This window comes from Polaromonas sp. P2_G11 (genome assembly GCF_056403595.1).
Genome location: NZ_JBFUFE010000001.1, coordinates 110,763 through 1,007,410 on the forward strand (window position 1 = coordinate 110,763; position 896,648 = coordinate 1,007,410).

The window sequence follows — 896,648 nt, forward strand, 5'->3', positions numbered from 1 at the left end:
TGGCTTGCACGCGCAGCGCCGGGAAACCCAGGATCAGCCCGACGGCAAAACAGATCAGTGCGGCAGCCGGCAAACCAAGCCAGAAGCTGACACCCGCCTTCATCAGGATGGCGACGGTGTAGGCGCCAATACCGAAGAAGGCCGCGTGGCCCAGCGATTTCTGGCCCGCGTAGCCAATGGTCAGGTTCAGTCCCATGGTGGCAATGATAAAAACCAGCCAGTAGGTCAGCAGGTAGATGCCGTAGCTCTTCAGGAACTGCGGCACCGCCAGTACCAGCAAAGCGGCCAGAACCGTCAATACCAGGGCAAATTTGTTGTTGGCGAGCTTCATACCTTGCGCTCCTCTTTTTTACCCAGCAGGCCTTGTGGCTTGAAGAGAATCACCACCATGAAAATAACCAGCGCCACGGCGTCCTTGTAGGCCGGAGAAATATAGGCAGCGGCCAGGTTCTCGCACACCCCCACAATCAGCCCGCCCAGCAAGGCGCCGCGCGAGTTGTTGAAACCGCCGATGATGGCGGCAAAAAAAGCCTTGGTACCCAGGCCTTCGCCCATGTCGAACTTGGCGAGGTAAGTGGGCGTAACGAGCAGGGCCGCCGCCACCGCCAGCACGGCATTGATGGCGAAGGTGTAGAAAATCATGCGCGGCACATTGATGCCCAGTACCGAAGCGCTTTCGGTGTTTTGTGCCACGGCCTGCATGGCACGGCCCGTGACGGTTTTGGCCAGGAAAGCCTGTGTCGCCATCACGATGATCAGGGCCAGCGCAAAAGTGCCGATGTCCTGAAGCGTTATCGTGACGCCGGCGATGTTGAACAGCTTGTCGGCAAAGAGACTCGGAAAAGGATGGGCTTCGGCGCTGTAGCCGGCGCGCACGCCATTGCGCAGGGCAATGGAAAGCCCGATGGTCGCCACGACGATGGGCATCATGCCGTACTTGAAGAGCGGATCCACCACCCCCCGCTTGAAGACCCAGCCCAGCAGCAACACGGCCAGCAGCACCGCCAGCACAAAGCTCACCAGCATGGGTGCGCCCAGCGAAATGAAGGCCAGCATCATGAAGGCCGGCAGCATGACAAATTCACCCTGCGCAAAGTTGATCGTTCCCGAGGCCTGCCACAGCAAGGTAAAGCCCAGGGCCGCCAGCGCATAAATGCTGCCGGTGGCCAGGCCCGAGAAAAAGAGTTGGAGAAAGTCTGTCATGGGAAGGTCCGATGGAGAAAGTCGGTTGTATTCAGCGGAGTTCTCAATGGGAAGGGCTTGCGCCCTGCCCCATGAGCGGCCGGCCCCGCATGGCCGGCCGAGGTTGCAGTTACTCAGTTACTTCTTCGCGGCTGGCTTGGCCGCAGCAGCAGGTGCCAAAGGAAGGGTCTTGCTCACGTCCCGGGTGGCCAGGCCAAGCGGGGGAACCATGTCAATGACTTCCTGCTTGCCGTTTTTGACTTCCACCATGAAGCTCATGCGGTCGAGGTCGCCCTTGTTGTCGAACTCGGTGTACATCAGCGCGCCGGGATATTTGTCGGTGTTGACCTTCAAGCCCTTCATGGCCGCAGCCACGGCCTTGCGGTCCAGCTTGCCGGCTTTTTCGATGGCGGCCTTGAGCACGTAGACACCGGAGTAGCCCTTCATGCCGTTGTGATCGGAGATGTACTTGTAGTCCTTCTCAAACTTCGCTTTGAAAGCGCGGATGGCGGGCACCGGCGCATCCACCGTCAAGCCCACGTGGGCAATCGCGCCGTTGGCAGCCTCACCGGCCAGCTCAATGACTTTCTGGCCTGTCAGGGTGGTTTCGCCGATGATGGGCTTGTTCCAGCCCTGCTTGCGCAGCTCGCGCAGCAAGCGTGCCGACTCTTCTTCGTTCGAATAGGCGAACACGCCGTCTGCATTGCTTTGCTTGGCACGCAGCACCGCGGCGGAGAAGTCGACCTGGCCCGGTTCGGTGGAGATCTCGCTCAGGATTTTGGTCGGCGAATTGGCGAGGGCTTTTCTGATCGAGTCCATGCCGCCCTTGCCGAAATCGTTGTTCACATAAATGACGGCAATGCTTTTGAGTTTGGCCTGGTCACTGATGTAGCGTGCCACCTTGGGCATGGCAGTGGCTTGCGTGAAACTGGTGCGAAACACGTAAGGGTTGCCCTGCTCGGTGATGCTGGCTGCCTCGCCCCCGGTGAAGTTGGGCACCTCGGCGCGCCGTGATTCGGCCATGCTGACCATGATGGAGCCGGAGAACACCGGACCAAAGATGGCAAACGCGTCGTCATCGATGGCCTTTTGCGTCAGCCCCTTGGCCACGCCCGCATTGCTTTGCGTATCAGCGGTGGTTGTCTGGATTTTCTTCCCCAGGATGCCGCCGTTGGCATTGATTTCCCTGACGGCCAGCTCCACGCCGTTCTTGAAGTTGGTGCCTGCCGTGGCGCCGCCGCCGGACAGCTCGACAATGTTGGCGATCTTGATGACGTCTTGCGCAAAACCAGCGCTGGCACTTACTGCAAGCGCGCAAGCAGCTATCAATTTGAGAGCGAATCGTTTTTTCATGGTTGTCTCCTCTGGGGGGTTAAAAAATCAAGGTGATGCGAGTCGTGCTTCCCCGACTCCTGGGATGGGAACACTGTCAGATGGTGTGGTCTGGAAGGGGCGCCTGATTTCACCGGCCATCGTGGCGGGGTACAAATGCCCACGGATAAAAGTGGCATCGCGGCGAACGGCCTGCGCCGCTGCGGCATGCCCAAAAAAATCCAGGTAGTCCGGCACCTGCTGGATCAGCATCTCAAATCCGGGCTGTGCGGTCAGACCGCGCTCGCGGGCAGCGCGAACCAGCGGCGTCGGCTGGTTCTTCATGAGGATGTCCATGACGGCCGCATGCGGCGCCATGCGGGAGACATCGCACGGCAGGGGATCATCGGCCCTGAGCCCCAGCGGTGAGGCATTCACCACCACGTCATGGCCCGAAGGGTCACCGCTGCTCACAGCCGCGATGCTTGCGTTTGACAGCGGCATAGCGGCGGTAATCTGGTCGGCCAGCACCTGCGCCTTGCCGGGCGCCGGGTCATACAGCGAAATGGCGGCCGGCGACTGGTTTCCCGCCATCGCGAGTGAAGCGGTAATCGCGGCTGCCGCGCCGCCTGCGCCCAGTATCAACACGCGCTTGCCGGCGTAGGCCACACCGAAATAGTCCAGCGACAGGACAAACCCTTTGCCATCAAACAAGGCACCTTCCAGTTCACCGGCTGCGTTACGGCGAATGCCATTCACCGCACCGGCTACCCGGCCCGCGTCATTGCAATGCGAAAGCAGGCTCATCACTTCTGCCTTGTGCGGGATGGTCAGCAACATGCCTTTGACGTTCCTGGCCAGGAAAGCGGCTTTCACAAAAGCCTGGATGTCCCCGGCGGCCACATGCACCGGGACAAGGACAGCATCAATACCCAGCGTCTTGAAGATCAGGTTGAACACCTCCGGCGCACGCACCTGCCCGACCGGATCGCCGGGGATCAGATACACGTCGGTATTGCCCTGAATGGTGGAAAACATGCTGGATTGCCTAAAACGTTCGATAATCGATTGAAACTGCCAGATTTGGTGTGAACTTTAGTAGCTAGCCTCAGGAATCCCAACAGGTTTATCACCAAATTGATCGATGATCGCTCAATAAAGATCGATGATCGAACGAAACAAGGGTTTGACCTATGCCTGCGTTGAAACCCTCTTGTGAATACTTCAGCAAATGACTGCGGCCAAACTCCCCATTTCACCCTCTACATTGCAGGCCCCCAGCCCTTCCACGCTGGACAAGCGCGACTGGATTGCCGGGCTGGAAAAAGGCCTGTCCGTCATCGAATGTTTTGACGACGCCAACCCACGCCTGACCGCCAGCCAGGCCGGCGCGCGCTGCGGCATGACACGCACGGCCGCCCGCCGCTATTTGCTGACGCTGGAGCACCTGGGGTATGTCGCCGGCGACGGCAAGCTCTTCTGGCTGACGCCGCGGGTGCTTCGCCTGGGCCAGTCCTACCTGGAGTCGGCCCGCCTGCCGCGCATCGTGCAACCCTTTTTGCAGCGCGTGACCGCCGGCACCCAGGAGAGCGCGTACGTGAGCGTGATGGACGGAGACGACATCGTCTATATCGCCCGCAACGGCTCCAGCCGCGCCATGAACACCGGCTACGTGCTGGGCTCACGCGTGCAGGCCCAGGTCACGGCAGCGGGCCTTTTAATGCTGTCGATGCGCGACCCCGCCTGGCTGGAAACCTGGCTGGCCAACCACGAGCTCAAGGCCTACACCTCATACACAATCGCCAGCAAGGACCGCCTGCGGATCGAACTGGCGCGCGTGCGGGCACAAGGATGGGCGATTTCCGAGCAGCAGCTGGAACTCAATTACCGCGGTATTGCCGTACCGCTGCGGGACCGGCACGGGGAAGTGGCCGGGGCGCTCAGCGTGACCATGCCCATGGGGCATGAGTCGAGTGAGGATGCGGGGGGACGGGTTTTGTCGGTGTTGCGGGAGACGGCGCAGGCGATGAGAAACCTGATTTGAGTGCATCTGCCAGGGCGGTTCTTGCTCTGGCGATGCGCGCTTTGCTGAGGGTGGCTGGCCGGGGGTTGCCCGGCCAGCCGCTCTCAGTAGAGAACGCCCAAGCCGGAGCAAGATCCAGCCTCAAGATTCGCTATCAATTCAATAGCTGCCCGCGCTTATCCCTATTAGTCAAAAGCCATTTTCACTAATGAATCAAACCACCCCAACACTCCCCGTCAACGGTAAAACAATCCCCGTGACATAACTGGAACAAACAGGAGAAGCCAGAAATACATAAGCAGGCGACAACTCCTCAGGTTGCACCGGCCGCCTCATGTCGGTCTTCCTGCCGAAGTCCTTGATGACGAGTGGCCCGCGCCTGGCGCGGTGTAGGAAAGATTCGCGCCTTCGCCCCAGCCATGCCTTGCGGCCGCTGCAGCGTCGGGCCGAATCTTGCACAATCAAGGCAGCCATCTTTTCCATTGCCGCTTTTGTTGCCGCCCGAGCGGCGTTTGATGCAAACCCGACACTTCCTCCAGCTCATCGCGATGTCCGCCCTCTGGGGCGCATCATTTCCCCTGCTGCGTATCGCCAGCCCTGCCCTGGGGCCGTGGGTGGTAGCGGCCACCCGCTGCGTCCTGGCCGCAATCGTGCTGGGTCTGCTGATGAGCAGGCTGCGCGGCCAATGGCCGCCGCGCGAGGCGTGGCCCCGGCTGGCGCTGCTGAGCATGCTGTCGGTGGTGGTTCCCTTTGTGCTGTACAACTGGGCCGCGCTGGTCATCCCGTCGGGCTATTCGGCGGTGCTCAATGCCACGGTGCCGCTCTTCGGCGTGATGGCCGCCGCGCTGGCCGGCGAGGAAAAACTCACCCGCATCCGCCTGCTCGGCTGCGCGGTCGGCTTTGCCGGCGTCGCGCTGCTGGTGCAACTGGGGCCCGTCGCCGTCACGCCCCGGGTCGTGCTGGCGGCGTTGGCCTGCGTCGCCGCGTCGGCCAGCTACGGCTTCGGCGCCATCCTCATGAAACGTGCCACCATGGCCTATTCGCCGCTGCCTTCGTCAGCGGTGGTGCATGTGGCCGCGGCCCTGATCCTGCTCATACCGGGCGGAATCGCCGCACCCTCGGCTGTTCTGACGCCGGGCGCCGTGGCTGCCGTTACGGTGCTGGGCACGTTTACTTCCGGGTTTATGTACTGGATCAGCATGCGGCTGATGCGCGAGATTCCGGCCAGCGCCACCACGTCGGCGGCCTTCATGATTCCGCTGTTCGGCGTGACCTGGGGCGGGCTGTTTCTGGGGGAGCCGGTGACGATCAGCATGTTGCCCGGTTGCATCCTGGTGTTATCGGCCACCGCGCTGATCACGGGTTTTAACCCGTTTCGGGCTGCGCCACCTGAGCCATAAAGCTTAAGGCACGCACCGGCGCGAAGTCGTAAAGAAATCGTGGCGAGCGGCCCGAGCAGCCCGAGGTCGTGTCGAGGACCGGAGCCGTACACCCACCCGTACGGTGAGGACCGCAGATGCGAGATCGGGCCGCGCAGCAGATTTATTTTCGGTTTCGCATGATGTTGGGCGTGGCGACCACCACATCCGCATTCTGCGCACGCTGGCGCAGCGCATGCTCCATTACCACCAGGGCCAGCATGGCCTCGGCAATCGGCGTGGCGCGAATGCCGACACAAGGGTCGTGCCGGCCCTTCGTCACCACCTCGGCGGGGTTGCCTGCGGTGTCGATCGACTGGCGCGGCGTGATGATCGAGCTCGTCGGCTTGATGGCGATGGACACCTCCAGGTCTTGCCCCGTGCTGATGCCACCCAGTACACCGCCGGCGTTGTTCGACTGAAAGCCCTCAGGCGACAGACCGTCGCCGTGCGCGGTGCCGCGCTGCGTGACGCTGGCAAAGCCGGCGCCAATTTCAACGCCCTTGACGGCGTTGATGCCCATCATGGCGAAAGCGATGTCAGCGTCCAGCTTGTCAAAGAGCGGATCGCCCAGGCCCACCGGCACCTTGGATGCTGTGACACGAATGCGCGCGCCGCAGGAGTCGCCCGCCTTGCGCAGCGCGTCCATGTAGTCTTCCAGTTTCGAGACGTCGGCGACCGGCGCGAAGAACGGGTTGCCCGGCACGTGTTCCCACGATTCAAACGGAATCGCGATGTCGCCGATCTGCGTCATGCAGCCGCGAAAGGTGGTGCCGTATTTTTCAGCCAGCCACTTCTTGGCCACCGCGCCGGCTGCCACCATGGGCGCCGTCAGGCGGGCGGAGGCACGGCCACCGCCGCGCGGGTCGCGCCGGCCGTATTTGTGCAGGTAGGTGTAGTCGGCATGGCCTGGGCGGAAGGTTTCCAGGATGTTGCCGTAGTCCTTGCTGCGCTGGTCGGTGTTCCTGATCAGGAGGCAGATGGGGGTGCCCGTGGTCTTGCCCTCGTACACGCCGGAGAGGATCTCGACAGCGTCGGGCTCATTGCGCTGGGTCACATGCCGGCTGGTGCCTGGCCGGCGGCGGTCCAGGTCGCCCTGGATGTCGGCCTCACTCAAGTCCATGCCGGGCGGGCAGCCGTCAATCACGCAGCCAATGGCCGGGCCGTGGGATTCACCGAAGTTGGTGACTGCGAATAGGGTTCCGAAGGTATTTCCGCTCATGGGGGGATTATCCCAGAGGGGGCTGAGGGGGCACGGACAGCCTGATTCAGGCCCGCCGTTGACAAGCCCGGACAAACCCGGCGTGTGCGTAGCGCTGGTTTCTCGTGGTCATGTCAGACCAATGCCGAAGGGGCCGGCCCTTTCGGCAAGAAGGTAACAGCGGAAAAGTCGCTGCGCCAGAACATTGCCGATGTGATTGGAGCTCCCCAGGATTCAACGCAGGCAAGCACATCGCCTCGCTGCAATCGTTTCCGCTTTAATCGCAACTGATACTTTTCCAGGTTTTCGAAGGACAAAGGATCTCCCTTTTGATAGAAGTCCCAACCTGGGTTGTCACTCATTACACGGACAAAGCGCAACAAAGCGCCTTGGGAATAAGCAGAAAATTCATTCACGGCGTCCTTCCGGCAATCATCAGCGGTACTTCGAATTGAAATTACATCAAAGCGAAACGTCGACTGCGCGTAAGCTGGTACGTAACCATCTCCCGCAGACAGGTGAGGCATAAAAACCGTTAGCCCAGGTGCGTTAGCCGGTGACCACAGAATGAGCGGCGGCGCGCCTTTGTCTTCCGTGTACGGCTGTTCTGGCAAGACAAACGAGGTTGGGCTGCCATGAACCCGCATTGGCGGATAGCGATCAAACGCCTGGGCAACCTCGGCCACCGGTGCCTTGATCACAGACAGATTGAAGAATGGTCGATCCAGAACAGACATGATGCGAACGTTTTGTTGCTTGCCGCACTGCGACTACGCGAACTCACCACGGCGCGGTGCAACTTCGCCCTGCAGAAGAACACGTAATGTGAACTTGAGCGGGAAAACCTGAGACTCTTTCATGCGCAGCGCGGCCGCAACCGCCTTGCGTTCCTTTTTTGCCTGCGGGTACTCGGCCGAGGGAACGAAGATGTGGTCGTTTTCATGCAGCAGCACCCCATGCCCAAACTCGAGATCGCCAGCCGTGGTCACGCCAACAAAGCCGGTGAACATCTGGCCCGAGGAAGCAAGGAAATCAGCAGCAACGGACAGGTCGTAAAGGTCCGGGCCCATCATCTTCGCCGGATGAGGACGAACCCAGGTTTCGTCCTGCTCTTCATCCCCTTCCTCGTCGCTTGCGAACTCCCAGATGGGAAAAGCGATGAGGTCTTCCGGCTTGAGTTGGTCAATGGGCTTTCGGGTCTTCAACGATGGACGCATGGACAGTGTCTTCTAAGGTGAAAGTGTCAACAAAACCGGTCAAGCCCGGCCCTCGCTTGAAGAAAGGGTCAGGTCTCCGCTCCCCCTTGAGGAAACGAATGAGCTTGGGCCACATGTCAAACGCCTTTGAGTCGGATGGGTGGAGGTTTAGACGTTCCTGAACTATAGCTTTGCAAAGGCCCCTCTTTGTCGCCCTGGCTGTGCAGCCAGCGGTGTAGCCCACGCCGCACACACTCTGGAACACTTCATGCTTGCTGCACCGCACCAATCCCGAGTTGGATGTCTTGATTGAACAGGAGCACCCCATGCTGGACCGCACCGCGACCAAGTTTTCCCATGTCAAGCCTGGCGACACGCAGTTTGTCTCCGGTGGTTTGCGCGACTTTTTCCTGTACCGTGACCTCGGCATTGCCGACGCGACCAACGGCAAAGTCATCGCGCACCTTGTGAAGGCCAATATGGCACCAGAAACAGGCACGGGATGGCACCGTCATGAGGCAGATTTCCAGATCGTCATCATGACCAAGGGCTGGGCCCGCTTTATGTACGAAGACAAGGAAACCCTGGTCGAGGCCGGTGACGTGGTGCACCAGCGACCAGGCATCAAGCATTTCCTGTTCGACTACTCACCCGACATGGAATACCTGGAAATCGTCGGGCCAGCGGACTTCAAATCCATAGACGTAGACCCGGTCTGCGAAATTCCGCCACCTACCCCCTGGAAATAGCGCCCCCACGGTCGCTCACTTCGTGTAGCTCCCTGCCCCCCGAGGGGGCCGCCCGCCTGCGGTCTGGCAAAGCCAGTCCCGCGGCTCATGCTGGCTTGAAGATTTCAGGGCGTATGTAGCGGGGGTATTTCACCAGTGGGGGCCGCGGGTCCGGCTTCGCCGGCCCCAGGCGCCGCCCCCTGCAAGGGGGGAACAGGCTACACGCAGTGAGCCTGGACGGGGGTGTTCAAAATTCTGCATCCAACTCATCAATGTCATCCGGCTCCTTCCGAGCCTCAGCCACCCACTCCTTCATAGCCGGCAACTCCATCACCCGCTTGCAATACGCCGTGCAAGCCTTGTCCAGCGGCACGTCGTAAGTGAGAAACCGGGTAACCACCGGCGCATACATGGCATCGGCCACCGACAGCTGCTTGCCGAACAGATAGGGGCCGCCATAGGTGGCCAGGCATTCCTTCCAGATTTCCAGCACGCGGTCGATGTCGGCCTGCGCGCGGGACCAGACCTTGAAGCCCGAAAAATGGGCCTTGATGTTCATCGGCAGCGCAGCGCGCATGGAGGCAAAGCCTGAATGCATCTCACCGCACACCGCACGGCAATGCGCCCGCACCTTGATGTCCGCGGGCAGCAACTGGGCTTTAGGCTTGATTTCATTGAGGTATTCGGCAATCGCCAGGGTGTCCCACACCTTGACGTTGCCGTGCTGCAGCGACGGCACCAGCATGCTGGACGAAAGCAGCAGCATTTCGGCTTTCATCGCCGGGTCATCCGGTGAAATCACTTTTTCGGTGAATTCCAGCCCCGCGAACTTCGCCAGCAGCCAGCCGCGCAGAGCCCACGCTCCGTAGTTCTTGCTGCTGATCGTCAGGATGGCTTTGGCCATGCACATGCTCCTTGAACCGGAAAGGCCCTGCTGGCTAGCAGGATGGGTGCATGAACTCCCGCAAGGCTTATGCCAGCCTGCATTTTTCGGCTCCGACTGGCCCGTAACTTGCCTGCATGGACTGGCAGAGACAAAGAGACAACGAATTCCGATTCATGTCAGGACAACCATGCTTTACCAGGCCTACCAAACCCAGTCCGACCTGCTGTCGCCGTTTCGCCTGTTCGCCCAAGGCGGTAGCGCGGCATTCTGGCTGGGTAAAACCGAAGGCAGCCTGCTCCGCAAGATTTCGGCGTCCATGGAGGTGTTTTCACGCCTGCGGCTGACGCATACCCGGCCGGCCTACGGCATCAGCTCGGTGAAGGTGGGCGAGCGCGAACTTGCCGTGACGGAAGAAACCGTTCTGTCCATGCCCTTTGGCACCCTGCTGCGCTTTCGCAAGGAAACACCCGCAGGCCTGCCCTTCCAGCCGCCGGTGCTGCTGGTAGCGCCGCTGTCGGGTCACTTTGCCACGCTGCTGCGCGAAACCGTGCGCACCCTGCTGCAAGACCACGACGTGTACATCACCGACTGGCACAACGCGCGCGATGTGTCCCTAAGGCACGGCCCGTTTGCGCTGGACGACTACATCGACCACATGATCCGCTTCACCCAGGCTATTGGCCCCGGCACCCATGTGGTGGCGGTGTGCCAGCCCTGCGTGGCGGCACTGGCGGCTACCGCCATCATGGCTGAAGACGACGACCCGGCCCAGCCACGCAGCCTGACCCTGATGGCCGGCCCGGTGGACTGCCGCGTGAACCCGACAGGCGTCAACACACTGGCCACCAGCCAGCCGATTGAGTGGTTCGAGAAAAACCTGATCAGCCATGTGCCGCTTCCGCACGCCGGCTACATGCGCCGCGTGTATCCCGGTTTTGTGCAGCTCAGCGCTTTTCTGAGCATGAACCTGGACCGGCACAAAAAATCCTTCCAGGACATGTACCAGCACCTCGTGGACGGTGATGTGGAAAAGGCCAATATCATCCGCGTGTTTTACGACGAGTACCTGGCCGTGAACGATTTACCAGCCGAGTTCTATCTCGAAACGGTCGAAAAAGTCTTCCAGACCTACGATCTGCCGCTGGGCAAGCTCAGCTATCGCGGCCGTCTCGTCAAACCTGCTGCCATTCGCCGCACGGCACTCATGACGGTTGAAGGGGAACGCGACGACATCTGCGCCGTAGGGCAAACGGTAGCGGCGCAGGATCTGTGCACCGGCATCCGGCCCTACATGAAAACCCACCATGTGCAGACCGGCGTGGGGCACTATGGGGTGTTCAGCGGACGCAAGTGGAATCAGCAAATCTACCCGCGGGTCCGGGAGATGATTCACTCGAGCATGGGCTGAAATTCATACAAAATCGGCCTCCAGTCCAATGGAATCGGGCGCAAGCAGCTCCTGAATTAATAGCACCACGTCGAATCGTGTGCGAGCGCTTGCCGGCAGAGTCCGATGCTCTGCCTAGACGCCATCGTGCCCATTCAACACAACTCTGCGCAGCATCGATCGGTACTTGAGCGCCATGAGCACAGCAAGCGGATAGCCCAGGCATCGCATCGGGTTCAGAAAGTGAAGCCAATACGGACGGGCGTACCAACGCTCCATACGCTTCTTGAGGTACTTCTCTTCATATCCCCAGTCAGGCATGATCATCCACAGCATGAGCGGAAAAATCAGGAAGGTGTCGAAAGCAAACGAGGCGCAGACATCCCTGAAGATGATTCGATCGACGAGCTTGAGGTCATCCGCCGAGATATTGCCTTTCAGCACAAGTTGCCGGCATTCGGTGTCCTCGATTCCGATCTCGGTCCATGCATACGAGATGATTTCCCAGACGTAGTATTTCTTCACCATGTCAACGGCCCCTGACGCTTGAGGAGGCAACTCACCGCACATAGCGATACCTCAGCCATGCAGGGCGCTCGCCCGACTGCAGAAATTCCCTGATGGCCGTGAATGCACGGTCTTTACCCATGCACTCTTCAATGAGGTGAGGCCGTATCTCACCATGGGCGATCTTGGTCCGTACTTCCTCAGACGGCGAAACAGGCGCTACGTGATCCAGAGCGCGGTATTCGCTACCGTTTTCATCGAGAAAGATGAGACTGGCATATTCGCCGTACCACTCCACCGCAAAAAAGATATCTACCCATCGCCGTGCACCCAGAATGCGCTGCCACAGCGGGCGCGGGCCAGCATCCGCGCTGAGCGCCAGGCGCCCTTGCGGCAACCGCTCTGCAAGCGCTAATTGTTCAACGAGCGCTTTCAGCGACGACACTGTGGAATCCACCTCGTTCAACTCGATTTCCCATTCGGTGCAAGAAGTTACGTTCATACAAACCTGATATTTAAGATAAAGGCACAGCCGTGTTCATGCGCGCGTGCCATCGCTCCGCTCCGTCCATGCCACCAGAGCCCCAATCAAACCCATCGCGCCCACCAATCCCAAAATCACTCCACGCCCCTCCATCACCCCTGCAAACACCCCCACCAGCATCCCCGCCAGCGGCTGCGACAAATTGTTGAGCATCACAATCACGCCAGTGGTCTTGCCGAGGTCTCTCGGTGGAATGATCTTCTGACGCAGGCTGCGGATGTAGACGTTGAACATTTTGTCAAAGCCGATCACCAGCAAGAAACCGGCGATGTACATCCAGAAGTTGCCAGCCAGCCCCGTGAGCAGGCCGCCGGCCAACATCACGCTGTATGACACCAGGCCCAGGGTGCGCAAGGGCAGCACGGTGCGGGCGATGAACAGCAGGATGATGACGGTGGCAATAGCGCCGGCCGTTTGCAGCAACGCGTAATCGCCCGCAGAGCGCTGCAGCAGCCCGGTCACCATCGCAGCCGAGGTGGCGAGCGTCACGCCGATAACCAGGTTGACGCCGGCTGCCAGCGCAATCACTTTTTTCAGGCCCGGCAGGTGCAGCACCTGCGAAAACGCGGTGCGGATGGGCAGCAGCCAATGGTCCGGGGCGGTCTCGGGCGCGGCCAGCTCAACCGGGTTCTTCCGGTGCCACAAGGTCACGGCGCCGTCGGCCAGCAGAAAGAGCGCCGCGGTAGCTGCCACCACCGCGGGCCATGGCACCCAGCGCAACAGCACTGACGCCAGCACGGGCCCCAGCACCATGCCGAGCTGGTCGGCAATCTGCGCATGGGCCAGCACTTTTTCAAAGCGGTGCTGCCTGAATATCTGCGGCAGCATGACCTCGCGGGCCATCAGGCCCTGCGTGGTCAACACACCGCAGACCGCCGACAGGGCAATCAGCCAGCCGATGCCGCCCAGCCACTGAAAAGCGGCCGCCCCGCCGATGCACACGAGCGCGCGGTAGAGCTGGCTGATGCGCAAAAGCTTGAGAGGCGAAACCCGGTCGCACAGCGCGCCACACACGGGAAAAGCCAGGAAGCGGGGGAGCGTTTCTACCGTGAAGGCGATACCGGACCAGGCCACGCTGCCCGTGATTTCGAAAACCACCAGAGGAACCAGGAAGAGCAGTATCTGGTCGGCAAGCCTGGAAAGGAAGAGGGAGCTATAAAACAGCTGGCCGTTGGCGTTGTTGGCGTTGTCGCGCACCCCTGCTCCCATCGCCTTGCTCCGCAAAGCAGGCCAGATACCTTGCGTATCTGGCTATTATTTTGATAGCGCCTTGCGCTCCTCCTGATTGGGCTGATTGGGCTGATTGGGCTGGCGGCATCTTTTATGCAAAGAACGCCGTCAAGCCCGTACCCCTCATATTCAGCTGCGGTCGGCGCCGTCTTCCTCCGGCCAGTCGCGGATGTAGGCCTTGAGCATCTTGTTTTCGAAGTTCTGGCTGTCCACCACGGCCTTGGCGACGTCGTAGAGGCTGATGACGCCCATCATGACTTTCTGGTTCATCACGGGCATGTAACGCGCGTGGCGTTCCAGCATCATGCGGCGGACTTCGTCGAGTTCGGTCTCCGACGTGCAGGTGAGCGGGTGGTCGTCCATGGCGGTACGCACCAGCGTGCTGCCGATCTCGCCGCCGTTTTTGACGATGCAGACAATCACTTCGCGAAATGTCAGCATGCCGACCAGGTCACCGTGCTCCATGACGACCAGTGAGCCGATGTCTTTTTCGGCCATGATCTGGGCCGCCTTGGCAAGGGGTTCGTCAGGCTGGACGGTGTAAAGCGTGTTGCCCTTCACGCGCAGTATGTCTAGAACCTTCATGGCCATCTCCTCGGTTGTGCTGCTTGCCGGCCCTCATTGTCCCACCACAGCGCGGCAACAGGGAATTCAGTTTAAATATAGCCCACAATCAAACGGCAGGTTGCAAGAATCTGTTCGGGCTCCTGCGATTGCCCGGCGCACCGCCACTTTTTTCTGACTGGAGACAAACCCATGCCCGGTTACTCAGACCCCGGCTTCGACACCCTGGCGTTGCACGCCGGCGCCGCGCCCGACCCCACCACCGGCGCGCGTGCCGTGCCGATTCACCTGACGACTTCTTTCGTCTTCGAATCCAGCGACCACGCGGCCAGCCTCTTCAACCTCGAACGTGCGGGCCACGTCTATTCGCGCATCAGCAACCCGACCAATGCGGTGCTGGAGCAACGCGTGTCGGCCCTGGAAGGCGGCATAGGCGCGATCGCCACGTCCAGCGGGCAGGCGGCGTTGCACCTGGCGATTGCCACCTTGATGGGCGCCGGTTCGCACATCGTGGCCAGCACCGCGCTGTATGGCGGCAGCCAGAACCTGCTGCACTACACCTTGCGCCGTTTCGGCATCGACACCACCTTCGTCAAGCCCGGCGACCTGGATGGCTGGCGCGCTGCCGTGCGGCCCAACACCAGACTTTTCTTCGGTGAAACCGTGGGCAACCCGGGCCTCGATGTGCTGGACATCGAAGCGGTCTCGAGCATCGCCCATGACGCCGGCGTGCCGCTGCTGGTGGACTCCACCCTCACCTCCCCCTGGCTCATCAAGCCCTTTGACCACGGCGCCGACCTGGTCTACCACTCGGCCACCAAGTTCCTGAGCGGCCACGGCACGGTCATTGGCGGCGTGGTGGTGGACGGCGGCAGTTTCGACTGGGAAAAGTCCGGAAAATTTGCCGAACTGACCGAAGCGTACGAAGGCTTTCACAACATGGTGTTCAGCGAGGAAAGCACCGTGGGCGCCTTCCTGCTGCGCGCGCGGCGTGAGGGCCTGCGAGACTTCGGCGCCTGCATGAGCCCGCACACGGCCTGGCTGATTTTGCAGGGCATTGAAACCCTGCCGTTGCGCATGGCGCGGCACATGGGCAACACCGAGAAGGTGGTGCATTTTCTTGCCAGCCACCCGCTGGTGTCGCGTGTGGGCCACCCCATGCTCGAATCGCACCCCAGCCACGCGCTGGCCAAAAAGCTGCTGCCGCGCGGCGCCGGTTCGGTGTTCAGCTTCGACATCAAGGGCAACCGCGAACAGGGCAAGGCCTTCATCGAGGCGCTGAAAGTCTTTAGCCACCTGGCCAACGTTGGCGACTGCCGCAGCCTGGTGATCCACCCAGCCAGCACCACGCATTTCCGCATGAGCGACGAAGCACTGGCGGCCGGCGGCATCACACAAGGCACGATCCGCCTGTCGATTGGCCTGGAAGACCCGGACGACCTGCTGGACGACCTCAAGCGCGCCCTCAAGGCGGCAGAAAAAGCCGCCGTGAAAGCGGGGGCTTAAAGCATGTACCTCGACGTCAACGGCCACAAAACCTATTGCTACACCGGCGGCAAACCTTTCGATGCGGCCAAACCCACTGTCGTGTTTATCCACGGTGTGCTCAACGACCACAGCATCTGGATACTGCAGACCCGCTACTTCGCGCACCACGGCTTCAACGTGCTGGCACCCGACTTGCCCGGCCATTGCAAAAGCGAAGGTGAGCCGCCGCAGTCGGTCGAAGAAGCGGCGGCCTTCATCATCGCGCTGCTCGGTGCAGCCGGCATCAAGAGCGCCTCACTGGTGGGCCACAGCTTTGGCTCCCTCACGGCGCTGCACGCGGCGTCCACTGCATCGCACAGGGTGACGCACCTGGCGCTGCTGGGAACCGCCGCGCCGATGAAGGTTTCGCCCGCGCTGCTGGACAACGCACTGAACCAGCCGATGAAGGCCATCGAAATGGTCAACACTTTCTCGCATTCCATGCTGGCGCCGCCGCCCTCGTCGCTGGGCCCGGGCACCTGGCTGTATGGGGGGTCGAAGGCGCTCATGAAACGGGTGCTGGCCAGCAATACCAAAGTCAACCTGTTCCACCGCGGCTTCAAGGCCTGCGACGACTACACCGGCGGCGAAGCGGCCATTGAAAAAGTACAGTGCCCGGTGCTGTTCATCCTGGGCAAAAACGATTCCATGACCTTGCCAAAAATGGCGGCGCCGCTGCAGACCAAAGCCAAAAATGCCAGGACGGTGATGCTGCAGGCCGGCCACCAGATGATGACCGAAGCACCCGAAGGAGTCTTGTTTGCGCTGAAGGATTTCATCAAGCCATGAGCGTGCTGACGGCCACGCCGGCGATGACGCAGCAGCGTGCGCAGGAAATCGCCGCCAGCTTCGACCTGCGCGCCTTGCCGCCGGATTTTTACGCCAACCCCTATCCGGTGTATGCGCTGCTGCGCGAAACCGAGCCCGTCAAGCGCATGCCGGACGGTTCCTGGTTCCTCACGCGTTATGCCGACCTGGTGGCGGTGTACCGCGACGCGCAGACCTTCAGCTCGGACAAGAAGGTGGAGTTCGGGCCCAAATACGGAGCGGGCTCGGCCCTGTTTGAACACCACACCACCAGCCTGGTGTTCAACGACCCGCCGCTTCACACGCGCGTTCGCAAACTCATCATGGGCGCCCTCACGCGGCGCGCCATTGCTGATATGGAGCCCGGGCTCATCACGCTGGTCGATAGCTTGCTGAATGCGATCGAGCGCCGGGGCGGTGGTGATTTGATTGAGGATTTTGCTTCGGCGATCCCGGTGGAGATCATCGGCAACCTGCTGGGCGTGCCGCATGCCGACCGGGCGCCGCTTCGCGCCTGGTCGCTGGCCATACTCGGCGCGCTGGAGCCCAAATTGACGCCCGAACAGGAAGCCCTGGGCAATGGCAGCGTGCGGGACTTCACGGGCTACCTCAAGGACCTGGTGGCGGACCGGCGCAAACACCCGGGTGACCCGGAACACGATGTGCTGACACGGCTGATCGGCGAAGAAGTGTCGGGTGAAAGACTCAGCGAAACCGAATTGCTGCAAAACTGCGTGTTCATCCTGAACGCCGGCCACGAAACCACGACCAATCTGATCGGCAATGCCTTGGTACTGCTGCAGGAATGGCCGCAGGCGAAGCAACAGTTGCTATCAAAATCAGAGCTGCTCGCGCACATCGATAAAGGGCTAGAGGCCGATTTAACTGTTGAAATCGATGAATTCCTGCGTTTTGAGCCGTCCAACCAGCTGGGCAACCGCCGCGCGCTCAAGGCCTGCCAGGTGGGCGGTGTGGACTTGCCCGAAGGCGCGTTGCTGACGCTATGCATTGGGGCCGCGAACCGCGACCCGGCACAGTTTTCCAACCCCGAACATCTGGACCTGGCACGCCAGGACAACCGCCACCTGGCCTTCGGCTTCGGCATTCACCAGTGTGCCGGGCTTAGCCTGGCGCGGCTTGAAGGCCGCATTGCCATTGGCCGGTTTCTTCAGCGCTTTCCGCACTACCGCCTGACCACCAGCCCCACACGCGGCGGCCGTGCGCGCTTCAGGGGTTTTCTGAAGGCGCCGTTTTCAACGACGGCTACCTGACCTGGCGTTGCGCGCCCACACGGTGCGGCGCCGCTTCCAGCGCCTGCAACAGCGCCTGTGTGGATGGCAAATGGGGCACGGGCCTGACGTCGGTCTGCTCCAGCGACTCCAGCAGGCGGGAAAGGGTTTGCGCATGCGGCGTCAGGGGACCCAGAAAGCGCGTGCCGCCCGCATCAGCAATCAGCAGCGTGGGAAAGGTCTCCACTTCCAGGTCGCCGACCAACGCGGCTTCATCTTCAATGTCCAGCCAGACAAACCGGCTTTCCGGATAGCGCAAGGCCATTTCCGAGAAGACGGCGCCGTAGTCGCGGCAAAGGCCGCACCAGTCCGCGCAGAGGCAAATCACCCAGCGCGTGGGAGCGGCCATTACCGGTGGTTCGCTGTGGGGAATCTCTGGAAGCAAAGCAGATGGCATGCAGACGCAAGAGTGCATAAAGGATGCAGGGGCCGGGTGGCCATGGATTGACTATTATGGCCAGCGCCGCAAAATAAGGAGCACCACCGGATATCCGGCGCAGGAGACAAACCCATGAATGCCATCAGCCCCGATGCGGCCGAAACCGGCGTCACGACACCCGTTGATCCCCGCAGCTTTGCGTCTTTCGCGGATTTTTACCCCTTCTACCTGGGCGAGCACCGCAACGCGACCTGCCGCCGCCTGCACTTTGCAGGCTCAAGCCTCACGCTGCTCTGCCTGGCAGCGCTGCTGATGACCCGCAATCCGTGGTGGCTGCTGGCCGGCCTGCTGTGCGGCTACGGCTTTGCATGGATCGGGCATTTCGGATTCGAGAAGAACCGGCCCGCCTCGTTCAAGCGGCCACTCTACAGCTTCATGGGAGACTGGGTCATGTACCGCGACATGTGGCTCCAGGCCTTGCGGCGCATCAAAGGCACCTGAGCCCGTTTCCCTGCGTGGCCTTGGCCCCCACAACGGGCTCTAACAGACCTTATCGGGGTTTATCAGGAGTCCAGTGACTGCAAGGGACCGGTTTTTAACGCCTTGAGGCAAGCAGCGCCGGCCTGCAACGCCGCTTCATGCGTGGGGTACGGGTGGTCGGAACCTTCAATGCGCAGGTCCGCCATGTGCTCTTCGGCTGACAGCTGCGTGACCACCCAGTAAAAAAGACCCGCTGACGGCTCCTTCACCCGCACCGCGAGCGGCCCGGGCGCATCGGGAACGGCGGCACTCATAAAGACCGCCCGAGTTCATTGCTCACGTCTTTGGCGGCAGGGCCTACTTCCGCCACGGCAACGCGCAGTTCAAGCTCACTGCAATCGAGTGCGCTGACCCAGTATTTCAGGGAGGCTTCCTCGTTGATGTTGATGGGCTCGTTTGTCAGGGCCGGGTCGGCGATCAGGTTCGATGGTGATGTCACGGTTCTCTCCAGCTTGGTTGTCAATTGAGGGGATTGCAACAGATGAAGAGAATCGTGGCGTAAGCATAAAGATGGTCTTGTAAGAATTCCTCCCGCGCGCCTGAAGGCCTAACGGGCGAAAATTTGTGCGGTGCAGCATAAAAATTCTTACAAGGCTTACGTCACCCGAACGGCTTTTGCAGGATGAGGCAATCAGGCTTGAAAACGGGCTCAAACCTGCCTCCTGGCACGCATTTGGGCTGAAGCGGAGTCTTGCCAAATCGCAAGGAGGCCACGTCAGGAGGGCAAAACGATGCGGGTATGCGCCTGAACCGCCGCGAAGGCGCGACGCAAAAAATTAAAGGCCGGACTCGCCGTCTACCCGGATGCCCAACTGCTTGACCTTGACGCGCTGCTCCACGGCCTGACTCCACATTTCGAAGTCTTTATTGGTGGGCGCCGGGCCCTGGCCGGTCTGGTAGGCCCACATTTTCGCCGTCAGCTCTTCGTAGATCTGTCGGGCTTCCTGGTGCGCCTGCCGTTCATGGGCAATGGCGCCGTCCAATTTTTCCCTGGTTGGTGTTTTTGATGGCATTGTCAGTGCGTGAAAAAATCAAAAGCCTGATTTTGTTACAACACGCAGGCAGTCACAAATATCCCCAAACAGGGACTGGTTTTTAGTCCGGATGGACTAGCTCCGAAACCTGCTGATGTGCGGGGTTGGCGGGTCGGAGTCGGCGGTTTACAGCGCGTCGCGTAGCCGTATGGCCGGCCACCGGGCCTTTTCCCACAGGCCCTGAACCGCTTCGGCCTTGTCCAGCAGCAGTTGCTGTATCAATGGCTCCAGCGGCGTGGTGTCGGGGTCGGCCAGCAGCAGGTAACGGGCTTCCACCTCACCCTCGGCTTCATTGAGCTGGCCTACCCAGTCCAGCGCAACCAGTGTTTCCAGTACCGGCTCCAGCTGCAGCCCGTCCACCTGGAGGAGCTCGGCCAGCTGCGAAGCGCTGACACCCTTGCGCGGGGTGGCCAGTGCCCGGTGCAACTGCTGGAGCACTTCAATGGCCAGCTGGAAATGCCAGCCATGTGCGCTGCCGCGGCGGGCCACTCCGGCCAGGAGACTGGGCAGGTACGCGGCAATCACAGCGCCCATCAGCACGATGACCCAGGACACATAAATCCATACAAGGAGGATGGGCAAGGTAGCGAACGCGCCATACACCAGCGAATAGGTCGGCACGGCGCCCAGATACAGGCTCAGCACGCGTTTGGCCACCTCAATGCCCGCAGCCACAAACAGGCCCCCTACCCAGGCATGCGACCACTTCACGTAGGTATTGGGCACATAGCGGTACATCGCCGCCATGCCCCCCGCCACCAGGAAAAACTGCAGGACGCTGAGCAGAAAACGCAGGCTGACGGGCAAAGCGCCCACCAGGCCGCCCGAGGCCGACAGCACATAAGAAGTGACCGCCAGGCTGGCCGCCAGCAGCAGCGGCCCCAAGGTAATGGCAGCCCAATAAATGAGCACACGCTGCGTCAGTGGCCGCGCCTTTTTGACGCGCCAGATACCGTTGAGCGTTCGGTCAATGGTCAGGATGAGCGCGATGGCCGTGACCAGAAGCACGGCCAGGCCCGCGATGCCCAGCTTATTGGCCTGGCGGCTGAATTGCGTCAGGTAACCCAGCACCTGGCGGGCGATGTTGTCGGGGATCAGGCTCTGAATCAGCCAGGCCTGCAGGGCGCCCTGCAACTTCGAGAACATCGGGAAGGCCGTAAAGATGGCCAGCGCCACCGTAAAAAACGGCACCAGCGCGATCGAGGTGGTGAAGGTCAGGCTGCTGGCGGTCAGGCCCATGTGGTCTTCCCGGAAACGGTCACGCAGCGTGAGCGCTGTGCCGCGCCACGGAAAGCGCGACAGGTCGCTCAAGAGGTCCTCGAGATATTGCTGAAATTTCATCCCCGGTATCATGCCACTGACCTTGAACCTGTTGACGGTCCAGCGGGTTCCCATGACCATGAACAAAACAACGCAAATTGACATCACCCGCCGGCTCGCGCTGGCCAGCCTGCTGGGCCTTATCGTGCTGGGCCTGGCCTGGGAAATGTGGCTGGCGCCCATACGCCCGGGCGGCTCATTACTGGCGCTCAAAGTGCTGCCGCTGTGCATTCCACTGGCCGGCATCATGAAAAACCGCATGTACACCTACCGCTGGGTCAGCCTGCTGGTGTGGCTGTATTTCACCGAAGGCGTGGTGCGGGCCTGGAGCGACCGCGCCCCCGGCAACTACCTGGCCTTCATCGAGGTGCTGCTGTGCCTCACGCTGTTTGCCGCCTGCGCGATGCATGTGCGGGTGCGGCTGAAAAACGCCCCCACTGCTTCCAGCGCCTCAAATCCATCAACCCCTTAACCTGAAGCCGAACATCGTGAGCACACACACCCAACTGATTGAGTCCCTGCGCCAGATCGTCGGCGCACCCAATGTCCTGATTGATGGCGACCTGACGCCCTGGGTACAGGACTGGCGCAGGCGTGAAACCGGCAAGGCCCTGGCCGTGGTGCGTCCTGGCTCCACGCCTGAAGTCGCGGCCGTGGTGAAAGCCTGCGCCGCAGCACGCGTGAGCATCGTGCCGCAAGGCGGCAATACCGGCATGGTGGTAGGGTCGACACCCGACGACACCGGCACGCAGGTCGTGCTCAGCCTGACGCGTATGAACAAGGTGCGCACGCTGGACGCCGGCAACCTGACCATCACGGTCGATGCCGGCTGCGTGTTGCAAAACCTGCAGGAAGCCTGCGAAAAAGCCGGCTTTCTGTTTCCCCTGAGCCTGGCCTCGGAGGGAAGCTGCACCATTGGCGGCAACCTCGGCACCAACGCCGGCGGCACCCAGGTCGTGCGCTACGGCAATACGCGCGACCTCTGCCTGGGGCTGGAAGTCGTGACCGCACAGGGTGAAATCTGGGACGGCCTCTCCGGCCTGCGAAAAGACAACACCGGCTACGACCTGCGCCACCTGTTCATCGGCAGCGAAGGCACGCTGGGCGTGATTACCGGCGCCATCATGAAGCTGTATCCCATGCCGAAATCCCAGCTCACCGCCTTTACGGCCGTGCCGTCGCTTGAGGCTGCCGTACAGCTGCTGGGCCTGGCGCATGAGCACCTGGGCTCCGGCCTGACCGGTTTCGAAGTCATGGGCCAGTTCGCACTGGGCCTGGTGGCCAGGCACTTCCCGCAACAGCGCGTGCCTTTCTGGCAGGAGCACGCCTGGTGCGTGGTTCTGGAGAACTCGGACAACGAATCCGAAGCCCATGCGCGTGAATGCTTCGAGCGACTCCTGGAAGCCGCCATGGAGGCCGGCTGCGTTGCCGACGCCGTGGTCGCCGAGAGCATGGCGCAAGCCCATGCGCTGTGGCACATCCGTGAAAGCATCCCGATGGCGCAGGCCGAAGAGGGCCTGAACATCAAGCACGACATCTCGATCAATGTGTCGCGCATTCCCGAGTTCGTGACTGAAACCAATGCGCTGCTGCTGGAGCGTTTTCCGGGTGCGCGCATGGTCGTCTATGGCCATTTGGGCGACGGCAACCTGCACTACAACGTGCAGGCGCCGGAGAATGAAGACCAGGCGCGTTTCCTGAACGAGCAGGAGACGCCGATGAATGCCCTGGTCTACGAAGCGGTGGACCGCTACCGGGGCTCGATCTCGGCCGAGCACGGCGTCGGCAGCCTCAAGGTCAACACGCTGCCCAAGCACAAATCACCCGTGGCACTGGACATGATGCGCGCCATCAAACAGGGCCTGGACCCTCATAACCTGATGAACCCGGGACGGGTGCTAAAGGCATAATTGAAGTCTTGGCCGCCCGCCGCCATGACGCGCCCCCGGCACCCCCTCTGACCTCTAGCCGACTGGTTTTTAATGACCCGCCCTATCCGCTCCCAATACGAAGATTTCATGCGCCATGTGGACACCCACGGCGCCTTCAAGGCCGACCGCACCGGCACCGGTACGAAAAGCGTCTTTGGCTACCAGATGCGGTTTGACCTCAACGAAGGTTTTCCGCTGGTGACCACGAAGAAGGTCCACCTCAAGTCCATCGTGCATGAGTTGCTGTGGTTTCTGCAGGGCTCGAGCGACAACAACTGGCTAAAGGCGCGCGGCGTCTCCATCTGGGACGAATGGGCGCGTGAAGACGGTGACCTGGGCCCGGTTTATGGCGTGCAATGGCGAAGCTGGCCAACGCCGGATGGCGGCCACATCGATCAGATCAGCGAAGTCATCAAGACGCTGAAGACCAACCCTGATTCGCGCCGCATCATCGTGAGCGCCTGGAACGTGGCCGACCTCTCCAAGATGGCGCTCATGCCCTGCCACGCGTTCTTCCAGTTTTATGTCGCACCTTCTGAAGTGCAAGGCCAGCCGGGCAAGCTCAGCTGCCAGCTCTACCAGCGAAGCGCCGACATCTTCCTGGGCGTGCCCTTCAACATTGCCAGCTATGCCCTCCTCACCCACATGGTGGCGCAGCAATGCGGCCTGGGTGTGGGCGATTTCATCTGGACCGGTGGCGACTGCCACATCTACAGCAACCACCACGAGCAGGTGGCATTGCAACTGAGCCGCAAGCCTTTTGCCTACCCCACGCTGCAGATCAAGCGCAAACCCGAATCGATCTTTGACTACCAGTTTGAAGATTTTGAATTTCTGGACTACCAGCACCATGACGCCATCAAGGCGCCGGTGGCGGTGTGACATCCGTGCAGGCCGGCGCTCCATCCGCAGCGTCGGCTTCCACATTCAATTCGCGGCAACGGTTTTCACTCACACTGCTGGCTCTGGCCTCGGAGCTGATCTTTGTGACGGTGGTCATCTTGCCGATCGCGCCCTTCGTGATGCTTCAGGCCGCCATTTGGGGACCCGGTTTTGCCGCAGTGTTTGGCTTCGCGGCCTTTCTCTTCCTGTGGTGGCTGGTCCAGCCCTCGCCCGGCACGGTTGGCCGGCACACCATTGGCCGTGAAGATGCACCCGCACTCTTTGAGATGGTGGACGGCTTGTGCACCGGCGCCGCGGCGCCGCGCATCCACCGCATCGTGCTGGACAACGAACTGAACGCGGCGGCTTATCAAACCGGCGGTTTCCTGTCGTTGTTTGGCAGCCGCCGCACTCTCATACTGGGTGTCCCCTTGCTGAAGATGCTGAACAAGGACGAAGTGAAAGCCGTCATCGCGCACGAGCTGGGGCACTTTTCCCGCAACCACGGGCGTCTGGGTCACTGGATCTACAGGGTGCGGGCCAAATGGGACCACTACCTTCACATGCAAGGCAACGACAGCTTCGTGGATGGGGGGCTGAAGGCCATCGCGTCCTGGTTTGTTCCCTACTTTGTCTCGCGATCATCCAGCTGGTCCCGTCAGTGTGAATTCGAGGCCGACGCCGTCGCAGCGCGGACTTCCTCAGCGCGCCACCTCACCGACGCTCTTGCCAGGCTGGAATTTATTTCTTTTCTTCTGGCCCGGAAACTGCCCACACAACTGAGCAGCCTGCGCATGCAATCGACGCAAGCGCCCGGCAACTTCTGGGGGCTGACATCCGATCTTGTCGAGGCCCATGGCAGCTTCATGCCGCAGGCGCTCGCGGAGGGAGCCAGCCGCCCACGGCGTGCGCAAGACACCCACCCGCCGCTGCATGAACGTGCGGCGGCGCTGGGCCTGCAGGTCGAGTCGCCTCCGCTTGAAACCTCGCCCTGTGCTGGAGACATGCTTCTGGGCAAAGAGTGGACCCGGTTCCTGACGGCCTGCAATGAGGATTGGCAGAAAACACGCAGGCCAACTGGCGATTCGACCACCTACGGATGCGGTGGCTGGTGGCCGGTGGGGTGCATGTGCTCTTCTCCGAACAAACACCCGCCCAGACCGAACTGGCGACGGCGATTGTGCAAGAGCAGTTGCAGAGCGACGACTCAAGCCTGGCCCTGCTGTCTGCAGCGGCAGCCCGCCATCCCGAAATGGCCATGGCCCGGTTCTACTTCGGCCTGGCGTTGCTCGAAAGAGGCGACAACGCCGGCGTCGAGGAATTGCGGCAATCGATCCGGCTGGACAAACGCATCGCCCTCGGGGCGCAGAACGTTATTTGCGGCTATCTCGCATCGCACGGCGACCCGAAGGCCGCACGTGAAGCCGTCATACGCCGCCGCTACACGCACAGGAGGCTGACGCCGCTGTATGAGCAGTTGTGGGAGGCCCTTCTGTGCCGCCCTGTACGCGCCATCGCACCCGGTGCGGTGCCGCTTCTGGCGGAGGTGCTGGCGGGTGAACCACTGACCGACGGCTGCTGGGCGGTGCAGCTGGACCTGCCCGACGCGGCGAACCTTTCCCACACCGTGAATATCCTCGTGGTGCGGATTGACCATGAGCAAGCCCATAAAACCGGCCTTGGCGAAGACGATCTTCGCGCGCGCTACCAGAACTACCTTCAGGCCGTCACACCGCCCGACCAGCTGGCGATGGTGAACACGGTCTATACCTCCGAGGCGCTCAATCCACGCCTGCTCAAGCAACTGCAGGCCGTTCCCGGCAGCGTCGTCATCGCGCCGGCCAGGCCCCTGAATCTGGATATCATCCGGATTGATTCCATCTGAACACCATGAAAATCCGCATGATCTTCGCCCGCGCCGCCAATGGCGTGATAGGCCGCGACAACACCATCCCCTGGCGCCTGCCGGAAGACATGGCGCGCTTAAAGCGCCTGACCACCGGCTGGCCGGTCATCATGGGCCGCAAGACCTGGGATTCGCTGCCGGTGAAATTCCGGCCGCTGCCGGGCCGCGCCAACATCGTCATCACGCGGCAGCCTGATTGGAAAGACACCGGTGCCTCGACGGCCGCGAGCCTGGCCGACGCGTTGGCGCTGTGTGCCTCGTCGGCCGAAGTTTGGATTCTGGGCGGCGCGCAAATCTACGCGCAGGCGATGCCGCTGGCCGAGCGCATCGAAGTCACCGAGATTGCCGAAGAGATTGAAGGCGACGCCTACGCGCCGACGCTGGGGCCCGAATGGCGGGTGGCCGCGCGTGAAGACCACGTGTCAGCCAACGGAATGAAGTTCAGCTTCATCACCTATCAAAAATAGACCTGTAATAACTCAAGCAACGCATAACAACACACAAAGGAACTGATATGTCAGGAGGCGGATTTCACGTACACGGGCCCCACGACCATGAGCTCGAGCATGCGGCGCAGGGGGGTCATGGCGGCCACGACAACGGCGGCATGATCGCGCAAATCGCGGTCATCACGGCCATCATTGCCACCATAGGCGCCATCTTTGCGTACATGGGCGGTGCCACGCAGGCCAATGCGGGCCTGTATAAAAACAACGCGGCCATCAAGAAGACGGAAGCTTCCAACCAGTGGAATTACTTCCAGTCGAAAAGCACCAAGCAGTCGCTGGCCGAACTCGCCCGCGACCTGGCGCCAGGGGACAAAAAAGCCGGCTACCAGGGCAAGGTAGACCGCTACGAAAAGGAAAAGAACGAGATCAAGGTGGTCGCCGACAAACTGGAAGCCGAGGCCACCACCTGGGACAAATCGTCCGATGAGCAGATGCACCAGCACCACCGCTGGGCGCAGGCTACCACGGTGCTGCAGGTGGCCATTGCCCTGGCGGCCATTGCGCTGCTGACCCGCAAGAAGTGGCTTGAATACGGCATGTTCGTCGTGGCCGGCGTGGGGCTGGTCATCGGCGTATTTGCCTTGCTACATATTTAATAGCTGCTGGCGCAGGTCCTTATTGGGCTGGAGCACTAAATCATGAAAATTTCCACCTGGAACGTCAACTCCCTCACTGCGCGGCTCGCGCATGTGCTGAACTGGCTTGCGGCCAATCCAGTCGATGTGTTGTGCCTGCAAGAGCTCAAGATGACGGACGACAAGTTCCCGCTGGAAGCGCTCAAGGCCGCCGGCTATGAGGCCGCCGCATTCGGCCAGAAAACCTACAACGGCGTGGCGATCCTTTCGCGCACGCCGCTGCGCGACGTGGTGAAAAATATTGTCGGTTTTGAGGACGAGCACTCACGCGTTATTGCCGCCACGGTGGACGGCCCTGCGGGCCCCATCCGGGTGCTGAACGGCTATTTCGTCAATGGGCAGGAGCCCGGCAGCGAAAAGTTCGCCTACAAGATGCGCTGGCTGGGAGGTCTGCAGGCTTATGTGCGCGCGGAGATGGCAGCCCACCCACAACTGGTGTTGCTGGGCGACTTCAACATCACACCGGAAGACCAGGATTCGTTCGACCCGGAGGGCTTGCGCGACACCATTCACCACACGAAGGAAGAGCGTGAGCATTTCCGCCAGCTGGTGGCGCTGGGCCTGACCGACAGTTTCCGCATGTTCGAGCAGCCGCCCAAAAGCTTTTCATGGTGGGACTACCGCATGCTCGGTTACCAGAAGAACCGTGGCCTGCGCATCGACCACATCCTGGTCAGCGACGCCCTGAAGCCGCAAGTCAAAGGCTGCACCATAGACCGCGTACCGCGCAAATGGGAAAAGCCCAGCGACCACGCGCCGGTGACCCTGGAATTGAGCTAACCCCCGTCCAGGCTCACTGCGTGTAGCCCGTTCCCCCCTTTCAGGGGGCGAGGCCAGCGGTCTGGCAAAGCCAGTCCCGCGGCCTCCGCTGGTGAAAATCCCCGCTGGTCACGCCACTGAACTCTTCAAGCCAGCATGAGCCGTGGAACCGGCTTTGCCGGGCCACAGGCGGGCGGCCCCCTCGGGGGGCAGCGACCCACACGCAGTGGGGGAGCGTGGGGGCTCCATCTACTCCAGATTGAGTTCCTGAATCTTGCGCGTGATAGTGTTGCGGCCTATGCCCAACTTTTGAGCCGCCTCAATGCGGCGCCCGCGTGTATTGACCAGTGCGGTCTGGATCAGCTTGGATTCAAAACGCCGGGTCAGCACATCCCACACGTCGCTGCGACCGGTCGCCAGCAACGCCAGAGCTTCTGCTTCAAGACCACTTTCCCAGCTCTGTTCAGGGCCAGAGACCGGCGGAACCGGTACGGCCGCTTCAGCCCCATGGCTGGCAGGAATTTTCTCCGCGGCGCCTGCCGACCACTCCACTTTGGCCACCCCAGCCTTCTCGGCAAAAACCGGGTTTCTGCCCGATTCGGGAACAATGCCCAGCACTTCGGGTGGAAGATCCTTGGGCTCAATCACCTGCGCCGGTGCCATAACGGTGAGCCAGTGGCAAATGTTTTCAAGCTGGCGCACATTGCCGGGGAAACCAAAGTTGCTGAGCTGCTGCAGCGCCGTGTCGGAAATCCGCTTGGGCTCCACACCGAGCTGCTTGGCGCTTTGCTGCAGGAAGTGGCGTGTCAGCATGAAGACATCCTCGCGCCGCTCGCGCAGTGCGGGCAGGCGCAGGCGGATCACGTTGAGGCGGTGGAACAAATCCTCGCGGAAGCCGCCTTCCTTGACGCGCTGCTCCAGGTCCTGGTGGGTAGCGGCGATCACACGCACGTTGGCCTTGACGGCGTTGTGCCCGCCGACGCGGTAGAAATGGCCGTCGCTCAGCACACGCAAAAGGCGCGTCTGCAAGTCAAACGGCATGTCGCCGATTTCATCGAGGAAGAGCGTACCGCCCTCAGCTTGTTCAAAGCGGCCGCGCCGCATGGTCTGCGCGCCGGTGAACGCGCCGCGCTCATGGCCGAACAGTTCGCTCTCCAACAAATCCTTGGGGATGGCCGCGGTATTAATGGCCACAAAGGGCCCGTTGGCGCGGGGCGAATGCTTGTGCAGCGCACGCGCCACCAATTCCTTGCCTGAACCGGACTCACCGGTGATCATCACAGTCACCATGCTCTGGCTCAGCCGTCCGATGGCGCGGAAAACGTCCTGCATGGCCGGCGCCTGGCCAAGCATTTCGGGCGCGGAGGCCATGCGCTCTTCAGCCACCTCTTCGCGCTGGCTTTCTTCCACTGCGCGGCGAATGAGTTCTACCGCCTTTGGCAGGTCAAACGGCTTGGGCAGGTATTCAAAGGCGCCGCCCTGGAAGGCGGACACCGCGCTGTCAAGGTCGGAGAACGCGGTCATGATGATGACTGGCAGGCCGGGGAGCTTTTCCTTGACCTTTTCGAGCAGATCCAGACCAGAGCCGCCCGGCATGCGTATGTCGCTCACAAGAATTTGCGGCCCTTCATCCTCCGTCGCGCTTTCCAGTGCGGCGAGAACTTCGCGGGGATTGGTGAAACTGCGCGTAGGAAGGTCCTCGCGGAGCAGGGCCTTTTCCAGAACAAACCGGATGGACTGGTCATCATCAACGATCCAGATCGGTTTCATGTAGTGCAGTCCCTTTTTTCGTGCTTTCAATGCAGGGCTTTCTGGAACCCTCTGCACGATCGCGTTATGTATCAATCATGGCTGAGAACACATTTCAAGGCAGCGGTATCAGCAGCTTGAAATCTGTACGGCCCGGCACACTGTCGCACTCAATCAAACCGTGGTGTTGCTGGACAAAGGTTTGCGCCAATGTCAGCCCCAGCCCCGAACCACCTTCCCGCCCGGATACCAGCGGATAGAAAATGCGGTCTTTGATGGAGTCCGGCACACCCGGTCCATTGTCGATAACATGCAATTCCAATGCCAAGCGATAGCGCTGCTTGCCAAAAGTTACCTGCCTGGCGATTCTTGTCCTGAAAGTGATGTGCGCATTGCCCGCCGCGACCCGTTCCGCCAAAGCCTGCGCGGCGTTGTGTGCGATGTTCAGCACCGCCTGAATGAGCTGTTCGCGGTCTCCGCGGAAATCAGGAATCGAGATGTCGTAGTCGCGCGTAACCCTCAAACCTTTTGGGAACTCCGCCAGGATCAAGGAGCGGACGCGCTCACACACTTCGTGAATATTGACATCGCCCACCAGATGCGGGCGGCGGTGCGGGGCCAGCAAACGGTCTACCAGCGTCTGCAGCCGGTCTGCCTCATGGATGATGACCTGGGTGTATTCGGTCAGGTCCTTGCCGATTTCCATCTGCAGCAATTGCGCAGCGCCGCGAATACCGCCCAGCGGGTTTTTGATCTCGTGGGCCAGGTTGCGGATCAACTCCTTATTGGCCTGCGCCTGGTCGATCAGGCGTTCTTCGCGCTCCTGCTTGGCTTGCTGCTCCAGCGGCAGCAGCTCCACAATCGCCTCACCCGGGGTGTCGGTTTGCGCCACCACCACATGCACGGGCAGCGGTTCGTGGTTCAGGCGCCTGAGCCACGCGTCGTAACGCAGGGCGGCAAATTCATTGCTGCCCGCACCCTCCAGCGCATTTTGCAAAATGAGCGGCTCGGTAAAGCAATCGGGGAGCTGTGAGCCTTCAATGGTCCGCCGCGAGGTGCCCAGCGCATCTTCCAGCGCGGCATTGGCAAACACCACGGTGCCGTTGGTACGCACCACTGCCACCAGCGTGGCCAGCAGGTCAAACGCCTGAAAGCGCGGGGGAAGTCCTTTGACCGGGACGGACGATAAAGCGACGCGGATGGAGGGCTTGTTCAAGCCGTCCATTTTCCTCCAGAAGCCGGCTTACTGGGACTTGCCGCGCTGGTTTAATTGGCGACGAGCGCAGCAGGCGGGGGGCCAGGCAGGCGGGAAATTTCGCGCTTCAGGCCGGCAATATCACTCTGGTTACGGGTGATGCTGTCCTTGAGCTCGGCCACGCGGTCCAGGTAACGCTGGTAGTTACGGCCTTCAATGCCCTGTTTCTCAGGTTCGCCGTTGTTGAATTCTTTTTGCTGCTCGGCCAGCTTGGCTTCGGCCTTTTTCAGTTCGGCCTCAAGGATGGCGCGCGAATCGTTGTCGCGGGCCCGCTGTTCGGGGCTGCCATCGGTGCGCGGGCCGCTAGAGCCTGCGGCCGCAGCCACGCGAACCGCGGCTTTGGGCACCGGCGTGCTCTGCATCACCGTCACATTGCCGCCGGACAACAGTTTGCAGCTCCGGGTTTGGGCGTCTTTTGTGTTGTTGATGTATTCAGGGGCCGCACCCCCGACTCCTGCACAGCGGTATACCTGCTGCGCCCATGCAGCATTCCCCGCGCCAGCCAGCAGCAACGACAAGGTAGAAAGCAATAAGGTGTGTTTCATAGGTACTCCCGATGCCCAATAAGGGCGAGGACGGTCTATCAGTATGCGGCAAAGGCGCCGAAATACAAAGCCAGCAAACCCACAACCGGCCGGGGCAATAAAAAAGGACGGCATCTGCCGTCCTTTTTTGACCACAAACTGTGTAAATAAACAGTAAGCGGTTGGGCTTTCGCCCCCCTGATTACAGGGAGTAGTACATCTCGAATTCGATGGGGTGGGTCGCCTGGCGCAGGCGGGTCACTTCACCCATCTTCAGTTCAATGTAGGCGTCAATCATGCTGTCGGTGAACACACCGCCCTTGGTCAGGAAGCTGCGGCCCACGTCAAGCGCGTCCAGCGCCTGGTCCAGGCTGTGGCAAACGGTTGGCACTTTTGCATCTTCCTCGGGTGGCAGATGGTACAGATCCTTGGTGGCGGCTTCGCCTGGGTGGATCTTGTTTTCCACGCCGTCCAGGCCGGCCATCATCAGGGCCGAGAAGCCCAGGTAAGGGTTCATCAGTGGATCGGGGAAACGCGCTTCGATACGGCGGCCCTTTGGATTGGCAACGTAAGGAATGCGGATCGATGCCGAACGATTTTTAGCCGAGTAAGCCAGCTTGACCGGCGCCTCATAGCCAGGAACCAGACGCTTGTAGCTGTTGGTGCCTGGGTTGGTGATGGCGTTCAGGGCACGTGCGTGCTTGATGATGCCGCCGATGTAGTACAGGGCGAAATCAGACAGGCCTGCATAGCCGTCACCGGCAAACAGGTTTTTGCCGTCTTTCCAGATGGACTGGTGAACGTGCATGCCGGAGCCGTTGTCGCCGACAACAGGCTTGGGCATGAAGGTGGCGGTTTTGCCGTAGGCGTTGGCCACGTTCTGCACGACGTATTTCAGGACCTGGGTCCAGTCGGCGCGCTGAACCAGCGTGCTGAAACGGGTACCGATTTCGTTCTGGCCGGCGCCGGCCACTTCGTGGTGGAACACTTCGACGGGGATGCCCAGCGATTCGAGGATCAGGGCCATCTCGGCGCGCATGTCTTGCGTGCTGTCGACAGGAGGCACGGGAAAGTAGCCGCCCTTGACGGTAGGACGGTGGCCGCGATTGCCGCCTTCGAGCTTGGCGCCGGAGTTCCAGGGTGCTTCGTATTCTTCGATCTTGAAGAAGGTGCCCGACATGTCAGTGTTCCAGCGCACGTCGTCAAAGATGAAGAACTCTGGCTCAGGGCCGAAGTAAGCGGTGTCGCCCAGGCCGGAAGCCTTGAGGTAAGCCTCTGCGCGCTGCGCGATGGAGCGCGGGTCGCGGTCATAGGCCTTGCCGTCGGCGGGCTCGAGCACGTCACAGCTCATGAACAGAGTGGTTTCTTCAAAGAACGGATCGATGTTGGCCGTCTTTGGGTCAGGCATCAGTTGCATGTCGGAGGCTTCAATGCCCTTCCAGCCGGCAATTGAGGAGCCGTCGAATGCATGGCCCGACGTGAATTTGTCTTCGTCAAAGTGGGACACGGGCACGGTCACGTGCTGTTCTTTGCCCCGGGTATCGGTAAAACGGAAGTCAACAAACTTGACCTCGTTTTCCTTGACCATTTTCATGACGTCTGCGACGGTCTTTGCCATCAAAATCTCCTGTTGCTGGATGGGTGGTTGAAAAATCTATTCGGGCTGTCGAATGCACTTTTTGTGCCACAGACATTGGCGCTTCAGTTTCCCGCCAAGCCCCGGATTGTGCCGTGATCTGGCTTCAGTTCCAGCCTTTGGCAGGCTGAAAATGCAAAAAACACCGGCCGACAACGAATGCACCATGATCGTGCATTAACATGGGCGCACAAGATTGGTGCAAAAAATCAACGCACCAACTCAGGGCCAAACTTCAGGTCAAATTTGTGCAGCCCGGCCAGCATGGCCGGATAGGCCAAATTGACCGCCTCGGGCGCGCCTTTGACGCCCAGTTCAATATGGCGGCCATATTCCGGGTGATCCACGCTGGGCAGGCTAAACACTTTCACTCCCGCATGGGCCGCTTCAATATCGAGCATCAGGGGCGTGAGCATGGCCTCCATGGACCCAAAAATGATCACCGACTTCTCGGTGTAAGGCGATTTTTGGTGCAGGTGGGCGTACTGGTTGTCGAGCACCCATTCAATCATCGGCCAGGCCATCACCGGGAAGCCGGGAACGAAGTGAACCGCCCCCTGCCCCGCCCGGCAGGTAAAGCCCGGAATCTTGTTGTACGGATTCGGAATAATCTCCGCGCCGACCGGAAACACGCCCATGTTCAGGCGGTGGATGTTGTCGTCGCGGTCAGGCTCGTAGGGTGTCCCCTGCTCTTTCGCCACATCCGCCATGCGTTCGAGGATCAGTGTTTTGGCCGTGGGATGCAGCGCAAGGTCAACGCCCAACGCTCTGGCGGCGCACTGCCGGGTGTGGTCGTCAGGTGTGGCCCCTATACCGCCGCAGGAGAACACCACGTCGCCGTTCTCATGCGCCGCTGCGAACGCGCGTGCCAGCGTGGCCGTGATACGCGCCGGATCGTCGCCGACGTAGTCGGCATAGGCCAGCTGCAAGCCGCGCGCACCCAGCAGTTCGATGGCTTTCGGCAGGTGTTTGTCGGCTCGTTTGCCGGAAAGGATTTCGTCGCCGACGATGATGAGGCCGAATTGTGGGGTCATGTTCAGGCTTGCCAGGTAATGGGTTCAGGGTTGTGATTCGGGCTTGCCGCCCAGCGAACCGAAGCTGGGCGCCGGCCCGGGGAGGGCATCGGGGGCCAGCTCATTTGCTATCGATTCAATAGCTGCTTGCGCAAGCGGGTCGGGCGCCAGGGCATTATTTTTCTTGCGAAGTTGTTCCAGGGCCGACAGCGTGTAGTGCGCAAACCAGAGCGAGGAAAACGCAAACACCAGGGTGTAGATCCAGATGGCCACCGGCACCAGGATGGGCGCCATGGCTACAAACATCGCGCCCGAGGCCCACAGCAGGCTGGGTGCCGCGCCCAGGTAGCCGCTGAACACACCGATCGCCAGCAGCGGCAGGCGATGTTCCTTGAATATCTGGCGCCGCTCTTCACTGCTGGCGTGGTCCACCATGGCGTCATAAGACATGACGCGGTAAGTCAGCCAGCCCCAGATCAGCGGGGGCAACACCAGGATCAGCGGGGGAATCAGCCAAAGCGGAATCGAAACGACCAGCGCCACCACGGCCAGCAAGGTCGAGCCCAGCGACCAGAACAAACTGGTGAACAGTGAACCGCCCCGTTTGCGCTCCATCTGGGGAAAGCGCCGTTCAGCCACCAGGGCCACCATGGCCGGTGTCATGAGCAGTGCCACGAAGAGCAACGCCACGATCACAATCACGGGGATCGCCAGGAACAGCAACAACGCCGGAGCCAGCACCGTGCGCAGGTCGCTCAGGCCGAGGCCCTCAAGCCAGCGCACCAGCGTGCCGACAAGCTCATAGCTTCCGATCTGCGACCGGATAGCTTCCACGGCATCGTTCCAGAAAAAAAATCCCAGGCCGAGCGAGATCACCACCATGATGATCAGCGGCAGGACGGACAACGCAATGACCCGCGGGTGCAGGCAATACATCGCGGCGCGCCAGAAGGCGTCTAGGAGTTTGCTCATGACCGACAGGATAACGCAGCCCCATGGCTACCGAAAACACGGCGGATGTCTTCAACCCAGCATGAGCCGCGGGACCGGCTTTGCCAGACCGCAGGCGGGCGGCCCCCTCGGGGGGGCAGCGCATTACACGAAGTGAAAAGCGTGGGGGCTCATGCTTCAGGCCCGGCCAAACAAGCGCTTGAGGCCCATCCATTGCTGCGACCAGAAACCTTTGCCGTAGTCGCGGTTGGCTTCGACCTGGTCGCGAATGCCCGTCGGGTCATAGCGCTGCTCAAAATTGACCGTGCGGAACAGCATGTCCCACCAAGGGAGCAGCACGCCGAAGTTGTGGCCCCCCAGCGTTTTGGGGCCATGGCTTTCGTGGCCAATGCCGATGCTGTGGTGCAAGCGGTGAAAGCGCGGGCTGATCCACAGGCGCTCGCCCACCTGCCCGAACCACATCCGCACATTGGCATGCTGAAAGCTTTCGCTGAGCTGGGTAAAGGCCACGATGGCGATGAACTGCCCCGGCGCCACGCCGATGAGCTGGGCCACCAGCACGACGATGGAGTCGACCAGGATGTCGTCCAGCAGGTGGTTGCGGTTGTCGCTCCACATCGTCATCTGCCGCTGCGCATGGTGCAGCGAATGCAGGCGCCACCACCACTCGATCTGGTGCTGGCCGCGATGCGTCCAGTACGCCACAAAGTCAAACACCACGAGGTAAATCGCGAAGCTGACGAGGGCGTTGTCCGTCACACCCGGCCAGAGCTGGTCTAAATGAAAAGTGCCGTAGCCGGCCGTGCGCAGCGCGCCAAACGCCTCGTCAAACCACGGGTCCAGCGTGAAAAACAGCGCGATGCGAAACAGGCCCAGCCGGTGGATCAGGGTGTAGAGCACATCGGTGCGTATGGTGGCCCGGTCCAGCACGGGCTCTACCGGCCGCCAGCGCTGCAGCGGGCCGACGATGGCCAGCAAGATCAGCACCTGGATCACGCCCACCATGAACCAGGCAGTGGCGTCGTAGCCGTCTTCCAGCAGGTTGCCCATGCCCAGCGCAAACATGGCCGGCTGCACGGCGGACTCAAACAGCCACTGCTGCGCCATTGAAAAGAGATCGCTGAACCAGTCCATGTGGCTTATTTTGAAGGCCTGGCAGGTGCCGGCGTGGCCTGCGACGCAATCCAGTCTTTGTACTGGGGATGTTCAGCCAGGGTCTTGAAGCAAAAGCCCCGCGACTGCAGGCCGGTGATGAGCGGCTCCAGCACGGCAGGCGCCCAGGGGTCCTTGCGCGACCAGATGCCCAGGTGGGCCAGCAGGATGTCGCCGGAGCGGATGTCGCGCAGCGCCTTCTTCAGCAGGAAATCATTGCCGAACCTCTCGCTGGCGAGCTCATCACCCAGGAAACCGGCGGGCGACCAGCCCACATGCTCAAAGCCGCAGGACTTGGCCGCTGCCAGCAGCGCGGGCGAAGTCTTGCCGCCCGGCGCGCGAAAGAGCGGCAGTGTTTTTTTTCCGGTGATTTCTTCGAGGCGCTTGCTGGACTTGCCGATTTCTTCGCAGTACTGCTTCGCCGTCCAGGTGAAGTCCTTGCCTTCCTGCGGGCCCGCAGAAGGCCGCATCCTGAACTGCACCGGTGTATCGGGTGCGCCGGGTACATCGCCCCGCCAGTAAACGTGGTCCCAGGTGTGCGAGGCAAATTCGTGGCCTTCACCCGCCCGCGCCTTCCACCAGCCAGCCCACTGTGTGCCCAGGCTGCCATCGCCGGTTTGCGTGCGCTCATTGGCGGCAAAAAAGGTGACCTTGACCTTGTGCCTGTTCAGCACGTCAGCCATCAGCGGCGCAACAGCCATGTGGCCAGTGTCCAGCGTCAGGTAAACGGGTTTGCAGGCCGCTTCGGCCGGCTGCGGCGCGTTTTGTGCGGATTTTTGTGCATTGTTTTTGCCTGTAGCCCATACAGGATGAGCGCAAGCAGCTACAAAAACGATAGCAAGCATCGTCTGCAACAGACCAGCCGTAGCGGCGGTCGGCGGGGACTTTTCAAGCAAGCCGGGGCCGCGGAACCGGCTTCGCCGGGCCGCAGGCGCAGCGGCCCCCCCGGGGGGCAGCGACCCACACGAAGTGGGGGAGCGTGGGGGCCTATCTAGCGGCGTGGTCAAGCGTCCAGACGCCATGGGGGCTCTTTCCAACATTGACCTGCCGGACGATCTTGTGGCTTGCCACGTCGATCACCGTGAGCTTGCGTGCCCAGCGCGATGTGACCAGTATCTGCTTGCCGTCGCGGCTCACGTCGATACAGTCAGGGCCGCCCGGCGCGGGGTAGTTGTCTACCACTTCCAGGGTCTGCAGGTCGATCTTGCTGATGCTGTTGGCCACGCGGTTGCTGACCAGCACATGGCGTTTGTCGCCGAAGGCGCGGAACGCGTGCGCTCCGGCACCGGTCTTGATGACCTTGGTGCGCTGCGGTTGCGCTCCGCTCACGTCATACACCTCGACGGCGTCGCCGCCGGTCAGGCCCACCAGCAGGTGCTTGTCGTCGGCTGTGCCATACACGTCGGCCGGTATGGATCCGGTCTTGACGCGCCACTTGATGGACTGGCTGGGCAGGTCGATGGCGATCAGCTCGTCACTGTCCTGCATGGTCGAATAAACCGTGGTGCTTTTGGTGTCTATCCACAGATGGCTCGGTGTCCGGCCGGTGGCCACGCGCCTGGCCAGCGTGATGTCCTTGCCGTCCCACTTGTAGATGTCGATGTGGTTGAGGCGGTTGGCGGCCGTGACAAACCATTTCATGTCGGGAGAAAAGCGCAATTGGTAGGGGTCGATGATGCCGCGCACCGTGCGCTGCACTTCAGCGGTTTTCGGGTCGATGAAGGTGAGCGAGTCCGACAGCGCGTTGGCAACAATCACCGACTTTTCATCGGGCGTGAGGTACAGGTGATGCGGCTGCTTGCCGGTGGCAATGCGTCTGGTTTCCGTCCAGGTGGCCGGGTTGATCACGCTGACACTGTCTTCGAGCGAGTTCAGCACAAAAACAGGCGTTGTGATTCCCGAAAGTGCGGCACCAGCGGCGGCCGTCTGGGCAAAGGCGGTGGAGCATGCCAAACCGGCAAGGGCAAGCAGCCAGGCGGCGGCAAAACGGACGAAAACATTCACAAAAACGGTCTTTCTACGTGCAACCGGCTAGTGTACCGGGCGTCAGCGATGGCAAATGCGTAAAGGTGCCCAAAAGTCCTCTGCGGCCCCTTTTCCCAACGCCAGATTCGCCCAATCGTTTACATCCTTTACGATGCAACGATGAATTTGATGGAGATCAACGGCGCGCGCCTGGAGGTCAGGCACATCGCCGGGCGCGTCGACCTCGCTCCGGTGGTTTTCCTGCATGAAGGCCTGGGCTCGGTCAGCCTCTGGACGCAGCGCGGCCTGGACTGGCCCCAGGCGGTGTGCACGGCAACCGGACGGGCGGGTATTGTGTATTCGCGACGCGGCTACGGGCAGTCAGAGCCCGTACCAAACGTACGCGGCGAACCGGCAGAGCAGAACGGCCAATGCACCGGCCGCCTGCTGCCCGACTACATGCACCGCGAGGCCTGGGAGGTGTTGCCCGCGCTGCTGGGTATGCTGCGGGTTGAAAACCCCGTGTTGCTCGGCCATTCCGACGGCGCAAGCATCGCCCTGCTCCACGCCAGCCGCCATCCGGTTTCGGCCTGCATCGCGATGGCGCCACACGTGCTGGTCGAAGACATCGCGGTGCAGGCGATCGCCCAAGCGACTGCTGCATTCGAGTCTGGCGGCCTGCGCGAGCGCCTGGCTCGTTACCACGCTGATGTGGACGTCGCTTTCTGGCAATGGAACGATGTCTGGCTGTCGCCGGCCTTTCGCAGCTTTGACATCCGGCCGGACTGCGCGCGCATTGCGGCCCCGCTGCTGCTCATCCAGGGGCTTGAGGATGAGTACGGCAGCATGCGGCAGCTGGACGAGATTGCACTGGCAGCACCCCATGCCCGGCAACTGAGACTGGCCGCCTGCGGGCACTCACCCCAGCGCGATCAGCCTGAAAAAACGGTTGAAGCGATCGCTGACTTTCTCAAAGACATCGATTGAGCCGTTTGGTAGTCGCTACGTTTTTCATAGCTGCTTGCGCTCGTCCCTATTGGTTTACAGGCCGATTTCATTTAAAAACAAGGCCTGAACCGTCATTTCAACGCGACGCAGGTGCTGCTCAAGCCTCTTTGACTTCGATGTGGTACGTCGCCCAGGGACACCAGGCAAAGCGCGCCGGCAGCGGCTTGGCAGCCATGTCGGGAAAGCGGTCCGCGTCATACACCGCCCAAAGCGGTCCCAGCCCGCCCAGCGCCATGGGTTGGCCGTCCAGATGGGTGGCAACGATGAAGCGGTATTTGCCAGCCTCGGTGGCGGTGACCTGGGCTGCGTAGCCGTCCACGGCGCGCAGGAAAAGCGTCGTCTTGTCGGTCAACTTCACGCCGGCAGCTTTCATGACATCGGCCAGCAAGGGGCCTTTCAGGGTGTGCGGCTTGCTGTCGTATTCCAGCGTCGGCTTGATGGTGACGGCCGGCAGCGCCGTGAGTGCGGCAAAGTCAAAGACATGGGCCTTGTCGAACTGGATTTTCTGCTTGCCCATCATCTGGTCGAGCACCGGGTCGAAGGCGCCGCGGTTGCCCCCACCGATCAGCCCGCTGACGGTCAACAGGATCGGGCCTCGCGACGCCTTGGGCGCGTGTTGCGCCAAGGCCAGCGACGGTGCGGCCACGGCACCGATTGCGGCGGCATTCAGGAATTGACGACGTGGGTTCATGTTTCCTCCGGGTTTGCTTTTTGCGAAGCTGGCAGCGTAACCGCTTGCCGCCGCGTCTGGATCAGGTTTTTTACCGGTTTCAGGGGGTTTTGACCGAAGGCGCTGAAATGCTGGCCATGTCCTGCGCCGTGAGCCAACGCCATTCGCCGGGTTTCAGGTCAGGCGGCAAATCCAGCGAACCAATGCGTGAACGGTGCAGGCCACCCACGTCCTCGACCCGGTTGCCCACCGCGGCAATCATGCGCTTGACCTGGTGGTATTTGCCTTCGGTAAGCGTCAGGCTGAGCTGGTTCTCGCCGGTCTTTTCGCAGCTTGCCGCACGAACGGGCTTGGGGTCGTCGTCCAGCACCACGCCGGCCAGCAGCCTGGCGACCTGCTTGTCGTCGACCGGGTGCTTGGCCCTCACCTCATAAACCTTGGGCACATGGTGCTTGGGCGAGCTCATGCGGTGGATGAACTTGCCGTCGTCCGACAGCAGCAAGAGGCCGGTCGTGTCCTGGTCCAGCCGGCCCACCGCCTGCACGCCGGCCGCTGCGCCACCGCCGCGCTGACGGATCGGCGCCGGTAGCAGGGTGTAGATGCTGGGGTAGGTGCTGGGCTTTTGCGAGCATTCGTAGCCCGCCGGTTTGTGCAGCATCAGGTAGGCTTTCTCGTGGTACTCCCAGGCCACGCCCTGCACCGTAAAGTGCAGCCCCTCTGCTATAAATTCCATAGCTGGTTCCGCACAAGGGACGCCCGCTACAGCCACAAAACCCTGTTGAACCAGCCCCGCGCACACGCGCCGCGTGCCAAAGCCCTGAGAGAAGAGAATTTCTTGAAGTTGCATGCTTGCCATGGGACCTATTGTCGCCGGGAGGCAGCGACGGGCAGGCAGCCGGGGAAACCGCAGGCCGAATGGCCAGAATTGCCACTTTGGCCGTTTCGAGCCACACCGGCCAGCTGTGCGCGCGTTTTCAGCCATGGCCTCCCCAAGTCAAGCCAGATCGCCCTGCCTGTTGACTGCGGTCAAGCGATTCCAGGGGCCGGCGTCCTATGATCTTTTTCGGAAAACGGTCAAAAAACAGACAACGGCAGAGAGACGGCGAAAGAGACTCATGGAATTTGAAATACCGGAATCCCTGGCCAACACCTTGCTGGGGATGATCAACGCGGAGTCGCCGCTGGCCCGGCGCCTGAGCGAGCACGGCATGTCGCGCGGCAAACGCGTGGTACCCAGCCGCCTTTTTGACCTCACCACGCTGAATACGCTGTACGGCCTGTGCCGGGCGGCCAACGAGCGCGAGTTGATGTTTCAAATGCTGGCGCTGGACAACATCCACGCCGCGCCGGCTGCGCGCAAGATCCCGAGCCTGGAGCAGCTGATTCCGGGCCTGATCGCCTGGCTATCGCGCGACATGATCGATGGCTGGCTTTACAAACGCGGCAAAGACGGCGTGCTGCTGCCCTGGTTGGTGCATTCGATGCGCTATGTGCAGCCCACCGACGGCTCGGCCTACGTGGTCATCGGCCTTCTGGCCAACACCGTGCAGGCCGCTGGGCGCGAGCCCATCACCGACCCGCGCATGCGGCGCACCGGTATGACCTACGGCATCAGTTTTTATGCTGACGACATCGAGAACCACACCATCCCCGAACTGATGACCGGCGACGGTTTCTACAAGGAATGTGCCGAGTTCAAGGCCGAATACGAAGCGCACGCCAAACGCTTCATGCAATTGCAGCCGAAGTTCGGCGCGCAGTTCACCATCTCGGGCGCGGCCTGGATGTCGGACGACAGCCCCCGGCCGCAACTGGAATGCCGGCGGCTGCAGGCCGGCACCAACGCGCGCTGCGTGAACGACGAGGAGTTGCTGGAGCGGCAGTTCGACACCACGGCCGACGCGACCTTCTGGCGCAAAAGCGGCATCGCCGAGGGCTTTGAGCGGGTGCCGCTGCACTGCTACCTGCATCTCTTTCACCTGGATTGGCATCGCAATCTGTGGGTGCATGTGCAGAACGTGCGTGAGTACCGCTACAAGCCGCAGCTGCGCGACAAGCTGGTGCTGCCGCAGGCGCACCGCGACCTGATCGACATCCTCACGGCCGACCGCAACTTCCTGATGGAAGACATCGTCGAGGGCAAATCTGGCGGCACCACCATCTTGTGCAAGGGCGCACCGGGCCTGGGCAAAACGCTGACGGCCGAGGTGTACGCCGAGGTGGTGGGCAAGCCGCTGTACCGCGTGCATTCAGGCCAGCTCGGCGTGACGGCCGGCTCGGTTGAAGCCAATCTGTCGAAGATTTTGCAGCGTGCGGCCCGCTGGGATTCGGTGTTGCTGCTGGACGAGGCCGATGTCTACATCCGCCGACGCGACAACGACCTGCAGCACAACGCCATCGTGGCCGAGTTTTTGCGCACGCTCGAGTACTTCAACGGCCTGCTCTTCATGACGACCAATCGCGTGGCCGATATTGACGATGCCATTTTGTCGCGCTGCATTGCCATCATCCAGTTCGAGACGCCGACGAAAGAGAAGGCCGCGCAACTGTGGAAGTCGCTGGGGCAGCAGTTCAACGCCGAGTTGCCCGACGAGTTGGTCGCCAAGCTGACCGTGACCTACGCCGCCGCCAGCGGGCGCGATATCAAGGAGTTGCTCAAGTTGACTTCGAAGTTCTGCAAGGGCAAAAGCGAGCCGCTAAGCGAAGACGCGTTTGCGCAGTGCGCGGCTTTTCGCTGCATCGGTCAGACACCTTAAAGACTAACCATGCTGGACATGTCGCTTCTGGGTGGCGCGCTGTTGGGACGGCTTTCATTTCGCCCCGGCCCACGGCCCCATCAAAACCCCTTGCCTGCGGGCCGGTACAACCTGGGCATTGCCGAAGAGCGCGACGCCGTACTGATCGTGCCCGACGGCCTGAGGCCCGATGCGCCTGCGCCTCTGCTGGTGATGTTCCACGGCGCAGGCGGCAGCGCCGACAAGGTGCTGCCCTTCCTCATCGAGCATGTACAGCAGCGGGGGTTCTTGCTGTTGCTGCCGCAGTCGCAGTTTCCGACCTGGGACATCGTCATAGGCGGCAACGGCCCTGACCTGGAACGGTTGGACAAGGCCCTGGCGGAAGTCGCTTCAAGGTTTGCGATAGACCCGACCCATCTGGCTTTCGCCGGGTTTTCCGACGGCGGAAGTTACGCACTCTCGTCAGGCGTCACCAATGGCGACATCGCCAGCCATGTGATTGTTTTCTCAGGCGGTTTCATGTCGGTTTTCACACAAGAAGGCACGCCCCGCATCTTCATCGCGCATGGTCTGCAAGACGCGCAATTGCCGATAGAGACCAGCGCACACCCCCACGCGGAAAAGCTCAAAGCTGCGGGTTATGACGTCACCACGGTGGACTTCAATGGCCCGCACCGGATTGAGCCTCCTGTGGTGGCGCTGGCGATGGAGTTTTTTTTGGGGCCGCTGACGCCCAAATGAAAAGCCGTCGGCATACCCTGTGCCGCGAATGTGCGCCAGGCCATGAAAAAGGCCGCTTGCTGAAATTCAGCAAGCGGCCTTGGTCGTTATGGCTGGGGTCAATTGAAAGATGCGTTGAAACCCCCGTAAACAGGCGCATTTGTTGTAACAGCGCCGCGAATCTACCCCTGTCTATACCCCCGTCATGAGTTCTGACTACCGAGGAGAGACTGATGTTCCTAAAACCAGAATCCCTTTCAGAGACGGCAATTAGCAAAGGCTGATTGCGTCGAGCTCACGTAAGCAGTGATCGACTAGTGATCAGTAATAGCGCGGCCATTTCTCTGGCTTAGCCTCTATGTAGCCAAGCATGTCGCGTAGCAATTCGCCTTCGCCCGTAGAACCCGGCAAGTACGTCTGAGAGTTGAATTGCTCAGATTCCAGCTGGATAAGATCAAGCAGAGCTTTAATCTCCTCATGATGGATGCTAGAGGTGTCCTCATCAAGCGGCCTTTCTGTAATACGTGCCATCACCTCCGGAAGTAGTCGCATCAGGGCTGCAAAGCCAGTGCCTCGGCCCAAAATCATTCCCTTTCTTCTATCTGCCAACGCTCCCGGCCAGCGAAGATGTACAGCGAGAAAATACTCCCACAGCACGTACGCGATCCGCGCATCGTCATTGGCCAAAAATAAGTTTCTGAAGATGAGTTTCTTCCTGTCTACTTTCACGGCCTTGGAAGGGCTTTTGCCTCTTTTAAGGAGGTCTTTGTCGCTATCAGGATCACGCGATATGAGTTTTAGCAAACGATCAACAAACGCTGACTGAGTTATCGACTCAGAAGCACTTTCACCCGATTTGCCCAAAATTTTTATAAAACCTTCAAGAGGGCTCTTGCTCTTGAAATTCATTATTTTCGCAATGTTGTGAGAAGTTTTCTGTGGGCTTCGAGCGACTGCAAAGTCATACAGGTCATAGGCCAAAGACTTTGTTACCTTCGTCTGCTTTAGATTGATGGTCGCGAACACCATCGCTTGATCCTCCAGCTCCATATCTACAAATATGGTGACATTTAGGAAGAAAGGCTCCCCTTCGTAATCTGCAAATCCAGCAATCCGGTGTTGCCCATCGATAATTTTCGCTACTTTCCCATCATCACTCGACACGGTAATCGTGGCCCTGCCTTCGCTTTCCGCTTCCACCGAGGCGTGCGTCCCGTCAATAGCCAGAATCACGCCGGTTGGGAAACAGGCATCAACAGTAGTTACGTACCGCTTTATCTCGGCTACTCGACCCTCTGACAAATCTCGTTGCGTACCTATGTATCGCTCAATGTCTCGTCCTTCTTTGCGCCTAATATCTGCGTAAGAAATTGCATACAGTTGACGGGCTTCGATCACGCCAATATAAAAACTGCCGATGGGTTGTTTGACCGACAAAGCATTTATTTTTACGGTGCTCATCTTTAACCTCCGCTCAGCAGTTTGTCCAATCCCGTCTCAAGAGCTTTCCGGTCTTTTCGGAGCTTTTCAGGAATGTTGAAACCCGCATTGCCCGCCTCAGCAATAGCAATACCAAAACAGAGAAGGGTAGAGACTGCAAACACTCCATAGCTGATTGTTGTTAGAGCGGTCTGGTCAATCCGAAGCCAACTCGGTTTTTCCCCGATATTGACAACCGAAATCGAGGCAAATACGACTGTCGCGAGCACCACAATGATGACAAGCACCACCTGAATTGATTTTCTGAAAGGAAAAATATCGTGCCTAACCGAATACAACCCACCGGTAACAAAGGACGCCGCATATAAAACGAACTCGCCATTTTTCAGCAGGTCGTACATCTCATATTTTCTGCCTACAAGGAAAAAGATTGCGGCCAAACCCCATAAAGGCAAAAGCCCTACGCCTACCTGAATAAACAGCCAAAGACAACCGTCCCCAACGGACGCACGGTTTAACCAAGCAGGACTTTGCATATCACTGAACTCCCAAATTCAATTTTTATCGAGGGGACAACACAATGATCTCACGCACAAAGTGTTTAGCTTTGGCCGCTGTAATCCATCGGCGAAGTTCGATGCTGATGATCTCCCAACCCCGGTACAACTCGCGAACTTCGGGCGTATCAGCATTTGACACAACTACCCGGCACCCCTTTGAGTGCAAATCTCGGGCTACGCGTGCAACTCTTGATTGCTCATCGCCGGAAAATCTGTCCGCCGTGTAGTGATTGAAAAACGAGGTGTCATTCAACGCCGGATACGGTGGATCAAGGTAAACAAAATCCCCTTTTTCTGCGTGTCCTGCTACTAATTCAAAGTCCGCATTGATTAAGACTGCATCAGCAAGTCGCTCAGACACATTGAGCAGGTTTTCTAATGATGGCAAAGCAAGAGTTTTTCGCTTTCCTTCAGGAACGTTGTAATGGCCCTGTCGATTCACGCGATAAATCCCATTAAACCCCGCCTTGTTCAAGTAAATAAATCTCGCCGCCTGCTCTATAGCGGTCCCGGTTGCTTCATTAAACTGATCTCTGACGGAATAGTAGTGGGCTGAGTCATGTTCATTGCCCAAGATTGCAAGCTTCTTGTGTACAGCCCTCGGATACGCTTTTACGCACCGATAAGCACCTATCAAGGCAGCGTTTTCGTCGCTCAGCACTGCGGCATGGGGTTTCAGGTTGAAAAATACAGAAGCCCCTCCAAGAAAAGGCTCGTAGTAAGTTCCAGCTCCAATTGCACCGAAGTGCTCTGAGATTTTTTCCGCAAGCTTGTACTTCCCTCCCGCCCATTTTAAAAATGGCCTCACTCCACTCATATTTGCCGCATTCTTTTTAATATTTCCCATGCACTGTGATGCAAGGGGAACCCCACCTATTCGGCGCGGAGTCTCTTTTTCAATCGAGCTTCTGCCTCAAGCAACACCGCCGAAGCAGCTATGCCTAATGCAGAGCCTAGTTTATTCATGACATTTAGGCTTGGTGAATTTTTACCAAGCTCAATGAGGGAGATGTAATTTCGGTCAACACCGGCCTCGAATCCCAGTTGCTCCTGCGACCAACCTTTTTTTTGCCGCAGTTGGCGAATCACCTGACCGAAAGCTTCTTCTAGTTCCAAAGCATCTTACCCAATAAATTGGGCAAGGATCGGGTCTACACGCCCTTTAGTCTTCCTAATATATGCGGCAGAATGAAGTCTTAACCAATGGAGTTCGTAATGGTCAAAGCACTTTTAGGTATGCGTAGAGCGAGTCGCGTTCTGCTGAGTTCGACTTGCTGGCTTGCATTGAACGCGCCCAGCGAAGCTGTCGCACAGGTTTTTCGTTGCTCGCTTGCCAACGGGACAGTGGTCTATCAGGAAGTCGCCTGCGGTGCGATTGCTGGCGCAAAAGAGGAAAAAACCGAGTGGACTGCCGAAAGAGAGCGGGCAGCGGCATTAGCAGCAAAGCGTGAGCTGGATCGAAAAGCCAGCATTGAAGCCTCAGAAAAGGAAGCGCGAGCAAAGGGAAGCAGGTCCTCATCAGACCGAATCGACTGCACAGATCTCTACGCCTATGCGAGAGCCCGGGGAAGCGGATGGATGGAGAGTACCGCCATTGTCCAAGAGGCAGAATCTAAGGGCACCTGCGTTCGCAGCAAATGAGGTTAGCCGCCAGCGTCCAATATCTCTTGAAGAATCTTGTCCCAATGGGATTTCTCTTTCTGAGCAAGGAAGTCTGGGGCGTCATTCTCAGGCAGTTTCATCGGATTTTTCGACACAATTAATCCGATTGCCTTAAGAGCAACCGACTGATTTGATGAGGCGACGAGACTCGACAAACGGTCAAATGCTGCAATTCTTGACGCACGAAATGTGTCCATGACATCTCTTTCCCCTTGAGCCAACGCTTTCTCTAATTCCTGTTGAAAGCTCGAAATTCTTCGCCATCTAGACAGGGTTCCGGGGTCTATTGAAAGCTTCATAGATACCTGCTTGCGCGAGAGTCCCTGTGCAATTAATTGCACCGCCAGTCTTTGCTTYGGACTTAGATCATTATTTTGATGTGGCATTCTGTGTCTTTCTGTGGAACGTCATTGCTCTAGCTTCGGATAGCCCTAACCTGCCGGAGTAAACCTTCAAGGCGACCGTACTCTTCGCTCCATCGCAGTTCTGCGTCAACGAGCTCCTTTCTTTGTTCCCGCATTGCTTCATCGCGTATGCAGTCGAAGTCCATCATTTCATCAATGCCTCGAAGCCTAGCCAGAATGGTGTTCGCCAGCTTTTCGCGGTCAGCTCTACTCCATCTTCTGCAGGCCTGAACAGTAGCCTCATACGCCTTCCAACTCTGCGGAGGCCACTTTGAGGTGCCCGGTAAAACGACGAGAGTTTCTCCCGTAATTACCTCGCTATCGCTTAGCCCTTTATCGCGGCGTGCGCGCAGTTCGCGGACCGCCACCCCCGTAAGCTCCGCCCAACGGGTTAGAGGTTTGGTATCCCCGTCGTGGGTCAGATAGATCGTATTTCGGCGATTGCCAGCTTGTTCCTTTTTTGTGGCCCACTGACAGTTGTCCGGTGCGTATCCCTTAGAGTTGTCTATGCGATCAATTGAGAGCTCTTGAGAAGTTCTCGGCCCAACATAAAACAGAAATTTGTAGAACGTAGAAAACTCCGGCGATACCTCAGCATAGTTTTCACGCTTACAACGTGAGTGCATGTTCTCGAACGAACTTCGACTCCACTCAAGAATCGCGCGCCCCCACAAACACTGCAGCTCTTTTGTAAGAGCGATTTTTTTCAAGTGTCCATTGAGATGCTTTTCTATTAGTTCCTTTCCATCTTCCAGAGCTTTCCTATTAGGAGGTTCAGAAGTTGGGAAGGAACTCTCTATTTTTGATTGCTGCCGAGGCGCAACGAGTTTGAGATGTAGTGATTTCTTAAGTGGCCCCTGCTGGACGGCCAGTCTTATGACGGTTGCCATGTGCAGTCCATCGCACTAGAACTATGACAAATAGGAAAGAATGGTTTCGGTGCGCCAGAAATTACGCCCACCATCTTGTCCATCAGGCTTCGGAAAGGTGCCCGCATTCAGGCGGGCATATAGGGTGCTGTGGGATATCGCACACAGAGCTAATACATTCGCAGTGCGAAGTCTTCCCGGTTGCGTAATATCAATTGAGGGAGGTTTAGGCGCGACGTGGCCGCGAGCGCGGTAGTCTTTTTTTGCTGGCAATACGATGCTGGACATAGATTTCCATGGGTCAATTGAAAACGCCGCTGGTAACACTAGAAAGCCAAACGGCTCGATCTAATGCAAACCAACGGCGCTAAGCCATTGCCTGATGAACTACAGGTCCTTTGCGTATTTTGGAGAGGTCAGATACAGACAGCCCAGCGGCGAATCGCTGTCGTATTTGCTTCCGGCTGCGATTCTATATCCGGACAAATACAAGCGCAACTTTACGCAGCTTTTAGCGAAATTATTTTGGCCCCGCGTTTTAGTCCATCCAAATAATCGGCCCATTGCTGCATCATTTGGCTTCGCTGTTTTACATACTGGGTCCGGTTATAGGCGCGACCGTTCGCATCCTTCACCGCGTGCGCGAGCTGCGCCTCAATCACCTGAAGATCGCATTCGAGCCGCTCAGCCAGCATCGTCCGCGCTGTAGCTCTGAATCCATGCCACGTCTGGATTTCGGAGGTGTATCCCAACGCGATCAGTGCGGTTCGAACAGAGTTCTCCGAAATGGGTTTCTCATGATTTCGTTCGCCCGGAAAAACTAACGCCCCATGTCCCGTCCAAACGTGAAGCTCACGCAATATCTCAACTGCTTGCTTGGGCAAGGGGACAAGGTGCGGATCCCCGTTTTCTTTTCCGTCCTTCTCGCGCTTCATACGAGCGGCGGGTATTGTCCACATCCCTTCATCTAAATTGATCTCGCTCCAAGCCGCTGCACGTAGCTCCCCGGGACGCTGAAAAAGCATAGGGGCCAGTTTCAACGCAGCACGAACGACCCGCCCGCCCTTGTAAGCATCGATTGAACGCAGCAATGGAGCCAATGCGTCTGGGTCCGTAATCGCAGCGAAGTGCTTGCCACGGTATGGCGTCAGCGCGCTCTTGAGGCCCACCGATATGTCCCGGTCAACCCGGCCGGTAGATACGCCATATCGCCAGATCTGACCCGCCAGCATCAAGCATCGGTCAGCCGTTTCGAATGCACTGCGCGCCTCCACTTTTCGAACCACAGCAAGCAGCTCAGGAGGCGTAACCGAACTCATCGAGCGATCACCCAACCACGGGAAGACTTCCCGCTCCAATCGACGCAAGGACGTCGCGGCGTGACCGTCGCTCCATTGGGGGATCTGCTTCGCCATCCATTCCAGCGCCACGGCCTTGAAGGTATCGCCTACAGCGCCGGAGCCGGTCAGCTTTTGCAGCTTGCGAGCCGCCATGGGATCCACGCCGGTAGCCTTCAACAGCTTTTCACGGTCCCTAGCGCTCCTAGCAGCCGCGAGGCTTGTCTCGGGGTAACTGCCAAGCGCCATCAGCTTCTCTTGGCTATTAAAGCGGTACTTCCACATCCATCGTTTCGATCCCGCCGGACTGACCTGCAGGTATAGCCCACCCGAATCGGCTACGCGCACGTATTTGCGGTCCTGTGGGCAGGTAGCGTTTTTGCACTTAATGTCATTCAGCATGAAATCGCCTCAGATGGGGGTACGAGAGCTTGGCTCCCCTGAAAACCAGAGGTCGTACCCCGACTCATACCCCCGTTGCAGTCGGGATCGGACTTTATGCCTTTGGATAACTTAAAACAAGTCGCCCAATGAAAAAAGCCACCCGGTGGATACCAACGGATGGCTTTAGATTAGCAAATGGTGGAGCTGGGGGGATTTGAACCCCCGTCCGCAAGCCTTGTTCGGGCAGATCTACATGTTTAGCGGTCTGATTTGAGTCTCGCCACCTGTGTCGCGCAGTCGCACGCTACACAGGACGCCAGCACCCTATTTTCTTGCCCCGGGTTAAGGTACCCAGCCCGGAGCCAGCCGATGAAATTATCTTTACAGCCGGGAGCGTTTAACTTGCGCTAAACACCCCTTGCCCAGCCCATCGGCCTGCTGTTGTAAAGCTCACTGGCAATTAAGCAGCGAGTGCGAAACGTTCGTCGTTTGCAGTTAGTTTGTTTGAATCTGTTTTACGAGCACACTCAGCTCGACATGCACCACACCGCGTCCGAACCCACGTCGAAACCAATGCAGCCCCAGGAGGCCTAGTTTACGCCATTCGCAGCAAATTCAAGAGGGCGCCGGGCGCGGCGATGGTGGCATCGGCTTTCCAGTCCCCGGTATCGGCGGTTTTGCCGAGGTAGCCGTAGGCCGCGGCCACCGTGGGCATGCCCGCAGCCCGTCCTGCGAGGATGTCGCGCTCGTCATCGCCGACATAAATGCAGCGCCCGGGGGCAAGCTCGAGCTGGCGTGCCGCTTCCAGCAAGGGAGCCGGATGGGGTTTGGCATGCGGCGTGGTGTCGCCACTGATGATGGTTTTCGCTGTATTGAACAAAGGCATGGCCTTGGTCAGCGGAATGGTGAAGCGGGCGGACTTGTTGGTCACCACGCCCCATTTGAGGCCCATCTGGTCGATGCGGGCGATCAGATCCACCACACCCTCAAATACGGAGGTGTTTTCGGTCATGCGCGATTCGTAGTTGCTGAAAAACTCCTCCCGGAGCTCACCAAAGCCGGCGTCTTCCGGCGTCAACCCAAAGGCCACGGCAATCATGCCGCGCGCACCCGCTCCGGCCAGGGGACGGTAAAGCGCAAGGGGCAGCGATTCCAGGCCACGGTCGGTGCGCATTTTGTCGGCCGCAGCGCCCAGATCAGGGGCACTGTCAATCAGGGTGCCGTCGAGGTCGAACAGCACGGCATCGGTGTCTTGGAACATGTAGCGGGAATATAGGTAAAAGCGAAACTCAGCTCTTTTGCGTGGCCAGCAGGTAATTCACGCTGGTGTCAGCACTGAGCCAATAGTGACGTGTCAGGGGGTTGTATTCCATGCCCCGGGTTTGCTCAAGCGAAAGACCGGAGGCGCGGCAGTACCCGGCCAGCTCACTGGGTTTGATCAGTTTGGCGTACTCGTGGGTGCCGCGTGGCAGCATATTCAGTACGTATTCCGCCCCAACGATGGCAAACAGAAAGGCCTTGGCATTGCGATTGATGGTCGAAAAAAACACATACCCGCCAGGCTTGACCAGCGCGGCACAGGCCTTGACGATGGAAGACGGGTCGGGCACGTGCTCCAGCATTTCCATGCAGGTGACGACATCAAAACGGCCAGGCTGCTCGGCGGCCAGCGCTTCGGCGCTAATTTCACGGTATTGGACACCTTCGGTCTGGGCCTCCAGTGCGTGAAGCTGGGCGACTTTCAGCGCTTTGGTCGCCAGATCAATGCCCAGGACATCGGCGCCGCGGCGTGCCATCGAGTCGGCCAAAATGCCGCCGCCGCAGCCGACGTCGAGCACACGCAGCCCTTTGAGCGGAACCAGGCTCTCAATCCAGCCCAAACGGAGCGGATTGATCTGGTGCAAGGGGCGAAATTCACTCTCGGTGTCCCACCAGCGGTGGGCCAGGTCCGAGAATTTCGCCAGTTCGGCAGGGTCGAAGTTATCGCTGATAGACATGACGCATTATCGTTGAGGCATAAAAAAACCGCGCCGTAGCGCGGTTTTTAAGCGATCCCAGAGGATTACTTGTTGGCGCGGGTGCCAACCACTTCGATTTCCACGCGGCGATTCTTCGCGCGGCCTTCGGCGGTCTTGTTGTCAGCAACTGGCTGTTTCTCGCCCTTGCCTTCAGTGTAGACGCGGTTTTTCTCGATGCCCTTGGACACGAGATATGCCTTGACGGCTTCCGAACGGCGAACCGACAGCTTCTGGTTGTAAGCATCGCTACCCACGGAGTCGGTGTGACCCACGGCAATGATGACTTCCAGGTTGATGTCCTTGATCTTGCCGACCAGGTCATCCAGCTTGGCTTTGCCTTCTGGCTTGATCACTGACTTGTTGAAGTCAAAGAAAGCGTCAGCAGCGTAGGTAACTTTCGTCGCGGCAGGAGGAGGCGGGGTAGGAGTAGGAGTAGGCGTCGCAGTTTGACCAACAACCGGAGGAGCAGCAGGAGCCATCGCAGGGGCAATTGCGCCGTCGCAACCAGGCGCTGCAGTAGCAGGCGTCCAGTTGGCGTCACGCCAGCACAGTTCGTTGGTACCGTTTTTCCAGACCAGTTCGTTGGAACCGTTTTTCCAGTTGTCGATAGTTTGTGCACCAGCGGCGGTAACAAGCGCTGCGGAAGCAAACAACATTGCCACTTTGTTGAGTTTCTTCATGGTTCTCCTCTAGAGAAAAGCCGCAGACTGGCTGCGATTAGTAATTTACACGCCGTGAGTGACCATCACTCAAAGCGTTACATCGATTGTGCCACACCTGTCTGAACCTTCAAGCACGCTATCGGCTTCGTCTGACACAGACTTAAGATTCTTCAGCATTTGTTGCTGTCCCGCCACAGGCCATCGCTTTAAACTCCGGCCTTAAAATCAGCGGTTTCCTTCAAGAATCTCGAAATCCCAACCAGGCCGCTCATGACCCAGTTCGCAAAAGAAACCCTGCCCATCAGTCTTGAAGAGGAAATGCGGCGAAGCTACCTCGATTACGCAATGAGCGTGATCGTTGGGCGGGCCCTGCCTGATGCAAGGGATGGCCTCAAGCCGGTACACCGGCGCGTGCTTTTTGCCATGCACGAGCTGAACAACGACTGGAACCGCCCTTACAAAAAGTCAGCGCGTATCGTCGGCGATGTGATCGGCAAGTACCATCCGCACGGCGACCAGTCAGTCTACGACACCATTGTGCGGATGGCCCAGGACTTTTCCTTGCGCCACCTGCTGGTTGACGGCCAGGGGAATTTCGGCTCTGTCGACGGCGACAACGCTGCGGCCATGCGGTACACCGAAATCCGCCTGTCAAAAATCGCCCACGAACTGCTGGCCGACCTTGACAAGGAAACCGTCGATTTCGGCCCCAACTACGACGGCAGCGAGCAGGAACCGTTGGTCATGCCTACGCGTTTGCCGAACCTGCTGGTCAACGGATCAGGTGGCATTGCGGTGGGCATGGCAACCAACATTCCACCTCACAACCTCAACGAAGTGGTCGATGCCTGCCTTCACATGCTGAAAAACCCGGGGGCCTCCATTGATGAGTTGATGGAGATCGTGCCCGCACCTGACTTTCCCACGGGCGGCATTATTTACGGCATCAACGGCGTCAAGGACGGCTACCGCACCGGCCGCGGCAAGGTGGTCATGCGTGCCAAGTGCCATTTCGAGGACATCGACAAGGGCCAGCGCCAGTCCATCATCGTCGACGAGCTCCCCTACCAGGTCAATAAAAAGACGCTTCAGGAGCGCATGGCCGAGCTGGTGCATGAGAAGAAAATCGAAGGCATCAGCCATATCCAGGACGAGAGCGACAAGTCGGGCATGCGCCTGGTGATTGAACTCAAGCGCGGCGAAGTGCCCGAAGTAGTGCTGAACAACCTGTACAAGCAGACCCAGCTGCAGGACACCTTCGGCATCAATATGGTGGCACTGGTCAACGGCCAGCCCAAGCTTTGCAACCTGAAGGACCTGATCCAGGTCTTCCTGTCGCACCGCCGTGAAGTCGTGACGCGCCGCACCGTGTTCACGCTGCGCAAGGCGCGCGAACGCGGACACGTGCTGGAAGGCCTGGCAGTGGCCCTGGCCAATATTGACGACTTCATCGCCATCATCCGCAACGCCCCCACGCCTCCCGTCGCCAAGGCAGAGCTGATGCTGCGCCCCTGGGACAGCAGCCTGGTGCGCGAAATGCTGACCCGCACGCGTGCCGATGGCGGCGTGGTCAACGCCGATGACTACCGCCCCGATGGCCTCGAGAAAATGTTTGGCATGGGCAACGACGGGCTGTACCGCCTCTCGGAAACGCAGGCACAGGAAATCCTGCAGATGCGCCTGCAACGCCTGACCGGCCTGGAGCAGGACAAGATCGTGGCTGAGTACAAGGAAGTCATGGCTGAGATCGATGACTTGCTCGACATCCTGGCAAAACCAGAACGGGTTTCCATCATCATTGGCGAGGAACTGTCGGCTATCAAGCTGGAATTCGGCCAGACAAAGCTCGGCGCCCGCCGCAGCCAGATCGAGCACAGCTCGTTTGATCTCAGTACCGAAGACCTGATCACCCCCACCGACATGGTGGTGACGCTTTCCCACACCGGATATATCAAGAGCCAGCCGCTGTCGGAATACCGGGCGCAAAAACGCGGCGGCCGCGGCAAGCTGGCCACCGCCACCAAGGAAGACGACTGGGTCGACCAGCTCTTCATCGCCAACACGCACGATTACATTCTGTGCTTTTCCAATCGCGGCCGGCTCTACTGGCTCAAGGTCTGGGAAGTACCCGCCGGTTCTCGCGGCTCGCGCGGGCGTCCCATCGTCAACATGTTCCCTTTGCAGGAAGGTGAAAAAATCACCGTCGTCCTTCCTCTCACGGGCGAAAAGCGCAGCTTTCCGGCTGATCAGTACGTCTTCATGGCCACCTCGATGGGCACCGTGAAGAAAACCGCTCTGGACGAATTTAACAATCCGCGCAAGGCCGGCATCATCGCGGTCGACCTTGACGCGGGAGACTACCTGATTGGTGCGTCGCTGACTGACGGCAAGCACGACGTGATGCTGTTCAGTGACGGCGGCAAGGCCGTGCGCTTCGACGAAAACGACGTGCGCCCCATGGGCCGCAATGCGCGTGGCGTGCGCGGCATGATGCTCGAAGACGGCCAGGGCGTGATCGCCATGCTGGTCGCCGAAGACGAGCAGCAAAGTGTGCTCACAGCCACCCAGAACGGATATGGCAAACGCACGTCCATCACCGAATACACGCGTCACGGCCGCGGCACCAAGGGCATGATCGCCATCCAGCAGAGCGAGCGCAACGGCAAGGTGGTCGCAGCCACGCTGGTTCACGTGGACGACGAGATCATGCTGATCACCGACAAGGGCGTGCTGGTCCGCACGCGCGTCAGCGAAATCCGCGAAATGGGAAGGGCTACACAGGGTGTTACGCTCATCGGCCTTGACGAAGGTTCACAATTAAGCGGCCTTCAGCGCATCGTTGAAAACGATGCCTCGCTGGACGAACCCGATACTGAAACCGGTACCGGCACAGACACCCCCAACATCGAAAGTACCTGATGAAAATTTTCCTTACCGCTATCACGGTCGCTGCCATGGCCTGCGGCGCCACGGCTGTTCACGCGCAGGCAGCAGATCCAAAAACAGAGCTGGCCAAAAAAGTGGTCGCGCTGCAGCAAGGGCCGGAGCTTGACCGGTTGGTGAACCAGCTTGCGGGCACCACGGCGCAGGAACTCATTGTTAAATGGGCTCCAAAAATGGACGCAAATGTTCCCAAAGCCAAGCAGCCAAAAGCGTCTGAAGAACTTAACGCCGAACTCAAGAAATATGCCGATGATGCGAGCCAGCTGATCAGCAAGCAGGTCAGCAAAGTCAGTGCCGAATCGCTGGTACCCGCGTATTCAGAACGGTTCACACAGGAAGAACTCCAGCAGCTTGCTGCTTTTTTTGAATCACCTGCCGTCAAGAAATACCAGGCTACGGCGCCCGAGCTGGGCAATGTCTTTGTACAAAAGCTGGTAGAAGCATCGCGTGCCGACGTCCTCGCACGTGCCAAGCAGTTCGACGACGTGGCGCTGAAGATCATTGGCACCGGCCCCGCGCCGGGAGCAGGCAAGCCGCCCGCCAAGAAATGACCCGTCCTTTCAATTTTTCCGCTGGCCCGGCGAACCTGCCCGAAGAGGTTTTGCGGCAGGCGGCGGGCGAAATGCTGGACTGGCACGGCAGCGGCATGAGCGTGATGGAGATGAGTCACCGTGGAAAGGAGTTCATTTCCATTTATGAAAACGCGGAGGCCGATTTCCGCGAGCTGATGGCCATTCCGGCCCACTTCAAGATCCTGTTCATGCAGGGCGGCGGACTTGCCGAAAATGCCATTGTTCCCCTCAATGTCTCGCAGGGTCGTTCGGCCGATTTCGTGGTAACAGGCAGCTGGAGTGAAAAATCGCAAAAAGAGGCACGCAAGTATTGCGATGTCCAGCTCGCTGCGAGCAATGCAGACAACGGGCACACACTGCTACCACCTCCGTCCGGCTGGAAGTTGCGGCCGGACGCAAGCTACGTCCACCTGTGCACCAATGAAACCATCCACGGTGTAGAGTTTCAAAGCCTTCCGGACCTTAAGGCCTTGGGAAGCGATGCACCACTGGTCATCGATTTTTCCTCTCATGTAGCATCGCGGCCGGTTGACTGGTCTCTCGTTGGCCTGGCATTTGGAGGTGCACAAAAAAACCTGGGGCCTGCAGGTGTCACGCTGGTGGTCATCCGGGAAGACCTGCTTGGCCGTGCGCTGGCGATTTGCCCCAGCGCTTTTGACTACAAGACCGTAGCGGACAACCAGTCCATGTACAACACGCCCCCCACGTACGCAATCTACATTGCAGGCCTTACCTTCGCGTGGCTCAAGCGCCAGCAAGAAGGCGGCGCTACCGGCATTGCCGCAATGGAGGCGCGCAACAAAACCAAGGCGCAGCTTCTGTATGACGCCATTGACGGCTCGCAGTTTTATCTCAACAAGGTCGACAAAAACTGCCGGTCCCGGATGAACGTTCCATTTTTCTTGCGGGACGAATCACGGAACGACGCATTTCTCTCAGGCGCCAAGGCACGGGGCTTGCTTCAGCTCAAGGGTCACAAGTCAGTGGGAGGGCTGCGCGCCAGCATTTACAACGCCATGCCACTGGCCGGTGTCCAGGCACTGGTGGAGTACATGCGAGAATTCGAACAAAAACACGCCTAGGATGAAATGTTTTTTCGCCCTCATTATGGTTCGCTTTTCCGGCAGATTTGCAGCGCCCGCCGCATGGCCGGGTGGTCTCTGACATGACCACCCATCTTGCAGATTTACGCGTACAGATTGATGCACTGGATCGAGAACTGCTCGCCTTGCTGAATCGCCGCGCCCAAGTCGCGGAGCAGGTCGGCGAAGTCAAGAAGCGCGAGGGTACGCCCTTTTTCCGCCCGGACCGGGTTGCGCAGGTTATTGAGCAGATCCAGCAAGCCAATCAAGGGCCGCTCAAAAACGAACATGTTGCTGCCGTATGGCGCGAAATCATGTCGGCGTGCCTGGCACTGGAGTCTCCCGTACGCGTGGCATATCTCGGCCCTGCCGGCACGTTCAGTGAACAGGCGGCACTGCAGTTTTTTGGCGCCAGCATCGAGCACGTACCCTGTGTCAGCATCGACGAGGTTTTTCGTGCAACGGCTGCCGGCAGCGCCAGCTACGGGGTTGTGCCGGTCGAAAACTCGACCGAGGGCGTCGTGTCCCGCTCTCTCGACCTGTTCCTGAACTCCCCCCTGCACATCGTTGGCGAGATCAGCCTGATGGTGCGCCACAACCTCCTGCGGCTTTCCGAGTCCCTGGAAGGTATCGAAGCCGTGTATGCACACCCCCAGGCCCTGGCCCAATGCCAGGGCTGGTTGACCACGCACCTCCCCAATGTGGAGCGCCGGGCAGCCTCCAGCAATGCTGAAGGTGCACGCCTTGCCTCCACCAACTCCGCATGGGCCGGCATTGCCAGTGACCGGGCCGCCACCCAGTTTGGCCTGTATACGGCCGCCCACGCCATTCAGGACGACGCGTTTAACCGCACGCGCTTTGCCGTGGTGTGCCTGCCGCAAACACTGCCCTCCCCCCCCGTCTCCGGCAAAGACTGTGTCAGCCTGGTGGTCTCCGTACCCAACCGCCCCGGCGCCGTCCATGACATCCTGATGCCGTTGAAAGCCCATGGCGTCTCCATGACCCGCTTTGAATCGCGCCCGGCGCGCTCCGGCCAGTGGGAATATTATTTTTATATCGATTTGCAAGGCCATCCGTCGCAGGACCACGTCAAGGCGGCACTGGCTGACCTGCAACAAATGTGCGCCTTTTACAAGGTTCTCGGAACCTATCCTGTCAGCGATTAATGCACGAACTCACAAAACCCCTGGTACCACGACATGTTTGAACAATTAGGTCTCATTGGATGCGGCCTGATGGGCGGTTCTTTTGCGCTGGCTCTCAAGCGCGCCGGTCTGGTCAAACGCGTGGTGGGCTATAGCAAGTCGCCTTCGACGACCGAGCGCGCACGCCAGATGGGTGTCATCGACGTAGAGGCGCCTTCCGCCTTGCTGGCAGTCTCCGGAGCTGACATTGTCCTGCTGGCGGTGCCGGTTTCTGCAACCGAAGCCACCTTCAAGGCGATTCGGCATCTTGTTGGTCCAAACACCCTGATCATGGATGTCGGCTCCACCAAGCGCGACGTGGTCGATGCCGCACGGCGGGTCCTGCAGGGCAACGTCGGTTCTTTCGTTCCCTGCCATCCCATTACCGGCAAAGAGGTGTCGGGTGTCGAACACGCCGATGTAGATCTCTACAACGGAAAGCAGGTCATCCTGACCCCCATAGAGCGGACTTTCACGGTCCAGCTGCAAAAAGCCACCGACGTATGGACCGCCATGGGCTGTCATGTCCTCAAGATGTCGCCGCAGGCACATGACGCTGCGTACGCCGCAGTCAGCCATCTGCCCCACCTGATCGCCTTTGCACTGATCAACGGCATTACCGGACAGGAGAACGGGAAGGATTACATGTCCCTGGCCGGGCCCGGCTTTCGCGACTTTACACGCATCGCTGCGAGCGATCCGAAAATGTGGCGCGACATCCTGATTGCCAACCGCGAAGAGTTGCTGGCGCAGTCCAAGATCTTTCAGCAGACCCTGCAGTCCCTCGAAGTACTCATTTCGAGCAGCAACGGCGACGGCCTGGAAGCGCTCATTGAGCAAGCCAGCGAGACGCGCGCCAACTGGCGCATCTCTTCTCAAAAATCGCATAAATAAACCTGCGATTCATGTTCGACATCGAGTTCCTGGACATCCCGCCCCTCAGTGGAGCGGGAGGCTCCGTCCGCTTACCCGGATCCAAAAGCATTTCCAATCGCGTCTTGTTGCTGGCTGCCCTGAGCCACGGGGAAACCACAGTTCACGATCTCCTGGCGTCTGACGACACTGCCGTGATGCTGACGGCGCTCAGGCAGCTTGGCTGCGAAGTAAAACAAGAGGGCAGCACCGCGGTGATCATCGGCCTTGGCGGCCGCAACGTTCACACACCGGTCAAGCTGTTTCTGGGCAATGCTGGTACTGCCATGCGTCCATTGACGGCCGCTCTGGCCTTGCTGGGCGGGGAATTTGAGCTGTCGGGCGTGGCCCGCATGCACGAAAGGCCTATCGGCGACCTGGTTGATGCCCTCCGGCAGCTGGGCTGCTCCATCGACTACCTGGGAAATGAAGGTTTTCCACCCCTGCGCCTGCGTTCCGGCCAATTGAACCTGAAAGACCCCATCCGGGTGCGCGGAGATGTTTCCAGCCAGTTCCTGACCGCCCTGCTGATGGCCCTGCCCATTGTGGCTGTCGACGACATCTGCATTGAGGTCGTGGGAGAGCTGATTTCACGGCCTTACATTGAAATCACGCTCAAGCTGCTCAAACGTTTCGGCATTGACGTGCAGCGCAAAGGCTGGGAGCAGTTCGTCATCCCCGCCGGCAGCCGCTACCAGTCGCCCGGAGAAATCCATGTTGAAGGCGATGCTTCCTCTGCTAGCTATTTCATAGCGCTTGGCGCAATAGCATCGGGCGCTGCAGGCCCAAATGGCATAGAAGTTTTGGGGGTCGGGGCAGACTCCATCCAGGGCGACATCCGTTTCGTGGAGGCCGCACGAATGATGGGCGCGCAAATCGACAGCACGCCCAATTCATTGCGCATCTCGCGCGGTGCGTGGCCGCTCAAGGCGATTGATCTGGATTGCAACCATATTCCCGATGCCGCGATGACGCTGGCCGTGATGGCGCTGTATGCCGAGGGGACCACCACCTTGCGCAACATTGCCAGCTGGCGCGTCAAGGAAACCGACCGCATCGCCGCGATGGCCTGCGAGTTGCAAAAACTCGGCGCCACGGTGGAAGAAGGGGTGGACTATCTCAAAATTACCCCGCCCCTGCCCGGCGAATGGAAAACCGCGCCCATTCACACCTACGACGATCACCGCGTAGCCATGTGTTTTTCGCTGGCCGCTTTCAACCCGGCCCGGTTGCCCATCCGGATTCTTGACCCCAAATGTGTCGGCAAAACATTTCCGGACTACTTCGAGGCCCTGTTCATGGTGGCCAAAGCAGATGTCAACCATATTCCGGTGATCTGCGTCGATGGCCCCACCGCCTCGGGCAAAGGTACCCTGGCAGCTTTGACGGCCCAACGGCTCGGCTACCACTATCTTGACTCCGGCGCCCTGTATCGCTTGAGCGCATTTGCCGCCTTGCGTGCCGACGTTTCGCTCGACGACGGGGCGGCTGTTGCGCAAATCGCCCGCACCATGCCGGTTCGCTTTCAGGGCGACCGGATTTTCCTCGGGGCGGAAGATGTGTCAGAAGCCATCCGCTCCGAAGCTGCCGGGATGGCCGCTTCCCGGGTCTCGGCCCATCCCCAGGTTCGCGCAGCGCTGCTGACCCTGCAACACAGTTTCCGGCAGTTGCCCGGGCTGGTAGCAGACGGGCGTGACATGGGAACCGTCATTTTTCCCGATGCGCCGCTCAAAATCTACCTGACGGCCAGCGCCCGGCACCGCGCTGAACGACGGCATAAGCAGTTGATTTCAAAGGGAAATTCAGCTATAATCAGCGAGATTCAGCAAGATTTAGAGGCACGTGACGCCCGCGATTCATCGCGAAAGGCCGCCCCTTTGAAGCCTGCTGATGACGCCCGTCCCCTGGACAATTCCTATCTGTCGATTGAAAAATCGGTTGATCAGGTGATTGACTGGTGGAAAGGCACCCGGCCCTTCTGACCCCCGACGCGCACCCTGCGCTTGGTCAGCAGGTTCATTAACGTAACCCGCAGCCTTATTCAACGTCTGGCCGCAAGCAACCGCCGCAAGCAGCTATAAAAACAATAGCAATTCCGCTATTGGAACCCTGTTGTGTGGATGAGGAAAATCATGTCTGAATCTTTTGCCGATCTATTTAACGAATCGCTCCAGCGCTCTGAAATGCGCACCGGTGAAGTCATCACCGCTGAAGTCGTTCGCATCGACCACAACCACGTCGTCGTCAACGCCGGACTGAAGTCCGAGGCCTATGTGCCGCTCGAAGAATTCAAGAACGACCAGGGCGAACTCGAAGTCCAGGTCGGCGACTTTGTCTCCGTGGCCATCGACTCCGTCGAAAACGGCTATGGCGACACCCTGCTGTCCCGCGACAAGGCCAAGCGCCTGGCTTCGTGGATGAGCCTGGAAAAAGCCCTGGAATCCGGCGAATTCGTCACCGGCCAGACCAGCGGCAAGGTCAAGGGCGGTCTCACCGTCCTCGTCAACGGCATCCGCGCCTTCCTGCCCGGCTCGCTCATCGACACCCGCCCCATCAAGGACTTGTCTCCGTACGAGAACAAGACCATGGAATTCAAGGTCATCAAGCTGGACCGCAAGCGCAACAACGTCGTGTTGTCACGCCGTGCAGTTGTCGAGGCATCCATGGGCGAAGAACGCGCCAAGCTGATGGAAACCCTGAAGGAAGGCTCCTCCGTCAAGGGCGTCGTCAAGAACATCACCGAATACGGCGCGTTCGTTGACCTGGGCGGCATTGACGGCCTGCTGCACATCACCGACATGGCATGGCGCCGCGTGCGTCACCCAAGCGAAGTGGTGACGGCTGGCCAGGAAATCGTGGCCAAGATCCTGAAGTTCGACACCGAGAAAAACCGCGTGTCACTCGGTCTGAAACAGATGGGCGACGACCCATGGATGGGCGTGAACCGCCGTTATCCACAAGGCACGCGCCTGTTCGGCAAGATCACCAACATCGCCGACTACGGCGCATTTGTTGAACTCGAGCCAGGCATCGAAGGCCTGGTCCACGTGTCCGAAATGGACTGGACCAACAAGAATGTGGCACCGAGCAAGCTCGTGGCACTGGGCGACGAAGTCGAAGTCATGGTCCTCGAGATCGACGAAGACAAGCGCCGTATCAGCCTGGGCATGAAGCAGTGCAAGGCCAATCCATGGCAAGAATTTGCACAGGAAACCAAGCGCGGCGACCGCGTCAAGGGCCCCATCAAGTCGATCACCGACTTCGGCGTCTTTGTGGGCCTGGCTGCCGGCATTGACGGCCTCGTGCACCTGTCCGACCTCTCGTGGAACGAACCCGGCGAAGCCGCCGTTCGCAACTACAAAAAGGGCCAGGAAGTCGAAGCGATCGTTCTGGCAGTCGACGTCGACCGCGAGCGCATCTCCCTGGGTATCAAGCAGCTGGATTCCGATCCGTTCACCACGTTCGTGTCGATCAACGACAAGGGCGCGATTGTGACCGGCAAGGTCAAGACTGTTGATGCCAAGGGCGCTGAAATCGATCTCGGCGAAGACATCATCGGCTACCTCCGCGCCAGCGAAATCAGCCGTGACCGCGTCGAAGATGCGCGCAACGTGCTGAAAGAAGGCGACGAAGTGTCCGCAGTTGTGGTGAATGTGGATCGCAAGACCCGCAACATCCAGCTGTCGGTCAAAGCCAAGGACAACGCTGACCAGCAGGAAGCCATGGCAACCCTGAGCCAGCAGTCTTCGCGCGAAAGCGCCGGCCTGACCAACCTTGGCGCCCTGTTGCGCGCCAAGCTGGACAACAACGAAAAGTAAGGCGACCGTGCAGCGGTGTGATGCGTCCCCGGCGGATTGCATCGCTGTACAGCTACTTTATCCATGACCCGAAGCGATCTTGTCGAAGAACTGGCAGCCCGATTCAGCCAGCTGACGCACCGCGACGCCGAATATGCCGTCAAGACGATTCTTGATGCCATGAGCGACGCGTTGGTGCGCGGCCACCGGATCGAAATCAGGGGATTTGGCAGTTTTTCCATCAACCGCCGCCCGCCTCGCATGGGCCGTAATCCGCGTTCCGGTGAAAGCGTGGCCATCCCTGAAAAACGGGTGCCCCATTTCAAGCCGGGCAAGGCGTTGCGGGAAACGGTGGATGCCCGTACCCAGGAGCTCCTGGCGGTCACGGATCCGAAGTAAGGTCTTGCTGTTTTCCCCCGGTGGTCTGGCTACAATCGCGAGACCACCACGGGGGACGACCAAGTGAAATACCTCATGTGGCTGCTCAAGGCAGCCATTTTTTTTACGCTGTTTGCTTTTGCACTGAATAACCAGCAAACGGTTTCGGTGAATTTTTTCTTTGGCACGATGTGGCGAGCACCTCTGGTGCTGGTTGTCCTGAGTGTCTTCGCCTGTGGGCTGGCGCTCGGTATTCTTGTCATGATGCCGCGCTGGTGGAAAAAGCGCAGATCGGCCAAATATGCCTCCTCCACCATGGGCCCCCATACCGTGACCGAAGACCCCTCCACCCTCCACCATGGAATTTGATTTCACCTGGGTCCTGCTCGGGTTTCCGATCGCCTTTACCTTGGGCTGGCTGGCCTCGCGACTGGATTTGCGGCAACTGCGCATCGAAAACCGCCAGGCACCCAAAGCCTACTTCAAGGGTTTGAATTTTCTGCTCAATGAGCAGCAGGACCAGGCCATTGACGCCTTTATCGAAGCCGTACAGAACGACCCCGACACCTCCGAGCTTCACTTCGCCCTGGGTAACCTGTTCCGCCGCCGCGGCGAATACGAACGCGCCGTGCGCGTACACGAACACCTGATGTCGCGCGGCGACCTGACGCAACCGGAACGCGACCGCGCCCAGCATGCACTGGCCCTGGATTTCCTCAAAGCCGGCCTGCTGGACCGTGCCGAGATCGCGCTGCGCAAACTGGAGGGTACACCCTTCGAAGAAGAGGCCCGGCTTGCGTTGCTGTCCATTTATGAACGCTCGCGGGATTGGCCTAACGCAACCGAAATCGCCGCCAGGCTGGGTACCTCCAGCCATGGCAGCTTCAGTGCCCGGCAGGCGCATTACCTCTGCGAGCAGGCCATTGCGTCCGCAGCGGCAGGCGACACAAGCCAGGCCCTGGAGACATTGCAGCAGGCTGTGGCCATGGCCCCGGTGTCGGCCCGCCCACTGATTGACCTGGCCAAACTGCAGCATCAGCTCGGCAAGTCCCAGGATGCCTTGCGCACATTGCAGAAGCTGGAAGACCTGGCACCGCAAGGCCTGCCACTTGCCGCCGGCCTGCTTGCCAATATCGCCCAGGCAAGCGGCCAGGAAGCCGCCGCACTGGAGTTGCTGAAGACCAGTTACGCCAACGCACCGTCCATCGACGTGGTTGAAGCCATCGTCAAACTGGAAAAAGACCCTGCGTCGGCACGCCAGTGGTATGCCAGGCACATGGAACGCCAGGCGTCCCTCGTCGCCGCCGGCAAATGGATAGAAGGGGAACAACTCCAGGATGCGCACCATCACGCACTGGTGCAGCGCTCGCTGGGTCAGGCAACCAAGCCGTTGATGCGCTATCGTTGTGCCGCGTGCGGCTTTGAAGCCACGCAGCACTTCTGGCACTGCCCCGGCTGCCAGGCCTGGGACAGCTACCCGACCCGCCGGATAGAAGAACTATGAACACCCCCGTGGCTGCGCTTCGCTCCGCCTCCCCCCTTGCAGGGGGCGACACTGGCGGCCCGGCAAAGCCGGTTCCGCGGTGTCCGCTTGGCAAGAAAAGCAGCCTTTGAGCGGTGAGCCGTTTTAGAACAGACATACATGACAGTTCCAACCCTATCCCCTGAAAAGATCGCCAAAGCCCGTGTCCTCGTGGTGGGCGATGCCATGCTCGACCGGTACTGGTACGGCGCGGTAGACCGCATCTCGCCTGAGGCCCCGGTGCCCGTGGTACGTGTCACGCGCACCGAGGAACGCATAGGCGCCGCTGCCAACGTGGCCTACAACATCGTCACGCTGGGCGCGCAAGCCTCGCTGCTGACCGTGGTGGGCGACGACGAGGCCAGCCACCAATTGGAGGCATTGGTCGAAAAAACCGGCATCGCCCCTTACTTCGGCCGCGATGCACGGCTCAAAACAACGGTCAAACTGCGCGTCATCGGCCGCCAGCAGCAGCTGATCCGGCTCGACTTCGAAAACACACCGGAAAACGAGGTGCTCGCCTCCCAGTCCGCCACATTTGAAAAACTGCACACGCAGCACGACGCCGTGCTTTTTTCCGACTACGGCAAGGGCGGCCTCGCGCATATCGTGCTGATGATCGCCCAGGCGCGCGCTGCCGGCAAGGTAGTGCTGGTCGATCCCAAGGGGGCGGACTACGCGCGCTACAAAAACGCCAGCATCATTACGCCGAATCGCGCCGAACTCGAGCACGTGATCGGCACCTGGAGCGACGAAGCCGAGCTGCGCACCAAAGCCCACAACCTGCGCACAACCCTCAATCTTGATGCCCTGCTGCTGACCCGCAGCGAGGAAGGCATGACCCTGTTTGACGCCCAGGGTGAGCTGAATGTACCGGCCGTGGCGCGTGAAGTGTTCGACGTCACTGGCGCTGGCGATACGGTGATCGCCACACTGGCGGCCATGGCGGCCACGGGCATGAACCTTCGTGATGCTGTGCCCATCGCCAACCGTGCCGGTGGCATCGTGGTTGGCAAGTTCGGTACCGCAACGGTCAGTTACGACGAACTGTTTGCCGCGGATTAAATTGCGGCTCAGGTTAAAGGAATCCTCATGAAAGTAGTAGTCACGGGTGCTGCGGGTTTTATCGGCAGCAATATCATCAAGGGCCTCAATGCCCGCGGCATCGACGACATCATCGCGGTCGACGACCTGACTGAAGGCGACAAGTTTCGGAACCTGGCCGGCCTGCAGATCGCCGACTACGTGGATGCCGACGACTTCTATGACCTCTTTGCCGAAGGCGCTTATGGCCAGGTTGAGGCCGTGTTCCACGAAGGCGCCTGCAGCGACACGATGGAGCCCGATGGCAAGTACATGATGGACAACAACTACACGCTGTCGTGCGAGTTGTTCCATGCCTGCCAGGACCAGGGAACACGCCTGCTGTATGCCTCGTCGGCCGCCACCTACGGCGGATCCGACACGTTCAGGGAATCGCCCGAATTCGAACGACCACTCAACGTCTATGGCTACTCCAAGCTGCTCTTTGACCAGCGCCTGCGGCGTGAACTCGGCAACCGGTTTGAAGGCGCAGCCACCCAGGTTGCGGGCTTTCGCTACTTCAATGTCTACGGCCCCCACGAACAGCACAAGGGCCGCATGGCCAGCGTGGCTTTTCACCAGTTCAACCAGTTCCAGGCCGAAGGCAAGGTCAAGCTGTTTGGTGAATACGGCGGCTACGGCGCCGGCGGCCAGATGCGCGACTTCGTCTTCATTGACGACGTGGTGGCCGTGAACCTCTGGTTCTTTGACCATCCCGAACAATCCGGCATCTTCAACCTCGGCACCGGAAGGGCCCAGCCCTTCAACGACGTCGCCCTCGCGGTCGTAAACACCTTGCGCAAAGGACAGGATGCTGCCGCACTGAGCCTGGAAGATGCAGTGCGTGGCGGACTCATCGACTACATCACCTTCCCGCCGGCCTTGGTGGGCAAGTACCAAAGCTACACCCAGGCCGACCTGGGCGCCCTGCGCGCCACCGGATGTGGCCATGTTTTTGCCGATGTGCAAGCGGGTGTAACTGCCTACATGCAGTGGCTGGGCAAGAACAGCTGAGGCCTAGGGTTTCCCTAAGCCCAAATCACGCCAGGCGGGTCAACGCTGCCTGAGACCAGCCCGTTATAAAAGCAGCACCTTTATTCACAAGGGTGCATAACGCACCTCGCCCATCCATCATTGAGGAGATTTCCATGTTCAAGAAAGTACTGGCGTTTTTCGCCGCCATGTCTCTCGTTGCGGCCTTTGCTGCGGTCGACGTCAACAAAGCCACTGAGGCCGAACTCGACGGCATCAAACACATCGGCCCCGTCACCTCCAAGCTGATCATCTCCGAGCGCAAAAAAAGCGAGTTCAAAAACTGGGATGACTTCATCACCCGCGTCAAAGGTGTTGGAGAAAAACGCGCAGCCGAGTTCTCGGCCGCAGGGCTGACCGTTGGGGGTGCCGCCTATACCGGCCCGGCCGCCGCAGATGCGAAGGCAAAAACCAAGGCCGAAGCCAAAGCGGATGCCAAAGCCAGCAAGAAGGCCGACAAGCCAGTCACCGAAAAGGCCAAAGACGCAGCCATCGCCACAAAGGATGCAGTCAAGGGCGCGGCTATCGCGACCAAAGATGCCGTGGTGGAATCGGCCAAAGATGCCAAAGAGGCGGTAACGTCCAAAAAAGACGCCAAGAAAGACACCAAAAAAGAAACCAAGACCGAAGTCAAGGTTGAGGCGGCCAAGCCTGCCGCAAGCGCTGCCAAGAAGTAATTGGCCCGCACCCATAAAAAACCCGCTCATAGCGGGTTTTTTTATGTTAATTTTGGCTTCCAACCCTTTAGGGTCGGGCGCAAGCAGCTATCTATTTCATAGCACTTCAAAGGCCTCTACACCAGCGCAATCAGGTCCGTCACGCCCACCGCGGCGCCGGCCTGCGTGACCAGTGTCGTGGCCTGCCCCCGGTGGTGTGTCTGGTGATTGAAAAAATGCGTGAGGGCCTTCCAGACCACGTGTTCGCGCTGCACCCCTTTCGAGTTGGCGTAGCGCATGGTCATGGCCGGGTAAGCCTCAGGCATGTCGGCAGCCCACTGCTCGATGGCACCGTCGAGCTGCTGCCGTTTGGCTTTCAGCCCGGCCCAGTCTTCGTACAGCACCATGTCCAGCGTGTAGGCCTGCGGCATGTCGACAACTTCAGAGTTCAGCGATGTAAAACGGATGCCGTTGTCTGCCCCACATTGCGCAAAGCGCCTGAGCCAGACCTGGTCGGCCAGAACCAGATGGCCGAGCGTGTGATGGATCGAGCCGAAGAAAGCGCCACGGGCCCGCTGGCGCTCCTCATCGGTCAGGGTTTCACAGGCGTCATACAGCCGTTCATTCATCCAGCGGTTGTACTGAGCCAGAAGCCGGTAGTTGTCGATAAACGAAGCGGTCATATTTGCTCCTGAATTGATAGCTGCTTGCGCTTGCCAGGATTGCGCCAGAGCCGGATTTCATCCAAAAAGACCCGACGGGAATTGCGGCCCACCACCTGCTTGATTGCCCCAAAGCCAGGGCACATCAGCAGGCGCGTTTTCCACCCTTAGATTTTCACCTGAAAGAGGTACTGGTGAATGGCTCCGGCCAGGAAGATCAAACGCAGCCTGTCAAGTGCTTTGGCTCAATAACCAATGGTGACGTGTCTGCGTTTGCTGCGACTCAGGCCGGCACCAACCGGCCTGTCTGCATTGCGTCAAGCTTTTCCGAAGCCGCCGCCGCCCGGCGTATGGATTTCAAAAATATCACCAGGCTGCATCTCGGCCTGGCCGATATGGCCCAGTGTTTCGATCTGGCCTTGCGCCCGGACCACAACGTTTTGCCCGACCTGCCCGGCTTGACCTCCGGCCATGCCGAAGGCGCCGTGTTTGCGCCCGTTCGACAGGATGCTGGCCGTCATGGCCTCCAGGAAGCGGACACGGCGCACACCGCCATTGCCGCCGTGCCAGCGGCCTGCACCGCCGGAGCCCTGGCGAATCTCGTAGCTTTCCAGCCGCACCGGGAAGCGGAATTCCAGTACCTCCGGGTCGGTCAGCCGCGAATTGGTCATATGTGCCTGAACTACAGAGGTGCCGTCAAAACCCGACACCAGCTTGCCCGCATCATCCAGCTTTCCGCCGGCACCCGAACCACCCGAAATGGTTTCGTAGTACTGGTGGCGGGCATTGCCGAACGTGAAGTTGTTCATCGTGCACTGGCCGGCTGCCATCACACCCAGCGCGCCGTAAAGCGCATTGGTGATGCAGGTGGACGTTTCCACATTACCTGCCACCACCGAAGCCGGCGGGTTCGGGTTGAGCATGGAGCCCGGCGGGATGATGACCTTGAGCGGCTTCAGGCAGCCCGCGTTCAACGGGATATCGTCGTCAACCAGTGTGCGGAACACATACAACACTGCGGCCATGCACACCGCCGTTGGCGCGTTGAAGTTATTGGTCTGCTGCGGCGATGTGCCGGCGAAGTCGATCTCGGCGCTGCGTCCTTTGACGTCAACGCGGATGGACACCTTGATCTGGGCGCCGTTGTCCAGCGGCAAGGTGAACTCGCCATTTTTGAGGCGCGTGATCACGCGGCGCACCGACTCCTCGGCGTTGTCCTGCACATGGCGCATATAAGCCAGCACCACCTCCAGGCTGAAGGTGTCCACCATCTTGCGCAGCTCCTGCACGCCCTTTTCATTGGCGGCGATCTGCGCTTTCAGGTCGGCCATATTCTGCTGCGGGTTACGGCTGGGGTATTTGCCGCTTTTGAGCAGCGCAATCATTTCGGCCTCGCGCAGCACGCCGCGTTCCACCAGCTTGACATTGTTGATCTGCACACCTTCTTCTTCAATCAATGTCGAGAACGGCGGCATGGAGCCCGGCGTGGTGCCGCCGATGTCGGCATGGTGTCCGCGCGAACCGACATAAAACGTCGGCTGTGTGGCCGCACCAAGGTAGACCGGCGTAATGACGGTGATGTCGGGCAGGTGCGTGCCGCCATGGTAGGGGTCGTTCAGCACATACACATCACCAGGCTGCATCTTGCCGGCGTTCTCGCGAATCACCGTCTTGATGCTTTCGCCCATGGAACCCAGATGCACCGGCATATGCGGCGCATTGGCGATCAGGTTGCCTTCGGTGTCAAACAGTGCACAGCTGAAGTCCAGGCGCTCCTTGATGTTGACCGAGTAAGCGGTGTTCTGCAGCTGCAGGCCCATCTGCTCGGCAATGTTCATGAAGAGGTTGTTGAAGACCTCCAGCAGCACCGGGTCTACCGTCGTGCCCGCCGCAAATTTCACGGCTCGTTCAGCCCGGCGGTCCAGCACCAGATGGTCCAGCGCCGTCAGCGCGGCTTCCCAACCCGGTTCCACGACCGTGGTGGCGTTCTTCTCGGCAATGATGGCCGGCCCCGAGATGATGTCGCCCGGCCGCAGATCTTCACGCACCACCAGCGCGGCGTCATGCCACTGGCCGCCGGAGTACATGCGCACGGTTTCGCGGCGAGGTACTTCACGCGGCTCATGCGTGGTGTGGCGCGGCTCGGCAGGCGCGTCGCCTGCCACCACGGACTCTACCGACACGGCCTCAACCACCAGGCCCTTGCCCTGCATCAGGAAGGCAAAGCGCTGGCGGTAAGCGGCTTCGAACCCGGACTCGATCTCGTCCAGCGTACCGAAGGGCACGATGAGCGCGGAGTCACTGCCTTCATAACGCACATGCACGCGGTGATGCGTGGTGATGCTGCCGGTGCTGACCTGCTGGCGCTGCAGCTCGGCCTCTGCCGTTGCAGCGAGCGAGTTGAGCTTGTCGGCAATTTCCGGAAGCACGGCGGCCGAGAGCTTGAGCTCCACCGCCTGCTCACGAATCACATTCTGGTCGGCCAGGCCCATGCCATAGGCGCTCAGCACACCCGCCAGCGGATGCACAAACACCTTGGTCATGCCCAGCGCATCGGCCACCAGGCAGGCGTGCTGCCCGCCCGCACCGCCAAAGCATTGCAGCGTGTAGCGTGTCACGTCATAGCCGCGCGCCACCGAAATTTTCTTGATGGCGTTGGCCATCTGCTGGACCGCGATGTTGATGAAGCCCTCGGCCACCACCTCGGCACTGCGGCCGGTCTGTCCCGCCAGTTCGTTGAACTGGGCCTCTACCGCCTCGTAACTCAAGGGCTCATCGGCATTGGGACCAAATACTTTCGGAAAGTAGCGCGGCTGCACCTTGCCGACCATCACGTTGGCATCGGTCACCGCCAGGCGGCCACCGCGCCGGTAACTGGCGGGGCCTGGGTTCGCGCCTGCACTCTGTGGACCAACCCGGAAGCGCTCGCCGTCAAATTTGAGGATGGAGCCGCCGCCCGCCGCCACGGTGTGGATACTCATCATGGGTGCCCGCATGCGCACGCCGGCGACCTGGGTTTCGAATTCGCGCTCGAACTCCCCGGCGTAATGCGACACGTCCGTTGAGGTGCCGCCCATGTCAAAGCCTATGACCTTGGCATGGCCGGCGATTGCGGCCGTGCGGGCCATGCCCACAATGCCGCCCGCCGGGCCGCTCAGGATGGCGTCTTTGCCCTGAAATACATGCGCATCGGTCAATCCACCGGAAGACTGCATGAAAAAGAGCCGTACCCCCGGCATCTCACTGGCGACCTGTTCCACATAACGGCGCAGGATGGGGGAGAGGTAGGCGTCCACCACCGTGGTGTCGCCGCGGCTCACAAACTTCATCATCGGGCTGGTTTCATGCGAGGTGCTGATCTGGGTAAAACCCACCTCGGTCGCGATGCGCTTGGCGGCCTTTTCATGCTCCGTGAACCGGTATCCATGCATAAAAACAATCGCAAGGCTTCGCAGCCCTTTCTGGTACTGCGCAAGCAGCTCCTTTTTTAATAGCACTTCGTCGAGCGCCTGAAGCACCTCGCCTTGCGCGCCCACACGCTCCTGGGCCTCCACCACCGCGCTGTAAAGCAATTCGGGCAGCACGATGTGGCGGTCAAACAGACGGGGGCGGTTTTGGTAGGCAATGCGCAGCGCATCCCGAAAGCCGCGCGTGGTCACCAGCAATGTCGGTTCACCCTTGCGCTCCAGCAGTGCATTGGTGGCCACGGTCGTTCCCATCTTCACGCAGTCCACCACGTCGGCGCGTATCGGCTCGCCCGCTTTCAGACCCAACAGGTGGCGGATGCCGGCCACCGCTGCATCGCGGTACTGCTCCGGGTTTTCCGACAGCAGCTTGTGGGTCACGAGCGAACCGTCAGGCTTTTTGGCGACGATATCGGTGAAAGTGCCGCCGCGGTCTATCCAGAATTGCCAACGGTCGCCGCCCGGTTTTGAAGTGGTGTCTTGCATGGTTTTTGATTTCAGAGTTAACGTGTTCTTTGCTGATCTCTATGGATCTTTATTGATCTTGTGTGCCGTCAGGCCTGGCTCGACGCAACGCTGTGCGGCGATGTTGGCCGGGGCCTCTTGTCCGGAAAATTGGCGATCTGTGACCTGCCAATGTACCCAAGTACCGGCGCCAGGTGCTGGATGTCCGGCACGCCCCGCAGGGCCGTGGAAGCCGGGCACCAGGGATAGGGAAGACCGGCTACCCAATCCATGACCTCGTCTGTGTGCGAGGCCGGCAGGGTCTGCATGCTCGCGATGGTGATTGAAAGGCTTTCCGCCAGATATGAGGGCGGCGAAAAACACCAATCGTAGCGGCCGCACCCGACCCGCACGGCGCGACTGTCCTTTTCCGTCATGGCAACCAGCCAGTCACAGCAAAACACTTGCGCGTCGGCCTCCGGCGGCGAGCCCAGGCAGAAGGTGTAGACATTTTCGTAGGACTGGCCAAAACGGCGCACCAGCACCTCGCCAATGGCGTCCCGCCCCCGGGACACCGGCGGAAAAGAAATCGCACCGGTGTGGACGGTGACCTGCAGCAGGGCATCGTCCGTAAAGGCTTGCGCCAGCAGGTGAGGCCGGTTGCCATCCTTGGCATGAAGGTAGGCGGCGATGGATGCGGAAGGAGTTTTCATGCGATTCGAAGCCTGTGCTTATTGCGGCATGTAGTACGGCACGAAAATATCATTGGCTTCATTGCCCACCGATCGTATCCACTCGCGCGAGAACTTCTCGCCCATGCGCTTGATCTCAGTGTCCAGCTCGGGGGGAATGCGTTCTATCTTCACGCCGTTGGCGCGCAATTCCTCGGTCGCGCTGGTCGCCAGCGCCTGGCTGGCCTGCCAGCCGCGGACTTCCGCCTCGCCCGCCGCTTTGAGCACGGCAGCGCGCGCCTCGGGCTTCAGTGCATCAAAGACCTTGCTGTTCACAAACACCGCATTTTTGGGGAACCACGCATTGATCTCGTAGTAATACTTGATCGGGCCCCACACCTTGTTCTCCACACCAGTCAGCGCCGACGTGATCATGTTGTCCATCCGGCCTTCGGCCAATGCCTTGCCTACATCGACCATGGCCACATCCACCGGCTTGGCGCCCAGCATTTCAGCGATACGCATGGTGGTCTGGTTGTAGGTGCGCATCTGGGTACCGCGAAAGTCCGTCGGGCCCCGCACCGGCTTGTTCGAATGCAGGCCTTGCGGCGGCCAAGGCACGGCGTAGAGGAGCTTCATGCCATGCTCGGTGAAATGCTTTTCAAGGCCGGGGCGCTGCAGCTTCCAGAGGCGCTGCGCGTCCTTGTACGAGGCCACGACGAAGGGAATGGAGTCCGCGCCAGCCAGCGGAATTTCCTTGACCATGCTCGCCATGATGGTCTCGCCCGCTTCGGCCTTTCCCTGCTGCACGGCCGCGCTGATGTCCGCCAGCTTGGCCAGGGTGTTGTTGGGGTACACCTGTATGACCAGCTGTCCACGCGTGGCCAGATCCACATCGCGCCCAAATTGCAGGAGGTTCTGCGTATGGAAGGACTCTGCCCGGTAGCCCGTGGCCAGCTTCCAGGTTGTCTGGGCGTGCGCTGCCCCCGCCGTGACGAGCACGGCTATTAAAACTGCTTTCATGGGAACTCCTTGGGAGTTGAGAATTAGCCCGGCGGCGGGTGCATGGAACTCACCCTTTCAGGTCTGTCACAAACATCTTGCCCGGCGCATGGGTGATGCACATCGACAGTCGGCTCTTCTGGGCAACCCATTGCGGCGTGACGCCGCAACCCCAGAACACCGGGATTTCATCATCCTTGATGTCGACCGCATCGCCGTAATCCGGTCGCGACAGGTCGGTGATGCCGATCGCCTCCGGATTGCCGATGTGAACGGGCGCACCATGCGCAACGTCAAACCGGCCAGAAATCTCCACCACCTTTGCCACATCGCGGCTCTTGATGGGCCGCATGGTGACGACCATTTCGCCGCTGAACACACCAGCGGGCTGGCACTGGAGACTGGTACGGAACATCGAGACATTGCGGCCCTGCTCGACATGCCTCAACGGAATGCCGGCCTGGGTGACCGCGGCCTCGAAAGAAAAGCTGCAGCCGATCAGGAAGGCTACATAGTCGTCCTTCCAGATCGAACGGATCTCGCCCCGCTCTTCGACAAACTCGCCGTCGCGGTAAACGCGGTAGCCCGGAATGTCGGTCGTGATGTCCGCCCCCGGTGCGCACAAAGGCTCCGTGGCGCCCGGCTTCAGAACCTCCACCAGCGGGCAGGGCTTGGGGTTGCGCTGGCAAAACAACAGGAAGTCAAAGGCCTGTGCCTGCGGCACGATCATGAGGTTGGCCTGGATATGGCCGTTCGCGTGTCCCGCGGTGGGCAGGGCAAACTCGCCGCAGCGGCTGGCCATCCGGAGGTCTGCAGGACGATCAAAAATCTTGTTCATGGCTGGGTAAAGCTTGATTGGAAAAAAATAGGGTGGTACAGCGGCTTTTCCGTCAAAGGCCCAGGTAGGCCTTTTTGATCCGGTCATCGTTGAGGAGCTCATGCCCCTTGCCCTGCATCACGATACGGCCGGTCTGGATGACATAGCCGTAATGCGCGATTCCCAGGGCCTTTTGCAGGTTCTGTTCCACCAGCAATATCGACACACCGGTGGCATTGACCTGCTGGATAACCTCCAGCACCTTGGTCACAAACTTGGGCGCGATGCCCCACGACGGCTCATCCAGCATCAGCAGCTTGGGGCGTGCCATCAGCCCACGGGCGATGGCCAGCATCTGCTGCTCACCGCCGCTCATGGTGCCGGCCAGTTGTGTGGCGCGTTCCTTGAGGATTGGGAACAGTTGCAGCATCTCTTCAATGCCCTGCGCCACCTCGTGCTTGTCCATGCGTGTGAAAGCACCGAGCTCCAGGTTGCGAAGCACTGTCAGCCGGGGAAACAGGCGCCGGCCTTCCGGCACCAGCGACAGGCCCAGCGGAACGCGTTTGTGCGCCGGCATGCGGTGAACCGGCTCACCGTTGAAGGTAATACTGCCCGCTGCGGCGGCATTGAGGCCTGCCACGGCGCGCAAGGTGGTGGACTTGCCGTTTCCGTTGCCGCCCACCAGCGCCACGATCTTGCCGGGTTCGACCTGGAGGCTGACGTCGGAGATGGCCAGTACGTCGTCGTAGCAGACCTTGAGATTTTTGATTTCAAGCATGGTGCTGCCCTTCGATCCGCGCCACGTGGCGGGGAATGCAATAAGCGTGAGGGAAAGTCACTTTCAGTCTCCCAGGTAAGCAGTGATCACGGCGGCATCATTCGACACCTCCTGCGGCGTGCCTTCGGCGATCTTCACGCCGCGGTCCAGCACGACGATCTTGTCGGCGATCGGCATGATGCCTTCCAGCACATGTTCGACGATCAGGCACGCAATGCCCTTGTCCCGGATCTTGAGAACGACGTCCACCGCTTCGCGAACTTCCGACGGATTGAGCCCCGCCATCACTTCATCCATCAGCAGGATGCGCGGCTGTATGGCCAGCGCACGCGCCACGGCCAGGCGCCGCTGCTCGCTGATGGTCATGCTGGCGGCAGGCCGGTCGGCAAAGCGTTCAAGCCCGGCAAAAGCCAGCCAGTCCATGGCAGCCCGACGTGCCTTCGCAACGTTGTGCTGCAGCAGCATGGCCGCGGTCATCACGTTCTCGCAGGCCGTCATGCTGGTGAAGGTGCGCGCAATCTGAAAAGTCCGCGCCACACCGGCGCGGGCGCATGTTTCGGGCGGCAGGCCTGCGATGTCGCGGCCGCCCAGCATGATGCTACCGGCCGTGGGGGCAAAATACCCCGCCACGCAATTAAACATCGTGGTCTTTCCGGCTCCGTTGGGGCCGATCAGGCCCACCACCTGCCCGGTGTCCACGCTGAAGGAAACATCCTGGTTGGCGACCAGCCCGCCGAAACGCTTGCTGACCTGTTTGACTTCCAGCAACTTCATACGGCCTCCTCGCCGGCGTTCTGCACGGCGGCGGTGGGCACCGCCATCTGCCGCGATGCATCGGCGCGTGCCTCGCGGCGCTCCCGGAAGCTGCGCAGCCAGCCAATGAGGCCCGTGGGATAAAAGACTGCGATCACGATGATGAGGCTCGCATAAATAATGACATCGGTGCCACGGCCTGTGCCGCCGAAAGCGATGCGGGTGAACTCTTCGATGCTGGTCAGCACCACCGCGCCTACGACCGGCCCAAACAGGGTACCCACGCCCCCCAGGATGGACACCAGCGCCATCTTGATGGAGAGCGCCGTCGAGAGCACCGAATTCGGATCGATGTAAAGCTCTTTCTGCGCATACAGGCTTCCACCAACTGCCGTGAGGAAAGCGCTGACCGACAGCGCGACCTGCTTGTAGCGGGCGATGTTCACGCCAATGCTGCGGGCCGCGTCGGGTTCATCTTTGATGGCCCTGAAGTAGTAGCCGAGGTAGCTGCGCTCTATCCACCAGTTCGCGCCCAAGGTGATGATCAGCAGCCCCAGTGCCAACCAGTAGTACGGCAATTTGGTGGCGAAGTTCAGCCAGAGCCAGCCTTGTTTGTCCATCGGCACGTAAAGCCCGACCGCCGCACCGCCGTAATCCCATTCGGTGAAGAAGATCTGCACCAGCTCGGCCACGGCGATGGTGGCCATCGCAAAGTAGTGGCCCTTGAGCCGGAAGCAGGACCAGCCAAAACCCAGGCTGAGCAAGGCTGCCACCAAACCGCCGGCTAGCACGCCTATCCAGGGATTGATACCGAACTTGACCAGCAGCAGTGTCGAGACATAGGCGCCCAGTCCGTAGAAAGCCGCATGGCCGAGGGACACCTGTCCCGCATAGCCGCCCACGATGTTCCAGGCTACACCCACCTGGGCCGCCATGAGGATAAGGATTGCCATGTTCAGGTGCGAGGCATCCGTGACAGCGGGAACAGCCAGGGCAAGCGCCAGCGCTGCGATGGCAAAAATGAGTTGCTTCATGATCATGCCTTGCCCATCAAGCCCTGCGGGCGGAACATCAGCACGCCGAGGAACAACACCAGCACGATGGCCGTCTTGTACTGCGGCCCAAGCAGCAGGCCGCCCATGACCTCGATCACGCCGACCAGGATGCCGGCCCAGAAAGCGCCAGAGACGCTGCCGAAACCGCCCAGGTTGACCACCACAAAAGCCAGCAGGATGAAACTCGCGCCAACGTCCGGAAAAATCGGGAAGAAGGTTGACAACAGCACCCCGGCTGCGCCGGCGCAGGCCGCGCCTATGCCCCAGGCCAGCGAGAACATCTTGTGCGAATCAATGCCCATGAGGCGGGCCGCTTCCTTGTCGGAGGCGGTGGCTTCCAGCGCCGCACCGAGCCGGGTTTTGTTCAGGAAGAAGTAAATCAGGCCGGTGACCACGACGGCCCCTACACCGGCGACCAGCTGCGGCTTGCCCAGTTGCACGCCCAGCAGCTTGACCGTTCCGCTGACCGCCGAATTCTCGATGGAGCGGAAATCCGGTTTCCAGAGGAACTGGGCCACACCGCGCAACAGGATCATGATGCCGAAAGTCGTGAAGATCTGCGACAGCATGGGCGCGTTGATGATGCGCACGATCACCAGTTTGTACAGCAGCACGCCGAAGCCGAACAGCATGATCACTGTCAGCGGCAAGGTAAGCATGGGGTCCAGCGCATACAGGGAAAACAGCCAGAAGGCCGAGTACATGCCCAGCATGAGGAATTCCCCGTGCGCAAAGTTCACGATGTCCATGACGCCGAAAATCATGGTCAGGCCGATAGCCACCAGCGCGTAAATCAGCCCAATCAGCACGCCGGAGGCCAGCGTCTGAAGCAATATTTCCGTAGTCATGGTTGTCTCTTGGCTTTTTAGGTCAAAACTCGCGGCTTATTTGCGCTGGTCCCACTTGGGCATGGGCCAGGTCACTTCACGCGAGGCCATGTCGAACGGCCAGACCGTGTTGTATTTGCCGCCGATGATCTGCACCAGGATGCCCTGGCCCAGGGTGTTCTGGCCGGTCGCATCGAACTTCACACCCTTCCACGGCATGATCAGCTTGCTGCCGGGCATGTCGGTGGCGGCCAATGCCTTGCGGATAGCTTCGGGCTCGGTGGAGCCAGCACGGTTGATAGCGTCCGCCATCACCATCAGGCCGGTGAAAGTGCGCGAGGAATTGCCGGTGAAGTTGATCTTGTAGCGGCTGTTGAACAGGTCGTTGACCTGCTTGATCAGAGGATTGCGGTTGGCCAGGTCCAGCGCCCAGACTTCACGCGTGATGATGTAGTCGGCGTCCTTGCCGAGTGTCCTGATGAAATCGGTATCGGTGAAGCCCGCGTTGTTCGCCAGGATCATGTCCGGCGAAAAGCCGAGTTCCTTGTAGGTCTTGATCGACAGGATGGCATCGGCCGTGTAGGACGACTGCAGCACCAGGTTGGGGTTCGCCGCCTTGAGCGTCTGCACTTCCGAAGTCAGCTGCGTGGTTTTGGCCGGGTACATCACCTGCTTGACCAGGTTCTGCTTGAACTCGGGCGCGAGTTTGGTCTGCAGCTTGGTGGTTTCCGTGCCCCACAAGCCGTTTTCGTTGAGGCTGGCGACCACGCCCGCCTTGATGCCCTTTTTGGCTTCGAGTTCTTTCAGGAAATCAAAGGCGTTGTGCACAAACAGGTCGTCGTGCGGCGTGGTGCGAAAGAACCACTTGAAGTTGCGCTGCGTGAGCGATGCCGACGACGATTCAGGGTTCAGGAAAGGGATACCGGCGCGCTCGGCGATCTGGCTGGCCGTGGCGGTGACGGCGCTGTTATACGCACCCACGAGTGCCACGACTTTTTCCTGTGTGATCAGGCGCTCGGCTTCCGTAGCGCCAGTCTGCGGGTTGGCCTGGTGGTCGGCAAACACCAGCTTGATTTTTGCGCCCTTGAGGTTGGGCAAGCCTTTGCCGGCAGACAGCGGCAGCTCGGAAACACCGGGCGCACCGTTATTGATGATGTCGGCGGCGAGTTCCAGCGCGCTGCGCAGCTCGGCACCCACGGAGGCGGCCGGCCCGGTGAGCGGATAAAGCACACCGATTTTTATCTCTTGCTGTGCATGCACGCCAAAGGCCATGCCGGTTGATAGCAACACTGCGGCCACTTTGGCCCACCAAGATTTCTTCATGACGCACTCCTCGTAAAAACATGACGGTTGGATGACATGTGACGAAGTGTGCGATTAGCAAATGACGAAATCAAACAAGTAATTTTTTGCTTACGTCATCGATTTTTTCGATGATTGGTATTTACCCTGATGCACCTTTTTTGCCTGTTTTTGCAACCCTGGCCGCCGGCTTGCGACCCGTTTTGGTGCCGGCTCCCGTGCTCTCCGCGGCAAACTGCACGGCCGACCTGACCACCGTCTCAACCACCGATGAAGTCGGGTCGGTGCGGTAGCTCGCGTGGATCGGCAACGACTTCACACGGGTGTCGCAGGTGAGCAATTTCAGGCTGGCGAACCCCGTCAGGCGCTGGACCGCGATGCGCGGCAGCAGGGCCACGCCAAAGCCGCCCTGCACCAGCTGGACCATCGCGGAAATGGATGAAATGGCATGCACCTTTTTGGGTTCCATGCGGTGCTGCTTGAAGAGGTCGACCAGCGTGACGTGCGGCTGCGAGCCTTTCTGGAACGTCAGCAATTCCATTTCCGCAAGTTCATCCAGCCGGTAATTTCTTTTTTTATGCAGCGCCGGATTTCCCACAAACGCCATGTCCATGGGCGGCAAGGCCTGGTTGCGTACCCCGTCCGCCGACGCGGGCAATGCGGCAAACACCAGGTCCAGAGTGCCGCGTTGCACCTGGTCCATCAGGATGGGGGTGGTTTCCACCGTCAGCTCCAGCTCCAGGCCCGGATGGTCTACCCGGAGTTTTTCAAGCCAGGGAATCAGCCAGGAGTGCAGCACCGATTCGATGGCACCTATGCGCATCGATACCGCCATGGCCGCACCGGAACCCATCTCGTGTTTGACCTCGCGCTGCAGCTCCAGCAGCTTTTGCGCATAGACCAGGAAACGCGCGCCCGCGACGGTGAGCTTGAACTGCTTGTCGCGCCGGTCCAGCAGCAGGATGCCCAGCTCTTCTTCCAGTGTGGCGATCCGGCTGGACATGGCAGACTGCGTCAGGTAGAGCTTCTCCGCGGCGCGCGAGATACTTTTGAGCGAGGCAACCCAATAGAAAGCTTCAACAAAACGCAGGTTCATGGCGGGGCCTCAAGGTCGCAAAACAGGTAGGCGCCGGCTTTTCGGGGTATGCCCGGTGAACTGGCGCGGGATTTGCGTCTATCCTATTACTACTTACTAATTCCTTGTCCTGGAGCTTTTCATGAAATTCAAAGTCACTCTGGTGGCCGCCGCTCTCGCCTTCGGCGCCAACGCTTTCGCCCAGACCAAGTGGGATCTGCCCGCGGCCTACCCAGCCAGCAACTTCCACACAGAAACGCTGACGCAGTTCGCGGCAGACGTCGACAAGGCCAGCGGCGGCAAACTCAAGATCACGGTGCACGCCAACGCCTCGCTCTTCAAGGCCAACGAAATCAAGCGTGCGGTGCAAGGCGGCCAGGCCCAGATCGGTGAAGTGCTGCTGGTCAATTTCGAAAACGAGAATCCGATTTACGGCGTCGATGGCATTCCTTTTTTGGCCACCTCTTACGCTGATTCCAAAAAACTCTACGAAGCCCAAAAGCCCGTACTTGATAAATTGCTGGGCACACAGGGCATGAAGCTGCTCTATACCGTGGCGTGGCCACCGCAAGGCATTTACAGCAAGAAAGAGCTCGCCTCGGTTGCCGACCTGCGCGGCATCAAATGGCGCGCCTACAGCCCCGCCACCGCCAAGATTGCCGAGTTGATCGGCGCGCAGCCGGTCACCATCCAGGCGGCTGAACTCTCGCAGGCGCTGGCCACTGGCGTGGTGGAAAGCTACATGAGCTCGGGCTCGACCGGCTATGACTCCAAGACCTATGAAAGCATCAAGTACTGGTACGACACCCAGGCCTGGCTGCCCAAGAATGCCGTCATCGTGAACAAAAAAGCCTTTGATGCGCTCGACCCCGCCACACAGGCGGCCCTCACCAAGGCCGCGGCGGACGCCGAAGTGCGCGGCTGGAAGCTCAGCGAGGAAAAGAACGAGTGGTACAAAAAGGCCCTGGCCGACAAAGGCATGAAGATCGTCACGCCGCCGGCCAAGCTGGTCTCCGACATGAAGCAGGTCGGCACCATCATGCAGGCCGACTGGGTGAAAAAGGCCGGCCCTGACGGCGAAGCCATCATCGCCAACTTCAACAAGCTCAGGGCCGCGAAGAAGTAAGGCATACAACAAGGCAGGCCGTGCGCAAATTCCTCGACAAACTTTATCTGGCAGGCGGGGCCTTGGGCGCCGCCTTCATCGCCCTCATCGCGGTGCTGATGATCGCTCAAAGCATCCTGCGCGAATTCCGCGTTAACACCGGCGCCGTGAACGACGTGGTGGCCTGGTTTTGCGCGGCCGCCGCCTTCTTTGCCATGGCCCACGCATTCAAGCATGGCGACTTTGTGCGGGTGACCTTGCTGCTCGATTCAGTGAATGCAAAGACCCGCCGCGTGCTCGAGCTGGCCTCGCTTTTTATCGGCAGCGTGGCGGTGGCCTACCTGGCATGGTCGGCATGCCTCTTCACCTATGAAAGCTGGGAGTTCAACGACATCTCGCAAGGCCTCTTGCCCATGCCGATGTGGATTCCGCAGTTGAGCTTTGCGCTGGGCTCCATCCTGCTGCTGGTCGCCGTGGTCGATGAATTCATCATCGTGATACGCGGCGGCGTGCCGACCTTTGTGCGCGAAGTCGAAGAACGCCATGCGCGCGGCGACTTCTCTTCGGAAGTTTGAGCCTCAGCCTGCGTCTCTTTCATTTCCGTTTATTTTCCAGACTACAAAGACAACAACATGGATATCCTGATGGTGGGCGGCATCTTGCTGCTGCTCATGATGCTGCTGCTCTCGGGCGGCGTGTGGATTGCGATGACCCTGGCCATCTGCGGCTGGGTCGGGCAGGCCTTTTTCACAACAACCCAACCGGGCAAGAATCTCTTCAGTGCTTTCTGGGAAAGCAATGCCAGTTGGGAACTGGCAGCCCTGCCCCTCTTTATCTGGATGGGCGAGATTTTGTTTCGCACCAAGCTCAGCGAAGAGATGTTTGAGGGCCTGCGCCCCTGGCTCAACCGCGTGCCCGGCCGCCTCATGCATACCACCATCCTGGGCTGCGGGATCTTCGGCTCGGTCTCGGGTTCGTCGGCCGCCACTTGCGCCACGATTTCCAAGGTTGCGCTGCCTGAGCTGCTCAAGCGCGGCTACGACGAGAAGATCGCCCTGGGCTCCCTCGCCACCGCCGGCACGCTGGGTATTTTGATTCCCCCGTCCATCACCATGGTGGTGTATGCCGTCGCGGCCGACGCGTCCATCATCCGCATCTTCCTGGCGGGTTTTTTCCCGGGCTTTCTGCTGATGGCGCTGTTCTCGGGCTACATCATCTGGTGGAGCCTGCGCCATCCCGACAAGGTGCCCGCCGCCGACCCGCCTTCCACGTTCATGCAGAAGATCAGGCAGTCGGGCAACCTGCTGCCCTGCGCCGCGCTGATCGTTTTCATCTGCTGGGTGCTGATCAGCGGCTATGCCACGGCCACCGAATGCGCGGCTTACGGTGTGGCCGGTTCGCTGGGCCTGGCGCTGTGGAGCCGGTCACTGACATGGCAAAACTTCAAAGAGGGCCTGATGGGCACGACGCGCACCAGCTGCATGATCATGTTCATCCTGGCTGGCGCGGCATTCCTGACCAAAACCATGGCCTTCACCGGTATCCCGCGTGAGCTGGCCGAGTGGGTCAACAGCATGAACCTCTCGCCGTTTGCGCTGATCGGTGTGCTGACCATCGTCTACCTGATCCTGGGTACCGCGCTCGACGGCATCTCCATGATCGTGCTGACCAGCGCCGTGGTGCTGCCGATGATCCAGAAGGCCGGTTTCGATCTCATCTGGTTCGGCATCTTCATCATCCTGCTGGTCGAGATTGCCGAGGTCACGCCGCCGGTGGGCTTCAATCTTTTTGTGCTGCAAAACATGACCGGCAAGGACAGCAACACGATTGCACGCGCCGCCATTCCCTTCTTTGGCTGCCTGGTGGTGTGCATTGTGCTGATCACGGTATTCCCGCAGATCGTGACCAGCTTGCCTGATCTCGTCATGGGCAAAGATAAATAGATAGCGGCTCAGCGGACGCGCCAGGGCGACAGAAGTCTCTCATCGTCAGTCAGCGCCCAGGTCTCAAAGCCGGTGGCCTCTTCAATTGCGTGGCGGTACGGCGGCAAGTTGGTGCATTCAAGCACCACTGCCTGTAATGAAGGCTCTCGCTGCCTCAGGGCCACCGCAGCCGCCACTACATCGCCGCACGCCTTCTCCCTGTCCATGGTCGGGCGGTTACCCAGAATGGCAGTAGCAAATTCACTTTCAGGATCCACCCCCTGCACCACCACATCCGCCAGACGCTCATGCGCCACACCTGCGGCACGCAAGTGTTCCTCACCCAGCGCCGCTGAACTGATGGTCAGCACGCCCACCCTGGCGTGGCGTGCAAGCAGTACCGGCAGCTGAAGCAGGCTTGAAGTGACAACAGGAACCTCCACGGCCGCCTGCAATTCGTCCTGCAACAGCACGAGAAAACCGCAGCTGGTGGTGATGGCCAACGCGCCCTCGCTCGCCAAGGCCTGCACCGCCTGCACAAAAGCCGGCAGCACGCCCGCAGCACGCAGGCCGGCGGCGGTCTGCACAATCTTGCCGGGCCCGGCTCCCGACACCACCCGCTGGCGAACGGGCACGCCAAACGCGTCTGGGTGGCCGATGTCACCCGGCCACCGGTGAAAGCGCGTATCAAGCATCACCACCCCCAGAAAGCCCGAAGGCTCGCTGAAAGCGGGTGCTGAGGTTAAAGTCATGGCTCCATTCTCCCGCCAAACAAACCACCCGCCACCGCCATGTTGAACGTCATCGCCATTTCTCTTGGAGCTTCAATCGGTGCGCTGGCGCGCTGGGGCCTCGGCCTGTGGCTGACGCCGGGCGGCCTCATTCCCTGGGGCACCCTTGCGGCGAACCTGATTGGCGGCTACCTGATTGGCATCTGCATCGCGGGCTTCCAGTCCATGCCCCAGCTGGACCCGGTGTGGCGGCTGGCGCTGGTGACGGGGTTCCTGGGCGGTCTCACCACGTTTTCCTCGTTTTCGGCCGAAGTAGTGATTTTCCTGATGGAAGCGCGCTACGGGCTGGCCGCGCTTACGGCCACCGTGCACGTGCTGGGATCCCTGTTGATGACCGTGGCCGGCCTCAAAACTGCTATGTTTTTTATAGCTGCTGGCGCACGCTGAATATGGGCTGGAGGTTAAAAAAATGATATCAATGTTAATTCGCAGGGAATCTGGCGCCGTTGAAATGGAATGGGATGTCGAAAACGTTCAGGGCATGTCTCATGCTCTGAGTGAAAGCCCGGACGGTTTTTTGATTTCAATGTGGAATTTGAAGGCACGTGGTGCTTCCGCCCAATTGGAAACCGGTGTCCTGTATTCGCTGTGGAAGGTGTACGCCGGTGTTGAGTTTCGGATTTCCCTTTTTTACGTCGCAAATAATTTAGCGACCGTGGGGGAGCGCACTTACCTCTTGGCCTTGTTTGGCGAGTACGACGGGTTCAAATCGATGCTGCTGGATGCGTGGGCAGACGGTCTTTCTATTAACTGGTCTGACTTGAGCGTGCAGTATGGCGACTCATGGTTGTCCATGTGTCAGGCATTAACTTCGAAAACCAACTGGATTCAGGCAAAGGTGGATGAAAGTCCCATCGTCCTTGACGCAGCAGGCTTGCGTTCAAAGCAGGATTTGTATTGCCGGCTTGGCGAAGCTTTTTTTGGGTACAAAGGCTATGCAGGCACCAATCTCGATGCTCTTTACGATGTGTTGAGGGAGAACAGATTGGATTGCAAAATAGCTTTCAAAGATAAAAAACAGTTTTCAACTGTCTGTGAAACCCTCACGAACGATGTCAGCTATTTCGATAGATTGACTGAGGTATTTTCGGGTGCTGGATTGCGCATTCAGGAATAAAGCTATCCAGTCGAAAATTGCTATTTTTTTATAGCTACTTGCGCAAACTGAGTCTGGGCTGGAGCCACTTTTCTTATAAATTTCCCAGTCTGTAAGCCGGCCGGCTTTTGCAGCCCGCACGCGCTTGTCATACCGGCGCAGTCAACCAAAGCCGCCACCACCCGCGAACGGCCTGAATTGGCCACAATGCGTCATGGCCTCCATGACAACCCCCATGACATCGGTGTATCCGGCTCTCTCAAGCGGCGGGCCGGACCGGCTGGCCAACATAGGCCGCGCACGGCAAGCGGTTCTGTACGGTGAGTACACGCCCGGAGGTGTCAGCCCGGTGGTTGAAAGCTGGATAGAGCGCTCCTGGCAGCGCTGCCTGGCCGGCGGCCAGCGGCCCGAGCGGGCGCCTTCTTTCGATATCGTTCCGGCCGCCGCGCTGCGCCGCACGCTGGAGGCCAACCACCAGCTGGTGCAAGCTGCGGCACCTGTACTGGAAAAGCTGGGCCAGGCCATTGCCGACACGCGCTACTTCGCCATCCTGACCAACCAGGCCGGCGTGGTCATCAATGTGAATGGCCCGATAGACCGGCGCGACCGCCGTGCCGACATGATCACACGCATCGGTACGGACCTTTCGGAACAACAAGTGGGCACTACCGCCATCGGCGCAGCGCTGACCGAACTGCAACCGGTGTGGCTGCATCGGGGTGAGCATTTTTTTGATGCCACCTCGGTCTACAGCTGCGCCGGCGCGCCCTTGTTCGGCCCCGACGGCCGCTGCGCCGGCATGCTGGACCTGACGGGCATCGAAGTGGTCGAGAGACCCGAGCTCAAACACCTCGTTGCGCAATCCGCGCGCAGCATAGAGAACGCACTCACTTTGGGCAAACCCCATGCATTGCTGATCCGGCTGAATTGGCCGGGCCGCACGCTGGGGGATGAGACCGATGGGCTGGTGTGCGTGGATACCGATGGTTGCGTCACTGGCGCCAACCAGGCGGCGCGGCAGATGATTTCACAGCTGGGCTTCACCGCAGGCATGACGCCGCATTGCAACGATCTCTTTGCCATGCCCTTCGAAATGCTGTTTGACGCGGCGCAGCGCCAGGCGCCGGTGAATGGCGGCATCCTGGAGGTGCCGCTCTGGACAGGCCTGCGCCTGCACGCGCTGCCGCAGTTGCCCGGCCGGGACTCGCCGGCCCCGGCAACCAGCCTGCCGCCTTCAGGCGCCGCGTCACGAACGCTGAAAGAACTCGAAACCGCCTTGATCCGCAAGGCGGTGACCGATTCACGCGGCAATGTGCTGCAGGCCGCAAAAGCGCTCGGCGTCAGCCGGGCCACGGTTTACCGCCGCCTGGGCTCGGGCAAACGCAACTAGCACCCGGCAAACACAAATCAGTGCTTGTGCTCGGCCGCGGCACCGGCTGCTCCCGGAGCTGCAGTGGCAACCGGCAGCTTCAGCTCGAGCTTGCTTTCCACACCTTTGGCGTCCTTGAACAGCAGGGTCACGGGGATTGTGCTGTCTTTGGCCAGCGGTGCTTTGAGGTCCATCAGCATGACGTGGTAACCCCCTGGCTTGAGTTCGACCTTTTTGCCGGCAGGCAAATCAAGTGACGGCACGGCGCGCATTTTCATGACGTCGCCGTCCATTTTCATTTCATGCACTTCAGCCACGCCCGCCACCGGCGACGACACGCCGATCAGCTGGGCCCCATCTTTGGCGGTGAGGCTCATAAAAGCCCCCGTGCCTTTTTGCCCTTGCACAGTGGCGCGCGCCCACGCCCCATCGACCTTGACTGCGGCCGTCTGGGCCGGGGCAGCCATGCTGGCCAGTACCAGCGAAAACGCCAACACGGTTTTTGAGAATTTTGCGGATGTCATGTGTAAATGCTCCTTGAAGCAGTAAATTGAATCTGAAATAAAGCCGCCGGGGCTCGCTCAGTGATTGTGTTCACCACCGCCTGCAGGCATCAGCTCAAGCGCGGCAGCAGGGTTTTTGAGGTCGGACATCTTTTGGCCTGGCTTGGGCACTTCGGCCCAGTCAACCTTGCCGTTCTCGCAAACCTGGCTTACCGGCCAATACAACATGCCCGCCTGTGCGGGCAGTTTGGCCTGCAGCACAAATTCGTCGTACCAGTCGTTCTGCAGATAGTCAGCGGGGGTTTTAGCCGTCCAGCTGATTCGCGACACGTCTTCGGTAACGGTTTTTCCGTGGTCCAGCAGCGGCTGCGCCAGCTTCTCACGTGTGACCTCCAGCGTCCAGCCTGCTTTGGGCATGGGCTTGGCACCCTGCACACCCGCGGGGATGGTGACCACGATCTGTTTGACGGGTGAATTCCCGCAGCCATGCCCGACCTTGAATGTGCCCTTGTAATAACTGCCCGCATTCGCGACCTGGTATTCCAGGGTGACGTGTGCGGCGGCAGGCAGCGATACGGCAATAAAGATAGCTCCAGCCCAATAGGGACGAGCGCAAGCAGCTATGGTTTTAATAGCATTTGGGTATTTCATGATTGATTCTTACAGGATTGAAAATTAAAGGCAGCAGGATTTGCGGCTGAAATTAGGGCCAGCCAGCGCAGCGAGCGCCATGCCGAACGGAGCGCACGGGTGCGCAGAAAAGGCTCGTGAAAGTGCACGCTGAAATGAACGATGGCACGGCGCCGGCCGCAAGGCCCGTGCGCGGGATGCCTGAGGCCTCCAGCGAGAGGCGGTTCAGTTCAAAGTGCGGGAGGTGCGCGGCTGAAAGGCAGCCCGGAGATGGCAGTGCCGGTGGTTGCCGGAATATCCGCCACCGCAACCGTGGTACCGGTGACACAGGAAACGGTTGCTACCGGTAGAGGTGGCAGCACCAGCCCTGCTGAGCCGCACAGGTCGCAGCGCTGGCCTGGGGAGGCTGCATTGCCATCGGTGGAGTCCACGCCGGCATCAGACGAAGCGGTGTTGACAGTACAAATGCCGCTCAGCTTGCCGCTGCGCACGTCCTGGGCGAGCATGGACACCGGTGCCCACAACGCCGCCGCCACGGCCAGGAAAGCCAGCCAGGCGGCAAGGCGTTCCCATACGGGAAGGGTCGAGCGGGATACGGGGTGGTGGGGCACGGGGTGATTATATGTAGCCCCCACGCTCCCCCACTTCGTGTGGGTCGCTGCCCCCCGAGGGGGCCGCCCGCCTGCGGCCCGGCAAAGCCGGTTCCGCGGCTCATGCTGGGTTGAAGAATTCTTTGGACACTACCAGCGGGGGCCGCGGGACTGGCTTTGCCAGACCGCAGGCGCCGCCCCCTCGAGGGGGGAACAGGCTACACGCAGTGAGACTGGACGGGGGTGGGTGTCTTGCTAGGGCGCCCCAAAACCAAACCGCCGAAACACCTCCTGCGCTTCCGGCGTCAACAAGTAGGCAGCAAACTGCGCAGCCGCAGCATCCCCGCTTCGCGCAGTCAAACCGTAGGCCGCACTCACCTGCAAGGCAGCCGGCATCTGCACCACGTTCATGCGCGGCACTTCTTTGCGAACCGCCACGGCGTTGGTGCAATAGGTCAGGAACAGGTCGGCGCGGCCCTCCGTGATCAGCCACTCATACGTACTCCGGCCCGGCGGAGGCTGGGGCGCTTCGGGTGAGCCGGTGAGCTTGAGTGCCTTGCTGTCCAGTGCCGTGTAAGCACCGGGCTTGAGTGCTTCCGCCTTGCGGAACACTGCCCACGCATAGTCGCCCGACGGGTCCGCCCTGGGCGTGGAGGTGCCGAGCTTGACGGCGGGATCCAGCATCAGGTCGAGCAACTTTCCCGAATCGGCATTGAGCTGCGGCACGGCCAGAGCACACAGCTGGTTGCGCACAAACAGCGTGGGTTGCACCCATGCACTGCCCGCTGCGGAATAGAGGCGCTGGGGATGCTGCGTATCGGCCGATGCAAACACCTGCGCAGGCTCGCCCTTTTCAATGCGTTCGCGCAGCAGTCCGGAGGCGCCAAACGTCAGCTGGGTTTTCACGCCCGTGCGGGATTCGTACGCGCGGGCCACTTCGGTGAGCGCTTCGCGCAGGCTGCCCGCCGCATACACGCGCAGCGGCGCGGCGCCTTCAGCAGATGCTGCGGGCGATTGGGCATGCGCCATAGTCAGGCCTCCTGAAAAAACAACCGCAGCAGCAATCCATACCAGCAGGCGCCGCGGGACTGGCTTTGCCAGACCGCAAGCGCCGCCCCCTCGAGGGGGGAACAAGCTACACGCAGTGAGCTTGGACGGGGGTGTGCCAATTTCACCGTCCCCTGTAGGGGAGGACAGGCTACACGCAGTGAGCCTGGGCAGGGGGGAACTCATTTAGCGTTTGGGAAGAACAATTGCTCACCACCAATTTTGTAACCGGCGATCACGTTCTGGCCCATGGGCGAGATGATCCAGTCCACAAACTTCTGCGCTTCCACCACTTTGGTCTGCGGATGCTTGGCGGGGTTCACCACCATCACGCCGTACTGGTTAAACAGCTTGGTATCGCCTTCGACCAGCACGGCCAGGTCGCCGCGGTTTTTGAAGGACAGCCAGGTGCCGCGGTCGGCCAACACATAGCCGCCGCTGCTGGCCGCGATGTTGAGCGCCGGGCCCATGCCGCAGCCGCAAGCCTTGTAGTTGGCAAACGCGGGCTTGTCGCCCGGCGTCTCAACGCCCGCGGCTTTCCAGTAGCGAAGCTCGGCGGCATGCGTGCCGCTCTTGTCACCGCGAGAGATAAAACCGGCATTGGCGGCGCTGAGTTTTTTCAGCGCTTCGACAATGTCCCTGCCCCTGGTTTTGGCCGGATCAGCTGCGGGGCCGATCAGCACGAAATCGTTGTACATGACAGGAAAGCGCTTGATGGCAAAACCTTCGGCTACGACTTTTTCTTCCGCCACCTGGTCGTGCACAAACAGCACGTCGGCGTCCCCCCGGCGGCCCATGTCGATAGCCTGGCCGGTGCCGACAGCGACTACTTTCACGTCAATGCCCGTGGCTTTTTTGAACTCGGGCAGCAGGTAGGGAAAGAGGCCCGACTGCTCGGTCGAGGTGGTTGACGCCATCACGATAGTGTTGGTTTGTGCTATCGAAACAGTAGCTGCCAGCGCAAGCGGGACAAGCACCAAGGCCCTGATCGACCCGAAAATTCCCGATACCATGCTCAAGCTGTTCATGCAAGTTCTCCTTTTAAAAATGCTTCTGCCGCTGCGGGGACAGGACCGGTGAAAAAGGCCGCAGTCGGCAAGTCGGCTACCAGCCGGCCATGCTCAAGGTAAATCACCCGGGTGGCCAGCCGCTTGACCTGCCCCAGGTTGTGGCTGCTGAAAATAAGCGTCATGCCGGCATCGGCAAACTCCGCCATCAGGCGCTCGACCTCGCGCTTGGCCGTGGGGTCCAGGCTGGCCGTGGGCTCGTCGAGCAGCAGAACCTGCGGCTTGAGCGCCCAGGCGCGCGCCAGCGCCACGCGCTGCTGCTGCCCTCCGGACAAAGCCTTGGCATTGCGTGTGGCCAGGTCTTCCAGCCCCACGCGCTCCAGCGCGGCCAGTGCCTGGACTTTGGCCTCTTTCCAGCGCACACCACCCAGCCACAGTCCGAGCGCTACGTTGTTCAGCACGCTGGCGCGCAGCATGTAGGGCCGCTGGAACAGCATGGCCTGCCGCAATTGCACGTCGTGCTGAAAGCTGCCGCTGGAAGGCCGGACCAGGCCGTTGAGGGTTCGCAGCAGCGTGCTCTTTCCGCTGCCGTTGGCGCCCACCAGCGCCAGTCTTTCGCCGGCCTTGATACGCAGGCTGCAGCCGCTGAGCGCCTGCACCTGGCCGAACTGCACACCGATGGCATGCAGGTTGAAAACCTGCGTCATGGCTGCGCACCCCCGGTGGCCAGGGCCACATCCGGCAGGCGGTCGTCGAACTGCTCACGCCAGCGCCGCACCAGGGCGATCAGGATGTTCAGCAGCAGCACCACCCCGAGCAATACGATGCCCAGCGCCAGCGCCAGCGGCAAATCGCCCTTGCTGGTCTCCAGCGCAATCGAAGTCGTCATCACGCGCGTGAAGCCGTCGATATTGCCGCCCACCACCATCACCGCGCCGACCTCCGAGATCGCCCGGCCGAACGCGGCGATCAGCACCGTCAGCAACGCATAACGCTCGTCCCACAAAAGAATGAGGCCGCGCACAAAGCGGCCCGCACCCAGCGACCGGAATTGCTCGCCATGAGAACGGTCGGCATCTTCAATCGCCTGGCGGACCAGCGCGGTGACGACCGGCAGCACCAGCACGGCCTGCGCCAGCACCATGGCCTTGAAGGAAAACAGCCAGCCCAGAAAACCGAGGGGGCCGGTTCGCGAGAGCAACAGGTACACCACCAGCCCGACCACCACCGACGGAAGGGCCAGTGCCGTGTTGAGCAGGGCCAGAACCGCACCGCGGCCGCGAAAGCGCGACACGCCCAGCCACGCACCGAGCAGCAAGCCGCCGCTGCAGGCAATGAGGCAGGCACAAGCACTCACGGCCAATGAACGGGCCACGATGCTGGCCAGCATGGGATCGAGCGAGGTGATGAGCGTGAATGCCGTGGCGGCGCTGTCTGAGAAGGTGTTCATGTCAAAGCTGTGCGGCACTCTAGCCTAGGGCCTAAGTCCTTGATTTGCATCGGGAATCATCGCTATGAATTCATTTGCATAGGTCGGCAAACCCAAGCTGTCCACCGCGTCCCCGACCCGTTCCCGCCGACCGATGCACTCATAATCTGTGCACTTACCGTTTGCCATGCATAAAGTCGAACTCTCTTACCTGCTCACACCCCAGCGCGGCAAAAACGCCCTGATACGCAATCCGCTGATGGACATGCTCCATGCGGTGCGTGAGCAGGGCTCCATCTCCAAAGCCGCCAAGGCGCTCGACCTGTCGTACCGCCACGTGTGGGGTGCACTCAAAGACCGGGAGCAGACCCTGGGCCGAACGCTGATCGTCTGGGACAAAGGCCAGCGGGCACGGCTCACGGAATTCGGCGAGAAACTGCTTTGGGCCGAGCGGCAGGCACAGGCTCGGCTGGCGCCACAGATCGAAGCGTTGCGAGGCGACATCGAACGGGCCTTTTCCACCGCCTTTGACGACAACGCCCATGTGCTCACGCTGTATGCAAGCCACGACGCAGCGCTTTCTGCGTTGCGCGAGCAGGCGAGCCCGCGCGGGCTGCACCTGGACATCCGGTTCATGGGCAGCGTGGACGCCATTGCCGCCCTGAACGCGGGACGCTGCATGATGGCCGGATTTCACACGCTGGACCAGCCTGGCAGTCAGTCCGTGACCGCACAAACCTACCGCAACCTGCTCAAACCCGGACTGCACAAGCTGATCGGCTTCGCCCATCGCATGCAGGGCCTGATCGTGGCCAAAAACAACCCGCTGCAGATCGCCGGCATCACCGACCTTGCAAGGCCGGGCGTGCGTTACGTGAACCGGGCGGAAGGCACCGGCACGCGCGTGTTGCTGGACGAACTGCTGGGCAAAGCCGGTGTGGCGACTTCAGATATCGAGGGCTACCAGAGCCAGGAGCCATCCCATACGGCCGTAGCCCAGGCGATTGCCAGCAATGTCGCCGATGCCGGCCTTGGCATTGAAACGGCAGCGCGCGAGAAAGGCCTGGGCTTCATCCCGCTGGCGCAAGAGCGCTACCACCTGGTGTGCCTGAAGTCCGAACTGCCCACGCCGCAGGTGCAGGCACTGCTCAAGGAGCTCCAGAGCCGCGACTGGCAGGCCACGCTGGAAGAGTTGCCCGGCTACAGCGGCGAAACGGCCCAGAGCGGCAAGGTGCTGTCCCTGCGCGCCACTTTGCCCTGGTGGACATACCGCAAGGAAAAATTGGCGAAAAGTGCCTGAAATCCTTTATAGAAGAGCGCAGGCAGCTATTCTTTTTATAGCGCGCAAGACCTGAAGCCACAGAAAATATCATCCCGTCCGGGCAGGCAGAAGTTGCGGAAACGGGGATGCTTCAGGCGCGCACGTGTGGCGAACGAGCCGCCACGCAGCACCTTGTGGCTGCCGAACCAGGGTTCGGAATAGGCGGCGAAAGGACCGGGCACAAAACCCGGGTAAGCGCGAAAGGTGGTGCCCGTCCACTCCCACACGTCACCCCAGCGAAAGCCCCTGCGGGCGGCCGTGCACGCAGCGGTTTCCCATTCCACTTCTGCGGGCAGGCGGCGGCCAGCCCAGCGGCACCAGGCGTCAGCTTCCCACCAGCTCATATGCATGGCCGGCTGGTTGCCGAGCATACGCATGGCCTTGCCAAAGCGCGTCAGCATCACGGCGCCGCTGGCCACACCGATCTGTTCAACGTAACGCGGACCGCGCCTGCCCTCGCTTTTGACGGTGGCCTGCAACCACGCCCATCCCTCGGGCTGCCAGAACTCGGGCCGGTCATAGCCGCCGTCATCGACAAACTCCACGAACTGCGCCCAGCTCACCGGCTGCGCGTCGATCTCAAACTCGGGCACGCTGATGTCGTGCAGCGCCAGTTCGTTGTCGAAGGCAAAGCCTGCAGTGTCCGATGGTGCGGCAGAGCCCATTTTCCAGACGGTAGCCGGGACCAGCAGCGCGCCCCTCAGTGCCATGGACGGGGGCGTGAAGGCTTGCAATAAATCCTTTTCCATGGGCACACCCAGCATTTGCGCTGCGTGGGTCAAGGCTTCGGCCTGCATGTCCTCATAAAAGAGGCACAGGCGGTAGAAGTAGAGTGCATCGCTGTCTTCACCGGCTTTTCCCAGCAGTTCCAGTGTGCTTTCCAGCGTGTCGAGCAGATAGGCACGGCAAACGTCCACATCGGGCAGGTCAATCGCCCAGCGCTGGCTGTACGGAACACTCGCAGGGTCCCACCAGCGGTCGGCGTTGAGTTCCATCGAAGCGAGGCGGGTGTGCCCCGGTGCGCAGCGTATTCCCTGCGCGCGCTGCACATTGCGGCCGATCCACCATTCCTGGAACCAGCCGACGTGGCCGAGCATCCACAGCGGGGGGCTCAGCGGCGGGGAGGCCGGCACGGCAAAACCAACGGATTCCAGCGCCTGCTGGTACTGGCCAAAAATCCGCAAGGTGTGATTGCGGGCATCCATCAGCGCCAGCGACAGGACGTCACGGCCGGCGCTGCGCATGAGGGGCGAATCGATCTGGCGGTCCATCGCGAAAAAAATGATTGCTGGCGGGAGTAATGAAAAGGTGTAGCGTCTTGAACCCGCACAAAGTCTGGCAAGCACCGACACGAATGGACACAAACAAGACACCATCAAAGCCGCGCGCCGATTGAGGCCAGAATAGCAGACGGACGACCGGCTGGCGCGCATAAGTGTTTAGGTTGCATACTGGGCTCGAGGACAAACAAGGGGGCCTGCCAACCCGACGAAATATTGATGGCAAGGTGTCGCGCCACGGCGACTTACCCCCTTTTGTAACAACAAGTACACGGATAGACTCCCGCCAGTCGCCCCGTATCTTGAGAATGCCTGCAGGTGTCTGGAGGACGCATCGACTGCCCCTTGACCCCGCCCCTTGACTCACTCACCAGCACGCCACTTATGCAACCACACGATCTGAACTCATCGCCCGCCGAGCTCGACATGACGCTCCTGGACCTCGGGCCCCTGGCGTGGGTGCTGGAAGAACTGCGCAAGTCGCTGGAAGGCTCCAACAAAGCCCTGAAACGCTTTTTGCGGGAGGCTGAAGGCGTCAGCAACTCCGATCTTGCAGCACTCGATGCCGGCCAGTTACGCACTGCCCGCCAGCAGTTGCACCAGGCGGTCGGCGCGCTCGAGATGGTCGGCATGAGCGCGCCTGCGCTGGTCCTGCGGGCCATGGAAACGGCGGTGCAAAAGTTCATCCAGACACCGGGGCAATGCACGCAGGACGCTGCGACCAAAATCGAGCTGGCCGGTTTTTCCCTGGCGCATTACCTCGAAGACGTGCTGGCCGGCAAACCGGTGTCTGCGGTGTCGCTTTTTCCCCAGTACCGCGACATCCAGGGCCTGGTTGGCGCCGACCGCGTCCATCCGGCGGATCTCTGGGTGTTCCAATGGCGCTGGATAGAGCCGGTCCTTAATATCACCGTCGATGCCAGGGCGTACGGCGGGGAATCCAGGCAGCTGCTGGACCGGCTGATGCTGACCCTCATCCGTACAGGCGATGCAGAAGCCGCACAGAGCCTCAGCGATGTGTGCCTGGGCTTCGCCCAGGCTCAAACCGGCATCGAACCCAGGACCTTCTGGAAAATAGCAGCGGCGTATTTCGAAGCACTGGCAAAAGGGCTGCTGAAAATCGATCTCTATGTAAAGCGTGCAACCCTGCGCATCCTGCTGCAGTATGTCTGGCTGGCCAAGGGTACGGAGGCGTCGGCCCGGCTTGCGGAAGATCTGCTTTTCCTGTGTTCCCAGGCGAAAGTCCCGCGCTCCAGCGACGCACCGGTGCTGTCGGCGGTTCGTTCAAGTTATGGCTTGACGCGGTTCAAGCCGGTGGACTATGAGTCGGTCCAGTTCGGCCGCTTCGCCCCGGCCCTGATCGCACAGGCCCGCAAGCGCATCAGCTCGGCAAAGGAAACATGGTCTGCAGCCACCGCTGGAGACCTGAGCAAGTTCAAATCCCTGAACGACCAGTTCAGCCTGGTGACGGATTCACTGGTCAAACTGCATCCGCCGAGCGAGCCGATGGCGCGGTCGCTGACGCGCGTGATCGCCTCGACGGTCAGCTCGGGTCAGGCCCCCAGCCCCGAACTGGCGCTGGAGGTGGCAACCGCCGTGCTGTACCTGGAAGCCGTGTTTGACGATTTCGACCCCAACGACCCGCGCCTGTGGGCCCGGACAGCCCGGCTGGCGGAGCGGCTTGAAAGCGCCAGGACGGGCGGACAGCCACAACCCCTGGAGTCGTGGATGGAGGAGCTGTACCAGCGCGTCAACGACAAACAGACCATGGGAAGCGTGGTGGGTGAACTGCGCGTGGCCCTGGGTGTGCTGGAAAAATCCCTCGACAGCTTTTTCCGCACGCCGGAGGACAAAAAACCCCTGGCCGTGGTACCAGGGCAACTCGCGCAGATGCAGGGCGTGCTGTCCATGCTGGGGGTAGACCAGGCAGCCCTGGCGGTAATGCACATGCGTGAACTCGTGGAACAGATGCTCAAACCTGGTGCCAATGAGCAGCAGGCCCACATGGCAGGATCGGTCGATCGCCTCGGCAACAATCTCGGAGCCTTGAGTTTCCTGATTGACATGCTCAACTACCAGCCCGGCCTGGCCAAAAAGCTGTTTGTGTATGACGCGGTGAAAGGCGAACTGAAGGCCGACAAGGACAACTGAACCGCCAGGAGCGCGGCCGGGGTTGCGCCTGAAGGCAGCTGGTGAAATGCCCGAGAAAACACCCTTGTTTTAAACTGGCCGCCCCCGCGCACCGCCGGTACTGCGGGAACGCCATTGAAAGCACGCCATGAACGCCCCTGAAACACTTCCGGGCACCCCACCCCGGCTCACCAGCCTGTCGCATGGCGGCGGTTGCGGCTGCAAGATTGCGCCTGGCGTGCTGAGTGAAATTCTCAAAAACTCCAGCAACCTCCCGATTCCGCCGCAGCTGCTGGTGGGCATTGAAACTGCCGACGACGCGGCTGTTTACCTGCTCAATGACGAGCAGGCGCTGATCGCGACGACCGATTTCTTCATGCCCATCGTCGATGATCCCTACGACTTCGGCCGCATCGCCGCCACCAATGCAATCAGTGACGTCTATGCCATGGGCGGCACGCCCATCATGGCGCTGGGGCTGGTGGGCATGCCCATCAATGTGCTGCCGCTGGAGACCATAGGCGCCATCTTGCGCGGCGGGCAGGACGTTTGCCGCGATGCGGGCATTCCGATTGCGGGAGGCCACACCATCGACTCGGTCGAGCCGATTTATGGCCTGGTGGTGCTGGGCCTGGTGCATCCATCGCGGGTCAAGAAAAATTCCGGAGCCCGGACTGGCGATGTGCTGGTGCTGGGCAAGCCGCTGGGCATCGGCATCCTGTCAGCGGCGCTGAAAAAAGAACAGCTGGATGCCGCAGGCTATGCCCGCATGATCGCGCTCACCACACAGCTCAACAAGCCGGGTATCGAGCTGGCACGTATGGAAGGCGTGCATGCACTCACCGACATCACCGGCTTTGGCCTGGCAGGCCACGGCCTGGAACTGGCCCGCGGGGCCGACGTCCAGCTGCGTATCGACTGGCATCGCGTGCCGCTGGTCAGTGGCGCGCGCGAACTCGCGGCACAAGGCTGTGTGACGGGCGCCTCGGGGCGCAACTGGGCCAGCTATGGAAATGAAGTGAGTTTGCCCGCCGCCTTTGCCGACGTAGACAAAGCCCTGCTCAGCGACCCGCAAACCTCGGGAGGCCTGCTGGTGTCCTGCAGCGCCGGCAGCGCTGCTGAGGTTCTGGAAGTTTTCCGTGCCCAGGGCTTTGCCGAGGCAGCGGTCATCGGGGACGTCACCGCCGGCCACGGGCTGGCCGTACGCTGAAAAAATGCGCGAGAGTCTGGCACAAGCCGTAAAACCCTAGGGTAAACCCGGAAATTTTTTGTCAGTCTTTATTCAGTGCGGGAGCGGGCATCCGTCGTACCATTCATGCCTCGACGTACCCGGGTGGGTACTTTCTCATTCAAAAGAACTTATCGGAGACATCCCGTGTCCGCACTCCTCAAACTCGCACTGGCCTACGACTGGCTGACCACGCGACTTGGCAAGATCGCCGCCTGGACGGTGTTGCTCGCCGCGATGATTTCCGCCGGCAACGCCTTTGTGCGCTACGGCCTGGACATCAGTTCCAACGGCTGGCTTGAAATCCAGTGGTACCTGTTCGCCGCCACCGTGATGCTGGGCGCACCTGTGGTCCTCAAGCTCAACGAGCACGTGCGGGTCGACATCATTTACGGCAAGCTCAAGGGCAACGGGCCGGTGTATGTAGACATCTTCGGTCTGGCCATCTTTCTGCTGCCGGTGATGGGGCTGATGGCCTACCTGAGCTGGCCGCTGTTCATGAGCATGCTGCGCTCAGGTGAAGTCTCAGGCAATGCCGGTGGACTGATCCGCTGGCCGGCGATGCTGCTGCTGCCGCTGGGCTTCGGTCTGATGTTCGTACAGGGCCTCTCGGAAATCATCAAGCGCATCTGCTATCTCCAGGGCAAATTCGAGATGGATACGCACTACGAAAAACCGGTTCAGTGATCCGTTTGCATCGCTCGTTCCCATAAAAATACTTTCAGGACTACCCCATGCAGATGGAAAATTTCGCCCCGATCATGTTCGCGGGCCTCGTGCTGATCATGCTGATCGGCTTTCCCGTCGCCTTCTCGCTGGCCGCCCTCGGGCTGGCCTCGGGCTTCCTTGCCATCGAGATGGGCTGGTTTCCCGCCAGCTTCATGTCCAACCTGCCGCTCAACATGTTCGGCATTTTGTCGAACGAGTTGCTGCTGGCGATTCCCTTCTTCACTTTCATGGGCGCCATCCTTGAAAAGTGCGGCCTGGCCGAAGACATGCTCGACTCCATGGGCCAGCTGTTCGGCCCGGCCAAGGGCGGCCTGGGCTACTCGGTCATCATCGTCGGCTTCATCCTGGGTGCCATTACCGGCACCGTAGCCGGCCAGGTGATCGCCATGGCGCTGATCTCGCTGCCCGTGATGATCCGCTACGGCTACAACATGCGCTACGCCACGGGTGTGCTGGCGGCCTCGGGCACCATTACGCAGCTGGTGCCGCCGTCACTCGTACTGATCGTGATGGCCGACCAGCTGGGCCGCTCCGTCGGTGACATGTACAAGGGCGCCTGGGGCCCCTCCATCCTGCAGGTGCTGATCTTCGCGGGCTACACCTTCATGCTCGGCGTGTTCAAGCCGCACCATGTTCCCGGTGTGCCCAAAACCGCACGCACGCTCAACGGCTGGGCGTTGTGGGCCAAATGCCTGCGCGGCATCATTCCCTCGGCCATCCTGATCTTCGCGGTGCTCGGCTCCATGGGCGGCCTGCCCGGTATCGACACCGCCATCGCCACGCCGACGGAAGCCGGCGCCATGGGTGTGGTGGGCGCACTGGTGCTGGCCGCCATGCACAAGCGACTGACCCCCGCGCTGATCTGGGAGGCCATGAGCGGCACGATGCGACTGACGGCCATGGTCGTCTTCATCCTGATCGGCGCGCGCGTCTTCTCGATGGTGTTCCAGGGCGTGGACGGTGCCAAGTGGGTCGAGCACATGCTCAGCGGCCTGCCGGGTGGCCAGACCGGCTTCCTGATCGCCGTCAACCTGTTCATCTTCTTCCTGGCCTTCTTCCTCGACTTCTTCGAGATCGCTTTCATCATCCTGCCGATGCTGGGCCCCGTCGCCGACAAGCTGGGCATCGACCTGATCTGGTTCGGCGTGCTGCTGTGCGTGAACATGCAGACCAGCTTCATGCACCCGCCCTTCGGCTTCGCACTGTTCTATTTGCGCGGCATCGCCGACACGCTGTTCAAGGAAGGGCGCATCCCCAAGCCGATCAAGTCCAATGACATCTACCTGGGCGCGATTCCCTGGGTGGCGATGCAGCTGATCCTTGTGGCGATCGTGATCTTCGTGCCGCAGACGGTAACGATCTTCCTCGACAAACCCGCGGTGATCGACCTGGACAAAGTCAAGATCGAAATCCCGGCCGACGAAAGCGCGACCCCACCCGCGGGCGCGGCCAGCGGTGCGACAGGCAGCGATCCACTGGCACCGCCGGCAGAACCGAATTCCGACGACGAACAGAAAAAGGTCGACGAACTGTTCAAGACCAAATAACCGATCGCAGCCTTCCAGGCCAGCGTCCAACGCCCCTTTCGCGAGGGGCGTTTTTATTGGCAGCCCATACTGTCAGTTTTTCCTTTCCAGACCGCGAGCACTCCATGGACCCCGTACCCGCCCCCAGCACCTATTTTGGCCCGCCACCCTTCAAGTTCACCCCAACAGGTGGGAGCATCTCGGGGCAGGCGTTTTCCGTGCCCTTCAAGGTGTTGGCGACCGCCATCGTGCTGGCGCTGGCCGCGGCTTTTGCCCAGGCCTGGCTGGCTGGGAGGGCCTCAGGCGCGGCTGCAGGCGGGGGGTGGTTTATCGCCGGGCTGCTGATGGTGGGCTACACCTGGTGGCACATCCTGCGCAGCGTCACGCGCCTCGACGAGCAAGGACTCTACCAGAGCTGGGTCTGGGACAAGCACATGGAGCTGCGCGAACTCGCCTACGGCAAGCTGATCCGCGTGCGCGGACTCGAATGGCTGATCGCGCCGCGTCTGTATGTGCGTACCTTGATGGGGAAGTTCGCGGTGTTCTACGCCGCCTCGCCCGAAATGGTCGCAGAATTCGAACGGCTGGTAAGCGAGTTGAAGACCTTTCGCAGCCAACGCTGAGGGCACGGCTCACTGCCGCCGGAAAGGCAGGCAAAAAAAAAAAGCGACATGTCGCGGTTTTTTTTCCCGGGAAAACGGGGAACCACTGATTTCCCTTTCAAGCAGGGGCCGCGGAACCGGCTTCGCCGGGCCGCAGGCGCAGCGGCCCCCTCGGGGGGCAGCGCATTACACGAAGTCGAAGACGCAGTGAAAAGCGTGGGGGCTCATAAGGTGACACCCTGCATGTAAGTGTCGAAGCGCGACTCGGCGAAACGGAACCAGAGGATCTGGTCCTTCTGGAAAGCACGGTAATCGCTGTAGATCTTCTTCCAGTCAGGGTTCTTCTCGGCCAGCTCGGCATACAGATCCATTGAAGCCTTGAACGAGGCATCAAGCACGGGCTTGGGAAAGGGCAAGACCTTGGTCTTGGCGCCCACCAGCTGTTTCAGCGCGGTCGGGTTGCGCGCATCGTACTTGGCCTGCATGTCGATATGGGCGTGCGAAGCCGCGGCTTCAATGATGGCGCGGTATTCCGCGGGCAGGGCTTCCAGCGCCTTGTTGTTGATGAAGAAATCAACCTCAGGGCCGCCTTCCCACCAGCCGGGGTAGTAGTAAAACGGTGCCACCTTGTTGAAGCCCAGTTTCTGGTCGTCGTAAGGACCGACCCACTCGGCAGCATCCAGCGTGCCCTTTTCGAGGGCCTGGTAGATTTCGCCGCCGGGAAGGTTTTGCGGCACCACGCCGAGACGCTCCACCACCTTGCCTGCAAAGCCGCCGATACGGAACTTCAGGCCTTTCAGGTCGGCCACGGTCTTGATTTCCTTGCGGAACCAGCCGCCCATCTGGGTGCCGGTGTTGCCGCCAGGAAAGCTCACCAGGTTGTATTTGGCATAGAACTCATTCATGAGCTTGCGGCCGTTGCCTTCGTACATCCAGGCCGACATCTGGCGTGAGTTCATGCCGAATGGAATTGCTGCACCGATCGCAAAGGCTTCGTTCTTGCCGAAGTAGTAATACGGGACGGTGTGGCACATTTCCACGGAGCCTTGGCCAACGCCGTCGACCACACCAAAAGCAGGCATCAGTTCGCCGGCGGCATGGACGCTGATCTGGAATTTGCCGCCAGTCATTTCGCTGACCTTCTTGGCGAAAACTTCGGCACCGCCGTAAATGGTGTCAAGCGGCTTGGGGAAACTGGAAGCCAGGCGCCAGCGGATGGCGGCCTGGGCGTGAACAGCGGGTGCCACACCGGCGGCCAGTACACCGGCAATACCGGCGTTTTTGATAAGTGAACGACGATCCATTAAATGCTATCTCCTGAAGGGTGGTCGGGTTTGCGGTCCGAATGGACCTGCGGGCGCCCAGCTGGCAATCGACGGCCATGCAAGCCGCGCTTTTGAGCAAGAGGGCAGAGATCTATTTTGTCAGCATTTCACACCGCCTGCCCAACCCGTTTTTACAGATCGGGACAGACGTAAAAAAGCCGCCTGCAAAAGGCGGCTTTCGGGATGACGGATGGGCCGGGTTCAGAGTTTCTGGGCTTGCATGAAGCGGTCAAACGTGGCTTCCGTGAAACGGAACCACAGGTTCTGTTCGGCACGGAACTTGGAGTAGTCGGCGTAGATCTTCTTCCAGTTTTCGTTCCTTGTGCCGATCTCTTCGTAGAGCGCCATCGACTCCTTGAAAGCCGCGTTCATCACGTCCGCCGGGAAAGGCCGGAGCTTGGTACCCGCACCCACGAGCTGCTTGAGCGCACCTGGGTTCTTCGCGTCGTATTTGGCCTGCATGTCGCCGTGGGCCTGGGCCGCAGCCGCTTCCACAATCGCCTTGTTCTCGGGCGTGAGGGCGTCGAATGCCTTGTTGTTGATGAAGAAGTCCAGCTCGGGACCACCTTCCCACCAGCCGGGGTAGTAGTAAAAGGGGGCAACTTTGTTAAAGCCCAGCTTCAGGTCGTCGTAAGGTCCCACCCATTCGGCGGCATCAATCGTGCCTTTTTCGAGGGCCTGGTAAATCTCGCCGCCGGGAATGTTCTGCGGCACGCCACCTATGCGCTCAAGCACCTTGCCGGCGAAGCCGCCTATGCGCATCTTCAGGCCCTTGATGTCCTTGACGGACTTGATTTCCTTGCGGTACCAGCCACCCATCTGGGCGCCGGTATTGCCGCCCGGGAAGTTCACGATGTTGAACTTGGAATAGAACTCGCGCATCAGCTTCATGCCGTTGCCTTCGTACATCCAGGCACTCATCTGCCGGCTGTTCAGGCCGAAGGGAATGGCGCAACCCAGCGCAAAGCATTCGTCCTTGCCGAAGAAATAGTAGGGCGCCGTGTGGCAGGCCTCGATGGAGCCTTGTTGCACACCGTCGACCACACCGAAGGCCGGCATCAACTCACCGGCCGCATGCACCGAGATTTCGAACTTGCCGCCGGACATGGCCTTGACGGCCTTGGCAAATACTTCGGCGGCACCAAAAATCGTGTCAAGGGATTTGGGGAAGCTGGAGGCCAGGCGCCAACGAACGGCAGCCTGCGCATGAACAGCAGGTGCGACACCTGCGGCCAGCACACCGGCAATACCGGCATTTTTGATAAGTGAGCGACGATCCATAAAACTCTCTCCTGAAGTTATCGAATTTTGCGTTGATCTGCCAGATCGGTTCGGCCTGCTATAACAGTTGAATTGCATTGCCTTGATTGAATCGGCGGAGCATGGATACTTTGTCACTCTTTTGCATAAAAACACCCCGTTTTTACCCGTAGATCGCGCACAAAAAAGCCGCCTGGGCAGGCGGCTTTTTGACGAAAACGTTTCAGCGAGCGGCTTGCCAGTTGCAAGCCGCTCGCCCCTATCTGATCAAGATGATGGCTTTACAGCTTCTGGCTCTGCATGAAGCGGTCGAAGGTCGCCTCAGTAAAACGGAACCACAAGTTCTGGTCACCGCGGAATTTCGAATAGTCCGCATAGACCTTGCGCCAGTTTTCATTTTTGGCCGACAGCTCTTCATACAGCTTCATCGACTCCTTGAAAGCGGCGTTCATGACATCGGCAGGGAAAGGCCGGAGCTTGGCGCCAGCACCCACCAGCTGCTTCAGGGCCGTCGGATTCTTGGTGTCGTATTTGGCCTGCATGTCGACGTGTGCGGCGGCGCTGGCCGCTTCCACAATCGCCTTGTATTCGGGCGACAAAGCATCGTAGGCTTTCTGGTTGATGTACAGGTCCAGCTGCAGGCCGCCTTCCCACCAGCCGGGGTAGTAGTAGTTGGGTGCCACCTTGTTGAAGCCCAGCTTCTGGTCATCGTAGGGACCGATCCATTCGGCGGCATCGATGGTGCCTTTTTCCAGCGCCTGGTAAATCTCGCCGCCGGGAATGTTCTGCGGCACGCCGCCCAGGCGCTCGATGACCTTGCCGGCAAAACCGCCGACGCGGAATTTGAGGCCCTTCATGTCGGCAATGGACTTGATTTCCTTGCGGAACCAGCCACCCATTTGCGCGCCGGTATTGCCGCACGGAAAGCTGATCATGTTGTATTTGGCGTAGAACTCGCGCATCAGTTTCAAGCCGTTGCCCTCAAAGGTCCAGGCGCTCATCTGGCGGCTGTTCAGGCCAAAAGGAATGGCGCCGCCGATGGCAAAGGTTTCGTCCTTGCCGAAGAAATAGTAAGGCGCCGTATGGGCTGCCTCGATGGAGCCTTGCTGCACGCCGTCGACCACACCAAACGCAGGCATCAGTTCGCCCGCAGCATGGACGGAGATTTCAAACTTGCCGCCTGAAATCGCCTTGACATGCTTGGCAAACGTTTCAGCACCTCCATAGATCGTGTCCAGCGATTTGGGGAAGCTGGATGCCAGGCGCCAGCGAACAGCGGCCTGTGCGTGAACAGCCGGCGCAACGCCTGCTGCCAAAACACCGGCAACGCCGGCGTGTTTGATGAGTGAACGACGATCCATCAGGTTGACTCCGAAAGGTAAAAATGAAAATTCCACTGGGCTCAGGCACCAGTCAGACCGTTTTGCAGGTCTTTGGGAATTCTAAAAATGAGGGGGTCTCGACCCGGCCGGGTTTACCCTTGAAGAGCTGACGGGAAGCTGTCGACGTGGCCCCCACGGTCGCGCACTTCGTGTCGCTCCCTGCCCCCCGAGGGGGCCGCTGCGCCTGCGGCCCCTGCTTGAATGAAGAGCCTTCAGGGCTTAGCAGAATCAGTGGTCAGGCGACGGACTTGAGTGCCGGTTTGCCGGGCTTGCCGGATCCGAGCAATGCGGCAAAACGTGCCGTGATGGACGCTTCGATGCCGGTGGCGTCCAGGCCTTGGAGGGCGAGCAGTTTTGCGGGATCGCCGTGTTCGATGAACTCGTCTTTCAGGCCCAAATGCAGCACCTGTTTCGCGATGCCTGCGGCCTGCAGGGCTTCACTGACTGCGCTGCCGGCACCGCCCATGATGGCTCCCTCTTCCACCGTCACCAGGGCTTGGTGGTTGGCTGCCACCTTGAGCAGCAGCTCGGTGTCCAGCGGTTTTGCCCAGCGCATGTTGACCACTGTGGCGCCTAGTTTTTCTGCGGCTTGCAGGGCCGGGTATAGCAAGGTGCCGAAAGCCAGGATGGCAACACCTGCGCCTTCGCGGCGGACTTCGCCCTTGCCAAAGGGCAGCGCTTCCAGTCCGGTTCCCGGCTTGATGCCGGCGCCGGCGCCGCGCGGGTAGCGTACAGCCACCGGATGGTTTTGCTCGAAAGCCGAGCTCAGCAGCATGCGGCATTCATTTTCATCGGCGGGGCATGCCACACTCATGTTGGGAATGCAGCGCAGGTAAGGAATGTCATAGGCGCCCGCATGCGTGGCGCCGTCGGCGCCGACCAGGCCGGCGCGGTCCAGCGCGAACACGACAGGCAGGTTTTGCAGGGCCACATCGTGGATCAGCTGGTCGTAGCCGCGCTGTAGAAAGGTGGAGTAAATCGCGACCACGGGCTTGAGCCCTTCGCAGGCCATGCCCGCGGCAAACGTCACCGCATGCTGCTCGGCGATACCGACGTCATGGTAGCGTTCAGGAAAGCGCCTGTGGAACTCAACCATGCCCGAGCCCTCTCGCATGGCCGGCGTGATGCCGACGAGCCGGCTGTCGTGCTCGGCCATGTCGCACAGCCACTGGCCGAACACCTGGGTGAAGGTCTGCTTGGCCGGTGCGGTGGACTTTTGCAGCCCCATGGCCGGATCGAACTTGCCGGGGCCGTGGTAGGCGATGGGGTCGGCTTCGGCGAGCTTGTAGCCTTGGCCTTTTTTGGTGACCACATGCAGGAACTGCGGGCCGCCCTTGGTGTCCATGAGGTGTTTGATGTTCTCCAGCGTGGGGACCAGCGACTCGAGATCGTGGCCGTCGATGGGGCCGATGTAATTGAAGCCGAAGTTTTCAAACAGCGTGGCAGGCACGACCATGCCCTTGGCGTGCGACTCCAGGCGTTTGGCCAGTTCCAGCAGCGGCGGTGCCACGCGCAGCACCTGCTTGCCCATGTGCCTGGCGGATGCATAAAAACGCCCGCTCATCAGCTGGGCCAGGTAACGGTTCAGCGCGCCCACCGGCGGGCTGATGCTCATGTCGTTGTCGTTGAGCACCACCAGCAGCTTGCAATGGTCATGCACGCCCGCATTGTTCAGGGCCTCGAAGGCCATGCCGGCGCTCATGGCACCGTCGCCAATGATGGCCACCGCATGGCGGTCTTCGCCTTTTTGCTGGGCGGCCAGCGCCATGCCCAGTGCGGCGGAAATCGAGGTCGATGAGTGGGCCGTGCCGAAGGTGTCGTAGGGGCTTTCGTCGCGGCGCGGAAAGCCCGACAGGCCGCCAAACTGCCGCAGGCTGTCCATGCGCTCGCGCCGGCCCGTGAGGATTTTGTGCGGATAGGTCTGGTGGCCCACGTCCCACACCAGGCGGTCTTCGGGGGTGTTAAAGACGTAATGCAGGGCCACCGTCAGCTCCACCGTGCCCAGGTTCGAGCTCAGGTGGCCGCCGGTTTTTGAAACGCTGTCAAGCACGTAGGCACGCAGTTCGTCGGCCAAGGGTTTCAGGTCAACGCGGGGCAGGCTCCGCAGGTCGGCGGGGCTGTTGATGGTTTCAAGCAATGGGTACATCGTGGTGTCGCTGTTTATGGCAAGGCCGGTTTCCCGGTCCGCGGTATTCAATCCTGATGACGGCTTCAATGATGACGGTTCACAAGCATGTCCGCCAGTGCGCGCAGGGCATCGGTGTGGCCCAGCCCGCTGGCATCCAGGCTGCGCAGTGCCTTGCCCAGCAGCTGCTGCGCATAGGCTTTGGAGTCTTCCAGCCCCATCAGCGATACAAAGGTGGGTTTGTCCTGGGCGGCGTCCTTGCCGGCCGTCTTGCCCAGTGTGGCGGAGTCAGCGGTGACGTCGAGGATGTCGTCAACGACCTGGAAAGCCAGGCCGACGGCGGCGCCGTAATCGCGCAAGGCGTCTTGAGCGGCCGGTGTCGCAGCACCACAGGCCGCGCCCATCATCACGCTGGCCTGCAGCAGCGCACCGGTTTTGAGCCGGTGCATTTCATGCAGCTGGACGGACGTCAGCGGCATGCCCACGCTGGCAAGGTCAATGGCCTGGCCGCCGGCCATGCCCTGAAAACCGGCCGCCTGAGCCAGCATGCGGCACAGGCGCGCCTGTGTGGCCGCATCAACTGAATCGTCGGGCGGCGTGAGGAATTCAAATGCCAGCGCCTGCAGGGCGTCGCCGGCAAGCAGTGCCTGAGCCTGGCCGAACTTGACATGCACCGTGGGCTTGCCGCGGCGCAGCACATCGTTGTCCATGCAGGGCATGTCGTCGTGCACCAGCGAATAGGCGTGGATCAGCTCTACCGCGCAGGCAGCCCGCAGGGCGGCTTGCGCATTGCCCTGCACGGCCTCACAGGCCGCCATGACCAGCAAGGGCCGCAGGCGTTTTCCACCGTCGAGCACGGCATAACGCATGGCGTCGCCCAAGCCCGCAGGCGCAGGCGCGTCGCTGGGGCAGGCAACCCAGCGCGACAAGGCGCTCTCGACATTGGCAAGCTGCCCGGCACTCCAGGCGCTCAAGGTAAACAAAGGCAGTTTTTCAGGGGCGTTCAATCGTGGGTCTCTTTTTTAGGGGGTGAAGGAATGTTCTGCCTGCAATGCGCCGGTTATTCCTGCACCCACGGCTTGAGTTCCGTGCCTTCCAGCACCTTGATCTGGGTTTCCACGGCCTCAAGCTTGTCCCTGCAGAACTTCAGCAGCTGCGCACCGCGCTGGTAGCCGGTAAGCAGTTGGTCCAGCGGCAGCTGCCCGGATTCCAGGCTGTCAACCAGCCCTTCAAGTTCCTGCAATGCGGCCTCATAGCTGGCGGGCAATGCCGGAACAACGGAAGCGGAGGCAGCAGCGGTGGACGAAGGACTTTTGGCCATGGTCATTTGGATGAAGGCTGATTTTAGGCCGTTGCAGGCAGGTTGCGGCCCCGGCGCCCGGGACTACGAATCCATACATCTCTATTATCCGGCGGCGGCGTGCGAAGACCCGCAAAAAGGCCTGCGCGGGTACAATTGATAACAGTTCTCGACAACAGCAGTGCCCCTGCTGCGGGATATCCGGCCTTGTTTTCTCCGTGGGCTGTCGCTCAGCCTGCCTACCCGCTTGTCAACAGCCTCCACCGCCTTGGCGCGGAGGCATGTTCACCGAAATTTGCATGTCTGATCTCAGCCTCCGTCTCCTGCAGGCCACCAGCCAGCTCCCCATTTCCAGCTACTTCGATGCGGGCTTGTACCAGCGGGAGCAGCAAAAGCTGTTTGCCCGCGGGCCGCGCTACCTGGGCCATGAACTGGCCGTGCCCCACCTGGGCGACTATTACGCCCTGCCGCATGAGGGCGAAGGGCGGGCGCTGGTGCGCAACGCCTCAGGCATCGAGCTGATCTCCAACGTCTGCCGGCATCGCCAATCCACCATGTTGCAGGGCCGCGGCAATACCGGCAGCAACATCGTCTGCCCGCTGCACCGCTGGACCTACAACACCTCGGGCGAACTCATAGGCGCGCCGCACTTCGAGATCGACCCCTGCCTGAACCTGAACCGCTACAAGACCACGACCTGGAATGGCCTGGTGTTCGAGGACACCGGCCGCGACGTGGCGGCCGAGATGTCGCAGCTGGCCACCTACGCCGACCTCGACTTTTCAGGCTACCAGCTCGACAAGGTGCACCTGCACGAGTGCAACTACAACTGGAAGACCTTCATCGAGGTCTACCTGGAGGACTACCACGTCGGCCCCTTCCACCCCGGCCTGGGCGGCTTCGTCACCACCGACGACCTGCGCTGGCAACTTGAGCCTGACTACTCCGTGCAGACCGTGGGCGTGTCGGACAAGCTGGGCAAGCCTGGCACCGACACCTACAAGAAATGGCATGACGTGGTGCTGCAGTACCGCAAGGGAGTGCCGCCCAAATACGGCGCCATCTGGCTCACCTACTACCCGCACGTGATGGTTGAGTGGTACCCGCATGTGCTGGTGGTCAGCACGCTGCATCCACAGGGCCCCGACAAGACGCTCAACGTGGTCGAGTTTTTTTACCCCGAAGAAATCTGCGCCTTCGAGCGTGAATTCATCGAAGCTCAGCAAGCCGCCTACATGGAAACCTGCGTGGAAGACGATGAGATCGCCCTGCGCATGGACGCCGGCCGCAAGGCCTTGATGGTTCGCGGTGACAACGAGTTCGGGCCTTACCAAAGCCCCATGGAAGACGGCATGCAGCACTTTCACGAGTGGTACCGCCGCGAAATGGGCGCCAGCAAAACCACGCAGATGATCTGACGGCACCGGAACTGCTATTTATTTGATAGCTGTTTGCGCACAGCCATTGCGGATCCCAGCCTCTTTTACCACTCATAACTCCTTCCCCTGAAAATCGATGCAAGCCGTCTGGATGATTCTTTCCTCCTTCCTGTTTGCCACGATGGGGGTCTGCGTCAAGTACGCGTCAGAACACTTCAACAGCGCCGAACTGGTGTTCTACCGCGGCACCCTGGGCATCGTCTTCATGGCCGCCTACGCCCGCGCGCGCGGCATCACCCTGGCCACCCGCTACCCGTCCATGCATGCCTGGCGCAGCGTGATTGGCGTGATGTCGCTGTCAGCCTGGTTTTATGCGATTGCCCATCTGCCGCTGGCGACCGCCATGACGCTCAACTACATGAGCAGCGTGTGGATTGCGGCCTTCCTGGTCGGCGGTGCGCTGATGCTGGGCAAGGCCGGCCAGAAAGGGCCCAGCCAGGGGCCTCTGGTCATGGCCATCCTGGCAAGCTTTGCCGGCGTCGTCATGCTGCTGCGCCCCGCCATCGACCAGAACCAGACCTTTGCCGGGCTGGTGGGCCTGATGTCCGGCCTGGGTGCTGCCTTTGCCTACATGCAGGTGATGGCGATTTCGCGCATGGGCGAGCCCGAAACGCGCACCGTGTTTTATTTTGCCGTGGGCACGGCGGTTGCCGGCGCGCTCGGCATGTGCGTCATGGGCATCACACCCTGGAACTGGGAACACGCGCTGTGGCTGCCGCCTATCGGCATCCTGGCTTCACTGGGCCAGCTGTCCATGACCAAGGCTTATTCCATGTCTGAAAACCATGGCGGCACGCTGATGGTGGCCAACCTGCAGTACTCGGGCATTGTGTTCGCGGCTATCTACAGCCTGATCCTGTTTGGCGACAATATCCCCCTGATCGGCTGGGCCGGCATGGGCCTCATCATCGTCAGCGCGATTGCCGCAACTGTTTTGCGCGCCCGCGCTGCGCCGAATGCCCCGGCTGAAGAGCATTAAGGAGTTTTCCATGAGCTACACCACCCTGATTTCCGCCGAACAACTGCAAGCCCTGATCGCATCGGCCAAGCCCCTGCGTATCTTCGACTGCACCTTCGACCTGATGAAGCCCAACGCCGGCCAGGAGCAGTACCTCGCCTCGCACCTTCCCGGCGCCGTGTATGCCAACCTGGACACCGCATTGAGTGCCAAGCACGGCGTGGCGGGCGCCCATGGCGTGATCACGGCCAGCGGCGCTGATACACCCGCGTCGGGCGGACGCCACCCACTGCCCAACCGCGAGAAGTTCGCCACCTGGCTTTCCAGCGTCGGCTTTGCCAACAACATGCAGGCGGTGGTGTATGACCGCAACGGCGCCAACTACTGCGGGCGCCTGTGGTGGATGCTCAAATGGGCCGGTCATGAAAACGTGGCGGTGCTCGACGGTGGGCTGCAAGCATGGCAGGCCGCCAGCGGCGCCGTCAACAGCGGCGAAGAACCTGCGCATTTCCAGGCCAGCTTCCTCCTGGCGCCGGAAAAAGCCACATTGGTATCGGCCCAGACCGTGGCGAGCCAGTTGGGCCGCCCGGCACAAACACTGGTTGATGCACGCGCCACGCCACGCTTCAAGGGCGAGGTGGAGCCGCTGGATCCGGTGGCCGGCCACATCCCCGGCGCATTGAACCGCCCCTTCGGCCAGAACCTGGGGCCCGACGGAAAGTTCAAGCCGGCAGTCCAGCTCAAGGCCGAGTTTGAAACCTTGCTGGCCGGCCGCGACCCGGCCACCGTGGTACACCATTGCGGCAGCGGCGTCAGCGCCGTTCCCAACATCATTGCCATGGAGTTGGCCGGCCTCGGAAGAAGCGGGCTCTACGCCGGCAGCTGGAGCGACTGGTGCAGCGACCCAGCGCATCCGGTCGCACAGGGCTGAGGCCGCCCCGCTTCGCGGCGCCGCCAGAAACACAAAAACCTGCATGCTTTCCGGCATGCAGGTTTTTCTTCTTGTTGAGGCGGCCGCGCAGGACCCGCTCAAAAAGTGCCGGTCAATGCCGGATTTTCAGGTCCGATTACTTGGCCGGAGCGCTGGCTGCCGTACCAGGCGTCGCTGCGTCACCTGTCATCGGAGACGTGCTGGTTCCCATTGGGGTGCTACCGGTTGTGGACGTACCCATCGAAGAGCTGCTGCCTGTTGGGGATGGCGTGGTCGACGGCGAAGGTGTGGTCGAGGGTGAAGCGGCAGGTGTCGAAGGCGACGCGCCGGTGTCTTCCACCTTTTTGCCACAGGCTCCCAGTGCCAGCAAAGCGGCCAGGGCAACGGCGGTAAGGGCAGCAGGTTTGAATTTGGATGCGTGCATGTCGGTTTCCTTTTTTGAAGATGAAATGGCTGAACGGTGAGTGGCTGAACGTCAGCCGGAATTCAATTTAGCCCGCTACATCGGGCTTACCCCATGAGACGGTGTCCCACAGGGCTGTAAGCGTTTTTCGCCTGATGCGCACACAGAGGCGCCTGCATCAGCAGGCGCGCGCGTGGCCGGACAGGCGGGTGCGCTTGTGCGGATTGTCCAGGCGTGACCCCGACGAAGGGCCGGCACCGCGACTGCTCCGCGAGCCGTTGTCCGGCCGGTCACCCAGGCGTCCTTTCGAAGGGCTGGGTTCGGGCCTGTGGGAGTGAAGTGTCTCTGCGGCGGTTTTCATGACGGTCTCCTTGAAGGTCACCTTTGCTTGCGGCAGAAAGCAGCAGCGAGGTGCAGACTGTTGAGTGGGATTGGGGGGTGGTTTGCGGCGCTTGCACACCTGCTACGCACCTGTGCCTGCCTTATTCACTGTAGGCATCGTTGCGGCCGGGGAATGTAGGCAATGCCTGTGGATTGCGTAGGAACAAGCCTACAAACCCTCTTTTTTTGTCTTTTTGCCCTTCCTGCGGACGCCAGTGTTCAAGTCCTCCCGCTGGAAAAGAAGGCGGATGCAGCTCAGGACCGCCCCCCGAAAATCTTCAAGGACTCAAGAAAAAATGGCCTTCCAGCCTTATTGAACAAGCGCAAACAGCTATCAAATCAATAGCAACTACGACCATTCAGCCGGTATCGGCAGTCACCAGCTGGACAGGCGAGCGCACGTGCTCAGGCCGCACGCCCACGCCGACCGCATAGGCCGGCAGCGCCTGCAGCAAGGGCCAGCGCCGCATCAGCTTCAGCGGCCAGGGCAGCGCCATGGGCGGGCCGTCGCGCCCCCGCGCCGCCAGTACCGGGCTGAGCAGGCGGTTCTGGATGGCGACCTGCACCGCCTGCGTGACGCGTGTGGGAAACAACCGGCGTTTTTGTACCTGCGCCAGCAAGGGCGTCAGCGCGGCCCGGTCCACCTGCGGACTTGCGAGGGGAGCAGCCAGAATGTTGGCCGCCGCCACGGCATCCTGTACCGCCAGGTTGATGCCCACGCCGCCCACAGGCGACATGGCATGTGCAGCGTCGCCGATGCACAGCAGGCCGGGCTTGTACCAGTGCTCCAGCCGGTCGACCGTGACACTCAGCAGCTTGATGTCGTCCCAACTGGCCAGGGTGGCGATACGGTCGGCAAAGAGCGGCGCCACCTTCACCACGTCTGTGCGGAAAGCCTCCAGCCCCTCTGAGCGAACAGCCTCGATGCCGCCCTTGGGAATCACATAGGCGCACTGCCAATAAGTACGGCGGTCAATCATGGCCAGGAAAATGCCGTTGGTAATGCGCCCGCCCGTCGTGGAAGGATCGCCCGGCATCTTGGGCAGGCGCATCCACAGCACATCGATAGGCGCGCCCAGATCGCGCACGACCAGCCCGGCCGAACTGCGCACCGTGGACCGCCTGCCATCGGCCCCGATCACGAGGTCCGCCATCACCTGCAGGGCGCCCTCGGGTGTGGCGACCTCCACGCCCGTCACCACGCCATCTTGCTGGATCACGCCGGTCACTCCGGCGTTCTGGATCAGGCGAAAACCGGGATACAGCTCCGCCTCATCGCGCACAAAATCCAGAAACTCCCATTGGGGCATCATCGCGATGAATTTGCAGCGCAGGCGCAAATGCCTGAAGCTGGCCAGCACGAGTTCGGTGTTGCCGACCACGGCGCGCAACTCACTCACTTCATCGTGCGGGCGCGCCAGGAACTTCTCCAGCAGGCCCAGTTCGTGAATCACTTCGAGAGTGGATGGATGCACGGTGTCGCCGCGAAAGTCACGCAGGAAATCGGCGTGCTTTTCCAGCACAAGCACCTGCACCCCGGCGCGTGCCAGCAAAAGGCCCAGCATCATGCCGGCCGGGCCGCCGCCGGCGATGCAGCAGCGGACATTCATTACGTCGGCCATGGTGTCTCCCCGGGGATGAAAATCCTCCGACCATATCCAGGCTTGATGGCCCTTGCAAGCTCCAGGCGGGGCAACCACCGCCCAGACCCGTCAACATCTCTTGCGGAGCTGTTTTCGCCTATTTCAGCGTCATTGGCATGGGAGTGGTCTGTACTTCGCCCGGGTCCGGCGGGGTGTCCAGGGGCGGCAGGGGCTCGGGTGGCGGAACGTTCGGGTTGGTGGCCATGGCTACTTCCTGCTTCCCTTTTCCGGCGCCGTTGGGCCCCTGCCAGGCGACTGCAGAGACTGCGGCGGCTCCACCCGTCTGGGCAAGTCGCGGATCATCGCTTCACCTTTTTCGTCCCGGCCGTCGGACGGCAGGTCCGCTTCCAACGTCGGTTCGGGCTCTTCATTGCCTGGCCGCTTGCGCGTTCCGCCCATCACAGACCCACCACCATCAAAGGCATGTCATGGATTGCCAGCGCAGCGGCGGCGGCCATGCTGGCGAAAACGGTGATGAAAAAAGCGATGTACGCGGCTGCGCGCGGGCGGTGAAAACTCCGCGGCTTGCGCGGCGGCGCGTCTTGAGCCAACTCGCCGCTGACATCGTAGGCCGACGGGCGGAAGGCGCTGGAAACCGTGGTGGAGTCTGAATGGAAGTTCATGGCGGGCCTGCCTTTTGCACAGTGTTTGCACAACGCAACGGAGCATCAAAAGGATGCTTGCCCTTATCTTCCCGCTCCGCCCGAAACCCGCCTATAGGTCGCCAGGCCTTGTACTTGTCAGGCGCCGTCTGACAGCAGCCGCAACCGCAGCTGCGCCTTGCCGCTCAGTGGTGGTGCGCCATCCCGCTGATCAGCGTGACCAGCCCGATGCCGATACCCAGCCAGGCAATTTGCGCCATGGTTTCCCGGGCGGTGACGCGTTTTTGCAACTGGGGAATCAGGTCGGCCAGCGCGACATAGATAAAACTGCTGGACGCCATGATCAGGAAAAACGGCAGGTAGTCATATAGCTGGTCAACCAGCGCATAGCCGACCACGCCGCCCAGCGCGGTGACGGCACCGGCCAGCGACACCTTGATGAAGGCGGCGCGGCGGTTGTTGGAGGTCTGGCGCAGGACCACCAGGTCGCCCATGTGGTGAGGCACCTCATGCACCAGCACCGCCAGCGCGGCGACCACGCCCAGCCGCAAATCGGCCATGAAGGCCGACGCAATCAGGATGCCGTCGCCGAAAGCGTGCACGCTGTCGCCGGCCAGCACAGCCCAGCTGCCGCTTTTGGCTTCGCCATGCGTATGGCCGTGGTGGCCGTGGTGGCTGTGCGCGGCATGGACGTGCTCCGTATGGTCATGGTGTGCATGCGCCGCAGCCTCGGGGCCATGGTGCTCGCCGCCATGGTGCTCATGGCCGTGATGCCAGAGTTCGGCCTTGTCGAGCAGGAAAAAGAACACCAGCCCGACCAGCAAGGTGGCAAACAGTTCCTTGGCCCCGGCCTGGCTTTCAAAAGCCTCGGGCAGCAAATGCATGAAGGCCGTGGCCAATAGCGCGCCGGCCGCCAGGCTGAGCATGTGCTGGGTGTAGCGGGCCAGCACACCAAAGCTGAGCAGAGCCGCCAGCCACACGCTGCCAATGCCTGCAGCCAGGGTCCCCACCAGGATTGCTATCAAAGTCATAGCTGCTTGCGCTCGTATTTATTGGGCTAAGGCCCGAAATCACTCAAAATTATCCGCAGAGGTTACACCACAGACGACAAACCCCGGGCGCGGCATCCAATGCCTGCGGCCGGGGTTGTTTCAATCTTATCAAGCCTGTCAAGTGGTTAGCCCCCACGGTCGCTCACTGCGTGTAGCTCCCGAGGCCTTGCAGGCCGCGGCTCGCGAGACGCTTCGCCTCTGTCGCCCGTCCAAGCCTGCGCAGGCAGGCTTGGAGCCGCGGGCTCCAGCCCCTCGGGGGCCGCCCGCCTGCGGTCTGGCAAAGCCAGTCCCGCGCCTCATGCTGGCTTGAAGAGTTCAGGGCGCAATCAGTGTGGGGTATTTCACCAGCAGGGGCCGCGGAACCGGCTTTGCCGGGCCGCTGGCGCCGCCCCCTCGAGGGGGGAACAAGCTACATGTAGTGAGCTTGGACAGGGGTGCATCACTTTTGGGGGAACAGGCTACACGCAGTGAGCCTGGACGGGGGTGCTTTAACCCACGCCGTGGGATTTAAACCATTCCAGGGCACGCTTGAATCCGTCATCTGCCGCATCCTTGCGGTAGCTCGGGCGATAGTCGGCATGGAAGGCGTGGGGCGCTTGCGGGTAGACCACAAACTCAGAGGCGGCTGCCGCCTTGTTGCCCTTGGCGCCGGCTTCAGTCAGTGCGTCTTTCATCTGGTTGACGGTGGTCAGCGGGATGCCGCCGTCTTGCCCGCCGTACAGGCCCAGCACCGGCGCCTTGAGGTTGGCGGCCAGGTCCAGCGGGTGCTTGGGCGTCAGCGCTGATGGCTGGCCGACCAGGCGGCCATACCAGGCCACACCGGCCTTCACGTTCTTGCTTTGCTCGGCATACAGCCAGGTGATGCGGCCGCCCCAGCAAAAACCGGTGATGCCCACCTTTTTCGCATTGCCACCGTTAGCGGCTGCCCACTTCACGGCGCCGTCCAGGTCGGCCATGACCTGTTCGTCAGGCACCTTGGACACCACTTCGGCCATGAGCTTGGCCATTTCGTTGTATTTGCTCGGGTCACCCTGGCGCGCATAGAGCTCTGGGGCAATCGCCAGATAGCCGGCTTTGGCAAAGCGCCGGGCCGTGTCGGCGATGTATTCGTGCACGCCAAAAATTTCCTGGATCACCAGCACCACCGGCAGGTTGGTCTTGCCGGCGGGCGCCGCAAAGAAAGCGGGCACCTTGAAGCCATTGACTTCATAGGTGGTTTCGCCGGTCTTCAGGCCTTCTGAAGAAGTTTTGATGGCTGTCTGCGCCATGATGGGCATGGCGGTGGCCGCGTACCCGACCCCCAGGGCCGTTTTGAGCGCGGTGCGGCGACTGGCGCCGGCTTCGGTGGACCGCCCGGGCAGCAGGGCGTCGAAGTCTTTCTTCTGGTCGTGTTCAAGCATGGCGGTTCCTCAGTAGATTGTGGGAGGTTCTCAAAAGGCAAACAGTCGGAGTCTATGCGGCCCCGGAAGTTCTTGCCACCGCAAGGCAATGACGCTGGTGTTTTCCCTTGCCCACCGCCCCGCCCCGCCCCGCCCCGCACCCAAACTCAAACGATCTTGACGCTCAACTCTGGCAAACCGTCAATATGGCATTCGATGACGTCGCCCTTGACCACCGGGCCGACGTTTTCAGGCGTGCCCGAGTAAATGATGTCGCCGGGAAAGAGCTCAAACGCTTCGGACAGTTTGGAGATCTGCTCGGCCACCGACCAGATCATGTGGTTCAGCGTGGCCTGCTGCTTGACCTGGCCGTTGACCTTGAGCCAGATTGCGCCCTTGGTGTAGTGGCCGGTCTGCGCAACCTTGTGGATGGGACCGATGGGAGCCGACATGTCAAAGCTCTTGCCGATTTCCCAGGGCTTTTTCTGGTCGCCCATGCCGCGCTGCAGGTCGCGGCGCGTCATGTCCAGGCCCAGCGCGTAACCGTAAACACGATCCAGCGCCTCGCTCATCGGGATGTTGCGCCCACCTTTGGCCAGCGCCGCCACGAGTTCGACTTCGTAGTGGTAGTTTTTGGTCAGTGTGGGGTACGGGTGGTCTGCAACCTTGCCGGGCGGCACCACCTGAATGGCGTCCGTCGGCTTCTGGAAGAAGAACGGCGGTTCACGGCTCGGATCCGAACCCATCTCGATTGCATGTGCTGCGTAGTTGCGACCTATGCAGTAAATGCGGCGCACCGGAAACATTTCGGCGCTGCCCGCGATGGGGATGTAGGTCTCAGCCACCGTGAAAGGCGTGGCCGGCGCATTTGCCGCCGTGCCCGGCGTGGCGCAGCCGACGACGGCGCCTGTCGCCATCAGGGCGCCTGTTTGCAGAATTCCGCGTTTGCTCATGTCTGGTGTTGTCATGTGTGTCTCCTGGGATTGATAAAAAGCCGGGTGAAGCTGGAGCTTGTTGTCCGTGTTTTTCTCCAACTGTCGAGCTTATGGCGAACACGCCCGGCGCAGGCAGACGCAATTACGCATTAACCGGACGATTCAATGCAACGCTGCTGCGCTGCAGCAGCAACGGCTTCAGGTTGAACCGGAAATTTTGGCGCGTACAGAGTCGCGAAAAGCCTTGGGCGTCTGGCCAAAACGCTGCCTGAAGCGCCGCGCGAAGTAGGCCTCATCGGCAAAGCCCGAGGCATGGGCGATGCTGGCGATGCGCTGGCTGCTGTGCGCCAGTTGTTCCTGCGCAAACTCCAGGCGCCGTTCGGTCACCAGGTCGGTGAAAGTCTTGCCGGTTTCTTTCTTCAGCAGATGCGCAAGGTAGTTGGGCGAGAGGAAAGCGGCCGCTGCCGCGTCGGCCAGCGTGACCTCGCCGGCCAGGTGCTCGCGGATGTAGCGCACCGCGCGCTGCAGGCTGGCACGCCGACTGCCCTGCTGCGCCTGGCTGGCCGAAAAACGCAGCAGGTCGGCTTCGTACTTGCGGCAGACCAAACCTATCAGCTGCAGCATCAGGCCGCGGATCATCTCGATGGAGCCGAAACGGCGATGCGCGTTTTCCAACGCGAGTTTTTCCAGCAGTACTTCGATCTCCGGAAACTCATCTTCGGAAAAATAGAAGTCAGCGTATTCCTGGAACAGGAAGGGCGCGAGTTCAGGCGCGCGGCTCAAGGGCACGTCTTCCAGGTCCAGCGGATCCACATCGAGGCCGGGGCGCAGGAACTGCTGCGACATATTGATGATGACGTAGCGCGAACCCTCGGGATGCGGGATCACATGCACACGGTAAGGCAGGATAAAACTCAGATAGCCACGCCGGAAAGGCCGTACCGTGCCGGCCACGTTCTGTTCGGTGTCGCCCTGCAGGCTGATCTGGACCTGGAAATACTCATGCCGGTGCGGGCGCACCAGCGGCGGCCGCACCAGCTGGGACCGGATGTCGAAGTCGAGATGGTCGGCCCGCTCGGACATGCCGTAGGTCTTGATGTCTGTCATACGCCGTATTTTCGGGCTTGGGCCTTTGCTGTTGTTTCTTTTCGGAATCTTTTATTTCTGTCTTGACAGAAATTTCAGACAGCGTATATTCAGGGCTATGGAACTCAGCCCCGTCGCCCGCAAATTCGTCGTCCACTGGGGAGAAATGGGCACAGCCTGGGGCGTGAACCGCACCGTTTCACAAATCCACGCCCTGCTTTTCTTCCACGGCCGCCCGCTGCATGCCGAAGACATCGCCGATACGCTGGAGGTAGCGCGCTCCAATGTCAGCACCAGCCTCAAGGAACTGCTCAACTGGAACCTGATCCGTGCCACCCATGTATTGGGCGACAGGCGCGACTATTACGAAACCTCGCTCGACGTCTGGGAACTCTTTCGCACCGTGGTGCGCGAGCGCAAGGAGCGCGAGTTCGACCCGACCGTGCGCATGCTGCGCGAGCTGGTGAAGGAAGACGGCTTTGAGGCCGAGTCCGCCGATGCCCAGGACCGGGTACGGGAAACGCTGCGCCTGATGGAATCCCTGGGCTTGTGGGCCGACGAGATGCTGCGGCTGTCACCCACCACGCTGGAGAAAGTGCTGCGCATGGGCGCCAGCGTGCAGAAATTCGTGCGGGGCGACAGCGACGCGAAACTCATGGATCCTTCTGAACTTTTGCCGCCTACTTTTTGATTGAAAAACCCGGCCAGCTTTGGCCCTTTTTTTGACTATTGATTTCTGTTTGTACTGAAATTTCTAAAGGAGAGAAATATGACAGGCGCCCGCATAACCACCTGCAGTGTTCCCGACCTGGGCAACACCCGTTACGACAGCTTCAAGGCCGGGCTGGATCCCACGATTTATCCGCTGACCCTGTTCTACGAATCCGCCTGCCCGCTCTGCAATGCAGAAATGAGCAACCTCATGCTGCGTGACACCCAAGGGCATCTGCGCTTTGCCGATGTCTCGGCCCCCGACTTCACCGACGTGCCCGCCGGCGCCACGATGCAAGACCTGCTGGACCTCATCCATGCACGCACTGCGGACGGCCGCGTGCTCAAGGGCGTCGAGGTGTTCCGGCTGGCTTACGAAGCCGTCGGCCTGGGCTGGGTCAGCTCTGCCATGCGCATGCCCGTGCTGCGCCCGCTGGCCGAATGGGGCTACCCGGTGCTGGCACGCAACCGCCACCGCATCCCGCGCGGCTTTGTGCGCCTGCTGTTTGAAGGCGCGGTGCGGCGCGCGGCCGAGCGCTCGGTCCTGGCGCGCTGCGACGCCGAAAGCTGCTCACGCTAAGCCGTTCCATCACCACTCACCCAACCATCCGAGCAAACGAAAGGAAATCATCATGAGTGCCAACCTGTTTTTTGTCTCCCTGCTGATCGCGCTGGTCGGCCCGGTCGTTGCGATCACTTACCTCAAGCCCATCCTCTACAAGGTGCTGCGCATGCTGTGCGACGCCGACGGCGGGGCCGAGTTCTGGATACGCTGCGCCTACCTGCTGGCGGTGTCCGGCACGCTGTTGCTGATGCTGACCTTTGGTGAATTCAATGACAGGAACGACGTCATTGACGCGGTGCGGCGATCGCTCTGGCTGGTAATGGCCGGGGTGTTTGTCACCGTCGCCATCATCGCGCGCAATGTCTGGACGCAGGTCCGGCAGTGGATAGCCGCGCAGGAGCTGGCCGCCCATGTGTCGGCTGCCGGCAGCGCCGCGCCGGCCGTACCTGCGGCTGTAGACGCACGCTAAAAAAAGTCGAAAGTATTCACGGGTCGAAGCAGCACAGAAGGAGAAGAAGAATGCTCACCACAACACCTGTTGCGCGCCGCGCCGATATGCCAAAGGGCAAGGGCCAGGAAGCAAGGCTGGCGGATATCCGGTCCTACTACAACGCCGTGGCCGATGACTACCGTGCCTGGAGCCCCGGCATGAACATGCACTTCGGCTACTGGTCGTGGCAGGTCAACCCTCTGGCCCGCGAAGCGATGCTCGAACGCATGAACCTGGAAGTGCTGAAGCGGCTGGCGCTGCCGTCCACCGGCGCCGTACTGCTTGCCGACCTTGGCTGCGGTGCCGGCGCCACGGCCAGATCGATCGTGAAAAATCGCAAGCACAGCACCGTGGACGCCGTCACGCTGGTGGCGCGGCAAATCATCCAGGGCGCCGGGCTCAACCAGGCCGCCGCCTTACCCAACCAGGTTCGTTTTCATCTGGCCGATTACGTGGACACAGGCTTGCGTTCAGGCGCGTACGACGGCGTTTACGCCCTGGAAAGCGCTTGCCACGCGCCGGGAGCCGACAAGCGGGCACTGGTACGGGAAGCTGCACGCCTGCTGCGGCCTGGCGGCACGCTGGTGATCGCCGATGCCTTGCGGCGCAACAACAAGCCCCTGCCGGGGTTCATGGAGCGCATCTATGGGCTTTGGTGCCGTCACTGGGCGGTCAACGAACTGGCCGAGAAACAGGCGCTGCACACAGCGCTTGCAAGCCAGGGCTTCACCGACATCCGGTTCCAGGACATCAGCCTGCGGCTGGCGCCCAGCGCATTGCAGATACCTCTGTTTGCCACCCGCTTTGCCTTGCGTGAACTCTGGCGGGCCCGCTTTCGCCTGTCGCCGCTGCGCCGCGGCCATATAGTGGCTTCCTACGCGGCCTTCCTGCTGGGCATGTGGCTGCCGGGTTTTGGCTACTACATGGTCACCGCGCGCAAACCAGCGGATAAGCAGGCATCGAACTAAACCTGTCAATACACCCATGACCGCAGAACAAAACAAGCCAACAGTTGATCTCGCTGCGCACGATCGCATACCCGCGCCGAAAGAGGGATTTGCGTCTTCGGACGGCTTGCCGTTTTCAGGCTGGACGCCTTTTCTTGCCGGAGCGCTGAGCGGGCTGGTCCTGCGCCTGGTGTTTTCCGGAAAACCGGGGAGTGCACTGTCGGCCATGGCGGCCGGTTTTGTCTGGTTTGCACCATTTGCCGTAGGAGCCATCACGGTGTACGTGGCCGAGCGGCACAAGCGCAGGGGCTTTTCCTATTACCTTTTTGCACCGGCGCTGGCAACCTTCGTGTTTGTGCTCGGCAGCCTGGCCATCCTGATAGAGGGGGTGATTTGCGCCATCGTCATCCTTCCGCTCTTCACCGCCGTCGGCATGCTCGGCGGTGTGGTCATGGGCCTGGTTTGCCGCATGACCAATTGGCCCAGGCAAGCGGTCTATAGCATCGCCGCGTTGCCACTGCTGGTGGCGATGGCATTTCCACAAAACCAGGTAGAGCGCATCGGCAGCGTGGAGCGCAGTGTGCTCATACAGGCAACTTCTGCTGAAGTTTGGCAGCAGATCAACAACGCACGCGATATCGCGCCTGCAGAGGTTCAGCATGCCTGGGCCTATCGCATAGGCGTTCCGCTTCCGGTTAGCGGCATCACGACCGACACGGCTGAAGGCCCCATACGAAAAAGCACCTGGGGCAAAGGCGTTCATTTTGACGAGGTGATACGACAGTGGGAGCCGCAGCGGCATGTGCGCTGGACCTACCGTTTCGCAGAAGATTCATTTCCCGCAGGCGCGCTGGACGACCACGTGAAAGTGGGCGGCGCTTATTTTGATCTGCGCGACACCTCCTACACATTGACGCCCGAAGAAGGCGGTACACGCCTGCACATTCGCGTGAGCTATCGCATCAGCACGGATTTCGACGCGTATGCGAACTGGGTGGCCCAACGCCTGCTTGGCAATTTTTCAGAAGTGATCCTGGACATGTACAAGGCACGCAGTGAACATGCCGGGAACGCAGCGCTGTCTTGACTGCTACCGTACCGGCCCGGCCACTACGGCGTGCTGCATGACCACCGCACGCACACCATCGACGACCTTTGCCATGCGGCGGTAGTCCAGCCTGTCTGCGGTGTCCTGCGGCGTGTGATAGGCCTTGTTCCGGTAGAAAGCCGTATCGGTGACCATCATTCCCACATAGCCTTCGTTCCAGTAATTGAGATGGTCTGAAAAATCGACCCCCACCACGAAACCCGGCGCGTTGATGGAATACACCGGCAGGTCGGAGGCCGACTTCATCGCCGCCTTGACCTGGCGCGCGATGTCGCCGTCCTGGTAGAAACCCACCAGTGAAATGAAATTTCCGGTAGTGGGGTAGATCGCATTGAGAAGCCGCACAGGATGGTCCTGGCTTCCCGGCTCATCACTGAAGTAGCCGATGCACTCGAGCGACAACATGAGGGATGCGCGCTTGCCGGACTCTGCGAGAGACCGGGCGTGAATGGCGCTGCCCATGTAAGGTGTGCGGAAAAAAGGAGGCTCTTCATTCGTGTAGATCACCAGTTCCACCCGCTGGCGGAAAGTTTGCCCCTTGAGCAAGCGCACCAGCTCAACGAGGCCCGCCACGCCGCTGGCATTGTCGTCCGCGCCGGGCTGCTCACCAGCCACGTCATAGTGCGCGCCCACCACCATCACCTCAGGTGTATCAGGACCCAGCTTCACAACCAGGTTGCGGTAGGACCTGCCTCTGGCCCTGAAGCGCTGGCTCTCCACCTGAAGGCCCAATCCGGAAAGCTGTGACTCCAGATAAACGGCAGCACCTTCAAGCCGGGTTCCGTTATCGAACGTGCGGTTCGGAAAATCGGTGGAGAGTTTGTAGACCAGTTGCTTCAGTCTCGCGGCGGATGCCGTTTGCGAAGCAGGCGCTGGCGTCTCGCCAGCCGGCACAAACGGCTGGGTCAACCGGTACCAGGCATAGCCTGCCGCGGCGCCAGCCATCAGCAAGGGCAGGACGACACCAGCGACGAGGATTTTCCAGCCCCGCCTCACACACAGCCCCATCGCAGGGAAAATGGAGCCGGCTTAATGTGCCTTGTCCCAGTTGAGCCCAACGCCAATCTCCGCCAGCAACGGCACTTTCAGCTCAGCGACGCTGGCCATCAGGCGCGGGATCTCGGTACGCAGCCACTCGACCTCTGCCTCCGGCACTTCAAACACCAGTTCGTCGTGCACCTGCATGATCATTTTGGTGGCGCGCTTTTCTTCGTCAAGCACCTGCTGCACCTTGTTCATGCTGAGCTTGATCAGGTCGGCCGCCGTGCCCTGCATGGGCGCGTTGATGGCCTGCCTTTCCGCGGCCTTCTTGCGTGGCCCGTTGCCGCCGGTGATTTCCGCCAGGTACAGCTGCCGGCCAAATACGGTTTCGACGTAGTGGTGTTCCCGGGCAAACGCCACGGTCTGGTCCATGTAGTTCTTGACGCCGGGATAGCGCTGGAAATACTTGTCGATGTAGGCCGCCGCGGCCTTGGTTTCGATGCCGAGGTTGCGCGCCAGCCCGAAACTGCTCATGCCGTAAATCAGGCCGAAGTTAATGACCTTGGCGTAGCGGCGCTGCTCGCTGCTGACCTGGTCGACCGCCACCCCGAACACCTCGGCGGCCGTGGCACGGTGCACGTCCAGGCCGTCGGTGAAGGCGCGCAGCAGCGCTTCATCGCCGCTCAGATGCGCCATGATGCGCAGCTCGATCTGCGAATAGTCAGCGCTGGCGATCACGCTGCCTGCAGGCGCGATAAAGGCCTCACGTACGCGCCGGCCTTCTGCCGTGCGAATGGGAATGTTCTGCAGGTTGGGGTCGTTGCTGGAAAGCCGCCCCGTGACCGCGACGGCCTGCGCGTAATGCGTGTGCACGCGGCCGGTACGGGGCAACGCCAGCTGCGCGAGCTTGTCGGTGTAGGTACCCTTGAGTTTGCTCAGCGAGCGGTGCTCCAGCAGCTTGGCAGGTAGCGGGTAGTCTTCGGCCAGCTTTTCCAGCACCTCCTCGTCGGTGCTGCGTGCGCCACTGGGGGTTTTCTTGATGACCGGCATGCCGAGCTTGTCGAAAAAAATCTCGCCGAGCTGCTTGGGACTGCCCAGGTTGAAGGGCTGACCGGCGATCTCATAGGCCTCGGCTTCCAGCTGAATGATGCGCTGGCCCAGCTCGTGGCTCTGCGCGGCCAGCGTGGGCGCATCGATCATCACGCCGTTGCGCTCAATGCGGTACAGCGTTTCGCTGCTCTGCATCTCCAGCTCATAGATAAAGCGCAGTTTCTCGTTGGCCTCCAGCCGCGGCCACAGCACACGGTGCACGTCCAGCGTCTGGTCGGAGTCTTCACAGGAGTATTCGGCGGCCTTGGCGATGTCGACCTGGTTGAACTTGATCTGGTGCGCGCCCTTGCCGCAAAGGTCTTCATAGTTGATACCGCTGCGGCCCACATGCCGCTCGGCCAGGCTGGCCAGGCCGTGCGGCTTGGTCACTTCCAGCACATAGCTTTGCAGCATGGTGTCGTGCGCATAGCCCTGCACTTCCACACCGTGGTTGGCAAACACATGGCGGTCATATTTGACGTGCTGGCCCAGCTTGGCTTTGCTCGGGTTTTCCAGCCAGGGTTTCAGGCGCGCCAGCACATCGTCGCGCGGCAGCTGGGCGGGTGCATCAGGGTAATCGTGTGTGAGCGGAATGTAGGCTGCCTCGCCGGGCGTGACGCTGAAACTCAGGCCGACGATTTCCGCCAGCATTTCGTCGAGCGAGGTGGTTTCGGTGTCCAGCGCTACCAATTCGGCCGCTTCGATCTTTGCCAGCCAGCGGTCAAACGCTTCCCAGGTCAGCACCGTGTCGTAGTTCAGGTTGCTGGCACGTTCAGCCGGTGGCGTATCGGTCAGGGGCGCTTCGTCAAACAGGCCCGGCGAATCCGAACGGCCGCCTGGACCGCCGGCGGGTGCGGGCTTGTGCCTGCCTTCAGGTCCGCCAATCAATTCCGGCGGTGTGCTTTCGATTTCGATCTGCTTGACCAGGCCTTTGAAGCCGTACTTTTCATAAAAGGCTTTCAGGGGTTCCGTCTGCTGGCCGCCGATGGTGATGGCATCCAGGGCGGGCAGGCCGGGGATGTAGCCGTCCAGTTCGCAGTCCTTCTTGATGGTCAGCAGCTCACGGCCTTTGGGCAGCCAATCGAGTGACTGGCGCAGGTTCTCACCCACCACGCCCTTGATCTCGCCGGCGCGTGCCACCAGCGCATCGAGCGAGCCGTATTCGAGAAGCCACTTCACGGCCGTCTTGGGGCCGACCTTGGGCACGCCGGGCACGTTGTCGACCGCGTCGCCGACCAGTGCCTGGTAATCGACCATGAGCCGCGGCGGTACGCCGAATTCAGCCTCCACCCCGGCCAGGTCGCGCCGGCGGTCGTTCATGGTGTCGATGACGGTGATGTTTTCGTCGACCAGCTGGCTCAAGTCCTTGTCGCCGCTGGAGATGATGACTTCGATCCCCTGAGTTGAAGCCATGCAGGCGAGCGTTCCGATCACGTCGTCGGCCTCCACGCCGGGGACGTCCAGCACTTTCCAGCCCAGCAGGCGCACTACTTCGTGGATGGGTTCGACCTGGCTACGCAGGTCGTCGGGCATGGGTGAGCGCTGGGCCTTGTATTCAGGGTACAGCGCGTCGCGAAATGTCGGCCCTTTGGCATCGAACACGCAGGCAGCGAAGTCAGCGCGCACGTCCTTGCGCAGCTTTTGCATCATGTTGACCATGCCGCGTATGGCACCGGTCGCCGGACTGGCCGGGTCGCCCGGGTTGGCGCGCAGGTCGGGCATGGCATGAAAGGCGCGGTACAGGTAGCTGGAGCCGTCCACCAGCAGCAGTGTTTTTTTGTCGGTACTCATGAAGCCGATTGTCGGGGATATCGGCCCGCCGCTGCCCGCGGCGCCGATAGCGCCCGGCGCTGGCCTGTGGGGAAGCTTTCCGCCTACAGCCGCAGCCCCCTTATTACGACATATCGGGCTTTCTCGGCTGGGCTCCGCAGCCTACAATGCAGGCATGAACCACGCTTTCCGCCCTCTTCTTGCCGCCGCGTTTGCGGTGCTGCCGCTGGCTGCGGCCATGGCTCAAGCGCCTGCACAAAACGCAGTGCCGCCCGTGACCGCGGAGGCCCCGGCGCCTGCAGGCCGGCCGGACAAGGCAATCCAGCGCATTCGCACTGAAGACGCGGGCAGCCGGATCGACGAACTCCGTGTGGGCGGCGAAACGCAGCAAATCCTGGTCCAGCCCAAAGTCGGCGGTGCGGCTTACGAAATCAAGCCCGCAGAAGGCGCCCGGGGCACCGCCCCCGCGTCGACCAACAACGACACCAACGGCTCACGCGTCTGGAACGTGCTGAAGTTCTGATTTTCGCAGCTCCACGTACTCCAAGAACTCCAGGATCCAGTTTCAGGCATGGCCGTATATACCGAAGTCTCGTTTGACGAGGCTGCAGCGTTCTTGAACGCCCTGAATCTGGGGCAGCTGCAAAATATCAAAGGTGCCGCAGGCGGCATCGAAAACACCAACTACTTTGTGGATACCGACCAGGGCCAGTATGTGCTGACCCTGTTCGAGCGCCTGACATTCGAGCAGCTGCCGTTTTACCTGCACCTGATGAAGCACCTGGCGGCGCACGGTATTCCGGTGCCTGATCCGGCTGCCGACACCAAAGGGAACATTCTTCACCGCCTGAAGGACAAACCGGCCTCCGTCGTCAACAAGCTGCGCGGCCACAGTGAGCTGGCGCCCACATCCGGCCACTGCGCCGGTGTCGGGGAAACGCTGGCACGCATGCACCTGGCAGGCCTCGAATACCCGCGGCGCCAGCCCAACCTGCGGGGCCTGGCCTGGTGGAACGAGACTGTTCCGGTCGTGCTGCCTTACATCACGCCGGCGCAAACCAGCCTCATCCTGGGGGAGCTGGCTTACCAGAACCATATTGCGGCTTCATCCGCTTTTGGCAGCCTGCCCCGCGGTGCCATACACGCCGACCTCTTTCGCGACAACGTGATGTTCGAAGACGGCCGGCTCACCGGTTTTTTTGATTTTTACTTCGCCGGCTGCGACACCTTCCTGTTTGACATTGGTGTGTGCCTCAACGATTGGTGTATAGACCTGGAAACCGGCGTACAAGACGAAGCCCGTTCGGCGGCCTTCGTGAGGGCTTACGAAAGCGTGCGGCGCCTGACGGCGCAGGAGCGCAGGCTCCTGCCTGCCATGCAGCGCGCCGGAGCCCTGCGCTTTTGGCTGTCGCGGCTGTGGGACTTGCATTTGCCCCGTGAAGCTGCAGTGCTCAAGCCCCACGACCCCAGCCATTTCGAGCGTGTCCTGCGCGAGCGGCTCACACACCCTTACGTCCTCTAGCCCAAGCCACCCGCGGGCCTGATGACCCTTCGGCCAAGGCCTGTTTGAGGGCCTGCGCCAAGCGTCGCTGCTTTCAGGCAAACTGCCCTCCTGCAATATCCCGGTCTCGTCCGGCCCCATTTCCCGCTGAAGACCATGAAACTTAATATTGTTCCCGCAAGCACCGGCATAACCTGGGTCAGGTTGGGCATCAAGACTTTCATGCAGCAGCCCCTGGCCATGTCGGGCCTGTTTTTCCTGTACCTGGCCGCAGTCACGGTGCTTTCCTTGCTGCCGTTTTTCGGACTGATCCTGGCACTGATGATTGTTCCCGCTGCCATGCTGGGCCTGATGGCCGCCACACAGGAAGCCGTGAAGGGAAAATTTCCCATGCCCACGGTGCTTCTCAGCGCTTTTCGCGCGGGACGCGAGCGTTTGGGCGCGATGCTTGTCCTTGGTGCGATCTATACGGCGTTCTGCGTGCTGATCAACTGGATCGTACCGATGCTGGTGGACCCCCCCGTTGCCGCCGACGCGAGCCGCGAGGCGATGATGACGCCGCAGTTCCAGCTGGCCATGGCCAAGAACATGTCGGTGTCCCTGCTGCTGTACCTGCCCGTGCTGCTGCTGTTCTGGCATGCACCCGCCCTGGTTCACTGGCACGGCATTTCTCCGGTCAAAAGCCTCTTTTTCAGCGTTGTCGCCTGCGTTCGCAACGCGGGGGCCTTCCTGATGTTCGGGCTGGGCTGGCTCGGCGTATCCATGGGCCTGGTCATCGTGCTGAGCGTGCTTGCCGGCCTGACAGGCAGCGCTGAATTCGCGGCCGCGGCAATGATGCCCCTGGGCTTGCTCATCGCAGCCATGTTTTCCACCTCGATTTACTTCACGTTTCGTGATAGCTTCGTGGCCACGCTACCCGGTGACTCGCCGGATGGCGCCAATAACCCGGAAAACACCAATAACGACCCCGCTACCCCAGGAGATTCTTCATGACCCAGCACCAGCTGCAAGGCCGTACCGAACAGGACATTTTGTGGTTTCAACGGCGTGACACGCTCAAGGCAGCAGCCGCCTGGGTAGCGATGGGGGGATTGCCGGCCGCCATGGCCCAGCAGCGAAGCAATATCGTCGAGCTGAGGGGCGATGCCCTGCTCAACGGCAATCGGCTGCAGACCGGCGAAACCATCCTCACCGGCGACCAGATCCAGACCGGTCCGGGCTCCAACCTGATGTTTGTCATCGGCAACTCGGCATTCCAGGTGCGTGAGAACTCCATGATGAAAGTGGAGCGCGGCAACTCGCTCAATACCGTGAGCCTGCTGCGCCTGCTCACGGGCGCCGTGGTCAGCGTCTGGGGCAAGGGCAGCAGCCGCTCCATTGTCCTGCCCACGCTGACGGCGGGTATACGTGGCACGGGCGTCTATGCCGAGGTCTTCGCCGACCAGGGGAACCGCAGCTATTTCTGCAACTGCTACGGTACGGTTGACATGGAGTCGAACGGGGAAAAGACCGTGTCACAGTCAAGTTACCACCAGTCATTCTGGGGCGAAGTGGAGCCCAAAAACGGCCGCCGTCTCACCCCTGCCAACGCGATCAATCACAGTGACGAGGAACTGGAATTCCTAGCCGGCCTGATCGATCAGCGTACCTCCTGGCAAATTGCAGGCAGGAAAGGGATCAAGGACGGCAGCGGAAAAATGACCTACTGACCCGGCCTCACCGGCGCTGCCTATAAGGCATCGCCGGATGCGTTTTGCAGCCGCCTGACCAATGCCACCAGTTGCGGCTGCACCTGCGTCATCAGGAAATGCGGCGAAAGATTGAACCCCGGGCCGCCGCAGCTCACCACCATGACGGAGCGTCTACCCGGTGGCCGGAATGCAGCAGCAATAGCGTTAACGTCCTTCTGCCAATCACCAAAAGACGCGCAGCAGCCGTGATCGCGGTAATGCGCCAGCGCCAGCGCCATCACCTCGCGGGTTTTAGGCCACGCTTCCTCGTCCTGGACCCGAATACGCTCAAGCAGGGTCTCACGCTCCTTATCCGAACAGCCGCACAGGTAGGCTCGCCCCATCGCAGTGCTGGCCAGTGGAATGCGCGAACCTACGTCCAGGCTGAGCGTGAGCGCAGATTCGCTGCGGCAGTTTTCCACATAAATCATGCTCAGGCGATCGCGTATCCCCAGCGATACCATGGCCTGCGAACTGTCGGCGAGATCCTGCATCAACGGCCTGGCGAGCTGCCGCATGTCCATGCGCGCCAGCATGGCGCTGCCCAGCGCCAGTACCGCACTCCCCAGCCGATACCCCGCGCGACCGCTGGCGTCCTGCGCATGCTCGAGGTAGCCATGCTTGGTCAGCGTATAGGTCAAACGCGAAATCGTTGACTTGGGCAGGCCGCAACGGCGTGCCAGTTCCGTGTTGCCCAAGGACCGGTCTCGCGAGCGAAAAGCACTGAGCACATCCAGGCCGCGTGCCAATGCCGTCACAAAGTGCCGATCCTCCTTGGCATGGACGGGGCTGACCGTTCCGGGGGCCGACCTGGTGGGAACAGGAGATTGGGACATTACCAGTTCTGCATTGCGGAATAAAAAGTCCAGCGATTGTGGCACCCAGACGTCATTGCACTCATCACTCAAGGGAAATCCACTAGTGAAAATGTATCCTAATGTTTCACAATTTGAACAATGATCAGGAAAATAGTTCTGCAATGCAGAACAAGTAAGTAATCTTAATTAACCAGGAAGACTGATGGAACACAAAAAAATTCATCTCATGGCCAAAGCCCTGAGCTTTGCCGCCCTGCTGTCGGTTGTCCTTTCCGGGCAGGCGGCGCCGGCACGCGAAGATCTGGTGATCGGTCAGGTGGCGCCGCTGACAGGCACCATCGCCGGAACCGGTAACGAATACGTGGCCGGCGGCGCTGCGTATTTCGCCTATGTCAACGACAACGGCGGAATTTATGGTCGCAAGATACGCGTCGCACTGAAAGACGACAGCTACAAGCCGGAGCAGACCCTTGCCCTGACGCGCCAGCTGCTGGCCGAGGAAAAGCCTTTGGCACTGTTCGGTTTTGTCGGAACCGGCAACGTGCTGGCCCTGAACAAGAACAAGGTGCTTGAGGAAGCGGGCATCGCCCTGCTGGCACCTTACACGGGCGCCCAGGATTTGCGTGACCCGGTGAACCCCCTGATTTTCCACATCCGGGCCAGCTACGCCGACGAAACTGCCCGCATGGTGGAACACCTGCACACCATTGGCCTGCGCCGCTTCGCGGTGATGTACCAGGACGACCCCTTCGGCAAAAGCGGCCTGGCAGGTGCGGAAAGCGCGCTGAAAAAACTGGGCATGACGGCCGTGGCCACGGGCAACTACGACCGCACCAAGCCTGAGGAAGTCGATGGAGCGGTCGCGGCCATCACCCCGGCCAATCCTGACGCCATCATCATGGTTTCAGTCAACCGCGCCTCCGCCGCTTTCATCAAGAAGATGCGGGCACAAGGCAGCAAGGCTCGCCTGTTCAGTATCTCGGTGGTGAATTTCAAGGAACTGCTCAAAAATGCCGGGGAGGACAACGCCCGCGGCATCGGTATTTCCCAGGTCATGCCCTACCCTTATTCCACCCTGGCGCCGGTGGCCCGCGAGTTCCAGACCCTGATGGCCAAATACCAGCCGGACAAGGTGGTCTCCTACGCCAGCATGGAGTCCTTCATTGCAGCCAAGATTCTTGTTGAAGCCATGCGCCGCAGCGGTGCCGATCCAACGCGCCAGAAAATCATCACCCAGCTGGAGAAGATGAACAACTACGACGCAGGAGGCTTCAAGGTCAGCTTTTCGCCGGAGAACCGTGTCGGCTCGAAGTTTGTTGAAGTGACCGTGATCGGCCGCGACGGCAGGTTGCTCAAGTAGCGCGGCGCACTTCCAGGATCTCGTACTCCATCGCTTCCTCGTAGGTCTTGGCGTCGTTCAGCGCTAGGTGCAGCAGAATCCTGGGCGCATGGGCCTTGATAACCCTGTGCATCAACACGCCGACGACGACCATCGGCAGGCCCACCCAGAGGTAGCCGTACATGGAAAGCACCACACCGATGCCCAGGAGGGGCAAGGAAATGCCGACAACAAACAGGCGGTGCTTGACGTATTTTTGCGCACGCTCCGGATTCACGATCACGCGGAACCGGCCGTGCGGCAGGCCGGTGCGGAATTCCTGGTGCGGAACATAAATCGCTGACGGGCTTTCAGGGGGTTCAGTGCCTTCACTTTTTCCGGTCTCGATTCCGGTTTCGGAATTTGTCTCTGTCATTTTTTTTCCCGTCAGTTTGAATTCAACAAAATGCCGCAAGCGGCGCGGCAACTACACCACCGTCAGCTTGGCCACGCTCAGGGCCAGCCACTTCACGCCATGGCGTGTGAAGTTGATCTGTGCGCGCGCATCGTCGCCGCTGCCCTCCAGCATCAGCACTTTTCCTTCGCCGAACTTGGCATGGAACACTTCCATGCCGCTTTTGAGTCCATGCGAAGGCGCATTCTTCTGAGGCGGCACCGGTGGGTTGGCAAAACGCTCTGCGCTGCCGGATTTTGAAGAAAAAACGCCGCTAGCCCAATCTCCACGTGCGCCACCAGCTCCTGAATTGCTAGCACCAGGCCATCCGCCGGAACCCATTCCCGACGCAAAACCGGGATTCTTCGGCGTGATCCACTTGAGGGCGGCTTCCGGCAACTCGTCAAAAAACCGGCTCTTGAGGTTGTAGCGCGTCTGACCATGCAGCATGCGGGTTTGCGAATGACTGAGGTACAGGCGCTTGCGCGCGCGCGTGATCGCGACATACATCAGGCGGCGTTCTTCCTCCAGACCGTCACGGTCGCTCATGGAGTTCTCGTGCGGGAAGATGCCGTCTTCCAGGCCGGTGATGAACACGCAGTCAAACTCCAGCCCTTTGGACGAATGCACGGTCATGAGCTGCACCGCATCCTGTCCGGCCTGGGCCTGGTTGTCGCCCGACTCCAGCGCGGCGTGCGTGAGAAAGGCCGCCAGCGGAGACAGCGTTTCACCGGTTTCCGTGTCGGGCGCCAGGGCCTCGGGCAAAGGCTCGCTGACGAGCGGCGCGGACGCATCCAGCCCCTGGCTGGCCGGCGACTGCGTGAGCCGCCCGCCCAGTTCATCGACCGGCAGCGCAACGGCATCACGGCCAAAGCCTTCCTGGCTGACGAAAGACTCGGCGGCATTGACCAGTTCGGCCAGATTCTCCAGCCGGTCCTGGCCTTCCTTTTCGGTCTTGTAGTGTTCTTCCAGGCCGCTGTGCTGCAGCACCAGCTCGATAATCTCCCGCAGCGTCAGCCCCGTGGTCTGCTCGCTCAGCACCTGGATCTTGGCGGCAAAGGCGCCGAGGTTCGCGCCTGCCTTGCCCGGCACGGCACTCACGCCGTCGTACAGCGAACAGCCGGCCGCGCGCGAAATATCCTGCAGCTGCTCAATGCTGCGCGCGCCAATCCCGCGCGGCGGAAAATTGACGACACGCATGAAGCTGGTGTCGTCGTGCGGGTTCTCCAGCAAGCGCAGGTAAGCCAGCGCATGCTTGATTTCAGCGCGCTCGAAAAAGCGCAGGCCGCCATAGACGCGGTAAGGCACCCCGGCATTGAAAAGCGCGGTTTCCATCACCCGGCTTTGCGCATTGCTGCGGTAAAGCAGCGCGATCTCCTTGCGCTCGGTGCCGTCACGCACCAGTTGCTTCACTTCATCTACAAACCACTGGGCCTCGGCAAAATCGCTGGTGGATTCATACACACGCACCGGTTCGCCCGGCCCCGCTTCGGTGCGCAGGTTCTTGCCCAGGCGCTTGCTGTTGTGGCTGATCAGCTCGTTGGCTGAATCCAGAATATTGCCGAAGCTGCGGTAGTTGCGCTCGAGCTTGATCTGGTGCTTGACATCGAACTCGCGCACAAAGTCAGCCATGTTGCCCACGCGTGCGCCACGAAAAGCGTAAATGCTCTGGTCGTCGTCGCCCACGGCCACCACCGAGCCACCGGGCATGGCGTCCGTGCCCTGGGCCGCATCGGGCCCTTGCCCTGCCAGCATCTTGATCCAGGCGTACTGCAGCTTGTTGGTGTCCTGGAATTCGTCGATCAGAATGTGGCGAAAACGCCGCTGATAGTGCTCACGCACGGGGACGTTGTCACGCAGCAGTTCGTAGCTGCGCAGCATGAGCTCGCCGAAATCGACCACGCCTTCGCGCTGGCACTGCTCTTCATACAGCGCATAAATTTCGACCTTCTTGCGGCCTTCTTCGTCGCGCACCTGCACGTCTTTGGCGCGCAGGCCGTCTTCTTTGTTGCCGGCAATAAACCACATCAGCTGTTTGGGCGGAAAACGTTCGTCGTCAACGTTGTGCTGCTTGCACAGGCGCTTGATGGCCGAGAGCTGGTCCTGCGTATCGAGAATCTGAAAACTCTGCGGCAAGTTGGCCAGCTTGTAGTGGGCGCGCAAAAAGCGGTTGCACAAACCGTGGAAGGTGCCTATCCACATGCCGCGCACATTCACCGGCAGCATGGCCGACAGGCGCGCCATCATTTCCTTGGCGGCTTTATTGGTGAAGGTGACAGCCAGAATGCCGCCGGGCGACACCTGGCTGGTTTGCAGCAGCCAGGCGATGCGTGTCGTCAGCACCCGGGTCTTGCCGGACCCGGCGCCGGCCAGAATCAGCGCATGCGTATTGGGCAGCGTGACCGCTGCGAGTTGCTCCGGATTGAGGTTTTGCAGGAGAGGGGAGCTGGGGACTTCTGGGAACATCCCCCATTGTAGAAAGATCAACGGTACCAGCACGGTGCCGGGATACTCCCCGTACGCCGGAGGCAGATTTCTCTTCACCAGCCGGGGCCGCGGCCTGCAAGGCCTCGGGGCTACACGCAGTGAGCGACCGTGGGGGCTCTAGCTCGCGTCCGTCTTCAGGATGGTCTCACCCTTGAGCGCTCCCACGTCGCGGATGGCCATGCGGTGGCGCTTCCAGCCGTCCCAGGTACGGCGGAAATTCGCCAGCGAAATACCGTAATAGATCGCCTTGAACATGCGCAGCCGGCCCCAGAAAGGCGTCTTGCCGAAAATGTCGCCGGCCAGCAGCGACAGCAGGGCTTCCTTGACGCGCAGCGGATTGGCCGGGTGCATGAACATGTGCCGGATGGTCGGGTTGGTCACGCGGTAGATGAACCACGAATACTCCCTGGGGCCCTTGCGCATCATGGCTTCGAAGCTTTTGCGCACAGCGGGCAGGTCGGCCGGTTGGTCAAGCGCAGTGGCCACCAGCTCGGCGCCGTCAAAAGCGCTGTGCATTGCGAGGTAAACGCCTGAAGAGAACATCGGGTCGATGAAGGTGAATGCATCGCCCAGCATCAGGTAGCGGTCGCCGGTGGCATGGGTGCTGCTGTACGAAAAATTACCGGTGGCGTGCACCGCGTCATCGACCAGCGTGGCATTGGCAAGGCGCCGTTTCAGCTCCGGGGCCAGGGCGATGGTGTCCATGAAGAACTCGCGCAGCGGCTTTTCGCGCGACTTCAGGTAATACGGCCAGCACACCGCGCCAACGCTGGTGGTGCCGTCGGCCAGCGGAATAAACCAGAACCAGCCGTGGGGAAACCAGCAGATGCTGATGTTGCCTTCGCGCTTGCCTTGCAGCCGCTCGACATTCGTGAAATGGCCAAACAGCGCCGTGCTGTTGTGTTCCTTGCTCTTGGCTTTGGAGCGCAGCTTGTTCGCCAGCAGCGTGTCGCGTCCGGAAGCGTCCACCACAAAACGGGCCCGCCAGCTGCGCTTCGCGCCGTCGTCCAGCTCCGCCTGCACGGTGGCGCCTTCCGCGTCAAACACCACATCGCGCACGGTGCAGCCTTCGAGCGTTTTTGCCCCACGCGTCGCCGCGTTGCGAAACAGCAGTTCGTCCAGTTCAGAGCGCCGCACCTGCCAGGCCGAAGGCATGGACTTGTCCCAGGCATCGGCGAATTCGATGTAGCTGCAGTGCGCGTGTTCGGGCGAAACAAACTCAATGCCCCATTTGGGCATGCCGATGCGGTCAACCTGGTCGCGCACCCCCAGGCGTTCGAAAAGCTCGACATTGGCCGGAAGCAGCGATTCACCGATGTGGAACCGCGGGTGGTGCGCTTTTTCGAGCAGCACCACGTCGCGCCCCTGGGCGGCCAGCAAGGCTGCAATGGTGGAGCCGGCCGGACCGCCGCCCACAATCAGTACGTCACAGGTGGAGGTAGAAGTGGGGATTTCGTTCATGGCAGGCATTGGCTATGGGTTCGCGCAACGGTATGCCAGGCATGCCGCTGCAATTGTGAAAGACTGCGCGCAGGGTAACACCGCTCGCGCCGCGGGTTCAACTTTGCTTCTTTTGAAATTGTATGGTTCAGTTTCTTCTGCACCCGCCAGACTGTGACCGGGAAACCCGTAAATCCCCGCCCGGCCGCAGCTTCTGCGAACATAGCCGTATTTGGGGTTTTCATGACTACAGGTTTGGGCCCATCAGGGCCTGCTTGGCTGGCTGGCTGCCTTTTGGCGGCGGGTCTCGGTTTTGCCGGCATGGCGCGCGCACAGTCGTCCTGCTCCAGCGACGGCCAGGGCCGGCCAGTGACGCTGCTTGAGCGTTTTATCAACGCCAACTGCGACACCTGCTGGGCCGACCCGGCCACTCCCAAGGCCACGGCCGGCCAGGTTGCGCTGGATTGGGTGGTTCCTGGCGACAAGGGCAGCGACGCCCCGCTGTCCGCCGTCGCCGCAAGCGAAGGATTGCAACGGCTGGAGGCGCTGCGCCAAGCCGTCCCCGCACAAAGCCTGGCCAACACCTCGCCCGTCAAAGCCATCAAGGGCGCCACCCTGCGTGTCGCGCATGGCCTGCCGCTGAGCGGTTATCTTGGCGCCTCCATCGAGCTCAAGCCCGTCCCGGCAGCCGCCAAGGGCCGCCAATGGATAGCCTGGCTTGCCCTGGTCGAAACCTTGCCGGCCGGCACCGAGGGTTCCCCGGTTGAGCGGAATTTGATTCGAAACGTGCTCCAGACCAATTGGGACGGGCGCAAGCAGCTATCAAAAACAGAGCAAAACAGGTTCTTTGATGCACGCTCCATGAGCATTGCGGAGGGCGCCAACCCCGACCGGATGCGCGTGGTGGGCTGGGTAGAAAACGAAAAAGGCCTGGTGGTGGCCGCGGCGCAGTCGCGCTGCGCGCCCTGAAAAATATTTGAGGCCGTTTAACCCCTTTGTATTGCGCGCGCCGTTTAACGGTGCATCGCCAACAACAAAAGGGGTTTTCATGCCAAACGGCTTTCACGTCTTTCGCGGGTTCACCCGGCTGACTGCCGCCCGCCTCCTTCAGGCCACCGCCGCAGCCTGCTTCAGCCTGCAAGCACTGGCGCTCAGCCCGATGCCGCAGCCTTTCCCCAACGGAAAATTCGCCCCGCCGCCCGACTGGCGGCCGCCGGTCATCGCCGTGAACCATGCGGGCCAGCCCATCCAGCTGCGGGCCGTTTCCATCGAAGTCGACCTCTTCGGCGACCAGGCCCGTACCAGCGTTGAGCTGAGCCTTTTCAACCCCAACCCCCGCGTGCTCGAAGGCGAGCTGCAGTTCCCGCTGCAGGAGGGCCAGGTCGTGACCGGCTTCGCGCTGGATATCAACGGCCAATTGCGCGACGCAGTGCCCGTGCCCAAGGCCAAAGGCCAGGAGATCTTTGAAGACATACGCCGCAGGCGCGTAGACCCGGGACTGCTGGAAGCCGCCGCCGGCAACCAGTACAAGCTGCGCGTTTATCCCATCCCGGCCCAGGGGGAGCGCCGCGTGCTCATCACGTTCAACGAAACCCTGCCGCGCCAGCGTGATGCGGGCGTGCTGAGGGTGCCGCTGGTGTTCGCGTCAAGCGTGGGCCAATTGCAGGTGAAAGTGCGCGCCCACGGCGCCGCCCACCGGGATGTGGAACTGCTGCAGGCGCCCGCCGGCACCGAGCTGAACGCCAGCGCCACCGGCACGGAACTGGCCCTGCAAAAAAACCACTGGCAGGCCCCCCAGGGCCCTGCGGGCTGGCTTCAGCTGGCGCTGCGCCGCACCGGCAAGCCGCAGGTCATGGTCGGTGAATCTGCCGGCAAGCCGTTCTTTGCCGGGCAACTCGATGTGCGCGATGAGCTGGTGAGACGGCCCGCCCCTGCCCACATCGCACTGGTGTGGGACGCATCGGCTTCGGCCGCCGCGCAGGCCCGGGTGCTGCCGGTGCTGGAGGCCTACTTCCGCAAGCTGGGCAAGCCCGTCAAGCTCAGCCTGCTCGTGGTGCGTAACAAGGCCGAGGCTGTGCGCAGCTTCACCGTCACGCCGGGCCGCTTCGGTGAACTGGCCGATGCATTGCGCGCAGAGCCCTTCGACGGCTCCAGCAATTTTGACGACCTGCCCATTCCCGCCGACGTGGACACCACCCTGATGGTGACGGACGGCCTGATGACGGACGGCAAAAAACTCATTCGCTACACCCACACGGCACCGGTGATGGTGATCAATGGCGCAGCCTCCGCCGACATGGCGCGGCTGGCCAGGCTGGCCGACCGCACCGGCGGAGCGCTGGTCGATGCCGCGCTGCAATCGCCCGACGAGGGCGCGCAAGCCATGCTGATGCACGGCTGGCGTATTGAGAAGCTGGACAGCCTGTCCGCGCGGCAACTCGTGACGCCGACAACGCGGATCAACCAGGGCCGCATTTCAGTGGCCGGTGAGCTGCAAGACAGTACCGCCCGCATCGACATCACGCTGGCGCACCCGGACGGCCGCAAGCGCACACTGGCGCTGCAGGTCAGCGCCAAGCCGGTCAGCGGCCACTGGCCCGGCCAGCAGTGGGCCCAATGGCGCAGCGCCGAGCTGGCTGAAAATGCCGGCCTGCACAGCGCAGAACTTCAGCGCATCGCGGCGGCGCACGGTGTCGTGGGGCTCAACAGTTCGCTGATCGTGCTGGAGCTGGCCACCGACTATGCCCGCTACAACCTCCCTGCCCCGCCCGAGCTGGCGGATGAAGTGGCGCGGCTGGGCCAGCAGCAACTCGCACAGGCTACGCAGACACGGCAGGCGCACATCGAGGCCATGGTGAGGCAGTTTGAGGAGAAGCAGCGCTGGTGGGGCAGGGACTTTCCCAAGGAAGCACCCAAACATGCGGAGCCCAAGGCCGAGAAGCACATCAGCCAGGGTGGCCTGGGCAGTCTGGCCGGCACAGCGCGGTCGCGCGAGCAAGCCCAGGGCGCACCCGCAGCACCACTTTCCTTCGCCCCTGCTGCCCCTGCCGCTGCAGCCCCCGCAGCCGCACCCGCCATGATGGCCGAAGCACGCTCCGACGCCATGGACAAACGCAGCGCCAAGGCGGTTACAGCAGCGCCCGTAGCCACCATCGCGCTGCAGGCCTGGCTGCCCGACGCGCCCTACATGAAGCGCCTGCAGAATGCCGGCAAGGACGAGCTGTACCGCGTCTACCTGGATGAGCGCGCCGCCTACTTGAGCAGCAGCTCTTTCTACATGGATGCAGCCGGCGTGTTCTTTGACCGCGGCCTGCCCGAGCTGGGGCTGCGCGTGCTCTCCAATCTGGCCGAGATGAACCTGGAAAACCGCCAGCTGCTGCGCCTGTACGCCTACCGCCTGGTGCAGGCGCACCGCAACGACCTGGCCGTGCCGGTGTTCGAACGCATCAGCGAACTGGCGCCCAACGAGCCGCAATCCTGGCGCGACCTGGGCCTGGCGCTGGCCGAGAGCGGCCAGCCGCAGCGCGCCGTCAACGCCTTGTGGGAAGTCGTGTCGCAGCCCTGGAACGGCCGCTTCGCCGGCATCAACATGATTGCGCTGGCTGAACTCAACGCGATTGCCGCCCAGCCCGCCGCCAGCGGCCAGCCGGCGCTGGACATGAGCCGTGTGGACACGCGCCTGCGCCGCAACCTGCCGCTGGCCTTGCGTGTGGTGATGGCCTGGGACAGCGACGACACCGACATCGACATGTGGGTGAGCGACCCGAACGGCGAAAGGGCCAGCTATGCGAACCGTCTGACCCACCAGGGCGGCGCCATGAGCCCCGACGCCACGGGCGGCTATGGTCCCGAGGAGTTTTCGCTGAAAACCGCCAAAGCCGGCAAGTACAGCGTAGAGGCGCAGTTCTATGGCCACCGCCAGCAGGTGCTGTCGGCCGGCACCACCGTGATGGTGCGCGTTACCACCGGGTTCGGCACGCCGCAGGCGCGTGACGAGTGGACGACCTTGCGGCTGGCGCGCGGGCGGGAGACCGTGCGCGTGGCCGAGGTCGAGGTGCGCTGAGGCTGGCGCCTCAAGCCCGGGTTATCAAGATGCCACTATGCATATAAAGGCTATACCGCTTTGCGGGGTAGCGCCCGCTTGAGAGGCGCATAGAATCAATCACCGGGCCCAAGCAATTGCGCCCGGTTTTTTGTTTCTGCCTTGTCTACTTGCCAAGCGCCCGCAAACAAAACCGGTCCAGTCCAAGCGCCTTCTGTTTCTTCAACAGTTTTTTCAAAGGCTTGGGAATCATGGAAATCTTCGACTACGACAACATCCTGCTGCTGCCGCGCAAATGCCGCGTGGAAAGCCGTTCGGAATGCGACGCCAGCGCGACGCTGGGCGGGCGCAGCTTTCGCATCCCGGTGGTGCCGGCCAACATGAAGACGGTCGTCAATGAGGAGATCTGCGCCTGGATGGCGAAGAACGGCTACTTCTACGTGATGCACCGCTTCGACCTGGACAACGTCCAGTTCGTGAAAGACATGAAAGCCCGCGGCGCCTACGCCTCGATCTCCCTGGGCGTGAAGAAACCCGACTACGACACGGTGGACCGCCTGGCCGCCGAGGGCCTGGTGCCCGACTACATCACCATCGACATTGCACACGGCCATGCCGACACGGTGCAGAAGATGATCGCCTACCTCAAGCAGAAGCTGCCGGCGTCCTTCGTGATCGCCGGCAACGTGGGCACGCCCGAAGCGGTGATCGACCTCGAAAACTGGGGTGCCGACGCGACCAAGGTCGGCATCGGCCCCGGCAAGGTCTGCATCACCAAGATGAAAACCGGTTTCGGCACCGGCGGCTGGCAGCTGTCGGCGCTCAAGTGGTGCGCGCGCGTGGCGACCAAACCCATCATTGCCGACGGCGGCATTCGCGAACACGGCGACATCGCCAAGTCGGTGCGCTTTGGCGCGACCATGGTGATGATCGGCTCCATGCTCGCAGGCCTGGAAGAAAGCCCGGGCAAGACCGTCGAGGTGGACGGCAAGCTCTTCAAGGAATACTACGGCAGCGCCTCGGACTTCAACAAGGGCGAGTACAAGCACGTCGAAGGCAAGCGCATCCTGGAGCCGGTCAAGGGCACGCTGGCCGATACCTTGCGCGAGATGGAAGAAGACATCCAGAGCTCCATCAGCTACGCCGGCGGCACGAAGCTGCTGGACATTCGCAAGGTCAACTATGTGACCCTGGGCGGCGACAACGCCGGTGAACACCTGCTGATGTAGGCCGGCGGTAACAAATAGTAGCAAGGCCGGCTCCGGCGACAATAGGCCTTGTTCCTGAAGAGACTCACTCCCCTTGCCCACCGCAGCCATTGAAGTACGCCGGCCCTATTCCGGCGAAGAAGAAGCAGCCCTCATGGACGCCGTCCAGGAGGCGTTGACCTCTGCGCTGAAGGTACCGCTCTGGACGACCTCCGTCCGGCTTGTTATCCATGAGCCGCAGCGCTTTCGTGCGCCGGCAGACAAAGGGGACCGCTACACGCTGGTGACGATCGACTGCTTTGTCGGGCGATCCCTGGAAACCAAACGCGCCCTGTACCAGGTCATCGTGCAAAAGCTCGGGCTGTGCGGCATTCCCGCAGATCACGTGAAAGTGCTGCTGCGTGAGGCGTCACGCGAAAACTGGGCGATCCGGGGTGGCCTGCCGGCGTCCGACGTGGTGCTGGAGTACGACGTCGATATCTAGGCTGGTTAGCTAACGCTGGCCAGCCGCCAGCAGTTGCAATGCAAGCCGGTGCAGGCGGTGAGACGGCTCCGTCAGCGCCTCCAGGATGCTGAAGTGGTTGCGCCCCAGATGGGATTCGCAGACCGGCACCACCCCGGAGCCCCAGGCCTGCTGGATCAACACGTTCTGTCGCAGGAACTCCGCGCTTTCGTCGGCACCTGCCACGCTGTACAGGGTGCCGCGGCCCGGCGCCGGCAGCAGGGCCGGGCTGGCCTTGAGCACCTGTTCAGGTGTGAGTTTCAGCGAATCCTTCAGGAAAGGCGTGTGGCGCATGGGTTCAAGGTCGTACAGGCCGGAAATCGACAAGGCATTTTTCAGCAGGTCTGCAGGCAGGTCGCCGGCATAGGCCTTCCAGTCGCACGCCATCAGCATGGCAGCCAGGTGCCCACCGGCTGAATGGCCCACCACCGTGATGCGGGATGGGTCCCCGCCGTAATGGGCAATGTGGCGCCATGCCCAGGCCAGCGCCGCCACCATCTGCATGGTGATCTGGGGAATGGTCACCGCGGGGCAAAGCGCATAGTTCGGCACCACGACACAGGCGCCCGTCTGCGTAAAAGCCGGCGCCACAAAGGAATGGTCGGCCTTGTCGAGAGACCGCCAGTACCCGCCGTGAATGAACACCAGCACCGGCGCACCGGCCAGGCCCTGGGTGCCGCCCTGTGTGGCGAAATCACCCGCCGGAAACACGTCGAGCATTTCACCCGCATGGTTGCCATAGGGAATATCGATCTGGCAGGGCACGCGCTTGCGAATGGCCTGCGAGCTGTCAGCCCAGCGAGCGAAATACACCCCGTGGTCCGGTACCAAAGCCCGGTTGTTGTACATGCGGTCAAGCCAGGCGGGATCGGGCTGGGTCATTGTTCTTCTCCTGAAAGTATCAAAACAGCTTCAACGGGTGCCATCTTGGCACAGCCCGGCCGCCCGCAACCATTTACGGGTAAACCCGAAACTTCAGGTCTTCAGTCGCAATGTATTCTGTATACAGAGTACTAACATGCCACAACAACTGATCAAAATCGAATCCACGCCCGACCTCGTCGACCAGGTCTACCGCAGCCTGCTGGACGCCATCAGCGAAGGCTCGCTGGCGCCGGGTGCGCGCATCATGCAGGAAGACATTGCCGAGCAACTCGCGGTGTCGCGACAACCGGTACTGCAGGCTTTGCGCCTTTTGAAGAAGGACGGCTTTGTACTGGACGCCCCGGGGCGCGGCGTGCTGGTGGCGCCACTGGACGTGGCCTGGCTCGTGCAGATCTACCAGGTACGCAGCGCACTCGATGCACTGGCCGCCCGGCTGGCCGCGCAAGGCCGCTGCCGGCTCGACCCGCAACTGATCAGCCGGGGCCGAAAGGCCGCGCGGGGCGGTGACGTCAAGGCCATGATGGCGACCGACGCGCAATTTCACGCGGCCATTTACACCGCCTCGGGCAACCCGCTGATCGCCCAGAGCGCCCAGCTGCACTGGCACCACATCCGCCGCGCCATGGGTGCTGTGCTGCAGGTATCAACCATGCGCGAATCGATCTGGGATGAGCACGAAGCCATTGCCGAGGCCATCGCGGCCGGTGATGAAACCCAGGCCGAAGCGCTGATCCGCGAGCATGGCGAGGAAGCGGGCCACAACCTGGCAAACCTGCTGTCCAGCGCACTCGGCCAAACCGGCGCCCGCGCGGCGCCCTGAACACCCGACAACACGCAACAGGAGACATGCGATGAAACTGACCCCGGAACAACTTGCGCAATTCGACCGCGACGGCTACCTGTTTTTCCCCGGCCTCTTCACGCCTGAAGAAACCCGGGCGCTCAACGATGCCGTGCCCGAGCTCTACAGCCGGCGCGAAGACTACAACGTGCGTGAAAAAGGCAAGGACGCGGTGCGTACCAACTTCGCCGCGCACATGTACAGCGAGCCGTTTGCCCGGCTCGCGCGGCACCCGCGCATGATCGAGCCGGTGGAAGACCTGCTAGGCGAAAAGCTCTACATGCACCAGTTCAAGATCAACGGCAAGATGGCGTTTGAAGGCGACGTGTGGCAATGGCACCAGGACTATGGCACCTGGCTGAACGACGACATGATGCCCACCGAACGCGCGATGAACGTGGCCATTTTCATGGACGACGTGACCGAGCACAACGGCCCGCTGATGTTCATCCCCGGCAGCCACAAAAAGGGCGTGGTCGATGCCAAACACGACCTCACCACCACCAGCTACCCGCTCTGGACGGTGGACAACGATTTGATCCGCCAGCTGGTGCAGCGCGCCGGTGGAAAGCAAGGCGGCATCGTCAGCCCCAAGGGCCCGGCCGGCTCGATGATCCTCTTTCACTCCTGCCTGGTGCACGCCTCGGGCAGCAACCTTTCGCCCTTCAACCGGGTAAGCGTTTACCTGAGCCTGTGCGCGGTGAGCAACCACATCCGCCGCCACAAACGCCCTGAATACATCGCCCACCGCGACTTCACGCCGATTGAATGCCTGCCCGACGACTGCCTGCTCAAAGACTACCCGGTGGACTTGCCGTGGAAAGACGGCGTGCCGGCGAGCGCGCTGCAAACGTCGATGGAAGAACTGAAATTGGCTGCGTAACCATTGGGAGAACTGATGATGAATATGAATCGCCTGGCTTGTATCGCTTTCGGAATTGGCCAATTTATTGCACCACTCGCAATTGCCGAGGAACTCGGTGGTCCAGGCACTCATTGCGAAACGCACGAGCTGGTCGTGTTGTCGTGCCCAATCGCGGGGAAAAGCGATAAACACATGTCGATTTGCCGCACATCTGCCCAGACATCAGCGAATGCCTACATGCAATACCGTTTTGGCAAACTAGGTCAGACTCCCGAGCTGACATATCCGGCTACGACTCAAATGCACGCCAGGGAAGCGTTTCAGTTTTCCGTACGTAGCCCGAATGGTTGGACAGGTGCAGGTAATCTTCATTTCAAAATCGGCCAAGCGTCGTACACCGTGTACCAATTTTCCTCAGCGCGTTTCCCTGAAGAAGAAGCGGGCGTCGTAGTACGCGTGGGAGAAAAAAAAACCATGTACATCGAATGCGCGGAATCAAGAACGAGTCAATACAAAGACCTTATCGAACTGCGCAAATTGGAATTACCTGAGATGACAACCCCCTTCATCTTCGGTCCAAAAGCAAACAAGATCTATCGAAATTAATCAGCAAGACCCCTCATCCATGAACCTTTACACCAAACTCCAGCAGCGCGCGGCCGAAGGCAAACCGGTGCGCATAGGCCTCATAGGCGCCGGCAAATTCGGCTCCATGTACCTGGCGCAAGTGCCGCGGACACCGGGCGTGCACCTGGTGGCGATTGCCGACCTGTCGCCCGACGCGGCGCGCGCCAACCTTGCCCGTGTAGGGTGGAATCCGGCTCTAACCCAGGCAGAATCTGCGCAAGCAGCTATAAAAACAGGAGCAACCTGGATCACTGACGACTGGCAGGCGGTGGTCACGCATCCGCAGATCGACATCATTGTGGAATGCACCGGCAACCCGATCGCGGCGGTAGAGCATTGCCTGAAAGCCTTCGCACACGGCAAGCATGTGGTCAATGTCACGGTGGAAGCCGACGCTTTCTGCGGCCCGCTGCTGGCGCGCAAGGCCGCAGAGGCCGGCGTGGTGTATTCGCTGGCTTTCGGTGACCAGCCGGCGCTGATCTGCGACCTCGTGGACTGGGCGCGCACTTGCGGCTTCCCGGTGGTGGCGGCGGGCCGTGGCCACAAGTGGTTGCCGCATTTTTGCGAATCCACGCCCGAGACGGTGTGGGGAAACTATGGCCTGACGCCCGAGCAGGCCGCGCGCGGCGGGCTCAACCCGAAGATGTTCAACAGCTTTCTCGACGGATCCAAGCCTTCCATCGAATCGACTGCCGTGGCCAACGCCACGGGCCTGACCGTGCCCAGCAACGGCCTGCTCTACCCGCCGGCCAGCGTGGAAGACATTCCGTACGTGACACGGCCCATCAGTGAAGGTGGCGTTCTCGAACGCAAGGGCATGGTCGAAGTTATCTCGTCGCTGGAAGCCAACGGCCGCAAGATTCCCTACGACATCCGCATGGGCGTCTGGGTCACCGTTGAAGCCGAGACCGACTACATCAAGAACTGCTTTGAGGAATACAACGCCCACACCGACCCGAGCGGGCGCTACTTCACCTTGTACAAACGCTGGCACCTGATCGGGTTGGAAGTCGGCGTGTCCGTGGCCAGCGTGGCGTTGCGCGGTGAACCCACCGGTGTGGCGACCTGCTGGAACGCCGATGTGGTGGCCACTGCCAAACGTGACCTGAAACCCGGCGACATGCTGGACGGCGAAGGCGGCTATACCGTGTGGGGCAAGCTGCTGCCGGCCGATACTTCCATGAAGATGGGCGGGCTGCCCCTGGGCCTGGCGCATAACGTGAAGGTCGTGCGCGCAGTCAAAAAGGGGCAGAGCCTGAGCTGGGCCGATGTGGCGATGGACACATCGACCCACGCCTGGAAAGTGCGCCAGGAGATGGAAAGCATGTTTGCGCCGGCGCTGAAAAAAGCGGCCTAGAAAGCTGCCTGACAGCCTTCTTCCCGCCGGTTCCTTCATGATGACTCAAAGCCATTCTGAGGACACGAATTGACCATCACCAGCGACACGCCCCTGCCCCGCATCGCATTTTTGGGTACGGGCATCATGGGCCTGCCCATGGCCAGGCGCCTGTGCGAAGCGGGCTACACGCTGCAGGCATGGAACCGCACGCCGGGCAAGGCCGGCCCGCTGGCGGCGCTAGGCGCCACGCAACATACGCAAGCCAGTGCCGCGGTGGCCGCTGCCGACATCGTCATCAGCATGCTCGAAAGCGGCCCGGTCGTGGAAGACGTGCTGTTCACGCAGGGCGTGGCCGCCGCGATGAAACAGGGCGCGCTCTTTCTGGACATGGCCTCCATCCAGCCGCGCGAAGCGCGCGACCATGCAGCTCGCCTGGGCGCATTGGGCATCGCCCATGTGGATGCGCCGGTTTCAGGCGGCCCGGGCGGCGCGCAAAGCGGCACGCTGGCCATCATGGCCGGCGGCAAGGCGGAAGACTTCGCGCGGGCCCTGCCTGTGCTCAAGCACTTTGGCCACGCCGTTCACGTGGGCCCGCACGGCAGCGGCCAGCTCACCAAGCTGGCCAACCAGATGATTGTGGGCATCACCATAGGCGCGGTGGCCGAGGCCCTGCTGTTCACCGCGCGCGGCGGGGCCGACATGGCCAAAGTCAAGGAAGCGATTACCGGCGGCTTTGCCGACAGCCGCGTGCTGCAGCTGCACGGCCAGCGCATGCTGGAGCGCGACTTCGCGCCGCGCGCCCGCATGGACATCCAGCTCAAGGACATGCGCAATGCGCTGGCCACCGCACAGGAGATCGGCTTTGAAGCACCGGTCACGGCACTCTTTGAACGGCTCTATGCCGAAGGTGTTGAAAACGGCCTGACGGACCTGGACCAGTCGGCGTTGTTTGTCGAACTGGCCAGCCGCAACGGCATGAGCTGAAGCGCTCAGCGAGTCAACAAGGCGCGCACCAGATAACCCGCGATGCGCGGATTTTCCTTGATGCGCCGCATGCTGTAACCGTACCAGTCCTTGCCGCAAGGCACATAGATGCGGACCGCGTAGCCTTCGGCCAACAGCCGGTCCCGCAGGCCTTCACACACGCCGAGCAGCATCTGGAACTCGAACGCCGAGTTGGCCACACGTCGGCTACGCGCCAGTGTGATCACCTGGTCCACAAGCTCCTCGTCATGCGTCGCGACGCCGACAAAGGTGCCGCTGTCAAAGCAACGCGCGATCTGGCGCAGGAAGTGCGGGTTGATCGCGCGCCGGTCGTGCCAGGCGCCCTCCACGAGATGCTCGCGCGCCTCGACATAGATGCCTTTGCAGACGCGCAGGTTTTCACTCGCGCCGAGCAGCGGGCCAATATCGTCATCGGTGCGGTTGAGGTAGGCCTGCAGCACCAGGCCGACATTGGCATATCCACGCTTTTTCAGGCGCAGCAACAAGTCGATCTCGCGCTGCGTGCAGCTGGCGTCCTCCATATCGATGCGCACAAAAATTGAGTGCGCCTTCGCTGCGTCGAGCAGGCGTTCCATATTGCGCTCGCAATGGGCCGCGTCGAGCAGCAGGCCGAGCGCTGTCGGTTTGACCGAGATGTTCGCGCGCAGTCCCTCACGCGCGATCGCTTCAAGCACCTTGAGGTATTCGCGCGTCGTGTCGTCGGCTTGAGACAAGGATTTGACGGTTTCGCCCAGGACGTCGACGGTCGCGGAAAAACCATCGATATTGAGCGCCACGATGCGGTTGATCGCATCGGCCACGGTGTCACCGGCGATATAACGGCGCGAGACTTTGCGGATCAGCGCGTGCGGCGCCAGCGGGATGGCAGAGGCCACCAGGGTATTGAACAGGGACATGACGATTTCCAAAAAAGAGAGATGAACGTGATCGCGGACGATGCGGGATCGTCACAAATGAAAAAGGCGGTCGGGATCAGGCACCCCGCCTGGGGCGATCCGGCGGGTGCGGGCAGTGCTTCAGCCTTGCAACAGGACGGACGTCCGGGTGCGCAGGAAGCAAAGAGTCAGTTCTTTGAAAGAGGAGGCCAGGCGGCTGCGTGCATGTGGATGTGTTTTTTGGCAAGCGCCGGACTGCCGGCGCGGCCATCGCATCATAACTTCAGCGGGCGTTGCAGGTGTCCGCGGGTGCGGCCCCCAGTCCGCACGGGGCCATAAAAAAAGCCGCCCCAGACATTGTCCGGGGCGGCTTTTTTATTTGCCCTTGCTGGCGATGCTTAATTAAGCATCAATCGCGAAAGGGCTTGGAGAACTTGCCGGGTTTCTTGGCCGCATCGCGGGGCACAAACACCTTGCCGGCAGGCTTGGCAAAACCAGGCTTGCGGTTGGCAAAGTCAGGGCGCGGTGCGAAACCTTCATTGCGGGAAGCAAAGCCTTCGTTGCGCGGAGCGAAGTTGCGGTCTTCACGCGGCGCAAAGCCGGTGTTGTTGCCGCCACCAAAACCACGGTCATCCTGACGGCGCGGGCCGCGGTCATTGAAACCGGAACGGTCGCCATAGCCACCCTGTGGTCCAGGAGCGCGGCCCTGGAAGGGAGCACGATCGTCACGGTCGTTGTGACGAGGTGCGCCGAAGCCGCCACCGCCAGCACCACCGCCAAAGCCACCTGCAGGCTTGCGGCCGGCATAGCCGCCACGATCACCACCACCGCCGAAGCTGCGGCCACCGCGGTCGCCGCGGTCACCGCCGAAGTTGCCGCGTGGGCGATCGGAGGTCGGGGCAAAGCGCTGCTGTGGCTCCAGACCGGCGATCACGCTGGGCTTGAGGTTCTGCTGCATGTAGTGCTCGATGTCCTGGATCTTGCGGCGATCGCGGAACTCGGCAATCGTGATCGCCTGGCCTTCGCGGCCGGCGCGGCCGGTACGGCCAATGCGGTGCACGTAGTCTTCGGCTTTCATCGGCAGGCCGTAGTTGATCACGTGGGTGATCGACGGAACGTCCAGGCCGCGGGCAGCCACATCGGTAGCGACCAGGATCTGGACACGGCCGTCGCGGAAAGCCATCAGGCGGCGGTTGCGCAGGCCCTGGCCCAGTGCGCCATGCAGCGCCACAGCGCTGAAGCCTTCCTGCACCAGGTCATTGGCCAGGCCGTCGCATTCAACCTGGGTGCAGGCAAACACGATCGACTGGTTCATGGTGGTGTCGCGCAGCGAATGATCCAGCAGCTTGCGCTTGTGGGTCATGTTGTCGGCCCACAGCAGAGACTGGGTGATCGACGCATGTTTTTCATGCGGCGAGTCGATCTCGACGCGCTGCGGCTGGCGCATCACACGCGTGGCCAGTTGCATGATGCGCGGCGCAAACGTGGCGCTGAACATCATGGTCTGCTTGCGCTCGATCGTGAGCTGGTTGACTTCGGTCAGGTCGTCGGCAAAGCCGAGGTCCAGCATGCGGTCGGCTTCGTCGACGACCAGGAACTGCACCTGGTCCAGCTTGATCTGCATGCTGCGCTGCAGGTCGAGCAGGCGGCCGGGGGTGGCCACCACGAGGTCGGCATTTTGCAGCTTGGCAATTTGCAGCTGGTAAGGAATACCGCCCACCACGTTGGCAATGCGCAGGCCGCGGCAATGGCGAACCAGGTCGATTGCGTCGGCGCAAACCTGCTGGGCCAATTCACGCGTCGGGCACAGGATCAGTGCACCGGGCGTGGCAGCCTTGAAGTTGCGCGGGCTGGTCGGGTCCTTGCGCTTGGGTTTTTTCAGGGGTGCTTCGCCGCGGGCGACGGCTTCGGCGCTCAGGCGTTCAAATTCGGAACGCTCAAAACGCTCGGCTTCTTCCTGCTGTTTCAGCAGGGTGTGCAGCACAGGCAGCAGGAAGGCTGCGGTCTTGCCGCTACCGGTCTGGCTGGAAACCAGCAGGTCGGTGAATTTGGCTTTGGGGTCGTTCTTGGCGTCGTGGTCCAGGGCCTGCATGGCCTTGGGGATGGTGGCCATCTGCACGGACGTCGGCTGGGTAAAACCCATGTCGGCGACAGCTTGCAGGAGTTCCTTGGCCAGGCCCAGCTTCACGAAACCGTTGGGTTCGGCTGCAACAGCTTCCAGGGAGGTTGCGGCTGCCGAAGGCTCGTCCGAAGAGAAGTCCGGAATCACGTGGATCACGGCTTCAGCGGTGGTATCAATATTTGTGTCGGGCAAAACGTCGCCACGAGCCTCAAAAGAGTCAGTCATGTTTTTTCTCACTAATCACCTGTGCGCAACGCTTTTGGCGAAGGAACAGGAAACTTCACCCCCGCGATGCGGAGGATTCGTTCATGGTTAATAAAACATCAACCATCAAACGAATATGCGGTCCAGGCAGCAGAAATGTGCCCGAAGCGGTGACTCCGTTATTGGAGTCAAAAGTGTGAGGTAGATGTACAAATGCAGGGCACCCAGTGCACTGCAAGCCCACGATTATAGCGTGCTTTACGGGTTTCTACCAATCCCCTGCTCAACCGGGGGCATCGCGGCTTCCTGCCGTCAGCCTGTACCGTGCGCACCCGCTATCATTTCAATAGCTGCTTGCGCTTGTCCTGTCTGGCTAAAACCCCGAAATGACTTACGCAGAATTCACTTCAGGAAGTGTTGCCGATAGTGCTCAAGTTCGTCAATCGACTCGTGCACATCGGCCAGGGCGGTGTGGCTCTGGCGCTTTTTGAAGGCGCTGTAAACCTCGGGACTCCAGCGCTTGGCCAGTTCCTTGAAGGTGCTGACGTCAACGTTGCGGTAGTGCAGGAAGGCTTCGAGTTTGGGCATGTACTTGACCAGGAAGCGCCTGTCCTGGCTGATGGTGTTGCCGCACAGCGGTGAAACACCCTTGGGAACGTATCGGGCCAAAAAAGCCAGAATCTGCGCTTCGGCATCTGCCTCGTCCACGGTGCTGGCCTTGACCTTGTCGATCAGGCCGCTGCGCCCATGGGTGCCCTTGTTCCAGTTGTCCATCTGGTCCAGCAACTCGTCGGTCTGGTGGATCGCCAGAACCGGGCCCTCAATGCGCGGCGTGAGTTGCGGGCCTGTGACGATGACGGCGATCTCGATCAGGCGCTCTTTTTCCGGGTCGAGGCCGGTCATTTCGCAGTCCAGCCAGACGAGGTTCTGGTCTGATTTTTTAAGTAGGGGTTCAGTTTCAGGCATCTTGCGATTCTCGCTGATCGCCTAAACTGCCAGCCATGACCGACTATTCGCTTGTTTTCACCGGGGTGTTTTCCGCCTTTCTGGTGTTGGGGCTGCTCACGAAGTTCTACCTGGCTTCGCGGCAGATCCGCCATGTGGCACGGAACCGGAACGCGGTGCCCGCCGCCTTCTCGGCCACCATTTCGCTGCAGGCGCACCAGAAGGCAGCCGACTACACAATCGCCAAGGCACGCTTCGGCATGCTGGAGATGGCTTTCGCCGCCGCCGTGCTGCTGGGCTGGACGCTGCTGGGCGGCATCGACACGCTGAACCAGGCAATCGCCGGTTCCGGCCTGGCCGCCTGGGGCGCGCTGGTGCCGCAACTGGCCCTGCTGGCCGCTTTTGGCCTCATCAGCGGTTTGCTCGACCTGCCCTTCACCCTGTACAGCACCTTCCGCATCGAAGAGCGTTTCGGCTTCAACAAGATGACCTTGAAACTCTGGCTGGCCGACCTGGTGAAGTCGACGCTGGTCGGCATCGTCATCGGCCTGCCCATCGTGGCGCTCATCCTGTGGCTGATGGGCAGCGCGGGAAGCCTGTGGTGGCTGTGGGCCTGGGGTGCCTGGATGGGTTTTAACCTGCTGGTGCTGGTGCTCTACCCCACCGTCGTCGCGCCGATGTTCAACAAGTTCAAACCGCTCGAAGACGAGACACTGAAGGCGCGCGTGACAGCCCTGATGCAGCGCTGCGGCTTTGCGGCCAAAGGCCTCTTCGTGATGGACGGCAGCAAACGCTCGGCCCACGCCAATGCCTATTTCACCGGCTTCGGCGCGGCCAAGCGCGTGGTGTTTTACGACACCCTGCTCAAACAGCTCAACCCCGGTGAAGTTGACGCCGTGCTCGCGCATGAGCTGGGCCATTTCAAGCACAAGCACATCATCAAACGCATCGTCTTGATGTTTGCCATGAGCCTGGCCGGTTTCGCCTTGCTGGGCTGGCTGTCGTCACAGGTCTGGTTCTATACCGGCCTGGGCGTGCGGCCCAACCTCACCGGCGCCAATGACGCCCTGGCGCTGCTGCTCTTTTTGCTGGTGGTGCCGCTCTTCAGCTTCTTCATCTCGCCGGTGTTTGCGCAGTTCTCGCGTAAACACGAGTTCGAGGCCGACGCCTATGCCGTGGCGCAAACCGACGGCAAAGACCTGCAGAGCGCCCTGCTCAAGCTCTACCAGGACAATGCCAGCACCCTCACGCCCGACCCGGTATTTGTGAAGTTTTACTATTCGCATCCGCCCGCCTCCGAACGGCTGGGCCGCATGATTCCTTCTGTTGAAAGCACCGCGACATGAGCAACCCGATCCACCAAAACCGCCGCGCCCTGAGCGCCACGGAAATCGTCACCCAGTTGAGCAAGCTCAATGGCGAGCAGGCCCTGGGCTGGCGCCTGATCGACGGTTCGCTGGAAAAAACCTACAGCTTCAAGAACTACTACGAGACCATCGCCTTCGTCAACGCATTGGCTTTCATTGCCAATGCCGAAGACCATCACCCCGACCTGGCCGTGAGCTACGGCAAATGCACCGTGCGTTTCAACACGCATGACGTCGATGGTGTTTCAGTCAGTGACTTTTTCTGTGCGTCGAAGGTTGACGCCTTGCTGGCTTGAGCAAACCGGCACGCCCTGCCGCCGCGCCCGTCGCAGGCACGCGGCCCGGGCTGGTGGTGGCGGGTTTTGGCCGCCATGTGCTGGTAGAAACCGACACCGGCGAACGCCTCATCTGCCACCCGCGCGGCAAGAAAAGCCAGGCCGTGGTGGGAGACCGCATTCGCTGGCTGCCTTCCGAAGACGAAGGCACCATCGAGAAAATTGAAGAGCGCCGCAACCTGTTTTACCGGCAGGACGAGATGCGCACCAAGTCCTTCGCCGCCAACCTCGACCAGGTGCTGATCCTCATCGCAGCCGAGCCCGAGTTTTCGGAAAGCCAGCTGACCCGCGCGTTGATTGCCGCTGAAGCAGAGGGTATCACCCCCATCATCGCCCTTAACAAAAGCGACCTCACCGAGCCTTTCGGGCGCGCCTGGGCCAAGCTGGCGCCCTACCGGGCCATGGGCTACAGAATGCTCTCGCTGGCCATCAAGCCCAAAACAGCGACAAGCGGGCCGGCCGATGCCCCGCACCCGGAACTGCAGGAACTGACGGACTTGCTGCGGGACAAAAAGACGCTGGTGCTGGGACCTTCAGGCGCGGGCAAAAGCAGCCTGACCAACCTGCTGGTGCCCGATGCACGGGTGCTGACGGCGGAAATATCGCAGGCCCTCAATTCAGGCAAACACACCACCACAAGTACCACGCTGTACTGGGTGAATACCGGGACGGACGGTCAGAGGAGCACCGCGCTGATTGATTCGCCGGGCTTTCAGGAGTTCGGGCTGCACCACATTGACCCAGTGCAGCTGGCCAACTACATGCCCGACCTCAAGGCGCACGCCCAGGACTGCAAGTTCTACAACTGCACCCACCTGCATGAGCCGGGTTGCGGGGTGATTTCAAAGGTCAAATCGGGGCCCAGCCCAGACGGAATCAGCGCAAGCCGCTATCGTTTGTATAGCGAACTATTTGCCGAGCTGTCGCAACCCCGATATTGACGGGAACTGACGGGCAGCGCCCGTCCGGGCAATAGCGTCAGGCCTTGAGCAGCTCGCGGCAGGCCTGCACCAGCGCCTCACACTGCGCCGGCGTGCCCACGCTGATGCGCAAATGCTGGTCGATGCGCGGCTGCCTGAAATGGCGCACCAGGATGTTTTTTTCGCGCAAGCCGGCCGCGAAGGCCGCTGCGTCGTGGCCAGGATGGCGAGCCAGCAGGAAGTTGGCCTGCGATGGCAAGACGTCAAAGCCGAGGCCTTGCAGCTGCCGGCTTAACAGATCACGGCTCTGGATCACGGCCGTGCGAGTCGCTTCAAAATAAGCACGATCCTCGTAAGCCGCCACGGCACCGGCGATGGCCAGGCGGTCCAGCGGATAGGAATTGAAGCTGTCTTTCACCCGCTCAAGGGCTTCAATCAGGTGGCGCTGGCCGGCGGCAAAACCAACGCGCAATCCGGCCAGCGAGCGCGACTTGGACAGCGTGTGCACCACCAGCAGGTTGGGATAACGCGCAATCAGTTCAATGGCGGTTTCGCCGCCGAAATCCACATAGGCTTCGTCTACCAGCACAACCCGCTCGGGCTGTTGCTGCAACAGTTGCTCGATCTGCGCCAGCGGCAGGCCGGTGCCGGTGGGCGCGTTCGGGTTGGCAATCACCACGCCCGCGCATGGCGCGGTGTAATCCGCCACATGGATGCGCAGGGACGCATCCAGCGGCACGAGCCCGGCCTCAATGCCATAGAGCCCGCAGTACACCCTGTAAAAGCTGTAGCTGACATCCGGCATCAACAGCGGCTGGCCGTGGCGGAAAAATGCGCAGAAAGCGTGCGCCAGCACTTCATCCGAACCATTCCCAGCAAACACCTGGCCGGTGTCTATGCCGTGGTAGCCGGCAATCGCCCGCCTGAGTGCATTGGCCTGCGGGTCGGGATAAAGCTGCAGGCCGTTTTGCGCCGCGGCCGTGATGGCGGCAACGACACGGGGCGATGGCGGGTATGGGTTCTCGTTGGTGTTGAGCTTGACCAGGTCCGCAACACCGGGCTGCTCCCCCGGCACATACGGCACAAGACCGCGCACCGCAGGGCTCCAGAAGGATTGCCCGGAAGGCAGGCTGCCGCTCATCCGAGCAGGCGTGCCAGGGTCAGCAGCGCCAGCAAGACCATCCACAGCACCACGGAACGCCACACCAGCCCCACGATGCTTCGCAGGTGCGCCACTTCGGGCTCCCGGCCAGGCGTGGCTTCTGTGGCGATGCCGTCTTCCGCATCCAGGCCACCCGCCTGGAAACTTTGCGAGGTGTCCGCCGAAAACGTGGTCTTGAGCGCTTCGCCGCCCAGGCGCACGTTCACGGCACCGGACGTGGCAGCCAGGATGATCCCGTCGTTGCGGTTTTCAGAGGCCGAAGGAGTGCCAACCGGAAACCGGTGCGTGTAGTTGCGCCAGGCATCAATGGCGTCTTCAAAACTGCCGACCACCGCGAAACCCAGCGAGGTGACACGGGCGGGCACAAAATCAATCACGCCCCAGGCACGGCTTGCGGCAAGCTGCAACGCCGTGCTGGCGCCCTCGCCTGCTGCAGCGGCGGTCCTTCTTTTATAGGCCCAGTAGCGTGAAACGAACTCACTCATGCGGTAGAGCACGGCGCCTGCGGGCCCCAGCCCCAGCGCAGCGAGCACCGAAAACCAGCCCAGCACGCCGAACACATGGCGGTGCGCGGCCAGCACCGAATATTCAATCACGTGGCGGACAATTTCGCTGCGCGGAAGCTCGCTCGCATCGACCTGGCGCCACTGCGCCAGCAATTCGCGCGCTGTCGTTTCGTCGCCGTCATCCAGCGCGTCGCGTATGTCCGTGAAGTAGTGGCTGAACTGCCGAAAGCCCAGCGTGACATAGAGGATTGCCACGTTCCATGCAAAAGCCAGCACGGGGTTGATGGTCCACAGCAGCCAGTGAATCAGGAAGGTGACCAGCGCCGGCACCAGCACGGCGACCGTCCATGCGATCCAGCCGTGGTGCGGTTTGCCGGCATCCAGGCTGCGGTTGGTCCAGCGGGCCCAGCCCCGAAATCCCGCATGAATCCAGTTGCCGCGGGCCAGCGGACGGGCCTGTTCGATGATGAGTGCAAACAAAACGGCAAAAAAGCTCATGAGGAATCATAACTTGGCCCCCACGCTTTTCACTTCGTGTAATGCGCTGCCCCCCGAGGGGGCCGCCCGCCTGCGGTCTGGCATAGCCAGCCCCGCGGCTCATGCTGGGTTTAAGAGTTCAGTTAGCACAACCCAGCGGGGCCCGTGCGAGCAGGGGCCGCGGAACTGGCTCTGCCAGGCCGTAGGCGCCGTCCCCTGCAAGGGGAAAAGGGCTACACGAAGTGAGCCCGATAGGGGTGTGCTAATTTTTCGGCTTCGCCGGCCCCAGGCGCCGCCCCCTGGAAGGGGGGAACAGGCTACACGAAGTGAGCCTGGACGGTGGTGGGCTAAGCCACCAGAAAACGATAGAGATTACGCAGCATGCCGGCCGTCGCGCCCCAGATATAACGCTCCCTGGCCTCGTTGCCATCACCTTCCACGGAGGGGTCTGAGTACGGCATGGAAAGCCATTGGCGCAGGGCGCCGTCGAACTCCATCTCGTGGCGGCGATGATTGGCCGGGTTCATCAGGTAGCCCAGCGGCACCTCGAAGACATCTGCGACTTCACCCGGATTGGGCTGCAGCACGAACCCGGGCCTCACCAGCGCCACCACCGGCGTGATGATGAAAGCGGTACCGGTGACGTAGGTCGGCAAGGTGCCCAGCACCTCCACATGGTCGCGCGGCAAGCCCACCTCCTCGTGCGCTTCCCGCAGCGCGGTGTCTACCGCATCGCGGTCGGTTTCATCCGTACGGCCGCCGGGCAAGGCGACCTGGCCTGAGTGCGTGGACAGGTTGGTGGTCCGCTCCGTCAGCAGCAGTGTCAGCTCGTCCCGCATGACCAGCGGAATCAGCACCGCAGCCAGCGCAGGCGTGCGGTCGGTGAATGTCTTTTCAACGCTGTGTTCGGGAGTCCACACAGGCGGATGCCGAAAACGCTGGCGCAGGGCCTCCGGTGAAAGGTGCGCCGAAGGGACCCCCGCCAGATGGTCATCAATACCCAGCACCGGGATGCTGCGCGGGTCAAACTTCGGCAGGGGCCGGGTGTTGTTCATGGAGTGAGAGGTTAGCAGGCAAAAAAAAGCCGCTCGACAGAGCGGCTTTTCAGGGCGGAGGTGCTTTTAGGCAGCCTTGGCGCCCAGCTTTTCCTTGATACGTGCGGATTTGCCGCTGCGGCTACGCAGGTAGTACAGCTTGGCACGGCGCACATCACCACGGCGCTTGACTTCAATCTTCGCGATCAGCGGGCTGTAAACCTGGAACGTACGTTCCACGCCTTCGCCGTTAGAGATCTTGCGAACGATGAAGCTGGAATTGAGGCCGCGATTGCGCTTGGCAATCACCACACCTTCAAAAGCCTGCACGCGTTTACGCGTACCTTCCACCACATTGACGCTCACGATCACGGTGTCGCCGGGAGCGTAAACGGGAATGGTCTTGTTCAAGCGGGCGATTTCTTCCTGCTCAAGGGTCTGGATCAGATTCATGGTTTATTCCATCTAACTTCTTCGCTCATACACGCGCTACGCTAAAGACCGCAAATCCATGGAACACCCGCGGGTGTTCAGATGGTTGCAGTGGCCGCCAGAGGATCGAAAAGCCTTTGATTATAGCAAGTCAGTGCTTTTTCAAGCGTCTTTGTCCGGGTTTTCGACCAAATCGGCCAAAAAAGCCTCGTCACTTTCGCTCAAATTCCCACTCTGCCGTGCCATTTGCACCAATTCCGGGCGTTGGCGCTGCGTCAGCGCCAGGCGTTGTTCACGCCGCCAGCGCTCAATATGGGCGTGGTTTCCAGACATCAGGGTGGTCGGAACGGGCTGGCCGCGCCAGCTTTCGGGCCGCGTGTAATGGGGGCAATCCAGCAAGCCGTCGAGTGCAGGATTAAAGCTGTCCAGCTGATGACTGCCCTCGTCATTGAGCACGCCGGGCTGGAGCCGGGCCACCGCATCGAGCAAGGCCATGGCGGCAATTTCCCCGCCCGACAGCACAAAATCGCCCAGGCTGATCTGCAGGTCAACATGGGCCTGGATGAAGCGCTGGTCCAGCCCTTCGTAGCGCCCACAAATCAATACCGCACCGGCGCTGGCCGACCAGCCTTCAACGCCGGCATGGTCCAGCGCCTTGCCCACGGGAGAAAAAAGCACCGTGGGAACCTTGGGCGCACCATTCGCAGCACGGTCAGCCTGTATTTTTTCAAGGCACAGCGCCAGCGGCTCAGCCATCATCACCATGCCGGGGCCGCCGCCGAAAGGCCGGTCGTCCACGCGGCGGTAGTTGCCGTCGGCAAAGTCCCGCAGGTTCCAGAGCTTCACCTCAACAAGGCCCGATTCGTAGGCGCGGCGGGTCACGCCGCTGACCAGGAAGGGCGCAAAAAGCTCGGGGAAAAGTGTGATGATGTCGAAGCGCATGGGGCTATTGTGTGCGAGCCCGGCGCTTCAGGGCAACAGCCCCTTCGGGCTACAAAAATCAGTAGTCCGGCTGCCAGTCAACCGTGATGCATTTGCCGGCGATATCCACCGCGTCGACATACACGGAGACAAACGGGATCATGCGTTCGGCGGTCAGGCTCGTGCCGTCCTCCTGCTGGACGGTGTACTCCACACACAGGACCGAGTGCGGGCCGGTGGCCATCAGGTCACGCACCAGGCCTAATGGCACCCCTTCGCGATTGACCACGTTCAGGCCGATCAGGTCGACCCAGTAGTACTCATCCTTGGAGGCCGCAGGAAAACTGCTGCGGGGCAGGAAGATGCGTGCGCCACGCAAGGCCTCGGCCGCATTGCGGTCATCAAGGCCCAAAAACTTGGCGACGACGGTATCGGAATGAACTTTGGCCTCGTCCACGCTCAGTGAAACGGTGCCAGAAAACACGGTGAACCCCGGGCGGAATTTGGCGTCAGGCGCCTGCAAAAACCAGGATTTGGCCGCGAAAAGTGCTTCTGGATCGGTGCTGTGCGGCAGGATTTTCACCCAGCCCTTGACGCCCCATGCATCCAGGATGCGCCCGACTTCGATGGCGTCGTGCGGAAGGCTTGAGGGCGTCAAGCCTGCCGACGATTGAAGGCCGGGCTGCATCAATCTCTAAATCAGACCGAGTTCTTCAGGCCGTTTTGACAGCAGCCGTAGCACCTTGCTTGACCAGGCGCAGAACGGTAGGAGACGGCTGGGCGCCCACACCGATCCAGTGGGTCAGGCGGTCTTGCGCAATGCGCAGGCCTTCTTCGCCACCTTTGGCAATCGGGTTGTAAAAACCGATGCGCTCGATGAAACGGCCGTCGCGGCGAACGCGTTTGTCAGCCACAACAATATTGAAAAAAGGACGGTGCTTGGAACCGCCGCGTGCAAGTCGAATGACGACCATGATTTATCCTTCGGGTGGTGGGGCTTACCGGTAAGGTAGATACCCCAATGTTCTGCAGCGCTTGAGACACACGACATGGCCACCCGGCCAGCGAATTGCTGCAAAGCCTGAGATTATAGCCTGTGGAACGGTTTTGGCCCAAATTCACCTCCCCGCCCTTCTCCTATCCCCGAAACCACGACAGACATGCCCCTCATACGCCCCAGCCGCGAAGAAGACATTCCCGCCATCACGGCCATTTACGGTCACCACGTCCTGCACAGCACAGGAACGTTCGAAACCGAGCCTCCCAGTGTGGCCGACATGACGACCCGCCGGGCTGACGTACTGTCCAAAGGCCTGCCCTACCTGATCGCCGAGGAGGAAGGAAAAATTGTGGGCTTCGCCTACGGTAACTGGTTCAAGCCGCGACCGGCCTACCGGTTTTCGGTGGAGGACACGATTTACCTCGCGCCTGAACTGCACCGCAAGGGCCTGGGCCGTGCGTTGCTGGCCGAGCTGCTGGCACGGCTTGAAGCGGTGGGCGTACGCAAGGCCATGGCCGTGATCGGTGATTCGGCCAACGCCGGCTCGGTGGGCGTGCACCGCTCGCTCGGCTTCACCGAAGTCGGCACCATTGCATCGTGCGGCTGGAAGTTCGGCGCCTGGCGCGACATCGTGATCATGGAAAAGACCTTGGGCGCAGGCGACACGCAGCCGCCGGTGGATGCACCCGCCGCATAATCGCAGCATGCAAGCAACTGCCTCCCCAGCCCCTAAAGCGCCCAAAAACAAAACCCTCGCCGCCTGGCTCGCTTTTATCGGCGGTCAACTCGGCGTGCACCGTCTTTACCTGTTCGGCCTTGGCGACGTGTGGGCCTGGCTGCACCCCATCGCAGCGGCGCTGGGCTGGTGGGGAGTCGAGCGCGTACGGCTTTATGGGCAAGATGACCACCTCGCCTGGGTGCTGATTCCGCTACTGGGCTTTACGCTGGCCGGCACGGCATTGACCGCCATTTACTACGGCCTGATGCCAACGGAAAAATGGAATGCGCTGCACAACACGGGCACGCCGGCCACCCAGGCGGGCAACACCAACTGGCTGACCATAGGCGCCGTGGTGTTTGCGCTGCTGTTTGGCACTATCTCACTGATGTCCAGCATAGTCTTCAGCTTCCAACGCTACTTCGAGTACCAGGTCGAAGAGGCCAAGAAAATCAGCCAGTAGATAGAGCCCCCACGGTCGCTCACTTCGTGTAGCTTCCTGCCCCCCGAGAGGGCCGCCCGCCTGCGGTCTGGCAAAGCCAGTCCCGCGGCTCATGCTGGCTTTAAGAGTTCTTTAAGCGCTACCAGCGGGCAGCCGCGGAGCCGGCTTTGCCGGGCCGCAGGCGCCGTCCCCTGCAAGGGGAAAAGGGCTACACGAAGTGAGCCCGATAGGGGTGAACCTATTTCTGCAGTGAGCCCGGACAGGGGTGTTCAAAAAACTTGCAGGCTGACCCAGTACGCGATCGCGGCCACGAAGGCCGAAGCGGGAATGGTGAAAATCCAGGCCCAGACGATGTTGCCAGCCACGCCCCAGCGCACGGCTGAAGCGCGCTGCGTGGAACCCACGCCCACGATGGCGCCGGTGATGGTGTGCGTGGTGGAAACAGGAATACCCAGCCCGGTCGCCAGGAAGAGCGTCAGCGCCCCGCCTGTCTCGGCGCAGAAGCCGCCCACGGGCTTTAGCTTGGTGATCTTCTGGCCCATGGTTTTCACGATGCGCCAGCCGCCGAACATGGTGCCAAAGCCGATGGCGATGTAGCAGACGATGACCACCCAGATCGGCAGGTGTTCCGTGGTCGCCATCATCCACACGGGCAAGCCCTGCACATTGCTGGTGGTCGCGGCGATCAACAGCAGCCAGATGATGCCGGCCGTCTTTTGCGCGTCGTTGCCGCCGTGCCCCAGGCTGTAGGCGCCGGCGGACACCAGCTGAAGCCGGCGAAACCACCGGTCGGCCTTCGACGGGGTCGTCCTGCGACACACCCAGGCCACCGCCACCATCATCAGCGAGCCCAGCAAGAATCCGAGCAGCGGCGACACGAAAATGAAGGCCACCACCTTGAAAACGCCCGACGCGATCAAGGCACTCGCGCCGGCCTTGGCAATCACAGCCCCTACGATGCCGCCGATCAGCGCATGCGAAGAGCTGCTGGGAATGCCGTAAAACCAGGTCACGATGTTCCAGGTGATGGCGCCCATCAGCGCGCCAAACACCACATGCGTGTCCACCACGCCCGGCATCACGATGCCCTTGCCGATGGTCGCCGCCACGCTCAGGTGAAAGATGAAATACGCCAGGAAGTTGAAGAAGGCGGCGAACAGCACCGCCTGCCCCGGCTTGAGCACACCCGTCGACACCACGGTGGCGATCGAGTTGGCCGCGTCATGAAAGCCGTTCATGAAGTCGAACGCAATGGCCAGGAAGACCAGCAGGAACACCACCCACAGGGCAGCCTGTACGGTTTGCATGGTTCAGGCGCCCGTGATCAGGAGTTCTCGAGGACGATGCCCTCGATCAGGTTGGCCACGTCCTCGCACTTGTCGGTGATGGTCTCTAACAGTTCGTACACCGCCTTGAGCTTGATCACTTCCCGTACATCGGGCTCTTCGCGGAACAGCCGGCTCATGGCAGAGCGCATGACGCGGTCGGCGTCGGACTCGAGCTTGTCGATTTCCTCGCAGGTCTTGAGCGCCGCTTCAGCCGTCGCGGCATCGCTGACTTTTTCGATCAGCGCCACGGCATCCTGCAGGCGTTCGCAGCACTTGACGCTCAGGTCGGTCAACCGCACGATGTCTTCGGTCATGTGGCGCACGTCGTACAGCGCCATGGTTTCCGCCGAATCCTGGATCAGGTCGGCCACGTCGTCCATGGTGTTGATCAGCTTGTGGATCTGCTCGCGGTCGATGGGTGTGATGAAAGTCTTGTGCAGCGCCCGGTTGACTTCATGCGTGATGCGGTCGGCGGCGCGCTCGGCGTGGTCGACTTCGCGGTTGAAAGCTTCGCGCTTTTGCACGTCAGCGTAGTTCGCGACCAGGTTCGAGAACGCGTGGGCGGCCTCGACGATGCGTTCGGCATGCTGGTTGAACATCTCGAAAAAATTGCCTTCGCGCGGCAGCAATTTGCCAAACAGCATGTCAGTTCCTCAGGGAGTAAGTCAAAAATATGACGTTTTTGTAACAGCTAGAAGTTTAACCGCCCGGGATTTTAGGTAGCTTGGGTGTCTGACGGTGGGTTTACTGCTTAGGCTGCTGGCCGGGGGTTGCCCGGCATGCAACTCACTTTCTTTTGCTTCGCCAAAAGAAAGTAAGCAAAGGTCACGTAGTGGGGATTCGCTCACTTCGCGAAGCGAAGTTACGCGAATACCAAAAGGCGACCGTGGTTCCTGCGTCCCTTCGCTACGCTACGGGCAACCTGCGGTGCTCGGGCCAGCCGGGGTCAAAAACAACTCGCCTGCGGCTCAAACAAGTTTTTGCCCTGATCCGTCTGAACCTCCGCTCCTCGGCGCATCCACAAGGGCCAATCAGGGGCGGGGACAAATACCGGGTACTCAGGCGGAACGGAAGATGAAATACACCGCGCCCACCATGCACAGCGCGGCCCACAGGTAATCGAGTTTCAACGGCTCATTCAGGTAAAACACCGCAAAAGGCACGAACACGCTGAGCGTGATCACCTCCTGCATGATCTTGAGTTGCCCGACGCTGAACTGGGTAAAGCCGATGCGGTTGCCGGGCACCTGCAGCAGGTATTCAAACAGTGCGATGCCCCAGCTGATCAGCGCTGCGATATACCAGGGCGAGGTGGCCAGGTTTTTCAGGTGTCCGTACCAGGCAAAGGTCATGAACACGTTGGACAGCAGGAGCAGACCGATGGTTTGTGCCGATACCGGGAGGGACTGTAGGAACTGCATCAATGGCTCCGTGAATGAAATTTAGACAAACCGCCCGACCAGCAGCAGCACAATGGTCAGCGTCACCAGGGCCAGTGCGGTGGACACCACCACACTGGCAGTAATCAGGTCTTCCGCGACCTTGTAGCGCTGGGAAAACAAAAACACATTGGCACCGATCGGAAGGGCCGATGCCACCACCATCACCGCCATCGGCACGCCACCCACACCCAGCAGGCGGCACAAGCCGAACACCAGCAAGGGATGCAGCAGGTTTTTCACGCCAGCCAAAGCCAGCGCCTGGCGCCAGTGCTCCCCCACACGCGTGTTGGCCAGCGTCACGCCCACCAGCACCAGCGCCAGCGGACCGAAGGCATTGGCCAGCAATTCCAGTGGCTTGTCGACCACCGCGGGAATCGTGAGGCCGGTCTGCGCAAACAGCAGGCCCGCCATGATGGGCAGCGGCACCGGGTGCAGCAGCGCGTTTTTCACGGCCATCAACACCGTGGCCACCGGGTGGCGTGGTGCGGTGGTGACTTCATCGGCCGTGCCCAGCTTCTGTTCGTGCGCCACCGCCAGTTCCAGCACCACCGTGGCGCTGGTCAGCAACACCAGCGAATGCACCGAGACCAGCGTAAACAGCGTCACCAACCCTTCGGGGCCATACATCAACCCGACCAGCGCGATGCCGATCATGACGGTGTTGGAGAAGGTGTTGGCCAGTGCCAGTACGGCGGCGCGGCGGTTAAAGCCCTGCAGCAGCAGGGTGCCACCAAACAACACGACCACGGCCAGAAAGTAAGCCAGCACGGGCTTGAAGTCCAGCTGCTCAATACGCACCTTGCTCATGGTGCGAAACAGCAGCGCTGGCGTGAGCAGCAGAAAGACCAGGTTTGAAAGGTCTTTTATCGCTCCGGGCCTTACCCACTGTGCGCGACCAGCTATGAAACCTGTAGCAATCAACAACACGACGGGAAGCAGGGACACGAAGACAAGCTGGTTCATTGCGCAATCTTAGCGTGCGGGTTGCCAGGCCGTCGCGGTGCCGTCTCCGTATTTTGCGGGACGGCTCCGCTTAAAAAGCGTCAGCCACGGCAGTTTTGTGCGCGGCTCTTACCTGACGCTGGTTGCATCCGTAATGCGGTAGTAAAGACCGTAAGAGTCGTCGTTCAGGACCAGGAAGCGCCCCTCCACCACCACCGGCTCCATGCTGTATTTCACCGGCGTTTTGGTTTTGACTTCGACCATGCTCTCGGGCCCGCCGGGCAGGCAGAAGGCGCAGGTCAGCGGCACCGACGAGAGCAAAAAATGCTTTTGCTTTTCACCCGGGTCCAGCGGCATCATGAAGCCCTGGATGCGCTGGGTTTTCTGGTTCAGCGCCATCTGGTCGAGGGTGAAGACCGGCAGGATCCGGTTTTTCTCGTTTTTGGTTTTCACCGCCGTCAGCACCGACCAGGGCACAACGTCCGTGCGGGCCGCCAGCGGTGGGAACGGGCTGTTGGCGCCATGCACGCCCGCACCCTGCCCGACCGGTATGTCAAACGCCGGCCCTGCCGCGGCAGGTTTGCCGCCATTCGCCAGCGGTGAAGACAGCGTTTGCGCCGAAAGGCCTGCAGCGGCCAGCAGCGTGCTGCAGGCCAATGCCCACCTCAGTCCGTAAAGGCTTGGTGTGCGAGGGCGAAAAGAGGCAGTCATGCAGTACTCCAGAAAATCCAGAAAAAAGGTGAGGCCACTTCAGGGGTGTCCCGGTGACGTCAGTGGACGTCAATGAACGTGTTTCATCCCGCAGTATTTGCCGACGGCCAGGCCTTTGCAAGCGGCCTGCAGCTCTTTTTCACAAACTTCGTCTTTCTTGCCCGATTCCAGGCATTTGGCGGCGTTTTCATGGGCGGCGGCCATGGCGCGGTGGCGCTGGATGTCTTCCTTGGTTTCCTTGTCGTTGTGCTGCGCATGGGCCAGCGAGAACGTGGCGCTCAGGGCCACCGCCGCAAACGCGGCCGCAACAGGAGACAGGGTGAGGAATTTTTTGATGGAAGAGAGGTTTGTCATAAGAAGTTACCTTGATTGGAGAAGTTCAAACACACTGATCCGGTAGGCTTCCCAGGCAGGCAGCAACGCAGACGCCAGCGCCACACCCAAAGCCAGCACCGGCACACTGACCAGCTCGACCGGCCATGACAGCGCACCGATCAGGACCGATTTTTCAAGTTGCAGCGCCCAGGCCAGCAGCGCCGTCAGCCCCTGCCCCGCCAGCACCCCCAGCACGGTGGCCAGCAGCGCCAGCCATAGCGCTTCGCACAGCAGCAGGCCGGCCACGCGGGCCGGTGGCGCACCCAGCATGCGCAGCAGCGCCAGGTCGGCCCGGCGCTCACGCACGGCGCCCCACAGCGCGATGAAGACACTCAGGCCCGCCGTCAGCAGCAGCACGCCGGCCAGCGCACGCAGCACGTCGGTGCCCACACCCACCATGCTCAAGAGGCGCGTGATCTCCAGCGCCGGCGCCGCAGCCTGCATCTCGGTGCTGCTGTTGATGTAGCGCGGAAAGGTCACGGCCGCCAGCGGCGTCTTGTACTGGATCAGCGCCAGCGTGATTTCGCGTTCCTCTTCCAGCACCTTGCGGTCGTCGTCGTCCAGCGCGGTGTCGGTTTCATGCACCTGCCAGACGGACTCGGTGGCCGTCAGCACCAGGCGGTCCAGCACGGTGTGGCTGCCGGCCAGGATGCCCGACACCACATAGGGGCTCAGCTTGTGCTCTTCACCGCCGCCGCCCAGGCCGTGTGTGCCGGTAAAGCTGTCGCCCACTTTCAGGCCGGTCTGCTGCGCCACCTGCGCGCCAATGACGGCCTGCATGGGCCTGGACCACAGCGCGCCCTGTGCCAGCTGCGCGTCGTAATGGTGGATGTAGTCGGGCGTGGTGCCCACAATGCGAAAGCCACGAAAACTGTCGCCCAGGCTGATCGGAATGATCCTGGCGACCTGCGGATGTCTTTCCAGTTCCTTCACCGCCGCCAGCGGCACGTTGCCCGTCGGTACGTCAAGGTGAAACACACCTGACAGGATCAGCTGCATCGGGCTGCCCTTGGCGCCCACCACCACATCGATGCCGGCCACGTCACGGTCAAACGCCTGGCTGATCTGGTGGCTGACGAGCAGCAGAAAGGTAATGGAGGCCAGCCCCAGGGTGAGCAGCAGCAAATTCAGCGCCGCCGCCAGCGGCCGCGACCACAGGTAGCGCCATGAAAAAACAACGGTCTTGAATGCTATCGTTTTCATAGCTGCTCGCGCTCGACCAATAAGGACTGCAGGCCCTTTTTATCCTTAAAAAAGGCCAAAACACGTGCATCGTGCGTGGCAATCACCAGCGTGGCGGCCTGCTGCTGCGCCGCGCTTTGCAGCAAGGCCAGCGACGCCGCAGCCGCGTCGTCGTCCAGGCTGGCCGTGGGTTCATCGGCCAGGATCACGCGCGGCTTGAGCAACACCGCACGCGCCAGCGCTACACGCTGTGCCTGCCCGCCTGATAGTTGGGCCGGCTTGCGATCAGCCAACGCGCGCACGTCCAGCGCGTCCAACGCTTCGGCAATTCGGCCTTCATCATCCGGCTGGCCGGCGGCCCACTGCGCCATGGCCAGGTTGCCGTGCACCGTCAGCGCCGTGCTCAGGTGAAGTTTCTGCGGCAAAAAACCAATGGTTTTTGCCCGCCACGCGTCACCTGCACGTCCACCCAGCGCCTTGATGGACTGGCCGGCCACCGTGATGTCGCCCTCACTGGGCGCCAGCAAACCCGCCGCCAGCGCCAGCCAGGTGGATTTGCCCGAGCCCGACGCACCGCGCAGCAGCAAGGTGCCACCCTGCGCGACGTCCACGTCCGCAAAGCGCAGCTCGGGACCATTGGTGTAGCGGTAAGCCAGCTGGCGGGTACTGATCATGAAGAAGCCGCGCCGGTGGCGCAGTCGGCGCACACGCCCCGCACGGCAAAGTCCATGCTCATGCCCTGGTAGCCCAGCGCCTTCAGTGCCTCCAGCGCGGTCTGCGCGGCGCGCTCCAGGTCTTTGGTGCTGGCCTTGAGGGCGCCCGAACGCTTTCCCGACAGCGCACCCGACAAGGGGCTGTCGCGGTGGCAGCTCTGGCATTCAAAGTGGGGAATGGCATGCACGCTGCTCGGCATGGCCTGGTAACGGCGCACGCGATTGGCGTCCACGCGGCACAGCAGCAAGCCCACCTGCGTGAGCCGGTCGATCAGCCGGTACAGCGTGACGCGGTCCAGTGTCACGCCTTCGCCGGCATCATCGTCGCCGCCCAGCGCGGCCTGCAGCTGCGCGTGCGTGTAGCTGGTGTCCGGGTGGGCCAGCAGCCAGCCCAGCACCAGGCGCGCCGCGCTGGTGCGGCGCAGGCCGTGGGCCGACAGCAGCACATCAATCGGGTCTGCGTCGGCGGTGATGCCGGGGCCGGTTCTGGAGCGCCTGACAGGTTGGACGGATGCCATGGGATGAAGCCGTTCAGAAAGAGTTTGGCAAAAGAGCGCGCGGCGTATTTTCACAACGCACGCACATAACGCAACAATGTTGCATTAGACTATACAGCAATTCAGTTGCATTATTACCGCAACCGAGTGGCTTTTGATGACTTCCCGGCCCGCCTGTTTGTAAAGACGACTTCCCTTGCCAGCTTCACCTCCTCCCTTCCCCCCACAGCCTCCGCGCCGCCGCAGCATCCTCGCCTGGCCGGCCTGGCGCCGGGTGCTCGCGGTGTTGCCGGCCGTGGCGCTGCTGTGGCTGGCAGTCGCCTGGGCTTCGGCGGAAATCGCACCATGGTGAGCGCCATGGTCGCGCTGGACAACCTCACCGTCAGCTACCGGCAGCATCCGGCGCTGCACCACGTCAGCGGTCACTTCGCGGCGGGTTCGCTGACCGCTGTGGTCGGCCCCAACGGCGCCGGCAAAAGCACGCTGTGCAAAAGCATCATGGGGTTGCTGCCCCGCTCGGGCGGCCAGGTCACCACGGCAACGCCACGCACGCGCATCGCCTACCTGCCGCAACAGGCTGAGCTGGACCGCAGCTTTCCGATGGACGTGTGCGATGCCGTGCTGCTCGGCTGCTGGCCTTCACAGGGCGCGTGGGGCGGAGTCAGTGAAGCGCAGTGGGCGGCTGTCGGCACGGCCTTGCGCACCGTCGGCCTAGAAGGTTTTGAAGCGCGGCCCATTGACACGCTCTCCAGCGGGCAGTTCCAGCGCGTGCTGTTTGCCCGCCTGCTGGTGCAGGACGCCCGCCTGATCCTGCTGGACGAGCCCTTTAACGCAATAGACAGCAAGACCACCGCCGCGCTGCTGGCATTGATTCGCCAGTGGCATGGCCAGGGACGCACCGTGATTGCCGTGCTGCATGACGACGCCCAGGTGCGGGCACATTTTCCGCAAACGCTGCTGCTGGCGCGCGAAGCCGTCGCCTGGGGCCCCACAGCACACGTCATGACAGAAGACAACCTGGCACGCGCCCGCGCGATGGCCGAGGCATGGGACGAAAGCGCCGAAGCCTGCCGCATTGACGACAAGGCACTGGCCGCCCCAACGGCATTGCACGCGCCCGCGCTGCACAAGGCTGCTGCGTGATGGAAGCCGCACTGCACGCCTTTCACGGCGCCTGGGCCGTTTTGTTTGCGCCGTTCGCCGAATACGCCTTCATGCGCCGCGCGCTGGTGGCCACGCTGGCGCTATCGCTCAGCGCCGCACCACTGGGCGTTTTCCTGACCTTGCGGCGCATGAGCCTGCTGGGCGACGCGCTCAGCCACGCCATATTGCCGGGTGTCGCTATCGGTTTCATGCTGTGCGGCCTGTCGCTCACGGCCATGGCCGCAGGCGGCGTACTCGCTGGCATGCTGGTGGCCGCGCTGGCCGGCTTCATCAGCCGCGCCACCACGCTGAAAGAGGACGCCAGCCTGGCTGCCGTTTACCTGGTGGCGCTGGCGCTGGGCGTGACGCTCATTTCCGGCCACGGCACGCAGCTTGACCTGCTGCACATCCTGTTCGGCAGCGCGCTGGGCGTCGACACGCCGGGCCTGCTGCTGGTGGCCGGCGTGGCCAGCATCAGCCTGGTCGCGCTGGCGGCTGCCTACCGCGGCCTGGTGCTCGAAAGTTTTGACCCGGTGTTCCTGGCTGCAACGGGCCGCAGCGCCTCTTTCAAATGGTCCTGGCAGCAAGGCTTTTTGATGCTGGTCGTCATCAACCTCGTGGCCGGCTTCCAGACGCTGGGCACGCTGATGGCCGTCGGCCTGATGATGCTGCCCGCGGTGTCGGCGCGCTTGTGGCACGACACCCTGCCCGCGCAGCTCGCCAACGCCGGCGCGCAGGCCATGGCGGCAGGCTACGCCGGGCTGCTGCTGTCTTACCACTTCGATACACCCTCGGGCCCGACCATCATCGGCTGCGCCGGCGCGCTGTACTTTGCCTCGCTGCTGCTGGCACCCGGCGGCTGGCTGCCGCGCACGTTCGCGCGCACGCACCGCACCGCCTGAAGCTGCGCATCTTTCCTTTCTTTACCAACCCGGAGCCCTTCCATGACTTTCATGAAACACCTGGCGCGCAAACTGCTGACACCCCTGGTCGGAGCCGCACTGCTGGCCACCGCCACCGCCGGCATGGCCGCCGACAAAATCCCTGTGGTCGCCAGCTTCAGCATCCTCGGCGACCTCGTCCGTGTGGTCGGCGGTGACCGCGTCGCCGTCACCACGCTGGTCGGCTCCGACGAAGACGCGCACGTATTCGAACCCAAACCCGTGGATGCCAAAAACCTGTTGCAAAGCAAGCTGCTGGTCAGCAACGGCCTGGGCTTTGAACCGTGGGCGCAAAAACTCGTCAAGTCCGCCGGCTACAAGGGCCAGGCGGTGGTGGCTTCACAAGGCGTGAAGGCACGCACCATGCCCGGTGAAAAAGGCGGGAAAGAAACCGACCCGCACGCCTGGCAGGACCCAACCAACGTCGTGATCTACGTGCGCAATATCGCGGCGGCGCTATCACGGCACGACCCCAGCGGCGCAGCCACCTACAAAGACAACAGCGAAGCCTACGTGAAGGAATTGCAGGCACTCGACACCTGGGCCAAAGAGCAGCTCAGCGCCGTCCCCGCCGCCAAACGCAAGGTCATCACCTCACACGACGCCTTCGGTTATTTCGGCGCGCACTACCAGGTCAGCTTCCTGGCGCCACAAGGAATTTCCACCGAAGCCGAACCCAGCGCCAAAGAAGTCGCCCAACTGATCCGGCAGATCCAGCGCGAAAAGATCAAGGCCGTGTTTTTTGAAAACATGAGCAACCCCAAGCTGCTCGCCCAACTGAGCAAGGACGCGGGTGTGACACCCGGCCCCGCGCTGTATGTCGACGCCCTGTCAAAAGCTGGTGGCCCAGCTGACACCTACCTCAAGCTGATGCGGCACAACGTGATGCAGCTGGTGGCGGGAATCAGGCTGAACTGAGCAGGAAATAAAACGGCTGAATCAGGAAAACCGCGCTGACATCAAACATTGCGAAACGCTGACAACATCAAGCGCACCACCGTCAAAACCGCCAGCTGGGCAAAAAGCCAGACCGCAAACAACAGACCTGTTGCACCCCATTTGATGTTGCAGTTTTCGCCCTGGACTGAATAATTTGCAGATACGCCGCGGGCCACATAAGCACAGAACTCTTCCTGCGGGTTGTGATCAAGCGCTCCGTAGCACATGAAAAAAGCCAGAGGCAGGGCCACTAAAAGCGGGATCAGCACCCATGACACCAAACGATCAACGGTGAAGTTCATTGCCAATCTCACTCATTTTTTGCTCTCGAAAATCTGGCCGTTTGCAGCGCGCCACGAATACGCGGATATCGACAGTCAAATGTGTTCAGTCGCGATAGGGTTCATTACTTCGCGGCGCATCCGGCAACTGTTCATCCAGCGACTGGCGGTAGCGGATGCAGCCGCGAAAGAACTGCGGCCAGTCAGGTACGACGGGCACAGGGTCGGTTCTCTCCGGCAGCAGCGCCCACAGCGCCGGATGATGCCAGCACAACTCGTGGCCCGTGCTGTCGCGGTGCTCGCGAATACCCTGGCGGAGTTTTTTGACTTCCACAATGAGTTGTTCACGCGACAAGCCTTCAAGATCGGTGTCCATGCTGCCTCCGTATTGAACATGAGATGTTCAGAGTGTGCGAACACCGACATCATAGGCACGACGGACCAACCGCACTCTGCCACCGGACGCCGATTGGGATCAGTCGTCGCGTCGCCCCGCAAGTCTTGCATAGGCAATGGCATCCGCCAGTTTTTCATAACGGTACTCACGAAACCCATACAGGCGTCCATCGAATGTGATGCCTAGCTCATGCATCAACGCTTCAGCACTCACTGGTGCTTGCACCGCATCGGGCAGTGGCGAAGGTTCTACCCCCACCTTGCTTGCAGCTGGCGATCTGCGCCGGCCGCGCATCAGATTAATGCCAATGGATGCCGCCACGCCAACTGCTCCCCAAACCATGAATGGCACGATCAGCTCCAGCAGTTGCGGCATCACCAGGATGAAGCTGCAACCTGCGTGGGGGCACGCGCGTTGCAGCCACGCGGACCAGGCAGCGTATCCCAATGCGATCCATCCAATCCAGAAAACTATGTGCATCACGGTCTTTCCAGCGCTTTTATTAGAAGTTAAGCCGCAAACCGAAGCTTGCCGCATGCTTGCGATTCCAACAAGGTTGAAGACAGGTGCATGGTTGCCAACTGCCCACGATCATAGGTTCGAAGCCAAACAACACCATCCCCCAAACGCATGAGGGACTCGCGCGAACAACGTTCTTGCCTCCGCCGAAACCGCTGTATAACCAAGCCATCAACGCCATCCACGTTTATCACCCCCAGAGGTGCACACCCCATGACTTCCACCCCTAGCCCCCACCCTACCCACCTGCGCAGCCACACCTTCCACGGCCTCGCCCCCGGTCCGCGCCTGCTGGTCACCGGCGCCGTACACGGCAATGAAACCTGCGGCACGCGCGCCATCACACAGCTGATGGAAGAAATCGACAACGGCAAGCTGGGCATTGAGCGCGGCACCGTGACTTTTGTGCCCGTGACCAACCCGCTAGCCTACCGGCTCAAGCAGCGCATGGGTGAGCGCAACCTCAACCGCAACATGGCGCCGAGTGCAATTCCGCAGGACTTTGAGGACCGCATCGCGAACGTGCTGTGCCCGCTGCTGGATGCGCATGACGTGTTGCTGGACCTGCACTCTTTTCACACGGGCGGTGCGCCGTTTGTGATGATCGGCCCGCAGAACAACACGGGGGCGCTGGAGCCCTTTGACCATGCCGCGGAAGAAATGCAACTGGCGCTGCACACCGGGCCGCACCGAATCGTGGAAGGCTGGCTGGAGACGTACGCCCGGGGCGTGCAGCGGCGCGCGGCAACGGCTGCGGGCGCTGCGGGGGGCGCCCGCGCGCAGACATTGGTGACGGACCCGAACTACGGCGTAGGCACGACCGAATACATGCGCTCACGCGGCGGCTACGGCGTGACGCTGGAGTGCGGCCAGCATGACGACCCGCAGGCGGTGCAGGTGGCGCGGCATGCAATTCAGCAGACGCTGGGCCTGCTGGGGCTGATTACGCAGAAACCCGCGCCGGTGCCGATGGCGCGCGAAATCCTGCGGCTCGTTGACGTGGTGGACCGCGAGCATGCCGGCGACACCTTCACGCGCGAGTGGCGCAGCTTCGACGCCGTGAAAGCCGGCGAGGCCATTGGCACGCGCAATGGCGGCGCACCTATTGCCGCGCCGGCGGACGGCTTTGTGGTGTTTCCGAATCCGCGGGGGGAAGTGGGCCAGGAGTGGTTTTATTTCGCGCAGCGGCGGGCTTGAGCCCGGATGGGCCGGGCCAGCGCCGTTGCGGGGTGGCTACGGCTTGCCGCAAGGCGCCGACATTGCTATCTATTTAATAGCCGCTTGCGCTCGCCCCTATTGGCTTGCAGGCCAATTTGATGGCTAAACGAAGGGCTTTTTTGCTTCAAAACGGGCTAAAACCCGTTTGAAAACCCGAAAAAATGATTTCAAACAGCCCCAACGGCCGGAAAACATGGTTTTTCAGCATTAAAAACGGCATCAGACCAATACTGACAAGCGCAATCAGCTATCTATTTGATAGCAAACTAATAGCACTCACGCTCCAACCCATTCAGTCCTTCACACGCGACGCAAAGGTCTTGCGGAATTTGTCGACCTTGGGGCCGACCACGAACGCGCAGTAACCCTGGTTGGGGTTGTTCTCAAAATAGTCCTGGTGGTAGGACTCGGCGGGCCAGTAGTTTTCGAGCGGCAGCACTTCGGTGACGATGGGTTTGCCAAAGGTTTTGTCCTGGCTGACCTGACGGATGAAGTCGTCGATCTCCGCTTTCTGCTCAGGCGTTGAGTAATAGATGCCGCTGCGGTATTGCGTGCCGGCGTCGTTGCCCTGGCGGTTCAGGCTCGTCGGGTCGTGGATGACGAAGAAAATTTCGAGGATCTCGCGCAGCGTGATGTCGGCCGGGTCGTAGGTAAGTTTGACGACCTCGTTGCTGCCGGTGCGGCCCGTGCAGACCTCTTCGTAGCTGGGCCGTGCGGCCTGGCCGTTGCTGTAACCCGACTCCACGTCGGTAACACCGCGCACCTTGACATACACCGCCTCGGTGCACCAGAAGCAGCCGCCGCCGAGCGTGATGGTTTGGGGGGAAGAAGGCATGGAAATCTCCGCTGAAATCCGTTGGTCGTACGGGGAGCGGCAATCTTACGCCGGGGCCCGCGGACCCGCGGAGAGGCCCACACATTGCCCCTGAAGCGAACTGGAAAGCGTCCGGTTCAGTCGCGCCGGCGCGGGCCTTTGGTGACGTGCTGGGGACCGACTGCACGGCGCATCAACCGCAGCAGGGCCAGCGCCAGAAGGCCGCCGGCCACGGCCAGGCCGAGCGAGCCCATGCTGAAGACCTTGTCGTTGGTGGCGCCCTTGCTGAGCAGGGCGGCCACGAAGTCGCCGCCGATGAAAGCGCCGAACATGCCGACGCCGAGGCTTTCGAGGATGAGGATTTTTTCGCGGGTGCCCGCGAGCAGGCAGGCGGCCCCGCCGAGAAGGGCACCCACCAAACACCAGATATACGGGTTGATGCCGTTCTCCTGAAGACTATGAACTGCCCCATGGTGACAGCTTTACGCCCCCAGCGGTGGACATATTTTTACCAAGGTCATTCGCCAGGGCACCTGGGCGGGACGGAATCTTCATGCCTTCGCCGCCGGGGCGATTGCGCGCACCGCCTTCACAAAAGCGGCCAGCGCCTGGTGGTCGCGTGCGGTTTTCCAGAGGCAGTGCGTTTCATAAGGTGTGGTGGCGGCATCCAGCGGCACAAAGGCCGCCCCCGCCATGGCCGACTGCCTGAGCGCAGCCGGCACCAGCGCCACACCCATGCCCTGCGACACCAGCGACACCACACTGAGCCAATGCCGCAGTTCGTAGCGGATCTCCGGGTAAAAACCGGCTTCAGTACAGATCATCAGGATGCGTTCGTGGTAGTCGGGCGAGACGGTGCGCGACACCACGGCAAAGGGTTCGCCCTGTAACTGCTGCAGCGATATCGAACGCTTTCGCGCCAGCGCGTGCCCCGCGGGCAGGCAACCGACAAAGGCCTGGCTGGACACCAGCACCTGCGACAACTCGGGCGGCACGCGTGTGGTGTGCACAAAGCCGAGGTCCAGCCGGTCATGCGCCAGCTCGATCAGCTGTTCGCTGGAGTTGAGTTCCTTCAGCGTGAGGCGCAGCAACGGGTGTTCGGCCTGGAAGCGCTCCAGGATCCTGGGTAGGCCGCTGTACAGCATGGTTCCTGAAAAGCCGATGGCCAGACTGCCGGCCATGCCCTGCCCCACGTCACGTGCATGGCCAGCCGCCTGCGCGGCCTGATCCAGCAAGGCGCGCGCCGCCGGCACAAAGGCCTGCCCGGCGGCGGTGAGTTGCACCGATTTGCTGTTGCGCGTGAGCAGCTTGGCGCCGACCGAGGCTTCAAGCTGCTGGATGTTCAGCGACAGCGGCGGCTGGGAAATCGACAGGCGCCGGGCCGCCCGGCCGAAATGCAGCTCTTCGGCCAGGACAAGGAAATAGCGGAGGTGACGAAATTCCATAAGCCATCCATGAATATGTTTTTTATATCGTTGGATCGATATTTGATATTAGACAACTATTCATGCTTGTCAAACAATCGAGCTGCCCGCGGGCATCCCAGCCACGCGCCCTACACTGCAAACCAAGCCACCTTTTTCGGAGACAACCCATGAAAAACCAATTCAACTGGCAAGACCCGTTTTTCTTTATGGAGCAGCTGAGCGAAGACGAGCGCGCCATAGCCGACGCCGCCCACGCTTTCTGCCAGGAAAAACTGCAGCCCCGCGTGCTGATGGCCGCACGCCACGAAAAATTCGACCGCGAGATCATGAATGAAGCCGGCGCCATGGGTTTCCTGGGCTCCACCATCGAAGGCTATGGCTGCGCCGGCCTCAATTACGTGAGTTACGGCCTGGTCGCGCGTGAGGTGGAACGCGTCGACAGCGGCTACCGCAGCGCCATCAGCGTGCAAAGCTCGCTGGTCATGCACCCCATCAACGCCTACGGCAGCGAAGCGCAAAAGCAAAAATACCTGCCCAAGCTGGCCACCGGCGAATGGGTGGGCTGCTTCGGCCTGACCGAGCCCAACCATGGCTCCGACCCCGCCAGCATGCTGACGCGCGCCAAGCCGGTGGACGGCGGCTTCATCGTCAAGGGCGCCAAGATGTGGATCACCAACAGCCCGATCGCCGACGTGTTCATCGTCTGGGCCAAGCTGGAAGACCCCGACGGCAAGGTCGGCGGCCAGGAAAGCATTCGCGGCTTCGTGCTTGAGAAGGGCATGAAGGGCCTCAGCGCCCCCAAGATCGAAGGCAAGATGAGCTTGCGCGCGTCGATCACCGGCGAGATCGTGATGGACGACGTGTTTGTGCCTGAAGCCAACCTGCTGCCCAACGTGAGCGGCCTCAAGGGCCCCTTCGGCTGCCTGAACAAGGCGCGCTACGGCATCGCCTGGGGTGCGCTCGGTGCGGCTGAAGACTGCTGGTTCCGCGCCCGCCAGTACACCATGGACCGCCAGCAGTTCGGCCGCCCGCTGGCACAAAACCAGCTCATCCAGAAGAAGCTGGCCGACATGCAAACCGAGATCACGCTGGGCCTGCAAGGCTGCCTGCGCGTGGGCCGGCTGATGGACGAAGACAAGTCCGTGCCGGAAATGATTTCGCTGATCAAACGCAACAGCTGCGGCAAGGCGCTGGACATCGCCCGCCTGGCGCGCGACATGCACGGCGGCAACGGCATCCATGACGAATACCATGTGATCCGCCACATGATCAACCTCGAAACGGTGAACACCTACGAAGGCACGCATGACGTGCATGCACTGATCCTGGGCCGCGCCCAGACCGGCCTGCAAGCCTTTTATTGATGGCCTTTCAGGGCTCCGGACCAATCAGGACGAGCGCGAGCAGCTATATTTTTCATAGCAATCAATACAACGCATGGAATTCGGCGCGCTCAAGCCTTTGCTAACCAGCCTGGCGCTCCCGCCGGCCTTGCTGCTGTTGCTGGCCCTGCTGGGCCTCGTGCTGGCCTGGCGAAATAAAAAGGCCGGGCTGGCGCTGGCAACCTGTTCAGTACTGCTGCTGGCGCTGCTCAGCTGCCACGGCACGGCCGTATGGCTGGCGCGCACCGTGCTGCCGCAGTTTGCCGCCATGCCGGTGGCCAGCCTCAAGGCCCAAAAGGTGCAGGCCATCGTGGTGCTGGGCGGCGGCGTGCTGCCTGAAGCAGCTGAATACGGCAGCAGCCAGCCGGGCGCGCACACGGCGGCGCGGTTGCGCTACGGTGTTTGGCTGGCCCGGCAGTCGGGCTTGCCGCTGGCCTTTACCGGCGGCATGGGCTGGGCGGCCAGCAGCGCACAGACCGATTCCGAAGCCGTGGTGGCCGCACGCACGGTGCAGCAGGACTATGGCATGACACTGCGCTGGAACGAAGCCCAGTCGCGCGATACATGGGGCAATGCCCGCCTGCTGGCGCCTGTGCTGCAGCAAAGCGGTGTGCAGCGCATCGCGCTGGTCACCGACGCCTGGCACATGCCGCGCGCTGTCCGGGCTTTTGAGCGTGCCGGCCTGACGGTGACGCCCGCCCCCATGGGCCAGGTGCAGCCGGCGCAGCACGACCTGATGGAATGGGTGCCTTCCGCCTCTGGCCTGGTGGTTTCACAGCAGGTACTGCGTGAGTGGCTGGCGCTGATGGTTGGCCGGTTCACACCCGTTTAGACAGCCGGCCTCTCGCGGGGCCCTTTCGCCTGGGCCCGCGGCAGACCCGGCTGCTTTACCGCGGGTTTACCTTTCAGGGCACTACCGGCTCCCCCGCCTCGGTGTAGCCTAGGCGGTTTTGGTTGACGGTCGGAAAGTAAGCAGATATATTACTAACCAGTCAGTCAGTAACTATGTCACTTTCCAAATTATTTTGCGACAAAACCTCCGCGGTCGCCGCCAAACGCGAGCGCCGCAAGGAAGCACGCCCCGGCGAACTGCTGGACGCGGCGCTAGACCTGTTCGTGGAAAAAGGCTTTGCCGCCACCCGCGCCGAAGAAGTGGCGGCGCGCGCCGGGGTCTCGAAAGGCACACTGTTCCTTTACTTCCAGAGCAAGGAAGAACTGTTCAAGGCCGTGGTGCGCGAAAACATTTCGGGCCGCTTCACGGAATGGCGCACCGAGCTGGACACCTTTGAAGGCACCACCCCTGAATTGCTGGCTTACTGCATGAACAGCTGGTGGGAGCGCGTGGGCCTGACGCGCGCGTCGGGCCTGACCAAGCTGATGATGAGCGAGGCCAAGAACTTCCCCGACATCGCGGCCTTCTACCAGCAGGAAGTCATCATGCCGGGCCACGGGCTGATCCGCAGCATCCTGCAGCGCGGCATGGACCGCGGCGAGTTCCGCCCCATGGACCTGGACTATGCGGTCTACCTGGTGGTCGCTCCCATGATTTTCCTGATCCTGTCCAGGCACACCGCCGGCATCTGCATCAGCAGCGACGCGGACCTGGATGCCCAAAAATACATCGCCTTCCAGGTGGAAACCATCCTGAACGGCATCTCCGCGCCAGCCGGCGTCGCCGCACAGGCCAACAGGAAAGCCGCAACATGAAACGATGGGTCAAGTGGGCGGTCGCCGGGCTTATCGTGCTGCTCATCGCGGGCGGCGTACTGCGTGCACTGTCCGCACGCAAGGCCCAGCAACAGGCGCTTGCCGCAAGCACCGCTGTCAAGGACATGGGGCAGGTCGAGCTGGCCGCCACCGATGTGGTCAAGGCCCAGACACGCGACGTGGTTCAGGGACTGCCGGTGTCGGGCTCGCTCAAGGCCGTCAACTCCGCCGTCATCAAGGCGCGCGTGGCCGGCGAGCTGCAGGGTCTCACGGTTCGCGAAGGCGACGTGGTCAAGGCCGGCCAGGTGATTGCGCGCATCGACGCCACCGAATACCAGTCACGCGTGCGCCAGGCCCGCGAGCAGGCCGAGTCGGCCAAGGCACAGGTCGACGTGGTGCAGCGCCAGTACGACAACAACAAAGCGCTGGTTGACCAGGGCTTCATCTCGAAGACCGCGCTCGACACCTCCCTGGCCAATCTCAATGCCGCGCAGTCCACCTACAAGGCAGCCCTGGCCGCCACCGAGGTCGCGGCCAAATCGGTGGACGACACGATCCTGAAAGCCCCCATCTCCGGCCAGGTGTCGCAGCGCCTGGCGCAACCCGGTGAACGCGTGGGCATCGACACCAAAATCGTCGAGGTGGTGGACCTGAGCCGGCTCGAGCTGGAAGCCACCTTGAGCGCCACCGACTCCATGGACGTGCGCGTGGGCCAGACCGCGCAGCTGCAGATCGAAGGCAGCCGCCAGCCCGTCACGGCCAAAGTGGTGCGCATCAATCCCACAGCGCAGGCCGGCAGCCGCAGTGTGATGGCTTACCTCAGCATCGACAACCCGGGCGCAGCAGGCGACGCCGGCGCGCCGCCCTTGCGCCAGGGGCTGTTTGCGCAGGGCACGCTGGGCACGGCCAGCGCTTCGCTGCTGTCGGTGCCGGTCAGCGCCGTGCGCACCGACAAACCCACACCTTATGTGCAGGCGGTTGAAAACGACCTGGTGGTACACAAGAGCGTCGAGCTGGGTGCGCGCGGCACCGCCGGCAAAGACAGCGTGGTAGCCGTCAAGGGCCTGGCCGACGGCGCGGTGGTGATACGCGGCGAGATCGGCCCATTGCGTGAGGGCACCAAAGTGCGCTTCACACAGCTTCCGGCTGCGGCGCAAGCGGCCAGTGCACCCGCCAAGCCGGCGCCCTGAGGACTCACGCGCATGTGGTTCACGCAGGTCAGCCTCAGGAATCCCGTGTTCGCCACCATGGTCATGCTGGCCATCGTGGTGCTGGGACTGTTCTCCTACCAGCGCATGCAGGTCGACCAGTTCCCGAACATCGACTTTCCGGTGGTCGTCATTACCGCCGAATACCCGGGCGCTTCGCCCGAAATCGTTGAAAGCGAAGTCACCAAAAAAATTGAAGAAGGCGTCAACTCGATCGCCGGCATCAACGCGCTGACCTCGCGCAGCTACGAAGGCCAGTCGGTCGTCATCATGGAGTTCCAGCTCTACGTCGACGGGCGCCGCGCTGCCGAGGACGTGCGCGAAAAGATCGCCGCCATCCGGCCCACCCTCCGAGATGAAGTGAAAGAGCCGCGCGTGCTGCGCTTCGACCCGGCAAGCCGGGCGATCTGGTCCGTTGCAGTGTTGCCCAATGCCCAAAGCGGCAATGCCATGTCGGCCGTGGAGCTCACCAACTGGGCCGACCAGGTCTTGAAAAAGCGCCTGGAGAACGTACGCGGTGCGGGCTCCGTCACGCTCGTGGGCGGCACCAAGCGCGAAATCAATGTCTACCTGAATCCGCAGGCCATGGAGTCGCTGGGCATCACGGCCGACCAGGTGGTCAATGCCGTGCGCAACGAGAACCAGGATTTGCCGGTGGGTGCCATCCGCTCGCTGCAGCAGGAGCGCGTCGTCAAGATCGATGCGCGCATGAAGCGCCCCGAAGATTTCGGAAAAATCATTGTGGCGCGCAAGGGCGCTGCGCCGGTCACGGTGGACCAGGTGGCACGCGTTGCCGACGGCGCACAGGAAATCGACAGCCTGGCGCTGTACAACGGCCAGCGCACACTGCTGCTGTCGGTGCAAAAAGCGCAGGACGAAAACACTATTGCCGTGGTCGATGGCTTGAACCAGGCCATCAAGGACATCCAGCCGCAATTGCCGACCGGTGCGCGACTGGAGCTCATCACCGATGGCTCGCGGCCGATTCGTGTGGCCGTTGAAAACGTGCGCCGCACGCTGATTGAAGGCGCACTGCTGACGGTGCTGATTGTTTTCCTGTTCCTGAATTCGTGGCGCTCCACGGTGATCACCGGGCTCACGCTGCCGATCTCCATCATCGGCACCTTCCTGTTCATGAACCTGTTCGGCTTCACCATCAACATGATCACGCTGATGGCGCTGTCGCTGTGCGTGGGCCTGTTGATTGACGACGCCATCGTGGTGCGCGAGAACATCGTGCGCCATGTGCAGATGGGCAAGGGACCCTACCAGGCCTCGCTGGACGGCACGCAGGAGATCGGCCTGGCCGTGCTGGCCACCACGTTTTCCATCGTGGCGGTGTTCCTGCCGATCGGCTTCATGGGCGGCATCATCGGCAAGTTCTTCCACGAGTTCGGCGTGACCATCGTGGCGGCGGTGCTGATCTCGATGTTCGTGAGCTTCACGCTGGACCCGATGCTCTCCAGCATCTGGCACGACCCTTCGATAGAAGCGCACGGAAAACGCCATGCGCCCGTCACTTTCTACGACAAGACCATAGGCCGCGTCACCGGCTGGTTTGACCACGCCACCGACTCGCTGAGCAACAGCTACCAGGGCATCCTGCGCTGGTCGCTGGGCCACAAGCTGGCCACCCTGGCCCTGGCCGTGATGATTTTTGTCACCAGCATTTTCATGGTGCCGCTGCTGGGCACCGAGTTTGTGCCCAAGGCCGACTTCTCGGAAACCTCACTCAACTTCTACACGCCGGTAGGCTCCTCGCTGGAAACCACCGAAGCCAAGGCGCAGCAGGTGGAAGCCATCATCCGCGAATTCCCCGAGGTGAAATACACGCTGGCCACCCTGAATACAGGCAATGCCCAAGGCAAGATGTACGCCAGCATTTATGTGCGCCTGGTGGACCGCAAGGCACGCACCCGCAGCGTCGACCAAATGTCGGGCGTGCTGCGCGAGCGCCTCAAGCAGGTGCCCGGCATCACCGTGACGCACGTCGGGCTGCTCGACGCGGTGGGCGGCAACAAGCAGGTGGAGTTTTCCCTGCAGGGAACGGATTTGAAAGAGCTGGAGCGCCTCACGCGCGCCATCAACGACAAGATCCGCGGCATCCCCGGCCTGGTAGACCTGGACTCCAGCGTCAAGGCCGACAAGCCGGTGATTGAAATTGATGTGCGGCGCGACGCAGCCTCCGACCTGGGCCTGTCGGTGTCGCAGATCGCTGCCTCATTGCGCACATTGGTGGCCGGGCAGACGGTGGGCAACTGGCGCGCGCCCGACGACCAGACCTACGACGTGAACGTGCGTCTGGCACCCGATGCGCGCAATGCGCCGCAGGACCTGGAGCGTCTGCCCTTCATGAGCACCCCTGGCAGCAGCGCCGACGGCGCCGCGCATATAGTCCGGCTCAACCAGGTAGCCACCGTGAAGGAATCCACCGGGCCCAACCAGATCAACCGGCGCGACATGGCGCGCGAAGTCGCCATCAACGCCAACGTCTACAACCGCTCGGCCGGCGAGGTGTCGAACGACATCAAGGCAGCGCTGGAGAACTTCAGCTTTCCGCCCGGTTACCGCTACCAGTTCAGCGGCTCCACCAAGAACATGGCTGAATCCTTTGGCTACGCCGTGTCGGCACTGGTGATGGCCATTTTGTTCATCTACATGATCCTGGCCAGCCAGTTCAAGAGCTTTTTGCAGCCGATGGCGCTGATGACCTCGTTGCCGCTGACGCTGATCGGTGTGGTGCTGGCCCTGCTGCTGTTTCGCTCCACGCTCTCTATGTTTTCCATCATCGGCGTGGTGATGCTGATGGGGCTGGTCACCAAGAACGCCATCTTGCTGGTGGACTTTGCCATTCGCATGCGTGCCGACCAGGTGGACGTGGATGGCCACCGCGTTCCGGGCATGAACCGCAGCGATGCGCTGCTGCATGCCGCCAAGGTGCGGCTGCGCCCCATCCTGATGACCACGCTGGCGATGATTTTCGGCATGGTGCCGCTGGCTTTTGCCCTGACCGAGGGCTCGGAACAGCGCGCGCCCATGGGCCAGGCCGTGATCGGCGGTGTCATTACCTCTTCGCTGCTGACCTTGGTGGTGGTGCCGGTGACGTATTGCTACCTGGACGACCTGGGCCAGTGGTTCAAGCGCAAATTCGGCCCCAGAACACCGCCGCAAGACCCCGCAGACATGCCTGCCGCAACGCCGGCCACCGTCATGGGCGACCGCTAAAATCAAAGGTTTATCTCGTGTACAGCTCACCCTCCCCCATTTCGCCAACCTACAGGTCCGCCATGAACTACGAACAAGCCCGATTCAACATGATTGAGCAGCAAATCCGCCCCTGGGAAGTGCTGGACAACCAGGTCCTTTCCCTGCTGGCCGTGGTCAAGCGCGAAGACTTTGTGCCGGCCGCCCAGAAGGCACTGGCCTTTGTCGACATGGAAATCCCGCTGGGCACCGGGCCCGGCCAGTGCATGCTGGCGCCCAAGGTGGAGGCCCGCATCCTGCAGGAACTGGCCGTGCAAAAGCATGAAAAGGTGCTGGAAATCGGCGCTGGCTCCGGCTACATGGCCGCACTGCTGGCGCACCGTGCGCAGCAAGTGATCACGCTGGAGATCGACCCCAAGCTCGCACAGACCGCACGCGACAACCTGCAAAGGGCAGGCCTTTACAACGCCGAAGTGCGCACCGGCGACGGCGCCGCAAAAATCGCCCAGGCCGTTTCCAGCAACGACCCGCTTCGTGGACCGTTTGACGTGATCGTGCTCAGTGGCTCGGTCGCCGAAGTGCCGGCTTCGCTGCTGTCCCTGCTCAAGGTGGGTGGCCGCCTGAGCGCCATCGTGGGTTTTGAGCCGGTGATGCGCGCGACCCTGGTCACACGCGTAGCCGAAGACGCCTGGCGTACCACCCAGGCCTGGGACACCGTGGCGCCGCGCCTGCTGAATTTCCCTGAGCCCTCGAAATTCAGCTTCTGAGCCTGGCCGCCGTACACAACTTCACCAACGCCAAGCACGCATTCCAACGCAGGACAGCCGACCATGATTCCCCAACTGAGCCCCGTCAACTTCGCCGAGTGGCGCAACAACGCCGGGGAAGGCGCGCCCGCCCTGCCTGTGGTGCTGGACGTGCGCGAGCCCTGGGAACTGCAGACGGCCTCGGTCAAGGAGGACGGCTTCAGGCTGGTGCACATCCCGATGCGGGAAATACCCACGCGCCTGGCTGAGCTGCAGGAAATCGGAGCCGGCACCGGCCAGCCGATCGCCTGCCTCTGCCACCACGGCATGCGCAGCCTGCAGGTGGCCAACTATCTGACACAAAGCGGCTTCACCGAGGTCGTCAACCTGCAGGGCGGCATTGACGCGTGGTCGCAGCAGGTGGACCCGTCGGTCCCTGTGTACTGACCTTTGCCGCCGCTGCGCACCGTACTCACTCCATCCACCCATTCCTCAGGACCTTTATGACCACGCCCAAGAAACCGCCGGCGCTACGCCTGTCGATGTTGCCCCTGTCGATTGCCGTCACCGCAGCGCTGATGATGGCGGCGCCGGCCGCGCAGGCCCAGAGCCTGGTGGAACTGTATGAGTCGGCCCGCGCCTTCGACGCTGCCTACCAGTCGGCCAAGCTGCAGTACGACGCCAACCTCGCCAGGGCCGACCAGGCCAAGGCCGGCATCTTGCCGACGGCAGGCATTTCGGCGGGTGTGTCGCGCACCGGCTTTGAAAACACCGCACCGGTGATAGACCGCAGCTTCAACACACAAAACGCCACGCTCAACCTTTCGCAGCCGCTGTACCGACCGGCCAACTGGGCCACCTACCAGCAGGCCTCCAGGCAGGTCGAGCAGTCCCAGGCGCAACTCGAAACCGCCAACCAGGACCTGATCGTGCGCACCAGCCAGGCGTACTTTGACGTGCTGGCCGCACAGGACACGCTGACGTTTGTCCGGGCGCAAAAAGCCGCAGTGGCCGAGCAGCTGGCGTCGGCCAAGCGCAACTTTGAAGTGGGTACATCCACCATCACCGACACCCGCGAAGCGCAGGCGCGCTACGACCTGGTCATCGCCCAGGAAATCGCCGCCGAAAACGATTTGCGCGTCAAAAAAATCGCGCTGGACACGCTGGTCGGGAAAACCGAAACGCAACCCAAACCCCTGCTGGCGCCCGTCAATTTGCCGGCCGTGGTACCTGCCGATGTGAACATCTGGGTGCAGCAATCAGAAGCAGTGCACCCGAATATCCGTCTGGCGCAAAGCGGGCTGGAGATCGCCGACCTGGAAGTCAAAAAAGCCGAAGCCGGCCACAAGCCGACGCTGGACGCGACGGCCAGCTACAACGTGACGCGCAACCCGTCGGGCACGGCCACCACCATCCCGCCGTTTGCCTTTCGCACCAACACAACCACCATCGGTGTGGTGCTGAACGTGCCGCTGTTCGCCGGTTTTGCGACGCAAAACCGCGTGCGCGAAACCCTCTCGCTGAAAGACAAGGCGCAAAGCGACCTTGAAGGTGCGCGCCGCACCGTGGCCCAGGCCACGCGCACGGCCTATTTCGGCGTGCTGTCGGGCCAGGGCCAGGTCAAGGCGCTGGAAGCCGCCGAGCTGTCAAGCCAGAGCGCACTGGATGCCAACAAGCTGGGTTACCAGGTCGGCGTCCGCATCAACATCGATGTCCTCAACTCGCAGAGCCAGCTGTTCCAGACCAAACGCGACCTGGCCAAGGCGCGCTACGACGTGCTGTTGGGCGACCTGAAACTGCGCCAGGCCAATGGCACGCTGACACCGGAAGACCTGCAAAAAATCAACGCACTGCTGGCCAGGTAAATCGCGGTACGCTTCACAACACTCCAACAAAGGCCCGGCCCGGGGCCAGAATTTCCATGTTGATGCCCGCACACAATCCCCTGCCCTTGCCGATAGAGGCTGAACGCGTGACCGATGCGCCGGTACACATCCCCAAAGGCCCCAGCTTCGAGCTGATCGAGGAAACCACCTGGGAAGAACTCAAGCGCGCGGGACGCCAGCAACCGTTTGACAAACCCGTGCTGGTCAAGGGCGGCATCCATCACTGGCCGGCCTGGAAAAAATGGTCGTTTGAATTCCTCGCCGACGTCTGTGCCGGCAAGGGCGCCGAGGTGCCGGTCAAGTTTACCGATGGCCTGGTCGAACAGGGCGTGACCAAGGGCCGCCCCTTCCTTCCGGTTGCGCCCTACCTGCGGGAACTCGGCAAGGCGGCGCAACGCACGCCGGACCCCATGGCAGGTCTGCTGCCCAAGCCGGTGCGGGACAGCTACAAACCCGGCGAGCGCTTTCACCTGAACTGGGCCCACATGCAGTCGTTCAAGCCGACGACCTTGTACCTGGCGCAGTGGGACATCCTCGAAAAATACCCCGAGCTGCGGCGCGACCTGCTCATCAAGAGCCTGTGGCCCGGCCGCATGACCTGGGAATACGTGTTCATGGGCCCGGCCAATACCGTGACCGGCCTGCACAACGATTTCCCGCACAACTGGTTTGTGCAACTCCAGGGCGTCAAGGAGTTCATCCTTTTCTCACCCGACCAGCGCCAGCACATGTGCCCGGCCGCCAAATACGACTGGGGTGCCACGCTGAGTGACATCAACGTCTCGCGCCTGCCCGAGCAAGTCCGCGAACTCGCCTCCTTCGAAAAAGCCCATGGCTACCACGCCCGCGTTGAAGCCGGCGATGCCCTGTTCATCCCCAAGCGAACCTGGCATTCAGTGGTGTCAGTGGAGCCCTCCATCAGCCTGGGCATGTTTGGCCTGACGCCTTATGAAGTGGCGACCGGCGGCGCCTGGGCCACGCTGCGCGACTGGGCGCATCACCTGCGCCTTTATGCCTGGGGCAACTGCACTTGTCATCAGGTACTGAAGTAGCCCCCAAGCTCCCACTTCGTGTGGCTACCCCCCCCCCGAGGGGCCGCTGCGCCTGCGGTCTGGCAAAGCCAGTCCCGCGGCCCCGGCCTGAAAGGGGAAATCCGTGCTCGCTAGATACTAGATGAGTGTCAGGATGACGTAGGTGCCGAAACCGAAGAGGCACGCGGCCATGAAGAGCAGCATCCAGAACCAGATCGGTACCCGTAGTTTGGTTTTGGATGGTTCGGTCATGGTGTGGCCTTACTTCGCTGGGGCTGCCAAAAAGCTCTCGAGCGCACTCACCGTCTTCACCGTGGCGCCCCGATTGCGGTCGGCGAAGGCCAACCCGGCCGCCACGGAGGCTGCGCGTGCTTCGGGTTTGTCCATCAGCTTTCGGGCGGCACGCACGCCCTGCTCCATGTCGACCACACGCCGGGCTGCACCGGCCTCGATGGCCAGCTCGGCGGCTTCGGTGAAGTTGAAGGTATGGGGGCCCATCACGACCGGGCAGCCACAGGCAGCCGCCTCGATCAGGTTTTGCCCGCCCAGCGGCGCGAAGCTGCCGCCCAGCAAGGCGACATCGCTCATCGCGTAATACAGCGCCATTTCACCCAGCGAGTCGCCCAGCCACACATCCGCATGCAGCGCATCGTCGTTCACGGCCGGACCGCCCGCCGTATCGGGCCAGTGCGAGCGGCGCGAGACGCGCAGGCCGTGCTGCTGCACCAGAGCCTCCACCTCATTGACGCGTTGCGGGTGGCGCGGCACCAGCAACACCCTGAACTGGCTTCCCGGCCCCTCCTTGTGTGCTTCTGCCTGCAATTCATTTGCTACAAAATTGATAGCTTGTTGCGCCCGCTCAGATTGGGCTGTGGCACTTAATTGCTTTAAAAATTCCTGCTCTTCGCCTTCACGTGAGCTGGCAAACATAAGCACCGGAAGCCCGAGCGTCCGGCGCCAGACCTTGCCTTTTTCCAGCTGGGCGTCGTCGGGCGAAGCGTCAAATTTGAGGTTGCCGAACACGCCGCTCACCGCAGCACCCGCCTGGCGAAAGCGCCGGGCGTCGTCATCGGTCTGGGCATACACCGCAGACAACGCCGCGTAAGCCGGAAACGACAGCGGCGACATTTTCAGCGCCTGCTGCAGGGATTTTTCAGACAACCTGCCGTTCACCAGCACCAGCGGCATGGCACGCGCCTGGGCTGCGGCCACCATGTTGGGCCAGATCTCGGTTTCCATCAGCAGGCCCAGGCGTGGCTTGAAGTGGCCAAAAAACCGCGCCACTGCGCCCGGGCTGTCCCAGGGCTGCCATACCTGCACGTCGCCGGGCTGCAGCAGGGCCACGCCCTCGGCACGTCCGGTGGCCGTGCCATGCGTCAGCAAAATACGCAAGCCGGGGTGTTGCGCGCGCAGCGCCTTGAGCAGCATGGCCGCCGTGCGCGTTTCGCCGAGCGAAACGGCATGCAGCCAAACCAGCTCAGAGGCGGTTTCCACCGGCTGGGTGTAGTGGCCAAAGCGTTCCTGCACCGCCTGAAGGTAGCCGGGCTCCTGCCTGCCGCGGCGCGCCAATTTGCGGCGCAGCAGCGGCTGACCCAGCCACATCAGAAGCGAATAAAGTTTCAGGGCCAGCGCACTCATTTCGCCCCGCCGGCACGGGTGGGGCTGCTCACCGCCCAGCAAGCCAGCCAGGCCTGCCAGACGGTTTCCACCGTGGGTGCCGGGCGCGCAAACACGCTGACCTGCCGCCCCCCGTGGCCAAGGGTGCCGGGGCCGGTGCGCCACGCCGTGTCGAAGTTGTAGATCTGCACATGCGGCAAATCCAGCGCCACGGCAATATGGCTGACACCGCTGTCGACACCAATGACACCGGCGCACTGCGCCAGCGCTTCAGTGAGCGCGTCGAGCGGCAGCAGAGGCAGCACCAGGGCGCTGTCCGCGGCGGTTTTGGTCAGCGCCTGCGCAATGGCCTGGCTGGTGGCCAGCTCGTGTGCGTTGCCGTGCGCCAGTGCCACCGGGTAGCCGGCCGCATGGAGGCGCCGCCCCAAGGTGATCCAGTGGTCCAGCGGCCACTCCTTGTCGGCGCGCGAGGTGCCGTGGACCAGTACCACCCGGCCTTTCGACGCTGCAGGTGCTATCTTTTCAGTAGCTGCTTGCGCCCGTCCCTCAAGGGCTGCAGGTATTTTTAATCCAAAATCCGGCGCGCCTTTCAGGGTGTAGCCCAGCGCGCGCGCCGCCAGCTCGCGCGAGCGCTGCACCGCGTGAATATGCGGTGGGAGGGTGATGGCCATGTCGGCCACCCAGCGGGTAGGCGCTTCATAGCCCGAGCCCTCGGTCTGGTTGGCCAGCGCGTAGCGTTTGCCGCCCGGCGCCAGCGCGGCAAGCCGCGCCACCAGCGCCGACTTGGTCAAGCCCTGCAGGTCGATGACGGCGTCATAGGCCTCACGTTGAAGTTCGCGCTGGAAGGCACGCCATTCGTTTCGCGTTGCCAGCGTCCAGAATGATTTGCGCCAGCGCCGGATCTCACAGGGAATCACGCGGTGCAGACCTTTGTGGCGCGCCAGCAAGGGGGCAAAGGCCTTTTCCACTACCCAGTCAATCTGCGCGTCCGGGAGCGCGGCGTGGATGTCCTGCACTACCGGCAGGGTGTGCACCACGTCGCCCAGGGAGGACAGCTTGACCAGGAGAATTTTCATGAGGTATTTTAGGCCCCCACGGTCGTTCGCTTCGCGTAACTCCCTGCCCCCCGAGGGGGCCGCCCGCCTGTGGCCCGGCAAAGCCGAAAAACTGGCACACCCCTATCGGGCTCACTGCGTGTAGCCCTTTTCCCCTTGCAGGGGACGGTGCCTGCGGCCCGGCAAAGCCGGTTCCGCTGCACCCGCTGGCTTGAAGAGTTCAATGGGCGTAACTAACGGAGGTATTTCACCAGTGGGGGCCGAGGGTCCGGCTTTGCCGGCCCCAGGCGCCGCCCCCTCGAGGGGGGAACAGACTACACGCAGTGAGTCTGGAAGGGGGTGAGCTTAATGTGAGGCGGCAGCGAAGCTGGCGCCGGGCTTGACGCTCCGCAACAAGGTCAGCATGTCGGTCTCGATGCGCTCCAGTGCCTTTTGGGTGTGGCCCTCAAAGCGCAGCACCAGCACCGGCGTGGTGTTGGATGCACGGATCAATCCAAAGCCGTCGGGCCAGTCAACGCGCACGCCATCAATCGTCGAGATCCTGGCAGGCGCCGCGAATTTCGCGGATTTGATCAAGGCCTCCACCACCGTGTGCGGCTCGCCTTCCTTGCAGGCCACGTTCAGTTCGGGCGTGCTGAAGCTGGTAGGCAGGGCATTGAGCACGATGCCGGCGTCGGGCACGCGGCTCAGGATTTCCAGCAAGCGCGCGCCGGCGTAAGTGCCGTCGTCAAAGCCGTACCAGCGCTCCTTGAAGAAGATATGGCCGCTCATTTCGCCGCCCAGCGGCGAATCGACTTCTTTCATCTTCGCCTTGATGAGTGAGTGGCCGGTCTTGTACATCAACGGCACACCACCAGCGGCCTCGATCTCGGGCGCCAGGCGCTGCGAGCATTTCACGTCGAACAAGATGGTGCCGCCCGGCACGCGTGAGAGCACGTCGCGGGCAAACAGCATCATCTGCCGGTCGGGGTAAATGTTCTGGCCGTCTTTGGTGACGATGCCGAGGCGGTCGCCGTCGCCGTCAAAGGCCAGGCCCAGTTCGGCCTTGCCGCTTTGCAGGGCCTTGATCAAATCCTGCAGATTTTCGGGCTTGCTGGGGTCGGGGTGGTGGTTGGGGAAATTGCCGTCCACTTCACTGAAGAGTTCGGTCACCTCGCAGCCGAGCGCGCGAAAGATCGCAGGCGCCGAAGCGCCGGCTATGCCGTTGCCAGAGTCGATAACGATTTTGAGCGGACGCTCGAGCTTGATGCCGGACACGATGCGGTCGCGGTAGGCCGTTTCAACATCGACCTGGCGAATGGCGCCGGCCTGGGACGGCAACACCCATGTCTCGCCTTCCATCGCGCGGCGCAGCGCCTGGATTTCTTCGCCATAAATGGCGCGGCCTGCCAGCACCATCTTGAAGCCGTTGTAGTCCTTGGGGTTGTGACTGCCTGTGACCTGGATACCGGAAGCCGTGAGGGTGCTGGCCGCAAAGTACAGCATGGGGGTGGTCACCATGCCGACGTCGATCACTTCCATCCCCACCGCGGCCAGGCCGCGCATCAGCGCTGCACTGAGCGATGGCCCGCTGAGGCGCCCGTCACGGCCTACCGCCACGGATTTCTCACCTTCGGCCAGCGCCGCCATGCCAAAAGCCTTGCCCAGCGCCTCGGCCATTTCCTCATGGATGGTGGAGGGCACGACACCGCGGATGTCGTAGGCCTTGAAGATGGACGGGTTGATTTGCATCGGCGAGATCCTTCAATTTGATGGGTTTGATTGTAGGGGGCGGTCCTTTCGCGAACTGTAGGCCGCCACCGTTTCCAGGGGGCCCGTTCAGACTATGGAAAGCTTCGCCAAAGTGGTATCTAACCGGTCTCCAACGAGGCAAAAAACAGCTAGCCTGGACAGGAATTTTGAAGGCTTTTTCGACCAAAGGGACATGTCCGAAAACGGCTAGTCAACAGCCTGCTGCGGCGTATCATTTCCCTCATGAACCGCGAAACCACCCCTCTTGCCGACAACGACTGCTACCTTGCCCTGAAGGCGCGGGACGCCCGGTTTGACGGCAGCTTTTTCACCGGTGTGACCTCCACCGGCATCTATTGCCGCCCGGTCTGCAGCGTGAAAACCCCCAAGCGCGAAAACTGCCGCTTCTTTCACCACGCTGCCCAGGCCGAGAGCGCGGGCTTTCGTCCCTGCCTGCGCTGCCGGCCCGAGCTGGCGCCGCATTCAGTGGTGTGGTCAATACAGGATGCGTCCTACATCCTGGCGCACCAGGCGGCGCGCCTGCTGGATGAGCCCGAGGTGTGGACCGAGGAAGCACCTTCTGTAGAAAAGCTGGCCGCCAGGCTGGGCGTGAGCGATCGCCACGTGCGACGGATTTTCGAGGCACAGTTCGGCGTCTCGCCCATGCAATACCTGCAGACGCACAGGCTGCACACGGCCAAACAATTGCTGGCCGACACCAATCTGCCCATCACGCAGATTGCGCTGATCAGCGGTTTTGCCAGCGTGCGGCGCTTTAATGCTGCCTTTGTGGAGCACTACAAACTCAACCCCACGCAGCTTCGGCGCCAGGGCCCGGCCCGGGTCGGCGAGGTGGGCGAAGGCGTCATCGTGCGGCTGGGCTACCGCCCGCCCTATGACGTGCAGGCGATGCTGGCCTTCTTCAGCAAGCGCTGCATCAGTGCCATTGAATTCATTGACGCGGACGCTGCGCAGCCCGCTCTGGGCCGGACTTTCAGCATCGAGTCGGGCGGCAAGCTGCATGCCGGCTGGCTGCTCGCAAGCTTTGATGAAAGCCGTTCGCAGTTGGTGCTGCGCGTCAGCGATTCGCTGCGCGAAGTGTTGCCGCTGGTGATACGCCGCGTGCGCACCACCTTTGACCTGGACGCTGATCCGGCCACCATCAACAGCGTACTGCACGACAGTTTTCCCGAAGGCGACGGCCTGCGAGTGCCAGGCGCGCTGGATGGCTACGAGCTGGCGGTGCGCGCCGTGCTGGGCCAGCAGATCACCGTGGCCGCCGCGCGCACGCTGGCGCAGCGCATGGTGGACCGTTTTGGCGAACCCGTGGAAACACCGTGGCCACAGCTGACGCGCCTCTTTCCCGCCCCGGCCGTACTGGCCGCAGCCAGTGGCGATGCGCTCGGGCAACTGGGCATCGTCAGGCAGCGCCAGGCCGCCATCGTGGGAATCGCGCAGGCAGTGGCAGAAAAACGCCTTCAATTGCACAGTGGCGCCGACATCAACACGACGGTGGCTACGCTTAAAGGGTTGCCCGGCATCGGTGACTGGACGGCGCAATACATAGCCATGCGGACATTGCGCTGGCCCGATGCGTTTCCTTCAGGCGATGTGGCGCTACACAAGGCGCTGGGTGTGCAGGAAAAAAAGAACCCGGCACGGGAGGCTGAGCTGGCCTCGGATGCATGGAAACCCTGGCGCAGCTACGCGGTGATACGCGCCTGGAGCGGCACGCTCGAGCGCCCCGGCTGACGGCGCAATAGCGACAACATGCCGATTCATGCGTTCGGGGAATGAATGCAGCGCTTCGATTTCATTGGACGGTCCAGCGCCTTGGCGCGAACATCGCCGGTGAATGATCGAGCCAGTCTTTGCCCGTAAAAGAGACAAGTCAGCTTAAGCCGCCTATTCAGGCCCGAAAAAGACCTGATAAGGCAGAAACTCGAAACCATTCAAAGGTGAACAAGATGAAATTCGACAACTCCGTCGTCCAGACGACCTTCCACAGCCCCCTGGGGGAAATGATCATTGCCGCGACTGACAAAGGCCTGGCCGGCACCTGGTTTGCCGGCCAGCGTCACCTGCCGCCGCAACTCGTGAAACCTTATGTGTGGCGCGAAGACCCGGACCACCCGGTGCTCAGGCAGACCATCAAGCAACTCACGGAATACTATGCCGGCACACGCACCGAATTCGACCTGCCGCTGGACCTGGGTCACGGAACGGCCTTCCAGCAGTCGGTATGGCAGGCGCTGCTGGCCATTCCGCAGGGCGGCACCCTCAGCTACGGCCAGGTGAGCCAGCGTATCGGCAAGCCGCAAGCCGTGCGCGCCGTGGGCGCAGCAGTCGGGCGCAACCCGGTCAGCGTGATCGTGCCCTGCCACCGGGTGCTGGGCTCCGATGGCTCACTCACAGGCTACGCAGGCGGCCTGCACCGCAAAACCGCCTTGCTTAAACTCGAAGGCGCACTTCAGGAGAACACGCTGTGAGTTCCAGTCCCTCCGGTATCGCTGCGCCGGTGGGTGCGGCCCTCACCAAGCCCAAAAACTGGGCTGCCGATTTTGTGATGCTGGCCGCCATCTGGGGCTCGTCCTTCCTCTTCATGCGCATCAGCACGGTGGAGTTCGGTCCCCTGCCCACCGCCGCAGTGCGCGTGGGCATTGCGGCGTTGTTTTTGTTGCCCATCGTGTGGCTGCGCGGCCTGTTGCCTCACCTGAAGAAAAACTGGAAACGGATTTTTTTCATCGGCGTGCTCAATTCAGGCATTCCGTTTGCATGTTTTTCGTTTGCACTGCTGTCCATCACCACGGGCCTGTCGGCCATCCTCAACGCCACCGTCCCCATGTTCGGCGCACTGATCGCCTGGCTGTGGCTCAAGGACAAACCCAATGCCTCGCGCATCCTGGGCCTCTTCGTGGGTTTTGCCGGCGTCGCCATGCTGGCCTGGGACAAAGCCACCTTCAAGCCCGATGCCTCGGGTGTAGCACCGGGCTGGGCCGTGCTGGCCTGCCTGTTTGCCTGCCTCTGCTACGGCATATCCGCCAGTTACACCAAACGTTATCTGTCAGGCATGCCGCCGCTGGTCACTGCGGCGGGCAGCCAGATTGGCGCCACACTGGGCCTGGCCCTGCCGGCCGCCTGGCTGTGGCCGGCGCAGATGCCGGGCGCGCATGCCTGGCTGGCGCTGCTGGCCGTAGGTGTGGTCTGCACTGGGCTGGCCTATATTTTGTTTTTCCGCCTGATCGAAAACGCCGGCCCGCCGCGCGCGCTGTCGGTCACCTTCCTGGTGCCGGTGTTTGCCGTGATCTATGGCGTGATCTTCCTCGGTGAGCATGTGACGGCCTGGATGGTGATCTGCGCCGTGGTGATTGTGTGCGGCACGGCGCTGTCGACCGGCCTGCTCAAGCTGGGCCGCAAAGGCCCGACGCAAGGATGACTTCGGCCCGCAAGACCAAGCTCAAGCTGACCGCGCCCAAGCCTCGCAACCCTCTGGTGGCGCCGGCGTCGCAGCGCAAGGCCGGCTCGCACCGCAAATCCGAAGCGAGCCTGCGCAAGAAGGAAAAGATGGCGCTCAAAAAGCAGCTGTTTCAGCTGTAAATATGCGCGTCTCCCGGGTTGGGTGAGAATCGTGGCTCCAACCATCCGATTCAAACAACCAGATCGACTCGCATGCAGCAGTTCGACGTTCATGGCCAGTCGACCTGGCGCCGCACCACTTGATCGACTTCAACAACGTGAATCCAGCGAAACTGATGCCCAATCCCTGTTTCGAGCGAACGCCCAGCCGACAGCTTCGTTGTCCGTCAACGACACGCCCATGCTAAACGTCAGGCCGCACAATCTGCCACCCACCTCATGTCAAGTTCCCACCCTGAAGAGTCGCAGCAACCAAAGCGCGCTACCTGGCGCGGCCTCCTGATAGGCGCTTTTTTGCTCACGATCACCTGGCTCGGCGCTGTAATGCTGGAACCGGATCTTGTGGATGCCTCAGTCCAATCCGCAGATCCTTCCGTCATACGTGTCAACACGCCTATGTATTCTTCGGGCAGTTTCCGGCAACCTCGGCCGCCTGGCGCATTGCCTTATGGTCGTTGGGGCTGCCGGTTTCTTTTTTTTTCGGGGCATGGCTAGGCGCGCGGTGGCAAAGTGCGGCCTAAACCTTACCCAATCCGTACCTGACTCGAACTCCAGGCCTATACAAAATATGAACTATCAATACCTGCTCATTGCGATATCCACGGCATCACTGATGGCATGTGCAATTCCACCGACAACAACGGCTCAACAGAAGGCAGTGATAGCAGGACCCAATGATGCCAATGCGAAAAGCTTCCTCCTTACACAGGTGGTCACGCAAGTTCCACTTGGCAGCCGGGTTCTGAATATCCAGTACGGCTGGAGCTGCTTCACGGGCAACTCGGTCGACTGGCGCGGCGGAAGAATCAACCTGACAGATGACGAATTCAAGGATGCCTTTCGCAAAGAGTTCACTCAGTCCAACTACAAGGTTGCGGGCGACCCAAAAGCCCTGTTTGTTGACAAGACCGTTGCGAATGCGGAGTTGCTTGTCGCTGGAGCCATTGAAAAATACGAGTCCAATCTCTGCTTTCCTTTCTCCGGCAGCCCAAATGCAGATATCGGCATTACCGGCAAGCTAAAGGGTTCCACTTACCTGCAGGTTCGCTGGCAAGTCTTTAGCACAGCCTCCGGAAAAGTTGTTTTTGAAACCACGACAGATGGGTCTTTCAACGCTCCGGAAATTACTTCCGGCAGCGTGCCTGAGTTCCTTAAAAAGGCATTTGAGGCAAATGTCAGAAATCTGCTGGCGGAGCAGCGCCTGTATGAACTTGCAAAACCGGGCAAAGATGCCGCAAAGGCCAGCCCCATATGATCCATTAGGGACTTCGCGACGTCTGGCTGGCCCTACTGCAACGCGCCCGCCACCACATTGATGCTAAGCGCCAGGATCAGCATATTGAAGCCGAACGACAGCACGCTGTGCACCAGCGTGAGACGGCGCATCTCGCGCGAGGTGACCTGCACGTCGGAGACCTGCGAGGTCATGCCGACCACGTGGGCGTAGTACAAAAAATCGAAATAGTCCGGATCCAGCCCTCCGGGAAAACACAGGCCAGGCCCATCGGGCTCTCCGAGTTTTTCCTCGTGGTAATAGCGGTGCGCGTAGCGAAACGCATAAATGGTCTGCATGAACAGCCAGGAGGCGGCCAGTGCCGCGACTGACAACACGATGCGCAGCGTGCGCTCCATCCCTGACAGATTTTTGGACTGCTGCATCATGACCGTGATGGCCGCGACGCAGGCCATGGTAGCCAGCAGCATCAGCAAAAACAGGACCACGCTGGGCTCATCTTGTGCCTGCGCGCGCTCGCGCGTGCGTTTGGCGTCGAAACGCACGCACAGCCACCAGGCCAGCCACAGGTAAACGCCGACTCCGGCACACCAGCCCAGCAGGCCGCAAAACTGCCAGCCCAGGGGCAACGGTAAGGCCGCCACCACCAGCCCGGCCACCAGACCCAGGGTGAGACGCTGCGGTCCCGTGGTTTCGGAGAAATGTTTGCGCATGGGTGCATTGTGGGGCCGGTGGCGCCCCAGCTTCAAGCCCGCAGCCTCAAGGCAGGCTTGAAGAACCGACGGTGCGTGCCGGTACCACTCGTGGCAATGCGCGTTGTCCATGGTCGGGTGCGCTTCAACCTTCATCGGGATTGTCAACACCCTGAACACTACATAACAGGCAATTCCGTCGTTGAGAGCACCTGCTTCAGCACGACGAAGGTGCGGATCTGCCGCACCCCCGGGAGGTAGAGCAGCTCCGCGGCATGCAGGCGGTTAAACGATTCGTTGTCCTGCGTGCGGACGGTGACGAAATAGTCGAACTCGCCCGTCACCACCACGCATTCCAGGCAGCCCGGCACCTTCTGCACCGCTTTTTCGAAGTCGGCGAAGGACTGCGGTGTGGACCGGTCCAACACCACGCCGATCACGACCAGCATGCCAAGGTTCAGCGAAGCAGGATTGAGCAACGCGACGATGCGCTGTACCAGGCCCATCGACTTCAGGCGCTCCACCCGGCGCAAGCAGGCTGCGGGGCTCAGGTGCACCTTGGCTGCCAGTGCCACATTGGAGATCGATGCATCGCGCTGGAGCAAGCGCAGGATCACTCGATCAACCCGGTCCAGGTCAGGTCGCGGGGTAGTTGTTTCATTCTGTAAACGCACTTTTATTTCTCTTTTTTCTTTAATCACACACTTCTCCAAATTTCTGAATTCAATTATTCAAATAATTGATCTCAAAAGTCAATCATGTTGCAACCCTGTTGCGTGGCCTCGGCGATAGACTTTCCTTGACTCCTCAAGCGGATTTCCGACATGCCCTCCAACTTTGCCGCTTGGGAATTCTGGATATCCCGAAACGCAATGCCTGCAGTTTCCTGTTTCGCAATGGTTGATCAACGCGGCCCATGCCGTATCAAAGAGGAGCAATACGATGATGAACCCAAGGTATGAGAAGCGCTTCTTCCTGGCCATGGCGCTGGTCTTGCTGGCCCCATGGGCCAGCGTTCACGCGCAGGGCTATCCGTCCAAGCCGGTCCAACTGGTCATTCCTTTTCCGCCGGGCGGTGCCACCGACATCGCCGGGCGGCTGGTCGCCAAGAAACTGGCTGAACGACTGGGCCAGCCGGTGGTCATCGACAACCGCCCGGGCGCCGGCACCGTCGTCGGCGCCGCTTTTGTTGCCAAGGCGGCGCCGGACGGCTACACGCTGCTGATCAGCTCTGGTTCCACCTTCACGGTGAATCCAGCGCTCATGCCCAAGCTGCCTTACGACCCGATCAAGAGTTTCGAGCCTGTCGGGATGGTGGCGCGCGTTCCCCTTGTTTTGCTGGCCAACGCCGATGTCCCGATCAACGACCTGAAGCAACTCATAACAGCAGTGCGCGCCGCGCCGGACAAGTACGTGTACGGGTCGTTCGGCAACGGCACCACAGGGCACTTCGCCGGCGAAATGCTGTGGAGCGCCGCTGGCATCAAGCTGCAGCACATCGCTTACAAAGGCAGCGCACCGGCGATGAACGACTTGATGGCCGGCCAAATCCCCTTCTCGATTGACACCGTCGCGGCGGCGCTGCCGCAGCTGAAGGCGGCCAAGCCGAGGATCAAGGCCATCGCCGTCACTGGCGAGAGCCGCGCGACGCAAATGCCCACGGTGGCGACTGTGGCGGAGAGCGGTTTCAAAGGTTTCTCGGCCGATTCCTGGCTGGCCATTGCCACGCCCAAGGGGGTGCCGGCGGATGTAAAAGCCAAGCTGCAGAAGGCGCTGGCTGAAACCATGAAAGATCCGGAGCTTCGCGAAAAACTCGTTGCGAACGGACTCGAATATGCCTGGGAGCCCGCTGCCACGGTTGCGGCGCGCATCGAAAACGAGCTGCCCCGCATGCGCGTGATTGCCCTGCGTTCCAACATCCGGATCGATTGAACGTGGCGGCCGGCAAGGACCTCGTGGCCTTCTCCGATTGTTACCCGTGGGGCTGGATTCACTATCTACAGCCTCAGGCTTGACAGGTGAAAGCGTTGCACGTGCGAGTTGGACCGCGTTAAGGAAACTGGAAATGAGAACTGGTCAGTTGATTGCCCGCTTGGCGGGCCTGGTTATCGCAAGCGGTATAGCGTCGTCCATACTGGCCGCGCAGCTTGTAGTCGGTCAGGTGGCGCCGTTGACCGGTATTGACGCGAGCCAGGGCCGCGCCTATGCAGCTGGAATGCAGTTGCATTTCAACGCCGTGAACAAGGCGGGCGGGGTCAACGGAAACACCTTCATCCTGGCGCGCCGCGACGACGCTGGACGTCCCGATGAAACACTCACCCAAACGCGCGCGCTTCTGGCCGAGGACAAGCCCGTGGTGCTTGCCGGCTATTTTGGAAGCCGCAATATCGCCCAGCTGGTTAGCGCGGGCGTATTTGAGCGCGAGCACATCGTGCTGGTCGGCTTCCGCGCGACCGAACTGAATCTGGACGTTCCGCAACTTTATGGCGTGCGTGCCACATTGCGGGACGAACTTGCAAGAATCACGGCGCATCTGGCGACAGTCGGAATCACCAGGCTTGGCTTGTTTTACGAAAACGGCCCCGGTGCTGCGCCACTCATCGCCGCCGCACAGGAAGCAGCGGCGAATGCCAAGGCCAGGATCGTGCAAACGGCGGGTTATGACGCTGGGACCAGCCGCGTGACTGCCGCCGCTGACGCCATGCTGCAAGCCTCGCCGCAGGCGATCATCATGATTGCAAGTGGAGGCGCAGCTTCCGGTTTTATTGAGAAATACCGCTCGGCCGGAGGAACGGCTCAGCTGTTTGCACACTCGGGTGCGGACATTGAGCAGATGGCGAAACGGCTTTCTGACGAGCAAATGCAAGGCATCGCGATCGCCCAGGTTACGCCCAGCCCCTACAAACTGACAAATCGGCTTTCCAAGGAGTTCAACGACATCGCGGCAACGGCCGGCGCGCAGGATGTTCCGATCAGCTACGCAATGATGGAAGGCTTCATCGCGGCCAAGGTGATTGTTGAAGCGGCCCGGCGGCAAGGCTCGCGTGTGACCCGTGAAGGTTTTGCTTCCGCTCTGGATGGACTGGACAGCTTTGACCTGGGAGGATATGTCATCGGATTTCGTCCGGGGATGCGCAATGGTTCGCGCTTCGTGGAGATGACGATCGTCAGCGGGAATGGAAGAATCCGGCAATAGAAAAGCAAGGCCGATACCGCTGCTTTGCGCCACTCACCCAATCTTGAGGACGCAGTCAAAGAACAAGGGCCGGAAAAGAGAAAAGGGTTAGCAGATACTTACCTGCTAACCCTTATCAATATTGGCGGAGTGGACGGGACTCGAACCCGCGACCCCCGGCGTGACAGGCCGGTATTCTAACCAACTGAACTACCACTCCTGGTAGTGACAACATTCGCTCTTTCGAGCCAAGTCGCTTGGCCCTTGCGGGCCGGCGGTTGTCAACTTGCGCCTTGGGCACCACACACAAGGTGCGATGAATGCTGGCGACCCTAAGGGGATTCGAACCCCTGTAGCCACCGTGAAAGGGTGGTGTCCTAGGCCTCTAGACGATAGGGTCAAAACCTTGGAACTTCCGGATGAGCCCCTGCTTTCACATGGGCCCACAAAACTTCAAATTCTTCCCGACTAACTTTTAACTTTTGGTGGAGGTAAGCGGGATCGAACCGCTGACCTCTTGCATGCCATGCAAGCGCTCTCCCAGCTGAGCTATACCCCCGTCAAGTTATTGAGGTTTCCCTGCAATTGTCGAGCCTTGAATTATAGCCCGAAAAATTGGCCTATTTCAAATCCTCAAACAAGCTTGAGCCGGGAGACCACATCTTCGCGCTTCATGAGCTCCAGAATCGCGTCGAGGGACGGGGTTTGCGGCGTGCCCATGACCAGCACGCGTACGGGCATTGCCAGCTGCGGCATCTTCAGGCCGGTGTCGGCCAGCACCTGTTTGATGGCGGCCGAGATCGCGGCCTTGCTCCACTCGCAGGCCACCAGGGAACTGCTCAGTTTTGCAATGGCCGGGCGCACTGCCTCCGTGACGTGCGTGCTGATGTCCTCAGCACTGGGCTTGCCCCCGGTCACCAGCAGTTGCAGCCAGCCGGCCAGCTCTACGAGTGTGCTGCAGCGGTCTTTAAAAAGCCCGCAACCGCGCGTCACCCATACCGGGTCCACGCCGGTAATGCCCTGGGCAGCCAGGAAGGGCTGCACCAGCGTTGCCAGTGTGTCATCAGGAGTGGCCTTCAGGTGTTGGGCATTGACCCAGCGCAGCTTGGCTTCGTCGAACTGCGCGGCGCTCTTGCCCAGGTGATCAAGGTTGAACCATTCAATGAATTGCTCGCGGCTGAAGATTTCGTCGTCGCCGTGGCTCCAGCCCAGGCGCGCCAGGTAATTGACCATGGCGTCGGGCAAATAACCTTCGGCGGCGTACTGCGTCACCGGCTTGGCGCCGTTGCGCTTGCTGAGTTTTTCGCCCTGCTCGTTGAGCACGGTCGGCAGGTGGGCGTACACCGGAGGCTCTTTACCCAGGGCCTTGAAGATGTTGATCTGGCGCGGCGTGTTGTTCACGTGGTCGTCGCCGCGGATCACGTGGGTCATGGCCATGTCGATGTCGTCGACCACCACGCAAAAGTTGTAGGTCGGCGTACCGTCGGGTCGCGCGATCACCAGGTCGTCGAGTTCGTCGTTGCTGATTTCGATGCGGCCCTTGACCTTGTCGTCCCAGACCACGCTGCCGCCTTGCGGGTTCATGAAGCGCAGCACCGGCTGCACGCCATCGGGCACGGGCGGCAAGGTCTTGCCGGGCGCCGGGCGCCAGGTGCCGTCATAACGCGGCTTCTCCTTGGCGGCCATTTGCTTTTCACGCAGGGCGTCGAGCTCGGCCATGCTCATGTAGCAGGGATAGACCAGGCCATCTTTCTGCATCTGCGCAAGCACAGCCTTGTAGCGGTCCATGCGCTGCATCTGGAAGAACGGGCCTTCATCGTGGTTCAGGCCCAGCCAGCGCATGCCTTCGATGATCACGTCGACGGCTTCCTGGCTGGAGCGCTCGACATCAGTGTCTTCGATGCGAAGAACGAAGTCACCGCCGGTGGCGCGCGCAAAAGCCCAAGGGTAAAGCGCTGAGCGAATATTGCCGAGGTGGATGAATCCGGTCGGGGAAGGAGCGAAGCGGGTTCTTGTCTTTTGGGTCATTGAGGCAGTCATGCAGTCATACGATAAGGCTCAGGCCGCGGGACAGGTCGGCCTTGATGTCGTCTACGTGGTCGAGCCCGACGGCCACGCGAACCAGGCCCTGGCCTATGCCGGCGGCCTGGCGCTGCTCTTCGCTGAGGCGCCCGTGCGACGTGGTGGCGGAATGGCTGATGATGGTCTTGGTGTCGCCCAGGTTGGTCGCAATGCTGAGCACCTGCGTGCTGTTGATCACCTTGAAGGCATTGGCGCGTGCCGCTTCCGGCGTGTCGCCAAGCACGTCAAACGACAGCACCGCGCCACCCAGTCCCGATTGCTGGCGCATGGCCAGCTCATGCTGGGGATGCGATTCAAGACCAGGGTAATAAACGCGCGCAACCGCGGGCTGCGTTTCGAGCCACTTTGCGACAGCCAGCGCATTTGCGCTCTGTGCCTGCATGCGGATGTTCAATGTCTCCAGGCCCTTGAGCACGACCCAGGCGTTGAAGGGCGCGAGCGTCATGCCGGCGGTGCGCACGATCGGGCCGAACACGTCGACGATGAGTTTGGACGAGCCGCAGAGCGCACCCGCCATCACACGGCCTTGGCCGTCGAGGTACTTGGTGCCCGAATGCATGATGAGGTCAGCGCCGAATTCCACCGGCCGCTGCAGGGCCGGTGAGCAAAAGCAGTTGTCCACCGCGAGCAAGGCGCCCACGCTGTGCGCAAGATCAGCCAGCGCCCGGATGTCGCAGACTTCGGTCAGCGGATTGGTCGGTGTTTCAGCAAACAGCAGCTTGGTGCCGGGTCGCAATGCGGCCTTCCACTCGCTCACGTCGGTCTGCGACACAAACGTGGTTTCAACGCCGAACTTCCCGAACTCGCGGCCTATCAGGGCGATCGTCGAGCCAAACATGGAACGCGAGCAGATGACGTGGTCGCCGGATTTCAACAAGCCCATGCACATCATCAGGATGGCGCCCATACCGGTCGAGGCGCCGATGGCGGCTTCGGTGCCCTCCATCGCGGCCAGGCGGCGCTCAAAGCTGGTGACCGTCGGGTTGGACGTGCGGCCGTAGGTATAGCCCTCCGTAGGGTCGGCAAAGCGCCGCGCCGAGGTCTCGGCATCGGGTTGCACAAAGCCGCTGGTCAGGTACAGCGCTTCGGAGTTTTCACCGTGCTGGCTGGGCTCCAGCGCGACGCGCACGGCCAGCGTATCGCGGTGCAGGTTGCCGGGCAATTGTTTTTTCGTCATGGGCTCAGGCTTCTTGCGGATTGGGCAGCGCCAGGCGGGACACATCCACATCGCTGTCTTCACCGATTTTCTCGGCGGTGTCGCCACGCTGCGAATTCATCGCCGCGATGGTCTCTGCGGTCACGTCGCCCGTGATGTAAACGCCGTCAAAGCAGGAGGCGTCAAAGCCGTCGAGCTTGCTGTTGAGTGAGCCGATGGCGCGCTTCATGCCTTCCACGTCCTGGTAGATCAGCGCGTCGCAACCAATGACTTCACGGATTTCTTCAATCGTGCGGCCATGGGCCACCAGCTCATCTGGCGTAGGCATGTCGATGCCGTATACGTTGGGATAGCGTACCGGCGGCGCCGCGCTGGCCAAATACACCTTGCGCGCGCCGGCGTCACGCGCCATCTGCACGATCTCACGGCTGGTGGTGCCGCGCACGATGGAGTCATCCACCAGCAACACGTTGCGGCCCTTGAATTCGCTGGCAATCACATTGAGCTTCTGGCGCACGGACTTCTTGCGCACGCCCTGCCCCGGCATGATGAAGGTACGGCCGACGTAGCGGTTCTTGACGAAACCTTCGCGATACGGAATGCCCAGCAGGTGTGCCAGCTGCGTGGCGCTGGGGCGGCTGGATTCGGGGATCGGAATGATCACATCGATCTCGCTGGGTGGCACGGTGGAGACCACGCGCTTGGCCAGCGTCTCGCCCAGGTTCAGGCGGGCCTGGTAGACCGAGATGCCGTCCAGAACCGAGTCGGGGCGCGCCAGGTAGACGAATTCAAAGATGCAGGGATTGAGCTTGGCATTGGGTGCGCATTGCTCGGCATGCACCACACCTTCCATGTCCACATACACGGCTTCGCCGGGCGCGATGTCGCGCTCGAACTGGTGCGAGGTGCCTTCCAGGGCCACCGACTCGCTGGCCACCATGACGGTGGTGCCGTTTTCATTCTCGCCGCGGCCAATGCACAGCGGGCGGATGCCGAACGGGTCGCGAAACGCCAGCAGGCCGTGGCCTGCGATCAGCGCGACGACGGCATAAGAGCCCTTCACACGCTTGTGCACGCCGCGCACTGCGGCAAACACATCAACCGGCTTGAGCGGCAGGCCGCGTGTGGTTTTTTCAAGCTCATGCGCCAGCACGTTGAGCAGCACTTCAGAGTCGCTGTCGGTGTTGATGTGGCGGTGGTCGGTATTGAAGAGCTCGGCCTTGAGCTCGGCCGCATTGGTCAGGTTGCCGTTATGCGACAGCACCAGGCCGAAGGGCGCGTTGACGTAGAACGGCTGGGCTTCGTCTTCGCTGTAGGCGTTGCCTGCCGTGGGGTAGCGCACCTGGCCCAGGCCCACCGTGCCCGGTAGCGCGCGCATGTTGCGGGTGCGAAAGACGTCGCGCACCATGCCCTTGGCCTTGTGCATGTAGAACTTGCGCCCCTGCTGTGTGACGATGCCCGCGGCATCCTGGCCGCGATGCTGCAAAAGCAGCAGGCCGTCATAAATCAGTTGATTGACCGGGGCTTTGCTGACGACGCCGACTATCCCGCACATGGTGTTCCGATCATGATGAGTTGACTCTTCAAAGTTAAATTAAATACTTGGCAAACTGTTCGGGCAATACCGGCTTCAGGGCTTTGAGCGTGGCCGTCAACACCGGCGCGCCCTTTGATTCCCGCCACCAACTGCTGGACTTCAGCGCCGTCATATCGATCACAACGGTCGCGGCCAGCAGCAAAACAATTCCGCGCAACGCACCAAAAGCGGCTCCGAATACTCTGTCCACAGGCGCCAGGCCGACGGCAGCCACCAGCTTCTTCACCACAAAGGCCAGCAACCCTGCCGCGAACACGGCGGCGATAAAGATCAGCACAAACGCCGCCGCATAACGTACCGGGTCAGAAGCAGACTGCACCGGCAAGCGGGTGGCCAGGTCGGGCGCAAACCATTGCGCCACAAAAAACGACACCACCCAGCCCAGCACCGACAACACCTCATACACCAGCCCGCGCCATGCGCCCAACAGCATGGAAAAAACCAGCACTCCCAGCAAAATCCAGTCAACAGCCGTCACGAAACTACTAATTACAAGGTCAGGATGGCAGCGGGTAAATCAAGGCCCTTGATCTTGGTCGCCGCCTTGTCGGCCTCGGCCTTGGTGGCAAATGGGCCCACGCGGACCCGGATGCGCTTGCCGTCTTTGGTTTCCGCCACTTGTGTATAGGTTTTGAGGCCCGCCTTTTCCACCTTCAGGCGCGCTTCGCGGGCCTTGGCCACGTCGGCAAACGCACCGACCTGAACCACAAAACGGCCGTCCGCCTCGCTGGCAGACGGTTTGGCGGCCGGCACAGCGGTGCCGTTCAGCAGTGCGGCGGCACGTGTGGCGTCATCGTTCGCAGCGGGCTTGGCCGGCTTGGTTTCTGACTTGGCTTCCGGTTTGACCGGAGGTTTCACCTCGGGTTTGGCTTCCGGCTTTGCTTCATTTTTGATAGCTGGTGGCGCAGATGCAGCAAGGGCTGGAGCCGGTTTTGATGAAAGAATTTCTTCCTTGGGCGCCAGGCTGGCGTCAGCGGTTACTTTTTCGGCGGGCTTGTCGGCCACCTTGGGGGCAGATGCGGAAGTGGCTGCCGGGGCACCGGGCCCGGGAATCACCAGGGGCTTGACCGTGCCTTTGCCGGGAATTTCAATCGGGATATCGACCGGAATGGGCCTGGGCTGGGTGTCAAACAACAGCGGGAAACCCAACACGCCGATCAGCACCAGCACGGCAGAACCGATCAGCCGGTGTTTGGCACGCTTGCGGATCACTTCCACGCTTTCCGTTTGAGCGGCTGACCCGGCATTGGAGGCAGCGTTGGAGCCGCCCCGGCGGAAATTGAAAAACGGCATGGTGTGGCTTGGATCCGATAAGGGGTGACGTTAACGGTGAACGCGGGCTGACGGCCCTTGGAATGCTTGACGGACCGGCTTGTCCGGTCTCAGGCGGCCAGGTGCGGGGCCGAAAGACGCGGCACACCGTCCTTCAAAATGCCGCCCACCGTATGGAAGGAGCCGAACACGACAATTCTATCAGCGGGGGTTGCGGCCCTGACCGCCGCCTGCAGCGCCGCTTCGGGTGATTTGTAAGTGCCGGCGCTTGCATCAGGGCGGGTATTGGCCGCCGTCCACCTGGCCTGCAAATCCTCGGCAGAAGCGGCCCGCGGCGTCGGCAAATCGGTGAAATACCACTTGTCGATGAGCGGCGCCACGCGCGCCAGCATGGGAGCCAGGTCTTTGTCGGCCATGGCACCGAACACCGCGTGTGTGCAGGGGTAAAAGCCCATGGCATCAAGGTTTTCAGCCAGCGCAGCCACCGAATGGGGGTTGTGCGCCACGTCCAGCACCAGCGTGGGCTGGCCGGGCACGATCTGGAAACGCCCCGGCAACTCGACCATCGACAAGCCGTTGCGCACCGCCTGGGCGGTGACCGGCAGGCGGTCACGCAAGGCCGTCAGCGCCGCCAGCACGCCCGAGGCGTTGACAAGCTGGTTGGCGCCGCGCAAGGCCGGGTACGCCAGGCCGGCATACCGGCGCCCGCGCCCTGCCCAGCCCCATTGCTGTTTGTCGCCCGAAAAATTGAAGTCCGTACCAAAGCGCCACAAGTCAGCGCCTACTCCGGCCGCGTAATCAATGATGCTTTGCGGCGGCACCGGGTCACTCACGATGACCGGCTTGCCGGCGCGCATGATGCCGGCCTTTTCGCGGCCAATGCTTTCGCGGTCGGGGCCCAGGTATTCCATGTGGTCCAGGTCGATGCTGGTGATCACCGCGCAGTCGGCGTCCAGCATGTTGACGGCGTCCAGCCGGCCACCCAGGCCGACTTCGAGGATGACGACGTCCAGCTTGGCGTCGGCCAGCAGCTGCAGGATGGCCAGGGTGGTGAATTCAAAGTAGGTCAGCGAGATCGCGTCGCCGCCCTGCGTGCGCGCCGCCTCGACGCGCGCGAACTGCGCAACCAGCTCGTCAGCCTTCACGATGTCGCCGCGCACCCGGCAGCGCTCTTCAAAATGCACCAGGTGCGGCGAGGTGAAGACGCCGGTGCGGTAGCCGGCCTGCAGCAAGATCGCTTCGAGCATCGCGCAGGTCGAGCCTTTGCCGTTGGTGCCGGCCACCGTGATGATGGGGCAGTCAAAAGCCAGGCCCATGCGCTTGGCCACAGCGCTGATGCGCGTCAGGCCCATGTCGATGCCGACGGGGTGCAGGTGCTCGCAGTAAGCCAGCCAATCGTCGAGGGTTTTGAGTTGTTCCATAGAGCCCACCATTGTCGCGTAGCTCGAATACCCCCGTTGGCGCTCACTGGCGTGTAGCGCCTTCCCCCTTGCAGGGGGCGGCGCCTGCGGCCTAGCAAAGCCAGTTCCGCGGCACCTGCTGGCAAAGAAGCAGGAGGTCAGCCTGCGAAACGGTCGGTGGCCGCTATGAGTTGGCGCAGGATGCCGGGCTCGTTGAAGGCGTGGCCGGCGTTGTCAATCATGTGGAATTCGGCCTCGGGCCAGGCGCGGTGCAGGTCCCACGCGGTTTTGGCTGGTGTGGCCACGTCGTAGCGGCCTTGCACGATGACACCGGGAATCCCAGCCAGCTTGTGCGCGTCGCGAATGAGCTGACCCTCTTCGAGCCAGCCGGCGTGCACAAAATAATGGTTTTCTATGCGCGCGAATGCCAGGGCGAAAGCGTCGTTACCATGCTGGGCGGTAAAAGACGGGTCGGGCAACAAGGTAATCGTCTGGCCTTCCCACAGGCTCCACGCACGGGCAGCCGCCAGTTGCGCAGCACGGTCGGCGCCCACCAGGCGTTTGCGGTAGGCGGCAATCAGGTCGCCGCGCTCCGCCGGGGGAATGGGTTTGACGAACTCTTCCCACAAATCAGGGAACAACCAGGACGCCCCCTCCTGGTAGTACCAGAGCAGCTCGGCGCGGCGCAGCGCAAAAATGCCCCGCACAATGAGCGCCGACACGCGGGCCGGATGAGCCTGGGCATACGCCAGCGCCAGTGCGCTGCCCCAGGAGCCGCCGAACACCAGCCAGCGCTCCACGCCCAGCAGGGTGCGCAAGCGCTCGATGTCGGCTACCAGGTGCCAGGTCGTGTTGTTTTCCAGTGAGGCACTGGGTCGGGAGCGGCCGCAGCCGCGCTGGTCGAACAGCAGCACGCAATAGCGCTCCGGGTCGAACAGGCGGCGGTGTTCGGGCGAGCAGCCCGCACCCGGGCCACCATGCAAAAACACCGCCGGCTTTCCTTGGGGGTTGCCGCATAACTCCCAGTACACCGAATGGCCGTCACCCGTTTCAAGAATGCCCGTGCGGAAAGGTTCGAGAGGCGGGTAAAGAACGGCGGGGGCAGTGCGCGTGGCTGAAGCAGCGGTCATGAGGCAAGGCATCCATACAAAAAAAGGTTGAGCCGGTCGGCGTTCTTCATTATTCCAGCCTTGCCAAAGGCCTGCCCACGCGTCCACGCCCTTGCCTGCCTTCGCAACAACGCTACTAATTTGATAGCTGCTCGCGCTCGTCCCGCTTGGCCGGAAGGCCTGTTTCTCTTAAATCTGCGAAAATCCGGCCATGATCATTCTTTACGGCATCCCCAATTGCGACACCGTCAAAAAGGCCCGTGCATGGCTAGTCGAACAAGGTGTTGACTACCAGTTTCACGATTTCAAGAAGCAGGGCGTGCCGCCCGACCAGCTGGCGCGATGGGCCCAGGCGGCAGGCTGGGAAAAGCTGCTCAACCGCCAGGGCACCACCTGGCGAAAGCTGGACCCGGCGCTGCAGGCCGGCGTGCATGACAGCGCCAGCGCGCAAACACTGATGCTGGCCAACCCCAGCGTCATCAAGCGGCCCGTGGTGGACTGGGGCAAGGACATCACCGTCGGTTTTGACGCCCCGGGCTGGGCTGCGAGGGTTTGAACGCACGGCGGGCCGACCGGTTACGTTTTGCAGCCTGTTTTGCCTTCAGAGGGCTTTAAAAGGCAGCTTTACCGTCGATTTACCGAACTCTGCACCCCAAAATGACTCTGACTTACTAAAATTACGTTTGCCACCCGAGCCATCACCCGACCAGGGTGAGCCCTTTGGCGGTGCAACTTCAGCCACGTGCTGAAAAGGGTTGAATCATGAAAAAAGCGCTTGTTCTCTCCGCTCTTGCTGCCGCCTCCGGGTTGGCTGCTGTACCCGCCTCCGCCATGGACATCCTGGCCCGGGTGATTTCAAGCACGCCGGTGGTGCAGCAAGTGGCTGTACCGCGCCAGGTCTGCAGCAACCAGCCCGTCGTTGTCCAGCAACCGAACTCGGGCGCAGGTGCGCTGATGGGCGCGCTGGCAGGCGGCGCAGCCGGTAACGCCATCGGCAATGGCGGTGGCCGTGCCGTCGCCACCATGATCGGGCTGGTGGGCGGTGCCATCGTTGGCGACCGCATCGAAGGCTCAAACAACCAGGTTCAAAACGTGCAGCAGTGCGCGACGCAAACCTATTACGAAAACCGCCCCAGCCACTACAACGTGGTGTACGAATACCAGGGCACGCAGTACAGCACGCAGATGGCCACCGACCCTGGCCAGTATGTGCGCCTGCAGGTCACACCGGTCGGCGCCATGGCACCGGCGCCGCAGACCTTCCAGTCTGCGCCCCAGCAGCCCCAGACCTATGTGCAGCCGGCACCCCAACCGGTGTACGTCCAGCCTGCTGTGACTTATGTGGAGCAGCCGGTGGTTTACCCGGCTTACTACCCCCGTCCCTATTACCAGCCCTACTACGCGCCCATCGGCCTTTCGCTGAACTTCGGTTACAGCCGGGGCTATGGCCACCACCACTGGCGCTAAGACCAACTGGCGGGCTGAACAAAAAAGGGGCGTTGTCAACGCCCCTTTTTGCTGTCCGCGAATATTCGACTGTTGCTATTTGGGCGTTTCAATCAGGGCACCCTTGAACAGCACCGGCCCGGTCGGCCCGCTGCCCGGCGGCACGCCACCCTTGGGCTCCAGCGTGATCGCCAGCGTCGGCACCTGGCGCATGTAGGTACCCGCGGCAGTCAAGCGAACCACGGGGTCTGCGCTCATCACACCCAGCGATTTGGGCGCCGCGCCGGGCGGCAAAGCCCAAAGCTCCAGGGACTTGTCGGGCTGCTCCCTGAAGCTGCCCACGCGCTTGAGCGACAGTGTCTTGTTCTTCGGATCAAACGTCACCAGCAGCGAGGCCGAAGCCTTGTCATCGGTCAGCACGGCCACGTATTCGATCTCGGGCGTGGCTGTCAGTTTGGCGGTCAGTTCGCTCACCTGCCCGCTCAGCCGGCCGTTCACGTTCAGCCCCACGACAACCGCCGCCGCAGTCGCGAGTGCGCCCGCCACAGCCCCGCCGCGCCACAGGCCCAGGCTGGACCACCAACCCATGACACCCGGAGCGACCCGCGCCGCCTGCATGGCGCGCGCCTCCTTGTCGGCCCGCACCAGGTTTTCAATGCGTTTCCAAACCACCGGGCTAGGCGCCTCTTGCGGCTGCAATTCGGCCACCGACGACAGGCGGCTTTGCCAGACCAGCGCCGCCGCGCGCAAAGTGGCGTTGTCGCGTGCCAACGTCTCAAACCGACGACGCGCACCGCCGCGCAAAGTGCCCAGCGCATAGCTGGCCGCGAGTTGCTCCATCAGGGCGGGATTACTTTGTAAATTCATCAGGCAAACCTCGCCATGCAGCCGCGAAGCTGCTCAAGTCCGCGCCGGATCCATGTTTTGACCGTACCCAAGGGCAGCTTCAGCTGCTCAGCCAGCTCGCCATGGCTCAAATCCCGCAAATACGCCAGGCTCACCACTTCACGTTGCTTGTGCTCCAGCTGGCCCAGGCACTGGTGCAAAGCCCAGGCCTGTTCGCTGGCCTGGGTCGTGTCCATCGGGTTGGGCGAATCGCCGGCCACCGTGTCGGAAATCACATCGTCGAGTTCCTGCATCAGGTCGGCCCGGTCCGAAGCCCGGCGCCGCAAAAAATCCAGGCCGCGGCTGCGCACCACCAGCGCCATCCAGGCCATGGGCGGTGACAGGGTCGCCTTGTAGTCGCCTGCGATGCGCCAGATGTTGAAGAAGGCCTCCTGCAACACGTCCTCAGCCCATTCACGGTTGGTCACCACACGAATCGCGACACCGTAGAGCTTGGACGAAGTCAGCTCATACAGCTCCCGCAGGGCCGACTCATCGGCCTGGGCCACGCGGTCAATCAGCGCGATCAATTGTCTGTCCGGGCTTTCTGGCTTCATGAAGAACATTGTCAGGTATTGGTGGCTATTGGGAAACACCGGCAGGCGGCTGGCATTGGGGATACGCCACAAAGGGCCAACCGGATTCACTGCGGGCCCGGCGAAGGGCTCCGGGTGACCTAAAATCAACGGTTTGGGCGCCACGCGGTGCTTTCCCGCAGCCCGGAACAGCCCCTTTCGTCTTTTTCTGTCTCTTCCCGCCTCTTCAGTCTCTTTCAGTCTCTTTTCAGCACCTTCCCATGCCTACCGAAAAAATCGACAACATCAGCGTGACCACCAAGGCCAACGTCTACTTTGACGGCAAATGCGTGAGCCACGGCATCACGCTGGCCGACGGCACCAAAAAATCGGTCGGCGTAATCCTTCCGGCCACCCTGACCTTTAATACCGGCGCGCCCGAGATCATGGAATGCGTGGCCGGTGCCTGTGAATACAAGCTGGCCGGCAGCGACAGCTGGGTCAGGTCTTCAGCCGGCGAAAAATTCAGCGTGCCGGGCAACGCCACGTTCGAAATCCGCGTCGCTGCCGGCGAAGCCGCCTATCACTACATCTGCTATTTCGGCTGACCCTTACATCACGTCTACGCATTCATCCCCAGGAACCCATTTCATGGCCACCATCCTCCAGAACCTTCCCGCCGGCCAGAAAGTCGGCATCGCCTTTTCGGGCGGCCTCGACACCAGCGCCGCACTGCACTGGATGAAGCTCAAGGGCGCGATCCCTTACGCCTATACCGCCAACCTCGGCCAGCCCGACGAGCCCGACTACGACGAAATCCCGCGCAAGGCGATGCAGTACGGCGCTGAAAAAGCCCGCCTGATCGACTGCCGTGCCCAGCTGGCCGCCGAAGGCATCGCCGCGCTGCAAAGCGGCGCCTTCCATATCACCACTGCGGGCGTGACCTACTTCAACACCACGCCGCTGGGCCGTGCCGTGACCGGCACCATGCTGGTGTCGGCGATGAAGGAAGACGACGTCAACATCTGGGGCGACGGCAGCACTTTCAAAGGCAACGACATCGAGCGCTTTTACCGCTACGGCCTGCTGACCAACCCGGGCCTGAAGATCTACAAACCCTGGCTGGACCAGCTCTTCATTGACGAGCTGGGCGGCCGCGCCGAGATGTCGGCCTTCATGACCAAGGCCGGCTTCGGCTACAAGATGTCGGCCGAAAAAGCCTACTCGACCGACTCCAACATGCTGGGCGCCACGCACGAAGCCAAAGACCTGGAAGAGCTCGCCACCGGCATGAAGATCGTCAACCCCATCATGGGCGTGGCCTTCTGGAAGGACGAAGTCGAAGTCAAGCGCGAAGAAGTGACCGTGCGCTTTGAAGAGGGCCGGCCCGTAGCGCTGAACGGCAAGACCTTCAGCAGCATGGTCGAGCTGATCCTGGAAGCCAACCGCATCGGCGGCCGCCACGGCCTGGGCATGAGCGACCAGATCGAAAACCGAATCATCGAAGCCAAGAGCCGCGGCATCTACGAAGCCCCCGGCCTCGCGCTGCTGTTCATCGCCTATGAGCGCCTGGTCACCGGCATCCACAACGAAGACACCATCGAACAATACCGCGACAACGGCCGCAAGCTCGGCCGCCTGCTGTACCAGGGCCGCTGGTTCGACCCGCAGGCCATCATGCTGCGCGAAACCGCCCAGCGCTGGGTGGCCAGCGCCATCACCGGCGAGGTCACGGTCGAACTGCGCCGCGGCAACGATTACTCCATCCTCAACACCGTCTCGGCCAACCTGACCTACAAGCCCGAACGCCTGAGCATGGAAAAGGTGGAAGACGCGCCTTTCTCGCCGGCAGACCGCATCGGCCAGCTGACTATGCGCAACCTGGACATCGTCGATACCCGCGACAAGCTGGGCATCTACACGCGCTCCGGGTTGCTGTCGCTGGAGCCCGGGGCTGCGATCCCACAGCTGGGCAAGACAGGCGAATAAAATCCGCGCTGAGAGCTTTCGGAAAAAACGGATGAAACCCTTTAGGGATAAGCGCAAGCAGCTATTAAAAACATAGCAAACGTCAAAAAGCCGCCTTCAGGCGGCTTTTTCGTTGGCCTTTCAACCCTCGGCCACGTGCTAATCCCCACCTCCGCCGCAACCTCCGCCGCATCCACCACCGTCGCTACCGCCATCACTGCCTCCGTCACCGTCACTACTGCCCTCGGATCCGCCGAACCCGTCCGCGTCGCCGCTGTAGCTGCCGTCGGAAAAGCTTTCGCCGCAATAAGCGCCCGCTGAACCGCCTGTTCCATCGTCACGCTGAGGCTGGCTGCAGTCGGGCAGGTAATGAAAGCCGTTGGGGATCGCCAGCTTCGCGTCCAGGGCAAAGAGCAGCGGCAGGCGGCTGGGCGAGCGCGGCTTGATGGCTTCGTCGCGGCAGGCCCAGTACCACGCGCGCCGCAGGCCGTCGTTGCTGGAAGCGCGGCGGCCCAGCACTTCAGCCGGTACATGGTCCATGAAACGGCCCAGCACGAGGTCGCACCACTCGCGGTAGGCGCGCGTGTGCAGGATGAATTCGTGCCACATGCTGTCGACCACGCGTGAGGGCATGGCCACAAACTTGCCCTTGCTGCGCACGCAGGCCAGGAAAAACTGCCGCAGCCCGCGCTCGACCAGCTCGGTGTCTTTGGCGCTCAGGTGCGGATAGGTGTCACGCAGCTTGCGCTTGAGGAACTGCGGCAGCGGCGCCTCGCGCACCAGGCGCTCGCGTTCGCGGCCTGCCCACACGGCCAGCACCACCATGGCCGCGACCAGCCCGAACATTCCGGTTGCCAGCCCCGTCGGTTTGCGCCATCCGGCCTCGCCGGCCATCATCAGCACCACCCAGAGGACGGTCAGCACGATCGCAAGCTGCCGCGCATGGCGCAGCACCAGGCGGCGCCAGAGCGCGATGTCTGGCCCGGTGTAGACCTTTGCGGCGGTCGCCATCAGACGACCACCGGTTCAGGCTCCAGCAGGATGCCAAAGCGTTCGTACACACTGGTCTGGATGGCCTTGGCCAGCGTCATGACCTCGCCGCCCGTGACCGGGTCGGCTGTGCCGCCGCGGTTGACCAGCACGAGTGCCTGTTTTTCATAGACACCGGCATTGCCGATGGTCTTGCCCTTCCAGCCGCAGGCGTCAATGAGCCATCCGGCGGCCAGTTTGACCGTGCCATCGGCGAGGTGGTAGTGAACGATTTTGGGCTCCCGCTGGATGATGTCGGCGCACTGCTCGGGCGAGACGGTCGGGTTCTTGAAAAAGCTGCCGGCGTTGCCGATCACCTGCGGATCAGGCAGCTTGGCTTTGCGGATTTCGCAGATCCAGTCGTAAATTTGCTGGGCGTCGGGCGTCTGGATGCCGGATTGCGCCATTTTTTTGTCGATGTCGGCATAGCCCAGCACCGGTTTCCACGCCTTGGGAAGGGCAAACCGCACGCGCGTGATGAACGCCTTGCCTTCCAGCCCAAAACCATGGGCGGCCGACTCCGGTGCCGAACTGCTGTGCTTGAACACAGAATCACGGTAGCCAAACGCGCATTGCGCGGCATTCAGGGTAAATGGCTGGCCTGTCGTCAAGTCGATGGCGTCGAGCGACTCAAAGCGGTCTTGCAGCTCCACGCCATAGGCGCCGATGTTCTGTACTGGTGATGCACCGACCGTTCCGGGAATTAATGCCAGGTTTTCAAGGCCCGGGTAGCCGTTTTGCAGCGTCCAGGTGACGAGGTCGTGCCAGTTTTCACCGGCACCGGCCTCAATAATCCAGGCCTTGGCGTCTTCCCTGAGCAACCGTTTACCCATGATTTCGACCTTGAGCACCAGCGGCTTGACGTCTCCGGTCAGCACGATATTGCTTCCGCCGCCCAGCACAAACTTGGGGGAGGCCTTCAGGGCCGGATCCTGCAAAGCTGCGGCAATATCGGCCTCCTTTGTCACCCGCACCAGGCTGAGTGCCTTCGCGACGATGCCAAAGGTGTTGGAATGCTGGAGTGGAACGTTTTTCTCGACTAACATCCGGGTGATTGTCTCACTCCAACCCCCGTAAAAAAGACTTGCACCATGCCCTCTTTCGACACCGTTCTTGAAGCCGATCTGGTCAAGGTCAAAAACGCCGTGGAAAACACCGGCAAGGAAGTCGGCAATCGCTTTGACTTCAAGGGCACCTCGGCCTCCATCGAGCTGAAGGACAAGGACATCATCCTCGTCGGCGACGGCGACTTCCAGATCGACCAGATCAATGACATCCTGCGCTCCAAGCTCGCCAAGGCAGGCGTTGACGTACGCTTTCTGGACACCGGCAAGATTGAGAAAATCGGCGGCGACAAGGTCAAGCAGACCAACAAGGTCCGCAATGGCATCGACACCGAAACCGCCAAGAAGATCCAGGCCGCCATCAAGGCCAGCAAACTCAAGGTGCAGGCCGCCATCCAGGAAGAAAAAGTCCGCGTCACGGGCGCCAAGCGCGACGACCTGCAGGCCGCCATGGCGCTGATCCTGTCCGAGATGAAGGACTTTCCGCTTACTTTTGACAACCGCCGCGACTAGGTCTGCCATGAACCTTCTGCCTGCCCTCACCCAAGCAGCATTTTTGCTGTCCGCGTCTTTGCTGCTGCACGGCGCCGCACAGGCGCAGAGCGAAGGCCAATCCGTGGCGCTGGCCGGCATGATGGGCACCAAGGCCCTGCTGGTGGTCAACGGCGGTTCACCCAAGAGCGTCGCGCCCGGTGAAACACACCAGGGCGTAAAGATTATTTCCACCACCAGCGATCAGGCTGTCATCGAGCAGTCCGGCAAGCGGCACACACTGCGGGTGGGCGATGCGCCGGTGAACTCGGGCGGTAGCACTGCCTCAGCCGGTCGGGGCACGCGCATCACCATCACTGAAAGCGGCGGCGGTCATTTCATGACGGCCGGGCAGATCAACGGAAAGGCCGTGCAGTTCATGGTTGACACCGGTGCGACCAGCATTGCCATGAGCGCGTCGGATGCGGAGCGCTCTGGCATTAACTACAAAGACGGGCAGCCTGTGCGCATGTCCACAGCCAACGGCACCACGCAAGGCTACCGGGTCAAGCTCAACTCGGTACGTGTGGGTGACGTGGAGGTCTTTGACGTGGATGCCGTCGTCATACCGCAACCGATGCCTTTTCTGCTGCTGGGCAACAGTTTTTTATCGCGTTTTCAGATGAAGCGCGACAACAACCTCATGACGCTGGACAAGCGTTATTAGCCCTTCGCGGTGCGTTGCCGGCCGGGCTATTTGGTGGCCTGTTTTGAACCACCCAGCTTCGACTCGGTTCCCTTGATCAGCTTGTTGATGTTCTCGCGGTGGCGATAGATCAGGAGCGCACTGACAACGACCATCATGGCCAGCAGGTTCTTGTCGACATACCAGGCGGCCCGGTCGCCAAACAGGTAATACAGCGGCGAAAAAACGGCCGCCACCAGTGATGCCAGTGAGGAATAGCGCGAAAAGAAGGCGACGATCACCCAGGTTGCCAGCGTGGCAACACCCAACACCCAGCTGACGCCCAGCAACACGCCCGCCGCCGTCGCGACACCCTTGCCGCCCTTGAACTGAAAAAACACCGGATAGAGGTGCCCCAGGAAAGCCGCCAGCCCGACGGCAGCCATTGTTCCTTCGCCGAGGCCATAGTCACCGCCAAACCACTTGACAAGCACCACAGGCACCCAACCCTTGAGGCCGTCCAGCAGCAGCGTGATGGCCGCCGCGGCCTTGCTGCCGGAACGCAGCACGTTGGTGGCGCCGGGGTTCTTGCTGCCGTAGCTGCGGGGGTCGCTCAAACCCATCACCCGGCTGACGATGACGGCAAACGACAGCGAGCCGATCAGGTAGGCCAGCAAAGTCGCGCCGGCAGAATACACGTAGTCCAAATTCATCTCCCTTGTTATGTGGTGGCCACCGGCATTTCAGCCGTGGCCCGCTGCGTTGTCGATGCTGAGAACCTGTTCAATGTCTTTTTGGAGTCGCACAAGTACCTTTTCGGGATGGGATGCAAGGCGCGGTGTGCAGCCCATAGCCCAGCTATGGGCAAGCGCCGCAACGCCGCAGATCGCCCGAAAAGGCACTTGCCCGAAGGGTTGGCGTGAAATCGGGCGATTGGACGCCCCGGCAGCTTGCATAGGCTCCAGCCTATGCGGCGCATCCGAAGCATCCACTCATCCCGATTGCACGCCAATGCGATCTCCAAAAAGGCATTAAACAGGTTCCAATGCACAGTTGACTGATTTTGCACCCAGCAAGGTGACACAAACCTGCGGGTCAATACCAATCAGGTAGCCGCGCCGCCCGCCGTTGATGGCGATTTTGGGCAGGGCCAGGATGCTTTCCTCGATATACACAGGCATCGCCTTGCGCGTGCCGAAAGGCGATGTGCCACCGACCAGGTAGCCGCTGTGGCGGTTGGCGACTTCAGGCTTGCACGGTTCGACCGACTTGGCGCCGATCTGCCGCGCCAGGTTTTTGGTGGAAACCTTGCGGTTGCCATGCATCAGCACCAGCAAGGGTTTGGCGTCCTGGTCCTGCATGACCAGTGTCTTGACGACAGTAAAGGGATCAAAGCCCAGCACCTCGGCGCTATGCTGAGCGCCGCCGTGCTCAAGATATTCGTAAGGGTGCTCAGTGAAGCCGACCTTGTTGGCCTTGAGCAGAGCGGTAGCCGGCGTCTCACTGACGTGGCCCTTCTTGCTCACTGCGGTACCTCTGTTCGCAGGCCAGCGCGGAACCGGCTTTGCCGGGCCGCAGATGGCGCCCCCTGGGGGGAGGCGCCGAAGGCGCTTCGGGGGAGAGTCATTTCTAGAGCGCGGGGTCCCGCAGCTCCCATCGGATTTTGTCAATTTCGGCAAGCACTTCAGCGGACAACTTGGTGCCCCAGGCATCCAAATCTTCATCCAACTGCGCAACCGAGGTCACGCCGATGATGGTGCTGGCCACATGCCACTTGGTGTAGCAGAACGCCAGCGCCAGCTGGGTCGGGGTCAGCTTGTTGTCACGCGCCAGCGCGTTGTAGCGCCGGGCGGCGGCCAGTGCCTCGGGGCGGCCCCAACGCTGTTTGCGCACCGACTCGAATTTGGCAATGCGCGCATCCTTGGGTGCGGCCGGGCCTTCAGTGCCGGACTGGTCGTATTTGCCTGTGAGCAACCCGAAGCCCAGGGGCGAATAGGCCAGCAGCGAGACACCCAGGCGGTGCATGGTTTCGTCCAGGCCGTTTTCCACCGTACGGTTGACGAGGCAATAAGGGTTCTGCACGGTGGCCACACGCGGCAGGCCATGCTGCTCGGCCAGGCGCACAAACTCGTGCACGCCATACGGGGTTTCGTTGGAAAGCCCGATAAAACGCACCTTCCCGGCTTTCACCAAAGCACCGAGTGCCTCGAGCTGCTCATGGATCGGCGTGGCCGAGCGCTCTTGCGCAGGGTTGTAATACAGCGCGCCAAACGCCGGCACGTGGCGTTCGGGCCAGTGAATCTGGTAGAGGTCGATCACGTCGGTCTTCAGCCGCTTCAGGCTGGCATCGCACGAAGCCAGAATGTCTTGGGCCGTCATGCCGCTACCTTCACGCACCCAGGGCATGCCGCGCGAAGGTCCGGCTACCTTGGTAGCAAGCACCAGCTTGTTGCGTGCCGAAGGATTTTTGGCGAACCAGTTGCCGATGATGGTTTCGGTCGAACCACAGGTCTCGGCGCGCGCCGGCACTGAATACATTTCGGCGGTGTCGAGAAAGTTGACGCCGCGCTCCAGCGAGCGGTCCAGGATGGCATGGGACGTGGGCTCATCCACCTGCTCACCGAATGTCATGGTGCCCAGGCAAATGGGGGTCACGTGAAGGTCGCTGGAGCCGAGTTGAACTTTATTCATGGAGGAGCCACATGTGAGATGGAAGAGGCCGTACGACAGCAAAAACGCTGTGACGGAATTCACGAAATTGACAAAACGGCTAGTTTAAGGTCTCCGCAAACGGCGTGCAGGCTCGCCTATATCGCGCCCTTGTCTTACAACTGCTCACTTTTTGCATGCCTAGTATTCACACACCCGCGCTTTAATGCGCTGCTGATTGAAGTGAGACCGACAACCGCTCTCCTTCACTCCCATACCTAGATTACCTACATTAACTTTCCGAGGAGCATTTCATGAACAAACTGACCATCACATCCATTACCTGTGCGGCGCTGGCCGCGCTGGCCATCTCCGGCTGCGCCAACATGAGCGAAACACAGCAGGGCACCGCCAAGGGCGCCGGTATTGGCGCCGTAGCAGGCGCGGTGCTGGGCGCAGCGACCGGCGGATCCAAAGGCGCAGCCACCGGTGCTGTTCTGGGCGGTGCTGTGGGTGCCGGCGGTGGTTATATCTGGTCCAAGAAAATGCAGGACCAGAAAGCTGCGATGGAAAAGGCGACTGTTGGTACCGGCGTAGCCGTCAGCCAGACCACCGACAACCGCCTGAAGCTCGACATCCCCAGCGACGTTTCTTTTGACGTGGGCCGTTCCGCCATCAAGCCGAACTTCGCACCTATCCTGAACCAGTTCGCCACCAGCCTGAACCAGAACCCGGTGACGACAGTGACCATCATCGGCCACACCGACAACACCGGCTCTGACGCCATCAACAACCCGCTGTCCATTGACCGTGCCGATTCGGCCCGCGACTATCTGGTCAGCCGCGGCGTGGCACGCACCCGCATCGTGACGGACGGCCGCGGTTCGCGTGAGCCGGTGGCCGACAACAACACGCAGCAAGGCCGCGACAAGAACCGCCGCGTTGAAATCTACGTGGCCGAACAAGTCGCAGCTAGGTAACTGAACACCCCTGCCGGCGCTCACTTCGTGTAGCGCCACCTCCCCTTGCAGGGGACAGGCGCCTTGGGACTGGCAAAGCCAGATCCCGGCCCCTGCTGGCAGCGCAACAAAAAGCACCCTCGGGTGCTTTTTTCATGGGTGCTTCTTTGTCAGCCTGCTGAGTTTTTGAAGCGCTCTTCCTCTTGCAACCGCAGCACGCGCCTTTGCACCTTACCCGTCGTGGTCATGGGCAACGCCTCTATGAACTCAATCTCCTTGGGGTACTCATACGGTGCCAGCATGGTCTTGACGTGGGCTTGCAGCTGCAGCGTTAGTTCATCATCAAATCGGGCTGTACCGCCCAAGTGGCTTGCGCGAGCAGCTATCAAATCAGGAGCGAGCACCACATAGGCTTTCACGACTGCACCGCGCTCGCGGTCGGGTTTTGGCACCACGGCGGCGTTGGCGACAGCTGCGTGCTTGACCAGGCAGTTCTCGATCTCACCGGGGCCGATGCGGTAGCCGGCGGCCTTGAAGACGTCGTCGGCACGGCCTTCGTACCAGAGGTAGCCATCGGCATCGCGCCTTGCCAGGTCGCCTGTGCGGCACCAGTCGCCGGTGAACTTGCCGCGGGTGGCCTCGTCTTTCTTCCAGTACCCGAGAAAGAAAATCGGATCGGGGTCGCCGTGGATGTCGTAGCGGTTGACCGACACATCGCCCGGCACGCCCACCGCGCATTCATTGCCTTCGTCATCAATCACCGCCACGCGGTGGCCCGGGTAGCCTTTGCCCATGCTGCCCGGCCGCGCAGGCCAACCTGCAAACGCCCCCACGCTTTTCACTTCGTGTAATGCGCTGCCCCCCGAGGGGGCTGAGCTTGCTTGGGGCGGCCCGGCGCTGCGCTCGCCATGAACCCTGTTCATGCTGCAGTTGCCCACCACGTAATTGATTTCAGTCTGGCCAAACATCTCGTTGACGATCACACCGAGCTGATCCTTGCAGTACGCAAACACCGCATCGCCCACGGCTTCGCCGGCACTCATCATGGCCTGCAGTTTCAGCTTGAAATGCTGCGCGGGCCTGGGGTAGGCCTTCATCATGGCCTTGAGCGCCGTCGGGAACAAAAAGGTGTGTGTGACGCCCTGTTCCGCCATCAGGCTGAAGGCCAGCTCGGGGCTGAAGCGGCCGTTGAAGGCAACGATGGGCCGGCCGAAGTAAAGGCTGGGCAGCAAGGCGTCCATTAGGCCGCCTGTCCACGCCCAGTCTGCCGGGGACCAGAAAACAGCGTCCGACTTTTTATTGGTTTTGCCGTCAAAGCCAAACCAGTTCTGGCTGCAGATGAAGCCAGGCAGGTTGCCAATCAAGGCGCGATGCGGCAGCAGCGCACCCTTGGGCGGGCCGGTGGTCCCGCTGGTGTAGATCAGGATCGCGCCTTCGTCGGCCTTGGTCTTGACGGCGGTGAAGGCGCTCCTATGTGTCGCTAACGCGGTTTCGTAGTCCACGTCACCCTTGCCCTGCGCCGTACCTGCTGCCACCACCGTGCGCAATGCCGGGCAGTTGCCACGGATGGCATTCAGGCTGTCAATCGAACTTTCATCGCAAATGGCCAGCACGGCATCGCTGTCCTGCAGCCGGTATTCGAGCGCGTCAGGGCCGAACAGCATGGACAGCGGCATGGCGACCGCCCCCATCTGGAAGACCGCCATGTAAGCCACAGCGGTTTCAAAACGTTGCGGCATCACGATGGCAACGCGGTCGCCGCGCTGTACACCGAGGCCGGTCAGCACATGGCTCAGCGCATCGGCGGCATCCTGCAATTCTGCATAGGTATAAAAAATGGCTGCAGCGCCCGGCTGGTGAGCGCGAACAGCTATTCTTTTAGTAGCACCCGCCGTTGCACCTTCACCCCTGGCCCAGCGGCTGCAACACACTTCGGCGATGTTGAAGTGCTCGTCAACCTGCCAGCGGAAGCCGGCGTGCAGCGCTGCGTACAGGTCAACCGGTCCACTTTCCGGGGAATTCCTGCCGCCACCGGTCTTGTCGCTGCCTTGACTGCGTTTCGATTCGTGTCTCTTTATCATGGGAACCAATGTACAAAGAAAAACGATCATCACGCAGCGAGTTTGTCCCTATACGTGGCTTGAGTTACCACGTGTGGCTCTGGGAAAGCGCAGCAGGCGCGAACCCCGCATTGCCGCCGCTGGTTCTGGTGCATGGCTGGATGGACGTGGCGGCCTCTTACCAGTTCATGGTGGACGCACTGTCGGAGGCCTTCGTCAGCGGCCGGACCATCATCGCGCCCGACTGGCGCGGTTTCGGGTTGACCGGCTCCGGCCCCGCAGGCAGCCCTGCTGACAATTATTGGTTTCCCGATTACCTGGCGGACCTGGACTTTCTGCTCGACCACTACGCGGGTGACAAACCCGTTGATCTGGTAGGCCACAGCATGGGCGGCAATGTCGCCATGCTGTACGCGGGCGTACGGCCGGCGCGCATCCGCAGGCTGGTCAATCTGGAAGGCTTTGGCCTGCCGTCCACCCAGGCCGGGCAAGCCCCCGGCCGCTATGCCCAATGGATGAACGAACTCAAAAGCCTGCATAGGGGTGAGCTGGAACTCAAAGCCTATGCCGACGTGGCCGGTGTGGCGCGCCGCCTGATGAGAACCAACCCGCGCCTGTCCGCCGACAAGGCCGGCTGGCTGGCCAGCCATTGGTCCCGGCCAAATGCCGCAGGGAAATGGGAGATTCTGGGAGAAGCCGCCCACAAGATCACCAGCGCGCAGCTCTACCGCGTCGATGAAGCCCTCGAGGTCTACCGCTGCATCAGTGCTCCGGTGCTGGCCGTCGAAGCGTCCGACGACTCCCTGGCTCTGTGGTGGAAGGAAAAATACACCCTGACCGAGTACCACGAACGGCTCAAACAGGTGCGCGAAGCCCGTGTCGCCGTGATCCAGGATGCCGGCCACATGCTGCACCACGACCAACCGGAACAGCTGGCAACACTGATTGAGGGCTTTCTGAGCTGAAACGCGCCGCATCGTGAGAAAATGGGCGGTTCAGCCGCCAATGCGGCAATCACACATCTCAGGACAGAAAAATCATGGAAGCAGAACGCATCAACCTCATCGGCAACCAGCTCATCGACCTCAGCAACCGGGTCAACGAACTTCGGGGGTATCTTTGACTACCCTGCCAAAGAACGAAAACTGAACGAAGTCAACGCCGCACTGGAAGACCCGAAGGTCTGGGACAACCCCAAGCGCGCGCAAGAGCTCGGCAGGGAAAAGAAATCGCTGGAAGACGTGGTCCATGTGATCGACCGCCTGAGCTCCGAGCTGGCCGACAACACCGAACTCTTCGAGATGTCCAAGGCCGAAGGCGATGACGCCGGCATGCAGACGATTGAAGCAGAAGCCGCCAAGGTGGCTACGGAAGTCGAAAAGATGGAATTCCGCCGGATGTTCAACAACCCGGCCGACCCCCTGCCCTGCTTCCTGGACATCCAGGCCGGCGCCGGCGGCACCGAAGCCTGCGACTGGGCCAGCATGCTGCTGCGCCAGTACCTCAAGTACGCCGAGCGCAAGGGTTTCAAGACCACCGTCGAAGACGAATCCCCGGGCGACACGGCAGGTATCAAGGGTGCGACCATCAAGATCGAGGGCGAGTACGCTTTCGGCCTGCTGCGCACGGAAACCGGCGTGCACCGCCTGGTGCGCAAGTCGCCGTTTGACTCCTCCGGCGGGCGCCACACCTCGTTCGCTTCGGTGTTTGTCTACCCCGAGATCGATGACTCGATTGAAATCGAGATCAACCCGTCGGACGTGCGCACCGACACCTTCCGCGCCAGCGGCGCCGGCGGCCAGCACATCAACAAGACCGACTCGGCCGTGCGCCTGACGCACATCCCGACCGGCATTGTGGTGCAGTGCCAGGACGGCCGAAGCCAGCACAGCAACCGCGACGTCGCCTGGAAACGCCTGCGCTCGCGCCTGTATGACTTCGAATTGCGCAAGCAGCAGGAAGCCCAGCAAAAACTCGAAGACACAAAAACCGACGTGGGCTGGGGCCACCAGATCCGCAGCTATGTGCTGGACAACAGCCGCATCAAGGACCTGCGCACCAATGTGGAAGTCTCGGCCACGCAGAAAGTGCTGGACGGCGACCTGGACGTGTTTATTGAAGCCTCACTCAAACAAGGTGTGTGAGGGCGTGTGAGCGTGTGACTTTCGACGCGCTCCGGAAGTTGTGAAATTTTGATTTTCAGGAATTAACCATGCTGCATATGCTTGACGGAGCGAGCCCCGGCGCCGCGGTGGTCATCAACCGCGCCGACTACGTCGCGCCCGCCTACTGGATCGACACGGTCGATCTGTGCTTTGACCTGGACCCGCAGAAAACGCGCGTGCTCAACAAAATGAGCCTGCGCCGCAACCCGGACGTACCGGCACAAGCCCTGAAGCTGGACGGCGAAGAGCTCAATCTCTCCCGTGTTCTGGTCAACGGCCAGGGCACCTCATTCAAGATGGAAGGCAACCAGCTGGTGCTGGAAAACCTGCCAGAGGGCACCGAGCCCTTCGAGCTGGAAATCTTCACCACCACCTGCCCCGCCAAAAACACCAAGCTGATGGGCCTGTACGTCAGCAACAACTCCTTCTTCACGCAGTGTGAGGCTGAGGGTTTCAGGCGTATCACCTACTTCCTGGACCGCCCCGACGTGATGGCCAGCTACACCGTGACCCTGCGCGCCGACAAGGCGCAGTACCCGGTGCTGCTGTCCAACGGCAACCTGGTCAGCCAGGGCCCGCTGGAGCCCGGCCCCAACGGCGCGCGGCATTTCGCCAAGTGGGTAGACCCGCACAAAAAGCCGAGCTACCTCTTTGCCCTGGTAGCCGGCCAGCTGGTGGCCCGCGAGCAGCGCATCACCTCCCGCGCAGGCAAGGAACACGTGCTACAGGTCTATGTGCGCCCCGGTGACCTGGACAAAACCGAGCACGCCATGACTTCGCTGATGCATTCGGTCGCCTGGGACGAGGCCCGCTTCGGCCTGCCGCTGGACCTGGAACGCTTCATGATCGTCGCCACCAGCGACTTCAACATGGGTGCGATGGAAAACAAGGGCCTGAACATCTTCAACACCAAGTACGTGCTGGCCAACCAGGCCACCGCCACCGATGTTGATTTCTCCAACATCGAAAGCGTGGTCGGCCACGAGTACTTCCACAACTGGACCGGCAACCGCGTGACCTGCCGCGACTGGTTCCAGCTCAGCCTGAAGGAAGGCTTGACGGTCTTCCGCGACCAGGAGTTTTCACAAGACCTGTGCGGCGAAGCCTCGGCCCGCGCCGTCAAGCGCATTGAGGACGTGCGTGTGCTGCGCACCGCCCAGTTCCCCGAAGACGCCGGCCCCATGGCCCACCCGGTGCGGCCCGACAGCTACGTCGAGATCAGCAACTTCTACACCGTCACGATTTATGAAAAGGGCGCCGAAGTCGTGCGCATGATGCAGACGCTGGTGGGCCGCGATGGCTTTGCCCGCGGCATGACGCTTTACTTTGAACGGCACGACGGCCACGCCGTAACCTGCGACGACTTTGCGCAGGCGATTGCCGACGCCAACCCGATGTCGGACCTGGCGCGCCTGCTGCCGCAGTTCAAGCGCTGGTACAGCCAGGCCGGCACGCCGCGTGTGCACGCGCAGGGTGCTTATGACGCGGCGGCGCGCACCTACACCCTGACCTTGTCGCAAAGCTGCATGCCCACGGCAGGGCAAGCCGTGAAGGAGCCGTTTGTCATACCGGTCGGCCTGGGCCTGCTGGGCGCAGATGGCCAGGACTTGCCGCTGCAGCTGGCCGGTGAGAGCCAGGCACCTGCCCGCACCCGTACCGTAGTGCTGACGCAGGCCAGCGAAACGCTGACCTTCGTCAACATCGATGCCGAGCCGGTGCCCTCCATCCTGCGCGGCTTCACCGCCCCGGTGGTGCTGGAGTTTGACTACACCGACGCCCAGCTGCTGCACCTGCTGGCGCATGACAGCGACCCTTTCAACCGCTGGGAGGCCGGGCAACGCCTGGCCGTCAACCGCGCTATCAAATCCATAGCTGGTGGCGCAGACCCCGTAACGGCTGCAGTGCTCGATGATGCTTATCTTGATGCGATGCGCCAGGTGCTGCGCCACCCCGCGCTGGACTCGGCCTTCAAGGAACTGGTGCTGACGCTGCCGTCTGAGACCTACCTGGCCGAGCAGCTTGACGTGGTGGACCCGCAGCGCATTCATGCAGTGCGCGAAGCCATGCGCCTGCAGCTGGCCACGGCACTGGCAGCCGACTGGCAAGCCGTGTACGAGGCCAACCACGACACCGGCGCCTACACGCCAGACCCGGCCTCCTCGGGCCGCCGCGCGCTCGCGGGTATGGCGCTCACGCACCTGTGCCTGGCAGCGCAGGCTTCTGGCGATACCCTCTGGCCGGGCAAGACCCTGCAGCGCTTCAAGGACGCCGGCAACATGACCGACCGCTTCAACGCGCTGGCGGCCCTGGTCTCCAGCGGCCACGCACTGGCGGCCGAGGCGTTGCCGCTATTCCACGCCATGTTCAAGGACGAAGCCCTGGTCATCGACAAATGGTTTGGCCTGCAGGCCGGCGCGCCGGATCGCGGCGGCAACATCCTGCCGGCGGTCAAACAACTCATGAAGCATTCCGACTTCAGCCTGCGCAACCCCAATCGCGCGCGCAGCGTGGTCAGCACCTACTGCCAGGGCAACCCGGCCGCCTTCCACCGCGCGGACGCCGCGGGTTATGTGTTCTGGAGCGACCGCGTGATGGAGCTCGACGCCATCAACCCGCAGGTGGCAGCCCGCCTGGCGCGCGCGCTGGACCGCTGGAGCAAGCTGGCCGAGCCCTACCGCAGCGCGGCGCGTGAGGCGATTGCACGCGTAGCGGCCAAGACTGATTTGAGCAAAGACACACACGAAGTCGTCTCTCGCGCACTGGCTGACTGAACGCGGACGGCACCCGCCATGGCATTCTTCACATTCAACACCCCCGCACAGCGGTTTGCGAAGAAGTTCAACCCGCTGCGCGACACGGTGTACGACGCCAGCGGCATGTTCAGCGGTTCACGCATGTCAGCCGACCTGGCCGCACTGGAGCCCCTGGCCGAGGCCCTGGGCGCCGACTCCGCCGAGCTGGCTGACTTGCTGTGGTTGCAGTTCGTGGTGTTCCGCAAACGCCAGCTGGATGCCGAGGGCCTGCCCCTGGGCCTGCGCGCCCTGGCCATCCGCGCTGCCAAAGGCAGCCTCACGCCCACCGAGCGCTACGAACAGCATTACGCCATCGGCGAGTCGGCCCTGGAAGCCGAGGAGTACAACACCGCCGTCGAGCACCTTCAGCAGTCGGTCCACTGGGCCGCGCACGAAGGCGCCATCCTGAACACCGACCAGAAGCTGGGTATTCGCGAAGAGACAGGCTACGCCCTGCACGAGGCCGGCCGCTTCGCCGAGGCACTGGCGCACAACCAGCAACTGCTGGCCGATGCACAAAGCGCCTTCGGCTCCGGAACGGACAAGCGCCTCTCTGGCCTCATCAACAACCTGGCGCAAAATGCCTACGAGTTGGGCGAACATGCCCAAGCGCAGGCCTGGCTGCAACAGCGCCTGGCGCTGGGCCAGGCCTTGCAGGACACCGATATCTTGCTGGACACCTTGTTCCAGCTCGGCGTGCTCGCGCACGAAACGGACCAGCCCACCGAAGCGCGTGCCCTCTTCCAGCAACGTGTGGACATTGCCCGCGCGAAGGACGACGAGGACCTGCTGGACGACGCCCTGGCCACGCTCGCCGAATTTGAAGAACGCGAACAGCAAGGCGAGCCCGGCTAAGCGCCCCGCCCAGCCATACGCTGCCCAAACGAACTATCCCTCAATCGAACGGAGCCCCCTATGTCCCAAAAAATCTCCCTGACCCGCTACCTGATCGAGCAGCAGCGCATCGACGGTCACATTCCCTCGCAGCTTCGCCTGCTGCTGGAAGTGGTCGCCCGCGCCTGCAAGAGCATCAGCCAGGCCGTCAACAAGGGTGCACTCGGCAGCGGCATGGGCAGCGCCGAAAGCGAGAACGTGCAGGGTGAGATCCAGAAGAAGCTGGACATCATTGCCAACGAAGTGCTGATTGAGGCCAATGAATGGGGCGGCCACCTGGCCGGCATGGCCAGCGAGGAAATGGAAGGCATTTACGTGGTGCCGAATCGCTACCCCCAAGGTGAATATCTGCTGCTGTTCGACCCGCTCGACGGCTCCAGCAACATCGACATCAACGTCAGCATTGGCACCATCTTCAGCGTGCTGAAAATGCCCGAGGGCGACCGCGCTGTGGATGAAGGCGACTTCCTTCAGGCCGGCCACAAACAGGTGGCGGCGGGTTACTGCATCTACGGCCCGCAGACCACGCTGGTGCTGACGGTGGGCGACGGCGTCGCCATGTTCACGCTGGACCGTGAGCAAGGCTCCTTTGTGCTGATCGAGGAAAACGTGCAGATCCCTGAAGACACCAAAGAGTTCGCCATCAACATGAGCAACATGCGCCACTGGGACGCCCCGGTCAAGCGCTACGTGGACGAGTTGCTGGCCGGCAAGGACGGTCCGCGCGGCAAGGACTTCAACATGCGCTGGATCGCCGCCATGGTGGCCGACGTGCACCGCATCCTGTGCCGCGGCGGCATCTTCCTCTACCCCTGGGACAAACGCGAGCCCGAAAAGGCCGGAAAACTGCGCCTGATGTACGAAGCCAACCCCATGAGCTGGCTCATCGAGCAGGCCGGCGGCGCCGCCACCAACGGCAAACAACGCATCCTGGACTTGCAACCCACCAAGCTGCACGAGCGCGTCAGCGTCATACTCGGCTCCAAAAATGAGGTCGAACGGGTGACCTCCTATCACTCCGGGCTATAATTGAAGGCTGTATTTCATAAAAAGCCGGTGTAGCTCAGTCGGTAGAGCAGCTCATTCGTAATGAGAAGGTCGGGTGTTCGATTCATCTCTCCGGCACCAATTCAGGCGGAAATAGCGATAGTGGTCACTTACCGGTGATCGCTGAGGTCACTTCTGGTGACAGTCGATTTTCCGCATTAAAAATGCCTCCTTTGTGGAGGCTTTTTCTTTTCGGTAGGCAAGCATTTACCGCCGACTCAACCCAAACCTTGTTGATTTCTGCTGCCCTCTCATCAGCAAGACACAAAACCTGTTCTCGCAGCAGCTCTCGCAGCGGTACACACTACAGTGAGGGTTCCAAAATCGTAAAACGCTGAATGACCGATGTCACCGCTGGGCTCAGGAACGCCTATGGGAACAAAGAAGGTTGCTCTATATTCGTTTACCAAACCAGAAGGGTAAGTGAACTTGTCAAGCACCACATAGGCACGCGATAAGTCCGTTTCGGCTACAGAAAGAGCATCTTCTGTCACTGGCACTAGGAGGTTTTTCCTGGTGTAGTTTTTGTCAATGTATGCATCCCGAAATTTTCTTACATCTTCTGCCGTTGCTTTACGAATAATTCCATCTCGAATGGCTTTATCAAGAGCAGGTTGGGGGTCGGGCTCCGCAGACTTGGTGTCTTGTAGCTCGAAGCAAGTTCCTTCCTTGCACTTCAAGATTTCAGCAAGCTCTTTCTCGCGCCTATCCGTCATCTCTTGCCAACACATGGCGATCGCTACACGGCGGAAGCTTCCTCCTTCCCAGTCCCCCGTGGAGAACATGCAATCCGAGTCGCGGAACTCAAGCCATGCCTTCTGCGATTTGCGCAGAGCATTTTTCAAGTCGGTACTCACCAAGCGTCGCATCAATAGCCGATAGGTATCGTTCAGAGCGACGTCCTTCGTGTAGTAGCCATACCAAGTGCAAAGAGCCATGTCTCCAGTGCCATCGCAGCCTTTTGAGATTTCTTCACGAATCTCTTTTTCTGTATAGCCTTTTTGCCCCTGTGCCATAGCTCGGATAGCTCTGTCGTTGCCCAAAGAATAGGTCGTTGTGAGCAAGAGAAGTGCGAGAACTGCAGTGAACTTCATGGTGAGAACTAACGTTGGATTAAATCGATGTCCTGTGTGACTCTATTGTCCGGGGTTTCAGGCATATACAAGGGATGTGATTAGCACCATTTTTGGATCTCCCCCCGTGGGTGTCGAATTTCCGCACTGAGCTGCCCTTAAAAATTGACAGCTTAAAGGCTCCTGTTAGATATATGAAAGCATCTCTTCGGAACCAATTGAAAGTCCGACTCGACTACAGCGCCCCTAAGTTGCACACCCGTCTTTTTCAATAGTGAGGTAAGGACGCCCTCGTCTGGCAATTGCGTGAACGTCCAAAAAAGGGGGTTAGCCCCAGCCTTGGCCCCAGCCTTGGCCTCAGTCGCGCCTGTTTGCGCGTGAAGGGCATGCGAAGATATAACCTCCCGGAAACCAAAAAATCAAAATGCTGGAGCAGCTTCTTTCCAACTACATCGGCAATGCCGGCGCCGCCAACGCTCGCGGTGAATACGCCGCCGCCGCTGAGTGGTGCCAACGTAGTCTTCAACTCGCCCCTGACCTGCCTGAAGCCTGGTATCACCTGGGAACCGCATTCGGTGGGATGGGCAGAAAACCTGAGGCGGTAGACGCCCTTGAAAAGGCCCGGGTTCGGACACTCAATTCTGCGGACGCACAAAACAGCATCGGCCTGCAGCTGACCGAATTGGGGGCATACCTTAAGGCGGAGCAATGTCTGAATCAGGCGCTGGCATTGGCGCCGGACTATGCTTTTGCCCACTCCAACCTGGGCAAACTCCGGAGCAAACAGAAACGGCTGGACGATGCCGAAACGGCTTTCAGGAAGGCAATTGCACTGAGTCCGGATCTGGCTCCCGCTTATGTCAATCTTGGTGGCGTATTGAGTGACCAGAAAAATTACGAGGCCGCCGAAGCCGCCTGCCGCAAGGCAACCGAGCTGGCGCCGGATTCAGCCGAGGCCTGGCTCAACCTGGGGATCGCGTTGAACGGACTGAAGCAGCATGAGGCAGCCGAATCCTCTTACGCGAAAGCGATGGCGCTTGCACCGCATTGGCCCGACGTGTGGATCAACCGGGGAGTCGCTCTCGATGAGATGAAACGGCATGACGCGGCTGCCGACTGTTACAAGCGGAGCATGGAGCTGGATGCAAACGTCGAATTCGTGTTTGGTTCGCTGTTGCACGCAAAAATGAAGGTTTGCGACTGGCATTCACTTGCCTCCGATCTGCCAAAGATTTTCCAGGAAATCGAGCGTGGGAGGAATGTGGCAATACCGTTCGAAATCCTGGGACTCACTACGGATTTGGCGTTGCAGGCGCAAGCGGCCGCTATATGGGTCAAAGACAGATGCCCAAACTCAGCCACCGTCAGCCCCATCCCCAAACGCCAGCGACACGAAAAAATTCGGATCGGGTATTTTTCCGCTGACTTTCACAACCATGCAACCATGCATTTGATGGCTGAGTTGTTTGAGAGACATGACCGGTCCAGGTTCGAGCTATACGCCTTCTCGTTTGGGCCCGACAAGAAAGACACGATGAGGGACAGGGTTTCGGCGATTTTTGACAAGTTTTTTGATGTACGCCTTCAATCCGACAAAGCCGTCGTACAACTTTCAAGAGATCTGGAGGTAGACATTGCCATCGATCTGAATGGCTACACGCTAGGAAGCCGGCCAGGAATTTTTAATCTCAGAGCTGCGCCTGTTCAGGTGAACTATCTCGCCTATCCGGGAACGATGAGCGCCGATTTCATGGACTATCTCATTGCAGACAAAACGGTCGTTCCAGAAGCCAGTCAACAGCAGTACACCGAAAAGATCGTCTACCTTCCCAATAGCTACCAACCAAACGACAGCAAGCGCTTAATTTCCGACAAGGTATTGAGCCGCAGAGAAGCTGGCTTGCCTGAGACAGGTTTTGTCTTCTGCTGCTTCAACAACAGTTTCAAAATTACACCCGAAGTTTTTGGTTGCTGGATGCGGATATTGAAGGCTGTGGAAGGAAGCGTCCTCTGGCTTCTTCAGGACAACCCAAAAGCAGCCATCAACTTGTCTGAAGAAGCATTGCGAAGAGGCATTGCCTCGGAGCGGCTGATTTTTGCGCAGCGGGTGCCCCCCGCCGACCACCTTGCAAGGCATCGCCTGGCCGACCTGTTTTTGGATACGCTGCCTTACAACGCGCACACAACGGCCAATGATGCACTGTTGACGGGGCTGCCCATATTGACGTGCATGGGTGAATCTTTCGCCAGCCGGGTGGCCGCAAGCCTGCTGAATACGGTTGACTTGACCGAGCTGGTTACCTCGAACGTGACGGACTATGAGGCCTCTGCGATTGAGTTGGCGACCGTCCCCCGGCGCCTGGCACAGATCAAGGAAAAGCTGGCTCGAAACAGGCTGGCAACACCGCTGTTTGATACGCCCTTGTTCGTCAGTCACATCGAGGCGGCTTACACGGCAATGTATGAGCGCTATCAAAGCGATCTGCCGCCTGCATGCATTTACGTTCAACAATAGTTCTGCAGCGGTCATTGCCGAACTGAAGGTATCCTGAAAATCAACGGCTGGTGCGATCCTGGGCTTTTTTCATTCATAGCCGCCGATGATTGCAACACAATGAGTACCTTGGTCGTACCGGGAAAGTCATCCCCCCGCATTGTTTGCGTGCCTGGGCCTTTTACATAAGAATCAAACCCAGCAACAGGGGGATTCGTATGGGGATAATTCCGCTTCGTCCTTTTCGACAACGGCTGTTTCCGGCCGTCCTGGCTATAGCGGCGATTGCCGTACCGCAGTGGGCTCAAGCGCAGGCCACACTGGAGAAAATCAAGAGCCGTGGGCAGATCAATGTCGGCTACCGCGCAAACTCCGCGCCTTTCTCGTTTCACCAGACTGCAGAAAAGCCGCTGGGTTATAGCATCGAATTCTGCAAACCCATCATCGAACGGCTCCGCCAGGCTGTCGGCAAGCCGAACCTGCCGGTACGGTATATCGAAACGTATGTGGACGCCCGCACACGCTTGCTGTCTGAAGGCAGTGTCGATTTGCTGTGCGAGAACGTGACCGACACACCGGAGCGCCGGACGCGGATGGATTTCTCGACACCGATTTTTATCGAAGCTGTCCAGGTGGCGGTGCGGACCAAAGACAAACTCAGCGCACTCGACCAACTGCAAGGCAAAAGCATTGTGGGCATTGCCGGCACCACCGTGGTTCCCGCGCTGGATCTTTACGCGCAGCAGCATTCATTGAAGTGGCAACACGCCAAAGCAGTCAACGCGGATGCCGCCCTCGGACAGTTGCAACTGGGCTGGGCGGCAGGGTACGCCCGCGACGGTGTTGCGCTCGCCGCGCAATTGGCGAGCCTGCCCAATGCAGGCGATTACCTGATCCTGCCCGAACGCCTGTCCGTAGAACCTATTGCCATCGCCTACCGCAAGGGGGATGCAGTCATGGGTGACCTGGTGAACGCCTCTATCAAGGAATCCATGCGCAGCGGCGCAGCGCAGGGCTGGTATGAACAATGGTTTTTAAAACCCATGAAACCGGGCGGCAAACCGCTGACAACCGTGATGCCGGCGGAAACGAAGGCATTGTTTGACACCGCGAAAGCAAATTGAGTAGAGCCTGAAGGCCGCAACACCGCTACGGCTTTAAACGTTCAGGCGTTGGTGCCGTTCGGCGTATCCGGCTCTTCCGGTGTGATGAAAGAGTCTTCCCACTGCACAGCAAAATTGTGGTCGGCATTGTCATGAACAATGCCTGAACCGGTACTGAGCGGGTCGAAATTGGTGAACCGTATCCTGCGGTTGCGTTCCAGCTTGGCTTGCAGGCTGCTTCGGGCTGCCGCGATGTCCATGCTGGCGACTTTTGGCGCGTCCTCCAGGAGGGTTCCGTTGGCTGCACGCATGGTATCGGGCACGGTGGCCATGGCATCGGCGTCGGCATCCACCTCAACTGGCAAGGCCAAGGGAGGCTCGCCCAGCACGGCGGGTTCGTCGTCCGACAGGTCGATTTCTCCGAGGAACGCCGCGCGAACATCTTCCAGGGAGGGAAGGTTGCTCGCACGCACGACGGCGTAGGCAATCCCGCATTCTTCAAACAGCTTGCGCTTGAGGTCGCGGTTACTGGCCTTGAGCCCACGGGGACCGGGAACATCCAGGCAACCAATGACGGTTCCATCCGCGGCGCATACAGTGAAAGTGCAGTAAACGGTTTTCAGCAATTCAAAGGAACGCTGCCCTTCGGCTTCGGTTCGCGGCGAGACAAAGCGGATGACAGGGACTTTGATCAGGACATGGTGGTCAAAAAAGGCCCGCTGAAGCCAATGCCACACGTCCTGTTCGGCCTCCAGTAGCAGTGGCCTTGGCTGCAGGTGCCAATGCGCGGGAAGGCGCCGTTTTTTGCGCGCGGAACGCGCCAGCCAGCCATGGTGGCAGGCTGCTCCCGTCGCCATTGCAGACACCGCCGTCGCAGTGAGCGCCAACACAAAAACATCAAACATGAGTGCCTTAACTTTTTTTCAGTTTAAACACAGCCCCGTTAAGTTACAACTATTTACGTATGAAGGTGTTGTGAACGCGACTCATATTGAATCCAATCTACCTAAAAGCGGCCTTTTTTCACATATATGTTCCGCCAATACAACCCAAGTGGTCTACTGGTAGAAACAGATATTTACATATTGGGATCGACCGGGATGGGGCTGGCCAGGATCTTGTCGATCCGCTTGCCATCAAGGTCAAGAACTTCGAAGCGCCAGCCCGCGCATTCCACCCGCTCGGCGGTTTTCAGCAACCGCCCCGAAACGCTTTGAAGCAGGCCAGCCACCGTGTTGTAACGCCCCCGGCCTTCCTCTGGCAGTTCCCTGATATCCAGACGGGCCTTGAGTTCGGAGACAGGCATGACACCGTCAATGAGCCAGCTGCCGTCCTCCCTTTCGGTCGCCCACGCGTCCATCTGCGCGCCGGGCTGCAATTCACCGGTGATGGCTTCCAGCATGTCCATGGGCGTCATGAGACCCTGCACAACCCCGTATTCATCGACCACAAACACAATGCGGGTGGAGCGGGCCCGGAACTGCTCCAGCAATTCCATGCCCGTGAGCGTTTCCGGCACGAAGACCGCCGGCACTGCATAAGCGCCGATACGGTCGGTCACTGAAGGCACTGCGCCTGCGCCCTGGGTTGATGGCACAGGCTGGATCTGGCCGCGCAGCGCGAGCAACTTGGCCACATTGACCACGCCCACCACGTCATCGAGGCTGCCGCGGCACACGGGATACCAGGAGTGGCCGGTGGCGCCGGCCTTGTCGATGGCTTGGGCAATGGTGTCGGAAGCATCGAGCCACTCGATGTCGGAACGCGGCAGCATCAGTGAAGTGAGCAGGCGGTCATCCAGCAAAAACACGTTTTGCACCATCTGGTGTTCATGTTCCTCAATCAGGCCGGCGTCCACGCCCTCCTCCAGGCTGGCTGCGATTTCTTCTTCAGTGACGGCCCGGCCGGCGCTGTTGTCGATACGCAGCAGCTTGAGTACCGCCTGCGTGCTGATGGACAGCAGCCTGACGAAGGGCTTGAAGCCCGTCGCCACCCACATCATGGGCCTTGAAACCAGGCGTGCGACGGTTTCCGGGTAGAGCTGCCCGATGCGTTTGGGCACCAGCTCGCCAAAGACGATGGTGATGAAGGTGATGACTGTCACTACCAGCGCGGTGGCAGTAATCTCGGACGCGCGCGGCCGCACGCCGAAGGTCTGGATCCACGCTGCCAGGCCGCTGCTGAAAGCCGCCTCGCCAATAATGCCGTTGAGCATGCCGATGGAGGTGATGCCGACCTGCACCGACGAAAGGAACTGCGTGGGATTGTCCAGCAGTCCCAGCGCTGCCAGCGCCCCCTTGTCGCCGGATTCGCCCATGGCCGAGAGCCGGGCTTTGCGGCTCGAAGCCAGTGCCATCTCCGACATGGCAAACACACCGTTGAGCAAGGTCAGAAAAGCAATCAGGAAAAAGTCCATGGGGCCTGGCGCAAAATAAACACATGTCACTTTACTGTATCGGCGACCTGCAGGGTTGCCACGCACCTTTTCAGCGATTGCTGGACAGGATCGATTTCTCCCCCAGCCGCGACACTCTCTACATCCTTGGCGACCTGGTCAACCGCGGCCCCGGCTCCCTTCAGGTGCTGCGCAGCCTCTCGGCATTGGGCGACGCTGCGCAATGCCTGCTCGGCAACCACGACCTGCACCTGCTGGCTGTGTGGCAAGGCGTGCGCAAGCCGGGCCGCAGCGACACCGTACAGGACATCCTCGAGGCCAAGGACAGCCACGCGCTGCTCGACTGGCTGCGCCACCGCGCCATGGCCATCCATCGCTACGGGTGGCTGATGGTGCATGCGGGCGTGCTGCCGCAATGGACTGCGGCGCAAACCGTGGCGCTGGGCTCAGAGGTGGAGCAGGTGCTGCGCGGCAGCCATCTCAAGGACTTTCTGCAGGCCATGTACGGCAACACGCCTGATCACTGGAGCGACAGCCTGCAGGGCGCCGACAGGCTGCGGGTCATCGTGAACGCGCTCACGCGCCTGCGTTTTTGCACACCCGAAGGCGTGATGGACTTCAGCAGTACCGACGGCCCCGGCAGCGCGCCAGAAGGCCACCTGCCCTGGTTTGATGTTCCCGGCCGGGCCACAGCAGATACGCCGGTGGCGTTTGGCCACTGGTCTACGCTGGCCAGCAGCAAGAACAGCACACCCACCCTGCGCAACAACACCTTGCCACTCGACACCGGCTGCGTGTGGGGCGGCTGCCTGACGGCGGCCAGATTGGGGGCGGCGCCCGGCGAGTTTGAACTGGTCAGTGTGCAATGCGAAGAAGCGCAAAAACCTGGCAAGGCCGGCAAGTCGGCTTAAACCGGTTGCCGCGCGGCACTTGCCTCATCCGCCCAGGCCCGGGCCATGCTTGCAGCCAGCAACAGCACAGCCGACGAAAAGTAAATCCACATCAGGATCACCACCAGTGAGCCCGCCGCGCCATAGGCCGACACAATCGCAGCGGTCGAAAGATAAAAAGCCATCAGGTGCTTGCCGACCGCAAACAGGATGGCCCCCGCGGCGGACCCCATCACCAGATAGCGTAAAGCGGGCTTGGGGCCCACGCTCATTTTCATGAGCGCCACAAAGAGCACCACGCAAAAGCAGAAAGACACGACCTCATTGAGGACCCAGGCGATCTTCTCAATCGGCAAATAACTGCCCGCCCAGCCTGAGAGAAGACTCAGAAAAGTCGAGATCGCCAGCGAAACCAGCAAGAGAAAACCGAAGGCCAGGATGTAGGCCACACCCCGCAACCGCAAAGAAGCGCTGTGCCACCATTTCTGCTGCGGGAGCTCGCCACTGCCTTGCCGCCACAAGCGCTCAAACGCATCCTGCAGTTCGGCAAAAACGCCGGTCGCACCCGACAACAGCAGCGCAAAAGCAAACAGCGAAGCCGTGATGCCCTCTGAAGGAGCCTGGGCACTTGAAAGTGCCTGCTGTACCACCTGTGCGCCCTGCGCGCCGATAACGCTGCGGATTTGATCCACCAGACTGGTTTCGATATACCGGCGGTCCAGCCACCAGCCAAGCACTGCCACCATCAGCACCAGCAACGGCGCCAGGCTGAGGATGCCGTAGAACGACATGGCCGCGCTCATGCGCATGCCGCCTGCATCAATCCAGTGGCCGATGGCCTGCCACAGGGGCCGGTAAAGAGGCCTGAAAATCTTCTGAAGGGAAGAAAGCGCGAAGGCCGGCGAGGCCTGAACATGCGGATCGGGTTTCTCCATCATCCCGGAAGCTTAGGAAACCCGCAGCAAAGACCCAACCGGACAGCAGCTCCCCGCACCGTAGGCGTGAACCGACGGGAATATGGAAACTGGTAGAGAAAATCGGGTAGAGGCGCTGCTCAGCGCCCCGCAATGAACCGGTGCTGGACCGGCTCACCCTGGCCGGTTGTCTTAACCGGCTGTCTTGAACAGCGCTGCGACTTTTTTCTTCGGCTTGATATTGGCCGACACACTGCTGCGCGCGGGGGCAGCTTTGGCGGCGGCTTCCCAGGCGGGCGTGGCATCGGGCGCAGCGGTTGGTTCGTAGGGCTGGTCAAAAAACGGGTCACGCGGCGCCGCCGGCTGGCGATGCGGCGTGTATTCGCGCCGCTCCCGCGGCTGGCGCGCTTCACGCGCATGGCCGCCCTCTTCACCTTCACGGTACATGCGGCGGCCGTCATTGATACGGCCCTGCTCGCTGATACGGGGCTGGTCTTCCTCGAACTCGATGGGCTCCAGTTCGATCTTGGTCTTGATCAGTTTTTCAATATCAGCCACCAGGCGCTGGTCGCTGCTGGCAACAAAACTCACTGCCAGGCCCGATGCGCCAGCCCGGCCGGTACGGCCGATGCGGTGCACGTAATCTTCGGCATTGAAGGGAACATCGAAGTTGAACACTGCGGGCACATCCTTGATGTCCAGGCCGCGCGCCGCCACGTCGGTACACACCAGCAGGTCGACTTCGCCCTTCTTGAAGGCTTCCAGCGCTTTCAGGCGCTCGTCCTGGCTCTTGTCGCCGTGCAGCGCCGTGGTCTTGAGGCCTTCACGTTCCAGGGAACGCGCCAGCCGTGCGCAACCGAGTTTGCTGTTGACGAACACAAAAGCCTGCTTCATGCCGCGCTGTTTCAGGATCTGGTGCAGGGCGCGGCGTTTGTCGTCGGCGCCCACGCTGTAGAAATGCTGCTCGACGGTGGAAGCTGTAGCGTTGGAACGGGCGACCTCGATCGTGACCGGATCCTGCAAATAGCTGGAAGCCAGGCGCTTGATTTCAGGCGAAAAAGTCGCCGAGAACAGCAAGGTGATGCGCTGCTTGGGCAGGTAGCTCAGGATGCGCTGCAGATCGGGCAAAAAGCCGATGTCCAGCATACGGTCGGCTTCGTCGAGCACCACGTATTCGACCTGATTGAGTACGGCGTTCTTGGCTTCAATGTGGTCAAGCAGCCGGCCCGGCGTGGCCACCAGCACTTCAACGCCTTTTTTGAGCTCGGCCGTCTGCGGCTTCATGTCCATGCCGCCAAACACCACGGTGCTGCGCAGATTGGTGTATTTGGCGTACAGCTCGACTTGCTGGGCCACCTGCACGGCGAGTTCGCGCGTGGGCAGCAGCACCAGCGCACGCACCGGGTGGCGGGCTGGCGACGTCGAGGCGTTCTCGTGCTTCATCATGCGCTGCAGCAGGGGCAACGCGAAAGCCGCAGTCTTGCCGGTGCCGGTTTGCGCGGCGCCCATGACGTCTTTACCCTGCAGGACGACCGGGATGGCCTGTTCCTGGATGGGGGTCATGGTTTCGTAGCCCATTTCGGCTACGGCGCGGGCCAGCGGTTCTGCCAGCGAAAGATTGGAAAAAGAGGATGTCATAAAAGGCTCGGCGGTACTCTGCGGGTTGTCTTGCGAAGGGCGCGCGGACCGGCGCGCTGGCAGCCAACGGCACCGCTGCACCATTGACAAGAAAGGGAGCGCGGCAGGCCGCCCGGCGTGGCACGGTCACCGACCGTGATGGGGCTGTTGCAGCGCTTCCTCAGCCTTCTATTGTCGCACTTTAGGCCCCGATGCCGGTTTTGCCGGCCCACTGCGCTTTCAGGGCCATTTGGGCCAGGGCAGCCACTGGGGCAACACCCCTTTATTGCTATCTATTTTATAGCTGTTTGCGCGCGTCAGTAAAGGGCTACAGCCCGATTTCACTCTTAATTGTTGGCTGCCGGCTAAATACTGCGGGCGCTAAAGGTGTCGCAGGCCTTCACGCTGCCGGTTTTCAGGCCCGTGTCGAACCAGCGCTGGCGCTGGGCGCTGGTGCCGTGGGTGAAGCTTTCGGGCACCACCGCGCCGCCGCCGGCCCGCTGCAGGGCGTCGTCGCCGATTTTGGCGGCGGCGTTCATGGCCTCCTCCACGTCGCCCTGCTCCAGTATCTGGCGCGCGTTCTGCGCGTTATGCGCCCACACACCGGCAAAACAGTCGGCCTGCAACTCCAGGCGAACGCTCAGGGCGTTGTATTCGGCTTTGCTGACGCGGCCACGCATCTGGTCCATCTTGCCGCTAATGCCCAGCAGATTCTGCACATGGTGGCCCACCTCATGCGCGATCACATACGCCTGGGCGAAGTCGCCGGGTGCTCCCAAACGGTTACGGAGGGTTTCGTAAAAGCCCAGGTCGATGTAGACCTTCTGGTCGCCCGGACAGTAAAACGGCCCCATGGCGGCCTGGCCCTGGCCGCAGGCAGTTTGCGTGGCGCCACGAAAGAGCACCAGCCGCGGCTTCTGGTAAGTGCCGCCGCCCTTGGCAAACACGTCGGTCCAGACATCTTCGGTGTCCGCCAGCACGGTCGAGACGAATTTCGCCATGCGGTCATCGGCCGGCGGCTTGGGGGCCGGGCCCTGCTGCACCTGTGCGGGGGATCCGCCGCCGCTGAGCAGGCTCAGGATGGTCATCGGGTTGATGCCGAAGATCCAGCCGCCCACCAGCGCAACCACGATGGTGCCGATGCCGACGCTGCGGCCCCCAAAGCCGAAGCCGCCTCCCCCGCCACCGCCGTCGCGCCGGTCTTCAACATTGTCGGATTCGCGATTGCCTTCCCACTTCATGGTGTCTCCCTGTCTGTCATCCGTGCATACTGGCCTTTCCGGCCCGCTGCGGCACCTGCCCCAAAGCCCGGTCCGCTGTCAGCGCATGCGCCGACTTTACTTGAGCGGCCCCCCGCCGTGGAACAAAATTGAACCTTGGTGTATCCATTCGTCATGACTACTTTTGCCCACCCAACGCCCGCGGGCCCCGGCACCCAGGGCGGCGCCATTTCCGTGTTTTTCCCGCTGCGCCTGGCGCTTGCGTTGCTGCTGGCCGCGCTGCTGACGGCCTGCGCCAGCCCCATCACCACCCGCGTGACCAGCTTCAACCAGTGGCCGGGCGATACGGCGGGCGCCACTTTCAGCTACATCACGCCGGTGGACACGACACGGCAGCTGGAACAAGCCACCTATGAGGGCTATGTGCAGGCCGAACTGGAGAAACGCGGCCTCAGGCGCGCGCCGGAAGGCCAGGCAGGGCGGCTGCAGGTTGACGTAGCGGCCAGCAGCCGCAGCGAAGAGAAAACCTTTCTGCAGCCGGTTTACCAGGACAACTTTGTCTTCCTGCCGCCTTACCGCGACGCCGCGGGCCGCGTATACGCGGGCGGCTGGGTGCCCGACCCTTTCGGGCCGCGCTATGTCGGCGACAGGCCGCTCAACATGACGATTTACACCAACAGCCTGCGCGTGCGGTTACTTGACACCCAGGGCACGCCACCCGGCAAGCCGCCGCGCACGGTGTTTGAATCGCGCGCTGTGTACGAAGGCGGCAGCGGCGACCTTCCGCTGGTCGTGCCTTACCTGGTTCGCGCGGTGTTTGACAACTTTCCCGGCCAGAACGGCCAGGTGCGTGTCGTGAAGTTCGACAGCGAAACCGGCGCGGTGATCAAAAAATAGGCCCGGCGCGCGGCGCTTATTCGAACCGGACCGTCAAGCCCTTGAGCGAGCCGGCCACCGGGCCGGACGCTTGCAGTTCGGTATGCCAGGTCTGCCCCGCCTGCACCGGCCAGGCGTCAGTCAGCGTGCCGGTGGTGATGACGTCGCCGGCCCGCAAAGCCGGTGTGCCGGGCGTGGCGCGCAATTCCTGTACGAAATGCAGCAGCGCCTCTACAGGACCGTCCAGCACATTGGCGCCCTCACCTTCATCTTTGAGCACCCCATCGCCGTAGAGCTTGAGCCGCAGGCCCGCCAGGGCTTGCATGAGTGCCGCGGGCGCCAACCCGTCGGGCAGCTTCACGGCATGGCCCACCAATAACCGGCCGTGCAGCCCGCCGTCGGCTACCGCCTGCGCAGCCGTGAACTTCCATCCCGGGAAATGCGTGTGCACGATCTCATAGCCGTGCGCGACCCAGTCTATGGACGCAATCAGTTCTGCCGCCGAACAATCGGTCGGCGGCGCTTCGCGCAGGCCGAACACCACCTCGGGCTCAATGCGCGGTTCACACAGGCCTTTGAGCGACAACACTCCCTCGTTGGGCCCGGAGGCATCGACACGCGCCAGGCTGCTATGCCACACCGTGCCCCAGATGGGGCCATAGACTTCATAACGCGGCCAGATGGTGCGGTTGGTAAAGCCAACCTTGTAGCCTACCGGGCTGTCGCCCTGCGCGCTTCGCGCGGCGCGCACGGCCAGCGCGGTGGCATAGGCCAGCGGCACGTCAGTTGGCACGGTGGCGGGCCAAGGCAACGGGCTGGCTTCAAGACGGGCGCGGGTGAGGTCGGTGGCCAGCGCGGAAATGTCCGGATGGGTTGGGGTATTCATGGAGCCATGGTAGCCAAAACACCGCCGTCCTTCACAATGGTGGCATGCGCACAGCCCTTTCCGCTTCTTCGCTACCCCGTGTCCTGCTCACCGGCTTCGACCCCTTTGGCGACACCGGGCACAGCGGCTTGCCCCTCAACCCCAGCTGGCTGGCGGTACAGGCGCTGGGTGGCAAGCGCGTAGGCGGCCACCTCCTGGTGGCGGCGCAATTGCCCACCGTGTTTCAGGCCTCCATCGCAGAACTCATCCGGCTGCTCGCGCTGCATAAGCCGGTACTGGTGATCTGCGTCGGCCAGGCGGGCGGGCGCAGCGCGATTTCGCTGGAGCGCATTGCCATCAACGTCAACGATGCCCGTATTCCCGACAATACCGGCGGCCAGCCCGTCGACACGCCGGTCGTGGCGGGCGGGCCGGCAGCCTATTTCAGCAGCCTGCCCATCAAGGCCATGCTGCAGGCGCTGCAGGAGGCGGGCGTGGCTGCCGAGGTTTCGCAAACCGCCGGCACCTTTGTCTGCAACCACGTGTTTTATGCGCTCATGCATGCCCTGACCACAAAGCGCGGCTTCAGGCGCACGCGTGGCGGTTTTATCCATGTGCCCTATGTGCCCGAACAGGGTGCGCCCAGCTTGCCGCTCGATGAGATCGTGCGCGGGTTGCGGCTGGCCATAGCGGCGGCGCTGGCCACACCGCACGACATCGTCAAAGGCGCCGGGGCCGTCAATTAACGTCAGGGTTAGCGTCTTGCGCGCCGGCATTCTGCGCGGGCATGGCAGGCTCATTGCGCAGCAATCGCCACAGCAGGAATGTGCCAATCACGGCGTTACCCAGCGCAAAACAGGTGACCAGCACCGTGGCCCAGGCATTCAAGGGACGGTTATGTACCACCCAGGCCAGCAAAGGAGACAGCCCGTTGAGCACGAGCATCAGCCAGAACAGGGGGTTTCGCGGCTGGTAAAGACGCAACAGGCGTGACATGTCCATCGCGGCCATACTAACCGCACCGGCCGTAAGACCTTCCGATGATTGCTGAATCAGCGGATGGCGAAGGACGCCGGCATAAAGCCCTGTGCAGGCTGCATTGGCAGCATGCTGCTGACAGTGGCGCCTGCTGCGTTGCTGGCCATCACACCGCCGGACTCCCCCGATGAATCGGCCACAGCCTGACCCTTTTGCGCGCTGGTGATGACGGGCGGCAAGGCTGAGGCGGCCGCGACGCGGGCCTGCTGGATACAACCCTGGCGGGCGGCACCGGCGGTGTTTTCGATGCACTGCGCAATCGCCTGCACTTCAGCCTGGCGCTGATAGTCGCGGATCCTGGCTTTGGCGACTTGCCCGTCCGCCACAAACGCGAAGGCTGCCAGCTGGCAAACAAACACCAGCCCAGCCGCTACCCAGAGCAGCGTCTTGTAAGGCATTTTGTCGAATTTTTGCAAGTGGTCAGAAAACATGGCAGGCCTCCCTGTGAACCTGTTTTCATCCTAGGGAAGCGTTTGCGGTTTCCATCCAGCACTTTTCCCGGGAATATGTAGGATAAAAACCTTTCATTTTTTTACGCGACGTAACGCGGGGCACCGACACCCCCTCGTCTCGCCCTCCCACTTCCTTCCCCGCTTTACCATCGCCCCATGACGCCCACCCTGCTAAACCCCGCCCAGACCGCCGCCCGCCTGCCTTACCCGTTGCTGGTCAGCGAGCTGACGCACCTGCTCAAGGACAGTTCCGTCCAGGTGCCGCCGCGCGTGGTGCAGCCCCTGACTGGGGGCGGCAGCCTGTTTGTGATGCCGGCGCTGGACGCCCGCACCGCGATCACCAAACTGATCACCTTCACGCCTGGCAATGCCGGCACCGGCCGACCCACTATCCAGGGCGACGTTGTGGTGTTTGACGTGGCCACCGGCAGTCGCCGGCTGATGCTCGACGGGCCCACCGTCACCGCCCGGCGCACGGCAGCCGTCTCACTGCTGGCCGCGCAGCGGCTGGCGCCCAACACGCACGGCCCCATGCTCATCGTCGGTGCCGGTGTCCAGGGACTTGCGCACCTGGAGGCTTATGCCGAAGGCCTGGGCGTACACGAATTTCGCATCGCTTCGCGCAGCTACGCCAGCGCCCAGGCCCTGGTGCAGCATGCAGAGGCGCTGGGCCTGATCGCCCGCGTGGTGCACGACGCCGATGCCGCGCTGGCCGACTGCCCGCTGGCCGTTACCTGCACGCCGGCTGCCGCCGTAGTCCTCAGCGCGCTGCCCCGGCCTGACGGCTTCATCAGCGCCGTTGGGGCTTTCACCCCGGCCATGATGGAACTGAGCGCCGCGTTATGCCAATACTTCGCGGCGAAGGGTTCGGTGTTTGTCGACGCGGCTGATGCCATCCACGAGGCAGGGGACCTGCTGCAGGCCGGACTGGACGTGGGCCGCTTCGCCACACTGGCCGATGTGATCCGCCAGGACCTCAAAAAACCCGCCGGGCCAGTGCTGTTTAAAAGCTGCGGCTGGGCGGGCTGGGACTTGGCCGCGGCACGGACAGCGCTGGCTTGAACGGCGCCAAGTCGGCACCTGGATCCAAGCCATTTTCCCCGGACTGCAAGACGAAAACAGGCGCTCACCTACAGCGGCACGAGGGCGCTGGTGTTACGCTGATCCGATCACACCGGAGAAAAACCATGAAGATTCTGTTCGCCGCCGATGGCAGCAAGTACACCAAAAAGGCCCTGGCCTTTCTGGTGAACCACGATGAACTCGCCGGTGCCGAAGGCGAAGTGGTGGTGATCAATGTGCAGGCTCCCGTGCCGGGGCGCGTCAAGACCATGCTGGGTTCGGCCAACGTCACCGCCTACCACACCGAAGAATCGCAGAAGGTGCTGGCGCCGATCGAGCGCTTCCTCCAGCGCCACAAGATGGCGTTTAAAACCCTCGCCGTGGTCGGCTCGCCCACCGCCGAAATACTGCGTGCCGCCAAGCGCGAAAAAGCGCACCTTATCGTGATGGGCACACACGGCCAGGGCCTGCTCAGCCGCGCGCTGATCGGCAGCGTGGCCCAGCGCGTGGTCGCCGAGTGCGAGATTCCGGTGTTGCTGGTCAAGTAACAAGGTTCACCGAGGCCCAGTCCCGCCCCCGGCATCCGTTGAGCCGCTGCGTGAGAGCGCTTTCACGCGTCCGGGATTTACCGGATACTTGCCCTCACACAACAAGGAGCTCAAGATGGAGACAGGCATGGGGTTCAAGTCGATTCGCAAACTGCTGGGCTGGTTTTTACTGGCACTTGTTGCGGCTGGCGCACCGCTGTCGTTTGCCAGCGAGGTCACCGTCAGGTCCTTCAACTCAAAGGCCTTGAACACAGACTACCGCTACACCATTTACCTGCCGGACGGCTATGAGAGCGGCCGGCTGCGCTACCCGGTGCTGTTTCTGCTGCACGGCAACGGCGGCGACCACAATGACTGGCTGGTTAAAGGCCAGGTCCAGGCGACCATGGACACGCTGGTCAGGGAAGGCCGCGTCCAGCCGGCCATCATCGTGATGCCGGGCGGCGGCTCCACCTGGTGGGTGGACGGCAACAAGGACAAGGCCGAAACCGCGCTCATCAAGGAGCTCATCCCGCACATCGACACCAACTTCAGGACCATCACCACGCGTGAAGGCCGCATGATCGCAGGGCTGTCCGCCGGCGGTTTCGGCACGGTGAACGCCGTTTTCAAGTACCCGGAACTGTTTGTTTCCGCCGCGGCGTTGAGCCCGGCGATCTATTCACCGACACCCCCGGGCCACTCTTCGGCCATGCAGGTGGCACCGTTCCAGGCAGGCGGCAAATTTGACCAGGCCTCATGGGACCGCCTGAACTACACCGCCAGCTGGGAAGCCTACAAAAGCAAAAAAATCGTGGTGCCCCTGTACATCAACAGCGGCGACCACGACACCTTTTCCATTGCCTACCACTCGGCCGGCCTGTTCCAGAAATTGTTTGAATACCAGCCCAAGCTGGTGGAGTACCGCGTCGTCGATGGCGATCATGAATGGCCGGTGTGGCGCGACACCATTGGCGACGCCATCAAGTACATGAGCGGCTTTGCCAGCCGCCCCCAGGTCGCCAAGCCCTGAGGCTGTAGAGGGCAGAAACGAAAACGGACGCCCTTTGCAGGCGTCCGTCCAAATCAGTCGTGTAGATGTCCGTTACGCCTTCGGCAAGGTCACCCCAACCTGCCCCTGATACTTGCCGCCGCGGTCCTTGTAGCTGACCTCGCAGACGTCGTCCTTGTCGCTCTCGAAGAACAGCACCTGCGCGCAGCCCTCGCCCGCGTAAATCTTGGCTGGCAGCGGCGTGGTGTTGGAGAACTCCAGCGTTACATAGCCTTCCCATTCGGGCTCAAACGGCGTGACGTTGACAATGATGCCGCAGCGCGCATAGGTGCTTTTGCCCAGGCAGATGGTCAGCACATTGCGCGGGATGCGGAAGTACTCCATGGTGCGGGCCAGCGCAAAGCTGTTGGGCGGGATGATGCAGCTGTCGCCGTGGAAGTCGACAAAACTTTTCTCGTCGAAGTTCTTTGGGTCCACCACCGTGCTATGGATGTTGGTGAAGACCTTGAACTCGGGCGCGCAGCGGATGTCGTAGCCGTAACTGCTGGTGCCATAGCTGATGATTTTCTGGCCGTCCCGCTGGCGGATCTGGCCGGGTTCAAAAGGTTCGATCATGCCGTGCTGCTCGGACATGCGGCGTATCCATTTATCGCTCTTGATGCTCATGGGATGGGGCTCCTGTTGTGGCTGTGATTGTAAGTTGGGGTTGGAGCGCCACCCCCACTGACCGCCAGTCCGGAGACAGCCGGCCCTTCCTCACCAAGGGGCCTGTTGGCAAAAGCACGGGCTGAGGGCTATCGCTGCCCCACAATCCGATAAAAACGCCAGGGACGCATGGACGGGGAAAGTGCCGCTGGTCAAGACATCACATTCCGCGTAACGTTGCCCCTACGACGGGCACAGGTGCAAGCTGAAGTGCCGTTGTCCCCTATCTGAAGCCGGTTCATGCGAGGCGCCCCCACTATGAAAACAAGATCTACCCAGAACAAGGACCGTATTCTTGTCGTGGACGGCAGCCCCGGCATTCACGATGCCTTCCACAACATGCTTGTTGAAAATGAGAATGCGGGAGGGATATTCGAACTGGATGGTGCCCGCGACACACGCGAGGCGCTGGCCCTGGTACAACAGTCGCTTCTGGCTTCGCGTCCCTACTTCCTGGCATTTATCGGTGTTTCTGGTACGGCGGGAGGAATTTCGCTCGAAATGGCACCTCAAATATGGGCGCTTGATCCGGGAGTCCAGATAGTGCTGTGCGCGGAGCGGCTGGATCTTTCTTCTGATGCGCTGCGCGCAGCCATGGGAGCCACGAATAGCAGGTGGCTGGTGCTCAAGACGCCGCTTGATCCTGTAGAAGTCATCCAATTGGCGTACTCCCTGGCAGAGAAGTGGCATTTGCAACAACTCGCCGGGTCTCATCCAGGCGGGCACCCTGCGGCGGATGTTACGGAGAAGGGGAGCGCGGCGGCTGACTCCCAGATCAACGAGCAGGATTTGTTGCGCACGCTTCTGGACAACGCTCCCGATCACATTTATTTCAAGGATGCGCAGTCCCGCTTTCTCAAATGCAGCAAGGCACAGGCGCTACAGTTTGGGGCATCACCGGAGGAGCTGGTGGGCAAGACGGATCACGATTTTTTTTCCGAAGAGCATGCGCGCCCCGCATACGAGGATGAACAGGAAATCCTGCGCACAGGTCAGCCGATCATCGGCAAAGTGGAGAAGGAAACCTGGAAAGACGGGCGCGGTGAATCCTGGAAGCTGAGTACAAAGATGCCGCTGCGCAACAACGCCGGAGCCATCATTGGTACCTTCGGTATTTCCAAGGACATTACTGCCCTGAAGCAGACTGAAGCAGCGCTGGCGCACCACCATGATTTGCTGGCTACGCTGATGGAGAGCTCACCAGATTCCATCTTCTTCAAGGATCTGAAATCACGTTTGGTAAAAGTCAGCCGCTCGGAAGTTCACAACCTCCTGCGGCTATCGATCAGCCGCTATCGCGCAGCACATCCGGACATGGGTGAGGAGACACTTCCACCGCATTTGGCCAGTGTGGAGGAGTTTGAAAAGTATGTGATTGGTAAAACCGATGCAGACATTTACGGCCAGGACAGGGCGAGTGAATTTAGTCACGACGAAGAAGAGATTATCCGGACGGGGAAACCGATCCTCGAAAAGAGCGAAAAAACCGTTCATCCTGATGGGCGTGTCGTCTGGTACCTCACTACCAAAGGCCCCTGGAGAGACAGGAACGGCACACTGATCGGAACCTTCGGGACTTCGAAAAACATATCCGAATTGAAGGAAGCGGAACGAAAAATTGAAGAGGTTCAAGCCCAGCTGCTCACCACGGCGCGTCTGGCGGGCATGGCAGAGATCGCAACCAACGTGCTGCACAACGTGGGGAATGTTCTCAACAGCGTTAACGTGTCGGCCGAACTGATTGGCAGCCAGTTGCGGACGTCCAAGCTCAAGGGGCTCGCCCGCTCTGTGGGTTTGATGGACGCTCATACCGGAGATTTGGGGGAGTTTTTGACGCGGGACAGCAAGGGCAAGCTGTTACCCGCCTATCTGCGCGAGTTGGCGCGGACACTGGAGGCAGAGCATGAATCGATCGCGAAAGAACTCGACGCACTTTGCAGCAGTGTGGACCACATCAAACAGGTCATCGCGACCCAGCAATCATACGCAGGCACCCCGCGTGTCGTCGAATCCGCAAAGGTGGATGAGTTGCTGGACGACGCGCTGCGCATGAATGCGGATGCACTGACGCGCCACAAAGTGGATGTTGAAAAAAAATACGCAACGTTGCCCACCCTTTTGCTGGATCGGCAACGCGTTTTGCAGGTGCTGGTGAACCTGATCAGCAACGCCAAGCAGGCTTTTGGCACGATTGCAGACAGGCGCCCGTTCATTACGCTCCATGCTGTTTTGCTGGAAGGGCCCGTGCTGCGCATCACGGTGACAGACAACGGGGAAGGCATTGCACCGGAGAACCTGACACGCGTTTTCTCTCACGGCTTCACCACACGCAAAAACGGGCATGGCTTTGGCCTGCACAGCTGCGTTCTGGCCGCGCAGGAAATGGGGGGTAGCTTGCAGGTCCACAGCGACGGTACTGGAAAAGGCGCATCGTTCATCCTGGAGGTCCCCGTCGCTACCGCGGAGATTCATTGAACGCGGCAAAAAAAGCCGTTTTTTCCGCCCAGGCAGGGCTTGGGCCGGCCTAAAAGACATGCCCAGTCGCCAGTGCCGCGGCTGCCGCCCGTGTTTCCACGCCCAGCTTTTCAAAATGTGCTCCAGGTGCTTGTTCACGGCGGCGGCTTTTTGACCGACCATTTCCCCGAAGCGTAGAAATCGATCTGGGACTTCAAAGTCATGTTTACGAGTTCGCGCCACGTGCCGGGCGTGAACTTCGTCGGCCTGATTCACCCCGGCCTGATAGGCCGGAAGTCTGCCTGCCCACAGTCCCGAAAACCCGAAATCCTGGCCAAAGCGGGCCGTGGACCCACTCTGGCGGTGTGCTTAAATGGCGCATCACTACATGACAGGGGGAGTCGGCAATGAACTGCAAAACCTGGATGGGGATCGCCGCAGGGACCGTGCTGATGCTGCTTGGCGCCGGGGCACAGGCGCAGAAGATGCATCGCTGCGGCAACGTCTACCAGGACCGCCCCTGCGACACGGTGCAGCCGGGCACGGAAGTGCGCAATTTCGACAATGTCCCCCGACCCGTCGCCAGCGCGGGCACGGACACACAGTGCCGGCAACGCGGCATCGACTCCCAGAAAATTGTCTGGTCGCGCGAAGCGGGAGCGCTGGCGGAAAAACTCAGGGCCGCCGCCTATTCGGAAGAAGAGAAAACCCTGATCACCGAGGTCTACGGCAAACGCGGCACCGCGCCGGAAGTTCGTGCCAGCATCGAAGCCGACTGCATCGCAGCCAAGAAACATGCCCAGGAGGTTGCGGCGGCGCTGGCCGCCGTGGGAAAACTGCCCGGCAGTCCGGCGCCAGGCGTCGCGCCTGCGCGGCCTCAGGCCCTGGAATCCAGGGCCGTCGAGGCTGCGCAGGGCGGCGATGCCTCCTCGCTGCGATCCGCCGAATCGCAAAAGAAGCGTTGCAGCAGCATCAACACCAAAATTGAGGGCATCCAGAAGAGCCAGCGCAGCGGCGGCAGTGTGGCTGCCATGGAAAGCCTGAACCAACGCCGGCGCGACGCGGAAGCCGAACGCGACCGGGCCGGCTGCTAGGCTGTGCCGCCCGCCTGAGAAATCACGGCCTTTTCAATCACCCGGTCGTCACCCAGCACAATCAGTGCGAACAACAACTCGTCCAGGCTGGCGGCTTGCGCCGTCTTGCGCGCCAGCAGCGGCGTGGCCTGGAGGTTGAGCACGACGAAGTCGGCTTCGCAACCGGGCTGCAGGTTACCGACAACGCCTTCCAGGCCCAGTGCACGCGCCGCACCCGCCGTGTGCTGCCACCACAGGTGCTGCGGCTTGAGCGACAGGCCGGTTTTGGTCTGCCCTTCCCTTCCCACGTAGTAGGCGGCCAGCATGGTGTGGAAGGGGCTGAACGAGGTGCCGCCACCCACGTCGCTGGCCAGGCCATAGGGGAAACCGATGCGGTCTGCGCGTTCGTAGTCAAAAAAGCCGCTGCCCAGAAACAGGTTGCTGGTCGGGCTCACGGCTGCCGCCGTGCCGGTGCCGCGCATCAGGGCGCGGTCTTCGTCGTCGATGTGGATGCAATGCGCATATACGGCGCGCGGGCGCAGCAGTCCGAACTGTTCATAGACGCTGAGGTAGCTGCGCGCCTTCGGATAGAGCTGGCGCACCCAGGCGATCTCGTCCTTGTTCTCCGCCACGTGCGACTGGATCCACACGTCCGGGTATTTCGCGGCCAGCTCTCCGGCGCCGCGCAACTGCGCTTCGCTGCAGCTGGGCACAAAACGCGGCGTGATGGCGTAGCCCAGCCGGTCTACGCCATGCCAGCGCTGGATCAGCGCCTCGGTGTCCTGCAAGCTTTGCACCGTTTCGTCGCGCACGCCGTCCGGGGCATTCTGGTCCATCAGGCATTTTCCGGTCATGAGGCGCAGCTGGTTTTTCTGTGCCTCGGCGAACAGCGCGTTGACGGATTCCACATGCGAGGTCGCGAAGGCCAGTGCCGTGGTGACCCCGTTGCGAAGCAGTTCTGCTATGAAAAACGTAGCTGCTTGCGCACAGTGGTCCTTGCTTGCGAAGCGTTTTTCTTCTGGAAAAGTATAGTTTTCAAGCCAGGGCAGCAGCCCTTCGGCAGGCGAGCCGATCGCGTCCAGCTGCGGATAGTGAACGTGCATGTCGACAAAACCCGGCGCGATGAGGCGGCCCGGCAGGTATTCGGTGGGCACCTCGGCGAACTGTGAAACCAGCGCGTGGTAGCTGCCGACGGCTTGCACCACCTGGCGGCCTTCGGCATCGGGCCCGGTTACCAGCAGGCCATCAGCCTCATAAACGGCCTGCGCAGGCGCGGCAAAGTACAGGAGGGCGGCGCGATAGGCTTTCATGGCTGCAAGATTAACCCAGTCACCGGCGGGCTGAATACTCAGAACCCGATAAGGCCTATAGGGCTTATCAGGCTTTTTGAGCTTGCTGCCAGCCGGACGGCCGGGTTCAGCGGCTCACGCGGCAGCCGTCGCCCAGCGAAGCGCGCCAGACACGTACCGAAGTCAAGCCCGGCAGACGTGCGTCCAGCTTGCGGAAGATGAACTGGCACAGATTTTCGAGTGTAGGCGGGCCCAGATCTTTCACGTCGTCGAGCAGGTGGTGGTCCAATTCTTCGCGCAGCACCTCGATCTCGCGCCGCACCAGGCCGAGGTCCATCACCATACCGGTGGCCGCATCGGGCTCGCCAGCGACAAAAACCTCGGCGTTGTAGGTATGGCCGTGCACGCGCTTGCTGCTGTCGGCCTCGATGACGCGCTTCAGGGTGTGCGCCGCGTCAAAGTAGAAAGTCTGGCTGATCTCGCAACGCATGGGTTCTGGCGTGGGGAGCTTTTTCATCGGATGCCCGTGATTTTGTGGGTCTGCAGGCTCAGGCGCCAGGCCGGGCGTGCCATGCACAGCTGGATGCAGGTTTCGGTGTTCTGCTGCCGCTGCAGGTTGTCCATAGGCTGCAGGTAACGGTGCGTGAAGTCGGCAGCCTCAAGTTCGGCCAGGTCGAAACTTGGCTGTGGCCAGACGACCTTGAGCTCCTGGCCCGCGCGTTGCACCCAAGGTGCGCCGGCCTTGGGACTCACGCAGATCCAGTCAATGCCCTGGGGCGCGGCAATGGTGCCGTTGGTTTCCACCGCAATCTGGAAGCCGCGCGCATGCAACGCGGCGATCAGTTCGGCATCGACCTGCAGCAAGGGCTCGCCGCCTGTCATCACCACAAAGCGGTGGGCGCTATCGCCGACAGGCCACTGTGCTTCAATTTTTTGCGCCAGCGCATCGGCATCGGCAAACTTGCCGCCCAGCGTGCCGTTGGTGCCGACAAAATCGGTGTCGCAAAACTGGCAGACCGCCGTGGCGCGGTCCTGCTCGCGGCCCGTCCACAGGTTGCAGCCCGCAAAACGGCAGAACACCGCAGGCCGTCCGGCATTGGCGCCCTCGCCTTGCAGTGTGTAGAAAATTTCCTTGACCTGGTAGCTCATGGCGCGGCTTTCGCGCGGCCACAGCCGCAGCCCGCCACAGGCAGCAGCAGGGGCGAAACACAGGAGGGAGCGGGAGAAATAAAGCAGGAAAAACAGGCGCCCACACAAGCCGAAAGACCGGGGGTCGCGAGGTTTTTATACATGGTAGTCCTCTACATGGCCCCGGAAACAAAGCAAATGCCGGCGCGCCGAGGCAGCACGCAAGCCCTGATTTTAACGGTTCAGGGCCGATGGCGGGTTTTCAGGGGATTTGCGGGCAGATCAGGGCCGCTCAAGGCACAGGCATCTCATGCGCCTGCTGCTCCAGCCAGCCGCAAAAGGTGTCGAGCTTCGCATCGGCCTCTTCGCGCCGCCGGGCCACGTACTGGTAGGCGCTTTCGCCAAAGCCCAGCGGCGCCACCAGGCGGCCGGCGCGCACGTCGTCCATCACCAGGTGCCAGGGCGCTATCGCCACGCCCAAGCCGGCCACGGCCGCCTCTAGCGTGAAGTAGTAGTGCTCAAACTCCGGACCGTCCTGAATGGGGAGGGCAAGGCCACGCGACTCGCACCACATCTGCCAGGCATCCCGCCGCGTCTGGGTGTGCAGCAGCGGCAAGCGGGCCAGGTCGATCGCTTCGCGCACGTTCGCCCGATTGGCGAGGCCAGGCGCCATGACAGGGCCCAGGCGCTCCACAAACAGCGGCAGCAGCGTGGCGGACTTTTCGCTGCCCCGCCCGTCTACCGTGATGACGAGGTCGTAGCGGTCACGGTCCACACCGGTCACACGCTCGGCGGCGCTGAGCCGGACGTCGATATCGGGATGGCGCGCATTGAAATCAAAAAGACGCGGAATCAGCCACTTGACGGTAAAGGTGCTGAAGCAGGAGACGTCCAGCGTTCCGGCCTCGCTGCTGCGCACTTCACGCACTGCGGCTTCCATCTGGTCCAGCGCAGCGGCAAGCGCCGGCCACAGCCCAGCGCCGGCAGCGGTCAGTTGTGGCTTGTTTTTGGCACCCTCGAAGAGCGGCACGCCCAGGGACTGCTCCAGCTGGCGCACCTGCCGGCTGATGGCCCCGGGGGTCACCGACAACTCCTCGGCCGCAGCCGTCATGCGGCCCAGCCGGGCAGCGGCTTCAAAGGCACGCAGGGCATTCAAAGGTGGGAGATGGCGCTTCATCATTATGTGAGTTTATGGCACATATGACTTGCGAACAAATCGCTTTTCCTGACGGTCATTGATTGCCAGAATTCGAGACACCTCGGTGAAAGCTTCAATTCACTGCCATCTATTTAAATTGAGGAAAAATCACATGCCTTTTGTCCGCACCAGCGTCCACCACAGCACCAGCCCCCAGCAACGGCAAGGCATCGTCGACGGGATTCACCAAGCGCTGGTCGACAGCATTGGCATGCCTGAAGACGAGCTTTTTAATTCGGTCAGCAGCTACGATGCGCAGCAGTTCTTCTTCAACCGAAGCTTCAACGGCATGGCACGTTCAGAGCAACCGGTGGTCGTCGAGATCACGATGCGGCGCGGCCGCAGCGATGCGATGAAGCGCGCACTCTATGCGGGCATCGCGCGCAATTTAAAGACCAACGCCGGTGTTGCCGCCGATGACGTTTTCATCTTCATGCATGAAAACGACTATTCGGACTGGTCGGTGGGCGGCGGCAAGTTTGCCATGGCGCTGGTGCAACAGCCCGGTCCTAACTGATGAGCGAAGCGCTTACTTCTGCGCCGCTACGCCGCCAGACGGTAAAGCCGGCAGTACCGGATAAGCCTTCGCCATCCACCCATACACCACAGCGCCCACCAGCAGCGAGGCCGCCGCAATTTCCAGCGACATCGTGAAACCCGCGCCCGCGTTGGGTGTACGCCGGAGCAGCACGGCCACCAGCGGCGGGCCGAGGATCTGGCCGACACCGTATGTGGCTGTCAGAAGGCCCATGAAACTGGCGGCCGTGGCGGGTTTGAGGCGCCGCACTTCCTGCATCGCAAAAAAGGTGATGGCGGTAAACGGGATTCCCAGCATCAGGCTGCCCAGCGCAAAACCGGCGAGGCTGGGGCTCCAGAGGCTGGCCCCAATGCCCAGCGCCTGCAAAAAGTAGCAGCCGGCCAGCAGCAGGCGGAAGTCCTTGCCCGGCGGCAGGCGTGTGGCCAGCAGCGCACCCACCATGACGCCCAGGCCGAAGATGGGCCAGAACATGTCCAGCCAGGCTGATCCCGGCAAAGCCGCGCGCGCAATCACCGGCAAAAACGTGGCGGTGATGATGTAGCCGAAGCCCGCCAAGCCATAGGCCAGCGTGAGCAGGGTCATTTCGGCATGGCCGTGGTGCTGGGTCGCCGCAACGGGCGAGCCAGCGGCGCGCGGCGCCAGCGCGATGAGGCGCTCGTCGCCGCCGCGCAAGACATGCCACACCGAGGCTGTCAGCGCAAACGCCAGCACGCCGAAAATCATCCAGCCGGTGGCGGCTGTCCAGTGCCAAGCCACCATGCCAGTGGCAAACAGGCCGCTCACCACGATACCGGCGCCCGGGCCAACATAGATGATGCCGCCCATCGCGGGCACGCCGCGCCTGGCCAGCTGGGACAGGCACCAGCCCGACGTGAAGACGAACACCACCGCGCTGGTCACGCCCGCAGCAAACCGCAGCAGCGGCCATGCAGCCGGAAAATGCCAGCCCATGGCCAGCGTCAGCACGCCGGTGGCAACCAGACCGGCGCGCACCAAGGACGAATACGCCAGGTGCGGCAGCCACTTGAAGCGCGCCCACAGCCAGGGCTGCAGCGTGCAAAGAATCGCACCCAGCATGTAGCCGAAGTAGTTGGCGCTGGCCAGCCAGCTGGCCGTCGGCAAATCGACCACGCCATCGTTGAGCATCATCGGCAGCAGCGGCGTGAAGGCAAAGCGCCCGAGACCCATGGCTACGGCCAGTGCCACCAACCCAGCCAGTGCAATGGGCCAGGGGCTGTGCGGCGCGGGAGATGGCTCTTGGTGTTGCTGCGGCGTTACGGCCATGCCGGGATCCTTGCTTGATGGTTCAGTGGGGATCATACGTTTGCGCCTCTGCCCAGCCAGGCACCCACCGAATAACCCCCGCGCAAGACTGGGCAGCACCCTCAGCGGCGAACAGCGGCCGCGCGCTTTGCCCGCGGCGCGGACGGCGCCACCGGCTGCTGCTGCACCGCTTGCCGCAGCAGCGCCGCGAGTTGCGCCACCGGCGCTTCGGGCTCGGCCATCGCGCGGTACAGCGACAGCGTGATGCGCGGCAGCCTGGGCAGCCCGTGCGCCGCCGGCGCCAGCGCGTGCAAGGTGGCAGGCAAGCCGAGGGAAGTGCGCAGCGTGAGCCCCAGGCCGGCGGCAGCCGCGGCCCAGAGCGCCGCCAGGCTGGCGCTGGTGAAAGCATGCCGCCACGGGATGCCGGCCTGCTCCAGCGCGCCGGTGGCGATGTCGCGCAGCGGGCATGGCGCATCGAGCAGCACCAGCGGCAAGGCATCGCCGCGCCAGGCACCGCTCTGGCCGTTGGCTTGAAGCGCGCGGGCCCAGGCGGGAAGGTCCTCACCTTGCGCCGCGGCGCCCAGCCATTGCAAGGGCAGGTTCAGCAGCGTCTCGCCATGCGGCAATGATGAGGGCTCGCCGGCGTCCCATACCAGGGCCAAGTCCAGCTGGCGCAAGGCCAGCCGTTCGCGCAGTTCGGCACAGCGCGTCATGCAGGCTTCGATGCGGACCTTGGGATGGGCGCGCGCGAAGCGGCCCAGCACGCCGGGCAGCAAGGTCTCGCCGAAATCTTCCTGCAGGCCCAGGCGCACCCAGCCCTGCAGATCCGCGCCGCGCAGGGCCGCCGCGGCTTCCTCGTTGAGGTCCAGCAGGCGATGCGCGTAGGCCAGCAGGGTTTCGCCCGCGTCGGTCAGCGCCAGACCGCGGCCGGCCTTGCGGAACAGCGGCGTGTCGGCCTGCGCTTCAAGCTTCTTGAGCTGTGCGCTCACGGCGGACGTTGAGCGTCCCAGCCGGTCGGCGGCCTTGGCATAGCTGCCCAGTGCCATGCCGGTGGCAAAGGTGCGCAACACGTCGGGGTCAAACAGGGGCCGGGTCATCTAATCATCCTTTTTATTGGAACTATTCATCCAATATTTTCTGATTTTCAGAATGATTCTAACTTTCTACACTGGCTCCGTCTTCTCGTTTTTTCATCCTCCACGCCCAGGAAATCCCTCCATGCCCAGCTCCCCACATCCCCTTCCCGGCCCGCAGCATCGCTGGAAGGTGTTGGGCGTCGGCGTAGCCGCCAACGCCAGCTTTTCAGTGGCTTTCAGCGGCCTGCCCATGACCGCCATCTTCATGCGTTCGGGCTACCAGCTCGACAACACCTCGCTGGGCCTGGTGCTGGGCCTCATGGGCCTGGGCATCGCGGTCAGCGAACTGCCCTGGGGCCTCTTGGCCGACCGCTGGGGCGACCGGCCCGTGCTGCTGCTGGGCCTGAGCGCGACGGCGGCGGCGCTGGCGGCGATGGCACTGTTCGCGGCGCCCACACCCGGCCACATACCAGGCCTGCCACTGCTGGCTGCCGGCCTCTTGCTGGTGGGCCTTTTGGGCGGCAGCGTCAACGGCGCAAGCGGGCGCGCCATCATGTCGTGGTTCCAGAGCGGCGAGCGCGGCCTGGCCATGAGCATCCGCCAGACCGCCGTGCCGCTGGGCGGTGGCCTGGGCGCGCTGCTGCTGCCGGCGCTGGCGCTGCATGCGGGCTTCGCGGTGATCTACGGCTTGCTGGCGCTGCTGTGTGCGGCCACGGCCGCCCTCGCCTGGCTATGGCTGCATGAGCCGCCTCCCGCTGCCGCACAGCAGACCATCGCCTCGGTACCCGGAGCGGATGATGCTACCGGCGGCCCGCTGCGCGACCCACGTGTCTGGCGCATCGTGGCGGGCATAGGCATTCTGTGCGCGCCGCAGTTCGCGGTGCTGTCCTTTGGCACGGTGTTCCTGCATGACTTCGCGCACTGGGGCGTGGCCGCGATCACCACCGCCATGGTCAGCGTGCAGGTCGGCGCGATGGGCATGCGCGTCTGGAGCGGCCACTGGACCGACAGGCACCAGAACCGCCGCGCCTATTTACGCACCTGCACCGTGTTGAGCATTGCATTGTTCGGCGCGCTCGCGGCGCTGGTGACCTGGGCGGGGATGCGGCCCGTGGTGCCGGCCGCCATGGGCATCGCGTTGCTGGCGCTACTGGCGGCCTGCGGGATATGCGTATCGGCCTGGCACGGCGTGGCCTTTACCGAACTCGCGACGCTGGCCGGCGCGCGGCGTGCCGGCACCGCCCTGGGCATGGCCAACACCAGCGTGTTCGCGGTGTGTTTTGTCACGCCCTTGAGCCTTCCTTACCTGCTGGCCTGGCAAGGCTGGGCCATGGTTTGGGGTGTGGCCGGCCTGTGCGCGTTGGTGGCGCTGCCGCTGCTTGCGGCCGGTGCGCCGAAACCGGTGCGCGGCACTCAGTTGAAGGCTTCGAAGCTTTCGTTAAGGCGGTCCACATAATGCGCCTTCGCCGAAGCGTCGATGAAGCTCGCCTCAAAGCTGTTGCGTGCCAGCACGTAAGCGTGCTGTGCATTCAGTCCCGTCGCGGCAAAAGTCTGCGTGAAGTTCTCATTCATGTAGCCGCCGAAATAGGCCGGGTCGTCTGAATTGACCGTGGCTACCAGCCCGGCATCAAGCAGCTCACGCAGGTTGTGGCTGGCAAGGTCCGGGAACACACAGAGCTTGAGGTTGGAGAGCGGGCAGACCGTGAGCGGAATGCGGTCTTGCGCCAGGCGCTGCATCAGCGATGCATCACGGCTGGAACGCACGCCGTGGTCTACACGCTCCACCTTGAGCACGTCAAGCGCCGTCCAGACGTATTCGGGCGGGCCTTCCTCGCCGGCGTGGGCCACCAGGTGAAAACCCAGCTCACGGCAGCGCGCAAACACGCGGGCAAACTTCTCGGGCGGGTTGCCGACCTCGCCTGAGTCAAGCCCGATGCCAATGAATTTGTCACGGAAGGGCAAGGCCTGCTCCAGCGTTTCAAACGCGTCTTCCTCACTGAGATGGCGCAGAAAGCACAGGATCAGCGAGGCGCTGACGCCCAGCCCGGCCTGCGCGTCCACACAGGCACGGTGCAGGCCGTTGATGACCGTTTCCATGCTGACGCCGCGTGCCGTGTGCGTTTGCGGGTCAAAAAACATTTCGGTGTGCACCACGTTGTCAGCGGCAGCTTTGCGCAAGTAGGCATCGGCCATATCGTAAAAATCCTGCTCGGTGATGAGCACACTGGCGCCTGCGTAGTAGATGTCGAGAAAGCTCTGCAGGTTGGTAAAGGCATAAGCGCTGCGCAATTCTTCAACGCTGGCATAGGGAATGTTCACGCCGTTGCGGCGGGCCAGCGCGAAGATCAGTTCGGGCTCAAGCGAGCCTTCGATATGCATATGCAGCTCGGCTTTGGGCATGCTTTTGAGCAGTTCGGGCAGGCGGTCTGCGGACACGGGTTTTACATTGAATGGTGCGGGTGTCATGTCAACTCCAGAAACAAAAAAGCTGCCCGAAGGCAGCTTTGAAACTACGTTGCGAGCGCTCCGGCCCGGGAACTGTTGCCCAGGCACGGCGCTCTGTCCATTATCCTCAGTTGCCGGGAACCTTGCCTTCGACACCCTTGACGTACGTCTTCAGGCCGCCGAGAAATTTGTCGTCCGCCACCACATCCTTGGCCAGCAGTTCCTTGCCGGTGTTGTCGGTGATCGGGCCTTTCCAGATCGAGAAGCTACCGTCCTTCAGGCCGGCCTTGACTTCTTCGACGCGTTTTTTGGTGTCGTCCGGCACATCGGCTGCAATCGACACGATGTCGATGGCGCCTTCCTTGACGCCCCACCAGGCAGCGGTGTTGCCCGTCCATTTGCCCTCAAGCGCCTCACCCACGGACTTCACATAGTACGGGCCCCAGTTGATGATGGCCGATGCCAGGTGGGCCTTGGGGCCGTAGGCGGTCATGTCCGAATCCCAGCCGAAGGCGCGTTTGCCCATTTTTTCGGCGGTCTGCAGCACGGCGGACGAATCAGTGTTCTGGAACAGCACGTCGGCCCCGCCATTGATGAGCGCCGTGGCGGCTTCGGTTTCCTTGGGCGGGTTGAACCATTCGTTGACCCACACCACCTTGGTCTTGACCTTGGGGTTGACCGACTGCGCGCCCAGCGTGAAGCTGTTGATGTTGCGCACCACTTCAGGAATCGGCACCGAGCCGACCACGCCCAGCGTGCCGGTCTTGCTCATCTTCCCCGCGATCACGCCGGCCATGTAGGCACCTTCGTAGGTGCGGCTGTCATAGGTGCGCATGTTCTCGGCCTGCTTGTAGCCGGTGGCGTGTTCGAACTTCACACCCTTGGTATCGGCCGCAACCTTGAGCATGGGCTCCATGTAGCCGAACGTGGTACCAAAGATCAGCTTGGCGCCGTTATTGGCCATGTCGCGGATTACGCGCTCGGCGTCGGCCGACTCGGGTACTTTCTCGACGAAGCTGGTGACGACCTTGTCGCCATAGGCTTTCTCCACAGCCTTGCGGCCATTGTCGTGCGCAAAGGTCCAGCCGCCGTCGCCCACAGGGCCTACATAGGCAAATGCGATTTTCAGGGGCTCGACCTTGGCAGGCGCTGCCGCCGCTGGCGCGGGTGCGGCAGGCGCCGCTGCCGGCTCTTCCTTCTTGCCGCAGCCCATCAGGGCTGCCCCAGCCACAGCCGACAAGGCCGCCAGCTTCAGCAGGGAACGTTTTTGCAGGTCAGTCATGTGAACTCGCTTTCGTTTTTAGGAAATGACATTGAAATGAAAAGTGGAACGGTAAGGCGAAAAAAAGCAATTATGCGGCGGATCGACCTTAAAACACCATCAGGCCCCCGGGTAAAAGGGCTTGCCGATGGAGCTGGGCATGTTGACGCGAATCCACAGCGGGTTGCGCGAGATCAGGACCAGCACCACGATGGTGGACAGGTAGGGCAGCATGCTCAGGAACTGCGTAGGCATGTTCACGCCCAGGCTTTGCAGGTGAAACTGCAACATGGTCACGCCGCCGAACAGGTAAGCACCCAGCAAAACCCGTGCCGGTCGCCAGGTGGCAAAGGTGGTGAGCGCCAGCGCGATCCAGCCCTTGCCCGCGATCATGCCCTCGACCCACAGCGGTGTATAGACCACCGACACATAGGCGCCGGCCAGCCCACACAGTGCGCCGCCGGCCACGACCGCCGCCAGGCGTATTCGTCGCACCGGGTAGCCCAACGCATGCGCCGACTCAGGGCTCTCACCGACCGAGCGCAGCACCAGGCCGGCGCGCGTGCGGTACAAGAACCAGATCAACCCGGCCGTCAGCGCCATGGCGATGTAAACCATGGGATGCTGACGGAACAGCGCTGGGCCCACGAGCGGAATGTCAGCCAGAAAGGGAATTGGGTACTGCGACTGCTCGGGCAACTTCTCTTGCACATACTTGATGCCGGCAAAGGCCGAGAAACCCGCACCGAAGAGGCTGAGTGCCAGCCCCGTGGCGTACTGGTTGGTATTGAGCCAGATCACCAGCACGCCGAAAACCGCGGCCAGGAAAGCGCCTGCCGCCATGCCGGCCACAAAGCCCAGCCAGGTGTTGCCGGTGTGTACCACCGTGGCAAAGCCTGCAATGGCCGCGCACAGCATCATGCCCTCGGCGCCGAGGTTGACGATGCCGGCTTTCTCATTGATGAGCAGGCCTAGCGCGGCGATGGCCAGCACGGTGCCGGCGCTGAGTGTGGCCGCGATGAGCAATGCGGTGGAGTCCATCAGCCGGCTCCTTTCACAAGGTCGGTCGAAGCAGGCGCTGCTACCGGCGTGGGGATGGGCCTGGTCAGCTTGAGGCGGTACGCGATAAGCGTATCGCAGGCCAGCAGGCTGAAGAGCAGCAGGCCCTGGAACACGCCGGTGATCGACTTGGGCAGCCCCAGGCGCGACTGCGCTAGCTCGCCGCCTATATAAAACATGCTCATCAGGATGGCGGAGAACACCACGCCGACCGGATGCAACCGCCCGACGAAGGCGACGATGATCGCGGCAAAACCATACCCCGCCGGCACATAAGGCGTGAGCTGGCCAATGGGGCCGGCCACTTCGAGCGCGCCTGCCAGGCCCGCCGCGGCGCCCGATGTCAGCAGCGCCAGCCACAACGCACGACGCGATGAAAACCCGGCATAGCGCGCGGCCGCAGGTGCGAGGCCACTGACCTCATGCCGAAAACCCGCGTGTGTGCGGAACATGAACAGCCACAGCCCGGCCACGCCCACCAGTGCGAGCACGATGCCGATGTTCACACGCGAGCCCTGCATCAGCCGCGGAATCTGCGTCACGGCCTCGAAGGTTTTGGTTTGCGGAAAGTTGTAGCCGTTGGGGTCTTTCCAGGGGCCGAAGACAAGGTAGTTCAGCACCATCTCCGCCACATAGACCAGCATCAGGCTGACCAGGATTTCATTGGCGTTGAAACGGTCGCGCAGCAAGGCGGTGATGCCGGCCCACACCATGCCGCCCGCAAGGCCTGCCAGCAATATGGCCGGAACGATCCAGGGACCCGTGGTTTTTTCAGCCAACAGCGCCACGCCGCCTGCGGCGATCGCACCCATGACGAACTGGCCTTCGGCGCCGATGTTCCAGACATTGGAGCGAAAACACACCGCCAGCCCCAGCGCGATGATGAGCAGCGGCGTGGCCTTGACCAGCAGTTCCCCGATCGCGTAGGGCGACTTGATAGGTTCCCAGAAAAACACCTGCATGCCCTTGACGGGGTCTTTGCCCAGCGCCACAAACAGCGCCACGCCGATCAGCACGGTAATCAGCAGAGCCAGCACCGGAGAGGCATAGCTCCAGAAGGAAGACGGCTGGGGACGAATCTCGAGCCTCATGCCGAGGCCTCCGCCGTGGTTTGTGTTGTCTCTGCCTGGTGCGTGCCGGCCGCCCAGAGCCCGCTCATCCACTGCCCCACCAGTTCCACCGTGGCGTCGGCGCGCGGCAGCGAGGGCGAGAGCTGACCCTTGGCCATCACATAGAGCCGGTCGCAGATGTCAAACAGTTCTTCGAGCTCTTCACTCACCACCAGCACCGCGCAGCCGGCATCGCGCAGCTTGAGCAACTCGCCACGTATTTGCGTGGCCGCCCCCACATCAACACCCCAGGTGGGTTGCGAAACGATCAGCAGCTCAGGCTGCGCGTCAATCTCGCGACCCATGATGAACTTCTGCAGGTTGCCGCCCGACAGCGACTTGGCCACCGCCTGCGGCCCGCCGGACTTGACCTTGTAGTCGGCAATGATGCGGGCTGCCTGCGCCTGCAGGGCGCCGCGGTCAAGCCAGCCGCTTTTGCCAACAGCCTCCTTGCGCGTGAGCAACAGGTTGCGTGCCAGCGAAAGCGATGGCACGGCGCCACGCCCCAGGCGCTCTTCAGGCACAAAGTGCAGGCCCAGCGCGCGCCGGCCGCCAGGGCCGAACTTGCCCACCGGCTGGCCTTTGACTTTGATCGCATCGCTGGCGGCGCGGGTGTCTTCGCCCGACAGTGCATAAAGCAACTCTTTCTGGCCATTGCCCGACACACCGGCAATGCCGACCACCTCGCCGGACCGCACCTGCAACGCGATCTGGTGCAGGTCGACGCCGAACTGGTCTTCCTTTTGCACGTCGAGTTGCTTCACGTCGAGCACCACGGCGCCGGCGCGCACCTCGCGGTGCTCCAGCGCGGGCGGCTCAGCGCCAATCATCAAACGGCTCAGCGAGGCATTGGACTCCTGCCGCGGATCACAGAAACCGGAAACCTTCCCGCCACGCAACACCGTGCAGGCAGTGCACAGCGCGCGGATTTCATGCAGCTTGTGGCTGATGTACAAAATACTGCAGCCCTGTGCAGCCAGCGTTCTCAGCGTGACAAACAGGTTCTCGACCGCCTGGGGCGTCAGCACCGAGGTGGGCTCGTCCAGGATCAGCAGCCGCGGATGCGTGAGCAGCGCCCTGACAATTTCCACCCGCTGCCGCTCGCCCACGCTCAGGGTGTGCACGGGACGTGTCGGGTCCAGCTGCAGGCCATAGGCTTGTGTCGTCTGCAGGATGCGCTGCGAGACTTCGGCCAGCGTGAGGTGTTTGTCCAGCCCCAGCCAGACGTTCTCGGCCACCGTCAGCGTGTCAAACAGGCTGAAGTGTTGAAACACCATGCTGATGCCCAGCGCCCGCGCCTCGTGCGGGTTGCGCACAGCCACCGGTTTGCCGTCCATCGCCACGCTGCCGGCGTCGGGCTTGACCGAGCCGTAAATGATCTTCATCAGTGTCGATTTGCCCGCGCCGTTTTCACCGAGCACGGCGTGGATTTCACCGGGCTGCACTGTCAGCGAAATGCCGCTGTTGGCCACCACGCCGGGGTAGCTTTTGGTGATGCCGGAAAGCTGCAGCCGCGGCGGCTGGCCGGGCGGGCTGTCAGTCTGGGGCGAGGCTACGGTCATTGTCTCTGGGTATCCGGTTTTGTCGTCGGTTTATAGGTAATTCTGGCTGCAGCCCTTACGGGACGAGCGCAAGCAGCTATTCTTTTCGTAGCGTTGAGGCCACAGACTTGACACGCTCGCGCAGCCACCGGGCCGAGTTGGAGGCGTGTGTGCGTTCGTGCCAGAGCTGGTAATACATCATTCGGGGAAAGGCGATCGGGCTGGGCAGTATTTTCACCGGTAGCAGGCCGGCAAAGCGTTCGCAATACTGGCGCCCGGTGGTCATCACCAGCAAGCTTGATGCCACCATGGACGGCATCAGGCTGAAGTGCGGGCAGCGCACCGTGATGTTGCGCACCATGCCCAAGGTGTCGAGATGCTCGTCGATCACGCCCTTGGCGCCGGGGTGCGTGGCGGTGGGCGCGATGTGTTCGGCTTCCAGCCAGGTCGCGGCATCCCAGCCGCGGCGCACGGCCGGGTGCTCCTTGGCGACCAGGCAGACCACCTCGTCGCCGAAAAGACGTGCCATGTGCAGGTCGTCGGGCGGCGCGGCCCAGTTGCCTATGACGATGTCGGCCTGGCCTTGCGCCAGGTGCGTGCGGTAGTCGGATTCAGCGGACAGCGGGTGGATTTCGATATGGCAGAGCGGCGCCTGGGATTTGATCTGCGCCACCAGCTGCGGCAGGAAAGACGGGTCCAGGTAGTCGCTGGCCGCCAGGCGAAAGGTGGTCTGAGCGGTAGCCGGGTCAAACCCGCGCGCGTCACTGAACAACATGCCGGCCGCGCGCAAAATGCTGGCCGAGGGCTCGATCATGCGCAGGCCCGCATCCGTAGGCACCATGCCGGAGCCGGACCGCACCAGGATAGGGTCACCCGCCAGCGTGCGCAGGCGCTTGAGCGCCGCGCTGACGGCGGGCTGGTACATGCCCAGGCGGAGGGCGGCGCGTGATACGCTGCGTTCAGTAAGCACGGTGTTCAAGACCCTGATGAGATGGAGGTCTATCTTGTCGAAAAGCGCCTGGTCTTTCATACCTTTTCACCCATGCGGTTGATATGCACTTTTGTATGCTGGCCGCGGCGCGACTGTTTTAACCTGAAGCATGGCTGTCCCATCTTTTTCCAGACCCATCCGCTTCGTCAGGCGGGGTGAAGTTGTTTCCGTCAGCAATGTACCACCCAGCCGCACCCTGCTGGAGCTGCTGCGCGAGGACCTGGCCTGCACCGGCACCAAGGAGGGCTGCGGCGAAGGCGACTGCGGCGCCTGCACCGTGGTGCTGGGCGAGGCGACGGGCGGCAAGGTCGAATACCGTGCCATCAACAGCTGCATCCGGCTCGCGCATTCGGTGGACGGCATGGCGCTGTGGACGGTGGAAGACATTGCAGCGCAGGACGGCGCCTTGCACCCCGCCCAGCAAGCCATGGTGGACAAACACGGCTCCCAATGCGGCTTCTGCACCCCGGGCTTCGTGATGAGCCTGTTCGGCATGTACCAAAACCACGTCTGCCAAGGCGAGCCCATCACGCGGGAGCTGGCCCAGGAAGAACTCTCCGGCAATCTTTGCCGCTGCACCGGCTACCGGCCCATTCTGGAGGCCGCGCAGACCATGGGCGACCTGCCTCCGGTGCAGGTCGACGAAGCCAGTTTGCTACAAAAACTGGAGCTGCTCGCGCCCGCCCCTGTTGGGCTGGAGGCCGATTTGGCTTACAAATCACCCACCACGCTGATAGCCTTGCTGCAGGCCCGCGCCTCCCACCCCGGCGCCCAACTGGTGGCCGGCTGCACCGACGTGGGCTTGTGGGTGACCAAGCAGCACATGCAATTTGGCAAGGTGCTGGATGTCACCAAAGTGCGTGAACTGCGCCGCATTGAAGACTACCCGCATCACATCGCCATAGGCGCCGCCGTGACACTGGCCGACGCCTATGCGGCGCTGGTGAAAGACCGGCCGCAACTGCAAAACTTCGGGGCCCGCTTTGCCGGGCTGCCGGTGCGCAATTCCGGCACGCTGGGCGGCAACATCGCCAATGGCTCGCCGATTGGCGACTCCATGCCCTTGCTGATTGCACTAGGCGCAAACATCGTCCTGATGAGCGTGCGCGGCCACCGCGAAATGCCGCTGGAAGCGCTTTACACCGGCTACCGCAAGAACGTGATGGCGCCCGACGAAGTGCTGGCCTGGATCAAGGTGCCCAAACCGCAGCCCCGGGAGGCGATGAAGGTCTACAAAATCTCCAAGCGCTATGACGACGATATTTCCGCCGTCTGCCTGGCGATCAACCTGCAGATTGAAAATGGCATTGTCGTCAGCGCGTCGATAGGCGCAGGCGGCGTCGCCGCCACGCCGGTGCGAGCCACTCAGACTGAGGCAGTGCTGACGGAGAAACCCTGGACGCAGGCCACAGTCCAAAGCGCCATCACCACGCTGCGTGCCGAGTTCTCACCGATTTCAGACATGCGTGCCTCCGCGGCCTACCGCAGCCAGGTGCTGGGCAACCTGCTCCAGCGCTACTGGCTCGAAAGCCAGGGACTGCAGCAGATCAACCTAGCCAGCTTCCGGCTGGAGGAAGCCGCATGAACGCCGCGAAAGACATCTCCGTCAGCCGCGATGCGATGGCCGACCCGGACGTGCGCGCAGCCAACGCCCGCGCTGGCGATGTGCCCCCCGCAGACCTTGCGGAAAAAACGTCGCTGGCCCAAAAACCCGCAAGCACGCAGGCGGCGGGCCGCTCCACACCCCATGAAAGCGCCCGCGCGCAAGTCGCCGGCGCCGCCACCTATGTCGACGACATTCCGGAAGTGCGCGGCACGCTGCATGCCGCGCCCATTTTGTCGACCGTGGCACATGGCAGGCTGCTGGGCGTCGACACCACCGCGGCGCTGGCCATGCCGGGCGTGCGCGACGTGATCCTGGCGCGCGACATTCCGGGCGACCCGGTGCTGGGCAATTTCTCTCACGACGAGCCGGTGTTTGCACAAAACACGGTGCAGCACATCGGCCAGGTGATCGGCGTGGCGGTGGCCGACACCGTCATGCAGGCCCGCCGCGCCGCACGCAAGGTGGTGTGCAACATCGAGCCCCTTCCCGCCCTGCTGACCGTGCACGACGCGCTCAAGGCAGAAAGTTATGTGCTGCCGCCGGTCTTCGTGAAACGCGGCGACGCGGCAGCAGCACTCAAAAATGCGCCCCATGCACTGCACGGCACGCTGGAAGTCGGCGGCCAGGAACATTTCTACCTCGAAGGCCAGGTTGCCTACGTGGTGCCGCAGGAACAACACCAGTGGCTGGTCTATTCGAGCACCCAGCACCCCGGCGAGATCCAGCACTGGGTGTCGCACGCACTGGGCATTGCCAACCATGCGGTGCGCGTTGAATGCCGGCGCATGGGCGGCGGCTTTGGCGGCAAGGAAACGCAGTCGGGCCAGATGGCCGTTTGGGCCGCCATTGCCGCTCACAAGCTGCATTGCCCCGTCAAGCTGCGGCTGGACCGCGACGACGACTTCCTAGTTACCGGCAAGCGCCACCCCTTTGCGTATGAATACGACGTGGGCTTTGACGACACCGGCCGGCTCAGCGGCCTCAAGCTCATGATGGCGGTGAACTGCGGCTTCAGCGCCGACCTGTCGGGCCCGGTGGCCGACCGCGCGGTTTTCCACGCCGACAACGCTTACTTTCTGGAGGACGTGGAGATAGCGTCCTACCGCTGCAAGACCAACACGCAAAGCAACACCGCCTTCCGCGGCTTTGGCGGTCCGCAGGGCATGATCGTGATTGAAGCCATCATGGGCGACATCGCGCGCGCGCTGGGCCTGGACCCGCTGGCCGTGCGCAAACGCAACCTCTACGGCATCGGCGAGCGTGACGTCACCCACTACCAGATGAAGGTCGAGGACAACATTCTTGAGCCGCTGCTATCAAAACTGGAGCTGTCCGCGCTTTATTCACAACGCCGTCAGAAAATTTCTGCCTGGAACACTCAAAGCCCGGTCATCAAGCGCGGCATCGCCATCACACCCGTGAAGTTCGGCATTTCGTTTACCGCCACCCTCTTCAACCAGGCCGGGGCGCTGGTGCATGTGTACACCGACGGCAGCGTACAAGTGAACCACGGCGGCACCGAAATGGGCCAGGGACTGAACACCAAGGTCGCCCAGATCGTGGCCGATGAACTGGGCGTGCCGTTCGACCAGGTGCTGGCCACCGCCAGCGACACCAGCAAGATTCCGAACGCGTCAGCCACCGCGGCCTCAGCCGGCACCGACCTGAACGCGCGCGCCGCGCAATACGCCGCCCGCAATGTGCGCGACAACCTGGCGCAATTTGTGGCCGGCCTGGACCGGTGCGGCGCGGGCGCGGTGCAGTTTGAAGGGGGCGAGGTTGTCACACCCGCAGGCGCGCGGCCTTTCACCGAAGTCGTGAAGCTGGCCTATGCCAACCGCATCCAGCTCTGGAGCGACGGCTTTTACCGCACACCCAAAATCCACTACGACAAGGCCACACTGACCGGCCGGCCGTTCTACTACTTCGCTTATGGCGCGGCCTGCACCGAAGTCGCCATCGACACCCTGACGGGCGAAAGCCGCGTGCTGAAAGTCGACATCCTGCATGACGTGGGCACCAGCATCAACCCGGCCATCGACATCGGCCAGATCGAAGGCGGTTTTGTGCAGGGCATGGGCTGGCTCACCACCGAGCAGCTGGTGTGGAACGACAAGGGCCTTTTGACCACGCACGCGCCCAGCACCTACAAGATTCCTGCGACCGGCGATGTACCCGAGCATTTCAAGATCGATCTGTGGCCCGAGCCCAACCGCGAAGACAACGTCTTCGGCAGCAAGGCCGTGGGCGAACCGCCGCTGATGCTGGCGATCAGTGTGTATGAGGCTTTGCGCGATGCGGTGGGCGCGGTGAAGGCCGGGGATGAACGCGTGGTGCTGACCGCTCCGGCGACGGCTGAGAATGTGCTGAGCGCTCTTGGGCGCCGGTAATCGGCAGGTCGGATTGGGGCGGGTGCAGAGAGCCTGACCCTTCCCGGCCGCCTGCATCGCGCCTAGCTGAAGACCTTCACAACCAGGCTGATTGCCGAGGCAGCGAACAACCAGAGGACCAGCAACATGCTGCCGCCCGATACCAGACTCGTGGGAATGATAAACAGCATGGCAACGATGCTGCCCGCCGAGAAAACCAGATAGGTCATCCATAGCCCTGCTCCAGCAAGGAAAAACAGAAAAACAATTTTGGGGATGACGTCGAGGCTGCACCCGCCCCAGCACCCGGCCACGCCTGATGCCAACATAAATATCTCCAGGACGATCAGGAGAAAGCCGGCAAAGACAAGGGCGATGGCCGGTGGGCCCTCTTCTTCCGACGGTTGGCTGTTTTCGTTCTGCATGCTTATGGCCCCGATATTTGTAGTCGCGCTGATGGCGACAACAGCCATCCTATCGGAGATTAACAGGGGTACGCGGTAAGCGCGATACCCGATAGCGGCGTTCACAGGCCTACCGGCCCTCGATCTCCAGGTTGCCGCAGTATTCCATTTACGGCAGAACCCGGCCTGACGCTCAAGCCTCCCGGTACATCCCCGAGTCGCCGCGCACGCCCAGCTTCTTCCTGAAGGCCTGAATATCAAAGCCCTCGCTGGCGAGCTGCTTTTGCATGACGGTCTGGGCGGCGGCCACCGCATCGGCATTGGCCCACTCGACCACGGTCACCACATCGAACTCGCTGCTGTCGCCCGTCTGGGTCAGCACATGTTTTTGCAGGCAGCCGGGCTGCTCGCCCAGCATGCGCTGGACCTGGTGAATGCGCTCGACAAAAGCGGAGATCGATTGCGAGGGCACGACGAATTTGTCGACGCGGAACACGGAGGCGGAAGCGGGGGCTTGATAAATCGCTGGACATGAAAACAACTCCTTTGAAATAAGCGGGCCGGATTGGCCTGAAAATGAGGAGTCTGAAACCTCAAGTAAAGTTTAGGTCAAGCATTTTTTCAAGGAAATCCATAGGCACGGAACTGGAACAGGCCGGCATCTTTCCCACACTCTCGGTCGGCGACATGGCACGCCGCAGCGGCGTGGCGGTGTCCACCCTGCACTTTTATGAGAAAAAAGGGCTGATCAGCAGCACCCGCACCGAAGGCAACCAGCGTCGCTACGCACGCGAGATGCTGCGACGCGTGGCTTTTGTGCGTGTGGCGCAGCGGGTGGGCATTGCGCTGGCCGACATCGAGGCAGCCCTGGCCACCCTGCCCGCGAAGGCGGCCCCCAGCCGCGCGGACTGGGCCCGACTGTCGGCAGCCTGGCGCGCCGACCTGGACGAGCGCATGGCCCAGCTCAAAAAACTGCGCGACACCCTGGACGACTGCATAGGCTGCGGCTGCCTGTCGATTGACAAATGCCGGCTGCGCAACCCGTATGACCAGCTCGCCGGGCAGGGCGCGGGGCCGCAGCGTTTGTGGGTTCGTCGCCGGGAAGCCTAGAACAAGGGGCGGATCAGATCCAGCAACATCATCGCCACCGCAAAGCCCATCACCACCACACCGCCCCAGCCGAACCACGTGGTCTTCAGGCCCGAGGTGAAATTGCCCATGACCGATTTCCGGCCGGCCAGCAGCATCAGGCCGGCCATGATGGGCACGGCCACCACGCCGTTGATCACGGCACTCCAGTAAAGCGCTTTCATCGGGTCTATGCTGGTGAAGTCCATGCCCGTGCCTACGATGGTGGCGATGACAATGATGGCGTAAAAGCGTTTGGCCTCGTACCAGTGGCGCTCCAGGCCTTCGGGCCAGCCGAAGGCCTCGGCCACGGCGTAGGCGGCCGACGAGGCCAGCACCGGCACGGCCAGCAGGCCGGTGGCGATGATGCCGCCGGCGAACAGCGCAAAGGCAAAATCGCCGGCCAGTGGCCGCAAAGCCTGCGCCGCCTGCGCGGCTGATGTCACATCATGGATACCGGCCGCATACAGCACCGCACCGCCCAACACCATGATGAAAAAGGCGATGGCATTAGAGAAAAACATGCCGATGTAGGTGTCGCGCTTGACGCGGCGAAGGTCGCGGCGGATCTTCTTTTCAGCGCCCAGTACCCCGCCCTTCAGGCGCAGCTCTTCCACCTCCTGCGAGGCCTGCCAGAAAAACAGGTAAGGCGAAATCGTGGTGCCCAGCAGCGCGACGATCATCATCCAGTAGCCCGAGGTCCACTGCAGTTTGGGTACGACCAGGTCATGCAGCACCTGGGCCCACTGCACCTGCACCAGGAACACGGCGATGACATAGGCAAAGAGAAAGAGCGTGAGCCATTTCAAAATGGGTGCGAGCTTGCGGTAAGGCACAAACACCTGTAGCAGCACGGTGATGATGCCGAAGGCCACTGCATGAAAGTGGTCGCCGCCGCCCACCGCCAGCTGCAGCGCCTCGCCCATCGCGGCAATGTCGGCGGCAATGTTGATGGTGTTGGCAATGACCAGCAAAAACACCATGCTCATCAGGAACGCGCGGGGCGTGTGCTCGCGCAGGTTGGCCGCCACACCCTTGCCGGTGACGCGTCCGATACGCGCGCTCACCAGCTGGATGGCGATCATGAAAGGCAGCGACAAAAACACCGTCCAGAGCAGGCCGGTGCCGAACTGCGCCCCCGCCTGCGTGTAGGTGGCGATGCCGGAAGGGTCGTCGTCGGCAGCGCCGGTGACTACACCTGGGCCGACATGGCGCAGGAAAGAGGGGATGCGGTTCAACATGGCCGCGAGGCTAACACGGCTTGATGAGGCCTGGCTTAAGCTATATCAATACATTGATTCAGGCTACAGACCAATGCAGGCGAGCGCAAGCAGCTATAAAAACAGTAGCAGATGACTGGAATACAGCCTGGCGTCCAGGCTGGCAGCCATCAAAGGCGTAGTATGGAACACCTGCGGCAAGTTCTCGCGGCCCCACCCGACCGGCGCCACGCAGCAAATGGCGTCTGCGGGTTTTCACACCGGAGAAATCATGACAGTTGCACCATGCACAAGCGGCGGACCGACGCAGCCTTCCAGACGGCCGACACCGCTCTTTCTGAAAACCCGGAGCGCGGGCAATGAGATCCCGGATATCCCGACGATGCGACGGGCGTTGCCTGAAGGAGCTGCATGATGGACAGCGCCGCCCTCAGCCTTCTCGGTGCTTTCCTGTTGTCCATCATCGGACTCTTTGTCTTTATCTGGTCGCTGCGCAAAGGACTACTGGTAGAAAACCCTGTCGCGGCTTCCGTCATCTTCGCGCACGGCGAGATCGGCCAGGTCGACGACCCCGCGCTACAGGACGTGGCACAGGCGTCGATGCAGAAGGCCGTGAAGGAAGGCGGCATCAAGACCCACGCCGCCGATGCCGCCGAGCTGCTGGACCGCATCACGTCCGACCGCTCTACCGCGTTTCCGGTGTTCATGTTCATCACCTTTGCCTGCCTGTGGCTCATCGTGGGCTCGATGGCGGGGCTGGTGTCGTCCATCAAGCTGCATGAGCCCGACTGGCTTACCGACTATGCCTGGTTGACCTTCGGCCGCATACGCACGGTGCACCTGACCGGCGTGCTCTACGGCTGGATCACCAATGCCGCGCTGGGAATGATCGTGTGGCTGCTGCCGCGGCTGCTGCGCACCCGGCTCTACGGCGCCATCTGGGTCATGCTGGGCGGGGCGCTCATCAACATGGGCATCGCAGGGGGCATAGGCGCCATCGCGACCGGCTGGAACGACGGCATGGAATACCTGGAAATTCCGTGGCAGATCGCGATCTTCATGTTCGCCGGCTTTGCCCTCGTCATCCTGCCGGTGCTGTTCACGCTGGTCAACCGCAAGGTCTCGCACCTGTACGTCAGCGTCTGGTACATGACGGCGGCGCTGCTGTGGATTGCCCTGCTTTTCCTGGTCGGCAAGATGCCCGGCGTGCACACCGGCGTGCAGCAGGCCACCACCAACTGGTGGTACGGGCACAACGTGCTGGGCCTGTGGTTCACGCCCGTGAGCGTGGGCGCCATCTATTACTTCCTGCCCAAAATCATCGGCCGGCCGATACGCTCCTACAACCTCTCGCTGCTGGGCTTCTGGACGCTGGCATTTTTCTACGGGCAGGTCGGCGGCCACCATCTCATCGGCGGCCCGGTGCCCGGCTGGCTCATCACGCTGTCGATCGTGCAGAGCGTCATGATGGTGATCCCCGTGATCGCCTTCAGCATCAACATGGGCGCCACGCTGCAGGGGCGTATGCACCTGGCGCGTTATTCGCCGACGCTGCGCTTCATGATGTTCGGCGGGCTGATGTACCTGGCCTCGTCGCTGCAGGGCTCTCTGGAGGCGCTGCGCAGCGTCAACCAGATCACCCACTTCACCCATTTCACGGTGGCCCATGCGCACCTGGGCGCCTATGCCTTCGTCACCATGGTGCTGTTCGGCGCCATCTATTTCATGATGCCCCGGGTGCTGAACTGGGAGTGGCCGTACCCGAAACTGATCACCCTGCATTTCTGGCTGGCGGCTGTCGGGGTGACGATATATTTTGTCGGGCTCACCATCGGCGGCTGGCTTCAAGGTGTGGCCATGCTGGATGCCGCCCAGCCCTTCATGGCTTCCGTCGAGCTGACCCTGCCCTACCTGAAATGGCGATCCGTGGGTGGCGGCCTGATGGTGCTCAGCCACCTGGTGTTCGTCGGCCATTTCCTGGCCATGGCGCTTCGTTTCGGGCCGGGCCGTGCGGGCGCCGCCCTCTTCTGGCCCAACGACGCACGCAGCGTTGAAATGGGAGCCGCTCATGGAAAATGAAGTCAAGCTGGCATCGGGCGCCATGGTGGCCCTGGGCATCGCCACGGCAGCCCTGGTGGTGATGCCCTACATGCAGGTGCGCGACATCAAACCGCCGCCGGAGCTGAAAAACTACACCAGCGCCCAGCTGCGCGGGCGCGAGGTCTACATCGCCAATGGCTGCGTGTATTGCCACAGCCAGCAGCCGCGTGACCGGAACTTCGGCCCCGACGCGGAGCGCGGCTGGGGCCGGGCCTCGGTGCCGGGCGATTATTTCTATGACAAGCCGCATTTGCTGGGCAGCATGCGCACCGGGCCGGACCTCTTCAACATCGGGGCGCGCCAACCGAGCAAGGACTGGCACCTGGGCCACCTGTACCAGCCGCGCGCCTATGTGCCCGGCTCCATCATGCCGTCCTACCCATATCTCTTCACGGTAAAGGACGCGAAAGACGCCGAAAGCGAGGGTGAGCAACCGCTGGCGCTGCCACCCGCCTATGGGCCGAACATCGGCCAGGTGGTCGTGCCTTCGCCCCAGGCGCTGGACCTGGTCAAGTACCTGCAGGGCTTGAACCACACCTACCCGGTGCTGCCACCCGCCCCCAAGCCCTGAGCCACACAAGGTCATCCCATGTTGAACGACAAGACATCTGAAAGCCGGGCCCAGGAGCGGGAACAGGCGGAGCCCTCTGAAAAAAGCCAGCCCATTCCGCTGATCTTCCTGGTCGGGGCATTGGCCCTGGTGCTGTGGGGCGCGGGCTACATCGTGCTGTCCGGCTCCTTCGGCCGCGCCGACCTGGGGGACAAGCGCACCCTGGCGGACCTCTCGGGCCCCGCACCGGGCGCTGCGGCCAACGGCAAACAGCTGTTCACCGCCAACTGCGTGGCCTGTCATCAAGCCACCGGCAAAGGGCTGCCCGGCGTGTTTCCACCGCTGGACGGCTCCGAATGGGTCACCGGCGACGAGCGCACCGTGGCCAACATCCTGCTGCACGGCGTCACGGGCGAGATCACCGTCATGGGCAACACTTTCAAGGGTGCCATGCCGGCGTTCGGGCAGCTCAGCGATGCCGAACTGGCCGCGGTGGCAAGCTACATCCGCGCCGAATGGTCCAACAAGGCGGGTGCGATCAAGCCCGAGCTGTTTGAAGCCGAACGCAAGGCCGGCACGCGCACCACACCGTTCAACGGCGCCGCCGAACTCAAGGCGCTGGCGGCCAAAAGCTCCTGAGCTGAAGGGGGTAGCAAGCGTGGTGGGCCAGCCCTGATGCTTCGCACCGCGTTGCTCAGCGCCATGCTGGCCCTGGCGGGCTATGCCGCCGCCGCGTGGCTGACGCACGACTTCCAGGTCTGGACCGCCGAGGGCGCCCGCCGGCTCGAAGTCGCGCTGCGACCTGTCGCAACTCCCGCAGTCAGCGTCGAAGGACCCGGCATCGCCCCTCAGGCGCTGTCGCAGCGGCTCGCCGACGGACAGTCCGTCACGCTGGTGGATTTCGTCTATACACGTTGCCAGACCGTCTGCCTGGCGATGGGCAGCAGCTTCCAGCAAATGCAGCAGATATTGCAGGCGAGGCAGGAGCGCGGCGGCAGGGTCAAGCTGCTGTCGATCAGCTTCGATGGGCGTCACGACAGCCCCGCCGTGCTGCAGGCCTATGCAGCGCGATTGAGCGCCGACCCGGCGCTATGGCGCTTTGTGCGTGTGCAGGACCCGCGGGACACCCAGCGCCTGCTGGCCGATTTCCAGGTCGTGGTGGTCCCTGACGGCCGCGGCGATTTTGAACACAACGCGGCGCTGCTGGTCATCGACCAGAAAGGCCGGCTGGTTCGCATTTTTGACTACGCGGAACAGCAGCTCGCGCTCGACTATGCGCAGCACCTTGCGCAGGCGGCCTCACCATGACGAGGCTGGCGCATCCCTCGCGCGGCACCCTGGCGGTTATGGCCGTCGCCCTGCTGTGCCTGCTGGCCTTGCCCGGCCTGCGGCATGGGCTGGAAGCCAGCATGACCCTTCACATGCTGGTGCAGTATCCCCTGCTGGCGCTCGCCGGCTATCTGCTCGCCGCAGCACTGCCGGGGCACTGGCTGGCTCGCCTGGGGCTCTGGAATGCCCACGGCATCAGCGGTTTGTTCGCGGCCGCGATGATGCTCGCGATCATGATGATTCCCCGCGTACTGGACCTGGCGCTGGTGGACAGCCGCATCGAAATCCTGAAAAGCCTGGCCCTGCTGGCCTGCGGCGCCGCCGTGCGCTTGTCCTGGCACGCGGCGGGGCTGCTGGTGCAGGGTTTCTTTCTGGGCAATGTGCTGCCGATGATGGCAGTCGTGGGCAACCTGTATGAAACTTCGCCGGTACGCGTCTGCAACGCCTACCTGCTGGACGACCAGGCCCGGCTGGGGCAGATGCTGGTCTGGATTGCAGCAGCGATTGCCGCTGCATGGTTTACCTGGCTGGTCCGTGCCTTGATGCAAAGAGACGCTGCCATGCTGCCTGACGATGCAGCAACGAAACCCACGGCACGCTGACACCACTCATGCCGCCGGGGTGCCACTCACATGGCAAGGTTCAGATCCACCTCCAGGCCTGCCCGCTTCATCTCACGTGCCAGCAGCAGCCGCCACAGGCCTGCCTCGTCGACCGAAATGCTTGTGGCACCCTTCAGGACATCCGGCAAGGCGTCGTCTTCGGACAGCAGGCAGGCAATGCGGTTGCGGCCGAGCGCGGCCAGCATGAATCCAATGGCCAGCATGGCCGCGGGCGCATCGGATTTGTTGCCCGGCAGGAGCAGCAAAAACGCCACATTGCGCAGCCCCTCCAGTTGATCGATGGAGACGGCGTCGAGTATCGCCGCCTCCAGCCCCAGCTGCTCCATGAACTGGCACGCGTCGCCCACGGCATCTCCGCCCAAGCCCAGGATAGCCACGCGAGAACCGGACACGGCTTGCGGTTCCGTGGCAGAAGAGGAAGGGAGATCTGTCTTGGACATGGGCATCCTCGTTGGAATGGAAGGTGAAGGTGTGGAGATCGGCTCCGGCTCCGGCTCCGGCTCCGGCTCCGGCTCCGGCTCCGGCTCCGGTTCCGGTGCTGCTGCTGCTGCTGCTGCTGGTGCTGCTGCTGGTGCTGGTGCTGGTGCTGGTGGGGGCGGTGACACCGGTTTCGCCTCCACAACCGGGTCCACCATCGGCGCTGCAGTGCCATCGAGGTAGTCGCTCAGCAGCTTCTTGGCCGCATTCACGCGCATGATGGCCAGATCGATCCCTTGCCTGACTTTTTGCTGGCGTTCGTCGTCCGTGAAGCGGTCGCCGAAAGTCTTGTCCAGCAGAAAATCCTGTATCGCGACGGCAAACTGCCGGTATTCGGGCGTGCCCACGCCAAAGCTGTCGGCCAGGGTGGTGTTGACTTTCTTTTGCAGGGACTCCACGCTCGAATCCCAGCCGGTTTGCGTCACCGATATTTTGAAGGCCCGCAGAATCTTGATCTGCCGATTGACCTTTTCGATCGCGTTCTCGATCTGGGCTTTATCGGGGGCGCCGGATGGTAGTGTATTTTTGCCGTTGGACATGCAGGTTCCTCATGCGACCAGCCCATACTGTAAGGCTTCTCTGGCCCCGGACTCAACACCAGCAATGCACGGCACCTTTTCACATCGGCATGCATCGGCCAGGAATGACCCGGCCATTCATTACACCTGCAGCGAAATCACCGTTCCGCCACCGCATGGCTCGCACGAGAACTTCACAGGCAGGAAGACTTCGATGGTCCGCGCATTGGTGCGGGTGTGCTCGGTCAGCTCCGTCGCCCAATAGTGACCCATCCGACCCTGCAGGCCCGCCAGTGCCATGGGAATCATCAGCTGGTCTGCCAGGTGCGGGCCTACCGGCGCCTCGTGGGCCTGGTAGGCCTTCACCTCCTGCAGCACGCGGCGGGCGACCTGCTCGGCACTCACGCTCTTTTCGCCATAGGCCGCAAAGACCTCGGTGATGTGCTCATAGCGCAGGACGGCCAACAGCGCGTTGCCCGGCCCTTCGTTGCTGCGCAGCCCGCGGTCGCGCAGGCAGCCTTCTTCCCAACCCAGCCCCTTGCGCAGCACGTCCAGCTCACGTTCCGCCACGCCTCTGGGCAGGCCAGCGTGCAGGCATTCGGCATAAGCCTCCAGCAACGCGCCGCGCTCCATGAGGTGAATGGCCGAAAAGCCCTGCGTGGGCGGATTCAGGCGCACGCGCGCCTCCCCGCCTCCCGCCGGGTAAAAACCGTGGCGGCGCAACTCAATGTCAAACAGGGCCTCTCCATTGCCGGCGAAACAAGGTGCCAGCAGCGACAGGAAGGAACACGACGGCGCCATCGGGTTGTGCGTCCCACCGCTGAGATGCAGCGTGGAGGCGGCCCTGGCCTGGAGCAGCGGCCACAGCACGGTTTGCAGCACCAGCATGCAGCTGCCGGCCGAGCCGACCGCAAATTCGTAGTCGCCCGCGCGCACCTCACCTGGCGTGAACAGCAACGTGGTTTCGCCAATCTGCACCGCCTGACCGGTGGCATTGACGGCGGAAGTCTGATCGACGCCGCCGCCCACAGACACGGCCGCGTTCACGCAGGCCAGGTGCTGGCGCATCAAGCCGGGCTTGGGCCGCTTCGCACGGATGTTGTCCATGCGAAACGGCTTGCCCGTCACCAGGCTGAGCGCCAGCGCGGTGCGCAAGATCTGCCCGCCACCTTCGCCTTGCGAGCCATCCAGTTCAATTATGTTTTTTACTTCAATTTTCATTGTTCTTCTTTTCTATCTTCAAAGCCAAGCCCGCCTGGCTCACGCGCCGCGCCTCTTCCACTCGCGCACGCTCCAACAGACGGCAAGGACGGCAGCGCACCGCGCAGCTTTCAATACGACCCTTGGCGATTTCATACCACCACTTCTGCTGCTTTGCCGTCCACACCTCGTGCGCACCGCAGTCCTTGCAGACAAAGGGCGTGTCGATGTAGAACGAGGGCAACAAACTCCAGGTGGTGTTATGCGCCAGTTGCGCGTGGTCCGCCGCCACAGCGCCCAAAGGCACTGACCTGGTTGAAATAAAGGGGTTGGGTGCCCGCGCCGCGCTCAGGCGTGCCAGGCGCTTGGCCTTGATCTCCTCCCGCCTTTGCTTTCCGCTCTTCATCACACGTCCTTTTGCGGGGCTCACCCCATTTCAATCTGTTTGACTCGCCACAAGGACGGAAATGGTGTTGCGAGCCGGGTTCCAGATTGTGAGACACCAAATTCCCCACCACTCCTTGCCGGAATCAAAGTAGGTACTCCACCCACTGCGCCCTGGATTCTGATCAGGGTCACCAACCCAATCCAAAACGCATAGGTTATTTGTCCGATCCGCCCCCAGAAGCTTCAGCCACTTCACGAAATTCTCTTGAGCGTCGGAATCTGTCCAACTGGTGCCGTAAGGTGGATCACGAAAGGCGTGAAACAACGGGGGGTGGATCTCAGGCAACCCCCGCGTTGTTACAAGCGCGTCAAACTCACCGGGCAGCAGGGTCTTGCTTTTTGCACTCTGGATGTCAGCCTTTATGTCAATTTCTTGAAAGGCCATCGCCAGTGCTGCTTTGTGCAAATCCTCCGAATACCGATAGGGCTCCACCTGAAAGACGTTGAACTGAAATGCGCAACGCGCTCGGATTAGCTCGGTCCGCAATTCAGCTATCGCGGGGCTCACCAATTCCACCAGATAGCTACTCGATGTTTGACTCATATTCCTTACCCCTTCACACACACCACCTGCTTCAACGTGTACACCACTTCCACCAGATCGCTCTGGGCCAGCATCACGGCGTCGATGTCCTTGTAGGCCATCGGAATCTCGTCGATCACCTCCGCGTCCTTACGGCATTCCACGCCTTGGGTAGCCTTGATCTGGTCTTCGACCGTAAACAGCTTTTTGGCCTGCGTACGGCTCATGGTGCGGCCGGCCCCGTGGCTGCAGCTCATAAAGCTGTCGGGGTTGCCCTTGCCGCGCACGATGAAACTTTTGGCGCCCATGCTGCCGGGAATGATCCCGAGCTCTCCCGCCTTCGCGCTCACGGCGCCCTTGCGGGTCACAAACACCTCTTGCCCAAAGTGCGTTTCCTTCTGCACATAGTTGTGGTGGCAGTTCACCGCCTCCACGTGCGTCTCAAACGGCTTGCTGATCACCTTGCGCAACGCGCCAATGGCGGCCTGCATCATCACCTCGCGGTTCAGGCGCGCAAATTTTTGCGCCCATCCCACACCGCGCACATAGTCGCCAAAGTACTGCGAACCTTCTTCAAGATAGGCCAGGTCTTTGTCCGGCAGGTTGCGCTGGTGCAGCTCGGCGTCTTTCTTCGCGAGCTCGATGAAGTGCGTGCCGATGGCGTTACCCACCCCGCGCGAACCACTGTGCAGCATGATCCAGACCCCGCCGCTTTCGTCGAGGCACACCTCGACAAAGTGGTTGCCGCCGCCCAGGGTTCCCATGTGGCGGTGGTTGTTGGTGTTCTTCAGGCGCGGGTAGTCCAGGCAGATAGCCTCGAACTCATCGACCAGCTGGCCCCAGGCCGCATCTGCCGCGCTGGGCGGGTTCGTCCAGGCGCCGACCTCGCGCACCGAACCATTCCTGCGGTAGGTCTTGGGCGCCGAGCCGTGCGGTACGGCTTTTTCGATCTCCGTGCGTAGCGGGCCCAGGTTGTCAGGCAGGTCTTCGGCGCGCAGCGTGGTCTTGCAGGCCATCATGCCGCAGCCGATATCCACACCGACGGCCGCCGGAATGATTGCCTTGAAGGTCGGGATCACGCTGCCGATGGTTGCGCCCAGGCCGTAGTGCACGTCGGGCATCACGGCCACGTGCTTGAACACGATGGGCAGGCGCGCGGAGTTCTCCAGCTGCTTCAGGGCCTGGGCTTCCACCGGCACGCCGTTGGTCCACATCTTTACCGGCACACCGCCGGGAACTTCATGTTGTTGGTAGTTCATTGTTGTTCTTCCTTTTTCAATAAAACGGATGACTAGAGCTTGTGAAATGAAATTTCGCCACTTGTTGCCAAGCTGGGGTTTGAACCCAGACCCCGCGCCTTTCAGCAAGAGAGCGTTTGCACGCCGCGTCTACCTGTAATTTCACGGGCATTCATCCAAAACCTTTTTGATCACCAGCAGCAACAAAATTGTTGAAATGGATACGTGCTCTACCAGACTGAGCTACGGTGCTGCAATGGGCTCGGGCACAAGCCCATTGCAGCACCGGCGGGATTCGAACCCGCGACCTCGGCATTAACAGTGCTGTAATTCCAATCGCATTTGCCGCTGGCAATCAAAACTTTTTGCTCTCTCTTCAAGAGCTTTCAAAAACACGACAAGATCGGTGAGATTTTCATGTGCATTCAGTTTCCTGTGATGCACATGGCCAGAGTCGAACCGGCTATATCCAATGTAATCCCGCCAGCATTCGTGCTTTTGAAAACCCTCTTGTCCATCTTTAAAAAAGGCCCCGCCTGAGGACTAACAGTTGGTGTGATAAAAACAGTTTGGATGTAATCACACCGGCATTCCTCAGGCGACGACGCTCAACACATCGAGTCATGGCTTACAAAGCCAGCTCGTCTATCAATCCGACCCAGTGGTCGGCTCCCAACGCTCCCGCGGCAAACAAGGCCAGTACCTTGAACACCTCATCGGTAAAACCGCCGATGTTCAGGATGTCAGGCCGTTCGAGCGCCTGCGTGTGGGCGTAAGGCTGGATGTCGATACACACCAACCTGGCTTGCGGGTTGCGTTGCTTGAACACTTCCCACTCACGCAAGGTTTGCGTCGCACCGGCACGCTTGCTATCCACCCACGACTCGTTGTCCGACACCAGCACCACCAGGTCTGCCTTGGCCTTACCGGCGTTCAACAGGGCCAACGGCGCCGAGCAGTTGGTTCCGCCACCGCCCACGGCAGCCAGTTTCTCCGCATTGGTCATCACCGAGTCACGCGGGTTCAACGACAAGTTGACGACTTTCTGCTCAAACGGCAGCGCCATGGTTGCCGGGTTCTTGCGCAGCAGAGCCGCAGCCACCAGGGCCGCCACGTCAATACAACGCACCGCACTGGTTGCAGAACCACGGTGTCCGGACACCGCCGAGCTCATGGAGCCCGACACATCAGGACACACCACCACCTTACCCACCAAAGCCGGCACGTTCTTCAACGCGATTTCCATCGCGTCTTGCAATGCTTCACGTACCTGCAGAGGAACGGTTTCATCCGTCGCTTTGTAGGCAGCCATCAACTGGTAGGGCAACACGCGGGCCTTCTCAATACTCTGCGCGTCACGCAGTTTGGCGGCAATGGCCTTTTCAGCCTTGGTTGTACCAAACACGCCGTGGCGCGCAAAGGTGTTGAGATTCTGTCGCACCATCTGCCACGAGCCATTCTTTGCAATCTGCGTCCACTGGTTGGTGGTCAGGTTCAAGGCCGTCAACATTTGAAACGGCACATCGGGCGCCACACCGCTGCGGTCCTTCTTGTAGGCTTCAAAAGCACGCGTCGCCTCGGGCAACTGGCTCACGTCAAAGTCACGGCCAATCAACCAGGCAAACCACGCGGCGCGCCAGGCCTCAGCCGGTTTGGGGTGAACCATCTTCACGACGTCGGCCAACGACGGGCTGTTACCCACGCTGGCGTTCAGCAGCTGCTTCTCGCTTGCATTGCACAACCAGGCCTGCACCAACTTCTTGGGACGCGAACCCATTGACTTACGGCCCACACGGCCGCTACGCAGAATTTGCACCACGTTACGCAGCATCTTGCCGTTGTCTACCACGCGAGGAAACGCCTTGGCAAACAGTGCCACATCGCGGGTCGCCAGCGAGGCCAACAGCAGCGCCGGCATGTCTTTCATATGGCCACGCTCGCGGGCATAGATGGCAGTTTTGGCCACGAAGCCCGCATCAACCTGCGCAGCCAGTTCCAGCACTTTGTCCAATTGCTCGGCAGCGCCTGCGTAGTAAACATTGTTCAGGCAACCGGTGACGGCCAATTGCACCAAAGCATGCCGGGGTGCCAAGGCATAAGCGACACCACCAGCCTCGTTGGCGATGGTGGCAGCTGGCAGGAAACTGCCTTTGCTGCTTTGAAATAGTTGTGTGTTTGCCATGTTCCTAGTCCTTGTTTGCATTCACCGTTGTGGTGACGGGATATACATTGCAGGTGGCGTGCCAACTCTTTAAAAGAGATCACCAATTTCTCTAAGCAATTGATTTCATTTGATAATTTTTCAATTAATCAAAAATTCACCAGTTTTTTTAAACTTATACTTCTTGAGTTCTTAGCTTTAAAGCTAGTACATTAGAAATATGAAGAAGAAAGTGGTGATGGGGTTCCTGGGTACCCAGCTGGATTCGGGCCTGAGTGCTTCGCGTTGGGAGAAATGGCGGCCGACAGTTTCAATCGCACAGCATGAAGACCTGATCGTCGACCGGCTGGAGCTGATGCACGACGTGCGCAACAAAGCGCTGGCCGAAAGGGTGCGCGAAGACGTGGTTCAGCTCTCGCCCGGCACCGAGGTTCGCCTGGTCGAGATGAACCTGGCCAATCCCTGGGATTTCGGCGAGGTCTACGGCGCGCTGTATGACTGGATGCGCGCCTACGCTTTCGACACTGAGCGCGAAGAGTACTGGGCGCACATCACCACCGGCACCCATGTGGCGCAGATCTGCCTGTTCCTGCTGGTCGAGGCGCGCTTCATTCCCGGCGTTCTGTTGCAGACGGCGCCGCCCAGGGGCCGGCAAGGCCAGGGCGTGGGCAGTTATGAACTGATTGACCTGGACCTTTCGCGGTATGACGCGATCAACACGCGGCTTGCGGTGGCGCAACAAGATGCAGTGTCCTTTCTCAAAAGCGGCATCGCCACACGCAACCCCCGCTTCAACAAGTTGATTGAGGAAATCGAACACATCGCCGTCCAGAGCAAGGCGCCCATCCTGCTGACGGGGCCCACGGGTGCGGGCAAGTCGATGCTGGCGCGGCGAATCTTCGAGCTCAAAAAGTCGCGCCACCAGGTCAGCGGCAGCTTTGTCGACGTGAACTGCGCGACGCTGCACGGCGACGGTGCGGGCTCCACGCTGTTCGGCCACAAGAAGGGGGCGTTCACCGGTGCGGCCAATGACCGTCCCGGCTTGCTGCGCACCGCCGACAAGGGCGTGCTGTTTCTCGACGAGATTGGCGAGCTGGGCCTGGACGAGCAGGCCATGCTGCTCAAGGCCGTGGAAGAAAAACGCTTCCTGCCCGTAGGTGCCGACAAAGAAGTCGAAAGCAGCTTCCAGCTGATCGCCGGTACCAACAAGGACTTGCGTCTGGAAGTCGCCCGCGGGCGCTTCCGCGAGGACCTTTTTGCGCGTATCAATCTGTGGACTTACACCCTGCCCGGCCTCAGCCAGCGCCGGGAGGATATCGAGCCCAACATGGACCACCAGCTCACGCTCGCATCCGAGGATCTGGGCAGGAAAACCCGCATGACCGCTGAAGCCCGCGCAGCCTACCTGCGATTTGCACAATCGGGCGAGGCCATCTGGGCTGGCAATTTTCGCGACTTGAGCGCATCCATCACCCGCCTTGCCACGCTGGGTGACAACGGCCGCATCGGCGCAAGCCTGGTGGAGGCCGAGATCGCGCGGCTACGCTGGCAATGGCAGGCCACAGAACGGGAAGCTAGCGGCGGCGCTGCCTCACTCGCCGAATTAATGGGAGGCGCCGCGGACACACTCGATTATTTTGAACAGCTACAGCTTCAGGCCGTGATTGAGGTCTGCCGCAAAAGCGCCTCCCTCAGCGACGCCGGGCGGGCGCTCTTCAATGTATCGCGCACCCAGCGCAGCGTAGTGAATGATGCGGACAGGCTGCGCAAATATCTGCTGAAATTTGACCTGACCTGGGAGAAGCTGTCGACCTGAACCCGGGTACAAACCCGAAACACAAGGCCACGCAGCCCTATTCGCTCATCACCACCAGCACCTGCGCGTCGCTGCGGCCCAGCGAAAGGTAGATGTGGCCCACGCCGCTGTCGAAATAGGCCGACTCATGGCGCGCCACTTCGATGATTTCGCCGGTCTCGAACTCGATGCGCACCCGGCCCGACAGAACGATCACGAACTCCTGCCCTGCGTGGCGGATAAAGTCGGGGAACTGGCTGCGGCTGCGCGCCACGATGCGGCCGTGCATCGGCGTCATGCGCTTGCCCGGAAAGCCGGCGGCCAGCGCGCCGTAGTCATAGTTGCCCGAGCTGTAGGCCGGCGCACCGCCTGCTTCGGACCAGACCACCACCGGCTTTGCAGCGCCAGGGGCCGGCGCCGCGGCTCGCGCGTCCAGCAGCTGCCCCACGTCCAGCGATAGCGCCCGCGCTACGGCGGCCAGCTTTTCATAGCTGACCGAAATCTGGCCCAGCTCCATCTTGGACAGCGTGGACAGTGCCACGCCGGAACGGCCGGACAGGTCCTTGAGCGTCAGCCGCCGCGCCTTGCGGTGCCCGCGCAGGCTCAGGCCGAGCCGCACCCGGTCCGCCTCGGGGGCGGCGGCAGGGTTGCGGGCGGGGCGTGCAGGCATGGTGTTTTCCCTTTTTTCGAAAAATCCCGGTAAATGGGCTGGACAGGCATGATTCTCGCATGTGAGAATTCTCAAATGAGAGAATTTGACATCCTTATCTTCGGCGCCGGCATTGCGGGCGCATCTTTGGCCTGGCGCCTGGCCGGGCAACGCAGCGTTGCGCTCGTCGAACGTGAATCCCAGCCGGGGTTTCACTCCACCGGCCGGTCGGCGGCCATGTTCATGGAAACCTACGGCCCGCCCACGGTGCGGGCGCTGACGCGTGCGAGCCGCGGGTTTTACGAACGGCCGCCGGAAGGGTTTCACCCGGCGCTGATACAGCCCCGGGGCGTGCTTTACCTCGCCACGCACGGCCAGGAAGAAGAACTGGCGCACACGCGCCAGGAACTGTCCGCAAGCTGCCCCGGCCTGGTGACGCTGGACGCCGGCACCACGCTGGCCCATGTGCCCTGCCTGCGGCCCGATGTGGTGCACGGCGCGCTGTACGACGCAGGTGCGCAGGACATGGATGTGCATGCATTGCACCAGGGCTTTCTGCGCGGCTTTCGCCAGAAGGCCGGTGCCGACGGGGAGCTGCGCACCGCCGCCACCCTGACACAGGCCACCCACGACGGCCAGCGCTGGACCCTGCAATTCAGCGATGGCGAGACGCTGCGCGCCAAAACCGTGGTGAATGCCGCAGGCGCCTGGGCTGACGAGCTGGCCGCCATGTTTGGCGCGCAGCCCATCGGCCTGGTGCCGCACCGGCGCAGCGCCTTTACCTTCAAGGCGCCCGAGGGCATGGACGCCTCACACTGGCCCGCCGTGGTGGGTGTGGATGAAAGCTACTACTTCAAGCCCGATGCCGGGCAGCTGCTGGGCTCACCCGCCAATGCGGATCCGACGGTTCCGCACGACGTGGTTCCTGAAGAGCTGGACATTGCCATGGGTATCCACCAGATCGAAAGTGTGTCGACACTGACGATCCGCCGCCCTTCCAGTACATGGGCCGGCCTGCGCTCTTTTGTACCCGACGGGGAAATGGTGATTGGCCATGACAACGCCTGCCCCGGCTTTTTCTGGCTCGCGGCGCAGGGCGGCTACGGCATCCAGAGCGCGGCAGGTGCAAGTGCGCTGGCCGATGCACTGATCCGCCAGGCTGCGCTGCCTGAAGAATTGGCCCTGCAAGGCGTTGATGCGTCCAGGCTGTCTCCTGCCCGGTTGCGTTAAACCTTGAGCCAACCCCCTTCGAATCACTCCTTTCCGATTGATCAAATTTTCAACGAGGCCTACCATGCACCACATGTCTTTCAAAGCAATGCGCCGCACGCTGATCGCCAGCGCCTTCTTTTCCTGCGGGCTTGCCGCCATGGTTGGACCCGCCCATGCGGCCGATTTTCCTGACCGCCCGGTGACGCTGGTCGCGCCCTTCCCTGCCGGCGGTGCGGCCGACGTGCTGGCGCGTATCCTGGGCAAGGCCCTGGGTGACCAATTGGGCCAACCCGTGGTGGTTGAAAACAAGCCGGGCGCCGGCACCGCCATAGGCGCCGCCGCAGTGGCCAACGCCAAGCCCGACGGCTATACCCTGCTCGTGAGCTCCAACTCCACCTTCACGCTGAACCCCGCGCTGCAACCCAAGCTGTCTTATGACCCGGCCAGGGGCTTTGACGCGATAGGCATGGTGGGCTCGGTGGCGCTGGCCATGCTGGTGAATCCGTCGGTCACGGCCACCGACGTGCACCAGTTCGTCGCGGCGGCCAAGGCCAATCCGGACAAATACCTGTACGGCAGCTTCGGCAATGGCACCAGCTCCAACTTCGCCGGCGCGATGTTCAATACGGCCACGGGCCTGAAGATGACGCATGTGCCCTACAAGGGCTCCGGCCCCCTGATGACCGATCTGATCGGCGGCCAGATCCCGGTGTCTTTCGACACCGTGGTCGCTGCATCGCAGCAACTCAAGTCCGGCAAGATCCGCGTGCTGGCCGTGGCCATGAACAAGCGCTCGGCCCTGCTGCCCAATGTGCCGACCATGGCCGAGGCCGGCTACCCGGCCGTCGACATGAACGCCTGGCTGGCCGTGGTGGCGCCCAAGGGCTTGCCGGTGCCCGTCAAGGCACGGCTGGAAAAAGCTTTGGCGACGGTGATGGCCAATCCCGAAACACTGGACAAGCTCAAGGCCGCTGGCTTCGAACCCGGCTATACCGCGGTTCCCGACTGGTCCGGCTTGGTGACGGCCGAGATCGCGCGCATGAAGGCGCTGGCCGAACGCTCTCAAATAAAAACCGACTGAACAAGACACTCATATGCGATCCACTCTTCCAGACATCTCCGCCGTCGAACTCCGCAGCCTGATCGCCAGCCGCGAGGTATCGCCGGTGGAGCTGATGGACGCCTGCATAGACCGCATCGAACGCCTCAACCCCGCCATCAACGCGATCTGCGCGACCGACTTCACGCGTGCGCGCGAGGGTGCACGCGAAGCCGAAGCGCAAGTGATGCGCGGCGCACCGCTGGGCCCTTTGCACGGACTGCCGCTGGGGGTGAAGGATCTGCAGGACACCGCGGGCCTGCTCACCACCTACGGCAACATAGGACTTCGCGGCAACGTGCCGGCCAAAGACAACGCGCTGGTGGCCAAACTGCGCGCGGCGGGCGCCATCGTCACGGCCAAGACCAACGTGCCCGACATGGGTGCCGGCGCCAACTCACGCAACCCGGTGTGGGGCGCGACGGGCAACCCGTTCAACCCCACGCTCAACGCCGGCGGTTCTTCCGGCGGCTCGGCGGCGGCGCTGGCAGCCGGCATGCTGCCGATCTGCACCGGCTCCGACACCGGCGGCTCGCTGCGTATCCCGGCTTCGCTCTGCGGCGTGGTCGGCCTGCGGCCTTCGCCCGGACTGGTGGCCAACGATGCCCGGCCACTGGGCTGGTCCGTCATCTCCGTACTCGGCCCCATGGGGCGCAACGTGGCCGATACGGCGCTGCTGTTTGCCGCCAGCGTAGGCGCGAACCCACGCGACCCGCTTTCCTACCCGGTGGATGCCTCCACATTCTGGCCCTTGAAGCAGGTGGACCTTTCCACCTTGCGTGTGGGCACCACGGAAGACTTTGGCATGTGCATCGTGGACCCGGAAATCCGGCGCGTGTTCCGCCAGCGCGTGGAAGCCATCCGGCCGCTGGTAGCGAGCTGCGAGCCGATAGACCTTGAGCTGGGCGATGCCGACCGCGCCTTTGACACGCTGCGCGCAGAAAGTTTTGTCGCGGCATTCGCTGACACCTACCGCAACGCGCCCGAAACGCTGGGCCCGAATGTACGCGCCAACATGGAAATCGCAGCCGCCATCACCCTGGCGGACCGCGCCTGGGCGCACCTGGAACAAACACGCATTTCGCGCCGCTTTGCCAAAGCTTTCGAGCAGTACGACATCATCCTGGCGCCCGTCACGCCGGTCACGCCCTTCCCCTGGACAGAGCTGTATGCCGGCAACATCGACGGCCAGGCCATGCGCAACTACTACCACTGGCTGGGCCTGACCTATGTGGTGACCCTGGCCACCAACCCGGCGCTGGCGTTGCCCTGCGGCAAGGACGAACACGGCATGCCTTTCGGGCTGCAGGTGATTGGACGGCTGCACGCCGATGCGCAACTGCTGGCCGCATGCCAGGCGCTGGAACAGGTCTTTGAAGCCAGCGATACCTTGCGCAGGCCGCAACCCGATTTGCAAACTTTGCAGACGGCACGGCCGGAACTCAAATCCATCGTCACGCATCCGCCCGAGATCAGCGCGGCGCCCGGCACGGGTGGTTTGACGGCCGTGTGAGGTTTTTTCCCTGTTTTATTTACCAAACAGGCCCGAAACGCAGGCAGAACCTGCGCAAGTAGCTACAAAATCAATAGCGCCCGGAAGTCATTGACGTTGGTATGTGTGGGCCCGGGAATGACCAGGCCACCCAGCGGCTCGAAGTAGCCGTAGGCGTCGTTGCGGTCCAGGTACTGGTCCAGCTTCATGCCTTTGGCCAGTGCGCACTGCAGCGTGTCGGGCGCCACATAGGCACCCGCGTTGTCCTCCACGCCATCAATGCCGTCGGTGTCAGCTGCCAGCGCATACACACCCGGCTGGCCCTGCAGGGCCAAGGCCAGGCCCATGCAGAATTCGCCGGCACGGCCTCCGCGGCCGCGGGGTGTGCCTTCTGCTTGCTTGCGGACGGTCACTGTGGTTTCCCCGCCGCTCAGGATCACGCAGGGCTTGCTGAAGGGCTGCCCCTTCAATGCCACGGCACGGGCAAGCGCCGCATGCACCTTGCCGACCTCGCGGGATTCACCTTCCATCTCGTCGCTCAGGATGTGCGCCTGCAAGCCGGCTGCGCGCGCCACAGCGGCGGCAGCCTCCAGGCTTTGCTGCGGCGTGGCAATCATATGCACCTCATGGCCTTTGAAGACCGCATCGCCCGGCTTGGGCGTTTCGAGTGCGCCCTGCTCCAGCAGGCTCATGATGGCGCCGGGCACTTCAATGCCGTAGCGCTGCAGGATGGCCACCGCCTCGGCGCAACTGGTGGCGTCAGGCACAGTAGGGCCGCTGGCGATGATGGACGGATCGTCTCCCGGCACGTCGCTGATGGTCAGCGTCACCACACGCGCCGGCGCGCAGGCTGCGGCCAGGCGGCCGCCCTTGATGCGCGAGAGATGTTTGCGCACGCAGTTCATCTCGGAAATATTGGCGCCGCTGTTGAGCAGCGCCTTGTTGATACGCTGCTTGTCTTCCAGCGTCAAGCCTTCGGCCGGCAAGGTCAGCAACGCCGAGCCGCCCCCCGAGATCAGGCACAGCACCAGGTCGTTTTTGCCCAGCCCCTGCACCATGGCCAGGATGCGCTGTGCAGCTTCCAGCCCTGCCGCGTCCGGCACCGGGTGCGCGGCTTCGACAACCTCGATGCGCTGTTTCAGTCCCTCGGGGCGCGGCGGAATGTGGTGGTAGCGGGTCACAACCAGGCCTTCAAGCGGCGCGTCGGCGGGCCACAGTGCCTCCACCGCCTGCGCCATGGAACCGCCGGCCTTGCCCGCACCGATCACGATGGTGCGGCCGCCGCTTTCGGGGGTGGGCGGTTTGGGCAGGTAGCGTGCGGTGTTCTCAAGCGGCAGCGCGCGCGCAACGGCGGCGGCGTACAGGTGCTCGAGGAACTGGCGCGGCTGGGTGGCGGCGTCCGGGATGGGCGTGCCGGGGGTAGGTGTCTTGGCTGCAGTCATTGAAATGTCTCCACCCCGGATTGTGCCGTGGTAACCGGGCAGTAACCCGGAAACGCGGGATGGTTTGGGATTTCGCCGGAAAGGCAGTTTCCTAGAATGAGCCATCATCCACCGAAGCAGAAAGAAGAGTCTCATGAACGCCTACCTGGCCCTGGGCATCGCCATCGTTGCCGAAGTCATTGCCACCACGGCACTCAAGTCCAGCGACAGTTTCACGCGCCTGGTGCCCTCGTTGATCAGCATCGCGGGTTATGGCACCGCGCTGTATCTCCTCACGGTGACGATGAAGTCCATCCCCACCGGCGTGACCTACGCCATATGGTCGGGCCTGGGCATTGTGCTGATCAGCATCACCAGTTTCTTCGTTCACCAGCAGAAGATTGACCTCTGGGGCATGGTGGGGATGGCGCTCATCATTGCCGGCGTGGTGGTGTTGAACCTTCTTTCCAACACCACCAGCCTCCACTGAGGCCCCGGTCTTGAGGCCCCAACAGGACTTTCATCTCACGGTAAAGATCCGGCATTGGAGTTGAAGCCATAACCGACCGGCGCCGGGAGCTACTTTTTCCCCAGGCCCAGGCGCTTCGCACCTTCGGTGTAGATACGGATGCGCTCCTTCATGAAGCCGTCCATCTGCTCCTGGCCCACGTTGACGAGCTCAAAGCCGTTTTTGGCGGCAAGCTCCTTCATCTCGGGATCGTTGTTCAGCACGGCCCACATGTCGGACAGCCGCTTGCGCGCTTCCAGCGGGGTGGATTTGGGCACGCCAATGCCGCGGTAGGCGCCGTCCACCCAGTCCACACCAAGCTCCCTGAAGGTAGGCACGTCGGGCATCATCGGGTGGCGCTTTTCCATGGCGACTGCCAGCGGGCGCACCCTGCCCTTGTTGCCGATGGCAAACGGCGTGTAGGTCATCGCACCGTCGACCTGCGAGCCGATCACGGCCATCGTCATGTCCCCGGTGCCCTTGTAGGGCACATAGGTGCTCTTGACGCCGAAAGCCGCGTTGAGCCGCTCATGCGCCGCATGGTTGGCGGAGTTCAGCCCTGAGCCTCCCAGGTTCAGCTTGCCGGGGTCTTTTTTGGCTGCGGCGATGAAGTCCGCAAACGTTTTGATAGGGCTTTTCTCGGGCACCACCAGCACGTCGGGGGTGTAGTGGAACCAGAACACCGGCACGATGTCGGCAGTTTTGTACTGCACCTCGCCCTCGATGGGCTGGAACACGATGTGCGGCAGGTTGATGCCCACTACATTGAGGCCGTCGCCCGGCAGGTTGTTCATCTGGCCCCACATCAGGCCGCCGCCGGCGCCCGCCTTGTACTGGATGATGGTGTCGACGGCCGGGCATTTTTTCTTGAGCACGACCTGCTGGTGGCGCGCCGACAGGTCCGACTCACCACCCGGTGGAAAGGCCTGCCAGTACAGCACGTTCCTGTCGGGGCACACCACACCCGCTGCGGGCGCGGCAGTCTGCGCCATGGCGGCGGGCACTGCGGCCATGCAGAAAATGCCCATCCACTTTTTCACTTCAACTTTCATGGTGTGTCTCCTGAATGTTTCTGAAGCGGAAAACTCGCCGGCATGCGTAGCCTGGTTGCACCGGCTTTCACTGAAAGGCTCAAGCGGCCTGCAGTAGTCGCTGCCTGCCGACCTCTGCACAGACGGCCTGGGTGACCTGCGCCGTTGTGGCGCTGCCGCCCAGGTCGCGCGTGTGCAGCGCAGCGCTGGCGGTCGCCTTTTCGATTGCGGCCATCAACACCGCGGCCGCACCGGTTTCGCCCAGGTGCTCCAGCAGCATGACACAACTCCAGAAAGTGCCAATAGGGTTCGCCAGACCTTTTCCCATGATGTCAAAGGCCGAGCCGTGAATCGGCTCGAACATGCTCGGGTAGCGGCGCTCGGGGTCGATATTGCCCGTCGGTGCAATGCCCAGGCTGCCGGCCAGCGCGGCCGCCAGGTCGCTCAGGATATCGGCATGCAGGTTGGTGGCGACCACGGTATCGAGCGAAGCGGGGCGGTTGACCATGCGGGCCGTGCAGGCGTCGACCAGTTCCTTGTCCCAGGTCACGTCCGGAAACTCCCGGCTGATCTGCAGCGCGATCTCGTCCCACATCACCATGGCATGGCGCTGGGCGTTGGACTTGGTGACCACGGTCAGCAGCTTGCGCGGGCGGGACTGGGCGAGCCTGAAGGCAAAGCGCATGATGCGCTCGACGCCGGCGCGGGTCATCATCGACACATCGGTGGCCACTTCGATCGGGTGGCCCTGGTGGGCGCGCCCGCCCACACCTGAATACTCGCCTTCGGAGTTCTCGCGCACGATCACCCAGTTGAGCTGCTCCGGTGTGCAGCGCTTGAGCGGCGCGTCGATGCCGGGCAGGATGCGCGTGGGCCGCACATTGGCGTACTGGTCGAAGCCCTGGCAAATTTTGAGGCGCAAGCCCCAAAGCGTGATGTGGTCGGGAATGTGCGGGTCGCCGGCCGAGCCAAACAGGATGGCGTCTTTGTCGCGCAGCGCGTCCAGGCCATCCTCCGGCATCATCATGCCGTGCCGGCGATAGTAGTCGCCGCCCCAATCAAAAGCACTGAAGCTGAAGTCGAAATTCTTTTGCGCGGCGGCCAGGGCCTGCAGCACCTGCTGGCCGGCCGGTATGACTTCCTTGCCAATGCCGTCGCCGGGGATGCAGGCGATCTTGTAGGTCTTCATGTCGGTTCCTCTGTTTTCTCGGTTGTGATCTGCTCACTGTAACGATTGGCACAGACAATAAAACCCCCTAAAGTAAGATTACTGTTAACCACAGGTTACGAATGATTCCAGTCAACGCAGCCCCCTCGGAGATGGCTTTTTTCAGCCTGCTGGCGCGCTACGGCAGCTTGTCGGCCACGGCGCGCGAGCTCGGCGTCAGCACGGCAGCCATCAGCAAGCGGCTCGCGCAGATGGAGGCCAGGCTGGGGGTGCAGTTGCTGAGCCGCACCACGCGGCGCGCCAGCCTCACGCAGGAAGGCGAGATTTACCTCACGCACGCGCGCCGCATCCTGGCCGACATTGACGACATGGAGCAGCAGGTGTCCAGTGCCGTGGCGGCGCCCAAGGGCCTGCTGCGCGTGAACGCCACCGTGGGCTTCGGCCGCAGCCATGTGGCGCCGCTGATCTCGCGTTTCGTGAAAGCCCATCCCGGGGTAGAAGTGCAGTTGCAGCTCACGGTCAATCCGCCGCCGCTGACTGAAGACGCCTTCGATGTTTGTGTCCGTTTCGGTGAACCGCCGGACGCCCGCGTGATTGCGCGGCTGATCGCACCGAATCGCCGCCTGCTCTGCGCTTCACCGGCCTATCTGGCCCGCCACGGCACGCCCAGGGTGCCGCATGACCTGGCGCAGCACAACTGCATCGGCATACGCCAGGGCGACGAGGCCTACGGCATGTGGCGCCTGGCTTCCGGCAAGCACACGCAGGCCATCAAGGTGCACGGCAACCTCAGCACCAGCGACGGCGAGATTGCGGTGAACTGGGCCCTCGACGGTCACGGCATTTTGATGCGCGCCGAATGGGACATCGCCAAATACCTGCGCAGCGGCAGGCTGGTGCAGGTGCTCGAGAACTACCGCACACCGGCAGCCGACATCCATGCGGTGTACCCGGCCCGGCATCAGCATTCGGTGCGGGTCAGGGCTTTTGTGGATTTCCTGGCCCAGCATTTCAGCAAGCCGTCCACACGCGCCGCGGGGCTGGCCGGCAACTGGTAAGGCTTGCCCGGCTTACTCGGTTTACTCGGCTTACTCCGTTTTGGCGCCCGCATCGAACCACTGCCTGATCACCTGCCGCTCGGCCTCGGTGATGCCCGTGGCATTGTTCATGGGCATCAGCCGTGTGACCACCGCCTGCTGGTAGACCTGCGTCGCATGGCGCTTCAATGCTTCGGGCGAATCAAGCCGCACGTTTTTCATCTGCACCTGCGCGCCGTGGCACAGGTAGCAGCGCTGGGCCATGATGGCCTGCACTTGTTGAAAGCTATTTTGGCCAGAGGCGCCCACTGGATGTGCGCCACCAGCTACTGAATTGATAGTGACCACAGCGGCAGGAGGTTTCATCCAGACGATCACGGCAGCGATGACAGCCACGCCCACCAGCGCATACGGCAACGGGTGGCGGTTGCGGCCCAGTTTGTAGCCGTGGCGCAGCACAAAAAACTGGCGTATGGCGGCGCCGGCCAGCATCATCAGGATCAGCACCAGCCAGTTTTGCGGATGGCTCCAGGTGAAGCTGTAGTGGTTGCTGAGCATGGCGAAGAGCACCGGCAGCGTGAAGTAAGTGTTGTGCACGCTGCGCTGTTTGCCGCGCTGGCCGTGCACCGCATCGACCGGCTCGCCGGCCTTGATGGCGGCCACGACCTTGCGCTGACCGGGGATGATCCAGAAGAACACATTGGCACTCATGGCGGTGGCCATCATGGCGCCTACCAGCAAGAAGGCCGCGCGCCCGGCAAACCAGTGGCAGGCCAGCCAGGAGGCTGCGCACACCAGCACCGCCACCAGCGCGCCGACGATGGCGTCGCCGTTTTTCCATTTTCCGAAAATCTGGCAGATGCCGTCGTACAGCATCCAGAAAATTACAAAGAAGGACAGCGCTACCGCACCGGCCGCGCCGGACGACCAGTTCATCAGCGATTTGTCGACAAGGTAGGTGCCGGCGTTCCACAAATAGGAGATCGTGAACAGCGCAAAGCCCGACAGCCAGGTGCTGTAGCTTTCCCAGTAAAACCAGTGCAGGTGCGCCGGCAGTTGCGGCGGCTTGACAGCGAATTTGACGGGGTGGTAAAAACCGCCGCCGTGCACGGCCCAGAGCTCGCCGCTCACGCCCTGCTTTTTGAGGTCTTCGTCCTCGGGCGGCGTGAGGCTGCTGTCGAGAAAGACAAAATAAAACGAGGAACCCACCCAGGCGATGGCGGTGATGACATGGACCCAGCGCAGCAGCAGGTTGGCCCAGTCGAGAAGGTAGTTTTCCATATCTCTCAACCTATGCAGCACGCGAGGGCGCTGCCTTGTGCAACCTGCTCACCACTGCGGGCGCTGTAAGCAGAAACAAGGCCGCGAACAAAAGAAGCTGGCGCTAACTTGAAGTTAGCTCCGGCTTCCCGGCTCCGCTGCGGCCTGACGCACCAAGTTTATAGAGTTTGGCTTCAGCTCCGAAAAATTTCTGCGCCGCGCTCAACCCGCGTTGATGGTTTGCAACAGCTGGGCCGCTACCGCCACGGCGATGACTTCCGGCTCCTTGCCAGTAATGCCGGGCACGCCGATGGGGCACGTCACTTGCGCCAGCTCGCTCGCGGCGAAGCCCCGGGCTTCCAGGCGGTGGCGGAATGCCGCCCATTTGGTCTTGCTGCCGATCAAGCCGATGTAGGGTAAATCGGATTTCTCGCGCTGGCGCAGCAGGCAGGCAGCCACGATGTCGAGGTCTTCCGCATGGCTGAAGCTCATGATGAGCACGCGGGACTGCGGCGCCAGGCCAGGCACGGCGGCTTGTACGGGATCGGAATGTTCGGCCACCACGCGCGGCGGCACGCTGGCGGGGAACACGCCGTCGCGGCTGTCTATCCAGCTGAGTGAAAACGGCAAGGGGGCGAGCACCCGCACCAGCGCGTGGCCGACGTGGCCGCCGCCGAACAGCGCCACCGGCGTCAACTCGGCCTGGCCCAATCGCACGGCTAGCGCCGGTGTGTCGCCCGCGCTGACGCATTCAAAGCGCAACGCCACCACGCCGCCGCAGCACTGGCCCAGCGACGGGCCCAGCGCTACGCGCAGTGTTGTCGCCTGACGCCCGGCGGCGTCACCCGCGAGCAGCGCACGCGCCCTGGTGATGGCATCGTATTCCAGGTGGCCGCCGCCTATGGTGCCCACCAGCGCATCGGGAAAGACCGCCATCCAGGTTCCCGCCTCGCGAGGCACCGAGCCGTGCGCCTCTGCCACCTCCACCAGCACCGCCGGCGCCGAGGCCAGGCGGGTCAGGAAGTCTTCAAGTTGCAGACTGGAGACACTGGAAACCATTGGTGACGACTTGGCGGTTGGAGGGTTGAAATATTGGGCAAAATGCCTTGACTGCCACCTTAGCACTACCTTGGCGCCGGGCAGTTCCCGGGCATGATGGCAGGTATATCAGGAATCCAATGAGCCGGCCGTTCAAAAAGCCGGCAAAGGCAAGCACGATGAGACAAGACATGCCCCACTCCACACCGCGCCGCTTCTGGCTGGTGGCCCTGCTTTCAGCAGCAGCTGCCGCCGTCGTCAGTGCCTGCAAGACCGCGCCGGAACCTGCGCCCGCCACACCCAAAGCCCCAGACCCCTCTCCAGTGATCGGGCCGATCGCCGGCCCGCAAGGTTCGGCCAGAAGCTCAGGGGCGACCACGCCGCGTGCCTATCGGGAAGACGGTGCCACGCATATCTACGGCCTCAATTCCGACCGTATCTACAAAGGCCGCATGCCACCGCTGCTGTATGCCGTGGGCGTGCTGAATGTGGAAATCGACCGGGTCGGCCGCGTCACCCGTCTGGACTGGATGCGCGCACCGCGCCATGCACCCGAAGTGATGGCGGAGATCGAACGCACCATCCAGCAGGCGTCCCCCTTCCCGGCGCCTACGCGCATGGGCAAGGTGGTCTACACCGATACCTGGCTTTGGCACAAGAGCGGCAAATTCCAGCTCGACACGCTCACAGAAGGACAAGACTAGCCCCCACGGTCGCTCACTTCGTGTAGCTCCCTGCCCCCCGAGGGGGCCGCCCGCCTGCAGTCCGGCAAAGCCGGTCCTACGGCTCGTGCTGGCCTTGGTTGGCTCGCTTCGCATCGCGCTTTGAGCGCTGCCGTCAAGAGCGACTAGCGGTCACTCTATTTTCAGATTTTGGGTTTTAACGACGTTGCGCCAGGCGCGGTAGTCGGCTTCGATGAAGTGGCCGAGCAATGCGGGCGAGCCGGGTGCGGCTTCCACGGCGTCGGCCTTGAACCGCGCCACCACCTCGGGCAAAGCCACGACCTTGTTGATGGCAGCGTTCAGTGCGTTGACGATGGCGGGCGGTGTGCCGGTGGGGGCCATCAACGCAAAGTAGTTGACCACATCAATGCCTGCCAGGCCGGCTTCCGTCATGCTGGGCACGTCGGGCAAGGCACTTGAGCGTTTGGCACTCGTTACGGCCAAAGGCTTGATGCTGCCGTTTTTGATGAAAGGCAGCAGGGCCGGGATGGTGCCCGTGATCAGCTGGATCTGGCCGCCGATCATGTCCATGGTGGCAGGCGCCACACCGCGGTAAGGAATGTGCGTGATGAAAGTACCGGTACGGGCCTTCAGCAACTCAAGCACGAGGTGGTTGACACCGCCCGCCCCGGCCGAGCCGTAGTTCAGCGCACCGGGCTTTTGCCGGGCCAGCGTGACCAGCTCTTTCATGGTGTTCGCCGGCAGCTTGGTGTTGGCAGCCCAGACCAGTGGGCCGCTGGCGATCATGCCCACCGGCGTGAACTGGCGCAGCGGGTCGTAATTGGCGCTGGGCAAAGAGGCCGCCACGGTGGTGAAGGGCGAGGCCACCAGCAGCAGCGTGTAGCCGTCGGCCGGGGACTGCGCCACGTACTGCGTGCCGATGGCGCCCGAGGCGCCCGCACGGTTGTCCACTACAAAGGTGGCGTTCATGGTTTCGCCGAGTTTTTGCGCAATCAGTCGTGCCATGGCGTCGGTGCCGGCGCCGGGGGCAAAAGGCACGACGATCTTGACGGCGCGCTCAGGATAGATGCCGGCGGGAACGGATGCGGCCGAGGCCGGTGAGCCGGCAGAACCCGCTGAAGGGCCTTGTGCCAATACGGCTGGAGCCACGAGGCTGGCGGCGGTGCCTGCGGACAGCAGCAGGGCCTGGCGGCGGCTCAGGGTCATGGGCTTGACGTTCATGGAGGAGGGGGAAGAAAGTTGCACAAACCGCTGATTGTCGCCGCCCCGGATGACGGCGCCATGACACGGTCTGGCTTGCCGCCGCTCAGCTACCGCGGTAGGTGGAATAACTCCAGGGGCTGACCAGCAGGGGCACGTGATAATGCAAGCCCGGATCAGCCACACCGAAGTCCAGCGTCACCTGGTCCAGGAAAGCCGGCTCGGGCAATTTCACGCCGCGCGCCTTGAAGTAGGCCGCCACCTCGAACACGAGCCGGTAGGTGCCGGCTTTCAGATTAGCGCTGTCGTATAGCAGTCCATCGGGATTGCGCCCATCTTCATTGAGGATGAAGTGCTTCACCAGCGTCGCCTGACCCGCATGCGTGGTGTAGAGCGACGCCTTCATGCCGCCTGCCGGCGTGCCGTGCATGGTGTCCAGTACATGTGTGCTCAAGCCCATGGCAGTCCCTGAAGATTGTTTTTCAATTTCGGTTTACCAAAAGTGTATACACTTTTCGACATTCCGGCTATTATCGACTGATGGAATCGTCAACCACGCACACCATCGTCGAAGCCCTGACCAAGGCCATTGTGGAGCACAGGCTGCACCCGGGCACCAAGCTGGCCGAACAAAAACTGGCCGACCATTTCGGCGTCTCGCGCACGCTGGTGCGGCAGGCATTGTTCCAGCTCTCGCAAAACCGCCTGATCCGCCTGGAGCCGGCGCGCGGTGCTTTCGTGGCTGCACCGTCCGTGATGGAAGCGCGCCAGGTGTTTGCCGTGCGCCGCATGCTCGAAGCCGAGATGACGCGGGCCTTTGTGCGCGAAGTCACCCCTGCCAAAATCAAGGCGCTGAAAGAACACGTCGCGCGGGAAAAGTCGGCGGTCGACCTCGGGGACGTTTCGGGCCGGACGGAGTTGCTGGGCGACTTTCATGTGCGCATAGCCGAGCTCATGGGCAATGAAGTGCTGGCCCAGATGCTTGGCGAGCTGACCTCGCGTTGCGCCCTCATCACCCTGATGTACCAGACCGCCACCGCCGCCGAACACTCCAACGACGAGCACGCCGAAATCGTCAAGGCGCTGGCCGCCAGGAACGAAGCGCTGGCCATACGCCTCATGAATGACCATCTGCTGCATGTCGAGAAGAGCCTCTCCTTTGACCGCAAGGTACCGACGAACGATATTTCCATGGCACTGTCATGAGTACGGATATGAACACTGGCTACCCTAGAGATTTGATCGGCTACGGCCGCAACCCGCCACAAGCCAACTGGCCAGGGCGGGCACGCATCGCCGTGCAGTTCGTCCTCAACTATGAGGAAGGCGGCGAAAACTCGGTGCTGCACGGCGACGCCGGCTCCGAACAGTTTTTGTCCGAGATGGCCAATCCACCCAGCTTTGCCGACCGGCACCTGAGCATGGAAGGCATTTACGAATACGGCTCACGCGTGGGCGTATGGCGCATCCTGCGCGAGTTTGAAAAGCGCAAACTACCGCTCACGGTGTTCGGCGTGGGCATGGCGCTGCAGCGCCACCCCGAAGTCGCCGCGGCCTTCACTGAACTCGGCCACGAGATCGCCTGCCACGGCTGGCGCTGGATCAACTACCAGCAGATCGACGAAGCCACCGAACGCGAACACATGCGCCTGGGCCTGGACGCGATCGAAAAGCTCACCGGCACACGTCCGCTGGGCTGGTACACCGGCCGCGACAGCCCCAACACGCGCCGGCTGGTGGCCGACGACGGCCGGCTCGAATACGACAGCGACTACTACGGCGACGACCTGCCCTTCTGGACCGAGGTGAAACGCACCGACGGAAAAGTCGTGCCGCGCCTGGTCGTGCCTTACACGCTGGACACCAACGACATGCGCTTTTCCCTGCCGCAGGGCTTCTCGCAGGCCGATGATTTTTTCATCTACCTGCGCGACAGTTTTGATGCGCTGTATGCCGAAGGCAGTGCGTCGCCCAAGATGCTGAGCATCGGCATGCATTGCCGCCTGCTGGGCCGGCCGGGCCGCATCGTGGCGCTGCAGCGTTTTCTTGACCACGTGCAAAAGCATGAGCGCGTCTGGGTCTGCCGCCGCATCGATATAGCGCGCCACTGGCAGGCCAACCATCCTTACATGCCCCGGCAGGAAAGCTGAACATGGCCATCACGCTGGAACAAGTCAATGCCGTACCGCGCGCAGAAGCGCTGCAACTGCTCGACGGCCTCTATGAGCATTCCCCCTGGATTGCCGAAAAGGCGCTGGACGCCCGCCCTTTCCAGTCACTCGCCCACCTGAAGCACACCATGGCGCAAGTACTGCGCGAGGCCGGCAAGGACGCGCAGGTCAAGCTCATCCAGGCCCACCCCGAACTGGCCGGCAAAGCCATGGTCAGTAAAAGCCTGACGGCGGAATCGGCCAACGAGCAAGGCAAGGCCGGCCTCACGGACTGCACGTCCGAAGAGTTCGCCACCCTGCAAAAACTCAATGCCGACTACAACGCAAAGTTCGGCTTTCCTTTCATACTGGCGGTGCGCGGCCCGCGCGGTGACGGTTTGAGCAAGCAGCAGATCATCGAGACCTTCGCGCGGCGCCTGCAAAACCACCCTGACTTTGAGCTGCAGGAAAACCTGCGCAACATCCACCGCGTGGTAGAACTGCGGCTCAACGACAAGTTCTCCGCCACGCCTGCGCTGGGCAACGACGTGTGGGACTGGCAGGAAACCCTTTCGCAGTACAGCGATCCGGGCTATCTTGAAAAGGGCCAGCTCACGGTGACCTACCTCACTGATGCGCACCGTGCCTGCGCGGCTTTCATCAGCAACACCATGCGGGACTGCGGCTTTGACGAGGTGAAGATCGACGCGGTCGGCAACGTGGTGGGTATCTACAACGCCGCCACGCCCAACGCCAAGACCCTGCTCACTGGCAGCCACTACGACACCGTGCGCAACGGCGGCAAATATGACGGCCGGCTCGGGATTTTTGTGCCCATGGCCTGCGTGCGCGAGCTGCACCGCCAGGGCAAGCGCCTGCCCTTTAATTTTGAGGTGGTCGGCTTTGCCGAAGAAGAAGGCCAGCGCTACAAAGCCACCTTTTTGGGTTCAGGCGCGCTGATCGGTGACTTCAAGCCCGAGTGGCTGGAGCAGAAAGACGCTGACGGCATCACCATGCGCGAGGCCATGCACAACGCTGGCCTCAAGCCCGAAGACATCACGAAGATCAAACGTGACGCGGACAACTACCTCGGCTTTATCGAGGTGCATATCGAGCAAGGCCCGGTACTCAACGAGCTCGACCTGCCGCTGGGCATCGTGACCTCCATCAACGGCAATGTCCGCTATCTGTGCGAGATCACCGGCATGGCCAGCCACGCCGGCACCACGCCCATGACCCGCCGCCGTGACGCCGCAGCGGCCGCGGCCGAACTACTGCTGTATGTGGAACGGCGCGCGGCGCAAGACGGAAATTCCGTCGGCACGGTCGGCATGCTGCAGGTGCCCAGCGGCTCCATCAATGTGGTGCCCGGGCGCTGCCTCTTTTCGCTCGACCTGCGCGCGCCCATCGATGCGCAGCGCGACGCGCTGGTGGCCGACGTGCTGGCCGAACTCAAAAGCATTTGCGAGCGCCGCGGTATGCACTTCACGACCGAATTGACCGAGCGCGCCGCCGCTGCACCCAGCGCACCTGCCTGGCAACAGCGCTGGGAAGCCGCTGTGCAAGGCCTGGGCGTGCCTCTGTACCGCATGCCTAGCGGTGCCGGCCATGACGCGATGAAACTGCACAAGGTGATGCCGCAGGCCATGCTTTTTGTACGGGGCCAGAACTCCGGCATCAGCCACAACCCGCTGGAAAGCACCACCAGCGACGACATCGAACTTGCGATCCAGGCCCTGGCGCATCTGCTCACTAATCTCTCTCCTGAACAACAATGACCCTCACTACAGATTACGCCCGGCTTGACAGCTGGATCGATGCCCATTTCGACGAAGAAACGGCATTCCTGCAGCAGCTCATCCGCGTGCCCACCGACACGCCACCGGGCAACAACGCGCCACATGCCGAGCGCACGGCAGAGCTCATCAAGGCCTTCGGTTTTGACGCTGAGAAACACCCCGTGCCCGAAGCCGACGTGCGCGGCTACGGCATGGAGTCCATCACCAACCTGATCGTGCGCCGCCACTATGGCGGCAAGGGCGAAGAAATGGAAAAAGGAAGGACCATTGCCCTCAACGCCCACGGCGACGTGGTGCCGCCCGGCGAAGGCTGGACCAAAGATCCCTATGGCGGCGAGATTGAAGGCGGCAAAATTTACGGCCGCGCCTCAGCTGTCAGCAAATGCGATTTCGCAAGCTTCACCTTTGCGGTGCGCGCGCTCGAATCACTGGACGCACCACTCAAAGGCAGCGTTGAGTTGCACTTCACCTACGACGAGGAATTCGGCGGCGAAATGGGCCCGGGCTGGCTGCTCAAGAAAGGCCTTACCAAGCCTGACCTGTTGATCGCGGCAGGCTTTTCTTACGAGGTCGTCACCGCGCACAACGGCTGCCTGCAGATGGAAGTCACGGTGCACGGCAAGATGGCGCATGCCGCCATTCCCGACACCGGCATCGACGCCTTGCAGGGCGCGGTGCACATCCTCAATGCACTCTATGCACAGAACGCGCTCTACCAGCAGGTGACGTCAAAGGTCGAAGGCATCCAGCACCCTTACCTGAACGTGGGGCGCATCGAAGGCGGCACCAACACCAACGTCGTGCCCGGCAAGGTGATGTTCAAGCTGGACCGCCGCATGATCCCCGAGGAGAACCCCGCCGAGGTCGAAGCCAACATCCGCAAAGTGATTGGCGACGCGGCGGCTGGCTGCAAGGGCATCACAGTCGACATCAAGCGCCTGCTGCTGGCCAACTCGATGCGGCCGCTGGCGGGCAACAAGCCCCTGGTGGAGGCCATCCAGAAGCATGGCGAGGCGCTCTTTGGCCAGGCCATTCCGGCCATGGGCACGCCGCTGTACACCGATGTGCGGCTGTACGCCGAGGCCGGCATTCCCGGCGTCATTTACGGCGCCGGGCCGCGCACCGTGCTGGAGTCCCATGCCAAGCGGGCCGACGAACGTCTGGACCTCGAAGACCTGCGCCGCGCCACCAAGGTGATTGCGCGGACCCTGCGGGACCTGCTGGCCTGACCACGCCGCCCCCATCCCCTGAAAACTCCCGCCACGGCGGGAGTTTTGCTTTTGCGGCCCTTCGCAGCGCACCTCGCACTTCGGGTGCATCAGCTTTAACCGAATAAGCAGGAATCGCCCCGGGATAACCCTGTGACAGCAGGCAAAAATCTTGCCTACATTGCTTGTATGCAAGATTTGCGTGCAAAACACAGCGACGTCCTGCTGCCTATAACTACTCTTTCGGAGACTGACATGCCCAAGTTTTTCCGCTCCCTGTTCGGCCAGGTGCTCCTGGCCCTCCTTGTCGGCGTGATCGTCGGCTTTTTGTGGCCCGAAACGGCCGTCAAGCTCAAGCCCCTTGGCGACGGCTTCATCAAGCTGATCAAGATGCTGATTCCCCTGATCGTCTTTTGCGTGGTCGTTCACGGCATTGCAGGCGCGGGCGACTTGAAGCGGGTCGGGCGCGTCGGCGTCAAGGCGCTGATCTACTTCGAAGTGGTCACCACCATCGCCCTGGTGATCGGCCTGGTGCTGGCTTTTGTGTTTCAGCCCGGCGCGGGCATGAACATCGACCCGAAACTGCTGGACGCCAAGGCTATGGCCGCCTATGCCGAAAACGCCGGCAAGCTCACCGGCGGCGGTACGGTGGAGTTCCTGATGAAGCTGATTCCCAATACGGCCATCAGCGCCTTCGTCAACGGCGACGTGCTGCAGGTGTTGCTGTTCTCGGTGCTGTTCGGCTGCGCGCTGGCCCTGCTGGGCAGCAAGGGCGAGAAAGTGGTCGGCCTCATCGACGACCTGGCCCACGTACTCTTCAAGACCATGGGCATCATCATCAAGCTGGCGCCCCTGGGCGTGCTGGGCGCCATCGCCTTCACCGTCGGCAAATACGGCATCGGCTCGCTCAAGCAGCTGGGCATGCTGGTCGTGCTGTTCTACGCTGCAGTGATCATTTTCGTGACGGTCGTGCTGGGCGGCATCATGCGTTTTTCGGGCTTCAGCCTCTTCAAGCTGCTCAAATACCTGCGCGAAGAACTCATGGTGGTGTTTGCCACCACTTCGTCCGACAGCGTGCTGCCGCAAATCATGGCCAAGCTCAAGCGCATGGGCATCCGCGATTCGACTGTTGGCCTGGTCATCCCGACCGGCTACTCCTTCAACCTCGACGCGTTCTCGATCTACATCACGCTGGCCGCCGTCTTCATCGCCCAGGCCACCAACACGCCGATCTCGATGACCGACCTGCTGACCATCCTGGCGATCTCGCTGGTCACCTCCAAAGGCGCGCACGGCGTGCCCGGCTCGGCCATCGTGGTGCTGGCCGCCACGCTGCAGGCGATTCCCGCCATCCCTGTGATCGGCCTGGTGCTGGTGCTGTCGGTGGACTGGTTCATGGGCATCGCCCGCGCCCTGGGCAACCTGATCGGCAACTGCGTGGCCACCGTGGCGGTGGCGGCCTGGGAGGGCGACATCGACCGCGAGCGGGCTCATGCGGTACTCGACGACCGCTATGTGCCGCCGGCCGAAGACGACATGGACATCGAAGTGAGCGCCGTTCCGGCCAAAGCCTGAGGTCTCGCTCCAGAAAACGCATCATCTTGCCGTCGATTTTCTTCAAACGCTCCGCCTGCTGAATCACCCCGGGGTCGCTACACTTCCCAGCACATATGAGCATCAGCCAGGTCCAGATCGCCCAGCAAGTCGTCGAATCCATCCTCGCGCAAAAACTTGCGCCCGGTGAACGCCTCGGCGAGCAGGAGCTGGCAGAGCTCTTCGGTGTCAGCCGCACCCTGGTGCGCGAAGCGCTGATGCAGTTGCAGGCACGCGGCTTTGTCGAGGTGCGCACCCGCAAGGGCTGGTATGTGGTGGAGCCTTCCGTCGAAGAAGCGCGGGACGCTTTTTCAGCCCGGCGCATCATCGAAACCGGCATCCTGCGCGAGGCCGGGCGTCCGCTGCAGTCGGTCCTGCGCAAACTGCGCCAGCACATCGCCCAGGAGGAGCAGGCCATCGAAGAAGCCGACGCCGCCACCCGGGCCTTTTTACTGGCCGACTTCCATGTTTGCCTGGCTGAATGCCTCGGCCAGCGGCTGCTGTGCGACGTGCTGCGCGACCTGACCGCGCGCACTACGCTGGCGGCGTCTCTCTACCAGTCCAAGCACGACGCCGGCCAATCCTGCGCGGAGCATGCCGGCATTGTGGCCGCGCTCGAAAAAGGCCAGCTGGACCTGGCCCGCGAACGCATGCTCGCGCACATCGGCAGCGTCGAAGCCGCCTTGGGCTCATCGGCGCCGGGCACCTCACCCGGTAACGAACGGCTGCGTATCGCGCTGTCGCAGCTGGTACAGCCGCCTCTGCGCAAAGCTGTCCGGCACAAAACGCTCCCGATTTGATAGCTGGCTGCGCCCGTCCTTCAATGGCTACAGCCGGATAACCAAAACAAATCAGGCTCCGGACACCAAGCCTGGGCAGCCTCCGCAAGGAGTACCCAGGCCTGCCGTTTCCCTTACTCGTGGGTGTAGTCCAGCAACGCAAGGTATTCCTTGCGCTCGGCCTTGACCCACTGCTTGACGCCGATCTCGGACATGATGCTGGCCGACTGGCTGTTCATGGCCAGCAGGGAGTCCTGCAGGCGGCTGATCATGTCCGCTGGCACGCCGGGGGCGGCCAGCACCGACCAGTTCACCACGGGCTGGGTTTCACCAATGACACGGCCTCCGCCCTCTTGCCATTTCCTGGCGATGGTCGGATTCACCGCACCCACTTCGGCAAGGCCTGCCGCCACCTGTGCCGACACGGAATCCTGATAGCGTGTGTAGGAAATATAGGGTTCGCGCACATTCAGGCGGCGCATCTCGGCACGCGCGACCGCCACCGTGGCGGACGATTCGTCGGGCATCAGGATCTTCTTGCCGCTCAGTTGCCCGATGTTGTTGATGGGCGAGCTGTTCTTCACGATAAAGGCAGCCTGGTAGGGCTCGGGCCTGCGCACCAGGGGTTGATAACCTCCATCGCGAACCAGCTTGGACAGCTGGTTGACGGATTTTCCGAACACCATGAGGGGCTTTTGCTCTGACGATGCCTGGCGCACGAAGTTCTGGATGTCGATGACCGGATCAACCACCACCTGCTTGTTGCGGATCTGCCCTCCCAGGTAGTCGGCCAGCCCCCGGTAGCGCAGGGCCAGCATCGAAATACTGAGGTCTGCCGTAACCGCCTCATTGATCAGCAGCCTCCAGCGGTCTACGCCCGCCAGCTGGCCCGCCGCCTGCTGGCTCCAGCTGACCATGGGAAAGCCCTGCCAGGCCACGGCAACCGCGGTGCCCACCACACCGCGAAGAACCGCGCGGCGACCGGTAACTTGTGACAGCAACGGAGTATTCATTTGATCACCTTCAAAGGGTTAATTGCAGATTGCACGGTCTTCTTCGCTGCCTCGTCTTCCCATTGCCTGGCAGCTGTCAAGGTTGCCTTGAATGCCAGTGCACTCTCAAGCAGCCATTTCTTGTTGTCTTCCGAGAGCGCGTAGCTCAACCTGAACTCGTCCATCGGCATGCGGTCCTCGCGCACGGCCTTGATCAACCGGTCCACCTCTGCAGCGGCGTGCGCGGGCGTCGACAGCAGCACCAGGCGGCTCATCTTGTCGGGGTTGTTGGGTACATGGCAGTTCACACACTGCGACTCGCGCATTTGCAGCGCCAGGTCACGGTAGCGTTTGTCGACGTTACCCAGATACGGGTTTTCCGGCCGGTACAACCCGTCGAACAGCGTCACCGCCGGTTGCGTGTGGCCTTTGTCGTCGGTCCAGAGCCATGGGCCCTGGTATTTTTCATGCTGCACCGTCTGCACAGGTTGCAACAGCGGCGTGGGTGCCACGTCGGTGAACTGCGCCACCTTGATGACGCCTGTTTCGGGGCTGATCCATAGCATCATGCTGCGGGCGTTTTCGTACATCGCCCATTTGGCCTCGTCGTGCCAGAACGGATAAGGAAACTGGCCCGGCGGCAGGCGGTTGCGAAAGGCCGCCTCAAGCCGCACCAGGAACATCTTCTCGTCGGCCACCCACTCCACGGTATGCCGGCCGTTGAACATGAAGAGCGGCGCATACATGCCGGTCCAGGCGTCAGGGGCGAACTGGGTCAGGTTGGTCTGGCGCAGCGTGGCGTTGTCTTTTTTGTTTTGCCGGCCCCATAGCACGATGGGCGCCACGTGTGCACGCAGCTGGCTCGGCCCGAACAGTGTTTGCCGGCACTGGGTGTAAGCGTTGACGTCACCGGCCGGCGCCAGCGGGCAACTGCTGGCGAGCTCTGCGGAAATTTCGGCCGCAGCCTGCGCGATGTTGGGCGGTATCGCCCTTTTTTCCTGGGCTTGTACGCCGCAGGAAAATGCCAATATGGCGGCCAGCAGTCCGGCCCGCCATGGCGAAAGTGAAAACAGACGTGCTTGAATCAACGTACCCATTTTTTACTCCCTCGTGTAGTCCAACAAATCCAGGTAGTCCTTCCGTTCAGCTCTGGCCCATGCCTTCACGCCCATCGAAGCCATCACTGCTGCGCTTTCTGAATTGGTGGCCAGCAGCGCGTCGCGCAGCTGCTGCACCATGTCCGCGGCCAGGCTGGGACTGGCAAGCACCGACCAGTTCACCACCGGCTGGGTTTCAGCCACCACGCGCCCGCCCTCTTCCACCCACTTTTTGGCAATGGTGGGATTGACCACGCCGATCTGGCCCATTCCGGACTTCACAAACTGCGCGACTTCTTCCTGGAAGCGAACGTGTGTCACGCGGACCTGCCCAAGTTTTTGCCGCCGCAGTTCCGCCAGGGCCACCGCACTGGTGGCGGCAGACTCGTCGGGCATGATGACTTTTGCATCAGCCGCATCCGCCAGGGTTTTAATGGGCGAATCCTTGGCCACGATGAAGGCCGCCTTGTAGGGGTCGGCGCGCCGCACCACCGGCTGGTAGCCGTTGTCACGCACCAGCTTGGCCAGCTGGTTGACGGATTTTCCGAAGACAAACTCCGGCTTGCTGGCGCCTTGCGCCACCGCCATGAAGCGCTTGATATCCACCATGGGCTCCACGACGATAGGCCGCCCCTTGAGCTGGGCGCTGATGAAGTCGGCGGCAGGGCGATAACGGTTGGTCAGCAAAAATGAGTTGGTATCTCCCCCCACCGCTTCATTGACCAGCAACCGCCAGTTCGCGCCACCTGCGGGTTTTTTAGCAGCAGAGGCAGCGGCAGCAGCAGCAGCCTGGGCCCAGGCGCTACCCGGCCCACCCATACCCCCTGCGAGGGCGCCCAGGCCCAGGATTGACAACATCTGACGGCGAAGCTGCGAGGAAGGTGTTTTCATGAAAACCTTGTTTTGGAAAGCCCACTGACCCAGTACATCGTTGCTGGATGACTTCGGCTACTGCCCCAAGGCTTTGTCAAGGCTTCGGAACTGCACGGCCTTGCGGCTTAATCCTTGTCACCTACGCAAATACACTCTATGGACCGGCTGCAAAAATAGTCAAAGGCAGTTCATGGCACCCGCCCTGTCAGGGCTGACAGGTAAACCCCGGCAAAGGCACCTGCGCGGCGAGCCCCGGCTTCAAGCAATGGCAACGGTCCGGGTCAAACGTAAACAGCTGTAACGCCTTTAACCCAGCCCAAAGACTTGTTGATGGCCGGGACTACGGCGTGCAATACGCCACCTTTTAATAACCGCCTCTGGGCATCTTCCCGGTCAGGCCGGCCAATATGCGGAAGACCGGCAAGGCCGTGCGCCCAAAAAATACGGATGCCAAAACATCACAAAATGCATCCTGTGAGTAATCCCAGTGTGCGAAAACTGACAGCGCCTGAACGCGGCAGTTGTTGCTCTTAGGCCAATCCGCATCGTCCGGCGGCAAGACCCACCAGCCGCCTGAACTGCCGGGGCAATGCCAAAGTTCTACTTCACAGCGTGGCAGGCACTGTTTTTGCTGTATCGTTTTGAGGTTCGCTTCGATTTCACGGCCACCGCGTTCTTATGCTGATTGCTGGCCTGCCGGTCTCCCCTTTTTGCAACCCCTTCAAGAAAATCCCGCCATGAAAAATCGTGCACCTGCCGCATCTGCCCTTCCCAGCCTTGTCGCCAGGATGACCGGGGCGGTGATCGCCCTGGCGGCCCTGAACGCCCATGCGCAAAACACGCCGATCAAGTTCCAGCTCGACTGGCGCTTCGAAGGCCCGTCCGCCCTCTTCCTCACGCCGGTGGCCAAGGGTTACTTCAAGGCCAACAAGCTCGACGTGACGGTGGACGCCGGCAATGGCTCGGGCGGGGCGGTGACCCGTGTCGCCTCGGGCACCTACGACATGGGTTTTGCCGACATGGCCTCCGTGATGGAGTTTCACGCCAACAACCCGGACGCACCCAACAAGCCGGTAGGCGTGATGATGGTCTACAACAACACGCCGGCCTCGGTCATGGCACTCAAAAAATCAGGCATCAAGACGCCCGCCGACCTGAACGGCAAAAAAATGGGCGCGCCGGTGTTTGACGCCGGCCGCCGCGCCTTCCCGATTTTTGCCAAGGCCAACAACATCACCGGCTTCCAGTGGACAGCCATGGACCCGCCGCTGCGCGAAACCATGCTGGCCCGCGGCGACGTGGACGCCATCACCGGCTTTACCTTCACCTCGTTGCTCAACCTGGAAGCGCGCGGCGTGAAGGCAGAAGACGTGGTGGTGCTGCCCTATGCCGACTTCGGCGTAAAGCACTACGGCAACGTGGTGATCGTCTCACCCAAGCTCATCAAGGAAAACCCGGCCGCCATCAAGGCGTTTTTGCAGGCCTTTACCAAGGGCGTGAAAGACGTGGTGGCCGACCCGGCCGCCGCCATCGAATTCGTGAAAGCGCGCGACGGCATCATCAATGTGCCGCTGGAAGTGCGCCGCCTGCGCCTGGCCATCGACACCGTCGTCAACAGCCCCGACGCACGCGCCGAGGGCTTCGGCCAGGTCAAGGCGCCGCGCCTCTCGCTGATGGCCTCCCAGGTGTCGGACGCTTTCGGCACCAAGACCCGTGTCAACCCCGACGCGGTGTGGAACGGCTCCTTCCTGCCCACGGCAGCCGAGCTGAATGTGCTGCCGAAGAAATAAGTCCTGGCTTCAGGCCCCGTGCCTGGCACCATGCCCGCCCGGATTGCTACACTTTTCATAGCTGCTTGCGCACGTCCCTATTGGGCCAACAGCCGTTTTCATACCTAAAACATGCCCCTCGCCACCGCTGACAGCCCTTTTGTTGACTTCCGCGACGTCTGGCTTGCCTACAACGACGAATTGCTTGCGCGCAAGCAATTCTCCGTTGAGGCCATAGACCTGCAGGTGCGGCAGGGCGAGTTCATCGCCATCGTCGGGCCGTCGGGTTGCGGCAAGTCCACTTTCATGAAGCTGGCCACCGGCCTGAAGATGCCGTCGGCCGGGAGCATCCTGATTGACGGACGGCCCGTGACCGGTCCGCTGAAAATTTCCGGTATGGCCTTCCAGGCGCCATCGCTGCTGCCCTGGCGCACCACCGTCGGCAATGTGCTGCTGCCGCTCGAAATCGTCGAGCCTTACCGCAGCCAGTTCAAGGCCAGGCGCAAGGAGTTCGAAGAGCGGGCGCGCAAGCTGCTGCAGAAGGTTGGCCTGGCGGGTTATGAGGACAAATTTCCGTGGCAGCTGTCAGGCGGCATGCAACAGCGTGCCAGCATTTGCCGCGCGCTGATTCATGAGCCAAAAATGCTGCTGCTCGACGAGCCCTTCGGCGCGCTCGACGCCTTCACGCGCGAAGAGCTCTGGTGCATCCTGCGCGACCTCTGGACCGAGCAGCGCTTCAACGTGATCCTGGTCACGCATGATTTGCGCGAGTCGGTCTTTTTGGCCGACACCGTCTATGTGATGAGCAAAAGCCCCGGCCGCTTTGTCGTGCGGCGCGAGATTGAACTGCCGCGTCCGCGCGACCTGGAAGTGACCTACACCCGCGAGTTCAGCGACATCGTGCATGAGCTGCGCGGCCACATCGGCGCGGTGCGCGGCGGAGCCGCCGTATGAACATGAACAACAAACAGCTCGAACGCTGGGCGCCATGGGCGTTACTGGCAGCCGTGGTGGCACTGTGGCAGGCGGTGTGCGCCGGGTTTTCAATAGCGGAGTTCATCTTTCCCGCGCCGCTGGCCATTGCCCAGGCCATGGCTGAATTTGCCGGCCCGATCGCCGAGGCCGCCTGGAAAACCTTCTGGGTCACGATGGTGGGTTTCGGTCTGTCCATCGTGGTCGGCGTATTGCTGGGCTTTCTGGTGGGCTCGTCACGGCTGGCCTATGCCGCGGTCTATCCGCTGTTGGTGGCATTCAACGCAGTGCCCAAGGCCGCGATTGTTCCCATCCTCATCGTCTGGTTCGGCATCGGCGTGGGCCCCGGCATCCTCACGGCTTTTCTGATTTCGTTTTTCCCCATCACCGTGAACATGGCCACGGGCCTGGCCACGCTGGAACCCGAGCTCGAAGACGTGCTGCGCGTGCTGGGCGCCAAACGCTGGGACGTGCTGGTCAAGGTCGGCCTGCCGCGTTCCATGCCCTACTTCTTCGCCTCGCTCAAGGTCGCGATCACGCTGGCTTTTGTCGGCACCGTGCTGGCTGAAATGACGGCGGGTGATTCAGGCATTGGCTACCTCATGCAAAGTGCCGGGTCGCAACAACGGCTGGCGTTGGCTTTTGCCGGGCTGGTGGTGATTGGGGCGATGGCTATGGCGATGTATGAATTGTTTAGCTATGTTGAGAAGCACACTACCGGGTGGGCGCATCGGGGGTCGCAGGGGGACTGAGGTATTCAGCCGGGTCTTGCTCCGGCGTGGCGCTTTTTGCTGAGGCTTGCTGGCCGGGGGTTGCCCGGCGGCAACTCACTTTTCTTTTGGGTCGCCAAAAGAAAAGTAAGCAAAAGAAAAGGCGACCCTGCTGTCTGCGTCCCTTCGCTGCGCTACGGGCAACCTGCGGTGCTCGGTTCAGGCGGGGTCTCGCTCGAACTCGCTACGTTGCACTTCGCTCAGACAATCGCGATCCCTGATCCGCCTGAACCTGCGCTCCTCGGCGCAGACAGAAGGGCCAATCGGGAGCGGGGACCGAATACCGAAATACCAGGAAACCAATACCAACAAGGACACGCCATGGCGTGTCCTTGTTTCTTCTGGTATTCGGGGTTCTGCCTTTGGCTGTTGGGAGTTCGGCTGTTCGGTATTCCGCCCCCCACCCCTTGTGGATGCGCCGAGGAGCGCAGGGCCAGACGGATCAGGGCAAAAACTTGTTTGAGCGAAGCGAGTTGTTTTTGACCCCGGCTGGACCGAGCACCGCAGGTTGCCCGTAGCGCAGCGAAGGGACGCAGGAACCAGGGTCGCCTTTTCTTTGCTTACTTTCTTTTGGCGAAGCAAAAGAAAGTGAGTTGCATGCCGGGCAACCCCCGGCCAGCAACCATCAGCTAAGAGCACGTAGCTGGGGCAAGACCCGGCCTAAAGAAACCGTTCCAACAACCGCCGCGACCCCCGGTCCAGAGCCGTCATATCCTTCACGCTGTACTGCACCCCCTGGCTGCCGGCAATCAGCAGCCCCGTGCGCCCCAGGCGGCGAATATCTTCTTCGCCCTTGAGCACAAAAGACGTCTCACCCCGGTCGGTCTCCACCGTCCACACGCTGGGGGTGGCAAAGGTCGAAACGCTTTTGAGCCGCGTGATTTCAGGCGCAAAGTCGCGCAGGGCCAGTTCTTCCTCCAGCAAGGTACGCGCTTGCACCGGCAATGCCTGCAGGTCTTCCACCCAGGCCACCTCGTGCCCTTCGGTGTTAATCAGTGAAATCCCTTCATCGGGCGCAGCCAGGGGAAAGGCCCGCACCGGCACCACGCCCACATGCTGCAGGCCACCGGCATCGACGAACACCAGCCGGCCCGACGCCGTGCGTTCCAAGGGAAAGGACAAAGAGGACAAAGAGGAAGAGGAGTTGGTCATGTGCAGTCCTTGGCTTATCGGTTGCCAGTGTGCTGCGCGGTGTGGGCCAGCTGCGAAGTGGCCACTGCGATAAGGCTTTGCGCTGCTTCCTCGCCGCCCTCTTCGCTGTCGACCTGCCGCGCCTGGGCTTCGTACAGCCGCCAGTAGGCGCCTTGCTGCGCCATCAGTTCGTCGTGCGGGCCCACTTCCACCACCTGGCCGCGGTCCATCACCACCAGGCGGTCGGCCTTGCGCAGCGTTGAAAGGCGGTGGGCAATGGCAATCGTGGTGCGGCCCTGCACCAGGTTGTCGAGCGCACGCTGGATTTCTTTTTCCGTTTCGGTGTCCACCGACGAGGTCGCTTCGTCGAGGATCAGGATGCGCGGGTTGATCAGCAAGGCCCGCGCAATCGAGATGCGCTGGCGCTCACCACCCGACAGCCCCTGTCCGCGCTCACCCACCAGCGAGTCATAGCCCTGCGCCAGCCGCAAAATGAATTCATGCGCATGGGCGGCACGCGCGGCCGCGACGATTTCAGCGCGCGTGGCGCCCGGCTTGCCGTAGGCGATGTTTTCGGCAATCGTGCCGAAGAAAAGAAACGGTTCCTGCAGCACCAGGCCGATGTTGCGGCGGTAGTCAGCCACACCGAAGCGGCGGATGTCGGTGCCGTCCACGCTGATGGAGCCGTCGCTCACGTCGTAAAACCGGCAGATCAGGTTGACCAGCGTGCTTTTGCCTGAACCGCTGTGGCCCACCAGTCCGATCATTTCGCCGGGGCGGATCTGCAGATCGAGCCCGCGAATGACCGAGCGGTTGCCGTAACGGAACCCGAGGTTCTTCATGTCGATGCGGCCTTCGAGCGCACCAATCTTCACCGGGTTGGCCGTTTCGGGCACGTTGGAGACGTGATCGAGGATGTCGAAGATGCGCTTGGCGCCGGCGGCGGCCTTTTGCGTGACGGAAACGATGCGGCTCATCGAATCAAGCCGGCCGTAAAAGCGGCCGATGTAGGCAATGAAGGCCGTCAGTACGCCGACGGTGATCTGCTGGCGCGACACCAGCCAGATGCCGAAAGCCCAGACCACCAGCAGGCCGACTTCTGTGAGCAATGAGACGGTGGGCGTGAACAGCGACCAGGTCTTGTTGAGCTTGTCATTGACTGCCAGGTTGTGCTGGTTGACCTCACGAAAACGCTGGGCTTCGCGCTTTTCCTGGGCAAAGGCCTTGACCACGCGAATGCCAGGAATCGTATCGGCCAGCACATTGGTCACGTCCGACCAGACGCGGTCGATTTTTTCAAATCCGGTGCGCAGCTTGTCGCGCACCACATGGATCATCCAGCCGATAAACGGCAGCGGCAGCAACGTCACCACGGCCAGCCAGGGGTTGATGGAAATCAGGATCACCGCGGTCATCACGATCATCAGCACATCGGTTGCGAAATCCAGCGCATGCAGCGACAAAAACACGCAGATGCGGTCAGTTTCCGAGCCGATGCGGGACATCAGGTCACCGGTGCGCTTGCCGCCAAAGTAGTCCAGCGAGAGCTCCAGCAGGTGGTCGAAGGTGGCTGTGCGCAGGTCGGCGCCGATGCGCTCGGACACCAGTGCCAGCAAATAGGTGCGCGCCCAGTTCAGCGCCCAGCCCAGCACGGCCGCGCCCAGCAGGCCACCCAGCAGCAACCCTACCTTCCAGGGCTCGATCCGCTGGCCGTTCTGGAACGGGATCAGGATGTCGTCCATCAACGGAATCGTGAGGTAGGGCGGCACCAGTGTGGCGGCGGTGGAAGCCAAAGTCAGCAAAAATCCGGCCAGCAGCTGGTAGCGGTACGGATCGGCAAACCGCCACAGGCGCAGCAGCACCCAGGTGGAAGGCGGCGTGTGCAGCTCGCGCGCGCAGGCCGGGCATTCCTCGCTGTCGGGCGGCAGCGGCAGGTCGCACTCGGGGCACAGGGCCGTGTCCTCAGCCAGCGCCGCGGCATCGCCTGCCGCCGGGGCCTGCTGCTGGGCAAACAGGCGCACCAGGCGCAGGGCCTGCACATTGGCACCCAGGGTAAACCGCCAGCTGGCCAGCCGCCGGCCCGCTTCATGCAGCTCCAGCGTGCCCACGCCGGCATGGTCGAAATGGCGCAGTGAAAGCCCGTGCAATACGGTGCCGTCGGCGTCCGCCGTGGGCCAGCTGGCCCATACGCCTTCAGGGCTGCAGGCCAGCAGCCGGCGGTCCGTCAGGGCCAGCAGGCCCCGGGCGAAATGAAGTTGGTTATCCAGGTCAACCACCAGCGTGCACAAAACGTTCTCTTGGGTTGCAAGTTGTGAGCGAAGCCCTGCCAGAACAGGGTCGGTAGGGCTGGAGTCGTCTGCCGGGTGGTTGTGTTGCATTGTGTTGTGGAAAATCTTGGCGTCCCGCATCTGGCGCGGCAGGGTATTCGCAGGTTCTTCGTAGTTGCGCGAATAGGCCCGAAACAGGGATTTTCGCCGAATGCGGCCTGAAGCGACCGGTTTGACCATATCAACCCCCTGAAAATGACGGAACCATCAAAATCGACCCCTGGCGGCCATCGCCGCGACAAAAACAACAACATAACGAGACACAGGGACCCACCGAGACCTTGACCGGCCTCACACTGAAATCCATCGGCCAGGGCCGAGCCTTGCTCCCCGGGGTGGCAAGGCCCAACCCTGCCGACAATTTTGCGAAAAATGAGCCCACAGGACGACATCAAGCTGCTGCGCATCAACTACCTGCGCGGTCCCAACATCTGGACCTATCGGCCCGTGCTGGAAGTCTGGCTGGACCTCGGCAGCCTCGAAGACTTCCCCTCCAACCTGTTGCCGGGCTTCAATGACCGCCTGGTCGCCCTGTTGCCGGCCCTCGTCGAACACCACTGCGGCGTGGGCGAGCGCGGCGGCTTCATCCAGCGCCTGCTGGAAGGCACCTGGTCCGGCCATGTGCTGGAGCATGTGGTCATCGAGCTGCTGAACCTTTCCGACATGCCGACCGGCTTCGGCCAGACGCGCAGCACCTCCCAGCGCGGCGTTTACCGCATGGTGTTCCGTGCCCGCGACGAGCAGGTGGCCCGCACCGCGCTGGCCGAAGGCCACCGCCTGTTGATGGCCGCCATCAACGGCACAGACTACGGCCAGGCCGGCGTGCAGTCTGCCGTCGAGAAAATCCGGACCAAGGTGGACGACTGCTATCTCGGCCCCAGCACGGCCTCCATCGTGGCCGCGGCCACCGACCGCCGCATTCCCCATATCCGGCTGAACGACGGCAACCTGGTGCAACTGGGTTACGGCGCCAGCCAGCGCCGCATCTGGACGGCCGAAACCGACCTCACCAGCGCCATCGCCGAAGGCATCGCCCACGACAAGGACCTCACCAAAAGCCTGCTGGCCACCTGCGGCGTGCCGGTACCTGAAGGCCAGATCGTCGCCACAGCCGAAGAAGCCTGGGAAGCGGCCGAAGACATCGGCCTGCCGGTCGTCGTCAAGCCGTCCGACGGCAACCATGGCCGTGGCGTGTCGCTGGACCTCAAAACACGGGCAGAAGTCGAAGGCGCGTTTGAAGTTGCGGCACGGCATGGCAGCGAAGTCATGGTCGAGCGTTTTGTGCGCGGCAACGAGCACCGCCTGCTGGTGGTCGGCGGCCGTGTGGTCGCCGCCGCGCGCGGCGAAGCCGCCTGGGTCACCGGCGACGGCACCTCCACCGTCTCACAGTTGGTAGACGCACAGCTCAACACCGACCCGCGCCGCGGCGTCGGTGAAGACTTCCCGCTGGGCCGCATCAACACCGCCAGCGACGGCGCCATCATTCTTGATCTGCAGCGCCAGGGCCTGAGCCCCGAAGCCATACCGGCCGTTGGCCGCGAGGTGCTGATCCAGCGCAACGGCAATGTGGCCATCGACTGCACCGACCAGGTTCATCCTGACGTTGATCACATCGTGTCGCTGGCCGCGCGCGTGGTGGGCCTGGACATCGCCGGGGTCGATGTGGTGGCGCAAGACATCTCGCGCCCGTTGCACGAGCAAGGCGGCGCCATCGTTGAAGTGAACGCCGGCCCAGGCCTCCTCATGCACCTCAAACCGGCCGAAGGCGCGCCGCGCCCGGTGGGCCGTGCCATCTGCGACCACCTTTTCCCCGCCACCGACTCCGACAGCCCTGACGGCCGCATTCCCATCGTCGGCATTGCCGGCTCCAGCGACAACCAGCGCGTGGCGCGTCTGGTGGCCTGGCTGCTGCACCTGTCGGGCCGGCACACCGGCCTGGCCTGCCAGGGTGGGTTGTTCCTGGACCAGCGCTGTGTGGACGCATCCAACTGCGCCAACTGGGAAGCCGGCCAGCGCCTGCTGATCAACCGCGCCGTGCAGGCAGCGGTGTTTGAAAACGGCGCCGGCACCATCCTGCTCACCGGCCTGCCCTATGACAAATGCCAGGTGGGTGTCGTCACGGACCTGGGCGGCGCCGAAGGCCTGGCTGAATTCGACATCACCGAAGCCGACCAGATGTACAAGGTGATGCGCTCGCAGGTCGATGTGGTGCTGCCCGGCGGCGCCGCCGTGCTCAATGCCGCAGATCACCGCATCGCCGAAATGCAGGAGCTTTGCGACGGCGAAGTCATTTTCTACAGCACCGACCCCGAGACCCCGGCCATTGCGGCGCATTGCGCCAAAGGCGGCCGTGCGCTCTACCTGCGCCAGGACCAGGTCGTGCTGGCCACCGGCGCCAGCGAGGCTTTTTTGCCGGGCCTCGGCAAGCTTGCCGCCTGGCGCGAACGCCGTGGACTGTCCGAGGGTGGACTGCTGGCCGCCGTGGGCGCCGCCTGGGCGCTGGGCATCCCCCTCAATTTGATAGGCGCCGGCATGGAAGCCTTTGAAACCACCCCTAAAACCGCCGGGAGTGCCGAGTAATGGAAGTGTCCCGTATCCGGGCCCTGCGCGGGCCCAACCTCTGGAGCCGCCACACAGCGCTCGAAGCCATCGTTGCCTGCACTGCGGTGGAGTGCAATATCACGGGTCTGCCAGGCTTTGAGCCGCGCGTGCGCTCGCTGTTCCCCGAGATGGGCGCCTTCCGGCAGACCGGCCACGCAGGCCCCGTCTCACTGGCCCATGTGCTTGAAGCCGCCGCGCTGGCGCTGCAGACGGCTGCCGGTTGCCCCCTCACCTTCAGCCATACCGCCTCTACTGTTGAAGCCGGCACCTACCAGGTCGTGGTCGAGTACAGCGAAGAAACCGTCGGCCGGCTGGCGTTTGAGCTGGCGCAAGCATTGATCCACGCCGCCCTGCGCGACACCGCGTTTGACCTGGACGCCGCGATTGCCCAACTGCGCGCGCTCGACGAAGACGAACGCCTCGGTCCCAGCACCGGCGCGATTGTCGACGCCGCCGTGGCACGCGGCATTCCCTACCGGCGCCTCACCAAAGGCAGCATGGTGCAATTCGGCTGGGGCTCCAAACAGCGGCGCATCCAGGCCGCGGAAATCGACGCCACCAGCGCCGTGGCCGAATCCATCGCGCAAGACAAGGACCTCACCAAAAAACTGCTGCGCGCGGCCGGCGTGCCCGTGCCGCTGGGCCGCCCGGTCACCGATACGGACGATGCCTGGGCCGCGGCCCTGGAAGTGGGTTTGCCGGTAGTCGTGAAACCGCTGGACGGCAACCAGGGCAAGGGCGTCACCGTCAACATCACCACGCGTGAACACCTCGACACCGCCTGGAAGGCAGCCGCCGAATACGGCGAAGTCATGGTCGAAAAATTCCTTCCCGGCAGCGACTTCCGCCTGCTGGTGGTGGGCAACAAGCTGGTGGCTGCCTCGCGGCGCGAGCCGCCGCAGGTCGTGGGCGACGGCCTGCACACCGTGCGTGAGCTGGTCGACATCGTCAACCAGGACCCCAAACGCGGCGAAGGCCATTCCACCTCGCTCACCAAAATCCGTTTTGACGACATCGCGGTGGCCCGCCTGGAAGCCCAGGAGCTCACGCCCGAATCCATTCCCGCCAAGGGCCGGCGCGTCATCCTGCGCAACAACGCCAACCTGAGCACCGGCGGCACGGCGACCGACGTGACCGATGACGTACACCCGGCTGTGGCCGCGCGCGCCGTGGCGGCCGCGCAAATGGTCGGCCTGCACATCTGCGGCGTCGACGTGGTGTGCGAAAGCATGCTGCGCCCGCTCGAATCGCAAAACGGCGGCGTCGTGGAAGTCAATGCCGCGCCGGGCCTGCGCATGCACCTGTCGCCCTCCTACGGCAAGGGCCGCGCCGTGGGCGTCGCCATGATCGACGAACTTTTTTCCCCCGGTGACAACGGCCGCGTGCCGGTGATTGCCGTCACCGGCACCAACGGCAAGACCACCACCACACGCCTGATTGCCCACCTGCTGGCCGCCGACGGTCTGCGCACCGGCATGACGAATACCGACGGCGTCTACATCAACGGGCGGCAAACCGACAGCGGCGACTGCAGCGGCCCCAAGAGCGCGCGCAATGTGCTCATGCACCCTGACGTCGACGCGGCCGTGTTCGAAATCGCCCGTGGCGGCGTGCTGCGCGAAGGCCTGGGTTTTGACCGCTGCGAAGTCGCCGTTGTCACCAACATCGGCAGCGGCGACCACCTGGGCCTGAACTACATCACCACGGTGGAAGACCTGGCCGTGCTCAAGCGCGTGATCGTGCAGAACGTCTCGACCACCGGCTACGCGGTGCTCAATGCCGCCGACCCCATCGTCGCCGACATGGCGGCCACCTGCCCCGGCAAGGTGATCTTTTTCGCCGCCGACCGGCACCACCCGCTCATGGCCACGCACCGCGCACAAGGCAAGCGCACCGTGTATGTCGACGGCCCCATGCTGGTAGCCGCCGAAGGCGCCTGGGTCGAGCGCATCGCGCTGCAGGGCGTTCCCGTCACACGCGGCGGCACCATCAGTTTCCAGGTCGAGAACGTCATGGCCGCCGTCGCGGCCGCCTGGGGCGCCGGCATCAACTGGGACACCATCAAGCGCGGCCTCTCCAGCTTTGTGACCGATGCGCACAACGCGCCCGGCCGTTTCAACGTGATGGACTACAAGGGCGCCACCGTGATCGCCGACTACGGCCACAACCCCGACGCCATGCGCGCCCTGGTGGCCGCGGTCGACGCCATGCCGGCCACGCCAAGGCAGCGTCGCAGTGTCGTGATCAGCGGCGCAGGCGATCGCCGCGACAGCGACATCCGCGACCAGACCATCATCCTGGGCGGCGCGTTTGACGACGTCATCCTCTACCAGGACGCCGCCCAGCGCGGCCGCGCTGACGGTGAAGTCATGGGCCTGCTGCGCCAGGGCCTGGAAGGCGCCCACAAGGCGCAACGTACCAAGAAAATCGACGAGATCCGTGGTGAGTTCCTGGCCATCGACACCGCGCTCGCGCGCCTGTCACCTGGTGACCTCTGCCTGATCCTGGTCGACCAGGTGCAGGAGGCGCTGGACCACCTGGCCGCGCGCGTGAAAGAAGCCAAAGAGACAGTTGCGCACTAGCGTGTCAGGGTTGCCGGGCAAAACGGAGAGCGGCGCGGATGAGCTGCACCGCTTTTCGCAGCCCGGCAAGCCAGCAGTGAATACGCAGGACCCTGAATTTCAATCAAAAAGAGGCTACAACCCAATCAGGACGAGCGCAAGCAGCTCCTGAATTAATAGCAAAGCCAGGCACCCTGCCCGCGTTAAACTTGCCCCATGACCTGGAACGCGACCCTCGCTCTCGACTACACCCACCAGGCCGGCAAGACCCTTGCCCACTTTCGCCATAGCGGACCCCTGCGCATCCTGCAAAGTCTTTACCCCGAAGGCGACGCGATTTGCCATAACGTCATCGTGCACCCACCCGGCGGCCTGGTCGGCGGCGACACGCTGGACCTGGCCTTCAGCGCAGCACCCGGCACACACGGCCTCATCACCACGCCCGGTGCCACCCGCTTTTACCGATCCGCCGGCGAGCCCGCCCTGCAGCGCACCCGCCTCGACCTGCAGGCCGGCGCCCGCATGGAATGGCTGCCGCTAGAAGCCATTTGCTACAACGGCTGCCTTGCCGAAAACCGCCTGACCATGACATTGGCGCCCGGCGCCGAACTGATCGGCTGGGACGTCACCGCCCTGGGCCTGCCCGCCGCCAGCCTGCCGTTCGAGAGCGGCAGCTTTCGCCAGCACATCGAAGTGCCCGGTGTCTGGCTCGAGCGCGCACGCATGGATGCCGCAGACACCTTGCTGATGAACAGCCCGCTCGGCATGGCCGGCAACCGCTGCCTCGCGTCACTCTTTTTTGTGGCCGGCAGCAAGCTCGAGCGCCATCGCCGCCAGCTGGCGCTGGACTGCGCACGTGACGTGATGCAGGCCCACCCGCTTGCCGCGTACGCCGGCGCGACCAGCCCCGACGGGCAGGTCGTCGTCATCCGTGTGCTGTCACCGGTGGTTGAACCTGCCATGGCCTTGCTCAAGCAGGTCTGGCAAGCCTGGCGCACACAGCTCTGGCAGCTGGCGCCGTCCACCCCGCGCATCTGGTCAATGTAGTGCTGTAACTGCCCCTGCAGGCTGTACAAGAAACCATCTTCAGAAAATTCGTTACGCCTGCCCCTCAGCTCAACGGGTTTTGTAGTCTTTAGTTAGCCGTTACCCGCGCGAACCCCGGCCCATCAAAAGCCGCTGAAAGACCTGTCCTACAGGCGAATGGGCTTAGGGCACGGCTTACCCGGACCTTTTCCTTTCATGGCCGTTTCAGGTAGCGGCCCAGACTCCCTTTATCGATATCCATCGAGTTTCGAACAAGGAGTTTGACCATGACCTCATCCCTGAATTTCCGCCTTGCGCGCATTACCGCCTGTTTCGGCGCCGCCGCCCTGCTTTCCCTGGGCGCTGCTGCCCAGATTGCTTCCGGCACCACCGGGATCGACGCCACGGGTGACGCCAGGAGCGAAATGGCCGCGTGTAACAACGGCAAGACCCAACAAGACCGGGCAACCTGTATCACTGAAGTGAAGAACGCCAATGCCGCCAAACGTGCCGGCAAGGTCGACAACGCCAATGGACAGTTTGCCGCCAATGCATTGAAGCGCTGTGATGTCTTCAAGGGTGAAGACCAGGTCGCCTGCCAGGCCCGTATCGTGGGCTATGGCAAGGCCGAAGGCAGCGTCGCCGGCGGCGGTGTGGTTCGCGAAGTTGAAACCGTTGTGGTGCCCCCAGGCGCCACCAACGTGCGCGTGCAGCCGCAGACCTCGACAGACATTGTGGTGATCCCGGCGCCCGTCGCCTCACCGCCGCAATAACCAGTTGCCACTCGCTCCGCCGGGGTTTGATGAATTCACCGGATGGAGCAGAAGCAAAGGTGGGCCGCTTGCGGCCCACTTCTTTTTTGTGCGCGTTTTGTGGGCAGGTTTTCCATGTCACCGGTTTCTCCAGGCGACGAATCTTTCATGCGCCGCCAACGCAGGTAATCTCCCCGTAAAGTCCACCCCGGCAATGCATTTCGGGTGCATGATGGGGAGTACCGTCGCGCGTCCACTGCGGGACGCCAGCCCCTTGTCCCCCGGCCATCACCCGCCACGAAAGCATCCATGCAAAAACCCTCGAACACCTCGCCCGAGAAGCCACAACTGGCGCGCGCGCTCGAAAAAAACGATGCCGTGCAGGACACGGTGGAAAGATCGGCACAAGAGCTACTGCTGATCAACAAGGTCCTCGAAAAAGAAATTCCACCCGCGGTCAAAACGGGTGACGTTGCGATGGCGCTGGTAAAAACCGCGGAACTGGAAGACAAAATCCAGAGCTCCGCGGAAGAGCTGGCGCACGTCAACGACCTGCTGGAACGGGAGATTGCGGAGCGTGCCGAACTGGAGAAAAAACTGCTGGCAGCCACAACCGGTATCGCAGGAAAAGGCACACCCAACGCCACCGACAGTTGAAGAAAACAGCGCCGACACCTTTGGTGCCGGTATGGAGTCATGTCAAAGTGGGCCGCTTGCGGCCCACTTTTTTTATCCTTCCTGCTTATCGGTCTGTGCGGATTTCAGCACGCCATCCGCCTTGAACATGGCCTTGATGCCGCGCACCGCCTGGCGGATGCGGGCTTCGTTTTCGATCAAGGCAAAGCGCACATGGTCGTCACCGTGGTCACCAAAGCCGATTCCCGGTGACACGCACACCTTGGCTTTTTCCAGCAGCTGCTTGGCGAATTCCAGCGAGCCCAGCTTGCGGTAAGCCTCGGGAATGCGCGCCCAGATGTACATCGACGCCTTGGGGCAGTCAACCGGCCAGCCCGCTTCGGTCAGGCCCTTGTAGAGCACGTCGCGCCGCGCCTGGTATTGCGCGGTAATGTCCCTCACGCATTGCTGGTCGCCTTCCAGCGCGGCAATCGCGGCCACCTGCAGCGGGGTGAAGGTGCCGTAGTCGTGATAGCTCTTGATGCGCGCCAGCGCGGCCACCAGGTCGGGGTTGCCCACCATGAAGCCGACACGCCAGCCTGCCATGTTGTAGCTTTTGGAGAGCGTAAAAAATTCCACCGCGATGTCTTTGGCGCCCGGCACCTGCATGATGGAAGGCGCCTTCCAGCCGTCGAACACGATGTCAGCATAGGCCAGGTCGTGCACCACAAAAATGTCGTGCTTGCGCGCCAGTGCAATCACCTTCTCGAAAAACTCCAGCTCCACGCACTGCGCGGTGGGGTTGGACGGAAACCCCAGCACCATCATCTTGGGCTTGGGGTAGCTGCCGCGAATGGCTTTTTCCAGCTCGGCAAAAAAATCCGTGTCGGGTGTCAGCGGCACCGAGCGAATATCGGCCCCCGCGATCACCGCGCCGTAAATGTGAATGGGGTAACTTGGGTCCGGCACCAGCACGGTGTCGCCGCGGTCCAGCGTGGCCAGCATCAGGTGGGCCAACCCCTCTTTGGAGCCGATGGTGACGATGGCCTCGGTGTCGGGGTCAATCGCCACCTGGTAGCGGCTCTGGTACCAATGCGCAATGGCGCGCCGCAGCCGCGGTATGCCCTTGCTGGCCGAATAGCCGTGCGTGTCGGGCCGCTGCGCGACCTCGGTGAGCTTGGCCACGATGTGCGCGGGCGTGGCCCCATCGGGGTTGCCCATGCTCATGTCGATGATGTCCTCGCCGCGCCGGCGCGCCGCGATTCTCAGCTCGGCCGTGATGTTGAAGACGTAGGGGGGAAGCCGGTCAATGCGCGCAAAGCGGCGCTTGCCTGAAGAAGAGGCGGACATAAGAAACTTTCACGTAAGCGCCCGGAACCGTCCGAGCGACGTGGCTGGCAATGGGGCCAGCCGACGCCATGGTAACCGACAGGCAGGCCGCTTACAACCGGCGCCACCGCCATGGTCTACCATGCGGGGCTTGGCCGCCGGCACGGAGCCGGAAGGCATAAAAACAAAGGGAACCATGGACTCCGCAATGACCACCACCGAAACCTACTTGATCGCCATGGCGCTCATCTTCGCGGTGCCCTACCTGATCTGGCGGGTTCTCGGAACCGACTACTACGCGCCGCTGGTGGTGGTGCAGATGATCGCCGGCATTTTGCTGGGCCCGGGCATCCTGGGCAAGGTCTACCCTGACTACTACGCCTTTGTCTTCAGCGCGCCGGTGGTGCAGTCGCTCAACGGCATTGCCTGGTGGGCCGTCATGGTGTTTGTCTGGATCGCCGGCATCGAGCTGGACCTCAAAAAGACCTGGGAACACCGGCGCGAAAGCGGCATCACCGCCGGCCTGGCGCTAAGCACACCGCTGGTGTTGGGTTGCGTCGTGGCCGCAGGCATGCTGATGTACCCGGGGTGGCTGGGCGCGCAAGGCATGCCCTGGCAGTTTGTGGTGGGCGTCGGCATGGCCTGCGCCGTCACGGCGCTGCCCGTGCTGATCCTGCTGATGGACAAGCTCGCCATCCTGCGTCAGCCCGTGGGCCAGCGCCTGATCCGTTACGCCAGCCTCGACGACATCGCGATCTGGGGCGTGCTGGCACTGATCCTGATGGACTGGAAACGGGTGGGCACCCAGGTCGGTTTTCTCGTGGCGTTCGGCGTTGTGAGCTATGCCTTTCGCAAGCTCATGGTGTGGCTGCCCGAGCGTGACCGCTGGTACGTCGGGTTGATCTGGTTGATCGTCTGCGCCTTCGGTGCGGAATGGGCCGGGCTGGACTACATGATCGGGGCTTTCCTGGCCGGCGCCGTCATCGACGGTGAGTGGTTCAACCAGGAACACATGGACCTGCTGCGCCATCACGTGCTGCTGGTGATGATGCCGGTGTTCTTCCTCAGTGCGGGGCTGCGCACCAATTGGTCCGTCGGCGGAGAGGCTGTTTTTATCGCCGCGGCGGTGCTGTTGGTGGCTTCAGTCGGCGGCAAGTTGATGGGCACTTACATCGCAGGCAAAGTGCTGAAATGGGCGCCCGGCGAAGGCTCCTTCATCGGCTGGCTGCTGCAGACCAAAGGGCTGATCATGATCATCTTTGTCAACATCCTGCTGAGCAAGAAAATCATCTCCAATGAGACCTTCACCGCCCTGCTGCTGATGGCCATTGCCAGCACCATGCTGACGGTGCCGATGACGGCACCCCGGCTTCAGCGCATGAAGGAGATCATCTTTCGCTCGAAGTAACCGGAGTAATCGGCCTCCTGGCGGCCTTCCAGCGGGCCAGCAGGAACTCCAGCGCCAAAATCAGCAGGAATCCGCAGGCATAGGCGAGCACGTCCATCCAGTCAGCCACCGAACCCAGCAGAATCTTCAGCACCCGGTTCTGCACGTGCCAGCCGTTGACGCTGGCCACATACTGGGCCAGCTCCACGAGGCAACCCACCGCAAACGCCACCAGCGCCAGGCCCTGGGTGTTGGCCTTGATCACGGTCTTGAGCAAAAGGTACACCCACACCACCGCCAGCACGTCGCCCACAAAACCCCGCAGCCAGCGGTGGTGCGACCACACGGTCGCGATCAGCACTTCAATGATGAAAATGAAGAGTGCCCATAGCGCCGCCTCGCGGTCAAAGCGCAGCTTCACGCGGGGAGTGCCCGTCTCAGTCGGGTACATGGATGCGCGCCTTCACATGCTTCAGGTTGGCCACGATGGTGAAGGTCATGACCACCAGCAGCGACCAGGAACTCCATTTGCCCACATGGACAAGGGACCAGGCGCCCAGCTGGTTGGGGTAATGCCACAGACTGAAGAACGTGCTGATGTTTTCAGCCACCCAGATAAAGAAGCCGATCAGCAGAAAAGCCAGCAACAGCGGCATGCTCCGGTCCCGGTCATAGGGCCGGAAGATCACTGTGGACCTGGCGTACAAGCCGGCCAGGCAGGCGGCGATGTACCAGCGGTAGTCGCCCCAATAGTGGTGCGTGAAAAAATTGCCGTAGATCAGCAATGCAATCACCACACCCATCCAGTAAGGCGGGTGATGCCGGATGCGCAGGTCAAACAGCCGCCACGCCTGGATGATGTAGCTGCCCACCGCCGCATACATGAAGCCGGAAAACAGCGGCACGCCAAACACTTTCGTATAGGCAAAGTCCGGGTAGCTCCATGACTGTATGGACCCGGAAGTCTTGAAGACCTCCAGCGCAAACCCCACCACGTGAAAGAGGCAGATGGCTTTCAGCTCATCCAGGGTTTCCAGCTTGGCCAGCACCATCCAGCCTTGAATCAGCAGCGCAATCAAAAGCAGCAGGTCGTAGCGCGGAACACCGGCCACACCGGCCCGCGGCACAAGGAACACCGCTGCAAAGAACAGCCCGGCAAAGAGGCACGCCCTGGCTTCCTTGAGGCCGAAACAGCCAAACTCCACCAGAAAGCGGCGAAAGCCCGACAGGCCCGCATGAGATTTCGCCTGGATCAGCCAGTTGTCCAACGCAAGCAACGCCATCGGCATCTACCTTTTTTTGATTGTTTTTAGCCGGTTTGTTTCGGCGACCGCTGCGATTCTACGTTCGCGGAACTGATACGAATATCGGCATGCCTGCAGGCACAAAAAAGCCCGGACAAACCGGGCTTTGAGGCAAAGCGACGACAGGCAGCCTGCTTAAATCGCCACCAGCTGCCGCACGCCGTTGGCTTCCATGTCCTTACCCTGGCCGCGCGCAATGAATTCGCCGCGTTCCATCACCAGGTAGTCGTCCGCCAGTTCCTGCGCGAAGTCGTAGTACTGCTCCACCAGCAAGATGGCCATGTCACCGCGGTCGGCCAGCATGCGGATCACGCGGCCGATGTCCTTGATGATGCTGGGCTGTATGCCTTCGGTGGGCTCGTCAAGAATCAACAGCTTGGGCTTGGCCGCCAGCGCGCGTGCAATGGCCAGCTGCTGCTGCTGCCCACCCGACAAGTCACCGCCGCGACGGTTCAGCATCTGCTTGAGCACCGGAAACAGCTCATACAGCTCGGCAGGAATCGGCGTGCTGGCGCTTTTGTAGGCCAGGCCCATGCGCAGGTTTTCTTCCACCGTCAGGCGCGCGAAGATCTCGCGGCCCTGCGGCACAAAGCCGATGCCTGCGCGGGCGCGCTCATACGGCGTGTTGCCCTGGATGGGTTTGCCGTCGAATTCAATCGTGCCGGTCTTGATGGGGATCAGGCCCATCAGTGATTTGAGCAGCGTGGTTTTTCCTACGCCGTTGCGACCCAGCAGAACTGTGACCTTGCCCAGGTGAGCGTCCAGGCTCACGTCCCGCAGGATGTGGGAGCCGCCGTAGTATTGGTTGATGTTTTTTACTTGGAGCATGAGGAGTCTCCGTAGGGAAGTGCATTTCGAGGGTTGGTTCTTGCTTCGGTCCCTGCGCTCATTGCTGTGAACTGCTGGCCGGGGGTTGCCCGGCATGCAAGTAACTTTCTTTTGCTTCGCCAAAAGAAAGTCACCAAAGAAAAGGCGACCCTGGTTCCTGCGTCCCTTCGCTTCGCTGCGGGCAACCTGCGGTGCTCGGTCCAGCCGGGGTCAAAAACAACTCGCCTTCGGCTCAAACAAGTTTTTGCCCTGATCCGTCTGGCCCTGCGCTCCTCGGCGCATCCACAAGGGCCAATCGGGAGCGGGGACTGAAGGCCGAAAACAAAAGACAAATACCAACAAGGACTCGCCACGGCGAGTCCTTGTTTCTTGCGGTCTTCGGGGTTCTGTCTTTGGCAGTTTGGGTATTCGGTTTTGGTATTCCTCTCCCCACCCCCTTCTGTATGCGCCGAGGAGCGCAGGTTCAGGCGGATCAGGGATCGCGATTGTCTGAGCGAAGCGAGTTCGAGCGAGACCCCGTCTGGTCCGAGCACCGCAGGTTGCCCGTAGCGAAGCGAAGGGACGCAGACAGCAGGGTCGCCTTTTCTTTTGCTTACTTTGCTTTTGGCGAAGCAAAAGAAAAGTGAGTTGCCGCCGGGCAACCCCCGGCCAACTACCCTCAGCAAAGAGCACGTAGCCGGAGCAAGAACCGGTGAAGAAAAAACCTCACCGGCCAAGATACACCTCAATAACCCGCTCATCCGCCTGAACCTGATCAAGCGTCCCCTGCGCCAACACAGACCCATCACACAGCACGGTCACGATCTCCGAAATCGTCTTGATAAAGCTCATGTCATGCTCCACCACCATCAGCGAATGCTTGCCCTTGAGTGTCAAGAACAGCTCTGCCGTGCGTGCCGTTTCTTCATCGGTCATGCCAGCCACCGGCTCGTCGAGCAGCAGCAGCTTCGGGTCCTGCATCAACAGCATGCCGATCTCCAGCCACTGCTTTTGCCCATGGCTCAGGTTGCCGGCCATACGGCCCACACTGTCTGCCAGGTGAATCGTCACCAGGATCTCGGCCAGCCTGTCGCTTTGTGTTGAATCGAGCTTGAAGAACATCGAATGCTTCACGCCCTTGTTGGTCTTGAGCGCGAGCTCCAGGTTTTCAAACACGGTGAGCTGCTCAAACACCGTGGGCTTCTGGAACTTGCGGCCTATCCCCAGCTGGGCGATTTCGGCTTCCTTGTGGCGCAGCAGGTCAATCGTGCTGCCGAAAAACACCGTGCCTTCATCGGGCCGGGTCTTGCCGGTGATGATATCCATCATGGTTGTCTTGCCGGCGCCATTGGGGCCGATGATGCAGCGCAGCTCGCCGGGCGCAATGTCCAGGCTCAGCTTGTTGATGGCCTTGAAGCCGTCGAAGCTGACGCTCACATCTTCCAGGTACAGGATACGACCGTGGGTAACGTCTACCTCGCCGGTGGCATGAGCAATACGGCGGCCGCTGGCACTGCGACCACCGGATTCGGTATTGGCTTTGCCGGCATCCAGTGCGGCCAGGCGTTCTTCAATGCGGCGTGCGCCTTGTTCGAGCAGATCGGGAGTCATTTGCCACCCCCTTTACGAAGCTTCTTGACCAGGCCCACCACGCCGTCAGGCAGGAACAGCGTGACGCTGATGAAAAGTGCCCCCAGAAAGTACAGCCAGAATTCGGGATACGCCACCGTGAGCCAGCTCTTGGCGCCGTTGACGATAAAGGCACCCACAATCGGCCCGATCAAACTGGCGCGCCCGCCCACTGCGGCCCAGATGGCAATTTCAATCGAGTTGGCCGGGCTCATTTCGCTCGGGTTGATGATGCCGACCTGCGGCACATACAAGGCACCGGCCACACCGCACATGATGGCCGAAATCACCCAGATCGTGAGCTTGTAGCCCAGCGGGCTGTAGCCGGAGAACATCACACGCGTTTCGGCGTCACGAATGGCCTGCAGCACACGGCCAAATTTGCTGCCCACCAGCCATTTGGCAAACAAAAAGAAGCCGAGCAGCGTAAGGCCCGTCATGATGAACAGCGTCATGCGCATCGACGGCGTGGCGATCGGGATGTTGAGAATGCGTTTGAAGTCGGTAAAGCCGTTGTTGCCGCCAAAACCGGTTTCATTGCGAAAGAACAGCAGCATGGCCGCAAACGTCATGGCCTGGGTGATGATGGAAAAGTAAACGCCCTTGATGCGCGAGCGGAAGGCAAAGAAGCCAAACACAAAGGCAATGATGCCCGGCACCGCCACAATCAAAAACAGGGTGGCGGCAAAGCTGTCGCTGAAAGTCCAGTGCCAGGGCAAGGTCTTCCAGTCAAGGAACACCATGAAGTCGGGCAGGTCGCTTTTGTAATTGCCGTCGCGGCCAATCTGGCGCATGAGGTACATGCCCATGGCGTAGCCGCCCAGTGCAAAGAACACGCCATGCCCCAGCGAGAGGATGCCGGTGTAGCCCCAGATCAAGTCCATGGCCAACGCGCAGATGGCGTAGCACATGATCTTGCCGAGCAGCGCCACGGCGTAGGTGCTCATGTGGAACACGCTGCCCTCGGGCACCCACAGGTTGAGGATGGGCGCAATGGCGCAGACGGCGATCAGTGCCATCATGAAGGCGCTCCAGCCGCCGCGCGTAAGCAGTGGGCCCTTGGCCGGAAGGTGCACGATAGTTGGCATCGGGGTCATGGTGGCCGTCATCTCAGGCCTCCGCACTGCGGCCCTTCATCGCGAAGATGCCCTGCGGCCGCTTCTGGATGAAGATGATGATGAACACCAGCACGGCAATCTTGGCCAGCACGGCGCCCGTCCAGCCTTCGAGGAATTTGTTGAGAATGCCCAGGCCCATCGCGGCATACACCGTGCCCGCCAGCTGGCCCACGCCGCCCAGCACCACCACCATGAACGAATCCACGATGTAGCCCTGGCCCAGGTCCGGCCCCACGTTGCCCACCTGGCTCAGCGCGCAGCCCGCCAGGCCGGCAATGCCCGAGCCCAGCGCGAAGGCGTAAGTATCAACGCGGGCCGTGTTCACACCCATGCAAGAGGCAATCGGCCGGTTCTGCGTGACGCCGCGCACAAACAGGCCCAGCCGCGTGCGGCTGATCAGCCAGGCCACGCCCAGCAGCACCGCCACGGCAAACACAATGATGACCAGCCGGTTGTAAGGCAGCGAAAGATTGCCCAGCACCTGCACGCCGCCGCTCATCCACACCGGGTTTTCAACCCCGACGTTTTGCGCGCCAAAAATCGAGCGCACCAGTTGCTGCAGCATCAGGCTGATACCCCAGGTGGCCAGCAGTGTCTCCAGCGGGCGGCCATAGAGGAAGCGAATCACGCTGCGTTCCAGCGCCGCACCCATCAGCGCCGAGGCCATGAAAGCCACCGGCACCGCGGCCAGCAAATACCAGTCAAACGCGCCGGGAAAGTATTTCTGGAACACGCCCTGCACCACGTAGGTGGCATAGGCGCCAATCATCATCAGCTCGCCGTGCGCCATATTGATGACGCCCATCAACCCGTAAGTGATGGCCAACCCCAGCGCCACCAGCAGCAAGATGCTGCCCAGGCTGATGCCGCTGAAAATCGCGCCCAGCTTGTTGCCCCACTCCAGTGAGGCCTCAACCTTGGCCAGCGCGGCTTGAAGGGCCACCTTCACGTCGGCATCGGCCTCGGTGCCTAGGCGTTCTATCAGCACCGTTTTGGTATTGGGGTTCTTGCTGCCGGCCAGCTGCGCGGCGGCTTCCAGGCGCTTGGCCTTGTCGGTGCTGCCCAGCATGATGGCGGCGCGCATCAGCTCAAGCTGGTTCTTCAGCTCGGGCACGGTTTCAGCCGCGTAGGCTTTTTCAATCAACGGAAGCCGCGCTTCGTCGTTGTCACCGCCCAGCGTCTTGATCGCATCGCGCCGCTGCTTCTCGTCTTTGGAAAACAGCTTCAACGCGGCCAGCGCGTTGTCGATCTCGCTGCGCATCAGGTTGGGGTTGATCACGTCTTCAGCATCAGCCGGCAGCGGCACCTCGGCGCCGGTGATCGGGTCAAAGGCTTTGTCGTCTTTCACAACAAAAACCTTGTCGCCCTTGGTTTTCACCGCATCGTCAGACAGCGCCTGTATGAACGCGGCCGTCTTCTCGTCGGCCTTGGCAGCGGCCTTTCCCAAGGCCTCCACACGCGCCTCCGTTTCGCCAATTGACATGCCTTTTACCTCCTCAGGACTTAAGGCATAAGCGCGAGCAGCTATCAAAAGCGTAGCAAGAAAGAGTAGGCGGAGAAGTGGGTAACGGAGCATAGGGGAAAGAACCTGTAGGTTGGGCACAGCACGCAACCGTGTTGCGCCCAGACTGCAACTTCCTTGGGGGCACCGGTCTTACTCACCAAGAGCAAGAACCGGACCGTAGACGCCCAAAGGCGTCAAGACAGGAAGAAGCGTAGCGAGCGGACCGAGGTGGGGTTCGAGGAGCGGAACCGTACACCAGTACGGTGAGCACCACAGAGCCCCAGATCGGTTCGCGCAGTAGCTTCTTACTTCTTGACAGGCTCGTCGGGTTTCTTGTCGTTCCCTTCAATGTATGGGCTCCATGGCTTGGCCTTCACAGGGCCAGGCGTCTTCCACACCACATTGAACTGGCCGTCGGCCTTGATTTCGCCGATGAAGACCGACTTGTGCAGGTGATGGTTCTTCTCATCCATCTTGCTGACGATGCCGGAAGGCGCGTTGAAGGTCTGGCCGGCCATGGCGGCGATGACCTTGTCGGTGTCGGTGGACTTGGCTTTTTCAACAGCCTGCTTCCACATGTTGATACCGATGTAGGTGGCTTCCATCGGGTCGTTGGTCAAAGGCTTGTCAGAGCCAGGGAGCTTCTTGGCTTTGGCATAGGCAGACCACTTCTTGATGAACTCTGTATTGGCCGGGCTCTTGATCGACTGGAAATAGTTCCACGCAGCCAGGTGGCCGACCAGGGGCTTCGTGTCCACGCCGCGCAGTTCTTCTTCACCCACGCTGAACGCAACCACTGGCACGTCTTTGGCCTTCAGGCCGGCATTGCCCAGCTCTTTGTAGAAAGGCACGTTGGAGTCACCATTGATGGTGGACACCACAGCCGTCTTGCCGCCTTGCGAGAATTTCTTCACGTCAGCCACGATGGTCTGGTAGTCGCTGTGGCCGAAGGGGGTGTATTTCTCGTCGATGTCGGTGTCTTTGACACCCTTGCTCTTGAGGTAGGCGCGCAGAATCTTGTTGGTGGTGCGTGGGTACACATAGTCAGTGCCCAGCAGAACCCAACGCTTGGCGCCGCCGCCGGCCTTGCTCATCAGGTAGTCAACCGCAGGAATAGCCTGCTGGTTAGGTGCCGCACCCGTGTAGAACACGTTCTTGGAAAGTTCTTCACCTTCATACTGCACGGGGTAGAACAGCAGGCCGTTCATTTCTTCAACAACCGGCAGCACCGACTTGCGGGAAACAGACGTCCAGCAACCGAAGATGACGGAAACCTTGTCTTGACCCAGCAGTTGCTTGGTTTTTTCAGCAAACAGGGGCCAGTTGGAAGCGGGGTCAACCACCACGGGCTCGAGCTTCTTGCCCATCACGCCGCCCTTGGCATTGATCTCTTCGATCGCCATCAGCACGGTGTCTTTCAACGTGGTTTCAGAAATTGCCATGGTGCCCGACAGGCTGTGCAAGATGCCAACCTTGATGGTGCCGCCCGCCTGGGCAAAAGCGGCAGGCATGGCGCCAAGGCCTGCCAGTGCGACTGCGGCGGTCATCGCCTTGAGGGTAAATCGACGTTGTTGCATGTGAATCCTCGCTCCGGTAGATAGGTGTGTGAATCGCGTTTCGCTGCGCCAAAACCCGGGGAAACCAGGGCTTTTACACAGCGATGAACCGATTCTGGGGACCGGAGGGGGATTGGGGAATACGCCGGGTGGCGTATGCGGGGTGGCCGGTATGCTGTGGGTTGCCGGTGAGGGCCGGCATTACAGGGAGGCCGCTGCGCCCGCTGACCTCTCTCCTATATCAAACTAAAAAACGAGGACTCTCTTATATGAACGCGCTGGTTTCCCGCTCTTCACACCTGGTCATCCTTGCCTTGACCGCCACAATCCTCGCAGGGTGCCAGACCACCAAGCCCAGCCCAGGCGCAAGCAACCCCGAGCCCAGGATTCTTTCCGTCACCCGCGTAGGAGGAAAAGGCATCCCCAACGGCCGATCAGATTCAACGGCGCCCTATCTGCGCGTCATCAAGTTGCAAACCGCCACCGACCCTGGCTACGGCTACTCTGCTGCAAACGCCATCAGAACAGGCCCTTACGACACCCGGCTTCATCTTCTATACCTCAACTCATTGCGCGGACCAAAAGGCGAACCCATCACATACGAGCGCCGGGGCGCCTGCTGCGAGTACGAAGACAAGTCGCTCCCCAGAGGTGGCGGGCTGCTGGATGTGTACGACATTCAGGTCGACGGAGGCAGCAAGACCATCACGATTTACGTGGATATGTACCGGACGGGGCCGCCGTTGTTGCCGGTTGGGTTTACGGCTCGACTCCCCGGTGGGTAGGAGTGTGAATCGCGTCTCGCTATGCCAAAAACCTTGAGAACCAGGGGCTTTTTCGTAGCGTCGAACCGACCCGTTGGGTCAAGTCCAAACAGCCAAAATCCTACTAGAAGAGCTCGTCCAACGCCACGAGCGCCGCATCCACACCTCGCCCGACCACGCGGCATTGGTACTTGGAGTCGAGTTGCAATACATTGGTCACCTGATGCGCCAGGCGCCTTTCTGTGAGGAAAAGATCGCAGTACGGCAGGGCTACTGACGCATGCTGCCAATCTTGCCAGTCATTGTTGGAAAGTGTGTGGGATGGATCACACTCGTATGTTGAATAGAGTTCATTGCGAATGACAAACCCTGGCAGATGGCGGCCAAGTGCACCAGCCTGATAGTCGGCCACTGCGTGTCGCGCTAAGCTCTGCGCAGCCAAAGATGACTTCGTATCCAAAGCTGCAGCACCGCTCGACCCCAGAAGTTTCACTAGCTCCGCTTCAAAAAGTCCGACGTGCTGTATCAGCACAGCCTCGAATTCGGCTTCACACGTTCTCCGGAAATCTCCGTTGTGAGGTCTCGTCTTCTTTCGCTCCTCGACCTTGATCAGCGTTTCTGCATCTAAATCAGACTTCAGGTGATGCTTAGTATTCCAGTCAAAGGCCTCGAATATCTCGGAGAACCCTTGGTTCCAAAAAGCATCGGCAGCACTTTTGAGAATGGCTTGACCTGCATTACCGATATTCGGAGGCAAGACATTACCACCCGAGAGGTCTGATTTGACAATCTGGCCCAAACAAGTCCACTGCAGCGGTGGGCTTCGCCCCACAACGCCCGACTTATAGCGAACATAATTCCCGACCTCTAGTGCATCCAACTCCGCTGTCGGTGAAAGTGCGACGCGTTCCGTCAGTTCGTCTACCAGCGCGGTGGTGGCTCTAGCGCTATCTTCAAGCTGTTTGGCGATTTCCAGCATAGAAGTGAGATGACTTACGCAGACGATCTTACGAGTCGCAACTAGCGATCGCAGACGGCCCAGCAGAGCAACACTTTCAACAGTTCCCCTTCCAAGCTCTGCATCTCGCAGCCATATCCAGTAATTCGTATCAAGGTAAACGGCTTTGGTGGACGCCATTCCGCGCTCCATCTGCAGCTTGTATTTGAGGATGTACTCCTCAACACTGGTATCGACGCCAAACAATCGGTGCCAGTGAAGCAGGGCCGGTCCACCTAGACGATCAAGAATCTTGTCGTGTGTTTCCGTCATAGTAGTTGTGAGTCTATCGGCATTGACCGCACGCAACCATAGCTCAAGGAGTACCCGAATAAGTAACTACTGAGGGAGTCACCCCTGGCTTGTCTTTTCTCGTAGCCATTTCCCGTCCCCCTACAAATAGATGAGATAACCACCAGCAAGCGCTGTCATTTCAGAGCAAGAAGTAGCTGAGGATCTGGGGGTGACTGGTTCCATTTACATCGCTACCATCGCGCTATAGCAACGGAGGATGACATGCATCAAAAACCAGGATTGATGGCAGGGCTAACTCTTACGAGGTTTGGTCCCCAGGAAATCGAAATAACAAACAACTTAGCCGCAGTATGGTTCGTAGCGTACGCGGGGGAGCAGGTACATGGCAAATCCAGTCTGCCCTACGTATTTCTGAAGCCATGCGATTCCTTCAAAGAGCGGTTCAATTTTTTCAATGACATTCTTTGTATTTTTCATCCCTTCCCCGAGATTGACTCTCGTGTTTTCGAGGCGATGGACCGCATTTTATTTGCGCATCAGCATCGACTTGATCGTCTTTGTGTCGTCTTGATCACCAATGCAGAGACAATCTCTGAGGCCCTTCGGAAGAATGATCTGGACTCTGATCCTCGGGTTGTCGTTCCTTTTAAATATCAAGAATTGCGAGGAGGAGTTGGCGGTAAGGAACGGTTAATGCTGGACCAATTCGAGAAAAATCTTTTCACAAAAGATCTTTTTGCAATGTCCTCCGCGCTTAAGACCGACAGATTTTTCTTTGGAAGAAGAGACGAAATCCAAAAGTTAGTCGGCCACTACCAGAACGGAGAGAACAGCACAGTATTTGGACTACGGCGAATAGGGAAAACTTCGATCCTTTGGGCCGTCGTTCGAACCGTAAAAGACACCAATGCGCCTGTTGTTTTTGTAGATTGCAATGACACCCGATTTCATAAAACCACTTGGAATAAGGCCCTCTTCCGCATCAAGGAAGCCCTCTATTTATCCAATGGCTTAGCGAAGTCAGGATCTTCCGAAAACGCATACACCGAAGCAGACGCGTCCACATGCTTTACCGAAGATTTGCTTCTAGTCAAAAAGAAATTCGGAAAGCCTAGTTTGTTGATATTTGATGAAATTCAAAATATTTGCTTCGATTTGTCTTCTAGCGAAAGATGGTCTTCTGGAGACGAATTCCTACCTTTTTGGCAAGCAATCCGATCGGCATACCAACAAACGCCCAACCTCTTCAGTTTCATTCTTTGCGGAACCAATGCCCACATCATCGAAGCAGGCCGACTTCCAAGCGGTCTAGATAATCCTCTGTTTGGCTACGTAAAACCCTACTATCTAGGTTTCTTTGACGACAACGACGTCAAAAATATGCTTTCACAAATCGGCTCCTATATGGGAACGTCATTCGAGCCACAGATATTCACCTATTTGACGGATGATTTCGGCGGACATCCCTTTCTAATTCGTCAGGCCTGTAGTTACCTATGGAACTTACAAGTAACAAAAAATGTCCCTAGGATTGTGCTTGTCAGAAAGACTTTTTATCAGACTCACAAAGACAACTTGATCAGCAGTACACGAAACTACATCAACCTAATTCTGCAGGTTCTCACTGAAAGATACCCGAGAGAATTCGAGCTTCTACGACTACTCGCTGCTGGGGATCATGAAAAGTTTCAAGCCTATGCACAAGATCGCCACCAAGACATCGAACATTTAATCGGCTATGGTTTGATCGAAAAAATGGATGGCAAGTATCACTTCAGAATAAGCGCCGTTGAATCAGCAGTTAAAGAGAACGCACGAGATCTTCGTTGCCCTGAATCGGTGGATGAGCGATGGGCACTAATAAGCAAAGAGCGCAATCAATTTGAGTTCCGTTTCCGCGAATTTGCAAGGACATCCCTCAGAGCCTCCCTTGGAAAAGTCGAAGCTAAAGCCGCTGTTATCAGCGTAATGAATAAGCCTTCTCAAATATCAAATGCAGAAAAATTAGACTACGACGAGATTTTCCACAAAGAGTTTTACTTCTCAAATCTGAAAGATCTTGTTGTAAAAAATTGGGGGAATTTCAGATTTATTTTCAATGATGACAAGCAACGATTTATGGAAGCAATGGATGCCGGTAACAAATTACGAGCAGACGCACATGCCAAATCAATCACACCAGAACAGTTCAAGCACGTTATGCCTAGATTAGTTTGGCTTTCGAAATCGTTCCAAGACGCAGCTTAAACGTCGAGGGGCCGATCCTCTCCCAAAATTCGGGCCCATCGCCGAACCAAGAGAAAGTAGCCCCTGCCGCTATCGACCTCGGTATTGAAGGGCTTCACCACCTTGCCCAAAGCCATCAGGCCAGTGAAGGGGGCGGCGATCACAGCGCCCACGCGCTCGGCGTTCATCATTCAAGATTTTCACCAGTACGCACAACCCATGAATAAAAAGGTACACGTTCCGTCCGTGTAACCACCGCACAAAGACAACCAAAGACGACTCGCCCAACGCCGCCAACACTGGCAAGATCAGCACAAGGCCAGCGGGGCAACAAAAACCAGACTTCCACGCCCCGGCTGCCGTGAAGCCAATGGAATACGGCGCACCGCCAAACGGCCGCGCCGCAATCCCCGCTACCTCGCAAAGAAGGTCTTCACGAAGACCTCCCCAAAGCGAATGCGGGGCAGATTCCACAAGCCAAATAATAGGTAGAAGCCCCCAATCCCGCCCTCTTCTTCCACCCGGTACCCAAGGGAAAATCACTGATATTGTTGTTGCCCGCACCCCGCCCCGCCCCGCTCACAGAAGAATCCGCTCTCAATGACGCCCACCACGCCAGCAGCCCCTGAAGGCTCCGTTCGATGACCCCACGCGAGACCTGGATCAGCGTGCAGCTGGCCCGCACGTTTATGCAAAATGCGCGGCCTACGCTGCATGCGGCCGTGCTGATCATTCTGGTGGTGGTGGCAATGCTGCATGGGCGTGTGGCGCCATGGGACTTGTGGGTATGGACCCTGACCACCGGCTCCATGACGCTGCTGCGTTATGCCATCCTGCATGCTTACCGCCACCGCCTGGCGGAGGCCGACGGGGTGGCGCTGCGGGAGTTCATGTCGCTCCTTGGATGGGCCTGGCCCTTGAGCGCGGTGGTCTGGGGCTCGCTGATGTTTGTGGTGTACCGCCAGGCCCCTATTGAAGACCAACTGGTGTGCATCATGATCCTTGGGGGCATCGCGGTGGTCGCGGTGGCTTCGGGCCCGCCGAGCTTGCGTACCGTCTCGGCGTACTGCAACGGCTTGAGTGCCTCGGTGCTGGCGGCCCTGGCCTGGCGAATAGACCTGACGGGAGGTGTTCCTTCGGTGCTCGACACCGGCGCCGAGATGGGGGTGGTGCTGGTCTTCCTGTGGGTGGCCCATGTGACGGGCCGGCGCATGTACCGGGCCCAGCGCATCAGCCTGGAGCGGCAGTTCGACCGCCAGGAACTGATCAAGGCCCTGGAGGAGCGCAAACAGGCCCTGGCGGAGGCGGAGGCCGTGCGGAGCAGCTTTATTGCCAGCGCCGCGCATGAGCTGCGCCACCCCGTGCATGCGCTGGGCCCGTATGCCGAATGGTTGACGGCGGAGCCGGAGTTTGCGGCGCAGATTGCGCGCAAGATTGGCGATTCGACACGCAAGATTGACGAGTTGTTTGAATCGCTGTTCAGCCTGGCAGGGCTGGAACCGGCTTCGCTGAGCGTGCACCTGCAGCCGGTAGACCTGGCCGCGCTGGTCCACACGCTGGCCGAAGAGCACACGCCGCAGGCGCGCGAAAAAGGCCTGCGCCTGCGCACCCGAACCGCCGCGGGACGGGCGGTGTCAGACCCGGTGCTGCTCACGCGGCTGGTGGGCTGCCTGCTGTCGAACGCCTTGCGCAACACGCATGGCGGCGGTGTGTTGCTGGCCGCGCGGCCGCGCCGGGGCAAGTGGCGCATAGAGCTGTGGGACACAGGCACGGGCGTTGCGCGTGAACGCCAGCAGACTTTCTCTGAAGGCATCCCGCAGCAGGGCATGGCCGAGGGCTTTGGGCTGGAGCTGGCGGTCGTCTACCGCCTGAGCCAGCTGCTGGGGCACCCGGTGGGCATGACGGAACGCCAGGGACGCGGCAGCGTCTTCTGGGTGGAGCTGCCCCGATACGAAGAGGTTGAGAAAAGCGCAAATGCCCCCCGCGGGCCTGTACCTGGGCCTGTAATTGAGCCTACACCTCCACCGCAGGCAACGCCTTCCGCAGCCGCCCGGGTGAAACACCATACAGCTGTTGAAAGTGCCGGATGAAGTGCGAGGCATCGGCAAAGCCGCATTCGTAGGCGATGGTGCTCACCGGTGAATCGGTTGAGGTCAGCAGCCACCGGCCGTATTTCAGCCGCGAGTTGCGGTAAAACCCTGAAGGGGAAGCGCCCGTTTCTGCCAGAAAAACCCTTTCAAGTTGCCGGCTGCTGGAATCCACAATTTTGGCGATGACGGAAATTTCAAGCGGCGTGGTGATGTTCTTTTCCATCAGCACAATGGCCTGGCGGAGCTTGTCGTTGTCGGCACAGGCATAGCCCAGCGCGCGCCGGCGCGCGACATGCGAGATGGCGGATTTGCGGGTTACCGTCATCTGGTGCACGACCTTGGCGGCGCGGTCCGGCCCGCAATGCAGGCGAATCAGCTCTGTGGCCAGCTCGATGATCGAGATGCCGCCCGCGCAGGTGATCCGGTCACCATCAAAGATGTAGTCACAGTTGGTGGTGAAGGGCAGTTCGGGAAAGGCTTCCTTCCAGTCATTGACATGGAAGGGATGAACACAGGCCATGCGGCCTTGCATGAACCCATGCCGCGCGAGCGCAAAGCTGCCGGTGCAAATGCCGATCAACGGCACACCGGCTTTTGCGGCGTGGTTCAGAAACTTCACACCTCGAGGGTCGGCCGTTTTCATGAAGGGCAGCAAGCCCCCGATCACAGCCACGTAATCAAAGTTGCAGTCTGACGAAGCCGCGGGCAGCGTGGCCACTTCGACGCCGCAGCTGGAGGCCACAGTCTCGCCGGCGGCGCTGAGCACCGCCCACGTGCAGCGAAGCTGCCGGCTCTGGTCGCCCAGGTCTGCGGCGTGGCGCAGCGCATCGCACAGCCCCGCCAGCGACAACAGGGGAAAACGCGGGCACAGAAAAATACCGACCCGCAGTTCCACACCGGTTTTGGGAGGCGTTTTGGCCTTGGCCGTGTCAAGCCGGTCCACCAGCTGGTTGCCCTCATCCTGTGCGCCGGCCGCCCTGTTGGCCTTCGCGGGTGCACGCTTTGCGCGCTTTGCCGCCGCAGCTTTGGGCGCAGAAGCGGCCTTTGTCGGTAATTTTCCTGAATGTCGCATACGTTCAATTTACACGCCAAAGCTTCCTATGACAAGTTGACGGTGCTTCATACCATCCACCCCGTCAGTGAGAGTTTCGTTAAACCACCATCAGGAGTTTTCATGAAAAAAACATTCGCCGCACGCCTCTTGTGCATGCTTCTCGCCGCGGGGGCGGTACTGCCGGCTGCCAACGCCCAGGCCTTGCAAACCGTTGAAAAAGACGCGTTGACGATCGCCTTCACCGGTGACATGCCGGGCACCGGCTACCAGGACGGCGCCATGATTGGCTACGACGGCGAGATCCTCCAGCGCGTGGCCGAGGCCGTCAAGCTCAAGGTCAAGCCCGCGCTTATGGAATGGTCGGGCACCATTGCTTCGGTGCAGGCCAAACGCGTCGACGTGATGGCCGGCACCATGGGCTGGACCGAGCAGCGCTCGAAGATCATGACCTTGAGCGACCCGATCCATTATTTCAAGAACGGCATCACCCAGTCGAGCAAGACCAACTGGTCGCACCTGAAGGACCTGGAAGGCAAAAAGGTCGGCACGATCACCGGTTTTTCGTTCATTCCGGAGCTTCGCAAAATCACCGGCCTGCAATTGACGATGTATGACACATCCGACGCGGCGGTGCGCGACCTGCTGGCCGGCCGTATTGACGCCGTCATCGGCGACCCGCCCGTGATGCAGTACGCCATTTCGCGTAACCCGCAGTGGAAGCTCAAGTTCAACGCCTTTGTTGACAACAACCCGGACTACCCCCTGCTCACCGGGCTGGGCCAGGTGGTGTTTGGCCTGAACAAGGACAACCCGGAACTCGCCAAGGCCGTGAACGCGGAAATCGCCAAGCTCTGGCAGAGCTGTGAGCTCAAAAAGATCGGCGGCAAATACGGCCTGGTGCAAGACGTCTGGTACGTGCCCGTGGGCCAGAACTTCCGCGCCGGCGTAGACCGCCCTGCCGACTGGAAATTGCCGTCCTGCAAGTAAGCCCTTCGAAGCATGGATACAGGCGAACGCGTGTTTTTCTCATGCGTTCGTCTGCGTCAAAAAACTGAACCCAATGAACAACACACTGTTAAAAGTCGACGGGCTGAAAAAAAGCTACGGCCCGCTCGAAGTGCTCAAGGGAATTTCCTTTGACCTGCGTAAAGGCGAAACCCTTTCGCTGATCGGGCCCAGCGGCTCCGGAAAGTCGACCTGCCTGCGCTGCCTGAATTTTCTGGAGCAGCCGGGCGAAGGCGCCATCGTGCTTGACGGTGAACGGATAGGCCAGGTGCCAACCCGGCACGGCGGGTTCCGCTTCATGAATGACCGCGAACTCGCGCCGCAGCGCCGCGAGATCGGCATGGTGTTCCAGTTGTTTTACTTGTGGCCGCACCTGAACGTTCGCGACAACGTGGCCCTGGGCTCCATCAAGGCCGGTGGCATGTCGAAACCCGAAGCGTATGAGCTTGCCGACGCCATGCTGGAGAAGGTTCACCTTTCCAGCAAGGCAGATGAATACCCGGAACGATTGTCCGGAGGGCAACAGCAGCGCGTGGCCATTGCCAGGGCCCTGGCCCAGCAGCCCAAGCTCATTCTTTTTGACGAGCCAACCTCTGCGCTTGACCCGGAGCTGGTCGGCGAGGTGCTCACCGTGATTCGTGAGCTGGCCGAAGAGGGCCGCTCGATGATTCTGGTTACGCACGAAATCCGCTTTGCCAGGGACGTGGCAGACCGCGTGATCTTTATGGACGGCGGCCACATTGTTGAGCAGGGCCCCGCTGTCGATGTCATCAACAACCCGCAGCTGGAACGCACCCGCAGCTTTCTCGGCCAGGTGGCGGACAACCCGGGGCTGGCCAGGTGATGGAACAGCTTGGAATTTTCGGGGGCATCCTCGCCGTGCTGGTGGGTGGCGCGGTCACTGCCGCGGTGGTGGCCCTGGGTGCTTTCGTCATTGCGCTGGCGGGCGGAATGCTGCTGGCGGTGACGGTCACTTTCGCACGTTTTCGTTTGCTGAAGCTGGCCATTGCCACCTACATCGAATGGATGCGCAACGTTCCGGCATTGGCCCACCTCTTCGTAATCTATTTCGGGCTGGCGGCCGTCGGCATACGGCTCTCGCCGCTGGTGGCGGCAATTTTGGGCCTGGGGCTGGTTGGGGCGGCGGTGTTGTGCGACGTGTTTGTCGCCGGGCTCAAGTGCCTGCACGCCGGCCAGCGCGAGGCCGCCCTTTCCGTCGGAATGACACCGCGGCAGGCGCTGATTCACATCCTTCTTCCACAAATGCTGCGGGTGACGTGGCCATCCCTCGGCAACTACACCAGCCAGCTGCTCAAAGACACGTCCATCGCTTCTGCGATTGCCGCGCCGGAAATCATGTTTTTTGCCAGGAACCTGGTGACCTCCACTTTTGAAACCACTTTGATCTATCTTGCCGCCATGCTGTTGTATGCGGCCATGGTGCTGCCGGTCAGCTGGGGATTTGCCAAGGCCGAAAGCCGCATGGAGAACAAGCGATGAACAGTTTTTTTGCGGTCTTCCTGCAATACTGGCCCGACTGGGCTCCCCGCCTTGCAGAGGCGGCCAAAGTAACGGCAAAGCTGTCATCTGCGGGCTTTGTGATGGCCCTGCTTCTGGGCGCGGCCCTGGCGGCCATGATCCGCAGCGGCCGGCCGGCCCTGCGCTTTGCCGCCAACTTCTTCATTCAGTTCGTGCGCACCGTGCCCTTGCTCGCGCTGCTGCTGGCACTCTACTTTGCGTTGCCGCCGCTCGGGCTTACGCTGCCGGGCTTCTGGGCCGGGGTGATCGGGTTGGGCCTGCACGGCGCGGCGTATGTTGCCGAGATTTTGCGCGGAGGCCTGCAGTCGATTCACCGCGGGCAGCGCGAAGCAGCCCTGGCCGTTGGCCTGGCGCCGCACCAGGTGTTTATGCATGTGGTGTTTCCCCAGGCGCTGCGCGTCATGCTGCCACCCTTGCTGAACACCTATGTGGCGCTGTTAAAAGACAGCTCGCTGTGCGCACTGATCGCCACGGACGAGCTGATGCTGACGGCGCGGGCCATGTCCAGCGAGTTCTTCCTGCCCCTGCACATATTCCTGCTGGTGGGCGCCTTTTACTTTGCCATTGCCTTTCCCTTGTCAATGCTTTCGCGCGCGCTGGAAAAGCGCCTCTCGCGCGGCCGGCGGGTCATGGGTGCTGCATGACCTCCATCGCCAATTCCTCTCTCAACACATCGCTTGCCTACGCCTCCATGGAGCAGACGCTCGAAGCGCTTGCCAGCGGAGAGACCAACAGCGAAACACTGGTCGAAAACCAGCTCTCGCGCATAGACGCCTTTGACGCCAAGCTGCACGCCTATGTAGACCTCTATGCAGATGAAGCCTTGCAGGCCGCCCGCGGCCTGGACAAGCTCAGGCAGGCCGGCTTCACGGTGGGCCCGCTGCATGGTGTGACCATTGCCGTCAAAGACCTTTTTGAAATTAAAGGCCACGCCATCACCGCGGGTTCCAGATCGCTCCCGCCGCGCACCTCCACCGTCACAGCGACGGTGGTCGACCGGTTGAGGGCAGCCGGCGCCATCGTGCTGGGGAAAACACACACGGTGGAATTTGCCTTTGGCGGCTGGGGAACCAATACTTCCATGGGCACACCCTGGAACCCCTGGGACCTTGAAACCCACCGTGTGCCCGGCGGCTCCAGCAGCGGCTCGGCCGTGGCGGTTTCGGCGGGCATGGCCAGCGCAGCGCTGGGCACGGACACCGGCGGCTCCGTTCGCATTCCGGCCGGGCTCTGCGGGCTGGTGGGGCTGAAAACGACACATGGTCTGATCAGCCGCTACGGCCTGATTGACCTGTGCCCCACGCATGACACGGTGGGGCCCATCACGCGGACCGTGAAGGATTGCGCAACGCTGCTGGACGTGCTGGCGGGGCCCGACCCGCAGGACGCGGCATCCCGCTTTTCGCCCTCGCGTTCGGTTTCAAAAGAGATTGAAAAAGATGTCAGGGGAATGCGGGTCTGGACCCTGCCCAGAGCTGAACGCGAAGACGTGGACCCGGAAGTGCTGAAGGCTTATGACAGGTCTCTTTCCGTGTTCACCGGGCTTGGCATGACCCTGGTGGACAAGCCGCTTCCGCAAAGCCTGGCGCAATCCATGCGCATTGCAGGCAGCCTGATGAGCGCCGAAGGCTATGCCAATCTCGGCACGCTTTTCGAGCGCAATGAGCTGGAGTTTGACCCGAACATCAAGCGGCGGATCATGCTGGGCCGGGACATCGGGGCCGCCCAGTACATCACCCTGCTGCGCGACCGTGAGTCTGCGAAAGCCGCGATGCTGGACGCCATGGACGGCGTCGACGTTTGTGTATTTCCGACCAATGCCATTACCGCCATTCCCGTCAGCGAGGTCGACGAACTGGCCACGCCGCTGTCAAGGTTCGGGCGCTTTGTGAACCTGCTTGATTTGTGTTCGGTTGCCGTTCCTGCGGGGCTTTCTGACGGCGGGCTTCCGGTTTCGATTCAAGTGATCGGGCGGCCCTTCGCCGAGCCCACGATATTGCGCGCAGCGTTTGCGTTTGAGAAGGCAACGCCATGGAACCGCCTGCATCCCGCAGGCCTTGAGCTGGAGCGCTGAAGGGGCGGCGCTGCAGCGTGGTGGGCCACCGTCGGTTTTCGCCTACAAAAATCAGCGCCAGCCTCGCTGGAGTTCGCTTTGTGCCTTGCTGAAAATGCACTGATCATGCCCAGCACTGCGGCTCACCTTCCCGACAGCACGTCCCCGGCAGCCGCAACGTCGCTGTGGCCGCGCATCCGCCGCTGGGTGTTTCCTGCGCTGGGCATCGTCGTCCTGGGTTTGCTGGTTTCCCATGCCCACAAGGTGGACTGGGAAGGCGCCTGGCAAACGCTGCGGCGCTACTCGCCTCTTTTGCTGCTTGCGGTGCTGGGCCTGGCCACGGCCAGCCATGCGCTGTATGGGTGCTTTGACCTGATAGGTCGGCAGCACACGCGCCACAAGCTGCCGCGCCTGCAGACCTGGGCCATTGCGGTCACCAGCTATGCCTTTAACCTGAACCTGGGCTCGCTGGTCGGCGGGGTGGCGCTGCGGGCGCGGCTGTATGCGCGGGCCGGGTTGGACGAAGCCGCCATTGCGCAGATCGTGGGCTTGAGCCTTGCAACCAACTGGCTGGGCTATGGGTTGGTGGCGGGGAGCCTCTTTGCTGCTGGCGCCATTGCACCGCCCAGCCAGGCACACATTGGCGCCGCGGCGCTGCGCCTGCTGGGCGTGGTGATGGTGCTGATTGCACTGGGCTACGTGGTGGCGTGCGCGTTGGCGCGCGGGCACGTGTGGCGGGTGCGCGGGCGGCGGCTGAAGCTGCCTTCCGCGCAGCTGGCCCTGGTGCAGCTCGGCATTTCGGCCAGCAACTGGGCACTGATGGGCGCGGCCATGTATTTGCTGCTGGGCCAGCAAGTGCCTTACACCACGGTGCTGGGCGTGCTGATGGCGGCGTCCATCGTGGGGGTGATCATGCCGATCCCCGGCGGGCTGGGTGTGCTGGAGGCGGTCTACCTGGCGCTGCTGTCGGGGAGCGTGCGCCAGGGGGCACTGATGGGCGCGGTGCTGGCCTACCGCGCGCTTTACTACCTGTTGCCGCTGGCGGGCGGGCTGGTGCTGTATGCGCTGCTGGAGCGGTATGCGTCAACCCACGCTGAAGCCCATTAGCCGAGGTACCGCCTGGTGATCGACATGGCGAGCATGACGGTTGTTGCCTTCCCCTCGATTGCTATCAATAACGTAGCTGCTTGCGCCCGTTCATAAAGGGCTGCAGGCCAAAATGATGCCAAATCGGCCCGGCCAGGCACCACACGCACTACCTGAATATGCGGGAGCCGATCAGCACGCCCAGCTTCCGGTAGCTTTCCCACTGCGCTTCGTCAAAGAACTGGTCAAACGTGGTTTGCTGCGGGAACGACGGCTTTTTGGTCTGGTATTCAAACAGGTCAAGGGGGGCGCCCTTGATCAAACGCGGCTTGAGCACCAGCAAAATACTTTCGGAGGGCTTGCCCGGCTGGCTGCTGGCATAGCGCACGCGGTAGAGCAGCGCACACTTTTCGTCGAGCGGCGCCAGCGGATCGGTTGCCGGTCGCAGTTCAGATTCGTCGCGGGCGAAATAAGGCGCCAGTGTGGCGGCATTGGGTGCAAGCCGTGGCACCGCGCTCGGCCCGACACATTCAAACTCGGCACCGAAATCGATGCGTGCCAGGCGCATGAGATTGGCAAGGTCTTCAAAGCTGTAGTTCGGGTCTGCGCCGCAATCGCAGCAGACGATGAAGTCCACCCGCCTGCGCAACAGCTCGAAGACGCCGGTGTTTTCAAAGTGCCCGCCGTCGCTCAGGTACCAGTGCGAGCCGTCCGTGCCCAGGAAGCGGGCGCGCAATTCGCGCTGCAGATAAGTCTGGTTGCGCCAGAGCGGGAACGGCGTTCGGGGGTCGGATTTTCCGGAGTTCCACCACCAGCCCAGGCGTATGTTGATGATGGTGAACAGCATGGCCTGCCCCAGCGCCGTACCCCGCCCCAGCCCGGTCGAAAATGCCGCGCCCGACACGCCCACCCATTGGCCGATGGACAGCTCGGGCGGCGCCCGCCTGGCGGCTTTGGCCTCAATGCCTGCGAAATTGCCGGTCTTTGCATTCCAGAGCCTGCCGTCCACGGTGATGCCCGCGGGCGTGACAGCCAGCGGCAGGCCCTGCCTGTCCCGCTGGGTGAGCTGGTCGCCGGTGCCCGTGGTGGCATTGATGGTCACGTTGATGAGGTGGGCCGGACCCAGGTGGTCGTTGCGGTAGTAGGCCTCGCGCGTGAAGTCATCGCTTGCATCGGCTTCGGTCACGTCCATCTTCGGGCGTTCCGATTCAAACCGCGCCTTGTTGGACGCCCCCAGGTAGGCACGCGTGAGGCGCGCACCGTACATCACCTGCAGGCTCGACAAATTGATGAACCCCAGAAAGTAGCCAGCCACCGCCACAGCCAGGAGGCAAAAAACAATGGAAATGACCGGGTAGAAGTATTGCCAGACCCATGATGAGTCCGCGCCAAAACGGACCGTGGTGAACATGGATTCGATCATCAGCTGCCCGAGCCCCGGCAGCGGCGGCTGCATGCCAAACAGCAGGGCCGCGGCCGCGCAGTTCCAGGCCACGGCCAGCAGCAGGGCCAGCGCCAGCCCGACCGCGCCAAGCAGGGTGTTGAGCGGAAGCCTGCTGAGCAGGCCGTCTTTTCCGGGCTGGGCCAGCACCGGCGCAAACTGCTTCACGGCCGCCACCAGGGCTGCGACCACGCCGGCCACGCTGAAAACAGTGAGCGGTGTTGACTGGCTTGTCGCCAGCCAGAGATACAGCGTTTGCCCCGCGGTTTCAATCAGCGCCAGCACGGCAATGATGAATGAGTACGTCAATACCCGCGAAAGCCACCGTGTGATGCGGTTGCGAAACAGCCCGGGTGATTGCTGCGGAAGGTACTTCGCCACAAAGAACACGCCCAAAGAAAAAGCCAGGATGACATCGATCAGCACCAGCAGCAAAACGGGCACCGGAACAGCCTCAAGCAGTGACCCGGCGCCGGCGGCCGGCGGCGCTACCCGGCTCCAGAAGACACAGGCAGCCAGCACACCCGCGGCCAGCAAGCCGGCGGCCGCAAGCGCTGGGGCGGGGATGGCCGGCAGCGGCGCTTTCCTTGCGCCGGCTGTACCGGCGCCGGAAGGCGAGGTGTCCTGGTCGAGCCAGTAGGCCGCGCCGCACGGTATGACCGCAAGCACGAGCCAGATGCCCAGCACCCCAAACCACGGGCTGAACCAGATGTCTCCACCCTTCAGCGGAGGCCTGGGCTGCATCATGGATTCCAGCGTAAGCCCCAGCGCATGAAACCCCTCCCAGGGAATCTGCAGGCTGCCGTAACGCAGGGCAAACATCAAAAGGAAGATGGTCAGCAAGGTCACGCCGATCACGTAATGCACCGCGCACAGGTTGCGGATGGCAATGGCGATGTCGTAGAGAAAGTCACCGGTGTTGTTCGGTGCCAGGTAACGCCCGTTTTCACGCAGCCAGCGCAAGGGGCGGTCGGGCATCTGGGTGAGCGCGGTCTGGACCTTGCTCAGCCTGCCGGGTGGGTCGGTCGCGAGTGCTTCGTAGGCTTCGGTGGCCAGCACTTCGGGTGCGGGCGGCGCAGGAGGTGTTTGCGGCGAGTGGGGAGCGGGAGGCGTGAGGGGTTCCCGGGCGCGAAACAGGGCCGAGAAAAAACTGCCGGTGTACCCGCCTCCGCTGACGGTGGAAAGGAAATCAAACCGGGCCAGCAGCGGCCAGGGCTTTTGCCTGTCGTTAGCGCCTCTTCCCGGGCCGCTTCCCGGGCCACTTTCTCCCGGCAGGTTGAACCCGGCTTTTGCCAGCGCCTGCAACACGCCAAGGCAAAAGGTGGCGCTGCGAATGCCGCCGCCCGACAGGGCCAGGCCCCACAACTCCCGGGGCGCCGTGCCGCCGGCGTAAATAAAACCTCGCCGGAAATCAATGGCCTTGCGCTCTTCTTCTTGCGCCCCCTTCTGCGCCTGTTCCTGCGCTTGTTCCTGCGACTGCTCCGGTGTGAGTGGGTTTCCAGTGCCTGGCTCGGTCATATCTCGCCTCCTTGGGCAAACAACACAGCTACCGCATGGGCTTTGAAGACGGCTCCGGCGTTGCCATGAAACGCGACGCCCTGCAAAGACTCAGGCCAGCTTAGGCAGGCGGTGCGGGAAAGACAAGGCCCTTATTCCCACAAATCGTATCGAAGCAACGCGCAGGCGGCGGCGTCATCTGGCAGACGGGCAGGCGTAGAGCCGGTGACACCTGACAGTTTCATCACCCGAACTGCTATCAATAACATAGCTGATCGCGCCCAAACATAAAGGGCTGCAGGCCAAAATGATGCGTAAATAATTGCTGTGGAGGCCGCTGGAATGCGTGGGCGCCCCTGCCCCGCGCAGCTTCATGTCCAATACAGGCATGGAACCGACGAACGACACACCCCAAACCGACCAGCGCCTGACGGCGCTGGAGATCAAGGCCAGCTTTACCGAAGACCTGCTGGACCAGCTCGACAAGGTCATCGTGCGGCAGCAGCAGCAAATTGATGCGTTGGTGCGCGAGGTGGCAGAACTGAAAGCCGGCCCGGTGCGCGACGGCGATGTGACAGTGGGCCGCAGCCTGCGCGACGAGCTGCCGCCGCACTTCTAGGCCTGCCCGCAGCTCAGACACCGAGATGCGCGGCGAGCTGGTCGAGGGTGCCGCCGTAGCCTTGCGTGAGCGACGGCTTGAGCTCTTCGAAATACTGGCGTTCAGCCGCAAGCTCACCAAAGGGTCGCGCGCGCAATGACACGACGGTGCTTCCGTTTTTCTCGGCGAAGGTCACGGTGTTCTCAATTTCCAGGGGGCAGGCTTCGCTGAATGGCGCGCGCGCAATGCCGCAGTGTTCGTTGGCAAACGAGTTCAGCCACACGATGCGTTCACCCTCGGCGATTTCACGGTAATTGAACCGGCCCCACATCGTGGGTGCGCCCGGAAACTTCATGGCGTAGTGAAAAAACCCGCCGGGCCTGAACTCGAAACGCAGCAGGTCGATGGAGCAGCCCTTGGGCCCCCACCACTGCTGGATGTTGCCGGCCTCGCTCCACGCTTTCCATACGCGCTCACGCGGGGCCTTGAACACGCGGTCGATCAGGAACGGGGAAGCCATGGCTGCCTTGCTGTCATTTGCGGGCATGTTTCTTTCCTTTTTTGGGGGTTGATTGAGTTGACTGGGCTGATGACGTGGATGTGTCCGGCTGCAAAAACGCGTCGAGCCTGTCGAAGCTGTCTTCCCAGACATTGCGGTACAGCGCCATCCAGCTGGCGACTTCTTTCAGGGGCGCGGCCTCCAGGCGGCACGGCCTGGTTTGCGCCGCACGTCCGCGCGAAATCAGGCCCGCCCGTTCGAGCACCTTCAGGTGTTTCGAAATGGAAGGCTGCGTCATGTCGAAGGGGGCTGCGAGTTCATTGACCGTCGCTTCGCCGGAAGCAAGCCGGGCGACGATGGCGCGGCGGGTCGGGTCCGCGAGGGCGGCGAACGCCTTGTTGAGGGTGTCTGGGGTCATTACATGGCCAATCGTTTATATAGCTGTTTGGCTATATTAAGGCAGTCAAAACAGGATGTCAACCGCTTGCCTTGGGCCTAACTACCAGAGGTTCTTGCCGTCGATCACCGTCACAGGTGCTTCGGCCGCGTCGAACCCGTCAAAGAGGCGGGCATTGACGCCGATGCGGCGGGTGGTGCCGTCCCAGCTGCCGTCCATCTCGAATGCGGGGCTGTCTGAATAGGTGGACACGCCGCATTCGGCGCAGAAGTGGTGGTCTACCAGCTTGGTCTGCCAGCGGTAGATGGCGTCGCCATCCGTGGGCGTGGTGACATGGAACTGCCCGGGTGTGTAGTACGCCAGCAGCGCACCGCGCCTGGCGCAAAACGAGCAGGTGCAGCGCGTCAGCTGCGCGGGGATTTCGCCGTCAATGCGAAAGGCGTTTTTGCCGCAATGGCAGCTTCCTGTGATCGTCATGCGCCACCTCCTCGGACTGTTGCATCGCCGTCTTCACCTTCCCCGTATTCGTCGTCTTCTTCATCCGTTTCATCTTCTTCATCTTCATCGGCCACGACGCCGGCAATTTCCTCTGCTCCGCCTGCGGCCAAGATGCCTTCGCCCTCTTCATCTTCTGCTTCCGGGTCTTCATCGCCGACGACTTCCCCTTCTTCCAGGAAGTCGGCCTCGTCCATTGTCCGGTCAGGCAGGATGTCGGCATCAGGCCGCTCATCGCCGATGACACCGGCACGCTCGCCGGTGCCGGCAGCGTCGCTGTCGCTGGCCAGCTCTTCGTCGCTGTAGGCACCTAGCGTGTCGCTGCCGGTGTCTGAACTGTCGCCCGGGCCGAGCGACTGTGTGTCTTTTCCGCGCATCCACTGTTCGGGCGGAATGCTGCCACCCGCAATGCTGCTTTTTGCCATGCTGTGCCTTCTTTCATGCTTGTACCGGCGCGAACCACGCGCAATGACGATGGGAAAGGCGCCAACCGCCGCCCCTTGAGATGGCGCTATTTTTTACCCAGGTACTGGCGCACGGCGGAGGCTGAATTGCCGACAGCCTTGACGGCGTCGCGCAGTTGCTGCTCGGTGCAACCCAGGGTTTTGGTCCAGTCGCGAACCTCATAGTCCTGCCCCAGGGCGATGAACCTGCGGTCCACAGCGGTTTCAGTTGTATCGTCAGCCATGACGCATCTCCTAGGGAAAAAACGAATGCTAGGACGAAATGTCTGGGGTAACCTGTAGGACAAAACCCGTCACGCAGGCAGTCCGTCTTCCGCTGCCGGCTGACATCTCCAGGTGCATGCCATGTCACTTCCACCGGATTTCAAGCCTTCAGACTTTTCCATCGGCTCCATCAGCGACCGCCAGCTCGTGAACCTGGCCAAGCTGGCCGGTGCCATGACGGAAGGCGACGCGCTGACGCCGGAGCTGCAGGAATTCACCCTGCTGATCATGGAAAAGTGCGCCGACATCGGCGACAAGTACAAAAGCCAGAAACACGGGCGCACCGCCGGCGACGAGATTCGCGCCCTGTTCGGGGTTTACTGACCACCCTGTGGGCGGCAGACCCACGCCGCCGTCCCTGTCAATTTGCTACCAAATTAATAGCTGCTTGCGCTTATCCCTATTGGGCTGAAGGCCAGTTTGATGCATAAACCAGCCGTGGCTAGCCGCCGGCTTCCGTCGCCGGGTGCGCACCCGGCACTGCAGCGCCCGTGCGAAGCAGCACGGCAGCCAGCAAGGCTGCACATGCCGCAAACACCGCACCGATGACAAACGCCAGCTGGTAGCCGCCATTGAGCGCCACCACGGCATCGGCACCCGCACCGGCCAGCGAACCGGTGCGCGCCGCCGCCAGGCTGGCCAGCACCGCCAACCCCAACGCGCCGCCCATCATGAAGGAGGTATTGACCACGCCCGAGGCAATACCGGACTCGGCTGGGTCCACGTCGCTCATGGCGGCCAGCAACACCGGGTTGAAGGCCATGCCGGCCCCCAGCCCCAGCAGCAGCATGCCGGGCAACACGTCGAGCACAAAGCCGCCGCCCACCGGCGCACGCGCGAACAAGGCCAGGCCCAGGGCGGCCAGCAGCAGGCCGGCAGACAGCGGTGCGCGTATGCCGAAACGCATGACGATTTTGGCCGACAGGCCGAGCGAGAACGCGGCCATGATCAGGTTGGCGGGCAAAAAGCCCAGGCCGACCTGCAGGGCGCTGTAGCCCAGCACCAGTTGCATATACAACGCCGAAATAAAGAACCAGGCAAACATGGCCGCGGCCCACAGTACGCCGACCACGTTGGCGGTAGCGACGTTGCGCAGGCGGAAAAGGCCCAGCGGGACCAGCGGTGTCGTGACCTTGGCTTCGATGGCCAGGAAGATCGCCATCAGCACTGCGGCAACACCCAGCAAACCGAGTGTCTGGCCTGACAGCCAACCGGCTTCGTTGCCGTTGACGATGCCGTAGACCGCCAGCATCAGCGCGGTGGTGACGGTGACGGCGCCCCACACGTCAAGCCGCGCGCCGGTGGCCTGCCCCTTGCCGCCGGGCAGCAGGAACAGGCACAGCGCAAACACGGCGCCGCCTATGGGCAGGTTGACCAAAAAGATCCAGTGCCAGTTGAGCGAATCGGTCAGCACGCCGCCCAGCAGCACACCGATGCTGCCGCCGCCGGCACAGACAAAGCCGTAGACACCCATGGCTTTGGCGCGCTCGGCCGGTTCGGTGAAGAGGTTCATGATGAGCGACAGCGAAATCGCCGACACCACCGCGCCGCCCAGGCCCTGCACCGCACGGGCCACCACCAGCAGCACCTGCGAATTGGCCAGGCCGCAGGCCAGCGAGGCCACGGTGAACAGCGTGAGCCCCGCCAGGAACAACCTGCGCTGGCCATACAGATCGCCCAGCCGGCCGCCCAGCAGCAAAAAACCGCCGAAGGTCAGCATATAGGCGTTCACCACCCAGACGAGCGAGGTCTCGGTAAAGCCGAGGTCTGTGCGGATGGATGGCAGCGCCACATTCACGATGGTGGTGTCGAGCACGATCATCAGCACGCCCAGGCAGAGCACCACCAGTGCCCACCAGCGCTTTCGGGTTTCCATGTTGTGTGTCATCTGCAGTTTCTCCCCGGTTCAATGAAGGTCGATCGGCGTCATCAGCGGAATCAATTCATGAGGCTCGTCTGGTTCGCAAACCCGGATGCTATCAAATCAATAGCTGGTTGCGCGCGTTCATATTGCTCTGGAGATCATTTTTATGATGAACACGCCGCAGGAGCGGTGCGGGGTGCCTGTGTCCTACAAGCGCAGCCGGATTTGGCGGATAGAAGCCGGGCATCCGGCTGGCTAATTTAGCGGTCAGGAAACGGGAGCACCGTGGCCCTCCCGGCACCCTGGCATAGCCCCGGCATGGCGGAAAGCAGGCGCCGGCTGGATCAGCGGTTGAGAATATGCAGGATGTTGCCGTCCGGGTCCTTGAACCAGGCGCCTTTGAAGTCGCCCGCGACATGCGCATCGCCTTGCAGCGTCATGCCGGGCATGTCGTAGTGTTCAAACACCACGCCTTTGGCCTTGAGCGCCTTCAGGATGTTGTCGAATTCGTCGCCCACGCCCCACGTGGCGGATGTGGCCTTGTTGGTGCCGGCGAAAGACGAGACATACACCACCACGGTGGCGGTGCCGCTCTGGTAGGTGAGCACGCCCTCTTCGGCGGTGTCCAGCGGCGTGAGGCCGAGCGTGCTTCCATAAAATTTCTTCGCCGCCGCAAGGTCCCTGACGGCGATGGTGGCCATGGCGTTTCGGTTGGCAAGCATGATTGGATGATGGCTCCTTTCAGCTCCCATGTTTGTGGCCGCGCCGGGGCATGTCAACCCTGGCCCAGCGGGAAAAATGTGTCCTTGTGTACGTGCACCGGACTCCGCATGCAAAGAAATGTATCCACGCTCCGCCGGCAGGTAAACCGGCGCAACACCCTGCAAGAACACTGGTATTGGGTACGGGGATAGCATCCAATGGTGACTGACCACACTCCCTTAGGAAGCCCATGCACGCGACAACCAACACCCCCACCAATACGCCTTCCAGCCTGAACCACCACCGCATCTGGATGCCGGTCTCCTTGCTGGCCCTGGCCACCGCGGCAGCCTTGCTGGCCGCGCAGGCACAAGCCCAGACCGCTGAGCCGGCCATGGCAGCGCCCGCTCCCGCCGCCGCGCCCGCTTCCACGCCGGCGCCGACAACAGTCACCTATTACGAGCCCAAAGACCTGGAGCGCGCCTTCAAGTTCATGGACAAAACCGGCGATGGGAAGGTCAGCCGCGACGAGGCATCGAACTTTCGAGGCGTCTCCAGGCATTTTGACGAGGCCGACGTCAACAAGGACGGTTTTCTCTCGCGTGAGGAATTCGACAACGCAATGAACCGCAGCAAGGCGCGTTGAACCAGTTGAACATGCACATCGAAGTGTGATGCAAAGGCAGCGAGCCGTCTTCCTGGAGAAGATCAGGCCGACTCATCGGCATGATGAGTGACGTTCCTGGCCCAAAGCGAGAGCGGCCTGAACTTCGAGAAAAGCCAGAGGCCGAAAACACAGGCGGTACCAAGAGCGACCGTGAGAAACCCCGTCATCAGAATGCCTACGACGGGCCCAAGCACGAAGCCCATCACTCCGTATACCTGTCGGCCGTTCCACTGCACCGTGTTGAAACCGAATCCAGCGAGAACGCCAAACACCACACAGAGGGGCAACAAGGAGAAAACCAGGCCGATGAAGACCAATTTGTAGACGGAGCCCACATACAGACGGGTTAGCGAAATTCGTGTGAACAAGGGAGCTCCTTTTTTTTAAAGCGCAGCGTTTGACAAAGATGAAGACCGGCAACCGGCGAGGCCCACCATGGGGTCAGCCGCCTCACAGGGAGCATCGGACGCCCACCACGATATTGACGCGGCCGGGCTCCCAATCCGTCTCGCGCCAGCGGTACACACCGGGCGCCACGACCGTGAGTTCCCACTCGAGTGGCCGGCCGGATTCCTTGAGACGCTTCTCCCCCTCGTATTGAATCACCAGGGTAGTTGGGCCCGCAGACAATACTGTGGCGCGTGAGCCTTCGGTTTCCCCGAGCGCTGTCTTCCATTTGCGATCGTATGTGATGTCCAGAACCGTTCCATCCCGGCTGAGCTGCATGCGCATTTTGAGGTTGCCGGGCGCGCACGCGGGCTCGGTGTTGTAGCTCTCGGCCCAAAGGCCCGCGAGCTGGTTCGAATCAAAGGGAAAAGACGCGGGGTTGGCCGCGGCGTGTGTCACGCTCGACAACAGCAAGGCAAGGACAGAAACAAAAATTTTGAACATGGGTAACACGCAAAGGGTTGGATTTAGTGGATGAGCGACCGTTGCAAATATCGCACATTCTCATAAAAAGCCGCGCCCGCCCGGCGGATTCCACCAACGAGATGACCCATGAACGCTATTTCTTCCGGTAAACATACCAGGCCGCGAAGGCGGTGAAAACGCCAATGATCCCCACGATCACCATGAAGCCGTGAGGATGTTCGGCCAGGGGGATGCCGCCCACATTCATTCCCAGCAGGCCGGCAACAATATTGATGGGGAGCGCCAGTACCGTGACCATCGTCAGGATGAAGACGCTGCGGTTGGTTTCCTCGCTGACCTGTGCTGCAATTTCTTCTTGCAGGAGCTTGATGCGCTCTTTCAGTTCGGACATGTCCCTGATGGTCAATGAGAATTCTTCCGTCGCCTGGCGGAGCTCCTCCAGGTCGTGCTCGCTGACCCATGGCGGCGGCAACCGCAGCAGGCGGAAAAGCGCACCGGGCTCCGGCGCGAGCAGCCTCTGCAGCCGCACCAGCACCCGACGCAACTTGCCCAGGTCAGCCCGGCGGTTATGCAGCCGGCCGACCAGGAATTTGTCTTCCACCACATCCACCTGGACAGTGGCGTCACGCACGATGCGCACCAGCACATCGCCCTGTTCGCGCAGCAGCTGGTTCAGAAATGACACCGATGACGCCAGCGGCTTGCCGTTCTTGATGGCGTCACGCATGCGGTCGATGGAACGCAGGGGATGGGAGCGCGCGCTCAGTGCCATATGGGGCGCCACGTTCAGCCACAGGCTGGACATCTCAGCCGGGTCAAACGCGAATTCATACGCCACGTCGTTGACGACAGCAATCAGTGTGTCGTGCGCATCTTCTATGCGGGTGGATCTTGAACCCGCATGCAGGGCCTCGAAAAACTCGGGTACGGCGTGCAAATGCTTGCGGATGCTCGCCTCCGCCGCGGCGTCACTCAGGTTGAAGTGCAGCCAGACGAAATCTGATTTTCCCTTGGGTCTTTCGTCCTGCAGCCAGGCGGCCGCCTCCAAAAGATCTACCGGTATGCCGGGTGCGCCGTTTTCAAACCTGTAGCCGCAGAGCAGGCCGGTTCTGTCGGCGCCGTAAGTGATGTCCATTCAGAAGTGGCGTGAAGTAGTCAAAATTGGAGTGAATCGGACACGGCAGGCGCAGGGCAGCCGGTATCGGGCGACCTGCCCCGGACAGTGGCGGTCATACAGTGTGTTGCCTTTGCATGACGGTTCGGTGACAGTGCCGTGACCGCGTTCTTCAGGCGCCTGGCCGGGCGGTGCATGCCCACTGCATACCGGGTTGTCACTGAGCTCCAATGCGCCTCATAATTTCAGGCCAGGCCGGCAGCACCTCAGGCCTCGCCTGGTTCCTTCACATCACCGACGGAGACGATATGGCCACCCACGAATTGTTTGCCTACCTTCATGTCAAAAATGCTGCAAAGGCCATGGCGTTTTACACCTCGGTTTTTGGCGCTACGGAAAAATTCCGGCTCACAGAACCCGATGGCCGCATCGGCCATGCCGAACTGGACTTTGACGGCGCCACGCTGATGGTGTCGGAAGAATTCCCGGAGTACGGCACCCGGGCGCCCGATGCCGGCGCGCCGGCCACCGTCACGCTGCACCTGCATGTGGACAACTGCGATGAGGTGATTGCACGTGCGCTGAAAGCCGGCGCCACGCTGGAAATGGCGGCGCAAGACCAGTTTTACGGTGAGCGCTCAGGCAGCTTTCGCGACCCGGCAGGCTACCGGTGGAGTGTGGGGCACAGCATTGAAACCGTGTCGCCGGAGGAAATGCAGCGCCGTTATACCGCGCTGATGACCACGCCTTCCGCGTGAATTTGCTATGAAAAATATAGCTGCTCGCGCAAGCCAGTAAAGGCTAAATCCCGGATTTATTCACTAGCGCGCTAGAAACCCCGTAGCCTGCCGCGGGCCCGGTACAGGTTCAGGCTTCGTCCGTAGGCGATTCCGCAGAATTGCTTTGCCCGAGCACGCGCCGCAAGGTTTCGAGGAGCTCGGTGTTGGAAGTCTTGGCCTTGACCAGCACGGCGGCCGCCCGCGTGGCTTGAAGCCTGTCCACCTCCAGTGCCGAGAAAATCACCACCGGCGGCGGGCCGTCCATCGCCTCAACGTCCTTGAGCAAGTCCCAGCCCGAACCGCCCGGCAGGCTGAGGTCCAGCAGGACCAGGTCAAAGCGCTGTTCCTTCAGCCGGTCACGTGCTTCCTGCACCGTGTCGGCAAAGACGAAGGTTGCAAACCCCTGGGCAATGGTCGCTGCGATGCGCTGGATGTCCGGATCGTCTTCAACATGCAGGATGACGGCGCGGGCTTCGACCGAACCGGCAATGGCGCGCCGCACGCCCAGCACGAGCATGTTCTCATCGATGGGTTTTTCCAGCCAGTCCGATACGGTCAGGGACTGTTCGTTGAACTGGATCCGCCCCTCGGCCGCCGAGGCCGACACCACCACGATGGGCACGTCGCGTGTATGCAGCTGGGCGCGCAGCGCCCTGATCAGCGCAATGCCGTCCTGGTCGGGCAGCTTCAGGTCTATCGTGACGGCGGCGTACCGCCTTTTTGCCAGCTCCGCGACGGCCTGTCTGGCTGTGTACACCATTTCGGTATCAAAACCACCCTTGTCGAGCATCATGCTGATCAGGCGGGAGATGTCCGGGTCGTCCTCGCAAACCAGGACGCGCGGCCGCTGTTCGACCAGTGCCGAGAAACCTGAAGTACGCTCCGGCGAATCCACCCATTCGGGCAGTTCAAAGAAGAAGGTGGTGCCGACCCCGGGGTCGGTATGAAAACCGATGCTGCCGCCCAGGCGCTCGATGATGGCCCGTGAAATATTGAGGCCCAGGCCCGTGCCGCCCTTTTGCCGTGTATCGGAGGAGTCGGCCTGGGAGAATTTCTGGAAGATGCGGTTGCGGAATTCCTCCGGAATGCCGGGCCCGTGGTCCCGCACCTCGACGCGTATGCCCGTTTCGCTGCGAGCCACGTGAATATCCACCGTGCCGCCTTCGGGCGAGAACTTCATCGCATTGGACAGCAGGTTGGTCACCACCTGCGTCAGCCGGTCGCTGTCGACCCTGACCTGCAGGTCCTCGTCGGGAAACTCGAGCTGCAGGTGCACATTCTTCGCCGCGCCGTAGCCTTCGTTGGCGGCCAGCGCCTGCTCCAGCAAAGGCCTGAGTTCGATGGCCTGAAAATCCAGGGTCATCTTGCCGGACTCGATCTTCTCGATGTCCAGGATGTCATTGATCAGCCGGATCAGGCGCTCACAGTTGGTTTTCGCGATGCCCACCAGCGTCTTGACGGCGTCGGGCAGCTGGCCGGCAACACCGCCGGAGATCAGGCCCAGCGAGCCCCGGATCGAGGTGAGCGGCGTGCGCAGCTCATGGCTGACCGTCGAGACGAATTCACTCTTCATGCGGTCAATGCGCTTGAGTTCGGTGACGTCATTGGCCAGCGTGTAGAAGCCGATCACCTTGCCTTCGTCGGCGCCGTCGCCGTAGCGCGGGAAATAATTGACCACGTAGTCGCGCATGCCGCCGCGGGCGGTTTTCTGCGATCGCTCGTAGACCACCGGGTAGCCCTGCAGCACCTCTTCCACCCTGGGCTTGACCAGCGCGTACATCTCGTCGCCCAGGATTTCCCGGATGGTCTTGCCTTCGAGCTGCGCTTGCGTCATGCCGAAGACTTCCTCGTAGGCCCGGTTATGAAAGCACAGACGCTGGTTGGCGTCAGCGTAAGTGATCCAGGCCGGCACGGTATCGGTGATTTCGCGCAGCTGCGCTTCGCTGGTGCGCAGGGCCTCGGTGACACGGCGGATTTCGGTGGTGTCGCGTCCCGTGCCGCGGTAGCCGGTGAATTTTCCGTTGGCGTCGAATTTCGGCACGCCGCTGATGCTGAAGTAGCGCGGCCGCCCCTTGGAGTCGCGCCGTGTACTTTCAAGGTCGCGGAAAACCTCGTGCCGGGCTATTTTGGCCTTGTACTCGGCCAACGCACCGGCTTCGATGTTGATGTAGTCGAGCTCCCAGGCAGTCTTGCCATGGGCCGATTTCGGGATGCCGGAGGCGCTTGGGGCTTCGCCGGGAACCTCGACGAAGCGGAAGTTTTCGTCCTGCTCCCAGAACCAGTCGGAGGCCAGCGCCGTGAGTGCGCGAAAGCGTTCTTCGCTTTCACGCAGAACCTGCTCGGTCTGCTTGCGCTCGGTGATGTCCTGGATCTGCGCGATAAATTGAAGCGGCTTTCTGTCTGCATCGCGCACAAGGGAGCAGCTCATGTAGCCCCATACAGTACGGCCGGACTTGTGGATGTAGCGCTTTTCGACGTGGAACGATTCGATTTCGCCAGCCAATGCCCTGCGGCGCTGCTCCAGGTCCCAGGCAATATCGTCGGGATGGGTCAGGTCATGGATGGTGCGCGACAGCATTTCCGCCTCTGAATACCCCAGCATCTGGCAAAAAGCGGCGTTGACCTTCAGCCGGCGCGAGTCGATGCCGATCAGCGTCATCCCGATGGCCGCATGTTCAAACGCATTGCTGAACTGCTGGTCACTGACCGTGAAGACATCGTTGTCCGTGCTGATGGGGCCAGCCCCCTTGGGACTTACTTCTCCGGCGTCCTCGAACGTACTTGCGCTGTCTGTCAGCGCAACGCCTGAATCGTCAAACACGTCCCCCTCAGCCGGCATGGCACCGGCCTGCTCGCCTCCGAGCGTGAAATAAAAGGTACTGCCCTCACCCACTGCCGACTTGGCCCAGATTTTTCCGCCGTGGCGGGTGATGATGCGTTTGACCGTGGCCAGCCCGATGCCGCTGCCGGCGAACTCTTCCGGTGAATGCAGCCGCTCGAAAGTGCCGAAGAGCTTGTCGGCATACGCCATGTCGAAGCCGGCACCGTTGTCCCGCACAAAATACACCACCTGGTCCTCGGCCCCTGCTTCTTTTCCGACCAGGATTTCGGTGTGCGGTTTTTTCGAGGTGAACTTCCATGCATTGGCGATCAGGTTCTCCAGCACCTGACGCAGCAATGCAACGTCCGCCCGGCCCCACAGGTTGGGCTCGACGGTGATCCGCACCCGGCGGTCAGGATCGTTTTCCGTCCACTGCTTGATGATCTTGGCCGCCTCGGTACTGATGTCGACAGACTCCCAGTTCAGGCTGGTCCGCGACAACTGGGCCAGGGACAGCAAGCCATCGGTCAGCTCACCCATGCGGCGCACACTGCTGCGTATGCGGCCCATGAAATGATGTGCGCGCTCACCCGATTCAGGTGGAACCGCTTTTTCAAGCAGCGCACAAAATCCGTCGATGGTGCTCAACGGTGTCCGCAAGTCATGCGCCACGGAATAAGAGAAGGCCTCGATCTCCCGGGTGGCGACTTCCAGCTGGGCGGTCCTGCGCAGCACGCGCTTTTCCAGGTTGACGTTCAGCCGGACGATTTCCTGCTCCGCCTGCCGGCGCTTGCTGATGTCGGTAATGGTGCTGACATACCCCGACGGGGCGCCGTTCCCGTCCACCAGGGGCTGCACGTTGATCAGTGCCCAGAACTCACTGCCGTCGGGCCTGCGATGGCACACCACACGGTTCAGCTGTGGCTGGCCGGTACGCACGGCGACAACACTGGGCCACTCTTCCCTGGGCATTGGCGTGCCGTCTTCGCGGAATCTTTGCCATTCCGGCTCGACCGAAGTCTGGCCTTTGAGCTGGGCCAGGGCCAGGCCGAGGATGCGCTCTGCACTGGCATTGCAATCAACAATATGCCCCTGGGCGTCCCGCAGGATCACGCCTTCGGCCAGCGCACCCACAACCGCCCGGAAGCGGGCCTCGCCGACCCGCAGCGCGATCTCCACTTCCTTGCGTGACGTGATGTCGGCACCCACACCCCGATAACCCGCAAAGGTTCCATCGTCGCCAAACACCGGTTCCCCGCTGACGCTTCGGTAAATGACGCTCCCATCCTCCTTGGTCAGCCGGTATTCAAAATTGCGGAACGGCAAATGCGCCTGTAACACCGCCTTGTGCTCTTCCCATGTGCCGACAAGCGGTGTGGAGTTGGGGAGGTCCCATCGGCATTGCCCCTCTCCAATGACCTGGGTTCCCAGGGCGAAGCGTTGCGGATCATTGGAGACAAAAACGTTGCGGAAGTTTGTGTCCTGTTCCCAGTACCAGTCGGACGAAAGACCGGTGAGGCTGCGAAAGCGCTCTTCGCTGCGGCGCAGTTTGGCCTCGGCCTCCAGCCGCGCGGTGATGTCGCTGCCCACGCCCCGATAGCCGGTGAAGCGGCCTTTGGCGTCCACCATCGGCTCTCCGCTGATGGACAAGGTCACGCGCTTGCCGTCTTTTTCTACGCGTTCGTATTCAAAGTTGCGGAAGACTTCGTGGCGCTCCAGCAGAGCGCGATGGCGGGCCCACATCTCCTGGTTGGCCTGGCTGTGGTCGATCTCCCAGCGTGTTTTACCGATGTGCTCACTGATGGCGCGCCTGGCTTCTTCCGTCTGGCCGCCGGACAGCTTGGTGAAGCGGAAATTGGCATCGGTTTCCCAGTACCAGTCGGACGAAAGACTGGTCAGGCTGCGGAACTGCTGTTCGCTGCTGCGCAAGCGCTCTTCGTCCGCCAGCTGCTGGGTGATGTCCTCCGCCGTAACAAGGACGTGTGTCACCACACCACTGGAATCTTTCAGCGGAACCTTGCGCATGTGCACACGGATGACGCCCTTGTGCTTGGTCTGGACAAGGCGGTCGGGGAATTCCTGCATCTTTCCGGCAGCGATCAGGGCGAGATCCGAGGCATGCATGTTGTGGGCATGGGCCTTGGGCCACAGATCATGGACGGTATGGCCCAGCGCTTCCGCCCGAGTGAAACCATAAAGCTCTTCCGCCGCGCGATTCCATGCGACATAACGGTGGTCCGTGACGGCTTTCAGGTTCATGGCGATCGGAATGTTTTCAACGATGTCGTCGAGCAGGCGGGCGACTTTGCGTTCTTTTTCCTCCGCGCGCCTGCTGGCCGTGACATCGCGCGTAATACCCCGATAACCCATGAACTCCTGATGCTTGTTGAACACCGGCACGCCGCTGATGGAAAAATAATGCGCGACGCCATCCTCCAGCACGCGTATGTATTCGAAATCGCGAAAGGGCTTGCGTTCCGCCAGCACGGCGCGGTGGTCTTCCCATGACATGGTGACCGGCAGGGCGCCAGGCAGTTCCCAGCGGCATTTGCCGACGGAACTGTCGAGATCCTTATCTTGTGACTTGCTGCTGTACTCGGCCGTGAAGTCAGTAAAACGGTACTCCGCGTCCTGCTCCCAGTACCAGTCTGCCGAGACGGTGGCGAGGCTGCGCAAGCTGCTGATGTCGTCCCTGAGCGATTCGACCAGTCGCTGCTGCTCAACGATCTCAAGCTTCAACGCATCATTGGCGGCTGCCAGCGCAAGCGCTTCAGCCTGCATGCGCTGCTGGGATTGCTCTGCCGTCTCGTCGCGTTTCATCGCGGCACCTGACGGGTAACCGTGCCGGGCCGATGCGGCAGGGGCATGGGCGCACCCATCAGGCCAGGCTCACGGTGGACTGCGGTGAATGCGCTTGGCAAACTGGGGTTCATCCGCCGGTGGTGACTTTCTTTGCAAAGGTGCGCGGCTCCATCGAGGCCCCGCTTTCTGTAGCTGCCGCACTGCAAGTGTGTAATGCTGCATTTAATTGCGCTATAGGACAACACCCTGATTTCTTTTGACCGTGCCTTCCATTAGATTGGCCTGGTTTTTGCATACTTAAGACCTCCTCTTATAGCAATCAATAGGTCCTCGGAATTACACGAATTGCCGTTCGGTATTTGGCAATTATTACCATCACTCCATTCAGGCAGTCTGGGGGTATTCCAGTGCCAGCCCGGCCGCTTGCCAGGCGTCGATGCCGCCATGCAACGGCCTGACATTGCTGAACCCGGCCGCCATCAGGCGCTTGGCCACCAGGGCTGCAGAAGCATCGTTGGGGCAAGCGCAATAAACGACCACGGCGACATCGTGCGGGATATCAAGCGATGCACGGGTACGGTCCAGGTCCGACCAGACCAGCGCTCCCGGAATAATGCCGCCACCGGCACGCGCCAGCTCCGTGCGCACGTCCAGGATAACGGCAGGCTTGTTCTGCTGCGTGAGCTGCAGCAGCTCCTGCGGTGAAATGCGGGCCATGCGCAGCTGCCGATAAAAGCGCTGCCGCTGCCACCATTTGTGCAACAGAAAGAGCGCAAATGCAGCCAGCAGCACCATCAGCCCGATGCGTCCCATCTGCTCGAAAATGGCCAGCACGTCGGCCACCGCGTCATGAAAAATCATGCCGATCCCCACGCCGGCACCGGCGTAAAGCGTTGCGCCCAGCGCATCAAAAACCAGAAAGCGGCCGAAGGGAATGCCGGTGCGTCCGGCCAGCGCTGTGGCGAGCGAAGCAAACCCGGGAATGAACTTCGCCAGGATGAGCGACTTGACACCCCAGCGCGTGAAGATGGATTCGGTTTGCCGCACGCAGGAGTCGGGCGACAGGGAAATGCGGCAAAGCGTTTTGAGCACGCGGCTGCCGTAGCGGTGACCGGCCCAGTACCAGACGCTGTCCGCGGCCAGGCAAGCCAGTACGGCGGTGAAAATGAGGCCTGCTGCGGAGTATTGGCCGTTAAAGCTCAATGCGCCGGTGAGGATCAATACCGGATAGGCCGGGATCGGCAAGCCGAGCTGTTCCAGCCCGACATTCAGGAAAACGGCGGCGAGCCCGTAGTGCTCGAGCCACACAATGATCTGTTCCATGGAGTCGCGTTACTTTCTGCGAGGGTCGTTGCGGGCTGCAAAGCCGTTCAGCCCCGCTTTTGTTGCCCGTTCATGCAATGTAGACGGCTACAGCGCAGCAGTAAATGGTGGCCCGGGGAATGTTCTTTTTCCATGGGAAGAACAATTCGGACAATTCGGGTTATTTGGGCTGATTTTGGGAGGCGGCGCCCGGCGCCTGCGCTACCATGAACCCTTCCCCTGTTCACGTGACTCAGAGAGCGACTACCGATTGAAATACCTTGTGGCTGTCCGGGCCCTGTGCGAGTTCACGGCCAAGCATGGCGACCTGGACCTGCGCTTTACGCCGTCACCCTCCGCACCGGAAGGCATGGCCGGGCACGCCATGGTGGCATCGCGCCGTGCAGAGTCTTCAGAGTCCTATCAGGCCGAAGTCAGCCTGGAGGGCGAGTACAAGACCCTGAAGGTGCGCGGCCGTGCCGACGGCTACGACCCTGAACGCAACCAGCTTGAAGAGGTCAAAACTTTCCGGGGCGACCTGCACGCCATGGCCGACAACCGCCGGCACCTGCACTGGGCACAGCTGAAGATTTACGGCTGGCTGCTTTGCGAAGCCAAAAAGCTGCAGGACGTCAACCTGACACTGGTGTACTTTGACGTGGCCAGCACACAGGAAACACCGCTGACCGAACATTTCTCCGCCGCGTCGCTCAAGGAGTACTTTGAAACGCAGTGCGAGCGCTTCCTGGCCTGGGCCAACCAGGAGCTAGCACACCGCCAGGCGCGTGATGCTGCGCTCGCCACGCTGGCATTTCCGCACCCTGCATTCAGGCCGGGTCAGCGTGAACTGGCCGAAGCGGTTTACAAAACAGCCCAGGCCGGCACCTGCCTGATGGCACAGGCGCCCACAGGCATCGGCAAAACCATTGGCACGGTGTTCCCGCTGCTCAAGGCTGTGCCGAAAAAGCAACTCGACAAGCTGTTTTTTCTGGCGGCCAAAACGCCGGGCCGCAGGCTGGCGCTCGACGCGCTGGACCGCATCAAAGACAGCACGGCGGCCCTGCCGCTGCGCGTGCTGGAGCTGGTGGCGCGTGACAAGGCCTGTGAACACCCGGACAAGGCCTGCCACGGCGACGCCTGCCCGTTGGCCAAGGGCTTTTACGACCGGCTGCCCCAGGCGCGCAGCGCTGCAGTGCAGCATGCCGCCGCACAAGGCCCGCTCGATAAAGCAGCGCTGCGTGAACTGGCGCTGGCCCATCATGTGTGCCCTTACTACCTGAGCCAGGAACTGGTCACCTGGTCGGATGTGGTGGTGGGCGACTACAACTATTACTTCGACACCAGCGCGCTGCTGCACGGCCAGGCCGTGGGCAACCAGTGGCGCGTAGGCGTGCTGGTGGACGAAGCGCACAACCTGGTGGAACGTGCGCGCAAGATGTACTCAGCCACGCTGAGCCAGGCGCAGCTCCAACAGGTGCACGCCACCGCGCCCCGCGCCGTTCGCGGCGCACTGGAGCGGCTCAACCGCAGCCTGCTGGAATTGCAGGAGGCGCAGCAGGCGCGGGGCGAGGCCTACCAGGTCCATCCCGAGCTGCCCGTACCTTTTCTGAAAACTCTGGCGCAGGCGCTGACCCAGATCACCGACTTCCTGCTGGCCAACCCGACCCGCATGGACGGCGAACTGCAGGATTTTTATTTCGAGGCACTGCACTTTTCGCGCATGGCTGAAGACTTTGGCGAACACTCGCTGTTTGACGTGACGCTGCAGCAGGAAGCCGGCCGCGACGCGCTGGGCCAGGTACTCGGCCAGCAGCTCGCGGTGCTCAACATCCGCAATGTGGTGCCTGCGCCCTTCCTGGCGCCGCGTTTTGCCGCCGCGCAGTCGACGGCACTCTTCTCTGCCACGCTAAGCCCGCAAAACTACTACGCCGACACGCTCGGCCTGCCGGCCGGCACGGTCTGGACAGAGGTGGAATCGCCCTTCCTGGCTGAGCAGCTGCAGGTCTCGGTGGTGAGCGACGTCTCCACGCGCTTTCAACACCGTGACGATTCGCTTTCGCCCATCGTCGACCTGATGGCCCGGCAGTATGAAAGCCGGCCCGGTAATTACCTGGCGTTCCTGAGCAGCTACGACTACCTGCAAAAACTGGTCACGCTGTTCCGGCGGCGCTACCCGCATATTCCCGTGTGGGAACAGACGCGCGGCATGGAAGAAGCCGCGCGCGACGCCTTCCTGGCGCGCTTCACGCAGGCCTCGCAAGGCATCGGCTTTGCGGTGCTGGGCGGCTCGTTCGCCGAAGGCATAGACCTGCCGGGCGACCGGCTGATAGGCGCGTTCATCGCCACACTCGGTTTGCCGCAGGTCAATGCTGTGAACGAGCAAATCCGCGAGCGCATGGGTGTCAACTTCGGCGCGGCCCAGAGCTACGACTACACCTACCTTTATCCCGGTCTGCAGAAAGTCGTGCAGGCGGCCGGACGGGTCATACGCACCACCTCGGATCGCGGCGTGGTCTATCTCATGGACGACCGCTTCACACGGCCCGAAGTACAAAGCCTGCTGCCGGGATGGTGGAAGGTGGCGCGGCTGCGCGCCAGGCGGCGGGAACCGGCCGCGGCGTTGTCGGCGCCCCACTCACTGAATCACTAAAGCAAAAGCCCGCGTCCGCGGGCTTTTGCCTGCACGACCGTGAAGGCCGCTCACCATGCGGGGCCTAGAACACGCCCAGCAGCATGAGGATAAGAACCACACTAAGGGGAACACCCAGTAACCAGGCAATGAGAGGCATTTGATTCTCCTGAAAGTTGTCAAATTGAAGACAACTTCAATGTAGATTGCGTCCGGGGGCGGCCATGCCAGCCTGAAGGCTTGCTGCAAGTAAGGAATCGCTGACGCGCGTGTAGTTGTGGACCCTGGCCGCTTGCAGTCCAGCAGGGAAACACCCGGAATTCAAGGAAAATTGACCTGCAGGTCAATCGGCACAGGCGCCAGCAGCTCCTAAAATGATAGCAATCTTGCCATCTCAATCAGCAAGGAATACTGTTTGCCGTTCTGACAGTTGCCATAAACCACAGGCCAGGGGGCCGGCAGCGTCAAGGCGCGCAGAGGCCGCAGAGGCGTTAGCGAAGCTGTTATGGGAATTTAGTTAGCGCTGGCTGAATTGCAGCGCGCCCAGCATGCGCTGCACGGGCTGGGTTTCAGGCAGGACGTACACCACGCCATGGCTTTTCCCCAGCACGGGATTCACGACGGCTTCGTAAAAATTGACGGGCACTACGACACACCCCAGCGAGATGCGGTTGTCGTCAGGTGTTTCAGAAGCCAGCCGCTCTGCGCGGCGTTCTGCCGGAGCTGCAGGACGAAGGCGGTGGATTGCCAGCTTGGCCGTGTAGTCGATCCACACAATAGCCTCGCCGTGAAGATTGTGGCCGGGCTCCGAAACGTAACGGCCCGCCGGCGTGGTGCGTTCGTCTGCGCGCAGGCTGGCGACGTTGCGCTGCTCCATGCCCGGTACCGTGTGGTCGCCGGGTGTCAGGCCGGTCAATGCCGGCGATGCGCCGCGCAATTGCCCCGTGGCGTCAAACACAAAAATGCGCCCGCCCTTTTTATCAACCACCACAAATGGCAGGCCCTGGTTATCGCGTGCGTTCATGATCCAGCGCAGGGCGTAGCGTGCATCGGCCGATGCCGCCACCAGTGTCATGTCAGCGGAATTGCCGGCACCCGGCACCGGCATCACGGCATCGGGGCTGCGCACCGGTTGCAGGTCTGTGGGAGTGGCGGACACCCATGCGGGAATCGCAGCGAGAAAGGCAATGGCCGCCGTGCAGACGGTTTTTGCGCGCAGTGCCTTTCCTTTGAACAACATCCTGATCCCGTGGGTTGAATTCATTGCCTTGTGCGGAGCACATGAAAAAGCCGGCCTCGAACCTTTTGGGTAGGAGCCCGGCTGTGGTTGCACCATGTTAGCGATGCAAGAAAATGTTCACAACGGAAAAACCCTGAAATCCTCCGGATTTTTGCTATGCTTTTAATAGCAACAAATCGTTTACTGCATTGCCATGCATGCTTTTTTTGCAGCCAAATTTAGCTACTCAGGAATTTGGTAACAGCGACCACATGTGGGCATTTTCCGCATTGAAGATGCGAGCGCGCAACAATACGTCAGGGGTTGTTACAACTCGCTCTTCGCGCGAGGTGATCGAAAGAGCGAGCAGGCGGTGTCAGGCGGCGGGGCGAAGCCCCTGTTTTGCGGCAAGCGCATGGGCGGCAGGAAAAACCTCAGCCAGTGGTTTGATTTCCGGCAAAACGTAAATCACGCCATAGCTCGCATTGAACGCGGGCTTGAGTACATCTTCGAAAAATGCCACCGGCATGTTGATGCACCCGTAGGAAATACGGTTGTCCTCGGTACCGGGAGACGCAAGCCTTTCCAGCCGGCGCTCTTTGGGCTCCAGTGTTCGCACGCGGTGCATGGAAACAGCCGCCTCGTAATCCACCCAGACAACATCTTCGCCCAAGGTGTTGCGGCCAGGCTCCCCCATAAACCGGCCCGCCGGTGTGGTGCGTTCGTGGGGCTGCACCTGCGCAATGGGCCGCCCGCCGATACCGGTCACGGAATCATCGCCGACCGCCGCACCGATCAGCACGGGCGTGGCGCTGCGCAACTTGCCGGAGGGTTCGAAAACAAAAACCTTGGTATTTATCTTGTCGAGGATGACAAAGAAAAGCCTGCGGTTGTCCCCGGAAGCAACCACCCAATTGGCGACCTGCCGCGCCTCATCCGACGCGGGCTCTTCACCAAAATCGGCGAAGCGCAAAGACGGCGCCAACTGCAAGGCGCTGGAAGGGACGGGGTTCAGGGCCGGAGAGGAAACCGGACGGGCATGAAAAAGCGGCAATGTGAGGACAAGCAGTGCGGAGCCCAGCAAGATGCCTTGCTTGATGCCGTCAAGAACGTCTGCGCGGCTGGTGCCGGGCTCATCGCCGGCCGGGGGCCTTCCGCCAGTTGAAGGGGAAGACCCGCGCGCGGGCGACACAAACATGTCCATGAAAATACGACGCATGGCCTGCGCTAAAACAATGACGATCCGGCAGCCATGTGAAAACGCTCCGGAAGCCGCGCCTTAAAAGACACGGCAAGCCGGAGCGGCGTCACACCAAGGCGCATGACGGTCTGGGTTTAGTTGCGGTCAGCTTGTGCTGGGCGCTCGGTCTGGAAGCCAGCCGTGTTGCTTTCAGTCGTGGTGGCAGGTGCCGCACTGCTAGGGGTGGTGGTGTCCTGATTTTGCATGGTCTGGCCGGACGATTCTGCAGGCGCAGCCGGTGCCGTCGGGGTTTCGGTCTGGGCGTATGCCAGGCCAATGGTGCTCACAACAGCGGCGGCGGCTACGGCAGAGGCCAGGGATTTGGAAAACTTCATGTCTTGCTCCTTAAGTCATGCCCATCACAGGCAATCAGGGTTGGTAAATGGCTGGCCGTATTGCCAGCTAATTCCAATTTACGAGGGGAGAGTGGGACGCGGCGTCGGTCCGGTACGGCCTGTCATGTAGGACAAGCGAGGTCACAAAATGCTACGCACCGAACCAATATAAACACCCGGGCCTGATCAGGATCGCCATGTTTCCTGCGCGTTCTGCGCTGAGTGGGGCCGCACTTGCGACACGCTGCGGTGCCGCTGTGCCTGCATATTTATCCGGCGGACTATTCGTTGGGATTGTTGCCCTTGAGGCCGTGCTCGGCCTTGATGGCCAGCTGAATTTTCTCAAGCGCATCGATGAGCTGATCAATGCGTCGAAAATCTTTTACCGGCGCCGCCTCCAGGGCCTCAAGCTGTGCGCGGAGCCGCACGTACTCTGCTTGCAGATCGGGTTTCACGCAGGCACCGCACCCGGTTTGATGCCGGTGTCCCTTGCAGGGCGGATTTCCGGGCTACCGACCGCCATATTTTTCTTCGCAGAACTGGCAGCACCAAAAAGATCGACCTGCTGCGGCTCGTCGCTGCGCGGGCCGTATTGCAGGTCGGGGCCGATCAGGCGCTGCAACTCGCCGTAACCGGTGGCCAATGCAGTGTCATATGCGGCAAAACTGATCTCGGAGCAGGACACCGATTCAAACACCAGGGGATCTGCGTGGCTCTCGAGGATGCGCCAGCAAAATTCGCCCGGGGCGGGCTCTTCGACTGTCAGGGCAAGGGAACGCAAGGGGGCATTGAGCTGCGCATTGACCAGCGTGGATTGACTCATAAATATCCTAGAAAAAGGCCGTGATGGCCGGGCATGACGTTGTTGCGCAGTTGATAGCGCAGCCGAAAAATATCAAGGGAATGAAAGGTAACTTTCAGCATCGGCGCTTGCTCAGGTGCAAGCACGATGTGAGCGGGAAGAAGACCTGGGTCGGGGTTCATGTCAGCGCTGGGCTTGAGACTGTGGGGTTGATTGATTTCTTTGGGAAGCAGCAATGGGCAGTGGCATCACTGCGACAGTAGTTTAAGCACGAGACAGTGACATATCGCAGTGATTAGTACCGCAAAAATGTAGGAGAAGACCGACAACCCTCGGCGAGGCGCGTCATGCGAAATGGTTATATTGCAGGCTAGCCAGAAAAATGCACCATGCGCAACGCGCCTTAACGAAAAAGCCAACGAAAAGCCCATGAAAAGCCTCTATAAATATTTCTTTCGTGGCCTCATCACCATCCTGCCGGTGGCACTGACGGTATACCTTCTTTATATCTTCCTGGCGTGGATGGAAACTGCCGCCCTGTGGATCCTGCGCCCTCTTATCGGCAGTTTTTACCTGCCCGGCATGGGTCTGGCGTTCGGCATCCTGACCATCCTGGCGATTGGCTTCCTGGTATCCCAGCAAAGTGTGCGCAAAGTGCTGTCTTTCGCGGAATTGCCGTTTACCAATTTGCCGGTGGTCAAAAGCATCTACTCGTCGCTCAAGAGTTTTGCCGACTACTTTTCGCCTTCGGGCAAGCAGGGCGAGCAAAGCGTGGTGATATTGCGCATGCCTGGGCACGCGATGGAAATCGTGGGCCTGATCACACGTCGCAGCTTTGCCGACCTGCCTTCCGGATTCCTTCCGGGTGAGCGTGTTGCGGTTTATTTGCCCATGGGCTACATGATCGGCGGCTACACGGTGTTTGTGCCGACGGAGTGGGTACAGCCCATCGACATGTCGGTGGAGGAAGCCATGCGCTCGTCACTGATTGCGTGGATGGCCCGCCCGCCGGCCTCAGGTACTGGCAGCGGCAGCCCGGCCGGCTGAGCTTGCGCCGGAGCGGCGTAAAGATTTGTTATCTGTGGTTTCCCACATGGACAAATCGCGTGGCGGGGCTATATTGAACCCGTCCCCCACAACCCGCGCATTCGCTGATGCGACCCGGCCATGACAAGCACAACGACAACGAAGACAAGCCGCAAGCCACCCCTTTACAAATCGCTTTACTTCCAGGTGATCTGCGCCGTGATCGCCGGTGTGCTGCTGGGGCATTTTTACCCTGAGGCCGGAAAGCTCATGAAGCCGCTGGGCGACGGCTTCATCAAGCTCATCAAGATGATGATCGCACCCATCATCTTCTGCACCGTCGTGATCGGCATCGCCGGCATGGAGGACATGAAGAAGGTCGGCAAGACCGGCGGCCTGGCGCTGCTGTACTTTGAAGTCGTCAGCACCTTCGCGCTGATCATCGGGCTGGTCCTGGTCAACGTATTCAAGCCGGGCGAAGGCATGAATGTCGACGTGTCCACGCTGGACACCAAAGCCATCGCGGCTTATACCGGCCCCGGGAAGATGGTCGGCACGACCGACTTCATCATGAACATCATTCCGTCCACCGTGGTGGATGCCTTCGCCAAGGGTGAAATTCTGCAGGTGCTGCTGATCGCGGTGATGTTCGGCTTCGCGTTGCACCGTTTCGGCGGGCGCGGCACGCTGGTGTTCGACTTCGTCGAGAAAGCCTCGCATGTACTGTTCACCATTGTCGGCTTCATCATGAAGGTGGCGCCCATAGGCGCTTTCGGCGCAATGGCCTTCACCATAGGCGCTTATGGCGTGGACAGCCTGGTGTCGCTCGGCAAGCTGATGGCCGCTTTCTATGCGACCTGCCTGATCTTCATCTTCGTGGTGTTGGGCACCATTGCGCGCCTGCACGGGTTCAGCATCTGGAAGTTCATCAAGTACATCAAGGAAGAGCTGCTGATCGTGCTGGGCACCTCGTCGTCCGAGTCCGTGCTGCCGCGCATGATGGAAAAGATGGAGAACCTGGGCGCAAAGAAAACCACCGTCGGCCTGGTGATCCCGACCGGTTATTCGTTCAACCTGGACGGCACCTCGATCTATCTCACGATGGCGGCGGTGTTCATCGCGCAGGCCACCAACACGCCCATGACCCTCACGCAGGAACTCACGCTGCTGGCGGTGCTGTTGCTGACTTCGAAAGGCGCGGCAGGCATCACCGGCAGCGGATTCATTGTGCTGGCCGCCACGCTGTCGGCGGTGGGTACCGTGCCTGTGGCCGGGCTGGCGCTGATTCTGGGGATTGACCGCTTTATGTCGGAAGCGCGGGCGCTGACCAACCTGATCGGCAATGGCGTGGCCACGATAGTGGTCGCCAAATGGACGAATGATCTGGACACGGATCGGCTAAAGGCCGGACTCAACAACGAGAGCTGGGTCGAGGCCCAGGAGCCCGAAGTGCTGATCAACAAGAAGACCGAGCACATGGCGACCGGCCGGCGCTAGGGCCTGTTCACAGTTCAGGGAAAAACGACAAAGCCCGGCAAACGGAGGATTCTCCGCCTGCCGGGCTTTGTGCTTTTTTGGGGCGCGACGAGCCGCCGGTTTAGCGAGCCTGGCGCGGTGCCGGGCCGGGGCCGCGGCCAGCGATATGGCGGAAGGTGATGCGGCCCTTGCTCAGGTCGTAGGGCGAGAGCTCCAGCGACACCTGGTCGCCGGCAAGGATACGAATATGGTTTTTCCGCATCTTGCCGGAGGTATAGGCCACCAGTTTATGGCCGTTGTCGAGCGTGACGCGAAAGCGCGAATCAGGCAACACTTCGTCTACCAGCCCATGCATTTCAATCAGTTCTTCTTTGGCCATGATGTAACTCCTAGGGAATTGGAAAAATTGTCAGTGATGTCTGTTGTAAGGGCTGGCAAGGCTTATGCGCAGGCCGGCGTCGAACGCTCGTGGATCCAGCCGAGGGCATGTTCCGTCGCGTAATGCACGGCCGCGGCCGCACTGTCGAAAAGGCCGCTGAAGCGCATCACACGGTCATGCGTGGCGCTGCCGCTGCCTGAGCGGATGGAGACCGATGCAGCGTAGCGTTCGCCTTGCTGCTTGGCCAGTGGTGAGACAAGGTACTTGCCCACCGCGATTTTGGTGTGATCTACGTTCATAAAAAGTCCGTGCCGGGTATGTGTCCCGGCTTGATAAATAAGGAGTAATCGGCTTGCGAGCAAGCCGGCGGGTGTTCGGTGTCCACCCACCTGGCCCTTGTCAGGGGCTGGGCTGGTTGAGCCATGCGTGGCACTGTCGGGAATAGTGCTCGCCGGAAAAACGGAACAGTGTTGAGAGGGTTCAGGGCTGTATGGGCACTGAAAACACTGTGGATTCGGGCTCTGGGAAGCGCCGCAATTGAGAAGGAAACCTGTTGGGAAAAGGCCTCGATGAAAAAAGCTGATGCTTTACCGAAGCTCTTATTGTAACCGCCCAGCGGAAATCACGCTTTTTACCTGATACGGCCATCACAAACCGCTCTTTCTTAGCAAGCAGGGCCGCGGAACCGGCTTTGCCGGGCCGCAGGCGCAGCGGCCCCCTCGGGGGGCAGGAAGCTACACGCAGTGAGCGACCGTGGGGGCCATATTCACCCCTCAAACTGCGGGTGCAGTTGCCGGATCCGGTTCATGGCCATACCTGCGGCGGCGGTGCGGGTTTCGACGCCCAGCTTGGCATACACCCGTTCCAGGTGCTTTTTGACCGTGGCTGGGCTGGAACCCAGGATGTCTCCAATGTCGCGATTGGTTTTTCCCTTGACCACCCAATACAGCACTTCAGCTTCTCGGGCGGTGAGCTTGAAGCTCAGGCTCATGGCTTCCACCACGGCGTCGTCGGAAATTTCGCGCATGACGATCAGCCAGTCACCGCCGCGGTCGCCGTCGCCGGTCTGCTGGTGCAGCCGGAAGGTCAGGCGCCGCGGACCAAGCTCCACCGCCAGGCGCGGCGGCTCAACCTGGCGCTCTGCCTCCGCCATGTGGCGGCGCAGCCAGTTGAGTACAGGTTCGGGCGTTTGCGGCGCGGACGTGCCGTAGTAGCGCATGAGCAGGTCGCGCGCCAGCGGCGTTTGCCAGATCAATTTCCCGTCGGCCTCGCCGCCCATGCGCACCGTGATGCTGGCGTAGCCGAAAGCGTCCAGCGCGTTGCGTGCTTGCCCTGCCTGCCGCGCTTCCTGCCTGGCACGGCGGGCGCCCTGCAAATGCACGCCCATGCGTGCCATCACTTCCTTGGGCTTGATCGGTTTGGTAACGTAGTCCACCCCTCCGGCTTCCAGGGCCGCCACGAGGTACTCGGTTTCCGTGAGACCGGTCATGAAAATAATGGGGATGTGCGCCGTTTCAGCCATGGCCTTCAGGCGCTTGGCAACCTCAAAGCCATCCATCCCGGGCATCATGGCGTCTAGCAAAACGATGTCGGGCAAAGCCTGCAACGCACGCTGCAGCGCAGCCTCGCCACTGGTGGCCACAAGGACGGTATAGCCCGATTCATCGAGCGCATCGTGCAGGACCGACAGGTTGTCGGGCACGTCGTCCACAATCAGCACGATATCGCTGTTGGCCCGGTCCAGTGTGCGGTCCAGCTTTCGATCCAGCGTTGGTCCGTCGTCAAGCACGCTGCTCATGGCCCGTCTCCTTGTTGGCTAGCTGGCGGCCCATGGCTTCAAACTGAAATTGCCGCGCCAGCACGCGCATTTCGTCCACAAAGGCCGCGGCCTCCGGCCGCTGCCTTTCAATCTCTGCCAGGTTGTTCATGATGCCCCGGTAAAACCCGAGATTGACGACCTCGAGCAGGGCCGCGAGTTGGGACGCATCGGGCAGTACACGCGGTGGCACGGCCTGGACAACAGAGTCGCCGTCATCCGCAGCAAGGTCATAGCGCCACTTGATGGCCAGCCGCCGTTCAAGCCAGTCGATCAGTTCGGTATGGCGCACCGGTTTGAGGATGAAGTCCTCGGGAAGGATGCCGGCATCGTTCTCGGCGCCCTTGTCGAATGCGTTGGCGGAAACAATGGCGAGATGAATGTCCTCGTGCCCTGACGCACGCACACGGCGCAGGGTTTCCCAGCCATCGATCCCCGGCATGGCCAGGTCCATGAAGATCACGTCGGGCCGGTACCCGCTGGCCAGCAGGTCCATGCAATCGTGACCGCTGGCGGCGGTACGCAATTCAAATCCCATGGGCTCAAGCAGTTGTACCAGCAGTTCACGGTCAGGCTCTTCGTTGTCGACCACCAGCAGCTTGCGGCGAACCCCGTCATAGCCGCGCGGCTGGCGCCTGGCTGGTTTGGTGGCGGCATCCTTGACGGCTCCTGCAGCCACGTGCACTTCGGGCAAAAACAGCCGGATGCGGAAAATCGAGCCTTCGCCCGGGGTGCTGACCACCGTCATCTCGCCACCCATCAGGTCGGTCAGCATCTTGGCAATCGTCAAACCCAAACCGGCGCCCGGTGTGCCTTCCGCGCTTTGGCCGGCTGTAGCCCCGCGTGCAAAGGGCTCAAAAATCTGCGCCAACTCCGCCTCACCCATGCCCGGGCCGGTATCTTCGATGTCGATGTAGGCCATCTCGCGCGCATGGCGCAACCTGAAAATTACCTGGCCCTGCGCCGTGAACTTGATGGCGTTGCCCAGCAAATTGATGAGAATCTGCCGAACGCGTTTCTCATCGGCCCGCACCAGCTCCGGCAGATGACCGCTGGTCTCAAAGCGGAACCCGAGACCCTTGGCGGCGGCCTGCAGCTCGAACATGCCGGCCATCTCGTGCACACAGTCGGCGAAATGCATGGGCTTGACATTCAGCGTGAGCTTGCCCGCCTCGATGCGGGCAATATCGAGCGTTCCCTCGATCAGCGAGAGCAGGTGTTCGCCCCCGCGCTTGATGACGCTGACCGCCTGTTTGCGGTGCGGCGGTATGGCGTTGTCTTCACCCATCAGCTGCGCGTAACCCAGGATGCTGTTGAGCGGCGTGCGCAATTCGTGGCTGATGGCGCTGATATAGCGGCTTTTCGCCTGGTTGGCCTGGTCGGCATGGCGGCGGGCCTCTTCGGCCACCAGCTTGGCCTGTTGCAGCGCTTCGTCTGTTTGCCGGTGCGACTCGATCTCGCGCATCAGCAAATGGGTCTGGCGGTTCGATTCTTCCTGGGCCACCTGGCGGCTTTTGTGCGCCAGCACCAGCCACCAGGCAACAAGGCCGGCAATGACCAGCAAGGCCATGTACGCCTTCATGAAACCTGAACGCAAAGCCGGCTCAGAGGGTTCGATGTCCGCCAGCGCGCTGATTTCCTGGTGGTAAAGCAGGCCGAACACGCTGGCCAGCAGCGGCACGATGATGAGCATGAGCAGCAGGAAATGGCCCAGGCCCGTATCCAGGTAAGGCCAGATGCGGCGCGGCAGCAGCCAGCGCAGCGCACCGGACCACTGCGCCGACAGGCTGGCGTGCGGCTTGCACAGGTCGCCGCAGCGCGCGTCCAGCGTGCAGCACAGCGAGCAGATGGGCCCCTGGTAGGCGGGGCAGTGTGCCATGTCCGGGCCTTCGTAGGCGCGTTCACAAATCACACACTGCTGCGTTGCATAGCGCTTGTAGGAACCGTCGGAAGAAGTCGCTCCGGAGCTGCGCGCAATGTAGTAACGGCCCCGGGTCGCCCAGGCGATCAGGGGCGCGGCCACAAATGCGGTGCCCATGGCGATCACCGCGGAAAAAGCCCGCGCCGTTTCGCCGTAAAGCCCCAGATGCGCTGTAACCGACAACAGCGAAGCCAGCGCCATGGCGCCCACACCGACCGGGTTGATGTCGTACAGGTGGGCCCGTTTGAATTCAATGCCTTTGGGAGAAAGGCCCAATGGTTTGTTGACGACCAGGTCGGCGACGACAGCCATCACCCAGGCGATGGCGATGTTCGAATACAGCCCCAACACGTCGCCCAGCGCCTGGAACACATTCATCTCCATCAGCATGAAGGCAATGAGCGTGTTGAACACCACCCAGACCACCCGCCCGGGGTGGCTGTGCGTGATGCGCGAGAAAAAATTCGACCACGCCAGCGAACCGGCGTACGCGTTGGTCACATTGATCTTGAGCTGAGACACCACCACGAACAGCGCCGTGGCCGCCACCGCCATGCCGTAATTCGGAAAGACATACTCGTAGGCCGCAAGGTACATCTGGTTGGGGTCTACCGCCCGGTCCAGCGGGACCATGTTGGAGATGGCCAGATAGGCTAGCAAAGCGCCGCCCAGCATTTTCACCACGCCGAGTAGCACCCAGCCTGGTCCCCCCACCAGCACGCCCCCCCACCATCGCCAGCGGTTGGCCTCTGTCTGCACCGGCATGAAGCGCAAATAGTCGGCTTGCTCGCCCATCTGGGTGATCAGTGCGATTCCGACCGTTAAAGCAGCACCAAACAGGTGCAAATTGAATTCACCGTTTGTTCCAGTTTCCCCTCCGTAGTGCAGAACACCCGAAAACGCACCGGGATCGCGCAGGAAGACATAAACAAAAGGCACCACCAGCATGACCAGCCATAAAGGCTGCGTCCAGACCTGCAGGCGGGAGATCGCGGAGACGCCATGGGTTACCAGCGGAATGACCACCAGCGCGCAGATCAGGTAGCCCCAACTGGGCGGGATACCCAGGGCGAGGTCCAGCGCGTAAGCCATGACCGCCGCTTCCAGCGCGAAAAAGATAAAGGTAAACGAGGCGTAGATCAGCGAGGTCAGCGTGGAGCCGATATAGCCAAAACCGGCGCCGCGCGTCAGCAGGTCCATGTCGACGCCATAGCGCGCCGCGTAAATGCTGATGGGCAGGCCCGCCATGAAAATGATGAGCCCGGTGGCCATGATCGCCCAGAAGGCGTTGGTAAACCCGTACTTCACCAGCAGCGTGGCGCCCACGGCTTCAAGGATCAGGAAAGAAGCCGCGCCGAACGCGGTGTTGGCAACCCGCCACTCGGACCACTTGCGAAAGCGCTGCGGCGTGAAACGCAGCGCGTAGTCTTCCATGGTTTCGCTGGCCACCCAGCTGTTGTAGTCGCGCCTGACCTTGATGATGCGCTGCAGCGGCGGCGCTTCTGCCGCCAAAGGCGCGGCCCCGGCCGCTTCGGGCGGCAGTGGCGGCAGCTGGGGCGTGAGCGGGGCGTCCATAGGGTGGGCAGATGCGCCGGGCGCGGAGTGATTGACCGTCTTCAGGTGCATGTTCTGTGCCATGCATCCTGCCCGGGGCGGCCTTGGTGGCTCACGTTTCTTATGGCACCATTCTTGCACCCCGGCAAGCATCCCCAAGCCGGCAGCCTGCCCTGAGAGAGCCCCATGGAATTGACGCCCCGAGAAAAAGACAAGCTCCTTATTTTTACCGCTGCCCTGCTCGCCGAAAGGCGCCGCGCCCGCGGCCTCAAGCTCAACTACCCCGAGTCCGTAGCCCTCATCAGCGCCGCCGTCATGGAAGGTGCGCGCGACGGCAAATCCGTCGCCCAGCTGATGAGCGAGGGCCGCACGGTGCTGACCCGCGCCGATGTGATGGACGGCATCCCCGAGCTGATCCCCGACATCCAGGTCGAAGCGACTTTTCCCGACGGTACCAAGCTGGTCACCGTGCACCAGCCCATTGTTTAAGCATTACCCGAGATCGCCACCATGCAAATCAAAACCAAAAACGCTCTTTTTTTGATAGCTGCTTGCGCAATATCGGCGGGCGCCAGCGCCCATATTGATCATCAATCCGGCGCTGCGGTGCACGACCACGCCAGTGCTTTCTTCAGCGGCTTCATCCACCCGCTGACAGGCATGGACCACCTTGCGGCCATGGTGGCCGTGGGCCTGTGGAGCGCCCTGGTCGCTCGACGCGCCGGCCCCGAATTGCTGTGGGGTCCGCTGGGCTTTGCCGGCATGCTGCTGGCAGGCGCCCTGCTGGGCCTGCAGGGTCTGGAGATTCCCGCCGTCGAGCCCATGATCGCGGCTTCGCTGCTGGTCACCGGCCTGCTGGTCGTGACGCGCTGGCATGTGCCCGGCATTGCGGCGGCGCTCGTCGTTGGTGTGTTCGCCGTCTTCCACGGTCTTGCCCATGGTTATGAACTCGCCGGGGCACCCAGCGCCTGGGCCACGCTGTCGGGCATGCTGGCCGCGACGCTGCTGCTGCACCTGGCGGGCCTGGGTGCGGGCTGGGCGCTGCGCAGTGCCAGCGTCTGGCTGCCGCGCGCGGCTGGCGCCGCCGTCGCCCTCTTCGGCGTGACCCTGCTCGCCCAACTGGCCTGAGGCGCACCATGATTCCCGGCGAACTCATCACCGACGGCCCCGACCACGTACTCAATGCAGGCCGGCGCACGCTGACCGTCGTTGTGCAGAACACGGCCGACCGGCCCATACAGGTCGGCTCGCACTACCACTTTGCCGAAACCAACGGCGCGCTTGGCTTTGACCGCGACGCCGCGCGCGGCATGCGGCTGAACATCGCGTCGGGCACGGCCGTGCGCTTCGAGCCGGGGCAGCAGCGCACGGTGGAACTGGTGGAATTCGCAGGCGACCGCAAGGTTTACGGATTCCGAGGACTCGTGCAGGGAGCACTTTGATGGCAACAATTGGACGCCGCGCCTACGCGGAAATGTTCGGCCCCACCGTCGGTGACCGGCTGCGGCTGGCCGATACGGATTTGGTGGTCGAAGTCGAAGCCGACTACACGCTGCGCGCCGGCAGCTACGGCGAGGAAGTCAAATTCGGCGGCGGCAAGACGATTCGCGACGGCATGGCCCAGTCGCAAAAAACCCGGGCCGAAGGCGCGATGGACTGCGTGATGACAAACGCGCTCATCATCGACCACTGGGGCATCGTGAAGGCCGACATCGGCCTGAAGGGCGGGCGCATCGCCGCCATCGGCAAGGCCGGCAACCCCGACACCCAACCCGGCGTCGACATGATCATCGGCCCCGGCACCGAGATCATCAGCTGCGAGGGCATGATCGTCACGGCTGGCGGCATCGACTCGCACATCCACTTCATCTGCCCGCAGCAGATCGAGGAAGCGCTGACTGCCGGCATCACCACCATGCTGGGCGGCGGCACAGGCCCGGCCACCGGCACCTTTGCCACCACCTGCACGCCCGGCCCCTGGAACATCGAGCGCATGCTGCAGGCAGCCGACGCCTTCCCGATGAACCTGGGCTTCCTGGGCAAGGGCAATGCCAGCCTGCCCGCCGCGCTGCACGAGCAGATCAACGCCGGTGTCATCGGCCTGAAACTGCACGAAGACTGGGGTACCACGCCCGCGGCCATCAGCAACTGCCTGGATGTTGCGGAAGAAACCGACACACAGGTCGCTATCCACAGCGACACGCTTAACGAATCCGGCTTTGTCGAAAACACGATTGCCGCCACCAAAGGCCGCAGCCTCTGCGCCTTTCACACCGAAGGCGCGGGCGGCGGCCATGCCCCCGACATCCTGCGCGTGGTCGGCGAAGAGAACTTCCTGCCCTCCTCCACCAACCCCACCATGCCCTATACCGTCAACACGCTCGACGAACACGTCGACATGCTGATGGTGTGCCACCACCTGGACGCCGGCATCGCCGAAGACCTGGCCTTTGCGGAAAGCCGCATCCGCAAGGAAACCATCGCAGCCGAAGACGTGCTGCACGACCTGGGCGCCATTAGCATGATGAGCAGTGACAGTCAGGCCATGGGCCGCGTCGGCGAGGTCATCATCCGCACCTGGCAGACCGCGCACAAGATGAAGCTGCAGCGCGGCAAGCTGCCCGGTGACAGCGACCGCCACGACAACTTCCGCGCCAAGCGCTACATCAGCAAATACACCATCAACCCAGCGATTGCCCATGGCATCTCGCACGAGGTTGGCTCAGTCGAGTTGGGCAAGTGGGCCGACCTGGTGGTGTGGAAACCGGCTTTCTTCGGCATCAAGCCCTCGGTCATCCTCAAAGGCGGCTTTATCGCCATGGCGGCCATGGGCGACCCGAACGCCTCCATCCCCACGCCGCAGCCGGTGCATTACCGCCCCATGTTCGGCGGCTTCGGCGGCGCGATTGCCAAGGGTTCGCTGACCTTTGTCTCGCAAGCGGGGCTGAACGCTGGCGTCAAGGAACGCTTCGGCCTGGCCAAGACCGTGAGCGCCGTGAAAAACGTGCGCGGCGTGCGCAAGCAGCACATGGTCCACAATGCCTATCTGCCCAGGATGGAAGTCGACGCACAGACCTACCTGGTACGCGCAGACGGTCAGCTGCTGACCTGCGAGCCAGCCACCAGCCTGCCGATGACGCAACGGTATTTTCTTTTCTAACCGGCGACGCAGAGGCGCTGCGACAATCGGGAATCTCGCTCACTCACCTTCCGCTATGAACCCCACCACACCGTTCGAGTCCGCCGCGCGCCTTGCCTTGATCGCTACCGCATTGGCCTGCGCCGCCGCCGCAAGTCACGCCCAGGAACTATGGCCCGGCACGCAAGTGGGCATGTCGCCGGCTGATGTGTCCAAGCGCTTTCCCTCCGCCAAACCCATTGCGGCGGCACCGAGCGGCAAGCCCTGGGGCACCTGCCTACGAGAAGCGAGTCTGGCCCTCGCCGGCGTGAAGTTCAACACCTGCTTCCGCTTCATCGACGACAAGCTCGTCAACGTGCTGGCCCGGCAGGAAGACGAATACGTGCAGAACGCATCGACCAAGATCAACTTCGAGAAGATTGCCGCTGAGCTCCGCAAAAAATACGGCGCGCCCAAGTCCATGACCCTGGAATCGCGCCACGCCGGTCTGTTCGGCGGCGCCATTTGGGAAAGCGAGGGGGTGTCCCTCGAGGTAAGCAGTTCACCCTCCACACAAATCACCTCTCATTTGGTGGTCGTGTTCAAGAAGGCGCAATGAGCTGCGAAAAAAACGGGCTTCACGGGTGCCTTCAAAGCAACATAAATCCCGCAACAACGCTTTGCCGACAATGACCCCCTCCGTGTTGCAGTGCTCCAAAGTCCTCCCGCAAGGCAAGGGCCTCGCGCCCGTGCTTCTTAAACGCGCCGCCATCGTCGAGCTCGACTGGGATGTGCGCCAAAAAAGCCGATTTGACGCGACCGACTCGCTCGGCCGCCACCTTGGTGTGTTCCTGCCGCGCGGCACGCTGGTGCGTGGCGGCGACGTGCTGGTGGCGGAAGACGGCTCCATGGTCAAGGTGATTGCCGCGCCTCAAGCCGTGCTCCGCATCACCGCTTGCCCGTCGCATGGCTCCCCTTTCGACCTGACGCGCGCCGCTTACCACCTGGGCAACCGGCATGTGCCGATTGAACTCAAGCCGGACCACCTGAAAATTGAACCCGACCATGTGCTGGCCGACATGCTGCGTGCCATGCACCTGATCGTGAACGAAGTTGAAGAAGCGTTCGAACCTGAAGGCGGCGCCTACAGCGCTGGCGGACACAGCCATGGGCATGACCATTCCCATGACCACGCGCAGCCCGCCGCCGCGCCACACGTGCATGGCCCCGACTGCAATCATGGTCATGACGACCACACCCACGAAGCCCTGCCGGTCGCCATCCAGATTCACAGGCACAAGCCGCACCAGGCGCGTTGATGGACATGTCCGCCGCGCCTGCAGGGCAGCTACCGGCCGCCAGCCTGCTCCAGCTCATCTGGCTGGCCTCCCCGGCCTTGCCTGTAGGCGGATTTTCATACTCGGAAGGGCTTGAAACCGCCATGGATCGTGCGCAACCAGCTACAGAAATGATAGCAAGCGACTGGCTGACCGACCAGCTCCAGATCAGCCTGGCGCGCGGTGACCTGGCGGTCATTGCCCAGGCTATTCCTGCCTGGCGCTCGGGTGACCTGCTACGCGTGCAGCAACTCAATGCCTGGGTGCTGCAAACCCGGGAAACCAGCGAACTGCGTGCCCAGGCCGAGCAAATGGGCAGATCCCTGCTGGACTGGCTGCGCAACCATGACGACGCCAACACAGCGCATATTGAGGCCTGCGCGCAGATGCAGCCGACCTTCCCCGTCGCCTTTGCGCTGGCCGTTTCACAGACCGAGGCAGGCGTGCGCGACTGCCTGCTGGCTTACGCTTTCGGCTGGGCGGAAAACATGACACAAGCCGCCATCAAATCAGTGCCTTTAGGGCAAAGCGCCGGCCAGCGCATGCTGGCGCGCCTTGCTGGCGGCATACCTGCAGCGGTCGAGGCCGCCATGCAGCTGTCGGATGACGAACGCCAGGCCTTTTCACCCATGCTGGCCATTCTTTCTTCACAGCATGAAACCCAGTATTCGCGGCTGTTCCGCTCCTGAAACCTCATTGCAAATCTGACCGCAATTCCAAAAAAGCCCCCCATGAGCCTGCATCACATCGCCAACCGCACCAAAAAGCTCCCCCCCTTGCGCGTCGGCATAGGGGGCCCCGTCGGTTCCGGCAAAACCACATTGCTTGAAATGCTGTGCAAAGGCATGAAGGCCAAATACGACCTGGTCGCCATCACCAACGACATTTACACCAAGGAAGACCAGCGCATCCTGACCGTCAGCGGCGCGCTGGACGCCGAACGCATCATGGGCGTGGAAACCGGCGGCTGCCCGCACACCGCCATACGCGAAGACGCCTCGATCAACCTCGAAGCCATAGACCGCATGCTGGTGGACTTCCCCAACGCCGACATCGTGTTCGTCGAGTCCGGCGGCGACAACCTGGCCGCCACCTTCAGTCCCGAGCTGAGCGACCTCACCATCTATGTGATCGACGTGGCCGCCGGCGAGAAGATCCCGCGCAAAGGCGGGCCGGGCATCACCAAAAGCGATCTGTTCGTCATCAACAAAACCGACCTGGCGCCCCATGTCGGCGCCGACCTGGGCGTGATGGAGGCGGACACCATCCGCATGCGCACCACGGCCAAGGGCCTGAAGCCTTTTGTCATGACCAATCTCAAGACCAATGCCGGCCTTGCGGAGGTCATTGCGTTTATCGAGACAAAAGGGATGCTGCTGGCCCAGCCCGAAGCCGCGTAGGGCGAGCAGGCAAAAAAAAGCCCGGAGGACCGGGCAGTAAAACTGGCTTCGCCAGTGGAGGGAGGTGCGACCCAGGACGGGCCGCAAGGAAAGTTTAGCCAGCGGCTGGCTGGCGGTGTGTAGGACAAGGTCGTGAATGCCGCCTGCGGACAGCGTTTCGGCGACAGGCCCTGGCCACGACGGGCGGCTGACTCATATATATATAGCAGGCAGATAGCAGGCCACTCTGGCGTCCTTACACCTCAAACTCGCTGGGGTGAACAGTTTCGAACATCCTGCCGTCCCGGAAGAAAACGACCATCCAGTTACCGAACCGTTGCGTAGGGTGCGCCGGAATGACCTGGTTCAGGGCATGCGCAATGGATTTCTTGACGGATAACCCAATTTCCTGGATTTCTGGGGAAAGTGAGTCCACGCTAATCAACATGAAGGTTCCGCGGTCCTGGACTTCGACCCGCGGAAACGACCAGCGGGCGCCGGTGGCATGCACAAATGCCGTAGTAACCTTCTCTGCCGACTCGGGGGTGAATGCTGGAGCAGTCATATTTGTGTCCTCTTAAAGTGCTGTAACTGAATGTTTCAATCATGGCTGTACCAGCGCCTTTAGTCACCGTTCCCAAAAACGTTTGGGAAGCGGAGAGGAAATAGTTCCAGGAAATAAGTCCGTTTTTTTGGCTCTATTTGCTTGACAGTCACAAAGTGACCAATGACGAACCAAAAGAGGTGGACTTCAGCCCTCTATTTTTGGCAGCACCCTGCCCTCGTGAGTAATTCAATGTGTGGAAGGCAGCCGATGCGCCAGGCGCGCCTGTTGTCCAGGCTGCGAAACCGCATTTATCGACAGTGGCTCATCAACGAGCCAGATGAGCGCCGACTAGCGGTTAAACTATGCGGCTCGGAAGCGTGGCAGAGCGGTTGAATGCAGCAGTCTTGAAAACTGCCGAGGATGCAAGTCCTCCGTGAGTTCGAATCTCACCGCTTCCGCCACTTGTTGGCACTGGCCTTTAGCTGGTCTAAAAGTGTGCTCTCCGGTTCAGCCTCAAGCGCTGCAACCGCAATCCAGTGCTCTGGATTTTCTCCTAATTTGATAGCAAAGTTACCAGCAAGCGTAGGGCTTAGCCGGCCACGCTTCTTTGCTTGAGAGATTGTCGACAGATCCAAATTCAGCTCATCACACCAATGCGCAGCGCGCTTCATCTCAAGTGCTTTGGTGAGTAATTCCATGGTGTTGGTCATAGCTGATCTCCTGGGTTCCAAATATTTTATGACTGGCTGTCAATTTATTTGTTGACAGATTGTCATTCTCTGAACTGTAATTCAAATATTGACATTCGGTCACTATTTTTTACAAGAGCAGCTAGCACCTTTGCCTAGCTACCTTCATGAGGAGGAATCCAGTGGGCTTTCAGGGAGCAGTTGCGAAGTCGGCTAGAAGTTTTGCCGCGTCAGGTATCTGCGGATACCGGACAACCCGATACCCGACATCCTTTAGCCAGGCATCGCGGTCTCCATCCGCCTCTTCCCTGCCTTTGTGGCTGCTGTCGTCGAGTTCGATGACAGCCAGGACATCAAACGACTTGGTGCAAAGCACGAAGTCCGCAACTTTCCGGTTGTACCCGTTGCGCGTTGCCTGTTGCTTGCTTACCAGCAAGGCAGAAAACGCAACTTGCGACAGGACCACATGCTGCGGAAAAGTGGTGCAGAGCCGAAGAAACATACTTTGCTCACGCTCAGTGAGCGGCCGTTTCTTTCGTAAATCCCGACTTCCTGCGGGCTCTGATTCCCCTCGCTTCGCTTTCAAGATGGTGATGACCACCATGATGATGACGAACAGCGCTGCCATCCAGATCAAGCTTTTCATTCAACTCCCTCCTTGTGTTGGAGGTCATTTTGGCTGAAAGCACCCGCTCTAGCCTCCTTCAATCTGGGGGTGATTCAACTGCTCAAACGGTAAACCGCACGACTCTGTATCAACTCGAATACACCGACAGCCTCGGCACGGGGGATGTGGTCATTGAGTCCGGCTACAGCGCCGCAGACGCCGCCGTCTACCTCCGCAGCATCTTGGCCCTCGGCATGTCCCCCGTCACCGTTCGCGTGATCGCATGACGCTCACAGTCATGGACCCCTACACCCACGAGGCCCACGCGGCTCGCTGCGGCCAAGCCGCCCGCGATCGCCAGGTCCTCGTGCAGCACGTCGTCGCCCGCAAGGGAAAGATCGTTTACTGCGCCATCATCCGTGCGCCCTGGACCACACCGAGTGGCAAAGACTGCTGGACCCTAGAGACCCTGTGGCCGGAGCGCACCAGGGTCACCGTACCTTGTGGAAACGTCGCGGTGTGTGGCGGACCCACCTGCAGCTGCGCACCAGCCGACAGCGCTGGAGGGGCCCCGCTTGCGGGGATACCAGCGCTGCCGGATGGCTGCCGCAGCGAGGCTTTCCCCGACCCCGCTTTTAGTCAGGCGGGCGTGGTAGCACCGCCTGACAGTCTCACGCATGAGACTCGGCCTGTTTCCAGCCCAGCGGAATTCTGATGGCCTACGACACCATCAAAATCAAGTCCCCCCCGATCGACCGCACCATCATGCGGCGCATCGAGCAACAGTGCATTCTGCGGTCTGGGTGCGACCTTTCCAGCGGCGAAGTCCTGTACGAACTCTTCAGCGGCCAGCTGCTCGGCTCTTGGGACTCCCGCATTTCCGTGATGCCCAAATACGAGGACTACGTCCTGGACAAGCTTGGCCGCCCTCGCCTGCACGCCTGCGAGCCTTACCTCCTGATCGAAGCCAGCGTGCACAAGGTCATGCTGGGCCACAACGTCTACGGTGGCCCTTCTGACTTCAAGGAAGCGGCACGCTACCTTGTGGCTTTGGTCGAGAAGCTGCTGGAGACAGACATGCCGCCAGCGGACTGCTGGACCGTGCACCGGGTAGATGTGGCACACGTCTACAACCTTAGCAAACCCGCCTGCAAAGAGTTCTTTGACAGCATTCAGCTGCGCAACTTCCCCCGCCGCCAGAAGAAAGCGGCCAAGTACGACATGGCCGTCTACTTCGCCGGCAAAACCACCACCGTCAAGTTCTATCACAAGGGTGACGAATTCAAGCTTCACGACTACTCACGCCTGCGCAGTTTTTTCCGCATCCTCTTCGATCACATCCACGGCACCAACGAGAAAAATCCCGGCCGCGTCGAGCGCAAATTGAAAGCCCTGCAACGCCTGGCCGACAACCGGCTGCGCGTCGAGGTCGAGATTCACAGCGACAAATTCCAGTACGACTTCGGCAAGAACCCCACCGTGGCCGAAGTCACCGATGACTACCTGGAAGGCATTCACGACACAGAGATTGAGCGACTGCTCAGAGAAGGGAAGCAAGCGATGGAAACAGTACGCAGCACCACAGCCGTGATCACACGGCTGCAAAACACCTACGGCGACACGCGCGGCGGCCAGCTCTACGGCTTCTGGTCCGCGCTCTGCACGCTCAACGAGAACGTGGTCCGGGCCAAGTACAGCCGCGCCACCTTCTTTCGCAATCGCAAGTTGCTGGAAGACGCCGGCGTGAGCTGGCGCGCTTCCAACATCGTCGTCACAGCCAACGACTCCCTCATTCACGATTTCACGCCGCAACGCGTGGACCGGCGGTTTTGTTTTTCTCCGGCTCGGAACCGCCCCGAATACCACGTCAGCCGGGATTTGATGCGGCTTGCCGCGTAAGGAGTATTTGATGTCAGCACAACCGAACAACATCCAGCCCATGCAAGGCAAGCGCTTCATGGAAGTCACCATCAAAGGCAAGATCGAAGCCGCCCGCCGCCATGAGAAAAAACACTACACCCGCCTGATCACCCCAGCGGCCGACGCCTACACCCGCCCCCAGGTGGTCGAAGTGCGCAGCAACCAGCGCCTGGGCCAGCAGGGTGACGAAATCACGGTGGACTGCAAGCTCGGCGGCTACACCCGCAAGGCGTTCCGTTCGACCGACAAGGACACCGGCGAGATCTCCATGGTCACACCGGTGGACATGACACTCGACGCCAACGACTGAGACGTTTCGCATGCGAAACCCCATCCGCACCCACAACCGTTTCAGCGCGGCGTGGGTCTATATCCACCAGGCGCTCATCACCTGCATCGAGGTCCTGCGCCTCGGTGTGCGTGATGCCCGCGCCACCCTGCGCCACCGGGCGCGCTGAAAGGAAACGCCATGGCGCAATTCAGCTGCAGCGCCTGCGGCTACGCAGGCCACTATGTGGAGTTCAAGGTCGAGCCCGAAGCCGACCCCGACGACGCTGAGCTGGAATGCCCCGAATGCGGCTCCGAGAAAGTTTCGGAGGACTGAAATGCGGTTTCTGATCTGCACCCAAGACATCGACCCGTGTCCCCCGGCCAACGTCTCGTCTCTCAGCCTGGCCGAGACGCTGGACCCCGCCCTCCTGGGCATCACCCCCCAGGCTGTTCTTAAAACCTACACAGGAGGATTTGCCGCCGTGCTGGCCATGTGGCTCATCGGCTACGGCATTGGAATCGCGACCGGCTTGATCCGCAAGGTTTGACTCCAGCCGGGAGGCTGCCAGCGTTGTGAAACGTCGTGGCCTCTCGGGTGTAGTTCCGGATGTTCCGGAAAGCACCATTTGAAAAAGGAATTCAAATGAAGCTCTTCAACGTCGCCAAAAAATACGGCAGCACCGCTGTCGGCAAAGCCGCCGCCGCAGGCACCAGCCTGATGCTGCTGGCCAACCGCGCCATGGCCCAGACCGCCGACCCCAGCGTGCTGGACCAATTCCTCGACGCCATCGGCCTGGGCACGGTCACCGGCAAGGTCGTGGCCATTGGTCTCCTGATCGTCGGCATCGCGCTGGCCTTCAAAGGCCCGGACATCGCCAAGCGCGTGATCCGCAAGGTCTAAGGGGGTTGCCATGCTCACCGGTGCCCTCATCGCCCTGTTCTGGGCCATCATCGCCCTGATCGGTGCTCTGAGCGGCATCGGTTTGTGTCTCGCACTCGGGAGGGGCCGCTAAATGATTAGCCAACGCCTCCTCAGTGGTTTATTTCTGCTGCTGATGTGCCTGGGCACAGCCCACGCCCAGACCGGCACTTACGACATCTTCCGCACCACTGGCGGCACGGTGGTCTTCACCGGCCCCGGTCCCGTCACCACCATTCCCCCGGCCAGCGCCGGCCAGATCATCTGGGACAACGCCGTCAAAACCGACGGCGGCCTGCCCAAGGTCGAAGGCGGCACCACTGCCAAAAATCCCTCCGGCAACCCGGTAGCCGTCAAAGGCTTCGGCCGCATCCCCGCCGCCAAGGTCGCCGTCGCCCTCGGCAACCTGTTCGGCCGCGTCGCCGGTCCCATCGTCGTCGCCTCAGCGCTCTGGAACTTCTGCAAGGAACTGGACTTCGGCTGCAACCGCGCCGGCAATTCCGGCACCATCACCATCACGAAATTCGACCCGAACGTCTGTACGGTGGCGCCGTGCTACCAGTACAACACCTCGGTGCTTGCGACCTTCTACCCGAGCAAGTCGCAGGCTTGCACGGCCAGCGCCGAAAGCCGCAGCAACGTCCGGTTTCTGTACAAGGGCACCGTGAGCGGCAATGTCTGCCATGCCGAGGCGACGGAGCGAAGTGATGGGTCTTATGCCGGCTATGCGGACTGGCCCATCGGCCAGGTCTCCGCACCACCTGTGACTGACAACCCCGGCACCCCCTCCAGCCTGCAGGAGCTGCAGGACGCCATTGCCTCCAAAAGCGGCTGGCCCACCAGCTCCACCATCGGCCCCCTGCTGGAGCAGGCCATTGCCCAATCCCCCAAAGCCATCGAGATCGGACCGATCTCCCTGAGCGGCCCCGCCAGCACCCCTGGCACCCAGAAGGTCACCAACCTGCCCAACGGCAACGTGAAGACGGAAACCGTGACCCATAACCACACCTACGAAGGCAACAAGATCACGACCACCAACGTGACCAACATCACCAACTACAACCCGGTCACCAACATCACCGAAACGGAAACTAGCACCGAAACCACCCCGGAGAAAGACCCGGAGGAGCCCCCGGTGGACACGGCATTGCCCGAGGTGCCCAAGCTCTACGAACGCAAATACCCCGAGGGCCTGGTCGGCGTCTGGCGGGAACAAAAGGCGGCTCTCACGGCCACCCCCGTCGCCAACCTGATGGGCAAGCTCATGCCCAGCGTGGGCACGGGCGGCAGCTGCCCGGCCTGGAACCTGGACTTCGGCTTTGCCGTCTGGGCGGACTTCGGAGTCCGGGATGTGGCGCCGCCTTGTTATGTCTGGGACTGGGGCCGTCTGATCATCCTGGTCAGCGCCTTGCTGCTGGCCCGGGCTTTGATCTTTGGAGGTTGAGCATGAGTGCGGCCTTCTCGATGCTGTTTGCCAAGATCACGGCGGTCCTGCAGTGGTTTGCGGCGCTCAATGTCGCCATCTTCGTGGCGCTCTGGGCCATGGGTCAGGATGTCTTTGCCTGGCTGTTTGAGCAGGTGCTCAAGGTGTCCATCTCGGCCATTGGCGAGATCGACACCAGTGCGGTGGATGGCTACGCCAGTCAGGTAGGGCCGCTGCCCGGCGAAATCCTCAACATCCTGGGCCTGCTCGGGGTGGGAACGGCCATCAGCATCATCACGGCGGCGATTGTGATTCGCCTGGTACTGCAGCTGATTCCTTTCGTCAGGCTCGGATCATGAGGGGCGCATCATGATCAATGGCCTGGAAGGCATCCCGGGCTCGGGCAAGAGCTATGAAGCTGTTGTCTATCACGTGTTGCCGGCGCTGCAGCGCGGGCGACTGGTCATCACGAACCTGCCGCTGCTGGTGGAAATGTTCGCCGCGGTGAACCCGGACTATCGAAACCTGATCCAGCTGCGCACCCGGACCCAGCCGATTCGCGGCACCTGGGACGCGGAAGCGGTGGACGACCAGGGCAATGGAGAAGCCTTCAAACTCTTTGAAGACGGCCACTCAGAAAAGCCCGATCCCTCGGTGTCGGTGTTCGGCGGAGTCTGGGAGTACTACAGCGAGTGGAAGCATCCCCAGACAGGGCAAGGTCCGCTCTTCATCATTGACGAGTGTCATGTGGCCATGCCCAGCATTGGCACGGATCCGCAGGTGGTGGAGTGGTACAAGCTGCACCGGCACTTCAATGCCGATGTGTTGCTGGGCACCCAGTCGTTCCGGGACATGAACCAGCCGATTGCCAGGCTGATGGCGATCCTGATCAAGGTCCGCAAGGCGGACATCCTGGGCAAGGCGGATCACTACATCCGCAAGACGCATGGCGGTTACCGGGGTGGGGTGGTCTCGACGGAAGAACGCAAGTACAAGCCGGAGTTCTTCAAGTTCTACAAAAGCCACACGCAGGGCAACAGCGTGGCCGAGGCGGGGGCGCAGGATGTGGCGCCGTTCATTGTGAAGTTCAACCGGTTGAAGTGGGGAGTACTGGCGCTGTCAGCGGTCGCTATCGTCTGGGCCTTCTGGCCGGAGGCGGAGAAGCCTAAGTCAACCGTCAAACGGACGACGACGGTCCAGGCGGCGCCCTCAGTCGTGAAAGCGGTGGCGCAGCCGGTGCAGGCGGTGACGGAGGTGATTGGCAAGCATGCGACGGACCAGCCGACAGGGACCAACGAGATGCCGGAGCCTTATGGGCTCAAGGGCTTGCATGTGGTGGGACGGATGACGATGCAGGGCAGGACCGTCTACGTGATCACCGTGAGTCAGAACGGGATGCCGGTGACGACGGTGACCAGTCTGGAACTGGAAGAGGTGGGCTACAAGTGGAAGGCTCTGACGGACTGTGCGGCTTCGATCCAGTGGAAGGACAAGGTGCGGGCGCTAACCTGCGACAGTCCGCAGATCACGATGGGGTTGCAGAGGACGGCTACCACGGCCAATCAAGTTTCGACTCGATAACGAGGGCGGAGGGGGCTTCGTTATGGTTTCGCATGCGAAATCATCCTCTAATTGCGGGATGTATTCCTGCCATGAAATAGTAGAGTGCTCGAGTAAATACCGCACGTCAAACCGGGGAGTGATCGTTATGACAACGTGGGATCTTCAGGAGACGAGAAAAACTGTGGAACGCATTTATGGGCGGGATCAGCTTCAGCTCATAGCTCCGTGTTTACGTTCGGTGGCTGACCGACAAGGGTATGCGTATGTTCACTATCAAGATTTCCGAAAACTATTAGAAGACTATCTAAAGTCGAACGCTGAACATTTGCCAGAGACATTTCTATATTGGACGAGTCTCGACGGGGGTCAGGAAGAGTTCGACGAGTTTATTTTGCGGGTTGGTGCTCAAGTCACCGCTTGTGTTCAAAGCTTACATTCAATACCTGACATATTGGCGCATGTCATTTACTTTGCCATTGGACTCAATCTAGACAACAGCATTGACGCTCATAAAGTCAACGTCGGCTCTGTTTCTCAGAAGCTTCAGCTTATACCTGGTGCAGTTGAGCTTCGGCGAATATTGAACTCCTTTAAGGATGGGGGAGCTCATCTATCGGCACTTGCCAATCGAGCCAAGCACAGAAGCGTTGTATTGCCATCCTTCAGCGAGGATTGGACGGGGCAGCGTGCGGAGCGTCACACGATCCTGATACAGCGCTTTGAGCACGATGGGGTAGCGTATCCAGAGGTTATGGCAAAGAGTTTTTTGCAGAACGAATTCGACCGAACTACCAAGCTGTTTGTTCAGGCCGGAATACAGCTCAATATGCTTCTTTGCGATCGGCTTAACAAGATCCAAACCGATCCAGGGGCTCCTTCCGCGTTGTTATGAGGCGTCGCGTTTCATCGAAAAGGTGAGTGGCACTTCGATGATTGGTTCCATGACATCCACTTTGCTAGTGAGATAGTGGGGGAGCCATGAATACCGTTTAGTCGTTTTGATGGCCGGGTTATTGCTGGATTGCGCGTCGGCTCTGTACTCGCGCAATGTCCCCGGCTCCACCAATTAGGGGTGTTCATGCCCCTTGCCAGCGGCTAGACTGCCGATATGAAACTCGTGGCATTTCTGATTTTGACATTCCCATTCGCGGCTTCGGCAGACACGATTTATCACTGCAAGGCCTTTGCCGGCGGTACGTTTTGGAGCAACAAGCATTGCAATACACAGAACGCACATGTTGACCGCATCGCGAACGTGCCAGCCGGTATGCCTTGGGAGCAGCAGGTTCAGATTGCGGAGGCGCAGCGTGGGGCAGCAAATGCGCAGGCTACCCAAGATGTGACACAGAGCGATAAGGCGACTAGATGTGCTGCTTTGAAACTTGAACGTGACAAGATTTGGAGTCGATACTCCAACTGGCAGTACCAGGCACCTGAAGTTGTCGGACCGGATCGGCAGAGGACGCTCGCAATTCAATCAGAGCAGCAGCGGCTTGGTTGCCCTCAACAATAGTAGGTGGCTATGAAAAATAAATCCACTTGCCGCTATCCGCACTGTAATGAGATTTGGCACCTTGGTGGCTTGTGTAGTAAGCACTACGAGGAGGGTCGAGCTAAAGAAGAGTTGCGGGGTGAAGCTGTCCGTTCACTGCACTGGGGCGTTATCGATGGTGTGCGCCCATCAAATGAGGTCGCGCGAAGTGAATTGGTGAAAATTCAACGCTGGTGGAATGAGGTTTGCAATGCATTGAATTTCGGGCACAAGCATTCGGTGCTGCGAGACGAGGTTGAATTTGCGAAGGAATGGTGCATTGCCCTCGCAGAGCAAATCGTCAATATCGAACGGGCGTTCAGAGCTGGAACTCTTCGTGAGACGGATGACATGTTCGTTGCTACACAATTATGGGTGTGGGAACGATTTGAAAATTTAGAAAAGGGGCTAAAGAGTAATGGCGCGATTCGACAGAAAATCCGGTGACATTTCGCATGCGAAACATCAACACAGGGGGTTTTCTGAAAACTGCGATGAAATAGGCGTCAGCCAGAAACTCGCGGCCTCAGCCGGCTCCATAACACGGTATTCGGTGTTCCTCCACAAATCCATTGCCACTTCTTCAAGCATCGCTTGATCGATGGTAGTCCAGCGCTCATGAAGTCTTTCCGCACACTTGACAATCCACTGGGTTGGTAAAAGCGGTTCCATGGAGGAAATTTTAGCATTCATGCTGTATGCATGTACAGTATTGGCAACTTTTCCCCCGGCGCTCCAGAAAAACGCGGAAAATCTATCCGCCTATCATTTTGATAGGTTTCCTGTACACTCATAAATAATCAATGTCTTCCTCGCCGCTGTCAGACGCTCAGATTGCTGCTGAGGTTAAGTCCCTGACGATCGCTAATAGGATTGCCTGGACGATGCACGTTAGTCAGCGCATGGTGGAGAGGTCTTTGAGTAAGGCCGACATTAAGGATTGTTTGAAGCAGGGCTACTTTACTGAGCGACCAACCATCGCCAATAAACCAGGTGATTTGCAATATCGTTTTCGGATGGAAGCCACCGTTGACGGCGTACGCATAGCGGTGGGAGCCGCTTTAATTCCGTCCACAAGAGTAGTTGTTATTACAGTTTTTGATCCGACCAAACCATAGCCAATGATCTCTTATCCTCATTTCGCGTTTCCGAATTTGTTTTTAGTGGATGGATATTCACTAGAGCAGACGGAATACGGTGAAGTTGTTTCTTATGAAGACGAAGGCGCTCTAGAGGCTTGCGTTGGGCGACTTCGCGTTCGAGCCCCTCGAAGGCTCAATGGTCCTGAATTACGATTTCTACGAAGAACTCTTGGACTAACCCAGGATGATTTCGGTGCCTTAATTGATCGAAACGAACAAACCGTCGCGAGGATGGAGAAATCAGATGCACCAATAGACCGCTCTGTTGATTTGGTTGTTCGTTCTAGGTATCTTGGGCAATACGAACCGTGTACGCAAGTCGGGGAAATTCTTTCTATCGTTGATGGCGTTGCCAAGACTCCCTCTGAGAGAGTTTTGTTGTCCCATGCCAATGGGGTTTGGACATATCGTCATGATGTACCAAGTTTCCAAGTGGTTTTCTCTGACTCGTACGCTCTTGCTAATGAGAGCGCCATAAAGGAGAGCCTTGAACAGGGGTTTCTTACGCAAAGGACACTTACTGTAAGTATGACTTTGCAAGATACGTCCCCTATCAACGAGCCAATGTACGTCGACAGGATCGCTGTAACCAAGCAACTTACGAAACACAGCTATGGCACGAAATAAAAGCCAAACAGTGAGTGCTGCTTATATTGTGGGGATCATTAAAGAGGCGCGAGTCATAGAGGAACGCCTCACCGTCCAGGATCCCTCAGAGGTGCGGTTAAGTGGAATGAGCAGGCAAATCCGAACACAGACGACCTCAACCTTTGAACTGGGCGTGGCTGAAGACCTGCCGGTAAAGGCATTTCAGGTTAGTCTCAGTTTCTCGGCGATCTTGTCGTTAGATGGGACCTCGGAGTTTTCGTCCTATGCCTGCAAATTTGTTGCGACGTTTGGTATAGAGGAAAGAGGGGGCTTTGAGGATTGGGGAAACATCCCTCCCTCCGCAGTCACTCCATATTTTGCGATTACTCACTTCTTAGCGAGGCAACGAGCTGAAGAGCGATTCTTATCTGCAGGATTCCGAGGTGTCGTTTTACCTCCTTTGGATATAAGCAAGGGCTTGTCGATGCAGAATACGGACCAACCTGGCCGCTCCTCGGAAACTCGCTGAATTGCGTTCAGCGCTCAGGTGAGTTATGTAGGAGCATTGGAGGCCTCAAACCAGAATGACGAGCGGGCTGGTCATGAAGGTCCGACCCTCTTCGTGATTCGAGGGTCTCAATGATCAAACCTCCCCATGCATTAGTGCATGCACTTCATCGGCCAGGTTGATCAGCGTCAGCTTGAGGCTGGCGCTGCCCAGAATAAACGCCGCCGTCTTCCAGTCGTCCGCGTCGAAGTTCTCATCAATCAGCTTGTGCAGGCCGCGCAGCTTGAGCGTGTCCGTAGCTTTCGAAAGCGCCTTGCCGGCCGCGTGTTCTTGTTTGTAGTGGCCCACGATCTCCGCCTGCTGCGCCTTGGTCAAACCTTGTATCAGTTCAGCGATCGGTGCGTGTCCGGCTTCGGCCAGCAGGTCGTTCAAGTCCCGCTCGGCATCCCATGCATTCCACTTCGGCGGCTCCGGCTCCTGGATTTCACCGTCTAGCGCCAGGTTCCCTTGCTTCCCGGCCTTCTTGTCCGCCTTCTTCTGCGCAACCTCCGCAGCCAGTTCCTCCTTGAGCGTCGCCAGCAACGCCCGCGCTTCCTCCCGACCCGCCTTGCCGGCCTCGATCCGGTCCACCAGCTGGGTGCCCCGCGGATACCACTTGCCGGTTTTCTCGATCTGGTTCATGACCAGGACCAGCTCCAGATCCTCCGTCGTTTCACTCTCCAGGAACTGCCGGGTGTTCCAGCCCAGGTTTTGCACCGACGCTGCCAGGTGCTTGGACACCCAGGACTTGGACTTCTTCACCAGCTGGCAAATCTCCGTCAGCGTCTTGCCCTGATCCGCCAGGCTGCGCAAACCCGCTGCCAGCTCCAGCAGCGACAAATCCTCCCGCTGCACGTTTTCCACCAGCTGCAGGGTCGCCGCCCGCAGGTCGTCCGCCTCCCCAATCAGCGCAGGCACATGGCTAAACTCCGCCAGGTGCGCCGCCCGGCAACGACGCTCCCCCGCAATCAGCACAAACCGCTCTCCCCAGGGCCGCAGCAACACCGGCTGCAGCATGCCCTGGGCTTTCAGCGATTCGGCCAGCTCCAGCAAATCGTCCTCAGCCAGGCCGGATACCGTGCGCACCTGCGGCTGAAAGTCGATCATGTTCAGGGACACAAACTCCAGGGCCGGTTTCGCATGCGAAACGCCTGCATCAGCCACGGAAACGGTTTCGGTAATCACAGCAGTCATGGGAATCTCCAAAAGGAAGTTGATGAACGAGGGAAGTTAAAAAAACATCCTCTCGCTCGGGCTTCCTCGTTCCCCCGAGTAGGGGGCGGAGGGGGGTGCTGGTCGATCAACAAGAAAAAACCGGGATGACCCGGTTGCCGCTGTATTAAAAATCCCCCCACAAGTGCCCCTCACACCGGGACGGGGTCTTGTGGGGGGATTCAGCGGCGACCGGGGCAGCGCGGTTTTTTCACAGGGGCAGGCCTGGCGCCCGCAGCCGACGTGACACAAAGCGCAGCGACTGGCACCCAAGGGTGCAGCCGGGCCGGTTACGGGGAGCGATGGTCAAACACAATGGAATCGGCTGTTTAAGCTGTACTCGTCCATATTGAGGAGGCGATCACCGCGCTGCCCGGCTAGAATCGATTTGCGGGGTTTGGTCCTTTTACTATCGACCTGAACAAAACTCAAAATGGGCGAAAAGTCTTTTAATAATAAGCACTTGGTTGGGTTTTTAGCGACCAGGTTATACCGCAGGCGCGATGTTATACCGCAGACCTTGCGGTATACATTACGTTAGGTTGCAGAATGCTCGCTCGTGCACTCCGTCTGCTTCTGGTCGTTCTCGGCGTTGCTGGTACCAATACGGCAATGGCATGCTCGTGCGCATCAGGTGCGGACTACGAGGGGCAGTTTCTTGCCGATATCTTCGCTCGGGCGGAGATCATCGTTCATGCACGGATTGTCGAACTCGACAGTCCCTATGAAGCGCGCATCGAAATTGCCGAATCGTTCAAAGGCCGTCCCGTCAAGCTCGTGGCGAATAGCGCCCCGAGCAACATCTGCGGAACGAGATTCCAGTTGGGTGAAGAGGCTGTCTTCTTTGTGTACCACGGTCTCGTTAGCTACTGCGGGCGCCTACCGGTTACCTCGGAGCTCCTGCAGCGTCTGCGCGCATATGGAAAATAGCGCGCTGCAACCTAACAAGCTAGTCGACACGGACGCCTTGCGGCGTACGGTCGCTGCGCTCCCTCCTGGCGCAAGTCGCCGGTCACACGCACGTTAGAGCGCACTGGTGTCCGAGTCACTATCAATCGCCGCGGCAATCGCATACGTCCCGATCAAGATGCTGGCCTACGCGTTTGTCGCACGCCTCGGAATCGAGACCTTTCAGCCATCGGTGTCGAAGGCGTGGTGGCGCTCCATTGCTGTAGCCGTTGCGCGTGGGTTGATTGGCGTTGCGATGGCGGTTCCCTTGCTATGGGCAGGCGAGTGGCTCCAGAGCCAGCACTGGGAAAGTCAACCCGCATTTGTCTTGGTTGCCTACCTGGCCTTCTATCTCCCCTTGCGCTGGGTGGCTTGGTCGCTGGTCGCGCCCCTCGTCAACCCCAAAGCTCGAAGTCTGCGTGCGGTTGCCCTCTGCGCAAGTGGCCTCGATGCCCTGTGGCGAGGAGTTGGCGTCTTTGCATCATGCATGATTGACCTCATACTAGTACTGGTTACCGGCACGGTTCCAATCGGGAAATTCTTTTGTTAAAGAGCGAGCGCTTTAACATGTCAATCGACACGGACCCACAACAGCAGGAGGCGGCTCCGCCGCTCATGTTGGTGGTCCGGTCATTTCTACGTTAGGCACCTCATATGAAACACTACGTCGCAACACTCCTTCTAGCCACGAGCTGCGCAATCTGCCTGGCGCAGTCCGAAGTACCGCTTGAGGAGTCGCGGGGCGCAGCGCAAGCTCTCGGATATGCGAGCGTTTCCCAGGCGCTTGAGTCCCTCAAGGCGAAGCCTGGTGTCAGCATCAACATCACCAAACCCGACGGCTGGGTCATCATCAACGAGCCCAACCCGGCATTTGCCGTGTGGTCGTTCACTCCAGAAGGTCACTATGCGCATCCGGCCGTCGTGCGCCGCATCATCCAGCAGCGGCCAAACGGAGAGGTCTACGTTGAAATGGCCGCTCTTTGCCAGGCCACGAAAGAGCCATGCGACAAGCTCATTCGAGAGTTTCAACAACTCAACGAACGCATGCGCGAGCAAGTACGTGCTCGTATGCAGCAAGGCAAGGCGCAGCAGTGAATACACCGGTGCCTAACCCTTCCATCGAGCGGACGTCTTCCAGCAAGCTTCGCTTGCTTCCAGCCGCCGCTCATGTCAAACGTTAGGCCTCACAGCATGCTCGCCATACCTGCCAACGCAATACAAGCATCGCTGTTGGAGTTCATGCAGGAGTTCTGGGGCATAGATCACCCCAACGCTCTTGACTTAGCAGGGCGTCCGCTGAAAGTCAAAGCTGATGAAGTTTTGGCCGAGATTCGGAGGTCGGCAATAACAATCCACCCTCTCTACCACGTCCTGCTATACGTACTCCGCGATATTGCAGATCACTGTGCAGCCATCGATGCTGTAGGGAAGAGCCGCGCTGCGCTGCTGCATGTACGTCACATTGAAGAGTTGTATACGGTTTCAAAGTACCTTCTGGCAACGCCAGGGCGGTACGAGGAGTTCGCATGGCGATGGGAAAACTTCCACACTCTTCATGCAATCCGGAACCGGATTCTGAACCTCAAACAACCTCTCGATCCGCTGATGACAACATGGCTCGAAGCCAACATCGAGACGATGCAAAAGTTGTTCAGCAAAAAATTCGATCTCGACCCAACCAAATGCACAGATCAGTGGGAAAAGCTTTCAAACTGGCTTCACAAGATACCGCTGAGCGAAATATTTGAAAAGGCAGGGCGCCTAGCCTCGTACACCTCTACGGCTTATGACTGGAACAGTCAGGCAGTGCATTTGTCTCCGCTTGGCGATAGATATATGGGCTACCAACTCGATCACCAGGACTATGGCGACTTCGCACTCGACAGCGCATGTACACACCTGCACAAGATGTGTCACGAGTGTTCCAGCATAGTCACTGATCAGGCTGGCCTCCGAAAGTATTACCTGAGGCAGGTGCTGTTAGAGACGTATGAAATGCTATGCAATCGCCCGGCCCAGTACCTGGAATTAGCGAACAAGCTTGATGGATACAAGGCCCTAACGCAGTTGCTCCTTCAGAAGCCATTCGACTTCAACGCTGTCATGAATGCTTCACTAAGCCCACCCCCGAAGGATCCACTCATTCTCGACTTTCCCAGTGGAGGCCCGTCATGACTCAATGCACCAGTCCTGCAGCGTCAGGAGTGTGGCTTAACCCTTCCATCGAGAGGACGTCACAAGGGCTACGCCCTTGCGTCGCCCCTCATGGCAAACGTTATACGGCGGCAAGATGATCATCTATCGCGTGAAGGTCAAGACCTCCGAAACTGGTGGCATGTTCATGGATGGCACGAGATCGCTCGCTCTCGCTATTAGCGAGGCGGAGCAAATTCAGGCCGAAAATCCTCAGTACAAGGTTTCGGTCGAGGCGGAAGAATGGCCTACGCTAACGAACATGAAATACCGCTGGCACCAACTGACGGGAGGCGCCGAAGGGTTTGGAGTTCAGTTTCAGAAAAAGTCTGGTCACAAACACGCCGCAGTCACACCAGTATGGCCGAAGCTGTAGTCGCAACGTGTGGACCGTCGACGTATAACTGGTCGGCCCAGAGGCAATGTCCTTCGGCATTGCCGGGCGTCCAACATAATACGAGCGCATGATCGCCTCTTTCCCCAGTCGCACACGGCTCTTCGAGATGGGGGCCATTACAGTTTATCTTTCCGGCTGGATACTGGGCGGTAGAAATTTCTGGTTGGCACTTTTTGCATTCGCTCTTGCCGGAGGCTTGTTTATTGCGGCCTTCATGCGTAGCGAAAATGAGAAAAAGGGAGTGCTAAGTGCTGCTTTGGTCTCCGCAGCGTTTGTCATTCCAGCTTTGGTTGTCCTGTGGCAGTCTAAGGCCGATCTCCTCGAGATCGAGCGGTTCCGTGCGTACCTTGCGGACCATCGTTGTGAGTATGCTGGAGAAACGGTCGTGGGTGTGTCGCGAGGCGGGTGTAAATTTGAAAATTGTGCCGGGCCTGAGCCCATCGAGGACCAGCAATTTCTTTGCGCGACTACCGGAAAATACATAACACTCACTGGCTTTAAGGAGGGGAACTATGGGCAGTAGACAGCGGAGAACGTATAACTGGTCGGCCAACACGGACGCCTCACGGCCTCCTGTCGCGAGGCGCCGGTTACACGCACGTTAGGCCGCAGAAGATGCCACGCGCCACCGTCCATCTCGAATCGAATCTAGCGCTGCACCACTTCTCCGACGATCTTGTCTGGAGCTGCCGGCACCATGCTCGCATTGCTGAAACAGCGCAGATTCCTTATGAGGTATACGTGTCGAATATGGCCTGCGTCTTCAGCGCAGCATCGTTTCTTGAGGCACGCCTCAACGAACTCACAGCGCAGTGCACCGGACCTCTTGCAAAGCCACGTAGGCTTACCCCAGAACTTTGGCAAACCATGCATGACATGCGGAAGTCGCTTTCGCATGTTCAAAAGTGGGACCTAATCGCATCTGCCGCCGGCGGCACGGTCTGGCGCAGTGACAAAGATCCGTTTCAGAGTTACGACCTCCTCGTCTCTTTCAGAAACGAGATGGTTCACTACAAGGGTGAGTTCGGTGACGGCATTGATCCACCGATAAAGAAGATTCGCAGCCTGCAGAAGCGCCTGAAGGTTCCAGTGGAAGCCCTTCATAAAGAAGCTCCAAGAACAAGCTGGTTCGCATCACTTCTCTACAGCCCGCGTCTCGGGCGATGGACAAGCGAACTGGTTGACGACTTCGACATGCGATTCGATCACTTGCTTGCCGGAGAGCCGTTCTCAGATGAGAAAAGAAGTCTTTACGAGCTTCGCGCACTTGGCACAAACCCCTTTCGCGATGCTGCGGCCTAACCCTTCCATTGAGAGGACGTCCCAAGGGCTATGCCCTTGTGCCGCCTCTCATGTCGAACGTTGGGCGCTCAGAGTTGCCTAGATTGCCTAACGCAAACTCGAGTGCCCTGGTTTAACGACTCTATAAATTGACCGCTTCACACTCGAAGGATGGGCGTTGAAAATCGCGGCGAGCGAATCCATCGTGTAGCGGTTCGATTGCCACAGTCGCACCAGTTCTTTTTCGTCGTCCTCCGAAATTGAGCGAGGCCGCCCGCATTTGATACCTCGCATCATGGCAGCCGTTTGGCCTGCAATAGATCGCTCTCGAATGATGCCGCGCTCAAACTCCGCGAAAGCTCCCAGCATGTGGGTCATCATCCGGCCAGCTGAAGTGCTGGTGTCCACCGGCTCGGTGAGACTTTGAAACGCCGCCCCCGCCTTCTGAATTCGATCAAGTATGGACAGCAGGTCAATTAGCGAGCGAGCCAAACGGTCTATTTTGTAGACTTTAACCATGTCGCCGTCCTTCAGTGATTCCAGCAGCGTCATGAGCTGCGGTCGACTCCCTACTGAGCTGCGCTTTTCCTGGTAAATCTTTTCAACTCCTGACCGCTGCAGCGCATCCAGCTGCAGCGTGGTGTCCTGCTCGGTCGTTGAGACCCGAGCGTATCCGTATATCAAACCAACCCCCTCACTCTTCGATTAGCTACGTTTTTTATAGCAACTCTAGCGAAGGAATGGATTTCTTGCTGGGCACTCCCTGTTAGAACTAACAGGCTACTAAGTGCTTTGACGTAAAAAAACCGGCTGGGGCCGGTCAAAAAAGTGTTGTTCGAAAGCCACCGCTTCCGCCACTTGTTGGCACTGGCTTTTAGCTGGTCTAAAAGTGTGCTCTCCGGTTCAGCCTCAAGCGCTGCAACCGCAATCCAGTGCTCTGGATTTTCTCCTAATTTGATAGCAGGATTTCGAGCAAGCGCGAGGGATGGACGATGAGGGTTAACAATTCCATCGAGAGCGGATCGCCTTCGGCGCTCGCTCACGTCAAACATTAGCCGCCATGCTAGTGAGTGTCAGGCTACAGTACACAGAGGCCGTTATTCGAGATGCGGCGCTTGCAAGCTGGCATCGTGCGTTTGGCCTTCGCTTTGTCGTGGCTCTGCTACTCGTCGCGACAAGCCTTGCTTATCTAGTGTGGCATGGAGACCGTTCCTGGTTCGTTGGAGTCATGGGCACCCTGCTAATCCTCTGCGCAACTTTCGCAGTAGGCTTCTACCTGGTATCCCTGCGAAGCTCTCTCCGCAAGTTCCGGAAAATGCATTCTCCGGAGGCTAGTTTGCAAGGTGACGCCTCGGGTTTCAGCGTTTCATCCGAACTGGGCGCTTTTACCCTTCCTTGGTCCGCCGTCAGACAGGTACGGCGTTATCCCGATTTCTGGCTCTTAGTCCTTTCACGCACCAGTCAAGTCACCATTCCGCTTGCCGGCGTTGCACCCGATGCGCAATCATTCCTATTGCAGAAAATTGAGGGCGCTGGCGGGAGTGTGAATGGTTAACTTCACGGTATGCCGCACAGTAGCACTGTCCCTACCCAAGGTGCAGTCGGGCCGGGCTGCGGCAGCGATGATCAAACATAACGGAATGGGCTGTTTGGGCTGCGCTCGTCCTTATTGAGGAGGCGGTTGCCAGACTGTCCACCTAAAATTGGTTTGCGAGGTTTGCTCCCTTTTTATCGACCTGAATGAAACTCAAAATGGGCAATAAGTCTTTTAATAACAAGCACTTGGCTGAGTTTTCGGCGGCTAGGTTATACCGCAGGGGCGATGTTATACCGCAGACCTTGCGGTATACATTACGTTAGAGCGTGAAGTAGTGCTGTTTCAATGACCGTTGTTTGGAATTCCGTAGCACTGCTTCAAACCAAAAATACAAACTCAGCATCCGGTTCGACATGACACCAGACAATCAATTGAAACTGGCCCGACGCATGCTGGCTAGGCCCCCCGCAAGCTGTAGCTGGGATGACATGCTCAATCATGAAGACGACCTGATCTGGCACACCCAGTCGAGGCAACCGCATGTTGGGGAGCTTCGTTGTTGCGTCGACTCCATCGGGCTGACCTTAGCCTTCCTCGCATTGCCCCCCGCCGGATGGCAACAGCTTGAGGACGAGTTCGGCAAGGCAGCGGTGGCGTTTCGCTTCATGATCCTGCCGGGCGACATTCATGTCTTTATCAAATCCTCGACTGCAGCTCACCCGGTCCGTCAATATGACGATGGACCAGTAGTTCCTCCGGCGCCTCCGGCCGATCCGTTCGAGTCCGTGATGAAGCTCATAGATGCTGCTGTGACAAAGGTGGCGGCTTCTGTTGATAGCGAGACGCGGGTGCGTCCGTTGATGAACAAGAGAGGTGTGCTTCAGCTGTTGGTCATAACCAGCACCATCGTGACTCGCGATCAATTGCATCAGCTTCCAGCGTTCCGCAAGGCGCTGGAGCGCCTGCGCGCCCAGCTGCGTACCGAGAAAATCAATTTGCACAGTGTGTCGATCGAAGCGCAGGAGGTCATCGATCGGGTCAATCACTTGATTACAGCGGAGGACATACTAAAAAAGGGGGAGGCGCCGCATTTGCGCTTCACTCAAGGACCATGGGATGCCATTCACCAGCTGTGGCCATTTGGCAAACGCTGATTCCTGGTCCGGGACTTGCACTCGCGCCATTTCCTGGCTGGCGCGGCCTTGTTCTCGCAGAAGTCCGACGCATACTCGGCCAGAATGCGGTCTAACCATTCGGTCAAGCGGACAGCCCCCCGTGGCACCGGGTTCTGCCGCTTACCTCCAACGTTAAACATCATTCATGCGCGAGAGGTTTCCTTTCACGCACCTGTCCGGATACTGGCTTCGGTCTACCTATGGGATCGCCTATAGATCGGGTTCGGAGGCCATAGTGGCCTCTAACGGAACCTTGAATGTCCGGGCTTAATGACTCGATTATTTAGAAACCTGCGAATCACCAAGCAGACCAACGTTACAGCACCCAGCAGCACGCTAGCTTGAACAAGTGGCCAAAAACCATTGACGTCATAACGCACGCCTCTGTTCACAAAATCTGCGTCGGAATAAATTGCTGCCGCACCAAGTAAAGTAGCGAAGCCCATCATCCACAAGAATTCAATCGACGTTTTCACAAATTCGTCTTTTGTCGATTCGAATACTGAAAATACAAGATGGGCTGCGGTCAAGAGAACCGGCAAGCTCAAGGCCAAATACAGTGACAGGGGATATGAATCTTCTCGGTATATGCGAAACATAACGAGGCAGAGTCCCCAGCTAATCCACCTAATGTTAAAAAGATTACTGATATTCATCTAATTCCCCCAGGCCAGAGCGGCCATTAAAACTGCTCGATCAGTTCGCTCATCGCGACCATGCTGACGGTTAAGCCGCCAAAAGCGAATAGCCTGAGTGCCGCGATGAAGCCGTCTTTGCGCCAGGCGGAGATCGGCCAGTACATTTGCAAAATGCAGAGCACGAGCGCGACGATGAGCAGGTATAGCTTTGTCATCGCGGCATCGTAGCAATAAAAAGCCCCCTCAGGACCTCTCCTTGTTTCGCTTGCGAGGCGGCCCTCTGCTCGGAGCCTTAAAGGCTCAAGGGTCTGCATGTGGTTGGGCGGATGACGATGCAGGCAGAACCGTGTATGTGATCACGGTGAGTCAGACCAGGATGCCGGTGAAGACTGTCGCCAGTCTGGAGCTGTAGGAGGTTGGCTATAAGTGAAAAGCTCTCAAGGATTGCGCGGCGTCAGTGCAATGGAAAGAGAAAGTTAGAGCGCTGACGTGTGACAGCCTGCAGATCACGATGGCATTGCAGAACACTGCAACGTCGAACCAGCCGCGAGCACTGTAAAAAGTATCCCCTGGGGTTTGTTTTCGTTTCGCATGCGAAACCAATGACCTTAAACTCCATCCAACAAAACGGGAGGAATTTATGAGAACCTGGATTCGAACTCTTGGTGTGATTCTGTTGGCAATTTTCACGAACACATACACCAATGCGGAAAATTTTTACGGGCCCAACGAGTTAAACGAAATCGTTACCAAGGCTTATAAGGCAGATGATTTTGTTGCGCTTGATAAGTTGGCTACCAAGCTTCGTACAGAAAGAAGTCGAACCCCCAGTGGAGTTTGGAATCTCACCGTTTTCTATGGCAACCTAGGCTACGCTATTGTTGGGGAAAAGGAAAAGAACTCGGAGGCGCAATGGGCGGCCATAGAAAGCAAACTGAATCGTTGGGTCGCAGCTTTTCCTCAATCGGCTATGGCGCCAATAGCACTGGCTACCGCACAGAAGCAGCATGCCTGGGCTCTTCGCGGTTCTGGCTATGCAAGTACCGTCACCCCTGAAGGCTGGAATGGCTTCGCGAGCTACATGGCGATTGCTCGCAACACCCTCGATGTGAACAAAAAAATCAGCAGTGATGATCCGCAGTGGTATATCGTGATGCTGGATGTGGCGCTTGCGCAGAACTGGACAAGAGACCAACATTGGGCGTTGTACGAAGAAGCAGTGTCGAAAGAGCCTCTTCATTACCAGACATATTTTGTGGCGGCAGAGCGTTTTCTCCCAATGTGGGGAGGGAGCATGCGGCAAATCCAGGATTTTGCTGCGGATGCCGTGAGACGAACGACCTCAACAGAAGGCCAGGGAATGTATGCACGTATCTATTGGGTCGCAGCAGGCCGCATGGGAGGGGAAGCTTTCTTTGCAGAGTCGCATCGGAGCGCAGTTTGGTCGCAGATGAAAGCCGGCTTTGAAGACGTGCTCAAAAAATACCCAGCCGATTGGAATAGGAATGCGTACGCGAAATTCGCATGCCAAGCCGGTGATGTGGATACGTTTATAGCCATGACCCGCAGCTTTAATGGCACGCCCATGAAAGACGCATGGCCCGGCGACTACTTCCAGAAATGCAAAGAATACGCCGGAAAGCTGCGACCAAATAGCCTACTTTGAGTCTTTCCCAGCGTTTCCGGCACATTAAGTCGCATCAGCCAGCATGTATCTCGACAGAGTACTCGCCCCCAGCTTCCAATGACTATTTCATCTCTTCGCCAATTCTTTATGTCTTTGCTCCTGCTCGCACTTGTGGGCTGCAATCAAGCGGACATGATTCAAAAATTTGCTTCGCCTGCCGATCAGACGCTGGCTAAAAGTTACATTGATCTTCTGCGACAGCAGCGCTTTGAGGATATTGAGAAGGCAGCTGATCCAAGCATAGCTGGGCCGGCACTTCATGACGCGCTTGTTCAAATGGCGGCATTTATCCCTGCTGGAGAGCCCTCAACAATTATGCTGGTTGGCGCTCACCGGATGAATAGGGATGACTCTTCGACCGTCAATCTCACGTTTGAATATGGCTTTTCAGGCAAATGGATTTTGACGAGCGTCGCCGTAAGGAATCATGGTGGTAAGGCCACCATAGTTGGCTTTAGCGTCGTTCCCCAGCCAGCTTCACTTAAACAACAGAATCGGTTCACGTTAACAAAAAAAACGCCAATTCAATACCTTGTTTTTGCGTTGGCCATAGTCTTTCCGTTGCTTACCCTCTGGGCGCTTGTTGTTTGCGGCAGGTCTAAACTCAAAGGCCGAAAGTGGCCGTGGGTACTGTTCGTTATGCTTGGGTTTGGAAAGTTTGCAGTGAACTGGACAACTGGCGAATGGAGTTTCGCGCCCTTGTCCTTACAGCTATTTAGTGCGGGAGCGTTTGCCCCCTTGTACGGGCAATGGACCGTTGCGATTGCTCTTCCGATCGGCGCAATTACTTTTTTGATACTCAGGAAAAAGCTAAGTGTTGCAGCAATTGCAACCTAGCTGGTCGGCCCACTCGGACACACAGCAGCAGATTCCTGCTGCGCGGCGCTTGCTACGTGCCGGTGGTCTCAAACGATAGACCCCGAGGAAACACAATGCGAGTGCTCCGTGAGAAGTCCGCTTTGTGAATGGGTGGGCGCATCGCCGTTGCCACCTGTAGCCGGTTCAAAAGTAGGCATCGCGTTGTCGACGATCGGAACTGAACCAATCCACGGCCTTCGCCACAAGCCCACGACAAGTACTAACGGTTGGTACTTCTGGTCCGGAGGTGAACCGTCAGAAGCCAGCGACTTCTTTGCCCTCCTGCATGTGGAGAATCTGGCAGAGAACCTACCATGGGTTGTCGAGTATCTTGAGTTGCCGCCAGGGTATCGCTTGCTGATAGATGGCTCCAACCATGAAGATGTGTGGTTCGATAAACGCGGCTTGTGGCCCAACCCCTCAGTCAATGAGACGTCTTGCGCATCGCACAAGCCGCCCCTTACCTCCACCGTTAGACCTCTTTTGACACCATGAACGTCCTCTTGTATCCCTTCATGCTGCTATCGGCAGTTGGTCTGCTTCTCAGCGTAGGAAGTCACCTGGCAGCCCTGATTGGCCTGCCAATTCCAGGTGGACATCTGGTTTGGGGTTTGCACGCCGGCATCTTCGTAGTGTGGCTTCCGACGGTCTTGGTCGCCAATCGTATGTCACGCCACGGAAGACGCTCTGATTTTTGGAAGCTGGCCCTATCGGGCTGCCCAACTTGGGCACGCTATGCGATCTACGGGCTCTTCGGATACGCGATGCTCAATTTCGTTCTAGGTATGAGCAACGTACCCAGCCATAGAGACGGGAGCAATGCTGCCAATTCCGGCGCCGAAGTGCGTCTCTTCTCTGGGCATTGGATGGTTTTCTACGGCGCGGCGTTTGCAACGCTGTACTCCGCAATCAAAAACTCCAGGTTGCTGAAAAACCGAAAATGCATTCGAGGCCATGAGGTCGCACCACTCGATAAGTTCTGTCCCGAATGTGGGGCAGCTATAGAGCATGGGCACATCTAACCCGTCACTCCAGCGGACTAATTCTGAGGGGCTTCGGCCGCCGCCATCCGTTGAGCTCAAACGTTGGGCGTCATGACCAATCCGCGTTTATGGAAGACCTGGGGTATTGCTGAAGCAAACCTGAAAGATGCTCGTCGCTACCTTGTTGAGGCGGCTACAGACGCGGACTCAGAGAAGTATTCATTGGTTCAGTTCGATGAATACCTTGCCCACAATGAACTTGGCCTGGCACTGCAAGAGATTGCCAGCATTGCGGAAGATTTCACATGCAAGGCGGCATTCTGGAAGCGGCTCGAAGCGGCTGCAGAGGTCATGGAATTGCCAGAGTCTGCCTCGGCGTATAGGGATAAGTTCTTTGCGGAAACCCGCCGTCACTAAGACGCCCGACCCGTCATTGCAGCCGACCCTGGCGAGCTGCGCTGGTCGGTCGGCTGAATTCAAACGCAGGTTGCTCCATGGCTAACAAAAACCAGGCTTCAGTCGCACCCTTGCTCTAGCGTGTTGAATCCGTCGAAATCTGATCTAGTTATGGAGTGAACCCCTCGGGCTGGACCAAGGAGTTCACTCCAACACCGGGACGGGGTCTTGTTGGGGGGATTCAGCGGCGACCGGGGCAGCGCGTTTTTTTCACCGGTTTATGGGCGAGGATGACCAAACACAACGGAATCGGCTGTTTAGGCTTAGCTCGTCCATATTGAGGAGGCGGTAGCCACACTGCCCGCCTAGAATCGGTTTGCGGGGTTTGGTGTTCTTTTTATCGATCTGAACGAAACTCAAAATGAGCAATAAGTCTTTTAATAACAAGCACTTGGCTGGGTTTTCAGTGGCCTGGTTATACCGCAGGCGCGATGTTATACCGCAGACCTTGCGGTATACATTGCGTTAAGAACTCCAAATGCGTGTTCGCCTAGTACTACTGCTAGTCGCAGCTCTTCCTCTATGCAATGCATTTGGGCAGGAACGAGAAGGCCTACGAATTCATGCCCCACCCGCTTGGGCGGGATGGAAGAAGGCAGCGGAACAAAAGAAGGACGGACTCGAATTTACGGCTTGGGCCCCTCTGGACCAGGAGGGGTCTGCATGGAAAGAATCAATCACTCTAGCCATTCTGGAGCCGTCTCCCCCGGAAGATGCTGTAACGAACGCCATCCGCCTCACTCTTGGTGTGACGGCCAAGGCCTGTCCCAACTCCAATGTTGTGCCACCTAAGCCGCGTAGTGAAGGCATCTTTACTCTTGCTTATGCACAGTTCTACTGCTCTAGATTCCAGGACAAGAACGTGGGGGAACTTACCTTCGTCAAAGCCATTTCTTCTGCTCGGCGCACATATGTCATATCAATGATCAAGAGGGTAAGGCCATTTGACATCCGTGCACCCGGGGCGTTTGTGTTCTCTGCAGAGGAAGAGGACCCGGTTAGCTGGCTTTCAGCGGCAGCAAATTACCTAGGTACCGTGAAAGTCTGTGTCAGTCGGCAAGAAAAGGAAGACGTATGTTCGCCCTAGAGTTCCTAACACGGCAGTCCACACTGACGCCGTGCGGCAAAGCCGCGCAGCGCCGGTGACTTCTACGTTAGATACCATGGAAACACTGCTCGTTATGGTGCTCGCGCTTTTTGGGGTTGGCTTCGCGGTTGGTGCATTCTTGAATCATCCAGACGAACTCCCGCCGCACCGACTTCGTAGGTTTCTGTGGTCCGGGTGGATTGGATGGACCATCCTCTGCGGTGCACTGCTGCACCTTGCGAACGAAAAGCTTTGTCCCCCCGGCAGTTGCATCGGAGTGGCCTTAGGGCTTGCGTGGTTCGGACTGACGCTAGCGTGGTTAGTTGGCGGGCTGTGCGCGACGGCTGGTATCTATACTGCCCGGAACTATCTGAGGAACCACTAGTGGCAATGGCATCAAACAAGCCGTTCGACACTGACGCCCGAGTGCTTCAATGCGCTCCGTGCACACGCCTCCCGCTCGCCGATCAACTCCAACGTTAGGCCGCACCATGCGAGTCATTGCGATTGTTTCGCTTCTCGTTCTGCCTGGTCCGATATTCCTGGCCTACTCACAATTCATTGGCAACACGGGCTTTGAGTGGAAACACCTTCTAGCGAACTACGCTTGGTGTTCCGCAGTCTTGTATTGCTCCGCGTTGATTTTGATGGGAGCCCGCGCGAGCGTTACGCTATGGCTTGCTACTCTCGCCGCGGGGAATGCAGCTCTTATTGCATTCTGTTTTTGGATGGCCAGTCTCTTGGCGAGAGGCTACAGGGACACCGAAATCGCATGGGTGCTGCTTTTTCCAGCTCAGGCACTGGTCATTACCCTCGCGGTGTTGGCCTATTGGATTGCGCACCGGAACAAAGAACGGCCTGGCCATGTTGCCTAACAGGCCGATCGAGACCGGCACACAACGCCGCGGCTCCGCGAGGCGCATGATTTTCGGCGCGACTTATAGCGCCAAGCTTCTGAGTGCGGCTCACTTTCAACGTTGAGTGTCTTGACCATGCGTCTTTTTTATATCTCAATTGTCATTGCACTATTTCAGGTCACATCCAGCCATGCCGCGTGCTCTGACAAAGAAAGTTGGATGGCGGCAAAATCATTGCGCCTAATCTCATCCAATGGACAAAACCCGAAAGAATCTTTTGAGGTAGAGGTACGCCACTTGGGTAACGCACAAATGTTTTCGCGCGTCATCCAGGGTGTTGCGGTCGCCGAGTCTTACCGGCTTTCTGGCGGGCGACACCTGTTTCACGGCCTTGATGAAAAAGCGTTCATTCACCCTGTTGGCTTTGACCCCAGGCAGTCATTTTTTCTGCCAACCATGATTCTGGAAAAATTTGGATTTGCCGGATTGTGTGAGGTTTCAGGCGAGCAACACTTTCATGGTTCCATCGACCTGGGCGATTACTCGCCTCCTGGTATGCGCAGGCTGAAGGTTGAGGGAACGGTGGCCCGTTCCTCTGCTTCAGTTGTGACATTTTCACTTCGCCTGCTTGGTGACGCTGCTACGACCATCGACGGGTCGTTCGATTTTGTTGCTCCACCATTTCCAGCGGAGGCCCCGGTTCTCAATTGGTATTACCTCCTTCCTGGCGATCGTATGCTTTCCGCTAAACGTACGAATACCACTATGCCCACGCTGAGTGCTTTCGTTCAAGGTACGGAACAATAACTGTGCGCACAAAAAGGTGCCTAATTCTGGCGGGCGTAGCCGTGACCGAGAACGACAAGCATGTGCCCACCGCCAGACGCATCGTCGGCACCGTCAGGTTTGAAGGTCGATAGAAATGCTTAACCCGTCAATCAACACAGACTCACAACAGCAAAAGGCCGCTCCACCGCTACTATCGTGGTTCGGTCATCTCTAACATTAGGCGTCTCATGGCACTACTTTTAAAAATCATCACCGTATTGTTTGGCCTCGCATCGATCGCAGCGGGCGTGAAGAGCGTTCTGCGGCGAGAAGCCAAATTCACATGGAATGGAGATAGCGATGAGAAGCGTGTCGTTGAAGGGCTTCCGGCAATCCTCATCGGCTTGGGCGAGATCGCTGTAGGCCTTTACATCATCTTCGCTCTGCGCTTTCCCTTTGCGAGCTGAGATATTTACATCGGAACGATTCATCATCGCCAATGTCGCCTAACCCCTCCTTCAAACTGACGCCTTGCGGCGCCGCTTATTTCAAAGGTTAAATTTCATGGACTGGGCACGCGTCAACCTTCGAGCTTTCATACGCGGCCCACTAGTGGGTACGCCGGAAGGACTGTTGGTCTTGATCGGCACGTCGTTGTCGCTTTTGTTCGCTGGCTTGAGTTGGTATGCCCCTGGGTTGGTCGGGCTTAGGCCACAGCTCGCAACAGGCAACGCCCTTATTTTTGCAATTTGGCCAGTGCCGCTTTTTGTAGGCTACGTTGCGTTCTGCAGCCCCGATTTCAGGCCAACTGTCTTTTCAATTGCCATGGTTTTCTGTATGGCCGCATTTCCCTTTTGGTTGGTGTACAAGTGAAAGGCTTTTTAACTGGTTGTTCCATCGGATCGCCTTCGGCGCCCGCTGAGTGCCAACGTTAAAGCTCAGTAGTGATGCGTATTTACATCGCACTCCTGTTGAACCTGGCACTTGCTGGGGCGGCCACCGCGGCGCCAGCTTGCAAGGCAAAGACCGAAAACTCTTCCGGCTACTTGCGGGCGACAGAAGTGGTTGGAAGCCTTCCGGAATTGAAAGTTTGGTCACGGTCACACGAATTTCCAGTGACCTACGGCATGTCGTGGGACAAGCAGGTGCTCTTGCGCGGTCGGTGTTATTGGTCTGTCTCGGTGTACGCGAATCGCCCAGAACGTTTTGAGATGTGGCACATCTTCTATGTTGATGCGGCGCGCAACTCGGTGATGGTCATGGATCCAGTGAGTGGTGAGCCAATTTCCTTGCGTACCTGGCGTTCGAGGAAGGAGAGTTGATGAAAACCGTGGGCGTGGGCCTTACATGTCGCTCGACACGGAAACATAACTGCAGGTTGCGGCTGCGCCGCGCGGGTTGTGCGCCGGGTCAGCGCGGACGTTAGGCAACGCAAAATCATGGCAGCCTCAGTCGGCCTGAAGCGTTTTACTATCATGTGGTTTTTAGGCAGCCTCGGAACCGTCGCATTTCTTGCCGCATTCACCGCAGCCATGCTCAATAACAATGGCTGGTTAGGATATTTACGCCTGGTTCGAGGTGGCGCGTACGCTACTGGCATCGTCATTCGCACCGACCCTCGAAACCATTGCCTTACTGAGTACACCTTTTCTGCCGGAGGCCAACGCTTCACCGGGGCTGGATCGGCTTGTGGCGCGAGTGCCGGTCAGAGGGTCGCCATTACATATCTCGTCACAGATCCAGCGCGCTCTTGCCTCGGGCCAGCGCTCGCCAAGCTTGAAAATGAACTGGCCACATTCGTGTTGGGAGGCATTATCTTCCCACCGTTCATAATCTTTGCGTTCCGTAGCAGAAGGAAAAGACCATGACCCAATCCCACGGGCATTCATGTTTTTTTTGCCATGTGGCTGCTGCCCTGGTTGTATGTGATCACTGCATTGAGGAAAAGAAGACTGTCCGCCTAGAATTCGTTTGCGGGGTTTGGCCTTTTTTTATCGACCTGAACGAAGCTCAAAATGAACAATAAGTCTTTGAACAACAAGCACCTGGCTGGATTTTCAGTAGCCAGGTTATACCGCAGACCTTGCGGTATACATTACGTTAAACAGTAGAAATGAAGCACGATCCATCACGCCAGGAAGCGCTCGAGAAAGCACGCGAGTTGGAGGAGCTTTCTCGCAATCTCAATGCCAATTTCGAGCATGCAAGCTTGCATCGGGAGATTCCGTGGTGGCAGCGCTTTGCTTCCAGAGACCGAAAAAACTTCTGGCGCATGCCGGTTTGGCTATGGGCTCCCGCTGTTGCTGTTCTAGTCGCACTCTTTGTTTTGGCTCTTCTCAGAGTGGGAGGGCATCTTGCTACCTAACATGTCAATCGACACGGACCCACAACAGCAGGAGGCGGCTCCGCCCCTCATGTTGGTGGTCTGGTCATCTTTTCGTTAGGCCTCACGATGAACACCGAACAAAAGGCGCGGTTTGCCAAACGAATGCAGATCTTCCTAGGTCTTTTCTGGCTAGGCTCTCTTGTACTCATTGCAGCCCTCGTCGGCATATTCACGCTCAGGCCACTGGGCGAACACATCAATGTTCTTACCGCTGTTGCTTGCACCGGTTTCGGTGTAATTGCCATTGGAGGCCTGGGGCGTGCGACCAGCCGTTGTCCTCAGTGCAGCAAGCTTTTCTGTGGGCATTTTGAAAACACTGAGGGAGGTTCTGCAAGTGTTTTCGCCTCGTCCTGTCGTCACTGCGGCTTCCGCACAAATCGAGCTCAATGACATGGCGCCACAATCCATCAAAGTTGAAGGGCGAGCACACGTCGCGCGGTCTAACCCTTCCATCGAGAGGACGTACCCCGGCAAGCCGGGTCACGCCTCTCATCTCAAACGTTAAGGCTCATCAAGGCATCTCACCGGCACTTCGCTCAATCCGACCCAAGCTCCTTGTCGCTTGCTTGCTGGTGGTCGCGACACCCTCCTTCGCCGCGTGGGAACCTGTCGAGGGTGTGATCGAGGGCAGGTTGTTAATGGGAGGTCGCCCTCTCATGGGTGCACAAATTACAGGGTGCGCCGACCGCGGCTATTTCTTCGGTCGCCGACCCTGTTTGAGTCCCTTCGAAACGCGCACTGACGCCGAAGGCCGTTTCACCTTCAAGCAGTTCACAGGTGTCACACCGCCCACGCGTCAGGAGATTAAGGCCAATCCCGGCTATGCGGTTGCTGACCCCGGCTGGGGCTATGGTTTTCGGGTTGACTATGAAGGAATGGCTGCAGAAGCCTTTTCTACCGGCATGGGCTATGGTCGAACTCATGTGCGGGTTGAATGCGACTTTGGCGCCTTTTTGGAGGCGATGAAGAAGACGGGTGTTCGGCCGGTAGCCATCCCAGACAATATGCCGTTCATTGAGTGCGAATACCACGAAAAGCTCATCGAGCTTCCACGCCAATGAGCCTTAACAAGTCAATCGACATGGACCCACAACAGCAGGAGGCAGCTTCGCCGCAAGTGTTGGTGGCCCGGTCATTTTTACGTTAGAGCGCATATGATGACTGATCGCAACTCCACCAAGCTGACCGCTTTATCCGTGCTGCTCCGAGTCGTGATTGCAGCAATCGGAGTTTTTATTGGTCTACTTTTCCTTGTAGTCATTGGGCTTACAGGCAGTAGCATCTACGCGCCGCGCCTTGCCATCGAAATATCCAAAGTGGCCATTCTGGTCGCAACAGCTTCCATCGTTGTTTGCTGCATGACACCCCCCAGGATTCTTCGCGGGAGATCTACCCAAGTGAGAGTCTTTAAGTACTTGCTGGTGTTTTTTGCTGCTCAGCCACTAATAGTCATACCAATTGCATACAAGTTCTTTCGACATGCCCTCTAACAATTTGTGATGTTAAGCAAACCCTCCCCTAATTGGGCGTCCGCCCGCTTCGTGGGCTCCTGGCGCAAGTAGCCGGTTACCTCTACGCTACCCGTCATGAAGGTCATAATCACGCGGAATCCCGGCTGGTATGGCAAGTTTGTACCGATGGATATCCTTTGCAACGGCCGGCGCCTCGCGTACATTCGAGAGAAGGAAACCGTGCACGTTCAACTTGAGCAAGCTGATATACCAGCGAAGTTGGAACTGCGGATGCAGCAAATGGTTGGCAGCCCAACGATCGAGATATCTCGTGTGTCTTCCGATTTACACCTTGAATGCGGCGCGAACAACTGGACTCTATTGGACTTTTTTGATCTCTCCCTCCTGTCAGGCCTCAAGAACGAGGTCTTCTACTTCAGGAAGGTGGTGCCCGAGTGAACGCGTGCCACCGTCAATGAGACTTACCTTGCGGCGAATCGTCATTTCTCAGGCGTCACGTCGGGACATTCACACGATGACAGCCAACCCTTCCTTCAAGCGGACGTGCCTATGGCACGCCGCCAAAGTCAAAACGTTAGGCCTCACAATGCACTCTGGTCAAATTTATCCTTCTCTTGCTAGCGTGCTTGAAGAGTGGGGGGGCGCGACCGCTGCATGTGTTGGCTGCGCGTATCGGAGCACCGGCAGAGATCAGCGACCTTGAAGTTGATGGAGAGCTTGTTCGAATCGAGACTTCCGTGACTTGGGCTGAGGCTAAGCACAAGGCCGTCATGATTGAAGCCGTGGCGTACGGTCCGGCCACTTGGCTCACAGAACGTGTCGCTGAAAGGCTGCGCGTTGGGTGGAAGCCGGATGCGGGAGGTGGTGATGCTTAACCCGTCAGCCAACACGGCCCCGCCTGCAGAAGGTGGCTTCGCGTCGAAAGGCGTGGTCCGGTCATTTTTACGTTATGTCTCACAATGACGGTTTGGAAGAGTTGTCGGCCACCTTGCGCTCGGCGGGTGTCGAGCACGCCCTGTACCACGACTGCATCTGGATCACCCTGCCGCAAATCCAAGGCCACGTTGAAATCAAGTCTTGGGGCCAGCAGGGTCGAACGGCCCAGCTTGCCATGAATCGCCAGTGGTTCTCATTGAGTGAGGTTGAAGGCGACTTTGACGGCCCGGCGGAAGCGGTAATTGCCCGGGTTGCTGAAAAGCTTGCAGAGCGCGGACTGTCACTTCTGCAAGGAGCTCCGGAGTGAGACATAACTCGCCGGTCCGGATGGACGTCCGAGTGCGTACGCGCTTCGCGCGCACCTGTTCTTGATCGTCACTCACCTTCACGTTAGACCTCATGCTCACAGCCGCTGCCGGATTGCACCGCACCCCACGGGTACTCCTTGGATGGCTCGCCGTTCCCGTCATTGCTGGCGCCGCTCTCCTCGCCTGGCCATTGCTTGAGTCCTGCAAAAACTCCCGACTTCGGGAGATCCCGTCACCTGATCAGTTGTGGAAGTTGGTGGTGTTCGAGCGCAGTTGTTCTGCAACGGTCGCGTGAACGACTCATGTATCCCTTGTAGGCGCGAGTGAAATGCTGCCGAACGCGCCCGGAAACTTGCTGGTTTCCTTCGAGCGTCACGGCTCATTGGTCGGCGCCTCCGTGCGCGAGCCGGAAGTGGTTGTCCGGTGGCAACGACCGGACGCAATCGAGCTGGCCTACAGTTCGGCTGCGCCCATCCACTCCACCGTGTCCGAGTTTGGGAGCTTCCGGGTGATCCACACGCGCGCGCCATGAGGTCTAACAGGTCGTGAACGCCTCCATCCAAAGCGAGACAGGTTGGTTGCAGTCGCTAAGCCCGGCTGAGCGAGCTCGATTCCTCTCTTCGCTGAGCCACAACCTCACCATCGCCATTCGAGTTCTTTGTCACAGTCAGGGAGCTCCCGAGCAAACCGTTGAATTAGTACGCCGGCTGAACGAGGCGCACCACCGGGTATCCAGCTATCTCGCCCATTACCACATCGGTGATGAAAACGTCGGTTGGATCGGTGCGGTCGTCGAGTATGTTCTCGACGCGAAGGACCCTGTTGTGCTGCAGCAAGCCGAGCAGGCGTGGTCATATGCGAGGAAGGTTGTGTCCGGTGGCACGGCCTAACCCCTCCATCGAGCGGACGTTCCAAAGGCCGCTTCGCGCCCTGTGGGGCCCCGCTCGTTCTAACGGCTCACTCAACTCCGATCCACAACGGGATACGGCGGTCTCGCCGCGGGTGTTGGTGGCCCATTCATTTTCACTATCAAGCTCATGAGTGCACTAGAGTTACAACAACAAATCCTGGCCGCGTTTGCATCGGTACTCCGCCCTGCGCGTGACGAAATTGCGCCTCACATTTACCAGGAATGCGCCGAACTTGCCGATGATCTCGCGCCGTTTTCTGCGACTGAAGTGCCGGAGAAGTTATTTCAAAGCCACGTGTGGGATATGCCGCTTCTTTCAGCGGAAGCCATGCACTACTACTTTCCCGCCTGGCTCATTCGAGGCCTCGACGACGGTGGACCCTGGCTATGCGACGCAGCTAGTGCTGTGTTGGGTGCATTGGAGAATTCAGAGCACCGCTGGGACCCTGCCCAGCCGTACTCATGCGAGCAATGGCTGGCGTTTCAAGCCTGGCTGTCCTACGTGGAGCAGATAGCTGACGATATTGATCGAGAGGGAATCGAAACGGCTCGGAGAAGAATCGAGAAAGAGCTTTAGCATGGCAACGAGCACGGACAAGTAGTCCAGCACTTTCCCGGCGAAGACTCACGTTTGAATACCGACCGGAATATCGCGTGCGATACCATGCCCTAAATGAAGGGGACGAGCGTTATGCGAATTGTCGGAATCGTGTTGGCGATTGGTATTGGACTCGTGAGTTGGCCGGCAGCATTAGCACTGGGTGGATGGGGTTCTCCCCTGCGCGCTCTTGATTCACTTTTACTCTGGACTCCCATTGTTGGCGCGGCAGTACCAATCGCTTTACTCCTATTTATGAAAGGGGCAAAGGTGTCCGGGGCATGGGTGGTGGCGCTGGCTCCGCTCCTCGGTGTGCTGAACGTGCTTTGGAGTGTCGATTTCTATACGGCTTACCTTGGACCCAGTCTTCTTTCGTCTGACCCAATCCCACGGGCATTCATGGTTTATTCTGCAATGTGGCTGCTGCCCTGGTTGTATATGATCAATGCATTGAGGAAAAGAAGTCCTTGCTGATGGTGAAGAGGTCAGATCGGGCCGGTCTTCATTTTTCGTGCACCGGTTTCACATGCGACACGCCTGCACCCACAACAACAGCAACGGCCTCGGCAATAGCGGCACTCATGTGAATCTCCAAAAGGAAGTAATGAACGAGGGAGGTTAAAAACCTCCTCTTGCTCGGGCATCCTCGCTTCTCTGAGCGGGGGCTGAAGAGTGCTGGTCAATCAACAAGGGAAAACCGGGATGACCCGGTTGTCGCTGTATTGAAAACCCTCCCACAAGTGCCTCTCAAACCGGGGCAGACCCGGCACTCGCAGGCGACGTGACACCAAGCGCAGCGAAGCCGCTGCTTCGCCTCTTGGCAAAAGACTCCTGAGGCGCGTCTATAGTTTCAGATCTTTCGGCGTGTGAAGGTCGAGTCCTTCGAGAGTTTCCACCTACGCAAACCTTAACCTAGTGGCTTGACGCCGCACCTATCGCAGCCCACATCAACACCTTGGCTTGTGTGGGAGCCGTCGGTACCAACTGGCGTACGGCCTTTCCCTCGAACACTTTTTCGCGTAAATCTTTGAGAACATCTTGCGCACCGCCGAACGGCGTAAATACATCGATCAACCAGATCTGATCACCTGAGTTCCAGTCCGTCAAGGCGAGTTGATGAGGAGCACCCATGTAACGTTGTGCCACCACTTCGCTAAGCCGTGCCCAGGACGCAAACGCCACGGGCGCTTCATCTTTCATATAGAGCTTGGCCTGATCAAGGATGAGCGCCGGCATAACACGCCACTCCAACTCACTGAGCAGCGTGTGTCGGCTGGCAGACTGCTGCATCATGAGCCATGTCACAGGACCCAATAGCGGAATCTTCGCAAGCACCTTATGAGCCTGGTTCTTAGCAAGCTGGGCGATCTCAGCCAATTCTTCCGGTGCGATAGGGGTCTCAGTCATGGTTCTGTCTCCAGCAAATCATTAATAGCTTGCAAATCCGTTTCACCCAGCGTAGCGTTGGAGGCTTTCAAACGCAGCCCTTGCATCAAGGTTTCCGCACGCGCCTTGTGCCAGTCACGTTGGGCGGCATAAAGCTGCTGCTCGGCGTTTAACACATCGATATTGATACGCGTACCAATACGATATCCAACCTTGTTGGCATCAAGCGAGCTTTTACTGGAAGAAATGGCCGATTCCAATGCGTCGACCTGCGCCGCACCGTTGACGACACCGGTAAACGCCTGCCGTGCTTGGGTAATTGCCTGCCGACGGGCCACCTCCAGGTCTTCGCTTGCTTTCTCTTTCAAGGCAATGGCTTCCCGCACGCGTGCCTGCACTCCGCCACCGGCAAAGAGCGGGATGGTCAAGTTCAAACCAACCTGACCTGAGTGGGTACGGGTTGCAATATCTGCCGGAGAAGAGATGCTCCCCGAAGCGTAGTTGTTGCCATAACCGGCTGTCAGATCGAGTGTGGGTGAATGGGCTGCCCGGCTTTTATCGATCTCACGGTCAGCCACCTCCAAGGTAGTCAAAGCGACTCGGACTTGCAGTGATTGTTCACGGGCACTGTCTACCCAGGACTGAACTGTCACTGGTTGTATACCCGGCAACCGACCACCATCACGCAGGCGCGCCAGACGGACTTCAGAGTCGCCCAGGATACGCGCGAGTTCAGCACGTCTGTTTTCCATATCGCTGGCAGCGGCAACTGCTTGGGCCCTTGACAGATCTAACCGGGACTTGGCCTCATGCACGTCTGTCACCGTTGCCGTACCTACCTCAAAGTTACGGCGCGCCAAACCCAGCTGCAGCTCGACAGCGCTGATTTGCAGACGCGCCACGCGCTCGGCCTCCTGCGCAACCAATACATCCAGGTAAGCTTGAGCCGTTCGCACAATCAGCTCTTGCTCGGTTTGTCGAAACTGCGCCTCGGCCAATATCTCCTGCTGTTCTGCTTGGCTCAAGGCCATCCAGCTGGTTGCGCGCCATAACGGTTGCGTCAGTTGCAGATTCCAGCTCCGGTTGCGCACATTGCGATCTATATAAGGAGCCTCACTGAAAGCAGCCTGTCCCGACTGCTTGCTGGTGGAGCCGATCAAATTCACTGCGGGAAGCAGCCCAGCACGCGCCTGGGGTACGCGCTCACGCGCCGCTTGCAGGGCATGGGCCGCTCCCCGGTAGGTCGGGTCGCGCTCCTGCGCTTTGCGATAAACCGCCAACAAATTGGCGGCCTGAACATTAAACGACGATAGAAGAAAAAATGTGGCGAACACAGGTCTAATAAGAAAAGTAGCAATACTCAACCAATGACGCGTTAGACAGGTTGGCATGCACAGGAGCACATCACCTTTCACGCAAAGACTCCTGCTTATAGCGCAGCATGGGTGAGATGAAATACTCAATCATGCGACGCTCGCCAGTACGAATATCCGATGTCACGCTCATGCCAGCGGTAACGGCTCCGTGCAAACCATTCACAACACTCGGTGTCTCCATCGTGTTCAACTTGATACGCACCGGATATATCGGGCCAAGCTTGGGGTCAGCCATCGCATCGGTGCCAACCCACAGCACGGTGCCTTCTATATATCCAAAGCGGGTGAAGTCAAAGGTCTCTACCTTATGGATCACACGCTGGCCGACTTTGACATGACCGATGTCGCGGTTCATGACCTGAGCTTCGACCTCCAGGAGGGCGTCGTGGGGCACGATGGTCATGAGCGCCTGCGCTTGAGTAACCACGCCACCGACCGTCGTGACTGCCAGCTGCTGTACCACACCGTCAATCGGGCTGCGCAGCGTTTGCAGGTCGCGCCGCTGCGTGGCCTTGATCAACTCCTGGCGAGCCGCATCATGCTTGCGAATGGCGTCCACCAATTCAGCGCTGGCCCGGGCACGAAACTCGGCCTGTGCCTGTTTGCGCTGTTGGACAGATGCATTAAGGCTCGCTGCTGATTCATTCAACCTCTTGCCCATCACGGAGATATCCTTTTCCATGTTGAGGAGTTCAAGCCGGGTTTCAATCAAGCCCGTCTGCGCAATATGACCCGTGCTGGCCAGCTCTTCGCGCATTTCGTGCTTTCTCCGTACCAGCGGCAGGCTATTCTGCAACTGCGCGATATTCGCCGAAATGGCCTCGCGATCCGCCGTACGCCTTGCAACGTCAGCATCCAATGCGGCCACACGTGAATCCTGCTCACTGCGCCGATTAGCCAGTACTGCCTGCTGATTGGCAAGCATCGGAGCCGGCAAATCGCGTGTTTCGGCCCAAGTGTCCTTGCCCGACAGCAAGGCATTGAGTCGCGCCACGTCCGCCTGGGTCTCCCAGAATTCGCGCTGCAACCGATCACGGTCAGCCAGGGTTGCGGTGGCGTCCAGCTCCAGGAGCAAGTCTCCAGCTTTGACGAGCTGTCCATCCTTGACCGCAATCACCTTAACCACACCGGCTTCCAACGGCTGTATGACCTTGCTCTTGCCCGACGCACTGATGCGCCCCTGTGCCGTAACCACAATATCCATCGAGACCAGGCAGGCATAAGCCAGCGTCGCAGCCGCCATGGTGCAAATGGCCAGAGTGATCATACGTGCCACTTTGGCAGGAGGCTGTTGCCGCATCGCAATGGCTGCCGTGCTGAACATGACATGTCCAGCTGTGCTTTTGTTCTTCATGCAGCCTCCAGCACCTGATGCGCTTGATACAGCGAGGCGTAGCGACCATTGACGTTCATGAGCTCGCGATGGTTGCCAGTCTCCATAAGACGACCTCGGTCCAGCACCAGAATCCGGTGGGCCATCCGCAAGGTGGACAAGCGGTGCGCAACAATAAATACCGTGCGGCCCTCACAAATACGAGCCATGTTGTCGTGAATAACTCGCTCGCTTTCGTAATCCAGAGCCGCAGTGGCTTCATCGAACAACAGGATTTGCGGGTTACCCACCAACGCACGCGCAATAGCGATACGCGAGCGCTGACCACCCGAGATCTTGCTTCCTCGCTCGCCGATCACCGTGTCATAGCCCTCGGGCAGCTGCAGAATGAATTCATGCGCGCCGGCCAGTCGGGCGCTTTCCATCACAGCGTCCATGGCAATAGCCGGATTACCTAGCGCAATGTTTTCGCGCACGGAACGATTGAACAAGGCCGTATCCTGCCCGACTACGCCGATCTGCCGACGTAGCCAGGCGGTGTCCACTACGCTTAGATCCATGCCATCAAGCAAGACCCGGCCCTTCTCGGGGAGATATAGGCGCTGCACTAACCGCATGAAGGTGGTCTTGCCCGCGCCAGAAATGCCCGTAATTCCAACGATCTCACCAGGACGGATATCCACGCTCACGTCGCCCAGCACCTCCGGAGCATTTTGGGTATAGCGAAACGAAACATTTTCGAATGTCACCCTACCCTCCAATGCTGGCGGAGTACTACGGCCTGGCTGAAACACGGGTTCGGGGGTGGCATTCATGATGTCGGCCAGGCGCTTGATACTGACCTTCATTTGGGTAAAGTCCTGCCACAATGAAGCGAGCTTCAGGATGGGCGCATTGACACGGCCCGACAACATATTGAAAGCGATCAGGCCACCCACCGTCATGTCACCGTCAATCACCAGCCTGGCACCAAAGTACAACAGCACTACCGTCAATACTTTGCTGGCCAGGCCGATAAACTGGTTGGTGGCATTGCCCAAATGGCCCGCTTCAAAAGCGGCCGTCACATAGTCACACAGTCGCCGCTCCCAATCCCGCTGCCATGCACCTTCCACGGCATGGCTCTTGAGTGTTTCCATGGAAGTGACGGTTTCCACAAGAAATGTCTGATTTTCGGCACCCAGCGCGAACTTGTCTTCCAGCTTCTTGCGCATAAGCGGCGTGATCAGCCAAGACGCGACAAAAAACACCGGCAAAGAGCAAATCACGATCAGAGTGAGCGCCACACTGTAATAAAACATGACGCCCAAGAACACCATCGCAAAGAACAGGTCCAGCCAACTGGTCAACGCGCTGCCTGTCATGAAATTGCGCGCGTTCTCCAGTTCCCGCACCCTTGCCACTGTATCGCCGCTACGACGTGACTCGAAATAAGACAGCGGCAGATGCAGCAGGTGACGAAATAGCTTGGCTCCCAGTTCCACATCAACTCGGTTCGTTGTATGGGTAAAGAGGTAATGCCGCATGGCACTGAGCACCACCTCGAAGAGCCCCACCCCCAACAGGGCAACCACCATTACATCCAGCGTGGTCATCGAACGATGCGTAAGCACCTTATCAATCACCACCTGGAATATCAAGGGGGTGAGGAGTGCGAATATCTGGATAAAGAAAGATGCAAGCAAAACCTCGCCGAGCACCTGCTTGTACTGACTCAGCGATGTCCAGAACCAGCCGACTCCAAAACCCAAGCCGGCACCATGACTGCCAGGCACCATTCCCGCTGCCTGTGAACGCGCCGTGATCCATTCAATCTGAGCAGCCTTTGCGGCCTGTTGAGTCATCCGCTGGCCAAACTCGATCCATGTCAACTTTTGTGGCTGCGCAGCACCGCTGGCTTGAACCACCACGTTATGCGCATCGGCATGGCCTATCAGCAGCCAACCTCCATCAATATCATGCGTCAGCGCGGGAAGCGGGCCGCGAACCAACTTGCCGATGGAGGTTCGGTGATGGATGACCTCCAGTGACAAGCCTTGCAAGGCTTGAACCAATGCAGCACTATCCGGACCGTCCACGGGCCAAGCATGATGTTGCGCCAGCCGCGCTACATCGGCGTTAACACCTACAAGGTGCAAGAACGATGCAATCAGGTTATGCAACGCCTTCGTCGTATCTTGCGATTTTGTGAAATCTACGGAGTCCACCTGGGCCGACTCTGCCGGGTTGGAGACGATGGTGTAAGTGTTGGGTGTCACGCAGTGTTTCGAGAAAGGAGGAAGACGATCGAGGCAAAGCTATAGAAAGAAAATTTCAAAGACGCTACTTGGGCCTAGCGGATTTAGAGGACTGCAGGCGTCCCCGTTTCGCTGGATTTCGCAGGCAGCCATGCTGAGTAGTTACCGCCGCTGAGCTCTAACCCAAGTTTGGACAAAAAGCGACCAGTTCTCTGCATTGCTACACCGCTGGCTATGCCAACATACATTTCCGCAGCAGTCCGGGCATGTGCCCAGGCGCGGAAGGCCATCACCATCTTGATGGCAGCCAAGCCCCCTCTATGCTGAGGGTGCACCAACAAAAAAATTGACGAAGCGATTCGCTCGTGGGAAAAAAAATACTCGTCGATGCTGCCAATCATCAAGCCGTGCATCCCGCCAGAGCTATGACGCGCACCCACAAAGAACGTGGTGGACAACGGTTTCTCAACCATGTGGGCAAATCTCTGCGCCACACGCTCATCTTCGTAACACAAGCGCGAAAACCGGCTTTCCACATGGCAAAGCCGCCCAAGCTCCACCAATTGCGGAATGTCGCCCAATGTAGGTGGTGCGATTTTCACGCGGCAGATCCATGCAATTGAACAACCGGCGATTGCGCAGCCTGCTCCCACTGCACCTGAGCAGCCAGCAGGGCGTCATGCGAATCTTGACCGTCAATCGCTTCAATGCTGATCAACGGTGTTGTGTCTTGGGCTCCAGTAACAGTGTTTATCATTTGCACCATCAGCAAGGCCATATGCTCTGGCGTGAGCGGCACAGCCACTACAGAGGTCGCAACAGGTTCGACCAGCGCAACCGAAATAGCATCACCATTGGGCTGTGCGATAGCGGCCGCCGTCGAAGCGCGACCAGCCTCAGAAGCATTCATAGCCGCTAACGTACCTGGCAAGCGAGCGGTTTCATCAACCGCAAACGCCACATCACCCACAGCACCCGTGCGACCATCCGACCACGTAAAGCGAGATTGCCCCAGCTCAGTGACACCGTCCAACTGCCGGATTTGATGGTCGCTTGTGAGACCAATTTGAGTGATGCCGATTTCGTCCAAGGTATGAAACTCGCCCAGAGAGCTCACGCCATTGCCATCAGCATCTTGCCAAACCCCGAATTCCCGCCAACGTGCATCCAACCGGCTCAGCAAGGCGTCGCCATTGCTGTCAAAAGTGGCAAGGCCTTCCAGGTCAGTACGCGAACCGGCGAGGTAGCTTGTAAAAGATATTTCATCAAAACGATCAATCACCCGGTCGGCGCCTATGTCACGCACCAACAAACCGTCGTCGGTCGACACCCACGCCAAGTGCTCTCGCCAGCCGTCGCTATTAACATCGAAATAGGCTTTGGAATCGTCCAGGCCCACGTATTGCAAGCCATTACCATTCAGGTCCAGCGTGACAGGCTTTTTACCGCCGCCTCCACCACTTGCGTTAGAACCCATATGCACGGTATTGATGGCAACGGTGGTACCGGCACCGCCGCTGTCAGTCACATTGATGCTGAAGGGATCAGCACCGCTGTAGCCATCGCCTCGCTGGCTGTAATACTGCCACGCGCCCGTCTCACTGACCCAATAGGAGCCAGCCTGGGTGTGATCGATCGAGTCCGGCGCGTTTGCCGCTGTGTACAGGTTGGCCCAGGCATGGCCATGCTGTGCCGATGCACTCAGTCCAAAACTAAGTTGATCTGAATTTCCGTCCGGGTCAAAAGCCACCACACCGCCGTTTTGACGATACGGATCATCGTCCAGATAGCCCGATTCGCCACTCGTAAACGTTGCATCCTGATTATCAAAACCGACTGGGCGCAGGTGACCGTTGAGGTAGGTGCTACCGCCAGATCCAATAAGCAGGCCACTGCCCAACAGTGAGCGTGCCTGACTTTCTGAGTAAACCAGCACCGTCGCCTGACCGATTACCACGGTGGCGCCGCTTTCATCCACGCCGTAAACGTTTTGCACCGTGGCTCCGTAAATTGGTCGGCCATACCATATGTCTTCGATGACGGGTGCATCGTTAACCGATTGCACATTCAGATAAGCAGTTGCCCAAGTCTGACCACCTTCTCCATCATTGCTTCTGTACTCAAAAGTGGCTGTGCCAAAAAAGTTGGAACTGGACTGAAACCGCACACTGCCGTCTGCCTGCAAAGTGACTGTGCCATGGCTGGCGTTACGCACGGCATCCACCGTCAAGTTGGCCAAGCCACTCGCATCCGGATCTGAGTCGTTGGCCACGAGTTGGCCGCGCTGGATAACAAACACAACATCTTCAAATCCGATAAAACTGTCGTCTACCGCCAAAGGATTCACATTGATTGCCGAAAAGTCAATCTCCGTTGTACCCACGCTTTGCCCGCCGTCCGCATCCTGCACTACGTACTGAAACTGCCCCCGCCCCGCATAACCCGGCGTCGGCGCAAAGGTCACCGACCCATTTGCATTGAGAACCGCACTGCCATGGATCATCCCTTGTACTGCCACGATACTCAAGCCGGTCGGAGTCTCCCGATCCGTGTCGTTGGCCAGCAGCGCTGCCTGGCTCAGGGTGTAGGTCGCGTCGCGCTTGCCCATCAGCAATTCGTTGTTGACCACGGGGACATCGTTGACCGATGCCAGATTCACCATCGCTGTGCCTTGTACCTGCCCACCGTTGCCGTCATCGACTACGTACACAAAACTGGCCGGGCCAAAATAGTCCTGTTCTGGCGTGAACTGAATCGTTCCATCGGCCAGCAAGGCCACCGCGCCATGCTGCGCACCACTTACCGCGCTGATGTTCAGCACCTGCCCGTTGGTGGCCATGTCCACGTCAGTGTCATTGGCTAGCAACAAGGCAGGGTTGATATTGAGAACCACGTCTTCGTCACTTGCAATGCTCTCACCCGCGACCACGGGCAGATCATTGACGGGCAACACCGTCAGACACATGGTCGCCTGGGATTCAAGGCCCTGACCTGCAGCGATCAGAGCATCGCTGCGGTCACCCACCCAGTAGCTGAACTGGGCCGGGCCGTTGTAATTGAGATCGGGAACGAAGCGCACCATGCCATCGGCTTGAAGAAAGGCCTGGCCATGCTCAGCCAAACCGACACGCGTGACGTGCAACACATCACCATCCCGAGCTGTGTCCACATCAAAGTCATTAGCCAGCAGGTCTGCAACGTTGAACATCAGTGTGTTGTCTTCGTTACCGACGGCGGTGTCATCCCGCGCAGTAGGGGCATCATTGACACTGACGATCTCCAGCGTAGCGTTGGCCACCGTGCTCAAGCCGTACTGGTCTGTCACCGTGTAGGAAAAGCTAGCCCTTCCGTAGTAGTTGGTCTCCGGAATAAAGACCACTTCGATGCCGCCAGTCTCGTTGATACGCAACGCAACCTGACCATGACTTGGGTTACCCACAGCGCTAATGCTGAGCATGGGCCTGTTCAAGAAACTTGCCGCGTTCAAAGTGCTGTCGTTGGCAAGCAAGGTTTCGGCAGTGAGGCGCAGTCCGATGTCTTCGGTGCCGGCGATTAGCTCACCTTTGACTTCGGGATAGGCCAGTAGCACATCGGCACCCATCACAGTGGCGATCAATCCCGCAGTATGTGCAGCTGAGGATGTCCAGTTCGATTCAGCAGAACTCGCTATTGAATTGATAGCTGCTTGCGCCTGTATTTCTTGGGCTAGAGCCTGATTTAACGCATAAATATCGCCCGTCAACTGCCCTTCCTCGCTATTTTTGAGGTGCACGTCTGAAATGACGCGACCGAGCTGCAATGACGACAAATCGACGTGCGCCGGGTCTGCCGGAACAGTCGGACCTGAGCCCGACGGCGTGTTGCCTGACACAGAGGCGGACGGCACATTCGGGTCCAAGCCAGTCAATGCCGCTTCGATGGCCGTGCCAGCCAAACTGCTGTCTATTGGCAACGACTCCGCAGAAACCACCGTTGGCCATTGCACCGCACTTGCACCCAGTGCCAAGGCGACCAAAGGCGTGATACCGGTCGCCGTACTAAACATGCTGCCGTCTGCACTGCGAATCATCGCTGCCGTGGCTTCCCGCTGGGCTTGCAACGTAGTGACCGCTCCAAAAGGTACGAATCCAAGCGGGTTACCTGTTCGGTTGGCCAGTGTACGAGCCGTCGTGGTAGACAAACGGCTGTCCTGGGCGTCAACCAGCACCGTTTGGCGGTCATTCGTGCCATCAGTATCTATATCCCCGCCATGCGTGTGCGCCGCATCGCCATCAAAGGTTCGGGTGTTGACCGCATGCAATGTGGCAATAGCCGGGGCATTCGCCTGTTCGTCCAGCTGCAATACGCCACCCGTGACGGACTGGTATGCCACGCCCAAAATGTCGCCGGTCAAGGTCTGCGCTGTAAGAGCGACGCGGCTACCATCAACCTTGATGATCCGGGGTGAACTGCCGCTGAAGTCGATAGCAGCGATACCTGCTTGCGTCAAAGTCTGTGTTTCGCCCTCGCTGCTTGCGTCGGCGTTAACGTCTATCCATAAGCGCAATGCAGCGAATGCCGGATCTCTCACATCAAGAAACTTGTCGCTATTCGTATCCAGCCAGTTCAAGCTGCTCAGGGCCGAGCCGCTCAGATTCAGGAGCTCACCCGCACCAATGACACCATCTCCGTTGACATCTATCGCCAACGCGCTTTGGTTGGTGGCCAACCACTGGCTGCGCTCCAGATAGCCGTCGCCATCGATATCTATCAGGGCGTTTTGAAGGGCGGGCTCAACCGGCAGCGCGAGTGTGAGAGCTTGCAGTGTCTGGTGGACGCCGTCGGCCAGCTCTTGTGGCAAGCCTGCCTGCGCAGCAGGCAAGTGGATGCCCTGACTTTGCTGGTAATGTGCCAGCACGGTCTGGACCTGCCACGTCGGAGCAATCGCGCCCTGAGCATGCTGCATGAAGTCCCCGGCCAGGGTTTCGCTCGTACCATCGCCCCGGCTACCTTCGCCATCGTAGTAACGAATCTGAGATTGGCCATTCTCATCGGTCCACTTCAGGTACACAAATCCCTTGGCACCGTTGGCCAGATTGAAGCCATCGGGGTCGTACTGATAGCCTATAGCGGGCAGCAGATTGGGAATTAGAGCGCAGCTGTTGCCTGCCTGGTCACGGGTGTTGGCCAATTGAGCTTGCAGGCCATCGACCAGGTTTTGCATCCAGCTTGTGGCAGTAGCGCCGCCGCCTTCCGTGTCCTGATCAGTGACGACGAGGATATTGCCTGCTCCGTCCCATTCGGCATGGGCCAGGCCTTCGCGCATGGGGATATCGGGTTCGTCGGCAAACAGGCCGCCCAAGAGGGTGAGGACAACAGCAGCCACCGCGCCCCAAGGCCCTATCATGCCCAAGCTGCTCATGAGGCTCAGTCCGCTGGAAGCGATACTGACTCGATCGCCCGAATCCAGCGCAAGCACAAAGCCCAGAGCAGGCAGGAAGTTACCGCCCAAATTTTGGCTAATCAACCCGCTGTTGGCTATGCCTGCGGTGGACGTCAGGCTCTCTACAAGGCTGAGCCCGCTGTACAAGGCACCACCGGCATTGCCTTGGTCCAAGGCACTGAGCAAACCCAGCACGCCAGCAGCCGTTCCCAAGTCGCCGGGCAAGGCACCGCCGCCGCTCATCTTGTCTAGTGCGTTGTAAATGCTGCTTACCGCGGCAAGCCGCTGCAAGTCGCCCATGTCGTCCCAATGCTGCAAGCCGATGATGCTGTTCATCAGGCCGATGGCGCTGGCTGCCTGGCTAACTTCGGCCTGCTCTTGTGCGTCTTGGTATTGCTGGGCGCTTACGATGGCATTTGGGTCACCGGATGCCGCCCGGGGGTTGAGGTAAACGCTCGCCCCTCCAATGTCTTTAACCTGTACCCAACCGTTCGACAATCGGGTGACTTCGCCCACCATGTCACCATCGGCGTTGACGAGGAAGCTGCTAGTGTCGTTGAAGGGCAGCACGTCCAGCCCGGCTAACTGACCCTCGCCGTATGCTCCGCCACTGTGACCGCCGGCAAAGTGGCTGGCTAAGTGGGAGGCCGGAATATCGACGACGTTGAGTGGTTCGTCTACACCGTGACCACCATCAGTAACCACAGCGTTGTCGGTGTGAGTCCCAGCATCAGCGTACACCGAACCGGGCTCTGCTGTAGCGGCCTGATTCAGGCCGGTTTCAATGGCTCTAAGCTCGTCGACGCTCAAAGCACGAAAACTGGTGATTTCCGCTGCGCTGGCACCTGGGTGCAAATTGAATAGACGCTGCGCTTCCTGATCAAAGCTTTGCTGGAGACGCTCCTCTGTATTCAAGCCGTTTGGGTCAGGCCATTGGGTCTGTCCTTCTGGACCGATGCTACGCGTGTAGGTAGTGCCACCCACCGTATAACGGTCACCCACACGATTTCCCGCTAGATCCCACTGCCCTTGGAATTGCAAAGTGTTGCCGACCCAGTGACTAAATGTGGTCGCAACTTCACCATCGGCAGGGTTGAGGACGCTTTCCATCACCGTGGTTTCACCCCGTTCGGTGTGGCTCACACTGAAATAGCCGAGTTTGCCTTTAGGATCAAAAACCTCGCTAACAATGTCACCTTTTTTGATGCTGCCGTTGGCGCTGTCCGCTTTCGCAATGAAGCCAAGTGTGATTGAACCATCTTCGTGATGTATGACGTCACGATTTAGGACCAGGGCTAACGCATTGGCCGCAACTGGCGAAGATGTCGAGGTGGCTGGTGCTGCAATCGTTGAGGCGTTGATTGAATCCGTGATCCAGACATTGCTTTCTGGGCCAACAGGCAAACCAGTCATCAAGTCATAAACCGTACGGTCTTCCCAATCGCCCCCGGCTTGCTGCGCCAACGGATGCACTCCACTCGTGGGGGAACTGTCTCGCCCCGCCGTGTCGCCGGGCAACGACGACTGTGCGAATCGATCCAAGCGAAACATGATATTGATGTCGGCATTCGCGTTAGTGGAATCGCCGCTAAAGAACTTTAGGACGGCACCCGCCCCCTCTTTCCATCCAGCCGCTATCAGTCCGGCCTCCGTGACAATGTGTCCTTCTACAGTTTGCCCAATCATTTCCCACGAACCGTTGGCCTTTAGCTCGCTTTTGAGCTTGCCCATGTATTCGACTCGCGCGGCCTCCTGCGCTGTTGGGTTGTCACGAAAACTCTCTGGGTTGCTCACCCCGTTGGAGCGGGCCTTGTCGGTCCAATTGCCATCAGTGTCCATCCAGCCGATAGCCTTGAGACTAGTGGCGCGAAATCCGTAGCGGCCAATAGCGCCTATGCCTTGGCCGTCCTGCGCCCAACCGCCATAGCCGTTGTTAGGTTGACCGCTGGATTCGAGCGCAGCTAGGGTAGTGGCAAATGCCGTATTCGCATTGGGCAGATCGATAGGGAGTGGTGGCGTAATACCACTGCTGGCCGCTGCGACGTCAACACGGGCACTGAGATCGGCGGCGCCTTTTACTATTGGAAAACCACCGTTCCCGGGTAAAGTGATGAAGCCAGCGTTGCCGGCTTCGGGAATATTGAATACTGGCGCATTGGGATTTGCACCGTTGAGGTGCTGATCGAGGGTTCGGTCGTATAGCTCGGGTTTAACTTCAGCGAAACCTTTAAAGGTAGTGGAACCACCCCAGTGGATGCCTGGGTTGATCTTTTCATCGGTGGTGAACGGCTCAGTTGGCTTCAGCTTTCCTATGTTGTTGCCGCCAGCCATCGACAGAAATTCTCCGGTCTTCGTCACAGGGTCATATGACTGAACAATGCCAACGTGTCCACTAAAGTAGACTAAGGTTCCGGGCTTGACGGTAGCGGTCTCGGGATTGACGACGCTTGCCCAACTACCATCGAAAGTTGCTGGATTAGTCATCACCGCGGAGGTCGCGTAAGGAACGTTGTACCCGGATTCGCGTAAGACGTGATAGACCAGACCGGAGCAATCAAAACCTATTGCCGTGCCGGTGCTGTTGCGCACATTACCACGGGTACTTCCTGTGCTGTCGCTACGAAAGGTATTGCCGGTGTTATAGCGATTCGCGTTGGTAATGATGTCGCTCATCTACTCAAACCTTATTTGATTTTTCGAAGAACTTCTAAGTCCGCGTCAAAGCGACGGGCTATGTCGAGGTCGCGCTGCCCAATTGAACGAATGGCACAGGCGGGATGCTGAAAATCCACTTGCCGAGGTTTCTTCCCAGTGGCACGTTCAATTTCGTTTGTGCAATATCCACGCGCAAGACTTTGATGATTTTCAATTGACTTCACAATTCGCGTAATTGCAGCCCCCAAGTAAACTGCTCGCGGTGGAAACGGATCCTGAATCAACCATCTCGGTTCCACTGCATCCACATACTTACGTTGCTCATGGTCATAGTGGCGATATTGACCGTTGCCGCTTCTGGGAAGAAACAGACTGATGCCATAGCTCCACTGCCGGCGATGTGGATCGATCACCACATATTCGCCCTGTACGGTGCCAAACTGTTTCATCATCTTCAGCAATGCATCACCGTCATCTGCGTTGTCCAGATACGCTTCGCGTTTTCCTGTTTGCGTATTCTTGACCTCGAGACCTAACCATGAACAACGCCTGTCGGCTGGAACTTTGTCAGAATTGAAAAGCCGCAAAGCCAGCACTTCAGCCTCAACAGTTACATACACCTCATAAGGCAAGGCCTTGGGTTGATTAACGGGAGGGGTCGGGTCTTGTGCATATTGCACTTTGGTGACTTTGATGTCTTTGACCAGCATTTCCTGCGTGCACTTGCCGAAGGTCGGCGTCACCTCCCGCGTGGTGGTCTTACCGGCTGGCACTTTTAACTGTTCAATGCCGTAGGGCGGATAGGACTCGAAGAGAGGCCTGTATTCAATGAGATCGCTGCCGCTGGTGTAGCGAAACATGCCCTTGAAATCACGTCCAATTAAGGCCTCAATAATCGCTTTCGGCTCGTTGACTGGGCTATCGTTGGCCTGAGGGGCCGCGCTGACTGCCGCATGAAATGTGATTGCAGCAATAGCGATGCCAAGCCATGCACGATAGCCAGGAGGTGGCGGGTTGGGAACAAGGCTGTTGTCGCGGGCGTCACTTGCGCTAGCGCATTCGGCCTGAGCCAACCGTTCGCGCACGAAAATGCAAGGCCCGTCGGCAAGCAGACGGTCAGAAAAGATCTGAGCGTATCCTTCTGCGCTTTGACATGGCTTTACGCGGCCACTATTTTTGTAGCTCTCCCTCATCTCACCCCCTTGCATTTCTCTTATTTTTTACGCTCACCAGCGTTGGCTCGATTTGATGAGCTCATTTTTTCTTAGGCGTGCAATCCTACGATGCATTTCTTCGCGCACCCCTGTCAGAACTAACAGGTACGTTGTCATCGCACTACATGTACAGCGTCAGAAAGTATGAGATGTCTAACATTAATACAAAAAGGGGTCGAGGCTTGTCAAACAGCGACCGGTCAATGTCAATTGATCCCGCACCTAACTGCGTTTTCTGGTGCGGACTTTCGCTTCACCTCCACATGTAGCAGAGTATCGCGAGGTAAGCTCCAAACACTTCGACGAAAGGACCTTGCCATGCGCACGCATTTTCTCAACGCTCTTGCACTAGCGCTGCCGATAGCCCTCTCCGCGTGCGGAGGCCCCGCGGCATCAACGCCAGCATCTGCGCCGCCAAGCGGTGCTTGCAACGCCGCACCAGCCCAATTCGCCGTGGGCCGCAATGTGAGCGCAGCGCTTCAAGAAGAAGCCCGCACACGCGCCGGCACCAAAACCGTCCGGGTGCTGAAGCCCGGGCAGGTTGTGACGATGGAGTTCAATGCTGATCGGCTAAGCCTGACTGTGGATGATGCCGGGCGCGTGACGCACGTGAGCTGCGGTTAAACAAACCGCTGTGGAGGCCAGTCAGCGCTTGCGGCTTTTGGCTTCTTCTTTTTCCAGCTGCTGAAGCTGGCGCTTGCGCTTGGCCTTGTTGAGGGACTCGGGTTCTGGGGGGCGGTTGCGCAATGCTTCGGCTTCGCGGGCCTGTGATTTTTCTTTGCGCTTTTTGTCGCGGAAGTGCACAAACAGCCGGCCCAGCGCGAAGCTGACGGCGCAACTGATAACCAGAAAAATAACGGCTGGTGTTTCCATAGATTTTGTAGACGGGATGTTGCGTTGACGTTGACGTTGGCGTTGGGCGTTGACGTGGGCGCTAGTCGGCCAGAAACAATGTCTGCAGGTCGTTCAAAAAATCAAAGCCGCGCTCGGTGGGCTTGACGCGTACGAAGTCTCGTTCGATCAGGCCCTTGCGTTCGGCTTCTTCAAGGCCGCGCTGAATGGCGGTGACGGGCAGGCCGGTTTTTTCGGTGAAGTCTTGCAGCTTGAAGCCGTCGCGCAGGCGCAAGGCGTTGAGCATGAATTCGAAAGGCAGGTCGGCGCGGCTGACTTCTGTTTCTTGCGTGACGGCTTCGCCGGTCAGGGCCTTTTCCATATAGAGCTTGGGCTCGCGAAAGCGTACCTGCCGGACGACGCGGTGCGCAAAGCTGAGCTTGCTGTGGGCGCCGGCGCCTATGCCGAGGTAGTCGCCAAACTGCCAGTAGTTGAGGTTGTGAAAGCAGCGGTGGCCGGGCCTGGCGTAGGCCGACACTTCATAGCGCTGCAACCCGGCGGCCTGCGTGATCTCGGTGATTTTGTCGAGCATGGCGTAGGCGGTGTCTTCTTCAGGCACCACGGGCGGGAATTTGGCGAAGTAGGTGTTGGGCTCGATGGTCAGGTGGTAAATCGAGATGTGCGGGGGCTGCAGCGCCAGCGCCTGCCGCATGTCCTGCTCCAGGCTTTCCATGGTCTGGCCTGGCAGCGCGTACATGATGTCGAGGTTGAAGGTGTCGAAGGCTTGTGCGGCTTCTTCTACCGCGGCGATGGCCTGGGCGCGGTCGTGCACGCGGCCGAGGGCTTTGAGGTGTTTGTCGTCAAAGCTCTGCACGCCGACGGACAGGCGTGTGACGCCGGCGCTGCGAAAGGCCTTGAAGCGGTCTTTTTCAAAGGTGCCGGGGTTGGCTTCGAGCGTGATTTCGCAGTCGGCTTCAAGCCTGAGGCGTGCGCGGATGTCGGCAAGCAAGCGGTCTATGGCCTGCGGCGAAAACAGGCTGGGTGTGCCGCCGCCAATAAAAATGCTGTGGACCATGCGGCCCCAGATCAGGGGCAGCGCGGCCTCCAGATCGGCCACTACGGCGTCGATGTAGCGCTGCTCTGGCATTTCGCCCGCGACCTCGTGCGAATTGAAGTCGCAATAAGGGCATTTCTTGAGGCACCAGGGCAGGTGCACGTACAGCGACAGCGGCGGCAACGCGGCCAGCTGCAGCGTGCCGCTGCGCATGTAGTGCTGGATGTCTTGCTGGGCCATAAAAGGAAGAGTGGTTACAGCCAGCGCTCACGCATGAGTTCGATCATTTGCCGTGCGGCCTTGCCGCGGTGGCTGTTGGCGTTTTTTACCTCAACGGGCAACTGTGCAAAGGTTTGGCCGAACTCGGGGATGTACATCACGGGGTCGAAACCGAAGCCGTTGCTGCCGACGGGCGCGGGTGCGATTTCTCCGGCCACGCGGCCTGAGGCAATCAGTGGCTCCGGGTCTTCTGCAGACCGGACCGCCACCAGGGTGCTAACCAGCGCCGCGCGACGCTGGGCGGGCTGCGTCAGGCCGGCCATTTGCTCCAGCAAGGCTTTGACGTTGTTGTCGTCGCCCTTGGCATAGCCAAACTGCGTGGCGTAAAACGCGGTGTCCACGCCGGGCAGGCCGCCAAAGGCATCCACGCACAAACCGGCGTCGTCGGCCAGCGCGGGCAGGCCACTGAGGCGCGACGCCTGGCGGGCTTTGGCAAGTGCGTTTTCCACAAAGGTGCGAAAGGGCTCGTCAGCCTCCGGCAGGCCCAGCTCGGCCTGGCTGACCAGCGTCAGGCCCAGGGGAAGGAGCATGGCCTTGAGCTCGGCGAGTTTGCCCTGGTTGTTCGACGCAAGTACGATTTTCATAAGCAAAAAATGGCTCCAGGCCAATAGGGGTCTGCGCGAGCAGCTATTAATTTGATAGCGACTGTTTCTGCATGCCGACCAGTTCGACGATGCCTTTTTCGGCCAGAACCAGCAGCGCGTCCATTTCCTTGCGCGAGAACGCCGCACCTTCGGCGGTGCCCTGCACTTCCACGTAGTTGCCGGCGCCGGTCATGACGACATTCATGTCGGTGTCGCAGGCGGAGTCTTCGGTGTATTCCAGGTCCAGCAGGGGCGTACCCCGCACGATGCCGACCGAAATTGCCGCGACGTGGTCGATGATGGGGGTTTGCTGGAGCTTGCCGCTGGCCAGCAGGGTATTAACGGCGTCCTGCGCAGCCACAAAAGCGCCGGTGATGCTGGCGGTGCGGGTGCCGCCGTCAGCCTGAATCACGTCGCAATCAAGATGGATGGTGCGCTCGCCGAGTTTCTTCAAGTCAAACACCGCCCGCATCGACCGGCCGATGAGGCGCTGGATTTCCTGGGTGCGGCCGCTTTGCTTGCCGCGGGCGGCTTCGCGGTCTCCGCGGGTGTGCGTGGCGCGGGGCAGCATGCCGTATTCGGCGGTGACCCAGCCTTCGCCGCTGCCCTTTTTGTGGCCGGGCACTTTTTCTTCAACGGAGGCGGTGCAGAGCACCTTGGTGCCGCCGAACTCGATGAGCACCGAGCCTTCGGCGTAGGCCGTGTAGTGGCGGGTGATGCGCACGGGGCGCAGGGCGTCGGCCGCACGCGCGCCGCTTCGTTCAAACTGACTCATGGTGGATGGCTTTCTGGCAAGGCGCCGGATTGAATGGCGGAATTGAGGGGGAACGGAATTGGAATGGAGCGGAAACGGGAGAGGCAAGCGGCGCCGAAGGCGCAGCCACCGAAACGGCTAACCCGGGGTATCAGGCTTTTCTTGCGGCTGAGCGGCGAATGGCTTCGTTGATTTCAGCGATGGAGCGTTCAATGGTCGCTTCGTCAAGGTCGTCCACCACGGTATCCAGCACGCCGGCCTGGATGGTCGAGGCGAAAACGCCGTCCATGATGCTGTCGGTAGACACCCCCCGGGTGGATTCGAAGGCGTCAGGCGTTTCCCACTCCATGGCCAGCACGGTGACGTTGTCGCTGTGTTCGCCGCCGGTACGCAAGGCATTTTCAACCAGGTCGGGGACGGCATCCGAAACCCCTTTGCCGGCCAGCTGGCGGACAATTTCCTCGTCACTCAGGCTGCCCCAGAGACCGTCGGAGCAGAGCAGCAGCTTGTCGCCCTGCTGCAGGGTCACGGGCCCGGCAACGTCAAAAACAGGTTTTGTAGGAGAACCGAGGCAGGTGAACAGGATGTTGCGGTTGATGCGTTCGAGCTTGATGACGCCGGCGCTCTGCTGCTCCAGGTAGGAGTGGTCGCGGGTACGTGTCAGCAGTTCGCCGTCTCGCACCACATACAGGCGTGAATCGCCGCAATGGACCCAAGTGGCTCCGGTGCCCTGCAAAATCGCCGCGACCAGCGTGGTGCGGGGCGTGTCGAGCATGCCTTTTTCGCTGGCGTAGCGAATGATCTGGTGGTGCGCCGCCATCAGCGCGGTGGAAAGAAATTCGGTGGTGTCTTCAATGACAGGGCGCGCTTCTTTCTGGTACAGCGCGGAAATGGTCTGCAGCGCAAGCTGCGCCGCCACTTCGCCTTCAGGATGGCCGCCCATGCCGTCTGCCAGCACAAACAGGCCCGACTCTCGCGTGTAGCAATAGCCCATCCGGTCTTCATTCTTCTCGCGCCCGCCTTTTCGGCTTACCTGAAAGACTGAGAATTTCATTTGAATTTAGTCGCGTAGCCAGTGGCCTTGCGCGCTGTTTTTTTCGTGTCAGACACCATATTGTCAAACTGAAGGCGAACCTTTTCGCTGACGGTGAGTTTGGTGTAACGACGCTCACCTTCCCTGCTCAATTCTTTTTGCAATGCAAATACCGACTGCGGCCGTGACAAGGGGTCAAGGGACATGCACCACTCTACAACTTCAATCAGGTTGTCGGAATACACGCCACGCAAACGGGACAGGGCTAGCGACAAACGGTCTTTTTCAAGGCGCTGCGGCGCGTCATTGGGGGGGTAGCCCTGCATGGTGGCGTAAATGCAGGCACCGATCGCATAGATATCGGTCCAGGGACCCATGGAGGAGTCCCTGCGGTACATCTCGGGGGCAGCAAAGCCCGGGGTGTACATGGGGCGGATGAAGTTGCCTTCCTTGCTCAGCACCTCTCGGGCTGCGCCGAAGTCGATCATGACGGCACGGTTATCGTCGGTAATGAAGATGTTGGCGGGCTTGATGTCCAGGTGGAGCATCTTGTGCTGGTGCACGATGCGCAATCCCCGAAGGATTTCGTCGAAAAGCGAACGGATGGTCGACTCGCGGAAAACCTTCTGCTTTTTCAGCTCACGGGCCGTGATGATGAAATCCTGCAGGGTTCCGCCCTCCAGGTAATTCATGACCATGTAAACGGTCTCGTTTTCACGGAAGAAATTCAGCACACTGACCACGGAGCCGTGTGAAATCTGGGCCAGCGAACGGCCTTCTTCGAAGAAACTTTTGAGTCCCAGACGATACAGCGAGAGCTTTTCAGCCTGGACCTGCGGAAGCAATTCCCCCGGGGCCCGGCCAGCCAGGGACGACGGCAGGTACTCCTTGATGGCGACCTGCTGGCCCTCGTTGTCGACGGCCAAGTAAACTACGCCAAAGCCACCGGCTGAAAGCTTTCGCACAACACGATAGCCACCAATCACGGTGTCGGGCGGCAATGGTGCGGGCTTGACCTTTGACATAATTTGGGATGAGCCAGAATGACTTGGTCAGTCTGGGTCTTGTTCTCTCTCTAGTAAAGCGTATTTTTAAATGTCAGTTTACAGCATGACGGGTTATGCAGCCGTGCAATCGAGCATGGCGCAATCCGCCCCGGAAACTGAATCGGGCGCGGATGCCAGCTCCCGTCTGGGCGTCGAAATACGCTCCGTCAACAGCCGGTTTCTTGATTTGGCGTTTCGCCTGCCCGACGAATTGAGGCAGGCCGAGCCCGCATTGCGCGAATTGCTCACCGGCAAGCTCAAGCGCGGCAAGGTAGAAGTGCGGGTTTCGCTGGAAAGTACCTCGGCCGGCACCCTGCGCGCGCCATCTTCGGCAACCTTGCAACGGCTCGGATCGCTGGAGGACAGCATCAAATCCTGGCTGCCGCAGGCACCCGCACTCAGCGTGGCAGATATTCTGCGGATCGCCACCAATGAGGACAAAAAACCACATGACTACAGCGATGAGCTGCTCAAGCTGGCCAAAAAGGCCTTGAAAGAGCTGATGGCGGCCCGCGAACGCGAAGGCGCCCGGCTGGCCGACATGCTGCTTGACCGCACGGGACAGCTGCGTGCGCTAGCAGCGCTGGCGGTACCCATGGTGCCCAAACTGGTTGAGCAACAGAAAACCCGCTTCCTGGAACGCTGGAAAGAAGCCATGGCGCTGTCGGACGGCGCCACGCTGCCGGAAGTTGCACAGGACCGGGCGCTGACAGAGGCCACAGCCTTTGCCATCCGCATTGACGTCGCGGAAGAAATCACCCGCCTCTCCTCGCACCTGGATGAAATTGACCGCCTTCTGGCAAACGGCGGGGAACTGGGCAAGCGCCTGGATTTCCTGATCCAGGAGCTGCACCGCGAAGCCAATACACTGGGCTCCAAATCGGCGTCCCTCGAGCTGACACGCATTTCTGTCGACATGAAAGTGCTGATAGAGCAGATCCGTGAGCAGGTCCAGAACGTCGAATAGCCCCGCCCCTAGCCTAAAACACCGAAATCACCGCCCAGGACGCATGGACTACCCCGGAAACCTCTTTGTTGTAGCCGCCCCCAGCGGGGCCGGCAAATCCAGCCTGGTCAAAGCCCTTCTTGAACTGGATTCACGCATCCAGCCCGCAGTGTCACACACCACACGCCCTCCGCGCGGCCAGGAAAAGCACGGCAGGGAGTACTTTTTTCTCTCGCCCGAGGACTTTGACGGCATGGTGCTGCGCGACTCCTTCCTGGAATGGGCACATGTACACGGCCACCGCTACGGCACCTCGCGGCAGACCATTGAGGAGCGAATCGCCACCGGCGCCGACGTGATTCTGGAAATAGACTTTCAGGGCGCGATCAACATCAAACGGATTTTTGCCAATGCGGTGCTGATTTTCATACTCCCGCCAAGCTGGGAAGAGTTGCGCTCGCGCCTGCAGCGGCGTGGCGAAGACAGTGCCGAAGTCATCGAATTGCGGCTCAAAAACGCGGCCACCGAGATGGCCCAGGCCCGGGAATTCGACTTCGTTATAATTAACGAGTTATTTGAGCGGGCAGTTTTCGACCTGAAAACCATTGTGCATGCCCAACGGCTCAAGTTTTCGGCCCAGCGGCGAGCCCGCGCCGAAACCTTCCAGGCCCTTCAAATTCCCTGATTTCACCCGCTTTCCCCGTTATCGATCACACCGGAGATCACCATGGCCCGCATTACCGTTGAAGACTGCCTCGAAAAAATCCCGAACCGCTTCCAGCTGGTTCTGGCTGCCACCTACCGTGCACGCATGCTCAGCCAGGGGCATGCCGCCAAGATTGAAAGCAAGAACAAGCCTGGCGTCACCGCCCTGCGCGAGATCGCAGAAGGCAAGATTGGCCTCGAAATGCTGAAAAAAGTGCCCTCCTGAGTCAAATCCGGCACCGAAAAAAAGCACCGCAATGCGGTGCTTTTTGCATTTATGGCCTCATAAAGTCCATTTTTTTCATGATTTATTCATGCCGCGATACATTTAAGGCATGAGCGCCATGCTTTCGCCTGTTGTTTCGAGCAAGTCGACCCCCGCCGCCGCGAACGCAGCAGCGGCAAGCTTTGCTGCGCTCACGGCGAAACTCGACTACATGAGCGCTGCCGACATTGACAATGTCCGCCGCGCCTATCGCTTTGCCGATGAGGCCCATCTGGGCCAGCTGCGCAACAGCGGCGAACCCTATATCACCCACCCTATCGCCGTCGCGCAACAATGCGCCGAGTGGAAGCTGGATGCACAGGCGCTCATGGCCGCCCTGCTGCATGACGCCATTGAAGACTGCGGCGTCACCAAGCCCGAGCTGATCGAGCGTTTCGGCGCGCCGGTGGCTGAACTGGTGGACGGGCTGACCAAACTCGAAAAGCTGGAATTCAACACCCGGGAAGAAAACCAGGCTGAGTCTTTCCGCAAGATGCTGCTGGCCATGGCACGCGACGTGCGGGTCATCCTGATCAAGCTGGCTGACCGGACGCACAACATGCGCACGCTGGGCGATGTCCCGCGCGCCAAATGGACCCGAATCTCGCGCGAAACCCTGGACATTTACGCGCCCATCGCCCACCGCCTGGGCCTGAACACGACCTACCGGGAATTGCAGGACCTTTCCTTCCAGCACCTGCACCCCTGGCGCTACGCCACCTTGACCAAGGCGTTGCAGAAGGCCCGCGGCCGCCGGCGCGACGTGATCAAGCGGGTGCAGGGAGAGGTCGAATCGGCCTTTACCGGCGCCCATGTGCCGGTGATGATCTCGGGACGAGAAAAGACGCTGTATTCCATCTACCGCAAGATGGATGAAAAGCACCTTTCGTTTGCCCAGGTGACCGATCTCTATGGGTTTCGAGTGATCGTGAAAGACCTGACGGCCTGCTACACAGCCATGGGGGTGTTGCACCAGCTCTACAAGCCCCTGCCCGGAAAGTTCAAGGACTACATCGCAATCCCGAAGATCAACGGTTACCAGTCTCTGCACACCACGCTGGTTGGCCCCTTCGGTACCAACATCGAGTTCCAGATGCGCACCGAAGCCATGCATGTGGTGGCGGAATCCGGGGTCGCGGCGCACTGGCTCTACAAGGCCACCGACCCGGATGGCGACGCTTCGCAGCGGCTGGGGACACAGTGGCTGCAATCGCTGCTCGACATCCAGCAGGAAACACGCGATGCGGCCGAGTTCTGGGATCACGTCAAGATTGACCTGTTTCCCGAGGCGGTCTATGTGTTCACGCCGAAAAGCCAGATCATGGCCATGCCGCGCGGCGCGACCATCGTGGACTTTGCTTACGCCATTCACAGTGACGTGGGGCACCGGGCCGTGGCGGCCAAAGTCAACGGCGAGCAGGTGCCACTTCGCTCAGAGCTGCATAACGGCGACGTGATCGAAATCATCACGGCGTCGGTCTCCAGCCCCAACCCCGGCTGGCTGGGATTTGTACGCACGGGGAAAGCCCGCTCCAAAATACGCCACCACCTGAAAACCATGGCGCTGTCCGAGTCGCAAGACCTGGGCGAAAAAATGCTCGCGCAGGCGCTGCGTGCCGAGGGCATCGAACGCGAACGCCTCCCCGACGACGATGAAGCCCACCACGCCACCTGGGAAAAGATCCTGCGTTTTACCGGCAACCGGTCACGTGCCGATCTGCTAACCGACATCGGGCTGGGCAAACGGATCGCCAGCATGGTGGCCAAGCGCATCGTCACCCTGCTTGCCGAAACCGGTGAAAAACCCAATGCCCTGCTCATGAGCCGTGAGCGCTACACCGCCCATGAGTCTGTGTCGCAAGGCGCGCTGGTGATCGATGGGAGTGAAGGCGCCTCCGTGCAGTTTGCCCCCTGTTGCCGCCCGATTCCTGGCGACGGCATCGTGGGCTACCTGGGCCGCGGTGAAGGTCTGGTGATACATACTGATGACTGCGCTGTCGCCAAGCGACTGCAGCACCGTGACAGCGAGCGTTTTATCGCCGTGGACTGGTCCGACGAGCCTGTGCGGACGTTTGAAACAAACCTCTTGGTCACCGTCTCCAATGGGAAAGGGGTCCTGGCGCGAGTGGCGGCTGCATTGGCCAGTGCCGAGGCGGACATTACCCATGTCGACATGGGCCAGGAGCCTTCGCATGACGCCACGGACCTGCGCTTCGGCGTGGCCGTGCGCGACCGCATCCACCTGGCTTCCGCCTTGCGCAGCGTGAAGCGCACACCTTCCGTACTGCGGGTGCAACGCGCCAAATCGTCCGGCTAATCCGCTGTCGATTTGTCCGGTGCGGGATAGTCCACTTTCAGTACCTCGAGCGCCTGTACACCCTGCGGAGTCATGAGACTTACTTCATCGCCAACACGCGATTTGAGCAGCGCTCTGGCGACAGGTGATATCCAGCTGATTTGTCCTTGGGCGCTGTTGGCTTCGTCAATGCCGAGAATGGTCACGACTCGCTCGACTCCTTCGCCATCGGCGTAGGCAACTGTCGCGCCGAAAAAAACCTGGTCGCTACCGTGGTGCACCGACGGGTTGCTGATTTCCGCAATTTCCAGTCTCTGCGTCAAAAACCGGATTCGCCGGTCGATTTCCCGCAGCCGCTTTTTGCCGTAGTGGTAGTCGCCGTTCTCGGAGCGGTCTCCATTGCTGGCAGCCCAATGAACGATTTCCACCATTTTGGGACGTTCGCTGTCGATCAGGTCCAGAAGTTCGCTGCGCAGGTGTTCATAGCCCTGTGGTGTGATGTAGTTTTTGCCGCCTGCAGGCAGGGGTGCGAGCGTCGGCTCGTCGTCCTCCGGCTCGGTTTCTTTGGTAAAGGCTTTGTTCATGCTCCGGCCACCATAGCATTCATGGCTGCCGGCCGTGAATGCACCTAAAAATCTTCCATTTTCAGCACGAGGGGATTTTCAGGCGTGTAGCTCACACCCGCCACGACCAGATCAGCGGCCCGGGCGTGAATCATTTCAGCATCCTGTTCATACGCTTTTTTCAGGGAGTCCGGCCCAGGCACGGCGCCGAAGAACTCCTCCATCGCCTCGCGCGAAATCCTGACGGGAATGGTGCTGCCCGCGTACGACAAGCCAAAACTGAGCCACTCGCCGTGGTCCTCGACATTCAGTGATCCCATGTTTCTCCTCCGGAATTAGGCTTCCAGAATAGCGGAGCTCTTGTTGGACGTACAGCCCGTCCGGCGCCGCCCAGTCCCAGGAAAACCACTATCGCGATGGCAACGGTATGAAAAAGGACCCCAAAAGCGGCCCCCCGGAAAGAAAAATAGCCTAGAGGGATGAGCCTCTAAGCTATTGAAATCACTTAAGAAAGTGGTGCGGCTGGCAGGAATTGAACCCACGACCCCTTGGTTCGTAGCCAAGTACTCTATCCAACTGAGCTACAGCCGCTAAGCCTCAAATTATAGCTTATTTAAATGGTAGGGCGTGAGTGACTTGAACACTCGACCAAAGGATTATGAGTCCTCTGCTCTAACCAACTGAGCTAACGCCCCACTCAAGGGATCGATTGTAAGGGCCTACTTGCTATGGCTAAGCGCGGTGCTCACCAGCTTGGAGGTGATGTCGACAATTTGGATCATTTTTTCGTAAGGCATACGCATGGGCCCTATCACGCCCAGGGTTCCCACGACCTGTCCGTCGACTTCATAAGGGGCTGTCACCACAGACAGTTCCTGATACGGAATCACCTGGCTTTCGCCGCCGATGTAAATCCGGACTCCCTCGGCGCGGCTCGAAACATCGAGGAGCCGCATAAGTTGCGCCTTTTGCTCGAAGAGATCAAAAAGCTTGCGCAGGTTACCCATGTCACCGGAAAAGTCGCTGACGGCCAGCAGATTGCGTTCGCCGGAAATAACCACCTCGTCGCGCGACTCGATGGCCTCCGAGCTGACCTTGACCGCCGCCTGCATCAACGTGGCGATTTCACCGCGAAGGGCTTCCACCTCGTTCTTCAGGCGCTCTCTTACCTCTTCAATCGCCATGCCAGCGTAATGTGAATTGAGGAAATTGGCCGCTTCAACCAATTGGGACTGCGTGTAGTCCGCTTCGGTGAAGATGACCCGGTTTTGCACATCGCCGTCAGGCGAGACGATGATCACAAGAAAGCGTTTTTCGGACAGGCGCAGGAACTCGATATGGCGAAATACCGACGTCCGGCGTGGCGCCATGACGACACCCACGAATTGCGACAGGCTCGACAGCATGTGCGCCGCATTGCTGAGCACTTTTTGGGGTTGATCAGGTGCCAGTCGCGGCGCACCGATATGGCCCGACGACGACAAGGGGTCGCGCTGGGTGGTCAACATCGTGTCCACAAAGAGCCGGTAACCCCGCGCGGTAGGAATGCGCCCTGCCGAGGTGTGCGGGCTGACAATCAGGCCAAGCTCCTCGAGGTCGCTCATCACATTGCGTATGGTGGCCGGAGACAGTTCAAGGCCGGAAGCTTTCGAGAGCGTGCGCGAACCTACCGGCTGTCCATCGGCAATGTAGCGTTCAACGAGTGCTTTCAGCAGCAATCGGGCACGATCATCAAGCATGGTGCCATTCTACGAAGCTTCGGTTGCCATGTTGTGATGTAATTTGCCGATGAAGTCGCAATTTCGCCATGTCGCATTGATCGGCAAGTACCACGCACAAGGTTCCCGGTCAGCACTGGAGGAGATCGCACACTTCCTGGGCACCCAGGGTTGCGAGGTGGCGATCGAGCAGGACACCGCCAGCAACACCGGCCTGACCCGGTTCCCCACCCTTGACGCAGCCGGCATCGGCGCCCAATGCGACCTCGCCCTCGTCGTGGGGGGGGACGGCACCATGCTGGGTATAGGCCGGCTGCTGGCCCAATTCGGCATCCCCCTGGTGGGCATCAATCAGGGCAGGCTGGGGTTCATCACTGACATCGCCTTTGAGGACTACCAGAACACACTCATTCCCATGTTGCGTGGCGAGTATGAAGAAGATCGACGCTGGATGATGCAGGCCGAGGTCGTGCGTGACGGCAGGTGCGTCTTCAGCGCCACCGCCATGAACGACGTTGTCGTGAACCGCGGAGCGACCGCCGGCATGGTGGAACTCCGTGTGGAGGTGGATGGCCGCTTTGTGGCAAACCAGCGCGCAGATGGCCTGATCATCGCCTCGCCGACCGGCTCCACGGCCTATGCTCTTTCAGCGGGCGGGCCCTTGCTGCACCCATCGATTGCCGGCTGGGTGTTGGCGCCGATTGCACCGCATACCTTGTCCAACAGGCCCATTGTGCTGTCGGACTCGGGCGAAATTACCATTGAAATCGTCTCTGGCCGCGACGCCAGCGCCAACTTCGACATGCAGTCGCTGGCAAGTCTGTTGCATGGCGACCGCATCACCGTCAGGCGCTCCGAACACCAAATGCGTTTCCTGCACCCCAAAGGCTGGAGCTATTTCGACACGCTTCGGAGAAAGCTGCACTGGAACGAAGGCGTGGCCTGACCGGCCAGGATTCAAGTTATGAGCCTCAAAACCATATCGCTTCGCGACTTCGTCATCGTCCACAGGCTTGAGCTGGATTTGTCCGGCGGCTTTTCGGTGCTCACCGGTGAAACCGGTGCGGGCAAATCCATCCTGATTGACGCACTGCAGCTTGCTTTGGGCGCCCGAGCCGATGCCGGCGTAGTTCGCGAAGGCGCCGCACGCTGCGAAATCAGCGCAGAGTTTGACAGCCCCGCCGGCCTGGCCCCCTGGCTGGAACAAGCCGGCTTCGACAGCAGCGAAACCCTGCTGCTCAGGCGCACGATAGACGCGCAAGGTAAAAGCCGCGCCTGGATCAATGGCAGCGCGGCAACAGCCACCCAGCTCAAGGACATCGCCGACCAGCTGGTGGACATCCACGGCCAGCATGCGTGGCAAAGCCTGACCCGCCCCGACGCGGTACGCGGCTTGCTCGACTCCTATGCGGAAGTCTCTACCGGCGAGTTGTCACGCCTCTGGCAGCAATGGCGGCTCTCCCAGAAAACATTGAACGACGCGCACGAAGCGCAAGACAGCCTGCAGCGCGAACGCGAGCGGCTGGCGTGGCAAATCGGTGAACTCGACAAGCTGGCGCCCGGGGCCGCCGAATGGGACGAACTGAATGCTCAACATGGGCGGTTATCCAATGCGCAGGCACTGCGCGATGCCGTACAGGCCGCCGTCGACGCATTGCAGGAGTCCGACGAGAACGCCACCGCACTGCTGGGACGAGCCATTGCATCGTTGCAAGGCCAGGAACACATCGAACCCGAGTTCAAGGGCATCCTTGAGGTGTTAAATGGCGCTCTGGCCCAGATGGAAGATGCGGTGCATTCGCTCAACGGCTACGCACGGCACGCCGAGCTGGAACCCCAACGGCTGGCCGAACTCGACGAACGTCTTTCGCTGTGGGTCAGCCTGGCACGGCGTTACAAACGCACCCCGGTCGAACTGCCTGAATTGCTGGCCTCCTGGCGGGCTGAGCTGCACAAACTCGACGAAGCCGCCGATCTGGTTCAATTGGAAAAAAATGAAAACCAGGCACGGTCAGCCTACCTGGATGAAGCCAGCCAGGTGTCGAAGGCGCGCAGCAAAGCTGCCCCAAAACTCGCCAAAGCCATTACCCAGGCCATGCAGGGCCTCGGCATGCAGGGCGGAAAATTCGACGTGGCGCTCAACAAACTGGAGCAACCGGCCCAGCACGGGCTGGAGCAAGCCGAGTTCCTGGTAGCGGGCCATGCCGGCAGCACACCTCGCCCCGTGGGCAAGGTCGCCTCCGGCGGCGAGTTGTCGCGCATCGCGCTGGCCATCGCCGTCACCACCAGCCAGTTGGGGCAGGCGCAAACACTCATATTTGACGAGGTTGATTCGGGCGTGGGGGGGGCCGTGGCCGAAACCGTCGGACGGCTGATGAAACAGCTGGGCAAGGACCGACAGGTCATGGCTGTCACCCATCTGCCGCAGGTGGCAGCCTGTGCCGATCAGCACCTTGTAGTTGCCAAGCGAGCCGAAAACGGCACCACCCTCAGCACCGTAGACCATGTCAACGGGGAACAGCGCGTAGCTGAGATTGCCCGCATGCTGGGCGGCGAGCGGCTTTCCGGCACCACGCTGGCCCACGCCAAGGAAATGCTGGGACAGTGATGGCAGCACTGGAAATGGTTCTTATCACCGGCATGTCGGGTTCCGGAAAATCGGTTGCCCTGCATGCACTGGAAGACGCCGGTTATTACTGCGTGGACAACCTTCCACCGGAATTGCTGACGCCCTTCGTCGCACTGGAGCAGCAGCACGGCGCCCAAAAAGTTGCCATTGCCATGGACGTGCGAAGCGCAGTCTCGCTTCCCCTGGTACCCCAGCAATTGCGGCAGTTGCGCGCTTCCGGCGTGGCGGTGCAATCCCTCTTCCTGGATGCAAACACGGAAACTCTCGTGCGCCGCTTTTCCGAAACGCGCAGGCTTCACCCTCTGTCGCGCATTGACGCCTCCGACCAGCACCGGGCGTTGGTAGACGCCATAGAGCTGGAGCGGGAGTTGCTGGGTGAGATGCGCGAGCAGGCCCACGTGCTCGACACCAGCATGATCCGCTCATCACAGCTGCAAGGCTATGTGAAGTCGCTGATCTCCGCTCCCAGCACCCAGCTCACGCTGGTGTTCGAGTCCTTTGCCTTCAAGCGGGGCGTGCCGCTGGACGCGGATTACGTGTTTGACGTTCGCATGCTGCCCAACCCACACTATGAATCGGGCCTGCGCCACCTGACCGGGCTTGATGAGGCCGTGGCGAGCTATCTCAAGGCCCACACGGAAGTGGGCGACATGTTCCGTCATATCGAGCAGTTTCTCGGTCATTGGCTGCATGCGCTGGTACGTGACCACCGGAGTTATGTGACCGTGGCCATCGGCTGCACCGGCGGCCAACACCGATCCGTCTACCTTGTCGAGGAATTGGCCGCAGCTTTTGGCCAGCAGTGGCGAACGCTGAAGCGGCATCGCGAGCTCGACGCCGTTTGAGTCCAGATAAGGCTGGGCACGGCCTCATCTTCCAGTACAGCGGGCAGGCCTAAGCGTCCCGTTCCAGCAGTTTGCGTATGGGCGCGGGCAGCCCCAGTGCAGGCCATTCGGCGGGGCCGAACCACGCACCGGGCCGTTCATCTGAAACCAAAGACCTGGGCATGGTTTGCCCGGCCCGAAAACCTGCGATCCATGGCGACAGGTGCAAGTCCTTGTGTGTCAGCACGTGGACAAAACCTGGCAGTGGATCGAGCCTTTCCCGCAAGGAAGACGGCAAATCCGCAGTCAGCGCCTCATCACTCTCAAAAACTGGCAGGCAATAAAGCCCACCCCAGATTCCCCGGCCGGGGCGCTTTTCAAGCCAGACCGAGCCATCAGGCTTCTGCGCCCACAGCAAACTCAGCGCCTGCGCACTGCGCTTGAGCTTTCGTGTCTTCACGGGATACCTGCCGGGATCGCCGGCGGCAAAACCGCGGCACAGGTTTTGTACGGGGCATAACAGGCACTGGGGCTGGCGGCCCACGCAAATCGTGGCACCAAGATCCATCAGTCCCTGCGTATAGCGCGGCATGGTTTCGGGCAGGTCCTGCTCAGGCAGCAGCTCTGCAGCCGTGTCCCAAAGCGCCCGTTCATTGGCACTTTGAGCCAGATCAGCAGAAAAACCCAGCACCCGCGTTAGCACCCGTTTGACGTTGCCATCCAGAATCGCAACACGTTCGCCAAAACAAAACGAGGCGATGGCCGCGGCGGTTGAACGGCCTATGCCTGGCAGAGTCTGGAGCTGCTCGGCCGTCTCCGGGAATCGCCCGGCATGCAATGCCATGACGTCCTGAGCGCAGCGGTGCAGATTGCGCGCGCGACTGTAATAACCCAGCCCGCTCCACAAGCCCAGCACCTCGTCTTCGCCAGCCACAGCCAGCTCCTTGACCGTCGGGAAGCGCAGGAGAAATCGCGCGTAATAGTCCAGAACCGTTGCGACCTGGGTTTGCTGCAACATGATTTCAGACAGCCAAACGCGGTAAGGATCACGCGTGTTCTGCCAGGGAAGGCTGTTGCGTCCGTGGGAAGCCTGCCAGCGCACAATTTCCCCGGCAAATCCGGGCAACTGGCATGAGGCCGTTTGCTTCACAGCAACCGCTTTCCGCCCCGCAGGTGTCTTGGTGGATTGCGACCGCGTCAACGCTCAGGCAGCCTCGGGCACCGCGGCATTTTCTGCGGCAGCGGCGCCATCCGGCGTCCTGGACTGCGCTGAAGAGCCCATCAGATGGGAAGTCAGCTCCGTGAGCTTGTTGTCCAGCTCATCGAGCACACGCTCCTGGATGTCGATTTCAGCGATCCGCTCATCCAGACCAGACGCCGCTTGCTGGATGCGCTCGATAGCTTCAAGCCTGCGGCCGAAATTGCGCCGCCGCTCGCGCAACTGCGCATCAAGCTGCGATGCCGCTGACTTGTTCCAGAGCTCAACTTCGCCAAGGGCGGATTCGTAGACCACCCGCAAGCGCGTGGCCAGGGCACGTACCAGCCGCTCGGAAAATTCCGGCTGGGAAAGTTTCAGAACATTGCCCACACCCAGATATTGCAAATGGCTGCGCTCAATTTGCTCCAGGTCGTGCTCATAGCGGATCAGCTCCGGCTCTTTTGGCGCCTGCAGCGAAAAACTGAACTCGGCATTGAGCTGGCGAAAGGATGCAGTCAACATGGACTGGATTTCACTGCTCATGATCTGTGACTTCTGCAGTCCCTCGCGAAGGCGGGAAAAAGTCTGGCCATAAGCCTTCTTGACGCCCAGCTTGATGCCCGGCTGCTTCAGCGCATGCGTCAGCTCGGCCAGTTCTGCCTTGAGCGTCGGCGTGCTGAGCAGATTGAATACGTCACGGAGCAATTTGAGGTGGACGGAACGTACCGCGTGAATTTTCGAGCCGCTGGTGTCGAACTCAGCCTGCTCCTGCTCGATGCGGCTGCGCATGTGCTTGATGACCGAGACGTTCTTTCCTCTCAGGCCACGCAACTCAATCATCTGTTCGGCCAGATCGCGCCGGCGGATGTGCATGGCCCGCCCCGCTTCGGTCCGGAGTTCGCTGATACCGCCCGACACCGCTGTACGCAGAATTTTTTGGCGCTGTCCCATCACGCCCTGCCCCAGCGCCAGCTCGAGGGCAGGCAGGTGGCTGGCCTCCAGCAAGGCCTTGTCTCGCGTGACCTTGGCCACCAGCCCTTTTTGGGCCGATACGGGAATGACCTGGGATTCAGGCAGGCCCAGGATTTCGGCAGATGTTGCACGCTGCTTGTCGATCTGTGCCTGTACTTGTTCGGGCGTGCTTAACGCGTCCCAAAGGGTGTCGATCTTGTTGAGCACCACCAGGCGTGCATCGGTGCCATCACCGTCGGTGATCAAATGCTCGCGCCATATGGCGAGGTCGGACTTGGTGACACCGGTATCGGCGGCCAGTATGAACACCACGGCATGGGCCTGGGGGATCAGGCTCACCGTCAGTTCGGGTTCTGCGCCAATGGCATTGAGACCCGGCGTATCCAGGATGACCAGGCCCTGTTTGAGAAGCGGGTGCGCAATATTGATCAGCGCGTGGCGCCACTTGGGCACCTCTATCAGGCCGTCTGCGCCTACACGCGGGTTGTCCTCCGGGCTGCTGTCATGCCAGAAACCAAGAGAGCGGGCTTCGTCCTGGGTGACATGGCGGACTTCGGCCACTTTTTCGAGCGCCTGCGCCAATTGCGCCGGGTCATTCACGTCGAGGTCGATCCGTGTCCATTTTTCAGGTACCGCGCGCCACTCCATGAGGGCTTGCTTCTGCAGGCGCGTCTCGATGGGAAGCAGGCGCAGGCAGGGCGGCACATCCGCGTCGTAGCCCAGCTCGGTCGGGCACATGGTGGTGCGGCCAGCGCTTGCCGGCATGATGCGGCGGCCATAACCGGCAAAAAAGATCGCATTGATCAGCTCGGACTTGCCGCGCGAGAATTCGGCCACAAAGGCGACCATGACCTTGTCGGAACGTACCTGTGACTCGAGCCGCTGCAGGCGCTCCTCAACCGCTGCATCCAGCAGGTCATGGTCCTTCATCCACTCTGCAAGCAGTTTCAGGCGCAACGCGAATTCGCGCCGCCACGTGCCGTGCTGGTCAAATTGTTCGTTAAAAGACATCGGTCTACCGTAAAGTGTGTCGGTCAATATAGCATCGCAAACCCGAAAGAACCATTGGCGCGTCTACGGACTCAAGGTTTCTGGCAATTCGCACAGTAAAAAGTGGACCTTTGCCCCTGCCGGAGGGTCTTCACGGGTGCTGCGCACACCCGGCAGGGCAAGCCGGCGCGGTCATAAACCATGGCTTCCAGCTGGAAATAGCCCGATTCACCCTGTGCATTCGAAAAGTCCCTCAGGGTGCTCCCCCCCTTTGTAACAGCTTGGGCCAGTACCTGGCGGATCGCCCCGTGAAGCAAGGCCGCGCGGGGCTTGCTGATCCGGTTTGCCCGGGTGGTCGGCCGGATTCCGGCCAGGAACAGGGCTTCCGACGCATAAATATTGCCGACACCAACCACGGCCTCCCCGCCCAGCAATACCTGCTTGATCGCCGTTTGCCGCAGTTTTAGCGCCCGGTGAAAGCTTTCCGAGTCAAAAGCGTCCGTCAGCGGCTCGACGCCGAGCCGGCCAAGCAGCTTTTGGGCGGCAGGCGCGCCTTCATCGCTGGCATACACCACAGCCCCAAACCGGCGCGGGTCGTTCAGACGCAAAGTGCCCCGGCTGGTGGCCATTTCAAAGTGGTCGTGCTTGCCCAAGGCGGGGAAACCGTCGCCGAAAGCCACGCTACCGGACATTCCGAGGTGGATCAGCAGCAGCCCGTTGCTCAGATCCACCAAAAGGTACTTGCCGCGGCGGCGAACCGCCAGCACCTTCTGGCCGGCAAGCTTGTGGGGCGCGCAGCCCAGCGGCCAGCGCAGGGGCTTGCCCATCTGGACGCGCTCAATGACGGCGCCGGCGATACGGTCCGCAAAGCTCAACCGGGTGACTTCAACTTCTGGCAGCTCAGGCATGGTTTTGTAAATAAGGGCGCTACTGCATGGCGCAAGAAGACAGCGGTGGGCCAGCCGAAGATCAGGGCCGCGGCGTAAAGCGGCAGCGCAGCCGGGAAGCTTCAATTATCATGGTTCGATGAAGAAAAAAATTGGCCTTGCCATCAGCGGCCTGTGGCTGGCTGTTCCCCTGGTCCTGGCGCAGACCGAAGAACCGCTCCTGGCTGCGCCCTCAACGCTTGTCGAGGCCAAGGCCGCACAGGAAGCGACTCCATCATCGCAGCTGGATGGTGCCCTTTTTTACCAGCTGCTGGTGGGTGAAATGACCCTGCAGGAAGGCGAGCCCGCCGCAGGATTTGCGCTCATGCTGGACGCCGCCCGCAAAACCGGCGATGCGCAGCTCTACCAGCGCGCTACGGACATCGCACTGCAGTCGCGCTCTGGCGATGCCGCACTGCAGGCAGCCCAGGCCTGGAAGGCAGAGCAGCCCGCCTCGCGCGAGGCAAACCGTTATGTCCTGCAGATCCTGGTGGCATTGAACCGAATTGCCGACACGACCGAACCGCTGCAAACCGAAATCCGGCTTGCTCCGGAAATGGAACGCGCTGCGGCATTGACTGCGGTACCCCGGATTTACGCGCGTGTGCCCGACAAAAAGCTGGCCAGCACGGTGGCCGAAGAAGCGTTGGCCACCTACCTGAACAGCCCCGCCACCGCCAGCGCCGCCTGGACCACGGTGGGGCGCATGCGGCTGGCCTCCGGCGACAGCAACGGCGCGCTTGCGGCAGCCAGGCGCGCGCAGGCTGCAGGCCCGCTCTCCGAAGGCCCGGCCCTGGTCGGGCTGGAACTGATGGACCCGAAACAGCCTGAAGCAGAAAATCTGGTCCGCAAATACTTTGAAGGCAACGCCAAAGCCCTGCCTGAAGTGCGGATGGCCTATGCGCGCGCGCTGCTGGATGCCCAGCGCTACGCCGAAGCCGCCGCCCAGCTGCAAGTGGTGACCCGCGAAAAACCCGAGCTTCCCGAAGGCTGGCTGGTGCTGGGCTCCCTGCAATTGCAGGACAACCAGCTGGCACAGGCACAAACCTCGCTGGAGCGCTACGTCACCCTGGCCCAGCAGCAGACCGCCGAGGGCGAGCGCAACCGCGGCCTGGCCCAGGCCTACCTCTCGTTGTCCCAACTGGCCGAAAAACGCAAGGACTATGCGGCGGCAGAAGGCTGGCTGGCCAGGATTGAAGATTCCGCTGACCTGACCCAGGCCCAAACCCGGCGCGCCTCCATCCTTGCCAGCCAGGGCAAACTGGAAGAAGGACGCCAGCTGATCCGCAAGCTCCCCGAACGCAACGCTGCGGACGCAAGGCTGAAATTGAACGCAGAAGTAGGCCTGCTCCGTGAGTTCAAGCAGTACCAGCTGGCCCATGATGTGCTGGCGCAAGCCCTGGCAAAAAACCCCGACGAAACCGAACTGCTGTACGACCAGGCCATGATGGCTGAAAAGCTGGGTTCGATGGATGAAATGGAACGTCTGCTGCGGCGCGCCATCCAGCTCAAGCCCGACTACCACCACGCTTACAACGCCCTGGGCTATTCATTTGCGGATCGCAGCGTGCGCCTGCCGGAAGCGCGTGATCTGATTCGCAAAGCGCTCGAATATGCGCCCGCCGATCCATTCATCAAGGACAGCCTGGGCTGGGTCGAATTCCGAATGGGCAACACCTCGGAAGCCATCAAGATCTTTGAAGCCGCTTACAAAGCCAAACCCGACGCCGAAATCGCGGCCCACTTCGGCGAAGTACTCTGGACCACAGGCCAGCGTGACCGCGCCGTGGCCATCTGGAAAGAAGGCCGGCTGCTGAGTCCCGAAAACGAGACCCTGCTCGAGACGCTCAAGCGCCTGCGCGTGAAGCTGTGACGGGAATTCGCGTCCTGCCGCCTGCACTGCGTGTCCACCTGATCCGTCTGGGCCTGGTATGCGCCTGCGCTATTGCTCCTTTTTTGATAGCTGGTTGCGCTCAACCGCAAAGGCTTTCCGGCACAAATGTCTCAAAAAATGAGCTTCGGACAGGCCGTATCAGCCTGCAGGTCCAAAGCGAACCCGTGCAGTCCTTTTCGGCCAGCTTCGAGCTCAAGGGCCAACCCGAGCGCGGCGAACTCTCGCTGATCAGTCCTTTGGGCAGCGTGCTGGGGGTGCTCCGCTGGTCGCCCGGTGAAGCCGTACTCGACTCAGGCAATGGCAAGATCCAGCGGTTTTCCTCGGTGGATGAGCTGATGGCCCAGGCGACAGGTGCGGCCGTCCCGGTGACCGCGCTCTTTGCCTGGCTGCAGGGCGACAATGCCAGCGTCAGCGGCTGGTCTGCAGACCTTTCCCGTTACGCCGAAGGCCGCATCACGGCCAGCCGGGTGCAGCCGGCACCCCCAGCCGACCTGCGTGTGGTCCTTGACCAATAATTCCGGGACGGATGTCCCGGCTTCTCCGCAAGGCCTCCTGTACCTTCACCCTCCTGGCTCCTGTTGCTTTGGCACTCCCAGTTCATGACGACCCATACCGCCCCCGTCCGATACGCCGCGCAGCCGCTCCAGGCCCTGTATGACGTGCCGGCGCCTGCCAAACTGAACCTTTTCCTGCACATCACCGGACGCAGGCCCGATGGCTACCACCTGTTGCAATCCGCCTTCATGCTGATCGACTGGTGCGACACCCTTCACTTTGAGCTGCGCCCCGATGGCCGGATCACCCGGGAAGACCTTGGCCAACTCAACGAGGGCAACCCCGGCGAATCCCAGGCCTTGCCCGCCGAGGACTTGTGTGTACGGGCGGCCAGGGCGCTGCAGGCGGCTTGCGGCACGCCTTTGGGCGTCCACATTGGTCTGCAAAAAAACGTCCCTTCGCAAGCCGGCATGGGTGGGGGTTCATCCGACGCCGCCAGCTGCCTGCTGGCGCTGCAGCGGCTTTGGGGTGTGCGCCTGCCGATCCCAAAACTGCACGCCATCGCCCTGTCGCTGGGCGCCGATGTCCCCTTTTTCCTGTCCGGCGGCCACGCCTGGGTGGAAGGCATTGGTGAAAAAATCACGCCGCTCGCCTTGCCGCCAGCCCGTTTTGTGGTGGTCAAGCCTCCTGCCGGCGTCTCCACGCCACGAATTTTCAGCGCGCCGGGGCTCAAACGCGACACAGAAACTGCTACAATCCAAGGCTTTGCTGCAAATGCTGAAGGCCCTTTGAGATCGGTTGATTTCGGATTCGGCCGCAACGACTTGCAGCCGGTAGCGCAGGAGATGTGCCCGCAGATTGGCCAGTCGATCGACTGGCTGAAAACGAAACATCTTCAAGGACGCATGACCGGCTCCGGAAGTGCTGTATTTGCGCAACTGCCGCATGGCACGGATTTGACGGATCTTTCAGGTTTGCCTGATGACTGGATAGTCCGGACATGCAGCAATTTGGAGGCGCATCCTCTGGCTGGTTGGTAAAATAACCGCTCTTTGAAATGCGCTTTCAAGCGACCTAAATGGAAAAGTTTATAGGTCTGTTGTTGGCAACAACAACTGTCCTGTGTAGGGGTGTCGCCAAGCTGGTTAAGGCACCGGATTTTGATTCCGGCATTCGCAGGTTCGAATCCTTCCACCCCTGCCAAATTATTCGCCGTGGGCCGTAGCCCCGGTGTTGCGGTCCCGCCCGGAGCGGGCCCGTGTGACTCCTGACAGACCCGCGTGATGTGTATCAGCGGGTCTGTGTGTTTTTGGAAACAGGCAAGCGGCGCTCACTGCCAAGCCCCGTTGCAGCGTGTTGTCCCCGTGCGTATTTTGCTCCGATAAAAATTTCAGCCACGTTCAAGTCCTTGTAGCAGCTGGGCCCCACATGCAACCGCACCATCCCGACTTCATGGTTTTCACCGGCAATGCCAATCCGAGCATGGCCTCCGATATCGCCCAGCACCTGGGCATTTCACTGGGTGCAGCCCATGTCGGCCGCTTTTCGGATGGCGAAGTCACCGTCGAGATCCAGCAGAACGTTCGGGCCCGTGATGTGTTTGTGGTGCAGTCGACCTGCGCACCGACCAACGACAACCTGATGGAACTGCTGATCATGGTTGATGCGTTGAAACGGGCTTCGGCCGAGCGCATCGCCGCGGTGATTCCGTATTTCGGCTATGCCCGGCAAGACCGCCGCCCACGTTCGGCGCGGGTGCCGATCACAGCCAAGGTGGTGGCCAACATGCTGCAGGCAGTGGGCGTGTCGCGTGTTTTGACGATGGATCTGCATGCCGACCAGATCCAGGGCTTTTTTGATATTCCGGTCGACAACATTTATGCGTCGCCGGTGTTGCTGGGCGACCTGCGCCAGAAGAATTACACCGACCTGATGGTCGTGTCGCCCGATGTGGGCGGCGTGGTGCGCGCCCGGGCGCTGGCCAAGCAGCTGGGCTGCGACATGGCCATCATCGACAAGCGCCGCCCCAAGGCGAACGTGTCCGAAGTGATGCACGTGATCGGCGACATTGAAGGCCGCAACTGCGTGATCATGGACGACATGATCGACACGGCCGGCACGCTGGTGAAGGCGGCTGAAGTGCTGAAAGAGCGCGGCGCCAAGAAGGTTTACGCATATTGCACGCACCCGATTTTTTCGGGCCCGGCCATTGACCGCATCGCCAAGGGCGACGCACTTGATGAGGTGGTGATTACCAACACCATTCCGTTGAGCCCCAATGCCGTGGGTTGCACAAAGATTCGCCAGCTCTCCGTGGCGCCGCTGATCGCTGAAACCATTCAGCGCATCGCCAAGGGAGAGTCGGTCATGAGTTTGTTTTCGGACCAGGACAACCTGTTCTGATCTGAAGCAAAAAGTAGCTGCCCTCGCTCCATGATGTTTGTCATGAGGCAAAAGCAGCTTTTTAAACCAGAACGAGACTGGTCGCGGTCCGTTCTTTATTGGAGTTGATTATGAAATTCGTCGCTTTTGAGCGCGCAAAGCAGGGCACGGGTGCGAGCCGCCGTCTCCGCATCACCGGCCGTACGCCCGGTATTGTTTACGGTGGCACCGGTGAACCCACGCTGATCGAGCTCGATCACAACGCGTTGTTCCACGCCATCAAGAAAGAAGCGTTCCATGCTTCCATCCTCCAGATGGAACTGGCAGGCAAAGAACACAAGGTTCTGCTGCGTGACCTGCAAATGCACCCGTACAAACAGCAGATCCTGCACATCGACTTCCAGCGCGTGGAAGCCAAGACCAAGATGACCGTGAAAGTGCCCGTGCACTACAGCGGTGAAGAAGAGTCTCCAGCCGTCAAGACGGAGAACTGCCTGGTCAACCACGTGATCACCGAGTTGACCGTGTCCTGCTTCCCTGCAGACATCCCCGAATTCATCGCCGTCGACCTGAAGGGCCTGAAGAAGGGCTCGCCGCTGCACATCAAGGACATCACCCTGCCAAAGGGCGTGAAGTTCGTGGCCAAGGGCCAGGACAACCCGGTTCTGGTGTCGGTGTCTGCCGTTTCCGAAGAAGCCGAGGCCGATGCCGCAGCAGCCGCTGCAGCAGCCGCACCGGTGGATCCGAAAGCCGCTAAAGCTGCTGCCGCCAAGGAAGCCAAAGCCGGCGCCAAGGCCGACGCTGCCAAGCCTGCCGCCAAGAAGTAATTCAGCTTCCCGCACAGGCCTGAAAAGGCTCACGGCCCTTGTCCTCTTGCAGGACAAGGGCCGTTTTTCTTGGTTAGCGCTTCAATCAGAACCGCCCGCTTGCAAAGACACAAGGCCACGCACCCTAAAATTGGACAGATGGAAATCTCCAAATGATCAAATTGTTTGTCGGCCTGGGAAACCCCGGCCCCGAATACGAAGCCACCCGCCACAACGCCGGTTTCTGGTTTATTGATGCTCTCTCGCAAGAGCTGAAAGCCCCGCTAAGCCTGGACAAGAGCTACCACGGCCAGGTGGCGCGCATCACCCTCAACGGCCAGAACGTCTGGCTGCTCAAGCCGCTGACCTTCATGAATGTCTCGGGCAAATCCGTGGCGGCCCTGGCGCGCTTCTTCAAGGTCGCGCCTGAAGAGGTGTTGGTGGCGCACGACGAGATGGACATCGTGCCCGGCCAGGTCAAGCTCAAGTTCAGCGGCAGCCACGCCGGCCACAACGGCCTGCGCGATATCCATGCGCAACTGGGCACGGCCGACTATTGGCGCTTGCGCATCGGTGTGGGCCATCCGGGCGTGAAGGCCGAGGTGGTCAACTGGGTGCTGAAAAAACCTTCACAGGAGCACCGCGTGGCGATTGAAGACTGCATTGCCCGCTGCATCAAGGCCGTGCCTGAACTGCTCAAGGGCGAGATGGAAAAAGCCACGATGATGATCCACACCAGCACGCCACCGCGGCCGAAACCGCCGCGCAAAGTGGATATTGAAGATTAAGAGTCTACCGTTCCGGGTCTGCCGCGCGCAAGTTTGACGCTATGATTTTTATAGCTGCTCGCGCAGGATCCTGTTGGACTGCACCGCTATTTGTGCGCTAAATCGGCGCTTCCAAGGCCATGTCAGGCCACAAACCCTCCAACCAGGTCAATTAGCGAGCCGTGACCACCGGAATAATGGTTTGCAGCCGCTGGTATTTTTCAAACAGGGTTTCCCGCGTTTCAATGTGCTGCGGGTTGATGGGAATGCAGGCGACGGGGCAGACCTGCACGCACTGGGGCTCGTCGAAATGGCCCACGCATTCGGTGCATTTGTGCGGATCGATCTCGTAGATCTCCTTGCCCAGGTAAATCGCCTGGTTGGGGCATTCGGGTTCGCACACGTCGCAGTTGATGCACTCATCAGTGATCATCAGGGCCATGTCAGTTCCCCTTACCTGCTTTGGCCGCCTGGTGCGCCGCCGCCAGGGCAGTTGCCACGGCCGGGCTCACCATCTGGCCGACATCGCCGCCCAGCTTGCTGATCTCGCGCACCAGCGTGCTGCTGATGCATTGCAGCGGTGCGTCGGGCAGCAGAAACACGGTTTCCACCTCGGGGCGCAGTTTGCGGTTCATGGCCGCCATTTGCGCTTCGTAGTCAAAGTCGGTGATATTGCGGATTCCGCGCACCACGGCTGAAGCCTTTTGCGCTGCGCAAAAATCCATGATCAGGCCGTCAAACGGCAGCACCTTGACGCCGGCGATACCTTGAGTGGCGGCCTGCACCTGCGCCACGCGCTCGTTCAGCGTGAACAGGGTTTTCTTGTGATGGGCCGTCGCCACCGCGATGACGACCTGGTCAAAGAGCCCGGCAGCGCGGCGCACCACGTCGTCATGGCCCAGCGTAAACGGGTCAAACGTGCCGGAATAAACAGCGGTGCGGGAGGTGGCCATAGGAGGAATTATGCCCGCCCCACCCTTTTACCCGCCAATTGCCGCCCTGTAACCACGAGACAGGCAAGGCCTGGCCGGCGATTCAGCCCGCTGGCGTACCCAGAGCAGCCAGCAGGTGGAAATGCACGGCGCCGGCCTTGCCACTGCGGTGCACCTGCAAACCCAGCGGCAGCAGTTCCTCATCCGTCCAGGGTTTGGGCGCCTCCAGATAAACCACGCCGGTCGGGCCGATGGCCTGCGCTGCGGCCTTGAGCGTGGATTCGTACAGGGTGGACTCAAAAGGCGGATCAAGCAGCACCAGTTGCAGGCTGCCCGGCGCAACGCGTTTCAAGGCGCTCAGCCCGTCGCCACGCTCGATGCGGCACATGTCGGCCTTGAGCCTGGCCTGCACCGTCTTGAGCTGTTGCGCCAGCGCCGGATCCTGCTCGCACAGCAGCACGTCGGCCGCGCCGCGCGACGCGGCCTCAAAGCCCAGCGCGCCGGTGCCGGCAAACACGTCGATACAGCGCCAGCCCGTCAGGTCCTGGCCCAGCCAGTTGAAAAGGGTTTCACGCACGCGATCGGGCGTGGGACGCAGGCCCGGCTTGCTGGGCACCGGCAATTTGGTGCGTTTGTACAAGCCGCCGATGATGCGGATCTCACCCGGCGGCACGGTTTTGCGGCCCACAACCTTGCCGCTTTTGGCGCGCGGGTTCTTGGGGGTGGCGGGAGTTTGGGTAGGAACGGGCGTGTACTTCATGGTGCGGCGCCAAGGATAACAGTGACCATTTTTTCGGGCTGCAGCTTGCGTGCAAAAGCCGCCTTGACATCGGCCACCGTGACCTTGTCGACCTGCTGCGTCCAGGTATCGAGGTAGTTCAGGGGCAGATCGTTCCAGGCAATGCTCGACACGTTGTCAAGGAGCTTGCGGTTGCTGTCAATGCGCAAGGCAAAGCCGCCGACCAGGTTGTCTTTCGCCGCCTTCAGTTCGGCCTCCAGCGGGCCGTTGGCCACAAAGTCAGCCACCACTTTGCGCACCAGGTCCACGGCTTGCGCAGCCTGGTCGGGCCGGGTCTGCATGCTGATGGTGAAGGCGCCCGCGTGCAGGGCGGGGGAGAAATAACTCGATACGCCATACGTCAAGCCGCGCTTTTCACGCACTTCGCTCGTCAGGCGCGACACAAAACCGCCGCCGCCCAGGATGTAATTGCCCACCGTCAGGGCAAAGTAGTCCGGGTCCGAGCGCTTGTAGCCCGGCTGGCCAATCAGCACCTGCGTCTGCGCCGAGGCAAACGGAATGCGTTTTTCAACCGGCGCAGCCAGCGGCTCGACCTCGGCAACGGCCGGCAACGGCGGCAGGCTGGCGCAAGCCACCTGCGGCAGACGTGACAGCAATTTGGCGGCGATGGCATCAGCCTGCGCGCGCGTCACCGCGCCCACCATGCTGATGCGCGCGCGGCAAGCCGTCACGCCGGCGGCATGCGCGGCGCGCATGTCGCTCACGCTGATGCGCGCCAAGCTTTCTTCCGTGACTTCGTACCCGTAGGGATGTGTGCCGTACACAGCTGGCGTGTAGGCGCGGCCGGCAACACTGGCCGGGCGGGTATAGGACTCGCGGATCGAGGCCTGCAGGCGTGCGCGTTCGCGTTGCCACACAACTTCGGGAAAAGCCGGCTCGGCGATCTCACGCGCGGCCAGCGCAGCCGCCTTGTCCAGCAGCGCCGGGTCGGTCAGGGTGCGCAGTGAAAAGCTCAGGCGGTCGGACGTGGTGCCGGCGCCGAACTGCGCGCCCAGGTCCGCCCAGGCTTCGCTGAGGGCGTTTTCGTCAAGCGCCGGCTCGGGAACGCACAGCCCTCCACAAATAACTTCAGGCCCCAAGCCATTGCTGGCACGCACCCCTTTTTCCAGCAGGCCGGCCATCATGCTGGCCAGGCCTGCCTTATCGGCAGGGTCACGCCGGTTGCCGGCGTCCAGATCGATCTGCACGTCCAGCATCGCAATCGCCGGGCTTTCGACCAGGTAAACCTTGGCGCCATTGGGTTGCGTCCAGTGCTGGATCGGCAGTCCGGCCAGCGCCAGCGAGTGAAAAAACAAGCTAAAAAGACCTGCAACCCATACACACCTTGCGCGAGCCGCTATTGTTTTTATAGCAATCATCATGTTGTCAGCAATTCTGGATGAGTAGGGCAGTTCAACGCTGCAGGTCACCGGCGGGCGCAGTGCCCTGGCGCGGCTTGCGGTTCGGGTCCAGCGGCTGCGGCAACAGCGTTGCCATCGTCATCTGGTCGTCACCAAAATATTTCGCGGCCACGGCCTGCACCTCGGCGCCCGTGATGCTACGCAGGGCGGCAATGATGCGTTCGCTGGCATCCAGCGGCAGGCCTTGCACCCAGTGCGAGCCGAGCTCGCGCGCCTGGTTGAAGACCGAGTCGAGCTTGTAGGTCTCGCTGGCCACCCACTGCGTCTTGACGCGGTTCAGCTCGGCCTCGCTCACGCCCTCGCGTGCCACCTTGGCCACCTGCTCGCGCAGCGCGTCAGCCACCTGCTGGGCGGTTTTACCGGCAGCGGGCACGCCGTCGAGCGAAAAAACCTGCGGCCCCCGGCCCATCAGGCCATTGGACGCACCGGCGCTGTCGGCCACACGGGACTGCTGCACCAGCGCGCGGTCGAGCCGGGCGCCGGTGTAGCCGTCCAGCACGGCGGCCAGCACCGTCAGCGCCAGCGCGTCGCGGCTGGCGCCGGCGGCCGGCGCGGCCAGGTCTGCCGGCTCCAGCTTGGGCACCTTGAAAACCATGCTGACATAGGCCTGGCTGGCCGGCGCCTTGAAGTCCATACGGCGCACGCCGGCCTGCAGGGGTTCAGCGCGTGGCTTGCGCACCGGGACGGCGCGCGCGGGGATGCCGCCGTAGTATTTTTCGGTCAGCTTTTTGACCTGCGCGACATCCACATCACCGGCAATGACCACGGCGGCATTGGCAGGCACATACCAGCGGCGGTAAAAATCGCGCGCATCGTCGGGCGTCATGGCCGCAATGTCGCTCATCCAGCCGACCACCGGGCGCCGGTAAGGCGAGGCGGTAAATGTCATGGCAGTCATCTGCTCATACAGCATGGCGCGCGGCGAATCTTCGGTGCGCAGGCGCCGCTCTTCCTTGACGACCTCGATCTCGCGCTTGAACTCGTCGTCTGCCCACTGGTTACCCGTGAAGCGGTCGGCCTCCAGGCGCATGACGTCCTCCAGCTTGCCGGCCGGAATTTGCTGGTGGTAGGCCGTGTTGTCGCGGGCGGTAAACGCGTTGTCGCGTCCGCCCAGGGCGGCTATGCGTTTTGAAAACTCACCCGGCTTGACCTTCGCCGTTCCCTTGAACATCATGTGCTCCAGCACATGGGCCACGCCCGACGTGCCGTCAACCTCGTCCATGGAGCCCACGCGCACCCACAGCATGTGGGCCACGGTGGGCGCGCGGTGGTCGGGCTTGACGATGACCGTGAGGCCGTTGGCCAGCGTGAACTGCTCCACCGGGGCCGGCACGGGCGTCTGCGCAAGGGCGGCCGTGCCCAGGCACAGTGCCAGCACCAGCGCGGGCAGGTGCCGCACGGCCGACGGGCGAAGTATGGAAGATAGGGGTACTGGGGGTGTCAAAAGGGCTGGCCTGGGGTGTTTCATAGAATAGCTGTGTGGCGCTGTACGTTGCCCCGCAACGGTGCAACAGCCCACTAGGACTCCGCAAGCATACCCAATGTTCAGTTTTTTCAAGAAAAAATCCCCCCCTCCTGCCGCACCGGCGTCTTCTGCGCCCGATGCAGCCGTCCCGGCCGGACCGGCCCCTGAACCGGCGACACCCGTACCCTCGCCGGCCTCTGCGGGCAGTGGCCTGATCGGCAGCGCGCTGGTCACCCCGATCACCATTCCGGTTCCCGGCGCCGTAGCCCCGGAGCGGGAGCGCTGGCTCAGCAAGCTGCAAGCCGGGCTGCGCAAGACCGGCTCCAGCATCTCGACCGTGTTCACCGGCAGCCGCATCGACGATGCGCTCTATGAAGACTTGGAAACCGCACTGCTGATGGCGGACGCCGGCAGCAAGGCCACCGAACACCTGTTGGCCGATGTCAAGCGACGCGTCAAGGAAGGCGGCATGACGCACCCGGTGGCCGTCAAGAACGCACTGGTGGACTCGATCGCGCAGCTGCTCAAGCCGCTGGAGCAACCCCTTGTGATCGGTCAATACCAGCCCACCGTGATCATGGTGACCGGCGTCAACGGCGCCGGCAAGACCACGTCCATCGGCAAGCTCACGCGCCATTTGGCCACCGAGGGCGCATCGGTGCTGTTGGCAGCGGCCGACACCTTTCGCGCCGCGGCGCGCGAGCAGCTCAGCGTCTGGGCCGACCGCAACACCGTCGAGATCGTCAGCCAGGAAGGCGGCGATCCGGCCGCCGTGAGTTTTGACGCCGTGAGCGCAGGCAAAGCGCGCGGCAAGGACGTGGTACTGGTCGACACGGCCGGCCGCCTGCCGACGCAGTTGCACCTGATGGAAGAGCTACGCAAGATCAAACGCGTGGTGCAGAAAGCGGATGCCACCGCGCCACATGAAGTTTTGTTGGTCATCGACGGCAACACCGGGCAAAACGCCCTCGCCCAGGTCAAGGCCTTCGATGACACGCTGCAGCTGACCGGTCTCATCGTGACCAAGCTGGACGGCACAGCCAAGGGCGGCGTTCTGGCTGCGATTGCGCTGTGGGCCCGTGAACGTGCCCTGGCCTCACCCGCGCTGCGCCCGGTGTCGGTGTATTTCATCGGCGTGGGCGAGCAGCTGGAAGACCTGGAAACCTTTAATGCGCGTGAGTTCGCGCAGGCATTGCTGGGCTGAACCAGCAGATTCGCCGCTTGCCGCTCAGGGCACCCCGAGCTTCAGCAGCAGCACCGAGATCACCACAAAGGCCACGATAAAAACGGTCTCAGCCAGCAGCAGGGCCACAGGCTTCCAGCCCAGCTTGAGCAAGTCTTCAAAACTGGTCTTCACACCCGCAGCGGCAATGGCCGTTACCAGCATCCAGCGCGATGTATCACTGGCCAGCTGAACCACGGGTGCTGCGATCAGCCCTGCACTGGCCAGCATGACCAGCACGACAAAAGCAATCAGGAAGCCCGGCACCAGCGGCACCTCTGTTTCCGGCACCTTGACGGCCGGATGGTTGCGGTACAGCACCGCAATGAACAGCACGATGGGCATCAGCATCATGACGCGAAACAGCTTGACCACGGTGGCCGTGTCACCCGCCTGCGGGCCGAGCATCATGCCGGCCGCCACCACCTGCGCGACATCGTGAATCGAGCCTCCCAGCACAATACCGGCCTGCCCCGGCAAGAGCCCGATGGCCTGCAGGCTGAAAGGGTAGACCACCATCGCCAGCGTTGACAGCACCGTGACACCGACAACAGCCAGAAGTGTGAAGCGTTCGTTTTCTTTCGTCTGGGGCAGCACGGAAGACACGGCCAGCGCCGCCGACGCACCGCAGATGGCCACCGCGCTGCCCGACAGCAGGCCTTCATCACGCGAACACTTCAGCCAGCGCGCCAGCAGCACGCCCAGCAAAATCGTCAATACAACCGCCAGCACGATGACCACGGCGGTTCCGGCGCCCAGTTGGGCCACTTGCGCAAACGTGATGCGGGCGCCCAGCAGCGCGACCCCCACGCGCAGCACCACGCGGCCGCAAAAACCAATGCCCTTGGCCGCCTTGGGGTGGCTGTTGAGAAAGTGGAACGCCAGGCCGATCAGCAAGGCATAGAGCAGTTGGGGGCCGCCATAGTGCTCGGAGATGAAAGTCGCGGCCAGTGCAATCACCATGCACACCAGCACGCCTGGAAAGTGGGACGCCAGCGCCATGCGCCATTTAAAAATCATGGGATATCAGACAGACTTGTTGGATGAATGGGACGGAGGATTTGGACCACCGGGGTAATGCGTGAGAACTTTTTCCAGTAGCGCCGCACCGGTAGGGCTTCCCGCCACCAGCATCCGGCTTTGCAGCAAGGGCAAGCCGTCCAGGGATCGCATCGTGGCGCCGGCCTCGCGCAGCAGCACCAACCCGGCCGCAGCGTCCCACGCGCCCATGCCGCGTTCCCAGAAGGCATCGGCCCGCCCGGCCGCCACATAAGCCAGTTCCAGCGCCATGGAGCCGCTTCGCCGAACCTGCCCAAACGTTCTCAGTACATCACCAAATTCACGCAGGTAGTCGTCCATGAAAGGCGCACCCGGTTTGGGAAACACCGTCGAAACCAGGCATTGCGCAGCAGGGCGCGCGGCAGCACAGGCCAGGCGCTCCCCATTCAGGTATGCACCCAGACCCGATGCCGCAGTAAAAATTTCGTGGCGGGACGGATCCACGATCACGCCCAGCACCGGCTGCCGGTCCAAACACAGTGCAATCGATACCGCGTACTGGGGGTAGCCGCGGGCAAAGTTTGCCGTGCCATCAATCGGGTCAACCAGCCAGGTGGGCTGCTCCGTCAATTCGCCGCCGCTTTCTTCACCGACAAAGCCGCTCTGCGGCAAGACCTTCAGCAGCGCGCTGCGCAAGCCCTCTTCCACTTCGCGGTCAAAGCGCGTGACCCAGTCACCGGGGGCCTTCTGGCGGACATCCACCGGTTGCAGTTCTACATGCGCCTTCCGGATGCGGACGGCAGCCTCCATGCCCGCGAGCCGGGCTTTCTCCAGCACCACAACAAGGTCCATGTTCATGCTTTCTTGGACAGCACACTGACATAGTCATGCGCCTGGGTATTGATGGTGGAGACCCGGTATTCCACGGGCTTGTCGCCGAACGTCAGGGCCAGCCGGTGCACCTCCATCACCGGAGAGCCCACCGCCAGCCCCAGCAGGCGCGCCTGGGTCCGGTCGGCCGCCGCGGCGCGTGCACGTTCCTGTGCCCGCAGCACGGTGATGCCGAAGTCTGTCTGGTACAGGGCATAGATCGTGCCGGGCCTTTCGACAAAACGTTTTTCAGTGAGGTTGCGGAACAGCGCCGCCGCAATGGTCAGCCGGTCATGCATGACCACCCTGCCCTGCAGGGCGAGGCGGTTTTCCGCCCTGAACACGGGCTCACCCATCTTGATGCGCAATGCAGCGGCCTCCTGCTCCGTGGCCCGCTCGCGCCCAAAAGCGATGCAGTCAATTTCCGGGTAGTCGCGGTCCCGCGCCGCATCGTCGTCACCGAAGTTCCAGTGCGGCTCCACGTGAAAAAACTGGAACATGAAGCGGGCATTGTTGTGCGGCGCCACAAAAGTTCCCTTGCCCTGCCGGCGCACCAGCACATGCTCGTGTACCAGTTCGTCAACGGCATGACGCAGGGTGCCAATGCTCACCTGCAGGCTCGCGGCAATATTCGCCTCGCTGGGCAAGGGTTTACCCGGGCCGTAATGCCCGGCCTCGATGAGTTTTTGCAGCTCGCGCTTCACCTGGCGGTAGAGCGGCATGGCCTCTTCGCTCATCAACGGACGCAATGGAGCCGATGTGTTTTTGACATTCACGGCCGCCATTGAAACACCAACGGGCGAGTCGTACAAGTCATATATATGAGTAAATTGACAAGCGGTTGCCGGCCCATAAAACTGGCAACTCGATTCAACTCAGGCCATTCGGAGACCCCATGATTCATTTTGTATTGCATGACGCCAAAGACACCGTGGCCGTTGTGGTGGTGGAAGGTGTGAAGGCAGGAACTGCCATGACCGGCTGGATCATGGACGAAGACCGCATGATCAATGTGCAGGCCCAGCAGGACATCCCGATCGGGCACAAAGTGGCCCTCAAGGACATGGCTGTCGGCGACACCGTGCTGAAGTACGGCATCGACATGGGCAAGGTTGTTGCCAACATCAAGGCCGGCCAGCACGCCCATGTCCATAACATCAAAACAAAGAGGTGGTAACCCCCCGAAGCAGCCTGCGGCCGCCTCCCCCCGAGGGGGCATCGCCTGTGGCCTGGCGAAGCCAGATCCACGTCGATTGCTGGAACAAACAACTCATCTAGGAACATAGCAATGTCAGTCATCGATAAAAACACCACATTTCTGGGCTACCGCCGCGAAAACGGCCGCGTTGGCGTGCGCAACCACGTCATCATCCTGCCGCTGGACGATCTTTCCAATGCAGCCGCCGAGGCGGTGGCACACAACATCAAGGGCTGCATGGCGATTCCGCACCCCTATGGGCGGCTGCAATTCGGTGCCGACCTGGAGCTGCACTTTCGCACCCTGATCGGTGCCGGCTGCAACCCCAATGTCGCCGCCGTCGTGGTGATCGGCATTGAAGACAGCTGGACCAAAAAAGTGGTGGACGGCATCGCCAAAACCGGCAAACCGGTGGTGGGCTTCGGCATTGAAGGCCACGGCGACCATGAGACCATCATGAAGGCCTCCAAAGCGGCGCGTGAGTATGTGCAATGGGCCAGTGAAAAACAGCGCGAGATCTGCGGCATCTCCGAACTCTGGGTCTCCACCAAGTGCGGCGAGTCCGACACCACGTCCGGCTGCGGCGCCAATCCCACCGTCGGCAACGCCTTCGACAAGCTGCACCCGCTCGGCAACTACCTGTGCTTCGGTGAAACCTCCGAGATCACCGGCGGTGAAAAAATCGTCGCCGACCGTTGTGCCACCGATGCCGTGCGCGACCAGTTCATGTTCATGTTCAACCGCTACCAGGACATGATCAACCGCCACAAGACCAGCGACCTGTCGGACTCGCAGCCCACCAAAGGCAACATCGCCGGCGGCCTCACGACCATCGAGGAAAAAGCGCTGGGCAATATCCAGAAGATCGGCAAGGTCTGCACGGTCGACGGCGTCATCGACAAGGCCGAGATGCCCACGCACCCGGGCCTGTGGTTCATGGACTCGTCCAGTGCTGCGGCCGAAATGGTGACCCTGTGCGCCGCCTCGGGTTACGCCGTGCACTTCTTCCCCACCGGCCAGGGCAACGTGATCGGCAATGCGATTGTCCCCGTGATCAAGATCTGCTCGAACCCGCGCACCGTGCGCCTGATGAGCGAACACATCGACGTGGACACCTCCGGGCTGCTGCAGCGCGAGATCACGCTCGACCAGGCCGGCGACAAGCTGCTGGAGAACATGCTGCGCACCGCCAACGGCCGCCTGACCGCCGCAGAAGCGCTGGGCCACCGCGAGTTCGTCTTGACGCGCCTGTTCGAATCCGCTTGAGGTAAGGCAAGCATGGCGCGCATTGTCATCTGTGAATTCATGGACGAGCGCGCAGTGGCGCAGCTTGAAGCGGCACACGACGTGCTCTATGACCCGCAGCTGGTGGGCGACGCCACCCGCCTGCGGGCCGAGGCGGGCAAAGCCGATGCGTTGATCGTGCGCAACCTGACGCAGGTGCGTGGCGAGCTGCTCGCCGCGATGGCCCGCTGCAAGGTGGTGGGCCGGCTCGGCGTGGGGCTGGACAACATTGACGTGCCGGCCTGCGAAGCCCGGGGCATCAAGGTCATTCCCGCCTCGGGCGCCAATGCGCTCAGCGTGGCGGAATACGTCGTGGCCAGCACCATGCTGCTGCTGCGCGGTGCGTTTGCTTCCACCGAAGCCGTGGCAGCCGGCCAGTGGCCGCGCGCTGCGTTGAGCAACGGCCGTGAAGCTGCCGGACAAACGTTGGGCATCATCGGTTTTGGCTCCATAGGCCAGACCACCGCGCGCCTGGCACGTGGCCTGGGCATGCACGTGATTGCCTATGACCCCGCGCTTGCCCCCGATGCCCCGGTTTTCGCGCAGACCGGTGTGCAGTACGCCGGCCTTGACGACCTCATCAGCAGCGCGGATGCCGTCACATTGCATGTGCCCCTGGTGGATGCGACGCGCGGGCTGTTCAGCGCGGCACGCATTGGCCAGATGAAAAAAGGCGCCGTGCTGATCAATACCTCGCGGGGCCACATCGTGGACATCACGGCAGTCAGTGCGGCGCTGCGGTCGGGGCAACTGGGCGGTGCGGCCATCGATGTATTCGACGTGGAGCCCCTGCCGGCGAGCGCGGGGTTGCAAGCCTGCCCCAACCTGTTGCTTACACCACACATTTCAGGTCTCAGCATGCAGTCAAATGAACGCGTATCGTTCATGATCGCTGACAAGGTGCTGGAGAGCCTGAAGTAATGATCCAACTGTCTATTGAAGAAGCAACACGTCTTGCCACGCAGGCGCTGCGCAAGGCGGGCGCGGCAGAGGCCATGGCGGCCACCACCGCGAGAGCACTGGTTCGCGCCGAAGCGCAAGGGCTCGCTTCGCATGGCTTGAGCCGCGTGCCGCAATATGCCACCCATCTTCGCAACGGCCGGGCCGATGGCCATGCCGTCGCCGTCGTGGCGCACAAAAAAGGTGCGGCAGTGCTGGTGGATGCAAAACAGGGCCTGGCCTTCCCCGCCTGCGACCTGGCGATCTCCACAGCGATTGCAACTGCTCGGGAACTGGGCGTGTGTTTTGTCGGCGTGATCAACAGCCACCATTGCGGGGTATTGGTGGATCATCTGCGCCCCGCAACCGATGCGGGCCTGGTAGGCCTTGGTTTTGCGAACGCACCGGCGGCCATGCCCGCGGCAGGCGGCAAGCACCCGATCTTTGGAACCAACCCGATTGCTGCCGCGTTTCCCCGCAGAAACGCCGATCCACTGTTGATTGACCTGTCTTTGAGCGAAGTTGCGCGCGGCAAAGTGATGGTTGCAGCCAAGGAAGGCAAATCCATTCCGCTGGGCTGGGCGCTGGACACGCAAGGCCGGCCCACAACGGACGCACAGGCGGCTCTGGAGGGCTCCATGCTGCCGCTGGGTGCCGTGAGCAGCCCCAAAGGTTCCATGCTGGCATTGATGGTTGAGCTGCTGGTGACAGCCGTGATTGGCGCGCAGTTTGCTTTTGAGGCATCATCGTTTTTTGTGGATGAAGGAAATCAGCCGCGAATTGGCCAGGCTTTCATCCTGATCGACCCGGGCGCGCTTGCAGGCACAGACACTTACTTTGAACGCATGGAAACCGTGATCGCCGAAATGCTGCTGGACGAAGGTGTACGTCTGGCAGGTGCGCGGCGCATCGCACTCGAAACGAAAGCACTACAAGCGGGACTCAGTATTCCCGACGCACTCAAATCGCAGTTGGATCAGTTAGTGGGTTAACAGTTATTCAATCAAGAGGAGTAGGCATGAAACGTCGTGACATCGTATTGGCATCAACAGGTGCAGCCCTGACGGGCATTCCGGGTCTGGGGCTGGCCCAGCAGACCTTTCCCAAACCAGGCAGCACCATCAAATATGTGGTCCCGTTCACGCCCGGCGGCCTGACCGACATGATGGCCCGCACGGTCGCCCAAAAGCTGTCCGAGGCGTGGAAGACTCCCGTGATTGTCGAAAACAAGGCTGGCGGGAACGCGCAGATCGGCGCCGAGCAGGTCGCCAAATCGGCGCCCGACGGCAATACGCTGCTGGCCATCACGTTGACACATGCCGCAAACGTATCCCTGTATCCGAATGCGGCTTACAGCTTCACCAAAGACCTGCGCCCGGTCGCCCTGATGGCCAATTCGCCGATGCTGGTCGTGGTTCCCGCCGCCAGTCCCATCAAGGACTTCAAGGACCTGATGGCCGTGTCCAAAACCAAGCAGCTGAGCGCGGGCTCGAGCGGCAACGGTACTCCGGCACACCTGACCATGGCTTTGTTCTGCGAGTTGAACAAAACGAAGATGATCCATGTGCCCTACCGCGGCGGCGCGCCCTCGATGGTCGACCTGATCGGTGGCCAGCTGGACGTGATTTTTTCCAACTATCCGGAATCGATCGCTCACGTCAAAGGTGGAAAACTGCGCGCGATCGCGATCTGCAGCCTGGGCCGGCACCCGGGGGTGCCTGATGTCCCGACTGCTTTCGAGGCCGGTATGACTGGCCTCTTTGTCGAGAACTGGACAGGGGCCATGCTCCCGGCCAAGACGCCGGATGACATTGTCGACAGATACTCGCGCGAGATCATCAAGATCATGTACAGCGCTGACGTGGAAGAGCGCGCCAAGCAGCAAGGTTTTCGTGTCTCACAAAAGGGTTCAGAAGAGTTCGGCCGCTTCCTGAAAAGCGAAATAGACCGCTGGAGCCGGATTATCAAGACCGCGAAAATCACACCGACCTGATCGGCAAGCACACCCGGTTAAGCACAAAGTCCGCAGGCCGCTCGCGGTCTGCGTTACGTTTTGTAAAACACCACTCCGGTTCTGGTGGCCTGGCGGAAAATCCGCCCAGAGGCGATCCCCGCCACTGGAGACATACATGAACGACATAGCGGATATTCCCGTTACCGTTACCGGGCCACGCAAGGTTGACCAGCTGCTGGTGCACTACGGCGAAAGCCACCAGAACCCGCGCAACGAACTGATCCATTTCATTGCCATCCCGCTCATCATGCTGAGCCTGGTCGGCATGCTGTTTGCGCTTCACCCCTATGTCGCGTATGTGTTTGTCGCGGCCAGCATGGTCTACTACGCGCGCTTGTCGGCGATGTTCTTTATGACCATGGCGGTCTGGTCGGTGCTGTTTCTGGGCCTGGTGTTCGCCATGGGACCATTGGTATTGCCGATCTGTGTCGGCATTTTTGTGGGCGCCTGGATCCTGCAATTCATCGGCCACAAGATCGAGGGGAAAAAGCCTTCTTTCTTTGAAGACATCCAGTACCTCTGGGTCGGGCCGCTGTTTGTGCTGAGCAAGCTGTTTGGCAAGCTGGGTATACGCTGGTGATTCATCCAGCTTGAAAACACCCGGGCGGCCTCCATCTTGAAGGTTTAAACCTTTTCACGGGTACCTCGCTTGATCAGCAAAATTCTGCGTTTCTTCCTCAAGCTCCTGTTTGGCATCTTCGCCGCGGTGTTTGCCGTCAGCCTGCTGGTCGCGGCCCTGATCGTCGTGGCGCTGAGCCTCCTGAAGTCGCTCGTCACCGGCCGCAAGCCGGCGCCGGCGATGGTGTTTGGCCGCTTCCAGCGCTATTCGCCCCAAGGCATGTGGCCGGGCGGGGCCGCCCAGGGCAACCCGGCCAGCCCCCGTGCCGGCGACGTGGTGGACGTGGAAGTCCGCGAAGTGCGTGACGACAAGCGCCTGCCGTAATACCTGCGAGTTCCGATTTGGGCGGGCTGGCGGCTGAAAACCATGGATTTGCTACCAAATTCATAGCTGCTTACGCCCGTCCAGCTTGGATGAAAGGCCATATTCACTCTCCGAAATTGGCAAAAAACTGACGTGCACCCCGTTTGAATTCATTATCAAATATGGCTTCAGCCCAATACACACGGGCGCAAGGAGCTATCAAATAGATAGCGACCGTACCCACTTTGGGATAACGGCGGCATCCATACAAATCGATACCGCGCATTTACAAGGCAGAAACCAATCCCCCTGAACCAATGGCCCACAATGCGGCTCATACCAAGGGTTTTCACTTATTAGCCTTGCGCTATCCGAGTCATTGAACCTATTGCTTAGCACTCTCTCCAACAGAGTGCTAGTATTTAGCACCAGACGAAAGGAGTCTTGCTGTGTCTTATGCTCTTTCCCCCGCTTCCCTGACCGCTGTCGTGCCGAAATCGGGCGCGTCCACAGCCGTCAACCCCTGGTCGCTGGTGCCCCCGCTGGGCAACCTGGACGCTTATATTTCCGCCGTAAACCGTCTCCCCATGCTCACCCTGGAGCAGGAGCAGGAATTTGCCAAAAATCTCAAGGAAAACAACGATCTCGACGCTGCCGGTAAGTTAGTGCTCTCTCACTTGCGCCTGGTGGTCTCGATTTCGCGCAAATACCTGGGTTATGGGCTGCCGCACGGCGACCTGATCCAGGAAGGCAACATCGGCCTGATGAAGGCAGTCAAACGCTTCGACCCGGACCAGAACGTGCGCCTGGTGAGCTATGCCATGCACTGGATCAAGGCCGAGATCCATGAGTACATCCTGAAAAACTGGCGCATGGTCAAGGTCGCGACGACCAAGGCCCAGCGCAAGCTGTTTTTCAACCTGCGCTCGATGAAGCAGGGTTTCAAGGACGACGCCGACGTGGCGACACACCGCGACACGCTGACCGAAGGCCAGATCGATTCGATGGCCAAGACGCTGAACGTCAAGCGTGAGGAAGTCATCGAGATGGAGCAGCGTATGTCGGGCGGCGACGTGCTGCTGGACCCAAGCCCGAGCGACGACGGCGAAGACGCCTTTGGCCCGATCGCCTACCTGGCCGACGCGACCCAGGAACCGACGGCACTGATGGAGTCGCGCCAGCGTGACAACCTGGCTTCAGACGGCATCACCGCAGCGCTGGAAGATCTCGACCCACGGTCGCGCCGCATTGTAGAAGAGCGCTGGCTCAAGGTGAACGACGACGGGTCAGGCGGCATGACGCTGCACGACCTGGCCGACGAGTACAAGGTAAGCGCCGAACGGATTCGCCAGATCGAAGTGGCAGCCATGAAGAAAATGAAGAAGGTGCTGGCCGCCTACGCTTAATACCTGCAGGTACGCGTTTTAAAAGAAAGCCCGCACAGCAATGTGCGGGCTTCTTTCTTTTCCGGTCGCAACGCTGCGGGACGGATCGACTCAGGATTTGAGCAGCAGGCGAATGTCGGACGCCAGCGCCTCAGCGCCGCTACCGTAGCGGTTGTACAGGCGGATGCGCCCCTGGCCGTCGAAGATATAGCTGCCGGCGGAATGGTCCATGGTGTAGCTGCCGGGTGTCTTGCCATCGACCTTTTTGTAATACACCTTGAAGTCCTTGGCGACCTGGGGCAGCTGGTCCAGTGTGGGCCGCAGCGCCACAAAGGTCGGGTCGAAATTGCCCATGTAGGCCTTGAGCAGTTCGGGCGTATCGCGCTCCGGGTCGACCGTGATGAAGATTGCCTGCAGCTTGTCGCCATCAGCGCCCAGCAGCTTCTTGACCTGCGCCAACTCGGCCATGGAGGTCGGGCAAACGTCGGGGCATTGCGTGAAGCCGAAGAACACCACGACCACCTTGCCGGCAAAGTCTTTCAGCGTGCGCGCTTGGCCATTGTGGTCGGCCAGCGTGAAGCCCTGCGCGTAGTCGGCGCCGGTGAGGTCAATGCTCTTGAACTGCGGTTTGTCCGGTGCGCATGCAGTAAAAATGCCTGCAGCGCCCACTGCAAGTGCGCAAGCAGCTATTGTTTTAATAGCAGATCGTCGAACGGGTGAGGCAGCCTGCGGCGTGCGGTGGGACTTCATGGTGGGAGCCTAAAGATAGTGGTCAAGCAGCAGCGCTGCGAACAGCACCGAGAGATGAATCAGTGAAAACCGGAATGTCTTGCGTGCCAGCGCGTCGGAGTAGTTGCGCCACAGGCGAAAGCCATACCAGCTGAAGCCGATGCTGAGCGCGACAGCGACAACGAGGTAGGGCCAGCCGCTCATCTTGAAAATGAAGGGCATCAGGCAGGCGGGGAACAACACCAGCGTGTAGAGAAACACCTGCAGCCGAGTGAACTCATTGCCGTGGGTAACGGGCAGCATGGGCAGGCCGGACTTGCGGTAGTCTTCCACGCGGTAGAGTGCCAGCGCCCAAAAGTGCGGCGGTGTCCAGAGAAAAATAATGAGAAAAAGAATCAGCGCCTCCGGGCCGACCGACCCCGTCATGGCAGCCCAGCCCAGCACCGGCGGCATGGCGCCTGAAGCACCGCCAATCACGATGTTCTGCGGCGTCATCGGTTTGAGGATGACGGTGTAGACCACCGCGTAGCCGATGAAGGTGGCAAAAGTCAGCCACATGGTGAGCGGGTTCACCCATGCATAAAGAATCCACGAACCAAGCGCGCACAATGCGGCCGAAAAAGACAGCGTGAGCGAATTGCTGAGCTCGCCCTTGGCGGTGGGCCGCCAGGCGGTGCGCCGCATGCGCGAGTCGATTTGCTGCTCGACCAGGCAGTTGAAGGCGGCGGCAGCCCCTGCAACCAGCCAGATGCCGGCGCAGGCGATCAGCGCGAGCCGGACATCCGGCCACGACGGAATACCGGGAACGGCCAGCACCATGCCGATCAATGCGCAAAACACAATGAGCTGCACAACGCGCGGCTTGGTCAGCGCATAGAACTGCGCGAACCTGGAAGAGGCGCGGGGCGAGGCAGAAGCCGGAGCGGCGGAGGGAGTACTGGGGTTCATGGGAAGTCGCTAGGCATTCAATTTTGACGCATGTGCTGCGAAGGTCCCGCTGCGGCTGGAAAAGACCACGCCGCTGAGCACAATGACGAGGGCTGCCGCACCGCCGGTATGCATGACCGCAGCGAACAGGGGCCAGCCCAGTACGGCGTTGCTGATGCCCGTGACAGCCTGCAGCAGGATGAGCCCGGCCAACCATCGCGCGGACAAGCGATACGCGGACATGCGGTGCAGGCAAAAGGCGAGGACGAGGAATACGGCAAACACGAGATAGGCCACCAGGCGGTGCACATAGTGAATGGCGGTGAGCGCCTCAAAGCTGATATTGGCGCCGTCATGGCCCGCACCGAGTTCGCGCCACAGCGTGAAGCCCTGGCGAAAGTCCATGGCCGGCCAGAGTGAACCTTGGCAACCCGGAAAATCTGTGCAGGCCAGCACGGCATAGTTGGTGCTGACCCAGCCACCCAGGGCAATTTGCACCCAGAACAAGGCGAAGGCAGCGATCACGGCAAGGCGCAAGCCGGCAGAAAGCGTCGTAGCGTTGGCGCCGTGCACCTGCGCATACCGCACAGCCTGCGCACGCAACAAGGCCAACAACACCAAGCCCCCCAGCAAGTGCAGCGTGACGATGGCCGGAAACAACTTCATGGTCACGGTGAGCGCGCCGAACGCGCCCTGCAGGCACACCCAGATCAGTGTGACAGCAGGCCACCAAAATGAGACAGGTGTGCGCTTGCGCTCCAGCCAGCTTGTCACCGCGAGCGTAAGAATAAGCACGCCAACGCCGGTCGCCAGATAGCGGTGGATCATCTCGATCCAGGCCTTGGAATGCGTGACTGGGCCGGTCGGCATCGCAGTCCGCGCAGCTTCGATGTGCATCTGCGCGCCAACCGGACTCGCGCTGCCGTAACAACCAGGCCAGTCGGGGCATCCCAGACCGGAGTCAGTGAGCCGCGTGAACGCGCCGAAGATCACCAGATCAAACGTGAGGAACAGTGTCACCAGCGTCAGCACCCGCAAACGCTGCGCCACCGGCGCATTCTTGTTGTGCACCCAAACCCAGGCCAGAGGCCCCAGCGCCACCACCAGCCCCATGATCATCAGGCGCAGGGCGGGACTCAGGTCGTAAAGATTTTGCGCAGCCATGATTGATTAATGAAAACTGGAGCCCGCAACGCCCTGGAGGTATCCAACCAAGCAGGGGCCACGGGACTGGCTTTGCCAGACCGCAGGCGCAGCGGCCCCCTCGGGGGGCAGCGCATTACACGAAGTGAAAAGCGTGGGGGCCATATTCACCGGCCTTCTTTGTCCCAGCTGCTCGAGGCACGCAGCAGGCGTTCCAGATCGCGCTTGGCCTTGGCGGCGGCGGCGACGTCCATGTCGGCCGGGAAACGCATCATCCAGTTGCCGATGGGGTCGACCAGATAGAGATGATCCTCCAGCCGCTGGCCCGCAGCGGGCTCCAGCCACTTCGCGAGTTCAGCTGGCGCCACACGCAGCACCGCCGACGAAGCCAGCGCGGGGAGCAAGGCATCACGCACCGGCGCTTCGTCCACCACCAGCCAGACGCGGTCCAGGCGCTCTTTTTCCTTGCCGAGGGACTCGCGCAGCTGGCGCTGGAAATACAGGTTCTGCTCGCACCGCGCACCGCAGGCGCCGCCGGCCACACTGATGAGCAGCCACTGGTCCTTCAGTGCCGTCAGCGTGCCGGCGCGGCCGTCCAGCGAGCGAGTGGCCAGCGGCGGCAAGGGTCGCTGCGGGTCAATCAACTCACCAAAGTTGCGGCGGCCTTCGGGCCGGATCAGGTAGTAGGTGACGTAAGACGCGATGACCGGCGCCGCGCACACCAACAGCACGGCCAGCATTTTCCAGCGGCCTGCCACGGTGCTGGGCGCGCGCGTACTGGACTGATCCAGCACAGGCATGGCATGCACGGTCAGACCCAGGGGCTGGTCTTGCAGTCCGGCTGCAGCAGCGTGGACGGGAGGAGTATCAGGGGTATGAGGGGTAGCAGGCGTATCGTTTGTCACGGCAATTGATCGCGGCGTTTGCCGCGCATGTGGGTACGAAAAGGAAGGACCAGCTGAAACCAGCCATACAAAAGAACCACCAGACCGCAAAGGCCGAACCACTGGAAGGCATAACCGTAGTGCTTGTCCACGCCCAGGTTGGGCGCGGCCCACTCACGCAGCAGGCCTTCGCTGGGCGCACCGGTCTGCAGCAGTGAGACATCCAGCAGCGGCAGGCCGGTTTGCGCCCGGAAAGCAGGCAAGTCGAGATTTTGCCGTATGCGCCCACCCTCGGCACCCTGGAACTCATAGAGCCTGGAAGGCGGCGGGGCCATACGGCCCTCAACTGTCACGATGCCTGGCGGGGTGGTGACCTCCGGAAGGCGTGTACGGTCGGCAAAGTTGCGCGGTACCCAGCCACGCTGCACCAGGATGGCCTGCGGGCTGCCCTCCAGCACCAGCGGCGTCACCACCAAAAAACCCGTCTTGCCGCTCATGGGCCTGTTGTCGAGATACACCGTGTGCTCGGCGCGCCAGCTTCCCTTGAGGATGGCTGGCCGGTGAATGTCATCAGCGAGGCGCTGGCTGGCAAGCAGCGAACGCACATCCAGCGCGGGAAGCCCACCTTTGGAATCGACAGCTGCCTGCAATGCTTCCTTTTGCGCGGCGCGGCGCAGCTGCCATTGGCCCAGCGAAAAGGTTGTGCCGGCCACCACCAGTGCGGCCACCGTGAGAATCCAGAAGCGAGGGGAGTGCAAAGCACTTGTCATGAGCCGATAATCCTGTTCATGACTTACCTGATCGCACTGGCGTTTATCGCCATTTTTGCCAGCCTGGCCTCCGCACTGTTTTTCATGCTCAGGGGCGGCAAGGGCAGTGAAGGCGCCGAAAGCAGCAAACGCAAAAACAGCAACATGGCGCGCGCACTGGCGTTCCGTATCGGGTTTTCTGTGTTGCTGTTTGTTTGCATTCTGATTGCGTGGAAGCTTGGTTATATCCAGCCCACCGGCATCCCTGCTGGTAAATAACAGCCACTCTGAGTGGCGGAATAAAGAACAAAGGCCGCATCAAGCGGCCTTTGGTTGAGCGGCCTGAGCCGCTGTTGGTTCCCTTACAACCAGTACACCAGGATGTAGAGGCCCAGCCACACCACATCCACAAAGTGCCAGTACCAGGCAGCGCCTTCAAAGCCGAAATGCTTTTCAGGGGTGAAATGGCCTTTGTGCAGGCGCAGCGTGATGAACAGCAGCATCAGCATGCCGACAAACACGTGAAAGCCATGAAAGCCCGTGAGCAGGAAGAAGGTCGAGCCGTAGACGCCCGAAGACAGCTTCAGGTTCATCTCGTGGTACGCATGAAAGTACTCATAGCCCTGCACGAACAGGAAGACCACGCCGAGCGCAACCGTCGCCCACATGAAGGCGATGGTGCGGGCACGCTTGCCTTCAATCAGCGCGTGGTGGGCGATGGTGATGGTGACACCGGAGCTCAGCAGCAGTGCCGTATTGACCGTTGGCAGGGAGCCCATGATGCTAGCCCAGATGCCGCCGCCAATTGCCAGCGGCTTCATGGCCGTGAATGCTTCGACGATGTCGGCGGGCGATGTCGTGGCGCCGGGCACGATAGACGGCCATGCCGCCTTGAAATCAGGCCAGAGCAACGCGTTTTCCAGGCTACCCAGTGCGGGCAAGGAGTGCGAGCGGGCCCACCACAGCGCGGTGAAGAAGGCACCGAAGAACATCACTTCCGAGAAAATAAACCAGCTCATGCTCCAGCGGAAGGACATGTCGATCTTGCGGCCGTACATGCCGCCTTCGCTTTCGGCGATGGACTGGCTGAACCAGCGGAACAACGTGACCAACCACCACACCATACCGAAGGCCAACGACCATTTGCCCCAGTCGGCGCCATTGATCCACTGGCCGGCGCCCAAGATGACAAAAAACAGGCCGATAGATGCCATCACCGGATGGCTCGATGGGCTGGGGACGAAGTAGTGGGGGGTTGACCCGTGGGTTGCTGATGACATCGCTCGACTCCTGTTTTTCTCTCGAATTTCCAAATAATCTTTTAACTTGTACCGTGGGGCATTGTGAGGATGCCGCGCTTTAGCGCGCGACCATCCACTTCGCCAGCAGCACCAGGACTGCGACAAACACGACCACGGCAATCAGCCCGACCACAATGATGTGGAGAGGGCTCAAATTCCTCACGTCTTCTTCGTAGTCGCCGCGTGCACGCAGGCCTACAAAGGACCAGGCCACAGCCTTGACCGTGCGCCAAAAAGAGGGTTTGCGGGGGGTTGCGGCCATGCTCATGCGCCTGCCTGTTTTTCAGGTGGTACGGCGGCAGTCGTTGCCTTGGGCGTGACGGGCGCAGCCGGCGTCTTGCCGCCCACTTCAAAGAAGGTGTAGGACAGCGTGATCGTGCTCACGTCTTTCGACAGTTTCGGGTCGATCACGAAGGCCACAGGCCACTGCTTTTTCTCACCGGGCGCCAGGGTGTACTGGCTGAAGCAGAAGCACTCAAGCTTGTTGAAATGCGCACCGGCCTGCGCGGGAGCGTAGCTGGGGATGGCCTGGGCGGACATGGTTCGGTCCTGCACATTCTGGAATTCGTACATCACAGTGGTCAGCTCGCCCGGGTGAACCTGCAGCGTGTTCTGCGCGGGCTTGAAATGCCAGGGGCCGCGCGTGTTCGCATCAAACTCAACCGTGATGGTGCGCGTGCGGTCTACCTGCGTATTGGCCGGCAAATTGGGCGTCGCACCAGGGATCTGGCGGTCGGACAGGGCCAGCACGTTGATGCCGGTCATCTCGCAAATCGCCTTGTAGATGGGCACCAGCGCATAACCGAAGCCGAACATGCCGAGCACGATCACGGCCAGCTTGCCCATCATGTTGAAGTTTTCGCGCTTGAGCCGCATCACATCGGTACTGGTTTGAGACTGAGGTCGACCTGGCTGCTCAATGGCTCAGGAAAATCATCTTGGCCATGAAGCCGGCAAAAAAGACCAGCGCGACCGAAGCCAGGATCAGCGCCAGCTTCAGGTTGCTCTTCTTTTGTTCGGGTGTCGTCATGGCGATTACCGTTGAGTTCAATCAGCCGATCACGCGGGTTGCCGAGGCATCCAGCTTGGGCGGTGTTTCATAGGTGTGGAAAGGTGCAGGCGATGGGACTTCCCACTCGAGACCTTCGGCGCCCTTGCCGCCTTCGTCCACCCAGGGATTCTGCCTGGCAGGTGCGCCCTTGCCGCGCATCGTGGGAACCACAATGAACAGGAAGAAGTACAGCTGGGCAAATCCGAAGAAGAACGCGCCCACGCTGGCCACGGCATTGAAATCCGCGAACTGCATGGGGTAGTCGGCATAGCGGCGCGGCATGCCGGCCAGGCCCAGGAAGTGCATCGGGAAGAAGGTCACGTTGAAGGAAATCAGCGACCACCAGAAGTGGATCTTGCCGCGGGTTTCGTTGTACATGACGCCGGTCCATTTGGGCGACCAGTAGTAGTAGCCGGCAAACAGGGCGTAGAGCGAACCAGCCACCAGCACGTAGTGGAAGTGAGCCACCACGTAGTAAGTGTCCTGCAATTGCGTGTCGATCGGTGCGACCGAAAGGATCACACCCGTCAGACCGCCGATGGTGAACACGAAGATGAAGCCCACTGCAAATAGCATGGGGGTTTCAAAGGTCATGGAGCCGCGCCACATCGTGGCGATCCAGTTGAACACCTTCACGCCCGTGGGCACGGCGATCAGCATGGTGGAGTACATGAAGAACAGCTGGCCCGTGACTGGCATGCCGGTGGTGAACATGTGGTGCGCCCACACAACGAAGCTCAGGATGGCGATGGAGCCAGTGGCGTACACCATGGAGGCGTAGCCAAACAGGCGCTTGCGCGAGAAAGCCGGGATGATCTGGCTGATGATGCCGAAGGCCGGCAAGATCATGATGTAAACCTCGGGGTGGCCGAAGAACCAGAAGATGTGCTGGTACATCACCGGGTCGCCACCGCCGGCGGGGTTGAAGAAGCTGGTGCCGAAGTGGCGGTCAGTCAGCGTCATGGTGATGGCGCCTGCGAGCACCGGCATCACGGCGATCAGCAGGTAGGCGGTGATCAGCCAGGTCCAGCAGAACATCGGCATCTTCATCAGCGTCATGCCGGGAGCGCGCATGTTGAGGATGGTGACGATGATATTGATCGAACCCATGATGGACGAAGCACCCAGGATGTGCATCGCAAAAATACCGGCGTCCATGGACGGGCCCATTTGCAACGTGAGCGGCGCGTAGAGCGTCCAGCCCGCGGCGGGTGCGCCACCAGGCATGAAGAACGACCCCACCAGCATGATGCCCGCCGGGATCAACAGCCAGAAGCTGAAGTTGTTCATACGGGCAAAAGCCATGTCAGCCGCGCCGATCTGCAGCGGGATCATCCAGTTGGCGAAACCCACGAAGGCCGGCATGATGGCGCCGAACACCATGATCAGGCCGTGCATGGTGGTGAGCTGGTTGAACAGTTCGGGGTTGACCAGTTGCAGGCCGGGCTGGAACAGCTCCGCGCGGATCAGCAGGGCCAGCACGCCACCGAACATCAGCATGAAGAAGCTGAACAACAGGTACAGCGTGCCAATATCCTTGTGGTTGGTCGCAAACACCCAGCGACGCCAGCCCGTCGGGGCATGGTGATCGTGGTCATCATGTGCGTGATCGTGATGGTCTAGAACTGCACTCATCTTGGCTTCCTTTGGTGGCTTGTGCCTGTAGCTTGTCTTTTGCGGCCGGCAAGGTCACGCCGGCGAAATGATGGAATCTGCGGGTAACGCCTGAGGCTTACTTGCGAGCCGCCTGGATTTCAGCAGGCTGGACGATCTGGCCGGTCTGGTTGGACCAGTTGTTCTTGGAGTAGCTGATCACGGCGGCGAGGTCGGTGTCGCTCAGCGCCTTCCAGGAAGGCATGGCGCCACCGGCGGCCCCATTGAGCACGGTCTGGATCTGCTTCTTGTGGTCTGCGTCGAGAACAATCGGCGAGCCGTCCAGCGGCTTGATCGGGCCAGCGCCCTTGCCGTTGGCCTGGTGGCAGGCGGCGCAATTGGCAGCGTACACTTTTTCACCGCGCGCCTTCAGGTCAACCAGCGTCCAGACTTTGGAAGGATCATCCGCCTTGGCTGCGGCTTCCTTGGCCTTGATCGCGACCCATGCACTGTAATCGGCTGCAGACACAACCCTCACATGGATGGGCATGTAGGCGTGTTCCTTGCCGCAGAGTTCCTGGCATTGGCCGTAGAAGTCGCCGACTTGCTCGGCACGGAACCAGGTGTCACGCACAAAACCGGGGATCGCATCCTGCTTGATGCCGAAGGCCGGCACCGCGAAGGCGTGGATCACGTCGCTGGCGGTGGTGATGATGCGGATTTTCTTGTTGACGGGAACAACCAGCGGGTTGTCGACCTTGAGCAGGTAGTTGTCGGGAGCTTCGCCGGCCTTGGGGCCGCCGTTGTCGGACATTTCGCGGTGCGTGTTGTCGAGTGTGGAGACAAAGCCGATGCCTTCGCCTTCGCCCTTGATGTAGTCGTAGCCCCATTTCCACTGGATGCCGGTGGCCTTGATGGTGAGGTCGGCGGCGGTGGTGTCCTTCTGGGCGACCAGCACCTTGGTGGCCGGAAGGGCCATGGCGATCACGATGATGAAGGGGACGATGGTCCAGGCAATTTCAACAGCAGTAGATTCGTGGAAATTGGCCGATTTGTGGCCGACCGACTTGCGGTGCTTGAGGATGGAATAAAACATCACCCCGAAAACAGCCACAAAAATCACGAGGCAGATGGCCATCATGAACCAGTGCAGCCATTGCTGCTCGGCGGCGATTTTGGTGGCAGCCGGATGCAGGTTCAGCTGATTGACGGCCGGGCCGCCCTTCAGGTCGTTGACGGCGTAAGCGGCGGTGCTGACCCAGGCGACCGCAGATGCCAGAATTGCGCCTGCATGCTGCATGCCAAGCCGTGTCATTTTGCTCATGGTGTTGCTTACGTTCATCGTGATCACTTTTTCTGCTTCAATTACCGACCAAATTAACCGGCTGATTATAAAGTTAGCGGCAAGCCCTCCTGCCGCACCTGAACTGACACAAGTCTTTCAGGAACTGTCAAACACTCCGCAACGCCATGCGAATCTCGCGGGCCAGCGCGGGCCGCAGCTCTGGCCGTACATGCCGCCCGACCTGGACAGACCGCCCCTGCCCGGACACCTCAATCAGCGACCCATCCCCATCCTTGGGCTCGATCCGGACCCATTCGCGGTTGAATTCAGCCCGCTCCGTGCGCCCTGCCGTTTCCAGCTCCACCACCAGCCGCTCGCCCTGAAGGACGATTTTTTCACCGTCGCCCGCATGCCTGGCATACGCCACAAAAGCAGCCCCCACCGCTATCAGCTCGATCCAGGCAAAAGGCATCACCATGGTGGCGCCCTTCAGCCAGAAAAATCCGGCAATACCCAGTGAAACACCGCACAAAGACACATACAGCCAGCCCAATTGGGCCGGTGTGAGTGAACAGTGACGCTTGAGAAGCCACAGCACAGCATCGTGGCTGTGGGCGCCCTGTGCGGGCAAGGTGGCAAAACGAAACGCTGGTGTTGGCTGCAGCATGTGGCAACCCTCAAAAAAACTGCGGTTAACGCTGGGCATTGACCGCATGAGGCTTGGGAACATACCCAAAAATTCAGCTTTGAATTGTAGCCGGGTTTACCTTGCCGCCCCTTCTGAAAACCCATCCACACCGGGGATTGGGCGCGGCTGCGCAACACCTGCCGGGCACCTAGCCGCCGGAGCGCTGGCCCTGCAGCATGCTGCGCATATCGGCGACCGACACCGCGCTGAGCGGACTGACCTTGATCCGCGGCGGCGCCTTGAGCGCGTGGCCATAAATGATTTCAAAGGTGAGGGACAACCGCCCGTCTTCGCCCCTGACGAGATGGCGGGACAGCGCGCTTTCAAGCTGCGCCTTCCAGGCCCGGCTCCGCAGGGCAGGAAACCGCGCCGGGTGAAAATTGCGGCCCAGCTCCCTGATGTCTTCCAGCAGCCTCGCGGGGGTCGCATAGGTGAGCGTGATGCGCTCCATGTCCATCACCGGCTCCGCAAACCCCGTCTGCACCAGCATGTCGCCCCAGTCATGCATGTCGGTCAGTTCATGCCCGGCCGGCGGCCAGCCCAGCTGCGCATATACCTCGCGCAACTCCTTCGCGGTATCCGGGCCCAGGCAGGAAAACATCAGAAAACCGTCCACCTTCAGCGCCTGGTGCCAGCGCGCCAGCAGGGCCTGCGGATCGGCCGATTCGTGCAGCGCCATGTTGGCCCAGAGCATGTCGGCAGTTCCTGCCGGTGGCGCCTCAAAGCGTATGGGGGCCGCCAGCCAACGGCGCGGATTCCACCACGGTTTTGCTATATTTTTGATAGCTTCTTGCGCACGTCCAGAGCTGCTTTCAACCACAAAACACCTTGATTTTGGGTATGCCCCGGCCAGTTTTTCCTGCGCCTGGATCCCTCCACGCAATGCTCCCCAGTGCACCCACGCACGCGGCTGCAGCTTGATCCATTGCAACCGGTCCATCATGCGCCGCGCCACTTCTTCATGAAGCCACGGCGAGGCCAGTGGAGCGGTGCGGTCCCAGCGGCTGACGGCGATCGGGTCGAGCGTGGGTGGGCGCTGTGTAGGGGTCATGAAAGGGAGCAAAAAGGGCAAAGGAAGCGCGGGGCCCGCCGAGGCAAGCGGGGAAGGTACGCGAGTATATTGACACGGTGTTCACACGCCTGCTTGCTCCCGCCACATTCCTGTCCCGGCCGACCGGCCGCTTTGGCGCCTTCCCCGGCTTGGCCAGCCAGTGCGCTGTGTGCCGCAGCTGGCCGGCGCGCCAGGTGTGCGGCGCCTGCGTGGCCCGGTTTGCCTTGGCCGGCCCGCGCTGCCCACGCTGCGCTCTCGCCTTGCCCGGTGACCTTTCCATGGGCCTTCGGGTTGGGCCGCAGCCCTGCGGCGCCTGTGTCAGCCACCCGCCACCGCTGGACGGCGCCTTTGCCGCGGTGCACTATGCCTACCCTTGGTCAGCCCTGATTGCGGGCTACAAATTCGGCGAGCAGCACGGCTGGGCCGCTTTTTTTGCCAAGCTGCTGGCCCGGTCGCCGGGCGTAGCCGGGCTCATGGCAGAACTGACCCCCGGCGACTGGATCGTTCCGGTGCCGCTGTCGGCGGAGCGCCTGCAGGTGCGCGGTTTCAACCAGGCCTGGGAGTTGTGTGTGGCACTGGCCCGGCAAACACGCACAGAGGGCCAAACCGATGCCAGCCTGCTGCTGCGGGTGAAGCACACGCGCCCGCAAAGCCAGCTCAAACGCAAGGACCGGCTGGCCAACGTCAAAGGGGCTTTCCAGGTGGATCCGCTGCGCACGGGGGAACTGCAGGGACGGCGCGTGGTGCTGGTTGACGACGTGATGACCAGCGGCGCCTCGCTGTATACGGCCGCACAGTCCTTGCGGGATGCGGGCGCCGCACATGTTGGCGCCGTTGTCCTTGCGCGGACCGAATAAAAGCCCCCACGCTTTTCACTTCGTGTAATACGCTGCCCCCCGAGGGGGCGCTGCACCTGCGGTCTGGCAAAGCCAGTCCCGCGGCCCCTGCTGGCAAAACCCCCCGATCAAACTCTCGATCACTGGAAGATAACTACGAGCGGGGGCAACATGGCGGGAACAGCCCCTTACCAACGCACCTGTGCCCGCCGCACGACAATCCAGCCATGTTCAATATTGTTCTGGTCGAGCCTGAGATCCCCCCCAACACCGGCAATGTCATCCGCCTGGCGGCCAATACGGGCTGCCGCCTGCACCTGGTGGAACCGCTGGGGTTTTCGATGGACGACAAACACATGCGCCGGGCGGGGCTCGATTACCACGAGTACGCCCAGGTGCTGCGGCATGCCAGCTGGCATGCCTTCCTTGAAAGTGAGCAACCACCCTCAGCCCGACTCTTTGCCATGACCACACACGGCTCCGCCAGCGTCTACGACGCGCGCTTCCTGCCCGGCGACTGGCTGGTTTTCGGCGCCGAAACCCGCGGCCTGGCGCCAGAGTTACGCGAATCCTTTGCGCCACCGCAGCGCCTCAAAGTGCCCATGCTACCGGGCCAGCGCAGCCTGAACCTCTCCAATACCGTGGCCGTTACCGTGTTTGAGGCCTGGCGGCAAAACGGGTTTTCAGGGTCGCCCGGCATGCGCGGATGAGACATAAGTCCGCTTTTGCCAACCTTTGAACTGGCGCCCCCTTGCCAGGATCTAGGTAAAAACCCTAAACTTCAATCCTTCAAGCCTAAAGTTCTCGCTGCAGGCCCGAACGTGCGGATTGCCACTACCCGGCCCTTCCTGCGTTATCCCTTCCCACCGCCCAGTCCACAAGACTGGAAGGAAAAACACAGTGAATATGGTCATCCAGCGTATTTTCGGCAACAGCACGTCCCGTCTTTCCAGCACCGCCAAAACAGCCAACCGGCTCTCGGTCGAGCAGATCCAGGAAAGCCTGCGCACCCTTTTGCAGGATTGCGAAGATCCGCGCACCTCACGGGTGATCTACAAGATCAGCCTGGCCAAAACCCCTTCCGACCTGTGGCTGCTGCGCAGCGACCTGCACCAATGCATCGCACATGCGCATTCCCAGACGGAAGCGGCCGAACGCATCAACGGCCTGATCGGTGTTTTTGAGGGCTGGCTGCCGGCCAGTCAGCTGACGCGCATCTAGCGCCAGCGGCACATTCAGGGGTATCGCCGCACCAGCGATTCCGCCACGCATACCGGCTTGGGCGAACCTTCGCGCTCCACAGTCACTTCCCAGGTCATTTGCATGCCGGCGTTGTCAATCGCCTCGGCCGCCAGCAGTTTCATGCGTGCCCGCAGACGGCTGCCGACGGGCACCGGCGCGGTAAATCGCACCTTGTTGAGCCCGTAATTCACGCCCATGCGCGAGCCGGCAATCTCAAACGACGACTCGAAAAACCGCGGCAGCAGTGACAAGGTCAGGAACCCATGGGCAATCGGCCCGCCGAACGGGCCGGCCGCCGCCTTTTCAGGGTCCACATGAATCCACTGGTGGTCGCCCGTCGCTTCGGCAAACAGGTTGACCTGTTGCTGCGTGATGGTGATCCAGTCGCTGACGGCGACTTCCTGGCCGGTGCAGGCGGCCAGGTCGGCCAGGGTTTCAAAGGTTTTCATGCCGCCACTGTAGCGACACATAGGGGCACGGCATGTCGGCTCAGCGACAAACCGGCGCGATGCTCAGAGGTTCAACGGTCAAGCCACCGGCAGATGCCCTGCCACTGTTCCATGTCTTTTTCAACACGGCTGGGTGCCACGTCAAACACCGTCAGCCCCCGAGCGGCCAGGTGAATGTAGTTCTGCGTGTCGCGCAGGTAACCCAGCACCGGCAAACCCAGCCCTTCGACGAAGCTGCGCAGCTTGTCGGCGGCAATCGTGCGTGAATCCACGCGCATGCCGACAATGCCCACCTGCATCTTGCCGGCGTGCTTGTGTTCCGCCAGTTGGTCCAGGAAGGTGCGCGTGGCAAAGATGTCGAAGACGCTGGGCTGCAGCGGCACGATGACCTTGTCGGCCAGCTTCAAGACATCGTTAAAGCGCGAGCCATGCAACCCGCCGGGCGTGTCGAGCACCACATGCGTCGTGCCCTTGGGGGGTTTGACGATCAGGTCTGCATTCACATCCCAGGTGGCAATCGGCCGGGCGGCGGGCGGCCGCAGCCCCAGCCACAACCGTGAAGACTGCTGCCGGTCGGCGTCTCCCAGCATGACCGCATGGCCCTGGCTGGCAAAGTATCCGGCAACGTTGGTGGCCAGCGTCGTTTTGCCGACGCCCCCCTTCGGATTGGCGATCACAACCACGGGCATGCGAATCTCCTCGGTTTGGAACTTGTCGTTCCTGGGAACTCTTGGTCTTGCTTTTCCGCTATGGTAACGGCATGGACACAGTTCTCACAACCACTGATAAATCGGCGGGCAACACGGCAAATCCTGATATTTATGTCATTGCAGCCCATCCCGCCTGGCGCGAATCACGGGTCAACCGCCCGCTGATGGAGGCCGCGAAGGCCCTGCCCCGTGTCCGGGTGCAAGACCTGTACTCGAGCTATCCCGACTACGCCATCGACGTGCCCAAAGAGCAGGCCGCCCTGGAAAGCGCGCAACTGGTGGTGCTGCTCCACCCCATGCATTGGTACTCGATGCCCGCGCTGCAAAAGCTCTGGCTGGACGACGTGCTCACCTACGGCTGGGCCTACGGCGAAGGTGAGGAGGAAGGCGCAAAAGGCCGGGCACTGCAGGGTAAAGACCTGTGGCTGGTTGCCACCACAGGCGGCCCCGAAACGTCCTATCACCCACAAGGCTACAACCGCTACTTTTTTGATGCCTTCCTGCCGCCGTACGAGCAAAGCGCCGTGCTGTGCGGCATGCGTTTTTTGCCGCCTCTGGTGTTGCACGGCGCCCACAGCGTTGACAGGCAAACCGTTACCGATCACATCGCAACCTTCCGCCAGCGCCTGCAAAGCTACCCCGACTGGCCTGAACTGGAAGACCTGGAGCAATGTGCCGCCTGCGTGGTTCCGATGAAGGATCGGCCTGCGCCAGAAGCTGCGGCCGACTTGCCGAACGGACACGCTGCGCGGCTGGCCGTCGGGCCGCCCCAAGGCCAGGCAGCCCCTATTGAAAGTGAAAGGGGCAGCGTAACGCCGAAGGCACACGAAGTGAAAAGCGTGGGGGCTCGATAACTATGGAGCATGCACCCGCCTGGCTGACCAACAGCTTTATTTACCTGGCCGCCGCCGTCATTGCCGTGCCGCTGGCCAAAAAACTCGGCCTCGGTTCCATCATCGGCTACCTGGCCGCCGGCATCGCCATAGGCCCCTGGGGCCTGGGCCTGGTTACCAATGTGCAGGACATCCTCCACTTCGCCGAGTTTGGCGTGGTGTTGATGCTGTTCCTGGTGGGGCTGGAGCTGGAGCCCAAACGCCTGTGGAATCTGCGCCGGCCCATCTTCGGCTGGGGCAGTGCCCAGGTGCTGGGGTGCGCCGCCCTGCTCACAGGCGTCGCGATGGCATTTGGCGTGAGCTGGCAAATAGCGCTGGTGGCCGGCCTCGGGCTGGCGCTGTCGTCCACCGCCATCGCGCTGCAGGCCATCGGCGAGCGCCACCTGATGCCGACATCGAGCGGCCAGGCCGGGTTTTCCATCCTGCTGTTCCAGGACGTGGCGGCCATCCCGATTCTCGCGCTGTTGCCCCTGCTGGGCGCAATCGGTGGAGAAAATGAGGCTGTAGCGCATACCAGTCGTGCGCTGGAAGCTATCAAAATCGTAGCGGCCATCGTCGGCATCATCCTGGGCGGCCGCCTGCTGCTGCGGCCCCTGCTGCGCTGGATCGCCAACAGCGGTACACCTGAAATTTTTACCGCAGCCTCGCTGCTGCTGGTGGTGGGCATTGCGGCGCTGATGCAGTTCGTCGGCCTGTCGATGGCCCTGGGCGCTTTTCTGGCGGGTGTGCTGCTGGCGGAAAGTGAATACCGCCGCGAACTCGAAACCGATATCGAGCCTTTCAAGGGCCTGCTGCTGGGCCTCTTCTTCATTGCCGTCGGCATGAGCATCGACTTTGGCGTGCTCTGGAAATCGCCCGGGCTGATGGCCGCCATCCTGGTGGGCTTCCTCGGTTTGAAACTGGTGGTGATTTACGGCCTGGCGCGCCTCATGAAGCTGCCTTTCCAGGAACGCCCGGTGTTCGCGGTACTGCTGGCGCAGGGCGGCGAGTTCGCCTTCGTCGTGTTCCAGGCAGCAGCCGGGGCGCATGTGTTTTCCGCTGAGATCGCCTCACTGCTGATAGGCGCGGTGGCACTGTCCATGCTGCTGAGCCCGCTGCTGCTGGTGGCCGTCGACAAGTTGTTGCTGCCGCGCTGGGCCGGCTGCGACACGCCGCAACTCGAAGAAATCTCCGAGCAGCAGGAGGCGCCCATCATCATTGCCGGTTTCGGCCGCTACGGCCAGATCGTCGGCCGCATGCTGCTGGCCCAGGGCATTCCGGCCACCGTGCTGGACCACGACGCGGAAATGGTCGAAACCGTGCGGGCTTTCGGCTACCGGGTGTTTTACGGCGATGCGACGCGGCTGGACCTGTTGCGCACGGCCGGCGCGGCCACAGCCAAAATCCTGGTGCTGTCGGTCGACGACATGGAGCAATCGCTCAAGATCGTCGACCTGGCGCGCGAGCATTTTCCGCAGATGCAGATCGTCGCCCGCGCGCGTGACGTGACGCACTGGAACGCGCTGCGTGACCGCGGCGTGATGCAGGTGGAACGTGAGGTGTTCGAGTCCAGCCTGCGCAGCGCGCGCACGGTGCTGGAACTGCTGGGCCAGCCGCCGCACGAAGCGCGCCAGGCGGCGATGCGCTTTCGCCGGCACAACCTCGAGCTGTTTGAACGCATGTACCCGCACCGCAAGGACCGTACCAAGGTCATCGCCGTGGCCACCCAGGGGCGTTTACAACTGGAAGAGCAGCTGGCCCAGGAACGCCAGCAACAGGCGCAGCGCCGGCCTGCTGCCTGGCATGCCCAGGAATCCGAATAAAAACAGCTCCAGGCCTTTAGTAGCGGGCGCGAGCAGCTATTGATTTTATAGCACCCGCCTGTCCAGGGATATTGAACGGCAATTACCGGTTCGACTGCTGCTCGGCGTCACGCCGCCGCTGCTCCATGGCACGTCGCTCCACACAAACCGGGTGCTGGGCGAAGCCCGGCTTGGCACACTGCTCAGACATGCAGATCTGGAAACCGAGGAGGATGCGCCCTTCACAGGCCTGCCGCGGATTGCCGGTAGCCGCCTGCGGCGCCGGTGTGGCAGCTTGGTCGGTCACCGAAGGGGAAGGGGTAGCAGCGGATTTGGGCTGAACCTGTTTGGCCTGCCGTTCTTTTTCCAATGCAGCTTTTCGGGTAGCGGCCGCAGCCGCAAGCGCTGCCCTAGAGGCTGCAGACAGGGGTGCCTTCGCCACAGAAGAGGAAGCAGCCGAGGCCGCAAGCTGGGCCTGCGCAGCTGGCACTGCGGGTGCAGCTGCAGCAGGCGCCGCAGACACCACGGGCGAAGTGGAAGCTGCCGGCGTGGCCACCGCCGCGCCGGGCGCTGCCTTGGCCGCTATATTGGCCGGTATGGCAGACGGGGCGGCAGGGGCAGCGCGACCGGAAAGGGATTTCCATCCAAGGCCAATCACGGCCAGCGCCACCAGGCCCGCCAGACCCCACACCAGGTAGCGGTAGGGTGCAGGTGAAGCTGCCTTTGCGGGTGTCGTTGCGACCCCGGGCGACGCCAGGGGACTGCGCCGCCGTGCCGATTTTGACTTTATCGGCGGCCGTGCGGCGTCGTTGGTATTCGCGGCTGGGCCCATGGCGGGAATTGCGGCTGCACCTTGCGTTGGCCGCCCGCTGGCAGGCTCAGGTGCTGCCGGGCTCACGGGTGCCTCGCTGAACACGGTCTCCGGCCAGTCGGTGGATGCATCATGCTCTTCCTGGTCCGGCTGAGCCGCCGCAGCGACCACCGGTGTCCCCAGGCGCGTGGCATCCGGGTCATCGGCGGCGGGCTTCACCGGCACATGAGGCGGCAAAGGCGCCTTGGCTGCCGCCTCTTCAAGGGCCTTCCAGGCCATATCGGTGTCGGTCCCGGAGGCGGATACGCTGGCCGGCGCTGGAGGGGCTGGTTGTGTATCGGGACGCGGAACAATCAGCGTTCCGGTACCCAGGCGCCGGCCGATGTCCGAGTCGTCTGCGCCAGGCACGCCGAGTTTTTTGAGGCGGCGGCGCGCCAGGTCGGCATAGATACCCGACGGGAACTTGGCCAGAAAGCCCTGGATGTCTTCCACATCCATGGACTCCTTGATGTCTTTCCAGTAGACGAGCTCGAGCTCCTGCGTCACGACCGAGATGTTGGCGCTGGTGCCTGACGGCTGGTCAACCAGCGCTTCGCCGGACAGCATGGTGGAAGTCCAGGTTGAACTGCTGCCGGGCCCGGGCGGCACGGCGGTCGGAACCACCGAGATATCGGGCGCCTCGCGTGCCGCGGCCTGCAGCGCAGCAAGGAACTCCTGCGCGCTGGCATAACGCTGGTCGCGCGATTTGGCCAGGGCCTTGGCCACCACGGCATCCAGCGCAGCGGGCAATCGGGCATTGAACGCACCCGGCATGACCGGGGTATGCCCGACGATCTGCTGGATGGTGGCGAAGTCGGTGTCACCGTCAAACGGCCGCTTCCCGGTGAGCAGTTGATACAGCACGATGCCAGCGGCAAACAGGTCTGCGCGGGCGTCAATCGGCCGGCCCTGCACCTGCTCGGGCGACATGTATTTCAGCGTTCCGACCATGGAACCCTGCGTACGGGTGGCTTCGCCGGAATCCTGGATGCGTGCCACACCAAAGTCGGTGAGCTTGACACGCCCGCTCGTCTCGATCAGCAGGTTGGCCGGTTTGATGTCGCGGTGGACGATGCTTTGCCTGTGCGCGTAATCCAGCGCCGAAAGCAGGTCACCCATGATGCCCAGGGTCTGCTCCAGGGTGTAGAGGTTGCCCTTGTCCAGGTGGTGCTTGAGGTCGTCGCCGTCGACGAATTCCATGACCAGGAAGGCAATGTCGCCGTCACGGTCGGAGTCATAGACGCTGACAATATGCGGATGCTGCAGGCGCGCCGCAGACCGGGCCTCGGTGCGAAAACGCACTTCGTACTCTGCGGCGGCTTCTTCCGACAGATTTTCGACCTTGATGGTCTTGATCGCCACCCGGCGGTCAAGATTGGGATCCCGCCCCTCATACACCAGCCCCATCGCCCCCTTGCCGAGGACGCGGATGAGATCGTAACGGCCAAGTTTCTTGAGACTCATGAGGGAATGGAAATGGACGTAACTGGCGGAAACCGTGCTGCGGGCCTGTGGGGGACGCCTACGTCTTGAAACAAAAAACGATTCTAGCCTGCATCATGCAGCGAAAAAGGTCCGGAATCCGCCCTCTTCCGCGGATCAGGTCCTGATGGAAAACGTGACAAGCGGGGCATTTTCGTCGGTACGCTCGCAGCCCGGCACGATCTGGCCGCTGCCAACCAGGTAGCACTCGGTGCGCCGCAGCACCACCGCCTCACTCTGGTTGCCCAGGTACACCCAGGTGCCGTAGCTGGAAGCGTCTGTCAATACAAAATGCCCGCCGCGCCATTCGAGGGTGGCATGCATGCGCGAAACACGGGGGTCGTTCAAGGTCAGCGCCGCATCGGCGGCCCGGCCCAGCGCCAGCTTGCTGCTTTTCGAATCCAGCCTGACGGTTTGTTCCGCAAAGCTGAGTTCGAGGAAGGCCTGGCTGGGTGAAGAGAACATCGAACGCCCGGCCATCGTGGCATCCTCGTCGCGGCCAGCCTGCCATTCGACCCGGTAGACATGGCTGGCTTCAGCCCTGCCGCGCAGGTACATGGGGCCCATGCTGCGCAGGGATGCCCTCTGGGCGGGCAACAGGGCGGTCCAGACGTTTTCGGTCGTGAGGATCTGGGCGGCACCCGCAAGGTCTGCGAGCCGGGCGGCGGAATTGACGGTGTCACCGAAACAGTCGCCGTCGATTTCAACCACTTCACCCGACTCGATACCCATCTGCATCTGTACCGGGGTGCCGCTGCCGCCCGGCTTGATCGGTTTTTCCTGAAGGCGTTTCTGGATGCTGATGCAGGCCGACAGCGCGTCACCTTCGTTGGGAAACACCACAAAGAGGCCGTCACCCAGCAACTTGACCACCCGCCCCTGGTGTTGCTGGAAAACCTGGCTCAGCACGCCGATGAGCTGGGTCACGAAGTGCGATGCCGTTTCATCGCCCAGCCGTTCGAACATGCTGGTGCTGCCCACAAGATCCGCAAAAACGACTGTGGTCATGAGGGGCGTTAGCCGCGGTGCGCGCTTCTTGTTCTCATGCCAGCGATTCTCACAGAAATTTGCAGTGAAGAGGCCGGTGAAATTCCCGGGCTCTCCGCAACAACCCAGCGGATGCGCCGGGTTTCACAGGCCGCAGTAGACGGGAAAGGGAAATACCGGTAAAGCAATTGCAGGGCGGTATCAAAACCTGCGCTACCTGCTTCATGCGTTTTTAACGGAAAGCATCCCAAAGCAGCTTGCACCCGGTCAGCAGCATGCCGACATACAGCAGACGGTAGAAAAGCACCGGGCTGATGCTCCGGGCCATGCGCACGCCTATCCACACGCCCAGTGGCGCCAGCGGCAGCAAAACCAGCGAAGTCGCCATGTTGCGCAGGTCAAGCAGGCCCAGCCAGGCATACGGAATCCACTTGGAAAGGTTGATGACAAAAAAGAAGGCGGCCATGGTGGCCGTGAACTTCACAGGGCTCAGGCGCATGGGAATCACATAGGCGCTCAGGGGCGGCCCGCCTGCGTGAGACACAAAGCTCGTGAAGCCCGAGGTCACCGTCAGAATGGCGCCCAGCCACTTGGGTGGTGGCGGGCTGTCGGGCCGGGGCGGGAACAACAGTCGCTGCGCCAAAAACAACAAGGTGAATATTCCCACCACCCCAGCCACGACCCTGGCGTCCAGCACCTTGAACAACAGCGCCCCCACCACGGTTCCCACCAAACCAAAAGGGATCAGGAATTTCAGAAACTTCACATCGAAGTCCCGGCGAAAAGCCGCCAGCCCCAGCAAGTCCATCAGCAGCAGGACAGGCATCAGGATGGCGGCGGCCTGGGGCACCGTGACGGCCAGCGCCATGACGGGAACCGCAAGAGAACCGAAGCCGGCCCCAAAACCACTTTTGCTGATGCCCAGCATCAGCACGGCAGGAATCGCCACCGCATAGAAAAAGGGGTCGGTGATCAGCGGGAAATCCATGGATTCAAGCGAAAAACATCAGTTACCCAGAAGGGACGGGCGCAAGCAGCTATTAAAACAATAGCAGACCGGAACCGAGGATGTATTTCACCACAGGCCGTCCATGCAATGGCGATCGCCTCAGACGCCCCCGTGCGCGAGGGGATGCCCAGTCACGGTCTGGGCTAGACACGCTCCAGAATCACCGCGATGCCCTGCCCTACTCCGATGCACATGGTGGCCAGCGCATAACGGCCGCCTCCCTTGTGCAACTGGTTGACGGCCGTGGTGGCCAGGCGCGCGCCCGAGGCGCCCAGCGGGTGACCCAGCGCGATGGCGCCGCCGTTGGGGTTGACGCGCGGATCGTCGTCCCGCACACCCAACATGCGCAGCACAGCCAGACCTTGAGCTGCAAAGGCTTCGTTGAGTTCGATCACGTCCATCTGCGCCATCGTGAGACCGGTGAGCGCCAGCACTTTTTGTGTGGCCGGGGCAGGGCCGATGCCCATGATGCGCGGCGCCACACCGGCAGTGGCCATGCCGACCACGCGCGCCTTGGGTGTAAGGCCGTTCTTTGCGGCAGTGGCTTCGTCGGCCAGCAGCAACGCGCAAGCGCCGTCATTCACGCCGCTGGCGTTGCCGGCGGTCACTGTGCCGTCGGGCCGCACCACGCCCTTGAGCCTGGCCAGCGCTTCGAGCGAGGTTTCACGTGGGTGTTCGTCTTTGCTCACCACGATGGGGTCGCCCTTTTTCTGGGCAATCGTCACCGGCGTGATCTCAGCGTCGAAGTAGCCGGCCTTTTGTGCGGCCACGGCTTTGAGCTGGCTGGCCAGCGCCATTTTGTCCTGGTCTTCGCGGCTGATCTTGTAGTCGGTAGCGACGTTCTCGGCCGTCTCGGGCATGGCATCAACGCCGTATTTTTCTTTCATCAGCTTGTTGATGAAACGCCAGCCGATGGTGGTGTCATACACCGCGTTTGCGCGGCTGAAGGCGCTCTCGGCCTTGGGCATCACAAAGGGCGCGCGGCTCATGCTCTCGACACCGCCGGCGATCATCAGGGTGGCCTCGCCCGACTTGATGGCACGTGCGGCGCTGCCCAAGGCATCCAGGCCCGAGCCGCACAGGCGGTTGATGGTGGAGCCCGGCACGTCCATGGGCAGGCCCGCCAGCAAGGCGGCCATGCGCGCCACATTGCGATTGTCTTCCCCGGCCTGGTTGGCGCAGCCGTAGAGCACATCTGTGACGGCCTGCCAATCCACGTTCGGGTTGCGCGCCATCAGCGCCTTGATCGGGATCGCACCCAGGTCGTCGGTGCGCACGCTGCTGAGGGCGCCGCCGTAGCGGCCGAAGGGGGTGCGGATGGCGTCGCAAATGAAAGCTTGGGTCATGGTGTGTGTGCGTTGAGAGAAGTGAGATCAGGCGGCCGCAATCGGCAGGCCCACCAGTTTTTCAAGTTCGGTGTGTGTGAGGCCTTCGACGGTGTCGATCAGCTTCAGACCCTGCGGTGTGCATTCCAGCGTGGCGATGTCGGAGTACACACGCTTGACGCAGGCGATGCCGGTCAGCGGATAAGTGCATTGCTGCACCAGCTTGCTGGCGCCCTGCTTGGTCAGCAAATCCATCATCACCCAGGTTTGCCGCGCGCCTATGGCGAGGTCCATGGCGCCACCCACTGCGGGAATCGCGCCTGGCTCGCCGGTGCTCCAGTTGGCCAGGTCGCCCGTGGCCGAGACCTGAAACGCGCCCAGTACGCAGATGTCGAGGTGGCCCCCGCGCATCATCGCGAAACTGTCGGCATGGTGGAAGAAGGAGCCACCCTTGAGCAGCGTTACCGGCTGCTTGCCGGCGTTGATCAGGTCATAGTCTTCCTCGCCTTCGGCAGGCGCAGGTCCCATGCCGAGAATGCCGTTTTCGCTTTGGAGAATAACCTCGCGCCCGGCCGGCAAATGGTTGGCTACCAGCGTGGGCTGTCCGATGCCGAGGTTGACGACGGCCCCGTCAAAAATGTCTTGCGCGACGCGGGCTGCGAGCTGGTCTTTGGTACGGCGTTGGTAGGTCATGGTCATGCCGCCTTTTTAAAACCGCCTGCTTGCGTGGCGGTGCGTTGAATCTTCACGATGTGATGGACAAAGATGCCCGGGGTCACAACGGCTTCGGGGTCCAGCGCGCCGAGCTCGACGATCTCGTGCACGGTGGCAATCGTCTTTTCCGACGCGGTCGCCATTACCGGGCCAAAGTTGCGTGCGGCCATGCGGTAGGTGAGGTTGCCCCAACGGTCGCCGCGCTCAGCCTTGATAAGGGCCACGTCACCGCGGATAGGCATCTCAAGCACGTATTGCTTGCCGTTGATTTCGCGGGTTTCCTTGGCGCTGCCGTCGGCGTTGCGCGCCAGCTCGGTGCCATAACCCGTGGGGCAGAAGAAGGCGCCTATGCCGGCGCCCGCGGCGCGTATGCGCTCGGCCAGGTTGCCTTGCGGCACGAGTTCGAGCTCGAGCTTGCCGCTGCGGTACAGGCCGTCAAACACCTGGCTGTCAGCCTGGCGCGGAAAGCTGCAGATGATCTTGCGCACGCGCCCGGCCTTGAGCAGCGCCGCCAGGCCCGTTTCGGCATTGCCGGCGTTGTTGTTCACTACCGTCAGGTCTTTGGCGCCCTGCTCTATCAGGCCGTCGATCAGCTCATTGGGGATGCCGGCAGTGCCGAAGCCGCCAATCAGCACGGTTGAGCCGTCTTTCACATCCGCCAGCGCGTCGGCGACGGAGGCGGCAATTTTGTTGATCATTCCAAAGTCTCCAGCTGCGGGCGGCTTGCAGAAATCATTGAGCCACCGCTTAAATATTGTTCGACATAAGAACAAGAGTTCGTATAATGAATTCTAGGAGATTTTGATCACCATGGCAAACGCTGCATCCACGTCCAGTACCGGCCCGAAGCCCGGAGACGCCTACGTCCAGTCGTTTGCGCGCGGGCTGGAGGTTATACGCTCGTTCAGCACTGAAGCACCGCGGCAAACACTGACTGAAGTGGCCGGTCGCAGTGGCTTGAGCCGTGCGGGCGCGCGCCGCATTTTGCTGACGCTGGAGACGCTAGGCTACGTGCACAACGACGGCAAGCTGTTCAGCCTCACGCCGCGCATCCTGGATCTGGGCTTTGCCTATCTGTCCTCCATGCCGATCTGGAACCTGGCTGAGCCGGTGATGGAAGCGCTGGTCGCGGAGGTCAAGGAGTCGTGTTCGGCCGCGGCTCTGGACGGCACGGACATCGTCTACGTGCTGCGTGTGCCGACGCACAAGATCATGAGCATCAGCCTGGGCGTGGGCTCGCGCCTGCCGGCTTACTGCACGTCGATGGGGCGGATGCTGCTGTCGGCCCTGCCTGAGGCCGAAATCATGAAATGCCTGCAGGCCTCAGAGCTGACGGCACGCACCAAGTACACCGTGACCGATGTGAAGGAGCTCATGGCCAGGATCGCGCAGGCCCGCAAGCAGGGGTGGTCGCTGGTGAATCAGGAGCTGGAGGAAGGACTGGTGTCGATGGCCGCACCGATCACCAACCGCGCCGGCCAGACAGTGGCAGCGCTCAACATCAGTGGCCAGGCCAACCGCACCAGCGCCAAAGCCATGCAGGAAACGATGCTGCCGCAACTGCTGGCGGCGGCGCGGGCAATCTCGCGCATGCTTATATAGACCCACCCCTGTCCAAGCTCACTTCGTGTAGCTTGTTCTCCCCTCAAGGGGACGGCGCCTGCGGTCTGGCAAAGCCAGTCCCGCGGCCCCCGCTGGGGTGGGACAGAGCGTGGGACTATGACTTTTTAAAGCCAACGACCAGGACTACTGCGCCCAGCACGATGGCGCCCAGGCTGAGCCACTGGGGAATGTTGACGGACTCTTTTTCTTTCACGGTCAGCTGGATGGGGCCGAGCTTGGCGGCGGTCGTGTCTTTGGTGAAGCTGAAGCCGCCGGTGAAGAAACCGGCCAGGCCCAAAACGATCAGGATAATGCCTGTGATGCGTGCTGCGTTCATGTGAAATCTCCTCGCCGGGCTTGTGGGTCGTTATGAAGTAGCCTTGCCCCGGAACTGCGCCACTGTGATTCGTAATGTAGGCAGAGGTGCAAAAACTGTCTGTAGGACAGGGCCGGTGAGCCCCGTGGCCCGAACACTGATAAGCAAACCACCACGCCGGCGTTGGAAAACCTCTGCGTGATAACCTTTCACCATGTTCACTCCCTCGCAAGCCGACGTACGCCGGTTTTTCTGCTCTGTTTATGCCAAAGCCCTCGCCGGACAACCGATGGAGGCTATCGAAACCATAGCAAGTCAATGGATTGAAGAGCATCCCGAATACCATGCGGACTTTGCCGACGCCGACAGTGCGCTCGAAAAAATGTACGACGTGGAAGCGGGCAAGACCAACCCCTTTTTGCACCTGTCCATGCATTTGTCGATCAGCGAGCAATGCTCCATCGACCAGCCGCGCGGAATTCGCCAGGCCGTCGAGCTGCTGACGGCCAAACGCAACTCGCTGCACGATGCGCACCACGAAACCATGGACTGCCTGGGGCAGATGGTCTGGGAGAGCCAGCGCGCCGGACGCCCGCCCGATGGCGCGGCCTACATCGACTGCGTGCAGCGCAGGGCAACCAGAGATTGAGCCCCCACGCTTTTCACTTCGTGTAATGCGCAGCGGCCCCTGCTGGTGAAAACGCATACAGACCGGGCCCATAAAAAAAGCCGCTGATACAGCGGCTTTTTTGTTGAGCGAAAGATTCCGGTTCAGCGGAATTTTTTCTGCGGAATGGTCTTCAGGTCGCCGTCTACCGACGACAGGTAGTTGGCCAATTGCTTCAGCTCAACATTGGTGTACTGCTTGGCCATGCCGGACATGATGGCATTGCCGCGGCCAACCTTGGGGTTGTTTTCTGTCTTGTAGGCCTTGAGCGCCACGAACAGGTAGTCAGCATGCTGACCACCAATCTTGGGATAGGCCGGATCAATCGGTTTGCTGAAGTTGGCGCCGTGGCAAGACGCGCAGTTGGCCTTGTTCAACAGGGCCTGGACTTCCGCGCTTGGCTCTTTGGCCGGCTTGGCCGGCAGCTCTGCGGCGCCGGCCACCACACCGTCAGCACTGTAGTGCGCGGCGAGGTCGGCGATGTCCTGGTCGGTCAGCGAATCGGCAATGGCGCGCATGGTGGGATGTTTGCGGTCGCCTTTTTTGTATTCATTGAGCGCGGCGACGATGTATTTGGCGCCCTGGCCTGAAATCATCGGGACCTTGTAAACCTCGGGGAAAGAGGCTTGGTAGCCCTTGATGCCGTGGCAGCCGATGCACATGGCATTCTTGGTTTCGCCGGCTTTGGCATCGCCCTTGATCTCCTGGGCAAGGCTTGCAACCGTCACGCAAGAGACAGTTACGGCGAATATCGTGGTGAACAGCTTATTCATTTTGCGCGCACAATCAGGTGGGAATTCATCGTATAAAACAACCTTGGATTATATCTGGGCCTGCCGAGACCGGGCACCCCTTGCCGGCAACCCGCGCAAACGCCCTTTCAATTTTCACTTCCTCCCCCCAAGAACATGAAATTTCTAGGTTCCAAGAACTACGTCGCCACCCAGGATCTGATGCTGGCCGTGAATGCCGCCGCCGCCCTGAAAAAACCGCTGCTCGTCAAGGGCGAGCCGGGTACCGGCAAGACCATGCTGGCCGAGGAAGTGGCCGAAGCGCTCAACTTGCCGCTGTTGCAATGGCACATCAAGTCCACCACCAAGGCGCAGCAGGGCCTGTATGAATACGACGCGGTGTCGCGTCTGCGCGACTCGCAATTGTCGACCGTGGACGGTGGCGAAAAGGTCAAGGACATCCACAACTACATCGTCAAGGGTGTGCTGTGGCAGGCCTTTACCTCGGAAACGCCGGTCGCGCTGCTGATCGACGAGATCGACAAGGCCGACATCGAGTTCCCGAACGACCTGCTGCGTGAAATTGACCGCATGGAGTTCTATGTGTATGAAACGCGTGAGCTCATCAAGGCCAAGCACCGGCCGCTGGTGTTCATCACCTCCAACAACGAAAAAGAGCTGCCCGACGCGTTTTTGCGCCGCTGCTTCTTCCACTACATCAAATTCCCCGACGCCGACACCATGAAGCAGATCGTGGACGTGCACTTCCCCGACCTGAAGAAAGAGTTGCTGACCGCAGCCATGAAGACCTTCTACGACGTGCGCAACCTGCCTGGCCTGAAGAAGAAACCGTCGACCTCAGAGTTGCTGGACTGGCTCAAACTGCTGGTCGCCGAAGACATCCCGCTGGACGCCCTGCAAAGCAAGGACGACAAGGTCGCCGTGCCGCCGCTGGTGGGCGCATTGCTCAAGAACGAGCAGGACGTGACCCTGTTCGAGAAGCTGGTTTTCATGCAGCGCAACAATCGCTGAACAACATGTACATCACAGAACCTATTGCGGAATTGCAGCTGATCAAGGTGCAGTACGGTGACATACAGGTAACTGTGAAAAATCAACAATCTTTTCGGCTAGCCCTCACAGTCCTTGATGAACTAGATCCGCAGACCCTGCAGCCAATCCGCAAAATTATTGTCGCCAGTTAGAGCTAACTCATATGAACCAAAAATCACTGCTGATCGAAGGCCTGTCGGACGCGGTCGGCTTTGTCGGCGGCGCGCTTCTCGGCTTTTGGGCCGGCCATCTGCTCGGCTTCGACATTTTTGAAGCCGGCTACGGCAACGGCGCCATCGCGGGCATCGTGCTGGTGGGCCTGGGCGGCGGCCTGGGGCTGCAAGTGGCCCGACGCTGGAGGAACCGGCAAAAACCCGAAGGAGAGAAGTAAGCATGGCGTTTGTCGAACCCGTGACCCTGGAATCGCGCGGCGTGCGCCTCGTACCGCTGACGCTGGCGCACGAAGCAGGCCTCAAGGCCGCGGCCGCCGATGGCGAACTCTGGAAGCTGCGCATCACCTCGGTGCCCGAGCCTCACGAAACGCGCGGCTATATTGAAACCGCGCTGGCCACCAACAATCGCCTGGCCTTTGCAGTCACGGACGCCGCCTCTGGCGAAGTACAGGGCTCCACCAGTTACCACGACATCGTGCCCAACCTCAAACGCGTCGAGATTGGTTACACCTGGTACGCCGCGCGCTGCCAGCGCACCCATGTCAACACCACCTGCAAGCTGCTGATGCTGAGCCACGCCTTCGACACGCTGGGCTGCAATATCGTGGGCTGGCGCACCGACAACTTCAACCACGCTTCGCAGCGCGCCATCGAGCGCCTGGGCGCCCGCAAAGACGGCGTGCTGCGCGGCCATGCATTGCGCCGCGACGGCACGATCCGCGACACCGTGATGTATAGCCTGGCCGCAGGCGAATGGCCCGAAGTGAAAGCACAGTTGCTCTATCTTCTGGATAAGCCACGAGCCTGAAGCGCTTGCCGCCAAGGAGTTTCCATGCTGATCGATTTCTTCTACACCCTGCGCTCGGCCAAGCTGCCGGTCTCCGTCAAGGAATACCTGATGCTGCTCGAAGCACTGCAGGCAGGCGTCGTCGGCCCAAACAGCGACAAGCTCGAAGCGCACGAGGGCGAAGGCGCCTGGAAGATCGATGACTTCTATTACCTCAGCCGCACGGTGCTGGTGAAAGACGAAAAAAACTACGACAAATTCGACCGCGCCTTTGCCGCCTACTTCAAAGGCGTGGAAATGCTGGCCGACTTCACCAAAGACATCCCGCTCGAATGGCTGCGCAAAAACCTCGAGCTGGAACTCAGCCCCGAAGAAAAAGCCAAGATTGAGAAGATGGGCTGGGACGAACTCATGGAAACGCTCAAAAAGCGTTTTGAAGAGCAGAAAGAGCGCCACGAAGGCGGCAGCAAATGGATAGGCACGGGCGGCACATCGCCCTTTGGCGCGAACGGCTTCAACCCGCAAGGCATACGCATTGGCCAGGAGAAAAGCCGCAACAAAAGCGCCGTGAAAGTCTGGGACCAGCGCGCCTACAAGGACTACGACGACACCCAGGAGCTCGGCACGCGCAACATCAAGGTCGCGCTGCGCCGCTTGCGCAAGTTCGCACGCCAAGGCAATGTCGAAGAACTGGACCTGGACGACACCATACGTTCCACGGCGGCCAATGCCGGCTGGCTGGACATCAAGATGGTGCCCGAGCGTCACAACAATGTGAAGGTGCTGCTGCTGATGGACGTGGGCGGCACCATGGACGAGCACATCCATCGCGTCGAGGAAATGTTCTCTGCCGTGAAGGCCGAGTTCAAGCACCTCGAGTTTTATTACTTCCACAACTGCGTCTACGACTTCATGTGGAAGAACAACCGCCGCCGCTTCAGCGAGAAATTCCCGACCTGGGACATCATCCGCAAGTACAACAAGGATTACAAACTCATCTTCGTCGGCGATGCGACCATGAGCCCCTACGAAATCCTGCAGCCGGGTGGCAGCGTGGAATACAACAACGAAGAAGCCGGCGCCGAATGGATGCAGCGCCTGACCAACGCCTTCCCCAAATTCGCCTGGATCAACCCCGAACCGCAGGGTGTCTGGCAATACCGTCAGAGCATCAGCGTGATCCAGCAACTGGTTAACCAGCGCATGTACCCGCTGACCATCAAGGGCCTGGAAGAAGCCATGCGAATGCTCTCGAAGTAGCGTTCGCCTCCTACGCCTGAGCGCTGGGGCGCTCAAGTAAACTGCCTTCGTGACCCATCCAAGTACCCACAGTACCCACTGCGCACGGACGGCCACCCCGGCAGGATTGCCGACCAGCGCCGGCTTCATCCCTGCTTTCGCCCTCTCTGCGATATTTTTGGCGCCTTTGGCCGCCGCGCAAACGGCTGCGCCTGCGCAGTCCGGCAACACAGCGACACTGCCTTCCGGCGTCACACAAACCGCGCCAGCCCCACCTCCGCCCCCTCAGAAAGTCACGCCTGAGCCCACACCGCAGGGCTCTACCGGCCCAACCAGCGCTCAGCCTGAAGTTACGGCCTTTGACATCGCGGTGCGCGCGCCGCAGCCCATCAAGGAGCTGCTCGAAAGACACCTTGAGTTGCAACGCTACCGCGCTGTGACCGACCTGGACGAGGCCGAACTGGCCCGCCTGATCGTGCTGGCCGAGCGCAATGTGCGCAACCTGGTGGGCACGCTGGGTTATTTCAGCCCGACCATCGCCATTACGCGAGAAGGCGGCACCGCCGCGGGGTCAGGCCAGCGGCCGACCATTGTGGTCGCGGTGGAGCCGGGTCAGGCTACAACGGTCGGGCCGGTGGCAATCGACTTTGCAGGCGATATTGCCGAATCCCCCGACCCGGATGCGCAGGCCCAGCGCGCGGAAATCCAGCGCGACTGGCGTCTGCCCACGGGCCAACGCTTTACGCAGGACGCCTGGGACAGCGCCAAGACACAGGCCCTGCGCGACCTGGTTGCCCGCCGCTACCCGGCCGGCAAGCTGGCAGGCAGCCTGGCCGATGTGGACGCACCGGAGCACAGCGCAGCCCTGAGCCTCAAGCTCGACTCCGGCCCCCTCTACCGCCTGGGCCCCATGCAGGTCACAGGTGTCGAGCGCTACGACCCGGTGCTGGTGCCGCGCCTGGCACGCCTCAATGCCGGCGCCATGTACGACCAGAAGCAGCTGACCGAAGCGCAGCAGCGGCTGGCTTCCAGCGGTTATTTCGATTCGGCTTATATCTTTGTCGATCCCGAAAGCGATCCGCAGGCAGCGCCCGTCCAGGTACAGGTGCGCGAAGCCAAACTGCAGAAGGTCATTCTGGGCGTGGGCGTTACCACCGACAGCGGGCCGCGCGCCTCGATTGAGCACACACACCTGCGCGTGCCGGGCACCAATTGGCGCGCCGTCACCAAACTGCAACTCGAAAAGAAATCACCTTTCGCCCAGACCGAATGGACCTCGATTCCCGATGAGGCCAGCTGGCGCTGGGTGGCCCTGGCGCGCACCGAACGTGTCGACGACAACGAGCTCGTCACCCGCTCCGGGCGCCTGCGCTTTGGCCGCACGCAGGCCGGCGAACGCATAGACCGCAACATCTATTTGCAATACGACAGGGCGAGCGTGAGCGGCAGCGGCCAGATCAACAGCTCCGCCGCCGATATCGGCGACGGCTCGGCCCTGACCGCCAACTATGTCTGGACGGGTCGCTACTTCGACAGCCTGCCATTCCCGAGCAAGGGCTACGGCCTGGGCTTTGAACTCGGCGCCGGCAGCACCATGGGGTCGCAGCACCTGCCTCTCACCCGCGCCGTGGGCCGCTGGCTCGGCATTGTGCCGCTGGAGCGGGGCCGCATCGCCATGCGCGCCGAGGGCGGCGCCGTGCTGGCCAAAGACTCGGCGCGCATTCCCGGCACCTTGCTGTTCCGAACGGGCGGCGACACCACCGTCCGCGGCTACGGCTATCGTGACATCGGCATCAAACTGGACAACGGTGTGACTGGGCCGGGCCGCTACATGGCGGTGGGCAGCGTGGAATACCAGCGCCCGATGCTGCGCGACGGCCGGCCCAGCGAATGGGAGAACACTTTCTTCATCGATGCAGGCGCCGTGGCAGACAACCCCAAAGACATGAAACCTTCCGTCGGCATCGGCACCGGCGTGCGCTGGAAAAGCCCTATCGGGCCGCTGCAGATTGACCTGGCCTATGGTGTGAAAGTCAAACAGCTGCGCCTGCACGTCAGCGTGGGATTTGTTTTCTGATGGACACGCCGAAGACCTCGATTCCTCCAGCCGCACCGGGGCCTGCACGCCCACCACGGCGCTGGCTGCGCGTCACAGCCTGGACCGCAGGCAGCGTGGTGGTGCTGGCTATCGGCGTCACTGCAGGCGCCTGGTGGTGGGCCGGCACCGACGGCTCACTGGCCACCGCATTGAACTGGATCGCTCGAACCCAGCCGCTGAGCGCCGAACGCGTGACAGGCTCGTTACGCGCGGGCGGGCATGTTGACCAACTGGTGTGGCAGCAAGATGGCTTGCGTGTGGATGTGAGAGATGTCACCCTCGCCTGGCAACCGTGGTCGCTGCTGCACGGCACGCTGGAGGTCAACCGGCTGGCTGCAGCCAGCGTGCAGGTCAACGATCAACGCTCGCCCTCGACCACGCCGTCGGTGCCGCCTTCAGCGCTGGGCTTGCCGCTGCCGGTGGTGCTTGACGGGTTTTCCATCGGGCAGTTTCAATGGACGGGCGGCGCGGCGTTTTCAGCCTCCGCCATCACTGGAAACTATGCGTTCAAGGGCATAGACCACCAGCTGGAATTGCTCAGCGCGCAGGTAGCGCACGGCCGCTACAACGGGCGCGCGACCTTATCGTCACACAGCCCGTTGAAGCTTGATGCCAGTCTGGCAGGCGCACTGGACACGCAGATTCCCGGCACAAAAGCGCCCGTGCCGCTGGCTTTCAAAGCCACGGCCCACGGCCCCCTCACCGAACTGCTGGTGAAGGCCGAGCTGCAAGTGAGCGCTCAGCCTTCCGCCACATCACCCCGCAAAAACCAGCGGCAACCACAGGCAACTGCAACAGCACGCGTGATGCCCTGGGCTCCACAACCCCTGCCGCAAGCTGATGCGGATTTTCGTGACCTGGATGTAGCAGCCTTCTGGCCCGAAGGCCCACAAACCTTGCTGACGGGCAGCGCCAACGTGCGGCCTGCAGCCTCTGCAAGTTCACCGGCAAGCGCTTCATCGACATCCGCCTGGCAGTTGCAACTGCAACTGGCCAATTCCCTGCCTGGCCCCTGGGACCAGCACAAGCTGCCCCTGGATCGGCTGGAAATCCAAGGCGAGTGGCGTAGCGGCATGGCCATGGTGCGCACGCTCAAGGCTCAGTTGGGCGGCGGCGAGCTGCTGGCCAGCGGCGAGTGGGCTGATGCGCCCACCACATCCCTTGCAGCACCCGCGTGGAAGCTGCGGGCAACGCTCCAACACGTCAACCCGGCCCTCTTGCACAGCCAACTGGCGCCGCTGCCGCTGGACGGCAAAGCCGACATCCGCAGCCAGGGCCCGGTCATAAGCTTTGACGCAAACGTGCAGGCAGCACGCAATGACGCCAGCGCCAGGAACAATCCGCTGGGCCAGCTGCGCCTGCGCGATGCCAGTGCCACCGGCAGCTGGAATGCCGAACAGGCCGGCGGCACGCTGGTGCTGTCGGCTCTGCGCGTACGCACCGACGACGCCGAGCTGGCAGGTCAGCTTGAGGCCCAACCCAGCGCAAAAGGCGGCAAGGGAAAACTCACACTGACAGCCCCCGGACTGGACGCTCAACTGCAAGGGGAACTGCGGCAAACCAGCGGCAAAGGCGACGTGAGCCTGCGCGGCCGCGACATGGCGCAAGCCCTGCGCTGGCTGCAAAAACTCCCGGGCCTGCCCGCATCATTGAAGAGCGCATCGGCGAGCGGCAGCGCCGAACTGCAAGCCAGCTGGCAAGGTGGCTGGCAAGATCCGGCCTTGCAGGCACGGCTGGACCTGCCTTCACTTGACTGGCGCATGGCAACGCCTGCGCCCGCCGCTGCGACAACTTCCAGCACAGCAGGAACAGCACCAGTCGCTACCGCAGAGGCCCTGAAAATCCGCGCCTTCCAGGCCACGCTTTCCGGCCGCCTGAGCCAGGCACAGCTGGCCACGCAAGGCCGCATGGAAGCAGGCCAGCGCCGCTACACCCTGCAGCTGGCGGCAGAAGGCGGGCGACTCAACAACGGCGCCGCACGCAACGCCCCGCTCGCTGAATCCGCGTGGCAAGGCCTGGTCAAGCAGCTCAGTGTGAGTGTGGAAGACCCCACGCTGGGCAAGGGGGCCTGGCAGCTCAAGACCCGCAGCACCGTGCCGCTCAAGTGGACGCCCGCGCGCAATGGTGACCTGTTTGAAAGCGGCGCGGGAGAAGCCCTTCTGGTCGCGCCGCCTTCGGGCGCATCCACCAGTGCCCCTTCGCAGGCCACGCTGGCGTGGCAACCGGTTCGCTGGCGGCCGGGCCGTGAACTCGTCACCGCCGGCAAGCTCAGCGGCCTGCCGCTGGCCTGGATAGAACTGCTGGCCGGCCCGCAAATGGCCGGCGCAGGCCTGGGCGGCACCCTGCTGCTGGATGGCGACTGGGACGCCACGCTGGGTGACACGCTGCGCCTGAAAGTCAGCCTCGCACGCAGCAGCGGCGACATCACCGTGCAAGCCGAAACCGTGCAAGGCATGGCGGCGCGCGTGGCGGCCGGCGTGAAGGAAGCGCGCCTCTCGCTGCAAAGCGAAGGCGAGGCCGTCACGCTGGCGCTGCGCTGGGACAGCGAACGCGCGGGCACGGCAGACGGCCAGCTCAGGACCCGTTTGGCCCGCGCGCCAGCCACCGCCGGCGGCGGCTGGCTCTGGCCGGCCGATGCACCGCTGGCCGGCCAGCTGCGCGCCCAGCTGCCGCGCATCGGCGTGTGGTCAGTGCTGGCGCCGCCGGGCTGGCGGCTGCGCGGCTCGCTGGGCGCTGACGTCGCGATCAGCGGCACCCGCGCCGCGCCGCAACTGGCCGGCGACCTGCAGGCCAACGACCTCGCCCTGCGCTCGGTGGTAGACGGCATCGAATTCGGCAACGGCCGCCTGCGCGCCAAACTCGACGGCACGCGCATGCGCATCAACGAGTTCACGCTGCAGGGCGCGGGCGACAAGGGCACGGGCGGCGTTCTCACGGCCCAGGGCGAAGCCGGCTGGGTGGAGGGCAAGCCGCAGGTGCAGCTCACGGCCAGGCTCGAAAGCTTGCGGGCCAGCATCCGTACCGACCGGCAACTGACGGTATCGGGCGAGGTGCAGGCCGGCCTCAAGGGACAACAAACTGAACTCACCGGCAAGCTGGTGATCGACCAGGCCCGCATCATCCTGCCCGACGAAGGTACGCCGCAACTCGGCGACGACGTGGTGGTGCGCACCACCCGCGGCGCGGCGGCGGGCCAAAAGGCACCCGCGCAGACCAGCGACGAAATCGCCGACCGCGACGCGCGCCCCGTCAAACTGGCGGTGGAGCTTGACCTGGGCCGCGACTTCCGCATCCAGGGCAAGGGCATAGACACGCGTGTGCGCGGCACGCTGGCCCTGAGCGGTGAAACGCTGCGCGAGCCCCGGCTCAACGGCACCATCAACACGGCAGGCGGCCAGTACCGCGCCTACGGCCAGCGCCTGGATGTGGAGCAAGGCATGCTGCGCTTTACCGGCGCCATCGACAACCCTTCGCTCGATATCCTGGCGATTCGCCCCAACCTCACGCAGCGCGTGGGCGTGCAAATTACCGGCACCGCCCTGCTGCCGCGCGTGCGCCTGTACGCGCAACCCGAGCTGCCCGACGCCGAAAAACTCTCGTGGCTGGTGGTGGGCCGCTCGTCGGCTTCAGGCGGAGCCGAAGCCGCGCTACTGCAGCAGGCCGCCCTGGCCCTGCTGGGTAGCAAAGGCGGCGGCATGTCGGGCGGCCTGGCTGCCTCGCTGGGACTGGACGAGCTGTCCTACCGCGGCGCATCCAGCAACACGGACGGCACCACGACAGAAGGCGCCGTCACGCTGGGCAAGCGCTTTTCGCGCAATTTCTACGCCGCCTATGAGCGCACCGTGACCGGCGCACTGGGCACGCTCTACGTGTTTTACGACCTCTCGCAACGCTTCACCGTGCGCGCCCAGGCCGGCCAGCAAAGCGCGGTGGACCTGATCTTCACCGTGCCTTACGACTGAGGTGATTCCTGAGGGCGAGGCCGGCTTTCGCCACCGAATACAATTGCAGCTTCTCCAAGAGAAGTGCCGCCATAGTTCAATGGATAGAACGAGTGCCTCCTAAGCGCTAGATACAGGTTCGATTCCTGTTGGTGGTACCACATACTCCTGTTTTAATAGCTGCTTGCGCCCGTCACTATTGGCCCGGAACGCTATTTCGCACATAAAAGTGCAACTGGCGACCTTTGACCTTTCAACGCCATAGTTCGCGCATGGCCTGGCTGAAGTTTTCTGCGAGCTGCCGCCTTTTCTCTGCACCTGGCCCGCTGGCCAGTACACGCTCCCCGGCTACAAATACCTCGCCAACCACTCCGCCTGGGCTCGAAAACACCAGCGCATCCAGCAGATGGTGAACCGGCACACCCAGCAACGCGGGCGAACCGGGATCCAGCGTCATGAAGTCCGCCCGATGCCCGGGCGCGAAACCACCCTGCATCCGGCCAGTTGCGGGGAAACCGCCCACCAGTGCGGATTCGAACAAGCCAGCCGCGCTGCTCTCGTGGCCCAGGATGCGGGCGGCGATGTTGCGCTGACGCAGCGTGAGGCGTTGCGAATATTCCAGCAGGCGCAGCTCTTCAGGCCAGCTGCGGGTGACGTGGCTGTCGGAGCCTATGGACCACTTGCCGCCTGCGGCTGCGTAGGCCGGCAAATCAAACACGCCGTCGCCCAGATTTGCTTCAGTTGCGGGGCAAATCACAATGGAGGCGCCTTTGCCCTGCACGCCTTGCAACTCGGCCGGTGTCGAGTGAGTGGCGTGCACCAGGTTCCAGCGGGCATCGACATCGGCGTTGTTGAGTAGCCATTCAATCGGGCGCTGGCCGGTGTGCGCCAGGCAGTCATCGACTTCCTGCGTCTGCTCAGCGATGTGGATGTGTACCGGCAGGCCGGCTGCTTTGGCTGCGCCTGTGAGCTCATGCAGCGCAGCCGGGCTGGCCGCGCGTAATGAATGCACGGCCACACCAGTATTGATGCGCGCGTCGCCCTTTGTCTGGCGCTGGATGTCTTCGACCATGCGCATGACGCTCTCGGGCGTCGATGAAAAACGGCGCTGGTCTTCCCGCAAACCCGTTGCCTTGAAGCCCGAGCGCATGTAGAGCGTGGGCAGCAAGGTGAGGCCAATACCCGTGCGCTGCGCGGCGCGCACAAGCGCCAGCGACATTTCTATCGGGTTGGCATAGGGCGCGCCGCTGATGTCGTTATGCAGGTAGTGGAAGTCACAGACCTGGGTATAGCCGCCGGCCAGCAGCTCGGCATAGAGCTGGCTTGCAATCGCTTCGAGCTGTTCGGGCGTGATGCGGTTGGCCGCGGTGTACATGCGGTCGCGCCAGCTCCAGAAATCGTCGGATGCATGGGCGCCCTCGCTGCGCCGCTCCGTCAGGCCCGCCATCGCGCGCTGAAAGGCATGGCTGTGCGCATTGACCAAACCAGGCAGGATCGGGCCAGGCAGACGCGTGGCGCCTTCTTGCTGCTGCGCCGTGGCGCCGGGCTCCACACTTTGCCAGGTGCCGTTGCCGGCGACCGTCAGCAGTACGTCTTTGGCCCATGCACCCTGCACCCAGGCCGCTTCGGTGAAAAACCGGCTTGCTTCACTTTTCATAGCAGCACACGCAAGCCAGCAGGGCGCTGAAGACCATTTTCTCTAACAAAGGCTGAACTTTCGATGCCAGCATTTCGTCGTACGCGTAGGGAGGCGCTTCCTGCATATAGAGGCTCTGGCACATCTCAAGCTGCACGGCATGCACATCGCTGTCCGGCTGGCCGTAGTGGCGCGTGATGTAGCCCCCCTTGAAGCGGCCGTTAACGGCGGTGGTGATATGGGGCGCGGCGGCGCAGGCCTGTACCACTGCAGCGGTGATGGTTTCATTCGCACTCGCACCGCTGGCCGTGCCGATGTTGAGATCGGGCAGCTTGCCTTCAAAGAGCCAGGGAATTTGCGAACGGATGCTGTGCGCATCCCACAACAAGGCAAAGCCGTGCTGGGCTTTCAGCCGCGCCAGCTCACCGGCCAGTGCCGAATGGTAGGGCTGCCAGTAGGCCTCGCGACGGCGCGCGCGTTCTTCGGGTGCGGGCTCGTGGCCTGCTTTGTAAAGCGGCGCGCCACTGAAAAAGTGCGTGGGGCACAGCTCGGTGTTGGATGCACCGGGGTACATGGGCACATCGTCGGGCGGGCGGTTCAGGTCAATCACATAACGCGAATAGTGCGGCCGCAATACGCTGGCGCCCAGCGCCGGCAAAAAGTTGTAGAGCAGATGCAAATGCCAGTCGGTGTCCTCGACCCGGAGGGCTTCATCGGTGTAGCCGCCCTTGAGTTCGGCCGGTATCTCGGTGCCGATGTGCGGCATGCTGACCAGCAGCGGAACCGTACCCTGGTGCAATGTAAAAACTTCGCTCGAGCGTTCGTTCATAAGACCTGGCCCTTGAAAACTGTTTGAAAGCGCGGGTTCGCGCCAAAGGCGTAGCTCAGCTCCGCCGGCCGCTCAACACCCCACAGCACAAAATCAGCCCGCATGCCGGCGGCCAGCACGCCCCGGTCGCGCAGACCTAGCGCAGCGGCGGCATGGCGCGTGACGCCGGCCAGCGCTTCTTCAGGCGTCAGGCGGAACAGCGTGCACGCCATGTTGAGCATCAGCAGCAAAGAGGTGCAGGGCGAGCTGCCCGGGTTGCAGTCGGTAGAAATCGCCATCGCCACGCCGTGCTCGCGCAGCAAGGCCATAGGCGGCAACTTCGTTTCACGCAAGAAATAAAACGCACCGGGCAACAGCACCGCCACGGAACCGGCGGCCGCCATCGCCTGCGCGCCCTCAGCCGACAACCACTCCAGGTGGTCGCAGCTGAGCGCGCCATAGCGCGCCGCGAGCTGCGCGCCACCACTGTCGCTGAGCTGCTCGGCATGCAGCTTGACAGGAACGCCCAGGGCCTTGGCCGCGGCAAAAACCCGCTCGGTCTGCGCGGGGCTGAAAGCAATGCGCTCGCAAAACGCGTCGACCGCATCAACCAGTCCTTCGGCGTGCAGCGCCGGCAGCATTTCCAGTACGGCATCAACATAGGCGTCAGTGCGCCCGGCGAATTCAGCCGGCACCGCATGGGCACCCAAAAAAGTGGTGCGAATATCCACCGCATGGGTTTTCCCCAGCGCGCGCGCCACCGACAGCGTCTTGCGTTCATGCTCCAGCGCCAGGCCATAGCCGGACTTGATCTCGAGTGTGGTCACGCCTTCGGCAATCAATCGTTGAAGCCTGGCCGCACTCTGCGCTTGAAGTTGCTGCGTGCTGGCGGAGCGAGTCGCCTTCACGGTCGAGGCGACGCCGCCACCGGCAAGGGCAATCTCTTCATAGGTCGCGCCGTTCAAGCGCAACTCGAATTCGTGGGCGCGGTCGCCACCGTAGACAAGATGGGTGTGGCAATCGATGAGACCGGGAGTGACCAATGCACCGCCGGCGTCATGCTGCGTTGTGCAGCGAGCGAAAAGGTCTGCAGGCACATCAGCACGTGGGCCCACCCACACGATGGATTCGCCCTCCACCACCAGCGCAGCATCTTCAATCAACCCATAAGGCTGTGCGGCGCCGGCTTGCAGCGTGGCCGCGCGGCAGTTGGTCCAGAGTTGCAGGCTCATGCGGGTATCTCCATCCAGAGGGCTTGCTCTGCAGCGATGCGAACCGCAGCGCTACCCGTTACCGTGCGCCAGGCCAGCGCCGCTGGTTCCAGCTGCAAAACTTCTTCATCAAATAACACTGTAGCGCTTGATCCGTATGCGTACACAGCTATCGTTTTCATAGCATGCAGGGTTTCTGAAAAACGTCCTGCCACGCGAACCATGCGGGAAGGCGCGTTGCCCCGGCGCACCATCAGGTTGAAATCGCGCGTCTTGCCGTCAATCAAGCCGCAACCGGTTTCCGCAGCGCCATCAAAAAAGAGCGGCGCGTCGCTGGCTGTTACGCGGTGCGGCACACCCGCTACGTCCAGGTGAACCCCCGCGCCTTCAAGCACCGCGAACCAGCGCTCGATGCCTTCGAACTTCGAAAACGGTCCGCTCTTGTCCACATCCGCCACCGACATGCGCCACGCCCAGTCACCCGCATCTGGCCACATGGCCAGCTCACGCGTGACGCCACCGCCATTGCGCCACGGCGTCGCGGGGATGTCGACCAGCCGCACGATGTTCCAGCTCATTGAGGAAACCTCCGCGCCACAGCGCTGGGGTATGAGCCCATGGGACAGCCCGGCGGGCTCATGCCTGAAACTTCCCGGCAAAACTGTAACGAGAGCCTGGGTACACCAGGCGCGCCACACTGGCGATGTTGCTGCCGCTCACGGTGCGCCGCATCATGGCGAGGCACGCCTCTGCGGGCTTGATGTCCAGGTGTTTGGCCTCCAACGCCGAGGGCAGGCAGGCCTCAATGGAATAGCTGGCCTCGGTGAGCGGCGCCTGCTCGAGCAAATGGTGGGTGGGTGTGGTCTGGGTGAAGTCGGTCTTTAAATAATCAGGTGCCGCCGCCGGGTTCACATATCGGTCTTCATACTGAATCGGCACGCCGTTCTCCAGGTGAATCAATATCGTGTGAAACACCCGCCCGCCCGGCCGCAAGCCCAGGGTGCGCGCCAGGTCGGCGCTGGCTTTTTCAGATTCAGCGAGCAGCACGCGCGAAGTGTGTACGTGCCCCCGTTCCACCACTTCCTCATGAATGTCACGAATGGTCAGTGTGGAGGAAATGCGGTGCAGCTCCGCCACAAAAGTGCCGGAGCCCTGGATGCGCGTAACCATGCCCTCGCCCATCAACTCGCGCAGCGCCCGGTTGACCGTCATGCGGCTCACGCCGAACTGCTCCATGAGCACGGCTTCGCTGGGCACCGGGTCGCCGGGCTTCCAGGTGCCGGCACTGATGCGTTTTTTGATGAATGCCTTGACCTGACCGTAGGCAGGCAGTGGTGTGGTGGCCATGGTTCAGCGGAGTGCTCGCGTGTGTAAAAAATCATTGTCACCGCAAAAGTCCCGACCTTTCATCGGCCGGTCAGGGTTGCCGGCCCGGCTTTTGCGCACAAACCATAGATTACCGCAGTTGACACAAGTTGTATAGACAACTACGATTTATCCTGTCGCCGGTTGATTCCTTTTTTCTGGTGCTGTGAAATTCCCCTGTTATCCCGTCTTCTCCGGAGCAGTCTCATGTCCGATCTTTCCCAAACCCCTTTTCTGGATAGCAAGGCCCGCCCCGTGCGCGCGCCCCGCGGCAGCACCCTTACCTGCGCCAACTGGCAAATCGAGGCGGCCTACCGCATGATCCAGAACAACCTGGACCCGGAAGTCGCCGAAAACCCTGACGAGCTCGTGGTGTACGGCGGCATTGGCAAGGCAGCCCGCAACTGGCCGGCCTTTGACGCCATCCTTGATTCCCTGCGCAAACTCAAAGCCGACGAAACCCTGCTGGTGCAGTCGGGCAAGCCGGTCGGCGTGTTCCGCACCCACACGGGCGCGCCGCGCGTGCTGATCGCCAATTCCAACCTGGTACCCAAGTGGGCGACCTGGGAGCATTTCAACGAACTGGACCGCGCGGGCCTGATGATGTACGGCCAGATGACGGCCGGCAGCTGGATCTACATCGGCACCCAGGGCATCGTTCAGGGCACGTATGAAACTTTTGTGGAAGCCGGCCGCCAGCATTTCAACGGCGATCTCGCAGGCCGCTGGGTGCTGACCGCCGGCCTGGGCGGCATGGGCGGCGCGCAGCCGCTGGCCGCTACCTTTGCCGGCGCCTGCTCGCTCAACATCGAGTGCCAGCAGTCCAGCATCGACTTCCGGCTGCGCACGCGCTATGTCGACAAGCAGGCCAAAGACCTTGACGAAGCGCTGGAGATGATCAAGCACCACACCTCGCGCAAAGAAGCCGTCTCCATCGCCCTGTGCGGCAACGCGGCGGAGATCGTTCCGGAGCTGGTCAAGCGCGCCAAAGCCGGCGGCATACGCCCCGACATCGTCACTGACCAGACCTCTGCCCACGACATCATCAATGGCTACCTGCCCGCAGGCTGGTCGGTCGCGCAATGGCGCGCCGCGCAAAAAGACCCTGCCCAGCACGCCGCACTGACAAAAGCCGCTGGCGAATCCTGCGTGGCGCACGTCAAAGCCATGCTGGCCTTCCACGAAATGGGCATTCCCACGGTGGACTATGGCAACAACCTGCGTCAGGTCGCCAAGGATTTCGGCGTCGAAAACGCCTTTGACTACCCCGGCTTTGTGCCCGCCTACATTCGCCCGCTCTTTTGCCGCGGCGTCGGCCCCTTCCGCTGGGTGGCACTCTCAGGCGACCCGGAAGACATCCAAAAAACCGACGCGAAGATGAAAGAACTCTTTCCCAACAACAAGCACCTGCACCGCTGGCTGGACATGGCCGAAGAGCGCATCGCCTTCCAGGGCCTGCCGGCGCGCATCTGCTGGATAGGACTGGGCGAGCGTCACCTGGCAGGCCTGGCCTTTAACGAGATGGTGAAAAACGGTGAGCTCAAAGGCCCCATCGTGATCGGCCGCGACCACTTGGACAGCGGCTCCGTCGCCTCGCCCAACCGCGAGACCGAGGCCATGAAAGACGGCAGCGATGCCGTGAGCGACTGGCCGTTGCTGAACGCGCTGCTCAACACCGCCAGCGGCGCAACCTGGGTCAGCCTGCACCATGGCGGCGGCGTCGGCATGGGCTATTCGCAGCACTCGGGCGTGGTCATCGTGTGCGACGGCACTGCCGAGGCGTCGGAAAAGCTCGCGCGTGTGCTATTCAACGACCCGGCGACCGGCGTGATGCGCCATGCCGACGCGGGTTATGACATCGCGAAACAAAGCGCCACAGACAACGGGCTGAACCTGCCCATGATGGGACGCTGAAGCGTGGCGTTCCGCTCGAACCACGCGCCAGTATGGCCGGCGGCGCATAGCCGCCCCCTTTGACGAAACCCGGACATCTCCCTCATGAACATCCAACCTGGCTATCTCACGCTGTCCCAGCTTCGGCAAATCCACACCAGGCGTGAAACACTCGCCATTGACCTGTCTGCTGTAGCGGGCATTCGCGCCAGTGCAGCCCTGGTACAGCAGGCGGCACAGGGTGGTGCCGCCGTCTACGGCGTCAACACCGGCTTTGGCAAGCTGGCCAATCAGCGCATAGCGCAGGCCGACCTCGAAATCCTGCAACTTAACCTGCTACGGTCTCACGCCGTGGGTGTGGGCGAGCCCATGCCCGAGCGCGTGGTGCGACTGGTGCTGCTGCTCAAGGCCGCGAGCCTGGCACGCGGTTATTCCGGTGTGCGAGAAGTCGTGATCGATACACTGATAGCGCTCTACAACAAAGGCCTGACGCCGGTGATCCCCTGCCAGGGCTCGGTAGGCGCTTCGGGCGACCTGGCCCCCTTGGCCCACCTGTGCCTGCCACTCATTGGCGAAGGCGAAGTCTTCTACCAAGGTGAGCGCATGGCCGCGGGTGATGCGCTCAAACAGGTATCCATCACGCCGGTGAAGTTGTCGGCCAAGGAAGGCCTGGCGCTGATCAACGGCACTCAGGTCTCGACCGCGCTGGCGCTGGATGCACTGCTCGCCACCGACCGCCTGTTTGAAGCCGCTGTGATCTCGGGCGCCGTCACGCTGGACGCTGCGCGCGGCAGCGACGGCCCGTTTGACCCACGCATCCACGCCGTGCGCGGCCAACCGGGCCAGATCGACTGCGCTGCGGCCTACCGCGCCATCATGGTGGGCAGCGAGATTCGCCGCTCGCACCTCGAAGGCGACGACCGCGTGCAAGACCCTTACTGCCTGCGCTGCCAGCCACAGGTGATGGGTGCCTGCCTGGACCAGATGCGTTACGCCACGCAGGTGCTAATGCGCGAAGCCAATGCCGTGACCGACAACCCGCTGGTGTTTGCTGACGATGCAACGCTGCTCTCCGGGGGGAATTTCCATGCGGAGCCGGTCGCATTGGCTTGCGACGCGCTGGCAGTCGCCATCGCCGAAATCGGAGCCATCACAGAGCGCCGCATCGCCATGCTGGTCGACACCGTAGCCTCGCGCCTGCCGGCCTTTCTGACACCCGAGCCGGGCCTCAATTCCGGCTTCATGATCGTGCATGTCACTGCCGCAGCACTGGCGTCAGAGAACAAATCACTCGCCCACCCGGCCAGCGTGGACAGCCTGCCAACATCGGCCAATCAGGAAGACCATGTGAGTATGGCCACATTCGCGGCGCGCCGGTTGCAACCCATGCTGCGCAACACCGAATACATCGTGGCGATCGAACTGCTGGCTGCCGCACAAGGTATTGAATTTCTGCGACCGCTCAAGAGTTCCACCGTGCTGGAGGGTGTGCTGCAACTGGTGCGCCAGGTCTCGCCGGCCATGATGCATGACCGCAGCCTTGCGCCCGACATGGAGAAGGTGCACCAATTGGTGGCGGGCGGGCTGATTGGTCTGGCCGGTGAAGCGCAAATCACCGAGCTAACGGCCTTGCGGCTGGCATGAAGCCTGCATACAGTAGCGATATCCCAACCCGTTCCCTACAGGAGAAATCTTTCATGAAGAAGCACCTTGCCTTTTCACTGCTGGCCGCTTCGGCCGCACTGGCCACGATGAATGCCCAGGCGCAGGAAACCAAAGTCGCCGTCGGCATCTCGGGGTGGACGGGCTTCGCCCCGTTGACACTGGCCAAGGAAGCCAACATCTTCAAGAAAAACGGGCTCGACGTCTCCATCAAAAAGATTCCGCAAAAAGACCGCCACCTGGCCATTGCCTCGGGTGATGTGCAGTGCGCCGCCACCACGGTAGAAACCTGGGTGGTGTGGAATGCCAACGGCGTGGCTACCACGCAGATCTTCCAGCTCGACAAGAGCTATGGCGCCGACGGCATGGTGGTCAAACCCGCCATCACCAAGATCACCGACCTCAAAGGCAAGACCGTGGCCGCCAGCGCGCCCGGCACCTCGCCTTACTTCGCCCTGGCCTGGATGCTGAAGAAAAACGGCATGAGCACCAAGGATGTGAAGATCGTCAACCTCGAGCCGCAGGCCGCGGCCAACGCCATGATTGCCGGCACCGACGGTGTGGATGCCGCCATGACCTACGAGCCTTACCTGGGTGCGGTGCGCGCCAAGCCAGAGGCTGGCAAGATCCTCGCCACCACGCTGGACTACCCCATGGTGATGGACACATTTGGCTGCACGCCCAAATTCCTGGCAGAAAACCCCAAAGCCGCCAAGGCTCTGGCCGACAGCTACTTTGAGGCTGTCGAGATGATCCAGAAGGAACCCAAGAAGAGCTTCGAGATCATGGGCGCTGACGTGAAGCAGACCGGCGATGCCTTTGAAGCCTCCTCCAAATACCTGCGCTGGCAAGACCGCGCGGCGAATCAGAAATTCTTTGCCGGTGAGCATGCTGCCTTCAGCAAGGAAGCGGCTGACCTGCTGCTCGAAGCCGGCATCATCAAGTCGCTGCCAGACATGACCAAGCTGGCTGACACCCGGTTCATCAAATGAGCTCCCCCCCGAAGCGGCCTTCGGCCGCTCCGCACCGCCGCCAGAGGCGGCGGCTCTTCCGAGCCGTCCAAGCCTGCGCGGGCAGGCTTGGAGCCGCGGCTCTCAGCCCCTCAAGGGGGCGCCACCAGCGGCCCGGCAAAGCCGGTTCCGCGCTGGCCCTGGCGAAGGCAAGCGCCGCTACCAGGTTACGCGCATGAGACCACTCCAACCTGTCACTCCCGGCGCGCGCATCGCGCTGGGTGTGAGCTTCTTCATCCTGTTCTTTGTCGTGTGGGCCATCTTCACGCTGGGGGGCTATGTCTCCAAGACATTCCTGGCGGACCCCATCACCATGGTGAAATCAGGTTACGACCTGCTGGCCAACCAGGGTTTCGCCAAGGACATCGGCATGACGGTCTGGCGGGTGTTGGGCGGCTTTGCGATTGCGGCCTTGCTGGCAGTGCCGCTCGGCGTGATGATGGGCGCCTACAAACCGGTCGAAGCGTTCTTTGAACCCTTTGTGAGCTTCGCACGCTATCTGCCGGCCTCGGCTTTTATTCCGCTACTGATTTTGTGGGCCGGGATTGGTGAGGCACAGAAGCTCGCCGTGATTTTTATCGGCTCCTTCTTTCAACTGGTGTTGATGATTGCCGTGAGTGTCGGCAACACGCGGCGCGACCTGGTCGAGGCGGCCTACACGTTGGGCGCGGCCGACCGCGGCATCGTGGTGCGCGTGCTGCTGCCCAGTGCAGCGCCCGAGATTGCCGAGACCTTGCGCATGGTACTGGGCTGGGCCTGGACCTATGTGATCGTCGCGGAGCTGATAGGCGCGTCCAGCGGCATCGGCCACATGATCACCGACAGCCAGGCACTGCTGGCGACAGACCAGATCATCTTCGGCATCATCGTCATTGGTGTATTCGGCCTGGTCACCGACCTGGCGTTTAAAGCGCTCAATAGAAAACTTTTCCCGTGGGCTCAGTTAGGCCGATGACTTCTTCTTCCTCCACACCGATCCTGACCGTCACCCAGTTGTCGAAAACCTTTGCCGCCAACAAGGGCCCCGGCACCGTCGCGCTGCAAGCCACCGACCTCGCGGTTGCCGAGAACGACTTCATCACCATCCTCGGTCCTTCAGGCTGCGGCAAGTCCACCCTGCTGCGCATGGTCGCCGGGCTGGACATTCCCACAAGCGGCACCATCGTGCTGGACGGCAAACCCATAGCGGGCCCAGGCGCGGACCGCGGCATGGTGTTCCAGAGCTACACGCTCTTTCCGTGGCTCACGATTTTGCAAAACGTCTGCTTTGGCCTGCGGGAAAAAGGCATGCCACTGGAAAAGCAGCACGATATCGCGCACCAATTCATCAAGAAGGTCGGACTGCAGGGATTTGAGAACCATTTCCCCAAACAGCTTTCAGGCGGCATGCAACAACGCACAGCACTCGCTCGTGCCCTTGCCAACAACCCGCGCATCCTGCTGATGGACGAGCCCTTCGGCGCACTGGACCATCAGACGCGTGAGCTGATGCAGGAGCTGCTGCAAGGTATCTGGGAGGCCGAGCAGAAAACCGTGCTGTTCGTGACGCATGACATCGATGAGGCCATCTTTATGGGCAGCCGCGTGGTCGTCATGAGCGCAAGACCAGGCCGCATCAAGTGCGACATTGCGGTGCCCCTGGAGCATCCACGGCATTACTTGGTAAAGACGACACCGGTTTTCACGGATCTCAAGGCAAAACTTACCGAAGAAATCCGCGTCGAAGTGCACCGGGCGGCGGGCCTGCAGGCGCCCGCCGTTTAATCCGTCTGAGTTTTGGGTCGTGCTGCCTGCGTCATGCGCAGGGCGCTGCAAACACCGGCCGTGGCGGCAAAGGCAGCGGCCAGCCAAAGGGCGATCAAGGGACCCTGACCGCCTTCACCGGGACTGGACACGGCAAAAATCATCGCCAGTAAAACCGCGCCCAATGTCTGTCCCGTCAAACGTGCCGTGCCCAGCATGCCGCTGGCGCCGCCGCTGCGGTGTGCGGGCGCCGAGGTGATGATGGTGTGGTTGTTGGGTGACTGAAAGAGGCCGTAGCCGATGCCGCACAGCGCCATTCGCCAGACGATGTCGGCCTGCGCCGGATGCGCGGGCAACACGGCCAGCAACACCAGCCCCAGGCAGAGCATGGCCATGCCAACGCCGCCCAGCAGGCCGCCTGGATAGCGCCCTATAAGCCGGCCCACCAGCGGCGAAGTCACCACAATCGCCAGCGGCCAGGCGGTGAGCAGCAAGCCCGCCTCGAGGTGACTGAAGCCGTAGCTGCCCAGCAGCAAAAAGGGCAGGCAGATATAGGCCAGCGTCTGCGCGCAGAAGGCGCCTATCGACGTGCCCATGGACAGCGCGAACACGGGAATGCGCAGCAAATCAAGCGGAAATAGCGGCACGGGCATGGCCAGCTGGCGGCGCACGTAGATCACGCCGATGACGATTCCGGCGGCCAGCTCGGCCAGCGGCAGCCACAAGGATGATGCCGCACCCGGCACAGCTTCCACGCGTACACCCAGGCCGTCTACGCCCAGGAACACCAGGCCGAACATCAGGGCGTTGAGCACCACATCGACCGGCGAGAGCTTGAGGCTCTCTGCCTTGGCGGTGTTCTCGGGCAGCGCCTTTCGACCCCACCACAACGACATCAGGCCGAACGGCACATTGAGCGCAAACAGCCACGGCCACGAACCGACGGAAAGAATGCCGGCCGCAATCGACGGGCCGGCCACCGAGGCGGTGGCCACCACCAGCGAGTTGATGGCGATGCCGCGGCCGAGCAGGTGTTTTGGGTAGATGAGCCGAACCAGCGCGGTGTTGACGCTCATGAGGCCAGCCGCGCCCAAGCCCTGCAGCACGCGGGCCAGCGCCAGTGTGGTCAATGAATCAGCCAGCGCACAGAGCAGCGAGGCCAGCGTGAACACGGCCATGCCTGCCAGGTAAACGCGACGGTAACCGATGATGTCGCCTAATGTGGCCAGCGGCAGCAAGAGCGCCAGCGTGGCGACCTGGTAGGCGTTGATGACCCAGATGGACTGGGCGGGCGCGGCGTTCAGTTCACGGGCGATGTCCGGCAGCGCCAGGTTAACGATGGTCCCGTCAAGCACCGCCATGACAATACCGAGAACGATGACCAGCAACGCACGCAAGCGTTCGCGAGCGGGCAAACCATCCTGAACAAGCATTGAGACCTTTGGTTGTGGCGGGCGGCAAACAGCTGAATCTCTGGCCGCCGCGAAGCTCTCATTTTAAGAGCGCGACCCCGATGCACGCCGGAGCCGGCGCCCTGTCCCAGTGTGCTCCTTGGATTCTGGGGAACCGACGACGCCAGCCGCATCCCCGTGGCGCAGCCGGCTGCGGCTCTACAAGCGCCGTCACGCCCGCACCACCAGCAGGCTGATTTCTTATGAAAAAAGTAGCCGAAGCCCTTATGTATATTGCGCAAGCAGCTCCTGAATTAATAGCAAATGAGGAACCGGGCGAACAAGCGGGGTGAAGCAAGAGAGGCGCAACAGGAGGGCAAAACGAAAAAACCCGGTGATGCCTCGGCATCCCGGGTGATTCCGGCGGTTTCACGCGCCGTTCTGGAGGAAGGCCTGCCACCCTCGGGTAGCAGGCTCCGCCGCTTACTTCATGCCGAACTTGGCCTTGGCGTCGTTCTGGCAGGTGTCCTTCGGGGCGCCGGTAAGCGCATCGCAACGCTCCTTGGCGGCTTTGTAGTCGGCTTCACGCTTTTCGGCGCTGGCGTCCTTCTTGGCTTCGGTCACTTTTTCAGTCTTGTTCTTGCTGGTGTCGGCTGAGGTCTTGGCGACCTTGGCGTCTTCCTTGGCTTTGACGTGGGCCGCTTTGGCATCTTTCACGCAAACGTCCTTCTCATTGCCTTTCAGGTCGTCGCACTTTTCCTTGGCGGCGTCGTAGGCGGCATCGCCTTTGGCCAGGGCCACCTTTTCGGTGTTGCGCGGGCTGGGCTTGTACTGGGCTTCCAGTTCGGCCTTGGCGACTTTTTCAGCGCCTTTGGCTTCGGCCACGCAGATGTCTTTGGCATTGTCTTTCAAGGTGGCGCACTTGTCGCGGCCGGCTTTGTAGTCGGCCGAGATGCGGTTGCTCTCGGCTTTATGTTCCTCTTTGGTCATAGCCAGGGCCTGGCCGGCAAAAGCACAGGACATCACAGCGGTCAGCATCAGTAATTTGGTTTTCATGGATTTTCCTTTGGATGAGTTGGAGTTATGGATTGGTTATGGATGGACGCTGGAACGCTCAACGGCGGATCAATAGCGCTCAAAAAAATCGGTCGGGTTGCGGTCTTTCCAGGCGGCGACCTGCTTCTCAGCCTCATCCTTGCTGAGGCCGTGGCGCTCCTGGATGCGGCCCAGCAACTGGTCGCGTTTGCCGGCGACTACATCGAGGTCGTCGTCAGTGAGCTTGCCCCACTGTTCTTTGACTTTGCCTTTGAATTGAAGCCAGTTGCCTTCCACGCGGTCCTTGTTCATGGTGTTCTCCTGAACGTCAGTTGATAAATTCGCCCGTCGCACTTATGTCCCATGTCGTCCGGGCGGCATGTTCACACCGTACGCTCGTTCTTTTTCTCCCACCGTAGGCCCCCGTATTTGATGAGCGTAGGCTCATGCTTACAGGCTCGGCGCCGCGCTGCGAGAACGTGCCATTGCGCGAAGAAAAGCAACAAAATTCGCAACGGCTTCCTGGCCGGAACGTAACTGCATGGCACGCCGGCCAGGGCAAGAACTGTTTTTATTTCGACATCAAGGTGGTGGACGGCAGCGACACCAAAGATGAAAAATCGCAGCCCGTGGCGAAGCCTGCGGCTCTGGCGGCCTGATGCAGGAATACCGCTACATCAAGGCCAAGGCCTGAGTGCGGCTGACGGGAAGTGCCTGGTTGCGTTTACTTTGACCGCAGCGTGCGGCTGAGCAGCGCGACGGGCAGCAAACCCACCAGCACCAGCGCCAGCGCGGGCAAGGCGGCCTCACCAAGCCGCTCGTCGCGCGCGAGCTGGTAGGTGATCACGGCCAGGGTGTCGCTGTTGAAGGGCCGCAGCACCAGCGTGGCGGGCAGCTCTTTCATCACATCGACAAACACCAGCAGGCCCGCTGCCGCCACCGAGCGCTTGAGCAGCGGCCAATGAACGCGGCTGAGGATGCCCAGGCCGCTGGTGCCCAGCATGCGCGCGCTGTCGTCAAAGCTGGCCGGGATGCGCGAGTAGCCGCTTTGCAGGCTTTGCAGTGCCACGGCGCTGAAGCGCACCAGGTAAGCCCAGACCACACCGAGGATGGTGGCGGTGACCCAATAGCCCGCGCTGGTCTGCGGCGCAGCGGCCTGCAACCAGCCCACGGGCAGCAGGAGGCCCACCACAATCACCGCGCCGGGCACGGCATAACCCAGACCCGCCAGGTGCACGGCAGCGCGGGTAAGCAGGCCCGGCTGCCGGCGCACCGCAAAGGCCAGGCCCAAGGCAAGCGCGGTGGCCAACAGTGCGCTCAAGCCTGCAAGGCCAATGCTGCTGAGCGTCCAGCCAATGAATTTGTCCCAAAGCAGGTTGTCCCACCCCAGCACCAGCGGGCGCAGCATAAAGAGCACCGGCAACACAAAGCCCAGCGCGATGGGCACGGCGCACACGAGCCAGGCCGAAACGGCGCGCAGGCCGCGCAACTGCACGGGGGCCGCGTCTTGCGCGCCGGCGCGCGCGCCGCGGCCGGTGGCAAAGCGCATGCGCTTTTGCGCGCTGTGCTCTATCCACAGCAGCAGCGCGACGAAGAACAGCAGCACGGTCGCCAGCTGCGCCGCGGCGATGCGGTTGTCCATCGAGAGCCACGCCTTGTAGATGCCGGCGGTGAAGGTCTGGATGCCGAAATAACTGGAGACGCCGAAGTCGGCCAAAGTTTCCATCAGGGCCAGCGCCACGCCGGCGGCCACGGCGGGGCGCGCCAGCGGCAGCGCCACACCACGGATGCGGCGCGACAGCGGTGCGCCCAGCAGGCGTGCGGCTTCCATCAGGTGCACGGCGCGCTCAGACAGCGCCGTGCGCGCAAGCAGGTACACATAGGGGTAGAGCGCGACGGTGAAGACCAGTACGGCACCACCCAGGCTGCGCACCTCGGGCAGCAGCCGGCCCTGCAGGCCGAAGCTGGCGCGCAGCCAGGTCTGCAGCGGACCGGCGTATTGGAGAAAGTCGGTATACGCATAGGCCAACACATAGGCCGGCATGGCCAGCGGCAGCAGCAGGGCCCACTCAAACACCCGGCGCCCCGGGAAGTCAAACAAGGTGACCGTGCTGGCGGTCGCCATGCCTACCACCGCCACACCGAACGCCACACACAGGCACAGCGTCAGCGATGTCCGGGTGTAGTCGGGCAGCACGGTCTGCAGCATCTGCAGCAGGATGGATTGCGCTTCGCCGTTGAACTGCAGCCAGGACAGAGCCACGGCCAACACCGGCAGCGTCAGCAGCCCGACCAGCAAAAACAGCACAACAGAAGGGAAATATCGGCGAAACATGGAGCCCCGGAAAGCCTCAGCAAAAAGGCCTCTCGCGGGAAGGAGCCCTGCCCCCGCCTGCGTTCGCCACGCTTTTGCAGTCAGTCACTGCAAATGAGAATTGTAAGCATCTACAATTACCTGCATGTTTCTGGATATCTCCCAGCTGGGCGTGCATTACGCCGGTCGCACAAAGCCCGCCGTGGACGGCGTGTCGTTCAGCCTTCAGGCCGGGGAAATCGGGGTTCTGATCGGGCCTTCAGGTTGCGGCAAAACCACCTTGCTGCGCGCAGTGGCTGGCCTTGAACGGGCCAATGCTGGCAGCATTACGCTGGCAAAGGATGTGGTGAGCACCGCCGCCTTGCATGTGCCGGCCGAATCCCGCCGCATCGGCATGGTGTTTCAGGACTACGCGCTGTTTCCGCACCTTGATGCTGCGCACAACGTCGCCTTCGGGCTCACTCATCTGACGCCCGCTCAGCGCAAGCAGCGCGTCGGAGACGTGCTGGAGCTGGTCGGCCTGGGCAATGTGCATAAGCGCTTTCCGCATGAGCTTTCGGGCGGCCAGCAGCAACGTGTGGCACTGGCCCGCGCGCTGGCGCCGCAGCCGCGCCTGCTGTTGCTGGACGAGCCGTTTTCCAACCTGGACGTGGACCTGCGCGAGCGCCTGGCGCACGAGGTGCGCGGCATCCTGAAGGCGGCCGGCGCGACGGCGCTGTTCGTCACGCATGATCAGCTCGAAGCTTTTGCCATCGGGGACCGCATCGGCGTGATGCACCAGGGCAAACTGCACCAGTGGGATGAGGCTTATGCGCTGTACCACCGCCCTGCCACCCGATTTGTGGCTGACTTCATCGGCCACGGGGTATTCGCACAAGCGCATATCGAGCAGCGCGGCGACGACGTGGTGGTGCACACCGCGCTGGGTGACCTGACGGACATGCTGGAGTGTCCGCTGCCCGGGGCGTACGCCGGCGGCTTGTGCGATGTGCTGCTGCGTGCCGACGACATCGTGCATGACGACAACGCACCAGTGAAAGCGCAGATCGTGCGCAAGGCGTTTCGCGGCTCGGAGTTTTTGTACACGCTCAAATTGCAGACGGGCGAGACGGTGATGGCGCATGTGCCGTCGCACCACAACCATGCGCTGGGCGAGTGGATAGGCATACGTGCCGAGGTCGACCATGTGGTGACCTTTCCCCGTGAAACCGTTGCTGCGCCCTAGCCGCGCTTAGCTCCGCCGGCCACTTTACCCTTGCGTCTGCCTCAGACGCTCAATATCTTCCCGCAGCGCCTGCGCCCACACCCGGCGGGTCTGGCCTTGCGGGGCCTGCACCTCGCCAAAGGTAACGACCGCCTTGAGCGGCGGCGCAGTCAGGGTGCGCCAAATCGATCCGACCAGGGTTTCGTCATCCACATAACTGGGGGCGAAGCTGGTCGCGCCGCTGGCGGCGTCGATGAACTTCAGTGCCACCGGCTGCACCGGCACAGACGCTTCAATGGCCGCCTGGATAAGGTTGGCGTGAAAGTGCTTGAGGGTGATGCCGTCGCCCGTCGTGCCTTCAGGGAACACCGCCAGGATGTCGCCCGCGCGGAGGCGGTCCGCCATTTGCGTGACGACGCGGTGAGCATCGCGCCGCGACTCGCGCTCGATGTAGAGGGAACCCGCGCCGTCTGACAGCGTGCGCACAAAGGGCCAGTCCCGCACATCCGCCTTGGAGACAAAGCGGCAATGGCGCGAGGCATGCATCACCAGGATGTCCAGCCACGAAATATGGTTGGCCACCAGCAACACCGGGCCGGTGGCCGGCGGCGTGCCATTGACCACCAGTTCAATGCCCACGATGCACAGCATGGCCCCGGCCCATGCCTGTACGCGGGCCTCCTGCTCAGCCTGGGGAAGTTTGGGGAAAGCAGTCTTGATCGTCCAGAAACCCTGGACGGCATGCACGATGGCGCGCAACAAGGTCCCACAAAAGTGAAGCCATTTCATACGGAAGCAGCGCCTCAGTGTGAAGCGTCAGGAGCTTCATAAGCGAGCTGTCCGCCCACGATCGTCCAGCGCACGCGCGCAGGCATCTGGTGGCCCGAGAACGGTGTGTGCTTGCCCTGGCTGCGCAAGGCGGCGGGCTCGACTGTCCATTCACCGGCGGGGTCAAATATGCAGATATCGGCCACGCCGCCTTTAACGAGCTGCCCCGCGCTGGCCTGCAGCGTGCCAAGCGCATTGCCCAGCACCCGCGCGGGTTCACTCGTAAGCACCGCCAGTGCGCGCTGCAGACCAGCATCGCTGTCAGTACCCCATTTGCAGGCCAGGCCCAGCAGCAACTCAAGCCCTGTGGCGCCCGGCTCGGCTTCGGCAAAGGGCAAAGTCTTGGCGTCTTCGTCAACAGGCGTGTGGTCAGACACCAGCGCGTCGATGGTGCCGTCGGCCAGGCCCTGGCGGATGGCGTCGCGGTCGCGCTGCTGGCGCAGTGGCGGGTCCAGCCGCATTCGGCTGTCGAAGTAACCGATGTCCACATCGGTCAGGTGCAGGCTGTTGATGCTGACATCGCAAGTCACGGCCAGGCCTTCTGCCTTGGCCTTGGCCACGAGTGCCACGCCTGCGGCGCTGCTGATGCGGCACAGGTGCACGCGCGCGCCGGTGGCACGCACCAGCTCGAAGATGGTGTGAAGCGCGATGGTTTCGGCGGCGACGGACACGCCGCTCAACCCCAGGCGTGTAGCCAGCGGGCCGCTGGCAGCGACGCCGCTGCCCAGGTACATCTCTTGCGGGCGCAGCCAGACGGTGTAGCCGAAGGTCGAGGCGTATTGCAGGGCGCGCATCATGACTTGCGTGTTGGCCAGCGGCACCTCTGCCTGGCTGAAGCCTACGCAGCCCGACTCCGTCAGCTCGACCATCTCGGTCAGCGTCTCACCCTTGAGCGCACGCGTGAGCGCACCCAGCGGGAACACGCGCGACTGGTGCAGCTTCTCGGCGCGGAACTTGAGCATTTCAACGAGGCCGGGCTCGTCGAGTACCGGGTCGGTGTCGGGCGGGCAGACCAGGCTTGTGACGCCGCCGGCCACAGCCGCGGCGAGTTCGCTTTCGAGCATGCCTTCGTGCTCGTGGCCGGGCTCACGCAGACGGGCCGACAGGTCGATCAGGCCAGGAGCCACGACGCAGCCAGTGGCGTCAATGGTTTTGTTGGGTGCGAAATCGGCGGGGTTGCTTTTGAGCGAAACAATGCGGCCCGCGGCAATTGCCACGTCGCAGATTTCGTCGAACTTGGAAGCCGGGTCGATGACGCGGCCGTTCTTGATGAGTATTTTCATTCTTTTTTCTCCGCGTTCAGGCTTCATTCCCAGCAACGATGCTCATCACCGCCATTCGGACTGCGATGCCAAAAGTCACTTGCGGCAGGATCACACTCTGCGTGCCGTCGACAACGGCGGAATCAATTTCCACACCGCGGTTGATGGGCCCCGGGTGCATGACGATGGCGTCGGGCTTGGCCAGTTTTAATTTTTCGGTGGTGAGGCCGAAGCTCTTGAAGAACTCCTGGCTGCTGGGCAATAACGCGCCGGACATGCGTTCGTTCTGCAGCCGGAGCATGATGATTACGTCGGCATCCTTGATACCTTCTTCAAGCGTATTGCAGACACGCACGCCCATCTGCGCCATGTCGGCGGGCACCAGGGTCTTGGGGCCGACCACGCGCACTTCGGGGCAGCCCAGCGTAGTGAGTGCGTGGATGTCGGAACGCGCCACGCGCGAGTGCAGCACGTCACCGACGATGGCGACCGTGAGCTTGCTGAAATCTTTCTTGTAGTGCCGGATGGTGTACATGTCGAGCAGGCCCTGCGTGGGGTGCGCGTGGCGGCCGTCGCCGGCATTAATGACGTGCACATGCGGTGCGACGTGCTGGGCAATCAGGTAGGGTGCGCCCGATTCGCTGTGACGCACCACAAAAAGATCGGCGGCCATGGCGCTCAGGTTGGCGATGGTGTCGAGCAGCGACTCGCCCTTGGAGGCCGATGAGCGCGCGATGTCCAGGTTGATGACATCGGCCGACAGCCGCGTGGCGGCGATTTCGAAGGTGGTGCGGGTGCGGGTGGAGTTTTCAAAGAAAAGATTGAAGACACTCTTGCCGCGCAGCAGCGGGACTTTTTTGACTTCGCGGTTGTTGACGCTGACGAAGTTGGCGGCGGTGTCGAGGATCTGCGTCAAGGTAGCCTTGGGCAGGCCTTCAATCGACAGCAGGTGGATCAGCTCGCCGTTTTTGTTGAGTTGCGGATTTCGTCGATACAGCATGTGATGGACTCCTTGGGGTCTCTTGGTTTTTTGGGGGTGGCCTGGCAGTAATAGTGATGGTGACGATCAGCCCTGAACCTGGAAGCTGAACTTGCCGTCCTCTGCGCGGGCCAGCTCAAGCGACTGCGAGGCGGGCAAGGCCACGCGCGCCACCGCCAGGTCGGGCTGCACCGGCAGCTCGCGCCCGCCGCGGTCTACCAGTACGACCAGCTTGACGCTGGCGGGCCGGCCGTAGTCAAACAATTCGTTGAGAACGGCGCGTATGGTGCGTCCGGTGTAGAGCACGTCGTCGACCACGACGAGGTGAGCGCCGTTCACGTCAAAGGGCAGCAAAGTCTGCCCACTGGAGGCCAGTCCCCGCTGCGAGAAATCGTCGCGGTGCATGGAGGAAGACAGCACACCGGCCTCGCCCTCCAGGCCCAGGTCTTTTTGCAGGCGCTGCGCCAGCCAGGCGCCGCCGGAGGCCACGCCGACCAGCTTGGGCGGCAAGGGATAGGACGCCAGTTGCTGGCGCATGCTGCGCAGCAGGTCGCTGTATAGCGCCTCGGCGTCAAGGGTCAGGCTGCTCATGGGAAACTCCTTAAAAACTGCTCGAGGATGATGCAGGCCGAGGCCGCATCGGCATCCGCTGCGCCGCCGGCGAGTGCCTCGGTGGTGCTGTAGCGCTCATCCACCTCAAAGACCTGGAGGCCGAAGCGCCCGCGAAGCTGACGGGCGAACTTCTGCGCCCGCGCGGTATTGTCGTGGCTGGCACCGTCGGGGTGAAAGGGCACGCCGACGACGAGGGCGTCGGGCTGCCACTCCTTGATGCGCGTCTCGACGGCCTTGAGGCGGGCGTCGCTGCCTTCAGCGTTGATGGTGGGCTGGGGGGTGGCGGTACGGGTCAGCACGTTGCCGGTGGCAACGCCGGTGCGCTTGAGACCGAAGTCGAAAGCCAGAAAGGTTTGGAGGCCAGTGGCCCGAGGGGAAGGCATGGCCGCAAGGCTCATGCGTGACCGGCCTCGGGAGAGAGCATCCAGCTTTGCAGGCCCAGCAGCATGAGCGCCTTGTCGTAGCGTTGCTCTACCGGTGTGTCGAAAATCACACCGACGTCGGCTGCGACCGTGAGCCAGCTGTTGTCCGAGATTTCCGATTCCAGCTGGCCTTCACCCCAGGCCGAATATCCAAGGGAGACAAACACCCTGCGCGGGCCGGCGCCCGTGGAGAGCGCTTCCAGCACGTCTTTGGAGGTGGTCATTTCGAGGCCGCCGGGGATCGTCATCGTCGAGGCATAGACCGATTCGTTGCCCGGCATCATGGATTCGTGGAGAACAAAGCCCCGTTCGGTCTGGACCGGGCCGCCCTGGAATACCGGGGACTGGGTCAGGTCGTCGCGCCGCAGAGGCAACTCGACCTTGTCGAACAGGTTCTTGAGATTGATATCGCTGGGCTTGTTGATGACCAGCCCCAGCGCACCCCGGTCGCTGTGTTCGCACATGTACACCACGCTCTTGGCAAAAGCTTCATCATCCATCCCCGGCATGGCAATGAGGAAGTGGTGCGTGAGGTTGATCGATGCAGAATCCGTGGCCATGGCGGGATTTTACGCCGGACGGGACGGCGCGGGGAGCCCACCCTGCCGGCCACCCGCCAATTCGCGGGGGATCTACGGCCGGATAGCTGCTTTTCGCTACGATGGCCGGATGCACAAGAAGTATGAAACGGGGTTGATGTGGTTCAGGCGCGACCTGCGGGTTCAGGACAACGCTGCTCTGTACCACGCGCTAAAGGCATGTAAGCAGGTGTATTGCGCATTTGTTTTTGACAAAACCATTCTGGAGGTTTTGCCCCGAACTGACCGCCGCGTGGAATTCATACAGGAATCGGTACTGAGCCTGGATGGCCAACTGCAGAGGCTGGGCGCAGCGGCTGGCAGCCTCGGCGCCGGCCTGTTGACGGCCCATCACGGTGCCGTGGACGCGGTGGTGCGGCTGGCGGCAGAGCTGGGCGCCGATGCCGTCTTTGCCAATCACGATGATGAGCCGCAGTCGCTGGCGCGCGACGCTGCAGTACAGGCGGCGCTCGAGGCCGGGGGCAAGGCCTTTTACAGCTTCAAGGACCACGTTATTTTTGAGCGCCAGGAGGTGCTGACCTTGGCGGGCAAGCCTTACACCGTGTTCACGCCTTACAAAAATGCCTGGCTGAAGAAGGTGGACGATTTTTACCTCAAAGCTTATCCCGTCGAAAAGTACGGTACGGCCTTGGCACCGGTATCGGCAAGCAGGCGCCCTGTCCCATCGCTGGGCGAGCTGGGGTTTCAGGCCAGCAACCTGTCGGCACTGAAAATCCCCACGGGCAGTGAAGGCGGTGCCCGGCTTTTGGGGGATTTCGTTGGCCGCATGGCGCAATACAAGGAGGTACGAGACTTCCCTGCCGTCAAGGGCCCGAGTTACCTGGGTGTGCACCTTCGGTTCGGCACGGTGTCGATACGGCACATGGCTGCGTTGGCTTTGAACGCTGCAAATCGAGGGAATGAAGGTGCCGCCACCTGGCTCAGCGAATTGATCTGGCGTGATTTTTATGCGCAGATCCTTGCCAATTTTCCGCACGCCGTCGGGAGCGCGTTCAAGCCGGACTATGACGCGATACAGTGGGAGAGCGGGGACAAAGCCCAAGTGCTTTTCCAGGCCTGGTGCGAAGGCCGGACGGGCTACCCGCTGGTGGACGCGGCAATGGCCCAGATTAATCAGACGGGCTATATGCACAACCGCCTGCGCATGGTGACTGCCAGTTTTCTGGTGAAAGACCTCGGCATCGACTGGCGTTGGGGCGAACGCTACTTTGCCGAAAAGCTCAACGACTTTGACCTGTCAGCCAACAACGGGGGCTGGCAGTGGGCGGCAAGCACGGGTTGTGACGCGCAGCCTTATTTCCGCATCTTCAACCCGGTCAGCCAGAGCGAGAGGTTCGACTCTGACGGGAAATTTATCCGCAAATACCTCCCAGTGCTGGCACAGCTGCCAGACAAGGCGCTACACAGCCCCTGGCTTGCGAAACCGCTGGAGCTGGCCGCCGCGGGCGTGGTGTTGGGCCAAAACTACCCGATGCCCATCGTGCAGCACGACGAAGCGCGGGCGCTGACCCTGCAGCGCTATGCGGTCGTAAAAAAGGCCTGAGAGAAACTCTCAGGCCTTGCTATTATTTTAGGAGCTGCTTGCGCACGTCCTACCTAGGCTACAGGCTTTTTTCTGCTTTTTTACCTCAGGCGGTCGCGGTGGTCTCGGCAGCGCAATAGTGGCGCACCAGGCTCATCAACTCTTCTTCAGAGAACGGTTTGCCCAGATAGTGGTCGACGCCCAGCTCCTTGGCATGTTCACGGTGCTTCTCGGCGATGCGGGACGTGATCATGATGATGGGCAGGTTACTGAGGCGCACGTCAGCCCTGATGTTGCGCGCCAGGTCAAAGCCATCCATGCGCGGCATTTCGATATCTGACAGCACCACGGCCGGCCGCTCTTCCTGCAGGCGTTCAAGCGCTTGCAGACCGTCGGCCGCCATGGAGACACGGTAGCCTTCACGCTGAAGCAGACGTTGCGTAACCCGGCGAACCGTAATGGAGTCATCGACCACAAGAATCAACGGAATCTGCGGGGCGACAGGTGCCGCCATCGTCCTTTTCGCGACGCTGCCGCTGCCGCCGTCGGTGGTTGCCGCGGTAGCGCCGGAGCCTTCAAGCATGTGCGGCTCGGCCCGGTCTGAACTCCATGCGCGCGCCTGCTGGCCATACACGGAAGCCAGCGCAACCGGGTTGTAAATCAGCACGACCGCACCGGAAGCCAGCACTGACATACCGGCCAGGCCGGGCAAACGGGACAACTGCGGGCCCAGGTTCTTGACCACAACCTCCTGGTTGCCCAACACTTCATCGACGTGCAGGGCAATGCGCTGTGCGGCGCTTCGGAAAATCACGACCGGTGTGGTCTTGCCCTGGGCTTCGGCGCTGTGGTGCGAGGCCTGCAGCAATGCACCGGACCAGAAGAAGGGCATCGACTCGCCGGCAATCTCCAGTGTGCCGGTGTTATAGGCCTGCTGCAGCTCTTTGGCCGAAGCGCGCCTGACGGTTTCCACAACGTTGGCAGGTACGCCGATTGAGAGATTGCCCGAGCGGATCATCACCACCTGCGTCACAGCAGTAGTCAGCGGGAGTACCAGCTTGAAGTGCGTTCCCTGACCGGCGACGGTGGAAGTTTCGATCCGGCCACCGAGCGCGTTGACTTCAGAGCGGACTACATCCATACCGATGCCGCGTCCTGCCAGCTCGGTCACCTGCGCGGCCGTAGAGAAGCCGGGCATGAAAATCAGGTTAGCGGCGTCGCCGTCTTCCAGCGGTTGATCAGCGGTGATCATCCCGAGGCTGATGGCCTTTTCGCGGATACGTGCCAGGTTCAAGCCGGCGCCGTCATCGCTGAAGTCAACAGAAACGTCGTTACCTTCCTGGCGCAAGTGAACGGTGATCAGGCCGACCGGGTCCTTGCCGGCATCGGTGCGAACCTGCGTACTTTCAATACCGTGGGCCACGCAGTTACGCAGCAAGTGCTCAAAGGCCGGCGTCATACGGTCCAGCATGCCGCGGTCCATTTCCATGGTACCGCCCAGCAAGTCCAGGCGGACCTGCTTGCCGGTTTCCTTGGACGCTTGGCGCACTACGCGGTACAGGCGCTCGGAGATGCCTTCGAATTCCACCATGCGGGTACGGAGCAAGTCGCGTTGCAGCTCTCGGGTTTGGCGAGCCTGGGCGATCAAGTCGTCTTCGGTGGCTTCCACCGTGCGCTGCAAGGTGCGCTGCACGGTTGCCACGTCATTCACCGACTCGGCCATCATTCGCGTCAGTTCCTGTACGCGGGTAAAGCGGTCGAACTCCAGCGGATCAAACCCAGCCTGGGCTTCCTTGGCCTGAGCCAATCGCGACTGCATCTGGGTTTCAGCCTGCAACTCAATGTCCCGCAGCTGCTGGCGCAAGCGGTTCAAGTTACCGCTCATGTCGTTCAGCGAGCCCCGGAGCTGGCTGAGTTCGGCTTCCAGCCGGGAGCGCGTGATCATGACCTCACCAGCCTGGTTCACCATGCGGTCAAGCAACTGGGAGCGCACGCGGATCGAGGCGTTGGCCGCCTGTCGCAACGGCTGCATGGCCATGGTCTGCGGCGCCGGCACCGTGAGCTTGCGGCCCGCACCGGCGGCAACCGGAGCGGCGCTCTCGGCTGGAGTTTCCTGCGCATCCACAATTGGAGCGGGCTTGTCCTGCGTGGTCGACTTCAGTATGGGCTCAACGGTCGCGATAGGCGCAATAGGTGCAATAGGTGCAAGCGTGACGGGTGCAGCCGCAGCAGCCGCATCAGCACGGCGCAAGGCCTCAAATGTAGCTTCCATGGCGTCAAAACGCGTCATCAGGGGTTCGAATTCCTGGGTTGAAGCCGCATCAGAGCCGAGATGTTCGATTTCGGACTCAATCCGGTGAGCCATTTCGCCTAACCGCAATGCACCTGCCAGCCGGGCGCTGCCTTTGAGCGTGTGAAGTGCACGGAGGACTTCCATGCGTGCGCCCTGGTTATCAGGACGTGAAGACCACTGCCGCAGTGCGCCCCCCAGCTGGGGCATGAGTTCTGCAGCTTCTTCTTCAAAAATCGGAAACAGGTCGGGATCAATCGCATCGACCGCATCGATTTCGTCGTCCTCGTCTTCCTCGAAGTTCGAGTTCACTGGTGCAGCCACGGTCGCTACCAGCCGGGCAGGCGGAGAGACGACAGCAGCAGGTGGAGGCACCGGCGTGACCTGAGCGGGGACAGGCATTTCAATTACCTGAGCCGGCGTCACTTCTGGCTCTGGTTCCAGTGAGCGCACCGGCTCTACAGAGACCGTTTCCACCTCCACCGATTCGGGGGAGAAGTCGAAGTCGGAAAAATCGTTACCCGGTGGCAAAACCGAATCAGAGAAATCGAGTTGCTTCAGCCTGTCAAGGATGGTTGCATCCGCCTCCTTGAGAAAACCCGCGGCAAACTGGTGCAGAAGCCGGCGGATGTCTTCCGCTGCATCAACAAATACCTGCCCATACCTGGCGGCGCCATTGCTGTGGTGAACGCTGGATTGCTGCAAAGCCTGTTCAAGCGCCCGAGCCATTCCGGACAGGGCATGGAACCCGACAGTCGCGGAACTTCCCGCGAGGGAATGGGCCAGGGCGACGGTAGAGTCACTGACCGGTTGGTTCAGCTCGAGCGCCCATTCGGCCACCTCAGTCACAAGCCGGCGTGACCATTCATCTGCTTCATTCAGGTAGACGTTGTAAAGCGGAATTCCAATGCGCAAGGCACCGATGACCTTGACCTGTTCGTCACCATTGCCATCCAATGGCAGCACACTGTCAGCTGCATCGACCGCATCATCCGTCTTCAGAACTTCGGCAGCCTGCAAGTGTTGCGGTTGCCCGGCCAGACCGGCGCCTTCGGCCGCTGCCGGCAATTGTTTGTGCCCCTCAGGGGTGAAATCAAAGACCACAGGCGTTGGCTGTTCAGCCGCCACGGCCTCGGTTTGAAAGTGCTTGTCGAAATCCGCGTCCGACAGTTCGATCGGTTCTGTTGCATTTATTTCCAGGGATGCGAACGGCTCCGCCGAAGCGGGCGGCGTTGACGCTGGTGTTGTATCAGCCGTCGCAGAAACTGCGGACAAACTGCCGAAATCAATGCCTTCAATTTCTGCCACAGACGGACCTGCAGGCTCCGCAGGGCTCGCGGTCGCAGCTGCACCTTCCGACTCAAACATGAGGTCAAAATCCAGATCCGTCACGACGGCCGGGTCGGCAACAGGTTCAGCACCCACGGTTTCGGGAACACCTGAATCCAGCTCCAGCTCAGGTGCCAGCGCTGTTGGCATTGCTGCCGCCACGGCGGCCACAGGAACCTCGGCAGCATCGACTACGGCAGTCACCAGGGGGCTGTAACGGCCCTCCGTGCGCATCGCATCGGCACTGGCTCGGAAGGTAGACGCCGACCACGATCCATCGCGATTTCCCGCAATGTCTTCAATCCACTTTGCAAAACCGCCCATGGCTTCCAGCGATAAAGCCCGGAACTCATCCGTGGCAACCTTCTGGTCGGCCAGCCAGCTATTGAGCATCTGCTCAAGCGACCACGCCGCCTCGCCGAACTCGTTGAGTCCCACCATGCGGGAGCTGCCCTTGAGCGTATGAAAAGCACGCCGCAAAACCGTGAGTTGAGATACATCGGCCGGATCATTGACCAGTGCAGCCAAAGCTTGCTGGCCGTTGCCGACAACTTCGCGTGCCTCCTCAAGAAAGATGTCACGGAGGTCGTCTTCTTCAAAATCATCCGACGCGGCCGGGCTCTCAGGCGCCGCCTGCACCGGCGTTACGGCAAATGCCAAGGTCGTCAGCGCCTCCGCAGCAACACTCGCGTTGCTTCCGGAAACTGCGACGGCGGCTTCGCGCGCACTTTGCGCAAGCGCAGGTTGTTCGGCCAGCGCCGCATGCGTGGCCAGCGTGTCAAGTTTGAGCGTGAGGTTGTGGTCCGTTTCGCCAAGACCCGCATCCTGCACAACAGAAATCACTTCCTGTGACAGCACATCATTGTTGACCGTGACAGAGGTCGCCGCACTACCGGCGTTCTGGGTCCGGCCCATCAAAGGCTTGAGCTCGCCTTTTTCCGCGTCAAACACAAACAGTTTTTTCGCCAGCGCCGGCTGGTAATTCAACATATCGATGAGGAAACTCAAGGCGCCAAGGTTGTTCCCGAGGTGCTCGAATGTTCCCGCTGCACGCGCGCGCTGTTCATCAATTTCAGTGACCAGCATCTGCTCAACGCTGTCCCGCATGCGCAGCACGGCGTGCGAGGCCTGATCAAGCCCTAGTACCGACAGCACGCCACGCATTTGTGAAAGCTGGCCGGGCACGGATTGAAGCGCGACTTTGTCCTGCGGGTTGCGGAAAAACACATCAAGTGATTTTTCAAGCTCACCCAGCGACACACGCAACTCACCGACTACGCTGCCCATGGTCTGCTTGTCGCTGACCCGGCGGTACAGCTCTTCCATCCAGCCTTCCAGAGGCTGTGGCTCGCCGCCTGCACGGACGCCTTCCAGCCGTTCAGCAAGATTGGCGGTTCTCACAGCCAGCTGGGGATCGTTGGGATCCAGGTCATCAAAAGCGGCTTCAAGGTAAAGCACCGAGGTGGCCACTTCCATGGCCAGTTCTATTCCAGGGGCCTGACCAGACCGGACCGTCGTATCCACGGCGCGAGTCAGCGCCTGCGCGAGTGGTTCGCTGGGCGGATGAAGCTTGAGCAGAGAATCCGTGACGAGGCTGAACTGGTCCGTCACGGACTTGAATTTATTGGCGTCCCCGGCGGAAAGCGACGACCAGGTTTCTTTCGCAGACGTGATGCGCTTGCGGGCCTGGGCGAGCAGAGCCGGATCAAAACGCCCGAATTGAACGAGCTCATAGTCCACCGGTTTGAATCGGTTGAGACCGTAGGCTGACCGGATTGCCGAAAGTGCAGGCGTGTCGCTGGCGCGAGGAGAAACAGCCTGTGAACAGAAGAAGAGCAAATCCTGCGCCAGCCGATCCGATACCCCCGTATCACCCTTGGCAAGCGAGGCATACTGCATCAGGATTCGCGATGCAGCTCGCCGTACATAGATGTCCGACCCGAGCAACTCATGCGCGACCGCTTCGAAATAGGCCGCCGCGATCTTCCAGAATATCCTGGGTTGGCGGTCCGCCTGTCTGGCCGCAAATCCGAGGCTGAGCTCCTTCATTTTTTTGGCTGCCTGCGGTGCCTTACCCTTCATGATTTGAAGCACCGATTGATCCATGACAGCGCGAGCACCATCATCGTAATTGCGGGGCTCCGCTGTCGTCGCCAGTTCCGGCTCCAGCCAGCGCCACTCAAGCGGCCACAAGTCAGCCGGATGAATGCGGTCGGCCCGCACCAATTCCTGCACATCACGGTATTGGGGGAAAAGCGAAACGGGTGACACGGGCTTGTCGGCCAGCACACCTTCAAGATACTCGGTCAGCGCAAAACTGGCGCGTTCGATTTTTCCGGCAGCGTCCTGGCTGCATTGCTCAGGTTGCTGCACAAATTTCTGTACCGCAGCTTCCATCGCCCGCAACACCAAGGCTGGCCCCGCAAGGCCCACCATTTCAAGCGCGCCCACGGCCTGATGCAGTTGCTGCCGTGCGATGCGCAACTGGCTGGCGTCAAGCGCCGCAAGATCGGACCCACGCGCGGCTTCTGCGTCCCGCACAAAACGCTTCAGCGCTTTGGCAGCACCGTCCAGCGACTTGCGAAGTTCGTCAAGTACCCAGGCCAGGGGGCCCAGGTCATTGACAGCGAGGTCGAGCTCGGCAGCTGTTGAGTTCGGGACGTTGGATTGCATAGATAACGGGCCGGTTCAGGAATCGGTGTCAAGGGCGAAAGCTGCGTTCAGCGCACGACAAGCTGGCATCAGGCGATCTTGAATCGGGACACCGACTGGCGAAGCTCTTCGGCCATGCGGGAAAGGTCTCGCACCTGCTGTGCCGTGGAACGGGTACCTTCTCCCGTTTGCTCCGTCACCGCGAAAATGTGCTGAATATTGCCGGCCACCACGTTCGCCGATGCGGCTTCGCGGGAGGCGGAGTTTGAAATTTGCTCAATCAGGTCAGCAAGCCGGCGTGACACCTGGTCAATCTCGGTCAGCGCGGTACCCGCGTTATCGGACAGCTTGGCCCCTTCAACCACACCCTGCGTGGAGCGTTCCATAGCGGCCACGGCATCCTGCGTGTCGGTCTGAATTGCTTTCACCAGGGCCGAAATCTGGCGCGTAGCATCTGCGGAACGTTCAGCCAGTCGCTGCACCTCTTCCGCAACCACGGAGAAGCCTCGTCCGGCTTCACCGGCCGACGCGGCTTGAATGGCGGCGTTCAGTGCCAGCACGTTGGTCTGTTCGGTAATGTCTGAAATCAGTTCGGTAATTTCACCAATCTCCTGCGAGGACTCACCAAGTCGCTTGATCCGCTTGGAGGTTTCCTGAATCTGGTCGCGGATGGAGTTCATACCGCCGATGGCGTTCTGCACAGCCTGCAGGCCGGATTCGGCGGCGGTCAGCGATTGGCGCGCCACCTGGGAAGATTCCTGCGCCTGTGTGGACACCTCGTTAATTCGGGATGCCATGTCAAGCACTGACTGGCCGGTTTCACGAATCTCGCGCAGCTGCTCAGTGGACGCTGCCAGCAGTTCGGTAGAGGTACTTTCCACCTGGGCCGTCGTTTGCGCAACGCGGGTCGCCGTGTTCTGTACGTTACCCACCAGCTGCCGCAACTCTTCCACCGTGTAGTTCACCGAGTCGGCGATAGCGCCGGTAATGTCCTCGGTCACAGTCGCTTCCTGCGTCAAGTCACCTTCAGCCACTGTCTGCAACTCGTTCATCAACCGCAAAATGGCGGCCTGGTTGGCGTCGTTGACGCGCTTGGCGTCCTGCTCTTGCCCTTTCGCTTCCTGTCGCTGGGTTTCAGCAACAGCCTGACGCTGCTTACTGTCTTCCACCTGCAGCTTGGCCAGGCCAGCTGCGCACAATAGGGCAAAGGTAGCAGCACCCGCGAGGATGGCCAGCGACAAAACGCTCAGACCGGTTTGCAGCGACAACTTGCCCTGCAAATCCTCAAGGCCACGGCGGAGGGGCTCACTGTCCGCAATAATCGAAGATTGCGCTTCACGGGCAGACACCAGGCCCTGCAAGTTACCCAAAATGGCACCAGCTTGCACACGGGTTTGCTCATAGAGCGCCATCAGGGCTTCCAGCCGCTCGCGCGTTTGCGGATCTTTGGAGCCGGCCAGGCGCAACTCGGGGCTGCCTTCCTGCAAACCCTGCGCAATTTCCTTGAACGAGTTCAAATCCTTGCCCAGCAGGAACACGGCTTCAGGGCTCACGCCCTCCATGGTCAGGAACTCATTGGCAGACTTACCAATCCGCTGGGTCAACATCACCAGCTGACCGGATGCCGAAATTTCAGCCGGCGCCGCATTCTGCTGGAGTTTGAGTGACGAAACAGTTTCTGCAATTTCCAGCAAATCCGAAGACTGGCGGTTAATGGTGCGCAGGGCGTTGCCCACCTGGGTCAGAATATTTTGCTGACCCATCACGGTTTTCGCGTTCTTTTCAGCGCGCTCCATGAAAGGCGTGACCTTTTCCACGTCAGATTGCAGGTCATCACTCACTGGCGCCAGACGCAGACTTTCTTCACCGGATTTCAGTCCGCGCACGGTTTTTGCCAGTACGTCAGAACTCTCACGCACGTCAGGGAAGGCCTGGGCACTGCCCACCAGCGCCTGAGACACCGATTTCGCCAGACGCTGCGACTGCATCAAAGACTGCCCGGTGGCCGCCACCTGTTGAGCCACTTTATCCGCCTGGCTCAGCGCCAGGAAAGTCACCGTACCCAGGACAGCCACCGCGACGGCGAGGAAAAACACCAGCACCCGCTGATGCTGACCGATGGTCCTGCGGCCCAATAAAGGCAGACGCAGCAGCTCTTGATTTACCGCAGGTGCGCCGTCCTCGGCGGTCGCCATGCGGCTGGGCGCGAAAGCATCGTCATTTCCACCCGGCTGCCGAATCGCTGCGGTCTGAAGCGCAGCCTGATCCATGGCTCCGGTCGCAAGAGGATCTGGCGTACCGACGGAAGCCATGTCCATGCTGTCCTCGGGCTGATCGGGCTTGGTTTTAAATAGCTTCTGGATATTTTCAATAACAGACATGGTGAGCCTTCCGGGAGAGAAACAGTGTGCGCTATGCGCCTATCGTCAAAAAATGCGCTTGCTGGGCAAGCAACTGAAGGTTGATTTCCTGCCAGGTCGCACCATTAAGGTCAACGTACTGGTTGCCAAAGAAATCGGGCGCGTCGGGCGCTTTTTCGGAAAAATCACTGAACGCCTCCTGATTGCGCAGCCCGGACAGCTTGTCGATCAGCAATGCGCAGTTAACTTCCAGGGCACTGTTGAGTGCAACAAGCCTGGAATCCGTGCGTGCAAGCTCGTTTTTGGGAGGGGGTGCTTTGCCGCTGACGTAACTCGCCAGATCCACGACACCAAACAGGCCGCCGCGCAAATTGGCAACACCGGCGAACCAGGCTTGCGTATACGGAACAGGCTGCGTACTGACCCACGGGAAAATTTCACCGGATTGGCTCAGGGGAAACAGGTATTTCTTCCCGCCAGCCTCCACGGCCAGCCAGGACGCGGCAACGCCTTGCGTCCGCGCAATCTGCAACCTGTCGGCCAGCCGGGTTTGTAGCTCTCTAAGTGCTTGTCTGTTCGCCATGCTTTGGTTTTACGCCGTAAATCAGCCAAGGGCCTTGATTTTGGCCATCAGCTCATCAGCATCCACAGGCTTGGTGATGTAGTCGCGGGCGCCCTGCCGCATGCCCCAGACACGGTCAGTTTCCTGGTTCTTGCTGGTGCACATCATGATGGGGATATCCGAGTACAACGGGTCGCGCGTGATGGCGCGCGTCAGCTGGAACCCGTTTTGCCCCGGCATCACCACATCCATCAGGATCAGTTCGGGCTTGTCTTCCGCCAGGCGGCGAAATGCATCCTCTGCATTTTCAGCAGTTTTGACGGTGAAACCATTTTTGACCAGCAGATCGGTCAAGAACATCAATTCGGTTTTGGAGTCGTCAACTACCAGTATTTTCTTGATTGCCATCACACTACTCCTTGTTTAGCGCTGCCGAGATCCTGTACGGTCTGCAGCAGCTGATCTTTTGTAAAAGGTTTGGTCAGGTAGTCTTGCGAACCCACCATACGACCCCGCGCCTTGTCGAAAACGCCGTCTTTTGAGGACAGCATGACGATCGGGACGCCAGCAAACTTTGCGTTGCGCTTGATAATCGCACAGGTTTGATAGCCATCCAGGCGGGGCATCAAAATGTCGCAGAAAATCAGGTTGGGTTCGTAGTCGTTGACCTTGGACAGGGCATCAAACCCGTCTTCGGCCAACAATACCTCATGCCCCCCCTGCTTCAGGAATATCTCGGCGCTGCGCCGAATGGTATTGCTGTCATCGATGACCAAAACCTTCAGTCCGGAACTGGGAATACTCACTGCCTATGCTCCTCATGTTGCAGGCCCTCGGCAAATGCCGGCCTGCGATTGTCCAGGCAAGTGCCTAAGACGCTTAAATCTGAACCATTTCAAAGTCTTCCTTGCGGGCTCCGCATTCGGGACAGGTCCAGTTCATGGGCACTTGCGCCCACGGCGTCCCGGCGGCAATCCCGTGTTCGGGCGCACCGGCAGCTTCGTCGTAAATCCACCCACAAATTAAACACATCCACGTCATTGATTGAGTCACAGCTTAAGTTGCCTTCGAATAGAATGCAACAATTGTATCGAGGCGGCGTTGCTTATTCGCGTACAAGGCAAAATCGCAGCCTATGGCAAACCCCAAAAATCCTCAACTGGACAGCCGACAACTCCAAATCGAGGATACCGACGCATCGCCGGCTTGCGTCATGACATTCAACGCCAACGACCCCAGCGGAGCGGGCGGATTGACTGCTGATATTGCATCGATCACTTCTGCCGGAGCCCACGCGCTGGCAGTTGTAACAGGCGCTTATGTGCGCGACACGGCCGAAATTTTCGACCATTTTTCATTCGACGAAGAGGCCGTAACCGACCAGGCCCGCTCGGCGCTGGAAGACATGGCGGTATCCGCCATCAAGGTCGGGTTTGTCGGCAGCCCCGAGAACATCAGCACCATTGCCGAGATCGCCTCGGACTATGCCGATGTGCCGCTGATCGCCTATATGCCCAACCTGTCGTGGTGGGAAGAAAGCGAAATCGACAGCTATCTGGACGCCTTTCGCGAGCTGATGCTGCCGCAAACCACAGTGTTGGTCGGCAACCACAGCAGCCTGTGGCGCTGGCTGCTGCCGGACTGGTCCGGGGAGCGCAATCCCTCGGCTCGGGATATTGCCAAGGCCGCCGCCGACCTGGGTGTTCCCTACACGCTGGTCACCGGAATCCCCATGCCCGACCAATTCATCGACAACGTGCTGGCCACGCCGCAAGCCGTGCTTTACAGCGAGAAATTCGAACGTTTCGAGGCGGTCTTTGCCGGTGCAGGTGATACGCTGTCTGCGGCCCTTTGCGCATTGCTGGCCAACGGCCATGACCTGCAGGCGGCCACCTCCGAGGCACTGACTTACCTGGACCACAGCCTGGATGCCGGCTTTCATCCCGGCATGGGCAATATCGTGCCGGACCGCCTGTTCTGGGCACAGGCTGATGTCGATGAATCCGAAGACGAAACGGCTGATGCCGAGCCTGGCGATGATGCCGCCCTGGTTTTGAAGACTGAAATTGACCTGCCCCCCAATGGAACAACCAAACACTAAGCCCCCTGCCAAGCCCCTTTCCGCCGAACTCTCCCGCAACAACGCGCTGTTTGAGCGTGCCAAAAAGCTGATCCCCGGTGGCGTCAACTCCCCGGTTCGGGCCTTCAAGGCGGTAGGCGGCACACCCCGTTTTATCCAGCGCGCACAGGGCGCCTACTTCTGGGATGTGGACGGCCAGCGTTATATCGACTACATCGGTTCCTGGGGTCCCATGATCCTGGGCCACGGCCATCCGGCGGTCGTTGAAGCCGTGCAAAAAGCCGTGCTGGAAGGCTTTTCCTACGGCGCACCGACCGAGCGTGAAGTGGAGCTCGCCGAGGAAATCGTGCGCCTTGTGCCTTCGCTCGAGATGGTGCGCCTGGTCAGCTCAGGCACCGAGGCAGCCATGAGCGCGATCCGCCTGGCGCGCGGCGCCACGGGCCGCAGCAAGATCATCAAATTCGAAGGCTGCTACCACGGTCATGCCGACGCCCTGCTGGTCAAGGCCGGTTCAGGCCTGGCCACTTTCGGCAACCCGACCAGCGCCGGCGTGCCGCCCGAAGTGGTGCAGCACACCCTGGTGCTCGAATACAACCACCTCACCCAGCTCGAAGAAGCCTTCGCGCTGCACGGCAAGGACATCGCCTGCCTGATGATCGAGCCGATCGCCGGCAACATGAACTTTGTGCGTGCCAGCGTGCCCTTCATGAAGCGCTGCCGCGAACTGTGTACGCAGCACGGTGCCCTGCTCGTGTTCGACGAGGTCATGACCGGCTTTCGCGTGGCGCTGGGTGGCGCCCAGAGCGTTTACGCCCGCAGCATTCCCGGCTTCAAGCCCGACATGACGGTCATGGGCAAGGTGATAGGCGGCGGCATGCCGCTGGCCGCCTTTGGTGGCACGCGCGCCGTGATGGAGCAACTGGCACCGCTGGGCCCGGTCTACCAGGCCGGCACGCTATCAGGCAATCCTGTGGCCACCGCCTGTGGTCTGGCAACCTTGCGCGAGATCGCCAAACCCGGCTTTTACGAAGCACTGGGCGCCCGAACCCGCAGCCTGGTCACCGGCCTCACGCAGGCTGCCGGCAAGGCCGGTGTGCCGTTTTGCGGTGACAGCGAAGGCGGCATGTTCGGCTTTTTCCTGCTCGGCCAATTACCGCAGAACTACGCCACGGTCATGATGACCGACAGCCCTGCGTTCAATCGCTTCTTTCATGCGATGCTGGACAGCGGGGTGTATTACGCGCCGGCGCTATATGAAGCAGGCTTTTTGAGTTCGGCGCATACGGACGCGGACATCGAAGCGACGGTGGCGGCTGCGGCCAGGTTCTTCGCCGCCGGCTAAGGCAGCGCCCTGACCATATATTGCAGTATTCGGGCTTCAGCCCAATCAGGGCGGGCGCGAGCAGCTATTAAATCAATAGCGGCCGTACATTGATGCAGGGTTCAAGGTGCGGAAGTGTTCTTGCGCCGCCTCTGGCCTGTTCACCCAAAAGGGAAAAGGGACGCGTTATGCTATCAATTTGATAGCTGTTCGCGCCCATTCCCATTGGGCTATCGATCAAAAACCCTTAAAACGTGACTTAATGCCGGAAGTGCCGGACCCCGGTCAGCACCATCACCACTTCGCGCTCGTCGGCTGCCGCGATAACCTCGTCGTCCCGCATGCTGCCACCGGGCTGGATCACGCAGGTCGCGCCGGCGTCCACCACCACGTCGAGGCCGTCGCGGAAAGGGAAAAAAGCGTCGCTCGCCACTGCTGAGCCCTGCAGCGTCAGCCCGCCGTTGGCGGCCTTGATGGAGGCGATGCGAGCCGAATCGATGCGGCTCATCTGGCCGGCGCCGACGCCCAGTGTCATGCCGTCCTTGCAAAAGATGATGGCGTTGGACTTGACGTACTTCGCAACCTTCCAGGCAAACAGCATGTCATGCAGCTGCTCCTGCGTCGGCTGCAGCTTGCTGACGACTTTCAGGTCGCCGATGGCCAATTCGTGGTTGTCTGCGGTCTGCATCAACAGGCCCGAGCCAACGCGCTTGACGTCCATCAGGTTGCGGCCCTGCTTCCAGGCCGTGTCGCCGCCGGGCGGCAGGTCAATCTGCAAAATCCGCACGTTGACCTTGGTCTTGAACACTTCCAGCGCTTCGGGTGTGAAGGCAGGCGCCATCAGCACTTCGACAAACTGCTTGGAAATCTGCTGTGCGGCGCGCTCGTCGAGCGGGCAATTGAGGGCGATGATGCCGCCGAAGGCCGAAGTCGGGTCGGTCTTGAAGGCCTTGCTGTAGGCTTCAAGGCCGTCCTTGCCCACCGCCACGCCGCAAGGGTTGGCGTGCTTGACGATCACGCAGGCGGCGCCGTCCTTGATGAGGTCAAAACTCTTGACGCATTCCCAGGCGGCGTCGGCGTCGGCGATGTTGTTGTATGAGAGCTCTTTGCCCTGCAATTGTTTGGCCGTTACCAGCGAGCCGGGTGCGGGATACAGATCGCGGTACAGCGCAGCTTGCTGGTGCGAGTTTTCGCCGTAACGCAGGTCCTGCACTTTCACGAAACGCCCGTTGGCCTGGCCGGGGAACATACCGTGACTGCCGTCGGCCTGGATGCCTGAGAGATAGTCGCTGATCGCGCCGTCGTACTGGCTGATGCGGTTGAATGCCGCTACCGACAAGGCGAACTTGGTCTTGTCGGTCAGTTTGCCGCCGGTTTTCAATTCGGCCAGCACACCTTCATACTGCGAGGCATCGGTCAGCACGCCGACATCCTTCCAGTTCTTGGCCGCCGACCGCACCATCGCGGGGCCGCCGATGTCGATGTTTTCAATCGCGTCTTCCAGCGTGCAGCCGGGCTTGGCGACCGTCGACTCAAACGGATAAAGATTGACCACGAGCAAGTCGATGGTGTCAATGCCGTGGGTTGTCAGCGCCGCCATGTGCTCCGGCACATCGCGGCGGGCCAAAAGGCCGCCGTGAATCTTCGGGTGCAAGGTCTTGACGCGACCGTCGAGCATTTCCGGAAACCCGGTGTGATCGGCGACTTCGGTCACCGGGAGCCCGGCGTCAGCCAGCAGCTTGGCCGTGCCGCCCGTGGACAGCAGCTTGATGCCCAGGGCATGCAGCGCCTGCGCGAATTCGAGGATGCCGGTTTTGTCCGAAACGGAAATCAGTGCGTTCATTTTTGTCTTCTCTAAAGAGGATGGCCGGCGAAAGGGCCGGACCATGGGAGCGTGTTTTTTTATTTGATGAGCTTGTGCTCAACCAGCTTCTTGCGCAGGGTGTTGCGGTTCAGGCCCAGCCATTCGGCGGCGCGCGACTGGTTTTGCTCGGCATGCTGCATGACAACTTCCAGCAGCGGTTTTTCCACCACCTTGACCATCATTTCGTACATGCCGTCGGGCTCGGTGCCACGCAGGTCCTTGAAATAGCCTTCCAGGCTGGTGCGTACGCACTCTTCGATATGTTTTTTGCTCATGCAGCAGCTTCTTCCTGATTTTCCTGATTTTTATCTTTGTTCGCCCGTGCCTGCACAGGCACGCCCTCGTCATCAACCTCGACGGCAGCAGCCGGAATCCGGTCCATCTGCGCCCCCAGCCCTTCAAAAAAAGCACTCACCGCCTTCAGTTGCGCTTCGCAGTCTTCCAGCAGGTTCATCTGCGCGCGAAACGCCTCACCACCGGGCAAGGTCTTCACATACCAGCCGATGTGTTTGCGCGCCGTCCGCACGCCGGTGTATTCACCGTACAAATCGTAGTGGTCACGCAAATGGTCCAGCAGCAGGCGTTCAACTTCCGCCACCAGCGGTGGCGCAAGATGCGTGCCGCTTGAAAGGAAATGTGAAATCTCGCGAAAAATCCACGGACGCCCCTGCGCAGCGCGGCCAATCATCACGGCATCGACACCGGTATACGCCAGCACATCACGCGCTTTTTCAGGGCTGGTGATATCGCCGTTGGCTACCACCGGAATGCGCAGCGCGGCTTTCACGGCGGCAATTGTGTCGTACTCGGCATGGCCTTTGTAGCCCTGCTCGCGCGTGCGGCCGTGCACGGTGATCATCTGCACGCCGGCACTTTCGGCGGCACGGGCAATCGCCAGGGCGTTCTTTTCAGCCTGGCACCAGCCCGTGCGCATCTTGAGCGTGACCGGCACATTGCGCGGTGCGCAGGCGGCCACCACCGCATCCACGATCTGCAGCGCCAGGGGTTCGTCCTGCATCAGCGCCGAGCCCGCCCACTTGTTGCAGACCTTCTTGGCCGGGCAGCCCATGTTGATGTCGATGATCTGCGCGCCGCGGTCGATGTTGTAGGCGGCGGCCTCGGCCATCATCTGCGCGTCGGTACCGGCAATCTGCACGGCGATCGGTGCGGCCTCACCTTCGTGGTTCGCACGGCGCGAAGTCTTCAGCGTATCCCACAGGTCGCGGCGAGAGGTCACCATTTCGCTGACCGCATAGCCCGCACCGAGCTTCTTGCTGAGCTGGCGGAACGGCCTGTCCGTGACACCAGCCATGGGCGCGACAAACAGGTTGTTCGCCAAAGCGTAAGGGCCGATGTTCATGGGAAGTGAGCGCTGCGAGGTTGCTGAAAAAGGAGGCACGATTGTACCTGCCCAAAATTTCAGCAATTGAAATTTGCACACGGAGTTGTAAGCGTCTTCCTGACAGGGTGGCTGGCCCGTCATGCCTATACTCAAATAGATATATGGAAGCCTGGATTCACCGCCTGATAGAACTTTTGGCCCTGCCCGAATACGGCTTGAGCACGGTGTTTGTGGTTTCCTTCATCTCGGCCACGCTGTTGCCGCTGGGCTCGGAGCCGGTGGTCTTCGGCCTGGTCAAGCTCAACCCCGCCATGTTCTGGCCCGCTGTGCTGGTAGCAACTGCGGGCAACACGCTGGGCGGTGCGCTCGACTGGTGGATGGGTTACGGCGCCCACAAGGTGGTGGACAAATACCAGCATTCATCGCATCACGGCCGTGCGGTCCGATGGCTGGAGAAACTCGGCCCCAAGGCCTGCCTGCTGGCCTGGTTGCCGGTGGTCGGAGACCCGCTGTGCGCGGTCGCGGGTTGGCTCAAGTTTCCGTTCTGGCCCTGCCTGGCTTACATGGCGGTCGGCAAATTTTTGCGCTACTTTTTGATGACCGGCAGCCTGATCTGGGCCTTTCCCGGCGTGGTGACCGGATAGGCACCAGAAGAAGAATCAGAAGAAGGATCAGAAGCGTTCGTGTGGCAGCAGGTAGCGCCACTGACCGGGTTGCAGCTGGCTCATCGCCACACGGCCGATACGCAGCCGTTTCATGCCTAGCACCTGCAGGCCGACGCTCTCGCACATGTAGGCAATCTGCCCCGGGACTTCACCCTTGAGGGCAAAGCGCAAGCGCTTTTCGCTTTGCCAGCTCACCTTGGCCGGCGGCAACAAAACACCCTTGAAGGTAAACCCGTGGTCCACCCGGTTCAGCCGGTCCAGCCCGCCGGGTTTGATGTCACCGCTGACATCGACGATCACTTCGTGTTCCATCACGCGGGCATCTTCACGCAGCTTGCGCACCACGCGCCAGTCCTGCGTCAGCACGACCAATCCGCTGGCAGGTGTTGCCAGCGGCGTCACCAGTTCCACCGTGGAGAAATGCTTCTTGAGCGGCCGGATGCCAGAGCGGTCGTCAGGCGATTGTGTGGCGGCCGACAGCAACCGGGCCACCTGCGCCGCGCCGCCATCGGAACTCGCGTCCTGGCCAGCCGGCTTGTGCAGCAGCAAAGTCACCGGTGTCATCGCCAGCAGGCTCGCATCCTTGTCCAGCACGATGGCCTGGCCCGACACCCGGAACTGGGGCTCTTCGACAGTCACCCCGTCAACAGTGACCCAGCCGCCTTCGATGTACTGCTCGGCTTCGCGGCGTGAACAGGACAGCATTTCAGCCAGGCGTTTGGCAAGGCGAACGGGTTCTGTCATCGCGGCGTGGCCTTCATGGCGGGTCAAGCGTGGATGAGAAATCAGCCTTGGGCCGCCACCACACCGATTTCCACGTGGTACTGCGGCGCCGCCAGGCGCGGGCTCATGACCGTGGCACGTGCGGGCGTGGCGCCGGGCACCACCCAGGTTTCCCAGGCACGGTTCATTTCACCGAAGCTGTCCATATCGGTCAACCAGATGGTGGCGCTGAGCAGAAGCGACTTGTCGCTGCCGGCTGCTGCCAACAGGCGGTCGATATTGGCCAGGATGCTGAGGGTCTGTTCGTATACGCCGGAGCCGGCGTCGTTGCCGGCCACCTGGCCTGCCAGGTAAACGGTTTTGTTATGGATAACGGCCTGGGACATGCGTGGGCCGGTTTCGATGCGCTGGATGGACATGGTGTTCTCTTTCTTTCTCAAAGCGAGGGTTTCGGGGGGGATGGCCTGCTCTGGCAAGCCGGTAACGGGGCCGCCACCCGATGGTGCGGATCGTTCGTGAGGTATTGTGGCGCGACTTCTTCCATGATGCCGCCACCGTGATGTCCAGGCCTCGCAGTAAATCGGCCCCAGGTTACCCGGGGGCCCTGGCAACTCAGCTGCTGAACAGGAAGTTCATCACGTCGCCATCCTTGACGACGTATTCCTTGCCTTCACTGCGCATCTTGCCGGCATCTTTGGCGCCCTGCTCGCCTTTGTAGGCGATGAAATCGGCAAACGCAATCGTCTGGGCGCGGATGTAGCCCTTTTCAAAATCGGTGTGAATGACGCCCGCGGCTTGCGGACCGGTGTCGCCCACGTGGATGGTCCAGGCGCGCACTTCCTTCACGCCCGCGGTGAAATAGGTCTGCAGGCCCAGCAGCTTGTATGCCGCCAGGATGAGGCGGTTGAGCCCCGGCTCATCCTGGCCGATCTCCGCGAGGAACATCTTTTTGTCCTCTTCCTCCATGTCGGCCATCTCGGCTTCCATCTTGGCGCAGATCGCCACGACCGGCGCCTTTTGCTCTGCCGCGTAAGCCTTGAGGCGGTCCAGGAAGGGGTTGTTCTCAAAACCGTCCTCGGCCACGTTGGCCACAAACATGGCCGGCTTGGCGGTGATCAGGAAAAACTGGCCGAGCAGCGGCAGTTCCTCCTTGCTGAAGTCCACAGTGCGCACCGGTTTGCCTTCATTGAGCGCGGCCTGGCATTTCTCCAGGATGGCAACCAGCTTGACAGACTCCTTGTCGCCCGAGCGGGCCGTCTTGGTCACGCGGTGCAGGGCTTTTTCAACTGCTGCCAGGTCGGCCAGACAAAGCTCCGTCTGGATGACTTCGATGTCGGAAATCGGGTCCACCTTGCCGGCAACGTGGATCACGTTGTCATCTTCAAAGCAACGCACCACATTGACTGTGGCGTCGGTTTCGCGGATATGGGCCAGGAACTTGTTGCCCAGTCCCTCGCCCGTACTGGCGCCCGCCACCAGGCCTGCAATGTCCACAAACTCGACGATCGCCGGAACAATGCGTTCAGGCTTGACGATTTCAGCCAATTGCGCCAACCTCGGGTCGGGCACTTCCACGATGCCAACATTGGGCTCAATGGTGCAAAAGGGGTAGTTTTCAGCCGCGATCCCCGCTTTGGTCAACGCATTGAAAAGGGTGGATTTACCGACGTTAGGCAAGCCTACAATGCCGCACTTCAAACTCATGAGAAACCTTCAAAAACAGGCTGAGAAGTGTATTCGATGCGCGCCCGGCCGGGGTTGGAGCGCTTTGTGGCAGGCATTCGCCATCTTTGTGGTGGCCGGTTTTTTGGGTGCTCTGGCGCATCCTGCGCAGGCCCAGCCCATCGTGGCTTTAAACGACGCCAAGCCGACCCTGGACGTGGCAGCGGCGAGTTTGACATGGATTGACAGCGACGGCCAGGCCGGCATCGACCAATTGGCCGGCGGCCATCCAGGGGCCTTGTTCGTCTCCTCGGTTGCCGATACGGTGCATTCGCTTGGCCCGCACGCGGCGCTCTGGCTGCATTACCGTTTTGCCAGGTCATCCGGCTCGCGCCAGGACTGGTTGCTTGAGTTTCCCCTGCCCCTGCTGGACCTGGCGACGGTGTACCAGCGTGCACCGTCGGGAGGGTGGATTGCCGAAACTGCCGGGGACACCGTGCCTGTCTCCAGCTGGCCGGAACCCGGCCGTTACGGGCATTTCCGCCTGAACCTGCCGGACAACGGCGTGCATGACGTGTATGTGCGCATACAGCACCAGACGGAGGTCAGCATTCCGGTTCGGGTCAGCACGCGAGGCAACCTGACGCAGCGACTTCAGCTGGAATACCTCGCGATTGGCGTGGTATTCGGCGCACTGGTGCTGTTGATCATTGCCTGCGTTGTCCAGAGCTGGGTTTACAGCGACCGGGCCTATGGGTGGTATTCCGTGTACGCCGTCATCATGGCCCTCGTCGTAGCGGCGTGGACGGGAGTGGCAGGCCATTTTCTCTGGGGCAACTTCAGCACCTGGAACAACATGGCGCAGGGCTTCCTCGCCATCCTGGGCGGCGGCTCGGCGCTGCTGGTCGTGCATCACCTGTGCGGCACCGGTTCACGCCACAAGTGGTTTGAGCGGCTGGCCTACTGGACAGGCATGGCCGGAGCGCCGCTGGCGCTGGCCTATCTCGTGCTGGAGCGCGGCTTGGGCATAGGCCTCCTCGGGACTTACCTGGTTGCCGTTGTTGCACTGGGAACAAGCCGGGCCTACATGACGTGGCGACGCCACGATGTCGTGGGTTTCTGGGTACTGGCGGCTTTTTCCCCGCTGGGGCTGGTCACGCTCCTCACCGTCACCAGCATCCTGGGCCTGTTTTCCCTGTCGTGGCTGTCTCATTACGGCCTGATGGCAGCGCTGACCATTGAGGTGCCCCTGCTGCTGGTGGCGCTGAACACGCGCTCACATGAGCGCCACGCAGTGGAAGCGCGCGAGCAGGCCATGTCCAGCCAGGACGCCCTCACCGGCCTGCTCGCCGCACATCTTTTCCACGACCGCTTCAAGCAGGTGGTCAGCCGGGCGCAGCGCCACAAAGAGCCGGCGGCTGTGGTGTACATCGAGCTGGTCAACTACCGGTATATCAAGAAAACCTGGGGCACAGCGGTGGCCGAGCAAAGCCTGCTGCGAAGCGTGATCAAGTTGCGCCGGCTTCTGCGCGATGTCAACACCGTGGGGCGCATCGACGAGGCGCGCTTCGGCCTCATTCTTGAAGGCGTTGAATCACGCCCGCCAGTCACCGACCTGGCGGCACGCCTGATCGCGGCCGGCCTCATGCCGCTCAAGGGCCTGAAACCGGAGGTCGTTCTGCAATTTCATGTCGCGGGCGTGCTGCTGAGCGAGCGCCTTGGCAGCCACGAGGAAATTTCCACGGCCCTGGCCGACCTGCTGCACAGCATGGCGGCTCGCACCCGCCGCCCCATCCGCTTTCTCGAGCCGGAGTTGACACACCCCATGCCGCTGGACGCCGAATCAACGCTGGACAGCCTCTCAAGCGGTCCGCAGGCGCCAGAGGCGCTCCCTGCGTCCACGGCCGCCCACGCCCCGCCGCCCCTGCGGGCGGTCAAGAGTCATTCAAACTGATAACTCGCACCCACCGGCTGGCCCACCTTGAGCTGGTGGTCAATGCCCGCCAGCACAATGGCATTCATGCCGAACGTCAGCGCGCCGTTCACCCGCGCATCCTGGCGATAGGTTTGCAGCATGTCGCCCACTTCCGGGCTGCTGACAGCCGTCGCGGGATCGATATTCGGAATCGGGCAACGCGGACAGGGCTTGACCGGCTTGAGCTGGACCACGCCTTGCGCCGTGGCAACCTGCAGCACCTCAATGCGGTCCTCATCGTGCGGCGCCAGACTGTCGGCACCAGCGGCATCGCCCAGCACGATGTTTGGACGAAAGCGCTCCATGCCCACCGCAGGGGTGCCGGCAGCCACCAGCTTTTCGTTGAAATGCACCAATGAGGCTTCGCTGAGTACCAGCAACGGGTAACCGTCGCTGAACTGGTTAAGCGCTTCCACATCGCCGGTCCACTGCGGACTGCAAACCCGCTTGTGTTCGGGGTCAAACCGCACCAGGCGTGCAGCCTGGCCCAGGAAGTCGGTGAACCATTGCGCCGCGATGGCACCCATGTCATACGCCTGGACTTCGTCTTTCCAGACCTGCACGCGAACGGGCTCTTCCACCTGGTCCAGCGCAATGTGAAGGGCCAGCATGCCGGGCGCACGCAGCACCATGTCGTGGTGCCTCAGCTGGGGCCTGATCAATGCCATGCGCGGCAATTCACGCTGGGTCAGGAATTCGCCCTTGCTGTCCACCACCATCCAGGCACGGTCAAATTCCAGCCCGGTTTCAGTCAGCAGGGCTTCCTGCACCTGCACGCCGGCACAGGATTTCACCGGATACACATAAAGGCGCGAAATCACGGCCCTGAGGTCAGTAGGTGCGTCGGCCGGTAATGTTTCGTTCAATGGATCGCTCACTTTTCAAGCCTTTAGGTTCAGATGCACGGCCAGAAACCGCGCAGTAATTGTTTGCCCAAAGCACCAATTTTGCCCTGCCTCCTAAAATGGGCCATGTCCAAGACCTTTGATGTCTGTATTCGCGGCGATGGTGTGGTAGGCCGCACACTGGCCCTGCTGCTGGCGCGCGAGCGCCTGCGCGTAGCTTTGGTCACCAGGCCTGAAAGGCCGCCGGGGATGCACACCATGCCCGACGTGCGTGCTTACGCCCTCAACAGCGCGTCTCGCAGCGTGCTGGAAACCCTGCGCGCCTGGCCCGACACGGCCTTTGCCACGCCGGTGGTCGAAATGCAGGTTTGGGGAGACAACGGCGGCAAGCTGGATTTCACGGCGCGCAGTGTCGGCCAGGAAGCGCTGGCCTGGATTGTGGATGTCCCGGCGCTGGAGCAGCAATTGAGCCAGGCAGTTCGCTACCAGCCGCAAATCGAGACGGTGGACGCGCCTGCCAAGGCCGCGCTCAACGTGATCTGCGAAGGCCAGAAAAGCGCCAGCCGTGATGAGTTCGCCCAGATCCGGCCGGTCAACTGGACCATCAAGCCCTATCCGCAAAAGGCCGTCGCAGCACGGCTTGAGCTGGACAAGCCCCATGGCGGCATTGCCCGCCAGTGGTTTACCCACGGCGACATACTGGCTCTTTTGCCTTTATCGGGTGCCAACGGGAACTTGGCGGCGCTGGTGTGGTCTGTCCCTGTACAGCGGGCCGCCCTGCTCGAAAAAATGCCCGCGGAAGAATTTTGCAACACCCTCAAGGCCGTGTGCGGCGAAGAGACCGGTAACCTGCGCCTGACAAGCGAGCGGGCAAGCTGGCAGCTTTCCCTGTCCAGCGCCGGGCACTGGGTCGGCCCCGGCTGGGCTTTGGCGGGCGATGCGGCGCACACGGTGCACCCGCTGGCCGGTCAAGGCTTGAACCTGGGCCTGGCCGATGCGGCTTGCCTGGCCGGGGTGATTTCACAGCGTGAGTATTGGCGCGGATTGGGTGATGAAAAACTGCTGCGGCGCTACGAAAGGGCCCGCAAGGCCGACGTAGCGGCAATGGGCGCGGTCACCGACGGTTTGCATGGCATTTTTGCGCAAACCGATGGGCGCTGGCAGGCCCTGCGCAATTGGGGCATGAAGGGGTTTGAGCGAAGCGGTTTGCTCAAGGCCTGGCTGACGCGGCAAGCCGCGGGTTTATGAATGACTGAGAAACAGACTGGAACTTAAATGAAAATAGTGAAATTGATCGGTCTGCTCAGTCTGGCGGCGTTCAGCCTGGTTCCTGTTTTTGCGCAGGAAGCCGTCATCCGCAAAAACCTGTCAGAGAAATTTCCGGCTTTTGCAAAAATCGATGAAGTCACCAAAACACCGATGGGCGGCCTCTATGAGGTACGTATTGGCTTCGAAATTTTCTATACCGACGAGCAAGGTAACTACCTGTTGCAGGGTCAACTTCTCGATGTAAAAAACAAAAAAAACCTGACCGAGGAACGCATCGGGAAACTCAGTGCAGTCGATTTCGACAAACTCCCTTTGAAGGACGCTTTCAAGATTGTTCGCGGTGAGGGGAAACGCAGGCTGGCGGTGTTTGAAGACCCAAATTGCGGCTACTGCAAACACTTCGAACGGGACCTGACCACCGTCGACAACGTCACCGTTTATCTCTTCCTGTACCCCGTGCTCGGACCGGACTCCGTCGCCAAGTCGCGCCACATCTGGTGTGCCAAGGACAAGGCGAAGTCATGGAACGACTGGATGCTGCGCAACACCGTGCCTGCGGCTGCCGAATGCGACATCTCGGCCATCAAGCGAAACCGCGAGTTTGGCCAAAAATACAATATCACCGGCACGCCCACCCTGATTTTTGCTGACGGATCCCGCGCGCCAGGCGCGGTCAGCGCCCAGGAAGTCGAAAAAATGCTGCTCAGTGCAAAAACTCCCTGAAAATGGGCCAGAAGGCCCTGTTTAGATACAAAATCGACCTCCAGCCCGCACACCACCTGCGCGAGCAGCTCCTTTTTTGATAGCATTTACAGCCCGATCGACTTGATCCGTCGGGCGCCCCCATGCAGCTGGCGGCAGACGTGGGGTATTCTTTGCGCAAGATGCCAGGCACCCCTAAAAACACTTCCTCCCCCCTTCACTACCGCGTCGAAACAGACGTTCTGCACGCCCACCTCTTTCGCGTGACCCTCACGATCGCACAGCCTGACGCTTTGCAAAGGGTCTCGCTGCCTGTGTGGATCCCCGGCAGTTACCTGGTGCGGGAATTCTCCAAAAACCTGCAGAACCTGGAGGCTCGCCAAACGGTACGAACACCGCTTCGTGCCGAACAGCTCGATAAATGCACCTGGCAGATTCAGTGCTCGCCTGCCAAACCGCTGGTGCTGCGCTATGAGGTGTATGCCTGCGACAACTCCGTGCGCAGCGCCTGGCTGGATTCCCATCGCGGCTTTTTCAACGGCACCAGCCTGTGCCTGAAAGTGCAGGGCCAGGAAAAAGCCGCGCATGTGCTGGAGATCCTCACACCGAAAGCCGCCAAGGGCTGGTCACTGGCCACAGGGCTCAGGCCGCAGGCAGTCAACAAGCATGGGTTTGGTACCTACCTGGCGGCCGATTACGACGAACTGGTGGACTGCCCCGTGGAAATGGGCGCTTTCTGGAGCGGTACTTTTACGGCGCGCGGCGTGCCGCACCGCATGGTGGTCGCGGGCGCGGCCCCGAGCTTCGACGGCGCAAGGCTGCTGGCGGACACCCAGAAGATTTGCGAAACGGAGATCCGTTTCTGGCATGGTGCGAAAAAGCCTCCCTTCAAGAGTTACCTCTTCATGCTGAACGCGGTGGACGAAGGCTACGGCGGACTCGAGCACCGCAACTCGACTGCACTGATCTGCAACCGGAAGGACTTGCCGCGCCTGGGTGAATCCCGCACGGCAGAAGGCTACACCACGCTGCGCGGCCTCATCAGCCACGAATATTTCCATACATGGAATGTCAAGCGGCTGCGTCCCGCGGAGTTTGAACACTACGACTACGGCGCCGAGAATTACACCGGGCTGTTGTGGTTTTTCGAGGGCTTCACCAGTTACTACGACGACCTGTTGCTGCGCCGCGCCGGCCTGCTGGACAACGCCGGCTACCTCAAGCTGCTCAACAAGACCATCAACCAGGTCATGCAGACCCCGGGCCGGCTGGTTCAATCCGTCGCCCAGGCGAGCTTCGATGCCTGGGTGAAGTATTACCGGCAGGATGAAAATACGCCCAACGCCACCGTGAGCTACTACACCAAGGGAGCGCTGGTGGCGCTGTGTTTTGATCTGACGCTTCGGGCAGAAGGCGGAGCTGCCGGGGGCGCGACACTGGACAACGTGATGCGCGCACTCTGGCAACGCTGCAAAGCCGGCCCCCTGCGCGAGACAGATTTTGCAGAGGAGCTTGCAGCCGCAGGACACCGCCCGTTTGCCACCGAGCTGGCCCAATGGGTGCACGGACGCGAAGAACTTCCGCTCAAGGCCTTGCTGGAACAGCATGGCGTGACAGTCGCCGAAGAACCTGCGCAACTGGCTCAGCGGCTGGGATTACGCGCCAGCGAAAACCAGGGCGTGGTGCAGGTCAAGACCGTGCTGCGCGGCGGCGTTGCCGAGCATGCCGGGTTTGCGGCGGGAGATGAATGGCTGGCGGTGGAACCCATTGCCACAGGCGCACGGGAGCCGGAGGGCGGTTGGCGCATGAACCGGCTCGATGACCTGCTGCACTACGCAGGCACGGCCAAAAAAGTCATTGCCCTGGTCGCACGCGACAAACGCCTGCTGCGGCTGGAGCTGCCCATGCCGCCCGCGCTGACCACCTGGCGCCTGGCGGTGCGGGATGCCGCGCTGATGGACCAATGGCTCGGCCAGAAAACCTGACCCGGCCTGGCGCGACTCACCTCTTCGGAAGGTCATTCGCCCTTGAATACCGCGGGATGCTTTTCAAGAAAAGCCGTCACGCCTTCCATGTAATCGTGGCTGCGTCCCAGGGCCGCCTGCATGTCGCGTTCCGCATCGAGTTGCTGATGCAGCGTGCGCGTGGCGCCTTCGCGCATCTGCCGGGTAAAGCTGTTCAGGGCCTGGGGGCGGTTGAGCGTGAGGATGCCCACAGCACCATCGATGGCATACAGAACGGTGGGATCGGCAGCGGAGCCGGTATGGGAAGCAGTCATGGCAGCAGTCTCCTGTTCCCGAATCTAGCATTGCGGCAAGCCATTGGCAGCCATGAGCCCGTGGCATCATTGCCGGACGCATTTTCAGCCAAAGGACCTATTTCATGTCTTCCACGACCTACGAAACCATTGAAACCCGCACCGAAGGCCCGGACAGCCGCAAGGTGGGTATCGTCACGCTGAACCGGCCCAAGCAACTCAATGCCCTGAACGACCAGCTCATGGACGAACTGGGCCGGGCGCTCAAGGCGTTTGATGCTGATGACACCGTCGGCTGCATCATCCTGACCGGCAGCGAAAAGGCCTTTGCCGCAGGCGCCGACATCGGCGCCATGGCCACCTACAGTTTTGCCGACGTTTACAACAACGATTACATCACCCGCAACTGGGAGCAAATCCACAGCATCCGCAAGCCGGTGATTGCTGCCGTCAGCGGCTTTGCGCTGGGCGGCGGCTGCGAGCTCGCAATGATGTGCGACTTCATCATTGCTGCCGACAACGCAAAGTTCGGCCAGCCTGAAATCAAGCTGGGCATCATTCCCGGTGCTGGCGGCACGCAGCGCCTGCCCCGTGCCGTGGGCAAGGCCAAAGCCATGGACATGACCCTGACGGGCCGCATGATGGATGCCCAGGAGGCAGAGCGTTCAGGCCTGGTCAGCCGTGTGGTGCCGCTGGAAAAGCTCATGGACGAAGCCCTGGGCGCCGCGCTGATGATCTGCAGCTACGGCCAGACCAGCGTCATGGCCGCCAAGGAAGCCCTCAACCGGGCATTTGAAAGCGGCCTCAGCGACGGCGTGATGTTCGAAAGGCGCCTGTTCCATTCGCTGTTTTCCACCGAAGACCAAAAAGAAGGCATGGACGCCTTCGTCAACAAACGAAAACCGGTTTTTAAACACAGGTGAGCCCCACCAGTAGGGGCCGCGGGTCCGGCTTCGCCGGCCCCAGGCGCCGCCCCCTTGAGGGGGGGAGCAGGCTACACGCAGTGAGCCTGGACGGGGGTGTTTTTATAGTTATAATCTTGGGTTCGGTCGTATAGCTCAGTTGGTTAGAGCGCAGCATTCATAATGCTGATGTCGGTGGTTCAAGTCCACCTACGACCACCAGGAATGCGTCAAAGCCTCAGAGGGTCCTTCCCCCTGAGGCTTTGTTCTTTGTTATTCTCCTATTTATTAACAGCCTCTGGACACATACCATGAACCGCTGCACTTCCCGCCTGGCCGCACTCCTGATGATGCTGGCTGCTTCTGCCGGCCTGATGAGCCTGCCAGCCCTGGCCCAGACCGATCCCGCCGAGGCTGTCAAACCCAACATCCGGAAATTCCCTCCCAAGGCCGTCCGCGGCGAAATGGTGGTGGTGACGCCGCCGGTGATCTCCATGGACGGCAAGCAGGACAGGCTGTCTGTGGGCGCACGCATACGCGACATCAACAACAATTTCGTGTTGTCCGGCGCACTCCTGAACCAGAAGCTGGTGGTGAACTACCTGCGCAGCAACACCGGCGAGGTCCATGAGGTCTGGATCCTCAACGCGGAAGAGGCCAAGGAAAAGCGGGCGGGCGGCACCGACACGGTGTTCAATTTCAACAGCGGCACCCCTGCCAAGACAGTGGACAACGGCAAGACGCCGTACGACCAGTTACCTGCCTACAAGCAGTAACGCCCACAGCCTCAAGCGAAATCAGCCTGACGCCCTTTAAACATGGGCGCAAGCAGCTATTAATTTAATAGCAATCGCCATCAGCCCGCGGACAAACCGCAAATCAGCCAGCATCATGAGCAAAAAAGTCTTCATTAAAACCTTCGGCTGCCAAATGAACGAGTACGACTCGGACAAGATGTCCGACGTGCTCCATGCTGCCGAAGGCTACGAGCCTACCCAGGACATGGAACAGGCCGACCTGATCCTGTTCAATACCTGCTCCGTGCGCGAAAAAGCCCAGGAGAAAGTCTTCAGCGACCTGGGCCGCGTCAAGCACCTGAAAGAAAAAGGCGTGCTGATCGGCGTCGGCGGCTGTGTAGCCAGCCAGGAAGGCGCGGCCATCATCCAGCGCGCACCTTATGTCGACGTGGTCTTCGGCCCGCAAACCCTGCACCGCCTGCCGCAGCTGCTGGCCAACCGGACCCGGCTGGGCAAGCCGCAGGTCGACATCAGCTTTCCCGAGATCGAAAAATTCGACCACCTGCCGCCGGCGCGCGTCGAGGGCGCCAGCGCCTTCGTGAGCATCATGGAAGGCTGCTCCAAGTACTGCAGCTACTGCGTGGTGCCCTACACCCGTGGCGAAGAGGTCTCTCGGCCCTTCGAAGACGTGCTGGTCGAAGTCGCCGGCCTGGCCGACCAGGGCGTCAAGGAAGTCACGCTGCTCGGGCAAAACGTCAACGCTTACCGTGGCCCCATGGGTGGCACGGCCGAGATCGCCGACTTCGCAACCTTGCTCGAATACGTGTCCGACATCCCGGGCATTGAGCGCATCCGCTACGTCACCAGCCACCCCAATGAGTTCACGCAGCGCCTGATCGACGCCTACGCCAAGCTGCCCAAACTGGTCAACCACCTGCATTTGCCGGTTCAGCACGGCTCCGACCGCATCCTCATGGCGATGAAGCGCGGCTACACCGCCATGGAATACAAGAGCACCATCCGCAAGCTGCGCGCCATCCGCCCGGATCTGGCCATGAGCAGCGATTTCATCGTGGGCTTCCCCGGCGAGACCGAAGACGACTTCGGCAAGATGATGAAGCTGATCGACGAGATCGGCTACGACACCTCGTTCAGCTTCATTTACAGCCCACGCCCCGGCACCCCCGCCGCCGCGCTGCAGGACGACACACCGCACGAGGTCAAGCTCAAGCGTCTGCAACATTTGCAGGCCGCGATTGACGACAGCGTGCGCGCCATCAGCGCCAGCCGCCAGGGCACGGTGCAGCGCATTCTGGTGGAAGGCGCCTCGCGCAAGGATCCGACCGAACTCATGGGCCGCACGGAGTGCAACCGCGTGGTCAACTTCAAGGGCCAGCCGCGCCTCATCGGCCAGATGCTGGACATCACCATCACCCAGGCCACGCAGCGTTCGCTGCGCGGCGAAGTCCTGACGCGGGACGTCGCCGTGGCGGCCTGAGACCGCCCGCGCGTTGCTCAAGCACTCGACACGCATGCTGCAACGATTTTCGTTCCGGCAACTTCTGGTGATCGCCTTCCTGCTGATTGCTGCCCTGCTGGGCGCCGCCTCGCTGCGGGCGCTGTTTACCCTGGAAGACCTTTCGCTGCAAAGCCGCAGCAATGCCGCACGTGCCCTCGAACTCAGCAGCGCGGCGCAGTCCCTGGCCGAGCGCAGCGTATCGATGGAGCGTACATCCCGCCAGTCGGTCGTCCTCGACGACCGGGTATTGCGTGAGCGCTTCGGTGACGAGGCCCGTGAAGCTGCGAGTATCCTGACCAGTCTGGCGCGAGAAGACGTACCGGTGGCCAAAGCCCGGCAATGGCGCGCGCACATGCAGAGCATCGGCGATCTGCTGACCGGCCCGACCGGTACCGCGCTGGACCGGGAACGCCAGCTGGCGCAAGAATTCCGCGAACTGGAAAGTGTCAACGCCGCCATCGCCGTGCAGGTGCAACAGGCGATTCAGCAACGCAACAAGTCGCTGGAGGGCAAGCTCGAGGCCAGCCGCCAGCGGCTGACCCAGCAGGTAACCTGGGCCATCGTGCTGGCCATCGCCATGGCGCTGGCATTCGGCGTGTGGTTCACGTTGCCGCTCAGGCGCCTGGAGAACGCCATCGTGGGCCTGGGGGAAAACCGGCTCGACCAGGTCATCACCATCCAGGGGCCGGCCGACCTGGCCCTGGTGGGGCAGCGCCTGAATTGGCTGCGCCTGCGGCTGGTGGAGCTGGACGCCGATAAATCGCGTTTCCTGCGCCATATTTCGCACGAACTCAAAACACCGCTGGCATCGCTGCGCGAAGGGGTGTCGCTGCTGGAAGACGGTGTAGCCGGCACGCTGAGCAATGACCAGCGCGAAATAGCGCAAATCCTCAGGCACAACACCGGCGTGCTGCAAAGCCAGATTGAAGACCTGCTGCGCTTTAATACGGCCGCGTTCGAGGCGCGCCAGTTGAACCGCCAGAATGTCGACTTGTTGCAACTCCTCGAGGAGCAGGTGTACGCGCAGCGCCTGCAGTGGCGCGCACGGGACCTGACGGTCAGCGTCGTCGGCGAGCCCGTTGTGATGGAAATCGACCCCGAAAAAATCGGCACTGCGCTGGCCAACCTGCTGTCCAACGCCATCCGCTATTCACCACCCAAAGGGCAGATCCGGCTGGAACTGAGTCCGCTGCGGGGTTTCGTCCGCATCGACATCCACGATCAGGGCGTCGGCGTGGCGCAGGCCGACCGCGAGCGGATTTTCGAGCCCTTTTACCGCGGTGAACGCCAGCCGGTCGACGTGGTTCGGGGCAGCGGTATCGGTCTGTCCATCGTTCACGAATACATTGCCGCACATGGTGGAAGCATCGTCCTGATGCCCGATCAACCTGGTGCACACTTCAGAATAGAGCTTCCTCATGTTTCCAAGTACTGATTTTCCCCCTCCTCCGCCTGCGGCCCGCTTCTCCGGGCGCGGCCTGTTGCCGGCCCTGGTGACGTCGGCCTTGCTGGCAGCCTGCAGCAGCGGCCCCGCCAACGAGCGCGGCCCTGACACCGCAGCCGTCCTGGCAGCCCGGGCCGCAGCCTCTGCCGCCGAAGCGGCGCGGGCCAGCACCAGCCAGCCCGCGCCGCTCCCGGAATCCGTCGTTTTTGCCAGCGGCATGACCTTGCGCATGCTGGCTTACGCCGAGCGCGTGCGCCTCATGCAGCCGCCGGAGCTCACCCAGGAAACCGGGCGGCTCGGAGACGCCGCCAGCCCCGAGGCCCAACTCCAGCTCTCGCTGGTGCTGGCCCAACTGCGGCAGCTGCCCGAACTGATACGCGCGCAGGAGCTGCTGGCCCGCGTATTGGGCAATGCCGATGCCCAGCCGCTGCATCCGCTGGCAAGGCTGCTGGCGTCACGCTACGCCGAACAGCGCCGCCTGGAAGAGCAGCTTGACAAACAAGGCCAGCAACTGCGCGATGCGCAGCGCAGGCTGGACCAGACCAACGAGCGGCTGGAGGCGCTGAAGGCCATTGAGCGCAGCCTCACCAGCCGGCAGCCGGCGGCAACAGCCTCGGCGCCCATACCCCCTGCCAGCCGGGCCCGCCCCACCGCACCATGAGCGACTCAGCCCTGACAGCACCCCACCTGCTCGTGGTTGATGATGACGCCGACATGCTGCGCCTGCTCACCATGCGGCTGACCGCAGCGGGCTATCGCGTCACGGCGGTCACGTCGGCCGAAGCGGCGCTGACGCAGCTTCATATTGAACGGCCGCAGCTGGTACTCAGCGATGTGCGGCTTCCCGGCCGGGACGGCCTGGCGCTGTTCGACGACATACGCCAGCAGCATCCTTCGCTGCCGGTGATTTTGCTGACCGCGCATGGCACCATTCCTGATGCCGTGGAAGCCACCGAACGCGGCGTGTTCACCTATCTCACCAAGCCCTTTGACGGCAAAAGCCTGCTCGACAAGATTGCCCAGGCGCTGGCGCTGAGTGCCCCCGCCAACCCGGCCAAACAGGGCAGCCCCGAAGCCTGGCAGAACCAGATCATCAGCCGCTCAAGCCGCATGGCCGAAGCCCTGGCTGAAGCGCGCATGGTGGCGCAGTCGGACGCCAGCGTGCTGCTGCGCGGTGAAAGCGGCACCGGCAAGGAACTACTCGCACAAGCCATCCACCAGGCAGGCGCACGGGCCAGCAAGCCCTTTATTGCCGTGAACTGTGGCGCCATCCCCGAGGCCTTGCTGGAATCCGAGCTGTTTGGCCACGTCAAGGGCGCCTTCACCGATGCGGTGGCCAATCACAAAGGCCTTTTCCAGGCTGCAGACGGCGGCACTTTGCTGCTCGATGAAATCGGTGACATGCCGCCCGCGCTCCAGGTCAAGCTGCTGCGCGTGTTGCAGGAGCGGGTGGTGCGGCCGCTGGGCTCCAGCCAGTCGATTCCGGTGGATGTGCGCATCATCTCGGCCACGCATCGCGACCTTGACGCTGCCATGGCTGAGGGCCAGTTCCGCGCCGACCTTTATTACCGGCTCAATGTCGTCACGCTGACCTTGCCCCCGCTGTCGGAGCGCCGCGAAGACATCCCGTTGCTGGCCAACCACTTTCTCCTCAAACTGGCGGCCAAGTACGACAAGCGCCTGAGCGGTTTCGCACCCGAGGCCCTCAAGGCCCTGACCACGGCCGCCTGGCCAGGCAACGTGCGCCAGCTTTACAACGTGGTGGAGCAGGTTTGTGCCCTGTCCACCACCCCGCTGGTGCCGCTGGCGTTGGTGCAGCGGGCCTTGCGCTCACCCAGCGTGCAAGTGCTCACCTATGCGGAAGCCAGGCAACACTTCGAGCGGGATTACCTGGTCGGGCTGCTCAAATTGACAGACGGCAACGTGGCCGATGCGGCCCGACTGGCCGACCGGAACCGCACGGAGTTTTACCGCCTGATGCAAAAGCACGGGCTCACGCCAGGACACTTCAAGGTTTAGACCGTAAACAGGCTCCAGGAGCTCCGGTTCGACCTGGGTTTGTCGCTGTGCCGCCGTGGGCCGTCGCTGGTTGGCGACAGGTTTAAGCCTTTGATTTAAAACGATTTAATCGAGCCATCTGCGGAAGTTGTCGCTCACCGGCGACAAAACCCGCGATTCTGGGCGCTTTTGAGCTGGATTACATTTGGTTAAATCAAGTATCACGCCCAACTTGTTGATTTAAAACAATTTTTCGAAGCTGGCACAGGGTTTGCCCTAGTCATGGCATGCCAGCTTTTTTCCTGCCTTTTTTGGCATCCTCCGGCGACCCCAAGCGCCGCTTCAATTTTCCCCTGCAGGCCCGTATCGCGGCCTGCGCGAGCCTTGCGGCACTGACGCTCGCGGCCGGCCAGGCACGTGCCTTCGATCTGGACGATGTGGCCGCTATCGCACGCCAGCGCTCGCAAGCGCCCTGGCGCGAAGCGTCCCACGCGGTGCCCACCGAGCTCGCCAGGATGGCGTACGACGACTACCGCGACATCCGGTTCAACGCCGCCAGCACGCTGTGGCGCGCCGACAAACTTCCCTTTGAAGCGAATTTTTTCCACGTCGGCCGGCACGGTGATTCGGTTCGCATTCACGAAATCACGACAGCGGGCGTGAAGCGCCTGTCCTACGACCCCGCCACATTCAATTTCGGAAAAAACAAACTGTCACCCGAGACCTGGGGTGACCTGGGCCACGGCGGCGCGCGCTTTTTCAGCAACCTCAACTCGCCCACCTACAAGGATGAGCTGGTGGTGTTCACCGGCGCCACCTACTTCCGGGCGCTGGGATCGGGCCAGCGTTATGGCCTTTCGGCACGCGGCCTGGCGGTGGACACCGCAGGCGGTGCGGGCGGAGCCAAGGAAGAGTTTCCCCGTTTCACGGATTTCTGGCTTCAAAAACCTGCAGTCGACAGCAAGCAGCTGACCGTCTTCGCTGTGATGGATTCGGAGCGCATGACAGGCGCCTACCGGTTCGACATCCAGGCCGGCGAGCAAACCACCACGAATGTACAGGCGCGCATCTTCATGCGCCCGGCCACAACCTCCGGCAACAGCGCGCCCGTGACCTCGCTGGGCATCGCGCCCCTGACCAGCATGTTTTTCTTTGGCGAAAACCAGCCCCGCCCCGGCGATTTCCGGCCCGAAGTGCACGACTCCGATGGCCTGATGATGGCTACGGGTGCCGGTGAATGGCTCTGGCGGCCCCTGCAAAATCCGTCCTCCCCGCTGGTGACGTCTTTCGCCATGAAGTCGCTCAAGGGCTTTGGCCTGATGCAACGCGACCGCGCCTTTGCCAACTACGAAGACACCGAAGCCCGCTATGAGACGCGGCCCAGCGCCTGGGTCACGCCCGTGGGCGACTGGGGCGCCGGCCGGGTCGAGCTGTTTCAATTTGCCACGCCGGACGAGACCCATGACAACGTGGTGGCCTATTGGGTACCCGAAAAAATGCCAGCACCTGGCCAGTCGCTGGACATCGCCTGGCAAATCAGCTGGCAGGGCAAGAACCAGCAACTACCGCCCAACAGCTGGGTCACGCAATCACGCCGCGGCACCGGGTACTCGAAGGCCGGAACCGATCTCACGGGCCAGGTCCAGTACGTCATCGACTTTGCCGGCCCGGCGCTGGACGCGCTGCCCGAGGACGCCAGGGTCGAAGCCATCTCCAGCGCCAACGCCAATGGCCGTGTGCTCGAAAGCATGGCCTACAAGAATCCCGCCACCGGCGCATGGCGCATGACGCTGCGCGTGCTGCGGCTGAACCCGGCCCAGCCTGTTGAGCTGCGCGCCTTCCTCAAACATGACAACCACACTGTGAGCGAAACATGGACCAACCTGATCACACTCTGATTCCATCCGCTGCACGCAGCGCCCTGCGCGAGGAACGCCACCCCAATTCGGTGACGGCGCCACCGCTGAACCGCGGCTCCATGGTGCCCCGGCCCTGGCGTGGCTTCTGGAACAGCATGGCCACCGCGCTGCTGCTGCCCATGCTGTCGATATTCCGGGCTGCCGCACCGGCACCATCCCATCGCCTGCCTGCCCCCCGGCTTGAGCGCTGGCAGCAGGCTGCCCGGCGCCGGCGCACGGTATTCCTGCTGCTGACTGTCATCAGCACCGTGCTGGCAACCAGCATCTTTGCGGACATGCAGCCCGACTATGACAATGCCTGGCTGCAGTACGGCCAGATCAGCCTGTTTGCCCTTCTGTCAGCCTGGGTAGTGACCGGCTTCATGACGGCGATGATGGGCTTTTACGTCACGATCTTTGGTGACAAACACGCGCTGTCCGCGAAAAAGGTTCAGCACTACCCGCTGGATGCGTCCACACGCACCGCGATCATCATGCCGATCTGCAATGAAGACGTACGCACCGTGTTCGCCGGCCTGCGCGCCACCTGCGAGTCGGTCGCGATGACCGGCCATGTACAGAGCTTTGATGTCTTCGTACTGTCGGACAGCAGCAACCCGGCCATCATCCAGGCCGAGCGCGCCGCCTGGGAAGACCTGCGCACCCAGCTGGCCGGACACCCCGACCAGCCGCAAATCGAGGTCTATTACCGCCTGCGCAAACGCCGCACCGACCGCAAGGCCGGCAATGTGGCCGACTTCTGCCGCCGCTGGGGCAAGGATTACCGCTACATGGTGGTGCTGGACGCCGACAGTGTGATGAGCGGCGACTGCCTGGTTTCCATGGTCAAGCTGATGGAAGCCAATCCCAGGGCCGGCATCATCCAGACCGCAACCCAGGCCATCGGCCACGTCACGCTGCACGCACGGGCGCAGCAGTTCGCCTCACGCGTGACCGGGCGTCTGTTCACGCTGGGGATGCAGTTCTGGCAGATGGGCGAGTCCCACTACTGGGGCCACAACGCCATCATCCGTATTAAGCCCTTCATGAAGCATTGCGCGCTGGCGCACATCAAGGGCACGGGCGGCATGGCCGGCAGCATCATGTCGCACGATTTTGTCGAGGCCGCGCTAATGCGCCGCGCCGGCTACCACGTCTGGCTGGTGGGTGACCTGGTGGGCAGCTACGAGCAGCAGCCGCCGGATTTGCTGGCCGAGCTGCAGCGCGATCGCCGCTGGTGCCAGGGCAACCTGCAAAACTCGCGCCTGATCGCCGAGCCGGGCATTCACCCGGTACACCGCTCCATGTTCGGCACGGGCGCGATGGCGTATCTGTCGGCGCCGCTATGGCTGTGCTTTCTCACGCTGGGTACAGCGCTGTGGCTGTCCGGCTCGCCCATGATTGCCGACTGGACGCTGCTTCCCGGCGAGCTGATGTCGCTTTGGGCCTGGACGCTGTGCATGCTGTTTTTGCCGCGCATCCTGGGCATCGTGGCCGTGCTGGTCAACCGCCAGCAGCAATCCTATGGCGGCACCGTCGCCCTGCTGCGCAGCGCTTTGCTTGAAACCCTGATCGCGCTGTTGCAGGCCCCCATCCGCATGCTCGCGCATTCGCTGTTTGTGGTGGTGGCCCTCACCGGCCTGAAGCTTGAATGGAAATCGCCCCCGCGCGAAGCGGCCGCTGTGCCCTGGCGCCATGCGCTGGCGCAGCTGGCGCCTATGTCCGGCGTGATTGCGCTGCTGGCTGTCGGCATTGCAGTGATCGATGCACGGGCTTTGATCTGGCTGATCCCGGTCGGCCTGCCGCTGCTGCTGGCGATCCCGATGACGGTGCTCACCAGCAAGGTCGGCGTGGGCACGGCCCTGCGTGCGCAGAACTACCTGCTGATCCCGGAAGAAACCCGTTCGCCGGCGGTACTGCGACGCGCCTGGCTGCATGCAAGCCGGCTGGCCAAGCCACGGCTGAAGGCGGCCTGAAAATAGCCTGACTTCAGGGCAACCCATGAAAAAAGCCGCTTGAAGCGGCTTTTTTCATGACAGGTAAACGCTATTAATTCAGGAGCTGGTTGCGCCCGTCTTTATTGGGCTGCAGCCATTTTTCCCTTAAACAGCGAATTGATCAAAACTTGGGCATGCCTTTCATGCCGCCCATGCGTTTCATCATTTTCATCATCCCGCTGCCCTTCATCTTTCTCATCATGCCCTGCATCTGCTCGAACTCATTGAGCAGGCGGTTGACTTCCTGAACATGCACGCCGGAACCGGCAGCAATGCGGCGCTTGCGGGTGGCCTTGATGAGTTCGGGCTTGCGGCGCTCCAGCGGCGTCATGCTCTGGATGATGCCTTCCTTGCGCTTGATGTCTTTCTCGGCTTTGTCCATATCGACCTGGCCGGCCTTGGCCGCCATTTGCGCGGGCAGCTTTTCCAGAAGGCTTGAGAGCCCGCCCATGTTCTTCATTTGCTGCAACTGGCTGAGGAAGTCGTTGAGGTCAAAGCCGTCGCCGGACTTGATCTTGGCGGCGAGCTTCTGGGCAGAGGCCATGTCCACCCCGGCGGCCACCTGCTCGACCAGCGCAAGAATGTCACCCATGCCAAGGATGCGGCCGGCGTGTCGCTCGGCGTCGAACACCTCCAGGCCGTCGATTTTCTCGCTGGTACCGGAGAATTTGATGGGGGCGCCGGTGATCTGGCGCACGCTGAGCGCCGCACCGCCGCGTGAATCGCCGTCGGTCTTGGTCAGGATGATGCCGGTGAGCGGCAAGGCTTCCTTGAAGGCCTTGGCAGTGTTGACCGCATCCTGGCCCTGCATCGCATCGACCACGAAAAGCGTTTCAACCGGGTTCAGGATCGCATGCAACTCCTTGATTTCGGCCATCAGGGCCTCATCGATGGCCAGGCGGCCAGCCGTGTCGACCAGCAACACGTCAAAGAAATGCTTGCGGGCGTAGTCAATGGCGGCTCGCGCGATGTCGGCCGGCTTCTGGTCAGGCGTGCTGGGAAACCATTCGGCGCCGGCCTGTTTGGTGACCGTCTTGAGCTGTTCAATGGCGGCAGGGCGATAGACGTCGCCTGAAACGGTCAGCACCTTTTTCTTGCGCTTTTCGATCAGGTGCTTGGCCAGCTTGGCGGTAGTGGTGGTTTTACCCGCGCCCTGCAGGCCGGCCATCAGGATGACCGCCGGCGGCTGGGCTGCCAGGTTGATATCGCTCACCCCCTCGCCCATGGTAGCGGCGAGTTCCTTGTTGACAATACCCACCAGCGCCTGGCCCGGCGAGAGAGAACCCATCACTTCCTGGCCCAGCGCTTTTTCCTTGACCCGGGCAATGAAGTCGCGCACCACCGGCAGCGCAACGTCGGCCTCGAGCAAGGCCATGCGTACCTCGCGCAACATGTCCTGCACGTTGGATTCGGTGATGCGGGCCTGGCCTCGCATTTCCTTGACGAGACGGGATAACTTGTCGGTAAGAGCTGAGGCCATGGGAAGGCGCCACGAACGCGGCGCAGTTAGGTGGAAAAGAAAGGCTGCAGCGGAAGGCTGCCAGAAAGGGGGAAAAGAGGCAGTAAAGGCTAAACTCTAGCCATGATTTTAGCTTTGAGCGACTGGTGGGGTCTTGCAGCGGCAGCCGGTGCTGCCGTCGCCTACGCTGCATTGGCTCTAGCCTCCCCGCGCCTCGGCCCCGCCGCCATCCGCGGCCTGCTGCTGGCGGCCTGGCTGCTGCACGCGCTGGCGCTGGCCGATGGCCTGCTGGGCGAGCCCCCGCGTTTCGGCTTTGCACCGGCGCTGTCCATGACGGTCTGGCTGGTGCTGACCGTTTACGCCATCGAAAGCCGCCTGTTTCCACAACTCCAGGCCCACTGGGCGTTGGCAGGGCTGGGCAGCGCAGCTGTCATCCTGACGGTCATTTTCCCCGGTACCACCTATCACGCCATCGCGTCCCCCTGGCTGCCGTTGCACTGGGCCCTGGGCATCGCGTCTTATGGGCTGTTTGCCGCCGCAGTGGTGCACGGCTGGCTGATGACGCGCTCCGAGCGCTCCATCCGGCTGGCCGCACAAACCGATGCGGGCGTGCCGCTGTTGACGCTGGAGCGGCTCACCTTCCGCTTCGTGGAGGCCGGCTTTGTATTGCTGTCGGCCACGCTATTTGTAGGCTGGCTGTTCGCCGAAACACTCTACGGGCCCGGCCTGGCCTGGAAATGGAACCATAAAACCGTGTTTTCGGTCCTGGCCTGGCTGACGTTTGCCGGCCTGCTGATCGGCCGGGCGCGCCTCGGATGGCGTGGCCGCAAGGCCGTCCGTGTGCTGTACCTGGGCTCCGGCCTGCTGCTGCTGGGCTACGCCGGTTCGCGCTTTGTACTTGAAGTCATTCTGAGGCGGGCATGAAATACCTTCTGGTCATGGGATTCGTGCTGGTGGTTTTCTGGCTCTGGCGCCACAACCGCGATGCGGAAAGAAACGATGCGGCGGCTGCCCGCCCCCGCCAGGCACCGGGCCGCGAAACGGCCGTTGCGGAGATGATCGCATGCGATGTCTGCCACGTGCATTTGCCGAAGTCCGACGCCCTGACAGGCGGCAAGGGGATTTATTGCAGTGACGCGCATCGCCGCCAGGCAGGAGACTAGGGCCTGCTAACACTATGTTTACAAATGCGAATGGGGTGAAAACGGTGCCAATCAAGGCGCGCGACGAATCCCAGACCGGGAGTCTGGGTGAGGAGCGCAACGCCGAGTGGCGCCGTTTTCGCCCCATTCCCTCCGGGTTGCGCTCAAAAAGGCCTTGCGCGGCGTTGCAAAGCCTTGACGGGGTCTACCCCGCCTGCGTTTTGCGCCTTGCTCAAGGCCTTTTTGAGCGCAACGCATCTTGCAAACATAGTGTTAGCAGGCCCCTATGAGCACGCCATCCCACTGGTTTGAAACGGGAGGCAAGGCATCAGGCGCGTGGGAGACCGTGCCCGAACTGGGCTCCTTCGGCCGTTTGTGGCGTGTCTTCATGACGGCACGCGTTGCCATCGCCACGGTGCTCGTCATCCTTCAGGCGGTTATCTACGCGCTGGGCAACATCACCAACCGCTGGTCGATTGCGGTATGCATCGCCTATCTGTGCGCCACACTGGCCGTGCGCCTGTGGGCCAAACCGCGGCCACCACGAAGCACCTTTGACGCACAGTGGTTACTGACCATCGGCGTGGACGTCATCACGTTCTCCACACTCAATTTCCTGCAATCGAGCGGCATCAACTACACGCCGCTGTTTGCCCTGCCGGTGCTCCTTGCCTCCATCCTTGGACCGATTTTGCTGGCCTTCGGAACCGCAGCCAGCGTGACCTTGCTGCTTCTGGCCGACGCCTGGTGGAGCTCACTTCAGGTATTGGGCGACTTCAATGCCCGATTCCTCCAGTCGGGCTTGAGTGGTTCCGGTTTTTTCCTGGTCGCACTGCTTGCGAACCACCTCGCCTTGCGGCTGGCCCGTGAAGAACAGCTGGCAAAACGCAGCCAGTCCGCCGCGCGCATGCAGACGCAGGTGAACGAACTGGTCATTGAAACCTTGGCCGACGGCGTGCTGGTGGTCGACATCAACGGCATCGTCCGGTCGGCCAATCCGGCATCCAGGCGCCTGCTGGGAGCCCGGGATTCAGTTCGCAGCGCGCCTTTCATCCTCGTCATGGAGGCGGCCTGGTTGCCCCTGGCGGAACTGATGCACAGCACGTTCAGCACGCAGACCCCCCAGGAAGCGGACATCAGCCTTGAATACCCGGGCAGCAATACCCGGCGGCTTCATGTACGCACTCGTCTTGCCGCCTCGAAAAATGGCACCCACGAAAGCCTTTGTGTAATGTTCCTGGAAGACCTGCGTGAAATGGAAGCCCGCGTGAGGACCGAGAAGATGGCAGCCATGGGACGCATGTCGGCCGCAGTGGCACACGAAATCAGGAATCCGCTGGCGGCGATCTCTCAAGCCAATGCCTTGCTGGAAGAAGACCTGCAAGACGAGCCGCACCGCCAGCTCACAGGCATGATCCGGCAAAATGCGCAACGTCTCGCCAGAATCGTCGATGAGGTATTGAACATTTCACGTGCCCAGGCGCACCTGCCCTCGCCACAAACCACCACCCTGGCGCTGGACGAAACCGCTCACAAGATTACCGCGGACTGGGCGGGGCAGACTGAAGCGTCCCGACGCATGAAGATCACGGCAGATTCGGGTAATGCCGTTGTGTGCTTTGAGCCCGAGCATTTGCGCCGCCTCATGGTCAATCTGCTGGACAACGCCCTGCGCTATGCCAGCACATCTTCTCAGGCCATTGAAGTCTCCACCCAGCTCGTTACGCCCGGGCAGGCCCGTCTGTCCGTATGGAGCGATGGCCAACCCATGGAGCAAACCGTGCAGACACACCTGTTCGAACCATTTTTCTCCTCTGAAAGCCGCTCCAGCGGGCTGGGCCTGTACATTTGCCGTGAATTATGCGAACGCTATGGTGCCCTGATCGGCTACCAGCGCGTGCAGCGCAGCGGCATTGAAGGAAACGAATTTTTTGTCATATTCGCACCCTCCAGTCCGTCTATGACCTTGCCCGCGGCTTCTTTTGCCACAATGCCAACCTGAAAACCATGAGCACCCCCATTCCCGTTCCCCAGCAGGCACGTATCCTCGTCATTGACGATGAACCGGATTTGCGCACCCTGTATGAACTGACGCTGCTCAGGGAAGGGTATCGGGTGGAGGCAGCCGGTGACCTGCTGCAGGCCCGGGAGCAGCTCAAGGCGCATCACTTCGATGCTGTGATCACCGATATGCGCCTGCCAGATGGCCTTGGCCTCGAATTACTGCGAGACATGATAGACCAGCAAAGGCCCGAACGATGCGTGGTGATTACAGCCCACGGCTCGGCCGAAAATGCGGTGGAAGCACTCAAGGCCGGCGCGTTTGACTACCTCACGAAACCGGTCGACCTCAAACAATTCCGCAGTGTCGTGGCATCCGCCGTGCAGGGTGCCAAGCATCCTGCACTACAGGCCAAAAGCGATCGAAGCGCACCGGAACACGGCCCCGCCCCCTCCGCCCAGAAAAAAAGCGGGGACGGCACCCAGATTCTGCAAAAACTGGTGGGTGAGTCTGCCGTCATGCGCGCCGTCAAGTCGCGCATCGTCAAAGTGGCGGGAAGCATGGCGCCGGTCCTCATTCAGGGGGAATCGGGCACCGGCAAGGAACTGGTTGCACGCGCCGTACACGGCTGCAGCCACCGCGCGACAGGGCCTTTTGTAGCCGTCAATTGCAGCGCCATACCCGAAAACCTCCTCGAAGCGGAGTTCTTCGGTGCACGAAAGGGCGCTTACACCGGATCAGCGCAGGACCGGCAAGGCTACTTCCAGGCAGCCAAGGGCGGCACCTTGTTTCTCGATGAAATTGGCGACCTGCCGCTGGCCATGCAATCCAAACTTCTGCGCGCCATCCAGGAGCGCACCGTCAGGCCGCTGGGTTCGCCGCAGGAGGACACCGTTGACGTGCGCATCGTCAGCGCAACGCACAAAAACCTGGCGGCGGAAGCCCAGGAAGGGACATTCCGCCAGGATCTTTATTACCGGCTCAATGTGATTGAAATTGCCGTGCCGGCCTTGCGCGAACGCAGGGAGGATTTGCCGGCACTCTGCACTGCCCTGCTGTCAAGAATCTGCCAGGAGTCCGGCTTCAAGATGCCCGAGTTGACAGATGCCGTGATGGAGCAGCTGCAGTCCAGGCCCTTTAACGGCAATGTCAGGGAGCTGGAAAACATCCTGCACCGGGCCGTGGCGCTCGGCGAAGGAAGTATGCTGCATTTTGATGCGCCGGTCGAAGAGCACGTCGCCGTCCCGGAAAACCTGCAGGATTATCTGGACGGGCAGGAGCGAAACATCCTGACCAAGGTTTTGCTGGAGACCGGCTTCAATCGTACCGCCGCCGCCGCGAGGCTGGGTTTGAGCCTGCGGCAGATCCGCTACCGCATTGCACGCCTGAATATCGCCACGCCGGGCAATGACGACCTGGCCGATGGACTTGACCCTGCTGATGACCCCGCCTGAAAGCCCCAATGCCCTTCCCCGGCCTTTGTGGCAAAACGGCTGGTACCGCTACGCACGCGCACTGGCTTCGCCCAACTTTGGTCCACGCCCTCCCGGCGCGCAAATCGACCTGATCGTCATCCACTCCATCAGCCTGCCGCCAGGTGAGTTCGGCAATGACAACGTCCAGCGCCTTTTCACCAACCAGCTCGACTGGGAGGCACACGCTTACTTTCAGGGCATTCGCGGCCTGCAGGTTTCATCGCACTTTTTCATCGCCCGAACCGGCGCTCTGTGGCAGTTTGTGAGCTGTGACGACCGCGCCTGGCATGCCGGGGAATCCAGCTACCGCGGACGCACCAACTGCAACGACGATTCCATCGGCATCGAACTGGAAGGCCTTGAGGGAGATACCTTTGAAGCATCCCAGTATGAAACCCTGACCGGGCTGTGCGCCTCGCTTCTGCAGCGCTATCCCATTGAGCACATCGCCGGGCACGAGCACATTGCACCCGGCCGCAAGCAGGACCCGGGCCTTGGCTTCAACTGGCCTCTGCTGCAAAACTCGCTGTCGTCACCGGCTAGGTGTTTTCCCGAAATCATGTGACTGGTGCACCTGCACGCACTCACCATTGCGGTGCGTCTTGCTGTGGAAATTTCCGGTTATTTTTACCGCGCCAGCAGTGACCGGCGCTCTCAATCCAAGCCCGCGAAAAGCCGCGCCACAACGCTGCATCAGCTTCGCAAGCCTGATGGCATCAGGCTTTCAGCGAAGTTGAACGAGCCACCATCAAGCCCTGATCGAGGCGTCTGGAATGGGGCCTAAAAAGCCACAAAACGTAACGGTGCATTTAGTCAGCGATACACTACCTGTAGTGGCTTGTATTCCCTCCATACCCTAGGTATAGTGTCTAAGCCCTAATTCAGTTTGATGTAATTCGGGTCAGGAAATGAAGGAGCAGGTTGATAGGCCTGTGCAATACCTCAATATATCCAGAGACCCCGAACAGCACATCAAACCACCCATAAAACAAAGCAAAGAGGAAGTCATGCAAACTGCACAACACGCGGTGCCCGTCACGTCGAGCGTTCTGGCAAGCAACCCAGCAACCGGCGATACCAACGCGCAAAGCAACCCGCTCGCCCATTACCAGATCATCCGCCGCAATGGCGGCGTGGTGCCGTTCGAACCCAACAAGATCGCCGTGGCCATGATGAAGGCTTTCCTGGCCGTGCATGGCACGCAGGGTGCGGCTTCGGCCAGCGTCCGCGAAACCGTTGACGGCCTGACCCAGGCGGTCATCCGCGCCCTGATGCGTTCGCGCCCAGGCGGCGGAACCTTTCATATAGAAGACGTTCAGGATCAGGTCGAGCTGGGCCTGATGCGCGGCGGCCACCATGAAATCGCCCGCGCTTACGTGCTGTACCGCGAGAAGCGCACGCAAGAGCGTGCACGCCAGCCGCAAACCCAGGCACCTGCGGCGCCCCTGATCCATGTGACCGACCGCGGCAACCGCGTCGCGCTGGACATCCGCAACCTGCAGGCTCTGATTGAAGCGTCTTGCGCCAACCTGGGCGCAGATATCAAGCCCGACCCCATCGTTGCCGAGACCATGCGCAACCTCTATGACGGTGTGCCCATTGATGAAGTCTACAAGGCGTCCATCCTGGCAGCGCGCACCCTGATCGAGAAAGACCCTGACTACACCTACGCCACCGCACGCCTGCTGATGCACACCATCCGCCGCGAGGTGCTGGGTGAAGAAGTCAGTCAGGAAGACATGGCGATTCGCTACGCCGAGTATTTCCCGCAGTTCATCGCCAAGGGCGTACAAAACGAGCTGCTCGACGAAAAGCTCCAGCAGTTCGACCTGGCCCGCCTGGGCGCCGCGCTCAAGCCCGAACGCGACCTGAAATTTGACTACCTCGGCCTGCAAACCCTGTTTGACCGCTACTTCCTGCACGTGCGCAAACAGCGCATCGAGCTACCACAGGCTTTCTTCATGCGCGTGGCCATGGGCCTGTCGCTCAACGAGATCAACCGCGAAGAACGCGCGATCGAGTTCTACGAAATCCTGTCGTCCTTCGACTTCATGTCGAGCACGCCCACCCTGTTCAATGCCGGCACGCTGCGCTCGCAGCTGTCGTCGTGCTATCTGACGACCGTCGCCGACGACTTGGGAGGCATCTACGACGCCATCAAGGAAAACGCGCTGCTGTCCAAATTTGCCGGCGGCTTGGGCAATGACTGGACGCCTGTGCGCGCCCTGGGCGCCCATATCAAGGGCACCAACGGCGAATCGCAAGGCGTCGTGCCTTTCCTCAAAGTCGTCAACGACACCGCCGTGGCGGTCAACCAGGGCGGCAAGCGCAAAGGCGCCGTCTGCGCCTACCTGGAAACCTGGCACCTGGATATTGAAGAGTTCCTGGAACTGCGCAAGAACACCGGTGACGATCGCCGCCGTACGCACGACATGAACACCGCCAACTGGATTCCCGACCTCTTCATGCGCCGCGTGATGGAAAAAGGCACCTGGACGCTGTTCTCACCGTCGGACACACCCGACCTGCACGACAAGTTCGGCAAGGACTTCGAGAAAATCTACACCGCCTACGAAGCCAAGGCCGAGCGCGGCGAAATCAAGCCATCCCGCAAGCTGCAGGCCACTGACATGTGGCGCAAGATGCTGTCGATGCTGTTTGAAACCGGCCACCCCTGGATCACGTTCAAGGATGCCTGCAATGTGCGCTCGCCGCAGCAACACACCGGCGTCGTTCACTCGTCCAACCTGTGCACCGAAATTACACTCAACACCAGCGACACCGAAACCGCTGTCTGCAACCTCGGCTCGGTCAACCTCGTCCAGCATCTGAAGGACGGCGCAGTCGACCACGAGAAGCTTAAAAAGACCATCACCACGGCCATGCGCATGCTGGACAACGTGATCGACATCAACTATTACGCCGTCAAGAAGGCCCGCGATTCCAATATGCGCCACCGCCCTGTGGGCCTGGGCATCATGGGTTTCCAGGACTGCCTGTACGAGCTGCGCGTGCCTTACGCTTCCCAGGAAGCTGTCGAGTTCGCCGACAAATCCATGGAGGCTGTCTGCTACCACGCTTACTGGGCATCGACCGAACTGGCCAAAGAGCGCGGTAAATATGCCACGTACAAAGGCTCGCTATGGGACAAGGGCATCCTGCCGCTGGATACGCTGGACATGCTGGCCGAGCAGCGCGGCGGCTATGTGGAAGTCGACCGCTCCGCCAGCCTTGACTGGGACGCTTTGCGCAAGAAGATTGCCAAAGACGGCATGCGCAATTCCAACTGCGTGGCCATTGCGCCCACAGCCACCATCTCCAACATCATTGGGGTGGATGCTTGTATCGAACCCTGCTTTGGCAACCTGTCGGTCAAGTCCAACCTGTCGGGTGAATTCACCGTCATCAACCATTACCTGGTCCGAGACCTGAAGCGCTTGGGCCTGTGGGATGACGTGATGGTGGTGGATCTGAAGCACTTCGACGGCTCCCTGCGCCCCATCGACCGCGTCCCGCAAGACGTCAAAGCCCTCTACGCCACGGCGTTTGAGATCGAGACCTCCTGGATTGTGGAAGCCGCAGCGCGCCGCCAGAAATGGATTGACCAGGCGCAGTCGCTCAATATCTACATGGCAGGCGCCTCGGGCAAAAAACTCGACGACACCTACAAGCTGGCCTGGCTGCGCGGCCTCAAGACGACTTACTACCTGCGCACGCAAAGCGCGACGCACGCCGAGAAGTCGACCGTGACCGCAGGCAAGATGAACTCGGTGTCATCGGGTACCGCGACGGCAGGCGGCGGCATGAGCGCGCTCGAAGCGGCAGCCGCCGCAGCGCAGGCGCAGATGAGTGCATCGCCCGCGACCGACATCAAATTCTGTGCAATCGATGACCCAGGTTGCGAGGCCTGCCAATAAAAAACCGAATCGTGCGCTGAGCTTCATCGCACGATTCGATGTAATTGAGCAACACAATTTTGTAGCGATGTGAATGAACACTTTTCATTTTGTATCGCTGCTTTCATAATCCCAAAGTATTGGAAACCTCTATGTTGACCTGGGACGAAGAAGTCAAACCATCTTTGCAAACATCTCACAACAGCGGCTTGCCTGAAGGCCGCTCGATGGAACTTCCGCCTCTTTCTTTGAACACTGCCGAGCAGCCCCAGGCGCAAGTGCGCATGCTCAACGACGGCGCGTTCGCACCTGTGCAAGCTGCAGCACCTTCTACGTCTGCCGCCGCACCCGCCAAGGCACAACGCGTCAAGGCCTCCGACAAACGCATCATCAATGGCCAGACCGACGTCAACCAGCTGGTGCCGTTCAAATACAAGTGGGCCTGGGAAAAATATCTCGCCACCTGCGCCAACCACTGGATGCCGCAGGAAGTAAATATGACGCGCGACATCGCGCTCTGGAAAGACCCGAACGGCCTGACCGAAGACGAACGCCGTCTGGTCAAGCGCAACCTGGGTTTCTTCGTGACCGCCGACTCGCTGGCTGCCAACAACATCGTGCTGGGCACTTACCGCCATATCACGGCACCCGAATGCCGCCAGTTCCTGCTGCGCCAGGCTTTTGAAGAGGCCATCCACACCCATGCCTACCAGTACATCACTGAATCGCTGGGCCTGGACGAAGCCGAAATCTTCAACGCCTATAACGAAGTGCAATCGATCAAGGACAAGGACCAGTTCCTGATTCCTTTCATTGAAGTGATTTCCGACCCTCACTTCAAGACCGGCACTACCGAAGCTGACCAGACCCTGCTCAAGTCGCTGATCGTGTTTGCCTGCCTGATGGAAGGCCTGTTCTTCTACGTGGGCTTCACGCAGATTCTTGCCCTGGGTCGCCAGAACAAGATGACCGGCGCCGCCGAGCAGTACCAGTACATCCTGCGCGACGAGTCCATGCACTGCAACTTCGGCATCGACCTGATCAACCAGCTCAAGCTGGAAAACCCCCATCTCTGGACCGCAGAGTTCAAGGCCGAGATCAAGGCATTGTTCATGAAAGCCGTCGAACTGGAGTACCGCTACGCCGAAGACACCATGCCGCGCGGCGTGCTCGGCCTCAATGCGTCCATGTTCAAAGGCTACCTCCGCTACATTGCCAATCGCCGTGCCACGCAGATCGGACTTGAAACTCTCTTCCCCAACGAGGAGAATCCGTTCCCATGGATGAGCGAAATGATCGACCTGAAAAAAGAGCGTAACTTCTTTGAAACCCGTGTGATCGAGTACCAGTCCGGTGGTGCCCTTTCCTGGGATTGATTGACCAGAAAAATACGCGAGACAAGCGAACAATGATTTCAAGAATTGCAATGACCAGTGACAGCACCGAAGAGTGCGCGTTGGGCTTTGCTCCTGTGTTCGCGGCGCTGGGACCGGTTTATCCGGGGCCCAACGCCGTGAATCGCTTTACGTACTCCAACCGTGAAGTGCTCTTTGCAACGTGATCAAGGAGAAAACTATGGCAACTGCGAAAAAAACTGCGGCTAAAAAAGCTGCTCCAAAGAAAGCCCCTGCGAAAAAAGTAGCGGCTAAGAAGGCTCCTGCGAAAAAAGCAGCAGCGAAAAAAGCTCCGGCTAAAAAAGCTCCAGCGAAAAAAGTAGCGGCCAAAAAGCCAGCTGCGAAAAAATCGCCAGCGAAAAAGCCAGCAGCCAAGAAGGTAGCGGCCAAGAAGCCAGCAGCCAAGAAAGCTGCAGCGAAAAAGCCAGCAGCCAAGAAGGCCGCGAAAAAGGTAGCGAAGAAACCAGCGGCGAAGAAAGCCGCTGCGAAAAAGCCTGCCGCCAAGAAAGCAGCGAAAAAGCCCGCTGCGAAGAAAGCCGCGAAAAAACCTGCTGCCAAAGCTGCGAAAGCACCCGCTGCAGCGGCTGCCCCTGCGGCTCAGACTACTCTGAACCCGCAAGCTGCCTGGCCGTTTCCGACAGCCAGCAAGCCGTAAGCAGTAAGGTAATTCTGCTTAGAGCCCGATATCGAAAGATGTCGGGCTTTTTTCATGGCTGGACCGTTCCTGAGGCCATCCACAATTGACACCCCTGTTTACCGCCGCCGGACCACTCCAGCCATGAAACCGTTCCCCGCGCTGCCCGAACTTCCTTTTCTGCGACGGGAAAAGAATGGGGACGTTCTGATCGGCATCCATGTGGTGCCCAACGCCGCCAAAACCGAGATGATGGGCCTGCATGGAGAGGCCGGGCAGCAGGCGCTGCGCCTGCGATTGCAGGCACCGCCCGTGGACGGCAAAGCCAATCAGGCGCTGGTGAAATGGCTGGCCGGTTGCCTTGGCGTTCCGCAGCAGGCGGTCACGCTGGCCCGCGGAGAAGCCTCAAGGCGCAAGCAGTTGCGCGTCAGCGCTGAAGCGGCAAGCCAGGCTGCATGGAATGAATGGCTAAAAGCATTGGACCACCGCGAGCCATAGCCGCGCCGCCTACGACAAGGGAACGATCGCATGCTATTAATTTAATAGCTGGCGGCGCCCATTCTGTCTTGCTCAAGCACTGATTTGTTCGGAATTCAACGTGTAGTTCTGGCCACCGCGCGTGGCGATCTTGAGCGCACCCACCCGGTTCCCCAAGGCGGCGCAGCGGTCCAGCGTCCAGCCTTTTTCGAGGCCAAACAGCAAAGCCCCGCGAAAAGCGTCGCCGCACCCTGTCGGGTCGACCACTGATCCGGCCTTTACCGGTGGCACCAGGGTTTTCTCGCCGCCAATCCAGACCTCGCAACCTTCCGCGCCCAGCGTCACCACCAGGCCCTGCACCCGGCGGGACAATTCGGCGCATGACAGGCCCGTGCGGTCGCACAGCATTTTGGCCTCGTAATCGTTGACGGTCACCCAGGTGGAGAGTTCCACAAAGTGGGAAAGCTCCTTGCCGTCAAACATGGGAAGGCCCTGGCCTGGATCAAAAACGAAGGGGATACCGGCCAGCTTGAACTGCTCGGCATGCTGCAGCATGGCATCGCGCCCGTCAGGCGAAATAATGCCCAGCTTGATGTCATCGCGTGCGTCAATGCGGGTGATATGGGCCTGCATCATGGCACCCGGATGAAAAGCCGTGATCTGGTTGTTGTCCCGGTCGGTCATGATCATCGCCTGGGCGGTATAGGTGTCGCCCACCTGCCGCACAAATTCCGTGCTGATGCCCAGCGTCTTCATGCGCTCCACGTACTCGGCGCCGTCACTGCCGACCGTGGCCATGGGCAGCGGCTTGCCGCCAAGCTGCTGCAGGCTGTAGGCGATGTTGCCGGCGCAGCCACCGAACTCGCGGCGCAGCGCCGGCACCAGAAACGACACATTCAGGATATGCAACTGGTCGGGTAGTATCTGCTCCGAAAAGCGCCCCTCAAAGGTCATGATGGTGTCAAACGCCAGGGAGCCACAAATAACAGCAGACATTCAGTTCTCTCGTTTCAATCAGGGGTAAAAAACCAGGACACGATAGCCAGCCACTCGCAAGGGAGCCGCCGGCGCAGAAGACGGCGGCGACGCTGCAGCTGCAGTGTCCGCATCACCGGATATTTTCATGATGACCAGGCCGGGCATTTCGGAGCGGGGGGCCAGGGTCGGCGATTTGGCGCCAAACTGTGCCGGCGTCAGGATGCGGCGCACCACGGCCTGGTCCTGCGAATCGGTCAGGGTCACTTCCAGGGACGGCATTTCCAGCAGCGTCACACCCGTGTTTTTGAGCGTAAAACTGAGGCGATAGGCATCAGGGCCGATGCGGTTGAAGGTGGAGCTGTCTATGACCAGCGACTCGATATGCCGCGGCGCACGAATGTCACAGTGCAACTGGCCGCAAATACCCTGAAGCGCCGGCACGAGCCGGGGCTCCAGGGCGGCCAGCGTGTCCCTTTGCTGGACAGCCCACTGCAAGACCAGCACGGCCAGCAGCAGCAGGGATAACAAGGCCATGGTCCACCGGGTCAGCGGCCGTTTCCAGAACGCCTTGCGCCTGGCCTCCCGCACAAAAGACACATCGTGCTCCACGCGCGAATCCGGCATGCCGGAGTCCACGTCCGAAAAGGCAAAACTGGAATCATCGTCGACCGCCGGGCGCACCATCACCGGCCGGCGGGCTGGCGGCTCATCCGGCAACACGCTATCAGGCAGTTCCAGCGGATCCTGCTGGCGTTCCTGTTGGGCCCGCTTCCAGCGTACAGGGTCAAAATCAGCCGCACTGTCCTGCGCATCGGCAGGGCCAGTGCCGGAAGGCCTTAGCGGCACCCGGTCGGCAAATGACCTGGCCGGCGCCCATTCCTGTGATTCCGCAGCAGCGGCAACAGCCACGACTGGCGGCGCCGGCGCAGAAGGGACAAATTCCGGCAGCGGCATGGGTTCGGTGTCCCCGACCGCAAACGGTACGGCGGGCACGGGCGATGCCATGTCACGCGGCAGCAGATGCGCGGACGCATCAAAGACTTCAGCGCAATGCCCGCATCGCACCCAGCCCTGTGAGACTTTGAGTTGGTCGGTCACGACTTTGAACATCGTGCCGCATGCGGGGCAGCGCGTAATCAGGCTCATTTAGCGCTGTATTGTAGGGGGCTCACCCCCGCTGACGGCCTGAAAACCGCCATGCGCGGGATTGGGCCGGCTCAGAAGCCGGCGGTCATCAAGATCCAGCCTTCTTGCGCATCGTGCACAGTGAGCTGGCAATAGGGAGCGTAGGCTTCCTTGAGTTCCTCCGCCTGGCGATCCAGAATGCCGGCCAACACGAGATGGCCGCCCTTTTCGACATGCGCGCACAGCAGCGGCGCCAGCACCTTGAGCGGCGTGGCGAGGATGTTGGCCAGCACGATCTGGTATTTGCCAGACGCCTTCTCCGGAAGCCCAGCATTGAGCACCACATGGTTGGCTTCGGCATTGGCGCGCGTCGACTCCACGGCAGCCGGGTCGATGTCGACGGCATCGATTTCGGTCGCGCCGAACTTCGCCGCACCAATGGCCAGGATGCCGGAACCGCAGCCGTAATCCAGGACACGGCCGAGGTTGTTGCCTGCAGCGCCCTGACCAGCCACCCATCGAAGGCACATGCGCGTGGTCGGATGGGTGCCGGTGCCGAAGGCCAAGCCTGGATCCAGGCGAATCACCTGTTTGGCCTCGGCAGGCGGCTCATGCCAGGTCGGCACGATCCAGAATTCGGGGGTGATATCGACCGGCGCGAACTGCGACTGCGTGAGCCGCACCCAGTCTTGTTCCGGCACAGGCTGAACAGCCACCACGCTGCAGGCTGCAAAGAAGTCCTGGGCAGCCAGCACGCCCGCCGCATCGCGCGCCAGAGTTTCAGTGGCAAACAGCGAGACGATTCGCGAACGCTCCCAGCCAGCCCTGGGCGGTGGCATATCGGGTTCACCGAACAAAGCCTGCTCAGCCGGCGTCTGCGCATCGGCGTCTTCCACCGACACACTGAGCGCGTCGAGCGCGTCGAGCGCCTCGCTAAGGGTTTCGACTTCGTCGACAGGAGCCAGCAGGATCAGTTCAAACATCGTTCATCACCAGTTGTACGCCGAGGCGACAGGTATTCAATTCAAGCCGGGGCCGCGGGACTGGCTTTGCCAGACCGCAGGCGCGGCGGCCCCCTCGGGGGGCAGGAAGCTACACGAAGTGAGCGATCGTGGGGGCCACATCCACCGTGGGGGCTTTATCTCTCTCGTTTGGAGAGCCACTCTTCAAGGTAGTGGATATTGGTACCGCCGTCCATGAACTTGGCGTCCACCATCAGTTCGCGGTGCAACGGGATGTTGGTGTTGATGCCTTCCACCACGGTTTCGGCCAGCGCCGTGCTCATGCGGGCCAGCGCCTGCTCACGCGTATCACCGTGAACAATGATCTTGCCGATCATCGAGTCATAGTTGGGCGGCACAAAGTAGTTGGCATAAATATGCGAGTCCACCCGCACGCCCGGTCCGCCCGGCGTGTGCCAGGTCGTGATACGGCCCGGCGAAGGGACAAACTTGTAGGGATCTTCCGCGTTGATGCGGCATTCAATCGAATGGCCTTTGAGCTGGATGTCGCGCTGGGCAAAAGGCAGCTTTTCACCGGCCGCCACCATGATCTGGGTGCGCACGATGTCCACGCCGGTGATCCATTCGGTGACCGGATGCTCGACCTGGACACGCGTGTTCATCTCGATGAAGTAGAACTCGCCGTTTTCGTAGAGAAACTCAAAGGTGCCCGCGCCACGGTAGCCGATCTTTTTGACGGCGGCGACGCAGCGCTCACCAATGCGCTCGATCAGCTTGCGCGGAATCCCGGGCGCCGGCGCTTCTTCGATGACTTTCTGGTGGCGGCGCTGCATGGAACAGTCGCGTTCACCCAGCCAGACCGCATTCTTGTGCTGGTCCGCCAGAATCTGGATTTCGATGTGCCGCGGGTTCTGCAGGAATTTCTCCATGTAGACCTCGGGGTTGCCGAAAGCCGCGCCGGCTTCGGCCTTGGTGGTCTGCACCGCGTGCAGCAGGGCTGCCTCGGTATGCACCACGCGCATGCCGCGCCCGCCGCCACCGCCGGCCGCCTTGATGATGACGGGATAGCCGACCTGCTTGGCAGTGCGCTTGATGACGACCGGGTCATCGGGCAAGGCGCCTTCGGAGCCAGGTACACAGGGCACACCGGCCTTGATCATGGTCTGCTTGGCCGAGACCTTGTCGCCCATGATGCGGATTGATTCCGGCGTGGGGCCAATGAACTTGAAGCCGCTTTTTTCCACGCGCTCGGCGAAGTCGGCGTTTTCGCTCAGGAAACCATATCCGGGGTGGATGGCTTCAGCATCCGTCACCTCGGCTGCCGAGATGATGGCGGGCATGTTGAGGTAGCTGTCTTTGGAAGGCGCCGGGCCGATGCAGACCGACTCGTCGGCCAGCTTGATGTATTTGGCCTCGCGGTCGGCTTCGGAATAGACCATCACGGCCTTCACGCCGAGTTCGCGGCAGGCGCGCTGGATGCGCAGGGCAATCTCACCCCTGTTGGCGATCAGTATTTTCTTGAACATGCGTCGGTAAGCCTGGTTTGGAAAGGAGGCAAGGCGCCCGCTTACTCAATGATGAAGAGGGGTTGGCCGTATTCGACAGCCTGGCCGTTTTCCGAAAGAATCTTGGTGACAGTGCCCGATTTGTCGGCTTCGATCTCGTTGAGGATCTTCATGGCCTCAATGATGCAGATGGTTTCGCCTTCCTTGATGACGCTGCCCACTTCGACAAAAGGCTTGGCGCCGGGGCTGGCAGAGCGGTAGAAAGTGCCCACCATGGGCGACTTGACGGCATGCCCGGCGGGGGCTGCGGGCGCCGCCTCGGCGATCGGTGCGGCAGGCGCGCCGGCCGCAGGCGCCGCTGCGGGAGCTGCTACCATGGCAACCGGCTGCTGCATCACCAGGGGGGCGCCGCTGGATTTGACAATACGCACCTTGCCTTCGGCTTCAGTGATCTCCAGCTCGGAGACGTTGGACTCTGAGACGAGGTCGATCAGGGTCTTGAGTTTTCTTAAATCCATAGGTTCTCTCCAACGACGGTAGATGCTGGCGCGGGATCTCGGCGCAGCTTTTTTGACTGAAAGGCTGGAAACGGCAGGCACTTGACGCGGCCACCGATCTTCCTTCTTTTTTCACTTACTTTCTGCTTTTACGCTTTAAAGCGCTTATCAGTTAATTACTGCGGGGACGAGCCAGGCGGCTTACCCCGGGAAAGCGCAGAGTGTACATCAAGCCGGAGGCCATTCCCAACCGTCTGGCGGCTGGCTGCTCCGCCTCAAAAACCCCGCGGAAGATACCGTTAGAGGCTGTTCCCGGCTGTTACCGAAGGTTTCGATGCAGCACGGCCCATCAGCAATGCCTTGCGCCTAATTGAGCTTGGCCCAGAGCGCCAGGTCTTCCGGCAGGACCTTGCCGATCTTGCGGTGAAGCAGTTCACCCGAGGCGCTGAACACCGCGGTAAAAGGCAAACTGCCGGCGATATTGCCCAGTGACTTGCTGAGCTCCGTTCCACCCAGGCCGGCCATGCCGACCGGGAAATGCAGCGGTCTGGTTTGCAGCCAGGTTCGCACCGCGCTGGGCTGATCGACAGCCAAACCCAGCACTTGCAGGTTTTTATCGCGATTTTCCTGATAGAAGTAATCCAATAAAGGCAATTCCTCTACGCAGGGCGGGCACCAGGTGGCCCAGAAATTCACCAACAGCAGCTTCCCGCGAAAGCTGCTCAAGGACAGGTTCTTGCCGTCGGGCGTGTCGAAGTTCAGGCTCCAGAATGCGTCGGTCGCACTGCCAGATGGGCTGCCGGGAGTAGGCGCCACCACCTTTTCATCCACTGCATGGGGCTGGAATTTCCACCAGGCGACGCCTGCACCCGCCAGGCCGGCCAAGGCGGCGGCGCCGCCATAAAGCATGTTTCTGCGATTCACGTGTTTGAAGTTCCGGTTTGGGGGGAGAGCAATTTTTGCACGGCAGCCAGGTCGCCCCGCGGGGTCCGGCCTTTGACGTCGGGCCGCAGGGCACCGCGCAGGTCGTCGTGGTCATAGACCATCAGGTGCACGCCCACCGTCTCATTCAAAGGTTTGCACACACTTCGCAGGCTGAGCGCTTCCACGCTGTCGCCGGTAAAGCCGGTCACGGTACGCGGCTCGTAGTCCACATTGTGCTCAATCAGGGCAATCTCGGCTGATTTGGGGTCATCGCAGAACAGCTGGATGTAAATGTCGGACAGCCGGGTGGCCGTGCCGTGCCAGACGGCGCCGCCCAGGTAGGGCCGAAATTGCACCAGCCGCTCCATCCAGACCAGCGCCAGTTCACGCAGGGCCGCCAGCTCGGCGGGCTGGGTGTCGGCACAGAAAAGTGCGATGTATTCGCGGACGGCGTCTTCCAGCTCGTCATTGCCCGGCAGCTCGGTACGGGCCGGCAAGGCCATCTGTTTGACGGCGCGGCGTTTGGCCGGACCATATTCCAGCCCTTCTTCCACCACCAGCGCTGCGGCCGTGGCGGCGATTTCGGATTTAAGGGTATGAGGTGTCAAGATCGGCTGGCTTCGGCCAGGAAAGGCCAAAATCGAAGGTCAATGGGTGATGCGGATCAATGATGCGGGTGTGGGCGAAGCGATTGTGCCTTGGGTTGGGTTCCCGCCAGACGCTAAAGTTCACCCCAGCCCACGGCACACCCGACCGCTATGAAATCAATAGCTGGTTGCGCTTATCCATATTGGCCGGGAGGCACTTTTTCCTTGAATTTTCGCCTGGCCACCGGATCCAGGCGTGTGAGGCCCGCGGATAGCCCTGCCTAGAATACAGGCCATGCACATACATATTCTGGGAATCTGCGGCACCTTCATGGGAGGCCTGGCCGCCCTGGCGCGGGAAGCAGGGCACAAAGTGACAGGCTGCGACACCGGCGTCTACCCGCCCATGAGCGACCAGCTGCGCGGTTTGGGGATTGAGCTGATCGAGGGCTACGGCGCCGACCAGATGGCCTTTGAGCCCGACGTGTTCGTGGTCGGCAACGTGGTGTCCCGTGCCCGGCTTGCCGATGGCAGCGCCAAATACCCGCTCATGGAAGCCATCCTGAACAGCGGCAAGCCTTATACCAGCGGCCCGCAATGGCTCTCGGGCCATGTGCTCCACCACCCGACCCACCACCCGACCGGGCCACGCCATGTGCTGGCAGTGGCTGGCACGCATGGCAAAACCACCACCACGGCCATGCTGGCCTGGATTCTCGAAGCTGCCGGGCTGAAGCCGGGTTTCCTGGTCGGCGGCGTGCCGCTGAACTTCGGCGTGTCGGCCCGGCTGGGCGAAGGCAATACCTTTGTCATCGAGGCCGACGAATACGACACCGCCTTTTTCGACAAGCGCAGCAAGTTCGTGCACTACCGCCCGCGCACGGCCATCCTGAACAACCTCGAGTTCGACCACGCCGACATTTTTGACGATCTGGCGGCCATCGAACGGCAGTTTCACCATCTGGTGCGCACCATCCCTTCGCAAGGCCGCGTGGTCGTCAATGCCGCCGAAGCCAGCCTGCAGCGCGTGCTGGCCCAGGGCTGCTGGAGTGAGCAACTGCTCTTCGGCAGCGGCCTGCTGAACAAGAGCGGCTTCATGGCCCACGGCGAACCGCACGACTTTCATGTGCTCAAGGCCGGCGAGGCCGTGGCCCATGTGCAGTGGGGCATCAGCGGCGTGCACAACCAGCTCAATGCGCTGGCCGCCATCGCGGCGGCTGAGCACGTCGGTGTGGCGCCCGAAGCCGCGGCCCGGGCGCTGGCGGAGTTCCAGAACGTCAAGCGCCGCATGGAAGTACGCGGCGTGATCCCGCGCAAAGACGGCGACATCACCGTGTATGACGACTTCGCCCACCACCCCACCGCCATCCATACCACGGTGGACGGCCTGCGCCGCCAGCTGCAAAGCGCAGGCCGGGGCAGCGAACGCATCCTTGCCATCTTCGAGCCGCGCAGCAACACCATGAAGCTGGGCGCCATGACGGCCCAGTTGCCCTGGAGCCTGGAGCAGGCCGATCTGGCGTTTTGCCACGCCGGCGGACTGGACTGGGATGCGCGCGCCGCGCTCGCGCCCATGGGGGATCGCGCGCAGGTGGCCGGCACCATTGACCAGCTGATCGAGCAGGTGCTGGCCGCAGCGCGGCCGGGCGACCACTTGCTGTGCATGAGCAACGGCGGGTTTGGCGGGATTCACGCGAAACTGCTGCAGGCGCTGAAAGCGTGACGGCGAGAATGCCGTGAGCTGAAATCTGTCTTGCTATCAATTTAGCAGCAATCAGCGCATGATTGGCACTGGCTAGAGGCCTGAATTGCTTAAGAAAATCGAGGCGTGGGGACCTAGAAGCTGATGCTTAATGTTGTGACATCTACATGCACAACCGGCTTGCCCAGCGCCGCGCTCGACGCCCGGGCAAATTCCTGAGCCCACTTGGCTTCGGCAAACTTCACCGGCCCAGCCGCCTGGGCCACCACCACCACCTTGTCGGCGGTCAGCAATTTGCCCGTGGGCCGCAGCGGCTCACAGCCCATTTGCGTGAACTGGTCGTCCAGCCACCAACGCGCCACATCGTGCGGCATGGGCTGCACTTCGTTGAGGTCCAGCCGCACCGGCGGGCTGTCCTTGAAGGTCACACTGACTTCGCTGCGCATGATGGGCTCCTGATCGGGGGTTCATGGTCGGCGACTTGCGGGCCTGGTGGCTATTCGCACAAACCCGCGTGGCAGACCTTACTTCTTGGCCCGGCGTGCCTGCACAGCGGTCGAAAGGATTTCCAGCACGTCCAGCGAGTCGTTCCAGCCCAGGCAGGCGTCGGTGATGCTTTTGCCGTATTCCAGCGCTTTGGAGTCGTCCTTGCCAGGGGTGAATTTTTGCGCGCCGGCAGTGAGGTGGCTTTCCACCATCAGGCCGAACACATGGCGCGAGCCGCCTGCCACCTGGCCTGCAATGTCGCGCGCCACTTCGACCTGCTTTTCATGCTGCTTGGAGCTGTTGGCGTGGCTGCAATCCACCATCAGCGTGGCCGGCAGCTTGGAGGCTTCGAGCTCCTTGCAGGCCGCCGCGACGCTGGCCGCGTCGTAGTTGGGCGCCTTGCCGCCGCGCAAAATCACGTGGCAGTCTTTGTTGCCGTTGGTCTGCACAATGGCGACCTGGCCGTTTTTGTGCACCGACAGGAAATGGTGGCCGCGCGCCGCCGCCTGGATGGCGTCGGTCGCGATGCGGATGTTGCCGTCAGTGCCGTTCTTGAAGCCGATGGGCGCCGAGAGGCCCGAAGCCAGTTCACGGTGCACCTGGCTTTCGGTGGTGCGCGCACCGATGGCGCCCCAGGAGATCAGGTCGCCGATGTACTGCGGTGAGATCACGTCGAGGAACTCGCTGCCGGCAGGAAGGCCCAGGCGGTTGATGTCGATCAGCAGCTGGCGCGCGATGCGCAGGCCTTCGTCGATGCGGAAGGTTTCGTCCAGGTACGGGTCGTTGATCAGGCCCTTCCAGCCGACGGTAGTACGCGGTTTTTCGAAGTAGACGCGCATCACGATTTCCAGCGTGCCTTCGTACTTCTTGCGCTGTTCGACGAGTTTGCGGGCATAGTCCAGCGCAGCCATCGGGTCGTGGATGGAGCACGGCCCGACGACGACAAGCAGGCGGTCATCCTTGCCCTGGATGATGTTGTGGATGCTTTTGCGGGTTTTGCTGATCAGCGTCTCGACGGCGGTGCCGCGGATCGGGAAAAAGCGGATGAGATGCTCGGGAGGGGGTAACACGGTGATGTCCTTGATGCGTTCGTCGTCGGTCTGGCTGGTCTTTTCGACGCTCGCATACCAGCTGTCGCTGGCGGAGGTGGCTTTGGCATTCATCGCAGGTTTCCTTTTCTAGATGTCGGTCAATTCGGGGCAGTACACACAATTAAAACGGGCAAAAAAAAACCGCCGGAGGTCCGGCGGTTTTTGGAGAATCGGTGCGTTTTATCGGGTCACGCGTTGATCTCTCTACCGCCGGAAGCGCTTGAGAACCAAAAGTAACCAAAATAAAACTTGGCGGAATTCATAAGCTGAAATGTAGCACAGCTCAAGTTGAGCTATCAACTCACGACAATTTTTGAAGGATTTGCCAGGGAATATCCACGTTGGGGTTAATTGGTTTTCTCTTGGGGTCGGAGGCCAACACATCCCTGAATACTTTATAGCCGGTGGCATAGGGCACAAAAATCCAGAAGTCTTTCTGTCCTCCTACGCTCAATGGCGTGCCATAGCCGGGCATCTCTGAGCCATCCATCACAAGCTGTGCTACATATTTGCGCTCGCCTATCGCAAGAGTGCCGCGATCAAAACACCAACGCGCTCCTTTCGCGTCCTGAAAACATTGCTTCCCAAATATCCGTCCCAGCAATGCATCACTTAAAACAGTCTCACCTATATCGCCAATCCGAATGTATTGAAGCCTCTGGCGCTTGGGATCGTCTTTGGAATAAGCCCAGAGTTTGTCCCCCGAAGCGTTCAAGCAAGCGTTTGAAGCCGCTTCGTGCCATGAAGAAAGCGTCGGCTCACCGGTTTTATCAATCCATAGCGTGGGATAACCATTCATGGGACTGTTTTTACTGGTCACCTCGCTCCAATTTTTTTTGAGGACAAGCTCGTCCCAAAGCTGCTTGGCAACATAGGAGCCGCTGATTTTTTTCAACCTGCCACCGCTATCGCAAGCAGGCTCAGCCCGCACCAACGGCATGCCGCAATAAGTTGCTACGACCCAAACCCCCAAAAAAAAAGCGCACCTGCCCACGATTTCCACCTACAGACTCAGGCCGTCCCGCCCACGGTCAGGCCGTCGATGCGCAGCGTCGGCTGGCCCACGCCCACTGGCACGCTCTGGCCTTCCTTGCCGCAGGTGCCCACGCCGCTGTCGAGCTGCATGTCGTTGCCCATCATGGTGACGCGGGTCAAGGCGTCGGGGCCGTTGCCGACAATCGTCGCCCCCTTGACGGGGTAAAGAATCTTGCCGTTTTCGACCCAGAAGGCTTCGCTGGCCGAAAACACGAACTTGCCCGAAGTGATGTCGACCTGGCCGCCGCCGAAGTTGGTGGCGTATAGACCCTTCTTGATGCTGGCCACGATTTCTTCGGGCTGCTTGTCGCCGCCCAGCATGTAGGTGTTGGTCATGCGGGGCATGGGCACATGGGCATAGCTCTCACGCCGGCCGTTGCCGGTGGGCTTGACCTTCATCAGGCGCGCGTTGAGCGAGTCCTGGATGTAGCCCTTCAAGATGCCGTCTTCAATCAGCACGTTGCGCTGGCTGGCGTTGCCTTCGTCGTCCACGTTGAGCGAGCCGCGGCGGTCGGCAATCGTGCCGTCGTCCAGCACCGTTACGCCCTTGGCTGCCACGCGCTGGCCGATCTTGCCGGAAAACGCGCTGGAGCCCTTGCGGTTGAAGTCGCCTTCCAGGCCGTGGCCGATGGCCTCATGCAGCAAAATGCCGGGCCAACCCGAGCCCAGCACCACTGTCATTTCGCCGGCCGGCGCGGGGCGCGCATCGAGATTGGTCAGTGCGGCTTTCACCGCGTCGTTCACGTATTCGGCGATCTGCGCATCGTCAAAATAAGCCAGGCCAAAACGCCCGCCACCGCCGCCCGAGCCGACTTCACGACGGCCTTTCTGCTCGGCAATGACCGTCACGCTCAGACGCACCAGCGGTCGCACGTCGGCGGCGAGCGTGCCGTCGGCGCGCGCGACCATCACCACGTCGTATTCACTGGCCAGGCCCGCCATCACCTGCACGATGCGCGGATCCTTGGCTTTGGCGAGTTTTTCGACTTTCTCGAGCAACTGGACCTTGGCGGTGCTGTCCAGCGTGGCGATCGGGTCCAGGCCCTGGTAGAGCGAACGGCTGCCGGCCACCTTCCGGGCGGGCGTCTTGACGCGGGCAGCCTTGCCGCCCGCAGAAATGCTGCGCACCGTGCGCGCCGCATCCAGCAGCGACGCCTCGGAAATGTCATCGGAGTAGGCAAAGGCGGTCTTTTCGCCACTGACAGCGCGCACGCCCACGCCCTGATCGATGCTGAAAGAGCCGGTCTTCACGATGCCCTCTTCCAGGCTCCAGCCTTCGCTGCGGGTGTACTGGAAGTAGAGATCGGCATCATCGGCGCCGTGGGAGGTAATTTCGCCCAGCGCGCGGCTCAGATGCGCCTGCGTGAGGCCGAAAGGCGCCAGCAGCAGCTTTTCGGCAATCGCCAGCCGTCCGGATGTGGACTCCGTGGTCGGCCGCGCAGCGGACGAGACAGTGGATTTGTTGGCGGTGGAAGCGGGCGTGGAGCGAAGGAAGGTCATGCGGCCATTGTAGGCAGTCTGCCCTGCCCCGTCAGGGCCTGTGCACAGGCCGGTACGAGGCCCAGGGCTTTGCCCGCCGAGTTCCGGCCGTCGCAAGGCAAGTCGCGGTCATGATGCCTTGCGCGGGCCCTCGGTGAACTCAGGCAATTAGCGGCTGGTAACGCATTGACAGCGCTTCGCGCACCTGCTCCAGGGGTTGACGCCAGTCCCCAGCCTCGGCCTGGCGAAATATCCTTGCGCTCGGATACCAGGGGCTATCGCTCCTCTCCAGCAACCAACGCCAGTCGGGAATGTAGGGAACCAGAATCCAAACCGGTTTACCCATGGCACCCGCAAGGTGTGCCACGCTGGTATCCGACGTAACAACCAGGTCCAGTGAGTCGATCACAGCTGCCGTATCGGCGAAAGTCTTCAGCGCCTCGCCCGGACAGAGGATGTGAGGTTGCGTCTTCATGACAGGAATGTCCACTTCACGAAGCATGGGTTGAAGGCATATTGCCGGCATTCCGTCGGGCAGGGCTTGCAGAAATTCCGCAAGTCGCAGAGAGCGTAGCCGGTCGCGCTTCTGTTTGGCGTTGCCGGACCAAACAATGCCCACCCGGGGGGTAGCAGATCCAGCCAAGGCAGCGAGCCGCTGTTGCCAGGCCGCCTTTTTATCGGGATCGGCTTTCAAATAAGACAAGCTCGCCGGCACAAACCCGGTCCGATGATGCCCCAGGGCCAATGGAAGGCTCATCAAGGGACAATAGCAATCAAACGGCGGCAAGGGCTCATGCTCCTCCAGAACGCGGGTCACCCCTGGAAGAGTCCCCATCAGCTCTTTAAGTCCCGCCTGCACCTGAAGCACCACGCGCGCACCGAGTGCGGCCACTTCCGTGGCGTATCTGGAAAACTGGATGGTGTCCCCAAATCCCTGTTCACACGAGAGCAGGATCGTTTGACCGGCGATAGCCTCCCCACCGAGCCAGAGAGGCTTTGCAAAGACCTTGCGCTCTTTCACGTCTTTTTCTTTCGCGCTTCTGAGCCGCCACTCGTATTCCGTCCAGCCCGTTGCATAGTCGCCATTCAGCAGGGCGCTAAACCCGAGATTGAAATGGGCAGCAAAATGCCCGGAGTCCAGCTCAAGGGCCGTCCGGTAACTTTTGATGGCGTCATCATGGAAGCCCTGTTCACCCAAGGAAATACCGAGGTGAACCAGCGTATTTGCGTCCCCTGGATTGAGATCCAGTGCCCGCCGCATCAACGGAATCGCCCGTGCGAAATCTCCCGCGGCCTCGCACGCGGCCCCCAGGTTGCTCATGAATTGGGCGTTCTCCGGCTCCAGCGCAAGGGCTTTTTCGTAGGGCGCTATCGCCTTGAGCGGCAAATTCTGGGCGCTGTACAGGTTTCCCAGATTGCAGAGAAGCCCGACTGATTCGGGAAATCGGCGAATGCCTTCCTGCATGATCTCTTCCGCCTCCGTCATCTGCTCATGTTGAAAGAGTTCATAGCCCAATTCACGATAGGCCGGTTCAAACTCTGGCGCAAGCAGCACAACCTTCTTGAATCGGTGAATGGCCTGAGATACGTTTGCCTCCCGCTGTGCGAGCGTTCCCAACATGAAATGCGCGTCATGCTGTGTGGGATCCAGACTTGCGGCCTGTTCAAGTGCCGCCTTGGCTTCCAGAAGGTGGCCCTGCTCACTTAATACATATCCGAGATTGATCAGTGCGAAGACATCTTCTGGATCGGCCTTCGTTGCCTCGCCGTAGCACAAAGCCGCCTCATAAAGCTTGCCTTCTGCCAACAAGGCATTGCCATTCTTTTTGAGTTCAGCGCAACGATCCTTGTCAGGCGCACCGACGCTGGCTGCAGCGCTCGACGAAGCCGGCAGGATTTTTCTTAGAAGTCCGAACATGCTGCTCCAGAAAAACGGTAAGAACTACAGCTGCAAAGAAAGCCACTGCGTCAATTCATCGGCATAGGCATCATTAACGCCGCGGTCTTTCAATGTCCACAAAAAGGCATTACCCAGCTTGGCTTTTTTGTAGGTATTGAGTTTGTTGGCCCGTTTAAAGGCAGCGAGTTCATGCGACATCTTTATCAGCGTTTTTTCTGCTTTTTCCGCAAATTTCTTTTCTTTCACCGACTCTTTGGCCGGCAGCTCGCGGATCACGAGTTCCGCCAGCGAAATGCCGCACTGACTTGCGGCCCGCGTATCAAACCAGTCAAAAAACCCCATATGAACCTCCTTGTTTAGCTCTGCACCAAGCGCTTGGCCTTGGCGATCGACATCAGCATGCCGATGGCCAGTCCCAGCGTCACCATGGCCGTGCCGCCATAGCTGATGAAAGGCAGCGGCACGCCCACCACGGGCAGGATGCCGCTGACCATGCCCATGTTGACGAAAGCATAGGTGAAAAAAATCATGGTCAGCGCACCGGCCAGCAGGCGCGAAAACAGGGTCGATGCCTCCAGCGCAATGGCCAGTCCGCGCAAAATCAGGAAGATGAACGCCGCAATCAACAACAGATTGCCCAACAGACCGAACTCTTCGGAGTACGCCGCGAAGATGAAGTCGGTGGTGCGCTCGGGAATGAACTCCAGGTGCGTCTGGGTGCCGGCCATAAAGCCCTTGCCCGTGATGCCGCCCGAGCCAATGGCGATCATGCCCTGGATGATGTGAAAGCCCTTGCCCAGCGGGTCGCGCGAGGGGTCGAGCAGCGTGCAGATGCGCTGCTGCTGGTAGTCGTGCAGGATGGGCCAGCGCACGCCGTCGGCACAGATTTGCGGCTCGAACCACACCACGAGGAACACGCCGATGAGGCCCAGCAGCACTGGCGGCAGGATCAGCTTCCAGCTCAGCCCGGCAAAAAAAATCACCGCGAGCCCCGCGGCCAGCACCAGCAGGGAGGTTCCCAGATCAGGCTGCTTCATGATGAGCCCGACCGGAACGAGCAGCAACAACCCGGCGGCCAGGAAGTCCAGCGGGCGTAGCTGGCCTTCGCGTTTCTGAAACCACCAGGCCAGCATCAGCGGCATGGCAATTTTCAGGATTTCGCTGGGCTGGATCACCACGCCCACATTGAGCCAGCGCCGAGCGCCTTTTTTGGTGACGCCGAAGATCGCCACCGCCACCAGCAAGGCCACGCCGGCGATGTACAGCGGCACGGCAAACGCCATCAAGCGCTGGGGCGGCACCTGGGCCACCACAAACATGATGGCGCCGGCAATCAGCATGTTGCGGCCATGGTCAACAAACCGGGTGCCGTGGTCATACCCTGACGAATACATGATCAGGAGGCCTGCACAGGCCAGCAAAAACACCGCAAACGCCAGCAGGCCGTCAAAGCCCTGGAGCAAAGGCAAGGTTCGCTGATAAAGGGAGGGTTTGTCGAAAACGGCGGCCATGCGCGGATTATCCGTCAGCCTTGAAGCCGGGAACGCGTGGCCGGGCATCCCGCGAAAGCGGGCATCGCTATCAATTACATAGCTGCTCGCGCTGGCCCTGATTGGCTTGAAACCCTGTTTCACTTAAAACCGGCATCAAACACCGCGAAACCCGGGAAATCGGCTCCGGCAAAACCTGTGGTGGCCAGCCCGTCTAACATGCGGCATGCGCACCACCCACCTGCTCTATCTCCACGGATTTCGCTCCTCCCCCCAATCCGTGAAAGCAAAAAAAATGGCCGCTGCCGTGCAGCAGCGCCATCCCACCGTTCACTGGTGGTGCCCGCAGCTGCCACCTTCGCCGCACGCCGCGCTGCAGATGGTGAAGGACGAAATTGCCGGCTGGCCCGGCAAGCCGGGCTACCAAAGCATGGGCGTGATCGGCTCTTCGCTGGGCGGCTTTTACGCCACTGCGGTGGCCGAACAGGCCGCTTGCAAGGCCGTGCTACTCAACCCGGCCGTGGAGCCGGCGCGCGACCTCACCCGCTACATCGGCGAGCAAACGGCCTGGCACAACCCGGAAGAACACTTTTTCTTCGAACCCCGCTTTGTGGATGAGCTGAAAGCACAGCACGCCGGGCCGCTGAAATCGCCGCAAAACTACCTCGCCATCGTTGCCAAGGGTGACGAAGTGCTGGACTGGCGTGAAATGACGGCCCGTTATGCGGGCGCTCACATCCGGCTGCTGGAAGGCGGCGACCATGCACTGAGCGACTTTGACCGGCATTTGCCGACCATCCTCGACTTCCTGGCATTGGCCTGAAATCTCTCTGAAGCAGCCCTGATTACACTAGTCTCAAGTCATCAAAGACACCAAAGGGATCCCGTTTTGTTTGTATTGTTTGAAGAAGCCGGCAAGTTCCTGGCCGGCCGCATTTTGTCCGAGAGCGATGCCTCGCTGCAGGTCGAGCTCGACTCGGGCAAGCGTGTGAAGGTCAAGGGCGTTAATGCCCTGCTGAAGTTTGAAAAGCCATCCCCTGCCGAGATGGTGGCCGCCGGCCAAAAGCTGAGCCACGATATTGAGCTGGACCTGGCTTGGGAATTCGCCAGCGAAGACGAATTCGGCTTTGCCGACCTGGCGCGCGATTACTTCAGCGCCGACGGCAAAGCCGCCTCGCTGGAGCAACAGGCCGCCGCGCTCTTTCGCCTGTATGACGCGCCGCACTACTTTCGCCGTGCCGGCAAGGGCCGCTTCAAGAAGGCACCGGCGGAAATCCTGCAGCAGGCGTTGGCCGCCATCGAAAAGAAAAAGCAGGTCGCAGCGCAAATCACCGCCTGGGCCGAAGAACTGGGCCGCGGCGAATGCCCGGCGCCGGTGCGCGATCAGCTTTACAAAATCCTCTTCAAGCCCGACAAGAACAGCGCCGAATACAAGGCAGTCGTCGAAGCCTCGCGCGCCACGCACACCGCGCCGCTCGATTTGCTGCAAAAGGCCGGCGCCATCGCTTCGCCTTACCAGTTTCACTGGAAGCGCTTTTTGTTTGAGAACTTCCCCAAGGGCACGGGCTTTCCGGCGCTGCAAGCGCCTGAAGTCAAGGACGAGCTGCCGCTGGCCGATGTGAAGGCTTTCTCCATCGACGACTCAGCCACCACCGAGATCGACGATGCGCTGTCCGTGCAGGGCCTGGGCAGCGGCACTGTCACGCTTGGCATCCACATCGCCGCGCCGGGCCTGGCCGTATTGCCCGGCAGCCCGATCGACACCGTGGGCCGCGCGCGGCTTTCCACCGTGTACATGCCCGGCTACAAGCTGACCATGCTGCCGGATGAAATCGTCAAAAGCTACACGCTGCAGGAAGGCCGCAACTGCCCTGCGCTGTCGCTGTACCTCACGCTGGATGAGGCCACACTCGAAATCAAGGAAAGCGCCACCCGACTGGAGCTGGTGCCCATCGTCAGCAACCTGCGCCACGACGTGCTGGACAGCACCTTCACCGAGGCTTTTTTTGAAACCGCGCAAAGCAATCCGCCTACCGGCGTGCAATGGGGTGTGGAGCTGACCTTTCTGCACCGGTTGGCCAAACATCTGAAGGCGCAGCGCGAAATCGTGCGCGGCAAGCCAGAAAACTTCAACCGGCCAGACTACAACTTCAGGCTGGACAACCCCACAGGCGGCGAGCCCCAGGGCAACGAGACGGTCAGCATCAGTACGCGCCAGCGCGGCGCACCGCTGGACTTGATCGTGGCCGAGGCCATGATCCTGGCGAACAGCACCTGGGGCGAGTGGCTGGCCGAGCACGGCGTGCCCGGCATTTACCGCAGCCAGGCCAGCCTCTTGCCCGGCGTGAAAGTGCGCATGGGCACCAAGGCCCTGCCGCATGCGGGCATCGGCGTCAAAAGCTATGCCTGGAGCACCTCGCCGCTGCGCCGCTACACCGACCTGGTCAACCAGTGGCAAATCATTGCCTGCGCACGCCATGGCCGCACGGCGGCACTGGCTGCGCCGTTCAAGCCCAAGGACGCCGAGCTGTTTTCCATCATCTCGGGCTTTGATGCCGCCTACAGCGCCTACAACGGGTTCCAGGCCGGCATCGAGCGCTACTGGACACTCAAATACCTGCAGCAGAACAACATCACCGAGCTGACCGCCACCGCCTTCAAGGACAATCTGGTGCGCGCCGACGAGTTGCCGCTGGTGCTGCCGGCCGCCGGCGCGCAGGGCCTGCCGCGTGGCGCGAAAGTGCGTATAAAGCTGGGCGAGATCGACGAGATCACGCTGGATATTTCCGGCACAGTGGTCGAGCGGCTGGACGTGGAGATGGATGAGTCTCCTGATCCGCTGGGCGAGGAGGATGGCGAGTCCGAGATGGCCGCCGGCCCGATCTCGATTGCAGTCGATGTCAATGAGCCACAAACCGATGCCGCTGTGGCGGCTCCGGTCGCCGGTTAACACCGCAATACGCTCATAAACACCGATAATCTCTTCCTGTGAAGTCACCAAGCACACTGCAAATCGCCCTGGGCGCCTCCATCGCCTTTCATGCGGTGTTGCTGACGGCGCGTTTTGTTGATCCGGACCGCTTCAACCGCGTCTTTCAGGACACGCCGCTGGAAGTGATCCTGGTCAACGCCAAGTCCAACGAAAAGCCTGACTTTGCCAAAGCCATCGCGCAGGCCTCGCTGGCCGGTGGTGGCGACATGGAAAAAGGCCGCGCCACTTCTCCCCTGCCGCCTTCGGCCCTGATGGAGCTGGGCGACGCCACCGAAGACGCCCAGCGCAAGGTCGATTCCCTGCAGGAGCAGCAAACCCAGTTGCTCGCCCAAATCAAAAAACAGCTGGCATCGATGCCGCCGCCCGACCCCACACAGCCCGCCAACAACCCGGCGCAGGCCGAGCGCGAGGAAAAACGCAAGCAGCTCGTCAAGATCCTGGCGGAAATCGAGCGGCGCATCAACGAAGAAAACGCACGGCCGAAAAAGCGCTACATCAGCCCGGCCACACGTGAAGAGGTCTACGCCGTTTATTACGACGAACTGCGCCGCAAGATTGAAGACAAGGGGACGGTGAACTTCCCCGAGCTGGCCGGCAAAAAACTGTACGGTGAACTCACGATGATTGTGACGGTGAATTTTGACGGCAGCGTGATCGACACGGAAGTCGTGCAGACCTCGGGCAACCTGACGCTGGACCGGCGGGCGCAAAGCATCGTGCGCGGCACGGGGCCTTTCGGCAAGTTCAGCGATGCGATGCGCAGCAAGGCGGACCAGATCGTGGTGGTGTCGCGCTTCAAGTTCACGCGCGATGACACGCTTGAAACCAAACTCACCAGCCGCTAGCCCCGACTGCTGCTTTCAGCCCCACGCACATGAACACCCGGCCCCGCCATGGATAAGTATTACGTCCTGGGCAATCCGATCGCGCACAGCAAATCCCCGCTGATTCACGCACGATTTGCCGAGCTCACGGGGCAATCCCTGCAATACGAACGCCTGCTGGTGCCGCTGGAGGCGTTCGGCGCCACACTGGCTGAACTGGTACAGGGCGGCGTAAAAGGCTGCAACGTCACCGTGCCTTTCAAGCTGCAAGCTTTTGAAGCCGCAAGCACACGGACCGACAGGGCGCAATTGGCCCAGGCCGCCAACACGTTGGTGCTGCAAGGCGGCGCCATCCACGCCGACAACACCGACGGCGTGGGCCTGGTGAACGACATCCAGAACAACGCCGGTGTTTCGCTGGCCGGGCGCGATGTGCTGCTGATCGGCGCAGGCGGTGCCGGCGCCGGCGCGCTGGCCACCCTGCTGGCGGCCGGGCCACGCCGTCTGGTGCTGGTCAACCGCACGCGGGCGAAAGCCGACGCGCTGGTGGCACGGCACCGGGCACACTCGTCCATGCAGGGTTTGCTACAAAAAACGGAGCTACTCGCGCACGACCTGCAAGGTCTGCAGGGCTATTTCGATGTAATTGTCAATGCCAGCGCAAGCAGCCTGACTGGCGCGGGGGTGCCGGTTCCGGCGCGGGTGCTCAAGCCCGGCGCGCTGGCCTGCGACATGATGTACGGCCCCGCCGCGGCGGGCTTCATGGCCTGGGCCCGGGAAAACGGCGCAACGCCGCGCGACGGGCTGGGCATGCTGGTGGAGCAAGCCGCCGAGGCCTTCGCCCTGTGGCGCGGGGTTCGTCCGCCCTCTGCCCAGGTATTGCGGGAAATGCGGGCGCAGCTGGCATGAAGGCATGCACGCCATGAAAGCACTCTTCAGGCTCATCGGCCTCGGGCTGCTGGCAGGCCTGGCGCTGCAACTGTTTTTTGTGACGCGCATCGCCATGATGGCCGTGGTGGACCCGGAATCCACCGCTTTTCAGCGCTCGGAAGCCTACCTGGTAGTGCGCAACACCGGATCCCTCAAATGGCAGCAGCAATGGGTGCCTTACGACGACCTGCCGGACAACCTCAAGCGCGCGGTAATCGCATCGGAAGACGCCAGCTTCGCCGAGCATGACGGCGTGGACATGGAGGCACTTGAGAAGGCCTGGGACAAAAACGCCAAGGCCGAGCAGCGCGCCGCACAATCCGCCAGCCGCCTGGCTCCCGCCAAGGCAGCGGCAACACCCGCCAGACCGGTGAAAATCATTGGCGGCTCCACCATCACCCAGCAGCTCGCCAAAAATCTTTTCCTGTCGGGTGAGCGTACGCTTTTGCGCAAAGGCCAGGAGCTGGTGCTGACGCTGCTGCTCGAAGCCCTGCTCGGCAAGGAGCGCATTCTGGAGATTTACCTCAACAGCGTGGAGTGGGGCGAAGGTATTTTTGGCGCCGAGGCCGCAGCGCAGCATTACTACCGCAAGCCTGCGTCAAAACTGAGCGCCTATGAATCCGCGCGGCTGGCCGTCATGCTGCCGCGCCCCAAATACTTTGAAACGCGGCCCGGCTCGGGCTACCTGGCTTCGCGCGCCAGCACCATCACGGCCCGTATGGGCGGTGTGGAACTGCCCTGAATGCTGAGCAGCAAAAAGGGCCGAATCCCATGAGCGACAAATTTTCTCCCATCCTGGCCAAGCTGATGGGGCTTTTCCTGCTGGGACTGATCCGCACGCTGACCGGTGCACAGGCCCGCTGGCAAGGCTGCCCGCCCAAGGCGGAACAGCGTATTTATTTTGCCAACCACCAGAGCCATGCCGACCTCGTGCTGATGTGGGCGGCGCTGCCGGAAGAGCTTCGCAGCATCACGCGGCCGATTGCCGCGAAAGACTACTGGACCAAAACTCCTTTCAAGAAATGGATCACCACGGCGGTCTTCAACGCGATTTACGTGGACCGTGCCAAGACCGGCGACCAGGACCCGCTGGAGCCGCTGATCGAGGCCCTGACCAGCGGTGACTCGATCATCCTCTTTCCGGAAGGCACACGCGGCAACCACGAAGAGCCGCAAAAATTCAAGGCGGGCCTGTACAACCTGGCGCTCAAATTCCCCCAGGTGGTGCTGGTGCCGGCCTGGATCAACAATGTGCAGCGCGTCATGCCCAAGGGGGAAGTCGTACCGGTGCCTATCCTCTGTTCCGTCACCTTCGGCGCACCGATTGCACTGGGCGAGGGCGAAGACCGGGGCGAATTTCTGGCGCGTGCACGCCAGGCCGTCATGGATCTCAGGGAAACCTGACACAAGTCCCGGAATCCCGATGAACACTTTTTTGCGCAACCTTTCTCCCTCACACCAGGTCGGCCTGCTGTTCGTGCTGGTGTTCGGCATCCTGACCGTGATCAGCGTAGCCGCCTTCGTGATGGCCCTCAAGGACACGCACGAAGACGACCTGCACACCCAGAAACTCAAGGAATTCAGCGGCCTGCTGCGCACCTCGTGGTTCATGTCCACGGTGTTCTGGATCGGCTGGACGCTGGGCGAAACCGTGGCAACCGTGCTGTTCGGCATGGTGGCTTTTTTTGCGCTGCGCGAATTCATCACGCTCTCACCCACCCGGCAGGGCGACCACCGCAGCCTGGTGCTGGCCTTTTTTGTGGTGCTGCCGGTGCAGTTTGCCCTGGTCATCACGCGGCACTTTGACCTAGTGACCGTGTTCATTCCGGTCTACGTGTTCCTGGCGATTCCGGTGGTCAGCGCGCTGGCCGACGATCCTCACCGTTTCCTCGAACGCAACGCCAAGCTGCAATGGGGCATCATGGTCTGCGTCTATGGCATCAGCCATGTGCCCGCCCTGCTGCTGCTGAAGTTTCCCAACTACCAGGGAAAAAACGCCTTTCTGGTGTTCTTCCTGGTGTTTGTGGTGCAAAGCTGCATGATCGTCCAGCACCTGGTGGGTCGCAAACTGCAACGACCGGGCAGCGCGCCCAATGTCAGCAAGAGCTTTAACTGGACCAGCTGGTTGATCGCCGTCGTTGGGGCCAGCCTGCTGGGCGGACTGTTGGCGGGCCTCACACCCTTCAAGCCGGCGCAGGCGGTGGCCATGGCCTTTATTGCCTGCGTATCGGGCTCGCTCGGGCACCTGGTGATGAAAGCCCTCAAGCGTGATCGCGGCATTCCCAACTGGGGAAATCGCGGCGTGGGCGTCACCGGTGCCAGCGGCCTGTTGGACCGCGTGGATGCGCTGTGCTTTGGCGCACCCATATTTTTTCATTCAGTTAGATGGTATTTTGGCCTCTAACTCAATGAACACGCGCGCGATCAGCTATCAAATACATAGCATATGAGAATCCTCGGCATCGACCCCGGCCTGCAGGTCGCAGGTTTTGGCGTGATCGACATGGACGGCCAGCACCTGCGTTATGTGGCCAGCGGCACCATCAAGACCACACATATGGAACGCAGCGATTTGCCGGGCCGGCTGAAAGTGCTGTTTGAGGGCGTGTGCGAAGTGGTGGAGCGCTACCAGCCCGATGCGGCCTCTGTCGAAATCATCTTTGTCAACGTCAACCCGCAGGCGACGCTGCTGCTGGGCCAGGCGCGCGGGGCCTGCATCACGGCCCTGGTCTCGCGCCAGCTGACAGTGGCCGAATACACGGCGCTACAGCTCAAAAAGGCGGTTGCGGGCTATGGCAAGGCGGGCAAGGCCGAGGTGCAGGAGATGGTGATGCGCCTGCTGAAGCTGCCCTCCCTGCCTGGCAAAGACGCGGCCGATGCGCTGGGGCTGGCGATTACCCACGCCCACGTGGGCAGCGCCATGGCGCGGCTGGCTCAGGCCAGTGGCATAGACACAGCAATGGCGGGGAACTATCGAGGTGGGCGCAGCCGCTAACGCGGCAGGAGCGTCAAGGCAGCCCGGTTGACTCGCTACGCGACGCGCTCGAGTATCAGTACCGCAAAAAATCCGAACGCGGCGATCAGCGTCCACTTGAGAATGGTGAGCCCGAACTGCTTGAACCGTGGCTGCCCAGTACCGGCGTAAAACATGAACGACACCACCGCGGCCAGCAAAAACAGCAGGATGAGCCAGCGAAACAGCAGCATGGCGTGTTCCGCCGGCCCTACCAGGCACGTGCCAGCGTGGCGAAGCCTTGCGGTGCTTTTTTCTCGTCCTCGAAGGTGACGACTTCGTAGGCATCCTTATGCGACAGCAGCTCGCGCAGCAGCTTGTTGTTCATCGCGTGGCCGGAGCGGAACGCGCTGTAGGCGGCCAGCAGCGGTTTGCCCAGCAAATAGAGGTCGCCCATGGCATCGAGGATCTTGTGCTTCACGAACTCGTCGTTGTAACGCAGCCCGTCGCTGTTGAGCACCTTGTAGTCGTCCATGACGATGGCGTTGTCCAGCCCGCCGCCCAAGGCCAGGCCATTGGCGCGCATCATTTCCACATCCTTGGTGAAACCGAAGGTGCGGGCCCGCGCGATGTCGCGTGTGTAGGCGCCCGAACCCATGTCGAACTCAACGCGCTGGCCGGTGGAGTCCACCGCAGGGTGGTCGAAATCAATTTCAAAACTGAGCTTGTAGCCTTCATAGGGGCTCAGGCGCGCCCACTTGGTGTTGGCGCCCTCGCCTTCGCGCACTTCCACAGGCTTGATCACCCGGATAAAGCGCTTGGGTGCGGCCTGCAGCGCAATGCCGGCCGATTGCAGCAAAAATACAAACGAAGAAGCCGAGCCGTCAAGAATGGGGACCTCTTCCGCCGTGATATCGACATACAGGTTGTCAATACCCAGGCCGGCGCACGCCGACATCAGGTGCTCTACCGTATGCACTTTGGCGTTGCCGCTGGAAATGGTGGAAGCCAGCCGTGTGTCCGTCACGGCCTGCGCAGAGATGGCGATGTCCACCGGCTGCGGCAAATCCACACGGCGAAACACGATCCCGGTATCGGGCGCCGCCGGCCGCAAGGTCAGTTCCACCCGCTGGCCGCTGTGCAGGCCCACGCCCACGGCTCTGGTCAGGGATTTAAGGGTACGTTGCTGAAGCATATGGGTGATTTTAAGTGTTGCAGCCGATTGCCGCAGTTGGAGTGTTTGATGGCCACCATAGCCAAAGTGCTACAGGTTTTGCCTTGTTACAGGTGCTGCCTGAAGAATGCCGTCCAGTGCGGCACCGCGACGAAGCGATTCTTCCAGTAGCCCGTGTGGAAAACCTTGCTGACACATCGGGCCATCATGGCGTTGACGTCGTCGCCGGGCATGGTGATGCCGCTGTTAAGTTCGGTCACGCCCGATTCGTCAACCAGAACATCGCATTTGGCATAGTGCGGCCCAAAGACATTGCGTTGCCGTTTGTAAGGCGCGTCGAAACTGTGGCCCTCGCCTTCCAGTACCACGATCTTCGCGTTGCCGCCGCGCCCGTTCATCCAGCCCACGTGGCGTTCACAGTACCGGCTCGGGGTTTCGTCGTCCACTTCACCCGTGATGAAAAGAAATGGGGAATTCACGTAGGCGTCACGCCGGGCATTGCGGTAACCGCAGTAGCCATACAAACCCACCACCGCATCGACGGGTTTGAGGTTGAAGTCGTCGGCGTACAAGCGCCGCATGTTGCGCTCAATCAGTGCGTGGGCGAATTTCTGCTGCATCATGACTGCGGCACCGCCACCCTGCGACTCACCGATGCTGCCGACCTTCTCGAAACCGCGGCCGCGCAGCCAGCCGGCAGCTGCGAGGCTGTCAATGGCCATATTGAATTCGTTACCGCCTTTGCGCGATGCCGCCGGATAGTCGTTGTGCGTCACGTCGATGCCTCGAGGCTTCCAGTGATCGATCACCAGCGCTGCGAAACCCTCCTTCTGAAGGCTGTCCACATAGTCAAACATCCGGCTGTCGATGCCCTGAGATCCGTGCGAGATCAGCACAATCTTCGTCTGCCCGGGCTGGCTGAACAGGTAGCCCTGCGCATCGAGCTTGTTGCAGACAAAGGGAGTACCCGCACACACCATGCTGGGCCAACTCACTTTTTCGGCCGCCTCGGGCCTGGCGGTCTGGGCGGGCGCAGACTGCGCGGACAAAACAACCAGCGCGGCGCAAAACCCTCGTATATCCATGGCGACCTCTTTGTTCTGGAGACGCTCTGCGTTGCAAGGCCAAAAAAAAGGGCGGACTACCAGCCCGCCCCTTTCGCCCTGCTTTGCGGGAACCTTAGTCAGCCTGCTTGCGCAGGAAGGCCGGAATCTCGAAGTCGTCCATCCCGCCGGAGGCCAGGGCATCGACTTTTGCGGCCGCCTGGGTCCGGTTGGTACGCCACACGCTGGGCACCGACATGTTGCCGTAGTCGGGCTGGGCCGATCCCATGGCCGTCTGCGCCGCACCGGCGCCATTGGCCGTTGTGTTCAGCGTCGGGACGTTGAACGGCACGTTGTCAGTACCCGTGCGCAGCACCTGCAGCGGCGGCGCATGGCGGCGCACGCCCTGGCGGGACAAGCCCGTTGCGACCACGGTCACACGGATATCGTCGCCCAGTTCATCGTCGTAGGCCGTGCCGTAGATCACATGCGCATCGGGGGAGGCGTATGCGCGGATGGTGTTCATCGCCAGCTTGGATTCGCTCAGCTTGAGCGAGCCCTTTGCCGCGGTGATCAGCACCAGCACGCCTTTGGCGCCCGACAGGTCAATGCCTTCCAGAAGCGGGCAAGCTACAGCCTGTTCGGCGGCGATGCGCGCACGATCAGGACCGTTGGCCTTGGCCGTTCCCATCATGGCCTTGCCGGGTTCACCCATCACGGTGCGCACGTCTTCAAAGTCGACGTTGACGTGGCCGGGCACGTTGATGATTTCGGCAATGCCGCCCACGGCGTTTTTCAGCACGTCGTTGGCATGCGCAAAAGCCTCATCCTGCGTGACGTCGTCGCCCAGCACTTCGAGCAGCTTTTCATTGAGCACCACGATCAGTGAGTCAACGTTGGCTTCAAGTTCTGCCAGGCCGAGGTCGGCGTTGGTCATGCGGCGACCGCCTTCAAAATCAAACGGCTTGGTCACCACGCCGACGGTCAGGATGCCCATCTCCTTGGCCACGCGTGCGATCACGGGGGCGGCACCGGTACCGGTGCCGCCGCCCATGCCCGCGGTGATGAACAACATGTGCGCGCCGGCAATGGCGCTGCGGATGTCGTCCACAGCCAGCTCTGCCGCATCGCGCCCCTTGTCGGGCTTGCTGCCCGCACCCAGGCCGCTGGCACCCAGCTGGATGGTCTTGTGCGCACTGCCGCGGCTGAGTGCCTGCGCGTCGGTATTGGCGCAGATGAATTCGACGCCTTGCACGCCGCATTCGATCATGTGCCCAACGGCGTTGCCACCACCGCCGCCCACACCGATCACCTTGATCTGTGTGCCCTGGTTGAATTCTTCGATTTCAATCATTTCGATGCTCATTGGGAGCCTCCTAATCAATAAACTGCAGTTGCCAAAATTTTCAGAACGTTGTATTTATGTTTGACATGACCGGCTTACGCAGGGGGATCCGCCCCGCCTGAATGCATACAACGTGAGGGCCTGCCGATAAAAGTGGAATAGGTATTCATCAGAAATTCCCCACAAACCAGTCTTTGACCCGGCCGAATGCGTTGTGCACACTGCCTGCCTTTTGCGACACCTTGTAGCCCCGCATGCGCGCCAGCCGGGCTTCTTCGAGCAAGCCCATGACCGTGGCGGCCCGGGCCTGGGCCACCATGTCTGACAGCGCACTGTTGTAGCGCGGTATGCCCCGGCGAACCGGTTTGAGGAAGATGTCCTCCCCGAGTTCCACCATGCCGGGCATGACGGCACTGCCACCGGTAATGACGATGCCCGAAGACAACACCTCTTCGTAGCCCGACTCGCGGATCACCTGCTGGACCAGCGAAAAAATTTCCTCGATGCGCGGCTCGATCACGCCCGCCAGGGCCTGCTTGCTCAGCATGCGCGGTCCCCGGTCTCCCAGCCCCGGCACTTCCACCTGCGTGTCGGGGTCGGCCAGCAGCTGCTTGGCGTAACCGCTTTCCACCTTGATGTCTTCAGCGTCCTTGGTGGGCGTGCGCAGCGCCATCGCGATGTCGCTGGTGATCAGGTCACCGGCGATCGGGATCACCGCGGTGTGCCGGATGGCGCCACCGGTGAAGATGGCGACGTCGGTGGTGCCGGCACCGATATCGACCATGGCCACACCCAGCTCCTGCTCGTCCTGTGTCAATACCGCCAGACTCGAAGCCAGCGGGTTGAGCATGAGCTGATCGACTTCAAGCCCACAGCGCCGCACACATTTGATGATGTTTTCAGCCGCGCTCTGGGCGCCCGTCACGATGTGCACCTTGGCTTCCAGGCGTATGCCGCTCATGCCGATGGGTTCGCGCACGTCCTGGCCGTCAATCACGAACTCCTGCGGCTCCACCAGCAGCAGGCGCTGGTCGGTCGAGATGTTGATGGCCTTGGCCGTCTCGATCACGCGCGCTACGTCGGCCTGCGTGACTTCCTTGTCCTTGACCGCCACCATGCCGCTGGAGTTGATGCCGCGGATGTGGCTGCCGGTAATGCCGGTGTAGACGCGGGCGATCTTGCAGTCGGCCATCAGTTCAGCCTCTTTCAGGGCCTGCTGGATGCTTTGCACCGTGGCGTCAATATTGACGACCACCCCGCGTTTGAGCCCGTTGCTCGCCGCGATGCCCAGGCCGGCAAGCTTGAGCTCCCCGCCCGGCATGACCTCGGCCACCACCGCCATGACCTTGCTGGTTCCGATGTCCAGCCCGACCACCAGATCTTTGTATTCCTTGGCCATATATTTACCTTTTTTTCTTTCCGTCGTCTTTGTCAGCGGGGCTTCCCGTGGTGACACCCCTGAGCCTGATCGCATAACCATTGCCGTAACGCAGGTCGGCGGATTCCAGGTCCCGCCCGTACCGGGATGACACCTGCGTCACCGTGGCAATAAAGCGGCGGGTACGTGCCTGTATTTCGTCCAGCGACCCGTGCCCCAGTTCGATCACGGCGCCGCTGTCCAATTGGGCACGCCAGCCACCCTGGCCGGTCATCTGCAATTGCTCCAGCGTGGCATCTGTTTCGTCGAACATCGGCGCCAACGCCTGGTAGGCCTGCAGTACCTGCGCCGCCTGACCCGGCGGCCCATTGAGCACCGGCAGGTCTTCCGCCTCGACGTCGCCCTGGTTGGCCTCAAACACCTCACCGAAGCTGTTGACGAGCCGGGCGTCGCCCTCGGCCCCCCAGAACGCCACCGGTTTGTGTTCCTGCAGCACCACCTTCAACCGGTTCGGAAATTCGCGCTGCACCAGCGCCCTGCGCACCCAGGGAACGGACTCGAACACCGCGCGCGTGGCACCCAGGTTCACCGTGAAAAAATTGCCGGACAACCTGGGCGCCACATTGGCCCGCAGCGTGACGGCGTTGTTGTGCGCAAGGTCGCCCTCCACACGGATTGCGTTCAGGCTGAACAGGGACTGGCGCATGAGCCACGCCACAGCCAGTGACGCAACCATGGCGGCAAACGCCAGGCCCAGAACCACCGAGAAGGTATTCATGAGCTTGACGTCCAGCGGCAAGGAAGGCGGCAGTGGCAGGGTTCTGCTCAAGTGGCGGATCCTCCGTGTTTTTGGTGGTCGAGCGAAGCAGTCTTCAGCACTTCGATGCAAAGGTCTTCATACGAGATTCCGGCTGCTCGGGCGGACATGGGCACCAGCGAATGCCCGGTCATGCCCGGCGACGTGTTGATCTCCAGCAGGTAGGGCTTGCGCGTGGCCCTGTCTATCATCACGTCGGCGCGGGCCCAGCCACGGCAATTGAGAATGCGAAAGGTGTCCAGCACAAGCTGCTGGATGACAGCCTCTTCGCCCTCGGGCAGCCCGCAGGGAACCAGGTACTGGGTGCTGTCGGTGAAGTATTTGTTCTGGTAGTCGTAGTTGCCGTCGGGCGCCACGATGCGGATGACCGGCAGTGCGCGTGCCCCCGCACCGGTACCCAGCACCGGGCAGGTCACCTCGTCACCGCTGATGAATTGCTCGCACAGGACATCGGCATCGAGTTTTTCGGCCTGTGCCACAGCGCTGGCCATGGCGGAGCGTTCCGTCACCTTGGTCAGCCCGATCGACGAACCTTCGCGTGCCGGCTTGACGATCAACGGCAGGCCGAGCGCATCCGGCAAGGCAGCGATGTCTGCAGCGCCGTAAGTGCCACGGCGCAGCAGACGGTATTGAGGGGTTGGCAATCCTTCGGAGATCATCACGCGCTTGGTCATGACCTTGTCGATGGCCATGCTGGAAGCCATGACGCCGGAGCCGGTGTAGGGAATGCCCAGCAATTCGAGCGCACCTTGCACCGTGCCATCTTCCCCAAAGCGTCCATGCAATGCGATGAAGCAACGCTCGAACCCGTCCTTCTTCAGCTCGCTCAGGTCGCGCTCGGCAGGATCAAAGGCGAGGGCATCCACGCCGCGCGAGCGAAGCGCTTTCAGTACCCCGTTACCTGACATCAGCGAAACCTCGCGCTCGGCCGACAGCCCGCCCATCAGGACGGCGACTTTTCCAAAATTCAACGCGCCTGCTTTCATGCCCGGACCTCCCTGGTACCGCCATGCCCTGCCGGCTCCAGCATTTCTGCAACCCTTGCGGGCACCATGCCGATGGATCCGGCCCCCATGCACATCACGACGTCGCCATCCAGCGTGTTGTCGAGGATGGCCTGCGGCATGGCATCGATCTCATCCACAAAGACAGGTTCTACCTTGCCGGCCACGCGTAAAGCCCGCGCCAGCGAGCGTCCGTCTGCGGCCACGATGGGCGCTTCACCGGCGGCATACACCTCGGACAGCAGCACCGCATCGGCGTTGCCGATGACCTTGACGAAATCTTCAAAACAGTCACGCGTGCGGGTGTAGCGGTGCGGCTGGAAAGCCAGCACCAGCCGCCGGCCGGGGAAGGCGCCGCGCGCGGCAGCCAGCGTCGCGGCCATTTCCACCGGGTGATGGCCATAGTCTTCGATCACGGTGAAATGTCCGCCGCCCTTGGCCGGCATGTCCCCGTAACTCTGGAAGCGCCGCCCGACGCCCCGGAATTCAGCCAGCGCTTTCTGTACTGCCGCGTCGGGCACGTTGAGCTCAACGGCAATGGCAATAGCCGACAGGGCATTGAGCACGTTGTGCTCGCCGGCCAGGTTGAGCACCACGTCCATGTCGGGCAAGGTCACGCCATTGCGGCGCTGTGCCGTGAAATGCATTTGTGCGCCCACCGGCCGCACATTGACGGCGCGCACCTGCGCATCTTCGCCGAAACCATAGCTGGTAATGGGGCAGGAAACCTGCGGCAGGATGTCGCGCACAGCCGGGTCGTCGGTGCACAAGATCGCCGTTCCGTAAAAAGGCATGCGGTGCAGGAAGTCGACAAAAGCTTTCTTGAGGTTGCCGAAATCGTGACCGTAAGTCTCCATGTGGTCAGCGTCGATGTTGGTGACGACAGCCATTACGGGCAGCAGGTTCAGGAACGAAGCATCCGATTCGTCAGCTTCGACCACGATGTAGTCGCCCGAGCCGAGCTTGGCGTTGGCACCGGCGCTGTTGAGGCGCCCGCCGATCACAAAGGTCGGGTCCAGGCCGCCCTCGGCCAGCACGCTGGCGACCAGGCTGGTGGTGGTGGTTTTGCCGTGCGTCCCGGCAATCGCGATGCCCTGCTTCAGGCGCATCAGTTCGGCCAGCATCAGCGCGCGCGGCACCACGGGAATGCGTTTTTCACGCGCCGCCAGCACCTCGGGGTTGTCGGCCTGTACGGCGGTGGATGTCACCACGGCGTCAACCATCTCAAGGTTGCCGGCGGTGTGGCCGACGAAGGTCTTGATGCCGAGCTTGCCCAGGCGTCGCAGCGTTGGGCTGTCTGACAGGTCAGACCCCGAAATGACGTATCCCAGGTTGTGCAGCACCTCTGCAATGCCAGACATGCCGGCGCCGCCCAGACCGATGAAGTGAATGTTTTTGATGGCGTGTTTCATGTCGCCAGCTCCTCACAAGCGGCCACCACACGGGCCGTGGCTTCAGTTTTTTGCATGGTTTTGGCCTGTAAGGCTTTCTGGACAAGCGCAAGCCGCTCTGTTTTTTGTAGCATTTCTGCCAGCATTCCGGCGCTGAGGTCGCGCTGCTGGATCAGCCATCCGCCTCCCTGGTCGACCAGGAACTTCGCGTTGACTGTCTGGTGGTCGTCGACCGCAGCGGGAAAAGGCACGAACACTGCCGCAGCGCCCACCGCAGCGATTTCCGTGACCGTACTGGCGCCAGCGCGGCAAATGATCAGGTCGGCATCGGCGAAGGCCTTCGCGGTGTCTTCAATGAAAGGCGTGAGCTCGGCCGATACGCCAGCCGCCGCATAGTTGGCGCGCAATTCTTCAATCTGCAGCGCGCCGCTTTGGTGGAGGACCTGTGGTCGTTCTGCTTCAGGGATCAGTGCGAGGGCTTTGGGTACCAGCTCGTTCAACCCCCGGGCGCCCAGGCTCCCGCCGATCACCAGCAGTTTCAGGGGACCGCTGCGTCCGGCAAAACGCTCTTGCGGGTCGGGCTGCCGGGTAAATGCTGGCCGCAGTGGGTTGCCCACCCATTCGGCTTTGGGCAACACACCCGGAAATGCGGTGAAGACGCGGTCAGCCACACTCGCCAGCACCTTGTTGACCATACCCGCCACCGAATTCTGCTCGTGCAGAACCAGGGGCTTACCCAACAGCACACTCATCATCCCGGCCGGAAAACTGATGTAGCCGCCCAGGCCGACCACCACATCGGGCTTGACGCGGCGTACCACCTGGATGCTTTGCCAAAACGCCTTGAGCAGGCGCAGGGGCAGGAATGCCAGCGTGACCGGCCCTTTGCCCCGCACACCGGAAAAATCAATCGATTCGAAAGGGAAGCCGCGGGGCGGCACCAGCTGGCTTTCCATGCTGGGGCGAACTGCGCTGCCACGCCCGCCCAGCCAGTGCACCCGCCAGCCGCGCTCCCGCAGGGCCTCAGCCACGGCCAGGCCCGGGAAAATGTGCCCGCCCGTTCCTCCGGCCATCACCAAAGCACAGTGTTGCTTGCTCATGCGCGGCCTCCTCTCATGAGCAGGCGATTCTCATAGTCAATCCTCAGCACCACGGCCAAAGAAATCAGGTTCATCAGAATCGCCGAACCACCGTAACTCATCAACGGCAGCGTGAGGCCCTTGGTCGGCAGCGCACCGAGGTTCACGCCAATGTTGATGAAGGTCTGGAAACCTATCCAGATGCCAACGCCTTGCGCCACCAGACCGGCAAACAGGCGGTCCAGGGCAATCGACTGGCGACCGATGTGCATGATGCGGCGGGTCATCCACATGAACATGCCGATCACAGCCAGCACACCCAACAGGCCAAACTCTTCGCCAATCACGGCCATCAGGAAGTCGGTGTGCGCTTCGGGCAGCCAATGCAGCTTCTCAATGCTGCCGCCCAGACCCACACCGAAAATCTCGCCGCGGCCGAAGGCAATCAGGGAGTGGGAGAGCTGGTAGCCCTTGCCCATGGAGTATTTATCGCTCCACGGGTCGAGGTAGGCAAAGATACGCTCACGCCGCCATTCGCTGAGCATCACCATCAGGCTGAAGGCAACCACCACCACAGCCGCGATGACAAAGAACATGCGGGCATTGACACCGCCCAGGAAGAGAATACCCATCGCAATGACCGAGATCACCATGAACGCGCCCATGTCGGGTTCGGCCAGCAATAGCAATCCGACAATTGCTATGGCCACAGCCATGGGCATCACCGCGCGGAAGAAGCGCTCTTTCACTTCCATCTTGCGGACCATGTAATCGGCCGCATAGAGAAGCACCGCGAATTTCGCGAGCTCTGAAGGCTGAAAGTTCATGATGCCCAGCGAAATCCAGCGGCGGGCGCCGTTCACGCCTTTTCCGATAAACGGCACCAGGACCAGTATCAGCAGCAACAGGGAGAGGACAAACAGCCAGGGCGCCAGTTTTTCCCATGTGGCCAGCGGCACCTGGAATGCCAGGACGGCGACGATGAGAGCGACCACCAGCGACAACACATGGCGCAGCAGGAAATGGGTATGCGCATAGCGCGCGAATTTGGGGTTGTCGGGCATGGCCACGGAAGCTGAATACACCATCACAAGGCCCCACATCAGCAAGGCCACGGTGACCCACAGCAGCGCCTGGTCAAAACCGGCCATGCGAACAGGAGGTGCGGCCAGCGTCTGTGGCCGGCTGTGTCCGCCAAGCCGCACGGGAAGGACTTCCGACGCGGCCTTGCCGACACCGGAGAACCAGCCGAAAAAGCGCACGACAGCCGTCACAGCACATGCCCCTGTTCTTGCGCCAGCGCCTGCACGGCGTCGCAAAAGACCTTGGCCCGGTGCTCGTAGTTGTCGAACATGTCGAAGCTTGCACAGGCCGGCGACATCAGGACGGCTTCACCGGTCTGTGCCTGCTGCGCGGCCAGGGTGACCGCTTCCTCCATGGATGCGGCGTCGAACACTGGAATATTGCGGGGCAAGACCTCCTTGATGAGAGGCGCATCGCGCCCTATCAGCACCACGGCCCGGACGTGGCGTTGCACCGGGTCGGCCAACGGTGAGAAGTCCTGCCCCTTGCCTTCGCCGCCCAGAATGAGCACCAGCTTGCGCTCCAGTCCCAACCCTGTCAGAGCCGCCACGGTGGCGCCCACGTTGGTGCCCTTGCTGTCGTCGAAGTATTCAACGTCATTAACGACAGCCACCGACTCCACGCGATGGGGCTCACCGCGGTATTCGCGCAGGCCGTGCAGCATGGGGGCGAGGTTGCAGCCCGCAGCCACAGCCAGGCCCAGCGCGGCCAGGGCGTTGGTGGCGTTATGCCGCCCGCGTATGCGAAGGGCTTCGATAGGCATCAGGCGCTGCACGTGCAGCTCTACCTCTTCGTCCTTGCGGCGCTTGATGGTTTCGTCGGCCTCGGCCGCGCGCACCAACCAGGTCATGCCATTGACGGTTTCGATGCCGTAGTCGCCGGGGCGCTGCGGCTCGCCGGCGCCGAAGGTCGCATGGGGGCGCACCTGGGGCGGCTTCAGGCGCACCTTGACGGGCGGCGGCAGCATGGCCATCACGCGAGCGTCATCGCGATTGAGCAGCATGAAGGTGCTGGCACCGAAGACCCTGGCTTTCGCCGCGACGTAGGCGTCCATGTCGCCGTGCCAGTCCAGATGGTCCTGCGTGATGTTGAGCACCACGGCGGCCGTTGGCTCAAAGCCGTGCACATCGGCGAGCTGGAAACTGGACAGCTCCAGCACCCAGACTTGCGGCAGGGTTTGCGCATCCATATGGGCCGACAGCGTGTCGAGCAGCGTCGGGCCGATGTTGCCTGCCACGGCCACCGTTTTCCCGGCGCGCTGCACCAGTTGGCCCAACAGCGAGGTCACCGTGGTTTTGCCGTTGGTTCCCGTGATGGCCAACACTTCGGGCCGGTAGCCGGTGGGCTTTTCCGGCGGCACAAGACCCAGTAATTCAGGGGTTGCAACCCTTTCGCTCGCTTCTTCAAGGGCGACTGACCCGCCCTCTGGTGTGCTGTCTGCCGCATCTGGCAGAACCTCTGTGTCGTCGGAGGCACCGGCTGGCACAGAGGTTTCGCCCGCGAGCGAATCAGCTACAGCCATCGCATCGGGCACGTCCGTTCCATCTGATGATTCGGATGACAGCGACTCAGGCACCGGCTCCGGGAGTGCGGGAGGTGCCTCAGTTTCAGGCTCGTCTTCCACCGCCTCTGCGGCAGGGACATCGCGGAGATCGGCAAGAGCCAGGGAGAACAGATCAAGCTCACCCCCAACCGGCAAACCGATCTCGCGCGCAGCCTCCACCACAGGGGCGATCACTGCAGGCGCCAGCCCCGGCGAACGGTAGACAGCACGCACGGCAGTACCTTGCACCAGCGCTGGCGTAAAAGCACCGCCGATGAACGTGACGCCCGGCAATTCCTGTCGCAACGTTGCGAGCAAGGAAGGCGCCTCGCGCGTATCGGCGACCGTGACCGAAGCGCCATGGCGCACGCACCAGCGCGCCATGGCGAGGCCGGACGCGCCCAGGCCCAGAATCAACACGGTTTGGTCTTGCAAATGCCGCATGCCTGTTACCTGAGCTTCAAGGTGGAAAGACCGATGAGGCACAACAGCATGGTGATGATCCAGAAACGGACAACCACTTGGGTTTCTTTCCAGCCGCTTTTCTCGAAGTGATGGTGCAGCGGCGCCATCTTGAGGATGCGGCGGCCTTCACCGTAGCGCTTCTTCGTGTACTTGAACCAGGTCACCTGCATCATCACGGAGAGCGCCTCGACAACGAAGATGCCGCCCATGATGGCCAGCACGATTTCCTGGCGCACGATGACCGCGATGGTGCCCAGCGCGGCGCCCAGCGCCAGCGCGCCCACGTCGCCCATGAAGACCTGAGCCGGGTGCGTGTTGAACCACAGAAAGGCCAGGCCGGCGCCGGCCATGGCCGAGCAGAAAATCAGCAGCTCACCCGAGCCGGGGATGTGCGGGAAGAACAGGTATTTGGAGTAGACCGAGCTGCCGGTGACGTAGGCAAACACACCGAGCGCCGAGCCCACCATGACGACCGGCATGATGGCAAGGCCGTCCAGCCCGTCAGTCAGATTGACGGCATTGCTGGAGCCCACGATCACGAGGTAAGTCAGGATCACGAAGCCGAACACGCCCAGCGGGTAGCTGATTTCCTTGACAAAGGGCACCAGCAGGCCAGCTTTGGGCGGCAGGTTCACGTCAAAGCCCGACTGCACCCAGCTGAAGAACAGTTCGAGCACGCGCATGTTGGAGCTCTCGGAGATGCTGAACACCAGGTACAGCGCCGCAATGAGGCCGATGATGGATTGCCACAGATATTTCTCGCGTGAACGCATGCCTTCCGGGTCCTTGAGTACGACCTTGCGCCAGTCGTCTGCCCAGCCTATGGCGCCAAAGCCCAACGTGACGATGAGGACGATCCAGACGAAACGGTTGGACAAATCGAACCACAGCAATGTGGAAATTCCGATGGACAGCAGAATCAGCACACCGCCCATGGTGGGCGTGCCACTCTTGCTCAAATGGGTCTGCATTGCGTATTCCCGGATCGGCTGCCCGATCTTCAGCGAGATCAGCCGCCGGATCACAAAGGGGCCAGCCAGCAGACCGATCAGCAGTGCTGTGAGCGCGGCCATGACTGCACGGAACGTCAGGTACTGGAACACCCTGAAAGACCCGAATTCGGGGGAGATTGACTGGAGCCACTGGGCCAGACTAAGCAGCATGGGGCTCTTCCTTCTGATGTTGTTGATGTTGTGTTTGATCTTGCGCATTGGCCGTGATGGCCTGGACCACACGTTCCATCTTCATGAAGCGCGAACCCTTGACCAGCATGCTGCCGGTGTGGGGCAGCTCGGCCAGCACGGCGGCGGCGAGTTCGTCCATGCCGCCAAAAATCTGCGCACCGCCAAAACCGGCCGCGGCCTGCTTTGACTGCTCGCCCAATGTGAACAATTTTTCAATGCCCAGCGCGCGCGCATGGCGCCCGGCTTCATCGTGGAACTGCGGCCCCTGGTTGCCGACCTCGCCCATGTCACCCATCACCATCAGGCGCGGGCCGGGCAGTTCGGCGAGGACCTCCAGCGCGGCGCGCATGGAGTCGGGATTGGCGTTGTAGCTGTCGTCGACCAGCGTCAACACCCGGCCTGGCAGGGCGACGGCGATGGCACGGGAACGGCCCTTGACCGGCACAAAAGCCGTGAGGCCCACGGAGATGGATGCCAGGGGAACGCCCGCCGCCAGCGCGCAGGCCGCGGCAGCCAAGGCGTTCTTGACGTTGTGCCGGCCGGCGATGTGCAGAGAGAAATCGGTGTTGCCCGCCGGGGTCGTAGCCACCACCTTCCAGCAGCCGCCCTCCCATTGCGCGGTGCCTGTGATGTCGGCGGCGCCCGAGAGCGCGAAGGTCAGTGCCTTGCGCGTGCCGACCAGTTCACGCCACAGCGAGGTGTAGTCGTCGTCGGCCGGAAAGACCGCCGTGCCGCCCGCATCCAGCGACGCGAACACCGAGCCGTTTTCGCGCGCCACCGCTTCCACCGTGGCCATGAATTCGAGATGCTCACGCTGTGCGTTATTGACCAACGCGACGGTGGGCTTGGTGAGTTCGGCCAGGTAGGCGATCTCGCCGGGGTGGTTCATGCCGAGTTCGACCACACCCACTTCATGCGCGGCCGACAGTCGCAGCAGCGTGAGCGGCACGCCGATGTCATTATTGAGATTGCCTTCGGTCGCGAAGGCCTTATCGGCCTTCCAGGCGCGCAAGATGGTCGCGATCATTTGCGTGACGGTGGTTTTCCCGTTGCTGCCCGTCACCGCCACCAGCGGGAGGCGGAACTGCGAGCGCCAACCGGCGGCCAATTGACCCAGCGCCAGGCGCGTGTCGGACACCTCCAGTCCCGGCAGGCCGGCTTGTGCCAGGCCATGATGGGCAATGGCCGCGACTGCGCCCTGCGCTTTGGCTTGTGCGAGGAAATCGTGGGCGTCGAACCGCTCGCCCTTGAGCGCCACAAAGAGGTCGCCTTCCTGCAGGCTGCGCGTGTCGGTGTTGACCCGCAAAGCCTGCACGCCGCCGTCACCCACGAGGCGAGCGGCGGGTAACCAGCCCAGGGCTTGCTGCAGGCGCATCATGGCCGGCCCTCCTGCTTGGGCGAAGCCAAGGCATCGAGCGCCGCCTGCGCATGCTCGCGGTCGGAGAAAGGGAGCTTTACACCGCCCACTTCCTGAAAACTTTCGTGGCCCTTGCCGGCCAGCAGCACCACGTCGTCGGAGCCGGCGAGGCTAAGGGCGTGCGTGATGGCAGCTGCGCGGTCGGCCTGCACATGCACGGCATCGCGATGGCTCAGGCCCAGCAGCACCTGGCAGATGATGGCCAGCGGATTTTCGCTGCGCGGATTGTCGCTGGTCACCACCACCTGGTCGGCATTTTTTTCGGCTACGGCTGCCATTAGCGGTCGCTTGGTGGTGTCGCGGTCCCCACCGCAACCGAACACGCACCAGAGCTGACCATTGCGGTGTGCCGCTGCCGGTCGCAGCGCGAGCAATACCTTTTCAAGTGCGTCGGGCGTGTGGGCGTAATCGATCACCACCAGCGGCCGACCGGGCATGGCCAACGTCTCGGTGCGGCCGGGCACGGGTAGCAGGCCGGCACAGGCCTTGACCGCATCGGCCAGCGGCACACCCATGGCGCGCAGGGCCGCGAGTACACCGAGCAGGTTGGACACGTTGTACTGGCCCACCAGTCGGGCAGCCAGCGTATGGCTTTCGGCACCCTCCGTCACCTCAAAGCTCAAGGCATCAGTGCCGTGCTCGAGCTTGCGCGCCTGCAAACGCGCCGGCTCCGCACAGGACACCGTCCAGAGGTCCAGGCCGCTCCCCGCGAGCGACTCCTTCAGTTCTGCACCCTTGGCATCGTCGATATTGATGACCGCCGCCTTCAGGCCCGGCCAGCCGAACAGCGCGGCCTTGGCCTCCCAGTAGGCTTGCATGGAAGTGTGGTAGTCGAGGTGGTCCTGCGTGAAATTGGTAAAAATTGCGACCTCAATGACGGTCGCGTCCAGGCGGTGTTCGACCACGCCGATGGAGGAGGCCTCCAGCGCACAGGCGACAAAGCCCTGGTCGGCGAAGCGCCGAAGTTCCTGTTGCAGCAGCACCGGGTCGGGCGTCGTCAGGCCGTTGGAAACCATGGCACCAGGCTCACCTATGCCCAGCGTGCCAATGACGCCGCATTTGTGACCCAGCCGGCCCAGAGCCTGCGCCAGCCACCAGGCGGTGGAGGTCTTGCCGTTGGTGCCGGTCACAGCGGAAACCCGCAACTGCCGGCTCGGTTGGTCGAAGTAGACGGCGGCGATAGGCCCGGTCGCAGCCTTGAGACCGGCGTATTCGGCGATCTTTTCGTCCTGGAAACCGAAGGCGGCCGCGCCTTCCTGTTCGACCAGACAGGCAGTGGCGCCCGCATTCAACGCGCTGCCCACGAACTTGCGCCCATCGGTCGCGGTGCCGGGCCATGCGATAAAGCCGTCGCCCGGGGTCAGTCTGCGGCTGTCCGTGCACAGGCTGCCGCTCACGCGTTCGCGCAACCAGCCGGCGGCTTGTTCAGGGGTGTGGAGTTGCATGCTCAAAACGACTCCTCCACGGCCTGCGTGGTGATTTGCGGCTTGACGCTCATGTCGGGCTGCACGCCCATCATGCGCAGGGTCTGCTGCACCACCTCACTGAACACAGGCGCGGCGGCCACGCCGCCGAAGTAGTTGCCATCGCTGGGCTCGTCGATCATCACACCGACGACGATGCGGGGCGCTTCAATGGGGGCCATGCCGGTGAACCAGGCCCGGTACTTGTTGGTGGCATAACCTTTTCCAACCTGCTTGTGCGCCGTTCCCGATTTGCCGCCTACCGAATAACCCACCGTTTGCGCCAACGGACCAGTACCCCCGGGTGCGGCGGCCATTTGCAGCATCCGGCGGACGGCGTGCGCGTTCGCTGCGGAAAAGACCTGTACGCCTACCGCGGGCTCACTGCTCCTGAGCATGGTGACGGGAATGATCTGGCCGTCATGTGCGAACGCAGTGTAGGAGTGCGCCATCTGGAACAGCGAAGCCGACAGCCCGTAACCATAGGCCATGGTCGCCTGCTCGACAGGGCGCCAGGTCTTCCAGGGTCGCACACGTCCGGTGACCGCGCCTGGGAACTGGATCTGCGGCTTTTGCCCATAACCCAGAGCCATGTAGGTCTCCCACATTTCCTGCGGACTCATCTTTTGTGCGATCTTCAGCGCGCCGACGTTGCTGGATTTCTGGATGACGCCTTCCACTGTCAGCGTGCCGTAGTTGTGGGTGTCACTGATGGTGAAGCCGCCGATGCTGTAACGGCCGGGTCCGGTTTCGATGACGGTTTGCGGCTTGATGCGACCGGCCTCCAGCGCCATGGCCACCGTGATCGGCTTCATCGTGGAACCCGGCTCGAAGGTATCCGTGAGGGCCCGATTGCGCAACTGCTCGCCGGTCAGATTTTTCCGCCTGTCGGGCACGTAGCTGGGATAGTTCGCCAGTGCCAGTACCTCGCCGGTGGTGGAGTCCAGCACCACGACGCTGCCGGCCCGGGCTTTGCGCGCAATGACCGCGTCGCGCAGCTTCTGGTAGGCGAAGAACTGCACCTTGCTGTCTATGCTCAGCTGGATGTCCTTGCCTTCGACGGGCGGCATCTGTTCGCCGACATCCTCGACGACACGGCCCAGGCGGTCCTTGATCACGCGGCGCGAACCGGCCTTGCCGGCCAGGTCCTTGTTGAAGGCCAGCTCAATGCCCTCCTGGCCGCGATCCTCAACGTTGGTGAAGCCCACCACGTGGGCCACGGTTTCGCCCTCGGGATATTGACGCTTGTATTCCTTGCGCTGGTAGATGCCCTTGATGCCCATGGCATGGATTTTTTTTGCCACCGGCTCGTCGACCTGACGCTTGAGCCAGACAAAGGTCTTGTCCTCTTCGCCCAGCTTCCTGTTGAGCTCGACCAACGGCATTTCCAGCAGCACGGCCAGCTCGGCCAGTTGCGACTTGCTGGCTTCGACGTCTTCGGGAATGGCCCAGATGCTGGATGCCGGTACGCTGGATGCGAGGATCAGCCCATTGCGGTCCAGGATGCGGCCGCGGTTGGCGGGCAACTCCAGTGTGCGGGCAAAGCGCACCTCACCCTGGCGCTGGAAAAATTCATTGCCAAAAATCTGGATATAGGCCGCACGGCCCGCTAGCCCGGCAAAAGCCAACGCGATACCAGCCACGATGAATTTGCTGCGCCAGACGGGAGTCTTGCTGGCCAGCAGGGGGCTGGACGAATAAAGCACGCTGCGACTCATGGCCTGGGCCCTTCCGGTGCCGAAGCCGCCGTTACCGGAGCGTCCTTGTAGCTCACATATTGCGTGATGGCAGGTGTCACCGTGCGCATCTGCAGCTTGTCCTTCGCAAGCTTCTCGACCTTCAGCGGCGTCGCCTGGGCGCGCTTTTCCACCTGCAAACGCTCGTTGTCCATTTCGATTTTGCGGGCTTCGGCCGTCGCTTTTTCCAGCTCGACATAGAGACGTCGCGACTCGTACTGGGTGCGCACGAGGTAAAGCGCGCTGGTCAACACGGCGAGAAGCAACACGAGGTTCAGCCTGGCCATGAGATAGCCCCCACGCTTGTCGCTTCGCGTACTGCGCTGCCCCTCGAAGGGGCCGCTGCGCCTGCGGCCCGGCAAAGCCGGTTCCGCGGCCCCGGCTGGCATGAAATGCCTGTCGCCCTTTGTAGGCCCCTCACGTTTGTCGCTTCGCGTACTACGGGGTTCATGCCGCCACCCCCGTGCGTTCGGCGACGCGCATCACGGCGCTGCGCGAGCGCGGATTGCCTTCGACCTCTTCTGCGCTGGGCTTGGTGCGGCCAAGCGCCTTGAGCTGCATGGCCTTGGGTTCGGCGAAAGGCGCGCGACGGTCGAAAACCTCGCGCGAATGTGCGGCGATGAACTGCTTGACGATGCGGTCTTCGAGCGAATGAAAACTGATCACCACCAGACGGCCTCCCGGTTGGAGAACTTTCAGCGACGCAGCTAGCGCCTGTTGCAGCTCTTCAAGCTCGGCGTTGATGAAAATCCGAAGAGCCTGAAATGTGCGCGTTGCAGGGTCCTTGCCCGGCTCGCGGGTTTTGACCGCGCCAGCCACGACTTCGGCCAGCTCAGCGGTGGTTCGAAGAGGGCCCCGTTCCTGTCGGCGACGATCAATCGCCTTTGCAATCTGTTGAGCAAACCGTTCTTCGCCATATTCACGAATCACCTCCGCCATGGTTTCTATGGATGCATCCACCAGCCACTCGGCCACGCTCTGGCCACGCGTGGTGTCCATGCGCATGTCCAAAGGCCCCTCTTGCCGAAAAGAAAAACCGCGCACCGGGTTGTCGATCTGGGGTGAACTCACACCCAGATCCATCAGCACGCCGGCCGCACTGGCGACGGGCAACTGACCCAAATGCATGAAGCCCTCGTGACGGATGGAAAATCGCGAGTCGGTGATGGTGTGCGCGTCGGCAATGGCGTCGAGATCCTTGTCGAAGGCGGTAAGCCGTCCTTGGGGTGAGAGCTGCGACAGCAACAACCGCGAATGCCCGCCGCGCCCGAAGGTCGCGTCGACGTAGTGGCCGTCCGGGTTGACAAGAAGCGCCGCTATGGCTTCGTTCAACAAGACGGTGCGGTGTGTCCATGTGCCGTTCACCGTCTTCTTTCAGAACGAGAAGTCTTTGAAGACATCGGGCATCTCGCCCTTCATTTGCTCGGCCTCCTGGGCTGCGTAGGTGGCGGCGTCCCAAAGCTCAAAATAACCACCCATGCCCAGCAGCACCGTGTCTTTGCTGATGCCGGCAGCCGCGCGCAATTCGGGCGACACCAGCACACGGCCGGTGGCGTCCATGTCGACGTCCATTGCGTTGCCAAGGAAGATGCGCTTCCACCACTGCGCCTGCATCGGCAACGAAGCAATGCGGTCACGGAATTTTTCCCATTCGTTGCGGGGAAAAATCATGAGACAACCGTGCGGATGTTTGGTGATGGTGAGTTGGCCGGAAGCGGTGGCACTCAGCACGTCACGATGCCTGGTAGGCACGGAGAGCCTACCCTTGGTATCGAGAACTAACGATGAAGCGCCTTGAAACACTGCTACAAACCCTTGAAAAACACTTTTCACCACTAAATTGCACTTTTCCCCACTTTAGCAGGAAACCATTTGCAAACAAGGGATTTGAAACAAATTTTTTCAATGAAATCAAGGACTTAGGAGTATCTTCGGATCCAGGGCTTATATTAAAAAGTGTTCTAAATTAAGCACTTAGCCGATGCAATGAAAGTATTGCTTTAAGCGCCAGCAACTGGGCGCCCGCCAAAATGGAAAAAAGAGGGACTATTTCCATCCATTCAAACGCTCAGCGACCTGTTTTTGGACAGTGCAAGCATGGCATAGCTATGAAAAATATAGCAGATAACGGCCGCCGCACAACAAGATGAGCGCAGTCGCAGGAATGGCGTGCTTTTTTGAGGGGGAAGGTGCAGAAAGCACAGGGCGCCGGAAGACCTGGCGGGCCAATCCCGACTAGACGGCGAATGGCATGACAACACTACCCAAATCGGCCAGTAGAAAGGCCGCAAAGGTTAGTCGATGCGGACTGTGACCCTTGCGTGCTCAGTGATGCCGATCACATTGAAGAACGCTGCAACGAGGCGGTTGACTTCCGTGAATTGCACTGAGCGGTTTTCCTCTTCGCGGGCTGAGACCCAGTTCAGCAGCGTTCCCGCAGCCGAAAAATCCACGCGAATGAGCTTGGCACAGGAGATCAGCATCATGTCCGCACCCATCAGCTTGACTTCCAGCTTGTCCAGCACTGCTATCGCATCACCCTGGATCTGGCCCGACAGTTCGACCGACAGCACATTGCTCATCTGCGAACTCGGTGCATCCATCTGGGTGTCTCCATCAATAGCGCTGAGACTGGAGGACACGGAATCACGGTACACGTCGCCAATGATGGCCTGCCCACTCGTGACATCGCCCTGCGCATCGATCGGCTTGTATTCGCAACGTGCACTGTCCCAGGCTGGCGGGGAGACCTCGTAGGTAACGCAGAAGTCGAGTGCGGCCAATTCGAAGTCGTCGGGCCGATGCGTTACACGCAGCGCCTCCATACGCAAAAGCCACCATTGCTGGGCGGTGTCGCGGCTGCCCGAAGGGGTGGCGTTCTGCAGTACCTTCTGCAACTGGGTATCACCCATGAAACGCAGCTGAACGGGCTGAGTCGCCCACCCGCTGAAGACCTTGTACAAAGGCTCGACAGCATCAGGATCGATGGTTTTGAGATTGTTCCAGTTCAGGCGCCATGGCATGGGCGCCTTGGCGGTGGCAGCCTTGAGGGCTGCCACGGTCTGTATACCCAGCACAGAGGGACAGACCCAATCAACAGCGGGACCATTGGCATTGGTGGCAGCCTTGCCCGCCGCCGGCACGCTGAGCATTTTCACCATGTCAGGCATGGAGAACCACTGCGGTGCCGAACGGTCAAACCGCTCGACAAACTGGATGGCTGCCGTTTCAAACTTGTCCTGTTGGGCCGTGGCCCGGTACAGGTCAAACAAGGTCAGCCAGGTATCCGGGTGGCCCGCGCGTACGGCACCGGGGGCAAGAATCTCCAGCAGGCCGGCTTCGGCACCTGCATCGTCGCCATTGGCAAACCGGATAGCGGCCTCCTCCAGCTCTGCGTCATGGGCAACCACTTCCTCCACGTCCACCGCAGTGAGCTTGGAAGGAGAAAAACCGGATGAACCGCCGCCGCTGTCGTAACTGCCGCCGATACCCGCCAGGCCGCCAATGGCGGGAGGTTTGGCAGGAGGCTGGGGAGGCGGCGTAGACCGGGCTGCAGCCAGCGCAACAGACAGGGAATCGGGCTGGGTCTGGGAGGGCTCGTGAGCGGCTTCCCGGGCCGCCTGCTGCTCGGCGGCCAACCTGGCTGCGTTCAGCTGCTGCAAACCTGCCGGCGCCGTGGCCCTGTATGCAGTGGGCAAGGCATTGTCCAGCATGGGGAGCGCCTGCGTCGATGGGCTATGCAAGGGCGCGTGCACCGAGTTGTCCGGCATGCCGCCATTCTTGGTTTTCCACCACTGCATGGACATCTGCGCTTCGATCTCGTCGATCTTCTTGAGCGTGGTGGCCCTGTCGTCGGGCTTGGACGGCATGCTGCTCTGGAAGAACGAAGGCCGGCCGCCTGGGTCCTGGCCCACACCTACCATGGCTTCACGCTTGCGCATCTTGCGCAGCATGTCGAATTCGCGCTTGCGCACGAAGTCGTTTTGCCGCTTGCGCTCAATCATTTCCTTGAGCAATTGCTTGCTCATGGCTTCGTCGCGGTCTGTTTGCGCGCCGTCCAGATCGGACCAGTTCGTGGCCGGATTCCGGACGAACTTCACCATCTTGGAGAGCAAGCCTGAAGCGGTATCTTCTTTGGACATGGCAGGACGATTAAATAAACTTCAACCGGTAATCTGGGGTCAATCGCCGAACATCTTCTGTTTGAGTTCCCGGCGTTGCTGCGCTTCCAGGGACAAATTGGCCGTGGGGCGGGCGATCAGCCGGCCTACGCCGATGGGTTCGCCGGTTTCATCGCAATAACCGTAGTCGCCGGAGTCGATGCGGGCAATCGACTGTTCGATCTTCTTGAGCAGCTTGCGTTCCCGGTCACGGGTGCGCAATTCAAGGGCATGTTCTTCTTCAATCGTAGCGCGGTCCGCCGGGTCGGGCACCACAACGGTGTCTTCCCGCAGATGCTCGGTGGTTTCGCCGGCGCTGTTGTGGATGTCCTGCTTGAGCACCGACAGCTTGTGGCGAAAGAAAGCCAGCTGCTTTTCGTTCATGTACTCGGAGTCCGGCATCGCCTTGACTTCGTCGTCGGTCAGCTGCTCGGCGGATTTGGTCTTCCAGTTGTTGGCGAGCTTGGGGTCTTTTTTGGCCGCCGCCTGGGGTGGCGGCGCGATCACGCGTTCGGTCATTGTGGAGTAACTGGCTTTGGCTGCGTCAGGCGCATGGGTTGGCACCATGGGTGCGGGAGGGGGTGACTGGGTGGCTACACGGGCGGAGCTGCGCCTGCCGGGTTTCAGTGGAGGCGGGGCCATCAGCCCGGCCCTGACCGGTGCCGGGGCGGGTACCACCACGGCGGCGGGGACCGGCTTGGTGCTGCTTGCAGGTTTTACGGCCGGTTTTGCAACGGGCTTGGCAGCTGATTTTGCAACAGGCTTTGCCGCAGGTTTTGGGGGAGATTTGAGCACGGGCTTGACGGGTTTGGCGACGGCCTTTGCTTTGGGCAAGGGCTTGGCAGCGGTTTTCTTGACAGCTGCGGTGGCAGGCTTTTTCGTGGAAGCAGCCTTGACAGCCGGCTTGGCGGCTTTTTTGGCAACGGGTTTGGGTGCCGGCTTGGCTTTGGCAACAGGTTTGACCGCTTTCTTTACAGCTTTGGCGGCGGGCTTTGGCGCCGGCTTGGCTTTCGATGCAGGCTTGACGGCCGGTTTGGCAGGTGTCTTGGTCTTTTTTGCTTGGGCTTTCACAATGTGTCTCCTCTGGGAAGCAGCCCCGGAATGGCCCATGGCCCCCCGCGGCGGCTTCCTGGCCAAACCGCTGCAACGCAGTTCAACCCTACCTGTTGCCAGATTTCCTGGTTTGTCTGCCGCCTGCCAGCCTCGAAAACCTCACCTGGGTGGGTTTCAATCCGCTTTGTAGCCGATTTTGTGCCTGGCTGGCCTCCCGAATTGATTTTCCGGGTATTTTGGTCGGCGCGCGATTGTAGCGGCTGCGCAGCCTGCCGTAGCACCCTTGGAACAAATCGTTGGAGAATCGAGACAAACATGAAGCCCTCCGCCTTTTACAGGCCACAGGCGGACAGCCTACCTCAAACCAGGCATTGCTCCAGGCCCTGCAGAAAAATATCTTTGGGCAAATCGATGCCGATAAAGACCATCTTGCTGTTTTTCTTCTCACCCTCGGCCCAGGCGGGTCCAAGGTCGCTGCCCATGAGCTGGTGCACCCCCTGGAAAATCACCTTGCGGTCGGTGCCTTCCATATTCAACACGCCCTTGTAGCGCAGCATGCGCGGGCCGTAAATGTTGACGACCGCGCCCAGGAAATCCTCCAGCTTGGCGGGGCTGAAAGCCTTGTCCGACCGGAACACAAAGCTCTTGACGTCATCGTCGTGGTGGTGATGGTGGCCATGGCCCTCATGCCCGTCCTTGGCGTCGTGCGCATGTGAAGGGTGATCGCAGTGCTCCCCGTGCGCATGGTCATGATCGCGGTCATGCCCGGCATGGTCGTCTTCCTTGAGGAAATCGGGGTCGATGTCCAGCTTGGCATTGAGGTTGAATCCGCGCAGGTCGAACACATCCTTGATGGCGACTTCACCGAAATGCACCGCCTTCTGGGGCGCACGCGGGTTCATGTGCTTCAGGCGGTGCATCAGCGCGTCAACTTCGTCCTTGGCCACCAGGTCCGTTTTGCTGATGAATATCTGGTCGGCAAACCCGACCTGGCGGCGCGCCTCCTGGCGGTCGTTGAGCTGGGTCGCGGCATGTTTGGCGTCGACCAGGGTCAGGATCGAATCGAGCAGGTACTGCTCGGCAATTTCTTCGTCCATGAAAAACGTCTGCGCCACCGGCCCCGGGTCGGCCAGCCCGGTGGTTTCAATGACCACGCGCTCAAAGTCCAGCAGGCCCTTGCGCTTTTTGGCGGCCAGCAACTGCAGTGTTTCGCGCAGGTCTTCGCGGATCGAGCAGCAGATGCAGCCGTTGTTCATCTGGATGATGTTTTCTTCGGTGTCATTGACCAGGATTTCGTTGTCGATGTTTTCTTCACCAAACTCGTTCTCGATAACAGCGATTTTCTGGCCGTGCGCCTCGGTCAGCACGCGCTTGAGCAACGTGGTTTTGCCGGAGCCCAGGAAGCCGGTGAGGATGGTGACGGGAATCAAGCTCATGGTGTTACCTAAAAACAGGAATTGCAGGGGTAGCGCGAAGGGCGAAGCAGGTCGCAGCCACACAGGTGGGGGAGTTTAGCGGCGGGTTCAAGCCCGTCGCGCAGCCCCGGTGAATACCACCTTGACCAGCAGTTACTTTACAGGTCGTGTCAAGCGCAGGGTCCCCAAAAACAGCGCAAGGCGGTAATTTCCGCCCCGTATCCGCTATATTTTTAATAGCTGCTTGCACCCGTCTTTATTAACCTGCAACCACTATTTATATAAAAATCAGCCGCCCACCCGCTTCACCAGCACCAGGCCCTTCAGGTATTCGCCTTCCGGGAAGGCTACTGTCATAGGATGGTCGGGTGCGCCGCCCATGCGCTCGGAGATGAAAGCGTCCACCCCCGCATCGATACCGGCCGAGGCCACGATTTTGTGGAACAGGTCGGCGCTGACCCCGCCCGAGCAGGAATAGGTAAACAGCACGCCGCCGGGCGCCAGAATCGACAACGCCAGCCGGTTAATGTCCTTGTAGGCACGGGCGGCACGCTCGGCATGCGTCACCGTGGGCGCGAATTTGGGCGGGTCCAGCACGATGGCGTCGAACATCCGGCCTTCCTTCTGGTACTGGCGCAGCGAGGCGTTGACGTCGGCATCCAGCAAAGTGGTGCGGCTGGCGTCAAAGCCGTTCAGCGCCACATTGGCCCGGGCCCGCTCGATCGCCGGGCCGGACGAATCAATCGACGTGACGTGCCCGGCGCCGCCGACCAGCGCGGCCACAGTGAAGCCGCCGGTATAGCAATAACAGTTGAGCACCTGGCCGAACTGTAAACGACGCGTGTAGGCGGCAAACTTCTGCCGGCTGTCGCGCTGGTCCAGGTAAAAGCCGGTCTTATGGCCTTCGGCCACGTCCAGGCTGAGCTTCCAGTCGTGTTCGGTGATGGTGATGCCGGTTTCGCCCGAGCCGGCCAGCCAGCCGGTCACTTCGGGCAGGCCTTCCAGGGCACGTGAACTGGCGTCGGAGCGTTCGTACAGGCGCGTCAGGCCGGTCTGGGCAAGCAGGGCTTCGACAATCACACTTTTCCATTTTTCTGCGCCGCAGCTGGAAAACTGCGCCACCAGCGTGTCCGCATAGCGGTCCACCACCAGGCCCGGCAGGCCGTCGGATTCGCCGTGAATGAGCCGCCGCCCGTCGCTCTGGATGTCAAACAGCTCCCGTGCTTTCAGGGCCTGGGCGATGCGCGCTGAAAAGAAGGCCGCGTCGATGCGTTGGGCTTCGTCAAAGCTCCAGACCCGGGCCCGGATCCTGGAGGCCGGGCTGAAAGCGGCCCAGCCCAAAAAAACGCCGGCGTGGCTTTCAACCCGCACGGTCTCGCCCGCGTCACCGCCCCCCTTGGCAATGGCGCCGTCAAAAATCCAGGGATGGCGCCGCAGCAATGAGCGCTCCTTGCCGTCCCGCAGTCGAATTATTTTCATGCCGCTATTGTCGCGGCTGATAGCGTCACCCCCTCTTGGGCACGGAGTGTCCACCCTGACAAATGAGCCGGCCGACAGCGGTTTGACAGCTCGGTGTAATTTTCGTGAAAGTTTTGCGACAATCGCAGGTTAATGTTTTTGACCTCATTTTCGCGGCAATGGAAGAAACACGGGCCGCTGGCAAGCCCGGCCATGCGCACGCCCGCACCCGTCCGCACTCTGTTGCTGGGGCTGGTTATCAGCCTGTTCATGGGCTCGCTGCTGGCGCTGACCAGCCTGGATGCACGATCGCGCACCATACTGGACCTGGACACCCAGACAGAACCTGTCGCACTGCAGGACTGGGGCGACTACTGGATAGACACGACCGGCCAGTTCACCCCCGAGCAGGTTGCCGCGACCCCCGACATCCCCTGGAAGCCGACACACGGCAACGCGATCTACCCGGTGACCAGCGGCCAGGCCATGTGGGTGCGCTTTAACGTGCCACCGGCGCCCGACGCAGAGCGCTGGTACCTTGAGGTTCCCTACCCGTCCATCGACCGGGCTTCGCTGTATACCCTGGACGGTGTCGGCCGCTGGAACGAGCAGCGTGCCGGCGACCTGGTGGCGGTAGACAAATGGCCGGTGCCGCACCGCCATCCCCTGCTGCCCATCGCGCTGTCGGCCGAGGTACCCACCCATTACCTTTTGCGCCTGGAGAACGGCCATGCGTTCAGCGCGCCGCTGCAGTTCATCAGCGAGGGGCACCTGAGCCACTCAGAGCAGCGTGTTTCCCTGATCCTGGGCATCTTCTTCGGGCTGACGGGGCTGGCGGCACTGATCTCGGCGCTGGGCGCTATTTCACTGCGCGACACCGCCTACGGTTACTACGCCCTCTGCGTGACCCTGATGGGCCTGACGCAGGCGACCGTCACCGGCATCGCGGGGCTGCACCTGTGGCCGGCGTGGCCGGGGTGGAACGACATTTCGACATCCGTACTGCCCATGCTGGCGGTGTCGGCCACCCTGCTGTTCATTTCCGCGGTGGTGGCCTTGCCCGAACGCTCATTGCGCCTGCACTGGCTGACGGTGGGCCAGGCCGCGCTGGGCGTGCTGGCGGCTGTGGCGCTGGCGCTGGTTCCCTCCGCGTCGCGGATGGACCTGTTCATTCCCATCGTGCTGCTGCTGGAGTTCAGCTGCATGCTGGTCATGGGTTGGGCCTGGCGCCGTGGCGACCGGTTTGCACCATGGCTGATGCTGTCATATGTGCCGGTTCTGGCCGCCGCCGGATGGACCATGGCCCGCAATGCCGAGCTGGTGCCCATCGGCTTTCTGACGCAGCACGGCATGCAGCTGGGTGTGGCGCTGCATCTGCCCATCGCCATGCTGGTATTGATGCTGCGCAGCCAGCACCGGCGCGAAAACATCCGCCGCATCCAGGGCCTGGACCGGGTGGATCCGGCCACGGGTCTCATCAACGGCCACGTGTTTGCCGAGCGCCTGATCCGCATGATTGCGCGTTCCGAACGGCTGCGCCACCAAAGCGCGGTGATGATCATCGACCTGGTCAACTCCGAGCAGATCCAGCGCGATTTCGGGCGCAAGGCCGCCGAAGAATTGCCGCTGCATGTGGCCGAACGCCTTTTGTCCACCGCACGCGAGATCGACAGCGCAGCGCGGCTGTCGGAGCGGCGCTTCGGCATGCTGGTCGAAGGCCCCTTCAATGCCGAGGACGCCGGCACGCTCGGGCCGCGCATCGTGGCGCGCTGCCTCATGCCCTACAAAGGCCTGCACGTGGACTGCGTCGCACAGGTGCATGTCGCGTACGCCCTGGTGCCCTACCAGGGCTCGAATGCCCAGGCCCTGCTGACCCAGCTTGAAGAGCGCCTGGCAGCCGCCCCGGCCGACAGCAAGCGGGCGGTGTTCATGCTCGGGGACGTGCCGCCGGCACGGCCGGCAAGGCGCGACCGTCCCAGTCCAGCCTGAGCACCGCCTGGCACCAGTGCTGGTGCCAGGCTCAGGCTTTGTCTTTAGCGTCTTTGTCCGCCTTCGCCAGGCTTCCTGGTGATGCCGGCGCGCCCGCGCCGGCCTTTCCGGCTTTCGACAGGGCCCGCGGGTGCGCCGCGTCATACACCTTGGCCAGGTGCTGGAAATCCAGCCGGGTGTAGACCTGCGTGGTCGTGATGTTTGCATGGCCCAGTAACTCCTGGACCGCACGCAAATCACCGCTCGACTGCAGCACATGGCTGGCAAAAGAGTGACGCAGCATGTGCGGGTGCACCGGCGTTGCCAGCCCCGCCTTCAGCGAGCGCTGCTTCAGCCGCACCCGGATGTGCTGTGGCGTCAGTCGGGTGCCGCGCTGGTTGATAAAAAGCGCATGGTCTTCACGCGCCCAGCTGGCCCGGGCGGCAAGCCACTGCTGCAGTGATTGCAGCGCAGCCCGACCGACCGGCACGCTGCGCCTTTTGGACCCCTTGCCCAGCACATAAGCTTCGGCTGCATCCGTGTCGATCCAGCCGCGCGCCTGCGCACTGGCCTTCACATCCAGCCCCACCAGCTCGCCGATACGCAGCCCGCAGCCATACAGCAGTTCGGTGATGCATTGGTCGCGCAGCTCCAGCTGCGGGTCGCCATCCGAAGCGTCGGCCTGGTAGCCCGCGAGCTGCACGGCTTCGTCCACACTCAGGGCTTTGGGCAAGGGCTTGGCGGCTTTGGGCGCCCGCACGTCCTGCACGGGGTTGCCGCTGATCAGGCCTTCGCGGCCCAGCCAGGTGTAAAAGCCGCGCCAGCCTGAAAGGATGAGCGCAATGCCTCGGCCGCTGCGCCCCGCACCATGCATTTGCGCCACCCAGCGCCGCATGTGCACGTTTTGCACCGCCACCAGCGCCACCCTGGCCTGGTGTGCATTGGCTTCGAGCTTTTGCAGGTCGAGCGCGTAGAGCTCCACGGTGCGCTGGGCCAGGCGCTTTTCCACACGCACATGTTCCAGGTAACGCTCGACCAGCGGATCGGACGGCGGCAACACTGGCTGCCCGCCGCCGAATTCAGAGGTCGAAGGCGGCGTTTGCATCATGGCCGTGGTGCATGGCCCCGGTGCCTATTCGGCAGTGACCGGCTGGGGCCGCAGCCGCGTCAGCGCCGCGCCGGCCAGTTCGCCCAGGCGCTCCAGGAAATCCGTGCCCATACCGCTGTGAAAACGTTCCGGGTCGGGTGAAGCCAGCACAAGCAGGCCCGAGACCTCCGCGCCCGCTGCGGCGCGCAGCGGTATCAGCGCGATCGACAAGGCCACCGCGGGCTCGGGCAGCCAGTTGACCGCTTCGAAGCCCGAATTGACGCCGCAGTAAGGTGCGCTCAATGAAGAGGCAAAGGTTTTGGCGTCCTCGCTCACATCGGTCGCAAAACTCTCATCCGAAAAAATCCCGTTCACATCCCAGACCTTGATGGCGGCCTGTGGGATCAGGAATTCGCCGGTGATGCCTTCGACAATGGCGCCCGGCAGGTCGCGCGCCTGCGTCGCCTGCAGCAGCTTGCGTGTCCAGCGCTGCATCTTGTCGGCAATGGCCACGTTGTCCTGCCCGTGGCGGATCATGTCGACCATCCGCGTTTCCAGACCCTTGATCTTTTCTCGCAGCATGAGCGCCTGGCGTTCCTGCAGGCTGACGGCACGGTTGCCGTGTCCGCTGGACAGTTGCACCGAAGCCAGCAGTTCGGCGTGGCGCTCGAAGAAGTCGGGCGTGTTGGCCAGGAAGTTGGCGATGTCGTCTTCGGTGATGGGGTGTTCGGTTGGATTCATCCGGGCATTGTAGGGAAATGAGCCGGAAATGGGCCCCCACGGTCGTTCACTTCGTGTAACTTCCTGCCCCCCGAGGGGGCCGCCCGCCTGCGGCCCGGCAAAGCCGAAAAATAGCACACCCCTATCGGGCTCACTGCGTGTAGCCCTTTTCCCCTTGCAGGGGACGGTGCCTGCGGCCCGGCAAAGCCGGTTCCACGGCACCCCTGGCTTGAAGAGGCCGACGGCCGTAACTAACGAGGCATTCCACCAGCGGGGGCCGAGGGTCCGGCTTTGCCGGCCCCAGGCGCCGCCCCTGGAAGGGGGTGAACTTAGATCCCGTCCGGGATTTCGATTTCGGACTTAAACACCGTCGTAGCCGGCCCGGTCATCATGACGGGTGCATCCAGCTGGCCCGGCCATTCGATGGTGAGCTGGCCGCCCCGCGTCATCACGTCCACCCGCGCATCCAGCAGGCCCCAGCGTATGCCCGCCACCACCGCCGCGCAGGCGCCCGTGCCGCAGGCCAGCGTCTCGCCCGCGCCGCGCTCAAAGACCCGCAGGCGGATCTGGCTGCGCGAAACCACCTGCATGAAGCCAGCGTTCACACGACGCGGAAAGCGCACGTGGTTTTCAATCAGCGGGCCGGTTTGCAACACCGGCGCAGCGTCCACGTCGTCCACCAGTTGCACCGCATGCGGGTTGCCCATCGACAACGCCGCTATCAAAAGAGGAGCTGCTTGCGCTGACCCATCAAGGGCCAGCGGCCATTTTTGCCATGAACCTTGGGTCACAGGCGTGAGGCCCGACGTGTCAAAAGGAATTCGCACCGGATCAAACACCGGCGCGCCCATGTCGACCGTGACACGCCCGTCAGCCTGCATGCGCGGCTCGATGATGCCGCTCAGGGTCTTGACCCTCACGACGTCCTTTGTCGTCAGCCCCTGCTCGCGCACAAAGCGCACAAAGCAGCGCGCGCCGTTGCCGCACTGCTCAACTTCGCCGCCGTCGGCGTTGTGGATCACGTACTCGAAGTCGATGCCTTCGCCAGCATCCTTGGGCGGCGGCCGCACCGAGAGAATCTGGTCGGCGCCCACGCCGAAGTGGCGATCGGCCAGGAAGCGGTATTGCGCGGTGGAGAGGCCCAGCGGGGCGCGGGTTTCGTCGAGCATGACAAAGTCATTGCCCGCGCCCTGCATTTTGGTGAATCGGATTCGCATGGGGGAATTATCTGCGGTGCGAAGGCGGCACTTAAAGAGGTGAATCGGCCATTTCGCATCCACCGGCCGTTGTTTTGAAGGAATTCGGGGCGATACGCATGGTTTGCCACGGTTTTGCAGGGCAGAAAAATACGCCAAAACCCGCCGTCAACGCCCGCGCAGCCCCGAAGCCATAATTTGCGGATGCCACGTCCTTCCCAACTGCTCCATCCTTCGCGCGAACCCGCGCCTGTACGCCCGGCGGCCACCGTGCTGTTGCTGCGCGACACCCCGCACGGTGTCGAAGTCCTGATGACGCGGCGATCCACGAGCGCCAGTTTCGCCCCGGGGGCCTATGTCTTTCCCGGCGGCGGCATCGACGCGGCGGATGCCGCGGCGCATGCACAGTCCACCCGGCGGGCCACGCAAAGCGATCTGCACCTGACCCAGGCCATCGCGGCCATCCGCGAAAGCTTTGAAGAACTCGGCGTGCTGCTGGCGCGCCACGCGGATGGCAGCCATGCGACGACGGCCGACATCGCTTCGCTGGACCGCAAGGCGCCCTTCGCCGCGCAATGCCGCGAGCGCGGCCTCACGCTGGCGGGCGACGAGGTGTTTGTGCTAGCGCACTGGGTCACCGACCGCGACCTGCCGCGCCGCTTTGATGTGCCTTTTCTTGTTGCGCGCATGCCCGAAGGGCAAAGCCCGGTGGCCGACGAGGCCGAGCAGTTTGAGCCGGTCTGGGTGCGGCCGGCCGAGGCGCTGGCGCGGCACGCGGCGGGAGGATTTTTCATCATCTTCCCCACCATACGCACACTGGAAAGGCTGCAGCACTATCCCGACGTGGCCTCGGTGCTGGCGGCCTGCGCGTCCGAAGTCCCGCTCTGGACCTCCTGCCCGCGCGCCGGGCTGCTGGCCGGCAAGGAGGCGCGCTATATGGAACACGAAGCGCCCTATGGCGAGCTGGCGCTGACCTGCCCGGACGGGCAGATCGTGCATGCGCTTGACTGGCAGACATCACAGCCCGTGGCGTTGCTTCACAACGTGATGCGCCTGACGGCGCCCAACCCCGGCGTGATGACCGGGCCGGGCACCAACAGCTACCTGGTCGGCGACCCTGGCAGCGGCTACATCGCCATCGACCCCGGTCCGGCCGATCATGAGCACCTGCAGCGTCTCTGGCGGGCGGCCGGCGGCGACATTCGCATGATTGTGTGCACCCACTCGCACCCCGACCATTCACCCGGCGCCAAACCGCTGCAGACCATGTGCAGCGTTGCGCCGCCGATTCTGGGCCTGCCCTCGGCACCCACCGCGCGCGCCGCCAGCGCCTTCTCGCCAGATCGAACGCTATCAAATCAGGAGCTGCTTGCGCTCACCAGCAAAGGGCCGGAAGGCGAAATCACCCATACCCTGAAGGTGCTGCACACGCCCGGCCATGCCGCCAACCATGTGTGCCTGGTGCTGGTGGAAGACGGCCTGCTGTTCAGCGGCGACCACATCCTCAACGGCAGCACCACGGTCATTGACCCGCCCGACGGCGACATGAGCGCCTACCTGGATTCCCTGGATGCGCTGAGCGCGGCCTGCGACGAACACCAGATCGGGTTCATTGCCCCGGCGCATGGCTACGTACTGGCGGACGCAAAGAATGCGATTGCCCGGCTCAAGGCGCATCGCCTGCAACGCGAAGCCAAGATCATGCGCGTGATGCAGGCCCACCCGGAAGGCACGATCGACGACTGGGTCGCAGGCGCGTACGACGACGTGGACCCGCGTATCTGGCCGGTGGCCAAACGCTCGCTGCTGGCGCACGTGGACCGCGTGCGTGAGCTGGGCCTTGTCCATTAACGATTTCTGCACACGCGCCAGGCATCGCTATTGATTTGCAAGCCACCACCGAGTACCCGCGCTACTGTGGCGTGAAAGTTGCTAAACCTTGCACCGTACGTAAGGGTATATACCGGCGTTAAGGCCTTGAACAGTCACCAAGGCTACTGAAAGGGGCTGTTTGACCCCAGGGCTGCGGTTTATACTTTTTGTTCGTATGCCGGAGGCCACGCCTGACCGCATGGCTTGACGGGCATCACCATCATTTCAACCTTTTTTGAGGGACTTCATGTCTTCCTACTCCATTTCAACGCGACGTTTCCTGCAAACCGCCGGCACCCTGGTCGCCGGTATCGTTCTGGCCGCCTGCAGCAAGACCGAGCCGCCGGCACCCGCAGCCAGTGCACCCGCTCCTGCCGCCTCGGCACCCGCACCTGCGGCCAAGGTGTACGTCGTCGGCACGGACGCCGCGTATGTACCTTTTGAGTCCCAGAACGACAAAGGCGAGATCGTCGGTTTCGACATCGAAGTCGTCAAGGCCGTGGCGCAGAAAGCCGGCATCGAAGTCAAGTTCCTGAATACGCCATGGGAAGGCATCTTCAACTCCCTGAACCAGGGCGACCGCGACCTGCTGGTCTCGGCCATCACGATCACGGCCGAGCGCAAGCAGACCATGGATTTTTCGTCGCCTTACTTTGACGCGCAGCAACTGATCGCCGTGAAGAAGGATTCGAAGATCGCCAAGTTCAACGACCTCAAGAAACTCAAAGTCGGCGTGCAGAACGGCACCACGGGTGACGAAGTCATCACCAAGCTGCAGGGCAAGGAAAGCGCCAACATCAAGCGCTTTGAAGCGACGCCACTGGCGCTGAAGGAACTGGAAGCCGGCGGCGTGGACGCCGTGGTCGCCGACAACGGCGTGGTGGAGCACTACGTCAACAACAACACCGGCTCGAAGTTCAAGACCATCGCCGATGCCAGCTTTGCACCCGAGCAATACGGCCTGGCCGTGAAAAAGGGCAACGCCGAGCTGCTCGCAAAACTGAACAAGGGCCTGGCCGACATCAAGGCCGACGGCACCTACGACAAGATTTTCGCTCAGTACTTCGGTAAAGCGCCAGCCGCCACCGCCGCTGCAGGCACCGCATCGGCACCAGCTGCCGCCGCCTCTCCCGCCAAATAAGACGCCGCAGGCAGGGCCGGCAAGGCCCAAAGACAAAGCCCCGTTCATTGCTGAACGGGGCTTTTTTATTAGTGTGAAGCCCGCCGATAAGCCGGATTCTGTGCACCGGGCCCCCTTGGAGAAAGCCCGGCGTGACCGCCATTAATCTGGGCCGGGGGTCGCCCCCACGGCTCAATGCTACCTACCCGCCAACTCTGCGGAACCACATCAACGTTGGCCTACTTGGTATTGCTGCGCGTAGAGATTGCCCGTTTCACCCGGCCCCAGGTTGCCCCAAGGCCGACTCGTCTCTGTTGCTCTGATCCTCACCTCACGGTGGAGAGGTGTTACCTCCTACGCTGTCCTGTGCAGTCCGGACGTTCCTCCAGTGCCTGGTTTCCCAGATTGCACCAGCGGCGGTCTGGCGTGCTTCACGAGGCCCATTATCCGCCAGGCCTTTAAAATGCGGGTTGCTTGATCAACACGAGCCCCTTTTCATGATTCGCCTGACCGAACTCAAACTTCCGCTGGACCACGCGGAAAGCGCCCTGCCCGCCATGGTGGCCCAGACACTGGGCGTTGCCGCAGCCGCCCTGCAGAACGTCCACATCCACAAACGCAGCTTTGATGCCCGCAAGGCAGACCTGCTCAAGGTCTATATCGTCGATGTCACGCTCGCCGATGCCGCCCAGGAAGGCGCGCTGCTGGCGAAATTTTCCGGCAACCCGCACATCTTTACCACGCCCGACATGGCCTACCGCACCGTGGGCCAGGCGCCAGCCGGCTTGCCGTTGCGACCGGTCGTCGTCGGCTTCGGCCCCTGCGGCATGTTCGCAGCCCTGCTGCTGGCGCAAATGGGCTTCAAGCCCATCGTGCTGGAGCGCGGCAAGACGGTGCGCCAGCGCACCCGCGACACCTGGGGCCTGTGGCGCAAGAACGTGCTCAACCCGGAATCGAACGTGCAGTTCGGCGAAGGCGGCGCCGGCACCTTTTCCGACGGCAAGCTCTACAGCCAGATCAAGGACCCGCGCCACCTGGGCCGCAAGGTGATGAACGAATTCGTGAAAGCCGGCGCGCCCGCCGACATCCTGTTCGAGGCGCATCCGCACATCGGCACCTTCAAGCTGGTGAAGGTGGTCGAGAACATGCGCGCACAGATCGTCGCGCTGGGCGGCGAGATCCGTTTTGAGCAGCGCGTGACCGACGTGCTGATCGAGGACGGCCCGCAAGGCAAACAGCTGCGCGGCCTCACGGTACTGGACCAGGCCACAGGCCAAAGCCACGAGATGCGCGCCGACCAGGTGGTGATGGCGCTGGGCCACAGCTCGCGCGACACCTTCGCCATGCTGTACGAGCGCGGCGTATACATCGAGGCCAAGCCTTTTTCCATCGGCTTTCGGGTCGAGCACCCACAGGGCATCATCGACCGCGCGCGCTGGGGCCGCCATGCCGGTCACCCCTCACTGGGCGCGGCGGAATACAAGCTGGTGCACCACGCCAGCAACGGCCGCTCGGTCTACAGTTTTTGCATGTGCCCAGGCGGCACGGTGGTGGCCGCCACCTCGGAGCCCGGCCGCGTGGTGACCAACGGCATGAGCCAGTACTCGCGCAACGAGCGCAACGCCAATGCCGGCATCGTGGTGGGCATAGACCCGCGCGACTACCCCGGCTTCGAGGCGGGCGACGCGCTGGCCGGCATCGCACTACAGCGCCAGCTCGAATCACACGCGTTTGTATTGGGCGGCAGCAACTACCAGGCGCCGGCGCAGCTGGTGGGTGACTTCGTGGCGGGCCGCCCCTCGACCGCGCTGGGCAGCATCACTCCGTCCTACAAGCCGGGCGTGACCATCGGCGACCTGTCGTCTGCCCTGCCTGCGTATGCGATCGAGGCCATGCGCGAAGCCTTTCCCGTGTTCGGCAAAAAAATCAAGGGCTTTGACACCCACGACGCGGTGCTGACCGGCGTGGAAACGCGCACTTCCTCGCCGATCCGCATCAGCCGCGGCGAAGACCTGCAAAGCGTCAACGTGCGCGGCCTCTACCCGGCCGGCGAAGGCGCCAGCTACGCCGGCGGCATTTTGTCGGCCGGCGTGGATGGCATCAAGGTTGCGGAGGCCCTGGCGCGCAGCGTGCTGCAGGATGCCGAACAACAACGGATGGCCGCGTGATGGGCCAGGACTTTCACTACTACGAGCCCTCGAAAGGCCACGGCCTGCCGCACGATCCCTTCAATGCCATGGTGGGGCCACGCCCCATTGGCTGGATTTCGTCGCAGGACGCCAGGGGCCAGCTCAACCTGGCACCCTACAGCTTTTTCAATGCCTTCAACTACACGCCGCCCATCATCGGTTTCGCCAGCATTGGCGCCAAAGACAGCCTGCACAACATCCGCGAAACCGGCGAGTTCGGCTGGAACCTGGCAACGCGGGCGCTGGCCGAGGCCATGAACCGCTCCTGCGCGATGGTGCCGCCCGAGGTCAACGAGTTCGAGCTCGCCGGCCTCACGCCCGTGGCCTCGCAACGCATTGCCGTGCCGCGCGTACAGGAAAGCCCGGTTTCTTTTGAGTGCAAGTTAACCCAAATCCTGCAGTTGCAGGGCGCCAACGGCGTGCCGGTTCCCACCTGGCTGGTCCTGGGTGAAGTCGTCGGCGTGTACATTGCAAGGCATCTGCTCAAAGACGGCATTTACGACACGGCGGCTGCCGAGCCGATTCTTCGCGGCGGTGGCCCGGCCGATTATTTCGCCGTCACCCCCGACAACCTCTTTCGCATGTTCAGGCCCCGCTGAGCTTTCTGAACACCCCGCCACACCATCTTTTCACCCCATACACATGACCGAAACCACCACACCCTCCCCACGTGCCAAACGCCCCCGGCCGGCCAACCCGCAGCAGCAACAGCAGCGCCCACGCGAAGTCCACCCCGTGCTGGAAAAGCTGTTCGAGCTCTACCCAAAAATGTTCGGCGCACAGTTCCTGCCGCTCAAGCTGGGCGCTTTCCAGGACCTGCTGGCGGAAAACCCCGAAGCGTTCAAGCGCGACGAACTGAAAGTGGCGCTGGGCCTGCATGCCCGTTCCACGCGTTACCTCGAATGCGTGGCGGCCGGCCACCCGCGCCACAACCTGCAGGGCGAGCCCGTCGAGCCGGTGGCGCCCGAGCATGTGCACCACGCGATCATGGAGGTGTTCCGGCGGCGCCAGGCGCGTTCAAAGGAAGACCTGCGTCCCAAAGTGCGTATGCGCCTCATCGAGGCCATTGAAGCATCCGGCTTGAGCCGCGAAGAGTACGCGGAATGCACCCGCACGCAGGATGAGGTGTCGAACACCTTGCAGGAGGAGGCTTTTGCGGAGATGGCCGAGCAAACCGCCAAACGCGAAGCACTGATGCGCGCCTTTGAGGCCAGTGGGAAAACGGCGGCGGAATTTGCCGAGATGTACGGTCTGGACCTGGCGGAAGTGGCACAAGCCATAGAGCGGGTACAGCGAAGCCGCCAGGCCTGAGGCTCCCACTGCAGCCTCAGTCAATCAGCAAATCAATAGAGCGAGCGGCCGAAACGCTCAAAGCGGGGTTGCCACTTCTCCAGGATGTCCGCCGACACCAGGATCCGCTCAGCACGCCCGATCAGCAGGTTACGCGGCACCAGGCCTATGTAGCGCGAATCTGCGCTGTTGTCGCGGTTATCACCCAGCATCAGGTACTGATCAGCGGGAATCGTGATCGGTCCCCAGCTGTCCTTGGCCTTCACACCGGCCAGCCACTGGATTTCATGTTGCTCCTGGGCTGTGGCTTCCTTCACGTGCGTGGCCACCAGCACGCCAACCGGCCCGGCCGGCTCCAGTACCGTGTCCAGCGCCTCATAGCGGGCTGACAGTCCGTTGATGATGAGCACCTTGTCGCGCATTTCCACGACGTCGCCCGGCACAGCCACCAGCCGCTTGATCAGACGGACACCATCCACCGGCGAGGAAAAAGTGACGACGTCGCCGCGCTGCGGATCGGTGGTGCGCGCCAGCACGGTATCGGTCAGCGGAATCTTGACGTTGTAGGCCAGGCGGTTGACGAAGACGACGTCGCCTTCAAGCAGGTTGGGCCGCATGGAGCCCGAGGGAATGGGGTTCCAGTCCGCGATTGCGGTACGGAACAGCCCGAACAACAACAGCAACACCAGAAAACTGCGGTTCTGCCTGATCCAGCTTTTCATGTTCGCGCTCCTTGAAATTTCATGAAAAAAAAAGGCGCCCTGTGCGGGGCGCCCTTTGGTGCTTAGGCCTGGCCGTTCTGCAAGGCCGCGATGCGCTCTTCAATCGGCGGGTGCGTGGCAAACAGCTTGCCGATGCTGCCGGTAATGCCCATGGCTTCCACGGCCTTGGGCAGTTCGCCGGGCTGCATGCCGCCCAGACGTGCCAGCGCGTTCATCATGGGCTGGCGGCGGCCCATCAGCTGCGCGGCGCCGGCGTCGGCACGGAACTCGCGCTGGCGCGAGAACCAGGCCACGACGATGGCGGCGGCAAAACCGAGCACGATGTCCAGCACGATGGTGCTGACGTAGTAGCCGATACCGGGGCCGGAATTGCTGTCGCTGCCGCGGCGCAAAAAGCTGTCGACGGCGTAGCCGATCACACGCGAGAGGAAAACCACAAAGGTGTTCATCACGCCCTGGATCAGCGTCATGGTGACCATGTCGCCGTTGGCCACGTGGGCGATCTCATGGCCCAGCACGGCTTCGATTTCTTCCTTGGTCATGCCTTGCAGCAGGCCGGTGGACACGGCCACCAGAGACGAGTTCTTGAATGCGCCGGTGGCAAAGGCATTGGGCGCGCCTTCAAAAATGCCGACTTCGGGCATGCCGATCTGGGCCTTGTCGGCCAGCTTGCGCACGGTCTCAACAATCCAGGCCTCGTCGGCATTTTGGGGCGACTCGATCACCCGCACCCCGGCGCTCCATTTGGCGACGGGTTTGCTGATCAGCAGCGAGATAAAGGCACCGCCGAAGCCCATGATCAGCGCAAAGCCGAGCAGCGCGGTCAGGTTCAGCCCGTTGGCCGTGAGGAAGCGGTTGACGCCAAGCAGGCTGGCGACAATGCCCAGCACCACCACGACAGCAAGGTTGGTCAGGACAAACAGAAAAATACGTTTCATGGGTTCTCCGTGGGGTCGGTAAAAAAAGCCCGCCTTGCGCAGGATATGAGGGCTTGCCAGCGCAGTTCAAGCTGTGCCGCAAGCCCGTGGCTGATTTCTATCTGTTGTTTTGCAGCCGTGGCGGTCGGAATACAAGGGAGTCATCATAAAAGGAAAAGTTCTCGTTCCCGGGCCACCAGCCGGGCACGCCCAGCACCGGCAAAGGGGAAAAAGGCTTGCCGGCCAGCTTGTCAGCGCTCAGATCCGCGGCAATCCAGTGGTCCAGATCTGCTATTGAATTGATAGCTGCTTGCGCCCGGTACACATGGGCTGTGATCGGTTTTCGTGGATAAATCAGTTTCTCCAGCAGCGCATGGCCAAACAGCACCAGCCGGGCTTGCTGCCAGAGTGGGCGCAAACCCACAAAGAGCAGCTGCCAGTCCCGCGCCGCCAGCGCGTCCCACAAGGGTTGCGGCGCCGACAGGAAAGCAGCGTTCTCGTCAAAGAGCGTCAGCGCGTCGCGGACTGGGCCGCGCACCTGTTGCACGCCGGCCTGCGCGATTTCCGCAGCCTGCAACTGGTTGAGCTTCTTTTTGGTTTCGGGGAACTGCATCCAGCACAGGCCATTGAAAAAATCATGCGGCCCTTCGCGGGTCGGGCATTCACCTGTCCTGAAAATAAAGCTCTCGTAGGCCTCGCCGGCGGGCAATGCGCTTTGGGGAACAAAGCGCATCGGGGCACGCTTCTCGGCATTCAGGGCCTCGTGCAGCGCAGTGCCCGCCGCTACGGCCTGGGCCACACGTTCGCCGGGCTCCTGCCAGGGTTGCAGCCAAGGCTGGTTCCATGCCGGCATCGGCAGGGCCGGCGCTGGCTGCAGGGCTGCAGCGACTCGCACCTGCAGGCCCCCTAGGCCCGGGCCGACTTGTTCAGTCGCTTGTCGCGCACTGCGACGGTGGACTTGCCTTCGTCGGCGATGTCAAACAGCTGGGTGGCCACCAGCAGCTTGGTCAGCGTGGCATAGCCGTAGTTGCGATGGTCAAACGAGGCCTGGTTGGCGATTTGCGTCCCTACAGCACCCACGCGCGCCCAACCCTCGTCGTCGGCTGCGGCCTGGACGGCGTTGCGCAGCAGCATGACCAGCTTGGCGTCCTGCTTGAGCTGGGCGGGTGTTGCCCTGAGGGGCGCGGCGGCAACCGCCTCGCCATCGTCACGGCTGTCTCCGTGAGCACTGCCCGCCGCATCACTGACGGCGATGGGGCGCAGCTTGTCAAGGAACAGGAATCTCGAACACGCATTGACAAATGGCTCCGGCGTTTTCTGCGCGCCAAAGCCGTAGACCGCCGCGCCCTTGGCGCGCAGGTGCATGACCAGCGGCGTGAAGTCTGCGTCCGACGAAACGATGCCAAAGGCATCGGGCCGGTCGGTATAGAGCAGCTCCAGCGCGTCGATCACCATGGCCATGTCGCTGGCGTTCTTGCCTTTGGTGTAGTCGAACTGCTGCATGGGGCGGATGGCATGCTCGTGCAACACCTCTTCCCAGCCCTTGAGTTCATTCTTTTTCCAGTTGCCGTAAGCGCGGCGGATGTTCGTTTCGCCGAAGGTCGACAACTCGTTGAGGATCAGGTCGATCTTGGACGCCGGCGAGTTGTCGGCGTCAATGAGCAGGGCAACGCGCGGCTTGTGGTCCATCAGGGGCTTTCTGAAGTGTGCAGTTTCCAGGGCAGGTTTTCACCTGAGCGCAAAGGCTTGAGCTCAGCCTCGCCGAAAGCAAAGCTCTCGGGCGGGTGCCAGCTTTCCTTTTTCAGCGTGATGCGGCCGGTATTGCGCGGCAGGCCGTAAAAATCGGCACCGTTGAAGCTGGCAAATGCCTCAAGCTTGTCCAGTGCGCCGGCCGCATCAAAGGCTTCGGCGTAGAGCTCCATGGCGGCGTGGGCGGTGTAGCAGCCTGCGCAGCCCGTTGCGTGCTCCTTGAGGTGCGCGGGGTGCGGTGCGCTGTCAGTACCCAGGAAAAAGCGGTTGTTGCCGCTGGTGACGGCTTCTACCAATGCCAGGCGATGCGTCTCGCGCTTGAGCACCGGCAGGCAGTAGTAGTGCGGCCGAATGCCGCCCGTGAAAATGGCATTGCGGTTGTAGAGCAGGTGGTGCGCGGTGACGGTCGCCCCCGTGAACTGGCCGGCATCACGCACGTAATGGGCGGCTTCGCGGGTGGTGATGTGCTCAAACACGATCTTCAGCTCAGGGAAATCGCGGCGCAGCGGAATGAGTTGCGTATCGATAAACACGGCTTCACGGTCGAACAAGTCAATGTCGGATGACGTGACCTCGCCGTGCACCAGCAGCAGCACGCCTTCTTTTTGCATGGCCTCCAGCGTTTTGTAGGTCTTGCGCAGGTCGGTCACCCCGGCATCGCTGTTGGTGGTGGCGCCGGCCGGGTATAGCTTGAGCGCCACAACACCGGCGTCTTTCGCGCGCTTGATCTCATCGGGTGGCAGGTTGTCGGTGAGGTAGAGCGTCATCAATGGCTCGAACTGCACGCCGGCCGGCACAGCGGCCTGGATGCGCTCCCGATACGCCGCCGCCTGGGCGGCCGTGGTCACCGGCGGGCGCAGGTTGGGCATGATGATGGCGCGGCCAAACTGTGCGGCCGTGTGCGGCACCACGGTGTGCAGGGCCTCGCCGTCGCGCACATGCAGGTGCCAATCGTCGGGCCGGGTAATGGTCAGAGCGGAGGTCAGGATGGAGGCGGGTGTGCGGGTGGCTGAAGTCATGGCCTGAATTGTCGCATTGGTCGCACCACCCGCCCATCATGAGCCGCCATGAAAAAAGCCCCGGAATTCGGGGCTTTTTTTGGAGCGCAGGGCTTTCAGTGCGCCAGGATCTTGTTGAGGAAATCCTTGGTGCGCGCCTGGCGGTTTTCCGGGTGGCTGAAAAACTCGTCCTTCGAGCAGTCTTCCAGAATCTTGCCGCCGACATCCATGAAAATCACGCGGCTGCCCACTTTTTTGGCAAAGCCCATTTCGTGGGTCACCACCATCATGGTCATGCCCTCGACGGCCAGGCCCATCATGCAGTCCAGCACCTCGCCGACCATTTCCGGGTCCAGCGCGGAAGTGGGTTCGTCAAACAGCATGGCGATCGGGTCCATGCTGAGCGCGCGGGCGATCGCCACACGCTGCTGCTGGCCACCGGAGAGCTGGCCGGGGAATTTATCCTTGTGCGCCATCAGGCCCACGCGATCCAGGTATTTGAGGCCGTGCTTTTTGGCTTCGTCGGGCTTGCGGCCCAGTACCTTGACCTGCGCCAGCGTCAGGTTCTCGGTCACGCTCAGGTGCGGGAACAGCTCGAAATTCTGGAACACCATGCCGACGCGGCTGCGCAGCTTGGGCAGGTCGGTCTTGGGGTCATGCACAGCCTTGCCGTCGACAAAGATCTGGCCCTTCTGGAAAGGCTCCAGCGCGTTGATGGTCTTGATGAGGGTGGATTTGCCCGAGCCCGATGGGCCGCAGACCACAACAACTTCACCCTTCTTGATGCTGGTGGTGCAGTTATTGAGAACCTGCACTTCACCGTACCATTTGGAAACTTCTTTCAACTCAATCATCTTCTTCTCCAGTGTGCTCTTTGAGAGATAGGGGGTGTTTTAAGAAACAGCGATCTCAGCGAATGATGGCGATTCTGCTGTTCAGGCGTTTGACCATGAAGGACAGCCCGAAGCAGATCACGAAATAAACCACGGCGGCCAGCAGGTAGGCCTCTTCAGGACGGCCGAAGATCTTGCCGGCGGTGCTGAAGCCCTTGAGCAGGTCGTAGGCGCCGATGGCGTAAACCAGCGAAGTATCCTGGAACAGGATGATGGTCTGGGTCAGCAGGATGGGCACCATGTTGCGGAAAGCCTGCGGCAGGATGATCAGCTTCATGTTCTGCGAATAGGTCATGCCCAGGGCACGGCCCGCATTGACCTGCCCACGCGAGATGGACTGGATGCCCGCACGCATGATTTCGCTGAAGTACGCAGCCTCAAAGGCCACGAAGGTGATGATGGCCGAAATCTCGGCGCGGTAGTTGGCCCCCCAGGCGCCGAAGGTCGTGTAGAACGACGCAGGTACCAGCAGGAAGAACCACAGGATCACCATGACCAGCGGAACGGAACGCATGCCGTTGACGTAGATGGTCGCGGGAACCGTCAGGAATTTTTTGCCCGACAGACGCATCAGCGCAAGCACGGTGCCGAAAATAATGCCGCCTATGGTGGCGATGACGGTCAGCTCGATGCTGAAAATAAAACCCTTGACGACGAACTGGGAAATCATCTCCCAGTTCAGGAAGCTCATGTCGAGTCCAAGCATGTCAGTGCCCTCCGCCCGTTGAGCCGGCTACAACGAAGCCGGGGATCTGGACCTTCTTTTCAACAAAGGCCATGACCCGATTGACCGCGAAGGCAGAGATTGCATAAAGGGCCGTCACCGCCAGGTAGATCTCAATGCCGCGCGAAGTTTCTTCCTGCGCCTGCATGGCGAACATGGTGAGCTCGGCGATCGACACCGCGAAAGCCACGGAGGAATTTTTCAAGAGGTTCATCGACTCGCTGGTGAGCGGCGGAATGATGATGCGAAAGGCCATGGGCAGGATCACGTAGCGGTACGTCTGCACGGTGGTAAAGCCCATGGCCATGCCGGCATAGCGCTGGCCGCGCGGCAAGGCCTGCACGCCGGCCCTGACCTGCTCGGCAATACGCGCCGAGGTGAAAAATCCGAGAGCGAACACCACCAGGATGAAGCTGGGCAGCTCCTTCATGGCGGGGAAAATTTTGGGAACCACAAAGTACCAGATGAAAATCTGGACCAGCAAGGGAACGTTGCGAAACAGCTCGACCCAGGCATTGGCAAAGCGGACAAGCCACGGGCTGTTGGGCAAGGTGCGCAGCGTGCCGACCAGTGCGCCAAACAGCATGGCGATCACCCAGGATGCACCGGCGACGGACAGCGTCCAGCCCCATGCGTCAAACATCCATTGCAAGTAGGTTCGGCCACTACCGTCGTCATTTAGAAATACCTGCCAATCCCAAGTCATCACGGCTCCAGCAAAGGGTTGTTGTGTTGTTTTTCCATGCCACGGTAAACGAGAAACCCCGCCAGAGCATGATGTCAGGCGGGGTTCTTCAATTTACCTGACCCGAATTACTTCTGGGCGTACTCTTCCATGGGCTTGTCGTTCGGATTGTCCCAGGCTGCCTTGGTGCTGGCGCTCAGTGCCAGGCCCACCTTGGTGTTCTTCGGAGGAATCGGCGACAGGAACCATTTGGTCCACAGCTTGTTCATCTCGCCCGACTTGATCATGCCCTTGACCGTGTCGTCGGCCAGGCGCTTGAGCAGCGGGTCATCCTTGCGGATCATGATGGCGATGGGCTCGACGCTCAACACTTCACCAACGATCTTGAAGTCCGAAGGCTTCTTGGCGGTGGCGATGTTGCCGGCCAGGATGGAACCGTCCATGACGAACGCATCGGCGCGGCCCGATTCGAGCAGCAGGAAGCTGTCGGAGTGGTCCTTGCCGAAGATTTCCTTGAACTCGACGCCGGTGGCGCGCTTGTTCTTGCGCAGCGTCTGCACGGAAGTGGTACCCGTGGTGGTGGCCACGGTCTTGCCGCTGAGCTGGGCAACGGAGGTGATGCCGGAGGTGGCTTTCACCGCGATGCGGACTTCTTCGACGAAGGTGGTCACGACGAAGGCCACGTCTTTTTGACGGGTCGCGTTGTTGGTGGTGGAGCCGCACTCGATGTCGACTGTGCCGTTTTGCACGAGGGGAATGCGGTTTTGCGAGGTCACGGGCTGGTATTTGACTTCCAGCTTGCGCTCGGCGGCTTTTTCGAGGCCGGCCAGGATGCGCTGGCAGATTTCGACGTGGTAGCCGGTGTATTTGCCGTCACCGAGGGTATAGGACAGTGCACCGGAGGAGTCACGCACGCCCATGGTCACAACGCCTGAAGCCTTGACTTTGGAAAGGGTGTCGGCAAACGCACCGCCGGTGGCGAGCAATGCAACAGACAGAGCGACTAGCTTGAGTTTCATGGAATCTCCTGTAATGAATGAAACGATTAGCGAACTATTCTAGAGAGTTGGTTCCCGGGACATGCCTAGGTTTACCCGGCCTCTAAAAATGGAGGAACGCGGACGGCGTGAAAGGGTTGATGGTTTTGCAAACCCGCAGCATTGACAGCAATTTCTGGGGTTTTCCAAAATGGTGCGCGCATTAAAAGTCCGGAACTATACGGCAGATGTAAGCAGTCTTTGTGCCAGCAGACCGTCAGGCCGCCTGCACACGCGGCCGTACAGGCTGGGCGATCACCCGAATGGCGCGGTGCCTGGCGCAGACCGATGCCGCACAAAGGGCGGTAAGGAAGGCAACGCAGACAGCAAATGAATCAACAAGCACGGGCAAGCACCAAAATTTGAACGTCACGAACTGTAAATTTGGAGGTGTCAAAACACCAATGCTGTTTCGACGATCTTCCATGCATTTTTCTTATAACCACCTAGGGTTACTACTAGTCGTCAGTCTGATGCCAGCATTTGCCCCCAAGGCCACCAGCCCGCTTCGGCAAAGGCCGGTCGGCTAGCGCGATGCCTGTGTCCCCGCGCTACGGCCACCCACCTTTTCCTTGCCGCCGGTTTGTGCCTGCAGGTAAGTCCACAAGGCCTGGGCGTGGGTTTTGGCAGACTCCTTGGAGGTGGGCCGCTCACGGTACACGCGCACGTCCATGGTCATTTCCAGGTTGCCACCAGCGCTGACCAGTTTTTTGGCCCGTAATTCCTTCTTGACGGCGCTGAGCGGCAAAAACGCGATGCCGTGGCCTTCCAGGGCCATGGCCTTGAGGCCCTCGGCCATGTCGGTTTCGTACACCCGGTCCAGGTGGATGGCCGTGCTGGACTGCTTGAGGATCATGTCGACCATGCGGCCCAGGTAGGCGCCCGGCGCATAGCCCAGATAAGGCAAGGGCTGGCCGGCGCGGCCCGGCAGGCTGAACTCGGGCTCGCCCGCGGAATTGGCCCTGACAAAAGGTGCCAGCACTTCCTGGCCCAGCGACACCATTTCATAGCGGTCCGGATCCAGCTGGAAGGGCTGGGAGTCGTGGTGATAGGCGATCAGCAGGTCGCAACTGCCCTCGACAAGGCGCAGTACCGCATCGTGCACGTTCAGGGCAATCAGCCGGCTCTTGATGGGGCCGAACTTCTCGCGCAGGCTGCTGACCCAGGCGGGAAAGAAGGTGAAAGCCAATGTGTGCGGCACCGCAAACTCGATGACATCCTGCCCGGCCGAGGTGTGGCCGCGCAGCATGGCGCGGGTCGACTGCAAGCCCTGCAGCATCTCCAGCGACTGGCTGTACAGGGTTTCTCCGGCCGGCGTCAGCCGCGTGGGATAGGAGCTGCGGTCCACCAGGTCGGTACCGGCCCAGGCTTCCAGCGCCTGGATACGCCGTGAAAACGCGGGCTGGGTGACATGACGCAATTGGGCGGAGCGGCTGAAACTGCGGGTTTCAGCCAGGCTCACAAAATCTTCCAGCCATTTGGTTTCCATGGGCCAATTATGCGAGCCTGTGTAGAAGTTTGACCTACGGGGATTCCATAGCCGGGGAGTCGCAAGACGCGCGGGATGATGCTGCTGATCCGTTCCCGCCGGCAGCCGTTCGCCCGTTGCTATCTATTTAGTAGCTGCTTGCGCTCACCAATAAAGGGCTGGAGCGCGATTTGGCACGCAATCCCTACGCCTCTGCCGAACTCTGCTGCAACGCCCACATCCGCGCATACGCGCCTTCCAGCGCCAACAGCTGCGCGTGCGTGCCGCGCTCCACAATGCGCCCAGCGTCCATCACCAGGATCTCATGCGCGTCCACCACGGTAGACAGCCGGTGCGCAATCACCAGCGTGGTCTTGTTTTGCGCGGCGGTGCGCAGCTCGGCCTGGATGGCGCGCTCGTTGGCCGAATCCAGCGCCGAAGTGGCTTCGTCAAAAATCACCACCGGCGGGTTTTTCAGCAGCGTGCGGGCAATGGCCACGCGCTGCTTTTCACCGCCCGACAGCTTCAGGCCGCGCTCACCCACCATGGTCTGGTAGCCCAGCGGCGTCGAGGCAATAAAACCATGGATGCGGGCCGCGCGCGCGGCTTCTTCGACCTCGGCATGGCTGGCGCCCGGCTTGCCGTAGGCGATGTTGTATTCCACCGTGTCGTTGAACAGCACGGTGTCCTGCGGCACAATGCCGATGGACTGGCGCACGCTGGACTGCGTGACCTGCTTGATGTCCTGCCCGGCAATGGTGATGCGGCCCTGCTGGACATCGTAAAAGCGGTAGAGCAGGCGCGCCAGCGTGGACTTGCCGGCGCCCGAAGAGCCCACCACCGCGACGGTCTTGCCCGGCGGAATTTCAAAGCTCACGTTGTGCAGGATGGGCCGCGCCGGGTCGTAGGCGAAGTTCACATTCTCAAAACGCACGGCCGGGGTGCCGTCTATGACGATGGGCTGGGCGCCCGGCACGTCGGCGATTTCACGCTCGCGCTCCATCAGCACAAACATCTTGTCCAGGTCGGTCAGGCTTTGCTTGATCTCGCGGTAAATCACACCCAGGAAACCCAGCGGAATGTAGAGCTGGATCATGAAGGCATTGACCATCACCAGGTCGCCCAGGGTCATGCGACCGTCCACCACCCCCTGGGTCGCGCGCCAGAGCATGGCCACCAGCCCGATGGCGATGATGAGCTGCTGCCCGGTGTTGAGCAGGCTCAGCGTGTTCTGGCTCTTGATGGCGGCACGCCGGTAGCGCTGCAGGTTTTCGTCGTAGCGTGCGGCTTCAAACTCTTCGTTGTTGAAGTACTTGACGGTTTCGTAGTTCAGCAGCGAATCGATGGCGCGGCTGTGGGCCGACGAATCGAGCTCATTCATGGCCTTGCGAAACTGTGTGCGCCACTCTGTCACCGTGACAGTGAAGAAAATGTAGAACACGAGCGCGATGCCCGTGATGCCGGCAAACCAGACGTCGAACTTGACGGCCAGCAGCGTCAGCACCAGCGTCACTTCAATCAGCGTCGGGATGATGCTGTAGAGCGAGTACGAGATCAGCGAATGCACGCCGCGCGTGCCGCGCTCGATGTCGCGCGTCATGCCGCCGGTTTGCCGCTCCAGGTGAAAGCGCAGGCTGAGCGCATGCAGGTGCCTGAACACTTCCAGCGAAATCCGCCGCGCCGCGCCTTCAGTGGCTTTGGCAAACACCAGTTCGCGCAGTTCGGTAAAAAGCGTCGTCGACAGGCGCAGCAAGCCGTAGGCCAGCAGCAGCGCCACCGGCACCACCAGCACCGCCTGTGCGTCGCCCGGCTTGAAGTTCATGGCGTCGACCAGGTTCTTCAGCAAGAGCGGCACGCCCACGTTGGCCATCTTGGCGCCCACCATGAAGCTCAGGGCCGCCAGCACGCGCCATTTGTAATCCCACAGGTAAGGGAAAAGGCGTTTGAGGGTGCCAAGGTCCGAGCGCTGGAACGCGAGCGCCTTGCCGGCGCCCGGCGCTGACGCGGCGGCAGGCACAGCCAGGGAAGAATCAACAGCGGAAGCTCGGGAGCGCATGAGGGACAATCGTGTAGGTTGTTGTAATAACTTTTTCAGATTGTGCCTATGTCTACCGAATCAAGCACCCATACGGACATTCACGCCGAGGACGCCCTGAACGTCCAGTTGCCCACCGACAAGGAACTGGTGCTCAAGGTCATTCCCATGCCGGCCGACTGCAATGCCAACGGCGACATCTTCGGCGGCTGGGTCATGGCGCAGGTCGACCTGGCCGGCTCGGTGGTACCGGCCCGCCACGTGGACGGGCGCATGGCGACCGTGGCCGTCAACCAGTTCATTTTCAAGCAGCCCGTGCGGGTCGGCGACATCCTGTCGTTTTTCTCCTGCGTGACCCGTATCGGCACCACGTCCATCACGGTCCAGGTTGAGGTCTATGCCGAGCGCTTTCGCGCCCAGGGCCGCTACATCAAGGTCACCGAAGCCAGCCTGACTTACGTGGCCATTGACGATTTCGGCAAGCCCCGCAAGATTCCCAAAGCCTGACGCCCGGGTTCCAGGTGCCTTCACCTGCCACCCGGATGCTATTTATTTGATAGCTGCTTGCGCCAGATACAAAAGGCCTACAGGCCTTTTTTGCTTAAATTTTCCCGCAATCCCCGTCAGGCACCCCACCAGCCCACGCGAGGGGCAGCCTGGGCTTCTTCCAGCTCCGTCTCGCTGACTTCGATCTCCATGCGCAGCAGCGCTGCCGCCATGGCCTTGCCCAGGCTGTCCAGGCGCAGGTTGCGCGCGCCGCCGCCTTGCAGCGCGCCTTGCAATACCAGCTTGAGGGCCAGGATATTGGGCAAGCGCCAGCATTGCACCGCGCCCGGCAGCCAGGGCGCAAAGTGCGCCTGCACGCGTTCGGCCGTCACCTCGCGCTCGATGAGCCGGTAACCCGTTTCGTTCCAGGCAAAGAGGCCAAAGTCCACCCAGTCGGCCTTGTCGCCGCTGCGCGCATGCGCGAGCTTCACCAATTGCACCCTCATGACTGCAACACCTCCACACGCACCGCCGCCTCAACCGCTTGCCGGTCAATCAGCGCAGGCCAGATGCCCAACAACTCGCTACTGTTGTTCAGGCCGTGAAAGCCGCAGGTATAGGCCGGCCCGCTCAAAGCCATCCACGGAAAGAGCCGGCCAAAACCTTCAGCAACCGCTTTGTCCTGCGTCCTGATCGCCATACGAACCCAGACCTCGTTGAGCTCCGCCAGCACTGCAGGCGCAGGCAGTGGCGCCAGTGGGCCATGTGCCGAGTTGAGCCCCGGGAATTCGACAAAGAGTTCGTCATGTGCCAGGCGCTTGTCCCTCAGCTGGACTTTCACCATCTCCACGGCTGCCACTGCCTTGTCGTAGGCATCAGGCCAGCTAAAGCCCCAGGTGACCTCGGCCTTGTAGCCGTCGCGAAACCCGCCCACCACCTTGAGCTGCGCGGGCCGCGTGTGGCCGCGCACGCCCGTCATGCGCACGGCATCGTTGCCCAGGTCTTCCAGCCGCACCACCGATAAATCCATCACCACATCGGGCGAGGCATAGTGTCCCGGGTCATGCACCTCATACAGCAGCTGCTGGCGCACCGTATCGAAATTGATGCGGCCGCCCGTGTCCGGTGCCTTGGTGATCAGCGCCGTGCCGTCTTCACTGACCTCGGCGATGGGATAGCCGATATGGGCGAGATCGGGAATGGCCTTCCACGCCTGCTGGCTGCCAAAGTTGCCGCCGCTGCCCTGGCCCGAGCATTCGAGCAAGTGCCCCACCGCGAGACCCTGCGCCAGCCGGTCGAGATCCACTTGCGCCTCTGCGTCCTCCAGCTTCCAGTTGAATTCATGCACAAGCGGCGCCAGGAACAGCGCCGCATCGGCGACGCGCCCTGTCACCACAATATCGGCGCTTTGCTGCAACGCCGACACGATGGGCCGCGCGCCCAGATAGGCATTGGCAAACACCATGCGCTCGCGCACGGACTCAAAGCCCTGGCCGTTGAACATGTGCGGCGGTGCGATCGCCCCCAGCTGCGGCAGGACTTCATCACCCGTGACCACCGCGATGCGCGCCTTCCAGCCTTTGGCCGCAAAGGCTGCACGCAATGCAGCAGCCGCGCCCGCAGGATTGAGCCCACCCGCGTTGCAGATGAACTTTACGCTGCGCGCCTGCATCAGCGGCCACAGCTTCATCAGCATGGGGACCACATCCCGTGCATAGCCCAGTGCAGGGTCGCGCTGCCGGTCTTTTTGCAGGATGGCCAGCGTCAGCTCGGCGAGGTGGTCACTCGCGATGTAGTGCACACCACCGCGCTCGATGCTCGCGGCCACAGGCTCCCATGCGTCACCGTAGAAACCCAAGCCTGCGCCTATACGAACATTTCCTCTCATGTAAGGGATTACGCTTGATCGCGTATGCGACACGTATTCGGAACAACCCCTAGCGACAGACCTTTAAGCGACAGCTATAACCAAAGTTCATCAAAGGGGAGACTGCTTCGTGCAATTCCTGCAGTTGCTCATCAGCGGCGTCGCCCAGGGCTGTATCTACGGCCTTATCGCGCTGGGCTTTGTACTGATTTACAAGGCCACCGAGACGGTCAGCTTCGCGCAGGGCGAACTGATGATGCTGGGCGCTTTCGGAGGCCTGGCCTGCATGACCTTGCTGGGGTTTCCCTTCTGGTTGGCGGTGATCAGCGCGATTGCGGGCATGGCGCTCTTCGGCATGGTGCTGGAGCGCCTCGTGATACGCCCCATCCTCGGCCAGCCCGCGTTTTCCATCGTGATGCTGACCATAGGTGTCGGCTACACGGCGCGCGGCCTCATCACCATGATCCCCGGCATAGGCACCGAAACCTATGTGCTGCCCGTGCCCTACAAAGACCAGATATGGAGCCTGGGCGCGCTGGTCATCAATGTCGAGCAGGTTGCCATCATCGTCACTACCGCAGCGCTGTGCCTCGTCTTGTTTGCGATGTTCAAGTACAGCAAGCTGGGCATCGCCATGCAGGCGTCGTCGCAAAACCAGCTGGCCGCGTACTACATGGGCATCCCCGTGAAACGCCTTAACGGCCTCGTGTGGGCGCTGGCCTCGGCCGTCGCCGCGATTGCCGGCCTCTTGCTCGCACCCATCACCTTTGTGCACGCCAACATGGGTTTTATCGGGCTCAAGGCTTTCCCGGCCGCGGTGGTAGGCGGTTTCGGCAGCCTGCCAGGCGCAATTGTGGGCGGCCTTGTCATCGGCCTGGTCGAATCGTTCTCGGGCTTTTATCTGCCCGACGGCTTCAAGGACATTGCTGCCTATGTGGTGGTGCTCATCATGCTGATGGTCAAGCCCAGCGGCCTGTTCGGCGAAAAGCTGAGAAAAAAGGTCTGACCCGTCATGCGTTTTATTTTCAAAACCGATTACGGGCAAGACATCAAGCTTGCGAAGCACACCGGCCATGTGTTCTGGTATGGCGCGCTGATGCTGTTGTTGCTCGCCGCGCCCTGGCTGTTTCCCGAGTACTGGCTCGCACAACTCACCTTCGTGATGATCTACGCCATCGCCGGGCTGGGCCTGATGTTGCTGGCGGGTTTCACCGGCCTCTTCTCTTTGGGGCACGCGGCCTTTCTGGGCGTCGGCGCTTACACGCAGGCGGTGATGACCAATGCAGGCCTGCCCTTTCCCATCGCACTGGTTTGCGCCGCCGGCTTGTCGGCCGCGGTAGGCCTGGTCGTGGGCCTGCCCGCGCTGCGCGTGAAGGGCATTTACCTCGGTATGGCCACGCTGTCTTTTGGTTTCATTGTTGAAGAAGTGTTTGCACGCTGGGAAAGCGTCACCGGCGGCAATGCCGGCATCCACATCAAGGTGCCCGACATGTTCGGCTGGAAGCTGGCCAGCGGCGAGTCGTTTTATTTCCTCTGCCTCGTCATCACCGTTGCCGCCACACTGGGCATCCTCAACCTCCTGCGCTCGCCCACGGGCCGGGCTTTTGTGGCGATTCGCGACTCAGAGATTTCCGCGCAGAGCATGGGCATCCATCTGGCGCGCTACAAGACGCTGTCGTTTGCGCTGTCGGCCGCGCTGGCCGGCGTGGCCGGCGCGCTCTATGCGCACAAGCTGCAGTTCATCTCGCCCGACCAGTTCAACATCCTGCAGTCCATCGACCTGTTGCTGATGATCGTGATCGGCGGCGTGGGGTCGGTACACGGTGCTTTTCTGGGCGCCATCTTTTTGATCTCCATGCCGCAGGTGATCGGCCTCACCAAAGACTATTTGCCCGCCACTATAGGCCAGGCGCCCGGCCTGCAGGCGGCGGTCTACGGCATTGTGCTGATTGCCTTTGTGCTGTTTGAGCCGATGGGGCTGTATGGCCGCTGGCTGAAGGTTCGCACCTATTTGCAGCTCTTTCCGTTCTACCGCAAGGGCCTGTTCAAACGGCAAAAAACTTTCCAGAAGTCGGACCGTCTGAAATGAGCAAAACACTCCTTTCCGCCAAAAATCTTAGCGTGCGCTTCGGCGGCGTGCTGGCCGTCAACAACGTGAGCTTTGACGTCAAGCAGGGCGAAGTCTTCACGCTCATCGGCCCCAACGGCGCCGGCAAGACCACGGTGTTCAACCTGATCAGCCGCATCTACACGCCCACCACGGGCGAGATTGAATACCGCGGCGAAAAGCTCACCCATCAGCCACCACACAAGATCGCCTCGCTGGGCATTGCGCGCACCTTCCAGAACATCGAACTGTTTGAACACGCCACCGTGCTGCACAACCTGTTGATTGGCCGGCACACGCACCGGCAAACCGGCTTGCTGCACGACCTGTTTTTTACCGCCAGGGCGCGAGATGCCGAACTGCTGGCACGCGAAAAAGCCGAGCAGGTCATTGACTTCCTCGACCTGCAACATCACCGCGATTCGATGGTCGCAGGTCTTCCCTACGGCGTGCGCAAGGTGGTCGAGCTGGCGCGGGCGCTGTGCACCGAGCCGCAGTTGCTGCTGCTTGACGAGCCCTCTTCCGGCCTCAATGTGGAGGAAACCGGCGACATGGCCTTCTGGATCCAGGACATCCAGCACGAGCTGGGCATCACGGTACTGATGGTCGAGCACGATATGTCGCTGGTCTCACGCGTGTCTGACCGGGTTCTCGCCATGAACCAGGGCGAAGTCCTGGCCATGGGCACGCCGCGCGAAGTACAGCGCGATCCCGGTGTGATTGAGGCTTATCTTGGTTCGGTGGATGAGGTCACGTCTTTAAGGAGAACGGCATGAGCGCGGTTCCCCCACCGGTGAGTGACCAACCCGTCCTGAAACTCCTCAACGTCGAGAGTTCGTATGGCCCCATCAAGGCCATACGCGGCATCAGCCTGCAGGTGCGCCGCAGCGAAATTGCCACGGTGCTGGGCTCCAACGGTGCAGGCAAATCCACCATCCTCAAGACCATCTCGGGCATCCTCGATCCGCGCAAAGGCTCCATCGACTTCAAGGGCGAGGACATCACGGCACAGGATCCGGCCCATATCGTGCAGCAAGGCTTGTCGCATGTGCCAGAGGGACGCGAGGTATTCCCTTTGCTGAGCGTGCGCGACAACCTGCTGATGGGCGCCTACACCCGCAAAGACAGCGACGGTGTGGCGCTCGACATGGAGGCGGTGTACGGCTACTTCCCGATCCTGAAAGAGCGCGCCCTGCAAGACGCCGGGCTGCTGTCGGGCGGGCAGCAGCAAATGCTGGCGATCTCGCGCGCGCTCATGGCCTCGCCCGACCTCATCTTGCTCGACGAACCCAGCCTGGGCCTGTCGCCCAAACTCACCAAGGAAATTTTTGAGATTGTGGTGCGCATCAACCGCGAGCGCGGCACCACCATCCTGTTGGTCGAGCAAAACGCCAACATGGCGCTCAACGCGTCGGACTATGGCTATGTGCTGGAGAACGGTCGCATCGTGATGGAAGACACCTGCGCCCGCCTGCGCGAGAAGGACGACATCAAGGAGTTCTACCTCGGCATGAAGGAAGACGGTGTGCGGGGCGAGCGGCGCTGGAAGAAAAAGAAGACGTGGCGGTGACTGAATGAGCAACCTTTGGGACCTTAGCCATATCCAGCCCGAGCATGCCATCGTCATGCCGGGCGAAACCATTCCCGCCGTATTCTGGAACGCGGTGGAGCAGCGCAGCCACAAGACCTGGATGCGGCAGAAAAAGCTGGGCATCTGGCGCAGCTGGACGTGGACACAAACCGGTGACGCGGTACGCGAAGTCGCCGCCGGCCTGCTCAGCCTGGGCTTTGCGCGCGACGAATGCGCCTCCATCCTTTCCAACACCGTGATCGAATGGGTGCTGGCCGACCTGGCGGTACTGAGCTGCGGCGGTGTGTGCAGCGGCATCTACCCTACCGATGCCGCATCGCAGGTGCACTACCTCTGCGATGACTCGCGCACCACCGTGCTGTTTGTCGAAGACGACGAGCAGCTCGACAAGGCACTGGAAGTGCGGCCGCAATTACCGCTGCTGCGCAAGATCATCGTGTTTGACACCGAAGGCCTGCGTGACCTGGATGACCCGGGCGTCATGGGCCTGGCCGAACTTCGCGCGCTGGGCCGCAGTTACCTGGCGGATCACCCCAACGCGGTGAAAGACAGCGCTGCTGCCTGCAGACCCGAGGACCTGGCCATCCTGGTCTACACCTCGGGCACCACCGGCAAACCCAAGGGCGCCATGCACAGCCAGCGCGGGCTGGTGTTTACCGCGCGCGGCTACAACACGCTGGTGGCACAGAACGAAGACGACGAGCGCATGTGCTTTTTGCCGCTGTGCCATATCGCCGAGCGCATGGGCGGCGAATATTTCGCGATGTATGCGGGCGCCAAGCTCAATTTTGTCGAGAACCCCGAAACCATTCCCGAGAACGTGCGCGAGATCGCGCCCACAGTGTTCACCGCCGTGCCGCGTGTGTGGGAAAAGTTTTATTCAGGCGTGATGATCGCGTTGAAGGAAGCCAGCTGGCTGCAACAGGCCGCCTATGCCTGGAGCATCGGCGTGGGCATGCGCATCGCCGACACCGTGCTGGCCGGCCAGCCGGTCAGCGCATCGCTCAAGGCCCGCTTCACGCTGGCGCGCTGGTTGGCGCTCAACAACACGCGCAAGCTCATTGGCATTCACAAGGCGCGGTTTTGCGTCACGGGTGCGGCGCCCATTTCGCCCGACCTGGTGAAGTGGTACATGGCGCTGGGCGTTCCCATGCTGGAGGTCTGGGGCATGACGGAGACCTGCGGCGCCGCCAGCGGCGTGCCGGCCAGCTGCATGAGGCCCGGCTCCATCGGCCCGGCCGCCGGCTACAACGAAATGCGGCTGGATGCAGCCACCGGCGAGATTCTGGTGCGGGGCACCAATGTCTTCATGGGCTACCTGAACCAGCCACAAAAAACCGCCGAGACGCTGGATGCCCAGGGCTGGCTGCACACCGGCGACGTGGGCGTGATGGACGAGCAAGGGTTTTTCCGTATCACCGACCGGATGAAGGACATCATCATCACCGCCGGCGGCAAGAACGTGACGCCCAGCGAGCTGGAAAACGAACTCAAGTTCTCCCCCTACATCACCGACGCCGTGGTCATCGGCGACAAGCGCGCCTACCTCACCGTCATCATCATGATCGACCAGGAAAACGTCGAGAAATTCGCCCAGGATGCGGACATACCCTTCAGTAATTACGCCAGCTTGACGCGGGCAACTGAAGTGCAAGAATTGATTCAGTCGGAAATCGACCGGGTCAACAAGAAGTTTGCGCGGGTCGAGCAGATCAAGAAATTCTTCCTGCTCGACACGCAGCTCACGGCGGAGGACGAAGAACTCACGCCGACCATGAAGCTCAAGCGCAAACTCGTAGAACAAAAATACGCCCCGCAAATAGAGGCCATGTACTGATTCCGTGCACCGGGTGAACAAGAGCCAAGAACCTTTACAGGAGACAAAACCATGAAACTGAAATCAACCGCCGTCCTTTCCGCGCTGGCCTGCGTAGCCGCCTTGTCGGCCGCTACTGCACAGGCGCAAAGCCAGGGCGTCAGCAAAACCGAAATCACGCTGGGCTCCATCCAGGATTTGTCGGGCCCGCTCGCGGGCTTCGGCAAGCAAATCCGCAACGGCATGACGCTGCGCGTCAACGAGCTGAATGAACAAGGCGGCATCAACGGCCGCAAGGTCAAGCTGATCGTCGAGGACTCGGGCTACGACCCCAAGAAGGCGGTGCTGGCGGCGCAAAAGCTGGTGAACCAGGACAAGATCTTCGCCATGGTGGGCCACCTGGGTACTGCGCAAAACCTGGCCGCCATGCCGGTGCAGTTCGAAAAAAATGTCATCAACTTCTTCCCGGTGACGGCCGCGCGCGAGATGTACGAGCCCTTTCACAAGCTCAAGTACTCGTTTGCCGCCACCTATTACGACCAGATGAAGGCGGCCGTACCCAAGCTGGTGAAAGAAAAGAACGCCAAAAAGGTCTGCTCGATGTACCAGGACGACGAGTTTGGCCTCGAAGTGCAGCGCGGCGCCGATGACGGCCTCAAAGCCATCGGCATGACCATGGTCGAGAAGACCTCCTTCAAGCGCGGCGCGACCGATTTCTCGTCGCAGATCGCCAAGCTCAAGGCCTCTGAATGCGACCTGGTGGTGCTGGGCACCATCATCCGCGAAACCATTGGCGGCATCGGCACCGCGCGCAAGCTGGGCTACAACCCGGTCTTCCTGGGCTCCAGCGCCGCCTACACCGATCTGATCCACAAGCTGGGCGGCAAAGCCATGGACGGCCTCTACGCCACCATGACGGTGCAAAACCCCTACCTGGACGAAGCCTCGCAGCCCATCCGCTTCTGGGCCAACAAGTACAAGACCGCCTTCAATGAAGACCCGACGGTGTTCTCGGTCTACGGCTATACGGTGGTCGACAGCTTTATCCGTGCATCGCAGAAAGCCGGCGCCAGCCTGACGACCGAGAGCTTCATCAAGGCCATGGACACCATGGTGATCCCGGCCGACATCTTCGGCAGCTCCGAAGGCAAGTTCGGCCCGCAAAAGCGCTTGGGCAACAACCAGTCGCGCCTGTCGATGTTGCAGGACGCGCGCTGGAAAGTGGTGTCGGACTACATCACGCAGTGAAGTCAGCCGCGACTGCCAGCCGCGACTCCGAAAAACCACCTCCGGGTGGTTTTTTTATGCAGAAAGTGACTGAAGCCTTTTAAATATCTGCGCAGAATGCTCCTGAATTAATAGCACTCGCCCTCCACCGATCGCCCCCATGGCTTGCCGTGAACCCCGCGTGTCACGCAAAATGCGTCATGCCCACCTCCGCCAAACCCGCTTCCAAAACGCCTGCCAAGACTCCCGCCGCCCCGCTTGCCACCGTGCGCTGCAAAGACACCCAGGCCTTTACCCAATGGCTGGCCAAACACCACGCAAGCAGCGCCGGTGTCTGGCTGCAAATCGCCAGGAAGGATTCAGGCATAGCCTCCATCACCCACGCCGAAGCGCTGGAAGCGGCGCTCTGCCACGGCTGGATAGACGGCCAGAGGAATTCCATGGACGCGCAGTATTTTTTGCAAAAATTCACTCCGCGCCGCGCACGCAGCACCTGGTCCAAGGTCAACTGCGCCAAGGCCCTGGCACTGATTGAATCCGGCGCCATGCAGCCGGCGGGCCTGGCCGAGGTCGAACGCGCCAAGGCCGACGGCCGCTGGGACGCGGCTTATGACGCGCAGAGCAAGATGGCGGTTCCTGACGACCTAGCGGCGTTGCTCGCGAAGAGCGCCAAAGCCAAGGCCTTCTTCGAAACACTGGACTCACGCAACCGCTTCGCCATTTTGTTCAGGCTGCAAACCGCCAAGAAAGCCGAGACACGCGAGCGCCGGCTGGTGAAGTTCGCCGACATGCTCAAGCGGGGCGAAAAAATCCATCCCTGACGGTGGACAGGGCTTTTCGGTGACGCCGTACGGCAGACGCGCTACAGTCAATCGGGCGAGCCCATCCCTCAACCGAACACGTAAGAACCTGTTTACGATCTAAAGGAGTCCGCATGGCGTCCACCTGGTGGCAGCAAGTCGGTGACACCATCGGCTCGGAGTTTTCAGATTTGCCCGATGCCGAGCAGGCCACGCGCGTCATGGTTCGCCTCACGCTGGCGGCGTTGCTGGGCGGCTTGCTGGGCATAGAGCGCGAGCAAAAAGGCAAGGCCGCCGGCGTGCGCACGCACATGCTGGTGGCCATGGGTTCCGCGATGTTCGTGCTGGTGTCGCAGCAGTCCGGCATGATCACCGCCGACTTGAGCCGGGTGATTCAGGGCGTGATTGCCGGCATCGGCTTTCTGGGCGCGGGCACCATCCTCAAGGGGCACATCAAGGGCAACCCCGACGAAGAGCAGGTCAAGGGCCTGACCACCGCCGCCGGCATCTGGCTGACGGCGGCCATTGGCGTGGCGGCCGGCATGGGACGTGAAAGCACTGCGGTCCTCAGCACCCTGCTGGCGCTCGGCATCCTGGCGCTGGTGCCGCGCCTGGTGCGTTTTCTGGAAAAGCCCGAACCGCTGCTCAAGCCTGACGGCGACAAGCGCGGGGACGGTTCATAAGCTCGTCCAGGGGCGCCGTGGTGGTTTAATTTTTCGTGCGCTGCGAGACGAACTCGCCTTCATAGCCCTTGGCCAGCGACAGCTTTTCGGCTTCGCTCAGCACCTTTCCCGCCAGCTGGAACACACCCTGCTCCTCGTCTTCAAGGTGGTGATAAATCTTGTGGTGCAGCTCTTTGGCCGTGGCCAGCCAGGCGGGCGAGCTGAAATCGGTTTCTTCCAGCGTTTCCACCAGCTTGTCCATCTGGTGGTGCTCGGCAATGCCGTGGCGTGAGGGTTCCTGTGTCATGTCGTGCGCAATCAGCGGCACATAAAAAAAGCGCTCTTCCGCCGCGGCATGCGCCGCCAGTTCAAGCTTGAGCTCCTTGAACAGCGTGGCTCTTTCCTTGCTGTCGCCCTGCGTTTTGATGAGGTTGTCCGCCAGGGCGCGCTGGGTGACATGGCTTGTTCGCAGTGCTTCAAAAATGTTCATTCAACCATTATGGGGACGGCGCAGGCCCTGGCGTGTAGGCCAAGGGCGGATCCTGCAAGGCCAAAAATCGCTATTAATTTGATAGCTGCTTGCGACCATCCAGCATGGCCTGGAGGCCTGAATGGCCAAAGAATGGGCCAACAGGGCGCAAGGCACGGTAAAAGCGCTAAATTAGGGGTTATGAAAAAAATCCTTCTTCTTGGCGGCACCGGCTTTGTCGGCGCGCACGTCTGCGAAAAACTGGCGCGGCTGCAATGCCGCGTCACCGTGGTCACTCGCCGGCAGGCCAATGCCCGCCACCTGCAAATGCTGCCGCTGGTGGATGTGATTGAGGCCGACGCCCACGATGCTTCCTCGCTGGCACCGCTGCTGGCCGGCCACGACGCCGTGGTCAACCTGATTGCCATCCTTCACGGCACAGAGGCCGCATTCGACAAGGCGCATGTGCAACTGCCGCTGGAGCTGGCCCGGGCCTGTGAAGCCAGCGGCCTCAGGCGCATCGTTCACATCAGCGCCCTGGGTGCTTCGCCCGGTTCGGCATCGATGTACCAGCGCAGCAAGGCGCGCGGTGAAGCCGTGCTGCTCAGCACCGGGCTGGATGTGACCGTGCTGCGGCCCAGCGTGATTTTTGGCGCTGAAGACAAATTCCTCAACACCTTTGCCCGGCTCCAGCAGATCTTTCCGGTGGTTCCGCTTGCAGCCGCGGATGCGCGCTTTCAGCCCGTCTGGGTGGAAGACGTCGCCGACGCCATCGTGCACTGCCTGCAAGACCCCGACACCGCCGGCCAGATCTATGAAGTTTGCGGGCCCGACGTGTTCACGCTGCGCCAGCTGGTCAGGCTGGCCGGTCGCTACGCCGGTATCAACGGCGGCAAGGGCCGCCCGGTGATCAGCCTGCCGGATTCCCTGGGGCGCCTGCAGGCGCGCCTCATGGAGCTCGCGCCCGGAGAGCCGCTGCTGAGCCGCGACAACCTCGACGCCATGGCCACCGACAACGTGGCCACCGGCAAGCTGCCCGGCCTGCAGGCACTGGGTGTTCATCCTGCCGCGCTGGATGCGGTGGGGCCTTCTTATCTGGGAGCGCAGGGCTTGCGCAGCGGACTGACGGCCAAGCGTAAAACCGCCGGCCGTTTTTAGGCCCCCACGCTTCCCCACTTCGTGTGGGTCGCTGCCCCCCGAGGGGGCGCTGCGCCTGCGGCCCGGCAAAGCCGGTTCCGCGGCCCCGGTTGGCCTGAAGAGGAAATCCGCCCTTCTTACTCGCCGTGGATGTAGCATTAATTTCAAAGATTTTTTGCATCAATCGTGATTTCGCACGGCGGTAGCATCGCAAGTCGTTTTTCCATTTGACTTCTTTCCTTCATCATCAGCAGAACAGGGACACCATGCTCAAGCTCTACATCGGCAATAAAAACTACTCGTCCTGGTCCATGCGCCCCTGGGTGCTGCTCAAGCAGGCCGGCATTCCTTTTGAAGAAATCAAACTGCGCTTTGACTCGTTCGATGCCAACTCGACCTTCAAGGAAAAAATCAGCGGCGTGAACCCGACCGGCCGGGTGCCGGCGCTGGACGACGGCGGTTTTGTCGTGTGGGACACGCTGGCGATTGCCGAATACCTCGCGGAACGCTTTCCCGAGAAAAAGCTCTGGCCGCAGGATGTGAAAGCGCGCGCCCGGGCGCGCAGCGTATGCGCTGAAATGCACAGCGGCTTTGGCGCGCTGCGTTCGGCCTGCCCCATGAACATCGAAGCCGACCTGTCGGACATGGGCCAGCTGATCTGGCGCGACAAATCGGCCGTGCGTGCCGACGTGCAGCGCATTGTCGAGATGTGGACCGAGTTGCTGCAGCAATACAAGGACCCTCGTACCGCCGGGCCGCCCCAAGGTGCGAGCGCCCCCTCGGGGGGCAGGGAGACGCAGTCGACCGTGGGGGCCAATTTCTTGTTTGGAGAGTTCGGCATTGCCGATGCCTTCTTTGCGCCTGTGTGCATGCGCCTGAGCCGGTACGCCCTGCCGGTACCGGCGGAAATCGGCGCCTACATTCAGCGCGTCAGCGCGCTGCCCGGTGTCAAAGCCTGGATCGACGACGCGCTGGCCGAAAACGATTTCCGCGAATTCGAAGAGCCCTACCGCGTCAGGCGCTGAACGGGAGACATCATGGTCACGATCTATCTGCGTTACGTGCTGAACACCGCCAAACTCAAGGAGTTCGAGCACTACGGCAAGCTGTGGATTCCGCTGGTCGAGAAATTCGGCGGCACGCACCATGGCTACTTCATGCCCAGCGAAGGCGCCAACAATATTGCATTGGCCTTGTTCACCTTTGAGAGTCTGGCGGCCTACGAGATTTACCGCCAGAACTCCTTTTCCGACCAGGAATGCCTGGCGGCTTTCAAATACGCCGAAACGACCGGCTGCATCATCAGCTACGAGCGCAGTTTCTTCCGGCCTGTTTTTTCCTGAACCGAAAGTCCGGCGCCGACCGGGCTGTTGGGGCTGGCGCGAACCGCTAAACTGACCTGATGGAAATATTCATGGTTGGTGGCGCGGTGCGCGATACCTTGTTGGGCCTGCCCGTGCAGGACCACGATTGGGTCGTCGTGGGCGCCACCCCTGAAGCGCTGGTGGCACAAGGCTACCTGCCGGTCGGCAAGGATTTCCCGGTGTTCCTGCACCCGGACACCCGTGAGGAATACGCCCTGGCCCGCACCGAACGCAAAACCGCGCCGGGCTACCGCGGGTTTGTGGTGCACGCCGAGCCCGACGTCACGCTGGAGCAGGACCTGGCGCGGCGCGACCTCACTATCAATTCAATAGCTGCTCCCGCCCGTCCAGAAACAGCTTCAGCCAGTTTTAACCCCAATTTTTCGGCGCTGATCGACCCGTTCGGCGGGCAGCAGGACATCCGGGACAAGGTATTGCGCCACGTGACGGATGCCTTCCGCGAGGACCCCGTCCGCATCCTTCGCCTGGCGCGCTTTGCCGCGCGCTTTCCGGATTTCTCCGTGGCGCCCGAAACCATGGCGCTGATGCGGGACATGGTGGCCGAAGGCGAAGCCGATGCGCTGGTACCCGAACGGGTGTGGCAGGAGTTCGCACGCGGGCTGATGGAGGGCAAGCCTTCACGCATGTTCGAGGTGCTGCGCGAATGCGGCGCGCTGCAAAAGTTGCTGCCCGAGGTAGCGCGCCTCTGGGGTGTACCCCAGCCCGCCAGCCACCACCCCGAGGTCGACACCGGCGTTCACCTGATGATGGTGCTGGACATGTCGGCGCAGCTTGAGGGCTCGCTGGCCGTGCGCTTTGCCTGCCTGTGCCACGACCTCGGCAAGGGCACGACACCGGCCGATGTTTTGCCGCGGCACATCGGTCACGAAGAACGCAGCGCCCAACTGCTGAAAGACGTCTGCGAGCGCCTGCGCGTGCCGGTCGACTGCCGCGAGATTGCCGACGTGGTGGCCCGCGAGCACGGCAACGTGCACCGCAGCGAAAGCCTGGGCGCCGCGGCCCTGGTGCGGCTGCTGGAGCGCTGCGATGCGTTTCGCAAGCCCCAGCGTTTCGGCGATATTTTGCTGGCCTGCGAATGCGACGCCCGCGGGCGCCTGGGCCTGCAGGATTCGCCCTACCCGCAACGCCCGCGCCTGCTGGATGCCCTGGCCGCGGCCCAGGCGGTGCAAACGCAGCCGCTGGCGCTGCAGGCCCAGGCGGCGGGACGCGGCGGCAAACAGATTGGCGAGTCCATCCACAGAGCACGCGTCAAAGCGGTGCAGGACAGCCTCCCCGGCACCGCTACAGAGTAGCCGCCATTGGCTGAAATGTGGAAAAAGGCGAAACCGGCCTACAGTGATTCAGCAGGGGCTCTGCTAAGGTGAATGGCGATGCATTTATCACCTTCTTCATCGCCGCCCCGACCCTCTTCACACGCACTTCCTCCCGGGCCTTTCGGGTCATTGCCGGTCATCAACGCGCAGACCGCCCTTTTTCTGGACTTTGACGGAACATTGGCCGACCTGGCGCCAGAACCCGACGCAGTCCAGCTGGTTTCAGGCGTGATTCCAGCCCTGGCGAGGCTTTCAGCGCAGTTGGGCGGCGCGCTGGCGATTGTGTCGGGCCGCAGGCTGGCCGACCTCGATGGCTTTCTCGCGCCTTTGCGGCTACCCCTGGCCACCGAACATGGCGCGCAGCGCCGCGATACGCAGGGCCGCGTCGTCAGCCTGGCAGAGCCGGACCTGCGGGAGCTCACCCGACGCGCCACCGACCTGGCCGCGCATCATGACGGGTTGCGCGTGGAAATCAAGCTGGCGGCCGTTGCCCTGCACTATCGCCACGCACCCGAGCTGGAAGCACTGTGCCTGCAGGTCATGCAGGAGGCGGCCGACCGCACGCCCGGTGTCGAGCTGCTGCATGGCAAGTGTGTTTTTGAAGTCAAACCGGCCAACGTCAGCAAAGGCTCGGCCATCAAGGCTTTTATGGCCGAACCGCCATTTGCGGGCCGCCTGCCCCTGTTTGCCGGCGACGACACCACCGACGAAGCCGGCTTTGCGGCCGTGCAATCCCTGGGCGGTGAAGGCATCAAGGTCGGCGAAGGCGCCACCCAGGCGCGCCATCGCTGCGCGTCACCCGAGGCGCTGCACCAATGGCTGCATGCGGCCTTCGGCGGCATGGCGCGGGAGACCGACGAAACACCGGCCGCCGCGCCAGAAAGCCGCCCATGAACGTCGCCGCCGACTCCCTGAACTTCGCGCCGCCCGCCCAACCCTCGCTGGCCATGGGCGTCATCGGCAACTGCGCCTTCAGTGCGCTGATTGATGTGCGCGGCCGCATCGTCTGGTGCTGCCTGCCGCGGTTTGACGGCGACCCTGTATTCAATGCGCTTCTCGAGCCGCAGCCCGCGCAGGACGACGCGACCGCCCCGGGCATCCAGGACTCGCAGTCCAGCGCCTTCGCCATCGAGATCGAGGATTTCGCCGAAGCCAAGCAGTGGTATGAGCCCAATACGGCGGTGCTGCGCACCCAGTTGTTCGACACACGCGGCCAGGGCATCGAGATCACCGATTTCGCGCCGCGCTTTTTCAGCCGATCACGCTTTTTCAGGCCCATGACGCTGGTGCGCCGCGTCAAACCCATCCACGGCGCGCCGCGCATCCGCGTATCGCTGGACATCCGCTTCGACTGGGGCCGGCGCAAGCCGCTGATCACCCAGGGCAGCAACCACCTGCGCTATGTGGGCGACGAGCTGACGCTGCGCCTGAACACCGACGTGTCGATTTCACACCTGCTGTCAAAGCAGCCTTTTGTGCTGACACGCGAGCATAATTTTCTGCTCGGCGCCGACGAGTCGCTGCCCGACGGCATTGCCGACACGGCGCGCCTGTTTGAGCAGGAAACCATTTCCTACTGGAAAAAATGGAGCCAGCGCCTGCACATTCCGCTGGAATGGCAGGAGGCCGTGATACGCGCAGCCATCACGCTCAAGCTTTCGCTCTTTGAAGACACCGGCGCCATCGTCGCCGCCATGACTACCAGCATTCCCGAGGCACCCGGCAGCCAGCGCAACTGGGACTACCGTTATTGCTGGCTGCGCGACGCCTTTTTTGTGGTGCGCGCACTCAACAGCCTCTCGGAAGTCGGCACCATGGAAGACTACCTGCGCTGGCTCGCCAACGTGGTGGTGCAGTCCAAGGGCGGGCACATCCAGCCGCTCTACGGCATAGGCCTGGAGCGCGAGCTGCCCGAATCCACCATGTTGCATCTGGGCGGCTACCGCGGCATGGGACCGGTGCGCGTGGGCAACCAGGCGCAGGAGCATTTCCAGCACGACGTCTACGGCAATGTGGTGCTGGGCGCGGCCCAGGCTTTTCACGACCATCGCCTGCTGCACCGTGCCGGCATTGCCGAGTTCAAGCGGCTCGAGGAAGTTGGCGAGCAGGCCGTGCACAGTTACGACAAGCCAGATGCCGGCATGTGGGAGCTGCGCACGCGCGCGCGCATCCACACGTCGTCGGCCCTGATGTGCTGGGCCGCCTGCGACCGGCTGGCCAAGATCGCGCTGGTGCTCAAGCTGCAGGATCGGGCCGACTACTGGCGCGGCCATGCGGCAGTGATGCAGGAACGCATCCTGCGCGAATCCTGGAGTGAAGAACGCCAGGCCTTTGCCGAAAGCTTTGGCGGGCGCGACCTCGACGCCAGCGTGCTGCTGATGATTGAAGTGGGCTTTATCGATCCCAAAGACCCGCGCTTTGTCGCCACGGTAGACGCACTGGAAACCCATTTGTGCGACGGCCCCTACATGCGCCGCTATGAGGCGCCGGACGATTTCGGCAAGCCCGAAACCGCCTTCAACATCTGCACCTTCTGGCGCATCGACGCGCTGGCACGCATAGGCCGCAAGGAGCAGGCCCGCGAGATTTTCAACACCATGCTGGCCGCGCGCAACCATGTGGGCCTGCTCTCGGAAGACACGCATCCCGTGACCGGCGAGATGTGGGGGAATTTTCCGCAGACGTATTCGATGGTGGGGATCATCAATGCTGCCGTCCGCTTGTCCACCCCGTGGGAATCTCAAGTATGAACTTGAACACCCCCGCCGGATGCTCACTTCGTGTAGCACCTCCCCCCCTCGCAGGGGGCCGGCGCCTGCGGCCCGGCAAAGCCAGTTCCGCGGCCCCCGCTGGTAAAGAGGGGCGTTTGCCATGAGCCGGCTAGTTGTTGTATCCAACCGCGTAGCGGATCCACGCAAGGCTGCGGCTGGCGGACTGGCCGTAGCGCTGGGCGATGCACTCAATGCTACCGGTGGGCTGTGGTTCGGCTGGAGCGGCACGGTCGTTGAGGGCGGCGCCGCCGGAGAAGGCGAGCTGCATGTGCAGCAGGCGGGCAACATCAAGCTGGCCACGGTGGACCTGTCGGCCGAAGACCATGCGGGCTACTATCTGGGTTACAGCAACGGCGTGCTCTGGCCGGTGTTTCATTACCGGCTGGACCTGGCGCGTTTTGACACAGGCTTTATCGAGGCCTACCGCCGCGTGAACCGGCTGTTTGCGCACAAGCTCATGAGCCTGCTGCAGCCCGACGACATCATCTGGATCCACGACTACCACCTGATCCCCATGGCGGCCGAATTGCGCGCCATGGGCTGCAACAACCGCATCGGATTTTTCCTGCACATTCCGCTGCCGCCGCAGCAGGTGCTGGCGGCCATTCCCCAGCACGAATGGCTGATGCGTGCGCTGTTCGCCTACGACCTGGTCGGCTTCCAGAGCGAGAACGACCTGCTGCACTTCTCGCGCTATGTGCAGGCCGAAGCCGGCGCGGTGGCGCTGGGCGACAACCGCTTCAGGGCCTTTCACCGCACTGTGCGGGCGGGCGCTTTTCCCATCGGCATAGACGTGGACGAGTTCGCGGCGCTCACGCACGCGCAGGATGCGCGCGACATGTACGAACGCATGAAGGAAGAGTATTCACGCCGCAAGCTGCTGCTGGGTGTCGAGCGGCTCGACTATTCCAAAGGCTTGCCGCAGCGGCTGCGGACGTTTGAAACCTTGCTCAAAAAGTACCCGGAAAATCTCCGCAGCGCCACGCTGATCCAGATCGCCTCGCCCAGCCGTGAGGACATGGGCACCTACACCGATCTGCTGCAGGAACTGGAAAGCCTGTGCGGCGCCATCAACGGCAATTTCGGCGAGCTCGACTGGATGCCCGTTCGCTACATCCACCGCAACGTGGCGCGCAAGCGCCTGCCGGGTTTGTACCGCGTGGCGCGGGTGGCGCTGGTCACGCCGCTGCGCGACGGCATGAACCTTGTGGCCAAGGAATTCATCGCCGCACAAGACCCGGCCGACCCCGGGGTGCTGGTGCTGTCCCGCTTTGCGGGGGCTGCGGAGCAACTGGAAGACGCGTTGCTGGTCAATCCCTACGATACCGACGGCACCGCGGACACCGTACAGCGTGCGCTTCAAATGCCGCTGGAGGAGCGGCAGGCGCGGCATCAGAAGCTGCTCAAGACCATCCGGGAACGCGATGTGCATTGGTGGCGGAGGGAGTTTCTTAACGCCCTCGGCTACGAGGGACCGGCTTAGTTGCCGGTTCTTGCTCCGGCCTTAGCTCTCTCTGCTGAGGGTTGTTGGCCGGGGTTGCCCGGCATGCAAGTAACTTTCTTTTGCTTCGCCAAAAGAAAGTCACCAAAGAAAAGGCGACCCTGCTGTCTGCGACCCCTGCGCTTCGCTCCGGGGCAACCTGCGGTGCTCGGCTCAGGCGGGGTCTCGCTCGAACTCGCCTTCGGCTCAGACAATCGCGATCCCTGATCCGCCTGAACCTGCGCTCCTCGGCGCAGACAGAAGGGGTAATCGGGAGCGGGGACCAAAGATAAATACCCAACTCCAATACCAACAAGGACACGCCGCAGCGTGTCCTTGTTTCTTCTGGTATTCGGGGTCCTGTCTTCGGCTGGTATTCCTGCCTCTACCCCCTTGTGGATGCGCCGAGGAGCAGAGGGCCAGACGGATCAGGGCAAAAACTTGTTTGAGCGAAGCGAGTTGTTTTTGACCCCGGCTGGACCGAGCACCACAGGTTGCCCGCAGCGAAGCGTAGGGACGCAGGAGCCAGGGTCGCCTTTCTTTTGCTTACTTTTCTTTGGCGAAGCAAAGAAAAGTGAGTCGCTGCCGGGCGACCCCGGCCAGCAACCCTCAGCAGAGAGAGCTAAGGCCGGAGCAAGAGCCGGCCAAGAAAACTTAAGAAACGATATAAGCCCCAGCCCCAGTAGAAAACAACTTACCGTCAGCCCCCAGAAACTCCATCCTCGTACTCGCCACCCGAGACCCCAGCCGCATCACCTCAGCCCGCAACTCAAAAAATTCACTGATGCCAGGCCGCAAATAATCCACCCGCAGATCGATGGTGCCCAGCTTGGCAAAGCGGTGCAGCCGCTGCATCGGCGATTCGTCCATGTGGCGCGCGCCTATGGCCGCCATCACGGCGAGCCCGCCCATGGCGTCCAGACCGGCGCTGATCACGCCGCCGTGGATGCGGTTGTGGGCGTAGTGGCCTATCAGCTCGTTGCGCATGTCAATGCGGGCGGTGACCCGTTCCGCCGTCACCGAGGTGATCTTGAGCCCCAGCAACTTGTTGAAAACGATTTTTTCCTCGAACAGCTCTTTGAGGCTGGCGACAAATTCCGGCTCGAACTCAATCGCGCCGGCGGGGGTGGGCTGTGCTTTGGTCATGGCGTCAATTGTCGTGCAGCGAAATCTTTCCTGATTTTCCGGGTTCTCATGCTTTGGCCTCATCGAACCTCAGCAACACCTGCCCGGTACTTGTTTGCTGACCCACCTCTGCCATCACAGCCGCCAGCACGGCATCGTGCGGGGCATTGACCGCGTGCTCCAGCTTCATGGATTCAATCACCAGCAGCGTGTCGCCGCGCTTCACGGCCTGGCCTGGCGCCGCATGGACAGCAATCACCTTGCCGTTGAAGGGCGCCCGCAACTCCCGCGCGGTTGCAACACCGCCGGATGCCGGCGGCGCAAAGGTGGAATCTTCCAGGAACAGGTCCACAGAGCCCGTCTGCACATGCCAGCGTGCACCGGGTTGCCCGGAAGATTCCTTCAGGCGAACCGCCGATATGCGCTGCCCGGTCTGGCCTGTGCCTACCGTCAGAGCACCATCGGGTCCCCGAGTGATCACCGCCTGCAACACCTCGCCGCCCGCTTCGATTTCCAGCACACCCCCGCCCAGCTCACGTATGCGCAGATCGAGCAGCTGCCCACGGTGGCGCAGCCGAACCGGTCGGGGAAACGGGCACGGCAGGCTGTTTGCGGCGCTGTTTGAGTCAATATCTTGAGAGAAAATGGCCGCCAGTCCATACGGAACAAGCGCAAGCAGCTCCTCTTTTTGTAGCACTCCGCGTATCGCATCGCCCTGCTCCGCCAGAAAAGGAATCAGCGCATGCCCGGCGCGGAACACCGGATGGGCCAGGCAAGCCGACAAAAACTTCCGGTTGGTGGGCAGGCCCAGTACTTCGGTACGGCCCAGCGCCGCCACCAGTTGGTCTATGGCTTGCTCACGTGTGGCAGCATGCACCACCAGCTTGCCCAGCATCGAATCGTAATGAGGCGACACCACCTGGCCTTCAAACAGCGCATGGTCAAAGCGCACTTCGCCGGGTTCACGAAAGCGCCGCACCGTGCCTGTGTGCGGCGTGAAATTCTCGTCTTCGGCACACAGGCGCACCTCAATCGCATGACCGCTAAACGCCACCTGATCCTGCGCAAGAGGCAGTGGCTCGCCTTGCGCTACGCGCAGCTGCCATTCGACGAGATCAAGGCCTGTGACAGCTTCAGTCACCGGATGCTCGACCTGCAAGCGAGTGTTCATTTCCATAAGGAAGAAACTAGCCCCCACGCTTGCCACTTCGTGTGCTGCGCTGCCCCCCAAGGGGGCCTTCGCGCCTTGGGGCGGCCCGGCGGCGCTCACGTCGCCACCATCAACCAGAAACTCCACCGTCCCTGCACCCACATAACCCGCGGCTTGCGCCAGCGCTACCGCCGCCCCACACATGCGCGCACGCAGCGCAGCATCCACCGCCGGGCAGGGCGTTTCTTCAATGATCTTCTGGTGGCGGCGTTGCACCGAGCAGTCGCGCTCGCCCAGATGAATGCAATGGCCGTGGGCGTCGGCAAACACCTGCACCTCGACATGGCGTGGATTTAACAAAGCCCGCTCCATCAGCAGCTCCCCGCTGCCAAAGGCCGAGAGCGCTTCAGAGCGGGCGCTTTGGAGCGCCGCCGAAAGGTGCGCGGCCTCCCGCACCAGCCGCATGCCGCGCCCACCGCCGCCCGCCACGGCCTTGACCATCAGCGGGTAACCGATGCGCGCGGCTTCGGCTTCAAAGCGCGCGTCGGACTGGTCATGACCCTGGTAGCCCGGCAGGCAGGGTACGCCTTGCGCCGCGGCGAGTTGCTTGGCAGCCGACTTGCTGCCGAGCTGCCGGATCGCGGCCGGCGGTGGCCCCACCCAGGTCAGCCCCGCAGCAATCACCGCGTCGGCAAAGGCGGCGTTCTCGCTGAGGAAACCGTAGCCCGGATGCACCGCATCGGCGCCGCTGGCCTTGGCCGCAGCAACCAGTTTGTCGATGCGCAGATAGGAATCGGCAGAAGTGGCACCTCCCAGCACACAGGCGATGTCCGCCTCCTGCACATGCAGCGCACCGGCGTCGGCGTCTGAATACACCGCCACCGTCTGCATGCCCATGGTTCGCGCGGTGCGCATGATGCGGCGCGCAATCTCCCCACGATTGGCCACCAGCAAGCAGCGGATATTTTTCATGCAGACGCCCCGCTCCGTATGCCAGGCACGGTCATGAACTCAGCCACCCTTCTTGCCGGACTTGGCCACGCCCATCATTTTGGCGATGATCCCCATCATGACTTCGTCGGCCCCACCGCCTATGGAAGCGAGCCGGCCGTCGCGGAACATGCGCGCCACCTTGTTCTCCCAGGTGTAGCCCATGCCGCCCCAGAACTGCAGGCAGGTGTCGGGCACCAGGCGGTTGAGCCGCCCGGCCTTGAGCTTGGCCATGGACGCGAGCTCGGTCACGTCCTGGCCCTGCACATAGAGCTCGCAGGCACGGTAGGTCATGGCGCGCAGGCTCTCGACTTCGGTCTTCATCTCGGCAAGCTTGAACTGCACCCATTGCTGGTCAGCCAGAGTGGCGCCGAAAAGCTTGCGCTCATGCGCCCACTCGACCGTCCATTCAATGCAGTTGGACAGCGACTGGATGCAGCTGGCTGCGCACCACAGGCGCTCTTCCTGGAACTGCATCATCTGGTAGACAAAGCCCGAGCCTTCGCTGCCGATCAGGTAACGCTGCGGCACACGCACTTCGTCAAAGTAGATCAGGCCGGTGTCGGACGAGTTCATGCCGATTTTTTTGATTTTTTTGGCCGCTTCAATGCCTTTGCGCAGCTTGCCCTTGTCGCGCATGGGCACCATGACCAGGCTCTTGTTTTTGTGCACAGGGCCCTCACCGGTGTTGACCAGCATGCACATCCAGTCGGCCTGCAGGCTGTTGGTGATCCACATCTTCTGGCCGCTGACGATGTAGTCGCCGCCGTCCTTGCGGGCATGGCTCTTGATGGAGGCGACATCGCTGCCCGCACCCGGCTCGCTCACACCGACGCAGCCGACGGCATCGCCGGCAATCGCTGGAGCGAGGAATTCGCGCTTGAGTTCGTCGCTGCCGAAGCGCGCGAGTGCCGGCGTGCACATGTCGGTCTGCACGCCAATGGCCATGGGCACGCCGCCGCAATCAATGTGGCCCAGCGCTTCGGCCATGGCCATGGCGTAGGAGTAGTCCAGGCCCGCGCCGCCGTATTCCTCAGACTTGGTCAGGCCCAGCATGCCCAGGTTGCCGAGCTTCTTGAACACTTCATGCGCGGGAAAGATTTCAGCGGCTTCCCATTCATCGACGTGCGGATTGATCTCGGCGTCAATGAACCGCTTCAGGGTTTTCTGGATTTCAAGGTGTTCGTGCGTGTATTGCATTTCGTTGTCTCCGGTTCTTTTTTGCAGGCGGTCTACATGCGCGCCACGCCAAACTGCATGGGCCTCAGCTGCCGCGCATCGGCCTCGGCGCACATTGCCAGGCACTGTGCCAGCACCGCGCGCGTGTCGCGCGGGTCGATGACGCCGTCGTCCAGCACCAGGCCCGAGGTGTAGAACACATCGGCCTGCGCCTCGAACATGGCGACGATCTTGTCGTACTGGGTTTGCGACTGAGCCGGGTCCGGCGTGATGCCTTTTCGCGCCAGGGCCGCCTCGCCTACGATCTGCATGGTGCGCGCGGCCTGTTCGCCCCCCATCACCGCCGTTTTGGCGCCGGGCCAGGTGAAAAGAAAGCGCGGCGCGTAGCCGCGGCCGCACATGCCGTAGTTGCCCGCGCCAAATGAAGCGCCGCACTGGATGGTGATTTGCGGGACGGCGGCATTGGTCACCGCCTGGATCATCTTGGAGCCGTGCTTGATCATGCCGGCCTGCTCGCTCTCCTTGCCCACCATATAGCCGGTGGTGTTCTGCAGGTAGATGAGGGGGTGGCCCAGCTGGCACATCAGCTGGATGAAGTGCGTGGCCTTGTTGGCGCCGGCCACGTCAATCGGGCCATTGTTGCTGATGATGCCGACCGCATGGCCGTCAATCGATGCCTGCACGCACACCGTGGCCGCACCATAAAGCGCCTTGAACGGCAAAAAGTCTGAGCCATCCACCAGCCGAGCGATGACCTCGTACATGTCCAGCGGCTGGCGCAGGTCGTCGGGAACCAGGCCCAGCAGCTCGTCAGGCGGGTAAATCGGCTCACAGGGGAGATCGGTGTTTGCTATTGAATTAGTAGCTGCTTGCGCCCGCCCTGCTTTGCTTGCTGCCCGATTTGACCATGAAGTACGGGCCACCACCTGGCGCGCCAGCCCCAGCGCATGGCGATCGTCATCAGCCAGATGCTCACCCAGGCCCGACACGCCGGTGTGCATTTCAGCGCCACCCAGTTCTTCTTCGGTCGCCACCTCGCCGGTAGCGGCCATCAGCAGTGGCGGGCCGGCAAGGAAAGCGCGGGAACGCTTGCGCACCATGATGACGACGTCGCTCAGGCCCGGCATGTAGGCGCCGCCAGCCGTGCCCGAACCGTGCTGCACGGTGATGACGGGAATGCCCGCCGCCGACAGCCGCGCCAGATTGCGGAAAAGGCTTCCACCGTGCACAAAGCCTTCGACCCGGTAGCGCATGAGGTTGGCGCCCGCACTTTCCACCAGGTGGATAAAGGGCAGCTTGTTTTGCAGCGCAATCTCCTGCACGCGCAGGATCTTTTCCAGTCCCATGGCCTGGACGGCGCCGGCCTCTATGCCTGAATCACTGGCCACCACCATGCAGCGCACGCCACTCACAAAGCCGATACCCGCCACCACGCCGCCGCCCGGCACCGACTGGGCCGCGTCCTTGTTGTCCTGCAGGTAACCCGCGAGGGAACACAGGCCCAGCCAGGGCGCACCCGCATCCAGCAGCAGCGCCACCCGCTCGCGCGGCAGCAGCTGGCCGCGCTTGTCGAAGGCGGGCCGTGATTTGGCGGAGGCGGCGGCGCTGCGCTCTTCCAGCGCGCGCAATGCGGCGATGCGCGACAGCATGGCCTCACGCCGCTGCATGGCTTGTGGCGATTGCGCATTCCACGCAGACTGGAACAGCGTCATGACTGGAAGACCTTGGGGGTCTCAGCCAGGTGAAAACCATCGAAAGGTTTGATCGCATCACGCTGCAGCGCGTCAGTATCGGGCCGCTGCATGGGCCAGCCCATGCGCATCTGGGGCCTGGCGCCGTCGACGCGCAAGGTGCTGCCGCTGATGAAGTTGGCGGCCTTGCTGAGCAGGAAGACGACGGCCGCCGAGGTTTCGCTTTCGGTGCCGAAGCGGCCCAGTGGCACCGTGTGGCGCATCTCGCGCAGCATGGGGCCGGCCTCGGGCGGGTAGTGGTCCATGCCGCTGGAGGCGATGTAGCCGGGCGCGACCGCGTTCACCCGCACGCCGCTATGGGCCCATTCGGCCGCCGCGGTTTCGGTGAAGCTCACCATGCCGGCGCGCGCCGCGCCGCTGTGGCCCATGCTGGGCATGGAACCCCACATGTCGGCCACTATGTTGACGATGCTGCCGCCCTTTTCCTGCATGGCTTGCAGGTAGCATTCGCGCGCCATCAGGAAGCCGCCGGTCAGGTTGGTGTTGATGACGGCCTCCCAGCCCTTGGCGCTGATGGATTCCAGCGGCGTGATGTACTGGCCGCCCGCGTTGTTGACAAGCCCATCGATACGGCCCTGCGCCACCACGATGGCGGCGATGGTGGTCTTGACGGCCTCTTCCAGGCGGATGTCACAGGGGTGAAAACTCACGCGCCCGCCCTGCGCCACGATTTCGCCGGCCACGCTGTGAAGTTTCTCGATATTCCTGCCTATCAGCACCATATGCGCGCCCAGCGCAGCGAGTTCATGCGCGATGCAGCGGCCAATGCCGGAGCCGCCGCCGGTGACAACAATGACCTGACCGGCAAAAAGACTGGGTTGGAACACGGATTGGTAACTCATGCGCGGATCTTTCTTGCCGGAGATTTCGGAGTCTTTTCTCCAATGAACAGCGCCATGGCCGCATCCGCCAGATCGTCCAGTGACGCATCTTTTTTTGCATCAAACCACTGCACCGACCAGTTGAGTGCCCCAAAGATCAGAAGGCGCGAAAGCTTCACCGGTCCCTTGAGTTGCCCTGCCGCGGCCAACGCCTTCAGCACAGGCTCCCAGACAGCTTCGTAATTGCTTTGCAGTCTGGCCAGCAGGTTGCGCTGCCGGGCTGTGATCGAACGCGACTCGTAAAGCATCACAGGGATGAAGTCGCTGCCGGGGCCCAGCAGCACGTCAAAGTGATTGCGGATCAGCACGTGCAGCAGCGCTGGCGCCTCAGCGGTAGAGAGCCCCGCCGCCTGCAGGGCCGCGGCCTGGCGTTGAATCGCCGAGCGCATGCCCTCTTCCATCACGGCATTGAGGAGTGCCGCCTTGCTTTTGAAGTGGTAGAAGGGCGAACCGCTGTGCATGCCGACGGCCGCTGCGATGTCGCGCGTGCTGGTGGCGTCAAAGCCTTTTTTTCGGAACAACCGGGCGGCCGCATTGACGAGTTCGACCCGCCGGTTGCCGTCGTCGCGTTCGTCCAGGGTTTTGCGCGGCCGGCCGCGCGGACGCTTTTCAGCGCTGCCGGTTGCGGTTTTCGAAGGGGTATGAGCGCGTGCGGCAGGTCGCGAACGCGCGGCAGGTTTGTCCATAAGGACGGACCTTAGCAAAACCCGATATTTTTAGCAAGCAAGTGCTTTGTAAAAATACCGGGCCGCGTTTTGTCACTTGCGCTCGGCAGCCGCCTTGCCGGTAGCGGTCTTTTGGCGGCCCTCTTCTTTGGCGGGCACACCGACCTGCGGGTGCGCGCCGTGGATATGCGCATGGCCGCGCCCGGCGGGGGTACGGTTCTGGCTTTGCCGCAGTGCAGCTTTTTCCAGGCCGCTGAGGATGCCGCAGTCGCCCCCGGCCTGGCCTCTGGCACACTGCTCACGCAGAGCCTTGAGGTCTTTTTCCAGCGCCTTGAGTTCGCGGATGCGGGTGGCGACGTGGCTGATGTGCTCGTCCAGCAGGCTGTTGACGTCGTCACAGCTGCCGGCCGGCGCATCCTTGAAGTTCAGCAGTGCGCGAATTTCCGCCAGCGTCATGTCCAGCGACCGGCAGTGGCGTATGAAGGCCAGGCGCTGCACATGGCTTTCGTCATAGATGCGGTAATTGGCGTCGGTGCGCGCCGCTTCGGGCAACAGACCCTCACGTTCGTAGTAACGGATGGTTTCCGTCTGGGTCTGTGCGGTTTTGGCCAGTTCTCCGATTTTCATGGCGACTCCTTGAACATCGTCCCCACATTGCTGTAGGGTCACTTCAGCAGCCAGCTTGACTCTAAGGCCGCTACAGGGTTTCCAATTAGGCCATGAAATCTGAAAAAACCCTTGTTTCCGGCGTGGATGCCCCTACCGGCGACTGCTGTGGCGGCGCCCACGCCGCACACGCACCTGTATCCAATGCCGCGGGTACCGCGGGGCGGATTTTCCGCATCGCCACCATGGACTGCAGCGCCGAAGAGTCTGACATCCGGCGCGCGCTGGAGCCGATCGCCGGTATCCGGTCGCTGGGCTTCCAGCTGGGCGCACGCACGCTGCGAATAGACGCCAGCGAAGAAGCCTGTGCGACTGCCCTGGACGCGATCCGCAAGGCCGGGTTTGACCCTCAGCCTGCCCAGGGTGCCAGCACGCATACAGGCGGCCACGACCATGAGGGGCATGGGCACGACCACAGCCATGATGGCGGTTTTGACGGTTTTGGCAGCGGTGTCACCCGCCTGGCCGCGGCGCTGGTGCTGGCCGTGGGCGCCGAGGCTGTGTCGTTTTTTGCGCCCGAGCTGCTGGCCTGGAAAATCGCCGGCATGGCGGTGGCGGCGCTGGCCATTGGCCTGGCCGGCCTGGACACCTATAAAAAGGGCATGGCCGCCCTGCTGCGCGGCAAGCTCAACATCAACGCGCTGATGTCGGTCGCCGTCACCGGCGCTTTCCTGATCGGCCAGTGGCCGGAAGCCGCGATGGTGATGGCGCTCTATGCCATTGCCGAGCTGATCGAAGCCAAAGCCGTGGACCGCGCGCGCAACGCCATCAAGGGCCTGCTGGACATGGCACCAGAGCAGGCCTTGATGCAGGGCGAAGACGGCGCGTGGGCCAACACGCCGGTGGCCGCCGTGCCGCTGCAGGCCCTGGTGCGCATACGCCCCGGCGAGCGCGTACCGCTGGACGGCCTGGTGACCCTGGGCAGCAGCGCGGTCAACCAGGCGCCCATCACCGGCGAAAGCATTCCGGTCGACAAGGAGCCGGGCGACACCGTCTTTGCAGGCACCATCAACGAAACAGGTGAGATGGAAATCCGCGTCACGGCGGCGGCCGGCAACACCACGCTGGCACGCATCATCCATGCCGTCGAGCAGGCCCAGGGCAGCCGCGCGCCCACGCAACGTTTTGTCGACCGCTTTGCCGCCGTCTACACGCCGGCAGTGTTCGCCATCGCCGTTGCCGTCGCCGTGCTGATGCCGCTGCTGGCGGGCCTGAGCTGGCAAGAGTCGGCATACAAGGCGCTGGTGCTGCTGGTCATCGCCTGTCCCTGCGCGCTGGTGATTTCCACGCCCGTCACGGTGGTAAGCGGGCTTTCGGCCGCCGCGCGCCAGGGCATCCTCATCAAGGGCGGCACCTACCTCGAGCAGGCGCGCCTGCTCAAAGCCATCGCACTCGACAAGACCGGTACCATCACGGAGGGCAAGCCCCAGTTGGTGGATTGGCGTACCTGGGGCAATGCCGACGCAGCGATGGCCGCGCAGCTGGCCGCCGGCATGGCCTCACGATCTGATCATCCGGTGTCCAAAGCGATTGCGGCGGGACTGAACACCGATGCCGCCGAGGTACAAGCCTTCAAGGCCCTGCCGGGCCGTGGCGTTGAGGGAACGGCCCAGGGCCAACGCCTCGTGTTGGGCAATCACCGCCTCATCCATGAGTTGGGCCTGTGCAGTGTGGAACTGGAAACCGAACTCGCCCGGCATGAACAGCAAGGCCGCACTGTGACGCTGCTGGCCGACGGGACGCGCGTGCTGGCCCTGTCCGCAGTGGCCGACACCATCAAGCCAACGTCCCGGCGGGCGATTGCCGAACTGCAGGCCCTGGGCGTCACGCCCGTGATGCTGACCGGTGACAATGCTGCCACCGCGCAAGCCATCGCTTCGCAGGCCGGCATCAGCGACGCGCGCGGCGACCTGCTACCCGAGGCCAAGCTCGAAGCCATCAGGGAAATGCAGCGGCACTACGGCGCCACCGGCATGACAGGCGACGGCATCAACGACGCGCCCGCGCTGGCGCAGGCCGACATCGGCTTCGCCATGGGCGGCGCCGGCGCCGACACGGCCATGGAAGCGGCCGACGTGGTGATCATGAACGACAACCTGGAGCGTGTGGCCGAAACGGTGCGGCTGTCACAACGCACGCATGCCATCCTGTGGCAGAACATCAGCCTGGCCCTGGGCATCAAGGGCATCTTCCTGCTCCTGGCCATCTTCGGCACGGCAACGATGTGGATGGCGGTGTTTGCCGACATGGGCGCCAGCCTGCTGGTGGTGGGCAATGGCTTGCGTTTGCTGCGCGGCCGGCGGAACTAGATTGTTATAGATTTAATAGCTGCTCGCGCTCATCCCTACTGCGCTGGAGGCCTAAAAATGCATAAAACCCGAAGTGGCCCGGAAAGGCCCGCTTCGGGTTTTTGCATGCGGCGCCTGCGAAAGGTGCAGGCAATAGATGATCAGCGCTCGACCGTCTTGTTCCAGCGCGCATTCCAGGCTGGGCGGTTCTCGTTGATGGCATCCCAGTCCACCGTGGTCGCCGTCTTCATGTAGGTGTTCATCTGGGTCACAAGCGCGGCGGCCTTGCCGCTGGCCTTGGTTTTGGGGTTGGACGGTATCTGGTCGCCAAACTCCAGCGCCGCGGCCTGCGCCTCAGGCGACAGCAGGTACTGGGCCAGCTTGTGAGCCAGCGCAGGTTCACTGTTCTTCGCGATCACGCATTCACCCACCGTCAGCACGGCCGAACCTTCCTTGGGCTGCACGTATTCCACGGGCAGGCCTTTTTCCTTGAGCACGCCGACGGCGGTGGGCGTGAGCGGGAACATCGCGGCCTCGCCGGTCTGCACCATTTCAGCGATCTTGGCCGAGCTCGGGATGTACTCGAGCACATTGGGGCCTATGGTGGTGGGCCAGGCCTTGAAGCCGGGCTCCACATTTTTGTCATTGCCGCCCTGGATGCGGTTGAACAGCAGGAAGCCGTGCAGGCCGAAGGTCGACGACGACAGCGACTGGAACACCACCTTGCCCTTGTACTTCGGGTTGGCCATGTCCATCCAGGAAGTCGGCGGTGTCCAGCCTTTTTCGGCGAACATCTTCTTGTTGTAGGCAATGCCGGTCATGCCGATGTTGACGCCGGCGGCCATGTCGCCCTTGAAGCGCGCCGTGGGAAACAGGTCATTCAACGCAGGGGTGGCCTGCATCTTCTCGCACAGGCCCATACCGATGGCGCGGTACATGATGCCGTCGTCCAGGAACATCACGTGCATCTGCGGGTTGTCCTTGTTGGCCTGCGCCTTGGCCAGGATGTCTGACGAGGTGCCGGGCACGACCACGACCTTGACGTTGTTGGCCTTCTCAAACGCGCCGAAGACGTTCTCGGTGTAGGTTTTTTCCATGGTGCCGCCGTTCATGCCGATGTACAGCGTCTTGGTCTGGGCCATGGCGTTTCCGCCGGCCAGGCCGGCGGCTGCAACGGCAAGCGACACCGCTGTAGCGCGGGCGGTCAGGAATCGTAGGGAGATGTTCATGGAAAGCTCCTGGTGGCGTTGGTGAAGTGAAGGCAGTGAAATTGAGGAGGACTGTGAAGAGGACTAGACAACGGAGAAAGAAACGGGCCCGGCGGTTGTCGCACGCGGGTTTGCGGAAAAGCGTTCAATCGAAAAAGCGTCAATTGGCGTGGCGCTGCGGCCCTCACACACCAGGTCGGCCAGCACCGCACCCACGCCCGGCCCCAGCTGGAAGCCGCCCCCGGCGAATCCGAATGCATGAATCAGGCCCGGTGTGGTGGCGCTCGGCCCTATCACCGGCTGGCGGTCGGGCAGGTAGCCTTCGGTGCCGCTCCAGGTGCGGATGATGTGCGCGTGTTTCAGCGCCGGCAGCAGCTCGACGGTTTGCTGCATCAGGCCGGCCAGGCCGCTGCGCTGTGCGCGGGCACGCTGGTCGTCCAGCGCGTAACCCCGGCCGCCACCGATGACGCAGTTGCCGCGGGCCACCTGGCGGGCATAGATGCCACCGCCTTCCACGCCAAGGCTGAGGTTCATGAACGCCGGCAACGGCTCGGTCACCGACATCTCAGGGTGCCCGGCCTCCATCGGCACAGGTTCGCCAAATTGCGCCGCGAGGGCGCCGGCCCATGCGCCCGCGCAATTGAGCAGGTGTTTGGCGCGAACCTCCAGCGCATCGCCAGAACGCAGCACAAACACCGACCCATCGCGCGCCACCTCATCCACGCGAGCCTGTTCGCGCACGTCGGCACCGAGCTTGCGCGCGGCTAGCGCAAAGGCCGGCGACACGAGGCGCGGGTTGGCCTGCCCGTCACCAGGGCACAGTGAAGCGCCTATCGCAGCTTTTCCCAGCCATGGACAACGCTCGCGCAAGGCGCGCACGGAGAGCATCTGCAAATCCATGCCAAAGCCCAACGTGCGCTCGCGGTAGCTTTCGAGCGAGACCAGGTCGGCTTCGCTGCGCGCGATCTTGAGGTGACCCGAAGGGAGGTATTCGCCGTCGATGCCGATCAGCGCAGGCAATTGCGCCCACAAGCCTTGCGCGCGCTGCGACAGCGGCAACTGGCTGAGCGGCCGGCCCTGGCGACGCACGCCGCCGTAGTTGACACCGCTGGAACGGGAGCCGCAGAGGTCGCGCTCCAGCAGCACCACCGAAAAGCCCATGCGACGCAGGAACAGGGCCGCAGACGAGCCCATGATGCCGCCGCCCACAATCGCAACGTCGGCCGTGACGCGTTCCACTACACGCCCTCCTGCTTCATTGCCTGGGCGGCCACGGCCGAAAATGGCAGGGGCTTGATGGGTGACTGGCCGCGTAGCCGGCCTACGGCATCAGGCGATACAGCGCAGGCCTGTGCGAGGATTTCCGCCGCCGCCACGCCGCAGGTACGCCCCTGGCAGCGCCCCATGCCCACCCGCGTCAGCGCCTTGAGGCGGTTCATCTCGCGCGCGCCGGTGTCGGCCACGCACTGGCGCAACTCGCCCGCGGTGATTTCTTCACAGCGGCAGACCACCAGTTCATCAGGGGCGGCTGCAGCCCAGTCAACGGGAAACGGAAAGGCGCGCTCCAACCCTTCCCGAAAGGCCGCCGTACGCGAAAGCTGGTTTTCGAGCGAGGCCGCGCGTGCCACATCGATCCTGTGCCCGGTGTCCGCCAGCAGCGCCAGCGCGGCACGCTCGCCAGCCCATTCCGCGGCATCAGCGCCCATGATGCCGGCACCATCGCCAGCCAGGTAAACACCTGCCACGCTGGAGCGGCCCATGGCGTCGCGCTCGGGCAATGCGCCGCGCTGCAGGTTGTCATAGCGAAAACGGCAGCCCAGCAAATCGGCCAGCTGCGTTTCGGGCCGCAGCGCGTAGCCAAAACCCACGCCGTCGCAGGCGATCTCGTGCGCGCGGCCGCCCTTGCGCCAGTGCATCGCCTGCACGCGTTCATCGCCTGTGGCGCCTGCCAGTTCCACGCCCTGGTGCACCGCGACGCCATGCATGCGCAACCAGCCCAGGTAATAAAGGCCCTTGGCCAATAGCGCCGGCTGGCGCAGCATGGCGGGCACGGCGGCGGCCTTGCCTGCAAAACTGGCCGTATCGAGCACCGCCACAACTTTGGCGCCGGCCCTGGCGTACTGGTAAGCAATCAAATACAGCAGCGGCCCGGTGCCGGCAAACACCACGCGCGAGCCAATTGCGCAGCCCTGGAATTTCAGGGCCACCTGCGCGGCGCCCAGCGTATAGACGCCGGGCAAAGTCCAGCCGGGAAAAGGCAGGACACGGTCTGTCGCGCCGGTGGCAACAATGAGATGGCTGTAGGGCAGCGTGCTCATCAGCCCGTGATGAAGCAAGTCGAGCTTGCCGCCTTCAGCGCTCCAGACCAGGGTGTCGGGGCGGTAATCAACCTTGTCCAGGATGCCGGCCAGGGCCTCATGCACCGCATCGGCGCGCCCGGCCTCAAAACCATAGAGAGCCTCTTTAGGCCGCGAGAAACCCGCGGGCGGCTGGCGGTAGATCTGCCCGCCCCAGCGCGGCGCTTCGTCCACCACCACGGGACGCAGGCCGTGCGCCACCAGCGCCTCGGCCGCGCGCACGCCGGCCGGGCCGGCGCCCACAATCACCGCCTGCGTGCTCATACCGGTCCCTCCGCGCCAGTCACCAGCCGCATGCCTTCTTCAATGAAGGTGCTGCAGGCACGCAGTCGCCGGCCCGATTCGGTGGCGACCCAGCAGTCCTGGCAGGCACCCATCAGGCAAAAGCCGGCGCGCGGCTCGCCGCTGAATTCGCTGAAGCGCAGCTGCGCGCTGTGCGTCAGCACCGCCGTCAGCACGGTGTCGCCGGCCAGTGCCGTCAGTGCCAGCCCATTGAGCACAAAGCCCACGGGTTTGCGGCCGCCTTCGGCCACGCGGTGAAGCAGGGCTGCAGGCTTGAGGCTTACCCCGGCGATTTCAATGGTTGATTTCATTTGTGTCCGACCAGAATCTTGTCGAGGCCGTAGATGCGGTCCAGCACCAGCATGGCCACAGCCGTGAGCGCCACCATGAGGGCCGAGACGGCCGCCATCAAGGGGTCTATCGACTCGGTCGCATACATGTACATCCGCACCGGCAAGGTCACGGTGGAAGGCGCGGTGACAAAGATCGACATGGTGACCTCATCAAAGCTGTTGATGAAAGCGAGCAGCCAGCCGCCGGTGACGCCGGGCAGGATCATCGGCAGCGTCACGCGCACAAACACCGTCGCCTGGCTTGCGCCCAGCGAGAGGGCCGCCTGCTCGGCGCTGCGGTCGCTGCCTTCGACCGAAGCCAGCACCAGCCGCAGCACATAGGGCGTGATGATGACCACATGCGCCAGCGCCAGCCAGAAAAAGCTGCCGGTCGCACCGATCAGCGAGAAGGTACGCAGCAGCGCCACGCCCAACACCAGGTGCGGAATGATGAGCGGCGAGAGAAACAGGCCATTGAGGAAATCACGGCCCGGAAAACTGTGCCGCGCAATCGCCAGCCCGGCAGGTACCGCCAGCAAAGTCGCCAACGTGGCAGAGATGGCCGCCAGCCAGAGGCTGTTCTTGAAGGATTGCACAAAGTCCGAATGCGCAAACACCGCGCGGAACCAGCGCAATGAAAACTCCGTGGTCGGAATCGCCAGCGTGTTGCCGGGCGTGAAGGCCACCACGCACACGATGACCAGAGGCGCCAGCATGAAGGTGATGACGAGTGCGTTGAAGAGCAGCGCGAGGGGACCGTTCCTGGACATGGCGCGCTCCTTATCCCAAAGACTTTTTATAAGAGCGCTCAAGGACGCGGTTGTAGCTCAGCATGATGGCCAGGTTGGCCAGCAGCAGCGTGAGCGCAATCGCCGCGCCCAGCGGCCAGTTGAGCTCATGCAGGTACTCGTCGTACACCACGGTGGCGACCATCTTCAGGCGCCGCCCGCCAAGCAGGCCTGGGATGGCGAAGGCGCTGGCGGAGAGGCCGAACACAATCAGGCTGCCCGAGAGGATGCCGGGCAGCACCTGCGGAAAAATGATGCGGCGCAAGGTGGTGAAGTGCGAGGCCTGCAGCGACAGCGCAGCGTCTTCCACGCCCGGATCCAATTTTTGCAGCGAAGTCCACACCGGGATCACCATGAAGGGCAGCATGACGTGCACCAGGGCGATGACCACGGCCGCTTCGGTATAGAGGATGCGCATGGACGGCAGGCCCACGGCGCGCATGGCCTGGTTGACCACGCCTTCGGGGCCGAGCAGCATGCTCCACCCAAACGCCCGCACCACCACCGACACCAGCAGCGGCGCCAACACCACCAGCAACAAAATCGAGCGCCAGGGGCTGCGCATGCGGCTGAGCACATAGGCTTCGGGCGCGCCGACAACGATGCAGATCAGCGTGGTGAGTGCCGAAATCCATAGCGTGCGCCAGAAGATGCCGTGGTAGTAGTCGTCCGTCAGCACGGCGGCGTAATGCGCCAGGGTGAAACTGTTCTTCACGCCGGTGGCGTGGTCAAACACCTGAAAGGACAGCACTGCGGTGAGCGCCAGCGGCACCAGCAGCAGGCAGGCAAACAGCGTGAAGGCCGGCGCCGACAGCAGCCACGGCGTGCGCGATGCACTGGCCCGGGCCGATGTCATCGGTGCAGCCACGGTCGTACTGTTCACGCCGGCACCCCTTGTGCGCCGGGCAGCAGGCGCACTTGCTGGGCGGTCCAGTCCAGGCCTACGTTGGCGCCTTCTTCGGCGGGCGCCGTGCCGTCATTGGGGCAGACCACCGCGAGCTGCCCGGCGGCGGTCGACACCTGGTAGAGCCACTGGCTGCCGAGGAAGAAGCGCTCGTGTACCGTGCCGCCTATGCGACCCTGGGCTTCAGGCACCAGGCGGATTTTTTCGGGACGCAGGCTCAGCACCACGGCATCGCCCTCTGACACACCGGGCGCCTGCACCTCCAGCGGTACATTGCCGCCCACATGCACGGTGGCCCACGGGCCGGCGGCCATCACGCGGCCTTCGAGCAAATTGGCCTTGCCGACAAAGCTGGAGATGAAACGGGTCTGCGGATGTTCGTACAACCGGTGCGGTTCGTCGATCTGCGTGACGCGGCCGGCTTCCATCACCACCACGCGGTCGCTGATAGACATCGCTTCGGTCTGGTCGTGCGTGACCATCACGGTGGTGGTGCCAACCTTGCGCTGGATTTGCCGCAGCTCGAACTGCATTTCCTCGCGCAGTTTGGCGTCCAGGTTGGAGAGTGGCTCATCCAGCAGCAGCACGGGCGGCGAGATGACCAGGGCACGGGCCAGGGCCACACGCTGGCGCTGGCCGCCCGACAATTCACGCGGGTAGCGGGTTGCGTGCGCTTCCAGGTGCACCAAGGCCAGCGCGGCTTTCACTCGCTCGGCGCGTTCTTCCCTGGGCACGCGGCGCATCTCCAGGCCGAAACTGACGTTGTCGTACACGCTCATGTGCGGGAAAAGCGCGTAGCTCTGGAACACGATGCCCAGGCCACGCGAATTGGGCTTGGCGTGGGTGATGTCGCGGCCGTCCAGCGTGACCTGGCCGGAGGTCACCTCACAAAAGCCCGCAATCATTTGCAAGGTGGTGGTCTTGCCGCAACCCGAAGGGCCGAGCAGCGAGACGAATTCGCCCTTTTCCACCGACAGGTTCATGTCGGCCACGGCGCGGGTGGCGCCATAAGACTTGTTCACATTCGCCAGGGTCAAAAAAGACATGGGGGGCACCTCTGCAACAAGGGGGTGGCCAGCGCCGCAACATCCGGACGACGTGCAAGACGATGACACCTTGATGACTTCATGCTATGGCATCCCATGAAAAATCGTCAATAGGTTATTCCGTATAGAGATATCTTTATTTGATTTATTCCGTTGAATGGAATTTATATACACTTGATGCCATACTGATTCCGCCAACGGAGACACCATGAAAGACGAAGACAATAGCTCCAGCAGCGTGCAACGCGCCTTTTCCATCATCCGGGCGCTGGCCGCCACGCAGGCCAGGGGCGGGCGCATCACACACATCGCCAAGGCCACAGGCCTCACGCAGGCGACCACCCACCGCATCCTGCAAAGCCTGGTGGCCGAGCGCGTGGTCGAGCAGGAAACCGGCTCCAAGCTGTATCGGCTGAGCATTGATTTTTTTGCACTGGCCGCGCAGGCCGGCAACACGATGGACCTGCGCAGCCTGTGCCGGCCTTCAATGCTGCGGCTGTGCGCCAGCCTGGGTGACACCATCTTTTTGCTGGTGCGCAGCGGCTTTGACGCTGTCTGCCTGGACCGCAGCGAAGGGCCGTTTCCCATCCGCTCCTTCACCGGCGACATCGGCGGGCGCGTGGCGCTGGGAATGGGCCAGGGCGGTCTGGCCATCCTGGCCTTTTTGCCCGAGACAGAGCGCGAAGAAGTGATCCGCTACAACCTGCCACGCGTGCGAGAGTTTGGTGTGTACGACGAGGTTTACCTGCGCACCGAGATCGAGCGTGTGCGCGAGCTCGGCTACGCCGGGCGCAACACCAACCTGCTCGACGGCATGGCCGGTGTCGGCGTGCCGGTGCTGGACCGCGAAGGCCGCGCCGTCGCCGCGCTCAGCGTGGGCACCATCTCTTCACGCCTGAGCCCTGACCGCTTGCCTACGGTGGTGGAGTTGCTCAAGCGTGAAGCGACGGCCATCAGTGCGCAGATCAATCCGTTTGACAGTACGCTGAGGCGGCCAGCGCAGAGTCTGGCGCCAGCCGACAAAGCCTGAGACACTCTCCAGGTTGCAATCCTCCTCCACGCCCCCAAGAACGGAAAGACCTCATGGATAACGAACTCGCCAAAAAGCATCTTGTGAGTTTTTCGGCCAAAGAGCGCGCGATTGCAAAATTAGGACTCGCATTCGCCGCTTTTTGCCTGGCCTGGTCAGAATGGCTCACGCCTTCCGTTCCGCCCTTTACCGGCAAGTGGGCCTGGACACAAGTTTGGGCCTTCGAGGCGATGGGGCCGCGTGGACTCATCGGCATATGGCTGGCCCTGGGAACGCTGCTCCTGGCGTTCGGCCTTGTGCAGTTGTGGGATTCGGGAAAACGCGTCGACTGACAGCAGAGCCAAGTCATGCGGCGACTTCATCGCCCCCATTTACGCCAAAGAACTCGCCTGCTCGCGTAGCCAGCCGCGCAGCTGCACCAGCGGCCGCCAGCTGGTTTTCTGCGAAGGCCAGACCAGGTAGTAAGCGAAGTCCGAGCTCAGCGAAAGATCAAAGGGCACGGCCAGTGTGCCGTCAGCGATATCGTCGGCCACCAGAAAGCGCGGCAATACTGCAAGACCCAGCCCGGCCTTGACGGCCTGCGCGATCATGGAAAAGAGTTCGTACTTGGGGCCCGTGCCGGCGCCCTGCGCATCATCAATGCCGGCCAGCTGAAACCAGTCGCGCCAGGCGTGCGGGCGTGTGCTCTGATGGATCAGCGTGAACTTCAAGACATCGGCCGGCCGGCGCAGCTGGCGCTTTTTCATGAGCACCGGGCTGCACACCACCACGCTGTCTTCACCCATCAAATATTCCGACTCGGTGCCCGGCCAGTCGGGCCGGCCGTAGTGGATGGCGGCGTCCAGCCCCGTCAATGAAAAGTCAAAGGGCTGCAGGCGTGTGGCCAAGTTCAGCGTCACATGGGGGTGCGCTTTCAAAAACGATGGCATGCGCGGGATCAGCCACTTGGTGGCAAAGGTGGGCACCACGCCCAGCTCCAGCGTGCCGCCCTCGCCTTTGGACGACACCAGGTCCAGCATGGCGGCCTCCAGCGAATCCAGCGCCGGGCTGACCCGCGCCAGCAGCGAGCGGCCGGCGTCGGTCAGTTCCAGCTGGCGCGGCAGGCGCAGGAAAAGACTCACATCCAGGTCCTGCTCCAGCCCGAGGATCTGGTGGCTGACCGCGCTCTGGCTCACCGACAGGTCTTGCGCCGCCAGTGTGAAACTGCCGCGGTGGGCCGCCGCTTCAAAGGCGAGCAGGGCCTGGGTGGAGGGGATCTTTCGGCGCATCGCATGAATATATCTCATGCGTCCATCGAAATACATCCTTTGTGCATGACGCTGAAACTGCCGAAAATCCGGCTTTCACCTGCCGACAATACGCCTGAAAATGACCCACCTCCAGAAGCTCCTCGCCTGCTGCCTGCCCGCCGAAGCCGTCAAAGACATCCATGAACAGATGTACGTTCATCCGTCGCTGCAGCAGCCGGCCTCGGGCACCGTCACCCGGGCCGAACTGGCCCAGGCGCTGAACATGGCGCTGTTCCACGGCCTGGTGCAGCGCGTGCCGGCGGGGCAGGACTACATCGCCAGCGACGTGGTCGCACAAAAACGGCAAGTGGTGTTTGACCACGGCGCGCTGCGCACGGTGCGCTGGCCCAGCGGCGCCTTGCCAGCGGGCGAAGCCGCCTTCACTCGCGTGCTGCGCCCATTGGGTTTTGAACTGCAGGGCACCTACCCGCTGCCGCGCCTGAAGATGACAGGCCGCGCCTACAGCCACCGCGATTTTCCCGAAGACATTGCGCAGTTCTTTGTCTCCGAGCTGCACCCCGAGCAGTTCTCCGCGCCCTTCCAGTCGGCCGTCACGCGCGTGCTGTCGACCTCACGCGACCCGCTGGGCCCGCAGGATGTGGCGGACCTCGAGCAACTCACGCGTGACGGCGTGCTGCCCCTGGTGCAGGCGCTGCGTTTACTGCCGCAACTGCTGCAGTGCTTTGACCGCCAGCACGGCGTGTTTGGCATGGACGACTACGAATTGCTGCTGGCCGAATCCGCCGAGATGGCCTGGATTGCCACCGAAGGCAATGCCTTTAACCATGCCACCGACCGCGTGAGTGACGTGGACGCGGTCGCCGAACGCCAGCGCACGCTGGGCCGGCCCATCAAGTACAAGGTTGAAGTCTCTGCCAGCGGCCGTGTGCGCCAGACCGCCTTTCGTGCCGCAACGGTGCAGCGCGAGTTCATCACCCCGCAAGGCCGCGTCACGCGCGATGTGCCCGGCTCTTTCTACGAATTCATCACGCGCGATGCACTGACACCCATTGCGGCAAATGACCCCGTGCAGGTGCCTAGGCTGGACCTGGCTTTTGACGCTGGCAACGCCACCGGCATTTTCGGCATGACGGCCGCACGCGCATGAGTGCTGTGCGCGCACTTTACGCGCAAGCCAGCGGTTCACCCATACGCGCCATGCTGGCGCTCGCCGGCCAGGAGGGCATGATTTCGCTGGCAGGCGGCCACCCCGATCCGGCGCTGCTGCCGGCCGACTGGCTGCGCGAATCGCTGCAGGACGTGACCGGCAAGCTGCAAGGCCGCAGCTTGCAATACGGCGCTACCGAGGGCCTGCCAGAGCTGCGTGAAGCCAGCGCCGCCCTGCTCACACAACGCGGCCTGGCGGCCAAGGCGAGCGAGCTGCTCATCACCACCGGCTCGCAGCAAGCCATCGATTTGCTGGCGCGTGTGCTCATCGAGCCGGGCGAAGGTATCGCGGTGGAGTCGTTCAACTACCCGGCCGCGCTGCAGGCTTTCCGTTTTGCAGGTGCGCGGCTGATTGAAGTTCCAACAGACGCACAGGGCATGGATATCGACCGGCTCGAATCTATCCTGCTGGCTGAGCGCCCGCGCGTGCTGTATGTCGTACCAAACTTTGCCAACCCGACCGGCGCCGTGCTGCCGTTGGCGCGGCGGCTTCGTCTGCTGGAATTGGCCGCGCAGTACGGCGTGATCCTGATCGAAGACGACCCATATGGTGAGCTGTGGTTTGGCGAGGCGCCGCCGCCGCCGCTGGCGCAACTCAACCAGCAGGCCGGCTCGCCCGCCCAGGTCGCCTACATGACCAGCTATTCCAAAGTGGTGGCCCCGGCCCTTCGGCTCGGTGTGCTGCTCGCGCCTGCGGACATCCTGCGCGCAGTGGTGCTGGCCAAGCAGGCGGCCGATGTGCACAGCGGTTCGCTGGAGCAACTCACGCTGGCGACCATGCTGGGTTCCTACCGCCTCGCGCCGCACCTGGCCTCGCTGCGCGCAGCCTACGCGGCCAAAGGCGCCGCGCTGGCCAACGCCTTGCGCGCGCATGCCAGCGGGCTGCTCGAATTCGGTGCGCCGCAAGGCGGCATGTTTGTCTGGGCACGGCTGCGCAGCGACCTGCCCCTGTTGCCGGCACAAGATTGGGTGGACTTCGGGCTTCGGCATCGAGTGCTGGTAGTACCAGGCGCCGCCTTCAGCATCAGCAACGCCGCACAACCCTGGTTGCGTTTGAGTTTTGCCAACCCATCACCGGCAGCGTTGCAGCAAGGCGCAGAGCGCCTGGGCCGCGGGCTGCAAAGCGTCGCCATCCACACCGCTTCCGATTTCAGGACAACCCACGAAAGGACTTCCGCATGAGTCACTCCAGCGACGTTTCATCCCTCTTTAAAGCCCTGGGCGTCAACGCCGACCTCGGCAGCAAGGCTTCCGCGGCCATCGAAGTGGTCACCCCCATCGACGGCAGCCTTCTGGCACGCGTGGCCATTCGCAGCGCCGCCGACGTCGACAGCGCATTGAACGGCGCATACAAGCGCTTTATCGACTGGCGCAATGTGCCCGCCCCCAAACGCGGCGAACTGGTGCGTGCTTTTGGTGAAACCGTGCGCCGCCACAAGGCCGAGCTGGGCCAGCTGATCTCGCTGGAGACCGGCAAGATCTTGCAGGAAGGCCTGGGCGAGGTGCAGGAAGTCATCGACATCTGCGAGTTCGCGGTCGGCCTGTCGCGCCAGCTCTACGGCCTGACGATTGCCAGCGAACGCCCCGACCATAAGCTGCTGGAAACCTGGCACCCCGTGGGCGTGGTCGGCATCATCTCGGCCTTCAACTTCCCGATGGCGGTGTTCGCCTGGAACGCCGCGCTGGCGCTGGTGTGCGGCAACACACTGGCCTGGAAGCCGTCGGAAAAAACACCGCTGTCGGCCATCGCCCTCAACGGCCTGCTGCTGCAAACGGCGAAAGACCTGGACCTGGCCACTGAAGGCCTGAGCGAACTGCTGATCGGCGAGCGCGCCACCGGCGAGGCCCTGGTCAAGCACCCGCATGTGAAACTGGTAAGCGCCACCGGCTCCACCGCCATGGGCAAGAACGTGGCCATTGCCTGCGCCGGCCTCTTCAAGCGCTCGCTGCTGGAGCTGGGCGGCAACAACGCCGCTATCGTCTGCCCGTCGGCCAACCTGGAACTGGTGGTGCGCGGTGCGGCTTTCGCAGCTGCCGGCACTGCCGGCCAGCGCTGCACCAGCCTGCGCCGCCTGATCGTTCACCGCTCGATCTACCCGGAACTGGTCAAACGCCTGGTCGCTGTGTTTGAACGCCTGCCCATCGGCAACCCGCTCAAAGACGGCACGCTGGTCGGCCCGCTGATCGACGGCCGTGCGTTTGAGGCCATGCAGTCGGCCCTGGGCGAAGCGAAGAAGCTGGGCACCACTGTGCATTTCGGTGACCGCCAACCGGGGGATGGATCAGCCCACTATGTGCGCCCCGCCATCGTGGAGTTGAAGGAGCAAGCCGGCCCCATGCTGCACGAAACCTTCGCGCCGATTTTGTATGTCGTGCCCTACGACAACTTTGACGAAGCCATCGCGCTGAACAACGCCGTGGTGCACGGCCTGTCGTCGGCTGTCTTCACGCAAGACCTGCGCGAAGCCGAGCAGTTCACCTCGGCGCGCGGCTCCGACTGCGGGATTGCCAACGTCAACATCGGCACCAGCGGTGCGGAGATCGGCGGCGCCTTTGGCGGTGAAAAAGAAACCGGCGGCGGGCGCGAGTCGGGATCGGATTCGTGGAAGGCCTATATGCGCCGCGCCACCAACACGGTCAACTACGGATCCAGCCTGCCGCTGGCGCAGGGCATCCGCTTTGACATCTAGGGATGCCAGCAAACTGGAAGACCCGTGCAGGCGCTATGGTTTTGATAGCTGCTTGCGCTTGATCAGCGCGCGCAAGAGCCCGTTTCGCCATGAAAGCTGCGGGCTTGGAAAATCACCTGTTTCGCCTGGCCGGGATCAGTAGGCGGCGCCAGGCGCTGCTGCCTGCGCGCCACCCGATGGCACAAGATCTGACGCCAGGCGCCTGACGGCGTTGGCATAGACCAGGACGTCAACGCCGGTGGCCACAAAGGTGCAGCCCAGCGCCAGGTAACGCCTGGCGAGCGCCGGGTCGGAAGTCAGCGTACCGGCTGCCTTGCCCGAAGCGATGATGGTTTTCATGGCCTGCTCGATCGCCGCCTGCACCTCGGGGTGGCCGGGCTTGCCGCGAAAACCCATGGAAGCGGCCAGGTCGGCGGGGCCGATGAAAACGCCGTCCACGCCGTCCACGGCGCAAATGGCCTGCAGGTTGCCCAGGGCAGTGACGGTTTCCACCTGCACCAGCAGGCAGACCTCGCCGTCGGCCTTGTCAAGGTAGTCGGTGCGCGCGCTCCAGCGTGAGGCGCGCCCTACAGCACTGCCGACACCGCGAATGCCCAAGGGCGGATACCGTGTAGCGCTGACGATGGCCTGCGCCTGTTCAGCGGTATCGACCATGGGGATCAGCAGGTTCTGTGCGCCGATATCCAGCAACTGCTTGATCAGCGGCACATCGCCTGCTACCGCACGCACCACAGGCTGCGAGCGGTAGGGCGCTACAGCCTGGAGCGCGGCGAGCGTGCTGCGCAAATCATTGGGCGCATGTTCGCCATCAATCAGCAGCCAGTCGAATCCGGCGGTGGCGCTGACCTCAGCAAGGTAGGGGTCGGCCATGGAAAGCCACAAACCGATTTGCTGCTGGCCGCGAGCAAGCGCTGCCTTGAACGGATTGCCTGGAGTCATGAACTCATCCTTGAAAGAGTTGAAGGTCGAGAAGGCGCAGTGTTGCATACCCCGGCCTGTTAAGTTGGCAGGCCCTAGCTCACGATGCCCAGATGCCAGGGCACGAATTCGTGGTCGCCCAGGCCCAGCGCCTCGCTTTTGGTGGGCTCGCCCGAAGCGTGGCGCAGGATCTGTTCGAAAATCCGTTGCCCCATCTGCGCAACGTCAAGTTCGCCGTCGAGGATGGCGCCGCAATTGATGTCCATGTCTTCTTCAAGGCGCTTGAACATCGGCGTGTTGCTGGCCAGCTTGATGGTGGGCGCGGGCTTGGAGCCGAACATCGAGCCCCGGCCGGTGGTGAAGCAGATCAGGTTGGCGCCGCTGGCGATCTGGCCGGTGGATGCCACCGGGTCATAGCCGGGGGAGTCCATGAAGACAAAGCCGTTCTGGGTGATCGGTTCGGCATATTCGTAGACGGCCTGCAGCGGCGTGGTACCGCCTTTCATGGCCGAACCCAGCGACTTCTCGAAAATGTTGGCAAGTCCTCCCGCCTGGTTGCCATGCCCGACCACGCCGTTGAACTGCGCGTTCTGGCCCGCCGTGTACTTTTCCCACCAGGCCAGCCGGTCCAGCAGCTTCTGCCCCACTTCGGGCGTGACGGCGCGGCGGGTCAGCATGTATTCGACGCCGTGAATTTCAGGCGTCTCGGACAGGATGGCGGTACCGCCGTGGCGTACCAGCACATCCATGGCCGCGCCGAGGGCCGGGTTGGCCGTGATACCCGAAAAGCCGTCCGAGCCGCCGCACTCAAGCCCGATCTTCAAATGACTGGCGGGAACTGCCTGACGCCGGGCGGCATCCGCTTCTGGCAGCATTTCATAAATAGCGGCGATACCAGCCTCTATCGTGGCACGGGTGCCGCCGATCTCCTGCATCACCATCGTGCGCATGAGCTTGCTGGTCTCCAGGCCTTGCGACTCCACCAGCGACGAGACCTGGTTGCGCTCGCAGCCCAGGCCGACGATCAACACACCGGCCAGATTGGGATGGCGCGCGTAGCCGGCCAGAGTGCGGCGCAGCACATCAAAATGCTCGCTGGGGGAAGACATGCCGCAACCGCTGGTTTGCGCAAAGGCGGCCACGCCGTCCACATGGGGAAAAGCTGCCAGCCGTTCGGGGGTGAAGTGGGCGGCAATATTTTTGATGACAGTGGCAGAACAGTTGACCGAAGACAGGATGCCAATGAAATTGCGGGTGCCCACGCGGCCGTCCGGGCGCACAAAGCCCATGAAAGTGGCGCGCTCGGCTTGCGGCACATAGTCCACCGGCCGAACGTCCCGGCCGAAAGCCGGGTCGCGTTCAAAGTCCACCAGTGCCATGTTGTGCGAATGCACGTAGTCACCCGCCTCGATGTCGCGCGCAGCCACGCCGATCACCGTGTCGTACTTCAGGATGCGCTCGCCCTCCGCAATGCGGCGGGCCGCGATCTTGTGCCCGGCGGGCACCTGCGCGCGCGCGCGTGCGCTGATTTCGGGCAACTCCTGGCCCAGCGACAGCACGGTTTTGGCGACCAGCACGTTGTCGTTGGCATGCAGGCGGATCAAGGGGCTGACGGCAAGGGAAGTGATGAAAGGGGCGGTAACGGTCATGGTTCAGTTCAGCGTTCGGGCCAAGGTTCTAGCTCTTCATCAGCTCCCTGAGCTTGAGCTTGTCGATCAGGGCTGTTTCTTTCTGGTACATGCCAGCGACGTACTTCTCGTAGTCAGGCCCGTCCAGGTAAAGCACCGGCGCATCGATCCTGTCGGCCACCTGCTTGAACTCGGGGCTGGCCACGGCCACACGGAAGGCCTCGCGCAGCTTCATCGCGATGGCCGGCTCCAGGCCCTTGGGCGCACCAATGCCGTTGGGTGCATCCACCACGACGTTGTAGCCCAGTTCCTTGAGCGTAGGCGCGTCCTTGAACCGCGAGGCGCGGCGTTCGCCCCAGGTGGCCAGCAGCCTGAGCTTGCCCGCCTCGACATGTGGCGCCCAGGAACTGGAATCAGCCAGCAGGTCCACATGCCCGCCGAGCACGGCCTGTAATGCCTCGGCGCCGCCCTTGTAGGGAACATGATTGAACTGGATGCCGGCGGCAAGCGCGAACTCTTCCATGCCCACATGCGTGGCGCCGCCGACGCCCGCATGGGCATAGGTCACCTTGCCGGGATTGGCCTTGGCAAAAGCCACCAGTTCCTGCAGCGACTTGAAGCGCGATTCAGCGGGGGCAGCAATACCGAAAGTCTGGCCAGAGGTGCGGGCCAGATAGGTCAGGTCCTTGAGCGGGTCCAGCTGTAGTGTGCCCAGTTGCGAAAAACGTGTGACGGAAATAGGGATCTGGCCGATGGTGTAGCCGTCGGGCTTGGCGGAGGCCATGGACTTGGTACCGATCATGCCGGACGCACCCACCTTGTTCTCCATCGCAATGGCCTGGCCCAGCACGCGCGAGGCGACCTGGCACAGGGCGCGCATGGACTGATCGGCAGTGCCGCCGGCAGGCCACGGGCAGATAAAGGTAATGGGCCGCTCGGGGTAGCCCTGGGCCAAGGCGCACAAAGGTTTTACCAACGCTGCAGCAGCGGCCACGGCGCTGCCGATCAGCAGGCTGCGGCGCCTGGCGTTAAACGAAAAAGGGGAAACCTGGGGGGAAGTCTTCATGGGGTTTGTCTGCCTCTGGGTGAATGTGTTGCTGCTGCATTGGTGGCAACCGTGGCGGCTGCGTGACTGCATTTCTTGTTGCCCCGATTCTTGCCATGTTCTTCATAACAATCCAATCGAATAATGGAATTGCTTCATAGCCTTTGGGTTAACATGATTCATGACCCAGATTGACCGTGTCCTGCGTTCCAACATCAAGCTGCGCCACCTGCAACTGGTAGTGGCGCTGGACCAGTTCCGCCACCTGGGCCGAACCGCCGAGTTCCTGTCGGTCAGCCAGCCCGCCGTGTCGAAAATGCTGGCCGAAGTCGAAAGCATGCTTGGGCTGGCCCTCTTTGACCGCTCCACCCGCGGCACCGAACCGACCTCCAGCGGCGAGGCCATCGTCCGGTTTGCCCGTTCGGTGCTGGCCGAGTACGAGCGCACGCGCGATGAAATCTCCGCCGTGGCCAGCGGCGCGGCGGGACGCACCCGCGTGGGTTCGATGGTGGTGGCGATGCCGGTGCTGCTGGCCGGCGCCGTCAAACTGCTCAAGCAGCGCTCGACCCTTGCGACGGTGCTGGTGGAAGAAGGCGACCTGACGCGGCTTTTACCCCGGCTTCGCATGGGCGAACTGGACCTGTTCGTCGGCCGCCTGGAGCCCGGTTATGCCGCCCCCGATCTGGTGACGGAGGCCTTGTTCGACGAGCCCATGGTGGTGGTGGTCAAGCGTGGCCACGCACTCGCGCGCAAGAAAAATCCAGGCTGGAGCGATCTGGCCGGCATACCCTGCGTGCTGCCCCCGCCCTGGGCATCGCTGCGCGTGAAGATCGAACAGACCTTCTTTCGCCATAGTCTGAATCCGCCCACCGACATCATCGAAACATCGTCTTTCCTGGCGCTTAGCACCTTTGCGCAACAGCGTGACGCGGCCGGCTTCCTGGCGCGCTCGGTCGGCTTGCACTTCCAGCGGGAAGGCCTGCTGGATGTCCTGCCTATCGAGGTTCCGATTGAACTCCCGCCTGTCGGACTCATCACCGTGCGGGGACGGCGGCTGACACCCAGCAGTGAGCAATTGATGGACTGTCTGCGCCTGACGGCGGAGTCCGCCCGGCAGCCTGCTCTGCGACCCAAGGGCCGCAAACCCGCGGCACACAAGCGGTGAAGCGCGGCGTAAGCCGGAGCTGAGTGCTCTTCTTCCGGTCCCGGAAAAAACCGGGCGGCGCTTTTAGCGAAAGCTGCCGGCCCGCTACGCGGCCCCGTCCTTCGGACGCAGACTTCAGACTGCGCTGAAGTCTGGCCGGCGCTTTTAGCGAAAGCTGCCGGCCCGCTACGCGGCCCCGTCCTTCGGACGCAGACTTCAGACTGCGCTGAAGTCTGGCCGGCGCTTTTCCATAAAGGCGGTGAAGGCTTCGCGCGCAGCGGGTTCGCCCAGCATGCGGCCAAAGCTCGCACCCTCTTCGGCCATCCGCTCGGCCACCACGGTGGCGTTGCCTTTTTTCATGAGGCGCTTGGTTTCCATCAGCGCGCTGAGCGGTTTGGCGACCAGCTTTTGCGCCTGCCGCTGGGCCAGCGCATTGGCTTCGGCGGGCGGCACGATGCGGTTGATCAGCCCGATTTCCAGTGCGGTCTCGGCCATGAAGGGTTCGCCTAGCAGCAGTGCCTCGGCGGCGCGCGGGTAACCCATGAGCTGCGGCACCAGAAAGCTCGACGCAGCTTCAGGACACAGGCCCAGGTTGACGAAAGGCATGGAAAATGCGGCGTTGTCGCCCGCATAGACCAGGTCGCAATGCAGCAGCAGCGTGGTGCCTATGCCGACTGCGGGTCCGCACACAGCGGCTATCAGCGGTTTGGGAAAGCTGCTGATGCCGCGCAGGAAACGGAAGACCGGCGAATCGGGCGTTGAAGGCGGCTTGTTCAGGAAATCGCCGATATCGTTACCGGCGGAAAAAATCGTTTCATGCCCCTGGATCACCACCACACGCACGGCTGCATCGTGGTGGGCCGACTCCAGTGCGTCGGCCATGGCGCCATACATGGCGGAGGTGATGGAATTTTTTTTGTCCACACGGTTGAGCGTGATGGTCATCACGCCCGCGTCGACGTGGCTCAGGATTTCGGGAATGCTGCCGGTGGAAATAGGGGTGGGAGTGTTCATGTGTTTTCCGTTAAGACGCAAGTGTAGGGGCCAGCCATGCATGCTGCCCCCGCGGGCCTATTCTTTGTAATAAACAACCTGCGTACTGGTAGCCAGCAGTACGCCCGCTTCGCTCCACAGCTGCGCGGTCTGGTCAAAGAAACCATTGCGAAAGGCCTGGGCCCTGGCTTGCCCCAGCAAATAGCCTTCACCGCATTCAGCCAATTGCCGGCCGTCGGCGTGGAAGTACGTGGTGATCGACACCGTACCGGCGGGTACACGCGTGGCACGGCGCAGCCAGACCCGCGGATAGAACACGTCTGACATGGCCGCCAGTGCCGGGAAGTCGAGCGGCCGCGGCGGGTCGTCGCGCACCCACAGCTGCGTGAGGCTGTCTACGCCGCTGCCGTCCCAAACCTGCGGTATGGCGCCGCGCACCGGCCGCATGTCGTAGCGATTCGTCCATGCGGAGGTCGAAAACCGCAGCCTGCCTGAAGCGTCGGCCAGCGTGACCGCGGGCATGGGTGTGTCGTTGGCACTCCAGGTCTCGCGGCGCGCAGCCGTAACGGCTGTGGCGGTCATCACAGCGCCTCCGGCATCGCCGTCCTGCGACAACTCCACCAGCCAATGCTGGGTGGAACGGTTGGTGCGAGCCGGCCTGGCCGTGACGGTGAACGGGCCTTCTGCCATGGCCGCTGCGTAGTTCACAGTCAGCGCCACCGGCTCGCCCAGCAGGGCCGGGTGCAACAGGATGGCACGCAAGGCTGTGGCCGCTGTGGTTCCGCCGAACGGCCCCACCATGTTCCAGTATGCGGGGCTGCTGTGACCCAGCCAGGTGTGGGGCCTGTCGCTGCCGGCGGCTTCCAGCCTGAGCGCGTCGTCAAAAGAATGCGTGCTTGTCATGTCGGCAGGTGTGATGGAGCTTTCCGGTTCAAACCGGGGCTTTGGCGGCACCGGTCATGCCGTCGATGATCTGCTGGGCACGGGGCCACAAGGTCTGGTTGAACTGTTCCCGGAAGAAGCCAAAATGCCCGATGCGCCTGACCTTGAGATCTGCCGGCGCGATGCGTTCAAAGCTGCGCGGTGCATTGCTGTACAGGTTGATGAGGTTTTGCGTGCCGCGCCAGGTCATCAGCTCGTCATCTGTCATGGACAGCGCGGTCACCGGAAAACTGACCCGCCCATAACTCAGCCGCGCGCTTTCTCCCTCGGCCCCCACGCTGTAGTGCGGATCCAGGCACCACTTGCGCCACTGCAGCATCACGCCGGCTGGCAGGTCGCCAACTTTCTTTAACCTGCGCCCGGGGAAATAACCACAAAGGCGCGTGGCCAATGGCACCAGCACATACCAGAAGTACAAAATCAGGCGCCTGAGCTGCGGTGCGTTGTCGCGCCAGTACCCGCTTCCTGCCGCGATGCTGACGAGGCCATCGATCTTGTCCTGATTCTTCAGGAAACCCGGCAGCTGCGCGCCTAGGCTGTGACCCAGCAGGTAAAGCGGTGCATCCGGCAAGGCTGCCTTGGCGGCATCCACCACAGCCTCATAGTCGGCGGCCCAGTCGAGCAGGTCGGCCTTGAAACCACGCAGGCTGCCGCTGGCGGTGTTGGGCAAGGACTCGCCCGAACCCCGGTAGTCAAAAGTGGTGACGCAAAAGCCCTGGGAAGAAAGCCACTGCGCAAACGGTGCGTAATAGTCTTGCCGCACCCCCATGGCGCCACCGATGACCACGCTGGCACGCGCAGGCGAAGAAGGCGCATAAACGCGAGTGGACAGTTGCGCCGTGCCTGAACTGAGGATCTGCATCTGCATCACATGCTCCTGGAAATGGATGAACTGAACTCGGGCACGCGCATCACGCGTGAAGGTGTTGCACCAGTTGGGGCCAGAAGCTGGCACGCAGCTTGTCGCGAAAGTAGCCGAAGTGGCCTATATGCCTGACACCCAGATTTCCCGGGTCAAGGGTCATGCATTGCACCGGTTCACGTCGCGCACCGAACAAGGCCACAAACCGGTCTGACGACCACTGTGAAAAGACCTCGTCATCGCTTGAGTTGAAGTAGGTGATGGGCGTCTGCACGCGTTCAAAACGTTCACGCTGATGGGCATCACGCGCCAGGTAGTCCGGATGGCGGCACCAGCGCGTCCATTGCCGCATCACACCTGCGGGAATGTTGCCAACCTTGCGCAGTTTCCGGCCCGGGAAATAACCGAACAACGGTACCAGCAAGGGCGCCCAGATCTGCGTGGCGGCAAACAGGCCCCAACGCGGCACCGCTTTGCGCAGGCGCGGCCAGTAACCGCTGCCACTGGCAACCAGCACGGCACGCTGAAAGAAGTGCGTAGTTTCGGAGCTGGCAAACAATTGCCCGCCCAGGCTGTGCCCCAGGTAGTAAAGCGGAAGGTCCGGCACACGTTGCCGCAGGAACCGGGCAGCGGCGCTCACGTCCTGCTGTCCCCAGGTGTCGAAGGTGGCATCGGTGGACGCCACGCGCTCACCGCCGGAGGCAAAAGTGCCGCGGTAATCGAGTGTTAGCACGGTAAAGCCTTGCGTGGCCAGCCAGCGGGCGAAGGGCTCGTAATGTTGCTGGGGCGTGGCCATTGCACCGGCCAGCAGTACACCGCCGCGGGCCTCGCCTCCCGCGAGATCCGCTGCAAACACCGTCGCTGCCAGCGCCCAGGAGTCCTGGGTCAGAACCGTGATTCGCTCCATCTTCTGTCTCCAGTCAGGAAAAGCCCAGTCTGCCCCGCAGCTGCCATAACCGCTGCCGCAAGCGCGACAGTGGGGCCGCCGCCGACGGCCTTACACGCGCTCGAAAATACCCGCAGCGCCCTGACCCATCCCCACGCACATCGTGACCATGCCGTACTTGAGCTGGTGGCGATGCAACGCATGGATCACCGTCGCGGCGCGGATCGCACCGGTCGCGCCCAGGGGATGGCCCAGCGCGATCGCGCCGCCCATGCGGTTGACCTTGCTGGCATCGAGCTTGAGCGTGTTGATGACGGCCAGCGACTGCGCAGCAAAAGCTTCATTCAGTTCGAACCAGTCGATGTCTTCCTGCTTGAGGCCGGCGTAGCGCAAGGCGGCAGGAATGGCTTCGATGGGGCCTATGCCCATGATCTCGGGCGGCACACCCTTGGCGGCGTAGCTCACAAAGCGGGCCAGCGGCTTCAGGCCGAAGTCCTTGACCGCCTTTTCGCTGGCCAGCACCAGCGCACCCGCGCCGTCCGACGTTTGCGAACTGTTGCCGGCGGTGACCGAGCCGCGCGCGGCAAACACCGTCTTGAGTTTGGCCAGGCCTTCGAGCGAGGTGTCGGGGCGCGGGCCTTCGTCCAGGCTCACCGTGCGGGTCTTGGCGACGACTTCACCGGTTTCCAGGTTGGCGGTGCGGTCGGTCACTTCGACGGGCGTGATCTCGTTGGCGAATTCGCCAGCCTGCTGCGCCTTGATGGCCTTGAGGTGCGACTCGAGTGCGAACTGGTCCTGCGCTTCGCGCGAGACTTTCCATTGCTGGGCGACCTTCTCGGCCGTCAGGCCCATGCCATAGGCGATGCCGACGTTCTCGTCGTTCATGAACATACTGGGCGAGAGCGAGGGCGAGTTGCCCGACATGGGCACCATGCTCATACTCTCGGTGCCGGCGGCGATCATCACGTCGGCTTCGCCCACGCGGATGCGGTCGGCCGCCATCTGGATGGCCGACAGGCCGGAGGCGCAAAAACGGTTGACGGTGATGCCGCCCACGCTGGTGGGCAGGCCCGCCAGCACCGCGCCAATGCGTGCCACGTTCAGGCCTTGCGGGCCTTCCGGGATAGCGCAGCCGCAGATGATGTCTTCAATCGCCTTCGGATCCAGCGAAGGCACTTGCGCCAGCGCCGCCTGCAGCGCCTTGACCAGCAGGTCGTCGGGCCGCATGTTGCGGAAATAGCCGCGGCCCGAGCGCCCGATGGGCGTGCGGGTGGCGGCGACGATGTAGGCTTCCTGGACTTGTTTGGCCATGATGGTTTCCTTCAATTTCTCAGTTAACTTTTCCGTGGGCCGGAGGGAATCCAGGCCCAGACAAATTCGCATTCGACCGGGTTGATACCGGCTTCATCGGTCACGATGACCGGCACGGTGACTTCACCCTTGTCGCTCGCCTGCATGGCCGCGCGCTGCTCGTCGCTCAACGTGGCCACGGCGCGCAGAGCGCCAGTGGCGCGCTTCTTGAACGCCATCTTCAGCTCCTTGGCCAGCGGAATGCAGTCGTCGCGCACATTCATGCCCACCACCATGCCGGTGGCGGTTTCGGCCAGCAAGTTCATGGCCGAGGCATGCACGCCGCCTATGTGGTTCTGCACCTTCTTCTCGTTCCTGATGCCGATCTCGACCCGGCCCGTGCCCATTTCGATGAAGTCCAGGCCGGCGGTGCCGGTGAATGGCACAGCGCGGCGCAGCACCACGCTGCGGAACCAGCCCCGGGCAAACGCCGGTACTTCCTCAAGCCGCTGCAGTTGCCGCGCCAGGCGGTTGGGTTGTTGGTCGTTCATGAACTTCTCCCGGCCAGCAAACGCCGCGGAACCGGCTTTGCCGGGCCGCAGGCGTTGCCCCCTGCAAGGGGGAAAGGCGCTACACGCAGTGAGTGTCCGATGGGGGTGTTCATCAGTTTCTGACGGGCTTGCCCGTACTCATCATGCCCATGATCCGCTCTTGCGTTTTCGGGTGTTCGAGCAGCGAGCAGAAGGCCTTACGCTCCAGCGTCATCAAATACTCTTCCGTCACCAGCGTGCCGGCATCGACATCACCGCCGCAGACCACACCCGCGATCAGGCTGGCGATATGGAAGTCATGCGCGCTGATGAAGCCGCCGTCGCGCATATTGACCAGCTGGCCCTTGATGGTGGCCAGGCCGCTGCGGCCCACCACCGGGAACTGGCGCTTGTGCGGCGCGCGGTAGCCCGAATTGAACAGTGCGCGCGCCTCGTTGAGCGCCACGAACAGCAGCTCGTCCTTGTTCGGCACGATCACGTCGCTGTCGAGCAGGTACCCGATCTTGCGGCTTTCGATGGCACTGGTGCCCACCTTGGCCATCGCGGCGGCCGTGAAGCCTTCGGTGAGGAAGGGCAGGATGTCCTTGTTGGTTGAAGTGCTCGCGTTCTCGGCGGCACGGCGGGCAATGTAGGCCAGGCCACCGGCGCCGGGCACCAGGCCCACGCCGACTTCGACGAGGCCGATATAGCTTTCCATCGCAGCCACGCGTTTGGCCGAATACACTGCCATTTCGCAACCGCCGCCCAGCGCCAGGCCGCGGATCGCCGACACCACGGGAACCGCCGCGTAGCGCAGCTTGAGCATCACGTTCTGCAGTTCGGCCTCGGCCCCTTCAATCGCCTTGGCGCCGCCCATCATGAAGGCGGGCAGCATGGCCTGCAGGTCGGCGCCGGCCGAGAACATCTCGTCGTTGGACCAGATCACCATGCCCTTGTAGCTTTTCTCGGCCAGGTCCACACCCATCGCCAGACCTTCGGCCACGTCCGGGCTGATGGCGTGCATCTTGGTCTTGATGCTGGCGATCAGTACGTCGCCTACTTCACCATTGACGCCGTCCAGCGTCCAGAGGCGGATCGCGTCGTCTTCATGCAGCGTGGTACCTGCCGTCTCAAAAGCAGGCGCCTTGGCGCCGAGCACGTCTTCGGGGAAGAACTGGCGCTCATAGACCGGCAGCTTGCGGCGCGGGATGAATTTTTGGGCCGAGGCGCTCCACGAGCCTTCGGCCGTGTGCACGCCACCGGCGTCGGCCACCGGGCCCTTGAACACCCAATCCGGCAGCGGCGCTTTGGACAGCGCCTTGCCGGCGTCAATGTCTTCCTGGATCCAGGTGGCGACCTGCTTCCAGCCGGCCTGTTGCCACAACTCGAAGGGGCCTTGCTTGGAACCAAAACCCCAGCGCATGGCGAAGTCGATGTCGCGCGCGGTTTCGGCAATGGTTTCAAGGTGCACGGCAGCGTAGTGGAACTGGTCGCGCAGGATGGCCCAGAGGAAACGCGCTTCCGCGCCTTCGGCTTCGCGCAAGAGTTTGAGGCGCTCGCCCGCAGGTTTTTTCAGCATGCGGCCGACGACTTCATTGGCCTTGGCGCCGGCGGGCACGTATTCCATGCTCTCGGGGTCCAGGCGCAGGATGTCGCGGCCCTGTTTTTTGTAGAAGCCGGCGCCGGTCTTCTGGCCCAGGCTTTTCGACTCGAGCAGCTTGGCCAGCACAGGCGGCGTGCCGTAGACGTCGGAGAACGGATCTTCCACCTTGCCGGGGCCAAGGTTGTCTTGCAGCGTCTTGATGACGTGGGCCATGGTGTCCAGGCCCACCACGTCGGCGGTGCGGAAGGTGCCGGAGCTCGCGCGGCCCAGCTTCTTGCCGGTCAGGTCGTCGACCACGTCGTAGCTGAGCTTGAAGGTCTCGGCTTCCTTGATGGTGGCCAGCATGCTGGCAATGCCCACGCGGTTGGCGATGAAGTTGGGCGTGTCGTGGGCACGGATCACGCCCTTTCCCAGCGCGCTGGTGACAAACGCTTCCAGGTCGTCCAGCACCTTGGGTTCGGTGGTCGGCGTGTTGATCAGCTCCACCAGCGTCATGTAGCGCGGCGGGTTGAAGAAGTGAATGCCGCAAAAGCGCGGCTTGATGGATTCAGGCAGCGCCTCGCTGAGCTTGGTGATCGACAGGCCCGAGGTGTTGCTGGCCACGATGGCGCCTTCGGCAATGAAGGGCGCGATCTTGTGGTACAGGTCGGTCTTCCAGTCCATGCGCTCGGCAATCGCCTCGATGATGAGGTCGCACTCCCTGAGCAGCTCCATGTTCTCTTCGTAGTTGGCCTGCTGGATCAGCGCCGCGTCTTCGGGCACACCCAGCGGCGCTGGCTTGAGCTTCTTGAGGCCTTCGACCGCCTTGATGACGATACCGTTCTTCGGGCCGTCCTTGGCCGCAAGGTCGAACAGTACCACCGGCACCTTGACGTTGACCAGATGGGCGGCAATCTGCGCGCCCATGACACCGGCACCGAGGACGGCGACTTTTTTGACTTGGAATCGGGACATGGTTAAGACCTGGTTGAGGGAATCTGGTTGAAAAATTCAAGCACGGCGCTCCAGTAGCGCTGTGGCTCGTCGCGCATGCCGTGGGTGTGGTCGGCGCGTTCGAGGATCAGGCGCTGGATGCGTTCAGGCCGTGAAGCAGCCTGCTGCAAGGCATCGCCGAAATGCACCGGCGTCCAGCGGTCGCCCCGGCTGTGGATCAGCAGCACGTCCACGTCGCGCATGTTGGCAAGGTGGTGTACGGGCCGCAGGCGCAACTCGCCTTGCGGGTTAATGCGCCGGCTGATGTTGAGCACGGCATGGGCAAAAGGATAAGCTTTCCAGAAATCGGGCAGCGAGGGCGCGCAAGCTTCAGCCACCACCTTGTCGTAAGGAAAATCCGCTTCGTCAATCGCACTCAGCGTGTTGATCGCGCCGAAAGACGCCGTCAGCGCATGCACCGGCAGCCCGGCAAAAGCGCCACGTGCCCAGGAGCCCACCGATATCACGTCACCGGGGTAATCGAAGTTGGTCGACGGGCTTTCACCAAAGCCGTTGAAGTCGAAAGCCACCACATGAAAGCCCGCATCGAGCAGCGCCTGGGCATGGCCGTGGCGCAGCCAAAAACCCTTGCAGGCAAAACCCATGGGATGGGCGCACACCACCACGCCGCGCGCCGGAAACGGCGTGCGCGCGACGATGGCCTCCAGCCGGCTCGTGCTGCGGCTCGCAATCTGTATCCGCTCCCAGCCTTCTTGCGGCACTTCCGCGGGCCAGCGCCAGGGTTTCATGAAGCGGCCGAAAAACGGCTTCTTGAGCAGGTGATGCCCCCACCAGCGGCGCGCGGCCGGCGGAGTGCTGCCACCGGCACCGAAAGGCAGTGACCGCAAGCGGGAAATCGCTTCACCCATGGCTTGCCCTGACTTTCTGCATGCTCATTGCACCCGAACCCAGGTTTGGGTGCGGCCAAAAGGCCCGATAGAGCCGCGGACTTCCATCTTCTTGCCGCCTTCAATCGGGGTCATCTTGAGCGAATAGCTCTTGCCGTTGTCCGGGTCGAGGATCTTGCCGCCTTCCCAGACGTCGCTGTCCGGCGATTTTTTGGCGCCACGAATGATTTCAAGGCCCAGCCGGGGCTTGTCCTTGCGGTCATCCGAGCATTCGGTGCAAACGTCGTCAGGTTTGACGCCGGGAGACAGGCGCTTTTCGACTTTGCCGTTGAGCACACCGCCGGCTTCAGCGATGCGGATTTCGACTTTGGGGTCGCCAGTTTTTTCGTCGAAGCCGCGCCACAAACCGACCGGCGTGTTCTGTGCCAGCGCCGGGATGGCAACCAGGCCCAGAACGATCATCAGCAATTTTCTTTTCATGGTGTCTCCCGTTGATCTGTGAAAAAAGCTCAGGCCAGCGCTTCGTCGGTCTCCATCAGCGACTTGCTGCCCGTGCGTGCCGTGCGCATCAGCGTCGCGGTTTCGGGGAAGAGCTTGGCGAAGTAAAAGCGCGCAGTTTGCAGCTTGGCCACATAGAACTTGTCGGTGTTGCCGACGGCGATTTCGCGCAGCGCGGTTTGCGCCATCAGGGCCCAGAAGTAGCCGAACACCAGGTGGCCGGCCACGCGCAGGTAGTCGACGGCGGCGGCGCCCACTTCGTCGGGGTTCTGGAAGCCCTTGAAGCCCAGCTCGGTGGTGAACTTGGTCATCTGGTCAGCCAGGTAAGCCAGCGGGTTGATGAACTCGGCCATCTTCTCGTTGACGCCTTCTTCGGCAATGAGCGCACCAATCACCTTGCCGAATTTCTTCAGCGTCGCGCCGTTGTTGCCCAGCACCTTGCGGCCCAGCAGGTCCAGCGACTGGACGGTGTTGGTGCCTTCGTAAATCATGTTGATGCGGTTGTCGCGCACAAACTGTTCCATGCCCCACTCTTTGATGAAGCCGTGACCGCCGAAGACCTGCATGCAGGCGTTGGTGGAGATGTGGCCGTTGTCGGTCAGGAAGGCCTTGACGATGGGCGTGAGCAGTGCGACGATTTCGCCGGAATCCTTGCGCACTTTTTCGTCGGGGTGGTGCAGTTCCTTGTCGAGCAGCAGCGTGCAGTAAATCGCCAGCGCGCGGCCGCCCTCGGCATAGGCCTTGGCCGTCAGCAGCATCTTGCGCACGTCAGGGTGCACGATGATCGGGTCGGCCGGTTTGTCTTTGGCTTTGACGCCGGACAGTGAACGCATCTGGATGCGGTCTTTGGCGTAAGCCAGTGCATTCTGGAAGGCTACTTCGGTCAGGCCCAGCGACTGGTTGCCCACGCCCAGGCGGGCGGCGTTCATCATGACGAACATCGCGGCCAGGCCCTTGTTGGGCGCGCCCACCATGGTGCCGACAGCGTCTTCGAGCACCATCTGCGCGGTGGCGTTGCCGTGGATGCCCATCTTGTGCTCCAGGCCGCCACAGTAAATGCCATTGCGCGAACCAAGAGCGCCATCTTTGCCGATGTTGAACTTGGGCACGGCGAAGAGACTGATGCCTTTGCTGCCCTGGGGTGCGTCAGGCAGGCGGGCCAGCACCAGGTGCACGATGTTGGCGGCCATGTCGTGTTCACCGGCACTGATGAAGATCTTGTTGCCGGTGAGGCGGTAGGTGCCGTCAGGCTGCGGCTCGGCCTTGGTGCGCAACAGGCCCAGGTCGGTGCCGCAATGCGGCTCGGTCAGGCACATGGTGCCTGTCCATTCGCCGCTGGTGAGCTTGGGCAGGTAGAGTTTTTTCTGCTCGTCAGTGCCGTGGGCATGCAGGGCTTCATACGCGCCGTGCGACAGGCCGGGGTACATGGTCCAGGCCTGGTTGGCCGAGTTGAGCATTTCGTAGAGGCACTGGTTCAGCACAAACGGCAGGCCTTGGCCGCCATATTCCGGGTCGCAGCTCAGCGCGGCCCAGCCGCCTTCGACGTACTGCGCGTAGGCTTCCTTGAAGCCCTTGGGCGGCGTGACTTCGTGCGTGGTCTTGTCGAGCTTGCAGCCCTCTTCGTCGCCGCTGATGTTCAGCGGAAAGGTCACCTCGGCGGCGAATTTGCCGGCTTCTTCGAGTACCGCGTTGATGGTGTCGACGTCGACGTCCGCGTGCTTGGGAATGGCCTTGAATTCATCGGTGACCTTGAGCACCTCGTGCATGACGAATTGCATGTCGCGCAGGGGCGGGCTGTACTGGGGCATGGTGGATTCCTTTTGCTTAAACTGGTTTGGAAGGGGAAGCCTTGCCGGAAGCTTTCTTCGGCAAGGTGGAAAGGGGGGCGTCGCTGCCATAGCGCGCCAGAATGTTGGCAAAGCCGGTATTGGCGCGGTCCATGGAACCCGGTGTCTTGAGAAAGCGGGCTTCGTAATGCAGCGCCAGGATCAGGCCGTGGATTTCAAACGCCATCTGGTGCTCGTCAGCGTCAGCATGCAGGTGACCGGCCTCTTTGGCCTGCACCACGGCGCGGTACATGGCCGCCAGCCAGGTGCGCACCGAACCCGCCAGCGCGTCGCGCACCGGTCCGGGCCTGTCGTCAAATTCAACGGCGCCGCTGATGTACAGGCAGCCCGAATCGATTTCAAGCGAGGTGCGTTTCATCCAGTTATGAAACAGCGCCGCCAGACGAGGCAAGCCGCGCGGCTGCTGCAGGGCAGGGAAGAAAACCTCTTCTTCAAAGCGCACGTGGTATTCACGGATGACGGAGATCTGCAGCTCTTCGCGCGAGCCAAAATGGGCGAACACGCCCGACTTGCTCATGCGCATGACCTCAGCCAGCGCGCCTATGCTCAGGCCTTCCAGCCCGATCTGTGTGGCCAGGCCCAGGGCGGCGTCCACAATGGCGGCCTTGGTCTGCTGGCCTTTTTGCTGGCTTTTGGCCACGGCGCTGCCCGTTGCCGGGGCGCGGGAGGCTTTAGCGGGAAGTTCTGTGATGGCCATGAGGTGCTACAAAATAAAACGAACGGTCGTTCTATTTTGCAACACTTTGATGACCATCAGCAAGCAGGGGTTGTTTAGCCCCTGCTTATAGGGACCCAGTTCTAACGCCAGGGAGGGTAACTACCTAGCCCTTCAGTGACGTAACCCAATGAAGGTATTTCACCAGTGGGGGCCGCGGGTCCGGCTTCGCCGGCCCCAGGCACCGCCCCCTGGAAGGGGGGAGCAGGCTACACGAAGTGAGCCTGAACGGGGGTTACTTTTTATACGCCACCACCACCTGGTGCTGCTCACCCAGGCCTTCGATGCCCAGGGAGATTTTGTCGCCCTTCTTCAGGTACACAGGCGGCTTCATGCCCAGGCCCACGCCGGGCGGTGTGCCTGTGGTGATGACGTCGCCGGGCTCCAGCGTCATGAACTGGCTGACGTAGCTGACGATCTTGGCGACGCTGAAGATCATGGTCTTGGTGTTGCCTTTTTGAACGCGCTTGCCGTTCACCTCCAGCCACAGGCCCAGTTTTTGCGGGTTGGGCACTTCGTCACGCGTGACCAGCCAGGGGCCGAGCGGGCCGAAGGTGTCGCAACCTTTGCCCTTGTCCCAGGTGCCGCCGCGCTCAATCTGGAACTCGCGCTCGCTCACGTCGTTGATGGTGCAGTAGCCGGCCACGTAGTCGAGCGCCTCCTTTTGCGACACGTAACGCGCGGTCTTGCCGATGATCACGCCAAGCTCGACTTCCCAGTCGGTCTTGACCGAGCCCTTGGGCAGCATGATGGGATCGTTCGGGCCCTGGATGCAGCTGGTGGCCTTCATGAAAACCACCGGCTCGGCGGGAATCGGCAAGCCCGATTCGGCCGCATGGTCGGCGTAGTTCAGGCCGATGGCGATGAACTTGGGCACGCCATTGACCGGGCTGCCGTAGCGCGGCGAGCCTTTGACCAGCGGCAGCTTGTCGGCCTTGAGCTTGCGCAGTTTGGCAATCGCCGCATCGCCAAGCTGATCCGGGCCGATGTCCTTGATGACAGCGCTCAGGTCGCGCAGCTTGCCATTGGCATCAATAAGGCCGGGCTTTTCCTTGCCGGGGTTGCCATAGCGAACGAGTTTCATGGTTTTTCCTTCTGGTTAATGATTCAGTATGTAGAACGTCCGCCCGACAGATCGAAAACGGCGCCGGTTGAGAACGAGCAATCTTCAGTGCACAGCCAGCCAACCATGGCGGCTACCTCATCAGGCGTTCCGAAGCGGCCCATGGGGATTTTAGAAAGCATGAACTGTATGAACTCGGGCGTCATCTGCTCAAAAATCGGCGTTTTCACCGCGGCCGGTGTGATGCAATTGACGCGTACACCGGTATCGGCGAGTTCCTTGCCGAGGGATTTTGTCAGGGCGATCACCGCGGCCTTGCTCGCGCTGTAGGCGCTGGCATTCGGGTTGCCCTCCTTGCCGGCCACCGAGGCAATATTGACGATGCGGCCATAGTTGCGCGCACGCATGTGCGGCACGAGTTCACGGCAGCAGAAGAACAGGCCGTTGAGGTTGACCTGCTGCACCTGCATCCATTGCTCGGGCGGGTAGTCCCACAGCTTGACGTTGGGGCCGGTGATGCCGGCCGAGTTGACAAGCGCATCGATGGCCGGGTTATGCGCAACGGTTTGCTGGACCGCGTCCACCACGCTGGCATGGCTGGCCACATCGACGGCCACGGTATGCACCCCGGCGCCCAGCGCGCCCCTGGCCGCGGCCAGTGCCTCGGGGTTGATGTCCCACAGCGTCACCGTGCCGCCCGACGCCAGCATGCGCTGAGCCACGGCAAAACCCAGGCCGACCGCACCACCGGTGATGACCGCATGGCGCCCTTTCAGGTCCAGCTGGTTCATATGGTGATGCCGCCGTCCACGTTGTAGGCCTGGCCGGTCACGAAAGCAGCCTCGTCGCTGGCCAGAAAGACCACCAGCGGCGCAATTTCATGTGCCTGGGCCAGGCGCCCGAGCGGCTGGCGTGCGATGAAGGCCTTGCGGGCCGCCACGGGATCCTCGTTGGCATTGATACGGTCCTGCAGCGAAGGCGTGTCTACCGTACCAGGGCAAATTGCATTGCAGCGCACGCCATCGGCCACAAAGTCGGCCGCGACGCTTTTGGTGAGGCCAATCACGGCCGCCTTGGTGGTGCCATACACAAACCGGTTGGGCAGGCCTTTGATGCTGCTGCAGACGCTGGCCATGTTGACAATGCTGCCGCCCTTTTTTGCCTGCATGCCGGGCAGCACGGCCTGGATCATCCAGAACTGGGCCCGCACGTTGAGGTTGAAGGCGAACTCAAGGTCGGCATCGGTGGCCTGCAGGGCTGTGCCCCCGTGGACAAAACCGGCGCAGTTAAAAAGAATGTCCATGGGCGGCAGGCCACCTACCAGTTTCTGGATCGCCGCCTTGTCCAGCACGTCCAGGGGCAGCGCCGTGATGTTGGCCGCCCCTTTGTAGCTTTCCAGCAGCTCGGGCTTCAGGTCGGTGGCCCAGACCTGCGCGCCTTCGGCCGCCAGCGCCAGCGCAGTGGCATGGCCGATTCCCTGGCCGGCTGCGGTCACCAGCGCTTTTTTTCCTTCAAGTCTCATCTTCACTCCTACAGGGTTTTGCCGGATGTTGTCCCGGGGGTTTCATGGGATTATCAATTGGTCTTACCACTTGTCCAATTCTGGCTAACCCTTAAAGCCCCCACCTTTTCATCCTTTTCCCCCATGCCCCTGCAAACTGTCGAACCGCAACGCCTTTACCGCCAGATCGCCGAGCAGTTGCGCACGCTGATCTCGGCCGGCGAATGGGCCGTGGGCGCACGTCTCCCCGCCGAGCGCGACCTGGCACGGCAGTTGGGCGTGAGCCGGCCTTCGGTGCGCGAAGCGCTGATCGCGATGGAGGTCGAAGGCTGGGTCGAAGTACGCACCGGCTCGGGTGTCTATGTTCTGGACCGAAGCAAGCCCGCCAGCCACGACGGCAATGGAAGTGGCCGGGCCGCGCAGATCTCGCCGGACGAATGGGGTCCTCTTGAATTGATACGCGCCCGCCGCGTGGTGGAAGGCGAAGTCGCCGCCATGGCCGCGACCCAGGCCAAGCGCAAACACATAGACGCGATGGACAAGGCCATCGCCAGCATGCAGTTTGACGCTGACCGCGGCGTGCTGCCGCTGGAAGGCGACCGCGCTTTTCATACCGCCGTCGTCGAGTCTTGCGGCAACGTGGTGCTGATTGAAACCATCCAGCGCTTCTGGGACTCGCGCCGCGGCCCGTTGTTCGAGCGGCTGGGCGGGCATTTTGAAACCGTTGAATCGTGGCGCTCGGCGATTGCCGAGCATCAGGCCATTTTTGATGCGGTGCGCAACCATGAACCGGATGCCGCGCGTGCAGCCATGCATGCACACATGGACCAGTCGCACAAGCGTTTCAGCGTGAGCTGGAGCCGGACCAAAAACCAGGAGGTGCAGAAGAAATGACTCGTCACGATTTCTTTCAGCACCCACCTCACCCCGGATTTCCCTTCCAACTAAAAACGAAAGCGAGACAAGCATGAAGTTTCTGACACCGCGCAAATTGCTGGCGACAGCCCTCCTGGCGCTCACCAGCCTCTGCGGCAACAGCTGGGCGCAGGCCTACCCGAACAAGCCCATTGAAGTGATGGTGGCCTTCCAGCCTGGCGGCGGCACGGACTCGCTGGCGCGCGCCTATGCCGAAGCCGCCAAAAAATACACCACGCAATCGCTGGTGGTCTACAACAAACCCGGCGCCAGCGGCGCTATTGGCCTGGCCGACGTGGTCAACGCCAAGCCCGACGGCTACAAGATTGCCATGCTGTTTGTGGAGGTAACCATCCTGCCGCACATGGGCATCACCAAGATCACGCAGGACGACTTCATCCCGATTGCCCGCCTGAATGCCGACCCGGCTGCCATCACCGTGAAAGCGGACTCGCCCTACAACACGATTGAAGAGTTCCTCGCCGCCGCCAAAAAGACCGGCAGCGACGTGAAGGTCGGCAACGCCGGCAATGGCTCGATCTGGCACCTGGCGGCCGCCTCGCTGGAAGAAAAAACCGGCGCCAGGTTCAACCACATCCCCTACCAGGGCGCCGGCCCCGCCGTGCTGGCCCTGCTGGGTGGTCATGTGGACGCGGTAGGTGTGAGCCCGGCTGAGGTTGCCGTGCATGTGGCGGCCGGCAAGCTGAAGATTTTGGGTGTGATGGCCGACCAGCGCGTCAAGGGTTTTGAGAACGTGCCCACCCTCAAGGAACGCAACATCGACCTGTCCATCGGCACCTGGCGCGGCCTGGGCGTGGCCAAAGGCACACCGCCTGAAGTCGTGGAAACCATCCGGACTTTCAGCAAGAAGGCGGCCGAAGAGCCCATCATGCGCGAAGTGATGGACAAGCTGAACCTGGGCTACGCCTATGCCGACGGCCCCGCCTTCAAGGCGCAAATGGTGCGCGACAACGACAACTTCAAACAACTCGTGACCAAGCTCAACCTGAAGAACTGAGCAATGAGCCTGTTCAATGTCTAAACGAGGCCGCGCAAGCACCTTCTCGGGATGGGATGCAAGGCGCGGTGCGACGCCCATAGCCCGGCTATGGGCTAGCGCCGCAACGACGCAGACCGCCCGAGAAGGCATTTGCCCAACGCGGCCTCGTTTAGACATTGAACGGGCTCTTAGACCCCAGGCTTCACGACGGTGCGCGCTGGCGCGCATCGTCGATTTCCTTTCTGCCAGCAACCACCCTTCGAGGAGACAACATGAACGCATTCAATACAAAAAGATTCGCTATCAAAACCATAGCTGCTTGCGCCCTACTGGCAGGCACTGTGGGCTTTTCCGGCATCGCATCGGCGCAGACCAAGCTGAAATGGGCGCACGTCTACGAAACCTCCGAGGCCTACCACAAGTGGTCGGTCTGGGCAGCCGACGAAATCAAGAAACGCACCAGCGGCCGCTACGAGATTCAGGTGTTCCCGGCTTCCACGCTGGGCAAGGAAAGCGACATCAACCAGGGCCTGCAGCTGGGCACCGTCGACATCATCATCTCGGGCGCATCGTTTGCGGCCCGAAGCTTTCCGCGGATCGGCGTGGCCTACTACCCCTACACCTTCCGCGACCCGGAGCACCTGCTGAAATACGCGAAGAGCGATGTCTTCAAGGAACTGACCGAAGGCTACAAACAGAAGACCGGCGTGCAAACCGTCGCCGTCACCTACTACGGCGCGCGCCACTCCACCAGCAACAAGCCCTTCAAGACCTGTGAAGAGATGAAGGGCCTGAAAATGCGGGTGCCCGACGTGCCGGCCTACATGGCCCTGCCTCGCGCCTGCGGCGCCAACCCGACGCCGATCGCCTTTGCCGAGGTTTACCTGGCGCTGCAAAACGGCACGGTCGATGCACAGGAGAACCCGCTGCCCACCATCGAGGCCAAGAAGTTCTATGAGGTCCAGAAGAACATCATCCTGACCGGCCACATCCTCGATTCGCTGGTCACGCAGATCGGCCCCCACGTCTGGACCAAGCTCAGCGATGCCGACAAGAAAGTCTTCACGGATGTGATGCAGGAAGCGGCCGCCAAAGCCACGGCCGACATCCAGAAGCGGGAAGGCGAGCTGGTGGATGAGTTCAAGAAAAAAGGCATCAACCTGATCACGGTCAACAAGGACGAGTTCCGCGATCACATCGTCAAGGCCGTGGACATGGCGTCAATGGGCTACGACAAGAAGGATTGGGACCGCATCCAGGCCATCAAGTAAGTCTTGCCCATCCGGCCAAGGCTTCCCGCCCTTTCCTCCGTCGGAGGGAAGGGCCTCATTACCCACTACTCCACCATCATGACTTCCATTCCCGACATTGACGCCTTGCCCAAGGTCATGGGCGACGACGGCGAGTTCCACGCCACGGATGAAGCAGTTGACCTGTCCGGCACGCCCGTTGAAGCCTGGGCGGCGCTGTTTTTCTTCTGGGCACTGGGCCTGACGGTTTTCTACCAGTTCTTCACGCGTTATGTAATGAACGATTCCGCCGCCTGGACGGAAGAAATCGCACGCTACCTGCTGATTGCCACGGTATTCGTCGGCGCCGCCATCGGCGTGGCCAAGAACAACCATATCCAGGTCGACTTCTTCTACCGCTTCATGCCCACCTGGCTGGCCCGGGCCATGGCCCTGCTGACCGATGTGCTGCGCATCGCCTTCCTGGGCGCCATGGTCGTGCTGACCTGGCAAATGATGGACAAGATGGGCAACTACAAGATGACCATCATCGACCTGCCGATGAACCTTGTGTACGGCGTCTGCCTGGTGGGGTTTGCGGCCATGGCCGTGCGCTCGATCTGGGTCATGCGCATCCACCTGCAGCGCGGCTACAGCGTGCTGGAACGCCCTGAATCCACGATGGAGGACCGCTGAATGTTGAAGGTTATTTTTCTCTTCCTGATGAGCGGTGGCCTGCCGGTGGCCATGGCCATGGCCGGGGCGTCGCTGGTCTACATCCTGTTCACCAACAGCTCGCCGCCCTTTGTGGTGGTTCACCGCATGGTCAGCGGCATCGACAGCTTTCCGCTGCTGGCCGTGCCGTTCTTCATCCTGGCCGGCAACCTGATGAACAACGCAGGTATCACCAACCGCATCTACAACTACGCACTGGCGCTGGTCGGCTGGATGAAGGGCGGGCTGGGCCACGTCAACGTCGTCGGCTCAGTGGTGTTTGCCGGCATGAGCGGCACCGCCATTGCCGACGCCGCCGGCCTCGGCACCATCGAGATCAAGGCCATGAAGGACCACGGCTACAGCACCGAGTTTGCCGTGGGCGTGACGGCGGCCTCGGCCACGCTGGGCCCCATCATTCCGCCCAGCCTGCCCTTTGTGATCTACGGCATGATGGCCAATGTCAGCGTCGGCGCGCTATTCCTGGCGGGCATCCTGCCGGGGGTCATGATGGCCATCCTGATGATGCTGACAGTGGCCTACTTCGCACACAAGAACGGCTGGGGCGCCGATGTTCCCTTCGCATGGAGCCGCCTGAACAAGGCGCTGGTGGAGACCGCCGTGGTCGTCGGCTGGCCGCTGCTGCTGTGGCTGCTGATCGGCAAACTGAACTTTCCGCCGCAGATCACGGTGGCCGTCGCACTGGCGGCATTGTTTGCGGCCGACAAGGCCTTCAATTTTCAGGCCGTGTTGCCCATCATGACGCCCGTGCTGCTGATAGGTGGCATGACCACCGGCATCTTCACCCCCACGGAAGGCGCGATTGCCGCCTGCGTCTGGGCGCTGATCCTCGGGTTTGCCTGGTACCGCACGCTGACCTTCAAGAGCTTTGTGAAGGTCTGCCTTGATACGGTCGAGACCACCTCCACCGTGCTGTTCATTGTGGCCGCGGCATCGATCTTCGGCTGGATGCTCACCGCCACCGGCGTGACCACCGACATTGCCAAATGGGTGCTGGACTTCACCAAGGAGGCCTGGGTCTTCCTGCTGCTGGCCAATTTGCTGATGCTGTTTGTGGGCTGCTTCCTGGAGCCGACCGCAGCCATCACGATTCTGGTGCCAATCCTGGTGCCGATTGCCACGCAGCTGGGTGTGGACCCGATCCACTTCGGGCTGGTGATGGTGCTCAATTTGATGATCGGCCTGCTGCATCCGCCCATGGGCATGGTGCTGTTTGTGCTGGCCCGCGTGGCCAAACTTTCCGTGGAACGGACCACCATCGCCATCCTGCCCTGGCTGTTCCCGCTGCTGGGCAGCCTGGTCATCATCACCTATTTCCCCAAATTGGTACTCTGGTTGCCGAAGATGTTTTACTGAAAGTGAAACAATCACCCTGAGACGCCTTCGAGGGGGCACCAACTGCGGCCCGGCGAAGCCGGTTCCGCGATGGCCCCCCGATAAACACAGAAGTATTAAATGGCTTTCGTAACAGAACTGATTTCTGTAGAGGATCAACAACTAATTGGGCACGATCAGATGCGAGACCCGATTGGGCGTCCCCTGCGGCCATATAAGTGGACCATTGATCGCGGTCGAGAGATGTTTTTTCTGCAGACTTATCGCGGTGGCGAAGATACTCATCATTTGATGTGGTTCATCTTCGGTGTGAAGGGGGTCAGGTTGTCACTACAACTTAGCTGTAAAACCCACATCAAAGATGGGAAAGAGTTTTACCCTTGGGAATTAGCCCACCCTGTTGATTTCCCGAATGACCTTCAAATGTCCCGTGAAAAAGTGATTGAGGCTATCAAAGAAGCCATAGCCTCCTTCACTAACTGGGGGTCTCCAATTAACCAAGTGACGTTCAGCTTCTAACTTCAAACCAATGACACCGTTTATTCGCCTTCACCCCTCCGATGATGTCCTGATTGCCCGAGCCCAGCTGGTGGGCGGCACCGAGGTCGAAAACATCACCGTACGCGGCCTGATTCCTGCCGGCCACAAGATCGCCACGCGCGCGCTGGCCCTGGGTGAGCCCGTGCGGCGCTACAACCAGATCATCGGTTTTGCCAGCAAACCCATCGCGCCCGGCGAGCACGTGCACACGCACAACCTCAACATGGGCCCCGACAAGGGCGACTTTACGCGCGACTACGCATTCGGCGCCGACGTGAAGCCGGCACCAGCCAGGCGCGAGGCGACTTTCATGGGCATCAAGCGGCCGGACGGCCGTGTCGCCACCCGCAATTACATCGGGATTCTCTCGAGCGTCAACTGCTCAGCCACCGCCGCGCGGGCGATTGCCGACCATTTCTCGCGGCAGAACAACCCTGCAGCGCTGAAAGACTTTCCCAACGTCGACGGCGTGGTGGCGTTGACGCATGGCACCGGCTGCGGCATGGACAGCGACGGCCTGGGCCTGCAGATCCTGCAACGCACGCTGACAGGTTACGCCACGCACCCCAACTTCGCGGGCGTGCTGGTGGTGGGCCTGGGCTGCGAGTCAAACCAGATCAATGCCTGGCTGGCCCACGGCAGCCTGCGCGAAGGTGAAACCCTGCGCGTCTTCAGCATCCAGGACACGGGCGGCACGGCCAAGACGGTGGCCAAGGGCATCGCCATGATCAAGGAAATGCTGCCGCAGGCCAATGCCGTCAAGCGCGAACCGTGCAGCGCCGCGCACATCACCATCGGCCTGCAGTGCGGCGGCTCCGACGGCTATTCGGGCATCAGCGCCAACCCGGCGCTCGGCGCGGCGGTGGACTTGCTGGTGGCCCATGGCGGCACAGCCATCCTCAGCGAAACGCCCGAAATTTACGGCGCCGAACATTTGCTCACGCGGCGCGCCGTTCGCCCCGACATCGCCGAAAAGCTGATCTCGCGCATCAAGTGGTGGGAGCACTACACCCAGATCAACGAGGGGGAGATGAACAACAACCCGTCGCCCGGCAACAAGGCCGGCGGCCTGACCACCATCCTGGAAAAGTCGCTGGGTGCGGTGGCCAAGGGCGGCACCTCCAACCTGGAGGCTGTCTATGAATACGCCGAACCCGTGAAGGACCACGGCTTTGTCTACATGGACACGCCGGGCTACGACCCGGTCAGCGCCACCGGCCAGGTGGCTGGCGGCGCCAACATCATCTGCTTTACCACCGGCCGCGGTTCGGCTTACGGCTGCGCGCCCTCGCCTTCGCTCAAGCTCGCCACCAATTCGGCGCTGTGGCATCGGCAGGAAGAGGACATGGACATCAACTGCGGCGAGATTATCGACAGCGGCGTGACGGTGCAGGAGATGGGACAGCGCATTTTCGAGATGGTGCTGGCCACCGCATCGGGCGAACCGAGCAAGAGCGAAAAGCACGGCTACGGGCAAAACGAATTTGTGCCCTGGCAAGTCGGCGCGGTGATGTAAGGGCTTTTCACATGCAAAAAGTGCTTCAAGCCCAATATCTACGGGCGCAAGCAGCTACTATTTTTATAGCAGCCGGCAGCACGGCCGCCGAAGCGGAAAAAATCGCCGCCAACCTGGTCATGGCCAACCTGAGCGGCCATGACTCGCACGGCATCGGCATGCTTCCGCGCTACGTCGATGCCGTACTCGAAGGTGGCCTGACGCCCAACGCCCAGGTCAAAACCCTGCTCGATACCGGCTCGCTGCTCAGCCTGAACGGCCAGCGCGGTTACGGCCAGTCGATCGGCGAGCAGGCGATGGCGCTCGGCATGGTACGTGCCAAAACCCATGGCAGCTGCATCATGGCGCTGGCCGAGTCCCACCATCTGGGGCGCATCGGCCATTTCGCCGAGATGGCCGTGGCCCAGGGGCTGGTGTCGCTGCACTTCGTGAACGTGATGACGCGGCCGGTCGTCGCTGCCTGGGGCGGCGCGGACGGACGCTACGGCACCAATCCCTGCTGTATTGGCATACCGCTGAAGGACCAGCCGCCCTTCATTCTCGATTTCGCGACCAGCCGCGTGGCCCAAGGCAAGATGCGCGTGGCGCACAACCAGGGCAAATCCGTCCAGCCGGGCCTGCTGATCGACGAACACGGCCAGCCCACCACCAACCCCGGCGTGGTGGTGGTGCCGCAGCCGAACGGTTTTTTTGGCGCGCTCATGCCGTTCGGCGAGCACAAGGGCTACGGCCTGGCGGTGGCGTGCGAGCTGCTGGGCGGCGCGCTTACTGGCGGCGGCACCTGGCACCACCCCACAAGCAGCGCACGTGCGGTCTACAACAGCATGCTCACGATCCTGATTGACCCGGGCAAGCTGGGCACCCAATCGGCCCTGGAAATGGAAGCGCTGGCTTTCGTCGAATGGCTGCGCAAAAGCCCGCCGGCCGACGGTGTGGACGCCGTGCAGATTGCCGGTGAACCGGAACGCCGCGCGCGGCTTGAACGCGAACAGGGTGGCATTGAAATGGACGGCGAAACCTGGCGCGAAATCGTCGCAGCCGGCCAGAAGGTCGGCGTAAATGTGCCGGATTGAACGCTGGACGCTATCAAATCAGTAGCTGCTCGCGCAGTCTCTATAAGGTCCAGCGGCCAAAATGATCCTCAATTTCACCGAAAAACCATGACGCCACCGATTCAAGACCAGGTTGCGCTTGTCACTGGCGCCAACGCCGGCATGGGCCTGGCCACGGCGCGTGCCCTGCTGGCCGCCGGCTACAAAGTAGCGGCCACTGACCTCGGCACCGAACGTGTGGCCGCCGAGCTTGCCGCGTATGGTGACCGTTTGGCCTGCTTCACCATGGACGTGAGCGAGCAGGCCCAGGTGCACGCCGCCTGCGACGCCATTGAAGCGCATTTTGGCCGCATCGACGTCTGCGTCAACAACGCCGGCTTCCTGCAATACGCCAACTGCGAACAGACCACGCCGGAGCTCTGGCACAAGACCCTGCGCATCAACCTCGACGGTGTCTTCTACGTCAGCCAGCGTGTGGCGCCCGGGATGAAGGCACGTGGTTTTGGCCGCATCGTGAACGTATCGTCCTATGGCGCCAAAACCGGGGGGCTGTCGCCGCTGCCAGCCTATGCTGCCAGCAAGGGCGGCGTAATCTCGCTGACCTTCAGCTTTGCCCGCGAATACGCCGCGTTCGGCGTGACCTGCAACGCGCTCGCCCCGACCTTTGTGAAGACCCAGATGCTGACCGGGCAGGTCAGTGCCGAGCGGCAAGCCGAGCTGCGCCAGAAGATACCGGTGGGCCGCTTCTGCGAGCTCGAAGAGTTCGCCCACTGCGTGCTGTTCCTGGCCCACCCGATGAGCGGCTTCATCACCGGCGAGGTGCTGGACCTCAACGGCGGCCTGCAGTTTGACTGAGCGCGCGATGCTGAACACCCGCGCTTTGCCGGAAATCGCCACGCGAGGCATCGGCGTCCCCACTTACTCACGCCGCGGCACTGTGGGCGTAGTGCACCTGGGCCTGGGCGCTTTTCACCGTGCGCACCAGGCACTGGTATTCGATTCCCTGCTGCAGCGTGGTGATGCGCGCTGGGGTGTGCTGGGCGTCGCCATGCGCAGCACCGGGCTGGCCGACGCCATGGCCGCGCAGGACGGCCTGTATGCCGTGCAGGTTGCCAGCAGCACCGGCGTGCAGTGGCAGGTCGGCGGCGCCATCTGGCAAACCTGCGTGGCCGCCCGCGAGCCGGCGCAGGTGGTGCAGGCGCTGGCCGCGCCGTCTACCCGCTGGGTCACGTTGACGGTCACTGAAAAAGGCTACGCCCCGGAACTGGCCCAACTGCTGGTGCAGGGCCTGGCAGCCCGCCATACGGCGGGGCTGCCGGGGTTGACGCTGGCTTCCTGCGACAACCTGGCAAACAACGGCCGCAAGTTGCAGGCTTTGTGCGTCGATGCCGCACAAAAGGAAAATCCGGCGCTGGCGCAGTGGATCGGCACCGCCTGCGCCTTCCCGAACAGCATGGTGGACCGCATCGTGCCGGCCGCAACCGGCGAGCGCCTGGCCGCTGCCGGGCAGGCGCTCGGCGTGGCTGACCAGGCCGCACTGGGCACCGAAGCTTTCTGGGAATGGGTGATTGAACGCCGCTTTGCCGCCCCTGCGGACGGCGACGTGCTGGCGGCTGCCGGCGTCACGGTGGTGGATGATGTGGCGCCGTTTGAGGAAGCCAAATTGCGCATGCTCAACGGCAGCCACACGGCCATGGCCTGCATGGGCGCGGTAGCGGGCTGGCCTGTCGTCAGCGACTGCATCGCGCGGCCTGCAGTGCATCGCTTCATCCACGGCCTGATGACGCAGGAGATCGGCCCGCAGCTCAACCGCCCGGACTGGCCCGCCTACCGCGACGCGCTGCTGGCACGTTTTGCCAACCCCGAGCTGCAGCACAAGGTGCACCAGATCGCCACTGACAGTTCGCAGAAGATCCCGCAGCGCTGGGTGCCTTCGGTGGTCGATGCCCTGCATGCGGGCCAGCCCGTGGAACGGCTGGCTTTTGCAGGAGCAGCCTGGATGCGCTACCTGCGCGGCAGCGACGAGCAGGGGCAGCCCTACGCCATGAGCGACCCGATGGCCGAAACGCTGAAAGCCCTCGCGCTCGCCCATAGCGGTGACGCTGCAGCGACAGTGCAAGCCCTGGGTACGCTGCCGGCCATCTGGGGCGAGGCCCTGCCGCAGCAAGCGCGCTGGCTGGCCCGCATGACCCACTGGCTGGCCCAGATCAACCAGCGCGGCATGCTGGCCGCCCTGGACCAGCTTCACTCCCACCCCATCCGAACACCATGAAAATCACCAACGCCCGCGTCATCGTCTGCAGCCCCGGCCGCAATTTCGTCACCCTGAAAATAGAAACCGACGAAGGCCTGACCGGCATCGGCGACGCCACGCTCAACGGGCGCGAGCTGTCTGTCGTGAGCTACCTGACCGAGCATGTCATCCCCTGCCTGATCGGACGCGATGCGCACCAGATCGAGGACATCTGGCAGTACCTGTACAAGGGCGCTTACTGGCGGCGCGGCCCGGTCACCATGAGCGCGATCGCCGCAGTCGACACCGCCCTCTGGGACATCAAGGCCAAGGCCGCCAACATGCCGCTGTACCAGCTGCTGGGCGGAAAGAGCCGCACCGGCGTGATGGTCTACGGGCATGCCAATGGGAAAGACATTGCGCAGACCGTGGAAGAGGTGTTGCGCTACAAGGAGATGGGCTATCAGGCCATACGCGCGCAGAGCGGTGTGCCGGGCCTGGACAAGGTGTATGGCGTCGGCAAGGGCACGCTGTTTTACGAACCGGCTGATGCGGACCTGCCCAGCGAACACGACTGGAGCAGCGAAAAATACCTGCTGCACACCCCGAAGCTGTTCGACGCGGTGCGTACCGCCGTCGGGCCGGACATTCATTTGCTGCACGATGTGCATCACCGCCTGACACCGATCGAGGCGGGCCGGCTGGGCAAATCACTGGAGCCCTATCACCTGTTCTGGATCGAGGACGCGACGCCGGCCGAAAACCAGGAGGCTTTTCGCCTGATCCGCCAGCACACGACTACACCGCTGGCCGTAGGCGAGATTTTCAACACCATCTGGGACTGCAAGGACTTGATCCAGAACCAGCTGATCGACTACATCCGCGCGACGGTGGTGCATGCCGGCGGCATCACCCACCTGCGGCGCATTGCCGACTTTGCGGCGATGTACCAGGTACGCACGGGCTGCCACGGCGCGACCGATTTGTCACCGGTCTGCATGGGCGCAGCGCTGCACTTCGACACCTGGGTGCCCAATTTCGGCGTGCAGGAATACATGCGCCACACCGAGCAGACCGATGAGGTGTTTCCGCACAGCTATCGTTTTGACAAGGGCTTTATGCACTGCGGTGAAACGCCGGGGCATGGCGTGGAGATCGACGAGAAGCTCGCCGCGAAATACCCGTACCAGCGCGCCTACCTGCCGGTGAACCGCCTGCAGCACGACGGGACCCTCTGGAATTGGTAGATTGGTTCACCCCTATCGGACGCGCACTTCGTGTCGCGCCTTTTCCCCTTCCAGGGGACGGGCACCTGCGGCCGGGCAAAGCCCGTTCCGCGGCCCCCGCTTGAAGAAGAATTAGGCCCCTCTCTTGAGGCGGCGTTAGGCCAGGATCGTCGCGAGGCTGGCTTCGAGGTGTTCCGAGGGTAGGCGCTTGAAGCCGGAGCGGGCAAAGCGCTGCAGGCGGCCGACCATGAAGGCAACGATCACGGAGGCGCGAACTTGAGCGTCTACCGTGGGGGTCGCCGCGCCGCTGGCGGCCGCTGCGTCGCGCAGGCTTTGCTTGAGGCTGGACTCGAGCTTGTCGAAGAACTGGTTCATGCGCTCTTGCAGGCGGTCGTTTTCAAACACCAGCGCATCGCCCACCATCACGCGCGTCATGCCGGGGTTCTTTTCGGCAAACTGCAGAATCATGACCACCAGCTTGCGGGTGCGGGCTGAATGGTCGGGCTCACGTTCCCCAATCTGGTTGATCAGTGTGAAGACGCTTTGCTCGATGAATTCGATCAGGCCTTCGAACATCTGCGCCTTGCTGGCGAAATGGCGGTAAAGGGCGGCTTCGCTCACATCCAGCTTGGCTGCCAGGGCGGACGTCGTGATGCGCTCAGCGCCCGGCTGCTCCAGCATGGTGGCCAGCGCCTGAAGGATCTGGACCCGGCGCTCACCCGGTTTGGGGCGCTTGCGCACCGCAGGCTCGGCTGGCGTGACGTGCGGGCTCAATTCGGATTCAGACGCTAAGTCGGACATAGGCGATGAAGTAGGAAATGTTTCAAAAAACCGGGAATCGTTGCAATTGATTCTCGCACAGCCAGGTGACAGTTCGTCTCTCACCAGGCCCGGGTTTTCGCCCATGAGGCGAAGGCGCAACGTTCTGTTCCGTAACAGCAAGCGCTTACTGTGGTGGGCGAGCTACAAACTCAACCGAACCCGTAATCCGTACGGTCCGGCGGGGCCAGTCCCGGTGTGGTCCAGCTCCAGCTGCGAATGGTGAACCCGCGCGATTTCGCTGGCAATGGCCAGACCCAGGCCATTGCCCTCGCCCGCCGTCCCCTGCACCCGGTAAAAGCGCTGCAGCGCCATGCTGCGCTCGTCCGGGGCTATGCCAGGGCCGTCGTCTTCCACTTCCAGGAAGACGCCCCATCCCCGGTGCTCGGCGGCGGCGCCACCAGGACCCGGCTGTTTTGGCGTATCTGGCGCAGCGAAGCCGGCCGTCGGGCCACAGCGGATCGTGACCGTGCCGCCGGGCGGCGTGTATTTGACGGCGTTGTCCACCAGATTACCCAGCAGCTCGCGCAGCAGCCACTCGTAACCACTGACCTGTGCAGGCTGGGTTTCCAGCCCCAGGTCAATGCCCTTGCGCATGGCGGCATCCAGATGCAGCGGCAGAATGGATTCGCAGAGGTCTTTCAGGTCTACCCGCTGCATCGGCTGGGCGCCGGCGGCCGACGCATCGGCACGCGACAGCGCCAGCAGCTGGTTGGCCAGCTGCGACGTCCGGCGTGTGGCATTGCGCAGCTTGATGATTTTTTCGGCCGACAAGGTCACCGCCCCGTCCGAGCCCGCGGCCTCAGCCACTTTGGCCGCTTGCGCCCAGGCCTCGACCTGGGCCTGCAGCCCGGCCAGAGGCGTGCGCAGCTGGTGCGCGGCATCAGCCACAAACCGCCGCTGCCCCTCCGCCTGGTCGTTCACCAGGCCAAAAAGGCGGTTCAAGGCACTCACCAGCGGCTGGACCTCGGCTGGCGTAGCCAGCGGGTCGATGGCGCTCAAGTCGCGCGGGTTGCGGCGCTCCACCGCGTCCTTGAGCTCAATCAATGGCTTGAGTGCCCGCGTGACGGCCCAGTTGACGGCAAAACCTGCCGCCACGACCAGGATCAGGTTCGGCAGCAGCACCTTGAACAGCACGGAGCGCACCCATTGCTGGCGCGGGTCGGATCCATCCGCCAGCTGGACGATCAGCTCACCCACTGCAGTCTTCATGCGCTGCGCGGCAATCCGGTAGGTCACGCCGTTGTATTCGATGCTGTGGAATTCCGGCTCGTGCGTGGCCGGCAGCAGTTCGGGAATCCAGGGCTCACCGGCCAGAAAGTCGCCTTCGGCATCGGCGAGGCGAAAGCCGGCAAAGCCAGGCCGGCCCTTGAGGAAATCATCCACGGCGGGGGCCATCAGCAGCACCGGCGCACTTTCCGGGGTGGCGCCCGGCGCCACAACCGAATCGGCCAGCAGGGGAATCAGCCGGAGCAACTGCTGATCTTTTTGCAGGGCGACATCGCCGGCCGTCTGGTAGTCAAAGTAAATGCTCACCAGCGCAAAAGTCCCCAGCGGGAAAAGCAGCAGCAGCAGCAGCCGGCGCTGCAGGCCGGACTTCATGGCGGCAGGCACGAACGCGTTGCCGCCCGTGCGCGCAGCCAACGTACGCAGGCGGTTTTTCAGGCGAACGGCCCAGGACTGGCCGAAAGGGTTCATGCCTGCGCTGCCTATTCAGCGCCAGCGCTGGACGGCATCCCCGGGGAAACTTCCACCAGCTCCAGCCGGTAGCCAAAGCCGCGAATGGAGCGTACGGCTATGCCGTGCGGCTCCAGCTTGCCGCGCAAACGCGAGATATACACCTCAATGGCATTGGGCGTGATTTCCTTGTCCCAGCCCGTCATGGCCTGCAGCAGCTTGTCTTTGCTGGCCGGCTTGGGCGCGTGGATCAGCAAATACTCCATCACCGTCCATTCGCGCGGTCCGAGCTCAATCAGCTGGCCGTTGGCGCGGGCCTCGCGGTTGGCCGTGTCCAGCTCCAGCGCCCCAAAACTCAGTGTGGCGCTGGTGGCGGCCTGGGAGCGGCGCAGCAGCGCGCGCAGGCGCGCCAGCAACTCGGGCAGCTCAAACGGCTTGACCATGTAGTCATCTGCTCCCAGGTCCAGCCCCTGGACACGGTCCTGCAGCGCGTCGCGGGCCGTCAGGATGAGCACCGGCATGGCCATTCCGCCGCGGCGCAGGCGGCGCGTCAGTTCCAGCCCGTCAATGCGCGGCAGCCCGATGTCGATGATCGCCGCATCAAAGGTCTCGCCCTGCAGTACTTCCTCCGCGCGCTCGGCACTGCCGACCCAGTCAACGGCGTAGCCGGCGTCACTGAGCCCCAGCTTGATGCCGCTGGCCACCATCACGTCGTCTTCAACCAACAGGAGTCGCATAACGAATTGTCCGTTTCGTCATCAATGCCAATTGACCCCGCCTGAGGAGCGTCAATTCAGGAAAAAGCCGGTGCCGCTGCCTGATTTGGTTTTTGGTCTTGTTTTGGCCCGGTATCGGCTGCCAGTCTGCCAGACCGGCACTGTCGCCACCCTGACGGCAAAGGAAATACCCATATTTGCTATATTTTTTATAGCTGCTTACGCACACCCCATATGCCCTGGCGACCAATTTCATCAAAATCAGGGCGCCGCCCATCCGGACAGCCTTGGGCAGCCAGGAACGCCTGGATCAGTGCGAGCGGATCATGGTCCCGTAGGCCTGATCGGTCAGGATTTCCAGCAGCATGGCATGCGGCACCCGCCCATCGATGATGTGGACGGAATTCACGCCGCTTTTGGCCGCGTCCAGCGCGCCTTCGATTTTGGGCAGCATGCCGCCGGAAATCGTTCCGTCGGCAAACAGCTCGTCGATTTCGCGGGCGCTCAGGTCAGTCAGCAGCTCCCCGGCCTTGTTCAGTACGCCGGGGGTATTGGTGAGCAGCACCAGTTTCTCGGCCTTCAGCACGGTGGCCAGCTTGCCCGCCACCACGTCTGCATTGATGTTGTAGCTCTCGTTTTCCTCGCCAAACCCGATCGGGCTGATCACCGGAATGAAAGCGTCGTCCTGCAGCGCCTTGACCACGCTCGGGTCAATACTGACGATGTCGCCCACAAAGCCGATGTCGTGCTCCTTCGTCGGGTCATCCTTGTCGACCATCTTGAGCTTTTGCGCACGGATCAGGCCGCCATCGCGGCCCGTCAGGCCTACGGCCTTGCCGCCGGCCTGGTTGATCAGCCCGACGATGTCCTGCTGCACCTGGCCGGCCAGCACCCATTCCACGACTTCCATGGTCTCTTCATCAGTGACGCGCATGCCCTGGATGAAATGCCCCTTTTTGCCCAGGCGGTTCAGCGCCGCCTCAATTTGCGGGCCGCCGCCGTGCACCACCACCGGATTCATGCCCACCAGCTTGAGCAGCACCACGTCCTCCGCAAAATCAGCCTGCAGGGCCGGGTCCGTCATGGCGTTGCCGCCATATTTGATGACCAAGGTCTTGCCGTGAAACTTGCGGATGTAGGGCAGCGCCTGGGCCAGGATCTCGGCCTTGTCGCGTGGGCCTACATGGGAGAGGTCTGGGTCGTTGGCGGTATGGGTGGTCATTCGCGGGGCCTTGTCAGGGTGAAACAGGGAACAGGAACACAGGGAGCAGGTATTGCCGGGAAATATTGCCCGAATTGTGCCGCATCGCTGCGGCCAGCGTGCCGGCCTCAGCGACGCAGCCAGCGCGGAACCTTGAAACGGATGATCGCGATATAAAAACCGACATACGTCAACACAAACAGCGCGCAAAACATCATGAGGATCGAAGTCTCACGCCAGAACAGCACTGCCGGCACCACAGTCAGCAAGGTAAAGCTCCAGAGATAAGGTGACGTCCGGTTGTTGCGCATCAACATGCGCCGCGACTCGTCATCGTGGAACACACCACGCACCAGGCGGCGGTAGATCAGCTGATGGAAATGCAGCGCATCAGCCACCCCGGGCGATCCGCCGCGCGCCAGCTTTCGGTAGATCGAAAAAACAGTCTCCCAGACCGGATAAATGATCAACAGCATCGGAAACCACGGCGAAACCATCTGGTGGCGCTGCACCAGCAGTATGCAGGCGAGCGCGATCACAACACCCCAGAGATAGGCACCCCCATCCCCCGCAAAAATCAGGCCACGGGGGTAATTCCACATGAGAAAACCCATGGTCGCACCTGCCAGGCAGACAACGATGGCAGCCAGCTGACGGTCACCAAGCTGAAGCGCGACATAGGCGATTGCCAGGCAGATGAGCGACGCGACGGTACCCGCCAGGCCGTTGTAGCCATCAATGATATTGAACGCGTGCGGCAAGCCGCAGAACGCGAAAAAAGCCAAGGCAACGCCGACCCAGGGAAATGACAGCAGCAGCATGTCGATTCCTGGCACACCGAGCCGCGGTAACGCCAGCCCGAACAGGCTGCACGCCAGCGCTGCGGACAGGCCCGTCAGCAACAGGCGGTAACGCACCGTCAGCCGCTGCGTGAGATCTTCATAAACGCCGCCCAGCACGGCTGGCAGCAGGACCACCACCAATTGCAGGGCGGTATGCCAGCTCATGGGCACATTTACCCGGCTGGCGGTTGTTTCAGCTATCACGCCGGCAAGCAAGCCAGCCAATAAGCCCAGCAGTATCCCGATGCCGCCGACGCGCGGTATGTTTCCCGCATGGAACCGCTGCGGTTTGCTCACGTCGTATCGGCTGGCATGCTCACGCGCCATGCGGATAACCAGCATGGAGGCGATTAGCGACACCGTGAAACTCAGACAAACCAGAAATACCATGGGGCCCCCGCTTTATTTGCCGCAATTATCAGCGCATACCCCGGCCCGCCTCCTTGCAGTTTCCTCACAGTCCTGCCAGGACCTGCCGCAACGGTGTAAATAATCCCTCACGCCGGTGTTCTACCCATGCGGCAGCAGTGGTAATATCCTGTTCACTCATTGAACAGCTGAATCATCCATTTGCTGAATTCTTCACTTCAGGAAGAAAACCACCTGCGGGTACTGCGCCTGCTGGAGGCCAATCCTCATATGAACCAGCGCGATCTCGCCAATGCGCTGGGCGTTAGCTTGGGCAAAACCAACTATTGCCTGAAAGCGCTGCTCGACAAGGGCTTCATCAAGATGCAAAGCTTCAGCCGCAGCGAAAAAAAGCTGGCTTACGCCTATCTGTTGACGCCGAACGGCATTTCCGAGAAGGCCGGCCTGACCTTGCGCTTTCTCGAACGCAAGTTGGCGGAGTACGAAAACCTCAAGGTTGAAATCGAAAACCTCAAAGTCGAAGTCACCCAGGCAAAAACCAGCACTGATCACAACCATGACTGAAACCGTCACCATCACGCCTGTCATCCTCTGCGGCGGCGCAGGCACACGGCTTTGGCCGCTGTCGCGGAAAAGCTTCCCGAAACAGTTCGTCCCGCTGATCGGCGGTAAAAGCCTGCTGCAGCTGACCCTGGAGCGGGTGGCACACGTCAACGGAGACAGCGCAACCGCGCCCGATGTGATCTGCGTCGCCTCGGAAGAACACCGATTCCTCGTCAGCGAAGCCATGCAGGCAGCTCGCGTCAAGGGCCGGATTGTGCTGGAGCCCACCGGGCGCAACACAGCGCCTGCGATGGCGCTCGCGGCGCTGCTCGCCAAACCCGGTCAAGTCCTGCTGTTTTGCCCTTCGGATCACCATATCCCCGATGTTGGGGCCTTTTCCGCCATGGTGGGCCGGGGCCTGGCGGCGGCGCTGAGCGGTGAGATCGTGACTTTTGGCGTGGTGCCGGCTTTTCCGGCAACGGCCTACGGTTATATCCAGCAAGGCGCGGAGCGCGGCGACGGTAGCGCCAAAGTCGCGCGTTTTATTGAAAAACCCGACGCAGAAAAAGCCCAGGCACTGATATTGCAGGGTGACACGCTCTGGAACGCCGGTATCTTCCTGACGCGCGCCGACACACTGATCGCGGCCCTGGAACAACATGCGCCCGACATTCTGCAAGGCTGCCGGCTGGCTGTGTCAGCGGTCGGAGAGGACCAGCAGTTCGTGCGGCCCGACGCAGCAGCATTCGGTGCTGTGCGCGCCGAAAGTATCGACTACGCAGTGCTCGAGCGCCACGATGCCGTCGCTGTCGTGCCATTTGCGGGTGCGTGGAGTGACGTCGGCAGCTGGAATGCCGTCGCCGGGCTCACGGCGCCGGACGACGACGGCAACCGCATCGACGGCAACGGCATGGCGCTGCACAGCAAACGCACCTATATTCACGCGCCGCATCGCACCGTGGTGACACTTGGCACCGAGGACCTTCTGGTGATTGACACGCCCGACGCGTTGCTTGTCGCCGCGAGCAGCCACGTGGAGCAGGTCAAGAGCGTGGTTTCCCAGCTTGAAACGCGCCAAAGCCCGGAAGCAAACCTGCACCGCAAGGTAGCGAGGCCTTGGGGCTGGTATGACAGCATTGACCGCGGCGCCCGATTCCAGGTCAAACGCATCATGGTCAAGCCCGGCGCGTCGTTGAGCCTGCAAAAACACCATCATCGGGCCGAACACTGGATCGTGGTTTCCGGCACCGCGCTGGTCACCAAAGGCGAGGCCACCTTTCTCCTCACAGAAAACCAGTCCACTTACATTCCGATCGGCGAAACTCACCGCCTGGAAAATCCAGGAAAAACCGATCTGGAAATGATCGAAGTCCAGTCCGGCAGCTATCTGGGCGAGGACGATATCGTGCGATTTACCGACAACTATGGCAGGGCATAAACAATGAAAACAGCACTCATCACCGGCATCACCGGCCAGGACGGCTCCTACCTGGCGGAGTTTCTGCTGAACAAGGGCTATATCGTGCACGGCATCAAGCGCCGCACGTCGCTCTTCAATACGGATCGTATCGACCACTTGTTCCAGGACCCGCACGAAGCCAACCAGCGCTTTGTGCTGCACCACGGCGACATGACCGACTCGTCGAGCCTGACCCGCATCATCCAGCAAACCCAGCCGGACGAAATCTACAACCTGGCTGCGCAAAGCCATGTCGCCGTGAGTTTTGAAGAGCCGGAGTACACAGCCAACAGCGACGGCCTGGGCGCCTTGCGGGTCCTTGAAGCAATGCGCATTCTCGGACTTGAGAAGACCACACGCTTCTACCAGGCTTCGACTTCCGAACTCTATGGCTTGGTGCAGGAAATCCCGCAAAAAGAAACTACACCGTTCTACCCCCGCAGCCCTTATGCGGTTGCCAAGCTCTACGCCTACTGGATCACGATCAACTACCGGGAAGCCTACGGCATCTATGCCTGCAACGGCATTCTGTTCAACCACGAAAGCCCGGTCCGCGGCGAAACCTTTGTGACACGCAAGATCACGCGCGCACTCGCCCGCATCAAGCTGGGCATCCAGGACTGCCTCTATCTGGGCAACATGGATGCCAAGCGAGACTGGGGCCACGCCAAGGACTATGTCGAAATGCAATGGCTCATGCTTCAGCAGGACAAACCCGAAGACTTCGTGATTGCTACCGGTGTGCAATACAGCGTGCGTGATTTCGTCGAGGCGACTGCCCGGGAATACGGCATGCAGATCCGCTGGGAAGGCCACGACGAGAACGAGAAGGGCTATGACGCTGCCACCGGCAAATGCATCGTGTCGGTCGATCCGCGTTACTTCCGTCCGACCGAGGTTGAAACGCTGCTCGGTGATGCGACCAAGGCACGCGAAAAACTCGGCTGGGTTCCGAAAATCAGCTTCGCAGAACTGGTCGCCGAAATGGCCAGAGTCGACATGACACAGGCCGAGTTCGATTTGCAGGTCAAGGCGCACGGCCACAAGGCCTTGCGCAACCAGGGCTAAACGTGGCCAAACCCCGTGTTTTCCTGACCGGCGGCGGCGGCATGGTCGGCCGCAATATCCTTGAGCACCCGCTCGCGGGCAACTGGGATTTTGTCGCGCCGAGCAGCCGGGAACTGAACCTGGCCGACTTCGAGGCGACGCGCCGCTTCGTCGCAGATGTCCGGCCCGATGCGGTAATTCACTGCGCCGGACTGGTCGGCGGCATTCAGGCGAATATCGCGCACCCTGTCGATTTTCTCGTGGTGAACGTAGACCTCGGTCGCAATGTGATCATGGCAGCGCGCGAGGCCGGTGTTACCAGACTGCTGAACCTCGCGAGCTCCTGCATGTACCCACGCGAAGCGCAGAACCCGCTCGGCGAGGAATTGATTCTGCGCGGCGAACTAGAGCCGACCAACGAGGGCTATGCGATCGCCAAGATCTTCGCAACCCGGCTGTGCGAATACATCACCCGCGAAACACCGGTCAATCAGTACAAGACGCTGATTCCGTGCAACCTGTACGGCCGGCACGACAAATTCGACCCGAAGCACTCCCACCTGATCCCTGCGATCATCCACAAGGTCCATCAGGCCAAGGCTGGCGGCCTGCCGAGCGTCGAGATATGGGGTGACGGCACGGCACGCCGCGAGTTCATGTATGCAGGTGATCTGGCCGACGCCGTGCTGCATGCGCTGTCCGATTTCGACAAGCTACCGGGGCTGCTCAATGTCGGCCTCGGCCACGACCACAGCATCAACGACTACTACCGTGCTGCCGCCGAAGTCGTTGGCTGGAGCGGCGAGTTTGTGCATGACACAAGCAAGCCGGTCGGCATGAAACAAAAACTTGTCGACATCGACAGGCAGCGCGCCTGGGGTTGGGCACCGCAAAGGACGCTGCGCGAAGGTATTGAGCTTGCCTATAGCTTCTATCTTGAGACGGCGGGCGCATCATGAATCCTGCTGTTTTGTCCACTGGCACGTCGCCCGCTTCGATGCAGCATTTTGACTACATCGACCTGTTGCGCGGCTTGGCAATTTTCGGCGTGGTCGCCGCGCATTCCATGATGGGCATGGCCGCGATAGGCCTAACTCAGCTTCCCTTTCATATCGACTGGCTGCTGTCGGCCGGCAGGCATGGCGTATCCCTTTTCTTTGTTGTTTCGGCCTTTACGCTGATCCGCTCGCTGAACAGCCGCCGCGGCGATCCGATGTTTTTCGCCTATTTTGTTCGACGCTTCTTTCGCATTGTCCCGGCTTACTACCTGGTACTCCTGCTGGTTTTTTTCGCATACGGCAAGGGGTTCGAGAGCTACACCCCGCCGGGTGAACCGAACCTGACATGGCCCGACCTTGCCGCCCACCTGCTCTTCGTGAATGGACTCTTCCCCTACTACATCAATGATTTCCTGGGCGTGGAATGGTCAATTGCGGCCGAGTTTCCTTTCTATGCGATGCTGCCTTTCATCTTCCTGTGGTTACGCAATACCGAGGCAGGACTGCCTCTCAGCATCAAGGCGGCGCTGCTGTACGGCGGTTCACTAGCGTTGCTGTGGATGATGTACTGGAAAGCCGGTCCATTGATCCAGTTGCTTGGCATTCACCTTTATCCGCGGGAAATTTTTGTCCCATGGACCTACTTTTTTATCCTCACCCACATGCATGAATTTGCAGCGGGCATCGCGGTGTGGACGCTCATGCGGCGACTCGAACACAAGCCGGGCCTTGACAAAGCGTGGGCTGGGTGGTCATTGGGGCTATTGATCGCTGCAGGCATCGCGCTGGCCTGCCTTGAGTCGTGGAGGTACGACTCAGTCCTGTTGACGATCTGGGCGCCGGTGGCCTGGGGCTTGATGGCCGCCTGCCTAATCTATTTACTGTCGGTACTCAACCCACCGCCGCTGTTCGCGCTGTCCTATCTTGGAAAGATCAGTTTTTCGCTGTACCTGGTACATATGCCTATCGTGTATGGCCTGAGCCGATCCAGCACAGCCTGGCGCGTGACCGATAGCGTCGCCATCAATTTTGGTCTTTATCAAGTTGTCGCCTGGAGCCTGTCTTTAACCACAGCGGCTCTGCTCTTCCACTTCGTCGAGAAGCCAGGGATGCGTATGGGCAAGGCCTTGCTGAACCGATTCCCCAAACCCGCATTTGCCACTTGAGACAATCATGAACCATAAATATCCACTCGCCACTGCCACCTGGGACCAAGCCGAATACGCTGCACTGCAAGAGGTCATCACCTCAGGCATGTTCACCATGGGACCCAAGGTGTTCGAATTCGAAAAACAATTCGCAAGCTACCTCGGTGTCAAACATTGCGTGATGGTGAATTCCGGTTCGTCGGCCAACCTGTTAATGGTCGCGGCGCTTTTTTATTCCAAGAACGACGCGATTGCACTCAAGCCGGGCGACGAAGTGATCGTTCCCGCCGTGTCCTGGAGCACAACCTATTACCCGCTATACCAGTACGGCCTGAAGATCAAATTCGTTGATATCGATCTCGAAACCTTGAACTACGACCTCGATGCACTGGAAAAGGCCGTCACCGGCAACACCCGCCTGATCATGGCCGTCAACCTGCTCGGCAATCCGAACAACTTCGCGCGCATCAAATCCATCATCGGCGACAAGAAGATCTCGCTGATCGAAGACAACTGCGAGTCGCTCGGCGCAACCTTCGAAGGCAAGCAAGCCGGCACTTTCGGCCTGATGGGCAGCTACAGCTCGTTCTTTTCACATCACATCTCGACGATGGAAGGTGGCCTGATCAGCACCGACGACGAGGAGTTGCACCACATTTTGCTGTCGCTGCGCGCGCACGGCTGGACCCGGAACCTTCCGAAGTTCAACCGTGTCTGTGGCGAAAAAAGCGACGATCCGTTCAAAGAGTCGTTCCGGTTCGTCCTGCCCGGCTACAACGTACGGCCACTCGAAATGTCAGGTGCACTTGGCATCGAGCAGGTCAAAAAATTGCCAATGCTCGTCGCGGAACGGCGAAAAAATGCGGCGCTACTGCAATCGGTCATGCGCGATCATCCTACAGTGCTGATCCAAAAGGAGATTGGCAATAGCAGCTGGTTCGGTTTCAGCCTCGTTATCCGGCCTGGTGTGAACCTCACGCGCGAAGCACTGGTCGCCAAACTCAATGGCCTTGGGTTCGAAGTACGACCTATCGTTGCCGGCAATTTTGCCAAGAATGAAGTCGTCAAATATTTCGACTCGGAAGTCTCCGGTGAGCTGAAGAACGCCGAGCATATCGACAGTAACGGCTTGTTTGTTGGCAACCATCACTACTCGATTGCCGACGCAGTCACAACGCTCAAAAACCTCTAACGCATGAGAACACCAATGTCATTGGTTTCCAAAATCAAAACCCGCCTGGGGCTGATGTACCGCCGCCACATCAAACGGGAGCCATTCTTGATTGAAGTTGAACGTTGGTTCAGCGACCGGGGGGATGAGACCTTGCGCCTGAACTACCCACTGAATGCGCAAAGTATCGTTTTCGATATTGGAGGATACCTGGGCGATTTCGCCGCCGAAATCCACAAACGCTACGGCTGCACCGTCTATATTTTTGAGCCCGTTGCGGAGTTTCATCAGCAGTGCGTAGCACGCTTTCTGGGTAATCCAAAAATCGTCTGTTTGAACTATGGACTGTCTTCCAGCGACGGATTCTTCAATATTGGCCTGGCCGACAACGCATCAAGCTTCGATTCACCGCATGCGACCGGCGCCGTTCAGCGGGTGGAAGTCAGGTCGGTGGTCAATTGCATCAAAGAACTGGAAATTGCGCAAATCGATTTGATGAAGATCAATATCGAGGGCGGCGAGTTTGATGTGATTCCTGCGTTGATCACCTCTGGAGACATTAGTCGGATTCGCCACCTGCAAGTCCAGTTCCACAATTTCATAGACAAAGCCGTATCCCGTCGTGAGCTCATTCGCAACGATCTGGCACAAACCCACGACGAAGCCTGGAACTACGAGTTCGTCTGGGAAAGCTGGAGCCGAAAGGATTGAACCTTGCGTGATCTTCAAATCTTGTGCCACTCAGAGTGGCCGTCCCTGCAAGCTGGAGACCCTTCGCACGGTCCGTCTGTCTTGAGCGTTTTTTTCGCAAACGACGTCACTTCCACGACAGCGCCTTTGGATAACCGAACTCAAGGAAAAACATGAAAGCAGTCATTCTTGCCGGCGGTCTGGGAACGCGCATTTCCGAGGAAACATCTTCGCGGCCGAAACCCATGATCGAGATCGGCGGCAAACCCATCCTCTGGCACATCCTGAAGATTTATTCCGCCCATGGCGTGAACGATTTCGTGATTTGCTGCGGCTACAAGGGCTACATGATCAAGGAGTACTTCGCGAATTACTTCCTGCACATGTCCGACGTGACATTTGACATGAGCAAGAACAGCATGGAAGTGCATCAGCGCAGCGCTGAACCCTGGCGCGTTACCCTGATCGACACCGGCGAAGACACCATGACCGGTGGTCGGCTCGGCCGGGTCGCATCGTATGTCAAGGACGAAGAAGCCTTCTGCTTCACCTACGGCGACGGTGTCGGCGATGTCGACATTACCGCGCTGCTCGCGTTTCATAAGGCGCAAGGCGTCAAGGCGACCCTGACCGCAACCTTGCCGCCAGGACGGTTCGGCGCGCTTGACTTCGAGGGCGACAAGGTGCGCAGCTTCAAGGAAAAGCCCAAGGGCGACGGTGGCATGATTAACGGCGGCTTTTTTGTGCTGTCGCCAGCCGTTCTCGACTACCTCGACGGCGACAATTGCACCTGGGAGCGGCAGCCGCTCGAGTCGCTTGCTGACGAAGGGCAACTCGCAGCGTTCCAGCATGGCGGCTTCTGGCAGCCAATGGACACTCTTCGAGACAAGAATTACCTTGAGGAACTCTGGGCCTCAGGCAAGGCTCCCTGGAAGGTGTGGAAATGACGCCCGAATTCTGGCGCGGCAAGCGTGTCTTTCTGACCGGTCATACCGGCTTCAAGGGGAGCTGGCTGTCCTTGTGGCTACAGCGCCTGGGCGCCGAAGTCACTGGCTATTCACTGGCGCCGCCGACCGAGCCAAGCCTGTTTGATGCGGCTCGCGTTGCCGACGGCATGACATCGTTGCACGGTGACGTGCGCGACCTCGTCGCGCTACGCGAGGCAATGCGTCTGGCCGCCCCGCAGATCGTGATCCACATGGCGGCACAGTCGCTGGTGCGTCACTCGTACGTTGAACCCGTCGAAACCTACGCGGTCAATGTGATGGGAACCGTGAACCTGCTTGAAGCCGTGCGCCACACGCCTGGCGTCAAGGCCGTCGTCAACATAACGACCGACAAATGCTACGAGAACAGGGAATGGCTCTGGGGCTACCGTGAGAACGAGCCGATGGGTGGGCATGACCCCTATAGCAACAGCAAGGGTTGCGCTGAACTTGTCAGCGCGTCCTATCGGGCATCGTTCTTCAGCGCTCAGACCCATGCCCAGCATGGCGTTGCGCTGGCCACAGCGCGCGCCGGCAATGTCATTGGCGGCGGTGACTGGGCCAAGGATCGCCTGATTCCCGACATTCTTGCTGCGTTCGAACAGGGCCGGGTCGTCGATATCCGCAACCCGAACGCCATACGTCCCTGGCAGCACGTGCTTGAACCGCTGCGCGGCTACCTGACGCTCGCCGAACGTCTTTACGACAACGGTCCCGCCTGCGCCGAGGCCTGGAATTTTGGCCCGAAAGATGAAGACGCGCGGCCGGTCGGCGTGATCGTAAGCTGCATGGCCGAACTCTGGGGCGGCAACGCACGTTGGAAGATTGATGCAACCGAGCAGCCTCACGAAGCCAATTACCTCAAGCTCGACATTTCCAAAGCAGTCGGTCGGCTGAGCTGGCGTCCATTGCTCAATCTCGAGACGGCCCTGAACATGATTGTCGTCTGGGCCCGGCGGCGCGGTGAAGGCGCGGACATCCGCGAAACCACTCTGGCGCAAATCGACCATTATCAAACAATGATCCGGCACTGATCGAACGATGCGAAATCTCAAAACCAACATGCGATGTCAGGAAGCGAAAATCCGATGATTTTTATCCTGGGAGCCCGGGGTCGCCTTGGCCACGCTATACACGCCTCGCAAGACCCGGCCCGCGTCGAAGCGCCCGATCATTCCATTTACTCGGAGTGGTGGCGCGACGACGGCGCTGACGAGGTCGCGCGCTTTTTCGAAAGCCGGCACGCCGCCGAAGACAGCGTGGTCTACGTTGCCACAGGCATCATTGATCCTGGTCGCCCACATGACGAGCACGAACGCATCAATTTTTCACTGGCGAAAAATGTGGTTCAGGGTGCAACACGAACCGGGGCGCGAGTCATTACCTTCGGTACGGTCATGGAAAAAGTGGTCGACGACAAAGGGCTTAATCCCTACTATTGGAGTAAAACGAAACTAGGTCGTTTTGTCGAGGAATTTTGCGCGACGAGCCGGCTCGGCTTGCACATACGCCTGCATACCTTGTTTGGGGGGCGGGCGCCGGACCCCTTCATGTTTCTCGGTCAAATCCTGCAGGCTATCGACAGGAACGCCGAATTCAGGATGACGCCCGGCATGCAGTTACGGGAGTACCATCATATTGATGACGAAGTTGCGGCAATCTTCCGGCTCGCAGATTCGCACGCCAGCGGCTCGGTCGAGCTAAGCCATGGCATGCCGGTCATGCTGAAAAACCTGGCCACCTACATTTTTGAGGCGCAAGATCGTCTCGATCTGCTGAAAATCGGCGCCTTGCCCGGACCAGTCAACGACAACTATGAATTTTTGTTCGAGCGTACGCCGGCGCTGGACGGCCTGAATTTCCGCGACACGCTACCAGCGGTTGCAGATTACCTCGCGCAAGTCAAAGAAAGTGCTCGCTGACGTCGGCTCGATTGACCCGCGAACGTTGATCAGCCCCGCTTTATACAACATCAGAATCGGCAGATTTCAAGTTATGCAAAACGCCAAAACCCAAGCTCTTCGCGAGCAAATCTCTGCGCTGGTAGAACAGTACGCCGCAGTCGCATTGGCTCCCGAACCCTTCTTGCCCGGTGTGAGCGTGGTGCCGCCGTCCGGCAAACTACTCGATGCCGCTGAACTCAAGAACATGGTTGAGGCGTCTCTCGACGGCTGGCTCACGACCGGACGCTTCAACGCCGCATTTGAGAAAAAACTCGCTGCATTCATTGGCGTCAAGCACCTCATCACAGTCAACTCGGGCTCGTCGGCGAACCTCGTGGCATTCAGCACCTTGACCTCGCCGAAGCTCGGCGAGCGTGCGATCAAGCGTGGCGATGAAGTCATTGGCGTGGCCGCGGGTTTTCCGACTACCGTCAACCCCATCATCCAGTTCGGCGCGGTGCCTGTGTTTGTTGATGTTGACCGCCTCACACACAACATTGATGCGAGCAAGATAGAGGCCGCTATCGGTCCCAAGACCAAGGCCATCATGCTGGCGCATTCGCTTGGTAACGCCTTCAACCTCGACGCTGTGACCGCACTATGCAAGAAGTACAAGCTCTGGCTGGTAGAAGACTGCTGCGATGCACTCGGTACCACCTACCGGGGCCAGATGGTAGGCACCTTCGGCGACATTGCCACGTTGAGCTTTTATCCGGCCCACCACATCACAATGGGCGAAGGCGGCGCGGTCTTCACCAACAATGACGAACTCAAAGTCATCGCCGAAAGCTTCCGCGATTGGGGCCGCGACTGCTATTGCCCGCCCGGCAAGGACAACACCTGCGGTAAACGTTTCTGCTGGAAGCTCGGTGAACTGCCCGAAGGTTACGACCATAAATACACCTACAGCCACCTCGGCTACAACCTCAAGATCACCGATATGCAGGCGGCCTGCGGTTTGGCGCAACTCGACAAGGCTCCGCAGTTCATCCAGGCGCGCAAGGACAACTTCGCGTTTCTCAAGGAGCGCCTGAAGGCCTGCGAGGAATTCGTCAACCTGCCCGAGCCGACTGAGCACTCTGATCCGTCATGGTTTGGCTTCCCGATCACGCTGAAAGAAAATTGCCCGGTCACCCGGCTCGATCTGCTGACCTACCTCGACCAGAACAAGGTCGGCACGCGGCTGCTGTTCGCCGGCAACCTGACGCGCCAGCCCTACATGAGCGACTGCAACTACCGCATCAGCGGTGATCTGACCAACACCGACAACGTGATGAACAACACATTCTGGATCGGCGTACAGCCCTCGCTGACGCCGGCGATGCTTGAATTCGCCGCACGCAAGATTGAGACCTATCTCGGCGTGAATTTCTAAAAACCATCATGCAAGCTGCCTTCCCTGCCGATGATCTGGATCTGGTGTTGTCTCTGACACCGGAGTTCTGGTCACGCTTTGGCGGGGCCAGGCTGTTCATGACAGGTGGCACCGGTTTCATCGGCAGCTGGCTGCTGCAGTCGCTGCAGCGGGCGAACGACACGCTCGGCAGCCGTCTTGAACTCATTGTGCTGAGCCGAGATCCCGAACGTGCACAGAAAGAGTCACCGCACATGTTCAATCGCCGCGACACCCGGCTGGTCGCGGGGGATATGCTCGACTTCACCGTGCCGGCCGGCAAGCTTGACCTGATGGTTCACGCAGCCGCTGATGTCGGCGATCCGCACCGGGCGGCCGACCCGCTGGCGGTATTTGATTCGATCGTGCAGGGAACGCGGCGCGCGCTCGACCTCGCCGACGCAAGCGGTGCATCGCGCTTTTTGTTGACGTCCAGCGGCGCGATTTATGGTGCCCAACCTGCTTCAATCGAACGAATGCCGGAGACCTATGCATGCGCGCCCGATCTGCTGCAACCGGCTGCTGCGTACGGCAACGGTAAACGCGCGGCCGAATGGCTCGCATGCACCTATGCCGCGCAGTTCGGGCTTGGTGCCTGCATCGCACGCATTTATGCGCTGATCGGCCCAGGCCTGCCGCTGAACGGGCCATTCGCAGCCGGGAATTTCATCCGCGACGCGCTCGCTGGACGGCCCATTGAAGTCAGGGGTGACGGCCGGCCTCTGCGATCATTTTTGTACATGGCGGACCTCTGCGTCTGGCTATTACGCATTCTCGGCACCGGCAAGCCGGGCCAAGCCTATAACGTGGGCTCGGAAAGCGCGGTAAGTATCGCCGAGCTCGCGCAGCATATCGTTCGAGCCTCGGGGGCCGGGCTTGAAGTGAAGATCGAAGCATTGCCTACCGCCGAACCTGCGCCACGCTACCTGCCCGACACGCGCAAGGCGCGGGAGGAACTCGGCCTTGCGGAATTCACGGGGATCGAGGCCGCGCTGCTCAAAACATTCAACTGGAGTCGTTCATCGATCACATCATGAACAAATTCAACGCCACTCGCATCCGAAGAACTGTCCTGGATATGGCCTATTCCGGCGCGACCGTGCATATCGGCTGCGCATTTTCGATCGTCGAACTGCTCGCCGTGCTTTACCGGAGTCATCTCAGGTTCGATCCTGCGAATCCCGAATCACCCGATCGGGACTACATGGTGCTCAGCAAAGGCCACGGCGTGATGGCGCAGTACGCCTGCCTGCACGAAATCGGATGGCTTGACGACGGCGACATCAGCCAATACTTCAAGGACGGCAGCCGGCTCAAGGGGTTGGCCGATGCCCATATTCCCGGCGTCGAAGCAACGGCCGGCTCTTTGGGGCACGGGCTTTCGGTAGCAACAGGCCTGGCCATGGGTGCAAAGCTCAGCCAGACAGATCAGATCTGCTATGCGCTGGTCGGGGATGGTGAACTCAACGAAGGCGCGATCTGGGAGGCAGCGCTGTTCGCCACGCATTTCAAGCTCGACAACCTCGTCGTGATCGTCGACAAAAACGGCTTCCAGGCAATGGGCACCACCGACGAGGTCATTGCACTCGGCAACATCGAGGAGAAATTCCGCGCCTTCGGTTTCGACGCAGTCACCATTGACGGCCATGATGAAGCCGCTATTGACGCGGCCTACCGCGACGCGCGCGCCGGCCGCAACGGAAAGCCGAAAGCAATCGTCGCGACCAGCATCAAGGGCAAGGGCGTCTCGTTCATGGAGCACAACAACGTCTGGCACTACACACGGCTGACCGCCGAGACCCACGCGGCCGCGATCGCCGAGCTCGGAGGCACAGCATGAGAAACGCATTCTCCGACGCGCTGGTCGCTGCCGCGCTGGCCGACCCTAAAGTGCTGCTTCTCACGGGCGACCATGGCTATGCCCTGTTCGACGCTTTTCGCAAGGCCAGGCCGAACCAATACATCAATTGCGGCATTGCTGAGCAAAATATGGTGGGGGTGGCGGCGGGTCTGGCTAAAGCCGGTTTCAAACCCATCGTTTATGGCCTCGCGGCATTTGTACCGATGCGTGTGCTTGAGCAGATCAAGATCGACGTCTGCTACGAAAACCTGCCTGTGATCCTGATAGGTGACGGCGCCGGGCTCGTTTACAGCCATCTCGGCAGCAGCCACCAGTGCACCGAGGACATCGCCTGCACGCGCGCGGTACCGGCATTGACCGTGTTGTCTCCAGCTGACCGCTTTGAAATGACCGCGACCATGCAGCTTGCACTGCGGCTCGAATCACCGGTCTATATGCGCGTCGGCAAAAGTGATCGCGGTGACGTGCACGACGGTCCAGTCAAACTGCAAGCTGGCGGCATGCTACCGGTGAGTCCGAGAGGGAAGCGCATCGCCCTGCTCGCAACCGGATCCATGGTGAAGACCGCACTCGAACTCATCAAGCAGGGCCTCGACGCAGAAGCCTGGAGCGTGCCGTCGATCAAACCGCTGGATCGCGAGTGCCTGCATTCGATTATCGACCGGGTCGACGCCATCGTGACCTTGGAGGAACATTCGGTCATGGGCGGACTAGGTGCCTGCATCACCGAAGAAGTTACCGCCTACCGGCCGCTGCCGGTCTGCCGCATTGGCATCAAGGACCGCTTCTCGTCGCTCTGCGGCACCTGGGATTACCTGCTGCATGAGCATGGGCTCGACCTTCCGAGCGTGCGACAAAGCGTCGAGGCCTTTCTCGCTGGCAAGCCGTCCAAACACTGAGTTATGACCTTGAAGCAGGAACTCCCACAACTGTTGCGTCGGCTCTGGCTGCATTTGAGCCTGCGGCGTCGGCGCCAGTTCGCGGGTTTGCTGGCCCTGACGCTGGTCAGTGCGTTCGCCGAGGTGATGAGTTTGGGCGCCGTACTGCCTTTTCTCGCGGTCCTGACCGCACCGGAGCGGCTGTTCGCCTACCCACTCGTCACCCAGGTCGCACAGGCATGGGGTATCGCTTCAGCACAAGGATTAATCCTGCCGCTGACGATTATTTTTGCGGCAGCAGCGCTTCTGGCCGGGGCCTTGCGCATGTTGCTACTCTGGGCTGGCATGCGCCTGGGCCTGACCAGCGGTTCCGATCTCAGCACCGAACTCTATCGGCGCACCCTCTACCAGCCCTATCAGGTACATGTCTCGCGCAACAGCAGTGAGGTCATCGCCGGCATCACGCAAAAGGTCAACAGCATAGCTTTCGGGGTGCTGCAACCGGTACTTGTGCTGCTGAGCTCGGTCGTCCTGCTCGCGTCCGTTGTTGCCGTTCTTGTCGTCATCGACCCATTTGCCGCAACCGTCGCCGCGCTGGGCTTTGGCGCCAGCTACACCATCATTGCCGCCATAACCAGGCGCCGGCTCCGGCAAAACAGCGAGCTGGTGGCACGCGAGCAGACGCAGGTCGTCAAGGCGCTGCAAGAAGGCCTCGGTGGCATCCGCGATGTGCTGTTAGACAATGCGCAACCGCTGTATTGCGAGATCTACCGCAAGGCCGATCATCCGCTGCGCCGCGCCCAAAGCGACAGCCAATTCATCAATATCAGCCCGCGCTACGCGATGGAAGCGGTTGGCATGGTGCTGATCGCGGCGCTGGCTTATGCACTCAGTCAGCAAAACGGCGGCGTTGCGGGCGCATTACCGGTGCTCGGCGCACTCGCACTCGGCGCGCAGCGCCTGCTCCCGGCCTTGCAACAAAGTTTCGGGGCCTGGGCCACGATCGTGAGCTGTCAGGCCTCGCTCGCCGAAACGCTGGCGCTGCTCGACCAGCCGCTCCCACCCGAAGCATTCCAGCCACCGGCTGCACCGCTGGATTTCAAAAACCATATTCATTTTGACCAGGTGCGCTTTCGCTATTCGGACACAACGCCGTGGGTGCTTGATGGTCTCGATCTGACAATCACTAAGGGAACTCGCGTCGGTTTTGTCGGTAGCACGGGTAGCGGGAAAAGTACAACACTCGACCTCATGATGGGCTTGTTGCTTCCAACCGAGGGACAACTGCTGGTGGATGGCAAACCGGTCAGTGGCGACCATCTGCGTGCCTGGCAGCGCACCATCGCCCATGTACCGCAGAGCATCTATCTGGCCGACACCAGTCTCGCTGAAAACATCGCCTTTGGCGTGCCAAGGCAGTTGATCGATATGTCGCGTGTACGCGAAGCCGCGCAACAGGCACAGATTGCCGAATTTATCGAAAGCCGTACCGGCGGCTACAACGCGCATGTCGGTGAACGCGGCATCCAGTTATCAGGCGGTCAACGCCAGCGCATCGGCATCGCGCGAGCCCTCTACAAAAAGGCCAGCGTGCTGATATTCGACGAAGCGACAAGTGCCCTCGACAACGCGACCGAGCAATCGGTCATGACTGCGATTGACGGGCTGGATCGCGGCCTCACGATCCTTCTTATCGCACACCGCCTGACGACCGTCATGAATTGTGACGTCATCATTGAACTCGAACACGGAAAGGTCGCTTCGCAAGGCAGCTACGACGAGCTGCTGACACACAGCGCGAGCTTCCGACAACTCGCGCAGGCTTCTCCATGAGCACGATGACCATCCACAACACCACCCTGCCTGATGTGCTGGTGGTTGAAACCACACGATTCTCGGACCTGCGGGGCGCCTTCAGCCGCCTCTTCTGCGAGCGTGAGCTTGCCGAGGTAACCGGAGAGCGTCGCATCTTGCAGATCAATCACTCGCGCACACTGTCAAAAGGTGCGATTCGCGGTTTGCACTACCAGCGCCCACCACACGCCGAAATGAAGCTCATACGCTGCATCCGGGGCAAGGTGTGGGATGTCGCGGTCGATCTAAGGCAAGGCTCACCGACTTTTTTACACTGGCATGCCGAGGAACTCACACCTGAAAATGGCCGCATGCTGGTCGTTCCCGAGGGCTGTGCACACGGCTTTCAGGTGCTCGAGGAAAACAGCGAGATGTTGTATCTGCATACCGCCTTTTACAAACCTGAAGCCGAAGGCGGCCTTGCCTATAACGACCCTAAACTGGCTATCACCTGGCCGCTTCCCGCGACCGATGTCTCGGAAGGTGATCGTGGCCGCCAGCACATTAATCACGATTTCACAGGACTTGCCGCATGAACTGCCGCCATTGCAACACTCCCCTGCAGCATGTATTCCTCGATTTGGGGTTTGCGCCGCCCTCCAATGCATATCTGACCAAGGCGCAGCTTACGCAGCCCGAGGTTCACCTCCCGCTGAAACTGTTTGTCTGTGACCACTGCTGGCTGGTGCAAACCGAGGACTTCACGCAAGCCAACGAGCTGTTCCGCTATGACTATGCGTACTACTCGTCGACCTCGATCAGTTGGCTCGATCACGCCGCACGCTACACCACAGCGATCACCAAACGCTTCGGACTCGGTTCCGAGAGTTTCGTGATTGAAGTTGCCTCCAATGACGGTTATCTGCTTCGCAACTTTCTGCCGCCGGGAATCCCCTGCCTCGGCATCGAACCCACAGAAGGTACAGCCAAGGCCGCAGAGAATCTCGGCATTCCGGTACTACGCGAGTTTTTCGGTGATACGTTGGCCAAACGCCTGGCAGCTGAAGGCAAACAGGCCGATCTCATCATCGGTAACAACGTCTATGCGCACGTACCGGACATCAACGACTTCACACGTGGCCTCAAGTCGGTGCTCAAGCCGACTGGTGTGATCACGCTCGAATTCCCGCACCTTATGCAACTGATCGAGCACAACCAGTTCGATACGGTCTACCACGAACATTTTTCCTACTTGTCACTGCAAAGCGTCAGCCGTATCTTCGACCAGGCCGGCCTGCGTGTGTGGGACGTCGAAGAACTCAGCACCCATGGCGGCAGCCTGCGCGTCTACGGTTGCCACCGCGAGGACACACGCGAGAGTACCGGCGCGGTCGCGCGTATTCTCGAAGACGAACGGCGCCACGGCCTCCGTGACTTGAACACGTATCTGAATTTTCAGCCGAAGGCCGATCGGGTCAAAAACAAGTTACTTACCTTTCTGATCGAGCAAAAGAACGCCGGCAAAAAGGTCGCGGCCTACGGCGCGGCTGCCAAGGGAAATACCCTGTTGAACTATGCGGGTGTCAAGCCAGACCTGCTGGCATATGTTTGCGACGCCGCTCCATCCAAGCAGGGCAAATACCTGCCTGGCAATCACATTCCAATCCTCCCACCATCGGCAATGGCCGAACACCGCCCGGACGTGGTGGTTATCCTGCCTTGGAATATCGCTGCCGAAGTCATGCAACAGCAAGCCCACGTGCGAACTTGGGGCGGCAATTTTGTGGTTGCGGTTCCCGAACTGAAAATCATGGCGTGAATTAAGCATGCTTCAACCACTCGATCCAGTTCGCAATTCACACTGAAAATTAGTACCTTAATGCGTGCGTAGCGCGTCAACACCGATTCGGCTTTTGCCAAAATCTTTCGTCTCTGGAGAAAACAATGTCAAACGACCCTCGTGACCTAAACGGTCAAAAATTACAACGAGCACTTTCGACGCTTGGACGCGATGCCTTGTTGCGCAGACGTCTGATTGACTGGTTGAAGGAAGCAGAAAAAACCTTCGACTATCAAGGTTCGGTTCGCGATGACATTACGGGCCCGATTATCGATGCGCTTCACACCGAAGATGACCGATATGAAAAGACACTGCAGGATGGAACACGCTTTGAGTTTCTCTACCGAACAAAAATTGCGAGGGATTTCATGCTTTCGGAGCGGGAAAATCCTACTCATGTCTGGGAACCTCAAACGACAAGATTACTGCAACACCTGTCCGCCCACAGCGACGGCGATGTTCTGATAGGTGGCGCATATTTTGGCGATCATGCCATTTTATTGGCTCGCCAACTGCAGAAAGAAGACCGTCAGGTTCATTGTTTTGAGCCCAGTCCCGAGCAATCAGAAATGCTCGCAAGAAATGTTGCGCTAAATGATCTGAACAACTTGGTCATTAATCGCAAGGGACTGTGGGATGTCAGCAGCCAGCGGCTTCGTCTTGAAGGCTTCGACTCGTTCGCCAATTCGGTCGTTGCGGACACTGCCGAAGATAGTTTTGAAACGGTACGAATTGACGACTATTGCGCCGCAATGCAACGCCGACTCGGCGTCATCATGCTCGATATTGAGGGCGCGGAGTTTCGTGCGCTGCTAGGAGCTGAAAAAACACTCCTGAATAACCACCCAAGCATCGTTTTTGAAGTTCACCGGGACTATGTGGACTGGTCAAACGGCTTACTAAATGCACCAGTTTGTAAATTGTTGAGCGCAGCGGGCTATCAGCTTTTTGCGGTGCGCGATTTCCACAATAACCACGAAGTCGGGGAGCTTTGTATCGAACTCATTCCGGCCGAGGCCGTTTACCTCGAGGGCCCACCGCATGGCTTCAACATGCTGGCCGTAGCAAATACGCAACTCATATCTGGCCCCCTTTTCAAGCAGGTAAAGAACGTGAGCCCCAAGTTACTCCGTCATAAATCACCTGAACTACATCATCCCTTGGATGGGTTTCCTGGCGAATGAAATTCACAGTGTTTGGTGGCGCCGGGTTTGTCGGCCGTCACTTGGTCACTCATCTGCGTGAGCGCGGTTACGAAGTAACCGCGCCGGTGCGCGGCGCGCTAGTCCATAGCGAGGAGAACCTCGGCCACGTGATTTATGCGATCGGCCTGACAGCCAACTTTCGCAGTCGACCACATGACACCGTCGAAGCGCATGTTGGTTTACTCTCAACATTGCTCCAGTCGAGCCGCTTCGATTCGTGGCTATACCTCTCAAGCACTCGGGTCTACGCGAGCTTGGCGCCAACTGACAGCGCGAAAGAAGATGCGAAAATCTCGATCGCACCGTCGGCCGACAGCCTGTATGACCTCAGTAAGCTTCTCGGTGAAGCCCTGTGTCTTACGCAGGCTTCGCCGGCCGTGCGGGTGGCAAGGCTATCCAATGTCTATGGCCCTGGGCAAGGTAAAGCTACATTCCTGGCGTCGGTGATCCGTGAACTGCGCGAGACCAATAGCGTCACGATCCATGAAAGTCCGACCTCCTGCAAAGATTACGTCGACATCGACGATGTCGTACCGTTGCTCGAAAATATCGCGATTAGCGGCCGGCAGCGCCTCTACAACGTAGCTAGCGGGCAATCCGTATGTCACGCCGAACTGGCACGCGAGCTGGCGGCGCTGACGGGCGCACATATCTCCTTCGCACCAGGCGCGCCCGAGCGCATTTTCCCGACCGTCGACATAGCGGCGGTAACTACCGAGTTCCACTACCTGCCCATGAAGCTGAAAGATCGGCTCTCAGGCTTGTTGTCCACCTATCCCATCCAACACGGAGTACCACTGTGAGCGCCACACCCAACGATCCAATCGCGGCTTTCGAAGCTGAGAAATTCAGCACCATCGCCAGCTATCCCGCCAACAAATCATGGCAATCACTGTCGTCGCAATGGATGGCGGAAGCTTTCCGCGGCCGCTATATGTATAACTTTTCATGGCAGGGCCGACCCATTATCCAGACCCCGGTCGATATGGTCGCGACGCAAGAACTGATCTGGCAGGTCAAGCCGGATCTGATTATCGAAACAGGCATCGCGCATGGCGGCTCATTGCTCATGAGCGCCGCAATGCTGGCGTTGATTGATTACTGCGAAGCCGTCGAAAGCGGCTCCACGCTCGACCCGAAAGCCACATCGCGCCACGTGCTCGGACTCGACATCGATATCCGCAAGCACAATCGCGATGCAATAGAAGCACACCCGATGGCGCACCGCATCCAGATGCTCGAGGGCTCATCGACTGATGAAAAAATCATCGAACAGGTGCACGCGATCGCGAAAAAGCACCGAAAAGTCATGGTATTTCTCGATTCAAACCATACGCACGAGCACGTATTGGCAGAACTCGAAGCCTACGCACCTTTGACAAGTGCGGGCAGTTATTGCTGCGTGTTCGACACGATTGTCGAGGATCTGCCGAACGATATGTTCCCTGATCGCCCCTGGGCACATGGCAACAACCCGAAGACCGCGGTATGGGAATACCTCAAGCGACTGAAAGAACAAGGCCGCCAAGCCGTCGATGGTGGAAAGCTCGTATTTGAAATCGACAAGGCCATCGAGAACAAATTGCTTTTGACGGTGGCTCCAGACGGCTATCTCAAGCGCATCTGATGCCTTTTTTCGGAGAAATTCGTTTCCAGACGTTTGAAAACCATGGCCAATCCCACTCTCGATAGCTGGTTTGCCCACTCGCTGCGAAAAAGCGCTAACGAAGAAAACCCTTCTTTTGCCACGCTTTCGCTGCTGACAGTGGTCATACCTTGCTATGCAAGACAGGATTTCCTGTTGCGACAGTGTGTGTATTGGCACGGCAGTGGTGCGAGCGTGGTGATCGTCGACGGCTCACCGCAACCACTGGATGGCATCTCGCGGCAGACGCTGGATGGCCTTAGCGATGTAATTTATCTACATGCTGCAATCAGCATGTCTGACCGTCTAAAAATGGCGTCCAAACATATCCGCACGCCGTACGCGACCTTGCTCGGGGACGACGAATTTTTTCTGTTCAGCGGACTTTGCAGCGCAATTCTTGCACTTGAACGCGACGCTTCACTGAGCGCCTGCATAGCGCAGTCGCTGGCGTTTCATACCATGCAGGACGGGACTGCCTGCAGTTACGGCCACGGTTACCCGCATTGGCGTTACACGGTCCGGCAGGACGAGATTGAACAGCGGCTGCAGACTGCAATGTCGGACTATACGGCCGCGACCTGCTACGCCGTCTTGCGCGCGCCAGTCTGGTGCAAATCCTGGGGGCAGCTTGAAAACTGGTCGTCACCCTATGTGAGCGAGATGCAGCAAGGAATCACTACCTATATCTGGGGAAAACTTACGACGGTCGACGAGGTGTACTGGATGCGCTCCAGCGAAAACCGGTCTATCACGAGCACAGACTTCAATCGCGGTCTGTCGTTTCGCGACTGGTGGTCGTCTGCTCAATTTGAGACGGAGCACGAGCGGTTTTTCGCGATACTCACCCGTGAGCTCAAAAGCGCCATTACCGTTGACGACGCGCGCGCGCGTGCCGTAGTGCGCGAGGCGGTCGAGACATTTATCAGGCATCTCGATGATCTCGACCGTGATACCAGGCAGGCGCTGACAGGTCCAGGCGCGGTATTGAATACCTTCCGCAAGAGCACCGCTGCTATCGCCAAACGGCTGCTGCCGCGCAGATGGCTGGAGTACCTCAAGTCAGCCATGTTCGGTGCTGTCCCGGCACCGACGCCCGGCAACTATGGCCAATTGCAAGATCTGCAAAAACTTACTCCTCCCGTTGAATTTCTGATTGATGACCGGTTGATCGCCGAACTGTCGGCCATGGAGAATTTGATCAGCGGTTTCTACCGGGCAAGAAAAGGGCACGTAGCATGACCCACAGCGTCCTCATCTCCGGTGCAGGCCAACTCGGCTCGCGCTACCTGCAAGGCCTTGTGAACTGTGCCAGCCCGCTTTGCATTCACGTTCAAGACGTCGATCCGGTGTCGCTCGCGAGAGCGCAACAACGCTGGGACGAGGTCGCGAAAGCGAACAGCCCGCATCAGGTCCAGTTGCATACCTCGCTCGCAACGATGCCGGCAGCCATCGACGTCGCGATTGTTGCAACTACCGCACGCTGGCGACCTGAGGTGGTGCGAGAAATTGCCGCGCGGACGACGGTAGGCGCCTGGATCCTCGAAAAGGTGCTGGCACAGAGTGAGACAGGGCTCGACGAGATTGAGCATCACGTTGGCCACGCCAGAGCCTGGGTGAACACGCCGCGAAGAATGCTCGACTGGCATCAACAGATCAAAGCGCAGCTAACGCCCGGTAAACCAATGCATCTGAAGGTCAGTGGAGGTGCATGGGGACTGGCCTGCAACTCAATCCACTTTCTGGACATGTTCGCCTGGTGGACCGGTGAAACGCCCACAACATTTGATACCAGTGAACTCGCACCTGGCTGGATCGAATCCAAGCGCCCCGGCAACTGGGAGGTCATGGGCACGCTTAAAGTCGACTTCTCGGGCGGATCAACTGCGACCCTGGAAGCCGGCGACGGAGATGTCTTCTACCGCTTTGAACTCGATGACGGCATACACCGCTGGGCCATCGACGAAGCGGCCGGCACCGCAAAACGATCCGACGGACTCGATTTGCCGGGGCGCCTCCCCTTCCAGAGCGAAGTAAGCGGCGCACTCATCGAGTCGATTCTTGTCGGCAACGATTGCGCGTTGCCGACTTTGGAGCAGTCGCTCGAGATCCATCGTCCTTATATTCGAGCCCTGCTTGATCATTGGTGCGTCGCCGTCAATGCCGAAGCCGGCGCTGTCCCCATCACCTGAAACCGAGGAACATAGACGTGAACATCTGGTTGATCGGCGCGGGGCCGCATGCCCGCGAATACGCCAAAGTCTTGCAACATCTGGGCCTGGACTTCGAGGTGATCGGGCGTGGCGAATCATCTGCACTGGCCTTTGAGGCCGCCACCGGCCACGCCGTACGGCGTGGCGGCTTGGTGCAAGCGCTCGCTGAGTCAGGAGCGCCAGCACGAGCGATCGTGGCAGCGAGTTTCGAGGAGCTTGCGCCGGTTGCACTCCATTTACTGGAGGCCGGCACCCGGCGCATCCTGCTTGAAAAGCCCGGTGGCCTGAATCTGGCTGAACTCGGCGCGGTCGCGGCGGCAGCCGAGCAGCACCAGGCCAATGTGCTGATCGCTTACAGCCGGCGCTTCTACGCCGCGACCCGGCAGGCACGAAAAATGATTGAGGAAGACGGCGGCGCACTCAGTTGCAGCTTCGAATTTACCGAATGGGCTCACACGATCGTACCGATGCCCCTACCCGATTCGGTCAAGCAGTCCTGGGTCATCGCCAACTCGTCGCACGTGCCCGACCTTGCGTTCCATCTCTGCGGCTTCCCGAAGGACTGGAAAAGCTGGCGTGCTGGCGCGCTTGACTGGCATTCGGCTGCCGCGCGGTTTTGCGGCGCCGGCGTAACCGAACGCGGTGTGCTATTTAGCTATCACGCTGACTGGGAAGCTCCTGGCCGCTGGGCCGTAGAGGTGCTGACCCGCAAGCGCAGGCTTATCTTCAAACCAATGGAACAGTTGCAGGTCACCCACCTGGCATCAGTCAAAGTCGAACCCGTCGTCATCGATGATGTAATCGACAAAGAGTTCAAGCCGGGATTGCATGCTGAGACCCGCGCTTTCATTGAAGGCGACGACACGCTGTTCTGCACGATCACCGAGCAGCTTGAACACGGCGCTATCTACAGCGAGATGGCCGGTTACACAGCGACGCCCGAGACAGGCAGCAAGGCGGCCTGAAAAGATGACCTCGCAACTGATCGTTTTCGACAGGGACGGCACCCTGATAAGGCATGTGCCTTATCTCTGCGATCCGGCGCAGGTGGTCTTGTTGCCGGGCGTGCGCGAGGGCTTGACGCGGCTACGGGCCGCCGGTCACCTATTGTTTTTGCACACCAATCAGTCGGGGGTCGGTCGCGGCTATTTCCCGTTGGAGATGGCGGTTCGCTGCAACAACGAAATGCTGCGTCAGCTCGACCTCGGTCCGGCGCCGTTCGAAGAGATTTGCATCTGCCCGGAAGTGCCCGAGGCGCCCGCACTGTATCGCAAGCCATCACCCAGGTTCGGCCTCGAACTGCTCTCGAGATATTCGAAACAGGCCGCCGATATCTGCTATATCGGCGACAACCTGAGCGATCTCATGACGGCTGCCAACCTCGGCTGCCGCGGCATTGGCGTAAACACCGGCGTGCACAACCTGCACCAAGAGCTCGCGGCTCGTTCACTTGAGGCACATTTCGAGGTATGCGACAACTTCGGCGAGGCCGTTGACATGCTGTTGGCCTGGAGCAGTGAACATCATGGCTGAACCTCGCCTGCTGGTGCTCGCAGGTGGCTTCGGCACGCGCCTGCGCAGTGCCGTCTCGGACGTCCCCAAACCGCTGGCACCGGTCGCAGGCGAGCCCTACCTCGGCTATCTGGTCGACAACTGGATCGCCCAGGGGGTACGTTCGATGACCTTTCTGCTGCATCACCAATCCGAACTGATCGAAGAATTCGTTGGCGGGCTTGCGCAAACAGGTCGGCTTCACGGCTGCGAAGTCGACTTCCTGGTCGAACCCGAACCGCTGGGAACGGGTGGTGCCGTAGCCTACGCGGTACGGCAACATGCCCTCGCGGGTTCCTTCCTTGTCAGCAACGCCGATACCTGGCTCGGCAGCGGTATCAGTGCGGTATTTGCGGCCGAATCGCCTTCAATGGCCGTAATTTGCGTAGAAAATACGGAACGCTATGGCAGCGTACGGACGTCGGCCAATAAAATAGCCCTTTTTGAGGAAAAGCAAAGCAGCCGCGGTAAGGGCCTGATTAATGCGGGTCTGTACCATCTCGATGCGGACCTGTTTAGGCATTGGGATGGCAAGCCCTTTTCCCTGGAGCGGGATGTCTTCCCGGATTTGGCGGCCGACAACCGGCTGACAGCTGTTTCACTGAATACCGACTTTATCGATATCGGCGTGCCGGAAGACTATTTCCGGTTTTGCCGATGGATAGCGTCAAACAAGGCGGGAACCCTGTGAGCTTCGAATTATTCTTGATTTCAGAAAATGCGTCGTTGCGCGATGCATTGACGCAACTCGAAGCCAACCACCATGGCATCGTGCTGACGACCAATGCCGAAGGCATGGCGACCGGATTGGCGACCGACGGGGACGTGCGTCGCAAGCTGCTTGAAGGCGCGCAGCTCGAGGACGCCATCAAGTCCTGCGCCAACCCTGACTTCGTCTGGGCCGACAAGGCAAGTTCGCGCGAACTGCTGCTCAAACAGCTCGACCACCATATCAAAGTCATACCGCTGCTCGACGAAAACCGGCGCCTGGCCGGAATCGTAAGCCGCGACCACATGCCGCGTCAGATCGAAGAGCCTGTCTATGCGCGAGCGCGCTCGCCGGTGCGGATCAGCTTTGGCGGTGGCGGTTCAGACCTCACGCATTTCTTCGCCGGTGAAGGCGGAGCCGTGATCAACACAACGATCTCGCTCTACAGCCACGCCACTTTGCGCAAGCGCGACGACACGCGCATCGAGATCCATTCACGCGACCTCGGTGAATCGCTGCATGCCAACGACCTGCAGCACGCGCTGTCACAAAAGGGCCGTTTCGGGCTGATCCTGGCATTGATCAAGGCAGTACACCCAGACTTTGGTTTTGAGCTCTACCTGCATTCCGATTTTCCGATGAATTCCGGGCTAGGTGGCTCGGCCGTACTCGCGGCAGCCGTGCTTGGCTGCTTCAATCAGTTCCGCCAGGACCGCTGGGACTCGCACGAAATCGCGGAACTTGCATTTCAGGCCGAGCGGCTCTATCTGGGTATTGCGGGGGGCTGGCAGGACCAGTACGCGACGGTGTTTGGCGGCTTCAATTTCATGGAATTCCGGATGGACCAGAACATCGTTCATCCGCTGCGGATACCGGCCGATGTTCAGCTCGAACTCGAGGAAAGCCTGGTACTTTGCGATACCGGCTCACCACACGACTCCGGCGACATCCACCAGGACCAGCGCCAGCAGATGCAGCAGGATGACATCAGGCAGAAAGTGCAGACCAATGTCGAGCTCACCTACCGCATTCGCAACCATCTGTTGCGCGGCAGGCTGCTGCAGTTCGGCCAGGCGTTGCATGAGTCGTGGCTGCTCAAACGCCAATTCAGCAGCAAGATATCGAACGACCGGCTCGACCAAATCTATGAGGACGCGCGCGCGCACGGAGCCCTTGGCGGCAAGCTGCTTGGCGCCGGCGGCGGCGGTTTCTTTCTTTTTTATGTCACGCCGTTCCGTAAACACGAGCTCATTGGAAAGCTCGAAAGCCTGGGCCTGAATGTGCGTCCATTCCGTTTCGAGCAGGAAGGGCTGCGCGCCTGGTCCGCGCGCGAAGGCAAGAATCAACCCCACCCGGAAAAGACATGAGCATCAGCATTGGCAATTTTGAAATCGGAGCCGGCAGGGCATTTGTGATCGCCGAGATCGGGAACAACCACAACGGCAGCTTTGAGCGTGCCAAGCAGATGGTCGACCTGGCCGTCGAGATGGGAGCGGACTGCGCCAAGTTCCAGTTGCGCAAACTCGACGAGGTCTATCGCCAGCGCACCCTGCGCAAGGACGGCGAGGACCTCGGCACCGAATACGTGCTCGACCTGCTGCGCCGCTTCGAACTCTCAATTGAACAGCACCGCGAACTCGCAGCCTATTGCGGGAGCAAGGGCATTCTCTACCTCTGCACGCCGTGGGATCAACACAGCGTCGACGTGCTCGAGCAGTTGCACGTGCCGGCCTACAAGGTCGCCTCGGCCGATCTGACCAACCTGCCGCTGCTCGAGAAGCTCTGCGCGACCGGCAAACCGCTGATCCTGTCTACCGGCATGAGCCTGCGCGAGGAAGTGCAGGTTACCGTCGACTTCCTCAACAAGCGCAACGCTTCGTTTGTGCTGCTGCACTGCAACAGTACCTATCCGGCGCCGCTGCATGACATCCACCTGCGCTGGATGGAAAAACTCAAACTGATCCATCCGCTGGTTGGTTATTCAGGCCATGAACGAGGTATCGCCGTTACCCTGGCGGCGACCGGCCTCGGTGCCTGCGTGATCGAACGCCACTTCACGCTGGACCGCGGCATGGAAGGCCCCGACCACGCGGCCAGCCTCGAGCATGCGGAATTCAAGCGCCTGATCGAGGGTATCCGCGAGATTGAGCAGGCGCTCGGTGACGGCCGTGAGCGCCGCATCTCGCAAGGCGAGATGATCAACCGTGAGAACCTCGGAAAAAGCCTGGTCGCCGCGAAAGCCCTCAAGAAGGGCTCGATCGTCCGGCCTGAGGATGTGCAGGTGCGCAGCCCTGGCCAGGGCCTGTCGCCGCAGCACTACGAAAAACTGCTGGGCCGCACCTTGCAGCACGACATGGCGGCAGAGGACTTCTTCTATCCGTCGGACCTCAAGGACGAACGGATCGAGCCGCGGCCCTACCGCTTCAAGCGTCCCTGGGGAGTACCCGTCCGCTATCACGACTTCGGTGAATACAACTCGCGCATCAAACCCGATCTGTTCGAATTTCACCTGTCGTATTCGGACATGGAGCTCAAGCTGGACGATTTCCTGAGTGGCACCTATTCCTGTGATTTTGTAGTCCATGCGCCCGAGCTGTTCGCCAACAGCCGGCTGATGGATCTGGCCTCGCCCGACGAAGACTACCGCCGCCAGTCGATCGCTGAAACCCAGCGCGTCATCGATATCACGCGCGGCCTCAAACGCTTCTTTCCGAAGACCATCCGACCGCCGATCGTCGCGAATATCGGCGGCTTCACGATGGACGCGCCGCTGCCGCCCGACGTCATCACGGCCTATTACGAACGCTTCGCAAAAAGCCTCGGCGAACTCGACATGGAAGGCGTCGAACTGATCCCGCAGACCATGGCGCCGTTCCCCTGGCATTTCGGCGGTCAGCGCTTCCAGAACATCTTCGTCCGCATCGAGGAAATCGTCGACTGGTGCCAACGCCTGAACTTGCGCATGTGTTTCGACATCTCGCACACGCGCCTGACCTGCAACCATTTCGGCATCGACTTCTATGACTTCGCCGAAAAGATCGCGCCGATCTCGGCGCACCTGCATCTCGGCGACGCCCAGGGTCTTAACGGCGAGGGCCTGCAGATCGGCGAAGGCGACATCGACTTCACGCGACTCGGCAGAATCCTGGAAAAAGGCTGCCCGACCGCTTCGTTCATCCCCGAGATCTGGCAGGGCCACAAGAACGGCGGCGAGGGTTTCTGGATCGCGCTCGAAAAGCTGGAAGGTACCCTGTGAGCATGGAGCAGATCAAGACGCAGGTCGAGGCGTCCATCGCAGTCAAGCAGGCGCTGCTGGCTGACGGCGCGTTGCTGCAGCAGATCGAGAAACTCGCGCAGGCTTGCCTGGCCTCGCTGAAGGCCGGCGGCAAGATCATTTTTGCAGGCAACGGCGGCAGCTTTGCCGATGCACAGCATCTGTCAGCGGAGTTCACTTCGCGTTTCCTGTTCGACCGCGCGCCGCTCGCGTCGGTGGTACTGGCAGCCAACAATTCAGCGATCAGCGCGATCGGCAACGACTACGGCTATGAGTTCGTGTTTGCGCGCGAGCTCGAGGCACTGGCGAAACCGGAGGACGTCTTCATCGCAATCTCGACCAGCGGCAACAGTGCCAATATCCTGATGGCCGTCAAGGTCGCCCGCGAGCGCGGTGTGAGCACATTCGCCTGGACCGGCGCGAGCGGTGGCAAGCTCAATGAAGCTTGCGAATGCCTGCGTATTCCGTCGAATGAAACCGCGCGCATCCAGGAGTGCCACATTCTGGTCGGGCATATTCTGTGCGGCCTGGTCGAGGCCTGGTATTTTCCAAAGGGAGCCGAAAAGAAATGACAAAAATCGTGGCGCTGATTCCGGCGCGAGCGGGCTCCAAGGGAGTTCCCCACAAAAATATCAAACCCCTTGGCGGCCACGCGCTGTTGGCCTGGTCGATCGCCGCCTGCCTGCGGTCGGCAACCATCGACCGCGTCATCGTTTCAACCGACTCGGCCGAATACGCAGCGCTGTCACGGAAACTCGGCGCCGAAGCGCCGTTCCTGCGCCCTGAAGCGATCTCGGGCGACCGTTCGACCGACTATGACTTCATTGTCCACGCGCTCGACTGGCTGGCAGCCGAAAGCGGCGAGCCCGAATACATCGTGCATATCAGGCCAACCACGCCACTGCGCGACCCGCAGTTAATCGATGACGCAGTGAAAGCTTTCATCGCAGCGCCGCAAGCAACCGCGCTGCGATCGGTACACGAGATGTCCGAGTCGGCCTACAAGACCTTCGAGATGGCGGAGGGAGGTCAACTCAAGCGCCTTGGTGCGGACAATACCGAGCTTGACGCGGCGAACAACGCGCGCCAGCAATTTCCGAACACCTACCAGGCCAATGGCTATGTCGATGTGCTGTCGAGCGCGTTCATCCGGAAGTCGGGTCTGATGCACGGCAACCATGTGCTGCCCTTCATCACGCCATCGGTGGTCGAGGTCGACACGCTTGACGATTTCGAACACCTGGAATTCCAGATCACCCGGATGCCGGGTGTGTCACAAAAACTTTTCAACTGAAGACAATCATGGCCGCACATTCCTTTTCCCGCCTGCCCCAATCCGTTCCACCGGTCTCGACCGCCAACCGCCTGATCCAGACCGCGATCCCGACGCCGGGCACGCGCGAAGTGCTCGAACGGCTTGAGGCCTGCGAATCGCGTTCCATGCACGGGCAGTTGCCGCTGGTCTGGGATCGGGCCGAGGACTACAGCATTTACGACGCCGCCGGGAATCGGTGGATCGACTTCACCTCGACCATTTTTGTCGCGAACGTCGGACATTCAAATCCGCGCGTGACCGCCGCCATGAAAGAAACGCTGGACCGCCCGCTCTATGGTTGTTATGCCTATGCGAACGAAAACCGCGCGCGCTATCTCGAAAAACTGGTCGCGTTCGCCGGTGCGCCGTTCGAAAAGGCTTTCCTGCTTTCGGCCGGCACCGAGGCGACCGAAGGCGCACTCAAGCTCATGCGCATGAACGGCCAGAAGGAAGGCAAACGCCGCCGCGGCGTGATCTGCATCGAAGGCAACTGGCACGGCCGCACGATGGGCGCGCAAATGCTCAGCAGTAATCTGGCCCAGCGCGAATGGATAGGCTACCAGGATGTCGACATTCACCACATCCCGTTCCCCTATCCATGGGCCCTGGCCGGGCGCACGCCGGAAGCGTTTCTGGACGAAAGCCTGGCCAGGCTCGAGAAGGCCGGCATCGACATTGCGCAAGACGTTTGCGGCTTCATGCTCGAAACCTTCCAGGGATGGGGCGCAGTGTTCTACCCGCCAGAATATGTACAGGCCATCGAGCGCGTCTGCCGCAAGCATGGCATCCTGCTGACCTTTGACGAAATGCAGGCGGGCTTTGGCCGCACCGGCAAGGCCTTCGGCTTCCAGCACTACGGCGTGACACCCGACCTGATCTGCTGCGGCAAGGGCATGGGCGGAGGCGTACCGCTGTCCGGCGTGATCGGCCGCGCCGCGATCATGGACCTGCCCGATGTCGGCAACATGAGCAGCACGCACTCAGCCAACCCCCTGGTCTGCGCCGCTGGCCTAGCCGTCATCGAGGAGATGGAAGATCGCAATCTTGTCGCCGAAACCGCGCGCAAGGGCGAGCTGCTGTTTGCCGCACTGCACAAACTGCAGGCGCGTTTTCCCGACCGCATCTCACACCTGTTGGGTCGAGGCCTGATCGCGGCGGTACTGTTCAAGCACCCCAAGACCGGTGCGGCCGACGGCCCGTTCACGAGCCAGGTCGCCGAACTCTGCATGCAGAAGGGGTTGCTGGTCGTGCATACCGGACGCGAATCGATCAAGATCGGCCCGCCATTGACGATTACCGACGAAGCCCTGCTCGAAGGTGTGGATGTGCTCGGCGAGGCTATCGCCGAGATCGCGGCCAAATGATCACGCAGATTCGCCATACCGGCCTGGTCGTCGCCGACCTCGATGCGGCGCTGCGCTTCTGGCGGGACCTGCTGGGGTTCACCGTGGCACGGCAGATGGACGAGTCCGGGCCGCACATCGACGCAATGATGGGCCTGAAAAACGTACGCCTGACAACGTCGAAACTTACCGCACCTGAAGGCGGCATGATCGAGTTGCTTTATTTCCATTCGCACCCAGACAGGCCAGCCTGGACCGGAACACCTTATTCCACCGGCTTTACGCATGTTGCAATGACCGTGAAAGATATTGACGCCTTCTGCAAAAAGCTCGCAGGTGCGGGCGTCACTTTTTTTGCACCACCACAGCATTCCCCAGACGGCAAGGTCAAGGTCACCTACTGCCGGGGGCTCGAAGGCGTATTGCTGGAACTGGTCGAAATATTGCAGGAATGATCCCACAATGATCTTCACCCAACACTCTCACCAAGCCAGTTGCCCGCTCTGCAGGCAAGCAACCGCCAGCGTGCTGTCTACTACTTTGCGACGAGGCACAGGTATCGTTTTTTATTGTGAGTCCTGCCGACACGGTTTTCTTTCGGAGAATCAGGCACCGGACGCCAAAGCCTACTACGCAGAGAATTACCGCCAGGAGTATTCGCACAATGCCGAAGCCGCGGCGACCAACGCGCGCGAGATTTTCGACGTTTACAAAAATTACCAGCATGATCGGCTCAAGGCCATCAGGCCATACCTGTCGGCCGAAACCCGCCTGCTGGAAGTCGGCGCCTCATCGGGGCAGTTCCTGGTCAATGTCAAGGATCGCGTGGCGCTCGTCAACGCGATTGAGCTCGACAAGGCCTGCTGTGACTTCATGTCATCGGAGCTGGACATAGAGGCGGACTCAGAATTTCTGCGCGAGTCCCGCTTTGCGGACCAGCGATACGATGTGGTCTGTGCATTCCAGGTGCTCGAACACGTCGAGGATCCCGTTGTGTTTCTGCGCGACCTGCAACAGTCGACCCAAAAAGGTGCGACGCTGTTTATTGAAGTGCCCAACCTCAACGACCCGTTACTGTCGGTCTGGAATGTCAAGGCATACCAGAAGTTCTTCTACCATTCAGCGCATCTGCACTACTTCACCGAAGACTCACTAAGGAAAACCGCGCAGCTCGCGGGTTTCGGCAACGCGCAGATCGATATCTCATTCACTCAGGACTACAACCTGTTGAATCACCTGAACTGGATCATGAACAACGGACCCCAGGCGACCTGCAATGTTGGCCTCAGCGAAATCGACCTGGCCGGCACGGACACCGATATGTCGGCCTGGCTCACCGCGAAGATGAAAGCACTCAACGATGAATACGTCGCGCGACTCGTAAAGAACAAGGCAACCGCCAACATGATGATGGTGATCAAAAATGTCTGAGCGTATCGGTTTCATGCAGGGACGGCTGTCGCCGCTCGTCAACGGCCGCATCCAGGCTTTTCCATGGGACTGCTGGCAAGGTGAGTTTCCCACGGCCGCGGCTCATGGCTTCGGCCTCATGGAGTGGACGCTCGATCAGGACCTGCTCTACAGCAACCCGCTGCTGACCGGGGCCGGCCGCGCGGAAATCACGGCGCTGCGGGCAGCGCATGGAATACGCATCGGTTCGCTGACCGGTGACTGCTTCATGCAGAGTCCGTTCTGGAAGGCCGATACGGCGCAAGCCGAGCAGTTGCAAGAAGACTTTCGGGCCGTGGCCAAGGCTTGTTCCGCGGTCGGCATCGTCATGATGGTCCTGCCACTGGTCGACAACGGCAGCCTGGCGACACGCGCTCAGGAAGACCGACTGGTCTCCGTGCTGCAGGCTCACGCCCCGCTGCTGGCCGAACTTGGCGTGCAGGTGGTCTTTGAGTCGGATTTCGGGCCGTCCGAGCTCGCACGTTTCATCGAACGGCTGGATCCAGCATTGTTTGGCGTGAACTACGACATTGGCAACAGCGCTGGGCTCGGCATGCGGCCTGCCGACGAAATCGCGGCCTACGGCCATCGCATCGTCAACGTGCATATCAAAGATCGCGTGCTCGGCGGTACCACGGTGCCACTTGGCACAGGCAGCGCTGATTTCGAAACTGTTTTTTCGGCACTCGCAAAAGTTGACTACAAAGGCAATTACATCCTGCAAACCGCCCGGGCACATGACGGCGACCATGCAGGCGCGCTTTGCCGCTACCGCGACATGGCTGTCAACTGGATAGCACGCCATGGAGCTTGAACTCACCGGCAAAACAGCCCTGGTCACCGGTTCCTCACGCGGAATCGGCCGGGCCATTGCCGAGGCGCTGCAAGCCGAGGGCTGTAGGGTCGCGATAAACGGACGCGACGCCGATGCCTTGAAGTTGGCATCTATGACCCTGAAATCCGCGGCGGCTGTCGCGGGCGATGTCTCCGACGCAGGCCAGGCACGACAGGTTGTCGATGAAGCGACTCGGGCGCTCGGCAGGCTCGACATTCTGGTTTGCAATGTCGGTAGCGGCCGTTCGGTGGCACCAGGCCTGGAGACTCCCGAGGAATGGCAACGCGTGTTCGCACTAAACCTCTGGAGCGTCACCCATACGGTCGAGGCAGCGCGTACCGCGCTCGCCGCTTCGCGCGGCGCTGTGATCTGCATCTCGTCGATCTGCGGGCTCGAGGTCATTCCGGGTGCACCGGTTACCTATTCTGCTGCCAAAGCCGCATTGCACGCCTACGTGCGCGGCATTGCCCGACCACTCGGCGCCCAGGGTGTGCGCATCAATGCGATAGCACCCGGCAACATTCTGTTTGACGGCTCCGTGTGGGACAGAAAACTGGCAGCCGATGCAAATGGCGTGCAGTCAATGCTGGCCGCCAACGTCGCACTGGCGCGCCTCGGTACGCCGCAGGACATCGGTCAACTGGCGGCGTACCTCGCCTCACCACGCTCGGGTTTTGCAACCGGTGCAGTCTGGACACTCGACGGCGGCCAGGTCCGCGCATAGCGGCAACTCGAAGGAACACCCATGACTACCGCATTCAAAAAGTTCGATCTCACGGGAAAAACCGCGCTGATCACGGGTGCCGCAGGCTTGCTCGGCCGGCAACACGCTGCGGCCCTGCTCGAAAGCGGCGCGAGCGTGGTGCTTACCGACATCGGCGAGGACGCACTCGCGTCGGCCAGGGAATTTCTCGCGGGCACAGCGGAAATCGACCGCATCCACACGGCGATCCTCGATGTTTCGAACCCGGAAGCGGTCGCCGCGCTATCCGCGCGACTCGCGGCTGCCGGACAACGGATAGACATTTTGGTCAACAACGCGGCGATTGACCCCAAGGTTACGGCCGGCGCCGGCATGGTCGAAAGCTCTCGTCTCGAGAACTTTCCGATCGATCAATGGAATCTGCAAGTCGCGGTCGGGCTGACCGGCGCGTTCCTGTGCAGCCAGGTCTTCGGCACTGCGATGGCCGCCGACGACAAGGGCGGCGTAATCCTGAACATCGCATCAGACCTTTCGGTGTTCTCGCCGGACCAACGCCTGTATCGCAAACCGGGACTGCCCGAGCATCTGCAGCCCGTCAAACCGGTTACTTACTCCGTCATCAAGGCTGGCCTGATCGGCTTGACGCGTTACCTCGCAACCTACTGGCCAGAACAGGGCGTGCGCGCCAATGCAATTTCTCCGGGCGGTGTGTTCAATGGCCAGGGCGAAGAGTTCGTGACCCGGCTCAGCGCATTGATCCCGTTGGGCCGCATGGCGGCTGGCGACGAGTACCGTGCCGCCGTGCAATTCCTCTGTTCGGACGCCTCTTCGTATATGAATGGCCAAAATATCGTGATGGACGGAGGAAGGTCGGTCTGGTAGCAGCGTCCCACGGGCCGTTCAGCGCTGCGATGGCATCAACCACCAACCCCCATCACCACTCTCACCGGCTTTGCACACGTATGGTTTATTTCTCAATCGACAACGACCATCACACCAACCTGGCGTTGTCGATCATAGAAGAGAATCGGCTTCCCAAGTCCGGCGTGACGTTCATTTCACACCGGTCACCGCGCAACCAGTTGGCAGGGTCGCTAGGCTTCGCTCTTGAGCCGGTGGACGTCCATCCGCTATGTTCCGGCCTCAGCTTCAAGAATCCAATAAGTTACTTGAAGGCATATTTTCACCAGATACGGCTAAAGCACCGCTTTCAGTTCCGGTCGGGAGACTTGCTTGTCATCACAACGGAATATGAAATCAACAACGCATTTCTAGCCACGCAGATGCGGCACGCTGGTGGACAGGTTTATCTCTACGACGAAGGCATTGGGTTTTATTTCAACAACAGCAGCTTCCACGACCGGCATCTTTCGTGGACCGACCGGTTATTCCTGGTCCTTTACAACTTTGCCTTCAAGGCATTGGGTATACCGGCCTATGCCAAAAAAGGATTCGAAGGCCGGATGTATGTCCGAATACGCGAGAAATACCTCAATGCCATCTATTCGAGAATGCGCCTGCCTATCGATCGGCCCGTGGAGATTCGCGGTTATCGGCATTTTTTGGTGTCCGAACAGTCGTTTTTGCCAAAGAATGATCAGGTTGCGATCTTCTTCGCCAACAATCTCGACGCTTTTGGCCTGAAAACCGAAGAGCTTGCAATCTCCGCAGAAGCCCTGCGCGTGTTGGCCGCAGCTTTTTCGGAGGTTCACCTGAAAATTCACCCGGGAGATTGGGCCGCTCAAAACGAAGTGTGCAGCTTCTACACTGCGCTGGCTGCTCAGCATTCCAATATTCATCTCATCGATAACGCGATCTCCAGCAACACTGCCATGGAGCAAATAAGGCCTGGGGTTGTCGTTGGAACCATGGGCGCGGCGATGTTCGATGCTTTCTTTTTCGGCTGTCAGCCGATTTTCCTATTTCATCTGCTGCCATCCGTCAGAGAATTCGGCGTCTGCAACTTCACCTTGGATGGCTTGGGCTACCGCTACATCGCGAATCTGCGGGAAATTGACCCGGGATACAAGTCCGGCGTGAACATTTCCTCGTTACTCTACGACGGCCCGCAGACCTGGAATTCGAACGTGGAAACGCCGGCTTCGCAGACTTAGCCAGTCATGAGACACCCATGCTCAAACATCTGATCAAACAAATTCTGCCGCCCATTCTTTTCGTATTGGCGCGCGGAGCCTTGCAGCGGCTGAAGCCGGAACGACCGATTTATGACGGCCTCTATCGGGATGCAGCGGAGCTACAGCCGTCAAATGACAATCCATTCGAGCACCCGAACTGGATTTCTTATGTTTCCGAAAGGGCTCACTCCCGCGTCGACGGTGTCAGTCACCAAGACATGAACGAGATGTGCCTTTCGCTGATCGCATCGATCGCGCCCGCCGGTGATCACGCAGCCTCTTGTCGCATCGTCGATTTCGGTGGCGGCGTGGGTATGTATTGGCCGGCCCTGAAAACGCAAAATAAAGGGGGCAGGCAGCTTGATTTCACGGTCGTCGACAGCTCCGCCAACTGCGCACTCGGAACCAGGTTGTTCGGCGCAGATGGCGTGTCTTTTTCAACTGATTTTGAATCGCTGTTGACACACAGCGCCAAGATAGACGTACTTAACGTTTCAAGTACGCTCCAGTATTGTCTAGATTACGAAGCAACGCTGGCACTGCTGTGTCGCAGCCAGGCCAGGTTCATCATCGTATCCCGCCATCCGGCCCCCGGGGGCAATCAGCCTGTGGCCTACACCATGCAAAACGTCACGACCGTCAAAGGTTTTTGCGGGCGGATCCCGGTTGTATTGCTCAGCGTCGAACGGCTGGCTCAACTGATGCGCGGCCAGGGCTATGAGATGATTGCGGACTACTACAGTAACGCCGATTCCGGCAAATACTGGAAGAACGGCAAGAAGGCGATTCCAGAAGAATTCTCCCAAATTGTCGATCACGCCCTGGTTTTTCAGAAGCAACCGGGGCCACCTGCCGGCGATGCATCTGCGACTTCCGTCGTTGCTCTATGACCGGGAATAGAACGTGCTTGTAATCATCTTCGGGCGTGCCGCCCAATTCATCCTGCTCCTTTTGGTCATGCGGGTGGCTACGACTTATTTGCCACCTAGCGAAATGGGCCGTCTCTCGCTGATCACCGCCGCCACAGCCTTTTTTGCGCTTTTCCTCGTCAACCCGATTGGTATGTTCATCAATCGGAGGTTTCACGCCTGGGATGAACTCGGCCGCGCCAAACACTACCTCAAGCTGCACTGGATCTATCTTCTTGGTGTCTGCCTGTTCGCGGCGCTGACGCTCGGCGTGCTCAACAAAATCCACGCCTTCGGCTTCCAGTTCAATACCGCGTGGCTGCTGGTGCTGGTCTGTGGCTCGCTGTTGTTCAACACGATCAACCAGACCGCAATCCCATCGCTGAACCTGCTGGAGTTGCGCGGGCGTTTTATCGTCCTCACGCTCGCAACAATCGGCGTGGGCCTGGCGAGCGCCTATGCGCTGGTCGAATCCTTCGCACCGACAGCTGAATACTGGTTGCTCGGCTTGCTGATCGGCCAGACGGTGTTCGCGATCATTGGCGTCAAGTTGTTTTTCGACAAACTCAGCCCGGAGCAGCCCGCAGACAAACTGTCGCGCTCGCACCTCAAGCTGCTGTTCGACTTCGCCTGGCCGGTTGCAATCTCGGTCGGGTTTAATTGGCTGCAGACGCAAGGCTACCGCTTTTTCGTCGCCGACTCGCTGGGCTTGGCCGCACTCGGCCTGTTTGTCGCAGGCTACGGAATCAGCGCAGGGCTGATGGCCGCGTTCGAATCGGTGCTGACAACCTACTTCCAGCCGCGTTTCTACAAGCGGGTCAGCACCAGCACGATCGAGGAACAGTCCGCCGCCTGGAATAAATATGCTGGCGCGATCCTGCCCTCGCTGATGCTCGTAACCTTTTTGTTGATCAGTCTGGCGCCGGAGTTGACGCGATTCATGGTGGGCCCGGCATACCAATCGGCATCGCAGTTCGTGATCTGGGGCGTCCTGGCAGAAGGTGCACGCGTTGTTGCTGGCGTCTACAGCATGTCGGCCCACGCCAAGATGAAGACCCGTCTGCTGCTGCTGCCGAACCTGCTCGGCGCGGTCATCTGCATCGTGCTGATCAAGTTTCTGGCGCCTGGCATGGGTGCGCATGGCGTGGGTCTGGCGCGCTCGCTGGCCGGCGTCGGCATGTTGGTCGCCATGCACTACCTGATGATCGTCGCGCTCGACATGCGGCTGCCATTGCGTATGCTGTTCAAAGGCACCGCAATGGGCGCTGGCCTGATGCTGCTTGCGACGGCCGGCCGGTGGGCCATGAACAGCCAGGGCATCATTGCGGCGGGTGTACTGATCGTTGTCACCGGGCTGGCCTTTCTGCCGATGTTCTACTGGCTGCTTTATCCATATTTGCCAAGGCACGACAAAGTTTCATGAAAATCCTCCTTGTTTGCATGTCGTATGACTATGGAGACCCGACGCGCGGTCATTCGTACGAGTACTACAATTTTTACCAGAGCCTGCTGGCGCTCGGACACGAGGTCGTGTTGTTTGACTACATGACCGAGATTCAGCACCTGGGCAAGCCAGCCATGAACCGCAAGCTGCTCGAGGTCGCGGCGGCGTCCAGGCCTGACTTCGCGATGTTCTCGCTTTACACCGATCAGTTCGAGCCGGACACGATCAAGGCGATGAAACAGCTCACATGCACACTGTGCTTTTTTCACGACGACACCTGGCGCGTCGAATTTTCCCGCTACTGGGCGCCACAGTTCGATTTCTTCACAACACCCGACGTATATGGTGAGCGGAAATACCGAGCATTGGGCCTGGAAAATGTGATCTATTTCCCGTTCGGCTGCAACAACAGCATTTACCGAAAAGCGTCTGTCGAAAAAATATACGACGTGTCGTTTGTAGGTGCCTGGCACCCCTATCGCGAATGGCTCATCAATCGCCTGCGCAGAGCGGGGTTCAATGTCAAAGTTGCCGGGTACCGCTGGCCAGGCGGCATCGTGTCGCACGAGGAGATGGTCCAGCTGTTCAATGAAAGCCGCATCAACCTGAATATGTCGAACTCGACCTCCTGGGACGCGCGTTACCTGCTGTCGTCCCCGCGCGGTCTGGTCAATCGCATCCGCTCGCCGAAGTCCGTCGAACAGATCAAGGCCCGTCATTTCGAGATTAACGGCACTGGCGGGTTTCAGCTCTCGTACTACGTTGAGGGACTGGAACGGCACTACGGTATAGGCACAGAGATCGCCATCTACCTGGACCCCGACGACCTTCAGCAAAAGGTTGCGCTTTATCTTGCAGAGACTGCACTGCGAGAAAGCATCGCCGATGCCGGTTATGCCCGGACTCTTGCGGAGCACACCTTCGGCCACCGCTTTCGACACGCGTTCGCCAGGATGGGACTCATCGATGCCTGACAATACACTGCCACTGGTCTGCATCTGCATCCCGACTTATAACGCGGAAAAAACCGTCGCAGCCACTTTGCATTCGGTGCTAAACCAGAGTTACGGGAACCTCAAAATTCACGTGGTCGACAATCATTCGACCGACAGCACGATCGCAGTTGTCGAAGGATTTTCTGACAGCCGCATCACGCTCTACCGCAACGCGGTCAATATCGGTGGCGAAGGCAATTTCAATCGTTGCATCGAACTGGCAACGGGGAAATACACCGCGATTTACCATGCGGACGATATCTACGAATCAGATATGGTCGCGTCACAGGTCGCATTTCTCGAGGCGCACCCACAAGCCGGAGCAGCGTTTACACAAGCACTGCTGATCGATGAGGACAACCGCCTCATCGGTGCGATCCAACAGCCCCCCGAATTGGCGGCCACTGGCCCGCTGCATCATTTTCCTGAGGTCTTCAGGGCGATTCTCAAGCACTCCAATTTCCTGATCTGTCCCAGCGTGATGGCGCGCACCAACGTTTATCAGCAGAACATCAAGAGCTGGCGTGGGGAACTGTTCGGCCCGAGCGGCGACCTTGACGTCTGGCTCAGGATGCTGCAGCTTGGGCCCGTCGGAATACTGCCGGGAGCGACCATGCGATACCGCATCAGCAGCAGCCAGTGGTCGGCAAATGTGCGCCTTGATACGCGCCGTGCGGCTTTTTTCACAGTGATGGACTACTATCTCGCACAACCCGACGTGCGCAAGCTGGTTACCGCCGAGGATATGGTCAACTACGGACGCCTCGAACGTCGTGACCAGGTCATGCGCGCCGCCAACGCCCTGTTGCGCGGTGAACCGCAGCAGGCTCGGGAACTTTTCCCCAATGTATTTTCACCGGACGCCCTAAAGGCAGCTCTACAGACCAGACGGGGGCTCGGCGTTTTTCTGCTGGGCCTGTATCTCAAGGTCATGCTCAGTTTGCGGCTCGATGGTCTGGCCAGGACTTCGCTGGTTCATCTCAAGAGGATAAGCAAGAAGTGATTCCCGCCCCAGTGTCCGACGAAATTTACATCGACACGCCGCCTGCCTACCGGCAGGACCGGATGTTCGATTTGTCGAATCTCGCGCTCAATCGCGACGGGACATTGGTGCCCTACGCGCGCGTGCGCGAAGTGCACGCCAGTGCCGGCAGAGCCGTACGCACCGCCGACTACCTGATGTCCTTGCCGGCAAACAACGCCCCCAAGGACTACTACTCGCTCGGCGTCCTCGACAACTTCAAGATGCTGGCTGCACGTCCTGATGTACACCTTCGAGCCTTTCTGGTGCTTGAGCCACCCGTCGTCGACCCGAGCATCTACAAGGCATTACCGGAGCTGACCGCAGCTTTCGAGCGGGTCTATGTCCACAACGTGAACGGTGACGGCTATTCGCTCGCAGGTGTTGACAGCTCGCGGTTGCGCCAACTCTATTGGCCGCAGCCTCGCGAAGATGTTATGGAGCCGTACTGGTCTCGGTGTGAGCGCCTCAACCGCATCGTGGTGATCAACGGAAATCATGTGCCACGCAAAGTACCGAACGAGCTCTACAGCCGCCGCATCGAGGCGATGACCGAACTGGCGGAATCCGGTGTTGTCGATCTTTACGGCCGCGGCTGGGCCAAATTGAAGGCTCGTACGTCTCTCTGGTGGCCCTATATAAGCCGGCGCAAAACGCTGCTGTCGATTTACAAAGGCTCGTGCGAATCGAAATACGAGGTACTGAGTCAATACAACTTCTGCCTCTGTCTCGAAAACATGGCGATGCAGGGCTACGTAACCGAGAAAATTTTCGACTGCTTCTATGCGGGAACGATTCCCCTGTATTTGGGCGCTCCCGATATCAAGCAGTTGATCCCTGAGGAGGCCTATATCGATTGCCGTGAATTTTCATCATGGCAGGCCGCCTACCAGGCAGTCGCGGCGATGTCGCCCGAAGCGATCCAGCAGATGCGCGAACACGGCCGGCGTTTTGTTCGCAGCGAGCAGGGCCGGCGATACACCGACTCATTGCTGAAAATAGTCGGAGACGCGTCATGAAAACCCCGCGCTCCGTCGAATCCGATTCGCAGCGCGCTCGAGGCCGGCCAAGATGATCAGAAATCCATTTTTTGAGCTTCCATGGAGCAAAGACTCTCAGGTATTGCTGATCTTTCTCACGGTATTTTCGTGGTCGCTCTTCCCGGTGATGCTGAAGCAATTCAACGTCACGCTGTTCCAGGCCGGTTTCGCGATCTGCCTGCTCGTGATCTGTCTGTTCGTCGCTCTCACAGCGCAGCGCAACCAAGTGATGCTGACGCCCCTGCATAAACTCATGCTGATTTGCGGGGCGGGCTATCTATGCATGCTATTGATTGCTTCTGTCCATGCGACGTCGAGGACCAGCATCGTGCAATGGTGCATCCTCTTCACCAAGTTCCTGTTTTTCCTGTTTCTGCTTTTCCACATCAATCGAAAATTTGTCTACGCAAGCATGCGCATCTATGCGAACCTGATGGGCGCGACAGTTGTTTTTTCGCTTGCCGCCATAGCTGCGGTGTTGCTCAGCATCCATCCCTTCAGCACGATGGAAGTCGGCGGACGTGCGGCGGACGTTTTCTTCGGTGCCTACTACATCACCAACACGCCTATATGCCCGCCCACGCCGGTGTTCCGCATTCAGGGACTCAGCGAGGAGCCGGGAACCTACGCGTTCGCATTGATGCCCGCGCTGTTCTGGTTCCTCATCGCGGAGAAGGCTTATCTTCGGTCCACCGTTATCGTGCTCGGATTGATGCTTAGCATGTCCCTCGGTGCCGGGCTTTTTCTCTGCATGGTGCTGGTGCTGATTTTGCTTCTGATGGTCATCAAAAGGTCTGTCGGCAATCATAAATTGGTGATCTTCCTGGCGGGTGCAATAGGCGCCATCGCGCTGATGTACGGCCTGGCCGGCGCCTGCACCAAACAGTATCTTGAGAACTTGAGCGACAAATCCGCCATGACACTGGTCGAAGGATGCATGAAAGAACATTCTTCCGACCGTGAGACCTGCGTGCGTCGAACTGCGCATGCGATGAGTACCACACCAACCGGCAAATCATTGTCCCTTCATGACCGAAAAGAGGGGCTGCGTATCGTCATCGATTACTTGAAGGCGCATCCGGTCGGAACCGGCGCCGCGCTCGGCATGCAAACCGTGCAGAACTCGATTGCCGTAGGTTATGCGGTCGCGACGCTGGAATCCGGCATCGTGGGTGGGGTCTTTTACATCGGCCTTTTTGCGGCGATGGGCTGGCTCGCCTTGCGAACCATCGCCAAGGCCGACAACAAATCATTCGACGGACGCGTCAACGTGGTGGTGTCACTAAGCATCGGCGCGGTTCTCGTAATGGGCGCTCAGCGAATTCAGCCCGATCTGAGCTTCTGGCATATGTGGCTCTACGCAATATGGTTTCACCTCCTGCAGTCAACGGTATCGGGCGTCAGCACCGACTCACGAACTCTTTGAAACCAACATCCACAGAGCACAACTTGTGACCTGCGACCTTCAAACACCCCAGACCACGACAAACATGATTTCGCGACTCCTGAAAACCATCGATATGCCACCGGGGGAAAACCTGTGGGCCAGGAGCATCATGATCGCGGGCGTCGGCATCTGGCTCATATTTTTCACGCTGGGACTGTCTGGCTACGCCGGCGCGAAGGAGTCTTATCTGCTTTTTTCGGCCGCGACCGGAGCCATGCTGATCACCGGATGCCGTCAGAAACACAGTTACGGCTATTTGTTCCTGACGGTATTTCTGTGGCTCGGGCTCTGGCTCAAACTGACGATTCACACAATTTTCAATTACCCATATGTCGAGCCCATCGGATTGTTCGAGGGTGCGCCAGCAGCGTGGGACGAAGTACTGCTGGTGGCAAGCGTGGCCAGCTTGGGTGTCATTGCTGGCGGCATAGCCTATGCAGGCCTGGCAAGGCGTATCAGCCCCACGCGTGAGGAAAAGAAACTCATTGTGCCCTCATGGTACGAACCAAATCGGAAATGGCTATGGCTTGCGCTGGCGCTCGCGACGGCAGGCGTGCTGGTTGTCAATCTGGCATACGGAATACATCGAATCGGCCTTGCGCCAAAAGCGTCTCTGATGTGGCCGCTGAACTCGGTAGTAGCCTGGCTGCTCAACATCGGCCTGGCTACTTTCGTTGCCCTTTTTGCCTGGTGGGACATCACGCTCGGGAAGAATCCCGCCTTGGCAGCTTATGGCATTTTGATTGAAGCTTTTCTCTCGAGCACGTCGATCCTGAGCCGGGCAGCCTATATCTTTCACGCCGTTCCACAACTTTTCGTTTTACACCAATTCAGGCACAAGCTGGCGGGCTGGTCGCGCCTGAAAACAATCATGCTTGCCGCTGCCTTTTGCGGGCTGCTGGTGATATCCATATCGGCCGTCACGACATTCCGGAACTATTTCTACCAGACCGGTCTGTATACAAGCACGGCCTATCACGAGGCCTACTACCGTTGGGAAATTGTCAGCGGCCATCTCGGTACGCTGGAGGCCCAACTCAAAATTGCGCCGGCAGAGGAACGTCCGCCCATCATTGAATTAATGCGAAAACTGAATATCGAGAAAATACAGCTGGAAGCGATCATGGCCGCCGAAAAGAAGAAATGGGCGGAAGCCATGGGCACGGATTCAGCGCAATCCCGGCTGTTACTCAATGAGTTTGGTTATCAGCTGACCGACGGTTTTTCGGCCCGCCTCTTGCAGCTAAGCGTTGACAGATGGATAGGCCTGGAGGGCCTGATGGCCGTGCAGGCCTATCCAGGCAAGGACCCGGCGCTCTTGCGTCGCGGTTTTCTGGAGAAGCCGGCGATAGGAAAACCCGATATCTACCAAAGCATCTCGAAGTCTGTGTACCTCAAGTCCGACGGTACAAAATTCAGATTTGCAAGCCTGCCTGGCGGGCCGGCCTTCCTCTATTACAGCAATTCGCTCTGGATTGTCGCGCTCGGAATGGTTATTTTTACGTTCCTGGTGCTGCTTGTCGAGCTTTTGATACGAACCTTGACCCGCAACCCCATTCTCTGTTCGCTTTACGGCGTCGTGATGGCCAGCACCGCTGTTCAATTCGGCGTGGCTCCGCAGCAAAGCATTCCTTATTTTCTGGTTCTCGGCTGCGGTATCCTGCTGGTATGGACGGTCCATACGCATGGTTTTGCGTTCGCTCTGTACAAGTTGAAACTGGCAAAAGCCCCGCCACCACGTGACAACTAAAACGGCAACAACCCTTTTTGTCCACGCCACCAATGTGCACTCCGGCGGAGGGCAGTCGTTGCTGCGCGCGCTGCTTGAGGCTCTGCCGGCTGGTCGTGACACAACTGCGTTGCTCGATAGCCGCATGCCAGTGCCGAAGACTCATCTTCCGCATCTGAAAGTCATTACTGTTGCGCCGACCGTGTGGCGTCGTTTCTGGGCTGAATGGTGGCTTTCCAAATCCGTGGGGGCGGCTGACCTCGTGCTGTGCTTCGGCAATTTGCCACCGCTCTTCAGGCTGAAAGGGCGCACCGTGGTGTTCGTGCAGAACCGTTATCTCGTCGACCCGGTGACGCTCGCCAGCTTCCCTCTCAGGACACGCCTGCGGCTGTTGATCGAAAGGGCATGGTTCGCCCACAAGGCCCAAAACGCGCAAGCCTTCGTCGTGCAAACTCCTTCAATGCGCGACCTGCTGAATGCCTCTGGTCTGGCAAAGGGCAAACCGGTTTCGGTACTGCCCTTTGTGAGCACCAGCGCCGGCTATGAGAGAAACAGCACCCCGAAGGCATGCGATAGCGCATGCGGCTTCATCTATGTAGCTTCAGGTGAGCCTCACAAAAATCACAAGCGGCTCATGGAAGCCTGGATTTTGTTGGCGGATGACGGCATGCATCCTTGGCTTTGGCTGACTGTCGACGCCAATGCCCACCCTGAACTCTGCGCATGGATCGATGAAAAGAAGGCCCGTTACGGTCTGAATGTTGAAAACCTCGGCGCGAGGCCACACGACGAAATCCTGCGCCTCTACGCCCAGGCGAAGGTACTGGTTTATCCGTCACTGTTCGAGTCGTTCGGCCTGCCACTGATCGAAGCGCGCCAGGCGGGCCTGGCAATCCTGGCGTCAGAACTCGATTACGTACGCGACGTGGTCGACCCCGAGCAGGTATTCGACCCCCATTCACCGGTCTCCATTGCCAGGGCAGTGAAGCGCTTTCTCGGCCAAAGCGAGCAGCCCCTTCCGCTCATGAACGCCGGCGAATTCCTCGCCCATGTTTTCCCCGAAGAGTGACCCAATTGCGTATCCTGATCGTCAGCCAGTATTTCTGGCCAGAAAGCTTTCGCATCAACGATGTCGCGAAAACGCTCGTTGAAAAGGGCTTCGAGGTCGATGTATTGACCGGCAAGCCCAATTATCCCGAAGGTTCGGTTTTTCCCGGCTACCGGGCCTGGGGCTGCCAGCGTGAATCATGGGCCGGCCTCTCGATATACCGGGTACCCCTTGCGCCGCGCCGGAAAAAGGGCGCGTTGAACCTGGTCTTCAACTATCTGTCGTTTGTCGCCTCAGGCACTCTTTTTGGTGCGTGGCAGCTGCGCGGCAAACGCTACGACGTCATTTTTGCCTACGGTACTTCGCCAATCCTCCAGGCGATCCCGGCGTTGTTCCTCGGTTGGCTGAAAAACTGCAAGGTTGCCGTCTGGGTCCAGGATCTCTGGCCGGAAAGTCTGGAGGCCACGGGTTATGTGCGTAATCGGCGTGCACTGGCATTGGTGAGGTCCGTCGTTCAGAGCATTTACGCAGGTACCGACCTGCTTCTGGTGCAATCACAGGCATTTGTACCCAAGGTTCGCGAACTGGCCGGCGGCACACCGATCGCCTATTACCCGAATTCGGTCGACCCGCTATTTGCCGCGCCCGGCGACGCACCAGCGCCACCGATACCGGTTATGGACAGCGGCGCGTTTTGCGTCGTATTCGCCGGCAATATCGGCGCCGGGCAGGCCGTCGAGGCCATTGTCGAGGCCGCTACCCTGCTCCGCGAGCGTCCGGATGTCCAGTTTGTGGTCGTCGGCCAGGGCAGCCGCCAGGCCTGGATGGCCGAAGAAGCTGCGGCACGCGGGCTCACCAACCTGCACCTGCCCGGCCGTTTCCCGGTCGAATTGATGCCCGGCCTCATGCAAAAGGCCTCAGCGTTACTCGTAACCCTGACCGATCAACCGATTTTCGCGGCGACCATTCCCAACAAGATCCAGGCCTATATGGCCGCTGGACGACCGATAATTGCCTGTTTGAACGGGGAAGGTGCCCGCGTCGTCGAGGAAGCTGGGGCTGGCCTTTCGGTTCCGGCCGAGAATGCGCCGGCCCTGGCCGCCGCGGTGATTCGGCTGGCTGAGATGAGTGCACCAGAACGCGCCACTCTTGGCGCCAACGGCCAACGGTATTTCAAAGAGCATTTCGACCATGACATGCTGACACTTCAGCTCATGGACCATTTCCGCGCACTGGCGGAATCTTCTTGAGGTTTTTCGATGAGAGTTCTTGTATTGGGTGCCAGCGGCATGATCGGCAGCGCCATGATCCGCGTCTTGAGCCAGAAAAAGGATTGGCAGGTCTTCGGCAGCATGCGAAATGCCGCGGCGCTGCGCTTTTTTGAGCCCGCCATCGCCGAGCGCATGCTGACCTTTGTCGATATCAACGACCGCGACAGCGTCATCCGCGCATTTGCCCACGCCCGGCCTGACGTGGTCGTTAACTGTATCGGCCTGACCAAGCACCATACCGAAGCTGATGATCCGTTGCTCGCGATTCCCATCAATGCGTTGCTGCCACACCAGCTCGCCGGGCTGTGCCTGGCGGCGTCGGCACGTTTGATCCATATCAGCACCGACTGCGTCTTCTCGGGCGCCAAGGGACACTACATCGAAGCCGACGCGGCCGATGCAAAAGATGTCTATGGCAAGTCCAAGCTCCTGGGCGAGGTGCTGGGCCAGGGCGCGATCACTTTGCGCACCTCGACAATAGGCCACGAATTGCAAAGCGCTTACGGGTTGCTGGAATGGTTCCTTGCACAACAGGGTTCCTGCAAAGGCTTCAACAAGGCCATTTTTTCGGGTCTGCCGAATGTCGTGTTCGCCGAAATCGTCCGCGACATCGTGATTCCACGGCCTGAGCTGTCCGGCCTGTACCACGTTGGCGCTGCCCCGATCGGCAAATACGACCTGCTCAAGCTGATCGCCGCAGCCTACGGCAAGGCCATTGATATTCAGATGGACAATACGTTTACGATGGACCGATCGCTCGATTCCAGCCGTTTCCGCGAGGCGACAGGCTACACCGCACCGGCCTGGCCCGAGCTTATCGACACCATGCATTCCTCCAAACTGTAAGAATCAGCCATGTTTGACAACAAAATACTGATGATCACCGGCGGCACCGGTTCGTTCGGCAACGCCGTCCTCAAACGCTTTCTCTCAACGGAAGTGCGCGAAATCCGCATTTTCAGCCGCGACGAAAAAAAGCAGGAAGAGATGCGGATCGCGCTGAACAACGACAAGCTCAAGTTTTACATCGGTGACATCCGCGACTACGACAGCATTCACCAGGCGATGAAGGGTGTTGACTATGTGTTTCACGCGGCAGCACTCAAGCAGGTCCCGTCCTGCGAGTTCTATCCGATGGAGGCGGTGCGTACCAATGTACTGGGCGCGGAGAACGTCATGAACGCAGCGATCGCCCATAACGTCAAGCGCGTCGTCGTCCTGAGCACCGACAAGGCGGTCTATCCGATCAATGCCATGGGTGTGTCCAAGGCAATGATGGAAAAACTCATGGTCGCCAAGGCACGCATGCAAAACGATGGCGAGACCGTGCTTTGCGCCACGCGTTATGGCAACGTGATGGCGTCGCGCGGCTCGGTGATCCCGTTGTTCGTCTCGCAGCTCAAGAGCGGCGCGCCGCTGACCGTGACCGACGCCAGCATGACCCGCTTCCTGATGTCACTCGACGATTCGGTCGACCTGGTGCTGCACGCGTTCGAGCACGGCCAGCAGGGCGACATCTTTGTGCAGAAGGCGCCGGCCTCGACTGTCGCCGACCTCGCGCAAGCGCTCAAGGACATCTTTGGCGGCAACGACCAACCCACCAAGATCATTGGCACGCGCCATGGCGAAAAGCTCTACGAAACGCTGGTGTCGCGCGAGGAAATGGCCCGGATCGACGACATGGGCGCGTACTACCGCATTCCCGCAGACAACCGCGATCTCAATTACGCCAAGTATTTCAGCGATGGCGAAGAGCGGATTTCGCAACTGGACGACTACACATCGCACAACACCGAGCGGCTCAATGTCGCCCAGGTCAAGGCGCTTTTGGGGAAACTGGATTTTATTGAGGAGGCACTTCGTGTTTAAAGTGATGACGGTAGTCGGGACCCGGCCCGAATTGATCAAGATGAGCCGCGTGATTGCGGCGCTCGACAAGCACACCCAGCACATTCTTGTGCACACGGGCCAGAATTTCGACTACGAGCTGAACCAGATTTTTTTCGAAGACCTGCAGATTCGCAAGCCCGACCACTTTCTCAATGCAGTCGGCGAAAATGCGGCCCAGACCATCGGCCAGATCATCATGAAGGCCGATGAAGTGTTCCAGGCTGAGAAGCCCGACGCCGTCCTGCTCTATGGCGACACCAACTCATGCCTGGCAGTGATCGCGGCCAAACGGCGGAAAATCCCGGTATTCCACATGGAGGCAGGCAACCGCTGCTTCGACCAGCGCGTTCCCGAAGAACTCAACCGGAAGGTGCTCGATCACCTGTCGGACATCAACATGGTCCTGACGGAACATGCACGGCGCTATCTCATCGCCGAAGGCGTGCGGCCCGAAACCATCATCAAGACCGGCTCGCACATGCGTGAGGTCGTCGACCACTACCGCCCGCAAATCGACAAGTCCGACATCATTTCGCGCCTGTCCCTCAAGCCCAATGAATTTTTCCTGGTCAGCGCGCATCGCGAGGAAAACGTTGACTCGCCCGACGCGCTGAAGGACCTGCTCGAGACCTTGACCGAGCTTGTCAAAAAGTATGGCTTCCCGGTGATCGTTTCCACCCATCCACGCACGCGAAAACGGCTGGAGGAGGCTGGTTACGAAGGCCTGGACAAGCGCATCGTGTTCGGCAAGCCGCTCGGGTTTTTCGACTACATGAAACTGCAGGTCGAAGCCAAATGCGTGCTGTCCGACAGCGGCACCATCACGGAGGAGACTTCGCTGCTCAACCTCTGCTCCATCACCCTGCGCAATGCCCACGAGCGCCCCGAAGGCATGGACGTCGGCACCCTCATCATGAGCGGCCTCAAGAAGGACCGCGTGATAGACGCCATCGAGATCGTGACGTCGCAATATGACCGCAACCGGCGCCCGGTGCTGCCCATTGCCGACTACGAAAATCCGTTCGTCTCGACGCAAATTGTGCGTGTCGTGACGAGCTACATCGACTACATCAACCGGGTCGTCTGGTCGAAGAAATAATACGCGCGGCGGCTATGGCGGCAGCTCGGCTTGCGCCATCGTCGCGCCGTCACAATCCCTGGCTGAAAGCAGAGGTACAGTGCCAGCCAGGGGCCAGGAAATCGCCAGATCCGGGTCGTCCCAACGGATGCAGCGTTCATGTTCGGCGGCGTAGTAGTCGGTGGTCTTGTACAGCACGTCGGCAAATTCGCTAAGCACCAAAAAGCCGTGCGCAAAGCCCGGCGGCACCCAAAGCTGCCGATGCTCCTGGGCCGACAACTCGAACGCGACCGAACGCATGAAATTCGGCGAGGAGCGCCGGACATCGACCGCCACATCCCAGATGCTGCCGCTGACCACCCTCACGAGCTTGCCTTGGGGTTGCCTGAGCTGGTAATGCAGGCCGCGCAGCACATGGCGAACCGAGCGCGAATGATTGTCCTGTACAAAACCGCCGTCAAGCCCGGTTGCCCGCTCAAAATCGCGCCTGTTGAAGCTTTCGAGAAACAGGCCCCGCGCGTCGGCATGAACTTCAGGCTGAATCAGCAGCACTTCGGGCAGGGCCGTCGGGGTGACTTTCATGAGAGCTCCTCAACCATTTTGGCGACACCGGTTTGCCAATCGGGAATGTCGACCCCGAAAGTCCGCCGCAGCTTCGAAGTATCAAGTCGTGAGTTCAATGGACGGCGGGCTGCCTGCACGTAGGCAGTTGACGCCACGGGCTGGACTGCATCTATGGGCACACTGGGCAACAGGCCGGTCTTTTGTGCCTGCTCAACGACAAAACACGCATAGCCATGCCAGGAAGTTTCACCGGCGGCAGCCGCGTGATAAAGCCCGGCCAATTGCTCATCCGCGAGAACGCGCGTCAACGCCAACACAGTCAGGTCGGCCAGCCAGGCCGCTGCGGTGGGCGCACCGAACTGGTCGTTAACCACCGCCAGCCGGCCGTCCCTGCGCAACTTGTGCAGGATTTTCTTTGCAAAGTTTTCACCATGCGCCGCATAAAGCCAGCTTGTGCGGAAGATCAGGTGTCGTGCGCAATTTTTCGCGACCAACTGGTCGCCGAGCAGCTTGCCAAGGCCATAGGCGTTCAGCGGCAAGGCGGTGTCGTCCTCGGTCCACGGCCGCGTTCCTCCGCTGCCATCAAAGACATAGTCGCTCGAATAGTGAACAAACCAGGCGCCGGTCTCTTCACACGACCGGGCCAGCACGGCCGGTGCATCGGCATTGATCGCGTTGACCATATCAGGCTGGCCCTCGGCCGCATCAACGTCGGTGAAAGCCGCCGCATTGACGACGATATCGGGCCTGGCTCCGAGTACGGCGTTCCGGATACCAACGCTGTCGGCAAGGTCGCCGCCAGGCTGGCTCCGATCAGGTGCAATCACCTCGCCCAACGCGGCCAGGCTGCGCAAGAGCTCCGCGCCCAATTGCCCGCTCTTGCCGAACAGCAGGATCTTCAGCATGGACTCACCCGGTATGGCCGCGCTCACGCACCGCTTGCAGCCAACCTGGGTTGTCCAGGTACCAGCGCACGGTGTGGCGCAGGCCGGCTTCGAAGCTCTGGTCAGCATGCCAGCCCAGCTCATGGCGGATCTTGCTCGAATCGATGGCGTAACGGGCATCATGGCCGCGGCGATCGGCTACATGGGTGATCAAGCCGGCATAGCCGGCCGGCACCGGCCGCAATTCATCGAGCAGGCGGCAAATCGTGCGCACGACATCCAGATTGGTTTTTTCTCCCTGGCAACCGATGTTGTAGGTCTCACCGGGCCGGCCGGCCTCCAGCACCATGCGGATCGCCTTGCAATGGTCCTTGACATACAGCCAGTCGCGCACCTGCAGGCCATCACCGTAGACCGGCAGGGGCCGCCCTTCGAGCGCTGCAACAATCATGTGGGGGATCAGTTTTTCCGGAAACTGGTAGGGCCCATAGTTGTTGGCGCAGTTGGTGGTAAGCACCGGCAGGCCATAGGTGCGATGGCTGGCACGCACCAGGTGGTCGGCGGCCGCCTTGCTTGCGGCATAAGGGCTGTTGGGTTCATAGCGGTCAACTTCGCGGAAAGCCGCCGCCGCCGACGTCAGCGAGCCATAGACTTCATCCGTCGACACCTGCAAAAACCGAAAGTTCGTGCCGCTTGATCCTTCCAGCCCCGACCAGTAGGCGCGCGCGGCCTCCAGCAGGCGGAAAGTGCCTACGATATTGGTCTGGACGAACTCTTCGGCCGCGTCGATGGAGCGGTCGACATGCGACTCCGCCGCGAAGTTGATGATGGCGCGCGGCCGGTGCAGCGCGAGCAGGCCGGCCACCCACCGGCTGTCAGCGATATCGCCGTGCGCAAAGACATGGCGGCTGTCACCCTCAAGCCCACGAAGGTTGTCGCGGTTGCCCGCGTAGGTGAGCTTGTCGATATTGAGGATCGGCTCATCGTGCAACGCGAGCCAGTCCAGAATGAAGTTGGCTCCGATAAAACCGGCTCCGCCAGTGACCAGAATCATGGATAGCCTTTGTTGACGGCACACGTGCGGCAACGGCGCCTGGACCGGGATTATCCCCCAGCCGCGGCGCCGCCAACGAAAAACGGGCCTGGAGAACCAGGCCCGTTTGGCATCAAGCCTGAAACAGGCTCAGAAATGAATCCCGCGCATCATCTGCTGCATCGCCACCGCTTCGGCCGACAGCGTCGGTTTGGCGCTCTTGTCGCCCTTGGCGGCCGATGAGTCGGGGAACATGCGAAAGCTGGTGTTCATGGCGATCTGGGCGATGCGCGGCACCAGCGCATGCATGAGCTGGCCGGTGATGCCCAGGCGGGTGGCCACGCGTACCGGCTTGAAGATGCAGGCCTGCGCAATCATGTCGGCGGCCTCTTCAGGGGACAGCGTGGGCACGTTGTTGTACAGGTTGGTCGGCGCGATCATGGGCGTGCGCACCAGCGGCATGTTGATGGTGGTAAAGCTGATGCCGACGTCGGCAAACTCACTGGATGCGCAGCGCGTCCAGGCGTCCAGCGCGGCCTTGGAGGCCACATAGGCCGAGAAGCGCGGTGCATTGGTCAGCACACCGATGGAGCTGATGTTGACCACATGGCCCTTGCGCTTGGCAGCCATGCCGGGCAACAGCCCCATGGTCACGCGCAGGCAGCCAAAGTAATTGAGCTGCATGGTGCGCTCGTAATCGTGAAAGCGGTCGTAGCTGGCCTCAATGGCGCGGCGGATGGAGCGGCCCGCGTTGTTGATGAGGAAGTCGACGCCGCCATGGTTGGCGATCAGCTCCTTGATGAAACGGTCGCAATCCACCATGTCGGCGATGTCGGCCGGGTAAGCCACGAAGTTATAGCCTTTGGCCTTGGCTTCCTTGCAGGCTTCGTCGAGCTTGTCCTGGTCGCGCCCGCAGATGATGGTGATGGCACCCGCATCGGCAAACTTGTGCGCCGCCGCCAGGCCGATGCCTGACGAACCACCGGTGACCAATACCACCTTGCCGTTGACGGTGCCGCGCAGCGACCGGTCGATATGCAGATCGGGATCCAGGTGGCGTTCCCAGTGATCCCAGAGGCGCCAGGCGTAGTCTTTCAGGTTGGGGCAATCGATGTTCGAGCCCTTGAGCGCGGCCAGGGTGTCGCGGCAGTCAAAGCGGGTCGGGTAGTTGACAAACGTCAGCATGTCTTCCGGCAGGCCCAGGTCGGCCAGCACCGCATTGCGCACACGGCGCACCGGCGCCAGCGCCATCAGGCTCTTTTTGACGCCGCGCGGGATAAAGCCCAGCAGGGCGGCATTCACGAACAGGTTCATCTTGGGCGCATGGGCTGCGCGGCTGAAGATGTCCAGCACATCGCCGACGCGGTAGCCCACCGGGTCCACCAGGTGAAAGCATTTTTTGGCAATACCGGTTTTGTGGCTGAGGTGGTCCAGCGCATCGACGACAAAGTCGACCGGAACGATGTTGACCCGCCCGCCCTCCAGCCCCACTGCCGGCATCCAGGGCGGCAGCAGCTGCCGCATGCGCTGGATCAGCTTGAAGAAGTAGTACGGCCCGTCGATCTTGTCCATTTCGCCGGTGGTGCTGTCGCCGACCACCATGGCAGGGCGAAACACCGTCCACGGCACCTTGCATTCCTTGCGCACGATTTTTTCGCTCTCGTGCTTGGTCATGAAATACGGGTGCTCGTAGTTTTCGGCTTCCTCGAACATGTCCTCGCGGAACACGCCTTCATAGAGGCCGGCAGCGGCGATGGAGCTCACATGGTGAAAGTGGCCGGCGTCAATCGCCTTGGCAAATTCCACCGTGTTGCGGGTGCCGTCAATGTTGACGGCCACCTGGCTTTCCTCGTCGGCGCTCAGGTCATACACCGCAGCGAGGTGGTAAAAATGCCCGACCTGCCCCTTGAGTTTCTTGATGTCTTCACTGCTGACACCGAGCTTTTTGCTGGTCAGGTCGCCGTGCACGGCAACGGCGCGGGCGGCGGGTACACCCCAGTATTCCCTCAGCGCCGCCACTTTGCCGGCGCTTTCCTTGCGGATCAGGAAATGAACGGTCGTTCCTTTTCGTTCCAGAAGTTTTTTTACCAGGCGCTTGCCAATGAAGCCTGTGGCCCCTGTAACGAAATAATGCATTTGTGTTTCCTCCGCTGAACGGCCAAGTCAAAAAGTGATTCTTGCTTAAACGGCATGACTCTCTATTCAGCAGAAACCCGCGCTCAGCCTGACTGCACGTACTTTTCCGTAGAGCCGCATGCCTAGAACCTGTTCACGGTTCTAGAACGCAACACCTAAACGCCGTCACAGGGAGGGCTTATATTTTCCCCGTGCGTGCGGCATACTGCCCGCGAAGTTCCATAACCACAAACTGTCTGGAGTAAACCATGGTCAAGAAACTGCAAAAAATGAGCGCCGACAAGAAGTCCGGCCCACAGCTGTCCGGTGCCGTCAAGGAATCCGCCCAGCAAATCTGGCTGGCCGGCCTGGGCGCCTTCTCCAAGGCGCAGGAAGAAGGCGGCAAAGTGTTTGAGACCCTGGTCAAGGAAGGCCTGTCCATCCAGCGCAAGACCCAGGCCGTGGCCGAAGGCAAAATTTCTGAAGCCACCAACAAGATGGCCAGCATGGCCACCGACATCCAGTCCAAGGCCGGCCACCAGTGGGACAAGCTGGAAAACATCTTCGAAGACCGCGTGGCCAAGGCCCTGAACAAACTCGGCGTGCCTTCCGCCAAAGACGTGGACGCCCTGATCGCACGCATTGACGAGCTCAACCGCAATGTGCAAAAAATGGGCGGCAAGCCAGCAGCCAAAACCGCAGCGGCAAAACCCGCCGCCAAAAAGGCGGCACGCCCCGCGGCCAAACGCCCAGCTGCACGCAAATCGGCCTGAGCACACGGTGCTCTGGAAAAAAGGGACATGCCGTCCCTTTTTTTACGCCCGCGCCCAATCGCCCCACAGCTCACCCAGCACCCTGACTTTGCTGCAGAGCAGCAAATAGTTCCAGGAGCGCCGTCTACACTTTCCTGCCATGACCCAAGCCAAGCCTGCAAAAAATAAACGCCCTGCCAAGCCGCGCATTGCTTTGGCGTTGTCAGGCGGCGGTCCGTTGGGCGCCATCTACGAAATCGGTGCGCTGTGCGCGCTCGACGAATCCCTGCAGGGGCTTTCATTCACCGAACTGGACCACTATGTCGGCGTGTCCGCCGGCGGTTTCATCGCGGCGGGCCTGGCCAACGGCATGACGCCGCGCGAGCTGTGCGCCGCCTTCATTGAAAACGGCGACCAGGCATCGGAGGTGTTTGACCCGGCCTGGCTGATGGTGCCGGCATACGGCGAATTTTTGCGGCGCGGCATCATGTTGCCCGGCTTGCTGGCGTCGGCGGCCTGGCGCGCCACTTTCGGGCGCAAGTCGCTGGTCAATGCGCTGGAGGCGCTGGGCCCGGCCTTGCCCACCGGTGTTTTCTCCAATGACGAAATCGACAAGCGCCTGGCCGCGCTGTTTTCCAAACCCGGCCGCACCAACGACTTTCGCCAGCTTCGCACACGGCTGACACTGGTCGCGACGAATCTGGACAGCGGGGACGCCGCGCCCTTTGGCCGCCCCGGCTGGGACCACGTGCCCATCTCCAAAGCCGTGCAGGCCAGCTCGGCCCTGCCGGGCCTGTTTCCGCCGGTGGAGATCGACAGCCACTACTACGTGGACGGCGCGCTGAAAAAGACCATGCACGCCGGCGTGGCGCTGGACGATGGCGTTGACCTGATGTTTTGCCTGAACCCGCTGGTGCCCTTCAACGCCACCCGCGCACCCGCGCTGGCCATGAACCAGCGCGTCATGCGCCGGGGCCTGCCGGCCGAAAAGCAGGCCATTCCGCGCATCGTGCAAGGCGGCCTGCCCGCCGTGATGAGCCAGACCTTCCGCTCGATGATCCACTCGCGGCTGGAGCTCGGCATGAAGCACTACGCGCATGCCTATCCCGGCACCGACATCGTGCTGCTGGAGCCTGACGCCCGCGACACCGAGATGTTCCTGGCCAATACCTTCAGTTACCGGCAACGCCGCGAGCTGGCCGAGCACGCCTACCAGAACACCCGTCAGATGCTGCGCTCGCGCAAGACCACGCTGTCTGCCACGCTGGCGCGGCACGGTGTGTCGCTGAACCTGGACGTTCTGGAAGACCCCAGGCGCCACCTGGTGACTGAAAGGCCTGCAGCCACGCGCGTGGGCCGCGCCATTGCTTCGCTCGAAGACGTGATGGAAGATCTGAGCCACGCGCTGCGGCCCGCCGCGCACAAGCTGCCCGCGTCGGCCCGGGCTTAACCCAAAGGTTTGCCAAAGGTGCGTGCCATCCCGTTCACCTTGTTGCAAACCGCCGTGCGGATTGATGGACTTCCCTAGTGTCGCCCGGGGAAACGCTGGGTTAGAGTAAAGAACAACACGAGGTAGACAACTTATGGCGAAAAAAGCGCCGCGCCGTACAGCAGAACGGATCCTGGAGGTCACCCTGGACCTGTTCAACCGCTTTGGCGAGCCCAATGTGTCGACCACGCTGATCTCCGCCGAGCTCAGCATCAGCCCCGGCAACCTGTACTACCACTACCCGGCCAAAGACGAGCTCATCAACTCGCTGTTTGACCGCTACGAAAAATCCCTGAGCGAGCTGCTCAATGCCAGCGACGGCGTGCGCGATGTGGAAGATGCCTGGTTTTTCATGCACACGCTGTTCGAGCTGATCTGGCAGTACCGCTTTTTGTACCGCGACCTCAATGACCTGCTGAGCAAGAACCGCCGCCTCGAAACCCACTTCCAGTGGGTGCTCAAAAACAAGACCCGCGCAGTGAAAGCCCTGCTGGACGGCATGAGCCGCTCCGGCGCTGTGACGATTGATTCGCGCGAGGTCGAGGCCACGGCCACCAGCATGGTGGTGGTGCTCACTTACTGGCTGAGCTTTGAGTACGTGCGCGACCCGCGCAACGCGCTGGAACCTGCCAACGCACAGGCCGCCCTGCTGCGCGGCGCGCACCACGTGCTCAACCTGCTGATTCCCTATCTTGAGCAAGGCCAGCGCGCCCACCTGCAGGCGCTGGTCGGGGCTTACAGCAACCCGGCTTGAATTCCGTCAAACTGCCGTCATTCATAACACCAACAATTTTTACCAAGGAGACAACACACATGGCCAAATGGACTGCCTTTCCCCACGCCGGCGACTACACATTTGATGCCGCCAGCCTGAAAAAGAGTTGGACCCGCCTGCACCAGGGCGACTGCGAGCCCCTGCCCAAGGATGCCGATGTGCTGCAGGCCTGGGTACTGTTTCATAACGGCGACTTCCAGAAAGCGGCGGAAGCCGGCGCCAAGGCCGGCGGCGACGGCATCACCGTGGCCAACAAGGCCACCAGCATGTACGCCACCTACCTCGAAACCAAGGAAAAGGCCAAGCTGGACATGTTCATGGAAGTGGCCGCACGCGCCGAAGCCCAGCAAAAAGCCGACCCGAAGAACGCCAACGCCTGGTACTGGCAGGCCTATGCGCTGGGCCGCTACAGCCAGGGCATCAGCGTGGCCAAGGCGCTGGCCCAGGGCCTGGGGACCAAGGTGAAGAATTCGCTGGAGCAGGCCATCAAGCTCTCACCCAGGCACGCAGACGCGCACATTGCGCTGGCGGCCTTTCATGCCGAGGTGATCGACAAGGTGGGCTCGCTGATCGGCGGGATGACCTACGGCGCCAAAAAAGACATCGGCCTGGCGCTCTACAAGGACGCGCTGAAGCTGCACCCGGGCTCGGCCATCGGCATGATCGAATACGCCAACGGCCTCGTCATGCTGGAAGGCGACAAAAAAATGAAGGAAGCCACCAAGCTGTACGAGCAGGCCGCAGCCAGCAAACCGCTGGACGCCACCGAACGGCTGGACGTGGAGATGGCCAAGGCCGAACTCGAAGACTGAGCGGTACCGAAGCCTTACTCAGCACTCCCGGCAGGGCCCGCGCGTCGCAAGGCGCACGGGCCCTGCCTGTTTTTCGCTATGATTTTGATAGCTGCTTGTGCAATTCAGCATTGGCCTGGAGGTCAAATTGATGCTCAAAAACAGGCCGAAATGGCCTTCAAACTGGTGTTTTGGGGCCGGTTTTGGCGATTTCCAGCGCCGCAAAGCAGGTTTTGAGGCACTTTTTGAGTGCCAAACAGGGCTGAAAGGCATAAGGATCTTGCGCAAGCAGCTATCAAAACCATAGCATCAGCAACGTGGGCCCGCCTGCGTCAGGCGCCGGGCCAGGCCGGCTCAAGCCCTCACACCGGCCGTGCCGCATCCACCCAAGGCTTGCCCCGGTACCACGCATGCCGGGCCAGCCGCAGCATGGGCTTGTCGCCGGAGGTATCGCCATAGGCATACAGGGTGACGCCGGCCAGCGCTGTTTCCCCATAGCGCTCCAGCGCCCAGGCCTGCAGTCGCAGCACCTTCTGCTCGCCATGGCAGTTGGGGGTGCTCATGCGACCAGTGAGGCGGCCGGTGAGATGCCCGTCCTCACCCTCGCCCACCACTTCCATTTCCGTGCAGAGCAGCGCGTCAAACCCCAGCTGCCGCGCCACCACCTGCAGGTAGATGTCGGGCGACGCGCTGACCATGACGCAGCAATGCCCGGCCTCGCGGTGCCAGGCCAGGCGCGCCATGGCGTCCTCGCGCAGCTGGCCGGGAAAATCGTGGGCCAGCCAGCGGGCCGTCCAGCCCTGCATCTCGGCCAGGCTGCGGCCGGCCAGCGTGGCCTGCATCAGCTTGCCTTTGGCGACGTGGTTGGGCACCAGGCGCAGCGCATAGCCGGCCAGCCACGGGAAGCAGCGGAGCAAGGCCCCCAGGAACCGTGGCCAGCCCAGGCCGCGCGCCAGGAAAGGAATGAAGGTGTCGCGCCGGGTCAGCGTGCCGTCGAAGTCAAAGGCGGCAACGACGGGACCGGTCTCGGCGGCGCTCACCTCGGGCATCGCACCTGCCCGCAGTAGCGCACGCAGAAGGGGCAGCCCGTCATCGGCAGCCACGAAGGAATGTTGAAGTAGCGTTTGAAAATCGTGCCCAGCACGCCTTCGCGGTAGGCCTGGTATTTGAAGCCCGTGCCTTCGACCGCGTAAAAGGGCACGCCGTCCTGCTCGAAGCTGAGCACACGCACCGACTCGAAGTAAGGCGCAAACTCTTCCAGCTTCGGCTTGTCGGCGACGATGACACGCACCGTTTTGCCCTGGTAGAGCGAAAAGTCGACCTGCATGTCGTCCTGGCGCGCATGGAACTTGCCGACGCCGAACACCGGCATGTATTCGCGGCGCTCAAAACCGAAAATCGACGCGGGCGTGTAGGCCTCGCCCATCAACACCACGCCGGGCACGGTGACCTGCTGCAGCATTTCGGCCGTCTTGTAGCTGCGGATGATCTGCGGATACAGCTTGGTAGTTTTCCAGGTATCCAGCGACGTCATGTACAGCCCGGCCACCACCAGCACATGCAGGCCGGCAAACACGGCCAGCCCCTTGGCGCAGGCCTTGAGCCTGTCAGCCGGCAAGGCAACCGCCAAAAAGGCGAAGCCAAAAGGGTAAAACGACAGCACCCAATGCAGGCCAATCACCTTCTTGCCTGACAGCAGCGCAAAAAACAGCAGCGGCACCACCACCAGGCAGGCCAGCAGGCGCTGGTTCCGTGCGGCGGCCATCAGCGCATCACGGTAGCGCACAGCCATCCATACCGCCACGGGCGTGATCAGGTAGACCATCATGCCGATGTAGGTCAGCGGCTTGCGCCATTCGAACACCGCGTCTTCGTTGCGGTTGTAGACGTTGAACATGATGTTCGACCAGCCGTGCGACATGTTGTAGGCGATGTTGATGGCCGGGCCGGGCAATGCACACAACACCAGCAGCGCAAAACCCGCGAGCCGTTCACGCCGGTACAACACGAAGTAGACGAGATAACTGAAGCCGAGTACTACCGAGAAGTATTTCGACAGAAAAGCGCAGCCCAGGAAAAGCCCCGACAGGGCGTAGAGGCCGTAAGCGGCGCGGTCCAGCGCCGCCCGGCGCTCGGCGCGCATCAGCGCGGCAACGGACAGCGCCGACCAGAAAATCAGCGGTGTGTCGGTGGTGATCAGGACGTTGAGCCAGTTCAGCGGCGCCAGCCAGAAGAACAGCACAGCCCAGGCGGCGCGCACCTTGCCCGCGGGCTTGAGCGCCCACCACAACGCCGCACCCAGCGCCAGCGGCAGCAACACGATGGGCAGGCGAATCGACCAGAGGCTGTCGCCCAGCGTGGCGCGCATCAGCGCAATCAGCCAGCCCACCATGGGCGGGTGGTCTGAATAGCCCCAGGCGGGGTACACCCCCCACCAATAGAAAAAGGCCTCGTCGCCGGTGACCGGAAAGGTGACGGCGATCCAGAACCGCAGCAGCAGTGACAGGAGGCCCGCACCCAGCAGCCAGCGGCTCAGCGAAACGGGAAAGGCGGCGGTGTCGTGGTTCTGGGGCATGGAAACTGGGAGGACGGGTAGGCCTGGCGGCTTTGCATGGTGCGGGAAAAGCCAGGAATGAAGGCCCGCAGTGGCTAGCGAAAACTGATTTCCTTGCGGATGGCCGCACTATAAAGCAAGGCCACCACGCCAATGGCGACGGCCAGCCACAGGGTCAGCAGCCGCACCAGCACCGTGATGGAAAGGGCTGCGGCCGGTGTGGCGCCCTGCGCCACCAGCAGGCCGGTCAGCACGGCTTCGGTGCCGCCCAGGCCGGCCGGCAGGGCAGACAACGCACCGGCCACCATGGCGACCGCGTAAAAACCGGTGGCCGTCAGCAGGCCGAGGGGGACATTCATCTCGCGGCATACCAGCCAGACCGCGACGCCCTGGGCTGCCCAGGCCGTGAGCGTCAGGCCAAACCAGAGCAGCGGCCGCACCGCCAGGCACAACCAGGCCTCCTGCAGCCAGGCAAAGCGCTGGAACAGCCGCGCGCGATGTTTGAACAGCAGGCCCATCACCAGTGCCAGCAGCAGGGCCGCAGCGGCCAGCAGCCCGGCTAGCCAGCCGGGCGACGCCGGCATCGCACCATGGTTCAGGCCCCACCACACGGCGGGAAAACACAGCAGCAACAGGCACAGCAGGTCGGCCAGCCGTTCGGCGCCGAAGATGGCCAGGCTTTGCGCCGTGCCCAGCGGGCGCTGCGCCAGCATCAAGCCGCGCACCGCTTCACCCACATTGCCCGGCGTGGGCGTGAAGGCATAACCAGCCAGGTACAGCCGCAGCCCCTGCAGCCAGCCGAAATGGCGCCCAAAGTGGGCCATCCACAGCCGCCAGCGCAGGCCGCGCAGCAGATAGTTAAGCAGGCAAAGGCCTGCTGCCTGGGCGCCCGTCCACGACCACAGCAGCGCGAGCGAGGCCCTGGGGCTGTCACCCCAGATCAGCAGCACGGCCGCATAAGCCGTGGCCACCACGCCGAGCACCAGCAACAGCTGCTTGAACGGCAAGGTGCCGCGCGCGGGCGGCGGAGCGCCCTCGGGAATCACAGGCGGCGGCTCAGGAAGATGGCCAGCCAGAGCGTGCCGGCCGCCAGGATCCACGGGTCCCGCAGCATGTCGCGCGCCACGTCTTCACCGCGGCCGCGGTGCACCTGGTAGGTGTAGCGCAGCATGCCGAAAATGACCACCGGCACGGTGTAGAGCAGGCGCTCGCCGTGCTGCAGCTGCGCCTCGGGGCTGGTGGCAAACAGGCTGTAGGTGGTCAGCGTGGCCGTCATGGTCGCGGCCATGAAGGTGTCGAGCAGGGCCGCCGGGTAGTGCGCCAGCACGGCGCGCTGACTGGCTTCTTCATGAAAAGTTTCGGCCTTGCGTTTGGAAAAACCGAGGAACAGGGCCACAAAAATGCCGGTGAGCAACAGCCAGCGCGAAGGCGGAATGCCGACGGCCACGGTGCCGGCCAGCAGGCGCAGCATGAAGCCCGAGGCAATGATGGACACGTCGACCACCGGTACCTGCTTGAGCCGCCACGAATACGCCAGGTTGAGCACCGTGTACAGGCCCAGCAACACCAGCAGCGTGCGGTTGCCCGCGGCCAGCAGCAGGCCCGCCATCAGCAACAGGACCGCCAGCACCAGCGCCACCGGCACAGCCACTGCGCCACTGGCCAGCGGCCGGTGGCGCTTGGTGGGGTGCAGGGCGTCGCTCGCGCGGTCATGCCAGTCGTTGATGATGTAGACCATGCTGGAGAGGCAGCAGAACGCCGCAAAGGCGTAGAAGACGCGCAGGTCCAGCGCGGTGTCCTGCCAGTTCTGGCTGAACACCAGGCCGGCAAACACAAAGGCGTTTTTGAGCCACTGGTGCGGCCGCATGAGCCGTATCAATGCAAGCGGGGAAGAGAACAAGGAAGGGGGCAAGGAAGACATCAGGATGGGCAAAAACGCCCCGGAGGAAAGCGACGTTGAAGCATACCTGACGGGACCGGCTTCACATATCAGGGAATGCGGCCAAAATAGGCCATGGATTCCGCACCTTTCTCCCCCATCCTCACGGCTCCCACCTTGACCCCCTCGCCCTCGGTTCCTTCGGTGTCCCCCCACGCCCTGCAGTTGGTCCAGACCCTGGTCCGCATGAACACGGTCAGCCACAACTCGAACCTGGCGCTGATTCATTTCGTGCGCGACGAGCTGCGAAAACTCGGCGTGGCCAGCCGCATCACCACCAATTCCGACAAAACCAAGGCCAACCTCTTTGCCACGCTGGGCGAAGGCAAACCGGCCGGCATCATCCTGTCGGGCCACACCGACACGGTGCCCTGGGATGGCCAGGACTGGACGCTGGACCCGCTGTCGGCCACGGTCAGTGACGGCCGGCTGTATGGCCGCGGCAGCTGCGACATGAAGGGTTTTATCGGCCTGGCGCTGGCCCACGCCGGGGATTTTTTGAACAGTCAGGCGCCATTTGCGGTGCATCTGGCGCTGAGCTACGACGAGGAAGTCGGCTGCATGGGCGTGAAGGAGCTGATTGCCGACATGAAGGACGCGGGCATCAAGCCGCTCGCCTGCATCGTGGGCGAACCGACGAGCATGGTGCCGGCCACCGCGCACAAGGGCGTGTACCGCTACAAATGCTGCGTGCGCGGCAAGGAGGCGCACTCCTCGCTCACGCCGCAATCCGTCAACGCCATCGAGATGGCGGCGCGTGTCGTCGGCAAGCTGCGCGACATGGCCGACGGCTTTGAGGCCAACGAGCCGCGCTATGAAGGCTTCGACGTGCCCTTCAGCACCGCCAGCGTCGGCCAGTTCCACGGCGGCATTGCCGACAACGTGGTGCCGCGCGACGCGGAGTTTCGCTACGAATTCCGCAACCTGCCCACGGCGGATGCGGCTTTAATGCAAAAAGAGCTTGTAGCCTATGCGGAACGTGCGCAACCAGCTATGAAAAAGATAGCGCCCGACGCCGGCTTCAGCTTTGAGACGATTTGTGAAGTACCGGCCTTCCTCGGCTCCGCCGGCGACGCGGTGACCCAACTGGCCCAGCGCCTGGCAGGCACGAAAGAAACCACGCTGGTCGCTTTCGGCACCGAAGCAGGCCTGTTCAAAAACGCCGGCATTCCCACAGTGGTGTGCGGACCCGGCAGCATCAACCAGGCGCACCAGCCCGACGAATTTGTGAGTCTGGAGCAGCTCGCGCGCTGCGAGGACTTCATGCAAGGCTTGGCGAACACCGGCGAGCTTCGCTAGAGGCGGGCTTTCGCGCAGGCCATCGCGGAACCGGCTTTGCCGGGCCGCAGGTGGCGCCCCCTTAGGGGGAGGCGGCCGCAGGCCGCTTCGGGGGGTTACGTCCGTATTCGGCCGTCGCCCGTCAGCATCGACAGTTCCACGAAGTGGGACGCCACATGGTCGGTCGGCGAGAACGTCACGGAAAATCCGCCCACCGACTGGGTGCCGATGGCTTCCATGCCCGAAATCAGCGACTCGCGGGTCATCTTGGCGCCGCCGCGCTTGAGGCCGTCCACCAGAATCCTGGCGGCCACATAGCCTTCCATGCTGGAGAAATTGACCTTCGCGTCCTTGCCGGCCGCCTTCACCGCTTCAGTAAACTCGCGCACAATCGGCCGCGCTCCGTTGTAGGGCGAAGGCATGACCTGTGACACCACCACGCCTGCTCCATCCTTGCCCAGCTCATCGGCCAGCGCCTGCGTTCCGACAAACGACACGTTGTAGAACGTGCCGCCGTAGCCGGCCTTGCGGGCTTCGCGGATGAAGGCGGCGCAGGCCTTGTAAGCACCGATCTGCACGACCGCATCGGGGCCCGCGGCCACCAGCGTGGTGACGGCCTTGGCCACGTCCACCGTGTTGCGTTCAACAGTCGCCTGCGCCACGGGCTTCAGGTTCTGCGCACCCAGGGCCAGCGTGACGCCGTCCAGCCCGGCCTTGCCGTAGGCGTCGTTCTGGTAGAACACGGCGATTTTCTTCAGCCCCAGGGCGGTCAGCTGTTTGACGATAAGGCCGGTTTCGTCGTTATACGAAGCGCGCACGTGGAAGGCATATTTGTTGAAGGGGTCACGCAAGGCCATGGCACCGGTAAACGGCGCGATGAACGGGACTTTGTCTTTGGTGGCCAGCGGCAGGGCGACGATGCTGGTGGGGGTGCCGATGTAGCCGAACAGCGCAAACACCTCGTCGTCGATCAGCTTGCGGGTATTTTCGGCGCAGCGGGCGGGCTCATAGCCGTCATCCAGGTTGCGGATTTCAATCAGGCGCTTGTTGACGCCGCCCTGTTCGTTGACCTGGTCGAAGTACACCTTCGCGCCCTGGTAGAACTGGATGCCCAGCTGCGCAGCCGGGCCAGTGAAAGGCGCCGACTGGCCCAGGATGATCTTGTCGGTCTGGGCATGCGCGATGTTGAAACCCGCCAGCACGGAAGCGCCGACAGCGGTGGAAAAGGTTCTGCGAGTAATGTTCATGACGCTATCTTCGCAACAAAAATTTACAAACGGCTTGATTTGTAAAAACTAAGTTACAAATACGTGAGATAGGTCACTACTTTAGCGGAAGCCAGCAACGCAACAGCCGGTAATTTGTCACCTTTTGCATCATCCAGCCCACAACACTCGCCAATTTCCGCTATCTCACCCTTCCTATTCCCGCACCCGCCCGGTGGCATCAATCAGGCTGAGCTCCACCAGTTTGGAGCCCACGCGGTCCCCGTCAAAGTGAACCCGAAAGCCGCCCAGGCTCAGCTCCTGCATGGTGTCCAGTGCCTTGCGCAATTTGACGCGGGTCGGGTCCTTTCCGGCCTTGCGCAGCGCTTCGACATAGGTCCAGGCGGCGATGTAGCCTTCGAGCATGTACACATTGGGTTTGCCCAGTTTGGCCGCTGTAGCGTCGGCCTGCAGTTCACGGACCAGGACGCTCTTGGCGTTGTCCGACTTGGGTGTGACGCGCACCACCACCACACCGGCACCGGCTGCACCCAGCTGCTCGGCCAGCAGGCTTTCGCCAGTGCTGGAAAAGCCGTAGATGGGCCCCCGAAAGCCTTTGGCACGCAAATCGCGTATCGCGCTGGCGGCGCCGGAAGCGTCGCTGATGACCAGTACGGATTCAGGCTTCTTGCCCAGAATCTGTTCAACGCTCGTGGCCACACTGCCGCCCGAGAGGGCCGACTTGGCCACCAGGTTGGCGCCCAGCCCGCCCATGGTGCGCTCGGCCGAATCCAGCGCCGCCATTGACTCGGCATCCTTGCCGTGCAGGATGGCCAGCTTGCGCATGCCCAGGGTTTCGGCATGCCGCGTGATCATGGCGGCTTCTTCCGAATAACCGGGCCGGACCGAATACACGTTGGGATAGAGCGAGCCGCGCAGCTCGTCGGCGCCGGCCATGGGGGCGAACAGCAAAATGTCGGTGTCTTTCAACAGCGGATTGACGGCCGTGACCTGTGGTGAGCCGTAGTAACCGAAGAGCGAAAACACCTTCTGGTCCAGCAGCTTGCGGGTGTTGGCCGCGGCGGTATCGGGGTTGCCCGCATCGTCCAGCGTGGTCAGTTCGATCTTGCGGCCGTTGACACCGCCGCCGGCATTGACGTGGTCGAAATAAAGGCGCGCGCCTTGGGCAAACGGCACAGCCAGCGTGCTGCCGGGCCCGGTCATGGCCAGGGATTGCCCCAGCGTGACAGCGGTTTTACTGATGCCATCTTCGGCATACACCCCCGGCGCCATCAGGGCGGCCAGTGCCGCTACCATGGTGATCCTGGCCAGCACGCGGAATGAATGCATTCCTGTTTTTGTTGTCATGTCGTCTCCTCATCCCCGGGGGCCGGTATGCCTGCCAATATAAAGTTGAACCATGAGCAATACCATCAGCATCTCCCCTATGGCCAAGGCCGAACCTGACACCGGGCTGAAGCCTGCGGCCCTGCAGGTGCTGGGCGCCTGCCCGCACGACTGCCCGGACACCTGCTCGCTGCTGACCACGGTGGAAGATGGCGTGGCCATTCGTGTGCAGGGCAACCCGGACCACCCCCACACCGGCGGCGTGCTGTGCAACAAAGTCTCTCGCTACACCGAACGCACCTACCACCCTGAGCGCCTTTTGCATCCACTCAAACGCAGCGGGCCCAAGGGCAGCGGGCAGTTTGAACCCGTGAGCTGGGAAGCGGCGCTGGCCGACATTGCGGCCCGCCTCAAAGCCATCGCAGCGCGCAACCCCGAGGCCATCGTGCCTTACAGCTATGCCGGCACCATGGGCCAGGTGCAGGGTGAAAGCATGGCGGGCCGGTTTTTCAACCAGCTCGGCGCGTCACTCCTGGACCGCACCATCTGCTCATCAGCCGGCGGCGAGGCCCTCACGCAAACACTGGGCGGCAAGGTCGGCATGCGGGTGGAGTTTTTCGCCGAATCGAAACTCATCATCATCTGGGGCAGCAACTCCATCGGCAGCAACCTGCACTTCTGGCGTTATGCACAGCAGGCCAAACGCGACGGCGCCAAGCTGGTATGCATCGACCCGCGCAAAAGCGAAACCGCCGAGAAATGCCATGAGCACATCGCCCTGCTGCCGGGCACCGACGCGGCGCTGGCACTGGCGCTGATGCACGAACTGATCACCCACGACTGGCTCGACCATGACTACATCGCGCAGCACACCCTGGGCTGGCAAGACCCCGACGGCGGACTGCGCGAACGTGCGCTGCAGTGGCCTCCCGAACGCGCGGCACAGGTCTGCGGCGTGCCGGCGGAACAGATCCGATCGCTGGCCCGCGACTATGGCGAATGCTTCGTCAACCGGCAGCCTGCAGCGATCCGCCTGAACTACGGCATGCAGCGCGTGCGCGGCGGCGGCAATGCGGCGCGCGCCATTGCCTGCCTGCCCGCGCTGACGGGTGCGTGGCGGCACCGGGCCGGCGGCGTGCTGCTCAGCAGCTCGGGCCTGTTCCCGGTCGACAAAGCTGCCCTGCAGCGGCCCGACCTGCTGCAGGACCGCCAGCCGCGCACCATCAACATGAGCACCATCGGCAACGCCCTGCTGGAACCCACGTCGGTGCAGTTCGGCCCGAAGATCGAGGCGCTGATCGCCTACAACAGCAACCCGGTGGCAGTGGCGCCGGAATCCGGAAAAGTGGTTCAGGGCTTCGCGCGTGAAGACCTCTTCACTGTGGTGCTTGAGCACTTCCAGACCGATACGGCCGACTACGCCGACTACATCCTGCCGGCCACCACGCAGCTGGAGCACTGGGATGTGCATGCCTCCTACGGCCACACCGACGTGCTGCTGAATCGCCCGGCCATCGCGCCCATGGGCCAGGCCAAACCCAACACGCAGATCTTTCGCGAGCTGGCCGCCCACATGGGCTTTACCGGGCCCTGCTTTGCCGACAGCGACGAGCAGCTGTGCCGCGCGACGTTTGGCGACAAGGTGGACTTCCAGCAGCTGCTGGACATGGGCTTTGCCACGCTGACGCTGCCCGATGCGCCGTTTGCCGAAGGCAACTTCCCCACGTCGTCGGGCCGCTGCGAATTCTTCAGTGCCCGGCTGGCAGCCACAGGCGCCGACGGCTTGCCTGGCCACGTGCCCAATTACGAAGCAGCCGACACGTCCGACCTGTTCCCGCTGGCCATGATCTCGCCGCCCGCGCGCAACTTCCTCAACTCCACCTTCGTCAACGTGAAAAGCCTGCGCGACATGGAAACCGAACCGGTGCTGGAGATTCATGCAGACGATGCCGCCGCGCGCGGCATCACCACGGGCGCGGTCGTCAAGGTGTTCAACCAGCGCGGCGAGTACCGCGTCAAGGCCGAAGTCTCCGCGCGGGCGCGCCCCGGCGTGGTCAACGGCCTGGGTATCTGGTGGCGCAAGCTGGGCCTGGACGGCACCAATGTGAACCAGCTCACCAGCCAGCACCTGACCGACATGGGCCGCGGCCCCGTTTTTTACGATTGCCTGGTGCAGGTGCAGCGCGACGCTGAAACAGCTTGAGGCACGGTGAGCCGAACGCGCGCCAAGACACTGACCGGCCTGGCTGCTGCGCTGGCCGCAGCCGCACTGTGCCTCACGGGGTGTGCTGACCTGGGTTACTACTGGCAGTCCGTCAGCGGCCACATGCAGATGCTCAACGCGGCCCGGCCGGTGGACGACTGGCTCGGTGATGCGCAAACATCGGCCTCGTTGAAAAGCCGGCTGGAACTGTCGCAGCGCATCCGCAGCTTTGCGGTGGCCGAGCTGAAACTGCCCGACAACGCCAGCTACCGGCGCTATGCCGACCTGCGCCGCAGCGCCGTGGTCTGGAACGTGGTGGCAGCGCCGGCGTTTTCGCTCACGCTCAAAACCTGGTGCTTCCCGGTCACGGGCTGTGTAGGCTACCGCGGTTACTTCAATGAGGCCGACGCGCGCGCCGAAGCGGCGCGGCTCAAGGCCGAAGGCCTGGAAGCCAGCGTTTACGGCGTGCCCGCGTATTCCACGCTGGGCTGGATGAACTGGGCCGGCGGCGACCCTTTGCTCAACACCTTCATCGGCTACCCTGAGGGGGAACTGGCCCGGCTGATCTTTCACGAACTGTCGCACCAGGTGGTGTTTGCGCCGGGTGACACGATGTTCAATGAATCGTTTGCCACTGCCGTCGAACGCCTGGGTATCGAGCGCTGGCTGGCCACGCAGGCTGGCGATGACGCACGCAAGGCCTACGCGGTATTCGATGGCCGGCGCCGGCAGTTCCGCGCGCTGGCACTGGCCACGCGCCGCGAACTGACCGCAATTTATGATCAAAATGATGCCGCAGCCCAATCAGAACCTGCGCAAGCAGCTAGCAAAATGATAGCGTACCAGCGCTTTCGCGACGCCTATGCTGAACTCAAGGCATCATGGGGCGGCTTTGCCGGTTACGACCTGTGGGTGGCGAACGCCAACAATGCCTCGTTTGGCGCACAGGCCGCGTACGACGAACTGGTGCCGGGCTTTGAAGCCTTGTTCGAACACGAGGGCCGTGACTGGCAACGGTTTTATGATGCGGTCAAAAAGCTGGCCCGGCTACCCAAGGACGAACGGCGCAAGGCACTTGAACACAACATGGTGAACCTTGCGCAGGCACACAGTCACCAACGCAAGGCCGGACAGCCCAAAGAGTAGTTCAACCTGGGCAGCGTCCCGGCACATGCGGCGAGGGGCGTATCTATAGGCTTACACGCACATGATCGTGAGGCTGTGTCCCTGATATTCCGTATGTTCGACGACTTTCCAGCCGAGCCGGGCATACAGGGCTTCGCTGTTCGGTGTAAACAGGTAGACCTTGTCTTTGCCCATGCCGGCGGCCTCCCGAACCACATGCCGGACCAGCGCCGACCCAATCCCCTTGTTCCTGTGCTCGAGCGCTACATAAACACTGGACAGCCAGGGAGACAAGTGGGAATGGGTAATCGTTTGTGGCAGCAAGCTCGCCGACCCCAAAAGCCGGCCTTCGCAAACCGCCACAAAGGTCATCGGCAACGCGCCCTTCTGCGCGGATGCCTTCAGCCTTTGTGTGCGCTGCTCAACCGTAACCGATGTATTGAGATAGCCGAATTGCGCCTGGTGCCACGCGGCCAGCGCCGCAAGGTGCTGCGGGTGGTCGGCAAGATGGCCAATGCACACAGGAGATGCTGCGTGCCTCATGCCAGTTGAACCCAGGCAGCAACAGACATGGGCGGCACGGTCACAGTGTGCTCGTCGCGGCCCGCCAATTCCCGAGCCAGCAACGCGTCGACATCGTGATGATCCGCATCAGCACGCCCGAGCTTTCGGGCCATGGGTGTCACCGACCTGACCGCCTCCAGAGGCAGTTCGATTGAACGTGCACCATACTGAAGAGGTGCTGATGTCTGCACCTGCACACTGCCGTAGCGCGTCAAAATACTTGGGAGCCTTGCTGCCATGTACGGATTGATGCCTGCGTCCAGCATGACATCGCCTATGAACACAATCGCCTCATGTGTTTCTGGCGATGCAGGCGGCCAGATGCTGCTGTGTACGCCGCGGAAAAAATCCATCTCCAGAAACGCCATCGTTCCACCCGGCCGGACCCAATTCGCCACGCGCGCAACAGCAGCCTCGGGACTTGCGACGTACAGCAGGAAGTACCGGCCAACTATGGCGTCAAACGTCCGGGCCGGCTCAAAATCGTCCATATCTGCCAAAACAAACTTCACGTTCCGGAAACCCGAATCAGCGATGCGCAAAGCGGCGGCGTCAAGCTGGGCCGGGTCCCGGTCCACCGCCGTCACTTCGCCGCCGGGCCCCACACGGCTTGCCAGCAACAAGGTCATATCACCGCTTCCGCAGCCCAGTTCCAGGACCTGGGACCCAGGCTGTACGTCGGCCCCTGTCAGCAGGTTCTCGGTAAGCGGCAGTATTGCCAGCCCCTGCATTTTCAACCGGTCGCGCTCTTTTTCACTGCTGTGCAACGGGTAGATTTTCATCCTTCATGGATCCTTTTTCCTGGTTGTCATGTCGTTCCAGAGCGGCGGCAAAGTACCCGCACCAGATGCCCGAATCGGGCAGGCATACATCGGCGATGTGACGCCAGCAACGTGATTCTCGAAAGAGCAGTATCCAGCCCCTGCAAAGCTCTGCACAGTGTGTGAACTACGGTATCCAGAGATCTCAGCCCGGTAGGCAATACCGTAGCCAAGCCGGCTCTGACCACGACCGGGCTAGAAAATCCCGTATTGCGCGGCCCGGTGCGCAGCTTCAGCCCGCGTTTTGCTACCCAGGGCTTTCAAGGCAGCGCTCACATGCATTTCAACCGTACGAGGACTCAGGGATAGTGTGCGTGCGATCTGTTTGTCGGTCTGTCCTTGCGCTACCTGCCTCAGCACCTCGGCTTGGCGCACTGTCAGCCGGAAAGCAGGTGCCGCAGCGCCCTCGTTGCCGGCGAGAAATTCAAGCACGGTATCGCGCACCCCGGGCCATGCCGGCTCCTCCTCCAAAGGGATGTTGTTGTGCGAGTCAACCGGAACGAAGCGTGCGGCAGGAATGAGTGTGGCCAGCCTTTGCCCTTCGTCTATCGGATACAAAATGTCTTGGCGGGCATGCAGAACCAGGCAAGCGGTGTCAATCCGCTGCGCACTTGCGCTGAGGTCCAGGTCATAAAACGCGCGGACGCTCTGTGCAGCGATGGCGCCGTTCATGCGCTGGCTGACGATTCGATCATGGGCCTCAAGTTGCCCGGCCGAGGCGTCCGGGAGAAATTGCGCCGTGAATATGCGCCGAAAAGATACCGCAAACTCGCTTCTCCCATCCAGCCCGGATTCGTACACCTGCAACGCCGCCATGGCATCGTCCCGTTGCGCGGGAGTCAATTCACGCCGCAAACGCCCGCGAACGGCCCCTCCATAGATAACCAGGCGCGTCAACCGGGCAGGATGGCGGGCGGCATACTCGATTGCTGCATACGACCCCGTACACACCGCCATCATGGCAAAGCGCGTCAGACCCGCTGCATTGACGACCGCCTCAATGTCTTCCACCCAGGCATCCAGGGACATGCGCGCAGGCTTGCGCTCCGAAAGCCCACAGCCCCGCATATCGAGCCTGATCACGGTGTGACGGGCGGCCAGCGCGTCCATCCAGTGCCTGCTCGCGGGTCCAGGCGATGTCAGGTCGTTGTCGGTGTACTGCAGGGTGACCCATACAACTGGCGGCCCGCAGCCAGTTGCAGTGAAAGCGATGGCCGTTCCATCGGCGCTTTTGCAAAAATGAATGGAATTTGGATTCTTCAAAAGAGGGGGCTGTTGCAAATTTGTCTGACAACGCACGGGTAGATGGGGGTGCGTCAACAGTGCTCAGTATCACATCACAACGCAGTGTCTTGAACAGGGCCGAAAGCGTAGCCCGCTTTGAAATACTGCCTGAACGAAACGTCGGCACCGGTAAGCGTTTTATGATGCAGTCAAACGGCTGGCCCGGCTGCCAAAGACGAACGGCACAAGGCGCTTCAAATCAACAACACGGAGACCACGAATGGCTGACATCCAGATCCAGCGCGAACACACCCTGGGCCTTGCGGAGGCGCGCAAGATAGCCTTCAAATGGGCCGAGCAGGCCGAAGAAAAATTCGACATGGAATGCACTTACGAAGAGGGCAAGGACGAAGACCTGGTCAGCTTTACCCGCTCGGGTGTCAGCGGCACGCTGACCGTCACCAAGGACCGCTTCGATCTCCAGGCCAAGCTGGGTTTCCTGCTCGGCGCCTTCAAAGACAGGATCGAGGACGAGATCGTGAAAAACCTGGACGCCCTGATCGCGAAAAAGCCTGCGGCCAAAAAAGCCACCACCAAAAAGAAGGCGGCCTGAGTTTTCAGGCTCATTTCCCCGTGAGCTACAACCTCGCCCGGTTTGACCTGGTGTCGGTGCGCCTGGCGGTGGCCTGCGCCCAGACAGGCAGCCTGACGGCCGCGGCACGCGACTCGCACCTGGCGCTGGCTGCCGCCAGCCGGCGCATCCGGGAGCTTGAGGACGCCCTGGGCGACGCGCTGTTCGAACGCCACCCACGCGGCCTGCTCCCCACGGCGGCGGGCCGCGTCTTCGTCAAGCACGGCCTCACCCTGCTGCAGACCATGGAACAGTTGGGCGGCGAACTGGCCGACCTGCGGCGCGGCATCGCGCGCCACATCCGGTTGTGTGCCAGCAGCGCTGCCATCAGCCAGTTTTTGCCGCCGCTGCTGGCACGCTATGGTGAGCTGCACCCGCAGGTGCATATCGACCTGGAAGAGCAGGTGTCGGAAGCGGTGGCGGCTACCCTGCGTGAAGGCCGGGCCGACGTGGCGGTGTTCGTGGAAGGCCCGGACACCACCGGGCTGGACACCCGGTTGTTCCGCGAAGACGAGCTGGTACTGATCCTGCCCGCCGGCCACACGCTGGCAGGCAGCAAGACACCGCTGGCCTTTGTCGATGCGCTCGACGAGGAATGGATCAGCCTGACCGCTGGCGCCGCCATGCTGCAAAAGCAGCAACAGGCCGCGCTGGCCGCCAACCGGCCGCTGAAATTACGCATGCAGGTGCGCAGCTTTGACGCGGTATGCCATATGGTGGCCTCAGGCTTGGGTGTGGCCATCTTGCCCAAAGCCGCCACGCTGCCCATGGTCAAAAGCATGAAACTCAGCTGGCGGCCGCTGGCCGACGCCTGGGCCCAGCGCCGCCTGCTGACAGCCACCATCACGGGCCAGCCCGATGCGGGTATTGCCTCGCTGGCGGACTTCCTCAGCCCGAAAGAGGTCCCGCCTTCGCAAAACGCGAAACCCAAGGCCCCAAAGCGCAAATAGACGGGACCAGCTGGCGGCGGCACACTGCCCGCCATGCCCTCTCCTGAAAAATCCCCTCCAGCTTCCGGTGTCTCCACCGCGCAAGGCCCGCTCGCCGGGCTGAAAGTGCTGGAGCTCGGCCAGCTGATCGCCGGCCCCTTCGCCGCCAAGACACTGGCGGACTTCGGCGCCGACATCATCAAGATCGAAACGCCGGGCGCGGGCGACCCGCTGCGCAAATGGCGCTTGCTCAAAGACGGCACTTCGGTGTGGTGGCAGGTGCAGTCGCGCAACAAGCGCTCGGTCGCGCTGGATCTGAAGAGCCCCGAGGCACAGGCCATCGTGCGCCAGCTCGCGCTTGACGCCGATGTGTTGATCGAGAACTTCCGTCCCGGCGCCATGGAAGGCTGGGGCCTGGGCCCCGACGAGTTACTGGCGCTGAACCCTCGACTCATCATGCTGCGCATCAGCGGTTACGGCCAGACCGGCCCCTACCGCGACAAGCCGGGCTTCGGCGTGGTGGCCGAGGCCATGAGTGGCCTGCGCCACCTGACGGCCGAGCCGGGCCGTGTGCCGGTGCGTGTGGGGGTGAGCATCGGTGACACGCTGGCCGCACTGCACGGCGTCATTGGCATCCTGCTGGCGATGCAGGAACGCCAGCGCTCCGGCAAAGGCCAGGTGATCGATGTGGCGCTTTATGAAGCGGTGTTCAACTGCATGGAAAGCCTGCTGCCTGAATACAGCTCCTTTGGCGCGGTTCGCGGCGCGGCCGGCAGCGCCCTGCCCGGCATTGCGCCCAGCAACGCTTATCTGTGCAAGGACGGCGGCTATGCGCTGGTGGCCGGCAACGGCGACAGCATCTTTAAACGGCTGATGGCCACCATAGGCCGCAGCGATCTCGGCAACGACCCGGCGCTGGCTGATAACGCCGGCCGCGTGGCGCGCGTGGAAGAAATCGACGCAGCCATCGGCCAGTGGACCCTGGGCCTCACGGTCGATGAAGTGCTGGCGGCGCTCGACAAGGTCTCGGTGCCCGCGGGCCGCATTTACACCGTGGCCGATATCGCGGCCGACCCGCACTACCAGGCGCGCGGCATGCTCGACGAAGTTCAGATGGACGACGGAAGCACGCTGGCAGTACCCGGCATCGTGCCCAAACTCTCGCGCACACCGGGCGGGCACCGTCGCAATGCGCCGCAGGTGGGGCAGGACACCGTTGCGGTGCTGCGCGAGATCGGACTTTCAACCGAACAGATTCAGGCGCTAAAGGACAAGGGCATCGTGGCCGGGAAGGACGTCAGCGCATGAACACCGCAAAACGGATTTACTTTAATGAGGTCGCTACGCGCGACGGCTTCCAGATCGAACCCGCTTTCATTTCCACCGATGACAAGGTCGCGCTCGTCGATGCCCTCAGCGAATGCGGCTACGCCAAGATTGAAGTGACATCGTTTACCTCGCCCAAGGCCATTCCCATGCTGCGTGACGCCGAAGAGGTGATGGGCCGCATACGCCGCGTGCCCGGCGTGGAATACACCGTGCTGGTGCCCAACCTGCGCGGGGCGGAGCGAGCGCTGGAGTCGCGGGCCGACGAACTCAACCTGGTGATGTCGGTGTCGGAAACCCACAACCTGGCCAACCTGCGCATGCCCCGCGAGAAAAGCTTTGCCGCGCTCTCTGATGTCATTCGCCATGTCGACGGCCGCACGCCCATCAACATTTCGCTGTCGTGCTGCTTCGGCTGCCCGATGGAAGGCGAAGTGATCGAGGACGAAGTGCTGCGCTGGAGCGATCGCTTCGCCGCCTTCGGCGCAGACCGCGTGCGCGGCGTCACGATCTGCGACACCACCGGCATGGCCCACCCGGCGCAAGTCAGCCGCATGGTGAAAGTTTTGCAGCAACGTTTTGAAGGCCTACAACTGACCCTGCACTTTCATAACACGCGCGGCATGGGCCTGGCCAATGTGCTGGCGGCCGTGCAGGGCGGCATCACGCGCTTTGACGGCTCGCTGGGTGGCCTGGGTGGCTGCCCTTATGCGCCCGGCGCCAGCGGCAACATCAGCAGCGAAGATGCGGTGCACATGCTGGATGCCATGGGCTACGACACCGGCATGGACCTTGAAAAGCTGCTGGCCGTGGCGCGGCAAATGCCCGGCATTGTCGGCCATGACGTGCCCGGACAAGTGGCCAAGGCGGGCCGCATCACCGACTTGCATGCGCCGCCGCCTTATGTGGCTGAACTGAGGGCGGCATCGGCATGATTCGGCAGCTGGACCATTTGGTGCTGACCACGGCGGACGAAAAAGCCTGCGTGGATTTCTACACCCGCGTGCTGGGTATGACGCTGGAAACTTTTATCGGCGGCACACCACCGGTAGAGCGCAAGGCCTTCAAGTTCGGCCAGCAAAAAATCAACCTGCACGTCAAAGGCAATGAGTTCGAACCCAAGGCCCACCTGCCAGTGCCGGGCGCCCTGGACCTGTGCTTTCTGGCCAACATTCCCCTTGCCGAAGTGATCATCCGCCTCGAGCGGGAGCGTTGTCCAATCATTGAAGGCCCCGTGCTGCGTACCGGCGCCACACAAAAAATCCGCTCGGTCTATGTGCGCGACCCCGACCGGAATTTGATAGAGATTTGCGAACCCGCCTGAAACAGCATCCCAAAACTACAACCGGAGACAACGACATGAGAAAACGTAATTTCTTCCACCATCTCGCCATCCTGGCAGGGGCGATGACCGGTCTGGCAGTGCTGCCTGCCGCGGCGCAGCAGGCCTATCCCGGCCGCCCGGTCACCGTCATCGTGCCGCAGGCGGCGGGCGGAGCCAACGATGCCATTGCGCGCATCGTGTCCCAAAAGCTCGGCGAAATCATGGGCCAGACCTTTCTGGTTGATAACCGGCCCGGCGCGGGCGGTAATGTCGGCACCGCCCAGGTGGCCAAAGCCAGGCCCGATGGCTACACCCTGCTGCTGACGACCAACAGCGCGCACGTCATCAATCCCGCCATCTACAAAAGCACCGGTTTCGACCCCGTGAAGGATTTCGAGCCGGTCGGCCTGGTGGCCAACGCCGGCTATGTGCTGGTTGCCAACTCGGCCTTTCCCGCCAATTCGGTGGTCGAGCTGATTGCCCAGGCAAAAGCCAGCCCCGGTCAGATCAGCTATGCCTCGGCCGGCAACGGCACGCTGAACCACCTGATCGGCGAAATGTTCAAGCGGGCGGCCGGCGTGGACATGCTGCACGTTCCCTACAAGGCTTCGGCTGCCGCAGCCACCGATGTTGCCGGCGGACAGATTCCGGTGTCGGTACAGAGCCTGCCGTCGGCGCTGCCCTTCCTGCAGTCCGGAAAAATCAAGGTGCTTGGCGTAGTGAACGAAAAGCGTCTGGCCTCCTTGCCAAATGCGCCGACGATTGGCGAAACCCTGCCAGGCTTCGGCTCGACACCATGGTATGGGCTGTTGGCGCCCGCCGGTACGCCCAGGGAAGTCATCGTCAAGCTGCAGGCCGCCCTTGAAAAAACCCTGGCCAGCAGGGACGTGGCAGACAAGCTCGCGGTACAAGGCTGCGACGTAATGACCGCCAGCCCAGCGCAGTTTGCTGCGTTGATCCAGGGCGACCTGCCGCGCTGGAACAAGATCGTCAAGGACTCTGGCGCCCGCATCGACTGATCCACCGCCCTTCAGCCAAAACCTGGTCGGGCATTGTCCGGCCTGAGTCACCCTTCCCCGAAAAAAACTATCCGGAGACAACCATGACCCTTATTTCCCGCAGAACCCTCATGGCCGTCGCCAGCCTGAGCACGGCCGCCTGGCTCAACCCGGTGCGTGCACAGCTCGCCGGCAAACCCATCACACTCATTGTTCCCACGGCGGCCGGTGGCACCACCGACATTGCGGCGCGCATGCTGGCCGAGCCCTTGGGCAGGATTCTGCAAACCTCGGTGGTCGTGGACAACCGCGGCGGCGGCAACGGCAACATCGCCGGCCAGATGGTCGCGCGAGGCCCGGCCGATGGCACCAGCCTGCTGGTGCAGTACTCGGGCTACCAATGCATCACGCCGCTGATCCAGCCGGTGCCCGGCTTTGACCCGGCGACCAACCTCAAGCCGCTGGGCCATTTGATTGACGCGCCGCAGCTGCTGGTGGTACGCGGCAACTTTCCCGCCGACAACTTTGTGGACTTCATCAAGTACGTCAAGGCCAACCCCGGCAAGGTCAACTATGCATCCAGTGGCAACGGCTCGCTGCAGCATGTGACGACCGAGCTGCTCAAGGACCTGACCAAGACTTTCATGGTGCACATCCCTTATCGCGGTACGGGCCCGGCGCTGAACGACCTGCTGGCCGGCACGGTGGACTTCACCATCACCACACCGCCGCCGCTGCTGCCGCACATCCGCGCAGGTAAACTCAAGGCGCTGATGGTGACCGGCCGCACGCGCCTGGCCGCGCAACCCAATGTGCCGACCGCCATCGAGACCGGCGTGCCGCTGGTGGCATCGTCGTGGTTCGCGGTCTACGGGCCGACAGGACTGTCCGCCGACCTGCAAGGCCGACTCTCGCTGGCCATCAAGCAGGTGGTGGAGTCGGAAGGCTTCAGGAAGCGCGCCGAAGAGCAAGGCGCGAAAGCGGTTGTGATGAGCGGCGCCGAGCTGGCTACCCTGGGTGACAACGAGCGCAAGATGTGGGGCCGGATCGTGAAACTGGCGAACATTAAAGCCGACTGAAGTCTTTAACAGCCCGCAAAAAGCGGCACAGCCCCGGTGCAAATCGCGCCGGGACTGTGCCGCTTTTTTTGTGGAGGAGAGTCTTAGCTCAGATCGGCGATCAAATCGATGTACTGCTGCATTGCATCGTCCTGCGAGGTGCCCTTGAGGCTGTTCCAGGCGTCCCACTTGGCGCGGGCCACCATGTCACCGAAGCCGGGCTTCTTGTCGGCGTTGTCACCGCTGCTGCCCTGCTTGTAGAGCGCGTAAATCTTCAGCAGCGTCGCGTTGTCGGGGCGCTCGCTGAGGTTTTTCGAATCGGCCATGGCTTTGTCGAAGGCAGCTTTCAGGTCTGACATGAGAAATCTCCGTTTTTAGAAGTGGGTCACCAATGAGGTGGCTTGGGGTAACTGCCCGGTATCTTAGCGAGGCCGTTACCGCCAAAATAGAGGATTACCCCCACGCTTTTCACTACGTGTAATGCGCTGCCCCCCGAGGGGGTTAATTTTCCTTGGGGGCGGCCCGGCGGAAAATTCTTTCCGACAGGTAATTTAGTTGGTTTTAGGGAGTGCTCATGGTTACACGCGTTACCGCTCAGGCCGCAGGCCGAAAAGTGGCAAAAAACGTCCAGAAGAACGTCAAGCGGGCCGTCTCGGGAACCCTGGGCATTTCAGGGGAGCGCATGAGCAAGGTCGACACGGCCTGGCTGCGCATGGACAACGATGCCAACCTCATGATGATCGTGGGCGTGTGGCAGCTTGCGCCGGGCGTCAGGTACGCAGCCGTCTGCGAACGCATCGAAAACAGCCTGCTGAAGTACGACCGCTTCAAGCAGCGCGTGATGGAAGACGCCGCCGGCGCCACCTGGGTGATGGACCGCAACTTCGACCTGGCCAACCATGTCGTGCAGGAGAAATTGGCCAAATCAGCCAACCAGGAGCAGGCCCTGCAGGACCGCGTGGCCGTGCTTGCCACCCAGCGCCTGGACCCGAAACGCCCGCTGTGGCAAATTCACCTGATCGAGGATTACACCGGGCCCGATGGCGTCAAGGGCAGCGCGATGATCGTGCGCATCCACCACTGCATCGCGGACGGTATTGCGCTGATCTCCGTGACCATGTCGCTGGTCGATGGCGGCACGCCGCCGCCTGAGCGGCGCAAGAAGGCTGCGGCGGCTACCGGCACGGAAGACTGGATTGCCGACACCCTGCTCAAGCCCTTCACCGACATCACCGTCAAGGCACTGGGTGCCGTCGGTGAAGGTGCAGCGCGCTCGCTGGGCATGCTGGGTGACCCCAAAAAGGGCATGGAAGACGGCATGCACGGCTCCATGGACATGGCCAAGGTCTTGATGCAGGTGCTCAAGGACGGCGCCGCGCTGGCCCTGATGCCCGACGACTCCAAGACCCGGCTCAAAGGCAAGCCCGGCGGCGCAAAAAAAGTGGCCTGGTGCCAGCCGATTCCGCTGGACGAGGTCAAAGCCGTGGGCAAGGCACTCAACTGCTCGATCAACGACGTGCTGCTCAGCTGCGTGGCCGGCGCCCTGGGCGAATATTTGAAAACCTTCGGTGACGATGTGGCGGGCCAGGAGATTCGCGCCATGGTGCCGGTCAACCTGCGGCCGCTGGACCAGGCGCACAAGCTGGGCAACCGGTTCGGCCTGGTGCCGCTGGTGCTTCCCATCGGGGTGGAGAATCCGATCGAGCGCGTCTACGAGGTGCGCCGGCGCATGGCTGCGCTCAAGGGCAGCTACCAGCCGTTGCTGGCTTTCAGCCTGCTGGCGGTGGCGGGCCTTTTGATCAAGCCGGCGCAGGACGTGATGCTCAACCTCTTTGCCAAGAAAACCACGGCTGTGATGACCAACGTGCCTGGCCCGCGCGAAAAGCTCAAGTTCTGCGGCTCGACACTGGAGCAGAGCATGTTCTGGGTACCGCAGTCGGGCGACGTGGGGCTGGGCGTGTCTATCTTGAGCTACGGCGGCGGCGTGCAGTTCGGCGTGATCACCGACAGCACCCTGTGCCCGGAGCCGCAGCGCATCATCGATGAGTTTGTGCCGGAGTTCGCCAAGCTGTCCATCGTGACGCTGATGTTGCCTTGGGGAGAGTGAGCCCTCGCTGTGCGTCGCAGTTGCCAGGAAGCTCCGGTTAATTTTTTTGAGATTTTTATGGCCTTAGCCCAATAACGACGGGCGCAAGCAGCTACTTTTTTGATAGCACATCCCGCAGCAACTCCACCGCGCGGAAAAGGCGTCAGGCTGCAAAACGCTGTGAGGCGATGGCCAACAGTCCGTCGAAGATGAGGCTGTCCACCAGCTCAAACTTCACCGACATGCTGGGCGCCATCTTCCAGCCAGCGCCGCCGGTCATGATGCATTCGGGTGTTTCGCCGCAGTGGCGGGCGACGTTTTCCACCATGCGGTGTATCGCACCGGCAATGGCGAAAGTGCCGCCGCTGGTCAGCGCATCGCTGGTATTGGTGGGAAAGTCGCGCACCTCGCCGGTAGGAACGTGCAGACCGGCCGTGCCGGACTCGAGCGCGCGCAGCATGATGCCGTGGCCTGGAAGAATGAAGCCGCCCAGGAATTTGCCGGAAGCGTCGATCGCCTCGACCGTCACGGCGGTACCCACCATGACAACCACGCAAGGCTTGTTGATGCCGCGCGCCAGCAGCCGGTGGCGCGCACCGATCATGGCCACCCAACGGTCAGCGCCCAACCTGGCCGGATGGTCATAGCCATTGGTGACACCAGCCTCATGCGGGCTGGAAACGACCCAGTGCGGCGCCACGTCCCAGAGTTCCATCTGCTCGACCACACGCCGCTTGATGGCGTCGCCGGCAACGATGCAGCCGAGGATACGCGACGGAGGTTGCATGCCGCCCCACTCTTCTTCGGACAGCTTGTCGATGTTTTCCAGAAACACCGCGCCCTGCGCCAGCAGCTTGGCCTTGGGCACAGGGGCTTCGTACTGGGCCCATTTCAGGCGGGTGTTACCCACGTCAAGCGCTAGGAAGGTCATTTGGCGGATTATGAACAGGTTTGAAGCGCACCTGCAGGCGCAGGCCTACAGGTTTTCCAGTAGACGCGGCAAAGAACGCTCAGATCAATCCGAACCAGCACGCGCGCTGGATGGCGGCCAGCTTGTTGTCGACCTTGAGTTTGGTCATGGCATTGGAGAGGTGAAAGTTCACCGTGCGTTCGCTGCAGGCCAGCAACTCGCCGGTCTCGCGTGCCGTCATCCCCTGGAAGGCCAGGCTCAGGCATTCGAGTTCGCGCGGGCTCAGCGGGCTGCGCGCTTCGGCCAGCGCGCGCTTGAGCAGCGGCCAGATGTTGAGGGCCGACCAGGCCAGCAAGGCCGCCTCGCTGCGGTCATGCCACTGGCGCGGGCTGAAGAGGTAGCATTCAAAGGCCCGCCCCACCGTCAACGGAAAGGCGATGCGCACCACGCTTTGGTAACCGTGAGCCAGCCACAGCCGGCGCCAGCGGCCCAGGCTTTCGAAAGCGGTTTTGGAAATATCCTGCCAGGCGACAAGAGGTGCGTCGGAGTCGCGCCACGGGGCGCCGAAGTCCCGGCTCTCGGCCAGGGCCTCGGCGGCATCCAGCAGGCGCGGAGGGTGAATGGCCAGCACCAGCCGGTCTTCCTGCCCCCCGAACGGGTCGGGGCCCAGTACCATGAGCGCTTCGACCGAGAACTCGCGAAGGGCGCACAGCCAGTCGCTGATGACGCCGTCCAGGCTGACGCTGTCAAAGTTGGCAGGTAACAGCATTAGCTTGACGAGATAAGAACCGGGACAATACAGTCAAATGTCAAATGCATCATCAGTCAGGTTCCCGGTTGTGCTGGAGAAGTTCTTAACGTGAGGAGCGCCCGCTTTCACGCGTGGCTTGCGCGGCGTCCCCTGCTTCAGTGGCTGCGCGAGGAACTGATCCTTGCGCCCCTGGAGCCCATTTTGCATCCATCCCCGCGGCGGCTGTGGTGGCTGGGTCTTTCTTTTTTTTCGGGCAACGCCCTGTTCGCCTGGATCTGGTCGGTCTGGCTGCCGCAGCCCTATGAAAACCTTCCGCTGCGCGTCGTGGCCAGCGTGCTGGGCTACAGCCTGATGACCAAACGCGTCAACCATGACCCGGGAAGCCGGCTGGCGCAACGGGTATTTGGTGTGGTGTTCTGGCTCGAACTGCCGGTCCTGTTCAGCTGGATGTACCTGTGCAACGGCAGCAATACCGTGTGGCTGGCCACCCTGGCGGCCATGGTGCTGATCTACTACCATGTCACTGACTGGCGCCTGGCGACCCTGGGCACCATCACTGGGGGGGGGCTGGCCTGGGTCATGTTCCTGTACGTGGGGCCGGCGGTTCCCGCCCTGCCGGAAGACCAGCGCACCGTGCATGCCGTGGTATTTGCGTTTGCCTGGTCGATCGCGCTGGTGCTGAACCTTTCCTCGGCCAACCTGCGGCGGGAACAGCTTTCCAGCACGCTCACTACCATCGGCATCATGGCGCACGAGCTGCGCACGCCGCTGTCGACGGCAGCCCTGCTGGGCGATGCGATCCAGCTGGAGGTACAGCGCCAGCCCGACAACCCGCGCGCGCTGCAGCTGGACAAACTGGCGCTGCGCCTTCACGCACTGGTTCGAAACATGAACCACCAAATCGACACACAGATCGCGAATGCCAAGCTGCTGCAGCTGCCACGGCATACCCAACAGGTCGCGGCCGGCAAATTGGTCCAGGATGTCGTGGCGGCGTATCCCTACCAGTCGAGTCGCCAGAGGGAATGCGTGCGGGTGCTTGTTCACGATGACTTCACCTTCCGTTCTTCCGCCACACAGTTTTCCCAGGTGCTGGACAACCTCATCAAGAACGCGCTGCATTCCCTGATGGCGGCTGACTCGAAATACCCGCACGGCGCCCTGCGCATTGAAGTCGGCAGGACGCAGGCGCGCGGCCGCATCATGGTGGCCGATGAGGGCATGGGTATCGACGCTGCCTTGCTGCCGCAGATTTTCAAGCCGTTCTTCTCGAGCAACCGCGGCACGGGGCATGGCCTGGGCCTGGCCTTTTGCCAGCAAGTGGTACAAAGCGCAGGTGGCACCATTCATGTGAAATCAGAGTTCGCCGTGGGAGCTGCTTTTACCATCGAGCTGCCGATTACGGCCTGATACCTTGCACATGATTTGCTTTTGACAACCCGCGCTAGACTGACAACATGTCCTTTGCACTTTACCGCCGTCCCGGAGGCGTGGTTTTCCTGGACGACGACCCGGATTATCTCGAAATGCTCGCGGAAGTCATGCCGCTGGACTGGCATGTACGCCTGTTCCTGCGCCCGGTGGCGTGTATAGACCTGCTGCTCCAGGAGCCGGTGCGCTGGGAAGCGGATGCCTGGCGCCAGCAGGAAATCATCAATCGATGGCGCGAGGGGTCGGCCCTGATCCCGCAAATCCTGCAGTACTGGCGGGAAGACGGCACGGCGCGATTTGCGCTCACGCAGGTCTGCGTGGTGGACTATTCCATGCCGGCCATGAGCGGGCTGAGGGTGTTGAGCGAGCTGACCGGGTGGTCGGGTTCGCGCGTTTTGCTGACAGGCAGGGCCGACGAGCAACTTGCCGTGTCGGCCTTCAACCGCGGGCTGATCGAACAATTCATTCCCAAGCAATCTCCGGAGATCCGGCTGCGCCTGACCGATGCGGTGCAGGCGCTGCTGCGACAGCCCGATCCCCGGCACCAGCAGACCTGGCGGGCGACGCTGTCCCGCGCGCAGCATGCGCTGCTGTGCGAAACATCCGTCGCGCAGGAGCTGGAAAACCTGGCGCTGCGGCAAGGCTGGATCGAGCATGTGGTGATCGGTGCACCCTTCGGTGTGCTGGCCCTTGACCGCAAAGGCAGCGTCAGCTGGTTGCAGCTGGAACCCGCCGGGAACCTGCCAGAGCTTGCCGAAATGGCGGCATCGCAAGGCTGGGATGCCTCGACCGTGAAGGACGTGGCAGCGGGCAGGAAACTCATCGATCTGGAACTGCAGCTGGCACTGGGCGCCGGCCACAAACCCCAGCCGCGCCAGGCCTTCGCCATCGCTTCCGGTCCGACCGTACTCCATGCGGCGCTTTTTACCGTCGGCGAGCCTTTTAACCCCGGCTTCATGAGCAGCCACGAGCGATTTATTGCCACCTCGGGTGAGAGACACCTTCAGGACTGACGCCGGCATCATGCCTCCTGGCCGGCCCGGGCGCGCCGTGCAATCGGCCAGTCCCATGGTTTCACGATCGGCGCGATCTCGCGTGCGACCGCTTCCACATGGTCCAGTTCGGAATCCATCAGCCCGGCATTCAGAGTTAACCTCATCATCGCGCGTTTGCTGCTGGTGGCCGGCGCGCAGAACATCGACGAAAACACGTTGCGCTCCTCCAGCCGGTCCCGCAACACCATGGTGTCGGATTCCAGTCCAACCTCCAGCGCAATGATCTGCTGGCTGCCCTGATGGATGGGATAGCCCAGCTCGCTCAAGGCAGACCGCAACCTGCGCGTGTGGGCGTGAAGCCTTGCACGCGCATCGTCGCTGTTGCGGATCACCTCCAGCGTGGCTGCAAGGCCGGCAATCTCGTGCGGCAGCAGGCTGGAGCTGAAGATATTGGGAAAGCTTGAACAGAGAATGTAATAGCGCATGTGCGCCGGCGCGGTAAAAAAGCCGGCCCGGCCGGCAAAAGCCTTGGCAAGGCTGGCGGTGATGAAGTGCACGCGGCTGGTGAGGCCCAACTCGGCGCACAGCCCCGCACCTTCCGGGCCGTGTGTGCCCAGCGAGTGCGATTCATCCACCAGGATCATGCAGCCGTGCTGCTCGGCCACATCGACAATTTCCCCCAGGGGACAGATGGCACCCGTGGTGCTGTACACGGAATCGACCACCACGATGCCAGGGCCGTTCCTGGCGATCATCCGGGCGAGATGAACCGGATCATTGTGGCGAAAAGCGAAAGCCGGGGCGCGCGCCGCATGGGCGCCTTCCCACAACGATGCATGGGCCAGCGTATCAAGGTATACAGGGGTCTGCGCATCGGCAATCGCCTGCAGCACGCCGACATTGGCCGCATAACCCGATTGGCAAATGAAGCCGTCGTCCTTGCCGACCCAGGATGCCAGTGCCAGCTCCAGCGTGTGTGTGGGATGCTGGTTCAGGTGGAAGACACCGGACTGCACCACAAACTCCCGCTCCTTACGCAAGGCTTCCACCTGCGCGTGAACGATGTGCGGATGGCCAGTGACGCTGAGGTAGTCGTTGCCGTCCAGCCGGATGGCATTGGAGTCCGGTGTTTTGCCATGAAGCATGAACTTTCCGCTCCACTGCTGATTCCAGCGCGGCGTGAAGTCACGGGATATTCGCTGGCATAACTGGGCACCAAGGGCAGGGTTGGAAAACTGCGCGGCGTCAGGGGAAAGTTTGCGTTCGAGTACTTGCATGAGGGAGCTCCGTTAAAAAGGGGAACCCCATTGAAAGCGCTCAAACAAATTGATACTTCTTACCCCCTGTCAGAATTAACAGGGGGTACATCGATACACCAAATTTGCGACATCGTGGTGTGAACTATTCACCTCATTTTTAGGAAGTCCAACCGTCATTTAATTACATATTCAAGTTACAAAAAGTAGATGTACCGGCCACCGAAGGTGGCAGTCATCTCAACCCTGCTTCCACGGCAAGCCCCAAAAACGCCAGCCACCCTTGCGGCCGCGCTGCCCCTGCTCATCAGCATCGCCTTCAAAACCTTCGAGGATGTTGTAAGCCTGGACACCCAGCTCGGTCGCGCGTTTGGCCGCTGCGACCGAACGTACGCCGCTGCGGCACAACAGCACTGCCTTCTTGCCGGCAGGCACGGCGTCCTTCAGTCCTTCCTCAAAACCAGCATTGATCGCCATGCCCGGCCATTGCTTCCAGGCCAGAGGTACTGCGCCGGGCACATAGCCCACCCATTCACGTTCGGCGTCGGTCCGCACATCCACCAGCACGGCTTCACCCGACTGCATCCACTCAAAAGCCAGCTGTGGAGAAATATCGCCGGCATAACCGGAAGCAGGCTGGACACCAGGCCGCGCGGAAGCATTTGCAGAAGTGTTTTTTTCCATGACAGGGCCTCTCAGTTCAAATGTTGACCAACAGGTATATGGGCGTGTATGCATCTCATGGCAACGGCCCAAACCAGCAGATCAAGTTTATCCACCTGAAACCACCCATCAGACGGTGAGGGGCATAGGCTGGCCGCGCGCCCTCCTCACGTGGGCTGGGCATGCACAATCATCCTACCGATGAACTGCAGGAGACCCGGATGCCCCGCAACAACGCCGACACACCTTCTCCACAAGAGGTACAGCCTGGCAAGGCAAGCTTCAAGGCGCTGGCCAAAACCGTAGCCCCCTGGCAACCCTCCCCGACGAAGCCCAAGGGGTTTTCCCTCGCCAGCCTTGACCCGGCAGCCAAGCCGTTCTCGACGGGCGACAAGCTACGTGATAAAGCTGCCGTCGAAGCACTGGCCACGGAGATTGACGGATTGCAAAACCTGTTTTACGCGGACAAACGCTACAAACTTCTTGTGGTCCTGCAGGGAACGGACACCTCAGGCAAGGACGGGACATTGCGCGGTGTCTTTGGGCGCATCAGCCCGCTGGGCGTACGGACGGTCAGCTGGAAGGCTCCGACGGAAGATGAGCGGGCGCATGACTACCTGTGGCGAATCCATCAGCAGTTGCCGGGCACGGGGGAGATCGTGATTTTCAACCGCAGCCATTACGAAGATGTGTTGGTGCCGCCCGTCAACGGATGGATCACATCGGCACAAACAGCACAGCGGTTCCGGCACATCAACGACTTCGAACGCATGCTCTCGGAAACCGGTACGGTGATCCTCAAGTTCATGTTGCATATCAGTCCCGATGAGCAAAAGCAACGGCTGCAGGAGCGACTGGATGACCCCGCCAAACACTGGAAATTCAGCGCGGGCGACCTGGAGGTCCGCAAGCAGTGGAAGCAGTACCAGAAGGCTTACGAAACGCTGCTCCAGGCCACTTGCACTCCTTGGGCACCCTGGACCGTGGTGCCAGCGGACTCCAAGACGCATCGCAACCTGATGATCGCCACCCTCGTCCGGGCCAGGTTGCAGGAACTGAAGCTACGCTTTCCGCCGGGCGATCCGGCCCTCAGGGGGCTGAAAGTCACCTGAGCTCCTCGCGGGCTCCTGTCGGTCACGCACAAACAGTTTCACCCTGAGAAGGGGCAACAACCTGTAGCGTTGGTGGAAACCCTCTTTGTAAGGAATGGGCAAGACGGAATGATGAGTCCTCTTATCTTTTTCGAAACAACAGGAGACAAGTCATGACCGAGAGCAAAAGCCCCCGCAGGCGCGGCCTGCTGAAAGGCGCCGCGATTGCCGCCGGCGCCCTGTCCGCCCCCATGGTCGCCATGGCGCAGACAACGTCCTTTCGCTTCCAGAGCACCTGGCCGGCCAAGGACATCTTCCATGAATACGCCAACGATTTCGCGAAGAAGGTCAATGACATGGCCGGCGGCCGACTGAAGATCGAGGTGCTCCCCTCCGGCGCGGTCGTGCCGGCATTCCAGCTGCTCGAAGCTGTGAACAAGGGCACGCTGGACGGCGGCCACGGTGTGGTGGCCTACCACTACGGCAAGAACAACGCCCTGGCCCTGTGGGGCTCCGGCCCGGCCTTCGGCATGGACCCGAACATGGTCCTGTCCTGGCACAACTACGGCGGCGGCAAAGCACTGCTGGAAGAAATCTACAAGTCGATCAGCATGGATGTGGTGTCATACCTCTACGGCCCCATGCCTACGCAGCCGCTGGGCTGGTTCAAGAAGCCGATCGCCAAAGTGGGTGACATGAAGGGCCTGAAGTTCCGCACGGTCGGACTGTCGGTCGACATCTTCACAGCGATGGGCACCTCCGTCAATCCGCTGCCCGGCGGTGAGATCGTACCTGCGCTGGACCGCGGCTTGATCGACGCAGCCGAGTTCAACAACGCCAGTTCGGACCGTGTTCTGGGTTTTCCGGATGTGGTCAAAAACTGCATGCTTCAGAGCTTTCACCAGAGCGGAGAGCAGTTCGAGATTCTGTTTAACAAAGCCAAGTACAACGCGCTACCCGCCGAGCTCAAGGCAATCATCGACTACGGCGTGCAGGCTGCCAGCGCCGACATGAGCTGGAAGGCCATAGATCGCAATTCCACCGACTACGCTGAAATGAAAAAACAGGGCATCAAGTTCTACAAGACGCCCGACGCCGTGCTCAAGGCACAGCTGGAAGCCTGGGACAAGATCATCGAGGACAAAGCCAAGGCCAATCCGCTGTTCAAGAAGGTGATCGACTCGCAGAAGGCCTACGCCGCGCGCACCATCCCCTGGCAGAACGACTACATGGTCGATTTCAAGATGGCCTACAACCATTCCTTCGGCAAGAAGAAGGCCTGAGCCTGCGAGCCCCGGCGAAGCCGGCCAGCCGTCCAACCCTGGATGGCTGGCCTTTTTGATGGGAACACCGGTTCAAAATGAATACACAAAAAATCCTTCACACGGCTGATCACATCAGCACCTGGGTCGGGAAGGCCGCCGCCTGGCTCATCGTGATCCTCATGGTGGTCGTTTGCGCTGAAGTTTTCAAGCGTTACGCGCTCAACGCGCCCACCGCATGGATCTTCGACGTCAATAACATGCTGTATGGCACGCTGTTCATGCTGGGGGGCGCCTACACGCTGGCGCATGACGGCCATGTGCGCGGCGACTTCTTCTACGGCAACTTGAAGCCCCGCACGCAGGCCTGGCTGGACCTGGTCCTGTACATCGTCTTCTTCCTGCCCGGGATTATGGCGCTGACCTGGGCCGGCTGGACATACTTCAATGAGTCACTGGCGATGCGCGAACAAACCTTCAACGCCACCCCTATCCCGCTGTATCCGTTCAAGTTTGTCATCCCGGTGGCTGGCACCATTGTGCTGATGCAGGGGCTGTCCGAGATCCTGCGCTGCGTCGTTTGTATCCGCACCGGCATCTGGACACCGCGGCTCAAGGACGCCCAGGAATCCGATGTGGTCGCGCAGCAGCTGGCCGGCAGCGAGTTTGTCGATGAAGAAGCCAAGCTGCTGGCCATCGAAAAATCCGCCGGCCTGAAAGGTTGAACATGAATCGCCCGGCCGTTCCGAAGATTCATGGCACCGCAGCCCACAGGGCGGAGGTCTCCAAATGAGCAACGCAGTCCTCGGCATGACCATGCTCGGCCTGATCGTGGTCGTCATCATGATGGGCTTTCCCACCGCATTCACACTGATGGGCCTGGGCATGGCGTTCGGCTTCGTGGCCTTCTACGATCCGTCCACCCATTTTTGGGAAAACAGGATCTTCGACCTGATGGTCCAGCGCGCTTTTGGAGCGATGACCAACGAGACCCTGTTATCGATTCCGCTGTTTGTGCTGATGGGCTATGTGATGGAGCGCGGCGCGCTGGTGGACAAGATGTTCCATAGCGTGCAGCTGGCGTTCCGCAGCGTGCCCGGCTCGCTGGCGGTCACCACCCTGATCATCTGCACGTTCTGGGGCATCGCCAGTGGCCTGGTGGGCGCTGTGGTGGTGCTGATGGGCGTGATCGCCATGCGGCCCATGCTCAACGCCGGCTACGACACGCGGCTGGCGGCCGGCGTGATCACCGCCGGCGGCACGCTGGGCATCCTGATCCCGCCCTCGGTGATGATCATCGTCTACGCCGCCGTCGCCGGCCAGTCCGTGGTCAAGCTCTACGCGGCGGCCATGTTCCCCGGCTTCTTCCTGGCCCTGCTCTACCTGGTCTACATCGTCGGCTGGGTCATGCTCAACCCCAAGATCGCGCCCAAGCTGCCGCCGGAGCAGAACCGCGCGCCGGTGCCGCTCTGGCTGCAGCAGGTGACCGCCGCCTATTCGCGCAGGACGCTGCCGGCGTTGGCCATGGCCGTCGCGGCTCCGGGCAAGGCGCTGCAGGCGGGCGCCCAAGTCAGCCGCGGCTTCCTGTTGCGCAGCTTGGGCACAGCCCTGGTGCCGGTGGTGCTCGCGCTGGCGACTCTGGGCGGCACCTGGTGGTATGTGGTCATCCATTCGCAGGCCGACAACATCGCCCAGGTGGCGGCGGCACGCACCGCCAAGGCCGCAGCGCCGGCGGGCGGAGGCCTGCAAGGGCCCGCAGTCAGCGGCGAAGTCCAGGAACCACCGGCGGAGAGCGGCGTGAAGGAGCCGCCGGCCGCCGAAGGCGGCCTCCAGGAACCACCTGCGGAAGAAGGGCTGAAAGAACCCGGCGACACGGTCAAGGAGCCGGCCGAAGCCGGCGGCTTGCAGGCGCCGCCGGGATCGGAAGATGCGAAGCCATCGACAGCGACAACCACCGCCGACGCACCACTGCAGGAAATAGGCGAGCCCTCGGGTTCGGGGCCACAGACCGCACCCGTGCCCGAGTCCTTCTACACGGGCTTTGCCATCGCCTGCGTGCTGATGGCGGGACTGCTGCTGTGGTACTACCGACGCTTCGACGCCGAGCAGTTCGAGATCCTGCGGATGCTGGTGAGCTCGGTCATGCCGCTCGCGCTGCTAACCATCGTCGTGCTGGGGGTCATCCTGTTCGGCATCACAACCGCCACCGAATCGGCGGCCGTCGGCGCGGCCGGCGCCTTTCTCATGGCTTGGCATGCCGGCACGCTGGACTTTCAGAAAATCAAGGAGGCGGTGTTCCTGACCTGCAAGACGACCTCCATGGTGTGCTGGCTGTTTGTGGGTTCAGCACTCTTCTCCGCGGTTTTCGCTCTGCTGGGCGGCCAGCGCGTCGTCGAGGAATGGGTAATGTCGATGAATCTGACACCACTGCAGTTCCTGCTGCTGTCGCAGGCCATCATCTTCGTCCTGGGATGGCCACTGGAGTGGACCGAGATCATCGTGATCTTCGTGCCCATCTTCCTGCCACTGCTGCAGCATTTCCAGATCGATCCGATTCTTTGGGGCGTGCTGGTTTTCGTGAACCTGCAAGCGGCCTTCCTGTCGCCGCCCGTGGCGATGTCGGCTTTCTACCTGAAGGGGGTGTCGCCACCCCATGTGACCATCAACCAGATCTTCGCCGGCATGATGCCCTACATGCTGATCGTGATCCTGTGCATGGTGTTCATGTACGTCTGGCCCGGGTTGACGCTCTGGCTGCCTAAATACCTGTACGGGTAAACAGCCCGGAAGCCATTGGGCCCCAGGCTTTGGCAAAGAGGGGCGCTCCGCGTCCCTTTTTTTGCTCGCACCGCTACAGGGCGCACACTTGATCGGCGCCGGCTTACCGGCTAAGATTGACGTTTACGTAAACGTCAATCAAACAGATCACAGATCGACGGCCCAACCGCCGCCCGGAGACAACCATGACCGACATGTCCGCTGAATACAAAGCGCTCGCCAGCTACCGCCCTACTCACAAAGTGCGCTTCATCACGGCGGCTAGCCTGTTTGACGGTCATGATGCCGCCATCAACATCATGCGGCGCATCCTGCAGAGCATGGGCGCGGAGGTCATCCACCTGGGCCACAACCGCAGCGTGGACGAAGTGGTCACAGCCACCCTGCAGGAGGACGCGCAAGGCATCGCTATCAGCTCCTACCAGGGCGGGCATGTCGAGTACTTCAAGTACATGGTCGACCTGCTCAAAAGCCGCGGCGGCGAACACATCCAGGTGTTCGGCGGGGGCGGCGGCGTCATCGTGCCGCCCGAAATCCGCGAGCTGCATGCTTACGGCGTCACCCGCATCTACAGCCCTGAAGACGGCCAGAAGATGGGCCTGGCCGGCATGATCGGCGAGATGGTCATGCGCTGCGACAAAGACCTGACCAGTTTCGCGCCCAAGAACGTCACGGCCATTGAAGGCCACGGAGAGATGAACTGGCGGGCGCTGGCGCAGTTGATCACGGCGCTGGAGAATGGCAAGGCCGACGCGGCGCTGGTGGACAAAGTCCGCACGCAGGCCTCCACCTGCAAGATCCCTGTGCTGGGGATTACGGGCACTGGCGGCGCCGGCAAGTCTTCATTGACCGACGAGTTGATACGCCGCCTGCGCCTGGACCAGAACGACAAATTGCGCGTGGCAGTCATCAGTATCGACCCGTCTCGCCGCAAGAGTGGTGGCGCGCTGCTCGGCGACCGCATCCGCATGAACGCGATCAACCCCTGGACTGTCCCCCTGGCAGGACAGAAGGACGCCGACAGCGGTCAACGCGTCTTCATGCGCTCACTGGCCACGCGCGACTTCGGCTCCGAAATCAGTCAGGCCCTGCCCGACGTGATCGCCGCCTGCAAATGCGCAGGGTTTGACCTGATCGTGGTCGAGACCTCCGGCATAGGCCAGGGCGATGCCGCCATCGTGCCGCATGTGGACGTGCCCATGTACGTGATGACGCCCGAATTCGGCGCCGCCAGCCAGCTCGAGAAAATCGACATGCTGGACTTCGCCGAGTTCATCGCCATCAACAAGTTCGACCGAAAGGGTTCGCTCGACGCCCTGCGCGATGTCTCAAAGCAAGTGCAACGCAACAAGGAAGCCTGGGGCACGCCGGCCGACAAGATGCCGGTCTTCGGCACCATGGCTGCGCGCTTTAACGACGACGGCGTGACGGCCCTCTACCAGGCGCTCAAGCCGCGCCTGGCCGCGTTGGGCCTGGCGCTTGAGGGCGGTGTGCTACCCGCGGCCGAAGTGCGCCACAGTACCAACCAGACGCCGGTGGTGCCGGCCGCGCGAACGCGCTACCTGGCCGAAATCAGCGACACGGTGCGCGGCTACAAAAAACGTGCCCGCGCGCAAGCCCAACTGGCGCGCGAGGTGCAGCAGCTCAAGGCCGCGGCCTCCATGCTCAAGATCGACAAGCCCGACCGCGCGCCAGCCGCCGAAGCCGCGCTGGACCTGGCCGGTCACCGCAAGACGCGCATGGACGCCGATGCCCGCGCCCTGCTCGCCCAGTGGCCCGACATGCAGGCCGCCTACGCCGGTGACGAATACGTGGTCAAAATCCGCGACAAGGAAATCCGCACGGCGCTGACCACCAAATCGCTCTCGGGCACCACCATCCGCAAGGTGGCGCTGCCGCAGTACGAAGACCACGGCGAAATTCTCAAATGGCTGATGCTTGACAACGTGCCCGGCAGCTACCCTTACACTGCCGGCACCTTTGCCTTCAAGCGCGAGGGTGAAGACCCGACCCGCATGTTCGCCGGCGAAGGCGACCCCTTCCGCACCAACACCCGCTTCAAGCTGCTCAGCGAAGGCATGGCGGCCAAGCGGCTGTCCACCGCGTTTGACTCTGTCACGCTCTATGGCAACGACCCGGCACTGCGCCCTGACATCTATGGCAAGGTCGGAAACTCGGGCGTTTCCATCGCCACGCTGGACGACATGAAGGTGCTGTACGACGGCTTTGACCTGTGCAACCCATCGACGTCTGTTTCCATGACCATCAACGGCCCGGCGCCGACCATCCTCGCGATGTTCATGAACACGGCGATCGACCAGAATCTGGAAAAATTCAAAAAGGACAATGGCCGCAACCCCACGGCAACCGAAGCCGCGAAGATTCGCGAGTGGGTGCTGGAAAACGTTCGCGGCACCGTGCAGGCCGACATCCTGAAAGAAGACCAGGGACAGAACACCTGCATCTTCTCGACCGAGTTCAGCCTCAAAGTCATGGGCGACATCGCCCAGTACTTTGTGCACAACCGGGTGCGCAACTTTTACAGCGTCTCCATCAGCGGTTACCACATCGCCGAAGCTGGTGCCAACCCGATCAGCCAGCTGGCCTTCACGCTGTCAAACGGTTTTACCTTTGTCGAAGCGTATCTCGCGCGCGGCATGCACATCGACGACTTCGCGCCCAATCTGAGTTTCTTCTTCTCTAACGGCATGGACCCGGAATACACGGTGATGGGCCGCGTGGCGCGCCGCATCTGGGCCGTGGCCATGAAAGAGAAATACGGCGCCAACGAGCGCAGCCAGAAGCTGAAATACCACATCCAGACCTCGGGCCGCAGCCTGCATGCGCAGGAAATCCAGTTCAACGACATCCGCACCACGCTGCAGGCGCTGATCGCGATTTACGACAACTGCAACTCGCTGCACACCAACGCGTTTGACGAGGCCATCACCACGCCCACCGAAGAATCGGTGCGCCGCGCCATGGCAATCCAGCTCATCATCAACCGCGAATGGGGCCTGGCCAAGAACGAGAACCCCTCACAGGGCGCCTTCATCATCGAGGAGCTCACCGAGCTGCTAGAAGAAGCCGTGCTGCTGGAGTTTGAACGCATCGCTGAGCGCGGCGGCGTGCTGGGCGCCATGGAAACTGGCTACCAGCGTGGCCGCATCCAGGACGAGTCCATGCACTACGAGATGCTCAAGCACACCGGCGAGCTGCCCATCATCGGCGTCAACACCTTCCGCAACCCGCACGGCGATGCGGTACAAGACAAGCTTGAACTGGCCCGCTCCACCGAGGAAGAAAAGCAAAGCCAACTCAAGCGCCTGGACGACTTCCACCGCCTCCACGCCGCCGAGTCACCGGCCATGCTCAAACGCCTGCAGCAGGCCGTGATCGAAAACCTCAATGTGTTCGAAGTGCTGATGGAGGCTGTGCGCGTATGCTCGCTGGGGCAGATCACCAATGCGCTGTTTGAGGTGGGTGGGCAGTACCGGCGGAATATGTAAATCGCCGGGGGCTGCTATTACCCAACTGATCAATGGCAAATTATTTGAGCTATTGACGAATCCTGCCAGCGCTGGTGACGATGGATAACTCGACGAAGCTGGAGCCAGAGTGCTGTCCAGGTTTAAAGCTGATCAAGTAACCACCAAAGTCAAAATTACTCATGCTGTCCAAGGCTAGAACGCTCCCCTCGCGGCTGGGCCTGCTGCCTTGGCGGCGTATCGCTTCAGAAATGACGCGAGCGGCAATATAGCCCTCCATCATGGCGTAGCTCACAGGCACTTCCAGGTTGGGTGTCTTGGCAGCGGTCTCAGTAAATTCCTTGACTAGCTGACTGGAGACCTTGTACGGACTTGGCGTCACTTGGGCGATAGCCACACCTTGCATCTGCTCCGGAGACAGTCGTTTCGAGAGTTGCTCGATGTCGGCGCCCGAATGCGAAAGCAGTTGAGCCGCGCCACCTGCAATACGGTACTTCTCAATGAAGCCAGCCGCAGCAGACCCGCTGGAAACCATGATGATCGCTTGCGGCTGCATGTTCATGAAAGTGTTCACGGCGTCGGTGACGTTGACCGTGTTGGCGACGTAGGAGGCGCGTCCTTCGATCGTCGCTCTGACTTTCCTAGCTGACTCCTCGGCCGCGGCGATTACCGCAGTTGAGCCCGGCCCAGCCTCATGGAAAAGCCCCAGGCGCTTAATCCCGATGGTGGCCAAATGCTCGATGAGTTTGGAAATCTCGTCGCGCAGGCCTGCCCGCACGCTATACAGGTAGGGGGTGTCCGGCTGAATCTCCGAAGTACGGTAGCCCACCAGAGCGATCTTTTCTTTTGCCAAAATTCCCGCAGACACCAAGTCTGCAACATTCTTGCCGCCAAAGTAGCCGGCCAGGACCAGCGGCTTATCTTCAGCAATCATCTGCTTGGTCAAAGTGACCGTGTCGTCGGGCCTCCCGCCATCATCCTTGCGCAAGAGTGTGAACTTATGACCGTTGATGCCGCCGGCCTTGTTCATGGCGTTGAAATGCAATTGCATGCCGGCGGCGTAAGCGCGGCCCTGACCGGCCTCCGGCCCTGACATGGGGCCGACCTGGCCCACTATGATCTCTGCGGCGAGTACCGGACCGGCTCCCGTCACAAGGGCCCCCACGGCCAGTGCCATCAGGGCCTTGGCGAAAGCCGACGATAAACAACGGTTGTGCATGATGATGAGAGCTTCCTTTTGTGCCGCGAATCTGACGGACTTGGGTATCGATCAGTTGTCAACCTGCTGCAACACGGTCATTTCCAAACGCGGACTCTCCGTTGCCAGCGCCGCTTCGACTGTGATCCGGACGGGGGAACCGTCGGGTTCGGGCCCGCCTGAGCAGGGCTGGATTCCATGGATCAGGGAAGGGGGCTCGACCCGCCTCCTCGTGGACGGCCGAAACGCGTGCCGTCATCGACCCGGGCTTCGAACTGCAGCAGCGCCAGCAGTTGGCGAACCTTGACGCCTTGCGGTCGAGCCAGGTTGTCGCGAAGCGGTGCCAAACGCTCTTCCGGAAGGATGCCCGTGGTGCATTGCTCGAATTTGATTTGCCGCTCCAACGGCGAAAACGGATTCAGGAATGACCCTTTGGCGTGGTGAACCACACGCTCCAGGCGTCGTCCGTCCTTCAAGATCACGGCCGTGGTGTGGGGAAGCAGCTGCGTTGCGGTTTCTACGCGTGTCGAGTCCAGGTGCATTGCGACGCGTGGCATGAGGCGCCGGGTCATATCGTCATGCACCGCTTGCGGCGTGAAGTCGGCCAACGTGACCGTGCCGTAACGGAGCATCGTTGCCACCGCGTAGGGCATGGAGAACATGGCCTCGCGGGGACCCTGGGGCTCTGGGTATTTGAGGTTCACCAGGTTGACGCGCCCGACCAGGGTTTCAACACGCTCCACCGCTTCCGGGCCAAAACCATGTTCGGTTGCGAGGGCATGCAATGCGTCCAGGCAGCGGTGCGTGGACGCGCAGTTGGGATACAGCTTGAACGCCAGGCCATGGCTGTCGATCGCCAGCGGGCCGTCACTGACCGCAGCCACGGACTGCCAGTCGGCCGCAGAGCCACCGGCGTAGAGTGCGCCAAACCCGTGCGGGCCTTCCAGGGCTGTATCGCTACCGGTGACGCCCGATGCCGCCAGCGATGCGGCCAACACACCACCTTGCGCCGCCAGTCCGGCATGCACGGGTTTCGTGTCGGTGCCGAACTGGACCTTGGGTCCAGCTGCCATGGAAACGGCCAAGCTGAGGGCGTGTGTCATCCCGCCGACTCCCAGCCCAAGCAGTCTGGCGCAAGCGGCTGCGGCAGCAATTACACCAATGGTTTGGGTGCCATGCCAGCCTTTTTCGGCATGGGACCGGTCCATCGCCATCCCGACGCGGGCCATCACCTCACTTCCGACGATCAGTGCATCCAGAACCGCATCGAGCGTGGCATCAATCTCGTGGGCTTGCGCCAGGATGGCTGGGATCACGGCGCAGCCAAAATGACCGCCAGCGACGAGAAACATCTCATCCAGCTCCCGCGCATGGGCGGCCGTGCCGTTGGCCAGCGCACTGAAGGCGGCACAAGTTCCGGTGCTGCTGCCCACCACCGGGACTGGGCCCGTGGCAGGCAATCCCGCCCGTACCGAGGCGCAAACCGGGTCCCCAGCACCTGCCACCATGGCAGCAATGGTGTCCTCCAGGGAGTGCTCCGCCGTGCGCAGGGTGGATTCACCCCATTGATTGGGAACCGTGGCAGCCCAGTGCGCGAGAACCTGGGTAGCGGGGACGGGGGAACTGAGCATGCTTGTCCTTGGGGTCTGTTTTGGTATGTGGTTGCGCCTATCAGCGCAGCCGGGTATGGAACGAACGGCAGACACGCAGCAGCAGGTCTACGCGAGAAGGCAAGCTCAGTCGAGCTTTACTCCGGCGTTGCGGATTACGTCACCCCATTTTTTGGCTTCGCTGTCGATATGCGTCTTGAAAAACTCGGGGGTTCCCCCGAGCGCGACCTGCCCCACTTGCGCGAATTCGGCTTTGGTCGCAGGTGCCTGCAACCAGTTGTTGATCTCACGGTTCAGGCGCAGGATCACGGGCCGAGGCGTGCCCGTCGGTGCCACAATGCCGCCCCATGCCACCACCTCGAAGCCTGCAATGCCCGCCTCTTCCATGGTCGGCACATTGGGCAGCAGCGCCGAGCGACGTTTACTGGTAACCGCGAGCGGACGCACCTTGCCCGACTGGATCGCGCCCACCATGGACGGCAGGTTGTCAAACATGAAGTCGATCTGCCCGCCGATCAGGTCGGTCTGCGCCTGCGGGGCCCCGCGGTAGGGAATGTGGCTGAAGCTGATGCCGGCTTTTTCCTTGAGGATTTCGCCGCTGAGGTGACTGGTGGTGCCGTTGCCGCCGGAACCCATGGTCAGATTGCCCGGGTGGCTCTTGGCATAGATGACCAGTTCACGCACCGAGGCGATGGGCAGGCCATGGCGGACCACCAGCACATTGGGCACCTGCGAGAGCACGGCCACCGGCGCCAGGTCTTTATCGGGGTTGTAGGGCATCTTGGAAATCAGGCTGCGGTTGATGGCCATGGTCACGATATTGCCGAAGCCCAGCGTATAGCCGTCGGGCTTGGCGGTGGCCACCGCCTGCATGGCAATGGTGCCTGCCGCGCCGGGGCGGTTCTCGACGATCACCGCTTGTTTGAGTTTGTCCTGAAGGTAGTAGGCCAGTTTTCGGCTGGTCTGGTCGGGCGTGCCGCCGGCGGCCGAGGGCACGATCAGTTTGATAGGCTGGGTGGCGGGCCAATCCGCCGCCAGGGCGGTGCCAGCCAGCGTGGCCGCCGCCAGCAGCAGTACAAGGCGCGCTTGAAATTTCGACATCTGTGACTCCAACTTCTGTTCTTGAGGGGCCGCCCACTGCGGCGCCCTGAATATCTGACATGCGCGCCGGCCTGTCCAACGGAATAAACGCATACCCCCCTGCATTTATTTCATGCCTGCATAGCCTTTTTCATTGCGGGCGAACGGATGCCATGCCAATAATGGCCGTAACCGCCATGAAATATCCAACGCAGCGCCACCTGCCCTCCATCGTCAACCTCAACACCTTCGAGGTGATTGCACGGCGCTTGAGCATCACTGCCGCAGCCGATGAACTGGGTCTGACGCAAAGCGCGGTGAGCCGCCAGCTATCGGACCTGGAGGGCTTTGTCGGCGTTGCACTGTGCCGGCGCACAACTAGCGGGATGGAGCTGACGGTTGACGGTGCCAGCTACCTGCGGCGGGTGCGAACTCTGCTGGACGAGCTGGAGTCAGCGACCATCGCCGCGTCCATGGGCTCCATGCCAGGCAAGATACTGCGGCTGTCCGTGCCCACCACCTTTGGCACGCTGTGGGCCATGCCACGGCTGTGCGCCTTCGCCATCGCGCACCGGCAGATCCAGCTGGACGTGGCCACGCATACCGGGCCCATCAGCATGCGCGACTCGGGGCTGGACGCGGCCATCGTCTACTGCGAAGGGCCGGAGCCCGGCTGCGTGGCCGACCTGCTACACCCCCTGCACTCCTTTCCTCTTGCGGCGCCCACGCTGAGCCGGCTGGCGGCGCCGCTGACGGGCACACAAATGGCAGCGCTGCCCTTGCTGCACCAGAGCATGGTGCCCAACTCATGGCCGGCCTACCTGCGGCAGCTGGGCGCGTCTGTAGAAGTCCCGATGCCGGGTGCCCACTACGGTCTGCTGTCGCTTGCATTGACGGCAGCGGAGGCCGGTCTGGGTGTCGCATTGGCGCCGGACTATGTGAGCGCATCGGCGCTGCAGACCGGGCGCCTGGTCAAGCTGAATGACAAGCCCTTTATTTCGCCGCGCAGTTACTTTCTGGTGACGACGAACGAGCGCGCCAAGGCGCCCGTAATCCAATCACTGCGCCAGTGGTTGACGAGCCAGTCGCCGCCTGCCCCTTGAGGCTCCGGCGGTGGCCAGCTGAATGAGGCGGAGGCGGCGTGGGCCAGGAGACTGATCAACGCGCAAAGTTGCCGCTCCAGGCCAATCACACCAGAGACGCCGGAGAGTGCGATGGGCCAAGTTACAAATTCCGTCGAAGTCCACCTCAATGGTGAGGACCCCAGGGGCCTTCCCAAAGTGGCATCGCCGGGTTCGTACCCAGCGTGCGTTTTGCCTCGGCCCTGGTTTTGGCCGCGTTAACCGGTTTGACATTGTGGTCCGGCACACGCAGGGTTTGCGTTTGGCTGACTGGACTGACCGGGCGGTCGGCGGCAGCGTCTGAGGCATGTAGGCCGGTTGTGGTGAAAGCGGCCGCCAAGCCGACAGATGCAAGGGGTCGCATGATAAGGGCCAACATTTGAAGCCTTCCGTAGTGAATTGTCGTCACTGCAGGACAGCATGCAAAGGACGTGCCAGAACTCCGGCCATCGTGTTTCACCGTCACGGCATACCGCCAAGGCTGGTGATCCGCTGCCCGGGATCGCAGCGGCCCAGGACACATTTCCCTCGTATAGGGTCAAAGCTTCAGCGTCAGCCGCCTCCAGGCGCCTTCGAGCTGATCCTGCACCAGCGCCCCGCCGTCAAAGCTAAGCGGGCGTTGCTCTGTTGCCGGCAACAGCAAGACCAGGTTGTCTTGCACAGGCGGCTGTGCGCCCTCACGGAACACCGCGATGCGCAGGCCTTGCTCGGTGCAATCAACACGCAGGCGCCACTGCCCATAAGCACCGCTACGCCAGGCCTGGCTATGGCCGTCGTCTTCAAAACAGCTTGCTTCGAAACTTCCCGCACCCTGATGGGGAAAGACCTGGAAGCCGCGCAGATCTTCGACCGCTGCGAAATGGATTTCTCCCAGATTCAGCGGTATGGCGCAGCCTTCGCGTGCCAGCAATGGGGGCGGACCATCCAGCGGCGCATTCAGCGTGATCCGCTGGCCGGCTTTCACGTACCGCGCGGTGTGCGCCTCGTACCAACCGCCGGTGCCGGGCAGCCACACGCGGCGCTCGGTCTGGCCGGGCTCGACCACCGAGGCCACCAGCAAATGTGCGCCCAGCAGCATGTCGTCGTTTTCTTCCAGGCAGTGCGTGTCTTCCGGGAAGTCGTGGTACGTCGGCCGGATGATGGGTTCGTAGGCGCGGTGGTAACGCCACACCAGGTCATACAGGTAAGGCATGAGCCGGTAGCGCAGGCGGATCAACTCGCGCACCTGGGGCGTGACCTCGGGGTACATCCAGGGCTCATTGACGGTTCCGTCGTCGTTCCATGAGTGGATGCTGAAGCGCGGCAGGAAGATGCCGTGCTGCACCCAGCGCAGCAGCAACTCGGGCCCCGGCGCAGGACCGGAAAAACCGCCTATGTCGTGCCCGGTGTTGGACACGCCCGACATCGCCAGGCCCAGGCCCATGCGGATGTTGTAGCGCAGCGTTTCCCAGGCCGTGTAGTTGTCGCCCGACCAGGTCTGCACATAGCGCTGCATGCCGGCGGCGCCTGAGCGCGACACCAGGTAGGGCCGCTCCGCGGGCGCGAACTCGGACTGCGCGGCGTGCGATGCCTGCATCATCAGCAGGGTCTGCAGCGGGCGCACCTCGCGCGCGGGACGCGGCGCGCCGAAACCGTGGGCCAGCGCCTTGTCGCTCCAGATCTCGTATTCGTTGTTGTCATTCCAGGTGGCGGGGATGCCGTATTCGAGCAGCTGCTCAGTCACCTGCTTCTTCCACCAAGCGATGGTCTTGGGGTTGGTGAAGTCAAGGTAGGCGCCTGTGCCGTCCCAGAACTGTATGGCGGTGGGCTGGCCATCCGGGTCGTTGACAAGAAGGCCAGCCTGGCGGGCTTCCTCGAAACGCGGATGGTCGCGCAACAGCGCGGGCTTGATGTTCGGCACCAGGCGCACGCCGCGGTCGAGGTAGCTCTGCACGAAGACCGCAGGGTCGGGAAACTTCTCGCGGTTCCAGTTGAAGACGTAGCGGCCCGGGCCAATGGAGGTGTAGCCCGACGACAGGTGGAACGAGTCGCAGGGAATGTCGTGCTCTTCACAGCGTTCAAGGAACTCGCCCATGCGCTCCTGGGCATTGGGCGCGTCGGTGTAGCTCATGGTCGAGCCTGAATAACCCAGCGCGTAGCGCGGCGGGAAGATGGGCCGGCCGGTGAGCCAGGTGTAGCGGCGCGTGATGGCGGCCGGGTCGTCACCGGCGATGTAATACAGATCCAGGTCACCGTGGTCGGCCACAAAGTAACGGTAGTGGCCGTGGTAGTTGTCCATCTCGCGGCCCATGTCGAAGCTGCAATCGGACAAGGTGTCGTAGAACAAACCGAAACACAGGCCGGCGTCTTTTTCACCACCTTTGCGCGTGATGTAGAACGGGATGTGCTTGTACAGCGGGTCGGTGCTGCGTGCGCTGTAGCCCATGGGGTCGAGGTTGCACATGCGGTAGCGCTGGCCGGCACGGTTGGCGTCGCCGGCGCGCTCGCCCAGGCCGAAGTAGGCTTCGCCGCGTTCGCGCTGCAGGTAGTGGTAGACCTTTTCGTCCCACCAGCCGAAGTTGTAGCTCTGCGTGGAACGGTCGGCGGCGGTGGCCTGCCAGCGGCCCTGTTGCCGGCTTTCCCAGCGGCAAAAGAAGCCTTCGAGCGCGATGGTCAGGCGCACGGCGCCTGTGGTGATCTGTAGTTGTGAGCCCTCTTCCTTGAGTTCGAATGCGGGCAGCGAAAAGCCGCTCACGTCGAAGCGGTCGCGGCCTTCAACGGGCAAGTTTTCAAGTCCAGGCGCCACGGTCCAGCTGCGCGGCATCTGCAGCCGTCCTTGCGGCAGCACCAGCACACGAACGATGTCTTCTTCGAGCACCCAGATGTGGGCCGTGGCGCCACTGGTGCTGTTCAGGACGAGGTGGTTGCCGCTGCGCGATTGCAGGGCGAAAGTGGGAGCTTGGTCAAGGCGCATGGTCGGCTGGTCAATGTTTCGTGTGGCGCAGGTTCAAAGACGCAAGCCGTTCTGGTCGAAGAAATGCAGGTGCTCCGAAGGTGCGGTCACCTTGACGGTGTCGCCGCGCTGGATGTTGGTCTGCCCGCTCAGGATGATTTCAAAAGGCGCGTCAGGCACCACGTGGCCATGCAGAATGCTGGTACTTCCCAGTTGCTCGACCTGCGACACCTTCATCTGCAGCGGGCCGTCGTTGGACAGTTGCGCATGTTCGGGCCGGATGCCCACGGTGTGGGCTCCGGGCCTGGCGCCAGGCATCTGCGCCACCGGCACGAAATTCATGCGCGGGCTGCCGATGAAGCCGGCCACGAACTGGTTGCAGGGCTGGTTATACAGCTCCAGCGGCGAGCCAACCTGCTCGATGCGGCCGGCGCGCAGCACCACGATCTTGTCGGCCATGGTCATGGCCTCGACCTGGTCGTGGGTGACGTAAATCATGGTCGCGCCCAAGCGGGCGTGCAGGTCACGGATCTCGGCGCGCATGGAAACGCGCAGTTCAGCATCGAGGTTGGACAGCGGCTCGTCGAACAGGAAAAGCTTGGGTTCGCGCACGATGGAGCGACCTATGGCTACGCGCTGGCGCTGGCCGCCGGAGAGCTGGGTGGGTTTGCGCTGCAGCAGCGGCGTGAGCTGCAGCATGGCGGCGGCGGCGTTGACCTTGCTTTCGATGACCGGCCTGGCCACACCCAGGTTCTCCAGGCCGAAGGCCATGTTGTCGTAGACGCTCATGTGCGGGTACAGCGCATACGACTGGAACACCATGGAGCAGCCGCGGTGCGCAGCGCTCACGTCATTGACACGCTTGCCGTCGATGCAGATGTCGCCGCTGCTGGCGGGCTCCAGCCCCGAGATGATTCGCAGCAACGTGGATTTTCCGCAGCCCGAGGGGCCGACGAAGACCACAAATTCACCGTCGGAAACGGTCAGGTCTACGCCATGGATGATGGTGATTTTGTCAAAGGTTTTGACGACACTGGCAAGTTCAAGAGTGGCCACGGAGAGTCCTCGGTTTATTTGACGCCGGCGCTGGCAATGCCGGTGGCGATGTATTTCTGCAGAAAGGCAAAGACCAGGGTGATCGGAATCAGGGTGATCACGGTCATCGCCAGCAGGTAGTGCCACTGCGTGTTGAGTTCGCCCTGGAAGGCGTTGAGCGCGAGCTGCAAGGTGAAGTGCTCCGACTTGGACAACACGATCAGCGGCCAGAGAAAATCGTTCCAGCGCCACATGAACGAGAAAATGGCCAGCACCGCCATGGCCGGCGCAGCCAGGGGCAGGATGATCTTCCAGTAGATACGCCACTCGCTGGCGTTGTCCATGCGGGCGGCCTCGAGCAGCTCGTCAGGAATGGTCAGCATGTATTGGCGCAGCAGGAACACGCCCGTGGGCGTGGCCACCGCGGGCAGGATCACGCCCCAGAGGTTGTTCAAGAGGTTCAGTTCCGAGATCACCAGAAAAGCCGGCACCAAAATGATGGTGGGCGGAATCATCAGCGTGGCGATGATCAGCACAAACACCGTCTTTTGCCCGGTGAACTGGTACTTGGACAGCGCGAAGGCCGCCATCGAATTGAACAGCAGCGTGAGGATGGTCGCTACCACGGTGATGAACACGCTGTTCCAAAGGTAAGTGCCGAAGGCGAACTTGCCGAACAGCTCGGTGTAGTTGCCGCCGGCAAACTTGAGTTCATTCACCGGTTTGCGGTCGTTGATGTTCACGCGCAGTTCGGTCTGCGGCGCCGCGGGGTCGACCATGGTGGCGACCAGGCCGATGCGGCGCACCTGGGCCAGTTCGCGGATGTTGCCCTGCTCATCCTTGGCGCGGAACAGCGGCAGGGGCTTGTCGTAACCGGTCACCACGGCTTCTTTCTGGCTGTAGGGCAGAAAGGTCGGCGGGAACTGGCTCAGCGCGCTTTCGGTCTTGAACGACGACATCACGAGCCACAGCACAGGGCCGAACATCACGATGAGGCCTGCCAGCAGGTAGGCGTAGGAGACCCAGTCGGTCCAATGCAGGCGGGTGCCGCCGTGCTTGTGACCCTGGGTACGGGTAAAGAAATTGGCCATCGCTTTTTCCTTACTTCCTGATTTTTCCGGCCTCGCCGGCTTTGGACAGCCGCAGCTGCGCGAGCGTCAGGGCCATCAGGCCGGCGGCCAGGATCAGCGAGGCCGCGGCAGCCAGGCCATACAGGTGGATCTGTTCGGCAAAACCGGTCTGGTAGATGTACTGCACGATGAAGGTGGTGGCCGAGCCCGGGCCGCCGCCGGTGAGCACAAACACCTCGTCAAAGCTCTGCACCGCGCGGATCATCACCAGCACCAGCACCACGATCAGGTTGGGCATGAGCAGCGGCAGCGTGATGCGCCTGAGCACACGCCACGGCGGCGCGGCGTCCATCTCGGCGGCTTCGTAAACGTCTTTCGGGATGGCCTGCAGGCCGGCCAGCAGAATGAGTGTGTAAAAGCCCATGTGGGCCCAGATGGATACCACCACCACCCAGAAAAATGCCCAGTGCCGGTCCAGCAACCAGTCCATCGGTGAGGCGCCCATGGCCACTAGGCCGGCATTGAACACGCCCTGGCTTTGCAGCAGCCATTTCCAGATCAGCGCCACCACCACCGGCGACAGCAGCACCGGGTAGAAAAACACGCCACGCCAAAAGCCGCGGCCTATGATTTTCCGGTTCAGCACCAGGGCCGTGACCAGCGAGAAGAACACCATCAAGGCCACCTGGATCAGGCTGAACTTCACCGTGTTGGCGATGGAGCGCCAGAAGATGTCGGTGCGGCAGGTCTGCAGGTCGGTGTAGTCGCGGCATTCAAGCAGGATGGCGAAGTTCTCCAGCCCGGTGAAAGGCCGTTGCGTGGGCAGAAGGTTCACCCCGCCGGTCACCGCATACACCAGGTTCACCACGATGGGCAAAAAGGTGAAGAGGCTGATCACCACCAGGTTGGGCCCGACAAAGAGCCAGCCTATGCGCGAAGCACCCAGCCATCTCTGGCCCAGCCGGAAAACCGGCTCGAACAGGTTGAACAAAAAGCCCAGGAAAGCTGAGAAAACCGACATACCGACTCCGATCTATGTATGACGCCACCAGCACATTGCCTTACGCCAGGTACACCGCGGAACTGGCTCCGCCAGGCCGCAGGTGTCGCCCCCTGCAAGGGGGGAGGCGCGCACGAAGTGCGCGCCACGGGGGTGTGCCTATTTTTCGGCTTGTTTTACCGCTTCGGCCATGTCGGTGCCGATCTTGGTCACGGCCTCGTCCACGCTGATTTCTCCCACGATGGCCTGAGTGACCCGGGTCACGGTCGGCAGCATCAGGGCGCGGTTGTACTTGTAGCCTTGCAGCGCGTAGGCCGGCGGCGCGATGGTGGCGGTGCCGCTGCTGAACACACCCAGCGCGGCCTGTGCCGCAGGGCCGGCAGTCGGATAGCTCACGCCTTTTTTGGCCACGCCGGCATGGGCCGGGATGTTGTTGGTGCGTGAGGCGAATTCAGCGACGTTGGCTTCCTGCGCCATGAAATCCAGGAAGCGGCCCACTTCCTTCGGGGACTTGGTGGTCTTCAGCGCCACCCAGGCCGCGCCGCCGGGCATGCCCGAGCAGGCGGCGGGACCGCAGGGGTTGGGCACGGCGACCCAGTCGAAGGCGTTGCCGATTTCTTTTTGCATGCGGTTGATCTGCCATGAACCCGACAGGATCATCACCACGCGGCCGTTCTTGAACTCGCCCACCGCGTCGGCATAGCTGGAGCCGCCCGAGCCGCCCCAGACGTCTTTGAGCATGGTGCCGTCCTTGTGCCAGGCAACGAACTTGCCCACGGCGGTCTTGTAGCCGGCATCCACCGTGAGGTTTCCCTTGACGTCGAAAATCTTCGCGCCATAGCTGACGGCGGGGCCGGCGAAGCGGTGGCCCGAACGGTCCCAGGCCATGGCGGCCGGGGTCTGCGTGGCCTTGGCCACCTTGCGCGCCGCGTCGGCCCACTCTTCCCAGGTGGCCTTGGGGCCGGGCATGGGCACCTTGGCCTGCTCGAACAAGGTCTTGTTGACGAAGGGGCCGGTCATGGTCATCTGCGACAGGAAACCATAAATGCCCTTGTCGCCCGCCTTGTTGCGCATCCAGGGCAAGGTGCTGCCGAAGTTGTCTTCCCAGTACTTGCGGTCCTTCACATGGGCGCTGATGTCGATGTAGTTCTTCGACAGGCCGCCAATTTCGGCGACACGCGCGATGTCGGGTCCCTGCCCCGCCGCGAGCTGCACGGGCAGCTGCTCTACCACCGTCTTGTAGGGCACCACGTCAAGGATCACCTTGGCGCCAGCGTTCTGGGCTTCATAACGCTTGATGAGGTCGGCCGTGACATCGCATTCATTGCCGTCCTGGTAGCACATGACGCGAATGTCGGCGAAGGCGCTGGTGGCCAGCGTGGCGACGGCGGCACCCAGGAGGCCGGCGCGCGTGGCACGCCTGGCGAGAAAACGAAGCTGGAAGTTCATGGTTGTCTCTTTCTGGAAAAAGGAAGGATGGGGCCGATCGGTCGTCGGCTTCAGGAATGCGCGCCGGCCGCCGGCGCAGGGAACGCCCAGGCCGCATGGCTGGGATGGGTGACCGCGGCGCTGGGATCGCCGCGATCAACTCGAGCGAGCAGCGTCGGCAGGGGCTTGCCGCGGCTGTGCGTGCTGCTGGAGGTGAAAACCATGTCGTCCTGTGCCGTTGTGTTGCGATCGTTGGCGGTTTTGGCTATTATGGCAAACGTTTGCCAACCATTGGCAATCGTTTGCCATACTTGTCAGTCGCGGCTTTCTCGGTTATATGTTTTGTCTTGGCACGCACTGATCGCGCCGCCGGTCGGCCACCTGCCCTCGCCTCTTGGCCCCTTGTTTTCCCAAAATACGACCCATCGATGCTTCGCTTTCCACTCGCCGGACTCCCGCCTCGCCATTCGCGTGTCCCGCCTTCGCGCCAACCCAACATTCGCTGCGGCGTCCAGACCCGGCAGGCCTGCCGCCCGCACCGATGACCGACGACACCCCGCGCAGGCGCAAGGGCGTCGGCCCGGTTTCGCTGAGCGAAGTCGCCGTGCAGGCCGGCGTCTCAATCTCCACCGTCTCGCGCATCGTGAACGGCGAGACCCGGCGGGCTTCGCCGGAAACGCTGGCGCGCGTGCGCGAGGCGATCAAGACCGTGGGCTACCACCCCAACCAGCTTGGACGCGCGCTACGCAACCGTGAGAGCCGCCTGGTCGCGATGCTGGCCGCCAACCTCGACAACCCGGTGATGGCCACGCTGGCCGCCTCCACCGAGGCCGCGCTGCGCGAGGCCGGCTACACGATGATCCTGTGTGACACGCACGACCGGCCGGAGCTGCAGGACGACTATCTCAACGCCATGCGTTCGCAGGTCGTGCAAGGCTACGTGATGGTCGCGGCTCAGCCCAGTGCCGGCCTGCGCGACTTCGTGGAGCGCGGTGCGCCTATGGTCTTCGTGAGCCGGCGCAGCCCGTTCGGCACATGTTCCTTCGTGGGGCCGGACAACCTGGCGGCCGGCGCCGCCGCCGCAGACTACCTGCTCGACCGCGGCGTCGACGCGCCGGCCGTGGTATTTCCGTCGCGCGGATCGTCCACGACCAGGGAACGCGTGCAGGGCTTCTGCGAGCGGGCCGGCACCAGAGGCTTGTCAACCGACCGGATCCGACGGGTAGAGGCCCCGGGCATCTCGCACCTGGAAATCGGCTACGCCGCCGGGGCCCAGTTCGCGGCGCCCGGCGCCTGGCCGCGTGGCGCGATGTGCATCAGCGACCAGGTCGCCTATGGCCTGCACCGCATGGCCCGCGAGAGCGGGATCCGGGTGCCCGGCGACTGCGAGCTGGTCGGCATCGACGGCAACCCGATCAATGCCTGGCTTGCCCCGTGGCTCACCTCGGTCGAAATTCCGCATCAGGATTTCGGACCGGTCATCGTGGACCTGATGCTGAGCCTGTGGGGCGGCGAAGCACCACGCGAACGCCTCATGCCGCACCGCATGGCGGCTGCGCTCGAGACCTGAAACCGGCCAGGCCTGCGCCGGATGCGTCACGCGCCGGGTTTAGGTCTTTTCCAGATCACGCCGTCCACCAGGTAGTGATGGAAATTCACGGTGAAATGCAAAATGAATACGGTGGGCAGGCCCAGCCAGATCAGTTGCCGGCCGGCCACCGACAGCGCTTCGTACATCACCGCGCCCAGCACCAGGCATACGGCGAGGTATTTGGCCGCATTTTTGAACGGCTTCACCGGGCGCTGAATGTCCTGGCTGCCGATGGATCGTTGGCCGTCCGCGCCCGGCAACTGCGCATCACGGCGCACATTCTGCAGCCATACAAACTGCAGGTATTGCAGGTTGTGCCAGATATTGACGACCAGCCAACCCGACGTGATGTCCGTGACCCACAGGTAGGCGACTGCGGTGACAAGCAGGTGCGACGCTACAAACAGGCTGTGCCCCGCGTTGAGCCGCCCGGCCAGCGCAAGGCGCACCTGCCGGTACGCCCACCATGCGCATACCAGCACAGCGGCGATGCCTGTTGCGCCAGTCAACGCGGCGTCGACAGGCGGCAGGTAGATGGGATAACCATAAAAAGAGTCGGGTGCCGTTGTACACCGGTGCATCAGGCCCCAAAGCGGAAAGAGGTAGATCAGGCTTTCCGACAAACGATCCGGGCCCGCTGCTTGCGGGTCGGCCCTTCTGTACGCCCTTGAAATGCCGAAGGACTGCCGGGTGACATGGTAGGTCTGGGCTATGAAGTACAAGGTGAACAGGCCACCCAGCTCATAGGCTAGTGCCACCATCGTGACCCCGGCAAGCACGATGAGCGGCAAACCAAAAATCAGGAACCAGTGCTTTTTAACGCGGGCTTTATCAAACCCGACCCGGGTGTAGGTTGCAATGACATGGGGGTTGGCAAACAACCAGATATCCACCAGCACCACCGCCACAAACATCGCCGGCGAGATCGTCGCCAAAGCGCCCAGAGCAAACGCGATACCCACTGTGCCAAAGAGAAACAGCCTGTCAAACCACGGCCCATGGAGAAACGGGCCATGAGTACCTGCGCCAACAGACAGGCGCAGGCTCATGTCACAACCATAGGAAGCGGAGGCGGGCGGGGTGAGCCCAATGGGGCGGATTTTGGCGGCCGGATGAACTGGGTTCTTGGCCGAAGATACCGTTCCGTGGCCGCCTTCGTTTGATCGTAGGCGCTGTTGAGGCCGGCTTCAAACCGCGCAGCCAGTGTCAACCTGCCGGACACGGCGGACAAACCCGCGGGCGGCAATGCCTGATAGGGGTCATACACCGACCTTGTCTCGCACGGGTAACAAAAGCCGTCGCTGTCAAACTGGCTCGCGATTTGAATCGAATAAACCACACCGGCGGGTTTATCGCCGTCAACCGGAAAAGAAAATGCCAGAACGGAATCAGCCGCATCGGCGGCAGGATTGCTGTCGCGCAACAGAATGAACCCGGAATCCGTGAAGGCACGGACCACCTCCCGCTTCAGATCCGGCAATTTGACCTTGGCGTAAGAGTTGTCGTAACCCGGACGGTTACGCTCCCCGCTCCACATGTTTTTGTAATCAAACCCGTGCTGGGGATCCAGGTAATCCCGGGATTTGCTTTTGATTGACGCATACGCTTGGTCGATATCAGAATAGAGCCGGCTGCTGAGATCGTATTGAGCCATCCATGGCAGTTTCCCCATGTCCCTCTCGTTCAGTATTCGCCCCCTTCGCAAGAAGCAATTCATGCATTTGTTCTTGACAATGGTGCCGTCAACCTTGAATTCAAAAATCATGGTTCCGGATTTGCCGTTCTTATCCATGGGATAAGAGAACTGAAAGACCGTGCTGTCATCCGCATCTTTTCTTTTAGCAAGCAGGGAAAAATTGAATTCCGAAAATGAATCAACCAGCATTTGATTCAAATGATCCGCCCTGATATTGCGGTAGATCGCCACGGGAAATGCGTGCGGCACCCAAGGATCTATTGTTACGACGGGTTTTGCAACTGGCTGGCTGCTTGAAATGGAAAAACATCCAAGTCCCAGGATCAATGCCAAAAAAACTGCAATTCTGGACAACATTTTCAGTACTCCCCCGTTGGCGTTATCCATGGATTAAACATCATGGCCGTCTTCCATCAAGAGGAGTTTTATCTCGATTGGATGCCACATTGAATCCAATTCACCGAACGCCAGCAATTTTGGCCATGAAAAAAGCGCCTGAAGAGGCGCTTTTTTATGGATGCGGCCGGGAGCCGCATCAGCAAAACCAGCTCAACCCTGGTGGGGGCGCTTGCCTGGGTTCTTTTTGCTGCGGGTGTGCGAACCGCGCTCCAGGCTGATCTTCTGGCCGCGGCCGGTCGTGATGGTGTAGCCCTTGGGAGGGACTGGCTTGGGGGCGCAGATGTCGGCTTCGACTCTGATTTTCTTGGGCATGGAAGACTCCGGGTTAAAAATGGCGTAGCCCGTGATTTTAAGCCACTCCGGGGCTGCAGGCCTCCGCCGGGCTTATCAGGCGTACAAGGCGACCGGCGCCTGCTCCCGGACGCACTGTGTTTGGGCCGCCGCCAGCGTGCGCGCCACGGGCTCCCAGGTGCTGGCGTAGGCGGGCAGCGCGTCGGGCGCAAAGGCGGTATGCGGCCAGTCGGAGCCCCAGACCAGGCGCCGGCCGAACAGCCCCGCAACCTTGCGGATGACCTCGTCCAGCGCCTCATACGGCGCTTGCACGCCCAGGCGGTACCAGCCCGAAAGCTTGACCCAGGCGCCCTGGGCGGCGAGTTGCTCCAGTGCCCGCCAGGCCGGGTGATCCGGAGGAATGCCGGCGTGCATGCCGGCGAGGTGATCCAGCACCGCCGGCACCGGGCTGGCCGCATGCAGGGCCGCGATCACGGGCAGGTCTTGCGGTGCCGCATACCACTGCACATGCCAGCCCAGCGCGCGCAGGCGCGGCGCCAGGGCCTGGAAGCTGTCCCGGGCGCCGTCACCCTCCCCGGCCTTGAGGCTGTCCCCGACGGGAGACACTAGGTTAAAGCGCACACCGCGCACGCCGAGCGCATGCATGGCCTGCAGCGCCGCATCGTCGATGGAAGGCGGCAGCACCACCACACCGCGATGCCGCCCGCCACCGGCACGCAAGGCGTCCAGCAACACCGTGTTGTCGGTGCCGTAGACGCTGGGCTGCACCAGCACCAGGTGGCCGAAGCCATGGCTTTGGGCCAGTTGCTCGATGTCCGCCAGCGGCCGGTGCGCGGGCTGGTAATGGCCCGGCGCGACAGCCGCAGCGGCGTCAAAGACGTGGACGTGGCTGTCCCAGCCGGGCGCCACCGGGTCAGGCGTGGAACTCTGCACCGCTTAACCCGTGGTGATCTTGCGGTCTTTGATGATGCGGCCCCATTTGAGCTGCTGGGCCTTGAGGAAAGCCTGCGTCAGCGCTTCAGGGCCCTCGGGGAAGGCTTCGCCGCTCAGGCTGCGGATACGGCCCAGCACTTCGGGGTCGGCCATGGTCTTGCGGATAGCGGCGATCAGCGCAGCTTTGGACTTGGCGTCTATACCAGCTGGGGCCAGCACCGGGTTCCACTCGAGCACCTCATAAGCCGGCACGCCGGCTTCTTCCATGGTCGGCATGTCGGGCAGCGAGCGCGTGCGGCGCCGGCTGGTCACCGCCAGCGGGCGCAGCCGGCCCGACTGGATCTGCCCCAACGAGGAGGCCACGTTGGCGAAGAACAGCGGCACCTGGCCAGCCATCACGTCGTTCATGGCCGGGCCGCCGCCGCGGTAAGGCACGTGCACCAGCTTCACGCCGGCCAGGTCTTCAAACAGCGCACCGGCAAGGTGCTGGGCCGAACCGTTGCCGGAGGAGGCATAGGCGATCTGCCCGGGTTTGGCCTTGGCCAGGCGTATCAGGTCCTTGACGCTTTTGGCCTCAAAACCGGGCGTGCACACCAGCACGTTGGGGAACTGCGCCAGCACGGCCAGTGGCGCGAACGCCGTGTCGGTGTCGTAGGGCAGCTTGGGATAAAGCGCGGGATTGACGGCGAAGGACGAGGCATCGACCAGCAACTGCGTGCCGTCGGGCGCGGCGCGCGCCACCTGTGTCGCGGCGATCTGGCCGCCGGCGCCGGGTTTGTTGTCGACCAGCACGGTCTGGCCCAGGAACTCGGCCATGCGCGGCGCGATCAGCCGCGCCATCAGGTCGGCGCCGCCGCCCGCGGCATAGGACACGACCAGCGTGATCGGCTTGCCGCCGGCGATCTGGCCCGCGGCATGGGCGGCAAAGGCCCAAGGTGCGGCGACGGCCGCGCCCGCGGCCTGCAGCACGAGGCGGCGCGAGCGGTTCAGGGGTTGCGCTTTGCTTGCAGGGTGGTTGCTTGGGTGTGACATGGTTTTCTCCGATTTCGGGGGGTGTTCAAGGGACGTTCAGGTGATGGTGACGGTGTAGTGAAAAGCGTGGGCGTCGCCCCGCGTGTAGCGCACTTCGACGCAATGGCCGGCCAGGTCGTAGGCGCAGCGCGTGACCAGCGCACAGGGATGGCCGGCCGACAGGGCCAGGTGGCCGGCCTGCGCCGCCGTCAGCGCGCCGAAGCCGATTTCATCGACCGCGCGGGCCACGTGCACGCCGCAGCGTTCGGCAAACATCGGGTAGAGCAGGTCGCCCCAGCTGCCGGTATCGCTCTCGACGAGCTCGGCAAACAGGGCCGGGGGCAGCCAGATTTCCTCATAAACACAGGGCTGGCCCGAGAGCGACCGCACGCGTTGCAGCCGCAGCGCCATATCGCCGCGTGCCAGGCCCAGGCGCCGTGCCACCTCGGCGGGCGCGACCAGCAGCCGGCGCGAAACGATGTGCGAGGCCGGCACTTCACCCGTGCCCTCGCCGAAGCGGAAAAACCGCATCATGGTGCCGCCCGTCATGCCTGCGCGCACAAAGGTGCCGCGGCCATGGATGCGCTCTATCAGCCCCTGGTCGGCCAGCAGTTCCAGCGCGCGGCGCAGCGTGCCCAAGGCCACGCCGTGTTCGGCGGCCAGGGTCTGCTCGGCCGGCAAAGCGCTGCCCGGCGGCCATTCGCCCGCCACCACGCGTGCGCGCAAGGCGGCGGCCAGGGCGGCGTAACGGCTTTGGCCCGGTTCGGCGGGCACCACGGTCAATGAAGGGCTTGCTGGAATGGCCATAATTGATCTAGTCCTATAGATGACTAGATCATGTCATGCATCCAGACTTTTGTTTCCTAGGGTTTACACGGAGCGCTGCGGCCCATAAAAAAGGCGGCACCCATCGGGCGCCGCCTTGCGCGGAAAAGCGTGAACCGTTTATTCGATGGTCGCGCCGGAAGTCTGCACGATGCCCTTCCACTTCACATAGTCGGTCTTAAGCAGGCTGGAGAACTGCTCGGGCGTCATGTTCTGCACTTCGGCGCCCTGGGCGTGGATGGCGGCCTTCATCTCGGGCGTGGCCAGCAGCTTGTTGACCTCGGCATTGACGGTGGCGACGATGTCCTTGGAAGTGCCGGCCGGCATGAAGAGGCCGTACCAGGTGCTGACGTCAAAGTCCTTGTAGCCCAGTTCGGCCACCGTGGGCACGTCCGGCAGCGAGGTGCTGCGGCGGGCCGAGGTGACGGCCAGCGGGCGCAGCTTGCCCGACTTGATCTGGGCAATGGCCGAGGGCAGCGAGGACACCATGAGGTCCACGTTGCCGGCCAGCACGTCCATCATGGCCGGGTTGGAACCCTTGTAGGGCACGTGGCGCAGCTTGATGTTGGCGGCGCTGTTGAAGATCTCGCCGGCCAGGTGGATGGTCGTGCCATTGCCGGGCGAGCCGTAGGTGATGGAGTCGGGCGCTGCTTTGGCTGCCGCCACCACGTCGGCCAGCGTCTTGAAGCGCGACTGCACGCCCGTGACGATCACCACCGGCGTGTAAGCCACATGGGCCACCGCCACCAGGTCTTTGGTCGGGTCGTAGCTGAGGTTCTTGTAGAGCCAGGGGGCAACAACCAGGTTGTCCTTCTGGCCCATGACCATGTCATAGCCCGTAGGCGCTGCGCGTACGGCTTCGGCAATGCCGATGGTGCCGCCGGCGCCGCCGCGGTTATCGGGCACCACGGTCCACTTGCTGACCTCCGTCAATTTGGTGGCCACCAGGCGCGACAGGATGTCGGTGCCGCCGCCGGGCGGAAACGGAACGATCAGGCGTATCGGCTTGGCCGGGTATGTTTGGGCCTGCGCGGCACAGAGCATGAGCGCGAGAGCGATGAACGACAAAAACTTGCGAAGCATGGGGAAAGGTCTCCTTATGGGGCTTGGCAAGCATAAGGCGAATGGAAAAGACGCACCCGCTTGCAGCCGGTTTGACCTCAGATTTTATTCGGCGGCCTGTCTATACAACATGGCGGTGCCGCGCGGCCCGGCCGTGATCCGCGGGGTCCGGCGTCTCGATCGGCGATGGCGCGGACGGGCTGCAGCGTCTGCCATGCACCACCAGCGCCCCCGCAAGCGCCGCTTATGATCAGCCCTTTAAAAAATAGGGGGGCCTTGCATGTCATCAAACTCTTCTGCCGCGCCATCCATGGTGCGCACCGGCGCCAAAGCCGGCATGGCGTTTGCCAGTTCCGTCGCCATGGGTGGTTTGCTGGCTTTCCTGCTGGGCGGTGGCGTGTTCTTCTTCTACCTGAGCCGGCTGTCCGGCCCTGGCATGCCTGCCGCAGCGCACGCCGGCGGCGCCGGCGCCATCCTCGCCTTGCTGTTTTCACCGCCCTTGCTGGTCAGCATGCTGCTGCTGGCCTTTGTTCCGATTTACCTGATGCTGGGCGTGGCGCGTGGCCGCAGCCGGGCCATACAGCAAGTCGTGACGGGTCATGGAGAGGCCATGTCGCAGCGCTTGACGGACGCGATTGCCGCACGCATCGAGGCCATGCCGCGAACCAAGGGTGCACTCGAACGGGTGTCAGAGATGCTGTCGGCCGATGCCATCGGTCAGCAATTGGCGCCCGTGCTGGGCCAGGGACGCGCCGTGCGCGGCATGATCAATTTCGTGGTGAACCGCCTGCCGCTGGCTGATGTATTGGCGCAATGGCAGCAGGCCCGCGCCGCCGAGGCCGCACCTGCGCCAGCACCAGGTTCGCCTGACCCCGTGTTGCGCACTCTGCTCGCGCAGCGTATTAGCCAGACGCTTCAGGATGCCGCCACGCCTTCCCGCAAGCCGCTCTACATCGCCATGGCCGTCCAGGCGGCCTTGCTGGCAGTAGGGATGTGGCTGATGCGTTGACCCCTGGAAAGGTCTAGATCATCTCCAGCGAGGTGGCGCGGGAAGGCGGCTTGAACAACACATCCAGTTCAGCCAGTTGTTCATCGCTGAGCCGGATCTGCGCTGCCGCGGCGTTCTCGCGCAGCCGTTCCGGATGGCTGGTTTTGGGAATCGCGATGACGCCGCCCTGCGCCAGCACCCAGGCCAGTGCCGCCTGGGCGGGTTGCATGCCGTGGCGCGCGGCGAAGCGGGTCAGGCCCGCATGGCGCAGCAGCCGCGCCTGCTCGATCGGTGAATAGGCCATGACCGGTACCTTGCGTTCATGCAGCCATGGCAGCAAGTCCCACTCAATGCCGCGGCGCGTGAGGTTGTACAGCAGCTGGTTGATTTGCACGCCCTGACCGCCGGGCACTTGCCACAGCTCCTGCATGTCGGAGAGGTCAAGGTTGCTCACGCCGTAGTGACGGATCTTGCCGGCCTTTTGCAGCGCCATCAAAGCCTGCATGGTTTCGGCCAGCGGAACCGAACCCCGCCAGTGCAACAGATAAAGATCGATACGGTCAGTGCGCAGCCGCCGCAGGCTGCGCTCGCAGGCGGCCACCGTGCCCGCCTTCGAGGCATTGTGCGGATACACCTTGCTCACGATAAAGGCCTCATCACGCCGTCCCTGCAGCGCCTCGCCAACAAGCTCTTCGGCCAGCCCCTCGCCATACATTTCCGCGGTATCGACCAGCGTACAGCCCAGGTCCAGGCCGAGCTGCAGGGTCGCGAGTTCGTCGGCGCGCCGCGCCGGCGCATCGCCCATATTCCAGGTTCCCATGCCCAGGGCGGGAACGGCTTCGCCGCAGGGCAGCAATACGCTTTTCATGCAAACCATCTTAGCGCCGCGCAGTCCTGAACGGCGCATTTCAGTGATGCGGATACAGAATCAATGGGCGCCGAAGAATTCATGGTTCCGTCGGCCCCGCGACGTAGCATGGCGAAGCTTTCAATGCACCTGATGGAGACCGACATGAAGATCATCCGAAGCAAGGATTTCACCGCAGCACGCGCCTGGGGCGCGCTGACAGTAGCCAATATGCAGGGCATCACCACCCGACTGCACTGGACCGACAAACCCTACAAATGGCATATCAACGAAGGCGAAGAAGTGTTTGCGGTGCTCGATGGCCGTGTGGAAATGCGCTACCGCGACAACTGCGGACAATGCTCCGTGATGCTGGAAACCGGTGACATCTTTTTCGCGAGCGTGGGCACCGAGCATGTGGCCTCGCCGGTGGGCGAGGCCCGCGTGCTGGTGGTGGAAGTGGAGGGCAGCGACTGAAACGATCCGGCTTGATCCGCGCACACCCCTAGGAAGCTGCAGGCAGCAGCGGCAGGTTCACCAGCAGGTTTTGCGGCTTGAGCTTTACCACCCCGTCGGCGTTCATCATCAACCCCAGGTACACCGGCTTGCCAGCCACGTCGCCGCGCATTTCCCGCGTGTCCACAAACTCCAGCCGGAACAGGCTGACCAGGCGCTGCAGCCGGTCGGGCGCAACGTCCCTTCCCTCATACAGGTCATTGAGCAAGGCTGTGGAGTCCAGGTCCAGCCCTACATGCCAGCGCCAGGCTTCATCGTCCACTTTCTGCACGGGCCGGATGGTGACTTCAACGCCCAGAAAATGCTTCACCCACTTCTGCAACACACTTGCCAGCGCCTTGAGACCTGAGCGGGCACGCACCATGGTGAAGACCAGGCCGTGGCTCAGGTCGTTGCTGACTTCATGCGTCAGGTCCAGCAAAAAACGGTGGCGGCCCGGCTGCTGCCAATACGTGAAAGCGTTGTCGTCATTGAGCACCTGCAGCTCCACAACAGGCACCGGCGCCTTGGCCTCCGCAAGGAAGCGGCCGAAGTCGCCCACACCGCCGGTCTCATTGAACATGTCGATCACCTCCTGGTCGCCGCTTAGCACCTGGCCGTCCTGTGTACTGATGCGCTGCGGGCGAAACAGCATTTCAGCGGCGCGCACTTCATATGCGTCGGTGGAACCCTGCAGCACATTGTGGACAACGGCCTGGGCAACCAGGTCGATGAACAACGGCGGTATGTCGATGCGGCCCGTTCCGTCCCGCGGGAACAGGCTCAGGTAATACGCCTCCAGCGTGCCGGCGGCGAGCAAGCCATCGCGAAAGCGCAAAAACAGCTTGTAGTTGTCACGCGCATCCGCATCTTGCAGGGCCGTCAATTCGGCAGGCGAGACCGGCCGGGACGGCGCGGCCACCAGTGCGGCGTGCAAGGCACGTTCGGCATCGCATGACTCCGCCACCGGCGCGAGTTCGGGCCGCGCGAGGAAGAGCCGCAGATAGTCGTCGGAAAGGGCGAGCCAGCCGCGTGCGTTGCGCTGGAGCCGGGAAAAGCCACTGGAAGGCCAGAAATCTTGCATGGGGCAATCGTCTCATATTGCACGCGCCATTTTTTCGCCGCAACCCAGTCGCTCCTTTTTTGATAGCTGCTCGCGCTCGTCTGCATTGACTTGCAGGCATTTTTCTCTAATAAAAATGTCATCAACAGAAAGATCAGCCGCTGCGGACATTACATCCCGTTTCATTCCTGCCTTCTGTTTCGCAATCTTTACTGCCTGTTAGCACTCCATCCATCGTCACGCACGTTGTACTGGGTAAGGTCTCCTCATCAGGCTGGCGATCACGATGCGATCACGACCGTTACGTGTCAGCCCGCCTTCCAGTCCATCCATGTCCCGCAAGACAGGAAGAGAGCGTTCAACATGACAGCAATCGACACCGGCGACACAAATTCGTCCCATACCGACCACACGGCCTTCCGGCCTTCGCACCTTTACGGGTACTTCGTGCTGCTGGCCTTTGCAGTCCTGCTGGCATTGCTGCAGCCCGTTGCCTGGGCGCAGGAACCTGCGCCTCAGGGCGCCCAGCTGGACCCACCCGGCCGGGTCGCCAGACTTAACCTGGCCGAAGGCGCCGTAAGCTTCGCACCGGGCGACAGCAACAACCCGGCAGAAGCCCCGGCCTGGACACCCGCCATGCTGAACCGGCCGCTGACAGCCGGCGACAGGCTGTGGACGGGCCCCGGCGCCCGCTCGGAACTGTACGTGGGCTCGACCGCGCTGCGCATGAACAGCCAGACCAGCCTGGATTTCCAGGCACTGGACGACAACACCACCCAGCTGCGCCTCGCCCAAGGCACGCTCAAGCTGCGCGTGCGGGCCCTCTACGAAGGCCAGCGCCTGGAAGTGGATACGCCCAACCTCGCGTTTGTGGTGTCGCAGCCCGGTGACTACCGGCTGGACGTCGACCCTGCCAGCAACACGACGCGCGTGGTGGCCCAGTCGGGCAGCGGCGTGATTTATGGCGACGGCGTCGCCCCCGTCACGCTGCAAAGCCGCCAGCAGGCCAACTTCAGCGGCACGCAGCTCACCCCGGCAGGACCGGGCGCCGCACAGCAGGACAGTTTTGACCTGTGGGCCGCTAACCGCGACCGGCGTGAAGACCAGTCGGTTTCGGCGCGTTACATACCGCGCGAAACCGTGGGCTACCAGCAGCTCGACAGCTACGGTAACTGGAGTCAGGACCCGGCCTACGGTGCCGTCTGGATACCGCGCGCCGTGCCCGCCAACTGGGCGCCCTACCGCGTCGGCCACTGGGCCTGGGTCTCGCCCTGGGGCTGGACCTGGGTGGACGACGCGCCCTGGGGGTTTGCACCGTTTCACTATGGCCGCTGGGCACAAATCGGCCCGCGCTGGGCCTGGGTGCCGGGCCGGCTGGCACCGCGCCCTGTCTATGCGCCCGCCCTCGTCGCTTTTGTGGGCGGCAGCAGCGGCGGTGTGAACTGGAACATTTCCATCGGCGGCGCACCGCGGCCCGGTGTGGGCTGGTTCCCGCTGGCACCCGGCGAAGCCTTTCGCCCCGCCTACCGCGTGAGCCCGCGCTACGTCACGCAGGTGAACCACAACATCGTGGTCAACAACACCGTCAACGTGACCAATATTTACCGCTACCAGCGCCAGCCTGCAGCGGTGACGGCTGTCAGCCGCGAGGACTTCGAGCGCGGCCGGCCTGTGCACGGCAATCCCCACCGGCTGAGCAGCGCCGACCTGGGCCGCGCACAACTCGTGGCCGACCGCGGCGCCCTGCCGCAGCGCCCGAATCCGTCGGAGCTGCACGCGCAGCAGCGCCCCGTGGCCGCCGCCGCATTGCCGCCGCCCGCCGTGGCCACGCGGCCGGTGGTCAGCAGCCGCAGCGACCGCAGGGATGATCGCCGGGACGGCAGGCGCGATGACAACAACCGGGACGAGCACCGCGCCGGTCCCGCTGCCGGCAGGGACCACGACGCCCGGCCACAAGCCGCCGCTCCCGCTTCCCCCGCCGCGCCGGTCGGCGCAGCGCCAGCCGCACGGCCCTCGCCCGCACCGGACCGCAGCGCCCTCGAGGCCAGCCAGCGCGCTCAACGCGAGCAGCAGCGCCAGCAGCAGGAGCAAAAAGAACGCCTGCAAGGCCCCCAGCTGGAACAGCAACGCCGCCAGGGCGAAGAGGCCATAGGCCAGCGCGCCCTCCGCGAGCAAGCCCAGCGCGATACGCGGGCCCGCCAGGAAGCGCAGGAACGCGCCCAGGCTGCGAATGCCAATGCCAATGCCGATGCACGCGCCAACGCCGACCGCCATGCCGCCGAACAGGCTCGTCGCAGCCAGCAACAGGAACAGCGGGAAAAGCTTCAGGGTCCCCAGCTGGAACAGCAGCGCCGTTCCGGTGAAGAATCCATAGGCCAGCGCGCCCTGCGCGAACAGGCCCAGCGCGACCAGGAAAACACCCGCCAGCAACAGGCCGCGCAAAGACAGCAGCAGCAGCAGCAGCAACAGCAGCAGCAACAGCAACAGCAACAGCAACAGCAACAGCAACAGCAACTGCAACTGCAACTGCAGCAACAACAACATTTGCAACAACAGCAGCATTTGCAACAACAGCAACAACGTGCGCAGCAGGAGCAGCAGCGCCAGGCCCAGGCCCAGGAACAACAACAGCGGCGGCAACACCAATTGCAGCAACAGCAGTCACAACGCGACGCCACCCCAGACAAACCGTCCCGCCAGGCCGACGCAACCAATCCGCGCGGCCAGCGCGGCGAAGGCGGCCCAGGCCGCAACCGCGAGCAATAAAAAAGCCAATACGGGCGCCGGTTTCCTACCGGAGGGGGCACTCCTCATCAAGCAGGGGCCGCGGAACCGGCTTTGCCGGGCCGCAGGCGCAGCGCCCCTATACGTAGGGAAAGGGGCAGCGCGCCGTAGGCTCGAAGTGGGGAGCGTGGGGGCTTTAGATCACGCAAAACTACTTAAGGGTCTGACCCGGTACCGCGTCGGAGGGTGGGTGGCTAGGATGACCACCTGTGTTTCACGGGTTCGCGCCTGCTGCCGCATCAGCCGCCGCGGCACCTTGCGCCCGTGATATCCAACCCATCTTCCGGAGAACCAATTTGTCAGTGGAGTTCATTCTCGAAACACGAGGGCTGACCAAGGAATTCAAGGGGTTCGTGGCAGTCAACAACGTGGACCTGAAAGTCCAGCGCGGGCATATCCATGCGCTGATCGGGCCCAACGGCGCCGGCAAGACGACTTTCTTCAACCTGCTGACGAAGTTCCTCATCCCCACGCGCGGAAGCATTGTCTACAACGGCAACGACATTACGTTTGAGCAACCCGCGCAGACCGCGCGGCGCGGCATCGTGCGGTCATTCCAGATCTCTGCGGTCTTCCCGCACATGACAGTCCTGGAAAACGTGCGCGCCGCCTTGCAGCGCAACCTCGGCACCTCGTTCCATTTCTGGAAAGCGGAAGAAACGCTGTTTCATCTCCACGACCGTGCCCGCGAGCTGCTGGCCGAAGTCGACCTGAGCGACTTCGCCGATGAGCTCACCGTGAACCTGCCCTATGGCCGCAAGCGTGCGCTCGAACTCGCCACCACGCTGGCGCTGGAACCCGAACTGATGCTGCTGGACGAACCCACGCAGGGCATGGGCCACGAAGACGTGGACCGCGTGACGCAGCTGATCAAAAAAGTCTCGGCTGGCCGGACCATCCTGATGGTCGAGCACAACATGAACGTGGTGTCGTCGATCGCCGACCGCATCACGGTGCTGCAGCGCGGCGCCATCATTGCCGACGGGCCATATGCCGAAGTGTCAGCGAATCCGTTGGTGATCGAAGCTTATATGGGCACAGCGAACACCGAGCTTCAAGGGGCGCACTAGATGACCAAAGAGCTCCTCAAGATAGAAGACCTGCACGCCTGGTACGGCGAGTCGCACATCCTGCATGGCGTGAACCTCACCGTCAACGAAGGCGAGGTGGTAACACTGCTGGGCCGCAACGGCGCGGGGCGCACCACCACCATGCGCGCCATCGTCGGCATGACGGGTGCGCGCAAGGGCTCCATCAAGATCAACGGCGAAGAAGCCATCAAGCTCGCGCCGCACAAGGTGGCGCGTCTGGGCGTGGGCTACTGCCCCGAAGAGCGCGGCATTTTCGCCAGCCTGACAGCCGAAGAAAACCTGATGCTGCCGCCCACCATAGCCCCCGGCGGGATGAGCCTGGACGAAATCTACGCAATGTTTCCCAACCTCAAGGAACGCGCCAGCAGCCCCGGCACGCGACTGTCTGGCGGCGAACAGCAGATGCTGGCCGTGGCGCGCATTTTGCGCACCGGCGCGCGCCTCCTGCTGCTCGATGAAATTTCCGAAGGCCTGGCGCCCGTCATCGTGCAAAAACTCGCAGAGATGATCCTCACGCTCAAGGCCAAGGGTTACACCATCGTGCTGGTGGAACAGAACTTCCGCTTCGCCGCGCCGCTGGCTGATCGCTTCTACGTCATGGAACACGGCCGCATCGTCAAGCAGTTTGCGCAAAACGAGCTGGCCGGCAACATGGGCATGCTGCAGGAATACCTGGGCGTCTGACGCCGGGCATGCCGAACCCTTTTTTAGTCCCCTCGATTCCCCCCAAGTTCACCCCTTCCATAACAGGAGACATCATGAAACTCAAAGCACTTGTTGCCGCACTCGCCCTTGGCCTCACAGGCGCAGCCTTCGCACAGAACACTGGCCCGATCAAGATCGGCATCATCACCGACATGTCCAGCCTTTACGCCGACATCGACGGCCCCGCCGGCGCTGAAATGCTGAGGTGGGCCGTGCAGGATTTCGGCGGCAAGGTCCTGAACCGCCCCATCGAGGTGCTGAGCGCCGACCACCAGAACAAGGCCGACGTCGCGTCGTCCAAGGCACGTGAATGGATCGACAAGGACGGCCTGCAGATGCTGATTGGCGGTACCAACTCCGGCACGGCACTGGCCATGTCCAAGGTCACCACCGAAAAGAAGAAACCCTTCCTCGTCATCGGCGCCGGTTCGGCCCGCCTGACCAATGAAGACTGCTCGCCCTACACCGTCCACTACGCCTACGACACGGTCTCGCTGGCCAAGGTCGCCGGTTCCGCGCTGGTCAAGGCCGGCAACAAGAGCTGGTACTTCCTGACCGCCGACTACGCCTTCGGCTACTCGCTCGAGGGGGATGCCTCCACCGTGGTCAAGGCCAACGGCGGCACCGTCGCCGGCACCGTCCGCCATCCGCTGAACGCCTCGGACTTCTCGTCCTTCCTGCTGCAGGCGCAGTCTTCCAAGGCGCAAATCCTGGCACTGGCCAATGCTGGCGGCGACTTCACCAACGCCATGAAGGCCGCAAAGGAATTCGGCATCGGCAAGACCATGAAGGTTGCCGGCCTGCTGGTATTCATCAACGACGTGCACTCCCTGGGCCTGGCCAACACCGAAGGCCTGCAACTGGCCGACAGCTGGTACTGGAACCAGGACGACGCCTCGCGCAAGTTCGCCAAGCGCTTCTTCGATAAATACAAGCGCATGCCTTCCAGCCTGCAGGCGGCCGACTACTCCGCCACCCTGAGCTACCTCAAGGCCGTGCAGACCGCCGGCACGACCGATTCCGACAAGGTCATGAGCACGCTCAAGGGCATGAAGATCGAAGACTTCTACAACAAGGGCCAGATCCGCGCCGACGGCCGCATGATCCACGACATGTACCTGTACGAAGTCAAGAGCTCCAAGGATTCGGGCACGCCATGGGACTACTACAAGACCATCGCCAAGGTGCCGGGCGAGCAGGCTTTCACCACGGTGGCCGAATCCAAGTGCTCGGCTCTCAAGAAGTAAAGCATCACTGCAACTGCGCAAACGTTGAACTGACGAAAAAACAAAAAGCGGGGTAGAACGAGGGTTCGATCCAGCCGGTCATTTCGCAGAAATGCAGAATGACCGGCTGCTTCTTTGAAAAACCCTTGCACTCCCGCCACAAGTAACGGTATCGGTGTCCTGACAGGTTCCCATGGAAATTTTCGGTATTCCCCTGCAAGCGTTTATGGGCCAGCTGATGCTGGGCCTGGTCAATGGCGCCTTCTACGCCATGCTGAGCCTGGGGCTCGCGGTGATTTTCGGTCTGCTGGGCATCGTCAACTTTGCGCACGGTGCGCTCTACATGCTGGGCGCTTTTGCCGCCTGGATCATGCTCGACCAGTTCGGCATGAATTACTGGTTCGCGCTGGTGCTGGCGCCGCTGACGGTCGGTATTCTCGGCGTCATCATCGAACGGCTCTTCCTCAAGCACTTGTACAAGCTTGATCCGCTCTACGGCCTGCTGCTGACCTTCGGCCTGGCGCTGGTGCTCGAGGGCGTCTTCCGTGAAATTTACGGTGTCTCGGGCCAGAACTACAACGTGCCCGACCTGCTGGCCGGCTCCATGGACCTCGGCTTCATGCGCCTGCCGATTTACCGCGCCTGGGTGGTGGTGGTGTCGCTGGTGGTCTGCCTGGGCACCTGGTTCCTGATCGAACGCACCCGGCTGGGCGCCTACCTGCGCGCCGGCACCGAAAACGCGCCGCTGGTGCAGGCCTTTGGCATCAACGTCCCCATGATGGTGATGCTGACCTACGGCGCGGGCGCCGCCCTGGCAGCCCTGGCCGGCGTGCTGGCCGCACCCATCATCCAGGTCAACCCGCTGATGGGCTCCAACCTGATCATCGTGGTCTTTGCCGTCGTCGTGATCGGCGGCATGGGCTCCATCCTCGGCTCGGTCATCACCGGCCTGGGCCTGGGCATCGTCGAAGGCCTGACCCGGGTGTTTTATCCTGAAGCGTCCAACATCGTGGTATTCGTCATCATGGTCATCGTGTTGATGTTCCGGCCCGCCGGCCTCTTCGGAAAGGAAGCCTGACCATGAGCGCCCTCTCCACCAAAGCCGCCAACATGCTGCGCATCACTTACCTCGTCCTGCTGGCTTTTGCGCTGGCCGCGCCCTTCCTGGGTCTCTACCCGGTGTTTGTGATGAAGCTGCTTTGCTTTGCGCTCTTCGCCTGCGCCTTCAATCTGTTGCTGGGTTTTACCGGCCTGCTCTCGTTCGGCCATGCCGCATTCTTCGGCTCTGCCGCTTATGTCACCGGCTGGTTCATCAAGTCGCAGAACTGGACACCCGAACTGGCTCTGCTGGCCGGCGCGGTGGCGGCCGGGCTGATCGGCCTGCTGGTCGGCCTGGTGGCCATCCGCCGCCAGGGCATTTATTTCGCCATGATCACGCTGGCGATTGCGCAGATGGTCTACTTCGTCTGCCTGCAGGCGAGCTTTACCGGCGGCGAAGACGGCCTGCAGGGCGTGCCACGCGGCAAGCTGTTCGGCCTGCTGCCGCTCGAATCCGACATCTCGCTGTATTACGTGGTGGTGGCGATTTTTGTGGCCTGCTTCCTGTTCATCTCGCGCATCGTGCACTCGCCCTTCGGCCAGGTGCTCAAGATGATCCGCGAGAACGAGCCCCGCGCCATCTCGCTGGGCTACAACGTCGACCGCTACAAGCTGCTGGCCTTTGTGCTATCGGCCGCGCTGGCCGGCCTGGCCGGTTCGATGAAGACCCTGGTCATGGGTTTTGCCACGCTGTCGGACGTGCACTGGTCCATGTCGGGCGAAGTCATCCTGATGACCCTGCTGGGCGGCGTCGGCACTTTCTTCGGCCCGGTCATGGGTTCAGGCATCGTGATCGCGCTGCAGAACCTGCTGGCCGACAAGGTCGGCTCCTGGGTCACCGTCATCATCGGCGCGATCTTTGTGCTGTGCGTGCTGGCCTTCCGCAAGGGTGTGATCGGTGAGTTGCAGGCCTTCCTCGAACGCCGCCGCGCCGCGGCCAAGGCTGCCTCGGCAAAACCCTGACCGGCAGGGCCAGGCGGCCGTCCCGTCCGGCTGCTTTTAAAGCCCTTCAGTTGCTATTGTTTTAATAGCCGCTTGCGCTCGTCACCATTGGCTAGCAGCCTCATTTCCTCAAAATCAGTTGCCACGGAACTCGCGCCGGTACATCGACGGCGAGGTTCCAAGCGTCGCCGCAAAGTGCTGCCGCAGGGATACCGCCGAGCCGAACCCTGCGTCCTGGGCAATCTGCTCCATTGAGCGGTCGGTTGATTCGAGTTGCCGCTGCGCCAGCGCCAGGCGCAGGCTGGTCAGCCACTGGCCCACGGTGGTGCCGGTGATCTGCCGGAAGTGCCGGGTGAAGGTGCGCCGGCTCATCAGGGCACGTGCCGCCAGCGTGTCGAGGCTGTGGGGCTGGCGCAGGTTTTCCTGCACCCACGCCAGGATGGCCGACAGCCGGTGGTCGGAGCCTGTGGCCGGGAGAGGTTGTTCCACGTACTGTGCTTGCCCGCCCTGCCGCTGCGGCGCCACCACCATGCGGCGCGCCACACGGTTGGCAGCTTCGGCGCCGAAGTCCCGGCGCAGCAGATGCAGGCAGCAGTCAATGCCAGCAGCCGTGCCCGCTGAGGTCAGCACATCACCGTCGTCCACATACAGCACATCGGGCTGCAACATGACCTGCGGATAGCGCTCGGCAAAAGCCGGCGCCAGCGCCCAGTGCGTGGCGGCGGGCCGGCCGTCGAGCAAGCCGGCCTCGGCCAGCACAAAAGCCCCCAGGCACAGCCCGACGATGCGCGCGCCGCGCCTGTGCGCCGCACGCAAAGCCTTGAGCAGGGCTTCGGACGGCCGCTCCATCGGGTCCCGCCACGACGGCACCACCACGGTCTGCGCCTTGGCCAGCACGCTCAAGCTGTGCTCTACCGCAATGGTGAAGCCCGCTGTCGTATGCAAACTGCCCGGCGTTTCGGCGCACACCAGCAACCTGAAACGCGGCAGATCGGGCCCTGAAAAATCATTGCCGAACACCATGCACGGCACGGAGAGGTGAAATGGGCTGATGCCGTCAAACGCCACCACGGCGACCGTGCTGAGCTGGCTTGCGGTGCGTGACTTGATGCGTGACTTGCCGACGACCGGCATCTGTGGAAGTGCTTTTTTCGACATGGCCCGATTCTATCGAATATTTTCAATTGGGCCACTTCCCGGAAAACGTGCCGCGCCCAACAATCACACCATCAGCATCCGTTGATCACTTGATTCAGCAACAACCCGCAGGAGCAAACACATGGCCATCCAGAACTCAAAGCCCGCAGTACCACGCCGCGCCCTCGTCGTCATCGACGTGCAAAAGGAATATTTCAGCGGCGGCGGCCTGCTTATCGAATACCCGCCGGTGGAAAAGACCTTGCCAAACATCGGCCGCGCCATGGATGCGGCGCGCGCCGCGGGCATTCCGGTCGTCGTGGTGCAACACAGCGAGTCGACCGCAGCGCCCGTGTTCGCCAAAGATTCACCCACATGGGAGCTGCACGAGACTGTGGCAAGCCGTCCGCGTGACCACTACATCGAGAAAGCCTGGCCCAGTGTCTACACCGGCACCGACTTCGCGGCCTGGCTGGAAGCGCACGGCATCGACACCCTGACGGTGGTCGGCTACATGACGCACAACTGCGACGCCTCCACGATTTTTGAGGCCACGCACCGCGGCCTGCATGTGGAGTTTTTGCAGGATGCCAGTGGCGCACTGCCGTATGCCAACGAGGCCGGCCGGGCCAGCGCCGAAGAAATCCACCGCGTGTTCAGCGTGGTGTTTCACTCGCGCTTTGCCGCCACAGGCTCCACCGACGCCTGGATCGCCGCTGTGCAGGCCGGCGGGCGGCTGGAGAAGAACAACGTCCTCGCGTCAAACCGCGCGGCCATTGCCGGCCGGTAACAGGCAACTTTGCGTCGGCCCTCAGAGGCCGTCAGTCGAGAGCGCATGGTTCACGCGCTGCGGCACGACCAGTTGCCCATACCCATCCGGCACAGCCTGGATGTGGATGATGGGCGCGCTGGACGTGACGCTGCCGAACAACATGGCAAAGGCGGCATCGGCCGCATCACGGCCGGTAGCGAACCGCACAAAGCCCATGGGAATGGCGGTGCCTGACGGATCGAACAGGTACCAGCGGTGACCCAGGTAGACCTCGACATAGGCATGGAAGTCGGTGGGGCCGAGCGCGGGGTCGGCGCCGTAGTCAATGCCGGTGGCAAAACGCGCCGGCAGGTTGAGAGCGCGGCACAGCGCGATCATCAAATGCGCGAAGTCGCGGCAAACCCCGACGCGCTCCACCACCGTGTCAATGGCGGAAGTGCTGCCGTGCGAGCTGTTGGACTCGAAACTCACGCGCTGCTGCACCCACTGGCAGATGGCCTCTGCCCGGCTGTAGCCTTGCTGCAAATGGCCAAACTCGTTGGAGGCCAGCTTCTGCAGCCGGTCGGACTGGCAGTAGCGGCTCGGGTAGATGTAGGGCAGCACGGCACCGGGAAGCTGGCAGACCGGCACCTCGCCCAGCTCACCGGGAGCCGCTGTGTAGTGGTAAATGTCTACGGTGGCTTCATAGCGCACGCTCAGTGGGCCGGGCTGGGCCTGCAGGCGCAGGTAGCGGTTGCGGCTCGCCGGGTCGGTGTCGATGGTGAAGGGCACCGGCTGGCTGACCTGCAGGTTTTCGGCCTGCACGATTTGCTGCTGCGTGTGCGCCGCGTGGACGTTGAAGATGAAGTCGCCGCCCGGAGGCGCGACGTCGTAGTTGAGTTCGACGGAAAACTGGAGCCTGACCATGGATTCTTTCCTTGCCGTTGCGCAAGGAGCAGGCCTGGAGCAAGCCTGCCGCCGCGCAAATCGTCAATCAATAAAGGGAGCCTCTCAGCGTGGCGCTCGCCGCAGGCGGGCACCTGCGCAAAAGCGCGCTGATCTGGTGTACCGGTCATTGTGGACCTCTTCGAGGCGGATACCGGCGATTTGCGGCGGTTTGCGGCTTTGGCGCCCGCCATGAATACGTGGTGTCCGGCTTGCGGGTGGCATGGGCGCCTACATGTCAGGGCTGCCGGCATGACCCAGCTCTTCATTTGCTATTAATTCAATAGCTGCTTGCGCCCGTCAGATATGGGCTGGAGGCAGATTTTTCTTGCAAATTCGGGTCAACGGCCTTCAGGTTCGTCATCCAGCAGCCGCACCTTCACGCTTTTGCCCTTGACCCGCCCGGTGGACAGCTTGTGCAGGGCTTCGGCGGCAATCGAGCGGTCCACCGCCACATAGGTGGAGAACTCATTCACGTTGATCTTGCCGACCTGCTCGCGCGTGAAGCCGGCCTCGCCGGTCAGCGCGCCCAGCACGTCGCCGGCGCGGATTTTTTCCTTGCGGCCCCCCACAATCTGCAGCGTCACCATGGGCGGTAGCAACGGTTCATTGCTGGCCGGCGTCAGCTCGGTCAGTTTGTGCCATTCGGATTCAGCCTTTTGCAGCACCTCGATTTTCCCGACATAACCCATCTCGTCCATGCTCGCCAGGCTGATGGCCCAGCCCTCTTCATCAGCGCGGCCAGTGCGGCCGATGCGGTGAATGTGCACTTCGGCGTCCGGCGTCACGTCGACGTTGATGACCATCACGAGCTGCGCAATGTCCAGGCCGCGGGCGGCCACATCGGTGGCCACCAGCACCGAGCAACTGCGGTTGGCAAATTGCACCAGCACCTGGTCGCGCTCGCGCTGCTCCAGTTCGCCGAACAGCGCCAGCGCGCTAAAACCCTGCTCTTTCAAATAGGCCACCAGTGCGCGGCACTGCGACTTGGTGTTGCAGAACGCCAGCGTGCTGGCCGGGCGGAAATGCCGCAGTACCTGCGCAACGGCGCCCAGGCGGGCTTCGTCATGGTCGCTGTCGGGCACCTGGTACCAGCGCTGCTGGATCTTGGTCTTCTCATGCTGGGCCTGGACGGTGATGGTTTGGGGCGTCTTCATGAACTGCTGGCTTAGTTTGGCAATGCCTTCAGGATAGGTTGCCGAGAACAGCAGGGTCTGCCGCTCTTTGGGGCACTGCTTGGCGACGGTGACGATGTCCTCGAAGAATCCCATGTCCAGCATGCGGTCGGCCTCATCGAGCACCAGGGTGTTCAGCGCTTCCAGGGTCAAATTGCCGCGCGCCAGATGGTCCATGATGCGGCCCGGCGTACCCACCACAATGTGCGCGCCGTTTTCCAGGCTGGCGGTCTGGTTGCGCAGCGGCACACCGCCACACAGCACCACCACCTTGGTGTTTTCCTCGGCCCGCGCCAGACGGCGGATCTCGGTCGCCACCTGGTCGGCCAGCTCACGCGTGGGGCAAAGCACCATGGCCTGCACCGCAAAGCGCCGCGCATTGAGGTTGGCCAGCAAGGGAATGGCAAAGGCGGCGGTCTTGCCGCTGCCGGTTTTGGCCTGGGCAATCAGGTCTTTGCCCAGCAGCGCCACCGGCAGGCTGGCGGCCTGGATGGGCGTCATGCTGAGGTAGCCGAGCTGCTGCAGGTTGGCCAAAACGGCCGCGTTTAGCGGCAAGCTGGCGAAGTCGGTGTTGCCGGCGGAAGAAGAGAAAGAAGGGGAAGGAGAGGAGCTCATCCCCCATTATCGGTGCCGGGCCTTCAGCGGCCTGAACCAGACTGCATTTGCAGCCCATGGTCACCCCCCCTCGCGAGTGCCAGGTCGCGCAACTGTGCGCTGCGCACTTCCGAAATGGAGGTCAGCCCGAGCAGGCCCAGATCACGCTGGACTTCGTCGGCCAGGATGCGGATTGCATGGCGCACACCCTCTTCGCCGGCGACGGCGGCCGCATAGTTGAACGGGCGGCCCACGAACACGAACCTGGCGCCGAGTGCGAGCGCCTTCAGGACGTCCGTCCCGCGCCGGATGCCGCTATCCATCATGACCGGGAAGTCGGCGCCAACCGCCCGGACGACCTCGGGCAGCACGCGCAGCGGCGAGACCGTGCCATCGAGCTGGCGGCCGCCGTGGTTCGACACGATCAGGCCGTCGGCGCCCATGTCCCGCACCTTGCGTGCGTCCTCGTGGTTCATGATGCCCTTGACCACCAGGGTGCGCTTCCATTTGCGGCGAATGAGGGCCAGGTGCTCCCAGTCCAGGTGGTCCTTGGCGCCGAAGTCACGAGCCACTTGCGACGAGAGGATCGGAGCGCCACGGGTCGCGTACGAGTTCTCGAAGTGCGGCATGCCGTGGATAACGAGCGTCCGCAGGAAGGTGCCGATCGTCCAGCGCGGGTGGGTGAGCCCCTCCCACGCCAGGCGAAAGCCCGGTCGCAGGGGCGTGGAAAAGCCTGCACGGATGTTGTTCTCGCGGTTGGCGAGCACGGCGGTGTCGACCGTCAGCACGAGCGTCTCGACGCCCGCACGGTCGACGCGGTCGATCAACGCCTCGATCTTGGCGGTCTCGCCCGGCAGGTAAGCCTGGAACCAGGTCTCCGGGGCGGCGGCCATCACCTCTTCCAGCGGGATGAGTGAGGAGCCGCTCATGATCATCGGCACGCCCTCGGCCGCCGCTGCGCGGGCCTGCACGAGGTCGCCGCGATACGCACTGAGCGCACTGATGCCCATAGGCGCGATACCGAACGGTGATGTGTAGCGCCTACCGAGAAGGTCGACCGCCTGGCTGCGGCCGGACACGTTGCGCAGTACTCGCGTGACGAAACCGAACTCCAGGAATGCCGCGCGGTTATCGTGCAGCGAGGCCGAGTCTTCCGCTCCGCCGGCGATGTATTCAAAGAGCGGGCGCGGCAGGTGGCGCCGGGCGCCTGTCTCGAAATCCCGCAACGACAGGAATTTCCGCAAGCCCGGCGGCGCGGCGGGACGTGCTCCCGGCGACAGGCGCGTCACCCTCGGCACGGCCCCGGAAGAGGCGAGTTGCGACATACAGAGATCAGTTCACCTGGATGTTTGCTTCGCGGATCACCTTGTCCCAAAGTCCGGTTTCCTTGCGGATCATGTCGGTGAGCTCGGCCGCATCCGCAAGCTCGATGTCGACCCCCTGTTCTTCGAAACGCCTGGCCACCCCAGGGTCGAGCGACGCTTTCTTCATCGCCGCGTAGAGGCGCGCGACGACGGGTTCCGGCGTTCCGTTGGGCGCGAAGATGGCATTCCAGCTCTTGTAACCAAAGCCGCGAACGGTGTTCGAAATCAAGGGGATCCCCTTCAGAGGCGCTGCGGCGCTGGGGGCGGTGAGGCCGATGACGCGCAGCGAGCCGTTCTGGGCCATGCCGGTGAACGAAGGCATGGTTCCGAACATCGCGTGAATCTGGCCGGAGACAAGGTCCGTGGTCGCCGCCGAAGCCCCGCGGTACGGCACGTGCTTGATGTCGATCTGCGCGGCGCGCGCGAACAGTTCCGTGCCGAGGTGAGCCAATCCCCCGACGCCCGCAGAGCCGAAGTTCAGTTGGCCCGGATGTGCCCTGGCATACGCAACCAGCTCCGCGATCGTCTTGAACGGCATCTTCGCCGTCACCACCAGCACGTGTGGTGCCGTCGCGATCATCCCCACCGGCGTGAGCTGGGTCAGGATGTCCACGCGCGGCTTCTGCAGCAGGGGTTGTGCCGTGATGTTGCCGGAGGCGGCGAAGAGCAGCGTATGGCCATCGGCCTTCGAGCCTGTCACCTTCTGCATGGCAGGCACGCCGGCGCCGCCGCCGGCGTTCTCGATGATGAAAGGCTGTCCCAGGGCCGTGCTCATGGCCTGGGCCAGATCGCGACCGAGGACGTCCGTCGCGCCACCGGCGGCGAATGGAATCACCATCCGGGTCGAAACCGAAGAGGCGCCCTGCGCCCGGGCGCCGAACGCGGCGATTGCCGCCGCCGAAGCAAGGAAGCTACGGCGCCTGGCGTGCATGTTTGTCATGGAACGTGTCTCCTGGATCAAGGAGCGCATGATCCGAACAAAGATACAGGATGGGCAATGCGTTACGCCTGACGTAACGGTGCGCGGGCTTGAATACAATCCGGCCATGCCGCAAGAGTCCAGGTTCAAGCCGACGCATGCCACGCCGAAGCGACTTCTCGCGGACGGGCCGGTGGGAACCTCGACGCGTCCAGGCGACGAGAACGTCACGGCCGTGGCGCGTGCGCTGGCTATCCTCACTGCCTTCGAAGGCGACGAGCTCTTTCTCCCGCTGGCGGAGCTCGCACGCCGTACCAGCATGCACAAACCCACGGTGCTGCGGCTTGCGCGCACGCTCGCTGCAGCCAGATTCCTCGTCAGGCGCGAAGACGGTGCGTGGCGGCTCGGCCCTGCAGTAGGCTGGATGGGCTCCCGCTACCAGGCGCAGTTCGACCTCGACTCCGCCATCGAACCCATCCTTCGCCAGCTTGGTACGGCCACGGGAGAAAGCGCCTCGTTCTTCGTCTTCGAAGGCAACCTGCGCAGCTGCCTGATGCGTTGCGAGGGAACGGCAGGTGTTCAGAGCCAAATTCGCTCTGGCGAGGTTTTTCCCCTGGACCGCGGATCCGCCGGCCGGGTGATTCTGGCCGCCCTGGGCGAACCGGGTGATCTGAATGAGCGCATCCGTCGATGCGGTTTCCACATCACCCGCGGCGAGCGGAACTCGAAAATCGCGAGCGTCTCCGCGGCCGTGCGCGGACGCCATGGCGCCGTGCTGGGCTCTGTCAGCACGGCGGGCCCGGTAGAACGACTGACGAGTGCGGTACTCGCGCGTTACGCGCCCGCCACGGTTCTGGCGGCGAAGCAGCTCGGGCAAACGCTCGGCGCCATGCCTTCCACGGCGCTGCGGGCAACCTGGCATCCGTGATCTGCGTCGCAAACGACGCGAAATGTCACCCGGGCGCACCTGATGTGATGTGATGCACTATCCTGTGCGGCCTGCGAAAAATGCAGCCTCAGCGATGAAGAAATACAGGCTGCCGCTTCTCCACAAACGCTGCCGTTCCCTCCCGTGCGTCTGGCGAAGCCGCGGCGATCATGAACTGCGCGGCCTCGATCGCCAGGCCTTCGTCGATGGAAACATTCAGGCCGCGCGTCACCGCACGCAGCGAGGCTGTCACGGCCACGGCGGAGTTTTCGGCGATGCGGTCGGCCATTCGCAGGCAGGCCGGTATCAGTTCATGGGCCGGCACCACATGGTTGATAAGGCCGATCAGCAGGGCTTCCTCTGCACTGATGGCGTCGCCGGTGAGGATCATTTCGTTGGCGCGCTTGCGCCCTATGTGGCGCGGCAGGCGCTGCGTGCCGCCAAAGGGCGGTGGAAAGCCCAGCCGGATTTCGGGCTTGGCAAAGCTGGCATGTTCCGCCGCGATGGCCAGGCTGCAGGCTTCCATGGTTTCACAACCGCCGCCGAAGGCGATGCCGTTGACGGCCGCGATGATGGGTTTGGGATAGTTTTCGATGCGCCTGGTCATGGCCTGGCCGCGCATCACGAAGTTGCGCCACGCTGCCTCGGGCGAGGTGGCTATGTCGGCTGCGAAGCCCGCAATGTCGGCGCCCGCACTGAAGGCTTTATCGCCCTGCCCCGTCAGCACCAGGCAGCGCACGCTGTCGTCGCGCTCCAGGGCGTTCAGCCTGTCCATGAGCTCATCGATCAGGGCGTAGTTCAGTGCGTTCAGTTTCTCGGGCCGGTTCAGGGTCAGTATCACGTGTTGGCCGCGGCGCTCAGTTTCTATCAGCATGGGGCCTCCTCAGGTTTTCGGGCAATAGCGTCGGGGGATACAAATGACAACACACCGCAACCGCGCGGGGCGCCCACAAAATAAGTCGCGGCTTGCGGCGTGACAAAGGACTGGCCGCTTTCCAGCACCACGTCGCTGTCCCGGCGTCCAGCCAGCGCATCGCTGGTGATCCAGAGGCAACCCCCAGTGCAGGCCAAAACCTGGCCGCGCGGCAAGCGCAAGGGTTTGGGGATGGACCCGAGCTTCAGCGGGGTCTGTGGAGTTTGTAGGGTTTGCAGGGCATGCATGGCGGACTCCTTGAAAAGTGTGGTTTGATTCTTCTTTGGAACCGGTCCGCGCGGCCGGATGGTTTGTCATACGGGGTATTCCAATCATTCATGCCATGCTGAACAGCCCTTCCACCAGCGCACTGCGCGCCATGTCGCTCGATGCCATCCGCGGCTTCGAATCCGCCGCGCGGCACCTGAGCTTTACCGCTGCCGCCGAAGAACTGTGCATCACGCAGTCGGCCGTGAGCAAGCAGGTGAAAAGCCTGGAAGATGCCTTGGGCACCACCCTGTTCGTGCGTGGCGGCAAGGGCCTGAGCCTGACGCCGCAAGGCCGTGAGCTTTATGAGGTGGCCCGCGCCGCGCTGGCGCAGCTGGCCTCGGCTGTCGACCGCCTGCTGGCGGTGGACAGGGTCTCTGTAGCGGTCACCACCACGCCCTCCTTCGCCGCACTGTGGCTGGCTCCCAAGCTTGCCAAATTCCAGTTGCTGGAGCCTGCCATCGATGTACGCGTCGACGCCACAGAAACGCGTGTCAACCTGGAGCGCGAAGGCATGGACCTGGCTGTGCGGCTCTACCCCGTGCTGCAGGGCGGCGAAGACCCGCCACCCCTGCTGCAGGAGCAGGCCCTGCTGGTGGCGGCGCCGGCCGTCGCGGCACGCATCCATGCCGCCGCCGATATCCTGACTACGCCGCTACTGGTCTATTACGACCCGGCCACACGTTTCCCCTGGATGTCGTGGCCGGACTGGTACGGGCGCCTGGACTTGAGGCAATCGGCGCAGCAGCCTTGTTTGTATTTTTCGCAGTACGAACATGTGCTGACCGCCGCCGTGCAAGGCGCGGGCATAGGCATAGGCCGCACGCCGCTGGTGTTACCGTTGCTGCGGAGCGGCCAGCTCATGGTGGTCTTGCCGGGCCAGACGGTGCCGGGCCTGGGCTACCGCATCGTCACCTCAGCCCACAGCACGGAGCGGCCCGCCGTGCAGAAGTTTCGCGCCTGGCTGGAGCGCGAACTCGCGCTTGAAGCCATAGGCTAAGCCCAGGCGCCGGTAGCTTCCAGCACCGGGGAGAGTTCTGCCTCGCCCCAGCGCAGCGGCAAGGAAGATTCCACCAGCTGCATGGTTTGCACCTTGAAACGCATCAGGCGCTGTGCGCCGGCGAAGGACTGCACCTCGGGCCCGTCCCAGATGATGTCAGCCGTGACGGCCAGATACAGCAGGTCGCCGGTGTCGAAGTCGATGAACAGCAGGCCGGCGCGCGGGTTCACCACGAGGTTACCCAGGGTGTTGAAGAAGTAGTTGCCGACGAAATCCGGCACGGTCAGGGTGCCGTCGGCCTCCACGCGCACAAAACCGGGCTTGCCGCCGCGGTGGGACACGTCCACGCCGCCGGCGCGGCCGGCTTGCTCACCGTTGCCCGCATAGGCTGTGGCGATGAACAGCGTGTCGGCCTGCTCGATCATGCGGCGCGCCGCGTCATTGAGCTGCGCCGACGCGTGCACCACCGGCCCCGCTGAAGACGTGGAGCGCTCCATATACACCGGCTCGCGCGCCTGGATGTATTTGGGGCAGTTGCCGAAACTCTGGCTCAGCTCCACAGCGAAGCCCGAGGCACTCACGCCGCGAACGATGCCGTTCATGCGGTTGCGCCTGCGCGTGTGCGGCTCGATGCCCAGCAGACCTATCGCGGCGCCATCTGCCAGCGTGCCTTGCAAGGGATCACCTGCGAGCGGCTGGGCGCGCAGCACCAGATGATGCGCATCGGGCGAGTGGATAAAACCCGGCGGCTGGGCCAGCACCGAGGCCCAGGGCTGGCCGCTCGCGTCCACCGTGCCGGCGACCACAAAAGGCAACTGCTCAAAAAACTCGCGGTGCTGGTCGGGCATGAAGTCGCGGATCACACGCGGGCCGATTTCCGCCATGCGCGCACGCACGGCCGCGCCCACGCGCGCTTGCGCGGCGCGCTCGCCCTCGTGGAAAGTGGCGGTGCTCATGCGGCCAGCCCTATCGGGCTCCTGACCATGGGCACAAAGCGCGGCAAGGCCTCAATGCGGGCCAGCCAGGCGCGTATGCGCGGGTAGGCTTCCAGCGAGACCTTGCCCTCCGGCGCATGGGCCGAGTAACTGTAGTTGGCGATGTCGGCCAGTGTGGGGGTGCTGCCCGCGAGAAAAGCCGACTGGCCCAGTTGCTGCTCCATCACCGTGAACAGGGCATGTGCACGCTCAATGGCTTCCGGGTTTTCCGGCCGCTTGAACAGCTGGATGACGCGCGCGGCAGCCGGGCCGGAGGCGAGCTGCCCCGCAGCGACCGACAACCAGCGCTGCACCGCCGCAGCAGCCAACGGGTCGCGCGGCAGCCATTGCTCGGCATCCGGCGCGTAGCGTGCGTTGAGGTACACCAGGATGGCGTTGGAATCGGCCAGCGTGACTTCACCGTCCTGGATCACCGGCACCTGGCCGAAGGCGTTCATGGCCAGGAAGGCCGGCGTCTTGTGCCCTTTGGTGGCCAGGTCGATCTCGATGCGCTCGAAGGGCAGGCCCAGCAGCGAGAGAAACAGTTCCACCCGGTGCGAATGGCCGGAGATGGCGACGCGGTACAGGCGTATGGGTTGTGCGGGCGGGGCTTTGGCGGCGGGTGTGCTCATGACGGGCTTTCGGCAGGTTGAAGAATTTTGCTCTCGGGAATGGATTTTGTTTGAACCGTTATCTTGAATAAATGGCTTTCAAGGTATTTAACTAATCCACTAACTGGATGAATCCCCGCAACAGGCGTAGCATGTCGCCATGGACAAACTCCGGGCCATGCAGGCCTTTATTCACATTGCCGAACAAGGCAGCCTTACGGCCGCGGCCCAGGTCATGGAGTCCTCGTTGCCGGCGATGGTGCGTACGCTGGCCGGCTTCGAGGCCCAGCTGGGTGTGCGCCTTTTCAACCGCACCACCCGGCGCATCTCACTGACCGAGGAAGGCCGGCGCCACCTCGAAAGCTGCCGCCAGCTGCTGGCCACACTCGCGGATGCAGAAGCGGCGCTGACCGCCGACGCGGCGGAACCCGCGGGCCACCTGACCATTACCGCACCCATGCTGTTCGGCCAGATGCATGTGGCGCCCGCCGTCACGCGCTTTGTGCAGCAGCACGAGAAGATGCGCTGCTCCATGGTGCTGCTGGACCGCGTGGTGAATCTGCTCGAAGAAGGCATCGACGTCGGCATTCGCATCGGCGAGCCTGAAGACTCCAGCCTGGTGGCGCAGAAGGTGGGCACCATCCGCCGCCTGGTGGTGGCCAGCCCCGCCTGGGTTCGCCGCCACGGCGTACCAAAACACCCCAAGGACCTGCTCAAGGCCAACTGCGTGCGACTGACAGACCATTCCCCCACATGGGGCCCGTTCATAGACCAGGGCCGACCGCTTCGGCTTGCCGTCAGTGGTAATCTGGAGTTCAACCAGATCGCGCCGGCCGTGGCGGCCTGCGCGGCGGGTGCGGGATTCGGTTCGTTCTTGTCTTACCAGGTGGCGCCGTTTTTAAAGACCAAACAATTGCGCACCGTGCTGGAGGGTTTCGAGCCGCCGCCCCGGCCCATCAACATTGTTTACCCGCACGCCCGGCTGCTGCCCATGCGCACGCGGGTGTTCATTGAGTGGATGAAAAAAGAGCTCCGGGAATTCCAGTCTTGAGAGCCGGCATCAAGGCACCCGAAAAACAACGTCAGCAGACACCAGAACAAGGACAGCGAATGCAGACTTTTGATTTTGACCTTTTCGTGATCGGCGGCGGCAGCGGCGGTGTGCGCGCCGCGCGCATGTCGGCCCAGCGCGGCGCCCGTGTGGGACTGGCCGAATTCGCTGCGATGGGCGGCACCTGCGTGAACGTGGGCTGCATTCCCAAAAAGCTCTACAGCTATGCGGCCCACTACGGCGACAGCTTTGAAGAGTCGCGCGGCTTCGGCTGGGTCGGCGAGGCGCCGGTGTTTGACTGGGACACGCTCAAGGCCAACCGTGCCCGCGAGATTTCGCGGCTCAACGGCATTTATGTGCAGCTGCTTGAAAGCGCTGGCGTGCAGATCATCACCGGCTGGGCGCGGCTGCTTGACGAGCACACCGTCGAGGTCGACGACAAAAAATTCACGGCCAAAAGCATCCTGATCTCCACAGGTGGTACCGCCACAGTGCCTGCCGTGCCGGGACGCGAGCATGTGGTGACCTCGGACCACATGTTTGACCTCAATCCCTTCCCGAAGCGCCTGCTGGTGGTGGGCGGCGGCTACATAGCCTGCGAATTCGCCTCGATCTTCAACGGACTGGGTTCACAGGTCACCCAGGTCCATCGCCGCGACATGCTGCTGACCGGTTTTGACGATGACGTGCGGCGCTTCATTGCCGCCGAGATGAGCAAGACCGGCATCACCCTGCAGCTGGGCGCAGAGATCGCGGCCATCGCCAAAACCGCCACAGGCCTGCAGGTGACGCTCAAGGACGGCGCAAGCCTGGAGGTGGACACCGTGCTCTACGCCACGGGCCGGATTCCCAATGCGAACGGCATCGGGCTTGAAGCCGCCGGTGTGGCCGTCAACGCAGCCGGTGCGATCCAGGTCAATGCGCACTACCAGACCTCGGTGCCGTCCATCTATGCGTTGGGCGACGTGACGGCGCGCATGCAGCTGACACCGGTAGCCCTGGGCGAAGCCATGGTGGTGGTGGACCAGCTCTTCGGCCCCGCCGCCGGCAAGAAACCGCGCAGCATGAGTTATGAATTTGTGCCGACCGCCGTCTTCACCCATCCCAACATCGGCACGGTCGGCTATTCAGAGGCCGATGCGCGCGCGAAGTTCGGCAAAGTCACAGTGTTCCGCGCCGACTTCAAGGCCCTCAAGCACACGCTGAGCGGCAGCACCGAACGCACGCTCATGAAGCTGCTGGTCGAAGACGCTACCGACCGCGTGGTCGGCCTGCATATGGTGGGGCCGGACGCCGGCGAAATCGTGCAGGGTTTTGCCGTGGCCATGAAGGCCGGTGCGACCAAGGCAATATTTGACAGCACCATCGGCATCCACCCGACCGTCGCCGAGGAATTCGTGACGATGCGCGAACCGGTCAAGGACTGATTTCAGGAAATATTAATCCGCGTCCGGGTCTTCGGGCGTATCTGCATCCGGCTCACGGTCTTTCAGGCGTTCGTCGAGGCGCTGGCGGATGGTGCCGGCTTCCCCGAGGAACTGCGCCAGGGGCACAGCCGGCGCCATGCGCAGGGATGGCGGGTAGAGGGTGGACATGTAGAGCTTGTTGGACAGGCGCTTGTTCTGCAGCCAGTTGGTGCCCAGCATGGCCACAATGCCCAGCACGGCCACGCCGGCCACCAGCCCCGCCAGTCCGCGGCGGCGCTGCGGCACGATGACGGTCAGGTGCACATAGATGGCCGCAGCCGCCCCCAATAGCAGCAGCGGCGTCTCAAAGCGCGCAAGGCTTTCTAGCGAGAACATGAAAGCCAGCAGGCCAGCCAGCGTGGCTACCAGCTGTATCGCCACCGAACTGGTGCAGGCAATACGGACATGGCGCCAGAACTGCAGGTGGCCGGTAAATAGCTTGGTGGCCAGGGCCCACAGGCCCGCCCACACGGTGATCGCCATGGCCACCATCGCCATCAGGCCGGGCAATTGCCGCGCCAGCTGGGATGGCTCGGTAAGGGTCAGCCACGACTGCCCCACCACGAGCGCCAGCATGGCGGTCAATGCCAGCAAAGTCCAGCCGGTCGTGCGCCACGGAAAGTGCGGCAGCCGCTCTTCAGCGGCCACCGGCGCCTCCGCCAGGCGCAGCCCCAGCTTCAGCCGGCCCAGGGTCAGGGCCTCGCCGGCAGGCCAGCTGAACTGCGTGCCCTGGCCATGCAGCGTCCGGTTCAGCGCGACACCATTGACCGTGTCCAGCACCTGCACCATCACTTCGCCTTCCGGCGTGCGGTCTATGCGCAAGTGTTCAGCGGCCACATGGCCGTCATCCAATACCAGGTCGGCGGTGAGTGCGCGGCCCACGGTAACGGGCCAGTGCCGCACGTCAAGGCGGCCCACCAGCGCGCCATTGCGGTCGGTGGCCTGCAGCAGGGCGAGATTGCCGGCGCTCATGGTGCGGCCTCCCATTTAAAACCGCCCAGGTAATGCGCCACCAGCTTGAGGCCGTTGTCAAAACTCACACCCTGCGCATCCATGCGTCCCTGCACACCGCGTGTGGACTGGTTGACGGACATGGTCAGCACCGACACATCGTAGAGGCCCGGCAGCTTGCGGTAGGCACTCATGCACACCACGGCGCGCATGGGCATGCCGCCCGTTTCGACGAAGCGTTCGGAGCACTCGGCCGCCGTGGCCTTGCGTGAACCCCGGGTAGAGAAGTACTCATTGCCGAAGCTTTGGGAGTACATGACGGCGAAACGCAAGGGGCCCAGCTTGGGCGCGTTGTAGGCTTCATAGCGCAGGCGGATGTAGCCGGTGTTGAAATCGCCCGCAAACACGTGGCTGTCAATCTGGCAATCGGTACGCTCCAGGTCAAAGGCCTTGAAGTCGGGCTCGCGTCCGCGGCCCCAGCAACGGGCCAGGGAATCTTCGGGCACGGGCACGCTGTAGCCGCCGTGCTTTTGCGCCGTAAGCGGCACCGCTGTGAACTTTTGCGTCAGCAACGCCTGGTGCTCGCCCAGCTGGCGCGCCACCTCGGCATGTGCCGGTTTGGTGATGGGCTTGGCCGAAGCGGCCTTTGCCAGCAGCGCCTGGGCGAATTCGGCAGGAATCAGAAAACTCAGCAAATCGCCGTCCAGCCGCTTGGATACGTTGATACCGACCACCTGGCCGGCGTCGTCCAGCGCCGGGCCGCCACTCATGCCGGGGTTGAGCGCCCCGCCGAAAAAGATGCGCGGGTAAAAGCTGCGCTGCACGAGGCCGTTGTAGGTACCCTCGGTGACCGCAAATCCGATATCCAGCGGATTGCCCAGTGAATAAATGCGTTCGCCGCGCGCCAGGGGCCTGTCCGCCCCGCGAAAAGCCAGCTGCGGCATTCCTGTTGCCGGCGTCTTCACGCGCAGCAGCGCCAGGTCGTTGCGGACGTCGAAGGCAAGCAATTCAACCTCGGCCTCCTTGCCGTCCACCGGCACGTAGACGCCGCGGTAGCGCTCGGGCTCCAGCGCCAGCTGGCTGGCCACATGGAAGTTGGTGATGATGAGCCCGTTGGCCGAGACAAAAAAGCCCGAGCCCACACTGGCCTGGGTGTTGGAGTTGCGCAGCAGGGTGCGGATCTGCACCAGTTTGTCGCGCGTGGTTTCATAGGCACGCTGGGCGTCGCGGGAGATCTGGGCCGGTGCGGCGGCAGCAGGCACCTGCGCGGCGCGGCCCGGTGCGGGGGACTGCGCCTGGGCCACCTGCAGGCACAGGGCGCCGAGCAAGGCTGCAACCAGCGCGCGCAGGTGCCCCGAAGGGTTGTGGTGTTTCATCAGGGCATTCTAGGGTGTGTCACGGTACTTGCCGCACAATGATGTGCATGCCCTGCGGTGCTACGCTTTGCCGAAAACCACCTGCTGTACCTTCACCATAAAAACAAGGCTTTTTTCATGCCCTATCTGCCGCCTTTCATAGCCCCGACCCGCTACAGCGACCCGGCCGCCGCACTGGCACAGGTTCGCGCCATTTATGACCAGCAGATTGCCCACCTGCGCGATGCAATGCAGCGCTATGTGGCCGGCGAAACCCTGCCCGGCCATGTGCGCGCCTGCTACCCTTTCGTGCGCATCCATACCGACACGGTGGCACGCGCCATCCTGGAGACGCCCGACATCTCGCAGCTGAGCTTTGGTTTTGTGGCCGGTCCCGGCCGCTTTGAAACCACACTGACCCGGCCCGACCTCTACGGCAACTATTACCTTGAACAGTTCCGCCTGCTGATGCAGAACCACGATGTGGAGCTGGAAATCGGCACCAGCACGCAGCCCATCCCCATTCACTTCTCATTTGCAGAGAACGACCATATTGAAGGCAACATGGATGCAGCCCGCCGCATGCTGATGCGCGACGTGTTCGACCTGCCCGACCTGGCCGCCATGGACGACGGCATTGCCAATGGAACCTATGAACCCCTGCCCGGCGAGCCGCAGCCGCTGTCGCTGTTCACCGCGGCGCGTGTCGACTATTCGCTGCAGCGCCTGCGCCACTACACCGGCACCTCGCCGCACTGGTTCCAGAACTTCGTGCTGTTCACCAACTACCAGTTCTACATCGACGAGTTCGTGCGCCTGGGCCATGAAGCCATGGCCGACCCGGACAGCGAGTACACCGCCTTCATCGAGCCCGGCAACGTGGTGACCCGGCGCGCCGGGCTGCCCGCCGAGGCCGGCGACGAGCTTGGCGTACAGCCGCCCCGCCTGCCGCAAATGCCGGGCTACCACCTGCTGCGCGCCGACCGCACCGGCATCACCATGGTCAACATCGGCGTGGGCCCGGCCAATGCCAAAAACATCACCGACCACATCGCCGTGCTGCGCCCGCACGCCTGGATCATGCTGGGCCACTGCGCGGGCCTGCGCAACAGCCAGCAGCTGGGCGACTATGTGCTGGCCCACGGCTATGTGCGCGAAGACCATGTGCTGGACGAAGAGCTGCCGCTGTGGGTGCCGATCCCGGCGCTGGCCGAAATCCAGGTCGCGCTGGAAAAAGCCGTGGCCGACGTCACCCATGCCGTCGGCCCCGACCTCAAGCGCATCATGCGCACCGGCACCGTGGCCTCCACCGACAACCGCAACTGGGAGCTGCTGCCGGGCAACCAGCCGCAGCGCCGCTTCAGCCAGAGCCGCGCCGTGGCGCTGGACATGGAAAGCGCAACGATTGCCGCCAACGGCTTTCGCTTTCGCGTGCCGTACGGCACCCTGCTGTGCGTGAGCGACAAGCCGCTGCACGGCGAGATCAAGTTGCCCGGCATGGCCAACCATTTCTACCGCGAGCGCGTGGACCAGCACCTGCGCATCGGGATACGCGCCATCGAGCTGCTGCGCGCCGAAGGCATCACCCAGCTGCACAGCCGCAAGCTGCGCAGTTTTTCGGAAGTCGCGTTCCAGTAGTGCCGTGAAGCCCGCCAGTTGCTATACTTTTGGTAGCTGCTTGCGCTTACCTTCATTGACTTACAGCCTTATTTTTCATAAATACCTGCCCATGGAAAATCTTTCACCGCTCGTTCCTGTCACAGAAGCCAGTCATGGCGTGGTGATCGACCTGATCTACGCAGGCACCAACAACTTCACCGGCCAGGTGATTTATGACAGCCCGCTGTGCTTCTTGCATCCGCAGGCAGACGCCGGCCTGCGCAAAGCCATCACGGCCGCTAAAAACATGGGCTTTCAGCTCAAGATTTTCGACGCCTTCAGACCGCAGGAAGCGCAGGAGGCACTTTGGGCCGTGGCGCCCAACCCCGCCTACATCGCAGATCCGGCCAAGGGCTCCAACCACACACGGGGCGTGGCGCTTGATGTCACGCTGCTGGCGCCGGACGGGCAGGAGCTGGACATGGGCACGCCGGTCGACACCATGACGCGCGGGTCCCATCACTTTCACACGGCACACCCCGTCGCCATACAGGTCAACCGCATGCGGCTGCTCACGGTCATGCTGGAAGCGGGTTTTGTGCACCACCCCAACGAATGGTGGCACTACCAGTTGCCTGACGCCAAAAGCTTTCCGCTGATCGACAGCCATGCTTTCATGCACTGCGTGGCCAATGGCCAGCTGCCCACCCGGCTCAAGGCCGCCTGAGCTCGCCGGCCTGATCGGAAGGAGGGCCGGCCGCCGGCCCCCGCGGCTCGGCTGACTCGGTACGCACCAGCGGCAAATGCTGCGGGTATTCGCGCTGCATGAAGTCCACCAGCGCCTCGCGCACCTTGCAGCGCAAGTCCCAGTTCAGGCTGGAGTTGGCGGACGTCACCAACACCCGCAGCTGCATGCTGCGCTCGCCGACCTCTACCACCTGCAGCAGGCACAGCCGCTTGTCCCATTCGGGCGCCTCCTCGCAAGCGCGCCGTGCCGCCTCGCGCAGCGGGGCCAGGGGCATGCGGTAATCGACCCAGAGAAAGACGGTGCCGATGATCTGGGCGCCGGTGCGCGTCCAGTTCTGGAACGGGTTTTCAATGAACCACTGCAACGGAACGATCAGGCGCCGCTCGTCCCATATCTTCAGCACCACATACGTGCCGGTGATCTCCTCCACCCGACCCCATTCGCCCTGCACGATCAGCACGTCGTCCAGGCGGATGGGCTGCGCCAGCGCCAGCTGCAGGCCGGCAATCAGGTTGCTGAACACGGGCCGGGCCGCGATACCGATCACCAGCCCCGCCACACCCGCCGAAGCCAGCAGGCTGGCCCCGAATTGGCGCGCGCCGGGAAAGGTCATCAGCATCAGGGCCAGCCCGGTCAGCAGCACGATGAACATGGCGGTGCGCGCCAGCATGCGGGTCTGCGTATGGATGCGGCGGGCATTGAGGTTGTCCTCCACATCGACCGGGTGCAGGCCGATCACCCCCATCGCGGCCCCGCGCGCCGCGCGCATGCCTGCCCACGTCAGGGCGGCGAGCAGCAGCAGGCCATTGGCATGGCGCACCCCGTTGATCAGCGGAAAGGTATCCGGCGCGCTGTGCCAGACGATCTGCAGGGCAATCAGGGGCAGCAGCACCTGCACCGGAGAGCGGCATTGTTCGGCGACCCGGGCCATCACCGGCATGGAACGCGTCAGCCGCAGGACAACAACAGCGCCTATGGTGTGCGCCACCAGCGCCAGAACGATGCTGATGCCGGCTGCCAGCAAGACGTGCAGCGATGAGTCGTCGGCCCAGGAGATGAGCGCAGAGAGGTTCATGCCGCAGTCCTCGTCATAGGGGTCAGCCTTTCGGCGCCCGGGGCTTGACCCGGGACGCGGCCAGCTTGGCGTTGTGGCGCGCCACCTCCACGTCGGCATCAAACGCCAGCGCCACGCCCATACGGCGTTTGACAAAACTCTCAGGTTTGCCGAACAGCCGGATGTCGCTGTTGGGCACACGCAGTGCATCGGCCACGCCGTCGAACACGATGCCCTTCGCATCGACGCCGCCATAAATCACGGCGCTGGCGCCCGGGCTCTTGAGCGCGGTGTTGACGGGCAGGCCCAGGATGGCGCGCGCGTGCAGTTCAAATTCGTTTTGCCACTGGGTGCACATCGTCACCATGCCGGTGTCGTGCGGGCGCGGGCTGACTTCGCTGAACCAGACGTCTTCACCCTTCACAAACAGTTCAACACCGAAAAGGCCCAGTCCCGAAGGTTTGCCGTCAAAGCCCAGCCCCAGGTTGTCCGTCACGGCCTTGCAGATGTCGCGGCATTTTTTCAGCGCGTTGGGGCGCATGGGGTGCGGCTGCCAGCTTTCCACATAGTCGCCGCTGACCTGGATGTGGCCGATGGGCTCGCAGAAATGCGTTTCGATGCTTCCGTCGGCGCCCACGGCTCGCACAGTGAGCTGCGTGATCTCGTAATCAAAATCAATAAACCCTTCAACGATCACCCGGCCGTGGCTGACACGGCCGCCGGCCATCGCGTAGTCCCAGGCTTTTTTGACGTCTTCGGGGCCGGAGATTTTGCTTTGGCCCTTGCCCGACGAGCTCATCACCGGCTTGACGACGCAGGGGTAGCCCGTGGTGCCATCGATGGCGGCCTGCAGCTCTTCCAGCGAATCACAAAACTTGTAGGGGCTGGTCGGCAGGCCCAGGGTTTCGGCGGCCAGGCGGCGTATGCCTTCGCGGTCCATGGTCAGGCGCGCGGCACGCGCCGTCGGGATCACGCGCACCACACCGGCGGCCTCAAGCTCTTCGAGCATGGGTGTAGCAATCGCTTCGATCTCTGGCACCACCAGATCGGGCTTTTCTTTTTCAATCAGCGCCTTGAGCTGCGCCGGGTCACTCATGGTGATGGTGCGCGCATGGTGGGCCACCTGCTGGCCCGGCGCGTTGTCATACCGGTCGGTGGCGATGGTTTCAACGCCCAGGCGTTGCAGGGCGATCAGCACTTCCTTGCCCAGCTCGCCGGAGCCGAGCAGCATGACTTTGGTGGCGTGGGAGGAAAGCGGGGTGCCGATGGTGGTCATGAGGGAGGTTCGATAGAGGGGTGTCGAGTTGCAAGCAGATTCAGGCTCAAATTATCGCAGGGCACCAGCCCTGACCACGACCAGGCCGGCACGGACTGCGCAAGGGCGCCTCTTGAAAATCGTCCGGCAAAGCCAAATGGCTTTTCGAAGCCACAAGATTAAATTACGATGATGCACTGTAGAGCTGGCTTGGGCACAAGAGCTTCAAATACCTTATACATATGGAGGGGCGCGCAGCCGTGAATACATTCACCAAGTTTCTGGCAGCCATGGTGCTGCTGATGTGCCTGAGCGTTCAGGCTGACACGGGCGCCATCGGTGTGGTCGTCATGCACGGGAAAGGCGGATCCCCTTCCAGGCTGGTGTCTGATTTGGCCTCCTCGCTTCAGGGACGCGGTTTTCAGGTCGAAAACATCGAAATGCCCTGGTCTGCGCGAAGGGGCTATGACGTCAACGTGGCAACTGCCGAAGCCGAAGTTGAATCTGCGATCAACCGCCTTCGGACAAAAGGTGTCAACAAGGTATTTGTTGCAGGCCACAGCCAGGGCGGAATATTCGCTCTTTATTTCGGGAGCAAATACAAGGTGGACGGCGTGGTCGCCATCGCGCCTGGCGGCAACGTTGGAAGCACTTTATTTCGCGAGAAGCTCGCAGAGGCGTTGTCCCTGGCTCGCAAGAACCTTGACGAGGGCAAGGGTGCGGAGAAAGTTCAGTTGTCAGATTACGAAGGCAGCAAAGGTGTCTACCCCGTGGTCACAACGCCAGCCAGCTATCTGACATGGTTTGAGCCTGAAGGTGCGATGAACCAGGTCAACGCCATGAAGGCATTCAAGGCCGAGACGCCCGTGCTTTACATCGCACCGGTCAATGACTACCCAGCGTTGGCGCGAGCCAATGGTCAACTGTTCGAACTCCTGCCGAAGCATCCACTGACCCAGCTCTATCAACCGGCGTCCAGTCACCTCAACGCACCGGCCTCGTCAGCCCAAGCCATCGGTGACTGGATGAGTACGGTCTCGGGCAACAAGTAACCCCATTGGTCCGCCCAGCCCTGGGCAGACCTTCGACTGCCCTTTGCGCCGGTTCTGGTCGCCCCTTGAGGCGCTTGCGGAGGTTGGCGCGCTGTCTTTCGGGCTATTGGCTACCCATGAGCTGCGGGCACCTCGCGCTGCGGGGCGATGAGCAGGACGCAAGCCACCGTCTTTCCCCCTTCAATCCACCAGCCCATTGCAATCAGATGATAATTATTCTCAATTAGAGTTTTAACCTTTGGGCAGCGCGATGCCTCGCCCTGAAAGACACCATGTCCACAATACCGCAGGCCACCGCCCCTTCTCCCGAGACCGCACCGCGCAAGCGCCGGCCGCCACGCCACGTGCAGGTCACTCGCGTGCAAACCCTGAGCCCGCTGATGCGCCGCATCACACTGCAAGGCGCGGAACTGGAAGGCTTTGAGGTGGCCGACCCGGCCTGCTACATGAAGCTGATTTTTCCCGAGCCGGGACAAACCGAGCCTGACCGTCCCTTGCCCGATGGCCCGCGAGCGAAGTCCATGCGCACTTACACGCCGCTGGCGGTGCGCAGCGATGTGCTGGAAGTCGATGTCGATTTTGTGCTGCACGGCGATGGCCCCGCATCCACCTGGGCGGCGCAGGCGCAGCCGGGCCAGGTGCTGTATTTGATGGGCCCAGGCCCGGGCTACAAAGTTCAGCTGGATGCGCCCGCGCATTTTTTGATCGGTGACGACAGCGCCTTGCCCGCGTTTGAAACCATTCTGGCCAGCTTGCCCGCGAGCGCGCAAGTTCAGGTGCTTGTCGAGGTGGTGGACGCAGCTGAAGAGCGCCCGCTGCAAAGCACCGCCAAAGTGAATGCCCAATGGGTCGCCCGTGGCGCCGACAACAACAAGGCCGGCCAGGCACTGGAAGCCGCGTTGCGCAAAGCCGGCGCACCCGCACCCGGCACGCGCATTTACCTGGCCTGCGAGGCGGCGGCCATGCGCCGACTACGCCAGTTGCTGATTGAAGAGCTGGGTGTGGAACGCAGCAGCATTGTGGGCCGTGGCTACTGGAAGTTGGGGACCATCAACCACCCGGACCATGATTACGGCGAGGATTGAGCCCCCACGCTCCCCCACTGCGTGTGGGTCGCTGCCCCCCCGAGGGGGCCGCCCGCCTGTGGCCCGGCAAAGCCGGTTCCACGGCTCATGCTGGGTTTAAGAGTTCAGTAGGCGTGATCAGCGTCGGGTATTTCGCAAGCGGGGGCCGAGGGTCCGGCTTCGCCGGCCCCAGGCGCCGCCCCCTTGAGGGGGGAACAGGCTACACGCAGTGAGCCTGGACGGGGGTGGATTCATCTTCGCGCATAACTTACCGTGAGCATCTCCCACTGGTGCCCCTCGGGCTCGTTCCAGTAAATGCCTTTGCCGCCAAGGTACGTGCTGACCTGCATGTCCATGGGGCCGCGCACCGAGCTGCGGTACTTGATTCCAGCCGCCTGGATGCGCCCCAGGATCGCATCGAATTCCTGCTCGCTCACGCGAAAGCAGAAATGCTCGACGGGAAAGTCTTCGTCGGTGTCGATGAAGTCCAGCGTCAGGCCTTCGTTGATGAAGACAGCCGAGAAAGGTCCTATCGTGGTTTCAGCCCACGGCACGCCGAGCAGCTCTGCCAAGGACCTGGCCGAAGCCACCTTGTCGCGCGCCGATACGATGAAGTGGTCCAGATGAATGGTCATGGCAGGCCTCTTGATGGTGTTGGCCTGTTTTATAGCGCGGGCGGGCCACGACTGTGCACCGGCGTGCGTAACAACCTTCATGGCGGCATTGCCGCCATGGCCGCGTGGCTGTAGCCTTACGAGCAGTTCTTATGAGAAAAATGGCTGCAGACCAATAGGGACGAGCGCAATCAGCTATCTAATTAATAGCAATCAAGGCCGGCCGCTCAACCCCGGTCCACGCTCACAGGTCGAAGAACACTGTTTCCTTGCCGGCGGCGCTGTCCTGCATGCGGATGTCGAATCGGTATACCGCTCCGGCCCCCGTCATGTCGCGTTGGGCAACCAGGGTGCTGCGCCGTTCGGCCGGCACGCTTGCCAGCACCGCGTCTTTGCTGTTCGCCCCCGCTTCATCATCAAAGTAGATGCGCGTGAACGTATGCACCAGCAGGCCGCGCATGGTGACGCAGACGTTGATGAACGGTGCTTGCCCCGCCACCGCACCGGGCTTGACGGTGAAGAACTCGTAATGGCTTTGCGCCAGGGTGCCGGTGCCGCAGCGGCCGAAGCCGGTGAAGCCGCGCGCTTCGGCATCGGCCACCGACGAGATGGGCTGCCCACTGCCGTCGGGCTGGGCAATCTCGACCATCGCGTCCATCACGGCATTGCCGGCGCCGTCAAACACCTGGCCGGTGATACGGATGTGCTCGCCCTTCGCAGTGGGCTGGGCCAGCACCGGCGTGAACAGGCTTTTGAGGTCGTAGCCGTATTGCGTGGGCGTAAGGCCGTAGGCAAAAAAGGGACCGACGGTTTGCGATGGAGTTTGTTTGAGTTGGCTCATGGTGTTGTCCTTCCGCCGCTTATTCAAAGCGCGTGGCTTTGGGGCCGCGCAGCACGATGTCGAACACATAGCCCAGCGCGTAGTCGGGCTGGGTCACGTCGAGGCTGAATTTCGAGACCATCAGCTCGCGCACGCTTTCGGGCGCGCCCATGTACATGGGGTCGTAACCCAGCAGCGGGTCGCCGGGGAAATACATCTGCGTGACCAGGCGGCTGGCGAAGTAGTCACCGAACAGCGAGAAGTGAATATGCTGCGGACGCCAGGCATTGGGGTGGTTGCCCCAGGGGTAGGCACCGGGCTTGATGGTCTTGAAGCTGTAGTGGCCTTCGTTGTCGGTCATGCAGCGGCCGGCGCCCAGAAAGTTCGGGTCCAGCGGCGCGTCGTGCTGGTCGACCTTGTGCACGTAGCGGCCGGCCGCGTTGGCCTGCCAGACTTCCACCAGCGTGTTGCGCACGGGGCGGCCGTCTTCGTCGAGCACACGGCCGGTGACGATGATGCGTTCACCCAGCGGGTCGCCGTTCATCACGGCATTTTTGGTCAGGTCGCTGTCCAGCGGGCCGAATTGCCCGGCGCCATAGACGGGCGCATTGAGTTGCGCCAGAGCCTGCTTGATGGGCACCAGCGGCTGCTTGGGGCCGCGCAGCAAGGTGGACTTGTAGCCTGGATAGATGTGAGGCGAATGGCTGGTCCAGTCGCGTGGGGCCAGAAAGCTGTTGTTCAGATCGGGTTTCATCGATGTCTCCAGAGGTCGAAAGAGGTTGGCGCCTTTTTAGCAGGCGCTTTTCGGGTTTTTCGTGCTGAGCCGACTTTAATCGGCCGAAACAGTTATGTATATTGACATTTTCTCGACTTATCCATAACCAGATGGTCAAATCGGAGCATGGTCGATGAACGCATCAAATACCGGCACCTGCAGTGCTTTCTGGCGGTGGCGCAGCATGGCAGCCTGCAAAAGGCGGCCGACGTGCTCGCCATCACGCAGCCCGCCGTATCCAAAACCCTGAAAGAACTTGAGGGCCTGCTGGCGGTGCGGTTGTTTGAGCGCGGGCGCAAGGGCGCCGTGCCCACACGCGAGGGCGAAGCCTTTTTGCGGCATGCCGGCGCCAGCGTCAGCGCGCTGCGTGAAGCGGTCGCCAGCGTCGCGCAGACACGGCGGCAGGGCAGCGCGGTGATTGCCATCGGTGTGCTGCCGACGGTGGCACCGTGGCTGATGCCCTTGCTGCTGGCGCGGCAAGAGGCTCAGTCCGGGCCGGATGCGCACACCAGCCTGCGCATCCAGACCGGCTCCAACCCCGAACTGCTGGCCAGCCTGCGCCAGCGCGAACTGGACCTGGTGATTGGACGTTTTGCCGAGCCGGCCCATATGTTGGGGCTGACGTTTGAGCACCTGTACGCCGACCCCTTGGTATTGGCAGTGCGCCCCGGCCACCCCCTGCTGGCGCAGGCCGGGCGCAAGGCCGATCCGCTGGCCGGCTTGCAGGCCTTCCCCGCGATACTGCCCACGCAGGGCACGGCCATACGCCATACCGCCGACAGCTTTTTCCTCACGCGCGGCCTGCCGCCGCCTATGCGCCTGGTCGAAACGCTGTCGGTGTCCATCGCACGCGGCTATGCGCTGCAAAGCGATGCGGTCTGGCTTGCGCCGCTGGGGGCTGTGCGGCCGGACCTGGAGAGCGGCACGCTGGTGCGCCTGCCCGTCAGCATGGCGGGCACCGAAGAGCTGGTGGGGTTGACGCTGCGTGCCGACATGGCGCCCACCGAGGCACAGCACCAGCTGATTGCCACCATTCGCGTGCTGGCGGCAGAACGCCGCAGCGAAGCGCCGGCCCTGCTTTAGGCTTCTAGGCCGGCTCGGCCTGCACCGCAAAGCGTGCCGTCAGTTCACCCAGACCCAGCTCTTCAAGCACCTCGCGCAAACGCGCTTGGGCGGCACGGGTTTTACCGGCCTGGGGTTGCTCGGGCCTGCTGGCCAGGATGAGTTCGTTCTTCATCGAATGCTCCCAGCCCACGAGCTCAGTCACCGTGACCTGGTAGCCGTTGGCTTCGAGCTGCAGGCAGCGCAACACATTGGTGATCTGGCTGCCGAATTCGCGCGTGTGCAGCGGGTGCCGCCACAGTTCGGCCAGCGGCGTGCGAGACAGTGACAGGGCACGGCTTTTCTTCAGCACACCGGCCACTTCGGCCTGGCAGCACGGCACCAGCACCATGTGGCGCGCGTTTTTGGCCAGCCCGAATGCAATGGCGTCATCGGTGGCCGTGTCGCAGGCATGCAGGGCGGTGACGATGTCCACAGTGGGCGGGAGTTCAGCCGAAGTGGTGGCCTCCTGCACCGATAGGTTCAGGAACGACATGCGCGAAAAACCCAGCCGCTGGGCCAGCACACGTGACTTGTCGACAAGTTCGGCGCGGGTTTCGATGCCGTACACATGGCCTGCGGTTTTTTCACCGCGGTGCGCGACATTAAAAAACAGGTCGTACAGGATGAAGCCGAGATACGACTTGCCGGCGCCGTGGTCGGCCAGGGTGAAGTCCGCCTTCTCCGCAGCCACCTCATTGAGCAAGGGCTCGATGAACTGGTACAGGTGATAGACCTGCTTGAGCTTGCGCCGCGTGTCCTGGTTGAGCTTGCCTTCGCGCGTGAGGATGTGCAGTTCCTTGAGCAGCTCGATGGACTGGCCGGGGCGAAGTTCTTCGATGATTTGTGCTGCGGATGCGGGCTTTCCTGAGCCCTTCGAAGGCTTTGCCGCGCGCGCGGTGCTGGGTGTTTGCATGGCCTCAAGTTTAGTGGTGTGCTCCCGGTACAGGCGGCCCCGGTACAAAGCCCCTGGGAATCGGCACGGAACACCTGGAAACAATTAACTTGCACACAATTCAATTGTTCGCTATAATTCATCCATGCCCAACAAAACCGACACCGCAAATGCCACTGACGCCATGCTGCAGCTGGACAACCAGCTGTGCTTTGCGCTGTATTCCACCTCTTTGGCCATGACCAAGCTGTACAAGCCCATGCTCGAAGAGATGGGGCTGACCTATCCGCAATACCTCGCGATGCTGGTGCTGTGGGAGCAGGACGGCCTGACGGTTTCGGAACTCGGTGAACGGCTTTACCTGGATTCGGGCACGCTGACCCCGCTGCTCAAGCGCATGGAATCTGCCGGGCTGCTTTCACGCATTCGCGCAGTGGAAGACGAGCGCCGCGTTCACATTACGCTGACGGCAGCCGGCCGCAAGCTCAAGGCCAGGGCCGCAAAGATTCCGGGCTGCATCCTGAGCGCCACCCAGTGCTCGATTCCCGAGCTGGTGTCGCTGACGCAGCAGGTGCAGTCGTTTCGCAACCGCCTCACCGGCTGATTTCTTTCACCATTTCACTGAATTTTTAACCCGCCCCGATCCGGGGTATTTTCCAAAGGAAGCCACCATGACCACACTCGAAAAAGTTCTCTACACCGCCCACGCCCACACCACCGGCGGCCGTGACGGCAAGTCCAAGACCGACGACGGCCGCCTGGACGTCACGCTGAGCTCGCCCGGCACCGCCGGAACCGGCACCAACCCCGAGCAGCTCTTCGCAGCCGGCTACGCAGCCTGCTTCATCGGCGCGATGAAGGCTGTCGGCGGCATGAAGAAAATCGACGTGCCAGCAGATGTTTCCATCGACTCCAGCGTTGACCTGGGCAAGATCCCGAACGGCTACGGCATCGCCGTGCGCCTGGACATCACCCTGCCCGGCATGGACCGCGCCGCAGCACAAGCGCTGGTGGATGCAGCGCACCAGGTTTGCCCTTACTCGAACGCCACCCGCGGCAATATTGACGTGACCATTACCCTGAAGTAATAGAGCCCCCACGGTCGCTCACTGCGTGTAGCTCCCTGCCCCCCGAGGGGGCCGCCCGCCTGCGGCCCGGCGAAGCCAGTCCCGCGGCTCGTGCTGGCATGAAGAGTTCAGCGCGTAAACAGCGCGGGGTATTTCACCAGCAGGGGCCGCGGAACCGGCTTCGCCGGGCCGCAGGCGCCGCCCCCTCGAGGGGGGAACAGGCTACACGCAGTGAGCCTGGACGGGGGTGGTTGTCACCTACGCGGCCCGCCGGTGTTGAACCGGCGGGCCGTTTCATTTAGGGTGCTGTGCATGAACGACACCGCCCTCACAACCTCCTTTCAGGTCCGGAAAGATGACCTTGCCCAAACTCGCTGGCACACCGATCCGCATTTGCCGCTCACGACCGGCCAGGTGCGGCTGCGCATCGACTCATTTGCGCTGACCTCCAACAACATCACGTACGCGGCCTTTGGCGAGGCGATGAACTACTGGCAGTTTTTCCCGACCGGGGAAGACGGCTGGGGCTGCATCCCGGTCTGGGGGTTTGCCACGGTGGCGGAGTCGCAATGCGAGGGCGTAGCCGTGGGGGAGAAGTTTTACGGCTACTACCCCATGGCCGGCGAGCTGGTGCTGCAGCCGGCCCGCGTGACGCCCGCCGGCTTCTTTGACGGCGCCGCGCACCGGCGGGCCTTGCCGGTGGCCTACAACCAGTACATGCGCTGCAGCGCGGACCCGTTTTACGACGCGGCCACCGAAGATGTGCAGTCGCTGCTGCGCCCGCTGTTCATCACCTCCTTCCTGATTGACGACTTTCTGGCGGACAACGACTTCTTCGGCGCCAACGCCATGCTGCTGTCCAGCGCCTCCAGCAAAACGGCATATGGCACAGCCTTTCAGCTGGCAAAGCGGCCGGGTATTGAGGTGATAGCGCTGACTTCGCCAGGCAACGTCGCTTTTTGTGAAAGCCTGGGGTGCTACAGCCGCGTAGTGACCTATGACCAGCTCGAGGCGATTGCTGCCGACACGGCTTGCGTGTACGTCGACTTCGCGGGCAGCGCCGGCCTGCGCCAGCGCATTCATACGCGCTTTGGCCAGCTTCGCTACAACTGTTCGATAGGCGGCACGCATGTGGACGACCTGGCCGCCAAAGGCTGCGCAAAAGACTTGCCCGGCCCCCGGCCCACGCTGTTCTTTGCACCTTCACAGGTCAAGAAACGCATCACCGACTGGGGTGAAGAAGGCTTTGGAAAGCAGCTGGTGCGCGCCTGGCGGGATTTCACGCAGCAGGTGACGGGTGCCAAAACGCCCTGGCTCATCGCCCAGCGGCATGCCGGGCAGACTGCGGTGCAAACCGCTTACCAGGAAGTGCTGGCCGGCAAGGGAGACCCGCGCACCGGCCACATCCTGCAGCCCTGATTCTTTCCACCTTCAACGGACAGGCGCTACGGTTTTTATAGCTGCTCGCGCCCGTTTTTATTGGCCTGCAGGCATTTTTCGCTTGAGAAACAGGCGTTTACAAGCCCCTGCTGGCAGCGCACCGTCATCTGCGCCGACAATCAGGCATGACAGAAAAACACAAGGCTCCAGCGCACGCAACGCTGCACGCGTACGAGACATTGACACCTGACGTGGTGCTCGATGCGCTGGCCAGCGTCGGTTTGCTGGGCGACGGCCGTCTGATGGCGCTTTCGAGCTACGAGAACCGGGTTTACCAGATCCATCTTGAGAGCCCCGTGGGCGACGCAGACCTGGCGGGCGATGTCGTGGTGGCCAAGTTTTACCGGCCGGACCGCTGGACCGATGAACAG

854 protein-coding genes, 10 tRNA genes, 2 other RNA genes and 4 pseudogenes (2 of these 870 cut by a window edge) are annotated in these 896,648 nt (G+C 61.5%); 430 read left to right on the forward strand and 440 right to left on the reverse strand.

The genetic code is table 11. From position 1 onward, the window contains the following. The 4 genes from AC1DWQ_RS00550 to AC1DWQ_RS00565 all read right to left on the reverse strand — a co-directional run. Positions 1-331, reverse strand: the 5' portion of a protein-coding gene (locus tag AC1DWQ_RS00550; protein WP_457280112.1) for a branched-chain amino acid ABC transporter permease. 677 nt of this gene lie to the left of the window's left edge; 331 of the gene's 1,008 nt are visible here — the first part of the coding sequence; the start codon lies at positions 329-331; its stop codon lies beyond the left edge, outside the window. After that, positions 328-1,203: a branched-chain amino acid ABC transporter permease gene (locus AC1DWQ_RS00555; protein WP_457280111.1), complete on the reverse strand. Its 876-nt coding sequence runs from the start codon at positions 1,201-1,203 to the stop codon at positions 328-330. The genes AC1DWQ_RS00550 and AC1DWQ_RS00555 overlap by 4 nt, the downstream gene beginning before the upstream one ends. A gap of 117 nt (positions 1,204-1,320) precedes the next feature. Then, a complete protein-coding gene (locus tag AC1DWQ_RS00560) occupies positions 1,321-2,535 on the reverse strand; it encodes an ABC transporter substrate-binding protein (RefSeq protein WP_477667899.1) in 1,215 nt (404 codons plus the stop codon). Between the two features lie 27 nt (positions 2,536-2,562). After that, entirely contained in the window at positions 2,563-3,531 is a 969-nt protein-coding gene (locus AC1DWQ_RS00565; RefSeq protein WP_477667900.1) for a shikimate dehydrogenase family protein, read from the reverse strand. A gap of 193 nt (positions 3,532-3,724) precedes the next feature. Between AC1DWQ_RS00565 and AC1DWQ_RS00570 the strand changes: the two genes are divergently transcribed. After that, positions 3,725-4,537, forward strand: a complete 813-nt coding sequence (locus tag AC1DWQ_RS00570; RefSeq protein WP_477667901.1) for an IclR family transcriptional regulator domain-containing protein — start codon at positions 3,725-3,727, stop codon at positions 4,535-4,537. Positions 4,538-4,729: 192 nt separating this feature from the next. On the opposite strand, the pseudogene AC1DWQ_RS00575 reads toward AC1DWQ_RS00570, so the two are convergent. Beyond that, positions 4,730-4,888 (reverse strand): annotated as a pseudogene (locus AC1DWQ_RS00575) (short-chain dehydrogenase); the annotation flags it as partial. A 143-nt stretch (positions 4,889-5,031) separates the two neighbouring features. Between AC1DWQ_RS00575 and AC1DWQ_RS00580 the strand changes: the two are divergent. Then, the gene (locus AC1DWQ_RS00580; RefSeq protein WP_477667902.1) at positions 5,032-5,916 is read left to right on the forward strand and encodes a DMT family transporter; all 885 of its coding nucleotides are present in this window, start codon (positions 5,032-5,034) and stop codon (positions 5,914-5,916) included. A gap of 142 nt (positions 5,917-6,058) precedes the next feature. Here the strand turns inward: AC1DWQ_RS00580 and aroC are convergent, their stop codons facing one another. From aroC to AC1DWQ_RS00595, 3 genes are all read right to left on the reverse strand, one after another. Continuing rightward, complete coding sequence (gene aroC / locus AC1DWQ_RS00585) at positions 6,059-7,156, reverse strand: chorismate synthase (RefSeq protein WP_477667903.1); 1,098 nt, start codon at positions 7,154-7,156, stop codon at positions 6,059-6,061. 113 nt (positions 7,157-7,269) lie between these two features. Continuing rightward, entirely contained in the window at positions 7,270-7,872 is a 603-nt protein-coding gene (locus tag AC1DWQ_RS00590; protein WP_477667904.1) for a hypothetical protein, read from the reverse strand. Between the two features lie 33 nt (positions 7,873-7,905). Further along, positions 7,906-8,352, reverse strand: coding sequence for a hypothetical protein (locus AC1DWQ_RS00595; protein ID WP_477667905.1), 447 nt, complete (start codon positions 8,350-8,352; stop codon positions 7,906-7,908). Between the two features lie 305 nt (positions 8,353-8,657). Between AC1DWQ_RS00595 and AC1DWQ_RS00600 the strand changes: the two genes are divergently transcribed. Continuing rightward, positions 8,658-9,080 (forward strand): cupin domain-containing protein, encoded by a 423-nt coding sequence (locus tag AC1DWQ_RS00600; protein ID WP_092130677.1) that lies wholly within the window; start codon positions 8,658-8,660, stop codon positions 9,078-9,080. Between the two features lie 226 nt (positions 9,081-9,306). Here AC1DWQ_RS00600 and AC1DWQ_RS00605 read toward each other — a convergent pair whose 3' ends face one another. Beyond that, on the reverse strand, positions 9,307-9,963 hold the full coding sequence (locus AC1DWQ_RS00605; protein ID WP_477667906.1) for a glutathione S-transferase: 657 nt from the start codon (positions 9,961-9,963) through the stop codon (positions 9,307-9,309). A 169-nt stretch (positions 9,964-10,132) separates the two neighbouring features. Here AC1DWQ_RS00605 and AC1DWQ_RS00610 point away from each other — a divergent pair, with 169 nt between their 5' ends. Further along, positions 10,133-11,353, forward strand: coding sequence for a polyhydroxyalkanoate depolymerase (locus AC1DWQ_RS00610; protein ID WP_477667907.1), 1,221 nt, complete (start codon positions 10,133-10,135; stop codon positions 11,351-11,353). Positions 11,354-11,467: 114 nt separating this feature from the next. Here AC1DWQ_RS00610 and AC1DWQ_RS00615 read toward each other — a convergent pair whose 3' ends face one another. The 4 genes from AC1DWQ_RS00615 to AC1DWQ_RS00630 form a co-directional block, all read right to left on the reverse strand. After that, positions 11,468-11,860, reverse strand: coding sequence for a hypothetical protein (locus AC1DWQ_RS00615; RefSeq protein WP_477667908.1), 393 nt, complete (start codon positions 11,858-11,860; stop codon positions 11,468-11,470). A 31-nt stretch (positions 11,861-11,891) separates the two neighbouring features. After that, positions 11,892-12,341: a hypothetical protein gene (locus tag AC1DWQ_RS00620; RefSeq protein WP_477667909.1), complete on the reverse strand. Its 450-nt coding sequence runs from the start codon at positions 12,339-12,341 to the stop codon at positions 11,892-11,894. Between the two features lie 36 nt (positions 12,342-12,377). Continuing rightward, positions 12,378-13,592, reverse strand: coding sequence for an MFS transporter (locus AC1DWQ_RS00625; RefSeq protein ID WP_477667910.1), 1,215 nt, complete (start codon positions 13,590-13,592; stop codon positions 12,378-12,380). A gap of 150 nt (positions 13,593-13,742) precedes the next feature. Then, on the reverse strand, positions 13,743-14,198 hold the full coding sequence (locus tag AC1DWQ_RS00630; RefSeq protein ID WP_457280097.1) for a CBS domain-containing protein: 456 nt from the start codon (positions 14,196-14,198) through the stop codon (positions 13,743-13,745). A gap of 171 nt (positions 14,199-14,369) precedes the next feature. Here AC1DWQ_RS00630 and AC1DWQ_RS00635 point away from each other — a divergent pair, with 171 nt between their 5' ends. From AC1DWQ_RS00635 to AC1DWQ_RS00645, 3 genes are read left to right on the forward strand one after another with little or no spacing between them, the layout of a single operon-like run. Next, positions 14,370-15,683, forward strand: coding sequence for an O-acetylhomoserine aminocarboxypropyltransferase (locus AC1DWQ_RS00635; RefSeq protein ID WP_477667911.1), 1,314 nt, complete (start codon positions 14,370-14,372; stop codon positions 15,681-15,683). A gap of 3 nt (positions 15,684-15,686) precedes the next feature. After that, the gene (locus AC1DWQ_RS00640) at positions 15,687-16,493 is read left to right on the forward strand and encodes an alpha/beta fold hydrolase (protein ID WP_477667912.1); all 807 of its coding nucleotides are present in this window, start codon (positions 15,687-15,689) and stop codon (positions 16,491-16,493) included. Continuing rightward, entirely contained in the window at positions 16,490-17,782 is a 1,293-nt protein-coding gene (locus tag AC1DWQ_RS00645) for a cytochrome P450 (RefSeq protein WP_477667913.1), read from the forward strand. The genes AC1DWQ_RS00640 and AC1DWQ_RS00645 overlap by 4 nt, the downstream gene beginning before the upstream one ends. Here AC1DWQ_RS00645 and AC1DWQ_RS00650 read toward each other — a convergent pair. Continuing rightward, on the reverse strand, positions 17,775-18,149 hold the full coding sequence (locus tag AC1DWQ_RS00650) for a thioredoxin family protein (RefSeq protein ID WP_477667914.1): 375 nt from the start codon (positions 18,147-18,149) through the stop codon (positions 17,775-17,777). The genes AC1DWQ_RS00645 and AC1DWQ_RS00650 overlap by 8 nt on opposite strands. 162 nt (positions 18,150-18,311) lie before the next feature. Between AC1DWQ_RS00650 and AC1DWQ_RS00655 the strand changes: the two genes are divergently transcribed. After that, positions 18,312-18,680 carry an Mpo1-like protein gene (locus AC1DWQ_RS00655; RefSeq protein ID WP_477667915.1) on the forward strand — a complete coding sequence of 123 codons (369 nt, stop codon included), beginning with the start codon at positions 18,312-18,314 and terminating at the stop codon, positions 18,678-18,680. Between the two features lie 62 nt (positions 18,681-18,742). On the opposite strand, the gene AC1DWQ_RS00660 is transcribed toward AC1DWQ_RS00655, so the two are convergent. From AC1DWQ_RS00660 to AC1DWQ_RS00675, 4 genes are all read right to left on the reverse strand, one after another. Further along, complete coding sequence (locus AC1DWQ_RS00660) at positions 18,743-18,973, reverse strand: hypothetical protein (RefSeq protein WP_477667916.1); 231 nt, start codon at positions 18,971-18,973, stop codon at positions 18,743-18,745. Then, the gene (locus AC1DWQ_RS00665) at positions 18,970-19,158 is read right to left on the reverse strand and encodes a DUF3606 domain-containing protein (protein ID WP_477667917.1); all 189 of its coding nucleotides are present in this window, start codon (positions 19,156-19,158) and stop codon (positions 18,970-18,972) included. Before AC1DWQ_RS00665 ends, AC1DWQ_RS00660 begins: the two co-directional genes overlap by 4 nt. Before the next feature lie 337 nt (positions 19,159-19,495). After that, complete coding sequence (locus tag AC1DWQ_RS00670; protein WP_477667918.1) at positions 19,496-19,732, reverse strand: hypothetical protein; 237 nt, start codon at positions 19,730-19,732, stop codon at positions 19,496-19,498. Between the two features lie 147 nt (positions 19,733-19,879). Then, positions 19,880-21,094 (reverse strand): YihY family inner membrane protein, encoded by a 1,215-nt coding sequence (locus AC1DWQ_RS00675; protein WP_477667919.1) that lies wholly within the window; start codon positions 21,092-21,094, stop codon positions 19,880-19,882. A gap of 58 nt (positions 21,095-21,152) precedes the next feature. Here AC1DWQ_RS00675 and AC1DWQ_RS00680 point away from each other — a divergent pair, with 58 nt between their 5' ends. The 8 genes and pseudogenes from AC1DWQ_RS00680 to xth all read left to right on the forward strand — a co-directional run bounded on the left by AC1DWQ_RS00680 (position 21,153) and on the right by xth (position 27,716). Beyond that, complete coding sequence (locus tag AC1DWQ_RS00680) at positions 21,153-21,545, forward strand: DUF2069 domain-containing protein (protein WP_477668901.1); 393 nt, start codon at positions 21,153-21,155, stop codon at positions 21,543-21,545. Positions 21,546-21,561: 16 nt separating this feature from the next. Further along, on the forward strand, positions 21,562-22,983 hold the full coding sequence (locus tag AC1DWQ_RS00685; protein ID WP_477667920.1) for an FAD-binding oxidoreductase: 1,422 nt from the start codon (positions 21,562-21,564) through the stop codon (positions 22,981-22,983). A 72-nt stretch (positions 22,984-23,055) separates the two neighbouring features. Further along, a complete protein-coding gene (locus AC1DWQ_RS00690) occupies positions 23,056-23,886 on the forward strand; it encodes a thymidylate synthase (protein WP_477667921.1) in 831 nt (276 codons plus the stop codon). A 287-nt stretch (positions 23,887-24,173) separates the two neighbouring features. After that, positions 24,174-24,779: pseudogene (locus tag AC1DWQ_RS00695) on the forward strand (M48 family metallopeptidase); the annotation flags it as partial. A gap of 161 nt (positions 24,780-24,940) precedes the next feature. Further along, a complete protein-coding gene (locus tag AC1DWQ_RS00700) occupies positions 24,941-25,771 on the forward strand; it encodes a hypothetical protein (protein WP_477668939.1) in 831 nt (276 codons plus the stop codon). Positions 25,772-25,776: 5 nt separating this feature from the next. Next, positions 25,777-26,259 (forward strand): dihydrofolate reductase, encoded by a 483-nt coding sequence (locus AC1DWQ_RS00705; protein ID WP_477667922.1) that lies wholly within the window; start codon positions 25,777-25,779, stop codon positions 26,257-26,259. 47 nt (positions 26,260-26,306) lie between these two features. Further along, entirely contained in the window at positions 26,307-26,897 is a 591-nt protein-coding gene (locus tag AC1DWQ_RS00710; protein ID WP_477667923.1) for a DUF4337 domain-containing protein, read from the forward strand. Between the two features lie 42 nt (positions 26,898-26,939). Continuing rightward, positions 26,940-27,716, forward strand: a complete 777-nt coding sequence (gene xth / locus AC1DWQ_RS00715) for an exodeoxyribonuclease III (protein WP_477667924.1) — start codon at positions 26,940-26,942, stop codon at positions 27,714-27,716. A gap of 228 nt (positions 27,717-27,944) precedes the next feature. Here the strand turns inward: xth and ntrC are convergent, their stop codons facing one another. From ntrC to AC1DWQ_RS00760, 9 genes are all read right to left on the reverse strand, one after another. Further along, complete coding sequence (gene ntrC / locus AC1DWQ_RS00720) at positions 27,945-29,465, reverse strand: nitrogen regulation protein NR(I) (RefSeq protein WP_477667925.1); 1,521 nt, start codon at positions 29,463-29,465, stop codon at positions 27,945-27,947. Positions 29,466-29,559: 94 nt separating this feature from the next. After that, a complete protein-coding gene (gene glnL, locus AC1DWQ_RS00725) occupies positions 29,560-30,669 on the reverse strand; it encodes a nitrogen regulation protein NR(II) (protein WP_477667926.1) in 1,110 nt (369 codons plus the stop codon). A 41-nt stretch (positions 30,670-30,710) separates the two neighbouring features. Beyond that, a complete protein-coding gene (locus AC1DWQ_RS00730) occupies positions 30,711-31,244 on the reverse strand; it encodes a hypothetical protein (protein ID WP_477667927.1) in 534 nt (177 codons plus the stop codon). A gap of 181 nt (positions 31,245-31,425) precedes the next feature. Continuing rightward, on the reverse strand, positions 31,426-32,841 hold the full coding sequence (glnA, locus tag AC1DWQ_RS00735; RefSeq protein WP_431097519.1) for a type I glutamate--ammonia ligase: 1,416 nt from the start codon (positions 32,839-32,841) through the stop codon (positions 31,426-31,428). Between the two features lie 227 nt (positions 32,842-33,068). Beyond that, on the reverse strand, positions 33,069-33,893 hold the full coding sequence (locus tag AC1DWQ_RS00740) for a competence/damage-inducible protein A (RefSeq protein WP_477667928.1): 825 nt from the start codon (positions 33,891-33,893) through the stop codon (positions 33,069-33,071). A gap of 24 nt (positions 33,894-33,917) precedes the next feature. Beyond that, the gene (locus AC1DWQ_RS00745; RefSeq protein ID WP_477667929.1) at positions 33,918-34,844 is read right to left on the reverse strand and encodes an EI24 domain-containing protein; all 927 of its coding nucleotides are present in this window, start codon (positions 34,842-34,844) and stop codon (positions 33,918-33,920) included. 156 nt (positions 34,845-35,000) lie between these two features. Beyond that, on the reverse strand, positions 35,001-35,957 hold the full coding sequence (locus AC1DWQ_RS00750) for a sterol desaturase family protein (protein ID WP_477667930.1): 957 nt from the start codon (positions 35,955-35,957) through the stop codon (positions 35,001-35,003). Positions 35,958-35,962: 5 nt separating this feature from the next. Next, complete coding sequence (locus AC1DWQ_RS00755; RefSeq protein ID WP_477667931.1) at positions 35,963-36,820, reverse strand: polysaccharide deacetylase family protein; 858 nt, start codon at positions 36,818-36,820, stop codon at positions 35,963-35,965. 142 nt (positions 36,821-36,962) lie between these two features. Then, positions 36,963-37,979, reverse strand: a complete 1,017-nt coding sequence (locus AC1DWQ_RS00760; RefSeq protein WP_477667932.1) for a YVTN family beta-propeller repeat protein — start codon at positions 37,977-37,979, stop codon at positions 36,963-36,965. Between the two features lie 141 nt (positions 37,980-38,120). Between AC1DWQ_RS00760 and AC1DWQ_RS00765 the strand changes: the two genes are divergently transcribed. Continuing rightward, positions 38,121-38,927 carry an alpha/beta fold hydrolase gene (locus tag AC1DWQ_RS00765; RefSeq protein ID WP_477667933.1) on the forward strand — a complete coding sequence of 269 codons (807 nt, stop codon included), beginning with the start codon at positions 38,121-38,123 and terminating at the stop codon, positions 38,925-38,927. Positions 38,928-39,045: 118 nt separating this feature from the next. Here AC1DWQ_RS00765 and AC1DWQ_RS00770 read toward each other — a convergent pair whose 3' ends face one another. Together AC1DWQ_RS00770 and AC1DWQ_RS00775 are read right to left on the reverse strand one after the other, a co-directional pair. Continuing rightward, positions 39,046-39,639, reverse strand: coding sequence for a putative pterin-binding protein (locus tag AC1DWQ_RS00770; RefSeq protein WP_457280071.1), 594 nt, complete (start codon positions 39,637-39,639; stop codon positions 39,046-39,048). A gap of 79 nt (positions 39,640-39,718) precedes the next feature. Continuing rightward, complete coding sequence (locus tag AC1DWQ_RS00775) at positions 39,719-40,465, reverse strand: pseudouridine synthase (protein ID WP_477667934.1); 747 nt, start codon at positions 40,463-40,465, stop codon at positions 39,719-39,721. Positions 40,466-40,733: 268 nt separating this feature from the next. Between AC1DWQ_RS00775 and AC1DWQ_RS00780 the strand changes: the two genes are divergently transcribed. Further along, positions 40,734-42,374, forward strand: coding sequence for an AAA family ATPase (locus AC1DWQ_RS00780; protein ID WP_477667935.1), 1,641 nt, complete (start codon positions 40,734-40,736; stop codon positions 42,372-42,374). Between the two features lie 9 nt (positions 42,375-42,383). Continuing rightward, entirely contained in the window at positions 42,384-43,094 is a 711-nt protein-coding gene (locus tag AC1DWQ_RS00785; RefSeq protein WP_477667936.1) for an alpha/beta hydrolase, read from the forward strand. A gap of 300 nt (positions 43,095-43,394) precedes the next feature. On the opposite strand, the gene AC1DWQ_RS00790 is transcribed toward AC1DWQ_RS00785, so the two are convergent. Genes AC1DWQ_RS00790 through AC1DWQ_RS00805 form a run of 4 tightly spaced genes read right to left on the reverse strand, consistent with a single transcriptional unit; the run spans position 43,395 to position 46,189 of the window. Then, positions 43,395-44,534, reverse strand: coding sequence for a DGQHR domain-containing protein (locus tag AC1DWQ_RS00790; protein WP_477667937.1), 1,140 nt, complete (start codon positions 44,532-44,534; stop codon positions 43,395-43,397). Positions 44,535-44,536: 2 nt separating this feature from the next. Beyond that, complete coding sequence (locus AC1DWQ_RS00795) at positions 44,537-45,049, reverse strand: hypothetical protein (RefSeq protein ID WP_477667938.1); 513 nt, start codon at positions 45,047-45,049, stop codon at positions 44,537-44,539. 25 nt (positions 45,050-45,074) lie between these two features. Further along, positions 45,075-45,920, reverse strand: coding sequence for a DNA adenine methylase (locus AC1DWQ_RS00800; RefSeq protein ID WP_477667939.1), 846 nt, complete (start codon positions 45,918-45,920; stop codon positions 45,075-45,077). Positions 45,921-45,946: 26 nt separating this feature from the next. After that, positions 45,947-46,189, reverse strand: a complete 243-nt coding sequence (locus tag AC1DWQ_RS00805; protein ID WP_477667940.1) for a helix-turn-helix domain-containing protein — start codon at positions 46,187-46,189, stop codon at positions 45,947-45,949. A 99-nt stretch (positions 46,190-46,288) separates the two neighbouring features. Here AC1DWQ_RS00805 and AC1DWQ_RS00810 point away from each other — a divergent pair, with 99 nt between their 5' ends. Further along, entirely contained in the window at positions 46,289-46,714 is a 426-nt protein-coding gene (locus AC1DWQ_RS00810; RefSeq protein ID WP_477667941.1) for a hypothetical protein, read from the forward strand. A gap of 2 nt (positions 46,715-46,716) precedes the next feature. Here the strand turns inward: AC1DWQ_RS00810 and AC1DWQ_RS00815 are convergent, their stop codons facing one another. From AC1DWQ_RS00815 to ompA, 7 genes are all read right to left on the reverse strand, one after another. Further along, positions 46,717-47,121 carry a hypothetical protein gene (locus AC1DWQ_RS00815; protein WP_477667942.1) on the reverse strand — a complete coding sequence of 135 codons (405 nt, stop codon included), beginning with the start codon at positions 47,119-47,121 and terminating at the stop codon, positions 46,717-46,719. 29 nt (positions 47,122-47,150) lie between these two features. Beyond that, positions 47,151-48,029, reverse strand: coding sequence for a hypothetical protein (locus AC1DWQ_RS00820; RefSeq protein ID WP_477667943.1), 879 nt, complete (start codon positions 48,027-48,029; stop codon positions 47,151-47,153). Between the two features lie 479 nt (positions 48,030-48,508). Beyond that, positions 48,509-49,747 (reverse strand): tyrosine-type recombinase/integrase, encoded by a 1,239-nt coding sequence (locus AC1DWQ_RS00825; protein ID WP_477667944.1) that lies wholly within the window; start codon positions 49,745-49,747, stop codon positions 48,509-48,511. A gap of 178 nt (positions 49,748-49,925) precedes the next feature. After that, positions 49,926-50,312, reverse strand: a transfer-messenger RNA (tmRNA) gene (gene ssrA / locus AC1DWQ_RS00830). Positions 50,313-50,324: 12 nt separating this feature from the next. Beyond that, positions 50,325-50,990 (reverse strand): HAD-IA family hydrolase, encoded by a 666-nt coding sequence (locus tag AC1DWQ_RS00835; protein WP_477667945.1) that lies wholly within the window; start codon positions 50,988-50,990, stop codon positions 50,325-50,327. A gap of 28 nt (positions 50,991-51,018) precedes the next feature. Continuing rightward, on the reverse strand, positions 51,019-51,726 hold the full coding sequence (ubiG, locus tag AC1DWQ_RS00840) for a bifunctional 2-polyprenyl-6-hydroxyphenol methylase/3-demethylubiquinol 3-O-methyltransferase UbiG (RefSeq protein WP_477646284.1): 708 nt from the start codon (positions 51,724-51,726) through the stop codon (positions 51,019-51,021). 65 nt (positions 51,727-51,791) lie between these two features. Continuing rightward, the gene (gene ompA / locus AC1DWQ_RS00845; RefSeq protein WP_477667946.1) at positions 51,792-52,427 is read right to left on the reverse strand and encodes an outer membrane protein OmpA; all 636 of its coding nucleotides are present in this window, start codon (positions 52,425-52,427) and stop codon (positions 51,792-51,794) included. 252 nt (positions 52,428-52,679) lie between these two features. On the opposite strand from ompA, the gene gyrA reads away from it, so the two are divergent. The 13 genes from gyrA (at position 52,680) to AC1DWQ_RS00910 (ending at position 67,591) form a co-directional block, all read left to right on the forward strand. After that, a complete protein-coding gene (gene gyrA / locus AC1DWQ_RS00850) occupies positions 52,680-55,328 on the forward strand; it encodes a DNA gyrase subunit A (protein WP_477667947.1) in 2,649 nt (882 codons plus the stop codon). Next, complete coding sequence (locus AC1DWQ_RS00855) at positions 55,328-55,903, forward strand: DUF2059 domain-containing protein (RefSeq protein ID WP_477667948.1); 576 nt, start codon at positions 55,328-55,330, stop codon at positions 55,901-55,903. Before gyrA ends, AC1DWQ_RS00855 begins: the two co-directional genes overlap by 1 nt. After that, positions 55,900-57,006: a 3-phosphoserine/phosphohydroxythreonine transaminase gene (gene serC, locus AC1DWQ_RS00860; protein WP_477667949.1), complete on the forward strand. Its 1,107-nt coding sequence runs from the start codon at positions 55,900-55,902 to the stop codon at positions 57,004-57,006. Before AC1DWQ_RS00855 ends, serC begins: the two co-directional genes overlap by 4 nt. An 83-nt stretch (positions 57,007-57,089) precedes the next feature. Next, a complete protein-coding gene (gene pheA, locus AC1DWQ_RS00865; protein WP_477667950.1) occupies positions 57,090-58,172 on the forward strand; it encodes a prephenate dehydratase in 1,083 nt (360 codons plus the stop codon). 33 nt (positions 58,173-58,205) lie between these two features. Continuing rightward, complete coding sequence (locus tag AC1DWQ_RS00870; RefSeq protein ID WP_477667951.1) at positions 58,206-59,084, forward strand: prephenate dehydrogenase; 879 nt, start codon at positions 58,206-58,208, stop codon at positions 59,082-59,084. Between the two features lie 11 nt (positions 59,085-59,095). After that, positions 59,096-61,084 carry a bifunctional 3-phosphoshikimate 1-carboxyvinyltransferase/cytidylate kinase gene (locus AC1DWQ_RS00875; RefSeq protein WP_477667952.1) on the forward strand — a complete coding sequence of 663 codons (1,989 nt, stop codon included), beginning with the start codon at positions 59,096-59,098 and terminating at the stop codon, positions 61,082-61,084. 150 nt (positions 61,085-61,234) lie between these two features. Continuing rightward, positions 61,235-62,920 (forward strand): 30S ribosomal protein S1, encoded by a 1,686-nt coding sequence (rpsA, locus tag AC1DWQ_RS00880; protein WP_457280054.1) that lies wholly within the window; start codon positions 61,235-61,237, stop codon positions 62,918-62,920. 63 nt (positions 62,921-62,983) lie between these two features. Continuing rightward, the gene (locus AC1DWQ_RS00885; protein ID WP_477667953.1) at positions 62,984-63,298 is read left to right on the forward strand and encodes an integration host factor subunit beta; all 315 of its coding nucleotides are present in this window, start codon (positions 62,984-62,986) and stop codon (positions 63,296-63,298) included. Between the two features lie 63 nt (positions 63,299-63,361). After that, a complete protein-coding gene (locus AC1DWQ_RS00890) occupies positions 63,362-63,646 on the forward strand; it encodes a LapA family protein (RefSeq protein WP_457280053.1) in 285 nt (94 codons plus the stop codon). Then, positions 63,636-64,781 (forward strand): lipopolysaccharide assembly protein LapB, encoded by a 1,146-nt coding sequence (gene lapB, locus AC1DWQ_RS00895; RefSeq protein WP_477667954.1) that lies wholly within the window; start codon positions 63,636-63,638, stop codon positions 64,779-64,781. Before AC1DWQ_RS00890 ends, lapB begins: the two co-directional genes overlap by 11 nt. A gap of 138 nt (positions 64,782-64,919) precedes the next feature. Beyond that, on the forward strand, positions 64,920-65,864 hold the full coding sequence (rfaE1, locus tag AC1DWQ_RS00900) for a D-glycero-beta-D-manno-heptose-7-phosphate kinase (protein WP_477667955.1): 945 nt from the start codon (positions 64,920-64,922) through the stop codon (positions 65,862-65,864). Positions 65,865-65,891: 27 nt separating this feature from the next. Beyond that, the gene (rfaD, locus tag AC1DWQ_RS00905) at positions 65,892-66,896 is read left to right on the forward strand and encodes an ADP-glyceromanno-heptose 6-epimerase (protein WP_477667956.1); all 1,005 of its coding nucleotides are present in this window, start codon (positions 65,892-65,894) and stop codon (positions 66,894-66,896) included. Positions 66,897-67,030: 134 nt separating this feature from the next. After that, positions 67,031-67,591: a ComEA family DNA-binding protein gene (locus tag AC1DWQ_RS00910; RefSeq protein WP_477667957.1), complete on the forward strand. Its 561-nt coding sequence runs from the start codon at positions 67,031-67,033 to the stop codon at positions 67,589-67,591. A 116-nt stretch (positions 67,592-67,707) separates the two neighbouring features. Here the strand turns inward: AC1DWQ_RS00910 and AC1DWQ_RS00915 are convergent, their stop codons facing one another. The 11 genes from AC1DWQ_RS00915 to AC1DWQ_RS00965 all read right to left on the reverse strand — a co-directional run bounded on the left by AC1DWQ_RS00915 (position 67,708) and on the right by AC1DWQ_RS00965 (position 80,441). Then, positions 67,708-68,253: a DinB family protein gene (locus tag AC1DWQ_RS00915; protein ID WP_477667958.1), complete on the reverse strand. Its 546-nt coding sequence runs from the start codon at positions 68,251-68,253 to the stop codon at positions 67,708-67,710. A gap of 296 nt (positions 68,254-68,549) precedes the next feature. Next, positions 68,550-72,182 carry a hydantoinase B/oxoprolinase family protein gene (locus AC1DWQ_RS00920; protein ID WP_477667959.1) on the reverse strand — a complete coding sequence of 1,211 codons (3,633 nt, stop codon included), beginning with the start codon at positions 72,180-72,182 and terminating at the stop codon, positions 68,550-68,552. 68 nt (positions 72,183-72,250) lie between these two features. Continuing rightward, positions 72,251-72,853, reverse strand: a complete 603-nt coding sequence (locus tag AC1DWQ_RS00925; protein WP_477667960.1) for a nuclear transport factor 2 family protein — start codon at positions 72,851-72,853, stop codon at positions 72,251-72,253. 18 nt (positions 72,854-72,871) lie between these two features. Then, positions 72,872-73,834, reverse strand: a complete 963-nt coding sequence (locus AC1DWQ_RS00930) for a TRAP transporter substrate-binding protein (RefSeq protein ID WP_477667961.1) — start codon at positions 73,832-73,834, stop codon at positions 72,872-72,874. Between the two features lie 49 nt (positions 73,835-73,883). Next, positions 73,884-74,651 carry a putative hydro-lyase gene (locus AC1DWQ_RS00935; protein ID WP_477667962.1) on the reverse strand — a complete coding sequence of 256 codons (768 nt, stop codon included), beginning with the start codon at positions 74,649-74,651 and terminating at the stop codon, positions 73,884-73,886. A 52-nt stretch (positions 74,652-74,703) separates the two neighbouring features. Beyond that, positions 74,704-75,408, reverse strand: a complete 705-nt coding sequence (locus AC1DWQ_RS00940) for an ABC transporter ATP-binding protein (protein WP_477667963.1) — start codon at positions 75,406-75,408, stop codon at positions 74,704-74,706. A gap of 63 nt (positions 75,409-75,471) precedes the next feature. Beyond that, complete coding sequence (locus AC1DWQ_RS00945; protein ID WP_477667964.1) at positions 75,472-76,182, reverse strand: ABC transporter ATP-binding protein; 711 nt, start codon at positions 76,180-76,182, stop codon at positions 75,472-75,474. After that, entirely contained in the window at positions 76,179-77,195 is a 1,017-nt protein-coding gene (locus tag AC1DWQ_RS00950) for a branched-chain amino acid ABC transporter permease (RefSeq protein ID WP_477667965.1), read from the reverse strand. Before AC1DWQ_RS00950 ends, AC1DWQ_RS00945 begins: the two co-directional genes overlap by 4 nt. 2 nt (positions 77,196-77,197) lie before the next feature. Continuing rightward, positions 77,198-78,064, reverse strand: a complete 867-nt coding sequence (locus AC1DWQ_RS00955) for a branched-chain amino acid ABC transporter permease (protein WP_457280040.1) — start codon at positions 78,062-78,064, stop codon at positions 77,198-77,200. Positions 78,065-78,100: 36 nt separating this feature from the next. Beyond that, entirely contained in the window at positions 78,101-79,366 is a 1,266-nt protein-coding gene (locus tag AC1DWQ_RS00960) for an ABC transporter substrate-binding protein (RefSeq protein ID WP_457280039.1), read from the reverse strand. 121 nt (positions 79,367-79,487) lie between these two features. Then, positions 79,488-80,441 carry a LysR family transcriptional regulator gene (locus tag AC1DWQ_RS00965; RefSeq protein WP_477667966.1) on the reverse strand — a complete coding sequence of 318 codons (954 nt, stop codon included), beginning with the start codon at positions 80,439-80,441 and terminating at the stop codon, positions 79,488-79,490. Positions 80,442-80,562: 121 nt separating this feature from the next. Between AC1DWQ_RS00965 and AC1DWQ_RS00970 the strand changes: the two genes are divergently transcribed. The 3 genes from AC1DWQ_RS00970 to AC1DWQ_RS00980 are packed head-to-tail and all read left to right on the forward strand — an operon-like array spanning position 80,563 to position 83,468. Beyond that, positions 80,563-81,546 (forward strand): TRAP transporter substrate-binding protein, encoded by a 984-nt coding sequence (locus tag AC1DWQ_RS00970; RefSeq protein ID WP_477667967.1) that lies wholly within the window; start codon positions 80,563-80,565, stop codon positions 81,544-81,546. 20 nt (positions 81,547-81,566) lie between these two features. Then, on the forward strand, positions 81,567-82,100 hold the full coding sequence (locus tag AC1DWQ_RS00975; protein ID WP_477667968.1) for a TRAP transporter small permease: 534 nt from the start codon (positions 81,567-81,569) through the stop codon (positions 82,098-82,100). A 57-nt stretch (positions 82,101-82,157) separates the two neighbouring features. Then, positions 82,158-83,468 (forward strand): TRAP transporter large permease, encoded by a 1,311-nt coding sequence (locus AC1DWQ_RS00980; RefSeq protein ID WP_477667969.1) that lies wholly within the window; start codon positions 82,158-82,160, stop codon positions 83,466-83,468. A gap of 8 nt (positions 83,469-83,476) precedes the next feature. Here AC1DWQ_RS00980 and AC1DWQ_RS00985 read toward each other — a convergent pair whose 3' ends face one another. Further along, a complete protein-coding gene (locus tag AC1DWQ_RS00985; RefSeq protein WP_477667970.1) occupies positions 83,477-84,199 on the reverse strand; it encodes an aspartate/glutamate racemase family protein in 723 nt (240 codons plus the stop codon). A 39-nt stretch (positions 84,200-84,238) separates the two neighbouring features. Between AC1DWQ_RS00985 and crcB the strand changes: the two genes are divergently transcribed. From crcB to AC1DWQ_RS01000, 3 genes are all read left to right on the forward strand, one after another. After that, complete coding sequence (gene crcB, locus AC1DWQ_RS00990; protein WP_477646309.1) at positions 84,239-84,625, forward strand: fluoride efflux transporter CrcB; 387 nt, start codon at positions 84,239-84,241, stop codon at positions 84,623-84,625. A 64-nt stretch (positions 84,626-84,689) separates the two neighbouring features. Further along, complete coding sequence (locus AC1DWQ_RS00995; RefSeq protein WP_477667971.1) at positions 84,690-85,355, forward strand: barstar family protein; 666 nt, start codon at positions 84,690-84,692, stop codon at positions 85,353-85,355. Positions 85,356-85,557: 202 nt separating this feature from the next. Then, positions 85,558-86,724: a sigma-54-dependent Fis family transcriptional regulator gene (locus AC1DWQ_RS01000; protein WP_477667972.1), complete on the forward strand. Its 1,167-nt coding sequence runs from the start codon at positions 85,558-85,560 to the stop codon at positions 86,722-86,724. Positions 86,725-86,741: 17 nt separating this feature from the next. On the opposite strand, the gene AC1DWQ_RS01005 is transcribed toward AC1DWQ_RS01000, so the two are convergent. From AC1DWQ_RS01005 to AC1DWQ_RS01035, 7 genes are all read right to left on the reverse strand, one after another. Next, positions 86,742-87,227, reverse strand: a complete 486-nt coding sequence (locus AC1DWQ_RS01005; RefSeq protein WP_477667973.1) for a copper chaperone PCu(A)C — start codon at positions 87,225-87,227, stop codon at positions 86,742-86,744. A gap of 57 nt (positions 87,228-87,284) precedes the next feature. Further along, the gene (locus tag AC1DWQ_RS01010; protein WP_477667974.1) at positions 87,285-87,857 is read right to left on the reverse strand and encodes a YcnI family copper-binding membrane protein; all 573 of its coding nucleotides are present in this window, start codon (positions 87,855-87,857) and stop codon (positions 87,285-87,287) included. 209 nt (positions 87,858-88,066) lie between these two features. Then, positions 88,067-88,447 carry a DUF2946 family protein gene (locus AC1DWQ_RS01015; protein ID WP_477667975.1) on the reverse strand — a complete coding sequence of 127 codons (381 nt, stop codon included), beginning with the start codon at positions 88,445-88,447 and terminating at the stop codon, positions 88,067-88,069. A gap of 234 nt (positions 88,448-88,681) precedes the next feature. Next, positions 88,682-89,455, reverse strand: coding sequence for a molybdate ABC transporter substrate-binding protein (locus AC1DWQ_RS01020; RefSeq protein WP_477667976.1), 774 nt, complete (start codon positions 89,453-89,455; stop codon positions 88,682-88,684). 200 nt (positions 89,456-89,655) lie between these two features. After that, positions 89,656-90,501, reverse strand: coding sequence for an ABC transporter substrate-binding protein (locus AC1DWQ_RS01025; RefSeq protein WP_477667977.1), 846 nt, complete (start codon positions 90,499-90,501; stop codon positions 89,656-89,658). Further along, the gene (locus AC1DWQ_RS01030) at positions 90,498-91,187 is read right to left on the reverse strand and encodes an ABC transporter ATP-binding protein (protein WP_477667978.1); all 690 of its coding nucleotides are present in this window, start codon (positions 91,185-91,187) and stop codon (positions 90,498-90,500) included. The genes AC1DWQ_RS01025 and AC1DWQ_RS01030 overlap by 4 nt, the downstream gene beginning before the upstream one ends. Then, complete coding sequence (locus tag AC1DWQ_RS01035; RefSeq protein WP_477667979.1) at positions 91,184-91,930, reverse strand: ABC transporter permease; 747 nt, start codon at positions 91,928-91,930, stop codon at positions 91,184-91,186. Before AC1DWQ_RS01035 ends, AC1DWQ_RS01030 begins: the two co-directional genes overlap by 4 nt. Positions 91,931-92,096: 166 nt before the next feature. Between AC1DWQ_RS01035 and AC1DWQ_RS01040 the strand changes: the two genes are divergently transcribed. Continuing rightward, positions 92,097-93,209, forward strand: coding sequence for a substrate-binding domain-containing protein (locus AC1DWQ_RS01040; protein WP_477667980.1), 1,113 nt, complete (start codon positions 92,097-92,099; stop codon positions 93,207-93,209). A gap of 35 nt (positions 93,210-93,244) precedes the next feature. Here the strand turns inward: AC1DWQ_RS01040 and senA are convergent, their stop codons facing one another. Beyond that, positions 93,245-94,501, reverse strand: a complete 1,257-nt coding sequence (gene senA, locus AC1DWQ_RS01045; protein ID WP_477667981.1) for a selenoneine synthase SenA — start codon at positions 94,499-94,501, stop codon at positions 93,245-93,247. Positions 94,502-94,894: 393 nt separating this feature from the next. Here senA and AC1DWQ_RS01050 point away from each other — a divergent pair, with 393 nt between their 5' ends. From AC1DWQ_RS01050 to AC1DWQ_RS01070, 5 genes are all read left to right on the forward strand, one after another. Further along, positions 94,895-96,661 carry a FimL-related protein gene (locus AC1DWQ_RS01050; protein WP_477667982.1) on the forward strand — a complete coding sequence of 589 codons (1,767 nt, stop codon included), beginning with the start codon at positions 94,895-94,897 and terminating at the stop codon, positions 96,659-96,661. 127 nt (positions 96,662-96,788) lie between these two features. Continuing rightward, positions 96,789-97,850 (forward strand): selenide, water dikinase SelD, encoded by a 1,062-nt coding sequence (gene selD, locus AC1DWQ_RS01055; RefSeq protein ID WP_477667983.1) that lies wholly within the window; start codon positions 96,789-96,791, stop codon positions 97,848-97,850. Positions 97,851-98,015: 165 nt separating this feature from the next. Further along, positions 98,016-98,555, forward strand: a complete 540-nt coding sequence (locus tag AC1DWQ_RS01060; protein WP_477667984.1) for a TRAP transporter small permease subunit — start codon at positions 98,016-98,018, stop codon at positions 98,553-98,555. Between the two features lie 47 nt (positions 98,556-98,602). Next, positions 98,603-100,144, forward strand: a complete 1,542-nt coding sequence (locus tag AC1DWQ_RS01065; protein ID WP_477667985.1) for a TRAP transporter large permease — start codon at positions 98,603-98,605, stop codon at positions 100,142-100,144. A 104-nt stretch (positions 100,145-100,248) separates the two neighbouring features. Continuing rightward, positions 100,249-100,746, forward strand: coding sequence for a hypothetical protein (locus AC1DWQ_RS01070; protein ID WP_477667986.1), 498 nt, complete (start codon positions 100,249-100,251; stop codon positions 100,744-100,746). Between the two features lie 203 nt (positions 100,747-100,949). Here the strand turns inward: AC1DWQ_RS01070 and AC1DWQ_RS01075 are convergent, their stop codons facing one another. From AC1DWQ_RS01075 to AC1DWQ_RS01100, 6 genes are all read right to left on the reverse strand, one after another. Next, the gene (locus AC1DWQ_RS01075) at positions 100,950-102,029 is read right to left on the reverse strand and encodes a TRAP transporter substrate-binding protein (protein ID WP_477667987.1); all 1,080 of its coding nucleotides are present in this window, start codon (positions 102,027-102,029) and stop codon (positions 100,950-100,952) included. Positions 102,030-102,251: 222 nt separating this feature from the next. After that, complete coding sequence (locus AC1DWQ_RS01080; RefSeq protein WP_477667988.1) at positions 102,252-103,331, reverse strand: TRAP transporter substrate-binding protein; 1,080 nt, start codon at positions 103,329-103,331, stop codon at positions 102,252-102,254. A 260-nt stretch (positions 103,332-103,591) separates the two neighbouring features. After that, on the reverse strand, positions 103,592-104,671 hold the full coding sequence (locus AC1DWQ_RS01085) for a TRAP transporter substrate-binding protein (protein ID WP_457280015.1): 1,080 nt from the start codon (positions 104,669-104,671) through the stop codon (positions 103,592-103,594). Positions 104,672-104,927: 256 nt separating this feature from the next. Further along, entirely contained in the window at positions 104,928-106,838 is a 1,911-nt protein-coding gene (gene dxs, locus AC1DWQ_RS01090) for a 1-deoxy-D-xylulose-5-phosphate synthase (protein WP_477667989.1), read from the reverse strand. 65 nt (positions 106,839-106,903) lie between these two features. Beyond that, positions 106,904-107,824 (reverse strand): polyprenyl synthetase family protein, encoded by a 921-nt coding sequence (locus AC1DWQ_RS01095; protein ID WP_477667990.1) that lies wholly within the window; start codon positions 107,822-107,824, stop codon positions 106,904-106,906. A gap of 53 nt (positions 107,825-107,877) precedes the next feature. Next, a complete protein-coding gene (locus tag AC1DWQ_RS01100) occupies positions 107,878-108,138 on the reverse strand; it encodes an exodeoxyribonuclease VII small subunit (RefSeq protein ID WP_477667991.1) in 261 nt (86 codons plus the stop codon). Between the two features lie 278 nt (positions 108,139-108,416). Here AC1DWQ_RS01100 and AC1DWQ_RS01105 point away from each other — a divergent pair, with 278 nt between their 5' ends. The 4 genes from AC1DWQ_RS01105 to AC1DWQ_RS01120 all read left to right on the forward strand — a co-directional run bounded on the left by AC1DWQ_RS01105 (position 108,417) and on the right by AC1DWQ_RS01120 (position 111,909). Then, complete coding sequence (locus AC1DWQ_RS01105; RefSeq protein ID WP_477667992.1) at positions 108,417-109,535, forward strand: aromatic ring-hydroxylating oxygenase subunit alpha; 1,119 nt, start codon at positions 108,417-108,419, stop codon at positions 109,533-109,535. Between the two features lie 97 nt (positions 109,536-109,632). Then, positions 109,633-110,535 carry a DMT family transporter gene (locus AC1DWQ_RS01110; RefSeq protein ID WP_477667993.1) on the forward strand — a complete coding sequence of 301 codons (903 nt, stop codon included), beginning with the start codon at positions 109,633-109,635 and terminating at the stop codon, positions 110,533-110,535. A 10-nt stretch (positions 110,536-110,545) separates the two neighbouring features. Continuing rightward, entirely contained in the window at positions 110,546-111,445 is a 900-nt protein-coding gene (locus AC1DWQ_RS01115) for a sulfurtransferase (protein ID WP_477667994.1), read from the forward strand. Positions 111,446-111,642: 197 nt separating this feature from the next. Then, a complete protein-coding gene (locus tag AC1DWQ_RS01120; RefSeq protein WP_477667995.1) occupies positions 111,643-111,909 on the forward strand; it encodes a hypothetical protein in 267 nt (88 codons plus the stop codon). Between the two features lie 117 nt (positions 111,910-112,026). On the opposite strand, the gene AC1DWQ_RS01125 is transcribed toward AC1DWQ_RS01120, so the two are convergent. From AC1DWQ_RS01125 to AC1DWQ_RS01155, 7 genes are all read right to left on the reverse strand, one after another. Next, positions 112,027-112,209, reverse strand: coding sequence for a hypothetical protein (locus tag AC1DWQ_RS01125; protein ID WP_477667996.1), 183 nt, complete (start codon positions 112,207-112,209; stop codon positions 112,027-112,029). A gap of 379 nt (positions 112,210-112,588) precedes the next feature. After that, complete coding sequence (locus AC1DWQ_RS01130; RefSeq protein WP_477667997.1) at positions 112,589-113,851, reverse strand: FAD-dependent oxidoreductase; 1,263 nt, start codon at positions 113,849-113,851, stop codon at positions 112,589-112,591. Positions 113,852-114,270: 419 nt separating this feature from the next. Then, positions 114,271-114,495, reverse strand: a complete 225-nt coding sequence (locus tag AC1DWQ_RS01135) for a hypothetical protein (protein WP_477667998.1) — start codon at positions 114,493-114,495, stop codon at positions 114,271-114,273. A 164-nt stretch (positions 114,496-114,659) separates the two neighbouring features. Beyond that, a complete protein-coding gene (locus tag AC1DWQ_RS01140) occupies positions 114,660-115,505 on the reverse strand; it encodes a ZIP family metal transporter (RefSeq protein WP_477667999.1) in 846 nt (281 codons plus the stop codon). A 509-nt stretch (positions 115,506-116,014) separates the two neighbouring features. After that, entirely contained in the window at positions 116,015-116,926 is a 912-nt protein-coding gene (locus tag AC1DWQ_RS01145; RefSeq protein WP_477668000.1) for a dienelactone hydrolase family protein, read from the reverse strand. Positions 116,927-117,072: 146 nt separating this feature from the next. Next, positions 117,073-117,873 carry a fumarylacetoacetate hydrolase family protein gene (locus AC1DWQ_RS01150; protein ID WP_477668001.1) on the reverse strand — a complete coding sequence of 267 codons (801 nt, stop codon included), beginning with the start codon at positions 117,871-117,873 and terminating at the stop codon, positions 117,073-117,075. A 165-nt stretch (positions 117,874-118,038) separates the two neighbouring features. After that, positions 118,039-118,947, reverse strand: a complete 909-nt coding sequence (locus tag AC1DWQ_RS01155; RefSeq protein WP_477668002.1) for a helix-turn-helix transcriptional regulator — start codon at positions 118,945-118,947, stop codon at positions 118,039-118,041. A 97-nt stretch (positions 118,948-119,044) separates the two neighbouring features. Between AC1DWQ_RS01155 and AC1DWQ_RS01160 the strand changes: the two genes are divergently transcribed. The 5 genes from AC1DWQ_RS01160 to AC1DWQ_RS01180 all read left to right on the forward strand — a co-directional run bounded on the left by AC1DWQ_RS01160 (position 119,045) and on the right by AC1DWQ_RS01180 (position 122,726). Continuing rightward, positions 119,045-119,617 (forward strand): GbsR/MarR family transcriptional regulator, encoded by a 573-nt coding sequence (locus AC1DWQ_RS01160; protein WP_457280000.1) that lies wholly within the window; start codon positions 119,045-119,047, stop codon positions 119,615-119,617. 78 nt (positions 119,618-119,695) lie between these two features. Beyond that, a complete protein-coding gene (locus AC1DWQ_RS01165; protein WP_477668003.1) occupies positions 119,696-120,217 on the forward strand; it encodes a thiol-disulfide oxidoreductase DCC family protein in 522 nt (173 codons plus the stop codon). A 52-nt stretch (positions 120,218-120,269) separates the two neighbouring features. Then, positions 120,270-120,671 (forward strand): hypothetical protein, encoded by a 402-nt coding sequence (locus AC1DWQ_RS01170; RefSeq protein WP_477668004.1) that lies wholly within the window; start codon positions 120,270-120,272, stop codon positions 120,669-120,671. Positions 120,672-120,721: 50 nt separating this feature from the next. Continuing rightward, positions 120,722-121,660, forward strand: coding sequence for an SAM-dependent methyltransferase (locus AC1DWQ_RS01175; protein WP_477668005.1), 939 nt, complete (start codon positions 120,722-120,724; stop codon positions 121,658-121,660). Positions 121,661-121,676: 16 nt separating this feature from the next. Further along, on the forward strand, positions 121,677-122,726 hold the full coding sequence (locus AC1DWQ_RS01180) for an SRPBCC family protein (protein ID WP_477668006.1): 1,050 nt from the start codon (positions 121,677-121,679) through the stop codon (positions 122,724-122,726). Positions 122,727-122,729: 3 nt separating this feature from the next. Here the strand turns inward: AC1DWQ_RS01180 and AC1DWQ_RS01185 are convergent, their stop codons facing one another. Together AC1DWQ_RS01185 and polA are read right to left on the reverse strand one after the other, a co-directional pair. Beyond that, a complete protein-coding gene (locus tag AC1DWQ_RS01185) occupies positions 122,730-123,755 on the reverse strand; it encodes a M28 family peptidase (protein ID WP_477668007.1) in 1,026 nt (341 codons plus the stop codon). A gap of 21 nt (positions 123,756-123,776) precedes the next feature. After that, complete coding sequence (gene polA / locus AC1DWQ_RS01190) at positions 123,777-126,608, reverse strand: DNA polymerase I (RefSeq protein ID WP_477668008.1); 2,832 nt, start codon at positions 126,606-126,608, stop codon at positions 123,777-123,779. Between the two features lie 154 nt (positions 126,609-126,762). Here polA and AC1DWQ_RS01195 point away from each other — a divergent pair, with 154 nt between their 5' ends. The 4 genes from AC1DWQ_RS01195 to AC1DWQ_RS01210 all read left to right on the forward strand — a co-directional run bounded on the left by AC1DWQ_RS01195 (position 126,763) and on the right by AC1DWQ_RS01210 (position 129,797). Beyond that, positions 126,763-127,110 (forward strand): hypothetical protein, encoded by a 348-nt coding sequence (locus tag AC1DWQ_RS01195; RefSeq protein ID WP_457279994.1) that lies wholly within the window; start codon positions 126,763-126,765, stop codon positions 127,108-127,110. Positions 127,111-127,158: 48 nt separating this feature from the next. Further along, positions 127,159-128,109 (forward strand): homoserine kinase, encoded by a 951-nt coding sequence (locus AC1DWQ_RS01200; RefSeq protein ID WP_477668009.1) that lies wholly within the window; start codon positions 127,159-127,161, stop codon positions 128,107-128,109. A gap of 135 nt (positions 128,110-128,244) precedes the next feature. After that, complete coding sequence (locus tag AC1DWQ_RS01205) at positions 128,245-129,081, forward strand: BPSS1780 family membrane protein (protein ID WP_477668010.1); 837 nt, start codon at positions 128,245-128,247, stop codon at positions 129,079-129,081. Continuing rightward, positions 129,078-129,797, forward strand: a complete 720-nt coding sequence (locus tag AC1DWQ_RS01210) for a FecR family protein (protein WP_477668011.1) — start codon at positions 129,078-129,080, stop codon at positions 129,795-129,797. The genes AC1DWQ_RS01205 and AC1DWQ_RS01210 overlap by 4 nt, the downstream gene beginning before the upstream one ends. A gap of 20 nt (positions 129,798-129,817) precedes the next feature. On the opposite strand, the gene AC1DWQ_RS01215 is transcribed toward AC1DWQ_RS01210, so the two are convergent. Continuing rightward, positions 129,818-130,654: an IclR family transcriptional regulator gene (locus tag AC1DWQ_RS01215; protein WP_477668012.1), complete on the reverse strand. Its 837-nt coding sequence runs from the start codon at positions 130,652-130,654 to the stop codon at positions 129,818-129,820. Positions 130,655-130,838: 184 nt separating this feature from the next. Between AC1DWQ_RS01215 and AC1DWQ_RS01220 the strand changes: the two genes are divergently transcribed. Then, positions 130,839-131,996, forward strand: coding sequence for an ABC transporter substrate-binding protein (locus AC1DWQ_RS01220; RefSeq protein WP_477668013.1), 1,158 nt, complete (start codon positions 130,839-130,841; stop codon positions 131,994-131,996). Here AC1DWQ_RS01220 and AC1DWQ_RS01225 read toward each other — a convergent pair. The 3 genes from AC1DWQ_RS01225 to AC1DWQ_RS01235 form a co-directional block, all read right to left on the reverse strand. Beyond that, positions 131,989-132,390, reverse strand: a complete 402-nt coding sequence (locus AC1DWQ_RS01225; RefSeq protein WP_477668014.1) for a hypothetical protein — start codon at positions 132,388-132,390, stop codon at positions 131,989-131,991. The two genes, AC1DWQ_RS01220 and AC1DWQ_RS01225, sit on opposite strands and share 8 nt — an antisense overlap. Positions 132,391-132,441: 51 nt before the next feature. Continuing rightward, complete coding sequence (locus AC1DWQ_RS01230) at positions 132,442-134,874, reverse strand: UvrD-helicase domain-containing protein (RefSeq protein ID WP_477668015.1); 2,433 nt, start codon at positions 134,872-134,874, stop codon at positions 132,442-132,444. A gap of 138 nt (positions 134,875-135,012) precedes the next feature. Beyond that, a complete protein-coding gene (locus AC1DWQ_RS01235) occupies positions 135,013-136,356 on the reverse strand; it encodes an NAD(P)/FAD-dependent oxidoreductase (protein ID WP_477668016.1) in 1,344 nt (447 codons plus the stop codon). Between the two features lie 300 nt (positions 136,357-136,656). Here AC1DWQ_RS01235 and AC1DWQ_RS01240 point away from each other — a divergent pair, with 300 nt between their 5' ends. The 4 genes from AC1DWQ_RS01240 to AC1DWQ_RS01255 all read left to right on the forward strand — a co-directional run bounded on the left by AC1DWQ_RS01240 (position 136,657) and on the right by AC1DWQ_RS01255 (position 142,069). Beyond that, positions 136,657-137,304 carry a hypothetical protein gene (locus AC1DWQ_RS01240; protein WP_477668017.1) on the forward strand — a complete coding sequence of 216 codons (648 nt, stop codon included), beginning with the start codon at positions 136,657-136,659 and terminating at the stop codon, positions 137,302-137,304. Between the two features lie 79 nt (positions 137,305-137,383). Continuing rightward, on the forward strand, positions 137,384-140,398 hold the full coding sequence (locus AC1DWQ_RS01245) for a VIT domain-containing protein (protein WP_477668018.1): 3,015 nt from the start codon (positions 137,384-137,386) through the stop codon (positions 140,396-140,398). 230 nt (positions 140,399-140,628) lie between these two features. Beyond that, on the forward strand, positions 140,629-141,606 hold the full coding sequence (locus tag AC1DWQ_RS01250; RefSeq protein WP_477668019.1) for a GMP reductase: 978 nt from the start codon (positions 140,629-140,631) through the stop codon (positions 141,604-141,606). Between the two features lie 73 nt (positions 141,607-141,679). Then, on the forward strand, positions 141,680-142,069 hold the full coding sequence (locus AC1DWQ_RS01255; protein ID WP_477668020.1) for a tautomerase family protein: 390 nt from the start codon (positions 141,680-141,682) through the stop codon (positions 142,067-142,069). Between the two features lie 9 nt (positions 142,070-142,078). Here AC1DWQ_RS01255 and AC1DWQ_RS01260 read toward each other — a convergent pair whose 3' ends face one another. Beyond that, complete coding sequence (locus tag AC1DWQ_RS01260) at positions 142,079-142,969, reverse strand: alpha/beta hydrolase (RefSeq protein ID WP_477668021.1); 891 nt, start codon at positions 142,967-142,969, stop codon at positions 142,079-142,081. A 136-nt stretch (positions 142,970-143,105) separates the two neighbouring features. Between AC1DWQ_RS01260 and AC1DWQ_RS01265 the strand changes: the two genes are divergently transcribed. From AC1DWQ_RS01265 to AC1DWQ_RS01285, 5 genes are all read left to right on the forward strand, one after another. Then, positions 143,106-143,792 carry a GntR family transcriptional regulator gene (locus AC1DWQ_RS01265; RefSeq protein ID WP_477668022.1) on the forward strand — a complete coding sequence of 229 codons (687 nt, stop codon included), beginning with the start codon at positions 143,106-143,108 and terminating at the stop codon, positions 143,790-143,792. A gap of 31 nt (positions 143,793-143,823) precedes the next feature. Then, entirely contained in the window at positions 143,824-144,696 is an 873-nt protein-coding gene (locus AC1DWQ_RS01270; RefSeq protein ID WP_477668023.1) for a phytanoyl-CoA dioxygenase family protein, read from the forward strand. Positions 144,697-144,711: 15 nt separating this feature from the next. Then, the gene (locus AC1DWQ_RS01275) at positions 144,712-145,284 is read left to right on the forward strand and encodes a hypothetical protein (protein ID WP_477668024.1); all 573 of its coding nucleotides are present in this window, start codon (positions 144,712-144,714) and stop codon (positions 145,282-145,284) included. Between the two features lie 19 nt (positions 145,285-145,303). Beyond that, complete coding sequence (locus tag AC1DWQ_RS01280) at positions 145,304-146,662, forward strand: NAD(P)H-dependent oxidoreductase (RefSeq protein WP_477668025.1); 1,359 nt, start codon at positions 145,304-145,306, stop codon at positions 146,660-146,662. Positions 146,663-146,731: 69 nt separating this feature from the next. Beyond that, a complete protein-coding gene (locus AC1DWQ_RS01285) occupies positions 146,732-147,628 on the forward strand; it encodes an NAD(P)-dependent oxidoreductase (RefSeq protein ID WP_477668026.1) in 897 nt (298 codons plus the stop codon). A 5-nt stretch (positions 147,629-147,633) separates the two neighbouring features. Here AC1DWQ_RS01285 and AC1DWQ_RS01290 read toward each other — a convergent pair whose 3' ends face one another. The 3 genes from AC1DWQ_RS01290 to orn form a co-directional block, all read right to left on the reverse strand. Continuing rightward, complete coding sequence (locus tag AC1DWQ_RS01290) at positions 147,634-148,545, reverse strand: proline dehydrogenase family protein (protein ID WP_477668027.1); 912 nt, start codon at positions 148,543-148,545, stop codon at positions 147,634-147,636. A gap of 388 nt (positions 148,546-148,933) precedes the next feature. Beyond that, entirely contained in the window at positions 148,934-150,871 is a 1,938-nt protein-coding gene (locus tag AC1DWQ_RS01295) for a DEAD/DEAH box helicase (protein WP_477668028.1), read from the reverse strand. A 381-nt stretch (positions 150,872-151,252) separates the two neighbouring features. Continuing rightward, on the reverse strand, positions 151,253-151,816 hold the full coding sequence (gene orn / locus AC1DWQ_RS01300; protein WP_457279974.1) for an oligoribonuclease: 564 nt from the start codon (positions 151,814-151,816) through the stop codon (positions 151,253-151,255). 35 nt (positions 151,817-151,851) lie between these two features. Here orn and AC1DWQ_RS01305 point away from each other — a divergent pair, with 35 nt between their 5' ends. From AC1DWQ_RS01305 to rsgA, 3 genes are read left to right on the forward strand one after another with little or no spacing between them, the layout of a single operon-like run. After that, positions 151,852-153,141 carry a M48 family metallopeptidase gene (locus AC1DWQ_RS01305; protein ID WP_477668029.1) on the forward strand — a complete coding sequence of 430 codons (1,290 nt, stop codon included), beginning with the start codon at positions 151,852-151,854 and terminating at the stop codon, positions 153,139-153,141. Next, the gene (locus tag AC1DWQ_RS01310) at positions 153,138-153,458 is read left to right on the forward strand and encodes a 4a-hydroxytetrahydrobiopterin dehydratase (RefSeq protein ID WP_436157846.1); all 321 of its coding nucleotides are present in this window, start codon (positions 153,138-153,140) and stop codon (positions 153,456-153,458) included. The genes AC1DWQ_RS01305 and AC1DWQ_RS01310 overlap by 4 nt, the downstream gene beginning before the upstream one ends. After that, positions 153,455-154,438, forward strand: coding sequence for a ribosome small subunit-dependent GTPase A (rsgA, locus tag AC1DWQ_RS01315; protein ID WP_477668030.1), 984 nt, complete (start codon positions 153,455-153,457; stop codon positions 154,436-154,438). Before AC1DWQ_RS01310 ends, rsgA begins: the two co-directional genes overlap by 4 nt. A gap of 37 nt (positions 154,439-154,475) precedes the next feature. Here rsgA and hisC read toward each other — a convergent pair whose 3' ends face one another. The 7 genes from hisC to rpsP all read right to left on the reverse strand — a co-directional run bounded on the left by hisC (position 154,476) and on the right by rpsP (position 159,923). Beyond that, positions 154,476-155,558 (reverse strand): histidinol-phosphate transaminase, encoded by a 1,083-nt coding sequence (hisC, locus tag AC1DWQ_RS01320; RefSeq protein ID WP_477668031.1) that lies wholly within the window; start codon positions 155,556-155,558, stop codon positions 154,476-154,478. Next, a complete protein-coding gene (locus AC1DWQ_RS01325) occupies positions 155,555-156,583 on the reverse strand; it encodes a CobD/CbiB family protein (protein ID WP_457279969.1) in 1,029 nt (342 codons plus the stop codon). Before AC1DWQ_RS01325 ends, hisC begins: the two co-directional genes overlap by 4 nt. A 326-nt stretch (positions 156,584-156,909) precedes the next feature. Beyond that, positions 156,910-157,617, reverse strand: a complete 708-nt coding sequence (locus tag AC1DWQ_RS01330) for a CoA pyrophosphatase (protein WP_477668032.1) — start codon at positions 157,615-157,617, stop codon at positions 156,910-156,912. Between the two features lie 66 nt (positions 157,618-157,683). Continuing rightward, positions 157,684-158,049 (reverse strand): 50S ribosomal protein L19, encoded by a 366-nt coding sequence (rplS, locus tag AC1DWQ_RS01335; RefSeq protein ID WP_077595343.1) that lies wholly within the window; start codon positions 158,047-158,049, stop codon positions 157,684-157,686. Between the two features lie 141 nt (positions 158,050-158,190). Next, positions 158,191-158,970 (reverse strand): tRNA (guanosine(37)-N1)-methyltransferase TrmD, encoded by a 780-nt coding sequence (gene trmD, locus AC1DWQ_RS01340; RefSeq protein WP_477668033.1) that lies wholly within the window; start codon positions 158,968-158,970, stop codon positions 158,191-158,193. 58 nt (positions 158,971-159,028) lie between these two features. After that, on the reverse strand, positions 159,029-159,637 hold the full coding sequence (rimM, locus tag AC1DWQ_RS01345) for a ribosome maturation factor RimM (RefSeq protein ID WP_477668034.1): 609 nt from the start codon (positions 159,635-159,637) through the stop codon (positions 159,029-159,031). Positions 159,638-159,662: 25 nt separating this feature from the next. After that, positions 159,663-159,923 (reverse strand): 30S ribosomal protein S16, encoded by a 261-nt coding sequence (gene rpsP, locus AC1DWQ_RS01350; RefSeq protein WP_457279965.1) that lies wholly within the window; start codon positions 159,921-159,923, stop codon positions 159,663-159,665. Positions 159,924-160,109: 186 nt separating this feature from the next. On the opposite strand from rpsP, the gene AC1DWQ_RS01355 reads away from it, so the two are divergent. Together AC1DWQ_RS01355 and AC1DWQ_RS01360 are read left to right on the forward strand one after the other, a co-directional pair. Then, entirely contained in the window at positions 160,110-160,646 is a 537-nt protein-coding gene (locus tag AC1DWQ_RS01355) for an N-acetyltransferase family protein (RefSeq protein WP_477668035.1), read from the forward strand. A gap of 7 nt (positions 160,647-160,653) precedes the next feature. Beyond that, positions 160,654-161,130, forward strand: a complete 477-nt coding sequence (locus AC1DWQ_RS01360) for a hypothetical protein (RefSeq protein ID WP_477668036.1) — start codon at positions 160,654-160,656, stop codon at positions 161,128-161,130. A gap of 248 nt (positions 161,131-161,378) precedes the next feature. On the opposite strand, the gene AC1DWQ_RS01365 is transcribed toward AC1DWQ_RS01360, so the two are convergent. The 9 genes from AC1DWQ_RS01365 to AC1DWQ_RS01405 form a co-directional block, all read right to left on the reverse strand. After that, positions 161,379-162,416 (reverse strand): inorganic phosphate transporter, encoded by a 1,038-nt coding sequence (locus AC1DWQ_RS01365; RefSeq protein WP_477646378.1) that lies wholly within the window; start codon positions 162,414-162,416, stop codon positions 161,379-161,381. A gap of 17 nt (positions 162,417-162,433) precedes the next feature. Then, entirely contained in the window at positions 162,434-163,081 is a 648-nt protein-coding gene (locus AC1DWQ_RS01370; protein WP_477659753.1) for a DUF47 domain-containing protein, read from the reverse strand. A gap of 414 nt (positions 163,082-163,495) precedes the next feature. Further along, complete coding sequence (locus tag AC1DWQ_RS01375; protein ID WP_457279960.1) at positions 163,496-163,858, reverse strand: DMT family protein; 363 nt, start codon at positions 163,856-163,858, stop codon at positions 163,496-163,498. A gap of 21 nt (positions 163,859-163,879) precedes the next feature. Next, positions 163,880-164,842, reverse strand: coding sequence for an AEC family transporter (locus tag AC1DWQ_RS01380; protein ID WP_477668037.1), 963 nt, complete (start codon positions 164,840-164,842; stop codon positions 163,880-163,882). Positions 164,843-164,950: 108 nt separating this feature from the next. Beyond that, a complete protein-coding gene (locus tag AC1DWQ_RS01385) occupies positions 164,951-165,532 on the reverse strand; it encodes a DUF3299 domain-containing protein (RefSeq protein ID WP_477668038.1) in 582 nt (193 codons plus the stop codon). Between the two features lie 69 nt (positions 165,533-165,601). Then, complete coding sequence (locus tag AC1DWQ_RS01390; RefSeq protein WP_477668039.1) at positions 165,602-165,886, reverse strand: hypothetical protein; 285 nt, start codon at positions 165,884-165,886, stop codon at positions 165,602-165,604. Between the two features lie 6 nt (positions 165,887-165,892). After that, entirely contained in the window at positions 165,893-167,110 is a 1,218-nt protein-coding gene (locus tag AC1DWQ_RS01395; protein ID WP_477668040.1) for an ABC transporter permease, read from the reverse strand. Beyond that, entirely contained in the window at positions 167,107-167,763 is a 657-nt protein-coding gene (locus tag AC1DWQ_RS01400) for an ATP-binding cassette domain-containing protein (RefSeq protein WP_477668041.1), read from the reverse strand. The genes AC1DWQ_RS01395 and AC1DWQ_RS01400 overlap by 4 nt, the downstream gene beginning before the upstream one ends. Continuing rightward, entirely contained in the window at positions 167,760-168,320 is a 561-nt protein-coding gene (locus AC1DWQ_RS01405; protein ID WP_477668042.1) for a Fur family transcriptional regulator, read from the reverse strand. The genes AC1DWQ_RS01400 and AC1DWQ_RS01405 overlap by 4 nt, the downstream gene beginning before the upstream one ends. A 327-nt stretch (positions 168,321-168,647) precedes the next feature. Here AC1DWQ_RS01405 and AC1DWQ_RS01410 point away from each other — a divergent pair, with 327 nt between their 5' ends. The 3 genes from AC1DWQ_RS01410 to AC1DWQ_RS01420 are packed head-to-tail and all read left to right on the forward strand — an operon-like array spanning position 168,648 to position 171,301. Next, complete coding sequence (locus AC1DWQ_RS01410; protein ID WP_477668902.1) at positions 168,648-169,442, forward strand: metal ABC transporter ATP-binding protein; 795 nt, start codon at positions 168,648-168,650, stop codon at positions 169,440-169,442. Continuing rightward, complete coding sequence (locus AC1DWQ_RS01415) at positions 169,442-170,344, forward strand: metal ABC transporter permease (RefSeq protein WP_477668043.1); 903 nt, start codon at positions 169,442-169,444, stop codon at positions 170,342-170,344. The genes AC1DWQ_RS01410 and AC1DWQ_RS01415 overlap by 1 nt, the downstream gene beginning before the upstream one ends. Positions 170,345-170,395: 51 nt before the next feature. Next, positions 170,396-171,301: a metal ABC transporter substrate-binding protein gene (locus AC1DWQ_RS01420; protein ID WP_477668903.1), complete on the forward strand. Its 906-nt coding sequence runs from the start codon at positions 170,396-170,398 to the stop codon at positions 171,299-171,301. Positions 171,302-171,342: 41 nt separating this feature from the next. Here the strand turns inward: AC1DWQ_RS01420 and AC1DWQ_RS01425 are convergent, their stop codons facing one another. From AC1DWQ_RS01425 to AC1DWQ_RS01435, 3 genes are all read right to left on the reverse strand, one after another. After that, positions 171,343-171,624, reverse strand: a complete 282-nt coding sequence (locus AC1DWQ_RS01425) for a hypothetical protein (protein WP_477668044.1) — start codon at positions 171,622-171,624, stop codon at positions 171,343-171,345. Positions 171,625-171,709: 85 nt separating this feature from the next. Beyond that, positions 171,710-171,979 (reverse strand): hypothetical protein, encoded by a 270-nt coding sequence (locus AC1DWQ_RS01430; RefSeq protein WP_477668045.1) that lies wholly within the window; start codon positions 171,977-171,979, stop codon positions 171,710-171,712. A gap of 99 nt (positions 171,980-172,078) precedes the next feature. Next, entirely contained in the window at positions 172,079-172,537 is a 459-nt protein-coding gene (locus AC1DWQ_RS01435) for a hypothetical protein (RefSeq protein WP_477668046.1), read from the reverse strand. Positions 172,538-172,732: 195 nt separating this feature from the next. On the opposite strand from AC1DWQ_RS01435, the gene AC1DWQ_RS01440 reads away from it, so the two are divergent. Then, the gene (locus AC1DWQ_RS01440; RefSeq protein ID WP_477668047.1) at positions 172,733-173,716 is read left to right on the forward strand and encodes a M14 family metallopeptidase; all 984 of its coding nucleotides are present in this window, start codon (positions 172,733-172,735) and stop codon (positions 173,714-173,716) included. Between the two features lie 313 nt (positions 173,717-174,029). On the opposite strand, the gene msrA is transcribed toward AC1DWQ_RS01440, so the two are convergent. From msrA to AC1DWQ_RS01455, 3 genes are all read right to left on the reverse strand, one after another. Continuing rightward, on the reverse strand, positions 174,030-174,572 hold the full coding sequence (msrA, locus tag AC1DWQ_RS01445) for a peptide-methionine (S)-S-oxide reductase MsrA (protein WP_457279947.1): 543 nt from the start codon (positions 174,570-174,572) through the stop codon (positions 174,030-174,032). 116 nt (positions 174,573-174,688) lie between these two features. Beyond that, positions 174,689-174,967, reverse strand: coding sequence for a hypothetical protein (locus AC1DWQ_RS01450; protein ID WP_477668048.1), 279 nt, complete (start codon positions 174,965-174,967; stop codon positions 174,689-174,691). 135 nt (positions 174,968-175,102) lie between these two features. Further along, positions 175,103-175,996: a LysR family transcriptional regulator gene (locus AC1DWQ_RS01455; RefSeq protein WP_477668049.1), complete on the reverse strand. Its 894-nt coding sequence runs from the start codon at positions 175,994-175,996 to the stop codon at positions 175,103-175,105. A gap of 149 nt (positions 175,997-176,145) precedes the next feature. Between AC1DWQ_RS01455 and AC1DWQ_RS01460 the strand changes: the two genes are divergently transcribed. The 9 genes from AC1DWQ_RS01460 to AC1DWQ_RS01500 all read left to right on the forward strand — a co-directional run bounded on the left by AC1DWQ_RS01460 (position 176,146) and on the right by AC1DWQ_RS01500 (position 187,163). Beyond that, a complete protein-coding gene (locus tag AC1DWQ_RS01460) occupies positions 176,146-177,342 on the forward strand; it encodes an acyl-CoA dehydrogenase (protein ID WP_477668050.1) in 1,197 nt (398 codons plus the stop codon). Positions 177,343-177,415: 73 nt separating this feature from the next. Further along, positions 177,416-178,192 carry a YdcF family protein gene (locus tag AC1DWQ_RS01465; RefSeq protein WP_477668051.1) on the forward strand — a complete coding sequence of 259 codons (777 nt, stop codon included), beginning with the start codon at positions 177,416-177,418 and terminating at the stop codon, positions 178,190-178,192. 173 nt (positions 178,193-178,365) lie between these two features. After that, positions 178,366-179,067, forward strand: coding sequence for a TetR/AcrR family transcriptional regulator (locus AC1DWQ_RS01470; RefSeq protein WP_477668052.1), 702 nt, complete (start codon positions 178,366-178,368; stop codon positions 179,065-179,067). Next, the gene (locus AC1DWQ_RS01475; RefSeq protein ID WP_477668053.1) at positions 179,064-180,257 is read left to right on the forward strand and encodes an efflux RND transporter periplasmic adaptor subunit; all 1,194 of its coding nucleotides are present in this window, start codon (positions 179,064-179,066) and stop codon (positions 180,255-180,257) included. The genes AC1DWQ_RS01470 and AC1DWQ_RS01475 overlap by 4 nt, the downstream gene beginning before the upstream one ends. Before the next feature lie 12 nt (positions 180,258-180,269). Further along, positions 180,270-183,500, forward strand: a complete 3,231-nt coding sequence (locus tag AC1DWQ_RS01480) for an efflux RND transporter permease subunit (protein WP_477668054.1) — start codon at positions 180,270-180,272, stop codon at positions 183,498-183,500. A gap of 62 nt (positions 183,501-183,562) precedes the next feature. After that, complete coding sequence (locus tag AC1DWQ_RS01485) at positions 183,563-184,246, forward strand: protein-L-isoaspartate O-methyltransferase family protein (RefSeq protein WP_477668055.1); 684 nt, start codon at positions 183,563-183,565, stop codon at positions 184,244-184,246. 63 nt (positions 184,247-184,309) lie between these two features. Further along, positions 184,310-184,672 carry a rhodanese-like domain-containing protein gene (locus AC1DWQ_RS01490; protein WP_477668056.1) on the forward strand — a complete coding sequence of 121 codons (363 nt, stop codon included), beginning with the start codon at positions 184,310-184,312 and terminating at the stop codon, positions 184,670-184,672. A 56-nt stretch (positions 184,673-184,728) separates the two neighbouring features. Continuing rightward, positions 184,729-186,090 carry a TolC family outer membrane protein gene (locus AC1DWQ_RS01495; protein ID WP_477668057.1) on the forward strand — a complete coding sequence of 454 codons (1,362 nt, stop codon included), beginning with the start codon at positions 184,729-184,731 and terminating at the stop codon, positions 186,088-186,090. Between the two features lie 62 nt (positions 186,091-186,152). Next, the gene (locus AC1DWQ_RS01500; RefSeq protein WP_477668058.1) at positions 186,153-187,163 is read left to right on the forward strand and encodes a cupin-like domain-containing protein; all 1,011 of its coding nucleotides are present in this window, start codon (positions 186,153-186,155) and stop codon (positions 187,161-187,163) included. A gap of 240 nt (positions 187,164-187,403) precedes the next feature. Here the strand turns inward: AC1DWQ_RS01500 and AC1DWQ_RS01505 are convergent, their stop codons facing one another. The 3 genes from AC1DWQ_RS01505 to AC1DWQ_RS01515 form a co-directional block, all read right to left on the reverse strand. Next, positions 187,404-188,780, reverse strand: a complete 1,377-nt coding sequence (locus AC1DWQ_RS01505) for a 3-deoxy-D-manno-octulosonic acid transferase (RefSeq protein WP_477668059.1) — start codon at positions 188,778-188,780, stop codon at positions 187,404-187,406. Beyond that, positions 188,777-189,835 carry a lipopolysaccharide heptosyltransferase I gene (gene waaC, locus AC1DWQ_RS01510; protein WP_477668060.1) on the reverse strand — a complete coding sequence of 353 codons (1,059 nt, stop codon included), beginning with the start codon at positions 189,833-189,835 and terminating at the stop codon, positions 188,777-188,779. The genes AC1DWQ_RS01505 and waaC overlap by 4 nt, the downstream gene beginning before the upstream one ends. Before the next feature lie 324 nt (positions 189,836-190,159). After that, a complete protein-coding gene (locus AC1DWQ_RS01515; RefSeq protein WP_477668061.1) occupies positions 190,160-191,545 on the reverse strand; it encodes a phosphomannomutase/phosphoglucomutase in 1,386 nt (461 codons plus the stop codon). 243 nt (positions 191,546-191,788) lie between these two features. Here AC1DWQ_RS01515 and AC1DWQ_RS01520 point away from each other — a divergent pair, with 243 nt between their 5' ends. The 5 genes from AC1DWQ_RS01520 (at position 191,789) to AC1DWQ_RS01540 (ending at position 196,436) form a co-directional block, all read left to right on the forward strand. Beyond that, complete coding sequence (locus AC1DWQ_RS01520; RefSeq protein WP_477668062.1) at positions 191,789-193,297, forward strand: DNA-3-methyladenine glycosylase 2 family protein; 1,509 nt, start codon at positions 191,789-191,791, stop codon at positions 193,295-193,297. Positions 193,298-193,512: 215 nt separating this feature from the next. After that, positions 193,513-194,034: a methylated-DNA--[protein]-cysteine S-methyltransferase gene (locus tag AC1DWQ_RS01525; RefSeq protein WP_477668063.1), complete on the forward strand. Its 522-nt coding sequence runs from the start codon at positions 193,513-193,515 to the stop codon at positions 194,032-194,034. Then, positions 194,031-194,981, forward strand: a complete 951-nt coding sequence (locus tag AC1DWQ_RS01530; RefSeq protein WP_477668064.1) for a DMT family transporter — start codon at positions 194,031-194,033, stop codon at positions 194,979-194,981. The genes AC1DWQ_RS01525 and AC1DWQ_RS01530 overlap by 4 nt, the downstream gene beginning before the upstream one ends. Then, positions 194,978-195,142 carry a hypothetical protein gene (locus AC1DWQ_RS01535; RefSeq protein WP_477668065.1) on the forward strand — a complete coding sequence of 55 codons (165 nt, stop codon included), beginning with the start codon at positions 194,978-194,980 and terminating at the stop codon, positions 195,140-195,142. Before AC1DWQ_RS01530 ends, AC1DWQ_RS01535 begins: the two co-directional genes overlap by 4 nt. A 607-nt stretch (positions 195,143-195,749) precedes the next feature. Further along, a complete protein-coding gene (locus AC1DWQ_RS01540) occupies positions 195,750-196,436 on the forward strand; it encodes a hypothetical protein (protein WP_477668066.1) in 687 nt (228 codons plus the stop codon). A 32-nt stretch (positions 196,437-196,468) separates the two neighbouring features. Here the strand turns inward: AC1DWQ_RS01540 and AC1DWQ_RS01545 are convergent, their stop codons facing one another. Together AC1DWQ_RS01545 and AC1DWQ_RS01550 are read right to left on the reverse strand one after the other, a co-directional pair. Next, the gene (locus AC1DWQ_RS01545; protein ID WP_477668067.1) at positions 196,469-197,128 is read right to left on the reverse strand and encodes a DUF1345 domain-containing protein; all 660 of its coding nucleotides are present in this window, start codon (positions 197,126-197,128) and stop codon (positions 196,469-196,471) included. 158 nt (positions 197,129-197,286) lie between these two features. Continuing rightward, positions 197,287-197,781, reverse strand: a complete 495-nt coding sequence (locus tag AC1DWQ_RS01550; protein WP_477646422.1) for an Lrp/AsnC family transcriptional regulator — start codon at positions 197,779-197,781, stop codon at positions 197,287-197,289. Positions 197,782-198,052: 271 nt separating this feature from the next. Between AC1DWQ_RS01550 and AC1DWQ_RS01555 the strand changes: the two genes are divergently transcribed. Continuing rightward, entirely contained in the window at positions 198,053-199,039 is a 987-nt protein-coding gene (locus AC1DWQ_RS01555; protein WP_477668904.1) for a Bug family tripartite tricarboxylate transporter substrate binding protein, read from the forward strand. Between the two features lie 133 nt (positions 199,040-199,172). Continuing rightward, the gene (locus AC1DWQ_RS01560; protein WP_477668905.1) at positions 199,173-200,303 is read left to right on the forward strand and encodes an ABC transporter substrate-binding protein; all 1,131 of its coding nucleotides are present in this window, start codon (positions 199,173-199,175) and stop codon (positions 200,301-200,303) included. A 122-nt stretch (positions 200,304-200,425) separates the two neighbouring features. Here AC1DWQ_RS01560 and AC1DWQ_RS01565 read toward each other — a convergent pair. The 10 genes from AC1DWQ_RS01565 to pip form a co-directional block, all read right to left on the reverse strand. After that, positions 200,426-200,502 (reverse strand) — tRNA-Asp (locus tag AC1DWQ_RS01565). A 104-nt stretch (positions 200,503-200,606) separates the two neighbouring features. Beyond that, positions 200,607-200,682 (reverse strand) — tRNA-Glu (locus tag AC1DWQ_RS01570). Positions 200,683-200,765: 83 nt separating this feature from the next. Next, positions 200,766-200,841: transfer RNA gene (locus tag AC1DWQ_RS01575), tRNA-Ala, on the reverse strand. Positions 200,842-200,915: 74 nt separating this feature from the next. Next, positions 200,916-202,310 carry a glutamate--tRNA ligase gene (gltX, locus tag AC1DWQ_RS01580; protein ID WP_477668068.1) on the reverse strand — a complete coding sequence of 465 codons (1,395 nt, stop codon included), beginning with the start codon at positions 202,308-202,310 and terminating at the stop codon, positions 200,916-200,918. A gap of 16 nt (positions 202,311-202,326) precedes the next feature. After that, positions 202,327-203,541 carry an O-succinylhomoserine sulfhydrylase gene (locus AC1DWQ_RS01585; protein ID WP_477668069.1) on the reverse strand — a complete coding sequence of 405 codons (1,215 nt, stop codon included), beginning with the start codon at positions 203,539-203,541 and terminating at the stop codon, positions 202,327-202,329. A gap of 4 nt (positions 203,542-203,545) precedes the next feature. After that, positions 203,546-205,075 carry an amidophosphoribosyltransferase gene (gene purF, locus AC1DWQ_RS01590; RefSeq protein WP_477668070.1) on the reverse strand — a complete coding sequence of 510 codons (1,530 nt, stop codon included), beginning with the start codon at positions 205,073-205,075 and terminating at the stop codon, positions 203,546-203,548. A gap of 34 nt (positions 205,076-205,109) precedes the next feature. Beyond that, positions 205,110-205,595, reverse strand: a complete 486-nt coding sequence (locus AC1DWQ_RS01595; protein WP_477668071.1) for a CvpA family protein — start codon at positions 205,593-205,595, stop codon at positions 205,110-205,112. 11 nt (positions 205,596-205,606) lie between these two features. Next, entirely contained in the window at positions 205,607-206,410 is an 804-nt protein-coding gene (locus AC1DWQ_RS01600; RefSeq protein WP_477668072.1) for an SPOR domain-containing protein, read from the reverse strand. An 89-nt stretch (positions 206,411-206,499) separates the two neighbouring features. After that, on the reverse strand, positions 206,500-207,810 hold the full coding sequence (gene folC / locus AC1DWQ_RS01605) for a bifunctional tetrahydrofolate synthase/dihydrofolate synthase (RefSeq protein WP_477668073.1): 1,311 nt from the start codon (positions 207,808-207,810) through the stop codon (positions 206,500-206,502). Between the two features lie 137 nt (positions 207,811-207,947). Continuing rightward, positions 207,948-208,919, reverse strand: a complete 972-nt coding sequence (gene pip, locus AC1DWQ_RS01610) for a prolyl aminopeptidase (protein ID WP_477668074.1) — start codon at positions 208,917-208,919, stop codon at positions 207,948-207,950. A gap of 190 nt (positions 208,920-209,109) precedes the next feature. On the opposite strand from pip, the gene AC1DWQ_RS01615 reads away from it, so the two are divergent. Next, positions 209,110-209,454 (forward strand): ArsC family reductase, encoded by a 345-nt coding sequence (locus AC1DWQ_RS01615; protein ID WP_477668075.1) that lies wholly within the window; start codon positions 209,110-209,112, stop codon positions 209,452-209,454. A 206-nt stretch (positions 209,455-209,660) separates the two neighbouring features. Beyond that, positions 209,661-210,365 carry a glycine zipper 2TM domain-containing protein gene (locus AC1DWQ_RS01620; protein WP_477665543.1) on the forward strand — a complete coding sequence of 235 codons (705 nt, stop codon included), beginning with the start codon at positions 209,661-209,663 and terminating at the stop codon, positions 210,363-210,365. 75 nt (positions 210,366-210,440) lie between these two features. On the opposite strand, the gene AC1DWQ_RS01625 is transcribed toward AC1DWQ_RS01620, so the two are convergent. Beyond that, positions 210,441-211,211, reverse strand: coding sequence for an anti-sigma factor (locus AC1DWQ_RS01625; protein WP_477668076.1), 771 nt, complete (start codon positions 211,209-211,211; stop codon positions 210,441-210,443). Further along, entirely contained in the window at positions 211,211-211,786 is a 576-nt protein-coding gene (locus AC1DWQ_RS01630; RefSeq protein ID WP_477650164.1) for an RNA polymerase sigma factor, read from the reverse strand. The genes AC1DWQ_RS01625 and AC1DWQ_RS01630 overlap by 1 nt, the downstream gene beginning before the upstream one ends. 239 nt (positions 211,787-212,025) lie before the next feature. Between AC1DWQ_RS01630 and ppnP the strand changes: the two genes are divergently transcribed. Together ppnP and argG are read left to right on the forward strand one after the other, a co-directional pair. Next, positions 212,026-212,352 carry a pyrimidine/purine nucleoside phosphorylase gene (ppnP, locus tag AC1DWQ_RS01635; protein ID WP_477668077.1) on the forward strand — a complete coding sequence of 109 codons (327 nt, stop codon included), beginning with the start codon at positions 212,026-212,028 and terminating at the stop codon, positions 212,350-212,352. A gap of 43 nt (positions 212,353-212,395) precedes the next feature. Next, positions 212,396-213,733, forward strand: a complete 1,338-nt coding sequence (gene argG, locus AC1DWQ_RS01640) for an argininosuccinate synthase (RefSeq protein WP_477668078.1) — start codon at positions 212,396-212,398, stop codon at positions 213,731-213,733. Between the two features lie 138 nt (positions 213,734-213,871). On the opposite strand, the gene AC1DWQ_RS01645 is transcribed toward argG, so the two are convergent. Both AC1DWQ_RS01645 and murB read right to left on the reverse strand, forming a co-directional pair. Beyond that, the gene (locus AC1DWQ_RS01645; RefSeq protein ID WP_477668079.1) at positions 213,872-214,723 is read right to left on the reverse strand and encodes a glycine-rich domain-containing protein; all 852 of its coding nucleotides are present in this window, start codon (positions 214,721-214,723) and stop codon (positions 213,872-213,874) included. Next, complete coding sequence (gene murB, locus AC1DWQ_RS01650) at positions 214,723-215,787, reverse strand: UDP-N-acetylmuramate dehydrogenase (RefSeq protein ID WP_477668080.1); 1,065 nt, start codon at positions 215,785-215,787, stop codon at positions 214,723-214,725. Before murB ends, AC1DWQ_RS01645 begins: the two co-directional genes overlap by 1 nt. A gap of 45 nt (positions 215,788-215,832) precedes the next feature. On the opposite strand from murB, the gene AC1DWQ_RS01655 reads away from it, so the two are divergent. Continuing rightward, the gene (locus AC1DWQ_RS01655) at positions 215,833-216,318 is read left to right on the forward strand and encodes a YajQ family cyclic di-GMP-binding protein (protein WP_477668081.1); all 486 of its coding nucleotides are present in this window, start codon (positions 215,833-215,835) and stop codon (positions 216,316-216,318) included. Positions 216,319-216,325: 7 nt separating this feature from the next. Continuing rightward, a complete protein-coding gene (locus AC1DWQ_RS01660) occupies positions 216,326-217,003 on the forward strand; it encodes a retropepsin-like aspartic protease family protein (protein ID WP_477668082.1) in 678 nt (225 codons plus the stop codon). A 26-nt stretch (positions 217,004-217,029) separates the two neighbouring features. Here the strand turns inward: AC1DWQ_RS01660 and plsY are convergent, their stop codons facing one another. From plsY to AC1DWQ_RS01675, 3 genes are all read right to left on the reverse strand, one after another. After that, entirely contained in the window at positions 217,030-217,668 is a 639-nt protein-coding gene (gene plsY, locus AC1DWQ_RS01665) for a glycerol-3-phosphate 1-O-acyltransferase PlsY (protein WP_457280957.1), read from the reverse strand. A 324-nt stretch (positions 217,669-217,992) separates the two neighbouring features. Then, on the reverse strand, positions 217,993-218,487 hold the full coding sequence (locus AC1DWQ_RS01670; RefSeq protein WP_477668083.1) for an aminoacyl-tRNA deacylase: 495 nt from the start codon (positions 218,485-218,487) through the stop codon (positions 217,993-217,995). 103 nt (positions 218,488-218,590) lie between these two features. Next, positions 218,591-219,652, reverse strand: coding sequence for an aldo/keto reductase (locus tag AC1DWQ_RS01675; RefSeq protein WP_477668084.1), 1,062 nt, complete (start codon positions 219,650-219,652; stop codon positions 218,591-218,593). 272 nt (positions 219,653-219,924) lie between these two features. Here AC1DWQ_RS01675 and AC1DWQ_RS01680 point away from each other — a divergent pair, with 272 nt between their 5' ends. Then, a complete protein-coding gene (locus tag AC1DWQ_RS01680; protein WP_477668085.1) occupies positions 219,925-220,590 on the forward strand; it encodes a YiaD family glycine zipper/OmpA-like lipoprotein in 666 nt (221 codons plus the stop codon). Positions 220,591-220,739: 149 nt separating this feature from the next. Here AC1DWQ_RS01680 and AC1DWQ_RS01685 read toward each other — a convergent pair whose 3' ends face one another. After that, the gene (locus AC1DWQ_RS01685) at positions 220,740-222,650 is read right to left on the reverse strand and encodes an acetate--CoA ligase (protein ID WP_477668086.1); all 1,911 of its coding nucleotides are present in this window, start codon (positions 222,648-222,650) and stop codon (positions 220,740-220,742) included. Between the two features lie 8 nt (positions 222,651-222,658). Between AC1DWQ_RS01685 and AC1DWQ_RS01690 the strand changes: the two genes are divergently transcribed. From AC1DWQ_RS01690 to AC1DWQ_RS01715, 6 genes are all read left to right on the forward strand, one after another. After that, complete coding sequence (locus AC1DWQ_RS01690; protein ID WP_477668087.1) at positions 222,659-223,594, forward strand: alpha/beta fold hydrolase; 936 nt, start codon at positions 222,659-222,661, stop codon at positions 223,592-223,594. Positions 223,595-223,668: 74 nt separating this feature from the next. Then, positions 223,669-224,773 (forward strand): peptide chain release factor 2 gene (prfB, locus tag AC1DWQ_RS01695; protein WP_477668088.1). Its coding sequence is split into 2 segments (ribosomal slippage): positions 223,669-223,749 and positions 223,751-224,773, totalling 1,104 coding nucleotides; the frame shifts between segments, so codons are not numbered across the junction. Between the two features lie 68 nt (positions 224,774-224,841). Further along, complete coding sequence (gene pepN, locus AC1DWQ_RS01700; RefSeq protein ID WP_477668089.1) at positions 224,842-227,565, forward strand: aminopeptidase N; 2,724 nt, start codon at positions 224,842-224,844, stop codon at positions 227,563-227,565. A gap of 18 nt (positions 227,566-227,583) precedes the next feature. Continuing rightward, a complete protein-coding gene (locus AC1DWQ_RS01705; RefSeq protein ID WP_477668090.1) occupies positions 227,584-228,441 on the forward strand; it encodes a tetratricopeptide repeat protein in 858 nt (285 codons plus the stop codon). Positions 228,442-228,501: 60 nt separating this feature from the next. Next, positions 228,502-229,509 carry a class 1 fructose-bisphosphatase gene (locus AC1DWQ_RS01710; RefSeq protein ID WP_477668091.1) on the forward strand — a complete coding sequence of 336 codons (1,008 nt, stop codon included), beginning with the start codon at positions 228,502-228,504 and terminating at the stop codon, positions 229,507-229,509. A gap of 23 nt (positions 229,510-229,532) precedes the next feature. Then, positions 229,533-229,608 (forward strand) — tRNA-Thr (locus AC1DWQ_RS01715). 173 nt (positions 229,609-229,781) lie between these two features. Here the strand turns inward: AC1DWQ_RS01715 and AC1DWQ_RS01720 are convergent. Further along, positions 229,782-230,621, reverse strand: a complete 840-nt coding sequence (locus tag AC1DWQ_RS01720; RefSeq protein WP_477668092.1) for a lysozyme inhibitor LprI family protein — start codon at positions 230,619-230,621, stop codon at positions 229,782-229,784. A gap of 403 nt (positions 230,622-231,024) precedes the next feature. Between AC1DWQ_RS01720 and AC1DWQ_RS01725 the strand changes: the two genes are divergently transcribed. Further along, positions 231,025-233,115: an O-linked N-acetylglucosamine transferase, SPINDLY family protein gene (locus AC1DWQ_RS01725; protein ID WP_477668093.1), complete on the forward strand. Its 2,091-nt coding sequence runs from the start codon at positions 231,025-231,027 to the stop codon at positions 233,113-233,115. An 89-nt stretch (positions 233,116-233,204) separates the two neighbouring features. Then, the gene (locus AC1DWQ_RS01730; protein ID WP_477668094.1) at positions 233,205-234,218 is read left to right on the forward strand and encodes an amino acid ABC transporter substrate-binding protein; all 1,014 of its coding nucleotides are present in this window, start codon (positions 233,205-233,207) and stop codon (positions 234,216-234,218) included. Between the two features lie 41 nt (positions 234,219-234,259). Here the strand turns inward: AC1DWQ_RS01730 and AC1DWQ_RS01735 are convergent, their stop codons facing one another. Both AC1DWQ_RS01735 and AC1DWQ_RS01740 read right to left on the reverse strand, forming a co-directional pair. Then, positions 234,260-235,102 carry a DUF2726 domain-containing protein gene (locus tag AC1DWQ_RS01735; protein WP_477668095.1) on the reverse strand — a complete coding sequence of 281 codons (843 nt, stop codon included), beginning with the start codon at positions 235,100-235,102 and terminating at the stop codon, positions 234,260-234,262. A 173-nt stretch (positions 235,103-235,275) separates the two neighbouring features. After that, positions 235,276-236,613, reverse strand: coding sequence for a hemolysin family protein (locus AC1DWQ_RS01740; RefSeq protein ID WP_477668096.1), 1,338 nt, complete (start codon positions 236,611-236,613; stop codon positions 235,276-235,278). A gap of 23 nt (positions 236,614-236,636) precedes the next feature. Between AC1DWQ_RS01740 and AC1DWQ_RS01745 the strand changes: the two genes are divergently transcribed. Further along, a complete protein-coding gene (locus AC1DWQ_RS01745; RefSeq protein ID WP_477668097.1) occupies positions 236,637-237,503 on the forward strand; it encodes a symmetrical bis(5'-nucleosyl)-tetraphosphatase in 867 nt (288 codons plus the stop codon). Here the strand turns inward: AC1DWQ_RS01745 and AC1DWQ_RS01750 are convergent. From AC1DWQ_RS01750 to ypfJ, 3 genes are all read right to left on the reverse strand, one after another. Beyond that, positions 237,500-238,420: a YihY/virulence factor BrkB family protein gene (locus tag AC1DWQ_RS01750; RefSeq protein WP_477668098.1), complete on the reverse strand. Its 921-nt coding sequence runs from the start codon at positions 238,418-238,420 to the stop codon at positions 237,500-237,502. The genes AC1DWQ_RS01745 and AC1DWQ_RS01750 overlap by 4 nt on opposite strands. Before the next feature lie 168 nt (positions 238,421-238,588). Then, positions 238,589-240,034, reverse strand: a complete 1,446-nt coding sequence (locus AC1DWQ_RS01755) for a DEAD/DEAH box helicase (protein ID WP_477668099.1) — start codon at positions 240,032-240,034, stop codon at positions 238,589-238,591. Between the two features lie 344 nt (positions 240,035-240,378). Next, entirely contained in the window at positions 240,379-241,254 is an 876-nt protein-coding gene (gene ypfJ / locus AC1DWQ_RS01760) for a KPN_02809 family neutral zinc metallopeptidase (protein ID WP_477668100.1), read from the reverse strand. Between the two features lie 153 nt (positions 241,255-241,407). On the opposite strand from ypfJ, the gene AC1DWQ_RS01765 reads away from it, so the two are divergent. Next, entirely contained in the window at positions 241,408-242,130 is a 723-nt protein-coding gene (locus AC1DWQ_RS01765) for a DUF4136 domain-containing protein (protein ID WP_477668101.1), read from the forward strand. Positions 242,131-242,146: 16 nt separating this feature from the next. Here the strand turns inward: AC1DWQ_RS01765 and AC1DWQ_RS01770 are convergent, their stop codons facing one another. Further along, entirely contained in the window at positions 242,147-242,995 is an 849-nt protein-coding gene (locus AC1DWQ_RS01770; RefSeq protein ID WP_477668102.1) for a 2-keto-4-pentenoate hydratase, read from the reverse strand. 44 nt (positions 242,996-243,039) lie between these two features. On the opposite strand from AC1DWQ_RS01770, the gene pcp reads away from it, so the two are divergent. After that, on the forward strand, positions 243,040-243,720 hold the full coding sequence (pcp, locus tag AC1DWQ_RS01775) for a pyroglutamyl-peptidase I (protein ID WP_477668103.1): 681 nt from the start codon (positions 243,040-243,042) through the stop codon (positions 243,718-243,720). Here the strand turns inward: pcp and AC1DWQ_RS01780 are convergent. Further along, complete coding sequence (locus tag AC1DWQ_RS01780; RefSeq protein ID WP_477668104.1) at positions 243,713-243,985, reverse strand: hypothetical protein; 273 nt, start codon at positions 243,983-243,985, stop codon at positions 243,713-243,715. The two genes, pcp and AC1DWQ_RS01780, sit on opposite strands and share 8 nt — an antisense overlap. 41 nt (positions 243,986-244,026) lie before the next feature. Continuing rightward, positions 244,027-244,443, reverse strand: coding sequence for a hypothetical protein (locus tag AC1DWQ_RS01785; RefSeq protein ID WP_477668105.1), 417 nt, complete (start codon positions 244,441-244,443; stop codon positions 244,027-244,029). 177 nt (positions 244,444-244,620) lie between these two features. Between AC1DWQ_RS01785 and AC1DWQ_RS01790 the strand changes: the two genes are divergently transcribed. The 3 genes from AC1DWQ_RS01790 (at position 244,621) to AC1DWQ_RS01800 (ending at position 247,086) form a co-directional block, all read left to right on the forward strand. Continuing rightward, on the forward strand, positions 244,621-245,526 hold the full coding sequence (locus tag AC1DWQ_RS01790) for a delta(1)-pyrroline-2-carboxylate reductase family protein (protein WP_477668106.1): 906 nt from the start codon (positions 244,621-244,623) through the stop codon (positions 245,524-245,526). A gap of 125 nt (positions 245,527-245,651) precedes the next feature. Then, complete coding sequence (locus AC1DWQ_RS01795; RefSeq protein WP_477668107.1) at positions 245,652-246,074, forward strand: universal stress protein; 423 nt, start codon at positions 245,652-245,654, stop codon at positions 246,072-246,074. Between the two features lie 127 nt (positions 246,075-246,201). Next, positions 246,202-247,086 (forward strand): alpha/beta hydrolase, encoded by an 885-nt coding sequence (locus AC1DWQ_RS01800; protein ID WP_477668108.1) that lies wholly within the window; start codon positions 246,202-246,204, stop codon positions 247,084-247,086. A gap of 72 nt (positions 247,087-247,158) precedes the next feature. On the opposite strand, the gene dcd is transcribed toward AC1DWQ_RS01800, so the two are convergent. Next, positions 247,159-247,731 carry a dCTP deaminase gene (gene dcd / locus AC1DWQ_RS01805; RefSeq protein WP_457279872.1) on the reverse strand — a complete coding sequence of 191 codons (573 nt, stop codon included), beginning with the start codon at positions 247,729-247,731 and terminating at the stop codon, positions 247,159-247,161. A gap of 297 nt (positions 247,732-248,028) precedes the next feature. Here dcd and AC1DWQ_RS01810 point away from each other — a divergent pair, with 297 nt between their 5' ends. The 3 genes and pseudogenes from AC1DWQ_RS01810 (at position 248,029) to AC1DWQ_RS01820 (ending at position 251,318) form a co-directional block, all read left to right on the forward strand. After that, entirely contained in the window at positions 248,029-250,245 is a 2,217-nt protein-coding gene (locus tag AC1DWQ_RS01810; protein WP_477668109.1) for a PAS domain-containing protein, read from the forward strand. Between the two features lie 135 nt (positions 250,246-250,380). Beyond that, a pseudogene (locus AC1DWQ_RS01815) lies at positions 250,381-250,515 on the forward strand (acetamidase/formamidase family protein); the annotation flags it as partial. A 116-nt stretch (positions 250,516-250,631) separates the two neighbouring features. Further along, on the forward strand, positions 250,632-251,318 hold the full coding sequence (locus AC1DWQ_RS01820; protein ID WP_477668110.1) for a hypothetical protein: 687 nt from the start codon (positions 250,632-250,634) through the stop codon (positions 251,316-251,318). On the opposite strand, the gene guaD is transcribed toward AC1DWQ_RS01820, so the two are convergent. The 4 genes from guaD to AC1DWQ_RS01840 all read right to left on the reverse strand — a co-directional run bounded on the left by guaD (position 251,315) and on the right by AC1DWQ_RS01840 (position 254,891). Further along, positions 251,315-252,607 (reverse strand): guanine deaminase, encoded by a 1,293-nt coding sequence (guaD, locus tag AC1DWQ_RS01825; RefSeq protein ID WP_477668111.1) that lies wholly within the window; start codon positions 252,605-252,607, stop codon positions 251,315-251,317. The two genes, AC1DWQ_RS01820 and guaD, sit on opposite strands and share 4 nt — an antisense overlap. Positions 252,608-252,713: 106 nt before the next feature. Continuing rightward, entirely contained in the window at positions 252,714-253,076 is a 363-nt protein-coding gene (locus AC1DWQ_RS01830) for a 6-pyruvoyl trahydropterin synthase family protein (protein ID WP_457280955.1), read from the reverse strand. Positions 253,077-253,099: 23 nt separating this feature from the next. Further along, entirely contained in the window at positions 253,100-253,735 is a 636-nt protein-coding gene (gene queE, locus AC1DWQ_RS01835) for a 7-carboxy-7-deazaguanine synthase (protein ID WP_477668112.1), read from the reverse strand. A gap of 271 nt (positions 253,736-254,006) precedes the next feature. Beyond that, positions 254,007-254,891 carry a LysR substrate-binding domain-containing protein gene (locus AC1DWQ_RS01840; RefSeq protein WP_477668113.1) on the reverse strand — a complete coding sequence of 295 codons (885 nt, stop codon included), beginning with the start codon at positions 254,889-254,891 and terminating at the stop codon, positions 254,007-254,009. Between the two features lie 133 nt (positions 254,892-255,024). Between AC1DWQ_RS01840 and AC1DWQ_RS01845 the strand changes: the two genes are divergently transcribed. Beyond that, positions 255,025-255,429, forward strand: coding sequence for a tautomerase family protein (locus tag AC1DWQ_RS01845; RefSeq protein ID WP_477668114.1), 405 nt, complete (start codon positions 255,025-255,027; stop codon positions 255,427-255,429). Positions 255,430-255,441: 12 nt separating this feature from the next. On the opposite strand, the gene AC1DWQ_RS01850 is transcribed toward AC1DWQ_RS01845, so the two are convergent. Both AC1DWQ_RS01850 and AC1DWQ_RS01855 read right to left on the reverse strand, forming a co-directional pair. Next, the gene (locus AC1DWQ_RS01850) at positions 255,442-256,734 is read right to left on the reverse strand and encodes a YbfB/YjiJ family MFS transporter (RefSeq protein WP_477668906.1); all 1,293 of its coding nucleotides are present in this window, start codon (positions 256,732-256,734) and stop codon (positions 255,442-255,444) included. Positions 256,735-256,835: 101 nt separating this feature from the next. Next, on the reverse strand, positions 256,836-257,810 hold the full coding sequence (locus AC1DWQ_RS01855; RefSeq protein WP_477668115.1) for a LysR substrate-binding domain-containing protein: 975 nt from the start codon (positions 257,808-257,810) through the stop codon (positions 256,836-256,838). 121 nt (positions 257,811-257,931) lie between these two features. Between AC1DWQ_RS01855 and AC1DWQ_RS01860 the strand changes: the two genes are divergently transcribed. Further along, complete coding sequence (locus AC1DWQ_RS01860; protein ID WP_477668116.1) at positions 257,932-259,245, forward strand: MFS transporter; 1,314 nt, start codon at positions 257,932-257,934, stop codon at positions 259,243-259,245. Here the strand turns inward: AC1DWQ_RS01860 and AC1DWQ_RS01865 are convergent. From AC1DWQ_RS01865 to AC1DWQ_RS01890, 6 genes are all read right to left on the reverse strand, one after another. Next, positions 259,203-260,255, reverse strand: a complete 1,053-nt coding sequence (locus tag AC1DWQ_RS01865; protein ID WP_477668117.1) for an adenosine deaminase — start codon at positions 260,253-260,255, stop codon at positions 259,203-259,205. The genes AC1DWQ_RS01860 and AC1DWQ_RS01865 overlap by 43 nt on opposite strands. Positions 260,256-260,361: 106 nt before the next feature. Then, complete coding sequence (locus tag AC1DWQ_RS01870; RefSeq protein WP_477668118.1) at positions 260,362-261,516, reverse strand: BMP family ABC transporter substrate-binding protein; 1,155 nt, start codon at positions 261,514-261,516, stop codon at positions 260,362-260,364. Positions 261,517-261,615: 99 nt separating this feature from the next. Further along, positions 261,616-262,536: an ABC transporter permease gene (locus tag AC1DWQ_RS01875; protein ID WP_477668119.1), complete on the reverse strand. Its 921-nt coding sequence runs from the start codon at positions 262,534-262,536 to the stop codon at positions 261,616-261,618. Continuing rightward, positions 262,536-263,645: an ABC transporter permease gene (locus AC1DWQ_RS01880; RefSeq protein WP_477668120.1), complete on the reverse strand. Its 1,110-nt coding sequence runs from the start codon at positions 263,643-263,645 to the stop codon at positions 262,536-262,538. Before AC1DWQ_RS01880 ends, AC1DWQ_RS01875 begins: the two co-directional genes overlap by 1 nt. After that, positions 263,642-265,225: an ABC transporter ATP-binding protein gene (locus tag AC1DWQ_RS01885; RefSeq protein ID WP_477668121.1), complete on the reverse strand. Its 1,584-nt coding sequence runs from the start codon at positions 265,223-265,225 to the stop codon at positions 263,642-263,644. The genes AC1DWQ_RS01880 and AC1DWQ_RS01885 overlap by 4 nt, the downstream gene beginning before the upstream one ends. 76 nt (positions 265,226-265,301) lie before the next feature. After that, positions 265,302-266,234 carry a LysR family transcriptional regulator gene (locus AC1DWQ_RS01890; protein ID WP_477668122.1) on the reverse strand — a complete coding sequence of 311 codons (933 nt, stop codon included), beginning with the start codon at positions 266,232-266,234 and terminating at the stop codon, positions 265,302-265,304. A gap of 70 nt (positions 266,235-266,304) precedes the next feature. Here AC1DWQ_RS01890 and xdhA point away from each other — a divergent pair, with 70 nt between their 5' ends. Continuing rightward, the gene (gene xdhA, locus AC1DWQ_RS01895; RefSeq protein WP_477668123.1) at positions 266,305-267,780 is read left to right on the forward strand and encodes a xanthine dehydrogenase small subunit; all 1,476 of its coding nucleotides are present in this window, start codon (positions 266,305-266,307) and stop codon (positions 267,778-267,780) included. Beyond that, a complete protein-coding gene (gene xdhB, locus AC1DWQ_RS01900; RefSeq protein ID WP_477668124.1) occupies positions 267,777-270,191 on the forward strand; it encodes a xanthine dehydrogenase molybdopterin binding subunit in 2,415 nt (804 codons plus the stop codon). The genes xdhA and xdhB overlap by 4 nt, the downstream gene beginning before the upstream one ends. 62 nt (positions 270,192-270,253) lie before the next feature. On the opposite strand, the gene AC1DWQ_RS01905 is transcribed toward xdhB, so the two are convergent. Then, positions 270,254-270,595 carry a hypothetical protein gene (locus tag AC1DWQ_RS01905; protein ID WP_477668125.1) on the reverse strand — a complete coding sequence of 114 codons (342 nt, stop codon included), beginning with the start codon at positions 270,593-270,595 and terminating at the stop codon, positions 270,254-270,256. Positions 270,596-270,767: 172 nt separating this feature from the next. After that, on the reverse strand, positions 270,768-271,070 hold the full coding sequence (locus AC1DWQ_RS01910) for an antibiotic biosynthesis monooxygenase (RefSeq protein WP_477668126.1): 303 nt from the start codon (positions 271,068-271,070) through the stop codon (positions 270,768-270,770). A gap of 137 nt (positions 271,071-271,207) precedes the next feature. Between AC1DWQ_RS01910 and soxR the strand changes: the two genes are divergently transcribed. Next, on the forward strand, positions 271,208-271,684 hold the full coding sequence (gene soxR, locus AC1DWQ_RS01915) for a redox-sensitive transcriptional activator SoxR (protein ID WP_457279847.1): 477 nt from the start codon (positions 271,208-271,210) through the stop codon (positions 271,682-271,684). On the opposite strand, the gene AC1DWQ_RS01920 is transcribed toward soxR, so the two are convergent. Beyond that, positions 271,681-272,943, reverse strand: coding sequence for an Nramp family divalent metal transporter (locus AC1DWQ_RS01920; protein ID WP_477668127.1), 1,263 nt, complete (start codon positions 272,941-272,943; stop codon positions 271,681-271,683). The genes soxR and AC1DWQ_RS01920 overlap by 4 nt on opposite strands. Before the next feature lie 393 nt (positions 272,944-273,336). Here AC1DWQ_RS01920 and AC1DWQ_RS01925 point away from each other — a divergent pair, with 393 nt between their 5' ends. From AC1DWQ_RS01925 to AC1DWQ_RS01945, 5 genes are read left to right on the forward strand one after another with little or no spacing between them, the layout of a single operon-like run. Then, positions 273,337-275,001, forward strand: coding sequence for a cbb3-type cytochrome c oxidase subunit I (locus tag AC1DWQ_RS01925; protein ID WP_477668128.1), 1,665 nt, complete (start codon positions 273,337-273,339; stop codon positions 274,999-275,001). Continuing rightward, positions 274,991-275,593 carry a cbb3-type cytochrome c oxidase subunit II gene (locus tag AC1DWQ_RS01930; protein WP_477668129.1) on the forward strand — a complete coding sequence of 201 codons (603 nt, stop codon included), beginning with the start codon at positions 274,991-274,993 and terminating at the stop codon, positions 275,591-275,593. Before AC1DWQ_RS01925 ends, AC1DWQ_RS01930 begins: the two co-directional genes overlap by 11 nt. Positions 275,594-275,611: 18 nt before the next feature. Next, on the forward strand, positions 275,612-276,211 hold the full coding sequence (locus AC1DWQ_RS01935) for a c-type cytochrome (protein WP_477668130.1): 600 nt from the start codon (positions 275,612-275,614) through the stop codon (positions 276,209-276,211). Positions 276,212-276,247: 36 nt separating this feature from the next. Then, the gene (locus AC1DWQ_RS01940; protein ID WP_477668131.1) at positions 276,248-276,880 is read left to right on the forward strand and encodes an SCO family protein; all 633 of its coding nucleotides are present in this window, start codon (positions 276,248-276,250) and stop codon (positions 276,878-276,880) included. Then, the gene (locus AC1DWQ_RS01945) at positions 276,877-277,503 is read left to right on the forward strand and encodes a hypothetical protein (RefSeq protein WP_477668132.1); all 627 of its coding nucleotides are present in this window, start codon (positions 276,877-276,879) and stop codon (positions 277,501-277,503) included. Before AC1DWQ_RS01940 ends, AC1DWQ_RS01945 begins: the two co-directional genes overlap by 4 nt. A gap of 26 nt (positions 277,504-277,529) precedes the next feature. Here AC1DWQ_RS01945 and AC1DWQ_RS01950 read toward each other — a convergent pair whose 3' ends face one another. The 6 genes from AC1DWQ_RS01950 to AC1DWQ_RS01975 form a co-directional block, all read right to left on the reverse strand. Continuing rightward, positions 277,530-278,540 (reverse strand): hypothetical protein, encoded by a 1,011-nt coding sequence (locus AC1DWQ_RS01950; RefSeq protein ID WP_477668133.1) that lies wholly within the window; start codon positions 278,538-278,540, stop codon positions 277,530-277,532. Between the two features lie 120 nt (positions 278,541-278,660). Beyond that, the gene (rtcA, locus tag AC1DWQ_RS01955) at positions 278,661-279,719 is read right to left on the reverse strand and encodes an RNA 3'-terminal phosphate cyclase (protein ID WP_477668907.1); all 1,059 of its coding nucleotides are present in this window, start codon (positions 279,717-279,719) and stop codon (positions 278,661-278,663) included. A gap of 10 nt (positions 279,720-279,729) precedes the next feature. Continuing rightward, the gene (locus AC1DWQ_RS01960; RefSeq protein ID WP_477668134.1) at positions 279,730-280,125 is read right to left on the reverse strand and encodes a zinc-ribbon domain containing protein; all 396 of its coding nucleotides are present in this window, start codon (positions 280,123-280,125) and stop codon (positions 279,730-279,732) included. A gap of 30 nt (positions 280,126-280,155) precedes the next feature. Next, positions 280,156-280,710: a hypothetical protein gene (locus tag AC1DWQ_RS01965; RefSeq protein WP_477668135.1), complete on the reverse strand. Its 555-nt coding sequence runs from the start codon at positions 280,708-280,710 to the stop codon at positions 280,156-280,158. A gap of 5 nt (positions 280,711-280,715) precedes the next feature. Beyond that, positions 280,716-281,948: an RtcB family protein gene (locus AC1DWQ_RS01970; RefSeq protein ID WP_477668136.1), complete on the reverse strand. Its 1,233-nt coding sequence runs from the start codon at positions 281,946-281,948 to the stop codon at positions 280,716-280,718. A 607-nt stretch (positions 281,949-282,555) separates the two neighbouring features. Continuing rightward, positions 282,556-284,109 carry a vWA domain-containing protein gene (locus AC1DWQ_RS01975; RefSeq protein ID WP_477668137.1) on the reverse strand — a complete coding sequence of 518 codons (1,554 nt, stop codon included), beginning with the start codon at positions 284,107-284,109 and terminating at the stop codon, positions 282,556-282,558. A 217-nt stretch (positions 284,110-284,326) separates the two neighbouring features. Between AC1DWQ_RS01975 and rtcR the strand changes: the two are divergent. After that, positions 284,327-285,838: pseudogene (gene rtcR / locus AC1DWQ_RS01980) on the forward strand (RNA repair transcriptional activator RtcR); the annotation flags it as partial. Positions 285,839-285,941: 103 nt separating this feature from the next. Here rtcR and AC1DWQ_RS01985 read toward each other — a convergent pair. Beyond that, entirely contained in the window at positions 285,942-286,553 is a 612-nt protein-coding gene (locus AC1DWQ_RS01985; RefSeq protein WP_477668138.1) for a helix-turn-helix domain-containing protein, read from the reverse strand. A 75-nt stretch (positions 286,554-286,628) separates the two neighbouring features. Here AC1DWQ_RS01985 and AC1DWQ_RS01990 point away from each other — a divergent pair, with 75 nt between their 5' ends. From AC1DWQ_RS01990 to AC1DWQ_RS02000, 3 genes are all read left to right on the forward strand, one after another. Continuing rightward, positions 286,629-287,762 (forward strand): NAD(P)/FAD-dependent oxidoreductase, encoded by a 1,134-nt coding sequence (locus tag AC1DWQ_RS01990; RefSeq protein WP_477668139.1) that lies wholly within the window; start codon positions 286,629-286,631, stop codon positions 287,760-287,762. A gap of 64 nt (positions 287,763-287,826) precedes the next feature. After that, a complete protein-coding gene (locus AC1DWQ_RS01995; RefSeq protein ID WP_477668140.1) occupies positions 287,827-288,825 on the forward strand; it encodes a Bug family tripartite tricarboxylate transporter substrate binding protein in 999 nt (332 codons plus the stop codon). A 13-nt stretch (positions 288,826-288,838) separates the two neighbouring features. Next, the gene (locus AC1DWQ_RS02000; protein WP_477668141.1) at positions 288,839-290,356 is read left to right on the forward strand and encodes an amidase; all 1,518 of its coding nucleotides are present in this window, start codon (positions 288,839-288,841) and stop codon (positions 290,354-290,356) included. A gap of 62 nt (positions 290,357-290,418) precedes the next feature. Here the strand turns inward: AC1DWQ_RS02000 and AC1DWQ_RS02005 are convergent, their stop codons facing one another. Next, complete coding sequence (locus AC1DWQ_RS02005) at positions 290,419-291,777, reverse strand: glycerate kinase type-2 family protein (RefSeq protein ID WP_477668142.1); 1,359 nt, start codon at positions 291,775-291,777, stop codon at positions 290,419-290,421. 133 nt (positions 291,778-291,910) lie between these two features. Between AC1DWQ_RS02005 and AC1DWQ_RS02010 the strand changes: the two genes are divergently transcribed. Then, on the forward strand, positions 291,911-292,246 hold the full coding sequence (locus AC1DWQ_RS02010; protein ID WP_457279830.1) for a DMT family transporter: 336 nt from the start codon (positions 291,911-291,913) through the stop codon (positions 292,244-292,246). An 89-nt stretch (positions 292,247-292,335) separates the two neighbouring features. Here AC1DWQ_RS02010 and AC1DWQ_RS02015 read toward each other — a convergent pair whose 3' ends face one another. Next, positions 292,336-293,316, reverse strand: coding sequence for a tripartite tricarboxylate transporter substrate binding protein (locus tag AC1DWQ_RS02015; RefSeq protein WP_477668143.1), 981 nt, complete (start codon positions 293,314-293,316; stop codon positions 292,336-292,338). Between the two features lie 79 nt (positions 293,317-293,395). Then, complete coding sequence (locus tag AC1DWQ_RS02020) at positions 293,396-294,484, reverse strand: tartrate dehydrogenase (protein ID WP_477668144.1); 1,089 nt, start codon at positions 294,482-294,484, stop codon at positions 293,396-293,398. Positions 294,485-294,585: 101 nt separating this feature from the next. Here AC1DWQ_RS02020 and AC1DWQ_RS02025 point away from each other — a divergent pair, with 101 nt between their 5' ends. After that, entirely contained in the window at positions 294,586-295,521 is a 936-nt protein-coding gene (locus AC1DWQ_RS02025) for a LysR substrate-binding domain-containing protein (protein WP_477668145.1), read from the forward strand. A 30-nt stretch (positions 295,522-295,551) separates the two neighbouring features. On the opposite strand, the gene AC1DWQ_RS02030 is transcribed toward AC1DWQ_RS02025, so the two are convergent. Together AC1DWQ_RS02030 and xdhC are read right to left on the reverse strand one after the other, a co-directional pair. Continuing rightward, complete coding sequence (locus AC1DWQ_RS02030) at positions 295,552-296,781, reverse strand: urate hydroxylase PuuD (protein ID WP_477668146.1); 1,230 nt, start codon at positions 296,779-296,781, stop codon at positions 295,552-295,554. Positions 296,782-296,982: 201 nt separating this feature from the next. Next, complete coding sequence (gene xdhC / locus AC1DWQ_RS02035; RefSeq protein WP_477668147.1) at positions 296,983-297,819, reverse strand: xanthine dehydrogenase accessory protein XdhC; 837 nt, start codon at positions 297,817-297,819, stop codon at positions 296,983-296,985. A 170-nt stretch (positions 297,820-297,989) separates the two neighbouring features. Between xdhC and AC1DWQ_RS02040 the strand changes: the two genes are divergently transcribed. Continuing rightward, positions 297,990-298,502: a hypothetical protein gene (locus AC1DWQ_RS02040; protein WP_477668148.1), complete on the forward strand. Its 513-nt coding sequence runs from the start codon at positions 297,990-297,992 to the stop codon at positions 298,500-298,502. A gap of 150 nt (positions 298,503-298,652) precedes the next feature. On the opposite strand, the gene AC1DWQ_RS02045 is transcribed toward AC1DWQ_RS02040, so the two are convergent. Together AC1DWQ_RS02045 and uraH are read right to left on the reverse strand one after the other, a co-directional pair. Continuing rightward, positions 298,653-299,702, reverse strand: a complete 1,050-nt coding sequence (locus tag AC1DWQ_RS02045; RefSeq protein ID WP_477668149.1) for a tripartite tricarboxylate transporter substrate binding protein — start codon at positions 299,700-299,702, stop codon at positions 298,653-298,655. An 85-nt stretch (positions 299,703-299,787) separates the two neighbouring features. Further along, entirely contained in the window at positions 299,788-300,141 is a 354-nt protein-coding gene (gene uraH, locus AC1DWQ_RS02050) for a hydroxyisourate hydrolase (protein ID WP_477668150.1), read from the reverse strand. Between the two features lie 80 nt (positions 300,142-300,221). Between uraH and AC1DWQ_RS02055 the strand changes: the two genes are divergently transcribed. From AC1DWQ_RS02055 to AC1DWQ_RS02080, 6 genes are all read left to right on the forward strand, one after another. Beyond that, the gene (locus AC1DWQ_RS02055; protein ID WP_477668151.1) at positions 300,222-300,887 is read left to right on the forward strand and encodes a GntR family transcriptional regulator; all 666 of its coding nucleotides are present in this window, start codon (positions 300,222-300,224) and stop codon (positions 300,885-300,887) included. Between the two features lie 8 nt (positions 300,888-300,895). Beyond that, on the forward strand, positions 300,896-301,831 hold the full coding sequence (gene puuE / locus AC1DWQ_RS02060) for an allantoinase PuuE (RefSeq protein WP_477668152.1): 936 nt from the start codon (positions 300,896-300,898) through the stop codon (positions 301,829-301,831). A 2-nt stretch (positions 301,832-301,833) separates the two neighbouring features. Next, positions 301,834-303,609 carry a 2-oxo-4-hydroxy-4-carboxy-5-ureidoimidazoline decarboxylase gene (gene uraD / locus AC1DWQ_RS02065; protein WP_477668153.1) on the forward strand — a complete coding sequence of 592 codons (1,776 nt, stop codon included), beginning with the start codon at positions 301,834-301,836 and terminating at the stop codon, positions 303,607-303,609. After that, positions 303,606-304,859 (forward strand): M20 family metallopeptidase, encoded by a 1,254-nt coding sequence (locus AC1DWQ_RS02070; RefSeq protein WP_477668154.1) that lies wholly within the window; start codon positions 303,606-303,608, stop codon positions 304,857-304,859. Before uraD ends, AC1DWQ_RS02070 begins: the two co-directional genes overlap by 4 nt. A 234-nt stretch (positions 304,860-305,093) precedes the next feature. Next, entirely contained in the window at positions 305,094-306,413 is a 1,320-nt protein-coding gene (locus AC1DWQ_RS02075) for a C4-dicarboxylate transporter DctA (protein ID WP_477668155.1), read from the forward strand. Positions 306,414-306,508: 95 nt separating this feature from the next. Continuing rightward, complete coding sequence (locus AC1DWQ_RS02080; protein WP_477668156.1) at positions 306,509-307,231, forward strand: GntR family transcriptional regulator; 723 nt, start codon at positions 306,509-306,511, stop codon at positions 307,229-307,231. Positions 307,232-307,344: 113 nt separating this feature from the next. Here AC1DWQ_RS02080 and AC1DWQ_RS02085 read toward each other — a convergent pair whose 3' ends face one another. The 3 genes from AC1DWQ_RS02085 to AC1DWQ_RS02095 are packed head-to-tail and all read right to left on the reverse strand — an operon-like array spanning position 307,345 to position 310,190. Then, positions 307,345-308,223, reverse strand: coding sequence for a phosphate/phosphite/phosphonate ABC transporter substrate-binding protein (locus AC1DWQ_RS02085; RefSeq protein WP_477668157.1), 879 nt, complete (start codon positions 308,221-308,223; stop codon positions 307,345-307,347). Beyond that, positions 308,220-309,299 carry a hypothetical protein gene (locus AC1DWQ_RS02090; protein ID WP_477668158.1) on the reverse strand — a complete coding sequence of 360 codons (1,080 nt, stop codon included), beginning with the start codon at positions 309,297-309,299 and terminating at the stop codon, positions 308,220-308,222. Before AC1DWQ_RS02090 ends, AC1DWQ_RS02085 begins: the two co-directional genes overlap by 4 nt. A 3-nt stretch (positions 309,300-309,302) precedes the next feature. Next, positions 309,303-310,190, reverse strand: coding sequence for a phosphate/phosphite/phosphonate ABC transporter substrate-binding protein (locus AC1DWQ_RS02095; protein WP_477668159.1), 888 nt, complete (start codon positions 310,188-310,190; stop codon positions 309,303-309,305). A gap of 770 nt (positions 310,191-310,960) precedes the next feature. Between AC1DWQ_RS02095 and AC1DWQ_RS02100 the strand changes: the two genes are divergently transcribed. The 3 genes from AC1DWQ_RS02100 to AC1DWQ_RS02110 all read left to right on the forward strand — a co-directional run bounded on the left by AC1DWQ_RS02100 (position 310,961) and on the right by AC1DWQ_RS02110 (position 313,665). Next, on the forward strand, positions 310,961-311,962 hold the full coding sequence (locus AC1DWQ_RS02100; protein ID WP_477668908.1) for an ABC transporter substrate-binding protein: 1,002 nt from the start codon (positions 310,961-310,963) through the stop codon (positions 311,960-311,962). 111 nt (positions 311,963-312,073) lie between these two features. Next, positions 312,074-312,895 (forward strand): ABC transporter ATP-binding protein, encoded by an 822-nt coding sequence (locus AC1DWQ_RS02105; RefSeq protein ID WP_477668160.1) that lies wholly within the window; start codon positions 312,074-312,076, stop codon positions 312,893-312,895. Between the two features lie 2 nt (positions 312,896-312,897). Then, positions 312,898-313,665 carry an ABC transporter permease gene (locus AC1DWQ_RS02110; RefSeq protein ID WP_477668909.1) on the forward strand — a complete coding sequence of 256 codons (768 nt, stop codon included), beginning with the start codon at positions 312,898-312,900 and terminating at the stop codon, positions 313,663-313,665. Positions 313,666-314,343: 678 nt separating this feature from the next. Here the strand turns inward: AC1DWQ_RS02110 and AC1DWQ_RS02115 are convergent. Together AC1DWQ_RS02115 and AC1DWQ_RS02120 are read right to left on the reverse strand one after the other, a co-directional pair. Further along, positions 314,344-314,835, reverse strand: coding sequence for a cyanophycin metabolism-associated DUF1854 family protein (locus tag AC1DWQ_RS02115; RefSeq protein WP_477668161.1), 492 nt, complete (start codon positions 314,833-314,835; stop codon positions 314,344-314,346). Positions 314,836-314,849: 14 nt separating this feature from the next. Beyond that, on the reverse strand, positions 314,850-317,192 hold the full coding sequence (locus tag AC1DWQ_RS02120) for a cyanophycin metabolism-associated ABC transporter (RefSeq protein ID WP_477668910.1): 2,343 nt from the start codon (positions 317,190-317,192) through the stop codon (positions 314,850-314,852). A 321-nt stretch (positions 317,193-317,513) separates the two neighbouring features. Between AC1DWQ_RS02120 and AC1DWQ_RS02125 the strand changes: the two genes are divergently transcribed. From AC1DWQ_RS02125 to AC1DWQ_RS02145, 5 genes are all read left to right on the forward strand, one after another. Beyond that, positions 317,514-319,721 (forward strand): cyanophycin synthetase, encoded by a 2,208-nt coding sequence (locus AC1DWQ_RS02125; RefSeq protein WP_477668162.1) that lies wholly within the window; start codon positions 317,514-317,516, stop codon positions 319,719-319,721. Next, entirely contained in the window at positions 319,721-322,324 is a 2,604-nt protein-coding gene (cphA, locus tag AC1DWQ_RS02130) for a cyanophycin synthetase (protein WP_477668163.1), read from the forward strand. Before AC1DWQ_RS02125 ends, cphA begins: the two co-directional genes overlap by 1 nt. Positions 322,325-322,519: 195 nt before the next feature. Continuing rightward, positions 322,520-323,350, forward strand: a complete 831-nt coding sequence (locus AC1DWQ_RS02135; RefSeq protein ID WP_477668164.1) for an urease accessory protein UreD — start codon at positions 322,520-322,522, stop codon at positions 323,348-323,350. A 266-nt stretch (positions 323,351-323,616) separates the two neighbouring features. Next, entirely contained in the window at positions 323,617-324,102 is a 486-nt protein-coding gene (locus AC1DWQ_RS02140) for a hypothetical protein (RefSeq protein WP_477668165.1), read from the forward strand. A 288-nt stretch (positions 324,103-324,390) separates the two neighbouring features. After that, on the forward strand, positions 324,391-324,738 hold the full coding sequence (locus AC1DWQ_RS02145) for a hypothetical protein (RefSeq protein ID WP_477668166.1): 348 nt from the start codon (positions 324,391-324,393) through the stop codon (positions 324,736-324,738). A gap of 72 nt (positions 324,739-324,810) precedes the next feature. Here AC1DWQ_RS02145 and alaC read toward each other — a convergent pair whose 3' ends face one another. Then, a complete protein-coding gene (alaC, locus tag AC1DWQ_RS02150; protein ID WP_477668167.1) occupies positions 324,811-326,046 on the reverse strand; it encodes an alanine transaminase in 1,236 nt (411 codons plus the stop codon). 187 nt (positions 326,047-326,233) lie between these two features. On the opposite strand from alaC, the gene AC1DWQ_RS02155 reads away from it, so the two are divergent. Next, entirely contained in the window at positions 326,234-327,433 is a 1,200-nt protein-coding gene (locus tag AC1DWQ_RS02155; RefSeq protein ID WP_477668168.1) for a cation:proton antiporter, read from the forward strand. On the opposite strand, the gene AC1DWQ_RS02160 is transcribed toward AC1DWQ_RS02155, so the two are convergent. The 7 genes from AC1DWQ_RS02160 to urtA all read right to left on the reverse strand — a co-directional run bounded on the left by AC1DWQ_RS02160 (position 327,414) and on the right by urtA (position 335,351). Then, positions 327,414-327,863, reverse strand: coding sequence for a ribosomal maturation YjgA family protein (locus AC1DWQ_RS02160; protein WP_477668169.1), 450 nt, complete (start codon positions 327,861-327,863; stop codon positions 327,414-327,416). The genes AC1DWQ_RS02155 and AC1DWQ_RS02160 overlap by 20 nt on opposite strands. After that, on the reverse strand, positions 327,850-328,695 hold the full coding sequence (locus AC1DWQ_RS02165) for a DUF817 domain-containing protein (RefSeq protein WP_477668170.1): 846 nt from the start codon (positions 328,693-328,695) through the stop codon (positions 327,850-327,852). The genes AC1DWQ_RS02160 and AC1DWQ_RS02165 overlap by 14 nt, the downstream gene beginning before the upstream one ends. Before the next feature lie 156 nt (positions 328,696-328,851). Continuing rightward, on the reverse strand, positions 328,852-329,544 hold the full coding sequence (gene urtE, locus AC1DWQ_RS02170) for an urea ABC transporter ATP-binding subunit UrtE (RefSeq protein WP_477668171.1): 693 nt from the start codon (positions 329,542-329,544) through the stop codon (positions 328,852-328,854). A 705-nt stretch (positions 329,545-330,249) separates the two neighbouring features. Further along, positions 330,250-331,134: an urea ABC transporter ATP-binding protein UrtD gene (urtD, locus tag AC1DWQ_RS02175; RefSeq protein WP_477668172.1), complete on the reverse strand. Its 885-nt coding sequence runs from the start codon at positions 331,132-331,134 to the stop codon at positions 330,250-330,252. Further along, positions 331,131-332,249 (reverse strand): urea ABC transporter permease subunit UrtC, encoded by a 1,119-nt coding sequence (urtC, locus tag AC1DWQ_RS02180; protein WP_477668173.1) that lies wholly within the window; start codon positions 332,247-332,249, stop codon positions 331,131-331,133. Before urtC ends, urtD begins: the two co-directional genes overlap by 4 nt. Positions 332,250-332,262: 13 nt before the next feature. Further along, positions 332,263-333,846: an urea ABC transporter permease subunit UrtB gene (gene urtB / locus AC1DWQ_RS02185; RefSeq protein ID WP_477668174.1), complete on the reverse strand. Its 1,584-nt coding sequence runs from the start codon at positions 333,844-333,846 to the stop codon at positions 332,263-332,265. 233 nt (positions 333,847-334,079) lie between these two features. Further along, positions 334,080-335,351, reverse strand: a complete 1,272-nt coding sequence (gene urtA, locus AC1DWQ_RS02190; RefSeq protein WP_457282107.1) for an urea ABC transporter substrate-binding protein — start codon at positions 335,349-335,351, stop codon at positions 334,080-334,082. 248 nt (positions 335,352-335,599) lie between these two features. Between urtA and AC1DWQ_RS02195 the strand changes: the two genes are divergently transcribed. Further along, complete coding sequence (locus tag AC1DWQ_RS02195; RefSeq protein ID WP_477668175.1) at positions 335,600-336,115, forward strand: hypothetical protein; 516 nt, start codon at positions 335,600-335,602, stop codon at positions 336,113-336,115. 103 nt (positions 336,116-336,218) lie between these two features. Here AC1DWQ_RS02195 and AC1DWQ_RS02200 read toward each other — a convergent pair whose 3' ends face one another. After that, on the reverse strand, positions 336,219-337,364 hold the full coding sequence (locus tag AC1DWQ_RS02200; RefSeq protein WP_477668176.1) for a hypothetical protein: 1,146 nt from the start codon (positions 337,362-337,364) through the stop codon (positions 336,219-336,221). Positions 337,365-337,607: 243 nt separating this feature from the next. Between AC1DWQ_RS02200 and AC1DWQ_RS02205 the strand changes: the two genes are divergently transcribed. Then, complete coding sequence (locus AC1DWQ_RS02205) at positions 337,608-339,593, forward strand: ATP-binding protein (RefSeq protein ID WP_477668177.1); 1,986 nt, start codon at positions 337,608-337,610, stop codon at positions 339,591-339,593. On the opposite strand, the gene AC1DWQ_RS02210 is transcribed toward AC1DWQ_RS02205, so the two are convergent. Then, positions 339,590-339,763, reverse strand: coding sequence for a hypothetical protein (locus tag AC1DWQ_RS02210; RefSeq protein WP_477668178.1), 174 nt, complete (start codon positions 339,761-339,763; stop codon positions 339,590-339,592). The genes AC1DWQ_RS02205 and AC1DWQ_RS02210 overlap by 4 nt on opposite strands. Positions 339,764-340,213: 450 nt before the next feature. On the opposite strand from AC1DWQ_RS02210, the gene AC1DWQ_RS02215 reads away from it, so the two are divergent. Further along, the gene (locus AC1DWQ_RS02215; RefSeq protein ID WP_477668179.1) at positions 340,214-341,662 is read left to right on the forward strand and encodes a sensor histidine kinase; all 1,449 of its coding nucleotides are present in this window, start codon (positions 340,214-340,216) and stop codon (positions 341,660-341,662) included. Here the strand turns inward: AC1DWQ_RS02215 and AC1DWQ_RS02220 are convergent. Then, positions 341,586-342,734, reverse strand: a complete 1,149-nt coding sequence (locus AC1DWQ_RS02220) for a GlxA family transcriptional regulator (protein WP_477668180.1) — start codon at positions 342,732-342,734, stop codon at positions 341,586-341,588. The genes AC1DWQ_RS02215 and AC1DWQ_RS02220 overlap by 77 nt on opposite strands. Positions 342,735-342,836: 102 nt before the next feature. On the opposite strand from AC1DWQ_RS02220, the gene AC1DWQ_RS02225 reads away from it, so the two are divergent. The 6 genes from AC1DWQ_RS02225 (at position 342,837) to AC1DWQ_RS02250 (ending at position 348,420) form a co-directional block, all read left to right on the forward strand. Next, positions 342,837-343,703 (forward strand): substrate-binding periplasmic protein, encoded by an 867-nt coding sequence (locus AC1DWQ_RS02225; protein WP_457282112.1) that lies wholly within the window; start codon positions 342,837-342,839, stop codon positions 343,701-343,703. Positions 343,704-343,776: 73 nt separating this feature from the next. Continuing rightward, complete coding sequence (locus AC1DWQ_RS02230; protein ID WP_477668181.1) at positions 343,777-344,565, forward strand: amino acid ABC transporter ATP-binding protein; 789 nt, start codon at positions 343,777-343,779, stop codon at positions 344,563-344,565. Further along, on the forward strand, positions 344,565-345,221 hold the full coding sequence (locus AC1DWQ_RS02235) for an amino acid ABC transporter permease (RefSeq protein ID WP_477668182.1): 657 nt from the start codon (positions 344,565-344,567) through the stop codon (positions 345,219-345,221). Before AC1DWQ_RS02230 ends, AC1DWQ_RS02235 begins: the two co-directional genes overlap by 1 nt. After that, on the forward strand, positions 345,218-345,904 hold the full coding sequence (locus AC1DWQ_RS02240) for an amino acid ABC transporter permease (protein WP_477668183.1): 687 nt from the start codon (positions 345,218-345,220) through the stop codon (positions 345,902-345,904). Before AC1DWQ_RS02235 ends, AC1DWQ_RS02240 begins: the two co-directional genes overlap by 4 nt. Continuing rightward, the gene (locus AC1DWQ_RS02245; protein WP_477668184.1) at positions 345,901-347,334 is read left to right on the forward strand and encodes an amidase; all 1,434 of its coding nucleotides are present in this window, start codon (positions 345,901-345,903) and stop codon (positions 347,332-347,334) included. Before AC1DWQ_RS02240 ends, AC1DWQ_RS02245 begins: the two co-directional genes overlap by 4 nt. 105 nt (positions 347,335-347,439) lie before the next feature. Beyond that, complete coding sequence (locus AC1DWQ_RS02250) at positions 347,440-348,420, forward strand: lysylphosphatidylglycerol synthase domain-containing protein (protein ID WP_477668185.1); 981 nt, start codon at positions 347,440-347,442, stop codon at positions 348,418-348,420. A gap of 148 nt (positions 348,421-348,568) precedes the next feature. Here the strand turns inward: AC1DWQ_RS02250 and AC1DWQ_RS02255 are convergent, their stop codons facing one another. Further along, the gene (locus AC1DWQ_RS02255) at positions 348,569-351,358 is read right to left on the reverse strand and encodes a hypothetical protein (protein WP_477668186.1); all 2,790 of its coding nucleotides are present in this window, start codon (positions 351,356-351,358) and stop codon (positions 348,569-348,571) included. A 367-nt stretch (positions 351,359-351,725) separates the two neighbouring features. Here AC1DWQ_RS02255 and AC1DWQ_RS02260 point away from each other — a divergent pair, with 367 nt between their 5' ends. Next, positions 351,726-351,956: a SlyX family protein gene (locus AC1DWQ_RS02260; protein ID WP_457282270.1), complete on the forward strand. Its 231-nt coding sequence runs from the start codon at positions 351,726-351,728 to the stop codon at positions 351,954-351,956. Between the two features lie 13 nt (positions 351,957-351,969). On the opposite strand, the gene AC1DWQ_RS02265 is transcribed toward AC1DWQ_RS02260, so the two are convergent. The 5 genes from AC1DWQ_RS02265 to AC1DWQ_RS02285 form a co-directional block, all read right to left on the reverse strand. After that, positions 351,970-352,482: an SRPBCC family protein gene (locus tag AC1DWQ_RS02265; RefSeq protein WP_477668187.1), complete on the reverse strand. Its 513-nt coding sequence runs from the start codon at positions 352,480-352,482 to the stop codon at positions 351,970-351,972. Beyond that, on the reverse strand, positions 352,469-352,852 hold the full coding sequence (locus tag AC1DWQ_RS02270) for an ArsR/SmtB family transcription factor (protein WP_477668188.1): 384 nt from the start codon (positions 352,850-352,852) through the stop codon (positions 352,469-352,471). Before AC1DWQ_RS02270 ends, AC1DWQ_RS02265 begins: the two co-directional genes overlap by 14 nt. A gap of 81 nt (positions 352,853-352,933) precedes the next feature. Further along, positions 352,934-353,308 (reverse strand): GFA family protein, encoded by a 375-nt coding sequence (locus AC1DWQ_RS02275; RefSeq protein WP_477668189.1) that lies wholly within the window; start codon positions 353,306-353,308, stop codon positions 352,934-352,936. After that, the gene (locus AC1DWQ_RS02280) at positions 353,305-353,751 is read right to left on the reverse strand and encodes a hypothetical protein (protein ID WP_477668190.1); all 447 of its coding nucleotides are present in this window, start codon (positions 353,749-353,751) and stop codon (positions 353,305-353,307) included. The genes AC1DWQ_RS02275 and AC1DWQ_RS02280 overlap by 4 nt, the downstream gene beginning before the upstream one ends. 86 nt (positions 353,752-353,837) lie before the next feature. Next, positions 353,838-354,014 (reverse strand): DUF3606 domain-containing protein, encoded by a 177-nt coding sequence (locus AC1DWQ_RS02285; protein WP_477668191.1) that lies wholly within the window; start codon positions 354,012-354,014, stop codon positions 353,838-353,840. 121 nt (positions 354,015-354,135) lie between these two features. On the opposite strand from AC1DWQ_RS02285, the gene AC1DWQ_RS02290 reads away from it, so the two are divergent. After that, the gene (locus AC1DWQ_RS02290; protein WP_477648985.1) at positions 354,136-354,378 is read left to right on the forward strand and encodes a hypothetical protein; all 243 of its coding nucleotides are present in this window, start codon (positions 354,136-354,138) and stop codon (positions 354,376-354,378) included. A 118-nt stretch (positions 354,379-354,496) separates the two neighbouring features. Here AC1DWQ_RS02290 and AC1DWQ_RS02295 read toward each other — a convergent pair whose 3' ends face one another. Beyond that, positions 354,497-355,942 carry a DHA2 family efflux MFS transporter permease subunit gene (locus AC1DWQ_RS02295; RefSeq protein WP_477668192.1) on the reverse strand — a complete coding sequence of 482 codons (1,446 nt, stop codon included), beginning with the start codon at positions 355,940-355,942 and terminating at the stop codon, positions 354,497-354,499. 320 nt (positions 355,943-356,262) lie between these two features. Then, positions 356,263-356,640 carry a VOC family protein gene (locus AC1DWQ_RS02300; RefSeq protein ID WP_477668193.1) on the reverse strand — a complete coding sequence of 126 codons (378 nt, stop codon included), beginning with the start codon at positions 356,638-356,640 and terminating at the stop codon, positions 356,263-356,265. A 230-nt stretch (positions 356,641-356,870) separates the two neighbouring features. Here AC1DWQ_RS02300 and AC1DWQ_RS02305 point away from each other — a divergent pair, with 230 nt between their 5' ends. Continuing rightward, positions 356,871-357,266 carry an EF-hand domain-containing protein gene (locus tag AC1DWQ_RS02305; protein ID WP_477668194.1) on the forward strand — a complete coding sequence of 132 codons (396 nt, stop codon included), beginning with the start codon at positions 356,871-356,873 and terminating at the stop codon, positions 357,264-357,266. 62 nt (positions 357,267-357,328) lie between these two features. Here AC1DWQ_RS02305 and AC1DWQ_RS02310 read toward each other — a convergent pair whose 3' ends face one another. From AC1DWQ_RS02310 to AC1DWQ_RS02320, 3 genes are all read right to left on the reverse strand, one after another. Then, positions 357,329-357,655, reverse strand: a complete 327-nt coding sequence (locus tag AC1DWQ_RS02310) for a hypothetical protein (RefSeq protein ID WP_477668195.1) — start codon at positions 357,653-357,655, stop codon at positions 357,329-357,331. Positions 357,656-357,737: 82 nt separating this feature from the next. Beyond that, positions 357,738-358,178: a hypothetical protein gene (locus AC1DWQ_RS02315; RefSeq protein WP_477668196.1), complete on the reverse strand. Its 441-nt coding sequence runs from the start codon at positions 358,176-358,178 to the stop codon at positions 357,738-357,740. A 115-nt stretch (positions 358,179-358,293) separates the two neighbouring features. Next, on the reverse strand, positions 358,294-359,295 hold the full coding sequence (locus AC1DWQ_RS02320) for a transporter (protein ID WP_477668197.1): 1,002 nt from the start codon (positions 359,293-359,295) through the stop codon (positions 358,294-358,296). Positions 359,296-359,582: 287 nt separating this feature from the next. On the opposite strand from AC1DWQ_RS02320, the gene AC1DWQ_RS02325 reads away from it, so the two are divergent. Further along, positions 359,583-360,032, forward strand: coding sequence for a VOC family protein (locus AC1DWQ_RS02325; protein WP_477668198.1), 450 nt, complete (start codon positions 359,583-359,585; stop codon positions 360,030-360,032). Positions 360,033-360,141: 109 nt separating this feature from the next. Here the strand turns inward: AC1DWQ_RS02325 and AC1DWQ_RS02330 are convergent, their stop codons facing one another. Further along, the gene (locus AC1DWQ_RS02330) at positions 360,142-365,694 is read right to left on the reverse strand and encodes a PAS domain S-box protein (RefSeq protein ID WP_477668199.1); all 5,553 of its coding nucleotides are present in this window, start codon (positions 365,692-365,694) and stop codon (positions 360,142-360,144) included. Between the two features lie 366 nt (positions 365,695-366,060). Then, positions 366,061-366,999, reverse strand: coding sequence for a DedA family protein/thiosulfate sulfurtransferase GlpE (locus AC1DWQ_RS02335; protein ID WP_477668200.1), 939 nt, complete (start codon positions 366,997-366,999; stop codon positions 366,061-366,063). Positions 367,000-367,249: 250 nt separating this feature from the next. On the opposite strand from AC1DWQ_RS02335, the gene AC1DWQ_RS02340 reads away from it, so the two are divergent. Beyond that, entirely contained in the window at positions 367,250-369,628 is a 2,379-nt protein-coding gene (locus AC1DWQ_RS02340) for an ATP-dependent DNA helicase (RefSeq protein ID WP_477668201.1), read from the forward strand. Between the two features lie 496 nt (positions 369,629-370,124). Here the strand turns inward: AC1DWQ_RS02340 and AC1DWQ_RS02345 are convergent, their stop codons facing one another. The 6 genes from AC1DWQ_RS02345 to AC1DWQ_RS02370 all read right to left on the reverse strand — a co-directional run bounded on the left by AC1DWQ_RS02345 (position 370,125) and on the right by AC1DWQ_RS02370 (position 373,385). Then, positions 370,125-370,847, reverse strand: coding sequence for a hypothetical protein (locus AC1DWQ_RS02345; RefSeq protein WP_477668202.1), 723 nt, complete (start codon positions 370,845-370,847; stop codon positions 370,125-370,127). A 355-nt stretch (positions 370,848-371,202) separates the two neighbouring features. Then, complete coding sequence (locus tag AC1DWQ_RS02350; RefSeq protein WP_477668203.1) at positions 371,203-372,045, reverse strand: hypothetical protein; 843 nt, start codon at positions 372,043-372,045, stop codon at positions 371,203-371,205. A 116-nt stretch (positions 372,046-372,161) separates the two neighbouring features. Continuing rightward, complete coding sequence (locus tag AC1DWQ_RS02355; protein ID WP_457282139.1) at positions 372,162-372,401, reverse strand: hypothetical protein; 240 nt, start codon at positions 372,399-372,401, stop codon at positions 372,162-372,164. A 281-nt stretch (positions 372,402-372,682) separates the two neighbouring features. Beyond that, positions 372,683-372,856, reverse strand: coding sequence for a hypothetical protein (locus AC1DWQ_RS02360; RefSeq protein ID WP_477668204.1), 174 nt, complete (start codon positions 372,854-372,856; stop codon positions 372,683-372,685). After that, positions 372,853-373,224 carry a hypothetical protein gene (locus AC1DWQ_RS02365; RefSeq protein ID WP_477668205.1) on the reverse strand — a complete coding sequence of 124 codons (372 nt, stop codon included), beginning with the start codon at positions 373,222-373,224 and terminating at the stop codon, positions 372,853-372,855. Before AC1DWQ_RS02365 ends, AC1DWQ_RS02360 begins: the two co-directional genes overlap by 4 nt. Next, positions 373,221-373,385, reverse strand: coding sequence for a hypothetical protein (locus AC1DWQ_RS02370; protein WP_457282142.1), 165 nt, complete (start codon positions 373,383-373,385; stop codon positions 373,221-373,223). The genes AC1DWQ_RS02365 and AC1DWQ_RS02370 overlap by 4 nt, the downstream gene beginning before the upstream one ends. Before the next feature lie 247 nt (positions 373,386-373,632). Here AC1DWQ_RS02370 and AC1DWQ_RS02375 point away from each other — a divergent pair, with 247 nt between their 5' ends. Both AC1DWQ_RS02375 and AC1DWQ_RS02380 read left to right on the forward strand, forming a co-directional pair. Then, positions 373,633-374,250, forward strand: coding sequence for a DUF502 domain-containing protein (locus tag AC1DWQ_RS02375; RefSeq protein ID WP_477668206.1), 618 nt, complete (start codon positions 373,633-373,635; stop codon positions 374,248-374,250). A 120-nt stretch (positions 374,251-374,370) separates the two neighbouring features. Continuing rightward, complete coding sequence (locus AC1DWQ_RS02380) at positions 374,371-375,726, forward strand: dicarboxylate/amino acid:cation symporter (protein WP_477668207.1); 1,356 nt, start codon at positions 374,371-374,373, stop codon at positions 375,724-375,726. Positions 375,727-375,826: 100 nt separating this feature from the next. Here AC1DWQ_RS02380 and infA read toward each other — a convergent pair whose 3' ends face one another. From infA to AC1DWQ_RS02400, 4 genes are all read right to left on the reverse strand, one after another. Beyond that, entirely contained in the window at positions 375,827-376,084 is a 258-nt protein-coding gene (infA, locus tag AC1DWQ_RS02385; protein WP_092132708.1) for a translation initiation factor IF-1, read from the reverse strand. Positions 376,085-376,146: 62 nt separating this feature from the next. Continuing rightward, positions 376,147-376,383, reverse strand: coding sequence for a hypothetical protein (locus tag AC1DWQ_RS02390; protein ID WP_477668208.1), 237 nt, complete (start codon positions 376,381-376,383; stop codon positions 376,147-376,149). Between the two features lie 467 nt (positions 376,384-376,850). Continuing rightward, positions 376,851-377,882 (reverse strand): response regulator, encoded by a 1,032-nt coding sequence (locus AC1DWQ_RS02395; protein WP_477668209.1) that lies wholly within the window; start codon positions 377,880-377,882, stop codon positions 376,851-376,853. After that, the gene (locus AC1DWQ_RS02400; RefSeq protein ID WP_477668911.1) at positions 377,866-381,396 is read right to left on the reverse strand and encodes a hybrid sensor histidine kinase/response regulator; all 3,531 of its coding nucleotides are present in this window, start codon (positions 381,394-381,396) and stop codon (positions 377,866-377,868) included. Before AC1DWQ_RS02400 ends, AC1DWQ_RS02395 begins: the two co-directional genes overlap by 17 nt. 165 nt (positions 381,397-381,561) lie before the next feature. Between AC1DWQ_RS02400 and AC1DWQ_RS02405 the strand changes: the two genes are divergently transcribed. From AC1DWQ_RS02405 to ureG, 8 genes are all read left to right on the forward strand, one after another. Beyond that, positions 381,562-381,864 carry an urease subunit gamma gene (locus tag AC1DWQ_RS02405; RefSeq protein ID WP_007874763.1) on the forward strand — a complete coding sequence of 101 codons (303 nt, stop codon included), beginning with the start codon at positions 381,562-381,564 and terminating at the stop codon, positions 381,862-381,864. A gap of 21 nt (positions 381,865-381,885) precedes the next feature. After that, positions 381,886-382,503: a HupE/UreJ family protein gene (locus AC1DWQ_RS02410; protein ID WP_477668210.1), complete on the forward strand. Its 618-nt coding sequence runs from the start codon at positions 381,886-381,888 to the stop codon at positions 382,501-382,503. An 8-nt stretch (positions 382,504-382,511) separates the two neighbouring features. Next, positions 382,512-382,817 carry an urease subunit beta gene (locus AC1DWQ_RS02415; RefSeq protein ID WP_477668211.1) on the forward strand — a complete coding sequence of 102 codons (306 nt, stop codon included), beginning with the start codon at positions 382,512-382,514 and terminating at the stop codon, positions 382,815-382,817. After that, a complete protein-coding gene (gene ureC, locus AC1DWQ_RS02420) occupies positions 382,817-384,535 on the forward strand; it encodes an urease subunit alpha (RefSeq protein WP_477668212.1) in 1,719 nt (572 codons plus the stop codon). The genes AC1DWQ_RS02415 and ureC overlap by 1 nt, the downstream gene beginning before the upstream one ends. Positions 384,536-384,590: 55 nt before the next feature. Continuing rightward, positions 384,591-385,112 carry a hypothetical protein gene (locus AC1DWQ_RS02425; RefSeq protein ID WP_477668213.1) on the forward strand — a complete coding sequence of 174 codons (522 nt, stop codon included), beginning with the start codon at positions 384,591-384,593 and terminating at the stop codon, positions 385,110-385,112. A gap of 82 nt (positions 385,113-385,194) precedes the next feature. Further along, the gene (ureE, locus tag AC1DWQ_RS02430) at positions 385,195-385,812 is read left to right on the forward strand and encodes an urease accessory protein UreE (protein ID WP_477668912.1); all 618 of its coding nucleotides are present in this window, start codon (positions 385,195-385,197) and stop codon (positions 385,810-385,812) included. A gap of 5 nt (positions 385,813-385,817) precedes the next feature. Beyond that, positions 385,818-386,519, forward strand: a complete 702-nt coding sequence (locus tag AC1DWQ_RS02435) for an urease accessory protein UreF (RefSeq protein WP_477668913.1) — start codon at positions 385,818-385,820, stop codon at positions 386,517-386,519. Positions 386,520-386,561: 42 nt separating this feature from the next. Beyond that, entirely contained in the window at positions 386,562-387,230 is a 669-nt protein-coding gene (ureG, locus tag AC1DWQ_RS02440) for an urease accessory protein UreG (RefSeq protein WP_477668214.1), read from the forward strand. Positions 387,231-387,465: 235 nt separating this feature from the next. On the opposite strand, the gene AC1DWQ_RS02445 is transcribed toward ureG, so the two are convergent. Next, positions 387,466-387,774 (reverse strand): hypothetical protein, encoded by a 309-nt coding sequence (locus AC1DWQ_RS02445; RefSeq protein ID WP_477668215.1) that lies wholly within the window; start codon positions 387,772-387,774, stop codon positions 387,466-387,468. A gap of 353 nt (positions 387,775-388,127) precedes the next feature. On the opposite strand from AC1DWQ_RS02445, the gene AC1DWQ_RS02450 reads away from it, so the two are divergent. After that, a tRNA-Ser gene (locus tag AC1DWQ_RS02450) sits at positions 388,128-388,217 on the forward strand. On the opposite strand, the gene AC1DWQ_RS02455 is transcribed toward AC1DWQ_RS02450, so the two are convergent. Then, positions 388,203-388,466, reverse strand: a complete 264-nt coding sequence (locus AC1DWQ_RS02455) for a hypothetical protein (protein ID WP_477668216.1) — start codon at positions 388,464-388,466, stop codon at positions 388,203-388,205. The two genes, AC1DWQ_RS02450 and AC1DWQ_RS02455, sit on opposite strands and share 15 nt — an antisense overlap. A 169-nt stretch (positions 388,467-388,635) precedes the next feature. Then, a complete protein-coding gene (locus tag AC1DWQ_RS02460; protein ID WP_477668217.1) occupies positions 388,636-389,091 on the reverse strand; it encodes a DUF2726 domain-containing protein in 456 nt (151 codons plus the stop codon). A gap of 675 nt (positions 389,092-389,766) precedes the next feature. On the opposite strand from AC1DWQ_RS02460, the gene AC1DWQ_RS02465 reads away from it, so the two are divergent. The 12 genes from AC1DWQ_RS02465 to AC1DWQ_RS02520 all read left to right on the forward strand — a co-directional run bounded on the left by AC1DWQ_RS02465 (position 389,767) and on the right by AC1DWQ_RS02520 (position 397,125). Further along, positions 389,767-390,951 (forward strand): phage/plasmid replication protein, II/X family, encoded by a 1,185-nt coding sequence (locus AC1DWQ_RS02465; RefSeq protein ID WP_477668218.1) that lies wholly within the window; start codon positions 389,767-389,769, stop codon positions 390,949-390,951. A gap of 10 nt (positions 390,952-390,961) precedes the next feature. Then, entirely contained in the window at positions 390,962-391,282 is a 321-nt protein-coding gene (locus AC1DWQ_RS02470) for a single-stranded DNA-binding protein (RefSeq protein ID WP_477668219.1), read from the forward strand. A gap of 10 nt (positions 391,283-391,292) precedes the next feature. Beyond that, positions 391,293-391,430, forward strand: coding sequence for a hypothetical protein (locus AC1DWQ_RS02475; protein ID WP_477668220.1), 138 nt, complete (start codon positions 391,293-391,295; stop codon positions 391,428-391,430). A gap of 11 nt (positions 391,431-391,441) precedes the next feature. Then, a complete protein-coding gene (locus AC1DWQ_RS02480) occupies positions 391,442-391,576 on the forward strand; it encodes a hypothetical protein (protein ID WP_477668221.1) in 135 nt (44 codons plus the stop codon). Between the two features lies 1 nt (position 391,577). Next, positions 391,578-391,790 carry a hypothetical protein gene (locus tag AC1DWQ_RS02485; protein WP_477668222.1) on the forward strand — a complete coding sequence of 71 codons (213 nt, stop codon included), beginning with the start codon at positions 391,578-391,580 and terminating at the stop codon, positions 391,788-391,790. 95 nt (positions 391,791-391,885) lie between these two features. After that, entirely contained in the window at positions 391,886-392,143 is a 258-nt protein-coding gene (locus AC1DWQ_RS02490) for a hypothetical protein (protein ID WP_477668223.1), read from the forward strand. A 112-nt stretch (positions 392,144-392,255) separates the two neighbouring features. Continuing rightward, positions 392,256-393,605: a hypothetical protein gene (locus AC1DWQ_RS02495; protein WP_477668224.1), complete on the forward strand. Its 1,350-nt coding sequence runs from the start codon at positions 392,256-392,258 to the stop codon at positions 393,603-393,605. Positions 393,606-393,607: 2 nt separating this feature from the next. Continuing rightward, positions 393,608-393,943 (forward strand): DUF2523 family protein, encoded by a 336-nt coding sequence (locus tag AC1DWQ_RS02500; RefSeq protein WP_477668225.1) that lies wholly within the window; start codon positions 393,608-393,610, stop codon positions 393,941-393,943. Positions 393,944-393,953: 10 nt separating this feature from the next. Then, entirely contained in the window at positions 393,954-395,165 is a 1,212-nt protein-coding gene (locus AC1DWQ_RS02505; RefSeq protein ID WP_477668226.1) for a zonular occludens toxin domain-containing protein, read from the forward strand. A gap of 127 nt (positions 395,166-395,292) precedes the next feature. Beyond that, the gene (locus AC1DWQ_RS02510; protein ID WP_477668227.1) at positions 395,293-396,039 is read left to right on the forward strand and encodes a hypothetical protein; all 747 of its coding nucleotides are present in this window, start codon (positions 395,293-395,295) and stop codon (positions 396,037-396,039) included. 216 nt (positions 396,040-396,255) lie between these two features. Next, positions 396,256-396,660, forward strand: coding sequence for a hypothetical protein (locus tag AC1DWQ_RS02515; RefSeq protein ID WP_477668228.1), 405 nt, complete (start codon positions 396,256-396,258; stop codon positions 396,658-396,660). Positions 396,661-396,669: 9 nt separating this feature from the next. Continuing rightward, positions 396,670-397,125: a hypothetical protein gene (locus AC1DWQ_RS02520; RefSeq protein ID WP_477668229.1), complete on the forward strand. Its 456-nt coding sequence runs from the start codon at positions 396,670-396,672 to the stop codon at positions 397,123-397,125. An 18-nt stretch (positions 397,126-397,143) separates the two neighbouring features. Here the strand turns inward: AC1DWQ_RS02520 and AC1DWQ_RS02525 are convergent, their stop codons facing one another. After that, positions 397,144-397,371, reverse strand: a complete 228-nt coding sequence (locus AC1DWQ_RS02525) for a hypothetical protein (RefSeq protein ID WP_477668230.1) — start codon at positions 397,369-397,371, stop codon at positions 397,144-397,146. Between the two features lie 110 nt (positions 397,372-397,481). Here AC1DWQ_RS02525 and AC1DWQ_RS02530 point away from each other — a divergent pair, with 110 nt between their 5' ends. Continuing rightward, the gene (locus tag AC1DWQ_RS02530) at positions 397,482-397,796 is read left to right on the forward strand and encodes a DUF4258 domain-containing protein (protein WP_477668231.1); all 315 of its coding nucleotides are present in this window, start codon (positions 397,482-397,484) and stop codon (positions 397,794-397,796) included. Between the two features lie 637 nt (positions 397,797-398,433). After that, positions 398,434-398,937, forward strand: coding sequence for a hypothetical protein (locus AC1DWQ_RS02535; protein WP_477668232.1), 504 nt, complete (start codon positions 398,434-398,436; stop codon positions 398,935-398,937). Positions 398,938-399,051: 114 nt separating this feature from the next. On the opposite strand, the gene AC1DWQ_RS02540 is transcribed toward AC1DWQ_RS02535, so the two are convergent. Beyond that, positions 399,052-400,149: a ParB/RepB/Spo0J family partition protein gene (locus AC1DWQ_RS02540; protein WP_477668233.1), complete on the reverse strand. Its 1,098-nt coding sequence runs from the start codon at positions 400,147-400,149 to the stop codon at positions 399,052-399,054. Between the two features lie 567 nt (positions 400,150-400,716). On the opposite strand from AC1DWQ_RS02540, the gene AC1DWQ_RS02545 reads away from it, so the two are divergent. The 7 genes from AC1DWQ_RS02545 (at position 400,717) to AC1DWQ_RS02575 (ending at position 405,007) form a co-directional block, all read left to right on the forward strand. Then, positions 400,717-401,097 (forward strand): hypothetical protein, encoded by a 381-nt coding sequence (locus AC1DWQ_RS02545; protein WP_477668234.1) that lies wholly within the window; start codon positions 400,717-400,719, stop codon positions 401,095-401,097. A 106-nt stretch (positions 401,098-401,203) separates the two neighbouring features. Then, entirely contained in the window at positions 401,204-401,665 is a 462-nt protein-coding gene (locus tag AC1DWQ_RS02550) for a hypothetical protein (protein ID WP_477668235.1), read from the forward strand. A 104-nt stretch (positions 401,666-401,769) separates the two neighbouring features. Beyond that, complete coding sequence (locus AC1DWQ_RS02555) at positions 401,770-402,210, forward strand: hypothetical protein (protein WP_477668236.1); 441 nt, start codon at positions 401,770-401,772, stop codon at positions 402,208-402,210. A 96-nt stretch (positions 402,211-402,306) separates the two neighbouring features. After that, positions 402,307-403,290, forward strand: a complete 984-nt coding sequence (locus AC1DWQ_RS02560) for a hypothetical protein (RefSeq protein ID WP_477668237.1) — start codon at positions 402,307-402,309, stop codon at positions 403,288-403,290. Between the two features lie 115 nt (positions 403,291-403,405). After that, entirely contained in the window at positions 403,406-403,684 is a 279-nt protein-coding gene (locus AC1DWQ_RS02565) for a hypothetical protein (RefSeq protein ID WP_477668238.1), read from the forward strand. 88 nt (positions 403,685-403,772) lie between these two features. Then, positions 403,773-404,228: a hypothetical protein gene (locus tag AC1DWQ_RS02570; protein WP_477668239.1), complete on the forward strand. Its 456-nt coding sequence runs from the start codon at positions 403,773-403,775 to the stop codon at positions 404,226-404,228. Between the two features lie 92 nt (positions 404,229-404,320). Next, positions 404,321-405,007 (forward strand): hypothetical protein, encoded by a 687-nt coding sequence (locus tag AC1DWQ_RS02575; RefSeq protein ID WP_477668240.1) that lies wholly within the window; start codon positions 404,321-404,323, stop codon positions 405,005-405,007. An 87-nt stretch (positions 405,008-405,094) separates the two neighbouring features. Here the strand turns inward: AC1DWQ_RS02575 and AC1DWQ_RS02580 are convergent, their stop codons facing one another. Beyond that, positions 405,095-405,670 (reverse strand): recombinase family protein, encoded by a 576-nt coding sequence (locus AC1DWQ_RS02580; protein ID WP_477668241.1) that lies wholly within the window; start codon positions 405,668-405,670, stop codon positions 405,095-405,097. Between the two features lie 631 nt (positions 405,671-406,301). Between AC1DWQ_RS02580 and AC1DWQ_RS02585 the strand changes: the two genes are divergently transcribed. Both AC1DWQ_RS02585 and AC1DWQ_RS02590 read left to right on the forward strand, forming a co-directional pair. Further along, positions 406,302-406,541 carry a YcxB family protein gene (locus AC1DWQ_RS02585; RefSeq protein ID WP_477668914.1) on the forward strand — a complete coding sequence of 80 codons (240 nt, stop codon included), beginning with the start codon at positions 406,302-406,304 and terminating at the stop codon, positions 406,539-406,541. Between the two features lie 395 nt (positions 406,542-406,936). Continuing rightward, positions 406,937-407,677 (forward strand): hypothetical protein, encoded by a 741-nt coding sequence (locus AC1DWQ_RS02590; RefSeq protein WP_477668242.1) that lies wholly within the window; start codon positions 406,937-406,939, stop codon positions 407,675-407,677. A 703-nt stretch (positions 407,678-408,380) separates the two neighbouring features. Here the strand turns inward: AC1DWQ_RS02590 and AC1DWQ_RS02595 are convergent. Further along, a complete protein-coding gene (locus AC1DWQ_RS02595) occupies positions 408,381-408,650 on the reverse strand; it encodes a hypothetical protein (protein ID WP_477668243.1) in 270 nt (89 codons plus the stop codon). Positions 408,651-408,976: 326 nt separating this feature from the next. Between AC1DWQ_RS02595 and AC1DWQ_RS02600 the strand changes: the two genes are divergently transcribed. The 17 genes from AC1DWQ_RS02600 (at position 408,977) to AC1DWQ_RS02680 (ending at position 421,621) form a co-directional block, all read left to right on the forward strand. Next, positions 408,977-410,002: a hypothetical protein gene (locus tag AC1DWQ_RS02600; protein ID WP_477668244.1), complete on the forward strand. Its 1,026-nt coding sequence runs from the start codon at positions 408,977-408,979 to the stop codon at positions 410,000-410,002. Between the two features lie 108 nt (positions 410,003-410,110). Then, on the forward strand, positions 410,111-410,860 hold the full coding sequence (locus AC1DWQ_RS02605) for a hypothetical protein (RefSeq protein WP_477668245.1): 750 nt from the start codon (positions 410,111-410,113) through the stop codon (positions 410,858-410,860). A gap of 132 nt (positions 410,861-410,992) precedes the next feature. Continuing rightward, positions 410,993-411,376 carry an immunity protein Imm33 domain-containing protein gene (locus AC1DWQ_RS02610; RefSeq protein WP_477668915.1) on the forward strand — a complete coding sequence of 128 codons (384 nt, stop codon included), beginning with the start codon at positions 410,993-410,995 and terminating at the stop codon, positions 411,374-411,376. Then, complete coding sequence (locus tag AC1DWQ_RS02615) at positions 411,373-411,903, forward strand: hypothetical protein (RefSeq protein WP_477668246.1); 531 nt, start codon at positions 411,373-411,375, stop codon at positions 411,901-411,903. Before AC1DWQ_RS02610 ends, AC1DWQ_RS02615 begins: the two co-directional genes overlap by 4 nt. Positions 411,904-411,975: 72 nt before the next feature. Continuing rightward, the gene (locus AC1DWQ_RS02620; RefSeq protein ID WP_457282158.1) at positions 411,976-412,281 is read left to right on the forward strand and encodes a hypothetical protein; all 306 of its coding nucleotides are present in this window, start codon (positions 411,976-411,978) and stop codon (positions 412,279-412,281) included. A 2,112-nt stretch (positions 412,282-414,393) separates the two neighbouring features. After that, positions 414,394-415,071 (forward strand): hypothetical protein, encoded by a 678-nt coding sequence (locus AC1DWQ_RS02625; protein WP_477668247.1) that lies wholly within the window; start codon positions 414,394-414,396, stop codon positions 415,069-415,071. Between the two features lie 209 nt (positions 415,072-415,280). Beyond that, on the forward strand, positions 415,281-415,499 hold the full coding sequence (locus tag AC1DWQ_RS02630) for a hypothetical protein (protein ID WP_477668248.1): 219 nt from the start codon (positions 415,281-415,283) through the stop codon (positions 415,497-415,499). Positions 415,500-415,976: 477 nt separating this feature from the next. Beyond that, entirely contained in the window at positions 415,977-416,354 is a 378-nt protein-coding gene (locus AC1DWQ_RS02635; RefSeq protein WP_477668249.1) for a hypothetical protein, read from the forward strand. Between the two features lie 117 nt (positions 416,355-416,471). Continuing rightward, on the forward strand, positions 416,472-416,900 hold the full coding sequence (locus tag AC1DWQ_RS02640) for a hypothetical protein (protein ID WP_477668250.1): 429 nt from the start codon (positions 416,472-416,474) through the stop codon (positions 416,898-416,900). Beyond that, on the forward strand, positions 416,897-417,058 hold the full coding sequence (locus AC1DWQ_RS02645; RefSeq protein ID WP_477668251.1) for a hypothetical protein: 162 nt from the start codon (positions 416,897-416,899) through the stop codon (positions 417,056-417,058). The genes AC1DWQ_RS02640 and AC1DWQ_RS02645 overlap by 4 nt, the downstream gene beginning before the upstream one ends. Positions 417,059-417,145: 87 nt before the next feature. After that, complete coding sequence (locus AC1DWQ_RS02650) at positions 417,146-417,397, forward strand: hypothetical protein (protein ID WP_477668252.1); 252 nt, start codon at positions 417,146-417,148, stop codon at positions 417,395-417,397. Between the two features lie 87 nt (positions 417,398-417,484). After that, positions 417,485-417,808: a hypothetical protein gene (locus AC1DWQ_RS02655; protein ID WP_477668253.1), complete on the forward strand. Its 324-nt coding sequence runs from the start codon at positions 417,485-417,487 to the stop codon at positions 417,806-417,808. 266 nt (positions 417,809-418,074) lie between these two features. Further along, positions 418,075-418,479 carry a hypothetical protein gene (locus AC1DWQ_RS02660; RefSeq protein WP_477668254.1) on the forward strand — a complete coding sequence of 135 codons (405 nt, stop codon included), beginning with the start codon at positions 418,075-418,077 and terminating at the stop codon, positions 418,477-418,479. 525 nt (positions 418,480-419,004) lie between these two features. Then, on the forward strand, positions 419,005-419,328 hold the full coding sequence (locus tag AC1DWQ_RS02665) for a hypothetical protein (RefSeq protein WP_477668255.1): 324 nt from the start codon (positions 419,005-419,007) through the stop codon (positions 419,326-419,328). Positions 419,329-419,839: 511 nt separating this feature from the next. Continuing rightward, the gene (locus tag AC1DWQ_RS02670) at positions 419,840-420,133 is read left to right on the forward strand and encodes a hypothetical protein (RefSeq protein WP_477668256.1); all 294 of its coding nucleotides are present in this window, start codon (positions 419,840-419,842) and stop codon (positions 420,131-420,133) included. Positions 420,134-420,679: 546 nt separating this feature from the next. Continuing rightward, entirely contained in the window at positions 420,680-421,024 is a 345-nt protein-coding gene (locus tag AC1DWQ_RS02675) for a hypothetical protein (protein WP_477668257.1), read from the forward strand. 147 nt (positions 421,025-421,171) lie between these two features. Further along, complete coding sequence (locus tag AC1DWQ_RS02680) at positions 421,172-421,621, forward strand: hypothetical protein (RefSeq protein ID WP_477668258.1); 450 nt, start codon at positions 421,172-421,174, stop codon at positions 421,619-421,621. A gap of 933 nt (positions 421,622-422,554) precedes the next feature. Here the strand turns inward: AC1DWQ_RS02680 and AC1DWQ_RS02685 are convergent. The 7 genes from AC1DWQ_RS02685 to AC1DWQ_RS02715 all read right to left on the reverse strand — a co-directional run bounded on the left by AC1DWQ_RS02685 (position 422,555) and on the right by AC1DWQ_RS02715 (position 437,244). After that, a complete protein-coding gene (locus AC1DWQ_RS02685) occupies positions 422,555-423,049 on the reverse strand; it encodes a toxin-activating lysine-acyltransferase (protein WP_477668259.1) in 495 nt (164 codons plus the stop codon). Then, positions 423,046-424,443, reverse strand: a complete 1,398-nt coding sequence (locus AC1DWQ_RS02690) for a TolC family outer membrane protein (RefSeq protein WP_477668260.1) — start codon at positions 424,441-424,443, stop codon at positions 423,046-423,048. Before AC1DWQ_RS02690 ends, AC1DWQ_RS02685 begins: the two co-directional genes overlap by 4 nt. Further along, positions 424,433-425,758, reverse strand: coding sequence for an HlyD family type I secretion periplasmic adaptor subunit (locus tag AC1DWQ_RS02695; protein WP_477668261.1), 1,326 nt, complete (start codon positions 425,756-425,758; stop codon positions 424,433-424,435). Before AC1DWQ_RS02695 ends, AC1DWQ_RS02690 begins: the two co-directional genes overlap by 11 nt. Continuing rightward, complete coding sequence (locus tag AC1DWQ_RS02700; protein ID WP_477668262.1) at positions 425,755-427,995, reverse strand: type I secretion system permease/ATPase; 2,241 nt, start codon at positions 427,993-427,995, stop codon at positions 425,755-425,757. The genes AC1DWQ_RS02695 and AC1DWQ_RS02700 overlap by 4 nt, the downstream gene beginning before the upstream one ends. An 83-nt stretch (positions 427,996-428,078) precedes the next feature. Beyond that, positions 428,079-428,576: a hypothetical protein gene (locus AC1DWQ_RS02705; RefSeq protein WP_477668263.1), complete on the reverse strand. Its 498-nt coding sequence runs from the start codon at positions 428,574-428,576 to the stop codon at positions 428,079-428,081. Further along, positions 428,573-436,069, reverse strand: coding sequence for a tandem-95 repeat protein (locus AC1DWQ_RS02710; protein ID WP_477668264.1), 7,497 nt, complete (start codon positions 436,067-436,069; stop codon positions 428,573-428,575). The genes AC1DWQ_RS02705 and AC1DWQ_RS02710 overlap by 4 nt, the downstream gene beginning before the upstream one ends. An 11-nt stretch (positions 436,070-436,080) precedes the next feature. Further along, on the reverse strand, positions 436,081-437,244 hold the full coding sequence (locus AC1DWQ_RS02715) for a hypothetical protein (RefSeq protein ID WP_477668265.1): 1,164 nt from the start codon (positions 437,242-437,244) through the stop codon (positions 436,081-436,083). A 339-nt stretch (positions 437,245-437,583) separates the two neighbouring features. Here AC1DWQ_RS02715 and AC1DWQ_RS02720 point away from each other — a divergent pair, with 339 nt between their 5' ends. Beyond that, positions 437,584-437,889: an I78 family peptidase inhibitor gene (locus AC1DWQ_RS02720; RefSeq protein ID WP_477668266.1), complete on the forward strand. Its 306-nt coding sequence runs from the start codon at positions 437,584-437,586 to the stop codon at positions 437,887-437,889. A 21-nt stretch (positions 437,890-437,910) separates the two neighbouring features. Here the strand turns inward: AC1DWQ_RS02720 and AC1DWQ_RS02725 are convergent, their stop codons facing one another. From AC1DWQ_RS02725 to AC1DWQ_RS02750, 6 genes are all read right to left on the reverse strand, one after another. After that, positions 437,911-438,138, reverse strand: coding sequence for a hypothetical protein (locus AC1DWQ_RS02725; protein WP_477668267.1), 228 nt, complete (start codon positions 438,136-438,138; stop codon positions 437,911-437,913). A gap of 61 nt (positions 438,139-438,199) precedes the next feature. After that, complete coding sequence (hemW, locus tag AC1DWQ_RS02730) at positions 438,200-439,390, reverse strand: radical SAM family heme chaperone HemW (RefSeq protein ID WP_477668268.1); 1,191 nt, start codon at positions 439,388-439,390, stop codon at positions 438,200-438,202. A gap of 14 nt (positions 439,391-439,404) precedes the next feature. Further along, on the reverse strand, positions 439,405-440,013 hold the full coding sequence (gene rdgB / locus AC1DWQ_RS02735) for an RdgB/HAM1 family non-canonical purine NTP pyrophosphatase (RefSeq protein WP_477668269.1): 609 nt from the start codon (positions 440,011-440,013) through the stop codon (positions 439,405-439,407). A 46-nt stretch (positions 440,014-440,059) separates the two neighbouring features. Further along, positions 440,060-440,788: a ribonuclease PH gene (gene rph, locus AC1DWQ_RS02740; protein WP_477668270.1), complete on the reverse strand. Its 729-nt coding sequence runs from the start codon at positions 440,786-440,788 to the stop codon at positions 440,060-440,062. A gap of 130 nt (positions 440,789-440,918) precedes the next feature. Then, on the reverse strand, positions 440,919-441,821 hold the full coding sequence (locus AC1DWQ_RS02745; protein WP_457282179.1) for a PP2C family protein-serine/threonine phosphatase: 903 nt from the start codon (positions 441,819-441,821) through the stop codon (positions 440,919-440,921). Continuing rightward, a complete protein-coding gene (locus AC1DWQ_RS02750; RefSeq protein WP_457282180.1) occupies positions 441,818-442,825 on the reverse strand; it encodes a serine/threonine protein kinase in 1,008 nt (335 codons plus the stop codon). Before AC1DWQ_RS02750 ends, AC1DWQ_RS02745 begins: the two co-directional genes overlap by 4 nt. 70 nt (positions 442,826-442,895) lie before the next feature. On the opposite strand from AC1DWQ_RS02750, the gene AC1DWQ_RS02755 reads away from it, so the two are divergent. From AC1DWQ_RS02755 to AC1DWQ_RS02770, 4 genes are all read left to right on the forward strand, one after another. Continuing rightward, on the forward strand, positions 442,896-443,813 hold the full coding sequence (locus AC1DWQ_RS02755) for a YicC/YloC family endoribonuclease (protein WP_477668271.1): 918 nt from the start codon (positions 442,896-442,898) through the stop codon (positions 443,811-443,813). 43 nt (positions 443,814-443,856) lie between these two features. Further along, positions 443,857-444,477 (forward strand): guanylate kinase, encoded by a 621-nt coding sequence (gene gmk / locus AC1DWQ_RS02760; RefSeq protein ID WP_477651217.1) that lies wholly within the window; start codon positions 443,857-443,859, stop codon positions 444,475-444,477. Between the two features lie 42 nt (positions 444,478-444,519). Next, positions 444,520-444,723, forward strand: a complete 204-nt coding sequence (gene rpoZ / locus AC1DWQ_RS02765; RefSeq protein WP_011482283.1) for a DNA-directed RNA polymerase subunit omega — start codon at positions 444,520-444,522, stop codon at positions 444,721-444,723. 109 nt (positions 444,724-444,832) lie between these two features. Next, a complete protein-coding gene (locus tag AC1DWQ_RS02770; protein WP_477667766.1) occupies positions 444,833-447,079 on the forward strand; it encodes a RelA/SpoT family protein in 2,247 nt (748 codons plus the stop codon). Here AC1DWQ_RS02770 and greB read toward each other — a convergent pair. The 5 genes from greB to hrcA form a co-directional block, all read right to left on the reverse strand. Then, positions 447,076-447,642, reverse strand: a complete 567-nt coding sequence (gene greB, locus AC1DWQ_RS02775; RefSeq protein WP_477668272.1) for a transcription elongation factor GreB — start codon at positions 447,640-447,642, stop codon at positions 447,076-447,078. The two genes, AC1DWQ_RS02770 and greB, sit on opposite strands and share 4 nt — an antisense overlap. 44 nt (positions 447,643-447,686) lie before the next feature. Beyond that, positions 447,687-447,941, reverse strand: a complete 255-nt coding sequence (locus AC1DWQ_RS02780; protein ID WP_457282185.1) for a hypothetical protein — start codon at positions 447,939-447,941, stop codon at positions 447,687-447,689. A 194-nt stretch (positions 447,942-448,135) separates the two neighbouring features. Beyond that, positions 448,136-448,212: transfer RNA gene (locus AC1DWQ_RS02785), tRNA-Arg, on the reverse strand. Positions 448,213-448,239: 27 nt separating this feature from the next. After that, positions 448,240-448,316 (reverse strand) — tRNA-Ile (locus AC1DWQ_RS02790). A gap of 24 nt (positions 448,317-448,340) precedes the next feature. Then, positions 448,341-449,360: a heat-inducible transcriptional repressor HrcA gene (gene hrcA, locus AC1DWQ_RS02795; protein WP_477668273.1), complete on the reverse strand. Its 1,020-nt coding sequence runs from the start codon at positions 449,358-449,360 to the stop codon at positions 448,341-448,343. Between the two features lie 49 nt (positions 449,361-449,409). On the opposite strand from hrcA, the gene AC1DWQ_RS02800 reads away from it, so the two are divergent. From AC1DWQ_RS02800 to rapZ, 3 genes are read left to right on the forward strand one after another with little or no spacing between them, the layout of a single operon-like run. Continuing rightward, positions 449,410-450,285 (forward strand): NAD kinase, encoded by an 876-nt coding sequence (locus AC1DWQ_RS02800; protein ID WP_477666678.1) that lies wholly within the window; start codon positions 449,410-449,412, stop codon positions 450,283-450,285. Between the two features lie 18 nt (positions 450,286-450,303). Next, entirely contained in the window at positions 450,304-451,947 is a 1,644-nt protein-coding gene (recN, locus tag AC1DWQ_RS02805) for a DNA repair protein RecN (protein WP_477668274.1), read from the forward strand. Next, positions 451,947-452,813, forward strand: a complete 867-nt coding sequence (rapZ, locus tag AC1DWQ_RS02810) for an RNase adapter RapZ (protein ID WP_477668275.1) — start codon at positions 451,947-451,949, stop codon at positions 452,811-452,813. Before recN ends, rapZ begins: the two co-directional genes overlap by 1 nt. A gap of 49 nt (positions 452,814-452,862) precedes the next feature. Here rapZ and mutY read toward each other — a convergent pair whose 3' ends face one another. From mutY to mutM, 3 genes are all read right to left on the reverse strand, one after another. Further along, a complete protein-coding gene (gene mutY / locus AC1DWQ_RS02815; RefSeq protein WP_477668276.1) occupies positions 452,863-453,942 on the reverse strand; it encodes an A/G-specific adenine glycosylase in 1,080 nt (359 codons plus the stop codon). 54 nt (positions 453,943-453,996) lie between these two features. After that, on the reverse strand, positions 453,997-455,973 hold the full coding sequence (locus AC1DWQ_RS02820) for a dynamin family protein (protein WP_477668277.1): 1,977 nt from the start codon (positions 455,971-455,973) through the stop codon (positions 453,997-453,999). A gap of 71 nt (positions 455,974-456,044) precedes the next feature. After that, positions 456,045-456,860, reverse strand: coding sequence for a bifunctional DNA-formamidopyrimidine glycosylase/DNA-(apurinic or apyrimidinic site) lyase (mutM, locus tag AC1DWQ_RS02825; RefSeq protein WP_477668278.1), 816 nt, complete (start codon positions 456,858-456,860; stop codon positions 456,045-456,047). 118 nt (positions 456,861-456,978) lie between these two features. Between mutM and AC1DWQ_RS02830 the strand changes: the two genes are divergently transcribed. The 7 genes from AC1DWQ_RS02830 to pth all read left to right on the forward strand — a co-directional run bounded on the left by AC1DWQ_RS02830 (position 456,979) and on the right by pth (position 463,243). After that, positions 456,979-458,751 carry a tetratricopeptide repeat protein gene (locus tag AC1DWQ_RS02830; protein ID WP_477668279.1) on the forward strand — a complete coding sequence of 591 codons (1,773 nt, stop codon included), beginning with the start codon at positions 456,979-456,981 and terminating at the stop codon, positions 458,749-458,751. Further along, positions 458,748-459,287 (forward strand): outer membrane lipoprotein LolB, encoded by a 540-nt coding sequence (locus tag AC1DWQ_RS02835; RefSeq protein WP_477668280.1) that lies wholly within the window; start codon positions 458,748-458,750, stop codon positions 459,285-459,287. The genes AC1DWQ_RS02830 and AC1DWQ_RS02835 overlap by 4 nt, the downstream gene beginning before the upstream one ends. 84 nt (positions 459,288-459,371) lie before the next feature. After that, on the forward strand, positions 459,372-460,307 hold the full coding sequence (gene ispE / locus AC1DWQ_RS02840; protein WP_477668281.1) for a 4-(cytidine 5'-diphospho)-2-C-methyl-D-erythritol kinase: 936 nt from the start codon (positions 459,372-459,374) through the stop codon (positions 460,305-460,307). Between the two features lie 86 nt (positions 460,308-460,393). After that, positions 460,394-460,470 (forward strand) — tRNA-Gln (locus AC1DWQ_RS02845). Between the two features lie 225 nt (positions 460,471-460,695). After that, positions 460,696-461,670 (forward strand): ribose-phosphate pyrophosphokinase, encoded by a 975-nt coding sequence (locus tag AC1DWQ_RS02850; protein WP_477668282.1) that lies wholly within the window; start codon positions 460,696-460,698, stop codon positions 461,668-461,670. Between the two features lie 110 nt (positions 461,671-461,780). Next, on the forward strand, positions 461,781-462,476 hold the full coding sequence (locus tag AC1DWQ_RS02855) for a 50S ribosomal protein L25/general stress protein Ctc (protein WP_477668283.1): 696 nt from the start codon (positions 461,781-461,783) through the stop codon (positions 462,474-462,476). 152 nt (positions 462,477-462,628) lie between these two features. Then, positions 462,629-463,243, forward strand: a complete 615-nt coding sequence (pth, locus tag AC1DWQ_RS02860; RefSeq protein ID WP_477668284.1) for an aminoacyl-tRNA hydrolase — start codon at positions 462,629-462,631, stop codon at positions 463,241-463,243. A 151-nt stretch (positions 463,244-463,394) separates the two neighbouring features. Here pth and AC1DWQ_RS02865 read toward each other — a convergent pair whose 3' ends face one another. From AC1DWQ_RS02865 to AC1DWQ_RS02885, 5 genes are all read right to left on the reverse strand, one after another. Beyond that, positions 463,395-463,664, reverse strand: a complete 270-nt coding sequence (locus AC1DWQ_RS02865) for a YfhL family 4Fe-4S dicluster ferredoxin (RefSeq protein WP_457282197.1) — start codon at positions 463,662-463,664, stop codon at positions 463,395-463,397. Position 463,665: 1 nt separating this feature from the next. Continuing rightward, complete coding sequence (coaD, locus tag AC1DWQ_RS02870; protein WP_477668285.1) at positions 463,666-464,175, reverse strand: pantetheine-phosphate adenylyltransferase; 510 nt, start codon at positions 464,173-464,175, stop codon at positions 463,666-463,668. Positions 464,176-464,257: 82 nt separating this feature from the next. Next, positions 464,258-464,914, reverse strand: coding sequence for a 16S rRNA (guanine(966)-N(2))-methyltransferase RsmD (rsmD, locus tag AC1DWQ_RS02875; protein WP_477668286.1), 657 nt, complete (start codon positions 464,912-464,914; stop codon positions 464,258-464,260). Further along, the gene (locus AC1DWQ_RS02880; RefSeq protein ID WP_477668287.1) at positions 464,911-466,314 is read right to left on the reverse strand and encodes a M16 family metallopeptidase; all 1,404 of its coding nucleotides are present in this window, start codon (positions 466,312-466,314) and stop codon (positions 464,911-464,913) included. Before AC1DWQ_RS02880 ends, rsmD begins: the two co-directional genes overlap by 4 nt. A gap of 31 nt (positions 466,315-466,345) precedes the next feature. Continuing rightward, entirely contained in the window at positions 466,346-467,821 is a 1,476-nt protein-coding gene (locus AC1DWQ_RS02885) for a M16 family metallopeptidase (protein WP_477668288.1), read from the reverse strand. 73 nt (positions 467,822-467,894) lie between these two features. On the opposite strand from AC1DWQ_RS02885, the gene ftsY reads away from it, so the two are divergent. Beyond that, positions 467,895-469,022: a signal recognition particle-docking protein FtsY gene (gene ftsY, locus AC1DWQ_RS02890; RefSeq protein ID WP_477668289.1), complete on the forward strand. Its 1,128-nt coding sequence runs from the start codon at positions 467,895-467,897 to the stop codon at positions 469,020-469,022. A 24-nt stretch (positions 469,023-469,046) separates the two neighbouring features. Here ftsY and AC1DWQ_RS02895 read toward each other — a convergent pair whose 3' ends face one another. The 3 genes from AC1DWQ_RS02895 to AC1DWQ_RS02905 are packed head-to-tail and all read right to left on the reverse strand — an operon-like array spanning position 469,047 to position 471,646. After that, positions 469,047-470,060: a YeiH family protein gene (locus tag AC1DWQ_RS02895; protein ID WP_477668290.1), complete on the reverse strand. Its 1,014-nt coding sequence runs from the start codon at positions 470,058-470,060 to the stop codon at positions 469,047-469,049. Between the two features lie 6 nt (positions 470,061-470,066). Then, complete coding sequence (locus AC1DWQ_RS02900; RefSeq protein ID WP_477668291.1) at positions 470,067-470,891, reverse strand: inositol monophosphatase family protein; 825 nt, start codon at positions 470,889-470,891, stop codon at positions 470,067-470,069. 2 nt (positions 470,892-470,893) lie between these two features. Continuing rightward, positions 470,894-471,646: a GntR family transcriptional regulator gene (locus tag AC1DWQ_RS02905; protein WP_477668292.1), complete on the reverse strand. Its 753-nt coding sequence runs from the start codon at positions 471,644-471,646 to the stop codon at positions 470,894-470,896. A gap of 158 nt (positions 471,647-471,804) precedes the next feature. On the opposite strand from AC1DWQ_RS02905, the gene AC1DWQ_RS02910 reads away from it, so the two are divergent. The 8 genes from AC1DWQ_RS02910 (at position 471,805) to rpoH (ending at position 478,672) form a co-directional block, all read left to right on the forward strand. Then, positions 471,805-472,086, forward strand: a complete 282-nt coding sequence (locus AC1DWQ_RS02910) for a UxaA family hydrolase (protein WP_007862870.1) — start codon at positions 471,805-471,807, stop codon at positions 472,084-472,086. Between the two features lie 111 nt (positions 472,087-472,197). Next, on the forward strand, positions 472,198-473,373 hold the full coding sequence (locus tag AC1DWQ_RS02915) for a UxaA family hydrolase (protein ID WP_477668293.1): 1,176 nt from the start codon (positions 472,198-472,200) through the stop codon (positions 473,371-473,373). Positions 473,374-473,385: 12 nt separating this feature from the next. Continuing rightward, complete coding sequence (locus AC1DWQ_RS02920; RefSeq protein ID WP_477668294.1) at positions 473,386-474,312, forward strand: hydroxyacid dehydrogenase; 927 nt, start codon at positions 473,386-473,388, stop codon at positions 474,310-474,312. Continuing rightward, entirely contained in the window at positions 474,312-475,322 is a 1,011-nt protein-coding gene (locus AC1DWQ_RS02925; protein WP_477668295.1) for an Ldh family oxidoreductase, read from the forward strand. Before AC1DWQ_RS02920 ends, AC1DWQ_RS02925 begins: the two co-directional genes overlap by 1 nt. A gap of 26 nt (positions 475,323-475,348) precedes the next feature. Then, positions 475,349-476,323: a Bug family tripartite tricarboxylate transporter substrate binding protein gene (locus AC1DWQ_RS02930; protein WP_477668296.1), complete on the forward strand. Its 975-nt coding sequence runs from the start codon at positions 475,349-475,351 to the stop codon at positions 476,321-476,323. A 136-nt stretch (positions 476,324-476,459) separates the two neighbouring features. After that, entirely contained in the window at positions 476,460-476,924 is a 465-nt protein-coding gene (locus tag AC1DWQ_RS02935) for an Mpo1 family 2-hydroxy fatty acid dioxygenase (RefSeq protein ID WP_477668297.1), read from the forward strand. Between the two features lie 69 nt (positions 476,925-476,993). Continuing rightward, a complete protein-coding gene (locus AC1DWQ_RS02940; protein WP_457282211.1) occupies positions 476,994-477,287 on the forward strand; it encodes a hypothetical protein in 294 nt (97 codons plus the stop codon). A gap of 455 nt (positions 477,288-477,742) precedes the next feature. Continuing rightward, the gene (rpoH, locus tag AC1DWQ_RS02945; RefSeq protein ID WP_477668916.1) at positions 477,743-478,672 is read left to right on the forward strand and encodes an RNA polymerase sigma factor RpoH; all 930 of its coding nucleotides are present in this window, start codon (positions 477,743-477,745) and stop codon (positions 478,670-478,672) included. Between the two features lie 90 nt (positions 478,673-478,762). Here the strand turns inward: rpoH and AC1DWQ_RS02950 are convergent, their stop codons facing one another. From AC1DWQ_RS02950 to AC1DWQ_RS02970, 5 genes are all read right to left on the reverse strand, one after another. Next, positions 478,763-479,401 carry an SCO family protein gene (locus tag AC1DWQ_RS02950; RefSeq protein WP_477668298.1) on the reverse strand — a complete coding sequence of 213 codons (639 nt, stop codon included), beginning with the start codon at positions 479,399-479,401 and terminating at the stop codon, positions 478,763-478,765. A 9-nt stretch (positions 479,402-479,410) separates the two neighbouring features. Next, positions 479,411-480,328 (reverse strand): heme o synthase, encoded by a 918-nt coding sequence (gene cyoE / locus AC1DWQ_RS02955; RefSeq protein ID WP_477668299.1) that lies wholly within the window; start codon positions 480,326-480,328, stop codon positions 479,411-479,413. 9 nt (positions 480,329-480,337) lie between these two features. Further along, positions 480,338-481,471, reverse strand: coding sequence for a COX15/CtaA family protein (locus AC1DWQ_RS02960; RefSeq protein ID WP_477668300.1), 1,134 nt, complete (start codon positions 481,469-481,471; stop codon positions 480,338-480,340). Positions 481,472-481,617: 146 nt separating this feature from the next. After that, positions 481,618-482,250, reverse strand: coding sequence for a hypothetical protein (locus tag AC1DWQ_RS02965; protein ID WP_477668917.1), 633 nt, complete (start codon positions 482,248-482,250; stop codon positions 481,618-481,620). A gap of 101 nt (positions 482,251-482,351) precedes the next feature. Beyond that, the gene (locus AC1DWQ_RS02970; protein ID WP_477668301.1) at positions 482,352-483,104 is read right to left on the reverse strand and encodes an SURF1 family protein; all 753 of its coding nucleotides are present in this window, start codon (positions 483,102-483,104) and stop codon (positions 482,352-482,354) included. 18 nt (positions 483,105-483,122) lie between these two features. Here AC1DWQ_RS02970 and AC1DWQ_RS02975 point away from each other — a divergent pair, with 18 nt between their 5' ends. Further along, positions 483,123-483,362, forward strand: a complete 240-nt coding sequence (locus tag AC1DWQ_RS02975) for a twin transmembrane helix small protein (protein WP_457282216.1) — start codon at positions 483,123-483,125, stop codon at positions 483,360-483,362. 83 nt (positions 483,363-483,445) lie between these two features. Here the strand turns inward: AC1DWQ_RS02975 and AC1DWQ_RS02980 are convergent, their stop codons facing one another. The 8 genes from AC1DWQ_RS02980 to AC1DWQ_RS03015 all read right to left on the reverse strand — a co-directional run bounded on the left by AC1DWQ_RS02980 (position 483,446) and on the right by AC1DWQ_RS03015 (position 490,052). Next, positions 483,446-484,363, reverse strand: coding sequence for a cytochrome c oxidase subunit 3 (locus AC1DWQ_RS02980; protein ID WP_457282217.1), 918 nt, complete (start codon positions 484,361-484,363; stop codon positions 483,446-483,448). A gap of 79 nt (positions 484,364-484,442) precedes the next feature. Continuing rightward, positions 484,443-484,652, reverse strand: a complete 210-nt coding sequence (locus AC1DWQ_RS02985; protein WP_477668302.1) for a DUF2970 domain-containing protein — start codon at positions 484,650-484,652, stop codon at positions 484,443-484,445. Continuing rightward, a complete protein-coding gene (locus AC1DWQ_RS02990; protein ID WP_477666770.1) occupies positions 484,649-485,260 on the reverse strand; it encodes a cytochrome c oxidase assembly protein in 612 nt (203 codons plus the stop codon). The genes AC1DWQ_RS02985 and AC1DWQ_RS02990 overlap by 4 nt, the downstream gene beginning before the upstream one ends. A 40-nt stretch (positions 485,261-485,300) precedes the next feature. Next, positions 485,301-485,414, reverse strand: coding sequence for a cytochrome oxidase small assembly protein (locus AC1DWQ_RS02995; RefSeq protein ID WP_411883660.1), 114 nt, complete (start codon positions 485,412-485,414; stop codon positions 485,301-485,303). Between the two features lie 21 nt (positions 485,415-485,435). Beyond that, entirely contained in the window at positions 485,436-487,070 is a 1,635-nt protein-coding gene (gene ctaD / locus AC1DWQ_RS03000; protein WP_477666660.1) for a cytochrome c oxidase subunit I, read from the reverse strand. A gap of 97 nt (positions 487,071-487,167) precedes the next feature. Continuing rightward, positions 487,168-488,343, reverse strand: coding sequence for a cytochrome c oxidase subunit II (coxB, locus tag AC1DWQ_RS03005; RefSeq protein WP_477668918.1), 1,176 nt, complete (start codon positions 488,341-488,343; stop codon positions 487,168-487,170). Between the two features lie 136 nt (positions 488,344-488,479). Then, complete coding sequence (locus AC1DWQ_RS03010) at positions 488,480-488,980, reverse strand: DUF2244 domain-containing protein (RefSeq protein WP_477668303.1); 501 nt, start codon at positions 488,978-488,980, stop codon at positions 488,480-488,482. 169 nt (positions 488,981-489,149) lie between these two features. Then, entirely contained in the window at positions 489,150-490,052 is a 903-nt protein-coding gene (locus tag AC1DWQ_RS03015; protein WP_477668304.1) for a biotin synthase, read from the reverse strand. Positions 490,053-490,129: 77 nt separating this feature from the next. Here AC1DWQ_RS03015 and AC1DWQ_RS03020 point away from each other — a divergent pair, with 77 nt between their 5' ends. From AC1DWQ_RS03020 to AC1DWQ_RS03030, 3 genes are all read left to right on the forward strand, one after another. Beyond that, complete coding sequence (locus AC1DWQ_RS03020) at positions 490,130-490,909, forward strand: ComF family protein (RefSeq protein ID WP_477668305.1); 780 nt, start codon at positions 490,130-490,132, stop codon at positions 490,907-490,909. Between the two features lie 206 nt (positions 490,910-491,115). Further along, positions 491,116-491,598 (forward strand): tRNA (uridine(34)/cytosine(34)/5-carboxymethylaminomethyluridine(34)-2'-O)-methyltransferase TrmL, encoded by a 483-nt coding sequence (gene trmL / locus AC1DWQ_RS03025; protein WP_477668306.1) that lies wholly within the window; start codon positions 491,116-491,118, stop codon positions 491,596-491,598. Positions 491,599-491,788: 190 nt separating this feature from the next. Further along, complete coding sequence (locus tag AC1DWQ_RS03030) at positions 491,789-492,109, forward strand: hypothetical protein (protein ID WP_477668307.1); 321 nt, start codon at positions 491,789-491,791, stop codon at positions 492,107-492,109. A gap of 14 nt (positions 492,110-492,123) precedes the next feature. On the opposite strand, the gene AC1DWQ_RS03035 is transcribed toward AC1DWQ_RS03030, so the two are convergent. Then, positions 492,124-492,579, reverse strand: a complete 456-nt coding sequence (locus AC1DWQ_RS03035) for a MaoC family dehydratase (protein ID WP_477668308.1) — start codon at positions 492,577-492,579, stop codon at positions 492,124-492,126. Between the two features lie 71 nt (positions 492,580-492,650). Beyond that, on the reverse strand, positions 492,651-493,268 hold the full coding sequence (locus AC1DWQ_RS03040) for a nucleotide-binding protein (RefSeq protein ID WP_457282227.1): 618 nt from the start codon (positions 493,266-493,268) through the stop codon (positions 492,651-492,653). Positions 493,269-493,339: 71 nt separating this feature from the next. On the opposite strand from AC1DWQ_RS03040, the gene kefF reads away from it, so the two are divergent. Beyond that, entirely contained in the window at positions 493,340-494,143 is an 804-nt protein-coding gene (kefF, locus tag AC1DWQ_RS03045; protein ID WP_477668309.1) for a glutathione-regulated potassium-efflux system oxidoreductase KefF, read from the forward strand. A gap of 2 nt (positions 494,144-494,145) precedes the next feature. Then, positions 494,146-495,984, forward strand: a complete 1,839-nt coding sequence (gene kefC / locus AC1DWQ_RS03050; protein WP_477668310.1) for a glutathione-regulated potassium-efflux system protein KefC — start codon at positions 494,146-494,148, stop codon at positions 495,982-495,984. A gap of 82 nt (positions 495,985-496,066) precedes the next feature. Here kefC and AC1DWQ_RS03055 read toward each other — a convergent pair whose 3' ends face one another. The 6 genes from AC1DWQ_RS03055 to AC1DWQ_RS03080 all read right to left on the reverse strand — a co-directional run bounded on the left by AC1DWQ_RS03055 (position 496,067) and on the right by AC1DWQ_RS03080 (position 503,028). Then, positions 496,067-498,277 carry a serine/threonine-protein kinase gene (locus AC1DWQ_RS03055; protein ID WP_477668311.1) on the reverse strand — a complete coding sequence of 737 codons (2,211 nt, stop codon included), beginning with the start codon at positions 498,275-498,277 and terminating at the stop codon, positions 496,067-496,069. 135 nt (positions 498,278-498,412) lie between these two features. After that, entirely contained in the window at positions 498,413-499,303 is an 891-nt protein-coding gene (locus tag AC1DWQ_RS03060) for an adenylate/guanylate cyclase domain-containing protein (RefSeq protein WP_457282231.1), read from the reverse strand. Positions 499,304-499,514: 211 nt separating this feature from the next. Beyond that, entirely contained in the window at positions 499,515-500,270 is a 756-nt protein-coding gene (locus tag AC1DWQ_RS03065) for a sulfite exporter TauE/SafE family protein (RefSeq protein ID WP_477657778.1), read from the reverse strand. A 164-nt stretch (positions 500,271-500,434) separates the two neighbouring features. After that, complete coding sequence (gene pcaF, locus AC1DWQ_RS03070) at positions 500,435-501,637, reverse strand: 3-oxoadipyl-CoA thiolase (protein WP_477668312.1); 1,203 nt, start codon at positions 501,635-501,637, stop codon at positions 500,435-500,437. 27 nt (positions 501,638-501,664) lie between these two features. Then, positions 501,665-502,315, reverse strand: coding sequence for a 3-oxoacid CoA-transferase subunit B (locus AC1DWQ_RS03075; protein ID WP_477668313.1), 651 nt, complete (start codon positions 502,313-502,315; stop codon positions 501,665-501,667). Then, positions 502,312-503,028 carry a 3-oxoacid CoA-transferase subunit A gene (locus AC1DWQ_RS03080; RefSeq protein WP_477668314.1) on the reverse strand — a complete coding sequence of 239 codons (717 nt, stop codon included), beginning with the start codon at positions 503,026-503,028 and terminating at the stop codon, positions 502,312-502,314. The genes AC1DWQ_RS03075 and AC1DWQ_RS03080 overlap by 4 nt, the downstream gene beginning before the upstream one ends. 112 nt (positions 503,029-503,140) lie before the next feature. On the opposite strand from AC1DWQ_RS03080, the gene AC1DWQ_RS03085 reads away from it, so the two are divergent. Next, positions 503,141-503,932 carry an IclR family transcriptional regulator gene (locus tag AC1DWQ_RS03085; RefSeq protein WP_477668315.1) on the forward strand — a complete coding sequence of 264 codons (792 nt, stop codon included), beginning with the start codon at positions 503,141-503,143 and terminating at the stop codon, positions 503,930-503,932. A 115-nt stretch (positions 503,933-504,047) separates the two neighbouring features. On the opposite strand, the gene AC1DWQ_RS03090 is transcribed toward AC1DWQ_RS03085, so the two are convergent. Next, the gene (locus tag AC1DWQ_RS03090) at positions 504,048-504,269 is read right to left on the reverse strand and encodes a hypothetical protein (RefSeq protein WP_457282237.1); all 222 of its coding nucleotides are present in this window, start codon (positions 504,267-504,269) and stop codon (positions 504,048-504,050) included. 193 nt (positions 504,270-504,462) lie between these two features. On the opposite strand from AC1DWQ_RS03090, the gene AC1DWQ_RS03095 reads away from it, so the two are divergent. Then, the gene (locus tag AC1DWQ_RS03095; RefSeq protein ID WP_477668316.1) at positions 504,463-504,897 is read left to right on the forward strand and encodes a DUF1841 family protein; all 435 of its coding nucleotides are present in this window, start codon (positions 504,463-504,465) and stop codon (positions 504,895-504,897) included. 122 nt (positions 504,898-505,019) lie between these two features. On the opposite strand, the gene AC1DWQ_RS03100 is transcribed toward AC1DWQ_RS03095, so the two are convergent. Then, on the reverse strand, positions 505,020-505,688 hold the full coding sequence (locus tag AC1DWQ_RS03100; RefSeq protein ID WP_477648343.1) for a c-type cytochrome: 669 nt from the start codon (positions 505,686-505,688) through the stop codon (positions 505,020-505,022). A gap of 135 nt (positions 505,689-505,823) precedes the next feature. On the opposite strand from AC1DWQ_RS03100, the gene AC1DWQ_RS03105 reads away from it, so the two are divergent. The 8 genes from AC1DWQ_RS03105 (at position 505,824) to AC1DWQ_RS03140 (ending at position 515,098) form a co-directional block, all read left to right on the forward strand. Beyond that, positions 505,824-506,678 carry an AAA family ATPase gene (locus AC1DWQ_RS03105; protein ID WP_457282248.1) on the forward strand — a complete coding sequence of 285 codons (855 nt, stop codon included), beginning with the start codon at positions 505,824-505,826 and terminating at the stop codon, positions 506,676-506,678. Positions 506,679-506,683: 5 nt separating this feature from the next. After that, positions 506,684-506,851 carry a hypothetical protein gene (locus AC1DWQ_RS03110; protein ID WP_477668317.1) on the forward strand — a complete coding sequence of 56 codons (168 nt, stop codon included), beginning with the start codon at positions 506,684-506,686 and terminating at the stop codon, positions 506,849-506,851. Between the two features lie 11 nt (positions 506,852-506,862). Beyond that, positions 506,863-507,090: a hypothetical protein gene (locus AC1DWQ_RS03115; protein ID WP_477668318.1), complete on the forward strand. Its 228-nt coding sequence runs from the start codon at positions 506,863-506,865 to the stop codon at positions 507,088-507,090. 2 nt (positions 507,091-507,092) lie between these two features. After that, positions 507,093-507,680 carry a GNAT family N-acetyltransferase gene (locus tag AC1DWQ_RS03120; protein ID WP_477668319.1) on the forward strand — a complete coding sequence of 196 codons (588 nt, stop codon included), beginning with the start codon at positions 507,093-507,095 and terminating at the stop codon, positions 507,678-507,680. A 24-nt stretch (positions 507,681-507,704) separates the two neighbouring features. Then, the gene (locus AC1DWQ_RS03125; protein ID WP_477668320.1) at positions 507,705-508,919 is read left to right on the forward strand and encodes a vWA domain-containing protein; all 1,215 of its coding nucleotides are present in this window, start codon (positions 507,705-507,707) and stop codon (positions 508,917-508,919) included. Positions 508,920-508,968: 49 nt separating this feature from the next. Continuing rightward, a complete protein-coding gene (locus AC1DWQ_RS03130; RefSeq protein ID WP_477668321.1) occupies positions 508,969-510,975 on the forward strand; it encodes an autotransporter assembly complex protein TamA in 2,007 nt (668 codons plus the stop codon). After that, entirely contained in the window at positions 510,975-514,958 is a 3,984-nt protein-coding gene (locus tag AC1DWQ_RS03135; RefSeq protein ID WP_477668322.1) for a translocation/assembly module TamB domain-containing protein, read from the forward strand. Before AC1DWQ_RS03130 ends, AC1DWQ_RS03135 begins: the two co-directional genes overlap by 1 nt. A 65-nt stretch (positions 514,959-515,023) precedes the next feature. Then, positions 515,024-515,098: transfer RNA gene (locus AC1DWQ_RS03140), tRNA-Arg, on the forward strand. 92 nt (positions 515,099-515,190) lie between these two features. On the opposite strand, the gene AC1DWQ_RS03145 is transcribed toward AC1DWQ_RS03140, so the two are convergent. From AC1DWQ_RS03145 to hutC, 5 genes are read right to left on the reverse strand one after another with little or no spacing between them, the layout of a single operon-like run. Further along, on the reverse strand, positions 515,191-516,594 hold the full coding sequence (locus AC1DWQ_RS03145; RefSeq protein ID WP_477668323.1) for a formimidoylglutamate deiminase: 1,404 nt from the start codon (positions 516,592-516,594) through the stop codon (positions 515,191-515,193). Further along, positions 516,584-517,402 carry an N-formylglutamate deformylase gene (gene hutG / locus AC1DWQ_RS03150; protein ID WP_477668324.1) on the reverse strand — a complete coding sequence of 273 codons (819 nt, stop codon included), beginning with the start codon at positions 517,400-517,402 and terminating at the stop codon, positions 516,584-516,586. Before hutG ends, AC1DWQ_RS03145 begins: the two co-directional genes overlap by 11 nt. Beyond that, complete coding sequence (gene hutI, locus AC1DWQ_RS03155; protein WP_477668325.1) at positions 517,399-518,613, reverse strand: imidazolonepropionase; 1,215 nt, start codon at positions 518,611-518,613, stop codon at positions 517,399-517,401. The genes hutG and hutI overlap by 4 nt, the downstream gene beginning before the upstream one ends. After that, positions 518,610-519,170, reverse strand: coding sequence for a HutD/Ves family protein (locus AC1DWQ_RS03160; RefSeq protein ID WP_477668326.1), 561 nt, complete (start codon positions 519,168-519,170; stop codon positions 518,610-518,612). Before AC1DWQ_RS03160 ends, hutI begins: the two co-directional genes overlap by 4 nt. Before the next feature lie 58 nt (positions 519,171-519,228). Then, a complete protein-coding gene (gene hutC / locus AC1DWQ_RS03165; protein ID WP_477648331.1) occupies positions 519,229-519,939 on the reverse strand; it encodes a histidine utilization repressor in 711 nt (236 codons plus the stop codon). 225 nt (positions 519,940-520,164) lie between these two features. On the opposite strand from hutC, the gene hutU reads away from it, so the two are divergent. The 5 genes from hutU (at position 520,165) to AC1DWQ_RS03190 (ending at position 526,286) form a co-directional block, all read left to right on the forward strand. Further along, positions 520,165-521,871, forward strand: coding sequence for a urocanate hydratase (hutU, locus tag AC1DWQ_RS03170; RefSeq protein WP_477668327.1), 1,707 nt, complete (start codon positions 520,165-520,167; stop codon positions 521,869-521,871). An 84-nt stretch (positions 521,872-521,955) separates the two neighbouring features. Beyond that, positions 521,956-523,494, forward strand: coding sequence for a histidine ammonia-lyase (gene hutH, locus AC1DWQ_RS03175; RefSeq protein WP_477668328.1), 1,539 nt, complete (start codon positions 521,956-521,958; stop codon positions 523,492-523,494). Between the two features lie 53 nt (positions 523,495-523,547). Next, positions 523,548-524,504: an ABC transporter substrate-binding protein gene (locus AC1DWQ_RS03180; RefSeq protein ID WP_477668329.1), complete on the forward strand. Its 957-nt coding sequence runs from the start codon at positions 523,548-523,550 to the stop codon at positions 524,502-524,504. Between the two features lie 193 nt (positions 524,505-524,697). Continuing rightward, entirely contained in the window at positions 524,698-525,477 is a 780-nt protein-coding gene (locus AC1DWQ_RS03185; RefSeq protein ID WP_477668330.1) for an ABC transporter permease, read from the forward strand. Then, a complete protein-coding gene (locus tag AC1DWQ_RS03190) occupies positions 525,474-526,286 on the forward strand; it encodes an ABC transporter ATP-binding protein (RefSeq protein WP_477668331.1) in 813 nt (270 codons plus the stop codon). Before AC1DWQ_RS03185 ends, AC1DWQ_RS03190 begins: the two co-directional genes overlap by 4 nt. On the opposite strand, the gene AC1DWQ_RS03195 is transcribed toward AC1DWQ_RS03190, so the two are convergent. The 3 genes from AC1DWQ_RS03195 to AC1DWQ_RS03205 form a co-directional block, all read right to left on the reverse strand. Continuing rightward, entirely contained in the window at positions 526,283-527,698 is a 1,416-nt protein-coding gene (locus AC1DWQ_RS03195) for an MFS transporter (protein WP_477668332.1), read from the reverse strand. The genes AC1DWQ_RS03190 and AC1DWQ_RS03195 overlap by 4 nt on opposite strands. Positions 527,699-528,139: 441 nt before the next feature. Next, positions 528,140-528,712 carry a hypothetical protein gene (locus tag AC1DWQ_RS03200; protein WP_477668333.1) on the reverse strand — a complete coding sequence of 191 codons (573 nt, stop codon included), beginning with the start codon at positions 528,710-528,712 and terminating at the stop codon, positions 528,140-528,142. A 69-nt stretch (positions 528,713-528,781) separates the two neighbouring features. Beyond that, on the reverse strand, positions 528,782-529,003 hold the full coding sequence (locus AC1DWQ_RS03205) for a CsbD family protein (RefSeq protein WP_477668334.1): 222 nt from the start codon (positions 529,001-529,003) through the stop codon (positions 528,782-528,784). A gap of 134 nt (positions 529,004-529,137) precedes the next feature. Between AC1DWQ_RS03205 and AC1DWQ_RS03210 the strand changes: the two genes are divergently transcribed. Then, positions 529,138-529,350, forward strand: a complete 213-nt coding sequence (locus tag AC1DWQ_RS03210; protein WP_477668335.1) for a hypothetical protein — start codon at positions 529,138-529,140, stop codon at positions 529,348-529,350. Between the two features lie 65 nt (positions 529,351-529,415). Here AC1DWQ_RS03210 and AC1DWQ_RS03215 read toward each other — a convergent pair whose 3' ends face one another. Then, on the reverse strand, positions 529,416-531,026 hold the full coding sequence (locus AC1DWQ_RS03215) for an ABC transporter permease (protein ID WP_477668336.1): 1,611 nt from the start codon (positions 531,024-531,026) through the stop codon (positions 529,416-529,418). 124 nt (positions 531,027-531,150) lie between these two features. Between AC1DWQ_RS03215 and AC1DWQ_RS03220 the strand changes: the two genes are divergently transcribed. Then, positions 531,151-532,230 (forward strand): ABC transporter ATP-binding protein, encoded by a 1,080-nt coding sequence (locus AC1DWQ_RS03220; protein WP_477668337.1) that lies wholly within the window; start codon positions 531,151-531,153, stop codon positions 532,228-532,230. A gap of 24 nt (positions 532,231-532,254) precedes the next feature. Here AC1DWQ_RS03220 and AC1DWQ_RS03225 read toward each other — a convergent pair whose 3' ends face one another. The 6 genes from AC1DWQ_RS03225 to AC1DWQ_RS03250 all read right to left on the reverse strand — a co-directional run bounded on the left by AC1DWQ_RS03225 (position 532,255) and on the right by AC1DWQ_RS03250 (position 536,872). Continuing rightward, complete coding sequence (locus tag AC1DWQ_RS03225) at positions 532,255-532,998, reverse strand: lysophospholipid acyltransferase family protein (RefSeq protein ID WP_477668338.1); 744 nt, start codon at positions 532,996-532,998, stop codon at positions 532,255-532,257. Positions 532,999-533,012: 14 nt separating this feature from the next. Next, on the reverse strand, positions 533,013-534,320 hold the full coding sequence (locus tag AC1DWQ_RS03230) for a dihydroorotase (protein ID WP_477668339.1): 1,308 nt from the start codon (positions 534,318-534,320) through the stop codon (positions 533,013-533,015). A 16-nt stretch (positions 534,321-534,336) separates the two neighbouring features. Next, a complete protein-coding gene (locus AC1DWQ_RS03235) occupies positions 534,337-535,299 on the reverse strand; it encodes an aspartate carbamoyltransferase catalytic subunit (RefSeq protein WP_477668340.1) in 963 nt (320 codons plus the stop codon). A gap of 66 nt (positions 535,300-535,365) precedes the next feature. Continuing rightward, positions 535,366-535,869 carry a bifunctional pyr operon transcriptional regulator/uracil phosphoribosyltransferase PyrR gene (gene pyrR, locus AC1DWQ_RS03240; protein WP_477668341.1) on the reverse strand — a complete coding sequence of 168 codons (504 nt, stop codon included), beginning with the start codon at positions 535,867-535,869 and terminating at the stop codon, positions 535,366-535,368. Further along, positions 535,866-536,288 (reverse strand): Holliday junction resolvase RuvX, encoded by a 423-nt coding sequence (ruvX, locus tag AC1DWQ_RS03245; RefSeq protein ID WP_477668342.1) that lies wholly within the window; start codon positions 536,286-536,288, stop codon positions 535,866-535,868. Before ruvX ends, pyrR begins: the two co-directional genes overlap by 4 nt. Next, positions 536,285-536,872: a YqgE/AlgH family protein gene (locus tag AC1DWQ_RS03250; RefSeq protein WP_457281035.1), complete on the reverse strand. Its 588-nt coding sequence runs from the start codon at positions 536,870-536,872 to the stop codon at positions 536,285-536,287. Before AC1DWQ_RS03250 ends, ruvX begins: the two co-directional genes overlap by 4 nt. A 109-nt stretch (positions 536,873-536,981) precedes the next feature. On the opposite strand from AC1DWQ_RS03250, the gene AC1DWQ_RS03255 reads away from it, so the two are divergent. Next, positions 536,982-538,454, forward strand: a complete 1,473-nt coding sequence (locus tag AC1DWQ_RS03255) for a cryptochrome/photolyase family protein (RefSeq protein ID WP_477668343.1) — start codon at positions 536,982-536,984, stop codon at positions 538,452-538,454. Positions 538,455-538,539: 85 nt separating this feature from the next. On the opposite strand, the gene AC1DWQ_RS03260 is transcribed toward AC1DWQ_RS03255, so the two are convergent. From AC1DWQ_RS03260 to AC1DWQ_RS03285, 6 genes are all read right to left on the reverse strand, one after another. Next, positions 538,540-544,725, reverse strand: a complete 6,186-nt coding sequence (locus tag AC1DWQ_RS03260) for a hybrid sensor histidine kinase/response regulator (RefSeq protein ID WP_477668344.1) — start codon at positions 544,723-544,725, stop codon at positions 538,540-538,542. A 68-nt stretch (positions 544,726-544,793) separates the two neighbouring features. Next, entirely contained in the window at positions 544,794-547,085 is a 2,292-nt protein-coding gene (locus tag AC1DWQ_RS03265) for a methyl-accepting chemotaxis protein (RefSeq protein WP_477668345.1), read from the reverse strand. Positions 547,086-547,116: 31 nt separating this feature from the next. Further along, positions 547,117-547,647: a chemotaxis protein CheW gene (locus AC1DWQ_RS03270; RefSeq protein WP_092131850.1), complete on the reverse strand. Its 531-nt coding sequence runs from the start codon at positions 547,645-547,647 to the stop codon at positions 547,117-547,119. A 21-nt stretch (positions 547,648-547,668) separates the two neighbouring features. Further along, entirely contained in the window at positions 547,669-548,034 is a 366-nt protein-coding gene (locus AC1DWQ_RS03275; protein ID WP_007864987.1) for a response regulator transcription factor, read from the reverse strand. Further along, complete coding sequence (locus tag AC1DWQ_RS03280) at positions 548,034-548,432, reverse strand: response regulator (RefSeq protein ID WP_457281039.1); 399 nt, start codon at positions 548,430-548,432, stop codon at positions 548,034-548,036. Before AC1DWQ_RS03280 ends, AC1DWQ_RS03275 begins: the two co-directional genes overlap by 1 nt. A 73-nt stretch (positions 548,433-548,505) precedes the next feature. Next, positions 548,506-548,679 (reverse strand): rubredoxin, encoded by a 174-nt coding sequence (locus AC1DWQ_RS03285; RefSeq protein WP_092131853.1) that lies wholly within the window; start codon positions 548,677-548,679, stop codon positions 548,506-548,508. A gap of 82 nt (positions 548,680-548,761) precedes the next feature. On the opposite strand from AC1DWQ_RS03285, the gene thiD reads away from it, so the two are divergent. Next, a complete protein-coding gene (thiD, locus tag AC1DWQ_RS03290) occupies positions 548,762-549,727 on the forward strand; it encodes a bifunctional hydroxymethylpyrimidine kinase/phosphomethylpyrimidine kinase (protein WP_477668346.1) in 966 nt (321 codons plus the stop codon). Then, a complete protein-coding gene (hemL, locus tag AC1DWQ_RS03295; protein ID WP_477668347.1) occupies positions 549,708-551,048 on the forward strand; it encodes a glutamate-1-semialdehyde 2,1-aminomutase in 1,341 nt (446 codons plus the stop codon). The genes thiD and hemL overlap by 20 nt, the downstream gene beginning before the upstream one ends. A gap of 238 nt (positions 551,049-551,286) precedes the next feature. Here hemL and purH read toward each other — a convergent pair whose 3' ends face one another. From purH to dusB, 3 genes are read right to left on the reverse strand one after another with little or no spacing between them, the layout of a single operon-like run. After that, the gene (gene purH, locus AC1DWQ_RS03300; protein WP_477668348.1) at positions 551,287-552,870 is read right to left on the reverse strand and encodes a bifunctional phosphoribosylaminoimidazolecarboxamide formyltransferase/IMP cyclohydrolase; all 1,584 of its coding nucleotides are present in this window, start codon (positions 552,868-552,870) and stop codon (positions 551,287-551,289) included. Positions 552,871-552,929: 59 nt separating this feature from the next. After that, positions 552,930-553,166: a Fis family transcriptional regulator gene (locus AC1DWQ_RS03305; protein WP_348047983.1), complete on the reverse strand. Its 237-nt coding sequence runs from the start codon at positions 553,164-553,166 to the stop codon at positions 552,930-552,932. Then, positions 553,163-554,251 carry a tRNA dihydrouridine synthase DusB gene (gene dusB, locus AC1DWQ_RS03310; protein WP_477668349.1) on the reverse strand — a complete coding sequence of 363 codons (1,089 nt, stop codon included), beginning with the start codon at positions 554,249-554,251 and terminating at the stop codon, positions 553,163-553,165. Before dusB ends, AC1DWQ_RS03305 begins: the two co-directional genes overlap by 4 nt. A 143-nt stretch (positions 554,252-554,394) precedes the next feature. On the opposite strand from dusB, the gene AC1DWQ_RS03315 reads away from it, so the two are divergent. Further along, on the forward strand, positions 554,395-554,877 hold the full coding sequence (locus AC1DWQ_RS03315; protein ID WP_457281043.1) for a YqaA family protein: 483 nt from the start codon (positions 554,395-554,397) through the stop codon (positions 554,875-554,877). Between the two features lie 27 nt (positions 554,878-554,904). Here AC1DWQ_RS03315 and AC1DWQ_RS03320 read toward each other — a convergent pair whose 3' ends face one another. The 3 genes from AC1DWQ_RS03320 to ychF form a co-directional block, all read right to left on the reverse strand. Next, positions 554,905-555,642, reverse strand: a complete 738-nt coding sequence (locus AC1DWQ_RS03320; RefSeq protein WP_477668350.1) for an rRNA pseudouridine synthase — start codon at positions 555,640-555,642, stop codon at positions 554,905-554,907. A gap of 41 nt (positions 555,643-555,683) precedes the next feature. Then, entirely contained in the window at positions 555,684-556,040 is a 357-nt protein-coding gene (locus AC1DWQ_RS03325; RefSeq protein WP_457281045.1) for a RidA family protein, read from the reverse strand. A gap of 193 nt (positions 556,041-556,233) precedes the next feature. Continuing rightward, a complete protein-coding gene (ychF, locus tag AC1DWQ_RS03330) occupies positions 556,234-557,325 on the reverse strand; it encodes a redox-regulated ATPase YchF (RefSeq protein WP_457281046.1) in 1,092 nt (363 codons plus the stop codon). 64 nt (positions 557,326-557,389) lie between these two features. On the opposite strand from ychF, the gene AC1DWQ_RS03335 reads away from it, so the two are divergent. Continuing rightward, positions 557,390-559,237: a sensor domain-containing diguanylate cyclase gene (locus AC1DWQ_RS03335; protein ID WP_477668351.1), complete on the forward strand. Its 1,848-nt coding sequence runs from the start codon at positions 557,390-557,392 to the stop codon at positions 559,235-559,237. Here AC1DWQ_RS03335 and AC1DWQ_RS03340 read toward each other — a convergent pair. Continuing rightward, positions 559,225-560,136: an MOSC domain-containing protein gene (locus AC1DWQ_RS03340; protein ID WP_477668352.1), complete on the reverse strand. Its 912-nt coding sequence runs from the start codon at positions 560,134-560,136 to the stop codon at positions 559,225-559,227. The genes AC1DWQ_RS03335 and AC1DWQ_RS03340 overlap by 13 nt on opposite strands. 93 nt (positions 560,137-560,229) lie before the next feature. On the opposite strand from AC1DWQ_RS03340, the gene AC1DWQ_RS03345 reads away from it, so the two are divergent. From AC1DWQ_RS03345 to AC1DWQ_RS03355, 3 genes are all read left to right on the forward strand, one after another. Continuing rightward, the gene (locus tag AC1DWQ_RS03345; protein WP_477668353.1) at positions 560,230-561,351 is read left to right on the forward strand and encodes an FAD-dependent monooxygenase; all 1,122 of its coding nucleotides are present in this window, start codon (positions 560,230-560,232) and stop codon (positions 561,349-561,351) included. A gap of 27 nt (positions 561,352-561,378) precedes the next feature. Continuing rightward, positions 561,379-562,095: a DsbC family protein gene (locus AC1DWQ_RS03350; RefSeq protein WP_477668354.1), complete on the forward strand. Its 717-nt coding sequence runs from the start codon at positions 561,379-561,381 to the stop codon at positions 562,093-562,095. Positions 562,096-562,256: 161 nt separating this feature from the next. Then, positions 562,257-564,059, forward strand: coding sequence for a M61 family metallopeptidase (locus AC1DWQ_RS03355; protein ID WP_477668919.1), 1,803 nt, complete (start codon positions 562,257-562,259; stop codon positions 564,057-564,059). A 32-nt stretch (positions 564,060-564,091) separates the two neighbouring features. Here the strand turns inward: AC1DWQ_RS03355 and AC1DWQ_RS03360 are convergent, their stop codons facing one another. Continuing rightward, a complete protein-coding gene (locus tag AC1DWQ_RS03360; RefSeq protein ID WP_477668355.1) occupies positions 564,092-564,352 on the reverse strand; it encodes an enoyl-CoA hydratase-related protein in 261 nt (86 codons plus the stop codon). 104 nt (positions 564,353-564,456) lie between these two features. Between AC1DWQ_RS03360 and AC1DWQ_RS03365 the strand changes: the two genes are divergently transcribed. From AC1DWQ_RS03365 to mdoH, 9 genes are all read left to right on the forward strand, one after another. Further along, the gene (locus tag AC1DWQ_RS03365) at positions 564,457-565,254 is read left to right on the forward strand and encodes an enoyl-CoA hydratase (protein ID WP_477668356.1); all 798 of its coding nucleotides are present in this window, start codon (positions 564,457-564,459) and stop codon (positions 565,252-565,254) included. Between the two features lie 124 nt (positions 565,255-565,378). After that, positions 565,379-565,455, forward strand: a tRNA-Met gene (locus tag AC1DWQ_RS03370). Positions 565,456-565,544: 89 nt separating this feature from the next. Beyond that, positions 565,545-566,009 (forward strand): hypothetical protein, encoded by a 465-nt coding sequence (locus tag AC1DWQ_RS03375; protein WP_477668357.1) that lies wholly within the window; start codon positions 565,545-565,547, stop codon positions 566,007-566,009. Positions 566,010-566,124: 115 nt separating this feature from the next. Further along, positions 566,125-567,468: a tRNA (N6-isopentenyl adenosine(37)-C2)-methylthiotransferase MiaB gene (miaB, locus tag AC1DWQ_RS03380; protein WP_477668358.1), complete on the forward strand. Its 1,344-nt coding sequence runs from the start codon at positions 566,125-566,127 to the stop codon at positions 567,466-567,468. A 34-nt stretch (positions 567,469-567,502) separates the two neighbouring features. Continuing rightward, positions 567,503-568,924 (forward strand): sensor histidine kinase, encoded by a 1,422-nt coding sequence (locus tag AC1DWQ_RS03385; RefSeq protein WP_477668359.1) that lies wholly within the window; start codon positions 567,503-567,505, stop codon positions 568,922-568,924. Further along, positions 568,908-569,594, forward strand: a complete 687-nt coding sequence (locus AC1DWQ_RS03390) for a hypothetical protein (RefSeq protein ID WP_477668360.1) — start codon at positions 568,908-568,910, stop codon at positions 569,592-569,594. Before AC1DWQ_RS03385 ends, AC1DWQ_RS03390 begins: the two co-directional genes overlap by 17 nt. Beyond that, positions 569,591-570,952, forward strand: coding sequence for a sigma 54-interacting transcriptional regulator (locus AC1DWQ_RS03395; RefSeq protein ID WP_457281057.1), 1,362 nt, complete (start codon positions 569,591-569,593; stop codon positions 570,950-570,952). Before AC1DWQ_RS03390 ends, AC1DWQ_RS03395 begins: the two co-directional genes overlap by 4 nt. Before the next feature lie 266 nt (positions 570,953-571,218). Further along, positions 571,219-572,829: a glucan biosynthesis protein G gene (locus AC1DWQ_RS03400; RefSeq protein ID WP_477668361.1), complete on the forward strand. Its 1,611-nt coding sequence runs from the start codon at positions 571,219-571,221 to the stop codon at positions 572,827-572,829. Next, positions 572,805-574,805, forward strand: coding sequence for a glucans biosynthesis glucosyltransferase MdoH (gene mdoH, locus AC1DWQ_RS03405; RefSeq protein WP_477668362.1), 2,001 nt, complete (start codon positions 572,805-572,807; stop codon positions 574,803-574,805). The genes AC1DWQ_RS03400 and mdoH overlap by 25 nt, the downstream gene beginning before the upstream one ends. Before the next feature lie 142 nt (positions 574,806-574,947). Here mdoH and ffh read toward each other — a convergent pair whose 3' ends face one another. Then, positions 574,948-576,306, reverse strand: a complete 1,359-nt coding sequence (gene ffh, locus AC1DWQ_RS03410; RefSeq protein WP_477668363.1) for a signal recognition particle protein — start codon at positions 576,304-576,306, stop codon at positions 574,948-574,950. 102 nt (positions 576,307-576,408) lie between these two features. Here ffh and AC1DWQ_RS03415 point away from each other — a divergent pair, with 102 nt between their 5' ends. From AC1DWQ_RS03415 to AC1DWQ_RS03455, 9 genes are all read left to right on the forward strand, one after another. After that, on the forward strand, positions 576,409-577,209 hold the full coding sequence (locus AC1DWQ_RS03415) for a cytochrome C assembly family protein (protein ID WP_477668364.1): 801 nt from the start codon (positions 576,409-576,411) through the stop codon (positions 577,207-577,209). Then, positions 577,206-577,448 (forward strand): PP0621 family protein, encoded by a 243-nt coding sequence (locus AC1DWQ_RS03420; protein ID WP_477668365.1) that lies wholly within the window; start codon positions 577,206-577,208, stop codon positions 577,446-577,448. The genes AC1DWQ_RS03415 and AC1DWQ_RS03420 overlap by 4 nt, the downstream gene beginning before the upstream one ends. Positions 577,449-577,713: 265 nt before the next feature. Then, entirely contained in the window at positions 577,714-579,429 is a 1,716-nt protein-coding gene (locus tag AC1DWQ_RS03425) for a two-component system sensor histidine kinase NtrB (RefSeq protein WP_477668366.1), read from the forward strand. A gap of 5 nt (positions 579,430-579,434) precedes the next feature. Beyond that, the gene (locus AC1DWQ_RS03430; protein WP_477668367.1) at positions 579,435-580,883 is read left to right on the forward strand and encodes a sigma-54-dependent transcriptional regulator; all 1,449 of its coding nucleotides are present in this window, start codon (positions 579,435-579,437) and stop codon (positions 580,881-580,883) included. Next, positions 580,852-581,469, forward strand: a complete 618-nt coding sequence (gene ampD / locus AC1DWQ_RS03435) for a 1,6-anhydro-N-acetylmuramyl-L-alanine amidase AmpD (RefSeq protein ID WP_477668368.1) — start codon at positions 580,852-580,854, stop codon at positions 581,467-581,469. Before AC1DWQ_RS03430 ends, ampD begins: the two co-directional genes overlap by 32 nt. A 442-nt stretch (positions 581,470-581,911) precedes the next feature. After that, on the forward strand, positions 581,912-584,821 hold the full coding sequence (locus AC1DWQ_RS03440; protein ID WP_477668369.1) for a ribonucleoside-diphosphate reductase subunit alpha: 2,910 nt from the start codon (positions 581,912-581,914) through the stop codon (positions 584,819-584,821). 131 nt (positions 584,822-584,952) lie between these two features. Next, the gene (locus AC1DWQ_RS03445) at positions 584,953-586,176 is read left to right on the forward strand and encodes a ribonucleotide-diphosphate reductase subunit beta (RefSeq protein ID WP_477668370.1); all 1,224 of its coding nucleotides are present in this window, start codon (positions 584,953-584,955) and stop codon (positions 586,174-586,176) included. 199 nt (positions 586,177-586,375) lie between these two features. Beyond that, on the forward strand, positions 586,376-586,849 hold the full coding sequence (locus AC1DWQ_RS03450) for a histone H1-like DNA-binding protein (RefSeq protein ID WP_431098248.1): 474 nt from the start codon (positions 586,376-586,378) through the stop codon (positions 586,847-586,849). 123 nt (positions 586,850-586,972) lie between these two features. Then, positions 586,973-587,326 (forward strand): DUF167 domain-containing protein, encoded by a 354-nt coding sequence (locus AC1DWQ_RS03455; protein WP_477668371.1) that lies wholly within the window; start codon positions 586,973-586,975, stop codon positions 587,324-587,326. Positions 587,327-587,398: 72 nt separating this feature from the next. On the opposite strand, the gene AC1DWQ_RS03460 is transcribed toward AC1DWQ_RS03455, so the two are convergent. The 7 genes from AC1DWQ_RS03460 to AC1DWQ_RS03490 all read right to left on the reverse strand — a co-directional run bounded on the left by AC1DWQ_RS03460 (position 587,399) and on the right by AC1DWQ_RS03490 (position 593,904). Continuing rightward, positions 587,399-588,301, reverse strand: coding sequence for a carbohydrate kinase family protein (locus tag AC1DWQ_RS03460; RefSeq protein ID WP_477668372.1), 903 nt, complete (start codon positions 588,299-588,301; stop codon positions 587,399-587,401). Positions 588,302-588,319: 18 nt separating this feature from the next. Further along, positions 588,320-589,429 (reverse strand): DUF3426 domain-containing protein, encoded by a 1,110-nt coding sequence (locus tag AC1DWQ_RS03465; protein WP_477668373.1) that lies wholly within the window; start codon positions 589,427-589,429, stop codon positions 588,320-588,322. Between the two features lie 71 nt (positions 589,430-589,500). After that, on the reverse strand, positions 589,501-590,391 hold the full coding sequence (prmA, locus tag AC1DWQ_RS03470; RefSeq protein WP_477668374.1) for a 50S ribosomal protein L11 methyltransferase: 891 nt from the start codon (positions 590,389-590,391) through the stop codon (positions 589,501-589,503). Positions 590,392-590,546: 155 nt separating this feature from the next. Then, positions 590,547-591,896: an acetyl-CoA carboxylase biotin carboxylase subunit gene (gene accC, locus AC1DWQ_RS03475; RefSeq protein ID WP_457281072.1), complete on the reverse strand. Its 1,350-nt coding sequence runs from the start codon at positions 591,894-591,896 to the stop codon at positions 590,547-590,549. A gap of 41 nt (positions 591,897-591,937) precedes the next feature. After that, positions 591,938-592,393 carry an acetyl-CoA carboxylase biotin carboxyl carrier protein gene (accB, locus tag AC1DWQ_RS03480; protein ID WP_477668375.1) on the reverse strand — a complete coding sequence of 152 codons (456 nt, stop codon included), beginning with the start codon at positions 592,391-592,393 and terminating at the stop codon, positions 591,938-591,940. A gap of 345 nt (positions 592,394-592,738) precedes the next feature. Then, on the reverse strand, positions 592,739-593,296 hold the full coding sequence (locus tag AC1DWQ_RS03485) for a TlpA disulfide reductase family protein (RefSeq protein ID WP_477668376.1): 558 nt from the start codon (positions 593,294-593,296) through the stop codon (positions 592,739-592,741). After that, the gene (locus AC1DWQ_RS03490; RefSeq protein ID WP_477668377.1) at positions 593,293-593,904 is read right to left on the reverse strand and encodes a hypothetical protein; all 612 of its coding nucleotides are present in this window, start codon (positions 593,902-593,904) and stop codon (positions 593,293-593,295) included. The genes AC1DWQ_RS03485 and AC1DWQ_RS03490 overlap by 4 nt, the downstream gene beginning before the upstream one ends. Positions 593,905-594,178: 274 nt before the next feature. On the opposite strand from AC1DWQ_RS03490, the gene mpl reads away from it, so the two are divergent. Next, a complete protein-coding gene (gene mpl / locus AC1DWQ_RS03495; protein ID WP_477668378.1) occupies positions 594,179-595,606 on the forward strand; it encodes a UDP-N-acetylmuramate:L-alanyl-gamma-D-glutamyl-meso-diaminopimelate ligase in 1,428 nt (475 codons plus the stop codon). 113 nt (positions 595,607-595,719) lie between these two features. On the opposite strand, the gene AC1DWQ_RS03500 is transcribed toward mpl, so the two are convergent. The 7 genes from AC1DWQ_RS03500 to rodA all read right to left on the reverse strand — a co-directional run bounded on the left by AC1DWQ_RS03500 (position 595,720) and on the right by rodA (position 603,087). Next, positions 595,720-596,031 carry a hypothetical protein gene (locus tag AC1DWQ_RS03500; protein ID WP_477668379.1) on the reverse strand — a complete coding sequence of 104 codons (312 nt, stop codon included), beginning with the start codon at positions 596,029-596,031 and terminating at the stop codon, positions 595,720-595,722. 78 nt (positions 596,032-596,109) lie between these two features. Further along, positions 596,110-597,234, reverse strand: coding sequence for a 3-deoxy-7-phosphoheptulonate synthase (locus tag AC1DWQ_RS03505; protein ID WP_477668380.1), 1,125 nt, complete (start codon positions 597,232-597,234; stop codon positions 596,110-596,112). A gap of 229 nt (positions 597,235-597,463) precedes the next feature. Continuing rightward, complete coding sequence (locus tag AC1DWQ_RS03510; protein WP_477668381.1) at positions 597,464-598,165, reverse strand: hypothetical protein; 702 nt, start codon at positions 598,163-598,165, stop codon at positions 597,464-597,466. 8 nt (positions 598,166-598,173) lie between these two features. Then, a complete protein-coding gene (tldD, locus tag AC1DWQ_RS03515; RefSeq protein WP_477668382.1) occupies positions 598,174-599,697 on the reverse strand; it encodes a metalloprotease TldD in 1,524 nt (507 codons plus the stop codon). A gap of 139 nt (positions 599,698-599,836) precedes the next feature. Beyond that, positions 599,837-601,594 carry a tetratricopeptide repeat protein gene (locus tag AC1DWQ_RS03520; protein ID WP_477668383.1) on the reverse strand — a complete coding sequence of 586 codons (1,758 nt, stop codon included), beginning with the start codon at positions 601,592-601,594 and terminating at the stop codon, positions 599,837-599,839. Positions 601,595-601,618: 24 nt separating this feature from the next. Then, positions 601,619-601,918, reverse strand: coding sequence for a hypothetical protein (locus AC1DWQ_RS03525; RefSeq protein WP_477668384.1), 300 nt, complete (start codon positions 601,916-601,918; stop codon positions 601,619-601,621). Between the two features lie 14 nt (positions 601,919-601,932). Beyond that, positions 601,933-603,087 carry a rod shape-determining protein RodA gene (gene rodA, locus AC1DWQ_RS03530; RefSeq protein ID WP_477668385.1) on the reverse strand — a complete coding sequence of 385 codons (1,155 nt, stop codon included), beginning with the start codon at positions 603,085-603,087 and terminating at the stop codon, positions 601,933-601,935. 205 nt (positions 603,088-603,292) lie between these two features. Here rodA and AC1DWQ_RS03535 point away from each other — a divergent pair, with 205 nt between their 5' ends. The 8 genes from AC1DWQ_RS03535 to ruvC all read left to right on the forward strand — a co-directional run bounded on the left by AC1DWQ_RS03535 (position 603,293) and on the right by ruvC (position 610,807). Further along, positions 603,293-603,889 carry a YqiA/YcfP family alpha/beta fold hydrolase gene (locus tag AC1DWQ_RS03535; RefSeq protein WP_477668386.1) on the forward strand — a complete coding sequence of 199 codons (597 nt, stop codon included), beginning with the start codon at positions 603,293-603,295 and terminating at the stop codon, positions 603,887-603,889. A gap of 66 nt (positions 603,890-603,955) precedes the next feature. Then, the gene (locus AC1DWQ_RS03540; protein WP_477668387.1) at positions 603,956-606,016 is read left to right on the forward strand and encodes a ribonuclease catalytic domain-containing protein; all 2,061 of its coding nucleotides are present in this window, start codon (positions 603,956-603,958) and stop codon (positions 606,014-606,016) included. Between the two features lie 38 nt (positions 606,017-606,054). After that, positions 606,055-606,903: an energy transducer TonB gene (locus AC1DWQ_RS03545; RefSeq protein WP_477668388.1), complete on the forward strand. Its 849-nt coding sequence runs from the start codon at positions 606,055-606,057 to the stop codon at positions 606,901-606,903. Positions 606,904-606,951: 48 nt separating this feature from the next. Then, positions 606,952-607,791, forward strand: a complete 840-nt coding sequence (gene aroE / locus AC1DWQ_RS03550; RefSeq protein ID WP_477668389.1) for a shikimate dehydrogenase — start codon at positions 606,952-606,954, stop codon at positions 607,789-607,791. A gap of 13 nt (positions 607,792-607,804) precedes the next feature. Then, positions 607,805-608,554 carry a transglycosylase domain-containing protein gene (locus tag AC1DWQ_RS03555; protein ID WP_477668390.1) on the forward strand — a complete coding sequence of 250 codons (750 nt, stop codon included), beginning with the start codon at positions 607,805-607,807 and terminating at the stop codon, positions 608,552-608,554. Positions 608,555-608,583: 29 nt separating this feature from the next. Beyond that, entirely contained in the window at positions 608,584-609,216 is a 633-nt protein-coding gene (locus AC1DWQ_RS03560) for a lysophospholipid acyltransferase family protein (RefSeq protein ID WP_477668391.1), read from the forward strand. 19 nt (positions 609,217-609,235) lie between these two features. Further along, on the forward strand, positions 609,236-610,216 hold the full coding sequence (locus AC1DWQ_RS03565) for a phosphatidate cytidylyltransferase (protein ID WP_477668392.1): 981 nt from the start codon (positions 609,236-609,238) through the stop codon (positions 610,214-610,216). A gap of 42 nt (positions 610,217-610,258) precedes the next feature. Continuing rightward, positions 610,259-610,807: a crossover junction endodeoxyribonuclease RuvC gene (gene ruvC / locus AC1DWQ_RS03570; RefSeq protein ID WP_477668393.1), complete on the forward strand. Its 549-nt coding sequence runs from the start codon at positions 610,259-610,261 to the stop codon at positions 610,805-610,807. Between the two features lie 35 nt (positions 610,808-610,842). On the opposite strand, the gene AC1DWQ_RS03575 is transcribed toward ruvC, so the two are convergent. The 22 genes from AC1DWQ_RS03575 to AC1DWQ_RS03680 all read right to left on the reverse strand — a co-directional run bounded on the left by AC1DWQ_RS03575 (position 610,843) and on the right by AC1DWQ_RS03680 (position 636,994). After that, positions 610,843-611,019 carry a hypothetical protein gene (locus AC1DWQ_RS03575; protein WP_477668394.1) on the reverse strand — a complete coding sequence of 59 codons (177 nt, stop codon included), beginning with the start codon at positions 611,017-611,019 and terminating at the stop codon, positions 610,843-610,845. Positions 611,020-611,036: 17 nt separating this feature from the next. Further along, positions 611,037-611,960, reverse strand: a complete 924-nt coding sequence (gene lpxC, locus AC1DWQ_RS03580) for a UDP-3-O-acyl-N-acetylglucosamine deacetylase (protein WP_477668395.1) — start codon at positions 611,958-611,960, stop codon at positions 611,037-611,039. A gap of 86 nt (positions 611,961-612,046) precedes the next feature. Beyond that, entirely contained in the window at positions 612,047-613,024 is a 978-nt protein-coding gene (locus tag AC1DWQ_RS03585; protein ID WP_477668396.1) for a dienelactone hydrolase family protein, read from the reverse strand. A gap of 94 nt (positions 613,025-613,118) precedes the next feature. After that, a complete protein-coding gene (gene ftsZ / locus AC1DWQ_RS03590) occupies positions 613,119-614,348 on the reverse strand; it encodes a cell division protein FtsZ (RefSeq protein ID WP_477668397.1) in 1,230 nt (409 codons plus the stop codon). 148 nt (positions 614,349-614,496) lie between these two features. Continuing rightward, entirely contained in the window at positions 614,497-615,726 is a 1,230-nt protein-coding gene (gene ftsA / locus AC1DWQ_RS03595) for a cell division protein FtsA (protein WP_431098281.1), read from the reverse strand. Positions 615,727-615,730: 4 nt separating this feature from the next. Continuing rightward, positions 615,731-616,534 carry a cell division protein FtsQ/DivIB gene (locus tag AC1DWQ_RS03600; protein ID WP_477668398.1) on the reverse strand — a complete coding sequence of 268 codons (804 nt, stop codon included), beginning with the start codon at positions 616,532-616,534 and terminating at the stop codon, positions 615,731-615,733. Beyond that, a complete protein-coding gene (locus tag AC1DWQ_RS03605; RefSeq protein WP_477668399.1) occupies positions 616,531-617,508 on the reverse strand; it encodes a D-alanine--D-alanine ligase in 978 nt (325 codons plus the stop codon). The genes AC1DWQ_RS03600 and AC1DWQ_RS03605 overlap by 4 nt, the downstream gene beginning before the upstream one ends. Further along, positions 617,505-618,938 carry a UDP-N-acetylmuramate--L-alanine ligase gene (murC, locus tag AC1DWQ_RS03610; RefSeq protein ID WP_477668400.1) on the reverse strand — a complete coding sequence of 478 codons (1,434 nt, stop codon included), beginning with the start codon at positions 618,936-618,938 and terminating at the stop codon, positions 617,505-617,507. Before murC ends, AC1DWQ_RS03605 begins: the two co-directional genes overlap by 4 nt. Next, a complete protein-coding gene (gene murG, locus AC1DWQ_RS03615; RefSeq protein ID WP_477668401.1) occupies positions 618,935-620,017 on the reverse strand; it encodes an undecaprenyldiphospho-muramoylpentapeptide beta-N-acetylglucosaminyltransferase in 1,083 nt (360 codons plus the stop codon). The genes murC and murG overlap by 4 nt, the downstream gene beginning before the upstream one ends. Continuing rightward, on the reverse strand, positions 620,014-621,270 hold the full coding sequence (ftsW, locus tag AC1DWQ_RS03620; RefSeq protein ID WP_477668402.1) for a putative lipid II flippase FtsW: 1,257 nt from the start codon (positions 621,268-621,270) through the stop codon (positions 620,014-620,016). The genes murG and ftsW overlap by 4 nt, the downstream gene beginning before the upstream one ends. Beyond that, positions 621,267-623,066 carry a UDP-N-acetylmuramoyl-L-alanine--D-glutamate ligase gene (murD, locus tag AC1DWQ_RS03625; RefSeq protein WP_477668403.1) on the reverse strand — a complete coding sequence of 600 codons (1,800 nt, stop codon included), beginning with the start codon at positions 623,064-623,066 and terminating at the stop codon, positions 621,267-621,269. The genes ftsW and murD overlap by 4 nt, the downstream gene beginning before the upstream one ends. 5 nt (positions 623,067-623,071) lie before the next feature. Beyond that, the gene (gene mraY, locus AC1DWQ_RS03630) at positions 623,072-624,250 is read right to left on the reverse strand and encodes a phospho-N-acetylmuramoyl-pentapeptide-transferase (protein WP_457281102.1); all 1,179 of its coding nucleotides are present in this window, start codon (positions 624,248-624,250) and stop codon (positions 623,072-623,074) included. Further along, positions 624,240-625,649, reverse strand: a complete 1,410-nt coding sequence (locus tag AC1DWQ_RS03635) for a UDP-N-acetylmuramoyl-tripeptide--D-alanyl-D-alanine ligase (RefSeq protein WP_477668404.1) — start codon at positions 625,647-625,649, stop codon at positions 624,240-624,242. The genes mraY and AC1DWQ_RS03635 overlap by 11 nt, the downstream gene beginning before the upstream one ends. After that, complete coding sequence (locus tag AC1DWQ_RS03640) at positions 625,646-627,133, reverse strand: UDP-N-acetylmuramoyl-L-alanyl-D-glutamate--2,6-diaminopimelate ligase (protein WP_477668405.1); 1,488 nt, start codon at positions 627,131-627,133, stop codon at positions 625,646-625,648. Before AC1DWQ_RS03640 ends, AC1DWQ_RS03635 begins: the two co-directional genes overlap by 4 nt. Before the next feature lie 2 nt (positions 627,134-627,135). Then, entirely contained in the window at positions 627,136-628,869 is a 1,734-nt protein-coding gene (locus tag AC1DWQ_RS03645; RefSeq protein ID WP_477668406.1) for a peptidoglycan D,D-transpeptidase FtsI family protein, read from the reverse strand. Then, positions 628,866-629,174 (reverse strand): cell division protein FtsL, encoded by a 309-nt coding sequence (gene ftsL / locus AC1DWQ_RS03650; RefSeq protein ID WP_477668920.1) that lies wholly within the window; start codon positions 629,172-629,174, stop codon positions 628,866-628,868. The genes AC1DWQ_RS03645 and ftsL overlap by 4 nt, the downstream gene beginning before the upstream one ends. A 160-nt stretch (positions 629,175-629,334) precedes the next feature. Further along, complete coding sequence (rsmH, locus tag AC1DWQ_RS03655; protein WP_477668407.1) at positions 629,335-630,252, reverse strand: 16S rRNA (cytosine(1402)-N(4))-methyltransferase RsmH; 918 nt, start codon at positions 630,250-630,252, stop codon at positions 629,335-629,337. Between the two features lie 9 nt (positions 630,253-630,261). Beyond that, positions 630,262-630,690, reverse strand: coding sequence for a division/cell wall cluster transcriptional repressor MraZ (gene mraZ, locus AC1DWQ_RS03660; protein ID WP_477668921.1), 429 nt, complete (start codon positions 630,688-630,690; stop codon positions 630,262-630,264). A 491-nt stretch (positions 630,691-631,181) separates the two neighbouring features. After that, on the reverse strand, positions 631,182-633,029 hold the full coding sequence (locus AC1DWQ_RS03665) for an STAS domain-containing protein (protein ID WP_477668408.1): 1,848 nt from the start codon (positions 633,027-633,029) through the stop codon (positions 631,182-631,184). Positions 633,030-633,068: 39 nt separating this feature from the next. Beyond that, a complete protein-coding gene (gene dksA, locus AC1DWQ_RS03670; protein ID WP_477668409.1) occupies positions 633,069-634,118 on the reverse strand; it encodes an RNA polymerase-binding protein DksA in 1,050 nt (349 codons plus the stop codon). 341 nt (positions 634,119-634,459) lie between these two features. Continuing rightward, positions 634,460-635,536: a CobW family GTP-binding protein gene (locus AC1DWQ_RS03675; protein WP_477668410.1), complete on the reverse strand. Its 1,077-nt coding sequence runs from the start codon at positions 635,534-635,536 to the stop codon at positions 634,460-634,462. Between the two features lie 267 nt (positions 635,537-635,803). After that, positions 635,804-636,994, reverse strand: coding sequence for a class I SAM-dependent rRNA methyltransferase (locus AC1DWQ_RS03680; protein ID WP_477668411.1), 1,191 nt, complete (start codon positions 636,992-636,994; stop codon positions 635,804-635,806). A gap of 132 nt (positions 636,995-637,126) precedes the next feature. Between AC1DWQ_RS03680 and AC1DWQ_RS03685 the strand changes: the two genes are divergently transcribed. Continuing rightward, positions 637,127-638,962, forward strand: coding sequence for a sensor domain-containing diguanylate cyclase (locus AC1DWQ_RS03685; RefSeq protein WP_477668412.1), 1,836 nt, complete (start codon positions 637,127-637,129; stop codon positions 638,960-638,962). A 31-nt stretch (positions 638,963-638,993) separates the two neighbouring features. Here AC1DWQ_RS03685 and AC1DWQ_RS03690 read toward each other — a convergent pair whose 3' ends face one another. From AC1DWQ_RS03690 to dapF, 3 genes are all read right to left on the reverse strand, one after another. After that, positions 638,994-640,049: a tyrosine recombinase XerC gene (locus tag AC1DWQ_RS03690; RefSeq protein WP_477668413.1), complete on the reverse strand. Its 1,056-nt coding sequence runs from the start codon at positions 640,047-640,049 to the stop codon at positions 638,994-638,996. 24 nt (positions 640,050-640,073) lie between these two features. Then, positions 640,074-640,769, reverse strand: a complete 696-nt coding sequence (locus AC1DWQ_RS03695) for a DUF484 family protein (protein WP_457281114.1) — start codon at positions 640,767-640,769, stop codon at positions 640,074-640,076. Positions 640,770-641,077: 308 nt separating this feature from the next. Beyond that, positions 641,078-641,965: a diaminopimelate epimerase gene (gene dapF / locus AC1DWQ_RS03700; protein WP_477668414.1), complete on the reverse strand. Its 888-nt coding sequence runs from the start codon at positions 641,963-641,965 to the stop codon at positions 641,078-641,080. Between the two features lie 183 nt (positions 641,966-642,148). On the opposite strand from dapF, the gene AC1DWQ_RS03705 reads away from it, so the two are divergent. Both AC1DWQ_RS03705 and AC1DWQ_RS03710 read left to right on the forward strand, forming a co-directional pair. Further along, positions 642,149-643,795, forward strand: coding sequence for an MBL fold metallo-hydrolase (locus AC1DWQ_RS03705; protein WP_477668415.1), 1,647 nt, complete (start codon positions 642,149-642,151; stop codon positions 643,793-643,795). 268 nt (positions 643,796-644,063) lie between these two features. Continuing rightward, on the forward strand, positions 644,064-644,957 hold the full coding sequence (locus AC1DWQ_RS03710) for a basic amino acid ABC transporter substrate-binding protein (RefSeq protein WP_477668416.1): 894 nt from the start codon (positions 644,064-644,066) through the stop codon (positions 644,955-644,957). 71 nt (positions 644,958-645,028) lie between these two features. Here AC1DWQ_RS03710 and rnpB read toward each other — a convergent pair. After that, positions 645,029-645,369: RNase P RNA component class A (rnpB, locus tag AC1DWQ_RS03715), an RNA gene on the reverse strand. Between the two features lie 64 nt (positions 645,370-645,433). Here rnpB and AC1DWQ_RS03720 point away from each other — a divergent pair. Genes AC1DWQ_RS03720 through AC1DWQ_RS03730 form a run of 3 tightly spaced genes read left to right on the forward strand, consistent with a single transcriptional unit; the run spans position 645,434 to position 648,436 of the window. Beyond that, positions 645,434-647,104, forward strand: coding sequence for an NAD(P)/FAD-dependent oxidoreductase (locus AC1DWQ_RS03720; RefSeq protein ID WP_477668417.1), 1,671 nt, complete (start codon positions 645,434-645,436; stop codon positions 647,102-647,104). Then, complete coding sequence (locus AC1DWQ_RS03725) at positions 647,104-647,724, forward strand: flavin reductase family protein (RefSeq protein ID WP_477668922.1); 621 nt, start codon at positions 647,104-647,106, stop codon at positions 647,722-647,724. Before AC1DWQ_RS03720 ends, AC1DWQ_RS03725 begins: the two co-directional genes overlap by 1 nt. A gap of 43 nt (positions 647,725-647,767) precedes the next feature. Next, on the forward strand, positions 647,768-648,436 hold the full coding sequence (locus AC1DWQ_RS03730) for a ProQ/FINO family protein (protein WP_477668418.1): 669 nt from the start codon (positions 647,768-647,770) through the stop codon (positions 648,434-648,436). Positions 648,437-648,468: 32 nt separating this feature from the next. Here the strand turns inward: AC1DWQ_RS03730 and lepB are convergent, their stop codons facing one another. From lepB to AC1DWQ_RS03785, 11 genes are all read right to left on the reverse strand, one after another. Continuing rightward, the gene (lepB, locus tag AC1DWQ_RS03735) at positions 648,469-649,137 is read right to left on the reverse strand and encodes a signal peptidase I (RefSeq protein WP_477668419.1); all 669 of its coding nucleotides are present in this window, start codon (positions 649,135-649,137) and stop codon (positions 648,469-648,471) included. A 62-nt stretch (positions 649,138-649,199) separates the two neighbouring features. Continuing rightward, positions 649,200-650,075 carry a protease HtpX gene (gene htpX / locus AC1DWQ_RS03740; protein ID WP_477668420.1) on the reverse strand — a complete coding sequence of 292 codons (876 nt, stop codon included), beginning with the start codon at positions 650,073-650,075 and terminating at the stop codon, positions 649,200-649,202. Positions 650,076-650,172: 97 nt separating this feature from the next. After that, positions 650,173-650,907 carry a DUF3025 domain-containing protein gene (locus AC1DWQ_RS03745; protein ID WP_477668923.1) on the reverse strand — a complete coding sequence of 245 codons (735 nt, stop codon included), beginning with the start codon at positions 650,905-650,907 and terminating at the stop codon, positions 650,173-650,175. Positions 650,908-650,960: 53 nt separating this feature from the next. Further along, positions 650,961-651,743 (reverse strand): NYN domain-containing protein, encoded by a 783-nt coding sequence (locus AC1DWQ_RS03750; RefSeq protein WP_477668421.1) that lies wholly within the window; start codon positions 651,741-651,743, stop codon positions 650,961-650,963. Beyond that, complete coding sequence (gene pyrC / locus AC1DWQ_RS03755) at positions 651,743-652,822, reverse strand: dihydroorotase (RefSeq protein WP_477668422.1); 1,080 nt, start codon at positions 652,820-652,822, stop codon at positions 651,743-651,745. The genes AC1DWQ_RS03750 and pyrC overlap by 1 nt, the downstream gene beginning before the upstream one ends. A gap of 95 nt (positions 652,823-652,917) precedes the next feature. Then, entirely contained in the window at positions 652,918-653,655 is a 738-nt protein-coding gene (locus AC1DWQ_RS03760) for an amino acid ABC transporter ATP-binding protein (RefSeq protein WP_457281125.1), read from the reverse strand. A gap of 55 nt (positions 653,656-653,710) precedes the next feature. Continuing rightward, positions 653,711-654,400 carry an amino acid ABC transporter permease gene (locus AC1DWQ_RS03765; RefSeq protein ID WP_457281126.1) on the reverse strand — a complete coding sequence of 230 codons (690 nt, stop codon included), beginning with the start codon at positions 654,398-654,400 and terminating at the stop codon, positions 653,711-653,713. A 1-nt stretch (position 654,401) separates the two neighbouring features. Further along, positions 654,402-655,124 carry an amino acid ABC transporter permease gene (locus AC1DWQ_RS03770; RefSeq protein ID WP_457281127.1) on the reverse strand — a complete coding sequence of 241 codons (723 nt, stop codon included), beginning with the start codon at positions 655,122-655,124 and terminating at the stop codon, positions 654,402-654,404. Positions 655,125-655,231: 107 nt separating this feature from the next. Further along, the gene (locus AC1DWQ_RS03775; protein ID WP_457281128.1) at positions 655,232-656,122 is read right to left on the reverse strand and encodes a transporter substrate-binding domain-containing protein; all 891 of its coding nucleotides are present in this window, start codon (positions 656,120-656,122) and stop codon (positions 655,232-655,234) included. Positions 656,123-656,666: 544 nt separating this feature from the next. Next, positions 656,667-657,629, reverse strand: coding sequence for a LysR substrate-binding domain-containing protein (locus tag AC1DWQ_RS03780; protein ID WP_477668423.1), 963 nt, complete (start codon positions 657,627-657,629; stop codon positions 656,667-656,669). A 184-nt stretch (positions 657,630-657,813) separates the two neighbouring features. Further along, entirely contained in the window at positions 657,814-659,664 is a 1,851-nt protein-coding gene (locus AC1DWQ_RS03785; RefSeq protein WP_477668424.1) for an ABCB family ABC transporter ATP-binding protein/permease, read from the reverse strand. 48 nt (positions 659,665-659,712) lie between these two features. Between AC1DWQ_RS03785 and AC1DWQ_RS03790 the strand changes: the two genes are divergently transcribed. After that, positions 659,713-660,150, forward strand: coding sequence for an acyl-CoA thioesterase (locus AC1DWQ_RS03790; RefSeq protein ID WP_457281131.1), 438 nt, complete (start codon positions 659,713-659,715; stop codon positions 660,148-660,150). Between the two features lie 116 nt (positions 660,151-660,266). Here AC1DWQ_RS03790 and AC1DWQ_RS03795 read toward each other — a convergent pair whose 3' ends face one another. Together AC1DWQ_RS03795 and AC1DWQ_RS03800 are read right to left on the reverse strand one after the other, a co-directional pair. Then, complete coding sequence (locus AC1DWQ_RS03795) at positions 660,267-660,635, reverse strand: AtuA-related protein (RefSeq protein ID WP_477668425.1); 369 nt, start codon at positions 660,633-660,635, stop codon at positions 660,267-660,269. Beyond that, the gene (locus AC1DWQ_RS03800; protein ID WP_477668426.1) at positions 660,632-662,017 is read right to left on the reverse strand and encodes an acyclic terpene utilization AtuA family protein; all 1,386 of its coding nucleotides are present in this window, start codon (positions 662,015-662,017) and stop codon (positions 660,632-660,634) included. Before AC1DWQ_RS03800 ends, AC1DWQ_RS03795 begins: the two co-directional genes overlap by 4 nt. A gap of 109 nt (positions 662,018-662,126) precedes the next feature. On the opposite strand from AC1DWQ_RS03800, the gene AC1DWQ_RS03805 reads away from it, so the two are divergent. The 8 genes from AC1DWQ_RS03805 to AC1DWQ_RS03840 all read left to right on the forward strand — a co-directional run bounded on the left by AC1DWQ_RS03805 (position 662,127) and on the right by AC1DWQ_RS03840 (position 670,220). Next, the gene (locus AC1DWQ_RS03805) at positions 662,127-663,002 is read left to right on the forward strand and encodes a branched-chain amino acid ABC transporter permease (protein ID WP_477668427.1); all 876 of its coding nucleotides are present in this window, start codon (positions 662,127-662,129) and stop codon (positions 663,000-663,002) included. A gap of 6 nt (positions 663,003-663,008) precedes the next feature. After that, positions 663,009-664,085 (forward strand): branched-chain amino acid ABC transporter permease, encoded by a 1,077-nt coding sequence (locus AC1DWQ_RS03810; RefSeq protein WP_477668428.1) that lies wholly within the window; start codon positions 663,009-663,011, stop codon positions 664,083-664,085. Next, complete coding sequence (locus tag AC1DWQ_RS03815) at positions 664,082-664,879, forward strand: ABC transporter ATP-binding protein (RefSeq protein WP_477668429.1); 798 nt, start codon at positions 664,082-664,084, stop codon at positions 664,877-664,879. Before AC1DWQ_RS03810 ends, AC1DWQ_RS03815 begins: the two co-directional genes overlap by 4 nt. Further along, a complete protein-coding gene (locus tag AC1DWQ_RS03820) occupies positions 664,876-665,673 on the forward strand; it encodes an ABC transporter ATP-binding protein (protein ID WP_477668430.1) in 798 nt (265 codons plus the stop codon). The genes AC1DWQ_RS03815 and AC1DWQ_RS03820 overlap by 4 nt, the downstream gene beginning before the upstream one ends. A gap of 4 nt (positions 665,674-665,677) precedes the next feature. Continuing rightward, positions 665,678-667,531, forward strand: coding sequence for an AMP-dependent synthetase/ligase (locus tag AC1DWQ_RS03825; protein ID WP_477668431.1), 1,854 nt, complete (start codon positions 665,678-665,680; stop codon positions 667,529-667,531). 51 nt (positions 667,532-667,582) lie between these two features. Continuing rightward, entirely contained in the window at positions 667,583-668,758 is a 1,176-nt protein-coding gene (locus AC1DWQ_RS03830; RefSeq protein WP_477668432.1) for an ABC transporter substrate-binding protein, read from the forward strand. 179 nt (positions 668,759-668,937) lie between these two features. Further along, positions 668,938-669,558, forward strand: a complete 621-nt coding sequence (locus tag AC1DWQ_RS03835) for a YdeI/OmpD-associated family protein (RefSeq protein WP_477668433.1) — start codon at positions 668,938-668,940, stop codon at positions 669,556-669,558. Between the two features lie 113 nt (positions 669,559-669,671). Further along, positions 669,672-670,220, forward strand: a complete 549-nt coding sequence (locus AC1DWQ_RS03840) for an MgtC/SapB family protein (RefSeq protein ID WP_477668434.1) — start codon at positions 669,672-669,674, stop codon at positions 670,218-670,220. 25 nt (positions 670,221-670,245) lie between these two features. Here the strand turns inward: AC1DWQ_RS03840 and AC1DWQ_RS03845 are convergent, their stop codons facing one another. Beyond that, complete coding sequence (locus tag AC1DWQ_RS03845; RefSeq protein ID WP_477668435.1) at positions 670,246-670,689, reverse strand: hemerythrin domain-containing protein; 444 nt, start codon at positions 670,687-670,689, stop codon at positions 670,246-670,248. 180 nt (positions 670,690-670,869) lie between these two features. On the opposite strand from AC1DWQ_RS03845, the gene AC1DWQ_RS03850 reads away from it, so the two are divergent. From AC1DWQ_RS03850 to otsA, 7 genes are all read left to right on the forward strand, one after another. Continuing rightward, on the forward strand, positions 670,870-671,826 hold the full coding sequence (locus AC1DWQ_RS03850; protein WP_477668436.1) for a complex I NDUFA9 subunit family protein: 957 nt from the start codon (positions 670,870-670,872) through the stop codon (positions 671,824-671,826). A 245-nt stretch (positions 671,827-672,071) separates the two neighbouring features. Continuing rightward, positions 672,072-672,830 (forward strand): glutathione S-transferase family protein, encoded by a 759-nt coding sequence (locus tag AC1DWQ_RS03855; protein WP_477668437.1) that lies wholly within the window; start codon positions 672,072-672,074, stop codon positions 672,828-672,830. A gap of 12 nt (positions 672,831-672,842) precedes the next feature. After that, positions 672,843-673,148 carry an NIPSNAP family protein gene (locus AC1DWQ_RS03860; protein WP_477651240.1) on the forward strand — a complete coding sequence of 102 codons (306 nt, stop codon included), beginning with the start codon at positions 672,843-672,845 and terminating at the stop codon, positions 673,146-673,148. Between the two features lie 59 nt (positions 673,149-673,207). Further along, the gene (locus tag AC1DWQ_RS03865) at positions 673,208-674,482 is read left to right on the forward strand and encodes a multifunctional CCA addition/repair protein (RefSeq protein WP_477668438.1); all 1,275 of its coding nucleotides are present in this window, start codon (positions 673,208-673,210) and stop codon (positions 674,480-674,482) included. Positions 674,483-674,560: 78 nt separating this feature from the next. Further along, complete coding sequence (otsB, locus tag AC1DWQ_RS03870) at positions 674,561-675,397, forward strand: trehalose-phosphatase (protein ID WP_477668439.1); 837 nt, start codon at positions 674,561-674,563, stop codon at positions 675,395-675,397. Continuing rightward, positions 675,394-677,253, forward strand: coding sequence for a glycoside hydrolase family 15 protein (locus tag AC1DWQ_RS03875; RefSeq protein WP_477668440.1), 1,860 nt, complete (start codon positions 675,394-675,396; stop codon positions 677,251-677,253). Before otsB ends, AC1DWQ_RS03875 begins: the two co-directional genes overlap by 4 nt. Positions 677,254-677,374: 121 nt before the next feature. Further along, on the forward strand, positions 677,375-678,757 hold the full coding sequence (gene otsA, locus AC1DWQ_RS03880; RefSeq protein ID WP_477668441.1) for an alpha,alpha-trehalose-phosphate synthase (UDP-forming): 1,383 nt from the start codon (positions 677,375-677,377) through the stop codon (positions 678,755-678,757). 651 nt (positions 678,758-679,408) lie between these two features. Here otsA and AC1DWQ_RS03885 read toward each other — a convergent pair. The 7 genes from AC1DWQ_RS03885 to cadR form a co-directional block, all read right to left on the reverse strand. Continuing rightward, positions 679,409-679,900, reverse strand: a complete 492-nt coding sequence (locus tag AC1DWQ_RS03885; RefSeq protein ID WP_477651237.1) for a thioesterase family protein — start codon at positions 679,898-679,900, stop codon at positions 679,409-679,411. 46 nt (positions 679,901-679,946) lie between these two features. Beyond that, a complete protein-coding gene (locus AC1DWQ_RS03890; protein ID WP_477668442.1) occupies positions 679,947-682,001 on the reverse strand; it encodes an acetyl/propionyl/methylcrotonyl-CoA carboxylase subunit alpha in 2,055 nt (684 codons plus the stop codon). A gap of 39 nt (positions 682,002-682,040) precedes the next feature. After that, positions 682,041-683,219, reverse strand: a complete 1,179-nt coding sequence (locus tag AC1DWQ_RS03895) for an acyl-CoA dehydrogenase family protein (protein ID WP_477668443.1) — start codon at positions 683,217-683,219, stop codon at positions 682,041-682,043. Positions 683,220-683,251: 32 nt separating this feature from the next. Beyond that, positions 683,252-684,910 carry an acyl-CoA carboxylase subunit beta gene (locus AC1DWQ_RS03900; RefSeq protein ID WP_477668444.1) on the reverse strand — a complete coding sequence of 553 codons (1,659 nt, stop codon included), beginning with the start codon at positions 684,908-684,910 and terminating at the stop codon, positions 683,252-683,254. After that, complete coding sequence (locus AC1DWQ_RS03905) at positions 684,907-685,791, reverse strand: SDR family oxidoreductase (RefSeq protein WP_477668445.1); 885 nt, start codon at positions 685,789-685,791, stop codon at positions 684,907-684,909. Before AC1DWQ_RS03905 ends, AC1DWQ_RS03900 begins: the two co-directional genes overlap by 4 nt. Beyond that, positions 685,788-686,516, reverse strand: a complete 729-nt coding sequence (locus AC1DWQ_RS03910) for a TetR/AcrR family transcriptional regulator (RefSeq protein WP_477668446.1) — start codon at positions 686,514-686,516, stop codon at positions 685,788-685,790. The genes AC1DWQ_RS03905 and AC1DWQ_RS03910 overlap by 4 nt, the downstream gene beginning before the upstream one ends. A gap of 72 nt (positions 686,517-686,588) precedes the next feature. Then, entirely contained in the window at positions 686,589-687,122 is a 534-nt protein-coding gene (gene cadR / locus AC1DWQ_RS03915) for a Cd(II)/Pb(II)-responsive transcriptional regulator (RefSeq protein ID WP_477668447.1), read from the reverse strand. Between the two features lie 92 nt (positions 687,123-687,214). On the opposite strand from cadR, the gene AC1DWQ_RS03920 reads away from it, so the two are divergent. After that, the gene (locus tag AC1DWQ_RS03920; protein WP_477668448.1) at positions 687,215-689,470 is read left to right on the forward strand and encodes a heavy metal translocating P-type ATPase; all 2,256 of its coding nucleotides are present in this window, start codon (positions 687,215-687,217) and stop codon (positions 689,468-689,470) included. A 140-nt stretch (positions 689,471-689,610) separates the two neighbouring features. Here the strand turns inward: AC1DWQ_RS03920 and AC1DWQ_RS03925 are convergent, their stop codons facing one another. The 7 genes from AC1DWQ_RS03925 to AC1DWQ_RS03955 form a co-directional block, all read right to left on the reverse strand. After that, positions 689,611-690,678: an ABC transporter substrate-binding protein gene (locus tag AC1DWQ_RS03925; RefSeq protein WP_477668449.1), complete on the reverse strand. Its 1,068-nt coding sequence runs from the start codon at positions 690,676-690,678 to the stop codon at positions 689,611-689,613. Between the two features lie 63 nt (positions 690,679-690,741). Further along, positions 690,742-691,896: an NAD(P)/FAD-dependent oxidoreductase gene (locus AC1DWQ_RS03930; RefSeq protein ID WP_477668450.1), complete on the reverse strand. Its 1,155-nt coding sequence runs from the start codon at positions 691,894-691,896 to the stop codon at positions 690,742-690,744. After that, on the reverse strand, positions 691,896-693,278 hold the full coding sequence (locus tag AC1DWQ_RS03935) for an FAD/NAD(P)-dependent oxidoreductase (protein ID WP_477668451.1): 1,383 nt from the start codon (positions 693,276-693,278) through the stop codon (positions 691,896-691,898). The genes AC1DWQ_RS03930 and AC1DWQ_RS03935 overlap by 1 nt, the downstream gene beginning before the upstream one ends. Continuing rightward, the gene (locus AC1DWQ_RS03940) at positions 693,275-693,607 is read right to left on the reverse strand and encodes a (2Fe-2S)-binding protein (protein ID WP_477668452.1); all 333 of its coding nucleotides are present in this window, start codon (positions 693,605-693,607) and stop codon (positions 693,275-693,277) included. The genes AC1DWQ_RS03935 and AC1DWQ_RS03940 overlap by 4 nt, the downstream gene beginning before the upstream one ends. Next, on the reverse strand, positions 693,604-694,398 hold the full coding sequence (locus tag AC1DWQ_RS03945) for an ABC transporter permease (RefSeq protein WP_477668453.1): 795 nt from the start codon (positions 694,396-694,398) through the stop codon (positions 693,604-693,606). The genes AC1DWQ_RS03940 and AC1DWQ_RS03945 overlap by 4 nt, the downstream gene beginning before the upstream one ends. Positions 694,399-694,408: 10 nt before the next feature. Beyond that, the gene (locus tag AC1DWQ_RS03950; protein WP_457281644.1) at positions 694,409-695,272 is read right to left on the reverse strand and encodes an ABC transporter permease; all 864 of its coding nucleotides are present in this window, start codon (positions 695,270-695,272) and stop codon (positions 694,409-694,411) included. A gap of 23 nt (positions 695,273-695,295) precedes the next feature. Beyond that, the gene (locus AC1DWQ_RS03955) at positions 695,296-696,366 is read right to left on the reverse strand and encodes an ABC transporter ATP-binding protein (RefSeq protein ID WP_477668454.1); all 1,071 of its coding nucleotides are present in this window, start codon (positions 696,364-696,366) and stop codon (positions 695,296-695,298) included. A 208-nt stretch (positions 696,367-696,574) separates the two neighbouring features. Between AC1DWQ_RS03955 and AC1DWQ_RS03960 the strand changes: the two genes are divergently transcribed. After that, positions 696,575-697,396, forward strand: coding sequence for an IclR family transcriptional regulator (locus AC1DWQ_RS03960; RefSeq protein WP_477668455.1), 822 nt, complete (start codon positions 696,575-696,577; stop codon positions 697,394-697,396). A gap of 53 nt (positions 697,397-697,449) precedes the next feature. Then, positions 697,450-697,728, forward strand: coding sequence for a hypothetical protein (locus AC1DWQ_RS03965; protein WP_477668456.1), 279 nt, complete (start codon positions 697,450-697,452; stop codon positions 697,726-697,728). Positions 697,729-697,767: 39 nt separating this feature from the next. On the opposite strand, the gene AC1DWQ_RS03970 is transcribed toward AC1DWQ_RS03965, so the two are convergent. Continuing rightward, positions 697,768-698,664 carry a LysR family transcriptional regulator gene (locus AC1DWQ_RS03970; RefSeq protein WP_477668457.1) on the reverse strand — a complete coding sequence of 299 codons (897 nt, stop codon included), beginning with the start codon at positions 698,662-698,664 and terminating at the stop codon, positions 697,768-697,770. A 100-nt stretch (positions 698,665-698,764) separates the two neighbouring features. Here AC1DWQ_RS03970 and AC1DWQ_RS03975 point away from each other — a divergent pair, with 100 nt between their 5' ends. Genes AC1DWQ_RS03975 through amaB form a run of 3 tightly spaced genes read left to right on the forward strand, consistent with a single transcriptional unit; the run spans position 698,765 to position 702,542 of the window. Next, on the forward strand, positions 698,765-699,793 hold the full coding sequence (locus AC1DWQ_RS03975) for a 2-oxoadipate dioxygenase/decarboxylase family protein (RefSeq protein WP_477668458.1): 1,029 nt from the start codon (positions 698,765-698,767) through the stop codon (positions 699,791-699,793). Continuing rightward, a complete protein-coding gene (locus AC1DWQ_RS03980; protein ID WP_477668459.1) occupies positions 699,790-701,034 on the forward strand; it encodes an aminotransferase-like domain-containing protein in 1,245 nt (414 codons plus the stop codon). The genes AC1DWQ_RS03975 and AC1DWQ_RS03980 overlap by 4 nt, the downstream gene beginning before the upstream one ends. After that, positions 701,031-702,542 (forward strand): L-piperidine-6-carboxylate dehydrogenase, encoded by a 1,512-nt coding sequence (amaB, locus tag AC1DWQ_RS03985; protein ID WP_477668460.1) that lies wholly within the window; start codon positions 701,031-701,033, stop codon positions 702,540-702,542. The genes AC1DWQ_RS03980 and amaB overlap by 4 nt, the downstream gene beginning before the upstream one ends. Before the next feature lie 135 nt (positions 702,543-702,677). Here amaB and hpaI read toward each other — a convergent pair whose 3' ends face one another. The 3 genes from hpaI to AC1DWQ_RS04000 form a co-directional block, all read right to left on the reverse strand. Beyond that, a complete protein-coding gene (gene hpaI, locus AC1DWQ_RS03990; protein ID WP_477668924.1) occupies positions 702,678-703,481 on the reverse strand; it encodes a 4-hydroxy-2-oxoheptanedioate aldolase in 804 nt (267 codons plus the stop codon). A gap of 74 nt (positions 703,482-703,555) precedes the next feature. Then, complete coding sequence (locus AC1DWQ_RS03995) at positions 703,556-705,109, reverse strand: UxaA family hydrolase (RefSeq protein ID WP_477668461.1); 1,554 nt, start codon at positions 705,107-705,109, stop codon at positions 703,556-703,558. 28 nt (positions 705,110-705,137) lie between these two features. Then, a complete protein-coding gene (locus AC1DWQ_RS04000) occupies positions 705,138-706,154 on the reverse strand; it encodes a tripartite tricarboxylate transporter substrate binding protein (RefSeq protein ID WP_477668462.1) in 1,017 nt (338 codons plus the stop codon). Positions 706,155-706,314: 160 nt separating this feature from the next. Between AC1DWQ_RS04000 and AC1DWQ_RS04005 the strand changes: the two genes are divergently transcribed. Next, on the forward strand, positions 706,315-707,298 hold the full coding sequence (locus tag AC1DWQ_RS04005) for a LysR substrate-binding domain-containing protein (protein WP_477668463.1): 984 nt from the start codon (positions 706,315-706,317) through the stop codon (positions 707,296-707,298). Positions 707,299-707,493: 195 nt separating this feature from the next. Here the strand turns inward: AC1DWQ_RS04005 and AC1DWQ_RS04010 are convergent, their stop codons facing one another. From AC1DWQ_RS04010 to AC1DWQ_RS04075, 14 genes are all read right to left on the reverse strand, one after another. Further along, on the reverse strand, positions 707,494-708,291 hold the full coding sequence (locus tag AC1DWQ_RS04010) for an enoyl-CoA hydratase (RefSeq protein ID WP_477668464.1): 798 nt from the start codon (positions 708,289-708,291) through the stop codon (positions 707,494-707,496). Between the two features lie 57 nt (positions 708,292-708,348). Next, a complete protein-coding gene (locus AC1DWQ_RS04015) occupies positions 708,349-709,173 on the reverse strand; it encodes an acyl-CoA thioesterase (protein ID WP_477668465.1) in 825 nt (274 codons plus the stop codon). Positions 709,174-709,201: 28 nt separating this feature from the next. Next, a complete protein-coding gene (locus AC1DWQ_RS04020; protein WP_477668466.1) occupies positions 709,202-710,080 on the reverse strand; it encodes an alpha/beta hydrolase family protein in 879 nt (292 codons plus the stop codon). Positions 710,081-710,123: 43 nt separating this feature from the next. Beyond that, positions 710,124-710,981 carry an alpha/beta hydrolase family protein gene (locus AC1DWQ_RS04025; protein WP_477668467.1) on the reverse strand — a complete coding sequence of 286 codons (858 nt, stop codon included), beginning with the start codon at positions 710,979-710,981 and terminating at the stop codon, positions 710,124-710,126. A gap of 90 nt (positions 710,982-711,071) precedes the next feature. Beyond that, positions 711,072-712,271 (reverse strand): acetyl-CoA C-acyltransferase, encoded by a 1,200-nt coding sequence (locus AC1DWQ_RS04030; protein WP_477668468.1) that lies wholly within the window; start codon positions 712,269-712,271, stop codon positions 711,072-711,074. 23 nt (positions 712,272-712,294) lie between these two features. Continuing rightward, positions 712,295-712,801 carry a DUF4442 domain-containing protein gene (locus AC1DWQ_RS04035; protein WP_477668469.1) on the reverse strand — a complete coding sequence of 169 codons (507 nt, stop codon included), beginning with the start codon at positions 712,799-712,801 and terminating at the stop codon, positions 712,295-712,297. Between the two features lie 112 nt (positions 712,802-712,913). Further along, entirely contained in the window at positions 712,914-715,337 is a 2,424-nt protein-coding gene (locus AC1DWQ_RS04040) for a 3-hydroxyacyl-CoA dehydrogenase/enoyl-CoA hydratase family protein (protein ID WP_477668470.1), read from the reverse strand. Positions 715,338-715,339: 2 nt separating this feature from the next. Then, positions 715,340-716,224: an alpha/beta hydrolase family protein gene (locus AC1DWQ_RS04045; RefSeq protein ID WP_477668471.1), complete on the reverse strand. Its 885-nt coding sequence runs from the start codon at positions 716,222-716,224 to the stop codon at positions 715,340-715,342. Between the two features lie 24 nt (positions 716,225-716,248). Then, positions 716,249-716,683, reverse strand: coding sequence for a DUF2147 domain-containing protein (locus AC1DWQ_RS04050; protein WP_477668472.1), 435 nt, complete (start codon positions 716,681-716,683; stop codon positions 716,249-716,251). Between the two features lie 29 nt (positions 716,684-716,712). Beyond that, positions 716,713-718,509 carry an acyl-CoA dehydrogenase C-terminal domain-containing protein gene (locus AC1DWQ_RS04055; protein ID WP_477668473.1) on the reverse strand — a complete coding sequence of 599 codons (1,797 nt, stop codon included), beginning with the start codon at positions 718,507-718,509 and terminating at the stop codon, positions 716,713-716,715. A 16-nt stretch (positions 718,510-718,525) separates the two neighbouring features. Continuing rightward, the gene (locus AC1DWQ_RS04060) at positions 718,526-719,245 is read right to left on the reverse strand and encodes a TetR/AcrR family transcriptional regulator (protein ID WP_457281179.1); all 720 of its coding nucleotides are present in this window, start codon (positions 719,243-719,245) and stop codon (positions 718,526-718,528) included. A 253-nt stretch (positions 719,246-719,498) separates the two neighbouring features. After that, entirely contained in the window at positions 719,499-720,347 is an 849-nt protein-coding gene (locus tag AC1DWQ_RS04065) for a fumarylacetoacetate hydrolase family protein (RefSeq protein ID WP_477668474.1), read from the reverse strand. Between the two features lie 23 nt (positions 720,348-720,370). Beyond that, entirely contained in the window at positions 720,371-721,117 is a 747-nt protein-coding gene (locus tag AC1DWQ_RS04070; RefSeq protein ID WP_477668475.1) for an SDR family NAD(P)-dependent oxidoreductase, read from the reverse strand. Continuing rightward, complete coding sequence (locus tag AC1DWQ_RS04075) at positions 721,114-721,848, reverse strand: SDR family oxidoreductase (protein WP_477668476.1); 735 nt, start codon at positions 721,846-721,848, stop codon at positions 721,114-721,116. Before AC1DWQ_RS04075 ends, AC1DWQ_RS04070 begins: the two co-directional genes overlap by 4 nt. A 123-nt stretch (positions 721,849-721,971) precedes the next feature. Between AC1DWQ_RS04075 and AC1DWQ_RS04080 the strand changes: the two genes are divergently transcribed. The 11 genes from AC1DWQ_RS04080 to manD all read left to right on the forward strand — a co-directional run bounded on the left by AC1DWQ_RS04080 (position 721,972) and on the right by manD (position 733,629). Continuing rightward, on the forward strand, positions 721,972-722,721 hold the full coding sequence (locus AC1DWQ_RS04080) for a FadR/GntR family transcriptional regulator (RefSeq protein WP_477668477.1): 750 nt from the start codon (positions 721,972-721,974) through the stop codon (positions 722,719-722,721). Between the two features lie 73 nt (positions 722,722-722,794). Next, entirely contained in the window at positions 722,795-723,760 is a 966-nt protein-coding gene (locus tag AC1DWQ_RS04085; protein WP_477668478.1) for a tripartite tricarboxylate transporter substrate binding protein, read from the forward strand. A gap of 254 nt (positions 723,761-724,014) precedes the next feature. Further along, positions 724,015-725,013, forward strand: a complete 999-nt coding sequence (locus tag AC1DWQ_RS04090; RefSeq protein ID WP_477668479.1) for a sialic acid TRAP transporter substrate-binding protein SiaP — start codon at positions 724,015-724,017, stop codon at positions 725,011-725,013. Between the two features lie 78 nt (positions 725,014-725,091). Continuing rightward, entirely contained in the window at positions 725,092-725,667 is a 576-nt protein-coding gene (locus tag AC1DWQ_RS04095; protein ID WP_477668480.1) for a TRAP transporter small permease, read from the forward strand. Next, the gene (locus AC1DWQ_RS04100; protein WP_477648930.1) at positions 725,668-727,062 is read left to right on the forward strand and encodes a TRAP transporter large permease; all 1,395 of its coding nucleotides are present in this window, start codon (positions 725,668-725,670) and stop codon (positions 727,060-727,062) included. Positions 727,063-727,161: 99 nt separating this feature from the next. Next, positions 727,162-727,560, forward strand: a complete 399-nt coding sequence (locus AC1DWQ_RS04105) for a hypothetical protein (protein ID WP_477668481.1) — start codon at positions 727,162-727,164, stop codon at positions 727,558-727,560. 10 nt (positions 727,561-727,570) lie between these two features. Next, positions 727,571-729,097 (forward strand): UxaA family hydrolase, encoded by a 1,527-nt coding sequence (locus AC1DWQ_RS04110; RefSeq protein ID WP_477668482.1) that lies wholly within the window; start codon positions 727,571-727,573, stop codon positions 729,095-729,097. Positions 729,098-729,108: 11 nt separating this feature from the next. Next, a complete protein-coding gene (locus AC1DWQ_RS04115; RefSeq protein ID WP_477668483.1) occupies positions 729,109-730,170 on the forward strand; it encodes a malate/lactate/ureidoglycolate dehydrogenase in 1,062 nt (353 codons plus the stop codon). A gap of 87 nt (positions 730,171-730,257) precedes the next feature. Beyond that, on the forward strand, positions 730,258-731,004 hold the full coding sequence (locus AC1DWQ_RS04120) for an SDR family NAD(P)-dependent oxidoreductase (protein WP_477668484.1): 747 nt from the start codon (positions 730,258-730,260) through the stop codon (positions 731,002-731,004). Between the two features lie 7 nt (positions 731,005-731,011). Continuing rightward, positions 731,012-732,421, forward strand: coding sequence for a mannitol dehydrogenase family protein (locus tag AC1DWQ_RS04125; RefSeq protein ID WP_477668485.1), 1,410 nt, complete (start codon positions 731,012-731,014; stop codon positions 732,419-732,421). Further along, positions 732,418-733,629, forward strand: coding sequence for a D-mannonate dehydratase ManD (manD, locus tag AC1DWQ_RS04130; protein ID WP_457281192.1), 1,212 nt, complete (start codon positions 732,418-732,420; stop codon positions 733,627-733,629). The genes AC1DWQ_RS04125 and manD overlap by 4 nt, the downstream gene beginning before the upstream one ends. 135 nt (positions 733,630-733,764) lie before the next feature. Here manD and slmA read toward each other — a convergent pair whose 3' ends face one another. The 5 genes from slmA to AC1DWQ_RS04155 all read right to left on the reverse strand — a co-directional run bounded on the left by slmA (position 733,765) and on the right by AC1DWQ_RS04155 (position 739,253). Beyond that, the gene (slmA, locus tag AC1DWQ_RS04135) at positions 733,765-734,409 is read right to left on the reverse strand and encodes a nucleoid occlusion factor SlmA (protein ID WP_477668486.1); all 645 of its coding nucleotides are present in this window, start codon (positions 734,407-734,409) and stop codon (positions 733,765-733,767) included. 162 nt (positions 734,410-734,571) lie between these two features. After that, complete coding sequence (locus AC1DWQ_RS04140) at positions 734,572-736,029, reverse strand: ATP-binding protein (protein WP_477668925.1); 1,458 nt, start codon at positions 736,027-736,029, stop codon at positions 734,572-734,574. Between the two features lie 107 nt (positions 736,030-736,136). Beyond that, complete coding sequence (locus AC1DWQ_RS04145) at positions 736,137-736,841, reverse strand: response regulator (RefSeq protein ID WP_457281194.1); 705 nt, start codon at positions 736,839-736,841, stop codon at positions 736,137-736,139. A gap of 289 nt (positions 736,842-737,130) precedes the next feature. Continuing rightward, positions 737,131-738,042, reverse strand: a complete 912-nt coding sequence (gene argB, locus AC1DWQ_RS04150) for an acetylglutamate kinase (RefSeq protein ID WP_477668487.1) — start codon at positions 738,040-738,042, stop codon at positions 737,131-737,133. A gap of 107 nt (positions 738,043-738,149) precedes the next feature. After that, positions 738,150-739,253 (reverse strand): MraY family glycosyltransferase, encoded by a 1,104-nt coding sequence (locus tag AC1DWQ_RS04155; RefSeq protein ID WP_477668488.1) that lies wholly within the window; start codon positions 739,251-739,253, stop codon positions 738,150-738,152. Between the two features lie 180 nt (positions 739,254-739,433). Here AC1DWQ_RS04155 and AC1DWQ_RS04160 point away from each other — a divergent pair, with 180 nt between their 5' ends. The 48 genes from AC1DWQ_RS04160 to wecB all read left to right on the forward strand — a co-directional run bounded on the left by AC1DWQ_RS04160 (position 739,434) and on the right by wecB (position 789,252). Next, complete coding sequence (locus tag AC1DWQ_RS04160; protein ID WP_457281197.1) at positions 739,434-739,796, forward strand: MarR family EPS-associated transcriptional regulator; 363 nt, start codon at positions 739,434-739,436, stop codon at positions 739,794-739,796. After that, positions 739,789-741,213 carry a mannose-1-phosphate guanylyltransferase/mannose-6-phosphate isomerase gene (locus AC1DWQ_RS04165; RefSeq protein WP_477668489.1) on the forward strand — a complete coding sequence of 475 codons (1,425 nt, stop codon included), beginning with the start codon at positions 739,789-739,791 and terminating at the stop codon, positions 741,211-741,213. The genes AC1DWQ_RS04160 and AC1DWQ_RS04165 overlap by 8 nt, the downstream gene beginning before the upstream one ends. 3 nt (positions 741,214-741,216) lie before the next feature. After that, complete coding sequence (gene gmd, locus AC1DWQ_RS04170) at positions 741,217-742,302, forward strand: GDP-mannose 4,6-dehydratase (RefSeq protein ID WP_477668490.1); 1,086 nt, start codon at positions 741,217-741,219, stop codon at positions 742,300-742,302. A 2-nt stretch (positions 742,303-742,304) separates the two neighbouring features. Continuing rightward, positions 742,305-743,240: a GDP-L-fucose synthase family protein gene (locus AC1DWQ_RS04175; protein ID WP_477668491.1), complete on the forward strand. Its 936-nt coding sequence runs from the start codon at positions 742,305-742,307 to the stop codon at positions 743,238-743,240. After that, entirely contained in the window at positions 743,237-744,445 is a 1,209-nt protein-coding gene (locus tag AC1DWQ_RS04180; protein ID WP_477668492.1) for an acyltransferase family protein, read from the forward strand. The genes AC1DWQ_RS04175 and AC1DWQ_RS04180 overlap by 4 nt, the downstream gene beginning before the upstream one ends. A gap of 7 nt (positions 744,446-744,452) precedes the next feature. Beyond that, complete coding sequence (locus AC1DWQ_RS04185) at positions 744,453-745,619, forward strand: DegT/DnrJ/EryC1/StrS family aminotransferase (protein ID WP_477668493.1); 1,167 nt, start codon at positions 744,453-744,455, stop codon at positions 745,617-745,619. A 15-nt stretch (positions 745,620-745,634) separates the two neighbouring features. Continuing rightward, positions 745,635-746,309, forward strand: a complete 675-nt coding sequence (locus AC1DWQ_RS04190) for an FkbM family methyltransferase (RefSeq protein WP_477668494.1) — start codon at positions 745,635-745,637, stop codon at positions 746,307-746,309. A 152-nt stretch (positions 746,310-746,461) separates the two neighbouring features. Next, complete coding sequence (rfbF, locus tag AC1DWQ_RS04195) at positions 746,462-747,235, forward strand: glucose-1-phosphate cytidylyltransferase (RefSeq protein WP_477668495.1); 774 nt, start codon at positions 746,462-746,464, stop codon at positions 747,233-747,235. Next, positions 747,232-748,308 carry a CDP-glucose 4,6-dehydratase gene (rfbG, locus tag AC1DWQ_RS04200; protein ID WP_477668496.1) on the forward strand — a complete coding sequence of 359 codons (1,077 nt, stop codon included), beginning with the start codon at positions 747,232-747,234 and terminating at the stop codon, positions 748,306-748,308. Before rfbF ends, rfbG begins: the two co-directional genes overlap by 4 nt. A gap of 54 nt (positions 748,309-748,362) precedes the next feature. Next, a complete protein-coding gene (locus tag AC1DWQ_RS04205; RefSeq protein WP_477668497.1) occupies positions 748,363-749,196 on the forward strand; it encodes an NAD-dependent epimerase/dehydratase family protein in 834 nt (277 codons plus the stop codon). A 73-nt stretch (positions 749,197-749,269) separates the two neighbouring features. Beyond that, on the forward strand, positions 749,270-750,592 hold the full coding sequence (gene rfbH, locus AC1DWQ_RS04210; protein ID WP_477668498.1) for a lipopolysaccharide biosynthesis protein RfbH: 1,323 nt from the start codon (positions 749,270-749,272) through the stop codon (positions 750,590-750,592). An 8-nt stretch (positions 750,593-750,600) separates the two neighbouring features. Further along, positions 750,601-751,647 carry an NAD-dependent epimerase/dehydratase family protein gene (locus AC1DWQ_RS04215; RefSeq protein WP_477668499.1) on the forward strand — a complete coding sequence of 349 codons (1,047 nt, stop codon included), beginning with the start codon at positions 750,601-750,603 and terminating at the stop codon, positions 751,645-751,647. Next, the gene (locus AC1DWQ_RS04220; protein WP_477668500.1) at positions 751,644-752,450 is read left to right on the forward strand and encodes a transketolase; all 807 of its coding nucleotides are present in this window, start codon (positions 751,644-751,646) and stop codon (positions 752,448-752,450) included. The genes AC1DWQ_RS04215 and AC1DWQ_RS04220 overlap by 4 nt, the downstream gene beginning before the upstream one ends. Then, on the forward strand, positions 752,447-753,370 hold the full coding sequence (locus AC1DWQ_RS04225; RefSeq protein WP_477668501.1) for a transketolase family protein: 924 nt from the start codon (positions 752,447-752,449) through the stop codon (positions 753,368-753,370). The genes AC1DWQ_RS04220 and AC1DWQ_RS04225 overlap by 4 nt, the downstream gene beginning before the upstream one ends. Positions 753,371-753,379: 9 nt before the next feature. Beyond that, on the forward strand, positions 753,380-755,182 hold the full coding sequence (locus AC1DWQ_RS04230) for an ABC transporter ATP-binding protein (RefSeq protein WP_477668502.1): 1,803 nt from the start codon (positions 753,380-753,382) through the stop codon (positions 755,180-755,182). After that, on the forward strand, positions 755,179-755,739 hold the full coding sequence (gene rfbC / locus AC1DWQ_RS04235) for a dTDP-4-dehydrorhamnose 3,5-epimerase (RefSeq protein WP_477668503.1): 561 nt from the start codon (positions 755,179-755,181) through the stop codon (positions 755,737-755,739). The genes AC1DWQ_RS04230 and rfbC (AC1DWQ_RS04235) overlap by 4 nt, the downstream gene beginning before the upstream one ends. After that, on the forward strand, positions 755,736-756,962 hold the full coding sequence (locus tag AC1DWQ_RS04240; protein WP_477668504.1) for a methyltransferase domain-containing protein: 1,227 nt from the start codon (positions 755,736-755,738) through the stop codon (positions 756,960-756,962). Before rfbC (AC1DWQ_RS04235) ends, AC1DWQ_RS04240 begins: the two co-directional genes overlap by 4 nt. A gap of 125 nt (positions 756,963-757,087) precedes the next feature. Next, on the forward strand, positions 757,088-758,167 hold the full coding sequence (locus AC1DWQ_RS04245; RefSeq protein ID WP_477668505.1) for an FkbM family methyltransferase: 1,080 nt from the start codon (positions 757,088-757,090) through the stop codon (positions 758,165-758,167). Then, entirely contained in the window at positions 758,164-758,991 is an 828-nt protein-coding gene (locus AC1DWQ_RS04250) for an NAD-dependent epimerase/dehydratase family protein (RefSeq protein ID WP_477668506.1), read from the forward strand. The genes AC1DWQ_RS04245 and AC1DWQ_RS04250 overlap by 4 nt, the downstream gene beginning before the upstream one ends. Continuing rightward, positions 758,988-759,815: a cephalosporin hydroxylase family protein gene (locus AC1DWQ_RS04255; RefSeq protein ID WP_477668507.1), complete on the forward strand. Its 828-nt coding sequence runs from the start codon at positions 758,988-758,990 to the stop codon at positions 759,813-759,815. Before AC1DWQ_RS04250 ends, AC1DWQ_RS04255 begins: the two co-directional genes overlap by 4 nt. A 42-nt stretch (positions 759,816-759,857) precedes the next feature. Beyond that, positions 759,858-761,075: a TIGR00180 family glycosyltransferase gene (locus tag AC1DWQ_RS04260; protein ID WP_477668508.1), complete on the forward strand. Its 1,218-nt coding sequence runs from the start codon at positions 759,858-759,860 to the stop codon at positions 761,073-761,075. Further along, entirely contained in the window at positions 761,072-762,025 is a 954-nt protein-coding gene (locus tag AC1DWQ_RS04265) for a Gfo/Idh/MocA family oxidoreductase (protein WP_477668509.1), read from the forward strand. The genes AC1DWQ_RS04260 and AC1DWQ_RS04265 overlap by 4 nt, the downstream gene beginning before the upstream one ends. A 17-nt stretch (positions 762,026-762,042) precedes the next feature. Further along, positions 762,043-763,011 carry a Gfo/Idh/MocA family oxidoreductase gene (locus AC1DWQ_RS04270; RefSeq protein ID WP_477668510.1) on the forward strand — a complete coding sequence of 323 codons (969 nt, stop codon included), beginning with the start codon at positions 762,043-762,045 and terminating at the stop codon, positions 763,009-763,011. 4 nt (positions 763,012-763,015) lie between these two features. Further along, positions 763,016-763,579 carry a D-glycero-alpha-D-manno-heptose-1,7-bisphosphate 7-phosphatase gene (locus AC1DWQ_RS04275; protein ID WP_477668511.1) on the forward strand — a complete coding sequence of 188 codons (564 nt, stop codon included), beginning with the start codon at positions 763,016-763,018 and terminating at the stop codon, positions 763,577-763,579. Continuing rightward, positions 763,572-764,288, forward strand: a complete 717-nt coding sequence (locus AC1DWQ_RS04280; RefSeq protein ID WP_477668512.1) for a sugar phosphate nucleotidyltransferase — start codon at positions 763,572-763,574, stop codon at positions 764,286-764,288. The genes AC1DWQ_RS04275 and AC1DWQ_RS04280 overlap by 8 nt, the downstream gene beginning before the upstream one ends. Next, the gene (locus AC1DWQ_RS04285) at positions 764,285-765,673 is read left to right on the forward strand and encodes a GHMP family kinase ATP-binding protein (protein ID WP_477668513.1); all 1,389 of its coding nucleotides are present in this window, start codon (positions 764,285-764,287) and stop codon (positions 765,671-765,673) included. Before AC1DWQ_RS04280 ends, AC1DWQ_RS04285 begins: the two co-directional genes overlap by 4 nt. Continuing rightward, the gene (locus tag AC1DWQ_RS04290) at positions 765,670-767,562 is read left to right on the forward strand and encodes an N-acetylneuraminate synthase family protein (protein WP_477668514.1); all 1,893 of its coding nucleotides are present in this window, start codon (positions 765,670-765,672) and stop codon (positions 767,560-767,562) included. Before AC1DWQ_RS04285 ends, AC1DWQ_RS04290 begins: the two co-directional genes overlap by 4 nt. Positions 767,563-767,564: 2 nt before the next feature. Continuing rightward, the gene (locus AC1DWQ_RS04295) at positions 767,565-768,152 is read left to right on the forward strand and encodes a D-sedoheptulose-7-phosphate isomerase (RefSeq protein WP_477668926.1); all 588 of its coding nucleotides are present in this window, start codon (positions 767,565-767,567) and stop codon (positions 768,150-768,152) included. Next, positions 768,149-768,874 carry an acylneuraminate cytidylyltransferase family protein gene (locus AC1DWQ_RS04300; protein ID WP_477668515.1) on the forward strand — a complete coding sequence of 242 codons (726 nt, stop codon included), beginning with the start codon at positions 768,149-768,151 and terminating at the stop codon, positions 768,872-768,874. Before AC1DWQ_RS04295 ends, AC1DWQ_RS04300 begins: the two co-directional genes overlap by 4 nt. Before the next feature lie 8 nt (positions 768,875-768,882). Continuing rightward, entirely contained in the window at positions 768,883-770,259 is a 1,377-nt protein-coding gene (locus AC1DWQ_RS04305; RefSeq protein ID WP_477668516.1) for an aspartate aminotransferase family protein, read from the forward strand. Then, positions 770,256-770,693 (forward strand): VOC family protein, encoded by a 438-nt coding sequence (locus AC1DWQ_RS04310; RefSeq protein WP_477668517.1) that lies wholly within the window; start codon positions 770,256-770,258, stop codon positions 770,691-770,693. The genes AC1DWQ_RS04305 and AC1DWQ_RS04310 overlap by 4 nt, the downstream gene beginning before the upstream one ends. Before the next feature lie 7 nt (positions 770,694-770,700). Beyond that, complete coding sequence (locus tag AC1DWQ_RS04315; RefSeq protein WP_477668518.1) at positions 770,701-771,669, forward strand: class I SAM-dependent methyltransferase; 969 nt, start codon at positions 770,701-770,703, stop codon at positions 771,667-771,669. Next, a complete protein-coding gene (locus tag AC1DWQ_RS04320; protein ID WP_477668519.1) occupies positions 771,662-772,501 on the forward strand; it encodes a sugar phosphate isomerase/epimerase family protein in 840 nt (279 codons plus the stop codon). The genes AC1DWQ_RS04315 and AC1DWQ_RS04320 overlap by 8 nt, the downstream gene beginning before the upstream one ends. Beyond that, positions 772,491-773,246, forward strand: a complete 756-nt coding sequence (locus AC1DWQ_RS04325; protein WP_477668520.1) for an SDR family NAD(P)-dependent oxidoreductase — start codon at positions 772,491-772,493, stop codon at positions 773,244-773,246. The genes AC1DWQ_RS04320 and AC1DWQ_RS04325 overlap by 11 nt, the downstream gene beginning before the upstream one ends. Before the next feature lie 21 nt (positions 773,247-773,267). Beyond that, complete coding sequence (locus AC1DWQ_RS04330; RefSeq protein ID WP_477668521.1) at positions 773,268-774,107, forward strand: SDR family oxidoreductase; 840 nt, start codon at positions 773,268-773,270, stop codon at positions 774,105-774,107. 29 nt (positions 774,108-774,136) lie between these two features. Beyond that, positions 774,137-775,339, forward strand: coding sequence for a polysialyltransferase family glycosyltransferase (locus AC1DWQ_RS04335; protein ID WP_477668522.1), 1,203 nt, complete (start codon positions 774,137-774,139; stop codon positions 775,337-775,339). Positions 775,340-775,356: 17 nt separating this feature from the next. Beyond that, positions 775,357-776,250 (forward strand): methyltransferase, TIGR04325 family, encoded by an 894-nt coding sequence (locus tag AC1DWQ_RS04340; RefSeq protein WP_477668523.1) that lies wholly within the window; start codon positions 775,357-775,359, stop codon positions 776,248-776,250. A gap of 13 nt (positions 776,251-776,263) precedes the next feature. Continuing rightward, a complete protein-coding gene (locus AC1DWQ_RS04345) occupies positions 776,264-777,691 on the forward strand; it encodes a lipopolysaccharide biosynthesis protein (RefSeq protein WP_477668524.1) in 1,428 nt (475 codons plus the stop codon). Continuing rightward, on the forward strand, positions 777,688-778,686 hold the full coding sequence (locus AC1DWQ_RS04350; protein ID WP_477668525.1) for a CgeB family protein: 999 nt from the start codon (positions 777,688-777,690) through the stop codon (positions 778,684-778,686). Before AC1DWQ_RS04345 ends, AC1DWQ_RS04350 begins: the two co-directional genes overlap by 4 nt. Then, positions 778,679-779,710 (forward strand): glycosyltransferase, encoded by a 1,032-nt coding sequence (locus tag AC1DWQ_RS04355; protein ID WP_477668526.1) that lies wholly within the window; start codon positions 778,679-778,681, stop codon positions 779,708-779,710. Before AC1DWQ_RS04350 ends, AC1DWQ_RS04355 begins: the two co-directional genes overlap by 8 nt. An 11-nt stretch (positions 779,711-779,721) precedes the next feature. Further along, positions 779,722-780,747 (forward strand): glycosyltransferase family 10 domain-containing protein, encoded by a 1,026-nt coding sequence (locus tag AC1DWQ_RS04360; RefSeq protein ID WP_477668527.1) that lies wholly within the window; start codon positions 779,722-779,724, stop codon positions 780,745-780,747. 52 nt (positions 780,748-780,799) lie between these two features. After that, the gene (locus AC1DWQ_RS04365) at positions 780,800-782,194 is read left to right on the forward strand and encodes a hypothetical protein (protein ID WP_477668528.1); all 1,395 of its coding nucleotides are present in this window, start codon (positions 780,800-780,802) and stop codon (positions 782,192-782,194) included. A gap of 64 nt (positions 782,195-782,258) precedes the next feature. After that, positions 782,259-783,965, forward strand: a complete 1,707-nt coding sequence (locus AC1DWQ_RS04370) for a hypothetical protein (RefSeq protein WP_477668529.1) — start codon at positions 782,259-782,261, stop codon at positions 783,963-783,965. Further along, entirely contained in the window at positions 783,955-785,013 is a 1,059-nt protein-coding gene (locus AC1DWQ_RS04375; protein ID WP_477668530.1) for a glycosyltransferase, read from the forward strand. The genes AC1DWQ_RS04370 and AC1DWQ_RS04375 overlap by 11 nt, the downstream gene beginning before the upstream one ends. Positions 785,014-785,018: 5 nt before the next feature. After that, positions 785,019-786,242, forward strand: coding sequence for a glycosyltransferase family 4 protein (locus AC1DWQ_RS04380; RefSeq protein ID WP_477668531.1), 1,224 nt, complete (start codon positions 785,019-785,021; stop codon positions 786,240-786,242). Positions 786,243-786,251: 9 nt separating this feature from the next. Further along, positions 786,252-787,109: a dTDP-4-dehydrorhamnose reductase family protein gene (locus AC1DWQ_RS04385; protein ID WP_477668532.1), complete on the forward strand. Its 858-nt coding sequence runs from the start codon at positions 786,252-786,254 to the stop codon at positions 787,107-787,109. Positions 787,110-787,118: 9 nt separating this feature from the next. Continuing rightward, positions 787,119-788,132, forward strand: a complete 1,014-nt coding sequence (locus tag AC1DWQ_RS04390; RefSeq protein WP_457281241.1) for a polysaccharide biosynthesis protein — start codon at positions 787,119-787,121, stop codon at positions 788,130-788,132. Beyond that, complete coding sequence (gene wecB, locus AC1DWQ_RS04395) at positions 788,125-789,252, forward strand: non-hydrolyzing UDP-N-acetylglucosamine 2-epimerase (protein WP_477668533.1); 1,128 nt, start codon at positions 788,125-788,127, stop codon at positions 789,250-789,252. The genes AC1DWQ_RS04390 and wecB overlap by 8 nt, the downstream gene beginning before the upstream one ends. Positions 789,253-789,264: 12 nt before the next feature. Here wecB and rfbC (AC1DWQ_RS04400) read toward each other — a convergent pair whose 3' ends face one another. The 4 genes from rfbC (AC1DWQ_RS04400) to AC1DWQ_RS04415 all read right to left on the reverse strand — a co-directional run bounded on the left by rfbC (AC1DWQ_RS04400) (position 789,265) and on the right by AC1DWQ_RS04415 (position 793,848). Continuing rightward, positions 789,265-789,813: a dTDP-4-dehydrorhamnose 3,5-epimerase gene (gene rfbC, locus AC1DWQ_RS04400; RefSeq protein ID WP_477668534.1), complete on the reverse strand. Its 549-nt coding sequence runs from the start codon at positions 789,811-789,813 to the stop codon at positions 789,265-789,267. After that, positions 789,810-790,700, reverse strand: coding sequence for a dTDP-4-dehydrorhamnose reductase (gene rfbD / locus AC1DWQ_RS04405; RefSeq protein ID WP_477668535.1), 891 nt, complete (start codon positions 790,698-790,700; stop codon positions 789,810-789,812). The genes rfbC (AC1DWQ_RS04400) and rfbD overlap by 4 nt, the downstream gene beginning before the upstream one ends. A gap of 4 nt (positions 790,701-790,704) precedes the next feature. Continuing rightward, the gene (rfbB, locus tag AC1DWQ_RS04410) at positions 790,705-791,733 is read right to left on the reverse strand and encodes a dTDP-glucose 4,6-dehydratase (protein WP_477668536.1); all 1,029 of its coding nucleotides are present in this window, start codon (positions 791,731-791,733) and stop codon (positions 790,705-790,707) included. 129 nt (positions 791,734-791,862) lie between these two features. Beyond that, the gene (locus tag AC1DWQ_RS04415) at positions 791,863-793,848 is read right to left on the reverse strand and encodes an SDR family oxidoreductase (RefSeq protein ID WP_477668537.1); all 1,986 of its coding nucleotides are present in this window, start codon (positions 793,846-793,848) and stop codon (positions 791,863-791,865) included. Positions 793,849-794,096: 248 nt separating this feature from the next. Between AC1DWQ_RS04415 and AC1DWQ_RS04420 the strand changes: the two genes are divergently transcribed. The 4 genes from AC1DWQ_RS04420 (at position 794,097) to AC1DWQ_RS04435 (ending at position 797,655) form a co-directional block, all read left to right on the forward strand. Beyond that, positions 794,097-794,600, forward strand: a complete 504-nt coding sequence (locus AC1DWQ_RS04420) for a phasin family protein (protein WP_431098472.1) — start codon at positions 794,097-794,099, stop codon at positions 794,598-794,600. Between the two features lie 139 nt (positions 794,601-794,739). Then, on the forward strand, positions 794,740-796,029 hold the full coding sequence (locus tag AC1DWQ_RS04425; protein ID WP_477668538.1) for a patatin-like phospholipase family protein: 1,290 nt from the start codon (positions 794,740-794,742) through the stop codon (positions 796,027-796,029). Between the two features lie 133 nt (positions 796,030-796,162). Then, positions 796,163-796,822, forward strand: coding sequence for a TetR/AcrR family transcriptional regulator (locus AC1DWQ_RS04430; protein ID WP_477666536.1), 660 nt, complete (start codon positions 796,163-796,165; stop codon positions 796,820-796,822). Between the two features lie 59 nt (positions 796,823-796,881). Further along, a complete protein-coding gene (locus tag AC1DWQ_RS04435) occupies positions 796,882-797,655 on the forward strand; it encodes a tetratricopeptide repeat protein (RefSeq protein WP_477668539.1) in 774 nt (257 codons plus the stop codon). Between the two features lie 341 nt (positions 797,656-797,996). Here the strand turns inward: AC1DWQ_RS04435 and AC1DWQ_RS04440 are convergent, their stop codons facing one another. From AC1DWQ_RS04440 to AC1DWQ_RS04455, 4 genes are all read right to left on the reverse strand, one after another. Further along, positions 797,997-798,683 carry an HAD-IB family hydrolase gene (locus AC1DWQ_RS04440; RefSeq protein ID WP_477668540.1) on the reverse strand — a complete coding sequence of 229 codons (687 nt, stop codon included), beginning with the start codon at positions 798,681-798,683 and terminating at the stop codon, positions 797,997-797,999. Next, positions 798,671-800,209: an ArnT family glycosyltransferase gene (locus AC1DWQ_RS04445; protein WP_477668541.1), complete on the reverse strand. Its 1,539-nt coding sequence runs from the start codon at positions 800,207-800,209 to the stop codon at positions 798,671-798,673. The genes AC1DWQ_RS04440 and AC1DWQ_RS04445 overlap by 13 nt, the downstream gene beginning before the upstream one ends. A 74-nt stretch (positions 800,210-800,283) precedes the next feature. After that, positions 800,284-801,234: a lysylphosphatidylglycerol synthase transmembrane domain-containing protein gene (locus AC1DWQ_RS04450; protein WP_477668542.1), complete on the reverse strand. Its 951-nt coding sequence runs from the start codon at positions 801,232-801,234 to the stop codon at positions 800,284-800,286. Beyond that, positions 801,231-802,109, reverse strand: a complete 879-nt coding sequence (locus AC1DWQ_RS04455) for a decaprenyl-phosphate phosphoribosyltransferase (RefSeq protein WP_477668543.1) — start codon at positions 802,107-802,109, stop codon at positions 801,231-801,233. The genes AC1DWQ_RS04450 and AC1DWQ_RS04455 overlap by 4 nt, the downstream gene beginning before the upstream one ends. Before the next feature lie 93 nt (positions 802,110-802,202). Here AC1DWQ_RS04455 and argE point away from each other — a divergent pair, with 93 nt between their 5' ends. Further along, entirely contained in the window at positions 802,203-803,426 is a 1,224-nt protein-coding gene (gene argE, locus AC1DWQ_RS04460; RefSeq protein ID WP_477668544.1) for an acetylornithine deacetylase, read from the forward strand. Between the two features lie 95 nt (positions 803,427-803,521). On the opposite strand, the gene AC1DWQ_RS04465 is transcribed toward argE, so the two are convergent. Together AC1DWQ_RS04465 and AC1DWQ_RS04470 are read right to left on the reverse strand one after the other, a co-directional pair. Continuing rightward, positions 803,522-804,652, reverse strand: a complete 1,131-nt coding sequence (locus AC1DWQ_RS04465) for an ABC transporter substrate-binding protein (protein WP_477668545.1) — start codon at positions 804,650-804,652, stop codon at positions 803,522-803,524. 174 nt (positions 804,653-804,826) lie between these two features. Next, positions 804,827-805,978: an ABC transporter substrate-binding protein gene (locus AC1DWQ_RS04470; RefSeq protein WP_477668546.1), complete on the reverse strand. Its 1,152-nt coding sequence runs from the start codon at positions 805,976-805,978 to the stop codon at positions 804,827-804,829. Between the two features lie 79 nt (positions 805,979-806,057). Here AC1DWQ_RS04470 and AC1DWQ_RS04475 point away from each other — a divergent pair, with 79 nt between their 5' ends. Then, positions 806,058-808,160: a molybdopterin-containing oxidoreductase family protein gene (locus AC1DWQ_RS04475; RefSeq protein ID WP_477668927.1), complete on the forward strand. Its 2,103-nt coding sequence runs from the start codon at positions 806,058-806,060 to the stop codon at positions 808,158-808,160. A 6-nt stretch (positions 808,161-808,166) separates the two neighbouring features. Continuing rightward, entirely contained in the window at positions 808,167-809,306 is a 1,140-nt protein-coding gene (locus AC1DWQ_RS04480) for an aminopeptidase (protein ID WP_477668547.1), read from the forward strand. Positions 809,307-809,357: 51 nt separating this feature from the next. On the opposite strand, the gene AC1DWQ_RS04485 is transcribed toward AC1DWQ_RS04480, so the two are convergent. From AC1DWQ_RS04485 to AC1DWQ_RS04495, 3 genes are all read right to left on the reverse strand, one after another. Further along, positions 809,358-809,828 carry a GNAT family N-acetyltransferase gene (locus AC1DWQ_RS04485; protein ID WP_477668548.1) on the reverse strand — a complete coding sequence of 157 codons (471 nt, stop codon included), beginning with the start codon at positions 809,826-809,828 and terminating at the stop codon, positions 809,358-809,360. Beyond that, a complete protein-coding gene (locus AC1DWQ_RS04490; RefSeq protein ID WP_477668549.1) occupies positions 809,825-810,631 on the reverse strand; it encodes a class I SAM-dependent methyltransferase in 807 nt (268 codons plus the stop codon). The genes AC1DWQ_RS04485 and AC1DWQ_RS04490 overlap by 4 nt, the downstream gene beginning before the upstream one ends. Positions 810,632-810,865: 234 nt before the next feature. Then, positions 810,866-811,780, reverse strand: a complete 915-nt coding sequence (locus tag AC1DWQ_RS04495; protein ID WP_477668550.1) for an alpha/beta fold hydrolase — start codon at positions 811,778-811,780, stop codon at positions 810,866-810,868. Between the two features lie 394 nt (positions 811,781-812,174). Here AC1DWQ_RS04495 and AC1DWQ_RS04500 point away from each other — a divergent pair, with 394 nt between their 5' ends. From AC1DWQ_RS04500 to AC1DWQ_RS04530, 7 genes are all read left to right on the forward strand, one after another. After that, positions 812,175-812,507: a polyhydroxyalkanoic acid system family protein gene (locus AC1DWQ_RS04500; RefSeq protein WP_477668551.1), complete on the forward strand. Its 333-nt coding sequence runs from the start codon at positions 812,175-812,177 to the stop codon at positions 812,505-812,507. Positions 812,508-812,527: 20 nt separating this feature from the next. Beyond that, on the forward strand, positions 812,528-813,475 hold the full coding sequence (locus tag AC1DWQ_RS04505; protein ID WP_477668552.1) for a LysR family transcriptional regulator: 948 nt from the start codon (positions 812,528-812,530) through the stop codon (positions 813,473-813,475). Positions 813,476-813,508: 33 nt separating this feature from the next. Further along, positions 813,509-814,762 carry a CaiB/BaiF CoA transferase family protein gene (locus AC1DWQ_RS04510; RefSeq protein WP_477668553.1) on the forward strand — a complete coding sequence of 418 codons (1,254 nt, stop codon included), beginning with the start codon at positions 813,509-813,511 and terminating at the stop codon, positions 814,760-814,762. Then, entirely contained in the window at positions 814,759-815,715 is a 957-nt protein-coding gene (locus AC1DWQ_RS04515; RefSeq protein ID WP_477668554.1) for a hydroxymethylglutaryl-CoA lyase, read from the forward strand. The genes AC1DWQ_RS04510 and AC1DWQ_RS04515 overlap by 4 nt, the downstream gene beginning before the upstream one ends. Beyond that, complete coding sequence (locus AC1DWQ_RS04520; protein WP_477668555.1) at positions 815,712-816,104, forward strand: VOC family protein; 393 nt, start codon at positions 815,712-815,714, stop codon at positions 816,102-816,104. The genes AC1DWQ_RS04515 and AC1DWQ_RS04520 overlap by 4 nt, the downstream gene beginning before the upstream one ends. Before the next feature lie 35 nt (positions 816,105-816,139). Beyond that, a complete protein-coding gene (locus AC1DWQ_RS04525; RefSeq protein WP_477668556.1) occupies positions 816,140-817,123 on the forward strand; it encodes a Bug family tripartite tricarboxylate transporter substrate binding protein in 984 nt (327 codons plus the stop codon). 83 nt (positions 817,124-817,206) lie between these two features. Beyond that, complete coding sequence (locus AC1DWQ_RS04530; protein ID WP_477668557.1) at positions 817,207-818,181, forward strand: Bug family tripartite tricarboxylate transporter substrate binding protein; 975 nt, start codon at positions 817,207-817,209, stop codon at positions 818,179-818,181. A gap of 83 nt (positions 818,182-818,264) precedes the next feature. Here AC1DWQ_RS04530 and AC1DWQ_RS04535 read toward each other — a convergent pair whose 3' ends face one another. Further along, positions 818,265-818,519: an acyl-CoA-binding protein gene (locus tag AC1DWQ_RS04535; protein WP_477668558.1), complete on the reverse strand. Its 255-nt coding sequence runs from the start codon at positions 818,517-818,519 to the stop codon at positions 818,265-818,267. Between the two features lie 215 nt (positions 818,520-818,734). Here AC1DWQ_RS04535 and AC1DWQ_RS04540 point away from each other — a divergent pair, with 215 nt between their 5' ends. Beyond that, positions 818,735-820,267 carry a wax ester/triacylglycerol synthase family O-acyltransferase gene (locus AC1DWQ_RS04540; RefSeq protein ID WP_477668559.1) on the forward strand — a complete coding sequence of 511 codons (1,533 nt, stop codon included), beginning with the start codon at positions 818,735-818,737 and terminating at the stop codon, positions 820,265-820,267. A 142-nt stretch (positions 820,268-820,409) separates the two neighbouring features. Here the strand turns inward: AC1DWQ_RS04540 and AC1DWQ_RS04545 are convergent, their stop codons facing one another. Both AC1DWQ_RS04545 and AC1DWQ_RS04550 read right to left on the reverse strand, forming a co-directional pair. Next, positions 820,410-821,177 (reverse strand): type III pantothenate kinase, encoded by a 768-nt coding sequence (locus AC1DWQ_RS04545; protein ID WP_477668560.1) that lies wholly within the window; start codon positions 821,175-821,177, stop codon positions 820,410-820,412. Positions 821,178-821,256: 79 nt separating this feature from the next. Continuing rightward, complete coding sequence (locus tag AC1DWQ_RS04550; RefSeq protein ID WP_477666524.1) at positions 821,257-821,925, reverse strand: helix-turn-helix transcriptional regulator; 669 nt, start codon at positions 821,923-821,925, stop codon at positions 821,257-821,259. Between the two features lie 90 nt (positions 821,926-822,015). Here AC1DWQ_RS04550 and AC1DWQ_RS04555 point away from each other — a divergent pair, with 90 nt between their 5' ends. Together AC1DWQ_RS04555 and AC1DWQ_RS04560 are read left to right on the forward strand one after the other, a co-directional pair. Further along, positions 822,016-823,317, forward strand: a complete 1,302-nt coding sequence (locus tag AC1DWQ_RS04555) for a sensor histidine kinase (RefSeq protein ID WP_477668561.1) — start codon at positions 822,016-822,018, stop codon at positions 823,315-823,317. 47 nt (positions 823,318-823,364) lie between these two features. Beyond that, positions 823,365-824,351, forward strand: coding sequence for a response regulator (locus tag AC1DWQ_RS04560; protein ID WP_477668562.1), 987 nt, complete (start codon positions 823,365-823,367; stop codon positions 824,349-824,351). Positions 824,352-824,359: 8 nt separating this feature from the next. On the opposite strand, the gene cqsA is transcribed toward AC1DWQ_RS04560, so the two are convergent. Continuing rightward, positions 824,360-825,610 carry an alpha-hydroxyketone-type quorum-sensing autoinducer synthase gene (cqsA, locus tag AC1DWQ_RS04565; RefSeq protein WP_477668563.1) on the reverse strand — a complete coding sequence of 417 codons (1,251 nt, stop codon included), beginning with the start codon at positions 825,608-825,610 and terminating at the stop codon, positions 824,360-824,362. A 219-nt stretch (positions 825,611-825,829) separates the two neighbouring features. Next, entirely contained in the window at positions 825,830-826,273 is a 444-nt protein-coding gene (locus AC1DWQ_RS04570) for a rhodanese-like domain-containing protein (protein ID WP_477668564.1), read from the reverse strand. A 200-nt stretch (positions 826,274-826,473) separates the two neighbouring features. Here AC1DWQ_RS04570 and AC1DWQ_RS04575 point away from each other — a divergent pair, with 200 nt between their 5' ends. The 5 genes from AC1DWQ_RS04575 to icmF all read left to right on the forward strand — a co-directional run bounded on the left by AC1DWQ_RS04575 (position 826,474) and on the right by icmF (position 834,892). Further along, entirely contained in the window at positions 826,474-827,364 is an 891-nt protein-coding gene (locus tag AC1DWQ_RS04575) for a PPK2 family polyphosphate kinase (RefSeq protein WP_477668565.1), read from the forward strand. A gap of 152 nt (positions 827,365-827,516) precedes the next feature. After that, positions 827,517-828,626, forward strand: coding sequence for a TRAP transporter substrate-binding protein (locus tag AC1DWQ_RS04580; protein WP_477668566.1), 1,110 nt, complete (start codon positions 827,517-827,519; stop codon positions 828,624-828,626). Between the two features lie 77 nt (positions 828,627-828,703). After that, the gene (locus AC1DWQ_RS04585; RefSeq protein ID WP_477668567.1) at positions 828,704-829,330 is read left to right on the forward strand and encodes a TRAP transporter small permease subunit; all 627 of its coding nucleotides are present in this window, start codon (positions 828,704-828,706) and stop codon (positions 829,328-829,330) included. 64 nt (positions 829,331-829,394) lie between these two features. Then, positions 829,395-831,383 carry a TRAP transporter large permease gene (locus tag AC1DWQ_RS04590; RefSeq protein WP_477668568.1) on the forward strand — a complete coding sequence of 663 codons (1,989 nt, stop codon included), beginning with the start codon at positions 829,395-829,397 and terminating at the stop codon, positions 831,381-831,383. 185 nt (positions 831,384-831,568) lie between these two features. After that, positions 831,569-834,892, forward strand: a complete 3,324-nt coding sequence (gene icmF / locus AC1DWQ_RS04595; protein WP_477668569.1) for a fused isobutyryl-CoA mutase/GTPase IcmF — start codon at positions 831,569-831,571, stop codon at positions 834,890-834,892. Between the two features lie 49 nt (positions 834,893-834,941). Here icmF and AC1DWQ_RS04600 read toward each other — a convergent pair whose 3' ends face one another. From AC1DWQ_RS04600 to AC1DWQ_RS04610, 3 genes are all read right to left on the reverse strand, one after another. Next, positions 834,942-836,090 carry an ABC transporter substrate-binding protein gene (locus AC1DWQ_RS04600; RefSeq protein ID WP_477668570.1) on the reverse strand — a complete coding sequence of 383 codons (1,149 nt, stop codon included), beginning with the start codon at positions 836,088-836,090 and terminating at the stop codon, positions 834,942-834,944. Positions 836,091-836,272: 182 nt separating this feature from the next. After that, the gene (locus AC1DWQ_RS04605; RefSeq protein WP_477668571.1) at positions 836,273-837,700 is read right to left on the reverse strand and encodes an MmgE/PrpD family protein; all 1,428 of its coding nucleotides are present in this window, start codon (positions 837,698-837,700) and stop codon (positions 836,273-836,275) included. 105 nt (positions 837,701-837,805) lie between these two features. After that, complete coding sequence (locus AC1DWQ_RS04610; protein ID WP_477668572.1) at positions 837,806-838,780, reverse strand: Bug family tripartite tricarboxylate transporter substrate binding protein; 975 nt, start codon at positions 838,778-838,780, stop codon at positions 837,806-837,808. A gap of 176 nt (positions 838,781-838,956) precedes the next feature. Here AC1DWQ_RS04610 and AC1DWQ_RS04615 point away from each other — a divergent pair, with 176 nt between their 5' ends. Beyond that, on the forward strand, positions 838,957-839,862 hold the full coding sequence (locus tag AC1DWQ_RS04615) for a LysR substrate-binding domain-containing protein (protein WP_477668573.1): 906 nt from the start codon (positions 838,957-838,959) through the stop codon (positions 839,860-839,862). 556 nt (positions 839,863-840,418) lie between these two features. On the opposite strand, the gene AC1DWQ_RS04620 is transcribed toward AC1DWQ_RS04615, so the two are convergent. The 6 genes from AC1DWQ_RS04620 to AC1DWQ_RS04645 form a co-directional block, all read right to left on the reverse strand. Beyond that, positions 840,419-842,833: a TIM-barrel domain-containing protein gene (locus AC1DWQ_RS04620; RefSeq protein ID WP_477668574.1), complete on the reverse strand. Its 2,415-nt coding sequence runs from the start codon at positions 842,831-842,833 to the stop codon at positions 840,419-840,421. A 33-nt stretch (positions 842,834-842,866) separates the two neighbouring features. Further along, positions 842,867-843,868 (reverse strand): ABC transporter ATP-binding protein, encoded by a 1,002-nt coding sequence (locus tag AC1DWQ_RS04625; RefSeq protein ID WP_477668575.1) that lies wholly within the window; start codon positions 843,866-843,868, stop codon positions 842,867-842,869. A gap of 14 nt (positions 843,869-843,882) precedes the next feature. Further along, positions 843,883-844,938, reverse strand: a complete 1,056-nt coding sequence (locus AC1DWQ_RS04630) for a carbohydrate ABC transporter permease (RefSeq protein WP_477668576.1) — start codon at positions 844,936-844,938, stop codon at positions 843,883-843,885. A 10-nt stretch (positions 844,939-844,948) separates the two neighbouring features. After that, positions 844,949-845,938 (reverse strand): carbohydrate ABC transporter permease, encoded by a 990-nt coding sequence (locus AC1DWQ_RS04635; protein ID WP_477668577.1) that lies wholly within the window; start codon positions 845,936-845,938, stop codon positions 844,949-844,951. A gap of 138 nt (positions 845,939-846,076) precedes the next feature. Further along, complete coding sequence (locus AC1DWQ_RS04640; protein WP_477668578.1) at positions 846,077-847,366, reverse strand: ABC transporter substrate-binding protein; 1,290 nt, start codon at positions 847,364-847,366, stop codon at positions 846,077-846,079. A 50-nt stretch (positions 847,367-847,416) separates the two neighbouring features. Further along, complete coding sequence (locus tag AC1DWQ_RS04645; protein ID WP_477668579.1) at positions 847,417-847,569, reverse strand: hypothetical protein; 153 nt, start codon at positions 847,567-847,569, stop codon at positions 847,417-847,419. A gap of 317 nt (positions 847,570-847,886) precedes the next feature. On the opposite strand from AC1DWQ_RS04645, the gene AC1DWQ_RS04650 reads away from it, so the two are divergent. Then, positions 847,887-848,915: a LacI family DNA-binding transcriptional regulator gene (locus tag AC1DWQ_RS04650; protein ID WP_477668580.1), complete on the forward strand. Its 1,029-nt coding sequence runs from the start codon at positions 847,887-847,889 to the stop codon at positions 848,913-848,915. Between the two features lie 26 nt (positions 848,916-848,941). On the opposite strand, the gene AC1DWQ_RS04655 is transcribed toward AC1DWQ_RS04650, so the two are convergent. The 7 genes from AC1DWQ_RS04655 to AC1DWQ_RS04685 form a co-directional block, all read right to left on the reverse strand. After that, positions 848,942-849,985, reverse strand: coding sequence for a hypothetical protein (locus tag AC1DWQ_RS04655; protein WP_477668581.1), 1,044 nt, complete (start codon positions 849,983-849,985; stop codon positions 848,942-848,944). Beyond that, a complete protein-coding gene (locus AC1DWQ_RS04660) occupies positions 849,982-851,019 on the reverse strand; it encodes a hypothetical protein (RefSeq protein WP_477668582.1) in 1,038 nt (345 codons plus the stop codon). The genes AC1DWQ_RS04655 and AC1DWQ_RS04660 overlap by 4 nt, the downstream gene beginning before the upstream one ends. A 162-nt stretch (positions 851,020-851,181) precedes the next feature. Continuing rightward, on the reverse strand, positions 851,182-851,343 hold the full coding sequence (locus AC1DWQ_RS04665; protein WP_007863796.1) for a hypothetical protein: 162 nt from the start codon (positions 851,341-851,343) through the stop codon (positions 851,182-851,184). Between the two features lie 75 nt (positions 851,344-851,418). Next, positions 851,419-852,255, reverse strand: a complete 837-nt coding sequence (locus AC1DWQ_RS04670; RefSeq protein ID WP_477668583.1) for an amidohydrolase family protein — start codon at positions 852,253-852,255, stop codon at positions 851,419-851,421. Between the two features lie 3 nt (positions 852,256-852,258). Continuing rightward, positions 852,259-853,287 carry a tripartite tricarboxylate transporter substrate binding protein gene (locus AC1DWQ_RS04675; protein ID WP_477668584.1) on the reverse strand — a complete coding sequence of 343 codons (1,029 nt, stop codon included), beginning with the start codon at positions 853,285-853,287 and terminating at the stop codon, positions 852,259-852,261. A 36-nt stretch (positions 853,288-853,323) separates the two neighbouring features. Further along, positions 853,324-854,073 carry a GntR family transcriptional regulator gene (locus AC1DWQ_RS04680; RefSeq protein ID WP_477668585.1) on the reverse strand — a complete coding sequence of 250 codons (750 nt, stop codon included), beginning with the start codon at positions 854,071-854,073 and terminating at the stop codon, positions 853,324-853,326. Between the two features lie 138 nt (positions 854,074-854,211). After that, positions 854,212-855,174 carry a Bug family tripartite tricarboxylate transporter substrate binding protein gene (locus AC1DWQ_RS04685; protein ID WP_477668586.1) on the reverse strand — a complete coding sequence of 321 codons (963 nt, stop codon included), beginning with the start codon at positions 855,172-855,174 and terminating at the stop codon, positions 854,212-854,214. A 259-nt stretch (positions 855,175-855,433) separates the two neighbouring features. Here AC1DWQ_RS04685 and AC1DWQ_RS04690 point away from each other — a divergent pair, with 259 nt between their 5' ends. Beyond that, complete coding sequence (locus tag AC1DWQ_RS04690; RefSeq protein WP_477668587.1) at positions 855,434-856,162, forward strand: hypothetical protein; 729 nt, start codon at positions 855,434-855,436, stop codon at positions 856,160-856,162. Positions 856,163-856,175: 13 nt separating this feature from the next. Here the strand turns inward: AC1DWQ_RS04690 and AC1DWQ_RS04695 are convergent, their stop codons facing one another. Next, a complete protein-coding gene (locus AC1DWQ_RS04695; protein WP_477668588.1) occupies positions 856,176-857,009 on the reverse strand; it encodes an aldo/keto reductase in 834 nt (277 codons plus the stop codon). Between the two features lie 144 nt (positions 857,010-857,153). On the opposite strand from AC1DWQ_RS04695, the gene AC1DWQ_RS04700 reads away from it, so the two are divergent. Next, positions 857,154-857,465, forward strand: a complete 312-nt coding sequence (locus tag AC1DWQ_RS04700) for a cupin domain-containing protein (protein WP_477668589.1) — start codon at positions 857,154-857,156, stop codon at positions 857,463-857,465. Positions 857,466-857,493: 28 nt separating this feature from the next. On the opposite strand, the gene AC1DWQ_RS04705 is transcribed toward AC1DWQ_RS04700, so the two are convergent. Then, on the reverse strand, positions 857,494-858,567 hold the full coding sequence (locus AC1DWQ_RS04705; protein WP_477668590.1) for a DUF6352 family protein: 1,074 nt from the start codon (positions 858,565-858,567) through the stop codon (positions 857,494-857,496). 12 nt (positions 858,568-858,579) lie between these two features. Further along, a complete protein-coding gene (locus AC1DWQ_RS04710) occupies positions 858,580-858,732 on the reverse strand; it encodes a hypothetical protein (protein ID WP_477668591.1) in 153 nt (50 codons plus the stop codon). A 177-nt stretch (positions 858,733-858,909) separates the two neighbouring features. Between AC1DWQ_RS04710 and AC1DWQ_RS04715 the strand changes: the two genes are divergently transcribed. The 6 genes from AC1DWQ_RS04715 (at position 858,910) to AC1DWQ_RS04740 (ending at position 866,413) form a co-directional block, all read left to right on the forward strand. Next, a complete protein-coding gene (locus AC1DWQ_RS04715; RefSeq protein WP_477668592.1) occupies positions 858,910-861,312 on the forward strand; it encodes a DUF6600 domain-containing protein in 2,403 nt (800 codons plus the stop codon). Between the two features lie 314 nt (positions 861,313-861,626). Continuing rightward, on the forward strand, positions 861,627-862,400 hold the full coding sequence (locus AC1DWQ_RS04720; protein ID WP_477668593.1) for an ABC transporter ATP-binding protein: 774 nt from the start codon (positions 861,627-861,629) through the stop codon (positions 862,398-862,400). Continuing rightward, positions 862,401-863,105: an ABC transporter ATP-binding protein gene (locus AC1DWQ_RS04725; protein WP_477668594.1), complete on the forward strand. Its 705-nt coding sequence runs from the start codon at positions 862,401-862,403 to the stop codon at positions 863,103-863,105. It abuts the gene before it with no gap. 74 nt (positions 863,106-863,179) lie between these two features. Next, on the forward strand, positions 863,180-864,373 hold the full coding sequence (locus AC1DWQ_RS04730; RefSeq protein ID WP_477668595.1) for an ABC transporter substrate-binding protein: 1,194 nt from the start codon (positions 863,180-863,182) through the stop codon (positions 864,371-864,373). Between the two features lie 172 nt (positions 864,374-864,545). Further along, on the forward strand, positions 864,546-865,430 hold the full coding sequence (locus AC1DWQ_RS04735) for a branched-chain amino acid ABC transporter permease (RefSeq protein WP_457281315.1): 885 nt from the start codon (positions 864,546-864,548) through the stop codon (positions 865,428-865,430). 2 nt (positions 865,431-865,432) lie between these two features. Next, the gene (locus AC1DWQ_RS04740; protein WP_477668596.1) at positions 865,433-866,413 is read left to right on the forward strand and encodes a branched-chain amino acid ABC transporter permease; all 981 of its coding nucleotides are present in this window, start codon (positions 865,433-865,435) and stop codon (positions 866,411-866,413) included. A 114-nt stretch (positions 866,414-866,527) separates the two neighbouring features. Here the strand turns inward: AC1DWQ_RS04740 and AC1DWQ_RS04745 are convergent, their stop codons facing one another. Further along, positions 866,528-867,526, reverse strand: a complete 999-nt coding sequence (locus tag AC1DWQ_RS04745) for a GlxA family transcriptional regulator (protein ID WP_477668928.1) — start codon at positions 867,524-867,526, stop codon at positions 866,528-866,530. A 145-nt stretch (positions 867,527-867,671) separates the two neighbouring features. Between AC1DWQ_RS04745 and AC1DWQ_RS04750 the strand changes: the two genes are divergently transcribed. After that, a complete protein-coding gene (locus AC1DWQ_RS04750; protein ID WP_477668597.1) occupies positions 867,672-868,319 on the forward strand; it encodes a cysteine hydrolase family protein in 648 nt (215 codons plus the stop codon). Positions 868,320-868,340: 21 nt separating this feature from the next. Here AC1DWQ_RS04750 and AC1DWQ_RS04755 read toward each other — a convergent pair whose 3' ends face one another. The 4 genes from AC1DWQ_RS04755 to AC1DWQ_RS04770 form a co-directional block, all read right to left on the reverse strand. Further along, entirely contained in the window at positions 868,341-869,207 is an 867-nt protein-coding gene (locus AC1DWQ_RS04755) for a transglutaminase-like domain-containing protein (protein ID WP_457281319.1), read from the reverse strand. A 359-nt stretch (positions 869,208-869,566) separates the two neighbouring features. Next, positions 869,567-871,015: an ATP-dependent RNA helicase DbpA gene (dbpA, locus tag AC1DWQ_RS04760; protein WP_477668598.1), complete on the reverse strand. Its 1,449-nt coding sequence runs from the start codon at positions 871,013-871,015 to the stop codon at positions 869,567-869,569. A gap of 23 nt (positions 871,016-871,038) precedes the next feature. Continuing rightward, positions 871,039-872,319, reverse strand: a complete 1,281-nt coding sequence (locus AC1DWQ_RS04765; protein ID WP_477668599.1) for an alpha-hydroxy acid oxidase — start codon at positions 872,317-872,319, stop codon at positions 871,039-871,041. A gap of 7 nt (positions 872,320-872,326) precedes the next feature. Further along, on the reverse strand, positions 872,327-873,298 hold the full coding sequence (locus AC1DWQ_RS04770) for a Bug family tripartite tricarboxylate transporter substrate binding protein (protein ID WP_477668600.1): 972 nt from the start codon (positions 873,296-873,298) through the stop codon (positions 872,327-872,329). A gap of 106 nt (positions 873,299-873,404) precedes the next feature. Between AC1DWQ_RS04770 and AC1DWQ_RS04775 the strand changes: the two genes are divergently transcribed. Then, positions 873,405-874,205: an IclR family transcriptional regulator gene (locus AC1DWQ_RS04775; protein ID WP_477668929.1), complete on the forward strand. Its 801-nt coding sequence runs from the start codon at positions 873,405-873,407 to the stop codon at positions 874,203-874,205. An 88-nt stretch (positions 874,206-874,293) separates the two neighbouring features. Here the strand turns inward: AC1DWQ_RS04775 and AC1DWQ_RS04780 are convergent, their stop codons facing one another. Both AC1DWQ_RS04780 and AC1DWQ_RS04785 read right to left on the reverse strand, forming a co-directional pair. Continuing rightward, positions 874,294-875,079: a crotonase/enoyl-CoA hydratase family protein gene (locus AC1DWQ_RS04780; protein ID WP_477668601.1), complete on the reverse strand. Its 786-nt coding sequence runs from the start codon at positions 875,077-875,079 to the stop codon at positions 874,294-874,296. Further along, the gene (locus AC1DWQ_RS04785) at positions 875,073-875,366 is read right to left on the reverse strand and encodes a DUF2917 domain-containing protein (protein ID WP_477668602.1); all 294 of its coding nucleotides are present in this window, start codon (positions 875,364-875,366) and stop codon (positions 875,073-875,075) included. Before AC1DWQ_RS04785 ends, AC1DWQ_RS04780 begins: the two co-directional genes overlap by 7 nt. Positions 875,367-875,461: 95 nt before the next feature. Here AC1DWQ_RS04785 and AC1DWQ_RS04790 point away from each other — a divergent pair, with 95 nt between their 5' ends. After that, the gene (locus tag AC1DWQ_RS04790) at positions 875,462-876,385 is read left to right on the forward strand and encodes a LysR substrate-binding domain-containing protein (RefSeq protein ID WP_477668603.1); all 924 of its coding nucleotides are present in this window, start codon (positions 875,462-875,464) and stop codon (positions 876,383-876,385) included. Here the strand turns inward: AC1DWQ_RS04790 and AC1DWQ_RS04795 are convergent. Both AC1DWQ_RS04795 and AC1DWQ_RS04800 read right to left on the reverse strand, forming a co-directional pair. Beyond that, positions 876,382-877,341: a pyridoxamine 5'-phosphate oxidase family protein gene (locus tag AC1DWQ_RS04795; protein ID WP_477668604.1), complete on the reverse strand. Its 960-nt coding sequence runs from the start codon at positions 877,339-877,341 to the stop codon at positions 876,382-876,384. The two genes, AC1DWQ_RS04790 and AC1DWQ_RS04795, sit on opposite strands and share 4 nt — an antisense overlap. After that, on the reverse strand, positions 877,338-877,991 hold the full coding sequence (locus AC1DWQ_RS04800; protein WP_477668605.1) for a glutathione S-transferase family protein: 654 nt from the start codon (positions 877,989-877,991) through the stop codon (positions 877,338-877,340). Before AC1DWQ_RS04800 ends, AC1DWQ_RS04795 begins: the two co-directional genes overlap by 4 nt. A 139-nt stretch (positions 877,992-878,130) precedes the next feature. On the opposite strand from AC1DWQ_RS04800, the gene AC1DWQ_RS04805 reads away from it, so the two are divergent. Continuing rightward, the gene (locus AC1DWQ_RS04805; RefSeq protein ID WP_477668606.1) at positions 878,131-879,021 is read left to right on the forward strand and encodes a LysR family transcriptional regulator; all 891 of its coding nucleotides are present in this window, start codon (positions 878,131-878,133) and stop codon (positions 879,019-879,021) included. A gap of 59 nt (positions 879,022-879,080) precedes the next feature. Next, a complete protein-coding gene (gene gorA / locus AC1DWQ_RS04810) occupies positions 879,081-880,448 on the forward strand; it encodes a glutathione-disulfide reductase (protein WP_477668607.1) in 1,368 nt (455 codons plus the stop codon). A 12-nt stretch (positions 880,449-880,460) separates the two neighbouring features. Here gorA and AC1DWQ_RS04815 read toward each other — a convergent pair whose 3' ends face one another. Both AC1DWQ_RS04815 and AC1DWQ_RS04820 read right to left on the reverse strand, forming a co-directional pair. After that, positions 880,461-881,459, reverse strand: a complete 999-nt coding sequence (locus AC1DWQ_RS04815; protein ID WP_477668608.1) for an FHA domain-containing protein — start codon at positions 881,457-881,459, stop codon at positions 880,461-880,463. After that, positions 881,456-882,814, reverse strand: a complete 1,359-nt coding sequence (locus tag AC1DWQ_RS04820; RefSeq protein WP_477668609.1) for a S1 family peptidase — start codon at positions 882,812-882,814, stop codon at positions 881,456-881,458. The genes AC1DWQ_RS04815 and AC1DWQ_RS04820 overlap by 4 nt, the downstream gene beginning before the upstream one ends. A gap of 117 nt (positions 882,815-882,931) precedes the next feature. Between AC1DWQ_RS04820 and AC1DWQ_RS04825 the strand changes: the two genes are divergently transcribed. Both AC1DWQ_RS04825 and ddpX read left to right on the forward strand, forming a co-directional pair. Further along, entirely contained in the window at positions 882,932-884,431 is a 1,500-nt protein-coding gene (locus tag AC1DWQ_RS04825; protein WP_477668610.1) for an AMP nucleosidase, read from the forward strand. 91 nt (positions 884,432-884,522) lie between these two features. After that, complete coding sequence (ddpX, locus tag AC1DWQ_RS04830; RefSeq protein WP_477668611.1) at positions 884,523-885,119, forward strand: D-alanyl-D-alanine dipeptidase; 597 nt, start codon at positions 884,523-884,525, stop codon at positions 885,117-885,119. On the opposite strand, the gene AC1DWQ_RS04835 is transcribed toward ddpX, so the two are convergent. Together AC1DWQ_RS04835 and purT are read right to left on the reverse strand one after the other, a co-directional pair. Next, positions 885,106-886,215: a mechanosensitive ion channel family protein gene (locus tag AC1DWQ_RS04835; RefSeq protein ID WP_477668612.1), complete on the reverse strand. Its 1,110-nt coding sequence runs from the start codon at positions 886,213-886,215 to the stop codon at positions 885,106-885,108. The genes ddpX and AC1DWQ_RS04835 overlap by 14 nt on opposite strands. A gap of 22 nt (positions 886,216-886,237) precedes the next feature. Further along, the gene (purT, locus tag AC1DWQ_RS04840) at positions 886,238-887,470 is read right to left on the reverse strand and encodes a formate-dependent phosphoribosylglycinamide formyltransferase (RefSeq protein ID WP_477668613.1); all 1,233 of its coding nucleotides are present in this window, start codon (positions 887,468-887,470) and stop codon (positions 886,238-886,240) included. A gap of 239 nt (positions 887,471-887,709) precedes the next feature. Here purT and AC1DWQ_RS04845 point away from each other — a divergent pair, with 239 nt between their 5' ends. Both AC1DWQ_RS04845 and AC1DWQ_RS04850 read left to right on the forward strand, forming a co-directional pair. Then, positions 887,710-888,501: an alpha/beta hydrolase gene (locus tag AC1DWQ_RS04845; RefSeq protein ID WP_477668614.1), complete on the forward strand. Its 792-nt coding sequence runs from the start codon at positions 887,710-887,712 to the stop codon at positions 888,499-888,501. Positions 888,502-888,773: 272 nt separating this feature from the next. Then, complete coding sequence (locus tag AC1DWQ_RS04850; protein WP_477668615.1) at positions 888,774-889,586, forward strand: siderophore-interacting protein; 813 nt, start codon at positions 888,774-888,776, stop codon at positions 889,584-889,586. Positions 889,587-889,816: 230 nt separating this feature from the next. On the opposite strand, the gene AC1DWQ_RS04855 is transcribed toward AC1DWQ_RS04850, so the two are convergent. The 3 genes from AC1DWQ_RS04855 to pcaH form a co-directional block, all read right to left on the reverse strand. Continuing rightward, positions 889,817-890,200, reverse strand: coding sequence for a VOC family protein (locus AC1DWQ_RS04855; protein ID WP_477668616.1), 384 nt, complete (start codon positions 890,198-890,200; stop codon positions 889,817-889,819). A gap of 223 nt (positions 890,201-890,423) precedes the next feature. Next, on the reverse strand, positions 890,424-891,020 hold the full coding sequence (pcaG, locus tag AC1DWQ_RS04860; RefSeq protein ID WP_477668617.1) for a protocatechuate 3,4-dioxygenase subunit alpha: 597 nt from the start codon (positions 891,018-891,020) through the stop codon (positions 890,424-890,426). 19 nt (positions 891,021-891,039) lie between these two features. Beyond that, on the reverse strand, positions 891,040-891,753 hold the full coding sequence (gene pcaH, locus AC1DWQ_RS04865; protein WP_477668618.1) for a protocatechuate 3,4-dioxygenase subunit beta: 714 nt from the start codon (positions 891,751-891,753) through the stop codon (positions 891,040-891,042). A gap of 147 nt (positions 891,754-891,900) precedes the next feature. Between pcaH and pcaQ the strand changes: the two genes are divergently transcribed. Then, positions 891,901-892,857, forward strand: coding sequence for a pca operon transcription factor PcaQ (pcaQ, locus tag AC1DWQ_RS04870; protein WP_477668619.1), 957 nt, complete (start codon positions 891,901-891,903; stop codon positions 892,855-892,857). Between the two features lie 4 nt (positions 892,858-892,861). Here the strand turns inward: pcaQ and AC1DWQ_RS04875 are convergent, their stop codons facing one another. Next, entirely contained in the window at positions 892,862-893,791 is a 930-nt protein-coding gene (locus AC1DWQ_RS04875) for a class I SAM-dependent methyltransferase (RefSeq protein ID WP_477668620.1), read from the reverse strand. Between the two features lie 124 nt (positions 893,792-893,915). Here AC1DWQ_RS04875 and AC1DWQ_RS04880 point away from each other — a divergent pair, with 124 nt between their 5' ends. The 4 genes from AC1DWQ_RS04880 to AC1DWQ_RS04895 all read left to right on the forward strand — a co-directional run. Next, a complete protein-coding gene (locus AC1DWQ_RS04880; protein WP_477668621.1) occupies positions 893,916-894,374 on the forward strand; it encodes a MarR family winged helix-turn-helix transcriptional regulator in 459 nt (152 codons plus the stop codon). A gap of 67 nt (positions 894,375-894,441) precedes the next feature. Beyond that, on the forward strand, positions 894,442-894,858 hold the full coding sequence (locus AC1DWQ_RS04885; RefSeq protein ID WP_477647553.1) for an organic hydroperoxide resistance protein: 417 nt from the start codon (positions 894,442-894,444) through the stop codon (positions 894,856-894,858). 291 nt (positions 894,859-895,149) lie between these two features. After that, positions 895,150-896,256 carry a DUF2855 family protein gene (locus tag AC1DWQ_RS04890; protein ID WP_477668622.1) on the forward strand — a complete coding sequence of 369 codons (1,107 nt, stop codon included), beginning with the start codon at positions 895,150-895,152 and terminating at the stop codon, positions 896,254-896,256. A 146-nt stretch (positions 896,257-896,402) separates the two neighbouring features. Further along, a protein-coding gene (locus tag AC1DWQ_RS04895) for a serine/threonine protein kinase (protein WP_477668623.1) crosses the window boundary here: on the forward strand, positions 896,403-896,648 show its beginning. 828 nt of this gene lie beyond the right edge of the window; 246 of the gene's 1,074 nt are visible here — the first part of the coding sequence; its start codon is at positions 896,403-896,405; the stop codon falls past the right edge of the window.

What these genes read in the sequence shown, in the direction of transcription:
- AC1DWQ_RS00555 (WP_457280111.1), bottom strand. Translation starts at nt 1,203, where the DNA reads ATGACAGACTTTCTCCAACTCTTTTTCTCGGGCCTGGCCACCGGCAGC.
- AC1DWQ_RS00560 (WP_477667899.1), bottom strand. Translation starts at nt 2,535, where the DNA reads ATGAAAAAACGATTCGCTCTCAAATTGATAGCTGCTTGCGCGCTTGCA.
- AC1DWQ_RS00565 (WP_477667900.1), bottom strand. Translation starts at nt 3,531, where the DNA reads ATGTTTTCCACCATTCAGGGCAATACCGACGTGTATCTGATCCCCGGC.
- AC1DWQ_RS00570 (WP_477667901.1), top strand. Translation starts at nt 3,725, where the DNA reads ATGACTGCGGCCAAACTCCCCATTTCACCCTCTACATTGCAGGCCCCC.
- AC1DWQ_RS00580 (WP_477667902.1), top strand. Translation starts at nt 5,032, where the DNA reads ATGCAAACCCGACACTTCCTCCAGCTCATCGCGATGTCCGCCCTCTGG.
- aroC (WP_477667903.1), bottom strand. Translation starts at nt 7,156, where the DNA reads ATGAGCGGAAATACCTTCGGAACCCTATTCGCAGTCACCAACTTCGGT.
- AC1DWQ_RS00590 (WP_477667904.1), bottom strand. Translation starts at nt 7,872, where the DNA reads ATGTCTGTTCTGGATCGACCATTCTTCAATCTGTCTGTGATCAAGGCA.
- AC1DWQ_RS00595 (WP_477667905.1), bottom strand. Translation starts at nt 8,352, where the DNA reads ATGCGTCCATCGTTGAAGACCCGAAAGCCCATTGACCAACTCAAGCCG.
- AC1DWQ_RS00600 (WP_092130677.1), top strand. Translation starts at nt 8,658, where the DNA reads ATGCTGGACCGCACCGCGACCAAGTTTTCCCATGTCAAGCCTGGCGAC.
- AC1DWQ_RS00605 (WP_477667906.1), bottom strand. Translation starts at nt 9,963, where the DNA reads ATGGCCAAAGCCATCCTGACGATCAGCAGCAAGAACTACGGAGCGTGG.
- AC1DWQ_RS00610 (WP_477667907.1), top strand. Translation starts at nt 10,133, where the DNA reads ATGCTTTACCAGGCCTACCAAACCCAGTCCGACCTGCTGTCGCCGTTT.
- AC1DWQ_RS00615 (WP_477667908.1), bottom strand. Translation starts at nt 11,860, where the DNA reads ATGGTGAAGAAATACTACGTCTGGGAAATCATCTCGTATGCATGGACC.
- AC1DWQ_RS00620 (WP_477667909.1), bottom strand. Translation starts at nt 12,341, where the DNA reads ATGAACGTAACTTCTTGCACCGAATGGGAAATCGAGTTGAACGAGGTG.
- AC1DWQ_RS00625 (WP_477667910.1), bottom strand. Translation starts at nt 13,592, where the DNA reads ATGGGAGCAGGGGTGCGCGACAACGCCAACAACGCCAACGGCCAGCTG.
- AC1DWQ_RS00630 (WP_457280097.1), bottom strand. Translation starts at nt 14,198, where the DNA reads ATGAAGGTTCTAGACATACTGCGCGTGAAGGGCAACACGCTTTACACC.
- AC1DWQ_RS00635 (WP_477667911.1), top strand. Translation starts at nt 14,370, where the DNA reads ATGCCCGGTTACTCAGACCCCGGCTTCGACACCCTGGCGTTGCACGCC.
- AC1DWQ_RS00640 (WP_477667912.1), top strand. Translation starts at nt 15,687, where the DNA reads ATGTACCTCGACGTCAACGGCCACAAAACCTATTGCTACACCGGCGGC.
- AC1DWQ_RS00645 (WP_477667913.1), top strand. Translation starts at nt 16,490, where the DNA reads ATGAGCGTGCTGACGGCCACGCCGGCGATGACGCAGCAGCGTGCGCAG.
- AC1DWQ_RS00650 (WP_477667914.1), bottom strand. Translation starts at nt 18,149, where the DNA reads ATGGCCGCTCCCACGCGCTGGGTGATTTGCCTCTGCGCGGACTGGTGC.
- AC1DWQ_RS00655 (WP_477667915.1), top strand. Translation starts at nt 18,312, where the DNA reads ATGAATGCCATCAGCCCCGATGCGGCCGAAACCGGCGTCACGACACCC.
- AC1DWQ_RS00660 (WP_477667916.1), bottom strand. Translation starts at nt 18,973, where the DNA reads ATGAGTGCCGCCGTTCCCGATGCGCCCGGGCCGCTCGCGGTGCGGGTG.
- AC1DWQ_RS00670 (WP_477667918.1), bottom strand. Translation starts at nt 19,732, where the DNA reads ATGCCATCAAAAACACCAACCAGGGAAAAATTGGACGGCGCCATTGCC.
- AC1DWQ_RS00675 (WP_477667919.1), bottom strand. Translation starts at nt 21,094, where the DNA reads ATGAAATTTCAGCAATATCTCGAGGACCTCTTGAGCGACCTGTCGCGC.
- AC1DWQ_RS00680 (WP_477668901.1), top strand. Translation starts at nt 21,153, where the DNA reads ATGAACAAAACAACGCAAATTGACATCACCCGCCGGCTCGCGCTGGCC.
- AC1DWQ_RS00690 (WP_477667921.1), top strand. Translation starts at nt 23,056, where the DNA reads ATGACCCGCCCTATCCGCTCCCAATACGAAGATTTCATGCGCCATGTG.
- AC1DWQ_RS00705 (WP_477667922.1), top strand. Translation starts at nt 25,777, where the DNA reads ATGAAAATCCGCATGATCTTCGCCCGCGCCGCCAATGGCGTGATAGGC.
- AC1DWQ_RS00710 (WP_477667923.1), top strand. Translation starts at nt 26,307, where the DNA reads ATGTCAGGAGGCGGATTTCACGTACACGGGCCCCACGACCATGAGCTC.
- xth (WP_477667924.1), top strand. Translation starts at nt 26,940, where the DNA reads ATGAAAATTTCCACCTGGAACGTCAACTCCCTCACTGCGCGGCTCGCG.
- ntrC (WP_477667925.1), bottom strand. Translation starts at nt 29,465, where the DNA reads ATGAAACCGATCTGGATCGTTGATGATGACCAGTCCATCCGGTTTGTT.
- glnL (WP_477667926.1), bottom strand. Translation starts at nt 30,669, where the DNA reads ATGGACGGCTTGAACAAGCCCTCCATCCGCGTCGCTTTATCGTCCGTC.
- AC1DWQ_RS00730 (WP_477667927.1), bottom strand. Translation starts at nt 31,244, where the DNA reads ATGAAACACACCTTATTGCTTTCTACCTTGTCGTTGCTGCTGGCTGGC.
- glnA (WP_431097519.1), bottom strand. Translation starts at nt 32,841, where the DNA reads ATGGCAAAGACCGTCGCAGACGTCATGAAAATGGTCAAGGAAAACGAG.
- AC1DWQ_RS00740 (WP_477667928.1), bottom strand. Translation starts at nt 33,893, where the DNA reads ATGACCCCACAATTCGGCCTCATCATCGTCGGCGACGAAATCCTTTCC.
- AC1DWQ_RS00745 (WP_477667929.1), bottom strand. Translation starts at nt 34,844, where the DNA reads ATGAGCAAACTCCTAGACGCCTTCTGGCGCGCCGCGATGTATTGCCTG.
- AC1DWQ_RS00750 (WP_477667930.1), bottom strand. Translation starts at nt 35,957, where the DNA reads ATGGACTGGTTCAGCGATCTCTTTTCAATGGCGCAGCAGTGGCTGTTT.
- AC1DWQ_RS00755 (WP_477667931.1), bottom strand. Translation starts at nt 36,820, where the DNA reads ATGCTTGCTATCGTTTTTGTAGCTGCTTGCGCTCATCCTGTATGGGCT.
- AC1DWQ_RS00765 (WP_477667933.1), top strand. Translation starts at nt 38,121, where the DNA reads ATGAATTTGATGGAGATCAACGGCGCGCGCCTGGAGGTCAGGCACATC.
- AC1DWQ_RS00770 (WP_457280071.1), bottom strand. Translation starts at nt 39,639, where the DNA reads ATGAACCCACGTCGTCAATTCCTGAATGCCGCCGCAATCGGTGCCGTG.
- AC1DWQ_RS00775 (WP_477667934.1), bottom strand. Translation starts at nt 40,465, where the DNA reads ATGCAACTTCAAGAAATTCTCTTCTCTCAGGGCTTTGGCACGCGGCGC.
- AC1DWQ_RS00780 (WP_477667935.1), top strand. Translation starts at nt 40,734, where the DNA reads ATGGAATTTGAAATACCGGAATCCCTGGCCAACACCTTGCTGGGGATG.
- AC1DWQ_RS00785 (WP_477667936.1), top strand. Translation starts at nt 42,384, where the DNA reads ATGCTGGACATGTCGCTTCTGGGTGGCGCGCTGTTGGGACGGCTTTCA.
- AC1DWQ_RS00790 (WP_477667937.1), bottom strand. Translation starts at nt 44,534, where the DNA reads ATGAGCACCGTAAAAATAAATGCTTTGTCGGTCAAACAACCCATCGGC.
- AC1DWQ_RS00795 (WP_477667938.1), bottom strand. Translation starts at nt 45,049, where the DNA reads ATGCAAAGTCCTGCTTGGTTAAACCGTGCGTCCGTTGGGGACGGTTGT.
- AC1DWQ_RS00800 (WP_477667939.1), bottom strand. Translation starts at nt 45,920, where the DNA reads ATGGGAAATATTAAAAAGAATGCGGCAAATATGAGTGGAGTGAGGCCA.
- AC1DWQ_RS00810 (WP_477667941.1), top strand. Translation starts at nt 46,289, where the DNA reads ATGGTCAAAGCACTTTTAGGTATGCGTAGAGCGAGTCGCGTTCTGCTG.
- AC1DWQ_RS00820 (WP_477667943.1), bottom strand. Translation starts at nt 48,029, where the DNA reads ATGGCAACCGTCATAAGACTGGCCGTCCAGCAGGGGCCACTTAAGAAA.
- AC1DWQ_RS00825 (WP_477667944.1), bottom strand. Translation starts at nt 49,747, where the DNA reads ATGCTGAATGACATTAAGTGCAAAAACGCTACCTGCCCACAGGACCGC.
- AC1DWQ_RS00835 (WP_477667945.1), bottom strand. Translation starts at nt 50,990, where the DNA reads ATGTTCCAAGACACCGATGCCGTGCTGTTCGACCTCGACGGCACCCTG.
- ubiG (WP_477646284.1), bottom strand. Translation starts at nt 51,726, where the DNA reads ATGTCTATCAGCGATAACTTCGACCCTGCCGAACTGGCGAAATTCTCG.
- ompA (WP_477667946.1), bottom strand. Translation starts at nt 52,427, where the DNA reads ATGAAGAAACTCAACAAAGTGGCAATGTTGTTTGCTTCCGCAGCGCTT.
- gyrA (WP_477667947.1), top strand. Translation starts at nt 52,680, where the DNA reads ATGACCCAGTTCGCAAAAGAAACCCTGCCCATCAGTCTTGAAGAGGAA.
- AC1DWQ_RS00855 (WP_477667948.1), top strand. Translation starts at nt 55,328, where the DNA reads ATGAAAATTTTCCTTACCGCTATCACGGTCGCTGCCATGGCCTGCGGC.
- serC (WP_477667949.1), top strand. Translation starts at nt 55,900, where the DNA reads ATGACCCGTCCTTTCAATTTTTCCGCTGGCCCGGCGAACCTGCCCGAA.
- pheA (WP_477667950.1), top strand. Translation starts at nt 57,090, where the DNA reads ATGACCACCCATCTTGCAGATTTACGCGTACAGATTGATGCACTGGAT.
- AC1DWQ_RS00870 (WP_477667951.1), top strand. Translation starts at nt 58,206, where the DNA reads ATGTTTGAACAATTAGGTCTCATTGGATGCGGCCTGATGGGCGGTTCT.
- AC1DWQ_RS00875 (WP_477667952.1), top strand. Translation starts at nt 59,096, where the DNA reads ATGTTCGACATCGAGTTCCTGGACATCCCGCCCCTCAGTGGAGCGGGA.
- rpsA (WP_457280054.1), top strand. Translation starts at nt 61,235, where the DNA reads ATGTCTGAATCTTTTGCCGATCTATTTAACGAATCGCTCCAGCGCTCT.
- AC1DWQ_RS00885 (WP_477667953.1), top strand. Translation starts at nt 62,984, where the DNA reads ATGACCCGAAGCGATCTTGTCGAAGAACTGGCAGCCCGATTCAGCCAG.
- lapB (WP_477667954.1), top strand. Translation starts at nt 63,636, where the DNA reads ATGGAATTTGATTTCACCTGGGTCCTGCTCGGGTTTCCGATCGCCTTT.
- rfaE1 (WP_477667955.1), top strand. Translation starts at nt 64,920, where the DNA reads ATGACAGTTCCAACCCTATCCCCTGAAAAGATCGCCAAAGCCCGTGTC.
- rfaD (WP_477667956.1), top strand. Translation starts at nt 65,892, where the DNA reads ATGAAAGTAGTAGTCACGGGTGCTGCGGGTTTTATCGGCAGCAATATC.
- AC1DWQ_RS00910 (WP_477667957.1), top strand. Translation starts at nt 67,031, where the DNA reads ATGTTCAAGAAAGTACTGGCGTTTTTCGCCGCCATGTCTCTCGTTGCG.
- AC1DWQ_RS00915 (WP_477667958.1), bottom strand. Translation starts at nt 68,253, where the DNA reads ATGACCGCTTCGTTTATCGACAACTACCGGCTTCTGGCTCAGTACAAC.
- AC1DWQ_RS00920 (WP_477667959.1), bottom strand. Translation starts at nt 72,182, where the DNA reads ATGCAAGACACCACTTCAAAACCGGGCGGCGACCGTTGGCAATTCTGG.
- AC1DWQ_RS00925 (WP_477667960.1), bottom strand. Translation starts at nt 72,853, where the DNA reads ATGAAAACTCCTTCCGCATCCATCGCCGCCTACCTTCATGCCAAGGAT.
- AC1DWQ_RS00930 (WP_477667961.1), bottom strand. Translation starts at nt 73,834, where the DNA reads ATGAAAGCAGTTTTAATAGCCGTGCTCGTCACGGCGGGGGCAGCGCAC.
- AC1DWQ_RS00935 (WP_477667962.1), bottom strand. Translation starts at nt 74,651, where the DNA reads ATGAACAAGATTTTTGATCGTCCTGCAGACCTCCGGATGGCCAGCCGC.
- AC1DWQ_RS00940 (WP_477667963.1), bottom strand. Translation starts at nt 75,408, where the DNA reads ATGCTTGAAATCAAAAATCTCAAGGTCTGCTACGACGACGTACTGGCC.
- AC1DWQ_RS00945 (WP_477667964.1), bottom strand. Translation starts at nt 76,182, where the DNA reads ATGAAGTTGCTGGAAGTCAAACAGGTCAGCAAGCGTTTCGGCGGGCTG.
- AC1DWQ_RS00950 (WP_477667965.1), bottom strand. Translation starts at nt 77,195, where the DNA reads ATGAAGCAACTCATTTTTGCCATCGCAGCGCTGGCGCTTGCCCTGGCT.
- AC1DWQ_RS00955 (WP_457280040.1), bottom strand. Translation starts at nt 78,064, where the DNA reads ATGACTACGGAAATATTGCTTCAGACGCTGGCCTCCGGCGTGCTGATT.
- AC1DWQ_RS00960 (WP_457280039.1), bottom strand. Translation starts at nt 79,366, where the DNA reads ATGAAGAAATCTTGGTGGGCCAAAGTGGCCGCAGTGTTGCTATCAACC.
- AC1DWQ_RS00965 (WP_477667966.1), bottom strand. Translation starts at nt 80,441, where the DNA reads ATGAACCTGCGTTTTGTTGAAGCTTTCTATTGGGTTGCCTCGCTCAAA.
- AC1DWQ_RS00970 (WP_477667967.1), top strand. Translation starts at nt 80,563, where the DNA reads ATGAAATTCAAAGTCACTCTGGTGGCCGCCGCTCTCGCCTTCGGCGCC.
- AC1DWQ_RS00980 (WP_477667969.1), top strand. Translation starts at nt 82,158, where the DNA reads ATGGATATCCTGATGGTGGGCGGCATCTTGCTGCTGCTCATGATGCTG.
- AC1DWQ_RS00985 (WP_477667970.1), bottom strand. Translation starts at nt 84,199, where the DNA reads ATGACTTTAACCTCAGCACCCGCTTTCAGCGAGCCTTCGGGCTTTCTG.
- crcB (WP_477646309.1), top strand. Translation starts at nt 84,239, where the DNA reads ATGTTGAACGTCATCGCCATTTCTCTTGGAGCTTCAATCGGTGCGCTG.
- AC1DWQ_RS00995 (WP_477667971.1), top strand. Translation starts at nt 84,690, where the DNA reads ATGGAATGGGATGTCGAAAACGTTCAGGGCATGTCTCATGCTCTGAGT.
- AC1DWQ_RS01000 (WP_477667972.1), top strand. Translation starts at nt 85,558, where the DNA reads ATGACAACCCCCATGACATCGGTGTATCCGGCTCTCTCAAGCGGCGGG.
- AC1DWQ_RS01005 (WP_477667973.1), bottom strand. Translation starts at nt 87,227, where the DNA reads ATGACATCCGCAAAATTCTCAAAAACCGTGTTGGCGTTTTCGCTGGTA.
- AC1DWQ_RS01010 (WP_477667974.1), bottom strand. Translation starts at nt 87,857, where the DNA reads ATGAAATACCCAAATGCTATTAAAACCATAGCTGCTTGCGCTCGTCCC.
- AC1DWQ_RS01020 (WP_477667976.1), bottom strand. Translation starts at nt 89,455, where the DNA reads ATGGCGCATGCCCAATCGCCCGCAGCATCTGCTGAAGGCGCCGCGCCG.
- AC1DWQ_RS01025 (WP_477667977.1), bottom strand. Translation starts at nt 90,501, where the DNA reads ATGAACAGCTTGAGCATGGTATCGGGAATTTTCGGGTCGATCAGGGCC.
- AC1DWQ_RS01030 (WP_477667978.1), bottom strand. Translation starts at nt 91,187, where the DNA reads ATGACGCAGGTTTTCAACCTGCATGCCATCGGTGTGCAGTTCGGCCAG.
- AC1DWQ_RS01035 (WP_477667979.1), bottom strand. Translation starts at nt 91,930, where the DNA reads ATGAACACCTTCTCAGACAGCGCCGCCACGGCATTCACGCTCATCACC.
- AC1DWQ_RS01040 (WP_477667980.1), top strand. Translation starts at nt 92,097, where the DNA reads ATGCATAAAGTCGAACTCTCTTACCTGCTCACACCCCAGCGCGGCAAA.
- senA (WP_477667981.1), bottom strand. Translation starts at nt 94,501, where the DNA reads ATGGACCGCCAGATCGATTCGCCCCTCATGCGCAGCGCCGGCCGTGAC.
- AC1DWQ_RS01050 (WP_477667982.1), top strand. Translation starts at nt 94,895, where the DNA reads ATGCAACCACACGATCTGAACTCATCGCCCGCCGAGCTCGACATGACG.
- selD (WP_477667983.1), top strand. Translation starts at nt 96,789, where the DNA reads ATGAACGCCCCTGAAACACTTCCGGGCACCCCACCCCGGCTCACCAGC.
- AC1DWQ_RS01065 (WP_477667985.1), top strand. Translation starts at nt 98,603, where the DNA reads ATGCAGATGGAAAATTTCGCCCCGATCATGTTCGCGGGCCTCGTGCTG.
- AC1DWQ_RS01070 (WP_477667986.1), top strand. Translation starts at nt 100,249, where the DNA reads ATGGACCCCGTACCCGCCCCCAGCACCTATTTTGGCCCGCCACCCTTC.
- AC1DWQ_RS01075 (WP_477667987.1), bottom strand. Translation starts at nt 102,029, where the DNA reads ATGGATCGTCGTTCACTTATCAAAAACGCCGGTATTGCCGGTGTACTG.
- AC1DWQ_RS01080 (WP_477667988.1), bottom strand. Translation starts at nt 103,331, where the DNA reads ATGGATCGTCGCTCACTTATCAAAAATGCCGGTATTGCCGGTGTGCTG.
- AC1DWQ_RS01085 (WP_457280015.1), bottom strand. Translation starts at nt 104,671, where the DNA reads ATGGATCGTCGTTCACTCATCAAACACGCCGGCGTTGCCGGTGTTTTG.
- dxs (WP_477667989.1), bottom strand. Translation starts at nt 106,838, where the DNA reads ATGTACCCATTGCTTGAAACCATCAACAGCCCCGCCGACCTGCGGAGC.
- AC1DWQ_RS01100 (WP_477667991.1), bottom strand. Translation starts at nt 108,138, where the DNA reads ATGGCCAAAAGTCCTTCGTCCACCGCTGCTGCCTCCGCTTCCGTTGTT.
- AC1DWQ_RS01105 (WP_477667992.1), top strand. Translation starts at nt 108,417, where the DNA reads ATGTCTGATCTCAGCCTCCGTCTCCTGCAGGCCACCAGCCAGCTCCCC.
- AC1DWQ_RS01110 (WP_477667993.1), top strand. Translation starts at nt 109,633, where the DNA reads ATGCAAGCCGTCTGGATGATTCTTTCCTCCTTCCTGTTTGCCACGATG.
- AC1DWQ_RS01115 (WP_477667994.1), top strand. Translation starts at nt 110,546, where the DNA reads ATGAGCTACACCACCCTGATTTCCGCCGAACAACTGCAAGCCCTGATC.
- AC1DWQ_RS01125 (WP_477667996.1), bottom strand. Translation starts at nt 112,209, where the DNA reads ATGAAAACCGCCGCAGAGACACTTCACTCCCACAGGCCCGAACCCAGC.
- AC1DWQ_RS01130 (WP_477667997.1), bottom strand. Translation starts at nt 113,851, where the DNA reads ATGGCCGACGTAATGAATGTCCGCTGCTGCATCGCCGGCGGCGGCCCG.
- AC1DWQ_RS01135 (WP_477667998.1), bottom strand. Translation starts at nt 114,495, where the DNA reads ATGAACTTCCATTCAGACTCCACCACGGTTTCCAGCGCCTTCCGCCCG.
- AC1DWQ_RS01140 (WP_477667999.1), bottom strand. Translation starts at nt 115,505, where the DNA reads ATGACTTTGATAGCAATCCTGGTGGGGACCCTGGCTGCAGGCATTGGC.
- AC1DWQ_RS01145 (WP_477668000.1), bottom strand. Translation starts at nt 116,926, where the DNA reads ATGCTTGAACACGACCAGAAGAAAGACTTCGACGCCCTGCTGCCCGGG.
- AC1DWQ_RS01150 (WP_477668001.1), bottom strand. Translation starts at nt 117,873, where the DNA reads ATGACAACACCAGACATGAGCAAACGCGGAATTCTGCAAACAGGCGCC.
- AC1DWQ_RS01155 (WP_477668002.1), bottom strand. Translation starts at nt 118,947, where the DNA reads ATGACAGACATCAAGACCTACGGCATGTCCGAGCGGGCCGACCATCTC.
- AC1DWQ_RS01160 (WP_457280000.1), top strand. Translation starts at nt 119,045, where the DNA reads ATGGAACTCAGCCCCGTCGCCCGCAAATTCGTCGTCCACTGGGGAGAA.
- AC1DWQ_RS01165 (WP_477668003.1), top strand. Translation starts at nt 119,696, where the DNA reads ATGACAGGCGCCCGCATAACCACCTGCAGTGTTCCCGACCTGGGCAAC.
- AC1DWQ_RS01170 (WP_477668004.1), top strand. Translation starts at nt 120,270, where the DNA reads ATGAGTGCCAACCTGTTTTTTGTCTCCCTGCTGATCGCGCTGGTCGGC.
- AC1DWQ_RS01175 (WP_477668005.1), top strand. Translation starts at nt 120,722, where the DNA reads ATGCTCACCACAACACCTGTTGCGCGCCGCGCCGATATGCCAAAGGGC.
- AC1DWQ_RS01180 (WP_477668006.1), top strand. Translation starts at nt 121,677, where the DNA reads ATGACCGCAGAACAAAACAAGCCAACAGTTGATCTCGCTGCGCACGAT.
- AC1DWQ_RS01185 (WP_477668007.1), bottom strand. Translation starts at nt 123,755, where the DNA reads ATGGGGCTGTGTGTGAGGCGGGGCTGGAAAATCCTCGTCGCTGGTGTC.
- polA (WP_477668008.1), bottom strand. Translation starts at nt 126,608, where the DNA reads ATGAGTACCGACAAAAAAACACTGCTGCTGGTGGACGGCTCCAGCTAC.
- AC1DWQ_RS01195 (WP_457279994.1), top strand. Translation starts at nt 126,763, where the DNA reads ATGAACCACGCTTTCCGCCCTCTTCTTGCCGCCGCGTTTGCGGTGCTG.
- AC1DWQ_RS01200 (WP_477668009.1), top strand. Translation starts at nt 127,159, where the DNA reads ATGGCCGTATATACCGAAGTCTCGTTTGACGAGGCTGCAGCGTTCTTG.
- AC1DWQ_RS01205 (WP_477668010.1), top strand. Translation starts at nt 128,245, where the DNA reads ATGAAACTTAATATTGTTCCCGCAAGCACCGGCATAACCTGGGTCAGG.
- AC1DWQ_RS01210 (WP_477668011.1), top strand. Translation starts at nt 129,078, where the DNA reads ATGACCCAGCACCAGCTGCAAGGCCGTACCGAACAGGACATTTTGTGG.
- AC1DWQ_RS01215 (WP_477668012.1), bottom strand. Translation starts at nt 130,654, where the DNA reads ATGTCCCAATCTCCTGTTCCCACCAGGTCGGCCCCCGGAACGGTCAGC.
- AC1DWQ_RS01220 (WP_477668013.1), top strand. Translation starts at nt 130,839, where the DNA reads ATGGAACACAAAAAAATTCATCTCATGGCCAAAGCCCTGAGCTTTGCC.
- AC1DWQ_RS01225 (WP_477668014.1), bottom strand. Translation starts at nt 132,390, where the DNA reads ATGACAGAGACAAATTCCGAAACCGGAATCGAGACCGGAAAAAGTGAA.
- AC1DWQ_RS01230 (WP_477668015.1), bottom strand. Translation starts at nt 134,874, where the DNA reads ATGTTCCCAGAAGTCCCCAGCTCCCCTCTCCTGCAAAACCTCAATCCG.
- AC1DWQ_RS01235 (WP_477668016.1), bottom strand. Translation starts at nt 136,356, where the DNA reads ATGAACGAAATCCCCACTTCTACCTCCACCTGTGACGTACTGATTGTG.
- AC1DWQ_RS01240 (WP_477668017.1), top strand. Translation starts at nt 136,657, where the DNA reads ATGGCGCGCGCACAGTCGTCCTGCTCCAGCGACGGCCAGGGCCGGCCA.
- AC1DWQ_RS01245 (WP_477668018.1), top strand. Translation starts at nt 137,384, where the DNA reads ATGCCAAACGGCTTTCACGTCTTTCGCGGGTTCACCCGGCTGACTGCC.
- AC1DWQ_RS01250 (WP_477668019.1), top strand. Translation starts at nt 140,629, where the DNA reads ATGGAAATCTTCGACTACGACAACATCCTGCTGCTGCCGCGCAAATGC.
- AC1DWQ_RS01260 (WP_477668021.1), bottom strand. Translation starts at nt 142,969, where the DNA reads ATGACCCAGCCCGATCCCGCCTGGCTTGACCGCATGTACAACAACCGG.
- AC1DWQ_RS01265 (WP_477668022.1), top strand. Translation starts at nt 143,106, where the DNA reads ATGCCACAACAACTGATCAAAATCGAATCCACGCCCGACCTCGTCGAC.
- AC1DWQ_RS01270 (WP_477668023.1), top strand. Translation starts at nt 143,824, where the DNA reads ATGAAACTGACCCCGGAACAACTTGCGCAATTCGACCGCGACGGCTAC.
- AC1DWQ_RS01275 (WP_477668024.1), top strand. Translation starts at nt 144,712, where the DNA reads ATGATGAATATGAATCGCCTGGCTTGTATCGCTTTCGGAATTGGCCAA.
- AC1DWQ_RS01280 (WP_477668025.1), top strand. Translation starts at nt 145,304, where the DNA reads ATGAACCTTTACACCAAACTCCAGCAGCGCGCGGCCGAAGGCAAACCG.
- AC1DWQ_RS01290 (WP_477668027.1), bottom strand. Translation starts at nt 148,545, where the DNA reads ATGTCCCTGTTCAATACCCTGGTGGCCTCTGCCATCCCGCTGGCGCCG.
- AC1DWQ_RS01295 (WP_477668028.1), bottom strand. Translation starts at nt 150,871, where the DNA reads ATGACTGACTCTTTTGAGGCTCGTGGCGACGTTTTGCCCGACACAAAT.
- orn (WP_457279974.1), bottom strand. Translation starts at nt 151,816, where the DNA reads ATGCCTGAAACTGAACCCCTACTTAAAAAATCAGACCAGAACCTCGTC.
- AC1DWQ_RS01305 (WP_477668029.1), top strand. Translation starts at nt 151,852, where the DNA reads ATGACCGACTATTCGCTTGTTTTCACCGGGGTGTTTTCCGCCTTTCTG.
- AC1DWQ_RS01310 (WP_436157846.1), top strand. Translation starts at nt 153,138, where the DNA reads ATGAGCAACCCGATCCACCAAAACCGCCGCGCCCTGAGCGCCACGGAA.
- hisC (WP_477668031.1), bottom strand. Translation starts at nt 155,558, where the DNA reads ATGAGCGGCAGCCTGCCTTCCGGGCAATCCTTCTGGAGCCCTGCGGTG.
- AC1DWQ_RS01325 (WP_457279969.1), bottom strand. Translation starts at nt 156,583, where the DNA reads ATGAGCTTTTTTGCCGTTTTGTTTGCACTCATCATCGAACAGGCCCGT.
- AC1DWQ_RS01330 (WP_477668032.1), bottom strand. Translation starts at nt 157,617, where the DNA reads ATGAACAACACCCGGCCCCTGCCGAAGTTTGACCCGCGCAGCATCCCG.
- rplS (WP_077595343.1), bottom strand. Translation starts at nt 158,049, where the DNA reads ATGAATCTGATCCAGACCCTTGAGCAGGAAGAAATCGCCCGCTTGAAC.
- trmD (WP_477668033.1), bottom strand. Translation starts at nt 158,970, where the DNA reads ATGCGCTTCGACATCATCACACTTTTCCCCGAGCTTTTTGCGCCCTTC.
- rimM (WP_477668034.1), bottom strand. Translation starts at nt 159,637, where the DNA reads ATGCAGCCCGGCCTTCAATCGTCGGCAGGCTTGACGCCCTCAAGCCTT.
- rpsP (WP_457279965.1), bottom strand. Translation starts at nt 159,923, where the DNA reads ATGGTCGTCATTCGACTTGCACGCGGCGGTTCCAAGCACCGTCCTTTT.
- AC1DWQ_RS01355 (WP_477668035.1), top strand. Translation starts at nt 160,110, where the DNA reads ATGCCCCTCATACGCCCCAGCCGCGAAGAAGACATTCCCGCCATCACG.
- AC1DWQ_RS01360 (WP_477668036.1), top strand. Translation starts at nt 160,654, where the DNA reads ATGCAAGCAACTGCCTCCCCAGCCCCTAAAGCGCCCAAAAACAAAACC.
- AC1DWQ_RS01365 (WP_477646378.1), bottom strand. Translation starts at nt 162,416, where the DNA reads ATGCAAACCGTACAGGCTGCCCTGTGGGTGGTGTTCCTGCTGGTCTTC.
- AC1DWQ_RS01370 (WP_477659753.1), bottom strand. Translation starts at nt 163,081, where the DNA reads ATGCTGTTTGGCAAATTGCTGCCGCGCGAAGGCAATTTTTTCGAGATG.
- AC1DWQ_RS01375 (WP_457279960.1), bottom strand. Translation starts at nt 163,858, where the DNA reads ATGCAGTTCCTACAGTCCCTCCCGGTATCGGCACAAACCATCGGTCTG.
- AC1DWQ_RS01380 (WP_477668037.1), bottom strand. Translation starts at nt 164,842, where the DNA reads ATGAACCAGCTTGTCTTCGTGTCCCTGCTTCCCGTCGTGTTGTTGATT.
- AC1DWQ_RS01385 (WP_477668038.1), bottom strand. Translation starts at nt 165,532, where the DNA reads ATGACTGCCTCTTTTCGCCCTCGCACACCAAGCCTTTACGGACTGAGG.
- AC1DWQ_RS01390 (WP_477668039.1), bottom strand. Translation starts at nt 165,886, where the DNA reads ATGACAAACCTCTCTTCCATCAAAAAATTCCTCACCCTGTCTCCTGTT.
- AC1DWQ_RS01395 (WP_477668040.1), bottom strand. Translation starts at nt 167,110, where the DNA reads ATGAAAACGATAGCATTCAAGACCGTTGTTTTTTCATGGCGCTACCTG.
- AC1DWQ_RS01400 (WP_477668041.1), bottom strand. Translation starts at nt 167,763, where the DNA reads ATGATCAGTACCCGCCAGCTGGCTTACCGCTACACCAATGGTCCCGAG.
- AC1DWQ_RS01405 (WP_477668042.1), bottom strand. Translation starts at nt 168,320, where the DNA reads ATGGCATCCGTCCAACCTGTCAGGCGCTCCAGAACCGGCCCCGGCATC.
- AC1DWQ_RS01415 (WP_477668043.1), top strand. Translation starts at nt 169,442, where the DNA reads ATGGAAGCCGCACTGCACGCCTTTCACGGCGCCTGGGCCGTTTTGTTT.
- AC1DWQ_RS01420 (WP_477668903.1), top strand. Translation starts at nt 170,396, where the DNA reads ATGAAACACCTGGCGCGCAAACTGCTGACACCCCTGGTCGGAGCCGCA.
- AC1DWQ_RS01425 (WP_477668044.1), bottom strand. Translation starts at nt 171,624, where the DNA reads ATGAACTTCACCGTTGATCGTTTGGTGTCATGGGTGCTGATCCCGCTT.
- AC1DWQ_RS01430 (WP_477668045.1), bottom strand. Translation starts at nt 171,979, where the DNA reads ATGGACACCGATCTTGAAGGCTTGTCGCGTGAACAACTCATTGTGGAA.
- AC1DWQ_RS01435 (WP_477668046.1), bottom strand. Translation starts at nt 172,537, where the DNA reads ATGCGGCAAGCTTCGGTTTGCGGCTTAACTTCTAATAAAAGCGCTGGA.
- AC1DWQ_RS01440 (WP_477668047.1), top strand. Translation starts at nt 172,733, where the DNA reads ATGACTTCCACCCCTAGCCCCCACCCTACCCACCTGCGCAGCCACACC.
- msrA (WP_457279947.1), bottom strand. Translation starts at nt 174,572, where the DNA reads ATGCCTTCTTCCCCCCAAACCATCACGCTCGGCGGCGGCTGCTTCTGG.
- AC1DWQ_RS01455 (WP_477668049.1), bottom strand. Translation starts at nt 175,996, where the DNA reads ATGGAATTTCGTCACCTCCGCTATTTCCTTGTCCTGGCCGAAGAGCTG.
- AC1DWQ_RS01460 (WP_477668050.1), top strand. Translation starts at nt 176,146, where the DNA reads ATGAAAAACCAATTCAACTGGCAAGACCCGTTTTTCTTTATGGAGCAG.
- AC1DWQ_RS01465 (WP_477668051.1), top strand. Translation starts at nt 177,416, where the DNA reads ATGGAATTCGGCGCGCTCAAGCCTTTGCTAACCAGCCTGGCGCTCCCG.
- AC1DWQ_RS01470 (WP_477668052.1), top strand. Translation starts at nt 178,366, where the DNA reads ATGTCACTTTCCAAATTATTTTGCGACAAAACCTCCGCGGTCGCCGCC.
- AC1DWQ_RS01475 (WP_477668053.1), top strand. Translation starts at nt 179,064, where the DNA reads ATGAAACGATGGGTCAAGTGGGCGGTCGCCGGGCTTATCGTGCTGCTC.
- AC1DWQ_RS01480 (WP_477668054.1), top strand. Translation starts at nt 180,270, where the DNA reads ATGTGGTTCACGCAGGTCAGCCTCAGGAATCCCGTGTTCGCCACCATG.
- AC1DWQ_RS01485 (WP_477668055.1), top strand. Translation starts at nt 183,563, where the DNA reads ATGAACTACGAACAAGCCCGATTCAACATGATTGAGCAGCAAATCCGC.
- AC1DWQ_RS01490 (WP_477668056.1), top strand. Translation starts at nt 184,310, where the DNA reads ATGATTCCCCAACTGAGCCCCGTCAACTTCGCCGAGTGGCGCAACAAC.
- AC1DWQ_RS01495 (WP_477668057.1), top strand. Translation starts at nt 184,729, where the DNA reads ATGACCACGCCCAAGAAACCGCCGGCGCTACGCCTGTCGATGTTGCCC.
- AC1DWQ_RS01500 (WP_477668058.1), top strand. Translation starts at nt 186,153, where the DNA reads ATGCCCGCACACAATCCCCTGCCCTTGCCGATAGAGGCTGAACGCGTG.
- AC1DWQ_RS01505 (WP_477668059.1), bottom strand. Translation starts at nt 188,780, where the DNA reads ATGAGTGCGCTGGCCCTGAAACTTTATTCGCTTCTGATGTGGCTGGGT.
- waaC (WP_477668060.1), bottom strand. Translation starts at nt 189,835, where the DNA reads ATGAAAATTCTCCTGGTCAAGCTGTCCTCCCTGGGCGACGTGGTGCAC.
- AC1DWQ_RS01515 (WP_477668061.1), bottom strand. Translation starts at nt 191,545, where the DNA reads ATGCAAATCAACCCGTCCATCTTCAAGGCCTACGACATCCGCGGTGTC.
- AC1DWQ_RS01520 (WP_477668062.1), top strand. Translation starts at nt 191,789, where the DNA reads ATGAACCGCGAAACCACCCCTCTTGCCGACAACGACTGCTACCTTGCC.
- AC1DWQ_RS01525 (WP_477668063.1), top strand. Translation starts at nt 193,513, where the DNA reads ATGAAATTCGACAACTCCGTCGTCCAGACGACCTTCCACAGCCCCCTG.
- AC1DWQ_RS01535 (WP_477668065.1), top strand. Translation starts at nt 194,978, where the DNA reads ATGACTTCGGCCCGCAAGACCAAGCTCAAGCTGACCGCGCCCAAGCCT.
- AC1DWQ_RS01540 (WP_477668066.1), top strand. Translation starts at nt 195,750, where the DNA reads ATGAACTATCAATACCTGCTCATTGCGATATCCACGGCATCACTGATG.
- AC1DWQ_RS01545 (WP_477668067.1), bottom strand. Translation starts at nt 197,128, where the DNA reads ATGCGCAAACATTTCTCCGAAACCACGGGACCGCAGCGTCTCACCCTG.
- AC1DWQ_RS01555 (WP_477668904.1), top strand. Translation starts at nt 198,053, where the DNA reads ATGAACCCAAGGTATGAGAAGCGCTTCTTCCTGGCCATGGCGCTGGTC.
- AC1DWQ_RS01560 (WP_477668905.1), top strand. Translation starts at nt 199,173, where the DNA reads ATGAGAACTGGTCAGTTGATTGCCCGCTTGGCGGGCCTGGTTATCGCA.
- gltX (WP_477668068.1), bottom strand. Translation starts at nt 202,310, where the DNA reads ATGACCCAAAAGACAAGAACCCGCTTCGCTCCTTCCCCGACCGGATTC.
- AC1DWQ_RS01585 (WP_477668069.1), bottom strand. Translation starts at nt 203,541, where the DNA reads ATGACGAAAAAACAATTGCCCGGCAACCTGCACCGCGATACGCTGGCC.
- purF (WP_477668070.1), bottom strand. Translation starts at nt 205,075, where the DNA reads ATGTGCGGGATAGTCGGCGTCGTCAGCAAAGCCCCGGTCAATCAACTG.
- AC1DWQ_RS01600 (WP_477668072.1), bottom strand. Translation starts at nt 206,410, where the DNA reads ATGCCGTTTTTCAATTTCCGCCGGGGCGGCTCCAACGCTGCCTCCAAT.
- folC (WP_477668073.1), bottom strand. Translation starts at nt 207,810, where the DNA reads ATGGAACAACTCAAAACCCTCGACGATTGGCTGGCTTACTGCGAGCAC.
- pip (WP_477668074.1), bottom strand. Translation starts at nt 208,919, where the DNA reads ATGACCGCTGCTTCAGCCACGCGCACTGCCCCCGCCGTTCTTTACCCG.
- AC1DWQ_RS01615 (WP_477668075.1), top strand. Translation starts at nt 209,110, where the DNA reads ATGATCATTCTTTACGGCATCCCCAATTGCGACACCGTCAAAAAGGCC.
- AC1DWQ_RS01620 (WP_477665543.1), top strand. Translation starts at nt 209,661, where the DNA reads ATGAAAAAAGCGCTTGTTCTCTCCGCTCTTGCTGCCGCCTCCGGGTTG.
- AC1DWQ_RS01625 (WP_477668076.1), bottom strand. Translation starts at nt 211,211, where the DNA reads ATGAATTTACAAAGTAATCCCGCCCTGATGGAGCAACTCGCGGCCAGC.
- AC1DWQ_RS01630 (WP_477650164.1), bottom strand. Translation starts at nt 211,786, where the DNA reads ATGAAGCCAGAAAGCCCGGACAGACAATTGATCGCGCTGATTGACCGC.
- ppnP (WP_477668077.1), top strand. Translation starts at nt 212,026, where the DNA reads ATGCCTACCGAAAAAATCGACAACATCAGCGTGACCACCAAGGCCAAC.
- argG (WP_477668078.1), top strand. Translation starts at nt 212,396, where the DNA reads ATGGCCACCATCCTCCAGAACCTTCCCGCCGGCCAGAAAGTCGGCATC.
- AC1DWQ_RS01645 (WP_477668079.1), bottom strand. Translation starts at nt 214,723, where the DNA reads ATGGCGACCGCCGCAAAGGTCTACACCGGGCCAGACATCGCGCTCTGG.
- murB (WP_477668080.1), bottom strand. Translation starts at nt 215,787, where the DNA reads ATGTTAGTCGAGAAAAACGTTCCACTCCAGCATTCCAACACCTTTGGC.
- AC1DWQ_RS01655 (WP_477668081.1), top strand. Translation starts at nt 215,833, where the DNA reads ATGCCCTCTTTCGACACCGTTCTTGAAGCCGATCTGGTCAAGGTCAAA.
- AC1DWQ_RS01660 (WP_477668082.1), top strand. Translation starts at nt 216,326, where the DNA reads ATGAACCTTCTGCCTGCCCTCACCCAAGCAGCATTTTTGCTGTCCGCG.
- AC1DWQ_RS01675 (WP_477668084.1), bottom strand. Translation starts at nt 219,652, where the DNA reads ATGAATAAAGTTCAACTCGGCTCCAGCGACCTTCACGTGACCCCCATT.
- AC1DWQ_RS01680 (WP_477668085.1), top strand. Translation starts at nt 219,925, where the DNA reads ATGAACAAACTGACCATCACATCCATTACCTGTGCGGCGCTGGCCGCG.
- AC1DWQ_RS01685 (WP_477668086.1), bottom strand. Translation starts at nt 222,650, where the DNA reads ATGATAAAGAGACACGAATCGAAACGCAGTCAAGGCAGCGACAAGACC.
- AC1DWQ_RS01690 (WP_477668087.1), top strand. Translation starts at nt 222,659, where the DNA reads ATGTACAAAGAAAAACGATCATCACGCAGCGAGTTTGTCCCTATACGT.
- pepN (WP_477668089.1), top strand. Translation starts at nt 224,842, where the DNA reads ATGCTGCATATGCTTGACGGAGCGAGCCCCGGCGCCGCGGTGGTCATC.
- AC1DWQ_RS01705 (WP_477668090.1), top strand. Translation starts at nt 227,584, where the DNA reads ATGGCATTCTTCACATTCAACACCCCCGCACAGCGGTTTGCGAAGAAG.
- AC1DWQ_RS01710 (WP_477668091.1), top strand. Translation starts at nt 228,502, where the DNA reads ATGTCCCAAAAAATCTCCCTGACCCGCTACCTGATCGAGCAGCAGCGC.
- AC1DWQ_RS01720 (WP_477668092.1), bottom strand. Translation starts at nt 230,621, where the DNA reads ATGAAGTTCACTGCAGTTCTCGCACTTCTCTTGCTCACAACGACCTAT.
- AC1DWQ_RS01725 (WP_477668093.1), top strand. Translation starts at nt 231,025, where the DNA reads ATGCTGGAGCAGCTTCTTTCCAACTACATCGGCAATGCCGGCGCCGCC.
- AC1DWQ_RS01735 (WP_477668095.1), bottom strand. Translation starts at nt 235,102, where the DNA reads ATGTTTGATGTTTTTGTGTTGGCGCTCACTGCGACGGCGGTGTCTGCA.
- AC1DWQ_RS01740 (WP_477668096.1), bottom strand. Translation starts at nt 236,613, where the DNA reads ATGGACTTTTTCCTGATTGCTTTTCTGACCTTGCTCAACGGTGTGTTT.
- AC1DWQ_RS01745 (WP_477668097.1), top strand. Translation starts at nt 236,637, where the DNA reads ATGTCACTTTACTGTATCGGCGACCTGCAGGGTTGCCACGCACCTTTT.
- AC1DWQ_RS01750 (WP_477668098.1), bottom strand. Translation starts at nt 238,420, where the DNA reads ATGATGGAGAAACCCGATCCGCATGTTCAGGCCTCGCCGGCCTTCGCG.
- AC1DWQ_RS01755 (WP_477668099.1), bottom strand. Translation starts at nt 240,034, where the DNA reads ATGACATCCTCTTTTTCCAATCTTTCGCTGGCAGAACCGCTGGCCCGC.
- ypfJ (WP_477668100.1), bottom strand. Translation starts at nt 241,254, where the DNA reads ATGAAGTGGGAAGGCAATCGCGAATCCGACAATGTTGAAGACCGGCGC.
- AC1DWQ_RS01765 (WP_477668101.1), top strand. Translation starts at nt 241,408, where the DNA reads ATGACTACTTTTGCCCACCCAACGCCCGCGGGCCCCGGCACCCAGGGC.
- AC1DWQ_RS01770 (WP_477668102.1), bottom strand. Translation starts at nt 242,995, where the DNA reads ATGAATACCCCAACCCATCCGGACATTTCCGCGCTGGCCACCGACCTC.
- pcp (WP_477668103.1), top strand. Translation starts at nt 243,040, where the DNA reads ATGCGCACAGCCCTTTCCGCTTCTTCGCTACCCCGTGTCCTGCTCACC.
- AC1DWQ_RS01780 (WP_477668104.1), bottom strand. Translation starts at nt 243,985, where the DNA reads ATGGCCGCGATGGACATGTCACGCCTGTTGCGTCTTTACCAGCCGCGA.
- AC1DWQ_RS01785 (WP_477668105.1), bottom strand. Translation starts at nt 244,443, where the DNA reads ATGTTTTCTGACCACTTGCAAAAATTCGACAAAATGCCTTACAAGACG.
- AC1DWQ_RS01790 (WP_477668106.1), top strand. Translation starts at nt 244,621, where the DNA reads ATGACGCCCACCCTGCTAAACCCCGCCCAGACCGCCGCCCGCCTGCCT.
- AC1DWQ_RS01795 (WP_477668107.1), top strand. Translation starts at nt 245,652, where the DNA reads ATGAAGATTCTGTTCGCCGCCGATGGCAGCAAGTACACCAAAAAGGCC.
- AC1DWQ_RS01800 (WP_477668108.1), top strand. Translation starts at nt 246,202, where the DNA reads ATGGGGTTCAAGTCGATTCGCAAACTGCTGGGCTGGTTTTTACTGGCA.
- dcd (WP_457279872.1), bottom strand. Translation starts at nt 247,731, where the DNA reads ATGAGCATCAAGAGCGATAAATGGATACGCCGCATGTCCGAGCAGCAC.
- AC1DWQ_RS01810 (WP_477668109.1), top strand. Translation starts at nt 248,029, where the DNA reads ATGAAAACAAGATCTACCCAGAACAAGGACCGTATTCTTGTCGTGGAC.
- AC1DWQ_RS01820 (WP_477668110.1), top strand. Translation starts at nt 250,632, where the DNA reads ATGAACTGCAAAACCTGGATGGGGATCGCCGCAGGGACCGTGCTGATG.
- guaD (WP_477668111.1), bottom strand. Translation starts at nt 252,607, where the DNA reads ATGAAAGCCTATCGCGCCGCCCTCCTGTACTTTGCCGCGCCTGCGCAG.
- AC1DWQ_RS01830 (WP_457280955.1), bottom strand. Translation starts at nt 253,076, where the DNA reads ATGCGTTGCGAGATCAGCCAGACTTTCTACTTTGACGCGGCGCACACC.
- queE (WP_477668112.1), bottom strand. Translation starts at nt 253,735, where the DNA reads ATGAGCTACCAGGTCAAGGAAATTTTCTACACACTGCAAGGCGAGGGC.
- AC1DWQ_RS01840 (WP_477668113.1), bottom strand. Translation starts at nt 254,891, where the DNA reads ATGAAGCGCCATCTCCCACCTTTGAATGCCCTGCGTGCCTTTGAAGCC.
- AC1DWQ_RS01845 (WP_477668114.1), top strand. Translation starts at nt 255,025, where the DNA reads ATGCCTTTTGTCCGCACCAGCGTCCACCACAGCACCAGCCCCCAGCAA.
- AC1DWQ_RS01850 (WP_477668906.1), bottom strand. Translation starts at nt 256,734, where the DNA reads ATGGCCGTAACGCCGCAGCAACACCAAGAGCCATCTCCCGCGCCGCAC.
- AC1DWQ_RS01855 (WP_477668115.1), bottom strand. Translation starts at nt 257,810, where the DNA reads ATGACCCGGCCCCTGTTTGACCCCGACGTGTTGCGCACCTTTGCCACC.
- AC1DWQ_RS01860 (WP_477668116.1), top strand. Translation starts at nt 257,932, where the DNA reads ATGCCCAGCTCCCCACATCCCCTTCCCGGCCCGCAGCATCGCTGGAAG.
- AC1DWQ_RS01865 (WP_477668117.1), bottom strand. Translation starts at nt 260,255, where the DNA reads ATGACACCCGCACCATTCAATGTAAAACCCGTGTCCGCAGACCGCCTG.
- AC1DWQ_RS01870 (WP_477668118.1), bottom strand. Translation starts at nt 261,516, where the DNA reads ATGACTGACCTGCAAAAACGTTCCCTGCTGAAGCTGGCGGCCTTGTCG.
- AC1DWQ_RS01875 (WP_477668119.1), bottom strand. Translation starts at nt 262,536, where the DNA reads ATGGACTCCACCGCATTGCTCATCGCGGCCACACTCAGCGCCGGCACC.
- AC1DWQ_RS01880 (WP_477668120.1), bottom strand. Translation starts at nt 263,645, where the DNA reads ATGAGGCTCGAGATTCGTCCCCAGCCGTCTTCCTTCTGGAGCTATGCC.
- AC1DWQ_RS01885 (WP_477668121.1), bottom strand. Translation starts at nt 265,225, where the DNA reads ATGACCGTAGCCTCGCCCCAGACTGACAGCCCGCCCGGCCAGCCGCCG.
- AC1DWQ_RS01890 (WP_477668122.1), bottom strand. Translation starts at nt 266,234, where the DNA reads ATGAAAGACCAGGCGCTTTTCGACAAGATAGACCTCCATCTCATCAGG.
- xdhA (WP_477668123.1), top strand. Translation starts at nt 266,305, where the DNA reads ATGGCTGTCCCATCTTTTTCCAGACCCATCCGCTTCGTCAGGCGGGGT.
- xdhB (WP_477668124.1), top strand. Translation starts at nt 267,777, where the DNA reads ATGAACGCCGCGAAAGACATCTCCGTCAGCCGCGATGCGATGGCCGAC.
- AC1DWQ_RS01905 (WP_477668125.1), bottom strand. Translation starts at nt 270,595, where the DNA reads ATGCAGAACGAAAACAGCCAACCGTCGGAAGAAGAGGGCCCACCGGCC.
- AC1DWQ_RS01920 (WP_477668127.1), bottom strand. Translation starts at nt 272,943, where the DNA reads ATGTTGAACCGCATCCCCTCTTTCCTGCGCCATGTCGGCCCAGGTGTA.
- AC1DWQ_RS01925 (WP_477668128.1), top strand. Translation starts at nt 273,337, where the DNA reads ATGGACAGCGCCGCCCTCAGCCTTCTCGGTGCTTTCCTGTTGTCCATC.
- AC1DWQ_RS01930 (WP_477668129.1), top strand. Translation starts at nt 274,991, where the DNA reads ATGGAAAATGAAGTCAAGCTGGCATCGGGCGCCATGGTGGCCCTGGGC.
- AC1DWQ_RS01935 (WP_477668130.1), top strand. Translation starts at nt 275,612, where the DNA reads ATGTTGAACGACAAGACATCTGAAAGCCGGGCCCAGGAGCGGGAACAG.
- AC1DWQ_RS01940 (WP_477668131.1), top strand. Translation starts at nt 276,248, where the DNA reads ATGCTTCGCACCGCGTTGCTCAGCGCCATGCTGGCCCTGGCGGGCTAT.
- AC1DWQ_RS01945 (WP_477668132.1), top strand. Translation starts at nt 276,877, where the DNA reads ATGACGAGGCTGGCGCATCCCTCGCGCGGCACCCTGGCGGTTATGGCC.
- AC1DWQ_RS01950 (WP_477668133.1), bottom strand. Translation starts at nt 278,540, where the DNA reads ATGTCCAACGGCAAAAATACACTACCATCCGGCGCCCCCGATAAAGCC.
- AC1DWQ_RS01960 (WP_477668134.1), bottom strand. Translation starts at nt 280,125, where the DNA reads ATGAAGAGCGGAAAGCAAAGGCGGGAGGAGATCAAGGCCAAGCGCCTG.
- AC1DWQ_RS01965 (WP_477668135.1), bottom strand. Translation starts at nt 280,710, where the DNA reads ATGAGTCAAACATCGAGTAGCTATCTGGTGGAATTGGTGAGCCCCGCG.
- AC1DWQ_RS01970 (WP_477668136.1), bottom strand. Translation starts at nt 281,948, where the DNA reads ATGAACTACCAACAACATGAAGTTCCCGGCGGTGTGCCGGTAAAGATG.
- AC1DWQ_RS01975 (WP_477668137.1), bottom strand. Translation starts at nt 284,109, where the DNA reads ATGGCAAACACACAACTATTTCAAAGCAGCAAAGGCAGTTTCCTGCCA.
- AC1DWQ_RS01985 (WP_477668138.1), bottom strand. Translation starts at nt 286,553, where the DNA reads ATGCCTGCACGCCCCGCCCGCAACCCTGCCGCCGCCCCCGAGGCGGAC.
- AC1DWQ_RS01990 (WP_477668139.1), top strand. Translation starts at nt 286,629, where the DNA reads ATGAGAGAATTTGACATCCTTATCTTCGGCGCCGGCATTGCGGGCGCA.
- AC1DWQ_RS01995 (WP_477668140.1), top strand. Translation starts at nt 287,827, where the DNA reads ATGCACCACATGTCTTTCAAAGCAATGCGCCGCACGCTGATCGCCAGC.
- AC1DWQ_RS02000 (WP_477668141.1), top strand. Translation starts at nt 288,839, where the DNA reads ATGCGATCCACTCTTCCAGACATCTCCGCCGTCGAACTCCGCAGCCTG.
- AC1DWQ_RS02005 (WP_477668142.1), bottom strand. Translation starts at nt 291,777, where the DNA reads ATGACTGCAGCCAAGACACCTACCCCCGGCACGCCCATCCCGGACGCC.
- AC1DWQ_RS02010 (WP_457279830.1), top strand. Translation starts at nt 291,911, where the DNA reads ATGAACGCCTACCTGGCCCTGGGCATCGCCATCGTTGCCGAAGTCATT.
- AC1DWQ_RS02015 (WP_477668143.1), bottom strand. Translation starts at nt 293,316, where the DNA reads ATGAAAGTTGAAGTGAAAAAGTGGATGGGCATTTTCTGCATGGCCGCA.
- AC1DWQ_RS02020 (WP_477668144.1), bottom strand. Translation starts at nt 294,484, where the DNA reads ATGAAGACCTACAAGATCGCCTGCATCCCCGGCGACGGCATTGGCAAG.
- AC1DWQ_RS02025 (WP_477668145.1), top strand. Translation starts at nt 294,586, where the DNA reads ATGATTCCAGTCAACGCAGCCCCCTCGGAGATGGCTTTTTTCAGCCTG.
- AC1DWQ_RS02030 (WP_477668146.1), bottom strand. Translation starts at nt 296,781, where the DNA reads ATGGAAAACTACCTTCTCGACTGGGCCAACCTGCTGCTGCGCTGGGTC.
- xdhC (WP_477668147.1), bottom strand. Translation starts at nt 297,819, where the DNA reads ATGGTTTCCAGTGTCTCCAGTCTGCAACTTGAAGACTTCCTGACCCGC.
- AC1DWQ_RS02040 (WP_477668148.1), top strand. Translation starts at nt 297,990, where the DNA reads ATGCCCCACTCCACACCGCGCCGCTTCTGGCTGGTGGCCCTGCTTTCA.
- AC1DWQ_RS02045 (WP_477668149.1), bottom strand. Translation starts at nt 299,702, where the DNA reads ATGAACGTCAAGCCCATGACCCTGAGCCGCCGCCAGGCCCTGCTGCTG.
- uraH (WP_477668150.1), bottom strand. Translation starts at nt 300,141, where the DNA reads ATGGGCTTGAGCACACATGTACTGGACACCATGCACGGCACGCCGGCA.
- AC1DWQ_RS02055 (WP_477668151.1), top strand. Translation starts at nt 300,222, where the DNA reads ATGGAATCGTCAACCACGCACACCATCGTCGAAGCCCTGACCAAGGCC.
- puuE (WP_477668152.1), top strand. Translation starts at nt 300,896, where the DNA reads ATGAACACTGGCTACCCTAGAGATTTGATCGGCTACGGCCGCAACCCG.
- uraD (WP_477668153.1), top strand. Translation starts at nt 301,834, where the DNA reads ATGGCCATCACGCTGGAACAAGTCAATGCCGTACCGCGCGCAGAAGCG.
- AC1DWQ_RS02070 (WP_477668154.1), top strand. Translation starts at nt 303,606, where the DNA reads ATGACCCTCACTACAGATTACGCCCGGCTTGACAGCTGGATCGATGCC.
- AC1DWQ_RS02075 (WP_477668155.1), top strand. Translation starts at nt 305,094, where the DNA reads ATGCCCAAGTTTTTCCGCTCCCTGTTCGGCCAGGTGCTCCTGGCCCTC.
- AC1DWQ_RS02080 (WP_477668156.1), top strand. Translation starts at nt 306,509, where the DNA reads ATGAGCATCAGCCAGGTCCAGATCGCCCAGCAAGTCGTCGAATCCATC.
- AC1DWQ_RS02085 (WP_477668157.1), bottom strand. Translation starts at nt 308,223, where the DNA reads ATGAATACTCCGTTGCTGTCACAAGTTACCGGTCGCCGCGCGGTTCTT.
- AC1DWQ_RS02090 (WP_477668158.1), bottom strand. Translation starts at nt 309,299, where the DNA reads ATGGGTACGTTGATTCAAGCACGTCTGTTTTCACTTTCGCCATGGCGG.
- AC1DWQ_RS02095 (WP_477668159.1), bottom strand. Translation starts at nt 310,190, where the DNA reads ATGAAAACACCTTCCTCGCAGCTTCGCCGTCAGATGTTGTCAATCCTG.
- AC1DWQ_RS02100 (WP_477668908.1), top strand. Translation starts at nt 310,961, where the DNA reads ATGACCGGGGCGGTGATCGCCCTGGCGGCCCTGAACGCCCATGCGCAA.
- AC1DWQ_RS02105 (WP_477668160.1), top strand. Translation starts at nt 312,074, where the DNA reads ATGCCCCTCGCCACCGCTGACAGCCCTTTTGTTGACTTCCGCGACGTC.
- AC1DWQ_RS02110 (WP_477668909.1), top strand. Translation starts at nt 312,898, where the DNA reads ATGAACAACAAACAGCTCGAACGCTGGGCGCCATGGGCGTTACTGGCA.
- AC1DWQ_RS02115 (WP_477668161.1), bottom strand. Translation starts at nt 314,835, where the DNA reads ATGACCAACTCCTCTTCCTCTTTGTCCTCTTTGTCCTTTCCCTTGGAA.
- AC1DWQ_RS02120 (WP_477668910.1), bottom strand. Translation starts at nt 317,192, where the DNA reads ATGCAACACAACCACCCGGCAGACGACTCCAGCCCTACCGACCCTGTT.
- AC1DWQ_RS02125 (WP_477668162.1), top strand. Translation starts at nt 317,514, where the DNA reads ATGAGCCCACAGGACGACATCAAGCTGCTGCGCATCAACTACCTGCGC.
- cphA (WP_477668163.1), top strand. Translation starts at nt 319,721, where the DNA reads ATGGAAGTGTCCCGTATCCGGGCCCTGCGCGGGCCCAACCTCTGGAGC.
- AC1DWQ_RS02135 (WP_477668164.1), top strand. Translation starts at nt 322,520, where the DNA reads ATGACCTGGAACGCGACCCTCGCTCTCGACTACACCCACCAGGCCGGC.
- AC1DWQ_RS02140 (WP_477668165.1), top strand. Translation starts at nt 323,617, where the DNA reads ATGACCTCATCCCTGAATTTCCGCCTTGCGCGCATTACCGCCTGTTTC.
- AC1DWQ_RS02145 (WP_477668166.1), top strand. Translation starts at nt 324,391, where the DNA reads ATGCAAAAACCCTCGAACACCTCGCCCGAGAAGCCACAACTGGCGCGC.
- alaC (WP_477668167.1), bottom strand. Translation starts at nt 326,046, where the DNA reads ATGTCCGCCTCTTCTTCAGGCAAGCGCCGCTTTGCGCGCATTGACCGG.
- AC1DWQ_RS02155 (WP_477668168.1), top strand. Translation starts at nt 326,234, where the DNA reads ATGACCACCACCGAAACCTACTTGATCGCCATGGCGCTCATCTTCGCG.
- AC1DWQ_RS02160 (WP_477668169.1), bottom strand. Translation starts at nt 327,863, where the DNA reads ATGTACCCGACTGAGACGGGCACTCCCCGCGTGAAGCTGCGCTTTGAC.
- AC1DWQ_RS02165 (WP_477668170.1), bottom strand. Translation starts at nt 328,695, where the DNA reads ATGGCGTTGCTTGCGTTGGACAACTGGCTGATCCAGGCGAAATCTCAT.
- urtE (WP_477668171.1), bottom strand. Translation starts at nt 329,544, where the DNA reads ATGCTCCAAGTAAAAAACATCAACCAATACTACGGCGGCTCCCACATC.
- urtD (WP_477668172.1), bottom strand. Translation starts at nt 331,134, where the DNA reads ATGACTCCCGATCTGCTCGAACAAGGCGCACGCCGCATTGAAGAACGC.
- urtC (WP_477668173.1), bottom strand. Translation starts at nt 332,249, where the DNA reads ATGACCCCGATGCCAACTATCGTGCACCTTCCGGCCAAGGGCCCACTG.
- urtB (WP_477668174.1), bottom strand. Translation starts at nt 333,846, where the DNA reads ATGCTCCGTTACCCACTTCTCCGCCTACTCTTTCTTGCTACGCTTTTG.
- urtA (WP_457282107.1), bottom strand. Translation starts at nt 335,351, where the DNA reads ATGCAACAACGTCGATTTACCCTCAAGGCGATGACCGCCGCAGTCGCA.
- AC1DWQ_RS02195 (WP_477668175.1), top strand. Translation starts at nt 335,600, where the DNA reads ATGAACGCGCTGGTTTCCCGCTCTTCACACCTGGTCATCCTTGCCTTG.
- AC1DWQ_RS02200 (WP_477668176.1), bottom strand. Translation starts at nt 337,364, where the DNA reads ATGACGGAAACACACGACAAGATTCTTGATCGTCTAGGTGGACCGGCC.
- AC1DWQ_RS02205 (WP_477668177.1), top strand. Translation starts at nt 337,608, where the DNA reads ATGCATCAAAAACCAGGATTGATGGCAGGGCTAACTCTTACGAGGTTT.
- AC1DWQ_RS02210 (WP_477668178.1), bottom strand. Translation starts at nt 339,763, where the DNA reads ATGATGAACGCCGAGCGCGTGGGCGCTGTGATCGCCGCCCCCTTCACT.
- AC1DWQ_RS02215 (WP_477668179.1), top strand. Translation starts at nt 340,214, where the DNA reads ATGACCCCACGCGAGACCTGGATCAGCGTGCAGCTGGCCCGCACGTTT.
- AC1DWQ_RS02220 (WP_477668180.1), bottom strand. Translation starts at nt 342,734, where the DNA reads ATGCGACATTCAGGAAAATTACCGACAAAGGCCGCTTCTGCGCCCAAA.
- AC1DWQ_RS02225 (WP_457282112.1), top strand. Translation starts at nt 342,837, where the DNA reads ATGAAAAAAACATTCGCCGCACGCCTCTTGTGCATGCTTCTCGCCGCG.
- AC1DWQ_RS02230 (WP_477668181.1), top strand. Translation starts at nt 343,777, where the DNA reads ATGAACAACACACTGTTAAAAGTCGACGGGCTGAAAAAAAGCTACGGC.
- AC1DWQ_RS02235 (WP_477668182.1), top strand. Translation starts at nt 344,565, where the DNA reads ATGGAACAGCTTGGAATTTTCGGGGGCATCCTCGCCGTGCTGGTGGGT.
- AC1DWQ_RS02240 (WP_477668183.1), top strand. Translation starts at nt 345,218, where the DNA reads ATGAACAGTTTTTTTGCGGTCTTCCTGCAATACTGGCCCGACTGGGCT.
- AC1DWQ_RS02245 (WP_477668184.1), top strand. Translation starts at nt 345,901, where the DNA reads ATGACCTCCATCGCCAATTCCTCTCTCAACACATCGCTTGCCTACGCC.
- AC1DWQ_RS02250 (WP_477668185.1), top strand. Translation starts at nt 347,440, where the DNA reads ATGCCCAGCACTGCGGCTCACCTTCCCGACAGCACGTCCCCGGCAGCC.
- AC1DWQ_RS02255 (WP_477668186.1), bottom strand. Translation starts at nt 351,358, where the DNA reads ATGACCGAGCCAGGCACTGGAAACCCACTCACACCGGAGCAGTCGCAG.
- AC1DWQ_RS02260 (WP_457282270.1), top strand. Translation starts at nt 351,726, where the DNA reads ATGGAACCGACGAACGACACACCCCAAACCGACCAGCGCCTGACGGCG.
- AC1DWQ_RS02265 (WP_477668187.1), bottom strand. Translation starts at nt 352,482, where the DNA reads ATGCCCGCAAATGACAGCAAGGCAGCCATGGCTTCCCCGTTCCTGATC.
- AC1DWQ_RS02270 (WP_477668188.1), bottom strand. Translation starts at nt 352,852, where the DNA reads ATGACCCCAGACACCCTCAACAAGGCGTTCGCCGCCCTCGCGGACCCG.
- AC1DWQ_RS02275 (WP_477668189.1), bottom strand. Translation starts at nt 353,308, where the DNA reads ATGACGATCACAGGAAGCTGCCATTGCGGCAAAAACGCCTTTCGCATT.
- AC1DWQ_RS02280 (WP_477668190.1), bottom strand. Translation starts at nt 353,751, where the DNA reads ATGGCAAAAAGCAGCATTGCGGGTGGCAGCATTCCGCCCGAACAGTGG.
- AC1DWQ_RS02285 (WP_477668191.1), bottom strand. Translation starts at nt 354,014, where the DNA reads ATGGCTGACGATACAACTGAAACCGCTGTGGACCGCAGGTTCATCGCC.
- AC1DWQ_RS02290 (WP_477648985.1), top strand. Translation starts at nt 354,136, where the DNA reads ATGTCACTTCCACCGGATTTCAAGCCTTCAGACTTTTCCATCGGCTCC.
- AC1DWQ_RS02295 (WP_477668192.1), bottom strand. Translation starts at nt 355,942, where the DNA reads ATGACACACAACATGGAAACCCGAAAGCGCTGGTGGGCACTGGTGGTG.
- AC1DWQ_RS02300 (WP_477668193.1), bottom strand. Translation starts at nt 356,640, where the DNA reads ATGCTTGCCAACCGAAACGCCATGGCCACCATCGCCGTCAGGGACCTT.
- AC1DWQ_RS02305 (WP_477668194.1), top strand. Translation starts at nt 356,871, where the DNA reads ATGCACGCGACAACCAACACCCCCACCAATACGCCTTCCAGCCTGAAC.
- AC1DWQ_RS02315 (WP_477668196.1), bottom strand. Translation starts at nt 358,178, where the DNA reads ATGTTCAAAATTTTTGTTTCTGTCCTTGCCTTGCTGTTGTCGAGCGTG.
- AC1DWQ_RS02320 (WP_477668197.1), bottom strand. Translation starts at nt 359,295, where the DNA reads ATGGACATCACTTACGGCGCCGACAGAACCGGCCTGCTCTGCGGCTAC.
- AC1DWQ_RS02325 (WP_477668198.1), top strand. Translation starts at nt 359,583, where the DNA reads ATGGCCACCCACGAATTGTTTGCCTACCTTCATGTCAAAAATGCTGCA.
- AC1DWQ_RS02330 (WP_477668199.1), bottom strand. Translation starts at nt 365,694, where the DNA reads ATGAAACGCGACGAGACGGCAGAGCAATCCCAGCAGCGCATGCAGGCT.
- AC1DWQ_RS02335 (WP_477668200.1), bottom strand. Translation starts at nt 366,999, where the DNA reads ATGGAACAGATCATTGTGTGGCTCGAGCACTACGGGCTCGCCGCCGTT.
- AC1DWQ_RS02345 (WP_477668202.1), bottom strand. Translation starts at nt 370,847, where the DNA reads ATGTTGTTCAAAGGAAAGGCACTGCGCGCAAAAACCGTCTGCACGGCG.
- AC1DWQ_RS02350 (WP_477668203.1), bottom strand. Translation starts at nt 372,045, where the DNA reads ATGCGTCGTATTTTCATGGACATGTTTGTGTCGCCCGCGCGCGGGTCT.
- AC1DWQ_RS02355 (WP_457282139.1), bottom strand. Translation starts at nt 372,401, where the DNA reads ATGAAGTTTTCCAAATCCCTGGCCTCTGCCGTAGCCGCCGCCGCTGTT.
- AC1DWQ_RS02365 (WP_477668205.1), bottom strand. Translation starts at nt 373,224, where the DNA reads ATGAGTCAATCCACGCTGGTCAATGCGCAGCTCAATGCCCCCTTGCGT.
- AC1DWQ_RS02370 (WP_457282142.1), bottom strand. Translation starts at nt 373,385, where the DNA reads ATGAACCCCGACCCAGGTCTTCTTCCCGCTCACATCGTGCTTGCACCT.
- AC1DWQ_RS02375 (WP_477668206.1), top strand. Translation starts at nt 373,633, where the DNA reads ATGAAAAGCCTCTATAAATATTTCTTTCGTGGCCTCATCACCATCCTG.
- AC1DWQ_RS02380 (WP_477668207.1), top strand. Translation starts at nt 374,371, where the DNA reads ATGACAAGCACAACGACAACGAAGACAAGCCGCAAGCCACCCCTTTAC.
- infA (WP_092132708.1), bottom strand. Translation starts at nt 376,084, where the DNA reads ATGGCCAAAGAAGAACTGATTGAAATGCATGGGCTGGTAGACGAAGTG.
- AC1DWQ_RS02390 (WP_477668208.1), bottom strand. Translation starts at nt 376,383, where the DNA reads ATGAACGTAGATCACACCAAAATCGCGGTGGGCAAGTACCTTGTCTCA.
- AC1DWQ_RS02395 (WP_477668209.1), bottom strand. Translation starts at nt 377,882, where the DNA reads ATGAGCAGCGTGCTTGACGACGGACCAACGCTGGATCGAAAGCTGGAC.
- AC1DWQ_RS02400 (WP_477668911.1), bottom strand. Translation starts at nt 381,396, where the DNA reads ATGGACGCCCCGCTCACGCCCCAGCTGCCGCCACTGCCGCCCGAAGCG.
- AC1DWQ_RS02405 (WP_007874763.1), top strand. Translation starts at nt 381,562, where the DNA reads ATGGAATTGACGCCCCGAGAAAAAGACAAGCTCCTTATTTTTACCGCT.
- AC1DWQ_RS02410 (WP_477668210.1), top strand. Translation starts at nt 381,886, where the DNA reads ATGCAAATCAAAACCAAAAACGCTCTTTTTTTGATAGCTGCTTGCGCA.
- AC1DWQ_RS02415 (WP_477668211.1), top strand. Translation starts at nt 382,512, where the DNA reads ATGATTCCCGGCGAACTCATCACCGACGGCCCCGACCACGTACTCAAT.
- ureC (WP_477668212.1), top strand. Translation starts at nt 382,817, where the DNA reads ATGGCAACAATTGGACGCCGCGCCTACGCGGAAATGTTCGGCCCCACC.
- AC1DWQ_RS02425 (WP_477668213.1), top strand. Translation starts at nt 384,591, where the DNA reads ATGAACCCCACCACACCGTTCGAGTCCGCCGCGCGCCTTGCCTTGATC.
- AC1DWQ_RS02435 (WP_477668913.1), top strand. Translation starts at nt 385,818, where the DNA reads ATGTCCGCCGCGCCTGCAGGGCAGCTACCGGCCGCCAGCCTGCTCCAG.
- ureG (WP_477668214.1), top strand. Translation starts at nt 386,562, where the DNA reads ATGAGCCTGCATCACATCGCCAACCGCACCAAAAAGCTCCCCCCCTTG.
- AC1DWQ_RS02445 (WP_477668215.1), bottom strand. Translation starts at nt 387,774, where the DNA reads ATGACTGCTCCAGCATTCACCCCCGAGTCGGCAGAGAAGGTTACTACG.
- AC1DWQ_RS02455 (WP_477668216.1), bottom strand. Translation starts at nt 388,466, where the DNA reads ATGACCAACACCATGGAATTACTCACCAAAGCACTTGAGATGAAGCGC.
- AC1DWQ_RS02460 (WP_477668217.1), bottom strand. Translation starts at nt 389,091, where the DNA reads ATGAAAAGCTTGATCTGGATGGCAGCGCTGTTCGTCATCATCATGGTG.
- AC1DWQ_RS02465 (WP_477668218.1), top strand. Translation starts at nt 389,767, where the DNA reads ATGGCCTACGACACCATCAAAATCAAGTCCCCCCCGATCGACCGCACC.
- AC1DWQ_RS02470 (WP_477668219.1), top strand. Translation starts at nt 390,962, where the DNA reads ATGTCAGCACAACCGAACAACATCCAGCCCATGCAAGGCAAGCGCTTC.
- AC1DWQ_RS02475 (WP_477668220.1), top strand. Translation starts at nt 391,293, where the DNA reads ATGCGAAACCCCATCCGCACCCACAACCGTTTCAGCGCGGCGTGGGTC.
- AC1DWQ_RS02480 (WP_477668221.1), top strand. Translation starts at nt 391,442, where the DNA reads ATGGCGCAATTCAGCTGCAGCGCCTGCGGCTACGCAGGCCACTATGTG.
- AC1DWQ_RS02485 (WP_477668222.1), top strand. Translation starts at nt 391,578, where the DNA reads ATGCGGTTTCTGATCTGCACCCAAGACATCGACCCGTGTCCCCCGGCC.
- AC1DWQ_RS02490 (WP_477668223.1), top strand. Translation starts at nt 391,886, where the DNA reads ATGAAGCTCTTCAACGTCGCCAAAAAATACGGCAGCACCGCTGTCGGC.
- AC1DWQ_RS02495 (WP_477668224.1), top strand. Translation starts at nt 392,256, where the DNA reads ATGATTAGCCAACGCCTCCTCAGTGGTTTATTTCTGCTGCTGATGTGC.
- AC1DWQ_RS02500 (WP_477668225.1), top strand. Translation starts at nt 393,608, where the DNA reads ATGAGTGCGGCCTTCTCGATGCTGTTTGCCAAGATCACGGCGGTCCTG.
- AC1DWQ_RS02505 (WP_477668226.1), top strand. Translation starts at nt 393,954, where the DNA reads ATGATCAATGGCCTGGAAGGCATCCCGGGCTCGGGCAAGAGCTATGAA.
- AC1DWQ_RS02510 (WP_477668227.1), top strand. Translation starts at nt 395,293, where the DNA reads ATGACAACGTGGGATCTTCAGGAGACGAGAAAAACTGTGGAACGCATT.
- AC1DWQ_RS02515 (WP_477668228.1), top strand. Translation starts at nt 396,256, where the DNA reads ATGAAACTCGTGGCATTTCTGATTTTGACATTCCCATTCGCGGCTTCG.
- AC1DWQ_RS02520 (WP_477668229.1), top strand. Translation starts at nt 396,670, where the DNA reads ATGAAAAATAAATCCACTTGCCGCTATCCGCACTGTAATGAGATTTGG.
- AC1DWQ_RS02525 (WP_477668230.1), bottom strand. Translation starts at nt 397,371, where the DNA reads ATGAATGCTAAAATTTCCTCCATGGAACCGCTTTTACCAACCCAGTGG.
- AC1DWQ_RS02530 (WP_477668231.1), top strand. Translation starts at nt 397,482, where the DNA reads ATGTCTTCCTCGCCGCTGTCAGACGCTCAGATTGCTGCTGAGGTTAAG.
- AC1DWQ_RS02535 (WP_477668232.1), top strand. Translation starts at nt 398,434, where the DNA reads ATGGCACGAAATAAAAGCCAAACAGTGAGTGCTGCTTATATTGTGGGG.
- AC1DWQ_RS02540 (WP_477668233.1), bottom strand. Translation starts at nt 400,149, where the DNA reads ATGACTGCTGTGATTACCGAAACCGTTTCCGTGGCTGATGCAGGCGTT.
- AC1DWQ_RS02545 (WP_477668234.1), top strand. Translation starts at nt 400,717, where the DNA reads ATGCTCGCTCGTGCACTCCGTCTGCTTCTGGTCGTTCTCGGCGTTGCT.
- AC1DWQ_RS02555 (WP_477668236.1), top strand. Translation starts at nt 401,770, where the DNA reads ATGAAACACTACGTCGCAACACTCCTTCTAGCCACGAGCTGCGCAATC.
- AC1DWQ_RS02560 (WP_477668237.1), top strand. Translation starts at nt 402,307, where the DNA reads ATGCTCGCCATACCTGCCAACGCAATACAAGCATCGCTGTTGGAGTTC.
- AC1DWQ_RS02565 (WP_477668238.1), top strand. Translation starts at nt 403,406, where the DNA reads ATGATCATCTATCGCGTGAAGGTCAAGACCTCCGAAACTGGTGGCATG.
- AC1DWQ_RS02570 (WP_477668239.1), top strand. Translation starts at nt 403,773, where the DNA reads ATGATCGCCTCTTTCCCCAGTCGCACACGGCTCTTCGAGATGGGGGCC.
- AC1DWQ_RS02575 (WP_477668240.1), top strand. Translation starts at nt 404,321, where the DNA reads ATGCCACGCGCCACCGTCCATCTCGAATCGAATCTAGCGCTGCACCAC.
- AC1DWQ_RS02585 (WP_477668914.1), top strand. Translation starts at nt 406,302, where the DNA reads ATGCATTCTCCGGAGGCTAGTTTGCAAGGTGACGCCTCGGGTTTCAGC.
- AC1DWQ_RS02590 (WP_477668242.1), top strand. Translation starts at nt 406,937, where the DNA reads ATGACACCAGACAATCAATTGAAACTGGCCCGACGCATGCTGGCTAGG.
- AC1DWQ_RS02595 (WP_477668243.1), bottom strand. Translation starts at nt 408,650, where the DNA reads ATGCAGACCCTTGAGCCTTTAAGGCTCCGAGCAGAGGGCCGCCTCGCA.
- AC1DWQ_RS02600 (WP_477668244.1), top strand. Translation starts at nt 408,977, where the DNA reads ATGAGAACCTGGATTCGAACTCTTGGTGTGATTCTGTTGGCAATTTTC.
- AC1DWQ_RS02605 (WP_477668245.1), top strand. Translation starts at nt 410,111, where the DNA reads ATGTCTTTGCTCCTGCTCGCACTTGTGGGCTGCAATCAAGCGGACATG.
- AC1DWQ_RS02615 (WP_477668246.1), top strand. Translation starts at nt 411,373, where the DNA reads ATGAACGTCCTCTTGTATCCCTTCATGCTGCTATCGGCAGTTGGTCTG.
- AC1DWQ_RS02620 (WP_457282158.1), top strand. Translation starts at nt 411,976, where the DNA reads ATGACCAATCCGCGTTTATGGAAGACCTGGGGTATTGCTGAAGCAAAC.
- AC1DWQ_RS02630 (WP_477668248.1), top strand. Translation starts at nt 415,281, where the DNA reads ATGGCACTACTTTTAAAAATCATCACCGTATTGTTTGGCCTCGCATCG.
- AC1DWQ_RS02640 (WP_477668250.1), top strand. Translation starts at nt 416,472, where the DNA reads ATGGCAGCCTCAGTCGGCCTGAAGCGTTTTACTATCATGTGGTTTTTA.
- AC1DWQ_RS02645 (WP_477668251.1), top strand. Translation starts at nt 416,897, where the DNA reads ATGACCCAATCCCACGGGCATTCATGTTTTTTTTGCCATGTGGCTGCT.
- AC1DWQ_RS02650 (WP_477668252.1), top strand. Translation starts at nt 417,146, where the DNA reads ATGAAGCACGATCCATCACGCCAGGAAGCGCTCGAGAAAGCACGCGAG.
- AC1DWQ_RS02655 (WP_477668253.1), top strand. Translation starts at nt 417,485, where the DNA reads ATGAACACCGAACAAAAGGCGCGGTTTGCCAAACGAATGCAGATCTTC.
- AC1DWQ_RS02660 (WP_477668254.1), top strand. Translation starts at nt 418,075, where the DNA reads ATGGGTGCACAAATTACAGGGTGCGCCGACCGCGGCTATTTCTTCGGT.
- AC1DWQ_RS02665 (WP_477668255.1), top strand. Translation starts at nt 419,005, where the DNA reads ATGAAGGTCATAATCACGCGGAATCCCGGCTGGTATGGCAAGTTTGTA.
- AC1DWQ_RS02670 (WP_477668256.1), top strand. Translation starts at nt 419,840, where the DNA reads ATGTCTCACAATGACGGTTTGGAAGAGTTGTCGGCCACCTTGCGCTCG.
- AC1DWQ_RS02680 (WP_477668258.1), top strand. Translation starts at nt 421,172, where the DNA reads ATGAGTGCACTAGAGTTACAACAACAAATCCTGGCCGCGTTTGCATCG.
- AC1DWQ_RS02685 (WP_477668259.1), bottom strand. Translation starts at nt 423,049, where the DNA reads ATGACTGAGACCCCTATCGCACCGGAAGAATTGGCTGAGATCGCCCAG.
- AC1DWQ_RS02695 (WP_477668261.1), bottom strand. Translation starts at nt 425,758, where the DNA reads ATGAAGAACAAAAGCACAGCTGGACATGTCATGTTCAGCACGGCAGCC.
- AC1DWQ_RS02710 (WP_477668264.1), bottom strand. Translation starts at nt 436,069, where the DNA reads ATGAGCGACATCATTACCAACGCGAATCGCTATAACACCGGCAATACC.
- AC1DWQ_RS02715 (WP_477668265.1), bottom strand. Translation starts at nt 437,244, where the DNA reads ATGAGGGAGAGCTACAAAAATAGTGGCCGCGTAAAGCCATGTCAAAGC.
- AC1DWQ_RS02720 (WP_477668266.1), top strand. Translation starts at nt 437,584, where the DNA reads ATGCGCACGCATTTTCTCAACGCTCTTGCACTAGCGCTGCCGATAGCC.
- AC1DWQ_RS02725 (WP_477668267.1), bottom strand. Translation starts at nt 438,138, where the DNA reads ATGGAAACACCAGCCGTTATTTTTCTGGTTATCAGTTGCGCCGTCAGC.
- hemW (WP_477668268.1), bottom strand. Translation starts at nt 439,390, where the DNA reads ATGGCCCAGCAAGACATCCAGCACTACATGCGCAGCGGCACGCTGCAG.
- rdgB (WP_477668269.1), bottom strand. Translation starts at nt 440,013, where the DNA reads ATGAAAATCGTACTTGCGTCGAACAACCAGGGCAAACTCGCCGAGCTC.
- rph (WP_477668270.1), bottom strand. Translation starts at nt 440,788, where the DNA reads ATGAGTCAGTTTGAACGAAGCGGCGCGCGTGCGGCCGACGCCCTGCGC.
- AC1DWQ_RS02745 (WP_457282179.1), bottom strand. Translation starts at nt 441,821, where the DNA reads ATGAAATTCTCAGTCTTTCAGGTAAGCCGAAAAGGCGGGCGCGAGAAG.
- AC1DWQ_RS02750 (WP_457282180.1), bottom strand. Translation starts at nt 442,825, where the DNA reads ATGTCAAAGGTCAAGCCCGCACCATTGCCGCCCGACACCGTGATTGGT.
- AC1DWQ_RS02755 (WP_477668271.1), top strand. Translation starts at nt 442,896, where the DNA reads ATGTCAGTTTACAGCATGACGGGTTATGCAGCCGTGCAATCGAGCATG.
- gmk (WP_477651217.1), top strand. Translation starts at nt 443,857, where the DNA reads ATGGACTACCCCGGAAACCTCTTTGTTGTAGCCGCCCCCAGCGGGGCC.
- rpoZ (WP_011482283.1), top strand. Translation starts at nt 444,520, where the DNA reads ATGGCCCGCATTACCGTTGAAGACTGCCTCGAAAAAATCCCGAACCGC.
- AC1DWQ_RS02770 (WP_477667766.1), top strand. Translation starts at nt 444,833, where the DNA reads ATGAGCGCCATGCTTTCGCCTGTTGTTTCGAGCAAGTCGACCCCCGCC.
- greB (WP_477668272.1), bottom strand. Translation starts at nt 447,642, where the DNA reads ATGAACAAAGCCTTTACCAAAGAAACCGAGCCGGAGGACGACGAGCCG.
- AC1DWQ_RS02780 (WP_457282185.1), bottom strand. Translation starts at nt 447,941, where the DNA reads ATGGGATCACTGAATGTCGAGGACCACGGCGAGTGGCTCAGTTTTGGC.
- hrcA (WP_477668273.1), bottom strand. Translation starts at nt 449,360, where the DNA reads ATGCTTGATGATCGTGCCCGATTGCTGCTGAAAGCACTCGTTGAACGC.
- AC1DWQ_RS02800 (WP_477666678.1), top strand. Translation starts at nt 449,410, where the DNA reads ATGAAGTCGCAATTTCGCCATGTCGCATTGATCGGCAAGTACCACGCA.
- recN (WP_477668274.1), top strand. Translation starts at nt 450,304, where the DNA reads ATGAGCCTCAAAACCATATCGCTTCGCGACTTCGTCATCGTCCACAGG.
- rapZ (WP_477668275.1), top strand. Translation starts at nt 451,947, where the DNA reads ATGGCAGCACTGGAAATGGTTCTTATCACCGGCATGTCGGGTTCCGGA.
- AC1DWQ_RS02820 (WP_477668277.1), bottom strand. Translation starts at nt 455,973, where the DNA reads ATGTCTTTTAACGAACAATTTGACCAGCACGGCACGTGGCGGCGCGAA.
- mutM (WP_477668278.1), bottom strand. Translation starts at nt 456,860, where the DNA reads ATGCCTGAGCTGCCAGAAGTTGAAGTCACCCGGTTGAGCTTTGCGGAC.
- AC1DWQ_RS02830 (WP_477668279.1), top strand. Translation starts at nt 456,979, where the DNA reads ATGAAGAAAAAAATTGGCCTTGCCATCAGCGGCCTGTGGCTGGCTGTT.
- ispE (WP_477668281.1), top strand. Translation starts at nt 459,372, where the DNA reads ATGACGACCCATACCGCCCCCGTCCGATACGCCGCGCAGCCGCTCCAG.
- AC1DWQ_RS02850 (WP_477668282.1), top strand. Translation starts at nt 460,696, where the DNA reads ATGCAACCGCACCATCCCGACTTCATGGTTTTCACCGGCAATGCCAAT.
- AC1DWQ_RS02855 (WP_477668283.1), top strand. Translation starts at nt 461,781, where the DNA reads ATGAAATTCGTCGCTTTTGAGCGCGCAAAGCAGGGCACGGGTGCGAGC.
- pth (WP_477668284.1), top strand. Translation starts at nt 462,629, where the DNA reads ATGATCAAATTGTTTGTCGGCCTGGGAAACCCCGGCCCCGAATACGAA.
- AC1DWQ_RS02865 (WP_457282197.1), bottom strand. Translation starts at nt 463,664, where the DNA reads ATGGCCCTGATGATCACTGATGAGTGCATCAACTGCGACGTGTGCGAA.
- coaD (WP_477668285.1), bottom strand. Translation starts at nt 464,175, where the DNA reads ATGGCCACCTCCCGCACCGCTGTTTATTCCGGCACGTTTGACCCGTTT.
- rsmD (WP_477668286.1), bottom strand. Translation starts at nt 464,914, where the DNA reads ATGAAGTACACGCCCGTTCCTACCCAAACTCCCGCCACCCCCAAGAAC.
- AC1DWQ_RS02880 (WP_477668287.1), bottom strand. Translation starts at nt 466,314, where the DNA reads ATGATGATTGCTATAAAAACAATAGCGGCTCGCGCAAGGTGTGTATGG.
- AC1DWQ_RS02885 (WP_477668288.1), bottom strand. Translation starts at nt 467,821, where the DNA reads ATGAAACACCCCAGGCCAGCCCTTTTGACACCCCCAGTACCCCTATCT.
- ftsY (WP_477668289.1), top strand. Translation starts at nt 467,895, where the DNA reads ATGTTCAGTTTTTTCAAGAAAAAATCCCCCCCTCCTGCCGCACCGGCG.
- AC1DWQ_RS02895 (WP_477668290.1), bottom strand. Translation starts at nt 470,060, where the DNA reads ATGATTTTTAAATGGCGCATGGCGCTGGCGTCCCACTTTCCAGGCGTG.
- AC1DWQ_RS02900 (WP_477668291.1), bottom strand. Translation starts at nt 470,891, where the DNA reads ATGGACCTTGTTGTGGTGCTGGAGAAAGCCCGGCTCGCGGGCATGGAG.
- AC1DWQ_RS02905 (WP_477668292.1), bottom strand. Translation starts at nt 471,646, where the DNA reads ATGAGCGAAGAGGCCATGCCGCTCTACCGCCAGGTGAAGCGCGAGCTG.
- AC1DWQ_RS02910 (WP_007862870.1), top strand. Translation starts at nt 471,805, where the DNA reads ATGATTCATTTTGTATTGCATGACGCCAAAGACACCGTGGCCGTTGTG.
- AC1DWQ_RS02915 (WP_477668293.1), top strand. Translation starts at nt 472,198, where the DNA reads ATGTCAGTCATCGATAAAAACACCACATTTCTGGGCTACCGCCGCGAA.
- AC1DWQ_RS02920 (WP_477668294.1), top strand. Translation starts at nt 473,386, where the DNA reads ATGGCGCGCATTGTCATCTGTGAATTCATGGACGAGCGCGCAGTGGCG.
- AC1DWQ_RS02925 (WP_477668295.1), top strand. Translation starts at nt 474,312, where the DNA reads ATGATCCAACTGTCTATTGAAGAAGCAACACGTCTTGCCACGCAGGCG.
- AC1DWQ_RS02930 (WP_477668296.1), top strand. Translation starts at nt 475,349, where the DNA reads ATGAAACGTCGTGACATCGTATTGGCATCAACAGGTGCAGCCCTGACG.
- AC1DWQ_RS02935 (WP_477668297.1), top strand. Translation starts at nt 476,460, where the DNA reads ATGAACGACATAGCGGATATTCCCGTTACCGTTACCGGGCCACGCAAG.
- AC1DWQ_RS02950 (WP_477668298.1), bottom strand. Translation starts at nt 479,401, where the DNA reads ATGAAGTCCCACCGCACGCCGCAGGCTGCCTCACCCGTTCGACGATCT.
- cyoE (WP_477668299.1), bottom strand. Translation starts at nt 480,328, where the DNA reads ATGAACCCCAGTACTCCCTCCGCCGCTCCGGCTTCTGCCTCGCCCCGC.
- AC1DWQ_RS02960 (WP_477668300.1), bottom strand. Translation starts at nt 481,471, where the DNA reads ATGGCTGCGCAAAATCTTTACGACCTGAGTCCCGCCCTGCGCCTGATG.
- AC1DWQ_RS02965 (WP_477668917.1), bottom strand. Translation starts at nt 482,250, where the DNA reads ATGCCTGTGCTGGATCAGTCCAGTACGCGCGCGCCCAGCACCGTGGCA.
- AC1DWQ_RS02970 (WP_477668301.1), bottom strand. Translation starts at nt 483,104, where the DNA reads ATGACAAGTGCTTTGCACTCCCCTCGCTTCTGGATTCTCACGGTGGCC.
- AC1DWQ_RS02975 (WP_457282216.1), top strand. Translation starts at nt 483,123, where the DNA reads ATGACTTACCTGATCGCACTGGCGTTTATCGCCATTTTTGCCAGCCTG.
- AC1DWQ_RS02980 (WP_457282217.1), bottom strand. Translation starts at nt 484,363, where the DNA reads ATGTCATCAGCAACCCACGGGTCAACCCCCCACTACTTCGTCCCCAGC.
- AC1DWQ_RS02985 (WP_477668302.1), bottom strand. Translation starts at nt 484,652, where the DNA reads ATGAGCATGGCCGCAACCCCCCGCAAACCCTCTTTTTGGCGCACGGTC.
- AC1DWQ_RS02990 (WP_477666770.1), bottom strand. Translation starts at nt 485,260, where the DNA reads ATGCGGCTCAAGCGCGAAAACTTCAACATGATGGGCAAGCTGGCCGTG.
- AC1DWQ_RS02995 (WP_411883660.1), bottom strand. Translation starts at nt 485,414, where the DNA reads ATGACGACACCCGAACAAAAGAAGAGCAACCTGAAGCTGGCGCTGATC.
- ctaD (WP_477666660.1), bottom strand. Translation starts at nt 487,070, where the DNA reads ATGAGTGCAGTTCTAGACCATCACGATCACGCACATGATGACCACGAT.
- coxB (WP_477668918.1), bottom strand. Translation starts at nt 488,343, where the DNA reads ATGACACGGCTTGGCATGCAGCATGCAGGCGCAATTCTGGCATCTGCG.
- AC1DWQ_RS03010 (WP_477668303.1), bottom strand. Translation starts at nt 488,980, where the DNA reads ATGCTGCAGCCAACACCAGCGTTTCGTTTTGCCACCTTGCCCGCACAG.
- AC1DWQ_RS03015 (WP_477668304.1), bottom strand. Translation starts at nt 490,052, where the DNA reads ATGACCCCTACACAGCGCCCACCCACGCTCGACCCGATCGCCGTCAGC.
- trmL (WP_477668306.1), top strand. Translation starts at nt 491,116, where the DNA reads ATGTTCAATATTGTTCTGGTCGAGCCTGAGATCCCCCCCAACACCGGC.
- AC1DWQ_RS03035 (WP_477668308.1), bottom strand. Translation starts at nt 492,579, where the DNA reads ATGAAAACCTTTGAAACCCTGGCCGACCTGGCCGCCTGCACCGGCCAG.
- AC1DWQ_RS03040 (WP_457282227.1), bottom strand. Translation starts at nt 493,268, where the DNA reads ATGCCCGTGGTTGTGATCGCCAATCCGAAGGGGGGCGTCGGCAAAACG.
- kefF (WP_477668309.1), top strand. Translation starts at nt 493,340, where the DNA reads ATGGACACAGTTCTCACAACCACTGATAAATCGGCGGGCAACACGGCA.
- kefC (WP_477668310.1), top strand. Translation starts at nt 494,146, where the DNA reads ATGGAGCATGCACCCGCCTGGCTGACCAACAGCTTTATTTACCTGGCC.
- AC1DWQ_RS03055 (WP_477668311.1), bottom strand. Translation starts at nt 498,277, where the DNA reads ATGAGTCTCAAGAAACTTGGCCGTTACGATCTCATCCGCGTCCTCGGC.
- AC1DWQ_RS03060 (WP_457282231.1), bottom strand. Translation starts at nt 499,303, where the DNA reads ATGACCACAGTCGTTTTTGCGGATCTTGTGGGCAGCACCAGCATGTTC.
- AC1DWQ_RS03065 (WP_477657778.1), bottom strand. Translation starts at nt 500,270, where the DNA reads ATGGATTTCCCGCTGATCACCGACCCCTTTTTCTATGCGGTGGCGATT.
- pcaF (WP_477668312.1), bottom strand. Translation starts at nt 501,637, where the DNA reads ATGACCCAAGCTTTCATTTGCGACGCCATCCGCACCCCCTTCGGCCGC.
- AC1DWQ_RS03075 (WP_477668313.1), bottom strand. Translation starts at nt 502,315, where the DNA reads ATGACCATGACCTACCAACGCCGTACCAAAGACCAGCTCGCAGCCCGC.
- AC1DWQ_RS03080 (WP_477668314.1), bottom strand. Translation starts at nt 503,028, where the DNA reads ATGATCAACAAAATTGCCGCCTCCGTCGCCGACGCGCTGGCGGATGTG.
- AC1DWQ_RS03085 (WP_477668315.1), top strand. Translation starts at nt 503,141, where the DNA reads ATGGCAAACGCTGCATCCACGTCCAGTACCGGCCCGAAGCCCGGAGAC.
- AC1DWQ_RS03090 (WP_457282237.1), bottom strand. Translation starts at nt 504,269, where the DNA reads ATGAACGCAGCACGCATCACAGGCATTATCCTGATCGTTTTGGGCCTG.
- AC1DWQ_RS03095 (WP_477668316.1), top strand. Translation starts at nt 504,463, where the DNA reads ATGTTCACTCCCTCGCAAGCCGACGTACGCCGGTTTTTCTGCTCTGTT.
- AC1DWQ_RS03100 (WP_477648343.1), bottom strand. Translation starts at nt 505,688, where the DNA reads ATGAATAAGCTGTTCACCACGATATTCGCCGTAACTGTCTCTTGCGTG.
- AC1DWQ_RS03105 (WP_457282248.1), top strand. Translation starts at nt 505,824, where the DNA reads ATGAAATTTCTAGGTTCCAAGAACTACGTCGCCACCCAGGATCTGATG.
- AC1DWQ_RS03110 (WP_477668317.1), top strand. Translation starts at nt 506,684, where the DNA reads ATGTACATCACAGAACCTATTGCGGAATTGCAGCTGATCAAGGTGCAG.
- AC1DWQ_RS03115 (WP_477668318.1), top strand. Translation starts at nt 506,863, where the DNA reads ATGAACCAAAAATCACTGCTGATCGAAGGCCTGTCGGACGCGGTCGGC.
- AC1DWQ_RS03120 (WP_477668319.1), top strand. Translation starts at nt 507,093, where the DNA reads ATGGCGTTTGTCGAACCCGTGACCCTGGAATCGCGCGGCGTGCGCCTC.
- AC1DWQ_RS03125 (WP_477668320.1), top strand. Translation starts at nt 507,705, where the DNA reads ATGCTGATCGATTTCTTCTACACCCTGCGCTCGGCCAAGCTGCCGGTC.
- AC1DWQ_RS03135 (WP_477668322.1), top strand. Translation starts at nt 510,975, where the DNA reads ATGGACACGCCGAAGACCTCGATTCCTCCAGCCGCACCGGGGCCTGCA.
- AC1DWQ_RS03145 (WP_477668323.1), bottom strand. Translation starts at nt 516,594, where the DNA reads ATGAAAAGTGAAGCAAGCCGGTTTTTCACCGAAGCGGCCTGGGTGCAG.
- hutG (WP_477668324.1), bottom strand. Translation starts at nt 517,402, where the DNA reads ATGAACGAACGCTCGAGCGAAGTTTTTACATTGCACCAGGGTACGGTT.
- hutI (WP_477668325.1), bottom strand. Translation starts at nt 518,613, where the DNA reads ATGAGCCTGCAACTCTGGACCAACTGCCGCGCGGCCACGCTGCAAGCC.
- AC1DWQ_RS03160 (WP_477668326.1), bottom strand. Translation starts at nt 519,170, where the DNA reads ATGAGCTGGAACATCGTGCGGCTGGTCGACATCCCCGCGACGCCGTGG.
- hutC (WP_477648331.1), bottom strand. Translation starts at nt 519,939, where the DNA reads ATGGCCACCACACCACTGCCTGCCTACGGTCAGGTCAAGGCATTCATC.
- hutU (WP_477668327.1), top strand. Translation starts at nt 520,165, where the DNA reads ATGTCCGATCTTTCCCAAACCCCTTTTCTGGATAGCAAGGCCCGCCCC.
- hutH (WP_477668328.1), top strand. Translation starts at nt 521,956, where the DNA reads ATGAACATCCAACCTGGCTATCTCACGCTGTCCCAGCTTCGGCAAATC.
- AC1DWQ_RS03180 (WP_477668329.1), top strand. Translation starts at nt 523,548, where the DNA reads ATGAAGAAGCACCTTGCCTTTTCACTGCTGGCCGCTTCGGCCGCACTG.
- AC1DWQ_RS03185 (WP_477668330.1), top strand. Translation starts at nt 524,698, where the DNA reads ATGAGACCACTCCAACCTGTCACTCCCGGCGCGCGCATCGCGCTGGGT.
- AC1DWQ_RS03190 (WP_477668331.1), top strand. Translation starts at nt 525,474, where the DNA reads ATGACTTCTTCTTCCTCCACACCGATCCTGACCGTCACCCAGTTGTCG.
- AC1DWQ_RS03195 (WP_477668332.1), bottom strand. Translation starts at nt 527,698, where the DNA reads ATGCTTGTTCAGGATGGTTTGCCCGCTCGCGAACGCTTGCGTGCGTTG.
- AC1DWQ_RS03200 (WP_477668333.1), bottom strand. Translation starts at nt 528,712, where the DNA reads ATGAAAACCAAATTACTGATGCTGACCGCTGTGATGTCCTGTGCTTTT.
- AC1DWQ_RS03205 (WP_477668334.1), bottom strand. Translation starts at nt 529,003, where the DNA reads ATGAACAAGGACCGCGTGGAAGGCAACTGGCTTCAATTCAAAGGCAAA.
- AC1DWQ_RS03210 (WP_477668335.1), top strand. Translation starts at nt 529,138, where the DNA reads ATGCTTACAGGCTCGGCGCCGCGCTGCGAGAACGTGCCATTGCGCGAA.
- AC1DWQ_RS03215 (WP_477668336.1), bottom strand. Translation starts at nt 531,026, where the DNA reads ATGTTTCGCCGATATTTCCCTTCTGTTGTGCTGTTTTTGCTGGTCGGG.
- AC1DWQ_RS03220 (WP_477668337.1), top strand. Translation starts at nt 531,151, where the DNA reads ATGTTTCTGGATATCTCCCAGCTGGGCGTGCATTACGCCGGTCGCACA.
- AC1DWQ_RS03225 (WP_477668338.1), bottom strand. Translation starts at nt 532,998, where the DNA reads ATGAAATGGCTTCACTTTTGTGGGACCTTGTTGCGCGCCATCGTGCAT.
- AC1DWQ_RS03230 (WP_477668339.1), bottom strand. Translation starts at nt 534,320, where the DNA reads ATGAAAATACTCATCAAGAACGGCCGCGTCATCGACCCGGCTTCCAAG.
- AC1DWQ_RS03235 (WP_477668340.1), bottom strand. Translation starts at nt 535,299, where the DNA reads ATGCTGTATCGACGAAATCCGCAACTCAACAAAAACGGCGAGCTGATC.
- pyrR (WP_477668341.1), bottom strand. Translation starts at nt 535,869, where the DNA reads ATGAGCAGCCTGACCCTTGACGCCGAGGCGCTATACAGCGACCTGCTG.
- ruvX (WP_477668342.1), bottom strand. Translation starts at nt 536,288, where the DNA reads ATGAGCCTTGCGGCCATGCCTTCCCCTCGGGCCACTGGCCTCCAAACC.
- AC1DWQ_RS03250 (WP_457281035.1), bottom strand. Translation starts at nt 536,872, where the DNA reads ATGGCCACGGATTCTGCATCGATCAACCTCACGCACCACTTCCTCATT.
- AC1DWQ_RS03255 (WP_477668343.1), top strand. Translation starts at nt 536,982, where the DNA reads ATGCACAAGAAGTATGAAACGGGGTTGATGTGGTTCAGGCGCGACCTG.
- AC1DWQ_RS03260 (WP_477668344.1), bottom strand. Translation starts at nt 544,725, where the DNA reads ATGCAATCCAACGTCCCGAACTCAACAGCTGCCGAGCTCGACCTCGCT.
- AC1DWQ_RS03265 (WP_477668345.1), bottom strand. Translation starts at nt 547,085, where the DNA reads ATGTCTGTTATTGAAAATATCCAGAAGCTATTTAAAACCAAGCCCGAT.
- AC1DWQ_RS03270 (WP_092131850.1), bottom strand. Translation starts at nt 547,647, where the DNA reads ATGGCGAACAGACAAGCACTTAGAGAGCTACAAACCCGGCTGGCCGAC.
- AC1DWQ_RS03275 (WP_007864987.1), bottom strand. Translation starts at nt 548,034, where the DNA reads ATGGCAATCAAGAAAATACTGGTAGTTGACGACTCCAAAACCGAATTG.
- thiD (WP_477668346.1), top strand. Translation starts at nt 548,762, where the DNA reads ATGGCAAACCCCAAAAATCCTCAACTGGACAGCCGACAACTCCAAATC.
- hemL (WP_477668347.1), top strand. Translation starts at nt 549,708, where the DNA reads ATGGAACAACCAAACACTAAGCCCCCTGCCAAGCCCCTTTCCGCCGAA.
- purH (WP_477668348.1), bottom strand. Translation starts at nt 552,870, where the DNA reads ATGAACGCACTGATTTCCGTTTCGGACAAAACCGGCATCCTCGAATTC.
- AC1DWQ_RS03305 (WP_348047983.1), bottom strand. Translation starts at nt 553,166, where the DNA reads ATGAGCAAAAAACATATCGAAGAGTGCGTACGCACCAGCCTGGAAGGC.
- dusB (WP_477668349.1), bottom strand. Translation starts at nt 554,251, where the DNA reads ATGAACATCGGCCCTTACGCTTTGGCGAACAACCTGTTTGTCGCGCCC.
- AC1DWQ_RS03315 (WP_457281043.1), top strand. Translation starts at nt 554,395, where the DNA reads ATGGAAGCCTGGATTCACCGCCTGATAGAACTTTTGGCCCTGCCCGAA.
- AC1DWQ_RS03320 (WP_477668350.1), bottom strand. Translation starts at nt 555,642, where the DNA reads ATGACAGAACCCGTTCGCCTTGCCAAACGCCTGGCTGAAATGCTGTCC.
- AC1DWQ_RS03325 (WP_457281045.1), bottom strand. Translation starts at nt 556,040, where the DNA reads ATGTCCATCCAGCGCATCGAAACCGGCCCACGCATGTCCCAGGCCGTT.
- ychF (WP_457281046.1), bottom strand. Translation starts at nt 557,325, where the DNA reads ATGAGTTTGAAGTGCGGCATTGTAGGCTTGCCTAACGTCGGTAAATCC.
- AC1DWQ_RS03345 (WP_477668353.1), top strand. Translation starts at nt 560,230, where the DNA reads ATGTCCAAGACCTTTGATGTCTGTATTCGCGGCGATGGTGTGGTAGGC.
- AC1DWQ_RS03350 (WP_477668354.1), top strand. Translation starts at nt 561,379, where the DNA reads ATGAAAATAGTGAAATTGATCGGTCTGCTCAGTCTGGCGGCGTTCAGC.
- AC1DWQ_RS03355 (WP_477668919.1), top strand. Translation starts at nt 562,257, where the DNA reads ATGCCAGGCACCCCTAAAAACACTTCCTCCCCCCTTCACTACCGCGTC.
- AC1DWQ_RS03360 (WP_477668355.1), bottom strand. Translation starts at nt 564,352, where the DNA reads ATGACTGCTTCCCATACCGGCTCCGCTGCCGATCCCACCGTTCTGTAT.
- AC1DWQ_RS03365 (WP_477668356.1), top strand. Translation starts at nt 564,457, where the DNA reads ATGTCTTCCACGACCTACGAAACCATTGAAACCCGCACCGAAGGCCCG.
- AC1DWQ_RS03375 (WP_477668357.1), top strand. Translation starts at nt 565,545, where the DNA reads ATGAACCGCTGCACTTCCCGCCTGGCCGCACTCCTGATGATGCTGGCT.
- miaB (WP_477668358.1), top strand. Translation starts at nt 566,125, where the DNA reads ATGAGCAAAAAAGTCTTCATTAAAACCTTCGGCTGCCAAATGAACGAG.
- AC1DWQ_RS03385 (WP_477668359.1), top strand. Translation starts at nt 567,503, where the DNA reads ATGCTGCAACGATTTTCGTTCCGGCAACTTCTGGTGATCGCCTTCCTG.
- AC1DWQ_RS03390 (WP_477668360.1), top strand. Translation starts at nt 568,908, where the DNA reads ATGTTTCCAAGTACTGATTTTCCCCCTCCTCCGCCTGCGGCCCGCTTC.
- AC1DWQ_RS03395 (WP_457281057.1), top strand. Translation starts at nt 569,591, where the DNA reads ATGAGCGACTCAGCCCTGACAGCACCCCACCTGCTCGTGGTTGATGAT.
- AC1DWQ_RS03400 (WP_477668361.1), top strand. Translation starts at nt 571,219, where the DNA reads ATGCCAGCTTTTTTCCTGCCTTTTTTGGCATCCTCCGGCGACCCCAAG.
- mdoH (WP_477668362.1), top strand. Translation starts at nt 572,805, where the DNA reads ATGGACCAACCTGATCACACTCTGATTCCATCCGCTGCACGCAGCGCC.
- ffh (WP_477668363.1), bottom strand. Translation starts at nt 576,306, where the DNA reads ATGGCCTCAGCTCTTACCGACAAGTTATCCCGTCTCGTCAAGGAAATG.
- AC1DWQ_RS03415 (WP_477668364.1), top strand. Translation starts at nt 576,409, where the DNA reads ATGATTTTAGCTTTGAGCGACTGGTGGGGTCTTGCAGCGGCAGCCGGT.
- AC1DWQ_RS03420 (WP_477668365.1), top strand. Translation starts at nt 577,206, where the DNA reads ATGAAATACCTTCTGGTCATGGGATTCGTGCTGGTGGTTTTCTGGCTC.
- AC1DWQ_RS03425 (WP_477668366.1), top strand. Translation starts at nt 577,714, where the DNA reads ATGAGCACGCCATCCCACTGGTTTGAAACGGGAGGCAAGGCATCAGGC.
- AC1DWQ_RS03430 (WP_477668367.1), top strand. Translation starts at nt 579,435, where the DNA reads ATGAGCACCCCCATTCCCGTTCCCCAGCAGGCACGTATCCTCGTCATT.
- ampD (WP_477668368.1), top strand. Translation starts at nt 580,852, where the DNA reads ATGGACTTGACCCTGCTGATGACCCCGCCTGAAAGCCCCAATGCCCTT.
- AC1DWQ_RS03440 (WP_477668369.1), top strand. Translation starts at nt 581,912, where the DNA reads ATGCAAACTGCACAACACGCGGTGCCCGTCACGTCGAGCGTTCTGGCA.
- AC1DWQ_RS03445 (WP_477668370.1), top strand. Translation starts at nt 584,953, where the DNA reads ATGTTGACCTGGGACGAAGAAGTCAAACCATCTTTGCAAACATCTCAC.
- AC1DWQ_RS03450 (WP_431098248.1), top strand. Translation starts at nt 586,376, where the DNA reads ATGGCAACTGCGAAAAAAACTGCGGCTAAAAAAGCTGCTCCAAAGAAA.
- AC1DWQ_RS03455 (WP_477668371.1), top strand. Translation starts at nt 586,973, where the DNA reads ATGAAACCGTTCCCCGCGCTGCCCGAACTTCCTTTTCTGCGACGGGAA.
- AC1DWQ_RS03460 (WP_477668372.1), bottom strand. Translation starts at nt 588,301, where the DNA reads ATGTCTGCTGTTATTTGTGGCTCCCTGGCGTTTGACACCATCATGACC.
- AC1DWQ_RS03465 (WP_477668373.1), bottom strand. Translation starts at nt 589,429, where the DNA reads ATGAGCCTGATTACGCGCTGCCCCGCATGCGGCACGATGTTCAAAGTC.
- prmA (WP_477668374.1), bottom strand. Translation starts at nt 590,391, where the DNA reads ATGTTTGAACTGATCCTGCTGGCTCCTGTCGACGAAGTCGAAACCCTT.
- accC (WP_457281072.1), bottom strand. Translation starts at nt 591,896, where the DNA reads ATGTTCAAGAAAATACTGATCGCCAACAGGGGTGAGATTGCCCTGCGC.
- accB (WP_477668375.1), bottom strand. Translation starts at nt 592,393, where the DNA reads ATGGATTTAAGAAAACTCAAGACCCTGATCGACCTCGTCTCAGAGTCC.
- mpl (WP_477668378.1), top strand. Translation starts at nt 594,179, where the DNA reads ATGCACATACATATTCTGGGAATCTGCGGCACCTTCATGGGAGGCCTG.
- AC1DWQ_RS03500 (WP_477668379.1), bottom strand. Translation starts at nt 596,031, where the DNA reads ATGCGCAGCGAAGTCAGTGTGACCTTCAAGGACAGCCCGCCGGTGCGG.
- AC1DWQ_RS03505 (WP_477668380.1), bottom strand. Translation starts at nt 597,234, where the DNA reads ATGAATGCCAAAGCCACCTCCGCCAGCGACAGCTGGTATGCGAGCGTC.
- tldD (WP_477668382.1), bottom strand. Translation starts at nt 599,697, where the DNA reads ATGACCTTCCTTCGCTCCACGCCCGCTTCCACCGCCAACAAATCCACT.
- AC1DWQ_RS03520 (WP_477668383.1), bottom strand. Translation starts at nt 601,594, where the DNA reads ATGTTCGGACTTCTAAGAAAAATCCTGCCGGCTTCGTCGAGCGCTGCA.
- AC1DWQ_RS03525 (WP_477668384.1), bottom strand. Translation starts at nt 601,918, where the DNA reads ATGGGGTTTTTTGACTGGTTTGATACGCGGGCCGCAAGTCAGTGCGGC.
- rodA (WP_477668385.1), bottom strand. Translation starts at nt 603,087, where the DNA reads ATGGCCGCCGTTTTCGACAAACCCTCCCTTTATCAGCGAACCTTGCCT.
- AC1DWQ_RS03535 (WP_477668386.1), top strand. Translation starts at nt 603,293, where the DNA reads ATGCGCACCACCCACCTGCTCTATCTCCACGGATTTCGCTCCTCCCCC.
- aroE (WP_477668389.1), top strand. Translation starts at nt 606,952, where the DNA reads ATGGATAAGTATTACGTCCTGGGCAATCCGATCGCGCACAGCAAATCC.
- AC1DWQ_RS03555 (WP_477668390.1), top strand. Translation starts at nt 607,805, where the DNA reads ATGAAAGCACTCTTCAGGCTCATCGGCCTCGGGCTGCTGGCAGGCCTG.
- AC1DWQ_RS03560 (WP_477668391.1), top strand. Translation starts at nt 608,584, where the DNA reads ATGAGCGACAAATTTTCTCCCATCCTGGCCAAGCTGATGGGGCTTTTC.
- AC1DWQ_RS03565 (WP_477668392.1), top strand. Translation starts at nt 609,236, where the DNA reads ATGAACACTTTTTTGCGCAACCTTTCTCCCTCACACCAGGTCGGCCTG.
- ruvC (WP_477668393.1), top strand. Translation starts at nt 610,259, where the DNA reads ATGAGAATCCTCGGCATCGACCCCGGCCTGCAGGTCGCAGGTTTTGGC.
- AC1DWQ_RS03575 (WP_477668394.1), bottom strand. Translation starts at nt 611,019, where the DNA reads ATGCTGCTGTTTCGCTGGCTCATCCTGCTGTTTTTGCTGGCCGCGGTG.
- lpxC (WP_477668395.1), bottom strand. Translation starts at nt 611,960, where the DNA reads ATGCTTCAGCAACGTACCCTTAAATCCCTGACCAGAGCCGTGGGCGTG.
- AC1DWQ_RS03585 (WP_477668396.1), bottom strand. Translation starts at nt 613,024, where the DNA reads ATGGATATACGAGGGTTTTGCGCCGCGCTGGTTGTTTTGTCCGCGCAG.
- ftsZ (WP_477668397.1), bottom strand. Translation starts at nt 614,348, where the DNA reads ATGAGCATCGAAATGATTGAAATCGAAGAATTCAACCAGGGCACACAG.
- ftsA (WP_431098281.1), bottom strand. Translation starts at nt 615,726, where the DNA reads ATGGCCAAGGAATACAAAGATCTGGTGGTCGGGCTGGACATCGGAACC.
- AC1DWQ_RS03605 (WP_477668399.1), bottom strand. Translation starts at nt 617,508, where the DNA reads ATGAAAGCAGGCGCGTTGAATTTTGGAAAAGTCGCCGTCCTGATGGGC.
- murC (WP_477668400.1), bottom strand. Translation starts at nt 618,938, where the DNA reads ATGAAACACGCCATCAAAAACATTCACTTCATCGGTCTGGGCGGCGCC.
- murG (WP_477668401.1), bottom strand. Translation starts at nt 620,017, where the DNA reads ATGAGCAAGCAACACTGTGCTTTGGTGATGGCCGGAGGAACGGGCGGG.
- murD (WP_477668403.1), bottom strand. Translation starts at nt 623,066, where the DNA reads ATGCGGCATTTGCAAGACCAAACCGTGTTGATTCTGGGCCTGGGCGCG.
- mraY (WP_457281102.1), bottom strand. Translation starts at nt 624,250, where the DNA reads ATGCTGCTTAGTCTGGCCCAGTGGCTCCAGTCAATCTCCCCCGAATTC.
- AC1DWQ_RS03635 (WP_477668404.1), bottom strand. Translation starts at nt 625,649, where the DNA reads ATGATGCGCCTGCAGCAAGCCCTGGGCTGGTTACCCGCCGCTCGCCTC.
- AC1DWQ_RS03640 (WP_477668405.1), bottom strand. Translation starts at nt 627,133, where the DNA reads ATGCAACTCCACACCCCTGAACAAGCCGCCGGCTGGTTGCGCGAACGC.
- AC1DWQ_RS03645 (WP_477668406.1), bottom strand. Translation starts at nt 628,869, where the DNA reads ATGAGTCGCAGCGTGCTTTATTCGTCCAGCCCCCTGCTGGCCAGCAAG.
- ftsL (WP_477668920.1), bottom strand. Translation starts at nt 629,174, where the DNA reads ATGGCCAGGCTGAACCTCGTGTTGCTTCTCGCCGTGTTGACCAGCGCG.
- AC1DWQ_RS03665 (WP_477668408.1), bottom strand. Translation starts at nt 633,029, where the DNA reads ATGTCCAAAGAAGATACCGCTTCAGGCTTGCTCTCCAAGATGGTGAAG.
- AC1DWQ_RS03675 (WP_477668410.1), bottom strand. Translation starts at nt 635,536, where the DNA reads ATGAGCTTGATTCCCGTCACCATCCTCACCGGCTTCCTGGGCTCCGGC.
- AC1DWQ_RS03680 (WP_477668411.1), bottom strand. Translation starts at nt 636,994, where the DNA reads ATGAAAATAATTCGACTGCGGGACGGCAAGGAGCGCTCATTGCTGCGG.
- AC1DWQ_RS03685 (WP_477668412.1), top strand. Translation starts at nt 637,127, where the DNA reads ATGTTTTTGACCTCATTTTCGCGGCAATGGAAGAAACACGGGCCGCTG.
- AC1DWQ_RS03690 (WP_477668413.1), bottom strand. Translation starts at nt 640,049, where the DNA reads ATGATGCAAACGCCGCCTTCGACCTCTGAATTCGGCGGCGGGCAGCCA.
- AC1DWQ_RS03695 (WP_457281114.1), bottom strand. Translation starts at nt 640,769, where the DNA reads ATGAATCCAACCGAACACCCCATCACCGAAGACGACATCGCCAACTTC.
- dapF (WP_477668414.1), bottom strand. Translation starts at nt 641,965, where the DNA reads ATGCGAATCCGATTCACCAAAATGCAGGGCGCGGGCAATGACTTTGTC.
- AC1DWQ_RS03705 (WP_477668415.1), top strand. Translation starts at nt 642,149, where the DNA reads ATGCCACGTCCTTCCCAACTGCTCCATCCTTCGCGCGAACCCGCGCCT.
- AC1DWQ_RS03710 (WP_477668416.1), top strand. Translation starts at nt 644,064, where the DNA reads ATGTCTTCCTACTCCATTTCAACGCGACGTTTCCTGCAAACCGCCGGC.
- AC1DWQ_RS03720 (WP_477668417.1), top strand. Translation starts at nt 645,434, where the DNA reads ATGATTCGCCTGACCGAACTCAAACTTCCGCTGGACCACGCGGAAAGC.
- AC1DWQ_RS03725 (WP_477668922.1), top strand. Translation starts at nt 647,104, where the DNA reads ATGGGCCAGGACTTTCACTACTACGAGCCCTCGAAAGGCCACGGCCTG.
- AC1DWQ_RS03730 (WP_477668418.1), top strand. Translation starts at nt 647,768, where the DNA reads ATGACCGAAACCACCACACCCTCCCCACGTGCCAAACGCCCCCGGCCG.
- lepB (WP_477668419.1), bottom strand. Translation starts at nt 649,137, where the DNA reads ATGAAAAGCTGGATCAGGCAGAACCGCAGTTTTCTGGTGTTGCTGTTG.
- htpX (WP_477668420.1), bottom strand. Translation starts at nt 650,075, where the DNA reads ATGAAACGTATTTTTCTGTTTGTCCTGACCAACCTTGCTGTCGTGGTG.
- AC1DWQ_RS03745 (WP_477668923.1), bottom strand. Translation starts at nt 650,907, where the DNA reads ATGCCGGCATGGAACCAGCCTTGGCTGCAACCCTGGCAGGAGCCCGGC.
- AC1DWQ_RS03750 (WP_477668421.1), bottom strand. Translation starts at nt 651,743, where the DNA reads ATGGACCACAAGCCGCGCGTTGCCCTGCTCATTGACGCCGACAACTCG.
- pyrC (WP_477668422.1), bottom strand. Translation starts at nt 652,822, where the DNA reads ATGACTTCAGCCACCCGCACACCCGCCTCCATCCTGACCTCCGCTCTG.
- AC1DWQ_RS03760 (WP_457281125.1), bottom strand. Translation starts at nt 653,655, where the DNA reads ATGATTGAGTTGAAAGAAGTTTCCAAATGGTACGGTGAAGTGCAGGTT.
- AC1DWQ_RS03765 (WP_457281126.1), bottom strand. Translation starts at nt 654,400, where the DNA reads ATGCTTGGACTCGACATGAGCTTCCTGAACTGGGAGATGATTTCCCAG.
- AC1DWQ_RS03770 (WP_457281127.1), bottom strand. Translation starts at nt 655,124, where the DNA reads ATGACTTGGGATTGGCAGGTATTTCTAAATGACGACGGTAGTGGCCGA.
- AC1DWQ_RS03775 (WP_457281128.1), bottom strand. Translation starts at nt 656,122, where the DNA reads ATGAAACTCAAGCTAGTCGCTCTGTCTGTTGCATTGCTCGCCACCGGC.
- AC1DWQ_RS03780 (WP_477668423.1), bottom strand. Translation starts at nt 657,629, where the DNA reads ATGGAAACCAAATGGCTGGAAGATTTTGTGAGCCTGGCTGAAACCCGC.
- AC1DWQ_RS03785 (WP_477668424.1), bottom strand. Translation starts at nt 659,664, where the DNA reads ATGCGCTCCCGAGCTTCCGCTGTTGATTCTTCCCTGGCTGTGCCTGCC.
- AC1DWQ_RS03790 (WP_457281131.1), top strand. Translation starts at nt 659,713, where the DNA reads ATGTCTACCGAATCAAGCACCCATACGGACATTCACGCCGAGGACGCC.
- AC1DWQ_RS03795 (WP_477668425.1), bottom strand. Translation starts at nt 660,635, where the DNA reads ATGAGGGTGCAATTGGTGAAGCTCGCGCATGCGCGCAGCGGCGACAAG.
- AC1DWQ_RS03800 (WP_477668426.1), bottom strand. Translation starts at nt 662,017, where the DNA reads ATGAGAGGAAATGTTCGTATAGGCGCAGGCTTGGGTTTCTACGGTGAC.
- AC1DWQ_RS03810 (WP_477668428.1), top strand. Translation starts at nt 663,009, where the DNA reads ATGCGTTTTATTTTCAAAACCGATTACGGGCAAGACATCAAGCTTGCG.
- AC1DWQ_RS03815 (WP_477668429.1), top strand. Translation starts at nt 664,082, where the DNA reads ATGAGCAAAACACTCCTTTCCGCCAAAAATCTTAGCGTGCGCTTCGGC.
- AC1DWQ_RS03820 (WP_477668430.1), top strand. Translation starts at nt 664,876, where the DNA reads ATGAGCGCGGTTCCCCCACCGGTGAGTGACCAACCCGTCCTGAAACTC.
- AC1DWQ_RS03825 (WP_477668431.1), top strand. Translation starts at nt 665,678, where the DNA reads ATGAGCAACCTTTGGGACCTTAGCCATATCCAGCCCGAGCATGCCATC.
- AC1DWQ_RS03830 (WP_477668432.1), top strand. Translation starts at nt 667,583, where the DNA reads ATGAAACTGAAATCAACCGCCGTCCTTTCCGCGCTGGCCTGCGTAGCC.
- AC1DWQ_RS03835 (WP_477668433.1), top strand. Translation starts at nt 668,938, where the DNA reads ATGCCCACCTCCGCCAAACCCGCTTCCAAAACGCCTGCCAAGACTCCC.
- AC1DWQ_RS03840 (WP_477668434.1), top strand. Translation starts at nt 669,672, where the DNA reads ATGGCGTCCACCTGGTGGCAGCAAGTCGGTGACACCATCGGCTCGGAG.
- AC1DWQ_RS03845 (WP_477668435.1), bottom strand. Translation starts at nt 670,689, where the DNA reads ATGAACATTTTTGAAGCACTGCGAACAAGCCATGTCACCCAGCGCGCC.
- AC1DWQ_RS03850 (WP_477668436.1), top strand. Translation starts at nt 670,870, where the DNA reads ATGAAAAAAATCCTTCTTCTTGGCGGCACCGGCTTTGTCGGCGCGCAC.
- AC1DWQ_RS03855 (WP_477668437.1), top strand. Translation starts at nt 672,072, where the DNA reads ATGCTCAAGCTCTACATCGGCAATAAAAACTACTCGTCCTGGTCCATG.
- AC1DWQ_RS03860 (WP_477651240.1), top strand. Translation starts at nt 672,843, where the DNA reads ATGGTCACGATCTATCTGCGTTACGTGCTGAACACCGCCAAACTCAAG.
- AC1DWQ_RS03865 (WP_477668438.1), top strand. Translation starts at nt 673,208, where the DNA reads ATGGAAATATTCATGGTTGGTGGCGCGGTGCGCGATACCTTGTTGGGC.
- otsB (WP_477668439.1), top strand. Translation starts at nt 674,561, where the DNA reads ATGCATTTATCACCTTCTTCATCGCCGCCCCGACCCTCTTCACACGCA.
- AC1DWQ_RS03875 (WP_477668440.1), top strand. Translation starts at nt 675,394, where the DNA reads ATGAACGTCGCCGCCGACTCCCTGAACTTCGCGCCGCCCGCCCAACCC.
- otsA (WP_477668441.1), top strand. Translation starts at nt 677,375, where the DNA reads ATGAGCCGGCTAGTTGTTGTATCCAACCGCGTAGCGGATCCACGCAAG.
- AC1DWQ_RS03885 (WP_477651237.1), bottom strand. Translation starts at nt 679,900, where the DNA reads ATGACCAAAGCACAGCCCACCCCCGCCGGCGCGATTGAGTTCGAGCCG.
- AC1DWQ_RS03890 (WP_477668442.1), bottom strand. Translation starts at nt 682,001, where the DNA reads ATGAAAAATATCCGCTGCTTGCTGGTGGCCAATCGTGGGGAGATTGCG.
- AC1DWQ_RS03895 (WP_477668443.1), bottom strand. Translation starts at nt 683,219, where the DNA reads ATGCAATACACGCACGAACACCTTGAAATCCAGAAAACCCTGAAGCGG.
- AC1DWQ_RS03900 (WP_477668444.1), bottom strand. Translation starts at nt 684,910, where the DNA reads ATGACGCTGTTCCAGTCTGCGTGGAATGCGCAATCGCCACAAGCCATG.
- AC1DWQ_RS03905 (WP_477668445.1), bottom strand. Translation starts at nt 685,791, where the DNA reads ATGAGTTACCAATCCGTGTTCCAACCCAGTCTTTTTGCCGGTCAGGTC.
- AC1DWQ_RS03910 (WP_477668446.1), bottom strand. Translation starts at nt 686,516, where the DNA reads ATGGACAAACCTGCCGCGCGTTCGCGACCTGCCGCACGCGCTCATACC.
- cadR (WP_477668447.1), bottom strand. Translation starts at nt 687,122, where the DNA reads ATGAAAATCGGAGAACTGGCCAAAACCGCACAGACCCAGACGGAAACC.
- AC1DWQ_RS03920 (WP_477668448.1), top strand. Translation starts at nt 687,215, where the DNA reads ATGAAATCTGAAAAAACCCTTGTTTCCGGCGTGGATGCCCCTACCGGC.
- AC1DWQ_RS03925 (WP_477668449.1), bottom strand. Translation starts at nt 690,678, where the DNA reads ATGAACATCTCCCTACGATTCCTGACCGCCCGCGCTACAGCGGTGTCG.
- AC1DWQ_RS03935 (WP_477668451.1), bottom strand. Translation starts at nt 693,278, where the DNA reads ATGAGCACGCAGGCGGTGATTGTGGGCGCCGGCCCGGCCGGCGTGCGC.
- AC1DWQ_RS03940 (WP_477668452.1), bottom strand. Translation starts at nt 693,607, where the DNA reads ATGAAATCAACCATTGAAATCGCCGGGGTAAGCCTCAAGCCTGCAGCC.
- AC1DWQ_RS03945 (WP_477668453.1), bottom strand. Translation starts at nt 694,398, where the DNA reads ATGTCCAGGAACGGTCCCCTCGCGCTGCTCTTCAACGCACTCGTCATC.
- AC1DWQ_RS03950 (WP_457281644.1), bottom strand. Translation starts at nt 695,272, where the DNA reads ATGACATCGGCCCGGGCCAGTGCATCGCGCACGCCGTGGCTGCTGTCG.
- AC1DWQ_RS03955 (WP_477668454.1), bottom strand. Translation starts at nt 696,366, where the DNA reads ATGTCTTTTTTGACCCTGGCGAATGTGAACAAGTCTTATGGCGCCACC.
- AC1DWQ_RS03960 (WP_477668455.1), top strand. Translation starts at nt 696,575, where the DNA reads ATGAAAGACGAAGACAATAGCTCCAGCAGCGTGCAACGCGCCTTTTCC.
- AC1DWQ_RS03965 (WP_477668456.1), top strand. Translation starts at nt 697,450, where the DNA reads ATGGATAACGAACTCGCCAAAAAGCATCTTGTGAGTTTTTCGGCCAAA.
- AC1DWQ_RS03970 (WP_477668457.1), bottom strand. Translation starts at nt 698,664, where the DNA reads ATGCGCCGAAAGATCCCCTCCACCCAGGCCCTGCTCGCCTTTGAAGCG.
- AC1DWQ_RS03975 (WP_477668458.1), top strand. Translation starts at nt 698,765, where the DNA reads ATGACCCACCTCCAGAAGCTCCTCGCCTGCTGCCTGCCCGCCGAAGCC.
- AC1DWQ_RS03980 (WP_477668459.1), top strand. Translation starts at nt 699,790, where the DNA reads ATGAGTGCTGTGCGCGCACTTTACGCGCAAGCCAGCGGTTCACCCATA.
- amaB (WP_477668460.1), top strand. Translation starts at nt 701,031, where the DNA reads ATGAGTCACTCCAGCGACGTTTCATCCCTCTTTAAAGCCCTGGGCGTC.
- hpaI (WP_477668924.1), bottom strand. Translation starts at nt 703,481, where the DNA reads ATGACTCCAGGCAATCCGTTCAAGGCAGCGCTTGCTCGCGGCCAGCAG.
- AC1DWQ_RS03995 (WP_477668461.1), bottom strand. Translation starts at nt 705,109, where the DNA reads ATGACCGTTACCGCCCCTTTCATCACTTCCCTTGCCGTCAGCCCCTTG.
- AC1DWQ_RS04000 (WP_477668462.1), bottom strand. Translation starts at nt 706,154, where the DNA reads ATGAAGACTTCCCCCCAGGTTTCCCCTTTTTCGTTTAACGCCAGGCGC.
- AC1DWQ_RS04005 (WP_477668463.1), top strand. Translation starts at nt 706,315, where the DNA reads ATGACCCAGATTGACCGTGTCCTGCGTTCCAACATCAAGCTGCGCCAC.
- AC1DWQ_RS04010 (WP_477668464.1), bottom strand. Translation starts at nt 708,291, where the DNA reads ATGAACACTCCCACCCCTATTTCCACCGGCAGCATTCCCGAAATCCTG.
- AC1DWQ_RS04015 (WP_477668465.1), bottom strand. Translation starts at nt 709,173, where the DNA reads ATGACAAGCACGCATTCTTTTGACGACGCGCTCAGGCTGGAAGCCGCC.
- AC1DWQ_RS04020 (WP_477668466.1), bottom strand. Translation starts at nt 710,080, where the DNA reads ATGCAGATGCAGATCCTCAGTTCAGGCACGGCGCAACTGTCCACTCGC.
- AC1DWQ_RS04025 (WP_477668467.1), bottom strand. Translation starts at nt 710,981, where the DNA reads ATGGAGCGAATCACGGTTCTGACCCAGGACTCCTGGGCGCTGGCAGCG.
- AC1DWQ_RS04030 (WP_477668468.1), bottom strand. Translation starts at nt 712,271, where the DNA reads ATGGCCAAACAAGTCCAGGAAGCCTACATCGTCGCCGCCACCCGCACG.
- AC1DWQ_RS04035 (WP_477668469.1), bottom strand. Translation starts at nt 712,801, where the DNA reads ATGAACGACCAACAACCCAACCGCCTGGCGCGGCAACTGCAGCGGCTT.
- AC1DWQ_RS04040 (WP_477668470.1), bottom strand. Translation starts at nt 715,337, where the DNA reads ATGTCCCGATTCCAAGTCAAAAAAGTCGCCGTCCTCGGTGCCGGTGTC.
- AC1DWQ_RS04045 (WP_477668471.1), bottom strand. Translation starts at nt 716,224, where the DNA reads ATGGGTGAAGCGATTTCCCGCTTGCGGTCACTGCCTTTCGGTGCCGGT.
- AC1DWQ_RS04050 (WP_477668472.1), bottom strand. Translation starts at nt 716,683, where the DNA reads ATGAAAAGAAAATTGCTGATGATCGTTCTGGGCCTGGTTGCCATCCCG.
- AC1DWQ_RS04055 (WP_477668473.1), bottom strand. Translation starts at nt 718,509, where the DNA reads ATGCCCCAGTACAGCCCGCCCCTGCGCGACATGCAATTCGTCATGCAC.
- AC1DWQ_RS04060 (WP_457281179.1), bottom strand. Translation starts at nt 719,245, where the DNA reads ATGGCCATCACAGAACTTCCCGCTAAAGCCTCCCGCGCCCCGGCAACG.
- AC1DWQ_RS04065 (WP_477668474.1), bottom strand. Translation starts at nt 720,347, where the DNA reads ATGAAACTCGTTCGCTATGGCAACCCCGGCAAGGAAAAGCCCGGCCTT.
- AC1DWQ_RS04070 (WP_477668475.1), bottom strand. Translation starts at nt 721,117, where the DNA reads ATGAACCAGCTGGACCTGAAAGGGCGCCATGCGGTCATCACCGGTGGT.
- AC1DWQ_RS04075 (WP_477668476.1), bottom strand. Translation starts at nt 721,848, where the DNA reads ATGAGACTTGAAGGAAAAAAAGCGCTGGTGACCGCAGCCGGCCAGGGA.
- AC1DWQ_RS04080 (WP_477668477.1), top strand. Translation starts at nt 721,972, where the DNA reads ATGCCCCTGCAAACTGTCGAACCGCAACGCCTTTACCGCCAGATCGCC.
- AC1DWQ_RS04085 (WP_477668478.1), top strand. Translation starts at nt 722,795, where the DNA reads ATGAAGTTTCTGACACCGCGCAAATTGCTGGCGACAGCCCTCCTGGCG.
- AC1DWQ_RS04090 (WP_477668479.1), top strand. Translation starts at nt 724,015, where the DNA reads ATGAACGCATTCAATACAAAAAGATTCGCTATCAAAACCATAGCTGCT.
- AC1DWQ_RS04095 (WP_477668480.1), top strand. Translation starts at nt 725,092, where the DNA reads ATGACTTCCATTCCCGACATTGACGCCTTGCCCAAGGTCATGGGCGAC.
- AC1DWQ_RS04100 (WP_477648930.1), top strand. Translation starts at nt 725,668, where the DNA reads ATGTTGAAGGTTATTTTTCTCTTCCTGATGAGCGGTGGCCTGCCGGTG.
- AC1DWQ_RS04105 (WP_477668481.1), top strand. Translation starts at nt 727,162, where the DNA reads ATGGCTTTCGTAACAGAACTGATTTCTGTAGAGGATCAACAACTAATT.
- AC1DWQ_RS04110 (WP_477668482.1), top strand. Translation starts at nt 727,571, where the DNA reads ATGACACCGTTTATTCGCCTTCACCCCTCCGATGATGTCCTGATTGCC.
- AC1DWQ_RS04115 (WP_477668483.1), top strand. Translation starts at nt 729,109, where the DNA reads ATGCAAAAAGTGCTTCAAGCCCAATATCTACGGGCGCAAGCAGCTACT.
- AC1DWQ_RS04120 (WP_477668484.1), top strand. Translation starts at nt 730,258, where the DNA reads ATGACGCCACCGATTCAAGACCAGGTTGCGCTTGTCACTGGCGCCAAC.
- AC1DWQ_RS04125 (WP_477668485.1), top strand. Translation starts at nt 731,012, where the DNA reads ATGCTGAACACCCGCGCTTTGCCGGAAATCGCCACGCGAGGCATCGGC.
- manD (WP_457281192.1), top strand. Translation starts at nt 732,418, where the DNA reads ATGAAAATCACCAACGCCCGCGTCATCGTCTGCAGCCCCGGCCGCAAT.
- slmA (WP_477668486.1), bottom strand. Translation starts at nt 734,409, where the DNA reads ATGTCCGACTTAGCGTCTGAATCCGAATTGAGCCCGCACGTCACGCCA.
- AC1DWQ_RS04140 (WP_477668925.1), bottom strand. Translation starts at nt 736,029, where the DNA reads ATGAAGTCCGGCCTGCAGCGCCGGCTGCTGCTGCTGCTGCTTTTCCCG.
- AC1DWQ_RS04145 (WP_457281194.1), bottom strand. Translation starts at nt 736,841, where the DNA reads ATGCGACTCCTGTTGGTTGAAGACGACGTGATGGTGGCCAGCGGCATC.
- argB (WP_477668487.1), bottom strand. Translation starts at nt 738,042, where the DNA reads ATGACCACCCATACCGCCAACGACCCAGACCTCTCCCATGTAGGCCCA.
- AC1DWQ_RS04155 (WP_477668488.1), bottom strand. Translation starts at nt 739,253, where the DNA reads ATGGTATTTCTGGTTTGTCTGAGTTTCACGGTGTCGCTAATCGCCTCC.
- AC1DWQ_RS04165 (WP_477668489.1), top strand. Translation starts at nt 739,789, where the DNA reads ATGACTGAAACCGTCACCATCACGCCTGTCATCCTCTGCGGCGGCGCA.
- gmd (WP_477668490.1), top strand. Translation starts at nt 741,217, where the DNA reads ATGAAAACAGCACTCATCACCGGCATCACCGGCCAGGACGGCTCCTAC.
- AC1DWQ_RS04180 (WP_477668492.1), top strand. Translation starts at nt 743,237, where the DNA reads ATGAATCCTGCTGTTTTGTCCACTGGCACGTCGCCCGCTTCGATGCAG.
- AC1DWQ_RS04185 (WP_477668493.1), top strand. Translation starts at nt 744,453, where the DNA reads ATGAACCATAAATATCCACTCGCCACTGCCACCTGGGACCAAGCCGAA.
- AC1DWQ_RS04190 (WP_477668494.1), top strand. Translation starts at nt 745,635, where the DNA reads ATGTCATTGGTTTCCAAAATCAAAACCCGCCTGGGGCTGATGTACCGC.
- rfbF (WP_477668495.1), top strand. Translation starts at nt 746,462, where the DNA reads ATGAAAGCAGTCATTCTTGCCGGCGGTCTGGGAACGCGCATTTCCGAG.
- rfbG (WP_477668496.1), top strand. Translation starts at nt 747,232, where the DNA reads ATGACGCCCGAATTCTGGCGCGGCAAGCGTGTCTTTCTGACCGGTCAT.
- AC1DWQ_RS04205 (WP_477668497.1), top strand. Translation starts at nt 748,363, where the DNA reads ATGATTTTTATCCTGGGAGCCCGGGGTCGCCTTGGCCACGCTATACAC.
- rfbH (WP_477668498.1), top strand. Translation starts at nt 749,270, where the DNA reads ATGCAAAACGCCAAAACCCAAGCTCTTCGCGAGCAAATCTCTGCGCTG.
- AC1DWQ_RS04215 (WP_477668499.1), top strand. Translation starts at nt 750,601, where the DNA reads ATGCAAGCTGCCTTCCCTGCCGATGATCTGGATCTGGTGTTGTCTCTG.
- AC1DWQ_RS04220 (WP_477668500.1), top strand. Translation starts at nt 751,644, where the DNA reads ATGAACAAATTCAACGCCACTCGCATCCGAAGAACTGTCCTGGATATG.
- AC1DWQ_RS04225 (WP_477668501.1), top strand. Translation starts at nt 752,447, where the DNA reads ATGAGAAACGCATTCTCCGACGCGCTGGTCGCTGCCGCGCTGGCCGAC.
- rfbC (WP_477668503.1), top strand. Translation starts at nt 755,179, where the DNA reads ATGAGCACGATGACCATCCACAACACCACCCTGCCTGATGTGCTGGTG.
- AC1DWQ_RS04240 (WP_477668504.1), top strand. Translation starts at nt 755,736, where the DNA reads ATGAACTGCCGCCATTGCAACACTCCCCTGCAGCATGTATTCCTCGAT.
- AC1DWQ_RS04245 (WP_477668505.1), top strand. Translation starts at nt 757,088, where the DNA reads ATGTCAAACGACCCTCGTGACCTAAACGGTCAAAAATTACAACGAGCA.
- AC1DWQ_RS04250 (WP_477668506.1), top strand. Translation starts at nt 758,164, where the DNA reads ATGAAATTCACAGTGTTTGGTGGCGCCGGGTTTGTCGGCCGTCACTTG.
- AC1DWQ_RS04260 (WP_477668508.1), top strand. Translation starts at nt 759,858, where the DNA reads ATGGCCAATCCCACTCTCGATAGCTGGTTTGCCCACTCGCTGCGAAAA.
- AC1DWQ_RS04265 (WP_477668509.1), top strand. Translation starts at nt 761,072, where the DNA reads ATGACCCACAGCGTCCTCATCTCCGGTGCAGGCCAACTCGGCTCGCGC.
- AC1DWQ_RS04275 (WP_477668511.1), top strand. Translation starts at nt 763,016, where the DNA reads ATGACCTCGCAACTGATCGTTTTCGACAGGGACGGCACCCTGATAAGG.
- AC1DWQ_RS04280 (WP_477668512.1), top strand. Translation starts at nt 763,572, where the DNA reads ATGGCTGAACCTCGCCTGCTGGTGCTCGCAGGTGGCTTCGGCACGCGC.
- AC1DWQ_RS04290 (WP_477668514.1), top strand. Translation starts at nt 765,670, where the DNA reads ATGAGCATCAGCATTGGCAATTTTGAAATCGGAGCCGGCAGGGCATTT.
- AC1DWQ_RS04295 (WP_477668926.1), top strand. Translation starts at nt 767,565, where the DNA reads ATGGAGCAGATCAAGACGCAGGTCGAGGCGTCCATCGCAGTCAAGCAG.
- AC1DWQ_RS04300 (WP_477668515.1), top strand. Translation starts at nt 768,149, where the DNA reads ATGACAAAAATCGTGGCGCTGATTCCGGCGCGAGCGGGCTCCAAGGGA.
- AC1DWQ_RS04305 (WP_477668516.1), top strand. Translation starts at nt 768,883, where the DNA reads ATGGCCGCACATTCCTTTTCCCGCCTGCCCCAATCCGTTCCACCGGTC.
- AC1DWQ_RS04310 (WP_477668517.1), top strand. Translation starts at nt 770,256, where the DNA reads ATGATCACGCAGATTCGCCATACCGGCCTGGTCGTCGCCGACCTCGAT.
- AC1DWQ_RS04315 (WP_477668518.1), top strand. Translation starts at nt 770,701, where the DNA reads ATGATCTTCACCCAACACTCTCACCAAGCCAGTTGCCCGCTCTGCAGG.
- AC1DWQ_RS04320 (WP_477668519.1), top strand. Translation starts at nt 771,662, where the DNA reads ATGTCTGAGCGTATCGGTTTCATGCAGGGACGGCTGTCGCCGCTCGTC.
- AC1DWQ_RS04325 (WP_477668520.1), top strand. Translation starts at nt 772,491, where the DNA reads ATGGAGCTTGAACTCACCGGCAAAACAGCCCTGGTCACCGGTTCCTCA.
- AC1DWQ_RS04330 (WP_477668521.1), top strand. Translation starts at nt 773,268, where the DNA reads ATGACTACCGCATTCAAAAAGTTCGATCTCACGGGAAAAACCGCGCTG.
- AC1DWQ_RS04335 (WP_477668522.1), top strand. Translation starts at nt 774,137, where the DNA reads ATGGCATCAACCACCAACCCCCATCACCACTCTCACCGGCTTTGCACA.
- AC1DWQ_RS04340 (WP_477668523.1), top strand. Translation starts at nt 775,357, where the DNA reads ATGCTCAAACATCTGATCAAACAAATTCTGCCGCCCATTCTTTTCGTA.
- AC1DWQ_RS04350 (WP_477668525.1), top strand. Translation starts at nt 777,688, where the DNA reads ATGAAAATCCTCCTTGTTTGCATGTCGTATGACTATGGAGACCCGACG.
- AC1DWQ_RS04355 (WP_477668526.1), top strand. Translation starts at nt 778,679, where the DNA reads ATGCCTGACAATACACTGCCACTGGTCTGCATCTGCATCCCGACTTAT.
- AC1DWQ_RS04365 (WP_477668528.1), top strand. Translation starts at nt 780,800, where the DNA reads ATGATCAGAAATCCATTTTTTGAGCTTCCATGGAGCAAAGACTCTCAG.
- AC1DWQ_RS04370 (WP_477668529.1), top strand. Translation starts at nt 782,259, where the DNA reads ATGATTTCGCGACTCCTGAAAACCATCGATATGCCACCGGGGGAAAAC.
- AC1DWQ_RS04385 (WP_477668532.1), top strand. Translation starts at nt 786,252, where the DNA reads ATGAGAGTTCTTGTATTGGGTGCCAGCGGCATGATCGGCAGCGCCATG.
- AC1DWQ_RS04390 (WP_457281241.1), top strand. Translation starts at nt 787,119, where the DNA reads ATGTTTGACAACAAAATACTGATGATCACCGGCGGCACCGGTTCGTTC.
- rfbC (WP_477668534.1), bottom strand. Translation starts at nt 789,813, where the DNA reads ATGAAAGTCACCCCGACGGCCCTGCCCGAAGTGCTGCTGATTCAGCCT.
- rfbD (WP_477668535.1), bottom strand. Translation starts at nt 790,700, where the DNA reads ATGCTGAAGATCCTGCTGTTCGGCAAGAGCGGGCAATTGGGCGCGGAG.
- rfbB (WP_477668536.1), bottom strand. Translation starts at nt 791,733, where the DNA reads ATGATTCTGGTCACTGGCGGAGCCGGTTTTATCGGAGCCAACTTCATT.
- AC1DWQ_RS04415 (WP_477668537.1), bottom strand. Translation starts at nt 793,848, where the DNA reads ATGCATTATTTCGTTACAGGGGCCACAGGCTTCATTGGCAAGCGCCTG.
- AC1DWQ_RS04420 (WP_431098472.1), top strand. Translation starts at nt 794,097, where the DNA reads ATGGTCAAGAAACTGCAAAAAATGAGCGCCGACAAGAAGTCCGGCCCA.
- AC1DWQ_RS04425 (WP_477668538.1), top strand. Translation starts at nt 794,740, where the DNA reads ATGACCCAAGCCAAGCCTGCAAAAAATAAACGCCCTGCCAAGCCGCGC.
- AC1DWQ_RS04430 (WP_477666536.1), top strand. Translation starts at nt 796,163, where the DNA reads ATGGCGAAAAAAGCGCCGCGCCGTACAGCAGAACGGATCCTGGAGGTC.
- AC1DWQ_RS04435 (WP_477668539.1), top strand. Translation starts at nt 796,882, where the DNA reads ATGGCCAAATGGACTGCCTTTCCCCACGCCGGCGACTACACATTTGAT.
- AC1DWQ_RS04440 (WP_477668540.1), bottom strand. Translation starts at nt 798,683, where the DNA reads ATGCCCGAGGTGAGCGCCGCCGAGACCGGTCCCGTCGTTGCCGCCTTT.
- AC1DWQ_RS04445 (WP_477668541.1), bottom strand. Translation starts at nt 800,209, where the DNA reads ATGCCCCAGAACCACGACACCGCCGCCTTTCCCGTTTCGCTGAGCCGC.
- AC1DWQ_RS04455 (WP_477668543.1), bottom strand. Translation starts at nt 802,109, where the DNA reads ATGTCTTCCTTGCCCCCTTCCTTGTTCTCTTCCCCGCTTGCATTGATA.
- argE (WP_477668544.1), top strand. Translation starts at nt 802,203, where the DNA reads ATGGATTCCGCACCTTTCTCCCCCATCCTCACGGCTCCCACCTTGACC.
- AC1DWQ_RS04465 (WP_477668545.1), bottom strand. Translation starts at nt 804,652, where the DNA reads ATGAACATTACTCGCAGAACCTTTTCCACCGCTGTCGGCGCTTCCGTG.
- AC1DWQ_RS04470 (WP_477668546.1), bottom strand. Translation starts at nt 805,978, where the DNA reads ATGACAACAAAAACAGGAATGCATTCATTCCGCGTGCTGGCCAGGATC.
- AC1DWQ_RS04475 (WP_477668927.1), top strand. Translation starts at nt 806,058, where the DNA reads ATGGCCAAGGCCGAACCTGACACCGGGCTGAAGCCTGCGGCCCTGCAG.
- AC1DWQ_RS04485 (WP_477668548.1), bottom strand. Translation starts at nt 809,828, where the DNA reads ATGAGGCACGCAGCATCTCCTGTGTGCATTGGCCATCTTGCCGACCAC.
- AC1DWQ_RS04490 (WP_477668549.1), bottom strand. Translation starts at nt 810,631, where the DNA reads ATGAAAATCTACCCGTTGCACAGCAGTGAAAAAGAGCGCGACCGGTTG.
- AC1DWQ_RS04495 (WP_477668550.1), bottom strand. Translation starts at nt 811,780, where the DNA reads ATGGACGCGCTGGCCGCCCGTCACACCGTGATCAGGCTCGATATGCGG.
- AC1DWQ_RS04500 (WP_477668551.1), top strand. Translation starts at nt 812,175, where the DNA reads ATGGCTGACATCCAGATCCAGCGCGAACACACCCTGGGCCTTGCGGAG.
- AC1DWQ_RS04510 (WP_477668553.1), top strand. Translation starts at nt 813,509, where the DNA reads ATGCCCTCTCCTGAAAAATCCCCTCCAGCTTCCGGTGTCTCCACCGCG.
- AC1DWQ_RS04515 (WP_477668554.1), top strand. Translation starts at nt 814,759, where the DNA reads ATGAACACCGCAAAACGGATTTACTTTAATGAGGTCGCTACGCGCGAC.
- AC1DWQ_RS04520 (WP_477668555.1), top strand. Translation starts at nt 815,712, where the DNA reads ATGATTCGGCAGCTGGACCATTTGGTGCTGACCACGGCGGACGAAAAA.
- AC1DWQ_RS04525 (WP_477668556.1), top strand. Translation starts at nt 816,140, where the DNA reads ATGAGAAAACGTAATTTCTTCCACCATCTCGCCATCCTGGCAGGGGCG.
- AC1DWQ_RS04530 (WP_477668557.1), top strand. Translation starts at nt 817,207, where the DNA reads ATGACCCTTATTTCCCGCAGAACCCTCATGGCCGTCGCCAGCCTGAGC.
- AC1DWQ_RS04535 (WP_477668558.1), bottom strand. Translation starts at nt 818,519, where the DNA reads ATGTCAGACCTGAAAGCTGCCTTCGACAAAGCCATGGCCGATTCGAAA.
- AC1DWQ_RS04540 (WP_477668559.1), top strand. Translation starts at nt 818,735, where the DNA reads ATGGTTACACGCGTTACCGCTCAGGCCGCAGGCCGAAAAGTGGCAAAA.
- AC1DWQ_RS04545 (WP_477668560.1), bottom strand. Translation starts at nt 821,177, where the DNA reads ATGACCTTCCTAGCGCTTGACGTGGGTAACACCCGCCTGAAATGGGCC.
- AC1DWQ_RS04550 (WP_477666524.1), bottom strand. Translation starts at nt 821,925, where the DNA reads ATGCTGTTACCTGCCAACTTTGACAGCGTCAGCCTGGACGGCGTCATC.
- AC1DWQ_RS04560 (WP_477668562.1), top strand. Translation starts at nt 823,365, where the DNA reads ATGTCCTTTGCACTTTACCGCCGTCCCGGAGGCGTGGTTTTCCTGGAC.
- cqsA (WP_477668563.1), bottom strand. Translation starts at nt 825,610, where the DNA reads ATGCAAGTACTCGAACGCAAACTTTCCCCTGACGCCGCGCAGTTTTCC.
- AC1DWQ_RS04570 (WP_477668564.1), bottom strand. Translation starts at nt 826,273, where the DNA reads ATGGAAAAAAACACTTCTGCAAATGCTTCCGCGCGGCCTGGTGTCCAG.
- AC1DWQ_RS04575 (WP_477668565.1), top strand. Translation starts at nt 826,474, where the DNA reads ATGCCCCGCAACAACGCCGACACACCTTCTCCACAAGAGGTACAGCCT.
- AC1DWQ_RS04580 (WP_477668566.1), top strand. Translation starts at nt 827,517, where the DNA reads ATGACCGAGAGCAAAAGCCCCCGCAGGCGCGGCCTGCTGAAAGGCGCC.
- AC1DWQ_RS04585 (WP_477668567.1), top strand. Translation starts at nt 828,704, where the DNA reads ATGAATACACAAAAAATCCTTCACACGGCTGATCACATCAGCACCTGG.
- AC1DWQ_RS04590 (WP_477668568.1), top strand. Translation starts at nt 829,395, where the DNA reads ATGAGCAACGCAGTCCTCGGCATGACCATGCTCGGCCTGATCGTGGTC.
- icmF (WP_477668569.1), top strand. Translation starts at nt 831,569, where the DNA reads ATGACCGACATGTCCGCTGAATACAAAGCGCTCGCCAGCTACCGCCCT.
- AC1DWQ_RS04600 (WP_477668570.1), bottom strand. Translation starts at nt 836,090, where the DNA reads ATGCACAACCGTTGTTTATCGTCGGCTTTCGCCAAGGCCCTGATGGCA.
- AC1DWQ_RS04605 (WP_477668571.1), bottom strand. Translation starts at nt 837,700, where the DNA reads ATGCTCAGTTCCCCCGTCCCCGCTACCCAGGTTCTCGCGCACTGGGCT.
- AC1DWQ_RS04610 (WP_477668572.1), bottom strand. Translation starts at nt 838,780, where the DNA reads ATGTCGAAATTTCAAGCGCGCCTTGTACTGCTGCTGGCGGCGGCCACG.
- AC1DWQ_RS04615 (WP_477668573.1), top strand. Translation starts at nt 838,957, where the DNA reads ATGAAATATCCAACGCAGCGCCACCTGCCCTCCATCGTCAACCTCAAC.
- AC1DWQ_RS04620 (WP_477668574.1), bottom strand. Translation starts at nt 842,833, where the DNA reads ATGCGCCTTGACCAAGCTCCCACTTTCGCCCTGCAATCGCGCAGCGGC.
- AC1DWQ_RS04630 (WP_477668576.1), bottom strand. Translation starts at nt 844,938, where the DNA reads ATGGCCAATTTCTTTACCCGTACCCAGGGTCACAAGCACGGCGGCACC.
- AC1DWQ_RS04635 (WP_477668577.1), bottom strand. Translation starts at nt 845,938, where the DNA reads ATGTCGGTTTTCTCAGCTTTCCTGGGCTTTTTGTTCAACCTGTTCGAG.
- AC1DWQ_RS04640 (WP_477668578.1), bottom strand. Translation starts at nt 847,366, where the DNA reads ATGAACTTCCAGCTTCGTTTTCTCGCCAGGCGTGCCACGCGCGCCGGC.
- AC1DWQ_RS04645 (WP_477668579.1), bottom strand. Translation starts at nt 847,569, where the DNA reads ATGGTTTTCACCTCCAGCAGCACGCACAGCCGCGGCAAGCCCCTGCCG.
- AC1DWQ_RS04650 (WP_477668580.1), top strand. Translation starts at nt 847,887, where the DNA reads ATGACCGACGACACCCCGCGCAGGCGCAAGGGCGTCGGCCCGGTTTCG.
- AC1DWQ_RS04655 (WP_477668581.1), bottom strand. Translation starts at nt 849,985, where the DNA reads ATGAGCCTGCGCCTGTCTGTTGGCGCAGGTACTCATGGCCCGTTTCTC.
- AC1DWQ_RS04660 (WP_477668582.1), bottom strand. Translation starts at nt 851,019, where the DNA reads ATGGATAACGCCAACGGGGGAGTACTGAAAATGTTGTCCAGAATTGCA.
- AC1DWQ_RS04665 (WP_007863796.1), bottom strand. Translation starts at nt 851,343, where the DNA reads ATGCCCAAGAAAATCAGAGTCGAAGCCGACATCTGCGCCCCCAAGCCA.
- AC1DWQ_RS04675 (WP_477668584.1), bottom strand. Translation starts at nt 853,287, where the DNA reads ATGTCACACCCAAGCAACCACCCTGCAAGCAAAGCGCAACCCCTGAAC.
- AC1DWQ_RS04680 (WP_477668585.1), bottom strand. Translation starts at nt 854,073, where the DNA reads ATGGCCATTCCAGCAAGCCCTTCATTGACCGTGGTGCCCGCCGAACCG.
- AC1DWQ_RS04685 (WP_477668586.1), bottom strand. Translation starts at nt 855,174, where the DNA reads ATGCTTCGCAAGTTTTTGTCGTTCATCGCTCTCGCGCTCATGCTCTGT.
- AC1DWQ_RS04690 (WP_477668587.1), top strand. Translation starts at nt 855,434, where the DNA reads ATGTCATCAAACTCTTCTGCCGCGCCATCCATGGTGCGCACCGGCGCC.
- AC1DWQ_RS04695 (WP_477668588.1), bottom strand. Translation starts at nt 857,009, where the DNA reads ATGAAAAGCGTATTGCTGCCCTGCGGCGAAGCCGTTCCCGCCCTGGGC.
- AC1DWQ_RS04700 (WP_477668589.1), top strand. Translation starts at nt 857,154, where the DNA reads ATGAAGATCATCCGAAGCAAGGATTTCACCGCAGCACGCGCCTGGGGC.
- AC1DWQ_RS04705 (WP_477668590.1), bottom strand. Translation starts at nt 858,567, where the DNA reads ATGCAAGATTTCTGGCCTTCCAGTGGCTTTTCCCGGCTCCAGCGCAAC.
- AC1DWQ_RS04710 (WP_477668591.1), bottom strand. Translation starts at nt 858,732, where the DNA reads ATGAAACGGGATGTAATGTCCGCAGCGGCTGATCTTTCTGTTGATGAC.
- AC1DWQ_RS04715 (WP_477668592.1), top strand. Translation starts at nt 858,910, where the DNA reads ATGACAGCAATCGACACCGGCGACACAAATTCGTCCCATACCGACCAC.
- AC1DWQ_RS04725 (WP_477668594.1), top strand. Translation starts at nt 862,401, where the DNA reads ATGACCAAAGAGCTCCTCAAGATAGAAGACCTGCACGCCTGGTACGGC.
- AC1DWQ_RS04730 (WP_477668595.1), top strand. Translation starts at nt 863,180, where the DNA reads ATGAAACTCAAAGCACTTGTTGCCGCACTCGCCCTTGGCCTCACAGGC.
- AC1DWQ_RS04735 (WP_457281315.1), top strand. Translation starts at nt 864,546, where the DNA reads ATGGAAATTTTCGGTATTCCCCTGCAAGCGTTTATGGGCCAGCTGATG.
- AC1DWQ_RS04740 (WP_477668596.1), top strand. Translation starts at nt 865,433, where the DNA reads ATGAGCGCCCTCTCCACCAAAGCCGCCAACATGCTGCGCATCACTTAC.
- AC1DWQ_RS04745 (WP_477668928.1), bottom strand. Translation starts at nt 867,526, where the DNA reads ATGCCGGTCGTCGGCAAGTCACGCATCAAGTCACGCACCGCAAGCCAG.
- AC1DWQ_RS04750 (WP_477668597.1), top strand. Translation starts at nt 867,672, where the DNA reads ATGGCCATCCAGAACTCAAAGCCCGCAGTACCACGCCGCGCCCTCGTC.
- AC1DWQ_RS04755 (WP_457281319.1), bottom strand. Translation starts at nt 869,207, where the DNA reads ATGGTCAGGCTCCAGTTTTCCGTCGAACTCAACTACGACGTCGCGCCT.
- dbpA (WP_477668598.1), bottom strand. Translation starts at nt 871,015, where the DNA reads ATGAGCTCCTCTCCTTCCCCTTCTTTCTCTTCTTCCGCCGGCAACACC.
- AC1DWQ_RS04765 (WP_477668599.1), bottom strand. Translation starts at nt 872,319, where the DNA reads ATGTCGCAACTCGCCTCTTCCGGGGCCGTGCCGAGGGTGACGCGCCTG.
- AC1DWQ_RS04770 (WP_477668600.1), bottom strand. Translation starts at nt 873,298, where the DNA reads ATGACAAACATGCACGCCAGGCGCCGTAGCTTCCTTGCTTCGGCGGCG.
- AC1DWQ_RS04775 (WP_477668929.1), top strand. Translation starts at nt 873,405, where the DNA reads ATGCCGCAAGAGTCCAGGTTCAAGCCGACGCATGCCACGCCGAAGCGA.
- AC1DWQ_RS04780 (WP_477668601.1), bottom strand. Translation starts at nt 875,079, where the DNA reads ATGCTGATAGAAACTGAGCGCCGCGGCCAACACGTGATACTGACCCTG.
- AC1DWQ_RS04785 (WP_477668602.1), bottom strand. Translation starts at nt 875,366, where the DNA reads ATGCATGCCCTGCAAACCCTACAAACTCCACAGACCCCGCTGAAGCTC.
- AC1DWQ_RS04790 (WP_477668603.1), top strand. Translation starts at nt 875,462, where the DNA reads ATGCTGAACAGCCCTTCCACCAGCGCACTGCGCGCCATGTCGCTCGAT.
- AC1DWQ_RS04795 (WP_477668604.1), bottom strand. Translation starts at nt 877,341, where the DNA reads ATGAGCACCGCCACTTTCCACGAGGGCGAGCGCGCCGCGCAAGCGCGC.
- AC1DWQ_RS04800 (WP_477668605.1), bottom strand. Translation starts at nt 877,991, where the DNA reads ATGAGCACACCCGCCGCCAAAGCCCCGCCCGCACAACCCATACGCCTG.
- AC1DWQ_RS04805 (WP_477668606.1), top strand. Translation starts at nt 878,131, where the DNA reads ATGGACAAACTCCGGGCCATGCAGGCCTTTATTCACATTGCCGAACAA.
- gorA (WP_477668607.1), top strand. Translation starts at nt 879,081, where the DNA reads ATGCAGACTTTTGATTTTGACCTTTTCGTGATCGGCGGCGGCAGCGGC.
- AC1DWQ_RS04815 (WP_477668608.1), bottom strand. Translation starts at nt 881,459, where the DNA reads ATGAGCGCCGGCAATCTCGCCCTGCTGCAGGCCACCGACCGCAATGGC.
- AC1DWQ_RS04820 (WP_477668609.1), bottom strand. Translation starts at nt 882,814, where the DNA reads ATGAAACACCACAACCCTTCGGGGCACCTGCGCGCGCTGGTTGCAGCC.
- AC1DWQ_RS04825 (WP_477668610.1), top strand. Translation starts at nt 882,932, where the DNA reads ATGCCCTATCTGCCGCCTTTCATAGCCCCGACCCGCTACAGCGACCCG.
- ddpX (WP_477668611.1), top strand. Translation starts at nt 884,523, where the DNA reads ATGGAAAATCTTTCACCGCTCGTTCCTGTCACAGAAGCCAGTCATGGC.
- AC1DWQ_RS04835 (WP_477668612.1), bottom strand. Translation starts at nt 886,215, where the DNA reads ATGAACCTCTCTGCGCTCATCTCCTGGGCCGACGACTCATCGCTGCAC.
- purT (WP_477668613.1), bottom strand. Translation starts at nt 887,470, where the DNA reads ATGACCACCATCGGCACCCCGCTTTCCTCCCACGCCACCAAAGTCATG.
- AC1DWQ_RS04850 (WP_477668615.1), top strand. Translation starts at nt 888,774, where the DNA reads ATGTCCACAATACCGCAGGCCACCGCCCCTTCTCCCGAGACCGCACCG.
- AC1DWQ_RS04855 (WP_477668616.1), bottom strand. Translation starts at nt 890,200, where the DNA reads ATGACCATTCATCTGGACCACTTCATCGTATCGGCGCGCGACAAGGTG.
- pcaG (WP_477668617.1), bottom strand. Translation starts at nt 891,020, where the DNA reads ATGAGCCAACTCAAACAAACTCCATCGCAAACCGTCGGTCCCTTTTTT.
- pcaH (WP_477668618.1), bottom strand. Translation starts at nt 891,753, where the DNA reads ATGAAACCCGATCTGAACAACAGCTTTCTGGCCCCACGCGACTGGACC.
- pcaQ (WP_477668619.1), top strand. Translation starts at nt 891,901, where the DNA reads ATGGTCGATGAACGCATCAAATACCGGCACCTGCAGTGCTTTCTGGCG.
- AC1DWQ_RS04875 (WP_477668620.1), bottom strand. Translation starts at nt 893,791, where the DNA reads ATGCAAACACCCAGCACCGCGCGCGCGGCAAAGCCTTCGAAGGGCTCA.
- AC1DWQ_RS04880 (WP_477668621.1), top strand. Translation starts at nt 893,916, where the DNA reads ATGCCCAACAAAACCGACACCGCAAATGCCACTGACGCCATGCTGCAG.
- AC1DWQ_RS04885 (WP_477647553.1), top strand. Translation starts at nt 894,442, where the DNA reads ATGACCACACTCGAAAAAGTTCTCTACACCGCCCACGCCCACACCACC.
- AC1DWQ_RS04890 (WP_477668622.1), top strand. Translation starts at nt 895,150, where the DNA reads ATGAACGACACCGCCCTCACAACCTCCTTTCAGGTCCGGAAAGATGAC.